Source organism: Providencia stuartii (assembly GCF_029277985.1).
Lineage (GTDB): Bacteria > Pseudomonadota > Gammaproteobacteria > Enterobacterales > Enterobacteriaceae > Providencia > Providencia zhejiangensis.
The window spans coordinates 3,402,617-4,325,362 of record NZ_CP119546.1; the positions used below are offsets into that span (position 1 = coordinate 3,402,617).

At 41.2% G+C, this 922,746-nt stretch carries 850 protein-coding genes, 26 tRNA genes, 10 rRNA genes, 1 other RNA gene, 15 pseudogenes and 3 riboswitches (2 of these 905 only partly in view); of the genes and pseudogenes, 376 read left to right on the forward strand and 526 right to left on the reverse strand.

Annotated elements, in window-relative coordinates; genetic code table 11:
* The 9 genes from nrdE to emrB all read left to right on the forward strand — a co-directional run.
* Positions 1-1,272 carry the 3' portion of a class 1b ribonucleoside-diphosphate reductase subunit alpha gene (gene nrdE / locus P2E05_RS15195; protein WP_272658067.1) on the forward strand. The gene continues 861 nt to the left of window position 1, outside the view, so the window shows 1,272 of its 2,133 coding nt (coding positions 862-2,133); its start codon lies beyond the left edge, outside the window; it ends in the stop codon at positions 1,270-1,272.
* Between the two features lie 13 nt (positions 1,273-1,285).
* Positions 1,286-2,257, forward strand: coding sequence for a class 1b ribonucleoside-diphosphate reductase subunit beta (gene nrdF / locus P2E05_RS15200; RefSeq protein ID WP_154622607.1), 972 nt, complete (start codon positions 1,286-1,288; stop codon positions 2,255-2,257).
* Between the two features lie 721 nt (positions 2,258-2,978).
* The gene (gene proV, locus P2E05_RS15205) at positions 2,979-4,181 is read left to right on the forward strand and encodes a glycine betaine/L-proline ABC transporter ATP-binding protein ProV (RefSeq protein WP_154635681.1); all 1,203 of its coding nucleotides are present in this window, start codon (positions 2,979-2,981) and stop codon (positions 4,179-4,181) included.
* Positions 4,171-5,349 carry a glycine betaine/L-proline ABC transporter permease ProW gene (proW, locus tag P2E05_RS15210; protein ID WP_276122871.1) on the forward strand — a complete coding sequence of 393 codons (1,179 nt, stop codon included), beginning with the start codon at positions 4,171-4,173 and terminating at the stop codon, positions 5,347-5,349. Before proV ends, proW begins: the two co-directional genes overlap by 11 nt.
* An 86-nt stretch (positions 5,350-5,435) precedes the next feature.
* Complete coding sequence (gene proX, locus P2E05_RS15215) at positions 5,436-6,434, forward strand: glycine betaine/L-proline ABC transporter substrate-binding protein ProX (protein ID WP_154624421.1); 999 nt, start codon at positions 5,436-5,438, stop codon at positions 6,432-6,434.
* A gap of 199 nt (positions 6,435-6,633) precedes the next feature.
* Positions 6,634-7,833 (forward strand): MFS transporter, encoded by a 1,200-nt coding sequence (locus P2E05_RS15220; protein ID WP_154624422.1) that lies wholly within the window; start codon positions 6,634-6,636, stop codon positions 7,831-7,833.
* A 657-nt stretch (positions 7,834-8,490) separates the two neighbouring features.
* Positions 8,491-9,018, forward strand: a complete 528-nt coding sequence (gene mprA / locus P2E05_RS15225; RefSeq protein ID WP_154624423.1) for a transcriptional repressor MprA — start codon at positions 8,491-8,493, stop codon at positions 9,016-9,018.
* A 214-nt stretch (positions 9,019-9,232) separates the two neighbouring features.
* Positions 9,233-10,414 carry a multidrug efflux MFS transporter periplasmic adaptor subunit EmrA gene (gene emrA / locus P2E05_RS15230; protein WP_163862820.1) on the forward strand — a complete coding sequence of 394 codons (1,182 nt, stop codon included), beginning with the start codon at positions 9,233-9,235 and terminating at the stop codon, positions 10,412-10,414.
* Positions 10,415-10,467: 53 nt separating this feature from the next.
* Positions 10,468-11,973, forward strand: a complete 1,506-nt coding sequence (gene emrB, locus P2E05_RS15235) for a multidrug efflux MFS transporter permease subunit EmrB (protein WP_154624432.1) — start codon at positions 10,468-10,470, stop codon at positions 11,971-11,973.
* A gap of 504 nt (positions 11,974-12,477) precedes the next feature.
* Here the strand turns inward: emrB and P2E05_RS15240 are convergent.
* Complete coding sequence (locus tag P2E05_RS15240; RefSeq protein ID WP_154624425.1) at positions 12,478-13,515, reverse strand: tRNA/rRNA methyltransferase; 1,038 nt, start codon at positions 13,513-13,515, stop codon at positions 12,478-12,480.
* 171 nt (positions 13,516-13,686) lie between these two features.
* Between P2E05_RS15240 and P2E05_RS15245 the strand changes: the two genes are divergently transcribed.
* The 4 genes from P2E05_RS15245 to P2E05_RS15260 all read left to right on the forward strand — a co-directional run bounded on the left by P2E05_RS15245 (position 13,687) and on the right by P2E05_RS15260 (position 19,178).
* Positions 13,687-14,400 carry a tRNA-uridine aminocarboxypropyltransferase gene (locus P2E05_RS15245; RefSeq protein WP_154624426.1) on the forward strand — a complete coding sequence of 238 codons (714 nt, stop codon included), beginning with the start codon at positions 13,687-13,689 and terminating at the stop codon, positions 14,398-14,400.
* Positions 14,401-14,613: 213 nt separating this feature from the next.
* Positions 14,614-17,250 (forward strand): bifunctional acetate--CoA ligase family protein/GNAT family N-acetyltransferase, encoded by a 2,637-nt coding sequence (locus tag P2E05_RS15250; protein WP_276123106.1) that lies wholly within the window; start codon positions 14,614-14,616, stop codon positions 17,248-17,250.
* 167 nt (positions 17,251-17,417) lie between these two features.
* Positions 17,418-18,773, forward strand: coding sequence for a CDP-diacylglycerol--serine O-phosphatidyltransferase (gene pssA / locus P2E05_RS15255; RefSeq protein ID WP_276123107.1), 1,356 nt, complete (start codon positions 17,418-17,420; stop codon positions 18,771-18,773).
* 42 nt (positions 18,774-18,815) lie between these two features.
* Complete coding sequence (locus tag P2E05_RS15260; RefSeq protein WP_154624429.1) at positions 18,816-19,178, forward strand: YfiM family lipoprotein; 363 nt, start codon at positions 18,816-18,818, stop codon at positions 19,176-19,178.
* 34 nt (positions 19,179-19,212) lie between these two features.
* On the opposite strand, the gene P2E05_RS15265 is transcribed toward P2E05_RS15260, so the two are convergent.
* From P2E05_RS15265 to gmhB, 6 genes are all read right to left on the reverse strand, one after another.
* Positions 19,213-20,349 (reverse strand): immunity 26/phosphotriesterase HocA family protein, encoded by a 1,137-nt coding sequence (locus tag P2E05_RS15265; protein ID WP_276122872.1) that lies wholly within the window; start codon positions 20,347-20,349, stop codon positions 19,213-19,215.
* Between the two features lie 473 nt (positions 20,350-20,822).
* Positions 20,823-20,938: ribosomal RNA gene (gene rrf / locus P2E05_RS15270) — 5S ribosomal RNA — on the reverse strand.
* Positions 20,939-21,057: 119 nt separating this feature from the next.
* A 23S ribosomal RNA gene (locus P2E05_RS15275) occupies positions 21,058-24,143 on the reverse strand.
* Between the two features lie 460 nt (positions 24,144-24,603).
* Positions 24,604-24,679 (reverse strand) — tRNA-Glu (locus P2E05_RS15280).
* Positions 24,680-24,767: 88 nt separating this feature from the next.
* Positions 24,768-26,307, reverse strand: a 16S ribosomal RNA gene (locus tag P2E05_RS15285).
* The 16S, 23S and 5S rRNA genes sit together here with 1 tRNA gene alongside, the layout of an rRNA operon.
* A gap of 549 nt (positions 26,308-26,856) precedes the next feature.
* The gene (gene gmhB, locus P2E05_RS15290; RefSeq protein WP_163862830.1) at positions 26,857-27,423 is read right to left on the reverse strand and encodes a D-glycero-beta-D-manno-heptose 1,7-bisphosphate 7-phosphatase; all 567 of its coding nucleotides are present in this window, start codon (positions 27,421-27,423) and stop codon (positions 26,857-26,859) included.
* A gap of 170 nt (positions 27,424-27,593) precedes the next feature.
* Between gmhB and metN the strand changes: the two genes are divergently transcribed.
* The 6 genes from metN to proS all read left to right on the forward strand — a co-directional run bounded on the left by metN (position 27,594) and on the right by proS (position 33,271).
* Positions 27,594-28,625, forward strand: coding sequence for a methionine ABC transporter ATP-binding protein MetN (gene metN / locus P2E05_RS15295; RefSeq protein WP_154625055.1), 1,032 nt, complete (start codon positions 27,594-27,596; stop codon positions 28,623-28,625).
* Positions 28,618-29,271 (forward strand): methionine ABC transporter permease MetI, encoded by a 654-nt coding sequence (metI, locus tag P2E05_RS15300; protein ID WP_163862832.1) that lies wholly within the window; start codon positions 28,618-28,620, stop codon positions 29,269-29,271. The genes metN and metI overlap by 8 nt, the downstream gene beginning before the upstream one ends.
* A 61-nt stretch (positions 29,272-29,332) precedes the next feature.
* Positions 29,333-30,154, forward strand: a complete 822-nt coding sequence (locus P2E05_RS15305; RefSeq protein WP_154625053.1) for a MetQ/NlpA family lipoprotein — start codon at positions 29,333-29,335, stop codon at positions 30,152-30,154.
* A gap of 133 nt (positions 30,155-30,287) precedes the next feature.
* Positions 30,288-30,692 carry an Rcs stress response system protein RcsF gene (gene rcsF, locus P2E05_RS15310; RefSeq protein ID WP_154625052.1) on the forward strand — a complete coding sequence of 135 codons (405 nt, stop codon included), beginning with the start codon at positions 30,288-30,290 and terminating at the stop codon, positions 30,690-30,692.
* Between the two features lie 7 nt (positions 30,693-30,699).
* A complete protein-coding gene (tsaA, locus tag P2E05_RS15315) occupies positions 30,700-31,422 on the forward strand; it encodes a tRNA (N6-threonylcarbamoyladenosine(37)-N6)-methyltransferase TrmO (RefSeq protein ID WP_154625051.1) in 723 nt (240 codons plus the stop codon).
* A 121-nt stretch (positions 31,423-31,543) separates the two neighbouring features.
* Positions 31,544-33,271, forward strand: coding sequence for a proline--tRNA ligase (proS, locus tag P2E05_RS15320; protein WP_154625050.1), 1,728 nt, complete (start codon positions 31,544-31,546; stop codon positions 33,269-33,271).
* Positions 33,272-33,317: 46 nt separating this feature from the next.
* Here proS and chbG read toward each other — a convergent pair whose 3' ends face one another.
* The 7 genes from chbG to nlpE all read right to left on the reverse strand — a co-directional run bounded on the left by chbG (position 33,318) and on the right by nlpE (position 39,600).
* Positions 33,318-34,079, reverse strand: a complete 762-nt coding sequence (gene chbG / locus P2E05_RS15325; protein ID WP_154625049.1) for a chitin disaccharide deacetylase — start codon at positions 34,077-34,079, stop codon at positions 33,318-33,320.
* A gap of 20 nt (positions 34,080-34,099) precedes the next feature.
* Complete coding sequence (locus P2E05_RS15330) at positions 34,100-35,461, reverse strand: 6-phospho-beta-glucosidase (protein WP_272657355.1); 1,362 nt, start codon at positions 35,459-35,461, stop codon at positions 34,100-34,102.
* Positions 35,462-35,558: 97 nt separating this feature from the next.
* On the reverse strand, positions 35,559-36,365 hold the full coding sequence (gene chbR, locus P2E05_RS15335; RefSeq protein WP_154625057.1) for a transcriptional regulator ChbR: 807 nt from the start codon (positions 36,363-36,365) through the stop codon (positions 35,559-35,561).
* 46 nt (positions 36,366-36,411) lie between these two features.
* Positions 36,412-36,756: a PTS N,N'-diacetylchitobiose transporter subunit IIA gene (gene chbA, locus P2E05_RS15340; protein WP_154625047.1), complete on the reverse strand. Its 345-nt coding sequence runs from the start codon at positions 36,754-36,756 to the stop codon at positions 36,412-36,414.
* Between the two features lie 32 nt (positions 36,757-36,788).
* The gene (gene chbC, locus P2E05_RS15345; RefSeq protein ID WP_272657354.1) at positions 36,789-38,147 is read right to left on the reverse strand and encodes a PTS N,N'-diacetylchitobiose transporter subunit IIC; all 1,359 of its coding nucleotides are present in this window, start codon (positions 38,145-38,147) and stop codon (positions 36,789-36,791) included.
* 101 nt (positions 38,148-38,248) lie between these two features.
* A complete protein-coding gene (locus tag P2E05_RS15350; RefSeq protein ID WP_163862843.1) occupies positions 38,249-38,560 on the reverse strand; it encodes a PTS sugar transporter subunit IIB in 312 nt (103 codons plus the stop codon).
* 383 nt (positions 38,561-38,943) lie between these two features.
* Positions 38,944-39,600, reverse strand: a complete 657-nt coding sequence (nlpE, locus tag P2E05_RS15355; protein WP_154635704.1) for an envelope stress response activation lipoprotein NlpE — start codon at positions 39,598-39,600, stop codon at positions 38,944-38,946.
* A gap of 271 nt (positions 39,601-39,871) precedes the next feature.
* On the opposite strand from nlpE, the gene rof reads away from it, so the two are divergent.
* Positions 39,872-40,135 (forward strand): Rho-binding antiterminator, encoded by a 264-nt coding sequence (gene rof / locus P2E05_RS15360; protein ID WP_154623766.1) that lies wholly within the window; start codon positions 39,872-39,874, stop codon positions 40,133-40,135.
* Positions 40,136-40,207: 72 nt separating this feature from the next.
* On the opposite strand, the gene tilS is transcribed toward rof, so the two are convergent.
* The 19 genes from tilS to rpsB all read right to left on the reverse strand — a co-directional run bounded on the left by tilS (position 40,208) and on the right by rpsB (position 62,296).
* Entirely contained in the window at positions 40,208-41,557 is a 1,350-nt protein-coding gene (gene tilS / locus P2E05_RS15365) for a tRNA lysidine(34) synthetase TilS (RefSeq protein ID WP_272657352.1), read from the reverse strand.
* A 25-nt stretch (positions 41,558-41,582) separates the two neighbouring features.
* Positions 41,583-42,461 (reverse strand): DMT family transporter, encoded by an 879-nt coding sequence (locus P2E05_RS15370; RefSeq protein WP_154623765.1) that lies wholly within the window; start codon positions 42,459-42,461, stop codon positions 41,583-41,585.
* A gap of 104 nt (positions 42,462-42,565) precedes the next feature.
* Positions 42,566-43,525 (reverse strand): acetyl-CoA carboxylase carboxyl transferase subunit alpha, encoded by a 960-nt coding sequence (gene accA, locus P2E05_RS15375; RefSeq protein ID WP_154623764.1) that lies wholly within the window; start codon positions 43,523-43,525, stop codon positions 42,566-42,568.
* 12 nt (positions 43,526-43,537) lie between these two features.
* Entirely contained in the window at positions 43,538-47,020 is a 3,483-nt protein-coding gene (gene dnaE, locus P2E05_RS15380; protein ID WP_272657351.1) for a DNA polymerase III subunit alpha, read from the reverse strand.
* A gap of 11 nt (positions 47,021-47,031) precedes the next feature.
* Entirely contained in the window at positions 47,032-47,625 is a 594-nt protein-coding gene (rnhB, locus tag P2E05_RS15385; protein ID WP_154623762.1) for a ribonuclease HII, read from the reverse strand.
* Entirely contained in the window at positions 47,625-48,779 is a 1,155-nt protein-coding gene (gene lpxB, locus P2E05_RS15390) for a lipid-A-disaccharide synthase (protein ID WP_154623761.1), read from the reverse strand. Before lpxB ends, rnhB begins: the two co-directional genes overlap by 1 nt.
* A 270-nt stretch (positions 48,780-49,049) precedes the next feature.
* Positions 49,050-49,847: an acyl-ACP--UDP-N-acetylglucosamine O-acyltransferase gene (gene lpxA, locus P2E05_RS15395; protein WP_154623760.1), complete on the reverse strand. Its 798-nt coding sequence runs from the start codon at positions 49,845-49,847 to the stop codon at positions 49,050-49,052.
* 1 nt (position 49,848) lies between these two features.
* Positions 49,849-50,301, reverse strand: coding sequence for a 3-hydroxyacyl-ACP dehydratase FabZ (gene fabZ / locus P2E05_RS15400; RefSeq protein ID WP_004916757.1), 453 nt, complete (start codon positions 50,299-50,301; stop codon positions 49,849-49,851).
* Between the two features lie 130 nt (positions 50,302-50,431).
* Positions 50,432-51,469, reverse strand: coding sequence for a UDP-3-O-(3-hydroxymyristoyl)glucosamine N-acyltransferase (gene lpxD / locus P2E05_RS15405; protein ID WP_154623759.1), 1,038 nt, complete (start codon positions 51,467-51,469; stop codon positions 50,432-50,434).
* A 3-nt stretch (positions 51,470-51,472) separates the two neighbouring features.
* Entirely contained in the window at positions 51,473-51,967 is a 495-nt protein-coding gene (gene skp / locus P2E05_RS15410; RefSeq protein WP_163862850.1) for a molecular chaperone Skp, read from the reverse strand.
* Positions 51,968-52,058: 91 nt separating this feature from the next.
* Positions 52,059-54,473: an outer membrane protein assembly factor BamA gene (bamA, locus tag P2E05_RS15415; protein WP_154623758.1), complete on the reverse strand. Its 2,415-nt coding sequence runs from the start codon at positions 54,471-54,473 to the stop codon at positions 52,059-52,061.
* A 40-nt stretch (positions 54,474-54,513) separates the two neighbouring features.
* Complete coding sequence (gene rseP / locus P2E05_RS15420) at positions 54,514-55,866, reverse strand: sigma E protease regulator RseP (protein WP_154623757.1); 1,353 nt, start codon at positions 55,864-55,866, stop codon at positions 54,514-54,516.
* 8 nt (positions 55,867-55,874) lie between these two features.
* Positions 55,875-56,738 carry a phosphatidate cytidylyltransferase gene (gene cdsA, locus P2E05_RS15425; RefSeq protein WP_163862851.1) on the reverse strand — a complete coding sequence of 288 codons (864 nt, stop codon included), beginning with the start codon at positions 56,736-56,738 and terminating at the stop codon, positions 55,875-55,877.
* A gap of 12 nt (positions 56,739-56,750) precedes the next feature.
* On the reverse strand, positions 56,751-57,503 hold the full coding sequence (uppS, locus tag P2E05_RS15430; protein ID WP_154623756.1) for a polyprenyl diphosphate synthase: 753 nt from the start codon (positions 57,501-57,503) through the stop codon (positions 56,751-56,753).
* Positions 57,504-57,683: 180 nt separating this feature from the next.
* Positions 57,684-58,883 carry a 1-deoxy-D-xylulose-5-phosphate reductoisomerase gene (gene ispC / locus P2E05_RS15435; RefSeq protein WP_154623755.1) on the reverse strand — a complete coding sequence of 400 codons (1,200 nt, stop codon included), beginning with the start codon at positions 58,881-58,883 and terminating at the stop codon, positions 57,684-57,686.
* 142 nt (positions 58,884-59,025) lie between these two features.
* The gene (gene frr / locus P2E05_RS15440; protein WP_163862852.1) at positions 59,026-59,583 is read right to left on the reverse strand and encodes a ribosome recycling factor; all 558 of its coding nucleotides are present in this window, start codon (positions 59,581-59,583) and stop codon (positions 59,026-59,028) included.
* A 108-nt stretch (positions 59,584-59,691) separates the two neighbouring features.
* Positions 59,692-60,420, reverse strand: a complete 729-nt coding sequence (gene pyrH, locus P2E05_RS15445) for a UMP kinase (RefSeq protein ID WP_154623754.1) — start codon at positions 60,418-60,420, stop codon at positions 59,692-59,694.
* Positions 60,421-60,573: 153 nt separating this feature from the next.
* Positions 60,574-61,425: a translation elongation factor Ts gene (gene tsf, locus P2E05_RS15450; protein WP_154623753.1), complete on the reverse strand. Its 852-nt coding sequence runs from the start codon at positions 61,423-61,425 to the stop codon at positions 60,574-60,576.
* 145 nt (positions 61,426-61,570) lie between these two features.
* Complete coding sequence (gene rpsB / locus P2E05_RS15455) at positions 61,571-62,296, reverse strand: 30S ribosomal protein S2 (RefSeq protein ID WP_154623752.1); 726 nt, start codon at positions 62,294-62,296, stop codon at positions 61,571-61,573.
* A 594-nt stretch (positions 62,297-62,890) separates the two neighbouring features.
* Between rpsB and map the strand changes: the two genes are divergently transcribed.
* The 4 genes from map (at position 62,891) to P2E05_RS15475 (ending at position 68,103) form a co-directional block, all read left to right on the forward strand.
* The gene (gene map / locus P2E05_RS15460; protein WP_154623751.1) at positions 62,891-63,688 is read left to right on the forward strand and encodes a type I methionyl aminopeptidase; all 798 of its coding nucleotides are present in this window, start codon (positions 62,891-62,893) and stop codon (positions 63,686-63,688) included.
* 183 nt (positions 63,689-63,871) lie between these two features.
* Positions 63,872-66,508, forward strand: coding sequence for a bifunctional uridylyltransferase/uridylyl-removing protein GlnD (gene glnD, locus P2E05_RS15465; RefSeq protein WP_272657347.1), 2,637 nt, complete (start codon positions 63,872-63,874; stop codon positions 66,506-66,508).
* A 52-nt stretch (positions 66,509-66,560) separates the two neighbouring features.
* Positions 66,561-67,385 (forward strand): 2,3,4,5-tetrahydropyridine-2,6-dicarboxylate N-succinyltransferase, encoded by an 825-nt coding sequence (dapD, locus tag P2E05_RS15470; RefSeq protein ID WP_154623749.1) that lies wholly within the window; start codon positions 66,561-66,563, stop codon positions 67,383-67,385.
* A gap of 331 nt (positions 67,386-67,716) precedes the next feature.
* Positions 67,717-68,103, forward strand: coding sequence for a DUF3461 family protein (locus tag P2E05_RS15475; RefSeq protein WP_154623748.1), 387 nt, complete (start codon positions 67,717-67,719; stop codon positions 68,101-68,103).
* A 60-nt stretch (positions 68,104-68,163) separates the two neighbouring features.
* On the opposite strand, the gene P2E05_RS15480 is transcribed toward P2E05_RS15475, so the two are convergent.
* The 3 genes from P2E05_RS15480 to P2E05_RS15490 are packed head-to-tail and all read right to left on the reverse strand — an operon-like array spanning position 68,164 to position 69,742.
* Positions 68,164-68,616, reverse strand: coding sequence for a flavodoxin (locus P2E05_RS15480; RefSeq protein WP_247046706.1), 453 nt, complete (start codon positions 68,614-68,616; stop codon positions 68,164-68,166).
* A 24-nt stretch (positions 68,617-68,640) separates the two neighbouring features.
* Complete coding sequence (gene truC / locus P2E05_RS15485) at positions 68,641-69,399, reverse strand: tRNA pseudouridine(65) synthase TruC (protein ID WP_154623747.1); 759 nt, start codon at positions 69,397-69,399, stop codon at positions 68,641-68,643.
* 7 nt (positions 69,400-69,406) lie between these two features.
* Positions 69,407-69,742 (reverse strand): YqcC family protein, encoded by a 336-nt coding sequence (locus P2E05_RS15490; protein WP_154623746.1) that lies wholly within the window; start codon positions 69,740-69,742, stop codon positions 69,407-69,409.
* Positions 69,743-70,002: 260 nt separating this feature from the next.
* On the opposite strand from P2E05_RS15490, the gene P2E05_RS15495 reads away from it, so the two are divergent.
* The gene (locus P2E05_RS15495) at positions 70,003-70,917 is read left to right on the forward strand and encodes a VirK/YbjX family protein (protein ID WP_196713512.1); all 915 of its coding nucleotides are present in this window, start codon (positions 70,003-70,005) and stop codon (positions 70,915-70,917) included.
* 392 nt (positions 70,918-71,309) lie between these two features.
* Here P2E05_RS15495 and syd read toward each other — a convergent pair whose 3' ends face one another.
* Positions 71,310-71,870 carry a SecY-interacting protein gene (gene syd, locus P2E05_RS15500; protein ID WP_272657345.1) on the reverse strand — a complete coding sequence of 187 codons (561 nt, stop codon included), beginning with the start codon at positions 71,868-71,870 and terminating at the stop codon, positions 71,310-71,312.
* 156 nt (positions 71,871-72,026) lie between these two features.
* Here syd and queF point away from each other — a divergent pair, with 156 nt between their 5' ends.
* Together queF and P2E05_RS15510 are read left to right on the forward strand one after the other, a co-directional pair.
* The gene (gene queF, locus P2E05_RS15505; RefSeq protein ID WP_154623743.1) at positions 72,027-72,872 is read left to right on the forward strand and encodes an NADPH-dependent 7-cyano-7-deazaguanine reductase QueF; all 846 of its coding nucleotides are present in this window, start codon (positions 72,027-72,029) and stop codon (positions 72,870-72,872) included.
* A gap of 352 nt (positions 72,873-73,224) precedes the next feature.
* Positions 73,225-73,485: a hypothetical protein gene (locus P2E05_RS15510; protein ID WP_154623742.1), complete on the forward strand. Its 261-nt coding sequence runs from the start codon at positions 73,225-73,227 to the stop codon at positions 73,483-73,485.
* 77 nt (positions 73,486-73,562) lie between these two features.
* Here P2E05_RS15510 and P2E05_RS15515 read toward each other — a convergent pair whose 3' ends face one another.
* The 6 genes from P2E05_RS15515 to P2E05_RS15540 all read right to left on the reverse strand — a co-directional run bounded on the left by P2E05_RS15515 (position 73,563) and on the right by P2E05_RS15540 (position 81,501).
* Positions 73,563-75,089, reverse strand: a complete 1,527-nt coding sequence (locus P2E05_RS15515; RefSeq protein ID WP_276122873.1) for a hypothetical protein — start codon at positions 75,087-75,089, stop codon at positions 73,563-73,565.
* 66 nt (positions 75,090-75,155) lie between these two features.
* The gene (gene gpJ / locus P2E05_RS15520; protein WP_276122874.1) at positions 75,156-79,244 is read right to left on the reverse strand and encodes a TipJ family phage tail tip protein; all 4,089 of its coding nucleotides are present in this window, start codon (positions 79,242-79,244) and stop codon (positions 75,156-75,158) included.
* A gap of 7 nt (positions 79,245-79,251) precedes the next feature.
* Positions 79,252-79,725 (reverse strand): tail assembly protein, encoded by a 474-nt coding sequence (locus P2E05_RS15525; protein ID WP_081095929.1) that lies wholly within the window; start codon positions 79,723-79,725, stop codon positions 79,252-79,254.
* Entirely contained in the window at positions 79,722-80,447 is a 726-nt protein-coding gene (locus P2E05_RS15530; RefSeq protein WP_272578226.1) for a C40 family peptidase, read from the reverse strand. Before P2E05_RS15530 ends, P2E05_RS15525 begins: the two co-directional genes overlap by 4 nt.
* Positions 80,447-81,151: a phage minor tail protein L gene (locus tag P2E05_RS15535; protein WP_272578227.1), complete on the reverse strand. Its 705-nt coding sequence runs from the start codon at positions 81,149-81,151 to the stop codon at positions 80,447-80,449. The genes P2E05_RS15530 and P2E05_RS15535 overlap by 1 nt, the downstream gene beginning before the upstream one ends.
* On the reverse strand, positions 81,148-81,501 hold the full coding sequence (locus P2E05_RS15540; protein WP_272578228.1) for a phage tail protein: 354 nt from the start codon (positions 81,499-81,501) through the stop codon (positions 81,148-81,150). The genes P2E05_RS15535 and P2E05_RS15540 overlap by 4 nt, the downstream gene beginning before the upstream one ends.
* A 127-nt stretch (positions 81,502-81,628) precedes the next feature.
* On the opposite strand from P2E05_RS15540, the gene P2E05_RS15545 reads away from it, so the two are divergent.
* Positions 81,629-81,856, forward strand: a complete 228-nt coding sequence (locus P2E05_RS15545) for a hypothetical protein (protein WP_272578229.1) — start codon at positions 81,629-81,631, stop codon at positions 81,854-81,856.
* Between the two features lies 1 nt (position 81,857).
* On the opposite strand, the gene P2E05_RS15550 is transcribed toward P2E05_RS15545, so the two are convergent.
* From P2E05_RS15550 to P2E05_RS15575, 6 genes are all read right to left on the reverse strand, one after another.
* The gene (locus P2E05_RS15550; RefSeq protein WP_276122875.1) at positions 81,858-82,064 is read right to left on the reverse strand and encodes a hypothetical protein; all 207 of its coding nucleotides are present in this window, start codon (positions 82,062-82,064) and stop codon (positions 81,858-81,860) included.
* Between the two features lie 15 nt (positions 82,065-82,079).
* Positions 82,080-85,322, reverse strand: a complete 3,243-nt coding sequence (locus P2E05_RS15555; protein ID WP_276122876.1) for a hypothetical protein — start codon at positions 85,320-85,322, stop codon at positions 82,080-82,082.
* Positions 85,323-85,392: 70 nt separating this feature from the next.
* Positions 85,393-85,785 (reverse strand): hypothetical protein, encoded by a 393-nt coding sequence (locus tag P2E05_RS15560; protein ID WP_276122877.1) that lies wholly within the window; start codon positions 85,783-85,785, stop codon positions 85,393-85,395.
* Between the two features lie 70 nt (positions 85,786-85,855).
* A complete protein-coding gene (locus P2E05_RS15565; RefSeq protein ID WP_276122878.1) occupies positions 85,856-86,251 on the reverse strand; it encodes a hypothetical protein in 396 nt (131 codons plus the stop codon).
* Between the two features lie 51 nt (positions 86,252-86,302).
* Positions 86,303-87,760 carry an ATP-binding protein gene (locus P2E05_RS15570; RefSeq protein WP_276122879.1) on the reverse strand — a complete coding sequence of 486 codons (1,458 nt, stop codon included), beginning with the start codon at positions 87,758-87,760 and terminating at the stop codon, positions 86,303-86,305.
* Entirely contained in the window at positions 87,757-88,002 is a 246-nt protein-coding gene (locus tag P2E05_RS15575) for an Arc family DNA-binding protein (RefSeq protein WP_039862517.1), read from the reverse strand. The genes P2E05_RS15570 and P2E05_RS15575 overlap by 4 nt, the downstream gene beginning before the upstream one ends.
* 120 nt (positions 88,003-88,122) lie before the next feature.
* Between P2E05_RS15575 and P2E05_RS21715 the strand changes: the two genes are divergently transcribed.
* Positions 88,123-88,284, forward strand: coding sequence for a hypothetical protein (locus P2E05_RS21715; RefSeq protein WP_006660985.1), 162 nt, complete (start codon positions 88,123-88,125; stop codon positions 88,282-88,284).
* 69 nt (positions 88,285-88,353) lie between these two features.
* Positions 88,354-89,484, forward strand: a complete 1,131-nt coding sequence (locus P2E05_RS15585) for an ORF6N domain-containing protein (RefSeq protein WP_276122880.1) — start codon at positions 88,354-88,356, stop codon at positions 89,482-89,484.
* 87 nt (positions 89,485-89,571) lie between these two features.
* Here the strand turns inward: P2E05_RS15585 and P2E05_RS15590 are convergent, their stop codons facing one another.
* From P2E05_RS15590 to P2E05_RS15605, 4 genes are all read right to left on the reverse strand, one after another.
* Entirely contained in the window at positions 89,572-90,270 is a 699-nt protein-coding gene (locus P2E05_RS15590; protein WP_272657337.1) for a hypothetical protein, read from the reverse strand.
* 129 nt (positions 90,271-90,399) lie between these two features.
* The gene (locus P2E05_RS15595; RefSeq protein WP_276122881.1) at positions 90,400-90,810 is read right to left on the reverse strand and encodes a type II toxin-antitoxin system YafO family toxin; all 411 of its coding nucleotides are present in this window, start codon (positions 90,808-90,810) and stop codon (positions 90,400-90,402) included.
* On the reverse strand, positions 90,801-91,397 hold the full coding sequence (locus tag P2E05_RS15600) for a hypothetical protein (RefSeq protein ID WP_276122882.1): 597 nt from the start codon (positions 91,395-91,397) through the stop codon (positions 90,801-90,803). The genes P2E05_RS15595 and P2E05_RS15600 overlap by 10 nt, the downstream gene beginning before the upstream one ends.
* 326 nt (positions 91,398-91,723) lie before the next feature.
* Positions 91,724-92,617 carry a hypothetical protein gene (locus P2E05_RS15605; protein WP_196715497.1) on the reverse strand — a complete coding sequence of 298 codons (894 nt, stop codon included), beginning with the start codon at positions 92,615-92,617 and terminating at the stop codon, positions 91,724-91,726.
* 253 nt (positions 92,618-92,870) lie between these two features.
* On the opposite strand from P2E05_RS15605, the gene P2E05_RS15610 reads away from it, so the two are divergent.
* Positions 92,871-93,053 carry a hypothetical protein gene (locus P2E05_RS15610; protein WP_004247510.1) on the forward strand — a complete coding sequence of 61 codons (183 nt, stop codon included), beginning with the start codon at positions 92,871-92,873 and terminating at the stop codon, positions 93,051-93,053.
* A 13-nt stretch (positions 93,054-93,066) separates the two neighbouring features.
* Here P2E05_RS15610 and P2E05_RS15615 read toward each other — a convergent pair whose 3' ends face one another.
* From P2E05_RS15615 to P2E05_RS15710, 20 genes are all read right to left on the reverse strand, one after another.
* Positions 93,067-93,438 (reverse strand): hypothetical protein, encoded by a 372-nt coding sequence (locus tag P2E05_RS15615; protein WP_072502332.1) that lies wholly within the window; start codon positions 93,436-93,438, stop codon positions 93,067-93,069.
* A gap of 46 nt (positions 93,439-93,484) precedes the next feature.
* Positions 93,485-94,174 (reverse strand): DUF6246 family protein, encoded by a 690-nt coding sequence (locus tag P2E05_RS15620; protein ID WP_272657331.1) that lies wholly within the window; start codon positions 94,172-94,174, stop codon positions 93,485-93,487.
* 51 nt (positions 94,175-94,225) lie between these two features.
* Positions 94,226-94,978: an Ig-like domain-containing protein gene (locus tag P2E05_RS15625; RefSeq protein ID WP_272578233.1), complete on the reverse strand. Its 753-nt coding sequence runs from the start codon at positions 94,976-94,978 to the stop codon at positions 94,226-94,228.
* A gap of 67 nt (positions 94,979-95,045) precedes the next feature.
* Entirely contained in the window at positions 95,046-95,414 is a 369-nt protein-coding gene (locus P2E05_RS15630) for a phage tail termination protein (RefSeq protein ID WP_131679887.1), read from the reverse strand.
* Positions 95,411-95,779 (reverse strand): HK97 gp10 family phage protein, encoded by a 369-nt coding sequence (locus P2E05_RS15635; protein ID WP_272578234.1) that lies wholly within the window; start codon positions 95,777-95,779, stop codon positions 95,411-95,413. Before P2E05_RS15635 ends, P2E05_RS15630 begins: the two co-directional genes overlap by 4 nt.
* 1 nt (position 95,780) lies before the next feature.
* A complete protein-coding gene (locus P2E05_RS15640) occupies positions 95,781-96,152 on the reverse strand; it encodes a hypothetical protein (RefSeq protein WP_272578235.1) in 372 nt (123 codons plus the stop codon).
* A 1-nt stretch (position 96,153) separates the two neighbouring features.
* On the reverse strand, positions 96,154-96,531 hold the full coding sequence (locus P2E05_RS15645) for a DUF7370 family protein (protein WP_105881123.1): 378 nt from the start codon (positions 96,529-96,531) through the stop codon (positions 96,154-96,156).
* A gap of 62 nt (positions 96,532-96,593) precedes the next feature.
* Positions 96,594-97,607, reverse strand: a complete 1,014-nt coding sequence (locus P2E05_RS15650) for a phage coat protein (protein WP_272578236.1) — start codon at positions 97,605-97,607, stop codon at positions 96,594-96,596.
* 15 nt (positions 97,608-97,622) lie between these two features.
* Positions 97,623-98,327 carry a hypothetical protein gene (locus P2E05_RS15655; RefSeq protein WP_272578237.1) on the reverse strand — a complete coding sequence of 235 codons (705 nt, stop codon included), beginning with the start codon at positions 98,325-98,327 and terminating at the stop codon, positions 97,623-97,625.
* A gap of 86 nt (positions 98,328-98,413) precedes the next feature.
* On the reverse strand, positions 98,414-98,803 hold the full coding sequence (locus tag P2E05_RS15660; RefSeq protein ID WP_272578238.1) for a Gp49 family protein: 390 nt from the start codon (positions 98,801-98,803) through the stop codon (positions 98,414-98,416).
* 44 nt (positions 98,804-98,847) lie between these two features.
* The gene (locus P2E05_RS15665; RefSeq protein ID WP_272578239.1) at positions 98,848-99,912 is read right to left on the reverse strand and encodes a minor capsid protein; all 1,065 of its coding nucleotides are present in this window, start codon (positions 99,910-99,912) and stop codon (positions 98,848-98,850) included.
* 8 nt (positions 99,913-99,920) lie between these two features.
* A complete protein-coding gene (locus P2E05_RS15670; protein ID WP_272578240.1) occupies positions 99,921-101,297 on the reverse strand; it encodes a DUF4055 domain-containing protein in 1,377 nt (458 codons plus the stop codon).
* Position 101,298: 1 nt separating this feature from the next.
* Positions 101,299-102,783: a terminase gene (locus P2E05_RS15675; protein ID WP_272578241.1), complete on the reverse strand. Its 1,485-nt coding sequence runs from the start codon at positions 102,781-102,783 to the stop codon at positions 101,299-101,301.
* Positions 102,784-102,785: 2 nt separating this feature from the next.
* Positions 102,786-103,388 carry a hypothetical protein gene (locus tag P2E05_RS15680; protein ID WP_170833832.1) on the reverse strand — a complete coding sequence of 201 codons (603 nt, stop codon included), beginning with the start codon at positions 103,386-103,388 and terminating at the stop codon, positions 102,786-102,788.
* A gap of 33 nt (positions 103,389-103,421) precedes the next feature.
* Positions 103,422-104,204: a KilA-N domain-containing protein gene (locus P2E05_RS15685; RefSeq protein WP_272578242.1), complete on the reverse strand. Its 783-nt coding sequence runs from the start codon at positions 104,202-104,204 to the stop codon at positions 103,422-103,424.
* 541 nt (positions 104,205-104,745) lie between these two features.
* Positions 104,746-104,901, reverse strand: a complete 156-nt coding sequence (locus P2E05_RS15690) for a hypothetical protein (protein WP_169342200.1) — start codon at positions 104,899-104,901, stop codon at positions 104,746-104,748.
* A complete protein-coding gene (locus P2E05_RS15695; protein WP_272578243.1) occupies positions 104,898-105,347 on the reverse strand; it encodes a lysis protein in 450 nt (149 codons plus the stop codon). The genes P2E05_RS15690 and P2E05_RS15695 overlap by 4 nt, the downstream gene beginning before the upstream one ends.
* Positions 105,344-105,748: a structural protein gene (locus P2E05_RS15700; RefSeq protein ID WP_123822231.1), complete on the reverse strand. Its 405-nt coding sequence runs from the start codon at positions 105,746-105,748 to the stop codon at positions 105,344-105,346. Before P2E05_RS15700 ends, P2E05_RS15695 begins: the two co-directional genes overlap by 4 nt.
* A complete protein-coding gene (locus P2E05_RS15705; protein WP_036970165.1) occupies positions 105,741-106,028 on the reverse strand; it encodes a phage holin family protein in 288 nt (95 codons plus the stop codon). Before P2E05_RS15705 ends, P2E05_RS15700 begins: the two co-directional genes overlap by 8 nt.
* Entirely contained in the window at positions 106,025-106,414 is a 390-nt protein-coding gene (locus tag P2E05_RS15710) for a putative holin (protein ID WP_014656499.1), read from the reverse strand. The genes P2E05_RS15705 and P2E05_RS15710 overlap by 4 nt, the downstream gene beginning before the upstream one ends.
* 149 nt (positions 106,415-106,563) lie before the next feature.
* Between P2E05_RS15710 and P2E05_RS15715 the strand changes: the two genes are divergently transcribed.
* On the forward strand, positions 106,564-106,806 hold the full coding sequence (locus P2E05_RS15715; RefSeq protein WP_014656500.1) for a hypothetical protein: 243 nt from the start codon (positions 106,564-106,566) through the stop codon (positions 106,804-106,806).
* Positions 106,807-106,809: 3 nt separating this feature from the next.
* On the opposite strand, the gene P2E05_RS15720 is transcribed toward P2E05_RS15715, so the two are convergent.
* Together P2E05_RS15720 and P2E05_RS15725 are read right to left on the reverse strand one after the other, a co-directional pair.
* Entirely contained in the window at positions 106,810-107,001 is a 192-nt protein-coding gene (locus P2E05_RS15720; protein ID WP_014656501.1) for a hypothetical protein, read from the reverse strand.
* An 81-nt stretch (positions 107,002-107,082) separates the two neighbouring features.
* Positions 107,083-107,158, reverse strand: a tRNA-Ile gene (locus P2E05_RS15725).
* 304 nt (positions 107,159-107,462) lie between these two features.
* Here P2E05_RS15725 and P2E05_RS15730 point away from each other — a divergent pair.
* A complete protein-coding gene (locus P2E05_RS15730) occupies positions 107,463-107,741 on the forward strand; it encodes a hypothetical protein (RefSeq protein WP_115113587.1) in 279 nt (92 codons plus the stop codon).
* A 438-nt stretch (positions 107,742-108,179) separates the two neighbouring features.
* Here the strand turns inward: P2E05_RS15730 and P2E05_RS15735 are convergent, their stop codons facing one another.
* The 18 genes and pseudogenes from P2E05_RS15735 to P2E05_RS15820 all read right to left on the reverse strand — a co-directional run bounded on the left by P2E05_RS15735 (position 108,180) and on the right by P2E05_RS15820 (position 115,475).
* Positions 108,180-108,683, reverse strand: a complete 504-nt coding sequence (locus tag P2E05_RS15735) for an antiterminator Q family protein (RefSeq protein WP_272578244.1) — start codon at positions 108,681-108,683, stop codon at positions 108,180-108,182.
* The gene (locus P2E05_RS15740; RefSeq protein ID WP_154599042.1) at positions 108,680-108,907 is read right to left on the reverse strand and encodes a protein ninH; all 228 of its coding nucleotides are present in this window, start codon (positions 108,905-108,907) and stop codon (positions 108,680-108,682) included. Before P2E05_RS15740 ends, P2E05_RS15735 begins: the two co-directional genes overlap by 4 nt.
* On the reverse strand, positions 108,897-109,262 hold the full coding sequence (gene rusA / locus P2E05_RS15745) for a crossover junction endodeoxyribonuclease RusA (protein ID WP_276122883.1): 366 nt from the start codon (positions 109,260-109,262) through the stop codon (positions 108,897-108,899). Before rusA ends, P2E05_RS15740 begins: the two co-directional genes overlap by 11 nt.
* Positions 109,259-109,549 carry a DUF1364 domain-containing protein gene (locus P2E05_RS15750; protein WP_276122884.1) on the reverse strand — a complete coding sequence of 97 codons (291 nt, stop codon included), beginning with the start codon at positions 109,547-109,549 and terminating at the stop codon, positions 109,259-109,261. The genes rusA and P2E05_RS15750 overlap by 4 nt, the downstream gene beginning before the upstream one ends.
* A complete protein-coding gene (locus P2E05_RS21720; protein WP_276122885.1) occupies positions 109,542-109,913 on the reverse strand; it encodes a hypothetical protein in 372 nt (123 codons plus the stop codon). The genes P2E05_RS15750 and P2E05_RS21720 overlap by 8 nt, the downstream gene beginning before the upstream one ends.
* A complete protein-coding gene (locus P2E05_RS21725) occupies positions 109,910-110,080 on the reverse strand; it encodes a hypothetical protein (protein WP_276145364.1) in 171 nt (56 codons plus the stop codon). The genes P2E05_RS21720 and P2E05_RS21725 overlap by 4 nt, the downstream gene beginning before the upstream one ends.
* A 15-nt stretch (positions 110,081-110,095) precedes the next feature.
* On the reverse strand, positions 110,096-110,542 hold the full coding sequence (locus P2E05_RS15765; protein WP_276122886.1) for a DUF1367 family protein: 447 nt from the start codon (positions 110,540-110,542) through the stop codon (positions 110,096-110,098).
* Between the two features lie 9 nt (positions 110,543-110,551).
* On the reverse strand, positions 110,552-110,788 hold the full coding sequence (locus P2E05_RS15770; RefSeq protein ID WP_276122887.1) for a hypothetical protein: 237 nt from the start codon (positions 110,786-110,788) through the stop codon (positions 110,552-110,554).
* A 180-nt stretch (positions 110,789-110,968) separates the two neighbouring features.
* A complete protein-coding gene (locus P2E05_RS21730) occupies positions 110,969-111,187 on the reverse strand; it encodes a DUF551 domain-containing protein (protein ID WP_276122888.1) in 219 nt (72 codons plus the stop codon).
* Positions 111,174-111,509 (reverse strand): hypothetical protein, encoded by a 336-nt coding sequence (locus P2E05_RS15780; protein WP_276122889.1) that lies wholly within the window; start codon positions 111,507-111,509, stop codon positions 111,174-111,176. Before P2E05_RS15780 ends, P2E05_RS21730 begins: the two co-directional genes overlap by 14 nt.
* Positions 111,502-111,708: a hypothetical protein gene (locus tag P2E05_RS15785; RefSeq protein ID WP_276122890.1), complete on the reverse strand. Its 207-nt coding sequence runs from the start codon at positions 111,706-111,708 to the stop codon at positions 111,502-111,504. The genes P2E05_RS15780 and P2E05_RS15785 overlap by 8 nt, the downstream gene beginning before the upstream one ends.
* A 15-nt stretch (positions 111,709-111,723) precedes the next feature.
* Positions 111,724-111,897: a hypothetical protein gene (locus P2E05_RS15790; RefSeq protein WP_164717587.1), complete on the reverse strand. Its 174-nt coding sequence runs from the start codon at positions 111,895-111,897 to the stop codon at positions 111,724-111,726.
* Between the two features lie 25 nt (positions 111,898-111,922).
* Positions 111,923-113,290 (reverse strand): replicative DNA helicase, encoded by a 1,368-nt coding sequence (locus P2E05_RS15795; protein WP_272657357.1) that lies wholly within the window; start codon positions 113,288-113,290, stop codon positions 111,923-111,925.
* Positions 113,290-113,580: pseudogene (locus P2E05_RS15800) on the reverse strand (replication protein); the annotation flags it as partial. The pseudogene P2E05_RS15800 and the gene P2E05_RS15795, both read right to left, overlap by 1 nt.
* A gap of 603 nt (positions 113,581-114,183) precedes the next feature.
* Positions 114,184-114,498 (reverse strand): annotated as a pseudogene (locus P2E05_RS21735) (replication protein); the annotation flags it as partial.
* Entirely contained in the window at positions 114,455-114,634 is a 180-nt protein-coding gene (locus P2E05_RS21740) for a hypothetical protein (RefSeq protein WP_276145365.1), read from the reverse strand. The pseudogene P2E05_RS21735 and the gene P2E05_RS21740, both read right to left, overlap by 44 nt.
* A 94-nt stretch (positions 114,635-114,728) precedes the next feature.
* Positions 114,729-115,064 (reverse strand): CII family transcriptional regulator, encoded by a 336-nt coding sequence (locus P2E05_RS15815; RefSeq protein WP_276122891.1) that lies wholly within the window; start codon positions 115,062-115,064, stop codon positions 114,729-114,731.
* A 183-nt stretch (positions 115,065-115,247) separates the two neighbouring features.
* A complete protein-coding gene (locus P2E05_RS15820) occupies positions 115,248-115,475 on the reverse strand; it encodes a transcriptional regulator (protein WP_071548404.1) in 228 nt (75 codons plus the stop codon).
* Between the two features lie 108 nt (positions 115,476-115,583).
* Here P2E05_RS15820 and P2E05_RS15825 point away from each other — a divergent pair, with 108 nt between their 5' ends.
* From P2E05_RS15825 to xni, 26 genes are all read left to right on the forward strand, one after another.
* A complete protein-coding gene (locus P2E05_RS15825) occupies positions 115,584-116,276 on the forward strand; it encodes an XRE family transcriptional regulator (RefSeq protein WP_163860935.1) in 693 nt (230 codons plus the stop codon).
* A 134-nt stretch (positions 116,277-116,410) separates the two neighbouring features.
* Positions 116,411-116,671, forward strand: coding sequence for a hypothetical protein (locus P2E05_RS15830; protein WP_163860934.1), 261 nt, complete (start codon positions 116,411-116,413; stop codon positions 116,669-116,671).
* The gene (locus P2E05_RS15835) at positions 116,668-117,156 is read left to right on the forward strand and encodes a hypothetical protein (protein ID WP_060554528.1); all 489 of its coding nucleotides are present in this window, start codon (positions 116,668-116,670) and stop codon (positions 117,154-117,156) included. The genes P2E05_RS15830 and P2E05_RS15835 overlap by 4 nt, the downstream gene beginning before the upstream one ends.
* A 538-nt stretch (positions 117,157-117,694) precedes the next feature.
* A complete protein-coding gene (locus P2E05_RS15840) occupies positions 117,695-118,006 on the forward strand; it encodes a hypothetical protein (protein ID WP_136134470.1) in 312 nt (103 codons plus the stop codon).
* Positions 118,007-118,134: 128 nt separating this feature from the next.
* A complete protein-coding gene (locus tag P2E05_RS15845; RefSeq protein WP_207392891.1) occupies positions 118,135-118,308 on the forward strand; it encodes a hypothetical protein in 174 nt (57 codons plus the stop codon).
* 22 nt (positions 118,309-118,330) lie between these two features.
* Entirely contained in the window at positions 118,331-118,561 is a 231-nt protein-coding gene (locus P2E05_RS15850) for a hypothetical protein (RefSeq protein WP_272682937.1), read from the forward strand.
* Complete coding sequence (locus P2E05_RS15855; protein ID WP_276122892.1) at positions 118,551-118,787, forward strand: hypothetical protein; 237 nt, start codon at positions 118,551-118,553, stop codon at positions 118,785-118,787. Before P2E05_RS15850 ends, P2E05_RS15855 begins: the two co-directional genes overlap by 11 nt.
* Positions 118,784-118,996: a hypothetical protein gene (locus tag P2E05_RS15860; RefSeq protein ID WP_129467332.1), complete on the forward strand. Its 213-nt coding sequence runs from the start codon at positions 118,784-118,786 to the stop codon at positions 118,994-118,996. Before P2E05_RS15855 ends, P2E05_RS15860 begins: the two co-directional genes overlap by 4 nt.
* A 1-nt stretch (position 118,997) precedes the next feature.
* Positions 118,998-119,285 carry a hypothetical protein gene (locus P2E05_RS15865; RefSeq protein WP_166185608.1) on the forward strand — a complete coding sequence of 96 codons (288 nt, stop codon included), beginning with the start codon at positions 118,998-119,000 and terminating at the stop codon, positions 119,283-119,285.
* Positions 119,286-119,346: 61 nt separating this feature from the next.
* The gene (locus P2E05_RS15870) at positions 119,347-119,784 is read left to right on the forward strand and encodes a hypothetical protein (RefSeq protein ID WP_196713562.1); all 438 of its coding nucleotides are present in this window, start codon (positions 119,347-119,349) and stop codon (positions 119,782-119,784) included.
* A gap of 247 nt (positions 119,785-120,031) precedes the next feature.
* Entirely contained in the window at positions 120,032-120,304 is a 273-nt protein-coding gene (locus tag P2E05_RS15875; protein WP_154611335.1) for a hypothetical protein, read from the forward strand.
* A gap of 141 nt (positions 120,305-120,445) precedes the next feature.
* Positions 120,446-120,754, forward strand: a complete 309-nt coding sequence (locus P2E05_RS15880; RefSeq protein WP_276122894.1) for a hypothetical protein — start codon at positions 120,446-120,448, stop codon at positions 120,752-120,754.
* A gap of 14 nt (positions 120,755-120,768) precedes the next feature.
* Positions 120,769-121,641 carry an ATP-binding protein gene (locus P2E05_RS15885; RefSeq protein ID WP_061064266.1) on the forward strand — a complete coding sequence of 291 codons (873 nt, stop codon included), beginning with the start codon at positions 120,769-120,771 and terminating at the stop codon, positions 121,639-121,641.
* Complete coding sequence (ssb, locus tag P2E05_RS15890; RefSeq protein WP_272692171.1) at positions 121,642-122,190, forward strand: single-stranded DNA-binding protein; 549 nt, start codon at positions 121,642-121,644, stop codon at positions 122,188-122,190. It begins immediately after the preceding gene.
* 15 nt (positions 122,191-122,205) lie between these two features.
* The gene (locus P2E05_RS15895) at positions 122,206-122,544 is read left to right on the forward strand and encodes a hypothetical protein (RefSeq protein ID WP_154623696.1); all 339 of its coding nucleotides are present in this window, start codon (positions 122,206-122,208) and stop codon (positions 122,542-122,544) included.
* Positions 122,545-122,559: 15 nt separating this feature from the next.
* Positions 122,560-123,303, forward strand: coding sequence for a methyltransferase (locus P2E05_RS15900; protein WP_154635705.1), 744 nt, complete (start codon positions 122,560-122,562; stop codon positions 123,301-123,303).
* 42 nt (positions 123,304-123,345) lie between these two features.
* The gene (locus P2E05_RS15905; protein ID WP_154622819.1) at positions 123,346-123,507 is read left to right on the forward strand and encodes a hook protein; all 162 of its coding nucleotides are present in this window, start codon (positions 123,346-123,348) and stop codon (positions 123,505-123,507) included.
* Positions 123,508-123,701: 194 nt separating this feature from the next.
* Positions 123,702-123,875 carry a DUF7279 family protein gene (locus P2E05_RS21970; protein ID WP_419555478.1) on the forward strand — a complete coding sequence of 58 codons (174 nt, stop codon included), beginning with the start codon at positions 123,702-123,704 and terminating at the stop codon, positions 123,873-123,875.
* On the forward strand, positions 123,875-124,141 hold the full coding sequence (locus P2E05_RS15910) for a hypothetical protein (RefSeq protein WP_105874290.1): 267 nt from the start codon (positions 123,875-123,877) through the stop codon (positions 124,139-124,141). Before P2E05_RS21970 ends, P2E05_RS15910 begins: the two co-directional genes overlap by 1 nt.
* 151 nt (positions 124,142-124,292) lie before the next feature.
* Positions 124,293-124,469: a hypothetical protein gene (locus P2E05_RS15915; protein WP_272578257.1), complete on the forward strand. Its 177-nt coding sequence runs from the start codon at positions 124,293-124,295 to the stop codon at positions 124,467-124,469.
* Entirely contained in the window at positions 124,462-124,800 is a 339-nt protein-coding gene (locus P2E05_RS15920; RefSeq protein WP_272578258.1) for a phage protein NinX family protein, read from the forward strand. The genes P2E05_RS15915 and P2E05_RS15920 overlap by 8 nt, the downstream gene beginning before the upstream one ends.
* A 180-nt stretch (positions 124,801-124,980) precedes the next feature.
* Positions 124,981-125,181 carry a hypothetical protein gene (locus tag P2E05_RS15925; protein WP_150376421.1) on the forward strand — a complete coding sequence of 67 codons (201 nt, stop codon included), beginning with the start codon at positions 124,981-124,983 and terminating at the stop codon, positions 125,179-125,181.
* Positions 125,182-125,439: an excisionase gene (locus tag P2E05_RS15930; RefSeq protein WP_071599637.1), complete on the forward strand. Its 258-nt coding sequence runs from the start codon at positions 125,182-125,184 to the stop codon at positions 125,437-125,439.
* On the forward strand, positions 125,396-126,460 hold the full coding sequence (locus P2E05_RS15935; RefSeq protein ID WP_104873267.1) for a site-specific integrase: 1,065 nt from the start codon (positions 125,396-125,398) through the stop codon (positions 126,458-126,460). The genes P2E05_RS15930 and P2E05_RS15935 overlap by 44 nt, the downstream gene beginning before the upstream one ends.
* Before the next feature lie 65 nt (positions 126,461-126,525).
* Positions 126,526-127,893 (forward strand): nucleotide 5'-monophosphate nucleosidase PpnN, encoded by a 1,368-nt coding sequence (ppnN, locus tag P2E05_RS15940; RefSeq protein ID WP_154622487.1) that lies wholly within the window; start codon positions 126,526-126,528, stop codon positions 127,891-127,893.
* A gap of 31 nt (positions 127,894-127,924) precedes the next feature.
* On the forward strand, positions 127,925-128,689 hold the full coding sequence (xni, locus tag P2E05_RS15945) for a flap endonuclease Xni (RefSeq protein WP_247046717.1): 765 nt from the start codon (positions 127,925-127,927) through the stop codon (positions 128,687-128,689).
* A 72-nt stretch (positions 128,690-128,761) separates the two neighbouring features.
* Here the strand turns inward: xni and rlmM are convergent, their stop codons facing one another.
* From rlmM to P2E05_RS15960, 3 genes are all read right to left on the reverse strand, one after another.
* The gene (rlmM, locus tag P2E05_RS15950) at positions 128,762-129,859 is read right to left on the reverse strand and encodes a 23S rRNA (cytidine(2498)-2'-O)-methyltransferase RlmM (protein ID WP_154622488.1); all 1,098 of its coding nucleotides are present in this window, start codon (positions 129,857-129,859) and stop codon (positions 128,762-128,764) included.
* Entirely contained in the window at positions 129,852-130,247 is a 396-nt protein-coding gene (locus P2E05_RS15955) for a DUF423 domain-containing protein (protein WP_163862859.1), read from the reverse strand. Before P2E05_RS15955 ends, rlmM begins: the two co-directional genes overlap by 8 nt.
* A gap of 144 nt (positions 130,248-130,391) precedes the next feature.
* Entirely contained in the window at positions 130,392-131,330 is a 939-nt protein-coding gene (locus tag P2E05_RS15960) for a transcriptional regulator GcvA (RefSeq protein WP_154622489.1), read from the reverse strand.
* Positions 131,331-131,943: 613 nt separating this feature from the next.
* Here P2E05_RS15960 and csdA point away from each other — a divergent pair.
* A complete protein-coding gene (csdA, locus tag P2E05_RS15965; RefSeq protein WP_154622490.1) occupies positions 131,944-133,152 on the forward strand; it encodes a cysteine desulfurase CsdA in 1,209 nt (402 codons plus the stop codon).
* Between the two features lie 9 nt (positions 133,153-133,161).
* Positions 133,162-133,623, forward strand: a complete 462-nt coding sequence (gene csdE, locus P2E05_RS15970) for a cysteine desulfurase sulfur acceptor subunit CsdE (protein ID WP_154622491.1) — start codon at positions 133,162-133,164, stop codon at positions 133,621-133,623.
* Positions 133,624-133,648: 25 nt separating this feature from the next.
* On the opposite strand, the gene tcdA is transcribed toward csdE, so the two are convergent.
* Positions 133,649-134,467 carry a tRNA cyclic N6-threonylcarbamoyladenosine(37) synthase TcdA gene (tcdA, locus tag P2E05_RS15975; RefSeq protein WP_272657308.1) on the reverse strand — a complete coding sequence of 273 codons (819 nt, stop codon included), beginning with the start codon at positions 134,465-134,467 and terminating at the stop codon, positions 133,649-133,651.
* A gap of 21 nt (positions 134,468-134,488) precedes the next feature.
* Positions 134,489-135,580, reverse strand: coding sequence for a murein transglycosylase A (mltA, locus tag P2E05_RS15980; protein ID WP_154622493.1), 1,092 nt, complete (start codon positions 135,578-135,580; stop codon positions 134,489-134,491).
* Between the two features lie 360 nt (positions 135,581-135,940).
* On the opposite strand from mltA, the gene P2E05_RS15985 reads away from it, so the two are divergent.
* The 3 genes from P2E05_RS15985 (at position 135,941) to P2E05_RS15995 (ending at position 136,230) form a co-directional block, all read left to right on the forward strand.
* A tRNA-Met gene (locus P2E05_RS15985) sits at positions 135,941-136,017 on the forward strand.
* A 30-nt stretch (positions 136,018-136,047) separates the two neighbouring features.
* A tRNA-Met gene (locus P2E05_RS15990) sits at positions 136,048-136,124 on the forward strand.
* A 29-nt stretch (positions 136,125-136,153) separates the two neighbouring features.
* Positions 136,154-136,230: transfer RNA gene (locus tag P2E05_RS15995), tRNA-Met, on the forward strand.
* Between the two features lie 104 nt (positions 136,231-136,334).
* Here P2E05_RS15995 and amiC read toward each other — a convergent pair.
* A complete protein-coding gene (gene amiC / locus P2E05_RS16000; protein WP_272657306.1) occupies positions 136,335-137,585 on the reverse strand; it encodes an N-acetylmuramoyl-L-alanine amidase AmiC in 1,251 nt (416 codons plus the stop codon).
* Between the two features lie 246 nt (positions 137,586-137,831).
* Between amiC and argA the strand changes: the two genes are divergently transcribed.
* Positions 137,832-139,175, forward strand: a complete 1,344-nt coding sequence (gene argA, locus P2E05_RS16005; RefSeq protein WP_154622495.1) for an amino-acid N-acetyltransferase — start codon at positions 137,832-137,834, stop codon at positions 139,173-139,175.
* 59 nt (positions 139,176-139,234) lie between these two features.
* On the opposite strand, the gene P2E05_RS16010 is transcribed toward argA, so the two are convergent.
* The 13 genes from P2E05_RS16010 to rppH form a co-directional block, all read right to left on the reverse strand.
* Positions 139,235-139,804: a hypothetical protein gene (locus tag P2E05_RS16010; RefSeq protein WP_154622496.1), complete on the reverse strand. Its 570-nt coding sequence runs from the start codon at positions 139,802-139,804 to the stop codon at positions 139,235-139,237.
* Positions 139,805-139,861: 57 nt separating this feature from the next.
* Complete coding sequence (gene recD / locus P2E05_RS16015; protein WP_276123108.1) at positions 139,862-141,718, reverse strand: exodeoxyribonuclease V subunit alpha; 1,857 nt, start codon at positions 141,716-141,718, stop codon at positions 139,862-139,864.
* Positions 141,718-145,320 carry an exodeoxyribonuclease V subunit beta gene (gene recB, locus P2E05_RS16020; protein WP_276122895.1) on the reverse strand — a complete coding sequence of 1,201 codons (3,603 nt, stop codon included), beginning with the start codon at positions 145,318-145,320 and terminating at the stop codon, positions 141,718-141,720. The genes recD and recB overlap by 1 nt, the downstream gene beginning before the upstream one ends.
* A 5-nt stretch (positions 145,321-145,325) precedes the next feature.
* Complete coding sequence (gene ptrA / locus P2E05_RS16025; RefSeq protein ID WP_276122896.1) at positions 145,326-148,223, reverse strand: pitrilysin; 2,898 nt, start codon at positions 148,221-148,223, stop codon at positions 145,326-145,328.
* 19 nt (positions 148,224-148,242) lie between these two features.
* A complete protein-coding gene (gene recC / locus P2E05_RS16030; protein WP_276122897.1) occupies positions 148,243-151,617 on the reverse strand; it encodes an exodeoxyribonuclease V subunit gamma in 3,375 nt (1,124 codons plus the stop codon).
* Complete coding sequence (locus P2E05_RS16035; RefSeq protein WP_154622501.1) at positions 151,595-151,972, reverse strand: prepilin-type N-terminal cleavage/methylation domain-containing protein; 378 nt, start codon at positions 151,970-151,972, stop codon at positions 151,595-151,597. Before P2E05_RS16035 ends, recC begins: the two co-directional genes overlap by 23 nt.
* Entirely contained in the window at positions 151,972-152,412 is a 441-nt protein-coding gene (locus P2E05_RS16040) for a YgdB family protein (RefSeq protein ID WP_154622521.1), read from the reverse strand. Before P2E05_RS16040 ends, P2E05_RS16035 begins: the two co-directional genes overlap by 1 nt.
* On the reverse strand, positions 152,412-152,996 hold the full coding sequence (locus tag P2E05_RS16045; protein ID WP_154622502.1) for a prepilin peptidase-dependent protein: 585 nt from the start codon (positions 152,994-152,996) through the stop codon (positions 152,412-152,414). Before P2E05_RS16045 ends, P2E05_RS16040 begins: the two co-directional genes overlap by 1 nt.
* 9 nt (positions 152,997-153,005) lie before the next feature.
* Positions 153,006-153,491 carry a prepilin-type N-terminal cleavage/methylation domain-containing protein gene (locus P2E05_RS16050; RefSeq protein WP_276122898.1) on the reverse strand — a complete coding sequence of 162 codons (486 nt, stop codon included), beginning with the start codon at positions 153,489-153,491 and terminating at the stop codon, positions 153,006-153,008.
* A 265-nt stretch (positions 153,492-153,756) separates the two neighbouring features.
* A complete protein-coding gene (locus P2E05_RS16055; RefSeq protein ID WP_276122899.1) occupies positions 153,757-154,608 on the reverse strand; it encodes a thymidylate synthase in 852 nt (283 codons plus the stop codon).
* 187 nt (positions 154,609-154,795) lie between these two features.
* Positions 154,796-155,695: a prolipoprotein diacylglyceryl transferase gene (gene lgt, locus P2E05_RS16060; RefSeq protein WP_154622505.1), complete on the reverse strand. Its 900-nt coding sequence runs from the start codon at positions 155,693-155,695 to the stop codon at positions 154,796-154,798.
* Positions 155,696-155,770: 75 nt separating this feature from the next.
* Positions 155,771-158,017, reverse strand: a complete 2,247-nt coding sequence (ptsP, locus tag P2E05_RS16065; protein WP_276122900.1) for a phosphoenolpyruvate--protein phosphotransferase — start codon at positions 158,015-158,017, stop codon at positions 155,771-155,773.
* A 4-nt stretch (positions 158,018-158,021) separates the two neighbouring features.
* The gene (gene rppH, locus P2E05_RS16070) at positions 158,022-158,555 is read right to left on the reverse strand and encodes an RNA pyrophosphohydrolase (RefSeq protein ID WP_163862869.1); all 534 of its coding nucleotides are present in this window, start codon (positions 158,553-158,555) and stop codon (positions 158,022-158,024) included.
* A 113-nt stretch (positions 158,556-158,668) separates the two neighbouring features.
* Positions 158,669-158,769, forward strand: a riboswitch (TPP riboswitch).
* A 61-nt stretch (positions 158,770-158,830) separates the two neighbouring features.
* Here rppH and thiB point away from each other — a divergent pair.
* From thiB to rluA, 6 genes are all read left to right on the forward strand, one after another.
* The gene (gene thiB, locus P2E05_RS16075; RefSeq protein ID WP_154622508.1) at positions 158,831-159,835 is read left to right on the forward strand and encodes a thiamine ABC transporter substrate binding subunit; all 1,005 of its coding nucleotides are present in this window, start codon (positions 158,831-158,833) and stop codon (positions 159,833-159,835) included.
* Entirely contained in the window at positions 159,811-161,424 is a 1,614-nt protein-coding gene (gene thiP / locus P2E05_RS16080) for a thiamine/thiamine pyrophosphate ABC transporter permease ThiP (RefSeq protein ID WP_196713581.1), read from the forward strand. Before thiB ends, thiP begins: the two co-directional genes overlap by 25 nt.
* Complete coding sequence (thiQ, locus tag P2E05_RS16085; RefSeq protein ID WP_163862871.1) at positions 161,408-162,115, forward strand: thiamine ABC transporter ATP-binding protein ThiQ; 708 nt, start codon at positions 161,408-161,410, stop codon at positions 162,113-162,115. Before thiP ends, thiQ begins: the two co-directional genes overlap by 17 nt.
* A 53-nt stretch (positions 162,116-162,168) precedes the next feature.
* Positions 162,169-164,520, forward strand: coding sequence for a DNA polymerase II (locus tag P2E05_RS16090; protein WP_272657302.1), 2,352 nt, complete (start codon positions 162,169-162,171; stop codon positions 164,518-164,520).
* A 380-nt stretch (positions 164,521-164,900) separates the two neighbouring features.
* Positions 164,901-167,807 carry an RNA polymerase-associated protein RapA gene (rapA, locus tag P2E05_RS16095; protein ID WP_163862875.1) on the forward strand — a complete coding sequence of 969 codons (2,907 nt, stop codon included), beginning with the start codon at positions 164,901-164,903 and terminating at the stop codon, positions 167,805-167,807.
* Between the two features lie 88 nt (positions 167,808-167,895).
* Entirely contained in the window at positions 167,896-168,549 is a 654-nt protein-coding gene (gene rluA, locus P2E05_RS16100) for a bifunctional tRNA pseudouridine(32) synthase/23S rRNA pseudouridine(746) synthase RluA (protein WP_154622512.1), read from the forward strand.
* A gap of 276 nt (positions 168,550-168,825) precedes the next feature.
* On the opposite strand, the gene djlA is transcribed toward rluA, so the two are convergent.
* Positions 168,826-169,638 carry a co-chaperone DjlA gene (djlA, locus tag P2E05_RS16105; protein WP_247046685.1) on the reverse strand — a complete coding sequence of 271 codons (813 nt, stop codon included), beginning with the start codon at positions 169,636-169,638 and terminating at the stop codon, positions 168,826-168,828.
* A 181-nt stretch (positions 169,639-169,819) separates the two neighbouring features.
* Between djlA and lptD the strand changes: the two genes are divergently transcribed.
* The 6 genes from lptD to apaH all read left to right on the forward strand — a co-directional run bounded on the left by lptD (position 169,820) and on the right by apaH (position 176,752).
* Positions 169,820-172,186 (forward strand): LPS assembly protein LptD, encoded by a 2,367-nt coding sequence (gene lptD / locus P2E05_RS16110; protein ID WP_167520935.1) that lies wholly within the window; start codon positions 169,820-169,822, stop codon positions 172,184-172,186.
* 148 nt (positions 172,187-172,334) lie between these two features.
* Entirely contained in the window at positions 172,335-173,654 is a 1,320-nt protein-coding gene (surA, locus tag P2E05_RS16115) for a peptidylprolyl isomerase SurA (RefSeq protein WP_154622515.1), read from the forward strand.
* Complete coding sequence (gene pdxA / locus P2E05_RS16120; RefSeq protein ID WP_196713584.1) at positions 173,635-174,630, forward strand: 4-hydroxythreonine-4-phosphate dehydrogenase PdxA; 996 nt, start codon at positions 173,635-173,637, stop codon at positions 174,628-174,630. The genes surA and pdxA overlap by 20 nt, the downstream gene beginning before the upstream one ends.
* On the forward strand, positions 174,627-175,427 hold the full coding sequence (rsmA, locus tag P2E05_RS16125; protein ID WP_154622517.1) for a 16S rRNA (adenine(1518)-N(6)/adenine(1519)-N(6))-dimethyltransferase RsmA: 801 nt from the start codon (positions 174,627-174,629) through the stop codon (positions 175,425-175,427). The genes pdxA and rsmA overlap by 4 nt, the downstream gene beginning before the upstream one ends.
* A gap of 117 nt (positions 175,428-175,544) precedes the next feature.
* A complete protein-coding gene (gene apaG, locus P2E05_RS16130) occupies positions 175,545-175,922 on the forward strand; it encodes a Co2+/Mg2+ efflux protein ApaG (protein ID WP_154622518.1) in 378 nt (125 codons plus the stop codon).
* Positions 175,923-175,924: 2 nt separating this feature from the next.
* Entirely contained in the window at positions 175,925-176,752 is an 828-nt protein-coding gene (gene apaH, locus P2E05_RS16135; protein WP_154622519.1) for a bis(5'-nucleosyl)-tetraphosphatase (symmetrical) ApaH, read from the forward strand.
* Between the two features lie 174 nt (positions 176,753-176,926).
* On the opposite strand, the gene folA is transcribed toward apaH, so the two are convergent.
* Positions 176,927-177,430, reverse strand: a complete 504-nt coding sequence (gene folA, locus P2E05_RS16140) for a type 3 dihydrofolate reductase (protein ID WP_154623784.1) — start codon at positions 177,428-177,430, stop codon at positions 176,927-176,929.
* Positions 177,431-177,602: 172 nt separating this feature from the next.
* Between folA and P2E05_RS16145 the strand changes: the two genes are divergently transcribed.
* Positions 177,603-178,217, forward strand: a complete 615-nt coding sequence (locus P2E05_RS16145; RefSeq protein ID WP_154623785.1) for a LysE family translocator — start codon at positions 177,603-177,605, stop codon at positions 178,215-178,217.
* Positions 178,218-178,279: 62 nt separating this feature from the next.
* On the opposite strand, the gene ftsP is transcribed toward P2E05_RS16145, so the two are convergent.
* From ftsP to nudF, 7 genes are all read right to left on the reverse strand, one after another.
* Positions 178,280-179,692 (reverse strand): cell division protein FtsP, encoded by a 1,413-nt coding sequence (ftsP, locus tag P2E05_RS16150; protein ID WP_154623786.1) that lies wholly within the window; start codon positions 179,690-179,692, stop codon positions 178,280-178,282.
* Between the two features lie 328 nt (positions 179,693-180,020).
* Positions 180,021-180,755, reverse strand: a complete 735-nt coding sequence (locus P2E05_RS16155; RefSeq protein WP_154623787.1) for a 1-acylglycerol-3-phosphate O-acyltransferase — start codon at positions 180,753-180,755, stop codon at positions 180,021-180,023.
* Between the two features lie 63 nt (positions 180,756-180,818).
* Positions 180,819-183,080, reverse strand: a complete 2,262-nt coding sequence (gene parC, locus P2E05_RS16160) for a DNA topoisomerase IV subunit A (protein ID WP_163862878.1) — start codon at positions 183,078-183,080, stop codon at positions 180,819-180,821.
* A 39-nt stretch (positions 183,081-183,119) separates the two neighbouring features.
* The gene (parE, locus tag P2E05_RS16165; RefSeq protein WP_154623789.1) at positions 183,120-185,015 is read right to left on the reverse strand and encodes a DNA topoisomerase IV subunit B; all 1,896 of its coding nucleotides are present in this window, start codon (positions 185,013-185,015) and stop codon (positions 183,120-183,122) included.
* A gap of 96 nt (positions 185,016-185,111) precedes the next feature.
* Positions 185,112-185,693: an esterase YqiA gene (gene yqiA, locus P2E05_RS16170; RefSeq protein WP_163862880.1), complete on the reverse strand. Its 582-nt coding sequence runs from the start codon at positions 185,691-185,693 to the stop codon at positions 185,112-185,114.
* Positions 185,693-186,532: a 3',5'-cyclic-AMP phosphodiesterase gene (gene cpdA / locus P2E05_RS16175; RefSeq protein WP_154623791.1), complete on the reverse strand. Its 840-nt coding sequence runs from the start codon at positions 186,530-186,532 to the stop codon at positions 185,693-185,695. The genes yqiA and cpdA overlap by 1 nt, the downstream gene beginning before the upstream one ends.
* 108 nt (positions 186,533-186,640) lie before the next feature.
* On the reverse strand, positions 186,641-187,279 hold the full coding sequence (gene nudF, locus P2E05_RS16180; protein ID WP_154623792.1) for an ADP-ribose diphosphatase: 639 nt from the start codon (positions 187,277-187,279) through the stop codon (positions 186,641-186,643).
* Between the two features lie 446 nt (positions 187,280-187,725).
* Here nudF and tolC point away from each other — a divergent pair, with 446 nt between their 5' ends.
* The 4 genes from tolC to P2E05_RS16200 all read left to right on the forward strand — a co-directional run bounded on the left by tolC (position 187,726) and on the right by P2E05_RS16200 (position 191,965).
* On the forward strand, positions 187,726-189,102 hold the full coding sequence (gene tolC / locus P2E05_RS16185; protein WP_154623793.1) for an outer membrane channel protein TolC: 1,377 nt from the start codon (positions 187,726-187,728) through the stop codon (positions 189,100-189,102).
* A gap of 300 nt (positions 189,103-189,402) precedes the next feature.
* Entirely contained in the window at positions 189,403-189,606 is a 204-nt protein-coding gene (locus P2E05_RS16190) for a hypothetical protein (RefSeq protein ID WP_163862882.1), read from the forward strand.
* A gap of 490 nt (positions 189,607-190,096) precedes the next feature.
* Entirely contained in the window at positions 190,097-190,798 is a 702-nt protein-coding gene (locus P2E05_RS16195) for a DUF1190 family protein (RefSeq protein WP_163862884.1), read from the forward strand.
* A gap of 6 nt (positions 190,799-190,804) precedes the next feature.
* Positions 190,805-191,965: a glutathionylspermidine synthase family protein gene (locus P2E05_RS16200; protein ID WP_163862886.1), complete on the forward strand. Its 1,161-nt coding sequence runs from the start codon at positions 190,805-190,807 to the stop codon at positions 191,963-191,965.
* Between the two features lie 103 nt (positions 191,966-192,068).
* Here the strand turns inward: P2E05_RS16200 and ygiD are convergent, their stop codons facing one another.
* A complete protein-coding gene (gene ygiD, locus P2E05_RS16205; protein ID WP_272657299.1) occupies positions 192,069-192,857 on the reverse strand; it encodes a 4,5-DOPA dioxygenase extradiol in 789 nt (262 codons plus the stop codon).
* Positions 192,858-193,027: 170 nt separating this feature from the next.
* Entirely contained in the window at positions 193,028-193,681 is a 654-nt protein-coding gene (ribB, locus tag P2E05_RS16210; RefSeq protein WP_247046676.1) for a 3,4-dihydroxy-2-butanone-4-phosphate synthase, read from the reverse strand.
* A 155-nt stretch (positions 193,682-193,836) separates the two neighbouring features.
* A riboswitch (FMN riboswitch) is annotated at positions 193,837-193,987 on the reverse strand.
* A 308-nt stretch (positions 193,988-194,295) separates the two neighbouring features.
* Here ribB and ubiK point away from each other — a divergent pair.
* A complete protein-coding gene (gene ubiK, locus P2E05_RS16215; protein WP_154624206.1) occupies positions 194,296-194,577 on the forward strand; it encodes a ubiquinone biosynthesis accessory factor UbiK in 282 nt (93 codons plus the stop codon).
* Positions 194,578-194,642: 65 nt separating this feature from the next.
* On the opposite strand, the gene hldE is transcribed toward ubiK, so the two are convergent.
* From hldE to P2E05_RS16230, 3 genes are all read right to left on the reverse strand, one after another.
* A complete protein-coding gene (gene hldE, locus P2E05_RS16220; protein ID WP_154624205.1) occupies positions 194,643-196,070 on the reverse strand; it encodes a bifunctional D-glycero-beta-D-manno-heptose-7-phosphate kinase/D-glycero-beta-D-manno-heptose 1-phosphate adenylyltransferase HldE in 1,428 nt (475 codons plus the stop codon).
* Between the two features lie 71 nt (positions 196,071-196,141).
* Positions 196,142-199,003 carry a bifunctional [glutamate--ammonia ligase]-adenylyl-L-tyrosine phosphorylase/[glutamate--ammonia-ligase] adenylyltransferase gene (gene glnE / locus P2E05_RS16225; RefSeq protein ID WP_249999273.1) on the reverse strand — a complete coding sequence of 954 codons (2,862 nt, stop codon included), beginning with the start codon at positions 199,001-199,003 and terminating at the stop codon, positions 196,142-196,144.
* A 9-nt stretch (positions 199,004-199,012) separates the two neighbouring features.
* Positions 199,013-199,975, reverse strand: coding sequence for an inorganic triphosphatase (locus tag P2E05_RS16230; protein ID WP_154624203.1), 963 nt, complete (start codon positions 199,973-199,975; stop codon positions 199,013-199,015).
* A 345-nt stretch (positions 199,976-200,320) separates the two neighbouring features.
* Here P2E05_RS16230 and P2E05_RS16235 point away from each other — a divergent pair, with 345 nt between their 5' ends.
* Together P2E05_RS16235 and P2E05_RS16240 are read left to right on the forward strand one after the other, a co-directional pair.
* Positions 200,321-200,938 (forward strand): TIGR04211 family SH3 domain-containing protein, encoded by a 618-nt coding sequence (locus P2E05_RS16235; RefSeq protein ID WP_154624202.1) that lies wholly within the window; start codon positions 200,321-200,323, stop codon positions 200,936-200,938.
* Between the two features lie 10 nt (positions 200,939-200,948).
* Entirely contained in the window at positions 200,949-202,193 is a 1,245-nt protein-coding gene (locus tag P2E05_RS16240) for a multifunctional CCA addition/repair protein (RefSeq protein ID WP_196713752.1), read from the forward strand.
* Positions 202,194-202,226: 33 nt separating this feature from the next.
* On the opposite strand, the gene folB is transcribed toward P2E05_RS16240, so the two are convergent.
* Complete coding sequence (gene folB / locus P2E05_RS16245) at positions 202,227-202,586, reverse strand: bifunctional dihydroneopterin aldolase/7,8-dihydroneopterin epimerase (RefSeq protein WP_154624212.1); 360 nt, start codon at positions 202,584-202,586, stop codon at positions 202,227-202,229.
* Positions 202,587-202,825: 239 nt separating this feature from the next.
* On the opposite strand from folB, the gene plsY reads away from it, so the two are divergent.
* Together plsY and P2E05_RS16255 are read left to right on the forward strand one after the other, a co-directional pair.
* Entirely contained in the window at positions 202,826-203,482 is a 657-nt protein-coding gene (plsY, locus tag P2E05_RS16250) for a glycerol-3-phosphate 1-O-acyltransferase PlsY (RefSeq protein WP_154624201.1), read from the forward strand.
* Between the two features lie 188 nt (positions 203,483-203,670).
* On the forward strand, positions 203,671-205,203 hold the full coding sequence (locus P2E05_RS16255) for a methyl-accepting chemotaxis protein (protein WP_272657297.1): 1,533 nt from the start codon (positions 203,671-203,673) through the stop codon (positions 205,201-205,203).
* Between the two features lie 134 nt (positions 205,204-205,337).
* On the opposite strand, the gene tsaD is transcribed toward P2E05_RS16255, so the two are convergent.
* Positions 205,338-206,366 (reverse strand): tRNA (adenosine(37)-N6)-threonylcarbamoyltransferase complex transferase subunit TsaD, encoded by a 1,029-nt coding sequence (gene tsaD, locus P2E05_RS16260; protein WP_154624199.1) that lies wholly within the window; start codon positions 206,364-206,366, stop codon positions 205,338-205,340.
* Between the two features lie 326 nt (positions 206,367-206,692).
* Here tsaD and rpsU point away from each other — a divergent pair, with 326 nt between their 5' ends.
* The 3 genes from rpsU (at position 206,693) to rpoD (ending at position 210,798) form a co-directional block, all read left to right on the forward strand.
* Entirely contained in the window at positions 206,693-206,908 is a 216-nt protein-coding gene (gene rpsU / locus P2E05_RS16265; protein WP_001144069.1) for a 30S ribosomal protein S21, read from the forward strand.
* Positions 206,909-207,025: 117 nt separating this feature from the next.
* Positions 207,026-208,771 carry a DNA primase gene (dnaG, locus tag P2E05_RS16270; RefSeq protein ID WP_276122901.1) on the forward strand — a complete coding sequence of 582 codons (1,746 nt, stop codon included), beginning with the start codon at positions 207,026-207,028 and terminating at the stop codon, positions 208,769-208,771.
* Positions 208,772-208,941: 170 nt separating this feature from the next.
* On the forward strand, positions 208,942-210,798 hold the full coding sequence (rpoD, locus tag P2E05_RS16275) for an RNA polymerase sigma factor RpoD (protein WP_154624197.1): 1,857 nt from the start codon (positions 208,942-208,944) through the stop codon (positions 210,796-210,798).
* 114 nt (positions 210,799-210,912) lie between these two features.
* Here rpoD and P2E05_RS16280 read toward each other — a convergent pair whose 3' ends face one another.
* The 6 genes and pseudogenes from P2E05_RS16280 to P2E05_RS16305 form a co-directional block, all read right to left on the reverse strand.
* Positions 210,913-211,188: a YkgJ family cysteine cluster protein gene (locus tag P2E05_RS16280; protein WP_154624196.1), complete on the reverse strand. Its 276-nt coding sequence runs from the start codon at positions 211,186-211,188 to the stop codon at positions 210,913-210,915.
* A complete protein-coding gene (locus P2E05_RS16285; RefSeq protein ID WP_163862890.1) occupies positions 211,185-212,756 on the reverse strand; it encodes a cobalamin adenosyltransferase in 1,572 nt (523 codons plus the stop codon). Before P2E05_RS16285 ends, P2E05_RS16280 begins: the two co-directional genes overlap by 4 nt.
* A gap of 54 nt (positions 212,757-212,810) precedes the next feature.
* Positions 212,811-213,887, reverse strand: coding sequence for a chemotaxis protein (locus P2E05_RS16290; protein ID WP_154624194.1), 1,077 nt, complete (start codon positions 213,885-213,887; stop codon positions 212,811-212,813).
* A 37-nt stretch (positions 213,888-213,924) separates the two neighbouring features.
* A complete protein-coding gene (locus P2E05_RS16295; protein WP_196713592.1) occupies positions 213,925-214,785 on the reverse strand; it encodes a helix-turn-helix transcriptional regulator in 861 nt (286 codons plus the stop codon).
* Between the two features lie 543 nt (positions 214,786-215,328).
* Positions 215,329-215,715, reverse strand: a complete 387-nt coding sequence (locus P2E05_RS16300) for a hypothetical protein (protein ID WP_247047760.1) — start codon at positions 215,713-215,715, stop codon at positions 215,329-215,331.
* Between the two features lie 3 nt (positions 215,716-215,718).
* A pseudogene (locus P2E05_RS16305) lies at positions 215,719-217,049 on the reverse strand (MFS transporter).
* Between the two features lie 98 nt (positions 217,050-217,147).
* Here P2E05_RS16305 and P2E05_RS16310 point away from each other — a divergent pair.
* Positions 217,148-218,041, forward strand: a complete 894-nt coding sequence (locus tag P2E05_RS16310) for a LysR family transcriptional regulator (RefSeq protein WP_196713594.1) — start codon at positions 217,148-217,150, stop codon at positions 218,039-218,041.
* A gap of 156 nt (positions 218,042-218,197) precedes the next feature.
* Here P2E05_RS16310 and P2E05_RS16315 read toward each other — a convergent pair whose 3' ends face one another.
* From P2E05_RS16315 to P2E05_RS16385, 15 genes are all read right to left on the reverse strand, one after another.
* Positions 218,198-219,298, reverse strand: a complete 1,101-nt coding sequence (locus tag P2E05_RS16315) for an ABC transporter substrate-binding protein (RefSeq protein ID WP_154623510.1) — start codon at positions 219,296-219,298, stop codon at positions 218,198-218,200.
* Positions 219,299-219,360: 62 nt separating this feature from the next.
* Positions 219,361-221,565 carry a TonB-dependent siderophore receptor gene (locus tag P2E05_RS16320; RefSeq protein WP_276122902.1) on the reverse strand — a complete coding sequence of 735 codons (2,205 nt, stop codon included), beginning with the start codon at positions 221,563-221,565 and terminating at the stop codon, positions 219,361-219,363.
* Positions 221,566-222,086: 521 nt separating this feature from the next.
* The gene (locus tag P2E05_RS16325) at positions 222,087-222,386 is read right to left on the reverse strand and encodes an HdeA/HdeB family chaperone (RefSeq protein WP_014657621.1); all 300 of its coding nucleotides are present in this window, start codon (positions 222,384-222,386) and stop codon (positions 222,087-222,089) included.
* Positions 222,387-222,703: 317 nt separating this feature from the next.
* Positions 222,704-222,940, reverse strand: coding sequence for a HEAT repeat domain-containing protein (locus tag P2E05_RS16330; protein ID WP_276122903.1), 237 nt, complete (start codon positions 222,938-222,940; stop codon positions 222,704-222,706).
* A gap of 224 nt (positions 222,941-223,164) precedes the next feature.
* Positions 223,165-223,602: a hypothetical protein gene (locus tag P2E05_RS16335; RefSeq protein WP_276122904.1), complete on the reverse strand. Its 438-nt coding sequence runs from the start codon at positions 223,600-223,602 to the stop codon at positions 223,165-223,167.
* A gap of 1,540 nt (positions 223,603-225,142) precedes the next feature.
* Complete coding sequence (locus P2E05_RS16340; protein WP_276122905.1) at positions 225,143-226,066, reverse strand: reverse transcriptase domain-containing protein; 924 nt, start codon at positions 226,064-226,066, stop codon at positions 225,143-225,145.
* Positions 226,059-226,607, reverse strand: coding sequence for a fimbrial protein (locus P2E05_RS16345; RefSeq protein ID WP_276122906.1), 549 nt, complete (start codon positions 226,605-226,607; stop codon positions 226,059-226,061). Before P2E05_RS16345 ends, P2E05_RS16340 begins: the two co-directional genes overlap by 8 nt.
* 10 nt (positions 226,608-226,617) lie before the next feature.
* The gene (locus tag P2E05_RS16350; RefSeq protein ID WP_276122907.1) at positions 226,618-227,142 is read right to left on the reverse strand and encodes a fimbrial protein; all 525 of its coding nucleotides are present in this window, start codon (positions 227,140-227,142) and stop codon (positions 226,618-226,620) included.
* Positions 227,142-227,699: a fimbrial protein gene (locus P2E05_RS16355; protein ID WP_276122908.1), complete on the reverse strand. Its 558-nt coding sequence runs from the start codon at positions 227,697-227,699 to the stop codon at positions 227,142-227,144. The genes P2E05_RS16350 and P2E05_RS16355 overlap by 1 nt, the downstream gene beginning before the upstream one ends.
* Positions 227,700-227,709: 10 nt before the next feature.
* On the reverse strand, positions 227,710-228,342 hold the full coding sequence (locus P2E05_RS16360) for a fimbrial protein (RefSeq protein WP_272667626.1): 633 nt from the start codon (positions 228,340-228,342) through the stop codon (positions 227,710-227,712).
* Between the two features lie 44 nt (positions 228,343-228,386).
* A complete protein-coding gene (locus P2E05_RS16365; RefSeq protein ID WP_163862914.1) occupies positions 228,387-229,127 on the reverse strand; it encodes a fimbria/pilus periplasmic chaperone in 741 nt (246 codons plus the stop codon).
* Between the two features lie 79 nt (positions 229,128-229,206).
* The gene (locus P2E05_RS16370; RefSeq protein ID WP_276122909.1) at positions 229,207-231,759 is read right to left on the reverse strand and encodes an outer membrane usher protein; all 2,553 of its coding nucleotides are present in this window, start codon (positions 231,757-231,759) and stop codon (positions 229,207-229,209) included.
* Between the two features lie 37 nt (positions 231,760-231,796).
* Entirely contained in the window at positions 231,797-232,342 is a 546-nt protein-coding gene (locus P2E05_RS16375) for a fimbrial protein (protein WP_154622313.1), read from the reverse strand.
* A 61-nt stretch (positions 232,343-232,403) separates the two neighbouring features.
* The gene (locus tag P2E05_RS16380) at positions 232,404-232,928 is read right to left on the reverse strand and encodes a fimbrial protein (RefSeq protein WP_276122910.1); all 525 of its coding nucleotides are present in this window, start codon (positions 232,926-232,928) and stop codon (positions 232,404-232,406) included.
* Positions 232,929-233,135: 207 nt separating this feature from the next.
* The gene (locus tag P2E05_RS16385) at positions 233,136-233,495 is read right to left on the reverse strand and encodes a helix-turn-helix domain-containing protein (protein ID WP_196713600.1); all 360 of its coding nucleotides are present in this window, start codon (positions 233,493-233,495) and stop codon (positions 233,136-233,138) included.
* A gap of 658 nt (positions 233,496-234,153) precedes the next feature.
* On the opposite strand from P2E05_RS16385, the gene P2E05_RS16390 reads away from it, so the two are divergent.
* From P2E05_RS16390 to P2E05_RS16400, 3 genes are all read left to right on the forward strand, one after another.
* Complete coding sequence (locus P2E05_RS16390) at positions 234,154-235,338, forward strand: FKBP-type peptidyl-prolyl cis-trans isomerase N-terminal domain-containing protein (protein WP_276122911.1); 1,185 nt, start codon at positions 234,154-234,156, stop codon at positions 235,336-235,338.
* 14 nt (positions 235,339-235,352) lie between these two features.
* Positions 235,353-236,378: a tetratricopeptide repeat protein gene (locus P2E05_RS16395; protein WP_276122912.1), complete on the forward strand. Its 1,026-nt coding sequence runs from the start codon at positions 235,353-235,355 to the stop codon at positions 236,376-236,378.
* A gap of 218 nt (positions 236,379-236,596) precedes the next feature.
* Positions 236,597-237,784 carry an MFS transporter gene (locus tag P2E05_RS16400; RefSeq protein ID WP_154622581.1) on the forward strand — a complete coding sequence of 396 codons (1,188 nt, stop codon included), beginning with the start codon at positions 236,597-236,599 and terminating at the stop codon, positions 237,782-237,784.
* 1,538 nt (positions 237,785-239,322) lie between these two features.
* On the opposite strand, the gene P2E05_RS16405 is transcribed toward P2E05_RS16400, so the two are convergent.
* The 19 genes from P2E05_RS16405 to P2E05_RS16495 all read right to left on the reverse strand — a co-directional run bounded on the left by P2E05_RS16405 (position 239,323) and on the right by P2E05_RS16495 (position 256,743).
* A complete protein-coding gene (locus P2E05_RS16405) occupies positions 239,323-239,721 on the reverse strand; it encodes a CrcB family protein (RefSeq protein WP_196713603.1) in 399 nt (132 codons plus the stop codon).
* A gap of 11 nt (positions 239,722-239,732) precedes the next feature.
* Entirely contained in the window at positions 239,733-240,113 is a 381-nt protein-coding gene (gene crcB, locus P2E05_RS16410) for a fluoride efflux transporter CrcB (RefSeq protein ID WP_154622752.1), read from the reverse strand.
* Between the two features lie 45 nt (positions 240,114-240,158).
* A complete protein-coding gene (locus P2E05_RS16415) occupies positions 240,159-240,755 on the reverse strand; it encodes an ATP-binding cassette domain-containing protein (RefSeq protein ID WP_163862927.1) in 597 nt (198 codons plus the stop codon).
* Between the two features lie 34 nt (positions 240,756-240,789).
* The gene (locus P2E05_RS16420; RefSeq protein WP_251464659.1) at positions 240,790-242,025 is read right to left on the reverse strand and encodes an SLC13 family permease; all 1,236 of its coding nucleotides are present in this window, start codon (positions 242,023-242,025) and stop codon (positions 240,790-240,792) included.
* Positions 242,026-242,127: 102 nt separating this feature from the next.
* Positions 242,128-243,303: an ion channel gene (locus P2E05_RS16425; RefSeq protein WP_163862931.1), complete on the reverse strand. Its 1,176-nt coding sequence runs from the start codon at positions 243,301-243,303 to the stop codon at positions 242,128-242,130.
* A gap of 28 nt (positions 243,304-243,331) precedes the next feature.
* A complete protein-coding gene (yut, locus tag P2E05_RS16430) occupies positions 243,332-244,327 on the reverse strand; it encodes an urea transporter (protein ID WP_163862933.1) in 996 nt (331 codons plus the stop codon).
* 109 nt (positions 244,328-244,436) lie between these two features.
* A complete protein-coding gene (locus P2E05_RS16435; RefSeq protein ID WP_163862935.1) occupies positions 244,437-245,402 on the reverse strand; it encodes an urease accessory protein UreD in 966 nt (321 codons plus the stop codon).
* Between the two features lie 2 nt (positions 245,403-245,404).
* Positions 245,405-246,037, reverse strand: a complete 633-nt coding sequence (ureG, locus tag P2E05_RS16440; RefSeq protein WP_053110480.1) for an urease accessory protein UreG — start codon at positions 246,035-246,037, stop codon at positions 245,405-245,407.
* 31 nt (positions 246,038-246,068) lie between these two features.
* The gene (locus P2E05_RS16445; RefSeq protein ID WP_196713607.1) at positions 246,069-246,755 is read right to left on the reverse strand and encodes an urease accessory protein UreF; all 687 of its coding nucleotides are present in this window, start codon (positions 246,753-246,755) and stop codon (positions 246,069-246,071) included.
* Positions 246,756-246,781: 26 nt separating this feature from the next.
* Positions 246,782-247,444 (reverse strand): urease accessory protein UreE, encoded by a 663-nt coding sequence (gene ureE / locus P2E05_RS16450; RefSeq protein WP_251464661.1) that lies wholly within the window; start codon positions 247,442-247,444, stop codon positions 246,782-246,784.
* 80 nt (positions 247,445-247,524) lie between these two features.
* On the reverse strand, positions 247,525-249,243 hold the full coding sequence (locus P2E05_RS16455; protein WP_053110486.1) for an urease subunit alpha: 1,719 nt from the start codon (positions 249,241-249,243) through the stop codon (positions 247,525-247,527).
* A 62-nt stretch (positions 249,244-249,305) separates the two neighbouring features.
* The gene (gene ureB, locus P2E05_RS16460; RefSeq protein WP_163862943.1) at positions 249,306-249,731 is read right to left on the reverse strand and encodes an urease subunit beta; all 426 of its coding nucleotides are present in this window, start codon (positions 249,729-249,731) and stop codon (positions 249,306-249,308) included.
* A 20-nt stretch (positions 249,732-249,751) separates the two neighbouring features.
* Positions 249,752-250,054 (reverse strand): urease subunit gamma, encoded by a 303-nt coding sequence (locus tag P2E05_RS16465; protein WP_163862945.1) that lies wholly within the window; start codon positions 250,052-250,054, stop codon positions 249,752-249,754.
* A 390-nt stretch (positions 250,055-250,444) separates the two neighbouring features.
* Positions 250,445-251,224: an ATP-binding cassette domain-containing protein gene (locus P2E05_RS16470; protein WP_163862947.1), complete on the reverse strand. Its 780-nt coding sequence runs from the start codon at positions 251,222-251,224 to the stop codon at positions 250,445-250,447.
* Entirely contained in the window at positions 251,224-252,030 is an 807-nt protein-coding gene (locus P2E05_RS16475) for an ABC transporter permease (protein WP_163862949.1), read from the reverse strand. The genes P2E05_RS16470 and P2E05_RS16475 overlap by 1 nt, the downstream gene beginning before the upstream one ends.
* Entirely contained in the window at positions 252,027-252,995 is a 969-nt protein-coding gene (locus P2E05_RS16480; protein WP_163862951.1) for an ABC transporter permease, read from the reverse strand. The genes P2E05_RS16475 and P2E05_RS16480 overlap by 4 nt, the downstream gene beginning before the upstream one ends.
* Positions 252,995-254,542, reverse strand: a complete 1,548-nt coding sequence (locus tag P2E05_RS16485) for an ABC transporter substrate-binding protein (RefSeq protein WP_231131823.1) — start codon at positions 254,540-254,542, stop codon at positions 252,995-252,997. The genes P2E05_RS16480 and P2E05_RS16485 overlap by 1 nt, the downstream gene beginning before the upstream one ends.
* 138 nt (positions 254,543-254,680) lie before the next feature.
* Entirely contained in the window at positions 254,681-255,925 is a 1,245-nt protein-coding gene (locus P2E05_RS16490; protein WP_163862955.1) for an ammonium transporter, read from the reverse strand.
* A 662-nt stretch (positions 255,926-256,587) separates the two neighbouring features.
* A complete protein-coding gene (locus P2E05_RS16495) occupies positions 256,588-256,743 on the reverse strand; it encodes a hypothetical protein (protein WP_163862957.1) in 156 nt (51 codons plus the stop codon).
* A gap of 5 nt (positions 256,744-256,748) precedes the next feature.
* On the opposite strand from P2E05_RS16495, the gene P2E05_RS21745 reads away from it, so the two are divergent.
* From P2E05_RS21745 to P2E05_RS21760, 24 genes are all read left to right on the forward strand, one after another.
* On the forward strand, positions 256,749-256,988 hold the full coding sequence (locus P2E05_RS21745; RefSeq protein WP_196713609.1) for a hypothetical protein: 240 nt from the start codon (positions 256,749-256,751) through the stop codon (positions 256,986-256,988).
* Between the two features lie 51 nt (positions 256,989-257,039).
* Positions 257,040-257,471 (forward strand): hypothetical protein, encoded by a 432-nt coding sequence (locus P2E05_RS21750; protein ID WP_163862961.1) that lies wholly within the window; start codon positions 257,040-257,042, stop codon positions 257,469-257,471.
* Positions 257,472-258,093: 622 nt separating this feature from the next.
* Positions 258,094-258,246 carry a hypothetical protein gene (locus tag P2E05_RS21755; RefSeq protein WP_196713611.1) on the forward strand — a complete coding sequence of 51 codons (153 nt, stop codon included), beginning with the start codon at positions 258,094-258,096 and terminating at the stop codon, positions 258,244-258,246.
* 582 nt (positions 258,247-258,828) lie between these two features.
* Positions 258,829-259,062, forward strand: coding sequence for a hypothetical protein (locus P2E05_RS16515; protein ID WP_196713612.1), 234 nt, complete (start codon positions 258,829-258,831; stop codon positions 259,060-259,062).
* Positions 259,063-259,394: 332 nt separating this feature from the next.
* The gene (locus P2E05_RS16520; RefSeq protein ID WP_115167876.1) at positions 259,395-260,678 is read left to right on the forward strand and encodes a tyrosine-type recombinase/integrase; all 1,284 of its coding nucleotides are present in this window, start codon (positions 259,395-259,397) and stop codon (positions 260,676-260,678) included.
* A 108-nt stretch (positions 260,679-260,786) separates the two neighbouring features.
* Complete coding sequence (locus P2E05_RS16525; protein WP_115167877.1) at positions 260,787-261,674, forward strand: hypothetical protein; 888 nt, start codon at positions 260,787-260,789, stop codon at positions 261,672-261,674.
* A 999-nt stretch (positions 261,675-262,673) separates the two neighbouring features.
* On the forward strand, positions 262,674-262,904 hold the full coding sequence (locus tag P2E05_RS16530) for a helix-turn-helix transcriptional regulator (protein WP_115167879.1): 231 nt from the start codon (positions 262,674-262,676) through the stop codon (positions 262,902-262,904).
* Positions 262,905-263,096: 192 nt separating this feature from the next.
* Positions 263,097-264,605: a YfjI family protein gene (locus tag P2E05_RS16535; protein WP_276122913.1), complete on the forward strand. Its 1,509-nt coding sequence runs from the start codon at positions 263,097-263,099 to the stop codon at positions 264,603-264,605.
* 374 nt (positions 264,606-264,979) lie between these two features.
* Positions 264,980-265,606, forward strand: a complete 627-nt coding sequence (locus P2E05_RS16540; RefSeq protein ID WP_276122914.1) for an inovirus Gp2 family protein — start codon at positions 264,980-264,982, stop codon at positions 265,604-265,606.
* 25 nt (positions 265,607-265,631) lie between these two features.
* Positions 265,632-265,793, forward strand: a complete 162-nt coding sequence (locus tag P2E05_RS16545; protein WP_240297212.1) for a YagK/YfjJ domain-containing protein — start codon at positions 265,632-265,634, stop codon at positions 265,791-265,793.
* 510 nt (positions 265,794-266,303) lie between these two features.
* Positions 266,304-268,724, forward strand: coding sequence for a type I restriction-modification system subunit M (locus P2E05_RS16550; protein WP_276122915.1), 2,421 nt, complete (start codon positions 266,304-266,306; stop codon positions 268,722-268,724).
* Positions 268,721-270,031 (forward strand): restriction endonuclease subunit S, encoded by a 1,311-nt coding sequence (locus P2E05_RS16555; RefSeq protein ID WP_276122916.1) that lies wholly within the window; start codon positions 268,721-268,723, stop codon positions 270,029-270,031. Before P2E05_RS16550 ends, P2E05_RS16555 begins: the two co-directional genes overlap by 4 nt.
* A complete protein-coding gene (locus P2E05_RS16560; RefSeq protein WP_214038670.1) occupies positions 270,024-271,151 on the forward strand; it encodes a DUF262 domain-containing protein in 1,128 nt (375 codons plus the stop codon). The genes P2E05_RS16555 and P2E05_RS16560 overlap by 8 nt, the downstream gene beginning before the upstream one ends.
* Positions 271,144-272,253: an AAA family ATPase gene (locus tag P2E05_RS16565; protein WP_214038671.1), complete on the forward strand. Its 1,110-nt coding sequence runs from the start codon at positions 271,144-271,146 to the stop codon at positions 272,251-272,253. The genes P2E05_RS16560 and P2E05_RS16565 overlap by 8 nt, the downstream gene beginning before the upstream one ends.
* Positions 272,250-273,227, forward strand: coding sequence for a hypothetical protein (locus P2E05_RS16570; RefSeq protein WP_154611578.1), 978 nt, complete (start codon positions 272,250-272,252; stop codon positions 273,225-273,227). The genes P2E05_RS16565 and P2E05_RS16570 overlap by 4 nt, the downstream gene beginning before the upstream one ends.
* Before the next feature lie 70 nt (positions 273,228-273,297).
* Positions 273,298-274,770, forward strand: coding sequence for an ATP-binding protein (locus P2E05_RS16575; protein ID WP_276122917.1), 1,473 nt, complete (start codon positions 273,298-273,300; stop codon positions 274,768-274,770).
* 137 nt (positions 274,771-274,907) lie between these two features.
* A complete protein-coding gene (locus P2E05_RS16580; RefSeq protein WP_196565451.1) occupies positions 274,908-278,000 on the forward strand; it encodes a type I restriction endonuclease subunit R in 3,093 nt (1,030 codons plus the stop codon).
* On the forward strand, positions 278,000-278,713 hold the full coding sequence (locus tag P2E05_RS16585) for a M48 family metallopeptidase (RefSeq protein WP_154639983.1): 714 nt from the start codon (positions 278,000-278,002) through the stop codon (positions 278,711-278,713). The genes P2E05_RS16580 and P2E05_RS16585 overlap by 1 nt, the downstream gene beginning before the upstream one ends.
* Positions 278,714-278,807: 94 nt before the next feature.
* On the forward strand, positions 278,808-279,680 hold the full coding sequence (locus P2E05_RS16590; RefSeq protein WP_166185660.1) for a GTPase family protein: 873 nt from the start codon (positions 278,808-278,810) through the stop codon (positions 279,678-279,680).
* 91 nt (positions 279,681-279,771) lie between these two features.
* Positions 279,772-280,197, forward strand: a complete 426-nt coding sequence (locus P2E05_RS16595; protein ID WP_276122918.1) for an antirestriction protein — start codon at positions 279,772-279,774, stop codon at positions 280,195-280,197.
* Positions 280,198-280,437: 240 nt separating this feature from the next.
* The gene (locus tag P2E05_RS16600; RefSeq protein WP_164527732.1) at positions 280,438-280,872 is read left to right on the forward strand and encodes an antirestriction protein; all 435 of its coding nucleotides are present in this window, start codon (positions 280,438-280,440) and stop codon (positions 280,870-280,872) included.
* A gap of 96 nt (positions 280,873-280,968) precedes the next feature.
* Positions 280,969-281,805 (forward strand): DUF932 domain-containing protein, encoded by an 837-nt coding sequence (locus tag P2E05_RS16605; protein ID WP_076914184.1) that lies wholly within the window; start codon positions 280,969-280,971, stop codon positions 281,803-281,805.
* 627 nt (positions 281,806-282,432) lie between these two features.
* On the forward strand, positions 282,433-283,167 hold the full coding sequence (locus tag P2E05_RS16610) for an outer membrane protein (RefSeq protein WP_276122919.1): 735 nt from the start codon (positions 282,433-282,435) through the stop codon (positions 283,165-283,167).
* A gap of 142 nt (positions 283,168-283,309) precedes the next feature.
* Complete coding sequence (locus P2E05_RS21760; protein ID WP_255456454.1) at positions 283,310-283,435, forward strand: hypothetical protein; 126 nt, start codon at positions 283,310-283,312, stop codon at positions 283,433-283,435.
* Between the two features lie 239 nt (positions 283,436-283,674).
* On the opposite strand, the gene P2E05_RS16620 is transcribed toward P2E05_RS21760, so the two are convergent.
* Together P2E05_RS16620 and P2E05_RS16625 are read right to left on the reverse strand one after the other, a co-directional pair.
* A tRNA-Ile gene (locus tag P2E05_RS16620) sits at positions 283,675-283,751 on the reverse strand.
* A gap of 244 nt (positions 283,752-283,995) precedes the next feature.
* Complete coding sequence (locus P2E05_RS16625) at positions 283,996-284,592, reverse strand: GNAT family N-acetyltransferase (protein ID WP_154622942.1); 597 nt, start codon at positions 284,590-284,592, stop codon at positions 283,996-283,998.
* Positions 284,593-284,846: 254 nt separating this feature from the next.
* Between P2E05_RS16625 and P2E05_RS16630 the strand changes: the two genes are divergently transcribed.
* The gene (locus P2E05_RS16630; protein WP_272657279.1) at positions 284,847-286,868 is read left to right on the forward strand and encodes an NADPH-dependent 2,4-dienoyl-CoA reductase; all 2,022 of its coding nucleotides are present in this window, start codon (positions 284,847-284,849) and stop codon (positions 286,866-286,868) included.
* A 74-nt stretch (positions 286,869-286,942) separates the two neighbouring features.
* Here P2E05_RS16630 and sstT read toward each other — a convergent pair whose 3' ends face one another.
* Together sstT and P2E05_RS16640 are read right to left on the reverse strand one after the other, a co-directional pair.
* Positions 286,943-288,196 carry a serine/threonine transporter SstT gene (sstT, locus tag P2E05_RS16635; RefSeq protein WP_272657278.1) on the reverse strand — a complete coding sequence of 418 codons (1,254 nt, stop codon included), beginning with the start codon at positions 288,194-288,196 and terminating at the stop codon, positions 286,943-286,945.
* Between the two features lie 273 nt (positions 288,197-288,469).
* Positions 288,470-289,429 (reverse strand): TerC family protein, encoded by a 960-nt coding sequence (locus tag P2E05_RS16640; protein WP_154622016.1) that lies wholly within the window; start codon positions 289,427-289,429, stop codon positions 288,470-288,472.
* 618 nt (positions 289,430-290,047) lie between these two features.
* On the opposite strand from P2E05_RS16640, the gene P2E05_RS16645 reads away from it, so the two are divergent.
* The 5 genes from P2E05_RS16645 (at position 290,048) to P2E05_RS16665 (ending at position 292,598) form a co-directional block, all read left to right on the forward strand.
* Positions 290,048-290,716, forward strand: coding sequence for a DedA family protein (locus P2E05_RS16645; RefSeq protein WP_154622015.1), 669 nt, complete (start codon positions 290,048-290,050; stop codon positions 290,714-290,716).
* Positions 290,717-290,967: 251 nt separating this feature from the next.
* Positions 290,968-291,273: a DUF883 family protein gene (locus P2E05_RS16650; RefSeq protein ID WP_154622014.1), complete on the forward strand. Its 306-nt coding sequence runs from the start codon at positions 290,968-290,970 to the stop codon at positions 291,271-291,273.
* A gap of 5 nt (positions 291,274-291,278) precedes the next feature.
* Positions 291,279-291,683 carry a phage holin family protein gene (locus P2E05_RS16655; RefSeq protein WP_154622013.1) on the forward strand — a complete coding sequence of 135 codons (405 nt, stop codon included), beginning with the start codon at positions 291,279-291,281 and terminating at the stop codon, positions 291,681-291,683.
* Positions 291,670-291,969, forward strand: coding sequence for a YqjK-like family protein (locus P2E05_RS16660; RefSeq protein ID WP_154622012.1), 300 nt, complete (start codon positions 291,670-291,672; stop codon positions 291,967-291,969). Before P2E05_RS16655 ends, P2E05_RS16660 begins: the two co-directional genes overlap by 14 nt.
* 233 nt (positions 291,970-292,202) lie before the next feature.
* Positions 292,203-292,598, forward strand: coding sequence for a DoxX family protein (locus P2E05_RS16665; RefSeq protein ID WP_154622011.1), 396 nt, complete (start codon positions 292,203-292,205; stop codon positions 292,596-292,598).
* Positions 292,599-292,692: 94 nt separating this feature from the next.
* Here the strand turns inward: P2E05_RS16665 and P2E05_RS16670 are convergent, their stop codons facing one another.
* A complete protein-coding gene (locus tag P2E05_RS16670) occupies positions 292,693-293,589 on the reverse strand; it encodes a LysR family transcriptional regulator (protein WP_154622010.1) in 897 nt (298 codons plus the stop codon).
* A gap of 128 nt (positions 293,590-293,717) precedes the next feature.
* Between P2E05_RS16670 and P2E05_RS16675 the strand changes: the two genes are divergently transcribed.
* Positions 293,718-294,419 carry a pirin family protein gene (locus tag P2E05_RS16675; protein WP_154622009.1) on the forward strand — a complete coding sequence of 234 codons (702 nt, stop codon included), beginning with the start codon at positions 293,718-293,720 and terminating at the stop codon, positions 294,417-294,419.
* Between the two features lie 208 nt (positions 294,420-294,627).
* Positions 294,628-296,562 (forward strand): BglG family transcription antiterminator, encoded by a 1,935-nt coding sequence (locus P2E05_RS16680; RefSeq protein WP_282565865.1) that lies wholly within the window; start codon positions 294,628-294,630, stop codon positions 296,560-296,562.
* Positions 296,563-296,974: 412 nt separating this feature from the next.
* Here the strand turns inward: P2E05_RS16680 and P2E05_RS16685 are convergent, their stop codons facing one another.
* The 8 genes from P2E05_RS16685 to P2E05_RS16720 are packed head-to-tail and all read right to left on the reverse strand — an operon-like array spanning position 296,975 to position 305,132.
* Positions 296,975-298,378: a purine-cytosine permease family protein gene (locus P2E05_RS16685; protein WP_272657277.1), complete on the reverse strand. Its 1,404-nt coding sequence runs from the start codon at positions 298,376-298,378 to the stop codon at positions 296,975-296,977.
* A 54-nt stretch (positions 298,379-298,432) separates the two neighbouring features.
* Positions 298,433-298,825, reverse strand: coding sequence for a carboxymuconolactone decarboxylase family protein (locus P2E05_RS16690; RefSeq protein WP_269723640.1), 393 nt, complete (start codon positions 298,823-298,825; stop codon positions 298,433-298,435).
* 2 nt (positions 298,826-298,827) lie between these two features.
* Entirely contained in the window at positions 298,828-300,267 is a 1,440-nt protein-coding gene (locus tag P2E05_RS16695) for an NAD-dependent succinate-semialdehyde dehydrogenase (RefSeq protein ID WP_154623190.1), read from the reverse strand.
* Positions 300,268-300,272: 5 nt separating this feature from the next.
* The gene (locus tag P2E05_RS16700; protein WP_154623192.1) at positions 300,273-301,739 is read right to left on the reverse strand and encodes an aldehyde dehydrogenase; all 1,467 of its coding nucleotides are present in this window, start codon (positions 301,737-301,739) and stop codon (positions 300,273-300,275) included.
* 13 nt (positions 301,740-301,752) lie between these two features.
* The gene (locus P2E05_RS16705) at positions 301,753-302,790 is read right to left on the reverse strand and encodes an LLM class flavin-dependent oxidoreductase (RefSeq protein WP_154623193.1); all 1,038 of its coding nucleotides are present in this window, start codon (positions 302,788-302,790) and stop codon (positions 301,753-301,755) included.
* Positions 302,791-302,811: 21 nt separating this feature from the next.
* On the reverse strand, positions 302,812-303,732 hold the full coding sequence (locus P2E05_RS16710; RefSeq protein WP_269723638.1) for a flavin reductase family protein: 921 nt from the start codon (positions 303,730-303,732) through the stop codon (positions 302,812-302,814).
* Between the two features lie 10 nt (positions 303,733-303,742).
* Positions 303,743-304,558, reverse strand: coding sequence for an alpha/beta fold hydrolase (locus tag P2E05_RS16715; RefSeq protein ID WP_154623195.1), 816 nt, complete (start codon positions 304,556-304,558; stop codon positions 303,743-303,745).
* Complete coding sequence (locus P2E05_RS16720) at positions 304,530-305,132, reverse strand: amino acid synthesis family protein (RefSeq protein ID WP_272657275.1); 603 nt, start codon at positions 305,130-305,132, stop codon at positions 304,530-304,532. Before P2E05_RS16720 ends, P2E05_RS16715 begins: the two co-directional genes overlap by 29 nt.
* A gap of 125 nt (positions 305,133-305,257) precedes the next feature.
* On the opposite strand from P2E05_RS16720, the gene P2E05_RS16725 reads away from it, so the two are divergent.
* The 10 genes from P2E05_RS16725 (at position 305,258) to dagF (ending at position 312,894) form a co-directional block, all read left to right on the forward strand.
* The gene (locus P2E05_RS16725; RefSeq protein WP_230085823.1) at positions 305,258-305,956 is read left to right on the forward strand and encodes a GntR family transcriptional regulator; all 699 of its coding nucleotides are present in this window, start codon (positions 305,258-305,260) and stop codon (positions 305,954-305,956) included.
* A 1-nt stretch (position 305,957) separates the two neighbouring features.
* Positions 305,958-306,248 (forward strand): DUF1330 domain-containing protein, encoded by a 291-nt coding sequence (locus tag P2E05_RS16730; protein ID WP_154623197.1) that lies wholly within the window; start codon positions 305,958-305,960, stop codon positions 306,246-306,248.
* A gap of 1,152 nt (positions 306,249-307,400) precedes the next feature.
* Complete coding sequence (locus P2E05_RS16735; RefSeq protein WP_163862981.1) at positions 307,401-307,739, forward strand: transcriptional antiterminator; 339 nt, start codon at positions 307,401-307,403, stop codon at positions 307,737-307,739.
* Positions 307,740-307,757: 18 nt separating this feature from the next.
* A complete protein-coding gene (locus P2E05_RS16740) occupies positions 307,758-308,123 on the forward strand; it encodes an SFCGS family glycine-rich protein (protein WP_154621967.1) in 366 nt (121 codons plus the stop codon).
* The gene (locus P2E05_RS16745; RefSeq protein WP_154621966.1) at positions 308,123-308,419 is read left to right on the forward strand and encodes a DUF4312 family protein; all 297 of its coding nucleotides are present in this window, start codon (positions 308,123-308,125) and stop codon (positions 308,417-308,419) included. Before P2E05_RS16740 ends, P2E05_RS16745 begins: the two co-directional genes overlap by 1 nt.
* A gap of 27 nt (positions 308,420-308,446) precedes the next feature.
* Entirely contained in the window at positions 308,447-309,238 is a 792-nt protein-coding gene (locus P2E05_RS16750) for a DUF4311 domain-containing protein (RefSeq protein WP_163862983.1), read from the forward strand.
* Positions 309,239-309,240: 2 nt separating this feature from the next.
* Positions 309,241-309,891 carry a DUF4310 family protein gene (locus P2E05_RS16755; RefSeq protein WP_154621964.1) on the forward strand — a complete coding sequence of 217 codons (651 nt, stop codon included), beginning with the start codon at positions 309,241-309,243 and terminating at the stop codon, positions 309,889-309,891.
* 25 nt (positions 309,892-309,916) lie between these two features.
* Positions 309,917-311,056, forward strand: coding sequence for an amidohydrolase/deacetylase family metallohydrolase (locus P2E05_RS16760; protein WP_154621963.1), 1,140 nt, complete (start codon positions 309,917-309,919; stop codon positions 311,054-311,056).
* The gene (locus tag P2E05_RS16765; protein ID WP_154621962.1) at positions 311,040-312,152 is read left to right on the forward strand and encodes a DgaE family pyridoxal phosphate-dependent ammonia lyase; all 1,113 of its coding nucleotides are present in this window, start codon (positions 311,040-311,042) and stop codon (positions 312,150-312,152) included. The genes P2E05_RS16760 and P2E05_RS16765 overlap by 17 nt, the downstream gene beginning before the upstream one ends.
* A gap of 1 nt (position 312,153) precedes the next feature.
* On the forward strand, positions 312,154-312,894 hold the full coding sequence (gene dagF, locus P2E05_RS16770) for a 2-dehydro-3-deoxy-phosphogluconate aldolase (RefSeq protein ID WP_196713619.1): 741 nt from the start codon (positions 312,154-312,156) through the stop codon (positions 312,892-312,894).
* A gap of 221 nt (positions 312,895-313,115) precedes the next feature.
* Here the strand turns inward: dagF and rnpB are convergent.
* Both rnpB and rsmI read right to left on the reverse strand, forming a co-directional pair.
* An RNA gene (rnpB, locus tag P2E05_RS16775) (RNase P RNA component class A) lies at positions 313,116-313,488 on the reverse strand.
* Between the two features lie 52 nt (positions 313,489-313,540).
* Positions 313,541-314,413 (reverse strand): 16S rRNA (cytidine(1402)-2'-O)-methyltransferase, encoded by an 873-nt coding sequence (rsmI, locus tag P2E05_RS16780; protein WP_154621960.1) that lies wholly within the window; start codon positions 314,411-314,413, stop codon positions 313,541-313,543.
* A 60-nt stretch (positions 314,414-314,473) separates the two neighbouring features.
* Here rsmI and P2E05_RS16785 point away from each other — a divergent pair, with 60 nt between their 5' ends.
* The 4 genes from P2E05_RS16785 to dolP are packed head-to-tail and all read left to right on the forward strand — an operon-like array spanning position 314,474 to position 317,850.
* Positions 314,474-316,222 carry a penicillin-binding protein activator gene (locus P2E05_RS16785; RefSeq protein ID WP_276122921.1) on the forward strand — a complete coding sequence of 583 codons (1,749 nt, stop codon included), beginning with the start codon at positions 314,474-314,476 and terminating at the stop codon, positions 316,220-316,222.
* A 48-nt stretch (positions 316,223-316,270) separates the two neighbouring features.
* Positions 316,271-316,654, forward strand: coding sequence for a YraN family protein (locus P2E05_RS16790; protein ID WP_154621958.1), 384 nt, complete (start codon positions 316,271-316,273; stop codon positions 316,652-316,654).
* Positions 316,655-316,674: 20 nt separating this feature from the next.
* Positions 316,675-317,265 carry a DnaA initiator-associating protein DiaA gene (diaA, locus tag P2E05_RS16795; RefSeq protein WP_070928925.1) on the forward strand — a complete coding sequence of 197 codons (591 nt, stop codon included), beginning with the start codon at positions 316,675-316,677 and terminating at the stop codon, positions 317,263-317,265.
* Positions 317,266-317,274: 9 nt separating this feature from the next.
* Positions 317,275-317,850, forward strand: a complete 576-nt coding sequence (gene dolP / locus P2E05_RS16800) for a division/outer membrane stress-associated lipid-binding lipoprotein (protein ID WP_154621957.1) — start codon at positions 317,275-317,277, stop codon at positions 317,848-317,850.
* Between the two features lie 60 nt (positions 317,851-317,910).
* Here the strand turns inward: dolP and mtgA are convergent, their stop codons facing one another.
* The 3 genes from mtgA to arcB all read right to left on the reverse strand — a co-directional run bounded on the left by mtgA (position 317,911) and on the right by arcB (position 321,874).
* A complete protein-coding gene (gene mtgA / locus P2E05_RS16805; protein WP_272657273.1) occupies positions 317,911-318,636 on the reverse strand; it encodes a monofunctional biosynthetic peptidoglycan transglycosylase in 726 nt (241 codons plus the stop codon).
* An 8-nt stretch (positions 318,637-318,644) separates the two neighbouring features.
* Positions 318,645-319,295 (reverse strand): isoprenoid biosynthesis glyoxalase ElbB, encoded by a 651-nt coding sequence (gene elbB / locus P2E05_RS16810; RefSeq protein WP_154621955.1) that lies wholly within the window; start codon positions 319,293-319,295, stop codon positions 318,645-318,647.
* A gap of 233 nt (positions 319,296-319,528) precedes the next feature.
* Positions 319,529-321,874 (reverse strand): aerobic respiration two-component sensor histidine kinase ArcB, encoded by a 2,346-nt coding sequence (arcB, locus tag P2E05_RS16815; protein ID WP_163862993.1) that lies wholly within the window; start codon positions 321,872-321,874, stop codon positions 319,529-319,531.
* 958 nt (positions 321,875-322,832) lie between these two features.
* On the opposite strand from arcB, the gene gltB reads away from it, so the two are divergent.
* Positions 322,833-327,296 carry a glutamate synthase large subunit gene (gene gltB, locus P2E05_RS16820; protein ID WP_269723633.1) on the forward strand — a complete coding sequence of 1,488 codons (4,464 nt, stop codon included), beginning with the start codon at positions 322,833-322,835 and terminating at the stop codon, positions 327,294-327,296.
* Positions 327,297-327,306: 10 nt separating this feature from the next.
* Complete coding sequence (locus P2E05_RS16825; protein ID WP_269723632.1) at positions 327,307-328,722, forward strand: FAD-dependent oxidoreductase; 1,416 nt, start codon at positions 327,307-327,309, stop codon at positions 328,720-328,722.
* Between the two features lie 69 nt (positions 328,723-328,791).
* On the opposite strand, the gene sspB is transcribed toward P2E05_RS16825, so the two are convergent.
* From sspB to zapE, 5 genes are all read right to left on the reverse strand, one after another.
* Positions 328,792-329,283: a ClpXP protease specificity-enhancing factor gene (sspB, locus tag P2E05_RS16830; protein ID WP_251465242.1), complete on the reverse strand. Its 492-nt coding sequence runs from the start codon at positions 329,281-329,283 to the stop codon at positions 328,792-328,794.
* A gap of 8 nt (positions 329,284-329,291) precedes the next feature.
* Complete coding sequence (sspA, locus tag P2E05_RS16835; protein ID WP_154621896.1) at positions 329,292-329,933, reverse strand: stringent starvation protein SspA; 642 nt, start codon at positions 329,931-329,933, stop codon at positions 329,292-329,294.
* Between the two features lie 1,307 nt (positions 329,934-331,240).
* Positions 331,241-331,633 carry a 30S ribosomal protein S9 gene (gene rpsI, locus P2E05_RS16840; RefSeq protein WP_004258235.1) on the reverse strand — a complete coding sequence of 131 codons (393 nt, stop codon included), beginning with the start codon at positions 331,631-331,633 and terminating at the stop codon, positions 331,241-331,243.
* A gap of 15 nt (positions 331,634-331,648) precedes the next feature.
* On the reverse strand, positions 331,649-332,077 hold the full coding sequence (gene rplM, locus P2E05_RS16845) for a 50S ribosomal protein L13 (RefSeq protein ID WP_004925433.1): 429 nt from the start codon (positions 332,075-332,077) through the stop codon (positions 331,649-331,651).
* A 268-nt stretch (positions 332,078-332,345) separates the two neighbouring features.
* Positions 332,346-333,479, reverse strand: coding sequence for a cell division protein ZapE (gene zapE / locus P2E05_RS16850; protein ID WP_163862997.1), 1,134 nt, complete (start codon positions 333,477-333,479; stop codon positions 332,346-332,348).
* Positions 333,480-333,824: 345 nt separating this feature from the next.
* On the opposite strand from zapE, the gene zapG reads away from it, so the two are divergent.
* From zapG to P2E05_RS16870, 4 genes are all read left to right on the forward strand, one after another.
* Positions 333,825-334,229 carry a Z-ring associated protein ZapG gene (zapG, locus tag P2E05_RS16855; RefSeq protein WP_154622910.1) on the forward strand — a complete coding sequence of 135 codons (405 nt, stop codon included), beginning with the start codon at positions 333,825-333,827 and terminating at the stop codon, positions 334,227-334,229.
* A gap of 458 nt (positions 334,230-334,687) precedes the next feature.
* Positions 334,688-336,082, forward strand: a complete 1,395-nt coding sequence (locus P2E05_RS16860) for a Do family serine endopeptidase (RefSeq protein ID WP_167520937.1) — start codon at positions 334,688-334,690, stop codon at positions 336,080-336,082.
* A gap of 121 nt (positions 336,083-336,203) precedes the next feature.
* Entirely contained in the window at positions 336,204-337,268 is a 1,065-nt protein-coding gene (gene degS / locus P2E05_RS16865; RefSeq protein ID WP_154622912.1) for an outer membrane-stress sensor serine endopeptidase DegS, read from the forward strand.
* Positions 337,269-338,112: 844 nt separating this feature from the next.
* Positions 338,113-338,826 (forward strand): hypothetical protein, encoded by a 714-nt coding sequence (locus tag P2E05_RS16870; RefSeq protein ID WP_154624910.1) that lies wholly within the window; start codon positions 338,113-338,115, stop codon positions 338,824-338,826.
* 705 nt (positions 338,827-339,531) lie between these two features.
* Here the strand turns inward: P2E05_RS16870 and murA are convergent.
* From murA to mlaF, 7 genes are all read right to left on the reverse strand, one after another.
* A complete protein-coding gene (gene murA, locus P2E05_RS16875) occupies positions 339,532-340,794 on the reverse strand; it encodes a UDP-N-acetylglucosamine 1-carboxyvinyltransferase (protein WP_154624909.1) in 1,263 nt (420 codons plus the stop codon).
* A gap of 163 nt (positions 340,795-340,957) precedes the next feature.
* The gene (ibaG, locus tag P2E05_RS16880; RefSeq protein ID WP_154624908.1) at positions 340,958-341,212 is read right to left on the reverse strand and encodes a BolA family iron metabolism protein IbaG; all 255 of its coding nucleotides are present in this window, start codon (positions 341,210-341,212) and stop codon (positions 340,958-340,960) included.
* Between the two features lie 138 nt (positions 341,213-341,350).
* The gene (mlaB, locus tag P2E05_RS16885) at positions 341,351-341,641 is read right to left on the reverse strand and encodes a lipid asymmetry maintenance protein MlaB (RefSeq protein ID WP_154624907.1); all 291 of its coding nucleotides are present in this window, start codon (positions 341,639-341,641) and stop codon (positions 341,351-341,353) included.
* A 4-nt stretch (positions 341,642-341,645) separates the two neighbouring features.
* Positions 341,646-342,272, reverse strand: a complete 627-nt coding sequence (gene mlaC / locus P2E05_RS16890) for a phospholipid-binding protein MlaC (RefSeq protein ID WP_163863000.1) — start codon at positions 342,270-342,272, stop codon at positions 341,646-341,648.
* Positions 342,273-342,306: 34 nt separating this feature from the next.
* Positions 342,307-342,804: an outer membrane lipid asymmetry maintenance protein MlaD gene (mlaD, locus tag P2E05_RS16895; protein ID WP_163863002.1), complete on the reverse strand. Its 498-nt coding sequence runs from the start codon at positions 342,802-342,804 to the stop codon at positions 342,307-342,309.
* A 3-nt stretch (positions 342,805-342,807) separates the two neighbouring features.
* The gene (gene mlaE / locus P2E05_RS16900; protein ID WP_154624904.1) at positions 342,808-343,590 is read right to left on the reverse strand and encodes a lipid asymmetry maintenance ABC transporter permease subunit MlaE; all 783 of its coding nucleotides are present in this window, start codon (positions 343,588-343,590) and stop codon (positions 342,808-342,810) included.
* A 6-nt stretch (positions 343,591-343,596) separates the two neighbouring features.
* Positions 343,597-344,400: a phospholipid ABC transporter ATP-binding protein MlaF gene (mlaF, locus tag P2E05_RS16905; protein WP_154624903.1), complete on the reverse strand. Its 804-nt coding sequence runs from the start codon at positions 344,398-344,400 to the stop codon at positions 343,597-343,599.
* A 483-nt stretch (positions 344,401-344,883) separates the two neighbouring features.
* Between mlaF and kdsD the strand changes: the two genes are divergently transcribed.
* The 11 genes from kdsD to rnk all read left to right on the forward strand — a co-directional run bounded on the left by kdsD (position 344,884) and on the right by rnk (position 352,682).
* Positions 344,884-345,852 (forward strand): arabinose-5-phosphate isomerase KdsD, encoded by a 969-nt coding sequence (gene kdsD / locus P2E05_RS16910; protein WP_154624902.1) that lies wholly within the window; start codon positions 344,884-344,886, stop codon positions 345,850-345,852.
* 15 nt (positions 345,853-345,867) lie between these two features.
* Entirely contained in the window at positions 345,868-346,428 is a 561-nt protein-coding gene (gene kdsC, locus P2E05_RS16915) for a 3-deoxy-manno-octulosonate-8-phosphatase KdsC (protein WP_154624901.1), read from the forward strand.
* Between the two features lie 15 nt (positions 346,429-346,443).
* Complete coding sequence (gene lptC, locus P2E05_RS16920; protein ID WP_154624900.1) at positions 346,444-347,037, forward strand: LPS export ABC transporter periplasmic protein LptC; 594 nt, start codon at positions 346,444-346,446, stop codon at positions 347,035-347,037.
* Positions 347,021-347,569 (forward strand): lipopolysaccharide ABC transporter substrate-binding protein LptA, encoded by a 549-nt coding sequence (gene lptA, locus P2E05_RS16925; RefSeq protein ID WP_154624899.1) that lies wholly within the window; start codon positions 347,021-347,023, stop codon positions 347,567-347,569. Before lptC ends, lptA begins: the two co-directional genes overlap by 17 nt.
* Positions 347,570-347,574: 5 nt before the next feature.
* A complete protein-coding gene (gene lptB, locus P2E05_RS16930) occupies positions 347,575-348,300 on the forward strand; it encodes an LPS export ABC transporter ATP-binding protein (RefSeq protein ID WP_154624898.1) in 726 nt (241 codons plus the stop codon).
* A 165-nt stretch (positions 348,301-348,465) separates the two neighbouring features.
* A complete protein-coding gene (gene rpoN, locus P2E05_RS16935; RefSeq protein WP_154624897.1) occupies positions 348,466-349,911 on the forward strand; it encodes an RNA polymerase factor sigma-54 in 1,446 nt (481 codons plus the stop codon).
* Between the two features lie 22 nt (positions 349,912-349,933).
* Positions 349,934-350,221 (forward strand): ribosome hibernation promoting factor, encoded by a 288-nt coding sequence (gene hpf / locus P2E05_RS16940; protein ID WP_154624896.1) that lies wholly within the window; start codon positions 349,934-349,936, stop codon positions 350,219-350,221.
* A gap of 102 nt (positions 350,222-350,323) precedes the next feature.
* Positions 350,324-350,791, forward strand: a complete 468-nt coding sequence (gene ptsN / locus P2E05_RS16945; RefSeq protein WP_154624895.1) for a PTS IIA-like nitrogen regulatory protein PtsN — start codon at positions 350,324-350,326, stop codon at positions 350,789-350,791.
* Positions 350,792-350,959: 168 nt separating this feature from the next.
* On the forward strand, positions 350,960-351,811 hold the full coding sequence (gene rapZ, locus P2E05_RS16950; protein ID WP_276122922.1) for an RNase adapter RapZ: 852 nt from the start codon (positions 350,960-350,962) through the stop codon (positions 351,809-351,811).
* Positions 351,811-352,083 (forward strand): PTS phosphocarrier protein NPr, encoded by a 273-nt coding sequence (npr, locus tag P2E05_RS16955; RefSeq protein WP_154624893.1) that lies wholly within the window; start codon positions 351,811-351,813, stop codon positions 352,081-352,083. The genes rapZ and npr overlap by 1 nt, the downstream gene beginning before the upstream one ends.
* 188 nt (positions 352,084-352,271) lie before the next feature.
* Complete coding sequence (gene rnk, locus P2E05_RS16960) at positions 352,272-352,682, forward strand: nucleoside diphosphate kinase regulator (RefSeq protein WP_154624892.1); 411 nt, start codon at positions 352,272-352,274, stop codon at positions 352,680-352,682.
* A 124-nt stretch (positions 352,683-352,806) separates the two neighbouring features.
* On the opposite strand, the gene P2E05_RS21765 is transcribed toward rnk, so the two are convergent.
* Positions 352,807-353,328 carry a YcxB family protein gene (locus P2E05_RS21765; protein WP_154624891.1) on the reverse strand — a complete coding sequence of 174 codons (522 nt, stop codon included), beginning with the start codon at positions 353,326-353,328 and terminating at the stop codon, positions 352,807-352,809.
* Between the two features lie 85 nt (positions 353,329-353,413).
* Positions 353,414-354,754 (reverse strand): metalloprotease PmbA, encoded by a 1,341-nt coding sequence (pmbA, locus tag P2E05_RS16970; RefSeq protein WP_154624890.1) that lies wholly within the window; start codon positions 354,752-354,754, stop codon positions 353,414-353,416.
* A gap of 174 nt (positions 354,755-354,928) precedes the next feature.
* On the opposite strand from pmbA, the gene yjgA reads away from it, so the two are divergent.
* Positions 354,929-355,474, forward strand: a complete 546-nt coding sequence (gene yjgA / locus P2E05_RS16975; protein ID WP_154624889.1) for a ribosome biogenesis factor YjgA — start codon at positions 354,929-354,931, stop codon at positions 355,472-355,474.
* A 384-nt stretch (positions 355,475-355,858) separates the two neighbouring features.
* Here yjgA and P2E05_RS16980 read toward each other — a convergent pair whose 3' ends face one another.
* The 10 genes from P2E05_RS16980 to P2E05_RS17025 form a co-directional block, all read right to left on the reverse strand.
* A complete protein-coding gene (locus P2E05_RS16980) occupies positions 355,859-356,167 on the reverse strand; it encodes a barstar family protein (RefSeq protein WP_154624888.1) in 309 nt (102 codons plus the stop codon).
* Positions 356,168-356,178: 11 nt separating this feature from the next.
* Positions 356,179-356,661: a ribonuclease domain-containing protein gene (locus P2E05_RS16985; protein ID WP_196713753.1), complete on the reverse strand. Its 483-nt coding sequence runs from the start codon at positions 356,659-356,661 to the stop codon at positions 356,179-356,181.
* Positions 356,662-356,684: 23 nt separating this feature from the next.
* A complete protein-coding gene (gene tldD, locus P2E05_RS16990) occupies positions 356,685-358,130 on the reverse strand; it encodes a metalloprotease TldD (RefSeq protein WP_163863009.1) in 1,446 nt (481 codons plus the stop codon).
* Positions 358,131-358,135: 5 nt separating this feature from the next.
* Positions 358,136-358,990, reverse strand: coding sequence for a deaminated glutathione amidase (gene nit1 / locus P2E05_RS16995; protein ID WP_249999319.1), 855 nt, complete (start codon positions 358,988-358,990; stop codon positions 358,136-358,138).
* On the reverse strand, positions 358,990-362,784 hold the full coding sequence (gene yhdP / locus P2E05_RS17000; protein ID WP_276122923.1) for an AsmA2 domain-containing protein YhdP: 3,795 nt from the start codon (positions 362,782-362,784) through the stop codon (positions 358,990-358,992). The genes nit1 and yhdP overlap by 1 nt, the downstream gene beginning before the upstream one ends.
* A gap of 22 nt (positions 362,785-362,806) precedes the next feature.
* On the reverse strand, positions 362,807-364,276 hold the full coding sequence (gene rng / locus P2E05_RS17005; RefSeq protein WP_154624884.1) for a ribonuclease G: 1,470 nt from the start codon (positions 364,274-364,276) through the stop codon (positions 362,807-362,809).
* A complete protein-coding gene (locus P2E05_RS17010) occupies positions 364,273-364,860 on the reverse strand; it encodes a Maf family protein (protein ID WP_154624883.1) in 588 nt (195 codons plus the stop codon). Before P2E05_RS17010 ends, rng begins: the two co-directional genes overlap by 4 nt.
* A 38-nt stretch (positions 364,861-364,898) precedes the next feature.
* Positions 364,899-365,387: a rod shape-determining protein MreD gene (gene mreD / locus P2E05_RS17015; RefSeq protein ID WP_154624882.1), complete on the reverse strand. Its 489-nt coding sequence runs from the start codon at positions 365,385-365,387 to the stop codon at positions 364,899-364,901.
* A gap of 40 nt (positions 365,388-365,427) precedes the next feature.
* A complete protein-coding gene (gene mreC, locus P2E05_RS17020; protein ID WP_154624881.1) occupies positions 365,428-366,396 on the reverse strand; it encodes a rod shape-determining protein MreC in 969 nt (322 codons plus the stop codon).
* 87 nt (positions 366,397-366,483) lie between these two features.
* Entirely contained in the window at positions 366,484-367,527 is a 1,044-nt protein-coding gene (locus tag P2E05_RS17025; protein WP_154635575.1) for a rod shape-determining protein, read from the reverse strand.
* 639 nt (positions 367,528-368,166) lie between these two features.
* Between P2E05_RS17025 and P2E05_RS17030 the strand changes: the two genes are divergently transcribed.
* From P2E05_RS17030 to P2E05_RS17095, 14 genes are all read left to right on the forward strand, one after another.
* Positions 368,167-369,150: an oxidoreductase gene (locus P2E05_RS17030; RefSeq protein WP_154624879.1), complete on the forward strand. Its 984-nt coding sequence runs from the start codon at positions 368,167-368,169 to the stop codon at positions 369,148-369,150.
* Positions 369,151-369,382: 232 nt separating this feature from the next.
* On the forward strand, positions 369,383-369,835 hold the full coding sequence (gene aroQ, locus P2E05_RS17035; protein WP_163863012.1) for a type II 3-dehydroquinate dehydratase: 453 nt from the start codon (positions 369,383-369,385) through the stop codon (positions 369,833-369,835).
* A gap of 30 nt (positions 369,836-369,865) precedes the next feature.
* Positions 369,866-370,342, forward strand: coding sequence for an acetyl-CoA carboxylase biotin carboxyl carrier protein (accB, locus tag P2E05_RS17040; protein ID WP_154624877.1), 477 nt, complete (start codon positions 369,866-369,868; stop codon positions 370,340-370,342).
* Positions 370,343-370,354: 12 nt separating this feature from the next.
* Positions 370,355-371,701: an acetyl-CoA carboxylase biotin carboxylase subunit gene (gene accC, locus P2E05_RS17045; RefSeq protein WP_154624876.1), complete on the forward strand. Its 1,347-nt coding sequence runs from the start codon at positions 370,355-370,357 to the stop codon at positions 371,699-371,701.
* A gap of 141 nt (positions 371,702-371,842) precedes the next feature.
* Positions 371,843-372,190, forward strand: a complete 348-nt coding sequence (locus P2E05_RS17050; protein ID WP_154624875.1) for a YidH family protein — start codon at positions 371,843-371,845, stop codon at positions 372,188-372,190.
* Between the two features lie 8 nt (positions 372,191-372,198).
* Entirely contained in the window at positions 372,199-372,501 is a 303-nt protein-coding gene (locus tag P2E05_RS17055) for a DUF202 domain-containing protein (RefSeq protein ID WP_154624874.1), read from the forward strand.
* 141 nt (positions 372,502-372,642) lie between these two features.
* Entirely contained in the window at positions 372,643-372,885 is a 243-nt protein-coding gene (locus P2E05_RS17060) for a YhdT family protein (RefSeq protein ID WP_154624873.1), read from the forward strand.
* Complete coding sequence (gene panF, locus P2E05_RS17065) at positions 372,875-374,338, forward strand: sodium/pantothenate symporter (protein ID WP_196713633.1); 1,464 nt, start codon at positions 372,875-372,877, stop codon at positions 374,336-374,338. The genes P2E05_RS17060 and panF overlap by 11 nt, the downstream gene beginning before the upstream one ends.
* Before the next feature lie 17 nt (positions 374,339-374,355).
* On the forward strand, positions 374,356-375,240 hold the full coding sequence (gene prmA / locus P2E05_RS17070; RefSeq protein WP_272657266.1) for a 50S ribosomal protein L11 methyltransferase: 885 nt from the start codon (positions 374,356-374,358) through the stop codon (positions 375,238-375,240).
* Between the two features lie 316 nt (positions 375,241-375,556).
* Positions 375,557-376,522 (forward strand): tRNA dihydrouridine synthase DusB, encoded by a 966-nt coding sequence (gene dusB / locus P2E05_RS17075; protein ID WP_154624870.1) that lies wholly within the window; start codon positions 375,557-375,559, stop codon positions 376,520-376,522.
* A gap of 24 nt (positions 376,523-376,546) precedes the next feature.
* Positions 376,547-376,843 (forward strand): DNA-binding transcriptional regulator Fis, encoded by a 297-nt coding sequence (gene fis, locus P2E05_RS17080; RefSeq protein WP_004258438.1) that lies wholly within the window; start codon positions 376,547-376,549, stop codon positions 376,841-376,843.
* Positions 376,844-377,818: 975 nt separating this feature from the next.
* Positions 377,819-378,853: a threonine aldolase family protein gene (locus tag P2E05_RS17085; RefSeq protein ID WP_269723629.1), complete on the forward strand. Its 1,035-nt coding sequence runs from the start codon at positions 377,819-377,821 to the stop codon at positions 378,851-378,853.
* Positions 378,850-380,016, forward strand: a complete 1,167-nt coding sequence (locus tag P2E05_RS17090) for an MFS transporter (protein ID WP_272657264.1) — start codon at positions 378,850-378,852, stop codon at positions 380,014-380,016. Before P2E05_RS17085 ends, P2E05_RS17090 begins: the two co-directional genes overlap by 4 nt.
* Positions 379,988-381,196 carry an ATP-grasp domain-containing protein gene (locus tag P2E05_RS17095; RefSeq protein WP_272657263.1) on the forward strand — a complete coding sequence of 403 codons (1,209 nt, stop codon included), beginning with the start codon at positions 379,988-379,990 and terminating at the stop codon, positions 381,194-381,196. The genes P2E05_RS17090 and P2E05_RS17095 overlap by 29 nt, the downstream gene beginning before the upstream one ends.
* Positions 381,197-381,269: 73 nt before the next feature.
* Here the strand turns inward: P2E05_RS17095 and P2E05_RS17100 are convergent, their stop codons facing one another.
* The 5 genes from P2E05_RS17100 to P2E05_RS17120 form a co-directional block, all read right to left on the reverse strand.
* On the reverse strand, positions 381,270-382,856 hold the full coding sequence (locus tag P2E05_RS17100) for a methyl-accepting chemotaxis protein (RefSeq protein WP_272657262.1): 1,587 nt from the start codon (positions 382,854-382,856) through the stop codon (positions 381,270-381,272).
* A gap of 242 nt (positions 382,857-383,098) precedes the next feature.
* Positions 383,099-384,346 (reverse strand): aromatic amino acid transporter, encoded by a 1,248-nt coding sequence (locus P2E05_RS17105; RefSeq protein WP_154635644.1) that lies wholly within the window; start codon positions 384,344-384,346, stop codon positions 383,099-383,101.
* Between the two features lie 68 nt (positions 384,347-384,414).
* The gene (locus tag P2E05_RS17110; protein WP_154622102.1) at positions 384,415-385,818 is read right to left on the reverse strand and encodes a tryptophanase; all 1,404 of its coding nucleotides are present in this window, start codon (positions 385,816-385,818) and stop codon (positions 384,415-384,417) included.
* A 921-nt stretch (positions 385,819-386,739) separates the two neighbouring features.
* The gene (locus P2E05_RS17115) at positions 386,740-387,864 is read right to left on the reverse strand and encodes a hypothetical protein (protein WP_154623632.1); all 1,125 of its coding nucleotides are present in this window, start codon (positions 387,862-387,864) and stop codon (positions 386,740-386,742) included.
* A complete protein-coding gene (locus P2E05_RS17120; RefSeq protein ID WP_163863028.1) occupies positions 387,861-389,123 on the reverse strand; it encodes a hypothetical protein in 1,263 nt (420 codons plus the stop codon). Before P2E05_RS17120 ends, P2E05_RS17115 begins: the two co-directional genes overlap by 4 nt.
* A gap of 280 nt (positions 389,124-389,403) precedes the next feature.
* Here P2E05_RS17120 and P2E05_RS17125 point away from each other — a divergent pair, with 280 nt between their 5' ends.
* The gene (locus tag P2E05_RS17125; RefSeq protein WP_154623630.1) at positions 389,404-390,120 is read left to right on the forward strand and encodes a UTRA domain-containing protein; all 717 of its coding nucleotides are present in this window, start codon (positions 389,404-389,406) and stop codon (positions 390,118-390,120) included.
* Between the two features lie 109 nt (positions 390,121-390,229).
* Here the strand turns inward: P2E05_RS17125 and P2E05_RS17130 are convergent, their stop codons facing one another.
* The 7 genes from P2E05_RS17130 to hutU all read right to left on the reverse strand — a co-directional run bounded on the left by P2E05_RS17130 (position 390,230) and on the right by hutU (position 399,526).
* The gene (locus P2E05_RS17130; protein ID WP_272578281.1) at positions 390,230-391,912 is read right to left on the reverse strand and encodes an electron transfer flavoprotein-ubiquinone oxidoreductase; all 1,683 of its coding nucleotides are present in this window, start codon (positions 391,910-391,912) and stop codon (positions 390,230-390,232) included.
* Positions 391,913-391,922: 10 nt separating this feature from the next.
* Positions 391,923-392,873: an electron transfer flavoprotein subunit alpha/FixB family protein gene (locus P2E05_RS17135; RefSeq protein ID WP_154623628.1), complete on the reverse strand. Its 951-nt coding sequence runs from the start codon at positions 392,871-392,873 to the stop codon at positions 391,923-391,925.
* A gap of 14 nt (positions 392,874-392,887) precedes the next feature.
* The gene (locus P2E05_RS17140; protein WP_272578282.1) at positions 392,888-393,643 is read right to left on the reverse strand and encodes an electron transfer flavoprotein subunit beta/FixA family protein; all 756 of its coding nucleotides are present in this window, start codon (positions 393,641-393,643) and stop codon (positions 392,888-392,890) included.
* A 135-nt stretch (positions 393,644-393,778) separates the two neighbouring features.
* Positions 393,779-395,221, reverse strand: coding sequence for a purine-cytosine permease family protein (locus P2E05_RS17145; protein WP_154623626.1), 1,443 nt, complete (start codon positions 395,219-395,221; stop codon positions 393,779-393,781).
* Between the two features lie 265 nt (positions 395,222-395,486).
* Positions 395,487-396,626, reverse strand: coding sequence for an acyl-CoA dehydrogenase family protein (locus P2E05_RS17150; RefSeq protein WP_196713639.1), 1,140 nt, complete (start codon positions 396,624-396,626; stop codon positions 395,487-395,489).
* Complete coding sequence (locus tag P2E05_RS17155; protein WP_272657261.1) at positions 396,623-397,807, reverse strand: CaiB/BaiF CoA transferase family protein; 1,185 nt, start codon at positions 397,805-397,807, stop codon at positions 396,623-396,625. Before P2E05_RS17155 ends, P2E05_RS17150 begins: the two co-directional genes overlap by 4 nt.
* Before the next feature lie 51 nt (positions 397,808-397,858).
* Complete coding sequence (gene hutU, locus P2E05_RS17160; RefSeq protein ID WP_163863035.1) at positions 397,859-399,526, reverse strand: urocanate hydratase; 1,668 nt, start codon at positions 399,524-399,526, stop codon at positions 397,859-397,861.
* A 639-nt stretch (positions 399,527-400,165) separates the two neighbouring features.
* Here hutU and P2E05_RS17165 point away from each other — a divergent pair.
* On the forward strand, positions 400,166-401,164 hold the full coding sequence (locus P2E05_RS17165; protein ID WP_272682889.1) for a hypothetical protein: 999 nt from the start codon (positions 400,166-400,168) through the stop codon (positions 401,162-401,164).
* Positions 401,165-401,258: 94 nt separating this feature from the next.
* Here the strand turns inward: P2E05_RS17165 and livF are convergent, their stop codons facing one another.
* From livF to P2E05_RS17190, 5 genes and pseudogenes are all read right to left on the reverse strand, one after another.
* A complete protein-coding gene (gene livF / locus P2E05_RS17170) occupies positions 401,259-401,960 on the reverse strand; it encodes a high-affinity branched-chain amino acid ABC transporter ATP-binding protein LivF (protein ID WP_154624092.1) in 702 nt (233 codons plus the stop codon).
* Positions 401,960-402,646, reverse strand: a pseudogene (gene livG, locus P2E05_RS17175) (high-affinity branched-chain amino acid ABC transporter ATP-binding protein LivG); the annotation flags it as partial. The pseudogene livG and the gene livF, both read right to left, overlap by 1 nt.
* Positions 402,646-403,833 (reverse strand): annotated as a pseudogene (locus P2E05_RS17180) (high-affinity branched-chain amino acid ABC transporter permease LivM); the annotation flags it as partial. The pseudogenes P2E05_RS17180 and livG, both read right to left, overlap by 1 nt.
* Positions 403,830-404,744: a high-affinity branched-chain amino acid ABC transporter permease LivH gene (gene livH, locus P2E05_RS17185; protein ID WP_276123109.1), complete on the reverse strand. Its 915-nt coding sequence runs from the start codon at positions 404,742-404,744 to the stop codon at positions 403,830-403,832. The pseudogene P2E05_RS17180 and the gene livH, both read right to left, overlap by 4 nt.
* Positions 404,745-404,845: 101 nt before the next feature.
* Positions 404,846-405,955: a branched-chain amino acid ABC transporter substrate-binding protein gene (locus tag P2E05_RS17190; protein ID WP_154624095.1), complete on the reverse strand. Its 1,110-nt coding sequence runs from the start codon at positions 405,953-405,955 to the stop codon at positions 404,846-404,848.
* Between the two features lie 382 nt (positions 405,956-406,337).
* Here P2E05_RS17190 and panM point away from each other — a divergent pair, with 382 nt between their 5' ends.
* Together panM and P2E05_RS17200 are read left to right on the forward strand one after the other, a co-directional pair.
* Complete coding sequence (gene panM, locus P2E05_RS17195) at positions 406,338-406,742, forward strand: aspartate 1-decarboxylase autocleavage activator PanM (RefSeq protein ID WP_272657257.1); 405 nt, start codon at positions 406,338-406,340, stop codon at positions 406,740-406,742.
* Between the two features lie 4 nt (positions 406,743-406,746).
* On the forward strand, positions 406,747-407,133 hold the full coding sequence (locus P2E05_RS17200; protein ID WP_154624097.1) for a VOC family protein: 387 nt from the start codon (positions 406,747-406,749) through the stop codon (positions 407,131-407,133).
* A gap of 77 nt (positions 407,134-407,210) precedes the next feature.
* Here the strand turns inward: P2E05_RS17200 and rpoH are convergent, their stop codons facing one another.
* The 4 genes from rpoH to ftsY form a co-directional block, all read right to left on the reverse strand.
* Complete coding sequence (rpoH, locus tag P2E05_RS17205) at positions 407,211-408,086, reverse strand: RNA polymerase sigma factor RpoH (protein WP_154624098.1); 876 nt, start codon at positions 408,084-408,086, stop codon at positions 407,211-407,213.
* A gap of 213 nt (positions 408,087-408,299) precedes the next feature.
* Positions 408,300-409,277, reverse strand: a complete 978-nt coding sequence (gene ftsX / locus P2E05_RS17210; protein ID WP_154624099.1) for a permease-like cell division protein FtsX — start codon at positions 409,275-409,277, stop codon at positions 408,300-408,302.
* Positions 409,270-409,935: a cell division ATP-binding protein FtsE gene (gene ftsE / locus P2E05_RS17215; protein ID WP_154624100.1), complete on the reverse strand. Its 666-nt coding sequence runs from the start codon at positions 409,933-409,935 to the stop codon at positions 409,270-409,272. The genes ftsX and ftsE overlap by 8 nt, the downstream gene beginning before the upstream one ends.
* 6 nt (positions 409,936-409,941) lie before the next feature.
* Positions 409,942-411,861, reverse strand: a complete 1,920-nt coding sequence (gene ftsY, locus P2E05_RS17220) for a signal recognition particle-docking protein FtsY (RefSeq protein WP_276145366.1) — start codon at positions 411,859-411,861, stop codon at positions 409,942-409,944.
* A 218-nt stretch (positions 411,862-412,079) separates the two neighbouring features.
* Between ftsY and rsmD the strand changes: the two genes are divergently transcribed.
* Positions 412,080-412,682 carry a 16S rRNA (guanine(966)-N(2))-methyltransferase gene (gene rsmD, locus P2E05_RS17225; protein WP_195848179.1) on the forward strand — a complete coding sequence of 201 codons (603 nt, stop codon included), beginning with the start codon at positions 412,080-412,082 and terminating at the stop codon, positions 412,680-412,682.
* Complete coding sequence (locus P2E05_RS17230; protein WP_272657254.1) at positions 412,672-412,959, forward strand: DUF1145 family protein; 288 nt, start codon at positions 412,672-412,674, stop codon at positions 412,957-412,959. The genes rsmD and P2E05_RS17230 overlap by 11 nt, the downstream gene beginning before the upstream one ends.
* Positions 412,960-412,961: 2 nt before the next feature.
* Here the strand turns inward: P2E05_RS17230 and P2E05_RS17235 are convergent, their stop codons facing one another.
* A complete protein-coding gene (locus tag P2E05_RS17235; protein WP_196713644.1) occupies positions 412,962-413,315 on the reverse strand; it encodes a DUF2500 domain-containing protein in 354 nt (117 codons plus the stop codon).
* A gap of 107 nt (positions 413,316-413,422) precedes the next feature.
* Here P2E05_RS17235 and P2E05_RS17240 point away from each other — a divergent pair, with 107 nt between their 5' ends.
* From P2E05_RS17240 to P2E05_RS17250, 3 genes are all read left to right on the forward strand, one after another.
* Complete coding sequence (locus P2E05_RS17240) at positions 413,423-414,052, forward strand: lysoplasmalogenase (protein WP_247046925.1); 630 nt, start codon at positions 413,423-413,425, stop codon at positions 414,050-414,052.
* 144 nt (positions 414,053-414,196) lie between these two features.
* A complete protein-coding gene (locus P2E05_RS17245) occupies positions 414,197-416,629 on the forward strand; it encodes a zinc/cadmium/mercury/lead-transporting ATPase (RefSeq protein WP_272687157.1) in 2,433 nt (810 codons plus the stop codon).
* 271 nt (positions 416,630-416,900) lie between these two features.
* Positions 416,901-417,833: an Rpn family recombination-promoting nuclease/putative transposase gene (locus P2E05_RS17250; RefSeq protein ID WP_272657251.1), complete on the forward strand. Its 933-nt coding sequence runs from the start codon at positions 416,901-416,903 to the stop codon at positions 417,831-417,833.
* Between the two features lie 65 nt (positions 417,834-417,898).
* On the opposite strand, the gene tusA is transcribed toward P2E05_RS17250, so the two are convergent.
* A complete protein-coding gene (gene tusA / locus P2E05_RS17255) occupies positions 417,899-418,153 on the reverse strand; it encodes a sulfurtransferase TusA (RefSeq protein WP_154622529.1) in 255 nt (84 codons plus the stop codon).
* Positions 418,154-418,324: 171 nt separating this feature from the next.
* Here tusA and P2E05_RS17260 point away from each other — a divergent pair, with 171 nt between their 5' ends.
* The 3 genes from P2E05_RS17260 (at position 418,325) to dhaL (ending at position 420,963) form a co-directional block, all read left to right on the forward strand.
* A complete protein-coding gene (locus tag P2E05_RS17260) occupies positions 418,325-418,993 on the forward strand; it encodes a 7-cyano-7-deazaguanine/7-aminomethyl-7-deazaguanine transporter (protein ID WP_154622028.1) in 669 nt (222 codons plus the stop codon).
* 218 nt (positions 418,994-419,211) lie between these two features.
* On the forward strand, positions 419,212-420,282 hold the full coding sequence (gene dhaK / locus P2E05_RS17265; RefSeq protein WP_154622029.1) for a dihydroxyacetone kinase subunit DhaK: 1,071 nt from the start codon (positions 419,212-419,214) through the stop codon (positions 420,280-420,282).
* 60 nt (positions 420,283-420,342) lie between these two features.
* On the forward strand, positions 420,343-420,963 hold the full coding sequence (gene dhaL / locus P2E05_RS17270) for a dihydroxyacetone kinase subunit DhaL (RefSeq protein ID WP_163863055.1): 621 nt from the start codon (positions 420,343-420,345) through the stop codon (positions 420,961-420,963).
* A gap of 43 nt (positions 420,964-421,006) precedes the next feature.
* Here the strand turns inward: dhaL and P2E05_RS17275 are convergent, their stop codons facing one another.
* The 4 genes from P2E05_RS17275 to glpA all read right to left on the reverse strand — a co-directional run bounded on the left by P2E05_RS17275 (position 421,007) and on the right by glpA (position 425,786).
* A complete protein-coding gene (locus P2E05_RS17275) occupies positions 421,007-421,525 on the reverse strand; it encodes a GNAT family N-acetyltransferase (protein ID WP_154622031.1) in 519 nt (172 codons plus the stop codon).
* Positions 421,526-421,655: 130 nt separating this feature from the next.
* Positions 421,656-422,849 carry an anaerobic glycerol-3-phosphate dehydrogenase subunit GlpC gene (gene glpC / locus P2E05_RS17280; protein WP_154622032.1) on the reverse strand — a complete coding sequence of 398 codons (1,194 nt, stop codon included), beginning with the start codon at positions 422,847-422,849 and terminating at the stop codon, positions 421,656-421,658.
* The gene (gene glpB / locus P2E05_RS17285) at positions 422,846-424,141 is read right to left on the reverse strand and encodes a glycerol-3-phosphate dehydrogenase subunit GlpB (protein WP_154622033.1); all 1,296 of its coding nucleotides are present in this window, start codon (positions 424,139-424,141) and stop codon (positions 422,846-422,848) included. Before glpB ends, glpC begins: the two co-directional genes overlap by 4 nt.
* The gene (gene glpA / locus P2E05_RS17290; protein WP_154622034.1) at positions 424,131-425,786 is read right to left on the reverse strand and encodes an anaerobic glycerol-3-phosphate dehydrogenase subunit A; all 1,656 of its coding nucleotides are present in this window, start codon (positions 425,784-425,786) and stop codon (positions 424,131-424,133) included. Before glpA ends, glpB begins: the two co-directional genes overlap by 11 nt.
* 436 nt (positions 425,787-426,222) lie before the next feature.
* Between glpA and glpT the strand changes: the two genes are divergently transcribed.
* Both glpT and glpQ read left to right on the forward strand, forming a co-directional pair.
* Positions 426,223-427,572, forward strand: a complete 1,350-nt coding sequence (glpT, locus tag P2E05_RS17295) for a glycerol-3-phosphate transporter (RefSeq protein ID WP_163863061.1) — start codon at positions 426,223-426,225, stop codon at positions 427,570-427,572.
* Positions 427,573-427,671: 99 nt separating this feature from the next.
* Complete coding sequence (glpQ, locus tag P2E05_RS17300; RefSeq protein ID WP_154622036.1) at positions 427,672-428,748, forward strand: glycerophosphodiester phosphodiesterase; 1,077 nt, start codon at positions 427,672-427,674, stop codon at positions 428,746-428,748.
* A gap of 45 nt (positions 428,749-428,793) precedes the next feature.
* Here glpQ and epmA read toward each other — a convergent pair whose 3' ends face one another.
* Entirely contained in the window at positions 428,794-429,771 is a 978-nt protein-coding gene (epmA, locus tag P2E05_RS17305) for an elongation factor P--(R)-beta-lysine ligase (protein ID WP_163863651.1), read from the reverse strand.
* Between the two features lie 799 nt (positions 429,772-430,570).
* Here epmA and frdA point away from each other — a divergent pair.
* From frdA to frdD, 4 genes are read left to right on the forward strand one after another with little or no spacing between them, the layout of a single operon-like run.
* On the forward strand, positions 430,571-432,367 hold the full coding sequence (gene frdA / locus P2E05_RS17310) for a fumarate reductase (quinol) flavoprotein subunit (protein WP_163863066.1): 1,797 nt from the start codon (positions 430,571-430,573) through the stop codon (positions 432,365-432,367).
* Positions 432,360-433,094, forward strand: coding sequence for a succinate dehydrogenase/fumarate reductase iron-sulfur subunit (locus P2E05_RS17315; protein WP_154624539.1), 735 nt, complete (start codon positions 432,360-432,362; stop codon positions 433,092-433,094). The genes frdA and P2E05_RS17315 overlap by 8 nt, the downstream gene beginning before the upstream one ends.
* A gap of 14 nt (positions 433,095-433,108) precedes the next feature.
* Entirely contained in the window at positions 433,109-433,504 is a 396-nt protein-coding gene (gene frdC / locus P2E05_RS17320; RefSeq protein WP_004925800.1) for a fumarate reductase subunit FrdC, read from the forward strand.
* Positions 433,505-433,519: 15 nt separating this feature from the next.
* Positions 433,520-433,873 (forward strand): fumarate reductase subunit FrdD, encoded by a 354-nt coding sequence (gene frdD, locus P2E05_RS17325; RefSeq protein WP_004925804.1) that lies wholly within the window; start codon positions 433,520-433,522, stop codon positions 433,871-433,873.
* Between the two features lie 579 nt (positions 433,874-434,452).
* Here frdD and P2E05_RS17330 read toward each other — a convergent pair.
* The 3 genes from P2E05_RS17330 to P2E05_RS17340 form a co-directional block, all read right to left on the reverse strand.
* A complete protein-coding gene (locus P2E05_RS17330; protein ID WP_163863068.1) occupies positions 434,453-434,779 on the reverse strand; it encodes a cupin domain-containing protein in 327 nt (108 codons plus the stop codon).
* A gap of 29 nt (positions 434,780-434,808) precedes the next feature.
* Positions 434,809-436,107, reverse strand: a complete 1,299-nt coding sequence (locus P2E05_RS17335) for an MFS transporter (RefSeq protein ID WP_154624541.1) — start codon at positions 436,105-436,107, stop codon at positions 434,809-434,811.
* 70 nt (positions 436,108-436,177) lie between these two features.
* Entirely contained in the window at positions 436,178-437,338 is a 1,161-nt protein-coding gene (locus tag P2E05_RS17340) for a mandelate racemase/muconate lactonizing enzyme family protein (protein WP_004925816.1), read from the reverse strand.
* Between the two features lie 240 nt (positions 437,339-437,578).
* Here P2E05_RS17340 and P2E05_RS17345 point away from each other — a divergent pair, with 240 nt between their 5' ends.
* Positions 437,579-438,310: a GntR family transcriptional regulator gene (locus P2E05_RS17345; RefSeq protein WP_154624542.1), complete on the forward strand. Its 732-nt coding sequence runs from the start codon at positions 437,579-437,581 to the stop codon at positions 438,308-438,310.
* Positions 438,311-438,592: 282 nt separating this feature from the next.
* On the opposite strand, the gene sugE is transcribed toward P2E05_RS17345, so the two are convergent.
* Complete coding sequence (sugE, locus tag P2E05_RS17350) at positions 438,593-438,907, reverse strand: quaternary ammonium compound efflux SMR transporter SugE (protein WP_154624543.1); 315 nt, start codon at positions 438,905-438,907, stop codon at positions 438,593-438,595.
* A gap of 268 nt (positions 438,908-439,175) precedes the next feature.
* Here sugE and P2E05_RS17355 point away from each other — a divergent pair, with 268 nt between their 5' ends.
* From P2E05_RS17355 to P2E05_RS17365, 3 genes are all read left to right on the forward strand, one after another.
* The gene (locus tag P2E05_RS17355; protein WP_154624544.1) at positions 439,176-440,084 is read left to right on the forward strand and encodes an EamA family transporter; all 909 of its coding nucleotides are present in this window, start codon (positions 439,176-439,178) and stop codon (positions 440,082-440,084) included.
* 345 nt (positions 440,085-440,429) lie between these two features.
* On the forward strand, positions 440,430-442,523 hold the full coding sequence (cstA, locus tag P2E05_RS17360) for a pyruvate/proton symporter CstA (protein ID WP_154624545.1): 2,094 nt from the start codon (positions 440,430-440,432) through the stop codon (positions 442,521-442,523).
* 156 nt (positions 442,524-442,679) lie between these two features.
* On the forward strand, positions 442,680-442,877 hold the full coding sequence (locus tag P2E05_RS17365; RefSeq protein ID WP_154624546.1) for a YbdD/YjiX family protein: 198 nt from the start codon (positions 442,680-442,682) through the stop codon (positions 442,875-442,877).
* A gap of 82 nt (positions 442,878-442,959) precedes the next feature.
* Here P2E05_RS17365 and efp read toward each other — a convergent pair whose 3' ends face one another.
* Entirely contained in the window at positions 442,960-443,526 is a 567-nt protein-coding gene (gene efp, locus P2E05_RS17370; RefSeq protein ID WP_154624547.1) for an elongation factor P, read from the reverse strand.
* Between the two features lie 44 nt (positions 443,527-443,570).
* On the opposite strand from efp, the gene epmB reads away from it, so the two are divergent.
* Positions 443,571-444,599: an EF-P beta-lysylation protein EpmB gene (gene epmB, locus P2E05_RS17375; RefSeq protein WP_196713648.1), complete on the forward strand. Its 1,029-nt coding sequence runs from the start codon at positions 443,571-443,573 to the stop codon at positions 444,597-444,599.
* A gap of 48 nt (positions 444,600-444,647) precedes the next feature.
* Here the strand turns inward: epmB and P2E05_RS17380 are convergent, their stop codons facing one another.
* From P2E05_RS17380 to P2E05_RS17405, 6 genes are all read right to left on the reverse strand, one after another.
* Positions 444,648-444,992 (reverse strand): DUF4156 domain-containing protein, encoded by a 345-nt coding sequence (locus P2E05_RS17380; RefSeq protein ID WP_154624549.1) that lies wholly within the window; start codon positions 444,990-444,992, stop codon positions 444,648-444,650.
* Positions 444,993-445,753: 761 nt separating this feature from the next.
* Positions 445,754-446,056, reverse strand: a complete 303-nt coding sequence (locus P2E05_RS21770; protein WP_272657245.1) for a hypothetical protein — start codon at positions 446,054-446,056, stop codon at positions 445,754-445,756.
* Positions 446,057-446,120: 64 nt separating this feature from the next.
* Positions 446,121-447,767 carry a group II intron reverse transcriptase/maturase gene (ltrA, locus tag P2E05_RS17390; RefSeq protein ID WP_272657244.1) on the reverse strand — a complete coding sequence of 549 codons (1,647 nt, stop codon included), beginning with the start codon at positions 447,765-447,767 and terminating at the stop codon, positions 446,121-446,123.
* A 1,112-nt stretch (positions 447,768-448,879) separates the two neighbouring features.
* A complete protein-coding gene (gene groL, locus P2E05_RS17395) occupies positions 448,880-450,523 on the reverse strand; it encodes a chaperonin GroEL (RefSeq protein ID WP_154624550.1) in 1,644 nt (547 codons plus the stop codon).
* A 51-nt stretch (positions 450,524-450,574) separates the two neighbouring features.
* Positions 450,575-450,868, reverse strand: a complete 294-nt coding sequence (locus tag P2E05_RS17400) for a co-chaperone GroES (RefSeq protein ID WP_008914587.1) — start codon at positions 450,866-450,868, stop codon at positions 450,575-450,577.
* A gap of 164 nt (positions 450,869-451,032) precedes the next feature.
* The gene (locus P2E05_RS17405) at positions 451,033-451,545 is read right to left on the reverse strand and encodes an FxsA family protein (RefSeq protein ID WP_163863074.1); all 513 of its coding nucleotides are present in this window, start codon (positions 451,543-451,545) and stop codon (positions 451,033-451,035) included.
* Between the two features lie 531 nt (positions 451,546-452,076).
* Here P2E05_RS17405 and aspA point away from each other — a divergent pair.
* The gene (gene aspA, locus P2E05_RS17410) at positions 452,077-453,501 is read left to right on the forward strand and encodes an aspartate ammonia-lyase (protein WP_154624551.1); all 1,425 of its coding nucleotides are present in this window, start codon (positions 452,077-452,079) and stop codon (positions 453,499-453,501) included.
* 151 nt (positions 453,502-453,652) lie between these two features.
* Positions 453,653-454,975 (forward strand): anaerobic C4-dicarboxylate transporter, encoded by a 1,323-nt coding sequence (locus P2E05_RS17415; RefSeq protein WP_154624552.1) that lies wholly within the window; start codon positions 453,653-453,655, stop codon positions 454,973-454,975.
* Between the two features lie 138 nt (positions 454,976-455,113).
* Here P2E05_RS17415 and P2E05_RS17420 read toward each other — a convergent pair whose 3' ends face one another.
* The gene (locus P2E05_RS17420) at positions 455,114-456,262 is read right to left on the reverse strand and encodes a glycerate kinase (RefSeq protein ID WP_249999365.1); all 1,149 of its coding nucleotides are present in this window, start codon (positions 456,260-456,262) and stop codon (positions 455,114-455,116) included.
* A 202-nt stretch (positions 456,263-456,464) separates the two neighbouring features.
* On the opposite strand from P2E05_RS17420, the gene dicD reads away from it, so the two are divergent.
* From dicD to tnpC, 7 genes are all read left to right on the forward strand, one after another.
* Positions 456,465-457,043: a division control transcriptional repressor DicD gene (dicD, locus tag P2E05_RS17425; RefSeq protein ID WP_154624554.1), complete on the forward strand. Its 579-nt coding sequence runs from the start codon at positions 456,465-456,467 to the stop codon at positions 457,041-457,043.
* 126 nt (positions 457,044-457,169) lie between these two features.
* Positions 457,170-457,245, forward strand: a tRNA-Phe gene (locus P2E05_RS17430).
* Between the two features lie 195 nt (positions 457,246-457,440).
* Positions 457,441-458,706, forward strand: coding sequence for a tyrosine-type recombinase/integrase (locus P2E05_RS17435; RefSeq protein WP_276122924.1), 1,266 nt, complete (start codon positions 457,441-457,443; stop codon positions 458,704-458,706).
* Positions 458,707-459,115: 409 nt separating this feature from the next.
* Entirely contained in the window at positions 459,116-459,337 is a 222-nt protein-coding gene (gene tnpA / locus P2E05_RS17440) for an IS66 family insertion sequence element accessory protein TnpA (protein WP_276122925.1), read from the forward strand.
* A gap of 69 nt (positions 459,338-459,406) precedes the next feature.
* Positions 459,407-459,703, forward strand: a complete 297-nt coding sequence (gene tnpA / locus P2E05_RS21775; protein WP_272672724.1) for an IS66 family insertion sequence element accessory protein TnpA — start codon at positions 459,407-459,409, stop codon at positions 459,701-459,703.
* A 41-nt stretch (positions 459,704-459,744) separates the two neighbouring features.
* Positions 459,745-460,044: an IS66 family insertion sequence element accessory protein TnpB gene (tnpB, locus tag P2E05_RS17450; protein WP_071547801.1), complete on the forward strand. Its 300-nt coding sequence runs from the start codon at positions 459,745-459,747 to the stop codon at positions 460,042-460,044.
* A gap of 84 nt (positions 460,045-460,128) precedes the next feature.
* Positions 460,129-461,652 (forward strand): IS66 family transposase, encoded by a 1,524-nt coding sequence (tnpC, locus tag P2E05_RS17455; protein WP_008914071.1) that lies wholly within the window; start codon positions 460,129-460,131, stop codon positions 461,650-461,652.
* 278 nt (positions 461,653-461,930) lie between these two features.
* Here the strand turns inward: tnpC and P2E05_RS17460 are convergent, their stop codons facing one another.
* The 11 genes and pseudogenes from P2E05_RS17460 to P2E05_RS17510 all read right to left on the reverse strand — a co-directional run bounded on the left by P2E05_RS17460 (position 461,931) and on the right by P2E05_RS17510 (position 472,912).
* Entirely contained in the window at positions 461,931-462,065 is a 135-nt protein-coding gene (locus P2E05_RS17460) for a hypothetical protein (protein WP_269750008.1), read from the reverse strand.
* Positions 462,066-462,449: 384 nt separating this feature from the next.
* A pseudogene (locus P2E05_RS17465) lies at positions 462,450-463,023 on the reverse strand (IS1595 family transposase).
* Positions 463,024-463,092: 69 nt separating this feature from the next.
* Positions 463,093-463,287 (reverse strand): hypothetical protein, encoded by a 195-nt coding sequence (locus tag P2E05_RS17470; protein WP_210838882.1) that lies wholly within the window; start codon positions 463,285-463,287, stop codon positions 463,093-463,095.
* Positions 463,288-463,310: 23 nt separating this feature from the next.
* Entirely contained in the window at positions 463,311-464,333 is a 1,023-nt protein-coding gene (galE, locus tag P2E05_RS17475) for a UDP-glucose 4-epimerase GalE (protein ID WP_249890711.1), read from the reverse strand.
* A gap of 9 nt (positions 464,334-464,342) precedes the next feature.
* Entirely contained in the window at positions 464,343-466,421 is a 2,079-nt protein-coding gene (locus P2E05_RS17480; RefSeq protein ID WP_272685968.1) for a polysaccharide biosynthesis tyrosine autokinase, read from the reverse strand.
* A gap of 34 nt (positions 466,422-466,455) precedes the next feature.
* On the reverse strand, positions 466,456-466,884 hold the full coding sequence (locus tag P2E05_RS17485) for a protein tyrosine phosphatase (protein ID WP_249890709.1): 429 nt from the start codon (positions 466,882-466,884) through the stop codon (positions 466,456-466,458).
* A 5-nt stretch (positions 466,885-466,889) separates the two neighbouring features.
* A complete protein-coding gene (locus P2E05_RS17490; RefSeq protein WP_269616074.1) occupies positions 466,890-468,044 on the reverse strand; it encodes a polysaccharide export protein in 1,155 nt (384 codons plus the stop codon).
* 373 nt (positions 468,045-468,417) lie between these two features.
* A complete protein-coding gene (locus P2E05_RS17495; RefSeq protein ID WP_249890707.1) occupies positions 468,418-469,251 on the reverse strand; it encodes a glycosyltransferase in 834 nt (277 codons plus the stop codon).
* 120 nt (positions 469,252-469,371) lie between these two features.
* Complete coding sequence (locus P2E05_RS17500; protein ID WP_249890706.1) at positions 469,372-470,439, reverse strand: polysaccharide pyruvyl transferase family protein; 1,068 nt, start codon at positions 470,437-470,439, stop codon at positions 469,372-469,374.
* A gap of 182 nt (positions 470,440-470,621) precedes the next feature.
* Positions 470,622-471,632 (reverse strand): glycosyltransferase family 2 protein, encoded by a 1,011-nt coding sequence (locus P2E05_RS17505; protein WP_249890705.1) that lies wholly within the window; start codon positions 471,630-471,632, stop codon positions 470,622-470,624.
* Positions 471,633-471,805: 173 nt separating this feature from the next.
* Positions 471,806-472,912 (reverse strand): glycosyltransferase family 4 protein, encoded by a 1,107-nt coding sequence (locus P2E05_RS17510; protein ID WP_269616072.1) that lies wholly within the window; start codon positions 472,910-472,912, stop codon positions 471,806-471,808.
* Between the two features lie 268 nt (positions 472,913-473,180).
* Here P2E05_RS17510 and P2E05_RS17520 point away from each other — a divergent pair.
* Positions 473,181-473,878, forward strand: a protein-coding gene (locus tag P2E05_RS17520; RefSeq protein ID WP_272672721.1) for an IS1 family transposase whose coding sequence is annotated in 2 segments (ribosomal slippage) — positions 473,181-473,430 and positions 473,430-473,878 — 699 coding nt in all. Because the reading frame shifts where the segments join, the coding sequence is not laid out codon by codon here.
* Between the two features lie 6 nt (positions 473,879-473,884).
* Here the strand turns inward: P2E05_RS17520 and P2E05_RS21975 are convergent.
* The 10 genes and pseudogenes from P2E05_RS21975 to P2E05_RS17570 form a co-directional block, all read right to left on the reverse strand.
* Entirely contained in the window at positions 473,885-474,142 is a 258-nt protein-coding gene (locus P2E05_RS21975; RefSeq protein WP_415624417.1) for a sugar 3,4-ketoisomerase, read from the reverse strand.
* Between the two features lie 13 nt (positions 474,143-474,155).
* Complete coding sequence (locus P2E05_RS17530; RefSeq protein ID WP_269616071.1) at positions 474,156-475,259, reverse strand: hypothetical protein; 1,104 nt, start codon at positions 475,257-475,259, stop codon at positions 474,156-474,158.
* A 132-nt stretch (positions 475,260-475,391) separates the two neighbouring features.
* On the reverse strand, positions 475,392-476,402 hold the full coding sequence (locus P2E05_RS17535) for a glycosyltransferase family 2 protein (RefSeq protein ID WP_276122926.1): 1,011 nt from the start codon (positions 476,400-476,402) through the stop codon (positions 475,392-475,394).
* 55 nt (positions 476,403-476,457) lie between these two features.
* Complete coding sequence (locus P2E05_RS17540) at positions 476,458-478,044, reverse strand: hypothetical protein (protein WP_249890701.1); 1,587 nt, start codon at positions 478,042-478,044, stop codon at positions 476,458-476,460.
* Between the two features lie 77 nt (positions 478,045-478,121).
* Positions 478,122-478,925 (reverse strand): annotated as a pseudogene (locus tag P2E05_RS17545) (IS5 family transposase); the annotation flags it as partial.
* A 69-nt stretch (positions 478,926-478,994) separates the two neighbouring features.
* Positions 478,995-479,180: pseudogene (locus P2E05_RS17550) on the reverse strand (NAD-dependent epimerase/dehydratase family protein); the annotation flags it as partial.
* A 298-nt stretch (positions 479,181-479,478) separates the two neighbouring features.
* Complete coding sequence (locus tag P2E05_RS17555; protein ID WP_269616070.1) at positions 479,479-479,796, reverse strand: transposase; 318 nt, start codon at positions 479,794-479,796, stop codon at positions 479,479-479,481.
* Positions 479,797-480,097: 301 nt separating this feature from the next.
* On the reverse strand, positions 480,098-480,523 hold the full coding sequence (locus P2E05_RS17560) for a putative zinc ribbon protein (RefSeq protein WP_276122927.1): 426 nt from the start codon (positions 480,521-480,523) through the stop codon (positions 480,098-480,100).
* A 251-nt stretch (positions 480,524-480,774) separates the two neighbouring features.
* On the reverse strand, positions 480,775-481,011 hold the full coding sequence (locus P2E05_RS17565) for a helix-turn-helix transcriptional regulator (RefSeq protein WP_071547783.1): 237 nt from the start codon (positions 481,009-481,011) through the stop codon (positions 480,775-480,777).
* Between the two features lie 113 nt (positions 481,012-481,124).
* Complete coding sequence (locus P2E05_RS17570) at positions 481,125-482,165, reverse strand: YagK/YfjJ domain-containing protein (RefSeq protein ID WP_276122928.1); 1,041 nt, start codon at positions 482,163-482,165, stop codon at positions 481,125-481,127.
* A 1,570-nt stretch (positions 482,166-483,735) separates the two neighbouring features.
* On the opposite strand from P2E05_RS17570, the gene P2E05_RS17575 reads away from it, so the two are divergent.
* The 12 genes and pseudogenes from P2E05_RS17575 to P2E05_RS17630 all read left to right on the forward strand — a co-directional run bounded on the left by P2E05_RS17575 (position 483,736) and on the right by P2E05_RS17630 (position 491,573).
* Positions 483,736-484,815, forward strand: a complete 1,080-nt coding sequence (locus tag P2E05_RS17575; protein ID WP_276122930.1) for a hypothetical protein — start codon at positions 483,736-483,738, stop codon at positions 484,813-484,815.
* Positions 484,816-485,043: 228 nt separating this feature from the next.
* On the forward strand, positions 485,044-485,772 hold the full coding sequence (locus tag P2E05_RS17580; protein ID WP_181488648.1) for a DUF3944 domain-containing protein: 729 nt from the start codon (positions 485,044-485,046) through the stop codon (positions 485,770-485,772).
* Positions 485,773-485,828: 56 nt separating this feature from the next.
* Complete coding sequence (locus P2E05_RS17585) at positions 485,829-486,506, forward strand: helix-turn-helix transcriptional regulator (RefSeq protein ID WP_181488650.1); 678 nt, start codon at positions 485,829-485,831, stop codon at positions 486,504-486,506.
* A gap of 9 nt (positions 486,507-486,515) precedes the next feature.
* On the forward strand, positions 486,516-487,565 hold the full coding sequence (locus P2E05_RS17590) for a hypothetical protein (RefSeq protein WP_276122931.1): 1,050 nt from the start codon (positions 486,516-486,518) through the stop codon (positions 487,563-487,565).
* Between the two features lie 57 nt (positions 487,566-487,622).
* Positions 487,623-487,841, forward strand: a complete 219-nt coding sequence (locus P2E05_RS17595) for a hypothetical protein (RefSeq protein ID WP_109912629.1) — start codon at positions 487,623-487,625, stop codon at positions 487,839-487,841.
* Positions 487,842-487,930: 89 nt separating this feature from the next.
* Complete coding sequence (locus P2E05_RS17600; RefSeq protein WP_181488654.1) at positions 487,931-488,347, forward strand: antirestriction protein; 417 nt, start codon at positions 487,931-487,933, stop codon at positions 488,345-488,347.
* A 59-nt stretch (positions 488,348-488,406) separates the two neighbouring features.
* A pseudogene (locus tag P2E05_RS17605) lies at positions 488,407-488,753 on the forward strand (DUF932 domain-containing protein); the annotation flags it as partial.
* Positions 488,754-488,790: 37 nt separating this feature from the next.
* Positions 488,791-489,294, forward strand: a complete 504-nt coding sequence (locus P2E05_RS17610) for a hypothetical protein (RefSeq protein ID WP_232006113.1) — start codon at positions 488,791-488,793, stop codon at positions 489,292-489,294.
* 197 nt (positions 489,295-489,491) lie between these two features.
* Positions 489,492-489,926, forward strand: a complete 435-nt coding sequence (locus P2E05_RS17615; protein WP_276122932.1) for an antirestriction protein — start codon at positions 489,492-489,494, stop codon at positions 489,924-489,926.
* Positions 489,927-490,021: 95 nt separating this feature from the next.
* Positions 490,022-490,843: a DUF932 domain-containing protein gene (locus P2E05_RS17620; protein ID WP_212552146.1), complete on the forward strand. Its 822-nt coding sequence runs from the start codon at positions 490,022-490,024 to the stop codon at positions 490,841-490,843.
* A gap of 17 nt (positions 490,844-490,860) precedes the next feature.
* Positions 490,861-491,343, forward strand: coding sequence for a JAB domain-containing protein (locus P2E05_RS17625; protein ID WP_101495227.1), 483 nt, complete (start codon positions 490,861-490,863; stop codon positions 491,341-491,343).
* Between the two features lie 8 nt (positions 491,344-491,351).
* On the forward strand, positions 491,352-491,573 hold the full coding sequence (locus P2E05_RS17630) for a DUF987 family protein (RefSeq protein WP_004917300.1): 222 nt from the start codon (positions 491,352-491,354) through the stop codon (positions 491,571-491,573).
* A 766-nt stretch (positions 491,574-492,339) separates the two neighbouring features.
* Here P2E05_RS17630 and P2E05_RS17635 read toward each other — a convergent pair.
* From P2E05_RS17635 to P2E05_RS17680, 10 genes are all read right to left on the reverse strand, one after another.
* Positions 492,340-493,806, reverse strand: coding sequence for a glycoside hydrolase family 1 protein (locus P2E05_RS17635; RefSeq protein WP_272657243.1), 1,467 nt, complete (start codon positions 493,804-493,806; stop codon positions 492,340-492,342).
* 197 nt (positions 493,807-494,003) lie between these two features.
* Positions 494,004-495,413, reverse strand: a complete 1,410-nt coding sequence (locus P2E05_RS17640) for a PTS transporter subunit EIIC (protein ID WP_251464714.1) — start codon at positions 495,411-495,413, stop codon at positions 494,004-494,006.
* Positions 495,414-495,972: 559 nt separating this feature from the next.
* Positions 495,973-496,746, reverse strand: a complete 774-nt coding sequence (locus P2E05_RS17645) for a DeoR/GlpR family DNA-binding transcription regulator (protein ID WP_154623524.1) — start codon at positions 496,744-496,746, stop codon at positions 495,973-495,975.
* Positions 496,747-496,765: 19 nt separating this feature from the next.
* On the reverse strand, positions 496,766-497,395 hold the full coding sequence (locus P2E05_RS17650) for an epimerase (protein ID WP_154623525.1): 630 nt from the start codon (positions 497,393-497,395) through the stop codon (positions 496,766-496,768).
* A 21-nt stretch (positions 497,396-497,416) separates the two neighbouring features.
* On the reverse strand, positions 497,417-497,851 hold the full coding sequence (locus P2E05_RS17655; RefSeq protein WP_154623526.1) for a PTS sugar transporter subunit IIA: 435 nt from the start codon (positions 497,849-497,851) through the stop codon (positions 497,417-497,419).
* Positions 497,852-497,973: 122 nt separating this feature from the next.
* Complete coding sequence (locus tag P2E05_RS17660) at positions 497,974-498,780, reverse strand: BtpA/SgcQ family protein (protein WP_196713653.1); 807 nt, start codon at positions 498,778-498,780, stop codon at positions 497,974-497,976.
* An 11-nt stretch (positions 498,781-498,791) separates the two neighbouring features.
* On the reverse strand, positions 498,792-500,105 hold the full coding sequence (sgcC, locus tag P2E05_RS17665; protein ID WP_154623528.1) for a PTS sugar transporter subunit IIC SgcC: 1,314 nt from the start codon (positions 500,103-500,105) through the stop codon (positions 498,792-498,794).
* 17 nt (positions 500,106-500,122) lie between these two features.
* The gene (gene sgcB / locus P2E05_RS17670) at positions 500,123-500,401 is read right to left on the reverse strand and encodes a PTS sugar transporter subunit IIB SgcB (RefSeq protein ID WP_154623529.1); all 279 of its coding nucleotides are present in this window, start codon (positions 500,399-500,401) and stop codon (positions 500,123-500,125) included.
* A gap of 1 nt (position 500,402) precedes the next feature.
* The gene (locus P2E05_RS17675; protein WP_154623530.1) at positions 500,403-501,518 is read right to left on the reverse strand and encodes a M42 family metallopeptidase; all 1,116 of its coding nucleotides are present in this window, start codon (positions 501,516-501,518) and stop codon (positions 500,403-500,405) included.
* 288 nt (positions 501,519-501,806) lie between these two features.
* A complete protein-coding gene (locus P2E05_RS17680) occupies positions 501,807-503,552 on the reverse strand; it encodes an inositol phosphate phosphatase SopB (RefSeq protein WP_272657241.1) in 1,746 nt (581 codons plus the stop codon).
* Positions 503,553-503,764: 212 nt separating this feature from the next.
* Between P2E05_RS17680 and P2E05_RS17685 the strand changes: the two genes are divergently transcribed.
* Both P2E05_RS17685 and P2E05_RS17690 read left to right on the forward strand, forming a co-directional pair.
* A complete protein-coding gene (locus tag P2E05_RS17685; RefSeq protein ID WP_154622525.1) occupies positions 503,765-504,043 on the forward strand; it encodes a GNAT family N-acetyltransferase in 279 nt (92 codons plus the stop codon).
* A gap of 40 nt (positions 504,044-504,083) precedes the next feature.
* Positions 504,084-504,977: a pirin family protein gene (locus tag P2E05_RS17690; RefSeq protein ID WP_272657240.1), complete on the forward strand. Its 894-nt coding sequence runs from the start codon at positions 504,084-504,086 to the stop codon at positions 504,975-504,977.
* 102 nt (positions 504,978-505,079) lie between these two features.
* Here the strand turns inward: P2E05_RS17690 and P2E05_RS17695 are convergent, their stop codons facing one another.
* From P2E05_RS17695 to P2E05_RS17755, 13 genes are all read right to left on the reverse strand, one after another.
* Entirely contained in the window at positions 505,080-506,651 is a 1,572-nt protein-coding gene (locus P2E05_RS17695; RefSeq protein WP_249999378.1) for an AbgT family transporter, read from the reverse strand.
* Between the two features lie 743 nt (positions 506,652-507,394).
* Positions 507,395-508,252, reverse strand: a complete 858-nt coding sequence (locus tag P2E05_RS17700) for a hypothetical protein (protein WP_272657239.1) — start codon at positions 508,250-508,252, stop codon at positions 507,395-507,397.
* A 264-nt stretch (positions 508,253-508,516) separates the two neighbouring features.
* Positions 508,517-509,059: a fimbrial protein gene (locus P2E05_RS17705; protein ID WP_282563759.1), complete on the reverse strand. Its 543-nt coding sequence runs from the start codon at positions 509,057-509,059 to the stop codon at positions 508,517-508,519.
* Between the two features lie 22 nt (positions 509,060-509,081).
* Positions 509,082-509,585, reverse strand: coding sequence for a fimbrial protein (locus P2E05_RS17710; RefSeq protein ID WP_154623600.1), 504 nt, complete (start codon positions 509,583-509,585; stop codon positions 509,082-509,084).
* Positions 509,582-510,070 carry a fimbrial protein gene (locus P2E05_RS17715; RefSeq protein ID WP_272657237.1) on the reverse strand — a complete coding sequence of 163 codons (489 nt, stop codon included), beginning with the start codon at positions 510,068-510,070 and terminating at the stop codon, positions 509,582-509,584. The genes P2E05_RS17710 and P2E05_RS17715 overlap by 4 nt, the downstream gene beginning before the upstream one ends.
* Positions 510,071-510,079: 9 nt before the next feature.
* Complete coding sequence (locus P2E05_RS17720) at positions 510,080-510,478, reverse strand: fimbrial protein (protein ID WP_276122933.1); 399 nt, start codon at positions 510,476-510,478, stop codon at positions 510,080-510,082.
* A gap of 112 nt (positions 510,479-510,590) precedes the next feature.
* Positions 510,591-511,112, reverse strand: coding sequence for a fimbrial protein (locus P2E05_RS17725; protein WP_163863092.1), 522 nt, complete (start codon positions 511,110-511,112; stop codon positions 510,591-510,593).
* Between the two features lie 11 nt (positions 511,113-511,123).
* Entirely contained in the window at positions 511,124-511,732 is a 609-nt protein-coding gene (locus P2E05_RS17730; RefSeq protein ID WP_154623604.1) for a fimbrial protein, read from the reverse strand.
* A gap of 41 nt (positions 511,733-511,773) precedes the next feature.
* The gene (locus P2E05_RS17735; protein ID WP_154623610.1) at positions 511,774-512,502 is read right to left on the reverse strand and encodes a fimbria/pilus periplasmic chaperone; all 729 of its coding nucleotides are present in this window, start codon (positions 512,500-512,502) and stop codon (positions 511,774-511,776) included.
* 139 nt (positions 512,503-512,641) lie between these two features.
* Positions 512,642-515,176: an outer membrane usher protein gene (locus P2E05_RS17740; RefSeq protein WP_272657236.1), complete on the reverse strand. Its 2,535-nt coding sequence runs from the start codon at positions 515,174-515,176 to the stop codon at positions 512,642-512,644.
* A gap of 95 nt (positions 515,177-515,271) precedes the next feature.
* Positions 515,272-515,808, reverse strand: a complete 537-nt coding sequence (locus P2E05_RS17745; protein WP_154623606.1) for a fimbrial protein — start codon at positions 515,806-515,808, stop codon at positions 515,272-515,274.
* A gap of 69 nt (positions 515,809-515,877) precedes the next feature.
* Positions 515,878-516,414, reverse strand: a complete 537-nt coding sequence (locus P2E05_RS17750; RefSeq protein ID WP_154623607.1) for a fimbrial protein — start codon at positions 516,412-516,414, stop codon at positions 515,878-515,880.
* Positions 516,415-516,607: 193 nt separating this feature from the next.
* A complete protein-coding gene (locus tag P2E05_RS17755) occupies positions 516,608-517,012 on the reverse strand; it encodes a helix-turn-helix domain-containing protein (RefSeq protein WP_154635616.1) in 405 nt (134 codons plus the stop codon).
* A gap of 1,007 nt (positions 517,013-518,019) precedes the next feature.
* Here P2E05_RS17755 and P2E05_RS17760 point away from each other — a divergent pair.
* Positions 518,020-518,372, forward strand: a pseudogene (locus tag P2E05_RS17760) (DUF1992 domain-containing protein).
* Positions 518,373-518,377: 5 nt separating this feature from the next.
* Here P2E05_RS17760 and P2E05_RS21780 read toward each other — a convergent pair.
* Both P2E05_RS21780 and P2E05_RS17770 read right to left on the reverse strand, forming a co-directional pair.
* On the reverse strand, positions 518,378-519,067 hold the full coding sequence (locus P2E05_RS21780; RefSeq protein WP_272657234.1) for an AraC family transcriptional regulator: 690 nt from the start codon (positions 519,065-519,067) through the stop codon (positions 518,378-518,380).
* 69 nt (positions 519,068-519,136) lie between these two features.
* Positions 519,137-519,472 carry a tRNA-binding protein gene (locus P2E05_RS17770; protein WP_154622073.1) on the reverse strand — a complete coding sequence of 112 codons (336 nt, stop codon included), beginning with the start codon at positions 519,470-519,472 and terminating at the stop codon, positions 519,137-519,139.
* A gap of 339 nt (positions 519,473-519,811) precedes the next feature.
* Here P2E05_RS17770 and P2E05_RS17775 point away from each other — a divergent pair, with 339 nt between their 5' ends.
* Positions 519,812-520,369: an NADPH-dependent FMN reductase gene (locus P2E05_RS17775; protein WP_154622072.1), complete on the forward strand. Its 558-nt coding sequence runs from the start codon at positions 519,812-519,814 to the stop codon at positions 520,367-520,369.
* Between the two features lie 54 nt (positions 520,370-520,423).
* Here the strand turns inward: P2E05_RS17775 and potD are convergent, their stop codons facing one another.
* The 4 genes from potD to potA form a co-directional block, all read right to left on the reverse strand.
* Positions 520,424-521,473, reverse strand: coding sequence for a spermidine/putrescine ABC transporter substrate-binding protein PotD (gene potD / locus P2E05_RS17780; protein WP_154622071.1), 1,050 nt, complete (start codon positions 521,471-521,473; stop codon positions 520,424-520,426).
* A 209-nt stretch (positions 521,474-521,682) separates the two neighbouring features.
* On the reverse strand, positions 521,683-522,465 hold the full coding sequence (gene potC / locus P2E05_RS17785; RefSeq protein WP_154622070.1) for a spermidine/putrescine ABC transporter permease PotC: 783 nt from the start codon (positions 522,463-522,465) through the stop codon (positions 521,683-521,685).
* Positions 522,462-523,325 carry a spermidine/putrescine ABC transporter permease PotB gene (potB, locus tag P2E05_RS17790; RefSeq protein ID WP_163863096.1) on the reverse strand — a complete coding sequence of 288 codons (864 nt, stop codon included), beginning with the start codon at positions 523,323-523,325 and terminating at the stop codon, positions 522,462-522,464. The genes potC and potB overlap by 4 nt, the downstream gene beginning before the upstream one ends.
* On the reverse strand, positions 523,312-524,421 hold the full coding sequence (gene potA / locus P2E05_RS17795; RefSeq protein WP_154622068.1) for a spermidine/putrescine ABC transporter ATP-binding protein PotA: 1,110 nt from the start codon (positions 524,419-524,421) through the stop codon (positions 523,312-523,314). The genes potB and potA overlap by 14 nt, the downstream gene beginning before the upstream one ends.
* Before the next feature lie 791 nt (positions 524,422-525,212).
* Between potA and P2E05_RS17800 the strand changes: the two genes are divergently transcribed.
* Positions 525,213-526,859 (forward strand): fumarate hydratase, encoded by a 1,647-nt coding sequence (locus tag P2E05_RS17800; RefSeq protein WP_196713660.1) that lies wholly within the window; start codon positions 525,213-525,215, stop codon positions 526,857-526,859.
* 152 nt (positions 526,860-527,011) lie between these two features.
* Here the strand turns inward: P2E05_RS17800 and P2E05_RS17805 are convergent, their stop codons facing one another.
* The 6 genes from P2E05_RS17805 to P2E05_RS17830 form a co-directional block, all read right to left on the reverse strand.
* Complete coding sequence (locus tag P2E05_RS17805; RefSeq protein ID WP_154622066.1) at positions 527,012-527,977, reverse strand: fimbrial protein; 966 nt, start codon at positions 527,975-527,977, stop codon at positions 527,012-527,014.
* A gap of 15 nt (positions 527,978-527,992) precedes the next feature.
* The gene (locus tag P2E05_RS17810; RefSeq protein ID WP_154622065.1) at positions 527,993-528,544 is read right to left on the reverse strand and encodes a fimbrial protein; all 552 of its coding nucleotides are present in this window, start codon (positions 528,542-528,544) and stop codon (positions 527,993-527,995) included.
* A gap of 9 nt (positions 528,545-528,553) precedes the next feature.
* Positions 528,554-529,282, reverse strand: a complete 729-nt coding sequence (locus P2E05_RS17815; RefSeq protein WP_154622064.1) for a fimbrial biogenesis chaperone — start codon at positions 529,280-529,282, stop codon at positions 528,554-528,556.
* A gap of 11 nt (positions 529,283-529,293) precedes the next feature.
* Complete coding sequence (locus P2E05_RS17820; protein ID WP_272578298.1) at positions 529,294-531,789, reverse strand: fimbria/pilus outer membrane usher protein; 2,496 nt, start codon at positions 531,787-531,789, stop codon at positions 529,294-529,296.
* Between the two features lie 204 nt (positions 531,790-531,993).
* On the reverse strand, positions 531,994-532,554 hold the full coding sequence (locus P2E05_RS17825; RefSeq protein WP_154622063.1) for a fimbrial protein: 561 nt from the start codon (positions 532,552-532,554) through the stop codon (positions 531,994-531,996).
* 116 nt (positions 532,555-532,670) lie between these two features.
* Entirely contained in the window at positions 532,671-532,979 is a 309-nt protein-coding gene (locus P2E05_RS17830) for a helix-turn-helix domain-containing protein (RefSeq protein WP_276122934.1), read from the reverse strand.
* A gap of 1,248 nt (positions 532,980-534,227) precedes the next feature.
* Here P2E05_RS17830 and P2E05_RS17835 point away from each other — a divergent pair.
* The 9 genes from P2E05_RS17835 to P2E05_RS17875 all read left to right on the forward strand — a co-directional run bounded on the left by P2E05_RS17835 (position 534,228) and on the right by P2E05_RS17875 (position 543,205).
* Entirely contained in the window at positions 534,228-535,208 is a 981-nt protein-coding gene (locus P2E05_RS17835) for a nitrilase family protein (RefSeq protein WP_154622748.1), read from the forward strand.
* Between the two features lie 97 nt (positions 535,209-535,305).
* Positions 535,306-536,211, forward strand: a complete 906-nt coding sequence (locus P2E05_RS17840) for a LysR family transcriptional regulator (RefSeq protein WP_154622747.1) — start codon at positions 535,306-535,308, stop codon at positions 536,209-536,211.
* 80 nt (positions 536,212-536,291) lie between these two features.
* Positions 536,292-537,290 carry a 3-oxoacyl-[acyl-carrier-protein] synthase III C-terminal domain-containing protein gene (locus tag P2E05_RS17845; RefSeq protein WP_154622746.1) on the forward strand — a complete coding sequence of 333 codons (999 nt, stop codon included), beginning with the start codon at positions 536,292-536,294 and terminating at the stop codon, positions 537,288-537,290.
* The gene (locus P2E05_RS17850) at positions 537,287-538,294 is read left to right on the forward strand and encodes an NAD-dependent epimerase/dehydratase family protein (RefSeq protein WP_272657233.1); all 1,008 of its coding nucleotides are present in this window, start codon (positions 537,287-537,289) and stop codon (positions 538,292-538,294) included. The genes P2E05_RS17845 and P2E05_RS17850 overlap by 4 nt, the downstream gene beginning before the upstream one ends.
* Complete coding sequence (locus P2E05_RS17855) at positions 538,288-539,091, forward strand: MBL fold metallo-hydrolase (protein ID WP_272657232.1); 804 nt, start codon at positions 538,288-538,290, stop codon at positions 539,089-539,091. Before P2E05_RS17850 ends, P2E05_RS17855 begins: the two co-directional genes overlap by 7 nt.
* On the forward strand, positions 539,088-540,365 hold the full coding sequence (locus P2E05_RS17860) for a F390 synthetase-related protein (protein WP_272657231.1): 1,278 nt from the start codon (positions 539,088-539,090) through the stop codon (positions 540,363-540,365). The genes P2E05_RS17855 and P2E05_RS17860 overlap by 4 nt, the downstream gene beginning before the upstream one ends.
* Positions 540,362-540,979, forward strand: coding sequence for a phosphatase PAP2 family protein (locus P2E05_RS21785; protein ID WP_154622742.1), 618 nt, complete (start codon positions 540,362-540,364; stop codon positions 540,977-540,979). Before P2E05_RS17860 ends, P2E05_RS21785 begins: the two co-directional genes overlap by 4 nt.
* Positions 540,976-542,100 (forward strand): sterol desaturase family protein, encoded by a 1,125-nt coding sequence (locus P2E05_RS17870; RefSeq protein WP_272657230.1) that lies wholly within the window; start codon positions 540,976-540,978, stop codon positions 542,098-542,100. The genes P2E05_RS21785 and P2E05_RS17870 overlap by 4 nt, the downstream gene beginning before the upstream one ends.
* Entirely contained in the window at positions 542,090-543,205 is a 1,116-nt protein-coding gene (locus tag P2E05_RS17875; RefSeq protein WP_154622741.1) for a fatty acid desaturase family protein, read from the forward strand. The genes P2E05_RS17870 and P2E05_RS17875 overlap by 11 nt, the downstream gene beginning before the upstream one ends.
* 111 nt (positions 543,206-543,316) lie before the next feature.
* Here the strand turns inward: P2E05_RS17875 and P2E05_RS17880 are convergent, their stop codons facing one another.
* The 5 genes from P2E05_RS17880 to dmsA form a co-directional block, all read right to left on the reverse strand.
* Complete coding sequence (locus P2E05_RS17880) at positions 543,317-544,636, reverse strand: polysaccharide deacetylase family protein (RefSeq protein ID WP_154622740.1); 1,320 nt, start codon at positions 544,634-544,636, stop codon at positions 543,317-543,319.
* Between the two features lie 283 nt (positions 544,637-544,919).
* Positions 544,920-545,534, reverse strand: coding sequence for a Tat proofreading chaperone DmsD (gene dmsD / locus P2E05_RS17885; RefSeq protein WP_163863117.1), 615 nt, complete (start codon positions 545,532-545,534; stop codon positions 544,920-544,922).
* Positions 545,535-545,645: 111 nt separating this feature from the next.
* On the reverse strand, positions 545,646-546,503 hold the full coding sequence (locus tag P2E05_RS17890) for a DmsC/YnfH family molybdoenzyme membrane anchor subunit (protein ID WP_154622738.1): 858 nt from the start codon (positions 546,501-546,503) through the stop codon (positions 545,646-545,648).
* Position 546,504: 1 nt separating this feature from the next.
* The gene (locus P2E05_RS17895; protein WP_154622737.1) at positions 546,505-547,122 is read right to left on the reverse strand and encodes a DMSO/selenate family reductase complex B subunit; all 618 of its coding nucleotides are present in this window, start codon (positions 547,120-547,122) and stop codon (positions 546,505-546,507) included.
* Positions 547,123-547,133: 11 nt separating this feature from the next.
* Positions 547,134-549,578 carry a dimethylsulfoxide reductase subunit A gene (dmsA, locus tag P2E05_RS17900; protein ID WP_276122935.1) on the reverse strand — a complete coding sequence of 815 codons (2,445 nt, stop codon included), beginning with the start codon at positions 549,576-549,578 and terminating at the stop codon, positions 547,134-547,136.
* A gap of 1,033 nt (positions 549,579-550,611) precedes the next feature.
* On the opposite strand from dmsA, the gene P2E05_RS17905 reads away from it, so the two are divergent.
* The 4 genes from P2E05_RS17905 to P2E05_RS17920 all read left to right on the forward strand — a co-directional run bounded on the left by P2E05_RS17905 (position 550,612) and on the right by P2E05_RS17920 (position 556,151).
* Complete coding sequence (locus P2E05_RS17905) at positions 550,612-551,928, forward strand: MFS transporter (RefSeq protein ID WP_154622413.1); 1,317 nt, start codon at positions 550,612-550,614, stop codon at positions 551,926-551,928.
* A 653-nt stretch (positions 551,929-552,581) separates the two neighbouring features.
* Positions 552,582-552,938, forward strand: coding sequence for a helix-turn-helix domain-containing protein (locus P2E05_RS17910; RefSeq protein WP_163863122.1), 357 nt, complete (start codon positions 552,582-552,584; stop codon positions 552,936-552,938).
* A gap of 1,116 nt (positions 552,939-554,054) precedes the next feature.
* Positions 554,055-555,476, forward strand: coding sequence for an NAD(P)/FAD-dependent oxidoreductase (locus P2E05_RS17915; protein WP_154621985.1), 1,422 nt, complete (start codon positions 554,055-554,057; stop codon positions 555,474-555,476).
* A 183-nt stretch (positions 555,477-555,659) separates the two neighbouring features.
* Positions 555,660-556,151, forward strand: a complete 492-nt coding sequence (locus P2E05_RS17920) for a RidA family protein (protein WP_154621986.1) — start codon at positions 555,660-555,662, stop codon at positions 556,149-556,151.
* Between the two features lie 118 nt (positions 556,152-556,269).
* Here P2E05_RS17920 and P2E05_RS17925 read toward each other — a convergent pair whose 3' ends face one another.
* Genes P2E05_RS17925 through P2E05_RS17940 form a run of 4 tightly spaced genes read right to left on the reverse strand, consistent with a single transcriptional unit; the run spans position 556,270 to position 559,931 of the window.
* Positions 556,270-557,025, reverse strand: coding sequence for an ABC transporter ATP-binding protein (locus tag P2E05_RS17925; protein WP_163863124.1), 756 nt, complete (start codon positions 557,023-557,025; stop codon positions 556,270-556,272).
* Between the two features lies 1 nt (position 557,026).
* Positions 557,027-558,010, reverse strand: a complete 984-nt coding sequence (locus tag P2E05_RS17930) for an iron chelate uptake ABC transporter family permease subunit (protein ID WP_154621988.1) — start codon at positions 558,008-558,010, stop codon at positions 557,027-557,029.
* Positions 557,997-558,959, reverse strand: a complete 963-nt coding sequence (locus tag P2E05_RS17935) for an ABC transporter permease (RefSeq protein WP_154621989.1) — start codon at positions 558,957-558,959, stop codon at positions 557,997-557,999. Before P2E05_RS17935 ends, P2E05_RS17930 begins: the two co-directional genes overlap by 14 nt.
* A gap of 3 nt (positions 558,960-558,962) precedes the next feature.
* Positions 558,963-559,931, reverse strand: a complete 969-nt coding sequence (locus P2E05_RS17940) for a siderophore ABC transporter substrate-binding protein (protein WP_154621990.1) — start codon at positions 559,929-559,931, stop codon at positions 558,963-558,965.
* 828 nt (positions 559,932-560,759) lie between these two features.
* Between P2E05_RS17940 and P2E05_RS17945 the strand changes: the two genes are divergently transcribed.
* Complete coding sequence (locus tag P2E05_RS17945; protein WP_196713671.1) at positions 560,760-561,218, forward strand: hypothetical protein; 459 nt, start codon at positions 560,760-560,762, stop codon at positions 561,216-561,218.
* A gap of 24 nt (positions 561,219-561,242) precedes the next feature.
* Positions 561,243-561,587 carry a thioredoxin family protein gene (locus P2E05_RS17950; protein ID WP_247047704.1) on the forward strand — a complete coding sequence of 115 codons (345 nt, stop codon included), beginning with the start codon at positions 561,243-561,245 and terminating at the stop codon, positions 561,585-561,587.
* A gap of 1 nt (position 561,588) precedes the next feature.
* Here P2E05_RS17950 and P2E05_RS17955 read toward each other — a convergent pair whose 3' ends face one another.
* Together P2E05_RS17955 and P2E05_RS17960 are read right to left on the reverse strand one after the other, a co-directional pair.
* Positions 561,589-563,016: an SPOR domain-containing protein gene (locus tag P2E05_RS17955; protein ID WP_276122936.1), complete on the reverse strand. Its 1,428-nt coding sequence runs from the start codon at positions 563,014-563,016 to the stop codon at positions 561,589-561,591.
* A 1,128-nt stretch (positions 563,017-564,144) separates the two neighbouring features.
* Positions 564,145-565,344 carry a nicotinamide mononucleotide deamidase-related protein YfaY gene (locus tag P2E05_RS17960; RefSeq protein WP_276122937.1) on the reverse strand — a complete coding sequence of 400 codons (1,200 nt, stop codon included), beginning with the start codon at positions 565,342-565,344 and terminating at the stop codon, positions 564,145-564,147.
* A gap of 281 nt (positions 565,345-565,625) precedes the next feature.
* On the opposite strand from P2E05_RS17960, the gene P2E05_RS17965 reads away from it, so the two are divergent.
* A complete protein-coding gene (locus P2E05_RS17965) occupies positions 565,626-566,279 on the forward strand; it encodes a CPBP family intramembrane glutamic endopeptidase (RefSeq protein ID WP_272657229.1) in 654 nt (217 codons plus the stop codon).
* A gap of 74 nt (positions 566,280-566,353) precedes the next feature.
* Complete coding sequence (gene yegD, locus P2E05_RS17970; protein ID WP_247047816.1) at positions 566,354-567,706, forward strand: molecular chaperone; 1,353 nt, start codon at positions 566,354-566,356, stop codon at positions 567,704-567,706.
* Positions 567,707-567,952: 246 nt separating this feature from the next.
* Here the strand turns inward: yegD and tnpA (P2E05_RS17975) are convergent.
* The 3 genes and pseudogenes from tnpA (P2E05_RS17975) to P2E05_RS17985 form a co-directional block, all read right to left on the reverse strand.
* A pseudogene (tnpA, locus tag P2E05_RS17975) lies at positions 567,953-568,316 on the reverse strand (IS200/IS605 family transposase).
* A gap of 346 nt (positions 568,317-568,662) precedes the next feature.
* Complete coding sequence (locus P2E05_RS17980) at positions 568,663-570,366, reverse strand: lysophospholipid acyltransferase family protein (protein WP_154622004.1); 1,704 nt, start codon at positions 570,364-570,366, stop codon at positions 568,663-568,665.
* A 414-nt stretch (positions 570,367-570,780) separates the two neighbouring features.
* Positions 570,781-571,371 (reverse strand): HutD/Ves family protein, encoded by a 591-nt coding sequence (locus tag P2E05_RS17985; protein ID WP_272657228.1) that lies wholly within the window; start codon positions 571,369-571,371, stop codon positions 570,781-570,783.
* A gap of 448 nt (positions 571,372-571,819) precedes the next feature.
* On the opposite strand from P2E05_RS17985, the gene P2E05_RS17990 reads away from it, so the two are divergent.
* The 6 genes from P2E05_RS17990 to P2E05_RS18015 all read left to right on the forward strand — a co-directional run bounded on the left by P2E05_RS17990 (position 571,820) and on the right by P2E05_RS18015 (position 579,930).
* Positions 571,820-573,859: an McrB family protein gene (locus tag P2E05_RS17990; RefSeq protein WP_272657227.1), complete on the forward strand. Its 2,040-nt coding sequence runs from the start codon at positions 571,820-571,822 to the stop codon at positions 573,857-573,859.
* Between the two features lie 29 nt (positions 573,860-573,888).
* Complete coding sequence (locus P2E05_RS17995; RefSeq protein ID WP_272657226.1) at positions 573,889-575,181, forward strand: McrC family protein; 1,293 nt, start codon at positions 573,889-573,891, stop codon at positions 575,179-575,181.
* A gap of 358 nt (positions 575,182-575,539) precedes the next feature.
* Positions 575,540-576,079: a dihydrofolate reductase family protein gene (locus P2E05_RS18000; protein ID WP_272692163.1), complete on the forward strand. Its 540-nt coding sequence runs from the start codon at positions 575,540-575,542 to the stop codon at positions 576,077-576,079.
* A gap of 691 nt (positions 576,080-576,770) precedes the next feature.
* Positions 576,771-577,502, forward strand: a complete 732-nt coding sequence (locus tag P2E05_RS18005; protein WP_163863140.1) for a class I SAM-dependent methyltransferase — start codon at positions 576,771-576,773, stop codon at positions 577,500-577,502.
* A 706-nt stretch (positions 577,503-578,208) separates the two neighbouring features.
* Positions 578,209-579,120, forward strand: coding sequence for a PAAR domain-containing protein (locus tag P2E05_RS21790; RefSeq protein ID WP_163863143.1), 912 nt, complete (start codon positions 578,209-578,211; stop codon positions 579,118-579,120).
* Positions 579,121-579,573: 453 nt separating this feature from the next.
* The gene (locus P2E05_RS18015) at positions 579,574-579,930 is read left to right on the forward strand and encodes a cell envelope integrity TolA C-terminal domain-containing protein (RefSeq protein WP_163863145.1); all 357 of its coding nucleotides are present in this window, start codon (positions 579,574-579,576) and stop codon (positions 579,928-579,930) included.
* A 61-nt stretch (positions 579,931-579,991) separates the two neighbouring features.
* On the opposite strand, the gene P2E05_RS18020 is transcribed toward P2E05_RS18015, so the two are convergent.
* On the reverse strand, positions 579,992-580,444 hold the full coding sequence (locus tag P2E05_RS18020; protein WP_163863147.1) for an IrmA family protein: 453 nt from the start codon (positions 580,442-580,444) through the stop codon (positions 579,992-579,994).
* 116 nt (positions 580,445-580,560) lie between these two features.
* Between P2E05_RS18020 and P2E05_RS18025 the strand changes: the two genes are divergently transcribed.
* The 9 genes and pseudogenes from P2E05_RS18025 to P2E05_RS18060 all read left to right on the forward strand — a co-directional run bounded on the left by P2E05_RS18025 (position 580,561) and on the right by P2E05_RS18060 (position 589,687).
* Positions 580,561-581,148, forward strand: coding sequence for an inovirus Gp2 family protein (locus tag P2E05_RS18025; protein WP_272657838.1), 588 nt, complete (start codon positions 580,561-580,563; stop codon positions 581,146-581,148).
* 105 nt (positions 581,149-581,253) lie between these two features.
* Positions 581,254-581,463, forward strand: coding sequence for a helix-turn-helix transcriptional regulator (locus tag P2E05_RS18030; RefSeq protein ID WP_272657839.1), 210 nt, complete (start codon positions 581,254-581,256; stop codon positions 581,461-581,463).
* Between the two features lie 777 nt (positions 581,464-582,240).
* Positions 582,241-582,384: pseudogene (locus P2E05_RS21980) on the forward strand (WYL domain-containing protein); the annotation flags it as partial.
* Between the two features lie 183 nt (positions 582,385-582,567).
* Positions 582,568-582,744 carry a hypothetical protein gene (locus P2E05_RS18035; RefSeq protein WP_230089732.1) on the forward strand — a complete coding sequence of 59 codons (177 nt, stop codon included), beginning with the start codon at positions 582,568-582,570 and terminating at the stop codon, positions 582,742-582,744.
* A gap of 18 nt (positions 582,745-582,762) precedes the next feature.
* On the forward strand, positions 582,763-584,169 hold the full coding sequence (locus tag P2E05_RS18040; protein ID WP_272657840.1) for an SMEK domain-containing protein: 1,407 nt from the start codon (positions 582,763-582,765) through the stop codon (positions 584,167-584,169).
* A complete protein-coding gene (locus P2E05_RS18045) occupies positions 584,159-585,577 on the forward strand; it encodes an argonaute/piwi family protein (RefSeq protein WP_036958753.1) in 1,419 nt (472 codons plus the stop codon). Before P2E05_RS18040 ends, P2E05_RS18045 begins: the two co-directional genes overlap by 11 nt.
* Before the next feature lie 200 nt (positions 585,578-585,777).
* Positions 585,778-586,587: a Hachiman antiphage defense system protein HamA gene (locus P2E05_RS18050; protein ID WP_210833809.1), complete on the forward strand. Its 810-nt coding sequence runs from the start codon at positions 585,778-585,780 to the stop codon at positions 586,585-586,587.
* Complete coding sequence (locus P2E05_RS21795) at positions 586,577-587,266, forward strand: hypothetical protein (RefSeq protein ID WP_276122938.1); 690 nt, start codon at positions 586,577-586,579, stop codon at positions 587,264-587,266. The genes P2E05_RS18050 and P2E05_RS21795 overlap by 11 nt, the downstream gene beginning before the upstream one ends.
* A gap of 150 nt (positions 587,267-587,416) precedes the next feature.
* The gene (locus P2E05_RS18060) at positions 587,417-589,687 is read left to right on the forward strand and encodes a DEAD/DEAH box helicase (RefSeq protein WP_276123110.1); all 2,271 of its coding nucleotides are present in this window, start codon (positions 587,417-587,419) and stop codon (positions 589,685-589,687) included.
* A 549-nt stretch (positions 589,688-590,236) separates the two neighbouring features.
* On the opposite strand, the gene P2E05_RS18065 is transcribed toward P2E05_RS18060, so the two are convergent.
* Positions 590,237-590,321 (reverse strand) — tRNA-Leu (locus tag P2E05_RS18065).
* A 464-nt stretch (positions 590,322-590,785) separates the two neighbouring features.
* Between P2E05_RS18065 and ampH the strand changes: the two genes are divergently transcribed.
* Positions 590,786-592,012 (forward strand): D-alanyl-D-alanine-carboxypeptidase/endopeptidase AmpH, encoded by a 1,227-nt coding sequence (gene ampH, locus P2E05_RS18070; protein ID WP_154624861.1) that lies wholly within the window; start codon positions 590,786-590,788, stop codon positions 592,010-592,012.
* Positions 592,013-593,147: 1,135 nt separating this feature from the next.
* Here the strand turns inward: ampH and lptG are convergent.
* Entirely contained in the window at positions 593,148-594,224 is a 1,077-nt protein-coding gene (lptG, locus tag P2E05_RS18075; RefSeq protein ID WP_154624860.1) for an LPS export ABC transporter permease LptG, read from the reverse strand.
* Positions 594,224-595,321: an LPS export ABC transporter permease LptF gene (lptF, locus tag P2E05_RS18080; RefSeq protein WP_272657842.1), complete on the reverse strand. Its 1,098-nt coding sequence runs from the start codon at positions 595,319-595,321 to the stop codon at positions 594,224-594,226. The genes lptG and lptF overlap by 1 nt, the downstream gene beginning before the upstream one ends.
* Positions 595,322-595,599: 278 nt before the next feature.
* Between lptF and pepA the strand changes: the two genes are divergently transcribed.
* The 4 genes from pepA (at position 595,600) to P2E05_RS18100 (ending at position 601,517) form a co-directional block, all read left to right on the forward strand.
* Positions 595,600-597,111 (forward strand): leucyl aminopeptidase, encoded by a 1,512-nt coding sequence (pepA, locus tag P2E05_RS18085; protein WP_154624859.1) that lies wholly within the window; start codon positions 595,600-595,602, stop codon positions 597,109-597,111.
* 243 nt (positions 597,112-597,354) lie between these two features.
* On the forward strand, positions 597,355-597,804 hold the full coding sequence (locus P2E05_RS18090; protein WP_154624858.1) for a DNA polymerase III subunit chi: 450 nt from the start codon (positions 597,355-597,357) through the stop codon (positions 597,802-597,804).
* Positions 597,805-597,817: 13 nt separating this feature from the next.
* Positions 597,818-600,712 carry a valine--tRNA ligase gene (locus tag P2E05_RS18095; protein ID WP_272657843.1) on the forward strand — a complete coding sequence of 965 codons (2,895 nt, stop codon included), beginning with the start codon at positions 597,818-597,820 and terminating at the stop codon, positions 600,710-600,712.
* Positions 600,713-601,016: 304 nt separating this feature from the next.
* Positions 601,017-601,517, forward strand: a complete 501-nt coding sequence (locus tag P2E05_RS18100; RefSeq protein WP_004915956.1) for a GNAT family N-acetyltransferase — start codon at positions 601,017-601,019, stop codon at positions 601,515-601,517.
* A gap of 52 nt (positions 601,518-601,569) precedes the next feature.
* On the opposite strand, the gene P2E05_RS18105 is transcribed toward P2E05_RS18100, so the two are convergent.
* The 3 genes from P2E05_RS18105 to P2E05_RS18115 all read right to left on the reverse strand — a co-directional run bounded on the left by P2E05_RS18105 (position 601,570) and on the right by P2E05_RS18115 (position 602,861).
* A complete protein-coding gene (locus P2E05_RS18105; RefSeq protein WP_154624856.1) occupies positions 601,570-601,968 on the reverse strand; it encodes a MerR family transcriptional regulator in 399 nt (132 codons plus the stop codon).
* A gap of 210 nt (positions 601,969-602,178) precedes the next feature.
* Positions 602,179-602,538 carry a helix-turn-helix domain-containing protein gene (locus P2E05_RS18110; protein ID WP_154624855.1) on the reverse strand — a complete coding sequence of 120 codons (360 nt, stop codon included), beginning with the start codon at positions 602,536-602,538 and terminating at the stop codon, positions 602,179-602,181.
* Between the two features lie 29 nt (positions 602,539-602,567).
* Entirely contained in the window at positions 602,568-602,861 is a 294-nt protein-coding gene (locus tag P2E05_RS18115; protein WP_163863170.1) for a DUF1471 domain-containing protein, read from the reverse strand.
* Positions 602,862-603,144: 283 nt separating this feature from the next.
* Here P2E05_RS18115 and P2E05_RS18120 point away from each other — a divergent pair, with 283 nt between their 5' ends.
* The 6 genes from P2E05_RS18120 to P2E05_RS18145 all read left to right on the forward strand — a co-directional run bounded on the left by P2E05_RS18120 (position 603,145) and on the right by P2E05_RS18145 (position 611,307).
* Entirely contained in the window at positions 603,145-604,374 is a 1,230-nt protein-coding gene (locus P2E05_RS18120; RefSeq protein ID WP_269723545.1) for an efflux RND transporter periplasmic adaptor subunit, read from the forward strand.
* Positions 604,374-607,514 (forward strand): efflux RND transporter permease subunit, encoded by a 3,141-nt coding sequence (locus P2E05_RS18125; protein ID WP_249999426.1) that lies wholly within the window; start codon positions 604,374-604,376, stop codon positions 607,512-607,514. Before P2E05_RS18120 ends, P2E05_RS18125 begins: the two co-directional genes overlap by 1 nt.
* 201 nt (positions 607,515-607,715) lie before the next feature.
* Entirely contained in the window at positions 607,716-610,214 is a 2,499-nt protein-coding gene (locus tag P2E05_RS18130) for a heavy metal translocating P-type ATPase (protein WP_272657844.1), read from the forward strand.
* 58 nt (positions 610,215-610,272) lie between these two features.
* Complete coding sequence (locus P2E05_RS18135; RefSeq protein ID WP_154624850.1) at positions 610,273-610,542, forward strand: glutaredoxin family protein; 270 nt, start codon at positions 610,273-610,275, stop codon at positions 610,540-610,542.
* Positions 610,543-610,586: 44 nt separating this feature from the next.
* Complete coding sequence (cueR, locus tag P2E05_RS18140; protein WP_196713705.1) at positions 610,587-611,051, forward strand: Cu(I)-responsive transcriptional regulator; 465 nt, start codon at positions 610,587-610,589, stop codon at positions 611,049-611,051.
* Positions 611,052-611,109: 58 nt separating this feature from the next.
* Positions 611,110-611,307 (forward strand): heavy-metal-associated domain-containing protein, encoded by a 198-nt coding sequence (locus tag P2E05_RS18145; protein WP_249999429.1) that lies wholly within the window; start codon positions 611,110-611,112, stop codon positions 611,305-611,307.
* Between the two features lie 192 nt (positions 611,308-611,499).
* Here P2E05_RS18145 and rraB read toward each other — a convergent pair whose 3' ends face one another.
* Complete coding sequence (rraB, locus tag P2E05_RS18150; RefSeq protein ID WP_195848196.1) at positions 611,500-611,910, reverse strand: ribonuclease E inhibitor RraB; 411 nt, start codon at positions 611,908-611,910, stop codon at positions 611,500-611,502.
* A 163-nt stretch (positions 611,911-612,073) separates the two neighbouring features.
* Here rraB and argF point away from each other — a divergent pair, with 163 nt between their 5' ends.
* Positions 612,074-613,099 (forward strand): ornithine carbamoyltransferase, encoded by a 1,026-nt coding sequence (gene argF, locus P2E05_RS18155; RefSeq protein ID WP_276122939.1) that lies wholly within the window; start codon positions 612,074-612,076, stop codon positions 613,097-613,099.
* Between the two features lie 144 nt (positions 613,100-613,243).
* Here the strand turns inward: argF and P2E05_RS18160 are convergent.
* Positions 613,244-613,450 (reverse strand): annotated as a pseudogene (locus tag P2E05_RS18160) (phosphonoacetaldehyde hydrolase); the annotation flags it as partial.
* Positions 613,451-613,488: 38 nt separating this feature from the next.
* Here P2E05_RS18160 and P2E05_RS18165 point away from each other — a divergent pair.
* The 7 genes and pseudogenes from P2E05_RS18165 to nrdG all read left to right on the forward strand — a co-directional run.
* Positions 613,489-613,677 (forward strand): annotated as a pseudogene (locus P2E05_RS18165) (phosphonate ABC transporter permease); the annotation flags it as partial.
* 313 nt (positions 613,678-613,990) lie between these two features.
* Positions 613,991-614,926, forward strand: coding sequence for an aspartate carbamoyltransferase (gene pyrB / locus P2E05_RS18170; protein WP_154624845.1), 936 nt, complete (start codon positions 613,991-613,993; stop codon positions 614,924-614,926).
* Positions 614,927-614,939: 13 nt separating this feature from the next.
* On the forward strand, positions 614,940-615,404 hold the full coding sequence (gene pyrI / locus P2E05_RS18175; RefSeq protein ID WP_154624844.1) for an aspartate carbamoyltransferase regulatory subunit: 465 nt from the start codon (positions 614,940-614,942) through the stop codon (positions 615,402-615,404).
* Between the two features lie 98 nt (positions 615,405-615,502).
* A complete protein-coding gene (gene ridA / locus P2E05_RS18180; protein ID WP_004915899.1) occupies positions 615,503-615,889 on the forward strand; it encodes a 2-iminobutanoate/2-iminopropanoate deaminase in 387 nt (128 codons plus the stop codon).
* A 336-nt stretch (positions 615,890-616,225) separates the two neighbouring features.
* Positions 616,226-616,672, forward strand: a complete 447-nt coding sequence (locus tag P2E05_RS18185) for a GNAT family N-acetyltransferase (protein WP_154624843.1) — start codon at positions 616,226-616,228, stop codon at positions 616,670-616,672.
* Positions 616,673-617,328: 656 nt separating this feature from the next.
* A complete protein-coding gene (gene nrdD, locus P2E05_RS18190) occupies positions 617,329-619,467 on the forward strand; it encodes an anaerobic ribonucleoside-triphosphate reductase (protein ID WP_163863180.1) in 2,139 nt (712 codons plus the stop codon).
* Positions 619,468-619,471: 4 nt separating this feature from the next.
* Positions 619,472-619,936, forward strand: coding sequence for an anaerobic ribonucleoside-triphosphate reductase-activating protein (gene nrdG, locus P2E05_RS18195; protein ID WP_163863182.1), 465 nt, complete (start codon positions 619,472-619,474; stop codon positions 619,934-619,936).
* On the opposite strand, the gene P2E05_RS18200 is transcribed toward nrdG, so the two are convergent.
* On the reverse strand, positions 619,933-620,370 hold the full coding sequence (locus tag P2E05_RS18200) for a YhbP family protein (RefSeq protein WP_196713706.1): 438 nt from the start codon (positions 620,368-620,370) through the stop codon (positions 619,933-619,935). The genes nrdG and P2E05_RS18200 overlap by 4 nt on opposite strands.
* Positions 620,371-620,484: 114 nt before the next feature.
* Complete coding sequence (locus P2E05_RS18205; RefSeq protein WP_154624840.1) at positions 620,485-620,736, reverse strand: DUF1471 domain-containing protein; 252 nt, start codon at positions 620,734-620,736, stop codon at positions 620,485-620,487.
* A gap of 297 nt (positions 620,737-621,033) precedes the next feature.
* On the opposite strand from P2E05_RS18205, the gene P2E05_RS18210 reads away from it, so the two are divergent.
* Entirely contained in the window at positions 621,034-621,336 is a 303-nt protein-coding gene (locus P2E05_RS18210) for a GIY-YIG nuclease family protein (protein ID WP_154622828.1), read from the forward strand.
* Here P2E05_RS18210 and P2E05_RS18215 read toward each other — a convergent pair.
* Together P2E05_RS18215 and ubiT are read right to left on the reverse strand one after the other, a co-directional pair.
* Entirely contained in the window at positions 621,318-621,821 is a 504-nt protein-coding gene (locus tag P2E05_RS18215) for a GNAT family N-acetyltransferase (protein ID WP_154622829.1), read from the reverse strand. The two genes, P2E05_RS18210 and P2E05_RS18215, sit on opposite strands and share 19 nt — an antisense overlap.
* Complete coding sequence (ubiT, locus tag P2E05_RS18220; protein ID WP_163863186.1) at positions 621,815-622,339, reverse strand: ubiquinone anaerobic biosynthesis accessory factor UbiT; 525 nt, start codon at positions 622,337-622,339, stop codon at positions 621,815-621,817. The genes P2E05_RS18215 and ubiT overlap by 7 nt, the downstream gene beginning before the upstream one ends.
* Before the next feature lie 419 nt (positions 622,340-622,758).
* Between ubiT and ubiU the strand changes: the two genes are divergently transcribed.
* Together ubiU and P2E05_RS18230 are read left to right on the forward strand one after the other, a co-directional pair.
* Positions 622,759-623,754, forward strand: a complete 996-nt coding sequence (gene ubiU / locus P2E05_RS18225) for a ubiquinone anaerobic biosynthesis protein UbiU (RefSeq protein ID WP_154622830.1) — start codon at positions 622,759-622,761, stop codon at positions 623,752-623,754.
* A 13-nt stretch (positions 623,755-623,767) separates the two neighbouring features.
* Positions 623,768-624,643: a U32 family peptidase gene (locus P2E05_RS18230; RefSeq protein WP_154622831.1), complete on the forward strand. Its 876-nt coding sequence runs from the start codon at positions 623,768-623,770 to the stop codon at positions 624,641-624,643.
* 582 nt (positions 624,644-625,225) lie between these two features.
* On the opposite strand, the gene P2E05_RS18240 is transcribed toward P2E05_RS18230, so the two are convergent.
* The 6 genes from P2E05_RS18240 to P2E05_RS18265 all read right to left on the reverse strand — a co-directional run bounded on the left by P2E05_RS18240 (position 625,226) and on the right by P2E05_RS18265 (position 631,113).
* Entirely contained in the window at positions 625,226-626,419 is a 1,194-nt protein-coding gene (locus tag P2E05_RS18240) for a glutathionylspermidine synthase family protein (protein ID WP_272657846.1), read from the reverse strand.
* 2 nt (positions 626,420-626,421) lie between these two features.
* Entirely contained in the window at positions 626,422-627,138 is a 717-nt protein-coding gene (locus P2E05_RS18245) for a DUF1190 domain-containing protein (protein ID WP_276122940.1), read from the reverse strand.
* A 16-nt stretch (positions 627,139-627,154) separates the two neighbouring features.
* Positions 627,155-627,562, reverse strand: a complete 408-nt coding sequence (locus P2E05_RS18250) for a DUF350 domain-containing protein (protein WP_196713708.1) — start codon at positions 627,560-627,562, stop codon at positions 627,155-627,157.
* A gap of 262 nt (positions 627,563-627,824) precedes the next feature.
* Positions 627,825-628,985 carry an ABC transporter permease gene (locus P2E05_RS18255; protein ID WP_154622836.1) on the reverse strand — a complete coding sequence of 387 codons (1,161 nt, stop codon included), beginning with the start codon at positions 628,983-628,985 and terminating at the stop codon, positions 627,825-627,827.
* A complete protein-coding gene (locus P2E05_RS18260; protein ID WP_154622837.1) occupies positions 628,985-630,130 on the reverse strand; it encodes an ABC transporter permease in 1,146 nt (381 codons plus the stop codon). The genes P2E05_RS18255 and P2E05_RS18260 overlap by 1 nt, the downstream gene beginning before the upstream one ends.
* Positions 630,131-630,141: 11 nt before the next feature.
* Positions 630,142-631,113 (reverse strand): HlyD family secretion protein, encoded by a 972-nt coding sequence (locus tag P2E05_RS18265; protein WP_272657847.1) that lies wholly within the window; start codon positions 631,111-631,113, stop codon positions 630,142-630,144.
* Positions 631,114-631,353: 240 nt separating this feature from the next.
* On the opposite strand from P2E05_RS18265, the gene P2E05_RS18270 reads away from it, so the two are divergent.
* From P2E05_RS18270 to P2E05_RS18280, 3 genes are all read left to right on the forward strand, one after another.
* On the forward strand, positions 631,354-633,039 hold the full coding sequence (locus P2E05_RS18270) for a sensor histidine kinase (RefSeq protein WP_154622839.1): 1,686 nt from the start codon (positions 631,354-631,356) through the stop codon (positions 633,037-633,039).
* Between the two features lie 15 nt (positions 633,040-633,054).
* Positions 633,055-633,771 carry a two-component system response regulator BtsR gene (gene btsR / locus P2E05_RS18275; protein WP_154622840.1) on the forward strand — a complete coding sequence of 239 codons (717 nt, stop codon included), beginning with the start codon at positions 633,055-633,057 and terminating at the stop codon, positions 633,769-633,771.
* A 102-nt stretch (positions 633,772-633,873) separates the two neighbouring features.
* Complete coding sequence (locus tag P2E05_RS18280; protein ID WP_154622841.1) at positions 633,874-634,248, forward strand: YjaA family stress response protein; 375 nt, start codon at positions 633,874-633,876, stop codon at positions 634,246-634,248.
* Positions 634,249-634,485: 237 nt separating this feature from the next.
* Here P2E05_RS18280 and P2E05_RS18285 read toward each other — a convergent pair whose 3' ends face one another.
* The 16 genes from P2E05_RS18285 to rlmE form a co-directional block, all read right to left on the reverse strand.
* On the reverse strand, positions 634,486-636,417 hold the full coding sequence (locus tag P2E05_RS18285; protein WP_276122941.1) for a DEAD/DEAH family ATP-dependent RNA helicase: 1,932 nt from the start codon (positions 636,415-636,417) through the stop codon (positions 634,486-634,488).
* A 169-nt stretch (positions 636,418-636,586) separates the two neighbouring features.
* Positions 636,587-637,504, reverse strand: a complete 918-nt coding sequence (gene nlpI / locus P2E05_RS18290) for a lipoprotein NlpI (RefSeq protein WP_154622843.1) — start codon at positions 637,502-637,504, stop codon at positions 636,587-636,589.
* Between the two features lie 78 nt (positions 637,505-637,582).
* Positions 637,583-639,706: a polyribonucleotide nucleotidyltransferase gene (gene pnp, locus P2E05_RS18295; RefSeq protein WP_154622844.1), complete on the reverse strand. Its 2,124-nt coding sequence runs from the start codon at positions 639,704-639,706 to the stop codon at positions 637,583-637,585.
* 401 nt (positions 639,707-640,107) lie between these two features.
* Complete coding sequence (gene rpsO, locus P2E05_RS18300) at positions 640,108-640,377, reverse strand: 30S ribosomal protein S15 (RefSeq protein WP_154622845.1); 270 nt, start codon at positions 640,375-640,377, stop codon at positions 640,108-640,110.
* 122 nt (positions 640,378-640,499) lie between these two features.
* Positions 640,500-641,444, reverse strand: a complete 945-nt coding sequence (truB, locus tag P2E05_RS18305) for a tRNA pseudouridine(55) synthase TruB (protein ID WP_154622846.1) — start codon at positions 641,442-641,444, stop codon at positions 640,500-640,502.
* The gene (gene rbfA, locus P2E05_RS18310) at positions 641,444-641,854 is read right to left on the reverse strand and encodes a 30S ribosome-binding factor RbfA (RefSeq protein WP_154622847.1); all 411 of its coding nucleotides are present in this window, start codon (positions 641,852-641,854) and stop codon (positions 641,444-641,446) included. The genes truB and rbfA overlap by 1 nt, the downstream gene beginning before the upstream one ends.
* A gap of 202 nt (positions 641,855-642,056) precedes the next feature.
* Entirely contained in the window at positions 642,057-644,789 is a 2,733-nt protein-coding gene (gene infB, locus P2E05_RS18315; protein ID WP_154622848.1) for a translation initiation factor IF-2, read from the reverse strand.
* A 23-nt stretch (positions 644,790-644,812) separates the two neighbouring features.
* Positions 644,813-646,321 (reverse strand): transcription termination factor NusA, encoded by a 1,509-nt coding sequence (gene nusA / locus P2E05_RS18320; protein ID WP_154622849.1) that lies wholly within the window; start codon positions 646,319-646,321, stop codon positions 644,813-644,815.
* A 23-nt stretch (positions 646,322-646,344) separates the two neighbouring features.
* Positions 646,345-646,797, reverse strand: coding sequence for a ribosome maturation factor RimP (gene rimP / locus P2E05_RS18325; RefSeq protein ID WP_014657325.1), 453 nt, complete (start codon positions 646,795-646,797; stop codon positions 646,345-646,347).
* Positions 646,798-647,004: 207 nt separating this feature from the next.
* Positions 647,005-647,081 (reverse strand) — tRNA-Met (locus P2E05_RS18330).
* A 58-nt stretch (positions 647,082-647,139) separates the two neighbouring features.
* Positions 647,140-647,229 (reverse strand) — tRNA-Leu (locus P2E05_RS18335).
* Positions 647,230-647,322: 93 nt separating this feature from the next.
* Positions 647,323-647,661: a preprotein translocase subunit SecG gene (gene secG, locus P2E05_RS18340; RefSeq protein WP_154622850.1), complete on the reverse strand. Its 339-nt coding sequence runs from the start codon at positions 647,659-647,661 to the stop codon at positions 647,323-647,325.
* 261 nt (positions 647,662-647,922) lie between these two features.
* Entirely contained in the window at positions 647,923-649,260 is a 1,338-nt protein-coding gene (gene glmM / locus P2E05_RS18345; protein ID WP_154622851.1) for a phosphoglucosamine mutase, read from the reverse strand.
* Positions 649,253-650,101 (reverse strand): dihydropteroate synthase, encoded by an 849-nt coding sequence (folP, locus tag P2E05_RS18350; protein ID WP_272657848.1) that lies wholly within the window; start codon positions 650,099-650,101, stop codon positions 649,253-649,255. Before folP ends, glmM begins: the two co-directional genes overlap by 8 nt.
* 68 nt (positions 650,102-650,169) lie before the next feature.
* On the reverse strand, positions 650,170-652,146 hold the full coding sequence (gene ftsH / locus P2E05_RS18355; RefSeq protein ID WP_154622853.1) for an ATP-dependent zinc metalloprotease FtsH: 1,977 nt from the start codon (positions 652,144-652,146) through the stop codon (positions 650,170-650,172).
* Between the two features lie 57 nt (positions 652,147-652,203).
* Positions 652,204-652,833 (reverse strand): 23S rRNA (uridine(2552)-2'-O)-methyltransferase RlmE, encoded by a 630-nt coding sequence (gene rlmE, locus P2E05_RS18360; protein WP_154622854.1) that lies wholly within the window; start codon positions 652,831-652,833, stop codon positions 652,204-652,206.
* Positions 652,834-653,040: 207 nt separating this feature from the next.
* Between rlmE and yhbY the strand changes: the two genes are divergently transcribed.
* Entirely contained in the window at positions 653,041-653,334 is a 294-nt protein-coding gene (gene yhbY, locus P2E05_RS18365) for a ribosome assembly RNA-binding protein YhbY (protein ID WP_154622855.1), read from the forward strand.
* A 118-nt stretch (positions 653,335-653,452) separates the two neighbouring features.
* On the opposite strand, the gene greA is transcribed toward yhbY, so the two are convergent.
* Positions 653,453-653,929 (reverse strand): transcription elongation factor GreA, encoded by a 477-nt coding sequence (greA, locus tag P2E05_RS18370; RefSeq protein WP_154622856.1) that lies wholly within the window; start codon positions 653,927-653,929, stop codon positions 653,453-653,455.
* A gap of 260 nt (positions 653,930-654,189) precedes the next feature.
* On the opposite strand from greA, the gene dacB reads away from it, so the two are divergent.
* On the forward strand, positions 654,190-655,638 hold the full coding sequence (gene dacB / locus P2E05_RS18375) for a serine-type D-Ala-D-Ala carboxypeptidase (protein ID WP_154622857.1): 1,449 nt from the start codon (positions 654,190-654,192) through the stop codon (positions 655,636-655,638).
* 75 nt (positions 655,639-655,713) lie between these two features.
* Here the strand turns inward: dacB and cgtA are convergent, their stop codons facing one another.
* The 3 genes from cgtA to rplU all read right to left on the reverse strand — a co-directional run bounded on the left by cgtA (position 655,714) and on the right by rplU (position 657,602).
* Positions 655,714-656,886 carry an Obg family GTPase CgtA gene (cgtA, locus tag P2E05_RS18380; RefSeq protein WP_154622858.1) on the reverse strand — a complete coding sequence of 391 codons (1,173 nt, stop codon included), beginning with the start codon at positions 656,884-656,886 and terminating at the stop codon, positions 655,714-655,716.
* Between the two features lie 130 nt (positions 656,887-657,016).
* Positions 657,017-657,274, reverse strand: coding sequence for a 50S ribosomal protein L27 (gene rpmA / locus P2E05_RS18385; RefSeq protein WP_004915755.1), 258 nt, complete (start codon positions 657,272-657,274; stop codon positions 657,017-657,019).
* 19 nt (positions 657,275-657,293) lie between these two features.
* Positions 657,294-657,602 carry a 50S ribosomal protein L21 gene (rplU, locus tag P2E05_RS18390; RefSeq protein ID WP_004915752.1) on the reverse strand — a complete coding sequence of 103 codons (309 nt, stop codon included), beginning with the start codon at positions 657,600-657,602 and terminating at the stop codon, positions 657,294-657,296.
* Between the two features lie 335 nt (positions 657,603-657,937).
* On the opposite strand from rplU, the gene ispB reads away from it, so the two are divergent.
* Positions 657,938-658,909 carry an octaprenyl diphosphate synthase gene (gene ispB / locus P2E05_RS18395; protein WP_276122942.1) on the forward strand — a complete coding sequence of 324 codons (972 nt, stop codon included), beginning with the start codon at positions 657,938-657,940 and terminating at the stop codon, positions 658,907-658,909.
* A gap of 25 nt (positions 658,910-658,934) precedes the next feature.
* On the opposite strand, the gene P2E05_RS18400 is transcribed toward ispB, so the two are convergent.
* Both P2E05_RS18400 and P2E05_RS18405 read right to left on the reverse strand, forming a co-directional pair.
* Positions 658,935-659,297: a DNA-binding protein gene (locus P2E05_RS18400; RefSeq protein ID WP_154622860.1), complete on the reverse strand. Its 363-nt coding sequence runs from the start codon at positions 659,295-659,297 to the stop codon at positions 658,935-658,937.
* 146 nt (positions 659,298-659,443) lie between these two features.
* Entirely contained in the window at positions 659,444-659,791 is a 348-nt protein-coding gene (locus P2E05_RS18405; RefSeq protein WP_154622861.1) for a DNA-binding protein, read from the reverse strand.
* A gap of 517 nt (positions 659,792-660,308) precedes the next feature.
* On the opposite strand from P2E05_RS18405, the gene P2E05_RS18410 reads away from it, so the two are divergent.
* A complete protein-coding gene (locus P2E05_RS18410) occupies positions 660,309-660,581 on the forward strand; it encodes a helix-turn-helix domain-containing protein (RefSeq protein WP_154624537.1) in 273 nt (90 codons plus the stop codon).
* Positions 660,582-660,660: 79 nt separating this feature from the next.
* Here P2E05_RS18410 and mdh read toward each other — a convergent pair whose 3' ends face one another.
* A complete protein-coding gene (gene mdh, locus P2E05_RS18415; protein ID WP_154624536.1) occupies positions 660,661-661,599 on the reverse strand; it encodes a malate dehydrogenase in 939 nt (312 codons plus the stop codon).
* 439 nt (positions 661,600-662,038) lie between these two features.
* Here mdh and argR point away from each other — a divergent pair, with 439 nt between their 5' ends.
* Positions 662,039-662,509: a transcriptional regulator ArgR gene (gene argR / locus P2E05_RS18420; protein WP_154624535.1), complete on the forward strand. Its 471-nt coding sequence runs from the start codon at positions 662,039-662,041 to the stop codon at positions 662,507-662,509.
* Positions 662,510-662,693: 184 nt separating this feature from the next.
* Here argR and mpl read toward each other — a convergent pair whose 3' ends face one another.
* Complete coding sequence (gene mpl, locus P2E05_RS18425) at positions 662,694-664,073, reverse strand: UDP-N-acetylmuramate:L-alanyl-gamma-D-glutamyl-meso-diaminopimelate ligase (RefSeq protein WP_154624534.1); 1,380 nt, start codon at positions 664,071-664,073, stop codon at positions 662,694-662,696.
* Between the two features lie 301 nt (positions 664,074-664,374).
* Between mpl and fbp the strand changes: the two genes are divergently transcribed.
* Together fbp and ppa are read left to right on the forward strand one after the other, a co-directional pair.
* Entirely contained in the window at positions 664,375-665,382 is a 1,008-nt protein-coding gene (gene fbp, locus P2E05_RS18430; RefSeq protein ID WP_154624533.1) for a class 1 fructose-bisphosphatase, read from the forward strand.
* Between the two features lie 212 nt (positions 665,383-665,594).
* Positions 665,595-666,125: an inorganic diphosphatase gene (gene ppa / locus P2E05_RS18435; RefSeq protein WP_154624532.1), complete on the forward strand. Its 531-nt coding sequence runs from the start codon at positions 665,595-665,597 to the stop codon at positions 666,123-666,125.
* 106 nt (positions 666,126-666,231) lie between these two features.
* On the opposite strand, the gene P2E05_RS18440 is transcribed toward ppa, so the two are convergent.
* The 3 genes from P2E05_RS18440 to tamA are packed head-to-tail and all read right to left on the reverse strand — an operon-like array spanning position 666,232 to position 672,095.
* On the reverse strand, positions 666,232-666,582 hold the full coding sequence (locus P2E05_RS18440) for a gamma-glutamylcyclotransferase family protein (RefSeq protein ID WP_154624531.1): 351 nt from the start codon (positions 666,580-666,582) through the stop codon (positions 666,232-666,234).
* 3 nt (positions 666,583-666,585) lie between these two features.
* Positions 666,586-670,356: an autotransporter assembly complex protein TamB gene (gene tamB / locus P2E05_RS18445; protein ID WP_272657849.1), complete on the reverse strand. Its 3,771-nt coding sequence runs from the start codon at positions 670,354-670,356 to the stop codon at positions 666,586-666,588.
* A complete protein-coding gene (gene tamA, locus P2E05_RS18450) occupies positions 670,353-672,095 on the reverse strand; it encodes an autotransporter assembly complex protein TamA (RefSeq protein ID WP_163863204.1) in 1,743 nt (580 codons plus the stop codon). Before tamA ends, tamB begins: the two co-directional genes overlap by 4 nt.
* A gap of 133 nt (positions 672,096-672,228) precedes the next feature.
* Here tamA and msrA point away from each other — a divergent pair, with 133 nt between their 5' ends.
* Both msrA and P2E05_RS18460 read left to right on the forward strand, forming a co-directional pair.
* A complete protein-coding gene (gene msrA, locus P2E05_RS18455; RefSeq protein ID WP_269723539.1) occupies positions 672,229-672,870 on the forward strand; it encodes a peptide-methionine (S)-S-oxide reductase MsrA in 642 nt (213 codons plus the stop codon).
* 148 nt (positions 672,871-673,018) lie between these two features.
* Positions 673,019-674,386 (forward strand): hemolysin family protein, encoded by a 1,368-nt coding sequence (locus P2E05_RS18460; protein WP_154624528.1) that lies wholly within the window; start codon positions 673,019-673,021, stop codon positions 674,384-674,386.
* A 91-nt stretch (positions 674,387-674,477) separates the two neighbouring features.
* On the opposite strand, the gene P2E05_RS18465 is transcribed toward P2E05_RS18460, so the two are convergent.
* Positions 674,478-674,684, reverse strand: a complete 207-nt coding sequence (locus P2E05_RS18465; RefSeq protein ID WP_014657315.1) for a DUF1107 domain-containing protein — start codon at positions 674,682-674,684, stop codon at positions 674,478-674,480.
* Positions 674,685-674,987: 303 nt separating this feature from the next.
* On the opposite strand from P2E05_RS18465, the gene P2E05_RS18470 reads away from it, so the two are divergent.
* Positions 674,988-675,548 (forward strand): YtfJ family protein, encoded by a 561-nt coding sequence (locus tag P2E05_RS18470; RefSeq protein ID WP_269723538.1) that lies wholly within the window; start codon positions 674,988-674,990, stop codon positions 675,546-675,548.
* Positions 675,549-675,715: 167 nt separating this feature from the next.
* Here P2E05_RS18470 and qseC read toward each other — a convergent pair whose 3' ends face one another.
* A complete protein-coding gene (gene qseC / locus P2E05_RS18475; protein ID WP_163863211.1) occupies positions 675,716-677,065 on the reverse strand; it encodes a quorum sensing histidine kinase QseC in 1,350 nt (449 codons plus the stop codon).
* Positions 677,062-677,724, reverse strand: coding sequence for a quorum sensing response regulator transcription factor QseB (gene qseB / locus P2E05_RS18480; RefSeq protein ID WP_154624525.1), 663 nt, complete (start codon positions 677,722-677,724; stop codon positions 677,062-677,064). Before qseB ends, qseC begins: the two co-directional genes overlap by 4 nt.
* Before the next feature lie 178 nt (positions 677,725-677,902).
* On the opposite strand from qseB, the gene P2E05_RS18485 reads away from it, so the two are divergent.
* From P2E05_RS18485 to mqo, 4 genes are all read left to right on the forward strand, one after another.
* A complete protein-coding gene (locus tag P2E05_RS18485) occupies positions 677,903-678,307 on the forward strand; it encodes a YgiW/YdeI family stress tolerance OB fold protein (RefSeq protein ID WP_154624524.1) in 405 nt (134 codons plus the stop codon).
* Positions 678,308-678,453: 146 nt separating this feature from the next.
* On the forward strand, positions 678,454-679,044 hold the full coding sequence (locus P2E05_RS18490) for an NUDIX domain-containing protein (RefSeq protein WP_163863213.1): 591 nt from the start codon (positions 678,454-678,456) through the stop codon (positions 679,042-679,044).
* 419 nt (positions 679,045-679,463) lie between these two features.
* Positions 679,464-679,853 carry a hypothetical protein gene (locus tag P2E05_RS18495; RefSeq protein ID WP_154623671.1) on the forward strand — a complete coding sequence of 130 codons (390 nt, stop codon included), beginning with the start codon at positions 679,464-679,466 and terminating at the stop codon, positions 679,851-679,853.
* Between the two features lie 9 nt (positions 679,854-679,862).
* Positions 679,863-681,356 carry a malate dehydrogenase (quinone) gene (mqo, locus tag P2E05_RS18500; protein WP_196713718.1) on the forward strand — a complete coding sequence of 498 codons (1,494 nt, stop codon included), beginning with the start codon at positions 679,863-679,865 and terminating at the stop codon, positions 681,354-681,356.
* Positions 681,357-681,409: 53 nt separating this feature from the next.
* On the opposite strand, the gene cysQ is transcribed toward mqo, so the two are convergent.
* Complete coding sequence (cysQ, locus tag P2E05_RS18505) at positions 681,410-682,150, reverse strand: 3'(2'),5'-bisphosphate nucleotidase CysQ (RefSeq protein ID WP_154623673.1); 741 nt, start codon at positions 682,148-682,150, stop codon at positions 681,410-681,412.
* A 585-nt stretch (positions 682,151-682,735) separates the two neighbouring features.
* Between cysQ and P2E05_RS18510 the strand changes: the two genes are divergently transcribed.
* A complete protein-coding gene (locus P2E05_RS18510) occupies positions 682,736-683,704 on the forward strand; it encodes a hypothetical protein (RefSeq protein WP_154635666.1) in 969 nt (322 codons plus the stop codon).
* A 95-nt stretch (positions 683,705-683,799) separates the two neighbouring features.
* Here the strand turns inward: P2E05_RS18510 and fklB are convergent, their stop codons facing one another.
* Positions 683,800-684,420, reverse strand: a complete 621-nt coding sequence (fklB, locus tag P2E05_RS18515; protein WP_154622444.1) for an FKBP-type peptidyl-prolyl cis-trans isomerase — start codon at positions 684,418-684,420, stop codon at positions 683,800-683,802.
* A gap of 231 nt (positions 684,421-684,651) precedes the next feature.
* On the opposite strand from fklB, the gene P2E05_RS18520 reads away from it, so the two are divergent.
* Positions 684,652-685,266, forward strand: coding sequence for a LysM-like peptidoglycan-binding domain-containing protein (locus tag P2E05_RS18520; protein ID WP_196713720.1), 615 nt, complete (start codon positions 684,652-684,654; stop codon positions 685,264-685,266).
* A gap of 101 nt (positions 685,267-685,367) precedes the next feature.
* On the opposite strand, the gene rplI is transcribed toward P2E05_RS18520, so the two are convergent.
* From rplI to nsrR, 7 genes are all read right to left on the reverse strand, one after another.
* Positions 685,368-685,817, reverse strand: coding sequence for a 50S ribosomal protein L9 (gene rplI / locus P2E05_RS18525; protein WP_154622442.1), 450 nt, complete (start codon positions 685,815-685,817; stop codon positions 685,368-685,370).
* 38 nt (positions 685,818-685,855) lie between these two features.
* On the reverse strand, positions 685,856-686,083 hold the full coding sequence (gene rpsR, locus P2E05_RS18530; protein ID WP_000135199.1) for a 30S ribosomal protein S18: 228 nt from the start codon (positions 686,081-686,083) through the stop codon (positions 685,856-685,858).
* 4 nt (positions 686,084-686,087) lie between these two features.
* Entirely contained in the window at positions 686,088-686,405 is a 318-nt protein-coding gene (gene priB, locus P2E05_RS18535) for a primosomal replication protein N (RefSeq protein WP_163863218.1), read from the reverse strand.
* Positions 686,406-686,413: 8 nt separating this feature from the next.
* Positions 686,414-686,809, reverse strand: coding sequence for a 30S ribosomal protein S6 (gene rpsF / locus P2E05_RS18540; protein ID WP_154622441.1), 396 nt, complete (start codon positions 686,807-686,809; stop codon positions 686,414-686,416).
* A 159-nt stretch (positions 686,810-686,968) separates the two neighbouring features.
* On the reverse strand, positions 686,969-687,715 hold the full coding sequence (gene rlmB / locus P2E05_RS18545; RefSeq protein ID WP_154622440.1) for a 23S rRNA (guanosine(2251)-2'-O)-methyltransferase RlmB: 747 nt from the start codon (positions 687,713-687,715) through the stop codon (positions 686,969-686,971).
* 66 nt (positions 687,716-687,781) lie between these two features.
* Positions 687,782-690,247 (reverse strand): ribonuclease R, encoded by a 2,466-nt coding sequence (gene rnr / locus P2E05_RS18550; protein WP_163863220.1) that lies wholly within the window; start codon positions 690,245-690,247, stop codon positions 687,782-687,784.
* Positions 690,248-690,289: 42 nt separating this feature from the next.
* A complete protein-coding gene (gene nsrR, locus P2E05_RS18555; RefSeq protein ID WP_163863223.1) occupies positions 690,290-690,712 on the reverse strand; it encodes a nitric oxide-sensing transcriptional repressor NsrR in 423 nt (140 codons plus the stop codon).
* Positions 690,713-691,354: 642 nt separating this feature from the next.
* Between nsrR and P2E05_RS18560 the strand changes: the two genes are divergently transcribed.
* Positions 691,355-692,557 carry a mechanosensitive ion channel family protein gene (locus P2E05_RS18560; RefSeq protein WP_154622438.1) on the forward strand — a complete coding sequence of 401 codons (1,203 nt, stop codon included), beginning with the start codon at positions 691,355-691,357 and terminating at the stop codon, positions 692,555-692,557.
* A gap of 118 nt (positions 692,558-692,675) precedes the next feature.
* On the opposite strand, the gene P2E05_RS18565 is transcribed toward P2E05_RS18560, so the two are convergent.
* Positions 692,676-693,974 (reverse strand): adenylosuccinate synthase, encoded by a 1,299-nt coding sequence (locus P2E05_RS18565; protein ID WP_154622437.1) that lies wholly within the window; start codon positions 693,972-693,974, stop codon positions 692,676-692,678.
* A gap of 105 nt (positions 693,975-694,079) precedes the next feature.
* Here P2E05_RS18565 and P2E05_RS18570 point away from each other — a divergent pair, with 105 nt between their 5' ends.
* Positions 694,080-694,217 carry a hypothetical protein gene (locus tag P2E05_RS18570; protein WP_163863225.1) on the forward strand — a complete coding sequence of 46 codons (138 nt, stop codon included), beginning with the start codon at positions 694,080-694,082 and terminating at the stop codon, positions 694,215-694,217.
* Between the two features lie 27 nt (positions 694,218-694,244).
* Here P2E05_RS18570 and hflC read toward each other — a convergent pair whose 3' ends face one another.
* The 8 genes from hflC to tsaE all read right to left on the reverse strand — a co-directional run bounded on the left by hflC (position 694,245) and on the right by tsaE (position 703,010).
* On the reverse strand, positions 694,245-695,249 hold the full coding sequence (hflC, locus tag P2E05_RS18575) for a protease modulator HflC (protein ID WP_154623461.1): 1,005 nt from the start codon (positions 695,247-695,249) through the stop codon (positions 694,245-694,247).
* Between the two features lie 2 nt (positions 695,250-695,251).
* The gene (hflK, locus tag P2E05_RS18580) at positions 695,252-696,457 is read right to left on the reverse strand and encodes an FtsH protease activity modulator HflK (protein WP_154623462.1); all 1,206 of its coding nucleotides are present in this window, start codon (positions 696,455-696,457) and stop codon (positions 695,252-695,254) included.
* 86 nt (positions 696,458-696,543) lie between these two features.
* Complete coding sequence (gene hflX, locus P2E05_RS18585) at positions 696,544-697,824, reverse strand: ribosome rescue GTPase HflX (RefSeq protein ID WP_154623463.1); 1,281 nt, start codon at positions 697,822-697,824, stop codon at positions 696,544-696,546.
* A 101-nt stretch (positions 697,825-697,925) separates the two neighbouring features.
* Positions 697,926-698,222, reverse strand: a complete 297-nt coding sequence (hfq, locus tag P2E05_RS18590) for an RNA chaperone Hfq (protein WP_154623464.1) — start codon at positions 698,220-698,222, stop codon at positions 697,926-697,928.
* Between the two features lie 106 nt (positions 698,223-698,328).
* A complete protein-coding gene (gene miaA, locus P2E05_RS18595; protein WP_196713723.1) occupies positions 698,329-699,270 on the reverse strand; it encodes a tRNA (adenosine(37)-N6)-dimethylallyltransferase MiaA in 942 nt (313 codons plus the stop codon).
* Positions 699,263-701,227, reverse strand: a complete 1,965-nt coding sequence (mutL, locus tag P2E05_RS18600) for a DNA mismatch repair endonuclease MutL (protein WP_154623466.1) — start codon at positions 701,225-701,227, stop codon at positions 699,263-699,265. The genes miaA and mutL overlap by 8 nt, the downstream gene beginning before the upstream one ends.
* Positions 701,228-701,239: 12 nt before the next feature.
* Complete coding sequence (amiB, locus tag P2E05_RS18605) at positions 701,240-702,532, reverse strand: N-acetylmuramoyl-L-alanine amidase AmiB (protein ID WP_272657851.1); 1,293 nt, start codon at positions 702,530-702,532, stop codon at positions 701,240-701,242.
* A gap of 13 nt (positions 702,533-702,545) precedes the next feature.
* Complete coding sequence (tsaE, locus tag P2E05_RS18610) at positions 702,546-703,010, reverse strand: tRNA (adenosine(37)-N6)-threonylcarbamoyltransferase complex ATPase subunit type 1 TsaE (RefSeq protein ID WP_154623468.1); 465 nt, start codon at positions 703,008-703,010, stop codon at positions 702,546-702,548.
* 345 nt (positions 703,011-703,355) lie between these two features.
* On the opposite strand from tsaE, the gene queG reads away from it, so the two are divergent.
* Positions 703,356-704,513, forward strand: a complete 1,158-nt coding sequence (gene queG, locus P2E05_RS18615; RefSeq protein WP_154623469.1) for a tRNA epoxyqueuosine(34) reductase QueG — start codon at positions 703,356-703,358, stop codon at positions 704,511-704,513.
* A 687-nt stretch (positions 704,514-705,200) separates the two neighbouring features.
* Here queG and P2E05_RS18620 read toward each other — a convergent pair.
* The 5 genes from P2E05_RS18620 to orn all read right to left on the reverse strand — a co-directional run bounded on the left by P2E05_RS18620 (position 705,201) and on the right by orn (position 706,913).
* Positions 705,201-705,276 (reverse strand) — tRNA-Gly (locus P2E05_RS18620).
* A gap of 39 nt (positions 705,277-705,315) precedes the next feature.
* A tRNA-Gly gene (locus P2E05_RS18625) sits at positions 705,316-705,391 on the reverse strand.
* Positions 705,392-705,430: 39 nt separating this feature from the next.
* Positions 705,431-705,506 (reverse strand) — tRNA-Gly (locus tag P2E05_RS18630).
* Between the two features lie 370 nt (positions 705,507-705,876).
* The gene (locus P2E05_RS18635) at positions 705,877-706,089 is read right to left on the reverse strand and encodes a DUF1471 domain-containing protein (protein WP_154624508.1); all 213 of its coding nucleotides are present in this window, start codon (positions 706,087-706,089) and stop codon (positions 705,877-705,879) included.
* Positions 706,090-706,370: 281 nt separating this feature from the next.
* On the reverse strand, positions 706,371-706,913 hold the full coding sequence (orn, locus tag P2E05_RS18640) for an oligoribonuclease (protein ID WP_154624509.1): 543 nt from the start codon (positions 706,911-706,913) through the stop codon (positions 706,371-706,373).
* A 117-nt stretch (positions 706,914-707,030) separates the two neighbouring features.
* Here orn and rsgA point away from each other — a divergent pair, with 117 nt between their 5' ends.
* From rsgA to P2E05_RS21800, 4 genes are all read left to right on the forward strand, one after another.
* Positions 707,031-708,083, forward strand: coding sequence for a small ribosomal subunit biogenesis GTPase RsgA (gene rsgA / locus P2E05_RS18645; protein WP_163863233.1), 1,053 nt, complete (start codon positions 707,031-707,033; stop codon positions 708,081-708,083).
* Between the two features lie 157 nt (positions 708,084-708,240).
* On the forward strand, positions 708,241-709,152 hold the full coding sequence (gene asd / locus P2E05_RS18650) for an archaetidylserine decarboxylase (RefSeq protein ID WP_247046951.1): 912 nt from the start codon (positions 708,241-708,243) through the stop codon (positions 709,150-709,152).
* Between the two features lie 33 nt (positions 709,153-709,185).
* Positions 709,186-712,527 (forward strand): miniconductance mechanosensitive channel MscM, encoded by a 3,342-nt coding sequence (mscM, locus tag P2E05_RS18655; protein WP_163863237.1) that lies wholly within the window; start codon positions 709,186-709,188, stop codon positions 712,525-712,527.
* Positions 712,528-712,591: 64 nt separating this feature from the next.
* A complete protein-coding gene (locus P2E05_RS21800) occupies positions 712,592-712,921 on the forward strand; it encodes a hypothetical protein (protein WP_154624512.1) in 330 nt (109 codons plus the stop codon).
* Between the two features lie 12 nt (positions 712,922-712,933).
* Here P2E05_RS21800 and P2E05_RS18665 read toward each other — a convergent pair whose 3' ends face one another.
* The 5 genes from P2E05_RS18665 to pldA form a co-directional block, all read right to left on the reverse strand.
* The gene (locus P2E05_RS18665; protein WP_154624513.1) at positions 712,934-713,725 is read right to left on the reverse strand and encodes a tetratricopeptide repeat protein; all 792 of its coding nucleotides are present in this window, start codon (positions 713,723-713,725) and stop codon (positions 712,934-712,936) included.
* Between the two features lie 655 nt (positions 713,726-714,380).
* Positions 714,381-715,199, reverse strand: coding sequence for a sugar/pyridoxal phosphate phosphatase YigL (gene yigL, locus P2E05_RS18670; protein ID WP_272657853.1), 819 nt, complete (start codon positions 715,197-715,199; stop codon positions 714,381-714,383).
* Positions 715,200-715,212: 13 nt separating this feature from the next.
* Positions 715,213-716,208, reverse strand: coding sequence for a lysophospholipase L2 (gene pldB / locus P2E05_RS18675; RefSeq protein ID WP_154624515.1), 996 nt, complete (start codon positions 716,206-716,208; stop codon positions 715,213-715,215).
* A 16-nt stretch (positions 716,209-716,224) separates the two neighbouring features.
* Positions 716,225-718,051: an ATP-dependent DNA helicase RecQ gene (gene recQ / locus P2E05_RS18680; protein ID WP_163863243.1), complete on the reverse strand. Its 1,827-nt coding sequence runs from the start codon at positions 718,049-718,051 to the stop codon at positions 716,225-716,227.
* Positions 718,052-718,182: 131 nt separating this feature from the next.
* Positions 718,183-719,076, reverse strand: a complete 894-nt coding sequence (gene pldA / locus P2E05_RS18685) for a phospholipase A (protein ID WP_154624517.1) — start codon at positions 719,074-719,076, stop codon at positions 718,183-718,185.
* A gap of 156 nt (positions 719,077-719,232) precedes the next feature.
* On the opposite strand from pldA, the gene P2E05_RS18690 reads away from it, so the two are divergent.
* The 6 genes from P2E05_RS18690 to prfH all read left to right on the forward strand — a co-directional run bounded on the left by P2E05_RS18690 (position 719,233) and on the right by prfH (position 726,910).
* Positions 719,233-719,703 (forward strand): thioesterase family protein, encoded by a 471-nt coding sequence (locus P2E05_RS18690; RefSeq protein ID WP_154624518.1) that lies wholly within the window; start codon positions 719,233-719,235, stop codon positions 719,701-719,703.
* A gap of 159 nt (positions 719,704-719,862) precedes the next feature.
* Complete coding sequence (gene rarD / locus P2E05_RS18695; protein WP_272657854.1) at positions 719,863-720,753, forward strand: EamA family transporter RarD; 891 nt, start codon at positions 719,863-719,865, stop codon at positions 720,751-720,753.
* Between the two features lie 859 nt (positions 720,754-721,612).
* Positions 721,613-722,965, forward strand: coding sequence for an APC family permease (locus P2E05_RS18700; RefSeq protein ID WP_154624359.1), 1,353 nt, complete (start codon positions 721,613-721,615; stop codon positions 722,963-722,965).
* A 191-nt stretch (positions 722,966-723,156) separates the two neighbouring features.
* A complete protein-coding gene (locus tag P2E05_RS18705; protein ID WP_154624358.1) occupies positions 723,157-724,878 on the forward strand; it encodes an amidohydrolase in 1,722 nt (573 codons plus the stop codon).
* A gap of 287 nt (positions 724,879-725,165) precedes the next feature.
* A complete protein-coding gene (locus P2E05_RS18710; RefSeq protein WP_272657855.1) occupies positions 725,166-726,302 on the forward strand; it encodes an RNA ligase RtcB family protein in 1,137 nt (378 codons plus the stop codon).
* Positions 726,302-726,910: a peptide chain release factor H gene (prfH, locus tag P2E05_RS18715; RefSeq protein ID WP_272657856.1), complete on the forward strand. Its 609-nt coding sequence runs from the start codon at positions 726,302-726,304 to the stop codon at positions 726,908-726,910. Before P2E05_RS18710 ends, prfH begins: the two co-directional genes overlap by 1 nt.
* Positions 726,911-726,957: 47 nt before the next feature.
* On the opposite strand, the gene P2E05_RS18720 is transcribed toward prfH, so the two are convergent.
* Both P2E05_RS18720 and P2E05_RS18725 read right to left on the reverse strand, forming a co-directional pair.
* Positions 726,958-727,542, reverse strand: a complete 585-nt coding sequence (locus tag P2E05_RS18720) for a 2OG-Fe(II) oxygenase (protein WP_154624355.1) — start codon at positions 727,540-727,542, stop codon at positions 726,958-726,960.
* Positions 727,543-727,794: 252 nt separating this feature from the next.
* Positions 727,795-728,262 (reverse strand): hypothetical protein, encoded by a 468-nt coding sequence (locus P2E05_RS18725; protein WP_163863248.1) that lies wholly within the window; start codon positions 728,260-728,262, stop codon positions 727,795-727,797.
* Positions 728,263-728,386: 124 nt separating this feature from the next.
* On the opposite strand from P2E05_RS18725, the gene P2E05_RS18730 reads away from it, so the two are divergent.
* The 3 genes from P2E05_RS18730 (at position 728,387) to P2E05_RS18740 (ending at position 732,752) form a co-directional block, all read left to right on the forward strand.
* Complete coding sequence (locus P2E05_RS18730) at positions 728,387-730,123, forward strand: lipase family alpha/beta hydrolase (protein ID WP_249999462.1); 1,737 nt, start codon at positions 728,387-728,389, stop codon at positions 730,121-730,123.
* Positions 730,124-730,229: 106 nt separating this feature from the next.
* A complete protein-coding gene (locus P2E05_RS18735) occupies positions 730,230-731,222 on the forward strand; it encodes a T6SS immunity protein Tli4 family protein (protein ID WP_410241998.1) in 993 nt (330 codons plus the stop codon).
* 183 nt (positions 731,223-731,405) lie between these two features.
* Positions 731,406-732,752 carry an ISNCY family transposase gene (locus P2E05_RS18740; RefSeq protein WP_272657863.1) on the forward strand — a complete coding sequence of 449 codons (1,347 nt, stop codon included), beginning with the start codon at positions 731,406-731,408 and terminating at the stop codon, positions 732,750-732,752.
* A 10-nt stretch (positions 732,753-732,762) separates the two neighbouring features.
* Here P2E05_RS18740 and P2E05_RS18745 read toward each other — a convergent pair whose 3' ends face one another.
* The 10 genes from P2E05_RS18745 to lptM form a co-directional block, all read right to left on the reverse strand.
* On the reverse strand, positions 732,763-733,116 hold the full coding sequence (locus P2E05_RS18745) for an SH3 domain-containing protein (protein WP_249999466.1): 354 nt from the start codon (positions 733,114-733,116) through the stop codon (positions 732,763-732,765).
* A gap of 239 nt (positions 733,117-733,355) precedes the next feature.
* Positions 733,356-733,526 carry a hypothetical protein gene (locus P2E05_RS21805; protein ID WP_272657858.1) on the reverse strand — a complete coding sequence of 57 codons (171 nt, stop codon included), beginning with the start codon at positions 733,524-733,526 and terminating at the stop codon, positions 733,356-733,358.
* Positions 733,527-733,535: 9 nt separating this feature from the next.
* Positions 733,536-733,721 (reverse strand): colicin-like pore-forming protein, encoded by a 186-nt coding sequence (locus P2E05_RS18755; RefSeq protein ID WP_336298282.1) that lies wholly within the window; start codon positions 733,719-733,721, stop codon positions 733,536-733,538.
* A 141-nt stretch (positions 733,722-733,862) separates the two neighbouring features.
* Entirely contained in the window at positions 733,863-734,099 is a 237-nt protein-coding gene (locus P2E05_RS18760; protein WP_272657859.1) for a hypothetical protein, read from the reverse strand.
* 1,096 nt (positions 734,100-735,195) lie between these two features.
* On the reverse strand, positions 735,196-737,370 hold the full coding sequence (gene uvrD, locus P2E05_RS18765; protein ID WP_196713761.1) for a DNA helicase II: 2,175 nt from the start codon (positions 737,368-737,370) through the stop codon (positions 735,196-735,198).
* A gap of 48 nt (positions 737,371-737,418) precedes the next feature.
* Entirely contained in the window at positions 737,419-738,135 is a 717-nt protein-coding gene (yigB, locus tag P2E05_RS18770; protein ID WP_154622898.1) for a 5-amino-6-(5-phospho-D-ribitylamino)uracil phosphatase YigB, read from the reverse strand.
* Entirely contained in the window at positions 738,135-739,064 is a 930-nt protein-coding gene (gene xerC / locus P2E05_RS18775) for a tyrosine recombinase XerC (RefSeq protein ID WP_196713738.1), read from the reverse strand. Before xerC ends, yigB begins: the two co-directional genes overlap by 1 nt.
* Positions 739,046-739,750 (reverse strand): DUF484 domain-containing protein, encoded by a 705-nt coding sequence (locus P2E05_RS18780; protein WP_154622900.1) that lies wholly within the window; start codon positions 739,748-739,750, stop codon positions 739,046-739,048. The genes xerC and P2E05_RS18780 overlap by 19 nt, the downstream gene beginning before the upstream one ends.
* 153 nt (positions 739,751-739,903) lie before the next feature.
* The gene (dapF, locus tag P2E05_RS18785) at positions 739,904-740,728 is read right to left on the reverse strand and encodes a diaminopimelate epimerase (RefSeq protein WP_163863267.1); all 825 of its coding nucleotides are present in this window, start codon (positions 740,726-740,728) and stop codon (positions 739,904-739,906) included.
* A 21-nt stretch (positions 740,729-740,749) separates the two neighbouring features.
* A complete protein-coding gene (gene lptM, locus P2E05_RS18790; RefSeq protein ID WP_154622902.1) occupies positions 740,750-740,938 on the reverse strand; it encodes an LPS translocon maturation chaperone LptM in 189 nt (62 codons plus the stop codon).
* A 273-nt stretch (positions 740,939-741,211) separates the two neighbouring features.
* Between lptM and cyaY the strand changes: the two genes are divergently transcribed.
* Positions 741,212-741,529, forward strand: a complete 318-nt coding sequence (cyaY, locus tag P2E05_RS18795) for an iron donor protein CyaY (protein WP_163863270.1) — start codon at positions 741,212-741,214, stop codon at positions 741,527-741,529.
* A gap of 18 nt (positions 741,530-741,547) precedes the next feature.
* Here cyaY and P2E05_RS18800 read toward each other — a convergent pair whose 3' ends face one another.
* Positions 741,548-744,121 carry a class I adenylate cyclase gene (locus P2E05_RS18800; RefSeq protein WP_163863272.1) on the reverse strand — a complete coding sequence of 858 codons (2,574 nt, stop codon included), beginning with the start codon at positions 744,119-744,121 and terminating at the stop codon, positions 741,548-741,550.
* 722 nt (positions 744,122-744,843) lie between these two features.
* Here P2E05_RS18800 and hemC point away from each other — a divergent pair.
* From hemC to P2E05_RS18825, 5 genes are all read left to right on the forward strand, one after another.
* Positions 744,844-745,788, forward strand: a complete 945-nt coding sequence (gene hemC / locus P2E05_RS18805; RefSeq protein WP_154622904.1) for a hydroxymethylbilane synthase — start codon at positions 744,844-744,846, stop codon at positions 745,786-745,788.
* Positions 745,785-746,540, forward strand: coding sequence for a uroporphyrinogen-III synthase (locus P2E05_RS18810; RefSeq protein WP_154622905.1), 756 nt, complete (start codon positions 745,785-745,787; stop codon positions 746,538-746,540). Before hemC ends, P2E05_RS18810 begins: the two co-directional genes overlap by 4 nt.
* A 3-nt stretch (positions 746,541-746,543) precedes the next feature.
* The gene (gene hemX / locus P2E05_RS18815) at positions 746,544-747,770 is read left to right on the forward strand and encodes a uroporphyrinogen-III C-methyltransferase (protein WP_247047183.1); all 1,227 of its coding nucleotides are present in this window, start codon (positions 746,544-746,546) and stop codon (positions 747,768-747,770) included.
* Between the two features lie 2 nt (positions 747,771-747,772).
* The gene (gene hemY / locus P2E05_RS18820; RefSeq protein WP_163863276.1) at positions 747,773-748,966 is read left to right on the forward strand and encodes a protoheme IX biogenesis protein HemY; all 1,194 of its coding nucleotides are present in this window, start codon (positions 747,773-747,775) and stop codon (positions 748,964-748,966) included.
* Positions 748,967-749,295: 329 nt separating this feature from the next.
* Positions 749,296-749,523, forward strand: a complete 228-nt coding sequence (locus P2E05_RS18825) for a hypothetical protein (protein WP_154622326.1) — start codon at positions 749,296-749,298, stop codon at positions 749,521-749,523.
* Positions 749,524-750,531: 1,008 nt separating this feature from the next.
* On the opposite strand, the gene P2E05_RS18830 is transcribed toward P2E05_RS18825, so the two are convergent.
* The 19 genes from P2E05_RS18830 to trxA all read right to left on the reverse strand — a co-directional run bounded on the left by P2E05_RS18830 (position 750,532) and on the right by trxA (position 768,716).
* Positions 750,532-750,608 (reverse strand) — tRNA-Pro (locus tag P2E05_RS18830).
* Between the two features lie 30 nt (positions 750,609-750,638).
* A tRNA-Leu gene (locus tag P2E05_RS18835) sits at positions 750,639-750,724 on the reverse strand.
* A 15-nt stretch (positions 750,725-750,739) separates the two neighbouring features.
* A tRNA-His gene (locus P2E05_RS18840) sits at positions 750,740-750,815 on the reverse strand.
* An 81-nt stretch (positions 750,816-750,896) separates the two neighbouring features.
* A tRNA-Arg gene (locus P2E05_RS18845) sits at positions 750,897-750,973 on the reverse strand.
* Between the two features lie 169 nt (positions 750,974-751,142).
* Entirely contained in the window at positions 751,143-752,531 is a 1,389-nt protein-coding gene (thrP, locus tag P2E05_RS18850) for a bifunctional threonine/serine APC transporter ThrP (protein WP_154624230.1), read from the reverse strand.
* Between the two features lie 303 nt (positions 752,532-752,834).
* Positions 752,835-753,572, reverse strand: coding sequence for a lipopolysaccharide N-acetylmannosaminouronosyltransferase (wecG, locus tag P2E05_RS18855; RefSeq protein WP_154624229.1), 738 nt, complete (start codon positions 753,570-753,572; stop codon positions 752,835-752,837).
* A gap of 27 nt (positions 753,573-753,599) precedes the next feature.
* Positions 753,600-754,937, reverse strand: coding sequence for an ECA oligosaccharide polymerase (gene wzyE / locus P2E05_RS18860; RefSeq protein ID WP_276122943.1), 1,338 nt, complete (start codon positions 754,935-754,937; stop codon positions 753,600-753,602).
* Positions 754,934-756,016 (reverse strand): TDP-N-acetylfucosamine:lipid II N-acetylfucosaminyltransferase, encoded by a 1,083-nt coding sequence (locus P2E05_RS18865; RefSeq protein WP_276122944.1) that lies wholly within the window; start codon positions 756,014-756,016, stop codon positions 754,934-754,936. The genes wzyE and P2E05_RS18865 overlap by 4 nt, the downstream gene beginning before the upstream one ends.
* Positions 756,013-757,263: a lipid III flippase WzxE gene (gene wzxE / locus P2E05_RS18870; RefSeq protein WP_276122945.1), complete on the reverse strand. Its 1,251-nt coding sequence runs from the start codon at positions 757,261-757,263 to the stop codon at positions 756,013-756,015. Before wzxE ends, P2E05_RS18865 begins: the two co-directional genes overlap by 4 nt.
* Positions 757,263-758,393, reverse strand: coding sequence for a dTDP-4-amino-4,6-dideoxygalactose transaminase (rffA, locus tag P2E05_RS18875; RefSeq protein WP_154624225.1), 1,131 nt, complete (start codon positions 758,391-758,393; stop codon positions 757,263-757,265). Before rffA ends, wzxE begins: the two co-directional genes overlap by 1 nt.
* Positions 758,380-759,120, reverse strand: a complete 741-nt coding sequence (rffC, locus tag P2E05_RS18880; protein WP_272657861.1) for a dTDP-4-amino-4,6-dideoxy-D-galactose acyltransferase — start codon at positions 759,118-759,120, stop codon at positions 758,380-758,382. The genes rffA and rffC overlap by 14 nt, the downstream gene beginning before the upstream one ends.
* Positions 759,098-759,979, reverse strand: coding sequence for a glucose-1-phosphate thymidylyltransferase RfbA (rfbA, locus tag P2E05_RS18885; protein WP_154624224.1), 882 nt, complete (start codon positions 759,977-759,979; stop codon positions 759,098-759,100). Before rfbA ends, rffC begins: the two co-directional genes overlap by 23 nt.
* A 9-nt stretch (positions 759,980-759,988) precedes the next feature.
* Positions 759,989-761,056, reverse strand: coding sequence for a dTDP-glucose 4,6-dehydratase (gene rffG / locus P2E05_RS18890; RefSeq protein WP_154624223.1), 1,068 nt, complete (start codon positions 761,054-761,056; stop codon positions 759,989-759,991).
* Positions 761,053-762,315: a UDP-N-acetyl-D-mannosamine dehydrogenase gene (gene wecC / locus P2E05_RS18895; RefSeq protein ID WP_154624222.1), complete on the reverse strand. Its 1,263-nt coding sequence runs from the start codon at positions 762,313-762,315 to the stop codon at positions 761,053-761,055. Before wecC ends, rffG begins: the two co-directional genes overlap by 4 nt.
* Complete coding sequence (gene wecB, locus P2E05_RS18900) at positions 762,312-763,442, reverse strand: non-hydrolyzing UDP-N-acetylglucosamine 2-epimerase (protein ID WP_163863284.1); 1,131 nt, start codon at positions 763,440-763,442, stop codon at positions 762,312-762,314. The genes wecC and wecB overlap by 4 nt, the downstream gene beginning before the upstream one ends.
* Positions 763,443-763,540: 98 nt before the next feature.
* Entirely contained in the window at positions 763,541-764,599 is a 1,059-nt protein-coding gene (gene wzzE, locus P2E05_RS18905) for an ECA polysaccharide chain length modulation protein (protein ID WP_163863285.1), read from the reverse strand.
* Between the two features lie 31 nt (positions 764,600-764,630).
* A complete protein-coding gene (gene wecA, locus P2E05_RS18910) occupies positions 764,631-765,719 on the reverse strand; it encodes a UDP-N-acetylglucosamine--undecaprenyl-phosphate N-acetylglucosaminephosphotransferase (RefSeq protein WP_163863287.1) in 1,089 nt (362 codons plus the stop codon).
* 730 nt (positions 765,720-766,449) lie between these two features.
* Positions 766,450-767,709, reverse strand: a complete 1,260-nt coding sequence (gene rho / locus P2E05_RS18915; protein WP_004915469.1) for a transcription termination factor Rho — start codon at positions 767,707-767,709, stop codon at positions 766,450-766,452.
* Between the two features lie 680 nt (positions 767,710-768,389).
* On the reverse strand, positions 768,390-768,716 hold the full coding sequence (gene trxA, locus P2E05_RS18920; RefSeq protein ID WP_096617951.1) for a thioredoxin TrxA: 327 nt from the start codon (positions 768,714-768,716) through the stop codon (positions 768,390-768,392).
* A 117-nt stretch (positions 768,717-768,833) separates the two neighbouring features.
* On the opposite strand from trxA, the gene rhlB reads away from it, so the two are divergent.
* Both rhlB and gppA read left to right on the forward strand, forming a co-directional pair.
* Complete coding sequence (gene rhlB / locus P2E05_RS18925) at positions 768,834-770,120, forward strand: ATP-dependent RNA helicase RhlB (RefSeq protein ID WP_096617953.1); 1,287 nt, start codon at positions 768,834-768,836, stop codon at positions 770,118-770,120.
* Between the two features lie 11 nt (positions 770,121-770,131).
* Positions 770,132-771,637, forward strand: a complete 1,506-nt coding sequence (gene gppA, locus P2E05_RS18930) for a guanosine-5'-triphosphate,3'-diphosphate diphosphatase (protein WP_154623515.1) — start codon at positions 770,132-770,134, stop codon at positions 771,635-771,637.
* A gap of 49 nt (positions 771,638-771,686) precedes the next feature.
* On the opposite strand, the gene rep is transcribed toward gppA, so the two are convergent.
* The gene (rep, locus tag P2E05_RS18935; RefSeq protein WP_163863289.1) at positions 771,687-773,711 is read right to left on the reverse strand and encodes a DNA helicase Rep; all 2,025 of its coding nucleotides are present in this window, start codon (positions 773,709-773,711) and stop codon (positions 771,687-771,689) included.
* A 375-nt stretch (positions 773,712-774,086) separates the two neighbouring features.
* On the reverse strand, positions 774,087-775,562 hold the full coding sequence (gene ilvC / locus P2E05_RS18940) for a ketol-acid reductoisomerase (protein ID WP_154623517.1): 1,476 nt from the start codon (positions 775,560-775,562) through the stop codon (positions 774,087-774,089).
* A 177-nt stretch (positions 775,563-775,739) separates the two neighbouring features.
* On the opposite strand from ilvC, the gene ilvY reads away from it, so the two are divergent.
* On the forward strand, positions 775,740-776,636 hold the full coding sequence (gene ilvY, locus P2E05_RS18945) for an HTH-type transcriptional activator IlvY (protein WP_154623518.1): 897 nt from the start codon (positions 775,740-775,742) through the stop codon (positions 776,634-776,636).
* Here the strand turns inward: ilvY and ilvA are convergent.
* The 6 genes from ilvA to ilvL all read right to left on the reverse strand — a co-directional run bounded on the left by ilvA (position 776,628) and on the right by ilvL (position 783,208).
* Positions 776,628-778,202 carry a threonine ammonia-lyase, biosynthetic gene (gene ilvA / locus P2E05_RS18950; protein WP_163863291.1) on the reverse strand — a complete coding sequence of 525 codons (1,575 nt, stop codon included), beginning with the start codon at positions 778,200-778,202 and terminating at the stop codon, positions 776,628-776,630. The genes ilvY and ilvA overlap by 9 nt on opposite strands.
* Before the next feature lie 2 nt (positions 778,203-778,204).
* Positions 778,205-780,055 carry a dihydroxy-acid dehydratase gene (gene ilvD, locus P2E05_RS18955; protein WP_163863294.1) on the reverse strand — a complete coding sequence of 617 codons (1,851 nt, stop codon included), beginning with the start codon at positions 780,053-780,055 and terminating at the stop codon, positions 778,205-778,207.
* A gap of 65 nt (positions 780,056-780,120) precedes the next feature.
* Entirely contained in the window at positions 780,121-781,047 is a 927-nt protein-coding gene (locus P2E05_RS18960) for a branched-chain amino acid transaminase (RefSeq protein ID WP_154623520.1), read from the reverse strand.
* A gap of 12 nt (positions 781,048-781,059) precedes the next feature.
* A complete protein-coding gene (gene ilvM, locus P2E05_RS18965) occupies positions 781,060-781,329 on the reverse strand; it encodes an acetolactate synthase 2 small subunit (RefSeq protein ID WP_154623521.1) in 270 nt (89 codons plus the stop codon).
* On the reverse strand, positions 781,326-782,972 hold the full coding sequence (ilvG, locus tag P2E05_RS18970; RefSeq protein ID WP_272657862.1) for an acetolactate synthase 2 catalytic subunit: 1,647 nt from the start codon (positions 782,970-782,972) through the stop codon (positions 781,326-781,328). The genes ilvM and ilvG overlap by 4 nt, the downstream gene beginning before the upstream one ends.
* A 134-nt stretch (positions 782,973-783,106) precedes the next feature.
* Positions 783,107-783,208: an ilv operon leader peptide gene (ilvL, locus tag P2E05_RS18975; RefSeq protein WP_071599630.1), complete on the reverse strand. Its 102-nt coding sequence runs from the start codon at positions 783,206-783,208 to the stop codon at positions 783,107-783,109.
* Positions 783,209-783,687: 479 nt separating this feature from the next.
* Here ilvL and P2E05_RS18980 point away from each other — a divergent pair, with 479 nt between their 5' ends.
* Positions 783,688-785,214 carry a YifB family Mg chelatase-like AAA ATPase gene (locus P2E05_RS18980; RefSeq protein WP_163863298.1) on the forward strand — a complete coding sequence of 509 codons (1,527 nt, stop codon included), beginning with the start codon at positions 783,688-783,690 and terminating at the stop codon, positions 785,212-785,214.
* 202 nt (positions 785,215-785,416) lie between these two features.
* On the opposite strand, the gene P2E05_RS18985 is transcribed toward P2E05_RS18980, so the two are convergent.
* A complete protein-coding gene (locus P2E05_RS18985; RefSeq protein ID WP_004915426.1) occupies positions 785,417-785,755 on the reverse strand; it encodes a DUF413 domain-containing protein in 339 nt (112 codons plus the stop codon).
* 111 nt (positions 785,756-785,866) lie between these two features.
* Between P2E05_RS18985 and hdfR the strand changes: the two genes are divergently transcribed.
* A complete protein-coding gene (gene hdfR, locus P2E05_RS18990; RefSeq protein ID WP_154624507.1) occupies positions 785,867-786,706 on the forward strand; it encodes an HTH-type transcriptional regulator HdfR in 840 nt (279 codons plus the stop codon).
* Between the two features lie 857 nt (positions 786,707-787,563).
* Here hdfR and P2E05_RS18995 read toward each other — a convergent pair.
* From P2E05_RS18995 to P2E05_RS19020, 6 genes are all read right to left on the reverse strand, one after another.
* A tRNA-Trp gene (locus P2E05_RS18995) sits at positions 787,564-787,639 on the reverse strand.
* A gap of 8 nt (positions 787,640-787,647) precedes the next feature.
* Positions 787,648-787,724, reverse strand: a tRNA-Asp gene (locus P2E05_RS19000).
* Positions 787,725-787,779: 55 nt separating this feature from the next.
* Positions 787,780-787,895: ribosomal RNA gene (gene rrf, locus P2E05_RS19005) — 5S ribosomal RNA — on the reverse strand.
* 119 nt (positions 787,896-788,014) lie between these two features.
* Positions 788,015-790,920 (reverse strand): 23S ribosomal RNA (locus P2E05_RS19010).
* 460 nt (positions 790,921-791,380) lie between these two features.
* Positions 791,381-791,456 (reverse strand) — tRNA-Glu (locus P2E05_RS19015).
* Positions 791,457-791,544: 88 nt separating this feature from the next.
* A 16S ribosomal RNA gene (locus P2E05_RS19020) occupies positions 791,545-793,084 on the reverse strand.
* A 555-nt stretch (positions 793,085-793,639) separates the two neighbouring features.
* Between P2E05_RS19020 and P2E05_RS19025 the strand changes: the two genes are divergently transcribed.
* Positions 793,640-794,185 carry a gamma carbonic anhydrase family protein gene (locus P2E05_RS19025; protein WP_154622872.1) on the forward strand — a complete coding sequence of 182 codons (546 nt, stop codon included), beginning with the start codon at positions 793,640-793,642 and terminating at the stop codon, positions 794,183-794,185.
* On the opposite strand, the gene P2E05_RS19030 is transcribed toward P2E05_RS19025, so the two are convergent.
* From P2E05_RS19030 to dprA, 5 genes are read right to left on the reverse strand one after another with little or no spacing between them, the layout of a single operon-like run.
* Positions 794,161-794,421 (reverse strand): DUF1488 domain-containing protein, encoded by a 261-nt coding sequence (locus P2E05_RS19030; protein WP_272658094.1) that lies wholly within the window; start codon positions 794,419-794,421, stop codon positions 794,161-794,163. The two genes, P2E05_RS19025 and P2E05_RS19030, sit on opposite strands and share 25 nt — an antisense overlap.
* A complete protein-coding gene (aroE, locus tag P2E05_RS19035; protein WP_163863303.1) occupies positions 794,418-795,236 on the reverse strand; it encodes a shikimate dehydrogenase in 819 nt (272 codons plus the stop codon). Before aroE ends, P2E05_RS19030 begins: the two co-directional genes overlap by 4 nt.
* Before the next feature lie 7 nt (positions 795,237-795,243).
* A complete protein-coding gene (gene tsaC, locus P2E05_RS19040) occupies positions 795,244-795,813 on the reverse strand; it encodes an L-threonylcarbamoyladenylate synthase type 1 TsaC (RefSeq protein WP_272658095.1) in 570 nt (189 codons plus the stop codon).
* 12 nt (positions 795,814-795,825) lie between these two features.
* Positions 795,826-796,365, reverse strand: a complete 540-nt coding sequence (locus P2E05_RS19045; RefSeq protein ID WP_163863307.1) for a DNA topoisomerase family protein — start codon at positions 796,363-796,365, stop codon at positions 795,826-795,828.
* Between the two features lie 17 nt (positions 796,366-796,382).
* The gene (gene dprA, locus P2E05_RS19050; RefSeq protein WP_154622877.1) at positions 796,383-797,462 is read right to left on the reverse strand and encodes a DNA-processing protein DprA; all 1,080 of its coding nucleotides are present in this window, start codon (positions 797,460-797,462) and stop codon (positions 796,383-796,385) included.
* 134 nt (positions 797,463-797,596) lie between these two features.
* On the opposite strand from dprA, the gene def reads away from it, so the two are divergent.
* The 5 genes from def to mscL all read left to right on the forward strand — a co-directional run bounded on the left by def (position 797,597) and on the right by mscL (position 802,374).
* Positions 797,597-798,121, forward strand: coding sequence for a peptide deformylase (gene def, locus P2E05_RS19055; RefSeq protein WP_163863309.1), 525 nt, complete (start codon positions 797,597-797,599; stop codon positions 798,119-798,121).
* Positions 798,122-798,146: 25 nt separating this feature from the next.
* Positions 798,147-799,094 (forward strand): methionyl-tRNA formyltransferase, encoded by a 948-nt coding sequence (gene fmt, locus P2E05_RS19060; protein WP_163863310.1) that lies wholly within the window; start codon positions 798,147-798,149, stop codon positions 799,092-799,094.
* Positions 799,095-799,165: 71 nt separating this feature from the next.
* Entirely contained in the window at positions 799,166-800,452 is a 1,287-nt protein-coding gene (gene rsmB, locus P2E05_RS19065) for a 16S rRNA (cytosine(967)-C(5))-methyltransferase RsmB (protein ID WP_247047144.1), read from the forward strand.
* A gap of 33 nt (positions 800,453-800,485) precedes the next feature.
* Entirely contained in the window at positions 800,486-801,862 is a 1,377-nt protein-coding gene (gene trkA / locus P2E05_RS19070) for a Trk system potassium transporter TrkA (protein WP_154622880.1), read from the forward strand.
* A 101-nt stretch (positions 801,863-801,963) separates the two neighbouring features.
* A complete protein-coding gene (mscL, locus tag P2E05_RS19075; RefSeq protein WP_154624951.1) occupies positions 801,964-802,374 on the forward strand; it encodes a large-conductance mechanosensitive channel protein MscL in 411 nt (136 codons plus the stop codon).
* A 3-nt stretch (positions 802,375-802,377) separates the two neighbouring features.
* Here mscL and P2E05_RS19080 read toward each other — a convergent pair whose 3' ends face one another.
* From P2E05_RS19080 to P2E05_RS19265, 38 genes are all read right to left on the reverse strand, one after another.
* Complete coding sequence (locus P2E05_RS19080; protein ID WP_167520927.1) at positions 802,378-802,578, reverse strand: alternative ribosome-rescue factor A; 201 nt, start codon at positions 802,576-802,578, stop codon at positions 802,378-802,380.
* Positions 802,579-802,620: 42 nt separating this feature from the next.
* Positions 802,621-803,037, reverse strand: a complete 417-nt coding sequence (gene zntR / locus P2E05_RS19085) for a Zn(2+)-responsive transcriptional regulator (RefSeq protein ID WP_154624961.1) — start codon at positions 803,035-803,037, stop codon at positions 802,621-802,623.
* Positions 803,038-803,164: 127 nt separating this feature from the next.
* A complete protein-coding gene (gene rplQ / locus P2E05_RS19090) occupies positions 803,165-803,551 on the reverse strand; it encodes a 50S ribosomal protein L17 (RefSeq protein ID WP_154624952.1) in 387 nt (128 codons plus the stop codon).
* Between the two features lie 37 nt (positions 803,552-803,588).
* A complete protein-coding gene (locus P2E05_RS19095) occupies positions 803,589-804,578 on the reverse strand; it encodes a DNA-directed RNA polymerase subunit alpha (RefSeq protein ID WP_004926425.1) in 990 nt (329 codons plus the stop codon).
* 25 nt (positions 804,579-804,603) lie between these two features.
* On the reverse strand, positions 804,604-805,224 hold the full coding sequence (rpsD, locus tag P2E05_RS19100) for a 30S ribosomal protein S4 (RefSeq protein ID WP_004265487.1): 621 nt from the start codon (positions 805,222-805,224) through the stop codon (positions 804,604-804,606).
* Between the two features lie 34 nt (positions 805,225-805,258).
* The gene (rpsK, locus tag P2E05_RS19105; RefSeq protein ID WP_002919257.1) at positions 805,259-805,648 is read right to left on the reverse strand and encodes a 30S ribosomal protein S11; all 390 of its coding nucleotides are present in this window, start codon (positions 805,646-805,648) and stop codon (positions 805,259-805,261) included.
* A gap of 16 nt (positions 805,649-805,664) precedes the next feature.
* Entirely contained in the window at positions 805,665-806,021 is a 357-nt protein-coding gene (rpsM, locus tag P2E05_RS19110) for a 30S ribosomal protein S13 (protein ID WP_004907144.1), read from the reverse strand.
* Positions 806,022-806,166: 145 nt separating this feature from the next.
* The gene (gene rpmJ / locus P2E05_RS19115; RefSeq protein ID WP_071548716.1) at positions 806,167-806,283 is read right to left on the reverse strand and encodes a 50S ribosomal protein L36; all 117 of its coding nucleotides are present in this window, start codon (positions 806,281-806,283) and stop codon (positions 806,167-806,169) included.
* A gap of 47 nt (positions 806,284-806,330) precedes the next feature.
* Positions 806,331-807,656: a preprotein translocase subunit SecY gene (secY, locus tag P2E05_RS19120; protein ID WP_070928787.1), complete on the reverse strand. Its 1,326-nt coding sequence runs from the start codon at positions 807,654-807,656 to the stop codon at positions 806,331-806,333.
* 7 nt (positions 807,657-807,663) lie between these two features.
* Complete coding sequence (gene rplO, locus P2E05_RS19125) at positions 807,664-808,098, reverse strand: 50S ribosomal protein L15 (protein WP_070928788.1); 435 nt, start codon at positions 808,096-808,098, stop codon at positions 807,664-807,666.
* 3 nt (positions 808,099-808,101) lie between these two features.
* Positions 808,102-808,281 (reverse strand): 50S ribosomal protein L30, encoded by a 180-nt coding sequence (rpmD, locus tag P2E05_RS19130; protein ID WP_004265475.1) that lies wholly within the window; start codon positions 808,279-808,281, stop codon positions 808,102-808,104.
* Between the two features lie 6 nt (positions 808,282-808,287).
* Positions 808,288-808,788, reverse strand: coding sequence for a 30S ribosomal protein S5 (gene rpsE, locus P2E05_RS19135; RefSeq protein ID WP_004265471.1), 501 nt, complete (start codon positions 808,786-808,788; stop codon positions 808,288-808,290).
* A 14-nt stretch (positions 808,789-808,802) separates the two neighbouring features.
* Positions 808,803-809,156: a 50S ribosomal protein L18 gene (rplR, locus tag P2E05_RS19140; RefSeq protein WP_070928789.1), complete on the reverse strand. Its 354-nt coding sequence runs from the start codon at positions 809,154-809,156 to the stop codon at positions 808,803-808,805.
* A 9-nt stretch (positions 809,157-809,165) separates the two neighbouring features.
* Positions 809,166-809,699 carry a 50S ribosomal protein L6 gene (rplF, locus tag P2E05_RS19145; protein WP_154624953.1) on the reverse strand — a complete coding sequence of 178 codons (534 nt, stop codon included), beginning with the start codon at positions 809,697-809,699 and terminating at the stop codon, positions 809,166-809,168.
* 14 nt (positions 809,700-809,713) lie between these two features.
* Positions 809,714-810,106, reverse strand: a complete 393-nt coding sequence (gene rpsH / locus P2E05_RS19150; protein WP_004907134.1) for a 30S ribosomal protein S8 — start codon at positions 810,104-810,106, stop codon at positions 809,714-809,716.
* 34 nt (positions 810,107-810,140) lie between these two features.
* Positions 810,141-810,446: a 30S ribosomal protein S14 gene (rpsN, locus tag P2E05_RS19155; protein WP_154624954.1), complete on the reverse strand. Its 306-nt coding sequence runs from the start codon at positions 810,444-810,446 to the stop codon at positions 810,141-810,143.
* Between the two features lie 12 nt (positions 810,447-810,458).
* Positions 810,459-810,998, reverse strand: a complete 540-nt coding sequence (rplE, locus tag P2E05_RS19160; RefSeq protein WP_070928791.1) for a 50S ribosomal protein L5 — start codon at positions 810,996-810,998, stop codon at positions 810,459-810,461.
* A gap of 15 nt (positions 810,999-811,013) precedes the next feature.
* Positions 811,014-811,328 carry a 50S ribosomal protein L24 gene (gene rplX / locus P2E05_RS19165; RefSeq protein WP_154624955.1) on the reverse strand — a complete coding sequence of 105 codons (315 nt, stop codon included), beginning with the start codon at positions 811,326-811,328 and terminating at the stop codon, positions 811,014-811,016.
* An 11-nt stretch (positions 811,329-811,339) separates the two neighbouring features.
* Entirely contained in the window at positions 811,340-811,711 is a 372-nt protein-coding gene (gene rplN, locus P2E05_RS19170; RefSeq protein ID WP_004926446.1) for a 50S ribosomal protein L14, read from the reverse strand.
* Positions 811,712-811,888: 177 nt separating this feature from the next.
* A complete protein-coding gene (rpsQ, locus tag P2E05_RS19175; RefSeq protein ID WP_154624956.1) occupies positions 811,889-812,143 on the reverse strand; it encodes a 30S ribosomal protein S17 in 255 nt (84 codons plus the stop codon).
* Positions 812,143-812,334, reverse strand: coding sequence for a 50S ribosomal protein L29 (rpmC, locus tag P2E05_RS19180; protein ID WP_008913885.1), 192 nt, complete (start codon positions 812,332-812,334; stop codon positions 812,143-812,145). Before rpmC ends, rpsQ begins: the two co-directional genes overlap by 1 nt.
* Positions 812,334-812,744, reverse strand: a complete 411-nt coding sequence (gene rplP / locus P2E05_RS19185; protein WP_004926449.1) for a 50S ribosomal protein L16 — start codon at positions 812,742-812,744, stop codon at positions 812,334-812,336. Before rplP ends, rpmC begins: the two co-directional genes overlap by 1 nt.
* A gap of 12 nt (positions 812,745-812,756) precedes the next feature.
* A complete protein-coding gene (rpsC, locus tag P2E05_RS19190) occupies positions 812,757-813,458 on the reverse strand; it encodes a 30S ribosomal protein S3 (protein WP_004926451.1) in 702 nt (233 codons plus the stop codon).
* Between the two features lie 17 nt (positions 813,459-813,475).
* Complete coding sequence (gene rplV, locus P2E05_RS19195; RefSeq protein WP_004265430.1) at positions 813,476-813,808, reverse strand: 50S ribosomal protein L22; 333 nt, start codon at positions 813,806-813,808, stop codon at positions 813,476-813,478.
* A 15-nt stretch (positions 813,809-813,823) separates the two neighbouring features.
* Positions 813,824-814,102, reverse strand: coding sequence for a 30S ribosomal protein S19 (gene rpsS, locus P2E05_RS19200; RefSeq protein WP_004265426.1), 279 nt, complete (start codon positions 814,100-814,102; stop codon positions 813,824-813,826).
* Between the two features lie 14 nt (positions 814,103-814,116).
* Positions 814,117-814,941, reverse strand: coding sequence for a 50S ribosomal protein L2 (gene rplB / locus P2E05_RS19205; RefSeq protein ID WP_070928794.1), 825 nt, complete (start codon positions 814,939-814,941; stop codon positions 814,117-814,119).
* 19 nt (positions 814,942-814,960) lie between these two features.
* Positions 814,961-815,263, reverse strand: a complete 303-nt coding sequence (gene rplW, locus P2E05_RS19210; protein ID WP_004926456.1) for a 50S ribosomal protein L23 — start codon at positions 815,261-815,263, stop codon at positions 814,961-814,963.
* A complete protein-coding gene (gene rplD, locus P2E05_RS19215; RefSeq protein ID WP_004926458.1) occupies positions 815,260-815,865 on the reverse strand; it encodes a 50S ribosomal protein L4 in 606 nt (201 codons plus the stop codon). Before rplD ends, rplW begins: the two co-directional genes overlap by 4 nt.
* Positions 815,866-815,881: 16 nt before the next feature.
* The gene (gene rplC / locus P2E05_RS19220) at positions 815,882-816,511 is read right to left on the reverse strand and encodes a 50S ribosomal protein L3 (protein ID WP_154624957.1); all 630 of its coding nucleotides are present in this window, start codon (positions 816,509-816,511) and stop codon (positions 815,882-815,884) included.
* A gap of 32 nt (positions 816,512-816,543) precedes the next feature.
* Positions 816,544-816,855 carry a 30S ribosomal protein S10 gene (gene rpsJ, locus P2E05_RS19225; protein WP_001181005.1) on the reverse strand — a complete coding sequence of 104 codons (312 nt, stop codon included), beginning with the start codon at positions 816,853-816,855 and terminating at the stop codon, positions 816,544-816,546.
* Positions 816,856-817,207: 352 nt separating this feature from the next.
* Positions 817,208-817,681, reverse strand: coding sequence for a bacterioferritin (gene bfr, locus P2E05_RS19230; RefSeq protein WP_154624958.1), 474 nt, complete (start codon positions 817,679-817,681; stop codon positions 817,208-817,210).
* A 127-nt stretch (positions 817,682-817,808) separates the two neighbouring features.
* Positions 817,809-818,009: a bacterioferritin-associated ferredoxin gene (gene bfd, locus P2E05_RS19235; protein WP_154624959.1), complete on the reverse strand. Its 201-nt coding sequence runs from the start codon at positions 818,007-818,009 to the stop codon at positions 817,809-817,811.
* Positions 818,010-818,099: 90 nt separating this feature from the next.
* Entirely contained in the window at positions 818,100-818,843 is a 744-nt protein-coding gene (locus P2E05_RS19240) for an SDR family NAD(P)-dependent oxidoreductase (RefSeq protein ID WP_276122946.1), read from the reverse strand.
* A 278-nt stretch (positions 818,844-819,121) separates the two neighbouring features.
* Positions 819,122-820,306 (reverse strand): elongation factor Tu, encoded by a 1,185-nt coding sequence (tuf, locus tag P2E05_RS19245; protein ID WP_154624778.1) that lies wholly within the window; start codon positions 820,304-820,306, stop codon positions 819,122-819,124.
* A gap of 121 nt (positions 820,307-820,427) precedes the next feature.
* A tRNA-Thr gene (locus tag P2E05_RS19250) sits at positions 820,428-820,503 on the reverse strand.
* Positions 820,504-820,509: 6 nt separating this feature from the next.
* Positions 820,510-820,584, reverse strand: a tRNA-Gly gene (locus tag P2E05_RS19255).
* Between the two features lie 74 nt (positions 820,585-820,658).
* Positions 820,659-820,743, reverse strand: a tRNA-Tyr gene (locus P2E05_RS19260).
* A 16-nt stretch (positions 820,744-820,759) separates the two neighbouring features.
* Positions 820,760-820,835 (reverse strand) — tRNA-Thr (locus P2E05_RS19265).
* A 438-nt stretch (positions 820,836-821,273) separates the two neighbouring features.
* Here P2E05_RS19265 and coaA point away from each other — a divergent pair.
* Entirely contained in the window at positions 821,274-822,224 is a 951-nt protein-coding gene (gene coaA / locus P2E05_RS19270; RefSeq protein ID WP_154624779.1) for a type I pantothenate kinase, read from the forward strand.
* Between the two features lie 81 nt (positions 822,225-822,305).
* Here coaA and P2E05_RS19275 read toward each other — a convergent pair whose 3' ends face one another.
* From P2E05_RS19275 to btuB, 11 genes are all read right to left on the reverse strand, one after another.
* Entirely contained in the window at positions 822,306-823,205 is a 900-nt protein-coding gene (locus tag P2E05_RS19275; protein WP_196714230.1) for a hypothetical protein, read from the reverse strand.
* Positions 823,206-823,395: 190 nt separating this feature from the next.
* Complete coding sequence (gene birA / locus P2E05_RS19280; RefSeq protein ID WP_163863319.1) at positions 823,396-824,373, reverse strand: bifunctional biotin--[acetyl-CoA-carboxylase] ligase/biotin operon repressor BirA; 978 nt, start codon at positions 824,371-824,373, stop codon at positions 823,396-823,398.
* The gene (gene murB, locus P2E05_RS19285) at positions 824,370-825,404 is read right to left on the reverse strand and encodes a UDP-N-acetylmuramate dehydrogenase (RefSeq protein ID WP_154624963.1); all 1,035 of its coding nucleotides are present in this window, start codon (positions 825,402-825,404) and stop codon (positions 824,370-824,372) included. Before murB ends, birA begins: the two co-directional genes overlap by 4 nt.
* Positions 825,405-825,612: 208 nt before the next feature.
* Positions 825,613-825,728, reverse strand: a 5S ribosomal RNA gene (gene rrf / locus P2E05_RS19290).
* 28 nt (positions 825,729-825,756) lie between these two features.
* Positions 825,757-825,832: transfer RNA gene (locus tag P2E05_RS19295), tRNA-Thr, on the reverse strand.
* A 45-nt stretch (positions 825,833-825,877) separates the two neighbouring features.
* A 5S ribosomal RNA gene (rrf, locus tag P2E05_RS19300) occupies positions 825,878-825,993 on the reverse strand.
* A gap of 119 nt (positions 825,994-826,112) precedes the next feature.
* Positions 826,113-829,018 (reverse strand): 23S ribosomal RNA (locus P2E05_RS19305).
* Positions 829,019-829,478: 460 nt separating this feature from the next.
* Positions 829,479-829,554 (reverse strand) — tRNA-Glu (locus tag P2E05_RS19310).
* Between the two features lie 88 nt (positions 829,555-829,642).
* Positions 829,643-831,182: ribosomal RNA gene (locus tag P2E05_RS19315) — 16S ribosomal RNA — on the reverse strand.
* A 538-nt stretch (positions 831,183-831,720) separates the two neighbouring features.
* A complete protein-coding gene (murI, locus tag P2E05_RS19320) occupies positions 831,721-832,587 on the reverse strand; it encodes a glutamate racemase (protein ID WP_163863321.1) in 867 nt (288 codons plus the stop codon).
* Positions 832,532-834,418 carry a TonB-dependent vitamin B12 receptor BtuB gene (btuB, locus tag P2E05_RS19325; RefSeq protein ID WP_154624415.1) on the reverse strand — a complete coding sequence of 629 codons (1,887 nt, stop codon included), beginning with the start codon at positions 834,416-834,418 and terminating at the stop codon, positions 832,532-832,534. Before btuB ends, murI begins: the two co-directional genes overlap by 56 nt.
* A 72-nt stretch (positions 834,419-834,490) precedes the next feature.
* Positions 834,491-834,686: riboswitch (cobalamin riboswitch) on the reverse strand.
* A 182-nt stretch (positions 834,687-834,868) separates the two neighbouring features.
* Here btuB and trmA point away from each other — a divergent pair.
* Positions 834,869-835,954 (forward strand): tRNA (uridine(54)-C5)-methyltransferase TrmA, encoded by a 1,086-nt coding sequence (gene trmA, locus P2E05_RS19330; RefSeq protein WP_272658017.1) that lies wholly within the window; start codon positions 834,869-834,871, stop codon positions 835,952-835,954.
* A 90-nt stretch (positions 835,955-836,044) separates the two neighbouring features.
* On the opposite strand, the gene P2E05_RS19335 is transcribed toward trmA, so the two are convergent.
* Together P2E05_RS19335 and fabR are read right to left on the reverse strand one after the other, a co-directional pair.
* The gene (locus P2E05_RS19335; protein ID WP_154624413.1) at positions 836,045-836,434 is read right to left on the reverse strand and encodes a YijD family membrane protein; all 390 of its coding nucleotides are present in this window, start codon (positions 836,432-836,434) and stop codon (positions 836,045-836,047) included.
* A gap of 14 nt (positions 836,435-836,448) precedes the next feature.
* Positions 836,449-837,105: an HTH-type transcriptional repressor FabR gene (fabR, locus tag P2E05_RS19340; protein ID WP_163863326.1), complete on the reverse strand. Its 657-nt coding sequence runs from the start codon at positions 837,103-837,105 to the stop codon at positions 836,449-836,451.
* A gap of 423 nt (positions 837,106-837,528) precedes the next feature.
* On the opposite strand from fabR, the gene sthA reads away from it, so the two are divergent.
* Positions 837,529-838,926, forward strand: coding sequence for a Si-specific NAD(P)(+) transhydrogenase (gene sthA / locus P2E05_RS19345; RefSeq protein WP_154624411.1), 1,398 nt, complete (start codon positions 837,529-837,531; stop codon positions 838,924-838,926).
* Between the two features lie 72 nt (positions 838,927-838,998).
* On the opposite strand, the gene oxyR is transcribed toward sthA, so the two are convergent.
* Positions 838,999-839,907, reverse strand: coding sequence for a DNA-binding transcriptional regulator OxyR (gene oxyR, locus P2E05_RS19350; protein WP_154624410.1), 909 nt, complete (start codon positions 839,905-839,907; stop codon positions 838,999-839,001).
* Between the two features lie 1,508 nt (positions 839,908-841,415).
* Between oxyR and P2E05_RS19355 the strand changes: the two genes are divergently transcribed.
* Both P2E05_RS19355 and P2E05_RS19360 read left to right on the forward strand, forming a co-directional pair.
* Positions 841,416-841,748: a pilus assembly protein gene (locus P2E05_RS19355; RefSeq protein ID WP_154622549.1), complete on the forward strand. Its 333-nt coding sequence runs from the start codon at positions 841,416-841,418 to the stop codon at positions 841,746-841,748.
* A 60-nt stretch (positions 841,749-841,808) separates the two neighbouring features.
* Positions 841,809-842,165: a hypothetical protein gene (locus P2E05_RS19360; RefSeq protein WP_154622550.1), complete on the forward strand. Its 357-nt coding sequence runs from the start codon at positions 841,809-841,811 to the stop codon at positions 842,163-842,165.
* A gap of 74 nt (positions 842,166-842,239) precedes the next feature.
* Here the strand turns inward: P2E05_RS19360 and argH are convergent, their stop codons facing one another.
* The 4 genes from argH to argC all read right to left on the reverse strand — a co-directional run bounded on the left by argH (position 842,240) and on the right by argC (position 846,810).
* A complete protein-coding gene (gene argH / locus P2E05_RS19365) occupies positions 842,240-843,616 on the reverse strand; it encodes an argininosuccinate lyase (RefSeq protein WP_154622551.1) in 1,377 nt (458 codons plus the stop codon).
* Positions 843,617-843,693: 77 nt separating this feature from the next.
* Positions 843,694-844,914, reverse strand: coding sequence for an argininosuccinate synthase (locus P2E05_RS19370; protein ID WP_272658016.1), 1,221 nt, complete (start codon positions 844,912-844,914; stop codon positions 843,694-843,696).
* A gap of 77 nt (positions 844,915-844,991) precedes the next feature.
* On the reverse strand, positions 844,992-845,768 hold the full coding sequence (gene argB / locus P2E05_RS19375; RefSeq protein WP_272658015.1) for an acetylglutamate kinase: 777 nt from the start codon (positions 845,766-845,768) through the stop codon (positions 844,992-844,994).
* A 37-nt stretch (positions 845,769-845,805) separates the two neighbouring features.
* Positions 845,806-846,810 (reverse strand): N-acetyl-gamma-glutamyl-phosphate reductase, encoded by a 1,005-nt coding sequence (argC, locus tag P2E05_RS19380; protein WP_154622554.1) that lies wholly within the window; start codon positions 846,808-846,810, stop codon positions 845,806-845,808.
* Positions 846,811-846,912: 102 nt separating this feature from the next.
* Here argC and argE point away from each other — a divergent pair, with 102 nt between their 5' ends.
* Both argE and metF read left to right on the forward strand, forming a co-directional pair.
* Positions 846,913-848,067: an acetylornithine deacetylase gene (gene argE / locus P2E05_RS19385; protein WP_196714153.1), complete on the forward strand. Its 1,155-nt coding sequence runs from the start codon at positions 846,913-846,915 to the stop codon at positions 848,065-848,067.
* A 228-nt stretch (positions 848,068-848,295) separates the two neighbouring features.
* Positions 848,296-849,180: a methylenetetrahydrofolate reductase gene (metF, locus tag P2E05_RS19390; RefSeq protein ID WP_272658014.1), complete on the forward strand. Its 885-nt coding sequence runs from the start codon at positions 848,296-848,298 to the stop codon at positions 849,178-849,180.
* Between the two features lie 52 nt (positions 849,181-849,232).
* Here metF and P2E05_RS19395 read toward each other — a convergent pair whose 3' ends face one another.
* The 5 genes from P2E05_RS19395 to metB all read right to left on the reverse strand — a co-directional run bounded on the left by P2E05_RS19395 (position 849,233) and on the right by metB (position 857,931).
* Positions 849,233-850,348 carry a TPM domain-containing protein gene (locus tag P2E05_RS19395; RefSeq protein ID WP_272658013.1) on the reverse strand — a complete coding sequence of 372 codons (1,116 nt, stop codon included), beginning with the start codon at positions 850,346-850,348 and terminating at the stop codon, positions 849,233-849,235.
* Complete coding sequence (locus P2E05_RS19400) at positions 850,345-850,938, reverse strand: LemA family protein (RefSeq protein WP_154622558.1); 594 nt, start codon at positions 850,936-850,938, stop codon at positions 850,345-850,347. Before P2E05_RS19400 ends, P2E05_RS19395 begins: the two co-directional genes overlap by 4 nt.
* A 334-nt stretch (positions 850,939-851,272) precedes the next feature.
* Complete coding sequence (ppc, locus tag P2E05_RS19405; protein WP_154622559.1) at positions 851,273-853,912, reverse strand: phosphoenolpyruvate carboxylase; 2,640 nt, start codon at positions 853,910-853,912, stop codon at positions 851,273-851,275.
* Between the two features lie 405 nt (positions 853,913-854,317).
* Positions 854,318-856,759, reverse strand: a complete 2,442-nt coding sequence (locus P2E05_RS19410; protein WP_247047159.1) for a bifunctional aspartate kinase/homoserine dehydrogenase II — start codon at positions 856,757-856,759, stop codon at positions 854,318-854,320.
* Positions 856,760-856,770: 11 nt separating this feature from the next.
* Positions 856,771-857,931: a cystathionine gamma-synthase gene (gene metB / locus P2E05_RS19415; RefSeq protein WP_154622561.1), complete on the reverse strand. Its 1,161-nt coding sequence runs from the start codon at positions 857,929-857,931 to the stop codon at positions 856,771-856,773.
* 310 nt (positions 857,932-858,241) lie between these two features.
* Between metB and metJ the strand changes: the two genes are divergently transcribed.
* The 3 genes from metJ to P2E05_RS19430 all read left to right on the forward strand — a co-directional run bounded on the left by metJ (position 858,242) and on the right by P2E05_RS19430 (position 860,010).
* On the forward strand, positions 858,242-858,559 hold the full coding sequence (gene metJ / locus P2E05_RS19420; protein ID WP_004924597.1) for a met regulon transcriptional regulator MetJ: 318 nt from the start codon (positions 858,242-858,244) through the stop codon (positions 858,557-858,559).
* A gap of 182 nt (positions 858,560-858,741) precedes the next feature.
* Positions 858,742-859,488, forward strand: coding sequence for a hypothetical protein (locus P2E05_RS19425; RefSeq protein WP_269723514.1), 747 nt, complete (start codon positions 858,742-858,744; stop codon positions 859,486-859,488).
* Positions 859,489-859,644: 156 nt separating this feature from the next.
* Positions 859,645-860,010 (forward strand): hypothetical protein, encoded by a 366-nt coding sequence (locus P2E05_RS19430; RefSeq protein ID WP_154622563.1) that lies wholly within the window; start codon positions 859,645-859,647, stop codon positions 860,008-860,010.
* A gap of 131 nt (positions 860,011-860,141) precedes the next feature.
* On the opposite strand, the gene rpmE is transcribed toward P2E05_RS19430, so the two are convergent.
* Positions 860,142-860,357 (reverse strand): 50S ribosomal protein L31, encoded by a 216-nt coding sequence (gene rpmE / locus P2E05_RS19435; protein ID WP_154622565.1) that lies wholly within the window; start codon positions 860,355-860,357, stop codon positions 860,142-860,144.
* 217 nt (positions 860,358-860,574) lie between these two features.
* Between rpmE and priA the strand changes: the two genes are divergently transcribed.
* From priA to rraA, 9 genes are all read left to right on the forward strand, one after another.
* Entirely contained in the window at positions 860,575-862,773 is a 2,199-nt protein-coding gene (gene priA, locus P2E05_RS19440; protein WP_154622564.1) for a primosomal protein N', read from the forward strand.
* A gap of 86 nt (positions 862,774-862,859) precedes the next feature.
* Positions 862,860-863,450 (forward strand): hypothetical protein, encoded by a 591-nt coding sequence (locus P2E05_RS19445; RefSeq protein ID WP_272658012.1) that lies wholly within the window; start codon positions 862,860-862,862, stop codon positions 863,448-863,450.
* 216 nt (positions 863,451-863,666) lie between these two features.
* Positions 863,667-864,329, forward strand: coding sequence for a pentapeptide repeat-containing protein (locus P2E05_RS19450; RefSeq protein ID WP_272658011.1), 663 nt, complete (start codon positions 863,667-863,669; stop codon positions 864,327-864,329).
* A gap of 653 nt (positions 864,330-864,982) precedes the next feature.
* On the forward strand, positions 864,983-865,978 hold the full coding sequence (cytR, locus tag P2E05_RS19455) for a DNA-binding transcriptional regulator CytR (protein WP_154622273.1): 996 nt from the start codon (positions 864,983-864,985) through the stop codon (positions 865,976-865,978).
* 198 nt (positions 865,979-866,176) lie between these two features.
* Positions 866,177-866,995 carry a cell division protein FtsN gene (gene ftsN / locus P2E05_RS19460; RefSeq protein ID WP_272658010.1) on the forward strand — a complete coding sequence of 273 codons (819 nt, stop codon included), beginning with the start codon at positions 866,177-866,179 and terminating at the stop codon, positions 866,993-866,995.
* A 154-nt stretch (positions 866,996-867,149) separates the two neighbouring features.
* Positions 867,150-867,680: an ATP-dependent protease subunit HslV gene (gene hslV / locus P2E05_RS19465; RefSeq protein WP_154622266.1), complete on the forward strand. Its 531-nt coding sequence runs from the start codon at positions 867,150-867,152 to the stop codon at positions 867,678-867,680.
* Between the two features lie 11 nt (positions 867,681-867,691).
* Positions 867,692-869,026 carry an HslU--HslV peptidase ATPase subunit gene (gene hslU, locus P2E05_RS19470; protein ID WP_154622267.1) on the forward strand — a complete coding sequence of 445 codons (1,335 nt, stop codon included), beginning with the start codon at positions 867,692-867,694 and terminating at the stop codon, positions 869,024-869,026.
* A 229-nt stretch (positions 869,027-869,255) separates the two neighbouring features.
* Entirely contained in the window at positions 869,256-870,176 is a 921-nt protein-coding gene (locus P2E05_RS19475; protein WP_154622268.1) for a 1,4-dihydroxy-2-naphthoate polyprenyltransferase, read from the forward strand.
* 110 nt (positions 870,177-870,286) lie between these two features.
* Positions 870,287-870,811, forward strand: a complete 525-nt coding sequence (gene rraA / locus P2E05_RS19480; protein WP_154622269.1) for a ribonuclease E activity regulator RraA — start codon at positions 870,287-870,289, stop codon at positions 870,809-870,811.
* 517 nt (positions 870,812-871,328) lie between these two features.
* Here the strand turns inward: rraA and zapB are convergent.
* Positions 871,329-871,568, reverse strand: a complete 240-nt coding sequence (zapB, locus tag P2E05_RS19485; RefSeq protein ID WP_154622270.1) for a cell division protein ZapB — start codon at positions 871,566-871,568, stop codon at positions 871,329-871,331.
* Between the two features lie 304 nt (positions 871,569-871,872).
* Between zapB and P2E05_RS19490 the strand changes: the two genes are divergently transcribed.
* The 3 genes from P2E05_RS19490 (at position 871,873) to P2E05_RS19500 (ending at position 879,518) form a co-directional block, all read left to right on the forward strand.
* On the forward strand, positions 871,873-872,715 hold the full coding sequence (locus P2E05_RS19490; protein ID WP_154622271.1) for an MIP/aquaporin family protein: 843 nt from the start codon (positions 871,873-871,875) through the stop codon (positions 872,713-872,715).
* Positions 872,716-872,739: 24 nt separating this feature from the next.
* Positions 872,740-874,266: a glycerol kinase GlpK gene (glpK, locus tag P2E05_RS19495; protein ID WP_154622272.1), complete on the forward strand. Its 1,527-nt coding sequence runs from the start codon at positions 872,740-872,742 to the stop codon at positions 874,264-874,266.
* A 200-nt stretch (positions 874,267-874,466) separates the two neighbouring features.
* Complete coding sequence (locus P2E05_RS19500) at positions 874,467-879,518, forward strand: hypothetical protein (RefSeq protein ID WP_276122947.1); 5,052 nt, start codon at positions 874,467-874,469, stop codon at positions 879,516-879,518.
* Between the two features lie 40 nt (positions 879,519-879,558).
* On the opposite strand, the gene emrD is transcribed toward P2E05_RS19500, so the two are convergent.
* Positions 879,559-880,743 carry a multidrug efflux MFS transporter EmrD gene (emrD, locus tag P2E05_RS19505; RefSeq protein WP_163863350.1) on the reverse strand — a complete coding sequence of 395 codons (1,185 nt, stop codon included), beginning with the start codon at positions 880,741-880,743 and terminating at the stop codon, positions 879,559-879,561.
* Between the two features lie 390 nt (positions 880,744-881,133).
* Between emrD and fpr the strand changes: the two genes are divergently transcribed.
* Complete coding sequence (fpr, locus tag P2E05_RS19510; RefSeq protein WP_154623345.1) at positions 881,134-881,880, forward strand: ferredoxin--NADP(+) reductase; 747 nt, start codon at positions 881,134-881,136, stop codon at positions 881,878-881,880.
* Positions 881,881-881,916: 36 nt separating this feature from the next.
* Here fpr and P2E05_RS19515 read toward each other — a convergent pair whose 3' ends face one another.
* Positions 881,917-882,339 carry a DUF805 domain-containing protein gene (locus P2E05_RS19515; RefSeq protein ID WP_154623344.1) on the reverse strand — a complete coding sequence of 141 codons (423 nt, stop codon included), beginning with the start codon at positions 882,337-882,339 and terminating at the stop codon, positions 881,917-881,919.
* Positions 882,340-882,391: 52 nt separating this feature from the next.
* On the opposite strand from P2E05_RS19515, the gene P2E05_RS19520 reads away from it, so the two are divergent.
* From P2E05_RS19520 to P2E05_RS19540, 5 genes are all read left to right on the forward strand, one after another.
* Positions 882,392-883,003 carry a DUF1454 family protein gene (locus tag P2E05_RS19520; RefSeq protein WP_154623343.1) on the forward strand — a complete coding sequence of 204 codons (612 nt, stop codon included), beginning with the start codon at positions 882,392-882,394 and terminating at the stop codon, positions 883,001-883,003.
* A gap of 185 nt (positions 883,004-883,188) precedes the next feature.
* The gene (gene tpiA / locus P2E05_RS19525; RefSeq protein WP_154623342.1) at positions 883,189-883,959 is read left to right on the forward strand and encodes a triose-phosphate isomerase; all 771 of its coding nucleotides are present in this window, start codon (positions 883,189-883,191) and stop codon (positions 883,957-883,959) included.
* A gap of 468 nt (positions 883,960-884,427) precedes the next feature.
* Positions 884,428-885,375, forward strand: a complete 948-nt coding sequence (locus P2E05_RS19530) for an OmpG family monomeric porin (RefSeq protein WP_282560474.1) — start codon at positions 884,428-884,430, stop codon at positions 885,373-885,375.
* Positions 885,376-885,794: 419 nt separating this feature from the next.
* On the forward strand, positions 885,795-887,675 hold the full coding sequence (locus P2E05_RS19535) for a glycoside hydrolase family 3 protein (RefSeq protein ID WP_272578482.1): 1,881 nt from the start codon (positions 885,795-885,797) through the stop codon (positions 887,673-887,675).
* Positions 887,676-887,801: 126 nt separating this feature from the next.
* Positions 887,802-888,758 carry an OmpG family monomeric porin gene (locus P2E05_RS19540; RefSeq protein ID WP_163863352.1) on the forward strand — a complete coding sequence of 319 codons (957 nt, stop codon included), beginning with the start codon at positions 887,802-887,804 and terminating at the stop codon, positions 888,756-888,758.
* Between the two features lie 164 nt (positions 888,759-888,922).
* Here P2E05_RS19540 and P2E05_RS19545 read toward each other — a convergent pair whose 3' ends face one another.
* The 6 genes from P2E05_RS19545 to P2E05_RS19570 all read right to left on the reverse strand — a co-directional run bounded on the left by P2E05_RS19545 (position 888,923) and on the right by P2E05_RS19570 (position 895,239).
* Positions 888,923-889,924, reverse strand: a complete 1,002-nt coding sequence (locus tag P2E05_RS19545) for a sulfate ABC transporter substrate-binding protein (protein ID WP_276122948.1) — start codon at positions 889,922-889,924, stop codon at positions 888,923-888,925.
* Between the two features lie 184 nt (positions 889,925-890,108).
* Complete coding sequence (gene pfkA / locus P2E05_RS19550) at positions 890,109-891,086, reverse strand: 6-phosphofructokinase (RefSeq protein WP_154623650.1); 978 nt, start codon at positions 891,084-891,086, stop codon at positions 890,109-890,111.
* Positions 891,087-891,659: 573 nt separating this feature from the next.
* Positions 891,660-892,604, reverse strand: a complete 945-nt coding sequence (locus P2E05_RS19555) for a phosphatidate cytidylyltransferase (RefSeq protein WP_154623649.1) — start codon at positions 892,602-892,604, stop codon at positions 891,660-891,662.
* Positions 892,601-893,242 (reverse strand): lysophospholipid acyltransferase family protein, encoded by a 642-nt coding sequence (locus tag P2E05_RS19560; protein ID WP_154623648.1) that lies wholly within the window; start codon positions 893,240-893,242, stop codon positions 892,601-892,603. The genes P2E05_RS19555 and P2E05_RS19560 overlap by 4 nt, the downstream gene beginning before the upstream one ends.
* A gap of 279 nt (positions 893,243-893,521) precedes the next feature.
* Positions 893,522-894,271: a M48 family metallopeptidase gene (locus P2E05_RS19565; protein ID WP_154623654.1), complete on the reverse strand. Its 750-nt coding sequence runs from the start codon at positions 894,269-894,271 to the stop codon at positions 893,522-893,524.
* A gap of 428 nt (positions 894,272-894,699) precedes the next feature.
* A complete protein-coding gene (locus P2E05_RS19570; RefSeq protein ID WP_154623647.1) occupies positions 894,700-895,239 on the reverse strand; it encodes a Spy/CpxP family protein refolding chaperone in 540 nt (179 codons plus the stop codon).
* Between the two features lie 153 nt (positions 895,240-895,392).
* Here P2E05_RS19570 and cpxR point away from each other — a divergent pair, with 153 nt between their 5' ends.
* The 18 genes and pseudogenes from cpxR to P2E05_RS19660 all read left to right on the forward strand — a co-directional run bounded on the left by cpxR (position 895,393) and on the right by P2E05_RS19660 (position 914,658).
* Positions 895,393-896,091 carry an envelope stress response regulator transcription factor CpxR gene (gene cpxR / locus P2E05_RS19575; protein WP_004924392.1) on the forward strand — a complete coding sequence of 233 codons (699 nt, stop codon included), beginning with the start codon at positions 895,393-895,395 and terminating at the stop codon, positions 896,089-896,091.
* The gene (gene cpxA, locus P2E05_RS19580) at positions 896,088-897,458 is read left to right on the forward strand and encodes an envelope stress sensor histidine kinase CpxA (RefSeq protein ID WP_154623646.1); all 1,371 of its coding nucleotides are present in this window, start codon (positions 896,088-896,090) and stop codon (positions 897,456-897,458) included. Before cpxR ends, cpxA begins: the two co-directional genes overlap by 4 nt.
* Before the next feature lie 498 nt (positions 897,459-897,956).
* Entirely contained in the window at positions 897,957-899,396 is a 1,440-nt protein-coding gene (locus tag P2E05_RS19585) for a capsule assembly Wzi family protein (RefSeq protein WP_247047397.1), read from the forward strand.
* A gap of 721 nt (positions 899,397-900,117) precedes the next feature.
* Positions 900,118-901,194 carry an NAD/NADP octopine/nopaline dehydrogenase family protein gene (locus P2E05_RS19590; RefSeq protein ID WP_276122949.1) on the forward strand — a complete coding sequence of 359 codons (1,077 nt, stop codon included), beginning with the start codon at positions 900,118-900,120 and terminating at the stop codon, positions 901,192-901,194.
* 18 nt (positions 901,195-901,212) lie between these two features.
* The gene (locus P2E05_RS19595) at positions 901,213-902,103 is read left to right on the forward strand and encodes an ATP-grasp fold amidoligase family protein (RefSeq protein WP_276122950.1); all 891 of its coding nucleotides are present in this window, start codon (positions 901,213-901,215) and stop codon (positions 902,101-902,103) included.
* Positions 902,100-903,416, forward strand: a complete 1,317-nt coding sequence (locus tag P2E05_RS19600) for an oligosaccharide flippase family protein (protein WP_276122951.1) — start codon at positions 902,100-902,102, stop codon at positions 903,414-903,416. The genes P2E05_RS19595 and P2E05_RS19600 overlap by 4 nt, the downstream gene beginning before the upstream one ends.
* A complete protein-coding gene (locus tag P2E05_RS19605) occupies positions 903,400-904,323 on the forward strand; it encodes a glycosyltransferase family 2 protein (RefSeq protein WP_276122952.1) in 924 nt (307 codons plus the stop codon). Before P2E05_RS19600 ends, P2E05_RS19605 begins: the two co-directional genes overlap by 17 nt.
* Positions 904,324-904,697: 374 nt before the next feature.
* Complete coding sequence (locus P2E05_RS19610) at positions 904,698-905,438, forward strand: hypothetical protein (RefSeq protein WP_276122953.1); 741 nt, start codon at positions 904,698-904,700, stop codon at positions 905,436-905,438.
* Entirely contained in the window at positions 905,428-906,486 is a 1,059-nt protein-coding gene (locus P2E05_RS19615; RefSeq protein WP_276122954.1) for a glycosyltransferase, read from the forward strand. The genes P2E05_RS19610 and P2E05_RS19615 overlap by 11 nt, the downstream gene beginning before the upstream one ends.
* A 4-nt stretch (positions 906,487-906,490) precedes the next feature.
* On the forward strand, positions 906,491-907,309 hold the full coding sequence (locus P2E05_RS19620; protein WP_276122955.1) for a glycosyltransferase: 819 nt from the start codon (positions 906,491-906,493) through the stop codon (positions 907,307-907,309).
* Positions 907,310-907,322: 13 nt separating this feature from the next.
* Positions 907,323-908,489, forward strand: a complete 1,167-nt coding sequence (locus P2E05_RS19625) for a nucleotide sugar dehydrogenase (protein ID WP_276122956.1) — start codon at positions 907,323-907,325, stop codon at positions 908,487-908,489.
* Between the two features lie 148 nt (positions 908,490-908,637).
* On the forward strand, positions 908,638-909,792 hold the full coding sequence (locus P2E05_RS19630) for a polysaccharide export protein (protein WP_276122957.1): 1,155 nt from the start codon (positions 908,638-908,640) through the stop codon (positions 909,790-909,792).
* Positions 909,793-909,797: 5 nt separating this feature from the next.
* Positions 909,798-910,226, forward strand: a complete 429-nt coding sequence (locus P2E05_RS19635; protein ID WP_276122958.1) for a protein tyrosine phosphatase — start codon at positions 909,798-909,800, stop codon at positions 910,224-910,226.
* A gap of 33 nt (positions 910,227-910,259) precedes the next feature.
* Positions 910,260-912,338, forward strand: coding sequence for a polysaccharide biosynthesis tyrosine autokinase (locus P2E05_RS19640; protein ID WP_276122959.1), 2,079 nt, complete (start codon positions 910,260-910,262; stop codon positions 912,336-912,338).
* Positions 912,339-912,355: 17 nt separating this feature from the next.
* Positions 912,356-913,381, forward strand: a complete 1,026-nt coding sequence (galE, locus tag P2E05_RS19645; RefSeq protein ID WP_276122960.1) for a UDP-glucose 4-epimerase GalE — start codon at positions 912,356-912,358, stop codon at positions 913,379-913,381.
* A gap of 162 nt (positions 913,382-913,543) precedes the next feature.
* Positions 913,544-914,047, forward strand: coding sequence for a tRNA (uridine(34)/cytosine(34)/5-carboxymethylaminomethyluridine(34)-2'-O)-methyltransferase TrmL (trmL, locus tag P2E05_RS19650; RefSeq protein ID WP_154624169.1), 504 nt, complete (start codon positions 913,544-913,546; stop codon positions 914,045-914,047).
* 78 nt (positions 914,048-914,125) lie between these two features.
* Positions 914,126-914,380: a type II toxin-antitoxin system Phd/YefM family antitoxin gene (locus P2E05_RS19655; protein ID WP_276122961.1), complete on the forward strand. Its 255-nt coding sequence runs from the start codon at positions 914,126-914,128 to the stop codon at positions 914,378-914,380.
* A pseudogene (locus P2E05_RS19660) lies at positions 914,373-914,658 on the forward strand (Txe/YoeB family addiction module toxin). Before P2E05_RS19655 ends, P2E05_RS19660 begins: the two are co-directional and overlap by 8 nt.
* An 81-nt stretch (positions 914,659-914,739) precedes the next feature.
* Here the strand turns inward: P2E05_RS19660 and cysE are convergent.
* The 4 genes from cysE to P2E05_RS19680 all read right to left on the reverse strand — a co-directional run bounded on the left by cysE (position 914,740) and on the right by P2E05_RS19680 (position 917,648).
* On the reverse strand, positions 914,740-915,561 hold the full coding sequence (cysE, locus tag P2E05_RS19665; RefSeq protein WP_154624171.1) for a serine O-acetyltransferase: 822 nt from the start codon (positions 915,559-915,561) through the stop codon (positions 914,740-914,742).
* Positions 915,562-915,586: 25 nt separating this feature from the next.
* Entirely contained in the window at positions 915,587-916,615 is a 1,029-nt protein-coding gene (gpsA, locus tag P2E05_RS19670; RefSeq protein ID WP_154624172.1) for an NAD(P)H-dependent glycerol-3-phosphate dehydrogenase, read from the reverse strand.
* A gap of 8 nt (positions 916,616-916,623) precedes the next feature.
* Positions 916,624-917,091: a protein-export chaperone SecB gene (secB, locus tag P2E05_RS19675; RefSeq protein ID WP_154624173.1), complete on the reverse strand. Its 468-nt coding sequence runs from the start codon at positions 917,089-917,091 to the stop codon at positions 916,624-916,626.
* A gap of 119 nt (positions 917,092-917,210) precedes the next feature.
* A complete protein-coding gene (locus P2E05_RS19680) occupies positions 917,211-917,648 on the reverse strand; it encodes a rhodanese-like domain-containing protein (protein ID WP_154624174.1) in 438 nt (145 codons plus the stop codon).
* A 496-nt stretch (positions 917,649-918,144) separates the two neighbouring features.
* Here P2E05_RS19680 and envC point away from each other — a divergent pair, with 496 nt between their 5' ends.
* Entirely contained in the window at positions 918,145-919,437 is a 1,293-nt protein-coding gene (gene envC / locus P2E05_RS19685) for a murein hydrolase activator EnvC (protein ID WP_163863391.1), read from the forward strand.
* Positions 919,438-919,463: 26 nt separating this feature from the next.
* Positions 919,464-920,459 (forward strand): divergent polysaccharide deacetylase family protein, encoded by a 996-nt coding sequence (locus P2E05_RS19690; protein WP_163863393.1) that lies wholly within the window; start codon positions 919,464-919,466, stop codon positions 920,457-920,459.
* 44 nt (positions 920,460-920,503) lie between these two features.
* Here P2E05_RS19690 and tdh read toward each other — a convergent pair whose 3' ends face one another.
* Entirely contained in the window at positions 920,504-921,532 is a 1,029-nt protein-coding gene (gene tdh, locus P2E05_RS19695; RefSeq protein ID WP_154624177.1) for an L-threonine 3-dehydrogenase, read from the reverse strand.
* Positions 921,533-921,555: 23 nt separating this feature from the next.
* Positions 921,556-922,746: the 3' portion of a glycine C-acetyltransferase gene (locus tag P2E05_RS19700; RefSeq protein ID WP_154624178.1), read on the reverse strand. Its footprint extends 6 nt past the window's final position; 1,191 of the gene's 1,197 nt are visible here — the last part of the coding sequence; its start codon lies off the right edge, out of view; the stop codon is at positions 921,556-921,558.

Genomic DNA, 922,746 nt, shown 5'->3' on the forward strand with positions numbered 1-922,746 from the left:
ATTCCTGACATTACCTTTCAGTTAGCCAAAGAAAACAAAGAGATGTATCTATTCTCGCCTTATGATATTGAGCGAGAGTATGGTGTCCCGATGTCAGAAATCAGTGTGACTGATAAATATCATGAGATGGTGAATAATAAAGCCATCAAAAAATATAAAATTAATGCTCGCGAATTCTTCCAAACGCTCGCTGAGATACAGTTTGAATCTGGCTATCCGTATATTTTATTTGAAGATACCGCCAATCGTGCTAATCCCATCGCTGGCCGTATTAATATGAGCAATCTGTGTTCAGAAATTCTGCAAGTTAATCGCCCTAGCATCTATGAAGACGATTTAAGCTATCGAGAAATTGGAAAAGATATCAGTTGTAACTTAGGCTCCATGAATATTGCTAAAATGATGGACTCCCCTAATTTTGCCCACTCCATAGACATAGCAATTAGAGCATTAACCGCCGTTTCTGATATGAGCTATATCCGTTCAGTGCCTTCAATCGAACAAGGCAATCATCAATCGCATGCAATCGGCCTTGGGCAAATGAACTTACACGGCTATCTCGCAAGAGAGCGAATTCATTATGGCTCAGAAGAAGCGCTCGACTTTACCAATATCTATTTTTATACCATCACCTATCATGCACTAAGAATATCGAACCAATTAGCGATTGAGCGTAAAGAGGCTTTCAAAGGCTTTGAAGATTCAGATTATGCGAATGGTCGCTATTTCGATAAATATATCAACCAAAGTTGGTTAGCAAAAACACAAACCGTTCAGGAATTATTCCGACGTTCGGGTATCGAAATTCCAACTCAAGAGGATTGGCAATCACTTAAGCAATCCGTGATGGAACACGGTATTTATAACCAAAATCTACAAGCCATCCCTCCAACAGGGTCCATCTCTTACATTAATAACTCAACATCGAGCATTCATCCAATTGTTGCTCGAATTGAAATCCGTAAAGAAGGCAAAATTGGACGTGTCTATTATCCTGCGCCTTTTATGAACAATGATAATCTTGAATATTATCAAGATGCTTACCAAATTGGACCTGAAAAAATCATCGATACCTATGCGGTTGCCACTCAGCATGTCGATCAGGGGTTATCTCTCACTTTATTTTTTAAAGATGACGCGACCACGCGAGATATTAATCGAGCGCAAATTTATGCCTGGCGTAAAGGGATAAAAACACTGTACTACATTCGGCTTCGCCAAACGGCCTTAGAAGGCACAGAAATTGATGGTTGTGTTTCATGTACGCTTTAAAAGGAAAATCAGTATGACTACGCAAATTTCATCTGCTACCGTTAAAGCGATTAACTGGAATCGCATAGAAGATGATAAAGACCTTGAAGTTTGGAATCGTTTAACCACCAATTTTTGGTTACCAGAAAAAATTCCTTTATCGAATGATATTCCTTCGTGGAATACGCTAACGGCTGCCGAGCAACAACTCACAATTAGAGTTTTTACTGGGCTTACACTACTTGACACGATTCAAAATACCGTGGGTGCGCCAAGTTTAATGCCCGACGCCCTTACGCCACATGAAGAAGCCGTTCTGTCAAATATCAGTTTTATGGAAGCGGTACATGCTCGCTCCTATAGCTCTATTTTTTCAACGCTGTGTTCTACCACCGATGTGGATGATGCCTATCGCTGGAGTGAAGAAAACTCTGCGTTACAAAATAAAGCCAAGATTATCTTATCTTATTATTGTGATACTCATCCATTAAAGAAAAAAGTGGCCAGTGTATTTTTAGAGTCATTCTTATTCTATTCTGGCTTCTATTTACCCATGTATTGGTCCAGTCGAGGTAAATTAACCAATACTGCCGATCTCATCCGATTGATTATCCGTGATGAGGCAATTCATGGCTATTATATAGGCTATAAATTTCAAAAATCATTATTCAATTATGATGAAAAAACTCAAGCAGAAATTAAAGAGTTTACCTTTTCATTACTTTTTGATTTATATGAAAATGAAGTGAATTATACGCAAGAATTATATGACTCCGTAGGATGGACGGAAGATGTGAAAAAATTCCTCCATTATAATGCCAATAAAGCCTTAATGAATTTAGGTTATGAGGCATTATTTCCCGATATAGTGACTGATGTAAGCCCGGCTATATTGTCGGCACTCTCACCCGATGCTAATGAAAATCACGATTTCTTTTCTGGTTCTGGTTCTTCATATGTGATTGGTAAAGCGGTAAGTACAGAAGATGATGATTGGGACTTCTAATCAATCAATTTAGTTAACCCATCCCTTTATAAACAACAAAAAAACTATCTAGCTGAATAATATGGACTTTATTTTGATAGATAGTTTTTGGTTCAAAAAACACTCAAATCACTTCGAAATTAACATACTTTCCTGTTAAATAATTCATTTTTTATAGCCATATCAAATAACATTTCTTCAATAAAGATAGTTACACGAAAAAATTGATAAGCAACACTAATCATTTGGCATTTATTTTTAAATTATTTCTATTTTTATTTTCAAAAAGACCTAAGCGTTAAAATAAACACTTTTTCTTTTTCATTATTACTTCAAATTCTGTTTTAAAAACAAAATAACTTCAAACACAACATAAAGTTAACATGTATATCTGAATTCAGGGTATTTATATATTGAAACGAATAAAAGTACCACTTTACTCAATTTAATCGATAAATAACTCGCTATTTTTTGATTAATAGTCCTTAACCTAGGGTTGTCAGCACAATTTATTATGCTAGGTTATATTGCTTGTTTATTTTTCTAATAATTTAAAATGGAGTCATTCAAATTAAGCCATAATTATTAAATTCACTTTTAAAATAATAGGAATATCTACCCTTAATATTTTCAACCAATAGTCTAAAGCGTTAATTCGAATTTTGAGTCGCCCTATAAAAATCAGCTTCAATTCGATACCAGCTTTGAGTCATTTATTAATTGAAAAATGGGTAATCACTGTATGCCAATAAAATTAGAAGTTAAAAACTTATATAAAATTTTTGGGGAACATCCGGATCACGCGTTCAAACTTTTAGAATCGGGAATGGACAAAGATGACATCTTTGAAAAAACGGGCCAAACCGTGGGTGTTCAAAATGCCAATTTAGCCATTGAAGAAGGTGAAATCTTTGTTGTTATGGGACTTTCAGGATCAGGAAAGTCAACATTAGTACGTTTACTCAATCGACTGATCGAACCCACCAGCGGGCAAGTACTGATTGATGGGGAAGATATCTCTAATATCTCTGACAAGGCCTTACGTCAGGTCAGAAGAACAAAAATTAGTATGGTTTTCCAATCCTTTGCATTAATGCCCCATATGAATGTCATTGATAATACCGCTTTCGGTATGACGCTTTCTGGTATCCCTAAAGAAGAGCGCCATAAAAAAGCGATGGATGCCCTCCACCAAGTCAACCTTGAAAAATGGGCTTATTCTTATCCCGATGAATTATCCGGTGGGATGAGGCAACGTATCGGTCTAGCTCGAGCGCTAGCAAATGACCCAGATATTTTGTTGATGGATGAAGCTTTTTCAGCGCTTGATCCTTTGATTCGAACTGAAATGCAAGACGAGCTACTCTCTCTTCAGGGCGACAAGCAACGCACTATTGTGTTTATTTCTCACGACCTTGACGAAGCGATGCGTATCGGTGATCGGATCGCCATTATGCAAGGCGGCGTTATCGTTCAAACAGGTACACCAGACGAAATATTAAATAATCCCGCTAATGATTACGTCAAAACCTTCTTCCGTGGTGTCGATATTAGCCAAGTCTTTAGTGCCAAAGATATTGCCCGCAGAAGAGCCGATGCATTACTACACATCGCGCCAGGTTTTGGTCCTCGCTCAGCCCTCAAAGTGCTTAATGACGACGACCGTCAATATGGCTATCTACTTTCACGAGGCCATACCTTTGCAGGGGTCGTTTCTATCGAGTCATTAGAAAAAGCATTACAACAGAAACAAGGTATTGAAGCTGCTGTCATCACCAGTATCGAGCCAATCCAAGGTGATACACCTCTCAACGAGGTGATTTCAACGGTTGCGCAAGCTCCCTGTGCTGTTCCTGTGATCAATGAGAAAAACCGCTATCTTGGTGTGATCTCAAAAGGAATGCTGCTACAGGCACTGGATAAGGAGACATCAAATGAGCAATAACACACAAGAGCATAAAAATGACCATCAAGACCCATGGGCAGATGCGCAGGTCGATGAAACCTCAAAGCAAGAGGGGACAACAGAAACCAATACAGAAAGTGATCCATGGGCAATGAGCTCAGACAATCAGGCCTCAACGGATAGCGATCCTTGGGGAAATGCCACAGATACGTCTACACCGGCTGACACAGGGGGGAGTGATTGGCTTGATGCCGCACCAGCTGACAGTATTGTGCCTGAACATTTCAATATCATGGATCCTTTCCAGCAGACACTGATCCCTCTTGATTCTTGGGTTACTGAAGCAATTGATTGGATCGTATTACATTTTCGCCCTGTTTTTCAGGGTATCCGTATTCCAATTGATTTCATCCTCAGTGGTTTTGAACAATTTTTAACCTCCCTACCTTCGCCCGTAGCGATTATCTTATTTGCATTAATAGCATGGCAACTGTCAGGCCGTATGATGGGTGTTGCAACGCTGATATCGATGATTCTGATCGGTGCTATCGGCGCTTGGTCTGAGGCTATGGTGACGCTTTCTTTAGTACTCACCTCTCTCTTCTTTTGTTTGATCATTGGGCTACCACTCGGGATTTGGTTGGCGCGTAGTGACAAAGCCGCCAGCGTTGTTAGGCCAATACTCGATGCCATGCAAACAACCCCAGCCTTCGTTTACTTAGTACCTATTGTTATGCTTTTTGGTATTGGTAACGTCCCGGGCGTTGTCGTCACAATCATCTTTGCTTTGCCTCCGATTATCCGCCTCACCATCTTAGGCATTAAACAAGTTCCTGCTGACCTAATTGAAGCGGCGGAATCTTTCGGTGCAAGTCCTAGCCAACTGCTGTTTAAAGTCCAACTCCCTTTGGCAATGCCGACCATCATGGCCGGGGTAAACCAAACCTTGATGTTGGCGCTTTCGATGGTTGTTATTGCATCGATGATTGCCGTCGGTGGCTTAGGACAAATGGTACTACGCGGTATTGGTCGTCTTGATATGGGACTGGCTTCTGTCGGCGGTGTCGGCATTGTTGTACTGGCTATCGTCCTTGACCGATTAACGCAATCCCTAGGTCAAAAATCGCGTAACAAACAGTCTACTCGCTGGTACCAACACGGCCCAATAGGCCTAATCACCCGACCATTTAGTAAAAAATCGAATTAATTTTTAATTCCCTATTCACGATAGAGCCGTCAATGCGGCTCGTCGCTTGCAAAGGCAAGCCAAAACGACAAACAGAGGTATCAATAATGAAAAAACCGATGATATTGGCAACAGCCCTGACGACCTTACTTGCCGTTCCACTCGCTAATGCAGAAGATCTGCCTGGTAAAGGAATAAAAGTCACGCCAGTTCAAAGTACGATTAGCGAGGAAACGTTTCAAACATTGCTGGTAGCAAAAGCACTGGAAAAACTAGGTTATGAAGTCGAACCCATCAAAGAGGTTGACTATAACGTCGCCTATGCATCAATTGCGAATGGTGATGCAACCTATTTGGCGGTTAGTTGGGTGCCATTGCATGATGCTCAATATAATGCAGCCGGTGGGGATAAAGCCTTTTATCGCCAAGGTGATTATGTGGTTAATGCCGCTCAAGGCTACCTAATCGATAAAAAAACCGCTGAAAAATATAACATCACCAATATTGAGCAACTAAAAGATCCTAAAATTGCCAAGTTATTCGATACTAACGGCAATAATAAGGCGGATTTAACTGGTTGTAATCCGGGTTGGGGGTGTGAAGCCGCAATCAATAATCATTTAAAAGCGTATGATTTAGAAAAAACCGTTGAACACAATCAAGGCAACTATGCGGCCATGATGGCAGATACCATCACACGCTACAAAGAAGGCAAGCCTATTCTCTATTATACATGGACTCCTTATTGGATCAGTGATGTACTCAAACCCGGTCGTGATGTTGTTTGGCTAGAAGTTCCTTTCTCTTCGATGCCTAATAATGACAAAACAGAGACTAAACTGCCGAATGGTAAAAATTATGGTTTCCCACCAAATACGATGCATATCGCGGCAAATAAAAAATGGGCAGAAGATAACCCAGCAGCCGCTAAGCTATTTGAAATCATGAAACTGCCTATTGCCGATATTAATGCTCAAAATTTAAGAATGCATAACGGAGAAGCTTCACAGTCCGACATCCGCCGTCATACAGATGCGTGGATCAAAGCCCATCAATCCACCTTTGATGGTTGGGTCGAGGAAGCGCGAAAAGCGGCTGAAAAATAGTCTCAATCGCTAATCTGACTTCTAAGCCACCGCATTAGGTGGCTTTTTTTCGTTAATGAATAAATGACACTCGCTAACGCTAATCGACTCGTATTCTCATCACTCACCTGAAACCGGCTCATTAATTGATAAAATGTTCCAATGACATCGCTAAAAATTGTTTATAGTAGTGACCTTATGAATAATGAGTAGATAATGAATGAATAAAGCACCACAAGCAGAACTCACGACAGGTTTAGTTATCTTAATGGCCATTGCGACAGGCCTTGTCGTGGCAAGTAACTACTACGCACAACCCCTTCTGGAAACCATCGCGACACAGTTTAACCTGACAACCAACATGGCAGGCTTTATTGTCACCGCCGCCCAGTTAGGCTATGCCGTTGGCTTACTATTTTTAGTGCCTCTAGGGGATATCTTTGAACGCAAGCGTCTCATTTTAGTAATGACCACCTTGTCTGCCATCGGCCTACTCATTACAGCGCTATCTAATAATGTATGGCAAATACTTTTAGGAACTGCGCTTACAGGGCTATTTTCTGTTGTCGCTCAAGTTTTAATTCCCATGGCCGCAACCCTGGCAAAACCGCATCAAAGAGGAAAATCTGTCGGCATTATCATGAGTGGATTACTCTTAGGAATATTACTGGCCAGAACTATTTCAGGGGCAGTAGCAATGATCGGTGGATGGCGAACCATCTATTGGGTCGCTTTTGGGTTATTAATTATTTTGATTATTGTGCTTTCATTTAAGTTGCCACGTTATCACCAAAAAACAGAACTCAATTATTTTCAGCTATTACTTTCAATTGGTCGCCTATTTTGTGGAACGCCAGTGTTAGCCGTTCGCGCACTATTGGGGGCTTTGTCTTTTGCCAACTTCGCACTACTTTGGACGGCAATGGCTTTCTTGCTTGCAAGCCCCCCATTTCGTTTTTCAGAAGGCACCATAGGACTGTTTGGTTTAGTTGGGGCCGCTGGGGCATTGATGGCTTCACAAGCGGGCCATTTGGTGGATAAAGGTAAAGGCAAGCGAGTCACGACGATTGGACTGATTCTCTTATTTCTGTCGTGGATACCCATTGGATTTGCCAAAGACTCTCTGATTGCTTTTATTATAGGCGTGTTAATTCTGGATCTTGCCATTCAAGCGGTTCATGTCACCAATCAAAGTACTTTGTATCGCATCCTCCCCGAGGCGCGCAATCGTATCACCGCGGGTTATATGACCAGCTATTTTATTGGTGGTGCTCTTGGCTCTTTATTATCTGGCTATGCTTATGAACAAGCCAGCTGGGAAGGGGTTGTGGTATGCGGAGCAGTATTATCTGTCGTTAGTTTGGTGATTTGGGCGATAGGATCGCGCTTCGATCCCGCCATATACCCATCAGATGAATAAAAGGTATTCGTTGAGAGTGACTGCGCTTCAGGAGCTCTCAACGAATTGAAAGCACAAACATCAGTAAATGTAATATATTGAAATACTCCTCTCGTATTTACTCCCCTCATCTTTCTCTATCGCCTCCCCATCACAATCACAAATTTTTACCGATGGTTTTATTTTGTAATAGTTACATAGGCAAAAATCATCAAATAACACAATTAAACAAAAAATGTCGCTCAATATAAAGTTACAATTTAGTTTCTAATTATGACTATTACCCAATGGTATGATGATCAATGAGTTAGTTTCCACTTGATTTTATATAGCTGATAGATGAAAGGTTTACAAATCCTGTTGAATAATGAATGTAACCGTAGTTTAGATCGTAATTACATGATTTTATTTTGTTTTACTCTGTGACTATCAGCCTTAAAAATAAAATAAAATGATTATTTTACTCCTATAAACTAATTTAAAAGGCAGAATGATAGAATTACGCTATACTAAACCGAGTAAATTACATTCATAAAATTTATGAATTATGTATCATTATCAAAATAAATTTGATGATATCAATTAACTACAATTGCTAATTTTAGCTTTTGATATACCATTTAGATGGTTGATGACAGTTGTAATCTTACCAACTGAAACTAATAAGGTATCTAAATAATGGAAAGTTCATTTACTCCGACAGAAGAGCTATTAAATGCTCGTGTCGCACAGCAAAATTCGCATAACAATCCTATTCCCTATCAGGAGATCCTCCTAACGCGTCTTTGTATGCATGTTCATGGTAAACTCCTTGAGTCACGTAACAATATGCTCAAGGCACAAGGGATTAACGAAACACTGTTTATGGCGTTAATGATCCTAGATACAAAAGATTCTCGAAGTATTCAACCTTCTGAGCTAAGTGCAGCTTTAGGTTCTTCACGAACCAATGCAACGCGTATCGCTGATGAGTTAGAAAAAAATGGTTGGATTGAGCGTAAGGAAAGTCACAATGACCGCCGGTGCTTACATCTTCACCTGACTGAAAAAGGCTCTGAGTTTTTAGCTGGGCTACTTCCGCCTCAGCACACTGCCTTAAAAGATATTTGGTCTGTATTAGAGCTAGAAGAGCAACAACAACTCAACAAATTGATGCGTAAGTTACTAATTAAGCTAGATACTGTTAAAGATTATAGCAATTATTAACCACTATAATTTTGTGGGTAATGTATTTGAGGCATTTATAAGCTAAAAGACGAAAAAAGACTTTTCTGTCTGAAAGATTTCGCTATCCTTTCTATCTTGTGCTTAAGATATCCCATCAAGCAAATATATCAGTTGTTGTCTCAGTTTCCAGTGGTTAGCGCTAACTACTGGGAACATTCGTGATCTAAAATGCCGATGAGCGGAGAACACCAGAATGAGTGCCCATGAGGAAATTCAATCAACCCCTAATCAACACCCTAATAAAAAAAGAAAACGCAGAAATGCTTTACTATTTCTCACCTTCCTTTTTATTGTCGTGGGTGTTGGCTGGGCTATCTACTGGTTCTTCGTCTTACGTCATTATGAAACGACTGATAATGCCTACGTAGCAGGTAATCAAGTCCAGATACAGTCACAAATATCGGGGAGTGTTATGACGGTTAACGTCGATAACACAGATTATGTGAAAAGTGGCACAATCTTAGTTGAACTCGATCCTAGAGATGCCCAGCTAGCTTTAGAAAAAGCGAAAACAACGCTCGCAAACAGTGTTCGCCAAACCCATCAACAAATCGTAAATAGCCGTCAATATCAAGCGAACATTGATATGAAACGCTCTGAATTAGTGCGACTGCAAAATGATTTAAAACGTCGTGAAGTTCTTGGCAGCAGTAATCTCATTGGTAAAGAAGAATTGCAACACGCGCGAGAAGCTGTTGTGAGCGCCAAAGCCGCTCTTGAAGTTGCCATTGAACAATTGAATGCAAATAATGCCATCATCCTAGATACCCCATTAGCCAAACAACCTGCCGTCGAAGCTGCCGCCACAGAGGTGAGAAATACATGGTTGGCGTTACAGCGGACAAAAATTGTCAGCCCTGTTGATGGTTATGTTTCACGCCGTAGCGTACAAGTAGGCTCACAAATCACGACCGCAACACCGTTGATGGCTATCGTACCTTCTGAGGGAATGTGGATCGATGCTAATTTTAAAGAAACTCAATTGGCTGATATGCGCATTGGTCAACCTGCCAAAGTCACTACGGACTTCTACGGCAAAAATATCACTTTCAACGGCACTGTTGTTGGATTAGATATGGGAACTGGTAGCGCGTTTTCTTTACTGCCAGCTCAAAATGCGACAGGAAACTGGATTAAAGTCGTTCAACGTTTACCGGTACGCATTGCATTAGACCCAACACAATTGGAACAATATCCATTACGTATTGGTCTATCCACAGAAGTGACCGTTGATACGCTTAATAAAGATGGCAAAGTGCTTTCAAAAGGTCTGCGTGATGCTCCGGCCTACCATACCTCTGCACTGGCGATTGATATGTCTCCTGCGGACAAAATAGTTACTGATATTATTAATAGTAACTCAGGCAACAAATAATCTGAGGTGTAATTGTGACAAATGCGCCTTTAACAGGATCTAAACTTGCATGGATGACGATAGCCCTCTCGCTCGCCACCTTTATGCAAGTTTTGGACTCAACGATTGCGAACGTTGCCATCCCTACAATCGCGGGTAATCTCGGCGCCTCGAACTCTCAGGGGACTTGGGTCATTACCTCATTTGGCGTGGCCAATGCAATCTCAATCCCTATAACGGGATGGCTTGCCCGTAGAATTGGTGAAGTACGATTATTTTTATGGTCTACGGGTCTCTTTGCTCTTACTTCATGGTTATGCGGCATCTCTGGTAGCTTAGAGATGCTTATTTTATTTCGTGTATTACAAGGGCTTGTCGCTGGCCCCCTCATTCCTTTATCACAAAGTTTATTGCTTAATAACTATCCACCAGCAAAACGTAATATGGCGTTAGCATTGTGGTCAATGACCATCGTGATTGCCCCCATTTGTGGGCCAATACTTGGCGGTTATATTAGCGATAATTACCATTGGGGTTGGATATTCTTTATCAACGTCCCCTTTAGTATTGCAATTATTTTTGCCATCATGCAGACACTAAAAGGTCGTGAAACAAAAATTTCTATTCAACCTATTGATACTATTGGCTTAGTGCTATTAGTGGTTGGAATTGGTGCTCTGCAAATTATGTTAGACCAAGGAAAAGAACTGGATTGGTTTAACTCTACTGAAATTATTGTTCTTACTATCGTTGCTGTCGTTGCCATTTCGTTCTTAATTGTTTGGGAGCTGACTGATGACCATCCAGTCATTGACCTTTCACTCTTTAAAGAGCGGAACTTTACGATCGGTTGCTTATCACTCAGTCTCGCTTATATGCTCTATTTCGGCACCATCGTACTACTGCCTCAATTATTGCAGGAAGTCTATGGCTATACCGCAACATGGGCGGGGCTTGCCTCTGCCCCTGTCGGTCTCTTACCTTTACTGATCACGCCAATCATTGGTCGTTTTGGTAATCGGATTGATATGCGCTATATCGTTACGTTCAGCTTTATTATTTATGCTGTTTGTTACTACTGGCGAGCCTATACGTTTGAGCCTGATATGGGATTTGCCGCGGCAGCATGGCCACAATTCGTACAAGGGCTCGCAATCGCGTGTTTCTTCATGCCTTTAACAACCATTACGTTATCAGGGCTACCCCCTGAAAAAATGGCGTCGGCATCGAGTTTATCCAACTTTACACGTACGTTAGCCGGCGCGATAGGCACATCGATCACCACCACGATGTGGACACAACGTGAAGCCATGCACCATGAGAATCTGACAGAATTTATCAACCCCTATAATCCAAATGCTCAGCATATGTATAGTGAATTGGCGCAAATGGGCATGAATGAACAGCAGAGTGCCGCTTATTTAGCGAAAACAATCACAGACCAAGGGCTGATCCTATCGGCAAATGAAATTTTTTGGTTATCAGCAGGGATCTTTATTTTACTCATGGTAATTGTTTGGTTTGCCAAACCGCCATTTGGTGCAGGTTCTAAAGGTGGCGGTGGCGGTGGCGCCCATTAGTGATGAATTAAGATCCTCGTTATTCCTTTGACTTGGATGACAGGATCTTAATGGTTAATGCCTTCATTTAGAGCAAATTGCGTGATTCTTTCTGCGGCGTCTAATACCCGATTCGCTCGGCCAAGAAATATCATCGTGAGCATGCGCTGCTTTATTGGCTAACGACCTACTTTCTATCTCACTTGCTGTATAGTTATTAGTTCTCTTTAGTACAGTATGTTAGCGTTATGCATTCACCTGCTGACGCTAATTTCGAGATTACACTAATAAAGCAACAAGATTGCGTGAATTGGCGTTATCTTTGAAGCCCAACATAACAGGTAGCCGTATATTGGCATTGGCGGCTTGTCTCGTGAAGAATTTAGGTAAACACAAGCATTGGCCTTCTTGACGGGTATGATGTTAAACGCCCTGAGACAGAAAAATCGTTTTGCCATAAAAATACTGCATATAACCAGTCAGTTAAAAACTGTTTATATGCAGCTATATCATAAATGCGCGTGATTATTTGGCTTTATTTTGCTGCCACCATTGCGCCAGCATCACACCTGTCGCAACTGACACATTCAAACTTTCAACTTTACCTGTACCACCAATGTACAGACTCATATCACCTTCGTTCCATACACTGTCACTTAGGCCATCACGTTCTTGCCCTAACACTAAAACCATTTTTTCAGGGAGCTGTGCTTTCGCAATATCTTGACTACCTTTATGGCTGGATGTCGTCACAATGGTATAACCGGCTTGACGGAAATGGTTCAGTGTATTGCTAAGTCCATCAGCATCAATTGCTTTGATATGCTCGGCCCCACCTTCTGCTGTACGGATCGCTGCTCCCGACTCCAGCATGCCAGCATCTTGTAGAATGACACCTTGTACACCAAAATGGGCGCAGCTACGCATAATGCCACCTAAGTTATGTGGGTTACCCACATCTTCAAGCGCGAGCACACAATCTTTCGCTGGTGCTTGTTGCAAATAGGTTTTAGCATCCATACCACCACGTTTTTTAATGATGAAACAGACACCACCATGATGTTCAGTTCCCGATGCTTTGGTTAGCTCTTCATCATCCACCACGTGGTAAGCTTTACGGTTTGCCGCCATCCATTTTAACGCATCACGAAAGCGTGGGGTCACTGACTGCAAGAACCAAGCTCGCACGATGGCATCTGGGCGGTTCTTAAACATAGCCTGACACGCGTTTTCGCCATAAATACGCGTTTCTTCTAAACGTTGCTTGCGCAATTGCTCAGGATCGATTTGGCTTTTGCCAGAAATACCACCATGATCATTCATCAGCTCATCACTGTTTGGCTTCGATACTGTGCGCCAAGCCGAACGTTCACGAGGTGGCTGACCTCTTCTATCATCGGAGCGACCCGTACGTTCATGACGACGCCCGTCTCTTTTATCATGAGATCGCTTATTATCCTGTTGACGCTTACCTTTGCTATTGCCGTCATCTTGGCCTTCGCTACGGACATACATCACTTTTACTTTGCCATTCTTACCATTAAAATCATTCGAGTCGTTCATTGCTATCCCCTACAAAGCTATGGCGCGAAGATTACATGATGTTACCGAGCTACGCCACTGATTCCCACTATTATTGCATCTAAAAGATAGCGAATATACTGCTATCGTCATGCAACAGATTTACGTACAATACGCGCTTTGTTTTATCGATATCGAAAACCAACGCCCAACATGACTAAAAATGCCGTTTATACATTACGCCAAGAACGTTTAGCGACTTCAACAAAACCTTTTAAGGCGCGAGGGTGTCGGGTTAAGCGCTGTCAATACTGCTTGCTACCTATCCCTCAATGTCTGTGTCAAGATATCGCTCCAACTCAAGCCAAAAGTCAATTCTGTTTAGTCATGTATGATGGCGAAGTATTCAAGCCAAGTAATACCGGAAAACTAATTGCAGATATTTTACCCAATACGCTGGCTTTTCAGTGGTCAAGAACGGATCCTGCCCCTCAATTACTCGCTGCCATTCAAGATCCAACACGGCAGCCTTATATTATTTTCCCAGAAAGTTATGCCCAAAATGGCAGAACCGTCGTTAATCAACCGACAATTTCGGATAAACCGGCCTTATTTATTTTATTAGATGGTACATGGCCTGAAGCCCGTAAAATGTTTCGTAAAAGCCCTTATTTCGATAACATTCCCGTGCTGTCGATCAACACTAAAATACGTACTGATTACCTGTTACGCACCCCATCAAAAGAAGACCAACATTGCACCGCAGAAGTTGCAGCTACCCTCTTAGAATTGGCTGGTGACACCCCGGCTTCCGAACAGCTTTTTAAACATTTCAGCTTATTTAGAGATAAATATTTAGAAGGCAAACCTCATCATCCGCTCGCTAAACAGCTACAAGCAGAAAAAAGCTTAACTCATTGTGAGTAGAAAAAACCATTCACACTGTTTTAGGTTCATTAACAAATATGTAATTTGAAGATTGCGGCTGATTTAAAACGTGAACGTCATTAGATTATTCCATTAAATAATCAGGATAAACTGGCACTAATAACCCAATACGGCATAGTATTAGTTGGCATCTCTATATTCGTTGAGGGTGTTTTCGCTCACTAAAGCAAAAGGTTATCAGCCATGGGTTTACTGAGTCAGTTAGAATCGTTATTTAGACCGAAATCAATCGCGGTGATTGGTGCTTCTGAGAATCCGAATCGTGCAGGTTCGGTAATGATGAAAAACTTATTAACTAATGGTTTTAAGGGACCCATTCTCCCTGTCAATCCTAATCGAAGCTCTATACTTGGGGTACTCGCGTATCCCTCGATTGATAAGCTTCCTTTAAAGCCCGACCTTGCCGTTATCTGTACTCATCATTCCAAAAATCCTGATTGCTTAAGGCAACTAGGCGAATATGGCTGTAATGTCGTTATCGTTTTATCATCACCATCGATTCAATTTAATGAACTTAAAAAAATAGCCCAACAATATCAAATGCGCTTACTCGGCCCTAATAGCCTCGGTATTTTAGCGCCATGGCAAGGGCTTAATGCAAGTTTCTCCCCCATCCCCATTCTTAAGGGGAAACTCGCATTTATTTCTCAATCCGCAGCCGTGTCTAACACGGTATTAGACTGGGCTCGCCATCGTGATATTGGCTTCTCTTATTTTATTGCTCTGGGAGATAGCATCGACATTGATATTGACGATCTTCTAGACTATCTGGCTCGTGACAGTAAAACCAGTGCTATCCTGCTTTACCTTGAAAGTATCAGCGATGCTCGTCGTTTTCTGTCTGCGTCACGTAGCGCATCACGGAATAAGCCAATCCTTGTGATTAAAAGCGGCCGAACCCGTAAAGCCCAGCAGCTATTGGGAGAAAAACCGAGCCTTGATGCAGCTTACGATGCTGCTATTCAGCGAGCAGGCTTGCTGAGAGTACAAGATACTCATGAAATGTTTTCTGCTGTAGAAACATTGAGCTATATGACGCCATTACGTGGGGAACGTTTGTCCATTATCAGCAATGGTGCAGCTCCTGCCGCAATGGCGCTAGATGAACTATTACAGCGTAATGGTAAGCTAGCGACATTAAGTCAAGAAACGGAAAATGAACTAAGTTCGCTACTGCCACTTGACCTATCAACCCAAAATCCTATTGATTTAGGTGATGATGCGACCGTTGATCGCTACATCGATGTTTTAAATAAAATGCTCGATAGCCATGATCATGATGCCCTATTGTTGATTTATACCCCTAGCGCGATAACAGACAGCAAAACCATGGCTGAAAAAGTGATAAAAACGATCAAACAGCATCCAAGGGGTAAATGGCTAACTATACTGACAAACTGGTGCGGTGAATATTCTTCACAAACGTCGCGTCGCCTCTTTAGTGAAGCCGGTATCCCAACCTATCGAACACCAGAAGGGGCAATAACGGCCTATATGCACATGGTTGAGTATCGCCGTAACCAAAAACAGTTAAAAGAAACACCGGCACTGCCAATTGGAATCACCGCTGATACCCAACAGGCGCATACCTATATTCAGCAAGCCCTACAAAATCACACACTTCATTTAGATACACATGAAGTTCAGCCCATTTTACGGGCATATGGCCTAAATAGCTTACCCACATGGATAGCTCATTCAAGTGAAGAAGCGATTAAAATAGCTGAAAAAATTGGTTATCCCGTTGCTTTAAAACTCCGCTCACCGGATATCGTACACAAGTCAGAAGTTCAGGGAGTTATGCTTTACTTACGTAATGCCAAAGAAGTCGGAGATGCGGCAAAAGCGATTATGGAACGTGTATCAACCAACTTTCCAAATGCGCGTATTGACGGCTTGCTTGTGCAAAGTATGGCAAACCGTGCTGGAGCGCAAGAATTACGTATTGCCGTTGAACTCGATCCAGTTTTTGGACCTTTAATTATGCTAGGTGAAGGGGGAATTGAGTGGCAACAAGAAAGCCAAGCCGCCGTCGCCCTTCCTCCATTGAATTTGGCACTGGCTCGATATCTGGTCATTCAGGCGATTAAAGGGTATAAAATCAAAGCGCGAAGTGCGCTGGCCCCCTTAAATATTCCAGGTTTAGCAAGCTTACTGGTACGAGTTTCCAACCTAATCATTGATTGCCCAAACATTGCACGCCTTGATATCCATCCTTTGCTCGCTTCTGGTGATGAATTTACTTTGCTTGATGTTTCAATGACTTTAATTCCCGATCACGAAATTCAAAAATCAAGATTAGCGATTCGACCATATCCAAGTGAACTCGAAGAAACGATCGCATTAAAAGATGACCTCAGCTGTTTACTAAGGCCAATACTGCCAGAAGATGAGCCATTACTAAAATCGTTTATAGCGCAGGTTACTAAAGAAGATCTTTATTATCGATACTTTAGTGAAATTAGTGAGTTTACTCATGATGATCTCGCCAATATGACGCAAATAGATTATGACCGCGAAATGGCGTTTGTCGCCATAAGAAATCAAGATTCAAACCCTGAAATTATTGGTGTCACACGTGCGATGGCGGATCCTGATAATCAAGAAGCTGAATTCGCTGTTCTTGTTAGATCGGATATGAAAGGATTAACACTTGGTTACCAACTCATGAGCAAGCTGCTGAGCTATACGCGCTCACATGGAATTAAAAAGCTTACCGCGATCACTATGCCTGAAAATCGCAACATGATCAGTTTAGCTAAAAAGCTAGGGTTTGACGTTGACCTTCAATTTGATGAAGGGGTTGTAAACTTAACATTACATTTATAAGTTATAGTCTTCGCCAATTTGTACAACAATTAAACGGAATTTTAATTTATACTAAATGGTTTGGCTAAATATGCTATCATCCATGGATCATTCGCTAACCTATACCCTAGCGTATATTTGAATAAAGCGATTTGCTATTAGACTAATAAGAGAAAATTTACACTGTGATGTTGTCAAAATTAAAACAAGCAAAACATCAACAATATTTAGGGAGTTTACCTAAACTCTCCCAATCTATTGCTGATGTTAAAACGCTATATAAGACAGAAGATTTTCGTGATGTTTTGCTTGAGCAAATATCAACCGCTCAACATTGCATCTACATCACTGCGTTATATTTAGAGCAAGATGATGCAGGTAAAGATATTCTTCATGCGCTGTATGCAGCAAAACAAGCGAATCCGTCTTTAGAAGTTAAAATACTGGTTGATTGGCATCGCGCGCAACGAGGAAGGATTGGAGCAGCGGCAAATTCAACCAATGCTGATTGGTACTATAGTGTTTCACAACAGTACCCTGACATTGACATTCCAATTTACGGTATTCCTGTGAATACTCGTGAAGCCTTAGGCGTCTTACACCTTAAAGGTTTTATCTTTGATGATACCCTGTTATACAGTGGTGCGAGTATTAATGACGTCTATTTACAACGTCATGAAAAATATCGTTATGACCGATATCAGTTAATCAAAAATAAACAATTAACTTCATCAATGAAAAACTATATTGATGACGCATTGTTAAAATCAGATGCTATCCATCTACTCAATTCAGCCAATAGACCCAAAACGGCTGAATTCAAAAATATTATCAAGCAATTTCGCCTTTCACTCAGAGGGTGTTCATATCGCTTTGGCGGTAATGCTAACAATAATGAACTGGCAGTTACCCCGCTTGTCGGATTAGGTAAGAAAAATGATCTTAACCGGACCATTACCCATTTAATAGGGTCAACACAGAATAAGCTCATTATCTGTACGCCTTATTTTAACCTCCCTGCGGTATTAGTCAGAATTATTAGTCGACTACTACGTGAAGGTAAACAGGTTGAAATAATTATAGGCGATAAAACTGCTAATGATTTTTATATTCCCCCCGAAGAGCCATTTAAAATTATTGGTGCTTTACCTTATTTATATGAAATAAATCTACGTAGATTTGTTAGCCGCTTACAAAAATTTATTGATAGTCAGCAGCTAACTATTCGTTTATGGAAAGATGGCGATAATACCTATCATTTGAAAGGTATGTGGGTTGATTCACAATGGCAGTTGATCACCGGAAATAATTTAAACCCTCGAGCATGGGGATTAGATCTTGAAAATGCCGTATTGATCCACGATCCAAAGCAAGAAATGCAAGAGCAGCGTCAACATGAACTTGAATGCATTCGCACTCATACAAAAATTGTGAATCATTATCGTGAATTAGATAGTATCCAAACCTATCCAATCAAAGTGAAAAAACTCATTCGCCGTTTAAGACGAATTAGAGTAGACCGCTTAATCAGTCGTATCTTGTAATTTATCGTAGCACCACCCTTGTGGTGCTTTTCATATATCATTATGTTGATAAATAAATTGAAACGATTTAAAAAAATACTTCCTTATTTGCTTATTGGCATATTATTCAATACCGCAAGTTGCTCAAGCTTTCGTGTCGCTAATGATAAATGGACAGGAAAGGATAAGGCCCAACATTTTGCTTTTTCAGCCGCAATGGCAATGGCCGGTAATGCATATGCTGATAAACAAAATTGGCAACATCGAGAAGCTGCACAATTTGGAATATTATTTTCTGTTTCACTCGGAGTAGTCAAAGAATTATATGACAGCCGCCCCAGTGGCACTGGATGGAGTTGGCATGATATCGCTTATGATGTCGCGGGCTCTATCGCCGGTTATAGCTTATATCAAAGTTTAAAATAAAAACCAGTAATGATTTAACCAACTTATGTTCCCCCTACTTTTTATTCGCATATAACGCGTATTCTTCACGAGTCATACCACCAAATTGCCGATTAAAATCATCAAATGTTATCTCTTCAGAGATACCAAAATGGGCAAAAGCCTGTTTTTCCAACGGTGTTTTACATCTCTCTACGGTTTTTATTTCTGAAAAACTGACACCAAAATTAACACCATGTCTCAACAACTCCATATCTTGAATACCACTAGGTAGCATTGATTCATGTTCATTTGGATGGCTTTTTATTCCAACTCCCCAACATAATCGAGTAAAAGAGTCATTAGATAATGATCTTCCCGCTTGAATGGGAAACTCAATATCATCGGCAGTTAAACTCTTATTTCCAATAACCTCATATACACCTCTCATAACATGGTCATCCATCATGAAAAATGAATCCGATAAGCTGTGCTGTATAATTTCCTCAATAGGCATATTTTTTTCTTGGCTTTTGAACTGATACGTTCGGACAATTAAGGGCACCGTCATGAGATCATTCCAAATATGCTCTTGCTTCAGTAGGCCTGCTTTTTTTATTTTGTTGACCTGACCTATAATCAGAGCAAATCCATAATATTCCAGATCTATTTCATAACAAAAAATATCGCCATTCTTATATTTCACATTCTTTCGCGGGGCATTTTTCATGCGTTCCACTTTGGAGAAATAACGTTCATCTCTTGAAGACACGAATGTGCCTAACCATTGGCGAAACGCCTCAACAGTGTCAATTTGCTGGGGAAATGGAATCGGTAGACGAAGACTATTTTGGCTATTCGTCACATTTAACGCCGCACCAATTCCTGAAGTGCATAAAGTTAAACTAAAACGACACCCCGTACTTTTCATGCCATTAATCGATGTATAATTTAATTTTTTCTCTTTGCCTTTTGCTGTTCTAGGCAAAACGAATTCTCTATTTCTCGTTTTAATTAAATTATCTTCTTCAATATAGAGGGTATTGATAAAACCATCACCAATATGCTCATAGTTATAGATAATTTTACAGATATCATCACCATCAAAATAAACAGCCATCCCTTTTTTAATTTCAACTCTATCCCATTGAGCGGATATCAACTCCAAGCCAAAAAGCGCTCTTTCATCATTGGTGAGGATGATATTTTCCATGTATTGACTCCCCATAACCTATCCCTCTATAAATCTGAATATTTGAACTATAACAATACCTAAAGTGCTGGTCATCAATATCATCAATTCCCCCTATCAATACCAGAAAGTTTTTTTTATTTTTGCTAGTTATTTACCTATAAGTTGATGAGATGGATATCGAGTACTCAGTATGATAAAGCGATCTAAACCATGATGTTATTTAGATACCGATTGCGATTCATAAAAATAAACACCAGTCATCCTATAAAATGGTTTCAACCATGAAAATAAGTCGAATAGTGAGCCATCCCTTTATCTCTACTTAATGTATTGGCTATCAATATGCGGTTCGCTAGTGCAGGATTGGCAAGGAAGCGCCGTGGATGGGGTTGATGTTTGGTGGTGACAGTAAGGCAGAAGGATGATAAAACGGTATCACATCCCCAAACGCAAAAAAGCCACCCATCGGGTGGCTTTCTCACTAATTTAATGTCTGGCAGTTCCCTACTCTCACATGGGGAGACCCCACACTACCATCGGCGCTACGGCGTTTCACTGCTGAGTTCGGCATGGGGTCAGGTGGGACCACCGCGCTATTACCGCCAGACAAATTCGGTTTTTGTTCCCGTTGGCTTCCACCAACCAGAACAGCAATCTTGAACAAGCTAATTTCTCACACTCTGCGTGCGCTTCACAACGTTCTCTCTAAAACACCTTCGGTGTTGTCAGGTTAAGCCTCACGGTTCATTAGTACTGGTTAGCTCAACGTATCGCTACGCTTACACACCCAGCCTATCAACGTCTTAGTCTTAAACGTTCCTTTAGGACCCTTAAAGAGTCAGGGAAGACTCATCTCAAGGCAAGTTTCCCGCTTAGATGCTTTCAGCGGTTATCTCTTCCGCACTTAGCTACCGGGCAGTGCCATTGGCATGACAACCCGAACACCAGTGGTGCGTCCACTCCGGTCCTCTCGTACTAGGAGCAGCCCCTTTCAATCTTCCAACGCCCACGGCAGATAGGGACCGAACTGTCTCACGACGTTCTAAACCCAGCTCGCGTACCACTTTAAATGGCGAACAGCCATACCCTTGGGACCTACTTCAGCCCCAGGATGTGATGAGCCGACATCGAGGTGCCAAACACCGCCGTCGATATGAACTCTTGGGCGGTATCAGCCTGTTATCCCCGGAGTACCTTTTATCCGTTGAGCGATGGCCCTTCCATTCAGAACCACCGGATCACTAAGACCTACTTTCGTACCTGCTCGAGCCGTCACTCTCGCAGTCAAGCTGGCTTATGCCTTTGCACTAACCGCATGATGTCCGACCATGCTTAGCCAACCTTCGTGCTCCTCCGTTACTCTTTGGGAGGAGACCGCCCCAGTCAAACTACCCACCAGACACTGTCCGCACCCCAGATTATGGGGCCACGTTAGAACATCAAACATTAAAGGGTGGTATTTCAAGGTTGGCTCCATGCAGACTGGCGTCCACACTTCAAAGCCTCCCACCTATCCTACACATCAAGGCTCAATGTTCAGTGTCAAGCTATAGTAAAGGTTCACGGGGTCTTTCCGTCTTGCCGCGGGTACACTGCATCTTCACAGCGAGTTCAATTTCACTGAGTCTCGGGTGGAGACAGCCTGGCCATCATTACGCCATTCGTGCAGGTCGGAACTTACCCGACAAGGAATTTCGCTACCTTAGGACCGTTATAGTTACGGCCGCCGTTTACTGGGGCTTCGATCAAGAGCTTCTCCTTACGGATAACCCCATCAATTAACCTTCCAGCACCGGGCAGGCGTCACACCGTATACGTCCACTTTCGTGTTTGCACAGTGCTGTGTTTTTAATAAACAGTTGCAGCCAGCTGGTATCTGCGACTGGCTTCAGCTCCATCCGCGAGGGACTTCACCTAGCGCCAGCGTGCCTTCTCCCGAAGTTACGGCACCATTTTGCCTAGTTCCTTCACCCGAGTTCTCTCAAGCGCCTGAGTATTCTCTACCTGACCACCTGTGTCGGTTTGGGGTACGATTAATGATAATCTAGAGCTTAGAGGCTTTTCCTGGAAGCGGGGCATGAGCTACTTCGCCACCGTAGTGACTCGTCATCAGACCTCAGCATGTAGTGAACCGGATTTGCCTAATTCACCTGCCTACATCCTTAAACCGGGACAACCGTCGCCCGGCCAGCCTAGCCTTCTCCGTCCCCCCATCGCAATTATCACCAGTACAGGAATATTAACCTGTTTCCCATCGACTACGCATTTCTGCCTCGCCTTAGGGGTCGACTCACCCTGCCCCGATTAACGTTGGACAGGAACCCTTGGTCTTCCGGCGTGCGGGTTTTTCACCCGCATTATCGTTACTTATGTCAGCATTCGCACTTCTGATACCTCCAGCATGCCTCACAGCACACCTTCACAGGCTTACAGAACGCTCCCCTACCCAACAACATTTACATGTCGCTGCCGCAGCTTCGGTGCATGGTTTAGCCCCGTTACATCTTCCGCGCAGGCCGACTCGACCAGTGAGCTATTACGCTTTCTTTAAATGATGGCTGCTTCTAAGCCAACATCCTGGCTGTCTGAGCCTTCCCACTTCGTTTCCCACTTAACCATGACTTTGGGACCTTAGCTGGCGGTCTGGGTTGTTTCCCTCTTCACGACGAACGTTAGCACCCGCCGTGTGTCTCCCGTGATAACATTCTTCGGTATTCGTAGTTTGCATCGGGTTGGTAAGTCGGGATGACCCCCTAGCCGAAACAGTGCTCTACCCCCGAAGATGAGTTCACGAGGCGCTACCTAAATAGCTTTCGGGGAGAACCAGCTATCTCCCGGTTTGATTGGCCTTTCACCCCCAGCCACAAGTCATCCGCTAATTTTTCAACATTAGTCGGTTCGGTCCTCCAGTTAGTGTTACCCAACCTTCAACCTGCCCATGGCTAGATCACCGGGTTTCGGGTCTATACCCTGCAACTTAATCGCCCAGTTAAGACTCGGTTTCCCTACGGCTCCCCTATACGGTTAACCTTGCTACAGAATATAAGTCGCTGACCCATTATACAAAAGGTACGCAGTCACCCCATCCTCAAATGTCCCGCTTGTCTTTGCGGCCAATCTTGCCCGATTTTTTAACTTCCGCTGCTCGTGTACTTCTATGTACACTGCGCTGCGGCTTGAAAAAATCAGCCAATCTTGTTTGCAAATCCTGCGCTGTTCTTGTGGTGGTTGTTTAAACCCTCACTCAATTGCCGAGGCACTTGAGTGATGGGGCTCCCACTGCTTGTACGTACACGGTTTCAGGTTCTATTTCACTCCCCTCGCCGGGGTTCTTTTCGCCTTTCCCTCACGGTACTGGTTCACTATCGGTCAATCAGGAGTATTTAGCCTTGGAGGATGGTCCCCCCATATTCAGACAGGATAACACGTGTCCCGCCCTACTCGTCGAGTTCACAACACCAACACCTTCGGATACGGGGCTATCACCCTTTACTGCCGGACTTTCCAGACCGTTCTCCTGATGCTGATGCTGATTAAGACTCTGGGCTGCTCCCCGTTCGCTCGCCGCTACTAGGGGAATCTCGGTTGATTTCTTTTCCTCGAGGTACTGAGATGTTTCAGTTCCCTCGGTTCGCCTCGTTTGACTATGGATTCATCAAACGATAGTGCAACGAATTGCACTGGGTTTCCCCATTCGGACATCGTCGGCTATAGCGGTTCATATCACCTTACCGACGCTTTTCGCAGATTAGCACGTCCTTCATCGCCTCTGATTGCCTAGGCATCCACCGTGTACGCTTAGTCGCTTAACCTCACAACCCGAAATTGTTTCAACGATCACCTAACTGTCATGGCTGTGCGTGGTGAAATTCTTTGTTGCGCGGTGCTCGTCATGCTCACGTACCGATGTACGCTGCGCTGACTGCGCTCCTACGCCGCGAATTTCACACTGCTCGCTCATGCCACTCGTTTGAATGACCGAAAATTTCAGGTTTGAAATTTTGAGAGACTCTCACATTGTTTAAGCGATAAACAATGTGCGTTGTTTCAATTTTCAGCTTGTTCCAGATTGTTAAAGAGCATAATTGTTAAACTAACTCAGTGAATTAGTTTAATCATTATTTATGGCCAGCACTTTCGAGAAAGTGCGAGCTAAGACATTTCAAGGCGTAGGCGCACAGCGAGCGGAATGTACATTCAGTACATGAGCATCGCGAGCACCGCACAACGCTGAAAGGTCGACGCGCAGCCTTTCGATTGACCCACACTGAATGGCGTCCCCTAGGGGATTCGAACCCCTGTTACCGCCGTGAAAGGGCGGTGTCCTAGGCCTCTAGACGAAGGGGACAACAAGGTCTTCAGTCAATCTTAGATTGGCTTTGCTCTACTTTTCATCAGACAATCTGTGTGAACACTTCACAGGAACACTTCAATGGTAAGGAGGTGATCCAACCGCAGGTTCCCCTACGGTTACCTTGTTACGACTTCACCCCAGTCATGGATCACAAAGTGGTAAGCGCCCTCCCGAAGGTTAAGCTACCTACTTCTTTTGCAACCCACTCCCATGGTGTGACGGGCGGTGTGTACAAGGCCCGGGAACGTATTCACCGTAGCATTCTGATCTACGATTACTAGCGATTCCGACTTCATGGAGTCGAGTTGCAGACTCCAATCCGGACTACGACGTACTTTATGAGTTCCGCTTGCTCTCGCGAGGTCGCTTCTCTTTGTATACGCCATTGTAGCACGTGTGTAGCCCTACTCGTAAGGGCCATGATGACTTGACGTCATCCCCACCTTCCTCCGGTTTATCACCGGCAGTCTCCTTTGAGTTCCCGACCGAATCGCTGGCAACAAAGGATAAGGGTTGCGCTCGTTGCGGGACTTAACCCAACATTTCACAACACGAGCTGACGACAGCCATGCAGCACCTGTCTCAGAGTTCCCGAAGGCACCAAAGCATCTCTGCTAAGTTCTCTGGATGTCAAGAGTAGGTAAGGTTCTTCGCGTTGCATCGAATTAAACCACATGCTCCACCGCTTGTGCGGGCCCCCGTCAATTCATTTGAGTTTTAACCTTGCGGCCGTACTCCCCAGGCGGTCGATTTAACGCGTTAGCTCCGGAAGCCACACCTCAAGGGCACAACCTCCAAATCGACATCGTTTACAGCGTGGACTACCAGGGTATCTAATCCTGTTTGCTCCCCACGCTTTCGCACCTGAGCGTCAGTCTTTGTCCAGGGGGCCGCCTTCGCCACCGGTATTCCTCCACATCTCTACGCATTTCACCGCTACACATGGAATTCTACCCCCCTCTACAAGACTCTAGCTGACCAGTCTTAGATGCCATTCCCAGGTTAAGCCCGGGGATTTCACATCTAACTTAATCAACCGCCTGCGTGCGCTTTACGCCCAGTAATTCCGATTAACGCTTGCACCCTCCGTATTACCGCGGCTGCTGGCACGGAGTTAGCCGGTGCTTCTTCTGTCGGTAACGTCAATCGTTGATGATATTAGCATCAACGCCTTCCTCCCGACTGAAAGTACTTTACAACCCTAGGGCCTTCTTCATACACGCGGCATGGCTGCATCAGGCTTGCGCCCATTGTGCAATATTCCCCACTGCTGCCTCCCGTAGGAGTCTGGGCCGTGTCTCAGTCCCAGTGTGGCTGATCATCCTCTCAGACCAGCTAGGGATCGTCGCCTAGGTGAGCCATTACCCCACCTACTAGCTAATCCCATATGGGTTCATCCGATAGCGCAAGGCCCGAAGGTCCCCTGCTTTGCTCCTTAGAGATTATGCGGTATTAGCCACCGTTTCCAGTAGTTATCCCCCTCTATCGGGCAGATCCCCATACATTACTCACCCGTCCGCCGCTCGTCAGCGGGAAGCAAGCTTCCCCTGTTACCGCTCGACTTGCATGTGTTAGGCCTGCCGCCAGCGTTCAATCTGAGCCATGATCAAACTCTTCAATTAAAAGTAGTCTGATGCTCAAAGAATTAAACTGTTTATCAATTCGCTTCTGCTCGGCTAACATTGTCGGCTTCGCTGCGCTTTCCTCGCCGTACCTCAGTACTGTCTCGGAAATGCTCACTCGCCTTCGCGTTATCCTTCCACAATCGAATTGCACATTGTTAGTTCATATATGAATTAACGTGTTAGTCACTCTTCAAGACTTAAAATCAAATATTTTTTTGATAGTGTCCTGTGAGTGCCCACACAGATTGTCTGATAAATTGTTAAAGAGCGTTGCGACTTTAATCTTTCGATATTAACCGTTTAGGTCGTTGTCGCGAGGTGGCGTATATTACGCTTTCCTCACCGAGAGTCAAGCTTTTTTTTTCGCTTATCTTTTCAGATTCTCTCGTCTGCCGTCGTTAGCCTTTTGGGCTTGCCATCACATTCTGTGTTGGCTCATCGTCGGTCAGTGGAGGCGCATTATAGGGAGTCAGAAAATTCTGGCAACCCCTTTTTTCAATTTTTTTTTCGTTTGCTCAGATTGCCATCAAATTTAACTTAATAAGCCTATTTTTTGATGTTTTTTACTATCTGTGGCAGTTCAGCAATACTATCAATCACCATATCTGCATTGCTTATTGCTTCTTCAGTCACTTCTTCACCACTTCTTACTAAGATCGTCGTACCGACTTTTGCAGCTTTACCTGCTTGCATATCAGCTAACTTATCTCCCACCATAATAGAAGAAGCCATATCTATATTAAGAAAAGATTGCGCATCTAATAGCATTCCAGGTTTTGGCTTACGGCAATCACAATCTTGGCGGTACTCAGCTTCTTTAGCATCAGGATGATGAGGGCAAAAATAAATACCATCAAGATCAACGCCACGGTCTGCTAATGACCAATCCATCCATTCTGTTAACTGCATAAAACTATCTTCAGAATAGATACCTCGTCCAATACCTGATTGGTTGGTGACAACAACAAGCGCGTAGCCCATTTTTTTGAGTTCAGCCATTGCTTCAATCGCACCGTCAATAAAATGAAAGTCATCTATCTTATGTACATAGCCATGGTCGATATTAATTGTGCCGTCTCTGTCTAAAAAGATTGCAGGTATGCCTTTACTCACCGATTTACTCCTCAAACTAAATGAGTTTTAAGTATCTCATGAAAAGAAAATAAATGAGAATAGAATAAATAAAGCAAACTTTATTGACTTAGACGTCTAGACGCCTTAACATCCAACCATGTTAGATTTAACTATCTAAAAATCGAATCCTATATATTTAGAAGAAATAAATGATAAAGCTCTCAAATATTAATAAAGTTTTCCAGCAAGGAAGCCGCAATATTCAGGCATTAACTGATATTAGTCTGCATGTTCCTGCTGGGCAAATCTACGGTGTTATCGGTGCCTCAGGTGCTGGTAAAAGTACTCTAATTCGTTGTGTAAACATGCTCGAGCGCCCGACTTCTGGGCAAGTTATTGTTGACGGCCAAGATTTAACAGCAATGCCTGAAAAATCTTTGACGAGAGCTCGTCGCGGTATTGGGATGATATTCCAACACTTTAACTTATTATCTTCTCGAAATGTATTTGATAACGTTGCGTTACCACTGGAATTAGACAATACGCCTAAAGATAAAATCAAAGCACGTGTCAATGAACTGCTTGATCTTGTTGGGCTGGCTGATAAAAAAGATGCTTATCCCGCTAATCTTTCTGGGGGACAAAAACAACGTGTTGCCATCGCGCGAGCCTTAGCAAATTCACCAAAAGTTTTATTATGCGATGAAGCAACTAGTGCGCTAGATCCTGCCACTACACGTTCGATTCTTGAGTTACTCAAAGATATTAACCGCCGTTTAGGGCTTACTATTTTATTGATCACTCATGAAATGGATGTAGTGAAAAACATTTGTGACCAAGTCGCTGTGATTAGCGGTGGACAATTGATTGAACAAGATAAAGTCAGTGAAGTGTTTTCACACCCTAAAACACCTATTGCCCAAGAGTTTATCAAATCAACATTAGTTATTGATATTCCAGATGACTATAAAGAAAGACTAAAAAGTGAACCCGCAGCAGATTTATCGCCTTTGCTGAAACTGGAATTCACAGGTCAATCCGTTGATGCACCACTTATCTCTATGGTTGTGCGTAAATTTGACATCGATATCAACATATTAAGTTCTCAGATTGATTACGCCGGTGGCGTGAAGTTTGGCGTAATGCTCGCTGAACTCCATGGTATCAATGGCGGTGTTGAAGCAACTATTGAATTTTTGAAAGAGCATCATGTCAAAGTAGAGGTATTGGGTTATGTCTGAGGGAATGATTTCACTACTTATATCGGGAACGATTGATACCATTATTATGACTTTCGTTTCGGCGATCCTCGGTTTTATCATGGGCGTACCCACTGGCGTTCTACTTTACGTGACTCGTCGTGGACAAGTTATGGAAAATACTGTTCTTTATGCTGTAATTTCAGCAATCGTGAACATTTTCCGTTCAATACCATTTATTATTTTATTAGTCTGGATCAGCCCTTTTACCAAGTTTTTAGTCGGCTCGGCAATTGGCATTGAAGGGGCCATTGTTCCCCTAACTGTTGGGGCAATTCCCTTCATCGCCCGTATGGTTGAAAATACCCTATTAGAAGTGCCAAGTGGTTTGATTGAAGCCTCCCGAGCTATGGGCGCGACACCACTACAAATTATTAAAAAGGTTCTATTACCAGAGTCTTTACCTGGGATCATCAACGCGGCAACGATCACCTTAATTATGCTAGTTGGGTATTCAGCAATGGGTGGTGCAGTCGGTTCAGGGGGATTAGGTCAAATAGCAATGCAGTATGGCTACTATACTTATAACCCATTAGTGATGAATACCGTGCTTGTACTGTTAATCATCTTAGTCTTCGTCATTCAATTTACTGGCGAATATTTAATGAAAAAAGTGTCACATAAATAGTCCGTAAAAATAGCAGCGCCGCTTTAAGGTGCTATAAAGAAAGCGTTTAAGGGGTATATCTATGTCTATTAAGTTAAAATCTATTGCCGTTGTTGGCGCGCTATTAGGCTCATTAGTTCTAACGGGTTGTGGCGAAAAAGAGAAAGACCCGAATAGCATCAAAGTCGGTGTTATTATGGGGAAAGAGTTGGAAGTCGCTGAAGTTGCACAAAAAGTCGCAAAAGAAAAATACGGTTTGAATGTGGAACTTGTTGCCTTTAATGATTTCGTTTTACCAAACGAAGCTCTCAGCAAAGGTGATATTGATGCTAACGCATTCCAACACAAACCTTATCTTGACCAACAAATTAAAGATAGAAATTATAAATTGACGCCTGTCGGCAATACCTTTATCTATCCTATCGCGGCATATTCCAAACAAATTAAATCAGTTGATGAACTTGCTGACGGCTCACAAATCGCATTACCTAACGATCCAACGAACTTAGGTCGTTCACTACTTCTCTTACAACAACAAGGTCTCATTAAACTTAAAGATGGAACAGGTTTAATGCCTACCGTTTTGGATGTTACTGAAAATCCTAAAGGATTGAAGTTTGTTGAATTAGAAGCACCACAATTACCACGAGCACTGGATGATCAAAAAATTGCTCTAGCTATCATCAATACCACGTGGGCAAGTAGTGCAACACCTAAATTAACCCCAGCAAAAGATGGTTTATTTGTAGAAGATAAAGAATCTCCATATGTCAATATTATTGTTGCTCGTGATGACAATAAAGATGATGAAAATGTGAAGAAGTTTGTTCAAGCATATCAATCAGATGAAGTTGCTAAGAAAGCAGATGAAGTTTTCGATGGTGGCGCAGTTAAAGGCTGGTAATCTTTTTTATTCGTAAAAAAATGATTAATATACTAGGTGGTGTAATGCCACCTAGTATTTTTTGTATTTTATAAAGATAAAACATAGCAGATGTAATTTTCCCAATACCTATAAGATAAGAAAGGAAAAACTTATGAGATTGTTATTGCTCACCCTAGCAACGTTTATTTTAGCTGGGTGTGGAATGAATCAATACATTCATCAGGGTCCAAATAAAGGCTTCACAAATATGAAGCTATCAAAGCCTGCACCAAAAAAAACGACCAAGCCTGAAACGACTAATGTCAAGCTTATGAATAGCCCTGAAGAATTATTAGGGATGCCGTTTAAAGACTTAGGGATTGTTTCTGGAGAATCATGCCGCGAGAATGTACAAAGCCCGCCAGCCAATCTTAATGTGGCTAAAAAAAGTATGTTATCGAAAGCAGCCTATATCGCAGCCGATGCGGTGTTGTTGCATCAGTGTCAAACCATGACCTCACCGGGATGCTATCAAGCGACAATCTGTGAAGGTAGCGCAATACAAATTGTTGAATAATAATCAAATGCAATCATTCCAATGTAATGTTATTGGACATATCGAATCCCCCTATAAGGAAAAATTTGCTATCCCACGCCAACCTGGGCTTGTACTAGGTGGCTCGGGACGGCTGCATTTACACCCCCCTTATAATGACCCTAACGCTGTCAGAGGATTAGAACAGTTTAGTCACATTTGGGTGCTATTTATTTTCCATCAAACGATGAATGGGGGATGGAAGCCACTCGTACGTCCTCCAAGACTCGGTGGGAATGATAAAATGGGCGTCTTCGCCACCCGCTCGACCTTTAGACCAAACCCTATTGGTATGTCATTAATCGAATTGAAAGGGGTTATCCAAAAACACAATCAAGTGATTTTGGAGTTAGGCAGTTTAGATTTAGTTGATGGTACTCCGGTTATTGATATTAAACCTTATTTACCTTTTGCAGAAGCCATTCCAAATGCACAAGCTGGCTTTGCACAAGATGCACCATCTGTGGATATGCACGTTATTTTTCACCCGCAAGTTCAACAAGATTTAGAGAAATACCAAATACGCTATCCGGGAATTGTACAATTTATTCAACAAGTATTGATGCAAGATCCCCGCCCCGCATATAAAAAACAAGCGATGACAGAGCCCCGTGATTATGCCGTCCATTTACTTGATTTTAATGTGCGCTGGAGGGTGATTAATAATGTAACAGAAGTCTTCGCCATCGAGCCTTATGAAAAAATCATCTAACCCCTTTTGGCAAAGCACGGTCACTGGTAGACTAGCTGTTTATCATGCTGCTTTTGCAGCCTAGATTGATTTGGCAATAAAACCTTTTGCCATCACCCGTTGTTCTAATGGAACCTATACAATGCGTACTAGCAAATATCTGCTCTCAACACTAAAAGAGACTCCTGCAGATGCCGAAGTGATCAGCCATCAGTTGATGCTTCGTGCAGGAATGATCCGTAAACTTGCATCAGGCCTTTATGACTGGTTACCGACTGGTGTCCGCGTTCTACGTAAAGTCGAAAACATTGTCCGTGAAGAAATGGAAAATGCGGGCTCAATCGAGGTATCTTTGCCCGTAGTTCAACCTGCCGATTTGTGGCAAGAGAGTGGTCGCTGGGAGCAGTATGGTCCTGAATTACTGCGTTTTACTGATCGTGGTGAACGCCCATTTGTTTTGGGTCCAACTCATGAAGAAGTGATTACTGATTTAATTCGCAATGAAATTACTTCATACAAACAGCTACCACTGAACTTATTCCAGATTCAAACTAAATTCCGTGATGAAGTGCGCCCACGTTTCGGTATCATGCGTTCACGTGAATTTATCATGAAAGATGCTTACTCCTTCCATACATCACAGGAATCATTACAAGAAACCTATGATGCAATGTATGAAGCTTACAGCAAAATCTTTACTCGTATCGGTTTTGATTTCCGCCCAGTACAAGCAGATACAGGCTCTATCGGTGGAAGCGCATCTCATGAATTCCAAGTTCTCGCGCAAAGCGGTGAAGACGATATTGTTTTCTCTACAGAATCTGATTTTGCAGCCAACATCGAGCTTGCTGAGGCGATTGCGCCATTAACACCACGTGCAGCAGCAACAGAAGAGATGCGTCTCGTTGATACACCAAATGCAAAAACAATCGCCGAGCTGGTTGAACAATTCTCTTTGCCGATTGAAAAAACGGTGAAGACGCTGATTGTCCGTGCAAAACCAAATTCGGGTCATCAATTAGTCGCTTTATTGATCCGTGGTGATCATGAACTGAATGAAGTGAAGGCGGAAAAACACCCTCTCGTTTCAAGCCCATTGGAATTCGCTTCAGAAGAAGAAATCAAAGCGGCAATTAAAGCTGCGCCAGGTTCATTAGGCCCAGTTAATATGCCATTACCAATGATTATTGACCGCAGTGTCGCTGTCATGAGTGATTTTAGCGCTGGTGCTAACATTGATGGTAAACACTATTTCGGTATCAATTGGGAACGCGATGTAGAGCAGCCAGAAACATTCGATCTCCGTAATGTGGTTGAAGGTGATCCAAGCCCAGATGGAAAAGGAACACTGCTTATCAAACGTGGCATTGAAGTGGGTCATATCTTCCAATTAGGCACTAAATATTCAGAAGCGATGAAAGCTTCAGTGCAGAATGAAGAAGGCCACAATCAAATCGTCACTATGGGTTGCTATGGTATTGGTGTTACTCGTATTGTTGCAGCGGCAATTGAGCAAAGCCACGACGAACGCGGCATTATTTGGCCAGATGCGATCGCACCATTCCATGTTGCGATTCTGCCAATGAACATGCACAAATCGTACCGTGTCAAAGAGGTTGCAGAGAAACTCTATGCGGATTTAAAAGCACAAGGCATAGAGGTCATTTTTGATGACCGTAAAGAACGTCCTGGTGTTATGTTTGCTGATATGGAGCTTATCGGTGTGCCATACACGATTGTTATTGGCGATAGAAACTTAGATAACAATCAAGTTGAGTACAAAGCACGTCGCAGTGACGAGAAAGCCCTTGTTGGTCTTGATAACGTAGTGAGTTTCTTAAAAGAAAAACTCGCGAATACCTTACGTTAATGATGCTCTGCCCAACCTGTTTATCCATATAGGTTGGGCATTTTTGTTATAAATCTAAATATGACCCAAGTAAAAAACCCTTCTCAGTAATCGTCTCTTTTAATCTTTTTGAAGTTAAAATTTCTAACTCTTTTAATCTCGGATAAGCGTAACGACTTTTTAATAATTCCTTACCTAGGAACGCTGGATGACACATTATTTCAAGTGAACTATCCCCTCGCTGTTTCGCAGTATCGAGAATATTTAAAAAGAGAGATTCAGATATAGAATGAGGTTCCCCATAAAATTCAGCTGAAAAGTAATCCGTTGTGCGCGCAATATGTGTGGTTTTATCGTCAATATTTCCATCACGAACAACACGCAATGCAACCCCTTTTTTATTGGCAAATTCAACAATGCGAGGAAAGAGAGTCGGTATCATTTGTACATGATGGTGCCCATCAATATGACTTGGCGGATGACCAAAAATTTCACAAAATTGGTCATACTGAAAATGTAATTCCTGCACAATTTCCTCTATCGGTAATTGGCCACGTTTTTCGATTTCCCATAACCATTTCCCAAGTATACCTTGGCGAACTAACGATGGCATTGGCGTAAATGGCATGCCCGCAGTTAATACAAAATGCATACCCACTGTTAATGTTGGTAAGTCCGCGGCAAGTTTGGCGGCATGGTGAACATCCGGCATATTTACCATAGCTGTCGTTGATAACACAATACCGTGATGATGTGCCTCAACAATTCCATAATTAACTGATTTGCATAAGCCAAAGTCATCTGCATTGACGATAAGTAAAGGTGTCATATTCCGCTACCATTTAAAATTTAGCGACGCATTGATTCTTCTTCAAGGCGCTTAATAGCCTCAGCAAAATTAGGCAAATACTCTTTATGCGCTAAAAGTAGGTCTTTAGCCATATTTCGTGCATCATGATCAGAGCTCACTAATGGATTTAGGTTCATCGCTAATAAAATATCATTGAAATTACCACTAATAGCCGCTTCACATGTGGCTATCTCAAATTCTTTTATTGTATAAATGAGTCCCAATACTTTTTCATCGAAATGCGTCATTCTTTTGTGTGGTGTTATGCCATTACGCCCTAATTGACATGTCATCTCTATCACCCAATCCGATGGGATATTATCGATATGTCCACGGTGAGGAATATTGACATAGTGTTCAGTTTGCTTGTCGTTATAAATAGCATTGATGACTTCACAGGCAGCGTCTGAATAATAGGCTCCCCCTCGCTGTTCAAGCTGTTTTGGCTTAACGTTTAATTCAGGGTCCTGATATAAATCAAAAAGTGACTTTTCAAGTTTTTTAACCACCTGTGCCCTAGTGCCCGCTTTGTAGAATTCAGCCATCTCAATAGCTAGCATCTCTTTATATTTAAAGTAATACTGCAAGTATGAGCAAGGTATCAATTTTAGAGCGCTTAAAAAACCACTATCGAATGATAACCCCGTAATGTTTTTAACTGAGTTTGTACTGTATGAATGAGCAATAATACCCTTCAATATTTCATCAAACCGGGAGATTCCATCGACAAAAATATCTTTAATAAAGACCATATGATTTAAACCAAAAAGGTCTATCGATAAGTGATTTTTTTCAGTTAATTTAAGTGCCTCTGTAATAAACATTTTCATACCGATAGGCACATTACAGACCCCAACGAAACGCTGAAAATTCGTGTATCTATGCACAGCCTCTGTGATCATACCGGCAGGGTTAGTAAAATTAATTATCCAAGCTTGAGGACAGAGCTCTTCAACATCTTTAATAATGTCAAAGATCACTGGAATAGTCCGTAATCCTTTAAATAATCCGCCAGCACCGTTAGTCTCTTGCCCTAAATAGCCATAGCGTAAAGGTATGATTTCATCTTTTTCTCGTGCATCTAATAACCCGACCCTTAACTGCGTCGTCACAAAATCAGCATCTTTGAGCGCTTCTCTACGATTTAACGTTTTATATAATTTAAGCGGAATATTGGCATTTTTTATCATCCGTAAGCTTAAATCATAGATAATGTCTAACTTTTCCTTTCCTTCTTCAATATCCACTAGCCATAATTCACTAATAGGTAGTTCAGGATAACGTTTAATAAAACCATCAATTAATTCAGGGGTATAACTGCTTCCACCGCCAATAGTCACAATTTTTAATTTATGTTCCATTTAATCCTCTACCTATTTTATTAATAGCTATGAATGGTAGTGTTCAGTTAACTTATACCGCGTTATGTTTCATCCTATCTTCATCATATTTATTAAGTTACTGTAAGCTTTTTCTATATTCACTTGGTGTTAACGATGTTGCCTCTTTAAATTTCTTAACAAATAAACTCGGGCTACTGTAACCAGATTCAAAAGCAATATCTGTAATAGAGTAATTTGTTATTTCCAGCTGTTTTTTAGCAAAGTTAATCCTAATATCATTAATAAGTTGCATGGGCGTCTTGCCGTAATAACGCTTTGTAGCCCTCGTCAAGTATTCTTGAGACTTCCCTGTAATTGCGACCATATTTTCTAATGCATGCTCATTAAACATTGCAATTTCATGCATTTCTTCAATGGTATTTTTTAACCATTGAGGTGTATCGTCATGTAATTTTCTTTCTCTGTAGTGACGTAATCGATTAACGACATTGAAAGTGACTACTTCAATAAATTCATTAAACTCACTGTCACGAAAATTTAATGATGCGATGACGGATTCAATATAAGCCATAAATTCACTTTTCAGTGAATAGGCTTGTGAAGCAACAAAAAATGAGGGAAGTAAAGGTGAAAAGTAGCTTTCAAAAAATGCCTTTCTTATTCCAACATTGAAAATTCGAGTTGCTCCAAACTCATAAAAACTTTCATGACTAGAGCCAATGGGTAAAAAAACAAAGTCACCTCTTTCAAGTAACACCTTTCTACCATTCACTTGCTGATAATAGCGCCCAGTGAGAACGATAGTGTATTCATAATAATCATGTTGATGCAGCCCTGTAACGCTTTCAGTTTTATTATAAATAACAACATGAAAATCCTTGTCATTAAATATATCGTTCTCACAAACCATTCTAATATCCATATTAGAATTATCGTTTTTTATTAGTGGCTGCATCATTCCTCCTCAGTTATTGGCTTATTTTTTTATGAAGCTCTATTAGCTCTATGACCAACTCACGCGAAAGTATGGTGTTCATTAAATGATCTTGAGCATGAACCAATATTAAGCTAACTTTAATTTTCCCCTCTCCCATATCAGCTTCAATCATTTTTGTTTGAACTTGATGAGCTTCACTCAATGCATGTTTTGATTGCTCCATTAATTCCATGGCCTCAACAAATTGGCCTTCCTTGGCGCAATTTAATGCCTTATAGGCTAAGCTTCTTGCCATCCCAGAATTAATGATAAGCCCCATCACGACCTCTTCGAGGCCATCAAAAGAAAGAACACCATTATTATCTATATCAATCATAATTTTTTTATTCCCTGCTTTATATTTATCAATTAAAACTTCAGTGCATCTTTAATATCTTCTTCACTTTCATCTTTATCTATCATTCCCTGAGCTTTATTAGAAATAATAACAAAGGGTAAATAAACAAGGATGGAAACTCCGAGGTTAAACAAGGCTAATAATAAAGCCGAAATATTCCCATTTGTATTAAAGAATGCCCCCAAGCCAGCAGGCATTGTCCATGGTCCTATATTGGTTATTGGCGGTATTATCCCCATATAATAAGCAATAACGGTAATTGCAGCTAATAGCGGTTGAATGATAATAAATGGAATAAAAAGTATCGGGTTCATGATAACAGGAATACCAAATATAATAGGTTCATTAATTTGAAATATGCCTGCGGGTAAACCTATTTTAGCAACTTGTCGATAATCAGGACGGTGTGATGCAATAAATATTGCAATGATTAATCCAAGGGTCGCACCTGTCCCTCCCAGAAAGACATAAGAATCTAATAAAGGTTTCGCCCATAAATGGAAAGTGTGCCCAGCGGCAATTGCATTATCAATAGAACCGTATTCATTATATAGTGCCACATTTTCCAACGCCCAAGGAGTCATAATTCCTGAATCAAGGGCTGTCAGCGCTAACGCACCATGAATACCAAAAAACCATAATAAGGAGGTAAAAATGGTGTAAGCCCAACCAACAACACCACCTAAAGAAGCTAATGGCGTTGCGATCGTATCCATAATAAATTGGTGAAAATTAGTTGCTTGAGCTGACAAAATCCATGCCATAATTCCGACAACTAAAAGAATAATAAAACCAGGAACTAATGCTGAAAATGAACGGCTGACAGCAGGTGGAACTGTATCCGGTAATGTAATAACCCATTTACGCCGAACAATAAAAGCAAAAGCTTCGGCAATCACTAAACCGATGACAATACCTGAAATGATATTGGCCCCACCTAACCAATTAGCCCCTATCGCATAAGCACCATTAACATCAAATGGCGTTACCGTAATAAATGCAGCGATACCGATAATCCCTGCCGCTATTGAGTCCACTTTACGTTCTTCAGCCAGGGCCATTGCAATAAAAAAAGGGGTCATTAACGACATAATACCTAATGTTCCATTGTAAATATTACCGCCAATTCCTTTGAACTTATTTAAAAATTCTATTGTTTCAGGTGACAAGCGAACACCTAGCGAATAGAAAAATGACCCTTCACCAAAGCTAAGAAAAACGTTATTAATCAAAACAAACATGGCCCCAATTAATACTAAAGGCATCAATTTAATGAAGCCATTTTTAATTGCATTAATATGAGGTTGATTGCCCAATTTTAATGCAATTGGTAGCAATACTTTTTCAAGAGAAGTGAGCATATGATTCATAGAATATCCTTAGATACTTTAATCACATATCTTGTTTGCTAAAACAACCATAACAAATAGATAAAGAATTGAAGTTATTAAAAACTAAAAATTAATTAACATCATTTATTTTTTATTGCTGCCACTGCTGCTTTTAACACGCCCAGACCATCAACTTTTCCATACAATATCGGATCAATAACTTCAACGAGTTTAGTTGGAAGTATTCTCTGGATTTCAGAACTTTTCCATGCAATCTGAGGACCAAGTAAAACAAGATCCGCATCGATACCTTTTTGTGCTACAAGGGTTTCCGAAAACGCTTCAATAACAACTGGAACATCATATTTTTCAGCTTGTTGACGCATTTTTGATACAAGAAGAGAGGTTGACATTCCCGCCGAACAAAACAGATAAATAAGCTTTTTTTCCACAATAAGCTCTCCCAGTCATACTGCCCACTATAAATATCTATTAGCCTCATGAGATATTTTACGTTTTTATTCTCTAAATTCAGCTGGCGTTATCCGCGAGTTGCTTCTAGTTGAATAAAGTATACGTAATCTCCTTTACTGTTGATATTTCGTGGCTATGGAGAATTGTTTCTCATTGACTTATCGTTATGACGCCCCTCACATTTCAAAAAAATATATTTTTATATATAAATTATCAATTAATTATAATTTACTTGATATCAGTAAATATAATCACTTTACCTTATATTGACTTCAATCCTTACCAATATTTTTATGGCTAAAAAAATATCGACTCTTATTGAGTCGATATTTAGGGTATTTAATTATATAAATTAAATCTATTATTTACATGAGCTAGATTTATCAAACATAATATGACCGGTTTGTACTAATGCAGGGTCAAATTGACCATCTTCCATTGAAGGTCTTACGGTATAATAGCCTTCAATTTCAGCATAAACTGGCGTTCCGCCCGTTACACCTGTCGCACTGTATCCTTTTTCCAGATCAAGGCCTGAAGCAGTATAAGTACGCCCAGTTTTACATTCAGTAAATGTTGCAGCATCAGCTAAATAACGGTATTCACCAACTTTTTTACTTGCTGTGACTTGATTTAATGTGTAATTCAATTGTGATTGAATTTTATTTCCTTCCTGATCAAGCAATACCATTGACTTATCATCAGCAGAAGGTAAGAAATATGAACGTTCACCATTGGCATTGGTCATGCGTAATTTATCCCCTTCTTTTGCCCATGACCCTGTTTCATAAAAAGTTTGGTTTCCATCACGCGTGCCTAAATAAACTAATTGCTCAACATAAGTACCATCTTGGTTCACCAGCAAGGTTGCTTCGATACCAGAGCAATCTGCACATGGCAAAGTGCCCGTATATGCTCTATCAATATAAGTCACGCTAGGTTGTTTGTCCGCGCTTTGGCATCCAGCTAATGCCATTATGCCTGTCGCCATTAATGCTAAAAATAGTGTTTTTTTCATTACCTTTGTCTCCTAACTATTTCATTCTTATATTTTTAGTCTGCATTTACATCATAGCATCTTACACTAATAAAAATGTTGTTATTATTATATTTCGGACTTTGCTGATATATAGGGGCTCGAGAAGCATTCACGAACTGTCTATTTAAGTTTTCATCTATCACTGATTATTGTTATTAAAATTACTGTGCTATTATCCTATCAAGCACATGATGCTTGGTGAAAATAGTCAAGGCGGCAATAACCGCCACTAACACAGTGGTGAGGGAATATGTCTACAGATACTGAATATCAACCTATCAATTGTGATGATTACGAATATCTTGAAATCGCATGCCAACGTCAGTTGAAACTTGAAATAAAGCTTCATGGCGGCGAAATCATTGAGGGTAAAGCCAGCGATTTGCTCTTACGGAAGAAAGTTGAGTATTTAATTTTAGAAACTCAAGATGGGACGAAAGAGCTGCGATTGGATTATATCAATACCTTCAGTCATCCTGAGATCGGCACTATCGTTGTCGATAGCTCTCACTAAAACTCATACACCATTGAGTCCTTCTATGCCCCTTATGAAAGATCACAGTCATAAGGGGTTTCTTCTTTTCATTTACTGATTAAACCGATATTCATCGAATTTGACCCAATGAAAAGCAATGCCAAGTTTATCATCATCGGCAAGGCCTTCCGGTGTAATAAAACACCCTATTGCAGTAATTAGCTGCTCATTGTAGTAAATCAGGGGAACTCTTTCTCGCATCCACGGAGGAATTCCCAGTTCTTGCCAAATTTTCTTACTGCTTCTTGAATGCATTCTCCCAACAATTTTAAGTGTTCCTTGCAAACCAAAGCGCACGGTGACTTTTTCTGTTGGTAATGGAGGACGGATTTGCCCTTCATCAGCAATGACCTCAATAATGCCTAAAGCTTCAGGTAAAATAAACGGGTCAGGATAATGCCAAGCATACTGCTGCCCCAATAACTGATTGATACGACGCACAACCCATAAAGCGCCTTGATATCGACGGATATCAATATGGCCTAATTGGCAAATAGGCTCAGCATCCTGACGAGCAAGCGCGACTTCCTGCCAAATACGGTGTAATTGATTAAAAGGCGGCATGGGTAATTGATGTAGGCCAATCCAACGTCGTAGCAATGCGTTACGTTTAGCGCTAGAACAAGGCTGTAATGCATCGATGAATAGACCACCACGATAATCCATCATGTCCTCTAGGGCATCTTGTAATAGCTCATCAAGCAAGTTTTCCTGTTCTGCGCACAAAGCCGCGCTACGTGATACGGCTTTCGCGAAATGAGGCCAGCGCTGTGCCAGAACAGGCATAATATTCAATCGTAGGAAATTACGGTCATAGCGGTCATCTTGATTACTATCATCTTCTACCCACGGAAGCTGTTCTTCATTGGCATATGTCTCTAAATCATCGCGAGATATCGCTAGCAATGGACGAAGCAGGCAAGTTTGCCCGTAGTGGCCATTAAATGTCGATAATTCTGGCATCGATGAAAGCCCTGCTGGCCCGCTACCTCGTTTTAATGCCAACAGAAATGTTTCTGCTTGATCATCCAGATGTTGTGCCGTCACGATAATTTCATCTTCTAACAGCGCATCACGATAAGCTTGATAGCGAGCCTCTCGCGCAGCCGCCTCAATGCCACTATTTGTAGAATCAACCGTGACATGCGTACAAATAAAGGGAATTTCCCATTGTGCACACAAACTCGAACAGTGCGCTTCCCAAGCGTCTGCTTTAGAATTTAGCCCATGATGAATATGAATAGCGCGCACTTCAAGAAACGGTTGTTGATGTTTCTTTATTTGATAAAGAGCATGCAGTAATACCGTTGAATCAACACCACCACTAAATCCAACCAGTATTTTGCTATAGTTACCAATCTTATTGAATACGTGCTCAATGATTGTTTGTGGTAGTTTCACTCTTCGCTGCCCTTCTAAACGATGATTAATGCTTTTTAGCTTGCCCAACACATAAGATACCGGAAATAATCACTAACAACACCCCGATAATATAAGCAATTTCAAATGGGTCGCTTAGAATAACAACTAACCAAAGTACCGATAATACTGGAGATAAAAACACAATAGAGGCAATTTTAGCGGAGTGCCCCGTATTCATCGCCTTAAACCATAAAATATAGGATACGCCATTAATCAGTACCCCATTCACTATCGTTGGCCAAAGCGATGTCTCCGTGGGCAACTGAAATGCGCTGAATGAGAGTAATAATACCAATGATGTTAAGGTCGAAAAAATAAAGAGCCAAACAGTACTAATATAGGGGTCGATAGAATACTGACGAGAGAATACAGACATTAACGCAAAACAAAATGCACCACTAAACACTAATAGTAAAGCTAGAGGATGTTCAACTTGCAGCTGGGTTATATGACCTTTGGTAAAGGTGATAATCACCGCGATAAAGCCGATAATCACACCGGCTATTTGCCGAGTTGCTAGCTTGTCCTTTAATAAAAAAACAGACAATAAGATAATAATTAAAGGCCAACTATACTGAATAACGAGTACGGCAATACCATTTTCAATCGAGTAGCCATAATACAAAAGCAAATAAAACAAGCAATCTAAGACACCTAAAATACACACTTTAATTAGCGTATTAGACGGCAAAATAAATAGCTTAGCAGGTTTATAACCCGCACTCATCGCGACCAATATCACCGCAATTGCTGAAATTAGGTTGGACCAAAATAAAAATTGAAAGCTATCTAAGCCCTCTTGCCCAAAACGAGAAACAATCGGAATAAAGCTCCATATCAGTACACACATTAAGGCATAGATTAAATAGTTATATTGCCTCATCCATCTCCCTTACTTAGGTTTACTTTCAATTGTTCGAGAAATCATAATAAAAAACGGGAGCTGGATAAACCAAACCCCCGTTTTTCGTGACTAGCCAACCTTAATTAGCAATAGCCGTATTCCATTAAACGCTGGTAACGACGATTTTTTAATGCTTCTTCATCAAGCTCAAGCAATTCGTCCAAATCTTCAACAATACGCGCTTTTAAAGAAGCTGAAATTTCATCGTAATTACGATGCGCACCACCTAAAGGCTCTGTCACCACATTATCAATTAATTTGAGTTCTTTAAGGCGAGGTGCGGTGATCCCCATCGCTTCTGCCGCTAATGGGGCTTTATCCGCGCTCTTCCACAGGATAGAGGCACAGCCTTCAGGAGAGATAACCGAATAGGTGCTGTATTGCAGCATATTCACTTTATCACCAACCCCAATAGCCAATGCACCACCAGAGCCGCCTTCGCCAATAACAGTACAAATGACTGGGACAGATAAGCGAGACATTTCACGCAAGTTACGTGCAATTGCTTCGGATTGGCCACGTTCTTCAGCGCCAACACCAGGATAAGCCCCCGGCGTATCGATAAAGGTAATAATAGGTAAATTAAAACGCTCAGCCATTTCCATTAAGCGCAATGCTTTACGGTAACCTTCTGGAGCTGGCATACCAAAATTACGGCGAATTTTTTCTTTCGTTTCACGGCCTTTTTGGTGGCCAATCACCATCACTGGACGACCATCTAAACGCGCGATGCCACCCACGATAGCTTTATCATCGGCATAAGCACGATCACCTGCCAGCTCTTGGAAATCTGTGAATATACGAGCAATATAATCTAATGTATAAGGGCGACGTGGGTGACGAGCAAGCTTAGCAATTTGCCATGCACCCAGATCAGAGAAAATCTTACGCGTCAGCTCAAGACTTTTTTCACGTAAACGAGCAACCTCGTCATCTAGGTTGACTTCTAAATTGTTGTCTTGACGGCTAACTGCAGTCAGCGAATCAATTTTCGCTTCCAATTCAGCAATTGGCTGTTCAAAATCAAGAAAATCCAGACTCATAATATTCCTATTTTAGTCAAATTCTAATTCTACCTGCTCATTACCCAGCAGAGTTCGCAGAGAGTTCAGAAGGTCATCAACGGGTGTCACACGCCAAATAACCCCAAATTTAAGTTTGGCTCTGGCGTCATCCTTCTGATAATACAAATGAACCGGAATCGTTCCTGAACGATAGGGTTCAAGAGTGCTGCGAAGTCGGTTCAGCAACTGATCATTAATTTGTTTATCTGACAGTGAAATAGCAAGTCCTCGCGCATATTTTTCCCTTGCTTCACTAATATCCATTAACTCCCGTACTGTCATTTTATTACCACCGTTAAAATCATCAAAGCTGACCTGACCGGTGGCAATCAGGATAGTGTCTTTTTCCAGCAAGTGCTGGTATTTATCTAGTGCATCTGAAAATAACATAATATCCAGACGACCGGAACGATCATCAAGCGTACAAATTCCGATTCGATTGCCGCGCTTAGTCGTAATAACTTTGGCCGAAAGTACTAAACCTACCACAGTTGTCACTTGACCACGAGGGGTTGGGTTCACATCTTTTAATCTTAAGCCATTAGTATAGCGCTCGATCTCACTTAAGTAGCGCGTTATTGGGTGCCCTGTCAAGTAAAGCCCCAATGTTTCTCGCTCGCCATCAAGTACGACTTGATCAGGCCATTTGGGTACGCTTGCGTATGAACTTTCTACTTGTTCGGGTGCTTCCGCCAGCACACCAAACATATCCGTTTGCCCGATAGCTTCTGCTTTTGCATGCTGATCAGCCGCTTTCAAAGCATCTTCTAATGAAGACATCAAGGCCGCACGATGGGGACCTAAATGATCAAATGCCCCCGCCATGATCAGTTTTTCCATAACACGGCGGTTAATTTTTTTCAGATCAACGCGAGCACAAAGATCAAATATTTCTTTAAATATACCACCTTTCTGGCGAGCTTCGATAATGGCTTCGATCGGCCCTTCACCAACCCCTTTGATGGCACCAATGCCATAAACAATTTCACCTTCATCGTTAACATGAAAATGATAAAGTCCACTATTAATATCAGGTGGTAATACTTTCAATCCCATCCGCCAACATTCGTCGACGAGACCGACAACCTTTTCGGTATTATCCATATCCGCCGTCATTACCGCAGCCATAAATTCAGCTGGATAGTGAGCTTTCAGCCACAATGTTTGATACGAAACCAGAGCATAAGCCGCTGAGTGAGACTTGTTAAATCCATAACCAGCAAACTTTTCTACCAGATCAAAGATTTTCATCGACAGTTCCCCATCGACTCCATTTTTGATCGCGCCCTCTTCAAAAACAGAACGCTGTTTCGCCATCTCTTCGGGTTTCTTTTTCCCCATTGCACGGCGCAACATATCTGCGCCACCTAGCGTATAACCCGCTAATACCTGTGCAATCTGCATAACCTGTTCTTGGTATAAGATAATACCGTAAGTTGGCTCCAAGACAGGTTTTAATGATTCATGTTGCCACTGTACGTCTGGGTATGAGATCTCTTCACGACCATGTTTACGGTCGATAAAGTTATCTACCATCCCTGATTGCAATGGACCAGGACGGAACAAGGCAACCAATGCGATCATATCTTCAAAACAGTCAGGACGTAGCCGCTTGATCAGATCTTTCATGCCTCGGGATTCCAGCTGGAATACCGCGGTCGTTTCTGAACGTTGCAACATATCAAAACTTTTTTGATCATCCAGCGGGATTGCGGCAATGTCGATAGGCTCAAGCCCTTTCTTGGCTCGCCTTGCATTGATCATCTCTAATGCCCAGTTGATGATCGTTAGGGTACGTAACCCCAAAAAGTCGAACTTGACCAACCCCGCATATTCGACATCATTTTTATCGAACTGAGTAACTGGGTTATTACCTTCCGCATCACAATAAAGCGGCGCAAAGTCTGTAATTTTGGTGGGGGCAATAACAACGCCCCCCGCATGTTTTCCTGCGTTACGCGTGACACCTTCAAGTTTACGCGCCATATCAATCAGCGCTTTAACTTCTTCATCTGCCTCGTAAATTTCAGGTAACTGTGGTTCTGCTTCAAATGCCTTATCTAGGGTCATACCCGGATCAGGGGGAACCAATTTCGAAATCCGATCCACGAAGCCATACGGATGCCCCAATACTCGCCCTACGTCGCGGATCACCGCTTTTGCGGCCATAGTACCGAATGTAATAATCTGAGAAACGGCATCTCGCCCATACATTTGAGCAACGTGGTCAATCACCTGATCACGTTTTTCCATACAAAAGTCGACGTCAAAGTCCGGCATGGAAACACGTTCTGGGTTTAAGAATCGTTCAAAAAGAAGGTCGAACTCCAAGGGATCCAAATCGGTAATTTTCAGCGCATATGCAACAAGTGATCCCGCACCGGAACCACGCCCTGGACCGACTGGTACACCATTATCTTTCGACCATTGAATAAACTCCATCACGATCAAAAAGTAACCAGGGAACCCCATTTGGTTAATAACGTTAAGCTCAATGTCTAAACGCTCATCATATTCGGGTCGTCTTTCTGCTCTCACTTTCTCATCAGGGAATAGAAACTCGAGGCGCTCTTCTAATCCTTCTTTTGAGCGCATAACCAAAAAGTCTTCTGTTTTCATGTCCCCAGTAGGGAATTGGGGGAGAAAGTACTCACCGAGACGAATGGTGACATTACAACGCTTAGCAATCTCTACACTATTTTCAAGCGCTTCAGGGATGTCGGCGAATAGCTCGCACATCTCTTCTTCAGTACGTAAGTATTGCTGAGGGCTATATTTTTTAGGCCTTTTAGGGTCAGATAAGGTAAATCCGTCATGGATTGCTACACGTATTTCATGAGCATCAAAATCGCTACTTTCAATAAAGCGTACATCATTCGTTGCAACAACCGGCAAACCACGCTGTGTGGCAAGCTCTACCGCCGCATGCAAATAGCTTTCTTCATCAGGCCTTCCTGTTCTAATTAATTCAAGATAATAACAACCAGGAAAGTGGGTTTCATAAAATGCTAAGCATTCATCAACCAGCGTTTGATTACCACGTAATAAAAACTGCCCGACATCCCCTTGGCGGCCACCAGACAGTAAAATCAGTCCTTCTTTATGTTTTACCAGCCAATCACGGTGAATGGTCGGGCCAATCGCACCGTAACCTTTTTGATACGCTTCTGAGATCAAAAGAGTTAGGTTTTGATACCCTTCATTGTTACGAGCCAACACGGTTAAGTGTGCGATTTCGTCGCCGAGTTGCTCGCTTTCAACAAAAAAGTCAGCCCCAATGATGGGTTTGATACCAGCACCGTGCGCTGCTCCATAGAATTTTACTAAACCGCACAGGTTCGTAAAATCGGTAATAGCAAGTGCTGGCATCCCCATTGCTGCCACTTTTTTGACTAATGGGCCAGTTTTTGCCAGCCCATCAATCATTGAATAATCACTATGAACACGTAAGTGAATAAAACGAGGTTCAGCCATCTAATTTATACTCAATTTTTCGCTTCTAATGCACGACGCACTGGAGCAAAACTCTTACGATGAAATTTTGTTGCACCAAATTGTGCGAGTTTTTCTAAATGATATGCGGTTGGATAGCCTTTATGCTTAGCAAAACCATATTCAGGGTAAGCTATATCCAACTCAACCATCTCACGATCTCTAACCACTTTGGCTAAAATGGAAGCGGCGCTGATTTCCTGAACTAAACTATCACCTTTGACGACGGCTTGTGAAGGCATCGATAATGTAGGGCAACGATTGCCATCCACTAAGACAAAATCCGGTGTCATACTTAAACCAGCAACGGCCCGCTGCATCGCCAACATTGTTGCATGCAGAATATTGAGTTCATCAATTTCTTCTGGTTCTGCTCGGCCAATACACCAACATAAGGCTTTTTCTTGGATTTCAACAAACAGCTTTTCGCGCTTTTTTTCCGTTAATTTTTTCGAATCCGTCAAACCGATGATCGGTTTGGTAGGATCTAATATGACCGCGGCGGTGACAACCGCCCCCACCAACGGACCACGTCCGACTTCATCTACGCCAGCAATTAAGTTGGCTTTAGGGTATATAAAATCCATTAATTTCGAACCAAATCCAATACAGCATCAGCCGCTTGTTTATCTGCATCGCAGCGAATCAATTGGTGAAGCTGTAAAAATGTTGCTTTTAACTGTTCCACCTGCTCCCCCCCTTCCAATAATGGAATTAACTGCTGAGCTAAATTATCAGGTTGGCACTCTTCTTGGAGCAACTCTTTAACTATTTCTTTTTCAGCCAGTAAGTTTGGCAGTGAAACATAAGGTGTTTTCACTAACCGTTTTGCTAACCAAAAAGTGAAAGGCTTCATACGGTAGCCAACCACCATCGGACACTTGGTTAACATGCATTCCAACGCAGCAGTACCCGAGGCAAGTAGGGTCGCATCCGCCGCGATCATGGCATCTCTAGCCTGCCCATCTAACAGATGAATCGTTAACTCAGGGGCGACCTGTTGACGAATCGATTCAAATTGCTCACGACGTTTTTGATTGACGAGAGGTACAACAATATGCAGGTCAATAAAGTGCTGGTGCAAAATTTTAGCGGTTTGTAAAAAATCAGCACTGAGCATTTCGACTTCAGAGTGCCGACTTCCCGGTAATAGCGCTAAACATTTTCCTTCCTCAGGTATACCAAGACGTTGTCTTGCCGCTATTTTATCGACATGAAGAGGAATTGCATCGGCCATGGTATGCCCAATAAAGCGGCACGGAACATTAAAGCGATCATAAAACGCTTTTTCAAAAGGTAAAAAAGCAAGCACTAAGTTTGTCGAGCGCCCAATTTTGAAAACACGCTTTTGTCGCCATGCCCAAACGGATGGACTAACGTAATGAATAGTTTTAATGCCTTTTGATTTTAATTTGCCTTCAAGGGTAATATTAAAATCAGGTGCATCAATACCGACAAAAATATCTGGCTGCAACTGTGTAAAGCGTTTGGTCAGGTCTTTACGAATAGAAAGTAACCGAGGGAGCCGACCTAATACTTCAACGACACCCATCACTGCCAACTCTTCCATTTCATACCAAGCTTCACAACCTTCCGCTTGCATTAAAGGCCCCGCCACGCCAACAAAACGTGCATCAGGAACTTGTTCTTTCAGTGCTCGGATAAGCCCAGCGCCGAGTATATCGCCAGATGTTTCTCCAGCAACAAGGCCGATAGTCAGTGGGCGGTTATGATTCGCCAAAATTCTCTCCTTAGGGGCTGCTTACCTTTGGTGGTCAATTTTTATTCGCATTAAACCGTTTTATCTCGACAAAAATTCTTAACATAAGAAAAACGGTTTTTATCGAACCCGAGGGCTACGCTTTCTAATTTTCGGTTTAAATGAACCTAATTTTATTCAATATCATACTTGAATCATCAGCTTATTAATTCCCTTAAATCAGGGTAATAATAAACAACAAAGGTAAACAACCCCCGGCTAACGGCCTGACTTCACTCGCATAAAGAACAATTAGCGAATAATACCACGGTTAGACTCAGCCGAGTTTTCAAGGAAATCACTGAAAACTTTTACGTGAGGATTTGCTTGAGCAAGCTCGGCAATTTCACTACGTGCTTCTTCAAGTGACTTGCCTGAACGATAAAGGGTTTTATAAGCATTACGGATCGCATGCAAAGACTCTTTATCAAAGCCGCGGCGCTTTAAGCCTTCAATGTTTAGGCCATAAGGCGTTGCATGGTTACCTTGCGCGATAACGTAAGGGGGGACATCTTGTGCCACACCAGAACAACCACCAACCATAACGTGAGCACCAATTTGACAAAACTGGTGAACAGCAGTCATACCGCCAATTATCGCGAAATCACCTAAAATAACATGGCCACCCAATGTACCGTTGTTGGCAATGATACAACGGTTACCAATAATACAGTCGTGAGCGATATGCACGTTGACCATAAATAGGTTGTCATCACCCACTTTGGTCAAGCTACCACCTTGGGTTGTGCCACGATGGATAGTCACACTTTCTCTAATCCGGTTTCTGTCACCGATTTCGACGCGTGTTGGCTCACCTTGATATTTCAGATCTTGGTTAATTTCACCAATCGAAGCAAACTGAAAGATCACATTATCACGACCAATTTTGGTATAGCCATTAATGACAATGTGAGATTTGAGCTCAGTGCCTTCACCTATTTCAACGTTAGCACCAATATAACAAAAAGGGCCAATACGAACATTGGCACCGATAATAGCTCCATCTTCGACAATCGATGAGGGATGAATACAGGCTGTTTTATCAATCATATCAGACCTCACGGCGACGGGCGCACATCATTTCAGCTTCGCAGGCCACTTCTCCATCTACTTTTGCAACACCTTTAAAACGTGCAACGCCACGACGTTCTTTAATGAACTCGACTTCGAGGATCATTTGATCTCCCGGTAATACAGGACGTTTGAAACGCGCATTATCAATCGCTGCAAAATAATACAATTCACCCGGCTCTAGTTTACCGACACTTTTAAATGCCAGAATACCTGTAGCTTGTGCCATGGCTTCTAGAATCAATACGCCTGGGAAAATCGGTTTGCCTGGAAAATGCCCTTGGAAAAATGGCTCATTAAATGAAACATTTTTTACTGCACGCAGAGATTTTCCTTTTTCAAAATCCAGTACGCGATCAACCAAAAGGAACGGATAGCGGTGTGGAAGTAGTTCTAAAATCTCTTCAATATTCAGAGTATGATTATCACTCATCGAAATACTCTTCCTGTCTATAAATACAATTTAATTAACGAATCGGCCTGCTTTAACCATAAACTTAGGTTAACTGGCAGGCCGGAAAAACGTAACTCAGTCACTTATTTTAACCTGAATTACAAAATGATTACTGTTTTTTTTGAGTTTGGCTGTCCAATTCACGTTCAACAGCTTTCAAACGCTTATTCATCTCATTGATATTCAAAACTAACGCTGCTGTTTTACGCCAAACTTTATTAGGCTGTAAAGGAATACCAGAAGAGTATACACCAGGTTCTGTGATTGGTCTCATAACCATTCCCATACCTGTGACGGTCACCTTATCACAAATTTCCATATGACCATTAATGACGCTGGCGCCACCAATCATACAGTAGCGACCTATTTTTAAACTGCCAGCCATGATAACGCCACCGGCGACAGCGGTACCCTCGCCAATATTAACGTTATGCGCTATCTGGCATTGGTTATCAATAATGACATTGCTACCAATAACCGTGTTATCCAATGCGCCACGATCAATCGTTGTGCAGGCACCAATTTCGACGCGATCACCAATAATAACTGTGCCGAGTTGCGGTATTTTAACCCAATTGCCACGGTCATTTGCGTAACCAAAACCATCGGAGCCAATCACTGTACCTGACTGGATCAAACATTGCTCACCGATTTCAACATGATGATAGATACTAACATTCGCCCAGAGACGACTACCGGCACCAATACGGGCATGTTTACCCACAAAACAACCAGCACCAATTACAACGTTATCACCAAGCACAACACCACTTTCAATAACCGCATTTGCACCTATCGCCACGTTGCTACCAACCTGCGCATCTTCAGCGATAACTGCTGAAGGGTGAATGTTTTCTGCTGGACTTGGTGTGGTATCCATGATTTGTGCCATGCGTGCATAAGCAAGGTAAGGATTATCAACCACCAGCGCTGCAACCTTACAAGCACTAAGGTCTTTAGCTGTTAACACAACCGCAGCAGCCTGACACTCTGCAAGTTTATCGCTATAACGGCTATCTGACAGGAATGTGATTTGTTGATTATTTGCTGAATACATCGGAGCAATACCGGTGATGACAATATTGCCATCACCGTGTAACTGTGCATTCAACTGCTGAGCAAGGTCAGCCAATCGAATTGAGGACATCTATTATTTAACCTGCTTTTGAACCTGACTGGTAATGTCTACGCTATCTTTTGCATAAGCAACTGCATTTGCATCGATAACCACATCATAGCCTTCTTTGGCAGCGACAGATTTAATAGAATCCTGAATACGGCTTAGGATTTTGTTACGTTCTTCCATTTGACGACGACGATTGTCTTCTTCAAATTTCTGAGCTTTTTCTGCAAACTGATCACGCTTGGTCATCAGCTCTTTTTCTTGTTTTTCACGTTCGCTTTGCTTCATTGTTGCACCGTCACGACGCAGTTTTTCGACACGTGACTGTAGATCTTTTTCCAAGTTCTGCAACTCTGTCGCACGGCTTTTAAATTCGCTTTCAAGCTGTTTAGCAACGGCTTCGCGTGCTGGCATGTTTTGGAAAATTTCACCAACGTTCACGACAGCAATTTTATCTGCATAAGCACCCGCAGACATAGCCAAAGCCAGACTCACACCCGCCGCACACAACAATTTTTTCACACGAAACTCCTTAACCCATATTTATGGCTGGAAATTTTAGTTACCCTCACATTAATGTGTGAGGGCTTTCCTTAAATAGACACAGTCTAGATTACCATGTTCTACCAATATTAAATTGGAACTGTTCTGATTTATCCCCTTCGTAGTCCTTAATAGGCTGCGCATAGGAGAAGACCAGAGGTCCAAGTGGTGACATCCATTGTAAAGCAACCCCAGCGGAAGCTCGAATATTCGTCGCTTTACCATAATCAGGCATGCCTGCACGCCACTCAGGATTAATACTATTCCAATTGGTATCCCACACGGTTCCTGCATCAACAAATAATGATGTTCTCACCGTATTCGCATATTTCTCATCAATGAATGGTGTTGGTGTAATCAGCTCAAAAGACGCTGCATACATTGCGTTACCACCAACAGCATCACTCGATGGGCTACCTGGTTCTGGGCCGACTTTGCCATTCACATTTTTCAGATAAACCGCTTTTGGCCCGATGTTATTAGAGCGGAAACCACGAATAGTACTTGAACCACCCGCATAGAAGTTTTCGTAGAATGGCATTTGCTTACTGCCGATACCATCACCGAAACCTGCTTGTGCACGACCTAAGATAACCCACGTTTCATCTTCGTTGAGTGGAACGTATTGAGCGGTGTCGAAACGCAGTTTATAGTACTCGTTATCAGAGCCTGGAACAGTAATCTTACCTGAAACACTGGTTTTATTACCCGATGTTGGGAAGAAACCACGGTTCAATGAATTATAAGTCCAACCTACGTTAACAGTGAAGTCATCTGCATTAAACTTCTCTTTATTGCGGCCATCATCATTGATTGGTGGTTTATCTCCCATTGAGTAGAGGTAATCCCACATCGCGGCTTGCGGACGCATATCAGACAATGAGTTATGAACATAACCTGCGCCGAGGCGGAATGAGTTATTTTCATTGAATGGGAAGCTTAAGAAGCTATCTAAACCATAAGTCTTATTCGTATAACCAGACAGGTCTGCATCTTTTGCACGGAAGTCATTATAGAATATACGACCGCCTAAACTCACACCGTTAACGGTAAAGTAAGGATCCGTAAATGACATCTCAACGTTGGTTGAGTAATCATTTTTACTTGCGTTGATGCCAACAGCATTACCTGTTCCTAACCAGTTATCTTGGGTGACACCAACTTGGAAACTCACACCACTCTCAGTACCAAAACCGACACCAAAGTTCATGGAACCTGTATTACGTTCTTTCACTTTGTAAACCACATCGACTTGGTCTGGGCTACCTGGGATCCGTTGAGTTTCAACATCAACTGTTTCAAAGAAACCTGTACGATTGAGACGTTCTTTACCTAATTCAACTAAGTCGTTCCCCAACCAAGCCCCTTCCATCTGACGCATTTCACGACGGAGAACAGAGTCTTTACTCGTATCATTACCTTGGAAACGAATTTGGCGAACATAGAAACGGTTACCTGCATCGATATTAACATGCAGTTTAACTGTTTTATCTTCATCATTGATTTCAGGCTGCGTCATTACACGAGGATAGGCATAACCATAACGACCGAGAAGGTCCTTAATTTTATTTTCCATACTCGTCACTTGGGTGCCGTTATACAATTCACCCGGCGTGATCGTAATGAGTTCTTGAATTTCCGTTAGATGATCTGCGGTATTACCATTAATTTCCACACCAGAGATCTTATATTGATCGCCTTCAGTGACATTAATCGTAATGTAGATATCTTTTTTGTCTGGCGTCAAGCTGACTTGAGTGGAGTCGATGTTGAAACGCGCATAGCCACGATCAAGATAGAAGCTACGCAGAGTTTCTAAGTCACCAGCCAGTTTTTGTTTTTGATATTTTTGGTCTGCCGCTAAGTTCCACCATGGTACATCATCGCGTAATTGGAATTTGTTAACCAATTCTGCCGTCGTGTAATTTTTGTTACCCACAACGTTAATCTGCTGAATTTTTGCAGACACGCCTTCAGAGAACACAAATTTTAAATCAACACGGTTACGCGGCAGTGGCGTAGCAACGGCTTTTACTGTCGCGTTGTATTTACCAACGCTATAGTAGAAGTCTTCTAGACCCTTCTCAATGTTCGCTATCGTCGTACGGTCAAGAGCTTCACCGACACGAATGTTTGATGCTTCCAAGTTTTGTTTGAGCATATCATCTTTAACAGATTTATTGCCTGTAAAAGTGATACTCGCGATGGTTGGTCGCTCTTTAACTTGAACGATCAGCGTGTTTCCATCACGCAGGACCCTAACATCTTCGAAGTTGCCAGTAGAGAATAGAGAACGGATTGAACGGCTAATATCTTCGTTATCAATCGAGTCACCTACCCTAACAGGCATGTTCAATAATGCTGCACCAACGGCGACGCGTTGTAGACCTTCGAAACGAATGTCCTTAACTACGAATCCGTCTGAACCGTATGCAGTGGCGCTGCCAAACAGCAGCGACGCTATGAGCAACTTTTTCATCGCCATCGTTGTTATGCGTATTCCTTACTGGTCCCCAGCTTACTTGTTAGAAGCGAGAGAAATCATTAAAAAGTGCAAGTCCCATTAACAGAATCAATGCCATTGCACCTATCCGATAACTAAAGTCTTGTACTCGCTCAGACACTGGACTCCCTTTAATTTTTTCAATTAACAGGAAGAGCAAGTGCCCCCCATCTAAAACAGGCAATGGAAACAAATTGATAATGCCCAAGTTCACGCTTATCAGCGCAATGAACATCAAATAATATACCAAGCCTGATTCTGCCGATACCCCCGCACCTTTAGCGATCGATATCGGTCCACTCAAGTTGTTAAGTTTGACATCCCCAACAACTAATTTACCCATCATATTGACGGTCAGTTTCATTAACTGCCATGTTTTATCGCTAGCTTGATAGATAGCAGCGAATGGTCCGTATTGCTGTACCATTCTGTATTCATCCGCTAACGGTAACACTGTTAGTTCAACTCCCGCAAATCCAATTTGCTTTCCATTCTTTCCATTTTGGCTGTCTGGCGTCAATACCAGCGCAATGACCTGATTATTTCTTTCAACCTCTAATTTCAATGGCTGATTCGGACTATTACGAATAAATCGAGTCACTGGATTCCACAGATCGACGGCTTCCCCATTTACGCTAACAATTCTATCCCCAGGTTGTAAACCCGCGCGTTCAGCCGCAAGGCCCGGTGACACTTTCGATATCACAGGGTCGATTCGAGCAGAAACAGGCATGAGCCCTATGGAAAGAACAGGGTCTTGTGTTTCAGGATCAAATTGCCATGTGGTTAAATCAACCGTTTTGGTGATAGGTTCATTAAACCCTTGAGGTATCACCTCCATCGTGAGTTCACGATCACCAATTTTTCCCACTAGCGCTAAACGAATTGCATTCCAGTCAGGCGTTTCGATACCATCAATCGATTTTAGTTCCATACCCGGCGAAATATTGGCTGTCGCCGCAATCGATCCGGATTTGACATCTTCAACCACTGGGCGTACTGACGGAATACCAATCATAAACACCACCCAGTAGACAACAATTGCTAGTAAAAAGTTCGCAATTGGTCCTGCGCTAATAATCGCGGCTCTCTGTCCAATGGTTTTATTGTTAAATGCCATATGACGACGTTCAGGTGACACATCACCGACACGCTCATCAAGCATTTTGACGTAGCCACCTAATGGGATCATGGCAATAACAAATTCAGTACCTTGTCGGTCTACCTTACGCCATAACGTTTTCCCAAACCCGATCGAAAAACGTTCGACATAGACGCCACAGCGACGTGCGATCCAAAAGTGCCCAAATTCATGTACGGTAATTAACACGCCAATGGCGATAATAAATGCCGCTAAACTCCAAAAAAAGCCCATGTCTTATCCTAGAGACCAAATCCATTAAAAACTAATAAATTTAAACCCGCAAATACTGGTATCGCTGCTGTTAGACTATCAATTCGGTCAAGAATTCCACCATGCCCCGGAATTAAATGACTACTGTCCTTAATGTCTGATTGGCGCTTAAACATACTTTCAGTCAAATCACCGAATACAGATACTACAACAACAATAATTGATGTAACTAGCAAATAATCCGGCATGACAGGGATTGGCGCGAATAAACTAAATAGCCAAGAGATGATACCTGCCGTGATTAAGCCACCGACTAATCCTTCCCACGTTTTACCGGGGGAGACTCTTGGTGCCATTTTATGGCGTCCCATCGTACGCCCAAATGCGTAGGCGCCAGAATCTGCGCCCCATACCAGCAACATAACATAGAGTAACCACCAAGCACCAAAGAAAGTGTCACTGTGGTAACCAATCGTTCTGAGTACCATCATCCCACAATAGAAAGGAATGATCGTTAACACACCAAATAGTAGGCGTATCACTACTGATTGACCCCATGTTTTTGCCGATGTCGGGAAAGTAACGACAAGCAAAATTGCCACAAGCCACCAAACAAGGCCAGCCCATAAACCATATAATATTAGCGGCTCATTCTCCAAATGTATCATGTCAGCAAAAGAGCATTGCATCGCCAATAACACGACAGCAAAAACAATCGCGAGGCCAATGCGTTTAGGTTGAGTACGCCAACCTGCAAATTGTGCCCATTCCCACGCCCCTAATGCACATACCGCGATCACCACATAACCAAAAGCAGCGGGTGACAGTAAAAAAAGCGCAGCAATGACCAGCGGTATTAACACTATCGCTGTTAGTAAACGATATTTCAGCACAATTGACCCCTTTTATTTAACGAGCTCATCATCTGACTCAGCCCCACCATAACGCCGCTCGCGTTGACTAAAAGCATTAATTGCATCCTGAAACACCATTTCATCAAAATCTGGCCACAGTACATTGGTGAAATAGAATTCCGCATAAGCAACCTGCCATAATAAAAAGTTACTGATACGATGTTCACCACCTGTCCTGATAACTAAATCAACATTATCTTGGTCATGCATGCATACATAACTATTGATTGTTTCTTCATTGATATCATCAATAGACAATTGCCCATTTTGCACGCGCTCAAAAATTTGCTTCATACTATTGGCAATATCCCAACGACCACCATAGTTTGCTGCAATATTTAACCTTAACCCAGTATTATTTGCAGTCAGTTCTTCGGCTTTTTGGATACGTTTTTGAAGGCGTTCACTAAATCGACTTTTATCACCAATAATCAATAATTTTACATTATTCTTATGCAAATTTTTGACTTCATTATCCAATGCAAAAACAAAAAGCTCCATCAGTGAACTGACTTCTTTTTCCGGCCGTCTCCAATTCTCACTACTAAAAGCATACAGTGTGAGTGAATTAATTTTATTTTTTACTGCAAAACGCACCGAATTACGCACAGACTCAACGCCAGCCTTATGCCCAGTTATTCTTAACTTACCTCGCTGTTTTGCCCAGCGCCCATTACCATCCATAATGATAGCAACATGCTTTGGCAACACTGAATTGGAGGAATTTTCACCACTAGAGTTCATTAAATAGTAATCCTTGTGTGCATAGCGTTGAGAATTCAGCATCATCATAACCGCTATTGTTGAATTTGCTGATAAGACACATCCTTAATTCTCCGCTAAATACTGACATTATCTTTCTTTTTTATAAGCGTCACATATTAAAGACTTATTGTGCTTATCAGCAACTAAATAAATCACATACTAGACTGAAAATGTCTGTCTGATTAATTGTTCAGCCTCACGACGCGCCTGATTATCGATGTCTAAGACCTCATCGATTGAAACAGGTTCAGATAAATGCAATTTTTCTAATGTAGCCAAGTTAATTTTTGCAATATCTGTGAAACGGATACGCCCTTCCAAAAAGGCTGCAACCGTTATTTCATTAGCGCCATTTAAAATTGTTGTAGCTGCCTGACCTTGATGGCATGCGTCGATAGCCAGTTTTAAGCAAGGATAACGTTGATAATCAGGCTGAACAAAAGTTAATGAAGATAGTTTAGAAAAATCTAACGGTTCGACCCCTGAAGAGATACGGCTCGGGTAAGCCATACTATAAGATATTGGTGTACACATATCGGGTGTACCTAACTGAGCAATCACACTGCCATCACGGTAACGCACCATAGAGTGAATAACTGACTGAGGATGGATGATCACTTCCATTTGCTGTTGAGATGCATTGAAGAAGTAGCAAGCCTCGATATATTCCAGACCTTTATTCATCATGGTTGCCGAATCAACAGAAATCTTACGCCCCATCGACCAATTAGGATGGTTGCAAGCCTCATCCGGTGTAACATTGTCTAAGTATGACAATGGCGTCTCTCTAAAAGGGCCACCGGAGCCTGTCAGGATAATACTTGATATTCCAGATGCAAAGAGATCAGCAAAGCCTAAGTTCAATTGAATATTTTCAGGCAAACTCTGGAAAATCGCATTATGTTCACTGTCAATTGGAAAGACTGTCGCACCATGTTGACGAATCTCATTAAAGAATAGACGACCGCTGGTAATCAACGATTCCTTATTCGCTAATAAAATTCGTTTACCTTTGCGGATGGCGGCTAGTGTAGGTAAAAGCCCAGCGACTCCCGTAATCGCTGACATAACTTGGTCGGCGTCATCAAGACCGGCTAATTGAATAGCAGCTTCGCTTCCTGAGAGAACCTCTGTTTGGCAATTATTTTCAGACAAAATTGCACGTAGTGATTGTGCGGAGGCTTCATCGGCCATTGAGGCATATTGAGGTTGAAATTCAAGACATTGATGCGCCAGCTCAGTCACATTTCGGCCTGCAACCAACGCGACGATTTGGAATTTATCGCGATTATTTCTAACAACAGAAAGTGTGCTTTTACCAATTGACCCTGTTGATCCTAGAATAGTAAGACGTTTCATTATGCGGATGCTCTGTATTTACTCAATACTGAGATTATATCAGCTTGAAAGGGAAGAAAGGATTTTTATTAGATATTTTGATATGAATGAATAAAGCCATCAAAGATTTTTCTCTTGATGGCTTTATAAGCTACAGGATAGATTAAAATTCCATCAACTCAGCTTCTTTTTGCGCTAACGCCTCATCAACTTTCTTGATGTAGCCATCAGTCAGTTTTTGAATGTCATCTTGTGAGCGACGTTCATCATCTTCGCTGATTTCTTTGTCTTTCAACAATGCTTTAACTTTATCGTTAGCATCACGACGAACGTTACGTACAGCGATACGACCTTGTTCTGCTTCAGCGCGAACAACTTTGATCAGATCTTTACGACGTTCTTCCGTCAGTGGAGGAAGCGGAACACGAATAACGGTTCCAGCTGAAGATGGGTTTAAACCTAAATCCGATGCCATAATTGCTTTTTCGATCGCAGGTGACATTGAGCGATCAAAAACAGAAATAGCTAAAGTACGAGCATCTTCTACGGTGACGTTTGCTAATTGACGCAACGGTGTTGCCGCGCCATAGTAATCGACCATGATACCATCAAGTAAGCTTGGTGATGCGCGACCCGTACGCACTTTGCTGATTTGGTTTTTTAGTGCTTCAACGCTCTTTTCCATGCGGTCTTGAGCATCTTTTTTGATTTCATTAATCACGTTTTCAACCCTTAAGAACTGGTTATTAAAGGCTACTATGCAGCCTCGCTTAAATTTTCTGAATTTACATTAGATAATACAGTTAAACTCAGTTGATGTCTCTGAGTATTAATTGTGAGAAATCAGAGTTCCTTCATTTTCACCCATTACAACGCGGCGTAAAGCACCCGGTTTATTCATATTAAAAACACGGATAGGCAAGTTATGATCACGAGCTAGCGTAAATGCAGCCAAATCCATCACTTTTAATTCGCGCTCCAGCACTTCTTGATAAGTGAGAGTTTCGTACAGTACGGCATCTGGGTTCTTTGCAGGATCTGCTGAATAAACACCATCCACTTTTGTCGCTTTCAATACAACATCAGCTTCGATCTCAATACCACGTAAACAAGCAGCTGAGTCTGTTGTAAAGAATGGGTTTCCTGTTCCAGCAGAAAAAATGACAACACGACCATGACGCAATAAACTAATAGCTTCAGCCCAGCTATAGTTATCACACACGCCGTTTAATGGGATAGCAGACATCAGTCTTGCATTCACATAAGCACGATGTAAAGCATCGCGCATGGCGAGCCCGTTCATCACAGTTGCTAGCATTCCCATATGGTCACCGACCACACGATTCATGCCCGCCTGTGCCAAACCAGCTCCACGAAACAGGTTACCACCGCCAATAACGACACCGACCTGTATACCCAGTTCTATGAGTTCTTTAATTTCCTGAGCCATACGATCTAAAACGCTAGCATCGATTCCAAAACCTTCTGCGCCTTGTAAGGCTTCGCCACTGAGCTTAAGCAGGATACGCTGATAAACGGGTTTTGCACTGGTTGCCATGGTGTTCTGTCCTACACAGATAATTTATTGGGGTAACACACGTAGAATGGTTAAAAACAGCCTCTACGTACCTTAATGATTTAATTCGTTGTCTTACTTATGAGCGATATTAAAACAGAGCCGCCTATTGGCGGCTCCTTTAAAGCTGACGACTTATTTACTCATTGCAGCAACTTCTGCTGCGAAATCAGTTTCAACTTTCTCGATACCTTCACCCACTTCGAAACGGATGAAGTTAGTGACTTTCGCATTTTTCTCTTTCAGTAGGTCACCAACAGATTTGCTTGGGTCCATAACGAAAGGCTGGCCAGTCAGAGAGATTTCGCCAGTGAATTTGTTCATACGGCCAGTAACCATTTTTTCTGCGATTTCGCGTGGTTTACCTGACTGCATAGCGATGTCTAGCTGGATTTGATGCTCGTGAGCAACAACGTCAGCTGGTACATCGTCAGGAGTCACATATTCAGGCTTGCTTGCAGCAATGTGCATCGCGATGTGTTTCAGCAGTTCTTCGTCAGCACCTTCTGCTGCAACGAGAACACCGATACGTGCGCCGTGCAGGTAGCTACCAACTTGAGCACCTTCAAGGATCGCTACGCGGCGAATGTTGATGTTTTCACCGATTTTAGCGACTAAAGCCGTACGAGCATCTTCGAATTTTGCTTTAACAGCTTCAACATCTGTATTTTTGTCAGCGATAACAGAAGCCATCACTTCTTTACCAAATGCCAAGAAGCCAGCATCTTTAGCAACAAAGTCAGTTTCACAGTTCAGTTCGATCAGAGCACCGCTTTTGCCATCAGCAAAAACTTCTGCAAGGATAACACCTTCAGCTGCTACACGGCCTGCTTTCTTAGCCGCTTTAGCCTGACCTGATTTACGCATATTGTCGATTGCTAATTCGATATCACCATTAGCTTCAACCAGCGCTTTTTTACATTCCATCATACCTGCGCCAGTACGTTCGCGCAGTTCTTTTACCAATGCAGCGGTAATTCCAGACATGTGATTTATTCCTCGATATACCTCATAGGAGAATCCCTACAAGGATCATTCTGATTCAGATAGATAAAAAAGGGGCCAGATAGGCCCCCTTCTAACCATATAGCAATACCTGGTTTATAAGGGCTCTTAATTAGAGCAGGCCTTATTATTCAGCTTCTACTAAGCCTTCTTCTGCTTGAACAGCCAGATCCTGAGAACGACCTTCACGAACGGCAGTAGCTACAGCGCTCAGATACAATTTGATTGCGCGGATTGCGTCATCGTTACCAGGGATAACGAAGTCGATACCGTCTGGATCAGAGTTAGTATCAACGATAGCAAATACTGGGATACCCAGGTTGTTTGCTTCTTTGATAGCAATGTGTTCGTGTTCTGCATCGATAACGAACAGAGCGTCAGGTAAACCGCCCATATCTTTGATACCGCCTAAGCTGTTTTCTAACTTACCAAGTTCACGAGAACGCATCAGCGCTTCTTTTTTGGTCAGTTTGTCGAAAGTACCATCTTGAGACTGAACTTCTAAATCTTTCAGGCGTTTGATTGACTGACGAACAGTTTTCCAGTTAGTCAGCATACCGCCTAACCAACGATGGTTAACGAAATACTGATCACAGCTGTTAGCAGCTTCTTGAACGGCTTCGCTTGCTGCACGTTTTGTACCAACAAACAGAATCTTGCCTTTACGAGAAGCAATTTTATTCAATTCAGCCAGAGCTTCGTTGAACATTGGAACAGTTTTTTCCAGGTTGATGATATGTACTTTGTTACGAGCGCCGAAAATGAATGGTTTCATTTTAGGGTTCCAGTAACGAGTCTGGTGACCAAAGTGTACGCCCGCTTGTAGCATATCGCGCATGGAAACAGTTGCCATTTAATACCTCTGTATTTAAGTAATTGGGGTTATGCCTCCACGAATCCCATAACACCGACTCTAAAGCTGCGCCTAAACGCATAAGAGCACCCCGGTGCATGTGTCGACCCGTGTGTGTTATACACAATTGAGTTTAGTTTACGGTATTCCAAAACTCTAATCAGATAAGCTTCTTGGCCTTAGACCGAATAACATTTCGAATAGATAATGGATTTCCGGCGCGCTTTATACCATAAATCGGATTAATAAGCCAACTTTTGTTGTTTTTTTACTGTGCAAAAAAAACTAATTAACGGGCTTGAATGGCTGGGTAGCCTGACCAAAAAGTGTCACTGATTTGATTTTTTATCTTTCCTATTTTTGGCAATTTGTGCTACCCAAAGCTCAAAATGATAAACCGACTAAGCCATCCAGCGTACCCTAAGCCTATACCAAGCAGCTAAGAGACTTTGATGTTTAGTTGGCAGAAAATGCGGTGCCTGATACCATATAATCATCATTGATGTTGAATAAATGGCGCAATTACCCATTTATTGACCTTTTTTTATTTAAACTATGTCACCTACCAATTGCTGACATAAATGGACTGAATTCATGGCTATTATTATCAAAACTGAAGAAGATATTCAGAAAATGCGTGTTGCTGGTCGTCTAGCAGCGGAAGTACTCGAAATTATTGCCCCCCACGTGAAACCGGGCGTCAGTACGGGGGAGCTTGACCGTATCTGCCATCAACATATTGTCGATGTACAACAAGCCATTCCTGCTTGTTTGAACTACCACGGTTTCCCAAAATCAGTCTGTATTTCAGTTAATGATGTGATCTGTCATGGCATTCCTAGTGATGATAAAATCCTCAAAGACGGTGATGTCGTCAATATTGATGTAACTGTTATTAAAGAGGGTTTTCATGGCGATACCTCGAAAATGTTTATTGTTGGCAAGCCAACGATCCAAGGCGAACGTCTTTGCCACATCACTCAAGAAAGCCTCTATTTAGCACTACGCATGGTTAAACCGGGTATTCGCCTACGCACTTTAGGTAAAGCAATCCAAGAGTTTGTCGAGAAAAATGATTTCTCCGTGGTTCGTGAATATTGTGGTCATGGTATCGGTGAAGGCTTCCATGAAGAACCCCAAGTTTTGCACTACGATGCCGATGACAGCGGTGTTGTGCTGCAAAAAGGGATGGCCTTTACCATTGAACCTATGGTCAACGTTGGTGACTATCGCATCCGTACCATGAATGATGGTTGGACGGTAAAAACCAAAGATAGAAGCTGGTCTGCACAATATGAGCACACTCTCGTTGTGACCGACAACGGTTGTGAAATTATGACATTGCGTAAAGAAGAAGAGCCTTTTATCTCAGCGATGTTAGTCAATGCTTAATGAATAATTAAATGAATTGTGGCATGCCATGCATATGGCAACGGCTGATGACCATGACATGTCACCTATTCATTTCCCCTACCAACGACTTCATGTGAAATAATTCAACTTCAGTCTGTTCATCCTCAACGATCCCCAGTAAGCTGTAAATTCCCCTGTTCAGGCTATCGATGCGGAAAGATAATGATGACACCTTCTCCTGTAGCGTTTTTATCACCTTCTTTATTTCAAGCTTCTGACCTTGAGCTACTTCGACTAAAACAACATGTAGAATCGTTCCATAATTACTTAGAAGAAGCCTTCAACCAAGGTGAATCCGCCATTGATTTGGTTCATGCCCGCAGTGATTACTTAGATGCCCTACTAACGCGTTTGTGGAAAGAGTATCAATTTGACCAACAACCAAATATGTCTTTAATTGCGGTTGGCGGATATGGTCGACATGAACTTCACCCGTTATCAGATATTGATATTTTAGTCTTAAGCGCTGCGCCCCTCGCTGACCACATTGCCCTGAAGGTTGGGCAATTTATTACACTTTTATGGGATCTAAAATTTGATATTGGCCATAGTGTGCGTTCGTTACAAGAGTGCATCGATGCTGGTATCGCCGATTTAACCGTCGCGACAAACCTGATTGAATCGCGCCTTATTTGTGGGGATATCGCGCTTTTTTTACGCCTACAAAAAACGATTTTCAGTGACAATTTTTGGCCATCAGCCACCTTTTTTGCCGCTAAGCAAGAAGAACAACAAGAACGTCATCAACGCTACCACAGTACCAGCTACAACCTAGAGCCTGATATTAAAAGTAGCCCCGGCGGCTTAAGGGATATCCATACCCTACTTTGGGTCGGTAGGCGCCATTTTGGCGCTACAACCGTTGATGAGATGGTTGGGTTTGGCTTTCTCACTGAGGAAGAGCGTCAAGAGCTGAAAGAGTGCCTTGCCTTTCTATGGAAAATTCGCTTTGCTTTGCATTTAGTCGTCAAACGTTACGACAACCGTCTTTTATTTGATCGTCAATTCAGTGTGGCGCGCTTGCTTGGATATCAAGGCGAAAAAAACCAACCCGTTGAATTAATGATGAAAGATTTTTATCGTGTTACTCGACGTGTTCGTGAACTCAATCAAATGTTATTGCAGCTGTTTGACGATGCCATTCTTGCACTTAACCCAGATGAAAAACCTCGTCCCCTTGATGAGCAATTTCAATTACGTGGCCCATTAATTGATGTCATTGATGATATGCTGTTTATTAAACAGCCCGCAGCCATATTAAAAATGTTCTATTTGATGGCTCGCTACCCAAATATCACAGGAATTTATTCAACCACTTTACGCCAACTACGCTTTGCGAGACGTAATTTGACCGCCCCTTTATGTGAATTACCGGAAGCAAGACAACTATTCATTAAAATATTGCGCCACCCTAGAGCCATTAAAGGCGCATTTGTTCCAATGCATCTACATAGTGTTTTGAGCGCCTATACTCCGCTTTGGAGCAACATTGTCGGGCAAATGCAATTTGACCTTTTTCATGCTTATACTGTCGATGAGCACACCATCCGTGTATTACAAAAAATCGACAGCTTCACTCATGAAGAAAATCGTCGTAACCACCCTCTCTGCGTTAGCGTTTACCCTAAGCTATTACACCCTGAAACCTTGAGACTCGCGGCGCTATTTCACGATATTGCTAAGGGGCGTTCAGGCGATCATTCCGATTTGGGCGCTGAATTTGTGTATGAGTTTGCTTTACAGCATAACTTTCCACAAAAAGAAGCGGAACTGGCGTGTTGGTTAGTTAAAAAGCATTTATTAATGTCGGTCACCGCACAGCGTAGAGATATCCAAGATCCTGATGTGATTAAACAATTCGCTCTGGAAGTCAAAACGGTTCCACGATTGAATTACTTAATGTGTTTAACCGTTGCAGATATTTGCGCAACGAACAGTACCCTATGGAATAGTTGGAAACAGAGCCTGATCCGTGAGCTGTTTCTTTCAACGGAACATCAACTCAATCAAGGTATGCAAAGCACACCTGATTTACGTGAACGTATTCGTCACCATCGTCATCAAGCATTGGCATTACTGCGCCAATCACCCATTAATGAAGAAAAACTGAACAAATTATGGTCTCGGTGCCATGCCGATTATTTTCTACGGCACACTCCATCACAACTGGCTTGGCACGCTTGTCATTTATTAAAACATGATCTTGAGCAGCCTCTTGTATTGATTAGCACACAACCTAAACATGGTGGAACTGAAATTTTCATTTGGTGCCCAGATAAACCTCACCTATTTGCAGCGGTTGCTGGGGAACTTGATAGGCGCAATCTCAGTATTCATAGCGCGCAAATTTTTACCAATAAAGATAATATGGCAATGGATACCTTTGTCGTATTGGAACCTAATGGTGCGCCATTATCGAAAGATAGGTATGAGCAAATCCGTAAAACGTTACTACACGCGGTTCAACAACCAGCTGTACCATTGCCTCAGACACGCATTCTACCTTCAAAACTACGTCACTTTACGGTTCCCACGAAAGTGAATTTTTTACATTCCACCAATGAACGTCGCAGTTATATGGAGTTATTTGCACTCGATCAACCCGGCCTACTCGCCCGAGTCGGTCATGTGCTGGCGCAGATGGAAATTTCACTGCATGGTGCTCGGATCACAACCATTGGCGAAAAGGTAGAGGATTTTTTCGTGCTGGCTGATAAAAATCACAAAGCTCTCGATAAAAAAATGCAACAAGAGTTATCAGAAAGGTTGACAGAAACCCTTAACTCGAAGGATAAATGATAGGCCATAAAGCAATATTATTACTCGTGTTCTTAAAGGGGAAAAACAATCAATGCAGCATTTACAAGCCATCATTGAACAAGCATTTGAAGACAGGGCTGCCATTACACCGTCTACGGTAACACCCGCTGTCCACCAAGCAGTTACAGAAACTATTGCCCTATTAGATAGTGGCAAACTTCGTGTCGCAGAAAAGATCGCTGGCGTTTGGGTCACCCACCAATGGCTGAAAAAAGCCGTATTACTTTCATTCCGCATTCATGACAATCAAGTGATTGATGGTGCTGAAAGCCGTTATTTTGATAAAGTTCCTATGAAGTTTACCGATTATGACCAAGCTCGTTTTGAGCGTGAAGGTTTCCGAGTCGTTCCGCCGGCAGCGGTTCGTCAAGGCGCTTATATTGCCAAAAATAGCGTATTGATGCCTTCTTATGTCAATATCGGTGCCTATGTTGATGAAGGGACAATGGTTGATACATGGGCTACAGTGGGTTCATGCGCTCAAATTGGTAAAAACGTCCATTTATCTGGAGGAGTGGGTATTGGTGGTGTGCTTGAGCCATTACAGGCAAACCCAACGATTATTGAAGATAACTGCTTTATAGGCGCTCGCTCTGAAGTTGTTGAAGGCGTCATTATCGAAGAAGGTTCTGTCATTTCAATGGGAGTTTATCTCGGTCAAAGCACAAAAATTTATGACCGTGAAACGGGTGAAATTCACTACGGGCGTGTACCTGCTGGCTCAGTTGTTGTATCAGGCAACCTGCCATCTAAAGACGGTAGCTATAGCCTTTATTGCGCTGTTATCGTTAAGAAAGTCGATGAAAAAACCCGCGGTAAAGTCGGTATTAACGAGCTATTAAGAAGCATCGATTAATCCTTCCTCCCTATATGGCTAGAGAGAAAAAGACCTCCTCTACCCAATCTAAAAAATGATAGACCTCTTTTTCTTGTGAAGAGGGGTTTGTCAATTTTCTGATTTCGCGCATAATATTAGCTTAGCCATTGTCAGGCTTTTTAGCATATAAACTGTATGATTTTATTTTTTGCCTAGTAAAAGCGCTTATTACCTGCATATTGAAGTATTGTTGACTTTAATATTGGCGTTTTTAATTTATGCCCGAAATAGAATAATATTGTTCCAGTCGACAAGGCTATCGCTCTCTGTGTCTCTACAAATTTTGGTTTCCTATAATTCGGTGAATAACATGTATGATAATCTGAAAAGTTTAGGTATTAGCAATCCTCAAGACATTGATCGTTACACGCTACGCCAAGAAGCAAATAACGACATTTTGAAAATCTATTTTCGCAAAGATAAAGGGGAGTTTTTTGCGAAAAGCGTGAAATTTAAATATCCACGCCAACGCAAAACAGTCGCGGCAGCTGATGGCAGCAACAATTTCAAAGAAATTAACGAAATTAACTCTAATCTTCGCTATGCGATTGAAGAATTAGACCAAATTTGCAAAAACGACACTAATGATATCGACTTGAAACACAAAATTTTGGATGACTTACGCCATCTGGAACATGTCGTATCCAATAAAATTGCTGAAATTGAAGCTGACCTTGAAAAATTAACTCGCAAATAGTTTTTATACGCAAGTTTCAGATCGTTACTGCACCGAGAAATATTTTCACGGTGCAGACATTTACAACAATTCGCCCCAAGACTGAATCCACGGCTTAGCATATTCTTCTGGCACATCTTCTTCCATTGCGTCGATCAACAGCACATCGCCGATTCGCGTTCCTGATTGCTCAGTTAATAACTCATCAAAGCGTGTTCCCGCACCACAAAAGTTGTCATAACTACTGTCACCAAGCGCAATTACGCCGTAACGCAGTTCGGGTTGATAGCCTACAACATCTTGAATTTCATAAAATAATGGAGCTATCGTATCAGGTAAATCGCCTTGTCCTGTTGACGATGTTATGACTAATGCGATCCCTTCACCTGCATTATATTGTTGCCAATCACTCAATGTTGGCTCATCAAAAATAGTGACTTCGTGACCCTGTTGTTCCAATATTTCTTGAGCCGATTCCGCAACTGCTAAGGAGTTTCCATAAACAGTACCTACAAAAATACCAATTTTTGACACGAACACCTCCTATTAACTCAGTACCTACATGGATGGGTTCATCCCACTCATTCCCAGTTTATTAGCCTCATTTTGCCAGCCAAACTGATTTATCAATGACAACCATAACGCATCCCACTGCGCAACAAGTGATAGGCGTTCTCCGGTAATGGGATGATCTAATACTAACTGGGTGGCATGTAACATGAGCCGTGAAACGGCAAAATTTTCGCTGACACCGCGATTTTGACGCAAATCACCATGTTTACTGTCACCAATAATAGGGTGACGAATATGCGACATATGTCGCCTTAATTGATGTTTACGACCTGTTTCAGGTTTTAGCTCTAACAGGCTAAAGCGAGCTGTCGAATAACGCCCTATCGCAACGGGGCATTCTACTCGTGCAATTGGCAGGCAATGCGTAATACATTCCTGCAATGCAGGCTCTTTGGTTGCATGCTTATCTGCAATTTTATCCAATTGTTCAAGCAAGGGATAATCAATGGTTTGTGCTTCTTCAACATAGCCGCGAACCACGGCATGATAAATTTTTTCAATCTGATGTGACTCAAATTGCGTCGCCAACTGCCTCGCGACCTCACTTGAGAGGGCAAACAGTAACACCCCAGACGTCGGCCTATCAAGACGATGAACTGGATATACAAATTGGCCAATTTGATCACGTAAGGTCTGCATGACAAAAACCGTTTCTTTGCTGTCTAACCAGCTACGATGGACCAACATTCCGGCTGGCTTGTTCACCGCGACTATAAACTCATCTTGATAAATAATTTCTAACATCAATGAGTTACCTACCTGATTGGCTGTTAAAAAAACTATCTAACTCACGAAGATGCATAAGTAATAATTGATATTGTTCTTCTTCATCATGCTTATAAGCCTCTTCAAAATAAGGGGCAATAGCAAATGCGCTTGGTAAAACCGCGCCTTGCTCAATGATGGCATATAAACGCGGGATCAAGACCCATTGCAACCATTCAATCGCTTCCATCGTATCAATTGAAAAAGGCTCAGTGCTTTCAAATGCTTCAGGACTTGGCGGTAATTCCCGCCAAAGTGCTTTTGACTTCATTTCTTCTTCAATATGACAAAGCTTTTCAATGATACGTTGTTCAATATTCATATAAAAACTCACTTAATAAACGTAGTCTGAAATATACGGCATATTGCTCATTAATTCTGTCGTAAATATGGGGTGCAACACAATCCCAAATCATCAATCACTATCAAAAGCACAATCACTGTTAATTAAAAATTTACATTTCAAGCCCTTTTGTCAGTTTATTTAAAGTTTATTTATCTATTGTTGTAGTTAATAAGTATATGATTAACGTTTTTTGATTCTCTGAATAAAAAATAGTCAACGATAAATATGGTTTATATATGGGCTTATTGAAGCAGTGGCGTAAACAAAATAAATTTTGGCAATCTATTAATAATAGTTATGTACAGTTAAAACGACAGGTACGTATTGCCAAACTCCCCTCTAAACCTTATCAGCAATTCCAAATGATGTGTGAAAACTACACTTGTGCTCGCATGTCTAAACAATTCGACAATATCCCTGATTTTGCTGAACGCCCTTTAAATAAGTATTTACATCGCGAGTGGAATGGGAAGCAGAAGTTACTCACCGCTAGCCATACCTTAGAGCAGATAGAAAAAACATTCACACTTGAGGCCATTAAAGAGATGTTCTCAACAGAACGTCAAGGTCTTAAAGTTGCAGATATTGAATTAAAATCAGGTGATTATGCACAGTTAAGACTCGTATATTCTCAATATCCTCGAGAGGGTGACCTGACCTTACACCTGCTTAATGAAATGGGTGACGATATCTATTTAATGAGCTTTTCGTTTGGAACGGAAGGGCAACTTTATATTTGCTCTCTGCAAGGACCTTCAACAGAACAGAGCACCGAGCAAGTTAAATCAATTACTAAGCAAATGCATGGCATGCGTCCTAAAAACCTATTGATGTCATCTATTTATGCTGTTGCCGCTTTTTTCCATTGCACATCAATAATGGGTATTTCAAATAACTGCCACATCAAACGTCAGCATCTCAAGTCAAGCTATGACCACTTTTGGCAAGAGTGTAATGGTGTTATTTCCGCTGACGGTTGGTATCATTTGCCTTTAACTGAACCCGTTCGCGATATTGAATCGGTAAAAAGCCAGCATCGCTCCGCATTTCGTAAGCGCGAGGCATTAAGAGAGGCAATGTACCAAAGTGTTTTAGGCTCATTGGCCGCATACTCAGTTTCCTCAAATCGTAATACGAAAACACTCAATTAAAAAAAAGCCAGCCAACAATTGGGTTGACTGGCTTATCTCATGTTTTAAATGGTATACAGCATCCTGCAAAAAACGACTTCCTGCCGTTCGACATCCTGTCTTCTGTAAACAGTTTAGTGAGTCACCTCACTTAGCCATCCTTGACCGCTGTTCTACTGGTAGAAAACGAAAACCCTGTCTTCACACAGCCAATTAAGAATGTATTAAAAACACTAATGAAACAACCTAGTAAAACAAACTAAATAATCGCTGTAAAACTTGAGTTTCTTTAATTGATAGTAACTACATGAAATTAAATATTAAATAATACCGATTTAGATAAATGAAGAAATTTAAAGCGCATTTCCTAATTAATTTGTAAGTTATTTCCTACAAATTCTATCTATAGCTACTTACGCTAATGGCTCTACCACTGGCGATAACTGCTGAATAAAATGGATAAGATCAGATGCCAATACTTGTTTTTCCTTACTGCCAAACTTTTCTAAAATAATTTCCCCTGTTAAATTACATAAAGAAATCATTTCTAAATCGGACTCTAATGTGGCTATAAACAGTGTGGGGGATAGTTTTAAACGCTTCTGGGTCACTAGGTGCCCAATTAAATTTTCTTGTAACCGTATAAAATCATCCTCATTCCACACTTGCACTAGATTCAGCGTATGACCTTGGAACTGCGCTTTCATATCTCCAGCTAATTGAGTTGTGTAAAAAGGATGGATCATCGGCTGTAATTCAATATCGAGTGCAGTCGCCACTTTATTTAAATTTTTATCTTGTAAAGAAAATGATTGAGGCTCCCAATAAACCCAATTTTCACCTGTACGAACGATACAAGGTGAAGGAACCCCATATAGATCGCTAGAAGCAGGCGGTAAGCCTGTTTGTGCCATCCATTTGCTCACATATTGTTCGGTAAACTGAGTCAGTGCTTCAGAGACTGTTATATTCATAATTATTTCATTGTCTAATGATTGGATTTAATTGAAATAGCGGTAATATCACTAATAAGTGATATTATGACAGAAGTTAACCAATGAATGAATTGCTCTTATTTTTAGCTGCTTATAGTAGGTCGCTATCTCAGTAAATGAAGTTTAAGGATCAACATGTCACAATATCAAAATAACCCAGCGCTGGATAAACTGACTCTCGGAAAAAAAACGGCCTATTATGATCAATATGATCCGAGCCTGCTTCAAGCCGTTCCTCGTAGTCTAAATAGAGATCCATTGAATATTCATGCGGGTAACCTCCCCTTTCATGGTGCTGATATTTGGACCTTATATGAGCTTTCTTGGCTAAATAATAAAGGTGTACCGCAAGTGGCTATTGGCTCAGTGCATGTTGATGCGCGAAGTGAGAACTTGATCGAATCAAAAAGCTTCAAGCTCTACCTGAATAGTTTTAACCAAACTCGCTTTGAAACTTGGGAAAATGTGCGAAGCGTTTTGCAAAACGACCTCTGCAATTGTGCTAATGGGGAAGTTAGCGTTACACTCCATAAACTAAATGAATTTTCACAGTGTGCGATTAGCCCATTCGACGGGATCTGTATCGATGAACTCGATATTGAAATTAATCACTATGAATTTAATCGTGATTACCTAACACATTGCACAGAAAATGAACTTGTGGAAGAAACACTGGTTAGCCACTTATTAAAATCAAATTGTTTGATTACTAACCAGCCCGACTGGGGTTCAGTACAAATTCATTATCGTGGCCCTAAGATTAACCGTGAAGCTCTGCTACGTTATTTAGTCTCTTTCCGCCATCATAATGAGTTTCATGAGCAATGTGTCGAACGTATTTTTAATGATATAACGCAATTGTGTAAACCCGAAAAACTCAGTGTTTACGCGCGCTATACTCGCCGAGGTGGTCTCGATATCAACCCATGGCGTAGCAATACACAATTTACGCCCGACGTAGGACGTTTAGCACGGCAATAAGTACTTTAAGTTCATTGTTATATTTTTATATCAAGATCCCTTTGGGATAAAGGAGAGTTACTTGATTACTCATATCAGTCCATTAGGTTACCAAAGCAACAAAAAGCATTAAATATCAATAGCTTAATTTATTATCAGTTCATTTTTCATACTACAAAACACTACATTTCATTCTAAATGAATCAATAAGTTACCCCTTCATTTCGAACGAAAAAGAGGGGTAATTAACCCCTCACCTCTCATTTTTGCGGCACAGTTCGTCACAGTGATATCTGATAACATTACGACCAATATTGATATCGCGCCATTGTCTGACTGCTTATAATTAACTCCAGACTTTATTGGAGGGTTTATGACCAGTACGCAACTTATCTTACTCGCACTTACTTGCATCAATGAAAATAGAGAGCCGTCTCACACTGAACAATCACGTATCTATGTTTTCTATAAAACAGAGATAGATGACAAGGCTATTTCGATCAATGAGTTTATGCTCTTACTTTCTAATTCATCTTTGTACTGCCAGATAGAGCAACCCAAAAGAGCTCCAGTAATTGAGCTCATAGAAAGTTATCTAAGCAGTTCTGCTGATAAATCACACGCAAGAAAGTAGAATAATCATGCACAATCTCGCAAATCTAACTCAGTGAGTAAGAGATTTCCGCGGGGGTATGAGTACAGCAAAGAAGATTAGATGTCTTCCTCGGCTTCAATTTCGGCGTTCTTAGCCTCCTCCGCTTGCCTCTCCGCCTCCTCTTTCGCCAATCGCTCGGCTTCTGCTTGCTTGAGGTTGTAGATAGAGTTCACTGGCATTTCGACACGCATATCTATCCAGCGCGATTCAGGAACGTCACACGGCTCATAGTTTTCGTAGTAAACAGGGTTGCCGTCTTCATCAAGGTGCTTAATGCGCTTGTTCTGAAAACGCTCCGGTAGGTCAGCGTTCTGTTGATGAAAGACAAAAACTTCAATATCACCATCAGGTCTCACCTCATAATCAATAAGCACCATGTTTTTACCGTTATGGTCTTGAGGAATGACAAAGCCGTTATTGATACCCCATGCACCGTCCGAGTTAAAACCGACAACGCCTTTAATCAGGTAATGACCGACACCAAGGTGCTCCATTTCAACGCCTTCTGACTCTTCGTTAAGCTCAATGTGATCAGCAAATAATTTCACAACAGGGGACGCGGCTTTTAAATTACCGTTAGAGTCTTTAGTAGTGTTTTTGTCAGTGTAGGCTTTCCACGGCGAATAAAATTGACTTTTATTATCCGCGTTTTTATACGCGGTTCTGCCGAATATGCTTACATCCGTTATTAGCAACTGCCCTTGTGCGGAGGCGCCAGTCGGGTCATTCCATCCCCTTACTGTTAGTAGCGTACCTAGGGTATACTCTGACGAGCCAGCACCATAATCTTTGAGTGAACAAATGCCAGCTGAAACACCTATAGGAAAGTCTTCTGCTATGTTGACATTCGCCCCACTTCTATCTGATCTTGCTTCCATCCTGCCGTAGTGAGCAAATCCACCATAGCCTTCAAAACCAGTTGGTTTGTAATAGTCTAGGTCAGTTAAAACAATCCCGTTCTTGCGTTTTAAAACAGCCTGATTTTGGCTTTTCCCATCCTTATCTCTATATATAAAATAAACCATGTCATTACCTCTGCCCGCTTCAATTCTTACTGAATCATTGTCGGGAAGAGTTAATGTCACACCAGGCCATGGAGAATCTTTTATTTCAAGTGATTCTTTTACTGATAATCGACCTGACAGAGCACCACCTGTTTTATCAAACTTCCCATCTAGCTGCTTATCCATTTCTTTCGCCGTTCTCAGCTGCTGTGTTGTGCCGTCTGGCAACGTCACTGTAATCGTACCGCTTTCTGTCGCCCATCGATTTAAGATATCGCTGAACTGCACATTCGAAACGTTCATTGCTACGATTTTATTTGCTGCATCTGAAACGGAATTCACCATCGTTGTCAGTATTTGATACGGCGCATTGCTTACCGATGCAGGCACAGGGAAACTCAGTGTTATCTCTGTGTTGCTCTGAATAGACGCAATGCTGTTGATATAAATCGTTGCGCCATTTTGAATTAAAATAACCTGCTCTGCGGATACTCGCGAGTTGTTATCTTCCCACTTAGTACCTACTCCCACTAACTTTGTGCTGTTTGCTGTCGTTGTGACTGTTCCTGCGTTGTACATAATTTTTCCTCGAATTTTAGATACAAAAAAACCGCAATTAAGCGGCTTTTGTTTTGTGGTGATTTTTTATTTAAAGGACGATGGGGCGCTCTTGCATGCTAAGACAAGCGCCGGATGGATTCTTAATGTGCAGTTTGAGTTGTCGCCGCCATTTCCTCTCCCTGTGAGCCGTATCTTTATCACTGTGTCTTTTTGATATTTCGGTATCTTGATATAACAGGATGCGATTGCAGCCCACGTTGTATCTGGACTATTAACTGTTGTTGTGATGACATTTTGGGAAACTCCATTTGCAAAAACTGAAATTTCAAAGGGTCTATTGATTGCTGGCTCCCTGTGCTCAGATGAAAAATGCATTGTCGGCATAATCAAATCGACATCATACGGCATGTTTCCTACGTAGATTATTGATGTTTCTATAGACATAACAGATTGTTTAATGAAATACTTTGACACCCCTTCGTATAAAACCCCCGTTGCAACATCCCCGATGAATTTTTCAGCGTGGACAGTTCCCCTGAAGTCACCATCAGTTGCATAAATCTTGCCAGTTATTTCTGCATCATTTGCAATCAACTTCCCGTTTTCAAAGTCCAGCATGAGACCTTTTTTAGCTGAAGGATCCCAATTTTTGGATTTGATAGTCGAACCGATTAACAGCTTTTCAATGGTCGCTTGATTAATAAACGCTTCATTAATAAAGACCTGTCCATTTTCAACAAAGAAAACTGGCTCTAACTTGCCGCTTGCGGGATTGAAAATGCCGAACGTGTCAGCACTGAAGCCGATTTGTGTGTCCACCTTGCCGTTTCTTACTTCCGCTCCCATCATGAATTTCGCATCGTAATATTGATTGTTCCAGTTGATGCCGGTTTTGATAGTGTAAATTGCCGAGCCATTGCCGTTGTGGTCAAAAATGGTTTGCCCACGTTGCTCAATCGCTGCTTTATTCTCTCCAATTTCAGACTTGATAAGCTCGTTAATTTCAGCTTGTGACCTCTCATTATCTGATACAGTTTTCTTGAGAGTCGTAATGCTTGAGTTTACATCATTGAATTGCGCTTCAATTTTCTCAAATGACTGTGCGAATGCCTGAAACTTATCGGCTGTTACTGTATCTAAACGAGTAATTGACGCTTTAATTCTCAGTTGCTCAATTGCTTGATTTCCAACCTCCGCTGTCAGCTGCATCCCCATTTCTGCTAGTGAACTTTCAGCATTAGCAAGTGAGCGTGATAACTGATTAATTAACGCTTCATTATCAGTAAATCGAGATTCGGCGGTCTCAATATGTTTCGTTTGAGTTTCATCAACTTTAGCTATCGCCTCTGATTGGTCTGTAATACGAGCATCCATCGGCCCTAACTTGTCATCAACTTGCTTAATCTCAGCTTTGACTTGCGATATGTCTTTTGCCGTTGACTTTTCAAGTGTTGACACTGATTCTTGCACTTTTAGAACAGCCGATGAGGTTTGCTCGTAGTCGGTTTTAACTTGCTGCTGCCAGCGTGCTAGCGCCTCCTGGTCTGAAATTCGCACTTGCTCAAGACGGAATATTTCAGACCTGCGAGTACCTTCCTCTTCTAGTAAGCGAAATGAGACTTGATTCAACATCACAGTGTTGTTAAGTGTCGCTTCTGCCGCTTGCTCAAGTTGCAGCTGAACATTGGATTGATTAAAGTCAATCTGCTCTTGCAGTTTCTGGCCAGCTTCGTTGGTGAGGAAGGTGTCGCCCAGCTCGTCGATCACCTCCGCAATAACATTATCTGGTTTTCCTGTAGCTTCTACAAAATCAGATACACCGAAAGGATTTATAGAACGGATATAAAACCAATAATCTTGACCTTCTTTAAGCCCATCCTTGATCCAAAATGAACCTCTCCCTAATCTCTTGGTTTTAGTCTCAATATCGGCAACATTACTTACTCTTTGCTCGCTTCCCCAAAACTCAAACACTGTATTAATTGAGTTGTCAGTTGAAATATACGGTGTTGCTTTTAGTGCAAAGTGCATTGAGTCGATTTGAATATGAGTAGGTTTTGGTGGTGCGCCTATATTCATTTCAATTTGAGATTCTGCGCCCTTCATCCCATTAATTATTTTAGCTTTAACGCCGACAAAATAATTTCCAGCATTCAATCCGAAGAAATTATAGCTAAATAGGTCTGTTTCATCTTCAAACACAACGTTGCCGTTGTTGCTATACACTCGAACCTCGAATGATAAATCTTTTGTAACTGTTGATGATTCCCATGCAACCGTGGTCTGTACCGTTGGGCTATTGACGCTAATTACACGCAAGCGCTCAATTGATGGTGCACGATAGCCATTAATAGTATTCGTAGGTTGATCAAACACAGCCCCTTCATCAACAATCGCTTGTTTATTCGGGTTATGCTCTGCTGCTGATATTTTATATTTGCCATTACCCTCTTCTTCTTTCACACTCGTGATGCGATAGAGCTTTGTTTTAAGATTTTTGGCCGAAATAACAAAAGGGGAATGTTCTTTGAAATATTCAGGCTCTGACAGTAAGTGAATTTTATTTCCATCAATGTAATCAACATCGAATTTAACAGGTTTACCGTGCGCCCCCATCATAGAGAACGTAATTGATTGTTCGTTAATTTCAATCGGCGCATCAACGGCAATAATGCGTTTATTCCTTGAAATTACGCGCCCACTAACTCGTGTGCCTATGTGCTGATTATCGGCGATTTCGACAATATCACACGGCATAAATGAGATAGCATCACGAGCCATTGAAAACGAGATTCGCCCAGTTTCTCTTAAGGAAGTCTCAAGCAGCCACTTACCGACTCGATAAGCTTGGCCTCGGCTTGTGCATCCGAAAGCTTCTATTGTCGTCTCTTTGTATCCGTCATTCGCAATCGATACATCATCTGCAACATATTCTTTTGATGTCTCCCACCCGTTATTGGGGTCAACCCACGATACAATCACGGCATTGTAGCGCTCGTCACTCGGCGTTGAGTTTCGAGTAAACTTACCATCAATAACATTTGAATTAGTGATAAGTGCTACTGGGTCTGATGGCATATCGATAAGCATTGAAAAATAAGACCCATCCCAGACTGAGGAGCCTCGAAGTGACGAGGCTATTTTATCTAAGATAACCTTGGCTTTTTCTTGGCTTGTTAGATATGCGTTGAGCGTAAACCTTGGTTCTTTTCCACCATGACCATCATTGACAAGCTGATCGCAAAACTGAGAAAGTGCATATAATCGACCATCATCGATATCAACAAAGCCAACTCTTTTTGCAAGCCCATATCGATTATTTTTTATCAGTGCTCGATAAAGCCAAGCAGGGTTGTTAGTCCATGCTTGCTTGAAACCGCCAAGCCAAACTCCGTTATAGGTGCGATTGATTGGGTCATAGTTATCGGGCACATCAACAATCAACCCTCTGTAGTGATAATTGCGCGTGGGAGTATCTTTAAACTGGTCTCTGTCGATAACAACGCCGACAATAGCCGAGAATGGATATGATAGCCGATCATCTGTTATTTCAGTGTAGCTATTCCAAATAGTGCCGTTTTGCAATGAATCTGAGTTACTGTCTTCGGTAATCCTTCGCACTCGCAAATCAAAAGGCTTTTGCTCTGGTGCTTCAATAATGTGAGCTTCTAAATACTCTCCTGATATTTTATTGGGGCCTATCGTGACGATTTTTTGTGTGACATACCCACCGTTACCCGACTTAACTTCAATCGCCATCTGTACGGAACTGTTTTCCTGATTACCGCTTGAGTCTGTTTTAACTAAGCTACTGACACCGATATTTAATCGAACTCTGTCAACTTCTTGATTCGTTATCGTTCTAACTAGTGGTGTCTCTTTTGTTACCGCATTGTTAACCATTACGGTAGATTCTAAGTAATCAAAACCATTTATCGGCTCTTGATACTCGCTTCCGTTTCGCCACGCAGCAGCAACGCCATTGATGCTAATATCGCCATTCTTATTCGTAACGGGCGTCTTATTGAGCATGATTGATGACATATGCTCTGTATCAACTGGCCCATATATTGGCCCTTCTGATATCAAATCAAGCACACGTAAAAATTGCTTTGACTTTAAATTATCATTAAGGAGTATAGGAGTTTTTGCTTTACCGCCGCCTGACGACATAGTGACCTCAACTTATTGAAATATCCCAATCTTGGTTGTTTGATGTATCGATACCCAGCGATATCACGTTACTTCCCACCACCATTTCCCCCAGTAAAATAGGTACTGGCCTACCTTGACCAACAAGGTTTTCAGCGCTGGAAAATGAGTTGTTTGTTATCTTGTCTGACTGTGCGTCAGTAGATGATGGTTTGTTAGGTGTTTTGAATAATGTATAAAGTGACAAAGCAATAGAAGCTGCGACAAGTCCAACAACAACCCACGTTGCGATACCTCCTGCTATAGCCCCTTCCACTACGGGAGTAAACTTAACAATTGTGTTATCGGGTAACGTTCGTTCGAAATGAAAAGATAATTCGTCAGGGTGGACGTTTTGATTGTTAATGCTGATATGCATCTGCGATTGTGTAAACGCTTTTCTAAATTCTATATCTTGACCAAACAATATTCGCAATCCTCGGCTAATACTGTCTGTGCTCATATTGAGGTCGCTAAAATATCTTCGAAGATGCCCTCCGAATTCAAATTTAACCATTTCTCATGTCTCCAAATGGAATGTGTCGTGCGCCAGTGCCCCTGCCGTAGAGCCTCTCTGCGGCTTAAATGCCCCGCGCAATCGTGGTGAATTGCAATGTTGTCACCAAGGTAGACCATGGCGTGGCTTGGATTCGCTCCGTAAAATGGCGAACGAATGATGATATCGAGTGGTTGAATATCCGAGAGTTCGACTTGATAAAAACCATTTTCTGGGAGATTTTTGATATACAAATTTTCATCCCGCAACCACCAGCCGTCAGACCTTTCGAATTCGGGCAAGTCGACGCCACATAAATGATATGCATCTCTAAACAGCGTGTAGCAATCCGTAATTCCATGTTCAAAATGTCTACCAAGGAGATGAGGAACAGGCTCAAATACACGCAATCTATTATCGCTAACAAGCCACCAATCAAGCCCTGTCATGAGTTGCTGTTTTCTGTCTGCGGCAGATAGCCTAAGATTCACTTGAGGGTGGGAATGAAAAACAGCAGTTACCTCTCCTAGCTTTTCAGCCTCCGACCAATCCCCGCCACTAATGCGAAAATGCTTCTCTGGCTCACTGTGCGAGTTTTTACATTTAAACAAATACGAATTATCAATGATCAATCCACACTGCTCTAAATGGCTCTCAGACGCATATTTAATGCACTCATGTTCTAGCATTAACCCACCTTGTTACTATTCGAAAATAGCCCAATCGGTAATACTTCGGGTTTTGGAAAGCGTAGTCGACAACCTGCTTTGGAATGAGAACATCTATCTTTTAGTGGATCTGATGTTGGCTTATCAAACTCATCAGCAACAGGCTTTCCAGTGTAACGACAGCCCTCCCCGCGATAAACCCATGTACAGACATCAGCAAGTATTGTGCGAGCTGGAATAATCGCGATATCACTTTCAGAGGGTGATGCTAAAGCATAAGTAACTTGCTCGGCTGTTTCCTCTGTCATTTCATCAACGATATACCATGACACCGCCTCCAATGTGGGGTTTGCACTTGGGTTGCCATCTTTGAAATTAATTGCATCAAGCGCTGTCGCTGGCACCTGTCGGCGAATTAATTTAGCGCCAACAATGTCGTTAAAGTCACTATTCAAACCTGTCATAAAGCCGAATAGATTACTGACTGTTAACGTTGGTTTTGACGATACCCCTGATATTTTGAACTCAAACCCTTCCGCTTTGATTACATGGGCCTGATATTCTTTCCCCTGCCAAATTAGATTTTCATAATTTTCATTTACGCCACCATAAAAACGAATAATATCCCCACCTAGGTTTTGTAAATTCAACTCAAATAAATCGAGTATCGCTGTAACTCCGGCATCTACAGTGGGAATTATCATTTCTTTCGGGATATTTCTCATCGGGCCACCTCTTCAAACTCTGCCGTTAGTTTGTGAATTATTCCGTTTTTCGAATAGGACCAACTACGGCAAACATAGCGCCCTTGTAGCCCTGTATCGGAAGGTGTCCATAAAAAAGATTCCACCGCCCCTCGCGCCTTCAAAAAAGACCTAACCTCTTTTGCTACATTCGGTTTTCCGCATAGCCCATCGACACCAATAAAAGTTAGTGCGGAATATTTAGAAAGTATGGGATTAATGCCTTTCTGCTGGCGCTGCTCGTAGCCATCACCAAAGGTAACGACGGATACATTGGGGGTTTCTGTGACAGTGAAATCTTTCTGAGGCACCCAATTGAATATTGGGGTCACAACTAGTCTCCTTTAGAACTGATCTAATGTCAGGATTTTCAATAGATAAATTTGGTTTATGGTTAAAGGTCAGCCCTGTGAATTTTACCGAAGGGATGGCTGATTAGCTTCGGTGTGAGGAAATTTAATGACCAAAAAACCAACTGGTATACTTAACAACATTTCAATGGGCACCATCTGTGATACAAAAGAAGATATAGCAGGTGAAGTTACCGCTCTAAAATTAGCCGTTGCTCTTATTTTTAGGCGAATGACAAAGGATGCTCAAGAGGAAATGCTAATTGAAATGCGCCAATTAAAAATGAAAGAATTAAACAAAGTGGCAGATGAATTGGCTCAATTTCAGTTAAAATAGATTATTTGGCTGAGCTATAGATACTAAATTTATGGCAGCTAAAACCAATACTGTTACTAAGTAAAGGTTGATTAACTTCCCGTAATTCACAGCTCATTGCCGCTTGCATGTCAGTGAGCTGTTTTTGTAATTCCTCGATTTGAGCACTTTGCTGCGTTACTCGTGCTGATAACTCACTGATCACTGCTTCTAAATGTTGATTGCTCATAACTACCTCTCTTAATTAACTTAACATTCCACCTACACGTTTTTGGTCTTTTATAACCATCAAGGTTGTGGTTTTCATCATATCTTGCATTCTTTGCATTGTTGCTTCATCTATTCCATTTGTCGTATGAATAGTGAAGTAATTTTCTTGCTGGATTGTTATCCCGCCACCAGAACCGCCGCCGATATCTTTATTCGAAATAACTCGCCCATTGTCACCCGGTATCATGTATTGCTTACCGGAGCTTGTTTTGTAAATCTCTGGCTTGCCATTTTCACCGACTCGGTAATATTTATCCGCTGATACTGGTCCGCCGCTTTCACGCCCTCCACCAAATGCCATGCCCACTGCTTGAGTTCCCATACCAGAAAGCTGACTTCCCATCTGCCCACCGGCCATCGCTGTTTGAAATGCCGTCAATCCAGTTGCCGAGGCCGTACCTAACGTTGCTATAGAGGCCGCAATTGCCGCCGGAGTCCATGCTGCCAATGCTGCCGCGCCTCCTGCTGTTGCTGTTGCGGCTGCTGCCATCGCTGATGCTTTGCCGAGCGTTTGAGATAAAATGAAGTTCTTCACCATCTCAACACCCATCTGAACAAATGAGTTAACCAATGTATTTAATATCGTGCTTCCCATTGAGCGAAGGGCTTCTTCTGCTGACATGCTGCCAGTAATGATCCCTGTAAGAGCATTGGATGCGTTACCGGAAAACGAATCAATAGCGCCTGTGAGCATTTCAAAACCGAGATTTTGCTGTCTCAGTATTTGCCATCCCGCCTCGGTCATCTGCTTGTTGAATTCGTTCTGAGAAGCTGTCCTCAACATTAGATACTGAGCATCTGTCGCCTCTTTTGCAGCAGTAAACTGCTCGTGAGTCATTTGCTGTTTTGCATAAGCCTCTTCAAGTAACGCCTGCTCTTGATTGTGGAAGTTCTCCATCATCACCAGCTTTTTAGCTTGTTCATTTGCTAAAGCTTGGATGGGGTCGAATTTGGCTCGATTTTCTTCGATGTTGTTGACTGTGCTATTGACTTTGATGTCAGTCATTCCCTGCTCAAATGCCTGAGTTGCTTCTCTGCCTAATCGCGTAAACGTTTCTTTATCGATGAATCCCTCATCAAACATACGTCGAATAGTTTTAGCTTCCTCTCCGAATTCACGGGCCAGCTTTAACTCTGGTGTGGCTTCTTGCGCTCTAGTAAAGTCATTAACTTTTTGGGTTAGGTCGTATATTTCAGCTGCTTCCTTTGCCACAGCATCTTTCTGACCTTGAGTCGCTTTTTCACCAAGCTTCTGAATGGCTTCAAATACAGCCATTTCTTTATTTACATCACCAACACCAGAGCTTAGTAACTCAAAGCGTTTTTGTAATGAAGCTAGTTCAGTTTGTTGGCGTTTGATTTCTTCAGAGGCTTTATCTTTCTTACCGCCACTGCTTGTTTTTTTCTTACTGTTCGATATTTGTGTTTGTATCTTATATTGCTCTTTTAATGCCAATATGTATCTGTTAAGAACATCAGGATCATCAATACCAGCTTGAGCTGCTTTAACCGTTGCTAAATACTCAATTGCGGCATCTTTACCTTCTTCCATTTCTATTTTCAAGGCTTGAACATTCTCCTCAACACCTTGAAGCATTAACTCAAACTTATTATTTCTCTCTGCCTCTAACGCATTCCTATAGTTTGAAACTTGAATTTCAGCCTCACTAGCTTGAACGCCCGAATCTATTAGCTTTTTCTCCAAGGCATCTAATGCCATTTCCATTTTTGCTGCTTCTGGTGACCCAAGAGCAATAGTTTTAGCGAGCAACTTATTTGATTCAATTGTATTTTTTGTTGCTTCATTAAAAATATTAATTGCTTCTACGCGCTCAGGCTCAATACCTTTTCTATCCTTAAACACCTGATTAGATTTTCGCTGCTGAGCTTCTTGTTCTCTTATTTTTTTTGTGCCTTCCTCTATTAGCAAATTGACTTTGCCTAATTCATTAGTGGCCCATTCTATTGACTTACTAATGTTAAAGTTTGGCTCTTTTTTACTCATCCTCTCAAGGGAGCTTTCTAAATTTTTAGCTTCTTCTACACTTTTTGCTAATTCCTCTTTCGTTTTGGCGATCCTGATGCCAAGCTCCCTAGAGACAACCTCTGCCTGTTTAGATGTTAATGAGTCTATTTTCTTGATCATCTCATCTATTTTAGCGTTATATTCTTTTAATGCAGTGTCGTCCGTCATGGCTTCATATAAAGCATAAACTCCTGCTGCCGCTAGAAGAAATAATCCTGCTGGCCCACCTAATAATGCCATTACACCACGAAGGCCATTCATTGCCATTGTTTGAGCTTGAGTCGCGAGCGTTGCCTTTGCCGTAGCAGCTGCAACAGCTTCATTCGTAGCAGTTAATGTTGCTTTTGCCTTTTGTTCTAATGCAGTAGCTGCTGCAACTTTTGCGCTTGCAGCCATCTCTGCTTCCTTGGCTTTTTGTAAGGCTAATGAAGCTGCCGCTTGTTCTTTATCGATCTGATTCCCGATGGCTTGCATTTTCTTTTCTGTAGCCATCATTTTATTTCTTGCAGTAACTACCGCTTGATAGTTTTCTGCTTTAGGTGCTATTTGGTATGTTGACTCGGCATCTTTTAATAATTCTCTTTGAATTTTAACTTGTTGCTGTAACTGCCCATATTGTTTTTCCAATGAAACAGTTAAGCTGTCCGCTGCTGCTACTTTTTGTTTAGCCGCTTCAATTGCTGATTGTGCTGCCGCCTTTTCTTCTTTGGCATTTAGTACCATTTGTGCCGCTGATGCCTGATAGGTTTCAGCTTGTTTCTTATTGGCTTCAGCATTTGCTAACTCAGCCTGAGTTGCTTCTATTGCAGCTTTTGTATGGCTGATTAGTGATGCCGTGGCACTACCTACATTACTAACATATCCAGCACCTAATTGACTAGATACAGTGCTCAACACCCCTGTAAATCTATTATGTGATTGCATAGCTTTATCAGTTGCCGCTGAATTAGCCCCTATCTTTCCAGACAATTGAGCCATGTCACGAGATAGCTTATTTATTTCTGGCATCTTCATGGCTGTAGCCACTTGGGATGCGGTTTTATCTAGTCTATTTAAGGAGTCAGTGGCTTTATCTGTGCTTTTCTCTACGCTGTCCATTACTTTGTTAACTTGCTTCTCACCGACAAGCAATTCTTTAATATCCATGCTTACATCGTAGTGGATACCACCTGCTGATTGGCTTTCTGACATAATTATTTTCCTCTAGAAAAAAGAAAGCCCCGTCAATTTGACAGGGCCTATGCATAAAATGGGTTTGTTTTTAGTACTTATAACCTTTCTGTCGGCAAAATTTATTAACCGACTCAACACTTAAGTTATCCGTTGCGTCACTAACTGTTATTGGTGCTACCACAAATACGCGCTCACCTTTATCATTTACTGTGTCAACGATAAATACATTGAATGGTGTAAATCCAGCATATGCACCATATGAATTCTTCGAGTTAACCATCCCGCAATACACTCCAGACTTACCTTCATAAATTAATTTATTGTGTTTGAAGTCTGCCGTGTATGGGTCTTTAAGCTTTTCCTTTACTGTCTTTTCAATCTCTTTTTTCTCGTTATCAGTTAAATCTCGTTCGATTACCTGATTAGAATATGCATTAAAACCTACCACTAAAATAAACAAGCCAATCAATGCTTTTTTCATCCTTAGTACCTTTTTGCTATTTTTGGCAACTATAAACACTAACCAGTGCAAATTGAAGCAATTCTGATGCTTATTGTTTATTACTACCAGAACCCCAACCCTCGGCGCTGATCTTTCTAGTTATCTCATCAAGCCTCTGTTGGTTACCATTTTTCCTCAAAATAACGCACATTTGATTGAATGCATAATGGCTAGGATAGTAAAAATCACTAGCTGGCGATGGCTTTCCAAATATGGTGTGATACTCGTCGCACTCTCTTTCATGCTTGTTTTTCATTGAACGCATAACTAGTCCAGATATTGAAATCGCCATATCGCATAGCTCTATAGCTTTATCAAGGCAATCTTTCTTCTCTCTGTTCTTATATTGTTTCTTTATTTCTTCTTGAAGATCAAAGTGAAGCTTTATTATCTCATCATCGCTAAGATTATGTATTTTATCTACTTTACTCTTGTATTTACTCATGGAGAACTCCTAATAAATTAATGCTTACAGCAATTTATCAAAACCTAACCATCACCAGAATTTATACCAAGGTTTTTTACTTTTTGTCATGCTAATGCCATCAATGTCATTTCTTTGGCTATTTGCCAGTAATAAGCAATAAGCATTGCCTATTTCATTGGTTAACTCGGTTTCAAATTCTCTATTCACATCTGGCAGGCCTGTTTTAGCATGCACTAATTCATGGACAAGAGTTCCACTAAACATAGAAAGTGATTTTAATGTTTTCCGTGACATTACAATGCAATTTGAATTAGGGTCCCAACATCCCAACGTTTCTCTCATTGTCATATCATCGAGTCGCATGGCATCAGAAAGCTTTATATCAACAACGTAGCTAGGTAGACCACCAAATAATCTTACTATTTCATCTTTAAATTGATAAATATCTCGCTCCTCTCCAGAGAGAGCGGACTCATTGATAAATTTAAATATAAAGCTATCGTTATATGCTTGTTTGAAATTATCGATATCGTTAATTGCATTCCCATCTATATCTTGAGAGTCTGCAATTCGCGCTCTTAAATTATGAGGAATAGTTACTATTCGAACACCATTTGTTCTAGCCTCATCAATCAGCGAACCATGCAACATCCCCTCTTCTGATGTAACAAACATCACATTTCCTGATGAGTTCAAAATCGATACGGCATGCTCTTGTACATCAATCCATGATAACTCATCATGCATTGTTCCATACTCATAGCCAGACATATCATCAGCAAGCTTATCGATTACGATTTCGTTTTTAGACGATAACAGAATTCTTTTTACCGTGTCGGTGTAAGCACTACGGCCAACATTAGTTCTTTCCCTGTTAATTGATTTTTTTAGTTGAGCATTTAGGCGTGTGATATTATATGAAAACAAAAAGTTTTCTTCTCTAGCAACTAGCACGCCATTTATATAAATTTTCCCTTCACCATCACTATTTTCAATAACCTGACCATATCCAGTGGTGTCTATAATCTTGGCGCCACTGAAATTAAGGAAAAGCAATTTAGCTTCCTCTACTTCATTGTCATCAATGTTACTTAACTTAACCTCTGTACCAACGAAATCAGCATCTAGAGGTTCCTCAATGATCGCATGCAGTGTGGTTATATCGCCAAATCCTTGCTTGGTCATTTTTGTTGTTTTTATAATGCCATGCTTTGACTTTATTAAACATTCAACACCATGTCTCTCAAACGTTGCCAAAGCATCCTTCAGGCCTATACCGAATCGACCAATAACATTTTGAGCATTAAGTTTCTCTTGATTCTCATTTTGGGTTAAGTGGGTGTAAGTAATGCCTCTACCAAAATCCCTGATAACCCAGCCATTGTCAGATTTCAATATTTGGACTTCTTCAGTTTCAGTTAGTGCTTGCTCATCCAAGGCATTAGCGATAATTTCTCGCACTGCATGCCTAACTTCCCAGTTCTCTAATATCTTTTCTATATTTAAATCAAAAGCTTTTGTAGTCATGATTTACCCTCATACATCTTCTTGACGGTTTCCATGAATAGCTCTTTGAATTTATCTGATTCTAAGTTGGCAAGTTCGTCTATGTTCTTCGGTTTTCTTTCTTCGTCTACTGCCGCCTGTAAAATCATGACCATTTCGGAATTAAGTGACCTGCCGTTTTTCTTGGCTCTTTCTGCCAGCTTTTCTTTTAGGCTATCAGGCATCCGTAGGCTGTATGGGATGATATCTCTTATTCGTGACATTTTACTTTTCTCATAACACCACATTGATATCACAATATATCCAAATAAACTTTGACAATATAGGATTACGTTGATACCTTTGTGACATCACTTTAACTCACAACAAACAAAGGATGTACTATGAACTGTCATAAGAAAACAAGCAAACTTCAGCTTAGACTAACCGAAACGCTAAAAAGTAAGGTAGTAGAGTATTCAGAAAAAGATGGAATCTCACAGAATTCAATACTTAATCAAGCAGTAGCTTGGTATGTGAAAGAAAGAGAGAAAAGTGCTAACTAAAACAGCGAAGCCCCAACTACTTGCGATAGTCAGGGCTTCTATTTTGTCAGAGTCTTAGGAGAAACCGACATGAATAATGTATCAAATATTAATGAGACCAGCAATTCGGTAAAATCTATGCCGTTGATTGCTCACTCAGGCGCTCCCGTGATCACCACTGATATGCTAGCCGATGTATACGGAACAGAGGTGATTAATATTCAAGTTAACCACTCTAGAAATAAAAATAGATTCATTGAAGGAAAACATTTTTATAAGCTAACAGGCTCTATTTTAAAGGAATTCAAGAACTGGCTTACTAAAAGTAAGTTAGTTTACAAAGGCTCAGAAATCATTAGTAAGCACGCGAAAAGCATTATACTTTGGACTGAGCGCGGCGCCGCTCGTCACGCCAAAATGCTAGACACCGATAACGCATGGGATGTTTTCGAAGCGCTAGAAGATTTCTATTTTGCTAAGAAAGAAGATGCTCAACAAAAAATTAACCTCCGCCAATCAACAGCAAAAGAACTCACTCCGCTACGTCAAACAGCCGAGCGTTTAATTGCTACAGGTGTTGGTAATATTTACCCTGATATCTGGAAGCATGTTCACAAAGAGTTCGGCGTTGACCACATCAACGAGCTACTACCTGAGCAGATACCGCAAGCCATTTCATTTCTTGATGCGCTTGAAGGCGAATACATTCCTAAACAACAATTACCACAAGTTGGACTTGAAAGCCTTGCGATGCCAATGTCATTCTTTGATGAATATGATTGGCTGTTTGAAGAAGAAAACATCAGCAAGAAAGAGGCTCTATCTCATGCAGATGCTTACCCTCGCTGCATGCTGAAAACTGCGCCTGAATATCCAAACCCTGTGGGTGTTCTGCTAAATAAATTGCAATCGGCAGGTGTTGATGTATCAGCTGCTCAAATTCAACTAAGAGCATTACGCAATCACCTGAGAGCCACAATCATGCAGCTTGAGATGGCAAATAGATCAGATTTAAAGATGCTGCTAAATAATACTAATGTCGTTTATAAACATCTTAAAGCTATACGTGAAGAGTGGAGAAACACCCTTTCACCTGCAATAGAGAAACTAAACCCAGAGCTTGAGTCTCATATTACTAGTAGATTAGCTGACGCCCAAGGAGCTACCTATAGCAATCTTTGCCATCTACAGAAACATGATAGCACCAAAGCAATCAAATAGATGACAGGGCAAGGAAGCCCTTTCTCATCCTACCCTCACCTCAGTTTTTTATCAGTCTAGTTTCTTAGTGCCGCAATTGGGAGCAAATTAAAATAGTAATTTTGCAATGGTGATTCCTGCACCAAGAACCACAAATATTGTCGCCATGAGCCATTTTGTTTGCGTTGATATTGCCTTCTGGACTTCAGTTTTGATTATTTCAATATCTTGCTTAGTGGCATAATTAGACTTAATGACCTCAATGTCAGATTTTAAGGTTCTTATATCACTTTTGCTAGTTTCCATATCTGATTTAATACTAGCGAGAGTTGATTTCATATGACTTACATTATCCTCTAACTCTATTATTTGTGATTTTTTATTAAAGTCATCGTCACTAAATATTTGCGAATCAGTTTTATTTGGCTCTGTTCCCGCAATGTTATCCCTATTAATTTTCTTAGTTTCACTATCCATTGCATGGTACCAAGATAATAACAAGATAAATATTACGCTTGATATGCAAATATTATAAAAGATATTGTTTTCAATGTACTCTGGTAGTTTAAACATTGTAGACAGACCTATCAGTGTTAACATATCACTGCCGATCACCACAAATAACCATCCGTCGCCTTTCTTTTTGGCCTGTATTATCGAAATTTTTGAGAGAAAATAAAATAAAACAATTACACCAAATAATATAACCTTACCAATGCCGCTCTCAAAAGGTACTAAAACATAATTAGAAATCACGCCAATGATAATAGAGAAAACAAATATTAAAGCTAAAATAAACTTCTTCATCCCATCACCTATTTGTATTATTAATTTCCCTTATGATAGCCTGAGGTTGCCGCAAAACAAAGCAAAAGACCTCAGTTAAGAGGCGTGGTGTGTGATCTGGATTGCAAGCCCAAGGGCGGGCTATTTTGTTTAAAATTGCTCTAATTCAGCTAATTCTTTAAGTGATAAAGAATGAAAATGAGATTCAGCCATATCTGACAATACTGGAAGCAACGCATCCGAACGGGCATGTGCATCAGGAGTTATGATTGCCAGAATTTGGTAATAGTCATCGTACATACAGTGCTTACAAAACACCAAGAAGTTATCGCTCACTCTAACAGCCTGTCGAGTTTCGCCACCCCAAGGTTTTTCATTTGGCGTTCTTATATGAATCTTTTCAATAAATGACTGACGCGCTATGGCACTATTCCTAAAATCAGCAAATTTACCCACATACCCAGAGAGGGATACCCCATTAAGAGCTGCTGATAGCTTAGCCGCATACTTCCGATAAATACCGTTATCTTTATATCTAGGCGTGATTGTCACTATTGGCATTGCAAGTTACCAGCAAGCAGATCTCGATTAAATTCAGCAATTGAGGAATTAAATAAGGCTATATCCTCGTCGCTAAACCCATCCTCCTCTACCATTGCAGGCAACTGGTTAATATGTTGGTTAAATTGTCGATATATTGCTTGCATATGGTTTCTTAATGCAGACATTTTAAGAATAACTTCTTTAAAGTAACCATCAGCTATGCTTTCAAATGGATGAAAAGCCTTGGTAGTTTTAGCAATGCTATACATTGCCTCAATCATCATAACTGCATTATTACCATGCTTAATCACCCGCTCCAACTCATGCATTACATCTTCTGGGTTATTACCTGCATGTTTTTTTATGTCATCTTTTGTTGGGTCATCAAGTAAAGCTATTACTTCATCGATTGAAGCTACAAGGGTTGTTAGCACGGTCTTGCCATCAACAATTAAATCCATAATTTCATCTGGCGATACATCACCCTTTGCCTTTTTATCGACAATAGTAGCTATAGACATAGCCAAATTAGCCAAGCCTGAATCCACATCTTTTTTATCTGTTGGATTTGATAGCATTGCCATCATAATAGCCTCTGAAATCATGGTTTATTGCCTCATAGATACAAATGTGCATACAAATTATACATCATTTCAAACTAAAGCACATACATTCATCACAATCCCAAGGACGTGCTATCAATCCGTCGATTCGCCGGAATTAATTAATATCAATAAGTTACACAAGATAAGTTTTGCAACTTTTTTGTAAAACTCTTTAGGAGTCGCTCAATATTTAAACTACAAAACTTTTGTAGTTACCTACAATTATTTTGTAGGTCGTTCATTCCAATTTAGAACAATCAAACAATATCAATAATTTGAGATATTCAGACAACAAAAAACCCACCGGAGTGGGTTAGTTTGAAGCCTTACTCTATTATTTCTCTTAGCAAAATCTCTGTTGGTTTATATTCATTATTTTTCAACGTGGAAATTACTGTTATATCGCCGCGAAATGAAAGCCTTCCAGATAAAGATTCGGCTGATACATTCGGGTCTAGTACTAATTTAACCCTTCTATCTATGATACCCGGCACAACAGCAGCCCATCCTTTAGAGGGATTATCTAGATCTAGTGCTCTTATTTGAACATCAACGTCAGGGTAATCTCTAACTTGCGTCAACGGGTCAATGGATACTGAAGTTGGAGCTTGTCGGATTGTTTCTGGCGGAATAGATATAGTTTGCTGCCCAGTACCAATAATAAGTGAAGCATTTTCATCTGTTCTGGCTGGTGAAATTACTTTTACAGCACCTTCAGCCAATGATTTCGGATTCTTTACAGAGGTTTCAATAACTGATTTTAATCCTTCTGGTGTCAAATTTGCAGCGCCTGCACCAATATTAATAATCGTATTGTTGTTTGCCTCAAAGTGACTTACCTTGTCTGGACTCATGGCTGCACTAGCAAGATATAATCCATATCCCACCATTCCGGATACAACCGCAAAAACAAGTGTATTTCTCACGGCTCCTTCTCCTATCACGGCGTGACATTTTTCCACAAACTTATCCAGTTTTTCTTGCGACCCAAATAATAACTTAATTACTAGGTCTTCGTATAGACTGCCAGATCGCAATAATTCAACTTCAAGCTCTACTCCGTCAATTTCACAATCAGTCAAATTTGCAAATACTTCGCGCGACTGTTTTGCTATAGCTTCCCAGCCTTGTAAAGATTTGATTATCTCTTTTACACTTACTGGATTTTCAGTTGAATAATAGAATTTCTCCTTAAAACTTAACGACAATACCTCAGCCATGCATTGACATCCTTTGAGTAGAGTATATTAATTTTTTTTACATAATATCAATATTACTTAAGGATGGTTATCTGGTAATTTGATCAGTGATGAGTGTTAAAAGGAAAACTTAGCGCTTTCAGAAAACGAATAAAGGACCAAACGTCATCAGGTTAGTAGCAGCCCCATTTCCTTTGTACGGATATTTGACTTAATTAAATTCACGTCTAATATTTGTTCTGCTCAATAACGAGCATTACAAGGAGTTTTTATTATGGGTAAAAAACCCGGTGAAAACACAGGTAAAGATGGCGGTATCTATCGAGAAGTTGGACCTCGTGGCGGTTTAAAAAACAATTATGCCACAGTGAGAGACAACGAAAAGCTACCACCAACAACGCAATCAGGTAACACATGGGTTCTTGAAAAAAGAACACCAAACAGTAAGCGTCCTTAACCTGTTGTAATAATTAAAGCCGGCCTACGTCGGCTTTTTTGGGTTTAACACAGAAATCCACCATCCTACTAATAAGATGACAAAATGTTTCATTCGCGGCTCCTGTTTCAACGCTCACACCGACGCGGTGACAAATGTCGAACGCTATATGTGCGCATTCGTGAGCTAGAGTAGATAATTTACCGTTAAACACACCAATAATATGGAGTACACACTGAGTGTTAGTAACTGTATGACTTGCACCGTTAACAAAACTATCCCCACCATCAATGCCTAGTTTTTCATGTAGAGAGCGCCAATCATCCCAAGAGCCACAATAGATAATATATCCAGATTCAAATAAAGGTACCTTCATATGTCGATACTGCCTTAGGATTTTATTCATATTCTTACCTTTACTATAAAACATCTCAACCCTAATAATTGGCTACTTACCTCTTCCCACTCACCAACCGACGCTTACCACTGATCAGCTCATCATTGCGCTGGTCATCAGCTTTCATGATCTCGTCGTATTCTTCGCGCGTGAAACCCTTCCCGTCTGGATATTTAGCTTTTAGCATCATGACGAACTCGGTCATTGTTAATTGCTCAGCTTCCTCGCGATTCACACCGAAATGAGCACGAGCAGCGGTAATATATTCGATAGCATTAAAGCTATCAGTAAATTCGTTTTTACCTTCGTTACGCTGAAGCTTTCTAACTTTGGCCTTACCGATAATGCCGTGGGTCATTAACTCACGAGCTAACACGATGATATCTGTAATTGGCACCTTACCCATTTTATAGATGACACCATTTTTACTGGGCTTCCACTCGCCTATAAGCTCATCGCAATCATCATTACAACAAGCTTGCATTATCATCATTGAAGTTGATAAAACACTACGCCCATACGTTGGCTTTTTTAATGCTTTTAACAGCCAATCAGGAACTGTACCATAAGCTTGTATAGCGCGAGCAATTAACACCTGAACTTCTGCGCCACTTAGCAAAGTAAATGCGTTAACAATCTGCTCTGGCGTCCCTATTCTCGTCATTGCGTCAAATGATGGCCTAAACAAATAATCTTTATCAGGCGTTGATATCGTAAATTCGCCGTACTCTTTTCTTGCTGTCATGTGCCCCCCCCTGAATATTATCAAGGGCACTCGAAAGCACCCTTTGTAATATTAAGCGGCGGTGACAGTAACTGCGCACTTAGCTGTTTTTGCACCATCTTCTGATGTGACTGTTACGTTCGCTGTTCCTGCCGCAACACCTGTGACAGTAACTACATTCATTAGCTGACTGGCTGTCGCCGTTGCTGGCTTGTCGCTAGCTGCGGTGTATGCCTTATTCGTTGCATCTACTGGTTGAAAACTAACAGTAAAAGTTTTCTTTTCGCCTTCTTTGACACTCAAAGTTGTCGGAGTAACGGAAACACCTTGCACGACAACTTCTTCGCTCAACCACTCCCAAGTATCAGCCGTACTTACTTTTAGCTCACCTTCATACGTTGCCACTTCTTTTGTTGGAAATGCCATCGACCATGAAGTGAACACCATGTAACACTGAATGATATTTTTGCCATCACCATTCAAATCAAGCTGCACCCAATATGACGGCTGGCGACCAGCAATAATCTCGTCAAAGATTTCTTTAGCTAATGCAAATGCTGATTCAGAACCTGCGCTACCAGTGCTTTTGACTTCACCACTAAAACTAATGGTTGGGTCAGCACCAGTAACAACCGATTCTGTTAAGTTACGGATGTCATCAGCATTAGAAGTGATAGCTTCTAAATTTCCATCAAACCCTTTATCTGTCAGCGCACCAAGACGTAAGTAATCGCTTAAACCTGGTGCTTGGTCATCGCAACCACGAGCGACACGTAAAATAGTTGCACCACCAATTGATAAGCCTTTCTTAGGGCAGTTAGCCATGTTTTACCTCTTTCTATAGAAAATAAAAAAGGCCGCACATTGGCGACCTAGTTTGAGATTTGTTTGTTTATGATAAGCAGCGGAATGAGAGCCTGAATATCGTTCGGTTTTCTGTGGTTACAATTCCTGATGGCAACCCACCCATGTTAAAAACTGAGTTGAGATTACAGTCACTGGGGTTTGCTGCTACATATTTGATAATTTCATCAGCACGAGTTAATGCGGGAATTGGGTTGCTTTGCTCTGATACTAGAATTACATCCACATAGTCATCAGCGCTTAACTCACCAAATCGCCCAGAGCCATCATTAGGTTGAATGACTAAATACTGTTGAGTTTTGGTATTAGCCTTCTCTTCCCACTGCAACCGCTGCACAGTAAAGTCATTTGTTAAGCCACCTCGCTCTAAGTAGTCAAGGAAATCATCAATAATCACAATCTCATTTCCTCCATTATCGCTGCGTCAATCATTTCTCTTGTTTCTTCAAAACCTGAATCAAGGAAAAGCTTTTTAGCTGTTGGGCGCTTAAACTTTTGTACAACCCTAGGGTCATGAACATAAACAGCATAACTAGCACTATAACCAACACGCCCAGTCAATATCGTTCCATTCACTCTAACCGACCGATAGCTTGAGTTGATTAATGTCTTTGTATCGATTGGCGTGTAGATGGCTGCTTGCCTGCCTCCAATATCTAACGCCCTGTGCATAGCCCTTGTCGCTTTATTGGCTGTAATATCACCAACTATCCTAGATAAGGCAGCCCGAGCTTCATTAATACCTCTAACTCTCGTTGCCATATCAAGTCCTTATTTTGTAATCAGGATCTTGCCTAAACATTCGAGCATCAAAGCCATCAACAGCTTTAATTTTTGAGCTATTACCTTCAACTTTCCTTGGGTCTAGAATTGAGCGAGTGTCATTCTGAGCGATGTAATCGCCAACTTCAGGAAGCCTTACAGGCTTACCTTTGTGAAATGATTCGGTGTTGAATACCAAGCGTGAAATAAACTCACCACCGTTAGCATCCATCGCCTTTTCGTTCGTTGCTACCCAGTTGCAATCAATAAGGTATGGAGCGCCGAAAATAATTTCATCACCCCACTTACCTCCCATGCTTACGGGATAAACAGTAGCAACACTCTTGTATGACCAACGTGACATTTTAGCCATATCAACCCCTGAATACGTCGAATTGCACTATTGATAGCGGTTTGCTTATAGGTAGCGCATCAGTGCAACCAGCCGTATCTAAACTTGATAAGAGGTTAGCAAGCTGCTTTCTACCATCATCAAAGTACTGATAGGAGCGAGAAGCGCCTGATGGTGCGTGTTCGGATGTTGTTTTTCTCACATCAGCGGATGACAGCATCAAAACAACAGCATAAAGCTTGATGAGCCTAGCCGTGCTTTCTGGATAGTTTGAAGCGTCAAGACAGTCATCTATTCCATTTGCAATAGTGATAAATGACTCAATAATAAAATCAGGAGCCTCAAAGCCCATTGAATCAAGCAACTCCTGAACCTGTTCGATTGTTATGTCTACAGCCATGAGACCGCCTGAATATTAAAGGGGCAAAAGCCCCCTATTGTTTACCAGTCTTATTTGCCGCCTTAAGCGTCAGTTTTTGCCTTCACTGAACGAGTGCTTGCACCATCTGGCTTGCCGCTTAATACCGCTGCGAATGGCACGTTTTTGCGCTCAAACTTACGGGTCCAGTTAGCTGGCTTGGCAATCTCAATGTTTGTTGGTGTTTTGCTTGGGTCCTCCTCTCCTAACCAACTAAAGCCTGCTGGCTGAAGAATGAAGGTCTTACGCTCCCACAACACCTCAGCACCTCCACCATTACCACCAGATGCTTTACGGTCAAGCTCTACTGGTGTATGTGGCGAGCCGCTGCCATAGCCAAATGCCCCGCTACCAAAGAACACTGTCAGGTAACGCCCATCGTCATTCTTCAAGCTGTCATCCATGAAGATTGGCTTACCGAGGTAAGTTTGCAAAATGATGCGCCCTTCAGAATCCCTGATAGTTTCGATTAGGTTTTGCGTGGCCATTTGTTTCATGATGACGGAATGCACGCCAATGGCACTAAACGTATCAGCAGCATCGCCAGCAGTGAATGCTGCATCAATCAAGTTATTAGCTGAGATAATCTCTCCGCCTTCAATAACCATGTCGCTGTCGTTGTTTGCGATATTACTGCCAATAATCCCGCGAGCTGTGCCAATGAGATAGCGCTGCCATTGACGGGTCCAATAAGTACCAAAACGATTACGAATATGAGACATTGGCTCGCTGTTTGCCAACTCAGCCGCTAAATCTGCGACCCCATAGCCTTTGTTAAGATATAAAACGCGAGCTTTCAGGCTTGATTGACTAGCCTTTCCAACCTGTCCGATTTGGTCTGGATCATCGGAGGTTGCATTTGGCGCTTCATTTGCGTCCAAATCATTCCAGTAGTTAATTGTTGCAGTGCCTTGGCTTCCAGAAGCGATAGCATCAAGCTGTGGTAATCGGGTGATAATCCCAGATTCGAATACTGCTGTTTTTTCAGGACTATTCTGTGGCTCAATTGCTTGATAGTAGTCACCACGGAAAATGTCCGATAAACGTGTTGTTGCCATTATTTACTCTCCTAATTATTGCGTTTTTGCGAGGCGTTTGAATTCCTCTGGGTTTTCTTCAAGCAAACGGATTCGCTCGGCCTCTGTGTAGTCTTTCCACGTTTTGCCAGTGCTTTTCCCTGTTGAGTGGTGATGTGTATCTCCTCCCGTGCCTGTGGCCTTGCTACCAATAATTACTGGTGCAAATAACGGGTTACTACGAAACTCTTTTTCTAGATCATCAATAGTGAATGCAGACGGATGCCCCGCCGAATCAACGACTCGCGTTTTGCCTTCTTCTACTGATAAGCGAGATTTAATGTGTGGCATGATTAACGGAGCAGCATCACCAGCCAATTTGGTGGCCAATGTCTGTGCAACGTTATCAACCAAAAGCGTGTGTAGACTTGTATCTTTTTCCTGCAATTGTGCTAATAGCTCGCTTTCACGTGCTTTTAACTTTTCAGCCCAACTTTTTTCTAATGATTCAATGTCACCATTTTTACGAGCCTGTTCTTCAGCTGCCTTCTTTGCAGCTTCTTCAGCTTGTCGGCGTTTCTCTTGCTCTGATTTTTTCTCAGAAAGCAACTCATCAACCTTTTTCTGAAGCCCTGACACATCTGGAATATCAGGCATACCTTCAATTTGAAGCTGGTAATTACCGCCAGACTCTTTGTAAAAAGCCTTTTGCTCATCGGTTAATGCGTCAAATTCTTCTTTCGATAATAAATATTTAAACATCGTCAAACCTCTGGTTTAGATGGCGCGGCCTCTGACCGCAGATAATAAAAAAGGCCACCGAAGTGACCTTGATGATTCAAATAAAACTATTTTTCTGTATCGTGAATTTTCTGTTTGAGCAGATAACCTTCAAGCGCCCAAATTTTATTAACTGCGTTCTGTCTGGCAATTTTGCGACCAATTTCCGCATCGAAATTTTCAGGGCTTGCACAAGCTGACTCACCAGTAACAGTGAAACCATTTTTCAGAACAAGAACGCAAAACGTTAATACATCCAATTGAGATGGTGGGTTAATAATGCGTTCCACCTCACTTAATTTATTAAATTCATCACTTGCTGATAGAGCACCTGCAAAGCCATCACCAGCAGTAAAGTAATGCTCGCTAGCAATTACACCTTCAATGTGGTCTGACGTGATACGCGCGGCAGTTTTACCTTTAGCTTGAATCTCTTTTTCAATATCTTTATCTGTCATTTACTTACCCTCTAAATAAAAACCCGCTCAGTGGCGGGTCTGTGTTATTTCAATTCAATTCCGGCTCGCTCAAATGCTTCAGGTGCAAGCTTTTGCATATCCTTGAGCGTCATCGGTTTAAAGTTTTTGTGTAGCTGTAATTGTGCAAATCGCTCAGGCGACAGACCACCATCACGAAATAGCTTTCCTCTCGTTGGCCCAAGTATTAAATCTTGGCGCTTTGCAGGCTGGCGAGTTAACCACTCATAATAATTTTCTTCCCCCCATTCAGACCTGCCAACTGGCCTAGTGATTATCAAATCCGCAAAACTATCATTAAGAATTGGTAATCGCTGACTTCGGCAGTTAGGATGCAATGGCGGCATTGGACCAACACCAACCGGATATCTATTACCAGATAAAGCCCTGCACGTAGATGAGGTTTTATTGTCCAATATGGCGCTGAATTCTTCCTCTTTGATTAAATCGTCATTCTCCTTATAAAACTCCTGAGCCGCGCAAGTATGTGCATGCTGAATAGCAGTATTTGCAATTGTTCGGTAGTTATAAGTGATGCGAGATATTGTTGATGTTGTAACCTGCGACCTATCAATTGCAGCCCCGTTAATAGTGGCCTGTAGAGTTTGAATATTACTTTGTGCAGCCATAGCCAAAACGGCCTGATTCTCTACTTGTTGAACTGAACTATTTACCCAAGAGGATATAAACTTCTTGAGGAACAGTGAGCCTCCCCAAGCCGTTAATATCAGTGGTACATTTAAGATAGATTTCTCAACTTTATCAGCACTAGGCTTGCTTACTTCATTTGTCACTATTTGCGATAAGCTATCAACTTCAAGCTGACTTGACTCAACACCGATATCGATAACCGATTGCAGTAAATATTCAGAATAGCTGGTAAGAACTGGTGATAACTCTCGCTTTAACTCAGCAATGATGGCATTTAGTTTTGACCTCGATGTTATCTGGCCTGAGAAATTAGCTAACGCCTTAGCAACCGCCGCCCTTAACTCTCTTTGCATTGCCTCACTATCAACAATGCCAGCTTTGAGGCGTTCTAGGAGAATTTGGATCATCATTGAGTTGTCTAACATCAATTGTGATTGCATACTCACCTCTACATCATTGAGTTAGCTCTAGATAATTCTATCTCTTCGATAACATCCTCAGCTTTCTCATCTTGCGGAATAATATTGATACTTTGCAGGTACTTAACAAAATCAATCATTCGCATAGCACCTGATTGCAGAGCAGCAAGTAAAGCCGTAATTGCTTGAGAATCTAATTGTGCAACATCGTAAACTTTGTTCAATTCGATAGTCGCCTCACCACTTCCCGCAAACTGAATGCAGAATCCAAGCGCTCGGTTAAAAGCCTGCTCCACATTGCCAGCACACAAGGAAAGCACAGAGTTATCTGTTTGCGCCTCATCCTGAGCCTGTGTGGCTGTTCTAGCCGATGTACCGCGCTCAACTAACTTAGCCCCTAGCATTGCCATTTGCTTCTCTCTGCGCTCTGCTAGTGTGATTTGGATATTCCTATCTTCTGGCTGGGCAAACTTCATATCACCGCCGACAGGAAGCAACACACCTTTACGAGAGCCTACATTAAAACCATCTTTGAGATGATCTTGCACCCAAGTATTATCTAGACCAGTTAAAGCAATCATTGGCTGACCAACTGTGTGAGCTGACTCTGCAATATCTGCTTCGGCTTGGTAATGCTTGATATTTAAGTAAGCTATATCAGCAAGCGGTGGGGCGTCAGGGGTATGGTCATTGTTCATAGAACCAATCCATGACCACGGTAATTCACTCAAGGGCTTCCCAGTAGCATCACTCAATACAATCCAGTCTGTTACTTTTATATCGCCATCTTCATACCAACGGCGAGAATGGGCCACATCATCAATAAGCCGTAACTCAATCCAATTCTTCTGCATTTTTAGCTCAAAATCTTCGGTATCAACGGGCTCTTGATATTGAAGAACAACGAGTGATGTTTTCCCGTTAGTCACTCGCCAGTTAATGATTTCTTTTGCTGTAAACAATCGAATATATGGGCGGCCTTTATTTGCTTCAAACTGAACACCTGACCCGCTAAAATCGCTTAATAGGCCCGCACGTCCACGCTGTAAGTTTTGCGATAAAGCATCTCTTATCATTTGCGTTAATGGCTGGCCTTGACCGTCAATATCGGTTTCTAAATATTCAACGCCTCCGCTTACGCTAATCTTTACTGGCTTGCCAAATGCTATACCGAGTAGGCCACTTAACGTTCTACCCGTAGCATTAAGGAATGAAGCTCTCGCCAGATAACTCTTGTAACGTGAGTTATCTTTGTCATCAGCATCCTTTTTATCCGCTGGATGTGGTAAGTATTTTTCTTTTTTACTTTTTACAACTCGTTCGCCATCAACACAATCGCCAATCATGTCCCACTCAGGCAAAAACTCGCTGTACGCTGGATGTTTATAATCAACGTTTGTATTCATATTAGTTCCAGTTGAATTCTAGTTTCTCGGTTAGTCGCTTAACATTTCGTCTACTTACAGCAAAGTAACGGAACCCGTCAGCGTCATGTGATGTGTAGTCATGAAGTGGCTTATCTTTCCAACATCCCTTTTTGTCATCCCACTCTTTGCGATAAGCTTCAAGGTGTGCGATGCCTTCGCCGCATTTATGCTCATCAAATGCACAATGAGGGAGAATTTCACGTACCGCCTCAATACCCCCATCGATAGATACTCTCGGCACGACATTAAATCGAATTGAGTAAACCTGTCCGTCAATTTCATACCCTTCACGCGCTAACTCTCTACGTGATTTCGCATCTGAGCCAAACTCGCGGTTATCGATATCATGAGGTCCATTGTGACTTGCATATGTGTAGCCTTTGTCTTTCAGCACTTTCATGTAGTGTCGTAGACCTTCACCGCTGTTTGAGTAGTGGTCTATGACATGGAACTCTTCGCCCACTTCACGAATAAACCAGATTGACGTTGAGTCACCCACGCCAATATCCCAGTATGTGTGAACGGGTAAGTGTGAATTATTAGGAAGTGTGCCAATGCGTTTATTCTCGTACAAAAAGCGGAATTGTTTAGCGTAATAAGCACCCTCAACCGATTGCTGAAATGCTTCAGACGGTATTGACGGGTATTCTCGCTTCATATCTTCGCCGAGTGTTTTCTCTTTGGCGTAGTACCATGCTTTCTGGCGCTCGTTTAATTGAACACCATGTTTGCTGGCTATCTCATCGAAATAATCAACTAACCGTTGCGGTAATGGCTCAACAGGGTTGATGGCATACTCTGGATTCTTCCACCATGAGAAGAAAAAGAACTTCCAGTCTAGGTTAGAGAGAGTCTTATTCTGAATTTGCGCTTTCTCAGCAGACTGGCAATAATCGAAGAAATAACCTGCTCGACCCTCCGCTGTGCTTTCAATCGTCGTAAAACAATCGCTTGATACCGCCTCAAATGCGCCAGTGACAATCTCACGTGCTTTCTCTGGATACTTAGCACATATCTTACCGAACTCAGAAACGTGCAAATAGCGGAGCGTACCGCCACGAAATGACGTGCTGATATAAAGTGACCCGCCTTTACTAAACACCAACTCACCAGCCGCATCATTACTCGCTGGGTTAGCCGCTTTGATTTCATCGGGTAGCTTGTCATAGGCATACTTTATCTTTTCCCTGAATAGTCGCTTAGCATCGTTAAGTGTGTGGGCTATCAATGCACATTTCGCAGCCTCAAATAACGCTGCGTCTAGCTGGATAATGCAAACCTCAGTAGTGAAGCCAAGCTGACGGGCTTTAAGGATAATGTTTCGCGTGTGCATCCCTTCAAAGTATTCAAGCTGCTCAGGCGTCATTTTAAATCGAACTGGCTTACCTTCTTTGTTTGTGATCCAGTATAGGTGGTTCAATCGCCAGAGCTTATCTCTTAATAATGCAAGATGTTCTGGCTTCATGATTATTCCTTAGATAAGTCATCCATTAGTTCTGATAGCTGACTAGCTGTCTTATTCGGCTGAGCATCATCAAGCCCGTATGCTTGACGCTCAAGCCCAACCAAGTTTTTGAGTGTTTCACTTAATGCTTTGGCTGACTTAACGCGCTCAGGCAGGGAGATGATTGAGTGATAAATTTCATTGAGTTTGTCGCGTCCGTTGTCATCAGGACTAAACATTAACTCGCCAAGTTTTCTTAAAGCTGGCACATCAGCACATTCAGCAGATAGTTCATCAAATAAGTTGTTAGTTAATTCTCTAGCCCTTCGAATATCGCCTCTATGCTCCATGCGGACATTAGCGATAACCTCGGCATTAGCCTCAATAAGTTGCCGTTCTGAAATAGCCTTTTCGGTGGCAACCAGACTGGCAACCTCCCTTTTGGCAACCAAGTTTTCAGCCCTAGCCTTAACCTTTGCCTTTAAATCTCGCTCCCATCCTTCTTTCTTGGCGCGCTTACTTATCGCCTGATGGGTTATCTCGTATTGAGATGCTATTTCCCTTATGGACATCACGCCAGCTCGGTAAGCCGACTCGATGGCCTCCCAATCTGGTCTTTTAGCCATATCCATTCCTTAAATAAAAAAGGCCACTAGGGCCTATTGTAATGTTGCAGTGTGTGATGGTTGATTGCTCGATGGATAAAGCAATTGCATTTGTCCTTTAACATCAAAAGCAGCCATACATCGAGCATCAAAGTCTTTGTAGTCAACAGAACTATTAGCAATATTTGTTACTGCCACCATTTGCTGCTCTACCGCACGCAAGGCATCACCTTTCAGATACTGATGGATTTTTTCTCTGTCGCCTTTATTTTCTTTGACTGATTCATACACATAATCAGGCAATGCAACGCCATAAACCCATTTAGCCGTGATGCCAGCGAACAATAATGGACAACCGCCAACATGACCAAAATAAGGAGTCCCTGACATCTTTGATAGCGCTCTATAATAGGGTTCTTGAAATCTCTTTTCCCACTCAGTAGCTTCTTTGTATGTCAGTAACCCAATAACCTGATCTTCGGTCAATGTCATACTCTGTGACATCAACATGTTTTTAATGTGCCGGTCACAAGCGCGAGCAAATTTTGGTGATAACCATCTAGCAAACTCAATTACTAATTCAGGATGGATCCAAGTACCGCCATGTCGTCCTTTTTCTACTCGAACTAAAAGGGGAGAAATCTCCTCTTTAGAATTATACGCTTCAATATCAAGCTCTTTGCCAACCTCGTAGATATACTCTTTAGTTGATGAGACCCTTAACCAGTCTTTGGTTAGTTTTCCAAAGTGCCTAGCTGCTGCTGTAGCATTAACCCAACAATCGCCATTAAACGGGATCAGAGTTTCGTCATACTTCATAGGTACGATTTTAATCATTGCATATTTCCTATAGAAAGAGAGCCTGTAGCACAGAAAAGCCGCCCCAAGAGAGCTTGCCAGCTATAACGGCAGTTCTCAGGCTCACTTTCTGTAGCCTCTTGGTGTTTTAAATGTGCGTGCTATGCACAGAGCGAAATGCGATTTATGTAGATACGGGATAATCCCGTATGTAGATATAACCTGTTGATTATGCTTAATTCTGTCACAAAACTAGATTACCTGCTCATTGGTCATCGAATCAGTGACCAATGGAAATAGATGGTAATGCATTGTTTTTATTACTAACGGTCAAATTGACCGCCTTTACGTGTCGTTGTGGGCTAAATGGCGATTTCCAGCATGCCTATACTGTCATGGCAGAAAGCCCCTGATTTCTCAGAGGCTCATTATTCGCTTGCATATTTTGAATACGTTAACTACATTTAATGTGATATTCATTTGTTCAACAGATGTGCTTAGCCCAACGCTGTGTGGGCTTTTTTTTATTCAATTACCCGCCGTTGTTGTTCAATTTCCCGTATTGCTTTCTTGTCTGACATTAAAAACTAACGCCTAAATCTCGCAATTGAGATTCCACTTTCATTAAGCGACTAGTAAATGTCATCTTGCCGATAATGTCATTCCACGAAATGCCATCTAGAATACGTTGCACCTCGCTTCTTTCGGCAAGTAAAAAAACGACCTCTAAGCTCACTGTAAACACTCCGTTCTAATGTAGTCTTGCAACCCCTTAATCATCTGCTCTGACTCTGCAATTCTGTTTCTGAGTAACCAATAATTTCTGACAGCGGAGTCAGTAGGTCTGGCGGTTGCTCCATCATCCAAGCCGGAGGTGGAACTGCCTTCGCCTTTCGGACAACTGGCTCTGATGTACACCCGCTCAGGATTACGCTCAGCAGCAATACGCAACTGGTCAATTTCATTCTTTGCACTGACTAACTCCTGAGTGTATTTAATATCGAGTTGATTTAATCGAGTGATACGGGCTTGATAGTCTTTGTTGATGTCGACTTGTTGTGAGAGTTGTTCAGTGAGTGATTGGTTTTCTTTACTCAACTCGCCAACTTTTACAACTAAGTATTGGAGTGAAAAAACACAAATCACAGAGCCAATTAAAAGAACCCATTTACCAATACTCATAACAACAACCAAGCATCTTCAAATACTTTCTGACTGTACGGCTGATAACCAAGCTCAACACCGACAATCGCCGTAGCCAACGCAATGGCAACTGATTTAGATGAAACATTAATAGGTTCATTTACGCTAACACCGATATCTTTAGCCGCTCGATTAATGTAACCAGTAGTATTATTTTCATTTGGTGGCGCATACCGATCGATAATCGACTCGACAGTGTTGAGTTCGTATTTCTTTTGGTATGTTTGCAGTAATTTATAGATTGCCCGAATACCGTATTCAGGTGATACGAATTGGCAGAAGCTCGGATCTGTTTGCTGTGCGGATAGTCCTTGCCATTTTGAGCCGTGTCGAATATTGCCCGGATTGTTATTGCGCTCGCCGCGTGCTGGTCTAGCCATTTTTACTAACCCCTCTAAATATTTGCATCACGTTCCCACGACTAAGAATTATTAGTGCGCATAGCGTGATATTGATTCCGACTTCAAATGGATCTGCATGCGCGTAGTCATTCGTTAATATGCGTAGTGGGATAGAACCAAGCATAACAATGAGAACCCATGCTATAAGTGACGGAAAGAATTTGTATTTAGCGCCATTACGCTCATAGTTAACAAGACGAATAACAGCGAATAAGCATGAGAAAAAATTGACGTAAATCCAAAACATTGAGATGGTCATCTTCCACCTCCTCTGAATTTATCTATCAGGTTGTTAATAACGTTGTTGATACTGTCTGTGAGAGCACCGGGTTTAGATATTGTTACCAATACGCCAACCAAACCAGCCGATGAGAACATAGCACCAACAGAGCGATCAACCTCTCTATCTCCGATAATGCCACTCAGTAGTGACGACATGAAATCAGCGCCTAATATCCCAATCGCAAATGCAACCGTGAAATACGCCCATCGCTTTAACAGCCGGATATCATGAGCAGACAATACAAATATCACCGCCCCTGCGAACGCACCGATTACAACGCCTGCGTCCATACCTGAATAGAGACCTACAATAGAGACACCCGCTAACGAGGCGGTTGCTGTGCCTGTTAACGGCTCTTGCATATATGTAGTCCTGATTAGTTAATAGAAAGCCACCATTAGGTGACCGGATTTGGATTAATGAATTTAATCAGCATTTGAGATAAGTTAAATGTTCAGCCCTATGTAACTTACCGAAGCGATGGCTGATTAACTTCGGTGTGAGGACTTTTATGACGATTACTGAAAAAGATAAAACACTTAGAGAAATACAAGATGAAGTTGCAGCACTTCGAATTGCATTCGGATATCTCGGATGTGTAATTCCACGTGATAATGCAGTTATGCTCGCCGATTTAATTGTGGCAATGGCTGACCATCAAGGGTTTGATGATAGCGTAAAAGAAAAACTAAAATTCCTTGCTGAGCAATTAAAAGGGAATGCTCAAGAACAAGGTAAGTTTGTTCAATTGTAATTACTAAGAACGGAGCTTCATTGGAGGTGCTGTTAATTTATCTACAAAAATAACATCATCTCCACCTTCTGGCGATTTACCCATTCTATCGCTTAAGGTGGAGATAACCTCGCCTTGTTGATGTGATGCAAGCTCTAATGCTGTTACTCGTGCTGATAATTCACTGATCGCTGATTCTAAATGTTGATTGCTCATAACTACCTCTCTTAAATAGAAAGCCGCGCACAGCTCTTTAGTGAGGGTAAAGATTAGCAGCTGATTCTGTGGCGGCATATTTGGTGCACCGAGACGGGATTCGAACCCATAACCAAGCAATTATGAGTTGCCTGCTCTGCCGTTGAGCTACTGGTGCATATACGAAACCATTTCGGTGATATCAACAAAATGGTAGAAACAAAAAACCCCGCCAGAAAGCAGGGTCTTATAGAATTTGATGTAAGTTGATCATTTTTTTGATCTTTTTGTGTTTGAACATATAATGATCGAATATCTGGTGTGTTTATCGAGAACCCTACACTAGATATAGGGAACCCCTAAGTAGTATCGAGCTACAAAGGGGTAAATAAAACTGTCAGGTTTTACATGTGATCACCTTTTCAGTCTATTTCACTTGGTGATCTGTGTAAAGCCCTGTTATTTATACAGGAGTTCTTTATATGGGTAGAAATATCTGTAAAAACCCACATCGTTATGATTCCGCTTTCGATTATCTGTCTGATAACCAAGGTCAAACTGGCAGACATAAATGCGCAGGCTGTGCATTTGAATTAGGCCGCCAACACGCCCTTATCGGAGCACCAAAAGCCAAAAATGATTCTGTTTTGGAGTATATTCCAAACAGTCAAGCTGGCGCAGTTCGACACAAAGATGCATTTGAAGCTTATAACCACGGGTATAATTCAGTGGTTGATATGGCACTAAGCAAAGCTGCATAAGATTGAAAATAATCAATGGCTACTTCGGTAGCCTTTTTTGTGCCTGTAATAAAGGCCGCACTAGGCGACCTCTTGAATGTGAAACTTGCAAGCAATCCTTACAGCTTTAATTGGCGATATCGGAATTCCGATATCGGAATAATATCAACCAGTTATGAATAGACTGTCAGATAAAGCCTGTTTCTTTTTTTAAATTGGTTGGTTAAAATAAAAGACGACCAAGAGTTTTTTTGGTTTAGCTATAAACATGATTTGCAATCTTTTGCCACCATCCTAAAAAGTTGGTGGCTTTTTTATGCTCACTCGAATTCATCAAGCATATAAACCCTTGCAATGCAAAAAGCCCCACCGAAGTGAGGCTCTATTAATCTGGTTAAGCCAACCTAAGAACAATTAAGGCAGCTTACCTGATAAGTATTGTCCATTTGGCCATTTCTGTCAATAGCAAAGTTCAGTTATTTTTCTAACTTTAGCTACACGTTTGCGACCGTTCATTGCATTTCGTAGAGGTTCGTATAATAACCACTGGCAAGCTTTCAGTTTTTCATCAACTTCTCTTCGGCATGTTCGCAATGATGGAATCTTTACTTTTCCTCCTGACCTTGTGTTCATTTTGCGAGGTTTTGCATTGTTATGGTAGTAAGATGCTATCGAAAGCTTTGACGCACCGTACACGTAGTAACTTATCAGTATCTTATAAGCCTGCTTGTCAATGGCGATGACAGAATCTATGACCTGAGAAATCAACATTCCGTCATCGTCATTGCACATCGGTCGTGTTAGATTTTTGCTTGGGTCAACTGATTGCATGAATTTGTATATGATGTTAATTTTCCTCATGTCTACTCGGCCTGAGTGAACCCAAGCGCCCCACAATTCAAGCCATCCGTTAAGCCAGTCGAATTGCTCCTTTGTAAGTTCTTTCTCTCCGATGTAGTTCATCTCACCCCCTGCAATACTTCACTCTTTCCTTTTATCGCTCCGCCGATTCCACCGCGATGTATAACCATAAGCTGCCCATTTACAATGATGTGCTTTTCTGCTCGCGTATCGAATGCGTACTTCTTTACTGTATTTCGCGATGCGCTTATCCAGCCAGCTACCTTGGTTTGATTTCCTCTTGCTTTGATGAGTAATTCTGGAATGGTTGTTATCTCAGCCTGCATCCTCTATCTCCCATATTGTGATATCCAGTAAGCCGCCACTTACCCTTTCACCACGCCTGATCCGCATATCATCAATCTGGTTGTCGTCCTTCCAGAAACCGGCGTGAGTAAGCGAATCGAAAACAGCTTTAGGCAAGTTATCGAGGTCTCTTTTGCGTTTGTCTGGAGGGTTTGCAGTGATGATTATCTTGATGCGAGAGGTGGTTTTGATATCTAGGTTTTTCTGTTCTATGTAATCTATGACTTGCTCTCGGTAGGTTTCACCTTTTTTTGATATATAGTGACGTCCTTTACAGTGTCGCCAATACGTATTAACTGAAGGTGGCCACGGTAATTTAAGGTGATATTCATTCATGCCTTAATCTTCCCCTCGCTCTGCAATATATCCTGAGTTCGCATTACACCCTCCAAGTGACATTGCTTTGCATATTCAGCATCCGTGATTCGCGTCCTGCGGTCGATTTCGTCATGGCAAGCACTACACGCCCAAGCTATAAATAAATCGCTAGGCTTGCATCCTGTGCCGCATAATCCAGCCATTCGATAATGAGCACCCACCACAGTTTCGGTGTTGCCGTTGCAGACTGACGGTATCCTTACTTGGCACTCTCTGCCTTTTGCTTCTTTGCGTAAGTTAGCCATATATCGCCTCCATGAATATCCATGCAGATGCAAATAGACAAGCAAATATGGCAACCATAAATAACTTGGCTCCGAGTGTTACCCTCGATTTCTTTGGCTGAGCCTTCATGATAATTTGACCGTCGTCGCTAATATCGAATTTATCAATATTTTCGCGTAATGCTTTGATTAATCTCTGCTCAGTTGATTGAAGATATACCTCTTCTTCAGGCTTGATAAATGCACCTGCCTTTTGTAGATGACCATCGCATTTCTTACAAACGTTTTGCCATTTCTGTCCAATGAAACTATGGCCACACCATTTGCATTCTGTATGCGTGTATTTCCCATCTGGGTAATCCCTTTCTGTTTGTGCAAAACTCACTTTCTCGCCCTCCGCTTCTTGGCTGCTCTGTTTATCTTTGCGTGACCTGTGATGCGCTTAGTTGATGTGGGGTAGCTGTACCAACTGCGACTATGGTTGATAGCCCATAAGGCGTTCTGTGCTGACAGTGACGCCAGAGCGATTGCCATTTTTGATATGATGTTCATCTCTCTTGCTGCTCCTCAAAAGAATGTCAGTAAACGATTCTCAGTGATTTCATTACATCCTCTGAAAATGTGTTTTATTGCTGCGTTAATCATGGCTTTGTAACAGCGTTCGAATTCGTCTGGTTCCATGTTGGCAAATGACAAGCTCTTAGCCTCTGTGCGCACTTCACCGTTTAGCCTTACCGTTTGCTCATAAAATCCTGCAAGTATCGTTAAATCCTTCCTGAAGCGCTCAAATTGGCTATGCTCATCCATACAGTCGAGTCCTGCTTTATTTGCGCACCAGTGGTCGAAACAGAATTTGAAGAATACGAACATTTTTCGATGGAAAGCGGGGTTTCTTGTGAGCTTGGCGCTGAAGGTGTACATCTCGCCATTTTTGAATTTTGTTAAACGTGGTAGGTCGTGTTCGAATGCCGGTGCAAATATGCCATTGGCGCATTTGACCATTTCTATTTCCAAGTTAGCCTCCTATTTTTTCCTGTCGAACTTTCTCATTTTCAGCAAGATAACCCCAATGGCTTTTAGTCCGTTGTCATAACGATTGAATAAGCCATTAGCAATTTTCTTGTTATATATCAGAATGGTTCTTATAGCTGACAGCACCAAGAGAATTGGAAGTAGAATAAATACAACAGTAGTTGCTATTGGGTTCCCTTTGTAGCTATCGATAATTTCCTGCGCCAGTGTCTTTTTGCTATCACTCACTGTTAGCTCTCCTGTTCCATGCTGCTATGGCTGCTTGACGGCTAGTACAGGTCTCTTCAATTAGCCCTTTAAACTTGCAGTCATGAACAACTGTTACTAAATACGGCTTAGTTTTATCGACCTGAAACCTGATAAACTCTGGTATTTCTCCGCATTCAGGACATTCCTCAAGTTCGCTCATCATTCACCCTCTGGCATTGGTGGGAGTGGCATCCAGTGAGTTGCTATCCATTGAGGGTTTCCACGGTAGAAAGCCTTTGCCATTAACCCCTTTGAGGAATTGAAGGTTTCTAGTTTGTCAGCTGTAAATCTATCTCCAGTGAAAATATTGCAACACAAAACATCAGTCTTGATCGGCGGCTCTTGCTCGCTCACCTTAACCCAATTAGTTCCCTGCATTAGATGCCTCCCGTTGGATTTTTGCTGTGCCTGAATTGCCGAATGTGTGAATAATTTCAGGTAATCCGCTGTTTTTACGATTGTTACGAATCATTGCGCCAAAGGTGTCATAATGATTTAGTAGTCCAGCAATATGGGATGCTCTATTTCTCATGCTACGCCCCATATCCCTGCGATTAACCCTGCGATAATGAGCCATTACGATTTCACGCCAGCGCCCTCTATCTGGATAGCCAGCGGCTGCATGAGTGCGTCTTGTAATTGCCATTTTTTGCTTTTCCCATGCTATGGTTAAATCTTCTAATGTCGTTACTTTAGTCATAAAAATCAGCCTGTTTGCATAAAGTTAATAATCGAATGAATGTCTTACCTCGCGGGATTAGCTTCTTTTTGTTGATTGCTAGCTCACAAAAGAATATGTCGTACCCCTTCCAATTCGCGGCGCTGTATGTTCTCTGGGTTAATGTCATCGCCTGTTGTTCGTATGCATCATTCAGCTCTGTTAACGTTGTTCCTTTCATCACTCAACACCTCGCTTAATTGATGGCGCTATGGTATTCGACGCTTAAGTTATCTACATGAGCGCCACCTAAATTAGCCCAGAAGATCACTGTCGCCTCTGCATCTAATTCACATTCAGCTGCCATTAGCTTTTCAAATGGCTTTCCGTTCCATGTGCCAGTAATTTTGTAAACTGCTCCATCGTCCATCTAGAAGTCCTTATGATTTGGTGTGTTACACGTCCGCGCCTTGGAATCGGCGTTGCTGAGGTTTGCTACTTTGCAAGCAAGCGTTAGCGGCTTCCGCTTGGTCCACATCCATAAAGTGACCATTCTTGAATCGCTGGTATACGGTCCCTGTTTTGCCGAATCGGTTTTTAGTCACGATAATTTCAGCATATGGGGCCGCTGGTGAGTTCTCGTTATAAACCGCATCACGGTAAAGCATAATGATAGAATCCGCATCTTGCTCAATGCTTCCCGAGTCGCGCAAATCACCATTCACGGGGCGTTTGTTTGGTCGCTTCTCAACATCTCGTGAAAGCTGGCTAAGTGAGATAACTGGGGTTAGTAATTCTTTGGCCATTCCCTTGAGATTTGATGAGATATAACCAATTGCAAGGTCGTTACGCTCTGCTTTTGGTTTTTCTATCAGGCCCAAGTAATCGACTAGAATTAATGCCAATGATGGATATTGCTGCTTGTGGCGTTTTGCTATGGCCCTGATTTGGTCCACATCGAGTTTACTTGCATCGACAATCCACACATCCAAATCTTGGACACGACCGATACCATCGGAAACTCTTGCCCATCCTTCATCATCCATTTTTGCAGGGTTTCTCAGTGATGAAACTGATAGGCCCGATGCCCCAGCAATTTGACGCTCCATGATTTGACGTGAACTCATTTCCATTGAGAAAATCAGAACGCCTTTCTTGTGCCCCGTTTTTTTATCGACTTGTGAAGCTACGCCCTCAGTTACTCGCAATGCAAACTCGGTTTTCCCCATTGCTGGACGGGCCGCGACGATAACGAGATCCACTGCGTTGATACCGCCAGTAATTTCATCAAGTTCAGGAATGCCAGTTTTCAGCGTGTCTGACTCATCGCCATTAGTTAGCCGTTGTTCTAACACCTCCGTAAAATCGGCTATCAGGTCCTTGGTGTGAACTGGTTTAATTTCATCGTTAGCGGCCCGTAGTTCGTTGGCCTTTTTGATGAGTTGGTCCATTGCTTCGGCGGCTGCGTCAATCGTTCCTGATTCGATAACGTGGCGGTGTTGGTCCATCAAGCTAATCATTTCACGTCGATTGTGGTTATCAGTCACCATCTTAGCGTAGCCTTTCAAGTTTGCTGCGCTTGGGCAGTTCTTGGCAGCTTCCATGATGTCAGCGAAATGCTTATCACCCATTGCCTCGGCAACCATCATTAAATCAATCATGCCGCGAGTTTTGGCTTGTTTCTGAATAACTTTGTAGGTTTCTCGGTAGAAATGAGATCCGAATGCTTCAGGTTTTAAAGTGGCGAGTACATCTGATGCGTTGAGTGTTAGTCCGTCTTTCAGCAAGCCGCCAATTACGCTTGCTTCGATTTGCTGATTAATCATTGATAAACCCCTGTTAAACTTGGCTTTCCTTCCTTGACTGCTGTCAGTGTTTTTTCTTTCAGCAGGTGATCAATATCGGCTACCCAGCCCGAGTCATTATCACCAAAGTAAAACGGCTTAGCCATTCTCACAAAGGCGCGAACATAGGCTCGCCAGCCGTCAACATTGGGAGTCGCGAGTTTTTCAATTAATTTTTTGAACTTGCGTTTACGCTCCGAATTAACATCTCTTGCGTGTGGCAAGCGGTCGCCCACTTCCTCGTTGTACGCATCAAGGTATTCTTGGTAGTACCCGGCAGGTTTTTTATCAATCTCCCCCTCGTTCGCGTTAACAACCGAAATGCCGCCAACCTCGTAAACCTCGTTGATGGAGGTTTCCCTGAGCATCACAATGCCAGCAGGGAGCTGCTGAAGTTTGAAAATAGATTTTTCTCTAGGGGATTTCTGGTCTAACTCAATCCCACAGATCGCCCCGTTAGCATTCGTAACATACAGATCAATCTTGCCCTTGCGTCCATCGCCGCGATCGGCAACCGTGTATTCCCGCTGGCACAGGTACCCTGATTTTAAAATCTCTGCTTCCACAGCGTTGTGAAGCTCTTTGGCTGTCGAGCAATTGAATTTACCCTGCAGGAGTTTAATGAGCTCATCACGAAAAATTAAATTATCCGCCTCGCCCCACTGAAGGGTATGGGTAGCATTGTCTTTCTTTTCTTTTGTAATAGTTTCTTTTGTGTTTAGCTGACTTGGCTTATGTGAATTAGCCGTTTTAGCTAATGTTTTATTAGCTGACTTAGCTAATGTTTCGCTAACTTGGCTAATATTAAAATTCCACTCAGTAAAATCTTTGTTAATTCCAATTTTATTACCTGATGAAATAACAATATTCATAGCAATCATTTCATTCTTCGCTTTGCAAACATGAGTATGATGAATGCCCGTCATTTCAGCTATTTGAGTATTTGTAATACGGTCTAACTTTTTGCCGAAGCCGTATGTCTTTCTGATGATCGCCATAACGACTTTTAGTTGTCTTGCTGTTAAATCTGCACACATAACAGCTTCAAATAGGTCGTTGGCTATTCTTGTGTAACCATCTTCAAGATTTGCCACTGTTGACCTCTCTTGCCGTCGTTGATTACCAAAATCAGCATATGCAACGTTACTCATGCGGTTCCCCTCCCAATAGTTCTTTCCTGTGAGCATTCCTTATTTTTGCATCTTCAAAAGCTTCTCTAAGTCGCTTTATCCCTAGTGGGGTTACTTTCCTGAGTTCCCTATCTCGCACGATGTTTTTATGCACAGCATGATAATTAAAGTCATGATTTCGTTTATTTTTCATGGTATAATTCTCTTATTCCCAAGCTGTATCAGACAAGAGAAACCTAAATTTCCCTTGTCACCATTACTGGTTATTGATACAGTTATTTTGTTAGTCAAATGTCTAGTTTTATCTGAGCCTCACCTGTTCCCGCAGTTGAGGTTTTTCTTTTTGGATACCTGACATGCTCTAGCATCTGAATTAATGCCCTAGCCTCATCACCCCGAATAATCACTGTGTCATCATGACTGTCATACCCAATAGCAACTAAAAGCCTTGCACATCGCTGTATGAAACTTAAATGTGATTTCGATTGCGGTGATTGCCAGCGTGATATTTGTGACTCGTGAATCCCTGTTCTCTTTGCTACTTCTCTAGCGCCAGTAACAAGAATTCCTTTCATAATTTTTGATTCGATTTCTCGAAATTTGCTTTCGTTTGATATTTCCATTCCGTATATTCCATTAAATAAATACAGTTAGTCCGTTGCTCACGATCCTGTGAGTGTGTTGATAAATATTGTCGAGCTAGTGTCTCTTTCGCTCTCATTCGACTTTTAGCCATCCAATTTGGCAGATCCTCGAGGCCGACAATATACTGTGCCGTTCAGTTGACTCTTTGTTTTTAATCTTTATTACGCTGCCAGTTCAGGCCAGTTCTTTTCCCAGTCATCTGGATATAGGTCTTTTCTGGTTACTTTTGAATTACTGTTAACTTCGATTGCCACACACAAAGCGGCACCTAGTTTTGAGCCCTTTGTTAAAGCTTTTCTGAGGTAACCAATTGAAGTTCCGCATTTTTTAGCGAACTTCTCTTGCTCAGAAACAGAAAGGGAATTTAGGAATATCCGTAATTGTTCCATTTGTTGTCCTTGTTTACCTAAACATGAAATAAATATACCCGTAGGTAAATTAAATATCAATACCTACAGGCAATTTACCAGCAGGTATTTTTGATAGATGATTTACTTATGAACGCAGAAACTGAATTATTTGAAAAAAGACGCCAAAAACTGGCTGAGCTTGTTGCTCGTTATGAGACGCAAGAGGAATTTGCACGCGCCATTGGTAAAGACAAATCCTATGTATCCAGAATGCTCTACCCGCCTAGCAAATCTGGATATAAGCGAATAGGTGACAAGATGGTTTTAGCTATTCAGGATGCTTTAGGGCTGCCTGCTGGGTGGATGGACGGTATTGTTGAATCAGAAATTCCGCAGCCATCCAGATCATATAAGGTTGAAGTTCTTGATGTTGAGGCTAGTGCAGGGGCTGGTGTTGTCGTACTTGATGAGTTTATAGAAACAATAACGGCAATTGAATATTCAGACGAAGAAGCCAAGCGTTTATTTGGTGGTAGACCAGCTCATACAATCAAGATGATCACTGTTCGCGGTGATTCGATGGCAGAGACATTTGAGCCACGGGATCAAATATTTGTTGATATGACCGTGAATCACTTTGATGGTGATGGGATTTATGTATTTATCCTGAATAACCAGCTTTATATAAAACGCCTTCAAATGCAATACAAGCGCCTTGCTGTGATTTCTGATAATCCTAAGTATGAAACTTGGTATCTGGAAGAAAACAATATTGACGGTATGTTTATTCACGCCAAAGTGCTAGTTAGCCAATCAATCAAATACAAATATCACGGTTAGCCAGTGGCCTGACGACACGTTTTAGGGTGTGTAATATTTAAACTTGACTAGATTCTCTTATCAATCTAGTTTAAATTGAATTAGTAGCTTTTTAGTGATAGATTTTTAGCCCCTTTGTTTTATAGGTTCAATATATGGAAGTGCTACCTGAGACTTTAGGGTTACCTTTAGGAGGTCATATGAGAATCAATCAAAAAAGAAAAGATTTTTACAAAAAAGTATTTGAACCAGTTAAAGCTAAAAAGGTATCTCCAACTGAATATCTAGAAATAGTTCAGAATCATACTGATAATATTGAAAGAGTTGAGTATTTAGCGCCGAAGATTGGTGATGACAACTTTGGTTCATTTAAAGTTACTTATAGAATACCAGTACTTTGTGAAGTTAATATATGAGTGCAAATGAATCCCCAAACCTGCCATCAACAGTAGCGGATGAGCCAGATAAAAACCAGCAGCAAACCAAAAAAGATAAGCCAAATCCAATAGCAGCTATCGAGAAGTTTGTTGAGGTTCAATCTAAAGAGATTGAATTAAAATCTAAAGAGATTGATTTTAAAACGCAAGAGCTAGAGATAAGACGACAAGAGATTGAAAGCAATAGAGAGATAGCTCTTAAGTCTATCGATGCTCAAAAGGAAGACAGAGAAACACAAACTCGCTTTTTTAGCGGGCTAGAAACTAAAAAGGTTTACTTTAAATGCTTGGTTGCAGTGTGCGTTGTACTTGTTGTTATAGTTTCAATGTATACTGGTAATGCTCAATATGCGATTGAATTAGCTAAAATAGGTGGTGGGGTGCTAGCTGGATACCTTGCTGGAGTATACAAAGGAAAGTCAGATCAGCTAGAGCGAACCTCAACGCAAAAAAATGAAGATTAACTAATGACATCTTTAGAAGCCCTCCCCCGCGAGGGCTTTTTTGTGCCCGAAATTCCCCGTCAGTGTGATTTTCCTCGCAAGATAAATAATTTTTGAAAATAAATTACCTGAAAAAATCAATTAGGTAAACTTTTCACGTCAAATTGTTTACCTTTGGGTATTTACTTTTAAATTACCTCTAGGTATATTTTAATTATCGAAGGGCAACCAGAGATAAAAGATAGTCGAACGGCGCGACTTTAAACCCTGCGTCGGGCACTCGGCGGGTTCAGGTACGAACGGCAATGAGATGCACTACAGATTACTTATGAAATAACAATATTTGCATAAGTCATTTGATAGGAGCAGCGCATGAAAACGAAAGTTACCTGTCCGTTGTGTCTAAGGACATTTGACCCACGATTGCCAGTTATGCACATAAGCAGGTATCACAAAGATGCCACTGATACGCAGCTAGCAAAGATTAGAAACGTCCGCAGAAATGCGGCACACGCAAGCCGATTATGAGCGGCAGTTCAGTCACAGCAAGGGGATGAACATGAAATACGTGCCAAAAAATGAAGTAGAAATAATAATTAACCTGGTCGACTCAATACTAGCTCACGAAGATTTAGCTATTTGTGTACGTGAAGATGGAGGGGTTGCAGTTAAAACAACCAGAGATAGAAATAAAATATTAGAAAACATTGGTGACACTGATTTCACAATTTTAAAAATCAAAAAACCAATAAAAACCGATGAAGAGAAAGTCAAATATGATTATTTCGGTCAAATAGTTCTAATCCATGGGAACGGGAGCGATGTGATTAGTGACTACAGCGATAATTTAACAGGCATGTTTGGCCTGTGAGTTAACTAATTACAGTCCATTGCGGTGGGCTGTGGTGAGTTGATTAATAGATAGGAGATAGAGATGTCGGACAAAGTAAATGTCAGATAACGTGCAGGCAGTTGGTCATTTATTGCAAGAATGTGGAAATGAGTATTGAAGATTTTAATAAGTATGACCAGTTGATTAATGCTGATATGACAAACAGTGAAATCGACTCTCAACTTGCAGATATAGCCTACAAATACGGTTTTTCATGTAGTGATGATAACTATCTTGATTCTAACGAACCTGAAGAAATTGAGTTTCAAAAGATAGATTAATTTAGTTAATAACGGAGGGAGTATGACAGATAAGTATTTGTGCTTTTCCTGCAACAAAGAATTAGGCGAACAAGATAAAGCATTCATTTTTGATGTTGATTATAGCGAGAACCCATGCGCTGAAAATTCAGGTCATTGTAGTGAAGAATGCTTTTATCACTCAACAGGCAGGATTGATGAGTATCAGGAGTTGCTGGATAGAAGAGAGTTTATTAATAATTCTATTATGACAGAGGTAACGCATGACAGATAAAACAGGTGGAGCGGCTTTTCCAGTTCCAGCAACAGAATTGCATGGCACTGATACTGGCATGAGTTTACGTGATTACCTAGCGGCTAAGGCTATGCAGGGTGATTGGGCAAATCAAAGCTCAGAAGTTGGTTACTTTGCAGATTGCAACGACGAACAGCTATTTAACAATGCGAAGATCTACTACCGCATGGCAGATGCAATGTTAAAGGCTAGGAGTAATAAATGATTTCTATATCTGACTTAATTAATGAAATCGGAAGTGAAAATATATCTTTCCAGCTTTTATCAAAGACTATAACTGCTATAAAAGAAAGCACTGATAACACGACAGTCTCTTTTGTTACTGATGCTGATTTAGATGAAGAAGCTTTGGTTTTGTGGGTAGATAAAGATGTTTTTAATGAAGCATATGCAATATTAAAGGCTAGGGGGTGATATGGAATTTAAAGGAACGCCAGGGCCGTGGGTGATTGATGAATGGAGTATGACCGGCATTAATTCTGAAAGTAAACATGTTGCCTTAGTTAATTATTCCCATCATGGGCTTCCAAATGATGTTTACGAGGATGAACATGAAGCCAACGCAAACCTAATCGCAGCAGCGCCAGAGTTATTAAGTGAGCTCATTCGACTACGAAACATAGTTGCAAGCTACAAACAGGACAGTGGCGACAATTTAGATATCACTGACGCTGTTATCGCAAAAGCCCTCGGTCAGCAGTAACCCACCACAACACATTTCATATCGCTATTAATAGTGAGGAATACGCACATAAGGAATAACCATGAGTCAGTGGATTAAATACTCAGAACAAAAGCCAGAAAAGGAAGGCGTTTATCTCTGGCGAATGGACAGTAAAACCGTTCAAGGTGAAAAGGTAATCGCAAGAAAACGGATGCGAACTAGAGGTGCTGGATATCAATCAGTCCTATCACCAGAATTTGATTATTGGGATGGCTATAGATTACACGTTCCTAGCAGTCTTGAATGGATGGAAGATGATAAAAACAAACCCGATATATACATCACAGGATGTGAAAACATATCTGAATGTCCATTTTGTAATAAAGCACCAGTGTTACAAGGGTATAGCGGTTACTGGTCACCTAAGCCTCAAGATTTAAACCAGTTTAAACTAGCGTGTTGCAGATGGAATGGTTCGCCTACATATAGCGACCCAAGAGAGCTAATCAAACACTGGAATAACGCAGTTTCTAAGTAACCCACCGCACCAACACCAGAACCCAAATAGCTATGTGAGGTCATCACATGGGCGATAACTATTACTACGCAGCATTAATCATTATGACTGCAATTCTATTACCTCTACTGACGAGATAAATCATGCAAATCGATAAACATTTTCTACGTCTGGCTCAGGCACAGGCGCGAATTGCTATAAGCCAACGTTGTGATGATGTTTGGTGGTTAGCAATGGAGTTTCTCAAAGCGAGTTACGGGAGGTCTAAGTGAATAAATGCATACAGCTTTTATTGTCAACTTTTGGATGCGACCACTCCTCATCAGGAACAATTATTACTTGTGTCAACGGAAATGACATCAAGCGCATAGACGGTGATTACGGAATAATCATTAGCAAGCTACAGTTCACGGAAAAAGAACGCTACGAAAACATTAAGGAAAATGGGCAGCTTGCTGGGTTTATTGATGAAGCCATAGCAGCAGGCGACGGGCAATGGATTGTCGATTACATCAGGAGCAAAGGTAAGGTGGCAGCATGAGAATTTCAGAGTATGAACTCAAGCAAAGGCAGGATGCCGAGAAACGACGCAGGGAGCGCGAGGAAGAGGAGCAGTGGTACATCAATGATTCTCTAGGAATTAAACAACAGCCATCACCTACACGCTGGATGAGGGGGGATTATGGGTGAGTATCTAGTTAGGTGCTTCCCATCACATAAAAGCTTTGATGCTGCGCTTCAATTTGCAATAAAAGATATGGGGTTATCTAGGCAAGGAATGCCACAAGGTATTAACAGCTCAGGAGAGCAACGTGAAGCAAAAAAAGTTTGGCTGTCAAATTTAACTATGGCCAAGTACTACCCTCCTCTGCCACCTCACATAGAACAGCAACGGATCATCGAAGAACAACTTCGATATGCGAAATATTTAGCAAAAGGAATTAGCTCAAGTGCATACGGGTATGGTGAGGGTAGAAACATGGGAGATTAATTTCGGAGGTAATTATGAAATTTGCAAAAGCATTGCGGAAAAAAGCAAAGCTACGACTTGCATTAACGGGTCCTAGTGGCTCAGGTAAAACCTATGGAGCACTGGAAATAGCCAAAGGACTTGGCGGAAAAACAGCCGTGATAGACACAGAGAAAGGAAGCGCCTCACTCTACTCTGACCGATTTAATTTCGACGTACTGGAGCTAGACCCACCATTCACACCAGAGCGATTTATTGAAGCCATCGGAGCTGCGCAGGAAGCTGGTTACGACAATTTAATAATCGACAGTATTACTCATGAATGGAGCGGATCAGGTGGGTGTCTTGAATTACTGGACGGTATAGCAAAGGCCAAGTATCGAGGCAATACGTGGTCAGCATGGAGCGATATCACGCCTCGTCACAACGCCTTTCTCGACGCAATTCTACGTTCTGACCTGCACATCATCGCAACAATGAGAAGTAAAACGGAAACCGCTCAAGTTGATAAAGGTAACGGCAAGAAAGGCGTAGACAAGCTAGGCATGAAGCCAGAGCAACGGGACGGAGTTGAGTATGAATTTACTACCGTTCTCGATCTCAATCACGAAACTCACACGGCAATGGCAAGCAAGGATAGAACTGGACTGTTCAGCAACGCAGAAGTCATCCAGCTAAATGAATTAACAGGCAAAAAGCTAATGGATTGGCTTAATGATGGGCGCACGAAAGCTGAAGTGGATTTATCACACTTCACTGATATTGCAATGGAAGCACAAGACATGGATGTACTTAAAAATGCGTTTGGTGAGGCATATAAAGCGCTCAGGGATACACCAGAACAAGCGGAAGCTCAGAAGATATATGAGCTAAGAAAAGAAGAGCTAACTAAACAAGAGGCGGCGTAAATGGCTGAAAGAGGCGTCAATAAATCCATCCTTCTAGGAAGTTTAGGCAATGATCCGATCGTGAGGTATTCACCAAACGGAACCGCATTTGCTAACTTTTCGGTTGCTACAAGCGAAACGTGGAAAGATAAAAACACTGGTGAGAAACGAGAGCGCACTGATTGGCACAACATTGTCATACAAGGAAAGCTGGCAGAGGCGGCAGGCCAATACCTGAAAAAAGGAAGTCAGGTATACATTGAAGGGAAAATGCGCACCCGTAAGTATCAAGGTAATGACGGGCAAGATAAATACATTACGGAAGTTATCGTTGGCATTGATGGGAAAATGCAAATGTTAGGTGGTCGTGGTGGCGAATCATCAGGCCAAAGCCAAGGTGGTCAAAGCGGTTGGGGGCAGCCTCAGCAACCAGCGCGACAGCCTCAGCAGCCACAGCAAGCGCAGCCCGCAGATTGGAGCAAGAAAAATCCAGACGGGGAATGGATTGACGATATCCCCTTTGCCCCTATCGGACTCCCCTACCCACGCCACGCTATTTATATGATTTAACCAAAGGATATAACCATGAAAACTCTACACGGACGCTGCATCCAACAATGGAAGCGGCGATTCAAGCATGTTTGTGATTCGAAGGTTTCACCCTATTTCAGAAAGCGCGACTTAAAGGGATTTTGTCGTGAGTCTGGTGTTATTACCGCCGATGGGATGATTGAAGATATGGCTTTTAATAATGCCAAGTTTGATTTTGATGGAGAATACCACGGATGGTCACCTGAATTTTCAAAGTTCTTTGACGAGAATCGAGAGAAGTACATTAACGAAGCACGTTTATTTCTGAATGAAGAAGCCACTAATGAAGAAATAGACGACTTAATCGAAGAAGAAATTTCAAACTGGAATTAACCAAAGGATATAACCATGAAAATAGAAAGCACTATTCTGAATGTGCTAAGTAACGCACGCGCAGAAGAAAATAAATTATATTTAACTGGAGAGCTTGATAGAAATATATATTTAAAAACAAACAAAGTATTAGAGGCCGCAGGAGCTAAATGGAACAAAAAAATAAAGGCTCATTTGTTTGAAAGTGACGCACAAGAAAGAATAGACCAGATTATATTAACAGGAGAAATAACAATACCTAAAGATGATTTTGAGTTCTTCCCTACACCGCCTGAGTTAGCAAAAAAAGTAATTGACCTAGCAGAAATAAAGTCCGGAATGTCAGTATTAGAGCCTAGTGCAGGAATTGGAGCATTAGCGAAAGAAGCCACTGCTGTAGATGGGGTTAGTCTGAGTATGTATGAATTAAATCCTGAACATAACAGGCACTTAAAATCACTAAATATAGGCTTTGTTCATGAAGCATGTGACTTCTTAAAATCAGTTCCCGTTGAAAGTTTCGATAGAGTTATTATGAACCCACCGTTTGGAAAGCAAGCTGATATAAAGCATGTAACGCACGCGCTCAAATTTCTAAAGCCTAACGGAATTCTTATAGCAATAATGTCTTCATCAATAACATTTAGAACAAATAAATTAACTCTTGAGTTTTTGGAATTACTTAAATCTAGAAATCACGAAATTATTTCTCTTCCTGAAAAGAGTTTTTCCAGCTCAGGAACAAACGTAAATACAGTAATATTAAAAGTAATTAACTAAATAAATACGGACTCAGTGCAAGGATGCAAACAGGAGATAGATATGACTATTGAACAGTTACAAGAAGAAAACACAAAGTTAAAACAAGCCATCACTGATATATACCGCAACTGTGAAGAATGTGAATTTGATGGAAGCGGTACTTATTATGCAATAGAGCAAGACCACGTTAATGATGCGTATGAGCTAGTAAACCCAACGTAATAATTTAACTCGCAGGGATGCAATGAATAAAAAAATGCCGACACAGGGAGGTCGGCGAAAGTTGCACAGCTTGTAACTACTCTTTCGGATTAAGTGTAGAAGGTAAATAGGTATTTGCCATGAAACGTTTTAATCCTAGCGATTAAATAGATGCAATAAGAGGGATGAATATGATTGAGAAGCCGATTTATTATATGTCAGCAGAAAGACCAACTATTAAAGAAAGTCACTTCTCACTTTGCATCGTTAAAGTTTCTTCTGATGGTTGTGAGCTTTTATCTGAAAAGAAGTTTGCAGTAAAGCCCACAAAGCGACAAATACGAAAAGTAACTAAATTTGTAATGAATCACACTAGAAAGGTGGAGTGATGGATAAATCAAGGCAGCAATTTGAAGAGTGGTTTGCACCGCAGAAAGAAGAAATGAAGCGGAATGGGTTAGGTATGATTTCGATAACGAGAATGCACCAGCGCCAATGGATGGCATGGCAAGCATCACGCGAGAGTTTAATTAATAACTTAGAGCCTGTTGGTTATATAACTCCTGTTTCTGGACTTCTTCTTCGTAGAAAACAAAAATCATTTATTTACCCAGAAAAAACAGAAACTAATATCCCACTATATCGATTGGATTAAATAATAATGAAGCTATTTGTACTGTTATTAATTTGGCAGGGATATGTTACGCCTGTAACCGATACATTGTACACACAGCAAGAATGCGAGAGCCGTGCTATGCAAATAATGCAGGTGCGGGATGTTGAGATAGTTTGTGGTGATGTATGGAATGAAAGATAAATATTATGCTGGGATAGAAAACTATAGAGATTCGATTGAAATAGAGCCGACAATAAAAGATTGTTTTGTTTTAAATGTTCCATCTTGGAATATGGACGTTACAAAACAAGACTTAATTGATATTAGAGATACAATTAATGAAATCTTAGAGGCTGACAATGAATAAATATACCGAACTGTCTGACTTGGAAATTAATAAGCGCGTATTTGTTGCTGCAAAAATAGAACATGAAGACACGGACTTGCATAGCAATAAAGTTTTCTATGGCGATGGTGCTAATTGGATTGAATTTAATCCATGCAACAATCCAGCCGATGCAATGCCGATTATTATTGAAAATAAAATAGGGTTATCACCAATGTACCATTCTAATAAATGGACGGCTGACTGTCTTGATTATGATTTTATCTCAGTAAATAAAAACCCACTACGCGCAGCAATGGAATTATTTCTACTAATGAAGGATGCGGAGAATGAGAATAACAACAACGTTTAAAAATAAAGATGATAGTGAATTGATTGATTTCTGCAACACATGCTTAATTAGCTTTATTTCATCGCAAAATATAGATTTTGGGTATACATATAAAGACATGCAGGCTTGGATAGTTAGAAAGAAAAACGGGAATATCTCAGTCAAAGGTTATCGAAAATAATTAAATAGCATAGGTGAATTATGGATATTATCGACTCAGCAAACGAACTAGAACAATTACACATTCAAGCAGCATTATCAAATCGCCAGCCAGTAATTAAGTCAATAAACGGAATGTGCATCTGGTGTGAAGAAATGCCAGCAAAACCAAATAGCGCATATTGCAGTAAAGATTGCGGGGATGATTATGAGAAATATAAAAGGAAGAACGGAGGCGCATAAATGCAAACAGTCAGAGAATTCGCAAAAAAGCACAGAAGAAGTGATGAAACGATAAGGCGGTGGATAAGCGCTGGGAAAATATACCCAGCCCCAACATTTGACGGATATCAATATTTAATACACCCATCCGCACAAAAAATAACAAACTACGAAAATCTTAACCCAAGCATTCTCTTAAATAAAAACTGCAAACTGTTAAAAAGGATTGAGACAGATGGCAAGAAACAGAAGTCCCAAAAACGCTCACCTACCACCTAACCTATATTGTAGAAAAGGATATTACAGCTACCGAAACCCCGAAACCGGCATTGAATACGGTATAGGAAGAAATAAAGCCGAGGCGGTAAATGAAGCCATCTCGGCTAACTTGTTTATTTATGGAAAAAAAGAATCATTAATAAACAGAATGGCAAGTAACGATGCAATAAAATTTCATGATTGGATAGACAGATTTGGTGAGATTATACTCCTCCGTGATTTAAAGAAAAAGACCCTAGATGACTACCAAGGACGGTTAAAAAGGATAAAAAATAGCTTCAATAATGTTCCTTTAAATGAAATAAAAACTAAAGATATTGCTGATTACATAAATAGCATTGTTTCTGATGGGAATATAACTACAGCTAGATTGATGCGGAGTATTCTAAAAGATATGTTTAACGAAGCGATGTCGGATGGGGTGATTGATTTCAACCCCGTGGTCGCAACTAGAGTGCCTAGAAATAAAATAGCCAGAACTAGGATGTCAGAAAGTGATTACATTCAAATATACAACACAGCAGTAGAGCACTGTCAGCCTTGGGTTAGTATGAGCATGGATTTGGCTATATTAACAGGACAGCGTTCTGGTGATATTAGAAAATTAAAATGGAATGACATTTATGATGGTTACTTATGGATAGAGCAAGAGAAAACAGGAACTAAAATAGCAATACCCCTTACCATTTCAAATAATATAGCTAATAAAACTTTGCAATCAGTGCTAGATAGATGCAAGCATGAATTGAACGGAAAGGAATTCGTGCTGGTTTCACAGAAGGGTGATATGCTAGCAGATAAAACCATTGGTAAGGCTTTTTCACTAGCCAGAAGCAAAAGTGGTTTGTCATGGGAGGGTTCTCCGCCGACATTCCACGAAATCCGAAGCCTAGCATCCAGAGTGTATGGGAATGAAAAATCAAATGAGTTCGCTAACCAGCTTTTAGGACACAAATCAATGGATATGACCAGAATGTATCAGGATGATAGAGGTCTTAGTTGGAAAAAAATCGAAATTTGATATTGGATTTATTTCGAATTATTTCGGAGAGCAATCCGTAATAAAATGATTTAAAAGGGAAAAAAATGATTACTCATATCAGTCCATTAGGATCCATGGATCTACTATCTCAACTTGAAGTTGATATGTTAAAGCGCACTGCTAGCAGCCATCTTTATCGGCTATTTCGAAACTGCTCATTAGCGGTTTTGAATTCAGGAAGCTTAACAGATAACAGTAAAGATTTATTGGATAAGCATACTGACTTTGATATCAACGTATTACGCCGTGAACGTGGCGTAAAACTAGAGCTCATCAATCCACCTCAAGATGCTTTTGTCGATGGTAAAATCATCCGCTCTATACAAGCAAACCTGTTTGCTGTCCTACGTGATATCCTCTTCGTTCATGCGCAAATTATCTACGCAGAACAAAAACTGCAATTAGATTTGGAAAATGGCGCGCACCTGACTAACATCATTTTCTCTATACTACGTAACGCTCGCACACTTCATCTTGATGAAGATCCCAGCATGATCGTTTGCTGGGGCGGCCACTCAATCAATGAAACTGAGTACCTTTATGGCCGAAAAGTCGGTAATGAACTTGGTTTAAGAGAGCTGAATATCTGTACGGGGTGTGGGCCAGGCGCTATGGAAGCACCAATGAAAGGTGCGGCGGTTGGTCATGCTCAACAACGTTATAAAAATAGCCGTTTTATTGGCTTAACAGAGCCGTCTATCATTGCCGCTGAGCCACCGAATCCATTGGTGAATGAGTTGGTTATTATGCCTGATATCGAAAAACGTCTTGAAGCGTTTGTACGGCTAGCGCATGGCATTATTATTTTCCCTGGTGGTGTGGGTACCGCAGAAGAACTACTCTATTTATTAGGTATCTTGATGGATCCTGAAAATAGTGCACAGGTTCTCCCTTTGGTGTTAACGGGGCCAAAAGAAAGTGCAGAATACTTCGCTGTACTTGATGACTTTATTCGTCATACCCTTGGTGATGAGGCAAGTAAACACTACCAAATTATCATTGATGATCCCCAAGAGGTGGCTCGTGTTATGAAAAAACACATGCCTCTAGTAAAAGATAATCGCCGTAGTACAGGTGATGCGTATAGCTTTAACTGGTCAATCAAAATCAGCCCAGAGCTACAGCATCCTTTCGAGCCAACCCATGAAAACATGGCATCTTTGAACTTACACCCAGGTCAATCACCAGAGAAACTGGCATCCGACCTGCGTAGAGCGTTCTCTGGTATCGTGGCAGGTAACGTGAAAGAAGTTGGAATGAAAGCTATCGAACAGCATGGACCATTTAAAATTCATGGAGATAAAGAGATCATGCAACGCATGGATACTCTGCTAAGAGGCTTTGTAAGTCAACATCGTATGAAGCTCCCAGGCGGGACTGCCTATGAGCCTTGCTATGAAATTGTGAAATAAATGGATAAAAGCCAAGGATGGCAAAAACATGATGATCCACTTACTTATTATTGATGCACTTAATTTAATTCGTCGCATACATGCAGTACAAGGTAGCCCTTGTGGTGACAGCTGTATATCCGCTGTATTGCAGCTGATTTCGCATACCTCTCCCACCCATATCGTTGCGGTATTTGATGAAGAAGGTAGGCATAATAGCTGGCGGCATGAAAAGTTACCTGACTATAAAGCGGGCCGACAACCCATGCCTGATAATTTACAGGCTGAGCTCCCGACATTAATCAACCAGTTTGAATCCAAAGGTATTCATTGTTGGCAATCACATGGGGATGAGGCCGATGATCTTGCGGCCACCTTAGCAAAAAAAATCGCCGATGCCGGACAAACCGTCACCATAGTGTCGACCGATAAAGGCTATTGCCAATTACTCTCCCCCGCCATTCGCATCCGTGATTATTTTCAAAAACGTTGGCTAGATGTCCCATTTATTGAGAAAGAATTTGGCGTACAGCCACACCAACTACCTGATTACTGGGGATTAGCGGGCATTAGTAGCAGTAAAGTCCCCGGCGTTACAGGGATTGGAGCGAAAAGCGCCACATTACTTTTACAGCAGTATCACTCAATTGAAAATTTATTTGCTAACTTAGAGAATGTTGACGAGAAATGGCGAAAAAAACTCATTGGCCAACTCGATATTGCCACAACTTGCCGTGATATTGCGACATTAAGAACGGATATCGCATTACAAGGCAACCTAAACCAACTACGTTATCAGATTAAATCATCTTCATAAAAAAACTGCACCTTACTTCGCCATTTATCAGCGTTTGGGGTGCAGTGATAAGTGATGGGACCCGTCTAATGTTTAATCACGTATTGGCGCATAAGCCGACCAAATTCGCTGAACATGTACGGTGATCTCCTCACGGTCATGGTAAAGCTGTTTTGCTTGAATACGGACATTAATGCCTTGCTCTTTTAACTGAGTAAACATTTTATCCAGAATATGAGAAACTTCCTCATAACGTTTCTTCATTGGCAATTTTAAATTGAAAATGGTTTCTCGGCACCAACCTTCTAATAACCAATGCGTCATTAACGCAGCAACTTTTGCAGGTTTTTCAACCATATCACAGACTAACCAAGTGATATTTTTGGTATTTGGCTCGAATTTAAACCCATCAACCTGATGATGCCTAACCTGCCCTGTATCCATCAAACTTTGTGCCATCGGGCCGTTATCCACGGCATGTACCATCATACTTCGCTTAACTAATTGATACGTCCAACCACCGGGGCATGCACCAAGGTCAACCGCATTCATACCACTCGCTAAACGCTCTTCCCACTCATCATAGGGAATAAAAACATGGAACGCTTCTTCTAGCTTCAACGTTGAACGGCTAGGCGCATCCGATGGGAATTTAAGACGCGGAATCCCCATATAAAATGGAGAAGTATTCGAACTATATGAATAGCCTGTATAGCAGCAACCAGGCGCAATAAAGAAAACATGAATAATAGGACGTTTAAAGTTTTCTTTAGCCAGCAAAATTTTTTCTTTGCGCAGTGCATTACGCAAAGGCACTGTAAACTTACGGCAAAACTTCAGTAGCTCTTTGCTTTCGTTAGTATCAGCAACTTCAACACGAAGATCACCAGCCCGCTCCACCTGCTGGCTGAGTACACTTACAATCGGTGAAATGCGATCTTCAGGAGGCAAATCTTTCAGCAATTCGCCAACCACAAACATTTGACGTGCAAAAATCAATTCACGAAAAGGCAGCTCACGGGCAAGTTTATCGGCATCTTCAGCCTGATAACACTCAAAAATAACATAGCCGCTATTTTCTTTGACTCGAGCAAAACCAAAAACGTCTTTTTGCCCTGCTTTATCTGTAATTTCTGCCGCACACTCTTTTTCAAATCCAGGACGACAATATAATGCAATTTTATTACTCATGGCGTAACGCCGGTTTCCTTAGACGCATAGCGCCGATAACGACCAACAGCCAGCCAATAAGAAAACAAACTCCCCCTACTGGCGTAAAATAGGAAAAGTATTTTACCTGTAACAAGGCCATACAATAAAGGCTACCACTAAAAAGAAGTATACCTACAGCAAAAAAAACACCACACCAGTAAAACCAAAGGATCACTTTGCGTAATAAAATAGCCCCCAGTACCATTAAGGCGACTGTGTGTAGCATTTGATAACGCAAACCAATTTCAATCCATTCCATCTGATGGGCACTCATAATCGATGACAGTGCGTGAGTACCAATAGCACCAAAGGCCACCGTAAAAAACCCACTAATCCCAGCAAAAATTAACATCAAACGACTATTCACAGTAACACCTTTTATTTACTATAACCGAAATAACCCCAGTCGCCTTAAGATGACCTAATAACATTCCTATACATTCAATCAACTGAGTGCCGTTTTCACTATGCAACTAACTACAATTTGAAGAATAATGGGCATGTATAATTACTAAATAAGTGCAATATCTTGATCACCTGTAATAAAACCCAATTTTTCTTGTTCGCTTGCCGCTTGAGCCAAAATCCATTGACGAAATGCGGCTATTTTACCTAAATCAGCTTGGTTTTCCTGACACACAAGGTAAAACGCATTTTTGCTCACCAAAACTTCGCTAAATGGGCAAACTAAACGACCTGCGTCTATTTCATTTTTAGCCATAACATTATTCGTTAATGCCACACCCTGCCCGTGCACGGCAGCCTGAATGACCATCGCACTGTGACTAAAAATAGGCCCTTGTTGGACATTAATAACATTATGCAATTCTAATTGGCGAACATAAGCTTGCCAATCCCGACGAGAAGAATCATGCAATAAAGTATGATTCACCAAATCTTCGGGTTGCTTTAATGGATATTGTCCGGTCAATAATACCGGAGAACAAACCGGCATTAAATATTCAGCATATAATCTGTCTGTTCTAAGCCCAGACCAATTCCCTCGTCCATAGAAAATAGCGACATCAACATCATCGGCTAATTTATCTTCTTCTCGATCAACTGCTTGAATCCGCACATCGATCCCTGGATATGCTTGGTTAAAACTAGAAAGACGAGGCACAAGCCATTGTATCGCAAAGCTAGGAGATAAACTGACTGTTAGTGCCCCTTTGGCGCTACGTGCCTGTAATTTCCTTGTAGCCTCATTGATAGAGGAGAATATTTCTTTAATATCAAGGTAGTAGCTTTGCCCCTCTTCCGTTAATAGCAAAGAGCGATTACGGCGGCGAAATAATTTCAACCCAAGGAAATCTTCCAAGCTTTTCATTTGGTGGCTAACAGCAGCTTGGGTTACAAACAACTCTTCTGCCGCTTTAGTAAAACTTAAATGACGAGCGGCTGCATCAAATACTCTTAACGCATTAAGTGGCGGTAATCTTTTAGACATAATCACTTCTACTCGACAGGGTTATATGCATTAGTTTTTTTCATCCGAAGCATTATAAATTGTCCATTGAGGATACGCCAGTAAATACCTATAGTATGCGCACTTCCTAAGCCGGAACGAAAAGTTACAGAGTTTGGTTACTTTGAAACTTTTGGCTTTGTGGTTGTGATGTTGTGTTTGCAAGTTGTCTGGGAATGCCAGACTTTGTAGCTTTAGCTACTGTTTTTTTCACTTCCTGTACATTTACCCTGTCTGTCCATAGTGATTTTTGTGATGCACCGCCTAAGTTGCGGTGCTTTTTTTTGCAGACAAGCAAAAGAAAAAATCTAAAAAAGACAACGTGTAAACAAGTTTACAGAAAATCTTCATCGTTAGATATTTAAGATTAATCTTGAAGTTAACGTAATGAGATATCTCGTCACCAATAATGATAAAAGAAAAGTGATTGCAATCTGTCGCAAAAGACATAATCATTCCAAAATACTTTCTAAATTTCTCGCACCATCACGGGTCACCATCAAAAATTAACACAATAAAAAGTGCAGCGCGTAAATTTAAAAAGTATTAACAACGTCGGTTAAAAAAACACATATTCAGACAAAGAACACATACAATGGATCATTTTTCTGCCAAGCAGTTTCGAGAACAATTTCCCGCTATCCAGTCTCATACCGTTCACCTAGATAGTGCCGCGACAGCCTTAAAACCAATCTCCATGTCTCAAGCCTCAAATGACTACTATCTCCACTCTGGTAGTTCAGTTTATCGCGGGCAATCTCCTGAATCATTGAGAATAACTCAAAATTACGAACAAGGCCGAGTACGTGTTGCGAAATTGATTAACGCAGAAGATGAAAACACAATTATTTGGACGCGCGGCACCACAGAATCTATTAATCTTATTGCGCAAAGCTATTTTAGGCATCATTTAAAGCCTAATGATGAAATTATTGTCAGCGAATTAGAACACCATTCAAATTTACTGCCTTGGCTAATCCTCGCTCAGCAAACGGGCGCAAAAATAATCAAATGGCCGATCAATCAAGACCAAACTCTACATATTGAGAAATTGAAGCAATTGCTTACCCCTAATAGCAAAGTGATTGCTATCACTCAAATGTCAAACGTAACAGGCTATCAACCGGATTTAACAGCGATTACTTCACTGGCACATAAGGCAGGTGCTCTCGTTGTCGTTGATGGCGCACAAGGCGTTGTACATAGCCCAATGGATGTTTGTGCCATGGATATCGACTTTTATGCTTTCTCCGCTCACAAACTTTATGGACCGACTGGCCTAGGGGTTTGTTACGGTAAACCTAATTTACTGGCAGCAATGTCTCCTTGGCACGGCGGCGGAAAAATGCTGTCAGAAGTCAGTTTTGACCACTTTACCCCTGCTCCTATTCCCCATTGTTTTGAGGCTGGTACACCGAATATTGCTGGGGTCATCGCTTTTTCAGCGACGCTGGATTGGTTATCTGAAATCGATTTACACCACCGTGAGGCGCATTGCTGCTCATTGATAAATTATGCCCATGAGCAACTGAAATCACTCCCAGGATTTACTTGCTACAGCGAACCCAATACCCCTTTGCTTTCCTTCAATTTTGACGGCATACACCATAGTGATTTGGGCCTATTATTGACTGAACAAAAAATTGCATTACGCTATGGGCAACATTGTGCGCAACCATTAATGGATGCACTCGATATTAGAGGCTGCTTACGTATTTCTGTCATGCCATACAATAATCTGCAAGATATTGATAAATTTATTAATGCGCTAAAGTTTGCACTCTCAATACTGAATGATGAATAAGGAAGCCTAATGACTTCAATAACACCAACATTTGCGCCGCATCCTTTTGGAACAGAACTGAAAATTGAGGCAATAGTAGAGCAATTTTCAACACAAAAGGCGTGGGAAGATAAATATCGTTCACTCATCCAACTTGCTCGCCAATTACCAACGCTGACTGAAGAACAGAAACAACACACTCAGGAAGTGAAAGGATGTGAAAATAGAGTTTGGATTGGCGCGAGATTGAATGACGACAACACCTTCCATTTTTACGGTGATAGTGAAGGACGCGTCGTTAAAGGGTTGTTTGCGATTTTATTAGCGGCGGTAGAACACAAAACCAGTCAAGAAATCCTTGCTATCGATTTTAAAGAGATCCTCAATAGCACTGGGTTGTCTGGTCAGTTAAGCGAATCACGACAAAATGGAATAGCCGCATTAATCACGACTATCCGTAATTTTGCTAGCGAAATGACACCTACCGAATAATGCACTAGAGGCTATTGCTATAGCCTCAGTTGCTTGCTCTATTTTCTCGCTCTAATTTTGCAACCATCTTTTTAAGCGCATGTGAAACAGCAATAAATCCAAAACTTGCCGTGACCATCGTTGCCGCGCCAAAGCCTGAGGCGCAATCCATTCTTTTGGAACCGTCGGCAGTACTCTTAGCAGCACAGACTGAGCCATCACTTTGTGGATAGACTAATTGTTCCGTTGAAAAGACACAATCTATGCCTAATTTACCTTTGCTATTTTTAACCACATTAAAATCAGATTTTAAACGTTCCCGTAATTTAGCCGCGAGCGGGTCTTGAACGGTTTTTGCCAAATCGGTTACTTGAATTTGCGTTGGATCGATCTGTCCGCCTGCGCCTCCCGTCGTGATGACAGGAATTTTATAACGACGGCAATAGGCTAACAACGCCGCTTTAGGCCTGACACTATCAATCGCATCAATCACATAATCAAACCCAGTCGAGAGCAATTCTGCCACATTGTCTACCGTCACAAAATCATCAACAATATTCACTGTACATTCAGGGTTGATTTCGAGCAGCCTAGCTTGCATCACTGAAACTTTTGGCTGACCAATCGTTGATTTTAGGGCATGCAACTGGCGATTAGTGTTAGTGACACAGATATCGTCCATGTCAATCAGCGTAATCGCGCCTATTCCAGTTCGAGCCAAGGCTTCAGCAGCCCAAACCCCGACCCCTCCAACGCCAATAACACAAACATGGGAGCGGGCAAAAAGCGATAATGCATGTTGTCCATAAAGGCGCCCGATCCCAGCAAAGCGCTGCATCCAAGCATCTGAAAGCTTAGTTTGCATAGTCAATAACAACCTTAATAACTACTTGCTACCGAACAGTGGCTGGCTCTTTTTCAAGACCCACACTCTTCCGTAATGATTATAATAACCGGCCATTTTTCCTGCCTCATGGCCTGTTCCATGATAAATATCGAAATGATGACCTTTAATCGCACCACCAACATCTAAGGCAATCATCATACGCATTTCATAGCGTCCCGTAAATTTACCTGTGTTATCAAGTACTGGAATCTCTGCCAACAGCGCTGTGCCTGGGGGGATAAGGGTTTTATCTGAAGCAACTGACGCTTTAGCGATTAACGGAACCGCGCTCGCTCCTCTGACTGGCACAAATGATTGTGGCTTAAAGAAGACAAAAGAAGTATTTTCCTCAAGCAATTGGCGCACTTCTTGTTCGCTATGACTATTGGCCCAATCATGGATGGCTTGCAGTGACATTTTTTCTAGGGGTACTTCACCGCGGTCAACAAGCACTTTACCAATACTCTTATAAGCATGGCCATTTTTACCTGCATAACCAAAGAAATTCAAAGGGCTACCATCGCCAAAGTCAACATAACCGCTACCTTGAACTTCCATCATAAAATTATCGATAGCAGAATTACTGTAAGCTAAAATTAAATTGTCACTTAAAGCGCCATTATAAATCGCGGCTCGACTTGGTAAGCGTTTTTTCCCCTTTGGCGGCATTCCATACAAGGGATGCTGAAAAGCGCCCTGCTTTGTGCGGCGCGCTTCAATAACTGGGGTGTAATACCCTGTAAATTGTACGTTGCCATAATTATCGACACCTTCCATTTGGAATGCCGTTAAATTGAAATTAGTCAGCTTTTTCGGGTCTCCTCCTGCCATTAACCAATTTTCGATAGCATGGTAGGTGTCATTGTTATTTTGAAATAAACGCGGCGATGCATTTTTGATTTCATAAACTTGCTGACTAAAATCGTGTGAATTGATAGGGCGTCCTTGAACATTCAGTTGACTGACTTGCTGAAGGTCTTGATTTAAACGTCCATCTTTATATTGCTGTCCTTTGTCTGTCGGATGAGACTGACAGCCAACAAGCAAAGTAACAAGCGCACTTGCTATACACCACTTTTTCCATAATTTCATATGATATCGCCCACATCAATCCAATATGAAGCGCACAATAGCAAACCCCAATAAATAATGAAACGGCTAATCATATATATACTCATGGTCGCTAGAATGGTTTCAACCTAATTTCCCAAAAATGCTACTGAACACAGGCTCTATCGGCATCGTGAATTCATTTTATTGTCGATAAATTATCCAGTTAAACGTTTTTAAGTAGAACCTTAGACAAAACCCATTACGACTTCAATGATTGCCCCTAACGATTAAAAAAACACCACAACGATGATATTTTGTTCTATCTGTGCTGGATTTTGAAAAAAAAACACAAAAAAACTTGCATCAGATCTCATCCCGAGTATAGTGCCCGCTATCGGACGCGGGGTGGAGCAGCTTGGTAGCTCGTCGGGCTCATAACCCGAAGGTCGTCGGTTCAAATCCGGCCCCCGCAACCAATAAAAAATCAGCATCAAAAATATTTCAGGCGCGGGATGGAGCAGCCTGGTAGCTCGTCGGGCTCATAACCCGAAGGTCGTCGGTTCAAATCCGGCTCCCGCAACCAATATCCCCTGTTATATTGACCTCTTCAGTCGCGGGGTGGAGCAGCTTGGTAGCTCGTCGGGCTCATAACCCGAAGGTCGTCGGTTCAAATCCGGCCCCCGCAACCACTTGTTATACTTCCCTTATCTTCCCAAACCTACCATGAAAGAAAAAAGGTGACTCACTTTTCAGTTCATCACCCTACACTATTTTAAATTTTGCAATACAGAAACTAATTTCTAATCGCTAACTCACCACCATTACGGAAATAAGCTTTAATTCCTTGAAAAATAGACTCTGCCATTTGTTGCTGGAACTTAGCTGTTTTCAGCTTACGCTCTTCTTCCAAATTACTAATGAAAGCCGTTTCCACGAGAATTGATGGGATCTCTGGTGCTTTTAGTACCGCAAAGCCCGCCTGATCGACTTTGTTTTTATGCAGTCGATTGACTTTTCCCATACGTTTTAAAACTTCATCGCCGAACTTCAAGCTATCATTAATTGTTGCAGTTTGAACTAAGTCGAGCATTGTATGATCCAGATACACATCACCACTTTTGCTAACACCACCAATTAAATCGGCCTCATTCTGAGTTTGCGCAAGGTAACGTGCAGTATTACTTGTCGCCCCTTTCGTCGATAGTGCGAATACAGAAGAACCATGAGCAGAGCGATTCGTGAAAGCATCCGCGTGAATAGACACAAACAGGTCTGCTTGCATTTTACGAGCCTTAGCGACCCTAACTTTCAATGGAATAAACACATCTTCATTACGGGTCATATAGGCACGCATTTTAGGATCTTTATCAATCAACGCCTTCAAACGCCGTGCAATTTGTAACACAACATCTTTTTCGCGTGTTTTATATTTGCCCATCGCTCCGGGGTCTTCACCGCCGTGCCCTGGGTCAATCATAATGATAATTGGGCGATCAGTTCCTGCTTTACCGGGCTTTTTGGCCTGAGCAGGCATTTTTTCTTCTAAATCACCTTTATTATAATCCTCTAGCAAAGCCAACAGAGGGTCATCGGATGTTTCCACACCTTGCCCTGGATAAAAATCCATCACTAAACGGTTTTTAAACTCGGCAACAGGCCCCATCGTGAAGATCTGTGGGCTAACCTTATTTTTTACTTCAAAAACGAGACGTACAGTTTTCGGGTCAAACTGCCCCACTCTAACGAGTTTAAGGTAGGGGTCTCGCGATTGAATCTGAGTTCCCATTTGCTTCAGGATGTTATTCAGTTGTACCCCTTCGAGATCAATCACTATGCGCTCAGGGTTATGCAATACCAACTGACGATATTTTAATGGAGCATTAGATTCTAGCGTTACGCGCGTATAACTTGATGCCGGCCATATACGCACCGCAATAACATTTGTATTCGCAGCGAAACCAAATGGGCTGACACTAAGTAACATAACCGCAGCCGCCCCCTGTATAAGGCGACGTTTAGATGGACAGTGATCTTGGTGACTCATCAATAATTCCGAACCTAAAACTGAATATCAGGTGATTTTAGAATAAAAGCCAAATTGAGGCCAGAAACATAAACTCTAGCGAATCATTCGCATGCTGTCATCAAGAATACACATTTAAATATAGAGATATGTAAACTCAAATAATAAAAATGTTACAAGTCTTGTTCTATCTTTTACTTGATATTTATCGCCAAAAAGAATAAAAATACATTAATTGCGAATAAAAATTCAATTATGAGGATGGTTATGAAAGAGCGCAGCACCGAGCTGGTTGATGAGTTTCGCCATTCGGTACCTTATATTAATGCCCACCGCGGCAAAACATTTATTATTATGCTTGGCGGAGAAGCAATTGCGCATGAAAATTTTCCAAGTATTGTCAATGATATAGGTTTATTACATAGCCTTGGCATCCGCATTGTTGTTGTTTACGGCGCTCGCCCTCAGATTGAGAACATCTTGGCTGAACACAATTATGAAGCGGTTTATCATAAACATACTCGGGTGACAGATTCGAATACACTTGAATATGTGAAACAAGCTTCAGGCGCTTTATTACTTGATATCACTGCTCGTTTATCGATGAGTCTTAGCAATACTCCTTTACAAGGCGCTCACATCAACGTTGTCAGTGGAAACTTTGTCATCGCCCAACCGCTTGGTGTCGATGACGGTATTGATTATTGTCATAGCGGTCGTATTCGTCGTATCGATGAAGATGCTATCAATAAGCAACTTGATAATGGTTCTATTGTATTAATTGGGCCAGTTGCAGTTTCTGTAACAGGAGAAAGTTTTAATCTCACCTCAGAAGAAATCGCAACTCAGCTTGCAGTCAAAATGAAAGCAGAAAAATTAATAGGATTTTGCTCTTCGCAAGGGGTTGCCGATAAAGAAGGGAATATTCTATCTGAATTATTTCCCAATGAGGCAGAAAATAGGATCCAAGAGCTGGAAGCTGAAGGCGATTATTATTCAGGAACAGTGCGTTTTTTACGTGGCGCAGCGAAAGCCTGTCGCCGTGGTGTGCGTCGTAGCCATTTGCTCAGCTACCAAGAAAATGGTTCTTTGATTCAAGAGCTGTTTTCACGCGATGGTATCGGTACTCAAATCGTCATGGAAAGTGCAGAGCAAATTCGCCGCGCCAATATTAACGACATTGGTGGTATTCTTGAATTAATCCGCCCACTAGAACAACAAGGTATTTTAGTTAGGCGTTCAAGAGAACAACTCGAAATGGAAATCGATAAATTTACCATCATTGAACGAGATAATTTAGTCATTGCTTGTGCAGCACTCTATCCTTACCCAGAAGAAAAACTGGGTGAAATGGCCTGTGTCGCAGTACATCCTGACTATCGTAGTTCTTCGCGGGGAGAAGAACTGCTACACCGCATAGCGCTACAAGCTAAGCAAATAGGATTAGAAAAATTATTTGTGCTAACGACGCGTAGCATTCATTGGTTTCAAGAAAGAGGCTTTATTCCTGCTGAGATTGAAATGTTGCCATTGAAAAAACAAGCTTTATATAACTACCAACGCCGCTCAAAAATTTTAATGTTAGATTTAAAAGCGCCTACCGACAAATAACGCAAGCCAAGCTAACCTGATCCTTTATTGAGATCAGGTTAGTTATTCAGTAAATCAGCTTAAGCAATTTGGACTACTCGTGATTTCTGGCAGAGTGGCGTACTGTCGATAATGGGCTGTAGCAATGCTGACATTTCGGCAAAGGATGAACCATAGAAGTAGAAAGCGGTTTCAGTCGGCCCTTCCCATACCCCATGGATAGCACCAATATCTTCGACAGCCTCATCCATTTTGTCGAAAATATCATTGATATCACTATTCTCATAAACTTCATCAGGCAATTCAGTGCCATTTAAATAGAGTGCTAAGCCTTCTTCATCACCAAATTCAATTACCGTATCTTCTCCATGCACAATCAATCGAGAACCTTTTGGCGCTAACATAGACGAGAACAATTGAATTATCAGACTGATATTTTCGTCGTTAGCCTCAGCCACAGAAAGCTCGATATCACATTCTTCAATTTCACCGCTGTCTGAAAGTAAAGTACCACCTCCAGTCACCTGAATATCTTTATTCATCCCCTGCATGACTTGTGTAAATGCATCTTCTAAATCAGCACGTCTTTCCGGCTCGATTCTCGCTTTCAGTGTTACCGTTAACGCCGTCATAGTTGGCTGGTTATCCATATTATTACCTTTTGCATTTAAGTCTGATTTACGTAGCCACAGCTACTGCTTGTGACTCTATTTTACATTCATTAATTGTATTGCTAAACCACTACGCCGTTTTGTTGGCGTTTCAATAGCTCGACGTAAAATTTTCATGTTGCAATACAAAGAAAGCGTTTTTTTAGCTCGCGTTATCGCGGTGTACACCAGTTCACGAGTCACTACTGGTGAATATACCTTCGGTAATACTAATGCGGTATGGGCGAATTCTGAACCTTGAGATTTATGCACCGTCATAGCATATGCCGTTTCATGTAGAGGTAATCGATTAGGCTGAATGCCTTTAATCGAACCATCTGGATACTGAAAGTAAGCTCTAAGAGCCCCTTCCTCATCGGGCAATATTATACCTATATCACCATTAAATAACCCTAGCGGGCTATCATTTCGGCTAATCATAATTGGCCGTCCTGCATAGTGTTTATTGGTCTGATTAAATGGTCGATAAATAAGCCCTTGACGATGCAGTAGCTTTTCCAGTTTTTCATTTATTCCGATCACACCATAAGGCCCATCTCTTAAAGCGGTAAGTAAGCGGAATTGATTAAATTTAAACAATATCTCTGCTGGGTCATGAGCGGCTTTCACTGATAAGAGGTAATCTTGATAGAACTTCGCAGCGTCCATTAACATCTGAGCGTAATCGTCTTCACTTTCCTGTCCATAGGTCTGCACATCATTGAAGGAACTATTTAAGACTTTCTCAGCACGCTTCACATCCCCTTCATTAACCGCAAACGCAAGCTGCCCTATGCCAGAAGAGGCAGAAAACCGATAACTTTTACGCAATAAGCACAGACTATTTCTGATAAAAGGTCCGTCCTCAGAGACAAAATGCGCCAGTGAATAGCCCGTCAGATCGCTAAGTTCTTGCGCTCTTTGGGGGCTATAACCACAATCAGCAAACTGACAGATATCACCGAGTACTGCCCCCGCCTCGACTGAAGCTAGCTGGTCTTTATCACCTAAAAAAATTAATTTTGCATGAGAAGGTAAAGCTTCGATGAGTTTTCCCATCATAGGTAAATCTACCATTGAAGCTTCATCCACAATTAAGATATCTAATGATAATAAATTATCGCTATGATAGCGGAATTGCTGGCTTTCCGGCTGAGCCCCTAATAGTCTATGTAACGTCTTAGCTTGATTAGGGAGCATGCCTCGTTCTTCATCACTTAATGATAAACCGTCCAGAGCAGCGCCTAATGACTCAGTCAAACGAGCAGCCGCTTTACCTGTTGGGGCAGCTAATTCAATTTGAACATTGTGTTTATTCTCAACAGCAAGTTTCACTAATGCCGCAAGAATTCGAGCAACCGTTGTTGTTTTGCCCGTACCTGGCCCACCAGATATAACCGACACTTGGCTGGTCACTGCCACCGCAGCTGCAATTTTTTGCCAATCTATCTCACGACTGTGAGGGAAAAGCGCATCTAAAATTGATTTAAGATGCAATGAATCATATTGCGCGAATACAGTCTGTGAAAAGTACCTAGAGACACAACGTTCGTATTGCCATAACCGCTGAAAATAGAGAAATTCGCCTGATAATATTAAAGGTGATGGCTGGTTTTCATCCGCTAAAGTAATAAAAGGTGCGTTCTTAACTGCTTGATAAATTGTTTCTTGATCAGGCTTTCCTATTGCACACCAAAATTCATGAGCTAATTCAGGATGACGTCCAGCAAATATCTTTTCCAAACTGACGTCTGCTAAGGATAAACAAACATGCCCCGTCATCGTTTCTGCACTTAATAATGCAGTAATAAAAAGTAATATTGGGCTGCGTTCTTCTGTGATGTTATAGGCAAATTGAATATCAAGAGGCGTAAACAAACGAGCTTCGGTCGCTTTATTGAACAGCGCTTTCATCATGATGTGCTCCCTTCTTGTACATTGAGAAATAGCTGATCAAATGCATCTATAAATTCAGGCTCAGGTCGATAGTAAAAAATACCGTTATTTGACTCAGCCTTATCAATACCGCGTAAGAAGAGATAATAAACACCGCCAAAATGGATATCGTACTGATAGTTAGGCACCCGTTGTTTTAGATAACGATGTAATGCTAATGAGTACAATTGATATTGGAGATCATAACGATGATCTATCATGGCCTCAACCATCGCCGATTGCGTATAACAACTGGCATCCCCTCCAAGGTAATTTGATTTATAATCAAGTAGGTAAAATTTACCATTCCACAAAAATGTTAAATCAATAAAACCTTTTAAAATGCCCTGTACTTCTTCAAAACTCAGTGGAGGGCAAGCAGCAGATATAGGATCATATTGATGAGTAACGCGGTCAACGGCTTGGGGGTCTAATAACTTATCTATAGGTAAATAAAATTGCATCTCATCGAGCATATCTTGAGGCGCTAAAGCGGATAAACATAGACCATCTTCCGCAAGTGGCGCCTGAACAATCGCCATTAACCACTCCTGTAGCATTTCAGCCCATTGCGTATCAAAGCCCGATATTTGAAGCTTTTCCTGCAACCACTCTAGAGGAACGTCTTTTGAAAACTCAATTTCTTCCATTAATTCATGCAGAAATGTTCCGGGTGCGGTCCCTTTAGGGAATTGGTGTGGTGTTAAAATGTACTCATCCGCTAAGGGTAAAGTGGTATCGATACTGACTTCAATATCCATCTTTGGTGCAAGCGAACTTGCCAACTGCTCTGCACTAATTACTTGCTCACTCTCACCGTAAGACCTGCGATAACTTAACCCCGAATAACTCGTGACTCTCCAGTGATCATCAAAGAAGCGCGTCACATTTCTTGCTGATAGCGCCTCTGAGTCACCTTGATTCAACGCTAGCGAAATTGGCTCTATTTGTTCAATTCGCTCAACATTAATCACTGTATTCGTTAATTCTGCTAGCCCTTTATCGAGCAAAGTAAAATCACCCGCTTCACTTTTTTGAATTAAATAGCCTAAAGCCGATAAATGCAGGTCAGTTTCTCCACTTTTCTTACGGTTGCCTTTGATGATTGGTGCAATACCTACGCTACAATGATAAATCGCTCGAGTTAAGGCGACATAGAGTAATCGTAGATCCTCCGCTAAACGTTCTTCATCTGCCAAAGCAATGTTTTCTTCGTTGTCCGCAAGGTCTAAACGTGTCCGATAATTATCCCTATCATGATAAAGCGCCTTTGATTGAGGTAAAAAATTACTGGCAAAAGGCAACCAAACTATTGGGTATTCAAGCCCTTTCGATTTATGAATAGTACTAATTTGAACAAGGTGCTTATCACTTTCTAAACGCATTTGCTGCGCGTTAGATTGATGGTCAGGATCTGCTATTTGCTGAGTTAGCCAACGAACCAATGTATGCTCCCCTTCGAGTTGAAGAGACATTTCTTGCAGCAACTCACCAATATGCATAAAGTCCATTAGACGTCGTTCACCGTCAACTGAAGAAAGAAAAGTTTCAGCAATATGGCGTTCAGACATTAACACCCTAAGCATCGGTAGAACGCCCTGCTTACGCCAGATAATGGAGTATCGGGTAAATTCATCAACTAAAGCTTCCCACGCTTTTTCATCATAGTTGAGAGTATCAATTTCTTTAGCGTTTAATCCTAATGTGCCTGTCGCTAATGCACTACGTAAAACACGCTCTTTCTCAGGTGACAATACGGCCTGAAGGATCCACAGTAAGTCTCGTGCTTCTTGGGTTGAAAACACACTCTCTCGATTCGATTGAAAAACAGATGGGATACTAAGCTGGTTTAAGGCATCGCGTATTAACATTGCCTCGCGCCGACTTCTTACCAGTACCGTAATATCAGCAGCAGAGACGGGTATTTCTTTCCCATCTTGCTGCTGAAAAACGGCGGTTCCCTTCAAGCCACCTTGTAATAGCTGGCTAATCTGTGCGGCACATTGTGCGGCCATCGTGTGTTCATAATCAGCAATAGAAACGGCTTCAGCATTAATTTGCCAAAAAGTTAGCGCTTTTACTGCCTCACCATTATGACAAAGCATCTTACCAGCGTTTCTTTCTGCAAAATTGACGGGATTAAATGGAATTTGTTCAAAAATAAACGGATTGTCACAATAGCTAAAAACATGATTAACCGCTTCCACCATATGTTGTGATGAACGATGGTTAGTTTCTAATGTGTAATGGGCATTGACCTGTTTTTTCGCTTCAATATAAGTAAAAATATCAGCACCACGAAATGCATATATCGCTTGCTTTGGATCACCGATAAACAGCAATGCGCTATTTTCGACACCACCATAAATTCGTTGAAAAATACGATATTGTTGGGGATCTGTGTCCTGAAATTCATCAATCATTGCCACGGGATAACGTTGGCTAATTGCTTCTGCTAAATATTTTCCACCTTGCTGCTTTAGTGCGCTGTCTAAACGAGTAAGTAAATCATCAAACCCCATCTCCCCACGATGATGTTTTTCCTGAATAATATTTTGTCTCACTTCAGTTATTGCCAGTGGGATGATCAAGTCTTTAATTGTTAATGATTGGGAAAGTAGCTCGTCGATACGCGCAAAAACGGCGTGCTCTGGCCCTGAACCACTTTTTGATTTCTCATGCAAAACTGCTTGAGAAAAACGCACAATTTCTTTTGGTAATTGATAATCCTGAGTTTCCTCTTCCGCCCAACGCAGCATTTTTTCTAACCAGCTAGGTAAAAAACGAGAGCTATAGCTCCGCTTATCAACATCTGAATTAGAGATAAGCCGTTCAAATTCAGAACAATTCGCTAGCCATAACGACTTCACCTGAGTGATCAGCTCAATTAAGCGTTGATGGCGCTCTTCAAACGTTTCCGTACGCTGCTGTTCGTTAACGATATCGGGCATATCACCCTGTAAAAAAGGTTTAATTTCCGCCAGCAGTGCTTCAGGGCTATTCCATTGCGACAAAACAACCTTTGTCATTGAATAATCTAGCGGGTAAAAATGTCGTCGCCAAAAGTCTGCACAAGCTTGCTTTTGAATCGGAAGTTCATCTTGGATCATGGTTTGTTCGAATAAAACCCCTGATTCAAAAGCATTATGCACCAACATTCTTTGGCAAAATCCATGAATGGTATAAATCGCCGCCTCATCCATTTGGCGTTCAGCTGTCAGCAACCAACTAATCGCAAACTCTCGTTGCTCTGGTGTCGTAATTTGTGAAAGCAACTCTAAATATTCAGGTTCTTTTTCAAAACCAACGCCATTACGAATACAAGCAAGACGCATTTTATGGATTCGCTCACGGATACGTCCTCGTAGTTCATTAGTGGCAGCTTCTGTAAAGGTAACAACTAGGATTTCTTCTACAGTAAGGGGCCGAGAGAAGGCATTCTCTCGACCTAACCCTAATAATAAACGCAGATAGAGGATCCCTATCGTATAGGTTTTACCTGTACCCGCCGATGCCTCAATTAACCGCTGCCCTTGTAAGGGTAGGGAAAAAGCATCTAACAGTTGGGAACTTATCTGCATTTTACTCACTGTAAATCATCCTTAATAGGTAAAATCTTTTGAAATTCTGAAGCGTTAGGATAAAACACCCAGCCTTTTAATGGCGCATAGCCCGTTTTCTCATTCACGTCTTGACCAATGACTTGAGAGGCTAATGCCAATCCCTGACGTTTCATAACAGCACGCTGATAATAATCAATAACCTGTTGCTGAGTTGCTTTTTCAAAAAGCGCCAGAACCTTATCGCGAGTATCAAAAGTAAAAATATTACGACTAAAATCAGATGAATAGCGTCCTACTTCCTCATAGAAAGTTTGAGGAGGCTGTTTCATTTGAGTAATAATTGATTGTTTATACTGTTCAAACTCTTGAGCCGGTAATTTTTTCAATTTATCAAACGCTGCATTATAAAACTCTTGATAACGAGTATTGAGATAAGCTGGCGTTTGCGCATTACTTTGTAATAAGAAACCAATACCCCACTGATCGCCGATACCGACTTTGAAAGCAAAAACAGCATAGCCAAGTTGCTCATTCGTTCTGAGCTGGTCATAAAACCATGGCTGAATGATATTGGATAGTAATCCCGAGAGAACAGCGCCCTCGATACGGCTATAGCCTTCAGGAATAAAGATCTCTGCTAATGCGCTATCCGAGCTTTGAGCTTGTCGATGGAAATCAGCCAAATAGGCTTGATCAATGGCAACAATATCACCCCGCCACCAGTTGGTACCTTTACTCTTCAGTAATGCCTGTGCATCTTGAATGACTTTTATGCTTTGCTCTGAAGTCAAATTACCAATTACCATGGCTTGTAGTGCGGCACTGTCCACAACTTTAGTACGATAATCGGTAAGATCTTTTAGCGAAATATCATCCAGTACTGCTAACCGCGCTTCTTGCTCGAAATAAGGTACAGTATCAATTCGACGCAAAGGTTGCATCGCTAACTCATAAGCTTTAGCGTTATTAGAGACTTTAATTTGCTCTTGATACCAAGATTTGGCTTGAGCTAATTCCCTATCAGTGGGTTCAAAGCTAAGATAAAGCTTAGTCATGGATAAAAACAGCTCAGGCAAATGCTGTGTATAACCACTTGCATTAAACTGTAAACCTAACCCTTGTGAGACAGAAACAGACATCCCCGCCACTGAGGCTTGATATTGCAGTTCATCCATTTTTAAAGAGGCAATATATTGCAGTAAGGCGCCTGTGACTTGAGATTTAGCGTCCTGCTCACCAACTTTAGTTTTCAGCAATAAATTAATGGTTGCTTTAGGTTCATCCGCAAAGTACTGACTTGGCATATACAGAACACGGGTATTCTGATCTTGGTACACTAATTCGGGATGTTTATATTCCTTATCCACTTTAATTAAAGACAAATTATCTGGTATATAGGGATTTAACTCCGGTAATCTAAATTTCATTTTAGATTCAAGCTGTTCCCATTTAGCTAACTGTTGAGCTGTAATCTTATCGACTTGATAAGGTGCATCAACAAAATAAGCTTTTTTATTATGGGGCTCTTCTGGGCTAATAAACCAAATTCTAGCATCCTTAGCGGTCAGCTCAGATAAGCGAGCTTTTATAGCCGCAGGATCATATTTATCGGCAATATAATCGGAATCCAGTACGTGGTTCACAGGAACATTGATCATTTGGTCAGATAACCACTCAATGTAGTTCATGTCCCGAACAATAGAACCATAGCGGAACGAAAGATTCAGTACATTCGCTATTTCATCAAAATAATTTTTATTAACACCTTGTTTTTTCAGCAAATCAATATAAGAAAAAACAGCCGCAATAATTTCATCACGCTCAGCCAGACCTTTGTCCGTTAACGTAATATAGATGGAGAAAGAGCCATAATTACGGTCCGCGTTCGGAAGCGATGATGCACTGATCCCTTCCGCAAGCCCTTGCGATATTAACCAATCAGCAAGTGTACCGGGACTACGATTGCCAATTAGATAGCCAATATATTCATCACTTTTGCTCCGGAAATCAGCCATATTATTTTTGATACTAAATTCAAGCTGAATGGCTTTTTGAGGCTGAGCTGGCACATAATGAATAACAATTCCTTTTTCATTATCAGTAACAGCTGGCACCTCTGTTGAAGGAGCCGTCACCTTATGATCAGGAATACGCCCGAAAGTATCTGCGGCTATCTTTGCTAATGATTCAATCGATTGGTCACCATAAAGCACCCCATTCATTAAATTTGCTGAGTAATACTTTTTATAAAAATCGACTAACTCAGTTTGTAATTTGCTGTTCGGCTTATCTTTTAGTGTTTCTAAATTTCCACCAGAAAAACGAGAATTTGGATGTTTAGGATTCAATGTTTCTGAACGAACTTGCCATAAACGCATTCCATCTCGAGAACGCGCCATTGTTAGCTCAGCATTGACCGCATTGCGCTCTCTATCCGCATTTGTGGGATCAAGTAATGGTTCAGCTAATGCATCAGCCAACCTATCAGTTGCCTCTTTGAGTGCACTATTTTCAACTTCTAAATAATACGCGGTGCGATGTGCAGCAGTGCTAGCATTATGGCTACCACCATGTTTTTGTAAAAATTCAGATAAGCTGCTTGGCTCTGGGTATTTTTTAGAACCCATTAATACCATGTGCTCCAAATAATGAGCTAAACCTAGCTGGCTGTCTGGGTTTTCTAAGCTCCCAACAGGAATCGACACCGCGGCTAATGATTTTGTCGCTTTTGGATCTGAAACCAATAAAACGATCATCCCATTATTCAGCTTAATGGCTTGATAAGTTCTTGGATCATTTTCACTCTTATTGATAGTTTCAGGCAAAACTTGCCAAAGGGGCTGAGCGATAACCGTCGCCCCCCAAACCATTAAGGTTAACAATAAGAAAAATTGAGCGATACTTTTGGATAAACGTAGCATCCTTTAATGCTCTCCTTTTTTATTTTAAATGTTCTGCCATTGGCAGAAGGTAACGCTGAGTATTCTCTAACAGCGCCTGAATTAAATGTTGGTCGATATTCCTACAGATACGTAAGACATAGTCATCTTCCATTTCACCTCTTTTCATCGAAGACCCCTGAAGGCTCTGCATTAAAATAGACAATGCTTTTTGTTGGATCTCTTCAGAAGCAAAGTCATACTGCTTTGTCTTTTTATCAAAACAAGCTGACAGCCAGTTCCAACCACTCTGGTTCAGTAATAATAAAGGTGTGTTTAACCCTTTACAGTAGCCAGCGATTAGCTGCTCTAAGTAATTCTTCGCATCACTTTGTTTTACACTAGAAAAATGCCAAATGCTATTCTCTCGACCCAAGGCAACGCTTTCACCGTCATTAATCGCTAAATTAAATAACAGATGTTCTATCCATAACTGAACACCATCGTGTGCTGTTAAATAAGCGGGCCGATATCTGAGTATTCCCTTCTCATGGGCATTTCTTAACACTCCGCTTATTTTGATGCCATTAATTTGAAGATCAATAACATAATCAGTTGGTTGGACATTTTGTTGTTTTATTTTTTCCGCTAAAGGCGCTATATCGTTAATTTGTTGCTCCCAATACAATTGACCAAACTGTTTCGCTGGCAGTTGCCCTGAAGCTTTTAGCGCTTGATATAAAGGCTGCGGATTTTCATCTTTGATTAACAGCGCCAAAATCCGTTCATTCATTTTATAACGCTGCAATTTGTCCAAAAGAAATGGCTCATCTTCTGGTAATTCTGTTTCTTCAATTGTGAAATGAACTTTTAAGCGCTGTTGGAAGAACGCACGAATAGGATGCCGATAAAAACGTAATAACTGTTCAATAGAGATATCTGTCACTCTTTCACGTTCATCTAGCTCATAGATAAATGGCTTGCCCTCTTGCAGCACTGTTTCTGCTGCGGGTAACCACTCACTAGCAAAGCTTTGATATGGCGAATTAGCCATAAAGTTTTCTTTAGCAAACGGAACTCTGTTATGTTGAAATACAAGATGTTTTTTAAGCCTTAACGCACTTTCATCAATATTCAGTTTGTCATCGCCTTGTAGGCAAAAGCTCTGACAAATGTAGTCCAACAATTCAGTCACTAACACCGATGGATTACAAACTTGATTATCCTGTATTGATAAACCGATGTAACTGATATAAAGCTGTTTGGCTGCTGAGTTCAACGCTTCTAGAAATAAATAGCGGTCATCATCTCTACGTTTTCTGTCTCCTCTAGCAGGCTTTTCTGCCATTAAATCAAACCCTAGTGGCGGAATACTTCTTGGATAGATACCATCATTCATCCCTAGCAAACAAACCACTTTGAAAGGTACCGACCGCATTGGCATTAAAGTACAAAAATTAACTGACCCGGCCAGAAAACGCTGACTAATTTTTTCATCATCAAAACACACCGCCAACTCATCTCGAATTAAACGTAAAGATATTTGCTCATCGTAGCCTGAGTTTATGGCATTTTGCAGTATCTTATGCCATTGCTCTGTCACAAGAGTGAGTACTAACTCTGTCTCACTATCTGTTTGAAAAAAACTCTCAATGAGTTGCTGGCAAATATCTTGCCATTCATCAAGTGTTCTTTCCGTTGCTAATAACGTTCGCCACTCTTTTAATGTGCTAACCAGTAAAGCCAGTTTGCCCGCTAACTGTGCAGCTAAACCACTACATTCATCGTAAGGTAGAACACCATTCCAAGGGCCATATCGACTGTCCATCGCATAGCCTAGTAACATTCGACTTAATCCGAACTGCCACGTATTTTGCCCTATAACAGGCAGTGATAATGCACGCACATTATCATCATCTAACCCCCAGCGAATGCCTGATTCATTCACCCAACGGCGTAGTAACCCTAGCTCACTTTCATCTATATCAAAGCGTTCAGCAAAAGCCGAAACTTCCAGTAACGTAAGGACTTGCTCTGTAGAGAAACGGCTTTGTGGCAGGTCTAACAAGAGTATGAATGCCTGCAAAATGGGGTGAGCCTGCAAGGCTTTTCTATCAGATATAGAAAAAGGGATATATCGCTTAGTCGCGGTATTTCCAAAAACCGCTTGTATGAAGGGGGTATAACTATCAATATCTGAAACCATCACAATGACATCTCTCGGCGTTAAAGTGGAATCTTGTTCAAATAACGCCAATAATTTATCTTGCAATACTTCCACTTCCCTTTGTGCGCTATGACAAGAGTGGAAAGTAACAGACTGATCAGAGAGTGCTAAAACTCGCTTACCGATACTAGTACTATAAGCCCTTAAATCTGTTCCAAGCTGAGCGTGGTTTTCGAGGTCTAAAATGTCTTGCTGCAAATTCTCTAGCAGGCTATTGCGGTTCGTATCGACAAATGCTGAAATCTCATTTGCACTATCAATTTGCGAAATAAAGTAGAGGTTATCTCGCCCTAATTTTCCCCATGAGGCAAGTAATGGATTAGCTAATTCTTGCTCCCCCTCGTCATTGAACAGTTCTTGTGCATGCTCCTCTATTTTAAAACGTGATATTTCATTCTTATCAATATAATGACGTAATTTTCTTTTCTGTAGCTTTGCCAAAAAAGAATGGCTGTGAATATCCCCCCAATAATAACGACAGGGATTGGTAAACATGAGGTGAATATCCGTGTGTTCCGCGATGGCACTCAATGCTTGCAGATAAACGGGGGGTAATGAAGATATACCACAAATAAAAATACGTTTTGGCAGCACATTATGTAGATTTTGACTGTTAGATAACTTATCAATAAAACTCTGATACAGGTTAGCTCGATGCCACGGTGATTGACCCAGTGATTGAGTATAATCGACCAACTGCAACCATAATCGTTTTTGCCATAATTGGTTTACCCCTAAACCATCAATAAGCTCATTTTGCTGCCATTTTTCAATCCATTGAGGCCGATAAACTAAATATTGGTCAAATAAGTCTGCTACTCTCCCTGCAAGCTGGTGTAACTTTCTTTTATCTAAGTCATGCTCAAGGTAATGACGTAACGGCTCAAAGTCATCCTCATCAATCACCGTAGGTAAAATTTTCATTAACTTCCATGTCATTGCTTGCTTGGTATAAGCACTTTCTTTCGGAATATCAGGCAATACCCGCCGAAACATATCCCAAATAAAAGTTGCAGGTAAAGGGTAATGAATATTCGCAGCAATACCAAAACGTTTTGCTAATTCTATCTGAAGCCATTGAGACATACCGGGGCTTTGTACCAAGATGATTTCTTGTGCGAACGGATGAGAAAGCGGTTCATTCTCCATTAAATGAGCTATTAACTCCTTTAGTAGCTCTAATTGATTAGAATGATAAACCTGAAACATTGTTATCTCCTGTTCTACAAAACCAGCGGTTTAGAGAAAATGATTGCTTAGCCGTTGATAGCATGATTGTTGTATCACTACAACTCTCAGACACTGAGAGAGTCTGTAAGTTTATCTGCCAATCGGGAGAAATAAACTCTGTATTTTCAAGCTGTGGCTCCATCAGCACCGCTTGACGCTCTAAATTATTTTGCAACACTCGAAATACGAGCGAATGATGATATATCCAATTGAAATTTAAGGCTATGTGTTGATTATAGCTTAATAACGCCATTAACAGGATAGCAAAAACGACCACAGCAACCATTGATTCTATTAATATAAAACCTCGCTGCTTATCATAGAGAGCTTTCATCAACAAAATCCTTTTTGTGTAACAGGGCAATAATCAATCCAACCTTTTATGCGTGGCCGAATTTTTTGCGATTTTGGAATCGCAGCTACCCAGCGATAAACGGTGACATGATATCGTCCTTGATATTCTCCTCGGCCTAATAAAACAAATTGCCCTCCTTTATAATGTTTAATGCAGCTTGTTCCTCCCTGTATTGGCATGGACTGACATTGCCAAGTCGCCCCCCGATAGGTGCTTAAGCGCCAAGATTGTTGCAACCCCCATGCCAGCGCTGATTCCGCCAGATTGAAAGCTTCTATATATTTCTTTTCACGAAAAAACTCATCACGTGCATTTTCTTGATAAATGTGTAATGCCTTTAACAACAACAGCCCCATCGTCATCAATATCATTACCATCACCAAAGCGATACTGCCTGTTTGGTTGCCGCCTAGACGCATCACAGATTTCTCAACAAAACAGCTGTTTTATAGTGAAAACGTTTATTAGGTAAATTGGGGCTTTCAACGCTTAAATACATTTCAAGTATTGACTCCGCTTCATGCCAATTAAATCGCAATGAATTCACGCTAATCCTTAAAGGATCAAACAAGGATTGCCATCGTTTACCGTCACAATCTTCCACATTTCGATTCGACTCCAATTTGTGACCATTTAATCGATAACCAAAAAAATCAGACTCTTTGCTTCTCGCTCTAACAGGCCGCCATGAACCTGATAAGTTTTGGTCGTAAGCAAAAATAATGCATGAATTAGGATGATGACTTAAAAATTTCGCATCAATTTTCATTGCCTCACCTTGGCATGAGGCGCTACTACAGTACCCAATTCGTCTAAAATCCTTTTCCATATTAATAAGCACTTGTCTGATCTCCCTGTCAATCTCGTATTGAATATACGACTGGTGAGTTTGTTTAAATAGACGAGGAAAAACGGCCGTTGCCGCAATACAAACCAAACTGCTGATTGCCATTGCGAGCAATACCTCTATTAATGAAAACCCTTGCTGCTTATTTATATTCATTGAAAAACCCTAGCAACGAGGAATGCCTACGATTTTGTTATTGCTACAATGTCTCAAGCGCCCTAAAGCTGACAGAACAATGGTTATCTGCCCAAAATTATTTTTTAGCTTGAGACTAAAAGCACGACTTGTTCCTTGTTTACCATAGAAATCGACAGATAAACGACTTACGGATTGTATTTCAACACCTGCATACGGAGTCGATGCTAATACCGCTATTTGCCTCTGGTTTGTTGCTTCTTTAAAGGTAAGCTTCCAATCCCCTTGTGTGGTATCAATGAATAAAACACGGTGCTGATTTAAATAAATACCCTCCATGAAATGGCGATAAATAAATACGCTTACTTGCCGAGCGGCATCAACTAACTGTAATTTTTTCTGTTGTTGTTGCCAGCTATATAAAGCGGGTAGCAATGCTACAGAGCAAATGAACATCACCACTAACATCTCAATAAGCGTGAAGCCTTTGTTATGCTTTTCTATTTTAATATCCATATATTGCTGCAATGTCCTTTGCAAAATGAGTGTTTACTATGGATAGCAAGACAGCATAAAAATAGCCCCAAACGTCTAAGTTACGCGATGCTTCGCAATAAAATGTAAAACTGGCAATCATTTTCAGCCATTTTAGGTAGCGCTTCGTAACAAGCAGAACAAGTTAAAGAAAAGAGCATGAAGTGCGTTAGAAATGCGATAAAAAAAGCTAAGGCACGGTTGGAATGACCATCGCCTTAGCTCTCTTAAATCAGTTTAAACTGCGTTATACCGTAAAGGGGTATTTGATAGCTTCGTGACATTGATAGCCTTCAATCGTGAAGTCATCTGTGCTCACCCAAGTTTCAATATCTTCTAATGTTTTAATTTGAGGGTTTATCAGCAATGAAGGCAAAGGGAAAGGCTCACGCTTTAGCTGTACATCACGCATTAGTGGCAATTGGTTTTCATAAATATGTGCATTCACAATTTTATGATAAGCCTTACCCGCTTTATGACCCGTAATTCTCGCCATGAGTGCCAATAGTACAAAACACTGTACTTGGTTAAAGTTCAAACCAAGCGGCACATCACAGCTACGTTGGTAAGAGGTCAAATGGAGAGTATCACCTAATAAAGAAAATGTATGGGTGTGCATGCAAGGACGCAAACACCCCATTTCAAATTCACCAGGATTATAAAAGGTAATAATTTCCGCTCGGTCGTCAAGGCCATTTTTTAGGTTGTTCACCACCTTTTTAAGTTGATCGAGGTGTGTGCCATCAGGACGTTGCCAAGAGCGTCCTTGAACACCGTACACACGGCCCATATCATCCTCCCCTTTACGATGAGGATTACTTAACCAAGCTTGGTTTTCATTGGCATTGGCATTCCATGTATTACAACCAATTTCACGAAATTGTGCTGCGTTATCATAGCCACGTAAATAACCTAATAATTCAGCAATCGCTGCTTTATAAAAGCTTTTACGGGTTGTGATTAATGGAAACAGGTTATTCGCGACATCATATTCTAAGTCGGCATTGATCACGGTTAAACAACGTACTCCCGTACGTTTATTTTCAACCCACTGCCCCTCGTCAATGATACGCTGACATAACTCAAGATACTGCTTCATAGTGACTCTCTTACTCGCGAGATAACAAATGTCATCAACATCCGTTACCTTATTGTATTTATAATGCTTTAACTCATCAGCCCCTAGCTAAATGGCAATGTAAGCCACGCAAAACATACTCAAGAATGGGGTAAACATGCATAAACATTTTCAACCACACGATAACTTGAGTATGGCAAAGCAACCTTTATTTACTGGCTTGCTCTACTTTTTCTGGCTTATGCGCTGGAATATTTTTACCGTATTTGTATGCCCAAATAATCATTAAGATACCAATTATGATCATTGGTATGGATAGAATTTGTCCCATACTAATACCGCCAAATAGACCTAATTGCGCATCTGGCTGCCTAAAGAATTCAACAATAATCCGGAATGCGCCGTAACCAATTAAAAATAAACCTGACACACTCCCCATAGGACGAGGTTTGCGCACAAATAGGTTCAGGATCAGGAACAGAACAATACCTTCTAAAAACATCTCATAAAGTTGGGAAGGATGTCGTGGAAGCACACCATATTGCTCTAAAGTAGGTAGCAATGAAGGGTCTTGTGCCGCAAGCTGAATATCTTCACTGCGCGAATGAGGGAATAAGAAAGCCCACGGTGTATCAAGTGTCACACGTCCCCATAACTCACCATTAATGAAGTTACCGATCCTCCCCATTCCAAGGCCAAAAGGAATTAACGGTGCAACAAAATCAGAAACTTGTAAAAAACGGCGGCGAGTACGGTGTGCAAACCATAACATTGCACAGATCACACCAATCAAACCACCATGGAAGGACATGCCGCCATCCCAAACTTTAAATAAATAAAGTGGGTCATCAAGGAAAACAGGAAGATTATAGAAGAAGACATAACCGAGTCTTCCACCAACAAATACACCTACGAAGCCAACGTAGAGTAAGTTCTCAACTTCATTTTTTGTCCAACCACTGTTAGGTTTATTTGCGCGACGACCTGCCAGCCATAAAGCAAAAACAAACCCTACAAGATACATAAACCCATACCAGTGAAGCGATACTGGCCCAATCGAGAACATTACGGGATCAATTTCCGGAAATGCTAAGTAGCTGTTACTCATCGTTCCCCACTTTATTTGTTAATCTAAAATCATTGCGCATCATAGCACAGCTCATACGCAGGTGAATAAGGCTGATTAGATCCCACCTCGGGCAAAACCACCAAGCCCGTTTTTTTCCATAAATTGGCTAATGATCAACCTGATGTTCTCGCTTGTCTCAGCCTTTAAGATATCAGGAACTAATTTTTCGACCATATCAGACTGTAGCCCACGGATAAGGTACTTAACTCTCGGTACACTTCTTCCACTCATACTTAAAGAACGATACCCCAAAGCAATCAACGCTATCACACCTAAAGGCTGTCCTGCCATTTCACCACACACACTCACCGGCAAATCAAGACGATGACACTCTTCATAAACTTTAGCTAAAAAGCGGAGCATTGCGGGATGAAGGCTGTCGTAGATAGCAGCCACATGCGTGTTATTGCGGTCTACGGCAAGCAAATACTGAGTCAGGTCATTTGTACCAATTGAAATAAAGTCTACCCGTTCTTTTAACTCAGGAAGCAAAAACAGTAAAGAAGGAACTTCAAACATAACGCCAATTTTAGGTGTTTGTACCGTTTGGCCGATCGCTAAGCTGACTTCCTCTTTTGCTCTGTTAATCAATGCAATAGCTTCATCGACTTCATTGATGTTGGTGATCATCGGCAGCAGTATGCGCAAGTTTTTTGTTAACACGTTTGCATGTAGCATCGCTCTTAATTGGATCAAGAAAATTTCGGGTTGATCCAACATAACGCGTATACCACGCCAACCTAAACAGGGGTTTTCTTCACTGATAGGCATATAAGGCAATTGCTTATCTGCACCGATATCCAACGTCCTGAGTACCACCGGTTTATCTGCAAACAAGTGCAAGATTTCTTGATACAACAGTTTCTGCTCATCTTCTGATGGAAAACCATTGTGCAGCATAAAAGGCAATTCCGTCCGATACAGCCCAACACCATCAACTGCCACATTAATTTGTTGCTCATAACGGGGGCTTAATCCTGCATTTAGGTGAATATGAACTGATTCACCGTTTTTCAGCACAGATTCTTGCTCAAGGGCACCTTCCGCTAAACGGCTAAGCACATCCTCTTCTGCAATGATTTGCTTATATTCCTGAGTAATAATATTTTCAGGTTCAATAAAAACTTCCCCTCGATAGCCATCAAGGATCAAAAAGCGGTTATGCAATAGGGATGGATCAATATCTGCTCCCATGATTGCAGGGATCCCCATCGCGCGGATCAAAATAGCGGAGTGAGAATGTGTCGCACCATCACGAACGATCACCCCAGCCAACTGCTCTAAAGGCATTTCTGCCAATAGGCTAGCACTTAGCTCATCGGCCACGAGGATAAAGCGTTCTGGCCATTGATCTATTGAAGATAAACTATCATCTAGATGGAATAATAAGCGTTGGCCTAATGCACGAAGGTCGGCTCCTCTTTCTCGTAGGTAGAGGTCACGTAAACGAGAGAATTGCTCAACATAATCCTCAATAACTGTCTTCACCGCCCACTCAGCGACAAAGCCTTGTTCTATAGCGGAAAACAGCCTATTTTTCAGTTGAGGATCATGCAATAAATGGTTATATAAATCGAAAATTGCCGCACTTTCTTTTTGAGAATGAGCAATAAAGCGTTTACTAATACGTCGACACTCAGATGCTGCATTTTCGATAGCGGTAATGAGACGTTGTTTTTCATCATTTTGGTCTAATGCACTGGCCTCACAAATACTGTCAAATGAAGGCTGTGAACTATCTTGCCAGCCATAAGCCATCACAATCCCTTGAGAAGCAGGAATTGCTTTAATACGGCTCTGCCTGTACTGACCAAACACGCCTTTAGCCTGAGCTTGTGATAAGATAACCGCCAGTTGCATTGACAGTGTCACCATGAATGATTCCTCGGTTTCACTGAAAAAACGCCGCTCGTGCTGCTGAACAACTAAAACACCTAATAGCTGACGACGGTAGACAATAGGCACACCTAAAAAGGCTTTTAGTCGCTCTTCTTTTAATTGGGGAAGGTATTTAAATTCGGGATGTTCGCGGATATCAGCGAGGTTTAGCATTTCAGATTGGCGTCCAACCGCCCCCACTACCCCTTCATCAAATCCAAGGCGAATAGCAACACCGCTAGGTTTTCTCAACCCGCGGGTTGCCATTAAGTAATAGCACTGGCGCGAATGGTCGGCCAAATAAATGGAACAAACATCCGTCTGCATCGCATAACAAGTTTCGTTAACTAAGACTTCTAACGCCTCGGTTAAGCTTGTCGCCATTGCTACTTTTTCAACAATATCACGTAGACGCGTCAACATGATTTTATCTCGCCCCGCGTCTACGGTGAGTAAACGCAGGTCTCTGTGCCGGTTTTTGTTCCTGTAATGACATTACAACGGGTGCAAACTCTTTCATGACGCGGCGATACACTTCCCGTTTAAAAGAGACCACTTGTCTTACAGGGTACCAATAACTGACCCATCGCCAGCCATCAAATTCTGGCGATTTACTGCGCTGAACGTTTATATCTGCTTCATTGCATTGAAGTTGTAGTAAAAACCAACGCTGTTTCTGCCCAATACAAACAGGTTTTGTGTCCCAACGCACCAAACGCTTGGGTAATTTGTAACGCAACCAATTGCGAGTTGAAGCCAATAACCTAACATCTTTTCGTTGTAGGCCAACTTCTTCGTACAGTTCACGGTACATAGCCTGTTCTGGCGATTCCCCTGGGTTTATTCCCCCCTGAGGGAATTGCCATGAATGTTGACCATAACGGCGAGCCCATAAAACTTGCCCTTGCCGATTACAAATTACAATTCCTACATTCGGGCGGTAGCCATCATCATCGATCACCAGACTACCTCAATAACCAAATTTGAAAGATGGCTAATTGTTTCACACATACCCAAACTGGTAAACCTATATCAATAGAGTTTGCAGATATGAGCAAAGACACTACAATAGCCTCTGTCTCAACGGGGTGCCGAAATGGTTATTTAGGCTGAGAATTAACCCGTAGAACCTGATCCGGGCAATGCCGGCGTAGGGATTTGAGCTACCAGCAGCATAATATTGCTAAGGTGCCTTCTCAAATCCTGTGTAGTTTTCTCTCTAACGCAGGAAATAAAATGTTAAAAAATTCACTCTTTCGCTCTTTGTTGGCATTCACAACACTCAGTTTGGCCCATTTTGCATGGGCAGAAAAACCAACATTAACTGTTTATACCTATGATTCTTTTGCTGCCGAGTGGGGGCCTGGGCCACAAATTAAAAAGAATTTTGAAGCACAATGTGGTTGTGAACTCAAACTTGTGTCACTTGGAGATGGTGTAGCCCTCCTCAATCGCTTACGCATGGAAGGGAAAAAAACGAAAGCTGATATTGTATTAGGCCTCGATAATAATCTTATTGTTTCCGCTGAAGAGACGGGTTTATTCGCACCCGCAGATATCAACACCGATACCATGAAATTACCCATAGCGTGGGATAACACCACGTTTATTCCTTATGACTATGGTTATTTTGCTTTTATCTATGACACCAACAAAATCAAAAATCCCCCCAAGAGTATGAGTGAATTATTAGATAGCACACAACCTTGGAAAATTATCTATCAAGATCCACGCACAAGCACACCGGGCCTCGGTTTAATGTTGTGGATTGAAAAACTTTATGGTGATAAGTCAGCAGATGCATGGCAAAAAATGGCTAGCAAAACCCTTACCGTGACAAAAGGTTGGAGCGAATCCTATGGTTTGTTTTTAAAAGGTGAAGGGGATTTTGTCCTTAGCTATACATCATCACCCGGCTATCAGATCCTTAATGATAATAAAGATAACTATGCCGCAGCCCTATTCGATGAAGGGCATTACATGCAAATTGAAGTTGCGGCAAGATTAAAGACGAGTTCTCAACCTGAGTTAGCTAAGCAATTCTTAGCCTTTATGTTAACCCCTGAATTTCAAAATACCTTACCCACCACCAATTGGATGTATCCCGTGATTGATATACCGCTACCTGACGTATACAAGGTTCTTCCTATGCCTAAAAAATCATTACAGTTTAGTGCTCAAGAGGTAGCTAAAGAACGTCAATCATGGATCCGGTTATGGCAATCCGCCGTCAGCCGTTAATTAATTTATCGCTGATTCCGGGGGCGTTAGCCTCCGGTTTATTAGTCACGGTTGCACTATTGGCTTTTGGTGCACTTTGGATTTTTTCGCCCGTCATCTCCGTTAACGACATTTTTAACGACAGCTATTTATGGCATGTCATTGGATTTACTTTTTGGCAAGCTTTTCTCTCTGCCCTATTTTCTGTTCTTCCCGCGATTATACTTGCTAGAGCGCTTTATCGGCGTAGGTTTTTAGGTAGGACTCTGTTATTACGTCTTTGTGCTATGACGCTCGTTTTACCCGTGCTTGTGGCTGTGTTTGGTATTTTATCTATTTACGGAAAAACAGGTTGGCTTGCTCTCGTATTTCAATATGTTGGCCTTGAATATCATTTCACCCCCTATGGCCTTCAAGGCATACTGCTCGCGCATATTTTCTTTAATATGCCACTCGCGACGCGTATGTTGTTGCAATCACTTGAGAGTATATCGATAGAACAACGTCAAATCGCCGCACAACTAGGCCTAAATGAATGGCAACAGTTTCGTCTTTTAGAGTGGCCTTACTTGCGTAGGCAGATGTTGCCTACCGCAGCACTTATTTTTATGCTCTGCTTCGCCAGTTTTGCTACTGTACTGGCTCTTGGCGGAGGGCCAGCAGCAACCACTATCGAGCTTGCGATTTATCAAGCCTTAAACTACGACTTTGACCTTGGACGTGCAGCCATTCTTGCTCTAATCCAGCTTGTCTTTTGTGTCGGTTTAATGTTTCTGAGCCAAAAGATAAACAGCCTATTTTCAATAGGCCATAGTCAGCATGCTCAATGGTATGATCCTTCAGATAATAATTTCCGTCGCATACGTGACGCCATTGTGATTATTGCGGCTATTTTATTTCTTGTGCCACCGCTCTTAGCGATTATCGTTGATGGTTTAAACGGGCGTCTACTTGATGTTCTCAGTCAATCCGCGCTTTGGCAAGCCGCTGCTACATCACTATTTATCGCCTTATGTGCTGGCCTACTGTGTGTTTTACTCACAATGATGCTGCTCTGGAGCAGCCGTGAACTTCGTTTACGCCGTGCAATCAAGCTAGGACAAGCAATGGAGCTTAGTGGATTATTGATTTTAGCGATGCCGGGAATTGTCCTCGCCACCGGTTTTTTTATTCTATTTAATGAAACAATCGGCCTACCTGACTCCCCGTATGCGTTAGTGATAATGACCAATGCGTTACTGGCTATCCCTTATGCACTAAAAGTATTGGAAAATCCTATGCGAGACCTCGCAGAACGTTATAATCCACTTTGCCATTCATTGGGTATTAGCGGTGTTCATCGATTACGTATCATTGAATTGAAAGCCTTAAAAAAACCACTCTCTCAAGCCCTTGCCTTTGCTTGTGTCATTTCTATTGGTGACTTTGGTGTGGTGGCACTATTTGGCAATGAAGATTTTCGCACCCTACCCTATTACCTGTATCAACAAATAGGGGCTTATCGAACAAATGATGGTGCCGTTACCGCTATGTTGCTACTTTTAATCTGTTTTGCTTTGTTTAGCCTACTCGAACGTATATCAGGAAAAGATCATGATAGAGTTAAATAAAATTGATTATCAATATGATAGCCTGAATATGCAGTTTAATTTTTCCATACAAGCAGGCGAGCGAGTTGCCATCATGGGGCCTAGTGGTGCAGGAAAAAGCACATTGTTAAGCCTCATTAGCGGCTTTCAATTAGCAAAAAGTGGCGCCATTTTATTAAATGGAGAGGATCATACCTATACGCCCCCAGCGAAACGCCCTGTATCCATGTTATTTCAGGAAAATAATCTCTTTGCTCATTTGAGTGTTAGGCAAAACATTGGATTAGGGCTACACCCCGGTTTACGGTTAAATCAACAACAGGTACAACAAGTCGAATTGATCGCAGCTCAGGTCAGCCTTGATGAATTTTTAGATAGATTACCGGCTCAGTTATCAGGAGGTCAGCGCCAACGAGCCGCATTAGCACGTTGTTTAATCCGCCAACAGCCTATCTTGTTGCTAGACGAACCATTTTCTGCCCTCGATCCCGCCTTACGTAATGAGATGTTGTTACTACTCGATGAAATTTGCCTATCTAAAGCCATAACACTGGTAATGGTGTCGCATAATATAGAAGATGCCTTACAAATAGCACCTAGAACAATGATCATTCATGATGGCGCTATTGCGTACGATGGTAGCACCAAGACATTATTATCAGGGAGCAATCCAGCGTCAGAATTACTGGGCATTACAAAAAATACTGTATAAAACCCCACCCATATCGTATAGTAGGTTCGTTAATTGTTGACGCGAGCCTCTCTATGCCTCAATTTATGTCTCCTGCTGAAAAAGGCTTTATTCTCAGCCGTCATTGGAAAGATACCCGCCAAGGGGTTGAAGTCAGCTATTGGCTGCTGACTGATCATGGCGCTCGCAAGGTCACTGTACCTATCCAACAAGCCATCGCATTTATTCCTATTTCATCGCTCCCCACAATACAACCTTGGTTAGACAAGCAAGCTAATTTGACATATCGCCCCGTCGAACTGCGCGATTTTCATCGTGAAAAAGTGTGCGCAATCTATTGCCATCAATACCGCCAGTTACAAAATCTCGATAAGCATTGCCAAGAGTTGGGCGTAAAACTGCTAGAAGCGGATATTCGCCCTTGCGAGCGCTATCTCATGGAACGTTTTATCACTGCGCCAGTCTGGTTTTCACAAAATCAATATGGTGAATATCACCTTAAACCTTGTGAAAGTTATCGCCCCTCAATTAAAGCTGTTTCTCTAGATATCGAAACCAGTCAACATGGCGAGCTATACTCCATTGGGCTTTCAGGCTGCGGTGATAATGTCGTGTTTATGCTAGGGCCTGAGCAAGGAGCTGCACTCACTCAAGAGCACCGGCTAGTCTATGTGAATAGTCGCCCTCAATTACTGGAAAAGCTCAATCAATGGCTACAACAGTATGATCCTGACGCCATTATCGGCTGGAATCTCATTCAATTTGATTTAAACATATTACACAAACATGCCGAGCGCTACGGCGTCCCACTGTTGCTTGGCCGCCAAGGAAAAAAGTTAGAATGGCGTGAACATGGCTTTAAACAAGGTGTATTTTTTGCCTCTGCTGAAGGGAGGCTAATTATCGATGGGATTGATGCTCTCAAAGCTGCCACGTGGAATTTCGCTTCATTCAGTTTAGAATTTGTTGCACAAGAATTGCTGGGGGAAGGAAAAGCAATCGATAGTCCTTATGACCGTATGGATGAAATCAATCGGCGGTTTCATCATGATAAACCAGCGCTTGCACACTATAACATTCAAGACTGTATTTTAGTCCATCGCATTTTTGAGAAAACAGATTTAATGGCTTTCTTGCAAGAGCGTTCCACCGTCACAGGACTTGCCGTTGATCGAATGGGTGGCTCTGTCGCTGCATTTTCACATTTATATATCCCGCGCCTGCATCGACTAGGGTTTGTCGCACCAAATCTTACCGAACAAAAATTACAGCATAATCCCGGTGGTTTTGTGATGGATTCACAGCCTGGTTTATATGACTCGGTTTTAGTTCTTGATTATAAAAGCTTGTATCCATCCATTATTCGCACCTTTTTAATCGACCCCGCAGGCATGGTTGAAGGACTTGCCTCCCCGAATCAACACGCGTCTGTCAGCGGTTTTCGTGATGCATGGTTTTCACGTACCGTTCACTGCTTACCTGATATTGTTAGCCATATATGGCAAGGACGAGATAAAGCGAAACAACAAAATAATGCGCCATTATCGCAAGCGTTAAAAATCATTATGAATGCCTTTGCGGGGGTGTTAGGCGCTGAAGGATGTCGCTTTTTTGATCCTCGCCTTACCGCATCCATTACGATGCGTGGCCATGAAATCATGAAAATCACTAAGCAGTTAATTGAGGAAAAAGGCTACCAAGTCATTTATGGCGATACTGACTCAACCTTTGTGTGGCTAAAAAAGTCGCATACACAAGAGCAAGCACAACAAATTGGCTTTGAACTCCGTGATTACGTGAATAATTGGTGGAAGGAACATTTACGTGATGAATGGCAATTGAATGGGGTTCTTGAACTTGAATTCGAAACGCATTATCGACGTTTTTTAATGCCAACTATCCGAGGGTCAGACTCTGGCAGTAAAAAGCGATATGCTGGACTCAGTGGCGATAACATGGTGTTTCGCGGATTAGAGACAATCCGTTCCGATTGGACACCTTTAGCGCAATATTTTCAAAAAGAGCTCTATACACGTATCTTTCATCGTCAGCCCTATCGTGAGTTTATCCGCGAATATGTACAGTCTATTCGTCATGGCGACTATGATAAACGTCTCATTTACCGTAAACGCTTACGCCGCAAACTATCTGACTATCAACGTAATGTACCACCACATGTCAAAGCCGCCCGCAAGGCAGATGAGTATAACTTGGCACAACAGCGTCCCCAACAATATCAAAATGGCGGTTGGATAAGCTATATCATCACGCTTGCAGGTCCTGAACCCCTTGAGATTATTACGGCTAAACCTGACTATGAGCACTATGTTCTGAAACAGATAAAACCTATCGCCGATGCTATTTTGCCTTTTTTACAAGACGATTTTGATACCATTTTGACAGGCCAGATAAATTTACTGTTTTAAAAGGATTAATTTTTGTGCAATTTTTTGCTAAAATAATGGGCTATCCATCCCGTTTTAAAGTGGGAGCCTCTCTTGTAAATGCAAAGAGAAAACACAATATTAAGCAACAATAAAAAAAATAGTATTTTATAATACGTTGTTGTTTTTTTAACAGGTGACGATAAGCCTTGCTTGAATTAATATAACGCCCCTTTGGTATCTCGCACTTCGTTACTACACAAAAATTTGCGAGACAATTAGCAATAATTGTCCTTCGGGCAACGACTACAATTAATATTCATATTGCCCTTGTTTTACCAACACAAAGTGACGGCAAATATATAATTAGCCTGAAAAAATCTAAAAACAAACTATCAAAATTATGGAATTGAGTTAAACCTATGCCATTTACTCTTGGTCAGCGCTGGATCAGCGATACAGAAAGCGAGCTCGGATTAGGCGCCGTTGTGGCTATTGATGCCCGTATGGTGACTTTACTTTTTCCCGCCAGTGGTGAGAATCGTCTCTACTCACGTCATGATGCACCTATTACCCGAGTGATGTTCAATGAAGGTGATACCATTACCAGTCATGAAGGCTGGCAGCTCAAGGTCGAAAGTGTCAAAGAGGATAACGGCCTACTTATTTACAGTGGTACTCGCCTTGATACAGATGAACAAGATGTTACCCTGAGAGAAGTTTTTCTCGACAGTAAATTAACATTTAATAAGCCACAAGACCGTCTATTTGCAGGTCAAATTGACCGCATGGATCGCTTTGCCTTACGTTATCGTGCCCGCAAGTTTCAAAGTGAGCAAGTGAAACACCAAGCAACAGGTCTACGAGGCATTCGTGCCAGTTTAATACCTCACCAATTGCATATTGCCAATGAAGTCGGTAAACGTCACCATCCGCGCGTATTACTTGCAGATGAGGTCGGTTTAGGTAAAACAATTGAAGCCGGTATGATTATCCATCAACAGTTGATGGCAGGCCGAGCAGAACGTGTTCTGATTATTGTACCTGAGAGCTTACAACATCAGTGGCTGGTTGAAATGTTGCGTCGTTTCAACCTACGCTTTTCTCTGTTTGATGATAGTCGTTATAGTGAAGCGCAACATGACAGCGATAATCCATTTGAAACAGAACAACTGGTTCTGTGCTCATTAGACTTTGTTCGTCGTAACAAGCAACGTTTCGACCTACTTGTCGAGGCTGGCTGGGATATGATGATTGTGGATGAAGCTCACCACTTACAGTGGAGTGAGGCTGCACCAAGTCGTGAATATCAGGTCATTGAAAGCTTAGCTGAACATATTCCATCTGTGTTGCTACTGACGGCAACGCCGGAACAATTAGGCCAAGAAAGCCATTTTGCACGCCTTCGTTTGCTTGATCCAAATCGCTTCCATGACTATCAAGAATTTATCGATGAGCAGGCTAACTATCGCCCTGTCGCCGACGCTGTCTCATTATTGTTATCAGGTGAAACGCTCACGCATGATCAACAAAATCTTCTCAATGAGTTAATCAAAGAACAAGATATCGAGCCATTATTGAAAGCAGCGAATATTGACAGTGCAGACGGCACCGCCGCCCGTCAAGAGTTAATCAGCATGCTAATGGATCGACACGGTACCAGCCGCCTATTATTTAGAAATACACGTAATGGCGTTAAAGGCTTCCCACACCGTGAGTTGCACTCATTAAAAATGCCACTGCCTACCCAATACCAAACAGCCATTAAAGTTGCAGGTATTATGGGTACGAAAAAAGATCTCGAAACCCGCGCTAAAGAGATGTTATACCCTGAGCAAATTTACCAAGAATTTGAAGGTGAAAATGCAACGTGGTGGAACTTCGATCCTCGGGTTGAGTGGCTGCTCGGCTACTTAATGGCAAACCGCAATGAAAAAGTGCTGGTTATCTGCGCGAAAGCTGCAACAGCGCTACAATTAGAACAAGTTTTACGTGAACGTGAAGGGATCCGAGCCGCGGTATTCCATGAAGGCTTGTCATTGCTTGAACGTGACCGTGCCGCTGCTTACTTTGCTTCTCAAGAAGATGGCGCACAAGTGCTACTTTGTTCTGAAATTGGTTCTGAAGGCCGTAACTTCCAATTTGCGAACCAATTGGTGATGTTTGACTTACCATTTAACCCTGATCTTTTAGAACAGCGTATTGGTCGATTAGATCGTATTGGTCAAACTCGCGATATTATCTTAAGCGTGCCTTATTTAGAAAACACCGCACAAGCCGTGCTATTACGTTGGTATCATGAGGGCTTAGATGCTTTTGAGCACACTTGTCCTACAGGCCGCACCATCTACGATAAATACTATCAACAACTGTTGCAATACATGGCTGAGCCAACAGTCACAGACGGCTTTGATGAGTTTTTAAAAACCTGCCGTGAAGAGCATGAAGCATTAAAATCACAGCTAGAACAAGGCCGTGACCGTTTGCTCGAAATGCACTCTAATGGGGGGGAATCAGGTATTAAATTAGCTGAAACCATCGGTGCTGAAGACAATGATACTGAATTGGTCAATTTTGCACTCAATCTGTTTGATATTGTAGGTATTAATCAAGAAGACAAGAGTGATAACTTACTGATCTTAACCCCTTCAGATCATATGTTAGTACCGGATTTTCCTGGCTTACCACAAGATGGCTGCACCATCACCTTTGATCGTGAGCAAGCGCTGTCTCGTGAAGACACTCAATTTATTAGCTGGGAACACCCAATTATTCGCAATGGGTTAGATTTAGTTTTATCTGGTGACACGGGTAGCTGTGCCGTTTCTTTATTGAAAAACAAAGCGCTACCTGTCGGTACATTGCTAACGGAATTAATTTATGTTCTCGAAGCGCAAGCACCGAAAAATCTGCAAATTAGCCGTTTCTTACCAGCAACGCCGATTCGTTTATTAATTGATCTCAAAGGGAATAACCTTTCATCACAAGTTGAGTTTGAAAGTTTTAACCGCCAACTCAATGCGATCAATCGCCATATGGCAAGCAAATTGGTTAATGCGGTTCAAAATGAAGTGCATTCGGTACTAAAATTGTCGGAGCCTATGGTAGAAAAAGAAGCTGAAGTGCTGATTGCTAATGCAAAAGAAGCCGCAGATAAGGCTCTATCACTGGAATTGGCACGACTTGAAGCGCTGAAAGCAGTTAACCCGAATATTCGTGATGAAGAGTTGTCTGTCATTGAAGAGGAACGTAAACAATTGATCGATAATATCGGACAAGCGACATGGCGTCTTGATGCGATTCGATTAGTTGTTGTGACTCATCAATAATCACATCCTTTTAATGTTAAATCGTCAATGATTTCTCCCTCAAATGAGGGAGAAATCATTTTTATAAGACTCAGGAGCTTTATTTTTTATGATGGAACCCTACCATCCCCCTATCGAGCCTTGGCTATATGTTCTGTATCAAGATGAACATATCATTGTCGTAAATAAGCCAAGTGGGTTACTGTCTGTTCCCGGTAAAGCCCCTGAACATCATGATAGTATTATGAGTCGTATCCTTCGAGATCACCCGAATGCAGAATCTGTTCATCGTTTAGATATGGCGACCAGTGGTGTCATGGCTGTTGCTCTGAACAAGCCAGCAGAACGGGAACTTAAACGCCAATTTCGCGAACGTGAACCGAAAAAACAGTATATTGCGCGTGTTTGGGGCCATCTGGAGAAGCAAGAAGGATTCATTGATTTGCCTCTAATTTGCGACTGGCCAAATCGCCCAAAACAAAAAGTGTGTTTTGAAACTGGGAAATCGGCACAAACTGAATACCAAGTTTTGGAATATGAAGAGCAGGCAACTCGTGTAAAACTTTCCCCTATCACCGGCCGTTCACATCAATTGCGCGTTCACATGTTAGCGCTAGGCCACCCTATCCTCGGTGATCGGTTCTATGCTCATGAACAAGCACGTGCACTGGCTCCACGTTTACAATTACATGCGCAAGCGCTTTATATTACTCACCCAGCCTACGGCACTCCTATGCATTTTAGCTGCCAACCCGATTTTTAGGTTTATTTAATCATATGAATAAAAAACCATCATACGTAATGCCAATAGCACCACGTTATGATGGTTTAAAAAGTATTGTTCTGTTTTTGATATAACATGTGCCTTTAACGCGATACTTCATAAATACTCAATATCGGATAGGCATTTTCCTCAATAGTTCGTGCTAAAGCTAAGTATCCTGTGATGCGACTCCCTAGCAGCATATATCAGTATGTGACTAAGGACTCGCCAATGAAAATAACAACGCTATAGAACGAAATATGACGGGAAAAGAGATTATTTGAAATTCCGCTCTCTCTTAATCAAATCATAGGCAGCCTGTATTGACTGCGTTTTCTGTTTTGCAATTTCCATCATCTCTGGAGGCAACCCTTTTGCTATCAATTTATCTGGATGGTGCTCACTCATTAATTTACGGTATGCGCGTTTAATGGTTGTGGGGTCATCATTAATGGAGACGCCAAGCACTTTGCATGCATCTTCAATTGTTGGCCCATTAGAAGACTGATAATGACCACCTGATTGATGCGAGTAGCCATGTCCAAATTGCCGACCTCCTTGGATCATGTCTAAGAATTGCTCAAATTGTGTTTTCGAGATCCCCAGTTCTTCAGCGATAATAAACAGGACTTTTCTTTCATTTGGGTGCAGGTTGCCATCGGCAAATGCCGCCTGTAGTTGAATTTCCAGAAACATCTGAATTAAGTCAAAGCGACCATAGCAAGCCATACGTAATTGTTTAAGGACATCACGCAATGGAAAATCAGGTGATTTACCTTCTCTAAATGCTTGTTGAGCCGCCTTGCGTGTTTCGCCATGTATCTGCATTCTGTCCATCAAGTTTGATGCTAATTGAATGTCTGTCTCGGTTACACGGCCTTTTGCTTTTGTTAAATGCCCGAGAATTTGGAAGGTACTGGCGAAGAATATGATCTGGCGATCGCGCTTATTCATCGCACCAGAAAATTTACGTTGCGCTGATGCTTTATCAAAACCATGACCTAAAATTAACCCTACAAGTGCGCCCCAGAAGCCTAAACCCGAGACTATTGCGAGTACAACACCTATAATTTTGCCCCAATAGTGCATATATCCCTCAATTCTTCAATGCTCAGAATGCAATTTTGCATTATCATACTATCCATTCTGCTCGGTGCATAACTACAAGCGCGTAAAGTTTTTTACATTATACTGGCGCAATGTAGTTGGCTAAGTTAGTCTTTGAGCGTTTGCCGGCTATGCCAATTACGACGGAACCGCATATTTAATGATGAAAAAAAGCTATCCAACACTACTTGCCACCATGGTATGGGCGGCAATTTACAGTCAGCAAGCGCATGCTGACCTTGCAGCACAATGTATGCTGGGCGTCCCTGTTTATGACAAACCGCTGGTTAAGGGCGATCCTAAAGATTTACCGATACGTATCACTGCTGAAGACGTTCAGGGTGAATACCCTAACTTTGTCGAATACAAAGGTGATGTTGATATTCAACAGGGTAACCAAACGTTAACCGCTGATACCGTAAGATTGACACAAACAAACCCAGATAGTGCTGATCCGATCCGTGAAGTCACCGCAACAGGTAACGTTCACTATGACGACCCACAGATTATTCTAAAAGGCCCAAGCGCATGGTCTAATTTGAATAATAAGAATACCGATGTCGATGATGGCAACTACATGATGGTTGGCCGCCAAGGACGCGGCGAAGCGAAAAAAATGAAAATGCGTGGTGAAAACCGTTATTCCATCATGGAAAACGGCACATTCACCACCTGCCTACCCGGCAATAATAGCTGGAGTGTCGCTGGCTCAGAAGTCATCATTGACCGTGAAGAAGAAGTCGCTGAAATTTGGCATGCCCGTTTTCGCCTTGGCGATGTGCCGGTATTTTATAGCCCGTACATGCAATTACCGATTGGTAATAAACGTCGTTCAGGCTTCTTAATTCCAACAGGCAGTTACTCCAATAATGATGGTCTGGAATTTTCACTGCCATATTATTGGAATATTGCACCAAACTACGATGCCACGATTACGCCGCAATTTATGACCCATCGAGGTGTAAAATTAAATAATGAATTCCGTTATTTAATTACGCCAGGTACGGGAACAATCGCCTTTGATTTTATTAATCACGACCGTGCTTATATCAAAGACAAAGAGCGTAATAAACGGGATGCACGTGACAGTAATGACCGCTGGTTATTCTATTGGCGCCATTCAGGGACGTATAACCAGCATTGGAACTTCAATGCCGATTATACCAAAGTGAGCGATCGTCAATATTTTACAGACTTTAGTTCTCAGTATGGTAGTACTACTGACGGCTATGCGACCCAAAAATTCAGTACGGGTTATTCCGCTGAAAATTGGAATGCCACTTTAACTCATAAACAGTTCCAAATTTTTGTGGAAGATCCAAATCGACGCGCATACAAAGCCGAGCCTCAACTGGATTTTAACTACTACAAGAATAATTTAGGTGCTTTTGATTTACACACCTATGCGCAAGCCGCGCGTTTCACGAGTGTAGGTAAAAACAACCCAGATGCAACTCGTCTGCATATCGAACCAGAACTCAGCCTACCGCTATCAAACGGTTGGGCAAATATGAATAACAGCTTCAAACTGTTAGCAACACATTATGATCAAGACATCCCTAAATCGAATAAAAATGAGAGTTTAGAAAAAAATGTCACCCGTGTGTTGCCGATGTTTAAAAGCGATGCAAAAGTTGTTTTCGAGCGTAACCTGCTTGAAGGCAGTGATTTTGTCCAAACGTTAGAGCCGCGTGTTCAGTATCTGTATATTCCATATAAAGATCAGGACAATATTAATAACTATGACTCCGCACTGCTTCAATCCGACTATAACGGTTTATTCCGTGACCGTATTTATAGTGGTCTTGACCGCATTGCTTCGGCAAACCAATTTACCACTGGTGTGACGACGCGTATTTATGATGAAACCCTAACAGAGCGTTTTAATTTTTCTGTTGGACAAATTTACTACTTTGAACGTCCTCGCGCAGGTAACTCAAGCCTACAGATCGACGATAAGAGTAATACCGGTTCCTTATTATGGGCGACAGATTCATACTGGCGTATTAATGATAAGTGGGGTGTCCGCGGTGGGCTTCAATATGACCGCCGTTTAGGCAACGTCACGATGGGAAATGCGATTACCGAGTATCGCATTGATGCGGATCGTTTGTTACAGTTAAACTACCGCTTTGTTGACCGTGACTATATTCAAGCAACATTCCGTCGTGATGAATCAGGCGGCTATACTTACACCCTCCCTGAATACCAAAAAGGTATCTCACAGGTTGGTGCCGTATTAAGTTGGCCACTGAGTGAACGTTGGGGCTTTGTTGGCTCTTACTACTATGATACGAAACAACAACAGTCCGCCAGCCAATTGGTTGGTTTACAATACAACACCTGTTGTTGGGCGTTTAACGTAGGCTATGAACGTAAGATTGTTGGTTGGCAAGAAGATAAGTTTAGCAGCGAATATGATAATAAATGGTCATTCAATGTGGAACTTAGAGGCCTAAATAACAATCATAGTTTAGGTAGTCAGGAAATGCTGAATAGAGGTATCATGCCTTATCAGCGTGCATTCTGATAATAATTATATACTTACATGTGCTGCTAACTAACTTCAAATACTTCGAGCTATACCCTTTTCAGCTCGCAAACGAGAACGTAAAAGCAGCACGAATCAAACGATTAACCTGCCTTGGGCGGAACCTAAATCAATGAATAGGACCATTATGAAGAATTGGAAAACGCTTATTCTGGGACTGATGTTTACAAGCTCCACAGTATTGGCTGCACCACAGCAAATGGATAAAGTTGCTGCTGTTGTCAATAACGGGGTTGTACTGGAAAGTGACGTCCAGAACATGTTGAACACCGTAAAATTAAACGCACGCAATGCAGGCCAACAAGTTCCTGATGATCAAACGCTTCGCCATCAAATCCTTGATCGTTTGATTACTGATAACATCATGCTGCAAATGGCCAATCAGATGCAGATTAATATCCCTGAAGATGCCGTGAATGCCACGATTGCGGATATTGCACGTCAAAACGGCTTAACTTTCGAACAAATGCAAGCCCGCCTAAAAGCAGATGGCATCGATATGGCCAAATACCGTAGCGAGATCCGCAAAGAGATGTTGATCGCCGAGGTTCGTAATAATGAAGTTCGTCGCCGTGTGACTATTTTGCCGCAAGAAGTGGATTCGCTGGCTAAGCAGATCAGCAACCAAGCTGACTACGAAGCGAATGTGAATTTAAGTCACATCCTGATCCCTCTCCCTGAAAACCCAACCCAAGAGCAATTACAAAAAGCAGACGCTATTGTAACCAAAATCATGGGGGAACTGAAAAAGGGAACGAATTTCGGTAAATTAGCCATTGCCTACTCTGCGGACCCTCAAGCACTGAAAGGCGGCAATATGGGGTGGTCTCGTCTACAAGAACTGCCGGTTGTCTTTGCAGAACAACTGAAAAGTGCGAAAAAAGGCGATATTGTCGGCCCAATCCGTTCAGGTGTCGGTTACCACATTTTGCAGGTGAACGATATTAATAGCGCGAATAAAACGATTTCCGTTACCGAAGTTAAGGCTCGTCACATCTTGATTAAATCATCGCCAATTATGGATGATAACCAAGCGAGACAAAAGCTAGTTCAGATTTCACAAGATATCCGTAACGGCAAAACAACGTTTGAAGATGCAGCAAAAGAAGTGTCTGAAGATCCAGGTAGCGCCTTAAAAGGGGGTGAATTAGGCTGGAACATGCCTGATGTTTATGACCCTGCTTTTCGTGATGCTCTCATGAAACTGAATAAAGGCGAGATCAGCCAACCTGTTCGTTCAAACTTTGGCTGGCATCTGATTCAGTTAGAAGATACCCGTAATGTTGATAAGACAGATGCGGCACAAAAAGATCAGGCTTATCGTTTGCTGTTTAACCGTAAATTTAACGAAGAAGCGCAAAGTTGGATGCAAGAACAACGTGCAGCGGCATACGTTAATGTCATCGATGGACGTGATAACCAATCTAATGACGAAAAATCTCAATAAACCCATTGTTATAACCCCCGGCGAACCCGCCGGGGTAGGTCCGGACTTACTCATCCAGCTCGCTCAAGAGTTTTGGCCCGTCGAGCTTATTGCCTGTGCGGATCCTGAATTACTTCTCACTCGTGCGAAACAGCTTAACCTCCCACTCACATTAAAAATCTATAACCCACACGATGAACATGACACGCAAGTGCCCGGTAGTTTATCGATTATTCCTGTGCATTTAAAAGCTCCCGCACAAGCCGGTGTTTTGAATGTTGCCAATGGTGAGTATGTCACAGAAACACTCGCAAGAGCGTGTGATGGCTGTTTAAGTGGTGAGTTCTCTGCTATTGTGACCGGGCCTGTACACAAAGGGATCATTAATGATGCAGGTATTGCATTTAGCGGGCACACCGAATTTTTTGCAGACAGAAGTCATTGCCAACGTGTCGTGATGATGTTAGCAACAGAAGAGTTACGAGTCGCTCTTGCGACAACTCATCTGCCCTTGAAAGAGGTTTCCGCTGCCATTAGTCAACAAAGCTTACGTGAAGTGATCACGATTTTAGATCATGATTTACGTACAAAATTTGGTGTAGAAGCACCAAATATCTATGTGTGTGGTCTAAATCCACATGCGGGCGAAAATGGCCATATGGGCATGGAAGAGATCGACACCATTATTCCGGCACTAGAGACACTTCGTGCTGAAGGGATCAATCTGATCGGGCCGCTTCCTGCCGATACTTTATTTCAACCTAAATATTTAGAAGATGCAGATGCTGTACTCGCAATGTATCACGATCAAGGCCTTCCTGTGTTAAAATACCAAGGTTTTGGTAGAGCCGTGAACATTACGCTTGGTCTGCCTTTCATTCGTACCTCCGTTGATCATGGCACAGCGCTAGAGTTAGCAGGTACGGGTCGTGCTGATGCGGGCAGTTTTATCACCGCATTAAAGTTAGCTATCCAAATGACATATAAGAATTCATGAATAATAGAGTCCACCAAGGGCATCTTGCCCGCAAACGTTTCGGGCAGAACTTTTTAACTGACCAATTTATTATCGACAGTATTGTGGATGCAATGCATCCGCAACCGGGACAAGCTATCGTTGAGATTGGCCCAGGTCTTGGTGCGCTTACTGAGCCAGTCGGTAGCCGAATTGATAAAATGACCGTTGTTGAGCTAGACCGCGATCTCGCGGCACGCTTGCAAGTGCACCCACAATTAAAAGATAAGCTGACAATTATCCAGCAAGATGCCATGACGGTGGATTTTGGTGAATTAGCAAAACAAGCTGGGCAGCCTTTACGTGTATTTGGCAACCTACCTTATAATATTTCAACACCGTTAATGTTCCATCTATTCACATTTACTAACTCTATTGCAGATATGAATTTTATGCTGCAAAAAGAAGTGGTTAATCGACTTGTCGCAGGTCCTGGAAGTAAAGCCTATGGTCGTTTGAGTGTGATGGCACAATATTATTGCCAAGTTGTTCCTGTGCTAGAAGTCCCACCAACTGCATTTGCACCACCCCCTAAAGTTGACTCAGCAGTGGTTAGGCTTATCCCTCATCGAGAAAACCCTTATTTACTGAAAGATATCAAAATGCTTAGCCGTATTACTACGCAAGCGTTCAACCAGCGCCGTAAGACCATCCGCAATAGTTTGGGGGACTTACTCAGTGTTGAACAGCTCACTGAACTCGGTATTGATCCTGGTACTCGCGCTGAGAATATTTCCGTTGAGGCTTATTGCAAAATGGCAAACTATCTAGCAAATTAGCCAAATGTACTCTGTATAATTTGAGATAACACTGGCCAACAAAAGTCAGTGAAAGTAGTCAACAACAATACTACTACTTGAAAGATAACGAGTATAAAGGATTGAAAAGGAGGCACTATGCTTAACGAACCGAATGTTAGCATTCAAGTACAGAGTGTCTATATCGTCAGTCAGTCTCAGCCTGAAATGGGGCGATATGTATTCGCTTATACTATATCGATCCGTAACTTAGGCCGAGAGGCTCTACAATTAATGAGCCGTTACTGGCTCATTACTAACAGTGATGGTCATAAAACTGAAGTCCAAGGCGAAGGTGTTGTAGGTGAACAACCTATCATTCAACCGGGTACTGTGTATCGCTATACAAGCGGAGCTATACTGGAAACACCAATGGGAACGATGGAAGGATATTACGTCATGTTAAACCATCGTGGGGAGCATTTTCACGTTGATATCCCTGCATTTCGCCTTGCTCTACCAACTTTGATTAATTAATTATGTCAACATATCTTATTGGTGATGTACACGGCTGTTATCGCGAATTACGTGCATTGCTAGAACAAGTCAATTTTGAGCCACAAAAAGATACGCTGTGGCTTACAGGGGATCTCGTTGCTAGAGGCCCTGAGTCATTGCAAGTCCTTCGCTATGTTAAAAGTCTTGGTTCATCGGTACGCTTAGTACTCGGCAACCATGACCTACATCTTCTTGGTATTTATTGCAAAATAAGCCGTAATAAACCCAAAGATCATCTTGATGAGTTACTCCATGCGCCTGACGCTGACGAGTTAATTAATTGGTTGCGTCGCCAACCCTTATTACAAGTTGATGAAGAGAAAAAAATTATCATGGCCCATGCTGGTATCACACCACAATGGGATCTGCCGACGGCTCGTATGTGCGCGCGAGAAGTCGAGTCCGTTTTATCCAGTGATGCTTACCCACTCTTTATTGACGCTATGTATGGCGATATGCCGAATAATTGGTCTGAAAACTTAATGGGGCTCCCACGCCTACGTTTTAGCACCAACGTATTAACTCGTATGCGCTACTGCTTCCCTCATGGGCAACTCGATATGATTTGTAAGGAAAGCCCAGCTAAAGCCCCGTCACCACTGAAACCTTGGTTTGCCCTACCGAGTAAATTACCTGAAGGCTATTCTGTCTTTTTTGGTCATTGGGCATCCTTGGAAGGTAAACATACCCCTGAAAATATTTATGGTTTAGATACTGGCTGTTGCTGGGGTGGAGAGTTAACGTTGTTCCATTGGGAAACTAAACAATATTACCATCAAAAATCATTGCAAAAGCGCCATAAAGATTAATCGTTTAATTAACTTTATTTCATACTTAAATAAAGTTAATTAAATAACAGTTATTTTACATATCGTAAAATGACGGATAATTTTTTAAATTAAATATATTAATTAAAAAAGACAACATTCATACCGATAATAAAAAACGGAGCAATACGCTCCGTTTTTAAACTGAGAACAACATTAAATTCTTTTGGTTAATATTTCAAAACAATAACCATGGGAGTTATTTTCATCGGCTTCATGATACTCGGTAAAAATAGAATCCCACTCATCTGGTTCATAAATGGGGAAGTGTGTGTCACCAATCACTTCTGCATCGACATGAGTTAAATACAGTTTACTCGCAAGGGGTAAGAACTGCTGGTAGACTTTACCGCCTCCAATGACAATAATTTCATCATCATCTGAACCCGAGCCAGCTTGCTTAGCGGCAGCTAATGCCTCTTCGACAGAAGAAACCCAGATGACACTATCATCAGCGCCTACCTTGCTGCTTAAGACGATATTGACTCGCTGAGGAAGCGGACGGCCAATTGATTCATATGTTACTCTTCCCATTATCACTGGTTTATTTAAAGTATTACGTTTAAACCAAGCAAGGTCGCCAGGTAAATGCCAAGGCATCGTTTTTTCCATACCGATAACTTGGTCAATCGCCATAGCTGCGATTAAACTAATATTCATTTAGTCACCTTAGAGGCTAATATACAATTTTGTGCCCACTATACGTAAACAGAAATGCTTCGTCGACTAAATTTAATCTTCCTTAAAAAGTGGTTATTAATTTATACTCAAATAGTGATCCGACCGACTAAAAATAACATTAAAAAACAAATTTAGCTTATAGAGAAAACGAATGTACGAAACCTCCATATTAATCGCCACCATCGCTACATTAGGTATGCTTTCCCCTGGACCTGACTTCTTCCTTATTCTTAAAAATGCAGCGCGTTATCAACGCTCAGCAGCCTTAATGACCGCAATGGGGGTGATTAGTGCAGTTGCGCTCCATATGACCTATTGTGTCGCTGGACTTGCCGTTTTGATTACGACAACCCCTTGGCTATTTAATGTATTGAAATATGCTGGAGCCGCTTATTTAATTTGGATCGGTATCAAAAGCTTAATGCCAAATTCAGGGCAAAAGATAGATCTCAACAACACGCAACATGAGGTTGTTACCTTCAAGAAAGCCTTTATGCAAGGGTTTCTCTGTAATGTCCTCAATCCAAAGGCAACCCTGTTTTTTCTTGCTGTTTTCACGCAAGTTTTAAGTGTTGACTCCACTTTTGGTGAAAAATTATGGTTCGCCTTTATTATTTGGGGATTGGCTGCAATTTATTGGCCTCTGCTGGTTTGTTTAATTCAAAGCGCACCGGTCAGAAAAGGCCTAGCCAAAGTACAAAAGTATGTTGATAAAGTGCTAGGTGCGGTATTAATTGCTTTTGGAATACGTGTCGCACTGAGCTAATTTTGAGAATAAAAAAAGCAGGCTAATTCATATCGCTAGCCTGCTCGTTCACGCAAGAATGTTTAATTTTCAGGTGCGACAACCAATTGCCCCACTGAGCCTAAATCCGCCTTTTCTAAGTTATTACTGTAGAATAAAAATGGAAAGTGCTCATACGAAGGTTGCATCATCTGGACTAACAACTCGACTTTACCATCAACCCACACCGTATCTTTCCAGCCAAAATCCTCTGGGGGAGTTGGTTTCCCATTATGGTTAATGACTTTAAAGCGTACACCTTCAATATGGAAAGACTGAGGGACATTACTCGTCACCGCCCAACGCTCCCATCCGCCCTGTTGACTGGATAAATCGATACGACGCGTATCTTTTGTCGCATTATTTATTCCATAAGGCTCATTAAGATGGATATCACGATTGCGAATAGATGAGGTAATTTGCGTCTTGTCTTCAACTAATTGAGTAGGCACATCATCGGTCACTAATGACATTAACCCTGTCGCTTTAATAGTTAATACATTCGTAGAGATGAGTGTGGTCGACGGCTCAAATAAGCTTTTCACTCTATCCATAAAAGTCGCTGACTCACCAGCCGTGATCGTCAGCTCTTCTGTTTTGGCCATATCAATTAACACTTCTCGACGCTCACCCGGAGCCAAAGAAAGCTCTGGAATACTAACAGGTGCCGTCAATAATCCTTGGTCAGAGGCAACCATCACGAAAGGGCGCCCATCGCTGATCTTCATAACATAGCGTCTGGAGTTTGAAGCATTCAGTAAGCGCAAACGGATCCAACCACGAGAAACCTCAACATACGGATCTTGAACACCATTGACTAATAATGTATCCCCTAAGAACCCATCTTCATTCGCCTGATACTCTGGAACCCCAAAGTTATCTAATCGTTTGTCTTGAATAATAATCGGAAAATCATCTACACCATAATGTTTTGGTATTCTCAGATTTTTTGTCGCATCATCTTCAATTATCCACATTCCCAGCAGGCCATTATAAATTTGAGGCCCCATTTTGCCTTCAGTGTTGGCATGATACCAAAGTGTGGCTGCTGGCTGCCGAATAGGAATGACAGGAGACCAATCAGCACCTGAAGAAATTAATCTCGCTGCGCCTCCCATTTGCGTGCCGGGCACTTGTAGACCACTGATCGTCATTGAGACAGGATCAGGTAATCGATTACTGTAAATAAGCTTAATATCATCGCCATTTTTAACTTTCACCGTCGGCCCAGGGTAAGTGCCGTTTACCCCCCATACATCGGCCGAATATTTGCCATCAAAAGACCAATGTATCTTTTGTAATGTCAAAAACAGTGGTTGCCCCGATCTAGACTCTAACAATGGAGGAACAGGAAGCGGTGTTTTCCCATTACCGCTTGCAAAAGCACTATTTGGCACATTGACCAAACATAAAACCAACCCAGCCATGAGCAGAAGTTGGCGTCGACTGAATGACATAAATTCTCCACTAAACTAAAAATAGCAGCGCTAATTATTGTTAGAAGTTGGTAATACCCGCTCAATTAAGCATTAATTTTTGGTTCGCGCTAGCATAGCCCACAGTAGGGCTATTACTTTAAACTCGATATAAATAGGTATAATGATATCGCGAAAATAGATGAAACTCTAAAAATATCTATGACGATAAATAAAATTTAATAGTCAAAAATGACAAGAGTAAATACATTTAGGAGAGTAAACAGGATCAAGTAATCACTGGCTAAAGCAGCCCTTTTTTGACGATACTAAAAATACAAAAAAGGGCATGATTAGATATAATGTTTTCTTATTTATTATTCTTCTCTATTTCTTCGACTTCTTTATCAAGCTGTTTGATTTTGGCTTCCATCAAGGTATGACAGTATTCAGCAAGTTCTCTCACTTGATCTCTTGAATAGTTTTTTGTGTCTATTGGCTCTAACATTTCAATAATCACATGACCATTATTCCAACGGTTTAATTTAATCCGTCCTTGGGTGCTAGAAACACATACAGGTACGATAGGAACACCAGCAGCAATCGCGGCATGGAATGCCCCCGTTTTAAAGGGTAATAAACCCCGCCCACGACTACGTGTGCCTTCTGGGAACATCCACACTGAGATTTGATGTTTTTTAATTTGATCCGCTACTTGTGAAATCGTGTTATGCGCTTTCGAACGATTAGCGCGGTCAATCAAAATATTCCCCGTGATCCAATACAGAAAACCAAAGAAAGGAATAAATACTAAGCTTTTTTTGCCTACGGTAACCGTTCTTGGTACCACACCATTTGACATGGTGACCATGTCATAGTTGTTTTGATGGTTACCAATATAAATACTCGGACCATATTTTTTCGCTTTTTCAGGTACACGGTTAATAATTTTAATACCAAAAACGACGGATAATCGCCCAAACATATGACCAAATGTCATCACATGTTTTGGATTTCGAGGGCTAAATAAACAATAAATCCCCCCAAACACACACACCAATATTGTATAGATAATCACAATAATGGTACGAATAAGCGCTAACATAGTGACCTCTGTCCTGTTCAAAAATAAGGCGGTAAAATTCCGCCTTATAATAATATAAAATGATTATTGGTCTGTATTGGCAGACTCAACTTCAATTCGCTCAATATTGTGCAAGCCTCGTGGCAATGATGTTCCTTTGCGTCCACGCTCTGCGCGATATTTTTGTAACTCTTCCGCCTTAAGTCTCAATTTCCGTTTGCCAAAATAAAGCGTAATTGAAGCTTGAGCAGGCAAGATGAGTAGCCAAACAAGCAGATCTTCACCGCTTGCGGCTTGAGCGCCTGTAATGTTAATAATTTTATTCCCTTTCCCTTTTGATAATTGCGGTAAATCAGATACAGGGAACATTAACATGCGGCCAGCCTTAGTAATGGCGAGCAACATATCTTCCTGCTCATTATTCACCTCAATAGGGGAAAGAATTTTAGCATTATCGGGTAAATTGATTAGCGCTTTTCCAGTTTTATTTTTAGTGACCAGATCATTGAATGTGCAAATGAACCCGTAACCCGCATCCGATGCCATCAAGTATTTTTGCTCATCTTGAGCCATCAATACATGCTCAACTGTTGCCCCCGGTGGTAACGTCAAGCGTCCTGTGAGTGGCTCTCCCTGACTACGAGCAGAAGGTAACTCTAATGGATCAACGGAATAACTGCGCCCTGTCGTATCTAGGAAAACAACCGGCTGGTTACTTTTACCTCGTGCTGCACCTTTAAAACTATCACCGGCCTTATAATTGAGATTAGAAGGCTCGATATCATGCCCTTTGGCACTTCGTACCCATCCCATTTCAGATAACACAACGGTAATTGGCTCTGAAGGTAGAATTTCATGTTCACTCAGCGCTTTTGCTTCTTCGCGCTCCTGTAATGGAGAACGACGCTCATCACCATAAGTCTTAGCATCAGCCTGAATTTCTTTTTTAATGACGTTATTCAGTTTACGCTCAGACTCTAAGATCCCTTGTAACTCATCACGTTCTTTCGCTAATTCGTCTTGCTCACCGCGAATTTTCATCTCTTCGAGTTTTGCTAAGTGACGTAATTTTAACTCTAGGATGGCTTCAGCTTGTGTCTCAGTAATATTAAAGCGCGACATCAATACTGCTTTCGGCTCATCTTCGTTACGGATGATCTCAATCACTTCATCAATATTCAGATAAGCGATTAATAAGCCATCTAAAATATGCAATCGTTTCAGAACCTTATCTAAACGATGGTTAAGACGATTTCGTACTGTTTGACGGCGATAAACAATCCACTCATTGAGTATCTCAACGAGACCTTTGACTGCGGGACGATTATCAAGACCAATCATGTTGAGGTTAACGCGATAACTTTTTTCTAGATCTGTCGTCGCGAATAAGTGAGTCATCACTTGCTCAAGGTCAACACGATTACTTCGTGGCACAATAACCAAACGTGTTGGATTTTCGTGATCCGATTCATCACGCAAATCCTCAACCATTGGTAATTTTTTAGCGCGCATTTGGCTCGCTATCTGCTCAAGCACTTTAGCGCCAGAAACCTGATGAGGCAGCGCGGTAATAACAGCATTACCGTCTTCTTTTTCCCACACTGCACGCATACGAACTGAGCCGCGACCATTTTGATAGATCTTACGAATATCATCCTTAGATGAGATAATTTCCGCTTCAGTTGGGAAGTCAGGACCTGGCACATAAGTCATGATGTCATCAAGTGACAACGCGGATTTACTCTCCAGCAATGCCACCAGCGCTTGAGCCACCTCGCGCGCATTGTGAGGAGGGATATCCGTCGCCATCCCGACGGCAATACCCGTTGTACCGTTAAGTAAAATATTCGGTAAACGTGCCGGCAGCATTTTCGGTTCATTTAAGGTGCCATCAAAGTTCGGAACCCAATCCACCGTGCCATGAGCAAGCTCACTGAGTAGCACTTCTGCATATTTTGATAGGCGTGACTCGGTATAACGCATCGCGGCAAAGGATTTAGGATCATCGGGTGCCCCCCAGTTCCCTTGCCCGTCGACCAATGGATAACGATAAGAGAATGGCTGAGCCATTAATACCATCGCTTCATAACAGGCAATATCACCATGAGGGTGATATTTACCTAATACATCACCCACCGTCCTAGCCGACTTCTTATATTTAGCTGTATTGTTTAGCCCTAATTCGGACATGGCATAAACAATACGACGCTGAACAGGCTTTAGCCCATCCCCAATAAACGGTAACGCCCTATCCATGATGACGTACATCGAATAATTCAGATAGGCGTTCTCAGTAAACGCGTGGAGGGGTAAACGCTCTACGCCGTCATGAGTAATTTCACTCATTCGATACTTTCCTTACTCTTTTTGATAGCGTGATGAATGTTAAACTTCAATTTCAGCCATATCGCCTTTTTCTTGTAACCAATTACGGCGATCTTCTGAGCGTTTTTTCGCTAACAGCATATCCATAACGGCCAATGTTTCTTTGTAGTTTTCATCATCTATAGTCAACTGGACAAGACGTCGTGTATTCGGATCTAACGTCGTTTCACGCAATTGAATTGGGTTCATTTCCCCTAATCCTTTAAAGCGTTGGACATTCGGTTTGCCTCTTTTACGGCTAAGCCTATCAAGTACCGCATTTTTTTCGCTTTCATCTAATGCGTAAAAAGTCTCTTTGCCCAAATCGATCCGATACAATGGCGGCATAGCCATGTACACATGACCGGCTTTGACCAATGTCGGGAAATGGCGTACAAACAACGCACATAAAAGTGTCGCAATATGTAACCCATCGGAGTCAGCATCCGCCAAAATACAAATTTTTCCGTAACGCAATTGGCTTAAATCTTCACTATCAGGATCAATACCGATGGCGACAGAAATATCATGGACTTCCTGAGACGCCAGCACTTCGTCAGAGGAGACTTCCCATGTATTCAGGATTTTCCCTCGTAGCGGCATGATGGCTTGGTATTCACGGTCACGAGCTTGTTTTGCAGATCCGCCCGCAGAGTCCCCTTCGACCAAAAACAATTCTGTCATACTTAAATCTTGAGAACTACAATCAGCCAATTTCCCCGGTAGAGCAGGCCCACTGGTTAATTTTTTACGAACCACTTTCTTGGCGGCGCGCATACGGCGCTGAGCACTGGCAATTGCCATTTCCGCTAGCTGTTCCGCTACCTGAACGTTTTGGTTTAGCCACAAGCTAAAGGCATCTTTTACTACGCCTGAAACAAAAGCGGAACATTGGCGAGAAGACAGACGTTCTTTCGTTTGCCCTGCAAATTGTGGGTCTTGCATCTTAACGGAGAGCACATAAGCACAGCGTTCCCAAATATCATCAGCCGAAAGTTTTACACCACGCGGTAAAATATTACGGAATTCACAGAATTCACGCATGGCATCGAGCAAGCCTTGGCGCAAGCCATTGACATGGGTACCGCCCTGCGCAGTAGGTATAAGGTTAACATAGCTCTCGGTGAGTAATTCTCCCCCTTCAGGTAACCAAAGAAGAGCCCACTCAGCGGCCTCAGTTTCCCCAGAAAATTCCCCTGTAAACGGCTGAGGAGGTAACAGTTCTAAGCCGTTTACTGCCTCCATTAAGTAATCCGTTAACCCATCACTGTAGCACCAGCTTTGCTCCGTATTATTAAGCTGATCCTTAAACGTGATCTTCACGCCAGGACATAAAACGGCTTTTGCTTTTAAGTTATGAGCTAACCGAGAAACGGAGAAACGTGGATTATCGAAATAACTTTCATCAGGCCAAAAGTGTACGCTGGTTCCAGTGTTACGTTTGCCACACGTTCCAATGACCTGTAATTCTTCAACCTTTTCACCATTCTCAAAAGCTATTTGATAAATTTGACCATCACGGCGCACTGTCACTTCAATACGTTTAGACAGAGCATTAACAACGGAAATACCTACACCGTGCAAGCCACCTGAGAATTGATAGTTTTTATTGGAAAATTTACCACCAGCATGTAATTGTCCAAGAATAAGCTCAACAGCAGAGACATTCATCTCAGGATGAATATCAACGGGCATTCCTCGCCCATCATCAATCACTTCAAGTGACTGATCAGGATATAGAATAACCTCAATATGTCCTGCATGCCCTGCCAGTGCTTCATCGACACTGTTATCAATTACTTCTTGTGCTAAATGGTTCGGTCGACTGGTGTCTGTATACATCCCAGGGCGACGACGAACAGGTTCCAAACCACTGAGGACTTCAATGGCCTCTGCGTTATAACTAGATTGAGTCATGTTGTCATTCTGCGGTAATAGGTGATTAATTGAACGATTCAAATCGCTCAATCAGTGATTTACTGTTGATAATAACAGTGTACATACGTTTTGGCATTATTTCTCTGCCAATCTCAGAAAACGAATGATCTGAGGAAAGTAAGTATCAAAGCCAACAAATGCATGATTGCCTTGTGGTTCAACAGTTTGTTTGCATTTTTCAAGATAGGAAACCGCTTGACGATAATCAAGCACTTCATCACCCATTTGTTGTAACAACCAAATTAAATCCGGTTTTTCGACCTGAGGCAGATGCAATGCTTTAAGCTCATGCATATGTTTAGGTTCAAGAAAATAACGCTCATGGGTATAAGGATTGATATTTTCACCAAGATAGTCTTGCAGTAAATCAAAAGGACGAACTGCTGGGTTGACCACAACAGCAGGCAAATTAAAACGTTGCGAAAACCAAATAGAAAAGTAGCCGCCCAATGAGGACCCCACTAGCCCCATTGGGTCATCTTTATGCTGTAATACAATCTCTTCTAACATCGACGCCGCTTGCTGCGGATAATTAGGCAACTGCGGCACAATCATCTTAATATGCGGATAGTGCTCATTAACCCACTGTTTTAGACCATTGGCTTTCACTGATTGAGGTGAGCTATTAAACCCGTGGATATAAAGAAGTGTCGACATTAGTAACCGTCCGAATCAAAATCAGGACTAAATTTTTGTGTATTTAGACGATGTACTTGAGTACTAATATGCCTATGACCTTTTTCATCAACCGTTAGTTCAAGATAACGCCATCCCGGAGCGACAGTATCTAAGGCAAAGTTTGTACAATGAGGCTTAAACTGTACGCAAGTTGAAGGGGTAGCAAGTAAACGAATACCATGCCAATTCTCATCCATTTCTTGATGAATATGACCGCAAAGCATCACTTTCACTTGTGGGTATCCTTTTAAATATTCAGCAAGAATATGCGAATTGCGTAGACTGTGTTGGTCCAACCAAGTACAGCCTGAAGGCAATGGATGGTGATGCAGCATGATAAGCGTGGTGCGCTGTGGCTGTTTATCCAAACACGCTTTCATCCAATCAAGTTGCTGTTCAGATAATTCACCGTGCGGGACATCTTGTAACTGGCTATCAAGCATCAAAATTTGCCAGTCATCGCCAATCAATATTTCTTTCGCGCTGGAAATACCGGCGAGCTTTAAAGAACGAACCATAGCCGGCTGATAGTCATGGTTACCTGGTAACCAAACACAAGGGGCGGGTATCAGCTCAATGCCATCTGCAAAGTGCTGATAGGCTTCCGGTGATTGGTCTTGAACCAAATCTCCCGTAGCCACAATCAGGTCGATAGGCTGATTTTGTTCTAAAATAGCATCAAGGACGGCATGATAGCTCTGGTGCGTGTTAATTCCCAATAAGGTATTCGCTGTATCAGCAAAGAGATGCGTATCAGTAACTTGTAAAATCCTGACTACCTTCGAATTACGAGCAGTCACTTCGAGCTGGCTGTCCAAAAGTTTTCCTTGTTCCCATAAAAAATGTCACTGTTGTTTTGCTATTCTAGCGTTAACGTAAGGTTAATATCTGCTAAATAGCACACATTTCATTAGATTAATGGTTATTTAAGACAGTTTCACCCACTTTTGTTGCAATTTTTCATAATTGAGCTGTAACCACTGAATGACAATAACCGTTGCTGCATTATCAATTACACCATCCTCAACCCACTGATAGGCTTGCTCACGGCTCACCACATGAACACGGATATCCTCATTTTCTGACTGTAAGCCATGAATTCCAGAGGCTTGAGAGCTATCAACCTCTCCCACATAAACATACATGCGTTCAGAAGTACCACCTGGGCTAGATAAATAACTTAACGCTTTTTCAGTACGACCGATGGCAAGCCCCGCTTCTTCATCTGCCTCTCTACGGATCACATTTTCAACGGTTTCATTGGGTTCAATCATGCCGGCAACGGCTTCGAGTAGCCAAGGTGTTTCACTGGTTTCAATTGCAGGTAAGCGAATTTGTTCAATGAGTACAACTTTATCTGCCTTTGGATCGTAGGGGAGAATGACGCCAGCATGCCCTCTTTCAAAAACCTCACGGGTAATTTCTGGGCTCCATCCCCCCTCAAATAACCGATGACGAAAACGATATTCGACCATTTGAAAAAAACCATTAAATAATTTACGCTTAGATATAATTTCAACATCATTTTTATTGTATTTAATTGGCTGTTCTACACGATTTGTCATAACAATCTCCTAAGCTGCTCATTTCCATATTAAGGAAAAATGATGGAATAAAATAGTTTTTAGGGCTTTTTCTCCTTATTTGAGTTAATGTTTAAATAAATTGAGACAAAATGGCACAAAACGCTACCGTTAAGACAAGCGATACTCTGCTACAATAAGCACCATTATTTAAATTTATGGGCAACAACAGAGTCTGTTTTAATATTTTGTTTATAGTGCTGATGATTTAGTTTACGGTGATCGCCCTATTTATCCGTCTTAATCTCAGATGGGCTATGCTCTAAATCATTCAAGATGCTGCTAGGCGACAAGTCAGCGAGTCGCTAGAAGCATACTGAGGTATGTGACTCACGCAAGTGAGCGTCGCCAACAACGCGGCAACTTGAAGTATGGTGAGCATATAGGTAACAGACTCCACCTATTTGCTGTTTAATCAAGGAATCCAAATGAAGAAACTGCTTCCCCTTTTTATTGCATTGAGTTTTGTGGGTCTCAGTACGAATAGCTACGCAGAAGATCTACTTCAGGTTTACCAAAAATCGAAAGAAAGCAACCCTGATTTGAGAAAATCATTAGCAGAACGCAACCAAGCTTTCGAAAAAATTAATGAAGCTCGTAGCCCATTGTTACCACAATTAGGCTTAGGTGCTGGTATGACTTATGGAAGTGGTTATCGAGATGCGAGAGACACTGAAAGCAATGGTTTAAATGCCTCTTTAAAACTGACTCAAGTCGTCTTTGATATGTCAAAATGGCGCCAACTCAGTGTGCAAGAAAAAACGGCTGGTATCTCTGATGTGACGTATCAAACCAATCAACAACAGCTGATTTTGGATACTGCGACCGCTTATTTCAACGTATTAAAGGCGATTGATGCCTTATCCTATATTGAAGCAAATAAAGAAGCTGTTTACCGCCAATTAGACCAAACGACTCAACGTTTTAATGTTGGCTTAGTTGCTATTACTGACGTACAAAACGCCCGTGCTAACTATGACAGCGTATTAGCACAAGAAGTTGCTGGTCGTAATGACTTAGAAAATGCGGTTGAAAAACTTCGTCAAGTCAGCGGCGTCTATTATAACCAGCTAGCATCACTGAATATCGACCGCTTCAAAACGGTAAACCCAGATCAAGTTGAAGCGATCCTAAAAGAAGCGGAAGAGCGTAACCTCAGCCTTCTAAGTGCTCGCTTAGCGCAAGACGTTTCGCGTGAGAACATTCGTTTAGCGGAAACTGGCCATATGCCAACCGTTAATCTTGATGCGGCGACCAGTGTGGCAAATACCCATAACCATGGTAGTAATTACACAGGTCTTGACCGTAATAGCTACACAGGACAAAACTCGATCGGCCTGACATTAAGCCTACCATTATATAGTGGGGGGGCGGTAAGTTCACAAGTAGAACAAGCACAATATGGTTTCCAAGGTGCGAGTGAACAGCTTGAAAGTGTGTATCGTAACGTGATTCAGTTAGTCCGTTCTTCTTACAATAACGTGTCATCTTCTATTAGTAGTATCAATGCATATAAACAAGTCGTCGTTTCGGCGCAAAGTTCATTAGATGCGATGGAAGCTGGCTACCAAGTGGGAACTCGTACTATCGTTGACGTGTTAACCGCGACGACAGCCCTTTATCAGGCTAAACAAAACCTGTCTAATGCACGTTATGATTATATGATTAATCAATTAAACATTGAGTTTGCACGTGGCACACTGAATGAAGAAGATATTGCTCGCTTGAATGCAAGCCTAGGAAAAGAGGTTTCAACCTCATCCAGCAGCATCATTCGTAATATCGAAGCACCACAAATTAAGTAATGTGTTGCAAAGGGGGTCAATCAACTGACCCCCTCAGATTTATTATTCCTCGCCTAACTTCCTTTCTCATTTTTACCTCTAACAACGCTATTAATTTATTTTTTATTATTTAATACCTCATAATAATAAGGTTATTCATAAATCTTATGCGAATAGTTTTATAAATAAAATCAATATATTAAACAAGAAATAAGTATAAATTATGGAGTTTATGTCAGTGAGTGCAAAGCCATTTTTATCAAAAATAAGAGAGTGATATAACGCTGGCTTCTGAATAAAGAGATAACAGATGGAAATATTATGAAGAGAGTTATTCTTCTTACTTTATGCACAACACTTATATTACCAACAGTGAATGTACAAGCAGCACCACAGCCTCACCATCCTGAGGTAAAAGCGGCTGCATCACCAATGAAAATACATAAAAACAAAAAACCAATACCGCCACCGAAAAAGAAAAAAGCACCGAAAAAAATTAAAGCGAAAACACCACCAAGACCATAGTCCGTTTTCACATGAATGGGTGCACTTATGTATGTAAGTCACCCATTATGTCGCAAGCTAGCCATCTTTCCCCCATAAAGCCTCTTCGATTTTGTGGTAACAATCACTTAAACCTACACTTTCAAGGCTCAAAAAAACCTACAACAGCATATCGTCACCATAGAAACTAATATAAATATTCTCTTTATCCTATAAATGTATCTAACATCGCCTTATTATACCTTTCTTAGCCAGAAATCATGAATATCGATAATAAATATTAGGTGATACATCAACAAATAAATAAAATACAATTTATTGAAATTCAACAAAAATAACGCTGTTTTTTCAGAAAATTCTCGTGTTACGTATTACTTGTCCCCATGAATTTGCAAAATTTATTATTAAATCTCATTTCATTGGTATTTCTGCTTTAATTTTCAGCGTATTTCCCCTATCCTAGTGTTAACAAAACTCACATCTTACTCACTCTTAATTCAGGGTAATTACCATGACCATGAAGCGTACCAAGAATATCAATCAAGACGCATTTCGTAAGTCTTGGCGTTCATATCGTTTAGCACCTGTTGCTATCGCTGTCAGTGCTGTATTTATGCTTTCTGCTTGTGAAGAAAGTGATGAAACTGTTTCTTTGTATACTAACGCACAAGATTGTAGCCAAGCTAACCCTTCTCAGGCGGAGCAATGCACACTAGCCTATAACAATGCATTACAAGAAGCAGCGAAGACCGCCCCTAAGTATGCGACTCAAGAAGATTGTATTGCTGAATTTGGTGAAGCTATGTGTACCCAAGCACCAGCACAAGCAAGTTTTTCATCCACGAACACAGGGAATGGGGAACAAACCGCTCAAGCACAAAGCAGCTCAGGTAGCATGTGGATGCCTCTTATGATGGGTTATATGATGGGCCGTATGATGGGCGGAGGTGCACCTTCTCAACCATTATTCAGTTCTAAAAACCCAGCTAGCCCAGCAAACGGAAAATTTGTTGACGCGACAGGTAAAAGCTATGGCCCAGCGGTTGCCGGTGGCCGTTCGATCAGCGTACCAAAAACCGCAATGGCACCTAAGCCACCAACCACATCAACTATCACGCGTGGTGGATTTGGCGATACAGTAAATAAACAAGCAATGGCTCAGAAGTCGTCGTCTTCTAAATCTTCTTCATCTTCCCGTTCAATGGGTGGTTGATAAGTAATGAAACGAGTTCCAATTATTGAGCGCCCTGATTGGCGCGAAAAAGCAGCTGAATTTGGTTTTGGTTTTCACACTATGTATGGCGAACCATACTGGTCTGAAGATGCTTATTACCAATTTTCAATGGCGCAGATTGACGAAATTGAAGAAGCGACGGCTGAACTACACCAAATGTGTTTGAAGGTGGTTGAGCGTGTTATTGAAAGCGACGAGTTACTCACCCGTTTTCAAATTCCAAAACATTGCTGGGGCTTCGTACGCCATTCATGGAAAACGAGCCAACCCTCTCTCTATTCGCGTCTTGACCTAGCTTACGATGGTGTTAACCCACCTAAACTGCTGGAAAATAATGCTGATACTCCAACTTCATTATACGAGTCGGCATTTTTCCAATGGATTTGGCTAGAAGATCAATTAGAGGCAGGTAACTTACCTGAAGGTGCTGATCAGTTTAATAGCATTCAAGAACAATTGATCGAACGCTTCACCCAGCTTAAAGATCAACATGGTTTCCGCCTGTTACATATGGCGTGCTGCCGTGATACCGAAGAAGATCGCGGTACCGTGCAGTACCTACAAGACTGTGCTCATGAAGCTGGTGTGGCAACTGAATTTCTCTATATGGATGAAATCGGTTTAGGTGAACGCGGTGAATTTACGGATACACAAGATCAGATCATTAGTAATCTGTTCAAACTGTATCCATGGGAATTTATGCTTAGAGAGATGTTCTCAACCAAATTGGAAGATGCTGGTGTACGTTGGTTAGAACCTGCATGGAAAAGCATTATTTCCAATAAAGCATTATTGCCTATGTTATGGGAGATGTTCCCTGATCATCCTAATTTACTACCTGCCTACTTTGCCGATGGTAATCAGCCAGCATTAGAAAGCTATGTGGTAAAACCATTATTCTCTCGCGAAGGTGCGAATATCCGTGTTATTGAAAACGGTAAAGAAATCGCATCAGCGGATGGCCCCTACGGTGAGGAAGGAATGATCATCCAACAATTCCATCCATTACCACAATTTGAAGGTAACTATACCTTAGTGGGGAGTTGGCTGGTTAATGATCAACCTGCTGGGATTTGTATTCGTGAAGATAAAGAGCTAATCACTCAAGATCTTTCTCGTTTCTATCCTCACGTTATCATTGATTGATTCATCAACGGCATGTGAATGCATGCCGTTGACTTTCATGGCCACGATAAAACACACAATAATTATTTATCTCGCAACCAGAATAAAATAACGATTATCCATTTTATTCGCCTATCTGCACCGATAGCATACTCAATGAACCAGATACAATGCCTTCTGTCGGTGTTGATATCGGTTCTTTACCATCCCAGCAACCAATAACATACAGCAAAGGTAAAAAATGTTCAGGTGATGGATTTGAACGCTGACCATCTTCTCTTTCAAGAGCCTGTGTTAAAGGATGAGGTGACTGCTTGCTTCCTAAGTGCTCAATCACAAATTGTTCAAATGTACGCGCCCAAGGATAAGGCTTAGCCGCTGCATTTTGCCAATCCATTTCACGTAGATTATGTACCACATTTCCGCTGCCCATAATCATCACGCCCTGCTCCCTTAATAAAGCCAATTTACGCCCTATTTCTAAGTGCCAAGCGGCAGGTTTTGTGCCATCTATACTGAGTTGTACAACAGGGATATCTGCCTGAGGATACATACGAACAAGGATCTCCCATGTACCATGGTCTAACCCCCATTCATGGTTATCTAAATAAACGGGTAATGGGGCTAATAAATTTGCAATTTGTTGTGCGAGTTCAGGGGAGCCGGAGGCAGAGTATTGCACTTGGTATAACGCCTCAGGAAAACCGCCAAAATCATGTATTGTTTTTGGTTGAGCCATCGCAGTGACAGCAGTTCCGCGAGTATACCAGTGCGCCGATACCATCAATATCGCTTTAGGTTTAGGTAAAGAGCGACCGAGAGCTTCCCATGCCTGAGTATAAGGATTATCTGACACGGCATTCATTGGGCTGCCATGACCAATGAAAAGAGCTGGCATTCTGTTCGTTGACATGATATTTCATGCTCCATCTTACGAATTCTATTGCCAGAATACTCAGTTTTAGGGTGAATGACAGTAAGGTAGGCTTGACTATCTTCATCAAATAAATTGAAAAAGCCACAAAGGTGTGCAACTTTGTGGCTTTCATCTTATAAGCTAAACGTTTCTGTATGTTATCTGATTTAGCTTGCTTTCTTTTCGACTTGTAAGCGATATGCAACTAAATCTTCAATGGTCAATACCGTCAGGTTGTGCTCTCTTGCGAAAGCGACAACTTCTGGAGCGCGCGCCATCGTGCCATCATCATTCGTCAATTCACACAATACGCCCGCAGGTTTAAAGCCGGCTAATGTTGCAAGGTCGATACTTGCTTCGGTATGACCACGACGTACGAGAACACCGCCATCACGACCACGTAATGGAAATACGTGACCTGGGTGGTGAAGATCCGCAGGCACTGCATTGTCAGCGATAGCGGCACGAATAGTGGTAATACGATCGGCGGCTGAAACCCCTGTCGTGACTCCTTTTGCGGCTTCAATCGTAACCGTAAAAGCGGTGTTATTTTGGCTCGTATTATTTTGAACCATCATTGGTAATTCAAGCTGCTTACGACGTTCTTCAGTAATGCATAGACAAACAATACCGCTGCTATAACGGATTGTCATTGCCATTTGTTCTGGTGTCATCGTCTCAGCAGCAAAAACAAGGTCACCTTCGTTTTCACGATCTTCATCGTCAAGTACGAGTACGCCTTGACCTTGGCGCAATGCTTCAATAGCACGTTCAACACGTTCGATTGGATTACCGAATTCGGAAAGTAGCGTCTGATTCATGGTAAAAACCTCTTAAGTGATAATTTATTAGTTACCAGAATCAGGGCAGTCTTAGGAGTACGAGAACTGAATAAACACAATAGCCGTAAACGTGCTTTCTGCATATTCAGATATGAAAAGCAATACAGTGCCTCACAGCACAATGATGCTAATACCGTTATTCTCTCCCATCCGGACTATAACCGTCGGCTCCAGATTCACACTGGATCTGCTGACCTTTACCCTCATCGATGATAAAGCGCTCGCGGGCTTCATGCATAAGCATGTTACCGCCGGTGGGGACTTCCACCCCGCCCTGAGATAAGCGTCCCCAATATAGCGCCAATAATTATAACGTGCAACGGGCAAGCCTAAATTTGGCATTCAACTCACATTTTAAGTCAAAAAAATCAATAAAAAATAAGGCGCTAACAAGATAGCTCAATGCTTAATAACAAATTGGGCATGAACTTGTTAAAATGAGTGAATACAGAAACGAAAAGGTATCAAGGGTTAGCTTAACTTGCGATATCGTTAGCCTAACTTCATGTTCGGTAGGTATATGGGCTTTATTACAAAGCATTCTAGTATTACACTATCGGCAAATTGATCTTTTAAAACTTAAGGACCCGCGAATGCTCGATCCGAAAAAAATTGAACAAGTAGCCCGTCAAATTCAAGGCGCTTTACCAAAAGGTGTCCGTGATCTGGGTGAAGACTTTGATAAGAAACTACGCTCACTGCTGCAATCACAGCTTGGCAAGCTTGATCTGGTTAGCCGTGAAGAGTTTGATATTCAAACTCAAGTGTTGCTGCGTACTCGCGAAAAATTAGCGCAAATGGAACAGCGTGTAAAAGCGTTAGAAGAACGTTTTAACGATACAAAAGCGCTTGAAGAGAAACCGTCAGAACATTAATCATTTTCTGTAAGACCTGTGAATTTTCCTATCACAGGCCTTATCTCATGGATATTTAAGGTGTCTTAGCTACTTTTCATTATATTTTTAATGATATTAGTGGTCGAAATACCATCTTCAAAATTCAGGACTTTAACTTCACCACCCGCTGCCCAAACTTCTTCACTCCCCGCAATCTCTTCAGGACGATAATCGCCACCTTTAACCAGTACATCAGGAAGAACTTCACTGATTAAGCGTTGTGGTGTGTCCTCTTCAAAAGGAACCACCCAATCAACCGACTCTAGCGCGCCGAGCACGATCATACGCTGTTCCAATGGATTAACCGGACGAGTTTCCCCTTTTAAACGGCGTGTCGATGCATCACTGTTAACGGCCACTATAAGCCTATCGCCAAGCTTACGCGCATTCGCGAGATAAGATACGTGTCCTGCATGCAGAATATCAAAGCAGCCATTGGTCATCACAACACGTTCGCCACGCTGCCTCGCATTTGCTACGGCCTGTTTTAATTGGTTTTCATCCATAACGCCAAAACCATTATCAGCACGCCCGCGGATTGCATTTTCGAGTTCGATTGGCGAGACAGTCGAAGTTCCCAATTTGCCGACCACCACGCCAGCAGCGGCATTCGCTAATGCACAAGCTTCATGTAATGGACGACCTGACGCGATAGATGCGGCTAATACACCAATAACAGTATCCCCAGCTCCTGTCACATCGTAAACTTCTTGCGCCTCAGTCGGTAAATGTAATGGGGGTTCATTACGGCGGATCAGACTCATGCCTTGCTCAGAGCGCGTGATCAATAATGCAGTTAAATCGAGAGATTGCAAAAGATGCATTCCCTTCTCTTCAACATCTTGATTATCACGACAGCGACCGACGATCGCTTCAAATTCAGACATATTTGGTGTCAACAGCGTTGCACCACGATAGCGTTCAAAATCGTTTCCTTTCGGGTCGATCAGCACAGGAACACCCGCATTATTTGCCAACGCGATCATTTTCTGTACTTGAGAGAGCGCTCCTTTCGCATAATCAGAGAGCACTAACGCCCCGATATTAGGTAAGGCTTGCTCAATGCGTTCCAGCATTGGTTGTACATCAACATTTTCAAAGCCTTCCTCAAAATCAAGGCGTAGCAATTGTTGATTACGTGATAAAACGCGTAATTTTGTGATCGTGGGATGTGTTGGGATAGGCACAAAGTCACAACGTACTTTAACGGCATGCAAGCTGTCAGTTAGGGCTTTAGCCGCATCATCGACACCCGTTAAGCCGACAAGATAAGATTGCGCCCCTAATGAAGCAATATTCATTGCAACGTTTGCAGCACCACCAGGACGCTCTTCAACCATGTTGACTTTAACCACCGGAACCGGTGCTTCTGGTGAAATACGACTTGCTGGACCATGCCAATAACGATCTAGCATGACATCACCAACAACAAGTACGCCTGCTTGTTTATAATCAGGGAGTATCACTTTCATCCCAAAACTCCAGTTTTCAAAAGGAAGCTATCATTAATTAATGCGATATTATCACAAAGCAATAGTTCGCGTTAATCACGCTGTTCACCTACCCCCAACCATTTTGCCCAACTTGCTAGCACCTGTTCCCGTTCAGCAACAAACCGGCTGATATCAACACGGCTAGGCAACGACTGTAAAGCAAGATGATGCAGTTCATCACGCATGGTGACATAGGCTTGAGTGAGGGCATTCGCTTCATCCGCGGCCATTAAATGATTTTGTACCATCAACTCAAAAATACGGACATTATCCGACCAACGCGTTAATGTGGGATTCTCAGATGCATAGCGTAAAACGAGATATTGTGCGATAAATTCAATATCGGTAATTCCACCGGGATCGGCTTTTAAATCAAACTGATCCTGTTGATGACTCCCTAAATGCTGATGCATTTTTAGCCGCATATCACGTACTTGTTGACGCAACGTTTCTGCCTCTTGTGGCATACATAAGGTTTCATGACGAATTCGATGAAATTCTTGTTGCAGTTTGGCATCACCAAAAACCATTCGAGCACGAATTAAAGCTTGATGCTCCCATGTCCAAGCTTCATTTTTTTGATAATCATCAAAGGCTTCAATAGTGCTGACTAACATGCCTGACTCACCTGATGGCCTTAAACGTGCATCCACTTCATACAGCACTCCTGAGGCAGTACGAGTGCTAAACAAATGGATAATGCGTTGGGCGACACGCAAATAAAATTGTCTGGCATCGATAGAACGGTCGCCGTTCGTCACAACGCCCATAGGACAATCAAATAAAAACACTAAATCTAAATCAGAACTGTAACCAAGCTCCCATCCCCCCAATTTTCCATAACCTAATACTGCGAAACCATATTGCTTATTTTCTTCTTGGGCTAGGTGCGCAGGCTCGCCATAGCGTTTGACCATTTTTTGCCAAGCTTGGCGGACAACAGCATCAATAATCGCCTCAGCCAAATACGTTAAGTGATCACTCACTTTCATAACAGGCAAAACACCCGTAATGTCTTCCGCTGCGATACGCAATAATTGCGCTTGCTTAAATTGCCTTAAAGCCTCTAGTTGTTGCTCTTCATCATCTTCAGGCACGCGCATTAAATATTGACGCAATTCATCACGATATGAGGTTAAAGGTAATGGTTGGTAAAGGGATTTAGGATCAAGTAATTCATCGAGCAATAAAGGGTGGCGAGCAAGTTGCTCTGCTATCATCGGAGATGCCGCACATAAACGAATAACATGCGTAAGCACTTCATCAAATTCAAGTATCAACTCTAAGTAAGTTGTTCGACTAACAATACTCAATAGCAAGGGTGTTAAGCGCTCAATGACTTGCCCCGCATCTGCCCTTTCCCCAACTTTTGCCAACAATTTTGGCATTAACTCATCAAGGACGTCTCGCCCTCGAGGGCCTATAGTGCGTTTATTGAGATCATGGCGGAACATCAAAATGCCATGGATGATTTTCTGTGCTATCTCTTCATCTTGAGAAGGCAAATAAGGCGCGAGTTCGTCTTTAGACAACTCGCCTTGCCACAGTGTGATATAAATTTCATCGAACGTATCTTGATTATCGTCTTCGTCATCCTGACCAATTTGCTCAGTAAAAACATGATGAACCATCGCCATTCTTTGCATTAGCGCTTGATAGAAATCATTCCAGCACTCAAACCCCATTCCCCACGCCAAACGCGTTTGATTAAGCGCATCATCAGGAAGCGTTTGGGTCTGTTGGTCATCAATACTTTGTAATAAGTTTTCAACGCGTCGCAAAAATAAATAGCTATCCTCTAGTTGCTCTACTTGCTCATCAGGAAGCAACCCAAGCTCACGGATACCTTTCATCGCTAATAATAATGATTGAGACTGCAATGCGGGTTCACGTCCACCACGAATTAATTGGAACACTTGGGTAATAAATTCAATTTCTCGAATACCGCCTGCGCCAAGTTTAATGTTATCAACCAAGCCACGGCGTCTGACTTCTCGCTCAATCATATTTTTCATATTACGTAGCGATTGAATCACACTAAAATCAATATAGCGACGATAAACAAAAGGCCGCAGTAGCCGACGCAAAGTATCTGTATAATGTAGGCTATCTGGCCCCATAATACGGGCTTTGACCATGGCGTAACGTTCCCAATCACGCCCCTGTTCTTGATAGTAATCTTCTAAAGCGGAGAAACTGAAAACCAAAGGCCCACTATCGCCGAATGGACGTAAACGCATATCAACACGATAAACAAAACCATCAACAGTGACTTGGTCGAGTACGCGGATCAATTTTTGTCCTAAACGGGTAAAAAATTGCGCATTATCGAGTTCTTTGCGTCCCCCACGGGTCACGCCATTTTCGGGATAAGCAAAAATCAAATCGATATCAGAAGAAAAATTAAGCTCCCCACCCCCCAGTTTTCCCATGCCTAAAACTAATAATGGCTGTGGATTTCCTTCACTATCGCTAGGCGTGCCCCATGATTGACAATATTGCTGATATAGCCAATCCCTTGCTGCAACGATCAACGTTTCGGCTAGCTGGCTCAATTGTTGTAATGTTTCATTCTCAGTGCTGACATTTAATGTCTGCATCCAAGCAGCCCTGACTAACATTTGATGACGAAATATTCGTAACACCCGCATCAAATGCTCTTCATCGACAACCGATGCAAGATCCTCGGCCAACCACGATGTGTAATGTTGCCATTCATCAGGCTTTGGCTCGGATTGACGGATATTTTGCAAAAAGCGAGAGTGGGATAACACCTGCTTTAACACAAAATCACTGAAGCTTAAGACCGTCATTTCTTCATCGTTCAATGGCAACAATTCACTTTGCTGATCCGCTAAACGTGCGAGAACGTGTTGACGTTGGCGATGTAATAATTCAGGGAAAGGATGCATATCAACACCTTAATGAATATCAGTATACTTCAAAGCAATTAGCCATTGCGTAAAGGCTAGCTTACATTTTAGCCAACGACTGCTGTAGCAAAAGGCTTCCGCACTTAAGCTTTCATCTGCGAGGTCAGCTCTAAGCTGGTCTAATGGGATATCTTGGATAAACTGTGGTGCAGAATTGCGATAGTGGACTAAGAATGCTTGGACAAAACGCAAAAATACATCAAACCCTTCACGAGCTGCGGTTTCATCTGCCAGCCAATAAGCCTCATGCTGTTGGCATAACTGCTGTATATGCAACAACGCTTGCTCTATTGGCAGCTGTTCATAATCGAATATCGTTTCAGGCTGTTGCAGTGGAGCCTCTTCGGTTTGCATCAAAGAGTATCCTCTAGCCGCTTTCGAGGCGGAAGACAGGCGTAGGCCGTCAATATCTGCTAACTTTTTTGCTAAATTCAGTACGTCAGCAACAAAACCTTGTTTGAGTTCCAACTCAAATTCTTGAATAGGCAGTTCACGGGCTCCAGCGGAGATCTCTCCTTGGTCAAAAACAATTTCAATTTCACTGTCTTCAAATGTTACCAACCACTTTTCACGCATAAAATGCGTACTAAACAGAATGTGTAATTGAGATTGTAACTGTTGCGTATCCGTTCCTTCCGGCCAAATTTCGGTAGGAAAAGCAGCTAAATTCAATTCTGGTACATCAATGTCCACATTATATTCAGGACGTTGATGTAATCCGCCGATAACTTGACCCGCGGTTTTTATCGTCATTTCATAATGCCCATCACAACCACGAATACGTAAGCCCATATCCCATTGACGGAGCAAGCGATCTTCGCTATCGAAATAAATGTTAGTCAGTTTCTTAGGCTCAATATGTTGGTGGGCAAGCGTCGATAAAAATTGGCGTACTGGCTCTATTGCGGCAGTTTGAGCAGCCAATTTAAGTTCAACTTCGATGTGGCTCATACATTTCCTTAATTGATAATATCTCTGACATCATATTACCCCAATCAGCGTAGAGTGAGAAAATAAAGCGCACTGAAACCAAAAATTCTATCGTCTCTATTTATTCCAGATATTTGTGTCAAGAAATGCAAGGAATTATACGCTATATAGTGAGTTAGGATAGTTCCCATTCTGGTTTTACATTTGCACACGCAAACTTAACTCTTTAGTATCTATACTCGTCGTACTTCAAGTTGTAGCATGAGTTAAACACTTATCGACACGCTGTATCTCGAATTATGTAAAGTAGATCTACACACATATGCCGCATTCATTCACCATAAAGAATAGAAAGTAAATACGATTATGCGAAAAATACCATTATTACTCCTTTCAATCATGGGGCTAAGCCTATCAGTCAGCACCTTTGCGGCTGAAAAACGCTATATTTCTGACGACTTATCAACTTATGTGCATAGTGGACCAGGAACGAAATACCGCATTGTTGGTACGCTCAATGCGGGTGAAAGTGTTGAATTGATTTCAACGGATGGTAATTTCGCTCAAGTCAAAGACGAACGCGGGCGCACAGTATGGCTGCCAGAAAACCAACTTAGTGACACCCCCAGTATGAAAGTTCGTATTCCTGAATTAGAAGCCGAAAATCAAAAATTACGCCAGCAACTCGAAAACATTGATAGCACTTGGAATACCCGAACCGCTGATATGCAACAACGCGTCGCTGATAACGATAAAATCGTCAATCAGCTGAAAGCAGAAAATGAAAAACTGAAAAACGAATTGATCAAATCAGGTAAGAAATTAGAAATTGCCGAGGTCAATCTGGATGATCGCCGTCGTGAACTTATACTACAATGGTTTATGTATGGTGGTGGTGTTGCTGGTGCTGGGCTTATTTTTGGTCTGATCTTGCCACATATTATTCCACGCCGTAAAAAACGTAATGACCGTTGGATGAGCTAACACGTTAATGATGAAAATATATCTGGTGGGCGGAGCCGTTCGCGATGAATTGCTTGGGCTTCCAGTCTCCGATAGAGACTATGTGGTAGTCGGGTCAACACCCGATGAGATGTTGGCACAAGGTTTTCAACAGGTGGGAAAGGACTTCCCTGTATTTCTGCATCCGAAAACGCATGAAGAGTATGCTTTAGCCAGAACAGAACGTAAAACAGGTTCTGGCTATACTGGATTTAGTTGCTATTCAGCGCCAGATGTCACTATTGAGGATGACCTTTTACGTCGCGACCTCACCATTAATGCCATCGCTAAAGATGACCAAGGCCAACTCACTGACCCCTATCATGGGGTAGATGACCTCAACGCACGTATTCTACGCCACGTTTCCGATGCCTTTGCTGAAGATCCACTACGTATACTGCGTGTTGCACGTTTTGCCGCACGTTTCTCAGCACTGGGGTTTCAGATCGCGCCTGAAACCATGACGTTGATGCAAACCATGACCGCATCCGGTGAGCTAACACATCTCACCGCAGAGCGTGTTTGGGCCGAAACTGAAAAAGCGCTGAGGTCAAACTCGCCACAGGTCTACTTTGAAGTATTGCGTCAATGCGGTGCCCTTGCGGTTCTGTTCCCTGAAATTGATAATCTGTTTGGTATTCCAGCTCCAGCCAAGTGGCACCCTGAAATTGATACGGGTATCCACACTCTCATGGCATTAGGTATGGCAGCAGAACTCAGCTCTGACGTCGACATTCGCTTCTCTGTACTCTGCCATGATGTCGGTAAGGCACTCACACCAAAACATCTTTGGCCTAGCCACCCTAATCATGGTGAAGCAGGTGTCGCGCTGATAGATAATTTATGCGATCGATTGAAAGTTCCCAATAGTGCTAGAGAGCTGGCACGACTCAGTGCCCGTTTTCATGACAAAATCCATGTGATTAATAGGCTAAGCGCGACAGAACTCATTCAATTGTTTGATGGATTGGATAGTTGGCGTAAACCTGAACGAATTATTCAGTTAAGCCTAATCAGTGAGGCTGACGCACGTGGACGAGCTGGCCTTGAACAGCAAGCTTACCCACAAGGAGAATTCCTGCGCCAAGCCTTTGCCACCGCGCAAACAGTCAGTGTTAAACCTATTATCGAGCAAGGCTTTCAAGGGCCACAAATCCGCGAAGAACTCACTCGTCAACGTATTGCACATGTAGAACAGTGGCGACAACAACAAACCACCTTATCACTTCATCCATAATCATTGGCGGTAGTTGACCGCCAATGACAGGAGTTAAGCCCTTTTAGTGCCTCTTTCAATCACTACACCGACACTTTTAGCGCGGGCAACGGCACCGGGTTTAGCGACTTTAATGCGCACCCAAGGACTACAAAAGTCATTTAATAAAAGTTGAGCCACCTCTTCAGCAACTCTCTCTACTAAGCCAAATTTATTTTTGCTAACATGAGTTATGATGGCTTGGCTAATTTGCGCGTAATCGAGACAATCTTTTACTTTATCGCTCCTTGATGCTCGTTTGTTATCCCATCCCATTTCGATATCGAGCACCAGTTTCTGCTCAATTTCTTGTTCCCAGTCATATACACCAATAGTGGTGATGACTGATAATTGTTCAATAAATACGATATCCATCACGTCATTTTCTCGTTTATGTGCTGAATTGATACCACTTCTTGGAAAATGTGCGTATTATCCAAGAAGTGAAATAAATTGTGAATCTACGCTCGTTATACTTCAAGTTGTAGCATTGTTGACTACGCGCATTTTGCACGAGTCACAGACCGATATTGCTCTAAGCGGCTCATTAACTTGCCGCCTAGCTGCAACTCGAATTATTCAGAGTCTTTACACTAACTGTTTTGGAGTTAGCTATGAGTGCAACCGCGCTTGGCATGATAATCTTTGCCTACCTTTGTGGCTCAGTTTCGAGTGCTATACTGATCTGCCGATTGGCAAGATTACCCGATCCTCGTCAACATGGCTCAGGTAACCCCGGAGCAACAAACGTTTTGCGTGTCGGCGGTAAATTAGCTGCTGCTGGTGTCCTCATTTGCGACATCCTCAAAGGGATGATACCCGTTTGGTTGGCTTACTATTTAAAAGTTCCACCATTCTATCTTGGCTTTGTCGCAATTGCAGCTTGCCTTGGGCATATTTATCCCGTTTTCTTCCGTTTTAAAGGAGGAAAAGGTGTCGCGACAGCATTCGGTTCTATTGCGGCTATCGGTTGGGATCTCTCTGGAGTCATCGCTGGTACTTGGCTGCTGACTGTGCTTCTCAGTGGTTATTCATCATTAGGCGCTATTGTTGGTGCCCTACTTGCCCCCTTTTACGTGTGGTGGTTTAAGCCAGAATTCACCTTTCCCGTTGCGATGCTCTCGTGTCTTATCTTGGTACGTCACCATGGTAATATCCAACGACTATGGCGAGGCCAAGAAAGTCGGATTTGGCAAAAACTAAAAAATAAAAAGAAAAAAACGGCGAAAGAGATAGCCCAAGAAGCAAAAGAGCAAGAACAAGAGGATTAATATTAAAAGGCTGTAATAACAGCCTTTTTTTCACATCTCACTGTATTTAACCAAACTCTGTACCAAACTTAAGGCATATTGCAAAAAAAATAAGATAAACTTCAAATAATTCTAAATAATGCCTAATGATAATTTGAAATAAGTCGAAATATACCATTGAGAAACTCAACAATTATAATGGTGTACTTATGACGAGCATTCCTTTTATTACACAAAACGAATATCAACTAGAAGACGATACCACCCTCATGACCACTAGCGACTTAGAGGGAAATATCACACACGCAAACGATGACTTTATAAAAGTTAGTGGTTATTCACTTTCTGAACTCATGCATCAGCCTCACAATATCATCCGCCACCCCGATATGCCTAAAGCGGCATTTGCCGACATGTGGAACACGTTAAAAAATGGCGAACCCTGGACGGGAATAGTGAAAAACCGCCGTAAAAATGGTGACCACTATTGGGTGAGAGCCAATATTTGTCCGATGGTGAGAGAAGGCGTGATGACGGGTTACATGTCAATTCGCACTAAGGCTTCACGCGAGGAAATTGCCGTGGCTGAGCCACTCTATCAATCATTAAATGAAGGTCATCGTCATCGCAAACTTCATAAAGGATTGGTGCTGACGTCGTATTGGTTTAGCCAATACCCCGCCCTGTCAATACGCTGGCGAATTCGCGGACTCATGCTGCTATTATTAACAACGTGGATAAGCTTGGCTGCGTTATCAAGCCTGCAAGACTCTGCTCTTTTTCTCACGACACTGCTCGCTTTAATCATACTGGGCACCGGTAATTTCTTACTTGAACAGATGATTGCCAAACCTATTGAAAATGTAGCCAAACAAGCACTTGATGTTGCTAGAGGTCAGAAACATAGCATCAATCCTCTACATCGTGTTGATGAAATTGGCATGATGTTACGCTCTATTGGCCAGTTAGGATTAGTCTGTCGTTGGCTAACCAATGATGTGTCTTGCCAAATTGGCAATGTACATCAAGAAAGTGAATTATTAGTAAAAGACTGTGATGAGCTTGAGCAACACACGCAAAAAACCGTTGGCTATGTACAACAAACCGTTGCTGCAATGAACCAAATATCCGTTTCAGTACAAATGAATGCTGAAAATACAATTCGAGCAGATAAACTGTCCAGCGAAACCAGTGATACCGCGTTACATGCGGCAGAAGCCATGAAAAACGTGGTACACACCATGGATGAGATCGTTCACAGTACCAGCAAAATCAACGCCATAACCGATGTGATAAAAACCATCGCTTTTCAAACCAATATTTTGGCACTCAATGCCGCGGTTGAAGCGGCCCGAGCCGGAGAGCAAGGAAAAGGCTTTGCCGTTGTCGCCGATGAAGTGCGTAGTCTAGCCAGTCGCAGTGCCAGCGCGGTTAATGATATCCGAGATCTTATTGATGACTGTGAGAATAAAGTGCACTCCGGCAAACTTCATGTTCATACCACCGGAGACACATTACAAGACGTGGTCAATCAAGTGCAAAATGTGACCCAATTAATTAATCACATCAGCCATGCAACCTCTGAACAAGCCGCTGGACTGACAGAAATCACTCAAGCGGTATTTGAACTTGAGTCGATCGCTCAGAAAAATACCATTTTGGTAGAACAAAGTGCCAACGCATCAGAAATCGTCCAAAAACATGCCATACGACTTGATGATGCCATTGTTATTTTACATTAATCATCAATGAATTAGCGTCATAAAAACGCTATTTTTGATTAAAAACAGAAGGGAAATAACACAGTAAAAAATCAACGGTGACTCACCATAATACCTAATGTCGCCGTTGATTTTTCTTAATCAATCCGGATGGCTTATTGATCACTTTCCACTAACGGAGGTAATTCTGCCAACGGCCAACGAGGACGAACTGTGATACCTAATCCCGTTGTTGCGCCACCTTTTAAACGAATTAGCCCAGCTAATGCGATCATGGCACCATTATCGGTACAAAACTCAGGGCGTGCATAAAATGCTTCACCGCCGCGTTGTTTCAACACCTCTTCCATTTTGGCGCGTAATGTGCGATTTGCGCTAACCCCGCCCGCCATCACTAAGCGTTTAAAGCCTGTTTTCTCAAGTGCACGCTTACATTTTATTGCTAACGTATCGACAACCGCATCTTCAAAAGCACGGGCAATATCGGCTCGTGTTTGCTCATCGTCTGCATTTTCTCGAATGGTATTTGCTGCGAATGTTTTTAAGCCTGAAAAACTAAAATCCAGTCCCGGGCGATCGGTCATTGGCCGCGGAAAAACAAAGCGCCCTTGCGTACCTTGCTGCGCCATACGTGATAACGCTGGACCACCCGGATAATCTAACCCTAATAGTTTTGCTGTTTTATCAAACGCTTCGCCCGCTGCGTCATCAATCGACTCACCAAGTAATTCATACTCACCAATACCCGTTACGCTAATTAACTGGGTGTGCCCCCCCGAAACGAGCAAAGCAACGAATGGAAATTCGGGGCTTTTCTCTTCAAGCATAGGAGCGAGTAAATGCCCTTCCATATGATGAACAGCAACTGCTGGTACGCCCCATGCAAACGCGAGCGAGCGTCCCACTGTCGCACCAACCATTAATGCTCCAACAAGCCCTGGGCCTGCTGTATAAGCGACAGCATCGATGTCGGCACTTGTCAGGTTGGCTTGTTTGAGCGCAGCTTGAATCAGTGGAACCGTTTTACGAATGTGATCGCGAGAAGCCAGTTCAGGGACCACCCCACCGTAGTCAGCATGGACTTTTATCTGACTGTATAATTGGTTAGCTAATAGACCGGCCTTATCATCATAGATTGCGATTCCGGTTTCATCGCAGGATGTTTCGATACCTAAAACGCGCATTGCACTACCCTTGTTTATTGCATAAGGCAAAGTCTACCATTAAATTCAATCTATCGTATAATTTATGATGCCAAAAGGCTGACTTTTCCTGTTGTATAGTCTATAATCACTACCCTGTAATAAATTTCGTGTGGCTAATTTCATTATTACCCTACTTCGCTGTTTTTTTCATCAAATAAAACAACGAACTGGTAATCTTGTGTGTTTCAATTTTATACGGCACTTTACAAACCCGTACTCATTGAAGTAAAATTCCGCACCATTTTAAATGACGGCTGGTTGAATAAAGCCAGCAACAACCCGATTTCTATTGAGGTGAGAGGCACATGCCGGTAATTAAAGTACGTGAAAACGAGCCATTCGACGTTGCACTGCGTCGTTTCAAACGTTCCTGCGAAAAAGCAGGAGTCTTAGCTGAAGTACGTCGTCGTGAATTCTATGAAAAACCAACGACTGAGCGTAAACGCGCTAAAGCATCTGCTGTTAAGCGTCACGCTAAGAAACTGGCTCGCGAAAACGCACGCCGTACTCGTCTGTACTAATTTGGGCGCGGTAGCCACCGCAACCATAGCAGGCAGTATTAGTTAGCAGTTAAAGGCCGTGCTTTCCTGAGGGAAGCGCGGCTTATTATCGTTCATCAACAGGCGAAAAAGAGGCTTATGGCTGGACGAATCCCGCGTTCATTTATCAATGATTTGTTAGCGAGAACCGACATCATCGATTTAGTCGATGCAAAAGTCCCGTTAAAAAAACAGGGTAAAAATCATCACGCGTGCTGTCCGTTCCATAACGAAAAAACACCTTCTTTCACCGTAAATAGTGAAAGGCAGTTTTATTACTGTTTTGGCTGTGGTGCACATGGTAATGCGATCGACTTTTTGATGAATTACGACAAGCTCGACTTTGTCGAAGCCATCGAAGAACTTTCTGCTTTACATGGCCTTGATGTTCCTTATGAAACAGGAACAGGCGCAAGCCAAATCGAACTTCATCAACGGCAAAATCTGTACCAATTGATGGAGAAAATAAACCATTTTTACCACGCTGCCTTAAGTCATCCATCGGCAACTAAAGCTAAAGATTATTTAAGCCAACGTGGTTTAACAGCTGACATTATTGAGCATTTTTCGATAGGTTTTGCCCCAGCGGGGTGGGATAATTTGCTCAAAAAATTTGCTGTAAACCCAGAAAGTCGCAAACAGCTTGATGATGCAGGCATGTTAGTGACCAATGATAATGGCCGTACTTATGACCGATTCAGGGAACGAGTCATGTTCCCAATTCGTGATCGTCGTGGTCGTGTTATTGCTTTTGGTGGCCGAGTTTTAGGTGATGCGTTACCTAAATATTTAAACTCGCCCGAAACCGATATCTTTCATAAAGGCCGTCAATTATTTGGTCTCTATGAGGTGACACAACACAGTCATGAACTTAATAAGTTACTGGTTGTTGAAGGCTATATGGATGTCGTGGCGTTAGCCCAATATGGCATCCGTTATGCGGTTGCATCACTCGGTACCTCGACAACGTCTGAGCATATTCAATTGCTCTATCGTTCAACAGATACTGTTATTTGTTGTTATGACGGTGACCGAGCAGGAAGAGAAGCAGCGTGGCGTGCACTTGAAACAGCACTGCCTTATTTGACTGATGGCCGCCAGTTACGATTTATGTTTTTACCTGATGGTGAAGATCCTGACTCTTTAGTCCGCAAAGAAGGTAAAGAGGCATTTGAATTACGAATGAATGACGCGCAAACATTATCGTCATTTCTGTTCGACTCACTCGTACCACAGGTTGATTTAAAGACACAAGAAGGGAGAGCAAAATTTAGTAAACTTGCCATCCCTTTGATAAAACAAATACCTGGTGAAACATTGCGCCTCTATATGGCACAAGAATTGGGAAATTTTATCGGTATACCTGATATTTCTCAGGTTCTTGCTATGATTGATAGAGAGAATGCTGAACCGGTCAGTTACCAAGCACCAAAATTAAAACCAACCACAATGCGAATTTTAATCGCTTTGTTGGTGCAGAATCCGAGTTTTTCGGAATCCGTTCCCTCATTAGAGGGGATCGCCCATATTCAAATGCCGGGGCTTTCTCTATTTCAGGAATTGGTCGATGTTTGCCAATCCAACCCCGGAATGACGACTGGGCAGTTGCTTGAGCTGTATCGTGATAATAAATTTGCGAATCAACTTGAAAAACTGGCAACTTGGAACGATATAGAAATAGAGGAAATAGCGGAAAAGACATTTAAAGATGCTTTAAACCATCTATTTAACAGCGCGCTTGATGAGCGTTTTGACTATTTGATAGCCAAAGAACGAACTGAAGGGCTGACCCCAGAAGAACGCGCCGAAGTCCGCCTTATCACACTGTCACGTGTGAAAATATAATGAATACCAAACGGCTTAAGTGCCGATTTACTAAAGGCAAATGCCTGTAAAATGCTACGAAATTAAAGGGGCGTAGCGTAACAATAAAAATCCCCTTTGAATGTTCTTGTTGGCCGATTGTTTCGCCGACCGACACCAATCTAAATACTCAGAAGTGTGGATACCGTCTTATGGAGCAAAACCCGCAGTCGCAGCTTAAGCTACTCGTAACCAAGGGTAAGGAGCAAGGTTACTTAACCTATGCTGAGGTCAACGACCATCTGCCGGAAGATATCGTCGATTCAGATCAGATTGAAGATATCATCCAGATGATTAATGACATGGGCATCCAGGTCATGGAAGAAGCACCTGACGCCGATGATTTGATACTCGCTGAAACCACTTCCGATACGGATGAAGATGCAGCAGAAGCCGCTGCTCAAGTTCTATCCAGTGTGGAAAGTGAAATTGGTCGTACTACAGACCCTGTGCGCATGTACATGCGTGAAATGGGTACCGTCGAACTCTTAACCCGTGAAGGTGAGATCGACATAGCAAAACGTATCGAAGATGGCATCAACCAAGTTCAGTGCTCTGTTGCAGAGTACCCTGAAGCCATTACTTATCTACTCGAACAGTATGACCTCGTTGAAGCAGGCGAAAGCCGCTTATCCGATTTGATTACTGGTTTCGTCGATCCTAACGCTGAAGAAGATTTAGCACCAACCGCAACACACGTTGGTTCTGAGCTTCCACAAGAAGAGTTGGATAAAGACGATGATGAAGACGATGATGAAGACGAAGACGGCGATGACAGTGATAGCGATGATGATAACAGCATCGATCCTGAACTAGCCCGTGAAAAATTCGGTGAATTGCGTACGCAATACGAAAAAACGCGTCAGCACATTAAGCAGTTTGGTCGTAGCAATGCACAAACAGCACTTGCTATCGAAGAACTTTCTGAAGTCTTCAAGCAATTCCGTTTAGTGCCTAAGCAATTTGACTATCTGGTCAATAACATGCGTGAAATGATGGATCGCGTTCGTTTCCAAGAACGTACTATCATGAAGCTATGTGTTGAACAGTGCAAAATGCCTAAGAAAAACTTCATCACGTTATTCAGTGGCAATGAAACCAGTGAAACTTGGTTAACAGCAGCCAAAGCGATGAACAAGCCTTGGTGTGAAAAGCTGCTAGAAGTTGAAGAAGAAATTTTGCGTTGTCTGCAAAGATTACGTCAAATTGAAGAAGAAACTGGCCTGACAATTGAACAGGTAAAAGATATTAACCGTCGTATGTCTATCGGTGAAGCGAAAGCACGCCGTGCGAAAAAAGAGATGGTTGAAGCAAACTTACGTCTGGTAATTTCTATCGCGAAGAAATATACCAACCGTGGTTTGCAATTCCTTGACCTAATCCAAGAAGGTAATATTGGTCTGATGAAAGCGGTTGATAAATTTGAATATCGCCGTGGTTATAAATTCTCGACCTATGCAACTTGGTGGATCCGTCAGGCAATTACACGTTCTATCGCGGATCAGGCTCGTACCATTCGTATTCCGGTACATATGATTGAAACCATCAACAAACTGAACCGTATCTCTCGTCAGATGCTACAGGAAATGGGCCGTGAACCTTCCCCTGAAGAGTTAGCGGAACGTATGATGATGCCGGAAGACAAGATCCGTAAAGTCCTGAAGATCGCTAAAGAGCCAATCTCAATGGAAACGCCAATCGGTGATGATGAAGATTCACATCTCGGCGACTTTATTGAAGATAACACGTTAGAGCTACCATTAGACTCAGCGACATCAGAAAGTCTGCGTTCAGCAACTCATGAAGTGCTAGCAGGTCTGACGGCTCGTGAAGCAAAAGTTCTACGTATGCGTTTTGGTATCGATATGAACACCGACCATACCTTAGAAGAGGTGGGTAAACAGTTCGACGTTACGCGTGAGCGTATTCGTCAAATCGAGGCTAAAGCTCTACGTAAATTGCGTCATCCAAGCCGCTCTGAAGTTCTACGTAGCTTCCTTGACGAATAATGAACTTTTAATTAGTCATCAAACACCTGCTTCGGCAGGTGTTTTTTTATGTCACTAAACGATAAATGACCATTTTAGTCATGACTTCATTAATCAGCATGTCATACATCAACACTATTCACTGCCCAGTATTATCTCACAAGCAATTCTGTTAATTTCAATGAATTCATGCCATGTATATTGCTTGTGATAATGAAGCGAATACTGTTTATCGACACGGCAGATATCTGGACGCTCATCATAGATAGTACATAACATATTAGTTTCATTATAATTCTTACAAACGCCATCACCTCGATCAAGAAATTGAGTTTCATGCGCACGATCAACATGGCGGCAGCATGCCCCACATTTATCACAAGGAAATAGCGACTCGGTTTCTAAGCTCATAATGAGTCCAGCCACTCGCTGAATGAATCATCACTTTCTGCATCAAAGGGCAATACAATATTATTTCTCTTAATTTCCTGATTGAGAATAATTTTTCGCTCATATTCTGAATTCGTCACTTGTAATGCATTGGTAAATACCTGCATTTCAGTCACATTAAAGTTAAACTCGAGCTGAACAAGTTTGACAAGATATTCATCTAAAGCCGCATTAACTTCTCGGTAGTACTGTAATGTCAGCTCATATTTATTTCGGAATTTATTCAAAAAATTCCAAATTTTTTGCATGAACTCACTATGCTCTAAAAAATAACACATCGCCAATGTCAATAAACCGGAAATCAAAACGCCAATAAATACTGCCACATCATTACCGAAGGGAAATGATAATATTCCATTCAAGTATGTTGTTATCATTGAACCTAAAATAACAGAGATACTGGTCGAAATAATTTTAATGGCTGATTTTAGCAAATCGCCTAATGCTAAATTTTCAGGGTTAAAAAATAGTAGCTTAGCCGCTGAAAATAAACTATTTACTGACTCTCGAATTAATTTTACTATCAGTTTTGTGGATGTCAGGAAGATATTCAGCATCGTAGTTGTTACACTCGCTAATAGCCCACCAAACAGCCCATTATTAAACTCAGTCCAAAAATCTTTAAAACGAACCTTTAATCTTTCCCAAATATTTGTGACAACATCCCTCAAATCTTCAATGAAGATTTTAAGTTTAAAGTTTGTTTTATGCTGTTCAATCAACTTCGGGATAGCGTCTTTTAATTCAAACCAAAGCTCTGCAAATACAATCCCTAGCATTTGCCTTGCTCCCATTCTCAACCCAGTGTTAATGGCCGCTGAGGCCGTATTCACAAAAAACTTACTGCTACTGTAGTACTTACGACTAATTTCAGCGTCATACTGTTTTCTGGCCTTTTTATCGATAGCCTCCATGACATCAAAATTGGCTTTTTGCTTATTCTTAAGTGTCTTGAGTTTTTTTAGCTCAATATCGGTTAGTTGCCCTTTACTTTCTAACACATTAATTTCTGTTTTAATCTGTGTTTGTTGTGATTTTAAATTCACCATAAAGTCTGCCATTTTTTGGGCTTTTTTCGACTTATTTAATGTTTCATTCGTAAAGGTCAAATTTGAGTCACGGTTCGCTAAATCCGCACCATCAATTTCAGCAAGAACACGTGCAGGGTCATTATGAACCTCATAAGCGGCAATAATGTGATCAAGATTAGTCACATCTTGCTGACTAAAAGTTTCGCCAGTGTAAGAATCAATTAATTCACCGGATAATTTTTGTTGCTTACCTCTACGGTTTGTTTCTTTGTAGTTTTCATGACTGTGATATTCATGAGAATCGTATTGCCCACGATTCTCATAACGATCTTTTTCTACTTCTGTCGCCCAAATATCGTTTCTGACATTATGGATGGTATCAACATCGCCCCCTTTTTTATCTTTTAATAATAAAAAATCCAAACCAAAAGAAGTCACTAAACTTTGAACAATTGTATCGTTCACTTCCTTTTGCCAATTATAATTTTTCTGCTGCATATGCTTTACCGATAAGTAGCAGCCGAGCACTGCTACTTATAATTTATGATGTCATTAAGATAGAGTAAAACGTTCAGTTTCATCTAACTGTTTATCTAGGCAATCCTGATTGATAACTTTTAGCCCGTGGCTATCCGTTTCAATTTCGATAACTTCATCAACGATAACAACCTCATTATTTTCATTTAATTTTGGCTTAAATAATGGTGTCGTAATTAGATTGGTCATAATAGCGGCGAGCTTATAGCCATTATTAATGGTCAATTTTAATTCATCCGTAATACCATGGGTATTTGTGTTGCCCAATGCTTTATTACGTTGAATTATCTTGTCTGCCTCTATAAGCGCCAATAAATAGGGTTTAAACACATTGAATTGTGCTTCCAAAACATGATAAATAGCGACAACATACTCTTTAGTTTTCGTTAAATTCTCATGTGCTAAAGTCATTTTTGCAACGGCACCATTAACTTCAGAACGAATTTTTCGAGCATTATCTAACGCTTTTTCGGCATGGGAATTATAAGCCCAACCCGCAATAGCTAAGATAGGAGCAACAACGGCACCGCCTAACACCATTGCGCCACCGGCCATCCCCCATCCCCCGGCGGCCAGTGAACCACCACCGATAGCCGCCATTGTCGCATTATAAGCAGCCGCACCTGAAAGCGCTGCAATTGGTGTTCCCGTCGATGCCGCGGCAAATGCCATCACACCGCCATAAACAGCAAAACCTGCCGCAGCACTTGATGCACCGGCACCGACTAAGGTTCCTAGATACTCTGTTGCTGAAATCGCTAAGTTTTCAATTTTATTAATTTCATGACGAGGAATAGAGATAGAAATATCCTGTCCTGATTCATTTAGCTGTTTTAATATTGATTGTGCGATAGTATTAAACTTACTGAAACTTTCACCAATTTGTAATTCAAGCGTACCTAGCTTCTCTAATTCATTGGTCGTACTGACATTAATAGATTCCAGAACCTCTTTATTTTCATCATAACGGCGTTGAGCTTTCGCTAACATATCATCCGCTTCTGATTTTGTTTGGTAACCGTCATAAGCTTTCTTTCCACCAAACGCGGCGGCAGCAATAGCCGCACCTGCAATAATAAATGGTATTGCCATACAATCCTCTCAATTTTGATAAAATTAAAATAACTCGTTACAAGTGACTAATATAATCTTGTAATTTTTTTTCAAACTTTACCTTTAACCATTCTGGCTCTAATATTTTAATATTTGGGATCCAGTATTGGATTAAAGGTAAAATCTGTTTTTCACTCATTGCAGAACATGAAACTGTTAAATACTCACTATTTTCATCAACAATATACTGATTTGGTAACACATCCCTTCTCTTGAAGTAATCAGATATTGATGATGAAACCTGTACTCGAACATTAAAATTATTATGGCTAGTCCATGGGTCCTTACTTCCCATTAATATATTCAAAATATTATCATCTGGTGAAAATGTTACTTTGCTTACATCTAACCATTCAATTCTATTCAATGAAAATGACTTAAGCTTCCCCTCTTCCATTGCATTCAAGTACCAAATCGTATTGTGACATACCAGTTTATAGGGATGTATTGTCCGATTTTTGTTTTTATAGAGAATATGACATTCTCTTTTATTATCAATTGCATACCTTATTTTTTCATAATGTTTTTTTAAGTAACTCTTAATCTTATGCTCAATACCATTAAATTTAATGAGAACACTTCTATTCTGAATAGTCTCAGGAATACTTTTCAGAAAAGATTGACTAAAATCAGGTAAATACTTATCTATGCCAAAAAAAGAAATCATTTTATAATATTCGACAACTGTCGAAAAACCGTACTTCGAATTCCCTTTATGCTCTAAAATTAAGCTTAATGAATTCAAATCTCGATAAATTGTCCGCTCGCTGACTTTAAAACGAGAAGCTAGCTCACATTTATCGACTTCACCATAAAGATAAGTTTCGAGAATAATTGTCGCTAATCTGACTCCTTGATTTTTTTTATAGTCATCCATTTTATCACCAACTATGATTTAGGTTAAGATTGATTGCACAAAGAATATCAAACTCAGTGACAAATAGCGTCAGTACAAAACTTTTTATCGCATAAGATAATTCTTATTATGCGTTTCTCAATTTTTACTCCCTGTGATTTAAATTGACGATGAGATAAAAACACTTTTACTCAAAAATATTGTCATTTACTGCATGCGCTACAAAAATTAGCGCATTATGTTTTTAAAAAAGACAATCTAAATAAGTCGTTTTTAGTGACACATAACATAACTCATCAAACGAGTCATAATCATCTATTTTGTAATATCTTTATTATTCAAATAAAGAAAATAGGTTAAGTTAACGATAGAAGTGAAATAAGTTCGATTTAAAAAGCAAATTAACGAACGTGTAGTAATGCACTGTAGATAAAATTTGGATGGTATTTATATTGAAATAATGCAAGAAAATAAGCAGAAAAATAGATTAAACAATTAAAAAAAATCATCTAGTTAAGTGTTAGCGTTGACTAAAAGCTAACACTTAAACCTATCAATTAATATTTATTGCTGAGGAGTTTCATGTAAGTATACCCAAAGACAATGCTCTCCATCTACCTTAATACATACTGTGGAAGTTCGTAATAGCCATGAATCCGCTGTTTCATGTCGTTCTTGGTATTGTAGCCAACAATACTCCCCTGTATCTAAAATAGGTTTAATATCAGAAAGCGTGATCTTTAATGAAGGTCTTGTTCCCATATTATGATTAAATAAGGCGTTAATCTGTTCTAAACCGATGCGTTCTCCCTTTATTGTCACCATGGCAAAATTTTTATCAAAGCTAGCTAATAAAGGCCCTAATGCATTCTGATCTTTACCAGTAAATACATTTTCAATCGAAATATGCAGATCTATCACACTCTGCAATGCTTTTTCCATGTTACCCATAGTTTATCTCTCTTTTAATACTGCGACTAATGACAGTAAACCGATAATCGCTGCGGCCATAAAAGTATATTGATAGCGCAATAAGTCATTTTGGACGCTGACGACACTAAAAATAGACACCAACACGACCGTTCCTACACTGAACGCAACTTGGCGATTAATGTTCCATAACACACTACCTTGCAATAAATCCTTCCCTGTAAAATCAATTAATGCACTGATCTGAGCAGTATTAGTACACAGCCCTCCACCTGCTCCCATTAATAAATAAGCAACTATGAGTAAGGCCAAATCTGAGTAACTTGATACCCAAAACAGCAACATAATCCCTAAGCTATGAGTCGTAATTCCTACAAAAAATAGCGTTTTCTTACCAATCTGGTGATAGAGATAACCACCACTTAACATTGATAGCAAAGCCCCGCGGCATATAACAGCATAAACATGCCCGTCTGAGCTGCGCTAAAATGTAAATTATTTTGTAAGTTAAAAATATTGAGTAAATTGACACCGGTAAATACACCAGGTACTGCGTAATAAACAATAAAAGCATTACGCAAATGACTATTTACGAGTAACTGAAAATTCAAAATAGGCGCCGAACATTTTTTGGCGTATTGAAGATATAAAACCAGAATAAAAGCAGAAAATAGAAAACTGCTCAGAGCTAGTACGGTACTGTGATAATCGTTATAAAAGGAAAAAGATAACAACAAGAACAGTAAACTAAAACTCACCATAATCAACCCTAATACATCAGGCTTTTCTCTTTGTTGCCGTCCATCATTTTTCACCCATGACCACGCTAAAATTGCCGCAAATAATGAAAAAGGCAGATTTGCGTAAAATACCCAGCGCCACGAGAATGAATCAATAATCATTCCCCCTACCGCCGGAGAAAATGCAGGTGCAATTAGGGCGACAACCATAATTAAAGTTGAAATACGATGGCGCTCTTTACCTGGAAATAGCTCAAAAACAAGCGCCTGTCCCACAGGGATCAGTAACCCACCAGCAACACCTTGAATAAAACGCCAAATGATCAAGCTATAAATTGAATGGCTCAGTCCACACAATAAAACACTGACTGAGAATAACAGCATAGACAGACTGAGCAGCTTTTGGTTACCTAATTGTCCTGCTAGCCATAAACTCAATGGCATGATCAAGACTAAACCTAAGATATAACTATTAGCGACCCAAGCCACCATTGATTGGCTGGTAGAAAACGCTGAAGCAATATCAGGCAATGCAATCGCTGACATAAAAATATTAATACAGTCGATAAAGAAGCCAATTAAAAAAACAGTTGCGATTTTATATCGATAAGACATACCTACCTCCGGCGCACAAGAGTAGGTATTCCCCCTTTCTTTGTCGATATAAGAGGATTAAACTCATTGTTTAATAATGGCAAACAATCAGACTGATTATGCAAAAAAACCTTAAGCAAATAACCACTTTTCTACAAGTGGTTGATTCGGGATCTTTTACCAAAGCGGCTGATATTTTAGGCATGAGCCGCTCTATGGTCAGTATTGATATTAAACAATTAGAGATACGGTTGAATGTCAGCCTGCTCATACGTAATACACGTAATATTGCCCTCACCGAAGCAGGAAAACATTTTTATGATGACTTTAAACGTATCCAATTAGAGATAGAAGAAGCGTTTGAAAGAAGCCAAAATTTAGCAACCAATGTCACAGGCTTACTGCGTTTTTCATCCACTAATGAATTTGGACAACGTTATATTTTGCCATTACTCCCTGAATTTTGCCGTCTTTATCCTAAATTACGACTGCAATACAGTTTCAATTCTTCATTAGATGATTTAGTCACCGAAAAATTAGATCTTGCAATACGTTTAGGTAATTTAAAAAGCTCATCCCTAAAAATACGTAAAATTGGTGAATACCAAATCTCTATTGTGGCAGCCCCTGAATTATTAAAACACTATCCCGTTAAAGGGATTAACGATTTAGCACAAATTCCTTGGATTACCCATTCATTACTGAATTGGCAAGATACACAATACGTCCTAAAAAATACGCTAGGGGAAAAATACCCTCTTCCCATCATAAAAGGCCAATATGAATCGAATTCGGCAGCGGTGATCCACCAAATGGTACTGGCCTCTCTTGGGGTCGCTATCTGTCCTGATTGGCTCGTCAATGATGATATTCATGCAGGGCGTCTCATTCGTTTACTACCTGAGTTTTATCTACCTTCACAGAATATTCAGCTACTTTATCCCAATAGCACCACTCTACCTGCAAAAACTCGTGTATTTATTGATTACTTAGTTGGAAAATTTAGCCTATAAAAAAGCCGTGTCCTATCGCAACACGGCCTAAAAATAACATTTCTACGGTTAATAACGCTAAAAACGACTCAGCAATTAATAATGAAAGAGCTAGGCCAGACTATGTATGAATGAGCGTCATTAGCAATAGTGAAATATTAAAGTATGACGCATATATTAAAGGGTAATCCAAAACACCCCATTCGCTTTAATAGCCGTAAACTGCTGTAAGAATTCCTGCAAATTTTGTTCAGGCTGTAAAGTTGTAAAAGTTTGCGGATGCATAAACTTAGCCATAGCTTCAATAGCAAAAATATTCATTGGGTTATTATAGAAGTTATGATAAATCGCCATGACATGCTTCTCTTTCACTGCTGTCAGCGATGAAATTCCTTGGCGATCGACAAGCTTAGCCAATTGCTTTTTAGCCACCGTTGCATCTGCATCATAACCCAGTTTAACGGCCGTTGAGCGACGATTAAAATTCTGCCAATCTGCACCGGTTAATACATAAAATTCAGGGTTTAAGGTAATAATATTTTCAATTGAGCTTTCAGCACCTTTAGCCGGAAAACTGTCTTCCACTAAATTGTTACCACCCGCAAGGCTTGCTAAAACCCCAAAACCTGAACGACCATAAAGTTGGCAACAACTATCGGCAAATAAGCCTGCATTAGCCTCAATTAATACCGACGGATACGGTTTTTTTAGCTGCCCTTCAATGGCGGCTAGTTTTTCTTGGTACAGTGTCGCAAAGCGGTTTGCACGTTCCTGAGTTCCTAATAATTCGCCTAATAACACAATACTTTTTGGCGTGTTATTGGCGATATCCATACGGAAGTCAATAAAAATAACCTTGATCCCTGCGGCTTCCAGTTGTGGCATAAATTGGCTATCGCGCATCGCTGCATAATTAGATTTATGCATTAATACCACTTCAGGCGCCAGCTCAAGTAATTTTTCAATTTGAATGCCCGTTTCGCGGGTTTTTCTTAAGGTTGGTATGTTAGCTAATTCAGGAACCGCAGAAAAATAAGCCTGTTTTAAATCAGGCGCATACTGTTCTAACGAATCACTCCAGCCAACAATACGTGAGAAAGCATCTTTTCCCCCCGCAATATCGACCGATAAAATATCTCGCCCATCGATCAAAAATAGTTTGTCGACGGGAAGATCGACACTCACTTTGCGGCCTTGTAAATCAGTCATCACAGTGGGCGTTTTAGCTGATGCAATCACACTGACTAAACATAGTAACCCAGTTAATAGCCATTTCATTCAATAACCTCATTGAGTCATAAAGATGAGCCATCAATAAGATGGCTCACAAGATATTCAACTTAAAACGTCACACTATAATTCAACGCAAAAGTTCTTCCTCTACCTTTATAGGTATACAGATCTGCTGCACCATAATTCGGACTATATAATTTTGGCGCACGTTGCCCCCAAATCGTGGTGTAATCTTCATCCAGTAAATTTTCTACCGCAAAACTGACTTTACCAACTGGCAATAAATAACTGCTTAAGAAATCCACGGTATTATAACCATCAAGCTTGTTACCATCCGCATCGGAAACATTAAAGGTTTGCTGGCTTTGTAAACGTAGAGACCAATCATTTGGCTCCCATCCCACATATGCAGTGACTTTTGATGGGCTAGCAAATTTAACGCTCCATTTCTCCCATTTACCATCCACTTTGGTTTCTGATTTTTGCAGATTAAAGTTACTACCAACACTCCAATCACTATCTTCAAAGAAATAATCAACAGCCCCTTCCACGCCATAAATACGACGTTTATCTGACTTCATATAGATAGTCATATCCGCGTTATTAATGTCATAACTTCTGTCTGACAATGAATAATAAGCGGCAATTTGTGTGCGTAAATTATCTCCAGTATAGCGCCACCCCAGTTCATAGGAGTCAACTTTAATACCTTTCACTTTAGTATCATTAATATTAACGCTATTTTCTAATGCAAGATGCCCATTAGCATCTGGGGTTGCTGCATATTTCCCTGTTCCATAATATTTGGCAATATCGGGAATTTCAAAACCTTGAGAGAAATTAAACCATGTTTGCTGGTTTTCAGTTAAATTTGCCAATAAGCCTGCATTAAATAACAAGTTATTATAATCGGTATTCCCCCCCGGCACTGCATCGGCAGATTTAATTTTACCTTCTGCTATTTGCTGTTGTTGCGCATACCCAACAAAGTCATCCACTTTGTTTTCAGTATATTGATAGCGCACACCGCCGCTTAAAGTGAATATTGGATTAATATCGTAGCTACTTTGCAAGAAAGCGGCCATATTGGTTGTGGTATAACTTGGATAACGCCCAACTTGATAGGCTTTTTTCAAATCCATGCCACCCGATTCTTTCGCTTTATCTAAATTAAAGAACATTTGATTAGCACGAAATTGTTCGTGCTCAGCGTCAGCACCATACGTCAGCGTCAAATGATCAACCGGCTCGCTATTAAACGTCAGCTTAGTGCCATAGAAATTGGTTTTTTGATCAGAGGCGCTAATACTGGTGACATCCTTTGCCTTATTTAGCGTAGGGAATGGATAGAATTTTTGTGACTCATCACGATAATAAACTTGGGCAACAAAATCTTGCCCCCAAAGGTCACCATTCGAATATTGTAAATTCAGCATGTGACGCTCAGTCCCAGGTAAGCGATCTGAATTTAATTTATCACTATTATGAGCCTCGCCTTGGCCTTTCACCGCCGCAAAATCTTTGCCTAAATAAAGCCCATGTTTACCATCGGACTCACTTTTATAATATTGAACCGTGGCTTGTAGCTGCTGATTATCATCAATATTAATAACCCCAGCGCCCATGACATCCAAGCGGTCAGAAAATTGTAGGCCTGTTTGTGTATTATCAATATTAATTGCCTTACCTTTGCCATCATACCAACCACCATAACGTTGATAGGCAACGGATAAACGACCATGGGCGTTTTCATTCCCCCCACTCATGGCCGCGGCAATATTTTCATCATGATCTTTGCCATTACTAAAGCCGGTTTTTCCGCCAATTTGTAAGTCGACTTGTTTTTCTTCTTGGCCTTTTTTGGTGACAATATTAATTAATCCACCACTACTACCGCCACCATATAAAGAAGTGGCGCCAGAAATCACTTCAATATGGTTAATATTAAACGGGTCGATAGAATCTAATTGGCGGCTATCACTACGTGAAGAATTTAAACGGACCCCATCCACCATCACAATCATTGAGCGGCCACGCATATTCATACCGTAATTAGTACGCCCTTGACCGCTAACACTCATGCCGGGGATCAATTGTGACAGAATATCTTTTAACTCTTTACCTCCTTCTGCTTGCTGTTCTATTTCCGCATTATCGATAACCCAAGTAGTTTGAGCCATCTCCGACACACTTCGATAAGAACGCGTTGCCGAGACAGTCATTTCATCTTGTTTGTTTTCTGCTGCGAATGTTGCTGGTGCAATAAAAGAAGCAAAACATGGAGAGAGTATCCAAAGATGCCTAATTTTCATGTGCCTAAGATCCTAATAGGTTGTCGTGTTTTTTTACAGGCCGCTGCCGATAACATTACGGCTTTTTATCCGGCTAAATTAGCGGATAATTTTAACTGATAATAAACATACTATTAAGAACTATTATCATTCTTGCGTCTTTTTTTAGACATCGCCGACGGAAAGAAGAGGGAAAAGCAGAATATTTATAAATCAGAAAAAGAAATGTTGGAGAAGGTCAGACAAAAAGCAGGATTATCGAATCTTGAATTGCCATTAATGGACACTTATAAATAAAGTGGCTAGAAAGCGTTGCTCTAATTAAAACGATATATAAAACAAATAGTAGGGTGTTTGCCTTTAATTAAACTAAAAACAAACACCACATTAACAAGGCTTTGATTTTGTACTACCCATGATATTTCAAGTGACAACGTTGCTGATTAGGTTCGCTCGTACTCGCCACAACATTTATCTGTGCTTAACGACTTGCTCACTTATCACCTAAGTTAAACTCAAATTATTTAGGGTATAAACTTAACTTATTTTTTTGACGCTAAGTAATCTTGTAGTGTGCCTTCAGGATGTTTCTTACAGAACTCAACGATTTGTGGCGCTTCTGCAACACTCTGTTCTGTTAACGCAACATAATCGCCACCTTTAAATTGTGTATCCATATTGGTGATCCACAATGCAACAGGTGCCCAGCTTTGTGGGTTCAGGTTAATATATTCCTGACAAGTCATTTTTTCAGGCGTGACAATATTCGAGTCCGCAGCCATCGCATTAAAAGAGAATGCTGCCATTGCAGCTAAAACGCTAGAGATAACAATCTTTTTCATTATAAACCTCTTATGTGTATAAATAATGCATAACAATGTGGCTGTTTATTTTTATCACAAACTTATTAAAGTTTATATAATCTTATTAGGATAATAAGATTATAATAAAACAAAAGCGACCATCCAATTAAGTCATTTTAATAACAAAAAATAAGTCATTATTAATGACAACTAATTAACAACATAACAAAAAATTTTTTGCTGTTAAAAAGCTGAAATAAAAATACATACTAAAGAGAGTATAAATTATTATTGTTTAATATTTTTAAACTAATTAAAGGTTGGTCAATATCATAAAATTAATTTATAAGAGAGCCTCAGTCATTATATTTAACTAAGCGACTAAAATGCTCAGATAGCTTGCTTAAAGAGCGGATGGAAGATACCGCCACTTCTTTATTTGGATCTTTGCATAGTTCAATTAATCTAATCACTGCATCTTGTTGTTCTATTGTCGCTTTATAATCACCCAATGCGGAGATCGCCGCGATCTTGACATCATCGTTACCACGAAAGGTTAACTCGATGAGTGTCCCTATAATTTGTTTTTCCATGAGTTTGCTCGTTATAACCAATTTGTAAATAAAATTTTATTATCATTTTAAATTAAATCAGCAACAACATTCATCCGTATTAAAAAATATTTAAGATAACTAATTTCTAAATAACACTTATTATGTTTATATTTTGATAGTTTTCAATATAGTTAAAATAAAGAGTCATGTCTTACCTAAAGAAGCTACACTATTATTTTATTAATAAAAGAAGCACATAGTGGCTAATAATAATACAATTCGATGGTTGATGAACCATCCAAATGCTGTGGTGTTGTTAAATCTAAATTCTGTTTATCTGTAATATAAGCTTGTATTATTAATACGCCATCTAATTCAATAAAAGGAGTAGGAACTGCGGCTGCAATATCTATACCATATGAAAAATATGACGCAGTCCCTGTAAATAAACTCCCTCCATTACCTTTAAGCTCAGTTTCTTGATTCCACAGCGTTGATTGTTCTGGCCGCGTTGGAGTCCAATATTTAGCTTTAGCATCCTTTCCATCCAGTCGAATATGGGTAAAAGGTAAATTTAACATATAGCCGCCAATCTTTTTATTTTCATTGCCGCCTAATCCGGCAACAAATGCTTGCGTGACGTTCGGCCAACCTAATGGGAGGTTTTCCCTAATCCTAATGAGAGGAGTTATGAGATCCACAACAGAACGGTACTCACAGGCATACGGGATAAAAAGAATAGTAGTGGGGAATTACCACATGGATTGCAGTTTAACAACGTATGCACAAACTAAACCTTGATACACACGAAACCAACAAAATTAGTGTTCTTTTGGAGATAGGGCGATGGCAGATCCCGGTCACAGGGTTTCGGCCATCTCCCACGTCGAGCTCAATTCCCAAGGTCTGGATAGATTGAGACAATGGTATGGAGCCCAGCAATTTACTTCTTTTCAATATTGCATCAACTAGGGTTGATCACAACGATAATAGAACCTCCATAGTCGCCCGCATCTGGGGTCCCGCTGGTGGTTATTCGTGCGCCCAATGATACAGATCGCACAGCATTTGCTGCCACATCCACAGTCTTCTGTAGAGTAGACACCCCATCAAGCTCTATGTTAAATCGGACCGGCCCATCATCGATCACATTGTGTACTAGTCCAATGCTAACGGCGGTAGCTCGCGAACATCGAATATCGATCATGTCGGTCATACTCAAGCCTACAAGAGACGTCTTACTCTGGGTCCCGAAGTCAATCTGGTTTGGAACGTCATACGTACAGTAAGTCGGTTCTGGAGGAATGGACCCATCTAGGTTGCTATACCCACCGCGAACAACGTACACCGTGCAACCCCTATTGAACGGGCTACTGCTATTCCCTTCACATGCACTCAAATAGCCAAAGGTCTGTATTTCGCCGCCCCCAAAATATGTATACTTAGTAGGTGTATCGTCGGTCTGTCGCCCCACCTTGTGCGCACCTATCCCGCAGCCTGGGAAGCCAGGTCTTCCACATTTAATCTCCGGAAGGTCTACAGGCATATACGCGAGCAGCGCATCCTCACCACCAACATTATAAATTCCGCCATTCACAGAGGACGGAGAAACGCTAGCGCACCCATGGGGCTTTTGAGCCCGTCCACTTTCTATGACCACATTCGTCCCCCCCGTCGTCCCTAGGATTACAGGTGCATAGGCCCATGTCCTAGGAGCCACCCAGACCCCCCAACTGATCGTGCATCCAACCAGTGGCATCGGGACGCCGGGTTTAAACGGAGTATCATCTTGGGCTACCAGAACACCAGCTCCCAAAGACAAAGGAAAGAGGCCAACGGAAAACCACGTGGGGACTGGCGAGAAGTAATTTCTGTAGCTATCGCCATCATCACCGAGGCAGCCGCTCCCGCTCCCACCGCAACGCCACGTGATTGCGTCCGGCGATACTAAAGGAGCGGGCAGGCCCCGACCGTCCATTTTATCAAAGCGAAATTCGGCCCCACCTTCGTCGATTCGATATCCCGTCCTGGTATTGGGCATTTCGAGTTTCCTAGCAAGCCCGTCTGTCGTCACAGACAGCAGTATCAGCGTCAAAAGCACGGAAGTGCGCACAGGTCTTCTCCTTTTCACGGCATGTTATCAAAGATAGCTAAGAGATGGCGTAAGCGACCCGAATCGGTCTTCAGATTACAGCTCATCGCTAATTGCTCATAATCACCTTGTAATTTCAAAAACCTACACTAATCATCCGTTTGCGGGTTACGAATGTCATATGTTCGCTCATAAAGCCGTAGGCGTTTTTCTTTTTCAAGTTGTCGTTCTTTAGCACGCGCTAAAGATCGTGGCGAACGTACCATGTCGGTATCCGTAAACCACATTCCCAACCAATCAAACCCTTTCTCAATGCGACCCATTTGGGTTTTATTAGGATGACAGGTAAAGTTATCTTGTGCTAAAACATTTTGTAATATCGCTATCGCGCGCTTTAAGGGCCAGCGCGTTGGCGATAACAGCAAAAAATCATCCATATAGCGTTCATAGAATATTCCTCGGCATTGGCTAAGTGCCGTATCTAAGGTAAATAAATAGCTCCCCCCAATTAATGGGCTAAGAGCACAACCTCGGCAAATTCCTTTATTAGGTGAGAAAAATTCACCGTGCTGCTCAACGCTATAGTTAATATATTGGTACAACAAATTCAGTAATATTGGCGAATCTGTTTGTTGTTGACACCATTGCCATAATCGTTGTTTAGGAAAATGCTCATAATAACCTTTGATATCAGTACGATACACAAATTGTAATTGTTTGGTTTCAATTGCTTTTTTCGTTGCAATAACGGAAGCTTGGTAACCACCATGTCCTTTCAAATGCCGACATGCCGGATGCTTAGCTAATAATGGCGTTAAGCATAAGGCTGCCCATTTGAAGATTAAGGCATCTTCCGCACACCACTGCACCGTCCGTCGGCCATTCCATGCCGTGATAACCTGCATAGGTTTTAATCGGTATGAGCTATTACAAACCGCTTGCCATAAGCGTTTTCCTATAACACGCCAATGAAAACGCAGGTGCCAAACGTCGGTATTAGCCGGATAATGTTGCCGCCGTTGACAAAGCCAGTGATAGGCTAATATCCAATTGTGACGCCACTTATCATTCATACACTAGGGTATAAGTCAGCGTAGCGCTAAACCAACCAGGCTTAATGGTTTTATTTTTTAATGCATCAGCATCCGCTTTTAAATAAGCACGTATTGGAATAACCATATCACCGTCTTTAATTGGATAAATAGGCTCAACTTTCGCATCATTAATAGGTAATGGCTTACCACTCATGGTTTCTAAACCGATCACTACCCCACTGGCTTCACTTTCAGGATCAAATTTTAATAAGCCATCCGCTGTTGCATTCCCATTAAATTTAGCTGAGATGGTATTACCTAAAGAGGTGTCGCAATCATCAAGATAAAAATCAAACTCTTTATCGCTATATGCGCCACGTTGCCCTGTATATAAGTCTTTCGCATTAACGTTCTCACCAAAATAGACATAACCATTTTCAGAGCCAGGATTAACAGTACAAGGCAAGGCAATCAAACTACCGCTATATTCGATGGTATTACTGCTTTCAGCAAAGCTAGCTGAAGGTAATATCCCCATTAAGGTAAAAAGAAAACCACTAATAAAACTCTGCTTTTTCATCATCAGCTCCTTAGGGATACAACATTTGAACTGTTGCCGATGCAGTAAAATCACCTTCAAATAAAGTTATCTTAGGGTCGCGAACAGGAACGGCATATAAAGGTAATGTTGCGGTTCCATTGCTAGACATCTTTATTGGAGAGCCCGTATTAGGCGCAATGACAACGCCTTCATGATAAAGACGGATACCTAATCCATTGATGCTTGTTCTTAACGCTTTATTATCAAAAGAAGCAATAAAAGGACTCATATATTGCAAATAGAGTGGGACTGAATTACCTAATTCAGGCCCACAACTTAAAGTTAAAGTAAAATCCTGTTGGTAGTTAACACCATCAATTTTAGTAATACCGATTTCACCAAAATCAACCTTAATTGGCTGGTTAGGCCCTTTAGGGCCAGCGACATCACAAGGCGGATTTTCAATTAAATTTCCTGAAAAATTAACTTCAACCGCCTGCGCGGTACTAAATGTCAATAATGCTACACCGCCAAGTAATCCTAATACCCTATTCTTAGAACTCTGAATGAACATTATTGATACTCCACGCTTAGTGTGCCAGTAGCCGTAAATTCACCACCACGAATTCCCCCTGCATCACTAGATACAGGAACCGCCATTAATGTTGGCTTTGTTTTATAATTAAAAGGAAACCAATCCGTTAATTTTAATTGTTGACCATTTGCCGTTATTTTAATCGCTAGGTTATTGTCAGTTGTTTTTAATTTCCCTGCTTCCTTAAAGGTACTATTTGGTACCGACTGAGCATCCGCACCTATAAATTGGATTTTTAACGCAGGGTTATCTGCCGCATCTTCACAATCTAATTGATATTCAATTGGTGTAGCGCCATATGCTATACCATCAATATTCCTAATCACTAAATCAGGGAAAGTCACTGTAATAGGGCCATTCTTTCCCCCATTACCATAAATATCGCAGGTTTTTTCAACAACAGTCACTTTTACTTGAATAGTAAAAACTTCAGCGCTACTTTGCCCACTCACTAGCAATAATCCCCCCGAAATCATTGCTGTAAGTAATGATTTCACTGGCCTGTAGCCTACTATTTTTTTTGTGATAGAATTCATCTTCCGCCCCTTACTCATAAATCATTTCAAAGGCGATCAATGCTGAATACGCACCCGGTTCTAATGGCCCAGTCGTTCTGACCGGGGTCACATAATAGGTCAGTTTATCTTGTCCAGAAGCTAGCAATATAGGGTTACTTTCTTGACCTAATGGCAAGGTTTGACCTTGGCTATCACTAAGCACTAAGCCTATGCCTTGTGCGCCATTCACTCGCGCATAGTTCGGCATAAACGGAACCGTGGGGGCTAAAAAACGCACTTTCACCGCTGGTTGTGTTGAACTCCAAGCCGTTTGCCCTGTTTGGACGTTTTCTAGTGACGTTGGTGTTTCTAAACAATCCAGTAACTCAATTTGAAAGGGGATAGGACGGCCTTGCCCCCCCGTACCTTTAAAATCCGCCGTTTCAGCGTTGCCGAGTAAGACAGATTGATAACTTGAAGTCATTGCTAATCGGCATGGGCTTTCAGTCAATGAACCAGACACATAGAGCACACCATGTTGACCATCGGTATTCCAATTATCGACAGGACGGTACAAAGCACGGTTATTATCATCTGCAAATGCAGATAAGCTACTTGCCCCGGCAAATAAGCAAGCTAAAAGGCTGTTGCGAATATGCTGAGTCAATTTTTGTTGAGTCATGGTTCTCTCCTTTCCATTCATGCCGACAGGCCTGAGATAATCGATTATTTTGTTTCAGTAACAACCTGACAGCTTGATGCCTGACAACGGAAATTCAGCTCTGGACGACCACCGTAATCATTGATATACGTCAGTACCGGTGAGTTACCCAGCTTACTAGCACTTACCCCGAGATTTTCACTCGCAAAAGGCGCAACCATCACTGGCGTAAAATCTTTTGCGTCGGATTTTGCGGTTGCGCCAGCATTAATAATGGTGACGTAGTAAGGCGTTGGGTTCTTCAACATCACCGTTTCACCCTGTTTTTCTAAAGTGAGTTTATCTTGCGCTGGTGCGGCATTTTTCTCAGGAATAATGGCTTTTGGGCGATAAAACAACTTCACTCGAGTTTGTAAAGCAATTTGCAATGTGTTCGGCTTATCGCTTTTGGGTGGAATTTCACGCAAGTTAAAGTAAAACAAACTCTCACGGTCATTAGGCAGCATATTGGCTGCTGGCAATGCTTCAATTTTGACTTGGCTTGATTTACCGGGCTCTAAGCGTTGAACAGGCGGTAATACCACCAGTGGTGAGTTGATTTTTTCGCCTTCTGCGTTTTCCATCCAGCCTTGTGCCAAATAAGGCAGCTGTTTATTGTTATTGGAAATATTTAATGAGATGGATTTTTGACCGCCATCATAAATGACGCGGGTGCGATCCATTGATACCGCTGCATGTGCAACCGAAGAACACAGAACAAGACCCGTTAAACTTGCAACAACACTGAGTTGAGTTATCTTTTTCATGCTGTAGTAACCTATTTTTTGTTGCTCGGTTAATCTTCCGAGCAACCTATTTACATTAAAAACCGATTGTTAATCACACTTAACGTTGCGTAATTTCTTGAGGCTGAGTACTCGCAGCCACAATAGGGACACAAGGTAATAACAGCGCTTGTTCAAGTGAGCCTAACTGTGCAGGGAAAGTCACTTTACAGGCCTTATTTTCGCCCCATGTCACCGTCATCGCATCCCCTGGATTTATACCGCTGATATAAGCACTACCCGCATCCCCGACAATGCCTGTATTTTGGTCTTTGGCATTTTTTACCTGCGCACCAAACGGTGGATGTGAACCATCAGTCAAACTTAGAATCGTCATGGCTTTCTGACCTGATACCACCTCAAAGCGGCGGAAGCCAACCGCTCCTTCGGTCATAGTAGCTTGTACCACGGACTGCTGGGCATCCACGTCATCCGGCAACGCGTTCAAATCAATCTGTGCTTTACTGCGGTAATAGCTGTTCACATCACCGACCACGGCTTTACCAAACATGTTCGAGCTAACGGGTGCACCGAAACCTTTAACGGGAACATCTGCAACACCGTCGGTATCAACGACCATGCGTGTTCCCCCCATGTTGTTCACACGGTGGAACCCGCCCCCTTCAGCTGTCATAGTAAATCCACCTGAAGCGGACAAACCAAATGAGCTATATTGACCATGTTGGTAGCTGGCGTTTGCACTAACACGCGCACTGTCAGCTTGATGATTGACAAACGCACTGGTTGAAGCCCCGTAACGGCTACTCCCCGCACTGACCTGATAAGTAGTACGATCATCGATACGATCATAATAGGTAGCACGGTTAGTGGTATCATTACGGCTGGTATTCAGTGAGTAACCGACGCTCCCACTATTTCCCCAAGGGAATGACAGTGATAAGTAGGCACTGTCGTCATTAACACCGTTATACACACTGCGGTTTGCTGATAAGTTAATGCTGATATTTTTAATCGAGCCGATATCCATATACTTCGAGAGCATCACACTGTAATAATCATTACTTGGACGATCCCAATAGGTTTGGTGGTTATAGTTGGCATACAGAGACACCCCCGCGTCACGGAAGTTTTTGTTAACGGAGATCGTATACAGCTCTTTACTTCCGCCGTAACGTACGCCGGTTTCTTTCGCATTCAAGTAATCTGACATTGACATAAAGTCACGTTCAGAGAAGCGATAGCCCGCAAACTGCACTTGGCTATCGTACTGTTCAAAACGCTTTGAATAGTTAACACGGTATGAACCACCACTAATGGTGCTTTCACCCGGTAAACGTGCAAAAGACTGCGTTACGTCAAAAGAGACGGCACCAAAGGCCAGTAAGTCACGTCCGATACCTGCTGATAAGGCATTATAGTTTTGACTATTTAAGCTCCCACCAAACAGTGACCAACCGTTGTTGACACCCCAAGAGAACTCCCCTGTTAAGAAGCTATTCCCTTGACTATGGCGGTCATAATTAGTTGGCTGCCCCAGCGCTAACTTATACTGAATTTGCCCCGGACGAGTCAGATACGGTAGGTTTGCCGTATCAACTTGAAATTCTTGAACTGAGCCATCTTCTTCTTTAATCGTGACATCAAGTTTACCGTTGATAGCATCACTCAGGTCTTGGATCCTAAATGGCCCAGGCGCAACTTGCGTTTCATACAATACACGACCTTGCTGGCTCACCGTGACGGTTGCGTTAGTCTTAGCAATACCTGTGACTTCAGGTGCATAACCACGTAAACTAGGTGGGATCATATTGTTATCTGAACGTAAGCTAGCCCCCGTAAACCGGAAGCTATCAAACATGTTCGATTCTAAATAATCTTCACCCAGCGTTAATTTAGCTCGTAATGTTGGCACCGCGCGATAAGCGTAGAAACGGTTCCATTGGAAATCTTTATCTGTTCCTGCGTTTTTACCATTTTGATGGCTTAAACGGCCTTGCCAATCTGCACGCAAGCGCCATGCACCTGCGTTAATCCCCACAACGCCATTACCATTCACTTGATAACTGTTGTTACCACCTTTACGGTAAGAGTTATTTGCATTGGCATTGATACTGTAATCAGCCAGAATCGCTGGAATACCATCATCCCAACGCGAGGGAGGATCCCAATTAGGTGCCGTATACTCCATATAGGCTTGTGGAATACTGACATACAGTGATGACGTTGCGAGATCACCGCGGATCTGCATGCCTGGTAGACTTTCAGGGTTTAAACACTGCCCATCATGCCACCACGTTAACTCTTTTAGCGATGAAGAGGTCAAAGCAAGTTGATTAATATATTCAGGCGCTAAACAGGCTACACTGCCTTCCGGATCATTCTCGGGAACATAAAATGGCACACTGATTTCAGGTAATGTTTCATCATTCACTTTCAGTGTTAATGAATAAGTTCCTGGCATAATATGACCAGCGCGCGCAAACTGATTTAAATCAATGTTACTTTTGTCTTCGAGGTCTAATACATCGGTATTAAATTGAATAGCTTCTGCCGCTATAACAGGTAAAGCGACCCCGTGAAGCGCCATCGCAATAATCACGCTCAACAAGCGAGGCTTTGGTAAACAAGCATTGAACAAAGACATAAGTAACATCCCTAAAATTCAGTATCAGGAAGAATCAGCATTTTTATTAGTAGTAGTCGAGCTTAAAACGAATCGCTGTCTGGTATTCTCCTGGACGGAGCGGCGTTTCATCTGATACCAGTCTTAAACCATAATTAAGAATATAATTACCGGGTTTGATATCTTGTTTTGCTGTCGCTAAACCAGGTCTAACTATCTGTCCTGACGCATCTTGCAATGATAGAGCGACACCTTTTGCTGCACCTGAAACGCTGAACCATTCACCATTTGCAGGACCATCAAAAGTGACAGAAAAAGTTTGCCAATTGTCGCCATCTTGGGGAGTTAATTGACAACCAATCAAGGTGATCGAAAAAGGCTGTATAGGTCCATGTCCAACTTGGCGTAACAAACCAATTGGTAAAATACCCATATCAATAGATTGCTCATAAGAGCCTGTATCAATGGCACAAGCGGTATCAACGATGCTACCTTGCATACTCACCTTACCCCAAAGTTCCCCTGGAGCCGCATGTACAGGCATTGCGCCTAATGCACTAACCGACAATAGTGCTGCCTTTAACAGTCCTGTTCGCTTCACGATCACCTCCATTACTGAATAAGTCATGAAGTGCAAAAGCACTTCATGACGTACATACCTTAATTTTTAAAAATTAGTTGTATGCTAAAGTAAAGTTAGTCACCGCAGAGAAGTTACCTGGAACAACTGTTGCACCAGCAAGGCCTTTCAGAGCAGCTTGGAATTTCAGTTCGTTGCTACCTTGAACATAGTTTTGAGTGCTACCAGCGTTAACATTGATTTGTGCGCTAGAAGAGTTCATGATTTTGACAGCTGCACCCGCTGCATCACCAGTGATTTGCAGTAAACCCGTGTTTGCTGCTTCGCCATCAACGGCTTCTGTACCCGCGAAAGTGATAGTTACTTGGTTATTTTTTTCCAAGTTACAACCTTCCAATTTGATAGAGAAAGGTTGCGCTGAAGATTCACCACCCGCAGCCAAAGTGACATTAGAAACTTGGCCCAGTTCAACAGTCTGGTTTTCTTCACCTGGCGCGATTGAGCAAGGTGCTTCGATGATTGAACCGTTAAACGTTACAGTACCTGAGCCTGCATCAACAGCTAAAGCCGATGCACTCATTGCGCCAGAAATCAGGGTTGCTAAAATAATCTTTTTCATATTGGTTACGCCTTTACGATGAACACTAAAAAGAGCAAGCTATTAATAAGCTCACTTGGTTAAATAATTAATGGTATTTATTTTTAATAAATAAAAACAAATAGAATACTTTCTGAGAACAGAAAGTATTTTCTTTATTCTCAGTTAAATTTAAAACTTTAAATAACTCAATATTCTTCAGTGAAATATTAATCGACTACGTTAGCATTAGCCGACTAAATTATTCATCTTTGCTGACAGAGCATTCTCACCTTTATAGTAAGGAGCTGGAGGCAAAAATAAATTAATATAATGAGAACTGACATTCTTTTCCATATCATTAATATTAAGATAAACCGAACTGAAGAAATTACTTAAACTACAATCTAACTCATGTAAAATAACAAAGAGAGTATCAACATTAATATTGCAGACCCCTCTTTCATACCGAGATATTTGCTGCTGAGAGACATTTAATTTTTCAGCTAACTGTTTACCCGTCAACCCTCGCTTCTTCCTTAAGCGAAATATCTCTTTTCCTACCGCAGTCATAAAAATACTTTTTGACACTTCTTGTTCCACTATCATATTAGGCTCCCAATTCCTGATACAACTAACTTCATTTATTAAAGCCCGCTTGTACGAAAATGTTTATTGCCTCGCTTTGTTGCAAATAAATTTACTTTACCTGCCACATAAAATCAAACAAGCCAATATCTATCAAGCAGTTATTGATATAAGCTAAATATCCAAATAACGAGTAATCAGAGCACAAAAAATCACATTCCCCTGATACATTCAACATTCTTATTAAGAAGGTACAAATTAGCCCAGAGCTTTATCTTGAAAAAATCCCAAAAAGATTGTTAAATAGATAAATAATTCTGAAATTTACACTTTTTCAGACGTTAAGTAATAACACCTAGATATGATAATGTGAAAAAATTTTATTTCGATAATTAAAATAAAGCAAATCCATTAAAATCAAATGGTTATATGACAGCCTGCTTTTTATGTTTCCTTCTTTTTTGGATATTATATTTTGTAATATCTGTAATACAATTTTAATAACACTAATTATTCAACATTAAATGAGATAGAAAACTTATTTTTATTGAACATTTATTTTTTTATTTATATTCTGATAGAATCCTTCTTAATTAAGAAAAATTATCATTAATACCTAATCCACTTTGGAAAAGTCATCATTAAGTGAAGGTGGCTTACTTATTTTCGAGATCTTATTATGAATAAAATCATTCACTATATCGCTTATTTGTCGATAACCTCATCAAGTTTTATCTTTTCACATTCTCTATCAGCAAATGAAAATCAACTTCCTGGGTTATTAAAGTTTGCTAATGAGTATGAAGAAAAAAAACGGTTGAACGGTATTAAGGAGAACCAACCTTATGATGATGAAGAAAGTGGAATTCAATTACCTCAACTAAAACTGAAGATACTCAACCAGAAAATTCAGGCATTAAGTATTAATGAGAGACAGTATAAAATACGAATTCAACAACAAGAGAAAGAGCTATTACAAGCTAAGATGAATAAAATTAATGATGACTTATCAATTTTATTGAACAAGCAAAATATGCAACTAAAGTTACAACAACAAGAAAAACTACAGTCTCAAATAGAAGAATCTCTAAATAAATCCAAAAATGACAATCTCAATTTGAGCAACAATATAAAATTATTAAGTCAAAGACTCGAAGAATCAGAAAAAGCACAAAAAATAGCAATCGAACAAGCGCTATCTCTCAAACAACCCATAGCGGTTGAAAAATTAAAAGGCAGTGAAGCTTTAAAACAAGCTTATGCTGCCGGTATTGCTATTGGCCAAGATGCAATGACTATCCATAAAGAGAATCAATCTTTTGGTCAAGATATGGATAAAAAAGCATATTTAGCCGGTATTACCGATGCTATTGAGGGTCGCTCTTTACTTTCACCAACCGAATTACAGACAGCATTAATTGCCTCTAATTCAGCAGTCACAAAAAATCGTGATGCTAAAAAAGAAGAACAAACTAAACTGGCAAAAAACTTTTTATCTAATTGGTCAAAACAAAAAGGCGTTGTTTCTGACCCGCTAGGCTATTCCTATAAAATTAACTATGTAGGGCAAGGTAAAATTCAAGAAAACGATACCGTTAGTATTGTTGTAAAAGAGTCATTATTAGATGGTACCGTGGTAAGTGACATGGATTTACAAGACAAATCACTAACACTTCCTTTAGACAATTATCCTCCTCTCTTCCAATCAGCAATTAAGCATTTACAAAATCATGGGGAAATCACTTTTATTGTCCCACCTGAATTAGCCTATGGTGATGAAGGTTATCCACCGGCAGTACCGCCTGGAGCATCCATTATGTATACCTTACGTATTGCCGATATAAAACCGACAACAGCACGTTAATATCAGAAATGGCTATGAGAATATCAATCTTAATTTTTTCTATAATAGTTTCAGTTTTGGTTGTAGGTTATGGTGATAATACCTCTCCTGAAAGTTCACAATCAGCCGAAACAGCGTCACCTTCTATTGATGCCAAAAACAGCTTTATGGAAGGCCTAGCCTATTATAACGCTGATCCCCCTAATTACTCACAGGCTGCCAAATATTTTAAACAAGCCGCCGAACATGGTAACCAAGACGCCCAACTTTATTTAGCCGCATTATTTGAATCAGGATTAGGTGTAGAACAATCATGGTCAGAAGCAGTCCATTGGTTTAAAGAAGCCGCTATACAAGGTAACTTACCCGCCCAATATCAATTAGGTTTGATTTATGAAAAGGGGGAAGGAGTCGAGAAATCACGTAGCCAAGCATTGTATTGGCTGACTCTTGCTGCTGAGCAAGGGGACCCAGATGCACAGCACCAATTAGGTTGGCTATATATGGAAGAAAATGAAAGCAATCAAACTTCACAACAATCTGCCATGAAATGGTTTAAAGCCGCCGCTGAGCAAGGGCATGCATCCGCACAAAATATGCTAGGCTGGTTATATGAAAATGGTGCAGATGGGCAACCGAATATCAGTGAAGCATTAAAATGGTATCAAGCAGCGGCAAACCAAGATAATCCATATGCATTAAATAACCTAGGGTGGTTTTATTGGGAAGGTAAATCAGGGATCACTGATAAAGAAAAAGCATTGAACTACTTTATTCAGGCCGCAGAGTTAGGTGATAAAGATGCACAATTAAACCTTGGCTTAATTTATTATCAAGGTGATGGGATTCCTGCTTCAATTGAAAAAGCTCAAAAATGGTTTATGCGCTCAGCAGAGCAAGGTAATGTTTATGCACAATATAATTTAGGGTGGTTAATGCAAAAAGGTGAAGTAGAAAATGCTTCACCCTATGCCGCACGCTACTATTTTGAGCTGGCTTGTAAGGGGGGTTTAGAAAAAGCTTGTTTAGAATTGGAAAGGCAAAGCTCTACCCATTTTTAGAATCTATAGCCGTGAGTTTAAATGGGCTCACGGTCTCCCTCTTTCTACATTGATTCCGTTTACTTCTTATACCTACTCCGTATATCACCATAAAATCCTAATATTCGTTCTTTAGAATGATAGTCATTATCCGTAATTTCACACTAAAATCGACCATGATTTAACCTTTATTTAACAAATATCATAAAATAATATTCATTATTGACCGAGGTGCTAATATGAGCGAATCGCTGCACACACAAGATGTCAATGCTCCACCTTCTACCGTTGTTCTAAAATCCTCATTAAGCTTATTGCTTGCGATTATTATTTTTTCCGCTATTGCACCCGGTATTCTAATGACGGCTCCCGCTGTTGCAGCACAACTGGGCTTACAATGGCATTTATCTGCTGACAAAATCGGTTATTTATTTTCAGCAGAGCTAGGTGCAATGAGCTTTGCCACTATTCCCGCATGGTATTGGATCAACCGCATTAGCTGGCAAAAAATAGCGATTATCTCCGCAATCATTTTTATTATTGGTAACTTAATTTCTGCATTCGCAACCACCTACACCGTTTTACTGATTATTCGTTTTATTGCATCATTTGCAGGTGGAACGCTGATGATCTTATGCATATCAAGCGCTGGCAAAACAGAAAACCCAAGCCGAATGTATGCTTTTTGGGTACTTGGACAACTCGCATTAGGGACTATAGGTCTGCTTGTTTTACCACCTTTATTTGAACTATACGGGCTACGTATTGTTTACTTTATACTTGCGGCTTGTATGCTCCTTTCTTTTCCTCTTATTCGTGCATTTCCCAATGTCATAATGAGCGAAGAGCAACATCAATCAACACCCGTCAATTTAAAAAGTACATTCGCGAATAAAGCGATCGCCATTTTAGCCGTATTGATTTTTTATATTTTTTTGAGCCAAGTTTGGACCTTTATAGGCGTGTTTGGTCAGAACAGTGGATTAAATGCTGAAGAAAATGGCCAAGTTTTGGCAATTGCGACGATTTTGGGCATGATTGGAGCAATTATTGCGGCTGTTATTTCTACCCGCTTTAAAACCAGCAAATTAGTTTTGCTAGGGTATGCACTATTAGTGATAAGCGTTCTTCTATTAATTGCCTCACCGACTGTAGTACGATTTGTCATAGCCGCGCTATTATTTAAATTCACGTGGACATTTGTACTCCCATTTATTATGGGGGCGGTATCTCAGCTAGATACCAGCGGTAGGTTAATGAACAACATGAATTTAGTCATTGGTGGAGGGATGGCGATTGGGCCTGCTATTGGTGGATATATAATAGCGAACTCGACAAACATGATGCCATTTATCAGTTTTGCTATCTTATGTATTCTATGTTCATTGGTTTTAGCTGCTTATTTTATGGTGCGTTCAAAGCCATGACATTTAAATAAATGACATAAGGACTTAGGTATTAGCCTCCTAAATATCAAAGTCCTTAATAATAAAGAATAAAATACCAAATTAGATATTCAATAGATCGAGAACACGGCTATTCTCTGATGACTCTATATAATATCAATCTCACAAAACCACGAATGCGGCTAGTCAGGAGATAGACGAATATTCAGTTTTATCAGCCGTATAAAGTACTTTAATAACTTTTTGATAAATCATACTTCAGCTGAGAATATCAGGTTATTTTAATAGGTTATACCTATTAAAATATTTCGTTTACCTAAATGTAACTCAGTATTATATGATGCTAGATACCGTTTACTTAAAGAAAATAAATGACATTATTTCCCTTAAGTCCTCATCAGATTAATGACCGATAGATAGACCATCAAGATAACAGATTTTAATGCACAAAGATTTTCACTAAAAAAAAACCATTTCTACAACACAAATATACAGTAACCAAAAGTTAATAAATAATTGTGATTGTAGAAATAGTAATATAGACAAAAAATTAAACTTAAGAATATAGTATCGCTATTAAAGCTAAACCTGGGAGGAACAAGCTATTTATACAGCGAGTATAATCTAAATTTAACCAACATATTTAAATCGTCGTTACACCTAATTCGTGTTCAATATTATTCTAGCACTTTCAAAATTTCAATACTGAAAAGGTGCCTAATTCAATATATAAATTTAAAAAACACATCAAATAAAAAAATCAAAAACCAATAAAATCAACGCATTAAACAAAATCAAATAATAAAAAAAGCAATAAAAGCAGGCCTTAACGCAAATAAAAAAGTGCCATTTAAGACTAATCCCAACAAAATAGATAAAAAAACAGTAGAAAAACCCAATAAAAACTCAACCAGAAAAATTTACAGCATTAAAATTATAAAAAAACACAATAAAAAATTAAAGAAAGCCAGATAACAATAAAAATACAGATTTAAAACCCAAAACACAATTTTTTTTAGATTACTGGTGAGTTTTTATAGAACCATTTATCAAAAATAAACAGCAAAATTAAATCTAACTTATATTATTTATAAGTTAGATTTGATATTTAAATTAGCTCTAAAGTTAAAAAATTGATTTTTAAGAAAAGGAAATGGATAGCTATAGAAGCTACGAGAATAAAAATGATAATCTCAATATTATTTTTCTATATAACGATAAAATGATTACTCTGGCAAGTACAGTCGCTTAGTCCATATAACAAACCATGCATTTAACTAATATTATCCCTTACTCAAATACCAATAGCTAAAGGTGCCACTAGCAAAACACAATTTAGGAACTGAGAGCCTATTATTTGGCTTTTAGATGATAGTTTAATCAATTTTCTTTTCTCATGGTTAGGCAACAATAAAATAGCCTGAATTTAATGGAGATATAGAGATCCCCATTAATGCACACTATATTGACTGAGATTCCTAACCATTGAGTCAGTCGCTAGGAATACTACACCTTAACAAAATTGCTGAAATTTGAAGTATGACGAGCATATACTAAAATCAAACACTATGATTAGGGCTGTTTCTGTATTGTTTGCTACCTAATATATAACCGAAATAAATAACCATAAATCCAACGACAACACTCAATATTAAATATACGACGCCAGTCCATACATATTGAGGATATTTTATTATCTCTACTGCACCGTACACAAAACTAGAAAATGTAGACAGCCCTCCCATCACGCCTGTGGCAAAAAAAGCATTCATTGATTGGCCAATGCGTTTACTGGTGAGTAGCCCTGCAACAATACCCAATAAAAACGAAGCACTAATATTGGCGATAAAGATATCTAAAGGGAACTGGTCTGCCATTTTCGGTACAGAAATCATTAATAGCTCGCGAAAAATTGCGCCAATAGCACCACCGATAAAAACTAAGATTGCAATATTCATATTCTTATCCTTTAGTTAATCAACCATGCGCCAAAAAACGCAGCAATCAGACCCGCAATAATTGACAGTAATAAATAAAGCAACGCTAACATTTTTTGTTTAGTTTGTGTCAGCTTTAACGCATCAAGCTGCATACTACTAAATGTTGTATAACCGCCTAATAGGCCAGTTAATATGGCTGATTGTAAGAATGAGCCATAACGGTCATCCCAATCTAACAAAAAATAACTGCTTAAAAAACCGATTATAAAAGCACCTGACACATTAATAATGAAGGTCGATAAAGGAAACTTACCGTGGTATTTTTCACCGACTAAACGCCCAATCCACCAGCGTAATAATGAACCGATTCCACCACCAGCACCGACTAACGCTATATCAAAAGCAACCATATTGAGTGCCCCAATTTATTTAATTTAAAATATCATTGTCATACTTCAAGTAGAGGATATTTCCCAAACTGACGTACATACCTTTTCTAATAACATTTTATTATGACTAAAAATAATCATTGCTAATGGCCTTTCTTGTGATAATTCAATCAGAAATTGCCAAATATCTTTTTGCAAATGCGCATCAAGCTGCGCGGTTATTTCATCGGCGATTAATACTTTAGTGCGGGGATCAAGTGCTCTTAATAGCGCAATACGTGCAAGTTCTCCGCCCGAAAGCTCACTCGGGCGTCTTTCTAACCATTCTGCTTTAATTGACAAACGTTCAAGATATTCCGCGACTGGTTCCCATGCATCATTGACACTCGAGCCAACCGTTCGGTATGGATTAAAACTTTTCTCTGGATGTTGAGGTACCAACTGTATTGGACAATAACCTGTTGCCGGTAATGGCTTACCTTCAAATAAAATTGAACCATTAGAGGGCGCTTGCCATTGCGCTAATACTCGACCTAACGTGGTTTTACCAAAACCACTTGGTGCAGAAAATCCTAAGCGCTCATTATTATGTAAGCAAAAAGAAAGGTCGCTCCATAGTGTATTCCCTCCCTGAGTGATACGTATATTTTTTACTTCTAACATCCCCCCTCCTCCTTACACTCAAAAGTAATCATTATTAGCTAAATAAGATCCGACCCGCTGCAATCGACATACAGATTAATGCAATAATACCGCCTGACTTTGTAAACTCTAAAAATGAAATTTTAATACCATGTTGGGCTGATTGATCGACAGCAATAATGCCTGCAAGGCTACCAAAAACAAAAATGTTACTTGAAAAACAGGCTCCAAAAATGAGTGCTGCACCGAGTGGGTCGGCATTACCATCTGGGGAGACGAATTGAATTAACAGCATCACAGTCGGTGTTGTACCAATAAAGATACTCATAATACTTGAGACCAAAAATAGCGTAATAGGGCTACTCAGGTCGATGCCTTTATTTAATAAATAATGCAAAATATCCTGCGGGACGCCGGTCTTAGCAAATGCGGCATTAATAATGAACAGCCCCATTATTAGCAGCAACAAGTCACCATTGACATGTTTTAGCATATCACTAGAGGCGATTTTCCTATTTAATAATAAAAAACAAGCCGCGGAGAGTGCAACTAACTCTCTAGGTAAGTCTGTAAACAAAAACGCAATAATCACAATGGCAATTACAATGGCTGCTTTGCCCGTTTCCCATTGATTAAATGGGATCACCGTATGTGTTTTAGGAGGTAACGCAGCTTTTTGGCTTTCAGGTAAATACCAATTTTTATGATAAAGTAAGCTAATGACACACCAAACGACAGGTAAAGAAAGCAATACAGGAATAGCGGTAATATGTAGCACTCCGATAAATGAAAGGTCTAAGCCTTGGGCGACTATCATATTTTTAGGACTACCAATCAATGAACCTGCCGCCCCATTGTTTGCTGCGAAACAAAAACCCAATAAAAATGGAATTGGGTTCAGTCCTCTTGCTAATGTGATTGAAATTAATAATGGCGTCATTGCCACAACCACCACATCATTAGTCAGTATCGACGCTAGCACAGCACCAACAATAATAAAGACAAGTAACAACTTTGGTGGACTAATTTTGAGGATAGCCATTTCATTCGCGACTTTATGATAAAAGCCAGAAACGGTGAATGAAGCCGATACCACCATCAACCCAAATAGTAATCCAACGGCTTGATAATCAATCGCATCCCAAGAAGCTCGCGGAGTAATAAAACCAAAACCAATCATTGCCAAGGCGCCTGCAACAGCCGCCCCCGTACGGTCAATTTTTATTCCTGGAAACGTGCCAAAGGCCATCGCGATATAAACAAGCACGAAAATAATAATAATTGAATCCATATTTAGCTCACCATTTTTATTCTTGTATTATTTCATTTGAACTAAAATAAAATAATGAGCTGTCGTCACTTCACAGCTCATAGTCATCTCTCTACTCATCTTCTAAGTATCTAGAATATTGTTCGAGAAAATAATACTTTCAATTATTTGGCTATTAATATTCTCACCAAAAATCATTTTAATTAATACTTCACTGCCTAATGACGACAAAGAGATCAACAGATCCGCGTGCAGTAATTTCAGATTTTCGTAGTTATTATCATCATTGACGACCATAACACTTTTAATATTGGCACCAACGATCTCTTTAGCCGCCAGCATGGCAATCGTGTTTTCGGCATCTAAATCTCCAAGTATAAACAATGCCTTAGCATCAGCTAAATTCACTTGGTTTAAACTTTTTTTATTGATTTGTGATGTCGTGATCACTGGAGCATTATCTGGATAATTGTTTTTGTGTTCTTCTTTACACAGCACCATGACATCTAAATCACGCTTTTTTAATCCATGGTAGGTGTTTAACGCTAAAGGGCTAGCACCGATAATGACATAATGATCTTTCATACGGAATAATCTCTTTTTGACAATCTCTTGTGTGCTCTTTGCAAACACGCCTAAAAAATAAACAATAGAAGTGGTAAAAATTGTAATACCTAATATCACAATAGAAATAGTAAATAATCTTGCCTCTACACTAATAGGAACAATATCCCCGAATCCTACCGTTGTCATACAAACCAGTGCAAAATAAAATGCAGAGGAGATATCGGTTATATGAGGTTGGAATTGGTCACCAAGATACAATGACCCAAATACGGAATATCCCAGTAAAGCAATCAAACTGACAAATGCAACAAAGCCAGCACCTGATAAGCTATGACGGTGAAATATTTTCCAATTTGCAATCAATGCAATTAATATCAGCAATGAGAGAGTTCCCGTTAATACATTTTCTCTTGCTAATAGCAAGTTAATGAGAACAAGAACAAACAGCATAAAGCAACTAAATACCCATCCTATTCTGATACCTAAATAAATAGGTAATGCCAAAATAATCAATACAACCCCGATAGCAAACCGAGGGATATCGAGCAGTTTAATAAAACCTAAGGATTGCAACCAATCAACAAAATTATGGTGTTGTGAGGATAAATTAATATTATATGATGATAAAATAGGGAGTATTATCAATAGCCCATCAAGCAAGATCAATAAAGCTAATGTTGTCCTTATTATCGTCATATTTTGAATGTATTTATAAATTGCATTCTTTTTCATATTGATATGACCTAAAATTATATTCTAATTATGACTGCCTATGCTCAGGCATAATATCTTGGTTCGGTACTAAAAATAGCCATGACGCTAATACAAAAGGCATCGTTAATGTCGGTATGCCAAATGGCTCCAAAATAATGTCTAATGCACCTTGAACAAAAACAGTAAAAATAACGCCAACGATGGCATAGGCTAATACTCGATAACTCGGCTTATTAAATGTTGAACCTAAAGCAATTGCCGTTAAAACGGCACTAAATGAATATAATCCAGTATGGATGCTAACAAAATCGCCTTTCAATAATATTGCAACAATAAATGCTAATAACGAACCAACAATGGCAAACACCGCCGCCCATATTGAGCTCACAGCAAGTCCAATAACAAAAATAATACCGACAATCACACTACTCAGTAAAAAGACTTCAGAAACGCCACGGAAAATATCAGCAACAATATCACTATGTGGAATACTACCAATTGGTTCAATAAATTGTTGAGGAAGTGCTGGTGCTGGTAAAGCAACACCTTTTATGCCTAAAAAACTATAACTTGCTAACAAGATAGTCCAAGAAACCAATACAAAAGGCGCAGTTAATGCCGCAACTTTCCAGTTTTTCAAGAAATCCATTAATGATATGGTCGCGATCACCGAAACAATACTACCTAAAACAATCGATAACCAAACAAAGGGGGTATTTTCTAAAAAGGTGGGTAAAGCCACCCCGACTAAACAACCATTATAACCATATAGCCCTGAGCGCAATGAGGCTGTATCCAGCTTGCTAATATAAGCGGTTAGCGTTGATACAACCGTACCAAGTAAACAACCAAAAGCCACTGCGGGCATACTTTCTAAAAATGCCCCGATAAAAATTGCGATAAAAAATAGCAGCCCAGTTAATGGGTTATTTTGAAACATCACTTGAGCACAGCCACGAAGTGTGACATCAATAAACTGTACTGTTATATTTTTATCAGCAAGCTGATTCCAAGCATTCTTATTTATTGTTGAAGTGTTCATCGTAATGTCCCTTCTAGTCCTTGGCATAGGGATAATTAAGATCGTTAATCAACGATCCTAATTATCATTATTTGACGAATTATCTTTGTAACTTAATAAGCTCGTAGGTTTAACGCCATAAAAAAGGCTCTTGTAAAGTTATTCCCAATATTTCTTCACGTGCTATTTGCCAGAAATATCTCACAGCCTCTTTCACTTTTGGACTATCAACACCCAATGCTTTAAAAATTAAACCACAATCATTCGGTAATTGAGTCGCCCCAAATGCAATATTGTTCTCTGTATCATAAATAGCTTCTAGGCGCTCTAAAATACGACTATGGTGAATTTTTGGCGTTAACAAAATAACATTACCGAACGTATCAAACTTATTCATCACCGCAGTAGTCATTAATTGTTCTTTTTTAGGCTCTAAAATATATTTCTCAACAAACAACTCTTTATTTGATGAAGACTCTGCTCTGATATGCGAAGAAAAAATATCAAAACCAAATTGCTCATCTTGGTGATGATATTTACGCCCCGACATCAATATTTCAGAATATATCATTGTCGCACTCGGATGAATATTAATCCGAGTATCAGTAATAAAACGTGAATTACGATGAGGTATAATGGGATCAGGTAAATACTCTAAATAACCATCTTCTTCAACGATAATATTTTGGAATTGTGTTGCATAATTTGCTTCCATCATATGCACTTTCGTTGCAGATTGTGTGGTTACATGAGCACATGCCCCCGTTTCAACAATGATATCTAGCGCTTGGCGGTCACCCTGCAATAGGCACCCTGACGTAGAAATCATGGTGACACAAGGTAACTGTGGCATCATTTCATCCCAATAGAGTGCTTTTTGCACCAAAGATGGAACACGACGTTCCATCTCTACGAGCTCGCTGCGATATTCGCCTTGTGCGAATCTTAGCTTGAGATAACCACTTTTACCCACCGCACCGCTTTGCATTTGTTTAGGCTCATCTTGATAGATGGCAAGTTCAGGTGCATTGTTACCGAGTGTATGTGCTTGAACACGTGATGGTGTATTTGCGATATCTGCCCTGAATTGAGTCATATTTAGCCCCTTGATGATTGATGGGTAAATAAGAATTTATCCATAATCATATCAACCAGTTCAACAACACCTTCTCCAGTTTTACAGTTAGTCATCACATACGGGCGATTACCACGAACCACTTTCGTGTCGTGCTCCATCACTTCAAGGCTCGCGCCAACGTAGGGGGCTAAGTCAATTTTGTTAATCACTAAAATATCAGCCTGTACTAAACCAGGACCATTTTTACGGGGAATTTTTTCGCCTTCAGCCACATCGATAACATAGATATAAAAGTCAGCCAATGCTGGACTAAAGGTCAATGTTAGGTTGTCACCACCACTTTCAATCATGATCACATCGCTATCAGGAAAACGCTCTTCCATATCTTCTACTGCGGCAATGTTCATACTTGGATCTTCACGAACCGCAGTATGTGGACATGCTCCGGTCTCGACACCTAAAATTTTCTCTTCGTCTAAAATTCCTTTTAAAGTACGTTTAACTTGTTTCGCATCTTCAGTGGTCACAATGTCATTAGTGATAATTAACGGTTTAACACCACGCTCAATGAGGATCGGAGTAATTACTTCAATAATTGCTGTTTTTCCTGAACCTACTGGTCCACCGATACCAATCCGAGTCATTTTTTTCATCATTATTCCTCAAAAATTTTTTAGTTAATCATCAGTTCATAAACAAGCGAACAAACGATTTTGTATGTACCGCTGCCAGCACATCAATCACTGGCACATACGAGGCCATTTGTTGAATATCGCCACATGCTGCAATGTCACAAAAAATGTCGATATCTTCATTCAATTCAAACAGAATATGTTGTGTTTCATAATGCGTAATACGCATCAAGCGCATCGCCGCACTCAAAATAGTCATGGCAATACCATATTGATGCATGACCACCACATCTCTTTCTGTTATCCCTTGAACCGCCATTACAATGGCTTGTGTCACTGGCTGAGTTCCTGGCGCTGTGCCGTTTTTTATTTGTTCTAGCCACCAAGCAACCTGCTGGTTTTCAAATATATGTACTGATATCTCAGCGAGTTTCTTTCCCATACGGGTAGTCATTATTCTCGCTTCTTCATTTAATTTACGATTGTGTACAGCCCAATCGATATTAATTAATGCCTCATTATCTTGTGCGATAACAGCTCTATGGGCAGCAACTACCGCAATACCATCAGAGCTTGCCGCGACATTGAGTGATGTACGGACAAATGACTTTAGCGTTTCTTTATCATGCACAACGCCTTTTTGTATTGCCGCCTCTACGCCATTCGAAAAGGTAAATGCACCGATAGGTAGCGCTGAGTCACCAAACTGCATTATCCTAATTAAATCAGATGCCTTCATACCATAATCCTTACCGGCAATGACCATTAATGCTTATGTGTATGGCTATGCCCATGATGGTGATGGTCGTGATCGTGGTCATGATCGTGGTCATGTGAGTGACTATGTGCATGTTCATGGATTTGACCAATTGCAACATGCACATGCGTATCAGTATCTTCTGCGCCACCGAATAATAAACGTGCTTCTGAATGAGTCAGTTTTGGTAAAATAGACTCACCTTTTACAAAGGCAAAGGTATCTGGAGAAAAACCATGGGTACGCATGACCGATTCCATGACTTTTTCACTTACGGTTAATGGCACATAAACTTGATTATCTTTTAAAACTGCTTTCCAGTGCTGGTTTCCTAACGCATGCCCCAGTTCAAAACTGACACGAATTTGCTCTTCAGCGCTGAGCGTTTGCAGACGCTGCAAATTAACCATCATCACGTCACGCAAAGAAATTTGCACAATAACCATCGTATTGGCAGCTTCATCAAATAAAATTACATCGCCATCAGAAAGCAAAACATTACGATCTAATGCTATACCGAGATCTAGGCCTTTTTCTGTATGTTTACGACAACGACTCTTCTGTGCTTCACGTTGGTCAAGTATCAAAACATCTAGCTGCGCTTTTTGACTTTTTTCTTGCCAAACTGGATCCTTTTTTACATTTCCAAGAATTTGTTCAATGATGATCATCGCATTACCTATTACGTTAATTCTGCCTGCTTAAAGCAGGCAGAAAGTAAAACAATCAAATTACGGGACGTGTCGCAGTATTAACCAAAGAAATAACGTTGGTTCATCGCTGCTTCACTAATCGGTTGGCAAGTAGCATGTTCGCCATTTACTTTTACAGCAAAAGTTTCAGGATCAACTTCAATGTTCGGAGTTTCACCATTACGAACTAAATCACGCTTACCAATCGCACGGCAGTTGTTAACCGCAACAACTTGGCGCTCTAAACCTGCTTTTTCTTTAACACCATCATCTAATGCCGCTTGGGAAACAAATGTGACACATGTGTCATTAACTGTTTTACCCATAGCACCGAACATTGGACGATAGAATACTGGCTGTGGTGTCGGCAGTGATGCATTTGGATCCCCCATTGCCGCCCAGTTAATCAGGCCACCTTTAATAACCAGTTTTGGTTTAGCACCAAACATTTTTGGATCCCACAACACCAAGTCAGCCATTTTGCCAACCTCGATTGAACCTAAGATGTGACTCACACCCTGAGCAATCGCTGGGTTAATGGTGATTTTTGCAACGTAACGTAGAACGCGGAAGTTATCATTACCCGGTGCATCTTCAGGCAGTTTGCCACGTGAAGCTTTCATGGCATTAGCAGTTTGAATGATTCTTAACCAGTTCTCACCAACACGCCCCATCGCTTGTGAGTCACTCGAGAACATCGAAATTGCTCCCATATCATGCAATACGTTTTCCGCTGCGATAGTTTCAGGACGAACACGGCTTTCAGCAAAAGAAACGTCTGATGGAATATTGGGGTTTAAGTTGTGGCAAACCATGATCATATCAAACAATTCTGATTGGCTATTAACACCAAAAGGAAGTGTTGGGTTAGTTGAACTTGGCAACACATTGGGCTGGCTAACAACTTTAATAATATCTGGTGCGTGACCGCCACCCGCCCCCTCAGTGTGATAGGTGTGGATAGTACGGCCTTCGAAAGCTTCGATCGTATCTTCTACATAACCACCTTCGTTCAGGCTGTCTGTATGCACAGAAATTTGCACATCAAACTCATCCGCGATACGCAGTGCGTGACGGATTGCGTTACCTGTTGCGCCCCAGTCTTCATGTACTTTTAAACCTGCTGCACCAGCAACCAATTGCTCTATTAATGGTTCGCGCGTATATGAGTTACCTTTACCCAAAATACCGACGTTGATTGGTAAGCCTTCAATGGCACGCAACATCGCACGCATGTTCCATGGACCCGCAGTTACTGTGGTACCGTTAGTGCCATCAGTGGGTCCAATGCCCCCACCAAAGAAAGTCGTCACACCATTTGATAACGCCGCATAAGCCTGCTGAGGTGAAATTAAATGAATATGGGTATCGATACCTGCGGCAGTTAAAATTAAGTGTTCACCTGAGATAGCATCCGTTGCGACACCCACGACCATTCCAGGGGTAATATTGTCTTGAACATTTGGGTTACCACTTTTACCAACCCCAACAATTTTACCGTTTTTAATCCCTACATCAGCTTTGATCACACCTAAACGTGCATCCACAATCGTGACGTTGGTAATAACGAGATCAAGAACGCCGTTATCACTGGTAAAGGTATTATTTGCCCCCATACCATCACGTAAAGATTTACCTCCACCATAGACAGACTCTTCGCCATATCCACGCAAATCTTTCTCGATTTCAATATACAGATCTGTATCACCTAAACGAATTTTATCGCCGACTGTTGGGCCAAATAGGCCGCTATATTCTTGTCTAGAAATTTGTGGCATTTTATTTACCTTTAAAGTTAATAAGGTACATAGTTATTTATCGTTATCGATAAACAACACAATTACTGTTCTTTATGTTTGTAACCGCGAGCGATCGCTTCATTTAATGCAATCGCTTTTGCTGGACGTTCTGTTGTTGCGACGTTATTACCTGCCCAACCATCAACGAGGTTATTAAATCCATAAACAGTTTGTTTTCCACCGAAAGGGATAAGTGATACTTCAATTTCATCGCCTGGCTCAAAACGTATTGCAGTCGTAGAAGCAATATTTAAACGCTTACCATAAGCCGCAGAACGATCAAATTCTAATGCGTGGTTAACTTCAAAAAAATGAAAGTGAGAACCTATTTGTATCGGGCGGTCACCTGTATTTCGCACTTTTATTTTAGTTTCAGGTTTGCCTACATTAAATTCAATTGGGGTATCCGCTAAAATAACCCCACCTAAAGGTGTAGGTGCTTTTGTATCTGTTTTCGCGTTGCTCATATGTTCACCTCGTCATTAGCTTATTTTATCGGATTATGAACAGTCACCAGACGTGTACCATCAGTAAAAATAGCTTCAACCTGTACGTTTGGAATTAAATCCCACACACCATCCATAACATCTTTTTTAGTTAAGACAGATGCGGCTTCTTTCATCACATCTTCAACGGTTTTACCATCGCGTGCACCTTCTAAAGCCGTAACCGTAATAATGGCAACCGCTTCTGGATAATTTAATTTCACACCACGATCACGACGTTTTTGTGCAACGTCTGCGAGTGTATAAACCATCAATTTTTCAATTTCCCTTGGGGTTAATTGCATAACGCCTCCTCGATTGATAAAAGTTTGTATTTATCAATACAGATAAATATTTATTAAACGCGTTAAATAGCCATACTAAAAATAATACGAGATGTAGGTTAGCGACAATCGAAAATAGGCGTGGACATAGATAAACGATATAGTCCGGCTCGCTGAGCGTAGTCACTCCCACTGAAACTTAAAGCATGACAAATATAAACAATCCGTTGCGATATGACTCCTTGTAAAAACAAATAACAAGTTCGCTGTATTTAAAAAACATTCATATTAAAAGCATCTTATTTTATTAAAAAGATAATCATTAAATGATTAGTCAAAATAAGTTTGTTAATATTATTAATGATTTTAGATTAAAAAATTTGGCATCCTATTTAATTAAGCGCAAAATAGTTATTGTTTAAACTTCATAAATTGATGCTCAGGTAAAGAGTTCCATAACGATTGAAGCCATTTACCCCCTCCGCCATTTTGTAATTTTTCACTCGTTAATACTTCTTCCAGTGACCCATTGCGTAAAAGTGCAATACGATCAGCGAAACGAACAGCCATCGCAAGATCGTGCGTTACCCACAAAATACCTTTCCCATCTCTACACAATGACTTGATATGTTCCAATAGTTGGATGGCATGTTCATCATCCAGCCAAGAAGAAATCTCATCGGCTAAGATATATTCAGCACGTGATAATGTAGCACTACAGGCTAGAACACGTTTTGCCATTCCACCTGATAATTGACTTGGATAATTATTCACCACACTTGATTGCAAGTTATATTGCTGCAAATGCTGAGCCACATCATGCATTTTGATATGTTGCCCACTGAGCACGGCAGCCCTTTCTAGTTGAGGGCCGATCCGAATTAAAGGATTTAAAGCACTCACCCCTTGTGGTATATAACATAAAGAGTTACCACGATACTGCTGCTTAGTTTTTTCCGTTAGCTTATTACCATTTAACACGATATTGCCATGACAGCGCATATTGTCAGGTAATAGGCCTAAGCCACTTTGTAATAATAGGCTTTTGCCTTCACCACTGCCGCCCACTAGCGCAACCATCTCTCCAGGGCGGACATCCAATGAGATATCGTTCAACAATGGCTGCCAACGTTTCTTTCCTAGCCAACGAAACTGTGCCACATCTACGGTTAAATGATCAAAACTTAACATCATGCTCCCCTTAACCATAAGTTCTGGACAGATTTAGCAAACTGGTCAAATAACAATACCAATCCTACTAATGCAAGCCCCGGAAACATCGCTAACCACCAAGCACCTGTACTTAAATAACGCAGCGCATCCGATAATAAGATCCCTAACGATGGCTCATGTGGTGACAAGCCAAAACCCAGAAAACTCAATGCAGCGCTGTGTAAAATAGCATGTGGAAACATCAATAATGTTCCAACCATCCACTGCGGTAAAATCATTGGCAGATAATCATATCGGCAACGGTATAGCGCACTGTTACCAATGCGACGCGATAACATGATGTAATCTGCTTGCTGCACTCGCAATAACTCAGAACGTAAGATAAGCGTTAATTTTGGCCAGTGAGTTAATGCAACCGCCCAAATAACGCCCGCCTTCCCTCCCCCGAGGGTAAAGCAGATTAAGATCAGCAAAAGCAAATGAGGCAGTGCTAATAATGAATCGATGATACCACGTACGATGTAATCCATTGTTTTGCTAAATGACGATAAACCCGCCATCACGACTGCGATTAAACCACTCGATATCGCTGCCGTCGTACCAATCTGTAAACTAGTCGCTAAACCTTGAAATACCCTATCCCATAAATCGCGCCCCAAATTATCAGTACCGAATAAATGAACTAATGACGGTGCTTGACGACGATCTAACAGGTTTACTTCGATATCCGTTTGTGAAAGCCATATGGCATAAATCGCTAACACACATAAACAAACTAAAGAAATAACTAACTTCAGTAAAGCTCGGTTTGGGTTATAGGTCATGATCCTCTAATCACTCCCTGATTAATCTTTTTCAATAACAAATCTGAAAGGCTATTGCTGAAAAAGATCACTACTGCACACAGCATAACAATCCCCATCAGCAATGGAATATCTCCCCGTAACCCTGCATCAATAGTCGCTTGCCCTAAACCGGGGTACGCAAATACCTTTTCAGCCAATAATGCACCACTGAGTAATTCCCCCACCGAAGCAAACTGTAAACACATCGCTGGTGTAATCGCATGTTTTAAAACATGAAAACTCACCATTGGCCACCCTTTATCACCCTGCGCTTTCGCATAGTGGATAAACTCACTATTCATCACTTCCGCCACTTTAGAACGAGTGTGTAAGGCGATATTTCCCACTCCCAGCAGCCCTAGAGCAATCACTGGTAGCACCAAATGATGGATTTTTTGTGACCATGTCGCTGTTTGTTCATCTAAGCCGATTGGCCACGCACAACAAATTGGTGCCCAATGCAACGAAACTGCAAATAATGACAGTAATAACAATCCTATCCAAAACACAGGGATAGAAGCTAATAAGTAGGATAATGTTGAAATCACCCTATCTGGCCAACGATTCAGGTAACGCCCCGCCACTAATCCTAAGACAAAACCTATAATCCCAGAAAATAACCACGCTGATATCAATAATGCTAATGAAGGCGCTAATCTATCAGCTATGACTTGTGATACTGGCGTGTTATAGAGCATAGAATAGCCCATATCACCTTGTAATAGCTGCGAAAACCAACGCCAGAACTGCATCCATAATGGCTGGTCAAGTCCCCAACGAGCAGCAATCAGTGGATACTGCTCAGGGGGAACATGCATTAAATCATTACCAATATAAGCTTTTATCGGATCAATAGGTGAATAGCTTAAGAGGATAAAAACCCCTATCGCTGTCACCAATAACAAACAAATAAATCGCAGTAAAAGCCCTACTGTTGTGCGCATTATTTACAGGTCCAAGCCCAATCATCAACGTTATTCAATACAGACCAAGAACCATGAATTTCAGGTGCACCTTTACCTAATTCAACACAGTTATCTAATAAATAGATATGTTGAATATTCATCAACCATGCCCAAGCCGCATCCCCTTGGATACCCGTTCCTGTTTGACCATTCCAGTCCACTTGCTGCCATAATGGAATCGCTGCGGTTTGGTCTGGTTGACGCAATGCCTCTTCAATAACTTCATCGATGGCTGGATTTTTATAATACCCAGGGTTATAGAAGCCAACACCAGCAGCCTTACTGCTATAGTTATGCACAAGTTCCATTGGATCAAGGCTACCCCAACCAAATAATGTTGGGTTGGCATGCATGTAGCGTTCAACGGTTTCCCAACTTCCTGATTTCAGATCCATCTCAATACCGATAGGTTTCAAACTTGCTCTGACCGCTTGAGCTAAATCACGACGAGTCGTATCACCGCTGGCATACCATAGGGTCAGCTTGGCAACTTTACCGTCTTTTTCTCTCAGACCATCTTTATTTAATTTCCAGCCCGCCTCTTCTAAAATAGCTTTCGCTTTTTCTACATCACCATCTTTAAACGATGATTTAGGGTTATTCCAAGGTAGCCCTTCAACCCCTGTATAAGCAGGGATAGCAAATCCTTCGAGTACTGTTTCAGCCAATAATTTACGGTCGATCACATAGTTAATCGCTTTTCGCACTGCTACATCGGAGGTGATATCGTTACCAATTGGATTACCTTGCGCATCTTTTTCACCTGCGGGAGGAATAGGGAAAGAGATCCCTCGATTCTCTACACTATGGCGTTCAACCAATTTCATATCTTTGACATTTTTAGCATTAGCTGCGATAGCAGCAGGAATACGCACGATATCAAGTTGACGACTCTGTGCCGCCGCAAAAGCGGAGTCCTCATCAAGGAATACGAAAACCATCTTATTAAAATCGTTTTTTGGCCCCGCATAGTATGGATTTTGTTCAACAATCAATTGCTGTCCAGGTTGAAACTCCACCAAACGATATGGACCCGCACCAATCGGATTATGTGCATATTTTTTAGCATCGTACTTATCAGCAGAAACAATACCTAATGAACCTAATACGTTAATAAAGGTACTTTGAGGCGATGATAATGTAATCTTAACGGTTAACGGATCAATCGCTTCAGCCTTAGCAAAATTCCCCATATCCACTTTACCGCCACTTGCAGCGGCATTGTTATAAGTGAAAACCACATCTTTTGCCGCTAATGGCGAACCATCAGAAAATTTTAAATCTTTCTTTAATTTTAGCGTCCAAATTTTACCATCATCAGAATGTTCATATTTATCAAGCATATAACTATGCCATGATAAATCTGCATTCTGTTTTAACAGCGGGCTATGAAGAAGCATATAGCTGCCATGGCTCCACCCTAACATAGGGTCAAAACCTTCTGTTGGCTCAGAACCAATCGCCAGACGTAAAGTATGTTGATCTTGTGGGATAGAATCGGCTAAAGCACCCATAGATAGCCCCATTAAGCATGCGGCTTGGATCGCTATTGCTAATTTCTTTTTCATATTATCCTCTTCATATTTTGTTCATTTTTATAATATTGTTTTTTAAAAATAGGTTTAATAGAAACTAAGCCACCTAAGTGGCTTAGTGACTAAACACTAGTTGGATTTTTCTCTATAAGCATCTTCATCAAATTCAGTGATATCTAAATCATCACCTACAGTCTGTTGATTCACTTTGACTGGGGTAAATTTATTGATGACCCATAGAATTAACAATGTAAATACGAACGACCATAAACTCGTAAAGACAACAGCAACAAGTTGCTTAACAATTTGCATGCCATTTCCTTCAAGTAAACCAGCAGGTCCTTTAGGGTTCCAAACGGTTGAAGCAAATACCCCGACCAAAATAGAACCCGTGATCCCACCTACACCATGCACACCAAAAACATCAAGTGCATCGTCTAAATGGCGTCTCACTAAGAAAACAAAGAAATAACAAACAAGGCTAGCAATAATACCAATGATTGCCGCTGAGCTGATTGACACATAACCTGAAGCCGGAGTGATCGTTGCTAAACCGGCCACGGCTCCCGTTAAGAAACCAACTAGTTTTGGCTTACCAGTATGCAGACGCTCGATGATAAACCAAGTGACTGCTGCGAAAGCCGCCGCAATATCAGTAGTTAAAAATGCAGAAACCGTTACTGTATTCACTTGCAGCTCAGAACCAGCGTTAAAGCCATACCAACCGAACCACAGTAAAGCAGCACCTAATGCAATATAAGGAATATTATGTGTTCCGTCTGATGGCACCATTCGTTTGCCAACATACAGCGCTGATGCTATAGCAGCAAAACCTGCTGTTGCATGAACAACAATCCCACCCGCAAAGTCAACAACACCCCACTTAGCAAAAAGCCCCTCTGGGCTCCACACCATGTGAACAAATGGACAGTAAACAAATAACGTCCATAAGGTCAAAAAGATCAGGTAAGCAGGAAAGTTAACCCTATTTGCGAAAGCGCCTGTAATTAATGCAGGTGTAATAATGGCAAACATCATCTGATAGCTGAAATGCACCAGTATGGGTAGCCCGCCATCATTTCCTGTATACATCGTTTGAGGACTAATGTTATTTAAAAACGCATAATAAAACGGATCGCCAATGATGCCATTAATCGATGGGCCAAAAGATAATGAATAACCGACAACAAACCAAATAATAGCCACCCATCCCATAGAGAAGAAACTTTGGGACATTATGGTAATAACACTTTTACGAGAAACTAGGCCACCATAAAAAAAAGCCAGTCCTGGAGTCATTAACATAACTAAACTTGTACATAGCAACATAAAGGCTGTATTTGGAACATCCAAAACCGACAATATATTTTCCATAAACATTATCTCATCTGCTAGTCATATAAACCTATAAACACTTATTCTTATTAATGTTATAAATAAGCCCATTCTTACAATATTAAACTACTTATATAATAGAATAAGCATAACGATTATCAACATTATTATTAATAAAATATAAATTATTAACATATTCAACTTAAGTGATAATCCAAAATCAACAATCACTATAAACCCTAAATTATATATTTTGAATATACCCACATAAGGCTAGATAACAATTACATTAATTAAATTAATGACTCGTATTCACTAGATACAAAAAAGACCAATAAAGAACATCCAATTAAGATAATTAATAAACGAATACATCATAATATTGACATTAACCAAATGAAAAATAATTAAAAACAAAAATAATTAAAACTTACTCAGCTTCATAAATGAATGATAAATTCACCCCTATAGAATTTCTAATTTTAAAATAGAACGATTCATTCATAATCATTGTCATATATAAACCAACAACGACAATTATGTTTATACATTTAACACACCACGTATTTAAGTTTTAATTAAAAAGAAAAATCACACTCTTTTAATATAAATAAAAAGTATAAACTCACTATTTTTTAATCATTATTATCGAACAGTTAAATACATAGAGAATATTGATTAATTATTGTCTGTATTATAATCTACTTTGCTGCGGAAAATAGACAGCCACCTGAACATTCAAAAACGATTTTGTTCCCTTCTAACGTAACAGGAATAACCTTAACTTTCATTACGCTATCACCTTCAATAATTGTCTCTGCTTTTACACGACGGGCAATAAATCGAATCACCGACAAAGGCTATGCTTTGGGTTTGTTTAGTAAGAAAAGAAGGTTTAAAAGATGGTGCTGTTGACGTTTTAGAAGGCATTGTTAACTCAATTCTTTATCCTATTGATACTGTTATAGGTTTATCGACAGCTATTTCGAATTATGATCAGACTATTGATGCAATTAAAGTTTCAGCAATTCAATGGGATGAGCTGTATGAATATGCGTTAGCTAATGATCCTAATTTGGTAGAGCCAATATTAGGTGCATGACAAGGTAAAATTCTTGGAAATGCAGGTAGGAGCGTCGTAGTTTCTGGAGCAATGGCAAAAACACTTCAGAAGGTTGCTCAATCTAAAAATGAGATAGAAAAGCTTCCTCCTACAGCAACATCGCCATCTGGTACAAAACATCCTTTGCTAGATGATGCAATTCCTCGAAATGGTGATAGAGCTATTGTTAACCAAGGAGTGCTACCTACATGTGGGCATAATTCTTATGGAATGGTTTTAGATACAATGGGTAAACCTGTAAATATAGTAGACTTGATCAATAAAACTCCCTCAGCACCGAGGGGAACAACACCTATGCAAGTCGCTGGAATTTTAAAAGCAGAAGATGTTGAAGCAAGTGCATGGGCTGGTCGTAAAGTTAATGACATATCTCGTTATACTTCGAATGGAGCACCTATTATGGTTAGAATTATAGATAAAAATGATGGGAATATTTTCTTCATATTGTTGTTTTGCTGTTGATAGAGTAGCGAGTAGGAATGGCATCCCTGTTGTCGCAATTAGAGAACCATGGGAAAACACTTTACAGGGGAAGTGATTATTCCTAAAGGATGGCAGAAATGATTTTACAAATCGAATTTCCAGATAATTTATTGTTAAGTCAACTAGAACAGCAAAAAAAATACCTTGTCACATACAAGTATCTAATAAGTTTGAAGTCGTTTTTGAAATTGAATCAACAAGAATTATTGGAGAAGTGAGCGAATATAATAGAACATTGTTCGAACAAAGAGTTATAGCCAGAGCTGGTGGCAATTATATCTATAATGAGCCATCTTTAATAACATTAAGTCGCGCTAGTAGAGGGATATATAGAGTCGTTGATCTCTGCGTTTTTTATAGCGATTTTGGATGGTGTTCAGTCATTGAAAACGGCGATTACATGGAACCCCACCCATTTTGGGATCATGATGATGAAGATCCAGACTTTAAACCGAGACTGTAATTTAAAAGGCGCTCGAACTGCTAAGATAAGAGGCGCGACTGATAATGTAACTCGTTATTATAAAAATGGAAAATATCTAGATAAAACAGTCGATGGAAAGATAATATCGTTTGGAAAACAATAAAAGGTGAATACGTTATGTGGCATGATTTACATATTACGAATGTGGGTCGGATAAGAAAAACAGTTGCTGAATTCACGGTTACGATGATCCCTATTTTACCTTATTCAAAAATGAAGGTGAAAATTTATGAAAGCCAATCTGGAAATTTCACTGGAATGACTGATTGAGCAATAAAAAGAAAATTTGATGGTTCTCCCGAATGTGCTATTGGGTATGGAGATACTATTGAGGAGGCGTTAGAAGACACGATCCTTTATTTTAATAAAATGCTGAGTCAAGATGGCTTTACTGAATTAACCGAAGATGATATTAGCTACGCAGAGTGGTCTGATTTTTAAATGTATAAAGATCCCAGTTCAGTGCTGGGATCTTCCTTGAAAATCTTACTCCCCCCACTCAGCCGGATAATCAACTGTCCGGCTTGGCAAGTGAGGGTATAGTAACTGCTTACTTAAAACCCCTACTCATTCAATCACTTACCGCTTAAGGTGAGTTGGGGTTGAGTTTACCTCGGTTAGGGGTGTCAAACCATCTACAACATTTTCACAAAATGAACTTAGTGTTTTACAACAAAAGCTTAATAAAAATATTGAGATTAAAATAAAAAATAATGTTACTGATCATCGGCGTACAGGTGTCTTTTCAAGTCTTCGCGAATACCGTGGTATATTTCGACCCATTAAATATCGACGCATGAGCCGTCCACACTAAACCCGTTCCCCATAACGCACGCGTGATCGATAAACTCAATGATCACACTTGACGATAATGTCCTGACTGACCCGCAGTATGGCGTAGAATTTATCAATGACTATTGGGTCGTCAATACAAAAACGAATAAAAGCCAATACATTTATTTGGATTACAATACTGGCATTGTCAATTTATCCAAACATGATGCAGGTGTACTGGTGATTTCGAGGGAAGACGAAACGGATCGGCTCACCTCTACTGAAGAGGTCAGCATGGGTGTATTGAATTAGATAATTGAGCCATTCTGCCCCAAAACTTTACCTGACCCAAAATCAGGTAAAAACAAAAAGGAGTTAGGTGATTAACACCTAACTCCTTAATAAATTTGGTGGCCCCTACTGGACTTGAACCAGTGACCAATCGATTATGAGTCATGCATAATACTTGTTCTCACATTTCTTAAATTGTTCTCAATCTGTTTTTTTATTATTAAAATTCATAATATTAAAATAAAAAAACGTTCTCATTCGTTTATTTTAATACCTAATTGTTCAAACACTACCTGACCCATTACCTGACCTGATATAATAATCAGGTCTCTCACATTATTGGTGATAATCAAATGAATTTAACCGAAACAGCCATTCGTGCTTTAAAGCCTAAAACCTCAGCCTACTATTCTTGGCACCAAAGTTCACAGAGAGGTACTGGGCGCATTGGTATCAAAGTACAACCCTCTGGGAAAAAAGTATTCTACTTTCGCTATTATGTAAACAAAGGCAAAAAAGAAAAGTTTATCCAAATTGGCCTATGGCCTGAAATGAAGCTAGCGACTGCAAATGAAATTGCTAAAACATATAGTTTATGGCTCAGCGAGGGTAAAGATCCAACCAATGAATTAGATATCCTTAAAAAGGAAGAACAGCAATTAGCCCAATTTAATAATAGCCAAGGTTCTTTTGAGCAATTGATACATGGCTATGTTAATAAAATGAAACAAGATAATAAACGTACATGGCAAGATGTCTTAAAAAGGCTGGAAAAAGAATGCTATGAGCAGATCCCTAGAGGCACAAAGGCAAAGGATGTAACACCAATCCAAATTAAAAACCTGTTAAGTACTATTATCCAACGTGGGGCGGTTGTACATTCAAATCGGATACGTTCATATTTAATGGCTGCTTTTAACTTTGGGATTAAGGCTGATAACGACCCTATGAATGCAAATAATGGTATCACATTTGGATTAGAGTCAAATCCTGTTTCAATGATACCTAAACAATCAGCTGCCGAAAAAGTCGGTAATACATGGTTAAACTGGGAAGAACTATCATTTATCATGAATTCAATAGCTGAAACCTCTGGTGTTGGTATCCTCATGCAACACTTAATTAGGCTATGTATATTTACAGGCGGACAGCGACCTTATGAACTCATTGCAAGTCAGTGGGGTAATATTGACTGGAAAACTAAAACACTACTTATTACATCTGATATTTCCAAAAATAAGCGCGAGCACCTTATTCCTCTCACAGATTCCGCACTATCAGAGCTTGAAGCTATCCAAAAACTCACCTCTCACCTCAATAGTAACTATATTTTTCCGTTATCTAAAGATGGAAAAAGACCAACAAGAACAGATAGCCTAGCACAAGCAATTGGCTACTTTAGGAAATACCATCCAGATTTTAAACACTTCACAGCAAGAGACCTTCGCAGAACCTGTAAGACCTTAATGGGTGAAATTGGAATAAGTAAAGAAATCCGTGATAGAATTCAAAATCATGCTTTGAATGACGTCAGTTCTAAACACTATGATAGATATGATTATCTAAATGAAAAACGCGCAGCTTTATCCCTATGGGAAGAAGAATTAAATCGAGTTTTATCATTACAAATAACTTAAAAACCTCACACAAAGGAGCTTTCACTCAAAAAATTTTTCATAAAAATACGACTATTTTATTTTTCATAGTAATATATAAAAAAACACAATAATATTAATGAGGTTATCATGAAAAGAATAAAATTTCTGAAATTATCGAAAATACTCAATGAGTATAACTTTAACTACAGAGATCTCCTTGCATACTGGTTTACTGATAGAATATATATTTTTTATCACTATGATAATCAAGACTGCTTTTTATATTTAAATTCGAAAGAAAAACTAGAGAAATCACCGACTACCTGTGATATAGAAAAACTAGTATCATGTTATAACTCTAAAAAGAACAAGCTTCAAAGTTTCACGTTTGACAAAAGATACAAATTAGAATTAGTAAGCGAATCACTCAATATGGATTTAAATATAAATTACAGATATAAAATAAAAGGATTAATATCAGGTTATTGGCCATTACAAATAAAAGGTAGTGTTAATTATACAAATGATGTATATCATATAATAGGAGATTCTTTCGATGGCATTAATATATCTATGCACGATGAACAATTCAAAGAATTAATGATTTCTGGAATTCCAGATATAGATAGAATCATTAATGATAATGATAGAGATATATTTAAATATCATAGTTTTGATTTAATCACTTTACCTAAAAAAGAAAAAGTGGCTATAGGCGAATTTTATATTTTAGAGAAAACTTTTTTAACTTTAGCTAAAAAAAACAAATGGAGACCCTATCCCGATATTAATAAAGGGAAAAGTAGAACATCCGCTCAGCAAAGTGAAGCCATTTATATTCTTTACAAAAAGCTATCAGATGATTTTTACGAATTGAAAAGTTCTAAAAATAGAAGTTATAGTTCTACTGAGTTTAATAAAGACTTAAATTTACTTTCAGAAAAAAAAGGAAATAAAATTAAATTTAATGAGGCAACCACTGCAGGATGGGTAAATTCTTATCCAGAAATAAAATTAATAAAAAAAACAAAATAACCGCTTCCCTCCTTTTTATTACAATTTCAGAAAGGAGGGGTTAATTTAAATTTATTCGTAAGAAATGATATTATCAACTATACCCGCGTTCATTGAAGTTGCTTAATTTTATGCAAAATAAGGGGCATGCTGACAATATAAATATTGAACTCAGTTCTGAACAGAAACGTACTCTTGAAGCACAGCATCGCAAATGTCGTGGCCGTACGTAGAATCTAGGACAGGATACGGTTCATACTGCTTTCTGCTGAAGGCTGGTCAAGCGGTATCAGAGGCTCAATCCCAGCGTATTAATGAAACGATAGTCCGTAGCCACCAGTAGGACTGGTTTAATAACGAAAAGCTGAAGCCTAAGAATGGTGGGATGTCCACTACACCGTGCTGGACATGAACAAGTGGCTGCACCGCAACAGTTTCAGTTACCGAAGACCCTAGGGTGTGCCGCATAAGTTCAGCGCAAAAGCTCAGCAGATGTTCGTGAAAACCTACAGCGCCTTGAAACAGCAAGCCGGTGATTAAGCAGCTGAGGCACAACCGCCACTTCCTCTCAGCCAAAAAGAATCCATTGCTTCTTCAGCTATAAATACCGTTCATCACCGAGACGTTGACTGATCGTATTAATGAGAACTTCCAGATGCTGAAAAATGCATCTTCAAGTTAATAGTGTATATACTAACTTATTGTCTTTGATATCACCTCTCATTTACCCATAATTAGATATAATGGTGTCCGATTAAATACTTATCACACACAAATTTCCTCCGTTAAGCTCATAGTATTATTTAGTGGTTTACCATACCTTTTTCTTCAAATGTCCATGGCTACTTTCCCAATATCTCGTCATCCAAATATCCCCAAAAAACCTCAAAGTAAAAAATAAAAACAAATAAAACAATAAGTTGAAAATCCATTCTTTAATAAGGGTTCAATCGATTGCCAAGCTACCGTTATTTATATCACTATATACGTACCCAATAAATTTGCTAAGAAAAGATAACAATGGATACAAATACCCCAAACTCAACGTTACGTATGGAGCTTCTTAAACGTTATGGAGAACCTCGTGATCGCCTAGTTCGTGAAAAAGAGCGAAAAATAATCACATCGATATCCCGCACAACCGCATGGAAACTAGAACGGGAAGGTAAATTCCCTAAACGTAAGCAGCTAGGCCCTAAATCCTGTGCCTGGTTGTTAAGTGATTTACTGATATGGATTAATGAAAAGTAAGGCTCCTATTAGTCATAGCTGTATTAATTAAATAAAGACTAAATTGAATAAATAAATTTATCAAGTATTTTTTGATTAATTATTTATCAGGGTAACTTTATCTTTTTTTTACCATTCTGATTATTGCTATTTCTGCTATTAATAGCAGGAGTAGCAGTTAACTTAATTAGTTTTAAATAGAGAAATTTAAATATGAATAAAAATACATTCCCCATTGATGCTCTACCGAACATTATCAAAGATGCCATTAATGAAGTTCACAAAAATACCCAAGCGCCCATTCCTTTAATTGCTGTATCTGCTTTAGGAGTTATGTCTTTAGCTTGTCAGAACCAAATCAACGTTTTGAGATATAATAATGATAGTATGCCTGTCTCTCTTTTTTTTCTAACTTTAGCTGAATCAGGGGAAAGGAAAAGTACCGTCGATAAACTATTCATGAAACCCATTTATCAAATGGAGGCTGAACTTAATCAAAAATATCAAACTGAAATGAGTGCTTATCGCCATGATAAAAAGTTATTTGACCTCAAGAAAAAGTCATTATCTAAACTCATTACTACCGCATACCAAAAAGGTAATGACCTATCTGATTTTGAGGCACAATTTAAAGTTTTGTCTAATTCTGAGCCCAAAGAGCCCATTCTATATAAATTTTGTTTTAATGATGCGACACCACAAGCAATTAAAGATCACCTCAGCAAAGGCTCTAATTCCATAGGCTTGATGTCAGATGAAGCAGGAGTTGTTTTCGAGGGGAGAGCTCTGAATGAGCTCGGCTTCATTAATAAGATGTGGGATGGGAGCCCATTTTCTGTCTCTCGTAAGAGTGAAGAAGATCAATATATTAAAGATGCAAGAATGACATTATCCTTAATGGTTCAACCTACTATATTCAAAGAATTTATACAAAAAAAGGGAGATAAAGCTAAAGATATTGGCTTTTTTGCCCGATGTTTGATTAGCCAACCAGCATCAACCCAAGGTTATAGAATAATTACAGATACAACATCATACTCTGAATATTTAACTAAATTTCATCATCGCTTAACAGAAATATTATCATTAACAACAATACAAAATCGCAATAGAATTAATATAAGATATAACCTATCCCTTTCTGACGAAGCAAAAGCTCACTGGATTGATACTTATAATGATATAGAGAAAAATTTGATGAAATCAGGCACACTTTATCACCATAAGGAGTTTGGCTCTAAAATGGCTGAGCATTGGCTCCGCTTAGCAGCGATAATACATTATTTTTCATATGATAAAAAATTAATCTCATTAGATAGCTTACAATCTGCGGGAAAACTAGTTCACTGGTTTTATCTTGAACAACTAAAGTTATTTCCAGCTAATGATGAAATCTCCATGGCTAATCGAGATGCCGATACTCTATCTGTATGGCTAAATAATTTTTTTGATAAAAATAATATAAAAGAAATTAATAAGAACTACATTCGACAATATGGCCCTAACAGTTTAAGGGACTCAAAAAGATTGGATAAATCACTTGCTATATTAGCATCTAGACTTGAATTCTTTTCAAAGAAAAAAAATAAAACAACGTATATTTACCGATTTGATTTAAATGATTTATTACAGGTTAAAGATGGACCTTCTGAGTACATTCCCATGATGGAGGCAATAGGCAGTCAAAATTATTTAAACCAAGATTTTACAGTGAAACGTTAGGTATCATTGCATAGAATTACATTTAAATCCTTATTTTTTCTAGTTATACGCATTAACTCCAGAGTGGTTATTTGTTAATCAACTCTGATATAAAGGGGGCTGAGTGATATTATTGATGTTGGATAGGTAATATACTTCTAATCTATTACTGATCTATTTAATCTAATATCCCATATATAGATCTATTAATTAACTGGTATATATCTACTAGCCATATAATCCTATTAGTGAATATAACTATAAATACATATTCATCATTAGGTATGTAATCGAATTAACCATTAACGCAAACTGGGTATAGGTAACCCTCATTACCTATACCCTACCCCTTAAATTAATCACTGAGCCATTACCCATGGCTCTAAGGTATACTTATGTCTAATGATAACGATTCCATGTATAACCCTGATTACATAAGAATCATAGAAAAGACCTTAACCCATTCCTTAACTGACTACACTCGTATTATGGCATTACGCGTAGACTTACGGTTCCCTCTCATAGATAACCATGGGGATATGCCAACCTGCTTTATTAACCTAGATAAAGTGATGTCTCGTTTCATTGATTCATTAAACGCTAAGCTTAAACATTATCAATACAGTAAAAGGCGAAAAGGTCAACGTACTTACCTTAACCGATTGCGTTACGTATGGGTAAAAGAACAATCCAGTTCTGAGCTCCCTCACTACCACTGTGTATTAATCTTCAATAAAGACGCCTACTATCATCTAGGAGACTATAACTTAGATGAACCGAGTCTAAGGACAATGATCACGTCCGCGTGGTACAGTGCGTTACAGCTCCAATTAGACCCTATCTCAGACCCGACTGGCGCATTAGTACACTATCCTAATAACGGTAAGTATTGCTTAAATCAGAATTCCTTAACGTTTGAAGCGGATCGAGCGATGTTGATGAATAGGCTAAGCTACTTAGCGAAAGAGCACTCGAAACATTATAATGCGAATTCACGTAGCATAGGTTATAGCCTTTCATAATTGTAATAAGGATGATGTCAGTACGATAGTTCACTACCCTGAGAACTGTCGGTACTGTTTAAATCGAGAAGCCTTATCCTTTAGCGATGACTATAATACCGTAATAGAACGATTAAATTACCTAGCTAAAGAATATTCTAAACACTACAGTTCGAATTACCGTACGATAGGCTATAGTCAGTATTAATAATACATATGGTGGCCTTAGGGCCACCTATGCAATTAGGTAATATTCACACTGGCAGTACTGCGTAATCTATCGTTATAACAAACTAATATCACACTCAACGAACGTTACTATCCAATACCGAAGAAAACAATTGGACTCACTTCTTTCTAATCGACTTCGATTTGAATATTTTGAGGAAAAATCATTACAATGATAGTATAAGCAACATTGACACATCAAACTAAACAGTAAAAAAACAATGAAAATCAATTCATTAATAATAAAAATCACATGGAAAGAACACTAGCGACTACTAGCTAATCATTGTAGCCCGTTTAATAAGTGAATATTAAATACGTATCAGCGACATAACGTGGAAAATCGGACTAGATTATGTTTTTGTACAAAAACACGCTATGAATACTTTAAAACGCTAGATAAGCTATGTGAATTATTTAGTTACGCGCTGAATCAATCATTATAATGTTATAGGCAACAAATCTATCATCTAAAGGTTAAGGAACCCAAATGGCCATTAAGAAAAACGAACTATACTCCTCACTATGGGCCAGTTGCGACGAATTACGCGGTGGGATGGATGCCAGCCAGTACAAAGACTATGTACTGACCATGCTGTTTATGAAGTATGTATCTGATAAGTATAAAGGCGACCCTTACGGCATGATTGTCGTACCCCAAGGTGCCAGCTTTGATGATATGGTTGCGCTTAAAGGCGATAAAGAAATCGGCGATAAAATAAACAAAATCATCAGTGCGTTAGCCGAAGAAAACGATCTCAAAAGTGTCATCGATGTCGCCGATTTTAACGACGAAGATAAACTAGGAAAAGGCAAAGAGATGATTGACCGCCTTTCCAAGCTGATAGGCATATTTGAAGGGCTAGATCTCTCTTCCAACCGCGCGGATGGTGACGATTTATTGGGTGATGCTTACGAATACCTAATGCGTCACTTTGCGACTGAGTCAGGTAAGTCCAAAGGCCAGTTTTACACCCCATCCGAAGTTTCACGCATTCTTTCGAAAGTGATTGGTATTGATAGTAATACGCCGCAAGACGCTACCGTTTATGATCCAACTTGCGGTTCAGGTTCATTATTATTAAAAGCGAGTGATGAAGCACCGCGTGGCTTGAGTATTTTTGGCCAAGAAATGGACAACGCCACCAGCGCCTTGGCTCGTATGAATATGATCCTACACAACAACGCCACCGCGAAAATCTGGAAAGGCAACACCATTTCAGATCCACAGTGGAAAGAAGCCAACGGGCAACTGAAAACCTTCGATTTTGCTGTCGCTAACCCCCCTTTCTCCAACAAAAACTGGACTAACGGCATTAATCCTAAAGAGGATGAATTTGATCGCTTTAGCTGGGGAATTCCCCCAGAAAAAAATGGTGACTACGCCTTCTTGTTGCATATTATCAAAAGCTTAAAAAGCACGGGTAAAGGCGCCGTCATTCTCCCCCACGGTGTATTGTTCCGGGGCAACGCCGAAGCGCGTATTCGTGAAAATCTGATTAAGCAAGGTTATATCAAAGGAATTATCGGTTTACCTGCCAACCTATTCTACGGTACGGGTATTCCTGCCTGTATTATCGTGATCGACAAAGAACACGCGCAGGCGAGAGAAAGTATTTTTATGGTCGATGCCAGCAAAGGCTTTATCAAAGATGGCAATAAAAACCGCCTGCGTAGTCAGGATATTTATAAAATTGTTGAGGTATTTACCAAGCAATTAGAACAACCTCGCTTTAGCCGAATGGTGCCATTAAGCGAAATAGCAGCTAATGACTACAACCTAAATATACCGCGTTATATTGATTCCAGTGAACCAGAAGACTTACACGACCTCAGTGCCCATCTACAAGGTGGTATTCCCAATCGTGATATCGATGTCTTAGAACGCTACTGGCAAATATTCCCAAGTATTCGCGCGACCCTATTCAAACCAGCACGTGATGGTTATAGCGAAGCTTTAGTTAAAGCCTCTGAAGTGAAGAATACCATTCTAAACCATGATGAATTTAAACAGTTTGCAACGAATAGCTTGCAGAATTATCACGTTTGGGCTCGCGCATCTAATTTAGCTGAGATCCGTGTAGGTGATCAGCCTAAAGCGTTAATTGCTGAAATTGGCGAAAGTTTGTTACAAAGCTATTCACAAACACCGTTGCTGAGCAAATACGATATCTACCAGATCCTGATGGATTACTGGAGTGATACAATGCAAGACGATGTGTACGTACTGGTACAAGATGGTTGGTCTACAGGTAAGGTATTGCGTGAGTTAGAAGTCAAAAAAGGTGAAAAACTGAGAGAAACGCCTGACTTAGTGATTGGTAAAACAAAGTATAAAGCTGAGTTGATCCCCCCTGCACTTATCGTGGCACGCTATTTTGCCGATGAACAAACTAAAATCGATACCTTGCAAAGCAAACTTGATAGTGCCAGTCAAGAGTTAGAGAGCTATCTTGAGGAAAATAGCGGTGACGACGGCCAACTTAATGAAGCATTGAATGATAAAGACAAAGTCACCAAAGCCACAGTCACGGCACGTTTGAAGGTTGCCACTGATCCCGATGAAAAATCGGCATTAAAACAAGCTCAAAAGCTGTTTGATAATGAAGCCAATGCTAAAAAAGCGCTAAAAAAAGCCCAAGATGCCCTCGATTTAGCGGTGTTTAAACAATACCCGAAACTGAGTATCGACGAAATTAAAACCTTGATTGTAAAAGATAAATGGCTGGCGACGTTGCAAAGCAATATTGAGGCAGAAATTGAGCGCGTGACCCAACAATTAGCCAATCGCGTTAAAGAGTTAGAAGAACGTTACAGCGAGCCACTGCCTGCCCTTACCCAATCAGTAGAAAACCTGAGCGATAAAGTGGCAGGCCATTTAAAAGCGATGGGGTTGGAGTGGGAGCTATGAATAACGGGGTAGTTGAAATGGGTTTAAATCTCATTCCGGCTGGTTATAAGCAGACAGAAGTTGGCGTGATTCCAGAAGATTGGGAATTAAAATACCTTGGCGAAATATGTAACTTTGAAAACGGGGATCGAAGTTCAAATTACCCCTCCGCACATGAGTTTTCTAACTCTGGGATACCTTTTATTAACGCAGGTCATGTATCAGAAGGGAAAATTGACCTTGCTGATATGGACTATATACCAACTCATGTTTACGAGAGGCTTGGGGGAGGAAAAGTAAAATCCGGTGACTTGGTTTACTGCTTGCGAGGTTCGCTTGGTAAATTTGGAGTCGTATCTGATGATTTTGGGCTTGGTGCTGTCGCCAGTTCTCTAGTTATAGTCAGGCCAAAGAAATCAACAACAACCAAGTTTGTATCAGCATACTTCAAGTCGAATATTGCTAAAAACATGATCTCACTTTGGGCGGGTGGTGCTGCTCAACCCAACTTGGGAGCAAAAGAGTTAGCTAACTTCTTAGTTCCACTTCCTGACTCGCAAGAACAAACCGCCATAGCCAATGCACTATCCGATGTTGATGCGCTGATTAGCGAATTAGAAAAACTGATCGCAAAAAAACAAGCTATCAAAACTGCCACTATGCAGCAGCTCCTCACCGGCCGCACCCGCCTGCCGCAGTTTGCTTTGCGGGAAGATGGCACGCCAAAAGGTACCAAGCCAAGTGAGTTGGGGGAAATACCGGAGGATTGGAGGGTTGTAATACTTGGTGACATATCAAATCTCAACATGGGACAGTCTCCAAGCTCAGGTAATTATAATGCCAAGGGTATAGGCTTGCCGTTAATTCAAGGTAATGCTGACATATCAAATCGGAAAACAATAATCCGAAACTACACATCACAAATAACTAAGAAAGCCAATAAAGGTGACTTACTCATATCTGTTAGAGCACCAGTTGGCGAAGTTGCAATAGCTGAATTTGATTGTTGTATTGGTCGTGGAGTTTGCGCTATACGATACCCAAATAGCTATTTATATCACTGGCTAATTAATTTCGAGTCTCAATGGGAAAAGTTTTCTAAAGGTTCGACATTTGATTCGATAAACTCAGATGAACTTCGGACTATTCAATTAGTATTACCATCCAATGAAGAACAAACCGCCATCGCCTCCATACTCTCGGATATGGACGCAGAGATTCAGGCACTGGAACAACGCCTTGGCAAAACCCGCCAAATCAAACAAGGCATGATGCAAGAGCTGCTGACGGGTAAAACGCGATTAATAAAAGGGGAAGCACATGGCTGATTATCAAGAAACCGAGCTCGATGCAGAATTGGTTGGGCCTGGTACAGAAGAGGAAGAGCCCGAACTGCTTGATGAGGTGATGCACCCGTTCAACCCGACCGATATTGATATCGTCGTTGAGCCGAAGTCGTTGGATGCCTTGATTAAGCGTATTCACCACAATGAAATCGACATGAATACCGATTTTCAGCGTCATGCGGAGTTATGGGATAACCGCAAGATGAGCCGGTTAATCGAGTCCATTTTGATCCGGTTTCCGTTACCAGCTTTCTACTTTGATGCGTCCGATGAAAATAATTGGCTAATTGTGGATGGTTTACAACGGTTATCCACTATTCGCAAGTTTGTATTAGATAAAAAGCTTCGCCTTAATGGACTCGAATTCTTGACGGAACTTAATGGAAAAACGTTCGATAAGCTACATCGCCAATATCAGCGCCGTATTGAAGAATGTCCAGTCACAGTGTACATGATCAAACCGGGCACACCTGATGATGTTAAGTATTCCGTGTTTCGCCGTATCAATACGGGCGGTTTAACACTCAATAACCAAGAGATCCGTAATGCGCTCGCTAAGCCACGAGACAGAGAATTGCTCGAAGAATTAGCCAATTCAGAATGCTCGAAAGCCATGCTAGGCGACCTTTCCAAACGGATGAAGGATCAGGAGCTGGTATTGCGATTCTGGGCATTTTATCGCTTTGACTATCTTGACCCTAAAAATAAAAAGGAAATTGCCTCGTTTTTAGATAAAGCGATGGAAGACATCAAGAAAGGCGATGATGCCTACCGCTCAGAGTTTAAAACTAGGTACTCAACTGCGATAGAGCGCTGTTACCAGCTGTTGGGAGAAAAGGGGTTTGAAAAAAATCCTACATCAAGAAGACGGTCAAAAAATGCAACGCTGTTTGAAGTCTGGATGGTTATGTTGGTGAAATTAACTGAAAACGAGTTTAGCCGCTTAGTTAATAAGCAAGCCGAGTTTCAAGGAAAAGTACAAGCGTTATTGGAAAATACTGAGTTTATTAATGCTATTAGCTATTCCACTCAACGCAAAGAGCATGTGGAAATTCGCTACGAAAAAGTCAATGCGTTGATTAACGAGGTGCTGAATGATTGAATTTATTAATATCCAGAACTTTAAAACCTTGTTGAATGCTAGCTTTCCACTGGGCAATCTGAATTTATTTTCAGGCCTTAATGGCATGGGAAAATCGACGCTTGTGCAGAGCTTGTTGCTTTTAAGGCAGTCTTACGAACGCAATACCCTCAAAACCAAGGGGCTGCTGTTAAATGGAGATTACGTCAATATCGGTACGGGTAAAGACGCTCTTTCCAGTTTTAGTGAACAAGAAGAGATTATTTTCACCGTTAAGTGGCGCGAGAAAGATCAGCCAGCACGGTTTGAGTTTGATTATCAGCATGACTCGGATCTTTTACCACTTCGCAAGTCGGGTATTGACGGTGATTCTGAATCTTTGAGTTTATTCAACTCTAATTTTCAGTACCTCTGTGCGGATAGATTAGGGCCGCAAAGTCACCACCAATTGTCTGAGTTTCATATTCGTGATTTAAAATCGCTTGGTCATCATGGTGAGTTTGCGGTTCACTTTATCGCAGTAAATAGGGCAAAAGACTTGGAAATAGAAGCGTTGCGTCATCCAAAGGCAGTTTCAGGGACACTTCTTGCCAACATTGAAGCTTGGATGTCGGATATTACACCCGGGCTAAAAATTAATGCAGTGGCGCAACCTCAATTTAATTCGGCGAGCCTGAGTTACTCTTTTAACCAAGGGAAAGACACGACCGAAGAGTTTAAGCCGCAGAATGTGGGTTTTGGATTGAGTTATGTGTTGCCTGTCGTGACCAGTATATTAAGTGCGTCAAAAGGTGATTTGCTGATTATTGAAAACCCAGAATCACACTTACACCCGGCTGGGCAATCATTAATGGGTAAGCTATGTGCCATTGCTGCCAATAATTGTGTGCAATTAATCGTTGAATCTCATTCTGACCATTTTCTCAACGGTATTCGGGTTGCGGTGAAACAGAAAGTAGTAGCGGCTGACGATGTGAAAGTCTTTTTCTTGCAGCGAGATGTTCATAACTCTATTCATGCCTCAGAAGTTATGTACCCAAATATTGATGATGAAGGCCGCATAGACTGCTGGCCGGAAGGCTTCTTTGACCAATGGGATAAGGAGCTGGATAGGCTGCTATGAGCAATGGAATTGTGTTGAACCATCACTCTTTGCCGTTTGCCAGCAAAGAGGATGCAGATAATGGATTATTGGCTTTCTTTAACGTGCTTAAAGTTTGTCGAACTGCGGGTCTAAAAATCTTGTTGGTTGATGAAGATCAAGATAAGTCACTGATGGGGCTGGAACTGGCTAACGGCTACTATGTGCGCAATTGGTTTGCCTCGGCAAGCAAGGTAGCGGAGCTAACGGATTGGTGCCGGTTTCTTAAATCCCTTGAAACGAAACAGCCTCTCTTTGAAACCGTGGATATTGAAAGTGTTGGTGATACGGTAGAAGTTGGTTTGCCGGAAGAGGGTTCAGGTAAGCAAGTGCTATTGGCCGCGTTTTATTTTGAGACTTTTCTTGCCAGTTTCACTGCTCTAGCTGCCTGGGCAAATAGCCATATTAAAGTATGGGTTATCGAGCTTGATGCAGCACCAGAACAAAGGGATGAAGCGCTTTTAAATCTGAGTGATTCTGCAAGCTTGGAAATACATGGTGATGAGCTCAAACAACGCCGTAATGCGTTGTTAAGTTCAGCTAAGGATATTTGGTTGCAACGAGCGGATTTGTTTCCTCATCTCACTTTGTTACCAAATCAAATTGGTACAAGTCTGCAAGGTTGGTCTGCTAGGCAAGATGTCTTGCTCAAGGCGCGTGATGCACTAAATGTGCTGGAGTCGTTTAGTGATAAATGGCTTGCAGGTGAGTATGTTGAATATCGCCATGAGTATTTAAGAGACTTGGGCCTGGCGGCTGAAGTTAGCGGTGAATCAGACAGCGTAGCTAATGATCCCAAAAAGAAGAAAGAGCGCTTGTTTTGGTTAGATGATGGGCGACAGGTCTATTGCGAGAATCATATAAAACTACCTGACGGCTACCGCCTGCATTTTTATGCTGATGCAGCAAATAAGCGGGTATATGTGGCGTATTTAGGGCCGCATTTAACTTTATGAATTTAAGGAAACTTAATGAGTAACTTAGCTCCATTCTGTATGGCACAGCTTAGCGCACTTGGAGATTGCCATGCCCGTTGATATGACATCGCAACAGTTGCAGGGGTTATTAAAAGAGCTCTGTTCATTGCCCACCGAGACAGAATGGGTTGAGTTTAAACGCAATGCCGATGTTGAAAAAATCGGTGAATATATATCGGCGCTGTCCAATTCGGCTGCATTGATTGGCAAACAAAGTGCTTACATGGTGTTTGGTGTCGATGATGATTCCCATCAAGTAGTTGGCACAACGTTTAAGCCATCGCAGCAAAAACATAAACAACAAGAAATTGAAAACTGGTTATTGCAAAAGTTGCAGCCAAAAATCCACTTTCGCTTTTATGAGTTTCTGGTGGGTGAACTCGAAGAATTGGCCGTGGTGATTTTAGAAATACAACCAGCCACGCACAATCCTGTTCAATTTGACGGTATTGAGTTTATTCGTAGTGGTTCTTATAAGAAAAAACTCAAAGAGTTTCCGGAAAAAGAGCGAGCCTTATGGCGAGCGTTTGATAAAACGCCTTTTGAGCAACAATTAGCTGCAAGCAATATCTCATCCGAAGAAGTGTTGAAGCTGCTTGAGTACCCAGCCTATTTTGATTTAACCGAGTTACCCTTGCCTGACAACCGCAGTGGGATTTTGGAAGCGTTAAAAGCCGATAAGTTGATTCAGCCTGCCGTAGGCGGGCAATGGAATATTACAAATCTTGGTGCGGTCTTATTCGCAAAGAAGCTGCAAAACTTTGCTCATCTAAGCCGCAAGGCTGTCCGTTTAATTCAGTATAAAGGCAATAGCCGAATTGAAACTGTTCGGGAAATTGAAGGCAATAAAGGGTATGCGGTTGGCTTTGAGGGGCTGATTGATTACTTAAAAACGTTATTGCCATCAAATGAGGAAATAGGAAAAGCGTTTCGCAAAGAAGTGCCAATGTACCCTGAATTAGCGATTCGTGAGCTAGTGGCTAACGCCATTATCCATCAGGATTTTTCTTTAACCGGTACTGGCCCCTTGATTGAAATCTTTGAGGCTCGAATGGAAATCGTTAACCCGGGGACTCCTTTGGTTGCGACGGAGCGATTTTTAGACTCACCGCCACAAAGTCGTAACGAGGCGCTGGCTTCTTTTATGCGGCGAGTAAACATTTGCGAAGAGCGCGGCTCGGGTATTGATAAGGTCGTTTCGCAAACGGAGTTCTATCAACTGCCTGCGCCGATATTTGAGATGACTCAAAACCATACACGCTCAGTGCTCTTTGGCCATAAAGAGTTTGCTGAAATGGACAAAGAGGATCGCATTCGTGCGTGCTATCTGCATTGCTGTTTAAGACATGTGAACCGTGAGCATATGAACAATGCTTCTCTACGTGAACGCTTTGGTATCGAACAAAAGAATCAAGCTCAGGTAAGTCGAGTGATAAAAGACACCGTGAACGCAGGGTTGATCAGAGCCTATGACCCAGACGCTGGAACGAAAGCTATGCGTTATGTGCCTTGTTGGGCGTAATTTGCTTGATCGTTGCTTGACTGGGTGGTGCTGAATCTAACTGGCTTGATAGTAATTCGTTGATTTAAATGGATAAAATTTGCTTGATCGTTGCTTGATTGGCAAGGGGAACAAGCTTCAATTGATTAGAGGTTAGGATGAGTAACGTAGGTCAGCGTGAGCGCGCTACCCAAAATCGTATCGTTCAGTTTTTTCAAACTGACTTAGGCTATCGCTATTTAGGCGATTGGCAGGATCGCGCTAATAATAAAAATATTGAAGTGGATATCCTCGTTAATTGGCTAAAAAAACGCGGTGTCAGCGAGGCGTTGATCAATCGTGCTATTCGCCAATTGGATACGGCAGCGGCACTGGGCGAAGGCAAAAAGCTCTATTACGCCAACAAAGAGGTTTATCGCCTGCTGCGTTACGGCGTGAAAGAAAAAGAAGGTGCTGGCCATCTTAATGAAACCGTGTGGCTGATTGACTGGAAAAACCCAGAAGCAAACGATTTTGCCATTGCCGAAGAAGTGTCCATTAAGGGCGAGAACAAAAAACGCCCAGACATAGTGCTGTATGTTAACGGTATTGCTCTGGGCGTGATTGAGCTGAAACGCTCTTCGGTGTCTGTCTCTGAAGGGATTCGCCAGAACCTCGATAATCAGAAGAAAGATTTTATCCGTAACTTCTTTACCACCATGCAACTGGTGATGGCGGGTAACGATACGCAAGGCTTGCGTTACGGCACGATTGAGACACCAGAAAAGCACTACCTTGAGTGGAAGGAAGATTGCACCAACCCATACGAACATAAACTCGATTTTCACCTGAGTCGCGTGTGTAACAAAGCGCGCTTGCTGCAAATTATCCATGATTTTATTGTTTTCGATGCTGGTATAAAAAAGACCTGTCGCCACAATCAATTCTTTGGTATTGAAGCGGCAAAACGCCATATCGCAAGGCGGGAAGGCGGCATTATTTGGCATACGCAAGGTTCTGGCAAAAGCCTCACTATGGTGTGGCTGGCCAAATGGATACGTGAGAATGTCAAAGACGCTCGTGTGCTGATCGTGACTGACCGTACTGAGCTGGACGAACAGATTGAAAAAGTGTTCACCGGTGTCGAGGAGGATATTTATCGCACCAAAAGCGGTGCTGATTTGGTGGCGACGCTCAATCAGCCCAACCCTTGGCTGGTATGCTCTTTAGTCCATAAATTTGGTCGGCAGTCTGATTCGGAAAACGATACCGCGACGGATGAGTTTATTGCAGAGTTAAAGAAATCCCTACCATCGGACTTTAAAGCCAAAGGCGACCTATTCGTATTTGTTGATGAATGCCACCGTACTCAATCGGGCAAGTTGCACGAAGCGATGAAGTCCATTCTGCCAGAAGCCATGTTTGTTGGCTTCACCGGCACCCCCTTGATGAAGAAAGACAAGAAAAAATCGGTTGAGGTATTTGGCCCTTACATTCACACCTATAAGTTTGATGAAGCTGTGGCCGATGGCGTTGTGCTCGATTTACGCTACGAAGCACGAGACATCGACCAAAATGTCACGTCGCAGAAAAAGATCGATGAATGGTTTGAAGCCAAAACTCGCGGCTTATCTCGATTAGCGAAAACCCAGTTGAAACAGAAATGGGGCACCATGCAAAAGGTGCTGTCCAGTAAATCGCGTTTGCAGCAAATTGTGAACGATATCTTGCTGGATATGGACACTAAGCCACGCCTGATGGATGGCTACGGCAATGCCATGTTGGTCTGCTCTAGTGTCTATCAAGCTTGTAAAGCTTATGAAATGTTCAGCCAAACAGATTTAGCCGGTAAGGTGGCTATTGTCACCAGTTTTCAGCCGACTGCTGCGAGCATTAAAGGGGAAGAAACCGGTGAAGGCTTAACGGAAAAGCTCTTTAAGTACGATATTTACCGCAAGATGCTTGCGGATTACTTCGAGCAACCGGAAGATAAGGCCGCAAACCGTGTTGAAGAGTTTGAAAAAGAAGTTAAAAAACAATTTATTGATGAGCCAGGGCAAATGCGCTTATTGATCGTGGTCGATAAGTTGCTGACTGGCTTCGACGCCCCTTCGGCTACCTATTTGTATATCGACAAGCAGATGGCTGATCACAACCTGTTTCAGGCCATTTGCCGCGTGAACCGCTTGGATGGCGATGATAAAGAATACGGTTACATCATTGATTACAAAGATCTGTTCCGCTCGTTGGATAAAGCGATTTCTGATTATACTCAAGGCGCATTTGATGGTTATGACAAGGAAGACGTTGCAGGGCTGCTGAAAGATCGTTTAGAGCAAGCTAAGCTCGATTTGGATAATGCGCTGGAAATGGTGCGCGCCTTGTGTGAGCCGGTAAAAGCGCCACGCAATACGGAAGACTACATTTATTATTTTTGTGGTAAGTCAGGTCTGAACCAAGACGAGCTCACCGAGAAAGAAGCACTGCGTTTAACGCTTTATCAGAACGTTGCCAAACTGCTGCGTGCGTTCGCCAATATCGCCAATGAAATGCCTGATGCAGGCTATTCTGCGCAAGATGTAGACTTGATAAGAGCAGAAGTTGCTCATTTTGAAAAAGTCCGTGACGAAGTAAAACTGGCCAGTGGCGATTTGGTAGAAATGAAACGCTTTGAGCCTGCCATGCGCCATTTGTTAGATATGTATATTCGTGCGGATGACAGCGAAGTACTGATGGATTTTGAAGAGCTAGGGCTAATTGAGCTCATTGTCGAAAAAGGTGCTGATGCCGTAGAGGCTTTGCCTGAAAGTATTCGTAAGAATCAGGAAGCCATGGCCGAAACCATCGAAAATAACGTTCGAAAAATTATTGTCGATGAAAATCCGGTTAACCCTAAATACTATGAACAGATGTCAGTATTACTGAATGAACTGATCGAACTTCGTCGACAAAAAGCCATTGAATATCAAGATTACCTCGAAAAAATTCGCGAACTCGCTGCTAAAGTGGTACGTCCTGAACAAATAGCATCTAATTACCCTGCATCAATGGATACTAATCCCAAACGTGCTTTTTATGATAACTTTGGCAAAGATGAATGGCTTGCCACCAAAATTGATAGTGCAATTCGTTATACGAAGAAGGCCGACTGGGTTGGAGATCGTTTTAAAGAACGGGAAATTGCCAATGCCATTCGAGAGGAAACAGCTGATTATGAATTGGATATTCAGGCTGTAATGGAACTCGCTAAAGCTCAAAAAGAGTATCAATGATGACGATGATTGAAATTGGTTCAATCGCAATACAGTTGAATCGTAAAGCAATCAAAAATTTACATATCAGCGTGTTACCACCAGATGGTCGTGTACGTGTATCTGCACCTGTATCTATGACAGAAACAGCTATTCGTATGGCGGTGATCCGTCGTATCCCTTGGATTAAACAGCAGCAGAATAATTTTATAAAACAACCCCGCCAATCAGAACGCGAAATGGTCAGTGGAGAATGCCATTACTTGTGGGGTCGGCGCTATCGCCTCAATGTTGTAACACATGTAGGAAAGCATGAAGCCAAATTAGGCCGTGGGCGATTACATTTGTATGTAAGCCATACTGCAACTGCTGAGCAAAAGGCTTTAGTTCTCACTGAATACTACCGTGATGCACTTAAAAAGCGAATAGCTGACTTGTTACCTATTTGGGAAAGCAAAATAGGTGTCACTGTCGACGCTTGGGGCGTGAGAAAAATGAAAACCAAATGGGGCAGTTGCAATACGCAAGCAAAACGTATTTGGTTAAACTTAGAACTCGCCAAAAAACCACCAGAATGTTTAGAATACATCCTAGTTCATGAGTTAGTTCACCTACTTGAACGTAAACATAATGAACGATTTAAAGCCTATATGGATAAGCTACTTCCTGATTGGCAAGAACGCAAAGACTTGCTGAATAAAGCACCGTTGGCTTACAGCCATTGGTTGTACTAACTTTAATTCGAAACTCTACTCAGTATTATAAAAAATCTCAGATATATATTATCTCCTTGAATAACTATCATTTTCTTTTATTTCAAGGAGTAATATGCATCACAACGCTCACTTTAAAACCCTCCTATCGACTCTACCGACTTCATTCCAAACCTCTTTTTTCAACCAACTCAATCACCTAATCAACTATTCTCCCACCATTGGTCTAATGGGTAAAACAGGGGCTGGAAAATCCAGTCTGCTAAATGCGCTGTTCCAATCCCAACTATCGCCTGTGAGTGATGTCTCCGGCTGCACACGCCAAGCCCAACGCTTCAGCATGACGATGAACAACCATACTCTCACTTTTGTAGATTTACCCGGTGTGGGGGAAAACCTTGAGCGGGATAAAGAGTACCACCAGCTCTATCGCAACTTATTACCAGAACTGGATTTAATCATTTGGGTACTCAAGGCCGATGACCGAGCATGGTCTTCTGATGAACAGTGCTATCGCTTTCTCACGAAGAAATGCGGTTACCAACCTAGTCAATTTCTATTTGTCTTGAACCAAGCCGATAAAATAGAGCCTTGTCGCCAGTGGGATGAATACAAGCATCAACCATCCTCAGAGCAGGCCTATAACTTAAAATTAAAGCAACAAGCCGTCATAACCGCCTTTAAGCCGCATCATCCTGTGATAACAGTTTCTGCGGTCGAAAACTATCAACTCACTGAATTAGCAGAGCAACTCATACAGGCGTTACCGGCGCAAGCCAGTAGCGGAGTAGCTAGGCAACTGAACACCTCTTACCGGACGCAATCGGTGGAGAACACCGCACGTAACGATTTTGGGCAATGTGTCAGTGATATTGTGGATACCTTAATCAATATCATTCCCTTGCCGCCATTGATAAGAAGTACGGTTAGCACCGTTAAAAACAGTATCGTCTCCGTCGCTAAATCCCTGTGGAGAATGTTCTTTTAACCTCTTACATTACCCCATTAATTATCACTCTCAGCGTCAGTCCTTAACAGGATTGGCATTTTTTTATTTCTTTTTCTTGGAGTATCAACTGATGAATAATTCAACTGAATGTGCAATTACAATGACACTCGTTCCCGATGAGCAACGCCTGGATTTTTGGATCAACCACTTCGGAAGCGTGAAAGGCTGGAGCACCTTTGAAGTGGTCATCTTTACCACTATGGGGCAGTTTTGTGATAACTATCAGGGTGGATATTGGGAATATTGCACCTTATCCAATGGTGGCGCTTTTATTTATCCCGATTTACCTCAAGAGACACTGACGCTGTTCAACCCACATAACGGTAACGAAGCCAACGTCAGTTGTGAAGCCGCAGGCATTGCCGTGTGTTTGATGATGTACAGTTTATGGTCATTTCAAACGGAAAGTGACATCCTCGTCGATCGCTTTTATCAATTGCGTGATTATGCGGCACAACACCCAGAACGTTCCGCCATTTTCCATCTAATCGATTAACCACGTCCTTATTTACGCCTTCGTATTATCTGATTCATTATAAAAGCATCATCAGACTAACCCATTAATTAACTTACATTTATTTTTATATCTATATTATTTTAGTGAATCAATCATCAGAATGAGTCACTAAAAATGATACTCAATATACCTATCATTTCGAGAAAGCTCTGCACCGCAAGGTGTAGGGCTTTTTTGCTTATTACTGTCTATCAATATCGACTGAATTGGAGTTCTATTATGTTTACTTTACAAGAGCAAGAATCAACGGTTATCAAAACCAACCTCGTCAATTCCCGTGGTCGTAGTACCTTCTGGCGTTTTTACTTTAGTACTGTGCCAGACTGGCAACGTATTGAAGGCGATATCTTTAATCTGATGGATAAGATGTGTGAGGTCTATCAAGGTGCTTTCTGGGAGTTCAGTATGCTGTCTAATGGCGGCGCATTTATCTGGCCTGATATGCTCGAAACCTCCCTGCAAATGTTTAACCCGCATAACGGAAATGAAGCTGAGTTAAGCCCTGAAGCAGCCGGTATTGCTGTCTGTTTACTGGTGTATAGCATCTGGTCATTTAAAACCGAAAGCCCTGTGCTGGTGGAATATTTTTATCTGTTGCGTGATTACGCTATACAGCATCCGGAGCAAGCTCAAATCTTTCGCCTTATAGACTGATTTATCAGTCACGGTTTTATCTTTCCCCCACCAGCAATCTTTAATTTAATCCATTTATCGAATGATTTATCAGTTTAATTATTGAGGAGAACCCATATGTCTCGTTTAGCTTCCCGTTTTGGCAATGCTTGCTCTATTCGTCGTGACCGCCCGCTAACCATTGAAGAATTATTCCGCACAGTACCTAGCGTATTTTCAGAAGAAAAACACGAATCCAGAAGTGAACGATATACCTATATCCCAACTATTACCTTATTGGATAGTCTTCAAAAAGAAGGCTTCTATCCGTTCTTTGCTTGCCAGACTCGTGTACGTGATGCTAGTCGCCGAGAGCACACCAAGCATATGTTAAGACTTCGACGCCATGATCAAATTACAGGAAATCAAGTGCCTGAAATCATCTTACTCAATAGCCATGATGGCTCAAGTAGCTATCAAATGTTACCCGGCTTCTTTAGAGCCATTTGCTGTAATGGCCTCGTTTGCGGTGACACGTTTGGTGAAGTGAGAGTACCGCACAAGGGCGATGTGGTGAATAAAGTCATTGAAGGGGCTTATGAAGTGTTAGATACGTTTGATGCTATCGCTGAAAAACGTGAGCAAATGCAGTCCTTACTATTACCGCCACCAGCACAACAGATCTTCGCCCAAGCCGCTCTCATGTATCGTTATGGCGAAGAACATCAACCGATCACTGAAGCCCAAGTGTTACAACCTCGCCGCTTTGAAGATAAAAAAGACGATCTTTGGACAGTGTACCAACGTTTGCAGGAAAATTTAATCAAGGGAGGATTATCAGGCAGGAATGCCAAAGGTAAACGCGCTCGCACGCGTTCAGTGAATGGAATTGATGGGGATATTAAGCTCAATAAAGCGTTGTGGGTACTGACAGAACAAATGCATGCTCATTTTGCTGGACGCGAACAATTATAGCCACAGTATACGTTAAATAATTGGATCTTACGGTGAACGCGATGAAATTATCAGAACGGCAACTAAAAACCTTGAGTAATGTGAAACTCAATTATGGCTCACTCAGCAACAAAAGGACGCTCAACTCGCTGGAGAAAAAAGGCTTAATCCACTGGCATACATTAAACCATTGGCTCTTAACGGAGTTCGGTTTTCATATCTATAACATGAGTAAACGGCGTTGCTTATAAAGCGTTAGCGCTAACATAAAGACTTATCCCGTATTTTGGTACTTGATAATATCGAGCATACCAACCTATTCAAGAAAGGAGAGCATTCTTTAAACATCATTTTATTCCCTTCTATTTTGACTCACTCTCTCATCAACTCTTTTTCTTATTTAAGCACCGAAACAACAGTTGATCGATTACGCCGATCGATAACCGTTTATTGATAGTTATGATCGACATTACCGATCGTATTTTAATTATTGATAGGTAAAACAGATCGATTAAGTTAAACTGTCTCACGCTAAATTATCTTTATGTCAGTGATATTAAGGTGATTGAGTCAAATCTTTCATGCCTTCCACTGACATAACGCGATTCAACCATACTTAATGTGATATTGATTAAAAGGAAATCAATCATGAAAAAAGCGTTTATTGTTCCCGCCCTAATGGGGTGCATTTCATTACCAGCATTCGCTAACACGGATGACAGTAAAACGGGGCTTTATGTCACAGGTAAAATGGGCGCATCCATTGTGCAAATGTCTGGCCAGCAGTTTGTCTACAGCGGCTATGCTGATGCCGGTGATAATGGTACAAAAAATGGAGATAGCCATCGTACTGGCATATTTGGCGGTGGACTTGCGTTAGGTTATGACTTTTCCAATCAGTTTGATATCCCTGTTCGCGCTGAATTGGAATTTATGGCGCGTGATAAAGCGAATTCAACCTACAACATCCGCGACCGTGTGCGTAATGGCGTACATCAAACTCGTGATATTAAAAACCAAATCAAACTCAATACGTTAATGGTCAATGGGTACTACGACATTAAAAATAGCTCAAATTTCACGCCGTATATCTCTGTCGGGCTAGGCTATGCGGCCGTGGATTTTAAAACCACCCGTGCTGATGCTTATACCCCAGGACTCTCTCTGCATGATACTCACACGCATACCGCCAATAACTTTGCCTGGAGTGTCGGTGCGGGGGTGAACTATGCCATCAATGACGATTGGGATATGGGGCTGAGTTATCGCTATTTAGATGCCGGAAAAGCCGACATCACGACAGCGGTAGGTGATGGGGAAAATACGTCAAAAATCAAAGTGAAGGCCAACGATATCATGCTTGGTTTGACTTACCGTTTTTAATCTCTGTCATTCAGCCTTAAAGATTACCCTCAACTTACCTAGCCAACATGCCTTTTTGATGTTGGCTATTTTATTGATTAAACAAAAAAACAACCGCGGTTAAATTTTAACCACAAAAAAATTGTAATAAAAAGAGGTAAAAATGAATTCAATTAATCATATTCGTTTAGGTGTTGAACGAATTTTTTTCATCATTAGCTTAGTGCTAGTATTCGGTTTTACAGTCATCATCGCCAATCACTATAAGGTCCACATTGGGGATATTTGAATGTGTGAAGTATTGATGTAACTATTGTAATAGGTGAGTATTATTTTATTCACCTCTCCTTTAATCACTACATTTAGCTCAATCATTAAATCGAAAATTTACTTATTTGAATAAGATTAAGCTAGAAGTCTAAATCTGTAGTTATCTGACCCAAAACCTTACCTGACCCATTACCTGACCCAAAATCAGCTAAAAACAAAAAGGAGTTAGATGATTAACATCTAACTCCTTGATAAATTTGGTGGCCCCTGCTGGACTTGAACCAGCGACCAATCGATTATGAGTCGACTGCTCTAACCAACTGAGCTAAGGGGCCGAAGTGGGAGCGATTATACGTGCTGTTTTCTCTCAGGTCTAGTCTTTAAAAACTGTATGGTGATTTTCTGTCCATCTCCATTAACCGCCTTATTGTTCAGCAACATATCATTATCAAAAACTATCATTCTCAATTAAATCATAGCATTTAGAGGCTGCTCCCAATTCTTTGAAATTGACCATATGAACATATAGATAAGGATCAAAACGACTATCTAATAGCTAGCCAAACACCAAAGTTAATACTAACGCGGTCTCTCCATCTGCCACTGCAAATGTCGTTTGATTGATGGCCATTCAGACATAATAATACTGTAAACGCAGGTATCACGTAGCTCCCCTGTTCGGGTATAAACATGGCTTCTTAAAATCCCATCCAGTTTTGCGCCAAGCCTTTCAATTGCTCTTCGGCTTTGTTGATTCAAAAAATGCGTTCTGAATTCAACAGCGACACAAGATAAGCTATCAAACGCATGTTGCAGCAATAAAAACTTCGCTTCTGTATTAATAGCCGTTCGTTGCACTTCTTTGCTATACCATGTCGCTCCAATTTCCACACGACGAGTCTCTTGATCAATTTTATTGTAAGAAGTCATCCCAACTGGCTGATTAGAACTTTTATCGATGACGGTAAAAGGCAGCATCTCTTTTTGCTGATAGAGCTTTAAACGACGATCCACATCTTTAGTGACATTTTCTGGTTCGGGTACTGAGGTATACCACAGCTTATGCAGATTATCCCGCTGGATAATTTCCCTAAACTGCTGGTCATATTGATGGGTTAGCAACTCAAGTCTCACGTACTTGCCTTCAAGTTCAATAGCTTGGTGAAGTTCTTTCATAATTAATCCTCTTTATCAGTACGTGGCGGAAAAACTAACGACTTATTGGCTAACGACCTTGATAACAAAATTGTTTTACACCTTAAGTATGACAAAAAAATAAAATAACCGTTGCTCAGTCAACTTGTCAGCAATTTACTCATAAATCATATGATAAATATCACATTTTTTTAACATATTTTTCTATTGATAGCCCCATTGAGCTAGAGTTAACTCATCTGACCTGTTACCAAATCCCGCTGGGGAGTATAAATATGAGCAATTTTCCACATCTTTTCACCCCTCTTGATTTGGGGCACACCGTATTAAAAAATCGTATTTTAATGGGATCCATGCATACGGGTCTTGAAGAACATCCTGAAGGAAGCCGCCGTTTAGCTCATTTTTATCGGCTACGGGCAGAAAATGGCGTAAGTCTGATTATTACTGGTGGGATTGCACCGAATCAAGAAGGGGCATTGACTAAACATGGCGCAGTACTCGATAAAACTGAACAGCTCCCTTTCCACCAAGAAATAACCTCAGCGGTACATCGTGCTGACGGTAAAATCGCTCTACAGATCTTACATGCGGGCCGCTATGGCCTACACCCTGATATCGTGGCACCAAGCGCCATTCAAGCAGAAATCATTCCTTTTGCACCGAAAGAACTAACGCCCGAGCAAATCCAGAAAACAATAAGTGATTTTGTCACCACCGCTAAGCTGGCGCAACAAGCTGGTTATGATGGCGTTGAAATTATGGGTTCTGAGGGCTATCTAATTAATCAATTTATTGCAAAACGTACCAATCAGAGGACCGATGAATGGGGTGGTAGCTACGATAATCGGATCCGCTTTCCGCTTGAGATTGTGCGCCAAACTCGCCAAGCGGTAGGAAGCGACTTCATTATTATTTACCGTCTTTCTATGTTAGACCTTGTTGAGAATGGCTCCAATTGGGAAGAAATCGAGCATCTCGCAAAAGCCATTGAGCAGGCCGGTGCAACAATGATTAATACTGGTATCGGCTGGCATGAAGCAAGGGTTCCAACGATTGCCACACAAGTTCCACGGCATGCTTTTAGCTGGGTAACTGAAAAACTAATGGGCAAAGTCGCTATTCCACTGATTACAACCAATAGAATAAATGATCCATTTGTAGCTGAACGGATCCTCGAATCAGGCCAAGCTGACATGGTTTCAATGGCTCGACCATTTCTTGCCGATGAAGCGTTTGTTCGTAAAGCCCAAGAGAATCGAGCCGATGAAATCAACACGTGTATTGGTTGCAATCAAGCTTGCCTTGATCAAATTTTTATTGGCAAACTTGCGACTTGCCTCGTTAATCCACAAGCGGTTAGAGAGCTAGATTTTCCAAATGAAAAAGCAACGCAGATAAAATCGGTTGCCGTTGTCGGTGCAGGTCCCGCGGGGCTTTCATGTGCGATTTATACAGCCAAACGCGGCCATACAGTCACACTATTTGAAAAAGCTGATCAAATCGGTGGCCAATTTAACATGGCAAAGCAGATCCCAGGTAAAGAAGAATTTCATGAAACGATCCGTTATTTTTGTCGTCAATTAGAAATATTGAATATTGATGTCAAACTTGAACATCAAGCAAAAGCCAGTGATCTCGTTGGATTTGATAACGTGGTTATCGCGACAGGTGTGGTCCCTCGAACCATTAGTCTAGAAGGAAGAGAGCATCAAAAAGTATTATCTTATATTGATGTTTTAACTGGTAAGCGTTCTGTTGGCCAGTCGGCGGCCATTATTGGAGCCGGAGGTATTGGTTTTGATATTGCCGAATTTTTAAGTCAAAAAGGTGAAAGCAGTAGCTTAAATAGCTCACTATTCAACCAAGAATGGAATATTGACACCCGTATTCATTCTGCGGGAGGGATTTTTAATAGCCGGCCGACCCCAGTACAATCATCTCGCCAACTTTATTTACTGCAACGAAAAAATAGTAAAGTCGGTGCTGGTCTTGGAAAAACAACTGGTTGGGTGCACCGTTTATCATTAATGAAACGCGGGGTGCAGATGTTTAACGGTGTTGAATATATGCGAGTTGATGATGAAGGGCTACATATTCGCTACCAAGACAAATTACATTGCCTTCCCGTTGATAACGTGATTCTTTGTGCTGGCCAAGAACCCTATCATCCGTTGAAAGAGTCGCTTGCAGAGCAAGGTATTCAGGCTTATGTCATTGGTGGTGCCGATGTTGCAGCAGAACTTGATGCAAGAAGAGCGATAGAGCAAGGAATGAAGGTCGCCTACCAGATATAACAAGCGTTATTTGTCATCATGAATAGACAATAAAAACCCGCTATTAAAGCGGGTTTTTATGATTAAATAATGTATTAGTCTTCTTGTGATAATTGCGCTATTGGATCAGCCAGCCTTTCATCTTCAGCTAGGCAAACCGCAGCGGTAAACAAGACATCCGTTGAAGAGTTCAGCGCTGTTTCAGCCGAGTCTTGCAGCACACCAATCATGACACCAACCGCAACCACTTGCATCGCAATTTCGTTTGAAATGCCAAACATGTTACAAGCCAATGGAATAAGTAATAAAGAACCGCCAGCCACACCTGAAGCGCCACACGCACAGACTGCCGCTACTACGCTCAACAACAGAGCCGTTGGAATATCAACAGGGATGCCTAAGGTATGCACAGCAGCGAGTGTCAGTACAGTGATTGTCACTGCTGCACCGCCCATGTTAATCGTCGCTCCTAGCGGAATAGAAACTGAATAAGTGTCTTCATGTAAATTCATACGACGACACATCCCCATATTCACAGGAATATTCGCCGCTGAACTGCGGGTAAAGAAGGCGGTAACACCGCTTTCACGTAGGCATGCAAACACTAATGGATATGGATTGCGTTTAATTTTCCAATAAACTATTAATGGGTTAACAATTAATGCAACGATTAACATACAGCCAATCAATACCGCGAGGACATGGAAGTAACCTTTTAACGTTGCAAACCCAGTGGTTGCAATCGTTGAAGATACTAAGCCAAAAATCCCCAATGGCGCTAAGCGAATGACCACTCTCACTAACTGAGTCACGCTTTCTGAGAAATCTTGGATCATACTTTTCGTCGTGTCATTTGCATGACGTAAAGCAATACCAAGACCAATTGCCCAAGCAAGAATGCCGATATAATTACCTTTAATCAGTGCATCAACGGGGTTGGCAAATATATTGATTAATAACCCTTTAAGTACTTCCCCTATATTCCCCGGTGGCGTCAGTTGTGTATCACCTATCACCAATACCAACTTCGATGGGAACATAAATGAGCCAACCACTGCCACTAATGCCGCAAAGAAGGTACCTAGAATATACAATACTAAAATGGGTCGAATATTAGTTTTTTGCCCCTTACGGTGGTTAGCGATCGATGCCATGACCAATACCCAAACCAATATCGGTGCAACTGCTTTTAACGCACTAACGAATAAATCACCTAATAACCCAACATTTTTAGCGGCTGAAGGCCATAACCACGCCAATAAAATACCCGCAATCAAACCAACGAGTATTTGCTTAACTAAGCTGCCCTTAGTGATAACTTGCCATAACCCTGTTTTGTTCGTTTCCATAGAAGACCTATATTTTATTAATCATTATTAGGAATAAAATGTGTTTGCCTTGCCAGTATAAGGAATAAATACCTTATTAAAAGGCGATTATTTTAAATATAGACAATAATTTATTTTATTTAACAATATATTTACATATCTGTGATCCTAATTGTATTTTGTTTCTTATAGTAGGATCTCAACATTGAAAATGTATGATATTTTTCAGTCTCTTAAATAAAAAAGCACTCGATTTTTTAAGTCGAGTGCTTGAATCTAACTAGGAGTGAAATGTTAGTTTTTCGCTTCGTTTCTCTTATTTACGATCGCATTAATCACTAGTGTGATAATTAAAATAGCCGCGACTGTACCTAACGAAATTGCTGTTGGAATGTGATAAATATCCATTAGCAACATTTTTATGCCGATAAAGGTTAAAATGACAGCTAAGCCATACTTCAACATACTGAATTTCTCAGCTACCCCTGCCAATAAAAAGTACATCGCACGTAAGCCTAAAATCGCAAATAGGTTAGAGGTCAATACAATAAATGGGTCTGTTGTCACCGCAAAAATTGCAGGAATGCTATCAACAGCAAAGATGACGTCACTGATTTCCACGAGGATCAGCACTAAAATCAGTGGGGTCGCAAAAAGTAAGCCATTGCGTTTAATGAAAAATTTCTCGCCGTGCAATTCATCCGTCATACGTAAATGAGAGCGCACCCATTTCACTAATGGCTTATCCGTAATCGGAGAATCATCCTCTTTAGCGAAAGCCATTTTAATCCCTGTAAACAACAAAAACAGGCCAAAAATATATAGAATCCAGCTAAATTGAGAAACTAACCAACTCCCTGCGAAAATCATTATGGTACGTAAAACAATCGCACCCAGTACGCCGTAGACCAACACTCTTCGTTGCAAATTAGCAGGGATCGCAAAATAGCTAAATAACATCAGCCATACAAAAACATTATCAACGGCCAACGCTTTTTCTAACAGATACCCCGTTAAGAAAGCCATGGTCTGGCTATTGGCGAATTCAGGGCTAACCGTATCATTTAAATACCACCAAAAGCCGCCAGCAAAAATTAACGATAGAGTGACCCAAACCGTACTCCAAGCAGCGGCTTGTTTCATCGACATCGCTTGGCCTTTATGTTTACCCTGCCAAAACAGGTCAACAAGTAACATAATGAGTATGATAACGGCGAAACTACCCCATAAAACAGGGTTACCAACAGAGTGCATATTATTTCCTTAATAACAAAAAACGGCTGACATCTTCAGAAGACATCAGCCGCTTAAATGCTTTAACCTAGAGTTATTATCTTTTGGTTGTCAACAATGAGCATACCTCGCCTTCTGGCAAGGTCTCACTTACAACACAATAACCCAAGATTGGAAATCGTGGTGCTCGGTTACCGGGTGCTTTTTATGCACCGTAATGACGATAAACCGACAAGAAGAAGTTACTCCCCTTTGCAATGATGCATAAGATAGGGTAATTAGTCCTAAAAAGCAATAATTAGCAAAGCCTATTTAACGAATAATTTTTCAAATTCCCTTGCACTAGCAAAGCGCTTTTTTTACCATTTTCATCAAAAAATACACTAATAGACGCTATTTTTACGTTATCTATCCCTTATAGTGATAGTCACCAAGAAGGGCCACTAACTCAAAAACTTAAATGAATTCTAAAAATAGAACGAGAATTTGCTGTTTAGTTATTTTTTGTTTTGTTAAAGTGGGCATGCTTTAAACTAACAGCCTGAGGAAATATGACTTTTCTTTTAGGTATTCGCATAATCCATGTCTTCCCTACCCAACAATAAGATTGTTGCTGTTATTGCCGTTTAGGAAACATTAATGGAATTAGTTAAAGAACTATTTTTTGCCCTTTGGCATCAAGACTACGTAACCCTATCCAACCCAGCGTTGGTCTGGGCTATTTATTTTATGTTATTCGCGATTCTTTTTCTTGAGAATGGGGTGCTTCCTGCCGCATTCCTACCAGGTGACAGTTTATTGATCCTCGTTGGTGTTCTCATAGCAAAAGGAACACTAAGCTACCCGTTAACGATTGTCATTTTGACAGCAGGAGCTAGCCTTGGCTGTTGGGTTGGTTATATTCAAGGTCGATGGCTTGGCAACACCAAACTCGTTAAGGGTTGGCTAGCACATCTCCCTGAGCATTATCACCAACGTGCATATGGTTTATTCCATCGTCACGGTCTGGCTGCATTATTAATTGGCCGCTTTCTTGCTTTTGTTAGAACACTGCTACCAACAATTGCTGGGCTCGCGGGACTGCAAAATGGTCGCTTTCAAGTCTTTAACTGGTTAAGTGGCCTACTTTGGGTATTAATCCTGACAGCCATCGGTTTTGGTTTCGGGAAGAGCCCAATATTTCTTCAGTATGAACATCATATTATGAACGTGTTGATGCTAATCCCTGTAGGCCTCCTTATCATTGGCCTGATTGGCAGCATTGCAGTGGTGATTAAGAAAAAGCTTTCCACAAAAAAAGCGAACTAACCGATGAGAGGCTCTATAAGCCTCTCATGTTTCTCTTACCTTCCCGATAACTCACTATTGAATAATCTATTTTTGATGAATTCTGCTTTTTATTTTACATAACTTTTACATTATTTTTTCTTATTTAAAATCGCACACTCTTTTACATTAATTTAATCAATAATTAGCCTATTAGTCATTGCACTTACTGTAAAAATAGCTATTGTTAATAACTACAATTTATATTTTTTCTATTGATAGGAGGTTCCATTATGTCATCGAACAATTCATCAGAAGATCTACGCGCAGAACTAAAATCACTGGCTGACTCTCTCGAAGCGATGCTTAACGATACTGGAAACAAATCGAAAGAAGAAATAGACAGCCTAAAACAAAAAGCTCAGGACGCTCTATATACTTCACGCGCTAAACTAAACCAAGCAAGTGAAAAAATTACAGAGCAGACCAAAGAAATTGCAGGCCGAGCAGATAACTATGTCCGTGAAAATCCATGGACGGGTATTGGCATTGGTGCTGCCGTTGGTGTCGTTCTAGGCGTACTGCTCGCTAAGCGTTAATTTGTATGGAACAACAAGAGCGTCAGGGCCCCGGTAAAGGGGTCCTTAACACACTACAACGTATCGCAGGCATTGCGGTACAAATGGTTGAGACTCGCATCCAGTTAATTGCCGTTGAATTAGAGGAAGAAAAAGCCACACTGATTCAACTTATTTTAATGGCGGGTATCACCCTACTCTTCACTGCATTCGGTTTAATGTGCCTTATCGGCTTAATTTTTTGGTCGGTTGATCCGATTTATCGCTATCAAGCTCTTGCTATTACGACCGGAGTTCTCATATTGCTCGCCATCACTGGCGCCATTTGGACGCTAAAAAAAGCAAGGCAATCGACTTTATTAGGCGCAACCCGAGAACAGTTGAAGGAAGATTCGAAGGCACTAACGAGCGCAGAAGATGAACAAAAATAAGCGACTATCAGTGGCTGAAAAAAAACAACGCTTGATCAAGCAAATTGAACAGCAGCGTCATCAGCTATCTATGGCGTCAAAGGAATGGCTGGAAGTCACTGAACCTTACGATCGGTCGTGGCAAATTTTTGTCTCTTTTCGCCCTATTTTCATTGCTGCCGCTGGTTTGATATCTATTTATACCCTAAAGCAACCTAAGCGGATCTTCTCTCTAGGAAAAAAAGCACTAACAACATGGGGATTAGTGCGCTCTATCCAGAATGCGGTAAATATAAGTAAAAAATAATCTTTTTCCTCTCTAAACCTGAAGTAACCTCTTTCAGGTTTTTCTTCACTCGTCTCTTATTCAAATTTTTTGCCCATCTTTGTTAATAACCTTTGCTTTTTATTGAATCTACAAATAACTAATATAGCCACATCAAATGATTTCTAATCATTTAGTGCTAAAAAAAACAATATATCGCGATAAAAGTCGCATTTTATTGATATTTGCTGACCCTCGTTAGCTGGAGAATCTTAATGAAAAATTTAGAAAGTAGCGTGTTATTACTCGCTCGAATTATGATGCCAATTCTGTTTATCGTCGCTGGGTATGGCAAATTAGGTGATGCTTACGCAGGTACTCAACAATATATGCAAGCGATGGGCGTTCCAGGATTTTTACTGCCTCTAACGATTTTATTAGAGCTTGGGGGTGGACTCGCTGTTCTGTTTGGTTTTCTGACAAGAACAGTGGCTATTTTTACTGCGATTTTTTGTGTATTAACATCGCTGCTTTTCCATATTGATTTCAGTGTAGCGCCTAATAGCTTGATGTTTATGAAAAATATGACCATCGCTGGCGGCTATTTATTACTAGCAGTCACAGGCCCTGGTAAATTGAGCATCGACCACTTACTCAATAAAAAGTGGTAATAAACGTCTTTTTCATCATTAGCCTTATCTTAACTTGATAACCGACTTTGGTTTGCACCTCTATATATCTTGTATAGAGGTGCTTTTTTATTCGTTATTTATTAACAAATAATTTAGGTATTTCTCGTAAGCACCAAGATTTTGCTTCTCCCATGCTATCTCGACGCCATGCCATAATAATATTCGTTTGATGGCTATATTCCGCACTAACAACGCGTAAACGTCCTTCACGTATATCCTGTTCAACCATAGGATATGGCATCGTTGCCACGCCTAATCCAGCCAATAAAGCATTACGCTTATCTTCGATCGTTGATACCGTTAATCTTTGCTGTTTATCTAATAGTTGCACAGTGATAACAGGACGCTCCCGTGCTGTATCAGCAACAGCAATCCCCCTATATTTAATGCGAGTTGTATCCGAAAGCGGTTCTGGTTCTTGATGAATCGGGTGCTCTGGACTAGCCACATATACATGGTTAATGCTGTATAAGGATTTAGAGTTAATTTCAGACGATGAGCGAAAATGCATATCTGGAGCGATGACAATATCAGCTTTACCACTCTCAAGCCGCTCCCACGCTCCCGCGAGTACTTCCGTTAAAATAGAAAGTTGCGTGTCTGATTTTTCTGCTAACTTATCAACCAAGGGGAATAAGTAGTATGCAGGTATTAATGCTTCACATACAATTGTCAGGTGAGTTTCCCAGCCTTTAGCCAGCGCTTCAGCATCGGAGGTTAGCTTTTCCGCGGCTTCAAGTAATACTCTGCCTCGCTCTAACAGCATTCTGCCAACGTTAGTGAATTTCGTTCTATGCCCTGAACGATCAAATAGAATAACATCTAATTCTTCTTCTAATTTTTGCATCGTATAGCTGAGCGCCGAGGGCACTCGACCCAATTCGTCAGCAGCAGCAGCGAAACTACCACGCCGGTCGATTGCATCCATCACCCTTAATGATTCAAGTGTTAATGCTCTCTCTTTACTCATGGAATATCTCTTTCAGTAAATTTGAATGAAGTAAACAGATTAACTGGCTAACAATTCAACGTCCAGCTATTTATTATAACAATATAAATTTTTGTATATTTTTGTCGATTGAAGGAGGGTTAGCCACCATGATGACATTAAGACAAGTAAAACACTGTGGTAAGGCTGACTATGGTTGGTTACAAGCGCGTTACGCGTTTTCCTTCGGCCATTACTTTGATCCTGATTTTATGGGATTTAAGACATTAAGAGTACTTAATCAGGAAGTTATCGCACCTGAGAGTGCTTTTCAGCCTAAAACCTACCCACATGTGGATATTCTTAATTTTGTATTACAAGGCAGTGCAGAGTATCGCGATAGTTTAGGAAATAAAATTGAAGTCAGTGAAGGTGAATGTATCCGCTTCTCACCACGCCCTGATTTAAGTTATAGCGAACACAATATGTGTTCACATAAACCCTTAACACGCCTACAGTTGTGGTTAAATGCTTGCCCGCAACAAGAGTATTATCCGACTCAAAAGATCAGTTTACCAACAGAAAGTAACATGTTAGTCGCCTCACCCGATGGGGTAAATGGCAGTATTCAATTACGTCAACAAATTTGGGTTACACAGCTTAATGTCACGTCAGATAATCCACAACACATTCAGTTGAGGGGAAAAAATGCTTATCTCCAATCTATTCACGGTGGAGCTCGCCTACAAGGTAGTAGTGGTAACACAATAGAAATGAGTTGCAATGATGGCGTTTTCATTCAGGACGAAAATACGTTAACACTCTCATCAGCAAAATCAATGCGCGCTTTACTTATTGATATTGGTGAATAACCTTTGAAGGGCCAACTTTCTTTTTTGGCCCCTCAAAAAATGCCTTCCTCCTAAAAATCCTCTTTTTTTGCGAAGATATTCTCAAATTTATGATCTTCCATACTCCGCATGTTGATAGCCTTATGATAGAGTCCAAGCAATAGTCAGCCAAAATAGAGTGGGTATTTTGGTTATTAAGCTTATTATTTTAGGTCTAGAAGGTATTTTTGTGGCTTTATTCACTCAACAGCGACTTAATCAAATTTTTGCAAGTATACTCGAAGAGGTTGTCCCTCAAGATGAGCTCGCAAAGCGTTTTTCTGTTTCAACACGGACGATACGCTCTGATATCAATGAAATAAATGAGCTAATACAAAACTACAGTGCCCATATTCTCTATGAGCGAGGCCGTGGCTATCGCTTAAAAATCGATGATGAAGGGCTTTTTGCTAAATTGACCCAACAAACTCAAGTCGAAAATAGTATCCCTCGGACAAGTAAAGAGCGTGTCGATGCCTTACTGCTAAAACTATTAATGCTATCTTTGCCAGTAAAATTGGATGATATTGCCGAAGAGTGGTTTATTAGCCGTGGAACCCTGCAACAAGACATGAGCATTGTCAGAGAACATTTGCAGAAATATCAGATCTTATTAGAAAGCATTCCCCATCAAGGAATCCGTTTAAACGGAAGCGAATGGGCTATTCGGGCCTGTATGACAGAAACCCTTTGGCGACGTTTTTCATTGCAAATCAATCAGGACTTATCCATTTTTCAGCCTGAGTGTTTAGATAACCTCGATTTAACCTATATCGATAAGGTTCTTCATAACAGCATGAACCGTTTCGATGTTCGCTTAAGTAATGAGGGGCACTTATATTTGGTTTTCAACTGTGCTGTGACGATCTTACGTATTACTCGTGGTCATGAATTAACATCTACGGTGAAAAACCATGATAGTGAAGAGACGCTACGTAAAGCCTGTGAAGAAGTCTCTAAAGGATTGATCTATTTTCTTGGAAACGACTTATCCAGTGCAGAGCTGAGTTACCTACATGATCAAATCATCGCCCAGCGGATCAGTCATCAAGATGCCGCTCAGCAAAAAAGTGCTAATCACAATGAATTGGTTGAATATATTCTTAATTATATTAACGAATTGTATAACTATGACCTACGCAGTGATGAAAAGCTGAAAAAGGATCTCAATACTCACATCGCTGCATTAATGACACGGCTTCAATATCACATTATTACCCCTAATCCATTATTAAGTGATATAAAACAATATTATCCCTTTGCATATGATGTCACTCTCAGCGCACTCACCAGTGCCAGTAAGCAATTACTACCTTACCCCATCAATGAAGATGAACTTGGCTACCTTGCGGTGCATATCGGCGTCAGTCTAGAAAGGAATTATGGTGCAGGGTCAATTCGTCAAACAGAAGTGCTTGTCGTCACCGATGCTGGAAATTCAACATTTCGAGTTGTTGAATCAAAGATCATGCGTGAATTTCCACAACTCAAATTTAGCCGAGGACTAACACTGCAAGAATATGAGTCGTTAGATGAGGTCGAGGAAGACTTTGTGATCACCACAGTGCGTATTTCGGAAAAGAATAAGCCTGTCATAAAAATAGCCCCTTTCCCGACGCCTTATCAATTAGAACAAGTCGGTAAATTGGCAATGATGGATCAAACTCGTCCTTATATTATTGAACGCTTCTTTGATGAACGTTACTTTATGGTGATTAATGACAAGATCAGCCAAGAAACTTTATTCCAAACCGTTTGCCATAAATTACAACAAGATGGCTATGTCACTGCTGATTTCTATCCCTCATTACAAGAACGTGAATCGATTGTTTCTACTTTGCTTGGTGAAGGAATTGCATTACCCCACTCTTTAGGTTTACTGGCAAATAAAACGGTGGTTGTCACCATTGTCGCCCCCAAAGGTATTGAATGGAATAGAGAGACGAAAGAAAACGCGTATGTGATTTTCCTGCTGGCAATCAGTAAAGCTGACTATGGAGAAGCCATGGCGATCTACGACCTGTTTGTCACGTTTGTGAAAGAAAAAACCACCCGTAGACTTATCACTGTTAAGAATTTCAATGAGTTCCAAGTCATTGCTAAGGACAGCCTAGCGCGAATATAGGGGTTATATCAATTTAGAATGAAAGCACTGCCTATTTCTTTGGATATCCAGAGATAGGCAATGGTGCATTATAGCTAAATAAATTAATCAACAACACAACATTTAAAAACACGACACTCTTCATTAAATAAATATATTTTTATTTTTCATTGAAACTAAAGTTTTCAATAAAAATTTATTAATTAATTTTTATTTATACAAAAGATTTCATATCTTTTTTCCTTATTATTGATTTAAAACAAACTCACTCAATAGAGTGAGTATGATAATCATTTTTTACAATGAAACATCTCACTCATGAGAAACAAACTGATTATAAAAACAACAATCAAATAAATAATGTGAAAAATAAGGTTACTATAAGTATAATTCATTAATAGTCTCTAAAATAATTTTATACATTAGATACAAGTTAATACTTTTGATTATAAACCTCTAACTGACTCATTGTATGTTTCTTATTATGAAAAAGTGAATAAAGTAGTGAAGTACAAATAAGACTAATTAACCATGAAAGATCAACACCTGGAATCAATTCTGCATACGGACCTATGAAAAAAGTATTTTTAATAAATGGTATCTGAACTAGTATTCCAATAAAATATACTGATAGGGAATTTACATTAAATAAACCATACACACCGCCTTTCTCATCAAAAATAGCATTAATATTATAAATTTTCTTTTTAATTAAATAAAAATCTAAAAGATTAATAATTGCCCAAGGAATTAACACAGAACTAAGTGCAAATATCATATTTAAGAAGAACGAAACAAAACTTGCAGATGAAGCCAATGCGATAAGCGTTGCCCCCAACAAAACAATAGTAGAATAAATAACCCTTACACTTGTTGATGTTTTCCAATGAGGTATAAACGTTTGAATCGCAGTAATAATAGAAAGAACTGCACCATATAAATTCATAGCGTTATGGCAGATAATATTAATTAAAAAAAGTATCATTAATATTGGACCTAAAAAGCCAGTAACTAATTTTACCGCTTCCATAGATTCTTGAACATGCGGTGCACTATTTACAGCAAAAACGCCAAACAAAAATGCTAAAATAGTTCCCCCACATGCCCCAAAATAGGTATACCAAAAAGGTTTAGCTATCCCAACATCTTTCGGTAAGTATCTTGAGTAATCAGAAGTATACGGAGAAAAACTTATTTGCCAGACGGCACTAATACTAAAAACAGCAAACCATCCTACAAGACTAAATGAACCTTTATACCAAAAGTCACTAGGCAAAGGTTGAGAAAGCATATAAATAAAGCCTGATAATAGTGCTCCCCCCATCACCCACGAACCAATTTTATTGATTTTATGGATAAAATTATAACCTACAACACCAATAAATGTTGCACTGATTGCACCGATAATAGTTGCAAAATGGATTTCTATTTTGGGTGCTACAATATGCAATGCCTTTCCAGATAAAATAATATTTGAAATAAAAAAACCTAAGTAAATGACCGCGGTAAATATAATAACTAATAGTGAACCATATCGGCCAAATTGAGCTCGACTTTGAACCATTTGGGGAATACCAACCTGTGGCCCTTGTGCAGAGGTTAGCGCAAGAAATAAGCCACCAAATAAATGTCCACATATAATCGCTATAATTGCACTAATAATATTGAGATTGTAGACTTGTGTTGACGTTGCCCCTACAAATATTGCCAACGGTGCAATGTTTGTACAAAACCAAAGGGTAAATAAATCTCTAGGCTTACCGTGTCTTTCATTTTCTGGAACATAATCGATAGATTTACTTTCAATTAATTCTGTTTTGTTTGCAGAAGAAGTCATAATATCCTCCGATATTATTATTTTTTATTATATTTTGTAGAGTAAATTTCTTATTTAACTTTCAGAATAATATTCATCTATAGCCTGTGTCGCAATTCTAAAACTATCAACTGCTGTTGGCACCCCACAATAAATAGCAACCTGCAACAATACTTCACTAATTTGCTCTGGCGTTAAACCATTTCGTAGAGCGCCTTTTACATGTAACTTAAGTTCATGTGGACGATTTAAGGCCGATATCATGGCAAGATTAATCATACTTCGCTCTTTTTTTTCTAAACCATTACGCCCCCATACTGCCCCCCAACAATATTCAGTCACTAACTCTTGAAGAGGTTTATTAAACTCGGTAGCATTATTAATTGATTGTAAAACATATTCACTACCTAAAACATCTTTCCTTATTTTTAAACCTTTTTCATATAACGATTGATGACTATTTTTCACAATTAATCTCCAAAAAGCGTATATTTAATTTCTAAATATTCATTAATTCCATGATGAGAGCCTTCCCGTCCAAAACCAGATTGTTTAATTCCACCAAAAGGTACTATTTCATTAGAAATATGTGTTGAATTAATACCAACCATACCGTATTCAAGTTCCTCTTGCATTTTCCATGCAGTAGCTAAACTCTGAGTAAAACAGTATGCAGCAAGGCCATACTCTGTTTTATTTGCTAAATTAATTGCTTCTTCTTCGGTGCTAAAAGGATAAATAACAGCTAATGGACCAAACGTTTCCTCACTAAATGCCAACATATCTGAGTGACCATTAGTTATTAACGTTGGTTGGAAAAACAATGTTTCTTGTTGGAAATAATCTCCACCACATAATAATTCTCCCCCTTTTTCTATTGCATCTAAAATATGCTCCTTTATCTTTTCAACTGCCTGTTGATTAATAAGTGGTCCCATATCAGAACTTGTTATTATTCCATTACCAACCTTTAATGCTTGCATTTTATTTTTTAATAAATTAGTAAATTTATCATGTACAGATTCATGCACTAAAAATCTATTAATACAAACACATGTTTGGCCTGAGTTTCTAAACTTTCCATACATTGCAGCATCAACAGCTTTTGTAATATCAGCATCAGAAAAAACAATAAAAGGTGCATTTCCACCAAGCTCAAGGGAAAGTCGCTTTACATTTTGTGCAGCCTGAGCCATCAATAATTTCCCAACAGGAGTTGAACCAGTGAAACTGAGTTTTCTGACAACTTCGCTTTGCATCAATGTACTGCCAATATCAATTGCATCACCAGGAACAATATTTAAGCATCCTGCTGGTAACCCTGCCTGTGCAGCTAATTCTGCTAAAGCCAACGCAGTAAAAGGTGTTTCAGGTGACGGTTTAACAATACAAGTACAACCCGCCGCTAAAGCTGGCGCAACTTTACGCGTGATCATTGCCGCCGGAAAATTCCATGGTGTAATCGCAGCAACAACCCCTATAGGGTGTTTAGAAACAATAACTTTTTGACTCGTTGATTCACCTGGGAGTACTTCCCCATTAATACGCAATACCTCTTCAGCAAACCAACGTACATAATTTGCTGCATAAATAATTTCACCACGCGCCTCTGATAAAACTTTTCCTTGTTCTTGAGTTAAGATATCAGCTAATTCATTTTGATATTTGATAATTAACTGATACCAAAGGTGTAATATATTTGCACGCCGACGGGCTGGCACTTTTTTCCAGTCAACTAATGCCAGCTGTGCCCCATCTATAGCTATTTGAGTTTCCTGAGCGCCTAAGCTAGCAACTTCCCCAAGCAACATTTTTGTTGCAGGGTTATAAATAGGGGTGGTAGCTCCATTAATGGAATCGATCCATTCTCCATTGACCCATCCCTTCTCGCGTAAAAGTACGTTTTTCATAACTATTATCTCATTATAAATGGGTCATCAATTGCTTCATCACTCGTCCGTAACCAGACCGTTTTTGTAGTGGTATATTGCATTGCAGCATCCAAACCTCCTTCTCTACCATGGCCAGATAGCTTATAACCACCAAAAGGCGCCAAAGGAGAGACTGCTCGATAGGTATTCAGCCATACAATCCCTGTACGTAATTGCTTTGTCAGGCGGTGTGCACGAGTAAGATTTTTAGTAAAAATGCCGGCAGCAAGACCATAGTCAGAATCATTCGCCAATGCGAGTGCTTCGGCTTCACTATCAAAGCTTTGAACAGAAAGTACGGGGCCAAATAATTCAAGTTTTACACAATCTGCTTTTGGTACTTTTGTGCAATCAAGAATTGTGGGGGGATAGTAATAACCCTTTTCTGTTACATCATAATGTCCCGTAATTAATGCAGCGCCTTGTTTTATAGAGTTATCAACAACTTGTTTTATTTTTTCTATCTGCTTTAAAGTACAGAGTGGCCCAAACTGGGTACTATGTTGTTTAGGATCACCAATAACGATAGCTTGAGCTTTCTCTTTTAGTTTATTTAAAAATTCATCTTTAATAGATTGAGAAACTAATAGGCGTGAACCAGCAACACAACTTTGACCAGATGCTGCAAATATTGCAGCAACTTGCGCATTTGCTGCACTCTCTAGGTCTGCATCATCAAAAACAATAAAAGGGGATTTACCACCTAATTCAAGAGATTGGCTTGCAAGGTTTTCAGCGCTATTACGAACAATATACTTTGCCGTCTCAACACCACCTGTGAATGCAATATGATTCACTTTCGGGTGTTGAGTCAGTATCTCCCCACATTCCGATGAAAAACCTGTAATAATATTACAAACCCCAGCTGGAAATCCTGCTTGATGGATCAAGCTTGCTAATGCAAGTAACGGTGTAGGGGCGTATTCAGAAGCTTTAATTACCAAGGTACAGCCAGCCGCTATTGCTGGGCCAATTTTGACTGCTGATAAAAATAATTGGCTATTCCATGGAATAATAGCCGCGACAACACCGATTGGCTCACGTCGGATCCACGTTTCCATATCAGGCTTATCAATAGACAAATAAGCACCTTCCATCTTATCTGCCAAACCAGCATAATAACGATAATATTCAGCCACATAAGAAATTTGAGCTTGTGTTTCCCGAATAATTTTTCCGGTATCTTGTGTTTCTAATCTTGCAAGTTCAGCTGCATGTTGTTCGATCAAATCGGCTAAACGTAAGAGTAATTTTCCTCTTTGGCTCGCTGTGTAAGCTTTCCAAATTGGGGAATGAAAGGCCTCATAAGCTGACTCGACGGCACGTTCTGTTTCATCACGTCCTGCCTCTGCAACTTGTGCCCACGGTTTTTCATTTGCAGGGTTGATACTTTCGAACTGTCTCACCCCTGGTTCAAATTGCCCATTAATATATAATTGAAACTTTTCCATTTTCCCCTCACTATTATGCAAATGCAGGCATGACTTGAGTAATAAAACGCTCTAATGACGCTTTTTTGCGTTCAAATGGCATACCACTGTCGATCCAAAGGGAAAACTCGTCATATCCCATTCGTTCATATTTTTTTAATTTCTCAATGACTTCATTCGCTGGGCCTATAGCAAGGTTTTTTCTCATGATTTCAGGTGTATAGTATGAATTCCGCTCAATTTCCTCTTCAGTTAATGGTTCAATTAAACCTTGTTTTATTGGCCTTTCATTTTTAAACCAAGCTCCGAAATACTGATAAAAACGATTTAGTTCAATGGCTGCTAATTGAGCATCCTCTTCATTATCAGCAACATAACCATGTTGTAACATCATGATCTTTAATGGTACTTTAGGTGGAAATTTTTCCTTCGCTTCTTTAAAGCATGTCACTAATCGTGCGATTTCCTCTTCACCTTGATGCAATGGTGTAACCTGCACATTACATTCATTTTTCACTGCAAATTCATGGCTGTTAGGATCACGTGCTGCTACCCAAATCGGGGGATGAGGTCTTTGCTTTGGCAAGGGAGCGGATGTTGTTGAAGGAAAAGACCAAAACTCACCTTTATGTTCATAGTCTCCTTCCCATAGCGCTTTTACGGCTGGAATTAATTCACGCATGCGTTGCCCTGCTTCCCAAGGCGTTAAGCCTGGTGATAATCTTTCATATTCAAATGAATATGCTCCTCTAGCAATTCCCAGATCAAGACGACCATCCGTAATTAAGTCCGTCATAGCAGCTTCACCAGCTAAGCGGATGGGGTGGTTAAAAGGCGCTACAATAGTTCCCGTTCCTAATCGAACATTTTTAGTTTGTCTTGCGATATCAACAAGATTAATAAATGGATTAGGAGCAATAGTAAAATTCATACCATGATGCTCTCCTGTCCAAATAGCGTGCATCCCTCCTTGATCTGCTATCTTGCACAGTTCAATCATTTCTTGATACAGTTTCTCTTGTGATTCCTCAGGTGAAATTCTTTCCATATGGATAAAAAGTGAAAATTGCATACTATGATCCTTTATTTAAATTTAAGCTATTAACTGTTTTACTTGTCCATTATTCTCATCACCGTAATACACACTATAATTTCCGGCTGTGGCTTCCTGAGTAAAACGTTTAATCAGCGAATTTACGGCATAATCATCAAGTTTAATTTTTGATAGTTCATCGATATTAATAAATTGACCATTTTTCAGTATTGAAGATGTATCAGTCGCAACTGCACATAAAAAAACAATATGTTGTTTTTTATTTTTTCTATCTTCGTAAACGGAATAAATAAACCCTGGGCTGGCTTGAATACCTATTTTATTAAACAAATATTCTAATGTTTCATGAACTCCTTTTTCACTAATAACGCTAGAAGGTAGACAATAATTATTCAAACTGTCTCTAAACATAATGACTTTATTTTCAGATTCTATAAGTGCACTAATGATTAATTCTGGATTTTGAATAACTGATTGCGCACTCTCATAAGGAGTAAAATAAGCACCTCGGTAAAAACCAAGCCCTGCTGTACCTTCCGAATGAAAATCGACTACTTTTCCAATAAGAATGGCGTGATCTCCAGCATCAATGACTTGATATAGGCTGCAATCGAACCAAGCGGAACTTTCACTGATAATTGGACTATCTGATGTCGCAGTAAACCAATTGACATGTGAAAAACGATCTTCAATTTTCTGTGCAAAAATATTGGATATGTCTTTTTGTTTCTCAGAAAGTATATTTACAGCAAAATGCTCACAACGTGTAAAATTATCAAAATTTGCAGAACGTTTATCGATACTAATAAGTAACAAAGCAGGATCTAATGACACTGATGAGAATGAATTCGCAGTAAATCCTATAGGTTCATTATTTGAGTCTCTGCTAGTTACTACTGTTACTCCCGTTAAAAAAGAGCCAAATGCATCTCTCAATTGTCGGCGATCTTGTATTTCCATACAATTACCCTCACATCATGTAGTTTTCTGAATTACATATATTTTCAACAAATTCTTTTATTTCATAAGAAACTAGCCGAGATGCAGTGAGTGTTAGCATATGCCTTTCACCTGGAATAATAATTGCCCTTCCTTTTTGGCTATTCTCTGCCATTTTTATTGCCATACTTGGGCTAGAATTATTGTCATTTTCCCCTGTAATAACTAAAAGGGGGCAACTTATCTCATGCCAGTTTTTTGCGTAAATATCATCACCATTAGCAAAGGCATAATAAGCTTTAGCATAACCATCAAGATTAACCTGATTCAGCCAATTCATAACTTTTCGCCTAATTTGTTGCTGTTCTTTTGAGCCATCAAACCAACGCTGCAATGGCGCATCTATCTGAGCTTGGCCAGAGGCAAGTTCTATTGCTCTTTGTCTAACTGCAATTTTTGCCTGTTCATCACGGCGATATACACTACTGATAATGACGGCACCTTTGATTAATTGCGGATATTCAATACACACTCCCCCAGTAATTAAGCCTCCCATAGAGTGGCCAACTAATATGACATCTGCTAAACCAAGAGATTGTAAGAATGCCCCCATCCAAGAAACATAATTTTGTAGTTCTGGCCGATATACAAAACCCGAACTATAACCATGACCCGGCATATCCACCGCAATCACTTGATAAAAAGCTGACAAAGACTCAATTTGTTCTTCCCATGTTTCAGCACACATACCGACACCATGGATTAAAACAAGAGGCCTACCTTGGCCTTCTTCTAAGTAGCTAACTTCCATATTTAAATTAGATAGCTGCTGGGTTCTTCTGATCATGACCTAACTCTTTTAAATCTTGATAACGATCGCCAATCCTGTGGTGAGGGCGACCACCTAATGCAGCACCTAACGCAATGACAATTTCATCTTCAAACGGAGCATCAGAAATATTGAATTGGAAAGTTAAATAATGAGCTCGGCTCCCTTCATCGTTTTTACCCATCATAGGAATTAAAATCGGTGAATTAGCAGGTCCTCGAGTGTTATTGAATGCTAAATAAGATTTTCCACCTACTGCATTACGATAATGGTTACCAAAATGTAACGTATGAATCAAAGCCGATGCATGCTCAAGCTCACCTTTTAATCCAACAACTGCACATTTACCAAAAGCTTCAATACACTCACCACCACCAGCTTCTTCAATAATCATGTTCGTTAGCACTTTTCCTAATACAGGTGCTATCTCTCTAATTTTTAAGGATAAATCATCAACATATCCTTCCCCTACCCATGGATTTTTTATTACTGCTGCCGCAGCAATCATGATAAGCGGCTTATCTGCTTCTTTATGACCATCAATATAAATCGTTTCGGTGCTCAAAATTGTCTTACGGATTATTGGATGCATAACGACCTCTTGTTAATTAATTGTCAAGCCTATATTGTATTATTGTAAGTTGGCATACCAACATACAAGATGTCAAACTTTTACTATTAAAACTTTTTTGTTGTATAGTAGAGATCAAATATTTGATGATTAAATGGGTAAAAATGGACAGTTCACATTCATTAAAAATTAATAATGTTCCGTTAACACTGCGGGAGATCGCTCTTGAAAAAATTCGTCAAGCTATTATTTCTGGCTACTTTAAAGCTGGTGATAGGCTAGTAGAACGAAGTTTATGTGAAGAGCTTGGAGTTAGTCGTAGTATTGTCAGAGAAGTTTTAAGGTATCTTGAATCTGAAGGATTAATTGAGATATTAGCCAAAAAAGGGCCTATTGTTGCCATGTTAAATTGGCAGCAAGCTGAACAAATATATAATATCCGTATCTTACTAGAGCAAGAAGCGGCTAAAGCCTGTGCCGAAAAAGCGACCGCTCAGGATAAAAAAATACTTTTAGATAAACTGCAAAAAATTGATGATGCTTCATTAAGTCAGGATGATTTTAAATCAATCACTGCCTCAACTGAATTCTATGAAACGTTATTTTCTATCGCTACACACTCTATTGCTTGGGAAATTGTTCAGCGCCTAAATAGCAGAATTAGCCGACTAAGAGCTATGACATTAAAAACAAAAGATCGAAAAATAACAGGATTCGAAAGAATGAAACGAATCTACTCTGCCATTGAGAAAAATGATGGTGAAGCCGCTAAAACTGCGGTGGTTGAACACTTAACTGAAGCATCGATTATTGCTAAATCTATATTAGAAAAACAGGAAAAATAATATGCCCGCATACTGGATTGCACATGTTACCGTTTTTGATACTCAAAAATATCCTCAATATATGCAGCTTGCTGCGACAGCCTTACAGAAATATCAAGGCAAATTTCTTGCAAGAGGAGAAAATGCCATAACATTAGAGGGAAAAACTTATGAGAAACATGTTGTTATAGAATTTAAAGACTATGAAACCGCACTCTCATGTTACCATTCTATTGAGTACCAGAATGCATATAAGCAGCGCAAAGATATCGCCGATGTAATGGTTATTATCGTTAACAGCCTAACAAGCTAATACCTTTTCTTTAAAATTATTAGGACCTTAAAGAAAAATCAGTAAAATTAATAAATTAACTAATAAACAATGATATTTATTGATGTCTTGACCGCTATTATGTCAGCTCTATCAGCTCGCCCGTTCTGATATATTCAAAGAATATGGCAAATCATCAATAAAAAATCACTCTTAGAATAATTTATTATTTTAAGATAAGCTGCTAAGCGCAATATCATCGTAACTATGCTGAGATGATATTGCAGATAAAAATCATTATTGGATTTAACTGTTATTTATTCTAAATTTGAAACAAAATCATACGACATTTTTATGTGAGGAATTAATACTATCGCTATAGATTGTACCCCTCTTTATAGTTGTACAGGACTCAATAAAAGATGATAATCCAATCACCCATGTTTTTCTTATCAAACTTATTTAGACAAATACTAGGAAAAGTTACAGGTAGTCATCTAATGGTTTGATGCACTAGATCATTCCCTTTACCAAAAGGTGTACTTTTTATCTTCTATATCCTAACTGTTATATTTTTTTGTATCACCATATTCAGTAACTAGACCAAGAATTTTGACTTGAGACGCTAGTATATTGCGGTTTACTTTGTCATTTAACACCTTAACAATCAGGTTATATTTCATCATTAAGATGCACTTCTCAATGAAAGCGACGTATAGTTTGCTTCCACTTATTATTGGAAAAATCGCTATTCCGGCATTTTGCGTGATCATGACCGCAAATCCATCATTTTATTTATCACCAAAATCGCCTTTTTGTTGTGCCATATTCGTAAGTGGAAATGCAAAATGACCTTTAGCGCCTATTTCCACTTTTTCATTTCCACTTCTTTTTTAATCACAATGCCTGTTTTCCATCACTAGCAGAAAATCATTAATAGGTTGAATTTTAATACATTAATGTAGCTCCCTACTTAAGACTACTTATTTTCAATAATCGAAAAAAGTCTAAATTTCCATTTAATTTCCGATTAGCTCGGATTTCATACACAAAAGCACGTTATATCCTTCCAATTAATTTCCACTTACAAGTGGAAATTCAATGTCTGCACAAGTTCTCTTGAAGCGACTAAGGTATTTATCATAAAGGAACAAAGCAGTTTAATTGCATTATTACCTTGGATTTTAAACAGTTATGAGTGAATCAGTTGTCGTTTTTAAGATGTCGGAAAATAACCTCGATATCGATGAGGTAACACAAGAACTGCTGGCCGTCATTAGTGGCTGGCTTAAACAGGAAAATTGCTACACCACGGATGTACAACAACAGATGTTGGAGTCTCATCTTAGAGCCATGGTGGTTAGAGCTAAAACGGGTGAAGCCTTACCTGAAGTCGATATCAGCCTATTTGATGAGATTTCAGAACACTCGATTGCTTTATCGCAACGTGTTGTCGATACCCTACCAGGGCTCGCGCCAGAAGAGACATTTTTACTCTCTGTTCACTTTGAAGTTATCCGTTCGAATGATTAATTTTTGAGGAATATCACTATGAAACAAGTTGTTGTTGCTATCGGAGACCGTTTAGGAAAAGGCCAAAAAGTGGCAGTAGGAGTTGAAAGTGCAGGCGGTAAAGCCATTGTTGTCCCGGGTGTAGCGGCAGATATGAAGCTCGGTGATGTTATGAATGCTGAACACGCTGATTTAGGTATCTCCTTTTGTGGAAGTGGTGGTGCAGGTGCTATCACAGCACAAACTAAATACGGCTATAAGGCGCGTTATGGCATGCGCTCGATTGAGGAAGGTGAAACCGCGATTGCTGAGGGTTGCACTGTTTTAGGCTTTGGCTTTATGGATAAAGAAGAATTAGGCGAGCGCTTAGTTAAAGCTTACCTCAAAAAATACGGCGACGCGTAATGAAGAAATCTATCGAAACGGTTGTGCGAGTCTCTGGGCAAGGTGACAGCAAACAAAAAGCCATTGCTGATGCACTGAACTCGATTCAACGCACGGTACTAAAAGAGAGCAATGACATTATCCTGCGAATCGAACCTAAGGATGTTGCCGTTGTGAGTGCATATTCGCACTCGCGGACAGAAAAGTTTCTTTTCGTTTTTCTGCCGCGCAAACGTGAACATTTCCGTGTGGTGCTCGACGTTTCGCTAGATGTCACCCTACTTTCTGTCAACGAAATACCATTTACAGAACAATAAAAACAATTCAGGTCTGGAGGCATTTCCATGAGTGAAACTGCATCTTTCTTAGAAATACTGGGTATGTCCCTCATTATAGGCGGCCTATGTGGCTTTGGCCTTGGTGCAGGTGCTGCCCGCATGTTCCACGCTCCTACAGTCCAAGGGATGGGGGCATTCCGTACACTCGGCGAACTGAATGCATGTGAAGGCGATCCTGCTTCTCACTTCTCGTTCGGTTTAGGCTTCTTCTTTAACGCATGGGCATCCTCGGTTGCCGCCGGTGCATTCACACAAGACGTTGACCACCGCATCATTCCTAACTGGGGTGCGGCTGCATTGCTCTCTAAAAACCGTAATGTCGCTGAAACACTGCATAACCCGAAAAAAATGGCTCTAGCTTGTACCATTATCGGTGCATTGGTTGTTGCCTTCTTAAATACAACAGCGTCCGCTGTTCCTGCTGCGTTACAAACGACAGCAATCAACGTATTAGTGCCTGCTGCAAACCTACTGGTAAATACCGTAATGCCAGTTATTTTCTGGTTAGCCGCGATGGATGCAGGTCGACGCTCAGGTTTTTGGGCTACCCTTTTCGGTGGCTGTGCACAACTCATTATGGGAAATGCTATCCCTGGCTTGGTTCTGGGTATCCTGATCGGTAAAGGTGTTGATGATAACGGCTGGAACCGTGTCACACGTACGATGATGATCACCGTTGTCTTACTGTTTGTTTTAAGTGGCTTCTTCCGTGAGTTTGACCTGAAGATGATCACCTCTTTCAACTTAGATAAACCTCTGTGGCTTGAATACATCCATGGATTACTGAGCGGGAAATAATTATGACAACTGAAATTAACAAACAAGATTTTTGGTACGCTGAGTGGTCGTTCCCTATTTTTGTCGGGCTATTATCAGCAGGCATTTTTGCAGGGACTCACATGTATGTTGTTTACGGATTCGGCGCATTTAACGAAGTTGCTTTCGTCGCAATGTTAAAAGCAGGCTTAGATACAGGCGTTTATGGCGCTGTTGCGGCATTTGGTGCGAGCTTCCTGTTCGCACGGATCATCGAAGGCTCCCTAGTCGGTATTTTGGATATCGGTGGTGCATTACAAACAGGTATTGGCCTTGGCGTCCCAGCGCTATTTCTTGCGGCGGGTTGGGATATTTTGGTTACCAATTTCTGGATCTCCCTGATTACTGGTTTGTTACTCGGCGTGTTAATTGGCTTGATCATTGTATTTGCGCGTAAATTTACCATCGCACAAGCCAACTCGACATTCGGTGCTGACATAATGATGGGAGCAGGTAATACGTCCGGTCGTTTCTTAGGTCCTTTAATTATTTTGGCTGCGATGGCTGCCTCCATTCCGATTGGTATTGGTTCGCTGATTGGTTCACTCATCTTCTATGTATGGCAGAAACCTGTCGCAGGTGGTGCAATTTTAGGCGCGATGTTATTTGGTTATTTCTTCCCTCTCGCCGCCTAATGACTAAATAGCAAAGAAGGTAATTATGTATTCTTTAATCATCAAACAGGGTAAACATATCGATGGAACATTAATCGATATTCTGATTAAAAATGGAAAGATCGAAGCTGCGGGCCCGGCGTTGGCCTGCAACCAACAAGCTGAAAAATGGATTGATCTAAAAGGAAAAACCTATGTCAGCGCAGGGTGGATTGATTCGCACGCTCACTGTTTTGTGGAGTCACCTATTTACTTCGATGACCCCGATTTAGCAGGTGCTGCTGGTGGGGTTACCTCACTGGTTGATGCAGGCAGTGTCGGTGCTGATGATATTGATAAATTTTATCAGCTAACACAAAAAGCCCAGACTAACGTATTTTCCTTATTAAACATTTCACGTATCGGTATTATCGCGCAAAATGAATTATCTGATATGAATAATATCGACGAAACCTGTTTCCAAGAGGCGATAGAACGCCACGAAGGTTTTGTTGTTGGAATGAAAGCACGCATGAGTAAAAGTGTCGTTGGTGACAACGGTATTGCTCCCCTCCTCAAAGCCAAACAGATGCAGAAAAAGCATCGACTGCCATTAATGGTACACATTGGTAATAACCCACCTAATATTGATGAGATTGCAGATTTATTGACGCGTGGGGATATTATTACTCACTGCTTTAATGGTAAGCCGAATCGCATTCTTGATAATGATGGAAATTTAAAACCGTCGATTGCACGTGCACTTGCGCGCGGTGTGATCTTAGATGTCGGTCATGGCGGTGAAAGCTTTAGCTTTAAAGTCGCAGAACAAGCGATGCGTATTGGTACCTATCCAGACATTATTAGCTCTGATATCTATCATCGAAATCGGGTTAATGGTCCAGTTTATAGCCTTGCTTTTGTGATGACCAAATTCCTGTGTATGGGCTTTAGCGCAGAAAAAATATTGCGCTGTGTGACAGAAAAAGCCGCCGATTTATTAGCTCTACCTGCAAAAGGTTATTTAAAGCCTGGCTTTGATGCCGACATCACACTGTTTGATTTAAAAGAAGAAGCCACTGAACTCACGGATGCTGAAGGCGAACGCCGCATCGGTACTCATCGCTTTGTGCCCATTGCCGCGATTATTGGTGGAAAACATATTATTCATGCAGAAGGCGAATCTGAACATGCAATCGATTTATGAGAAGTATCAACTAAAACACGTGATTAACGCCTCTGGCCGCATGACCATTCTTGGCGTTTCAACCCCAACACCAGAGGTGGTTGAACGTGTCGCTTATGGCCTTAATCACTATTTTGAAATTAAAGATTTAGTGAATAAAACTGGCGATTACATTGCGAAATTACTTGATGTTGAAAGTGCCGTTGTGGTTTCTTGTGCTTCCGCGGGGATCGCACAAGCCGTTGCTGCTGTGATTGTACGTGATGACGATGACTTGCTGCTAAATTTACACTCATCCTCTAAGGCTGTTCCACGTGAAATCGTCTTACCCAAAGGTCATAACGTTAATTTTGGTGCCCCCGTCGATACGATGATCACACTCGGTGGCGGCAAAGTGATTGAAGCGGGTTTTGCTAATGAATGTTCGGCAGCTCAACTTTCCGCGAAGATCACGCCACAAACAGCAGCTATTCTGTACATCAAATCCCACCACACAGTGCAAAAAAGTATGCTTAGCGTGAGCGAAGCCGCGGCTGTTGCTCGTCAACATCATGTGCCACTGATCGTTGACGCCGCGGCAGAGGAAGATCTGACCAGCTACTATCAATCAGGCGCTGATTTAGTGATTTACAGTGGCGCTAAAGCGATCGAAGGACCAACCAGCGGCCTCGTTGTGGGTAAAAAAACCTATATCGAATGGGTAAAACGCCAAAGCCAAGGTATTGGCCGCGCAATGAAAGTCGGCAAGGAAGGCATTTTAGGATTAACACTGGCGATAGAACAATACTTAACCGCCACAAAAGAAACTGGCGCTGAAATGGTGAATCGCATGAATGGCTTTATTGAAGAGCTCAATGGGATCCCTGCGATTTCGGCTCGCATCGTATGGGATGCTGCCGGACGTGATATCGCCCGCGCTGAAATTAGCTTTGATGAAAAAATGATGGGTAAAACGACCTATCAAATCATGAGCGAATTAAAACAAGGGGATACTGCAATCTACTTTCGCGAATATAAAGCCAATGAAGGTAAGGTAGAAGCGGATATTCGCAGTGTCAGCAATGATCAACTGAATATCATTGCAGAGCGTATCCGTTTGTTAGTTAAAGGAATTTAACATGAAATTATCACCAAATTTTTACCAAAACCGTGTTTGCCTGAATGTCCTCGCTGGCAGCCATCAAAATGCCAAAGATATCTATCAAGCAGCTGAAACCTTTGTCGTTGTTGGTGTACTATCGAAAAATTACCCTGATTTAGATAGCGCGATTGCGGATATGCGTGTTTACGCAAAAGAGACCGATAATGCGCTATCTGTAGGACTTGGGGCAGGTGACCCTAATCAATCCACCATGGTTTCATTAATTTCTCAGGAAATCCAACCACAGCACGTCAACCAAGTGTTCACAGGTGCACCGATTAGCCGTGCACTGCTTGGACAAAATGAAACGTTTGTCAACGCGTTAGTCTCACCGAGTGGTACTGTTGGTATGGTAAAAATCTCTACTGGCCCACTCAGCTCTCAGGCGCCAGAAGGAATCGTTCCTGTTGAAACCGCCATTATGATGCTGAAAGATATGGGGGCAAGCTCTATCAAGTTCTTTAATATGAAAGGATTAACTTATATTGAAGAATATAAAGCGGTTGCTAAAGCCTGTGCTAAGTTTGATTTTTCACTAGAACCAACAGGTGGCATTGATTTGGAGAATTTTCCACAAATCCTGCAAATCGCCCTCGATGCTGGTGTGAAGAAAATTATTCCGCACATTTACAGTTCAATCATTGATAAAGAAAGCGGCGACACCCGTCCAGACGATGTGCGTAAGTTGCTAGAAATGGTTAAACAAGCCGTTAAGTAACCATTTAAAAAACCGTCAGCAGTGATTCTTTTTTAATAAGTTTGAATAGCACTGACGTTTTTTCTCAGTAACTCACGTTATGGTAAGGCAGCAACTGGATCACTGGAATTTTTGCTCAGTCATTCCAGTTGTGGCAAGGCGGCAAAACGAAGATATCCCTAGGTGCATACAAAGGTATGTCACTAGGGCCAACGCAGCCACGGTTTGAAGTATGATGAAAAAATTGGAGTTGGCCGATAAGCCGGGTTCTGTCTTGGACAACCATTCATCTAGGCCAGCACTTGCGCACTGGCTCCAGCAACCTACCCGAGTTCAATGCGGGCCGCACCATATGAACCCCTATTTGGTCTTGCTCCGGGTGGAGTTTACCGTGCCACGAACTGTTGCCAGTCGCGCGGTGCGCTCTTACCGCACCCTTTCACCCTTACCTGTGCCTGTAAACAGGCCATCGGCGGTTTGCTCTCTGTTGCACTAGTCGTAGGCTTGCGCCTCCCAGACGTTATCTGGCACCCTGCCCTATGGAGCCCGGACTTTCCTCCCCTCTACCCGTCTCCCGAAGGACAACGATAGAGCAGCGGTTGTCTGGCCAACTCCGCTGCGGATTATAGGCACTTTGCCTAGCCTTGTATAGGGGTTTATGCAGTTATCAATCGTTATTAGGTTGTTCAAGCATCAATTTATAAAGGCGATTTTTCTTTAAGCCATAAATTTCAGCAGTAATCGCTGCCGCTTTTTTAGGGGGGAGCTCCTGCTGTAGCAGATTCAACGTACGGATAACATCAGGTGAAATGTCATCGTCATCCGGATTTGCTTTATAGCCTTCGACTATCAGCACCATCTCACCACGATGACGATTTTCATCCTCTTTTACCCAAGCGAATAGCTCCCCGACAGGCCGTCCTTCAATTGACTCCCAAGTCTTTGTGATTTCACGAGCAAGCACCACATGACGCTCGGGTCCCCAAACTTCAATCATGTCTGCTAAACTATCGAGTAAGCGATGTGTTGACTCATAAAAAATTAATGTACGCGTTTCTCGTTCAAGTGCTTTAAGGACATCTTTTCTGCCTTTACTTTTGGCGGGTAGAAATCCCTCATAGCAAAAACGGTCAGAAGGCAAACCCGCGGCACTAAGCGCCGTGATTGCAGCGCATGCACCGGGTAATGGCACAACACGGATCCCCGCTTCACGGCAACGAGTGACTAAATGATAGCCAGGATCGTTAATTAAAGGTGTACCTGCATCGGAAACTAATGCGATACTATCGCCCTGTTGAAGTCTGCTAATTAATTGATCTGCCTTCTGCTGTTCATTATGATCATGCAAGGCGAACATGCGTGCATTAATGGCAAAATTCTGTAACAGTATTCCTGAATGCCGTGTGTCTTCTGCAGCGACAAGGTCAACATGTTTAAGAACATCCAACGCACGTTGCGTGATATCGCCCATATTACCGATAGGGGTGGGCACGATATACAGCGTGGATGCCATAACCACTGCTTGATTAGGTTGATTCATTGTTTCATCCGAATAGCCGGTTTAAAATTAAGCAACTGAAAATACACCACTGGATACAGTATGCGTCCTTCAATTTTTTTGCATGTAAAAAAAGGGTTAATCTGCACAGCAATGCTATCAGCTTTAATGCTGTCAGGCTGTCAGCTTACAGGGGATAACAAAGCACCTATTACCCCAACGACACCGGAACAAATCAGTTCCGAAATAAATCGGTATCAGTCTATCATTGATTCCGCGCAAGGTAAGCCTTCTAGCGATGTTCTGCGTGCTTATATTGGTCAAGAAGCCTTATTGACCGAACAAACAGCCCGCCAAGCCAATATCGATAGCACATGGCAAATGTTAACACAAATGACGCCTGAGCAAATTCAAGGCATTGGCGCTGACGAAATCACCTTAGCAGGCTGGGTCGATTTACTCGATATTTATCTCAATAATCGCGATGATGTTGCAACGCTAAAAGCAGGTGTTGATGATTGGAAAATTCGCTATCCAAATCACCCAGCAGCACAAACACCGCCTAGCCAACTGCTACAATCCATGCAGCCACCTGTCGGTAAAAACCCTAAAATAGCCCTTTTTCTGCCAGTGAGTGGTCAAGGAAAAGTTTTCGGTGAAGCTATCATGAAAGGCTTCATGGATGCACAAAAAGGTTTACCACAAGCGCCGGCTGCAACGTCAAATACAGCACCAACGCCTGAGCAAAGTAGTCATAATGATGTATTAGAGCAAATTTACGCTGAGGTGGCCGCGGCAACAGGTAATGATAATGCAACCAATGATGCTGATATCGTTAACCCGTCTTTGAGTATTGCAGCTACACCAACCAATTCCCAAAGTATCAAAGTATTTGATACCAATGGAAAGCAAATCTCTCAGTTGTTGCAACAAGCCCAAAGTGAAGGCTTTACTTTAGTGGTAGGCCCGTTATTGAAACCTGAAGTACAGGCGATTGCACAAGCAGGTTCGCCGTTAAGTGTCCTAACACTGAATGAGTTAGATGCCGATAAATTGCAGCCCCGCCCCAACCTTTGCTATTTTTCACTGTCTCCTGAAGATGAAGCTAAGAATGCCGCGGCACATATCATGGCGGAGGGTAAACGAGCGCCATTAATTTTAGTGCCGAACAATGCCTTCGGTGAACGTATTGCCAAAGCATTTGCTGAAGAGTGGCAATCAAAAGGGGGGTCTACCGTCCTTAAACAATCTTTTGGTTCTGTGGCCTCGCTGAAAGAGTCGATTAACCGAGGCGCGGGGATTCGTATGACCGGTACACCTGTCGTCGTCAATCCCCCAGTTGCAGCAAAATCGATTGATGGGCAAAACTATCCTGAGCTTTCACAACCAGAGCCTCAAATGAGTTCCTCTAATTCTATCGATGCGGTCTATATTGTTGCTACTCGTGATGAGCTAACCTTGATCAAGCCGATGATTGAAATGGCGATTAGTAGCCGTCAACGCCCAGCCCTATATGCAAGTTCACGCAGTAACCAAGCCGGCAATGGCGCTGATTTTCGTTTCGAAATGGAAGGCTTAAAATTCAGTGATATTCCATTATTAGCTGGTGCAAATAACAATTTACGCAAACAGGCCCAACAAAAGATAAATAATGATTATTCGTTGTTGCGCCTCTATGCGTTAGGTATCGATGCTTGGTCGCTAGCGAATAACTACGATCAACTACAACAAAATGCCCAATTCCGTCTACAAGGTGCATCAGGTACTTTGAGTGTGGGAGAAAACTGTGTTGTTTACCGCGACCTTCCTTGGCTACAGTTCAACCAAGGACAAATCAAATTAGCAAGATAATCTTGCCGTGCAATTAGGATGATTGCCCAACTTTAAGACAAGGACGTCATGCAACCTCTCAAAAAAACATTAAAATGGTTAGCTGGTCGGTACTATGAAAGTCAAGTACAGGCCTTCCTGCAACAACAGGGGTTAACATTTGTTGAGCGAAATGCCAGAAATCGCCATGGTGAAATCGACCTAATTATGCGCGATGATACTGGTTGGGTATTTGTTGAAGTACGTTTTCGTCAAGACAAACGATATGGTGGCGCACTCTTATCAATCGATAGATGCAAACGCAGGAAACTGATTGCTGCTGCTAAATATTGGCTTGCCGAAAAACAAGAAAGCTTCGAAACTACTGCATGTCGTTTTGATATCTGTGCGATTACTGATCGTCAGTTTGAATGGATACAGAATGCCTTTAACGATAGTGAACATGTTGGTTAATTTCACAGGAAAATAAGCAAGTGCTGGATAGAATTAAAGTCTGTTTTACAGAAAGTATTCAAACTCAGATAGCAGCAGCAGAAGCGCTGCCCGATGCTATATCACGCGCAGCAATGATGATGGTTCAATCACTGCTAAACGGTAACAAAATTTTATGTTGTGGAAATGGGGCTTCTGCCGCAACAGCGCAACGCTTTGCGACTAGCATGATCCACCGATTTGAAACTGAGCGTCCAAGCCTACCCGCACTCGCTCTCAATACAGATAATGCAGTGTTAACGGCCATTTCCGGTAGCAAACAACCCACTGAAATCTATGCTAAACAGGTGAGAGCACTCGGTCAGCATGGTGATGTTTTAATGGCTATCTCAACACATGGTAATAGCAGTGATATTATCAAAGCCGTTGAAGCTGCTGTCACTCGTGATATGACAATTGTTGCTCTGACAGGTTATGATGGCGGCGAACTTGCGGGTCTCTTGGGACCACAAGATGTTGAAATACGTATACCATCACAACGTAGTGTCAGAATCCAAGAGGTTCATCTTCTTACGGTGAATTGTCTTTGTGATCTCATCGATAATACACTTTTCCCTCATCAGGATGATTAAGGAGCAAAAATGCGATTACTCCCAATAGTAGCCATTATTCTTAGTATGACAATGCTACAAGGCTGTATCGGCGCTGCCGTTGTCGGTTCTGCTGCAGTTGCGACAAAAAGCGCAACTGACCCACGTTCTGTCGGCCAACAAGTTGATGATGGTACGTTAGAAGCGCGCGTCAGCGGCCAATTGAATAAAGATAAAGACATAACAGGCAAAGCTCGCATTATTGCGACCGCTTATAAAGGAAATGTTTTGCTGACAGGTCAAAGCCCTGATTTATCTTGGGCTGAGCGAGCAAAACAAATAGCAGCAAATGTTGAAGGAACTAACGCTGTCTATAATGAAGTTCGTCAAGGTGAACCTGTTGATTTAGGCACCGCGTCAAAAGATACTTGGCTGACAACGAAAGTGAAATCAAAGATCCTCACCAGTGATGCTGTGAAGTCATCCAGCGTGAAAGTGATTACTGAAAATGGTGAAGTCTTCTTATTGGGTATTTTAACCAAACAAGAAGGGGATGCTGCGGCAAAAATCGCCAGTGAAACAGAAGGTGTTCGTCGTGTCACGACCGCTTTCACCTATCTCAATTAATCATAAACAATAATATATTGTTATAAAAAGAAAAGTCATGAATGAAAATTCATGACTTTTTTATTCGTCAGGACCGATGGTATTATTTTTCAGATAATTCCTACCCCCAAGAAGGTACATCTGATTCAAGATCCAAGCCTGTCTCTTTAACACATATGAAGAGGGTGATTTTACCTTAAACCTGTGAGGATTCGGCAAAACAGCCACTAATAGTGCAGCTTCTTCCATAGTTAGTTGATTTGCTGACTTTTTAAAGAATTTTTTTGATGCCTCTTCAACCCCAAAAACCCCCTCATCAAACTCAACTATGTTTAAATAAACAGTCAATATTCTTGTTTTTGACCACATAAGCTCCATAATAGGAGTCATCAATGTTTCAAGGCCTTTTCTTATCCAGCTTCTTCCATCCCATAACCACAAGTTTTTTACTGTCTGTTGAGAGATAGTTGAAGCCCCTCGAATTGTGTTTTTTTTACTCATATTATGCTTATAAGCCTTCTCTATAGCTTCAAGATCAAAACCCCAGTGATGAGGAAAATTTTGATCTTCTGCTGCTATAACAGCCAAATATAAGTAAGGAGAAATGTGATTTTCATCAACCCATTCCGAACGAGAAACATAAGAAAAATTTAAGTTTATCCATGCGGATAATTGCCTTTCTACCATGACAGCAGAAAATGGCACTGGCACGAATTTAAACGCAATCACAGTCAAAAACCAAACCGCGACTAGCGAAAGCAAAACTTTCCGTAACCAGCGCCATAATCGAGAAATTATCATGCTCATCGAGTCAATTATGCCATTTCTAATACTTTCTCAACGAGCTTATTAATACCGACTTCAGCCTCGGAGATTGATTGAGCCAGCATATAAGCGGGAGTCGTAACAACTTTATTAGCATGATCGACTACAATATTATCCACTGTGCAGGTAATGTGTTTACCCCCCATCTTTTCGATCTGAGCAATCGTTTCCTTATCATTACCAATTGTTAATTCAACTGAAGTATTGAGGAGCTTAGGAAGCATGACCGGTGCTATGCACATCAGACCTAGAGGCTTTTTCTGCTGGTACATTTGTTGGACTAAACTTAATAGTTCTTTATTAATTTCACAGTCACTTCCTTTAACCGCAAAATCACATAAATTCTTTGCCGCACCAAAACCACCAGGAATTATGAGGGCATCCAGCTTATTTGCGTCAGCAGAGGATAAAGGCGCTATTTTCCCACGAGAAATACGTGCAGCTTCCTCCATTTGATTACGATTATCCTTTTTCAATTCACCAGTAATGTGATTTATTACAGTAGGTTGAGATTCATTTGGTGCAAAAAAATGAACTTCAGCATTTTTTTTACTCAAAGCAAGCATAGTTAACACTGACTCATGAATCTCGCTTCCATCAAAAACACCGCATCCACTTAAAATAACCGCAATTGATTTCATATCTTGCTCCATTTGTAGTAAATTATCACTGAACCGCGAAAAGGGAATAAACATCAATCTTCATCACAGATTTTAATGAATCTTGTAACAAAATCGCTAATATTTGGTATCTTGGTATTATTCCCTTGAGCAGTAATCAAATTTTAAAGGTCTGCCCAAAAAGAAAACCATAGGTAGATCAACGATTTCCCTGGTGTTGGCGCAGTATTCGCGCACCCCAACTTCGGTTGGGGTTATTTTTTTGTACGTCTATCAACGTAGTTTCTTAAAGTTTCTATATCCGACTTCCAATCTTGCTTTAATTCATCAACCCACTCTTGTACATTATCCCACCAAGCAGGAAGTTCAGGTGATTGGATCTGCTGGGCGATGTTTTGTAGGTTCTTCAATCCGACAGAACCGGCTGCCCCTTTAATTTTATGCGCCTCTTCAACGATACCTTTCTGATCTTTAGCCACCATATTGGAATCTAAAATAGCCAAATATCCCGGTATCATTTTTTCAAAGACTTCAAGGCCATCGTAAATGACCTTCGGACCGATCAACGACAAGTATTGTTCTAGCATTTCGCAATCGAGTACTGACTCATCGGTATCGCTAGAAACGCTTTGTACGCCATCCTGAGGCGTTTCGTTGGTATTCTCACCCCAGTATTGCTCTATGACCTGTTTAAGGGCGGATACCGCTAGTGGTTTACTTAAAACGCCATCCATTCCTGCGTCGAAATACTCTTTCTTATCTTTTAGAACATTTGCAGTCAGTGCAATGAGCGGAGGAAGTTCGTCTTTGCGATAACGCTGGTTTAATTGTTGTGCGATATCAATTCCAGTCATATCAGGGAGCTGAATATCCAGCAACACTAAATCGTATTCACCAGGGGTGAACATCGCTAACGCCTCTTTGCCATTCATTGCGACATCAACGGTGTTACCCAATTTTTCTAGCACAGAGCACGCCACAACCACATTGAGTTCAATATCTTCCACCAGCAAAATATGCAAGGCTGGTAATGGATAGTCATCATCACTTTCTTGAGAATCGATAACTTCTTCTTCAACAACAGGGGCAACGATCGAAAGCGTAAAGGTTGAACCTTTGCCTATTTCACTTTCAACCTGAATATCTCCCCCCATGTTTTGGGCTAAACGACGCGATACCGATAAACCGATGCCAGTTCCTGTTGCAGGTTTACCACCAGCGCTATCGGTCACTTGATAATACATCGCAAAAATTTTATCGAGTTCGTCTTTCGGAATACCAATACCACTGTCTTGCACACTGAAAAACAGTTTGTCTTCTCCTTCTCGCCAGATGCTTAATTTAACCTCACCTTGCTGCGTGAATTTGACGGCGTTGCCAATTAAATTCCATAGAATTTGACGAAGTCGTGTGCCATCTGTCAGCACTGTCTCTGGTAGGCCTGTCGCAACATCCATCACAAATCTCAAGCCTTTCGGTTGCACTAACAAGCCACTAAGGTTTTCTAAATCATTAACAAATTGCGGTAATACGACAGGCTGGTTATCCAGTTGTACCTTACGACGCTCAATTTTATCCATTTCAATCACATCATTGAAAATATTCCCCAATGTGACTGCACTGACATGAATCGTTTTTAGGTAATTCATTTGTTCGGCTGTTAGGTCGGTATCTAATAGAATACGACTCAGCCCAACAATACCATTAAGTGGTGTACGTAATTCATGGCTGATTGTAGAAATAAACGTTGTTTTATCCCTACTTGCGTTCTCTAAAGCCTCTTGATAACGCTTACGTTCCGTAATATCTCGACCAAAGCCCATCAAACCGTGTCGTTTACCCACTCTGTCATAGAAAGGAACTTTACGTAGCTCGAAACACGCTTTTCTACCATCAGGATAAACAAGCCATTGTTCATAGGTAAGCGAGACATTGTGACGGAAAACCTTTTCATCGGTTTCCATAACTTTTGAGGCGATTTCAATATCATAGATATCCATCGGCGTTAAACCAACGAGGTGTTTTTCACTCTTACCTGTGAGTAACTCCATGGCTCGGTTACACCCTGAAAACTCGTTATTCTCATTGCGGTAATAAACCAAGTCAGGTGAGGCATCAAGGAATGAGCGTAACAGCACAGATTGCTGTTCAAGCTCAATTTGAGTTTGCTCGCGATGCTTCATTTCTTGTTTTAATTGCTCAAGCAACTCAAGGTGGGCTCTTTCTGCCCTTTCACGCTCAATAATTTCCTGATTTAGCTGCTCAATATTGCCTTGTAATTGACTATTTAGTTCTGCATCACGCTTACGCATCACCTCCAACTTATCAACCATGCGAGAGAGGCGTTGTCGTGACTCTTCCAGCTGTTCAACAACAACAGATAAAAAATAAACAGCCAGAGGCGTAATAATTAAGCCAAAGAAAATAGAACCGACGAGATCGAGACTATCGACCTGCCCACGTAACACAATAGTTACTGCCATTTGCATTATCATCGCCAGAACGACTAACGCAGATGCAAGCAGGAGAGAAAACCTAACTAGCCCTAGCTTCATCATGAGATCGACATAATATTGCGCAAGACCGCGAAGTACTTTCATAACCACCCCTTAATATGATACTCACTGAATCATATATCAAATGAGGCACATTCGATTCATTGTTGGTAAAAAATGTCGATCCGGCTCATTAATCTTAAGTGTTTTTATCGACACGATATTTCACCGTACTCGGTGAAATCTTTATGGTCATCGCTTTATTATTACCAAATAAAATAATGTAATATTTAATATAATCAAGCCAAAATAGCACTAAAAATGAAAAATAAACTTTATTTTTCAAAACCATAAGTATTTATGATGATTTCCCGTTATCTTATTAATTTTATAAAACGACAAAAAACAGAGCAAAAAACCAGATAAATTTAAAAATTAAAAACATATCATTACCTAATAAGTAAAACCCGATAGAGTTGCGACCAAAAAGCGCACTTATTAGTGATGTATATCACAGCATTTACAAAAACAAGACCTGCGTCACAAAAGCATTTTTGGTAACTTTTTTCTTCTTAATCAATTAAATAACATTATTTTATATCGCAAATAATGTTATTTACGCGCTATTTGACCTAGAAAAAGAATCTCGCTAATTTAAAACCTTACCGTGTCCGCCCTCTCATCTGATGACGTATACATAACGATTACCCTCATACACTGTTTATTTTTATTAATAATGAAAACAGCGAATTACTGACGCTGTCATTTGGTGTGCGCAGAAGATTAGCCACTAAAAATAATGAATAAATAATAAATGAGTAAATTAAAAACAATGAGTTCGTTCTACTTATAGAAACTAACCATTTGAATTTATTAGATTTGTAATGATTGAGCAAAGAAGTACGCTAAAACAGTTGTAGTTATGGTCGTTACAGGACTCTTCTTCCCTGTATTTCACACTACAACTCGGCGATAGGAGAATGAATCCTTAGACACAGTTCAAGCTGACTAGGGAGCAAAACGCAGGTAACAACGTTGTAGTACGAAAGACGACGGAGAATCTATGCTGTACGATAAAAGATTAGAAAAAGACAATTGTGGCTTCGGCCTTATCGCTCATATTGAAGGTGAGCCTAGCCATAAAATCGTCAGAACAGCAATCCACGCACTTGCAAGAATGCAGCATCGTGGAGCGATCCTTGCCGACGGTAAAACGGGCGATGGATGTGGATTGCTATTGCAAAAACCCGACCGTTTTTTTCATTTAGTTGCACAGGATCAGGGTTGGCGCTTAGCACGCAATTATGCTGTTGGTATGATCTTTTTAAGTCAAGATGACGCGATTGCCGCTGACTGCCGGCGTATTGTTGAAGAAGAGATCTTAGATGAAACTCTAGCGATTGTTGGCTGGCGTGAAGTACCTATTAACCGTGAAATTCTCGGTAGTATTGCCCTCGCAAGTCTCCCTAAGATTGAACAACTCTTTATCAATGCGCCCGCAGGCTGGCGCCCTCGAGATCTCGAAAGACGTTTATTCATCGCCCGTCGTCGTATCGAAAAACGTATTACCGATAGTGATTTTTACATCTGTAGCCTCTCTAACCTTGTGACGGTTTATAAAGGGCTATGTATGGCCACCGATTTACCACGCTTTTTCCCTGATCTTGCTGATTTACGCATGGAATCCGCTATTTGCCTGTTCCATCAGCGTTTTTCAACCAATACGATACCACGCTGGCCATTAGCGCAACCATTCCGCTTTTTAGCTCATAATGGTGAAATAAATACGATCACGGGTAACCGCCAGTGGGCTAGAGCACGTTCATATAAATTTCGAACTCCCCTTATCCCTGATTTGCAGTCAGCGGCACCTTTTGTTAATGAAACAGGATCCGATTCTAGCTCCCTAGATAATATGCTGGAGTTGTTACTCAATGGTGGGATGGATTTGATTCGGGCGATTCGTTTACTAGTACCTCCGGCTTGGCAAAATAATCCTGATATGGATGAAGACCTCAAAGCCTTCTTTGATTTTAACTCCATGCATATGGAACCTTGGGATGGCCCAGCAGGACTCGTCATGTCCGATGGGCGCTACGCTGCCTGTAATCTTGATAGAAATGGCTTACGTCCAGCACGCTACGTTATTACTAAAGATAAATTGATCACCTGTGCATCGGAAGTCGGTATTTGGGATTACCAACCCGATGAAGTCGTTGAAAAAGGGCGTGTTGGCCCCGGTGAATTAATGCTTATCGATACTCAAGAAGGCCGCATCTTACAGAGTGCAGAGACCGATAACGACTTAAAAAGCCGCCACCCCTATAAGCAATGGCTTGAAAAAAATGTGATTCGCTTAATTCCTTTTGAAGCGATGGAGCAACAACAAGATACCGTTGGTCAGCGCTCAATGGATAATCAAACGCTGGCAACCTATCAAAAGCAATTTGCCTATACGAGCGAAGAATTAGAACAAGTTATTCGTGTGCTTGGTGAAAATGGTCAAGAAGCGACGGGTTCAATGGGGGATGATACTCCATTTGCGGTATTGTCACAGCGACCACGTATTCTCTATGACTATTTCCGTCAAATGTTTGCACAGGTCACAAACCCACCGATTGATCCGCTGAGGGAAGCTCACGTCATGTCACTCGCCACCTGTATTGGGCGAGAAATGAATGTATTTTGCGAAGCTGAAGGGCAGGCTCATCGATTGAGTTTCAAGTCACCTATTTTGCTCTACTCTGATTTCCAACAGTTATGTCAACAAGATAGCCGCTATTATCAAACACAGACTATCGACATGACTTACGCATCGTCAACCCACTCATTAAAACAAGCTATTGAAAATCTTTGCCAAGAAGCCCAACAAAAAATTCTCGACGGTGCTGTTTTACTCGTACTTTCTGATCGAAATATTTCTCCGGAGCGCCTCCCTATTCCTGCCGCGATGGCAGTCGGTGCGGTCCAACGCTGCTTAGTCGAAAATAATTTACGATGTGATGCTAACTTAATCATTGAAACAGCAAGTGCCAGAGATCCACATCACTTTGCCGTTTTGTTAGGTTTTGGCGCGACAGCGATTTATCCTTATTTAGCCTACGAGTCGCTGGCTGCTATGTCTGAAAGCCAACTTTTTGATAAACCACTTGGCAAAGTGTTATTGAATTATCGTAACGGCATCAATAAAGGGTTATATAAAATTATGTCGAAAATGGGTATTTCGACAATCGCCTCATACCGTTGCGCGAAATTATTTGAAGCTGTGGGCTTACATGAAGAAGTGACTCAACTGTGTTTCGAGGGTGTCGTTAGCCGCGTCAGCGGGGCTAATTTTAGTGACTTTGAGTTAGATCTATTTAATTTATCTCGTAAAGCATGGTTACCCCGTCTACCGATAGAACAAGGTGGCTTGCTCAAATATATGCATAATGGGGAATATCATGCCTACAACCCAGATGTTGTCAAAACCCTGCAAAATGCAGTGCACAGCGGCAATTATGATGATTACCAAAAATATGCTCAGCTCGTGAACAATCGCCCTACGGCGACGTTTCGTGATTTGTTAGCATTAAAATTGACAAATAAAGCCATTTCCTTAGCCGATGTTGAACCTGAAGAAGCACTATTTTCTCGCTTTGATACTGCCGCCATGTCGATCGGTGCATTGAGCCCAGAAGCCCATGAAGCCCTCGCGATTGCGATGAATACATTGGGCGGTTTTTCAAACTCTGGCGAAGGAGGTGAAGATCCTGCGCGTTATGGCACACAAAAACGTTCTCGAATAAAACAAGTTGCCTCAGGACGTTTCGGTGTAACGCCTGCGTATTTGGTCAATGCTGATGTTATCCAGATCAAGGTCGCTCAAGGGGCTAAGCCGGGTGAAGGCGGCCAGCTCCCCGGAGATAAAGTCACGCCATATATCGCACGTTTACGCTATTCCGTGCCGGGCGTTACACTGATCTCCCCACCACCACATCACGATATTTATTCGATTGAAGATTTGGCACAACTGATTTTTGACCTTAAACAAGTTAACCCACATGCTTTGATTTCCGTTAAATTGGTTTCAGAACCCGGTGTTGGTACTATCGCAACCGGTGTTGCAAAAGCCTATGCCGATTTAATTACCATTGCGGGATATGATGGAGGCACAGGTGCTAGCCCTATTAGCTCAGTGAAGTACGCGGGATGCCCATGGGAATTAGGCCTTGTTGAAACTCAACAAGCACTTGTCGCCAATGGTTTGCGCCATAAAATTCGTTTACAAACGGACGGCGGTCTCAAAACAGGCCTAGACATCATCAAAGCGGCAATACTAGGTGCTGAAAGCTTTGGCTTTGGTACCGGCCCAATGGTTGCCCTTGGGTGCAAATATCTACGCATATGCCATCTCAATAACTGTGCAACGGGTGTTGCAACACAAGATGAAACATTAAGACAACATCATTACCATGGTTTACCAGAACGTGTTATCAATTACTTTCGATTTATTGCCAGAGAAACGCGTGAACTGATGGCGGCATTAGGCGTCACTAAACTCACCGATCTCATTGGTCGTACCGATTTACTCGAGATTATTGAAGGAACGACCGCTAAACAAAACCGAGTTAATCTGCAAAGTTTGTTAGAAACGAGCGAACCGCAGCCAGAGAAAGCCGTTTTTTGTACAGAAACTAATCCTCCATTTGATGAAGGCTTACTGAATCAACGCATTTTACAAGATGCAGAACCTTATTTGGCTCAGAAGCAATCGAAAACCTTTTTCTATGACATCATGAATACCGACCGTTCAATTGGTGCCGCCTTGTCTGGTGAAATTGCTCGTCGCTTCGGTGATCAAGGCTTCGCAGCCACACCATTACAGCTCTATTTTACAGGAACGGCTGGGCAAAGCTTTGGTGTCTGGAATGCAGGTGGAGTGGAATTAATTTTAACGGGTGATGCCAATGACTATGTTGGTAAAGGGATGACAGGAGGCGTTATCGCTATCCGTCCACCAGTGGGCTCTTCATTTGCGACCCATAAAACCACTATTGCTGGTAACACCTGTTTATATGGTGCAACAGGCGGTAAACTCTATGCAGCAGGCCTTGCGGGTGAGCGTTTCGCGGTCCGTAACTCAGGCGCAACGGCGATTATTGAGGGAATTGGTGATAATGGCTGCGAATATATGACAGGTGGGATAGTGTGTGTCCTTGGCAGTACGGGGATCAACTTTGGTGCAGGTATGACGGGGGGCTTTGCTTATGTGCTTGATGAAGAATCTCACTTCTCACGCCGGGTCAACAATGAGATGGTGGAACTACTGTCAGTCAATGATTACCCAATTCACGCTGAACATCTGCGTGGATTAATTACTGAACATGTCCGTTTGACGCAATCAGCGCGCGGTGAAGCCATTCTCGCGGATTGGGAAAATTGGGTTTGCCACTTTACTTTGGTCAAACCCAAATCAAGCGATATCAATGCACTCTTAGGCCACCGTAGCCGTTCTGCGGCTGAATTACGCGTCCAAGCACAGTAAGGAGAGAAAAATGAGCCAGAATGTTTATCAATTTATCGACTTACAACGTGTTGATCCGCCTAAAAAAACGTTAAATGTACGTAAAATTGAATTTGTAGAAATCTACGAGCCTTTTAGCGCGATCCAAGCTCAGACACAGGCAGATCGATGCCTTTCATGCGGTAATCCTTACTGTGAATGGAAATGTCCGGTGCATAACTATATCCCCAATTGGCTCAAGCTTGCCAATGAAGGACGTATTATCGAGGCCGCAGAGCTATCTCATCAAACCAATAGTTTGCCTGAGGTTTGTGGTAGAGTGTGCCCTCAAGATCGTTTATGTGAAGGTGCCTGTACCTTAAATGATGACTTTGGCGCTGTCACTATCGGTAATATTGAGCGTTATATTAACGATACCGCCTTTGCAATGGGCTGGCGTCCTGACCTTTCTCATGTTGTCCCTGTGAATAAACGCGTTGCTATTATTGGAGCTGGACCTGCTGGTCTAGCCTGTGCCGATGTGTTAGCTCGCAATGGCGTACAAGCGACCGTGTACGATCGCCATCCTGAAATTGGTGGGTTACTGACCTTCGGTATTCCGGCTTTCAAACTCGAAAAAGAAATTATGACCCGCCGTCGAGAGATCTTTACCTCAATGGGGATTGAATTCAAACTCAATACCGAGATTGGTAAAGACCTGCCATTAAATCATTTACTTGCTGAATATGACGCCGTATTCATTGGTACAGGAACTTATCAGTCCACCAAAGGACAACTCGCCAATGAGAATGCAAAGGGAGTGTATGATGCTTTACCTTACCTTATTGCCAACACTCGCCAATTAATGGGCTTTGAAAACCCAGCCGATGCACCTTATGTCAACCTTAAAAACAAACAGGTTGTCGTCCTCGGTGGCGGTGATACCGCAATGGATTGTGTGCGTACCGCTATTCGACAAGGCGCGAAAAAGGTGATTTGTACTTATCGTCGCGATGAAGCAAGTATGCCTGGTTCACCACGAGAAGTGAAAAATGCTCGAGAAGAAGGGGCTGAATTTTTATTCAATTTACAACCGGTGAGTATTGAAGTCGATCAGAAAGGCAATGTGTGTGGAGTCAAAGTAGTCAGAACACAGATGAGTGAGGCTAGAAATGGACGCGCTCAAGCAGAGGTTATAGAGGGTTCTGAACACTTATTACAAGCGGATGCGGTGATCACGGCATTCGGCTTCCGCCCACATGCCATGCCTTGGCTAGCAGAGCATAATGTGCAGCTAGACGCTCAGGGGCGGATCATTGCAAGCAGTGATGAGCTGTTAGCTTACCAAACATCAAACCCCAAAATTTTTGCTGGGGGAGATATTGTTCGCGGTTCTGATTTAGTGGTGACGGCAATTGCTGAAGGGCGCAAAGCGGCAGATGGTATCTTATGCTTTATGGGCGTTTAATCAGCGAACAGATCGCAAAATAAAAACAGAGGGGAAACCCTCTGTTTTTTGATCGATATACTTTACGAATTACTTAATGACTCTGAGTGATGGCCTACCTTTAGGGGGTGGCGTAGGCTCATCATCTGAAGATGACGAGTGCTCACTTGTTGGGTCTGATTCATGGACCAACGTGATGTTATCCGCAGGGTTTTCTTCAATCCCTTCAAGATCAGCTGATAACTGTTCTTCATAGGCGGCTTCCGGTTCAAACATCATCCCAGCGCCATTTTCACGGGAGTAGATTGCGATAATCGCGGCCATTGGCACATATACTTGACGAGGTACACCACCAAAGCGCGCACTGAAGCGTACTTCATCATTCGTAATCTCAAAGTTACCTACTGCGCGCGGTGCTATATTCAATACAATTTGCCCATCGCGAGCAAATTCCATTGGCACATTGATATTTGGCACAGTGACATCCACAACCAAATGGGGCGTCATATCATTATCAAGCAGCCACTCGTAATGCGCACGTAATAGATAAGGGCGTCTCGGTGTCATTGGCGCCATTTCCATCATGCCACTTAGCCTCGTGCCGAAAGACGCATTTCGCGTTCTAACTCAGTCAGTGAAGCTAAGAATGCATCACGTTCAAAAACACGTTGCATGTACATTTGCAGATGTTTGCTGCTTGATGGTTTGAGTTCGATACCTAGTACAGGTAAACGCCACAACAGCGGGGCTAAGTAGCAATCAACCAAGCTGAATTCTTCACTCATAAAGAAAGGCATTTCAGCAAAAACAGGTGATACCGCAATCAGCTCTTCTGCTAACTGACGACGTGCGTTATCCGCTTCCTGTGCCGTTCCCTTTTCAATTTTGTACATCAGAGAATACCAGTCTTTTTCAATGCGGTGCATCAGTTGGCGACTTGTACCACGAGCAACTGGATAAACAGGCATGAGAGGAGGATGAGGAAAACGCTCATCTAAGTATTCCATGATAATATGTGGGTCATATAGGGTCAGATCACGGTCAACAAGAGTAGGTACACTCTGATATGGGTTTAGATCGATCAGATCTTGAGGCAGATGACCAGGTTCGACATGCTCAATCTCAACGCTAACCCCTTTTTCAGCCAAAACGATACGAACTTGATGACTAAAAATGTCGGTTGGGCCTGAAAATAATGTCATTACCGAACGTTTGTTAGGAGCGACAGCCATTAAAACCTCCAAGTTGAATAAAAATGAACTAAACTGTAATAAGTTTTTGAATAATTACGAGCCCGCCCATTTTACAATCCCCTGTGCCAAAGCTCTCATTTATCCATATAGAAAGTCAGCACAACCCTCTCGCTGTAGTGCAGCGAGAAATAAGAAAATAAAAAGCAGTCGCATATTCTAGCAGATTTTGTACAACTTAGGGGGACGTAGATGAGAAAATCATAACTAAATGTAGTTTAAAGTAGATAAAAGACAAAAAATTAGAATATCAATTCAATAATACATGTAAAACTAGTTAAAAAACCTTAGAGCTAACTCTAAAAAATGTTTTTTTAAATAAAAAATGTCAGCCTAAAAATCCTCAACTAACGCCTACTCATAAAGAAAAATGCTGGTAAGGTAAGTTATATCTATTTTGTATAGTCGAACATGAAATAAGTAAGATGGCAAATAAAACGACCAACTTAGTGATTCAATATACAAACGTTTCTAAAAGCTTAATTTAGGGAAGCTTGGAAGGCGAACACTATTCCACTTTAAAATGGCGTTTAAACTGTCAGTTTCGATTGTTTTTCCCTCAATAGACGAATGATTTGTGGTGCGATTCTGAATTCTCAAGTAATAACCCTATGATGCAACCCGTTCGCATACCCACAAAAATTTTTATCCCCGCTGACGGCTCTGTATTGCGCACTTTCGCTGCATAAACATTAATGAAGATTGAACTGCTTGATTCACTCGAATAATAGAAATCTCGTCTGGCACGAGTTACTTAAACCGGCAGGTAAATCAATGACAAAACCTCTTACACTAGCGCAATCAACTTAATACTATCTCAGCATCAAAAATCCGTTATTAAATGAATCAGTTTTATTTTGATCATTTTTATTGGCCCACCTTACAATACGAAAGCCAACATGAACAATAATATGTCTTAAAAAAGAACGCTTTTACCCATTCGATTTGTCTTGCCACCTAGATACTATTAATTTGCATATCAAAGAAGTTCAGCCTAGGTTATTTCCTGTTTTCGAACACAACTCATTGAGTACTTGGGTATATTATTCAAATAATAATACACAAATATTATGTGCATTGATTTTCCAATAAAAATTCAATTTGAAGTCTATCACTAATATATTAAATTCAATGATATTTATCTTTTCCAGCACGCGCCATAGGGCGAATTCAGATAAAAGAAACCGCTCGCATCTCATCAATAAACATCAAACAATATATTGCGCCCAATAAAAAACCCGCCATAAAGACGGGTTTTTTCATCAATTTTATGCCCAAAGGGCAATAAATTAACGTTTGGAGAACTGTGGACGACGACGTGCTTTACGTAGACCAACTTTCTTACGTTCAACAGAACGCGCATCACGGGTAACGAAACCAGCTTTACGCAGATCAGAACGAAGAGTCTCATCATAAGCCATCAGTGCACGGGTGATACCGTGACGGATTGCGCCTGCCTGACCTGAAATACCGCCACCTTTTACAGTGATGTACAGATCCAGTTTTTCCAACATTTCAACCAACTCTAGCGGCTGACGAACGACCATGCGCGCAGTTTCGCGACCAAAGTACTGTTCCAGTGTACGCTGATTGATTGTGATGTTACCGCTACCTGGCTTAATGAAGACACGAGCGGAAGAGCTTTTGCGGCGACCAGTGCCGTAGTATTGATTTTCAGCCATTGCCTATAATCCCGATTAAATGTCAAGAACTTGCGGTTGTTGTGCCGCGTGGTTGTGCTCGTTACCTGCGTAAACTTTCAGTTTACGGTACATTGCACGACCCAGAGGCCCTTTTGGCAACATGCCTTTAACCGCGATTTCAATCACACGCTCAGGACTGCGAGCAATCATTTCTTCGAAAGTCGCTTGCTTAATTCCACCTACATGACCAGTGTGGCGATAGTAGATTTTGTCTTCGCGTTTATTGCCGGTAACAGCAATTTTTTCTGCATTCAGAACGATGATGTAATCACCAGTATCCACGTGCGGAGTATATTCCGCTTTATGCTTACCGCGCAGACGGCGAGCCAATTCAGTTGCAAGACGACCTAAAGTTTTGCCATCTGCATCAACAACGTACCAGTCGCGTTTTACGGTCTCTGGTTTAGCTGTAAAAGTTTTCATTAAAACTTACCCAATATTGAAGTTACACGTTGGTGAACACTCATGTTCATAAGCTTTGTGAGGTTCACACGACTCTTGTCCAGCAAACCCACCCCTTCGAGCAGCCTAGCCGGCATTAATGCGATATTTCTTGGGAAATAAAAAACATCGCTGTAACGTGGGGTCGCAAGATTATAGAGAAGTCAGCAATAAAAATCGACCCCAAAAACACTTTTTTTTCTTCTTGTCTATATTAGATGTTTTTTTGTACAAAAACTACCAATGAGACTTAAGCCAAATGTGGCATCTTCAAATACTCTTCACTTTGCATTTCTTGTAAACGAGATAAGCAACGCTGATATTCAAATGTGAGCAAAGTACCTTGATAGAGCGATGCCATAGGCACTTGCGCATTAATGATTAACTTCACTTTTCGTTCATAAAACTCATCCACTAACGCTAAAAAACGCCGCGCCGCACTCTCTTGTTTACCGTCCAAAGCAGGCACATCATACAAAAGTACGGTGTGATAACAATTGGCGAGATAAATATAATCATTTTGACTACGAGGCTCCTCGCACAACGCTTTAAAGCTAATTGCCAGCACCCCTTCTGCGGCGTTTATCGCTTGCATTTTACGATGATTAACTTCCAAGATCGGTTGCTGTTCGCCTTTTTTCCCAGCCAGTTTGTTAAAAACCTCATTGAGATGTTGACGACTTTCATCATTAATCGGCGATAAGAAAAGATGGGCTTGAGTTAATGTTCTTAGTCGATAATCAACCCCAGCATCCACGTTCATAATTTCACAATACTTTTTAATCTGCTCTATCGCGGGTAAAAACCTCGCACGTTGTAAACCGTTGCGATATAGGTCATCTGGGATAATATTGGATGTTGCAATTAGGGTGATGCCTCGAGCAAATAAGCCTTCCAGTAAAGTGCCTAAAATCATTGCATCAGTAATATCAGACACAAAGAACTCATCAAAACACAGGACATCTGTCTGCTTTTTAAATTCATCAGCAATAATATCCAATGGGTTTTCTTGACCTTGTAAAGCCATCAGGTCGTCTTGGACCTTTTTCATAAAGCGATGAAAGTGCAAACGGAGTTTTCTATTTCCTGGCAAGCTTTCATAGAACATATCCATCAGCCAGGTTTTTCCTCGCCCCACGCCACCCCACATGTATAGTCCTTTTACAGGCTCGATCGTTGAGGTGTGTTTTTTGCCCAATAAGCGCCCTAAACGCATTTTTAGGCCTGAAGGCTTCTCATTGTGTTCATTTAAAGAGGATGTCGAGATCAACTGCTGATAAATTTCATTTAGACGCTCTACTGCACGTCTTTGTACGTCATCAGGCTGATAGTTACCTTCAGCAAGAGCCTGTTGATAACGCATAATCGGGGTTATCGGTGACATTAACTGAATAATCCTTGAAAAATTTTCGGTTTTTTTACCGTTATATGGTATACACTGCCCTTATTATAACCAGATTCATTTATTATTTAACGTCTAGTTAACGAATGTTAGAGGAGTAAGGAATTTCGTCTTAGTATTCCACTCTTTAGTGATTAACCGGAATTTACTCGTTATACTTCAAGTTGCAGCGTTATTGACGACATTTATTCAGACTCGTCATAGCATTATCTATACTCTTAGCGACTTATTCACTTGTCGCCTCGCTGCACCTCGAATGATTTAGAGTATAGTAATAGATGGATAAGCTTAATTTCTGCGAACAGTGAAGTAAACGAAGGAGTCAGCATGACCTGGGAGTATGCACTAATTGGACTAGTTATCGGTTTCATTATCGGCGCCTTAGTCGTCCGTTATGGTAACCCAAAACTTCGCCAACAAAAGACAGCACAAGCTGAATTAGACAAGAAAAACACTGAGCTAGAAGAGTACCGTAAGGAGCTCGTCAGCCATTTTGCTCGCAGTGCAGAGTTACTTGATAAAATGGCTCGTGATTATCGTCAGCTATATCAACATATGGCACAAAGCTCCTCAGAGTTAATGCCAGATATGCCCGCTCAAGATAATCCGTTCAATTATCGCTTAACGGAATCAGAAGCTGATAATGATCAGGCGCCAGTAAAAATGCCACCGAGAGATTATTCAGATGGTGCTTCTGGCCTGTTCCGCCCTTTAGATGAAAAAGAAAAGTAATTATTCATATATCATCTAAATGGTTCGTGAATCAGAATGAAGAAAAATAATGAGTCTTGAAGGTGGTTCGACACCTTCAATTGCTCTATCACACGAAATATAGCTAACTTATTCACCAGTAAAATCATTTACTGGTGAATACCACATATCCTTTTTTGTTTGGTTAGCACTGGCGAGTTTACTGCTGCTAACTAGTCAGTTAAATACAACACGACAAAAGATCGTCTTATTTAAAGTATTTCTTTTTATTTCAAAACTGTATAGAAGTTCTATTTCATCTACAATCCATGTAAATAGATGTAAAAGAGTGGATATTTGCTACCTGTTGTATGAACTTTTGCGCATAATCCATAGTCATAGCTATCAGTAAAATCAAATCTGATATGAGAAAAATATCGTGATGAGTGCAGCATTGCTGCTACCTGATAAATTTTATTCTTGAGAGAATCTACGGAATGATGAAAAGAAAAAATTTCTTTCTCACTGCGGTCGCAATGAGCCTAGGGTTATCCCTGTCAATTTTACCTTCGATTAGCAGTGCGGCTTTACCTGCAACATTACCAGCCACGGCACAGAGCCAAAATATGCCAAGCTTAGCACCAATGCTTGAAAAAGTGCTCCCTGCTGTCGTCAACATTCATGTTTCTGGTACACGTGTTCAAAACCAACAAATCCCAGAAGAATTAAAATTCTTCTTTGGCCCGAACATCCCTTCACAACAGCAAAGTGTTAGACCATTTGAAGGGTTAGGTTCTGGTGTAATCATTGATGCTGCGCAGGGTTATATTTTAACCAATAATCACGTGATTGATGGTGCAGATAAAATTCAAATCCAACTTAATGATGGTCGTGAGCTCGATGTTAAGCTGATCGGTAAAGATGCACAGACAGATATCGCATTATTAAAAATCACCAATGCAAAAGACATTAAAAATCTCACTGCCGTTAGCATGGCCGATTCCGATAAATTACGCGTCGGTGACTTTGCCGTTGCCGTAGGTAACCCATTTGGTCTAGGACAGACTGCAACTTCAGGGATCATTTCAGCACTTGGACGTAGCGGCTTAAATCTTGAAGGTCTAGAAAACTTTATCCAAACAGATGCCTCTATCAACCGTGGTAACTCCGGTGGTGCCTTAGTGAACCTAAATGGTGAACTGATCGGTATTAATACCGCAATTTTAGCACCGGGTGGCGGTAACATTGGTATTGGTTTCGCAATCCCAAGTAATATGGCTAAAAACCTCAGTGAACAACTCATTAAGCACGGCGAGGTGAAACGTGGGATTTTAGGTATTAAAGGTACCGAAATGAATTCGGATATTGCAAAAGCCTTTAATATTGATGCTCAACGTGGTGCATTCGTGAGCGAAGTTCTGCCTAAGTCTTCCGCGGCTAAAGCTGGCATTAAATCAGGTGACGTCTTAGTCTCTGTCGATGGTAAGCGTATTAACAGCTTTGCTGAGCTGAGAGCTAAAATTGGTACCAGCCAGATCGGTAAAGAAATCACGATTGGTCTGATCCGTTCAGGCAAGCCAATGGATGTTAAAGTTGTTTTAGAAAACAATGAAGGCGAAGCGACTAAAGCGGAAAAACTGAGCGAATCATTACTTGGCGCCACACTATCTAACGCAACCGTTAGCAACACTAAAGGTGTACAAGTTGATAATGTCGCACCAAAATCACCTGCTGCCGCGGTTGGCTTAGTTAAAGGTGACTTAATTTTTGGCGTGAACGACGTTCGTGTTGAAAGTATTGAACAGTTCCGTAAAGTGATTGATGCAAAACCGCCAGTACTGGCAATGAAAGTCTTACGTGGTGGTGAGACACTCTATCTGCTCATGAAAAATTAATCACAACACAAAATTGTTGTAAAAGATCAAAACAGGTACAGTACAAACTGCTGTGCCTGTTTTTTTATGTTATGCTCAATCTCCCTGTACTAACATCAACAAGTTGAATACTCGATATCTTATGGTGAAAAAGCTTCTCTGGGCAGCAATGCTAGGTCTAATAACCGCGATGATCCTTATTGTTGCGGTGCCTTCCCTACGCCCTCAAGGGTTAGCTGATTTGCTTTATGGTAAAATAGATAACGAACCTATCAGTTATAATAAAGCCGTCCGGAAAGCCGCACCGGCTGTCGTTTATGTGTATAGCAGCTCTAAAGGGAGTTTTTCTCAATCAGGCCGTGAATTAAAATCACTGGGTTCAGGCGTGATTATGAGCGCCAACGGTTATATCATTACCAATAAACATGTTGTTGATAATCCAGATCAAATTCTAGTTGCCTTACAGGATGGTTCAATCTTTGATGCTCTATTAGTCGGCTCCGATACATTAACGGATTTAGCGGTACTCAAAATAGATGCCGAAAACCTTCCTGTCATTCCTATTAATAAATTGCGTGTCACCCATGTTGGAGATGTCGTCCTTGCCATTGGTAACCCATACAACATAGGGCAAACAGTGACTCAGGGAATTATCAGTGCAACGGGCCGAGTTGGCTTAAGCTCCACCCGACGTCAAAACTTTCTACAAACGGATGCTTCTATTAATTCAGGTAACTCAGGGGGAGCCTTAATTAATACAGAAGGGGAATTAGTCGGTATTAATACCCTCTCCTTCAGTGCGGGCCAAGGGATCAGTTCAGAAGGTTTAAGTTTTGCTATTCCTACCGCCCTAGCGACAAAAATAATGGAAAAATTAATCCGTGATGGCCGTGTGATCCGTGGTTATATTGGGATCACGGCACGTGAACTACCACAGATTAGAACTAACAATAACAATATTGACCAAATCAAAGGGCTACGTGTATTCCAAGTTGCAGCTAACGGCCCTGCGGCGAAATCGGGGATTCTTCAAGGCGACATTATTTTATCGGTAGATAATAAACCCGCCGTTTCCGCCGCAGAAACAATGGATTTAGTCGCAGAAATTCGCCCTGGCAGTAAAGTACCCGTAAAAATTTTACGTGATGGTGAAGTAAAGGATGTGGATGTTATTATTGAAGAAATTCCTGAAGGTCAAGCTGGCTAGCAAAGGGGTCCTTTACGCTAATTCACGCCATAAAACTAGGTTTCAGCCCCGTATAAAATAGGCCGTTACCATTTACGGTTATTTTAACGTTAGTGTGATTACTGGGTGATATATATTTATTGCCTTATTTTTAATTTATCGGTAGATGTCAATTTTCATTATCTCATTACCTATTTTCTCCCTTCAGAAAATGCGTAGTCACTTTTATCTTTAAATAGCCTTTTTCAGTTCAACACACTTTAGCCAATTGACGTATTACGCTTTTCTGCTCGGATAGCCGATCATTAGCCTTATCGCTGAGCCAAAAATGATATCCGATGTGACTCATACAGAGTATTGCCAATATTTCTTTTCCTTTTAAACGCTACGAGTATTAGCGCATGACTAACGTTCTTATATCAGTTTAATAAGACACATTGCTACATGTCTGATTTCACTATTAATCAATGAACTCTAAAATTCGATATTTAATAAACTCTCGTCTAAAAATAAAATAATGCGATTTAAAATAGAAGACTTAAATAGACTAAATAAAAAAACATTTCCATTTCAAAAAATGAAATAGATAAAAAGCCATGAATAAATTGATTATCAGTTTATAGAGCAAGTTTTATATTCTATTCATGCCAGCAAATAAGGAATATCAACCAAAAATGGTTAATTAATTTATACCCAACCTCTATTTTAGAAAAAAAGAGCATTTAAAAAACCAACCATAAAAAATAATGGTGATTTAATTTTAATTTAATCACTTTCTTGTGCAAGATATTTCTGTCATCTATCTTTAAATTGAAATTTACAGATGCCATGTAAATAAAAAACAAATCTCATTTAAGGAATAATTATGATTAAGAAAATCTCAGCAACCATTATGCTATCATTGCTATTTGCTTCTGGTGCACAAGCGGCTTGTAAAATTGTGAACTCCGGATTGCAAAATAAAACAATATACGCTGGTGAAAAAAATCCCATGATTGTTAGCAATATCCAACAAGCTGGAAAAGTTTTAGCTGACACGCTTGTTACACCACAAGAAATATCTCTGCAAACCCATATTGATTTAGAAAAAGTATTATTTGTTTGTGATGAATCAGATAAAGATAAACTCTATGAGTTAGCCTATAGACCTTATGGTTGGGCTGATAATGCAACACCGGCATACAGTGAAAATAAGATTCAATTTTTTAAAACAAGTGCTGTGGGAGTTTACTTCCAGTTTTTCTTGGGTGAAGGTTCTGAATATGAATTCCTTCCATATAAAACAATGAAAAAAATATCATCTAGCCCATCTGTAACACAACCGAATAAAATCGAAGTAAAATTAAAAGATTTTTCAGGTGTTAGAAACTTACAAATTCGCTCAGATAATATGAATGTCCCTAATGGTGAACAAACAATTGCGGGTGTTTCCCGTGGAATTGTCGCATTTATTGGCCCTGGTATTAATGATAATTTAAATAATTCTAGCGGAGTTATTACTGCATCTCCGGTTGGAGAAAGTTATTTAAATGTCGCTCAATATCCGGCCAAAGTAAAATTAGACCAATGCGCGCAATAAAATAAATGTTCTCCACGAAACGTTAGTGACAATATTCACTAACGTTTTTCATTTTTAATGAAAACATGTTTATATTGATATTAAAACTATTTAATTAAGCGGTTAAAAACAATGAGAGCACTGTTAATATTATCGATACAGTAGCAAATAGCGTGAACTTAACGAATGATTTACTAAGAAGATATAAAGATTGAATTCCTCTTTCCCATAGGACCCAATGATTCCCCCTAAAAATAGCCAAACAACTGCGATGTTGTTGGCCTCCTTCAATCAAATCATGAAACTTATAGTCAAATGAGAACTCAGCAAAAAATTAATCAAATCTCACGTTATCTATATTAACGCTGTTAATAGCAAAAATAATCGTCTTGGCCTTAGCTTTTATTTTGCAGGACCAAGCTCTCTTTTCTCTTTGTTAATTAACGTCTTCAATTAAAGGTAAAAGGAGGCATATCAAAAGTGATAAATACAGGTTCATTTGAGGGGGAGAAGATGCTCACGGTAAGTGGCGAGCATCAACAAATTAAATATCACAATAATGTGATTAGGAGTCATTACTGGGCATTGAAACGTATGTTCAGCCTCATACTCGGCCTTAAGCGACCAGAATCACCTTTTAAACGAATAGAGGGATTGAAAGTGAAGCAAGCCCTTCGTAAAGGGCAAGCAAAATGTAGACTTTCTTCTGTATTGGCAACAGCACCCTTAATCTTCAGAGTGGATACGCTCAATATTCGCACCTAAGCCACGTAGCTTATCTTCAATGTGCTCATAACCACGGTCAATGTGATAAATACGATCAACTGTCGTCGTGCCTTCTGCGATACAACCCGCAATCACCAAACTTGCAGATGCACGTAAATCCGTTGCCATAACTTGCGCGCTCGTCAGTTTCTCAACACCATGACATAGCACTGTGTTGCTTTCGATTTCAGCATGAGCGCCCATACGGATAAGTTCAGGGATATGCATAAAGCGATTTTCAAAAATGGTTTCAGTGATCATACCAGCCCCTTCAGCCACTAGGTTTAAAAGGCTAAATTGAGCTTGCATATCTGTCGGAAAACCTGGGTGTGGTGCGGTACGTAACGTCACTGCTTTGGGACGTTTACCTTCCATATCAAGGCTGATCCAATCGTCACCGATTTCAATTTTAGCACCTGCTTCACGCAGTTTTGCCAAAACAGCATCCAGTGTATCTGGACAGGCATTGCGGCAAATCACTTTTCCTCTTGAAACGGCTGCTGCAATAAGGAAAGTGCCGGTTTCGATACGGTCGGGTAACACACGGTAAGTTCCCCCACCTAACCGTTCAACCCCTTCAATAACAATACGGTCAGTACCCGCACCAGTAATTTTGGCACCTAACGTATTCAAGAAGTTAGCTGTATCCTCAATTTCTGGCTCACGGGCAGCATTTTCGATCGTCGTTGTCCCTTCTGCCAATGTGGCTGCCGTCATAATGGTGACAGTCGCGCCCACACTGACTTTATCCATAACGATGCAAGCGCCTTTTAAACGGCCATCAACGGTCGCTTTTACATAGCCATCTTCTAATACAATGTGTGCGCCAAGTTGCTCTAACCCAGAAATATGTAGGTCAACAGGACGTGCCCCGATAGCACAACCACCTGGCAATGAAACTTCCCCATGACCAAAACGTGCAACCAACGGCGCAAGAGCCCAAATTGATGCGCGCATGGTTTTAACTAGATCATAGGGAGCACAATATTCTGTAACATGTCTTGCATCAACATAAATGGAACCATTGCGCTCAACTTTGGTTCCTAATTGATTGAGAAGTTTGATAGTCGTATCAATATCTCTAAGTTTAGGGACATTTTGTATTTCTACTGGCTCTTCGGCTAGTAGCGCAGCGAACAGAATTGGTAGTGCAGCATTTTTGGCACCGGAGATTGTCACCTCACCCTCTAAACGAGTGGGCCCTTTAACTAAAAATTTATCCATTCGGTTACTCTCGTATTCATATTCATCCTATTTCGGATTGCAAATGTCTTCAGAAAAGTAGGACTATCGCGTTCCTTACGCCTAGTGCTATCTTTATTGACTCACTGCATGCAACCCGAGATAGTTTTGAGTATAGATTTTAAATACTGTTCGCAGTTTTTTATCAAAAACCGTTTAGCTTGCGGTCACGTGCCCAATCAGCTGGGGTATATGCCTTAATTGAAAGCGCATGAATACGGTTGTCCGCGATATACTCCATCAACGGAGCATAAACAGCTTGCTGCTGCTTGACTCTGCTCATATTTTCAAACATGGCACCGACGGCAATAACCTGAAAGTGGCTGCCATCACCATTAACAATCACCTCATCCAGAGATAGCTTGTCCATCAATACTTGTTTTATTTCGTTGGTTTCCATATATGACTCAATTTTATCATCATCGATTTTGGTATAAATAGACGTCTATCCTAAAGGATCCGAAACAAATCTTAAACCAAAGAAAACGCCCCCGATGCATAAAAACACGCAGAGGCGCTTTTTTTACACAAACTGACCTTAACTTAGCAATAATGACTTAACGCCATACAGTTCCATCAAGGTTGTTAAATTATCGCTCATTCCTACTATTTGTAGTGAGCGTTTTTGCTGCTCAAACTCACCTTTTAAACGGACCAACATAGCGAGTCCAGTTGAGTCAACGTGATCCAAGCCTGACACATCGATTTGCTCAACTTGGGATAACAAAGTCTCACGCTGCTCCCAAAATACGAGCAAAGACTCTCGGCCTAATGTGCCAGATAGTTTAACTGTTGACGATGCGGTGTCCCACGTAAGCGCATGACTCATGTGATTATTTCTCATCCAGAGTAATAGGTGCTTTCGCACTGATTTCTAACTGTTTTGTTAGACCATCAATACCTTGTTTACGTAAAATATCGCCCCATTCATTTTGCTTAGTGGTGATCATACTGACACCCTCTGCAATCATATCATAAGCTTGCCAGTGGCCTGTTTTGCTATTTTTACGCCATTGGAAGTCTAGGCGCACAGGCGGGCGACCATTAGGATCGATAATGGTGACTCGGATCGCGACGATATTTTTATCGCCAAGAGGCTGCTCTGGCGCTATTTGATACGTTTGACCATGGTACATCGCCAATGCTTGGCCATAGACTTGTTCAAGGTAAGCTTCAAAAGCGGCAAAATATGCTTCACGCTGTGCAGGCGTTGCATTTTTGTAGTAAGTTCCTAGTACGAGTGCTCCCGCATATTTAATTTGTACATAAGGCAGCAGCTCTTCACGAACAATAGTTCGTAAGTAGTTAGGATCTTTACGGATTTTAGGCTGTTCTTCCTTCAATCGTGTAAACGTTTTTTCAGCCGCTTCATCCATGAGTTTATAGGGGTTGGTTTGGTCAATCGCCATTGCAAATGGTGCAATCGCCAGCATGGCTATCATCATTAAGCGCTTAAACATAAATTATTCCTTCTAAATCCGTATTAATGTCGAATCAATTTGCTGTAGGATCAGCACCTTGACTATCTCCACTCTTATATAGGAACTGCCCTATCAGATCTTCTAATACCATCGCAGGTTTAGTATCTTCTAAGCGCCCCCCATCTTTAAGGGTTTCAATTCCTAATTCTTCACCAGAAGGGCCAATATTCATTGCAATATATTGTTCTCCTAGCAAACCAGAAGTACGAATAGATAACGAACTTGAATCTGGAATGTTGTCATACTCACTCAACAAATCAATTTTCACATCAGGCACATAGTTATCTTTATTCAGCGTAATGCTTGCAACTCGACCAATCACAACACCGCCCACTTTCACTGGGGAACCTTCTTTTAAGCCACCAATGTTTTCAAAAGAGGCAGAAACCTGATAGGTGGATTGACTACCAATTGACTTTAAATCAGCCACTTTTAAACATAGAAAAACAATTGCTGCAATTGCCAGCAGCATAAAACAACCTACCCATATTTCACTTTTTTTACTTTGCATGACTTAGTTCCCAAACATCAGTGCTGTAAGTACAAAATCTAGACCAAGAACCGCGAGTGATGCATGAACAACGGTTCGTGTTGTCGCTCGGCTTATCCCTTCCGATGTTGGGATAGCGTCATAGCCATTAAACAATGCAATCCAAGTGACTGTGATGGCAAAGACAAGACTCTTGATAAAGCAATTCACAATATCCATGCGCCAATCAACAGAAGATTGCATTGAAGCCCAAAAAAAGCCTTCATCAATCCCTTTCCAATCAACGCCAACCAATGCACCACCGAGGATCCCTACGGCAACAAAGATAAGTGATAGCAATGGCATACTAATAAAGCCAGCCCAAAAACGCGGGGCAATCACTCGACGTAAGGGGTCGACAGCCATCATTTCAAGGCTTGATATTTGCTCAGTCGCTTTCATCAGGCCGATTTCAGCGGTTAATGCAGAGCCAGCACGCCCTGCAAACAGCAGTGCTGTCACGACAGGCCCTAATTCACGCAATAACGATAATGCCACCATCATTCCGAGACTGGCTTCAGCACTAAAGGTTGTTAGAACAAGATAGCCTTGTAACCCAAGCACCATACCAATAAATAGCCCTGAAACAGCAACTATTAACAATGATTGCACACCAACAGCGTACAATTGCCTAATTAACAGTGGCCATTGTTTGGAAAATTCGGGTTTTCCAAACAATGAACGAAACAGCATATAGCCGGCTCGCCCAAAAGCCGAAAAAATTTCAATCCACCGACGTCCGAAGGCAGCGATTGCCTCTACTATCATCTTATTTTACCCTAATAAATCAGCCAGATAATCATTGGCGGGGAAACGGAATGGTACAGGCCCGTCAGCAATACCATCTAAAAACTGCCTAACGCGTGGTTCTTGGTTATCTCTTAACTCATCACCAGTCCCTTGTGCAATCACATGCTGCTGAGCAACGATATAGGCATTGTCAGCAATACTAAGCACTTCTGGCACATCATGAGAAACCACCACGCAGGTCACGCCTAATGCTTGATTCAGCTCATCAATCAATTTGACTAGCACGCCCATCGTAATGGGGTCTTGTCCAACAAAAGGCTCATCAAACATAATTAGCTCAGGGTCAAGTGCGATAGCTCGAGCCAAAGCTGCTCGTCTTGCCATCCCCCCCGATAACTCTGAAGGCATCAATTTTGCAGCCCCTCGTAAACCTACCGCTTCTAGCTTCATCATGACCGTAGTATGGATCAATGATTCCGGTAAGCGAGTATGTTCACGTAAAGGAAATGCTACGTTGTTAAAAACATCCATATCAGTAAATAGCGCCCCAGACTGGAACAACATGCTCATTTTTTTACGAGCCTGATACAGTTTTGAGCGTGATAATTCCGGAATATTATCACCATCGAACCAAATTTCACCTTGATTTGGGCGTAACTGGCCGCCAATAAGGCGTAATAGCGTGGTTTTCCCTATTCCCGATGGCCCCATAATTGCCGTTATCTTACCCCGTGGTACTGTTAGGTTAATATTTTCAAATATTTTCCTATTGCCACGAGTAAAAGACATGTCACGCACTTCGATTAAGTTGTCTGTCTTTGTTTGCATTTGTTTGATAGCCCGTCACATCATCAATTTTTATTTTCTCAAAGCGCTAGGCTCGCGATTTTACAGAAAAATAGACCAAAAATCGTCTAATATCACATCTGATTTTATTTATAGTATTATAACGTTCTAAATAGCGTTATTGGTGTGAAAAATGTGTTTTTTTATATCTAAAAGATACATACAACAACAGAATTATTAATAGTTAAACATTATTTTTGCGCAATTGAAGCAGATAGCTCTTAGACTTTAAAAATTTGTTATTCGTTGAGAATACTAAAGTTCATCATTCTTTATTTGGTTTATGATGCTAATGAATACCGAGAGCCACTGACTTAAGCTTTTGTTAATCTCCGCCAGTCATCATTGATTAAAATATAATTAATATTCGACTGATTTGACAAAGCACTTACTGATAGTAAGTATTCGTTATACAATTCGCGCTCGCTAATCCGATTAACTGAAAAGCTACGCATGGAACAGAAAATGTCAAACATCGATTTTCAGCAAGTAGGCAAAGAAGTTCTCCATATCGAAAGTGAAGGCCTAAAAAATTTAGAACAATATATCAACGATGATTTTACCCACGCTTGTCAGCGCATTTTTGCTTGCCAAGGAAAGGTCGTTGTGATGGGTATGGGAAAATCGGGTCATATTGGACGAAAAATTGCAGCAACCTTGGCCAGTACAGGTACACCTTCTTTCTTTGTGCATCCTGGCGAAGCTAGCCATGGCGATCTGGGAATGATTACCCATAAAGACATTGTATTGGCAATTTCTAACTCTGGTGAATCGAGTGAAATCCTAGCGCTATTGCCTGTTTTAAAACGAATTAAAGTTCCATTGATCTGCATGACCAATAACCCTAATAGTAATATGGGTAAATATGCCGATGTTCACCTCTGCATAAAAGTGCCAAAAGAAGCGTGCCCATTAGGCTTGGCCCCTACCACAAGTACCACCGCAACGCTGGTGATGGGGGATGCATTAGCGATTGCCTTACTCACCGCGAGAGGCTTTACGCCGGAAGATTTCGCACTTTCTCACCCTGGTGGCGCACTTGGGCGCAAACTTTTATTATTAGTTCGTGATTTAATGAATGTCGGTGATGATATTCCTCATATTCCACAAACAGCGACGTTACGTGAAGCATTAATTGAGATTACTCGCAAAAAATTAGGCATGACTGTGATTTGTGATGACGAGATGAATATTGCTGGTATTTTTACAGATGGTGATTTGCGTCGCATCTTCGATATGGGTATTGATCTTAACAACGCAAAAATAGCCGATGTGATGACGCCAGGTGGCATCAAAATAACCCCGAATATGTTAGCGGTAGAAGCACTTAACCTTATGCAGTCTAAACATATTACTTCATTGATGGTCGCAGAAGGTAATAAGCTAGTCGGTGTTTTACATATGCATGACCTTTTACAAGCTGGTGTTGTATAAAGAAAAGGAATGATTATGGATCCGCACTTTCAGGACACGTGTTACGGTCCTGTAACCCAAAATGTTTTAAAAAAAGCCGCTAAGATTAAATTGTTAATCTGTGATGTCGACGGTGTCATGTCTGACGGCCAAATTTACATGGGAAATAACGGCGAAGAGCTGAAAGCATTTAACGTGCGTGATGGTTACGGTATTCGCTGTTTGTTGACCTCGGGTATCGACGTGGCCATTATCACTGGCCGAAAGGCAAAATTGCTTGAAGATCGCGCAAAGACACTCGGTATTACATATCTTTACCAAGGACAGAGCGATAAGCTTTTGGCGTATCATGAACTGTTAGATACACTAAAAGTAAGCGCGGAAGAGACAGCCTATATCGGAGATGATCTCATTGATTGGCCTGTCATGGCAAAAGTTGGGCTATCTGTAGCGGTTGCTGATGCACACCCATTGCTACTACCAAAAGCCGATTACGTTACACGCATTGGTGGTGGTAAAGGAGCAGTTCGTGAACTTTGCGATTTGATCCTGATTGCTCAAAATAAACTGGAAGAAGCTAAAGGCTTATCGATTTAAAGAATAAAGACACCCATGAGTAACGCTAAAAAGTGGTTAATTATCCTGTTATCCTTGATAGCACTTGGCCTGATCGGTTGGAACCTCGCTGGTTATGATACCAGCACCCCAACAGCAGGCGTTATAGATAACAGTCAACCTAATTATCAAACTGATGATTCAGTGACATTCGTCTATAATCCAGCAGGTGATTTGGCCTATAAACTTGTATCAGATAAAATTGATAATTATACGGCAGACAAACTCACTTGGTTTACTAACCCTGTTTTGACAACTTATAACGAAGCAGGCGTACCGACATGGACTGTGCGGTCACTCAAGGCCAAACTGACGAATGATAGAGTGCTCTATTTATATGACGATGTCCAAGTCGATAGTTTAAGCCCTGATTCACAAATTCAGCGAATTTCAACCCAAAGTGCTGTCGTTAATCTGATAACACAAGATGTTTCATCGGATGATAAAGTTACCATCATCGGGCAAGGCCTTAATTCTACTGGTTTAAAAATGCGCGGTAACCTGCGTTCAAGAACCGCAGAGTTAATTGAAGATGTAAAAACTCATTACGTGCTACAAAAAGAAGAGCAAAAAAATGAATCAAGTAAATAAAAAGCGTTTTATTCAAGGAGCCGTTGCCAGCGCAATTTTTGCTCTTAGCGTACCAGCTTCCGCATTAAAATCTGATACACAACAACCGATGACAATTAACTCAGTCAAGCAGTCCCTTGATTTAGAGAAAAATGTCACCACATTTACAGATGATGTTGTGATTAAACAAGGTTCTATTGATATCAGAGCCAATAAAGTCGTGGTTACGCGTCCTAGCAGTAACTCTGACAAAATTACGATAGAAGCATTTGGTAATCCAGTGACGTTCTATCAACTACAAGATGATGGTAAGCCAATTAAAGGCCGAGCAGCGAAAGCACGCTACGAAGTGGATAAAGAACTGCTGACATTAACAGGTAATGCCTATCTTGAGCAGTTAGATAGCAATATTAAGGGTGATAAAATTACCTATATCGTGCCGACACAACAGATGGAAGCATTTAGCGATAAAGGCAAACGCGTCACCACAGTATTATTGCCATCACAGTTACAAGAGAAAGGCCCCGCGGCAAACAACGGAAAGAGTAAATAATCGTTATGGCGACATTAACCGCTGAGAATCTGGCAAAAGCCTATAAAAAACGCAAGGTCGTTGAAGATGTCAGCCTTGAGGTGAAGTCTGGTGAAATTGTTGGTTTACTTGGCCCTAATGGTGCGGGTAAGACGACCACCTTTTATATGGTGGTCGGAATCGTCCAGCGAGATGCAGGTAAGATTACCATTGATGGCGAAGATATTAGCCTGTTGCCTCTTCATGAACGCGCACGCCGTGGTATTGGCTATCTGCCTCAAGAAGCCTCAATTTTTCGCCGCTTGAGCGTTTATGATAACCTGATGGCAGTGCTAGAAATACGTCATGACTTAAATTCAGACCAACGTAAAACACGTGCTGAAGAGCTAATGGAAGAGTTTAGTATCACCCATTTGCGCGATAGTATTGGTCAATCGTTGTCAGGTGGGGAACGTCGCCGTGTTGAAATTGCTCGCGCATTAGCCGCGAATCCGAAATTTATCTTGTTAGATGAGCCGTTTGCTGGTGTTGACCCAATTTCAGTATTAGATATCAAAAAAATCATCCAACATTTACGTGACTATGGTCTGGGCGTGTTGATCACCGACCATAACGTGCGAGAAACACTCGATGTCTGTGAAAGAGCTTATATTGTGAGCCAAGGGCACCTGATAGCACACGGAACACCTGAGATGATCCTCGAAAATGAACAAGTCAAACGCGTTTATTTAGGGGAAGGCTTCCGTCTATAAGTTATTAGTCATAGACTCTAAAATAAGTCGAGCATCGCTAGGTGACAGAGACACGATTTGTTGAATGTCTTAATAAATCAGAAAGCAGGTCAACAACATTCGCTAGCGATACCGTCACTGGTTGTATGACAAATATATTTTTGAGATGGAGATAAAAGACCATTCATGAAGCAAAGTTTGCAGCTCAGAATCAGTCAGCAACTTGCAATGACACCCCAACTGCAACAGGCTATCCGCCTGTTGCAGCTCTCTACACTTGAGCTACAACAAGAAATCCAACTCGCTCTAGAAACCAACCCCCTTCTAGAACAAGAAGAAAATGCCAATGAATTAGATTCGCTGGATGACATCGATATCGACACTGATAGTAGCGAAATCGATACCAAAGATGCTCTCGAAAAGGGTGATATGCCTGATGAGCTCCCACTGGATGCCAATTGGGATGAGATTTACACCGCTGGCACACCTTCAGGCACCAGCAACGACTACAGTTTCGATGAATTACCGGTCTACCAAGGGGAAACGACACAAACCCTACAGGACTATTTGCAGTGGCAATCCGAGTTAACTCCTTTTACCGATACGGATCGTGCTATTGCGACAGCAATTATTGATTCTATTGATGATTCAGGCTATCTCACCACATCAATTACCGATATCCATGAAGGTATTGATAACCCTGATATCACTTTGGAAGAAGTGAGCGCGGTTTTAAAACGAATCCAACATTTTGATCCCCTTGGAGTGGCGGCACAAGACCTTAAAGAATGTTTACTCATTCAGCTATCTCTCTATCCGAAAAATACCCCTGGATTAGAGGAAGCTCGTACGATTATTCGCCAACACATCGATTTACTGGCAAATCGCGATTTTCGCCAGCTCACTAAGCTGACTCGATTAAAAGAAGATGCACTAAAAACCGCTATTGATCTGATATTGACGTTGAATCCCAAACCCGGCCAATCCATCAATACCGGAGAGTCTGAATATGTCATTCCTGATGTTTTAGTGAAAAAAATCAATGGACACTGGCAAGTTGAATTAAATACAGATAGCATCCCTAAACTAAGTATTAACAATCACTATGCTTCACTGATAAAAGATTCAGTAAGCGAAAGTGATTCACAGTATATTCGTAGCAATTTGCAGGATGCTAAATGGCTGATTAAGAGTTTGGAAAGTCGCAATGAGACCTTGTTAAAAGTCGCAACTTGCATTGTTGAACAGCAACAAGAATTTTTCGAACTCGGCGATGAATATATGAAACCCATGATATTGGCTGATATTGCTTATCAGGTCGATATGCATGAATCGACAATATCGAGAGTCACAACGCAAAAATATCTCCATAGCCCTAGGGGAATTTTTGAATTGAAGTATTTTTTCTCTAGCCATGTGAGTACCGATACTGGAGGAGAAGCTTCCTCAACGGCAATACGTGCGTTAGTGAAAAAACTGGTTGCTGCTGAAAATCCAGCAAAACCATTGAGTGACAGTAAATTGACCAGCATGCTGGCCGAACAGGGCATTCAGGTTGCTCGTCGAACTGTCGCTAAGTACCGTGAATCGTTATCTATTCCGCCCTCAAATCAACGTAAAAAGTTGGTTTAATTGACAAAGTAAGGAAGATTGTATGGAATTTCAGATTACTGGACACAATATCGAAGTCACCCCTGCATTGCGTGAAACTGTTGAGAAAAAAATCAAAAAATTGGAGCAATTATTTGATCGTATCAATGGTATTCAAGTCGTTTTAAAAGTTGAAAAAGTTCAGCAGATTGCTGAAGCAACTGTGCAGGTGAATGGTGCAGAACTCCATGCGTCAGCTGAAGAAAACGACATGTACGCAGCAATCGACCTACTGGTAGACAAATTGTCACGCCAGTTAACCAAACATAAAGAAAAACTGAGACAACACTAGTCTATTTATGGTGAAATCACTCAGTGATTTATGACCAATAAATAATTAAAACCAGATAGCGTACCCCGCTATCTGGTTTTGTAGTCCTAAGCGAACAATAAAATGAACAGTGATATAGAAATCCAATTAAGCGCCGTATTATCACCAGCCTGTACACGTAATAACCTTGTCTGTACTAGCAAGAAAAGGGCTCTCGAGATTATTAGTGAACTCGCTGCCGCAGAGTTGGGATTACCGGAAAATACGGTATTTGAAGCATTACTCACCAGAGAAAAAGTCGGAACAACAGGTATTGGTAGTGGGATCGCCATTCCTCACGGTAAGTTAGCAGAAGGTGAACATACGCAAGCTGTTGGCGTTTTTTTGCATCTTGAAGAGCCTATTGCCTTTGATGCCATCGACAATCAACCTGTCGATCTGCTTTTTGCATTACTTGTGCCTGCCGATCAGTGCAAAACACACCTGCACACGTTATCGTTAATCGCCAAAAAATTAGCAGACAAATCTTTTTGTAAGCGTCTAAGATCGGCACAAAGCGACGCTGAGCTATATAGTATTATTACTGAGTAATCTATAATTGAATGACTTTGTCATCACAGGGTTACATGTATATAAAATTTTGATATTTTCTATATAGCTGTACTGACATAAACTGTGATGTTTTAATAAGTAAGCAAAAGTTCGATTCAACTATCGAGATCATATGATCATCGAAAAGAAACAAAAGGGAGTTAGCTCATGGTGCTGATGATTGTCAGCGGCCGTTCCGGTTCGGGAAAATCCGTTGCCTTACGTGCGCTGGAAGATATGGGTTTCTATTGTGTGGATAACCTGCCGGTTGTGCTGCTTCCAGAACTGGCCAATTCACTCGCAGATCGTAATATTTCAGCCGCTGTGAGCATTGATGTGCGTAATATGCCCGATAACCCAGAGATCTTTGAAGAGGCATTAGATAGATTACCTGCTAGTTTTTCGCCTCAACTCTTGTTTCTGGATGCTGATCGCAACACATTAATTCGCCGCTATAGCGATACGCGTAGGTTACATCCTCTTTCCAGTAAAAATTTATCGCTAGAGAGTGCGATAGATGAAGAAAACGAGCTGTTAGAACCACTACGCTCTCGTGCTGATTTAGTGATAGACACCTCTGAAATGTCAGTGCATGAATTAGCAGAGATGTTGAGAACACGTTTAATGGGCAAACGTGAACGTGAGCTCACCATGGTGTTTGAATCTTTTGGTTTCAAACACGGTATCCCTATCGATGCGGATTATGTTTTTGATGTCCGCTTTTTACCCAATCCGCACTGGGATCCTAAATTACGCCCAATGACAGGGTTAGATCGCCCCGTTGCTGCATTCTTAGATAGGCATACTGAGGTCCATAACTTTATTTATCAAACACGCAGCTACCTAGAATTGTGGCTGCCAATGCTTGAAACAAATAATCGTAGTTATCTGACTGTCGCTATAGGCTGTACTGGCGGTAAACACCGTTCTGTTTATATTGCTGAACAGCTAGCTGATTATTTTCGTTCCCGCGGCAAAAACGTACAGTCCCGCCACCGAACGTTAGAAAAACGGAAATAATGACACTAAAAGCGACCATCACCTTAAAAAACCGGCTTGGCATGCATGCTAGGCCGGCAATGTTACTTTATGAATTAGTTCAAAAATTTAACTCTAGAGTTATTTTACGCAATAATAATCATATCGAGGCTGAGGCGGATAGCGTTATTGCGATGTTGATGTTAGACTCAGAGCAAGGAAGTACCATTGATATTGAGGTTAGCGGCCCTGATGAAGATCAGGCTTTATCCGCGATAATTAACCTGTTCGAAAGTGGATTTGATGAAAGTTAGTATAATCAACCAATTATTTACGAACTAAATATCAGTTGTTTTACAACTATTGGCTCAGAGATCGTGATCATGATCTCTTCCTTTTGGAGCTTGAAGAGCCTAATATTTTATACAATTTTATCACAGCGACACCCCCTACCTTATTGGGTGGGGGGTGTTTGCTTTGTACGTCTCTATTGGAGTGTGGTATGACAAAGCCAACAATTATTATCAATGATTTAGATGCAGAGCGCCTAGACGCACTATTGGAACAAGCTGCTTATGCAGGTACCCCAGTTGCTGACGCATTGAATGATGAACTTGATCGTGCAGATATCCTGTCACCACAGGAAATTCCTGCTGACGTCGTCACAATGAACAGTACTGTGCGTTTTCTTGATTTAATCAGCAATGAAGAACGCACGCGTACGTTGGTTTATCCAGCATCATTAAAAGATAGTGCGGAACAACTCTCTGTAATGGCACCCATTGGCGCTGCTTTACTTGGTTTACGTGTCAATGATGAGATCAGTTGGGCATTACCTAATGGTGTTGAAACTCGCGTTAGAGTACTTGAAATTATTTATCAGCCAGAAGCGGCTGGTGAGTTTCACCGTTAATGCCCCAATAACGCGCTAGTACTGTGTTAGGGCCCATAAGGGCGCCTAACACATTTTGCCTTACCGTATCACCTTAACTCTCTTCAATCCCCATTTCATCACTTCTAAAGATGAGTGACTCAACTCATTCCATCAACAAATTCGTGGCATGTTTTTTTACCATATGCACGAACTGTTGACTTTCCTCTGTCGATACAAAACAACGAGCAGGAATAATAATGGTACTGACACGGTCAAAAAACAGGTATAACAAATCGCCATCTGTTCGGATAAACGTAAATTTTTCCCACTTGATAAATGAAGAGCCATATTCGCTGGTTTCATGAATGCCTTGTTCATCAAAATAATACTGCTTTTCAGAAAAAAGTAAGCTATCGGGATCAGGTATTGCACACCGGAAGGTCTGTAATATTCGAGCCGCTATAAATAAAAATAAGCACAGTGAAATAAGCAATGCCATCGAAATTTGGGCCAATGTGATGTTAAGCAGTTGCAACGCCACCACAAATACAACAATAAAAATGATAAACATCACCAAAGGAATGGACGAACTTTTCCCCTTATAAAAATAATTATTTTTATAGCAGTAGTTATTGAACCGTATATATTCATTACGATTTAATGTTACTCGAATGGGGTCTACCATATAAACATATCCTATTGTGAGCAAAAAACTGAGGAGCAATCGCTCCTCAGACTCCTTTATACAACAAATGCTCGCTATAATGCCATTATTGGCCTGCAATGCTCATTTCAGGCAGTAGTACTGAACCACACTGAATATTGCTTCGCGTTTCAATATCATCTGCGATAGTAACCATATTCGCCCACATCTCTTTAAGGTTACCCGCAATAGTAATTTCGCTCACTGGGTATTGGATCTCACCATTTTCGACCCAAAAACCGGAGGCACCACGCGAATAATCCCCCGTGATCCCACTGACTCCCTGCCCCATCAATTCAGTGACAATTAGGCCTGTGCCCATTTGTTTTAACAGCGCTTCAAATGATAAACCTTGCCCTGCAATGCGCCAGTTATGGATGCCCCCTGCATGTCCTGTACTTTGTAGCCCCAACTTTCTAGCTGAATAGGAAGTCATCAACCAAGTTTGCAGCACACCCTTTTCAATAATATTGCGCTCAGTAGTACGCACACCTTCACTATCAAATGGTGATGAGGCGAGTCCACCGATTAAATGAGGCTGTTCATTGATGGTTAGCCATTCAGGCAAAATTTGCTTGCCAAGGCTATCCAATAAGAAAGAGGATTTACGATAAATACTGCTACCGCTGATTGCCCCAACAAGATGACCAAACAGCCCTGTCGCCACTTCAGCAGCAAAAATAACGGGAGCCTTCATTGTTGGCAGCTTTCTTGGTGATAAGCGTGCCAATGTACGACGAGCGCACTCTTGCCCCACCCATTCTGGTGATTTCAAAGCACTCAAGCTGCGTCCAATGGTATAAGCATAATCGCGTTCCATATCACCATTTTGTTCCGCAATCACACAGCTCGACATAGAATAACGACTTGAACAATAGCTTTGTAGCATACCGTGTGAGTTACCAAACACGCGAACACCATAATGACCATTAAAGCTGCCACCTTCCGTATTCACAATACGTGAATCGACCTGAAGCGCTGCCATCTCGGCTTGTGATGCTAACTTTATCGCTTCCTCTGGTGTAATGTCGCTAGCCTGAAATAATTGTAGGTCAGGCGCTTCAAAAGCGAGTAGTGATTTTTCAGCAGGGCCAGCACAAGGGTCTTCCGACGTATAACGAGCAATATCGACAGCGGCTTGTACTGTGCGTTCAATGGCTGCTGGGCTTAAATCGGTAGAAGACGCACTACCTTTACGTTGATTGTGATAAACCGTGATCCCCAGCGCCCCATCACTATTGAATTCAACATTCTCTACTTCACCTTGGCGGGTACTGACACTAATTCCAGTGCTTTTATTCACCGCGACTTCAGCCGCATCACAACGGCTTTTTGCAAAAGAGAGCGCTTGTGCGACCGCATCTTCCAGTTTTTTACGTTGTTCACTGACTTGTTCAGTTAAATTCATCGACTCAATCCACATAAAATGGGGTAAACCTGGCTTTTTTACACCAACTCACAAATGTCGGGTAGTCATCAGGGCTTTTTCCCAGTTACAATACATAATATATGAATGTTAACATCCACAACGCGGCAGGTCATGTAATTACATCGCTGCGTTCTGTAAAAAGGAAATTGAGATATGGCCAAACAGCCTGAAGACTGGCTGGATGATGTACCAGCGCCACAAGATGAAGACGATGATGAGATCATTTGGGTCAGTAAAAGTGAAATTAAGCGCGATGCTGAAATTCTAAAAAAACTGGGCGCGGAGCTCGTTGAATTAAGCAAAAGTGAACTTGAGCGCATTCCACTCGATGCTCAGTTACTTGAATCCATTGAACTGGCACAAAAAATTAAGCGTGAAGGTCGCCGTCGTCAACTGCAATATATTGGCAAGTTGCTACGTTCTCGTGATGTTGATCCTATTACTGAAGCATTAGATAAACTAAAAAATCGTCATAACCAGCAGGTTGTCATTCTACATAAGCTTGAGGACCTACGTATTCGCCTTGTTGAAGATGGCGACAGTGTGATTGAAGAAGTGGTTGCTCTATTCCCTCATGCAGATAGACAACAGCTCAGAGCGCTCGTGCGCAACGCCAAGAAAGAACGTGAAAGTAACAAACCGCCGAAAGCTTTCCGTCAAATCTTCCAATACCTAAAAGAGCTATCTGAAAGCGCGTAAATTATCCTCCCCTATACCGAGTGAGATATAGGGGAAGATGTCAAAAATAGTGTCCCTCTAAGCACTACTTCGCTTCTTTTATATCAACGTCATATGCACCCATAATACCTTTTTAAGGTTCTCTATGGGGATGGCTGCCTCAATAATCGTTGACTCCTCAAAGAGCCCGTCAATTACCAATATATCCCAATTTTTGATCTCTCATCGTGCTTGAGCCACCCACTTATCGCCGGGAGGAGGGTCGGAGGTTCATGATTTAAAAAATTAGCGATATCTTATCGTTTGGGGAAATTTTTGTGGGATCTTAGTATGGCTTTCTTCCATACATCGCCTTGAAAAGAGCGTTTTTAGCTGAGAAAAATGGGAAGCAGATTTTCTCAATAGTTAGATCTGTTTTTCACAGCCTGATTGTTCATCATCATTTTCACACACAAATATTAGGTCATCCCCCCATAAATCATGCGCATCGTGCATCATCGCGATGATATCGTCAAACGTCGATTTTTGCTCATCGCTAAGATGAGTAAAGACGATAGTAACAGGCAATTCGATACCTGCTGACACACTATCCCACAACGCATCAAGGTTTTTACCAAACCAATCTGGCAATGAAAATTGCAGCTCAAATTGGCGATAAAAATCCTCAATGCTACTAATTTGTTGAAAATTAAAGATAACAACAGGACGGCTCATATCAATACTCTTTAATTAATTTCTTGAAAGCTTTTGTAGTGATCTCGCGTGACATAAATCATGCCATCTGAAGAGTATAGCAAACGGTCGGCACCGCGATGCCCACAGTTATAATTCAGATCAGCTTCATACCATTGGCGATTTGGTGCAATAGGTAAACGCTGTTCACGATTTGAAAAACGGTCACCACCGATAGCTTTACCTGGGAGCACATCACACAAGTTGCCTTGCTTAGGGTTCCATCCTGCCCGACGAGCTTCCTTTTTAGTGACATAAAAACGGGGCAATTGATGGTGTTTTTGCATATACCCCACCACATTGGCTTGTTTTGTTAGCTCATCTATTTGTTGAACATGTTGATTCTGTATTGCTTGCTCTGATGTTGAAGCAGGCTTTTCAGCCTGCTTTTTCTCTTGTTGCTCGCCCGCATTAAAATATAAGCTAAGTGCGATCAACACAGCCATCAACAGCATAGAAATAATACGTTTATTCATCATTACCCTCCTTGGCTTCTCGTTTAAGCTGTACCACCAACGGTCATTTTATCCAGTTTCAGTGTCGGCTGCCCAACCCCAACAGGAACACTTTGCCCTTCTTTACCACACACGCCAACCCCTTTATCAAGCGCAAGGTCGTTGCCTACCATGGAAATTTGCTGCATGGCTTCAACGCCAGAGCCAATCAAAGTTGCACCTTTAACAGGCGAGGTAATTTTACCCTTTTCAATGAGATAGGCTTCAGATGTGGAGAAAACAAACTTACCCGAAGTGATATCGACTTGGCCACCACCAAAATTAGGTGCATAAATGCCTTTATCCACACTAGCAATAATATCCTCAGGTGTTGAAGAGCCTGCTAGCATATAGGTATTCGTCATACGCGGCATCGGTAAATGCGCATACGATTCACGCCGTGCATTCCCTGTTGGCGCAACCCCCATCAAACGTGCATTCAACTTATCTTGAATATAATTTTTCAAGACTCCGTTTTCAATCAACACATTATATTGACCAGGAACACCTTCATCATCAATAGCTAAGGACCCTCGGCGACCTGCGATGGTTCCATCATCGACAACAGTGCAAAGCGGAGAGGCGACCAATTCACCAATTTGCCCAGAGAACACAGAAGTGCCACGGCGGTTAAAGTCACCTTCTAAACCATGCCCAACCGCTTCGTGAAGGAGGACTCCCGGCCAGCCCGCGCCCAATACAACAGGCATCATACCCGCAGGCGCAGCTATTGCAGATAAATTAACCAGCGCCATACGCACCGCTTCTTTAGCATACTGCTCTGCTAGCACCTGACCTTGATGAATTCCAAGGAAATACTCATAGCCGTAGCGACCACCACCGCCACTGCCGCCACGCTCGCGCTTACCTTCATGTTCCACTAGCACACTGACTGATAAACGAACCAATGGGCGAATATCAGCCGCTAATGTTCCATCAGTCGCAGCAACGAGTACCTGCTCATAAACCCCCGTAAGGCTTGCATTAACTTCGATCACGCGAGGATCTTCGGCTCGGGCTACCTGATCGACGCGATGCAATAAGGCAATTTTTTCTTCGCGAGATAAGCTTTGTAGTGGGTCCGTTGCCGAGTATAGCTTCTTGTAATCTACCTCGGTTAAAATCTGTGATTTGCCATGACCTTGTTCGTTAACAATGCTACGTGCAGCTGTCGCACTTTGTTGTAATGCCATCAACGAAATCTGATCTGCATAGGCAAATCCTGTTTTTTCACCATTTACAGCTCGAACACCAACACCTTGGTCAATATTATAAGAGCCATCTTTGATAATACGATCTTCTAACACCCATGCTTCGTGATAGCTCGATTGAAAATAAAGATCGGCATAATCGAGCTTACGCTCAGATAATAAACCTAATGTGTCATACAGTTTTTGGTGGTCAAGACCATTGGCAGCCAGCAAATGTTCGCTGACAGAAGCTAAACTCATATTGTTTACTCTTTTTCTGTTTCTTTTTTAATCAATGACGTCAGTTGCGGTCTAAAGCGGTTATGTTTTACCACTCGAATTTGTTCCCGCATCCCATGTAAACTCTCTGTTTGAATATTTAAAACTGTTGAAGCGACAGCATCAACATTCTTTTTCATTACTTTGCCCCAGCCATCAACGGCTAAGGTATGTCCCCATGTTCTACGGGTTCCATGCACACCAACCTGAGCAGGTGCGAGTATAAAGCATTGGTTCTCAATCGCTCTTGCTCTTAACAATGGCTCCCAATGTGCTTTGCCGGTATAACGTGTGAAAGCGGCAGGGACAGAAATAATTTCAGCACCTTGCTCACGCAAAGCCTGAAATAAGCCAGGGAAACGAAGATCATAACAAATCGTCATCCCTAAGCGACCGACGGGTGTATCCACCACTGTAATGTGTTCGCCGCGCTGATAAATCACAGACTCATTATAAGTCCCCTGTTCATCTTCAATATTCACGTCAAACATATGAATTTTGTCATAACGCGCCTGAATTTTTCCTTGGGAGTCGATTAAAATACTGCTGCTCGTAATCCGCTCAGGATCTTCACGGCTAATCAATGGCATTGAACCAATGAGGATCCATACCTTATAGCGTTTTGCCATCATCGCGATAGCTTCTTGCAGAGGACCTTGTCCTTCTATTTCAGCTTGCTTACGGTAAGTCGCCGCATCCGCAAACAACAATGCATTTTCAGGTGTCAATACTAGCTCAACAGTCTCTGGCAACTGCTTAATTTGCTGCTCAATCTGTGCCAAATTATGTTTAGTATTTTTACCGCTGCATAACTGCAAAAGTGCAACATTGCCATTTTTCATTACTCTTGAGTCTCCTTTAGCTGACGCAATACTTCATCAATTTTTGGTTCATCCAAGCTTCCTGTTACACGATAACGTATTACAGAAATTTTGCTCCATAACGGACCAAGGACTTTTGATGCAGCAAATACTGCTGCTCCTGCAAATGGGTTAACTGCAAATGCTGTTGCTACTCCTACTGTAGCAGATATTTCGGGAGTCACTACTGCTTCACCATTAATTTGGCGTTTCACCAAATCAATTTCCCCACTTAACGCAATATCTGCCACTAACCCATCAATGTATACATCTTTTGTTGATAGGATACCATTATGGATCTTGGCGCTGCCTTTAATTGAATCAAAGTCGAAGTCATTACTGAAGGTATCGCGAAAATCAAATTGAAGCTTGCGCAATAGTGCATCAAAGCTCACAAGGCGTAACAACTGTCCAGCTCTTCCCCCGCCCATTTTAGCAATCGCACCTTTACCTAGCTTGGTCGACAATTTGCCATCAAGGGTGGCAATATCTGGAGACCATGGAACATCTTGCCAGTTTAATTGAAAGTCAATGGTATAAGGTGCATCAATAATTGGCACTAAAACACCATAGTAGGCTGCCGTATTATCAAATTGCTCGCCGCTTAGTGAGCCTGCAATCTGTGTCCGATTTTGTTGGCCACTTTGCCAAACTGCATCTAATTTTAATTGATTGACGCTATTGGTTAATGTTCCACCACTCAGTTGCAAGGTATTACCTTGAGGCAGCAAGTGAGCGTTGATCTTGCCTAACTTTTGTCCACCTGCCCAACAATCTTGGCAATGAATCGTCATTTCAGGCCAATAGCTAAAATCAAATGAAGCGCTATCATTATTGCTCGTGGTTTGTTGTCCCGGAAATGCGGTTGGATTGTAATACAGATAATCGATATTTAGTGCCCATGGTTGATTAGCAAAGATCTGGAGTTCACCTTTCAGGTTTTCGCTTGAAACCTTTATCAGTTGCTCTTCAGCTAACAAGCTGAATGAAAGATCTATGTTTTTCCATGCCTGACCACCTAAAGACAGGGAAGGTGTTTTCACCCTCACCGTCTCAGGTAAGCGAATATCGAATGGCTGACTCTTTTGTTTTGGTGAAAATAGGGTATCAAGGGTTTTAAACCAATTTGGGTTAGTGATAGGCGGTAAATCTGCCAATAACGTCGATGACTTAGGTAATTCGGGGGCTTTTCCCTGCCATTGAGCGACTGTCGCTTTATCTAACCCTAATTTCGTTCCACTCAAATCCCATTGGCTATTAAAACCAACACGTTGACCAATATCACCGCCAATCACAAGGTGGTCCGTTGAGCCTTGAGCCGTCGCATTCATTGAACCTAACTCTTTTAATAAATGGTCATCCAAAGCAGGTAAACGACTTTTTAATTTATCTAGCCCTGCCTTGAAAGCGACTTTCAGTGCCATTTTTTCGCTTGCCGCATTCGGTAATAATATTTCAATTTGGCTGCTCCAATCACTGCTGCCAGCAAGCTTTTGTTTTATGGAGTCAGGTAATTGCGCAATCTTTGCGAGATCCCAATTTCCTTTCAAATCCACATTTACTTGATAATTTTTGGGGTTATCCTGAGTGGAAAAGTCTATTGCTACCGGCTGACCAAACCAATGCCCTGCTAACCTGTTGCCAACTAAGTTGCCATTATTGAATTGGAAACTTCCACTTAGCGCCGTCAGTTTGCTCGCAATTGGCTTAATAAATAGGTCGTTTTTATCTAAATAAACCTGCCCTTTGGCAACCACCTCTTTACCTGCCGATAGTGGAATGGATAATCCAAGCTCCCCTTTCACACTACCGCCAATTTGTAATTCGTCTAGTGTGTCACCAATCGAGTGTTTCATTGGTGTTGTGGTGAAATATTGTTGAATTTGAGAACCTGTCCCCGCGAGATCCGCATTAATAAACAGCATCTCATCTTGATATTCAGGAATGTCTGCCGTTAAATTTGTCGCAATCGCATCGCCCAATTTAACTTTTTCGGCACGCATCGCCAAACTGGAACGTTGGAAATCAAGATTAATATCAAGGTCAAATAGCGCAGGCCAGCCTTCATCATATTCAAACGTGGCATTATGTAATGGTACGAATACCTGAAACTGTCCATCGTTACCATAAAATGGAAAATGTGCAGGGTCCCCTTTAAACACCAGAGTAGCTTCATCGACTTTCCCTGCAATAATGGCTTTGGATAAGTAATCCGCTAGCTCTTGCCCCATCAGTTTTTGAGGGAAATAGCGCCATGCATCACCAGCATCAGTCACACTAATGCCAGCTAATATGCTCAGGTCACTCTCATCACGCTTTTTCGAGGTTAAAAAGTTAAATTGGCCGTTAGCCCAGACTGAGATAGCTTGGACATCAATGCTATCGCTCCATAGTCTGAACTGGCTGTCATCATTTTGCCAATAAAAACGCCCAACCGCCTTGCTCACTTTAAACGGCGCTTTAAATTCTGGCTCATAGTCAACTTCACTATTTTCTAGTGAGGCATCCAAAACACCTCGTTGCATATTGCCCACTAAAACCCCGGTAAAGTGGTCAACTGAAGGCAATTGCTTCCATTTTTTCCAGCTAACATTCTGCCAGTCCATATCGATTTGCGTATGGTCGAGTTGTTCTGGCGTGATATCCAAAGAAAAAGCAGATAACACCCCTTTAGGTTGGCGGTGCTGCCAATCTTGTACCGTTTCAGGAGTTACAAATGAGAACGTGGGTAATACTTCACTTAAGCGTTCTAGCTCAATATTTTTAGCTCGGATACGCCAATGGTCTTGTTGGTTATATTTCATCGATGAGGGAAGATACAGCACCGAAACACTGCCATTTGGCCAAATATATTCGTTTGTTTTTAATGTATTTAGCTCAGGAATGTTAAATAACCATCCTTCACCCTGTCTTCTCATTCGAATCAATAAATCATTAACTTGTAGGTTCTGGGCTAAAGGCGCCTCTCCCCAGTTGGCTTCACCTTGGCGTAACTGTAGTAACCCGCTATCAATACGATTATTTTTAATACTCACCCAAGAAGATAAGCTGAAATTAGCGTCGCGTAATCCTGTATTTTCGCGTAACCACCGGCTAAGCCATGGTTGCATATCAATGTTATCGGCTTGCAGATAGACAGTGCCGTCACTCAAGATGCCATTTTTATCTTTCACATCCAGTTTGACCTGCAAAAAACCATGCTGCTTATTAATCGTCTCTAGGCTAACAAAGCCTTGAGCACGATGACGCTCTTGTTCATTAAGCCATGTTAACTCAGGTAAAATAAGCGTCGTTTTTTGTTCTGAAGGAGTGAGAAATGTGAGTTGGCTATTTTTCAGCGTAAAATGATTAAACTGTTTTAAAAATAGCCCTTCAATGCCGTCGCTATCGATCGGTTCAGCGCTGCCTTCGAAACTAAAAGGCACCTTATAATCCACATCAAGTTGATAAAAGGTAATATCTCGAAAACGCCATGTTAAAGAAAGAATAGAACGCCAAATATCCAGTTCAATCGCAATTTTGCTGGCTGTTGCATCAACCTCAGGGTTATGAACAACCACATCCCTCAAGGTAAAAACAGGTCCAAAAGATTGCCAAGCACCTTCTATCTCACCAATTTGTAGTGAGATATCAGTATTTTTTTCAATATAAGCAATAATGCCTTGCTGATAATGATTAACATTCGGTAAGAAGAAACGTAGCCCTGTTAACAGCAATGCACAAAGCAGCAGCACGATAGCCGTGGTCATCCATACTACTCTTGGCAGTCGTTTCACCCGTTTCTCCTTCAAGTAAACACTACATCATGATGACGTCAAATTGTTCCTGACTGTATAAAGACTCAGTCTGAACTTTAACCTGCTTACCAACAAAGATTTCAACTTCGGCTAAAGCATGAGATTCATCACCCATCAGTGCATCAACCACCGCTTGAGAAGCATAAACTAAGAACCTATCGGCATCGATAGTACGATGAACACGCACAATTTCTCGCAGAATCTCATAACACACGGTCTCAACAGATTTAACCGTTCCTCTACCTTGACAGGTCGGACACACATCACATAACACATGCTCAAGGCTCTCGCGTGTACGCTTGCGTGTCATTTCAACAAGCCCCAATTGAGAAAAACCATTAATCGTGGTTTTCACCTTATCTTTACTCAATGCTTGTTCCAAAGAGGCCAGAACGCGGCGGCGATGTTCCAAATCACCCATATCGATGAAATCAATGATAATGATCCCACCCAAATTTCTGAGTCGTAACTGACGAGCGATAGCTTGAGTGGCTTCTATATTGGTATTAAATATAGTCTCTTCGAGATTACGATGACCAACAAATGCCCCGGTATTAATATCGATAGTGGTCATCGCTTCTGTTTGATCGATAATCAGATACCCACCCGATTTCAGCTCAACTTTACGATCCATTGCGCGCTGAATTTCATTCTCAACATCGAACAAATCAAAGATAGGCTGATTGCCTTGATACAATTCAAGCTTAGCCGTCATTTCAGGAACATATTCATCAATAAATTCTTGTAACTGCTTATAGGTTAGACGAGAATCTACGCGAATTCTATCCAATGAAGCGCCAGCGAAATCACGAATTATCCGGTAAGCGAGTGACAATTCACCATAAATTTTAGTGCGAGTGATATTACGTTTCTTACGTTCAATCACTTTTGCCCATAAACGTTTGAGGAAAGCGGCATCTTGCTTCACTTCATCTTCGCCCACCCCTTCCGCGGCGGTACGTATAATAAAGCCACCGTTTTCATCACAATATTGAGACACACACTCTTTTAAACGTTCGCGTTCACTTTCACTCTCGATACGCTGTGATACCCCGACATGGGATGCGCCGGGCATGAAGACCAAGTAACGCGACGGTAAGGTAATATCCGTGGTGAGTCTTGCACCTTTGGTTCCTAGCGGATCTTTCACCACTTGGACAATGAGGTCTTGTCCTTGCTTAACCAGTTCCGCAATATCTCTAACATGAAAGTTTTTCTGCTCTTCACCCGCAATACATTCAGTGTGTGGCATGATATCAGACGCATGCAAAAAAGCGGCTTTATCGAGACCAATATCAACAAAGGCCGCCTGCATACCGGGCAACACACGGCTCACACGACCTTTGTAAATATTCCCTACAATTCCTCTTTTTGCTTCTCGCTCTACATGTATTTCTTGCAAAACACCGCCATCTATATAAGCTACGCGCGTTTCAGATGGTGTAACATTTACTAATAACTCAGCAGTCATGACATCCCCTTACCATCACTTAGCGCTAAAAATCGTTGTATTAATTCATCTGTTTCTACTAAAGGTAAACCGACAACCGCATGGTAACTGCCATTAATTCGCCTAACATAGCATCCCCCCTTTCCTTGTATTCCATATGCACCGGCTTTATCCATTGGCTCCCCTGATTTGATATAATCCTTTATTTCCGCTACAGATAATTCGCGGAACGTCACATCTGTCACAACGAGATGCGTCAATGTGTGATCCTTGTTTGAGATTGCGACAGCGGTCATCACTTGGTGCGTATTGCCAGAAAGGGATAACAACATTTCTTGCGCATGTTGCTCGTTACGGGGCTTCTCTAAAATTTGATTATTAAGAACAACAATTGTATCAGCGCCAATGACAGGATAATCGTTGGCGGCTATTTTGACGCCAGCCTGTGATTTTTCTCGAGCCAAACGTTGCACATAAGCTTCTGGGGTTTCACCCTCTTGCCATTGTTCCTCAACGACAGGGCTCAATATATCAAAGTGATAACCCAGTAATTGCACTAATTCTCTTCTTCGTGGTGAACCAGAAGCTAAATAGATATAACTCATAAACGATATCCTAGAGATAATTGCCCGCCGCTAAAATCTTAACACACTGAAAACTGACGGCGAATTTTCCGTAATAGCAAAAACAACCATGGCCACAGGATACCATTCACAAGACTATTCCAGAATACTTGTGGGTGGAATAATACTTGTGAAGAAACAAATTCTGCCCAAAATACCGTCATATCCAATATCACGGTCAGTAAGACAATCATTAAGGCTTGCTGCCACAGCGCCATATTTCTCAGTAACTGGTATTTGTAAGAGACAAGATAGCAGATAATACTGTAAGAAAGGGCATGAACCCCTAGCGCTGAACCTTGAATAGAATCAACGATGATACCAAGAATAAAGCTTGTGCCAACACTGACACGATGTGGCAACGCCATCACCCAATAAATCAAGATCAACAATAGCCACGATGGCCTGTAAAACGTAAATTGTTCAGGCCATGGTATCACTTGTAAAATCAATGCGATGAAAAAAGAGATCCAGATAATACTGCGACCATTACCACGATATTCATCCATTTAGCTTACCCTCTTTTACCCATAGCCATTGCACCTTCCTTTATGGTTGGGCTTCCTGAGACAGTGATGGAGGTAATGGTGGTCCCTGAATTTCACTAGGATTTGGTAATACCTGTGGGAGCACCTTCATCAGACGCTCATTCGCAGCACGATATACCTCAGAAGGCTGTAATGGTGTAACGGTATCATTGTCATTACCCCATAATAGCAACAAATAACGTAAGCGTTGTAACTCAGCACTCGGGCGCGCACTAATGATCGTATAAGCTCGCTGAGTATCATGCTTCACGTTTGAGACAACAGCGACTGGGTATCCTTCAGGGAAACGCCCACCAAGCCCTGACGTCACCAGTACATCACCAACACGAATATCGGTATTTTCAGGTAGTGGCTCTAACTGTAAATCATCTGCACAGCCAGAACCGGCGGCTATCACACGAATATCATTACGTAACACTTGAACCGGCAGGGCATGCGTAGTATCGCAAATCAATAAAACACGGCTACTAAACTGGCTGACGCCAACAACTTGCCCCACAACACCTTTATCACTGATAACGGGCTGACCTTCATAGACGTTATCATTCTCACCTTTGTCGATAACGACTTGATCACGATAAGGGGTATTGGCACCAGAAATGACCTGAGTCACCATCATATGTTCGTCTTGGCGCAGGGGCGACCCGAGAAGCTCTCGAAGACGTGAGTTTTCTTGCTTGAGTTGCTCTAACAAAAGACTATCGGCTTTTTTTAATAGCAACTCTTGACGTAATGCCTTGTTTTCAAATTGAAGTTGCTCTCGTAAGGCGAAATTTTCCGACACATTATCAAGAAACTGACGCGGGCCATTCGCCAAAAAGTAAAATGGGCTGACCGCCGTGTCTAAATAGTTACGGATTTTATTGAAAGGCTCAAAACGATGGTCAATCACTACCAGTGCTATTGCGGCAATGACAGCAATAAAAATACGCAACTGGAGCGATGGCCCTCGCCTAAAAATCGGCTTCATGTATGGCTGAGTTTCACTAAATTCAGAGGAACAAAAATAGGCAAAGCAGCAGCTGGGGTAACAACCCCAGCTTGCCTATGGCGTTATTTAGTCTTCGCTAAACAGATCACCGCCGTGCATATCGATCATCTCTAATGCCTTGCCACCACCTCGAGCAACGCAAGTTAAAGGATCTTCTGCAACAATAACAGGGATACCTGTCTCTTCCATGAGTAAGCGATCAAGGTTGCGAAGCAGTGCTCCCCCCCCCGTCAATACCATACCACGCTCTGAAATATCAGAAGCTAATTCAGGAGGACATTGCTCTAATGCTAACATCACAGCGCTAACAATCCCCGTTAGTGGCTCTTGTAATGCCTCTAAAATCTCATTTGAGTTCATTTTGAAGCCGCGAGGAACACCTTCAGCAAGGTTACGTCCACGCACTTCAATTTCATAGACTTCATCAGTTGGATAAGCTGAACCAATGCCGTGTTTAATACGCTCAGCCGTTGCTTCACCGATTAAAGAACCATAATTGCGACGCACATAGTTAATGATTGCTTCATCAAAGCGGTCACCACCAATGCGAACAGAAGAAGAATACACAACACCGTTCAATGAGATAACAGCAACTTCAGTCGTGCCACCACCAATATCAACCACCATTGAACCCGTTGCTTCAGAAACTGGTAAGCCAGCACCAATTGCGGCTGCCATCGGCTCTTCAATCAAAAAGACTTCACGTGCGCCTGCGCTCAACGCGGATTCACGAATCGCTTTACGCTCAACTTGCGTTGCACCAACAGGTACGCAAACCAACACTCGTGGGCTTGGACGAAGAAAACTATTGCTATGCACCTGTTTGATAAAATGCTGCAACATTTTTTCAGTTAAGAAAAAGTCAGCAATAACACCATCTTTCATCGGTCTTATTGCGGAAATATTGCCTGGTGTACGCCCCAGCATTTGCTTAGCTTCACCACCTACGGCTGCGACGCTCTTTGGCGTGCCAGAACGATCTTGGCGAATAGCGACAACAGAAGGTTCATTTAATTTTACGCCTTGTCCTTTGACATAAATGAGGGTATTGGCCGTACCCAAGTCAATTGACAGGTCATTAGAAAACATGCCACGAAATTTTTTAAACATAACGAAAGGGTTATCCTGCAAGCTGGGGACGAATAAAAACCCGTCTACTCTACCAACCACTTGAAGCTGTCTCAAGGCGTTAATGAGCCGCTTCAAAAAATATGGTTAATCCATCTGTTGTTACAGTATAAATTACTGTACATGCCTCTTTTGAAAACGAAGCAGATAACAACCTTTAAAAATAGCCATTAATTGGTGAGTAAATTTAACTTATTTATGAATGAATAAATCTATCAACAGCTAATCGCTCTTTGGTTGTTATATACGCCGTCTTCTGTTCCACCCTGTGTTGACAAGTTTTTATAGCTACAAGTTCAAATAAATTTCTTGTTATTTTTTTATTGTTGCACATCGACCAACTTCACAGCTAAATATGTGCATTTTCTGTATGTTAGTTACATAAACCACCAAATGACCTATGTAATATTACCTATACACAAACAGAAACCTTCTTAACGTGATATTCTGCACGATAAAACAGTATTTATGCCAGAAAAAATTACATTTTTACAAATTAATTACAATAACAACAATACTACCATCACAACTTAATTAACATCGATGAAAGTACTAAAGTTGATATCATCAATTATACTCAATTTTACTCGGAAAATTCCCATATAAAATTAGGAGCGAAGTATGAAAGCCCTCGTCCTACAGAAAGAAAATGACCAGCTAACAACCGAAATACAGACCATTCCTACCGAGCAACTCCCCGCAGGTGATGTTATCGTTGATATTCATTGGTCTACATTAAATTATAAAGATGCCTTAGCCATCAATGGCAAAGCCGGTATTGTCCGCCAATATCCCATGGTGCCTGGTATTGATTTTTCGGGTGTGGTACATCATAGCGAGGATCCTCGTTTTAGCGTTGGGCAACATGTTTTACTCACCGGTTGGGGCGTAGGCGAAACACATTGGGGTGGACTCGCAACTCGGGCTCGAGTGCCTGCTAATTTCCTCACCCCGCTTCCTGAACATCTGTCATTACGCCAAGCCATGATCATTGGCACTGCCGGTTTTACAGCCATGCTGTGCGTTAACGCATTAGAGGATGCGGGGATAACGCCAGATAAAGGGGAAGTGATCGTCAGTGGAGCCAGTGGAGGAGTTGGTTCCACCGCAATCCAACTATTATCATCCCTTGGCTACGATGTGGTCGCGATTTCTGGTCGCCAAGAAAATAGTGATTACTTGCAGCAAATCGGTGCCAAAAGCGTGTTACCTCGCAGTGAATTTACGTCGCCCGCGAAACCCTTAGACAAACAACATTGGGCGGGGGCTATCGATACCGTTGGCGGAGATGTACTGGCAAATATACTGGCACAAACGCACTACAACGGTGCCGTTGCTGCTTGTGGCCTGGCGGGCGGTTTTTCACTTCCTACCACCGTCATGCCATTTATATTGCGTAATATTCGTCTACAAGGTATCGATTCTGTTTATTACCCTGCCGCAAAACGCCCAGCAGTGTGGCAGCGCCTTTCTCAATTACTTCCTGAGTCATTTTATACGCATATCACATGCGAAATCACTTTGGAACAATCCATCGAGTATGCACAAAAGTTCTTAAAAAATCAGATTACAGGGCGTACACTTGTTAATGTTTTAAGTGCATAAAATACAACGTGTGCGGATAAATTCAAAAATTTGGATTGCCGCACAATTCAAAAAATAAGTTCGGGTAATTTCTCTGATAAGACCAGTATTTTGCTGTCATATGCCACGAAATAATTATAATAGTGTTTTTTATCCGTAAAGATTTCATTTATTTTTATGATAAAAGATGACAAACCATCAACATCAGGTTATGTTGTCAGGTTATTGACATATCGTCGGAGTTAGCAACACAATGACAGAAGATACTCACATTTTACTCCTCAATGGACCGAATCTAAATCTACTTGGTACTAGAGAGCCTGACAAATACGGCAATCTCACGCTAGTAGACATAGTTTCCAAACTAACGGCGGAAGCGGAACATCTAGGCGTAAAATTGAGTCATTTTCAGTCGAATGCAGAGCACGAATTGATAGATAAAATTCATGCAGCAAAGGATAACGTCGATTTTATCCTGATTAATCCAGCTGCATTCACGCATACAAGTGTTGCCCTGCGTGATGCATTGTTAGCAGTTGCACTCCCGTTTATCGAGATTCACCTGTCTAATGTGCACGCCAGAGAACCATTTCGCCATCACTCCTATCTCTCCGATAAAGCTGTCGGCGTAATTTGTGGTCTTGGCGCTGATGGTTACAGTTTCGCGTTACAGGCAGCGGTTAACCGTCTGTCATCAATTAATTAAATCCAAATATAAGAGTACGGAATCATATCCATGGATATTCGTAAAATTAAAAAGCTGATCGAGCTGGTTGAAGAGTCTGGCATTTCTGAACTGGAGATTTCTGAAGGTGAAGAATCAGTACGTATCAGCCGTGTTTCAGCGACTTCTCAGGTTATGTCGGCACCTCAACAATTTTATTCAGCTCCAGCTGCACAACCTGCATTAGCAGCGGCTGTTGCACCGGCTCAAGAAGCACCTGCTGCAACGCCATCCACCGCACCTGCGGCTGTATCGGGTCATCAAGTACGCTCTCCAATGGTTGGTACTTTCTACCGCTCACCAAGTCCAGAAGCAAAACCATTTATTGAAGTTGGACAAACTGTCAATGTTGGCGATCCACTTTTCATCATTGAAGCGATGAAAATGATGAACCAAATTGAAGCAGAAAAAGCAGGTGTTGTGAAAGCAATCCTGGCACAGAACGGTGAGCCAATTGAATATGACCAGCCGTTGGTTGTTATCGAATAACGAGGCGTTTCCATGCTGGAAAAAATTGTCATTGCTAACCGTGGCGAAATCGCACTACGTATTCTTCGAGCCTGTAAAGAATTAGGTATCAAGACCGTAGCCGTTCACTCCGCGGCAGATAGTGATCTAAAACATGTGTTGTTGGCTGACGAAACTATTTGTATCGGTCCAGCCGCATCCACAAAAAGCTACCTGAACATTCCCGCTATCATTTCAGCGGCAGAAATTTCAGGTGCTCAAGCTATTCACCCAGGATATGGTTTCCTGTCTGAGAATGCTGATTTTGCAGAACAAGTTGAGCGTTCAGGGTTTATTTTTATCGGACCTAAAGCTGAAACCATCCGCCTAATGGGCGACAAAGTTTCCGCTATCGAGGCGATGAAACTTGCAGGTGTACCTTGCGTCCCCGGTTCCGATGGCCCTCTTGGCAGCGATACAGACAAAAACCGAGCTATCGCACAGCGTATCGGTTACCCAGTGATCATTAAAGCATCGGGTGGCGGTGGTGGTCGTGGTATGCGTGTCGTACGCCATGAAAAAGACTTAGATTCATCAATCAGCCTAACCCGTGCCGAAGCTAAAGCGGCTTTCAACAACGATATGGTTTATATGGAAAAATTCCTTGAAAACCCTCGTCACGTTGAAATCCAAGTTATGGCTGATGGCCAAGGTAATGCTATCTATTTAGCAGAACGCGATTGTTCAATGCAACGTCGCCACCAGAAAGTCGTTGAAGAGGCACCTGCGCCGGGTATCACGCCTGAAGTTCGCCGTAGTATCGGTGAGCGTTGTGCAAATGCCTGTATCGAAATCGGCTACCGCGGTGCGGGAACATTCGAATTCCTGTATGAAAACGGTGAGTTCTACTTTATTGAGATGAACACCCGTATTCAAGTTGAGCATCCTGTAACAGAAATGATTACGGGTGTTGACTTAATTAAAGAACAGCTACGTGTTGCTTCAGGCTTACCGTTGTCTGTCAAACAGGAAGATATCGTTGTTCACGGTCATGCGATTGAATGCCGTATCAACGCAGAAGATCCAAACACCTTTATGCCTAGCCCAGGTAAGATCACTCGTTTCCATTCTCCGGGTGGCTTTGGTGTGCGTTGGGAGTCCCATATTTATGCAGGCTATACCGTGCCTCCATATTATGACTCAATGATTGGTAAGCTGATCACCTATGGTGAAACTCGTGAAATTGCGATTGTGCGTATGAAAAACGCACTGAATGAGCTTATCATCGATGGTATCAAAACCAACATTGAACTACACCAAATGATCATGAATGATGAAAACTTCCAAAAAGGTGGTACTAACATCCACTATTTGGAGAAAAAATTAGGTATTCAAGAATAATATTCTGAATCACTAAAATAATTCTTTCATTCATCAAATACCGGAAAACACCCTTTCCGGTATTTTTTTGCATCATGAGCAAGAGCTATTTAATATAGTCATTCATTACAATCAATCCAACCAACACAGTGAATAATCGCCATGGCCTTCAAACATCATGATTGGAAAAATATTGGCAAAACACCGGACTACCGCTTTTCCCTAGCAAATGAAAGAACCTTCCTTGCGTGGATAAGAACCGCATTGGCCTTGTTAGCAGGGGCAATCGCTATCGAACAGCTACTGCAAGACTCTTGGTTAAAAACCTTATTAGCGCTTTTTCTGTCATCGGCTGGCGGCATTACCGCAATCATGGCACTGTATCGTTGGCGACAAAACGAGATTGCAATGCGTAAAGAGGAACCTTTGAAATATACCTCTTTTCTCACCATGATGAGCCTGTTTATTGTCTCTATTGCCTTAATTTCCTTACTTTACATCTTACTATAGGTATAGTGATGCGTGACCCTGGCTTACAACCAGAAAGAACACAACAAGCTTGGAGCCGAACTTTACTGCTATTGGCGATCAATGGATTGCTTTTTTTTCGCTTGGGATTATTAGCGTCGTCATGGCTTATGTTTTCTGCTGCACTGATTGCTATCACGCTACTGGGTATCATTAGCTGCAAAAGACATATTTCACGCTCTTATCAAAACAATGGACTAAAAATTGATAGTGCACTTTTTCTCTACATCACTGCGTTCGCTATCTTCGCGATGTCAATTCTATTTATCCTCTCTCTATTCGTAGACAAATAATCCCTATTACCCTACATACACGCCATATTATTCGATGACAAATCGAACATATTCAATAGCCTTTATCGGTTTTTTTACACACATCCCTAGGTTTGTCGTACAATCGCTGATTATTTTTATTTCTATGAGGGGGAAATACGTATGGATAAACGTTTTCTTCAATCAAATAAGGAAGCCCGCTGGTCATTCTATCTGACCATCGCCTATTTAATTGGGTGGGTGATTTGTGCCTATCTTCCAAGCAATACCATTGGAATTACAGGCTTACCTGTATGGTTTGAATGGTCCTGTCTCATTCTACCCATCATTTTCATTTTACTGTGTATTATGATGGTCAACATTATTTTTAAAGATATTCCATTGGAGGACAAGGATGCAGACTGAAGTCCTACTCCCTCTAATAGGCTATCTCGCTTTGGTATTTCTGCTATCTGTGTACGCTTATCGCAAACGCACACAGGGAGCTTTCCTCAATGAGTACTTCCTCGGTAATCGTTCGATGGGTGGCTTTGTACTTGCAATGACCATCACCGCGACCTATGTGAGCGCCAGTTCCTTTATTGGTGGACCAGGAGCTGCCTATAAATACGGTTTAGGCTGGGTGCTACTGGCGATGATCCAATTACCCGCGATCTGGTTATCGTTAGGCGTACTTGGTAAAAAATTTGCTATTTTAGCTCGCCGATATAATGCCGTAACATTGAATGATATGTTGTATGCACGTTATCAAAGCCGCTTTTTAGTCTGGTTTGCAAGCCTCAGCCTGCTGGTGGCTTTTTTCGGTGCGATGACCGTGCAATTTATTGGGGGAGCCAGATTGCTCGAAACCGCAGCCGGTATCCCTTATACCTATGGCTTAATCATTTTTGGTGTCTCAATCGCGCTCTATACCGCGATTGGTGGTTTCCGTGCTAGTGTGCTCAATGATGCCTTACAAGGCCTTGTTATGCTGCTAGGAACAGTGATTTTACTCGTCGCCATTATCTACCATGCCGGTGGACTCAGTGCAGCAGTCGGAAAAATACAGACCATTGACCCTAAATTGGTATCAGTAGAAGGCGCCGATGATATTTTGAGCGCACCTTTCCTTGCGTCTTTCTGGATTTTAGTTTGCTTTGGCGTTATCGGGCTACCACACACCGCAGTGCGCTGTATCTCCTATAAAGACAGTAAAGCTGTTCATCGTGGTATTATTTTAGGCACGATAGTCATGGCAATGTTGATGTTTGGTATGCACTTTGCCGGAGCATTAGGCCGTGCAATTCTGCCAGACCTCACTATCCCTGATCAGGTTATCCCGACATTGATGGTACAAGTATTGCCCCCATTTGCGGCCGGTATTTTTTTAGCGGCGCCAATGGCAGCGATCATGTCCACCATCAACGCACAACTACTGCAATCATCAGCAACCATAGTTAAAGATATCTATTTAAGTGCGGCGCCAGCACAAATTCGAAATGAGAAAAAACTGGCTCGTATTTCCAGTTTTTCAACCTTGATACTGGGTGCTTTGCTGCTCTTTGCCGCATGGGATCCGCCAAAAATGATTATTTGGCTTAACTTATTGGCGTTTGGTGGACTGGAAGCCGTCTTTTTATGGCCACTTGTGCTAGGCCTCTATTGGGAAAAAGCCAATAGTAAAGGTGCTATCAGCGGTATGGTCGTTGGCGGTGTCTCTTATGCACTACTGGCATCATTTAAAATCGAGCTGTTAGGCTTTCATGCCATTGTACCTTCATTGGTATTTAGCCTTATTGCTTTTATTATTGGTAATCTTTTCGGTAAAAATCCAGTACAATCGGCAGCCAATCAATTGGCTACGCCCGCAAAAAATTAAGTAAAAAGAGAATCACTATGCCTTGGATACAACTAAGACTTAACTCAACTGGACAACACGCCGAAGCACTTGGCGATGAACTCATTGAGAGCGGTGCCGTTTCGGTTACCTTTCAAGATAGCCATGACACCCCAGTATTCGAACCGCTCCCTGGAGAAACGCGTTTATGGGGGGATACTGATGTTATTGGCCTCTATGATGCAGAAACGGATATGAAAAGGGTTGTTGCACAATTAGAGAACAGCCCTCTTCTCGAAAAAGGCTTCATTCATAAAATCGAACAACTTGAAGATAAAGATTGGGAAAGAGAATGGATGGACAATTTTCATCCAATGCGCTTTGGGCAACGTCTTTGGATCTGTCCAAGCTGGCGAGATGTTCCTGATCCCAACGCCGTCAATGTGATGTTAGATCCCGGCCTTGCTTTTGGCACGGGAACTCACCCAACCACTTCATTATGCTTAGAGTGGCTAGACGGACTCGATCTTGAAGGTAAAACCGTTATCGACTTTGGTTGTGGATCCGGCATTCTTGGCATCGCAGCCTTGAAACTCGGTGCAGCGCAAGCCATTGGGATCGATATCGATCCTCAAGCCATAATCGCCAGTCGTGATAATGCTGAACGCAATGGTGTTTCAGAACGCTTATCACTCTACTTACCTAAGGATCAACCAAAAGAGCTACAAGCTGACGTGGTCGTCGCGAATATTTTAGCCGGCCCATTACGTGAGTTAGCACCTATGATCAGCGTACTGCCACGTTCAGGCGGTTTATTAGGGCTTTCAGGTGTTCTGGCTACACAAGCAGAAGGCGTTGCCGACGCATATCGTGAGCTATTTGCAATAGACCCTATCGCAGAAAAAGAGGAGTGGTGTCGTATCACTGGTGTCAAGCGTTTTTGATAAATTTATAATAAAAATCAGTGAATAATTTCTTTGAAATTGAAGCGGGAATAGATTATCTTATAGCTCAAATATTGTTCAACTGCTGGTGATTTTCTATCCTGCTTGAGATTTGAACAGGTCAACAATGATTTTTGTGGATTTGCTATAAATTCACTTAACCAGTTGTTATATAAGACTAATAATTGTTTCTTGAAAAAATCAAGATAAAAAAATTAGTAATAAATAACGGTTTGCTCAAAGTTTGTCCTTTCATATCTCGAAAAAAATGCGTAATATACGCGCCCTTGCAGTCACAGTATGGCCCCCTTTAGTTATGCGAATCGGACAATATCAGTTGCGAAACTGTCTTATTGCTGCCCCCATGGCAGGCATAACAGATAGACCATTCCGGTCCCTCTGTTATGACATGGGTGCGGGTATGACAGTCTCAGAAATGCTTTCTTCTAATCCACAGGTTTGGAAGACAGACAAATCGAGACTTAGAATGGTTCATCGCGATGAACCGGGGGTGCGTTCCGTTCAAATAGCTGGCAATGATCCCGATGAAATGGCCGCAGCAGCTCAGATTAATGTTGAGAGTGGTGCCCAAATCATCGATATCAATATGGGCTGTCCAGCTAAAAAAGTGAATCGTAAGCTTGCGGGTTCAGCACTCTTACGTTATCCCGACTTGGTAGAGTCTATCCTGTCGGCGGTAGTGAAAGCAGTTGATGTTCCTGTCACACTGAAGATCCGCACAGGTTGGTCACCTGAAGAACGAAACTGCATAGAAATTGCCAAATTGGCCGAAGATTGTGGTATTCAAGCATTAACTATTCACGGCAGGACGCGTGCCTGTTTGTTCAATGGTGAAGCGGAGTACGACAATATACGGGCAGTTAAGCAGACTGTTGCCATTCCGGTTATTGCCAATGGCGACATTACTGACCCGCTTAAAGCCAGAGCTGTCTTGGATTACACAGGGGCGGATGCCCTGATGGTAGGACGAGCGGCTCAGGGAAGACCCTGGATCTTTCGGGAAATCCAGCATTATCTGGACACAGGTGAAATGTTGCCCCCCATGCCAATGGCAGAGGTGAAGCGCATTATGATAGCGCATGTACAGGAGTTGCACGACTTTTATGGTCAAGGCAAAGGAGCCCGTATAGCGCGCAAACATGTCTCTTGGTATTTGCAGGAGCATGCACCTGATGACCAGTTCCGGCGCTCATTCAACGCCATTGAGGACGCCAGCGAACAGCTGGAGGTGTTGGAAGCATTTTTTGAATACTTTGCGTAAATAAAGATAAGAGCTGACAGAACTATGTTCGAACAACGCGTAAATTCTGACGTACTAACCGTTGCTACTGTAAATTCACAAGATCAAGTAACTCAAAAACCATTGCGTGATTCAGTTAAGCAAGCACTGAAGAACTATTTTGCTCAATTAAACAATCAAGATGTTAACGATTTATATGAGCTGGTATTGGCTGAGGTAGAGCAGCCTTTGTTGGACATGGTTATGCAATATACCCGTGGAAACCAGACCCGTGCAGCCCTGATGATGGGTATCAACCGCGGTACGCTGCGTAAGAAACTGAAAAAATACGGCATGAACTAATCCTAGTCGGTTAATGCCGTGTTTTTAGAAGCACTTCTTGTTTTCAGGAAGTGCTTTTTTATGACCTAAATAAGTCATCTCACTATTGATAACCTCTCCCCACCTGAATATCGATTGATGCTATTTATTGTGCTCACGTTGCGGCCTTCAGCAATTTGAAAATACCTCGCATGTTCCGCTGCATACTAGAGACTATTTTGTAAAACCGCGCGATATCTACCATGATAGGAAAAATGAAGCCACACATGACTCTATCAAGGTAAAAGGGCTGTCGTTAAACCTTTCGGCATCAACTACCTTCAAAAGGGGTTAAGCCATCTATGCTTATCCGCAAATCGTTTTCTATTGGTATGCGATAGCTTGATCCTGCTGACAATAAGCCCTCTCAAGAAGCCACTTGAAGATCATCACGATCATATCATATCGTTTCCCATCACACTCTCATCGTTCGCTCACTGACTTATCACATTTCGATCTCGCTTTGAGCATATCGCATATAGATTGCAGCGAAAAATCAAATCAACCACAGCACAGATAGTAGATAAATCAGCGTATATTGTTAGCGTTAGCCGATAAATTCTTTTATCCCCCGCATAATCGACAGACCTCAACCCCTGGTGCTATACATTTAGATGTCATAAAAACTGCCACTCATATGCTCAGGTGATGATTTAATGATGCTTCGAATTAATTAATCGCCCCTAAAAAGATCACCTTATTCACTTTGAATAATGGTGAGATTAAAAATATATATGACATCTATTAATTTGGATATTAACTTATTAAAATAATTTAAATTACAACTAATTATAAATCATAAAGCATGATACCGCTCACAATTACCTTGTTATAAAAAATAAAAACTTGTTTTGTAAAAATATTATTTATAGATTCATAAAAATAATTTATTCCTATTATGACCGAGAAATACCCCCATAATGATTCAACTTAAAATAATTAGGAATAAAACTATATATGGAACTCATTGACCTTCGAAGTGATACATTGACAAAATTAAAGCCTGAAGATTTACTGGATATAAATTATGATTACATCGGTGATGATTGTTATAATGAAGACCGTTATGTCAAAATGCTGGAATTTAAAATTGCCGACCTTTTTGGTAAAGAAAGCGCGCTATTTATGCCTTCCGGAACCATGAGTAATCAAGTTGCTTTGCGAGTACTATCAAAACCAGGGGAAGAGCTGATAACTGAAGTAGGTTATCATGTTTGTTTTTTTGAGTCCTCACAAACTGCGGCATTAAATGGCCTAGTGATTAATAATGTGCACACTAAAAGTGGCATATTAACAACGTCTGACGTATTAAATGCGTTCAATAATAAAGCTCGTTGGTCAAATTTATACGCTACACCTAAAATTATATCAATAGAAAGTAGTATTAGCACTTATGGAGGAATGATTTTTCCGCTTGATGAAATATCCCAATTAAGAATGTTATGTGATGAAAGAAAAATGTCTCTTTTTTTAGATGGTGCGCGCGTATTAAATGCATGTGTATCGCTCGGTATTTCACCTAAAAAATATACTGAACACATTGATATGCTAAATCTTTGCCTATCTAAAGGCGTTGGTTCGCCGTTTGGTTCTATGCTTATTGGAAGACAAGATGAGATTGATAAAGCCAAAAAAATAAGAAAATGGTATGGTGGAGCACTACACCAATCAGGGCTGATGGCTGCCATCGCATTAAACAAATTAAAAAATTACTCTTCCCGTCTAGAACGTGATCATATAAATGCTAAAAGTCTAGAATTAATATGCACTAAATATTTTCAACTCGCTTATCCCGTTGAAACAAATATTGTCATGATAAAAAGTCATAATGCGGATGCTCTAGTCAACAAATTGAAAGAATACGGTGTATTAGCGACGGCATGGACTGCAAATACTGTTCGTTTTGTCACTAGCTCTAATATTAATCATGAAATGATTAATCAAATAAAATCCATCTTTGAAACGATAGATAAGCATAAAGGTTTTCTATGATAAATAAAATAATTACGTCGCGTTTTCTTTCTGGCCTATCTTTTTATAGTTTTTTACCTTTCTATTCAATTTACCTTATAAATTATAAAGGTATTAGTGAAGAAAACGTGGCTGTTATTTTATTTATATTTCTATTTATTAGTCGAGCATGTTCATTATTCACGCACTATATTATTGATGCTATCGGTTATAAACTGACATTAATATTTAGTTATCTTGTTGCGGCTATATCCCTTCTATCTATCTATGCGATGACTGACGTCATAGCCATTATGTTTATTTCCGCCATCATTGGCGCCGGTTTTTCTATTGCGAATGTTTGCACGAGTCTTTTTATTGCTGAAAATAATAATCACGCCGAACGTGTTAAAAATTTTTCGATTCTAAATGTTGCCGTCAATATTTCATCTGCAATTGGCGGAGTGATAGGTGAATGGTTTTATCATGGCTTTTATTCGGGAATTATTATCCTGCCAGCTGTCGTCATGCTGTCATCATCGCTCTATTCTTGCACATTAAACAATGTGAAACACAGTCATAGTAATCAGCAAAATAACGATAAAGTGGTGGCAACCTTTTCTGAGTGGGTGCTATTTGTTTGCTATAGCTCAATCTCTTTTTTTATGATTGGTTTAATACTCAGGAATCTCGCCTTTCACTTTGAAGCGAATCATAACGAGACTATTCGCTATGTCTCCGTTTCTTCACTATTTGCATTAAACGCGATACTCATCATATTGTTACAAGTGAAATCAACCTCTTTACTGTCAAAGCAAAGTACTAAAAGACAGATTATTACTTATAAGTTAAGCCTAGTATTCGTGTCTATCTTGCTATTGCTATTTGATTTCCAGTCAGCTTTAAGCCTGTATTTATTAATCATACTATTTACGCTAAGTGAGTTAATTTGGAGCCCCTACAACAACAGCCTATCTATAGAAAAATGCCCTTTTAAAAATAAAAAATTATCACTCTCTCTATGCATCTTTTTCTGGGGATTAGCCGAGTCTGGTGGTGCCTATATGGGAATTATGGCAGATCGCTATCAGTTGCACGTCCTTATTCCATTTAGCTCATGCCTAATGCTGATTTCTTTATTCTCTATCGAAGGTTTACTCACTAAAAGGAAAAGTCATGAAAGCGATTATATTTCTAGAGTGTAATCTCTCAGGAACTGGCGTAAGGGCGATTCAGATAGCAAAAAATGCAGGTTACCAGACAATATTATTGACCAAACAGCGCTCGTTCTATGAGCATATTGCAGACAATCCATTAAACGTTGTCGATCATGTCGCTGAGGTAAATACAGATAGCCTTACAGCGGTCATTAATCATGCCATGAATTATCCAACTTATGGTATTGTCGCGTTCGATGACTATCGATTAATTACTGCCGCAGCGGCTTCCCATGCATTAGGTTTACCTTCACCGCCAATTAAACCTTTAGTGTTATGCCGATATAAGCAAAAGACTCGTGAACGATTGAGCCAATACCATCAAGGTTTTCAATATCATGTTATCAATATTAAGGACACTATCGATACCTCAAATCTATCATTTCCATTGGTCGTAAAACCTTGCGACGATAGTGGTAGCAGTAAAGTCACGATTTGTCATACGCCTATAGAACTGACCAACGCAATCCAAGAGATCTGTCACTTTAGGGTTAATCAACGTGGCTACGAATTATCTTCAGATTATCTTATTGAAGAATTTATTCATGGTGATGAATATAGTGCCGAGGCCTACTGGGATACCTCCTCAAATCAATGGGAAATACTGGGAATAACCAAAAAATATACAACGACAGGGCAATATTCCGTCGAGGTAGGTCATGACTTCCCTTGTGAATTACCCTCCTACCCTGAGATTAAAACCACCTTAATTAATTGGCTTAAACACATTGGGTTATCTCATACCGTCGTACACGTCGAGTTTAAATTACAGAATGATTCCATCACACTGATTGAAATCAATCCACGGGTTGCAGGAGGAATGATCGATAAACTGTGTCAAATCGCGACAGGGTTCGACCTTGTACATTGCTATTTATCCCAGTTCGTAAAAGATATGGAATATACCCCTCAGTTAACGCCAGAAAAATGTTATGCTTCGATTCGATTTTTAACAGCGGATAAAGCCGGAATAATTAACCGTATTAAACCCACATTTCTATCATCCCAGCCATTATTATCTAATTTTGTTCCTACGCCTTTAAAAGTTGGTTCGCTGAAAGATAGTTATAGTCGTTTAGGTTACGTTATTACACATGCAACAACCCAAGAAAAAGCCATTGCCGATGCCGAAACTTATATAAAACAGATCAAAATAACTTACGCATAACCTGGTGACTTTGTTCCAAGAAAGCTAAGTCATGGTCATAATACGCAGCCTTCTTGGAATAAAAGAATGATGACTATAGGGGTATCGAGAGATTCGCCGCTGACTGTATAGTCTCTTTTGTTAAGTGAAATTTTTTCACCGATTGCTGTAGGTCTTCTGTCTGTTGTTCCAGTAAACTTGCAGCCGTTGCGACTTGCTCAACTAAAGCTGAATTCTGTTGGGTTACACCATCCATTTGATGGATCGCCACACTCACCTGAGAGATACCTTTACTTTGTTCATCAGAAGCGTCAGCTATTTGCTTCATCAGGGTTGTGACTTGATTAATACTTTCCAGAACATTTTCCATTGTTCTTCCCATTTCATTCACTAGCTGTGTGCCTTTTACAACACAAGAAGTTGAGTTATCAATCAAACGTTCAATTTCTTTAGCGGCATCGGCACTGTCGCTCGCTAATTTACGAACTTCATCGGCAACCACCATAAAGCCCCGTCCGTGCACTCCCGCACGAGCTGCTTCGATGGACGCATTGAGTGCCAGTATATTAGTTTGAAAGCTTATGTTATTAATAATACTAATAATATCAGCAATTCTTTTTGAGCTATCATCAATTTCATCCATCGTGGAAACAACCGATTTGATCATGGAATCGCCTTGATTTGCCATTGTTGATGCAACATCTGCTAATTCACTCGCTTGATGGGCATTTTCCATATTAAGTTTTACCGCAGCGGTTATTTGTTCCATGCTCGCTGCCGTTTCTTCCAATGCTGCGGCCTGCTCTTCAGTGCGTGATGAAAGGTCATGATTTTCTTTAGAGATATCAGCAGCACTACGATAAATATTATCACTCCCCGCACGGATTGTTGTTACCGCCTCACGTAAGCTATTTTGCATCTCATCAAGTAAAGGAAACAGTTTACCAACACAATTTCGCCCAAATGGCTTAATAGGCTCACTTAAATTACCCTTTGCTATTTGTGCAAAATATTGGCGAAGTAAATCGAGTGGTTTTTGGAGCATGTTGACAAGATAGCGATCGGTAAAAATAACAATCAATATTCCCAATAATGCCGCTGTAATAATGACGATTAACGTGGTTTGCATTAATTCATCCACCACATCACGCGTATGCTCAATCATTTGTTCTGCCGTTTGATTAAACAGAGTAATCGCTTCACCAAATGAACGACTCAAAGCAGGAGTGATATCATGGGAATGTTGAGTATATGCAGCCATATCATTTGAGATTGCTAGCGCTAATTGTGGCGTCACCCCCTCATTTAATAACGCTTGCCATGTTTTAATCACTTGATCAGAAATTTGCTTATCCATTGGGCCTGGCGAAATGGATTTCATTTCATTCAGATAGTGTTCCATATTGTCCATCGCTTCTTTCACCGATGAATAATCAGACTTCTCTCCTGATTTTTTGGTTTCCATAACTCGACTCAGCCGAGTGACAACGCGAAAATATTGGTCGTTCCCCTGACTCAACACCGTCATTTGTTTAACTAATTGTCTATCAAGTGTATTTCCATCTGACATTCGAGATAATGACCATACACTATATAAGCTTACACTGACTAATATCATGCCTAGAATACCTAACAATATTAGCATCACAGCACGAATAGAATAATTTCGAAGTTTCTGCATATTATTTCTCTTTTGGTAAGATAAAATGACAATATTTCACTTTATCGGCACCATCAGAGAAAATTTTAGTTCTTTACAAAAATACCCACATTATATTTAAGCCTTTCCACATTCCTGTATTTATTTATTAATCAAACGTTTTACATCGATATGTTATTTTTAATTTATCGCCTCCATCCCATAAAAAAGGCACAGAAAAACTTGCCGTGCCTTTGACAGTGAGTGAAAAGTATAATTAAAAATTAGCGGTATATTGGTAATAAATTAAATTGTGCGAGTAATTGACAAATAATGCCCACAATTCCAAAAGTAATCACTGCATATATTAATCCTTTACCTCCCCATACTTTAAATCTTGAATTCGGGAAACGTTCTCGCGCTTTCAAAGCCATTACCGCAGGACAAATAATGGCCCAAATACAGGCTGCCATTCCGGCATAAGCAATAGCAATTAAGAACCCATTAGGGAATAACATGCAGAGTATCAATGGGGGTAAAAAGCATAATAATGCCGATTTCATACGCCCTGAACTATTATCTTGGAAATTTAAAGAGGCCAATATATAGTCAAATAAACCTATCGCAACACCTAAGAATGAACAGAATACAGCACTAATCGAAAACCATAATAAGAAAGTGGCAATATGTTGGCTGTTAAGTACGGAGTACAGCGATTCAATAAAGGCATCAAGATTACCGCCTTTATTGATAATGGTTAAAAACTCCGGTCTTGGCAGATTCCCCATCGTACCCAATACCCATAAAAAATACAGGACCAATGCCAGCAAACACCCAATAATACAGCTCTTGACCACCTTACGTTCATTTTCATGATACAGCTTATATAGGCTACATACATTACCATGATAACCAAATGAAGTGATTGCATAGGGAATAATGATAAAAATAAAGGGAAGTAATGTTAACTGACTTTCTTTAGAGGGAATGGTTAATAATAAATCAGTTTTAACAATTAAAAAGAGCCCTGAGAATGCTAATATAAATAATATGATTTTAATTAATAAAAATATTGATGTTAAACGGCTAGCACCAATACCACTCCACCAAATACTTGCACCTAATATAAAAGTAAAGATAACAAATATTAGCCTTAAATTAACATCAAATCCATATATCGATGCAGCCTCTTTAATGACTGATCCCGCGGCAGAGATATAAGCATAAATTAAAATATATAATACAAATATTAAGGCTGCATTGGCAATATAACAAGCCCATTTAGGTAACAGCTCTTTGGAGATATAAAAATAATTAGTCCCTGAACCATATTTTGATATACATTCAAGAATATAGATTCCCGAATGAAACATAAAAAAACAAACAACTAATAGAATAACAACTGAATTAATAAACCATGCTCCTGCCATAATCGTGGGCAAACTAAACATACCTGCCCCTATCATAGCGCCACCGAGCACAAAGCCCCCTACCAATATGGAGGGTTCTTTCTTCGCTGTAGAATTATTCATGGTATTTACCTTAGAGAAATAAGGGGGGAGACTCCCGCGTTGCACGGGAATCTCCAAATTATTACCTATTATTTGATTGGTTTTAATCTCGCTGTAAAATGCCTTAATACTGGAGGTTCATATTCAAAATCCAGTCCTTTTAATGTTGGAAACTTATCTTTAAGACCAATTAATGCATCCGCAATATAATCCATATGATCATTGGTATAGACGCGCCTTGCTATTGTTAAACGCATAAACTCCATATCCGCATGTTTTTGTTTACCTGTTTCAGGATCTCGACCTAATAAAAATGAGCCAATTTCAACGGCACGAACCCCCGATTCAAGATACAGTGCATTGATAACTGCTTGTGCAGGGAATTGATCCCCTGGGATTTGCGGAACCAATTTTTTACAGTCAACAAATACTGCATGTCCACCTGTAGGATATTGAATCGGGATCCCTCCTTCACGCAGCCGATCCCCTAGGTATTTGACTTGACCGATACGATAATGAAGATATTCTTCGTTAGCACCTTCTTCAAGCCCTTGTACCATGGCAGCCATATCACGGCCCGCTAAGCCACCATAAGTGACAAACCCTTCCATTGGTACGCAACGTTGCCTTGCTAAAGTAAATATATTTTCATCATTCTTAATCGCCACTAAACCACCGATATTTAATAGCGGGTCTTTCTTCGCTGACATTGTTAACGCATCAGCGTATTTGTACATATCAAATATAATTTCTTTTATCGTTGCATTTTTATATTTTGGGTCACGCTCTTTAATAAAATAGGCATTTTCACAGAAACGTGCCGAATCCATCACGACAAAAATATTGTGTTGTTTTGCAATCTCATACACTTCTTTAAGATTTGACATTGCAACCGGTTGACCACCCGCACTATTACAGGTTACGGTTGAAACAATAGCAACTACGTTTTCAGCCCCATACTGAGCTATATTATCTTTCAACTTCTGAATATCAAAATTGCCTTTCCAGTCATCATAGGTTTCAGAGTCATAGGCTTTTTCCGTAACAATATTAATCGCTTTACAACCGTTTAACTCCACATGCGCTGCGGTTGTATCAAAATGGAAGTTCGAAATAAATACAGGCTTTTTGGCTCCTCCTTGTTGCCTTTTAACATTCAACAATACAGGAAATAACATATTTTCAGCGCCACGTCCTTGGTGTGCAGGAATGGCATAATCATAGCCAAACATCTCTTTAACTTTATTTTTTAAATCGTAATAGTTACGCGATCCTGCATATGCTTCATCACCCGTGATCATTGCTGCCCACTGGTGGTCACTCATTGCGTTAGTGCCTGAGTCAGTTAATAAATCGATATAAACAGCGCTACTGGGTAATAAGAACGGGTTGTAACCTGCCTCTTTTAATGCAGCTTCCCGCTCTTCTCGAGATGGAATACGAATATTTTCAACCATTTTAATACGGAACGGTTCTACGATTCTTTTAGCCATGATAATACCTTTAATTTTTCATTAAATAACAAAATAGCGGTTCGTGCCTATTATGAATAAGCTAACGATAATTGAGAGAAAAGAAGAAAGGACTATTTATGAGGAAAAAAGAAAGCTAAAGAAACATCCATATTGAACCATTTCTTCATATAGAAGAAACACCTTGATATTAGCAGTTCATTTAACAAAGACATACTATTCTCCTTTAATTAAGGATTAGTACAACATTTGACATTATATATATAACAACCGAGCTGATATTTTAATCACAAGTGTCATGATATTGTACATACATCACACTCTTTTTCATTTACCCAACAACATTATGAACTATATCACAATCCTATTGAGATTATTGAAACTTACTCAATAAAAATAAAAAAATATTTAACCGATTGTTTTATAATGAAAATAAAATAAAAACCACAGATTAATAACAGCTTTTTAAATATAAAAATTTAGATGAAAGACTATTTCATATAAAAAATACAACTTAAGTTAAATAAAAATAGCCATTATACTAAGTGAGATTTTTAACTATATTCATTAACTCAAAAACCCTGCTAGATTTTTATTAGTGGCTTAATTTACGGGTAAATTATATTTAAACAAAACATCTACATTAATAACTTATTCGTTACGTTTGCTGGAATGAGTCGTATTAACGCAACATAAATACTGATAAGAAATAACGAAACAATCGCTTTACATCCCTAAACACTTCGGTCACCAGTAGAGAATTTTGTTGCTCATAGCTTACAATTCATTAGAAGCCATATTTGAGGGATCCCATGAGCCACTTCGTATACGATAGCATGCTGTGGCTTATTCCGTCTTAAAAAGACAATCAGTTTATTGGTGGTTTTATTTTCTACATTCATTTGATAAGTCAAAACGGGCTAGATTGCCCGTTTTTATTGGCTATCTGGCCACACTGTATTTCACTAATCCGCCATTGTTTATTTCAATATCATTAGAATAACTATTCGCTAATTTAATAAAAGTATTATCGACATTATTGAAGAGTCTATTGAAATCACTAAGCTCAGCTCGATGAGTTATATTACCGTCTGTTACGTTCATCAGTAAATATCCCCATTGACCTCGCCAATCTTCATTTAACAACACCGTTTGATTACTCACATGTAAACTATGCAAATGGTTGTATCCATTTTCAGTGATCACGGAAAATTCACCATTATCATTAAATTGTAACAATGAAAATAGCTTACGTGATGGCTCTTGTGCAATCGCATAAATATTGCCATTTGGTGATTGTTCAACTTCATTGATCCGTAACGGCAACCATTTATGTCCAACGACCTTTCCTTTATCAGTATCAAGGGTAATCTCAAGTGACCCCATGTCGTTACCATAGCTATACCAGATAATAAGTTCATTGTTTTGGGTTGCAAATGAGAAGTTAGAATTATCCGCAATTTCTTCTGGATAATAAGACTTAACTAAGTCACGTACATTAGCCAAATATTGCCATGTGCTACCTTTATCAAGCGTTTTAAAAATAGCTTCATTACTCACGGATAAATAGGTTTGATCATTTTGTGTATGCAGTATTTTCCCCATAATTAACGTAGAAAATTGTTCTCCATATTTATCCTGCCAAGGCTGCATCTTCGTGATGGAATAATCAGATAAATTTAAAACTCGACGACCATCGTCAAAAAACAGTACACATTCCGTTTTATCACAGGCCGCATTATAAAAACTGTTATCCCCTTTATCTATATAATGTATTCCTGTCTCATCAGCAAAAAGCACCTGATAATTATAGTCATGGTAAGGTAGATTATAGGAAGAGTAATAGGCTGTATTGCGGCTACTTTGCGCAATAATCAACATTCCTGTTTCTGTAGGGTACGATTTTAACCAATCAAAGTCTGCAATTTCCATCGCATTCGCTTGGGGGTTATCCTGCCATGTCCACCCTTGTGCATTACCTCGGAAATGAAAAGCGATGGTTAAAATTACACAGATAATGAATGCTAACGTAATAATAATAAAATTCTTACTGAGAAATGGGTTCATACACGTACCTCAGTAACATAACCTGACTTTCCACGTTTTAAGCGTAAATAACGTAAATAGTATTGAGTTTGAAAATGTATTCGGCCACGTTGCGACACCGAAAAATAAATTGTTATGCATAAAGCGCTCAAAAAGCCAATGCCTAATGAGATAGAGGATGCCATGCCAATAAACTCAATGCCATTATCCATCATATATTGCCAATCCCAACGATCCCAGTATCCCCCTCTTTCCAAGATATCAGCGATATTCATCGACAAAACCATAAGGGTAAAAAATGCGATCATTCCCACCATGAATATCCACAATAAATAATAAAAACTACGTTCTGGTGGCCAGCCCCCTCTACTTATTGAGTAAGCAAGCTGATCTTGCCGATTAAAAATACCAAAAACGATTTCTTCATTCTCAGCCTGACGTAATTTTTTATGGTAGACTTCAATGTCATCGCCTTGAGCCATAAATAAGCTATGGTTATTAAATACAGGTTCATTTACTGGTGTTATTACCGTAAATTGTTTTCTATCAATCTGTATTATTGTTATATTGCAAATTTCCTGAGGGCCTCGATATCTCATAATCGCACTCTGAAATGATTCCACTAAATTAACTTTGCCGCGAGTCAAATTAAGCTCATCCTCCTGTGACATTTTAGGTTCACGGACAGCCTTAACTTTCATTGGTTTTATCTTAGGATTACGTGTACCTAATATATTAATTTGTGGTGTGTTTTCAGGTGTAATTTGATATTGCCCAGCAATAACCTTATCTAACGCTTTTAATATCCATTTTCTACGTGGGCTAATAATATAGCAGATCTCTTTTATAACCAGAGCCACCATAACCACACCGCTAAATACGGCAAGACATGCCAATGACCCCAACAGAATGAGCCAAAAACTCTCTTCACCATAAGCAAAGCAAAAATAAGCTAATATTGAGAATGAGGATAATCCAAGCGCCCATAAAAGTGATTTTAACATTCCTCGATGAAAGCCAACCTCTCTATCAGGCTCCAACCGCCCCTTTGTTTGATGAAACACCCAATTAATCCAATAACTCCCATCATTTAATCTTTCAGCACAGATCACCAGTTCATCACCTTGTTCGAGTTTTTTTAAAAAAACCTCACCGTGTTTAAAATCTGCAAGATTAAAAAAGAAGACGAGGTCAGACGCTATCAATCGAACCATTCCTGTCGGAATAACTTTTTGATAATCACACTGAGATAAAGTGACATTAAAATATTGAACACCCATTTGCTGTGCCTATCTTGTTTATTAGAATTTAACTATCTTAGTCAAAAAAGATTATGCTCCCAATAAGAATTAGGCTTTAATATTAGAATTCAGATAATTACAGGCTAACATCCGTAACACGCCAAAAAATCACAATCAATGATATTTTTCGACATAACCGGCAAGGGTGGCTAGCAAAGAAAGTTTTTACTGTTAAACTTGAACAAACCGTCGATTTGGTGCGGTAAAACGGAAAATGAGCGGACTCTCCCAAAACTCTATGATCGATTAAATAATCACGATGACTTCACAACCAGCATACAAGCAAATTCAATCTTATATTCTGCGTAGTATTGATTTAGGTATTTTTAAGCCTGAAACACAGATACCCACAGAACTAGAACTGTGCGCACAATTTAATGTGAGCCGCATGACAGTGAATAAGGCCATTTCGGAACTGAGCCAAAAAGGCATACTGAATCGCATTGCTGGTAAGGGAACCTTTGTCGCCTCGCAGAAACACGAGCTGCCTGTCACAAAAGCATTTGATATTTTCGATGAAATTTCATTAAGCGGTAATAAATATAGTGGTCATCAATTGCAACTCAAAGTCATTGCCGCTTCGGCTGAAATTGCTTTACAGCTCGGCGTGATGGAAGGCAGTGATATAAGCTATTGTAAGGTATTACATTTTGAAAATGATATTCCACTGATGCTTGAAGAACGCTATGTAAATCATGCCCTCGCACCTGATTTTGTGAAACAACACTTTGGTGATACTGAAACGCCGAGCGGCTACTTACAACGAAATTTTCCTGTCAGTGAGATGGAACATACCATTGAGGCCGCATTAGCGACTAAAGCGATTGCACAATCTTTATCAATTAAAGAAGGCTCACCGTGCTTACAGCTTAGCCGCCGTACGTGGACGGGTTCCACATTAATCAGCTATGTCCATATGATAACTGCCGGCTCGCGTTATAAATTAAAGCTGCATTCACGTATTGATACACCTTAATTTGATCAAAAAAAATGGGGCAAATCTATATGCCCCAAAGCGACTGATAAAACAAGCACAACTAACACCTGTTACTTATTGAACAGGAATACATCACAACAAATTTAAATTACATACCTTGGTAAATTGGCCCTTCTCCCCCTTGTGGAGCTGTCCAACAAATATTTTGTGTTGGGTCTTTAATGTCGCAAGCCTTACAATGTAGGCAGTTCTGCGCATTAATCTGCAACTTAGGCTGGTCTTCAATACTCACAATTTCATACACTCCAGCGGGACAATAACGCGTCTCAGGAGCTGCATATTTAGGTAAATTCATCTTTGTCGGTACATGATTATCTTTTAATTTCAGATGACAAGGCTGGTCTTCCTCATGATTTGTATTCGACAAAAAGACCGACGATGGCTTATCAAAGGTCAGCACACCATCCGGCTTTGGATAATCTATTGGCTGAAAATTATGAGCTTCCTGTAAACATTCATGGTCGGCCTGTTTTAATTTAAGAGTCCAAGGGGTTCGCCCCTTTAGTAAAAGCTGTTCAGCACCAAATAATAAGGAGCCTAAATACAAGCCTTTTTTCATATAAGGTTTGAAATTACGTGTTTGATGTAATTCTCGATACAGCCAGCTACGCTCGAATTTTTGACGATACTCTGTTTTAAACCTTGCATAATCAATCACATCATCATTCATTGATTCAAACAATGCTTCCGCAGCAAGCGCACCGCTTTTCACTGCACAATGGCTTCCCTTGATCCGTGCTGCATTTAAAAAACCGGCATCATCCCCTATTAATGCTCCACCTGGAAAACTCAATTCTGGTAATGCTGCCAATCCTCCAGCCACTAACGTGCGCGCACCGTAGCTAATGCGTTTACCACCTTTTAAAAAAGCACTGAGTGATGGATGCGTTTTGAGTCGTTGAAATTCATCAAAAGGTGATAAATAAGGATTTTCATAATTAAGGCCTACAACTAAGCCAATAGCAACGAGGTTTTCACCATAATGGTAAGCAAAGCCACCACCGTACGTACTGTTATCTAAAGGCCAACCAATTGAGTGAACAACCAAGCCTGCTTGATGTTGTGGTTTAGGAATTTGCCAAATTTCTTTTAATCCTAACCCATAAGTTTGCTTTCCACGTCCACTGTCTAAATCAAAACGTTCTATAAGTTGCTTACCTAATTGGCCTCGACAACCTTCGGCAAAAAAGGTCATTTTAGCCAATAAGTTCATACCGGGCTGATACAGTGAAGTGGGGTTGCCTGATTTATCAAGCCCCATATCCCCGGTTGTTATACCAATAACGGTGCCTTCATCATCGTAGAGTATTTCCGTTGCCGCAAAGCCTGCAAATACGTCGACGCCAAGCTGCTCTGCTTGTGAGGCTAATGCCGCACACACTTGCCCAAGGCTACCAATTAAATTCCCACTATTTTTTAAGCTAGCGGGCAATAAAGCCAGTGGTAACCGGCTCGCTTTCTGTTCTTTTAATAACAAAAAGCGGTCTTCTGTTACGGTTGTCAGCTCACTTGGCAGCATCTGCTGCCAATTCGGTAATAATTCATTCAAAGCTCGTGGATCAATAACCGCACCTGATAAGATATGAGCCCCTATTTCAGCACCTTTATCAATTAAACAAACAGATAACTCTTTGTTTTTCTCTGCCGCAAGTTGCTTTAGACGAATTGCAGCGGATAATCCTGCTGGCCCACCACCGACAATCAGGACATCAAACTCCATCGATTCCCGCTCGGGAGCCTCACTTACATTGACACTATTGTCGATAGCCATGATCCCCCCTTTAAGCCAACGCTTTATCAAATTCAGGTAAGATCTCGAATAGATCACCCACAATGCCATAATCAGCAACTTGGAAAATCGGTGCTTCTGGATCGCGATTTATCGCCACGATCACTTTGCTCTCTTTCATACCTGCTATGTGCTGGATCGCACCTGATATTCCTACCGCAATATAGAGATCGGGCGCAACGATCTTACCTGTTTGCCCAACTTGATAATCATTCGGTACATAACCTGCATCAACGGCAGCTCTCGATGCACCAACCGCGGCCCCAAGCTTATCAGCGATAGTTTCAAGCAGCGCAAAGTTTTCACTCGAATTTAAGCCTCTACCGCCTGATATCACGACCTTAGCTGAGCTCAATTCAGCGCGGCTCATTTGCGTTAATGATTGGCTTTTTAATTGAGATAACGGACTAAAATGATTAACAGTGCATTCTTCAATGGCAGCTGGACTTTGCGTTTCAGTCGTACCAGAAAAAGCGGAACTACGGATTGTTAATACAACTTGCTGACCATTATTTTGTACCGTTGCTAATGCGTTACCTGCATAAATAGGACGCACAAAAGTCTGTGCATTAATCACTTCAGTAATGTCAGAGATTTGTGCAACGCCTAACGTTGCTGCAACACGTGGAGCGATATTTTTACCGTAGGTTGTGGCAGGAAATACTAAATGGCTATAATTTTCAGCAACCGCAATCACGGCATCAGTCACAGTTTCAGCAAGCGGGTGAGCGAGCTCACTGTTATCTATGAGGATCACGTTTTCAACACCCGCGATCGTTGCCGCTTGCTCTGCCACCTGCTTACATTGATGTCCTGCAACAAGCAGATGCAGCTGTCCTTGCCCTGATAACATCTGTTTTGCGGCAGTCACACTATGGTACGTTGAAGATTTAATTGTTTGGTTATCGTGTTCAACCATAACTAATATGGATAATTGGCTCATGATGATTCCCCCGATTAAATGACTTCTTTTGCTTGTAATTCACTGACTAATGCATTGACATCATTAAACAATGTGCACTGGCCTGATCGCTTTTTCGGTTCAGTCACGGTCAATATTTTTACCTGCCCTAATGGGGTAAAATTCATTTCAGAGATGTCTTGTATTTCAAGCGGCTTTTTCTTCGCTTTCATAATATTAGGCAGTGTTGCATAGCGAGGTTCATTCAAACGTAAATCGGTTGTTACGACCGCAGGTAGCGGTAAAGACAGCGTCTCTAAACCACCATCAATTTCACGTGTGACCTGTAATGATGAGCCTTCAACTTCAATGGAAGACGCAAAGGTTGCTTGCGCGCATTTAAGTAATGCCGCTAGCATTTGCCCTGTTTGATTACAATCATTATCAATCGCCTGTTTACCGAGCAGAATTAAATCAGGCTGTTCAGCGATGACCACTTGCTGCAATAAACGAGCAATATCGAGAGGTTCTAGCACTAAATCATGAGGTCTTTGCATTAAAATTGCGCGATCAGCTCCGATTGCCATCGCACTACGCAACGTTTCTTGGGCGCTGTTATCCCCTATTGATACCACAACAATTTCATTCACTTTACCAGCTTCTTTCAGGCGGACAGCTTCTTCAACTGCAATTTCATCGAAAGGATTAATCGCCATTTTGACATTCGCTAATTCCACACCGGAGCCATCCGCTTTCACACGAACTTTAACGTTGTGATCAATAACTCTTTTAACAGCCACTACAATTTTCATAAAGACTCCTAATTACTCTCTGCCAGAAGATGTTTTTCAGGCTGAGCGGATCCTTAGCAGTGATTATTTCACTGCTAATATTCCCGCTTATTTTTGTTTTAACGTTATTTGTTACTTATATTTATTTGCTATGGGTTATGCATTTGATGATGGCAGTATCAATCTGTCCGCTACTGACATTGGCCATATTTTAATTGCTGCATAGTAAATAATACTGGTAGCCACTAAGCCAACAATCCATGAGATATCAACGCCCCCCAGTTGCTCAACCAAAGGCCCTGTATAGAAACCGGTTGCAATAAAAGGCAGTTGAATGAGGACGCCAATCACATAGGTAATAATGCCCACTTTATTCCAACGCCCATAACGACCATTAGGATTTGATAATTCAGGGACGTCATAACGTCCTTTCGTTACCCAGTAGTAATCCACAAGATTGATTGCACTCCATGGTGTAAAGAATGCGAGTAAAAACAGTAAGAAGGCTGAAAATAGTTTTAAGAACGAGTGTTGTCCAGCAAGACCGAGAACCGTCGAAAAACTCACCATCAAGATGATGAAAAACAACCTTTGACCACGAGAAATTTGCTGCTTACCACGGAAGCCACAGAAAATAGCCGCCATTGACATAAAACTGCCATATGCATTAAGTGCAGTGATCGTCACCTTACCAAAGAAAATACTGATATAGAGTAATGCTGCGATCAGTCCAGTACTACCAAGACCAACAATATAGGCAACTTCATGACCCGCAAATGCATTACCTGCTAGGGCCGCCGCAAAGACCCCTAAGATCATTGATGCTTGAGTTCCAATAACCGTTCCCGAACCTACCGCTAAAAATGCTTTAATGGTTGGTGTTTTTGTCGGTAGATAACGTGAGTAGTCCGCAACATAAGGACCAAATGCAATTTGCCATGATGCCGACAAAGACATCGCGAGTAAGAAGTTAGTCCAACTGAAATGGCGATTTTCCAATAAAACCGACACATCATTCATATAGAATAAGCGGAAGAATAGGTAGAAGAAGGCGATCACACCAATCACACTCGCCGCTTTACCTAACATGTGAATGATTCGATAACCACAGATCGTGATTGCGATGATCACGGCACCAAAGATCAAAATTCCTACCCAATCACTGACATTCAGTAATTGCCCAACAGCTTGCCCTGCCAATACGGTACCACTAGCAGAGAAACCGACGTACATCATGCACACTAACAGTATTGGGATCACCGCACCATATACACCAAACTGAACACGACTTGAGATCATTTGTGGCAGTCCGAGTTTTGGCCCTTGCACGGCATGCAATGCCATAACAGCTCCCCCCAACAATTGGCCAATAAATAAACCAATTAATGACCAAAATACATCACCTCCTAACACGACAGCCAATGCCCCTGTCACGATAGCCGTAATTTGTAAGTTGGCACCGAACCAAAGGGTAAATTGGCTCGATAATGTCCCGTGGCGTTCCGACTCAGGAATATAGTCTATTGATCGTGCTTCGATTAAAGGAACATTATCCTGCCGATGTTTTTTGTCTGCGGTTATGTCGTTTGAAACTGTCATGGTAACTCCTCTTTAAGCAAGGCTGGCTTAAAGAATGAACCAATTTGTCATAATGGTTGTTGTAGGGTACAGCCATTAGACTCTAAGTCGGACGTTATTATGTTTTTATAAACAGCCCGCCATTAAAAATTGAAATACATTCTTAAACCTGGTTGTTGTTGTGTTTTTAATTCCATGATCCTGTTATCAGGTCGTTCATCCTATTGCAGTTTTTACTCATTACTGGTGGATCCTGTCCATCCACCAGCGTATTCATCTTTCACGATTAAACCGAATCTAAAACCGCTCGCGAAATAATGATCTTTTGAATTTCTGAAGTGCCTTCAAAAATTCGTAAAATGCGTGCATCACGTACATAACGTTCTAAAGGTAAATCACGAATATAACCGTAGCCACCATGCAGCTGTAATGCCGCATCGGTCACAAAGCCAGCGCACTCCGCGGCAAATAATTTTGCTGTTGCGGATTGCAAACTAAAACGCTCTCCTGAGTCACGGCACTCTGCCGCATGCCAAGTCAGCATACGCGCTGCTTCTAACTGTGTGTGCATATCTGCAAGACGCCACTGGGTGCCTTGATAAGCCGCTAATGGCTTTTTACCGATTTGACGTTCTTTAACCCAATTTAAAGCACATTCCATCGCTGCACGAGCGATCCCTAATGACGTGGCTGCCACTTCAACACGCCCTTTATCTAAGACTTCCATGGCAGTATGGAAGCCTTTATTTTCTTCGCCTAATAGGGCCGACTCAGGCAACCAGCAGTTCAATGCAAGCTCATAGATTGTACTTCCACGTAGCCCCATGGTTTTTTCTGGGGAAGAAAACTCAACACCCTCAGTACCTTTAGGGATCATAAATGCACTGATACCACGGGCACCGGCTTCTGGGTTTGTTTTGGCATATAAGACAATAAAATCAGCTTCTTTAGCATTGGTAATATAATGTTTATTTCCGCGAATTCGCCAGCCTCCATTTTCTCGGGTAGCGACAGTGCGCATATCTGCTGGATTTGATCCTGCTGCGGGTTCTGTCAGACCAAAAGCGCCTAACATCTCACCACTTGCCGCTTTAGGTAACCAATACTGCTTTTGCTCCTCGGTACCCCCTATTAGGATCGAATCTGTTGCAAGGAAATGAGCCGTTAACGCGGATGAAGTTGATGCGCAAGCGGCCGCTACGGCTTCGACGATCATACTCATCGCAATACTACCAATGCCGAACCCGCCATATTGCTCAGGTAAATTGATCCCCCAACATCCCATCTCCCCTAGAGCAGCCAAACTTTCCGCACAAAAAGTTTCTGTCTCATCATAACGTTGTGCATTCACTTGCAGAATGTCACGACAAACCTTTTCAACAGCATCGACAATTGCTTGTTCTGTCTCATCTATTTGAAAGCTCATTGTATTGCCTCCGCATTTTTAATTGTTATATTGGCTGATTTATAAGCATGATTGGCTTCGCCCAAGCGAGGTGCTCTTTGCATGGCTCGCGGTTTGCTACCATTAAAGAAAACAGGTTGAGATACTAACGGGGTTCCACCATCATCAAGGTAAGTGAGAACTTGACGAGCCTTTGCATGTTCGCTTTGTGTCGCTTGCTGCAAATTTTGGATCGGTGAAGCAGGCACCCCTGCGTTTAGCAGTTGCTCACACACTTCTTCAACCGTTTTTTGTGATGTCCAATGTTCGATTTCTTTTCTAAGATCCGCGTGGTAAAGGGTTCGCGTTGGATCATCTTTATAGCGAAGATCATTGCGTAGTTCAGGCCGCCCCATACACTCACAGAAACGTTGGAAAAGCTTTTCACTGGCAATAGCAATAACAACTTGCCCATCTCGTGCTTGATAGGTATCAAAAGGTGTTGAAACAGGATGACGATTTCCCACTAAGCCCGGCGCTTGACCGTGTGCAAATAGATTTGATAGTCCTGTCAGCTGCATACTCAACAGCACATCGACCATCGCAACATCAATATATTGAGCATGTTCTTGGTGAGCTTCTCGCGCAAACAAGGCGCTGCTGATCGCCCAAGCAGCAAAAATGCCAGCACAGACATCCCCTATCGACTCCCCACTACGTGTTGGGCCTGTTTCAGGAAACCCCGTTACACTCATTAATCCTGACATTGCTTGTGCAACAATGTCATAAGCAGGATAGTTGGCAAGTGGACTATCTTGCCCAAAGCCAGATATGCTAGCATAGATAAGTCTAGGGTTATGCTGTTTCAAACTGTCAAAATCAATTCCCAATCTTGCCGTAACACCCGGTCGAAAATTTTCGACGACCACATCACTCTCTTTCACGAGTTGATATAAGATCTCTAGGTCGTTTTCGGATTTAAGATCAAGCTCAATACTGCGCTTTCCTCGATTGATCAGCCCGTAATAAACACTTTCACCCTCAATAAAGGGACCTAAATGACGACTGTCATCACCATGGTCAGGCACTTCTATTTTGATCACTTCAGCACCTAGGTCAGCCATCATGCCTGTACAATAAGGCCCTGCAAGCACACGACTGAGATCGATCACTTTGATCCCTGATAATGGCCCTGCTCTTTTTTGTGTTGACACCATTTTCATACTGATATCCTTATAAAACGAGCCAGCCTCAAATAAGGCTGGCCAAAAGCGCTACTTGACCATCGGTAAGTTCAGCCCTTGCTGTTTTGCGCAGTTAATGGCAATGTCATAACCCGCATCAGCATGACGCATCACCCCAGTCGCAGGGTCGTTATGTAAAACACGAGCCAGACGTTTGTCTGCGGCATCTGTCCCATCACAAACAATGACCACACCAGCATGTTGGGAAAAGCCCATTCCTACACCACCACCATGATGCAGGCTGACCCATGTTGCGCCTCCCGCGGTATTCAATAACGCATTTAATAGAGGCCAATCAGAGACCGCATCCGAGCCATCTTTCATTGATTCTGTTTCGCGGTGTGGACTTGCCACAGAGCCTGAATCCAAGTGATCACGGCCAATGACAATAGGCCCTTTCAACTCACCATTTTTTACCATTTCATTAAACGCACGACCGAGTCTTTCACGATCTTTTAAACCAACCCAACAAATACGTGCTGGCAAACCTTGAAATGCAATGCGTTCACGAGCCATATCCAGCCAATTATGCAGATGCTTATCGTCAGGAATTAACTCTTTTACTTTTTGATCTGTTTTATAGATATCTTCAGGATCGCCAGATAAAGCAACCCAGCGGAATGGCCCGATGCCTTCACAGAATAGAGGGCGAATATAAGCCGGAACAAAGCCCGGAAAATCAAAGGCATTACTGATACCTTCATCTTTAGCCATTTGACGAATGTTATTCCCATAGTCAAATGCCGCTGAGCCGCGTTTTTGCATGGTTAACATCGCATCAACCTGTACCGCCATACTTTTCTTAGCCGCTTTCGTGACTTCAGCCGGTGCTGTTTTTTGCTTCTCACGCCACTGTGTTAATGTCCAGCCTTGAGGTAAATAACCATGAACAGGGTCATGTGCACTCGTTTGGTCGGTAACAGAGTCAGGAATAATGTTACGTTTAACTAATTCGCTATAGACATCGGCTGCATTTCCTAATAAACCGACAGAAACAGGCTTGCCGTCATTTTTGGCTTGTTCAATATATTGCAATGCCTCATCCAGGGATGTGGCTTTTTTATCGACATATCGAGTTCTTAGGCGAAAATCGATACGACTTTCATCACATTCAACGGCAATCATGCTAAAACCTGCCATTGTCGCTGCTAAAGGTTGAGCGCCCCCCATTCCCCCGAGACCACCGGTCAGGATCCAACGACCCGCAGGGTTACCCTTAAAATGCTGTTTAGCTAAAGAAACAAAGGTTTCATAGGTACCTTGAACAATGCCTTGTGAACCTATATAGATCCAAGAACCCGCGGTCATTTGACCGTACATCATCAAACCTTTTTTATCTAGCTCATTGAAATATTCCCAATTTGCCCAATGAGGGACAATATTTGAGTTAGCAATTAATACACGAGGTGCATCCGGATGAGTTGGAAAAACACCAACAGGTTTGCCGGATTGCACAAGTAAAGTTTGATCATCTTCGAGTGTTTTTAATACCTCTAAAATTTTGTCATAACATTCCCAATCACGAGCTGCGCGACCAATTCCACCGTACACGACTAAGCTTTGTGGATGTTCAGCCACATCAGGATCTAAGTTGTTTTGGATCATGCGGTACACGGCTTCAGTGAGCCAGCTTTTACAAGTTTTCTCGCTGCCACGTGGAGCGCGGATAACACGTGTAGAGTCAGTACGGTTTAGCATTGCTGTATCCTCTATTTCTTTATTTTACTTAACATTTTTACAACAATAAATGATATTTATAATGAGTCATTACTTATCACGTAAAAATCCCTTTTGGATAAAAAACGCATACAATCAAATTGTTAGTGGTATTTTCAGTGCTGGTTTTTATCCACTCCGGAGGATTCGTCTTCGACTTGCCTTTAAATATATATACATTTAATTCACAAAGTATATACATTTAAATTTGAATTTTTGTATAAAGATTAGATAGAAAGAGGATGAACAACTATACAACAAAGGTTAACTCGCTATTTATTCACAACAAAATGTATAGACAATTGAACACTTCTCTAGACATAAACAAATAGCTGAAATGCGAAGTGCTTCACATTACTGGCTCACAACAAGCTGTCACTAGCATGGCAACTCTATTTCTAAACACGACCATTCTCTCAATCAATGGAAAATTGATTGAGTTTCATTATTTTTTGCAATATCAGTTTATTCAAAAAGATTACAATTATTTCTAATTTAATAAATAGTAAATAATATAAAACCTAAACTCTGAAAAATAAATTAAGGCCATTAATCATTCAATAAAAAGTCATCAATAACACCTTTTAATAAAATAGCATTAATCATAAAGGAATAGCCTCAGTGAGAGTTTCAAATAAAGCAGTCATGGATATTACAACGTTAAACAATAGAGCTGTTGAGCCTAGAAAAATATCTAAGATCACTGCACAAAATTTATTTAGCTTCCCTTTTTTTAAAAAGAAGCCACAACAACATATCCCCCATCTCAATGAAATATTTTATCCACCAGCAAGCTATTTTAGCCATATCACTCAGGCGGTAGAAACACAACAACACCGAACCCTCTCTAGCCAATCTATTTCTGCATTGTGTCGGTCTGAAAACTATCGATACACCATAAAACCAGAAAACTACTCATTTAAAATAATATCTTTTAAAATCAATGAAAAACCACCCATTTCATTCGTAAGCGATATTCAGCGATTTCGCTTAAATTATATTACTGATAAAAATCAAACAATTAGACTCACAACATCACAAGATGTTGCCAATCGTTTTTCCAGCAACACATTACCTATTATGAAATTTATTGAGCAAACTTATCAAGACGATCTGCGAAAGACACTGGATAAACTCATTATTGATAAATCTCAATATAAACTACTCTGCCTAGATGGAGTGAATAATCATGAGATAAACATAGGGAAAGTCGCCTCATCTAACGCTATCGATAGTGAGTTTGGTTTTCAAGGATTAAGAAATCTCTCTTCAATATTAGACATGGATGTAGAGAATATTATCCAAACATACCGAGTGCTTGAAGACCAAAATAAATTACAAGAAATGCCCGTTAAGGTGCTAGTCGATCATCTCTTATTAAGGGATCTTAATAATGGTTCTGTTTTATTACTCAAACAAAAGTTAGCGGATATTTATGAAACGACCTATCAAGTGACCAGTAATAAATGCTTTGAACTCATCAATATTAAAAATAAGCAATCGTATTCAAATATCAAAATAAAAACGTCAACAGCGAGTGTTATTACTCTGTATAAAAAGAAAAATCAATTTATCATGAAGTATGTTAATGCCCCATTAACGGTCAACATTAAACGTTAATTAAAAATAAGACTCATCAACCGTATCTTATCAATTATTGTGCCTCGCTGGGGAAGACGTCGGTTATCTCAATCACACCGACGTCTCATTGTCGTTATCCGCCTAAATAGGCATTACGTACGGCTTCATTAGCAAGTAAAGCTTTGCCGCTATCTTCCAGCACAATACGTCCATTCTCAAGCACATACCCGCGATCTGCTAGCTTTAGTGCCTGATTTGCATTTTGCTCGACAAGAAAGATAGTCATGCCCTCTTCACGTAACTGCAAAATAGTATCAAAAATTTGCATAATAATAATTGGGGCTAAGCCAAGGGAAGGCTCATCAAGAAGCAATAATTCCGGTTGGCTCATCAAAGCACGACCGATGGCTAACATTTGCTGTTCACCACCAGACATTGTGCCAGAACGTTGACTACGCCGCTCATGCAAGCGAGGAAACAACGTATAAACACGTTCAATACGCTCTTGGTATTGCTGCCTATTCGCAAAAAAGCCGCCCATAGCCAAATTTTCTTCGACAGTCATTCGTGAAAATACACGACGCCCTTCAGGCACTAATGCGATATCCTCGCGCATAATTTTAGCGGTTGGTAGTTGAGTAATATCCACGTCTCGGTAAAGAATTTTCCCTTCAGAAGCCCGCGGATCACCACATAACGTACTTAACAATGTGGTTTTACCAGCCCCATTTGCTCCAATGAGTGTGACAATTTCCCCTTTTTGAATATTCAAGCTGACTTGATGTAATGCTTGTATTTTTCCATAGTGGGCAGAAACTTGTTTAAATTCTAACATTAGTAAGCCTCCCCCAGATAAGCTTTAATCACATCAGGGTGCTGACGAATTTGATCAGGCGTGCCGTCGGCCAAAGGTGTACCTTGATTGACAACATAAATGCGATCTGAAATCCCCATCACTAACTTCATATCATGTTCAATCAACAAAATAGACACTTGATAATGAGAACGTAATTCAGCGATCAGCTCATCAAGATCATTCGTTTCTTTTGGGTTTAAGCCCGCGGCAGGCTCATCCAACATTAAAATTTCAGGTCGCGTCACCATACAACGTGCTATTTCTAACCGGCGTTGCTGCCCATAAGCTAAGTTCCCCGCTTGACGATTTGCAAATGGCAATAGGTCGACTCGTTCCAACCATTTGACTGCATTATCAATCGCTTCTGATTCAGCTCGGCGAAATGCAGGGGTTTTCAGCAAGCCAGAAAAAATACCGCTTTTTAAATGTTGATGTTGAGCCACCAAAAGGTTCTCAATCACCGTCATCTCTTTAAATAAACGCACATGTTGGAACGTTCGAATGACGCCTAGACGCGCAATAGCCTGACCCGATAAGCCTTCTAAATGCTTTTCACGATATAAAATTGCCCCACTGGTCGGTTTATAAAAACCCGTTAAACAATTAAAAATCGTTGTTTTACCCGCCCCATTAGGACCAATTAAAGAGACTATTTCGCCTTGGTTATTAGCACCATTAATGCCCCCAACAGCAGCATGCTGTAAGCATTCAAATCTCGCATCATCTCACGAGAAACAACCAGTATAATTGCTGCTAATATCACCGATGTTTGCGATCCCATGCCACCAAGTACGACAATCGCTAATACGAAGGCTGACTCCACAAAGGTAAAGGACTCCGGACTAATAAAGCCTTGTCGTGCAGCAAATAATGTTCCCGCAAATCCCGCAAAAGCCGCACTAATTGTAAATGCAGTTAACTTAATTTTCGTTGGTGATAAACCGAGAGAACGACAAGCAATTTCATCTTCTCTTAAAGCTTCCCAAGCGCGTCCTAATGGCATACGTAATAATCGATTAATGACAAATAACGTCAATACCACTAAAAGTAACGCAACAAAATAGAGGAAAATAATCCTATCGCCGGCGCTATAGTCAATACCAAAGAAGTTATGGAAGGTATCCCAACCTTCTTTTGCTGAACGGCTAAACTCTAGACCAAAAAAGGTGGGTTTCGGTAGCTGGCTAATACCATTTGGCCCCCCTGTAATTTCCGTGTTATTGAGCAATAAAATACGCACAATTTCACCAAACCCTAAGGTCACAATCGCTAAATAGTCTCCTCGTAACCTTAATACAGGAAAACCCAATAAAAAACCGGCTAAAGCCGCCGTAAGACCAGCAATTGGCAAACTTTCCCAAAAACCAAAACCATAGTAATGATTAAGCAATGCAAAAGTATAAGCTCCAATAGCATAGAAGCCTGCATAGCCTAAAACCAATAGCCCAGATAGCCCTACAACGACGTTCAAACCCAGCCCTAACATCACATAAATTAATGTCAGTGTGGCGATGTCCACGCTCCCCCGAGACACAATAAAAGGCCAAATAATTGCGGCAATAATAATCACCACCGCAAGGATTTTTTGCCTCGTTGTTGAACCATCAAAGTCAGGAATTGACCACGATTTTTTAGGAACGCCCTGCCACACTCTCGTTAATGATGGGCGTATTAGTTGAAAAACAAAGATCACCGCTATTCCCGCAAAGATCCAATTCCAACGAACAGAATCCCCACTGGATACGACTAATTTTGTACCATCAAGGGTTAATTGTAGCCCCATCATAAAGACGGCCAGAATAAAGAACATCACCGAAGCAACAATGGCGTTAATCCAATTTTCTTTTCTCATACTTTTTCGACCTCCGGGCGTCCCAGAATGCCGGTTGGCATGATCAACAACACACCAATCAATAAACCAAATGACACAACATCTTTATATTCGGTGCTTAAATAAGCCGAGGTCATTGCTTCAGCAACACCTAAAATTAACCCACCAAGCATAGCGCCAGGAATACTACCAATCCCACCTAATACTGCGGCAGTAAAGGCTTTCATTCCCGCCATAAAACCAATATAAGGATTAATAACCCCATAAAATTGACCGAGTAATACGCCTGCCACCGCGGCCATCGTGGCACCAATGACAAAGGTTAATGAGATAACACGATCTGTGTTAATACCTAACAAACTGGCCATTTTTAAATCTTCAGCGCAAGCACGACAAGCTCTTCCCATACGTGAATAGCGAATAAATAAAGTCAGTGCCAACATCGCTAATAGCGTCACCACCCAAATGGTCAGTTGCATTTTTGTAATGGTGGCTTCAAAGCCATCACTTTCACCTAAAACCCACTGTCCCGTAATCAGACTCGGTAGTGCCAGATCACGTGAGCCTTGTGATAGGCTGACATAGTTTTGGAGAAAAATTGACATACCGATCGCAGAGATCAGTGCAATCAATCGTTTAGAATGGCGAACAGGTCGGTATGCAACGCGCTCAATACTCCAACCATAGGAACTTGACACCACAATGGCGGCGACAAAAGCAGCGGCAATCAGGATCCAACCGACATCAATACCTAACATCATCAAGCCCGCGATCACAATGAAAGACACGTAGCTGCCAATCATATAGACTTCACCATGTGCAAAGTTGATCATACCGATGATGCCATACACCATCGTGTAGCCAATCGCGATCAAGGCATAAGTGCTGCCTAACGTTAAGCCATTCAGGAACTGTTGGATAAAATAAAGAATTTGATCTTACATAGGACTATCCTTTCATACTACCTTCCCTAAACAGAATAGAATCCGGAAGTGAGTAAACTAACCTCCGGTTCATAGTCTGAATAGTGGAACTACTTCACTGCAGTGGATGTACCATCCGCATGCCACTCAAATACACCGAATTCAAAGCCTTTCAGGTCCCCATTTGGCTGCCAAGTTAATGACCCCATAACAGTATCGACTGGATTGGCTTTTAGATCTTTCACGAGATCTTCGGGTTCACGGCTTCCCGTACGTTCCATTGCTGTGGTTAGGCCTTGAATGGCGGCATAAGTTGTCCAAACAAAGGGACCGGTAGGATCTTCTTTTTTCGCTTTAATAGCATCAACAATAGGCTGGTTAGTCGGCACTTGGTCATAACGTTTAGGCAGTGTAACTAACATGCCTTCGGAAGCCTCTCCTGCAATGTTTGACAGTGATGAGTTACCGACGCCTTCTGGCCCCATAAAGCGGATATTTAAACCTGACTGTTTCGCTTGACGCAAAATTTGTCCCATTTCAGGGTAATAGCCACCAAAGTAGACAAAATCGACATTCTCTTTTTTCAGTTTTGCCACAAGTGCGGAGAAATCTTTATCACCTGCGGTGATACCTTCAAACATAACCTCTTTAACACCGGCTTTGTTCAGGTTTTCACGCACAGAACGTGCTAAACCTTCCCCGTACTGCTGCTTATCATGAACAACCGCAATACGTTTTGGTTTGATATCATCGATAATATATTTTGCAGCTGTTGGTCCTTGGTCTGAATCAAGGCCAGTGGTACGCATAATCATTTGATAACCGCGTGTGGTTAAATCCGCATTGGTTGCTGCTGGGGTGATCATGATAACGCCTTCATCTTCATAAATATCAGAAGCAGGCTGTGTTGAAGAAGAGCAAAGGTGACCAATCACATAACGGATACCGTCATTAATCACTTTGTTCGCAACCGCAACAGCTTGTTTTGGGTCACATGCATCATCATATTCAACGGCAACTAAGGTGTCGCCATTGATGCCGCCTTTTGCATTAATATCTGCAACAGCTTGACGTGCGCCCGTAAATTCCATATCGCCATATTGAGCAACAGGACCAGACATAGCACCAACGACGGCAATTTTCACTTCTTTAGCCCATACTGATTGGCTAAATGCCATCGCAATAGATCCTGCCAGTAATACTTTATTAATATTTTTCATTCTGTCGTCCCCATCTCTATGGTTCTGAGTGTTTGTGTTTGATTTATAGTAGATTATTATAGTCAGCACCATCGAGTGCTATGAATTTTAATAACATAGCCAATAAGGCTATATATTTCATGATATTAAACAAGATAAATATGCTAAATAGCAAATGGATATGGTAGGTAATTACGTTATAAGCAGAATAAAAATCTATCGTTAATGAGTGGGTTTTAGATAAATGCCAGTGTTATATTCTAGTTAAATTTAAATTAATCCGAGCTAAACTCGGAAGATCTACAAAGACGAAATCTTTATCCCTAAAATCAAAAAATCGGCTACAGATCACTCTGTCTGTAGGAGTGACTGAAAAATAAGCAAGGAAATAGATAGAAGTATTATGAAACTAACAATTATTCCCGTGGTTGATCCTACTGACCAACAATATCTTGACCTGTACAAAATCTGGCCAGACCAGAATCAACATCAGATCCAGACTTTACTTCAATCTGGCGAAAAAATTTATGCCGCGCGTTTTAATGAGCGCTTATTAGCCGCCGCAAAAATGAAAGTCGATCATCAACAAGGCACCATTTATCATTTCCTCGTGCGTGAGGTGACTCGCCGACGTGGCGTTGGGCTTTATTTACTTAATGAAATTTGTCGTCAAGAGGCTCAGGTGACGCATTGGGGATTTAGTTTAAAAGAGATAGATGAAGAACAGAAAGCAGTCATGGCGTCCTTTTTATTCGCCTGTGGTTTTACACCGACACCAGAAAATGACCTATGGGAAAAACGGATGTAATACAATGAAATTAAAACGGCTCCACCACGTTGCGATCATCGCTTCTAATTACTCTGTCAGTAAGCATTTTTACTGCCAAATTCTTGGCTTAACCTTATTAGAAGAACATTATCGGTCAGACTCGAATTCATGGAAGGCCGATTTAGCGTTAAATGATCAATACCAAATTGAGTTATTTAGCTTTCCTAACCCACCAGCCAGACTGAGCTATCCTGAGGCGTGTGGTTTAAGGCATTTAGCTTTTAGCGTAGACGATCTTGATAAATGGATAGACTATTTGAAACAACATGATGTGATTTGTGAAGCGCCAAGACGAGATCCTTACACACAAAAAAGATTCACTTTTTTTGCTGATCCTGATGGGCTTCCTCTTGAATTGTATAGCGAATGATATTGTATTTTCTGCATTTATTGCGTCATCATCATGACGGCAATAAATGCAGTAACAAGAAAAAAGGAAGGTAAAATCTAATCGCTTTCTTCGTCGTCTTCCATTGCAGCGCGCAACTTTTTCATTGCATTTTTTTCAAGCTGACGTACTCGTTCGGCAGAAACACCATACTTATCAGCCAACTCTTGCAATGTGGTTTTATTGTCGTCATCAAGCCAACGCGCACGAATAATATCTTGGCTACGTTCATCTAACGATTCTAATGCTTCCGTTAAACGATCGGTTGCATGACTTTCCCAGTTATCTTCTTCGATAGAACCAGCAAAATCCGATGATTTATCTTGTAAGAATAAGACAGGTGCAACCGGTTGACCTAAGTCACCACTGTCATCGTCGTCAGACATATCAAAAGCCATATCCTGTGCAGCCATACGTGATTCCATTTCACGTACATCTTTGGTGCTAACCCCTAACTCTTTAGCAACCATATCAACTTCATCTTGGTTAAACCAACCAAGGCGTTTTTTATTTTTTCTCAAATTAAAAAATAACTTACGCTGAGATTTAGTTGTGGCAATCTTAACAATACGCCAATTGCGCAACACATATTCATGAATTTCAGCTTTGATCCAATGGACTGCAAAGGAGACTAGGCGAACACCGATTTCAGGGTTAAAACGACGAACGGCTTTCATTAAGCCGATATTCCCTTCCTGAATTAAATCTGCTTGCGGTAGGCCATAACCTGCGTAGCTACGAGCAACATGGATCACAAAACGTAAGTGCGATAAGATCAGCTGCTTTGCCGCATCCAGATCACCATGGTAATGCAGCCGTTCAGCAAGTTCCTTTTCTTCCTCAGCGGTTAGCATAGGATAAGCATTGGCAGCCCGCATATAAGCTTCAATACTCCCTTGCGGAACAAGTGCTAATGATTGCATGTCTTTGGTCATTCAGATCCTCTTTGAAAAATAATAAAAAAAGGGATTACTTCGATGCGAAATACAAGATTAAGTAAACCGTAGTCTACCAGTTTTATTGAGTTAAATAAATTACACTTACGTGATTACTACAGTCTATGTCAGACACGTTAGGAAGAGAAAAGTTCCCTGCAATATTGGTTTTTTATCGGCACAGTGGGAAACCATGCCGATAGGATAGACAGATTATTCAGGTGTGAAATGGCGCAAATGCTGTACCGTTGCTAACCACGCTGCGACCCACCCAATCATGGCTGACATCAATATCACCAGCAATGATTCTTCCCATAGCAATCCTTCGATATGAAATTGCGTACCAAAAACACTGGCTACTTGAGTGACGACGGCCGACAATTTCCAAACGAGCAGTGCTGACATAATCAATGAGATTACCGCGCCTAATGCCCCCATCAATAGACCGCCATGTAAAAACGGTCGCATGATAAAGCCATCAGTTGCACCAATAAGTTTCATCACATTGATAGTATCTCGACGGGCAAAAATATTGAGTCGAACGCTATTACCAATGACTAGGAATAGTGAAACAATCATTAAAATACCAATGACTGAAGCAACTTGCCCTACCAGCTGAGTCAAGGCTGCAAGGCGAGAAAACCAACTATCGTCCATGCGAACTTCTTCAATACCATGGACTTGGCTGACGCGGTCACGCAATGTGGTCAACACATCCGACCCCTGAAAATCAATTTTTGGGGTAATGATCGCAACAGCTGGTAATGGATTTTCCTCAAGCATATCAAGCGCAGTACTAAATCCAGACCAGCTACGGAATTCACTCATTGCTTGGTCACGTGATAAATAGTTTACATGGTCTACACCATCAAGCGCTTGTAATTGTGTTACCACGTTTTGACCGCCTTGTTCATCTAATGACTTATCTAGATAAACCGTCAACTGAGGCGTTGGATACCATTGTTCAGCGGCTTGAGACACATTCTTCCAGACGATGTAACACAGGCTTGGCAAAGTGAGCGAAATTGCAATAACCATCACGGTGAGAAACGTTGCCAAAGGTTGCCTTAACATGTCTGCCAAGGTATTCAACCAAGCGTAACGCCACTGCTCTCGCCATCCCCCTTTTAGTGCTTTACTCTTTGACTGCATAGGACGTTCAGACTTAGCTTTACGAACGTTTTTAGCCATGTTGACCTCCTATCATTCTTCCTTCACTTAGGGTAAGCACACGGTAGTTACGACGCTCAATCAAAGCAATATCATGAGTGGCCATTAACACCGTTACGCCAACTCGGTTAAACTCTTCGAATAAGCGCATAATGCCTTCAGATAGTTCACCGTCGAGATTTCCCGTCGGCTCATCCGCAAGTAACATCGTCGGTTTATTCACAACCGCTCGCGCGATACCTACACGTTGTTGTTCACCGCCTGATAGCTGAATAGGAAAATTTTTCGCTTTATCGAGTAGACCCACTTTGTCCAATGCAGCTGATACTCGTCTACGAATATCTTCTGAGCTCGCACCTGAAATAATCAGTGGCATCGCAACATTGTCATAAACGGTTCTATCAAATAGCAGGTGATGATCTTGAAAAATCATTCCAATTTGCCTACGCAAAAATGGGATCTCCCGATTTTTTAGACGGCTGATATCGTGACCATTAAACAATATATGCCCTGCACTTGGGCGCTCAATACCACAAATGAGTTTCAGTAAGGTACTTTTACCTGCACCTGAGTGACCAGTTAAAAACGCCATTTCCCCAGGTTGTAAATGAAAATCTACCCCTTGGAGAGCCTGTCGGCCACCGCGATAAGCTTTACTGACATGTTCAAAGCGAATCATCGAAAATTATTCCTCTCGGGCAAATAGAGCCTCGATAAAGTCATCGGCTTTAAATGGACGTAAGTCCTCAATACCCTCACCAATACCGATATAACGAATAGGAATACCGAATTGATCAGCAATAGAGAAGATCACCCCACCTTTTGCTGTGCCATCGAGCTTAGTCAATGTGATACCTGTCAGACCTACAGCATCATTAAAAAGTTTTGTCTGACTGACAGCATTTTGTCCAGTACTGGCATCCAGTGTTAACATAATTTCATGTGGCGCTTCCTCATCCAATTTTTTCATCACTCGGACGATTTTTTTCAGCTCTTCCATTAGATGCGCTTTATTTTGTAAGCGACCAGCGGTATCGGCGATGAGAACATCAACACCTTTCGCTTTAGCGGATTGAATCGCATCGAAAATAACCGATGCAGGATCCGCTCCGGTATGTTGTGCAACCACAGAGATATGGTTTCTTTCTCCCCAAACTTGTAATTGCTCAACCGCAGCAGCACGGAAAGTGTCTCCAGCCGCTAACATGACTGTTTTACCTTCAGATTGATACTGGCGGGCCAATTTACCAATCGTCGTTGTTTTACCAACACCATTGACCCCAACCATAAGAATAACATAGGGTTTCTTGTCTTCAATGACTAGCGGTTTATCTACACCAACTAAAATATCAGACATTTCTTCACGTAATCTACTGTATAACGCATCAGCGTCTTTTAGTTCTTTACGGCTAGCATGTGTCGTTAAGTTATCAATGATTTTGCGTGTTGTTTCAACCCCAACATCAGCGATCAGTAACTGTTCTTCTAACTCATCAAAAAGATCATCATCAATTTTCTTACCTGTAAACAGTCCAAGAAAACCAGAACCTAAATTTTGACGGGTTTTTAATAAGCCTTTCTTTAAACGGCTAAAGAAACCTTCTTTCTTCGGTTTTTCTTGTTCCGTTGGCTCAGGCTCACTCTCTTGCGAATTAAGCACTTCATCACGTAACGCAACAATATCTTGAGCCTCTAGATTCGCCTGTTCTTCCCTTTGGCGTTGTTGCTCCGCTTCTTCCTCTGCTAGGCGCGCTGCCTCTTGGCGCTGACGCTCTGCTTCCTCTTCCGCTGCTTTAATCGCCGCCAGCTCAGCTTGACGTTGGCGTTCCGCCTCTTCCTCCGCTAAGCGCACAGCCTCTTGGCGCTGACGCTCTGCTTCCTCTTCCGCTGCTTTGATCGCCGCTAGCTCAGCTTGACGTTGGCGCTCCGCTTCTTCCTCTGCTAGGCGCGCTGCCTCTTGGCGCTGACGCTCTGCTTCCTCTTCCGCTGCTTTAATCGCCGCCAGCTCAGTTTGACGTTGGCGCTCCGCTTCTTCCTCTGCTAAGCGCGCTGCCTCTTGGCGCTGACGCTCCGCTTCCTCTTCCGCTGCTTTAATCGCCGCCAGCTCAGCTTGACGTTGGCGCTCCGCCTCTTCCTCCGCTAAGCGCGCTGCCTCTTGGCGCTGACGCTCTGCTTCCTCTTCCGCTGCTTTAATCGCCGCCAGCTCAGCTTGACGTTGGCGTTCCGCCTCTTCCTCCGCTAAGCGCACAGCCTCTTGGCGCTGACGCTCCGCTTCCTCTTCCGCTGCTTTAATTGCCGCTAGCTCAGCTTGACGTTGGCGTTCCGCCTCTTCCTCCGCTAAGTGCACAGCCTCTTGGCGCTGACGCTCTGCTTCCTCTTCCGCTGCTTTAATTGCCGCTAGCTCTTCTGCTTTCTTAGCCTGATACTGACGTTCAGCCTCTTTTTCTGCTGCTTGAACAGCAGCATCATCTGCATGTTTTGGTTGCTCACTCTCTTTCGCAGCATCTACTTTTTGTTGTTCTGCTTCTTGTTGTTGAGTTTCTTTTTCATCTTTACGACCAAAACCCAACCATGAGAAAAAGCCTTTTTTCTTGTCTTTAGCCATCAGCCACTACACTCCTCGCGGTAAAAACATGGCGCTTAATAATTAAATCGCAATAAAATTACATGCAGTCTATCATTTCATCACGCCACAACACATATCTGAAAGAAAAATCATGACAATTTAATCTGATTTTTTAAGTTAAAACTGTGAAAATGGCGCGCTACAATAGAGACAACTCGTTTTTCAAAGCTCAACCAAACTGAGCAGCAATGGATATTATGGCAAAAAAACCACAAAGCGCCTCTTTAGGTCAGATACGCATCATTGGTGGCAAATGGCGAGGGAGAAAGCTCCCCGTTCGTGATAGTGAAGGCTTACGTCCTACAACAGATCGTATTAAAGAAACTTTATTTAACTGGCTAATGCCTATCGTACGCGAAGCCCGCTGTCTTGATTGTTTTGCTGGCAGTGGTGCATTAGGATTCGAAGCATTATCGCGGTTCGCCGATAGCGTTACATTTATCGAACTAGATAAAAAAAACGTACAATTACTGTCTGAAAATAAAGTTCGTTTACAAGCCAATAACGCAAACATTATCAATGGTAATAGCCTTGAAGTACTCAATAAACTAGGCACTCCCTTTGATGTTGTGTTTATTGACCCGCCTTTTCGTAAAGGCCTACTAAACGAAACGATTCGATTATTAGAAAAAAACCAATGGCTAGCAAATGAAAGCTGGATATATGTTGAATCAGAAGCGGAGTCACCACTCACTGACATTCCTGCTAACTGGCAACTTCATCGAGAAAAAATTGCGGGTCAAGTGGCATACCGTTTATTTATTCGTCATTCAATTGAGGAAACAAGCCATGCTAATTAATGCAGGCCGAGTGCTAATGATTTGTGTTTGGGGTTTTATGGTATTTAATTTAATTCATCCATTTCCCAAACCTTTGAAATATTTTATGGATATCGCCATGGTGTTTATGATTTTTATGCATGCACTGCAAACGATCTTCTTAAAAGCAACCATCGCCAAAGGCGAAAAACTCTCAGGATGGCTGCAAACACGCATTTTTTTCTTTGGTGTCTTTGAGATGCTGGCAATGCAGAAAAAACAAAAACATGCCTTAGAAAAAGCAAAGAAAAAACAGTAATCCTATTCGTCGGGGTCAAAACTGAGAAAGCGAGTTCCTTTCAAGCGCAAAGTGCCCCGACGACCTTTCTCAATGCTTTGATACTGGGCCTCATTCACAATAACTTTAATTACTTCTGTATTATTTAGTGGCTTAAAATACACTTCATAGCGAAACGTTTCTGGTGATACCACATCCCTTTCTCGAGAACGCATATTTGGGTAAGGGTAATCTTTTTTGCTATCAACAATGACCAAATAACTGACAGGCAAGGCGTTATCATTGATCTCATTTTGCTTTCGTTGGTCGAAAAAACGCTTTGTTGCTAAGACAGCAATAATTGCTAATACAATAAATAACAGAATAGGTTTATTCATAAATTTAACATTGTGCTTAAAGTGTTCGTCAGTATAGTTTATCTTAATCACACAGAAGGAACACCACCATAGTTACTTCACTAATTTGAATTTATAAGGATGTGTTTATGATTAGTTGGCCATTCCTTGCCGTACTTTTTTCTGGTTGGCTGTACGTGGATGCAGCATATCGAGGCCCTGAGTGGCAACGTTGGTTATTTCGCCCTATCACCCTGATATTATTGTTACTTTGGGGTTGGAATGCTGATTTTCTTACGACTCAAGGGTACTTAATCCTCGCTGCACTCGCTGTCTCATTACTTGCGGATATCATGCGAATGGTATCAAGTGAGCGCTTACTAATTTCAGTAGCACTACTGTTTATTAGCTATCTTCTTTACACGGTAAGCTTTGGTATGCAGCTAGATTTTAGCCTTTATCTTCCTTGGCTACCCGTACCGCTTATCATTGCTGCTATTACGCTAATATTGATTTGGTCAAAATTAGCAGAATTACAAGCGCTGGTCTTTGCATTATTAATCATGAGTATGATTATGGCTTGGGTTGCTGGTGACCAATTCTTTGGGCTTGGCCGCGACTATAATTTCTCGATTATGGTTGGTGCGTTTTTACTGTTTATTTCTAACTGTATCTGGCTCATTGCACGTTTCCGTTTCCCGTTTAAAGCCTCCAAAGCCATTGTTGCAGCGCTTTATTTCCTTGGCCAATTCTTCATTATCCGTGCAATTTATCTATAGCCCGTCACGTTTGCCAATTGATAAAATTCTCAAATAGCACTTTTTATCAATTGGCCCCCTCTTATTTGTTTGACTCTGGAGTAGACTCCAAAGTATAGACTTATCAATATTGATTAAGTGTCATTATTTGATAAGGGGGCGTATATGCACTCACATAACCATAAAGAAACACATCAACACACGAGTTCTTGCTGTTCAAGCAGCAGTACTTGCACTTCAACCGCAGTACAGAACAGCCAAGATGTAAGTAAAGACTCACATACACATGAACAGAGCCGTGTAGAGAAACACCCTGACGACGACGAAGAGGATCACCAGCACCAACATTGTAGCTCGTCCTCTCATCAGACACATGACCACAAAAAACATGATCACCTGCATACCGACCATGATCATAAAGAACATGATCACTCGCACGCTTCATGTTGTCATTCTTCTGCTGAATCGCAGAATGATGTCGCCCCCGCACAAGCCGCTGGACAACGTTTTAACTGGATAATCCGTGGAATGGACTGCCCAAGCTGTGCGCAAAAAATTGAAAATGCCGTAAAGCAAATCACTGAAGTTAAGCAAGCTAAAGTGCTGTTTGCCACCGAAAAGCTCGTCGTTGATGCGGATAAAGATATCAGTGCCTCTGTTCGTTCCACAGTAGAGGCCGCTGGCTATGAATTGCTGGAAGTGGGTAACAACAATGCGGCCACTATTACGCCACCACCCAGCTTACTGAGCGAATCCAAGCCTGTCATTATATTGGCGATTTTGATGGCTATCAGTTGGGGAATAGAACGGTTTAACCCTCAAATCGGTATCATTGCTTTTACCTTAACTACGCTATTTGGGCTCTATCCTATCGCACGTAAGTCATTACGTTTGATCCGCACAGGCACCCCTTTTGCCATTGAAACACTCATGACAGTTGCAGCTATCGGTGCCATCTTTATTCAAGCAACAGAAGAAGCAGCAATGGTTATCTTGTTGTTTATGTTGGGTGAAATGTTGGAATCATATTCCGCGGGTCGAGCACGACGCGGAGTGAGTGCCCTCATGGCGCTTGTTCCAGAAGAAGCGATACTCGTTAAAGATGGCAAAAAAACCACCGTTCCTGTCTCTCAATTGCGTCCTGGCGATATTATTGAGATTGCACCTGGTGGTCGGTTACCAACCGACGCTGAACTGGTCTCTGGTTTTGCTAGTTTCGATGAAAGTTCATTAACCGGAGAATCAGTTCCTGTCGAACGCAATGTGGGCGAAAAAGTTGCGGCAGGCTGCCTATCCGTCGACCGTACAGTGCAAATGAAAGTCGTTTCAGAACAGGGGCAAAATGCTATCGACCGCATTTTACAACTTATTGAAGAAGCTGAAGAGCGTCGAGCTCCCATTGAACGTTTTATTGACCGCTTCAGCCGTATTTATACACCGTTGATCATGCTGTTCTCTGCATTAGTGGTTGTTATTCCCCCGATGTTCTTTGGTGCACCTTGGGAAACTTGGATCTACCGTGGCTTAACCCTACTGCTTATTGGTTGTCCATGTGCCTTGGTTATCTCTACACCCGCAGCAATTACTTCCGCCTTAGCCACCGCAACTCGTCGTGGAGCGCTAATTAAAGGAGGAGCTGCTCTTGAACAGCTAGGTTCAGTAACCACTATCGCGCTGGATAAAACGGGCACTTTAACTGAAGGTAAACCTCATGTTACTGATTTAGTGCCTGTTGATGGCGTGTCTGAAAATGATTTGATACAAATGACTGCTGCTGTAGAAGCGGGTTCACACCATCCTCTTGCAAAAGCCGTACTCAATAAAGCTGAAGCTCTGTCCCTCACAATCGTTGAAGCCGATAATCGTAAAGCTTTAGCAGGAAAAGGAGTTGAAGGTTATCTGAATGGTAGACATATTTTAGTTAGTGCACCGAGTCGATTAGATACTCCGCTTGAGCCTTTTTGGCAAAACAAGGTGGAGTCACTGGAAGCCCAAGGTAAAACCGTTGTCGTTACAGTAGAAGATAATCGAGTCATTGGCTTAACCGCCTTACAAGATACACTGCGTCGTGATGCAATTGATGCGATGAGTATGTTGAAAACCTTGAACGTCAATGCAGTAATGTTGACCGGTGATAACCCTCGAGCCGCTGCGGCTATCGCTGGGCAACTCGGTATGGAATATCGTGCTGGCTTGCTTCCAGAAGATAAAGTAACTGCGGTTATGGCGCTAAATCGTAACCATAGCACCATGATGGTCGGTGATGGGATCAATGATGCCCCAGCCATGAAAGCGTCTAGTATTGGTGTTGCCATGGGAAGTGGAACCGATGTGGCTCTGGAAACCGCTGATGCGGCACTCACCCACAACCGTTTAACGGGTTTACCTGAAATCATTGCGTTATCACAGGCCACCCGTAAGATTATTCGCGAAAATATCACCATTGCTTTAGGGTTAAAGGCCGTATTCTTAGTCACAAGTTTACTCGGTATCACCGGATTATGGGTTGCAGTTCTTGCCGATTCAGGAGCAACAGCCTTAGTCACAGCTAATGCGGTGCGCTTACTGAAAGTAAAACTACCACAACTTAAAAAATAATATTGACTAAATCGCTCAAGAAGCGCCGTCATGGCGCTTCTTTGCTATAAAGAGAGACCTCATTCATTAAACATTAATTAGCCATCATTTTTTTCATTTTAATTTTTATTAGATAGATAAAAATAATTTTAAATATAACAGGTAATGATATGTAACTTATAAAAAAACAAATTATTTTTTCACACTAAATTAGGAGTAACTTTTTTCTATTTTGTCTCTATATTCGCTACTATCTTCATCACAATAAGGACATGGATGGGAGGTCGCGAGTATGATTCAAAAAAATCCTACAACGCCACATGATGCCGCCTTTAAAGGTTTTTTAACCCAAATAGATAATGCCCGCGATTTTTTCGATATTCATTTGCCTAAACATATTCGCTCGTTATGTGACTTTAATACGTTAGCACTAACTAACTCCTCTTTTATCGATAAAAAACTACGCTCTCGCTTATCTGATGTCCTTTATACCGTACAAACAGAACTGGGTGATGGTTATCTTTATCTCCTCATAGAGCATCAATCAACGCCTGATAAATTAATGAGTTGGCGGTTAATGCATTATGCATTTTTGGCAATGAATCAACACCTTCAGCAAGGTCATAAAAGTTTACCGCTCGTCGTACCCATTTTATTTTATCATGGGAATAACTCCCCCTATCCTTATTTGAAAACATGGACTCACTGTTTTTCTTGGCCCGAACTCGCTGATGAGCTGTACTTTAATCCATTTCCATTGGTGGATATCACTGTTATTGATGATAATGAATTAGTTAATCATCGAAAAATTGCCGTAATGGAACTCGCACTGAAGCATAAAAATCTACGTGACGAATATCAGCAAGTGACGAGCCTACTCGCTCAAGCACTAAATAAGCACTATAATAGTGAGCAAGATATCAGCATCATTATTAACTATCTGTTCACTACGTTAGATTCATCTCAGTATTTTGAACAAATAATTCAACAGCTAATTGAACAAATTGAAAATCATCAAGGTGTTACTATGAATATCGCTCAACGTTTAAAAGATAAAGCCAAGCTAGAAGGTGAGATTGCAGGTATGCAAAAAGCGAGACACGAAAATGCGCTTTCATTACTAAAAAATGGTGCCAGCTTCGAACTCGTCATGAAGAGCTTAAATTTTAGCCATGAAGAATTACAGCTTATAATTCAAGAGAATAAGGATACTCGCCAGTCATAATATCCAGTTCGTGCGATAGCCTTTAAGCTCACCGCACGCAAGTATCCTATATCACGCAAAAGGTCTCACAGACCTTCCGGCTTTTTACGTAATAAATAGCGGTATGGCGTTTGTTCAGTTTCAACAGCCAATAATTCATGCTCCATAAAACGGCAGAAACCCGGGATATCACGTGTAGTTGCAGGATCATCTGCAATGATGAGTAAAGTATCACCGGCATTCATACCACGAACCGTTTTACGAACTAACATCACTGGCTCAGGACAACGCAAACCTAGTGTATCAAGAGTTTTAGTCGCATTTAAAAATAAATCAGGCATAACAAGGCTTCTATAAATAATAAAAGATTCTTTGATTATATAATAAAAAATAGCGCGGCGGGCCTAACAGTTTTGCTTTTGTTGCGCAACAAGCGTATTATGCGCACTTCCCAATGTCGGGAGAATTTTTTATGGGTTCCCTCACCCCATTGCTACTTAAAAAGGTACAATATGTTTTCATTCACAGCACAGCAAAAAGCCAGTGCATTAATTTGGCTATCTTTGTTTCATATCTTAATTATTACTTCAAGTAATTACCTTGTGCAGTTACCGATTAATATATTCGGTTTTCATACCACATGGGGAGCTTTTACCTTTCCATTTATTTTTTTAGCAACCGACCTCACCGTGCGAATTTATGGTGCTCCCTTAGCTCGTCGGATCATTACTGCCGTAATGTTGCCTGCACTGCTCATTTCCTATGTCATTTCTGCGCTGTTTTTCCAAGGCGAATGGCAAGGGTTTACGACATTAACAACATTTAATTTATTTGTCGCCCGCATTGCCGCAGCGAGCTTTATGGCTTATGTTCTAGGCCAGATAATGGATGTCAGCGTATTCAATAAATTACGTCAAAATAAACGTTGGTACGTTGCACCAGCATGTGCGATGTTTTTTGGCAACTTAATCGATACTATTGCCTTCTTCTTTATTGCATTCTATCGCAGTAGCGACCCTTTTATGGCGGCGAATTGGGTAGAAATCGCTTTAGTAGATTATGCCTTTAAGCTTTTCATTTGCATGCTATTTTTCCTTCCCGCTTATGGCGTGTTACTTAACTTTATTTTGAAAACCTTTTTTGCTCAAACAGCCGAGCAAAAACTTGCGAATCAGCATTAGAGTGAGAGAGAAGGGGAATGTCCTCCCCCCTTCTCTCCCCCCGAAAAATTACTGATCCAACTCTCATTTTATTGGTTTGATTCATCAATAATTTCACAGCCATGATAATCTGACGACATAATCGAAACGATTCGCGCCATTTCCATTTCGATTCCCACAAAAAAAGAACACAAACGAACAGAAATAACCATCGACCTCTATCTTTTGGAGTCTGTAAGATGAAAAAACTGATTAACCGTGTTGAAGATATTATCAGTGAAGTCAATCAAGGATTGACCTCAGCCCATCCTGAATTAATTCTGAATGTTGACCCAACTTATCTTGTCCATAAAAATGCCCCGATTAAAGGTAAAGTGGGACTCCTGTCCGGTGGCGGCAGCGGTCATGAGCCCATGCATAGCGGCTATATCGGTTTAGGTATGCTAGATGGCGCATGTCCTGGAGAAATGTTTACCTCGCCAACACCCGACCAGATGATGGAATGCGCAATGGCTATTGATAGCGGGGAAGGCGTATTGATGATCATTAAAAACTATACTGGAGATGTGCTGAACTTTGAAACCGCTGCCGAGCTATTACACGATGCAGGAACGAAAATTGCCACAGTACTAGTCGATGATGATGTCGCTGTAAAAGATAGTTTATATACGGCAGGACGTAGAGGAGTGGCAAATACCGTTTTAATGGAAAAAATACTTGGTGCCGCGGCAAGCAAAGGCTATACACTCGATCAATTGGTAGAGTTGGGTCATAGAATCAATAATAACGGCTATAGTTTAGGTGTTGCCTTACAGGCATGTACAGTTCCTGCTGCCGGCAAACCTTCTTTTGCACTCCCTGATAATGAAATGGAATTTGGTGTTGGTATCCATGGAGAGCCAGGGATTGAGAGAAGAAGCTTTACGAATTTGAATGAGACTATCGATCAAATGTTTGAAACCCTGATCGAAAATGGTCACTATGAACGCATCATTCGTCAGTGGGATCGTGAAAACGGCAGCTGGCAAGAACACAAACACATCAAACAGCCTTTGCAAAAAGGTGATCGAGTCATTGCTCTCGTCAATAACCTTGGAGCAACACCATTATCAGAACTTTATGCCGCCTATCACCGTTTACAGACCTGCTGTGACAGCTTTGGTTTAACCATCGAACGCAGCCTTGTAGGCGCCTATTGTACCGCACTTGATATGCAAGGGATCTCAATCACACTACTCAAAGTAGACGACGAAGCTTTAATGTTATGGGATGAACCTGTCAATACCCCAGCTTTACGTTGGAAATGCTGATAACCCGATAACCTTTACGCTGAAGACAGTATAAATAGCGGTAAAATGGAGCAAAACACGATGAGTTTAACACAACAGCAGATCTATCATTGGTTAATTCAGTGCTCACAGACCTTTGCCCATGAGCAAAATAATCTTACTGAGCTTGATACCGCGATTGGTGATGGCGACCATGGCCTCAATATGAATCGAGGCTTTCAAAAAGTGGCAGAGAAGCTTCCCTCGGTTCAAGACAAGGATATCGCAACACTCCTCAAAACAACGGGAATGACACTATTATCCAGCGTTGGGGGAGCTAGCGGTCCACTATTCGGCACATTTTTTATTAAAGCATCACAAAGTGTAGTAGGTAAAGAAAGCTTAAATGTGGCGGATTTATCTGAACTCATCAAAGCAGGAACCGCAGGCATTGTTTCTCGTGGTAAAGCTGAGCCTAATGACAAAACGATGTGTGACGTTTGGTGGCCAGTTTGTGAATCGCTAGAAAAATCAGTATCACTCCCCTTAAACACAGCCATAGATGCCGCTGTCGAGGCTGCAAAACAAGGAGTTGCATCGACAATACCAATGCAGGCACGTAAAGGGCGAGCGAGCTATTTAGGCGAGCGAAGCATAGGGCATGCTGATCCGGGTGGTATGTCAGTATTACTCATGTTAGACACTCTCAAAAAATCAATTTGATGATATCTCACGTTGGTGAAGCTCCCATCACCAACGTGTCATTTTATCGATTTAATGCATAACAGATATCATCATAAATAACTCCATTAATTTCATAATTTTCTGTAATGACTTTCTGTTTGAAAAAACCATTCTTCAGCAACACTTTTTCTGAAGCCACGTTTCCTTCAGTCACTATCGCTATAAATGAACGGATCTGTGCATATTCTGGTGATGCCAACAGCATTTTCAGTGCTTGTGTAGCGATTCCTTTCCCCGCAAAAGTAGGATCAATCAAATAGCCAATTTCACCAACATATTGCTGCTGTTCTAATGACAAGCAAATACCGATCAACCCCATTGCTTGATAGGTCTGAGTATCTTCAATAACCAAGCATAACCAATGCTCTGAAGATAAGTTCCATTCAGGTAAACGGCTTTCAAAAGCGGCCAGAATGTCTTTTTCGGTTTTTGGATTAGAAACAAAACGTAGAACATCAAGGTTAGTATAGAGTTGGAAAAAGAACTCTTTATCTTCTAGGGTCAGTTTTCTAAGTTTGAAAGTAATACTCGTATCGAACATGTAATATCCATCGTCATCAAGCCACAGCGTAACTATAAACGACCATTGGCAGAGAACAAAAGACATAAAAAAGGGAGACAGACGGTCATCTCTCTCCCAAACGGGTTAACTAAGTCATTTATAATATTGGCTATAATGCTTTGGCTAATAAACTAATCGGGTGCTCACATTTTTTACTGGTTGACATCTCTATCTGCCACTTACAGGTTTCACAATCCGTGATCACCATATCCGCCCCACTTTCTTCAATTTGACGGAATAGTCCCGCACCAATCCCTTGAGAAACCTCATAATTTTCTTTTTTAAAGCCATATGTGCCTGCGATACCACAGCATTGTGAATCAAGCACAATTAATTCAACACCGGGGACACGTTTAATCAATTCCAATGTATAAGATGTCCACCCCATTTTTTCCATGTGACAAGGTGTGTGATACGCCACTTTTAATGGTGTCTGTTTAAGCTTCAATTCACGTCCTTGCTCCAATAAGCGATAAATATAACGAGTAGCTAGCTCAATGTTATCGCGCATTTGAGAGGTATCGACATCTAAAACATGTGTATATTCATCACGAAGTGTGAAAGTGCAAGTCGATGACGTTGCAACAACAGGGATATGATTCTCAAGGATCGTTTCTTGTAATGACTCTAAGTTAACGTTCGCTTGACGCTTAGCTTGTTTCATAAACCCATTGGCAATTAACGCCACACCACAGCATTTTTCACGTTTGAGTAATTGAACCCCAATTCCCATGGCATTAAACACGTTGATTAAATCTTTACCTAACTGTGGATGGTTATAGTTGACATAACAACCATGAAAAAAGGCGACCTGCTCTGGGAATTTCTGTTGTTCAGCCGCTTGTTTTGCATACCAACGACGGAATGTACCGAACGAATATTTTGGTAATTCACGGCGATGATCGATTTTTAACGCTTTATCTAGAATTTGGCGAACAGGCTTCAAACCTGTAATGGTATTGACTACCGGTGCAAAAGGTGTCGATAAAGAGCCCATTAAATCGGTATGGCTGAGAATAGCATCACGCAATTTTGGTTTTTGCTGGCTGTAAGTGTTACGCGCACGCGCAATAATATCACCGATTTTAACATCGGATGGGCATGCAACTTCACAACGCTTACAGTTCGTGCAGTATTTTAATGCCTCATCATACAGCATGGGGTCTTTTAAGCGTAAACGCTCTCCATCTGGACCTGCCTGTTTTGGACCGGGATACAGAGGATTAACCTTAGCAACAGGACAATAGGTTGTGCAAACAGTACATTTAATACAACTTTCAAAACTCGCATCCTGAATACTCATTGCGCCACCTCCGCCTGCATGGCTCTTTGTCTTTCAAAATAACGCATAATTTCACCCGCAGCATGTAACCCACTAATGAGTGAAACCCCTGCTCCACAACCTTCTGTTAATGGGTCAAAACCACCTAAGACTGCACCAGCGACATACAAGTTTTCGATCGTTTGGCCATCTTTTTTCGCTCGTAATTGTTCATCTGTCTGAACACCAAATGTCATATAAGGCTGCGAAGCAAAAAACGCTTTATTGGTCCATTGAGCACGTTCAGGTATATGACACAAATCAAGATGCATTAATGGCTCATAGACGCGATCAAACTCAGCAACAAGCCCGTTATTAAAAAAGCTCCCTGTCGCTAACACAAATTGTGAGGCTTTCAGTGAAATATCGCCATGATTACGTGTCGTTACTGATTCAATTCGTGATCCAATACAATTCACTGACGTCACTTTATCTCCAGGCATCACGATCCCACCTTGGCGGCGAAACTGACGTAATAGCGTTTCATGTAATCGAATACCAAGTAATGACGGAGGTAATGTAGGTAATAAATAGATCGGCTTGCCTAGCTGTTTTTGTAGCTCCAATAAGGGCTGCTCGGTGTCTAACCCTATACAAGCAGGCATAAAAATAGTCTCTGCATCGGTAATTAATGGCTTAATTTCGGCTACTATCTCTGCCATATTTTCAGGCCTATCTAACCAACGCGCCACGTTGATCGCCCTAAATTCGCTGGGGTTTTCTCTGAGCCTATCAAGCAATGGCAAATGCACATAGTAAGGGCTCGCATTGAAACCTTCCCGTTGTAATTCATCCGAGACCATCTGAGGTTGAAAATCTAAAAAACCCTCTATACCGACCACTGCGATGTTACCCATATTCATTTTGCTATGCAGCGCCGCTGTCGGAACAGATTCAGGGCTTAACCAAGTGAGGCGCTTATGCCCTAATGGTGTTATACGATAATGATTTTCATCACTGGATCCTCGTAGCTTCATGCCACTTTGCTGCAATAATGCTTCAGCAAGATGCGTTAGCTTAATCACAGACAATTTACCAAGGCGGCTATATGGGTGCTCTGGTGACTGTTCACTGAGTTTATCTAGCGCATCCAACGGCTTTTCGACAACTTGTCCATCTGGAAGGTGGGTTAATAAATCCAAAGAGCCTGAAGAAAAATGTAATGCATTTTGTCCTGCACTGACGATGGCGCAAGATAAACCCGATTGTGTTAAACGGATACCACACATCAAGCCAGCAAGGCCTCCGCCCATTACGACTGCATCATATTTCATTATCAGCCTCCTTCTCAGGTGTGTTACCCAAGGTTTTTTCATTCATGCCACAGAGTCCATGGTAAACCCAGCTCGTAAATTCGCTCTCTCGCAGAGCATCGCCCCAAGCAATAGGCCTCACCCCTTTCCAACGTTCATTCAGGAAGTGTCCTAATTGCTGCTCGGTTTCATGCGGAGTCGTCACATTAAAACGATTTAAAAGACCCGCGGCTCGGCAAGCACATAGCTCACCTTGACAAGTTCCCATCCCAACACGAGTACGCCGTCTTAAATCAAGTAGGTTATTGACTGTTAATGAGTTTACGGCGTAACGAACCTCTCCAGCAGTGACGGCTTCACATTCGCACACGAGGCTTTTATCCAACCGATTGGTGCTCAGTATCGCAGATGCGCGATCCCCATGGCGGTATACTGCCGAGCCGCGAATCGGCGCTGGAATGGAAACAACATTACGCAACGCTTCTTCTGCACTATGCTGTGACCCTGGTAAAGGGGCATCCGCGGTTGTACATTTCGCCGTATGACCTAATTTCTCACAAACTTTATCTGTCGCCCACTCAGCCATTAACCGGTAAGTCATTAATTTACCACCAGTAATTGTGATAAAGTTTTCAAGGCCATCACGTTTCGCATGGTCCAACAACACAATACCGCGACTCACATTACGACCAGAAGGATCATCATCGCTGGCAACTAATGGCCTAACCCCCGCATAAGCGCGCAATATGCGTGTTTTCGCTAATGCCGGTGAGAGCATTGAACCTTCGCGGATCAAAATATCGACCTCTTCCGGTGTCACATACATATTATCAATTTGATCATATTCAATATGCGTTGAGGTAGTACCAATCAATGAAATGGTGTCACCCGGTACCAAAATATCCGCATCCGCAGGCTTACGACAGCGATTAATAACCATGTTATTTAATCGATGGCCAAGAATGAGCAAAGCCCCTTTTGCAGGGAACATTTTAACTCTCAAATCTGCATATTCAGCGATTCTTTGTCCCCAGATCCCCCCTGCATTGACGACTATTTCGGCATAAATATCATATTGTTGTTTAGCTTGGTGATCATAAACTGTCACACCGCGTACTTTATCGCCATCACGAATCAAACCAATAACTTCATGATAGGTAAGCACTTTAGCACCATGTTCCCGTGCGTCTAACATATTTGCAGCCGTTAACCGAAAAGGGTCTACAGTGCCATCGGGTACACGTACCGCACCTATTAATTGTGGGTTCACTGAAGGCTCTAGACGAATTGCTTCTGCGGGATCAATCGCATTAGCATCAATGCCCGCCGCTTGGCAGGCTTGAATAAATTGTTGTTGATATTCAAGTGAATCTTCAGGCAAGGTAATGAATAAACCATCGGTTTTTTCAATACAATGATGAGCAATACGTTTTAGTATCTTATTTTCTTCAATACACTCTCGTGCCGATTCTCCGTCCGTGACGGCATAGCGAGCACCGCTATGTAACAAACCGTGGTTGCGTCCTGTTGCGCCTGTTGCAATATCATGCCTTTCGAGTAAAACCGCTTTTAAGCCTCGGCGGGCGCAGTCACGAGCAACACCTGCACCTGTTGCGCCACCACCAATAATGATGACATCCGTTTCAGTCACAGATGAGCCATTCATGTCGTATTCCTCACATTAATCAACATTACTTTTAGTATGGTCTATTTTTATAATCTATAACTAAATATAGACAAGAAACGTGCTCGATGTTTGATAAGGAACAAAAACGAAAACAATTAAGTCAAAATAGGTAATAAAAAGCCAAAATTCGTGACGCAAATCACAATAAATCATCTAAAGATGGTTTCTTTTCGTTCGTAAATAACATTAACTATGCCACCCATAAATAAAACAAATATTTGTGCAGTAGATTACAGATAAAATGTTTTTTTATGACTATCATAAGAGCACTTATGAAAGAAATTGCTCGATATGAAACTCGAATACTTTCGTTTTTGTCATTCTATCCATAAAAAATACTCAATACCCTTTATCTCGCTCGCATGAGATATAGAAGGTGAGAGGTAATAACTATTAGCATGCCATCGGAGGCTATATGTTAAGCATTTTTAAACCAGCACCTCATGCCCCGAGGTTGCCAGCAGAGAAGGTAGATCCAGTCTATCGTCGACTGCGCTGGCAAATCTTCATGGGAATTTTCTTTGGTTATGCAGCGTATTACTTGGTAAGAAAAAACTTCGCATTAGCGATGCCTTACCTTGTTGAGCAAGGCTTTTCCAAAGGGGATCTGGGTTTTGCATTGTCAGGGATCTCTATCGCGTACGGTTTCTCTAAATTTATTATGGGGTCAGTATCAGACCGCTCTAACCCGCGAGTATTCTTACCCGCCGGTCTGATCCTTGCCGCAGCCGTAATGCTTATCATGGGCTTTGTGCCATGGGCAACGTCTAGCATCATGATTATGTTCGTGTTGCTATTCTTATGTGGTTGGTTCCAAGGGATGGGTTGGCCTCCTTGTGGTCGGACTATGGTGCACTGGTGGTCACAAAAAGAACGTGGTGGGATCGTTTCGGTTTGGAACTGTGCTCATAACGTAGGTGGCGGTATCCCTCCTCTCCTATTCATGCTCGGTATGGCATGGTTTAACGATTGGAAAGCGGCGCTGTATATGCCTGCATTCGCGGCGATTCTGGTTGCGATTATTGCTTTCGCTTTAATGCGTGATACACCACAATCATGTGGTTTACCACCAATCGAGGAATACAAAAACGACTACCCACCTGACTACAAAGAGTCAGATGAGCAAGAGTTAACAGCAAAAGAAATCTTCATGAAGTATGTGTTCCCGAACAAACTTTTATGGATGATCGCGATTGCTAACGTCTTCGTTTACTTACTACGTTACGGTGTACTTGATTGGTCACCTACCTATCTACGTGAAGTAAAACACTTCGCTATGGATAAATCCTCTTGGGCTTATTTCCTATACGAATATGCAGGTATTCCAGGTACATTGCTCTGTGGTTGGATGTCGGACAAAGTGTTCCGCGGTAATCGTGGGGCAACGGGTGTGTTCTTCATGATTCTCGTGACGATTGCCACCATTGTCTTCTGGATGAACCCTGCTGGTAACCCAAATGTTGATATGGCTTGTATGCTCATCATCGGCTTCTTAATTTACGGTCCTGTAATGTTGATTGGTCTACATGCTCTTGAGCTTGCACCGAAAAAAGCGGCAGGTACTGCGGCTGGCTTTACTGGGCTATTTGGTTACCTTGGTGGTTCTGTTGCCGCGAGTGCTATCGTTGGTTATACCGTCGACTACTTCGGTTGGGATGGTGGCTTTGCTGTCATGATTGGTGGTTCTGCACTTGCTGTCGTACTACTGTTTATTGTGATGGTTAGCGAATCTAAACACAAACGTGAATTAGCGAAAATGAACTAACACTTCATTAAAGATTCACGTTAGTGCACTAAGCTCTGGGCTATATCAAAAAACGATATAGCCCTTTTTTTACCAAAAAAGTGACAAGGAGATACAATCATGCACTTCCCATTAAAAACGTTGGTGGCAAGTATGGTTTTAGTGATGTCAGTTTCAGCAGTGGCACAAGCAACTGAAAAGGTCGTTATCGCGCACCGTGGCGCAAGTGGCTACTTACCCGAACACACGTTACCAGCAAAAGCGATGGCTTATGCACAGGGTGCTGACTTTCTTGAGCAAGATTTGGTGATGACCAAAGACAATGAGTTAGTGGTACTTCATGACCATTACCTTGACCGCGTCACGGACGTCGCTGAGCGTTTTCCCAACCGCGCTCGCAAAGATGGCCGCTATTACGCCATTGACTTTACGCTCGATGAAATCAAATCATTAAAATTCACTGAAGGTTTTGATATTGTTGATGGTAAACAGGTTCAGAGCTACCCAAACCGCTTCCCTATGGGAAAATCAGATTTTCGAGTTCATACTTTCCAAGAAGAAATTGAATTTATTCAGGGATTGAATAAATCAACAGGAAAAAACATTGGTATCTATCCTGAAATCAAAGCCCCTTGGTTCCACCAACAAGAGGGCAAAGATATTACGAAAAAAACACTCGAAGTCTTGAAACAGTATGGCTATACCGATAAAAACTCAAATGTTTACCTTCAGTGCTTTGATGCTAACGAACTAAAACGCATCAAAAATACCTTAATGCCAGAAATGGGTATGGATTTAAAGCTTGTCCAGTTAATTGCCTATACGGATTGGAACGAAACGCAAGAACAAAAACCAGATGGTACTTGGGTTAATTATAGCTACGATTGGATGTTTAAACCCGGCTCAATGAAAGAAGTCGCTCAATATGCCGATGGGATTGGCCCTGACTACCATATGTTAGTCAGTGAAGATTCAACCCCTGACAATATTAAGCTAACGGGTATGGTAAAAGATGCCCATGCCAACAATATGGCGGTACACCCTTACACTATTCGAGTCGATAAGCTTCCGAAATACGCTAAAGATGGTCAACAACTCTTTGATATTATCTACAATCAAGCTGATGTAGATGGTGTATTTACCGATTTCCCTGACCTAGGTGTGCAGTTTCTCCAAAAACAGAAACAGCATCCATAATCCCTAGAAAGCCGATTGCAGCCAAACGGCTGCAATCTATCATCATTAAGCGATAGTCACAGGAAAAGCAATCACATCACTGATTCTTTCTGCATCTAATGCAATCATAATTAGGCGATCAACCCCTAATGCCACCCCCGAACATTCCGGTAATCCATGAGTTAACGCCGCTAATAAACGTTCATCAATAGGATGCACGGGTAGCCCCATAGCAGCACGCCGACGATTATCTTGTTCAAAACGCTGGCGTTGCTCATTCGCATCCGTTAATTCACGAAAGCCGTTTGCTAACTCCATCCCTTTAAAGTAAACCTCAAAGCGTTCTGCAACACGATGATCTTCAGTGCTGATTTCAGCTAAAGAAGCCTGAGTAGCTGGGAAGTGATAAACCACAACGGGTTTTTCTTTACCAATATGAGGTTCAACCCCCATCGTAAACAGTAATTGCAATAGGGTATCTTTATCTTCTTCTTGTTCGGCGACATTGCTCAGATCCAAACGAGCAGCAACTTCCCTCAATTCACTTTTTTCTGCTGAAAGGGGATCAATGTCGAGATGACGCAAAAATGCTTGCTGATAAGACAATAATTCCGCACTGTCACAATCCAGTATTTGCTGTAGCAGATCATCAACTTCATTGATAAGGCGATACATATCATAATGTGGACGATACCATTCAAGCATCGTGAATTCAGGATTATGATGCCTGCCAGCTTCTTCATTACGGAAACTACGGCAGAGCTGATAGATAGGTCCACTCCCCGCAGCCAATAAGCGCTTCATATGGTATTCAGGGCTGGTCATCAAATAGAGATCTAACCCTTGTGCAGCACCGGGTCCCACAAAACGGGTATTAAAAGGGACAAGGTGAATATCCGTGATGGTCGCCTGACTCATCGCCGGAGTTTCAACCTCAAGTACACAGCGCTCCGTAAAAAAACGTCTAATCTCAGAGACGATTTTTGCTCGCTTTAACAGATTCGCGACAGGTGCACTTGGCTGCCAGTCCACTACTTCACTCATTAACATCACTCCAAAATAAACATAGTCGTGCAGTTTACTCACCTCTTGCGCGACAAACAATGCATTAACACGAATCAAATGCAATTGAGGTATCCGCTGCTATCATAATCATCCACGAACAGACTGAAATGTAACAAAGTGAGCAAAATAGCGTCGCTTATTCTTCAGCCAACACGATTGAGTAACGATCGTTTTATACCGCATCTAACCAGCTGCACAAAAAAGAAAAATCATGATTATTTCTAATGTAATGTTAAGGCCATGTTATCAATACTCTTCGTTAAACTTAATCAAATAAATGAGTATTTCAGACAATAAAAATGCGCAAATAGCACTTCAGATATTACCGATTTTATTTGCTATCGAATATTCGGGATGAATAAGTTGATTCAATAAAAATTTTGTTATTATTCGCTTTACGACAGGAAATACGCGATCTTTAAAGTAGATTTAAATCCTGAAACTGACGTTAAAAATAATGGTAATCATTTGAATTGTCGTTTTTTTAGGACTCATCAAACTTAAAATGCCGCTCATGAAAAAACAATTAATAAAAACTTGGCACAGATCACATTTTATAGTGGAAATCGCCTAAAACCCCCCTCTATATCAAATTTATCCTGAGGACTATTCGCTATAATTCACAGCATGATAAGTCATTATTAGCTATTATATTATTTACTATTAAAAAAGAGAGTTTGTGCGGTATCACTCAACGTGATGCAAACAAGCAGATAGCTAAGCATCAAAAGTATTTAAAAGAATTTATTAATTTACACTTGAACAATGGAGAAGCGCAGTGCAAACCTTCAATGCCGATCTAGCGATTATCGGGGCCGGGGGCGCAGGCTTACGTGCAGCGATAGCTGCCGCAGAAGCAAATCCCAATATCAAGATTGCTCTGATCTCAAAAGTTTACCCAATGCGTAGTCACACTGTGGCCGCAGAGGGGGGATCAGCCGCAGTGACTCAGGCCCATGACTCCTATGACTATCATTTTAATGATACGGTTGCCGGCGGTGACTGGCTGTGTGAGCAGGATGTCGTCGAATACTTTGTCGAACACTGTCCGACAGAAATGACTCAGTTGGAACTATGGGGATGCCCATGGAGCCGTAAACCAGATGGTTCAGTTAACGTTCGTCGTTTTGGCGGTATGAAAATTGAGCGCACTTGGTTCGCTGCCGATAAAACTGGCTTCCATATGCTTCATACCCTGTTCCAGACATCGCTTAAATACCCTCAAATCCAACGCTTTGATGAACATTTTGTTCTCGACATCATTGTTGACGAAGGCCAAGTCCGTGGTCTTGTTGCCCTCAATATGATGGAAGGTACAAAAGTTCAAATCCGAGCTAACTCTATCATCATGGCTACAGGCGGTGCTGGGCGAGTTTATCGCTACAACACTAACGGTGGTATCGTAACGGGTGATGGTATGGGTATGGCATTCCGCCATGGCGTCCCTCTACGGGATATGGAGTTTGTTCAATATCACCCAACGGGTCTTCCTGGATCGGGTATCCTAATGACTGAAGGCTGCCGTGGTGAAGGTGGTATCCTTGTTAATAAAGATGGCTACCGTTATCTACAAGATTACGGCATGGGACCAGAAACACCACTCGGTAAACCTGAAAACAAATATATGGAACTCGGTCCTCGTGACAAAGTTTCGCAAGCTTTCTGGCACGAATGGCGTGCAGGACGCACCATTAGCACCCATCGTGGTGACGTTGTGTATCTAGACTTACGTCACCTTGGCGCTGAAAAGCTGCATGAGCGTCTACCGTTTATTTGTGAGCTAGCAAAAGCGTATGTGGGTGTGGACCCCGTTACTGACCCCATTCCTGTTCGCCCTACTGCTCACTACACAATGGGGGGTATCGAAACAGATCAAAACTGTGAAACACGCATCAAAGGCTTGTTCGCTGTTGGTGAGTGTTCATCTGTAGGTCTGCACGGAGCCAACCGTTTAGGTTCTAACTCATTAGCTGAGCTTGTTGTCTTCGGCCGCCTAGCGGGTGAACAAGCGGCTAAACATGCAGCAGAAGCCACGCCTGCTAACGCAAATGCGATTGAAGCACGCACTCGCGATATCGAAGATAATCTGAACAAGCTTCTCAACCAAAAAGGTAAAGAAAGCTGGTCGAAAATCCGCGATGAGATGGGAATCTCAATGGAAGAAGGTTGTGGTATTTACCGTACACCTGAACTCATGCAGAAAACCGTTGATAAAATTGCGGAATTGAAAGAACGCTTTAAACATGTCGAAATTACCGACCATAGCAGCGTGTTCAACACCGATCTACTTTACACTATTGAACTTGGGTTTGGTTTAGATGTTGCCGAATGTATGGCACACTCCGCCTTTAATCGTAAAGAATCGCGTGGTGCACACCAACGTCTTGATGAAGGCTGTACAGAGCGTGATGATGTGAATTTCCTAAAACACACATTGGCATTCTATAACCCAGAAGGCGCACCTCGCCTCGAATACAGTGATGTGAAGATTACTAAATCTCAGCCAGCAAAACGTGTTTATGGTGCAGAAGCTGAAGCTCAAGATAAGGCAAAGAAGGAGCAAGCTAATGGATGATATGAAACACTTAAAAATGGAGATCATGCGCTACAATCCTGAAACGGATAATGAGCCCCATTTAGTGGCATATGATGTCCCTTATGATGAGCAAACCTCATTGCTGGACGCTTTAGGTTATATCAAAGATAACCTTGCACCTGACCTCTCTTATCGTTGGTCTTGCCGTATGGCAATTTGTGGTTCTTGCGGGATGATGGTTGATAAAGTGCCAAAACTGGCCTGTAAAACCTTCCTACGTGACTACCCCAATGGTCTAAAAGTTGAGCCATTAGGCAACTTCCCGATCGAACGTGATTTGGTGGTTGATATGACTCACTTTATTGAGCGCTTAGAAGCGATCAAACCTTATATTATTGGGAATGATCGCAAACCTTCTGAAGGGCCAAATAAGCAAACTCCAGCTCAAATGGCGAAATATCATCAATTTTCAGGCTGTATCAACTGTGGTCTCTGCTATGCCGCATGCCCACAGTTTGGTTTGAATCCTGAGTTTGTTGGTCCTGCTGCAATTACCTTGGCTGAGCGCTACAACTTAGATAACCGTGACCACGGAGCAAAAGAACGCATGCCATTATTGAATGGTGATGATGGTGTCTGGAGCTGTACATTTGTAGGCTACTGCTCTGAAGTCTGTCCTAAGCATGTTGACCCAGCAGCTGCAATCCAGCAAGCGAAAGCAGCCAGCGCGCAAGACTTTATTATCGCCATGCTGAAGCCACGATAAGGAGAATTGAAGTCATGACTACAAAACGTAAACCCTATGTAAGGGAAATGAAGGGCGACTGGTGGCAAAAGTTAGGTTTCTACCGCTTTTACATCGTACGTGAAAGTACCTCCGTTCTTCAGCTATGGTTTAGCCTTTTAGTGTTATTCGGCGTATTCGCCTTAAAAGGTGGTCCAGAATCTTGGGCAAGCTTTGTTGGATTTTTAAGTAATCCAATCGTCATTATTATCAACATTATTACACTGGCTGCGACACTACTTCATACCACAACATGGTTTAATCTAGCGCCAAAAGCCGTCAGTATTATCGTTGGTGATAAGAAAATGTCACAAGAACCGATTGTTAAAGGTTTTTGGGCATTAACGATCTTAGTGACGGCAGCGATTTTAGCAATCGCACTGCTATTTTAATCAACGGAGGATCTGATGAATCTAACGCCTAAACGTTCCGATGAACCAGTTTTCTGGGGATTATTTGGTGCCGGTGGTATGTGGAGTGCCATTGTTGGACCTGCTATCATCATTCTCTTGGGAATATTAATCCCATTAGGTGTTGCACCTGAAATGCTAAGCTATGAGCGTATTGTCGCATTCTGCCAAAGTTTTATCGGGCGTATTTTCTTACTGCTCATGATAATTCTACCAGTATGGTGTGCTATGCACCGTATTCACCACACACTGCACGACTTTAAAGTGCATGTCCCAGCATCAAAATGGGTATTTTATGGTGGTGCGGCGATTATTAGCGTGATCGCTATTATTGGTGTCATTGCTCTGTAACCGCGTTACTGATCCCTCATATGCCTCACCGCTATGAGGGATTTTTCATGATATTGCCTCTCATCTCCCTTACTATTTCCACGTTATTAAACAGCTCTAAGACGACTGTCATGGCAGCCTCTTGATCAAGGCTACGATTTCATTTCCTATCAATCCATCTGCGGTTATGACATGGCGATGACGCTAATGACGTCATCCGGGCTAGATTTGGTAGTGCCTATATTACACATTAATCAATTAGATAGCGCATTTCCCTTGCGTTAATGGCAGCTTCTATGACTGAGGAGATGACTAAACTCTATTCGCTTTTTAGCGTTTATGCTTACCGTTTTATATTTGGTTTATTGTCTTTAATCCGTAACAATCAATACCGAAGAAAAATAAGGATGCGGTATCTGGGATATCACGCAAGTGTCTTTTCCTTAATGATAAAATAGCTTTGATTATGACGGATTGCCTTGTTTATTATGCCATTCATTGCTCAGTTTTATTTATTGAAAAATAAAAGGGGATCTCAATTTTAGACATCGAGATCCCCTCTATTTTATCAATAGATTTTTAATCATTTAGCAAAATGATTTAATTATCTAAAAAGTCTTTTCTCATTGGCACGAATATATCTAAAATTTCGCCATGAGATAAACATTCACAGCGATGTTTCTCATTGGAAGGAATATAGACAACATCACCTTCTCCAACTTCTTTAGAAACATCCCCGACTTGATATCTAAATTTACCTTTGAGTATATAACTCATTTGTTCATGTGGATGAGAGTGTAAGTCACCTAATGTACCCGCGGTGAAAGATAATCTTGCTATCATCATATTTTCACTACCGGGAAATAACTTACGTCGCGTACCTAGGGCAATATTTTTTGCCTCTGTTTCCTTATCGAAAATAAACATTACGACCTTAGTGTTAATATTATGGCTATTTAATTTGATTTTACTAATGGTTCATCATCCGGTGTAATTGGCTTAATATTTCTTAACATTACTAAATAAACCAATGCCCCAATTGCACAAGCAATACCAGATACAATTAATGCCCAAATAAATGAACCCGTTGCCGCAATAATATAGCCAGTTACAATAGGACCTAAAATACCGCCACAGTTAGAAACTGCACTTTGCATTCCACCTAAGACTGACGTCATATTACGTGGCGCAACATCCCCAGGTAATGACCATATTGCTGAGGCTGCAAAGGCAAGTGCTGCATAAGATAAACACAGTAAAAACATCATTAAGGTCACAGATTCAACTAACCCCGAAAATGCGATACTGGTTGCAATCAGCATACCGCCCACAATCGGTAATTTACGAGCAAGGTTGATATTATTATATTTAATATACAAATAATCCGTCGTCCAACCGCCAAGCCATTGACCTGCGATCCCACATAGTGGTGGCAACATGGCAGCAAATCCCATTTCTTCCAAACTCATACCTCGTTCCATCATTAAATAAGCAGGGAACCAAGTAATAAAGAAATAAATGGCGTAGTCCAACATAAAGAAACCGATACACATAGCTTGTACATTGCGGTAACGGATCAACTGATACCACTTCATCGGCTGAATATTATCAATACCATCTTTTTTAATTTGCCCATCACGAATATAAGCAAGCTCTTCAGCACTGATTTTTGGGTGTTGTTCAGGATCGTGATATACCTTTAACCATGCAAAAACCCAGAGAACCCCTAATGCACCGCAAATAATAAATGCCGATTCCCAGCCCCATTTCGCAATGATCCACACCACTAATGGCATGGCGAACGCGGTTCCAAATTTAGAGCCACTATCAAATAATGCCGTTATTCTGCCTCGTTCACGGTCTGGAAACCATTTTGCAGCGATACCACTATTACATGGATATGCCCCAGCTTCCCCCATGCCCATTAGAATTCGAGTGGAAATAAAACTCAGTGGCGTTTTGGCTAATGCGGTGGCAGCTGTTGCTAATGACCACCACAATACCGATCCTGCCAACGTTTTTCTTTGCCCATATTTATCTGCAATAAAACCCGCGGGTATTTGGCATAATGCATAGCTTAAGAAAAACGCTGACATTATCCATCCCATCATCTCTGGTGAAATTTGCAGTTCCTCTGAGATAGTCGGTGCCGCCGCAGACATAACAGTTCTATCTAAGTAATTAATAACAATCGCAAGCGTCATTAATATCGCTATCGAGAACCTTATTTTTGTACCTTTGTTCTTATTTTTCATCGTAACCATACCTTTTAATAAGGAGAGGAAACCAGATAGTGTGATCACTATCTGGCTTATGTAAATGAAGTTACTTAAACAAACGCTCTGGATTTACTGTGAATTTTGCTAACTTATCGATATCTAGTTCGATACCAAGTCCCGGTAATTTTGGAATCGTTAAATAACCCTGCTCATCCACTTTGAATGGTGTTTTAACAATGCCATCGATATATTGGCTACCACCAATAAACTCGACAAAGTCCACTTGTGGGAAAGCGGCCGCCATTTGTAAGTCAGCCGCCAGCCCCATTGCGGTATTCCAACCGTGTCCAACATACTTAACCCCAAACTCATCAGCGAGCCATGCGATTCGACGTTGCTCTGAGATGCCTCCCACTTTCGTCACATCAGGCTGAACGATATCGAATGCCCCTTGTGAGAGCCATGGTAAGAAAGATTGACGACGGGTTAATACTTCACCACCGGCAATAGGTACTGGGCTTTCTTTACGCAGCACTTTAAAGTCTTCAAGGTCATCAGGACGTAACGCTTCTTCAAACCAACCAACTTGATATTCCGCTAACATATGCGATGTTTGGATTGCCCATTTCAAACCGTTTGGCCAATATGCATCACTTGCTCCCGCATCAACTAACAAGTGTGATTCGTACCCTGCCGCATCTCTTGCCGCTTCCACAATTGCTCTATCTAATTTGGCATCGTTGTTACGTCCAAATGGTCCCCAACCAATTTTAAATGCTTTAAAACCAAGCTTTTTATAATCAGAGATCACGTTGAACATTGTCTCTGGTTCTTCCATAAGTAAAGAGCAATACGGCTGTACCTTGGAACGATAATTACCGCCAAGTAACGTACTGACAGGTAGCCCTGTTGCTTTACCTAAAATATCCCACAAAGCAATATCAATACCGCTAATCGTATGTGTTAACGTTCCCCCACGCCCCATCCAGAATGTATTTTGTCTAAGTTTTTCAGACACTCTTTCTGGCTGCAATGCACTTTCACCAATACATAAAGATGCCAGTACAGGAATAGCGGCTTCAACTAAGCGACCATCGGTAAAGACGCTGCCGTACCCCGTGATGCCAGCATCGGTATGCACCGCAATAATGGCGTGGATCGAATCTTCTGGCTTGATTTCATTAGACCATCCCCCTTTTGGGCTCTCCCCAAATAAAGGCACGGCAACAATTTCAGTAATTTTTATGTCTTCAAGCATGTTGTTCATGTTTTTTCCTTCTCTTACTTAACTGTATTTGAGGCATTTAACAACATTGTAAGATTGTATACAATATTCAATTGTTGAATATGTGATCCATTCTGGGTTTATCCCCTCTCGAAAAAATATCGCGATAGTGGGTTTTTTATTGGTTTATTGCTAGCCAATGTGATAATTTTGATGCATTAAAGGCGCAATCAACTACCAATTAATTCTTTGATTAGTAACAAATTTAATAGGCTAAACATCATGACCGTTGGAAAAGGGAAACAATCGCAGAAAATCACCTCGCAAGAAGACTATTGGAAGCCAATCAAAGCAAGGACACTCACTGATGATGTGGTAGATAAAATTGTCGAGGCAGCAACGCGTGGATTTATCCTGCCTGGGGATCGTATTGTTGAAAAAGAAATTGCGGAAAAAATGAATGTCAGCCGTGTTCCTGTTAGAGAAGCCTTAAGAGTATTAGAAAGCCAAGGGATCGTGATTAATGAGCCATTTAAAGGCATACGAATGGCCCCCGTTTCAGAAGAGAGGCTGGATGAACTGATCGAAGTCAGAATTCTATTAGAACGACAAGCGATTAAAACCTTTATCGCTAAACATAAGCATTTAGACCCACAATCTATCGAACAGCTAAACCAGTGTATTGTGCAAATGGCGCGAGCAGCAAAATTAGCGGATAGCTATGAGTTCTCGCTTTGTGACGTGAATTTCCATCGGACATTATGCCAATTAAGCGGGAACAATACCCTAACCGCATTATGGGAAAACGTCTCTAAACAGTTGACAATTATTATTGGGATATCCACCTTTACCAAGCCTATGGAAGAAATTATTGATGAGCACAAAGTGCTATTAGATAAAATACGCTCAGGGGATCTCAATATGCTAGAAACAGAAATCAAAGAGCATATTCGCAATCAAAATAAAGAAATAAACTTTAATCAAGCTATTGATAAAAAAAGAGAGCCCAAATAAATAAACCTAACGTAGCCCTCGATAAAAAGGCCGTGTTAATGAACACGCAAGCGAAAACACTTAGCGCCTAACCTGCAAAGGAGCATTTTGGCTAATCATTACCTATCTCAGGGAAGTTTTTTCGATAGGATTTGCATATATCACGACGAATTTGAGCTTTCCAGCGTACTAAAGAACCCAAATATCGAGTCTCTATTTTCGGCGCATTTGCGTGGATTGAAACTTTATCATTATCCATCAATACGGGCGCCTATTGCGCCCGTATTAACGAGTATATTTATGTTAGCTTGAAACTTTTAGACCGATTAAACCGGTAATAATTAATGCCAAACTTAATAAACGAAATATATTGGCAGACTCACCAAGAAATATAATCCCAACTATCGCGGTTCCCACAGCGCCTATTCCAGTCCAAATCGCATAGGCTGTCCCTGCGGGCAGATCACGCATTGCATAGGCAAGCAGCCCCATACTGGCAATAATCGCGACAATTGTAACAATACTGGGGGTAAGACGAGTGAAACCATGGGTGTATTTTAAACCAACCGCCCAAACAATTTCTAAAAGGCCTGCAAACAATAGGATTACCCAAGCCATTGCTGTAACTCCATAAACAATGCGGGGTCGTCCCCAAATTTTATGACGATCACTTAGGTCGTCCTAAGCGCGTATGATATGAGAGGGTATTATAAACATTCAATTTAAAGGTCTCAAGTAAGAAAATATAACAATTAAATCCAAATAAGTGATTTAAATTAACTTAATTGTACTGTAATGGCTTACAAGAGCATCTTTATTATCGCATATGAATATGTTCAAGAGTAAAGTGTTTTACTCTAAATAAAAAATCAACTGAGAAAATAACATGAAGTTCAAAGATGTATTGCTCGCTCTTTGTGTCGTCATCATTTGGGGTGTTAATTTTGTCATTATCAAATTAGGCGTTACCGCTCTACCGCCTTTGCTCTTAGGGGCTTTACGCTTTGTTTTTGTTGCGTTTCCAGCTATTTTCTTTTTCAGGCGTCCCCGTATCCCATTTAGACTACTTCTACTTTATGGATTAACCATCAGCTTTGGGCAATTTGCATTTCTATTTTGTGCAATTCGAGTGGGTATGCCAGCGGGGATCACTTCGGTTATTTTGCAATCACAAGCTTTTTTCACCTTGCTACTCGGCGCTGTCATTTTAAAAGAAAAATTACAATTAACTCATTATATCGGTATGTTTATTGCCGTGATTGGTTTAACCATATTAGCGAATGGCGGAACCAACAGTGGCCTTGATGATATTCCGTTACTTGGTTTAACTTTTACTTTGATCGCAGGACTTTCATGGGCTTGTGGCAATATTACGAACCGAATCATTATGCAGCATGAAGGCGAAGAAAAATGCAGCGCTCTCTCCTTAGTCAGTTGGAGTGCCCTTATCCCAATCATACCTTTCTTTGTCAGCTCATGGATTTTTGAAGGTGAAGAAGCGATTTTACACGGGTTAGCTGGCTTTGATTGGTCAGTATTCGGTACGATTATTTACCTTGCATATTTATCAACTTTTGTCGGTTATGGATTATGGGGTGTTTTACTCGGGCGTTATGAAGCGTGGCGTGTTGCACCATTTTCGCTGTTAGTTCCCTTGTTCGGGTTAAGTAGTAGTGCCGTATTCCTTGGTGAACAAATTAATAGGGTACAAATTGCTGGCCTGACTTTTATTATGTTTGGCTTAATTATCACCTTATTTGGTCGGAAACTCATTCAACGCGTTAGACAGATTTAATCACCATCATAAGTTACGCTGGAGAGGCTCTCTCTCCAGTTGCCTCCCCTTAATAAGTGAGTCACCTCCCCCCTAGATAAATAACCATATGGAATATAATCCCAAAAGCCTACAATTTAATAGCATTAACACATCATCCTGATAATGTCCTTTAGCTTAAATCAAAATAAAATCCAGCCAGTCATCACAATTTAGTGATGTAAATTGCAGTTATGAAATTTATTTTCACCTCAGCATTGGTTTCACGTTTTAGCTATTTTGTCTTTTCGTCAACAGCGGCTATATGTGTCAGTAATCTACAAAGATAATTAATAACAGTTTGATAATAAGACGGATGGAAAGGCTATGGGTAAACAATTAATTTGGATTGTACTAGCAATACTCGGTGCTTTTGCTCTTGGTTATGTTGCATTAAACCGCGGAGAGCAGATCAATGCGCTATGGATCGTCATTGCCGCTGTTTGTATCTATTTAGTCGCCTATCGTTACTATGGGCTATTTATCGCCAAAAAAGTACTGCAAGTTGATGAAACACGCATGACACCATCAATTCGCCATAATGATGGTTTAGACTATGTTCCAACAGATAAAAAAATTCTATTCGGTCACCATTTTGCCGCTATTGCTGGTGCCGGCCCACTAGTTGGTCCTGTTCTTGCTGCACAAATGGGCTACTTACCCGGTATGTTATGGATCCTGGCGGGGGTTGTTCTAGCCGGCGCGGTTCAAGACTTTATGGTGCTATTTGTTTCAACTCGCCGAGATGGTCGTTCATTAGGAGAGCTCGTCAAAGAAGAGATGGGGAATACGGCGGGTATTATTGCTCTGATAGCCTGTTTTATGATTATGGTGATTATTCTTGCCGTACTCGCGATGATTGTCGTCAAAGCACTGACTCACAGCCCCTGGGGAACCTATACTGTTGCCTTCACTATCCCCCTCGCTATCTTTATGGGGATATATACTCGTTATATCCGTCCGGGGCGTATCGGAGAAGTTTCAATTATTGGTTTAGTATTCCTTATATTCGCTATTATTTCAGGGGGTTGGGTTGCTGAAAGTGAAACATGGGCACCTTACTTTGATTATACTGGAGTACAATTGACTTGGATGCTAGTCGGCTATGGCTTCGTCGCGGCAGTACTACCCGTTTGGTTATTACTCGCTCCTCGTGACTATCTTTCTACCTTCTTAAAAATTGGAACCATTATCGGTTTAGCCATTGGGATTTTAATTTTAAATCCTAACTTGCAAATGCCATCATTGACAAAGTTTGTTGATGGTACAGGCCCTGTGTGGGCAGGTGATCTGTTTCCATTCCTGTTTATTACCATTGCGTGTGGAGCCGTTTCAGGTTTCCATGCATTGATCTCTTCAGGCACCACACCCAAAATGCTGGCGAATGAAAACCAAGCCTGTTTTATTGGTTATGGCGGCATGCTGATGGAATCTTTCGTTGCTATCATGGCGCTGGTTGCAGCTTGTGTCATTGACCCTGGTGTCTATTTTGCAATGAACAGCCCTATCGCCATGCTGGCTCCAGCTGGTACAGAAGATGTTGTCGCGTCAGCTGCACAAGTGGTGAGCAGCTGGGGTTTCCAAATCACGCCTGATCAGTTAACAAATATCGCAAATGAAGTTGGTGAAAACAGTATTATTTCCCGTGCGGGGGGAGCTCCGACACTCGCCGTTGGTATGGCTTATATTCTGCATGGTGCTCTCGGCGGCTTAATGAATGTCTCCTTCTGGTATCATTTCGCCATCCTGTTTGAAGCCTTGTTTATTTTAACCGCTGTCGATGCAGGAACCCGTGCTGCGCGCTTTATGCTACAAGATTTGCTAGGTGTTATTTCACCGTCATTAAAACGGACCGATTCGCTACCTGCAAACTTAGTGGCAACTGCATTATGTGTGCTTGCTTGGGGGTATTTCCTTCATCAAGGCGTTGTTGATCCTCTTGGTGGTATCAACACCTTATGGCCACTATTTGGTATTGCGAACCAAATGCTAGCCGGTATGGCATTGATGCTATGTGCCGTTGTCTTGTTCAAAATGAAGCGCCAAAAATACGCATGGGTGGCTTTAGTACCGACAGCATGGCTGTTAGTCTGTACTATGGTGGCTGGATGGGAAAAAACCTTCAGTGAGGATGCTCGTGTAGGCTTCTTAGCGGTTGCGAATAAATTCCAAGCAATGATTGATAGCGGAAACATTCCATCGCAATACACTGAATCTCAGTTGGTCCAATTGATTTTTAATAACCGCTTAGATGCGGGACTGACCATTTTCTTTATGATTGTCGTCGTCGTATTGGCCCTATTCTCAATTCGTACCGCAATGAAAGCGTTGAAATCTTCTGAACCAACGGCAAACGAAGTGCCATACCAACCGATGCCAGCTAACTATCAGGAGATCGTCGCCAATACCCGTCATCATTAACCAGATAAAGGTGACACGATGACGGCAAGTATGCCGCAGCTCTAACGCTAAGCCCCTTGTATAAGGGGCTAACCCTCTAAAGGTCGCTCGTTAAAATGGTAAGCAACACGCATAAAACGGTTAAACGATAATATAACGTTAAGTGAGGGAATAACCATGTTTGGTTCACTAGGTAATGCCGCAAAATATCTCGGGCAAGCAGCAAAAATGATGATTGGTGTGCCTGACTATGATAATTACGTTGCACATATGCAGCTGAATCATCCAGATCAAACACCCATGACGTATGAAGAGTTCTTTAAAGAACGTCAAGATGCTCGCTATGGTGGGAAAGGCGGCTTTAAGTGCTGCTAAGCTGCACTCTCAATTTTAAAAGATAAAAAAAACCGTAATGCCATACAAACATTACGGTTTTTTAGTTTCATCCAAACAGGTATTATTTTACGCGTGAAACGTATTCGCCTGAACGAGTATCCACTTTGATCACTTCACCAATCTGAACGAATAGAGGTACTTTAACTACTGCACCTGTGCTCAGCGTAGCTGGCTTACCACCAGTACCCGCTGTGTCACCTTTCAGACCTGGGTCAGTATCGGTAATTTCTAACTCGACAAAGTTTGGCGGAGTCACTGCGATTGGGCGACCATTCCACAGAGTCAGAATACAATCGGCTTGGTCGATCAGCCACTTAGCGTTATCACCAACCGCTTTTTCGTCAGCTGCAAGCTGTTCGAAAGTTTCGTTGTTCATGAAATGCCAGAACTCACCATCGTTATAAAGGTAAGTTAAGTTCATATCCATGACATCTGCACCTTCGACAGAATCAGTAGACTTAAATGTTTTTTCCAACAGTTTGTTAGAAATCAGTTTACGAATACGAACACGTGCAAACGCTTGACCTTTACCCGGTTTAACGAATTCACTATCAAGAATTGCACAAGGTTCGCCATCTAACATGATTTTAAGACCTGAGCGGAATTCATTGGTACTATAAGTAGCCATGGAGATCCTCTAAATTTATACACTAAAAATGGCATAGCCAAAAAATGGTCGATATTGTAACTCAAAATACCTCATCCAGAGAAGTCTGGATACAACAACTTGCTGAAGCAATCACTAATCCTGATGAATTGCTACAAATACTGGGGCTAGAAAACCATCAAGCATCGAAAGATGGCAACGACGCACGTAAATTATTTCCATTGCGTGTGCCGAAGCCCTTTATTTCGCGCATGAAAAAAGGCGATCCTCAAGACCCTCTGCTATTGCAAGTATTAACCGCAAAAGCAGAATTTGATATCTATCCGGATTTTTCCACTGATCCATTAGCAGAACAAAATAATGAGATCCCCAGTTTACTACATAAATATCACAACCGAGCATTGATGTTGGTGAAAGGAGGCTGTGCGGTAAACTGTCGTTACTGCTTTCGCCGACATTTTCCTTATGAAGATAACAAAGGAAACAAAAATAATTGGTTGATAGCTGTGGATTATATAAAAAACCACACTGAACTCAATGAAATCATCTTCTCGGGTGGGGATCCCTTAATGGCTAAGGATAGTGAACTCGATTGGTTAATCAGCCAACTGGAAGCGATCCCACATATTAAGCGACTCCGGATCCACTCTCGTCTCCCTGTCGTGATTCCTGAACGCATTACCGATAATTTATGTAACAGGCTTGCTAGCTCGCGCTTTCAAGTCATCATGGTGACACACCTGAACCATGCAAATGAAATCGATGATAGTTTTAGAAATGCCATGCAGAAACTCAAAAACTCAGGTGTGACATTACTCAACCAAAGCGTGCTATTACGCGGAGTTAATGATAATTCAGATACATTGGCTGATTTAAGTAACGCATTATTTGATGCAGGCATTCTCCCCTATTACCTACATGTTTTAGATAAAGTACAAGGTGCCGCACATTTCTTAGTGAGTGATCAAGAGGCTAGATTACTCATACAACAGCTACTTGGAAAAGTTTCTGGCTACTTAGTACCTAAATTGGCACGGGAGATTGGCGGAGAGCCGAGTAAAACGTTACTCGACCTAAATCTGAAGCAGTGCTGAAATGAAAACGCCCGATAAGTCATCGCTATCGGGCGTTACATGTTCATTTTAGGGACACTTATAAACTTGCCCGATCATCTTGCTATCAACTGGAATGAAGCTTGAAAGAATAGTTTCACTTGGGCTAGTCGCACCAAAAATGACGTTTCCGCCCATAGCGCCAGCTTTGTTGCGTAGATCATTAGCTGCACCACGCATAGAACTTGAATCACTATTGACACCGCTCAACCAGTTGCTTTGAGTTCCTGTTACTTGACCAAGGAGCTGGCAATCACTTCCAGGTTGGTTTTCAACAAAACGAACTTGTGAGCCTGCGGCAGTTAAATTAGTTGTTGTCGAACAGCCTGCTAAAAGTAGTAATGCAGCAGCACCAAGCAATACTTTAATTCGCATGTTTTCCCTCATTTATCATCATGTTTTTGCAGCTGGTTTGAGAACCCTCATTCCCTTCTTTATTCAACTGACTGTCACCATCAACAGTACCATTGAACTGATCTTCACGAGTGCCACCAAATTATAACCACTCAGGCACCTGTTTACAGCCAAAATTCGCCAGATCTATATTGAGAGATATGGATTACGGTTCAAAGTATCAGCAAAGGCAGAATCCTAAAAAATTAGGCCATCCCTATCAGCCAACGCAGCTTACCATAAAACGCGTATACTCTAAATAATTCGCAGCACGTTTCAACTATACCGAGTATTTAACACGTTGGGTTTTCTGTTACTGACCAAACCAATTTGCCTTACTCCAAATATAACCTGTTGCATGTCCTTTTCGCAAAAATAAATATGTAATATCTCATTTGAGAGCCTAGCGGCTAACACACTTAATCAGACTGACGGCCCCTTTATCAATGTCTTTAGAGACTCTCTACATGTTCATTTAGCGACCAAACTCATCACTCCTTGAAGCACAGTCATAGACGAATGATATAAAAAAACCGGTACTGCCAGCCAATACTCGCAATACCGGTTTAAAAGGCTTAACAGTGATTATTCACTGTTTGAGCGTGATGTCGCCAAATGGCTGTCGGGTAGCAGCAGCGCATTACTGCACCGCCGCCCCCTAAGAACCGTACATGCAAGTTTCCCCGCATACGGCTCAAGCCTTTATAAGCCCGCACTATTGTTTGGGCCGACAACGTTAATGCTCAATCGTTACCATACATTTTGTCATGACAATGGAAGCAGCACTCCGCAGCATGATCACCTGATTCCACTGCGCCTTTGATAGCATCTGTCATCTCTCTCCGAGACTCGAAGAAACCTTCAAATTCGCCTTTACTAAATTGAGTGTTACCAAGTTTATATGCTTCTTCAATGTCCTCATCGCCTTGAAATACCGTAATCTCACAATACTCACATTGTGCTAACACTCCGGCTTGAATAGCGATATTAGTAGCAACATTGAACTTGTCCTGCTGCTCTTCCATATGACGTTTAGCAATGCCCATAGTCCGCTCCTATGAAATATAAAACTCTAGGTTAACTATGAACTTGATGACTGTCGAGCATATTTTAACTATGCACCAACCGATGACAGTTAGGATGCAACATCATTAAATTATCGCTTTCATCACCCCCTCCATCTACCCGTCTGATGATGTGATGGATATCCCAATCATCATTATCTCTGAATAGCTGGTGACAGATCGGACAGCGATAGCCTTGCCGTTCCCAAATTAATCTCAGTTTTCCTCGCTGCATTTTCCCTTCTTTCCAGCGCTTAATTTGCCGCTGTTCAAAGTACAGTTCGTCAACCGGATCATATGGGTTCGCCTCAGCCCTGATTTTAATATGCCTTTTAATCGGGATATCTTTGCAGGACACTAGCCTTCTCAGGCCATTATCCGCATCAATACTCTGGAATACCCAGTTCTCGCTCCCGACCGAATGAAAATATTTCTTTTTCACCCAATACTTGTTGCGATTCCCGTGCCGACGGCATGACCAGCGCCAGAGCAATTTCCAGACACGATAGTCGATATAGCTGAACGTTTCCTTGGCAACAATATGACGATGATAATTTGCCCAACCCCGTAATACCGGATTAAGTTGCCTTATCAAATCACCCTGTTTTGATGCCGCATTACGCTTCACTATTTGCCGTATTTTCTGAAGATGATTACGCAATCCCTTAGCAGCCGGCTTTATCAGCATTTTGCCACGATACTTGCGTACATTCTGTCCCAGAAAATCAAACCCTTCCGAAATATGCGTTATCACCGTTTTTTCTGGTGATAATTGCAGCCCTCGTTCCGCCATAAATGCTTCAACAAGGGGTTTGATTTTATTCTCAAGTAACTCTTTCGAGATGCAAGTAATGATAAAATCGTCTGCATAACGCACATAATTGACCTTGGTTTTATAACTGGCTTTGGTGTTTTTCTTCCCGAAATGGGTTTCAAGCACCTCTTCCAATCCATCCAGAGCCATATTTGCCAGTACAGGGGAAATAATGCCTCCCTGTGGTGTACCAGCTTCTGTCGGGTGTAAACGGCCGGATTCCATAAATCCCGCTTTAAGCCATTTCCTGAGTACCTGTCTATCCAACGGAATGTTGGCAAGTAACCAGTCATGACTGATGTTATCAAAACATCCTTTTATATCGCCTTCCAGTACCCATTCAGCAGAGCTTTTACGACTGAGATTAACAAAACATTGCTCAATCGCATCCGCCGCTGAACGAGCCGGACGAAAGCCATAACTGTTGCGATCTGCCTTTGTCTCCGAGACGGGATCAAGTGCCAGCAGGTATAGTGCCTGCATCGCCCTGTCCTTCATCGTCGGTATCCCCAAAGGACGGCATTTGCCGTTACTTTTAGGAATGTAAACCCGCCTTAACGGAGACGGCTTATAGCCTGTCCGTTTAAGCTGACTGATCGCATACCATTTACTTTCGGGAGTGTTCCACAACTGGCGATCCACTCCGGCTGTCTTTTTGCCTCGATTTTCAGTAACCCGCCTGACAGCCAGAGCTTTGGCTGCAAACGAGCGCGTCAGCATTCTTTGCAGGGCTTTCACCCTGCGCCAATGCTTCTGCTTTGTTGCCTTTGCGATTCGTACCTGTAGCCCTCTGACCTGACGGTGTATCTGACACCAGTTAATCTGATGCCAGTTTTCCGCCCTGCCGGAAAGCGCAGGTACTTCTATTAGCGTACTCAACTTGCTACTCTCCTTAGTTCTTTGGATTAGAAAACCCCAAGCGAGAGCTGACAGATAGCCCCCTTGCAGGAGTTATCTTATGCTCCCGCAAGGGTTAGGTCAGAACAGAGAACTGCCCTAACCAACTTTCTGTCACGTTAGATTTGCTTTACAATACTGCACACAATTAAAGACCAGTCGGAAGTCTGCCCCGTTTCCGGTAGAGGAACATTTAACCTCTTATCCATTCCATTACAGAATGGCATTCGCTTTCTCCAACCTCCTTTACCCGCACTCTCAACAGCTAGTCTTGCGACTCACCTGCCACATTGTGGCGAAAATACGGGCTTACCGAGTTCCGTACTCATGACACGGATCACTTAGGTTCTGCCTATACACCGAAGGTCTGTTGGTAACGTATTCCCAGATGTAATAGGAATAACCGACCTTGTACCTTTTGGTCACAGCATATCAGTAGCTTTTGCTGCTTGCGGCTGACGGTGCTTACGGACAGTTCACTTAACGTTAACCCTATGATCCAGCCTAGCCTCTCATTCACCTGCTACTGGTAAAATCCACTGTTTATCTCACGATAAATCAGCACCCAAACATCGGGGAGTACATTGTCAGAGCGCTCTCACACCTCACCATTACTGGTGACGCGCTGCTCCTAGGCTACTGTTAGTTACACAACAGGTCTGGCTCTGTATCAGATGCAATACAGTCAGACAATCATCAGCACAGCTTCACACCGGTAGGTGCTGGCGTACATAAATTTGATAGAGACGATGTTAACCCCGTTACATCACAAGCTAGAAAAATCTGCCTTGTTTCAACGTGTATCTTTTGACGTTATAACAGTGATTAAGTGATAACAATATTGATAGTTCAAATGGTTATCGCATTAAAACGCTGTTACACATTATTTAGAGAGGAATACTGACTTTAAAGTCCGCAACCAGAAATTAGTTCTTCACCAAGTGAAGAGCCGATGTCCGGGAGAATTTAAAGCCCGGAACATCGGACATATCATTATTATGCTATTTCGGCGGGGAATAGTGAGTACAACTATCAGTTAGTACTCACTATGGACGTAGCCCGCTCGGCTAGCTACCTACGCGACTCTCGTCGCACTACATCATACCGCCCATTCCACCCATTCCGCCCATTCCAGCAGCACCTAAATCAGGGCCGTCTTCTTTAGGCATTTCAGTGATCATTGCTTCAGTCGTAATCATCAGACCCGCAATTGATGCAGCAAATTGCAGTGCAGAACGAGTAACTTTAGTTGGGTCCAAAATACCCATCTCAATCATGTCACCGTAAGTATCTGTTGCTGCGTTGTAACCTTCGTTACCTGTCGCTGCTTTAACCGTATTAACAACAACAGACGCTTCTTCACCTGCGTTAGTGACGATTTGACGCATTGGTGCTTCCATCGCGCGTAGTGCAACACGAATACCTACGTTTTGCTCTTCGTTATCACCTTTCAGTGAAGCCAATTTCGCAGCAACACGTACTAGTGCGGTACCACCACCAGCAACAACACCTTCTTCAACAGCAGCGCGAGTTGCATGCAGAGCATCGTCAACACGAGCACGTTTTTCTTTCATTTCAACTTCAGTTGCAGCACCGACTTTAATCACCGCAACACCGCCAGCTAATTTAGCGACACGCTCTTGCAGTTTTTCACGGTCATAATCAGAAGTTGATTCTTCGATTTGTTGGCGAATTTGAGCCACACGACCTGAAATAGCAGACTCATCACCGACACCATCAATAATAGTGGTAGTGTCTTTGTTGATAACGATACGTTTTGCTTGACCCAGATCTTCTAATGTTGCTTTCTCAAGCTCCATACCGATCTCTTCAGAGATAACAGTACCATTAGTTAGAATCGCGATATCTTGTAACATCGCTTTACGGCGATCACCAAAACCAGGTGCTTTAACCGCAGCAACTTTAACGATACCACGCATAGTGTTAACAACCAGAGTTGCCAGCGCTTCACCTTCAACATCTTCAGCGATGATCAGTAGCGGCTTGCTCGCTTTCGCAACACCTTCTAATACAGGTAGCAATTCACGGATGTTAGACACTTTTTTGTCAACTAACAGGATGAATGGGTTTTCCAGTTCAACAACACCGGTTTCTGGCTTATTGATGAAATAAGGAGACAGGTAACCACGGTCGAACTGCATACCTTCAACAACATCCAGCTCATCTTCCAGACCAGTACCTTCTTCAACCGTGATAACGCCTTCTTTACCGACTTTATCCATGGCTTCTGCAATCAGCTTACCAACAGTTTCATCTGAGTTTGCAGAGATAGTACCAACCTGCGCAATTGCTTTAGAGTCTGAACATGGAACAGACAGTGCTTTTAGCTCTTCAACCGCGGCAACAACTGCTTTATCGATACCACGTTTCAGATCCATTGGGTTCATACCCGCAGCAACGGCTTTTAGACCTTCAGTAACAATAGCTTGTGCCAGTACAGTCGCAGTAGTCGTACCGTCACCTGCTGCATCGTTAGCTTTAGATGCAACTTCTTTAACCATTTGTGCACCCATGTTTTCGAATTTATCTTCTAATTCGATTTCACGAGCAACTGAAACACCGTCTTTAGTGATAACCGGTGAACCAAATGATTTATCCAGAACCACGTTACGACCTTTTGGTCCTAAAGTGACTTTCACTGCATCTGCTAGAATATTCACACCACGAAGCATTTTTACGCGTGCGTCATTACCAAATTTAACGTCTTTAGCTGCCATTATTTCTTTCCTTTAAATTCTTTTCGTTAGTTGAGAAGATCTAAGTGAAAATTACGCTTCAACAATTGCGAGAATGTCACTCTCTGACATGATCAGCACTTCTTCGTTGTCGATTTTTTCAGCTTTCACGCCATAACCGTCGTTAAAAATAACGATGTCGCCGACTTTCACATCCAAAGCTTTAATTTCACCATTTTCAAGGATGCGACCGTTACCAACGGCGAGAACTTCACCACGCGTAGATTTACCTGCTGCTGTGCCAGTCAGAACGATGCCGCCAGCAGATTTAGATTCAACTTCTTTACGCTTGACGATAACACGGTCATGCAATGGACGAATTTTCATTAATAGTTCTCCTATAAATAAAGTCCACACTAGGTAAAAGGACGATACCAGTATGTCTAAATAAACCAGTACCATGTTTTTCCAGATTGGGGCGAGTTGGAGTGACTTCAAGGGGGGGAAGATAAAATTTTTTTGTTTTTACCTTCCCCGTATTAGAGGGATAACTACTTAGGACGGTTATCTTTTTCAGATTCGCTAGATTCTTCAGATTTATCGATCGTATAGGATGGATCATCCTGTTTACGTTGAAATTCTCCCTCAAATGTATCGCCTTGTTGGAATGGGTTATGACGCCCTGCACTAAAGCCATTTCCCGTCTGAGAAAAACGAATATGGGGGATCAAACGCATCACAAATAATTTTTGAACTGGTGGCAACAATAAAAGTAAGCCAATAAAATCAGTAAAGAAGCCTGGTACGATTAATAAAAAGCCAGCAAGTACCAGAGCAACACTTTTAATCATTTCTGCGGCAGGGCTTTCACCAGCTGCTATTTTTTGTTGAATTTGCATGACATTTTTCATTCCCTGATTTTTGACCAGCGAAATCCCTAAACAGGATGTCAATACAACCAAAATAAGTGTCGCCAACACACCAATCTCTGAGGCAACACGGACGAATATGACAGACTCAATATAAATGAGAAGGCATATAAATATGAGTGGTAACCAGCGCACAAGTTCTCCTTTGTTTCAATTCGCTTTATTCCCGCCATTCTTTAAATTGCATAGGAATTCACCTCGTTAGCATCTTGAGACATATCATTGACCTAGCTGTCTTCAAGGGGATTACAGGCTATCTACCTACAACTTAGAGTCTGTCAGGTATAAATGAGTTCTCGCCTCTTGGAAAACCTTTGTGAACTGTATCTAAGAGACAAACAACAACATTCGCTTTTTTACATAGTATAGACATAATGATGGAGGTCACTATAACGCTTTTCAACTCATGGAGATTTCTCATTTTTTTATTTTCATCTGTGAGCACTCTCACATATTTTGAAAACAGTTTCATAAATCAAACTATATAGTGATCTAGGTTCAAGGCAATGATTTAAGAACAGCATATCATCTACCTATAAATCAGTAGATCATCATGCTGATAACGGAGTAACAAGGGTTTAACACCTATAATATTTTGTTTCACGGTATATATATTTTTAAAAGCGCATAATAGACAGTAACTGTAATCTAATTAAGAAGGTTCTCATGTCAAACAATACTCGTATCGAAGAAGACCTGTTAGGTCAGAAAGAAGTCCCATCTGATGCCTATTACGGTGTTCATACTCTGCGTGCGATTGAAAACTTTTATATCAGCGACCGCACCATTAACGATGTGCCAGAATTTATTCGCGGCATGGTAATGGTTAAAAAAGCGGCAGCAATGGCGAACAAAGAACTTCATACTATCCCACGTAACATCGCTGATACCATCATCAAAGCTTGCGATGTTGTTCTGGATACTGGCAAATGCATGGATCAGTTCCCTGTTGATGTATTCCAAGGTGGTGCAGGTACATCACTGAACATGAATACTAACGAAGTCCTTGCCAACATCGGTCTTGAACTGATGGGTCATCAGAAAGGTGAATATGAATACCTAAATCCGAATGACCATTTAAATAAGAGCCAATCAACCAATGATGCATACCCAACAGGTTTCCGCATCGCGGTCTATAATTCAGTTATCAAATTGATTGACTCCGTTGAATACCTGAAAAAAGGCTTTGAGAAAAAAGCGGAAGAATTTAAAGACATTCTGAAAATGGGTCGTACCCAATTACAGGATGCTGTGCCAATGACCGTAGGACAAGAGTTCCACGCATTTGCAACTCTTTTAAAAGAAGAAGAGAAAAACCTGAAACGTAGCATTGAGTTACTGCTAGAAGTTAACTTAGGTGCTACTGCCATCGGTACAGGTTTAAATACCGCGCCAGGTTACCAAAAACTGGCTGTTGAAAAATTAGCTGAAGTGACTGGCTTACCATGTGTACCAGCAGAAGACCTGATTGAAGCGACTTCTGACTGTGGTGCATACATCACCGTTCACGCTGGCCTAAAACGCCTTGCGGTTAAGCTATCCAAAATCTGTAATGACTTACGTTTACTCTCTTCAGGTCCTCGCGCTGGTCTTAAAGAAATCAATCTGCCTGAACTGCAAGCAGGTTCTTCAATTATGCCAGCAAAAGTTAACCCAGTTATTCCTGAAGTTGTTAACCAAGCTTGCTTCAAAGTTATCGGTAACGATATCTGTGTTACAATGGCAGCTGAAGCGGGTCAGCTACAGTTAAACGTCATGGAACCAGCTATCGGTCAAGCAATGTTTGAATCCATTTCATTGATGAGCAATGCTTGCCGTAACTTAGTTGAAAAATGCGTCAACGGTATCACAGTCAACAAAGAAATCTGTGAAGCGTTCGTCTTTAATTCTATCGGTATCGTCACTTATCTGAACCCATTCATTGGCCACCATAATGGTGACATCGTAGGTAAGATCTGTGCAGAAACAGGTAAGAGTGTCCGCGAGGTCGTTCTGGAGCGTGGCTTACTGACCGAAGAGCAGTTGGATGATATCTTCTCTGTTGAGAACCTAAAACATCCAGCTTATAAAGCGAAAAGATTTGATGACTAATCATTTATGTTAACCATAAATAATACTTAAAAATCAAGGCACGCCTCTCCTTCGGAAAGCGTGCCTTTTTAGTTTTATGCACACACAAAAAATTAACACTACAGTTTCATATTTTTAATTTTAATTTTAATTTTGTCGAGGAGTAAACACTATGCTAGCCGTAGAATTTATTATTGTTCTGCTGGCCATATTTCTGGGGGCCCGTCTTGGTGGGATAGGTATCGGTTTTGCCGGTGGCCTAGGTGTCTTGGTACTCGCTGCAATTGGCGTGAAACCAGGCACCATTCCATTTGACGTTATCTCCATTATCATGGCCGTAATCGCAGCTATTTCAGCAATGCAAATTGCTGGTGGCCTTGATTACTTAGTTGCTCAAACAGAAAAACTACTGCGCCGTAATCCTAAATACATCACCATCCTTGCGCCAATCGTGACCTATTTCCTAACCCTATTTGCGGGGACAGGTAATATCTCTTTAGCAACTTTGCCCGTTATTGCTGAAGTCGCAAAAGAGCAAGGCGTAAAACCTTGTCGTCCACTTTCAACTGCCGTTGTGGCTGCTCAAATCGGTATTACCGCTTCACCTATTTCTGCGGCTGTTGTGTATATGGCTTCCGTTATGGAAAACCCAGCGATGGTTGGTGCTGGTAACACCGTTAGCTATATCACACTATTAGGTATCCTGTTACCATCGACTTTCCTTGCTATCATCCTAATGTCTTTCATTATCTCTTGGACATTCAACTCTAAACTATCGGATGACCCTATTTACCAGAAACGTTTGGCTGAAGGCCTCGTTGAGCTGCGTGGTAGCCAAGTTAAAGATATCAAAGCAGGTGCAAAATCATCGGTTCTGTTGTTCTTACTGGGCGTTGTGGGTGTGGTCATTTATGCCATCATCAACAGCCCAAGCTTAGGTATCGTCAAGACACCATTGATGAACACCACCAATGCTATTCTGATCATTATGCTGAGTGTGGCAACCCTAATCACTATTCTCTGCCGTGTGAGTACTGACTCTATCCTTAACTCAAGCACCTTTAAAGCAGGTATGAGTGCCTGTATCTGTATTCTGGGTGTTGCTTGGTTAGGTGATACTTTCGTACAACATAATATTGATTGGATTAAAGCAACTGCTGGCGACTTAATTCATGAGCATTCTTGGATGCTAGCTGTGATCTTCTTCTTCTGTTCAGCACTGCTGTATTCACAAGCTGCGACAGCAAAAGCGTTAATGCCAATGGCGTTAGCATTACATGTTAGCCCATTGACGGCTATCGCATCATTCTCTGCGGTATCTGGCTTATTCATTCTGCCAACTTACCCAACGCTCGTTGCTGCGGTACAAATGGATGATACAGGGACAACACGCATCGGTCGTTTTGTCTTTAACCACCCATTCTTCATTCCAGGCACGATTGCCGTCATCTTAGCCGTCACCTTCGGTTTCCTATTTGGCGGTATGATGTTGTAGTCATTTAATCTTTAAAATAAAACCCCCAAACGTTGTTATCCAACGCTTGGGGGTTATTTATTTTCGCTTATCAAAATCAATCACTATAGCGAAACACATCGAACACCCATTAAAATGCCTCAAGCAAGGTCAGTCATATTATCTATTCTTTAACTGTTGCCCTAACTGTAAGACTTTCGCGACGTTATAGGCAGCTTGTTGCAAGTTAGCCGCCCCTTCAGATAAGGCCTCTTCGAGTGAACATAAGCGGGGGACAATACTAAAAAAGGCATCAATACCTTCTTGATGTAATGCTTCAACACCTTTCCCTAAAACACCACTCAACGCAATCACCGGAACCTGGTGTTTAGCCGCTACTTTAGCAATACCAATTGGTGCTTTGCCGCCAGCCGTTTGTCCATCCATACTCCCTTCACCAACGATCACTAGGTCGGTATCAATCATTTCTTTTTCTAAATTGACCGCTTGAACGACAATCTCTATCCCAGGTTTTAAATTAGCCTTCATAAACGCGGCAGCAGCAACAGATATTCCGCCCGCCGCACCGCCTCCCGCCAAATGACGATAATCGATGCCTACCGTGCTCTCTATCACATCCGCCAGTTGATTAAGACCTTGTTCAAGCGTCACTACCATCTCTGCGGTAGCACCTTTCTGAGGGCCAAATATTGCTGCTGCACCGCGCACACCAACTAACGGGTTATCCACATCACATGCCACTTCGATATCACAGTCTTTTAATCGCGGGTCTAGGCCTGATACATCGATGTAAGCGATCTTATTTAATATTTCACCACCCAGTCCAAGCTGTTGGTTTTGTGCATCATAAAAGAGAGCGCCTAACGCTTGCAGCATACCGACGCCGCCATCGACAGTCGCACTCCCCCCAATCCCCAAAATAATCTGTGTTACGCCTTTATCTAAAGCATCTTTAATCAACTGGCCAGTACCAAAACTACTTGCCAGCATCGGGTTACGTTGTTTAGGAGCAACTAGCATTAATCCACTTGCAGCAGCCATTTCAATAACGGCGGTTTTTCCTTGATGAAGTAAGCCATAAGTCGCCATCACGGGTTTATTCAATGGCCCTGAGACTTCAAGCGTCACATGCTCTCCTCCGATTGCGGCGATCAACGCATCAACAGTACCTTCCCCCCCATCGGCAATCGGTAAACAGAGATAAGTCGCATCCGGAAAGATAGCGTGAAATCCTTGCTTCACGGCATGAGCAGCAACTTCTGCACTGATACTTTCCTTAAATGAATCAGGTGCGATGATAATTTTCATAATAGAGAACCCTGTGAAAAACTGAGCCGATTTTCTAATTATATCATGTTGATATCTACCCTACTGCAAATTGCTATCGCCACTTGAATAGTGTGGGTTCACAGAATAGAGTCACTGTTGTGCATAAAGCAAACTGCTATAAATACATAATGAACATTGCTATGATGCTAGGTAGTAGAACAATATTGTGACGGAGCTAACAATGTCAGTACAGCGCGAAGAAATTTTGAGTCATGCTCTTAACCAGTTAGAAAAAAAAGGTCTATCCGCATCCACCGAGCATCTCCTCCATGAGATTGCGCCTGATTTTAGCGTGATCCGCCAATTTTGGCCTGACGATGAAGCTTTGGTGTACGATTGCTTACGCTACCATGGACAACAAATTGAAATTTGGCAGCGTCAAACACGATTAGATGACTCTCTCAATCCTCAGCAGAAATTATCTGCTCGTTATCAACAACTCTATCAGCGCGTCAGTGAAGGACGCTTTCCGGGTTGTCTATTTGTTTCGGCTTGCAACCACTACCCCGATCCACAACATCCTATTCACCAATTAAGTCGTATACAAAAAGATAACTCTTTCCTGTATACCAAAGAGTTGTTGGATGAGCTAGACATCGAAGATTCCGAACTGGTCGCTAATCAAATGGAGTTAGTTTTAGAAGGTTGCCTAAATCGCCTATTGATTCAACGAGACATTAAGGATGTTGAAATCGCTCAACACCTGTCAGAAGATATTTTAGCGATTGCGTTATGCCGAAAAAAAGGCGCTCTAAGCTAAAAAAAGTACGATCGCGCGTTAAACCGTCACTTTTTGCTGAAAAAGAAAACACTCAGTTAAAAATTACGTTTTTTTAGAAAAAACTCGTTGACGCAAACCGCCTAATACGGTTTAATGCGCCCCGTTGCCCGGATAGCTCAGTCGGTAGAGCAGGGGATTGAAAATCCCCGTGTCCTTGGTTCGATTCCGAGTCCGGGCACCACCTTATTATCAACAGACGTCAACCGACGTCTGTTTTTGTTTGTAAAGCCCGCTAAAATCAACACTCTCCCAAAGTTTCAACTCCACTGAATTCTACTCGATTCTACCCACATCAACCCCATTGCGTGGGTACAATTGCGGGTATACACTAGTTCGATAGAATTTTGTACCCACTTTATCTCTCAGGAAGCTCACTATGGCACTGACTGACGCTAAAATTCGGGCGGCGAAACCCGATGTGAAATCCTATAAATTAACCGATGGTGCAGGTCTACACTTATTGGTTCACACTAATGGTTCTAAGTACTGGCGATTACGCTACCGCCACTTAGGTAAAGAGAAAACCTTAGCATTGGGTTTATACCCTGATGTCTCTTTATCAGAGGCGCGTTTAAAACGTGATGAAGCAAGAAAATTGATTGCTGACGGTATTGACCCGTGCGAACAAAAACGTGTGGCTAAAGCAGCTTCTGATGCTAACCTCTCTTTTGAAACCATCGCAAGACAATGGCATGCCAGCAATAAAAAATGGTCTGAATCACACAGTGAAAAGGTTTTAAAGAGTTTGGAGTCGCATGTCTTTCCTTATATTGGATTACGCGATATCACTACCCTCAAAACCCCTGACCTGCTTATTCCTATCCGTGCAGCAGAAAGTAAAGAGATTTATGAGATCGCTGCGCGTTTACAGCAACGTATCGCTGCTGTTATGCGTTATGCGGTGCAATCCGGTATTATTGGTTATAACCCTGCTATTGATACCGCAGGGGCTGTAACGACGGTACAACGCCAACATCGTCCAGCTCTTAACCTTGACCGCCTACCTGAACTCATTGCCCGTATCGATGCTTATAAAGGGCAGCCCGTCACTCGCCTAGCTGTGATGTTAAATTTATTAGTGTTTATTAGGTCAAGCGAACTTCGCTATGCGCGTTGGTCTGAAATTGACTTCGATAAAGCCTTATGGACTATTCCTGCTCAGCGAAAGCCTATACCCGGCGTTAAATTCTCACACAGAGGCGCTAAAATGCGCACTCCGCATTTAGTTCCCCTTAGCCACCAAGCCATCACTATACTGAAAGAAATTTGGGCATGGACGGGTGAACATGAATTGATCCTAACGGGCGCTCATAATCCCTTTAAACCCATGAGTGAAAATACAGTCAATAAAGCCTTACGCGTCATGGGCTATGATACGAAGACTGAAATTTGTGGACACGGTTTTAGAACGATGGCGTGCAGTTCATTAGTTGAATCAGGTTTATGGTCTAAGGACGCCGTAGAACGTCAGATGAGCCACCAAGAACGTAACTCAGTGAGGGCTGCTTATATTCATAAGGCAGAACATATTGATGAACGTCGATTAATGGTGCAATGGTGGGCTGATTATTTGGATGCTAATCGGGAACAAACTATTTCGCCATTCGACTTTGCAAAGTTGAATAATCCAATGAGTCACTAAAACTTTAGCCATGTCATATAGGAGATCCATTTTCAATACGAGGAGTTCGAATACTACGGTAGTATGCCGACTATATCGATTCATTGAGAAATGGTGGCAATATTGTTCATGGGAATTTTCATCGTCAAAACGCATGATAACTAACCACGATTTATCGTAATACATCTCATTCAATAAAAAAACTTTATCACTGAAAGCCTCTGTCCTCACGGACAGGGGCTTTTTTGCTTTTAAATCAACCTAAAAGGAAATTATCATGGAAAATTACATTCGTTGCCCGGCCTGCGATTCAACTCGCATTCGTGAACGTCATATCGGGAAAAAGACCGGAGCTGTGTAAGCGGTTAATGAACCACACATACTAAACAAACTCGTCATTTGCCATAGTAGCTTTTTCATTGGAGGGACTATGGGACAACAAAGTAAACGAGAATACTGGGCTGCAATTCTAGAGCAGCAACGACAAAGTAATTTAGGCATTAAGCAGTTTTGCTCGGAGCAAAACATAAGCTATCAGACTTTTCACTATTGGTCGAAAAAGCTCACGCAATCCGAGCCTGAAACCAGGGTTCAACCTATCGTGGTGACAGAGCCTACCGTGAGCACAAGTTGTGTTGTGTTAATTCTGTAAGCGGTTAATGAACCACACATACTAAACAAACTCGTCATTTGCCATAGTAGCTTTTTCATTGGAGGGACTATGGGACAACAAAGTAAACGAGAATACTGGGCTGCAATTCTAGAGCAGCAACGACAAAGTAATTTAGGCATTAAGCAGTTTTGCTCGGAGCAAAACATAAGCTATCAGACTTTTCACTATTGGTCGAAAAAGCTCACGCAATCCGAGCCTGAAACCAGGGTTCAACCTATCGTGGTGACAGAGCCTACCGTGAGCACAAGTTGTGTTGTGTTAATTCTCAATAATGGCATTCGAGCAGAACTGCCGGCAACGCTTAGCTCGCAACAAATTAAGACTTGGTTTGAAGCGCTACAATGATACCAACAGGTAAGGTTTTCCTCATCTCTGGAGTCACGGACATGCGTAAGTCCATTGATGGACTATCGTTGATTGTCGCGGAGACTCTTGAGATGGATCCGTTTAGTGAGTCTTGGTTCATTTTCTGCAATCGTACCCGAGATAAATTGAAAATCTTGTTTTGGGATACTAATGGCTTCTGGCTGTACTATCGTCGCTTAGAAAAAGGGACCTTCAAGTGGCCAAGACCCAGTGAGGACGGAGCCATTCATATTACTAAGCAACAACTGGGTTGGCTTCTTTCGGGGTTAACGCTCGAACATGCCAAAGCTCATCGTCCACTTCATAATCTAGAAGTGTGACCGCTGATACTGATCGTCACGTTGGGCTTGAACGATCCTTTTTTGCTGTCATACTTAAGTCATTGAGATGACCAGAGCCCAGACATGACCGACCTCCCTGATGATATCGACCAGCTAAAAGCTATGCTGCTTGAGCTTCACCAACAGAACGAAGCAAAAGATAAACTCCTTGCGGCAAAGCAAGAGGAGGTTGCCGAGCTCAAAACCAAAATTGAGTTGTTGATTGAACAGCTCAATTTAAGTAAGTCAAAGCGCTTCTCATCACAAAGTGAAAAAATACCCAAAGGTACCTTTAACGAAGCGGAGCAACAAAAGAGTACGGCTAAATCCGACGACGACAAGAAAAAAACAGGCCGTAAGCCTTTTCCAAAAGAGCTCGAGCGTGAAGTTCATAAACATGAACTCAATGCCCCTTATTGCGACTGCTGCGACGAGCCTTTACATCAATGTGGTGTTGAAACTTCTGAAGAGCTGAAAATCATCCCACAGAAGGTTAGTGTTATACGTCACGAGCGAACCAAGTACGCTTGCCGGCAGTGTGAAAAAACACAGACTGAAACAAAGATTATCACAGCCCCAAAACCCGCAAGTATGATCCCTAAAAGCCTAGGGAGTGCAGATGCATTCGCCGCTGTAGTCACAGCAAAATACGTTGATGCTCTGCCACTCTATCGCCAAGTGGATATTCTCAATCGCTCTGGTATAGATATTAGCCGCGCTACACTGGCCAACTGGTGCGTTCAGTTAGGAAGCAAAGTGCAAGTCATTATTGATGCAATGAAAAGTGAGTTATTGAAAGAAAAGCTCATCTGCGCGGACGAAACCACTGTTCAAGTATTACGTGAAGAAGATAAGAAAGCACAATCTAAGTCATATATGTGGGTCTATCGTAGCGGTGAGTTCGTCAATAACCCAGTGGTTATCTACGACTATCAAGCCAGCCGCAGAGCAGAGTGCGTACAAGACTTTTTAGGTGGTTACTCTGGTTACTTGCTATCGGATGGCTACAGTGCATACGACAAACTTGAGGACGTGACTCAAGCTGCTTGCATGGCGCATGTACGCAGAAAGTTCACTGATGCTCAAAAAGCTTCACCATCAAAAAAAGCGGGCAAGCCAGAAAAAGCACTGAACTTTATTAGCAAACTATACGGTCTTGAAAAGAAAGCCAAAGGGCTTGACGCAAAATCTCGACACCAACTACGACAAGAAGAAGCCAAACCTATTTTAGATGAGTTCAAGCAATGGCTTGACAGTCAAAACGTTCTCCCTAAAGGATTACTTGGCAAAGCCATCACTTATACGCAAAACCAGTGGCCTAAGCTGCTTACCTACCTTGAAGACGGCGATATAAGTATCGACAACAATGTGACCGAACGAGATATAAGGCCGTTCACGACAGGTCGCAAAAATTGGATGTTCTCAACTTCGGTAGGCGGAGCAAAGGCGAGTGCAAACTTGTATAGCCTCGTGATGACTTGCCGCGCTAATGACATGAACCCTTATTATTACTTCCAACACCTGTTTACCGAGTTACCAAAACGAAGTCCGAAAGATGATGTGTCGGATCTCATGCCATGGAACGTAGAAATCAGTGAGGTTGAGTAAAGCTTTACTGGTTCATTAAGCGCTTACGATTTTTCACAGTGGAGGATATGTTTATCATACGAGTGGGTAGATAGGACAACAACATGAGAGTCAAACCGCTTTCATCCCTTAAGGCGGGAAATAAAGAATGTCGTGGTACCCCAATGATATCCATAAGCTAGAGTACCAATCAAACTAAACTCTATTTTAAGCCATCTTCACGGATATCCGTAAAGATGGCTATTATGGTATTCTTTTTTTATTTAATTCAAACCATTAAATGGATATTTATCTTACTGTTATGACAAATGCACTAGTAGAAGCAAGATAGCCACATATTGGCTTTCAACATAACACCCTTCAAGTATGCCACCATCCGTTGATGTTGCATCACCTTTCTGGATCACTTTATGATTAACGATTGTGCAACACATAATATTTTCTTACGATTAATCATCTAGTTTGCCTTCCACGTACTAGATGCCAAAGCGTGGTGCATTCTGGGTTATTGTTCACATCAGAAGCAATAGTCCTCGTTGAAAATACGCCTCTTTTAAGCGCTCTTTTTCAATGTTGTAATAACCTGCCACCAAAGCTGGCTCATCTGCAACTATTGGCGTGATTTTTAAAAGGGCGCTATCTAAACGAAAGTACCAAGCTTTGGTCGCGAGAATATCGAAATGACCGTAGCCTCGGCTATGTAAACTGTCAATTGGTGACTATTCATTATAGTGTGGATTTAAGTGCCGAATTTCAGTAAAGCTTCGTTAAGATTTGGGACTGTCCTAGATAAGGTTTAAATTTTATTTTTAATTATTTTAGCATGGTCCATTGGTGTTTGTGTTAAAACGGCACTCGCATTCCTTCTGACACAGCTCAAAATGTGCCTTCGGGATGCCGTTAAATTTATGCATATAGAACTTCGCTTCGTTCCAAAAATTTTCGATACCATTTATCTGATTTTTGTGGTCTTTTTTATCTACAAACTGGGTACTGTGATTAATCCTGTAATACTTCAAATCACTCACATCCAGTACTTTATAACTGGCAAAATTGTCTTTGTAGACGATGCTGTCAGGGTAAATTATTGACTCAATTATCGGTAGCAATGTGTGAGATTTGGCATCTGGTATAATCTTAGTATAAACCTTGTCACTACACTTCAATAGCTGGAATACAGTCACTTTACCGACTGTGCCTCTACCTAAAGAACCTTTACGGCTTCCACCAAAATAACTTTCGTCGATTTATATCTCTCCATCAAACCAAGAATGCTTATCAACGTGCTCAGCGATTAGCACTCTGAGGCGATGGGAACAATAAGTCGCGGTGTTGGACACCAACTAATTCGGCAGCAATACTAGCTGTAGAGCCTGTAACGAACAGCTCAATTAACCATTCCTATTTGTACTGACTGAGTCTGCTTTTTCTCGTAGAACTATCCTAGATGATCTTAATTATCTAGGACTGTCCCCCTTTATTTTTATCTTCAAAGTGTTGTTTAAAAACCAAAACCTCACTCATTTTTACCTTACCATGCCTATTTCTTTTCGGTAACGGTAATCCTTCTAATTCGCATGTGGTTCTATATAACATAGCTAAATACTCTGCCTTAACGCCAATATATAAAGCAAAAGAATCTATATCAATATTCATATCTTAACCTAAATCAAATAAATCTATTTATAGCCATTAGGATTCTGCGATTGCCAGCGCCAGCTATCATTAACCATATCTTGTACTGAATATTGAGCTTTCCATCCCAAATCGTTAAATGCTTTTTTAGGGCTAGACCAACATTCAGCGATATCACCAGGGCGGCGCTCAACAATTTTATACGGGATAGATTTACCTGATGCTTTTTCAAAAGCAGCAATCATCTCTAATACACTCGTTCCTTTACCCGTACCTAGATTATAGATATGTAGGCCTGCTTGATGGCTGACATGGTTTAATGCTGCAATATGACCGCTAGCTAAATCCATAACATGGATATAATCACGTACGCCAGTACCATCTGGAGTTGGGTAATCAGAGCCAAATACCATCACTTCTTTATGACGACCAACAGCAACTTGAGCAATATAAGGGGTCAAATTATTTGGAATACCTTGAGGGTCTTCCCCCATTAAACCTGAAGTATGAGCTCCGACAGGGTTAAAATAACGTAATAAAGTCAGTGACCATTCATCATGCGCAATATGTAAATCGGTAAGAATGCGTTCAACCATATATTTGCTAGTACCATATGGGTTGGTTGTACCACCTACTTTCGATTCTTCAGTTAACGGTACTTCTTCAGGATCACCATACACCGTCGCGGAAGAACTAAAAATGAGGCTTTTTACACCCGATTTTTGCATTGATGTGATTAAAACCAAAGTACCATTAACATTATTGTCATAGTACTCAATCGGTTTTTGAACTGACTCACCCACTGCTTTTAGCCCTGCAAAGTGAATCACCGATGCAATTTTATGTTCAGCAAAAATGGTATCTAAAATTTTGCTATCACGTACATCACCGACGTAGAAAATAGGTTTAGTGCCAGTAATGGTTTCAATGCGATTTAGTACTTCAAGATTAGCATTGCAGAGATTATCTAAAATAATTGGCTGCATGCCTTGTTCGATCATCTGTACACAGGTATGGCTACCAATGTAGCCAAGACCACCAGTGACTAATACTTTTGCGTTTTTCATTGTACTTTCCTAGTACTCATAAACATAATTATAATCGTCTGACTTGGCATCGATACCATTTAAGATCACACCCGTAATTTCGATATCGTTTTGCTTAAAGCGTTTGAGCGATAGCTCAATATCTTTCACCGTGTTCACACCATAATAGGCGATAAGCAATGAGGTCCCAACGTACTTACCAATAATAGCTGAGTCAGTGATTGCCAGTATTGGCGCAGTATCAATCACGACGATATCGTATTGACCTTTCACCGTATCAAGTAAACGTTTAAAGCGCTCGCTCATCAGCAATTCAGAAGAGTGAGTGACATTCTTACCCCGACAAATCACGTCGAGGTTTTCAATCACACTGTTATGAATATTTGGCTGGCTAGTATCTGATTGTGAGAGATAATCGGATAGACCTAATTTATTGCTTAATCCAAAGGCTTTATGGATACGGCCTTTACGTAAGTCAGTATCGATTAACAATACTTTTTTGCCTGCATTTGCTAATACCACCGCCATATTGGAGGTAACAAAGCTCTTACCTACACCCGGTGAAGCACTGGTGACCATAACCAGATTATTACCTTGGTTCATTACCGAGAAGTAAACACTAGTACGCAAAGAACGAATGGCTTCAACCGCCGTATCGGCAGGGTTTTCTAGTGCGAGTGGATGTTTATTACCTTCTGCAATCAATTTCTTCTCATGGGTAGAGAAAGGAATAGTGGCATAGACGTTGATGCCCAGTGCATCAATATCCTCAGTGCCTTTAATTTTATTATTAAAGAACTCACGAGCAATCACATATGCACAACCCACAATAAAGCCCAGTATTGCAGCTAATACTAAGATTAATGCTTTCTTAGGTGCTACGGCATTCGGTTGAGACTCAGCAGAGTCAATAATACGCACATCAGCGGTGATCCCTGAGTTTAATACACTCAGTTCCTGCTGTTTTGCCACTAATTGATTGTAAATAGCTTGCTCAGACTCTACATCACGGGTTAAACGAACAATTTGTTGTTGAGTATTCGGCAGTTTTTGAATCGCTTTACTGATTTTCTCTTTCTCACGTAACAGCTGCTGGCGCTTATCAAGCAGTGATTGGTAAGCTGGGTGGTTACGTGTATATAATTGCTGAATTTCAACTTCTTTAAAAGTGAGTTCATTTAACTTTTCTTCGACTTGCAAAGCACTATCAAGGGCAGATTTGGCTTCTAATGATAAGTCGATAGATTCATTCTTTTTACGGAAAGTGTTTAACTGATTTTCATAGTTATCCAGCTTGGTTTTAATCTTAGGCAGATACTCATCTAAGAATAACAACGTATTATTAGTGACTTCTTTTTTACGCTCGATATTTTGGTCGACGTAATTTTGAATAATGCTGTTTAAGATTTGCACGTTTTCGGTTTTATCGGCACCTTTAATGGCCATATTGATAATACCGGTTCCTTTACCCACTTCTGCAATAGTTAAAGTGTTACGTAGGTTTTCAATGGTTGAATAACGCGCATTTTTGACTAAGGTAAATTCTTGGCCAACCTCTGCAACTAAGGATGAAATCAATAAACTAATATCGTCTTGTTTTAAGAGAATACCAACGGTGCCTTCAAGAACTTGACCTTCAATATTGAGAGAATATTTGTTATCACCCAAATAGGTCAAAGTCGCAGGCTTTCCAATAAAGTCTTCAGGAACTAAATAGAGAGCCACGACAGCATCAGTTTTATCACCCCACAGCTTATCAAAAAAGCCTGCCGGTGCGATTTGAGTATCTAAATTCAGGTTAGTCACGGTTTTGCCCAGCACCATTCGTGACTTAATGACTTCAATTTCGGAATCGACTTGGCCATTGCTATTAGACAAAGGCATCATTTCACTCATTTGGTCAACAAGAGAAACTTGGCTGGCTTTGTCATATTGCAGTGTCGCATTAGCTTGATAGATAGGGGTAGCTAAAAAACTGTAAGCTGCTGCAAGCAAAATAAAAAACAGAGTAAAAAAGCCGATTTTAAGATAACTGGACTTTAATACTTTAAAAAGCGCCAGCAGATCGATCTCGTCCGAGGCAGGGGAGCTATTTTTTGTCGTGTTCATAATCAGTTAAATGCTAAGCCTTCCAAAATTAAAATTAAATTTTCCCTTGCCACTGTATAACAGCTTTTTCCATCAGTTGATAAACATGTTCAAACATTTCATCACTGCGTTTATGCGGATCTGGGATCTCGGTTTTATTAAGCCACTGGCCGAATAACATGACTTTGCCACGAGTTTCGGGAAACTGTTGATGGATCCTATCAATATGATCGTTTTCCATCACTAGGATTAAGTCTGCTTCTTTACATAATTCACTGGTTAAACGCCGTGATTGATGATTGTTTAAACAGAGATTGTGCTGCTGGGCGATACGAATAGCGCTCTCATAGGCGGGGCGATCGTCTTTGGCAATAATGCCAGCAGAGTGTATTTTTTTATTGGGGAAATGGGCTTGTAATAGGCGCTCCCCCGTGGGGGAGCGGCATATATTCCCCATACAAACAACGAGAATATTATTAAACATATGGATTACCAGTCATGAATACGTTTAGTACCTTCGGTTAACTGATTATAAGTTGCGATGGTTGGTAGCAATTGGGTGATTAGGCGGTTCCAACGCACAACAGGAGCGGCTGTGACATAAACTAAGTCATAAGGTTGCAGTTTAAATTCCGTTCCCATCACCATGGCAGTGGCATCGGATAAATCTAACTGATAAACCGCCGCCATTTTTTTCGGCAGTAGGGCATCCAGCTCTTTATCGCCCGAGGTTTGGTTTTTAATTGGACGGATGACAAATACGCCGGTTGCATTAGCGGTATTTTGATCTGTACCGCCTGCTTTACTCAGTGCCTCAGTAATACTCATGCCAGCACGGTCAATGATTAGGGTGTTTGGCTGACCTACTTCGCCCATCACAAACACTTTTTGCCCGTCATTACGTGGTACATATAGTACATCACCCGGTAGCATCAGATGGTTTTGGGTTAGGTCGCCATACTGAACTAATGCTTGCAGTGAGATTTTTATCTCTTTGCCATTTCGGGTGAGTACGACATTGTCCCAATCGGCTTTTTCAGTCAGGCCGCCTGCATTATTAAAGGCCTCTAAAACCGTTAACGGTACGTTAGTAATCGGTAATGTACCGGGTTTAGCCACTTCACCTGACACATACATTTTCTGTGAGCGGAAGGCAGCAATGCTGACATCCACTTGTGGTGATTCGATATAAGTCGATAGACGGTTACTCACTAGATTACGGATTTCAGTGACCGTTTTACCAATGACTTTCACTTTACCGATATACGGATAGTAGATAGTACCATCGGAATGCACCCAGTTACCGGAGTCCGCGGCACTACGGTAAGAGCCGGCAGGAATAGTTAACTCAGGGTGATCCCATACCGTAATGGTTAATACATCACCCACACCCACACGGTACTCATAGGTTGCCAGTTGCTTTTCGAGGGTTGGGTTGGGTTTTGCGATAACCTGTGGGGTATACATCTCATCTAATAGTTTTGGCGAGATCGGGTAGATATCGACAAATTTAGAAATATCACGATCGCCAGTGTCGACGACATTTTTCCCCGAGGTAGACATATAGACACCAGGGGTAACAGTACAGCCTGTCAGGAGAATACTAACAGCGACTAAGGTAAGTGGGAGACGCTTACTAAGCACAAGACCATCCTATAATATAAATATTAAGTATTAGGTAGTGTATAAGATATCGAACTTTTCAACAATTATTCCTACTTAGACTGGGATTAATATAGTTTTGAGCAGGTTATGATGAAGAATATTTCTGGGAAAGTTATTACTTAATTTTCAAATAGCTACTATCATATCAACTATATTATATACATTGATATTCCATTAAAAATGTAATAAATGATATATAAGAGCCTATCTCAATAGGGATTAATTACCGCATAAAAAATATATTATCACTGTAACCAAAACCTTATACAGCCTGACTTTTAAACATCGATATGGCTGGGTAAGGTGATGAATTTACCTCCTATTGAGATAGACTCTAAGACTATATTGATATTTAACGTATAAATTTATAAGCCAATTTAATTACTGGTGAGGGTAAAATATGGAAAAACAAACGGCTAGAGACTAAGAGGAAATTAGATATAGATACTTGTCTTAGAATAAACATATGTTTTAGCCTAATTGAAAATTCACTCCAAGCTTTATTCATTCCTTGTCTACGAGTGACGGTATCTTCAGTAACCCGATAATCTATTAATACCTCATTAATATTACCAAATTTAAATTGGTATTTTAGTAATTCAAACCAAAAGGCCATATCTTCGGTTAGCTGTGTATTTGTTGGATACCTATGTCCTAAATCAAATATTTTAGCACGAAACATTACTGAAGGATGAATAAATGGACAGCGTGCAATGCTAAATTTAATCAGTTTTTCATGAGACGTTGGCAAGATTTTTTGCTGAAGAGCATATGATGCACCGAACTCACGACAAAAAGTACCACAAATATCAATATGTTTGTGAGAATTAAAATATTCTAATTGTCTTTCTAGGCGATTCGGATGGGATATGTCATCACTATCCATTCGGGCTATATAATCATAATTTTTATTAACGACAATATCTATAAGATAATTAAGTGAAGATGCTAAACCTTCATTTTTATCTCGTGAATAATACTTTATTTTTCCTGAAGTAGCATATTCATCAAGTATTTTTTGTAATGAAGCCGTTACTATACCATCGCGATATAAATAAAGGTCATTAGCTATACTTTGATTTAAAATACTTTCAATAGCTTCCCGTAAGTAGTCTGGCTTATCAGACTTATAAACGCTCATAATTACAGCAACATTTTTGTGAGATATGCAATCTTTACTGCTCACTCAAAATTACCTCATCATATTTTTAAATATACTTGACTTCGATAATAAACATAACATTCTACTTTAGCGAATAAGAGGTTCAAAAAATGAAATTTATTCTATAGTTCCTATAAATTATCATTATAAGTTATTTCTCAAATACTCGAATGAACGCTCTCTCTCTTGTAAAATTATTTTGTTCGTATCATCATAGGTAATATCTTTAGTAAGTGTTATATCTAGTGATTCTATGCTATGAATAATACGTTCACTTTTTTTCATTGTTTTGAGTAAAGAAGATAATTTTTGACTATTAGTATTTCTGATCATTGTGCCAAATTTTTTATTGTTAATAAGAGAAAAGATTGTTCCATGAAAGGTATCTGTTATTATGTAATCTGCATTTTTTATATATGACAAAACCTCAAATGGATGAGGTGTTATGACTTCATCACACCAAGGAAAAAAAAAGCCAACAGAAATTAATTTTTTATTATGTTTTTTTGCAAATTTAACTATTCTATTTATTTCATCTTTATTAGAAATTCGAGAAGGATAGGTATAAATAATGATATAATCCTTCATTGGAACCTCACACATATGTTGATTAAAGTCATAGAGGAATACTGGATCTACATGCATTTGGGGTTTTATCCCTAATAATGAATCTACAATATTAACTGAGTTTATATCACGAACTGATATAGCTTTCATGTTTCGCATTGCGCTAGTTATATTAGATTTAACACCATATTTTTCAATTTCTGTCATTGTAGTATGACCAAAGGAACCAGCATATGATATAACATTTTTAGCTTCTTTGACATTACCATAAAGCTGTTCAGTAAAGCCCCATGGGGTGGGTTGCGCAAAATTAAAAACTTCATCACTACCAATCACTACGGTATCGTAGCTAGAGTATTTCCTGTTTAAAATACCTAACTCTGAAAAAAATTCTTCATTAAAGCGTTTGTTTAATAAACGATGCTGTTTGAAATTTTTAATCAAGTGAATATTTAGAAAACGTTCTTTGAATTTGTTTAAGTAAAGAATTTTATCCCGCTTAAGCCCATCTTTTTGTACACCAAATTCAATATCTATATATTCACATTCATGACCTAAATTTTCGATTGTTTTTCTTAAAGCAAATGATTGCATAAAAGAACCGTAGTTTACAACTTTCTGCATGGATAAAATTGCTATTTTCATTATAACTCTAGCTACCTTTTCTAATTCAATATTAATATATTGTTTGAATGTAAATATGAAATAATTATTATGACTTTAGATGTATAAGTTGTTTTATAATTCTTATACTCTAAAAAATAATTTTTTTTAATTAAGGGGTAACGTTATATATTTCATGATTTTCTAAAGAAGGATATATGAAATCACCCATCAACACTATTGTTAATTATATTCTTTCGTCTGATTTTATCTAATTTAGATACAAGAAATGGGCTAAAGGCTCCGGCTATGATTAATAGCTTTCTATACAAAGATAATTTATTAAAAAATAGAAACTTAAATGAATTATATCTGATATACTTTAGCCATCTGTTATAATCAGTTAAGTAATTTTTTTCTAACTTATTAGACTTTAACTTTACTAGTGCTCCTAACCGATACAGACATAAATGATAATTAAACATAGTGTTTATCATTTTTGACTTTTTAGGTAAATGTTCTCTTATATTAATTAAAGCTTTTTCTCCATTATATACTTTCTCAATTTCAAACTTTGTAGTTGCTGATGTTTCATTATTTTTTCTATAGTAATAGACTTTTTTATTTCCTACGCAAATTCTTTGACAGGATTGAGCTATATTAATTATAAAAGTAAGTCCTTCGCCATAAAATAAATCTTCTGAAAAAAATATCTTTTTAGATTCAATTAAGGAACGTTTGTATATCTTATTCCAACAACCTACGACAACATTTGGAGATAGTAAAAGAGAAATGGCTTCTTCAGTATTTAATATTTCAATTTTTTCTTTCTTTACTTGCTGTTCAATTTTTCTTGTATAGCAATTTTTAGAGAAACAGAAGTCCGCATCTGAATTTGTAATAAGCTCTAACATGTAGCTTACAAAATCATTTGCTAAATAGTCATCACCATCAACAAAAACTATATATTCACCTATAGATTCTTTAATCCCTCTATTTCGAGCAGAGCTTACTCCAGAGTTAGGTGTATTTAAAACACGAGCTCTTTTTTCATTTTTTATGCAGGAATTAACTATTTTATAGGTGTTATCAGTCGAACCATCATTAATAATGATGACTTCAATATTTTTATATGTTTGTTCAAAAATAGATGCAAGGCACTTTGTAATATATTTTTCAACATTATATGCAGGAACAATTATTGAAACTAAGATATCTAAACTTTTATACTCCATACACATTTCTCTCCATTACTGTGCCTTATTCATTTCATAATAATTTAGTTAATTAAAATTAGAGCCCAATCTAACTCTTGTCCTGATTCTAGTTGATTAAACATTAATTTCAAATCTAGTTATGCCTATATAAAGATACTTTTTAATTACTATTAATAGTATGCTTAAAAACACTAATTATGTAAGCGCTCTATTATGCGTTTACAGATAGCATTCCAAGAATACTCATATTTGACTAGATATGAACACTTTTCCTGAAAGCTAGGACATGATTTTCTATTCATGATTTTTTTTAATGATATTAGTGAGCGGTCAAAGTCATTAACGAAAAATTCCTCTGCAACTCCTGAATCTTTCAAAGTTGAAAGCATGTTTGTTTCTTTAGTTAATAAGCATGGTAGGTGATTGCGTAGAGCTTCGAGAATTGCAATTGGCATACCTTCGTAGCGAGATGTTAAAACGAAAATATCAGCATTAGAGAGTACTTTATCTTTTTCATCTCCGAATACGGCATCGTTAACTTTTATGTTATCAGTCAGACCATTCTTTTCAATATAGTCATGAATAAAAGATAAACCTGATTTTGAGTCTGTTCCATACATATTTAACTCCCAATGGAAATTAGGATAATAGTCTATTAAGTATTTTGTAAACTCTAGTAAATAGTCTAATCCTTTATGTTTTATATCATATCTGCCTAAATATATCATTTTTACTGTTTTATTTTTTTCCTTTATGAAAGTGATGTAAGTATTTTCCTTAGTTGTAATACCGTTGGGAAAAATTTCAGTATTTTTATTTATGTAGACTCCGTTCTTTTTTTCATCATCATTAAGGTACATAACGAATTTGGATTTTTTTAATAATTTGCATAATAAAAAACGATATAAAATTCGCTTAGTAGCAGAACCTTTTTCAAAAGCATGTATAGATAACGACGAATGGGGTATTATCACATAGCGTTGTTTTGTTAGAAAAAGAAAAATAATAACTAATAGAACTCTTAATTGAAATAATCCATGAATCATGAAAGTAGCACCTTTTTCTTGGTGCAATAATTTAAATAGGTCTAATAGTCGTTTGGGTTTTTCTGCTTGTTTTTCTGCAATATTAAATAATGATATATTATTTATTGGAAGGGTAGTAGTTTGATAATAGTTAGTTTGAATTAACTTTGAATCTATACCTAAATTAGAAAATGATAAATGATGGTTTATTATAACCTCGGAGATACCTTCACCTTTATGAAACCAAATTGGACCGATGTTAATAATTTTCATGAAAGCTCACATATTATAAATAAAGTATATTGTTTTTAAATTGAATAGTTATTGCTACCTATTTGTGCACCAGTTAGGATCACACTGAATTGCCAAATACGAGTATCATCACCAATATTTTGGCTTTGGACGTCACTTAATGGATGAATAAACATTTTTGCATTCTTCTAAAAAATCATTATAGTCACGAATATAATCACTTTCATCAGGTCGTGTATTCAATCCGGTGATTAACCTGTAATATAGGGTAATTTACCGGAGAATATTCATGGCTAAAGTTGATGTAAGGTGCCCATTTTGTCAACAAACGCCCCCAGTAAAAAAACATGGCTTAGGGAGCGCTGGTCATCAACATTATCGCTGCCAAGACTGCCGCCGAAGCTTCCAACTCGACTATGAGTATCGAGCCTGCCAGCCCGGTACCAAAGATAAAATTATCGACCTCACGATGAATAATGCCGGTATTCGTGATACCGCTAGAGTTCTTCATATCAGCATTAATGCGGTTGTTCGCACTTTAAAAAACTCTCGCCGAGGCAGGTAACCTCTTTACCTCTTGATAATCTGCACATTGAACTTCTTTGCGAAGTCGATGAACAGTGGTCTTTTGTAGCTAATAAGAAGCAACAACGCTGGCTTTGGTATGCGTGGGAGCCCCGCCTAAAACGTATTATTGCTCATACGTTTGGTCGTCGAAACAAGAGAACCCTTCGCCAGTTACTGGCTTTACTGTCTCGGTTTAATGTGGCTTTTTGGTGCACGGATAAGTTCAGTACTTATGAGATATTACCTAAACAAAAACACGTAGCAAGTAAGTTTTATACCCAACGAATAGAAAGAGAGAATTTGAACTTAAGAAATCGCTTAAAGCGTCTTAACCGTAAGACGTTAGGTTACTCTAAGTCGCCTGAAATGCATGACAAAATCATCGGCACATTCATCGAGCTGGAGCATTACCTATTGTGATGATCTCTATATTGAATACACGACCCTTTCATCATATAGTTCGCTTGCTAAAACCATTAGAACGCAATCTTCCGAAAAATCATGCATTTCTCGCCAGATAAAACTATTAATATGTAAACCAGTATCTGGTTTGTCTAAAATAATTTCTTCTTTAGTTTTTCCATCATCTAGCATTTTTTGTAAGAAAGCTGCTGATGTTGGTTCTGCAAAATATTCGTTATTATAGTGAAAATACTTCTCACCTAAAAAAGCAATTATCTTCATAAAATATAAGCCATTAATTATTAATTAGTTCTCTATAAGGAACATGGAATTTAGAGTCATCGTTCTGAATATAAAAAGATTGATAGTATAACAAAATAATAATAGTAGTGAATATAGGACTAGAAATTGAGGCAACAGAAAGGCCAATAAGAAAAAAAGGAAGTACCACATATATAAGAATACGTTTGTAATTAATTATGAGAATGATCTGAATCAGATAATATAATATAAACCCAATTAATCCTAACTGCAATAGCAATTGCAATATAACAATATGCGGGTCAAATCCATTTAACTTAACACTAAAAAGGCCTGTTCCAAATAATATTGTAAAAATATCACGAGATATCAACATTTCAAATCCACTTTTAATAAAATTGATTTTAGTAGAACCACTAGTATCCATTTCTATCATGTGAATAATGAATGATGATGATAATATCATGCAAAATATTCCGATAGGTAATAAATATATTTTAATCTTTTTAGATAAACGGAAATAGATAAATAAGATAGTTGTAATAGATATAGCTGCTAATGATAAAGAAGATAATACGAGCATATACAGTACTATCATATAAATTAGAGTATATTTATAGCAAACTTTACGCAAAAATAAGCAATAAAAAAAAATCAAGGATGCATAAATACCAGAAAAGTTTGAGTCCATATCAATTAATCCGAATTTATAAGCATATCTTGCTATATCCTTTTTTTCTAATGCATTAATAAAGAAACGATAATAACAATCCAAAAGCAAAATAAAAATACTAGTAATAATCGTACAGTGTGATAATTTTTCTAGTAGCCTTTTTGGTGGAGGAGAGAATATCAATATTGATATAAAAAGATAAATCCACCAGTAAGTGCCAGAAAATGCATTTAATTGAGGGTTAAGTAATATATTGTTAGAAAATAAATAAAATATAAAAATAAAAATAAAAAATAATAATGTTATTTTTTTTGGATTAAGGTTTAAATTAAAAGGAAAATAAAAAATAATTGCTATGATCAAACCAACCAATGATAATATAGAGCCAATGTTATCATATCCAAAAATATTTAAATAGAACAATGGAGGTATGCATAAAAAATAATAACTTAAATTCTTTGACATATTATATCTTTATTTATTAAGAGCCTATCTCAATAGGGATTAATTACTTCATGGAAAATATATTATCGATATAACCAAAACCTTATACAGCCTGACTTTTAAGCATTGATATAGCTGGGTAAGTTCATGAATTTACCTCTTATTGAGATAGGCTCTAATATGATGTTTTATTGAAATGAAAAAGCAATTTATATCTCTAATAAACTTAACCGTATTTTTTGTACCTCTAATATTCAATAGGATCTTAATTAGAATGAATTTTACACTATGTAAGTTAAGTTGATATGGTATTTTACTTTTCTTCATAAAACATATATACTCGCTTATGGCTTCATTATAAAACACATCATTAACATCATATTTTCTAGATATTAACGTAGAATAATAATAAGCTTTAAGATAGCTAGTGTTCATATTTATTTTTTTTTGTTCGAAAAAATCATCTAATATAGAAAATACATTTATCATATCATATATCTTGCGTATTGTTCCTGAATTCATTATGCTTTCGGGGTTTTGAATGTAATTATAATATGCCTTATCGATAATTCCAATTTTCTTAGAATAAAAAGATAACCTTGGTGTAGTTACTAAATCTTCTCCTAAAGATATATTTTCTGGGTGTAATATATCATTATCTTTATATAAAGATGTTCGTATTAGCCTATTAACACAGCTAGAGATAACTTTGTTCTTACTCCAAAAATCCAAGTATTCTAAGTTTGTTATTGTTTCTTTTGTCGGTAAATTTTCAATAGATTTTATTTCTTTTTCAATACCATTCCATAACATATTTAAATTAGTAATAACCATATCAATGTCATTTTTTTTTGCGTAACAATAAGTGTCTAGGCAATAATCAGCATCAATCCAATCATCGCTGTCAACATGAAGAATATAATCTCCCTTAGCTTCTTCTATCCCACTATTTCTAGCGGATGATAATCCACCATTCTCTTTATTTATTATAACTATTCTATCATCAGAGTATTGGTTAATGATAGATAAGCTATCATCGGTAGAACCATCGTTTACAATAATTACTTCAATATCTTTTAGTGTTTGAGCAAGGATACTATCAATACACTTTTTTAAGTATTTACTAGTGTTATATACTGGGACAATGACGCTTACTAATGGCATATTTATTCCTGATAAATAAGTTATTATTGAAAATATTGAATAAATGAAAAACCCATTACATTTTTAATAAGTTTTTTATTTTTTTTGTTAGAGCTATAAATGCTAAATTCCTGACATTTAAAATAATAAAAGATAAACTGTAGATTATCGAAACTATAATTATCTTTGTAATTAATGTTGTTAGGGTTGTGGATATCATATATATATCAATGTAATATAAAACGAATATAGATAATAATAATGAGATTATAAATAAACTTAGGATTTTACATATGTTTATTATGTAGTTAAAAATATTACTTGAAAATATATATTTATATGTAATATATGGTTGTATCCAAAGAGGAACTAGAACCACAGCAATTAATTTTCCGATCAAAACACCTGCTATCCCATATCTATGAACTAACAATAATGCTATAATTAGACTTATTATACCTTCACACAAAGGCGCATACTTATCTTTTTCGAAAACGCCACCTGCTGACTTAGCAATAAGAATTGGCATTCTTATTCCCACTATAAAGAAATTTATTGTCAATAATAAAACTATATTATTCGATAAAATATAGTTTTCACCAATCCAAATATATATAATACTATTTATTTGTGTATAAATGTTGAGGGCTATAAGTCCAAATATATAAATAGATATTAATTGTATAATATAAAAATTTTCTTCACTTTTTTCTTTTTTTTCTATAATTAAATTTCCAAAACTTGAAATTATACTATTAAAACCAACAGATACAAATGATGCTAAGAGAGCTATTAGCATGGTATAATTTGAATAAACACCTAAAATAGCAACACCAACAAAGGCTGAAATAACTATATTTTCAGTGTTATTAACAAATACATCACCAATTTTATGATAAAAAGTTGCAATAGTTTTCTCTTTTATTATTTTTATTTCTTTTTTAGTCAAGATATTTTCATTTTCGGAAAATATAATTTTATATATTTCATTTATCTTTTTATTAACGAAATAGTTTTCCATTAGTTTAATTATTAATTGTAATAATAAGATAAAAATAAAGTCTTTTGTTAAAAATAGAACAATAGATTTAACTACTAAATCTATTGCTTGATAAAGCGTAATAGTTGGTATAATCTTATAGTTTTTTTGATCCGCAATAATTAATGTTCTTTTGTAACTCCAAAAATAACTAATACTACTATTTGCGATAAACAATATAAAGATAATATTTAACTCGGTGCTGTTTATATTTGCTGGTATGATTTTATTCAAAAACGGTAATAGAATTATGCCCGTAAAAATAACAAACAAGCCAATATATAAATATATTTTCTTAAAATAATTTATATAAGCGAGTGTTTTTCCGTTATTTTTGCTTGATAGAGGACTGTATAATAAATAAGCTATCGCTTGTGAAAAACCTAATTCAGCAAGGGATAGCACTGCTATTATATTTGTCATGGCAGCATTAATACCTAAGTATTCTTCCCCAAGCGTTTTTATAAAAACGGTTCTATATACTATTTTGAATATTGTTAATAATAATAAATTAACGACAGAATATGCACTATTAGCTAAAGAGTTTTTTATTCTCATTTGATTATAATATGGTTGATTTTTACTAGGGATATATGCTTTTTCTCTTATGAGATAAGGTTTCAAGATATGTACTTATATAGAACTGAATAAAAGTTAGAATTATTATTTTTAATAGAGGAAATAACTAACTTAAGAACCCATCCCAATAGGGTTTTATTCCAGACAATCGATACCACAGGCAAAATGCAGCATCGCCTCATAATTCTCGACCTTCTTCTCCCAACGAGTCAGAACACGACGGTAGCGATTCATCCAACTGTGTGTTCTCTCAACAACCCAGCGGTGGGCCTTAAAATCCGTGTTTTTGATGGCTTCTGATTCATCCTTCCGTGACTGGATATGAGGTTCATAGCGACGACTTTTCAGATACGATCCCAATCATTCCGCTTCATAGCCTTTATCCATACACAGGCGTAGATTTTTGCCCGTCTTTCCTGTCTGGAGGTCATCGAGTGTATCTGCAACCAGTTTTATGCCGTGCGTATTCGCTCCCGCTACCACCACAGAGAGGGGCAATCCGTTCGCATCGGTCATCAGGCTGCGTTTTACGCCTTGTTTTCCCCGGTCTGTTGGATTACGGCCTGTTTTTTTGTACCAGCCAGCGGTGATTTGGTCATGCAACCGTCCATTGACAACCATGACCAGTCAATCCCATTCAGCTTTTCACTGGCCAGTAATCCGTTTTGCCAGAACCGCTCAAAAACGCCGGCATCACGCCACTCCTGAAAGCGGCGATGGGCTGAACTTGATGAACAGATACCCATCCCATTCAACGCATTCCACTAGCAACCTGTTCTAAGTACAAGGAAAATGGCGTTCATTGCACCTCGATTATCGACGCGTCTGCGATGTGTCCCCAGCGGATGGTGAGTTTTATGTTCTGGAATAAGTGGAGCCATTTTATCCCAGAGTTCATCGCTAATTTGCCACTTGCTGCCTGCCATACGTTGCCCTCAGGAATTATCGTATTCATTATATTATACGGTAATTCCTTTTGGGATAGGCTCTAATTTTGCATCACAAATATCTGCTTGAATAAATGTATAGCGATTATTTTCACAAACAGAGTTAAGCGACTCTAAATTTCCTGCATAAGTTAGTTTGTCGACATTAATAATAGCGTCATTGGTATTATTAATAATATGACGAACAACCGCAGAACCAATAAAGCCTGCACCACCAGTAACTAATATTTTCATCTTGGAGTAACAGATCGTATTTTGATTGTTAAAATGAGAACTCTAAAAGTGGTTATCTCATGATTTTGGCACGCTACCGCCCCGGGCTTACAGCTACCTGTTCACTGATAATTTTTAATTTACTCAACTAATTTTGGCTATTATACCTAAATAAGCTCGAGTAAGATAGTTGTTAACTAAGAGCCTATCTCAATAGGGATTAATACCGCATAGAAAATATATTATCGATATAACCAAAACCTTATACAGCCTGACTTTTAAGCATTGATATAGCTGGGTAAGTTCATGAATTTAGCTCCTATTGAGATAGGCTCTTAATCGTTTTAAACGCTACTTGGTTTCCTTTAGCTAGAGGGCCAGGCTTTTTTAAGATCTCTTTCTCCATCCTAAGTTCTTTATTTTCCTTTCGAAGTCTTAATAGCTCAGCTCTCTCATCGGAATTCAAGCTGCTACCAGATTGCTCAGCGTCGAATTTTGCTTTCCAGTTATAAAGTAATTTATCGGTGATCCCTAATGAAGCTGCCACTTTTGGGACGCTATAACCTTGTTCGGTGACTAATGCGACCGCTTCTTGCTTAAACTCAGTAGTATAAAACCTGTTTGTTCGTTTTTTCATTTAACACCTCAATAATTGGATTATATTCCATTATTAAAGTGTCCTGTTTGATTTAAGCAGATCAGTCTGTTCTGCGCAACTAAATCAGGACACTTTTCTTAAGGAATTTTCATACATCATTGGCGATAAATAATTATTGGCCGTGTGTGGTAGCGTAACAGCCGTTCCTCGATATGAAAATTCAGCCTTAACTCCTCTTCTTCGGTGAGCTTATCAGGGTAGGCTTAATTTTGGTGGCAGTACCGTGGTCACATTTAGCGAAAGCGTGATTGATTAACCTAACACCATGAGCATTAAAAGGTCATAATGGAAACGATTTTTCTGTTTTAGGCTGATGTTCCTCTGTTACATTCTGGGCAGGAATACACCAAATCCCCTCATGGCACTTCGGGCAACATTTTTGATTGTTTGTAAAATACTCACGACACTGCACACAAAACCAATTCGTGACCTTTAATATTGGTGAAACTGATCGAACCTGTGTGCTCAGTCGTGCCTTGTCTTCTAAGCTCTTGATCTTACTGATAACCCGCGGACAGTGCTCTGCGCTCTGAGGATCAGAATGGGTAAACCATGACTCCGTTGGCGTCTTGTGCAGTGTGACGGGCTCACCGCAGTGAGCACAGTAATAGTTTTCTCGTGAATAACTCAGTTCTTGGGTGGCTCCCGCGAAACGATTGTTCTGCGTTAAGGCTAGCGACATTTTGACTTCATGTAATTTAAGCATGGGTGTGCTCCTTCTGTAAAATTTAAACTAAACGTTCTGAGTACCCAACATTCAGGATCCACACTCGGCAACCCACCTTGAAACTTAGAAGACCACTGAGCTGTGCCTGCATGCGTATCGAGTCAGGTTCGTATGTTTAGGGCGTAGCTTTGCCTAGAGCGCATTCAATCGCACCAGGTGTGGTTGAAATTGAGTTAGTAAGTTATGGGCGGTATGGCTATGGAAAATACACGGCGACTAGCTCTAGCGCCTTAGGATTCAAGAGTTGTGTTGGCTCCTCTCGATTCATCAATGCGTGCTTGTAACCACTGTACGACTTCACTTTTTAACCAGCGCGACATGCGACCAAACTTGATGGGTTTGGGGAACTCACCCTCTTGGATTAATTTGTAGAACCACTTATCCGTTAACCCCGTTAGTGCGGTGATAAATTTCATGTCAATGAATTGGTCATCAAGTAATGCAATATTTTCAGTTTGCGTGCTCATGGTAAAACTCCTGTTTTTAATGTGGATAAAAAGCAGGAGCGATATCGAAAAATGGGATGTGGATATCACTCCACATCATTAACCGGATGTGTAAAAAATAATTTGGTTGCTAACTACTGGCGTTTTCTCGGTTTGATTTCGCCTCGCCAAAAGGTGCGTTTAAGTTCAGGCACAGCCAGACGGACCCATGCATCGGCTTTACATAAATACCTTACCGCATTGAGTAACCCTTTCTTACTCTCCGCATCAGTACGTTTTAGTAAACCAATCCCCAGTTCACGATACTTTTCTTTTTGGTAATTGCAGTTAAAGTACAAACCCGCCCACTCTGTAATACGTTCTTGCCAGAGTTCACCAATGAGTTTACCCAGCGTGATGTCCTGCCTCACTTTTTGACCGTTAAAGAAAAACAAAGCGTGGTAGTGGAAGCCTTTTTCCATGCCGAATTCCAATTTCAAGATATACCCGACACAGTGTGAAAAGAGTGGGTTGCTATTAATGGCTTTGTACAGGGCTTGGCGATGCTGGCGCAGGTGGTGAGCTCTGACTCTGTGGCAAATACCACTTTTGTAAGACAGATCTACTCGTACAACTAACAGTTTGGAGTAACGTTGATACAACGAGTCAATGTATTGCTGAGCTCGTCTGTAATTCTTCTGAGCGCCTTGCTCGAAGATTCGGACTTGCTTTTTGTAGTCAGGGCTCTTTAACGTGCTTTGGAACTCATGGAAGGCCTCGTTAAGCCACTGAACGTGTTCAGGGGTATCAGCCAGCCAGTATTTATCTTTGTCTATCAGTATCTCACTCAGACGGTATTTGTTAACAAGAGAGACCAAGAGCACAAGAGTGGGATGCAAGCACTGTATTTGCGATATTTTCATTGATTGAATGTAACGGGTGAACTTGAGCGTTTCTAAAAAGAGCTCACCTTTGGGGGATGCCGAGGTGAGTTTTAAGCGTGGGTTATTAGGCGACAAAGGAATGCCTTTATATAAATCTAATTTATGAGTTAGATGTTTTGAAAGGTGTTTAATATTACCCATGAGTAGAGACACCAGCTCACGCAGTGAGTGGTCTCGAGTGAGCGTTAAACAGTCATGTTCAAACGTAGTTGAGAGAACAACTTGATTTAAGTGAAGTGCACGATTTGTCATTTTAGTTACCTGCGATCAAATAAAGGTTCGTATCATCAGGCAGGGGAGTTATTTTTAATTTTTGATTACAAATGGTTGGGAAGCGATCATCAGCAAAGGGACTTTGCTTTGGAGCGATTACATTGACTTTGGTAGTCAATGGGGACTGATAGCATAACCCAATATGTTTATAAACAATAAAACACAGCGTACTAAGATAGCATGGCGTTCTGTAAGCTGAGTAAGGTTAGAGCCTGTAGGTAATTTTGGTCTTAAGGAGCAATAGTAGCAAGGTGACATTATATCTTCGACTCGGGTTATGTCAGCCACGCGATGATATTGCGTCATTAGGTGACGAACCTAATTACCTTGTAATCGAACAAGAGAGTCAGAGATTAACTGGATAGGAGATTATTACCCTTTCGTTTCATATTGCAATTAAGCATTATAATACAGCGTCTCAATACCGGAGTTGTTGTGTATTTAATCACTCTCGTTGTCATGTGGCTTATTTATAAATGGAATGATTAGTTATATTTAATCGCAATAGTTAATTATTATTGTAATGACTCTGCAATTGTAATGTTGTTATAATATAATAATATAATAATATAATAATCCTAGATTAATCCCCATTATTTTAAGACCAGTTAAACACGAAAGTGCACCCTACACACAAAATAATGGCTTAATCACTTAGTTATCAGAGGTGAAAGTTAGTCTTTTTTTAATAAGAAATTCACGTTATTTTTGTGATAACAATACAATCTTTAACTCAATGAATAAATTAAGTTAGGTATTGTTAACTTTAACATCTAGACAATCATTTCTATTCACCAATATAGACGTAAGACACGCACTAATTTTTATATGCCAGTTTTGGTTGTTTTGGGTATGCTGCTTTGATATTAAACTCGGTGCTCAGTCTGTTTTTTTATCTACTATCACCTATAGTGGGAATTCATGGCTATAATGAACTAAATTAAAAAGCTATGCAATCCGAATGTTTGTTCATATTTCGATGTAAAATAAAAAAGAATGGTACTACTCGTCTCCACGAAATAAAAATGAGGTAGATGGGATAATTTAACTTAGGCCATATTATTTAGATATAAACATGAAACTTAGGAGCCTATTCGAATAAATAATGCAAATGGTGTTTAAACTTGGCGAAACATTCACAGTGAAGCAGTTTTTATGTACCACATGTAATTATTAATAATGCTAATGAACGATCTTTTTTATCATTAAACGAGCTTCTATTGCCTCCTATTGATGACTTTTTAGTCAAAGTGTATGATGATTGCTGAGGGGGCGATAAGTATTAGATTTAGTCTAGAGCTATAATCGCTACTGCTTTACTAACATATCTCACATCTAATAATATAAAAACGACACTACTTGCATGCGAAACGCCTAGTTTATTGATTCAAACCATCCTGGCTTTAATGATACAAACTTATCCGCTGAAAACCATGCGGCAGTAGAGGTAAATTAACTTGTATCTATATGTAATACTAACTTGTATTATAATAGCAGACTAACTTGTATGATGAGGCAGTATGTAATTGAGCAGACTAGGGAGATAAGAATGTCACTCAAATCGATGTATAACGACTTTGATTTTTTACTGTTAGACAAAAAAGATGATGGAATTAATATTGAAAGGACTAAGAAAATCAACGAACAAATCGTTGCGTTGGCGGATGAATATGTCCTCTATGGTGGATTTCCCACCGGCTCAAATACATCAATAAATCTAATTGATTTTATTGATGCAAACTACGAAGGTGTCATCGATGGTGAGATTAAAATCCTAGGTGGCGCTAAATTTATAACCTTACTGAAAAGGTCTTTGAATCAAAAAAACAATATCTTTAATAGGCTTTATGAATACCATCAAACGATGATAAAAAGGAATAAAAATGCGGGGCATCTTATTTTTTCAATTAAAGTGGATAATAAGGATAATAAGGATAATAAGGATAATAAGGATAATAAGGATAATAAGGATAATAAGGATAATAAGGATAATAAGGATAATAAGGATAATAAGGATAAGCAAGATAACGCTTTAATGCAATGTGTGACGGATTTTTTTAACCATATTCGTTCGCGAGTTATGCTAAATGAACATATATTAGGTTACTTTTGGACTTCACTAAAAGTGAGCGCCTCTGATGAAAAATACATTCGTATTCACTTATATATTTCAAATGGAAAGTTCAATAATAGAATGACTGATGAGATAAAATCGGTTTGGAATTCTATTCTATTTAAAAACCAATTAGAAGGGAAAATCCTTTTTTTAACACAAACAAAAGATTCGTATAAAGGTGGGTATGAAAGCTTGCTCTTTTGGACTAAAGATGCCAATAAACGGAGAAGTAGAAATAATCTAACACCTATTAATAATGAGCCTTCTGATGAACAAAAAACGGAAAAATATGTCAGAAGTGTGCAGCGAGATAAAACTTCAATGTTGCATATATTATATCCTGACTGGAATGACGACACGATATTCCATCATTTTACAAATGAAATGAACGCCATCCAATTTAAAGGGTATTTGTTTAGATTAGCGAAACAAACATATCAGCAGCCTAAAGCTCGCAGTATCGGGGTTGCCTGTATAAATTCAATGAAAGCAAAACGCCATAAGAAAAAATAAAGTTACGTACTCTTTCTTTTGTATCGTTCACAATCAAAAAATAATCAGATATACAGTATTATTGTGATATTGAAATAATTTAAATATCAATCACTTAATGTTTTTCAAGGACATATCCTGTCATTTCCCCTCCATTTTCCCCCGAAAAAAAGTCAAATAGCCGGACATAACCTGTCCGGTGAGGTTGTTATCGTAGTGTTCTCTTTTTCAAACTGAGGAATAACACCGATGGCAACTTACCGATTAGATACCGATTTAGCGTTTTTACGTGAATGCAGCAATGAAGAACTGGGCTTGCTTGTGTCTGTACTGACTCACGACAGCAAAGACGGACAAAAGCGTTGGACTGAAACCTTAACCAGCTCGCCTGAATATCAACTCTACCATCCGGAGCACCAGCAATATTGGATGTCGATTGCGGCAGAGTTGCAAGCCTTTGGAGCTAACAGTTTGATGAGTCTCGTTCGAGGCAATAAGGGCGTGTTGTACCGTGAAATCTTACAGGATGTCTGTGACCACCTTGATGTCAATTATCCAAAGGAGGGTAATACCGAAACCTTGGAATTAAATTTGTTATTGAAAGTATTAGAAAAAAGCTTAAATGAGCTGACCACAGAAGAGCTACAAGCCTTCTCTCGTGATATGCAACTTAACCTCACCAACCCCACACCTCAACTGATTTTGATTGCGGTTCAAGCGGCTATCCGTACCTCTGGCATTGCCGCGCTGGAAGTGGCCACACTCTCAGCCATTGGCGTGATTAATGCACTCGGCGGGATTGCCACCATTGGCACACTCTTTGCCGCACACCGAGCACTTTCCTTGATTGCGGGTCCGATTGGTCTTGCTGTGAGCTCTGCATGGCTTGTCGCTGACTTAGCGGGACCCGCTTATCGGGTCACCGTCCCCGCCTGCATCATTGTGGCGTACTTACGACAAAAAGCCTTATCGCAATAAGGTTTATCAATCCCATTCTATCCGCTTGCCGGAGCTATTTTAATAAGGACAACATCATGTCGACTTCTGTGTCTCGCCATGACCGGCTTGCGTCTCGGTTGGCGTTTATTATTAGTCAATTATTTCGCGGGGAAACCGTTTATTTATCCGAGCTGTCAGAAGAGCTCAATGTCTCGACTCGTACCCTACGGCGTGACTTTAATGAGCGCCTTCAATATCTGGACTTGGAATATCACCAAGGTGGCTATCGATTGGCAGCATCACAGCGTCCCTTTCGTACCGATAAGGACATATTGCGCTTTGCGGCTATTACGCATATTACCTCACTGTTTCCGGCTTTAGACAGGAAGCTGCTGACGGTTCTGCTCGACCCAACAATTGATTCACCGTTTATTGTCTACCACACGCCACCTAAGCAGCGTCCCTCGCTGTTCGGGGGCTTTTATATTCTAACACAAGCCATTGTAAAACGGCGTTTACTGCAATTTACCCACCAAGGAAAAAACATCACGAACGTTGCCCCGTATAAGTTGATTTATTACCAAGGTCATTGGTATCTCGCCGCTGATATCGCGGAGCACATTCATGTCTTTGATGTGATGGCCTTGCAAGACGTGGTCATGACGGCGCGGGGCTTTCGTTATCGTGAAGACCTCAACCAACGGTTATGTGAAGAGGCGTTTATTCAAGCCTTGCCCCATTACCAATATATTCAATCACTCGTTAAATTATAAGGTATTAAGATGAAAACTATTTTTTATACCGTCTGCATCAGCAGCGCACTCTTGCTGGGATGTGATGATGCAACCTCAACGACTGCTAAGACTGTTTCCCAAGACATTTTGCGTGTTCAAGGATTGATTTATGATTACGACCGCAGTGTCACACTCGGTGGGGTACTCAACCATCGTAAAGATTGTGTTTCGCCAACATGGGAAACCTTAACGGATGAACAAGAAAGGCCCTTGGTGGTCTATAAGTGTCAGTTAGCTAAAGGGGCATTACAAAACGCCATTAACCACGATTTAAATAACTGGTATCAAACGGCAATAGACGGTATGACTAAATTCATACCGCGCTTTGCCAATGCGGAAACACCGAAAACAGATTCAACCCTTGAGGAGCAGAGACTTACACAGGTTTTACAGCTCATCACAACACTGTCCCAACATGACTGGTCATTGCTCAAAGGCAATGTTGACCAGCCCTATGCAATGACGACACCAATTGCATTTAATGCCGGTTATACTCCGTCAGAGGAAGCCGAGCGCCAGCTTAAAGCGTGGAATACGTTAACGGAGACATTGAATGACCACGCCCCTGATGTTAGCCTGTATTTATTACCGTGGTTAAACCAAACAGAAAATGTCGAGGCAATGCTCCGGAAAAAGGTCTCTGAGCTTCAGCAACACAATGCCAATGCGTTAACACAATTTAGACACCAGCAAAATGAAGCCATTCAAATCACGGAGCAATACATCACAGACCTAAAACGTGCACAACAAAATGCACACGACTGGTCAATCACCCAAGTTTTTATTTGGAGCCTCGTTAACCCTGAAAAGCCTGTTCTAACGCATGTTCTGTATAACCTAGAGGATAAACAAGGGCAGGAGGATTTTACCCCTATGATGGAAAAAACATTGAGCCGTTTAGCAAGAACAGATGCCGTCGCATGGGCGTATCAAGGTAAACTTGAAACCCCTCAAATTATTAACGGAATAGCAAAAGCGTTATTTTACTACCAAACACAATCCTTTCAAAAACCGGATATCGCCCGATATCAATACTGAGTTTTCACACACTATTCGGCGTTCATATTCAATGAACGCCTGACTAAAGGGTAATCTATGTCCATTTTTAAACTTATCGCTACCTCTGTGAGTGTTGTGACACTGGTGTCTATCACCTACTACGCCCAGAAGACGGTCAATGAACAACTTGCGCTTGAAGGCAAGTATTCCGACACGGAAATTCAAGCGGCTCGACTTGGGGCGACGCTTGCTTGCACAACCTTATTGGGGGGAGCCATTGAACGACTACTCAACGGGCTATTTAGTGACCACTAAAACTCAACTATTTCAATGTAGATTCAACATAACGGCAGACCAATCGGTCTGCCTTTTTTATTTCGTAACATCCACAAAAGGGCTTTTTTATGACACTTGAACCCATCATCTCAACACCCGCTTCCAACCGCCAGCGCACGCATTTTTGGCAAACTCATTTTGGCACCGTTAAAGGCTTTTCAACCTTTGAAGTGGTGATTTTTACTACCATGGGCCAGTTTTGTGAGGACTACCACGGCGGGTATTGGGAATATTGCACTTTATCTAATGGCGGCGCTTTTATTTATCCCGATTTGAATCAAGAGGAGCTTACGCTATTCAATCCGCATAATGGTAACGAAGCGGAACTCAGTCCTGAAGCTGCGGGCATAGCTGTGTGTTTGATGATGTACAGTTTATGGTCCTTTCAAACGGAAAGTGACACCCTCGTCGATCGCTTTTATCAATTGCGTGATTATGCGGCGCAACATCCTGAACGTTCCGCTATTTTCCATTTAATCGATTAACCTCGCCCTTATTTACGCCGACTTCTTATCTATCTACTTTATTTTAAAGGAAATTCATTATGACTCGCTTAGCATCCCGCTTTGGTGCGGCAAATAGTATCCGTCGCGACCGCCCATTAACGATTGAAGAATTGTTTCGCACAGTACCCAGTGTGTTTTCAGAAGAAAAATATGAATCTCGTAGCGAAAAGTGCACTTATATTCCTACATACCTTACTCGATAGTTTACAGAAAGAAGGTTTTTATCTGTTCTTTTGCATGCCAAACTCGTGTGCGAGATGAAAGCCGTCGCGATCATACTAAGCATATGTTGCGCCTGAGACGCCACGATCAAATTACAGGTAGCCAAGTGCCGGAAATTATATTGCTTAATAGTCATGATGGTAGAATTATTTATGATCCACTATGTTATTCTGACAGGGTATCTACGAAAAGGAAAATGTATGAAACGATCAATCCAACTACCGTTAATTGTTCTTACTTCTTTATTAGTTATTCCATTGAGCTATGCAACTCCACATAAGGATTTACGCCAAGCTCATCTATCTCGTTGTGCTAAACCTGTGTTTTATGCTCAAACAGCGAACCATAAGAAGGAAGTTGAAATCTGCATTGTTTCACCTTCTGTATCTTATTCTTTTGGTAAGGTGGGGGTAGAAAAAAAAGAGATGGATATCTTTGTACCTGCAAACAGAACTTCATTTGCTAGTCAAAGTAATCGGTTTTATAGCATCAGTGAGTTTACTATCCGTAATGGTGATACTACCTATCTTGTCAGTGACGGCCATAATGAAGAAGGTCAGCCTTTTAGCACACTCAATGTCTATAAAGGATCCGTAGAGACAGGAAAGCACCTTGTTGAGATTAAACTAGATCCCAAAACCGTCGTGAATAACATCGGTTATCAATTAGCAGATGAAGGGATCCCCGAATCTGATTCATTATAAAAGCATCATCAGACTAACCCATTAATTAACTTACATTTATTTTTATATCTATATTATTTTAGTGAATCAATCATCAGAATGAGCCACTAAAAATGATACTCAATATACCTATCATTTCGAGAAAGCTCTGCACCGCAAGGTGTAGGGCTTTTTTGTTTATTACTGTCTATCAATATCGACTGAATTGGAGTTCTATTATGTTTACCTTACAAGAGCAAGAATCAACGGTTATCAAAACCAACCTCGTCAATTCCCGTGGTCGTAGTACCTTCTGGCGTTTTTACTTTGGTACTGTGCCAGACTGGCAACGTATTGAAGGCGATATCTTTAATCTGATGGATAAGATGTGTGAGGTCTATCAAGGTGCTTTCTGGGAGTTCAGTATGCTGTCTAATGGCGGCGCATTTATCTGGCCTGATATGCTCGAAACCTCCCTGCATATGTTTAACCCGCATAACGGAAATGAAGCTGAGTTAAGCCCTGAAGCAGCCGGTATCGCAGTCTGTCTAATGGTGTATAGCATCTGGTCATTTAAAACCGAAAGCCCTGTGCTGGTGGAATATTTTTACCTGTTGCGTGATTACGCTATACAGCATCCGGAGCAAGCACAAATCTTTCGCCTTATAGACTGATTTATCAGTCACGGTTTTATCTTTCCCCCACCAGCAATCTTCATTTAATCCATTTATCGAATGATTTATCAGTTTAATTATTGAGGAGAACCCCTATGTCTCGTTTAGCTTCCCGTTTTGGCAATGCTTGCTCTATTCGTCGTGACCGCCCGCTAACTACCGAAGAGCTGTATCGTACTGTACCCAGTGTTTTTGGTGAAAACAAACACGAATCCCGCAGTGAACGATATACTTACATCCCTACGATTACCTTATTGGATAGTCTTCAAAAAGAAGGCTTCTATCCGTTCTTTGCTTGCCAGACTCGTGTGCGAGATGACAGCCGTCGTGATCATACTAAGCATCTGTTACGGCTGAGACGCCATGACCAAATTACGGGCAGCCTAGTGCCTGAAATCATCTTACTCAATAGTCATGATGGCTCATCGAGTTATCAGATGTTACCGGGGATGTTCCGATTCGTTTGTCAGAATGGCTTAATTTGCGGACAAACCTTTGGTGAGGTGCGTGTACCGCACAAGGGCGATGTGGTGGAAAAAGTGATTGAAGGGGCTTATGAAGTGTTAGGGCTATTTGAACGCATGGATGAGCAACGTGATGCCATGCAGTCCCTATTATTACCGCCACCAGCCCAACACATCTTTGCTCAATCTGCTCTCACATATCGTTATGGTGAAGCGCATCAACCTGTGACCGAAGCGCAAGTATTACAGCCACGCCGTGTAGAAGATAAGAAGGACGATCTTTGGACGGTGTACCAACGTTTGCAAGAAAATTTAATTAAAGGGGGATTATCAGGCAGAAATGCGAAAGGTAAACGCGCTCGCACGCGTTCAGTGAATGGGATTGATGGTGATGTGAAGCTTAACCGAGCCTTGTGGGTGATGGCTGAAAATATGCTTCAACTAGCCTCGTAATGATGGAGATATTAACAATGGAGAGTATCAATACTTATACGAATACCTTAACACTGCTTCCTAATGAACAACGTACTATCAAACGTGCGTTGAGCATACTGGATAAGTATCTGCGTGAACCGGGTATTGCTTTTACATCAACGCAAAATGTGAGGGATTGGTTACGGCTAAAAATGTCAGCATTAGAGCGTGAAGCGTTTATTGTGCTCTACTTGAATCAACAAAATCAGTTGATAAGCAGTGAAACCCTGTTTGCTGGCTCGATTAGCAGCACACAGGTTTATCCTCGTGAAGTCGTCAAACGAGCACTTCATTTTAATGCTGCTGCCGTTATCTTTGCACACAACCATCCGTCAGGCGATATCACGCCAAGCCAAGCGGATAAATCTATCACGCAACAATTAATAAAAGCATTGCAGCTAATTGAAGTACGAGTACTTGACCATCTGATCATCGGTGGTCAGCAAATCTTCTCTTTCGCTGAGCATGGCTTAGTATGAGGTGAACCATGAATATTATCCGTAAATCCGCAGCAATGAAGATCCATCAGCAACATTTAGGCTCTCGCCTTGCTCGTTATTGTAGGGGAAAGTATAAATGGGTTGGTAATAGCGAGCATTATATTGGTAAGGAGGTGCCAGATTGTCGTGGCGTGTTAGCTGTTTATGTTGAACGTCGCCAAGACAGAGATGGCCCTTATGCGTGTGTCATGTGTGTGACATTGAATTGAATAAGTACTGATCACTTTGAGTTTATCCTATATTGGATGGATAAATTAAGCCTACTTCCACTTTGATTAGTATTCAATGGCACATATCAAACCGTTGGATCTTAACTGAATTAGACATTGAGGAATTAAACAAAAATGACACAATAAGACATCATTAAACATGTCAAATTGGCAATACCATGATTCATACTAGAAACAATTAACATGAACATGATCCCCATTAAATGTATACTTAAAAAGGATTCGAATACGTTATAATTACACCTGTCATCTGTGCAAAAAACAATCTATTTGCTGCGCTCTATCGCCCCAACCGTGCTCAACAAAACCCACCAAACGGACCGAGGGTACAAAAGAGGGTATAAATAAAATCAAATTCAATTAATGGATTTAAATACAACCAGTTATAATGAAAAATCGATTCCGAGTCCGGCACCACTTTCTCTTCTACAGTGGTTCCTTCAAGTTACGATATCCTCTTGTATAATTAGCTAGTCTAAGATTAAATCACCTAACAATGAATATCAGCTTCTCGTTATTAATTCAATTTTATTATAATGTTAGTATCTTCTAACAACCCTTTCTTATTGAACCTAACCAATAAACATTATTCTATCTAATGCATAATAGTCATCTCTATATTTGCATACCAAGATGACTATCATGCTTGTTTATTTTATTAGATTAATTCTTATTCACTAAAATGTTTTATTGTTATTATCTTAATAAACAACACACTGCCATGTAGTCGCTACTTTTTTGCAATCTAACGAATGTCTTCTCCATTTGTTTCACACACTTTTTGATACCAATAAAAAGAGTCTTTGCGCAACCGATTCAAGGTACCATTTCCTTCATCGTCTTGGTCAACATAAATAAACCCATAACGTTTTGTCATTTGTGAGGTGCCCGCGCTGATAATATCGATAGTTCCCCAACTTGTGTATCCCATTAAATCAACACCTTCATTCACCGCTTCTTTCATCTGCTCAAAATGCGCCCTGAAATAATCAATTCGGTAGCTATCATGTATTTTGCCATCCTCTACAATATCTTTTGCTCCAATCCCATTTTCTACAATAAATAATGGCTTTTGGTAGCGATCATAAAGCTCAATTAATGAAATCTTCAGGCCGATAGGGTCGATTTGCCATCCCCATTCAGATGTCGATAAATAGGGGTTTTTTACACCAAACACCGTATTTCCTGGTGTCCTCTCTGCATTATCTTGAACAGACTCAGTTACTGACATGTAATAACTGAAGGAGACAAAATCAACAGTATGTTGACGGATAATTTCTAAGTCATCAGGTTCCATTTGAATGGTAATGCCTCGTAGTTCAAAACTACGCAATATAAGTGGTGGATAATATCCACGAACCTGAACATCTGAATAAAAATAATTTTCCAGATTTTTTCTTAATGTAATTTCAACATCGCTTGGATGACAAGTTCTTGGATATGTCGTCACCTTCGTTAACATACAACCGACTTGGCTTTGTGGAATAATTTGATGGCAATCGCGAGTTACAATCGCTGAAGCCACAAATTGGTGGTGTAGTGCCTGATAAATATCCTGTTCATAACGCTCTGGTGTCGATTTTTGTTCACGAAACCCTAAAGTCGTAAAGGGATGACGCATGACACTGTCTATTTCATTAAATGTCAGCCAATACTTAACTAATGTCTTATAACGCTGGAAACAAACATTACAATATTTCACAAATGCATCAATCACATTTCTATGAGTCCAACCATTATATTTTTCACTCAATATTAATGGCATTTCATAGTGAGATAATGTCACTAAAGGTTCAATATTATATTTATGCATTTCCATGAATAGATCTTCATAATACTTCAAACCTATTTCATTAGGCTCACTATCTTCTCCGGTAGGAAATATACGAGTCCATGCAATGGAAACCCGCATCACTTTAATTCCCATTTCACCAAATAAGGCCATATCATCTTTATAACGGTGATAGAAATCAATTCCTCTACGTTTAGGATATGCAATATTATTAACCCCATTAAGAGCTGACTGAATATCTTCGTCTGATACTGCGTTGTGCCCATTATAGTCAGTCACTCTAAGATTTGATTTTATTGGTATCGCATCGGCAACAGAAGGCCCCTTTCCATCTAAATTCCAAGCACCTTCTGCTTGATTTGCTGCAATTGCAGCTCCCCATAAAAAACCATGCTTAAATGTTCTTTTTTCTATTCCCATACGATTCCCTTTATTATCCTAATATTTAAATTATTATTCACTAAAAACAAAAAATCACATATAAACGTTCTGTTCTTATAAACTAACAATAATTAAAGCCAAAAATATTTTATTTTAAATATCAAAAACAATGTGTAACCTTATAAAGTCAGCATTAAATATATGATCAATACTTACAAACTATTATTTTGATATATTTATTTATTTGATAAAAATGGTGTAGAGGTCAACTTTTCGTTTTCTATTTTTTTATTTTGCTTCTCATTATTTTTTTCATGCCAGAATATAAATGTGATTAGGAAGGTGATACTAAACGAAATACTGGCTCCAATCAGAGCATAAATAATATTTTTAGGAAAGTCGCTAGAAGCAAAAATAGAGATACTGACTAAACTTGGACTAGCTGAAGCAAAAGATGAGACAGACATATACCCTAAGAAGCTACCACCAATTGCGGAGCCAGCAATCACAGCGTAGAGTACTACTTTATTAACAAAGGTAACGCCATAAAGTGCGGGTTCTGTAATACCGCATAATGCAGATATGCCCGCAGAAAATACAATTGGCTTGGTTGATTTATTCTTACTTTTGACTAGAACAGCAAAACAAGCCCCCGCTTCTGCGATGTTATGAGCTAATGACGCTGGCATATAAAGTGTCTCTTTACCATGTTGTGCTAAAGTTGAAATCGCATAAGGTAGCAGAGGTTTATGCATTCCTGTAGCAACAAGGAAAGGTAAAGTGCAAGCTACCATACTCGTAGCAATGAACCCTAAATGACTATGTAACCAAATCATTGCTGTTGTTATTGCAACTCCTAGCTGATACCCCATTGGACCTAAAATAAGTAGCGTAATAGGCACTGTCACTATAAATGACAACATAGGTGTTAGAAAACTTTGTAAGAGAGTGGGTACATAACGCGTAAATAACTTTTCTGTTTGGGAATAGAAAAGAACACACAGTATTGCAGGAAATACTTGGGTCGCATATTGAATATTTTCAAGTTTAAAATCTAAAAATGAAGTTCCTTCTGTCATTATTCTTATCATTTCAGGTAATATAAGAACAGAGACACAAGAAACAGCTATCACTACATTGACTTTAAGCCTAACCGCTGTCGTAATTGCAACTAATATTGGTAGAAAATAAATAGGGCTACTGCCAATACAGTCTAAAACTTGATAAGTAGGGGTACCCTTTTTTAACCAACCTAACATATCCAATATGATTAAGATTGATTTCAGAATTCCTCCTCCAGCGATAGCCGGTAAGATGGGTTGAAACACACTAATAATAAAACCAATAAGTAAAGGGCCTAATCGTTTTTTTGTCTTTATTGTATTATTTACAGGACCTTTTTGAGCGATTAATAAATTATTAATCACATTGTAGACATTAACTATCTCTTTACCAATCACAATTTGGCACTGGATATTAATAATAACAGCAATAACGCCAGGAATTTTTTCCAATTCTTCTCGGTCAATATTATTATTATCATAAAGATTTATTCTAAGTCGAGTAGAGCAATGAGTTAGATACTCAATGTTACTTACTCCACCAATAAACCTTAAAATGTCCAATCCTGTTTTTTCATAATCCATCTGTTTTCTCCGATGTGGAAAATGCCTGATATATTATTTATATCAGACACCTATTGCCAAACAGCAATACTTAAGTGGCATTACGTAAGGACATTATTCAGGCTCATTACATAAAAAATCAATCTTCCAAATTCCTTTTTTTTATTTTATGTGATCCATGATTTGTATTTCACTAAGTTTTAATTGATTTTATTTTATAATTACCTTGTATGATTTAATTTATCAATAGAATTTAAATGCAGCACTCATTTTATAGTGTAAAACTATCAATAAAATCAAACTACGAGTGCATTGAGTCGATAACTAAGGAAGAGGAGAAAAATAAAAAACCAAAAACATTTACTGATAAATATATTCTATCGTAATGATAATTGACAGAATAAATACCAAGTATTGATTTAGTGAGCTGGCTCGCTATTTTCAATCTTATATAGAAATATTTCCTCTTTGAGGAATTGGTTTAAACATTAACACTCCATTTTATTAATAAATCCCATCATAATTTTATTTTAGAACTTAATATACATATTAATGAAATACCATTTTCCACATACCATCGCTAATAGCTGCATTTTAATTCACATCCCGCTTGACGATACCGTTGCTGAATTTCATTGGTAAGCCCACTATCGCTAATAATAGTTTTAATACATGATAACGTTGCTACTGCATGGGGTTCAAACATATCAAACTTGCTATGGTCAGCTAACAAAATAACCTCAGGCGAGCGAGCGATAAGTTTACGCTTAACGCCTACTTCAAACATGGTGGCATTCGTTATTCCCATTTCAATCGATAATGCATCGCATGACATAAAGACACGATCAACGGCAAACGCATTTAGCATCTCTAAGGCTAAACTCTCTCCCACCGTAAAATACCCTGGTCTAATTAATCCACCAATAATATAACTTTCTACATTTGGAAATGCCCCAAGCTGATTCGCAATTTTGATGTCATTACAAATCACTTTCACTCGAATATCCCCCAAACATTTTGCTAACTCTAAACAAGTAGAACCGGAATCAAGAAAGAAACAATCACCTTCATGAATAAATTTACGGGCTATCAGTGCAATTTCACGTTTAGAGGCACAATTTAAAGAACGCCTAACATCGAACTGAGATTCTTTATCTGTCGTACTATCATCGAAATTTAAGCGACCATGCGTTCTGGTCATCCCTGGATAGTGTTCAGCGATATACTGAAAGTCACGACGAATTGTCGCTTCAGCACAACCGAATAACTCAACGGCTTGTTGTGTAGACAATTCTCGGCATTTCCAAAGATAGTGCAACATCTGTTGGATCCGATCAGATTTATACAGACTCATAAGCGACCTCTCTCCGAATTTAATCACTGAATTGTTTTATCGTTTTTTCGTAATCATCAGTTGTAAAAAGAGCTCTTCCTAAGACAATATTATTAATTCCCATTTTTTTTAATAAAGGCATTTTATCTGCACTTATTCCACCATCAACCCAGCATTCCAGTGGGTGAAATAAAGACGACACTTGCTGAATCTTCTCTACCATCAATGGAATAAATTGTTGATCTTCACCATCAGGCTCGCTAGTCATCACCATCACAGCATCTAATTTATCAGTAAGATATTGATAAGGAGCCACTGCGGTGCTCGGATTTAATGCTATCCCTGCTTTTGCCCCTATTTTTTTAATTTCAGCAATAATTTCTGAAGGATTATTCACCGCTTCTGGATGAAAAAAGATCCATTTAGGCGCAAAAGGTGCAAGTTCCCTGACCCAAAATAATGGTTGAGATACCATTAAATGAATAGATATGGCCTGTTTTGTGGCTTGTACGACCGCTTTAACCAACTTGCTACCGAAAGTAATATTATGGATGAAATTACCGTCTTCAATATCCAGATGTAATGACCCAATATTCTGATTAGCGAGTTTATCAATCACAGAGCCAAGGCAAAGTGGATCAGCAGAAGCCAAAGATGGATGTAATATCATCACTACTCCTCCATAAAGAGATTAATATGGATTTAGTACTTTCAAAATATCGCTATTGGTTTTAGCAAAACGAATCTCATCAAGTAATAAGGGGTTATCTACAATTTCAGCGATATGCTGTATTAATCGAATATGGTCATTGCTTTGAATCGCACACACCGTCATCAGTAACCATACGGGATCACAATCTTCATGCCCAAAGACAACCGGTTGTTTTAGGGTAGTTAGCGTCATCTGATTATAAATAGCCCCTTGTTCAGGGCGTGCATGCGGCATTGCAATACCCGGCGCAATCAAATAATAAGGCCCCCAACTTTGGGTATTTTTAATGATGCCTTGTAAATAATTAGGCTCAGCCGCGCCATACCTAATTAAAGGTCTACAAGCTATGCTAAGCGCCTCTTTCCAATCCGTCGCAACCTGATTTATTTGGATCCATTTAGCATCATCAATCATTGTATATTGACTCCTTTAAGGTTCGGTATATGCTTGATTATTGAGCCCTCGCCTAACTTTTGGCGAAGCTTGCGAGGACTCTAAGTATCACGAGGAGATAGGTATTTTGCTTATCTCCTTTCTTATTGCCTTATGCTATGCACTTTCTCCATAAATCTTTCCACACGGGTTTGATCAACAAAGTTGGCAAAAATACCGTCTTTTTTAAATGTGGTCGCAGTGACGCATCCATCAGCAATACTCAATTGCTCTTCCACGTTTTCGAGGCACACCCCTGTATTGGCAAAGACCACCGTATTCGGCACCGTATCTTTGACTTGTTTCAAAATCGCACTGTCTGTTTTTGCACCAGCAGTTAATCCCGAAACACATAATGCATCTGGTTTATTATTAAAAACGGTAGACTTTGCTATTGAGCAGATATCACGTCCACCTAGGTATACCGCAGCTTCAGGTACAATATTAAACAGTGTTTTTACCTCGCTTGCCCCAATACGATGTTGATGGCGAATCGTTTCCCCCACATTGGTATTCCATACGCCAAAATCACTTGCATAAGCACCGGTAAATATTTCTCGGATAAATTTCGCACCTGTCGCCATCGCTAAATCGAATGAAGCGATCGGATCCCAAAGGACATTTACACCAAAAGGTATCCGGATCTCACTCATCAATTGACCAATGATCCGTGCCATTGCTGCGGTTGTTTCTGGCTTGACTTTAGTGAGATAAGGCAGGCTAAATTCATTTGAAAACATCACAGCATCAACACCGCCATTTTGTAGAGCCATCAGATCCTCATAAGCTCTATCAATGACCCATTGCATACTGTGCTGAGTATTAAAGTCAGGATCCCCAGGTAACGCACGTAAGTGACACATAGCAATTACCGCCTTTTCCGTACCAATAACATCCTTTAACCAACTCATTTCCATACTCCTTATTCAGGTAATTCACGATTACGTAAGAAAATAACGACGCAGGCAACAATACCGACAGTTAGCACAACGCCAATAAGACCAAATGACATCAATTCGTAAATAGACCAGCCGAACATATTGCCTACAGACAAGGCACTAATCTGTGAACCATTTTCAGCAAAATTAAAGCCCCCATTACGCGCCATTTCAGTAAAGAAAGGGGCAAATTGTGTTGCAATCAATAAAACGGTGCTCATCACAATCACACCACTCAGTAATGTGCGTAATAAGTCACCACGATGGATTACCGTGGCCATACAGATGAAGAAAGGAGCTACAGGCAAGTCAGCCAGTGGTAACACATTGTTCAATGGCAGAATACTTGCCAAGACCAGCATGATAGGAATCAGTAGTAAGCCCACTGCAATCGTCGTTGGATGGCCAAGCGTTACCGCGGTGTCCAAACCAATAAACACTTCTCGATCATTAAAATGCTTCTGAAAAAATTTACGGGCACCTTCAGAGATCGGCAGTAAACCTTCGACAATCAAGCGGATCATTCGTGGAAATAACACCATGATCGCGGCAACCGTGATCATTAACGTCGCACAACCTTTAAAATCTTCTCCTGCCGCAAGCCCAAATAATAAACCTAAGACAACCCCGATAATAACGGGATCTCCCACCATACCGTAGCGTTTCTGGATTGCTTGAGCATCGATATTTTTTCCTTTTAAGAAAGGGATCCTTTCATAGATCGAATCAAGAAATACGAATAGAGGGACTGAACTAGAGCCATACCCTTGAGGAATTGAAATGCCTTCTAATCCAACGATTGTTTGTACTCGTTTTGCTGTCCAATCCGCCATTTTTAGCGATAAGATGGCATGACACATCGCCCCTGCGATACCATAAATTAAGCTGCCTGTTGCTATTTGAACAACGGTACCAGTAATCGCATAGTGCCAATAATTATAAATATCAACGTTCATGGTTTTCGTTAGGCGAGTAAACAATAACGTGATGTTAAGTAAGAAAATAACGGGGATAATCATGGCACCAATAGCTGTTGCATAACCAACACCGGATGCAGGTCCCGCACCAACATCAAGCACATGCAGAGATAAGCCAAAACGTTCAATCATAATTTTGATTGGAGGGCTTAGGCTATCAATAGCCATGACGATCACCAGCCCCATTCCGACAAATCCAATACCGACAGTCACCCCTGCTTTAATGGCTTGTAGCCACGGTATGCGAAAGATTAAGCCAATAATTATCATGACGATTGGGACAAATACTGTACCGCCTAAAGAAAGTATATAGTCAAACATAACGTCACCTATGAGGTTTATTGTGATAACAACGTTTTAATTTTTTGTTTTAGTGCATCGTCATTAACGCCTGTGAGTAAGGCCGCGCCATTCAATGTTGGTACGCCATAATCTGTATCCGTTTTCATTGCAGTGATAATCAGATCAACACCATGGCTATTGAGTGGAATTTCATTTAAACAGCATTGTGAAGTGACGATTGGGATCCCTTCACTTGCCAAGTAATCTTGCAGTTTTTGAGCAATCATTGTGGACGTAGACATACCCGTTCCACATGCAACGAGGACTTTTTTCATTTTAATTAACCTCTTGGTTATAGTCTGAGTCAGACTCGATAGGAAACTGATTAGCTGGAAGTGTGGCTAAAGCAGTTAATAACCGAATGCAGTCACTGAGATCACGTAAACTCGCAACTTCAGCCGGTGAATGTGTGTAGCGGCATGGAATAGAGAGGCTTGCACAAGGAATGCCATCTTGCTCAACTTGAATATAGCCAGTTTCAGTGATGACACCTGGAGCAACTTCTCTTTGCACTGGAATATGGTTTTTAGACGCCGTTTTTTCTAACATATTGATCAAACGAACAGGTGTGACTAGCCCTGCAAGGGTGCCTCTACCGTGATAATTTAAGCAAGTAATGCCGACCCCCTTATTGATGACTAAATCCGAATAGTCTTGTAAGTCGGGGGTATCGCAAGAAGGGGTAATATCGATTCCAATAGCGAGGTCAGGTTTTACACGGCGTAGTACAGGCAAGATGCCACGAATATTGAATTCCTCCTGTACTGAGGCAACAATAAATACGGCTATATCTAGTTTTTTATCTTTGATTGCATCAGCCAAACCCAGCAACGCTGTACAGCCAAGTCGATCATCTAATGCTTTACTGCAAACCATGTCATTACCCAGTTCTTGGGGTGGGTTATACAACGTAATTGGTGTACCGACTTTGACTCCCATCCTTTCAGCATCTGCTTTATCTTTCGCTCCTATATCAATCCATAGCTGATCAATAGAGGGAGATTGTGTACGTTCATCTCCTTTCGCGAAGTGATAAGATTTAATACCAATACATCCAGGTATTGAGCCAGATTCACCGGCAAGGCGAACCACTGAACCTGACATTGTCACCTGTGCAGGCCCGCCGACTCGTTCGAAACGAATAAACCCTGACGATTCAATTTTTCGTACCATGAATCCCACTTCATCCATATGCGCAAAAACCATTAAACGCAGTGCTTTTGGATCTTCACTTCCGTAACGAGCAACGACATTACCGAGGCGATCCTGCCAAAGGTCTTTAGCACTGGTTTTGAGATGTTTTTTCATCACATTTGCGATAGGGGCTTCATGACCTGAAATACCGTCTAAGGTCAGTAGGGAAAAGAGTGTGTCTCGAGTAGAAAATACCATAATCATGATCTCATATTGACTAAAGCGACATAAACATGAGCGATTTATATGCAAAAAAAGGCGGGGTTATTGTGATGATAATCACATCAAGTCATTAAAAATAACATTATGAAACAATTTTGTGACAAAAACGAAACAATTTCACTCACTGTGATTGCGCTAAATTTTTTAGCCTATTACTGATATCCGTATTAATCTCTACCTTGACGGTCAATAAATATAAAAAATATCACTTTGTCATTATTGAATAGGGCACTGGCGTACCCTTTAGATCAATAGAAAATGCGCTTAAGATAAAGATGAAAAGCCTTTAACTTGTTGTCGGATAAATCGATCACCTATACGCGCATCATAAGATAGGGCCATTGGTTTCAAATAGAGAGGGAGATCTTTAACAACCTTGTTGCCAACAAGACCTGTGTTATATTCCTGTATTTGTAAATTGCCGCTCTGTAACAACACATCTTGGAAAAGCTGGCTTTCTTCACTGATTAATTTACTGCTAGGTTTACCTAAATGCTTATTTTGATGATAACTCAGGGTCTCACGTTTTATTTCAGCATCGAGCATTCCCGTTCGGTCTTTACCGCTTTTACAGTTCCAACAAGGCACCGCATCAATTTCATAAGTTAACATAACAATACGTTGGGCCATTTTATAGGGTTCATTCGCATCCTTGTTATATGAGCTATTTTTCCAGATATCTCTTATCTGTTGACATAATATTTCTATTTTTTGGCGATTATCAGCGTGTGGATTTTCAGATAAATAGTTGCCAACCCATCCACCTAGATGATTATTCTCTAAATAATCATCGCCCATTATTTTTTCCAACGCAGATTTGTTTAATTGATGAAGATTATTTTTCTTATACGTTATACAACTAGATAATCTATCAGATATACCATCCGAGACCCTATTTATCATCGATAATGATAATTCGTTTACGCCAAAATTTAAAATTGCAATATCAAGCTTAATTTTAACTTGTTTTAAGTCTCCTTTCTCATCTCGAATGTTTAAATGCACAAACGGGTCATTATTCAAAGAGTCCCAAGCAAAAATTTGGTCATCTAACATGCTTGTTTCACCAAACATATATGTGAGTAAAGAAGTCGAAGAGATCCTTAATGTCACCACCTCATTATTTAATGCTTTCTTATAAAGTTCAGGTTTAGAATAAAGGGCGGCGATAACGACTTCTTTCGCTCTATTTTTAGCACCTTCCTTACGTAAAAAACTCCCTTCTGGGAGGGAGAAAGGGGATAATACACCATGACGAATGCCGGTAAACAATGAGTTTTGTTGATCATCTTTAACGTCAGAAACCCATAAATTTACGGCATGAACGGTTTCATCACTCGACTTAGAGCAAATACCTTTATTCTGATAACTGCAATCATAAAATATATCATTATCAGCGTTATTATATTTCATTTTTGATGCCGGTATTAATACAAAAGAGTATTTTTTATTCCCGTATACTAACTCCGTTTCAACAATCTTCCATTCTTTACTATTGAGAATATCTTTGAATTCGTTATTAAATAATACTTTTACTTCCTCTAAAGAGATTTTATGATTATGACCTTGCATTTCATTATGAATGAATCGAATTAAATATTTTTTGAAATCTTTAGCCTTATTTATTTCTTTTGGATTAAGTAATCTGTTCTCGCCATGAGATAACTCATTTAACTCTTCAGAGATACTTTTTAAACCATCAGCAGACACATTAAACTTTCTCAATATATTTTCTGCCACATTGACAAGACTGTTTTGAAATTGAATAAGTGCGTGTTGACTTTGTGTTACTCTGTCTAGAGTATGTTTATCACTACCGCTAGCGACAGGATAAGGAATGGCGCCATTAATTTTATTTTTTAAGTTATGGTTTTTAAATAAGTTATTAACTGAAGTTATACCAAGAGAAAAATCTTTTCCGGTACTGGTTTCCGCTTTTGCTTTTTCACTTGAAAGCAAATGATAACGACAATCCAAGTATGGAATGTGATTGATAAATTTTAAATACATAGAGTTTCTCCGTTGAAAAAATAATATTCAACATAAAACTATTTTATAAATATATAAAAAATCGATTTTCTCTTTTTTTATATCATTTTTAATAACGACCATTCAAAATATTTGAATAGTTTGAGCAAAAGAACCTCATTGTATTTATACTTAATCTTATCTAAGCTAAATTCCATAGGTTTTTTATTCTTAACGGTATGAGCAGGTATAATATGAACAACATCCAATCTGACCATCACAGCTTTTTTATCTTATCGGATGATAAAAAAAATCGTCTTGCTGAGATTACCTTTGTCTATACCGGAGACGAACTCGCGATTATTGACCATACCGTCGTTGATGAACGTTTAAAAGGACAAGGAATAGCTAAACAGTTAGTCGCAAAAGTGGTTGAAAGAATGCGTTCTGAAAAGCGTAAAATTATTCCATTATGCCCATTCGCCAAAGCGATATTTGATAAAACGCCTGAGTATCAAGATATCCGTCACTAAATCTTATCTATTTGCCAATATTCCTAAAGAAGAGGTGCAAATGAGTATCACAAATGAATATAACCCACAACCGTTCCTACATATTCATGCACGCATTAAAGATGTTGGCGGGATCCCTGTCGCGAGAGTTTTACCGACCAAACAGCGGCGTTTAATTGGTGCTTGGTGCTTTCTCGATCATGCGGGTCCGACGGTATTTAAAGGTGATGCAGATGGTATGCGCGTCGCCCCTCACCCACATACCGCACTGCAAACCTTTACTTGGATGCTTGAAGGCGAAATTCTACATCGAGACAGTTTAGGCTACGAACAAGTGATCCGCCCAGGCCAAGTTAATTTGATGACCGCCGGTAAAGGCATTAGCCATTCTGAAGATACCTATGGCGACAACCGCCATTTACATGCGGTGCAGCTATGGATAGCACTGCCAGCAGCAATGAAAGATATGCCACCTCGCTTTGACCACTACCCTACTTTGCCTAAATGGTCAGTTGGAGATATTACATATCAATTACTCGTTGGGGAGTACGATACTTATAAAGCACCGACATTATCGTTTTCTTCTTTAGTAGGCTTAGATATCACAACCCACAGTAACCACGCATTGTCATTAACACTACGCCCTGATTTTGAATACGGTATTTTCATTATTGAAGGTGATGCCATTATTGGTTCCCAGCATAGCCATCGCAATGAATTAATTTATTTAGGTAAAGGCCTGACTCAAGTCTCACTACAACTTTCAGCAAATAGTCATATTCTGTTATTAGGTGGAGAGCCACTTAATGAGTCTATTTTAATGTGGTGGAATTTTATTGGACGGACCAAAGAAGAAATTACGTCTGCTATTACAGAATGGAATCTAGGCGATTCTCGATTTGGTAAGGTCATTAACGACGATCGAGAACCCACTCTTTCTCCGCTAATGCCATGAGTAAATCATCATTTCCTGTAATATGAGTGGCTGTTCAGCTATTTTTATTGGCTAGATAAAAAAGGTAGCCATAAACTCTGGCTACCTTTGCGTTAATCACTATTAGCTACCAGGTGTAAAATAAATCGGGGAGCCTGGCCCTACAGGTAATCCAAGTACAAATACCCAGATAACAAAGAATAATGACCAGCCAATAAAGAAGATGATTGAGTAAGGCAGCATCATTGAAACGAGTGTACCGATACCTGCATCTTTCTTATATTTGACCACGATAGCCATAATCAAGCCGAAATAACTCATCATTGGTGTGATAATATTTGTGACTGAATCACCAATACGATATGCCGCTTGGATGGTTTCTGGTGCATAGCCTGCTAGCATTAGCATTGGGACGAAAATCGGTGCAGTGACAGCCCATTGCGCTGAAGCAGAACCAATCATTAAGTTAATAAAGGCACAGATAATAATAAAACCAATAAACAGAACTCCACCATGTAAATCGATGCTGTTTAAGAAGTTAGCGCCTTTTACCGCGACAACTTGCCCAATATTGGTCCAACCAAAAAATGCCACAAACTGTGCCGCAAAGAAAATAATCACCAAATACAACCCGAGCGTACTCATTGCATTTGCCATTGCATCGACGACATCTTTATCAGAGCGCATCGTTTTTGCAACATAACCATAAACAATGCCCGGCACCGCAAAGAAGATAAAAATAAAGACCACGATAGATTTTAAAAAGGGCGAATTACTGACTAAGCCTGTTTCTTGGTTACGCAAAATACCATTTTCAGGCACGACCATGAGTGCTAATAGCGCCGCTAATCCCCAAAATGTCACGGATGCCCAAAATAGTGCTTTTTTCTCAAGAGGTGTGACTTCAGCATCGGCACGTAATTTATCTTCATCTTCGTCGACCCCGCCGCCTTGGTATGGCCCTAATTGTGGCTCAACAATTTTCTCTGTAATGAAGTAACCCAAAATAGTGATCAAGAATGTACTGGCAAACATAAAATACCAGTTAGCTTCAGCCCCTACGGTATATGTAGGATCAATAATTTGTGCTGCTTGTTGTGTAATACCTGATAATAATGGGTCAACTGTGCCTAATAGCAAGTTTGCAGAGTATCCGCCAGAAACCCCAGCAAAGGCTGCTGCAAGTCCTGCAAGAGGATGACGGCCTAATGAGTGGAAAATAATGGCCGCAAGAGGTATTAACACGACATAGCCTAACTCAGCTGCGGTGTTTGACATAATACCAGCAAAAACAATCGCCATTGTTGTTAGTTTACGTGGTGCTTTGATGACCACTAAACGCATAGCTGCCGATAAAAGCCCTGCTCGTTCCGCGATACCAACCCCTAATAAAGCAACAAGAACAGTACCTAACGGCGCAAAACCAGTAAAGTTGCTAACAACATTTGAAAGAATTTTACGAATACCTTCGGCATCTAATAGGCTGACAACATGAATAATGCCATCTGCGGCACGGCCTTTTGCCCCTTCAGGACGGGGATCAGCCACACTAATACCAAAATATTGTCCGACTGCTGATGAGACCAATAAAATTGCAGTTAAAATAATGAATAAAATGACTGGGTGAGGCAATGCATTACCTAGCCATTCTACTGTGCGTAGAAAGCGGCTCCCATCTTGTTTTTTTTGTTCCATATTTTCTCCTTATAAACAAGAGAAATGGACATTACACAATGTTTTGTGCTTTAGCTATTTTCAAAAATATAACGCTAACCTAACAAAACATTTATTTTTAGTTTTTAACGTTAATTAAACACAAATAAAATCACAAAACACAGTATAAAAATACAAGATTACTTAAATATTTAAATAAATAACGCATTAAGTTAAAAATAACGATAATTAGTGAAAATGTGGTTCAGATAACAGTTTTAAGCGGTTTTCTCGGTGACTGAAAGCATTTTTCAGTTAAAAATAGAATAGTTTTCAGTATTTTCACTACAAACTAGATACGAAATATCCGTATCTACAACAAGATTTTCCCTACTAATTACAAAAAGAATAATAAACTAAGTTATCTTTTTTATGCCCGATTTTTGCTATCATGCCATCACTTTCAGATACTCTCTCATTTTTGAAATCTCGAATAATCTTCTATTGCTGCAAGTTTTCATTTCAATGCCGTTATCTATTTAAATATTAATTTAAGTTGAATCTATTTTAGCATGATTAAAACCATCAATATTTCATCTTCATCCTGAATATGATTGCTCAATGAGAAAAAGTGCAATTATCACACATATTTATTAACATATTTATTATATTATCCGTTATCTACTTTTAATCTCACGCAATTAATTATGACATCGAATCATTAATTTAGACGATGAAATTAATAAATATTAGCGCTAATATTAATAAAAACCAGCCACAACAGCTTATAATGCATCTAATACTAAAATACCATTTGCCTTTGATACCCCAGATTTTGTTGCGCTACCTTTTAGTTTAGCGTTAACGGCTATTGTACTATTGACTAAGTTATTAAGTGAAATTCCAGCACCATTCGCGTTCACTTGAATACCATTTAATGATACTTGTGCAGAAACACCGTTTCCGAAATTCAACAGCCCATTTGTAGCATTACTCGCCGTCAACCTTAATTGATAGTTTCGAGCAGTGCCAGAAGTACAGGAAATATTCAGACGAGTACTTTTTTCAAGCCCTTCAGCTTTTAAACTCGATGAGGAATAATTAAGATTTAAGTTCTGGCTATTTAAACTACATGAACTTAACCTATTTGGTCCCCCTTTAGACTGACCACCACTATTCGAAAAATAGATTAAGTATGTTTTATTCACCTTGTCAAAACAATTAATCCCAACCGACACATTATTCTCATCCCAAGGTAACCATTTTGAAGGTATTCTATTGTCTGTTAATTGTAGTCTCATACCGCCATTAAACACTTTACTGGCCCAGTTTAAACCAGCCATATGACTCAGCGCCTGACCATCACAATTAATATTATAACTTTCATAACTAACCCGATTACCTAAGGGATCAAAACCTTGATCATCAAGAAGCGTTGGTTCTACGCTCACTCTAGCACGATCGTTATGTATTTCTTGCGAGCACTCAGCTGTTTTACAGTCAGTAAATCTAACAATATGATAGGTGACTAATCCTTCCGCCCAGACCGTCATGAATGGTGCGGTTTTTTGTTCGGCCGTAACCGTGAAGTCAGCAAATGAACTCAAAGGCACACACGCTAATAGTAAGGGAAAAATTCTCATATATATCCTATTAAAAACATTATACTTTTTATAAACTATAACTCATTTTTCATGTGGAAATTAAAACTAAAACTTATTATGATTTTTATCATTCATTAAAAAGCAAAACCAAATTATCTGCTTTAGAATTTGATACATTAGCTTTAGCAATAAATATAACTGTCTTCATAATTGATTGAGACATTCAATTCTTTAAGTTAGCTCATAAATTTTGTTTTATTAAACAAACCCTATTCGCGCTTAATTCACTAAATGAGCCAATTTTCATTCATACTCTAAAACAAATTTTGTTGTTACATAGAATTCACCTCTACCTATTTTTTTTGTTAATAGTGCATTGGGTTCACCTTGTATATACGCTTTTAAATTTAAATCATTGCCATTTCCAGTGTGAAGGTTCTGTATATAGCTATGTACCTTATTTAAGATAATAGGCGTTCCATTTTCAGTTTCTAATCCAATAGCTATCCCACTAGCTTGACTACCGCGATCTAATGCTAATAAACCTGGAAGCGCTAAATTTTCATTTCCGGTAAACGTTACTCTCACTTCTTTTCCCAATACTAAATCACAATTAATTAAACGGATCGTAAAAGGCTGACTATGTGTTCGTGTATTAAGATATAAATATTTATCAACAACAGTGCCAAAATCTAACTCAATATTTTCATCTCCAGGATAAACTTCACAAGCATCTTCAACCAAAACGCCATCAAATTGTACCGTTTCCGCTTGTGATACCCCTGAAAAGTTCAACAAATAACCAACGAAAATAAAAGAGCATAATCGGCATAGCCTATAGCTCATATTCTTTGTTTTAAAAATTAATTTATTGAAAATCAATGGTCAATGCTCCTGTTGCCGTAAAATCATCCCCTATAAGCTCTGTGCCCGCGAGTTTAATAGGCACCGCAGATAATTTTGGGGGGGCCGCTGGGTTAATCGAAAATGCTTTATTCAACTCTAATGCCTGACCATCCTTTTGAATTTGCAAACCGAATTTACCATTATTTAAAGCGCTGACCGTTCGCAATGTCGCCTTATCAAACCCATTTCCAGCTTGAGTACCACTAAATGTTAGTGTGACATCCCAAGGTTGATTTAAATCACCTAGACAGTCCAATTGGTAAGGAATCTCTTGTTTAAACCTATCACCGTCAACTTTACGTACTCCCACCTTACCAAATGACACCTGTATTGGTTTATTTTGGTTAAGCTGACACACAGGAGGAATAATTAAAGTGCCGTCAAATACCCAATTTGCCTGAGCGGATTGTCCGGCTAACATCAACATGTCAAACACAATAAAACAGATGACTGCGAATCGTTTCATTGATAATCCACCTTCAAGGTTGCAAGTGCCGTAAAATGACCACCGTCTGTGTTGCTGTAATTAGCAGTGCTATTCTTTATTGGCGCGACTTTTAAAGAAGGTAGTGCACTGTACGTAAATTTAACGGGTTGATTTATCGCTTGCCGAGAACCATTAATATAAAACACTATGCCTAATTTACTATTTGATGTTTTCAATGCCCCATTACTATTAAAAGTTGTTTGCTCACCTTTCAACGTTAATGTCAGATTGTTTTTAGCTAATTCTGAACAGGTCAGGCTTAACGGCAAATCCTGTAAATAATGCGTTCCATCTATCCGAGTTAATAAAATATCGCCAAAATGAATTGATTCTTGGTTATTATTATTCAAGATGCATTCTGGGGGAGTGACGATAAGATTTCCACGTAGGTTGACATTTACCCCTAAAACCGGAGCAGTACCGACAAAATATAATATTGCCAACCACCAACCTGGGTATTTCATATTTTCTCCTTAACGATAATCGACCAACATGGTTAATATGCCACTAAAATTACCGCCATCGGTTAACACACTACCAATTGGTTTCACTGGGATCGCATATAAAGAGGGCATTGTTCCTTTATAAGTAAAATTCAATACGGCTCCGTTATTCAAACGGGTATTATCCTGATATATCGCAATTCCCAAATTTGTTAGGTTGGTCTTTATGACATTCTGCCCATTAATCGTGGTTGCATTCCATCCCAACGTCATTTTCACCGCATTGCTATAAATGTTGATACAATTTAATTCATATTCAATCTTTGTACGTTTATAGCTGCTATTATCAATCAAGGTTTCGTGTATATTGCCAAAATCCACATCCGTTGTGCTTCCTCCATTAATCGTGCATTCTGGCGGTGTGACCACTAATGTGCCATCAAAATTAACGGTCAAAGCATGAGATAATACAGGGTGGAGACCTACAAATAAGCCTATCCCAAGCCAATAGATTATATGTTTTTCATACTCATTCCTTAACCTATTGGTAATTTAAGGTCATTGTCATCACACCGGTAAACCTACCCGCATCCGTAAGCATTTTTCCTGTTGGTTTTGTAGGTACTGCATATAATTGTGGCGATGAACCGTAGGTAAAATTAATGGCTGAATTATTTCTCACTCGAGTGCTATCACGATAAATGGCTATCCCTAAATCCGTTCGATTGGTTTTTATTGTTGATTCACCATTTAGAGTTAATTCATTCCAAGACAGCGTCATAGTTAAATTGTTTTTTTCAAGCCCCGTACAAACAAGACCATAATTAATTGGCATCCGCTTATAGCTCGTTCCATCGATAAGCCCTTGCTGTACTTCACCGAAACTAACCGACGTGGCCTGATTACCATTAAAAGTGCACTGAGGTGGCATCGTAATTGTTAATGTCAAATTGAGATTAGCTGTATCCGCTTTAGCAAATATCATCACACTACTTAATAACAAAATAGTGACGAATAACCGCCGTTTTTTTAATGTATAGAGCCTAACATCTATTAATTGCATCAGAATGTCCTCTATTCATAGCTCACTTGAAAACGGATCAATGCACGATAAGCACCAGACCTTAACTCTGCGGTTGTTCGTACTGGGGTTATATAGTAGGTCAATTGATTATGCCCTGAAGAAATCAACTGAGGGCGGCTGTATTGCCCCAATGTTATTGGGTTACGTTCAGCATCACTCAATCGCAATCCCATTCCTTTTGCGCCTAACACAGACACTAACTGCTCATCTTGGGCGTCCGTCGGTGCTAAAAAACGAATTTTCATCGCTGGCATATCTGGGCTCCATAAAACATTGCCCGCTTTATTGCGACTTCGGCTTTCCCCTCTTAAGCAATCTTCTAGCCGTAACTGTATGGCTATAGGAGTCCCCATTTGACCCACTTTCTCTACTTGCCCCGTTCCTATCGTTCCTAAATCTACGGTTTGGTAAGTAGAAGGCATCGCCAGTCGGCAAGCACTTTCGGTTAACGCTCCCTGCACATATAACGCGCCATGAGCCCCATCCACATCCCAGTTATCCACCTTATCTAAGGTGCTCCCCAGAGCAGAACTCGTAAGTAAAATCCATCCTAAACAACTCAACGGCATACCCTGGAGAGTTCTATGAGCTACTGTCATGACGTTCCTCTGTTATCTAATCCGTTCTTAATCCGTCTGTCCTAGTTTTTCTCAGGAACTACATGGCAATTAGGACCTTGGCATGTAAAGGTCAATGTTGGCCGACCACCATAATCATTGATATACGTCAGCACAGGACTCGTTCCCAATGCATTCGCACTTCCTGCTAATGGTTGGCGACTTTTTGGTGCAACCATCACTGGCTCAAATCCAGAGACTGTTGCTCCTTCTTTACGTGGCGTAGCATCTACAATTGTGACGTAATAAGGTGTTGGATTAACCAGTGTATATTGGTCACCTTGCCGAGTTAGCGTCACTTTTTCTTGCCATGGATTATCCCTTTGTTCGCGAGTTGGAATGATCGCTTTTGGGCGATAAAACAACTTAATGCGCGTTTGTAATGCGAGTTGCAATGTGTTCGGTTTATCACTTTTTGGCGGAATTTCGCGCAAGTTAAAGTAATACACTGATTCTCTATCTTGAGGGAGTTTAGCAACACTGGGTAATGCTTGAATTTTGACTTGGCTTTTTGCCCCAGGCTCAATCCGCTGCACGGGAGGAAGCACGGTAAATGGGTCGCTAACTTTTTCACCCTGCCCATTTTCAATCCAACCTTGAGCTAAATATGGCAGCTGTTTGTTTTCATTACTGACATTCAGGCTTATTGACTTATCTTCACCGGTGATAATCGCTCTTGTTCTATCCAGTGCAATGGCAGCATGCGCGTTGGGTAACATTATCGATGAAAAGACGCCCCCTAAAAATAACATTGAGGCACGATAACCTATTATTTTACTTATCATATAACTATCTTCCTATTCTTATCACTTTAAAGGTAAGTTGTTTCACTATCTGGCCAGCAGATGCACTCTGTTTCCGTCTATCCACACAATCACTCTTGCTTGTGCCTCACTGATTACTGGAAAGGTGGCATGGCAATAACCAACGAGATAACAGCATCTCTCCTTCAGGTAGCTGATCGGGTAAGGTGATCTCACACTGTACCTGCTCATCCCAACGTACTTTTAATACATCTTTAGGATTCAAACCGGTTAAATAAGTCACGCCATCATCACCAACCATGCCGACATTCTGTCCACGTTTATTCAGTACTGTCGCCCCAAACGGCGGCGTATCGTCGTTCGATAAACGCAATACGGCCATTCCACTATGCCCAGCCACGACCTCAAATTGACGATAACCAATCGCCCCTTCGGTTAAAGTGCCTTGTTTTATCGACTGAGACACCTGTGCGTTTTCAGGTAACGAGTTCAAGTCCACGCTAATTTGGTTGCGGTAATAGCTATTCACATCAGTGATGACAGCCTGCCCAAAACGGTTGCTTCGTATCACTGAGCCATAACCACGTAATGGAATATCTGCAACACCATCCGTATCAACAAATATCCGCGTTCCACCTAATTGGTTATTTCTATGCATCACAGCGCCATTTTCTGTGGCAGTAAATCCGCCTTGAAATGACAAGCCAGCGGAGCGATAGCGATCTTGTTGATACGTTGCATTCGCATTAACTTGAGCTAAATCACCTTGATAAGTGTAATAACCACTCATCAGCGCACCTGATTGCGCCCACCCCGTACTTAACTGGTAATTGCTACGTTCATCGAACCGGTTGTAGTAGCTAATACGCTGAGTGCTGTCACTTTGATCCCAACTACTATTCAGGCTAACAGACCCCCTATCTCCCCATGGTATGGAGAGTGAAGCGTACATACCATCATCATTTATTCCGCGATAGCGGTTGCGATAGCCCGTTACATTGACACTTAAATTTTTCCACTTATCGACATCAAAATAGCGCGCTAACGAGAGGCTATAACGATCGTTATCCGGCTGATCCCAATATGTTTGATGATAATAATTAACGTATGCACTCAACCCAGTTTCAGGAAATTGCTGGTTATACGAGAGGGTATACATCTCTTTACTGTTGTATTGACGCACTTCAGTAGCCTGTGCCTCTAAATACTCAGACATACTCATAAAACCTTGTTCGGAAAAACGGTACCCAGCAAAAGTCACTTGGCTGTTATAAGCATCAAAGTGTTTTGAATAGCTCAAGCGATACGAACTTCCCCGATAAGTTTTATCACCGATATCCTTTAAGTCTTTCAAATGAGCACGCGCATGCGTTACATCAAATGAAAGAGCCCCGAGCACCTTTAAATCTCGCCCAATACCAAAAGCAGCAGAGTTATAATTCTCTGAGGTCATTCCGCCACCAAACAGAGACCAACCATTATTCACTCCCCATGAAAACTCACCGCTAGCAAAGTTTTCTCCTCTCACTTGGTGGCGCCAATCAGTGGGGCGACCTGCTGCAAGCTTATAGCGTAGGAGTCCAGGTCGAGTCAGATAAGGTACGCTCGCAGTATTTACAGTGAATGTTTGTGTTGAACCGTCTTGTTCTTTCACTTCGACATTGAGCTCACCCGTCAGTGCGTCATTCAGGTCTTGAATACGAAAAGGACCTGCTGCAACTTGAGTCTGATAGATAATTCGCCCTTGTTGGCTCACAATCACGGTTGCGTTACTTTTGGCGACGCCTGTCACTTCAGGTGCATAGCCTCGTAAATTTGGCGGCAACATATTGCTATCAGTCAGTAAACTCAGTCCCGTAAAGCGAAAATTGTCGAAGATGTCAGAACTCAGGTAGTCCTCTCCGAGTGTCAATTTAGCGCCTAACGGTTTAACCGAGCGGTACATGTAGTAACGGTTCCAATCTAACGATGACGTTGAATCTTGACCTTGTTGCTTATCAAAGCGCAGCTGCCAGTCAGCTCGTACTCGCCAAACATCTAAGTTAATCCCCATCACCCCATTACCACTGGCGTTGTAGCTGGTTTGCAGTCCACTTCTTGTCTGTTGGCCAATTTGCATATTCAAGTTATAGTCAAGTAACGCTCCTGGTATCCCCTCTTCCCAACGAGCTGGAGGATCCCAGTTCTCCGCCGTATACTCTAAATAAGCTTGCGGTAAACTAATGTACAAAGCCGAGGAGGCTAAATCAGCTTTGACTTCCATCCCTGGGAGACTCTCTAATGACAAACACTGATCTTGATGCCACCACTGTAATGTCGGCAATAAATTAGGCTTAAGACCGAGTTGTTGCACTAATGTAGGGCTTAAACATGCTTCACTTTCATTCCTCTGGTGTTCTGGCGCATAATAAAAAACAGTTTGTTCAGGAATACTTTGTTTATTTAGAAAAATAGTAAAACTGTATTCTCCGGGCATTAAATAACCGGGACGAGAGAACTGGCTTAAATCAATATTCGCCTGATCATTGACGTCCAAAATATCGGTATTAAACTCTATTTCAGTCGCATTTGTTGTTAAGCTGATGACCAAGGTTGCAAGTAACCCTGCTCTGTATGGCTGAACAAATCGTAATAACGGCGAATAAATACAATTTAGGGTCATGGTATCGACCTTCTTATATATTCTTTTTTCGTGATGTCATTGCATGATTGAATTGAGTCATCTTCCCTGAAAGCCCAGATGACATTACGTCTTCGTTATTCATAATCCAATTTAAAGCGCAACTGACTGTAATATTGTCCTGAACTCAGCGGACGATGATTAGCGACTAACCGCAATTGATAGATTAATTCTCGGTTCCCCTCAACGAGTTGATTAGAAGACATACCTTGACCTGGAATTACGATTTCACCATCGTTATCACGCTGAATTAGCAAACCGACACCTTTGGCTTGCCCGCTCACACCAAATAACCCTTTTTCATGAGGGCCATCAAAGGTAATACGAAAATATTGCCAATTCGGTTTATTCGGATCTTGTTGTTCAAGAACACAATTCATTAATCGAATCACAAAGGGGCGTGTTGGTCCTTGCCCATCACGACGAATTTGTGTCAGCGCTAAGCTTCCCATATCAACAGTTTGGTCACGACTTCCCACATCAATAGCACAAGCTGTTTCAATTATGCTTCCATTCATCTTGACTGAGCCTGATGCGCTTATTGAAGGAGCAAAAATCAAAGCACATATTCCTAGACCGATTGAAAAAACACCGCTGCCTATTGGATTATTCATTCTTATTTCTCACTCAAAATTCAGTTAGGGATGAGCCAAAAACATCCTTGTTTACTGGCTCAATATGAATTATTCGTAAGACATCGTGAAATCTGCAACAGAGCTGAAATCACCAGCAGTAATGGTAGAGATATCGCCACCATTACCCATTAGGTATGCAGAGAAACGTAAGGTATTATTACCTTCTTGAATATTTTGGAAGGGTGTTGCGGTACCCAGTGTGATGACATTCCCGTTACCCGTCGTAATTTGAACGCCCGCACCTGAACCAGTACCAACAATACCGAGCGTTTTATTGGTATTATCGAAGGCTGCGGATGCGCCAGTAAATACCAATTGCACCCCCTTAGTGAGGTTCGTGATATCACAGTTTTCCAGTGCAATGTCAAATACGCGTGGTGAAGATTTACCACCATCAACTAATGCCATATTAGAAATGAGGCCCAGATCAACAGTTTGATCGATAGAGTCTGGAGAGATAGAGCATGGCGCATCAATAATAGCCCCTTTAAATGTGACTTTTCCATGTCCTTGGTCTGCTGCATTTGCGGCAGATGCTAGACCTAGCATCATAAAAGTTGCTATTGCAATTGATTTATTTTTCATGAATAAAACCTATAACCTATTAATTGTAAAACATACGGATGATTAACAAGGAAATAAAATTTCCCACTACAGATTTAAATGCCAATCATTTATTTAATTAAAAAATCAAATAAACAAAATGAACAACTAAATAAAAATAGTTTGATTAAAAATAAAAAAGGAACCCAAAAAGAATAAAAACCACAATTAAAAATTAATAGTATTTAACTGATGAATCACTAATTACATCAAAAAAAGCATCTTTATGTAATAAATTAGAGCTTATATAATTATTCGTTAATACTTTCTCATAAATCAAAAATAGCTCATAATTACTATTTTTAATTTCTTTCGTCACAATATTAAAGAATTCGAAAATAGGCACTTCCAAGAAATATAATATACCTAAAATCATATCCACAGTGATATAGTTAATGCCATTTTCGTATCGTGAAATTTGTTGTTGTGACATACCGACTTCTTTCGCTAATTTCTTTCCTGATATGCCATAGGACTTTCTAAGTTTAAACAATACACGACCAATAATGACAGCCATTTCTTTTTTTATTGCCACTTTGTCACTTTCACTTAAAGGTCGTGAATTTATTTTTAAAAGCATGCCGTTACTCCACTAAAAATCAAAACATAATATTAATTCACTCTTCTATTTCCAATTCATAACCATTGTTACGCTGTAAAAGTGTATTAATTATCATGGAGTAGCATCATAAATGCAACGCAGCCTATTATTAGCAATAAAAAAAACACCATTTATGCGTAAGTGAAAATATATAAAGCCAATAATAAAACAACGACTTAAAAAATATTGTTAAGTTATTCATGTCAATGAGGCAGCATTTTATAACAAACAAATCAAAAAAAGACTAAAAATATGATTTTTAATCCCTAAAGTAATAAATTTTAACAGCTTGAAAAAATATCAAATAATTAATAACAAAATGGATAACTAAAACCCACAATTAGGTGATACTGACTAGCACGCTAAGTTTCATATTCTTTTTTACAATAACCTCATTAATTAACTTAAAAATCATAATATTAATAATATCGTTTCTTATCTATTCGCCACTCATACTGAAAACAGTCTATGAACACACTTAAATTTCACAAAATACCCCCAATACACACAATAGAGGTTATTTTTAATAAAGTTAGCCTTCAGGGAACGATATTTTTTTCATAAAAGGAGTAAAGCGATATGATATTTTTTCTCCCTCTTCTTCTTTTCCCCTTTAAAATATGAGTAAAAAATAATAAATCAGCGAGCTTTAGTTCAAAACATGGCGCTACTTGCGATAAATAACCAATAACCTCTTTTTTTAGGCCTCAAATCAATCAAAACACGCCATATGTCACCTTATATTTTTCCTAATTTCCGACTATTTATTGATTCAAAATGAGGGGAGCCAGACATAATCAAGTCACAATGAAGATAGCAATGATATCGTTGTTACGATTATAATACTGATGACGTATTTGCCGGTTCTTGCTAAGATTCATGCTGAAAGCATACCGATTTTCAGTGAATTAACCGCTAAGCGTTTATCGATTTTATCGGTCTAATACCCTAGTCACTTTTTATTATATAAAACCTAATGAGTCATTATGTCTGTTATTGATGATTGGGCTGAGCGCCACATTCAAGAAGCCCTAAGCAAAGGTGAACTAAACAATCTACAAGGGGAAGGTAAACCGCTATTACTGGATGATGATAGCCAAGTCCCACCTGAATTACGGGCGAGTTATCGCATACTAAAAAATGCAGGTTATCTACCTCCCGAATTGCGCTAACCTTGGTCGATATGTTGAAAGGTTTAGAACCTGATAATCCCAGCTATCTCCCTTTAAGCAAACAACTGTCTTTGTTAGAACTGAAACTTAAACAAGCCAATGTGAATACTGACTTTTTACATGGTGAATATGAAATGCCTATTCGCCAACACTTTAAGCCTAAGTAACCCACTCATCTCCCCAAGCGATATTCCATTGGTGTTTTACCATAGAATTGGCGAAATGCTTGGCTAAAAGCCGAATGAGAGTCATAGCCGATCGCTAATGCAACCTGCTCAATTGAAAGAGTTCCCATCAATAAACGGCATGCGGCTTCCATTCGCTGTTGTAATACAAATTGCATCACGGTTAGCTGAGTCTCTACTTTAATTTTGCGCTGTAATGTACTGACGGACATACAGAATGCATTAGCCATATCTTGGCAACTAATTGGCCGATGTAAGCGCGCATCAACCCATTGCGTAATGCTATCAATCCACTGAGATTGTGGTTTCAATTGTGCGAGTAGTAATTTTGCGATAACCGTATTCTGCTCAGGTGGCTGGGGGAAATTTTGTAACCAATTTAATAATCCCATTGCCGCCGGAGTTAACGAAAAGTAGGGCGTTTTTTCATCAACACGCCATTGTGAAGCGATTGGCATTTCCAAAACATAGTTTTGGTTACCTGTTTGTCCGCTAAAGGCATGGCTCACACCCGGAGCGATTATCACCCCGTTGCCTGCCCCCAACAAAAAATGTTGTCGATGCATATTAATTTCCATTCCACCAGCTAATGCAAAGACAATTTGCCATTGCCCATCATGCTGATGAGAAACAACATCTTCGGAATATTGGCGGTAATGTAATTCAGGCAATAACAAAGGCGAACTCCTACTTGCTGGGCATAGTAGCAGTATAGCCTTTTTATTATTTAAATTGCAGCTAGCCTGTCAGGCAAGTCTCGCACCATTAGGCAGAGGTAAATTGAACTCAGCCAGAACGATAGCGCCTGTCTCGTCAGGAGCACCTGTAATAAGAACCTCAGATTTAATACCTGCGATGCGCTTGACCTCAAAGTTACATACGCACAATACACGCTTACCAACCAATTCTTCTGGTGTGTAATTGACAGTAATTTGTGCGCTCGAACGCTTAATACCTAATTCACCTAAATCCACGTCCATAACATAAGCAGGTTTTTTGGCTTTGCTATTCACTTCCGCTTTAATTATCGTACCAGCCCGCATTTCAACACGAGTAAAATCGTCCCATTCAATATGTTGCATATTTTTTCCCTGAGTTAAGTCATACATAAGTTTTAGGCTATCACAAACCTTGTGTAGAACTTTATCGCCAAACAGGCATTCTTTGTCGCGCAACCGTCATCGCAAAACGTTCCTCTCTAAGCATAACGAATACCGAAAATCGACATTTATCGCCGCTATATCCTTACCGTAATCTTATTTATATTCGTTATTCAATTCGTTACAAATACGGCTAGCTAATCTTAAAAGCTCAGTTTTTATGACTCTCTAGTGTTTATATGTCTTAAATTGGATTTATATGCCGATAAAGCGCTAGAATATATAAGAAGAACATCTAATCACAAAAGAAAAGGATGTATTATGTCGAATCAATATCAAATTGGTGTTGTTGTAGGAAGTTTACGTACAGACTCATACAATAAATTGGTCGCCAATGCACTCATCAAGCTATTCCCAGCGCATTTCTCATTTCAATTTATTGATATCAGTCAACTGCCTTTATATAACCAAGATGCTGATCAACATGTTCCCGCCATTGTCACGGGTTTCAAATCACAAATTACTCAATGTGATGGCATTATTTTTGTTACCCCTGAATATAACCGTTCAATCCCCGGTGTTTTAAAAAATGCCATTGACCAAGGCTCACGCCCATGGGGTGATAATTCATGGAATGGGAAACCAGCGGGTATTTTAGGGGTATCGATTGGAAATATCAGTACTGCTATTGCTCAACAGCACTTGCGTAATAGCCTTGCGTTTTTGAATATGCCAACGCTCAACCAACCTGAGTGCTATTTGAAATGGTTTGATGGTATGGTCGATGAACAAGGAAATTTTGCCCCTAAGAGTAAAGAGTTTATTCAAGCGTGGGCTGATGCTTATGCGCAATTTGTCATTAAGAATAGCAGCAAATAATAAAACGAAAAGGGCATCGCCGTTGCGATGCCCTGATTAAAAATCGCTAATATATTAGCGACCTGCTTTTAGTTTCTGAAAATACTCTTCATACACAATATTTGCATTACCGACATCACTTTGCCATTCACCTTTTTTCAACACCTCTTCACTTGGATACAGGGATGGATCATTAGCGATTTCTGGCGGTAGCATCTTCTTGGCTTCTAGGTTGGGTGTTGGATAACCGATCGTTTCCGCAACCTGTGCGGCAATTTCAGGGCGCAAGAGGAAGTTGATCAACTTATGTGCCCCTTCTGGATTTTTCGCATTTGCAGGGATAGCTAAGCTGTCCATCCAGAAAATTCCCCCCTCTTTTGGCCAAACAACGTCTATTGGTAAGCCGGCTTGACGCGCCACAAAGGCGGAACCATTCCACAGCATCCCAACATCAACTTCACCTTCAATAAATGGTGTTGCAGGGTTATCGGAGTTGAAAGCTAAAATATTTGGACGTAATTTTTGCAGCTCTTTATAAGCTTCTTCAATTTGTTTAGGGTCTGTGGTGTTACCTGAATACCCCAATTTCGTCAATGCGACTTGGAATACCTCACGCGCATCGTCCATCATTAATAGGCTATTTTTATATTCGGGTTTCCAAAAATCAGCCCAAGAAGTCACCGAGCTAGGGTCAACCGCATCGCCGTTAATACCAATACCCGTTGCCCCCCAAATATAAGGGATCGAGTAATCATTTTGTGGGTCGAATTCTTTATGCAGTAGATTCGGGTCAAGATTATTAAAATTACTGAGTTTGTTTTTATCAATTTTTTGTAACATGCCTTCTTTACTCATTTTAGAAATAAAGTAAGTTGAAGGAACGACCAAATCATAAGCACCTTCTTTATAGGTCTTGAGTTTGGTGTACATGCTTTCATTTGATTCGTAGGTGGAATAAATCACCTTGATCCCAGTTTCTTTAGTAAATTGCTCTAATAAACCAGGGGGAACATATTCTGTCCAGTTATAGAAATACAGTACGTCTTTATTTTCGTCAGCAGCTGTAGCTGCGCCAATACTTGCAGCAACTAAGCCAGCCGCCAGCAGATAGGACCATTTTTTCATTACTGAGCATCCCTCAACAAAGTGTTTTTTTATACTCGCCATATTTCAAGTCACCCTTTATCACCGGATTACACCAATCGAAACTTGAATTATCTTGTGTATATATATCTTATAGGCTCATAGAGAGCCCACCCTCATCGCCAAATGGCATCGAAATATGCGAGCTACTGACCCCAGTAGCAGCGCTGCGTATACAACATAAATAATGATTATGGCTGTTTTGCGAGTTTATCCCGCATCACCCATTGGCTCAAACAAACTAAAATTAGCGACATTAACAACAATACCGTCGCCAAGGCATTAACCTCAGGAGAAACACCGACTTTCACCATCGAGTAAATCTTTAACGGTAAAATTTCATAGCTTGGCCCCGTCACAAATGATGAAACGACCACATCATCCATAGATAAGGTAAAGCTCAATAGCCACCCAGCAACAACAGCGGGTAATGCTAACGGGAGGATAATCTTGCGTAAAATTGTAAACTCCCCAGCCCCAAGGTCCCTAGCTGCCTCCAACATTTTCACATCAAAGTCCTTCAATCTGGCATAGACGGTCACCACAACGAAAGGTAGGCAGAATGTAATATGTGAAAATAGCAACGACCAAAAACCGAGAGAAACCCCTAAGAGCATAAATAATACCAGCAGAGAAATTGCCATCACGATATCAGGAGACATCATGACGACAAACAGCATGCCACCGACAAACGGTTTTCCTCTAAAACGGTAACGAAACAGTGCAACGGCTGTTAATGTGCCAATTATCGTAGCAAATGTCGCCGAAATAACAGCCATCGTCAACGAATGCCCTGCCGCCTGTAATAAGCTATCGTTATTTATTAATAGTTCATACCATTTGGTTGAAAAGCCCTGCCAATTAATTCCAAAACGGGATTCATTGAAGGAATTAACAATCAAAATGATAATTGGAATATAAAGATAAGCGTAGACGATGGCCATAAAGCCACCTCGTAACGTGCGACCGATCATTCTTCATACGCCTTTTTATTCAAAAGCTTAGCAGCTCGGTAATACACATACAGCAACAGTCCCATCATCACAGTCAAGAAGATGCTGGTTGCCGCACCAAACGGCCAATCACGGATATTCAGGAATTGACTCTTAATAACGTTCCCTATTAAGAGATTTTTTGCTCCTCCCATTAAATCCGCAACATAAAACAGCCCCATCGCCGGTAATAACACCAGTAAACAACCCGCGATAATACCGGGCATAGTGAGCGGAATAATGATCTTTATGAAGGTCTGAAATTTATTCGCACCAAGGTCTCTCGCCGCTTCTAAATAAGATTTGTCGAGTTTTTCAATACTGGAATAAAGCGGCATTACCATGAAGGGCAATAGAATATAGATAAGGCCTAATACAACCGCTTCAGGTGTATACATCAAGCGTATCGGTTTATCGATAATGCCTATCCACAACAAAAAATCATTTAAATACCCTTTGGTACTCAAAAAAACTTTTAATCCATAAATACGGATTAGAGAATTAGTCCAAAAAGGTACGATCAGCAGAAAAAGCATTAAAGGTTGCAGACGTTTTGGTAACTTTGCCAGAATAAAAGCGAATGGATAGCCAATAATTAAACAAAAAAACGTGGCGACCAATGCCATATTCAGTGAATGAAGCATCACTTCCGCATACATGGGATCCGATAAACGGAGATAGTTATCCCATGTAAAGATCAGATCGACAAGGTTAGTATCACTGCGCGTCAAAAAGCTAGTACCAATGATCATGATGTTTGGTAAAAAGACAAATAGCAGTAACCAAGCTACCACGCCTGTAATGATAACGTTTTGTAAGATCTTATGTTTACGCCGGATCATCCAGTACCACCTCCCAGCTTTCAACCCAAGTTACAGCAACTTTTTGGTTTAAGGAGTGGTCTACGTCTGGATCATCCTCATTAAAGAATTCGCTGACCATGATAATTTTGCCATCTTCCATCTCTACCACAGAATCTAGCGTCATCCCTTTATAATTGCGCTCACGAACATAGCCAATTAAACCAGGATGATTTTCTGCATCATTCACCTCTTCTACGCGCAAATCTTCTGGGCGTAATAAGACATGAACAGATTGCCCTTCTTTAACAGGAAGAGCGGTAAAGATATCACATTCATGGCCCTCAACATTGGCGCGAATACGTTGTTCATCAATGCGATATAGCACTTTCGCATCAAAAATGTTGATTTCACCAATAAATTGAGCAACAAAGAGATTTTTAGGCTCTTCATATATTTCTCGTGGTGAGCCATCCTGCTCTATTTTGCCTTCACGCATCACGATAATACGGTCAGACATCGCAAGTGCTTCTTCTTGATCATGCGTGACGAAAATAAACGTTATCCCCAGCTTACGTTGCAATGCTTTTAACTCATTTTGCATTTGCTTACGCAATTTATAATCTAGGGCAGATAAAGATTCATCCAGCAGGAGGACTTTTGGGCGATTAACGACAGCCCGAGCAATAGCAACTCGTTGTTGTTGTCCGCCAGACAGCTGGTTTGGACGACGTTGCGCGAAATCCTCTAATTGCACCATACGCAATGCTTGATCAACACGTTTCTGGATCTCATCTGCGGGTGTTTTTTGCATGCGTAGACCAAAAGCGACGTTATCAAAAACAGTCATATGTGGGAACAAAGCATAGCTCTGAAATACCGTATTCACAAAACGCTGTTCTGCTGGAATATCAGTAATATCCTGGCCGTCAAGGATGATTTTGCCTTCATCAACATCTTCTAAGCCGGCAATTAAACGTAAAACGGTTGTTTTGCCACAGCCAGAAGGCCCTAAAATGGTTAAAAACTCACCATTTTGGATGGTTAAGTCAAGCTCGGAAATAATTTGTTTGCCATCAAAAGCTTTATTTAATGCTTTTAATTCGACGAGTGGTGTCAGAGAGGTTGTCTCAGTCATTTATGCTACACTCTATCCCTATGAATAATGCAGATAGAACCGCTACCGTTAAAGACTGTGTAAGCTTATCGGAGATTGACTCTTCTTATCTTCCCCAGCAAAGCCCAAAACCAGTAGCGCCATTTAAATTTCATTAAGTGGTGCATGATAAACACTGTTTGCTCAAATTGAAAGCCATTTTCAGCATTTTGTTTGCCTTTCGTTATGAAAACTCAATGAAATTATTGTCTTTACGAAAAAAATAAGCCACTTAACCATAGCAACATGAATCGGCAACCCTTTGTAAGATAATCATAAAGGCAACTTAAGTTAGATTTTCATTATTCATAACATAAACAGCATGAATACTGATTAAAGTTTGATACAACTCTATGAAAAAAATAGACAATAGGGATACATAAAAGTTAAAAATCGCTCTGCTCGACCATATTATCAATACATTTTTTGCAATTGAATTTCAAAAATAGATAGTCAGTAACACTAATAACATAGGCTCAAAATAAATCCTGCTTTATTTATTCTGTGACCTCTCGCAAACTTTTCACTTAAATGAAATGTAATATCGATAATATTAATCAATGTCATGTTATTGACCACATCTAACTGAATACAATCATCTTATTAAAAATAAATAGATAGGCATCCGCTATTCATAATCGCATCTCTTTTAGCCGCAGCACATTCCTCTTACATTTTTAGGCTAGCAGAAACAGCATTCAATTATGAATAAACAGAAGCTCCTTATTGGGGCTATTACACGATTCCATTGGATAAATATGTGAGTAAATAACATGTCTAATAATGAATTTTTTTATCAACCGCCTTATCCTTTATCTGTAGACAATACTGAATATTATCAGTTAAGTGACAAATACGTTTCTGTAGAGACATTCGCAGGTAAAGAGATCTTAAAAATTGAACCGGAAGCGCTAACCATTTTGGCTCAACACGCCGTCTATGATTCTCAATTTTTCTTAAGAGCAGCGCACCAAAGGCAAGTAGCGGCGATATTATCTGATCCAGAGTCAAGTGAAAATGATAGGTATGTCGCGTTACAACTTTTACGTAATGCCGAAATCTCCGCTAAAGGAATTTTACCGAACTGCCAAGATACCGGTACCACAACCATTGTTGCTAAAAAAGGCCAACAAGTTTGGACTGATTGTAATGATGCAGAAGCTTTATCTCGTGGTGTTTATAATGTCTTCAAACAAGAGAACCTTCGCTTTTCTCAAAATGCCGCGCTAGATATGTATACTGAGGTCAATACCGGCACTAATTTGCCTGCTCAAATTGATATTTTTGCCACTGAAGGAGAGGAATATCACTTCTTGTTTGTGAATAAAGGCGCCGGTTCTGCCAATAAATCGGCTCTATTCCAAGAAACCAAGACTATTTTAGAACCGAATAAACTAAAAGCTTTCCTGATCGAAAAAATGAAAGCATTAGGAACCACCGCATGCCCTCCATACCATATCGCTTTTGTGATTGGAGGAACCTCTGCTGAAGCGACATTAAAAGCCGCAAAACTGGCTTCAACAAAATATTATGACAATTTACCCACCTCGGGTAATCAATATGGTCAAGCATTTAGAGATATCGAACTCGAAAATACCTTACTTGAAGCAACTCGCCATTTTGGTTTTGGTGCTCAATTTGGTGGTAAATATTTTGCGCATGATGTCAGAGTGGTGCGTTTACCTCGTCATGGAGGATCTTGCCCAATTGGTTTAGCCATTTCCTGTTCCTCTGACCGTAATATTAAAGCAAAAATCAACAAACAAGGCTTATGGATTGAAAAAATGGAACACAATCCTGCGCAATATATCCCCGAATCTTTACGCCAACATCATGAAGCTAAAGTCGTTCATATAGACCTGAACCAACCAATGCAAGCGATATTGACAGAATTAAGCAAACATCCTGTATCCACTCGCGTTTCCCTTAGCGGTCCATTGATTATTGCGCGCGATATCGCACATATGAAGCTTAAAGAACGCCTAGATAATGGAGAAGAGCTACCACAATATTTTAAAGATCATATGGTTTATTACGCAGGTCCAGCCAAAAAGCCCGAAGATAAAGTTTCTGGCTCATTAGGCCCAACGACAGGTAACCGTATGGATCCGTATGTTGATCTATTCCAATCTCATGGCGGCAGCATGCTCATGCTGGCAAAAGGTAATCGAACCCAAGCGGTCACTGACGCATGTAAAAAACACGGTGGCTTTTATTTAGGCAGTATTGGTGGCTCAGCAGCCATCTTAGCGCAAGAATACGTCAAAAGTTTAAGTTGCCTTGAATATCCAGAGCTTGGTATGGAGGCAGTTTGGAAAATGGAGGTTGAAGGACTTCCTGCCTTTATTTTAGTTGACGATAAAGGCAATAATTTTTTCGAACAAGTACAAAATCAAACTTGCCAACGTTGTGTTAAATAAATAAAAAATAACGGCGACTAAATTCAATCGTCGCCGTTTTTTATTTAAGGCCATATCATTAACAACAATAGCCGATTTACTGTCACCGTCAGCATATTGAGCGGTTTAAAAAAATGTCATTCCCTGACAAATACTCTCCTTAAAAATCATGATTAGTAATAGTTTATCCTAACGATCGTTGAAGCATTAAATGGTCCGGTTTTCACCGCACTTACTTTCTTGACCGATGCGTTATAAGTACGAGTGATTGAGGTGCTCCCTGTAGGTAGAGAACCGAAAAACTGGAAATAGTTAAATTTTACGCGACCACCTTGATCGTCAAATATGGTGAGGTTAGTACCATTTTTTAAATCAATCGCATAATCACCATTGAGATTATCCGTTGTTTCAAAGCTCACATTCATTGAGAAATTATCTAAACACCCTCGTTTTGCCGCTTGTAGTTGAAATTCCTTTTTAAACTCTTTTCCTTGGTTAAGGTCGGTTATCATCAATTGGCCAAAATCAATTTGTTGAGATTCTGGATAAACTTTAATCTCCGCCCCGCATTTCAAAAAACGGATACCTTTTAATCCTGAAATCGCATACCTTAAGTTTTTCGCTCCTGGTGTAAAGTTAATGCCTCCACTTCCATCAAATTGGAAAACCGTAAATTGGTTATCGCCCGTATAATTACCTGAAGGGGGAACCACACCAGTTACCTTAATATACAGAGAAAATGTCACAGTGACAGTGACACTCTGCCCTTTACGGATAGGTTTAGTACCTAAGCTTACGCTCTGTTGATTTCTTTCGAGCTGAATACCTTTATAATTCGCGCCCAATAACAACCCTGTTCCCAATTTTTGAGAAGTTGGGTTGAAATACATATGAACAACGTCAACGGCATCGCCTATAACATTGTCACAATAAACGGTAACCGTCATCGGGTTTGATTGCCAGATCACGGTATTTGCTGGTGTATCCGAGGGGATCGCTAATTGACCGACAGGTACTGCCGGTTTAATCACTTCTCCGGTTCCGTATTCCACACAATCTAAAGCGAATACTCTCGTACTAAAAAATGCCAATAGCAGAAAAACAGGGAGTCTGCTGTATTTAATCAATCTGTGTATCATGAGTTATACACCTTATTAGAGATAGGCAATGCTCAATGTAATTTGTGTTTTGATATTACCTACAGTTAAGTCTTTTCGAGGAAGATAGCTTTCTAACATTGAATAAAGAGTAATTTGCTGGTTATCATCAAAGTAAACCGAGTAATTACGATATTCTCCGTTTGGCACTGTATTGCCATTTTTATCAATTAATCTAATCCCATAACCTTTCAATATCGTTTTACCGCCAAATAAATTACGATCCGTACTTTCTGTGGGTTCGGAAATAAACATAATCCGAACAACGGGTTCTCTATCATCGCGATTAAACGAAGGGAAAATGCAATCATCAAATTTTAATTTAATTTCTTGCTGAGGACTCCTATCCCCTATTTCATGAAAGAAATTAAGAGAAATTGGTCCCAAATCAATATTTTGATCTAACGATGAAAAGCTGATCTTGCAAGGCAATGAAACAACACGCCCAGTAAAATTCAGGTCGCCTTTCATCATGCTGCTATCTGCATAAACATTCCCTGTTAGCAGCAAAGAAATAAAAAAACATATTGATACGTAGCAATTTCTCATGGCCGGATCCTATTTACTTTCTTTAGATAATTGACAAATAGATGCAGCACATTGGTAAGTCAGCATTTTCATACCACCGTAATCATCCATATACCCTGTATACAGTTGACTAAATGGCGTCGCTGGTACGGTTACCGTTTCCTTTGACATCGGGGCTATCATGACACTTTCAAAACCAGGAAAATTACTCGTGGAATGGCTACTTAAATAACCTAGAGTCACATAGTATTTTGTCGGATTTTCTATCAGCAATTGATTACCTGTATGGGTATACTTCAACTCTTTCGCCCACACTTTATCGCTATTGTTTTCAATCTGTGATGGCCGATAAAACATTTTCAAACGGCTCTGAATTGCAATTTGCACCACGTTTTCTTTATCCGCAACCGGTGGAATTTCACGGACATTCAAATAAAATAATGATTCTCTATCTTGGGGTAATTTATCCAATCCCTCAGTTTTAATGACTTTTATCTGATTTTTAGCGTTCGGTTCAACGCGCTGCATAGGCGGAAGCACAGTAAAAGGTGCTGAGACTTTATTCCCCTTATCATCTTCTATCCATGACTGTGCAAGATAAGGCATCGTTTTGCTTTGGTTATTAATAACTAAGCTGACAGATTTGTCCTGACCGGGGAAAATGATCCTTGTACGGTCGATATTGATTGCCGCAGACGCTGTTTGTAATCCTATAAATATGAGCGAAAAGCAAACAGAGGCTTTATACAATTTATTCATAACACTTTCCTTTAAAGGCAGGGAATCAAAACTTTACTTTGTTCTTTTTCAGAGAAACTCGTGAAATTCAATTGGCACTGCGCATTTCCGCCTGACCATTTGACGCTATATTGCTCTTCTGGATTAATACCCGTTAAATATACGATGCCGTTATCTCCGATAATGCCAACTTCTCTACCTGTGTTTATTTCAATCACGCTGGTTCCTAATGGCGGGAATTTCCCATTTTCTAAACGAACAACCGCCAAAATACGTTTACCTTGATTAGCGCTAATAGCTTGATAACCAATTGCACCTTCAGTTAAGGTTTTACCAATAATGTTGTCATTCACATCAACATCATCAGGTAACGTGTTCATATCGATATACACATCAGAGTTAGAGAAACTATTTAAATTTGTGGCAACACCGATACCAAATCGGTTGGTAACTGATTGACCGTTATCGATAGAAATACCCGCAACATTACCGCTATCAATCATGACTCGTGGTTCATTATTTGTGCCATTACGGTGCAATGCAGCGCCATATTTAGTCGCTGTCATCGAACCATACCAGCTTCCACCCAATGCACGGTATGAATTGACATTATCTGTACCATTCATATTCAGCACACCATAAGGTGAAGAATATTGATAAGTACCACTAATACTCGGCTCCATGCGACCAAGTTCACGCTTATCACCGCCAGCACGTAAGCTCCAGTAATTGTTATTTATATTCTCACTGTAATACGCGACTGATTGATTTAAGCTTTTGCCTCCATTCGCATATTGCATGTCATAGCTAACAGAAGCACCACTTTCTAATGGAATTGAAAACGATAAATAAGCTTGGTTATCATCTGTTTCCTGATATTTGATTTTATTCAGTGAGAATGTGGCAGAAATATTTCTTATATCACCAATATTAAATAATTTGCTCACACTCATCCCAAAGGATGTGGTCGATTCGCTATTCCAAAATTGATGGTGAGACGCATTAAAATATAGCGTGACATCCAACGGACTAATGTATTGGTTAAACGATGCGGTATATACGTTTTTATCCCGCCTAAAATCAAGTATGCCGTTCGCTGCATCAATATATTGCGGCATGGTCAAAAATTCTTTTTCCGAGAATTTATAACCCGCAAAGGTGACTTGCGAATTCGTTGATTCAAAACGTTTCGAGTAATTTAAGCGATAACTGTTTCCTGAATAGGTGCCAAAATGATCTAATCTTGCGTATGTGCGAGTGATATCAAAAGAAATCGCACCAAATTGATTCATATTTTGACCAATACCTAAGTTAAACGCTTGGTAATCGTTATTGCTGATTGTTGCGATCAAACCACCAAATAATGAAGTATTACTTAAAACGCCGTAAGACATTTCTCCAGAGATAAATCGAGGCTCAACACGCTGTGAATGTCCAAATGGGCTCGACTCCCCAGCAGAGAATTTATATAAAAACTGACCTTGTCGCGTCAAAAATGGTAATGATGCGGCTGTTACTTGGTATTGGGTTTTAGTTCCATTTTCCTCTTCCACCGTAACATCTAAGGTACCTTGCACCGCCTCAGTGATATCCTGAATATTAAAAGGTCCTGGTGCAACCCGGGTTTGCTTAATCACCCGCCCATTTTGAGAAATAATGACGGTCGCGTTCGTTTGAGCGATCCCTGTAATTTGTGGAGCATAACCACGCATCGAAGGCGGTAGCATACGAGTATCACTAAAGAGTGATACACCAATAAAACGGAAACTATCGAATATATCCGTTTTTAGGTATGACTCACCCAATAAAATTTTAGCGCCTAATTCGGGGAAAGCTCTAAATGCATAAATCTGTGTCCAATCGAACCGTTCATTGGTTTTACCTTGTGAACGGTTATATTGGTATTGATAATCTGCACGAAAACGCCATGCCCCCAAATTCACCCCCGCGGTTCCGTTACTGCTAGCGCTAAAGGTTTCACTATTATTTTTAGGTGCTGAATAATTGGCAAAAAGATTGTAATCAATAAATGCACCAGTAATTCCATTTTCCCATTGTGATGGTGGAACCCAATAAGGGTCATCATATTCCAGCCATGCTTGTGGTATTGAAAATAAAATATTTTGGTTAGCTTTATCAAAATGATAATTAATATCCATTGATTTAGGTAATTCAACACACTGATTATTTTCATGCTGTAAAATTTCATCGCTGACTTTCTTTTTCAATGAAAAAAGCTGAATCATTTTAGGCGTAATACAGAGTGCTGAAGTATCTTTATCAACTTCAGTGAATTTAATTAAATATTGTCCAGAGAGTTTACGACCATTAAGGGTAATATCTGTTAAATATTCTCCCGCAGGTATAAAGTCTGGATTTGAGAATTGAGTGAGATCGATATTATCTCTGTCTTTTGCATCAATAATATTCATATTAAACTCGACTGCTTTAGCTACGCTTGAGACGGAAAGTGCTAAAACAATGGAGAATAATAATTTATTTACTTTGAATTGAGGCAATAAAGACATGATAATCCCTGTCATATAGGTAAACAAATCAAACCAAGAAAGGTAAGTAACAGGCAAAAAAAGACCTGTTACTTACATATACTCAAATAGTTCTAGTTTCATTTAGATGGTAATGAAAACTACCTGTAGAAATATAAATAACGATATACTCAAGTAGCGATATACACATCAATAATGAGATAACTTGAAATATAGCGAGTTAAATTATAGGTAGTTTAAAGCGTAAGTTGCTTGAGAAATGATACTACCTGTTTCTACTTTACTACCGTTCGCTTCAACACGTGCGCTGAAAGTCAGTTTGTTTGGACCTTCAACCAGTGGAATTTCAATACTAGTATCACCTAGTTTCATCACTGCACCATCAGCGTTCAACAGACGAACACCAACACCTTTAGAAGTACCCGTGTTTGCTAACAGTTCAGTTTTCGTTGAGTCAGGCGTACCTGAGAAAGTCACTTTAACTTTGCTTACCGCTGGGAATGAAGCTTCTCCATTTTCGCCTTTAACTTCACCCAAATCACAGTTTTCTAATGCAATAGTATATTGAACATTTTGGCTGTATTTGTTACCTGTTTCTAAAACTTTATTTGCAACTTGACCTAAGTCGACGTTAACAGTACCGTCACCAGGCAGAGTACATGGAGCATTAATAACTTTACCTTTAAAGTTAATAACACCACTACCTTGGTCAACAGCTGCATTTGCAATACCTGTAGTGAATGATGCCGCAATAATGGTAGCTAAAGCAATTTTAGATAATTTCATATTATTTTCCTATTTAAGAAAGACGACTGACGTACAAACTCCCTAACGATATTGATCATTAGGTAGAGATTAATTCTGTTATAGTTTAGAGAGACAACTGAATAATAATGTAAAGGCTATAAGTAATGATTAGCCATTCTATGTTTTATAATTCTGTTTTTTTGTTCTTTTTTTAGTTCTTTTTTTAGCTCCACACAACTTTCTATCGAAAAAATATCATCATGTAAAAAGCATATTAAATCTGTTTCAAGCGCTTTTGCTAAATTAAGTAGATTATCCAATGTAATATTGCATTCACCTCTTTCATAACGTGAAATTTGTTGCTGACTCACGCCAACAAGATCCGCAAATTCAATGCCAGAAAGGCCTAAACTCTTTCTTCTTTTGCGGATTTCTTTACCAACGATCTGGTTTACATTTTTCATTTATTAAGACCCGATCTCATTTAAAATTATCGTAGTGAAAAAGATAACGTCATAAACAATATTTTTTAATTATTATTATTTAAGTAATTCACATTAAGAAAAAGTAGTTAAATATGCAATATATGAATTTGACTTAATTATAGATTTGACACTTTGAAAGTAAAACTGTTTATAACGATCGATACGATTAATAAAATTAGACGAAACCTATCAAGAATATCTATTAAAAAATACAGGCCACTTAAAGTAAATATTCTTATAACATTTTGGTCGACCTTTTTTTAAAAAAAATAAAGAAACAACCTTAACGTTTTGATATTTATCATTAATTCATTTTACTACTGTTGGTTGTATAACTATATAAATAGAAGCTAGGATCATTATAAATAAAAAATAACACCAACTATATTTAATATGGTATTTCATCGTTGATATATAAGAGGAAATATAAAATATAGCCAAATAAATTCATTTAAGTCTCATTTTTTTATATTCTAACTATTTTACCACTGACAGTGGTTTATTTATTTTATCTGCTTTTATCAAGCATGAATTTAGCACCAAAGTCATACTCGGTTAAAGAGTACAGAATATGATAAATCACGCTAATCTTAATTTTTCCTTAGTTTTACGCAGTTAAATAGGGTCTAACTAGTTTTAAAGATGGAAATTTATCATAAATTAGATTAATCAATGGCTAGCACTCATAATCAGTCTTTTTATGAATAGAAATAACTCTTTACATTCAATGAATTACATTCTTTACAAAATGTAACCAAATGATAGTAAATATTTCAAATGAGAGTGGCGAATAGGCTAAAAACAGAGGAATCACTTTGAAACAATCAAAAATAGACCTATAAAAATCAAAAACTAGGACAAATCTCATAAGAGAGTATGCCCCAAAACTCAAAATTTAATCGGGAGAATATGCATAGATTTAATAAGCTTATTTAATGTTTATATGAAGGGTAACATGTTATTAACATAAACAGCATTTTTGAATGATTGATCAAAGATTAATTTGGGTTATCAATAACGCTTTTTTGTTTTTTAGCGTGATCTGTTCATTTCAGTCTAATATTGGAGAAGCATAATATTATGCCTTTATTGGCTAGCCCTCAGCAGAAGCAAAGTGATTATCTGATTTAGATCGATAACGATTGGTTATCAAAAAGGATAATATCTCATTATATCTCTGTGCAATTATGTGGTGTTATCTCTTTACCGTAAGAGAGGAGATACACTATGTCGACACCCATTCGAGTAGCCACTGTACAATTTCAACATAAAGCTTCTGACAAAAACGATAATCTAAAGCAGATCCATGCCTTTATCGATCAAGCCGCATCACAGAACGTACAAATACTCGTGTTACCTGAAATGTGCATTACCGGTTATTGGCACGTACCTAAATTGCCTAGTGAAGAGGTTTATCAACTCAGTGAAACGCTACATGATAGCCCTTCATTAACCCCAATCCGCCAAAGAGCGAAAGAGCTCAATATGATTATTGGCGTAGGGCTGATTGAAAAAGGGTTAGATGATAAGTGTTATAATACTTGGGTCGCTTGTATGCCCGATGGCACATATCATGCTCATCGCAAACTCCATGCTTTTGAGCACCCTAGCATCCACTCGGGTGATAGCTATACCGTGTTTGATACGCCATGGGGGGTAAAAGCAGGTATCCTCATTTGTTGGGATAATAATTTAGTCGAAAACCCGCGTGCGACTGCATTATTGGGCGCAGATATTATTTTAGCGCCTCATCAAACGGGAGGTACCAATTCCCGCAGTCCATATAGCATGAAACCAATCCCACTGTCTTTATGGGAAAATAGAGAGATAGCCCCAGAAGCCTTACGAGATGCTTTCCAAGGTGAACATGGACGCGGCTGGTTAATGCGTTGGCTACCAGCTCGTGCGCATGATAATGGTGTCTTTTATGTTTTCAGTAACGGTGTTGGGCTAGATGATGATGAGATACGCACTGGTAATGCCATGATCATAGACCCTTATGGACGTATTATTAAAGAAAGTGATGCAATTGAAAATGATATGGTTATCGCCGAACTGGATTTAAGTTTACTTCCTATGTCGACAGGCCGCCGCTGGATGTCAGGTCGACGCCCTGAACTGTATGGCATTCTTACTAAAACCATGGGTTATGAACGAGATGCACGCAGCGTAAGATTTGCTGATAAGCCAGTCGCAATTTCAAAATAACAGTGGCGCATCTTTTTTAATGAATAATATACTTGTAGAGACATAATATATTGTCTCTACAAGCCAACATAACTGATAAATTTACCGATGAGGCGTAATGGATACTCGATTATTACGTGCTTTTGTTGTTTTAGCCGAAACAGCGAACTACCATACGGCAGCATCACAACTGTATGTCACTCAGCCAGCATTGACCAAACAGATTAAACAATTAGAACGGCAACTTGCTATAACATTATTCGAACGTGGTCGTCACGGTGCACAATTAACGGAAAATGGTCACAAACTGCTTCCTTTCGCTCAGCAAGTGCTGTCTCAAACGAATCAACTTTTAAATCGAGCTTCTGAATTAAGTTCTCAATTTCCTAAATCTATCTATGTTGGGTTTGGTATTTCCGTCTTCCAAGAGGCTTCATTTTTCGTGGCTCGCTTACGGGAACATTTACCAAAAACCACCATTTACTTTGATGATATGCCGTCAAATATTATGTCGCAAAAATTAGCCAACCATCAATTACAAGTTGCTTTTTTGCGTCGTCCTGAAACCCCATTCTCTACACATTTTGCGGTTTATCCGTTAAAAAAAGAAACACTGTCACTGGCCATTTCCACATCCCAATTAACTCATCAATCGATTAAACAACTCTTAATGACCCATCCTTATTTATCACTTAGGAAGGAACGAGGCAGCGGGCTCTCTCAGCAAATTGAACAGTTTTTAGAACAACAAAAAATATCATTGATTCCAGCCCAAGAAGCGAGTGATATTCAAACAATCATTGCTCTCGTTGGCGCGGGTGCTGGCGTCAGCTTAGTTCCCTATAGTGCTAGACATATTAGTCGTCACGATGTGACTTTCATCCCCATTGAAAACATTGCGTCAGCCACTTGGGATATCGATGTCGTCTGGTCATCATCCTTACCTGCCTCTTGGCAAGATATAATCAGGGCATTGCTAAAAGAAACACTGCATCATTTTAATCGCCATGCCAATCCCAAATAACGCTCTTTAATCCTATATATAATGAGTAGAAATTCTGATATCTATAATCCTAATAATTTATTTATATGGATAAGCTTCACATGCTTACTAACCCTCTCGTGACCCCGATAAAAATTATCGCATCGGGCATTGCACTTCCTAAAAATAAAATAGACTCACAAGAGTTAGATGTGAGACTCAATAAGCCGAGCGGCTATGTGAAAAAATACTCGGGTATTGATTATCGCTTTCATGCAAATAATGAAGATTCTCAAGCACAATTAGCTGCCGATTCGCTCCACCATGCCCTTGAAGCCAAACAAATTCCAGCGCAAAGCATTGACATGCTGATTTCTGCCTCAGCTATTTCCGTTCAAGCTCTTCCTTGTACGGCCGCACACATTCTTGCGCAATCACGACTGAAGCAAGGTATCGCCTGTTTTGATATTAATGCCAGTTGTGTCAGCTTTATCACCGCGCTGCAAGTAGCCGCGGGTTTCCTTTCTACCAGTCAATATCAACGCATTGCCATCGTTTCCGCGGATCTGGCTTCTCGTGGGATCGATTGGCACGATAATGAATCCGCATTAATTTTTGGTGATGGCGCTGCCTGCGTCATTGTTGAAAAAGGCGATGGAACAAGTGGCATCATCACTTATCATCATGAAACACACACTGAAGGTATCGAGCTGTGTGAAATACGCGCTGGAGGCACACGTCGAAATCCACGTGCAGGCATGACCGATACGGATTTTTTATTTCATATGCAAGGTAAAAAACTGTTTCGAATGGCCTCATCCTTGGTCGAACGTTTTATGCAACGCGTTTTAACAGATGCGCATTTGCCGATTAATCACATTGGCACCGTCATCCCTCATCAAGCAAGCCATCTGTCTTTAGAGCATATGCGGCAACGCTTAGGTGTCAAACCGGAACAGTTAATTGATATTTACCGTTTTCGTGGCAACCAAGTCGCTGCCTCAATTCCTTCCGCATTACATGAAGCAATTGAAAGTGGCCGATTTTATGAGCAAAAAAATGTCATGTTAATAGGGACTGCTGCGGGGCTCGCTTTTTGTGCCATGGTGCTGATCCCATGAAAATATTAGTGACAGGAGCAACGAGTGGACTGGGTAGAAATGCGGTCGATAGCTTACTGCAACAGGGTCATCAAGTGGTTGCTTGTGGTCGAAATAAAGAAATTGGCCAACAGCTTAGCCAGCAAGGTGTCCAGTTTTTGCCAATCGACCTTGCCCATCTTTCCATTGAAAACGCCAAAAGGTTGATGGATGGCTGCGACGCTATTTGGCATTGTGCTGCACTCTCATCCCCTTGGGGGAAATACCATGAGTTTGTCGAGATCAATTATCGAGCAACCCAAATGCTTGCAGATACCGCGGGTGAGCTACACATTCCGCGCTTTATTCATATCTCCACCCCCGCGATTTACTTCAATTTCAGCCACCAGCGTGATATTGCGGAGACACAGACTAATATACGTTTTGCCAACCACTATGCGCGAACCAAATATTTAGCCGAAACCGCGATTGCACGAAGCGTTGCATATTACCCCCTCACACGCTACACCATATTGCGCCCTCGCGGTTTGTTTGGCCCCTATGATCGTGTGTTATTGCCTCGTTTATTCGCTCAAATTAAAGCGAGAAAAGGCAAATTAGTGCTGCCAGAGGGTGGTAAACATGCATTCGATCTGACTTATGTTGGTAACGTTGTTCACAGTATGATGCTAGCCACTACCAGAGATAACCTTATCAGTGGGGCAACATATAATATTACTAACCAACAACCTCAGCCACTGAGGCAAACGTTAGAACAACTCTTTGATGAGTTAACATTAGACTGCCAAATATGCTCAGCCCCTTATCCGGTGTTATTGACACTGGCAACAGTACTTGAAGGTATCGCGCACCTTACCGGCAAAGAGCCGCTATTAACCCGCTACAGTCTGGGAGCTGCTTATTTCACCATGACGTTAGATAATCAAAAAGCCCAGCAAGAACTCGGCTATTATCCGCCTATTAATATGACGGAAGGTATTCACCTAACAGCCCAATGGCTACGGCAGCAGGATAAATTATGTTAACTATCAATCAGTTTGAGGTAGGATATTGTACTCACCCTGGCTGTGTGGCATTAAAAGGGGCAAGTGTTAAAGCATGTAAATTTCCTGCCAGAGCGTGGTTAATTGAGGGTAATGATCAGCGATGGCTGTTTGATACGGGCTATGCGAATCACTTTTATGACCATACTCGTACAGGGATCATGCGGTTTTACCGCACCGTCACACCAGTCTATTTTGAGAGTAAAGATGCCCTCATTAACCAACTTGCAGATGCAGGGATCACACCAAATGATGTGAATGGCCTTATCTTGTCGCATTTTCATGGTGACCATATTGCTGGGCTACGTGACTTCCCTGGAATTCCAATTATTTGTTCCGGTGAAGGGTGGCAAAAAACACGACACCTCACTGGTTTTGCAGCATTAAAAGGCGCTTTTGTTCGTGGGCTGATCCCAGAAGATTTCGAGCAAAGAGCACGTTTTTATGAAGGGCTGGAGGCTGTCGAACTTCCACCTGAATTGCAGATCCTTGGGAAAGGTTTTGCGGTCAATGACCAAAAAACATTATTCATTGTTCCGTTACCGGGGCATGCCCCTGGGCATATTGGGCTATGTGTACTCACTGAACAAGGCTGGATTTTATTAGCGGGTGATGCCGCTTGGTCACCCACGAATTATCGCGAACGACGTGGACCTATGGCGATTGCTCATATCATTATGGATGATAAGCACGCCTATTATCAGACACTTAATAAACTGCATCAACTCGACAAACAAAATATTCCCATTCAATTATGCCATGAAGGGGACCTTATTTGATTTTATCCGTGTTATGGCATTACTGGCGAGCCAAACGTCTGCACTTTACAGACCGAGTGGCACTTGAGGACTATCAACAGCGACGTTTAAACGCGTTTAAACGCAAGACGTTGGTAAAAAGCCCTTATTTTAGTCAGTTTGTACACCTGCCGCTTGAACAATTTCCTATCATGAATAAACAAATCATGATGGATAACTTTGACAGTATGAATACCGCTAAGCTCTCCAGTGAGAGGCTGCTTCATTGCGCTCAACAGAGCGAAAAATCACGTGATTTCTCGCCCAAAATGGGTAAATACAGTGTTGGCCTCTCATCGGGTACCTCCGGCCGTCGTGGCTTATTCGTCGTGAGTCCACAAGAACAAAATATTTGGTCTGGTAGTATGTTAGCCAAAATGCTACCTCTCGGTTTATTCAACGGTGAACGCATTGCCTTATTTTTACGGGCAAATAATAACCTCTATGAAAGTGTTAATAACCGTTGGATCTCGTTGCGCTTTTATGACCTCTATGCCAATTTCCGCCAACAGCTACAAACATTAGAAAGCGATCAACCGACTATTATTGTCGCCCCTGCTCAGGTGCTATGCGCAATTGCAGAAGCCATTAACAACCGAGAGATTAAGCTCAATGTACGAAACGTTATTTCCGTTGCCGAGGTTCTACAACCTCATGATAAGCAGCTTCTACAGCAATGTTTTTCTCATGTCGGCGAAATTTACCAAGCAACTGAGGGGTTTTTAGGTTGTACCTGTGCACAGGGAACCCTGCATCTGAATGAAGCTTTTTTACATATTGAGCCACATTGGCTAGATGAACAGCGATTCTCACCAATAATCACCGATTTTACGCGAAAAACACAACCTATCGTTCGCTATCAACTGGATGATATTTTAGTCATACGTAACACTCCTTGCCCTTGTGGTGATCCTCAACTTGCCATTGAACGAATCGAAGGTCGTTGTGATGACCAATTATTGCTACCTGACCATCACGGCAATGTCGTGACATTATTTGCTGATCCCGTGTCTCGCATTATCGTTAATCATCTCCCTGTCACTGCTGATTTTCGCTTAACTCAACAAGGCTGCCATCTCGATTTACAGGGAGAGTGTCAGGCATTTGAACTCAAACAATGTCAGCGCTCGCTAGAAGACTACTTTATTAGGCAAAATGTGGCGATTGATCAGCTGACTTGGACGCTACGCGTCGACCCTATTTCACAACCTTTTGCCATAAAACGAAGACGGATCAGGCGCAAGGAGGTTGAATGAATTTCAAACACATTCTATTACGATTGCTTTATTGCCTCCTTGGCTGGGGAACCGTCGGTATTATTTATCAATTCACAGGTGAAATTGATGAAAATGCCACGTTATTAGCACCAAGTTGGGTCGATAATGCTATTCCTTACAACGTGGAAGCAATATGGCTATACCTCTCTTTTTTTGTATTTATTCCATTAGGTTATCTATGTAGTTCCCTTAGCCAAGCACGTCGCTTAATGTTTGCGATGCAATTATGTGCCCTTATTTCAGGCGTTATCTATCTATTTTTTCCAACGACGATGAGTTATCCACCGATTGAATGCCTTTCATTAGCAGGTCATGCGCTTTGTCATCTCATGAGTATCGATAGCCCGCAAAATTTATTACCTTCTCTACATGTCTCATTGACTCTTGTTGTTCTCAATGCATTATGGTCATCACAGCAAATCATTCGTACCACAATATATTTATTATGGGCCATCGCTATCTGTGCCTCTGTTTTAATACTAAAACGACATTTATTTATTGATGTTGTGACCGGAGCTTTAACGGCGATCAGTGTGCTGTATATTGTTCGTTTTGCACAACCAGCCGTATGTTTATGGAGAAAAGCTAAGTGAATGAATTAACTTTTCCGATTATTTTTATGTTATTGGTTGTGACACTTGAAGGAATCATCATCACAAAAACAGAAAAAGGAACAATTAATTGGCAAGAGTGGGTATTTAACCTGAACTCAGGCCATATTATGTTGTGGTTATTTCGTGGATTAGAGCTGTTTTGTTACGGATTCGTTGTCAGTCACTTTTCATTAGGTGTTGTTGAACACTGGCCTATAGCGTTAGTTTGGATTTTTACGCTATTTGCGTGGGATTTTGGTTTTTACTGGTTACATCGCTTACACCATAAATATCGTCTGTTATGGGCTGTGCATGTCGTTCACCATCAAGGTGAACATTTCAATCTCTCTCTGGGAGTCCGTAATTCGTGGTACTCATCATTGACATCTATCCCATTCTTCATGGTGTTAGCTTTGTTGGGTATTCCACTCGAAATCTTTATTACCATTTCTATTCTGCACTATAGTATTCAATTTTTTAATCACAGTGCATTAATACCTCACCTTGGTTGGTGGGAGAAAGTCATGGTTACGCCACACCATCATCGAGTTCACCACATCAAAGAGGGTCACTACTCAAACCGTAACTTTGGTGGTAGCTTTATCTTTTGGGATAAGTGGTTTGGGACATTTTCAGCATTACCTGACAGCGAGTACCACTATGGTATCAAAGGCGAGCCAGCAACAGAGAACCCATTCATTGATAATAACCGTCCATTTTGGCGGATCTTAAAGCGAAAACCCCAAACAGTTTCATTAAAAGTGCCATTATATCGCGTTAATCAGTGGTTCCTTGTCATAGGAACGTTGTTACTTTTTACTCTCGTTATTGGTTATGTTTATTTATATGGTTATGGTTATCAAGGTACGACTGGCCAACAAATGCTATTGTTTACTCTGCTTGCCGCGGGGACCATTGCCTTATCAGGAATATCCGATGGCCGCCTAGTAGGTCTGTGGGGTTGGTTTACTATCGCGACCGTCTTATTGTTTTGCGTATTATTTATTTGGCAGTGGCAAACCCTGTTTTGGCTAACATTGACTGGGGCACTATGGCTACATAGCCTCTCTTTGCTACTGGGTATTGGCCGTCAGCCAGTGCAGGTCAACCATGCATCCTGAACCCCTAAGACCACTCGGCTACCAGCATCGTCAAGACCAAGCATTCCGCCAAGCACTCATGCAGGCCGCTAATCGATATCTACAGCAGCATAATGACCATCGCTTTGCCGATTGGCGGTTTTATCTAAAAAGCCTAGTATTAGTGGGTTGCTGCCTAGGTAGCTATCTCACTGCCCTGTGGAGTGATGCGGCATGGCTCTTTTTTATTTTTTATCCCCTATTTATCTGCTTTGCGCTGCTCTTAGCGATCAATTTAGTCCATGATGCCTCGCACAATGCAATCTTCAAGCAAGCGAAAGCCAACCGTTGGCTAAATTTTTGGATCACGATACCTTTAGGCTTGGATCCCGAATGTTGGCGAGTACGCCATATTATTTTTCATCATGCGCATACCAACATTCGTCATTATGATTTAGATATCGAAGAAAATTTTGTATTGCGACAAACCCCCTATCAACGCTGGTATCCTTTTATGAAGGCGCAGCACCTCTATTGGCCATTGGTTGCGGCGCTCACCTTTCCAGCATTAATTTGGGTATTTGATTGGTTAGATCGCTTCCACTTCACGCGTGTTGCTCCACATATGCGCCATCAAGGGCAAAGCGGCATTGTGACATTTCTATGCGCCAAAATACTGCATATCTCTCTCGTGATTATCATTCCTTTTTATCTCCTGACAGATAAACAGATTGGATTAGGCTTACTACTATTCACTTATTTCTTGAGCCAAATGTTAGCATCGCTGATTTTCGTGGTATTAATTTTAGGTACTCACTGGGCCAAAGCGACTTTCTATACCCCACCAGAACAAGGAAATATGCCGCATGGATTTTACACCCATACTTTTTCAACGACCTATGACTGGCATACTACCCCTCGTTGGTTAACTTACTGGCTCGGTGGGCTTAATTTACATTTAACCCATCACTTGTTTCCTAATTGGAATCACCGCCACTATCCTGCTTTAGCGGATATTATTCAGTGTACCGCTGAACAGTTCTCTATCAATTATCACTGTATTTCAGCTAAAGAGCTGTTTATTTATCAGCAGCGCTTTTTAAAAGAAATGGGGCGAGGAAAGCGGGCGGATGACCCACACTCTTAACCGACTATTGCGATATAAAAAGATAAACAATGGAAATATGCTTCCCATTGTTTATCAATAATAAAACGATGACATGAAGGCCGATAAGATATTCTTGCTTAAATAACGATTCTACCTATCAACAACAATATTTTCGTTAACCACCGACTCTCCACTATTCCCCACCATACGTGCAAATTTTTCGATTGGGTCTGTTTTCAGTGCATATAACCTTTTAAGGGCAAATGGATTATCGCCAAGGCGCACCTTACCTTGAATCGTGGTTAAGGCAAGATGTATGCCCGATAACTTAGCGGCATCCATCGCGATTGGGTTAAATCCACCGAAGGGGTATGCTAAATAGCGTTGTTCAGGCTCAAATTGCTGTAAAATTCGCATAGAGCGCTGAAAGTCTAAGAAAATAGTGTGCTCTTGACGACTAAAAATAATGGGACTTTTGTGCTTATCGAGCTTATGTAAAAAATGAGTATGCGACTGAATATTAAACACATCTTGGCAATTTTTTATTTCTTGCTTACTCATAAATTGCAGCCCGTCCGCAGACCATTTTTGAGGGGTCATTTTAATACGCGAAGAGATCACAAATAAGGTCGCTTGCTGCTGATTGTGTTTTAAAATGGGATAAGCATAGCGATATACCGATTTCAAACCGTCATCGAAGGTTAAAACCACTGATTTAGCGGGTAAATTCACTGATTTATCTAAATATCCTTCAAGATCGGCTAAAGAAAGCGTTTGATAACCCGCTTGCTGCAAATAATTCATTTGTTCTTGAAATGCTTCAACCGAAGTCGTCGTTGAAGTCTGTTGGAATTTTTTGTTTTCACTTTCTTTCAGTAAATGATGATAGGTCAAGATAGGAATACCTTTATCTATCTCCACATCATCTAACTTGATATACCCCAAGCGATCACCTAAACGAATCGTTAACCATGCCACTTTTTCCCCTTGCTTATCTGTTTTAATCATACGAACTAATACTGGATAGCGGAGATTGCTAAATAGCGTTGCGATTGGCTGGCTATGTGGTTTTGCCGAACGGTATACGGGCGTATTTTTTGTGGTAATTAAATAATCATAAATCGGGTTACTTAACTCATTTAGCCTATCATCTTCAGGGGTTAAGCGAGGTTTTAATGGGGATACCGCCTCAGTATTAACATAGGCATAATCATTCCCAAATTGTATAGGTTGGTAATCCCCCATTGCTTTATACAGATAAAAACCATGCTCAGGATAAAGTTCAGCAACGGCTTTCATGTTGCCTGCAATTGGGGCGAAAATCGTCTCACTTTGTTTAAGTTGCATCAGTGCTGGCGGCGTATCCACCAGTTGCCAATTCTCTGTACTTTGTGTTGGTACTTGTGCAAACGACTTTGTGACCGATAAAAAAAGAAAAATAAAAAAAAGCATTAATGACTGATTACGCATACTCAACCCATCATAACGACCAGAGAAAAAACGACTTATTTTAAACCGACTTAATCGCTATCCCTATACTCTAGAAAAAATAATTTATCTAAATAGGATAACTCGCAAGCAATAGAAAATAAGTGTATTCCCCTATACCTCTCAATGGATACAACAGACTATGGCCTTTTACCTGAAAGACATGATGGGGATGCGATTGGGAGAGAACACAAAATACAAGTGGTTGTTTTATATTTATATAGCCCTTTCAGTTAAGGGCTATACGTGTTATGCCATTTTAATATTAGCGATAAAAAATCATTTTCTTCTCTACGTCAACATGAAGCGATTGCTGCCAACTCGCTAATGTTAAATGCGCTAATTCAGCAAGGCCTGTATAGAAAGGAAAGTTAGCCTCTTGCTCCATTTTATTAAGATAATGGAATCCCCAAGGTAATATATGCTGAGCCAATAACTCGTTTAATTGAGATGGATTGTTTTCAGCGACCCATGCCACCATCATAAGCAATAAGCCAAAATGATCTTCAGGTTCATTCTGTGATAAATGAATATCGATACTATGGGCATGCATCCACTCACGCAATTGTAAAGTCGAGTCCCCAAAAATCACATTTTCCCTATCGAGCCATACCGATCCCCAAGGCGGTGCAGGCAGCGCATAAGGCCCAATAAATAACCGCTGATAGGCCTCATCCAAGGATTCATTATCCGTCGCGATTATGGCCAATTTATCGGCAATAGCCTGTTTTTGCTCATGAGAACCGTACGGCCACTCCTCTGTCCATTGAAGCGTTGACAGCAATGAAATGATTTCCTGTATATCACCTGGCGCATAATAGAAAGCAGCACCAAGCACTCGTGCCGTCAAAGAAATATGATTTAAAGATTGTTCACTCATGGTGTGTTTTATTCACTTATCGTTAGATATTTAATAATTTGTCTATCTTGATTTAACCATAAATCGCATTAAAAGGCTTAGCAGTAAATTACTAAGCCTCTTTTTCATTAACTAGTTAACTGCCATACCCACTGTCATATGTAAGCCGTAGAAAACGCCGCGTCCGACAATTTCACCGGCCATCACGAATAAAAATCCTATCAACATATTCAGCACAGAAGGGTTACGTTTCGCGATTAATGGCATGATCCAGCAGCCTAATCCCATCGCAATAGCCACCACTTTTATATCCATCAATATTCCATAATCAGGTACTAAGTCGGTGGCTTTTTGCACAGATGTTTCAATACTCGCTAAATCAAAACCTTGAGAAATAGCGATGCATATACTCACCAATAATGCCAACACACTTAGCGCAGGAATACGACGAATACATTGCAAATCAAAGCCTGCAATACGCAACAATAATGCGGCAAGTATAGGTCCTCCAAGGAATGCGGTGAGGATAAAATTCATTGTCGTATAGATAGTATTCCATGTTGGCACGGTATCAATCAGATACACACGAGAGGTCGCAACAACAAAGACAACCGCCATCACCATCACGATGAACAACCATACTTTACCAAGCGCAGCAGGCATCTTATTGAAGACCGCTAGCAACCAATAAAAACCGCCTAACGCAAAGAAAATGGCGCCGCTGGCAACTTCATTACTGAGGGAAGATGCTCCCAAGCGATTAAATGAGTTAAAAGCACGTAATGGTGTTCCCATATGCATTGTTGATAATAAAAAACCTATTCCCATCAACAGCCACAAGCCAAACATGCTGTAATGAACCTTGCGATCCAACTCAGTTGAAAGTTTACCGCTCAGTAATACCGCAGCCATCATCATAAAAGCACCCGCGACACTTTGACCAATCACCGTAAAAAACATCAATGGCCATTCATGAATTCCCGATCCCATATTATACCTCCTCCGGGTTAGCCAGATGCCCTGAAGTGTCACCAACTGGACGGCTATTGGCATTCAGTTTTAACACAATATTTGGATGTGTATATTTTGCAGCTGGTAATGGCGCGATTTCCGCTAAGGTGCCATATTTTTGACGTAACTCGTCGATAGGTGCCATATCCAATGCACGTAACGGGCAAGACTCAACACAGATCGGCTTTTTACCTTCGGCAACTCGCTCATAACAACCATCGCATTTGGTCATATGTCCTTTGACCTCATCAAATTGCGGAGCGCCGTAAGGACAAGCCATACTACAGTAACGACAGCCTATGCAAACCTCTTCATCAACAACGACAAAACCGTCTTCCCGCTTATGCATTGCCCCACTTGGACATACTTTTGTACATGCAGGATCATCACAATGGTTACAGGAAATTGACAGGTAATAAGCAAAAACGTTTTGCCCAAATACACCATCTTGCTCAGTCCAATCGCCACCAGCATATTCATAGATACGACGAAAATTGACGTCTGGAGATAAATTTTTAAAGTCTTTACACGCTAGCTCACAGGTTTTGCAGCCAGTGCAACGACTTGAATCGATATAAAAACCATATTGCGTTGACATAACTCGCACCCCTAAGCTTTCACAACTTCAACAAGATTAGAATGTGATGGATTACCTTTGGCTAATGGCGACGGCCGTTGGGTAGTTAGCACATTAATACTTCCGGCATGATCCACTCGGTTACCATCTGGGTCATACCAAGCGCCTTCACCGAGACCCACAACGCCCGGCACGATACGAGGTGTCACTTTCACCTTCACGCGCACTTCGCCGCGATCATTAAATACTCTCACTAAATCGCCATGTTTTAGGTTTCGTTTCACTGCATCTTGTGGATTAATCCATAGCTCTTGTGGGCATGCGGCTTTCAGTACATCAACGTTGCCATATGTCGAGTGAGTACGTGATTTATAATGGAAGCCAGTCAACTGTAGTGGGTATTTTTCCATTAATGGATCCCCATACTGTTCAAAACCCGCGGAATAGATTGGCAATGGATGAATCACATCCCCCTCCTCGAGCTCCCAAAGATTTTGCAGCTCAGCTAATTGAGAAGAATAAATCTCAATTTTTCCCGATGGTGTCGTGAGTGGATTAGCGATCGGATCTTCGCGGAAATGACGATAAGCAACATGATGGCCCTTAGGATCGCGTTTTTTGAAAATGCCTTGTGCACGGAACGCTTCAAAAGTTGGTAATTCAGGTAATGCCTCGCGAGATTGCTCATAGAGATGACGTAGCCACTCTTCTTGAGTCCGGTTTTCAGTAAATTGCGCTTCAACGCCCATACGCTTAGCAATTTCACTCGTCATCTCATAAATATTGCGGCTTTCAAAACGCGGTTTAATTGCCTGATCGGCAAAAATGACATATGACATATTGCCCGCTGAAGCATCCATACAAAAATCCATCTGTTCAGAAGCGGTGCAATCCGGTAACAAAATATCGGCATATTTCGCTGATGCTGTCATGTGGTTATCAATCACCACGATCATTTCACATTTCGAATCATCTTGCAGAATGTCATGGGTACGGTTAATTTCTGAATGCTGATTCACTAAACAGTTTCCTGCATAGCTCCAAACCATTTTAATCGGCACATCAAGTTTATCTTTACCGCGAACACCATCACGTGTTGCCGTCATTTCAGGCCCACGTAAAATGGCATCTGTCCACATAAACATCGAAATACTGGTTTTTACTGGGTTGGTTAAAGTTGGCATCCGCACGAATGGAATACTGTACGATCCTTCTCGCGCTCCAGTATTGCCACCATGAATACCGATATTCCCTGTAAGAATCGCTAACATTGCGATAGCACGGGAGGCAAGCTCACCATTAGAGCGTCGTTGTGGTCCCCACCCCTGAACAATATAAGCAGGTTTCGCCATACCAATTTCACGTGCAAGTTTTACGATTCGTGCAGCAGGAATACCTGTAATAGGTGCGGCCCATTCAGGTGTTTTCGCTTGGCCATCTGGTCCTTCCCCTAAAATATAGGCTTTGTAGTGCGCATTTTTGGGGGCTCCCGCTGGTAAAGTCGACTCATCATAACCAACACAATATTTATCAAGAAATGGCTGATCGACTAAATCTTCTTTGATCATCACATAAGCGATCGCACTGACTAACGCAGCATCGGTTCCTGGGCGAATAGGGATCCATTCATCTTCACGTCCTGCACCTGTATCGGTATAACGAGGATCAATGATAATCATTTTGGCGTTCGATTTTTCACGAGCCTGTTCAACATAGTACGTGACCCCGCCGCCACTCATACGTGTTTCACCTGGGTTATTACCGAACATGACGACAAGTTTTGAATTTTCGATATCAGAAGGGCTATTACCGTCAGCCCAACCGCCGTAAGTGTAATTTAAACCGGCAGCAATTTGTGCGGTACTATAGTCGCCATAATGATTTAGATATCCCCCGCAGCAATTCATCAAACGTGCAATCAATGTAGCCCCTGGTGGCCATGATTTTGTCATGGTACCGCCTAAAGTCCCAGTGCCATAATTGAGGTAGATAGACTCATTACCATAGTCTTTAATTAAGCGCTTCATATTGTCAGCAATGACATCAAAAGCTTCATCCCAACTAATGCGTTTGAATTTGCCTTCACCACGTTTACCGACCCGCATCATTGGGTAACGTAAACGGTCTGGGTTATAGACTCGACGGCGCATAGAACGGCCACGTAAACAGGCACGCACTTGATGCAATTCTTCATAGACATCATTGCCGGTATTGTCAGTCTCAACGTATTTTATTTCACCATCAACGACATGCATACGTAATGGGCAACGACTCCCACAGTTGACTGTACATGCACTCCAAACCACTTTTTCTTCACCAGTGGGGGTAACTGTTTTTTGCTCTGCAACAGCAGCAGAACTGAAAGGAAGAGAAAATCCTCCAGCCGCTGTCGCTAACCCAGTGATTGTTCCGGCTTTAATAAATCCACGACGGGTAAGAGGAGCAAAAACAGATGCTTTCTCTTTTATATTTGCCATACATAACTCGCTCAATTAGTTTGCTTAAAGTGTTAGAAATCAAACTTCCATCGACACTGAATAAAATTTATTTAAGATGAGTACGATTAGTCATAAATGTGACTAGTCATATAAAGTCGAAATAATAAGATTTTTAGTCGAGGTCATAATATCAACACACAAAACTAAGAGATTGTTTCACATCAATAAAAGAGTAATAACCTACGTTACTAATAACACCAACCCTTTGATAAAAACTATAAATCACAGCGCTTCCGTTATATCAAAACATATATATCGACGAATTATTTTAGCCTATTTCCCTCTATTAACGGTATTAAATGTTAGTTAATAACTTTATAAAATACATTTCCAGTCGGTTATATCTAAAATATAATGATTGCATTCAGTTAATATTTAGCTAACAAAATTATCAGAAAAATAATAAAACATTTTTATTATTCTTTATAAGAATTAATTAACATAAATTTATCAACATTAATAAATATAAAATGATAATCATTTTTATTACGTTAATTTAGATAGAGGATTTTATTAACGTTCAATTTAAACTAACCGACAAACACCACTTTTTAAAAATCATTTATTTTCAAATAGTTAAGCATGAATCGCATCATATTAATCGATAGTATTCTTTACTGAATCAACCAATATTCAAAGGCATGTTCATCGTTATTTTCGTGATCACTATCAATAACCTATTATTTTTTTATTTCTCAAGCTCGCTGCATTCATGCAATGAAATGCAAAGGAAAGGTATTTTACTCACGATATTAGTCTGTCAGCGCTTTTATTTGCGAAAATTCTTAATTAACAGGAAAGTTCACCTCAATAGCTAAGTTAAACTAATTAAAAAACATCTATAAAACACTCAGTTACTTGTAAAATTTAGTCTTGTTAGTTATCTAAAAAAGAAACGAAAAACAGGATATTGATCTCAGTATTTAACTTACCATATATTCAAATATTGACTCACTAAGTAAATATCGCTATTAGTTAAAATATTGTTAACCAATGTTACGATGGTGATAAATTGGAAATATCTCAAGTTAATCTCAAAAAAACGGATATCACGCAAGATAACCGAGCCAAGTGTATTCGCGGTATTGTGGGTGCGGCTTCGGGTAATTTAGTGGAATGGTTTGATTTTTATATTTATGCTGTTTTTGCTGCCTATTTCACTAAAGCTCTTACCCCTCAAAATATGGATCCCCTGACACAATCTATCTATGTATGGGGTGTCTTTGCAGCCAGTTTTTTTATGCGTCCCATCGGTAGTTGGCTATTTGGTCGCATCGCGGATCGTCATGGTCGCAAACGTTCTATGGTTGCCTCAATTTACTTGATGGGCTTCAGCTCTTTCTTATTTGCGGCTCTCCCCACTTATGCACAAGTAGGAATGTTTGCGCCATTACTCTTACTGCTAGTTCGCTTGTTACAAGGATTATCTGTTGGTGGTGAATATGGTGCGGTTGCAACTTATATGAGTGAGCTTGGCCTCAAAGGACAACGGGGGTTCTTTGCATCGTTTCAATATGTCACACTCTCTGGGGGTCAGTTATTAGCGAGTTTACTCAGTGTCATTCTGTTAGCGTTCCTCAGTGAACAGCAGTTATCGGATGGGGGTTGGCGTATTCCTTTTGTCATCGGTGGCTTTGCCGCTATTGTTTCGCTGATCGCCCGAAAACGCCTTGATGAAACGCTCAGTAATGAAGCTTCTGAAGCCGAGGAGTCTGGTTCTTTAATCGCACTACTCAAGCAACATTGGAAATCCTTTGTATTAGTCATTGGCTATACCGCAGCAGGATCTCTGTGTTTCTATATTATTACGGTTTATTCAAAAACCTATTTAACCAATATCGGTATTGATAGCAAAATTGTCGGCTATATCATGACCATCTCATTATTTGTGTTTATGTTGTCTCAACCGCTATTTGGCATTATCTCAGATAAAATTGGTCGTAGAGCCGCCATGATTACATTTACGCTATCTATGATTATATTTATCTATCCCGTAATGGTGATAGGCATGCGTTATTTTGCTTACTCTCCTGTCATTATCACTTTATTACTTATCTTCTTAATGATGCTATTAAGCTTCTATACATCGATCAGTGGTTTGGTTAAAGCTGAAATGTTCCCACCACACCTACGAGCATTAGGTGTCGGTGTATCCTATGCGATAGGAAATGCAATTTTTGGCGGCTCAGCTCCCTCAGTCGCATTACAATTTAAAGCCAATGGCGCAGAAAACTCATTCTTTATTTATGTCATGGTTATATTATGTATCTGCTTGTTCTGCTGCTTTAAGCTTCCTAAGGAGCCTGAATATTTGAATGACCGTCATTAATGCTCTCTATTGAACCACTATTTTTAAATAGTAATTGATCATACAAAGCGGCGCAAAATATCGAGTTGCGCCGCTTTCAATCAATATGGCAGGTTATTTGTCTACAGAGAGAAATTCTCTCGCTTGCAATAGCGGACTGGCTCAATGCGCTCATCGTCCTCTAATTCCTGCTCATCGCATCAACTTTATCTTACTGTTACACAACTTAGACAAAAATGAATCAATCATGGCCTTTGCAGCTCACGTTTAGCCCCAAAATACTCATTATATGAAACTACGGCGTACAGAGTATTTTCTGCTTATGAGAATTTGTAACAAATAGAAACAAAATACTATCAAATAAATAATTCCAAATATGGCGTATTAATAACCACATTCACTATTTTTTATATGATATGAAAAATATAATCAAAATAATAATCATAAAATGACTTACCCATCATAGCTTTAAACTTTCAATTAGCTAAAAAAACAGCTATCAAACAAAACAAATGATCGAAATATTCGATCGAAATAAATCATTATGATAGTCAAAAACTATCAATTATCCTTATCTATTCGGTACAAACATTTTTACACCAACTATGGACTCGTTATAGTAGCGACCTAGTGATAACCACCATCTAATCTAACATTGGGTAGAAAATAGGATAATGGAAGAGCATAAACTCACCACATTAGCAGGTAGCTTGTTGCGCCAAGCAAGAAAAGAGAAAAAAATAACAGGCAAGGAACTTGCTAAGTTAATGGGAATTAGCCAACAGCAAATTTCACGCTACGAAAATGGCATCACCCCACTCACTCTTGATTTGCTCTATCGATTTTTATCGGTTTTAGATCAAGACTGCCTAATTTTCATGCAAAAAATCTTCAATGAATATCATAAGAATTCTAGGGTGAAAGGTCATGCCTTACTAGCACCACCTTCATTGAGCCAATACCTAAAGCACTTTATTAAAGATAAAAACAGCACTTCGTTCAAGGTTTATACTCACAGTAAGGATAACTAAGAAAATCAAAAGAATTATGCTATTGAACAACGGACGGCAAACATAATTCAAGGTTTCACCCCATATTACACAAAGGAATAATCACTAAACTTATAACAAATCCGCCCTTAATTGTAAGGGTTTTTATCTAAGTAATTTAGTCTAAGTAAAATATTTAATTAATAAACATCAAATAACCCATGTTTTTTTGATACACGCTTTTTATATCTACTAGACTAATAAGCACAATAAATATACGGATAGCGTTTAAGCTAAATAACTTACAGATAGATTTAACGTCATAACACAATTATTGAATCACCCAAAAAATAACCCTATTTACAATGCTCGTATATTTTGTTTCTATCAATATGAGCGAACAACAGAGTGTAGGCGTTAAGATTATTTTTAACACCACAGTGGCGAAAAGGTTGAAACCAAATTTAAAAATCAACCTGCATGACTCACCCAAAGCAGAAAAATATAACTATATGTTTTATTGAGCAAAAAATATCTCCATCCACAGTGGCAACCGATAAAAATTGAACAAATATATTTTTTGCGTTTATTTTTAAATAGTGTAAACCTAATGAGACGCTATTATTTCACCAACTTTCTACCAAACAAAAATATAAAGTTTAAAAATTCAGCAATAATCTTCAAAATATATTTAGACATTTAATAAATATTTAATCATTACTGTCTCGTCTTTGTCACTGGCTTTCCTCCACCATCAAGATGGCACCTCACAAATGCAATAATAATGGGGCACCTTTTTTTTCTTGCTATTAACCACACGAAATATAGTTGATTATTATTTAACATGTTTGAGTATTTTTATTTATTACTCACCTCGTGAAACAAATTGACATTTTTCCCGAGCAAATAAAAAAACAACTGTACATTTTAGCTGACATTTCACTTTATTTTTTTGCCGCCTAAAAGGATTGATTTTTATTAAAACAACGCGCAAACCCTTTACAGGCTTGACTATCACAATCAAGATTATTCACATTCCACTTAGTTTTATTAACAAATATACCCCATGGTTAACAATTACTTGAATTATGATAATATGATTATCTTAAATTGTAATAATTTACTATATAAAAACTAAGGTTATTATTGAGGTTACAGATGAAAATCTCGAGAAGAAAACTACTTTTAGGGGTCGGTGCTGCGGGTGTTCTCGCAGGGGGTGCTACGGTTGTTCCAATGATCCGTAGAGAAGGTCGATTTGAGTCGACTAAATCTCGTGTACCTGCTGTTGCGGGCACCGAGGGGGCATTACCGAAATCAGCAGATGCTGTCATTATCGGTGCTGGCCTTCAAGGAATAATGACTGCCATTAATCTTACTGAAAGAGGAATGAACGTCGTTATTTGTGAAAAAGGTGTTGTCGGCGGTGAACAGTCTGGTCGTGCCTACAGTCAAATCATTAGTTACAAAACCTCTCCAGAAATTTTTCCATTACACCATTATGGAAAGATTTTATGGACCGGTATGAATGAAAAAATCGGTGCAGATACGAGTTACCGAATTCAAGGCCGTGTTGAAGTTCCTTCAAGCGAAAAAGATCTTGAACTGACCAGAGAATGGATTAAAAAGAATTCAGAGAACCCAGGTTTTGATACCCCATTGAGAACTCGCATGATCGAGGGTGAAGAACTGGCAAAACGTCTTCCTAATGCTCAGACACCATGGAAAATTGGTGGATTTGAAGAAGATGCTGGTAGTCTCGATCCTGAAGTTGTGACGCCAACGATGGCGAACTACGCAAAATCACTCGGGATTCGTATCTATACCAATTGTGCCGTAAGAGGCTTGGAAACCGCAGGCGGTAAAATTTCAGATGTGGTGACTGAGAAAGGCTCCATCAAAACCTCTAACGTGGTTCTAACGGGCGGTATTTGGTCTCGTCTGTTTATGGGTAACCTTGGCGTTGACGTTCCTACACTCAATGTTTATCTCTCACAACAACGTATCACGGGTGTACCGGGCGCACCAAAAGGTAACGTACACTTACCAAATGGTATCCACTTCCGTGAGCAAGCAGATGGAACTTATGCGGTTGCTCCACGTATCTTTACGAGCTCTATCGTGAAAGACAGCTTCCTGTTAGGTCCACGCTTTATGCACTTACTGGGCGGCGGAGAACTACCATTAGAATTCTCTATCGGTAAAGATTTGTTTAACTCTTTCACAATGGCAACGTCATGGCGTTTAGATGAAAAAACACCATTTGAAGAGTTCCGTACAGCTACTAACACACCAAACACAGACCACCTGGATGGCGTACTCGAAAGACTGCGTAATGAATTCCCTGTGTTTAAAGAGTCGAAAGTGGTTGAACGTTGGGGCGGCACAGTTAGCCCAACCGATGATGAAATTCCAATTATTTCTAAAATTGAACAATACCCAGGCCTTGTTATCAACACAGCAACAGGTTGGGGTATGACAGAAAGTCCAGCATCAGGTCAACTGACTGCGGATCTATTGATGGATACTAAACCAGTCATCGATCCACACCCGTACAGACTTTCTCGTTTTACTGAATAAGAGCGATAATTTCTACTGACGTTAATTGTTCTTTAAAATTTATTGTTCAAGCTGTGCATTGCATCAATGAATGTATGGCTTGTCTATATAAGTTGATACTCTAAATAACTCAGTCCGTCGCCAACAACGCGACGGCTTGAAGTATGAGGAGAACTATTACTGTGATAATGTTAAGGAGCTTACATGCGCTATAAAACTTTACTTCTTTCTCTCCCATTGGTTCTGGGTGTAGCGAGTGCAAATGCTGAAGGTGTAAAAACCAATAAGCTGCAAGGAATGCCTATCGCTGAGTCGGTAGAAATCAGTGCAACTAATGACATCATTTTCCTAAGCGGAAAGGTGCCAACTAAAATCTCTAAAGACGCTCCTGAAGGTGTCCTTGAGTCATACGGTAATACTGAAACTCAAACTATCAACGTCATGAAGCAGATCGAAGCTCACCTTGCTGATCTTGGCCTGACTCTGAACGATGTTGTGAAAATGCAAGTTTTCCTTGTTGGTGGTGATGAAACTAAAGGCACTATGGATTTTGCTGGCTTTATGGCTGGATACTCAAAATTCTATAATGACAAATCAGAAAACCTGCCCGCTCGTTCAACTTTCCAAGTCGCTAAACTAGCTAACCCAGCTTGGCGTGTTGAAATCGAAGTGACCGCGGTACGTCCTAAGAAATAAGTGATTTAATGCAGCGGGCGATGGTGATTTATTATCATTCGCTGCATCAATAAAATAACCTCTATACCGAACCGGTGATAGAGGTTATTTTTTATACGATAGAAACTAAGGAATTAAGCTAGTAATACATCGCAATGAGTTTGTCATCCACCGATTTTATTTCTATTGGTGTATCAAAGATATCCTCAATAATGTCCACCTTCATAATATCCTTGGGCGCGCCATGATAAACTAACTCCCCAGACCGCATGGCCAAAATATGATCTGAATAAACCGACGCAAAGTTAATATCATGGATAACTAAAATAATTGTTTTACCTAGTTCATCCGCTGCGCGACGTAATAACTTCATCATGATCACAGAGTGCTTCATATCCAAGTTATTTAATGGCTCATCCAATAACACATATTCTGTGTCTTGACACAAGACCATTGCAACATAAGCGCGTTGTCGCTGACCGCCCGATAACTCATCTAAATAGCGATGACGTAAATTAGAGAGATTTAAGAATGCGAGCGACTCGTCGATTTTCTTTTTATCCTCGACGGTCAAGCGCCCTTTGGTATAAGGATAACGGCCAAAACCAACTAACTCTTCAACCGTAAGGCGACTAGCAAACTGGTTTTCTTGACGTAATACAGATAAGTAAGTTGCTAATTTATCGCTTGGCGTTTTCACAACATCTAATTCATTCACTTTGACATGACCGGAGTCAGCCATTAATAAGCGACCAATAATAGACAACAGTGTCGACTTACCGGCCCCATTCGGCCCAATAATCGACGTAATACCACTATTTTTAATGGTTGTTGTGATGTTATCTAAGACCTTAGTATCCTGATAACTTTTCGATATCTGATTAATTTCAATCATACTAAAACCTTCTTAACACCATATAAATAAAGAATATGCCGCCGATAAATTCGATCACAACAGATAGCGTACCCGCCATATTCAAACCATAATCTAGGATCAATTGCCCACCAATTAACGCAATTACCCCCAACAAGAAAGAGACAGGCAATAGATAACGGTGTTGGCTACTACCACTAATAAAATAAGCTAAGTTCGCCACCATTAATCCTAAAAATGTTAATGGCCCGACCAAGGCGGTCGAAATAGCGACGAGTATGGAGATAAGCAGCAAGATTACCGTCACTTTATGACGATAATTAATACCTAAATTGATGGCATTCGCTTGACCAAGCGCCAAAACATCAAAGCAATAACGCATGCGCCATAATAGAATGCCGACAACAAGCGTAATGATGAGAGTAAAGAGAATTAGCTCAGGTGTCGCACGTGTAAAGGTCGCAAACATACGACTTTGTAGAATAGAAAATTCGTTAGGATCCATCAGTCTCTGCAATAGCGTAGCAGTACTGCGAAATAAGGTCCCAAGAATAATACCTACCATCAAAACAAGGTTGATATTGAGTTTAGCTGACACAAATAACCAGCGATAAAGCAATACCGAAAAGAGAACCAATAACGAAGATTCTAATAAGAACTTACCAATATTTAATAGCCATGATGCAGGAAAAATATCGGTATAAAAGACAAAGATGGATTGTAATAAAATAAATAACGCCTCTAGCCCCATAATGGAAGGCGTTAAAATTTTATTATTAGCAATCGTTTGGAAAAGTACCGTCGATACACCGGAAGCAAATGCAACCAGAATCATTGTCAGTACCATATAACCCCGATGCGGCAGTATATAAGCGAGGTTATTGCCTAGGTTAATCGTCATAAATAGCACAATCGCTAAAACCGATAGCCCCAGTAAAATCCATATCCTTTGTCGTGGTGTCATACCCTTTTTGGGCAATGCAATTGATGCATTAACTTTTTGCATAACGTTGCTGCTTCAATAATAAGAAAAGGAAAATCACGGCGCCGATAACACCTAAAATAACACTTGCGGGTATTTCAAATGGATAGCGAATTGATCGACCGATAATGTCGCAAAGCAACACTAAGCCTCCACCGGCAAGGCAGATCCACGGCAGTGTTTTACGAATGTTATCGCCCATAATTAAGCTAACAAGATTAGGAATAATCAGTCCTAAGAAAGGCAACGCGCCCACGACAACGACGACGACCCCACTAATCAACGCGATAATAGAGAGCCCAATCGTCATCACTTTGCGGTAGTTTAAACCAACATTGATAGCAAATTCACGCCCCATTCCAGCCACTGTAAAGCTATCCGCAATCCAACACGCAAGCAATGTGAGCAACCCGACTAGCCATAAAAGCTCATAGCGACCTTGAATAATGCTAGAAAAATCTCCACTCATCCAAGCACTTAATGCCTGCAATAAATCAAAGGTATAAGCTGTAAAAATGGTGAGAGCACTAATCACCGCACCTAACATGATACCGACAAGCGGTACAATCAGAGCAGATTTTAAAATCACTCGGCGCAACAGGATCATAAATAGCATAGTGCCTAACAAAGCAAACCCACTCGCAACCACCATTTTTGTCATGATATCCGCAGTTGGGAACAACACCATGACAAACAGTAAGCCTAAACTCGCTGATTGAGTGGTTCCAGCCAATGAAGGCTCAACAAAACGGTTTTGCGTGAGAAGTTGCATGATAAGCCCAGCAACACTCATTGCGCTGCCTGCTAAGATTAAAGAAACGGTTCGAGGAATTCGACTGATAAAAAAGATGTCTTGCATCTCGGGGTCAGTGAAAAGTGAAACGGGTGACACGTCACCCGCTCCAATAAACAAACTGATCACCGCTAATACCAATAAGGCGATAATTCCAAAAAATAGATAAAGCGTTTTCATTGATTAGTTTGTTTGGCTTTTTTCCAGTGCGTTATTAACATCATCCATTAACTGAGAATAAGTTTGAATACCACCAGCGATATAGACCGCAGTTGGATCAAGATAGGTCACTTGCTGCTTATCCCATGCAGATGTTTTTCTTACTAATGCATTATCTAATACTTGTGCAGCAGGCTGCGCATCAGTACGACCGATTGCACTATCACGATCAATCACAAACAACCAATCTGGGTTCAGTTTGACCAGCAATTCTGCGTTAACAATATTACCGTGTCTGCCTGTGTCTTCACCGAACACATAAGCAGGTTCAAAACCTAACTCATCAAAAATAAAGCCAAAACGTGAACCAGGACCATAAGCAGAAATTTTACCGCCACTCACTAGAATCACCATAGCTTTACCTGCATTTGGTGTTTTCGTTTTGATATCCGCAATTTTTGCTTTGAAATCACCAACTAACTGCTCAGCTTCTTTTTCTTTGCCAAACAGCATACCCAATTCAGTCGTGCGTTCTGTTAAGCTATCGATAAAACGTTTGTTATCAATATCCATTGAGATGGTGGGAGCAACCGCACTCAGTTTATCGTATGCATCACGAGCACGACTACCACCTAGAATGAGGTCTGGTTGAGCGTTACTAATGGTTTCATAAGCAGGTTCGAACAATGTCCCTGCATTGGTATATTCTTGGCCGCTATATTTAGATAAGAATTTGGGTAAATGGACGTTAGTTTGTGGAAGACCCGCGACTGGAGCACCCAGTGCATCCATAATATCTAGGGTTTCCATATTCATCACGAAGACTTTTTCAGGATGGCGGGGAACGTCTGTTTTACCTTGAGCATGCTCAATCGTGATCGTTTGTTTCTCAGCCGCCGCAGAGGTTTCTTTGTTTTCTTTAGATTGATCACAACCCGCCAACACTAAGGCCGACAATAAAACTAGCCCCGAAGTTAATGATTTTACAAACATCCAATTTCCTCCATCTATACTCTAAATAATGAGAGTTATCGCTTTAGGTGTGATGAGCCGACCTGATTTATTAAACACATCGCATGCTCAACACGGTTAGTAACATCACAAAAACAAGCTTTGAACTTATGATGTAACCCGCCGATTTCACCCATATCACAAATAATGGTGCTATCTTACCTTGTACTTAGTACAAATGATATTAGTTTACATTTGCATTCAAAAGAAATGGTAGCGAACGCACAAATTCCTAAAATAGATCTTATTCGCAACATATAAGTACTTTGAGGCTATCCGCAGCGGATCAATCGTCATCGAATACAAAAAGGAGGGATATAAACTAATAAAAATCGAAACAACACACTGGGCCATATTGCCTATAGCACAACCGTTTCTACGATAGCGATGCTCACGTCAGGGCTATTGGAGGACAATGCAATCTTGCTACTCACACACTTGAAACTCGCATCCATTCTCTAATAAAAAATCATGCATAGTGATAATTAAAATATAACACTCAAACAATATTACGATGTAATGATATCAATCATAGCTCCCTCTAAATAATACACTCGAGATTGAGAATAAACCCTGTTAAAAGTCAAAAAGCGTTTTATCAATAAACGGTATTTCCCTCTAATAGCGGTATATATTCCGACTCAAAATAGTATTGAAAGGTCGCTAATCAACTTATCTGAAAACGGCGTCAGCATAAATTAGCTGTAGCAAAATAAACTCATCAGTTATATAACAAGTTAATCAAACCGTCTGATAATGTTTATAGTCGTTAAATGCCCCCCTTACACAATAAGAATATTAGGATTCATTATGCTAACTTACCGTAATATAGTGTGTTTTACCCTCTCTTTAGGATTACTTTCTCCCATTGCTCTTGCGAATTCCCATACTGTTACTGTCTTCCAGTGTGTCAATAAAAATCAAAAAAAGGTCAATGTCAGTTTAGTGAATGGGCAGTATATTTATCAGTTTGGTAAACTGAACCAAACACCGGATATCACTATGGAGAGAAAGCCAGAACAATTAGTGGCGCGCTATTTCAATCCAAAAGGTGCTGATACCGATACGGGTACTGCGCAAATCTATGAGATGGATTTTCGTAACGGTCACTACACCTATACCATATCCTCTGCATATTTAGGCACAAAGCATGAAGCAGAAGTCAATGTGTATCAAAAAGATAAATTTCTCACTAGCATTTCTTGCTTACCTAACACTATTGTCGATAATCTTAGCGAACATATTTTCGATTTACCGAGTGATCATTAAATTTTAGGTAAAATAGACCTCATTATGGCGATCATCAAACACCTCGATCAATGCAGTTTTAATCGTGCTCTCTTAAATCCAGAACAGCCTGGGCAGATCGCCGTTGTGTATTTTTCCGCCTCTTGGTGCCAGCCTTGTAAAAATATGCGGCCTATCTTTGAGCAATTACCGACACAACTAAATAGCACTGCTATTCATTTTGGCATCGTTGACATTGCTCAGTCTCCTACATTGGCACCTATCTACGGTATTCGATCGGTGCCCTCAATTGCCTTATTTAAAGATTCACGCTTACTGACGGTGGTGGCAGGCGAAGTCTCACTACAGCATGCCACAACAAAAATACAATCCGCACTCACGACGGAATAAATTAATGCAACTCCGATTGGACATGTCGCAAACTACGCACCCATGGCTTATCACGTTGAATGGCTGCGGGTAAAGTCTTCAACGCTCGTTTTGCTGACGATAAATTAGCAAATTCGCCATAAACCAAAACATACCATTGACGCCCATTGCGCACAGTTTCATACACTAAATAATTCGATAATTTATGGCGACGGGCTTGGTCATATAGACCGGAGGGTGAACTCGCACTGCCAAGCTGCAACGTATAATGTAAAGCGCTAGCTGTCCGCAGCTCACCTCCTAAGTTATACACTGGGCTTATCGTTGATGATGGCTTATTCTCGACTTTCGCGGTTTTTACCATAGCAGAAGAGTTATCCTGTTTGGCCGTTTCTTCCTCTGGCTTCATTGTGACATGTAATATCTTATTTTCAGGTAACTTACGAAGTGTCGCAGCCAAATCAATGAGTTTTGTCTCTGGTGTTTGTTCATCATCATAACGTAAGGGTTCCACTATTGGGTCAGACACCACACCCTCCCCTTCAATCACTCCCTGTGCTAATCGTTTGCTTTGCCGCGTCGCATTATTCGCTGGCTCTCCTTGCTGCTCAGACAATGAGGGCTCTAGGGTTGTGGTTTGCGCTGATTTTTTTGGGAGATTGCGTGCAACCTCAACAGGCTGAAGCGGCTCTACAGGTAAATGGTTAGCTATTTGGGTCTCTTCTTTTTGTTGATGACTAAAAATATGATGTGCAAGTAACTTCCCGTGTTCTGATAACTGATTCAATGCATCATGATATAGGTATCCACTCGCACGAATCACCTCAATGAAACTAGGCAGGGTAGAAAATTTTTGCTGAAATTGCTCATACCTTAGTGGTGCTAAAGTGGGATTAAATTTCGGTACTGAGATGATGGCATTTTGCACTAACGCAAGATCAATTTTTGGCTGACGAATTGGCTCTATTTTAAAAGGGTTGCTCCCAATACCTTTATTTGTCATTTCCGGTAATTGTTGGCAAAGCTTCAGATCAGGCTCTGCAATGAGCGCGCGAGATGCGGGTGATAACATTGCGGTTTCTGCTCGAATTTCAGCAAGAAAATTTTTGGCAAGGTCATGCACTTCTCCTTTCGCGTGTGACGCTTTTTCTAACCACCATTGGGCGCAGGCCGTATTTTGTATTCCACCATCGCCAAAATAAAATAAAATGCCTAAATGGAGTTGCCCTAGCGGGTATCCCTGTACCGCCGATTGATGAATATAATAACGACCTTTAACGAGATCAACAGGAACGCCATCCCCATTAATTAATTGCACACCTTTATCATGAGTCATTTCGACCGATGAACTCTGTGTCTGTGCAATGGAGTTACTCAGAAAACTACTGCCTAAAACGATAGATAAAATAGCAAATTTAACGATACTGCGATGATGCTGTGAAATAAACATGAAATAATTCCAAATAAGTAATGTAGAAATAAACGACATGCACATCGGTAATCAATTTAAACGTTATTTGTAAGGTCAGTTGTCACATTCAACGATGCATTATTCTCATACTTGTCTTATAAATAAGAAAAAGTGAAGACCAAACAACGATAATTTTTACCTAGCCCATAGCTACGTCATTCACTGGTTTCATTGTTAACACACCAAAATACAATTGCTAAACCATAGCAGTGAACGGATTCGTTCAATCTGTTTCTATTAATTTATATTTATAGCTCTGCCATAAGTTTGATAACATTTTGCGGACAACTGTATATTTACACAATGTCATATTAGAGGTTATCGTTCCTTCTATCTTCTCACGATGAGAGTCTGTTAAATACATTCTGAATCGCTCTCCATTTGATGGCTCCCTGTGATATGACATAATAGACACCCGTTGCCCTATTATATCGATAGAATCTCTACATCCGTATTTGTGCGTTCACCTAAATAGCCACATCATCTGATTACAGAGATGTTTTTTTGTTTATAATCGCGATTAGCTTGCAGTAAACCATACTGCATTGCCTAATGATAATACAATGAATTATTATAAAATCATCTATTTTTAATAAGATATTCTTCGTTTAGCCTTCTGTCTTTTCTAATATTCGTTCAATATTTTCATATCATGCTTAACTCGCCAAATAAGCACAATAAAAAAATAAAATAATTATCTTAATTAACAGTCAGTTGCTTTAAAAAATCACAATTGATATCTTTTGAAATAATAAATGTGATTTATTAAAACAATATAAATATATTTTACTTATATTGGCCATCATTTAAAAAACAATTCACGCCCATTAAAGTCATTACGCTGATAAAGTGGCTAACATTTTATGTTGCATAATCGATTCTCCTCCTTCATTGAGAATAAAAAAATAAAATCTCATCACCTCATTTACGTCATTAAATAAGTTAAAATTAAAACCCACCATTAAGTAAAACTACCAACGGCAATGATGTTATATAATATAAAAATTTAAAAATTCAATAATAGATAGATATTATTCGTTTGATATTATGAAGGGGCGTTTTATAAACGCTGTGTTGTTTCATACCAAACACAGCGCATAGCCTAGATTACTTTATTAATGTTTCTGATTGTTCTAGCCACTCATATTGACCAAAAACTTCACGTTCATTGAGCCAACGATGCAACATATCTAACACTAACATGACGCTAACTTCCTGCTTTACCTTAGTACTATGATTGCTTGGCATATAACGCACACGCTGGGCATAGCTTTTTTCAGGTGTGTATAATGCTAATGATAAACATCCATCATGGAATCCACCCACCGCTAAACCGATATGCGTATTTTCTTGTTTAGCCATTTCACGAGCATGACTTATCAGCGTTAATAAGGATTGATCTTCTTGTTGACCAATCACTTTCCCGCCATTGAGTGGCACCGATGCAGTATTTAACGTCCATGTCAGCAACCCAGCGCTAAACTCTTCACATATAGCAACGCTAACTCGTTTCGCATTTAGCTCTCGACAGATCACACTTGGTAAACCTTCGGTGCCCTCAAAAACCAAATTTTCGCCAACACCATCTTTAATCACTTGCCACTGAGTTAACATCTGCTCTTTTAATGTTGCAGGACCCGTCAGCTTCAATTCAATAATCGGCATAGACGAGCGATAACCAAGCACACACCCGTCAGGTAAAGGTAGCTGATCAAACTGTTTTGCTAAACTACTTTCACTACGGCCAAAACTGGTTAATCGCAAACAGAGCGGCGCTTCATGAAATGGATATCGCTGACGTAGCCGTGGCAAAATTTGCTCATTCACCATCACTTTAAATTCAGAAGGCACCCCCGGCGTAAAAAACAACCAGCATCCATTAAGTTCCATCGCGAAACCACATGCTGTACCAACAGGGTTATCCACGAGTTCCGCCCCTTCTGGTAATAGCGCTTGTTTACGATTTGTTTTTGGCATCACTCGCTCTCGGGATGCAAAATAGCGCTCCATCACGGCAATCCATTCCGCATGTTCAACTAAAGGCACTTCTGCCGCCATTGCGGCCGCCAGAGAACTTAAATCATCTTTGGTCGGTCCTAATCCACCATTAACAATCAAAATATTTGCATATTCACTTCGTTCGCGTAAAGTTCGTACTAAATCATTTAGATCATCACCGACCGTTGCTCGCCCATTCAATGGGAAGCCTGCTTGGAACAAACAATCTGCTAGCCAAGCCGCATTAGTATCCACAATTTGGCCATGTAATACCTCATCCCCAGTACTTAACATCTCAACAATTAGCATCCATGAACCCCTGTTTGTGAATGTATAACAATTTTTACTAAGCTACCCCATAATTGCGCTCACTCAAATAAGTATTTAATGCATATCCCTTTGATTTATTTTGTCAGTCGTTTTCTTTTGACAGAATGGTGGAAAGGCGTATTTTCGATGATTTAAGCAACCTATATCGCAAAATATTTCATAAATTTTTATTTATAACGTGAATTTATCTTAAATTTACGTATATTACCAAACCGAAATCCAACGGAATAATCACGTTATACGAAAAAGGATATTTATCTATGAATCCGCCAAAGAGTCGCATCGCTCATTCACTCATTTGTCTCAGCGCATTTGTTGCTTGGTATTTATCACCCTTTTTCGTTCTATTGATGCCAGATGCGAATAACTTGTTAACTTCCGCATATGCATTTCCATTTATTTCAATACTGTTGATGTTGCCTTGCGCTTTAATTTGTTGGTCTTATTACCAAAAGAGATTCAACCTTATGCCTATTGGTAAAATTGACTGGCAAGCACTCATACTCCCCATCTTTGCGTTAATCGGACTGATGTTTCTGAATGCACTATTCGGTGTTGAAGAGGAGTGGGTAAAAAGCGTCAGCCATATTAGTGGGTTGGTGTTTTTCCTTTATGTAATCGCCTTAATTATTGCGGCACCTATTGGTGAAGAAATTATATTTAGGGGCTTTTTACTCAATGCTGGCATGTGGTATGGCGCGAGAGGAAAATGGCTCGCTATCTTCGCTTCCTCATTTTTATTTTCCTCTGTGCACTCGCAATATACCTCGTTCAGTACCTTTATTATTCTCATGATAATGGGGGCTATTTTTTGTCACGTTAGAATTCACACTCGCACACTCATTGCACCAATATTACTCCATGCGTTAAATAACACAGCGGCGGTATTATTCATGTCAACCATGTCATTTTAATAGTGGTAATTATGCACTGCTTCCGGTAAAGTTTGCCGCCTTTTCAATATGCAACGAAGGTCATTGGAGGCAACATGTTTATTGGCTTTGACTATGGAACATCAAACTGCGCTGTCGCAATCATGGATAAAGGAACCCCCACTCTTTTACCTTTAGAAGGCGATAACGCTTATATTCCTTCAACCCTTTGTGCACCTACTCGAGAATCTGTTTCTGAACATCTATTTCGCCATCTAAATATCACGCCATCGGATGCAATAGGTGAGCAAATTCTCAGACGTTCATTAGCTTATAACCGTGAAGAAGGTATTGAATTAGCGCCTGAAGATATTGTATTTGGTCAAGCAGCATTGGATTTATACCTTAAAGATCCTCGCGATGTTTATTATGTCAAATCCCCCAAATCCTTTCTCGGTGCCTCCGGCCTACACGAAGTTCAGATCAGTTTCTTTGAAGACTTAGTGTGTGCGATGATGGCCAATATTAAATATAAAGCGGAACAACACCTTCAGCAGAGGATCTCTGATACTGTTATTGGCCGCCCCATCAACTTTCATGGCCGAGGTGGTGAACTAGCCAACCAACAAGCAGAAGCTATTTTGGTAAAAGCGGCAAAACGAGCAGGCTTTAAAAATATCGCCTTCCAATTTGAGCCTGTTGCCGCAGGTCTAGAATATGAATCGACTTTACACCAAGATCAGACCGTATTAGTTGTCGATATTGGCGGTGGTACCACAGATTGCTCACTGATCAGAATGGGGCCAACTTATCGTCATAAAACAGATCGTACCGAGAGTTTATTAGCGCACAGCGGCCAGCGGATTGGCGGTAATGACCTTGATATCTATTTGGCGTTAAAGCAATTAATGGATCAGTTTGGTATGAGCAGCCAAACAGTGTCAGGGATTAAAATGCCAATTTCTCAATTTTGGAACCCTATCGCGATCAATAACGTAGAAGCTCAAAAAGATTTTTATGCGAAACAAAATTTCGCCGCTCTCAATCGTTTAAGACAAGATGCACAAGAACCAGAAAAGTTAATTCGCCTCATCGAAGTTTATCATGACACTTTAGGCTATAGCCTCGTTCGCCGCGCTGAAGAAGCTAAAATAGCCTTATCTAACGATGAAAATTATTTGGCTCGCATTCCATTAACCAATGAAACGCTAGAAATTAATATTCATCGTGACCAAATGGTCGAATCTATCGAATCACCAAAAAGTAAAATGATTGAATTGGTTAAAGAGGCGGTCAACCAAGGTGGAGTTCAGCCTGATGTTATCTTTATGACTGGAGGTTCAGCACAATCACCAGTTTTAAGCCAAGCTATCCAGCAACAGCTCCCCAATATTCCGATTGTTCGCGGGAATGATTTTGGTTCCGTTACCGCAGGTCTTACTCGCTGGGCTGAAATCTGTTTTAAATAAACAGGTGACAATAGCATTTAGCCTGCTATCGACAGAATAATCCAGTTTGGTTACAGGGGATCATGATTAAATGAATCCCTTGGTTTTCTGATCAAAAAGTAGAAAAAAACCGATTCCAGAGGTTACCAATAGTAAAATGCCACCTCTAAAAAGGTGGCGTTACATTGATTCCCGATAAGGTAGCTGTATTCCTGATTAATCCTCTAGTAATGCCATTTGTTGCTCAAGTTATTGAGCAACTTTATCCTAATACCTTACATAACGCCTGATAATAACGCCATCACCCTCCAGCGTATCAACAAAATATCCACTAGCCCAAAATGGTGACTTCAGCGTTTTTTACGTATAGGGAGCAATCGATTATCACGTCTTATTGCACTACATCCTTTCAGGACTCCCATTTGGGTTGAAATTAATAACTGAAGAGGGATCATGGCAACAAAATGGACATGCTCTGGCTGAACATTTAGCTCTAGCACTTCACTGCCCTTCATATTGCAGAGAATATAAATTGTTCTATCAGGCTCTTTCCCGACGTTACTTTCAATATCTTATAACGATATTTAGGCGTTCGAACTCGATGATATGTGCAACGCCAATACCATATGATGACCGCGGTATAAACCCCTGTGATTTCCTCTTTACTTGTGGTGAATAAGAGGATGTTTTTAGCATGGATTACCTTTCGGCTATCGTCTCACAAATTCAACCCTCCTAAAAAGGGGGCTTAAGACTGACCATTAAAATGCGTGTGCTAACACGGTATTCAGACTGCTGCCAAACCTATTATGTTTGGCTGCAAGTCGAATAGGTTTTGAAAATAAACGAAGAAAATCAATTTATAGATTTTCAGCTGATAACACACAGTGGGAAAACCACGCTTTTATCCCGCGTTGTCAACAACCTCAATGCCGTGTGCTAGCACGGCATTGTTTCTCAAAGCACGATTTCATTTGCTATACCTGATGTACTGCGACATAGCGTTGGTAGCGCGTAGGTTTGAGTTTCGTCAAATCCACTAACACCAACCCATCAATACAATTGTTAAAGGCGGGGTCAGTGCCAAAATCAATAAACTGTACCCCACCTGGCTCACAGAGTTCAGTGTATTGCTTGTATAAAGTCGGTATAGAACAACCAATATTATTCAAAAGGCTCTTCAGTTTAATTAAATCTTCTTGATAATTATCCCCTGAAAATTGCGCTAATACCTGTGGCAGTGATGCAGGGTATGGTCGACGAGACTGTGCTATTACATGTTCGGGCGAAAAATAAAGCCGATAAAAAGCAATTAATAAGTCTCTCGCCGCAATAGGCATCGCACCAGATATTGATACGGGACCAAATAAATAACGATATTGAGGATATTTAGCAAGATAAGCCCCGATTCCCAACCAAAGGTAATCAAGTCCCCGCTTTCCCCAATATGCCGGTTGAATAAAGCTACGGCCTAATTCTATGCCTTGCGCAAGGATGGGAAGCATTTCTTTATCATAATGAAATAACGTATGGCTATAGATGCTTTCAATTCCTTTTTTTGCCAATTGTTCAGCAGTAGGAATAAAACGATAAGCGCCAACAATTTCTAATTCATTTTCATCCCATAACACCAAATGATAATAATCATCGTCATAAGTATCTAAGTCTCGCCGCCTTCCCGAACCTTCACCGACTGCCCGAAAAGCAATTTCTCGTAATCGACCCAGTTCACGTAAAATTGGGGTTCTCTCTTCATCTTTTCGACGATAAAGAAAAATAGCCTTGCCGTCTGGAGCTGTACCTAATCGTTCGCATGCGCTTAATGCCTTTTTTAATTCAAGGCGATCTTCAGGTAAAGCAATCGCGGACTCACTAATAAATAACCCTTCTTTTCCTTGCCCTAGAAGATAAGTATGGCGACGAAAACGCTCAGCAAGATCATGCGCTCGCGTATGCCCATCATGCCAATGAGTAAAGGGAATACGACCACCAATGCGAATTTTTATTCGTCCGCCCCGTTGCTTAAACATTTCACGCACTAATAATAGGGTAGATAAAGGACGATAAATAAATGAGGTCAAATAAAATAGATGGCTATTTCGCCCACTAACATGAATAGGCACGATTGGGGCTCGCGCTTTAGCAGCTAAGCGCAAAAAGCCAGTATGCCAATGACCATCACGAATACCTTTAGCGCTCAATCGAGAAACTTCACCCGCAGGAAATAAGATCAAAGCCCCCTGTTTATCTAGATGCTGCTGCATCGCTTCAATTTGTTTTCTGCTCGTACGGTTCCCCATATTATCGACAGGAACAAATAAACTACTTAGTGGCTCAATATAATTTAAAAGTTGGTTTGCAACGATTTTAACATCTGGTCGAATGGTTGCTACGGTTCGCAAGATGGCTAAACCATCTAACGAACCTATCGGATGATTTGCCACTAACACAACAGGGCCTTGAGAAGGGATATTTTCTAGGTCGCCATCAACTAATTCACAACTAATATTAAAATGCTCAACTATTTGCTCAACGAGATCTATTCCTTTTAAATGCGGGTAGTCTTCTGCAAACTGTTTAAATTCTTTTTCCAGTAAAAGTATTTTCAGTAAATTACGTTGCCAAGCGGGAGGGGATCGCTCAGGAAATATATCTTGCAACAAAGCATCCAAACTAAACATAATATTGTCTCCTAGTTTAGTTATTGCAAATCTAAGCTAGAATAATGACAGTCACGTGTCAAACTCATGACAGAAAAATTAATTAATCACTATTTGATTAATTAGCTATATTCTTTATTAATATAGCATAAAAACCCAATATCATCAGTGTGACACCGCGAATAATGTTATTCTCTCCAATCGCTCCAAATATGAACATCACAACACACTTTAATAATAAAGAATATAAAAGCACGGAGATTTATTATAGATAGCGATAATCAGATTAAGGGTATGTGAGACTTTACCTCTTTCATTTCCGTTGTTTTTTAGTAAAAAACTTTATTATTTAGAATTAATAAAGATAAAAAAACAATCTTCATTCACGCTGTTCATTTTATAAAAAAGAACAGCGTTACCAACTAAGATAAAAGATTATGACTTAGAGAATAACTCAATAAGACAAAAGTCATATTCTGATAGAGATGCTGCAATATACGCTAATGAATTCCCTTCATTTTCCACCAACAATGTTTCAAATGCATTCAAAGCATAAGACTTGCCATCGACAGTGACATTAAGTTGGTCTGCGATATTAAATATCAATACTCGCTCGGCATCACTAATCCATGGAACAGGACTTTGCTGTGTATGGAACCAATGAAGGCGAGCCGCATATTTTTCTGGATTATAGATAAGGTTAAAATCACGAATGGCCTCATCTAACAATTCAGCATAAACATCACTTTCTCCATGAAATGCAAAAAATTGTTTTTGCCGCAATGTTACCGCTGCTTTTTGGTCAATATGTAGAGCCAGCCCCGAACCACCATCAAGTACACCAATGATCCGTTTTCTATTTGGAAAATGGGAGAAAGCGCCTGCTGTTTTAACATCTGCAATAGAAACGCGCCAATCAAAATCAGTCAACCCAACACCGTGACTACGCGCAATTTCTAAAGTAAAACCCTGCCCATTTTTCCACGGCATCTTTTGATAGTTTTCAGCTGATAATACTCGGGTCATGGATCCATTAGCCTTTAAGTTAGTGGTTTTGTTGTAAGGATTTAAACATATACTAAAAAATAGCTAAATTATACTGAACTCGTTTTAGTCGTTCATTACACGATGAATGCTTAAGTGAGCAAACCGATAATTTTTTACTTAAATTAGATAGATGGCATAGTGATAACTATAAAATCATCCACCACTCAAGCGTTAAACCACCCCGTTTTCTAAGATATTCTGCAAAAAATTAAGGGGGCACTATGTGAATCTATTTTAATGATTAAAAACCAAGCAGCAATACGCGTTGAATTAATTTATCTAAAAACTTTTCTTGGATACTTAAAAAAATAATACAATCAGTTAATTTTACTAGTAAGATTAACTGATTGTATTAGAATCAAATAACTAAAAATAAAAGTAAAAATTTAAATAATCAGTCGTATCACATAGTAAAGGAAACATCACAATGGCTCTTGTGGATAATGTTGAGGCGGGTAAGCTGACTCTAAGTGAATTGATTAACACTTTGGCAAAAGATAAAAACTATTCTCTGTCAAAGTGGAATAAACGATACCGAGAATTAACAGCACAGCTACAGAAAACGTCAACATTCTTGATGCCTGAAACCGATGATTTGCTAAAACGACTATGGTATGAACGTAGTAATGGTATTGCGAGTATTAAACAAGGTGTTCCATCTTTAGTTGAATACGAACAGAATCTCCCACTACTTAGAGAGCTCACTGAGCGCATTCGTCAGCAGCCAGATGAAGCAACCTACCAATACGTCAACGATGCTCTGCAAGAGGCCAAAAAAAATGGGCAATTTAAGCGTATGTACTGGAGCTTAAAAAATCGTGTATTTGCCGCCTTTTCACCCGAAATCTGCACCAGCACAGTGGACGAAAATGCGTTTTCTAAAACAGCAGATTTCCTTAATAAGCAATTTCACCTCGGTTTGGTACTGAAGGGAAATTGGTTACAAAAAAACCACGAGTTGAAGCAAGCTATCCACGCACAATCTCCCAATATAGATCCTTATTACGTGAATATGGCTACTTGGCATCTCTATGAGTTGCTCCGTGAACGTGATAATCAACAAAAAAAGAAAACGGTACCTACCCCCCGATTAACCGCCAGTCATGAACCCAACACCACTAAAACCCTTTCACATCAACCAACTAACGTGATCTACTTTGGCCCACCAGGCACAGGTAAGACTTACACATTGCAGCAAAAAATGAAAGAGTACACCTCTCATGCTATACCAGCCGACCGCGATGCTTGGCTGGATTCTCGCCTTGAGCCATTAAACTGGATGCAGGTAATAACGTTAGTGTTGCTTGATCTTAATAAACGCGCAAAAGTGCGCCAACTTATTGAACATACATGGTTTCAGCGTAAAGCATTATTAAATGACCGTAATAGCAATTTATCAAATACAGCTTGGGCTACTTTGCAAGCCTATACCGTTCCCGAATCATTAACCGTTGATTATAAGAATCGGCGTGAACCTGCGATATTTAATAAAACAGATAATAGCGAGTGGCTGCTAATTGATGCACAGCTCGAACAAGTAGAGGATTTGCTCTCACTTTACACCGAGCTTAAACATGGCCCTAAACCTGAGGAAGCCATCCAACGTTTTGCTGTGGTTACTTTTCATCAATCTTACGGCTACGAAGAGTTTATTGAGGGTATCCGCCCTCGCTCTGACGAAAATGGCAATATCTCTTACCCTATTGAGCCGGGTATCTTTATGCGCCTATGTCAACGCGCCAATGCCGACCCAGCGCATCGCTATGCTATTTTCATTGATGAAATCAATCGCGGCAATATTTCCAAAATTTTTGGTGAACTGATCTCACTCATTGAAGTGGACAAACGGGCTGGCATGCCCAATGCCATGAGCCTGCAACTGTCTTATAGCCGTGCTCATTTCAGTGTTCCCGCCAATGTTGATATTATTGGAGCCATGAATACCGCAGATCGTTCTTTAGCTATGATGGACACGGCTTTACGCCGCCGCTTTGACTTTATTGAAATGATGCCTGATCTATCTTTATTAAGTGATATAAAAGTTAAAGGTATTGAACTTGAGCCTTTGCTAGAAAGACTTAACAGCCGTATCGAAGCACTTTATGATAGAGAACACACATTAGGACATGCATTCTTTATACCCGTAAAAAAAGCACTCGATACTCACGATGAAGATTCCGCATTTGAACAATTAAAGTGGGTATTTCAGAATAAAATTATCCCTCTCTTGCAGGAATATTTCTTCGATGACTGGAGCAAGATTAGATTAGTACTTGCTGATAATCAAAAATCTGAGGAGCATTTACAATTCGTCATTGAAAAAAATAACGATTTAGATACGCTTTTTGGTAGCGATCATCCATTAGGAAGCCATATTCAGCAATTAACAACATATGAATTAGAGGCATTTGATCAGGAAATTTGGGATACCCCACAAGCCTATAAAGCAATTTATCAACCACAATAATCCCCTTTTTATAAGTAGGCTAGAAATATATGGATGAAGTCATTTCTATTTTCGAGTATGACCTTTTAGGAAGAGAAAAATCATCGCCTACTGGCGTGAGAATACTTCATCCAGAACTCTTTGATTATTTAGAGCAACTGAGTTTAGCAACTCCTCAAGGAAGCAAATTATTCAAATTGACTTCACGCTCAGGTTTTAAATTACTTCAGGTACAAAACTACGCTGGAGTCTTATATACACCTCATGGCACACAGCTTGAGATATTACCTAAAATTGGTAAAAACCTCACGAGTAAGAGTGCACGAGAAGTCTTTCTTACAATGTTAAGCCATCTTCCTAACTTTCGACATCTTCGAACACAACAGACAACGCTACAAACTCAACATACACCGCTGCTTGAAATTTTTATCCACCAATTTTTGTATAGCGTTAGCCTATTAATTAAACAAGGTTTACGTTCAAATTATGTAAGTGAGCAAAATAACTCGTCATATATAAAAGGAAAGTTAATTCTTTCAGAACAATTACGACATAACATAGTGAATCGTCATAGATTTTGTATTGAGTATGATGAATACATGCCTGATTGTGCAGCCAATCGGCTTTTACACTCCGCACTAAATGCGTTGGTTAGTTTAAAATTATCATCAGAGAATCAACGCTGGCTTTACGAATTACGCTTTGCTTTTGACGGTATTCCACTGAGTCGTGATATTGAAAGCGATATAAATAGCCTACGCTTGGAACGCGGCATGGCTCATTATCATGAACCACTCATTTGGGCACAATTAATTCTCAGGGGAATGAGCCCAACCTCTTTACAAGGAAATGTTAAAGCAATATCACTTTTATTTCCTATGGAAGCAATATTCGAGGCTTTTGTTGCACAAACCATCCACAATGAATTGCCTCCGGAATTTAAAATTGCAGCACAAGTAAGCAGTTATTCCTTAGTAACACATGGCAATAATAACTGTTTTAAACTTCGCCCAGACCTGCTAATTCAATCACGCCAGCCTGTTAAAGCTAAAATAGTGATGGACACTAAATGGAAGTTAATAAATTGCAAACAAAGAAAAAAATCACTATATGGGCTATCACAATCGGACTTCTACCAAATGTTTGCCTATGGACAGAAATATCTTAATGGAGAAGGTGAGATGTATTTAATCTATCCAGCACATGATGATTTTAGTCAACCAATACAACAACATTTTGCTTTTTCAGATACCTTGAGATTATGGGTTGTACCATATCAGATTACAGAAAAAGCAGGCCAAAGAATGATGTGGCCAGATAAGAGCTGTAATCTGATTAAATAAACTTAATCTATTTCAATATAGATAGATTATTATTTTTTCTCTGATTACGAAAACTCATCTACCATCCCTTGAATTCATTTATCTTTAATAAAATTATTTAAACTCCGTAGCTAAAAAATGAAAATATCAAAGTGATTTTCATTTTACCCAACAAAATCTTCTACAGAGTTATATTTTATGACAACACTTTATAATTATTGGTTATAAATCAATCAATATGTGAACCCTTGGTTTCTTAAGTGCTCTATTGGGACATCAGCAACTAATTTATATTGATCCCTAAGTAAACGTTAAGGTACTAATAGTAGAGAATAACGCCAACTATTTTGAACTGATTATTATTTTAAAGGAAAGTACTATGCGTAATATTATCTATATAGCAACCAGCCTAGACGGCTATATTGCTGATGCAAATAATCTGTTAAATTGGCTATTTTCCGTTCCTAATCCTGAACAAGATGATATGGGCTTTTCAGCGTTTATGCAAAGAATTGATGCTGTTGTCATGGGACGAAATACATTTGAAACTGTATGTAATTTTGATGGTGAATGGCCATACAATAAACCCGTATTTGTCTTGTCAAACTCAATGAAAGCAATACCAGAAAAACTCATAGGAAAAGCGATACATCTTGTACGGGGTGATATAACGGGCGTAATAGACTCAATACATCGTGCAGGCTTTCACACCCTTTATATCGATGGAGGCTCCGCAGCAAAACAATGTCTTGTAGAAGATTTAATCGATGAAATGATAATTACAACTGTACCGATACTATTAGGTGGCGGCACGCCATTATTTGGGCATGTAAAAGAACCATTGCAGTTTATTCATATTAAATCAGAACGTTATTTTGACTACATGGTTAAAAATACATGGTATCGCCAGCGGAAATAATGATGTAGTGAACATATATTTTTCTAAATAGGGTATAGTTTTTCATACCTCACGCGCTTCTATCGCTTATAGTCTATTGGATTAATTATAGTCAGTTATGGAGTATGAAAAACACCAAGCCTTGTCTTTTAATTAAAACATTAAATTTTCCATACTGGTAATTTTTCTAATATGCTTATTATAATTTCTGGTGATTGATCTTATCTATATATTGTTTCATCATAGAATATGACTCTTTGCATTCTTTTTAATCCGAAAGCCAATCAAATATATTAACAATATGAAACTATACTTCAACGATAACTTTAACGACACGTTTATTATCTTAAAAATAGTTAACGAATCATAGGAGTATTTGCTTATTTTTCATTATAAAATACACTATCACACATTATAACTGACTAATATCAGATATAAGTTTAATTTGACGAGTGCAGTCTAGGCATTTTTAACTTTTATAACCTATTGCTATTCATACAAGAAACACAACATAAAATAACTCAAGTATTGCTCTCTGAGCATTTTTCTCTACCTAGAGTTCTAAAATATTGTTAAGCCATACCTATATAACACAAAAAGTGCGAACAAAAGTGCCACCTCATTATATTATTGAAATGACCTAAATATAGCTTATCGCAATCGATTGAACGTTATGATTTCAAATTGAGGATCACTTAGGAATTATATGACTATGTCTGAACAGAATATCTATGATAATCCAATTTTCTTTGAGAAGTACAAAAGCTTAAGAATGAATGACACGGGTCTGAATGGAATAATGGAAGAACCCGCGCTAAGGGTGTTACTACCGGATTTAACGGATAAAATTGTTCTTGATTTAGGGAGTGGATTCGGTGATTTTGCTCGCTATGCCCATAGCATGGGAGCCAAAAAAGTTTATGGCGTTGAATTATCTGCAAACATGATTGAGCAAGCAAAGCTCATCACACACACTGACGATATTGAATATATTCATGCCTCAATGACTGATCTTCCTAAGTTTCAAGAAAGTTTTGATTTAGTGATTTCCTCTCTCGCGATTCATTACGTTGCTAATTTTAATCAACTTGCCAAAGAGGTATATTCACACCTCAAACCAGGTGGGAAATTTATCTTTTCGGTCGAACACCCAATGTGTACTGCGAAATCATCATCATTTATGAAAAATATAAATGGTGAATTTGTCTGTATGCCCGTTGATAACTACCAAAATGAATCAATACGCCACACTACATGGTTTGTTGAGGATGTTATTAAATATCATAGAACATTAGAAAGTTATATCACTGGGCTGCTTGGTGCAGGGTTTACCCTCGATGCTTTAAAAGAGCCTAAAGTCATAGACTCAGCGCTTATAGATAGGCCAGAAACAGCCATCTTTAATCGTTATGCACCTTTTTTAATATTAAGCGCATATCGCTAATTGTAAGCAGTGCACATTGGTTACGATTATTTAATCAGTATGGTGCTTTGTTCAATGCCAACATATTGGTTGCGATTGACTACAGGGTGTCGATATGAAGTAAAAATTCAAAACGGCACTTTGGGAACTTACCGAGAGAAGCGGTTAATACCATTTTTGAAAAGAATATATTGTCTTCCAAGCGCCAAAACCAAGGAGATGCTGGAGGCATGGAAATAAACTCTTTTTTGGTAACTAAAAGCATAATTGTTATTAAAAGATATATTCAACTCGAGAGAAGATGTATTGAATAAATTACGTTATGACAAGTTAACGTAATTACATACTACGAAAAGAGAATTTGAGACATAAAAAAAGACGCCTTTTAACGTCTTATTTTCACTTAAGTGGTGCGAAGGCCGGACTCGCCTTTAATAGTCAATGCATTGTTTTTGTTTGATATAAATTTATGGATAAATTTTTGTATACTTAAATGTATACTCGGTGGTTTGAGGTTTGAGAACTAAATTAATTAGCACCACTCCCTCTCTTACATAAGCTTCTGACATAATACCATTTTTATCCTTCCTGTTGGACATTATTAAAATACTAACACCCTACTCTTATTAATTGTAATCCTTAGTAATTGTTAAAAATAACTTGTCAATGCCTTAACACTGGTCAACAATAACATTTAACTTAAGTTCAGTTACGTTTAGGGACAGGCATGCCGATAGGATATTTTTTACGAGTTGGCGATAAAACAACATGTGGCGGTCAGATTTTAACCGGTGATAATACCTTTATATTTCATGGAAGATCTGCTGCACGTCAGGGCGATCTAGTTACCTGTGGAAAGCATTCTGGGACATACAACATACTTGGTGGCGTTAGCAATGTATGGGGTAATGGTAGAATGATGGCTGGGACACTGGATAGCTTTAGCTCCTGCCCATGCAAAGCAAGACTGATAAACTCCATCACTGATTGCTACAGTAAAGAAGATGAGCCAGCCAAAGCAAGATCTTTCGTTGAAACTGAACAAAAGCAGCTAATAACAACACCTAAGCCGCCATCAACTGTTAATAATGTTTTTAGTAATAATTTAAATATTCCCGTTATCACCAATCCAAACCCAATCAATGATTCACTCATTGAAAATCCTGTCAAAATATATGTAATGATAAACAACGAATGGATAGGCCATGTTGGGTTGGTTATTGGTGAAGGCGAAGGTTCTTTGTTATATGACCCTGCAGGCTCATATACTGGATGTTACAAAAGACAATGTGAAGATGGGGTAACTATACACCGGGGTTCAGGAGAATTTTTTGAATACCCAAATTATGATTGGGATGATTATTTAGCTTACCAGAGAGACGATGGTGAAGATATTGCTATAATTGAATTTGTTATACCTGAACAACAAGCAGAACTCCTACGTAATTTAGTCTTTGAATATGGTGGTGCTGGGATCATGGAATGTGCCAAACGTATTTATACGGTGTTACATGAAAGTGGCGGAATTTTTAGTAAGTTGGAAGAGCCTTTTTGGCTACGTTCGCCTTGGGAACTAAAAAAACAACTATTGGATATTTACTACCCTAGCCGTGGTGGGGTGATATCAGGTGCCTACTAAAATATCCTATATCTCATTATCTTTAGGTATTTTATTTTATTACCTTGAAATGGTTCATGAGTTTTTTTTCAGGCTGTATCCGAAGGCAATGAATACAGTGCCTATATTTCAACATCAAACCTTATTGAGTATCATTTTTGCTATTTACCTTTTATCTATAGCCCCCTTATTCTTTTTATGCATCAAAAGTAAGATAAATAATGGCTATCGTTTTTTATTTTACATAGCTCTACCGTACATATTTTCTGTAATTACTTGGTACTTTAATATTTATATTGCCAATCCAAATCAGTACTCCAGTAGTGGTTCAATCACTGGAGTACTTGGCCACATGTTCATGACATCTTATATAATACATGGTGTATTTTTAATTCCTATAGTTGCATATGCAGCTGATTTTTTACTTCGTAAAATGTTGAAGTAAACTGTTTTTATTAAATATAGAGCGATTAAATGATCATTAATTTAAAAAATTACATTCTTTTTTTTGTCATTCTTTTTCCTGCTTATTTAAACGCAGCCGCAGCTAATAAGCATCCAATGGATATTTATGCTTCAAATTTAAAAAAATCCATTCAAAGTCGGTTTTATGATGTAGACCTTTATAAGGGAAAAGAGTGCGAAATTAAAATTACTCTCAATGACGATGGAAAATTAATTTCAGCTATCCCTAATGAGAAAAATAGTAACAATGATCAAAATCTATGCATTAGAGGTATGGAACTAATTGAAAAAACACAATTTTCACCCACTCCAGAAGACGACTTAACATCGGATAAAAATGTGTTTAGTATTATCCTTCGTCCATAATAATCATAATGTTAATGCGATGCTAACTTAGCAGTTAACATCGGGTCATATAAACCAATTATTACTTACTTTTCGCCACCGAAACCTTAGCCAACCTTGGATTATTGGCCTGAAAGATCGATATCAGTGACTCAACTTTACGCCCGTTCTGATCTTTCACCACTCTAACGACTTCAAATTCAGCAACATCTTCACAAGGAATTTCCAATCTTGCAAACGTAGCACGAGGGGCGCTAGAATCGCCAAAAGGCTCCACTTCCAGTACCGTATCCCCTAATACTTTTTCTTGTCCATCTTTCATTCGCAGCGTTGGTTCAAAAGCACCAAACTCTGCGTGGTCGAGAACCATATGGTTACCGCCATTATCGAGGGTAAATGAATAACCACAGCAGCCTTGGTTAATAAAATTTGAGCTCGTATGTGTGGTGTTCGCATAACGCTGTTGTTCTTCAGCCAAACTAAATGCACTAACTGCCAATAGTCCTATCGCATATACACTTTTTATCTTATTCATTACCCTGTCACTGACTCACATAATTCATATGTTCATCATTTTTATAAAGTGATGAATTCTTATTTTTAACAGCATCCATTCTAGATATTAAATAAAACCAACCAAAGGTATCAATCATGTCTAGAAACACCCACAACGAGCATTACATTCAGAAGATAAACCACACTATTCGTAAATCACTCTTAACATGTAATCGTATTACAGCTATCCGCGTTGACTTGCGATTCCCATCAGAAGATATATTTTATTTTAGCGACTCCAGAGTTATCACACGATTCTTCGAATCCTTAAAAGCAAAAATAGATGCTGACCTAAAACGTAAAAATAAAGCATGGAAACGTAACCATTCATGCCCCTTGTTTTATGTATGGGTCAGAGAGTTTGGTGAGATAAACAACAAAAAACATTACCATGTAATTTTGCTATTAAATAAAGATGTCTATTGGGGTCTTGGCGACTTTATTAAAACCGAAGGGACGCTCTATGTATTCATACAACAAGCATGGTGTAGTGCAATTGGTGTTAACTACCCTGCCGAGCGTTATTTAGTTCATATCCCAAACAATGCAATTACTTGGCTAGATAACAATAATGCCAACAATGAAAGTACGATATTCGAATTAAACCAGCGCTGTAGTTACTTAGCCAAAGAACATACAAAATATTATGGTGATGGCGAGCGTTCTTTTGGATGCAGCCGTTAATCTACCAATAAAAAACATGAGAGGGATATCTTTTGGAAGAGAGATATCCCTAAACATTTATCGATATCCCTTCTGCCTTTTAACTTTAAAGACAGGAGTTCAATAATGAGCACTCAAGCGATTCCCTTATTAGATGACCAATGCGTTGATATGAAATTTATAACCCGTTTAACCAGACTAACAGATAAGTGGTTTTATAAGTTGATCCAAGATGGCGAGTTTCCCAAACCTATCAAGCTGGGACGTAGCTCTCGCTGGTTAAAGAGCGAGGTTGAGAATTGGCTACAGGCACGTATTGCCGAATCCAGAGCTTAACCCATTCCCCATCCTTCCGTATCAATAGCATCAGCTTTTAAATCACTCCTGAAATTTAACAATGAAAAAGCATCATGCCCGCCATGAGGCATAGCTATGCCACTACCAACACTAGCTAGAAAAATTCACCAAATCGCAGTTTACTAAGAAATTAATCATTGATTAAAAATAGCTACTATACTAGTTGAAGATCAAGAATATACATGTTCGTGACATCAATATCATACTCATTGTTATTCCTACGTATCTGTACTGCTTAATACATGATAAGACATCTCTTGCCATTTTTGTTTTTTTGCATTCCTTTTTGAAGTTCCATTAATACCAACTACAAAAAAGATACTATTGTTTTGATAGTATCTTTTTTATTCTTCTGTTAGTGTATAAAAAAACAGTGAGAGAAGTACTAATTGTGATTGAAGGACTAAATTATGCTCAACGAGAACGTCTAACATATATTGATTTTTGTTTGGAATATTTTGGGCAAATTTCTCGAACGGAATTAACTGAAAAATTTCAAACTGGGCTAGCATCTTGTTCTCGTGACCTAGCTATGTACCGTGAGCTCGCACCTGGAAATGCAGTTTTAACCCATGAGAAAAAAAATATATACGCAGTAATCAGTTTAAACCAATTTTTGTACATGACTCAGAAGCAATACTAACGACATTGGCAAAAGCATCTGATGATGGAATTTTATCTAGAAAACAATCACCCTTAGTGTGCTTTGACACAATAAAACTTACCCACCTTAAACCCTCTATAATTTCAGCCATCATGAGAGTAATTCATTCCCGAAAACCAATAAAATGTCAATATGAATCCATTAGATCAGGTTCAAGTACACGCACTCTATTACCTCATACGATCGTGAATAATGGCCATCGTTGGCACGTAAGAGCTTTTGACCGAAAAACAAAGTGCTTTAGAGATTTTATTTGCTCAAGATTTACATCTATAAAACAGCTAGACTCCAGTATATTAGAACATGAGACTCATTCTAAATATCATGAATGGAACAATATTATTGAACTTCATATTATCCCTAATCCATCTATCAAACACTCAAAAGCTATTGAACTTGATTACAACATGGATAAAGGTATGCTAACTCTGGAAGTCCGCTCTGCTATTGCTGGTTACCTGCTTCGTCAATGGAATGTAGATTGTAGCACTAATGTGGAACTAAATGGGGCTGAGTATCAACTCAGGTTAGAAAATACGAATATTCTGCAAGGGTGTTCGAGCGCTTCTGTTGCACCAGGCTTTAAAGACACGTAGTAAAGGAGATCTGTAACCTTGGAAACAATCACAGTCGAAAATGAGCTAAGAGATGTAATTAGTAGGATCATTTGCCAAGTTAATCTTGCTACTAAGCAAGGTAGGCTAGATGTAAATCTTTCTCTTGAAGATGCATTAATACCTGTATTAAAAGAAGTATTTAATCTCCCTAGATTAGTTAACCTTAATTCAAAACAAAAAAATTTCCCAGGAATAGACTTAGGTGATGAATATGACCGTATAGCTTTTCAAGTTACTTCAACATCTGGAATAGATAAAGTTAAGAAAACCTTAAGTGTATTTCTTGAACATGGATTTGAAAATAATTTCGATGAACTATTTATTCTTATCCTCAGTGAAAAACAAAATTCCTATTCTCAAGAAGCAATCGATAAAATAGTTCAAGGTAGATTCGAATTTAGCACAAAAAACCAAATTATAGACCTATCAGATGTTTTATCTAAAACAACCTCTTTGCGCCTTCCAGCCCAAAAAAGGGTTTTACATGAGTTAAAGTTAATACTTGGTGATATAGATGGCTACCTTCAATACACCGACGTTAAAGCTCCTGAGCAAAAAATAATTACTACAAACCTTGCAAAAATAACATTTCCTGATGAGGTATTTATTTCTGAAGTCAACATTAACTTCGAAGAAGTCCTAGAACGAGCTAGACAGGAGCTAAATTTCAACAAGAGGCGTTATAATAAAAAAACATTGATTAAGTTAGCTATGGTTTTAAATGGTTCCTTATCAAATCGATGGGTTTTTCATGAAGGAAAATTATTTTCATTTGTAAATCCCGAGTTTAACCCCTCATTAAAACAGCTAATTGATGTTAATAACATTGAACCGTTGCAAACAAAAGAACTATTGGAATCCGAATTTGAGGAATATAGAAGTATAGTCAAAGAATTACTAAAAAACACTTTTAGAGATGAGCTTGCTGACTTGAATATAAATTTTAATTCATCAGAAAACTGTTTTTACTTTTTACCTGAACATGAAGAAGACGAATTTAGAAAAATCGAATGGATTGGTAAGAAAAAAGCAACAAGAACAGTGTTTGAAAAAAAGATGAACTCGAAAAATCCAGAAAAAATTCTTTATTTTAAACACATCAGCTTCAGTTTATCATTCATCGATATTGGTTATGATTGGTATTGCTTAATAATTCCTAGCTGGCTATATACCTATAATCGTTATAAAAAATCGTTAGGACATGACAAATTTTTGTCCAAACAAAAACAACTAGAGACATCAGGAACAGTAAGAAACATTACACGATTTATAGCTTTTTTTCTAAGTTCAGAACTTAATAAAAAGAGTTCTTCTTTAGCAATATCACAACTAGAAATACTCGAATGTGAATATCCAGATTTTGAAACAGATGAAGAAATGGAGGATAGTTCTGATGAAAGTTAAGGTACTAGCTGAACCAACTCTTGAATTTGGTAAAGGGACTCATATATGTCCAAGATCTGGAATTGAAAGGCTTGGAGTATATGATAAAAAAGATGAGTTTAGGAAATCAGAGCTACGATTGGGTATTGTTGGGCGAGGTGAAGGTGTAGACAAATTAGATATTTGGTTAGAAAAATGTAGAGCAGGAATACTCCCAAAAGAATCTAATCTTGCAAACTTATTTAAAGGCTTTGGTGGCTTCGCAGACTCTCATGGCTTTCATTCAAAGTTACTTTCTTCACCTGCCTATACAAGATCCATACAAAAATCCAGTTTGAATAAAATTGCATCAATTATAAAAAGAGAGGATAGAGTTAATGCTGCTGTTGAACTGTTTTATGATCAGATTAGGTTTTTAACTGAAAATCGAGCTGTCGATGTAATAGTTTGTGTTATTCCTGATGATTTGTTTGAATCAGTAACAAAAAATACAGGAAAAAGTACTGATGATAACGCTCAACTAGAAGTTTATATGGAACATAATTTTAGAAGGATGATAAAAGCAAAAACAATGCATTTAGGTGTACCTTTACAGCTTGTTATTGAAAATACAATTGACGATTCCAAGGCATCTCGAGGTCAGCAGGATGATGCAACTAAAGCTTGGAACTTCAGCACTGCTTTGTATTATAAAGGAAACCGTACTGTTCCTTGGAGACTAGTTGAGAATACTTATAAACCTAGGTCATGCTATGTAGGTATTGGCTTTTATAAAAGTAGGGATGGTGAAACTATTTCAACAAGTTTGGCACAAGTATTTGATGAATTTGGCCATGGCGTAATTTTACGAGGTAGTCCAGTTGCATTAGATAAAACAGATCGGCGTCCTTATATGTCAAAAGAGCAAGCTTTCGAGTTGTTAAGTAGTGCTTTATCAGAATATGACAAAGCATTAATGCAAATGCCTGCAAGAGTTGTAATTCATAAATCAAGTCAATTTAGAGTTTGTGAAATTGAAGGTTTTAATGAAGCTCTCGATGCAAAATTAATTCGCTCTCGAGATTATGTATCGATTACCGAATCAGATATAAGACTATTTAGTGAAACTAATTACCCACCAAAACGAGGAACTTTGCTATCTATCTCAGAGTCCGAAGGTTTGCTTTACACTAGAGGATTTGTTGATTTCTACAAAACTTACCCCGGTATGTATATTCCTAGTCCACTAAGAGTTATTGCTCATGAAAATGATTCATCGTTAGAAGAACTATGTGAAGAAATACTTGGTTTGACAAAAATGAATTGGAATAACACTCAACTTGATGGCCGACTACCAATTACAATCGAATGTGCAAAGAAAGTTGGTGAAATTATGAAATATGTAGATAAAAATGAGAAACCACAAGTAAGTTATAGCTTTTACATGTAACCTAATTTTGCGATGCTGTTTTTTTTAAATACTTTCATTATCTAAATTACTATCGTAAGAGATAGTGAATTAATTTTAATTACTCATATTGCATATTGCTCTTACTTTACTCAATGTTAAAAGACGTATTATTAGTATACTAGCGACTTAGCTAGAGTGTTTGTTTATATTCTAGAAATACTATCGATTAGGAAATAAAAATGCCGTGGACTAATGAGCATATACAATGGCTCCATGATACTGGAGGTGTGCTGACTTTAGAATGTGGTCGGGAAGCAAAGGTTTTTCGCTTTAATCATGATGTTAATGACCAACGAAAAATGACAGCATGGGCCAAGCATTTTAGAAATCACTATTGTAATGATGCTCAAATCGATCTGCTCAAGGCTCCAGGGCAGACCCGCGCAGATTATCTACTCTCTATGAAATTTCCGAGTGCTACTATTGCACCTGGGCCCAGTATTCGAGCTGGAGATTTCGCAGAAATTCTAGTCGCTGATTACTTAACTTACCTACATAACTACTTCGTTCCTAGAACACGTTATGATCGAAAAGGTGTACCTAACGAATCCACAAAAGGATCTGATGTGCTAGCTTTTAAGCAAGTAGAAAGAGATCCAAATAATGATGAGTTATTAGTGTATGAAGTGAAGGCTAAACTGAGTGCTGGTCCGAAATCAATGCTTCAAGAAGCTATAGATCATTCAGCGAAAGATCACCTGCGCTTAGCTGAGTCACTTCATGGAATAAAGCAACGAATGATCGACCGAAACGATTTAACTGGCATAGGTACAATAAATAGGTTTCAAGATTCAGTTAATCGTCCTTATAAGTTGAAATTCGGAGCAGCAGCCATTTGCTCTGATAGTGCATATGATGCCGCAGTACTTTCTGGTGCTAGCACAACAAACCATCCTTATGCACAAGATCTAGAACTTCTGGCAATTCAAGGAAATGAGCTAATGACTCTTGCTCATACGCTGTTCGAGAGGGCCGCTAATGAGGTTTGAGAATCAATCATCGAAACTACTCTCAATCACTAAAGCAAAAGCTAAAATGTACGAATTTAGCTTAGATGAAGAGCATCATATACACTTGACTGAGTCTCCTAGTAAGTTGTTATTAATGACAATAGGCATATTAGGTGATTTATGTCGTGAAGAACTCTCCTCAGAAAGAAATGTTACTCTTTATGAACAAAGAAGAGGTGAAATTCGAAATGTTGCTAAGTATTTCGATGCTCTTATTGGTTCAAAATTACAAACAGAGTATGACTATTACCTTTGCTTGTTGGGAGCTGCATCATATTACCTTGCAGATATGCTGGGGAGTTCTGCCGTCTTGTCCAACAAACTAGATGAATTGAAAGTTGATTTGACGGAGTCGGGGATAGAAGTGTTATTAGAGTGGTTACTGAAAGACAGATTTCATGAGCCTTTAACACTTGTCAAAGAGACGCCTTTGACTCAGTTAATGTTAGAATTGTCAATATCTATTAAGGCTTACTTTGATATCAATCTGGATACCTCAATTAGCGTGCTAGAGGCTTCGAGAAATATTCGGAAATACTGTCACGCTATAGGGTCTGATAGAGAGCTTTTGTTAGCAGATATCCTTACTTCAGTAATCGCCCGTAAGATAAAAAACTCATCATTGAATCTACTTCCTATCTATACAGGCTTACCTTGAGAGAGATGGCTTCCTATTTTAGCTAAAGCAACCTTTATCAGAGAGTTTTGGCCGGCACAGAGACTACTTGGAGATGCAGACGTTTTTATCGGTAGATCTGCCGTTGTTCAGCTCCCTACTAGTGCAGGCAAAACTAAATCAGCAGAATTAATTATCCGTTCGTCTTTCTTATCAGGAAGGGCTTCTGTTGCGGTAATTATTGCGCCTTTTCGTTCTCTATGTAGAGAAATTAGCTCATCTTTATCAGCTGCGTTTACTGATGAAGATGTTCTGGTTAATCAGCTCAATGATATTCCGCAACTAGATGATTTTGAAAATGAATTATTATCACACTTATTTGAACAAAAGGTGGAGAGTAGTACTACCCCAACCATTATTGTTGCTACACCTGAAAAGCTTGTCTACCTATTACGACATAAACCTGAGTTAGCAGAAGTAATATCTTTGGTCATTTATGACGAAGGACATCAGTTCGATACAGGAAGTAGAGGTGTTACCTATGAGTTACTTCTAACAAGTTTGAAACGAGAGTTGCGTAAAGATACACAGCATGTTTTGATTTCTGCTGTTTTACCAAACGCTCAAACTATAGGCGACTGGTTGTACGCAGGAAATGGAACGGTAGTTAACGGATCTGAATATTTATCTACTGAACGAAGTATTGCATTTGCTAGTTGGAGAATGGGACGTGGTCAGTTCCACTACGTAGACCCCTTTAACATTAATGTCGAAGAATTCTTTGTACCGCGAGTTATGGAATCACTCAAAATCCCCAAGAAGAAAAGCGAAAAAGTACAAAAATTATTTCCGCCAAAGGATGACAAATCACTAGTCGCTGCATACTTAGGACTTAAACTTTCAGAAAATGGGCCAGTTGCAGTTTTCTGTGGGCAAAAAAACTCCGTTATAAAAATTTGTAGAGAAATTATTAAACCATTAGATCGTATCGATCAACTTGAAGCGCCAATAGTGTATAGCGATCAAACTGAAATCAAGAAAATTGCTAGATTGTCTGAGTTACACTTGGGAATCGATGCAGTTGTCACAAAAGCGATAGAGCGTGGAGTTCTTCCTCACAGTGCAAGTATACCTAATGGGCTTAGAATATCAGTTGAACATGCAATGGAGAATGGTCTGGGGCGTTGCGTGATATGCACATCAACCTTAGCACAAGGTGTTAACCTACCGATCAAATATCTTGTTGTATCTGGCGTTTTTCAAGGAGAAAAACTAATATCCACCCGAGACTTTCACAATCTATTAGGGCGAGCAGGTAGGGCAGGAAAACATACAGAAGGAAGTATCATATTTTCTGATACAGAATTATTTGATCTACGCCGCTCAGCTAAACGGTGGCAATGGTCTCAAATGAATAATTTGTTAGACCCATCAAACACTGAAAGTTGTTTAAGTAGTCTTCTGAGTATTATACAGCCGCTATTTGATGAGAATTACTCCATTGATCCTATAGAGTTTCTTAAGTCACCTTATAATTATGAAGAAAGATGTGTTGAATTAGCTAGAAGGGGAGAAAATGTTACAGAGTTACTTAAACAGATGCAACAAAGGATTAAATATTTAGAAAGCCTTGAAAGCTTCTTACTTGCTAATTTAAGTAGTGATGAAATGCTTGATGGCGAAGCTTTAACTGAACTTTATAATGGTACTCTTGCTTTCTGCCTCGCTAATGATGCGGAAAAAGAAAAGCTAGCCCAAGCGTTCAGAGTAGTTGCAGAGAAAGTTAAACAGGTTGAACCAGAAAAACGTACTTATTATGGAAAGGCACTACTAGGTATCCAAAAATTAGACTATCTAGAGCAATGGCTTAGAGAAAATATTATAACTTTAGATGAAGAATCTGATGTATTAGGTGTACTAGAATTTCTGTGGCCTGTTATAGAACATATTGGTATGGATAATAGTTTAGGTAAGTTGATAGGTGAAAATGCAGGACTATCTATTGCCAAACAATGGTGCTCTGGTGTTCCTTATAATGAAATATTATTACAAGCAAATAAAAATGGTTTCAAATATAGAGCTGGTAGTCAGCATCGCAACTTAAAAATCGAAAATATCATTAATATTTGTGACAATAGTCTTGGCTACGAGGCCATGCTTATAGTTGGTGCATGTGCTGATTTATTTGAAAATTTCCTTGAAAATACAGCTATTGCCGAATCTATTAGGAAATTACAGATGTTTTTACGTATAGGGTTAAATGATAGTCTTGCTACAGAGCTATATACGCTCGGACTTGCTGACAGAGTGGTTGCATCAGGCATCTCAGCTAGCCTTACTAGCTCCGGAGCTGAGTTAACAGAATATGGCAAGAAAATGGTACTAACTCATCGCCACATTATCGAGTCAGAATTACGTAAATATCCATCAGTGTTCTTTGATTCACTATATGGTAGAGATTAATATCATGAGTACTGTTGCAAAGTATCTAGTATACGGCAATAAATTGAACTCGAAAGCAAGTAGTTAATACAGTATGCTTTGTCGTCATTTCGCTGTGAGTGCAATTAATGAGGAGTTGACACTGTCAGTAAAAACAATCAGGTTACGTTTGACTTAATACAAGTAATTAGTTATGCCAGCCTATCTATCGGTTAATGCCAAATTTTTTATCCTCTTCTCCCCAAAGCAAGCATAAACACTCAATAATTTAGAACACACTTAAGCAGCAGGCAAAGGTGACTGATAAGCTTAGATAACGAATATGATATGAATAGCTCCCATCAAACTAAAATCATAGATTCTAACGAGAAAATCACAATATTATCATAAGGATAATGACACATTAATCGCCACTCTAAGGGGGATACGACAGCCATGAATTAGAATAGGAATAGGAATAGGAATAGGAATAGGAATAGGAATAGGAATAGGAATAGGAATAGGAACGCTGTGAAAAGAGAATTTGAGACATAAAAAAAGACGCCTTTTAGCGTCTTATTTTCACTTAAGTGGTGCCGAAGGCCGGACTCGAACCGGCACACCCGAAGGCGGTTGATTTTGAATCAACTGCGTCTACCAATTCCGCCACTCCGGCACGAAGTGATGTGTTTCTTGGAAAACGTGGCTATTATACTTGCCTTGTCTCGACTAGCAACATTTATCTTGATTATTCAGTTTGTTCGCTTAAAAAAAAAGCATCTTCAGGGCTACCTTTGCAGATCTGATTAGATTGCATTCTTTCAAACGGAATCTCTATATCCTTTATTGGCTATTTAATGCTTTTTGTTTATTTATCAGCCTATACATATGTTACTTTAGTCAAATATTTGATTTAATTAGTAGCATCCTCAAGCCTGCTGGCGACTTTATATAAATTTTGTTAGCGTATGCACATTATTGAATTATTAAAGGTATTTACACATGGGTTTTCTAGGTTGGATAGCGACGGGGCTCGTCATTGGCATCTTGATCGGTGCTTTGATTAAGGTCTTCTCAAAGAAAAAATAACCTTGGTCTGTTCGACCATTTGCAAAATTACATATCGACTGGCTCCTAAACATGAAGAAATCATTTCTAAAAATTCTGTCAGTGTCCGCATTGTCGCTCGTTTTAGCAGCATGTTCTAGCACGACAGAAAAGCAACCAAAGTTTTTACAGGGCAATAATGATGCCGAGTCTAGCGACTGGAAAGTATTTGAAGGTGATAGAAGAACCTATGAACGTGTCGCTAAAATTGTCGATCTGTATGCGAATCGTATTTTTAACGAAAGTGATGCCCGCGGGATGGCTATCATTGTCATTGATAATAACCAAACATTATCACGCTATTATGGTGAGACCGCTCCAGGTAATGGCAAAAAGCCAGGACCTCACTCGCTCGTTCGTATTGCATCGATTACAAAACTCATGACCAGTGAAATTTTGATTAAGCTTGAGCAAGACAAAAAGTTACTCATCACTGATCCGCTCCAGCAATATAGCTATCACGGGGTTTCTGTTCCTGATAACAATAGTGGGCAACCTATCCGTCTGTATCATCTTGCGAGCCACACCAGTGGGTTACCGAGAGAGCAACCGGGTGGTAAATGGGGAAGGCCTGTCTTTATTTGGCCAACCCAAGACAATCGTTGGACTTGGCTAAAAAATGGTAAGCTTGATGCGACACCAGGCACTGAAGCCTCTTATTCAAACCTTGCCTATGACCTTCTTGCTGATGCAATGGTTAAAGCATCTGGCCAATCCTACCCTAACCTATTTAGCCGTTATGTGACGTCTCCTGCCAAAATGACGGAAACCACCTATACCCCCAATGCCTCGCAGTGTGCAAGGTTGATGGAGGGAACAAAACCCAGCCCATGCCACAATACCTTAGCCGCAGCAGGGAGTGGCGGAGTCTATTCAACGCCCGCCGATATGCAAAAATGGATGCAGCAATTTTTATCGACGGATAAAAACCTAAGAAAAGCCACAGCAGCACGCGAGCAAGGTATTTATTTTCCAAGAGGTAAGCTGCTTGATGTTAAAGGCATGGATGTTGCGGGCCATGCAGATGGACTCGGACTGGGGTGGGTATATATGAAACCACAAAATGGTAGACCCGGTATTTACCAGAAAACAGGCGGTGGCGGTGGTTTTAATAGCTATATGGCGATGATCCCACAACAAAACATCGGTGTTTTTGTGGTGATGACGCGTAAAGATAGCAGTAAATTTAGCAAATTAACGATCGGTGTGAATGAGATGGTCGCTGCATTATCAGCTAACCATGCTTATGGGAGACATTGAAAGCGTACCGCCGACGCAATGAATGCACTGGCGAGTTACACCCCAACCCTAAAACACTATTTTGTTCAGCTTGTGGCTCTTAAATTAGCAATAGGTTGATAAATAAAACTTTGTTCACTGTTACCGAACAGTTTTGCTCGGTAACAGTATTTGAAATACCACAAAAATAGACAAACAAAGTCTCGCTTTTATTCCCTTTTCACGTTGACGATGACAACCGATAAAAGGCTATTACACCAAGTGGTCACCTCCACCACAGTACGAACCTTTTTTGCATCATATTAATAGCTTATTAATGCTCTTCTTAGCGTATAACAACCCATCATTGCTTTTTGCAAGTCTCCCCCACTCCCACAATGCTAATGGCATAAATCATTCAAGAGGGGAATCCTATGCCATCAATTATCATTAAAACACATGATTAAACAGGGTTACTGCAAATACGAGTGAGCACTTTGCCAAAATGACGAATACCAATTGCCATAGCACCGAAGAACGGATGACTCTCCAACGTGCAAGTAATGGCAAATCACTTAACACTTTCTAGAATGGGTCTTTATGACGTGATTCTCGAGAAGCTTATGGAATCCGCTATTGGCAATCCCGCTATTTTCTCTCCCCCAAGAAAATAAAGTACATGCCAAAATAAGTGAGCTAAGTAACGGGTTTATCGCTAACTTAATAAAATACCACCTCTAAAAAATGGCTTTAAATTGCGACCCCGATCAAGAGCTATATACTTTATTCACCCTCTAGCAATTCCATTTGTTAGTCGAGCTCTGGGGCAACGGTATTTTGAGGCCTTACATAACGCCTGATGAGGGTTTCATCACACCCTCCGAGTCACACTAGATGATATTTGTAACGCCGCTAGACATGTCATGAACCTGTATATCCTCTTTATGTGTGGTGAGTAAGAGAATGTTTTTTAACATAAACGGCTTTCCGGCTACAATTTCACACGCTCCGTTACCACCTTCAGGTGTTTTAAGGCTGACAATAAAAATGAGAATTTTTATGGCTCATCTCACTATCCCTGACGTTTTCAAACACTGAGCCGTTTAATACCCATAAATAAGCCACCGTATAACGCTATACGATGGCTTATTAACGTTTTATCGATTTTGAAATGGAGCTACTTACGTTTCACCAGCAGGACAATACTGATCCCGAGGAATAGGACGCTAGGTAGTAGCGCTGCAATGATCGGTGGCACGGAATAAACCAAACTCCAGTTCCCAAATCCTTGGTTAAGGATATAGAACAAGAAACCGCCGACAATCCCAGAAACAACCCGAACGCCCATTGGTACAGTCCGTAATGGACCAAAAATAAATGAAACTGCCATTAACATCATCACAGCGGCAGATAACGGCGCCAATATTTTCTTCCACATACTTAATTCATAGACTGCCGCGACTTGCCCACTTTCTTTTAAGTAGGCGATATATTGATAAAGCCCTCGAATAGAAAGTGAATCCGCGCTAAGTGACACTATACCGAGTTTTTCAGGCGTAAGATTCGTTTTCCAATCGTATGTTAAACGCTGAGAACCTGTGATTTTTTTCTCATTATTTAAAATAGATTCATCGACCTGAGACAGTGACCACTGTTGGTTATCCTTGTCATACGTTCCGCTTGAAGCAAACATCACTGAGGTCAGCTTATGTTGTTCATCAAAGCGATAAATGGAGACTTCTTGAATCGATGTCGTATCAGTGACCCGCTGGATATGAATAAAATCACGCCCATCTTTTGCCCACATACCTTCATCGGTAACCACTAATGAGTTACCCACAATCTTTTCGGCACGATAGTTTCGCGCCCATTGGTCGCCCGCTGGAGCAATCCACTCACCAATTAACATTGCCACAATAACCAGTGGAATCGCGGTTTTCATCACTGAGAGCGCGATTTGCAAACGTGTAAAACCCGACGCCTGCATGACGACTAATTCACTGCGTGAAGCTAATGCACCTAATCCTAATAGTGCACCGAGCAATGCCGCCATCGGGAAAAAAATATCAATATCTTTTGGGATGGTCAGTAACGTGAATACCCCCGCACCTAACGTGGTATATTCACCATCCCCGACTTTACGCAACTGCTCAACGAACTTGATAATCCCAGAAAGGGAAACCAGCATGAACAAGGTCATTAAAATAGAGTTCAGGATGGTTCGACCTATATACCTGTCTAAAACACCAAACATCAAGCAACCCCTCTATTAAATTTGACCCACAAGCGGCGCATTGGCACGGTATTCCAAATATTTAAGATAATTGCTAAGGCCAGATAACCTAAGTTAACAGCCCACATGGCATATTTCGGGTCAACATCGCCTTTTTCTGCACTATTACGTAATGTACTTTGTAATAGGAAGAAAATCAGATAGAGCAACATGGCAGGTAGCATGCTTAATACTCGACCTTGACGAGGGTTAACTTCACTCAATGGCACAACCATTAATGCCATCACGACGACAGAGAAAACGATCGTCAAACGCCAATGGAATTCGGCATTAGAATCGGGATCGTTCGCCTTCCAGAGTTCAAGCATATTTTTTTGCTCAACTCTATCATTACGGGTATCGCTCGTTTTATGGTCGATAACCGCCTGATAATTTTTAAAATCCGTAATACGGAAGTCACGTAACAATGCGGTTCCTTCATAACGAGTACCTTCGTCAAGCACTACGGTTTGACGCCCGTCCGCATCTTCTTTCATATGACCACTATCCGCCACGACCACCGATGGACGTTGTTCATTAGTTGCGCGCAATTGCGCTAAGAAGACGTTTTTAAAATCGTTACCTTTGACTTCGCCGATATAAAGTACGATGTTACGGTCTTTGGTGGTTTTAAATTGCCCTTCAACCATCGCAGCCAATCCTGGGTTCGCCTTCGCGTCGGCGAGCACCCGTTCTTGATATTGCGAGGACCAAGGCAGCATCCACGTAATATTGCCTATCGCGATCAATGCGGTAAGTGTTGCCAGCACCAGAGCGGCTTTGACCAGAACACTTTTCCCTAATCCGCAAGCATGCATCACCGTGATCTCACTTTCGGTATACAATTTGCTATACGTCATCAATAGCCCAAGAAATAGGCTCAAAGGGAGGATCAATTGTGCCATTTCAGGCACCCCTAATCCCAGTAACGGTAACACTAAGTCTGAAGGAATATTTCCCTGAACAGCAGCCCCGAGTATATCGATGGACTTCTGACTAAAAAAAATCAACATTAGCACAAAAAGGATAGCTAACTGACTTTTCAGGGTCTCCCGTACCAAATATCTAATAATGATCACGCTTATACGCCTGTGAAAACTTGTCTTTTGGGTGGAAAATGGCTAAGTTCGTTCAATATCTACCATTTGTTAACATATACTCTGGCTCATTGTATGGCTAGAATGATATAAAAGCATTCTCTATACTGATTACCCAATCAGAACATGCTTAATATTATTGAAAAACCAGATATCTGCTCAGTTTAACATAAAGAGTTCATTCTCTATGAGGTAGATTATGCGGTAACGCTAATTTTAGCGGGAGCATGGGCCTTTGTCTTTAAGATTCAGGAGAACGCATGGAGTTTAGTGTAAAAAGTGGCAGCCCGGAAAAACAACGTAGCGCATGTATCGTTGTCGGAGTCTTCGAACCACGCCGTCTGTCCCCTATAGCTGAACAGCTGGACAAAATAAGCGACGGATATATCAGCGCCCTGCTGCGCCGCGGGGAACTTGAAGGTAAAGTAGGGCAATCCCTACTACTCCATCATGTGCCAAATATCCTGTCTGAACGTATTCTACTCATTGGCTGCGGTAAAGAGCGTGAGCTAGATGAACGTCAATTCAAACAAATCATTCAGAAAACAATCAGCACCCTGAATGAAACAGGCTCAATGGAAGCGGTTTGTTTCTTAACTGAATTACATGTTAAAGGCCGTAATAATTACTGGAAAGTACGTCAAGCCGTTGAAACGGCTAAAGAATCTCTTTACGTCTTTGATCAGTTAAAGAGTAATAAAACTGAGCATCGCCGTCCACTGCGTAAATTGGTTTTCAATGTACCAACACGTCGTGAATTAACCAGTGGTGAACGTGCTATCTCTCATGGGCTAGCAATTGCATCAGGCGTTAAGGCAGCAAAAGACCTCAGCAATATGCCACCCAATATCTGTAATGCAGCTTATTTAGCCTCCCAAGCTCGTCAGCTGGCAGACATTTCTGAAAATAGGCTCACCACGCGTGTCATCGGTGAAGAGCAAATGAAAGAGTTAGGCATGAATGCCTATCTGGCTGTTGGTCAAGGCTCACAAAATGAGTCACTCATGTCTATCATGGAGTACAAAGGGAATCCGGATCCTGAAGCGAGACCTATTGTCCTCGTCGGTAAGGGTCTCACATTTGACTCTGGCGGTATTTCTATCAAACCTGCCGATAGTATGGATGAGATGAAATATGACATGTGCGGTGCTGCAACTGTTTATGGTGTAATGCGTTTTATCACTGAATTACAGTTACCAATCAATGTCATTGGGGTACTTGCTGGCTGTGAAAACATGCCGGGTGGCCGAGCTTATCGCCCTGGCGATATTCTTACCACGATGTCAGGGCAAACAGTGGAAGTACTGAATACCGATGCTGAAGGGCGTTTAGTACTGTGTGATACGCTGACTTATGTCGAGCGTTTCGAGCCTGATTTGGTTATCGACGTCGCAACACTGACCGGTGCTTGTGTCATCGCATTAGGTAGCCACTATACCGGTTTGATGTCTAACCATAACCCTCTGGCTCACGAGTTGCTCAATGCTTCTGAACAAGCAGGTGACCGTGCATGGCGTTTACCATTAGCCGATGATTATTATGAGCAAATCAGCTCCAATTTTGCTGATTTAGCGAATACTGGTGGTCGACCAGCGGGTGCGATTACCGCAGGTTGCTTCTTGGCTCGCTTTGCCACTAAATATAATTGGGCGCATTTAGACATCGCAGGTACCGCATGGCGTTCAGGTAAAGCGAAAGGGGCAACCGGTCGCCCTGTATCAATGCTGTCACAGTTTTTACTGAACCGCGCTGGCCTAAATGGTGACGAGTAATACTCTATAATGCGTCAAGTGACAGCCAACCATGCTGTCACTTGACGTTTAGGGTCTATACGCTAAATATTTCAAGGGGAACGGGTTGCTAATCAATGCCACCCATAACGTTGCCACTGGAAGTATGATGAGTATATAGCACTATGGTGTGCTATACGTTAAAATAGCACCCAACTTCATTTCAGGGTATTGCCTGTCGCAATACCCTTTTTGCATAAATATTTCTATTCCATAAAGAAAGAGATGAAAAACGCCACCTTTTATTTGCTTGAAAAACCATCACCACAAGTTGAGCTTGAGGCCCATGAATGGCTTGCTTGCGAGCTTGCGGCGCAAATGTGGCGTAATAGCAAACGAGTTTTAATCGCGTGTGAAAGTGCCGAACAAGCCGAAAAATTGGATGAAGCTCTGTGGCAAAGGGATCCTCATCAGTTTGTTCCTCATAATCTTGCAGGTGAAGGCCCCCGTTATGGCGCGCCCATTGAAATTTGCTGGCCAGGAAAACGAGGTAATGCTCAACGCGATGTACTGATCAATCTTCAAACTCAGTTTGCAGACTTTGCCACCGCATTCCATGAAGTGATAGACTTTGTGCCTATTGATGAAACTTTAAAACAGTTGGCGCGTGAACGGTATAAGGTTTACCGTAGCGTCGGCTTCAATTTGACTATGGCGACGCCGCCAACTAACTGAATACGATATAAAAATGGATAAAAAACCAGATAATGCGATTGCTGAGCCTTCGCTAGATAAAACTTATAATCCTGCTGAAATTGAGCAATCACGTTATGCTCATTGGGAAAAAAGCGGCTATTTCAAACCAAATGGTGATACCAGTAAAGACAGTTTCTGTGTCGTTATCCCGCCACCAAACGTGACGGGTAGCCTACATATGGGGCATGCTTTCCAGCAAACTATCATGGATACCATGATCCGTTACCAGCGTATGCAAGGTAAAAATACGCTATGGCAAACGGGCACTGACCATGCTGGTATCGCGACTCAGATGGTTGTTGAGCGTAAAATCGCGGCTGAAGAGAATAAAACTCGTCATGATTATGGCCGTGATGCATTTATCGACAAAATTTGGCAGTGGAAAGCAGAGTCTGGCGGCACAATTTCACAACAGATGCGTCGTTTAGGTGACTCTGTTGATTGGGAACGTGAACGTTTTACTATGGATGAAGGCTTATCGAAAGCTGTTAAAGAAGCGTTCGTTCGTCTCTATAAAGATAACTTGATCTATCGTGGTAAACGCCTAGTTAACTGGGATCCAAAACTGCATACCGCTATTTCTGATCTCGAAGTGGAAAACCGTGAAATAAAAGGTTCCATGTGGCATCTGCGCTATCCACTCGCTGACGGCGTAAAAACAGTTGAAGGGAAAGATTACCTCGTTGTTGCTACAACACGTCCGGAAACGATGCTTGGGGATACAGGGGTTGCTGTTAACCCAGAAGATCCACGTTATAAGGATTTAATCGGTAAAGAAATTATTCTTCCGATAGTTAACCGCCGTATTCCAATCGTTGGTGATGAACATGCCGATATGGAAAAAGGCACGGGGTGCGTAAAAATCACACCAGCTCATGATTTCAATGACTATGAAGTGGGCAAACGTCATCAATTGATCATGATTAACATGATGGATTTAGATGGTAACGTGCGCCACGAAGCTGAAGTTTTCGATACTCATGGCAATCCTTCCACTGCGTATAGTAGCGAACTTCCTGAAGCATACCGTGGCATGGAACGTTTTGCGGCCCGTAAAGCCCTTGTCGCGGAATTTGAACAGCTCGGTTTACTGGTTGAAGTTAAGCCTCACGACTTGACGGTACCTTATGGTGACCGTGGTGGTGTCGTTATCGAACCCATGCTAACTGACCAATGGTATGTTCGCACTAAACCTCTCGCTGAAAATGCGATCAAAGCCGTTGAAGATGGTCGCATTCAATTCGTACCACGCCAATATGAAAACATGTACTACTCTTGGATGCGTGATATCCAAGACTGGTGTATTTCTCGCCAACTCTGGTGGGGACATCGTATTCCTGCATGGTATGACGATAAAGGCAATGTTTACGTTGGTCGTGATGAAGATGAAGTTCGTCGTGAAAACAACCTTGGTGCAGACGTTGCCTTACGTCAAGACGACGACGTTCTCGATACTTGGTTCTCTTCTGGTCTGTGGACTTTCTCAACATTAGGCTGGCCTGAAAATACTGAAGCTTTAAAAACGTTCCACCCAACAGATGTGTTGGTAAGTGGTTTCGATATTATCTTCTTCTGGATTGCCCGCATGATCATGTTGACCATGCATTTCATCAAAGACGAAAACGGCGTCCCTCAAGTACCGTTCAAAACGGTTTATATGACAGGCCTCATCCGCGATGAAGAAGGACAAAAAATGTCTAAATCCAAAGGGAACGTTATCGACCCATTGGATATGATCGACGGTATTTCGCTCGAAGACCTATTGGAAAAACGTACTGGCAACATGATGCAGCCACAGCTGGCTGAAAAAATTGCTAAGCGTACGCGTAAAGAGTATCCAAACGGTATCGAGGCACATGGTACAGATGCATTACGTTTCACCTTAGCGGCTCTTGCTTCTACGGGACGCGATATCAACTGGGATATGAAACGTCTGTCTGGCTATCGTAACTTCTGTAATAAATTGTGGAATGCGAGCCGTTTCGTACTCATGAACACAGAAAACCAAGACTGTGGTCAGAATGGCGGTGAAATGAGCTTCTCTCTGGCAGATCGCTGGATCATGGCTCAATTCAACCAAACAATTAAAGCATATCGTGAAGCGCTAGATACGCATCGTTATGATATCGCGGCAGGTATTCTGTACGACTTCACTTGGAACGAATTCTGTGACTGGTATTTAGAGCTTTCTAAACCAGCGGTTCATAAAGGCAACGAAGCACAGGCCCGTGCAGCACGCTTCACATTAATTGAAGTACTGGAAGCATTACTGCGTCTAGCTCATCCAATTATTCCATTTATCACAGAAACCATCTGGCAACGTGTAAAAGTGGTAAAAGGCATTGATGCTGATACCATCATGCTACAACCCTTCCCAGAATTTAATGCCGAGAAGGTCGATGAGCTGGCATTAAGTGACTTGGAGTGGATCAAAGAAGCTATCATTGCGGTACGTAATATTCGTGCAGAAATGAATATCTCGCCGGGTAAACCTCTGGATGTCTTATTGCGTAGTGCATCGCAGGATGCCAAACGTCGCGTTGCTGAAAATGAAAACTTTATTAAGTCCATGGCTCGCCTCGCCAGTATCACCGTCTTGGCTGATAGTGAAGAAGCCCCCGTTTCTGTAACTAAGCTAGTGAGTGGTACCGAACTGTTGATCCCTATGGCTGGCTTAATCGACAAAGATGCTGAGCTAGCCCGTTTGGACAAAGAGCTAGAGAAAGTCATCAAAGAAATTGACTCAATTGAAAGCAAACTGGCAAATGAAGGTTTTGTTAGCCGTGCGCCAGCAGCTGTCGTTGAAAAAGAACGTGAGCGTTTAGCCGCGAATATTGAAGCGAAAGGTAAGTTAGAAGCACAGAAAGTGACTATCGCATCACTGTAATTTTGCCTTGTGCAACCTAGCCTAAGCCCTTATTGGTTAGCCAATAAGGGCTTTTCTTTTTTTACAGCTCGGCATAATTAGAGGCAGGCCACCAGCGATAGCGGAGTCAACCTTCCGTAAACAGATCATGCGAATAACTACGTATAAGCATAAATTAATACACCATAGGAATGTATTACAGATCTATACCCATCGTAATTAATCGATTATCATTAGCTGGCTGCGTTCGCAGATCTCAGATTGAAGTTCCCTTCTGGTTCTCTCTCACTGAGTAGTACAAAACAATAAATAAAGAGAGTCTCTCATGACAACAAATACAACAACCCACACGATCCGTTTAATTGAACAAAAAGATAATGCAGGTATTGCTGCCGTTATTCGTGAAGTTTCAGCAGAGCATGGTTTAACCGCCGATAAAGGCTTTGCAGTTGCGGATCCTATTTTAGATACACTGTATGAAGTTTATAGCAAACCCCGCAGTGCATACTGGGTGGTTGAGATGGACGGTAAAATTGTCGGTGGTGGTGGTATATCACAACTGGCCGGTGGTGATAATGAAACTGCCGAACTACAAAAAATGTACCTATCCTCTGTACTAAGAGGCAAGGGAGTGGCAAAGCAGATTGTATTAATGTCATTAGAGTTTGCTAAAGCACAAGGCTATACACGCTGTTATCTTGAAACAACAGCAGACTTACAAGCCGCTATTAAACTGTATGAGAAATTAGGCTTTGAGTTTATTGATGAGCCACTTGGAAATACAGGCCACAGCGATTGTGAAATTCGGATGTTAAAAGCGTTGTAATCGCCGTCTCTATAAGGATAGCCAAATACGCTATCCTTATTTGTCTTATCGCTTAACGCTTTTTCGATAATAAGTTTTTTATTATTCCACATTTATGCCGAGAATCTATTTCATCACTGTGATCTTGTAAAATAACCAGCTCTCGCTCTAAATGAGTGAGTTTCTCAATATTCTTTCGAACATTCAGTAAATGAGTATTGATCACGGCTTCAACTAATTGGCAATCATCACTATTATTATCAACCAAATCTAATAATGTTTTTATTTCACGATGAGACATATTAAGACTACGGCAATTCTTTATAAACCTGAGTCGTTGAATATGCTTTTCACTATAGCTTCGATAGTTATTGTCATTTCTATTAGGAGGAATAATCAATCCCTCTTTTTCATAGAAACGAATCGTCTCTCTTGGAATATTAAATAGTTTTGATACTTCACCTATTTTCATTATTTACCACCTAAAAACAGATACAGATCATTTTAAGTTTTTTTCATGTTAATCCTTACCACCATTGCAAGGTCAAGAAAAAAACAATTTTATTTATTTTGTTTATTCAATACCTTATTAGATGTGAGTTTTCATTTTCTGTTGCGACTGTTTTAGGTATAGAATTTGCCCATAAGCGTATTCTATACCTACGTTTATAAAAGATATTGATTAATAAGATGTATGATATCTTAGCATCGTTTCTTTCCTATATTTGCCAGGCGTCACTTTTAGCTTTCGTTTAAAGGCTCTTGTTAGCCCTTGTTGACCATCAAAGCCATACCTGAAAGCGATATCAATAATCTTATCGTTGGTTTCTTTCAAATCCGTGGAGACTCTTAGTAACCTCCTGATTAACAGATACTGTCCTAAACTTACACCAACCGTATTTTTAAAAACACGTTGAAAATACCACTTTGAATAGCCTGCACGGTTAGAGATTTCTTCTATTTGTAATGGCTTATCCACATTCATATCGATCCACAAAAGAATATCTTGTATTACATTTTCTCTAATGGTGTGATGGCTCATTACTCACCTCCTGACTAAAACAAATAGCGTTATTGATAAAATGTCACATGACCTCTAAGTTGATTTTCGCCACTTGCTCCAATAATTTTATAGTGACTTGCTCCTCGTTTTTTAGCCATCTCCTGTGCCTGTTTTTCGATTGATGACAAACTCGCATCACCAATAAAAGTCATTGAAAACAAAATTTTTTTATCAGGTTCTTCTGAAGCGTTGGTTTCCGTGATGTGAGGTAATACAGGTTGAGTATTCGACGTATCACTTGATGCTAAGCTTTGATAACTTAATAAACTTAAAGCCAATAAAAATGTTATTTTCTTCATCATTAATCCTTATTTCTCTATGTATTTAAATTAATGACAATCATTAAAAACCTTAAAGTAGATACAAGGTCAATAGTTTATTTTAACTTTACATAGCAGACTTTTCTTTAATCATTAAAACCCAATATCAGCATTGATTTAATTAACAATAAATTCATCTTTATCACTAAATCAACCTTTATCGTATTTAAAAGTTGACCTTACAACTACTGTAACCTTTACCCTGCCAAAACATTTTTTATTTAACGTTAAAGCTAACAACGAGATCAATAATTAGGTAAGGTTTATGATAAAAATGAAAATCGGAATATATGCTGCATTTATTGTAGCGATGAGTATAAGCGACCTAGCTATCGCACAAGAGACAAATAATGATAATAAATCAGCAGCCGCGAATTCTGCTATGCTGCCTAAAGTTCCTGTCGCGGAAGTTATTCAACGACACATTATCCCTTCTGCTGAATTTACTGGTTATCTCGCCTCCCCAAAAACCGTTGATGTTCGCCCCCGCGTTGGCGGACGTATTAATTCAGTCGACATACCTGAAGGGCAACGGGTTAAAAAAGGAGATTTACTCTTTCAAATCGACCCCCAACCTTTTCAAATAGCGCTACTTGAAGCGGAGGGGAAATTAAGCCAAGCAGAGGCTTTAGCCGCGCAAGCCAATCGAAATTACCAACGCCTTAAAGGGTTGATTAATAAAGGCGCGGTTTCCCGTAAAGATTATGACGACGCACTTGCTATACTCACCGCAAATAACGCACAAGTGAAATCAGCCAAAGCCGCTGTAGCATCCGCTAAATTAAATTTATCCTATACCAAAATTCACTCGCCCATTGCAGGTCGAGTTGATAGAGCGTTAATAACGGAAGGCAATTTAGTGACTGGTGGCGAAACAAATGAAGCCACGCGCTTAACGACGGTTGTGTCTATTGATCCAATATATGCTTATTTTGATATTGATGAAGCTACCTTCCATAAATTAACAGATTTATATTCATCGTCGATAAAAAATACCGACGTATCCTTGCCTCCCGTGACCATAACATTACCAAATAACAAGAGTACACCCTATATTGGCAATCTTAATTTTATTGGCAACCAAATCGAACGAACGACCGGCACGGTGAAAGTTAGAGCAGTTATCGATAATAAAGATGGCAAGCTGATCCCCGGTGCATTTATTCGTGCACAACTGCCTATTGGAGAAAAAAGTCCTTCTATTTTAATTGATGACCAAGCCATAGGTTCTAATCAAGGCCAAAACTATGTCTTAGTTCTCGATAAAAATAATAAAGCAGAATACCGCCCTGTCGAATTAGGTGCCATGGTTGATGGTCTCAGAGTCATTAATCACGGTTTAGTTGCGGGTGAGAAAATTATTATTAAAGGTTTGGTCAGACCGGGGATGGAAGTCGCACCTGTACCTATGCAATCCACACCAGCAGCAGAAACAACACCATCAACGACAAATAACAAACAGACCACAGCCAATAAAGTTGAGGAGAAACAATAATGAAGTTTCCCCATTTCTTTATACAGCGCCCTATTTTCGCTATGGTGCTATCAATATTTATATTAATAGCGGGGATATTAAGTTTTTATAAACTGCCGCTTAGCGAATATCCGTCGGTAACGCCACCGACAGTTCAAGTTATTGCGAGTTATCCCGGGGCAACACCCAAAGTGATTGCGGATACGGTGGCTTCTCCCATCGAGCAAGCGGTCAATGGCGTCGAAGGCATGCTCTATATGAGTTCGCAGATGTCAACTGATGGAAAAATGGTCCTCACCATCTCTTTTAGGCAAGATGTGGATCCTGATATCGCCCAGATCCAAGTGCAAAACTTAGTATCACGGGTTATCCCTCGCTTACCTCAAGAAGTACAGCAAATTGGTGTCACCACAGAAAAAACGTCTCCTGATGTGTTAATGGTTGTTCATATGTATTCGCCGAATAATGTTTACGACCCTCTGTTTGTGTCTAACTATGCGTTACTGAATGTACGTGATGAAATCGCAAGGTTACCCGGTGTTTCCAGTGCGTTAGTGTGGGGAGAAGGTGAATATGCGATGCGAGCATGGATTGATCCAACCAAAATAGCCGCCTTAGGATTAACTGCAAATGATATTGTTGCGGCTATCCAAGAACAAAATGTCCAAGTCGCCACAGGTTCTATTGGACAACAACCCAATTCAACATCATCGTTTCAAATCAGTATAAATGCACTTGGTCGACTCACAACTGAGGAGCAATTCGGTAATATTATTATTCATTCCGGAAAAGATGGGCAGGCAACTTATTTAAGAGATGTCGCTAGATTGGAGCTAGGCGCTGATAATTATTCACTTCGTAGCTTACTAAATGGGCAAAATGCCGTCGGACTACAAATTGTCATGAGTCCGGGCGCGAATGCATTAGAAGTCGCCGAATCCGTCAGAGAAACCATGGCCCGTTTGCAAACTAACTTTATCGACGGAATCGATTACAAAATTGCCTATGATCCCACCATATTTGTGAGCGCATCTTTAAAGTCTGTTGCCATCACGCTGCTTGAAGCAACCGTATTAGTGGTACTGGTTGTGGTTTTATTTTTACAAAGCTGGCGTGCCTCTATTATTCCATTGGTAGCAGTACCAGTATCTTTAATTGGCACATTTGCCTTTATGTATCTCTTTGGTTTTTCACTCAATACGTTATCGTTATTTGGTTTAGTTATTTCCATAGGAATCGTTGTCGATGACGCAATTGTCGTGGTTGAAAACGTTGAAAGGCACATCTCGGATGGCTTAACCCCAAAAGAAGCTGCATTTAAGGCAATGGATGAAGTTACGGGGCCGATACTGGCTATTACCTCAGTTCTCGCCGCTGTTTTTATCCCCACCGCATTTTTATCTGGTTTACAAGGGGAGTTTTATCGTCAATTCTCACTCACCATCGTCATTTCAACCATTATTTCAGCGATTAACTCACTGACGTTATCTCCCGCCCTTAGTGCAATTTTACTCAAACCACAGGGTAAAAACGTAAAAGCAGACTGGCTGACTCGCGTTATCAACGTAATATTTAGCCGCCTTTTTGCAAAATTTAATGTCTTCTTTAATACCTTGTCTAACAAATACGTTCAGATAGTCCGACGTTGTATCCGAGGAAGTCTGATTATTTTTGTATTGTATCTGGGGTTTGTTGGACTAACCGCATTAGGTTTTAAAGTGGTTCCTAATGGTTTTGTTCCCGCACAAGATAAATACTATTTAATCGGGGTTGCTCAATTACCTCCGGGTTCCTCTCTTGATCGTACCGAAGAGGTCGTCAAAGAGATGTCACGTCTTGCTCTCATGGAGCCTGGCGTTGAAAACGTAGTCGCATTCCCAGGACTCTCTGTGAATGGGCCTGTTAATTTACCTAACTCGGCCCTCATGTTTGCTATGCTCAAACCTTTTGATGAACGCACGGATCCCTCCCTCTCTGCGAACGCCATTGCAGATCGTTTGATGAAAAAATTCAGCCAAATACCCGATGGATTTGTAGGCATATTTCCGCCTCCCCCTGTTCCAGGATTAGGTTCAATGGGCGGCTTTAAGGTGCAAATTGAAGATAGGGCGGATCTAGGTTTTGAGGCTTTAGCACAAGTGCAAGAGCAAGTTCTCATGAAAGCGATGCAAGCACCTGAATTAACAGGGATGATGGCAAGTTTTCAAACTAATTCTCCACAAATCGATGTGGATATTGATCGGGAAAAAGCGAAATCTCAAGGCGTAACACTTACCGATATCTTTGATGCCTTACAAATCAATTTAGGTTCTCTCTACGTCAATGATTTCAATCGTTTTGGCCGCACTTATCGGGTTATTGTTCAAGCGGATACACCATTTAGAATGGATCCAAAGGATATTGAACTGATCAACGTTCGCAACCAACATGGAGAGATGATCCCACTCAGTGCATTAGTCACTATTACGCGTACCAATGGTCCAGATCGCGTGATCCACTATAATGGCTATCCTTCAGTTGATATCACTGGCAATGCAGCCCCAGGTTATACCTCTGGCCAAGCAACTGACGCAATGGAAAAAATCTTACGTGAAACATTACCAGAAGGAATGGATTTTGAATGGACGGATTTAACCTACCAAGAACAATTAGCGGGTAACTCTGCACTCTATATTTTCCCATTAGCGGTGCTATTTGCATTCTTAATACTCGCTGCTCAATACAACAGCTGGTCGTTACCGTTCTCTGTATTATTAATCGCCCCAATGGCACTGCTTTCAGCTATGACGGGAGTCTGGTTACTGGGTGGTGATAATAATATTTTCACGCAAATTGCCTTTATTGTGCTGGTAGGCCTTGCGGCGAAAAATGCTATTTTGATTGTTGAGTTCGCAATAGCCCAAGAGAAACAAGAAAAAGATCCGCTAACGGCCGTCTTGGAAGCGTCACACCTTCGATTACGCCCTATTTTAATGACATCCTTTGCCTTTATTGCAGGAGTTATTCCACTGGTCTTAGCGACTGGAGCAGGTTCTGAAATGCGGCAAGCAGTGGGGATCGCCGTCTTCTTTGGCATGTTAGGCGTCACTTTCTTCGGTTTACTATTAACGCCTGTATTTTATATGGCGATACGAAAACTAACGTCTAAAAAATCAGCCTAACAAACTCTTTATCGCTAATAAATGGTTCACTAAACAGGGATAGTTTAGTGAACCACTTTTTCAATACAAAAAAACATCTATAAAACAATAGAGTACAAATAATCATTATCAATCTATACAATAATTCAAAATAATGCTTGACCTTCCCCTTAAGGTAAACGTTAGTCTTTACGTAATGAAGAAATCCAAGAGGGTAAGTCCATGACAACGAATATATCTCACTCTTCCGTTAATAGGCTGAGTTTACCAGTAGAAGGCATGACCTGTGCATCCTGTGTTGGTCGTGTTGAAAAAGCATTAAACGCTGTCACGAATATTGAAACGGCAACCGTGAATTTAGCGACTGAGCGTGCAGACATCACGTTCAAAGGCCAAGCTGATCCGGCTGCGGCTGTTCGTGCAATAGAGAGTTCAGGTTATAAAGTCCGTGAAGAGACAACTGAATTAGCGATTGAAGAGATGACCTGTGCATCTTGTGTTGGTCGCGTTGAAAAAGCATTATCACAAATCTCCGGCGTTATTGAAGCGACTGTTAACTTGGCAACAGAACGCGCCCGCATTCGCCATTTCTCCGGCGCTGTCACTATCGATGATCTCGAAGCCGCGATAGTGCAAGCTGGTTATAAACCTCGTCGTCTGTCAGAAACAACGACTAATGCGAATGATCAAGCCAATGAACGTCGTGAGAATGAAGAGCGCTCGCTACGGCGTGCATTATTTACTGCTGCAATATTCACATTGCCAGTATTTATTATTGAAATGGGTTCACACTTTATTCCAGGTATTCATCATTGGGTATCGGAGAACCTTGGACAACAACTCAATTGGTATATCCAATTTGTCTTCGCGACCATTGTACTATTCGGCCCTGGTTTACGGTTTTTCCAAAAAGGGATTCCGGCACTATTACGTGCAGCGCCTGATATGAACTCACTTGTCGCTGTCGGTACAGCCGCTGCCTATGGCTATTCTGTGGTGGCCACCTTTATACCACAGGTGCTGCCTGTCGGGACGGCGAATGTATACTTTGAAGCGGCCGTCGTTATTGTGACCTTAATTCTGCTCGGTCGTACATTAGAAGCCCGCGCAAAAGGCAAAACCTCCCAAGCCATCAAACGTCTTGTTGGGCTACAAGCTAAAACGGCCCGTGTAGAACGTGATGGGAAAATGATTGAGATCCCGCTGGATCAGGTCATGACAAATGATATCGTTTTTGTGCGCCCAGGCGAGAAAATCCCTGTTGATGGTGAAGTCATTGAAGGGGCTTCTTATGTTGATGAAAGCATGATCACCGGTGAACCTGTACCTGTATCCAAAGAAATAGGCTCTGAGGTTGTTGGGGGCACCATCAATAAAACAGGCGCCTTTAGTTTCCGAGTGACTAAAATTGGTTCGAACACCGTATTAGCTCAGATCATTCGTTTAGTAGAAGAAGCGCAAGGCTCAAAACTACCTATTCAAGCATTAGTTGATAAGGTGACGATGTGGTTTGTTCCTGCGGTGATGACAGGCGCGGTGATCACCTTCTTCATTTGGCTTATTTTTGGTCCAGATCCAGCACTAACCTTTGCACTGATTAATGCTGTTGCTGTTTTAATTATCGCATGTCCATGTGCGATGGGGCTGGCAACACCAACCTCAATTATGGTCGGTACTGGACGAGCTGCTGAATTAGGTGTTCTATTTCGCAAAGGTGAAGCCTTACAAGCGCTGCGTGATGTAACAGTCGTCGCTCTTGATAAAACCGGAACATTAACGAAAGGTCGTCCAGAACTCACTGACCTGATCCCAGCTGACGGCTTTGAATATGATGAGGTTTTGTCCTTAGTTGCTGCCATCGAAACGCGCTCTGAACATCCGATAGCTGAAGCGATTGTGACTGCTGCAAACGACAAAGGTCTTGCACTGGCGGCTATAGAAGAGTTTGAAGCCGTTCCAGGATTTGGTATCTCGGCAAAAGTCAGTGGTCGTGCCATCTCTGTTGGTGCCGATCGCTTTATGAAACAGCTTGGATTGGATGTGAGTCACTTCCAGCAATCTGCGCAACGCCTAGGTGAACAAGGAAAAAGTCCACTCTACGCGGCTATTGATGGACGGTTAGCAGCAATTATCGCCGTTGCTGACCCAATTAAAGAAACAACGCCAGAAGCTATCAATGCATTACACGCTTTAGGGTTAAGAGTAGCAATGATCACCGGTGATAATGCTGCGACAGCCGCTGCTATCGCTAAACAGCTTGGCATTGATGAAGTGGCAGCGGAAGTCTTGCCAGATGGTAAGGTTGCAGCTTTAAAACAGTTTCGTCGTAATCACAATAAAGTCGCGTTTGTTGGCGATGGAATTAACGATGCACCTGCACTTGCCGAAGCCGATGTTGGATTAGCAATCGGTACAGGAACAGATGTCGCTATTGAAGCTGCGGATGTTGTATTGATGTCTGGGGATCTACGTGGTGTTGTCGATGCAATTGCATTAAGCCAAGCAACTATCCGCAACATCAAACAGAACCTGTTTTGGGCCTTTGCTTACAATGCGCTATTGATCCCTGTGGCGGCAGGCTTGCTCTATCCAATTAACGGTACCCTGCTTTCACCTATTCTGGCTGCGGCAGCAATGGCACTTTCCAGTGTCTTCGTATTGGGTAATGCCTTACGCCTAAAACGCTTTCAAGCACCAATGAAAGATAGCGCCACTCAATAAATCATTTTAATAGCCAGACTGTATTAAGTCTGGCTATATCCGTAAAAAGGAGATCACGATGACGCTCACATCACAACCGCCAATTCTGATTTATACCACACCAACGTGCCCTGACTGCAAATTGCTCAAAGAGTGGTTGGTGAAAGAACAACTCTCATTTGAAGAGCGCGACCTGACAGACCCGCAAATAATGGCAGAAGCCAAAGCTCGAACGGGTGTACGCGTCGCACCGATTACCCTCATTGGTGAGCATATCTTTTATGGCACTTTTTCATCGCAAAAACCGAGCATTATGGCGATTCTTAAACAAGCGACAACAAAGAACTAGCTATTTTATTTCTTAAAGTATCCGATTGTTGAGGAGATAAAATAATGAATATTGGTCAAGCAGCCAAACTTTCTGGTATCTCAGCAAAAATGATCCGTTATTACGAACAGACGGGCTTGCTCCCCAAAGCAAAGCGCACAACCGCAGGGTATCGCTATTACAACCAATCGGACGTTAATAGCCTGAATCTTATTCGCCGTGCGCGTTCGCTAGGTTTCTCAACCGAGCAGATTTCAGTTTTATTGTGCCTATGGCGCAATAGAGAGCGTGCTAGCGCCGATGTTAAAAATATGGCACTAACACACCTTTCTGAATTAAAAAGAAAGATTCATGAGCTGCAAGGTATCGCAAATACGCTTGAAGCTCTCACTCGACACTGCCATGGTAATGATGATCCTGATTGCCCGATTATTGAAAATTTAGTTAATTCACATGAATACCTTGAAACCCAAGAGGTCAAAAAGGGGCTGTTTGGCAATTTTCCCGCGCATTCAGTAAAAACTGATTGACCTTCCAATAGGGTAAAGCTTTATATTTATCATAATGTTAATCATAGGAGTTAGAAAAATGATAAGTCTTACAATACCGAAAATGGCATGTGGCGGCTGCGCTAAATCAATCACAAAAATCATTTTGGATATTGATGGCAATGCGCAAGTGAACGCCGATCCCTCAACAAAAAAAGTGCAGATCACCAGCAATATGGAAGAAAGTATTTTCCGTACAGCCCTCAGTACGGCGGGATATCCAGCAGATCCAGAATAATCAGTGATAAGAACAGATATCAGGCGAATAAATGTGTAGTCGACGTTCTAAGACATTTATCGACGATACCTTCTTTAATGGCCTTTCACGCGTACTACGTTAACGATTTTAGTGACTGTCGATAGCAAAATGCCTGCTTTTGTTGATTTTACAAGAGCAGGCACATAGGGAGTTGAATCTTAGCTTATTGAATTAGTGGATTCGATCACCTTCGTCGTCATCACCTTCTTCATCATCATATTCAGCATCAGGATCTTCGAAATAAGTTCCCCAGCCGTCATAGTTGATTCCGAGTTTTTCAGCCAATTTCATCAGTTGTTCAACTTGAGCATCTATCAGCTCTGCGTTTAATGCACTCTCACTAATCACATCACAGCACATCAGCGTCACACCGTTTTCAACTTCCAACTCTTCCGCATCAGTGACTTCATAACCTAATTTAAAAGCTTCTACGGCTGCTTTTTCTAATAATTCAAAATTATCAGCAGAGAAATGGTGTTCAATTGCATACAATGCATCAGGATCACTGCCATCTTCCAGTAATTCTTCTATAATTAGACGAGTTTCTTCGTATTGAGCCTCTAATTCAGCTTTATCCACCATATCCACACCTCTTTTTTCATTATCGCTAGTCTCTGGGCCATTCTCCCATAGGGCCGCCAGTGACACCATACCTGAATGAATAATTTCTTTTCTTACAGGGGTTGATTTTGAATTTTTATGAATATAAATTGAATATTAATTCAATCACAAAAGGCTGCATTTTATGAACCCCTTCTATAAAAAGCATTTTCTTAGGTTACTTGATTTTACACCCAACGAAATTCATTCATTATTAAAACTATCAGCTTGGTTAAAAGCACAAAAGAAAGCCGAACTCGAAACCCCACTGCTCACAGGCAAAAACATCGCCCTTATTTTTGAAAAAGATTCTACTCGTACACGCTGCGCCTTTGAAGTCGGTGCTTTTGACCAAGGTGCAAGAGTCACTTACTTAGGCCCTTCAGGTAGTCAAATTGGTCACAAAGAAACCATGAAAGATACCGCAAGGGTTTTAGGACGGATGTATGATGGGATCCAATATCGGGGTTTTAGTCAATCAACGGTTGAAACTTTAGCTGCGCATTCGGGAGTGCCTGTATGGAATGGATTAACAAATGAATTCCATCCCACACAGTTATTGGCCGACCTACTGACCATCCAAGAACATCAACCAAACAAACCTCTTTCGGAGATCAAATTTGCTTATTTAGGCGATGCTCGTAACAACATGGGAAATTCCATGTTAGAGGCTGCGGCGCTCACAGGCATGGATGTTCGTTTAGTCGCACCAAAAAGTTGTTGGCCAGAAGCAGAACTCGTTGAAATTTGTCAAAAAGCAGCGTTGAAAACAGGAGGGAAAATCACGCTCACTGAAAATGTTGCAGAAGGTGTTAAAGATGCTGATTTCCTGTATACCGATGTTTGGGTGTCAATGGGGGAAGCAAAAGCGGTTTGGGCCGAACGGATTCATTTGCTTAAACCGTATCAAGTGAATATGAATACGATTCAGTTAACCGGTAACCCTGATGTTAAATTCCTACATTGTTTACCCGCATTTCATAACGAAGACACAACGCTCGGCGCTCAACTTGCCCAAGAGTTTAATCTGTGGGGTGGACTGGAAGTCACTGAAGAGGTTTTTGAATCTCCATACAGTAATGTTTTCGATGAAGCGGAAAACCGCTTGCATACAATAAAAGCGGTAATGGTTGCAACATTAGCACCTGAATTACCGAGTGGTATCATTTAATTGTATAGATTAGGTCGGCACTTATTTGAAGCTGTATTCGAATCTGTATTTGAAGCTGTGGTGCCTACTAACTAATAGACATCGAGATAATAGGCGCCACAATATTGTACAGATTCGAACTCAACCTATAAGCGATACGGCCACTTAGGGTCTTTCGCCATTAGCCAGTCGCACATTTATCTTCTCTATGAAGTCAGGTAGATCAGCTAATGTATCAATAACATAGTGCGCACCTGCGGCAAATAACTTATTGGCGGCTTGCTGACGCAAATGCGCAACGTCATCGGCTGACATGCGTTGATATTCATCCCATGTTTTACCAAACTCATTCCCTGATAAAGCGAGGCCAACAAGCCCGTATTTCACCTGATATTGAAAATGTAGCATTCAGCTTAGGGGAGCGAGGTGCAACCATGATGCTGTATCCCCCTGGTTGGGCAACACTGCCTGTGTCAATTTTCAGTTTAACGGATAGAGGAAATATTGCCGATGGTGCCGCACTCACCATTGTGTTAGTCAGCGTGACGCTTTTGTTAATGGTCAAATTAGAGAGGATCGCTAAGCGACTTAGCCAATAATGAATAGCTCTCTGATTTTATTATTTTTATACAAAATAACAAAAAAGGAATATCAGCATACCAGTAAAAAAATTTATTTTTCTGTATGCAAACGCTTGCGTCGAGAGGAGACACGCGTATAATGCGCCACAATTTGCCGGGAGAAACCATGAACGCTGTTGCTCTATTTGTTTCAAAGAACACCTCCATTGCACTGCCTTCTGGCGGTCTGGACAGCCTGTTTTTCCCCTCCGTATTTCAAGAAAAGCCCCTCATTGAGGGGCTTTTTTTTGGCCTATCACCTAACACGTCTTGCTGACACAGGAGAACAACGATGCCGAACCCTTTATACCATCGCGATATAATTTCAATTAATGATTTAGATCGCGCCGATCTTGAGCTCGTGCTCAAGGTTGCCGCTTCTTTAAAACAACAACCACAACCTGAATTTCTAAAACATAAAGTTATCGCCAGTTGTTTCTTCGAGGCATCGACCCGTACGCGTTTATCCTTTGAAACAGCCATTCATCGCTTAGGGGCATCTGTTGTCGGATTTTCTGACAGTTCGAACACTTCGTTAGGTAAAAAAGGTGAAACGCTCGCCGATACTATTTCGGTCATTAGCCAATATGTGGATGCCATTGTGATGCGTCATCCACAAGAAGGTGCCGCACGTTTAGCTAGCCAATTTTCAGGCAATATTCCCGTTATCAATGCGGGTGATGGTTCAAATCAGCATCCAACACAAACGCTATTGGATTTATTTACTATTCAAGAAACACAAGGCCGCCTTGAAAACTTGCAAGTGGCCATGGTCGGTGACTTAAAATATGGCAGAACCGTGCATTCTCTCACGCAAGCGCTGTCTAAGTTCGAGGGCAATCATTTTTACTTCATCGCTCCGGAAGCCCTATCGATGCCTGTGCATATTCTTCACCTACTTGAAGAAAAAGGTTCTACATACAGCCTGCATAACAATATTGATGAAGTCTTGCCTGAACTCGATATTCTCTACATGACTCGAGTACAAAAAGAGCGTTTAGACCCTTCAGAATATGCCAATGTCAAAGCACAATTTGTACTGCGAGCAGCAGATCTGCATGTTGCAAAACCTAACTTGAAAGTATTACATCCATTACCGCGCATTGATGAAATCAGTGTCGATGTTGATAAAACACCTTATGCTTACTACTTCCAACAAGCAGGCAATGGCATATATGCAAGACAAGCCTTACTGTCACTGGTTTTAAATAAAGAATTGGCCATCTGAGGAGAAACCCATCATGACACACGACCATAAATTACAAGTTGAAGCGATAAGCTGCGGCACTGTCATCGACCACATTCCTGCTCAAATTGGTTTCAAATTGCTGAGCCTGTTTAAACTGACATTAACTGATGAACGAATTACTATCGGTTTAAATTTGCCTTCGAATAATTTAGGTAAAAAAGATTTAATCAAAATTGAAAATACTTTTTTAACGCCAGAACAAGCCAACCAATTAGCGATGTATGCGCCAGAAGCAACCGTCAATCGTATTGAGGACTACCAAGTCGTAGAAAAGCTGGAGCTAAGATTACCGGAACATATCGACAATGTGCTGATTTGTCCAAACAGTAACTGCATTAGCCATAATGAGCCAGTCTCCAGCAGCTTTAGAGTGAAAAAAGTCGGCAAAGAAGTTGCATTAACCTGTAAATTCTGTGAAAAAGAGTTCGATAGAGACGCCGTGATCAATAATCAGTAAACAAGATAAACGTAGACTGCGACTTTGTATGTGAATAGCAAAGCTTTATACTATGTTTCATCTATCACGCTAATTTTATCTGCTTAAATGGAGTCATTATGTCATACGAAATCAGTACAGAAAATGCACCAGCAGCAATCGGCCCTTATGTACAAGGTGTTGACCTAGGCAGTATGGTTATCACTTCAGGTCAGATCCCTGTTGATCCAAAAACGGGGGAAGTTCCTGAAGATATCGCTGCACAAACTCGCCAATCACTGGCGAATGTTGCTGCTATCTTAGAAAAAGCGGGTCTTAGCGCTGCTAATATTGTGAAAACCACGGTCTTTGTGAAAGATTTAAACGATTTCGCAACCGTGAATGCAACTTACGAAGAGTTCTTCAAACAACATAATGCCCCTTTCCCTGCGCGCTCTTGTGTTGAAGTTGCCCGTTTACCGAAAGATGTAAAAATCGAGATCGAAGCGATCGCTGTGCGTAAGTAATTAATAACAGATAACACAAAGCGGGAAAAATGGCGTTTTTTCTGCTTTGTGTTATCACCTTTCACTTTCCCGAGCTTATCCAAATAATCATGCGCTAACTCGCTATACGGACTATTTTTTTATTCACTTTCCTGCCAACAATATATTTTTCAAAACATCTTGTTATTTTATTGCCATTCCGGCATATTTGAGCCGCATTTTTAGTCGCCAATTAGGCCCTATCACTCATCCGAACTAAGGGGGTTACCATGCGTAAAAATAATCTAAATACATTCAAAACATATTCTATTCATTCATAATTTAGAGAAGGTTTGCTTCTCTAAACAGGAGAAGTTAATGGTAACACTCGTTGGGTTGAATCAAGATAACTGGGAAGATTGTGCTGATTTACAAGTTTCAGAAGAACAAGCACAATTTATTGCTTCCAACTTATATTCAATTGCGGAAGTTCAATTTTTACCTCGGTTTATCGTTAAAGGTATTCAGCATCAAGATACATTAGTGGGGTTAGTCATGTATGGTATTGACCCCGATGATGGCAATTATTGGATTTATCGCTTTATGATAGACGAGAAGCACCAACGTCTCGGCTATGGTCGGCAAGCGATGCAGGTATTGATTGATGAAATAAAGTCATCAAATCAAGAGAAAATTCCAGCCATTATGATTGGCTATCATATTGATAACCTTGGTGCGCATCATTTTTACCAAAGTGTCGGCTTTGAATTTCAAGGTGTTGCAGACTGGGGTGAATACTTAGCAAAATTTGATTTGCTTAACTAATTCGCTATAACTCAATATAAAGGCCACATAAGTGGCCTTTTTTTGTTAGATAAATCCACCATGATCAACTTTTTCTCTACTCTTAATATCCTTTCTTTGGCCGTATTTGGTGCTATTACGACTGAAGTGGCCGTGTTCGGTTTATTACCTCAATTAATCCACTCAACGTCATATAACTGCCCCGCAAGTTGGTTTTTTTGTCAGTATTTATGTCGTGGTTATCGCGATTTCCGGCCCTTTCATTACCTTATTACTAGGCGGTTTTAATCGGAAAACCATTTTATTAGCAATCAAGTTGCTATTTTGGATTTCTCATATGATTTATGCACTGACAGATCGCTATGATGTGATTTGACTGTTTCGTATTTTACCGGCGCTCACACAGGCCATCGTTTGCTGCCACGATCAATTTCATAATAGGTTTTTATTTTTGTTATCTCGGCTTTTGATATTCATACAATTTATTTTTTTCCTTGTTGTGGATCAAGTTTAGTGTAGCTAAAAAAGAGCAATAACCTATATATTGTGCTTTAATTGCATCAACACATACTACATATAGTATTTATTCACAGTTTTATCCACAAGACAGCCACTCCTGCTACTGCGGCATTATCTGACGGTTTGATATTGTGGATAACTCAATAAGGAGCATTTCAGTGAAAACGGTTGTGATTAAACGAGACGGTTGCCAAGTCAATTTTGACGCCCAAAGAATTCAAGAGGCCATAAAGCGTGCATCTACGGCTGTGAATATTCAAGATAATGACTACTGTCTTCACGTTGCAACTGCTGTCACAGAGCAACTCGGCCATCGTGAAAAAGTAGACATTCGCGAGATCCAAGATGCCGTAGAGAATCAGCTCATGTCCGGCCCTTATAAAAACCTAGCGCGCGCTTACATTGAATATCGTCATGATAGAGATAGTGCACGTGAAAAACGTAGCCAGCTCACCCATGATATCCGAGGCCTTATTGAGCAAAGCAATGTTTCACTGCTAAACGAAAATGCCAACAAAGACAGTAAAGTGATCCCTACTCAACGTGATTTACTCGCTGGTATTGTGGCAAAACACTATGCTAAACAGTATATTTTGCCTCGAGATGTTGTCATTGCTCATGAACGAGGCGAAATCCACTATCATGATCTGGATTACGCGCCCTTTTTCCCTATGTTTAACTGTATGCTTATCGACCTTGAAGGCATGCTAACCAATGGGTTTAAAATGGGCAATGCAGAAATTGAGCCACCAAAGTCTATTTCAACAGCAACTGCCGTGACTGCACAAATTATTGCTCAAGTAGCTAGCCACATTTATGGCGGTACGACTATCAATCGTATTGACGAAATACTGGCACCCTATGTACATATCAGCTATGAAAAACACCTTAAAACAGCGGAAGCTTGGGGGATCAGTGATGCTCAGCGCTATGCTGAATGCCAAACAGAAAAAGAATGCTATGACGCATTCCAATCCCTTGAATATGAGGTTAATACATTACATACCGCAAATGGACAAACGCCTTTCGTCACCTTTGGCTTTGGCCTTGGCACCTCAACAGAAGCACGTTTGATCCAGCAATCTATTTTAAAAAACCGTATTGCTGGCTTAGGTAAAAACCGTAAAACCGCGGTGTTCCCTAAACTGGTGTTTGCGATTAAAAAAGGATTGAACCACCAATTTGGGGATCCTAACTATGATATCAAACAGTTAGCTTTGGAATGCGCCAGTAAACGTATGTATCCAGACATTCTGAACTATGACCAAGTCGTTAATGTCACTGGTTCCTTTAAAACCCCAATGGGCTGCCGTAGCTTCTTAGGCGTTTATGAAGAAAATGGGCAACAAATTCATGATGGTCGCAATAATTTAGGTGTGATCAGCCTTAACTTACCGCGCATTGCGATTGAAGCTCAAGGTAATGAAGATGCCTTCTGGCAATTACTAGAAGAGCGTTTGTTCATCGCCAAAAAAGCACTCATGACACGTATTGCGCGCCTAGAAAATGTGAAAGCACGTGTTGCACCGATCCTGTATATGGAAGGCGCGTGTGGTGTGAGACTCAAAGCCGATGATAGTGTTGCCGAGATATTTAAAAATGGCCGTGCCTCCATTTCATTAGGTTATATTGGACTGCATGAAACCATCAATGCGCTCTTCGGCGCTCAAGAACATGTTTATGACAATGCCCAATTAAGAGAAAAGGCAATCGCTATTGTTAGTCGATTACGCCAAGCAACAGACGAATGGAAGACGGAGACTGGTTATGGCTTTAGCTTGTATAGCACACCAAGTGAAAACCTGTGTGACCGTTTTTGCCGCCTTGATACCGCTGAATTTGGTGTGATTCCCCATGTGACAGACAAAGGTTACTACACTAATAGTTTTCATCTTGATGTTGAAAAACGTGTTAACCCTTACGACAAAATCGACTTTGAACAACCTTACCCTTCACTCGCCAATGGTGGTTTCATCTGTTATGGAGAATATCCTAACTTACAACACAACCTGAAAGCCCTTGAAGACGTTTGGGATTATAGCTATGAACATGTTCCTTATTATGGAACAAACACACCAATTGATGAATGTTATGAGTGTGGCTTTACGGGGGAATTTAGCTGCACTAGCAAGGGTTTTGTTTGCCCACGTTGTGGTAATCACGACACCAACCGCGTTTCAGTCATCCGCCGTGTCTGTGGTTACCTAGGAAGCCCTGATGCTCGCCCATTTAACGCGGGTAAACAAGAAGAAGTCAAACGACGCATCAAACATTTAGGCAATGGGCAGCTAGGTTAAGACTATGCATTATCATCAATATTACCCTGTTGATGTCGTCAATGGCCCTGGAACCCGATGTACACTGTTTGTCTCAGGCTGTGTGCATCAATGTCGTGGATGCTACAACCAAAGTACATGGCGTCTCGACTCTGGCATCCCGTTTACCCAAGCAATGGAAGATCGGATCATACAGGATTTACAGGATACACGAATCCGTCGGCAGGGATTGTCTCTCTCCGGCGGAGATCCCTTGCACCCTGCTAACCTCGCGGCTATTTTTCAATTAGTTCATCGTGTCAAAACAGTTTGCCCTGATAAAGATATTTGGCTATGGACAGGTTATCAGCTTGCAGAATTGACACCAGAGCAACAGAAAGTGGTTAGTCTGATTAACGTACTGGTCGATGGGAAATTTGTTCAAGAGTTGTATGATCCCGCTCTACTTTGGCGAGGAAGCAGTAATCAAGTTATTCACACTTTACGTTAACGCTCTCGTGACCAATGCAGTTTGCGACCAAAACCTAATTTATTATTGACCATTTTGACTTCCTGTAAATCTAAGCGCCATACAGGGAGTTTTGCGGTCAACGCCACAGGGAAGCGGCGACAGTAAAATTGGCGAGCTTGCGGTAATAACGTTTCATCCAAGGCTATCACATCGCCAATAAATTGGATCCCTTGGATTTGGCTGACAACTTTTGTTTGTGCGGAAACTGTGCCTGCAATGCGAGGATTGGCTCGCATAAGTTGACCATGACGCGAATCGGGATCGGTCATAAAAAATAAACTCATTTGGTTAGCATCAAATGCATAGTAACAAGTGGCTGGCCAGATATCATGCTCGTGATACGTAAAGAGAGAAAAAACGTGCTGGCGGGAAAGATAACGTTGGATATGTTGTAATGCCTGTTGGTCATTCATCGCAAAAACTCACATTGTCCGTTCAGAACACGCTCTTTGAATATCGTTTGTCTATCGCTGAGCGTGCTTAAGCTGTTCTGAACGTTTGGTATTGTATTTGCTAGGTACTATAAATTATTTATAGATTGCAGCAACACCATTCATTGAGTTTTCACCGCCTGCGGAAATAACACGGAATGAACTTGCACCAGCTTCTTCAGCTTTTTTGGCTAACTTTTCAGTTAGGTCATTAACGCTAACAGCACCTGTTACAGAAACATAACCAGCAGCGGGTTGACTAGAGTGTTGAACTTCTTCAGCAGCCATTGAGCCAAATGAAATAGCACTTAAAGCCAAAGTTGCAGCGACTAGTGTTGATTTTTTCATAATGTGTTCCTCATTGTATATTCAATTATTATCAGGGAGTTTTATCGTCCCCCTGTGATATGGATCATATTATGCACTTTAAATCGTAATGAAAATTAGCTAATTTTGCTGTTATCATTCAAAAAATTTGAATCAAAACCAATCTTTAGGTTACAAATTTATGACTTTAATGTGTCATTTTTTATATATAATTTAATAAGTTATATTTCCACTGATCAGCGAGATTTTTAGTTTATACCCAAATTATTTCCCCTTAAATTTCAGCACAGAAAGGCAAAAATAAGGCGCTAGGATCTAATGACCACACAGAAAAATTGGTATATTTACCTAATAAGAGAGAAAAATAACAGATTGTATTGTGGGATTACAACAGACATTCAACGCCGTTTTACTCAGCATCAAGAAGGAAAAGGTGCAAAAGCATTGAAAGGAAAAATGCCACTGACTCTTGTTTTTCATTGTTTAGTGGGGGATCGCTCAGCAGCATCAAAATTGGAATTTCAGGTCAAAAAACTCAGTAAAAAGGCAAAAGAAAGGCTGATCCTTGATCAGCCAGACAATATTATAAATTACTTAGTGAATCACAGTGCATCAAAATGAGCAGAATAAGTCACGCGCCCTGTATGATCACTTAAGGTGCCATTTTCTAATCCACAGATCATAAAATGGTCTTGTAACTCAGGCCATTGGCTTACAATATTGTGCTGTGATGCGGGTTCAAAACCAAAACGACGATAATAGTTGCTATCCCCTACCACCACCACAGCACCGTAACCAAACTCATTTAAGCTATCGAGACCTTCGTAAATCAATTGGCTACCAATACCTTGGTTTTGATATTGTTGACTGACAGCAATAGGCGCAAGGCCAACCCATTGCACATCTTCATTATTGACATCTACAGGCGTAAAACCTACATAACCAATCACTTCGCCGTCATCATTGGTTGCAACAACACCTAATGTTAATAAACCGTCTTCACGTAGTTTATGCACTAATTCTGCTTCAGCTTGCGTGGGGAATGTCTCACGCAATAATTTATCGATGCCTATTGCATCAACCGGTATTTCAACTCGAATTAACATGGGGATGCCACCGAGTTTTTATGCTCAGTGTCCTCGTCTTGTTGAGCGGTTTTGATAAAATCCGCCAGCTGTAACAATGTAAAACGCAATGGTGTTGGCATATTCTCTAATTCAAAAGCATCCATCAGGTTTTTCACGTACAAGCCTAATTCTGTATCGCCTTCAATCACTAAGCGGCGTTGGAAAAACAACGTATCGGGATCCTCTTTACGAGCCGCGATAAGGATCAGGTCATTCGCTTTACCGCTTACGCTAACATCGGCTTGTTCCTGAGCACTCGCGACTAACACACCATTTTGTAAGCTAATAAACCAGACTAAGTTAAGGTCACTGACTTCAACTCTTAGCCATTTACCCTCAAGGAAATCCAGCTCACCTTCTTTGACCGATTCACGGAATTGCCAGCTAAGTAGCTGCTCAAGCACCTGACGCTGCACAGCAAATGGGGTCACTTTTAAAGGAAACTTCAGTAGTGAAGGCCCTTTTAAGATAAGTTGAGAACGAATTTTTCCTAACACAGCTCTGACTCCCTATATCAATTGACTGCCTATTAAATACAACACAGCACCCGCTATGGCTTATGGCTAGCAAATCAGTGTGATAACAGACATATATATCGACATACTCAATAATAGAATATTCATATAATGCCAAAGAAAATAAGCACTCATTTGATCCTATATCAAGGTTTGCTCTTCTCGCCAGTATTTATTTTTTATTCTGCCAGAAATATCATGAATACTCTGTCTACTCGCCTATTTGCCAGTAAATCCACCTAACTAAAACGCATCAGTTTTTTGATATTGGAGTGTTAACATCAAAATAACGATGCAAATTCAACAGGTAAACAACCAATTCACTGCCTTAAATCAAAATCTGTCTCTACCGAGTTGACTAGAATGCTAAGTTGTCGAAATTTTACACTGGAATAGACACCATGGAATTACTCTGCCCTGCGGGCAACCTACCAGCTCTCAAAGCGGCTGTCGATAATGGTGCCGATGCGGTTTATATCGGCTTGAAAAATGATACCAACGCACGCCATTTTGCAGGCCTGAATTTTACTGAAAAAAAATTACGTGAAGCAGAACGCTATATACATAATCACAAGCGCAAACTGCATATTGCAATTAATACCTTTGCTCATCCCGATGGTTTTCAACGCTGGAGAGACTCTGTCGACCTTGCAGCATCTTTGGGCGCAGATGCATTAATTCTTGCTGATTTAGCCATGCTTGAATATGCCGCGAATAAGTATCCACATATTGAGCGACATGTGTCTGTGCAAGCTTCAGCGACAAATACCGAAGCGATTCGCTTTTATGCACGTAATTTTGATGTTCATCGTATCGTATTGCCGCGCGTACTCTCTATCCATCAAGTCAAGCAACTCGCCAAAACTAGCCCTGTTCCCTTAGAAGTCTTTGCTTTTGGTAGCCTATGCATCATGGCAGAAGGACGCTGTTATCTGTCATCTTATCTCACCGGCGAATCCCCCAATACGGTTGGTGCTTGCTCGCCTGCACGATTTGTTCGTTGGCAGCAAACGCCACAAGGCATGGAATCACGTTTAAATGAAGTCCTGATCGACCGCTATCAAGGCAATGAAAATGCTGGTTATCCGACACTATGCAAAGGACGCTATTTGGTTGATGACCATCAATACCATGTACTGGAGGAGCCTACCAGCCTTAACACCATAGAACTACTGCCAGATTTGATGGCCGCAAATATTGCATCGGTCAAAATTGAAGGTCGCCAACGCAGCCCAGCCTATGTGACCGACGTCACTCGTATCTGGCGCAAAGCCATCGACAAATACAATGCAAATCCGAAACAATTTATTGCGGACCCACAATGGTTGAAAGTTTTGGGAGAACTGTCTGAAGGTAGCCAAACAACCCTTGGCGCTTACCATCGTAAATGGCAATAATAAGGAATACGTCATGAAATATGCATTAGGATCAGTTCTTTATTACTGGCCAAAACAGCAACTTGAAGCGTTTTATCAGCAGGCTATGCAAAGTGAAGCTGATATTATTTATCTCGGTGAGACCGTCTGTAGTAAGCGCCGTGAAATGAAACCAGCTGACTGGATTGATTTGGCTAAGGCACTGTCTGCTAGCGGAAAACAGATTATTTTAAGTACCCTCGCACTATTACAAGCCCCTTCTGAACTTAAAGAGATCAGTAAATTAGTCGATAATGGCGAATTCCTCGTGGAAGCACACGACTTTGGGGTGATTAATATGTTAATTGAGCGCAACCTGCCTTTTGTCGCCGGTCATGGTTTGAATTGTTATAACGCTCAAACGCTTAATATCCTACTCCGACAAGGTATGCAACGCTGGTGTATGCCTGTCGAATTGTCTCGTGATTGGCTAGTCAATTTACTCAATCAATGTGACGAGCTAGGAATACGTGACAAATTCGAAGTTGAAGTGATGAGTTATGGACACCTACCTCTCGCCTATTCGGCCCGCTGCTTTACCGCGCGCTCAGAAAATCGTGCAAAAGATGAGTGTGAAACTTGCTGTATCAACTATCCACAAGGCCGAAAAGTTTTTTCTCAAGAACAGCAACAGGTTTTCACGCTCAATGGATTGCAGACACAAAGTGGCTATTGCTACAACTTAGGCAATGAACAGCTATCTATGATGGATTTAGTGGATATTGTACGTATTTCTCCTGAAAGTCATGATTCTCTAAAAATACTGTCACAATTTAAAGCCAACCAAACAGGCCTAGCACCACTAACGATTACAGACAGGAGTTGTAATGGCTATTGGCGACAAGTTGCAGGTTTAGAGATGGTTGATTAGAGGTTAGCCATACATCCATGAGCGAAACACTCTGATTGCTTTTTTATGTCGATGGGATATCGGCTGCCTTTATTCGTACTCGTACAGATAGTCTCCCAAATAATTCGCAGCGTATCTCGGCGGCAAGTCAACGAATCACTTGGAGTGATAGAAAACGATATGGCTAACGCAAATGTGCATCGCCAATACTGCTGCGATTTGCAGTATGACGGGGTAGTAGTTTCAGTGATATGCGGTGATATCAGCAAGTCATCACTTATCCCAACGTGACATGTACACGACCATTGAAGCCACCACAAGCCACTTTGTGGCCTTCCAGTGTTACGGCGATCCCGTTGATTTTTATTAAACTGTCGCCCTCGGCAATAGTGCCTATTTTTTACCCGATGAGCCATCAACCAAGTCGCCTGTATGGGCGACTCCTTAAGTTTGAATTGATGTATTTTATAGAAATTCATGAACGATGAAATGATTGAGTATGACTCTTTTATGCGGAGATAGAGTTCGCGCTTGATCACTATCACCATGCGAGAAATGAGATCAATTCGCGGTGCATAGGTCGCCTTTCACAAATAAGCTGCATTAATTCATAATATAATGAGGAATAAATCGAGATGTATCTTTGGTTATTAACGAACCATCTTCTCGGATAGCAATGCCAGCAGGTTCATCACCAATCACCCAGCTTCCTATTAAGGTATAATCGGAACCAAATTTAGGCAGTAATGCACTGGCCTGATAAATACGGGGTTCATGAGCATATTCACCAAATTCTTCTGTAATAATCTCTTGTTCGCTGTTCATGAATAATGAAACGTTCGCACCTTCGCGTGAGAATAACGGTTTGGTTGTAAAACCTTGCCAATGACTCCCCATATCCTGTTTAAGTTTTCCAACAATATTAATTTGCTCATCGGCAAAATAAGCAGGTAACAAATTAGGATGGTTAGGGAAATAACGCCATAACAAAGGTAATAGCCCTTTATTACTTAAAATTGATTTCCATAACGGTTCCAACCATTCGGTCCGTTGGCTACGCAATATCGGGCCATAATCATCTTGGAACATCCACTCATAGGGGTATAATTTAAAACCTTGATGAATAATCTGATCTCGTAAATCCGTAAAAACCCCACCGAGGCCTAACCCGATATCTTCCATGTAAATAAATTGCGTTTGTAATCCCGCTTGGCGAGCACAGTCTTCCAAATATAAAACAGTTCCGCGATCTTCTATCGAGTCTTCGCAACAGCAAAAATAAAAAGGGTGCTCGTTACGCCATAATAAAAAACGCTGAATCAGTTTTTCCTGAATCGAATTAAACTGGTCGGCATTAGCTGGAATTAAACCTCTTGCTGTCATATCAGACAGCCACTGCCATTGAAAGAATGCGGATTCGTAGAGTGATGTCGGAGTATCTGCATTATATTCAAGTAATTTTGCTGGCTGATATCCATTCCATGAGAAATCCATTCTTCCATATAATGACGCTTTATTCTTTCGCCAACTATTTGCAATCGCATCCCAATATAATTCAGGGATTGCAAGTTCTTCTAAGATAGCCTCATCGTTAATAGCAAGATCAACAACCTCTAAACACATCTGATGTAATTCTTCGGTGGGATCTTCAATACCATTTTCAATTTGCTCTAAGGTAAAACAATAGGCGTGTGATTCATCCCAATAAATTTCATCATCAATAATATGAAAATCAAAACCATAATCTTGAGCTATTTTATCTAAATTCTCACGCGGCTTTAATGGTATTCGCAACATACTCAGCCACCTTTACGACTGGATTTATGTCCGAAGCCGCCTCGTGAAGTCGTTTTAGTCGAGTTATTACTGTATTTAGCGGGTTTCAACTTATTTGAACTATCGGAAACCCATTTATCCGATGAACCAGGCTCATAATAAACATCCGGTTCACTTTTAGAACGATAAAATGGTCTAGCCCTTGAGTAATAATGCAATCCTGAATGCGCAGACGTTGAAGAACGACTCACTTCACTGGGATAATTATCAACCGAAAAGCCTGCTAGTGTAGGCGCATAAGCCTCGCGCTCTTGGGCATCACAATACTCATTGTCATGGTTTTGGGATAAGCACTCCAAATTTTCATACGGAGTCAATTTGCGATTTATTAATGAGCAATTACCTTGCCCATAAATAGATTCACAGCTATTTAGTTGATTATAGTAAGCCATGTGCTGAATTAATTGTTGCTGAGCTTCTTCTTGTTTTTGCGTACAAAAAGATCGGCTATACCCCGCTAATACACAATCATCGCTATTTTTAAAGATCGTCACCGTAGAGGTTGGAGATTCTTTGCTACAACTACGTATACCAAAAATAACAGCCCCTCCCATAATGGCTAGCGTCAGTATGCTAGGGCCTTTACGTACTTCTTTTTTTACGGTACCAATTCGTTTTAATTGAGCGTTAGCATGGGGCTGATGACTTTTATGTTTCTTTATTTTATTTTTCTTACTCATAGAACATCTTTATTTGTTAATAACTCATACTAACGGCATTCAAAATACCAAACCCAAGTGATGTACCTCCTAAAAATAGCCCAGCAGAAATATTATTCTGTTCTATTTTCTCGCTGATCTTTGGCATATATATTTTGGTTGCGCCGAGAACAAGTAATTGGACAAATAATGCAATAACGCCCCAAATAATACAGTCGAGAAGACTAATAGAGTGAGAAATAGCACTCGATAGTGGAGTGATATAACCTAGCATAGCACCAATAAATGCAAGCCCAGCAGCGGTATTATTCTGTTTGATTAATACCCACTCATTATGACGCGATATCCGTGTATAAATAAAAAGAAACACAAGCACCATGACAGTACCTATCGCAAAATAACTCATAAACGAAAGTAACGCAGAAAGGATAGTCGAAAAGTCCATAGAGATTTATTCCTTTAAAAAAGGAATAAATGTAACTTAAGCTTTTTTTAAAATAAAGCATTTATAAAGAATTAAATTAATTTTAAAGTTCAGGCTATTAATATCTTATAATGCGTAAAACTATTTATTCATAATTGGGATTATCTAATAATGACTTAAAAACTCACCGTCATATTAGAATGAAGGCCGGTTATTTATCTCAACATCGCAATGACTTTCAATCTTTATCAGGCCTTCTATTCATGAGACATCTTAAACAACATTATGAATCATGACGCTGCTTCCGCCAACGATGCATAATATGGGAAATATGACGTAATTCACCGTCACGTAGCATACCAATAAACACACCAATCACAGTATAAATGACCCCAAGAACCAGCATCATCACAATATCCATCAATACGCCACTAAACGGTAGACCCATTTGGTTGATCCCCGCCATGGCACTGGTTGCCCATGTTGATGGTAATGCTGACGCGATCATGCGTACCCACTCAGGCATTGCTTGCAATGGCCATATCGTTCCTGACATATAGAAAACCGGTGTGGTAATAAACGCTAAGGTTAAATAAATCATCTCAACACTACGTAAACATTCAGTCACTAACTTACCTAACCCAATTACTGCCAATAAGAAAGGAAAAGTCAGCATCCATAATTGATACAGTGGTGCTTCTTGGCGATAACCTAGGATCCATGGCCACAAAGCAAAAAAGACGGTGGATAAAAATAACCAAATTGGGATCAATGCAGATAATGCCCCTAAATATACTGCTAATGGCGGTTTACCTTTTGGCGTGCCACGAATAGCAATACTCACGCGAACACAGGCAATAAGCAGTGAATGCTGTAACAACATGACGAGCAAACCGGGAAACACAATGGCGGCAAAGCTGACACCTGGATTATACAAAGGCTCCGTTAAGCTACGGATTGGAGTAATAATGACTTTAGCTTGCTCTTTGCTATAACCAGAATTAATTAATAATTGTGTGTTATAGCTATTTAATAATGTTTGATAAGCACTGACTAATTCTTGTTGGATCTGGCCGCTCGCCAAACGGTTGGTCGCGTCACCATAAACAGGGATCGTAATAGTTTTACCATTCAATAAAAACTTTTCAAAATCGGTTGGAATGATAATGATAGCGAACAATTGCCGACCGATCATATCCTTGCGAGCTTGATCTAAACTATCATAACTGTGCAGTTTCACTTTCGGAGCAGCATCTAAGTCACGGATAAGTGCTCGACTTGCCACACTATGATCTTGGTCGATCACTGCAACAGGTAAATCCCATAACACCGGCTTCGCATAAACTAAACTCATCACACACAACGAGACGATCAATAATAACCACATTGGCTTATCTAACATGCCAATCAGTACTTTACGGAAGGTTGCAAAATACATCTGCATTAAAGCTCCCCTCCTTGTGCCGCAATTCTTTTCGGCAAGCGTTTACGGATCAAAAATGCCGTTACGATGGGATAAATCAGTAAGAACAAACAGACTTCGACAATACGTTTAAATGAAATTTCACGTAAGAAAATATCAAACATCGCGTTGAGTGTGTGGGTTAATGGCTCAATATTCGAAATAATTTGTGCGGGCAAAATCATGGATAATTCAGGTACTGCCATTCCCGAGAAGGCTAATGCAATACTCACTAGCATCCCAATAAGGCTATAAGCCATAATTGCACTAGACGTGAAACTAAATAGCAATAGCCCAATACTTTGTGCCGCTATCACATAGAAGAAGCCAACCATTATCATATAGAGGGGATTTCCCACCACCTTAGCGTCAAAGATACTCACCAATGCCGCAAGTTCAACCACTAATAATGTGGTAAAAAATAATGTATAAGGGGCCATTTTTCCGAGCACGGCCATACCAAATGGCTTCACACTCTGTAATATTGAGCTACGCGATAAAGTATAAATCGTACACGTCACCACGAACAATTGCAGCATATGAATAGTTGCTGCGAATTGCTGGTAATAGATATAGCTGCCGCTGGGGTTAAATAAACTGTCGTAAGAAAGAGTCACTTGTGCTAATGGGGGTAAGGCTTTTCCCATTGAACTCGCCAGTTGAGTACGGTACTTGGCATTCAGCTCAGCCACCAGACCACTGAAATCTTGGATCGCATAACTTCCCGACGCATAAAACAACGCATTGTAGTACATGCGTATTTCAGGTTGGCGCCCCCGTAATACATCCGCTTCAAAATTGGTAGGAATATATAAAAGCGCATAATCTTGCGCACTAGCTAAGCGTTTTATTGAGCTGTTAAGGTTGTTATCAATCGCTTTTACATCTGCATGGGGGCCTGCATTCAGATCCCGAATAATCTGCCTAGACGCTGGGCTTCGGTCATTATCAACGACGGATACCGGCAGATCCATCAGTGTTCCTTCTGAGAAGTTAGCGCTTATTAACGTAAATAACATTAACGGAAACAGCCAACTTAACCAGTGAAAAACAGGGCTGCGGATAGCGGCTTGTGTTTCTCGACTGAATGCATGTTCAAAACCATGCCAAGCGAATTTTAATCTCATCACAGCGCCTTTTATTTATCCCAGCGCCATAACACGCTCATACCCGGTCTTAAGCCATCAACCGGTTCTAATGGATACAAACGAACTTCAAAGGTTTTCAAATCGAAATCCCCTGTCGCACGTGTTGCCCTTTTTGTTGCGTAATCCCCTTTTGGTGCGATATAACGAACCACTGCTTCAATTTTTTTATCGCCTAAAGCGGGAACATCAAGTTGAATCTTGTCACCTTTTTTAATATCAACAAGGATATCTTCACGCAGGTTATAAATGAAATAAGCCTGTGGGATGCGGACCATGGTCATTAATGGGCTACCTGCATTGAAAATTTCACCAATTTCCGCGGGTATAGGCCCTATTTCGCCATCAACGGGAGCTTTCACTTGTAAGTCATCTAACTGCACTTGCAGCTCAGCCAGTTTCTGTTCAGCTTCACTCAGTTGTGCCGCATATTTTTGACGTAATTCAATACGGTCACCATTTTTGGCTTCTTCAAGCTGCGCCTTTGCGCCTTGTACTTGCTGGAAAGCCACCTCTTTTGCTTTACGTGCATTATCTAACTCATTAGCAGAAACGTAGCCTTTAGCAGACAAGTTATTTAAGCGAGTATATTCACGTGTCGCATTTTGATACTGCGAGTTAGCTTGTGCTAATGACGCTTGTAAATTACGAATTGTTTCTTCACGTGTTCCATTAATTGATTGAGCTAATTGCGCTTTCGCTTGGTCTCTCGCGGCTTTTAAAGCTGCGTATTGTGCCGTTAGTTCAGGGCTCTCTAATGTTAATAACAATTGCCCTTTTTGAACGTCATCCCCGCGTTCCACATGGCGTTCAATAACACGACCTTTCGCCTTAGAGGTCACCATAACCTCAGGCGCATCGACTTCACCTTGCAATAATAAGAATTGATTGTGGGAATGGAAAAGTGCCGCCGCCGCTATCAAAATCAGCATCAACAAAATCAGTGCTATTGTTCTTTTTTTCATTATTAGTAAAACCCTAAATAATCACGGAGGAAACTATAATCATCAAATTATCGCAATAATTGCCGATACAGCGTTAATAAATTTGTGCGCAAGGTCACAAACAAGAGGGGGGAGATATAATATTGAAGCGACTTTCCCCTTATGTCAAATAAAGATAGCTAACTTTGACTAAATCGCTATTATTAAATCAGCAGCTTACGCTAAAATTGCGCGGCTAAAATGCCAAAATTGGAACCCTTTATGTACGAATTTGATCTCATTTTGCTGCTATTACAACAGATGTGCGTTTATTTAGTCATTGCATGGGCATTGAGTAAAACGCCTCTTGTTATCCCTCTATTAAAAGTCACTATCCGCCTGCCGCATAAGGTCATGTGCTACCTTATTTTCTCTGTTTTTTGTGTGATGGGAACTTATTTTGGCTTACATATCAATGACTCTATCGCCAATACACGTGCGATTGGTTCCGTGCTTGGAGGGCTACTGGGTGGGCCAGCGGTTGGCTTTGCAGTGGGATTCACTGGAGGATTACACCGTTATTCACTCGGCGGTATGACCGCATTTAGTTGTATGGTTTCTACTATCGCCGAAGGATTGATTGGCGGTTTAGTGCATCGTTATTACATGAAACGAGGCCAAATCGATAAAATTTTTAACCCAATTACCGCCAGTTGTGTCACCTTTGTCGCTGAAATTATCCAAATGCTCATTATTCTATTACTGGCACGTCCTTTCGATGAAGCATTAGAACTGGTGAAAAATATTGCAGCGCCCATGGTGATTGCCAACACGATTGGTGCCGCTATGTTTATTCGTATTTTGCTCGATCGCCGAGCGATTGTTGAAAAATACACGACGGCCTTTTCGGCTCAAGCCTTGAAAATCGCATTATGTACAGATGGTATTTTACGCAAAGGGTTCAATACTGATAACAGTATGAAAGTAGCCAAGATCATCTATCAAGAATTAGAGATTGGTGCCGTCGCCATCACGGATAGAGAAAAGATTTTAGCCTTTATTGGTATCGGAGCCGATCACCACTGCCCAGGCACACCGATAGCTTCCGAGCAATCGCGGCGAGCGATCGATAATAATGAAGTCGTCTATGCTGATGGTAATGAAACCCCATATAAATGCTCTTTAAGCCCAACTTGTAAACTCGGCTCCGCGTTGGTTATCCCCCTTCGTGGGGAAAATGAGCGAGTTATCGGCACGATTAAACTCTATGAAGCTAAAAATCGTTTATTCAGCTCAATTAACCGCACTCTCGGTGAAGGCATCGCGAGCTTATTTTCAGCACAGATTCTCGCTGGACAATATGAGCGTAATAAACAATCACTGCTACAGTCGGAAGTAAAGCTACTTCACGCGCAAGTGAATCCTCACTTTTTATTTAACGTACTTAATACACTACAAGCTGTTATACGCCGAGACAGTCGGCAAGCTGGACAATTAGTCCAATACCTCTCAACGTTCTTTCGCAATAACCTCAAACGCCCTGAACAAAATGCGACACTCGGTGAAGAATTAGAGCATGTGAATGCTTACTTACAAATAGAAAAAGCCCGCTTCTGTGAAAACTTACAAATAGCGCTCGATATTCCAGACACATTAAAACAGGTGCAATTACCGGCATTCTCGCTGCAACCTATCGTTGAAAATGCAATTAAACATGGCACCTCACAGTTATTAGATACTGGATATATTACAATAAGAAGCTATATACGCTGTGAACAGGTTTATATTGAAATAGAAGATAATGCAGGCCTCTATCAGCCCACAGCACAAAACGATGGCCTAGGAATGAGTTTAGTTGATAAACGCCTACGTCTAAAATATGGCGAGCAATATGGCGTTAGCGTGGAGTATGAACCAGAACAATTTACGCGAGTGCAATTACGGCTTCCCTACATGTTAAAGCAATAAAATGATTAAATTTATATGAATGTATTGATTGTTGATGATGAACCACTTGCACGGGAAAACTTACGTTGTTTATTAGAAGAGCATGATGATATTGAGATCATGGATGAGTGTGCTAACGCTATTGAAGCGATAAGTGTTATTCATAAAAAGAAGCCCGATGTCGTCTTTCTTGATATCCAAATGCCTCGTATCACAGGCCTTGAGATGGTTCGCATGCTTGACCCTGAGGATAGGCCGTATATCGTCTTTTTAACGGCCTTTAATCAGTTTGCTATACAAGCTTTTGAAGAACATGCCTTTGATTATTTATTAAAGCCATTAGAAAGCGAAAGGCTGAATAAAACACTGAATCGACTACGTCAAGGTAAGCAAAAGCAAGACCTTGACGTTCTTAGCGATCATGAACCTCTAAAGTTCATTCCATGTACAGGACATAGCCGTATTTGGCTGATGAAATTAGATGAAGTTCAATATGTCACTTCACGCATGAGTGGCGTTTATGTGATGAGCACCCAAGGACAAGAAGGCTTTACTGAACTCACCTTAAGAACCTTAGAATTACGCACACCATTAGTTCGTTGTCATCGTCAATATTTAGTCAACATGACGCAGTTAAGTGAAATTTTGTTTGGTGATAATGGTCAAGCAGAGCTAGTCTTAAGCTCAGGGGAGCACATTCCTGTAAGCCGCCGCTATTTAAAGCCGTTAAAAGAAGCACTTGGATTAATTTAATGACTTTAAATGATACCAATTGCAGCTAGGCTGATTAATGTGAGTAAGCCTAGCCATTAACGCTGTAACCTGAAATATGACGAATATATAGGGAGATCACACATGGCTGACTTCTACTTACAGCTTCGAACCAACTCAATGACCTTAAAAAACTTAGAGACTCATGAGGAATACACCGCTGAAGGGGAATTCTCATCGTCTCGGTTAATTATTGGGGATTTCTACGTCGCGCAAAGCCTTCTAGTACAACTTATTGATGCCATGAAACTCAATGTTCGGCTTCCTTTAACGACTCATCACCGTATTGTGATACAGGCCTTAGAAAAAAATGAAGGTGGACTCAGTCCCGTTGAAGTCAGGCTATTAGAAGAAATTACGGTTGCAGCGTTTAATCATAAACTCAAAAAAGTGATTGTCAGCCATGACGAGTTACCCATGCCACAAAGGCAAGCGGAAGAGTTATTAGAAAACAACTAGTAGTAAAACCTATTGTTATCCACTTACTGCGTATACCCATTCACGCATAAGCACCAAAGTAGCCATCCACAAGGAAGAGTGACCGCTTGGCTGTGTCTTAATCCGCAACACAATATAGAAAGCGATTGTTGCGACGATAGATTGAAATAATAAAAAAACCCGCAATCCAATGGAAAGCGGGTTTTTAGATCTTACCGATAACGTTTTACACTAAGAACTCGGTAAATGCGTGACTAATTACGCATTATGGCTAGCGCTACGACGACGTGGTGCGGCGGTATTGTGGTCTTCATTGCGACCACGTGGACCGTTGCTATTACCGCGATCACGGTTACCACCACGGCGGTTACCCCCCGCATTATCACGATCACCACCACGGCGGTTTCCACCATCACGATCGTGACGACGACCCGCACCGAAACCACCTTCATTGCCAACATCACGACGTGGACCACCACGACGCTCACGGCGCTCAAATGGTTGTGCATCACCAATCAATTGCATTTGTGTTGGTTTGTTCAGAATGCGCGCACGGCTTAAATGCGTTAATACGTCAGTCGGCATGCCTTTTGGTAATTCAATCGTCGAGTGAGTCCCGTACAACTTGATATTACCGATATAACGGCTGCTGATATCGGCTTCGTTAGCAATCGCACCAACGATGTGACGAACTTCCACACCATCATCGCGACCCACTTCGATACGATACATTTCCATATCACCAACATCACGGCGTTCACGACGACCGCCGCGATCACCACGTTCTGCACGCTCGAAACCATTACCATTACGGTCACGACGACGGTCATCACGGTCATTGAATTCACGACGTGGACGACGTGGTGCATCAGGTGGCAGGATCAGCGCACGCTCACCTTGTGCCATTTTCAGTAGTGCTGCTGCTAATGTTTCCATATCAACATCTTCTGACGGTGACAGTTTTTTCAGCAGTGCACGGTATTGATCTAAGTCGCTGCTTTCAAATTGCTGTTGAATTTTCTCAGCAAATTTCGCCTGACGACGTTCACTCAGCAATTGAGAATCTGGCAGCTCAACTTCTGGGATCGTCAGTTTCATCGTACGTTCAACGTTACGCAGCAAGCGGCGTTCACGGTTCTCAACGAACAGTAATGCGCGACCAGCACGGCCTGCACGACCTGTACGACCGATACGGTGAACATAAGATTCTGCATCCATAGGGATGTCGTAGTTAACAACTAAACTAATACGATCAACGTCAAGGCCACGCGCCGCAACATCTGTTGCGATCAGAATATCTAAACGGCCGTCTTTTAAACGTTCCAGAGTCTGCTCACGCAGTGCTTGGTTCATATCACCATTCAGTGCCGCACTGTTATAGCCATTACGCTCAAGGGCTTCAGCCACTTCTAGCGTTGCGTTCTTAGTACGAACAAAGATGATTGCCGCATCAAAGTCTTCTGCTTCCAAGAAACGAACCAACGCTTCATTTTTACGCATACCGTAAACAGTCCAATAACTTTGAGCAATATCTGGACGTGTTGTAATACTAGCCTGAATGCGAATTTCTTTAGGCTCTTTCATGAAACGACGTGTAATACGACGAATCGGTTCTGGCATCGTTGCAGAGAACAGTGCTGTTTGATGTTCTGCTGGGATTTGGCTCATGATGTTTTCTACATCTTCAATAAAGCCCATACGCAGCATTTCATCAGCTTCATCCAATACTAAACCTTTCAGTTTAGACAGGTCTAACGTACCACGCTTCAGGTGGTCAAGTAGACGACCTGGTGTACCAACAACCACTTGTGGTCCTTGGCGTAGAGCACGCAACTGAACGTCATAACGTTGACCGCCATACAGGGCAACAACGTTAACGCGGCTCATGTGTTTAGAAAAATCGCTCATCGCTTCAGCAACCTGCACCGCCAACTCACGCGTTGGTGCTAGGACTAAAATTTGCGGAGCTTTTAAATCAGGGTCAATGTTATGGAGCAGTGGCAGACTGAATGCAGCGGTTTTACCACTACCCGTCTGAGCCATACCCAGCACATCATTACCATCCATCAACAATGGGATACATTGTTTTTGGATTGGCGAAGGTTTTTCATATCCCAGGTCGTTTAGTGCAGTCAAAATAGACGCTGATAAACCTAAATCAGCGAAAGAGATATCAGTCTCGGTGGTCATGTAAAGGTGCCTCATACTTAATGGCGGCCAGTTTACATAACCGTGCGAAATTCATTTCGGTCATTTTCATTTAAAATGTGAACTGGCTCAAATTGTGTTATTAAACGAACAAATAGGCCGTCACCCCGAAGGATGATGACTCAAAAAATAATCATGAAATGTTCGTCAGCTATTGCTGGCCCGATTCTAAAAGGTCGTCTTGTTCTTGGCCTAACAGCGCCAATTCCAACAATGCATAGCGGTGTTCAACAAAGCTGTGGGCGTTGTTAGCCACCGTCAGTTTGAATAACGCAGTTGCGCTATCCTTATCCCCCAGACTTAGGTAATGCTTACCTAAATAGAAGTTAGTTTCACTGAGATGCTCAGCGAGCGAAGTGTTATCCGCAGAAGTTTCTTTCAAACGCGCCATCAATGTGTTCTCACTGATATTGCCTAGATAAAACTCTACGATATTCCAGCCCCATAGCCCTTTCTCCGCGCTGTTATAACGAGCAGCCAGGTTATCCTGTGCTACACGCGGGTCTATGTCTTTCTCTACTAGATAAAGCCATAGTGTACGAAAAGGATCATTTGGATCTATCTGATAATACGCCAGCAGATCATCCTGCGCTAATTTGTATCGGCCACCGTAATATAATGCGATGCCACGATTCATACGCGCGAAATTGTAAGTTGGATCAAGCTCTAATACAGAATCAAACGCTTCATAGGCGGCATCATAGTTGCCAGCCTGCGTAAAATATATTCCTAAAAAGTTAAAGATTTCAGGAATATCGGGACGAATAGCTAACGCTGTTGAAAAATCATTGCGCGCTAACGCCCTCAAACCGAGACTATCATACAACACTCCGCGCTCATATAAAAGCTGGGCGTATTCATCATCGGTCAAAGATCGGCTCGCAAGGATTTGTTCCATACGAGCCAATATTACTTCTTGTTGTAGTGAAGGTTGCAGAGGAACAGCAAATACCTCGTTTTTACGCCAATCTTTGTTACTGCATCCAAGGAGCACAAAAAAGATAAGCGCAGAGACCCCGCGAGTTAACGCGTTTAAGCCCCTAAACCGAAGACAGATACTGTTCAGCATACTCCGTCCTTACATTACCACTGTGTCAGCAAATTATGGCTATGCGCCCTAAAACATAGGGCGCTGTTCAGATTCAGCCTATTCTGCTGAGTCCTGCTGCTGTGCTGGAGTTTCTTCAGTCGCGACAGCTTCTTTCATGCTCAGGCGGATACGGCCTTGACGGTCGATTTCCAATACCTTAACAGGAACTTCTTGACCCATTTGCAGATAGTCAGTCACTTTCTCAACACGCTTGTCCGCGATTTGAGAAATGTGAACCAAACCTTCTTTACCGCCACCGATAGCAACAAATGCTCCGAAATCAACAATACGAGTCACTTTACCTTGGTAAATACGACCCACTTCAACTTCAGCGGTAATTTCTTCAATACGACGAATAGCTTCTTTCGCTTTTAGACCGTCGGTCGCGGCGATCTTCACTGTACCGTCATCTTCGATTTCGATGGTTGTCCCCGTTTCTTCTGTCAGTGCACGGATCACAGAACCACCTTTACCGATAACATCTTTAATCTTGTCCGGATTAATACGAATAGTATAAATACGCGGAGCAAATTCAGAGATCTCTTCGCGAGGACTGTTAATCGCTTGTTCCATTGTCCCTAAAATATGCAGACGAGCACCTTTTGCTTGGTTCAATGCCACTTGCATGATTTCGCGAGTGATACCTTCAATTTTGATGTCCATTTGCAGTGCGCTGATACCATCACGGCTACCCGCCACTTTAAAGTCCATATCACCCAAGTGGTCTTCATCACCTAGGATATCGGACAGAACAACAAAATCATCACCTTCTTTCACGAGACCCATTGCAATACCAGCAACAGCCGCTTTAATTGGTACACCAGCATCCATCAGAGCCAACGAAGCACCACAAACTGACGCCATTGATGATGAACCATTTGATTCAGTGATTTCTGATACCACACGAACAGTATATGGGAAGTCAGCATGGTCAGGCATAACAGCCAATACACCACGTTTTGCTAAACGACCATGACCAATTTCACGGCGCTTAGGTGAACCTACCATGCCCGTTTCACCGACAGAATATGGAGGGAAATTATAATGGAACAAGAAACGATCAGTATATTCGCCCATTAACTGGTCAATAACCTGTGCATCACGCTCAGTACCCAATGTTGCGGTAACCAGAGCCTGAGTTTCACCACGTGTAAACAGGGCGGAACCATGGGTACGAGGTAGAACACCCGTACGCACGTCGAGAGCACGCACCATGTCTTTCTCACGACCATCGATACGTGGCTCACCACGAATAACACGGCTACGAACAACTTGTTTTTCTAAGTTAGCCAAAATTTCAGCAACTTCAGCGACATCAACGTTTTCGTCTTCAGCAACGATGGCAGCGGTCACTTCTTCTTTAATCAAGTCAACTTGCGCATAACGCTCTTGTTTTTCAGTAATGCGGTATGCGTCGCCCATACGGCTTTCAGCCAGTGCAGCCACTTTATCACGCAGAGCTTGGTTAACTGGCTCTGGTTGCCAATCCCATTTTTCTTTGCCTGCTTCTTTAACTAATTCGTTAATCTCTTTAATGACAACTTGTTGTTGGTCATGACCAAAAACAACAGCACCTAGCATTTGCTCTTCGCTTAACAGCTCTGCTTCTGATTCAACCATCAGAACAGCACCTTCAGTGCCCGCAACAACTAAGTCGAGACGGCTTGATTTCAGCTCATCTGCTGTTGGGTTCAGAACATATTGATCATTAATGAAACCAACACGTGCCGCACCAATTGGACCATTGAAAGGAACGCCGGACAAGGCCAGTGCAGCTGAAGCACCAATCATAGCGACGATATCAGGGTTAACTTGAGGGTTAACTGAAACAACCGTTGCAATGATTTGGATTTCGTTGAGGAAACCTTCTGGGAACAGAGGACGTAGAGGACGGTCAATCAAACGAGCGATCAGTGTTTCGCCTTCGCCTGGGCGACCTTCACGACGGAAAAAGCTACCCGGGATACGACCTGCCGCATAAGAGCGCTCTTGATAGTTAACCGTCAGAGGGAAGAAATCCTGACCTTCTTTAACTTTTTTCTGAGCAACCGCAGTAACAAATACTGCTGTATCATCCATATTTACCATCACAGCCGCCGTCGCTTGACGCGCGATCATGCCAGTTTCGATGGATACAGTATGCTGACCGTATTGAAATTTACGAACAATAGGATTTAACAAAATATCACCCTTTATTTTAGGCCACCTGAGCTTCTCTAGTGGCATTGGCTTTCTCTTCCTACTACAGCCTCGCGACTAATGAGAACACTGATGTTCATATAATCAATGTTCTCATTAGCCGCGCGAATCGGTGTAGCTGAAGAGGCGTTAATAAAACAATTAATTAGGAACTATAGCTTAGCATTTAAGTTAAGTATAATTCGAGTACTACTTCAACTTTATGTATAACTTTTAGAAGAAAAGGGGCCATTTGGCCCCTTTCCACTGAAACTGACTATAGTCGTCATATTTCGAGTTGCAGCGATGTTAACTAGGCTAATTTAAGCTAGCCACATAACTCTGCGCCTAGCCTTTCAATTCACTTATTGACTAGCTGCACCTAGAATTATTTAGAGTATAGATTAGCGACGCAGACCCAGACGCTCGATCAGAGCTGTGTAACGTGCGATATCTTTACCTTTCAGGTAAGCTTGCAATCTACGACGCTGAGCAACCATACGCAGCAGACCACGACGGCTGTGGTGATCTTTTTTGTGCTCTGAAAAGTGGCTTTGCAGGTGGTTGATTTGCGCAGTTAACAGTGCGATTTGCACTTCACTTGAACCAGTGTCGTTAGCATCGCGGCCGAATTCAGCAACGATTTTTGCTTTCGCTTCAGTACTTAGAGACATAATAAACTCCAAATGTATAAATGTATGTAATGAGACCCAATCTCTAATTTAGTATCTCACAGATTAAGCGCCGCTATTCTACGCTGCTTGTAGCAGCAAAGCAATAAGCGCCGCTATGCAGATTATTCATTTTCGACAACTAAACGCCGTGGGGCAATTCGTAGGTCTTCACTGATTAATGCGATACCAATAAAACGCTGCGCTGCACCACAAGTAATACGTACCATTGTACCTTCGGCAAGTTGACCGATATCCGCCCTGACCGGCTGGCCTTGCTTGAAATAAGCGGCCGTTTCGTCGGTCAAATTAATGACTGGAAAATGAATAACCGCGGTATCCATTGGTAGCAATAAAGGATCAAGTAACGACTCGAAAGTGCCTTCACCCTCATCAACCTTCGCTCTTAGTTCGGCGAGTTGCTCCAATGTAACCATACGTTCGTATGGATAATTGGCGACTTGAACTCGACGCAAATAAATCACATGAGCACCACAGCCTAACATTTCACCTAAATCATCTATAATTGTCCGAATATAGGTGCCTTTAGAGCAGTGAATTTCCAGCTCAAGTTCATTATTCTCTAAACGAAGAAATTGCAACTCATAAACCGTTATCGGACGGGCTTCTCGTTCAACAGTGATCCCTTTTCGTGCATATTCATACAATGGACGCCCCTGATGTTTCAATGCCGAGTACATAGAGGGCACTTGTAAGGTATCACCACGAAAATGCGCTAATGCAGCGTCCAGCTGAGCCTGTGTAAACTCAACATCGCGCTCACTAATAATTTCACCATGAGAATCAGACGTATCCGTACGTTGACCCAACCGTGCAATCACACGATAGCGCTTATCTGAATCGAGTAAGAATTGAGAAAATTTGGTTGCTTCACCGAGACAAACAGGGAGCATCCCTGTTGCAAGTGGATCTAACGCACCCGTGTGACCCGCTTTATTTGCATTGAAGAAGCGCCGCACTTTTTGCAGCGCATCATTTGAAGAAATATCCGTGGGTTTATCCAGCAGCAAAACGCCATGTATATCACGGCCGCTACGACGACGCCCCATTATTTTTCCTCTTTACTATCCGCATCCGCACGACGCATTTCATCATTGCGAATCACATTCGAAACTAAGTTAGACATACGCATACCATCAACCAGTGAGCTATCGTAAGAAAACGTTAACTCAGGAATAACACGTAAGCGCATCGCTTTACCTAGCAAAGAACGAATAAAACCTGAGGCTTCATTCAGAGCTTTAATGCCATCTTGCACCATTTGAGATTCATGCTCTTCATGAGAGATATTAAGGAAGGTAACAAACACCTTGCCATACGCTAAATCTCTTGAAAGCTCAACACCTGAAACCGTTGCCATTCCAATGCGGGGATCTTTAACTTCACGCTGCAAGATAATCGCAATTTCTTTTTGCATTTCTTGTGCTACGCGCTGAGAACGACTAAATTCTCTTGCCATCGTTATATCTCCTGACATTAAGGGGGGCATAAGCCCCCCAAATATACTCATCCTACTTTTAAGATGCCGTGTTGTTGACTACGCTGATTCGTCCTAATCACATACCGATGTATCTTCTTAAGCACTCATTCACTTGTCGCCTAACGGCATCCTAAATGATTTAGAATAAATATTAATCTGTAATTACAGTATATCAAAGAAATTAACCGTCAATAGAACGCTTAACTTCAATCACTTCAAAGACTTCAATCATATCGCCAACACGGACGTCATTGTAGTTCTTAACACCGATACCACATTCCATACCGTTACGTACTTCGTTGACGTCATCTTTAAAGCGACGTAATGATTCCAGCTCACCTTCGTAAATAACAACGTTATCACGTAGGACGCGGATTGGGTTATTACGCTTGATAGTACCTTCTGTCACCATACAACCTGCGATTGCACCAAATTTTGGTGACTTAAATACATCACGGACTTCGGCAAGCCCCATGATTTGCTGTTTGTATTCAGGCGCCAGCATACCGCTCATCGCTTGTTTGATCTCATCAATCAAGCTATAGATGACGGAATAGTAACGTAAGTCAACGCTTTCACTCTCGATAACACGACGAGCAGATGCATCCGCACGAACGTTAAAGCCAAGAATAATCGCATTTGACGCAGCTGCCAATGTCGCGTCAGTTTCCGTGATACCACCCACGCCAGAACCGATGATTTTAATTTTCACTTCATCAGTAGACAGTTTCATCAGTGAGTCAGTAATGGCTTCACAAGTACCTTGAACATCGGTTTTCAGAACAATGTTCAATTCAGACACTTTACCGTCTTCCATGTTAGCAAACATGTTTTCCAGTTTAGATTTCTGCTGGCGAGCCAGTTTCACATCACGGAATTTACCTTGGCGATACAATGCAACTTCACGTGCTTTTTTCTCGTCACGAACAACCGTTGCTTCATCACCGGCTGACGGTACATTTGATAGGCCGAGGATTTCAACAGGCATGGATGGACCCGCAGATTGTACCTCTTTACCTAATTCGTTACGCATTGCACGAATACGGCCGTATTCAAAGCCACACAGAACGATATCGCCTTTGTTAAGCGTCCCTTCTTGAACAAGGATAGTCGCAACTGGACCACGTCCTTTATCAAGATAAGACTCAACAACCACACCGCTTGCCATACCCGCATAAACCGCTTTCAGTTCTAATACTTCAGCTTGCAGTAAGATAGCGTCGAGCAGGTCATCAATACCCGTTCCTTTTTTCGCTGATACACTGATAAATTGTGTATCACCACCCCAATCTTCAGAAATAACGCCGTATTGTGACAGCTCATTTCTAACGCGATCTGGGTCAGCTTCTGGTTTATCAATTTTGTTCACAGCAACAACAATTGGCACACCCGCCGCTTTCGCGTGTTGGATGGCTTCAATCGTTTGTGGCATCACGCCATCATCTGCTGCAACAACCAGAACAACGATATCCGTTGCCTGTGCACCACGAGCACGCATTGACGTAAACGCGGCGTGACCTGGGGTGTCTAAGAAGGTAATCATACCTTTGTCTGTCTGCACATGGTAAGCACCAATGTGCTGGGTGATACCACCCGCTTCACCAGAAGCAACTTTGGTCGAACGAATATAGTCAAGTAGCGACGTTTTACCATGGTCAACGTGACCCATGATAGTGACGACAGGTGCACGAGGTTCTTCACCCGCTGAACCTGTATCACGATCGTTCATTACCGCTTCTTCTAGCTCGTTTTCACGACGAAGGATAACTTTGTGTCCCATTTCTTCTGCAACCAGTTGTGCAGTTTCTTGGTCAATGACTTGGTTGATAGTCGCCATCGCGCCCATCTTCATCATTGTTTTAATCACTTGTGAGCCTTTAACGGCCATTTTATTCGCCAGTTCACCGACAGTGATCGTTTCGCCGATAACAACATCACGGTTAACTGCTGCGGCTGGCTTATTAAAGCTTTGTTGCAGTGAGCTACCTTTACGTTGTTTACCTTTGACACGATTAGAGCGACCCACAGCGCGTTCTTCTTCGCGATCAGCCTTCTCCGAAAGTTTATTCCCTTTCTTCTGGCGAGGCGCTTTAGCGCTACGGTTACGAGAACGACGGCCTTCTTCTTTCTCGTCGTTTTCATCTTCCGCGGCACGAGCATGACGAGAAGTTGTCGTGTGATAATCACTATCATCGTCGACTTTGGAATCATTATTCCACTTATCGTTATTTTCTTCTGCCATTTTGCGGGCTTCTTCAGCTACACGTCTCGCTTCAGCTTCAACTTTACGCTGGGTTTCTTCTTCAACTTTACGTTTCAGAGCCGCAGCTTCAGCTTCACGGCGCTGTTTTTCAGAGTTGTTTTCACCGGCTTTGCCAGCTTTTTGATGATTTTCGCTTGGTTTCACTTTTTCTCTTTCCGCTACTTCGCGCGTAGCTTTTTCAGCTGCTTCACGTTTTGCTTTCTCTTCGGCCTCGCGCTTTGCTTCTGCTTCACGTTTCGCATTTTCTTCTGCAATACGTTTTGCTTCTGCTTCGCGTTTGGCCAGTTCTTCAGCTTCGCGCCGTGCTTGCTCTTCCGCTTCACGCTTCGCCTGCTCTTCCGCTTGCGCTTGCTCAGCGTCGCGGTTCACATAAGTGCGTTTTTTGCGGACTTCTACATTTACCGATTTGCTCTTACCACCGGTGACTGGAACACTCAACGTACTACGCGTTTTACGTTGTAGTGTTAACTTACTTGGCTGACCCGCAGAACCGCCTTGTTCACGATTCAAATGGCCCAGCAATGTCTCTTTTTCTGACTGACTAACAGAGTCATTCTCACCTTTTTTGATCCCTGCTTCAGCAAATTGCTGTATCAGGCGTTCAACTGTGGTTTGAATTTCTGCTGCCAATGATTTTACAGTTTCTGTCATGCCGTTCCTTCCTGCTACAGTGTTTACGCATCGTTACCGAACCAGCAAATATTACGTGCGGCCATGATGAGTGCACCTGCTTTCTCACCATCCAGACCTTCAATATCAATAAGGTCGTCGATGCCCTGCTCAGCAAGATCTTCCAGTGTACAGATACCGCGAGTAGCCAAATTATAGGCCAAAGTATTATCCATACCTTCCAGATTTAATAAATCTTCTGCTGGCTGATTATCACCTAGGCTCTCTTTTTGAGCCAATTCAATTGTGGTAAGGGCCGCTTTCGCTCTTTCACGTAGAACTTCAACAGTTTCTTCATCTAAACCGTCAATTTCCAGAAGCTCTTTGATAGGCACGTAGGCCAGTTCTTCTAACGTCGAGAAGCCTTCTTCAACAAGTGCAGTGGCGAACTCTTCATCAATATCAAGATGCTTGGTGAATGTGTCAATAGAAGCATGTGCTTCTGCCTGATGTTTTGCATTCAGCTCTTCTGCGGTCATGACATTCAGTTCCCATTTGTCATCACCACGGTGTTTTTTCAGTAATTGTGCCGCCAAACGAACGTTTTGACCATTACGGCCGATCGCTTGAGCCAAATTACTGCTTTCTACGGCAACATCCATTGTACATTTGTCTTCATCGACCACAATAGATGCCACATCAGCCGGAGCCATTGCATTAATCACGAATTGAGCTGGGTTATCATCCCATAACACAATATCAATTCGCTCGCCGCCTAACTCACTAGAAACCGCTTGAACTCGCGCACCACGCATACCAACACAAGCACCGACTGGATCAATACGCTTATCGTTAGTTTTTACTGCAATCTTGGCACGAGAACCGGGATCACGAGCAGCAGCTTTGATTTCAATAATTTCTTCACCGATTTCTGGCACTTCAATGCGGAATAGTTCAATCAGCATTTCAGGGCGAGAACGGGTCACAAAAAGTTGCGCACCGCGTGCTTCAGGACGGACATCATACAGCACACCACGAATTCGGTCACCTGGACGGAAATTTTCACGCGGTAACATATCTTCACGTAAGATAACGGCTTCAGCATTATTGCCAAGATCTAACGTAATATTTTCACGATTAACTTTTTTAACTTGAGCAGTGATGATTTCGCCTTGCTGCTCACGGAACTGGTCAACGACCATTGCACGTTCAGCTTCACGAACTTTCTGAACGATAACTTGTTTTGCTGTTTGTGTTGTAATACGGTCAAACGCAACAGATTCAATCTGATCTTCAACGTATTCGCCCAGTTGAAATTCTGGGTTTTCAAATTGTGCAGCTTCCAGCGTAATTTCACGCGTTGGCATAGTAACATCTTCAACAATTAACCAACGACGAAAAGTGTCAAAATCACCCGATTTACGATCAATCGCTACACGAACGTCGATTTCTTGTTCATATTTCTTTTTGGTTGCTGTCGCTAGTGCTGTTTCCAGAGCCTCGAATATTTTTTCACGAGGGAGGGATTTTTCGTTAGAAACCGCTTCTACAACAGCCAGAATTTCTTTGTTCATCCTAGTTGCCTCATTGAACTTAATTAAAAGTGGGGTACCAAGTTAGCTTTCTGGATGTTGCCAAGGGCGAACACTTCATCCTTACCATCCACAGTAACCGTTATCATTTCACCTTCGACGGCTTTAATAATGCCTTGCCATCTACGGCGGTTCTGCATCGCTATGCGTAAAGTCAGTGCCACCTCTTCACCGACAAAACGCTCATAATGGGCGACAGTGAATAGCGGGCGCTCTAGCCCTGGTGACGATATTTCTAGGTTATAGACCACAGAGATTGGATCTTCGACATCCAACACTGCACTCACCTGATGGCTGACATCAGCACAATCATCAACAGTGATGCCTTCTTCACTATCGATGAAAACACGCAATGTCGATGTACGCGCACGGACAAACTCTAAGCCTACAAATTCAAAGCCAAGTGCTTCCACCGGTGCTGAAATCATCTCTGTCAATTTTTGTTCTAATGTGGACAAGCCCACCCCCAGACATAAAAAAAGGGCTATAAAAGCCCAGTTAATTCGATTGTCAAATAACAAAAAACCCCGAAATTTCGGGGCTTTATGAAACTGGACCCTGTAGTGCCAACGGGTTCTACCATGTTCTTAGTATATCTTTAAAATCTAGATAAATCGATGAGAAATTCCGATAAATACATCTGACAAGATATGCTGACTAAGAATTGGTTGCGGGAGCCGGATTTGAACCGACGACCTTCGGGTTATGAGCCCGACGAGCTACCAAGCTGCTCCATCCCGCGTTCGAAAACGTGACATATTCTACACAAATAACTCGTATAGCACAAGTTATCTAAATAATGGTGCCGAGGACGGGACTTGAACCCGTACGCCCGTTTTGTAGGCACTACCACCTCAAGGTAGCGTGTATACCAATTTCACCACCTCGGCACTGAGGCGAGGTTATTCATTTATTAATAAACAATAACCTCAAATTCTTTATTTTGATGATGGCTAAAGGCCTTCATCCGGAATCTTTAACACTTAACGAGGAATATCACTCGTTGGTGTAGCTGGTGCTGCCGGAACGTCTGTTGGTTGCTCGACTTTTGCCGGTTCACTGATGTTTTCCCACTTACTACCAGTTCCATATTTGTTGGCAGTCATGTTGCCAAGAATCAAACTGATAATGAAAAACGCAGCAGCCAAGATTCCAGTCATACGAGTCATGAAGTTACCAGAACCCGATGAACCAAACAGTGTTGCAGATGCACCCGCACCGAATGACGCACCCATGTCAGCACCTTTACCTTGTTGCAACATGATCAGACCAATAAGGCCGATAGCTACCAACAAGAAAACAATTAAAAGAGCTATGTACATTCGAGTTACCTATTCAGTTGCGGCACATAGTGTTACCACTATGACCTAAAGTACTGCACACCTACTCATTTTACCTTTCAGGAAGACCTTTACAGGATTGAGCAGGTGCGAATACTAACCAAAGCTGAGCAGACAAGCAAGCCAAATTTTATTTCCGCGGTTTATTTGCGGAAAAAAACAGCAAATAAGTCAAACGGCTTGCCACTTTGTCATGCTTTCAGCGAGTCCCTTATTTTTAAACAGCATATATGCTGAATGTGATTAACCTTCAGCTTTGACAGCGTCAGCAATACGATTTGCCATGGCTAAAACTTCAGCTTCATTTTCGCCTTCCACCATAACACGAATCAGTGGTTCAGTTCCTGATTTTCTCAGTAACACACGGCCTTTACCTGCCAATTCCTTCTCCACTTGCTCATTTGCCGCCAATACCGCTTCACTTTGCAGTGGATCATGGGAACCAGAAAAACGCACGTTGACCAAGACTTGAGGAAGTAATTTCATTCCACTACAGAGATCATGCAGGCTCATTTGGTTACGTACCATCGCACTCAATACTTGCAAACCAGCAACAATGCCATCTCCTGTTGTCGTCTTATCTAATAAGATAATATGACCTGAGTTTTCAGCTCCCATACGCCAGCCTTTTTCTTGAAGCTTCTCAAGGACATAACGGTCGCCTACTTTTGCACGTTCAAACGGAATACCGAGCTGTTTCAGCGCAATCTCTAGCCCCATATTACTCATTAGTGTGCCAACAACGCCACCTTTTAGCTGACCTTGACGTAAGGCTTCACGTGCGATGATATACAGGATTTGGTCACCATCGACTTTGTTACCTTCATGGTCAACCATAATTAAACGGTCACCATCACCATCAAACGCCAAGCCAACATCCGCTTTTTCTGCTAAAACACGCTCTTGCAGCATGCGTACGTCGGTAGCACCGCATTTTTCATTAATGTTAATGCCATTAGGCTCGCAGCCAATTGCGATCACTTCCGCGCCTAATTCACGAAAAACATTCGGTGCAATGTGATAAGTGGCACCATTCGCGCAATCAATAACCACTTTTAAGCTAGATAGACTTTGCTCACTTGGGAAGGTGCCCTTACAAAATTCAATGTAACGCCCTGCCGCATCAACGATACGATTTGCACGACCTAATTCAGCTGACTCGACACAAGTGATCGGCTTTTCCATTTCTGCTTCTATCGCTTCTTCGACTTCATCAGGTAATTTTGTACCATCAATAGAGAAGAATTTAATGCCATTGTCATCATATGGGTTATGAGAAGCGGAGATAACGATACCTGCTTCAGCACGGAAAGTTCGAGTAAGGTAAGCAACCGCAGGGGTTGGCATTGGACCTGTGAATGAAGCAGATAATCCTGCCGCCGCCAAGCCAGCCTCTAAAGATGACTCCAACATATAACCAGAGATACGCGTATCTTTACCAATAATAATTTTCCGTGAACCATGGCGCGCAAGGACTTTTCCTGCTGCCCAACCTAATTTTAAGACAAAATCAGGCGTGATTGGGCTATCACCCACTTTGCCACGAATACCATCGGTACCAAAAAATTTACGGTTACTCATACGCTAACTTTTCCTTTTCTGACAGAGTCATCTGAACGATCTGCATTGCTTGAACGGTTTCTTTGACATCATGCACACGAATAATTTGTGCACCTTTCATTGCGGCAATTGTCGCGCAAGCAACACTTCCCACAAGCCGTTCTTGTGGTGGAACACTCAATAAGTTTCCAATCATAGATTTACGAGACATGCCTGCCAATAGCGGTAGTCCGAAATCATGAAACTGATCCAAATTTGCCAATAGCTGGTAATTATGCTGCAAATTTTTGCCAAAACCAAAACCTGGATCGAGTATTATCTGTTGCCTATCAATTCCTGCCGCGACACAGCGCTCAATTTCAGTATTAAAATATTCTTTAACTTCTCTTACCACATTTTCATAATTAGGCGCGTCCTGCATGGTTCGTGGTTGACCTTGCATATGCATAATACACACAGGTAAACCACTTTGAGCCGCAACTTCGAGGCTACCCTCTTCATGTAATGAGCGGATATCATTGATTAAGTGCATGCCTGCTTTTGCCGCCTCTGACATGACTTCTGCTTTTGAGGTATCAACAGAAATCCAGACATCAAATCGTTTTGCGATTGCTTCAACAATAGGAATGACTCTATCGAGTTCTTCGTTAATCGAAACATCGGCAGCACCGGGACGGGTCGATTCACCGCCGATATCGATAATCGATGCCCCTTCATTAACCATTTTAGCGGCATGCTCGAGTGCATCATGATAACGATTATGAGTGCCACCGTCTGAAAATGAGTCAGGAGTAACATTCAAAATCCCCATCACCTTGGGAGCCGACAAATCAAGTTCACAACCTTTCGCTCTGATTTTCATTCGTTATCTCACCTTAACGTAAAAAACCCCAGAGACCTGGGGTTTTTCTATATAGACTTCACGATAGCTTACTGAGGTTTGTTATCGTTTGTATTATCTGGTGAATGCGATCCACCTTCACTGTCTTTTGGTTCTTCAGATTGTTGAGGTTTTTCCGTATTGATTTCAGGCTTTGATGCGCTTGCACCAGTACCAAAGGAACCCGTTACGTTACTTACCTTTTTATCTTCATCCCAACCTGCTGGCTCACGCACTGGACGTCGATTCATCAGATCATCAATCTGAGGCATATCGATAGTTTCATATTTCAACAATGCATCTTTAGTTGCATGCAAAATATCAATATTGTCTGTTAACGTTTTATAAGCCAACTGATAACAGTGGTCTAAGATAATTTTAATTTCTTCATCGACAATGCGAGCGGTTTCATCAGAAATGCCAGAACCATTACCAGAAGAACGACCTAAGAACGCTGGACCTTCCTCTTTAGAATACTGCATTGGACCTAAACGATCTGAGAAGCCCCATTGTGTGACCATGTTACGTGCTAAGTTTGTCGCAAACTGAATATCAGATGACGCACCGGTTGTGACTTTTTCACGACCATAAATCAACTCTTCTGCGATACGACCCGCATATGCCGTTGCAATCATCCCTTCCAGTTTTAGGCGGCTACGGCTGACTTCATCCCCTTCAGGTAAGAAGAAGGCCACACCGAGCGCTTGTCCACGAGGAACAATAGTCACCTTATGAACAGGGTCATGTTCAGGCATTAAGTGACCAACAATCATATGCCCACCTTCATGATAGGCGGTTGATTCTTTTTGTTCTTCCGTCATCATCAGAGAACGACGCTCAGCACCCATCCAAATTTTGTCACGCGCTTTTTCAAACTCAACCATCGAAACAACACGTTTATTTGCACGAGCGGCGAATAAAGCGGCTTCGTTAACTAAGTTTGCTAACTCAGCACCCGAGAAACCCGGTGTCGCACGAGCTAAGATAAAGGTATCAACACTTGGGTCGATAGGAACACGACGAATATGAACTTTTAAAATTTGTTCACGACCACGAACATCCGGTAGTCCAACAACAACCTGACGGTCGAAACGGCCTGGACGCAATAATGCAGGGTCAAGAACATCAGCACGGTTGGTCGCAGCAATAACGATAATCCCTTCATTGCCTTCGAAACCATCCATTTCAACCAACATTTGGTTCAATGTCTGTTCACGCTCATCGTGACCACCACCTAAACCGGCACCACGTTGACGACCTACAGCATCGATTTCATCGATGAAAATAATACAAGGCGCGGCTTTTTTCGCTTGTTCAAACATATCACGAACACGAGATGCACCAACACCCACAAACATTTCAACGAAATCAGAGCCTGAGATGGTAAAGAAGGGGACTTTTGCTTCACCAGCAATGGCTTTAGCAAGCAACGTCTTACCCGTACCTGGAGGGCCTACCATCAAAACGCCTTTAGGAATTTTACCACCCAGCTTTTGGAAACGAGCAGGTTCACGGAGGAAATCAACGATTTCACCGACTTCTTCTTTTGCTTCATCACAACCTGCAACATCCGCAAAAGTTGTTTTGATTTGATCTTCCGTCAGCATTCTAGCTTTGCTTTTACCGAATGACATCGCTCCCTTACCGCCACCACCTTGCATTTGGCGCATAAAGAAGATCCAGACACCGATTAGCAGAAGCATTGGGAACCAGGAAATAAAGATAGTTTGCAGAAAGCTAGGTTCTTCTGGTGGCTCACCAACGACAGTTACGTGCTTATTTAGTAGCGTGTCTAACAGCTTCTCGTCCTGCATAGGAAGATAAGTTGTATAGCGGCTATTATCAGCTTTTCTGACGTTTAATTCACGACCTGTGATACGAACTTCACGTACCTGATCCTGGGCTAACTCATTGATAAACGTAGAATAATCAACTCTGCGATTATTCGAATCGCTTGGGCCAAAACTCTGGAACAAGGACATCAGAACAACTGCGATGACTAACCAGAGAATCAGGTTTTTCGCCATGTCACTCAAGGGATTAACCTCATATTACAACTGTGTTAACAAATAACGTTCAGGGTACTACAGTTTTAGCCCTGTCGCTACAATGTATACTTCACGCGATCGTGCCCGCGAAGATTCGGGTTTACGAACTTTTACCTTCGTAAATAGGGAGCGGATATCCCTGAGGTACTCGTCAAAGCCTTCTCCCTGAAACACTTTAACAATAAAACTTCCCCCAGGTGCCAGCACAGCACGGCACATATCCAATGCTAACTCAACCAGATACATCGATCGAGGTATATCGACCGCGGGAGTCCCACTCATATTGGGAGCCATGTCAGACATGACTACCTGGACTTTTTTATCACCAACCCGCTCTAACAATGCTGCCAACACTGCTTCTTCACGAAAATCCCCTTGAAGGAAATCAACGCCGACAATCGGGTCCATAGGTAAAATATCACAAGCAATCACCCGGCCATTATTGCCTATTTGGCTGACAACATACTGTGACCAACCTCCGGGTGCTGCCCCCAAATCAACAACGGTCATGCCTGGTTTAAAAATTTTATCACCTTGCTGGATTTCATCCAGTTTAAACCATGCACGTGAGCGAAGCCCTTTCTTTTGTGCTTGCTGAACATATTTATCACTAAAATGTTCTTGCAACCAGCGACTTGAGCTTGCCGAACGTTTTTTATTGGCCATTGCATTTTCCAACTATACTAATAGAACACATCTATCCCCACTATTTTTCAAACTACATGACTATTCATCACTTCACAGACATGTAACACGAATTATTTTGGGTATTCATTGTTACTTCTTTACCATCCGACAGAGATTAATTGATGGTGATAGATATCAGATGGCGGTAGAATAAGCCATTTTCAATACTAACGAAGTAAAAAATCGATGAATCTTAACAAAAAACAAATCCAGCACCTGAAAAGCCTTGCTCATCACTTAAACCCAGTTGTTATGATTGGCAACAATGGATTAACTGAAGGCGTATTAGCAGAGATTGAACTTTCATTAGCTCATCATGAGCTTATCAAAGTCAAAATCGCAGGCGAAGATCGCGAAACTAAAAATTTGATCGCGGCGGCAATCGTTCGCGAAACGGGTGCTGCTAATGTACAAATTATAGGCAAGATACTTGTTCTCTACCGTCCATCGGCTGAGCGCAAAATTATTTTACCTAAATAATCACCCTTAATTTATATAAAAATGCCATTGAAGGCAGCTTTTATATGAAGAAAAAGGCCGCTAGCGGCCTTTTTCGCTAATACAGTAAAATAATATAACCAATTCAGTGAAATAGGAATCAGATATACTCAACTTTAAGAATTTCGAACTCAACATCACCGCCTGGGGTTTTAATCACAACCACATCATCGAGTTCTTTACCTATCAACCCGCGTGCAATCGGTGAATTGACAGAGATTAGATTAATTTTAATATCTGCTTCATCATCACCCACAATACGGTAAGTCAGTTCTTCATCTGTATCAACATTCAGAACAGTTACTGTTGCACCAAAGATCACACGACCATTATTTGCCATTTTAGTGACATCAATCACCTGAGCATGGGAAAGCTTTGATTCGATTTCTTGAATTCGACCTTCACAGAAACCCTGTTGTTCGCGCGCAGCATGATATTCTGCGTTTTCTTTCAAGTCACCGTGTTCACGAGCTTCGGCAATTGCTGCAATAATTTCCGGGCGGCGGACAGATTTAAGATGATCGAGCTCTTCTCGTAATTTATCTGCACCCAATACCGTCATTGGAATCTGTTTCATTGATAAATACCTCTGTTTCAATCCTATCTAAAAATAAGTATCTTCCTGATTTTTGTAACAACAGCACACTACCCCCCGTAAGAAAAAAGGGGGCGTTCGAACAATACACAGGCCGTGAATGACTCTTTAGTAACCATTCACACACTTATCTTATCACAATGCTTGCCATTCTAACGTAGAGTTAATAGCGGGTCATCGTTTACTTTTTCAGGCATTACACTTTAGTATGTACAGTATGTCTACCCTAATGCGTGAAATTTATGCCGTTATTAACACTCACCAGAAAATGGATCATCACTTTAGGACTTGTTTTGGCGACAGGACAAGCAGTTGCTATTCCGATTGATGATTATAAACAATATTTACCCGATGGTACTAACCTCGCTCTGGTTGCGCAAAAAGTCGGTAGCGATACGCCTATTATTGATTACAACGCACAGCAAATGGCACTGCCTGCTAGTACTCAAAAAGTCGTTACTGCACTCGCTGCACTTTTACAGCTTGGCCCTGATTACCGTTTTGTGACCAACTTTGAAACGGACGCCAAATTAAGTGGTAATACATTAACGGGCGATCTTGTTATCCGCTTTAGTGGCGATCCAACGCTCACTCGCCAGCAGATTCGCAATATGGTGAATGCATTAAGGCAGTTGGGGATCCACAAAATAGAGGGGGATCTCATTGTCGATATTTCGGCATTTACCAGCCATGATAAAGCGCCAGGCTGGGTGTGGAACGATATGACACAATGCTTCAGTGCGCCCCCTGCTGCGGCTATTATCGATAGAAACTGTTTTTCGGTCTCACTTTACCCCGCCCAGAAAGCGGGTGACATGGCCTATATCAAGGCTGCGAGTTTCTACCCCGTTAATATGTTTAGTGAAGTCAAAACATTAGCCCCAGGCGCTCCTGAAGGTCGCTATTGTGAACTTGACGTCGTGCCGGGCGAGTTAAATCGTTATACCTTAACAGGGTGCCTAGCTCAACGCAGTGAACCTCTACCACTCGCGTTTGCTGTACAAAATGGGGCTAGCTATTCTGGCGCTATTGTTAAAAATGAACTACAAAATGCAGACATTGAATTAACCGGTCATGTGAAAAAACGTACGCTACCAACGGCGCCATCACAGGTTTTAGTCAAAACGGAATCACAGCCACTGCATGATCTGCTCAAAGTCATGCTGAAAAAATCTGACAACATGATTGCTGATACCGTATTTCGTACTATCGGGCGTGACTATTATGGTGTCCCCGGAACATGGCGTTCCGGCTCCGATGCGGTTAGACAGATTTTAAAGCAGAAGGCAGGCATTGATTTAGGAAACACCGTAATGGTCGATGGCTCAGGCTTATCACGCCATAACCTAATTACGCCTGCAACTATGATGGAAATTTTACAGTTTATTGCCAAAAATGATCAGCAACTTGATTTTATTTCGATGCTGCCTCTTGCAGGACACGATGGCACGTTACGCTATCGTGGTGGGTTAGATGAAGCGGGCGTCAATGGCAAAGTTTCAGCAAAAACAGGTGCGTTACAAGGAGTCTATAACCTTGCTGGCTTTATAACTACTGCCAGTGGTCAACGAGTCGCCTTTGTACAATTTATTTCTGCCTATGCAGTACCACAGAATCAACAACGTAGTCGACGTGTTCCTTTGGTGCGTTTTGAAAGCAGACTCTATAAAGATCTTTTCCAAAAAAATTGATCACCTAACATGATCAAGACAAATAAAAAGGCGCGGTAATAAGCATCCGCGCCTTTTTCATATCAGTCGATTGACTTATTTTTGATAGATGATTTCGACACCTTCGTCATCATCTTCATCCCAATCGTCATCCCAATCATCCAGATCTTCGGCACCCTCTAGTTGCTCTTTGTGGTAGTCATCCCACATAAATTCAACTTTTTCAGGTTGTTTTTCATCTTCAGTGACGGCCATATCACGTGGTTGAGTTTCCATAAACTCCATGATATCCCAGCACAGGGCTTTTACGCCTTCATGATTCACCGCAGAGATCATGTAGTATTTGTCTTCCCAGCCCATGGCTTTGGCAATTTCAGCCGCACGCTTAGCAGACTCTTCAGGGCCAAGAATGTCGACTTTGTTAAAGACCAACCAGCGTGGTTTTTCAGCGAGTTTTTCACTGTATTTTTCGAGTTCGCTAATAATGATCTTCGCATTTTCTACTGGATCAGATTCATCAATTGGGCAAATGTCGATTAAATGCAATAAAACGCGACAACGCTCTAGGTGCTTAAGGAAACGGATCCCTAGACCTGCGCCTTCAGCTGCCCCCTCGATCAATCCAGGAATATCTGCAACCACAAAGCTTTTTTCGTTATCCATCCGTACGACACCGAGACTTGGCACTAAGGTGGTGAATGGATAATCTGCAACTTTTGGCTTTGCAGCTGATACAGAGCGAATAAAGGTAGACTTACCTGCATTCGGCATCCCTAACATACCGACATCTGCCAAGAGCATTAATTCTAACATCAGTTCACGCGTTTCACCTGGAGTACCCATCGTGCGTTGACGTGGTGCACGGTTAACTGAAGATTTAAAACGGGTGTTACCTAGGCCATGAAAACCGCCCTTAGCAACCATTTGACGCTGTTCATGGCGCGTCATATCACCCAGTACCTCACCGGTACCAAGATCGCGTATACGCGTTCCTACAGGGACTTTAATCGTGATATCTTGACCACGCTTACCGGTACAGTCACGGCTTTGTCCATTTTGCCCACGCTCAGCGCGGAAAGATTTTTCAAAGCGATAATCGATGAGTGTATTGAGGTTCTCATCTGCTTGCAGGTAAACGTCACCGCCGTCACCGCCGTCACCGCCGTCAGGTCCACCTTTTGGAATATATTTTTCACGACGGAAGCTGACACAACCATTGCCGCCATCTCCCGCCACAACCAAAATCTTGGCTTCATCTACAAATTTCATAATTCTTTCTCCGTATGATAGCCATTATAGTGCTGGATGGCCGCGTTACCCAGAGATGGCGTATTTTGAATATAAAAAGCCCCGCAAAAAGTTTTTGCAGGGCTTTAATTCGAATTAAAAGTCAGAAAACTTATTCAGCTTCGATGCTGATAAATTTACGATTTTGAGGACCTTTAACTTCAAATTTAACTTTTCCGTCCGCTAAAGCGTACAGAGTGTGGTCACGGCCACAACCTACGTTGTTACCTGCGTGGAACTTAGTACCACGTTGACGAACGATGATGCTACCTGCTAATACAGCTTCGCCACCGAAACGTTTTACACCCAGACGTTTTGCTTCTGAATCGCGACCGTTACGAGTCGAGCCGCCAGCCTTTTTGTGTGCCATTAATCTGCTCTCCTAAATCTTAAGCGATGCCAGTGATCTTAACATCAGTGAACCACTGACGGTGACCCTGTTGTTTACGGCTGTGTTTACGACGACGGAATTTGACGATCTTAACTTTATCGCCACGACCGTGTGCAACCACTTCCGCTTTCACTTTTACGCCTTCAACGACAGGAGCGCCAATTTTGATATCGTCGCCATTAGCAACCATCAGAACGTGATCAAATTCAACAGTTTCACCTGTTGCGATGTCCAGCTTTTCTAGGCGGACAGTTTGACCTTCGCTAACTCGGTGTTGTTTACCACCACTTTGGAAAACCGCGTACATATTAACTCCGCTTTCCGCGTACTCGCTAAATAATTTAATTCCAGAGTACGCTATAAAATATTCACAATAGGGCGCGAATTCTACGCAAAAAAGCGTCAGAACACAAGCCAATAATGCAGTTAGATCACAAAAAAACCGACTTTTTTATTCCATGCACAGGTTAGCCGCTAAATTATGATGAATAACTCGAATTGTTACTTATTTAAACATTTTTTGCATTACAACTAATTATCTTAGAAATATTAATGTTATGCTTACAGGATAACTGTTTTATTGGCGGCACCTTTTTTTAGCAACAGGTGACGGCTAAAATCTTATAATATGAATAAATTACGATGAATTTAGAATCTATTGTTGAACTAACTACAGAGGATATGTCAGCGGTTAACGAGGCAATCCTCAGTCAATTGAATTCAGACGTTGCGCTCATTAACCAGCTTGGTTATTACATTGTTAGCGGTGGTGGGAAAAGGATCCGTCCAATGATCGCAGTGCTGGCAGGACGATCTCTTGGCTATTCAGGGCATAAACATATTCAAGTTGCTGCCCTGATCGAGTTTATCCATACAGCCACTTTATTACATGATGATGTGGTCGACGAATCGGATATGCGCCGTGGCAAACAAACTGCCAATGCTGTTTTCGGCAATGCGGCAAGCGTACTGGTAGGAGACTTTATTTATACTCGATCCTTCCAGATGATGACGGATCTTGACTCTATGCGCGTATTGAAGTTGATGTCAGAAGCCACAAACGTCATCGCAGAAGGTGAAGTTTTACAGCTAATGAACTGTAACGATCCGAACATTACTGAAGAAAACTATATGCAAGTGATCTACAGTAAAACAGCCCGCTTATTTGAAGCTGCTGCACATGCTTCGGCGATTTTAGCCTCTGCAACTCCCGAGCAAGAGAAAGCCTTACAGGACTATGGCCGTTATTTAGGTACAGCCTTTCAATTGATTGATGATCTGTTAGATTATGATGCCGATAATACGCAACTCGGTAAAAATACGGGTGATGATCTTGATGAAGGGAAACCAACGCTTCCTCTTCTGCATGCAATGAATCATGGCACTGGAGAAGAAGCTAAATTGATCCGCCAAGCGATCGAGCAAGGTAATGGTCGTCATCTGCTAGAGACAGTACTCGCTACCATGAAACGTTGTGGCTCGCTCGAGTATACTTATACCCGCGCACAGGAAGAGTCGCAAAAAGCCATTGATGCCTTAAGTGTTCTCGATGATTCAATATACAAAGAAGCGCTTATCGGTCTTGCTAACGTCGCGATTTCACGTCATTCATAGTTCTCTATGCCATTAGGGGATGAAATTATTCTTCCCCTTTTTCTTCTTGTTCTATTCGAGCGAGCAATGATGATAAACCATAGCGCAAAATATATTTAACGATTTTATTGCGCTCAGCCTCTGTCAGTTGGTAATACGCGCCCGTCCATATTTGTAAAGCATCCATCCTTTGGCTTTGATACCCCACAGAGGGTTCCGCAAGACTCAGTTGACCCTGTATTTCTCCAGGCAAGCTATCTAAATGATATTCTACAGCTTTACCTTGAACACCACGCTTACGACGATTTTTCCATCCTTCCCTTCTCGCCATTAAATTAACGCCTTGGGGGGAAGTTGGTAAGCCTTCTAAACCTGCTAATTCTTTCGCAGTGAACCACATTTTTTTCATATTATCTCTTTCGAATTTATATGATGAAATCTGCCGTTGAGGCTATATCTAGGACTATATCTCTACCTTGTTAACAAAGAATTAATTGAGCTTAAATATAAGTATTCTTCATTAATTAATTACATCAGACCTCTTTTTAAGGTAGGTCATTTTTTATTTATTAAATCCACTAATGCTATTACCCCTTCGCGCATAATAAATGCCAAAATGGCGCTGCGCTCTTCCGGTGAAAGTTGGTAATATATTTCCTGCCAAATAAATGCATTATCATTATGTTTTACTTGATATAATGCAGGCGTCTCATAAACAGAAAAGGAATCAAATAAACCTTCAGGTAAACTATGAATATGATATTCCAACGCCTTTCCTTGAATACCTCGCCGTTTGCGGCATAGCCAGTTTTCCCGACGAGCCATCGCATTTATCCCCTGAGTTGTCATTGGCAGTCCCTTTAAACCAACTAACTCTTTCGCTGTTAACCACTCTTTTTGCATACTTGACCCTCCTGGTCATTATTTACAATTCAATAATAATTGCTGAAAAATGTGCTTATTTTCTCAATAACCTTATTCTCATTTGTTTTTATTAAAACTTATTATTAATTAATATATGAGTTATACATGTAAAGTGTATTTTAATTTCTTTTAATAACAACAAATTGAGTTGAAATCAGCATACAATTCTCTTTTTTTGCTGAATAATATTTATATATTATTAGTAGTTATAACTATAATCATTAATATGCCATTTCCCTCAGATAACTATAAGTAGTTAGTTTTTATTTTCAATATGTTAGATGTACCCACAAATATATTTGCTAACGCTTTCTAATATTTCACAAAAATAGAATCCCTTTCATAAAACTGAATTTTTAGAAAAAATTAGAAATATTTTTGGGAAATTTCTGTTATTTTATTTCCAATAACAGGACGATTGCAGTGAATGTATCACAAAGTCCTGTTAGATGTACTACTAACTCTACATGATTCTGAGTAAAAAAAGGACTAAAAAATGATCTTACGGAAATCGGATTGGCATCCAGCAGATATAATTGCCGCATTACGTAAACGCGGAACAACTCTAGCAGCAATATCTCGACATGCGGGTTTAAGCTCTTCCACACTGGCGAACGCTTTATCTCGCCCTTGGCCAAAAGGAGAATGGATTATTGCAAATTTTCTTGAAATCCACCCATCAGAAATATGGCCAAGCCGCTATTTTAATCCCATTACAGGTGAATTATTAGAAAGAAAGATAAGAGAAAAAGTATCAACATCACGCTAAAAACCAATAAAAAAAACCGCTGACCCAATTCGTTAGGAGCAGCGGTTTTCTTAAAATTCAGTAAAAAACTGAGCGACAATTAGCCGTTAATGAATTTTTCGCCTAGTTCGATATCTTTTTTCAGTACATCTAGCATATCTTTCAGTGCTTTTTGTTCAAAATCACTTAATTTACCGTAAGAGATGTGCTCTTCAATCCCGTTTTTGCCTAAACGAACGGGTTGAGCAAAGAAACGGGCATGTTCACCTTCGCCTTCAGTATAAACACACTCGATCACGTTAGGTTCACCTTGCAGACCGCGGATCAGAGAGAGGCCGAGACGTGCAGCTGCTTGACCCATAGACAGGGTTGCAGATCCACCACCTGCTTTTGCTTCAACAACTTCAGTACCTGCGTTTTGAATACGCTTAGTCAGTGCAGCAATTTCCTCTTCGGTGAACTCAACACCTGGAACTTGAGATAATAAAGGTAGGATCGTGACGCCTGAGTGACCACCAATGACAGGCACTTCGATTTCATGAGGTTTCTTACCTTTCAGTTCTGCAACGAAAGTATTCGAACGGATAATATCCAGCGTTGTCACACCAAACAGACGGTTTTTATCATACACACCTGCTTTTTTCAGTACTTCAGCAGCAATAGCCACTGTCGTGTTAACAGGGTTAGTAATGATACCGATCAAGGCTTTTGGACAGGTTGTCGCAATTTGTTGAGTCAAATTACGAATAATACCAGCGTTAACATTAAACAGGTCTGAACGATCCATACCTGGTTTACGAGCAACACCAGCTGAGATCAGTACAACATCGGCACCTTTCAGTGCAGGGGTCGCATCTTCACCTGAAAAACCAACCACTTTCACATCAGTTGGGATATGGCTAAGGTCTGCAGCAACACCCGGAGTTACTGGTGCGATATCGTATAGAGAGAGTTCTGAACCTGCTGGAAGCTGGTTTTTAAGAAGAAGGGCCAGAGCTTGACCAATACCACCTGCTGCGCCTAGAACTGCAACTTTCATTCTGAAACTCCTTTATTTGTACTTTAAAAAGTATATGGATTCATCTTGTTATGCATTAAACACATTACTGATAAAAAACAATTCATTAACAGATGTTGAAGCATATTAAAGTTAATACGCTTACGTACTCATTTTATCTATTCTAAACAAAATCCTTATCTGTTAATGAGATAAGGGGCACTTTTTTAACAAATAGTTTTTATCACTATTGACCTTTACATAATAAATAGTTTTTACGGATTTGTTACAAATAATACATTAGCGCATTTTTTTCTGTGCGAATTGAGTGTTTCACGCTAAAACCATCTCCGCGTTGAGTGCTCGATTCATAAAGGCAGATCGTTCCTGTATACGAAACCATCATAACGCAATTTTGTTGCATAAAAATTCACATTTACGGATAATACAACTTAATTTATTGTCATAGGATGGGTTAATTATGCGTACACCGTCTAAACAAGAAGACTTGGTTAAAGCTTTTAAAGCTCTACTTAAAGAAGAAAAATTTAGCTCTCAGGCTGAAATTGTGATCGCACTGCAAGAGCAAGGCTTTGAAAATATCAACCAATCAAAAATTTCCAGAATGTTAACTAAGTTCGGTGCCGTTCGTACTCGTAACGCTAAAATGGAAATGGTTTACTGTTTACCTACTGAACCCGGTGTTCCTACTGCCACCAGCCCACTAAAAAACCTTGTACTTGATATTGATTACAATCACTCTGTTGTTGTGATTAGAACCAGCCCAGGTGCAGCGCAGCTGATCGCACGTTTACTGGATTCTTTGGGGAAAGCGGAGGGTATTTTAGGTAGCATTGCGGGTGACGATACTATTTTTTCTACGCCAGCGAATAATTTCACCACTAAAGAGCTTTATGAAGCGATCCTTGCGCTTTTTGATCAAGAACTCTAAGACTGTTGTCACTCAGGCGGGAAGCCTCTCGCCCCTTCTTTCACATCGATGCGGTCACTGTAGTCGTCAATTCTGACCTTATCTCATGACCGCCCGATGATCATCTGCAATAAAAAAGCAGCTTCAGAAGTGACTCAACCAATGAAACACTTTCGTTAAGCTGCCTTTTTTATTAAGGCTTATTTTAATTTTCGCCTTCGGCTTCGGATTTCTTTTTAAGTCCCGCAAGCAATTTACCGTGGATATCACCAAAACCACCATTACTCATGACCAAAATATGATCACCTGGCTGTGCGGTCTCAATCACCATGTTCGCTAACGCTTCAATATCAGAACTCCAACGTGCGGGTTGCACACAATTTTCAGCGATTTCTGTCACCATCCAAGGAATATTCGCAGGTTGGAAGAGAAACACTTCATCAGCACGGCCTAATGATGGTGCAATATCATTTTTACTGATCCCCATCTTCATGGTATTTGAGCGAGGCTCAAGTACCGCAATAATCCGTGAAGTACCGCCAACTTTACTGCGTAACGCTTCTAAGGTCGCTAAGATTGCCGTTGGGTGATGAGCAAAATCATCGTAAACACTCACGCCATATTCAACACCCCGTAACTCTAAACGACGACGTGCGTTGATAAACTTATGTAATGCTCGACACGCTTCTGCTGCGGGAACACCAACATGATGTGCGGCTGCAATCGCCATTAACGCATTATGGATGTTATGGTTGCCGACTTGTGACCAAATAACGTCGCCCACTTTTTCTTGTTGGTAGAAAACTTCAAAATGGCTTCCATCATGGTTTAATTTATTAGCTTGCCACTCTCCATGTTCACCAATAAATTCTTGTTCACTCCAGCACCCCATTCCAATAACCTGTTTCAGATTTGAGTCATTATCGGGCATAAAAATTTTGCCGTTACTCGGCACAATGCGGACGAGATGGTGGAATTGCTTTTGGATAGCTTCAAGGTTGTCGAAAATATCAGCGTGATCAAATTCGAGATTATTCAACACTAAGGTTCTTGGGCTGTAATGAACGAATTTCGAGCGTTTATCAAAAAATGCACAATCGTATTCATCCGCTTCAATCACAAAGAAAGGACTTTCTCCAATTTGAGCAGAGGCCTCAAAGTTTCCGGGTACACCGCCGATCAGAAAGCCGGGCTTATAACCACAATCTTCTAATATCCATGTTAACATGCCCGCGGTGGTTGTTTTACCGTGTGTTCCTGCTACGGCAAGCACCCAGCGCTCGGGTAAAACATGGTCATGTAACCACTGAGGGCCCGATGTGTAAGTTAGGCCTTTTTCTAATACCGCTTCTACACAAGGGTTACCGCGTGTCATCGCATTACCGATAACAACCATATCCGGTGCAGGTTCAAGCTGGCTAGGGTCATAGCCCTGAATGAGTTCAATGCCTTGTTTTTCTAGCAATGTACTCATCGGAGGGTACACGTTTGCATCGGAGCCTGTCACTTTATGCCCGAGCGAACGAGCCAGTATTGCCAAACTACCCATAAACGTACCGCAGATACCCAGAATATGTATGTGCATTATTTTCCATCCAATAGCATGAGGTTTATCATTATTCTACCCATCAATGTTAGGTTTATATAGACCAAAAATTCGAATTCTTACCACAACAAAAAATGCAGAGTATTCCCAAAATCATTCAAGCGACAACACGCGGCAAGCAACAACAATTTTAAGGGGGCATACGCAAGTATGTGACTCAGGTAACAAAACTCAGCCCATAACGCTGCGATAGCAAGTATGAAGGGTATAGATAAACTCACCGCGCAAGGGTACAATTCCCCCCTGCAAACCTCTGTCAATTATATTCAGGACCTTCGTCATGAAAACATTAGGCGAATTCATCGTCGATAAGCAACAAGATTTTCCTCATGCAACAGGAGAGCTGACCGCACTACTGTCAGCAATTAAACTGGGCGCTAAAATTATCCATCGTGATATTAACAAAGCTGGACTGGTCGACATTCTAGGCACAAGTGGTGTTTCGAATGTACAAGGTGAAGTCCAGATGAAGCTTGACCTGTATGCAAATGAAAAATTAAAAGCAGCTTTGAAAGCTCGCGGGGAAGTTGCCGGTATTGCCTCTGAAGAAGAAGATGAAATCGTCATTTTCGAAGGTGATCGTGCAGAAAACGCGAAATATGTCGTATTAATGGATCCATTAGATGGTTCTTCTAATATCGATGTAAACGTTTCCGTCGGAACAATCTTCTCTATTTACCATCGTATTACCCCAATTGGTCAGCCTGTGACTGAAGCCGACTTCTTGCAACCAGGCCATCGCCAAGTGGCTGCTGGCTACGTCGTTTATGGCTCATCCACTATGTTGGTTTATACGACTGGTTGTGGTGTTCATGCCTTTACTTATGATCCATCACTTGGCGTATTCTGCCTGTCTCACGAAAAAGTGATGTATCCAGCGGAAGGCAAAATGTATTCAATCAACGAGGGTAACTACATTAAGTTCCCTATGGGGGTTAAGAAATACATTAAGTACTGCCAAGAACAAGACGAAGCAACAGGTCGTCCATACACGACGCGCTATATTGGTTCACTCGTTGCGGACTTCCACCGTAACTTGCTCAAGGGAGGTATTTATATCTACCCAAGCACAGCGAGCCACCCAAATGGTAAATTGCGTTTACTATACGAATGCAACCCAATTGCCTTCCTTGCTGAACAAGCAGGTGGTAAGGCTAGCAATGGTCGTGACCGTATTTTAGATATCGAACCAAGTGAGCTTCACCAACGCGTACCCTTTTTTGTCGGTACCGCATCGATGGTGGAAAAAGCAGAATCATTCATGCGTGAGTTCCCTGACGCTGAATAACTTGATTTCTTACGCTAAGGCGGGGGTTATCCCGCCTTTTTTGTTCTCTTTATTCAGCTTTTTTTTTATGAATAGCTTACCAACTAGTGAGTTTTGTCCCTCTTTACGGCTATAATACCCCCCACGCTATGGACCAAAATAGGTTAGATTGTTTGGATATGATCTAATATATTGATGGACATATTAGTTTTTAACATAAAGGATACTTTTTCATGGGCCTGAACAATGTACCGGCAGGTAAAGATCTGCCAGAAGATATCTACGTTATCATCGAAATCCCTGCTAATGCAGATCCTATCAAATATGAAGTTGATAAAGACTCTGGCGCTCTGTTTGTAGATCGTTTTATGTCTACAGCGATGTTCTATCCATGTAACTATGGTTACATCAATCACACGCTGTCTTTAGATGGTGATCCTGTTGATGTGTTGGTACCAACACCTTATCCATTACAACCAGGTTCCGTTATTCGCTGCCGTCCAGTTGGTGTGCTGAAAATGACAGATGAGTCTGGTGAAGATGCTAAATTAGTGGCAGTACCGCACACTAAACTAAGCAAAGAATACGATCACATTAAAGACGTAAACGATCTGCCTGAATTGCTACGTGCACAGATCACCCATTTCTTTGAACACTACAAAGATCTCGAAAAAGGCAAATGGGTTAAAGTTGATGGTTGGGATAATGCTGAAGCGGCTAAAGCTGAAATTATCTCTTCTTTCGAACGCGCAGCTAAAAAATAATTCCCTTTTCTGGGGAAATGAAAGGTGCTAACGGTAACGTGAGCACCTTTTTTGTGGATATGAACAAACAAAAATGCCGGCAACGATGACGTATACCGGCATTTAACTACTCTTCTTCTTCGTGGCGCTTGAGCCAATCACCAGACTTAATTTTGCGTAAGCCTTCAACAGAATGCCGATACAGGTAAATCCAAGCATTACCATATGGCGTAGGGATTAACTCACGGACATAGTCTTGCGAATTTTTCTTTAATTCGTCTAATTCAGTCAGAATAGACGGATTGATGCGATAAACTTCGCATTCAATCACACCTTCACCTTTAATAACCGCTGGATAATAGCCAAGGTCATAAAGCTCATAGCCTTCTAAGCTATGCTCTCCTAGCAACTGAGCATAAGTCATCCAGTGATGATTCCCTTGCTTGCGCCTTAAACTGCCATAAACAATTACACGCATATTTTAAAACTCAAATTGATAAAGAAGATCCAAGGCCTGATTGACACCAGACACTGCTTCCAAATATAACTTCGGCATTAATCGATAACGTAACGTTAACGTTGCCAATGAATCAAATATACCAACACCATACTTAATTTGTAGGTCGTTAGTAATTTTTCCACTCACCACGACTTGAGATTTATCACCAACCCCTTGCGTATCGAGTGCCAAATCAGAGACTCCAAATGTTTCGCCAATTTTACCGACAAGTTGGCCACTTTGCGCAACGCCGAGTCCAATTAGCATCGATGTCATTTGTGAACCATTAGCATCTCCGCTTTCTAATCCTTCCCCGCGTAGCAGATAGGATAAAGCTTCTTGCTGTGTTTTGGCTGGCTCAGAGAATATCTCGACTTTTGGCTTGTCTGCAAGTCCTGTGACCTTAACACCTGCAATAACATTATCGGCAGTGTTATCTGGATTACGAATTGCTTCTAAGTTCAAGAATGGTTGATCCGCAGGTCCCGAGAACTGTATCTGACCTTTACGTACGATCAGATCCTGCCCATAAGCGCGGAAACGCCCCGATGGAATATCGATCTGTCCATTAAGGCTCAGACCTTGTTTGTTTTGTAATACCTTTAACATCCCCGTCAAACGGGCTTTCAGACCAAAAGCATCCAACTGAACATCATTACCAATCTTAATATCCAAGTTAGTTTGAATTGGAATTGGCGTGCTGGTTTTATCGATAGGTTTCAAGTCGCTATCTAACATGACCACATCTGAAGATGCACCAACGGCAGATTCTGGTAGCTCTTGTACCGTAATCCTCGCCCATGGAATTGTCACGCTACCATTTAATGTCAGTAACGTCGGTGACGCTTCAAACACAATATCAGGCTGTACATCAACTTTAACCATTGGAGGCATGGAAACACGTAAGTTATTACCGACTGCCATCACTTTCGCTCGCCATGCATCAACTTTACGCCAATCTGCATCACCGCTGATATTGAGATAACCTTCTGGCGTATTGATTTGCCCTGTCATTACGGAACTCGTGCCATTAAAGGCAATTCCTAGGTTACCGCTTTTAATATCAAACGGAATCAATGATGATTTGATTTCCAAACCGGAAAGCGCCAAGTTACCGTTGAGCAATGGATTATTTGCCGTTCCCCCAAGGCGTAAGTTGGCATTTAAATCCCCATTTGCGACTTCTTTTTCACCTAATAATGGCTTAATCAGCGCTAATGTAATGCGATTGATCTCAACATTACCTGAAAGCTGACGTCTCTTTTCTAGATCCGCAATTTGTACACTGCCTTTCAATTGACCATTATTGGCGATTTTGAATAACCAATCCAAATTGGCTTTACCATTTTTCAACGCCGCACTTAACGTCAAGGTATCAAACTCTAGCGGTATCCAAGTACCATCAACTAACTGAACGGCTTTAACACCATCGCCTTTGAGATCCACTTTCGCTTGTGGCAAGCTACCATCATCTTTCCAAATAACATTTGCCTTACCACTAAACACACCGCGAACACGTGTTTCATCCGTGAGGAAGGGTTTCAACATTGCAAGATCAAAGCGTTCTAGCACAATATCCGCGCTACCGTTTTTACCTGCTTTAATTGGTTTTGGCACACAAAGGCGCGCATTGATATTCACCCAGCAATGGGTACCAATCGTCACTTCTTGAGTTTGATTTGCATAATCAAGAGCCATGGCCTTGCTGAGTTTCCATTCACCAACGGGGGTTTCAAACAAGGTATTACTCAGGTTGCCTTTCCAAACCTCAGTTTGGCGATCAAACCCACCTGCTAATGTTAGATGGCCAGAGACGGGTTCCCCACTCACATCCAGCTTTAAGGTATGTTGCTTTTCGCTACCTTTCGCATCCAAAGTTAAGCGACTGATGACGAGGTCAGCTTGTTTTAACTGGCGAACAACGACGGATAAGTCACCTTTGATCTGTTCACCTGAAGCCACTTTACCTTTGATAACAACATTATCGACAGACAGCTCTTTTTGCCATCTTACGCCACGAGCTGTTAAATCCGCCAATATTTCAGGCGCTTGCAGGTCACCTCGTAATTTAACATCACCGATAATCACCCCACCAAGGCCCGGCAATATGCCATCCAATCCCGGCGCATTGATTTTCGTGTCTAAATTCCATTTATCTGATAGGTTTCCTTTAACATCAAGGTGGTTTTTTCCGAGTGAAAGTTTCAGCGCTGGAATATTCCACTGTCCAGCAGCATTACCAGTCGCCTCACCTCGCGCTTTGAGTAAGTTATTCTTAACATTACCATCTAACGTAATTTCAGGTATTTGTAACTGCCAGCTGCCACCATAAAGGCTACCCCGGGTCGCAATCTTACCATCGACTTTTGCAGGCCATTCCGGCCATTGCTTAGCCGTATTGATACCTGATAAGGTCAATACGGCATTCCAACTGATTGCTTTGCTCCAATCAGCGACACCCGTAATATCAGCATTACCCTGTAAAGCCGCTAATCGCAGACGAGTAATATTGACTTGCTCTTCATTCCCTTTCGCATCCAACATCAATGTGGATGGTGGAATTTCCTGCCCAGTTATCGCTGAGCGAAGAGATAAATCATAAGCAGAAGGTCGGCCATTCAAACGTAAACGTGTACCATCAAGTTGATATTGAGCATCACCCACTAATGGCCAACTCAGTTTCTGGCTTTCTAACGTTAACTGAATAGGTAAGTCAGCTTGGGCAAGGTCGGCTTGAGCCGCTAAGGTTGCGTTCACCGGTCCACTTAAGTTCAGTGCGAGTTTTAGCTCCTCAAGTAACCCACCTTTGAGTGATAAATCGACTTTTTGACCATCAAAGTCTTCTAGACGGCTTTCCCCAGTAATCGACAGAGAAACAGGCCATTTATCGGCTAATGTTGCTGTTCCCGATAAGGCAAGGTGACCTTGGGGCGAATCAACCGTAAATTTCTTCAGTAGGACATTTTGCCCATCATTTGAAAGCGTTAAATTCAAGCTATTGATCACAACGTCCGTCGCGCCTGTTAGCTGTAAATTCGAACCGTTGATCCCTTCAACATTTAAATCGACAGGAAGGATCACTTCCGGTAATTCCGCCAGTAATGGTTTAGCGAACAGTTCCTTCAGCGTTTCGCCAATCGATTTTTCTTCACCAACAGGAACTTCTGTCACGGGTTCATCTGGCTGCGGTTCTTCGCTTACTGGCAGATTAATCGCTAAATTAATCACATCCGTGGGTGCTAATGTCAGTGCTTTTTGCTGCCAGTGAATACCTGTCTTAAACTTTTCGAGGTCAATCGCCATCCCATCAACATTAACTTTGGTTGATGTTAATTGTAATTGATTGAGATTAATCGTGAGTGGTGCATTCAATTCGGTTAATGGCTCAGAAGGCGGCGTTTCTTCTGAAGGAGGCATTTTTGAGGTATCAACATTGACGATAACATTTTCAGTCGAAAGATCATCAATGCAAAGCTCGCGACTAGTCAAACAGCCTAAACGTAATGCAAGATGCAGTTTTTCTGCATCAACATCGACGCCCGGCATTTGGTATTTTACCCCAGCCAAGGTCAGATTATTGATATCCCCATCAATAGAGCGGATCTCTAGCCCAGGTACAAAACGTGTCGCACTATTAAGTGCAAAATGGAGGCCTGATTGCGTACCCAATACCCAACTTAGTGCGGCAACAATCAAGATCAATACAAGTAAAACGGCAAGAGCTGTCCATTTTAACCACTTCATCCATTTCATAGTTCAGTCCCCAAGCCGATATAAAATTGTATTTTATTATTATCAGGATCCCCGATCGGAGTCGCTAGGTCGAATTTTATTGGTCCTACCGGAGAAACCCAGCGGACACCAACACCAGCCCCCGTTTTAAAATCACTTTTCTTAATATCGTTAACGGCTTCACCACTATCAATAAACACAGCACCCCACCAGTTACCCGTGAAGTTATAATCGTATTCAATGGAACCCACGACCAGTTTAGATGCCCCTGTTAGTTTACCTTTGCTATCCTCTGGTGAGATTTTTTGGTAACCATAACCACGTACACTGCCATCACCACCGGCAAAGAAACGTAAGTCTGGTGGCACCTTGTCAAAATTATTCGTTTCAATCCACCCTAAATTTCCTCTGAATACAAAACGATGGCCTTCCCATGGGGAGCGGATCCACACTTGCTTAGTTTGCAATACAAGAAAATCGATATCGGAGCCCCAAATTTCATTCGAATAATCAATAGAGTAACGCTGACTGTCCCCCCAACTTGGCATCACACCACCACGTTGGCGAATTCGGCTAACATTAGCCCCAGGATAAAGCAACATCGTGGTATTCGTGACATCCGCTTGGGTAAAGTGGCTCAACATCCAACGCATGTTCACGCCATATTGCCAGCCGCTGGAATAATCCCAATTACGTGACACGTTTAGGGTCGTCGTATCGGACTCTGTGTCGTTTAAGTCAGTACGTTTATACCCCCCTTGAACCGCATAATATTGTTCTAAAGGATTGGCTTTAAGGGGGATCTTATAGCTAGCATCAATAATCTGTTCAGGCTGCGATAAACTGATATTTGAGGTAATACTTTGCCCTCGCGAGTTTACCCAAGGCCTATTCCATGTTGCTTTAACACGAGGACCAACGTCAGTGGCATAACCACCACCTAATTCAACGAAGTTTTTTGCACGAGGAACCATCACCCCTTCCATTGGCAACAGGTCAGTGTGCTCTTCCCGAGCTTTAGCGATATTGGGAGTCACAATGGCGGAAGTAAACCAACCCGTTTCCACTAATCGGCGGTTAAATTCGGCCAGTTGTTCTGAAGTGTAATATTCACCTTCTTTAAAAGGCGCGAGGTTGTTCAGATAATCAGTGCGGATTTGAGAACCTTCATAGGAAATGTCACCAAATCGGTAACGCTCACCACTATTAAAGTCAAAGTCCCAATAAGAGGCATGGTGATCAAGTGATATGCCTAGTTGGCTTTTCTCCATGATCGCATCAAAATAACCTTTACGGATCGCAAGCCCACTAAATTTACCTTTAAAGCTTTCATATTCGCCATCATTCTGGATCGTACCGATCTTAGGTGTGTTATTTTTTATCATTTTTGCATAGTCAGGGTCGTTTTTCGCTCCCCCTTCTAATGTAATATTAACACCTTGTACTCGAACAGGTTCGCCCAGTGTGACTTTCGCCGTTAATACGGAACGTGCTGGTGGCTTATTTTCTTGATAAGTGAACTCAATTTTAGGCTGATAGTATCCAAGTGGTTTCAGACCTTCCTCGATTGCTTTTGTGACACGAGCACGAAAGCGACCATTAGGCACCACTTCATCCTGAGAAATATTAGAAAGCTGAACACGGACGTTCTGATTAGGTTGCCCTTCAAGTCCTTCAATATTAAGGCGTAGATTTGCGCTATACGCAGCAGGAACTGTCGCCATTAAGGTTAGAAAACAGATGATAGGGTATTTTGACACGCCCGCTCCTAAGATCATTGATAATTTGACTAAACACTTCATATCAATTTATTTTGAGTAAAATAAACTCTAGATACAAGTTTTTATCCTAATTTTTACCGAAAATGCACATTACCACACATAGGAATCTGTTATGTCTTCTAATAAATTACAACCCGTGAGTATTTCGCAAGCGCTACCCGGTAGAGAAACCGCCATTCCCCATTCACCATACCATGCGGTGAACCAGTATTCGATTGATAATATTCCGAAGAATGCTGAAGTTGCCTATTTTGCGATGGGTTGTTTTTGGGGCGCTGAGCGCTTGTTTTGGCAGCAGTCCGGCGTTTATTCCACCTCTGTTGGCTATAGTGGAGGGATTACCCCAAACCCAACCTATGAAGAAGTTTGCACAGGACTGACAGGCCATACCGAGATTGTTAGAGTGGTCTTTGATCCACAGACTATCCGCTATACTGATCTATTAACTCTGTTTTGGGAAAACCATGATCCAGCCCAAGGCATGCGTCAAGGCGGTGATATTGGCACACAATATCGTTCAGCCCTCTATACCGTTTCTGATTCACAATTACAGCAAGCACGAGAGACACGAGCGGCTTATCAACAAGCGATGGTTGCTCAAAATGATACTCGCCAAATCACCACAGAAATCGCACCATTAGAAACCTTTTATTTTGCGGAAGATTACCACCAACAATACCTCCATAAAAATCCAGCAGGCTATTGTGGATTAGGAGGAACTGGAATTTGTTTACCGCCACAGAACATAAACTAGGCAGAAAATTTAACCTAATGCTATAATAACGTCACTAACCCAATTTTGCGCACCTCCGCGCTATTTTATCTCTGTAGTAGAAAGAGTTGCCTTCAGGGGATCCTCCATAAAGGGTCAGATGTTCCTGAAGGTAATATTTGGATAATTTATGCTTAATAGTTTACTGATCGTTCTTTTATTATGTGCAATTAGCGCATTTTTTTCGTTGTCAGAAATTTCACTGGCAGCTTCTCGTCGTATCAAACTCAAGTTAATGGCCGATGAGGGCAACATTAATGCGGCACGAGTCCTGAAATTACAGGAAATGCCCGGTATGTTTTTTACTGTGGTTCAAATCGGCCTAAATGCGGTCGCCATCTTGGCAGGGATTGTCGGTGAATCTGCCTTTTCACCTGCATTACAAGACATTTTTATTAATTTCCTTTCTCCCGAGTGGGCACAACAAACTGCATCTATTCTGTCATTTACCATTGTCACCAGCCTATTTATTTTAGTGGCAGACTTAACCCCTAAACGTATTGGAATGGTAAAACCCGAAGCTATCGCTGTACGGATTGTTAACCCAATGCGTTTGTGTTTAACCCTACTCAGCCCACTAGTTTGGTTCTTCAATGGCCTTGCTAACTTGATTTTCAAAATTTTCAAGTTACCCACTGCGCGTAATGAAGATATCACTTCAGATGATATTTTTGCTGTTGTTGAAGCAGGCGCTGTTGCTGGCGTATTGCGTAAACAAGAGCATGAGTTGATTGAAAATGTCTTTGAACTGGAATCTCGCACGGTTCCATCGGCAATGACCCCGCGTGAAAGTATTATTTACTTTGATAAAGATGAATCCGAAGAGAGCATCAAACACAAAATTTCAACCGAGCCACACTCCAAATTTTTAGTGTGTAGCGGTGATATTGATCATGTCATTGGTTATGTTGACTCGAAGGTCCTATTAAACCGTGTATTGAATGGCCAAAGTCTTAATTTACAAGATGGTGTTCATATTCAAAATGCCTTAATGATCCCTGATACGCTCTCTTTGTCTGACACTCTTGAGGCCTTTAAAGCTAATGGCGTTGACTTTGCGGTGATCCTCAATGAATACGCTCTCGTTATGGGGCTGATCACAATTAATGATGTGATGATCACGTTAATGGGGGATCTTATCGGGCCAGGCCAAGAAGAGCAGATCATCTCACGAGATGAAAACTCATGGTTAGTTGAAGGCGGAACCCCTATTGAAGATGTGCAACGTATTTTGGATATTGATGAATTTCCTGACGTTAGCAACTATGAGACCATTGCTGGTTTTATGATGTATCGCTTAAGAAAAATGCCAAAGCGTACTGATTATGTCAAATATGCGGGGTATAAATTTGAAGTGGTTGATATTGATAACTACAAGATCGATCAATTACTTGTTACCCGAGTCACAACACCGCCAGCAGCCGTCGTGGTTCAAGCAGGAAAAAGTAACGTGGAAACGGCTAACGCAGAACAACCAACACAACAAACTAAGCATTAATGCTTTACAGCGAAGCCGTTTCGCTTAACGCGCCACTCTATGTGGCGCTGTTTTTAGCTCAATAGCAATTTGCTATTTAGGCTAACAGCAACTACCCCAACTCAGACTGTAGTACCAATACTTGTTTGTTCACCTCACTCATCACATTGTAGTGGCGCTTGTCGCCCACCTTTGGTGGTAAGATTTTGCCATAATTAAACTCAAAAGCCCCAAAGCCTTTGATGTAGATACGACCACGGAATAGCGTTTTAACGTAGAGTGCAATTTTGGATGGGTTATAACGGTTAAATATTTTCATTAGAACTTTTCCTTTCCTTTTGTCTTACGATACTCTTCACTCATACCGCTCGTTAATAATAGACCAGGAATATTTACTTTGGTTCGATTATTGCAGTTTTATTCAATTCATTTACAGAAAATGACACTACAAACATTCTGTCAATAACCTCAAAAACTTTGTAGTTATGCTAAATTTTGCAAAAATGTTAATTTTGGTTTCACAACTCATCGGATGAGCTATGCTATAACTGTAAGCACAACACATTTTTGTGATGGTTCATTTCTCGTTGATGCATCAAAATATAACAAAAGAGGTAATATAATGATTAAGAAGAGTTTTTTATTTGCTTGCCTACTAACCCTCTCCTCTACCGCCTTGGCAAGCCCAATCCAACTTAACCAATCCGTTCCCCCTGTTTCAGTGACTGATAAAGGTGAAATGCAATTAAGTCCTGATGGAAAATTTTCTTATCAAGAATGGAAAAGCCAACAGCTACCTGGAAAAGTTCGGACAATTCAACATATTGCGGGGCGCTCTTCAGCTAAAGAACTCAATGCACCACTGATTGAAGCGATCAAAAAAGCCCGCTTTCCTCATGATACCTATCAAACAACCTCAATTATTAATGCCGATGATGCCATTTTCGGCACCGGTGTTTTTGTGAGTAATAGCGTTGAGGATAGCAAGAAAGAGTTTCCTTACTCACAATTTATTGTTGATAGTGATGGTGTCGTTAAAAAAGCATGGAGCCTCACCCCTGAAAGCTCAGCGATTATCCTATTGAATAAAGAAGGAAAAGTACTGTATTTCAAAGATGGGGCACTGACTGAACCTGAAATTAATAAAGTGATAACCCTGATAAAAGCAGAACTAGGACAATAAATTTCACCCTCTCTAGTGCACGGAAATATTGCTGTCGTGCACATAGAGAATGGCATCGTATCGAGAGGCACAGATTTCCATACCAAGAGAGCGTTATTCTAAAGAAAGCGTATTACCTTTAAATTTACACGGTGAATAATTATTTGAAATATATTAATAACCAATCATTATGACCAATGTATTTTCACACAAAAACCGCCATTTTCACCATTCGTAAACGCTAATTTAAAATGATGTAATTCAGCGATACGTTTAACAATCGATAATCCTAATCCACTGCCCGTTTTTTCTTGCCCTGCTGGACGATAAAAACGTTCACCTAATCGCTTCAGCACCTCTAGCGGAACTCCCGCCCCATCATCCTTAATCGTTAGGTCATTATTATTTAATTCTATTTCAACTTTCCCACCCGTCTTCCCATAACGGATCGCATTATGCAGTATATTTCTCAGTAAGATAGCTAATAACAAACGTTGTCCTGTAAATGATGATGGTTCACTGAGCACACTGACATCAATGGTAACTTGTGCCGCCTTAGCCTCTAACTCAATATCTTTAATTGATGACTGAATTAATGCAAGCCATGATAGCTGCTCAATATCGTCCAGTTGTGACAGTGATTCTAAGCGCGAAAGTGTCAGGAGTTGGTCAACAAGGCGTGTTGCTCTATCGATACCTTCGGATAAATTGGCCACCGCATGTTCGCGGATTGCTGAGTCTTGCCCTGCTATTTGCACGACTTCAGCCTGAACTTTAAGGGCGGCTAATGGGCTACGTAACTCATGTGCCGCATCGGAGGTAAATTGCCGTTCGCGGGCAAACATCGTCTGGATCCGTTCAAATAAGTGGTTAAGCGCATCTAACATAGGCTTAACTTCTGACGGCAAGCGTTCGACCTGAACCGACGTTAATTCATCTGGCCGCCGTTGATAGAGCTGAGTAGCCACTTGATGTAAGGGGCGCAATGCTCGGGTTAATAACCATAAAAATACAATCAACAGCGTCGGTAAAGCGATTAACCAAGGCAAAAACTGAGCAACCATAATGTCCATTGCCAGGTCTTGCCGATATTCCCACTCTTGCCCTACTGCAATAATATATTGCCCTTCCGAGGACTTTAACCAGACAAAACGCCATTCGTCATCACTCCCTTTAATTTTGCCTTCAGTAAAACCTTCCCGAGAAAAACTGAAGGGAATTTTACGCCCATTATCACCATCGTTGAGGACCATTTCGCCTTGAGGTGTAAAAATAGCGAATGCCAGTGCATCATCATCTTGATGGCCCCGATTTTTACGTAAGATTTTTTTCGTTTTTGCTAATGACGTATTATTAAAGTCAAGGTCAGAAGGTAATACGGATAAGCGTTTGGCGAAAACCATTTGCTGGGTATCAAATAATTCATTAATGGTTTTATAGGTTTGATGCCATGCGAGTAAACTCGCGATACCCCATGTCATTAAGGCAAGTAACAGCAGTATCAGCGTTAGCTTTAAACGTAAACTAAAGGTTTTCATACCGCTTCACCTAAACGGTAACCAACACCATGAACCGTCCGGATAAAACCCGATCCTAATTTGCGGCGTAAATGATGAATATGCACCTCAACAGCATTGCTCGATACTTCTTCATCCCAGTTATATAATTTTTCCTCTATCATCGTTCGGGACAACACCTTATTTGGATTATGTAGAAATAGCGATAACAAGGATAACTCTTTGCTTTTTAATTCGATAAATTTACCATGACAAGTTACCGTCATCGCCACAGGATCCATTTCTACATCACCATGTTTGAGTATGGGTGATAACTGCCCGCTTCGCCGACGAATTAAAGCCTGTAACCGCGCGGCAACCTCAGCGAGGGCAAAAGGTTTACAGAGATAATCATCGGCACCTTGCTGTAACCCCTGAACACGCTGATCCAATGCATCTCTGGCAGTCAGTATGAGAACAGGCTCATCGCGCCCTTCTTGACGCCAATATTTCAAAATATCCATGCCGTCTAAACTCGGTAGAGAAAGATCGAGGATCACGGCATCGTATGGTGCATCAAGTAGCGCAACTTGCCCCTGTTTTCCATCAGTAAACCAATCAATGGTAAAGCCTAACTGGCTTAAGCCCACTTTTAAACCATCACCAATTAATCGGTCATCTTCTATCAGCAAAATACGCATGCTTCTCTCCTGTGTTAGCATATTATTATATTTATCCGATTCGTTTAGCGATGACCAGCTGTTATGGCCTAAATTTAAAATATATTTTTTTATGGGATTCCCTTAAGATCCTGTTAAGAATTTTTTGTTTTAATAGCTCCCGTAAACAAATTTTGGTAACCAAATGGAGAGGACCACTATGAAAACATTACCTTTAATTACCTTGATTGCGGCATTAGCTTCTGCACCAGTACTGGCTGTAAATGGTGGCTTTGATGGACCAGGTGCAACCCAAAATACCACCGCTCAAACTTCCCAATCAGGTGGTTTCACGGGACCAAGTAGTGGCGAAACCACTGTCGCTAAAGCATTAGATCTCTCTGATGATAGCTGGGTAATTCTGCGTGGTAATATCGTTAAACAGTTGGATCAGAAACATTATGAATTTACCGATGGTACAGGCACCATCAATCTTGAAATTAGTCCAAAAAGATGGAATGGCCTTAACGTAACGCCAAAAGATAAAGTGGAGATCCGCGGTAAAATTGACAAAGATTGGAACTCACGAGAAGTGGAAGTGAAACAGATCCAACTGATTAAATAACGTTGATTTGATAAGGTGGCTTGGCATCCAAGCTGCCTTATCTATCCTTTATTCCCTTCAATAGGGTGCAACTAGCATGATTTCCTATTTCGAGATATTGATGACAATGCTAGATTAACAGCTATCATCATTACGAAGGTCATATCATGTCGACTAAAATCCCTCAAGTTCGTAATATTCAAGAAACTTTGCTCTCTGATAATTGGTATACACTGAAGAAATACACTTATGAACTTCAGCGCCGTGATGGCAGTTGGCAACAACAAACCCGCGAATCCTATGATAGAGGAAATGGTGCGGTGATTTTGCTATACAATCGAGTGAAAAATACGATTGTACTGATCCGCCAGTTTCGTTTTCCTTTATATATTAATGGATACCAGCATTTACTCATCGAAGCCGCCGCTGGATTACTGGATAACGCCTCACCAGAACAACGTATACGTGCTGAAGCGGAAGAAGAAACCGGATTTCGTATTGAAAAAATTGAAAAAATTTTTGAAGCTTATATGAGCCCAGGCTCTGTAACTGAAAAACTGTATTTTTATATCGCAGAATATCATGACCAAGATCGAATTAGCTCAGGTGGTGGCCTTGCTGAAGAAGGTGAAGATATTGAGGTATTAGAGTGGCCATTTCCTAAAGCATTGGCCGCCATAAAAACGGGCGAAATTGTCGATGGTAAAACCATCATGCTTATTCAGCATCTTGCCTTAAATAATATTTTAACTCATTAAAAATAATGCTATTTATATTATTCTATTTTCCTTCTTGATTAGAATTAGGAAGGAAAATTAAATCGTGTTTATTTCTATTTATATTTTTTTATTTATTACGTTAATTTTCTATTTATTGATGTGTGGTTTGACCCATAATAAAAAAAATAAATAGTTTATTTATTATCAATAAGTTACGTCGCCATTTGTTTTATTTTTTGTCATTCAAATAAATATCATCGGAAAACATCCTACCAATTCCTACAGTATTTATTTTAAATAGAATAGGATACAATAGTTGAATAGAATATTTATTCTAAAAGTACACTTATTTAGAGTTATCTTAATATGACTATTTGACAATATCTTTTGTTAAAAGTGCTTCATGTTTACCTATTAGCTTGTTTGTTCATCCATACAAAACTTAAGAGGTTAATAATATGATACGTTGTGTTCGTATGTGGACCGGTGAAGATGGTAATTCTCTGTTTGAAGAAGGCACGATTGAATTAAGTGGAGAAGCGAGAGGAGATAGCGAAACTCCTGCTATTGCCGTTAGTGAATTATCCTTCCGCGAAACCTCTTCAGGCGGGTCATGGGATTGGCACAAAGATCCTGTTCCACGCTATGTCATCACACTTACTGGTACTTTAGAGTTTGAAACCAAAGATGGTTCAACGTTTATTATTAAACCGGGTGATATTTTACTCGCCCAAGATAACACGGGAACCGGCCATAAATGGCGTTTAATCGGCGATGAACCATGGCGTCGCGCGTATGTTGTCTATCAAGAAGGCACTGAGCTGTGTTTTAAACCCTCTAAGTCTTAGGAGTTTTTAATGAGTAAGCCTATTTCAGAACAAGTAGATATCGCGCTCATCGGTGCCGGTATCATGAGTACTACCCTCGGCACTTTTTTAAAAGAACTTGAACCATCACTGAATATTGCGGTTTTTGAAAGACTGAATGACTGTGCGCAAGAAAGTTCTCATCCTTGGAACAACGCCGGTACAGGTCATGCTGCAAACTGTGAAATGAACTATACGCCACCGAATCCAGATGGCACGGTTGATATCAGTAAAGCCCTTGAAGTGAATACCGAGTTTGATCTGTCTCGCCAACTCTGGTCTTACTTAGTCACGAAAGGCAAAATCAAAGATCCCCGTGATTTCATCCATCCTTGCCCACATATGAGCTTTGTTTGGGGTGAAGATAACGTCAAGTTTTTGAAACAGCGCTATACCCAGATGTCAGCTCACCACTGTTATCAGAACATGGAATACACTGAGGATCCGCAACAGATCAATGAGTGGGCACCACTGATCATGGAAGGCCGTGATCCAAAAGAAACCATCGCGATGACACGGGTTGCAACCGGTGCCGATGTGGATTACGGCGCGCTGACGCATCTATTAATGGAACAATTGAGCCAGCAGTCAGGTTTTGCTGTTCACTACAAACATGAAGTTATCGATATTAAAAGAGCCGCTGACGGCAGATGGAATATCGAAGTCAAAAACCTACTCACTCATGAAAAAACCATTACGACCGCTAAATTTGTCTTTATCGGTGCAGGCGGACGAGCTATCGAATTACTCCAAAAATCAGGTATTCCTGAAGGTAAAGGCTATGGTGGCTTCCCTGTTAGCGGTATCTGGCTACGTTGTGATAATGAAGAAATTGCAGCTCGCCATCATGCAAAAGTGTATGGCAAAGCAGACAAAGGCTCCCCACCTATGTCCGTTCCACACTTAGATACACGTATCATTGATGGTAAACGCTCATTATTGTTTGGTCCTTATGCTGGATTTTCTAGCAAATTCCTCAAACACGGCTCTTATTTAGATTTATTTGAATCGGTTAAATTAAATAACATAGAGCCAATGCTTGCCGTTGCTAAAGATAACTGGGCGCTAGCTGAGTACTTAGTTGGGCAAGTGCTCCAAACTTCAGCCCACCAATTTGCTATGCTGCAACAATTCTACCCAGAAGCACAGCGTGAAGACTGGAAAGAAGTGGTTGCGGGACAACGTGTTCAGATCATAAAACCAGATCACGATAAAAAAGGTATCCTAGAATTTGGTACTGAATTGATTACCAGCGCAGATAAGTCACTGACTGTCTTGATGGGCGCATCACCGGGTGCTTCTACCGCTGCGTTTATTGCATTGAATGTCTTGAAGACTTGCTTTGCGGATCAGCTTAATTCAGATGGCTGGGAAGCGCGTTTAAAAGAGATCATTCCAACTTATGGAATTGATTTAAAAGTCGACGCAAAAGCTTGCTTAGATATTCGCGCGGCAACGGCAAAAGTACTCAAGCTCGATAACTAATCGCGTTTTGTCGGGTAAATATACCAATTTACCCGACATGTTCTCATTTCCAGTCAGAACAAAGTTACACGGAAACCAGGGTTTAAAAAAGACTCTCGTGGGGTGTAATCTAGCGTTTTACCGTTCCAATCTAAAACCTTAGCACCGGATGCGATTGCCACAGCATGCCCTGCTGCCGTATCCCAAATATTGGTTGGCCCGAAACGCGGGTACAGTTGCGCTTTGCCTTCTGCCACTAAACAAAACTTTAATGAAGAACCAATTTCAACCGTTTCATGGCTTCCCATTTGAGCAAGATAATCGCGCAATTCACCATCTTGATGAGAGCGGCTGATCACTATGATAGGTGGCATTGAATCTTTAACATGAATCGGTTGCTTGTGCCCACCTTCTTCTTTCCACGCTTGATTACCTTCAGCGTAATAGAGTAACCCTTTGGCGGGCGCATAAACAACGCCCATAATCGGTATACCCTTTTCAATCAACGCAATATTGACTGTAAAATCACCATTGCGATGAATAAATTCTTTTGTTCCATCCAGAGGGTCAATCAACCAATAACGCTGCCAATTTTTACGTTCATCCCATGACGGTGGCGCTTCTTCAGATAATTGAGGAATATCGGGTGCAATACGTGTTAAACCGGCAGTAATAATGTTATGAGCAGCAATATCAGCCTCTGTCACAGGAGATTGATCGCTTTTATGATCAATATGTAACGGCTCTTGGCTGGTATAAATAGCCATAATGGCGGAGCCTGCATCGATAGCCAATTCGCAAATTTGTTTTAGCATGATTCACCTCTTTTCCATCACTCTGTACCTTTAGCTTAACAGCCATAGATCATTGGAACCACAGAAACCGTTCACACTTACCTTATCAATTTACATTATTTTCTTTCCAAGTAGTTTCAATTAATGAAAAGAATAGTGTTCTTGGGGAAATATTGCGTTATATCAGAAACAGCGCTTTATATTATGCTTTAGGTTTGATTTATCACTCGACATTTGCAATAGTAATATTGTTTAATCCATTGTTTTGTATCCATAAGAAACAAATAAGAGAGAGCGGTGAGCTTCTTTTAAAGAAAGGCAATTATAGATTGTGAATATATAAGAAGTGACTTTAGGTTTTTAGCGCTAATGCCGCTAAGAAAAATGCCTATATTTAGGCTCGATGACAACATTAAGGTAGCAAACTTTATACCCCATTCTCGAGTTGCAACAACGCATTATGATTTAATGCTATACAGAACAATAAGTAAAAATGACAATAAGCTTAATCGCATTTTTGAATAGGAATCTAACCTGCTATTTATATATCACCACTTATATATCACCACTATCAATGATGTGATTCTCTAAAATTTAGGAATAAAAATGAGTCAATCAAATACAGCCAAGCTCTCTTTTTTTAGATTACCCGCCATATTTGTGAGTGTTTGGATCCTCACGGAGTACTTTTGGTTTTATAGCGTGACAATTCAACCATTATTATACGTACCGCCTCATTATTTAAATGCGATTATATATAGCCTAAGGGTAGAGTGGTTCATTAAGATTTTTATCTTCCTATTTTCCACTTGCCTTATCTTTTACTACACCAAATTGAACCAAGCTAACCTTAAAAATATCCTTATTGTTGCGGGTATTGCCATCGTCTACTTTTTTATTCTCAAATTTACGCAATACGTAAATGAGATAGCCATGCATAAGATGTTTGGAGAGGTACAGTTATATCATCGCCCTAGCTTAATATATACCTATAGCTTTTCCATTATATTTAACATTATCAACGTCTTGATACTTATTTTACTATTTATACCAAGAATATTTTTTTGTAAAAAAGCCCGTCATGATTTCGTATTAACAGAAAAAAATCATGGGTTAATTTACAATGCACTCTATACCATAACCATGCTATGTTTTACGCTTGTTATCGCCTCTCTCACGATATATTGCATTGCGTTACTCAAGGAAAATCAACTGATATTAAAAATTTTTTTGCTTCTGAGTTACCAAGCATCTGACATGTTATTTCCTGCAACAGCCGCTGCTATCGTTATATTGCTTTTAAGTATATATAGGTCAATTCCTTTCCAAGGAAATCAACTCAAGATAAAACGTTTAATGCTTCTTTCGTTCATTAATACCATCATACTACTGGCAATAATGAGCCTATTAGCTTTCTTACTGTATTTATCAATAGAGGTCTCTCAACAAATCACCACTTTAGATGAGTTATTTGTCATCGTTGGTTTTGTAATTTTTATTATCATTGCACGTCTTGTAAATAAACGGGTGTTTAGAACTAAAAAAGATTCCCCCTCAATAACACCTACAGCTTAAAACATAAAAAGGGCTTTGCGACCTTGCCTTCATCATAAAAAGGCAGGCCTGCAAAGCCCTGATATTGGCTTAGTCAGTTATACTGACCGCCAAGATTACAGAATTTCGAGTAATTCGACTTCAAAGACTAGCGTACTGAATGGCGGGATAGATGCGCCTGCACCACGCTCACCATAAGCCAGCTCAGAAGGGATGTACAGTTCCCACTTAGAACCGACAGGCATCAGAGTCAGAGCCTCTATCCAACCTTGGATAACGCCACTCACAGGGAATTCTGCGGGTTGGCCACGTTGAACTGAGCTATCAAAAACAGTACCGTCAATGAGACGACCTGTATAATGGACGCGAACACGGTCAGTACGTGCAGGGATCGCACCTTCACCTTGGTTAATCACAGAGAATTGCAAACCAGAATCAGTGGTTGATACACCTTCACGCTTTTGGTTTTCTTCAAGGAATGCACGACCTTCAGCCGCCATGGCTTCTTGGCGAGAAGCACGGACTGCATCTGCACGCTCATGAATTTCACGTAGCGCTTTATGAAGTGCTTCAACAGGAACTGAAGGCATATTACCTTCTAACGCATCAGTGAGGCCTGCTAAAATAGCAGCAGGTTCTAGGCCTTCTAAACCAGACTCTAATAATTGCTGACCGATTTGTAAGCCAATACCATAGCTTGCTTGAGCTTCTACTGAATCAAAATTTGGGTTTGCCATGAAAATACCTGTATGGTTTTTGATAAAAAAGCAAGAATAACAGCCCCTACCTTATGGGTAAACCTAAACCATACCTCTGTGCGTTAAAAGTAAGCTATTTTGTATGATTCAGCTCAGTGTTCTCTGAAAAATAACCTAGGGTAATCAAATTACTAAAAATCAGTGCTACTATTCCTATCATCACAAATGAATTTAGTTCGTCACCGTTCGTTCCTCAATCAAGGAGGAGTCATGCTTAAATTTTCAAGATTTCATCGCATTGGTATCACTATCTTAGCGATTATCGTTATTGCAGCCCTTTTCTGGCCTACTGGTGATGAAAACCAAGGTAATAAAACACCTCAAAGTCAGCCACAGCCTATTGTTGTACCGCCACCAACGACTCCCGAGATAGTGACTCCCACACCATCAGAAGAACCAATAGATAACGGTCAAACGGAAGGTGCCCCCGCAGGCGTGCCTGCTGAACCAGAGATCATCCAAGAACCGCCAGTGGAGCAGACTCCACCTGAGGTTACATCACCACCAACGACCACCACACCACCAAAGCAGACACAACAGCCTGCAACTCGCCCTACAACCAATGAATGGCAAAATTATCAGATACAAAAGGGCAAAACATTGGCACAACTGTTTCGTGATAACCACCTGCAAGCCAATGATGCATTTGTTATGGCCCGTGTTGAGGGAGCGGAAAAACCTCTCAGTAGTTTACGGCAGGGTCAGAAAATACGTTTGAAGGCAAATGCAAAAGGGGAAGTACAGCTATTGGAGATTACGACCGCTGAAGGTAAAACATTTAGCTTTGCGCGTCTAAGTGATGGTAGTTACTACCGAACACCGTAGTTTGACTTGAACAAGCGCGATTACAGGCAATAAAAAACACCGGACTAGCCGGTGTTTTTTTTGTGCTATCGGAAAACCGATGGCACTACCATCATTTTTGATTACTCAGCAACGATGATAACGTTCAGCTCAGCAAAAACATCGCTGTGTAACTGGAAGTGAACTTCGTGGTCACCAGTAGTACGCAGAACGCCATTTGGTAGGCGAACTTCGCTTTTCGCGATTGCAACGCCAGCAGCAGTTACTGCATCAGCGATGTCACGAGTACCGATAGAACCAAACAGTTTACCTTCGTCACCCGCTTTAGAAGCTAGAGTAACAGAACCCAGCGCAGTAACAGCTGCTGCACGAGCCTGAGCTGCTGCCAGAACGTCAGCTAATTTAGCTTCCAGTTCAGCGCGGCGAGCTTCGAAGAATTCGATGTTTTTCTTAGTTGCAGGAACAGCTTTGCCCTGTGGAACTAAGTAGTTACGAGCATAGCCCGATTTAACGTTAACCTGATCACCCAGGCTACCTAGGTTAGCTACTTTATCAAGCAGAATAACTTGCATTACCTTATCCTCTTAAAGTCGTTAATGGACTGTACCAATTACTGATGACGATCAGTATATGGCAACAGAGACAGGTAGCGAGCGCGCTTGATAGCACGAGCGAGCTGACGCTGATATTTTGCACGAGTACCGGTGATACGGCTTGGTACAATTTTACCACTTTCAGTGATGTAGTTTTTCAGCGTTGCGATATCTTTATAGTCGATCTCTTGAACGCCTTCCGCTGTGAAACGGCAGAACTTGCGACGACGGAAATAACGTGCCATATGGCTAGTCTCCAGAATCTATCAAATCAATCTGCTCGGCATGAAGAACCAGTTTACTTAATCCATTGCGCCCTTGATGGGTACTAATAAAACCAGTGACTGTAATTCGACTGCCGACCGTTATACTGTGAGTATGGGCTTGTAAGGTTTGTCCGCTAACAATTATGGGCATTCTGCACCATGCTTGTCGGGTTAATCCTGCTTCCTGTTGTTGTGAACGATGTTCTAAAACAAACTGGCAGTGAGGGATACCCGACGGACTCACTTTTCGAATCAATGCTTTACAGACTGTGCCTGTGAGCACCAAACGATTAGTGAACACCTGCGCAATTACTCTTCAGAATCCCCAGCTTCTTCAGCTTCTTCATCCTGATATTCATCAGCCAGGTCACGGCTACGACGTTCGTCTTTAGCTTTAACCATTGGAGAAGCTTCTGTTACTGCGTGTTTTAAGCGCATAACCATGCTGCGGATAACGGCATCGTTGAAGCGGAAGTTAGTTTCCAGCTCATCAATCGCTTCCTGTGGAGCTTCTACGTTCAACAGAACATAGTGAGCTTTGTGCAGTTTATTGATTGGGTAAGCCAGTTGACGACGGCCCCAGTCTTCCAGACGGTGGATCTGACCTTGTGCGTTAGTGATTACAGCACTGTAACGCTCGATCATGCCCGGAACCTGTTCGCTTTGGTCAGGATGGACCATAAAAACGATTTCGTAATGACGCATTAGTAGTTGCTCCTTACGGATTATTCAGCCTCCTGTCAGGGTTAACCGCGGCCCGCGGAGGCAAGGAACTTGTTGAGTGCGGCTAAAAAATTGACGCGTCACTATACCCATCCCCGAGAGAAAACTCAAGAGATGGCGACAAATATCACTGAATATTTATTATTCGGGTGACTTATCAGTACGTTGACGTACAGCTTCAAACAGGCAAATACCTGTTGCAACAGAAACATTTAATGAAGAAACCGTTCCCGCCATTGGGATGCTGATCAACTCATCACAGTGCTCACGGGTTAAACGGCGCATGCCTTCCCCTTCAGCTCCCATCACGAGTGCCATTGCCCCAGTTAATTTACTTTGATACAAGGTGTGGTCGGCTTCACCCGCGGTACCCACAATCCAGACATTGTACTCTTTCAATAAACGCAACGTTCTCGCTAAATTAGTCACGCGAATCAAAGGAACGCTTTCCGCTGCGCCACAAGCAACTTTTTTCGCGGTTGCATTAAGTTGTGCTGATTTATCTTTCGGCACAATCACTGCATGAACGCCCGCTGCATCTGCGCTACGCAAACATGCCCCTAAGTTATGAGGGTCTGTAACGCCATCTAACACCAATAGGAAAGGGGTTTCTGTATTTTCAAGAAAATCAGGCAAATCCCCTTCTTGATACTGCTTACCCGGCAATACTTTTGCAATGATGCCTTGGTGTACCGCACCTTCTGTTTGTGCATCCATCCATTGACGATTCGCGACTTGCACCACAATGCCAAGCGCTTCGATTTCATGAATAATCGGCATCAGACGGCGATCTTCGCGCCCTTTTAAAATATAAACTTCTTTGAGTCGTGATGCATCACGATCAAGTAGGGCTTTCACCGCATGAATGCCGTAAATAATTTCGCTCATAAATCTCTTTTTTGTTGATGGAATTCAAGGTGGCATGACGCCACCTTAGTTAACTCAGCGGATCCATTACCCTTCTTGTTTTTGGGCTTTTTTCGCTGCGCGTTTAGCTTTTAATTTTGCACTAATTTTCTTGGTTTTATCAGAGGCTTTTTTCCCTTTAGCCTTATTATCTGATTTTTTATCTGTTTTCTTGCCTTTCTTCTCTGAACGACGAAAAGCTGAATCAGGCTCGAAGTTTTTATCTTTGCTCACATCACCACGTTTACTGCGTGCTGATTTAGTTGCATTTTTAACTTCTTTTTTCATTCTATCACGTGCTGTTTTACCGGGATTCTTGGCTTTACGCGTAGTTGAAATCAATGCGAAATCAATGGTACGTTCATCCATATGCACCGCTTCAACGCGAATCTCCACTTCATCGCCAAGTCGATAAGTGGTTCCGGAAGACTCACCAATCAAGCGTTGTCCCACCGCATCATAACGGTAGTAATCATTATCTAGCGTCGATACATGCACTAAGCCATCAATAAACAGGTCATTTAAGCGAACAAAGAAACCAAAACCTGTCACGCTGGTAATTAGCCCTGTAAAGACTTGACCGACTTGGTCTTGCATAAAGTCACATTTTAACCAATCGGCGACATCGCGTGTCGCTTCATCGGCACGGCGTTCCGTCATGGAACAATGCTCTCCGAGCTGTAACATGCTATCCATATCAGAATGCCAGCCACCTGTCGGCGTCCAACGATGATCGGAGTGCCCACGCTCTTTCGCAAGTAGGTATTTAATCCCTCTATGCAACGTTAGATCAGGGTAACGGCGGATAGGTGACGTAAAATGCGCGTAGGATTTTAAAGCCAGCCCAAAGTGACCGCGATTTTCAGGATCATAAATCGCCTGCTTCATTGAACGCAAGATCATCGTTTGCAGTAATTCATGGTCAGGACGGTCAGCAACTTCATTCATGACTTGAGCATAATCTTTCGGCTCAGGCTTCATGCCACCTGGTAGCGTTAAGCCCAATTCACTAAAGACGGAACGTAAGTTCATCACGCTCTCTTCTTTTGGACGATCATGCACACGATACAGTGCAGGCTCTTCATTTTTCTCAACATAGCGAGCCGCTGCGATGTTGGCTAGAATCATACACTCTTCAATCAGTTTATGAGCGTCATTACGTTCTACAGGCTCGATGCGTTCTATACGGCGTTCAGCGTTAAAGATGAATTTTGCTTCTTCTGATTCAAACGAAATTGCACCACGTTCAATACGTGCATCATCCAGAGCTTTATAAAGCGCATGTAATTGCTCAATATGCGGAACCAATGCCTTATAGTGTTCACGCAACTCCTCATCACCTTGTAAAATCTTCCATACTTTGGTGTACGTCAGCCTTGCGTGTGAATTCATCACGGCTTCATAGAATTTGTAGGAAGATAGGCGACCTGACGCAGATACCGTCATTTCACACACCATACAAAGGCGATCAACACCTGGGTTCAGTGAACAGAGGCCATTTGAGAGCACTTCTGGCAGCATAGGTACCACTTGCGATGGAAAATAGACGGAGTTACCCCGACTACGTGCTTCATCATCAAGTGCAGTTTGTGGACGAACATAATAACTTACATCAGCAATCGCCACCCATAAACGCCAACCCCCTCCTTTTTTCGGAGCACAATGTACGGCGTCATCAAAGTCACGAGCATCTTCACCATCAATCGTCACAAGGGGTAAATCACGTAAGTCGACACGCCCTTTTTTTGCTGATTCAGGAACCTGCTCACTTAAATCCGCCACCTGTTTTTCGACTTGAGGTGGCCATGAATGTGGGATTTCATGAGTACGCAAGGCAATCTCAACTGCCATACCTGTACCCATACTTTCGCCTAATACTTCAATAATATGTCCAACCGCTTGAGAACGGCGCTGTGGTCTTGTGACCAATTCAACCACCACCACGTTACCCATACGAGCACCGTTGATTTGGTCTTTAGGAATTAAAATATCAAAACTTAAACGGCTATCATCAGGAACCACAAACCCCATCCCTGATTCAATAAAATAGCGCCCAACAATTTGATTGTTACGAGGTTCAAGTACACGAACAACACGCACTTCAGTGCGCCCTTTACGGTCTTGACCATAAGGCTGTGCTAAAATGACATCGCCATGTAATGCACGTTTCATCTCATCTTGTGATAGGTAGTAGTCTTCTTTTTTACCTTCAACGCGCAAGAAACCATAGCCATCACGGTGGCCTATCACTTTGCCTTTAAGTAAATCTAAACGCTCTGGTAGCGCATAGCATTGACGGCGAGTAAACACTAATTGCCCATCACGCTCCATCGCTCGTAAACGGCGGCGTAAGGCTTCTAACTCTTCTTCTGAAGAGAGATTCAATAATTGTGCTATTTCTTCGCGCTTTGCAGGGGCCGAGCGTTTAGTGAGGAGTTCGAGTATGAATTCTCTGCTAGGAATTGGGGATTCGTATTTTTCTGCTTCTCTTTCCTGAAAAGGATCTTGTGACATCGTTACCTCCGTTGTCATCAGAATTTGCTATTACTGCGTTGTCTAATCGAGCAGTAATTGATAAAGCGGACTGTTATCTTTAACCATGTCAGCTAGCGTATGTTTATCGAGTTCCTTTAAAAACTGTTGTATCGCCTGATGAAGTACACCCTTCAAACGGCAGGCGGGTGTTATATGGCAAAACTCACCACTGCAATTCACTAACGTGAGGGGCTCTAGTGCTCTGACAACGTCCCCGATCCGGATGGTTTCTGCGGGTTGTCCAAGCGTTATCCCACCATTTTTACCACGAGTCGCTTTAACATAGCCAAGATGGCTGAGTTGATTGATAATCTTAACCATATGATTGCGGGAGACACCATAGACGTCAGTGACTTCTGTGATACTGGTCATTTTCCCTTCAGGGAGTGATGCCAAATAAATCAGAGCACGTAACCCATAATCTGTAAAACTCGTTAGCTGCACAATCACCTCAAAATTTTTGGCTTAGCCAATGGTTATCTCACCACTTATCTCTTATTAAACTCAAATTATCACGAAATGGTATCCATATTGTTTGCGCTAGGCCAAAATAACCTAAGGATATCTTTCCAATAATTCAAGTTATACTCGGCACGGTACATGTTCCGTACCTCATGTTGGCCTTGCTTCAAAAGGCAAACAAATTAATGCCAATAGGCTTCATCAAATCAAGCCGCTCTTCAACGCTCAACAAAGACATTCACGTTAACAACAATAACCTAGACGATAACGAATGCCATTACGTCTGCATTTGACATCATCAAATACCGTTTATTCTAGTTTAGCTTACTATGCAGGAAACATGTCGGTTTTCAGAGCGAGATAAACACTCCTACCATCTCCTGTTTTTGCCTATCGATGCAAGCCAGATACTGACAAACAAATAATATCAAAGAATAATCGAACACATAATAGCACAGATTCCTTAAGCCACTCGAGATTCCTGACTCACTCCCTATTGTCTATACTGTTTGAACAAGAGTGAGTTGAATCGATAGGCTGCTTATCACTTTTAACATCAAATCTTTTTATTTTTTCCGTTTTACAATGAACAGTCGGCACGCTAAGTAGGTGATATAGGACGTTATGGAACAAATTATCGAAATTTATGATTTTATATCAGGGAACACCTTATTAATGACTGCGATCTTAGTCGTCGTTTTACTGCTGACATGGATCGTTGGCAAAGTCATTTTCTTACGATTTGCCAGAAGGTTATTACCATTATTAACCAATTTAACTGACGATGACTTAATTGATGGCGTTGCACGAAAAATTGCATCCATTGTTGCCGTCACTTTTGTGCTTTATCTCAATCAGATGCTGCCTTCATTTTCTGATGAAGTGAATATCACCTTTAAAACCATCTGTTGGGCGTTGATTATTATTAATGTTGCCGCTCTGATAAACGATGGCTTAGATGTTTTTATTCTGCGCCAAGCCAAAAAGACCCTGCATCGCAATAACTCAATAAAAGGGTATATCGAGATCGCAAAAATTATTGTATGGATAATTTCATTTATCTTGATCATCGCCCTAATGACCGACCAATCACCGATCATTATTATTTCGAGTTTTGGTGCTATTGCCGCAGTATTAATGTTTGTCTTCCAGCACACATTGCTATCATTTGTTGCCAACATACTTGTATCAAATGGTAAGGTACTGAAACTTTACGATTGGATTGAATTACCAAGCAGTAATATTAGTGGCGAAGTAATTGATATCGCCTTGCATACGATCACCGTTCGAAATTGGGATAATACGATTTCACGTATCCCGACCAAGGATTTTTTGACTGAAAAATACACTAACTGGCAACCCATGTTTTCATCGGGAGGTCGTCGCATCAAACGCAGTTTTTACATTGATCAATCTTCAATTTCATTTGCCACCGAAGCTTTATTTAATGAGCTAAAAAATACAGCGCCCTTACGCCAAAGTATAGAAAATATGCTAGAAGCACGAAGTGACATCACTAATATCAATGAATGGATGATTAATAATGGTGTAACGAACCTACAACTATTCAGAAAATATATTTTGAATTGGATAAAAATGCGTGGCGATGTTAGGACTGATATGTACTTAGTCATAAGAACGATGCCACCAACCCCCAACGGGTTACCCGTCGAAATTTATTGTTTCACTCGCTCAACGACTTGGGTTGAGTATGAGGAAGTACAATCTGAAATTTTTGAATATGTTAATGCTTCAGCAAAATACTTTAAGCTAAGAATTTACCAACACCCATCCGGCAGTGATCTGGCGAATTTAAAACGTGAATAACCAATAACAAAAAACACCGAATAAATCGGTGTTTTTAATCTGCCTAGACGCCTGTTCAATATACAGGCTCTCAGCGGATAATGAGCAGCTTCTTATCTAAGAAACTGCTATGGCTGAACTATGCATCAAATGGATCGCGCAGGATCATCGTTTCAGAACGATCAGGTCCTGTTGAAATAATATCAACTGGAATACCCGTCAGCTCTTCAATACGCTTGATGTAATCTAAAGCGGCTTGTGGTAACAGCGCTCTGTCTTTAACACCAAAAGTTGTTTCGCTCCAACCCGGCATAGTTTCGTAGACAGGCTCTAAACCTTCCCACTCATCTGCTGCCAGTGGTGTCGTTTCTAGCACTTGACCATCTGGGCGGCGGTAGCCTACACAGATTTTCACTTCTTTCAGACCATCTAACACATCAAGTTTAGTCAAGCAGAAACCAGACAGGGAGTTGATCTGAACAGCGCGATTAATCGCAACAATGTCTAACCAACCTGTACGACGTTTACGACCTGTAGTCGCACCAAACTCTTGGCCTTTTTCACGCAGGAATTCACCCGTCTCGTCAAAAAGCTCCGTAGGGAATGGGCCTGCACCAACACGCGTAGAGTATGCTTTAATAATACCTAACACGTAGCTGACGTAGCGAGGACCTAAACCAGAACCTGTTGCAACTCCACCAGCAGTGGTATTAGAAGAGGTGACATACGGATAAGTACCGTGGTCAATATCCAATAAAGTGCCTTGTGCACCTTCGAACATCACTAATTCATTCTTCTGATGTGCTTTATAGAGCAGATCAGAAACATCAACTACCATGCTAGTCAGAATATCCGCGACTGCCATGATGTCATCGAGGGTTTTCTGATAATCAACCGCAGGCTCTTTGTAGTAGTTCACCAGTTGGAAATTGTGATACTCAATGATTTCTTTTAGTTTTTCAGCAAAACTTGCTTTATCAAACAGGTCGCCAACTCGCAAACCACGACGAGCAACTTTGTCTTCATAAGCAGGACCAATTCCACGACCCGTTGTACCAATCGCTTTCGCACCACGCGCTTTTTCGCGCGCATTATCTAATGCGATATGATAAGGCAGGATCAGTGGGCATGCTTCAGAAATATGTAAGCGTTCGCGAACAGGAACACCGCGATCTTCTAATTGCTTCATCTCTTTCATTAAAGCGTCAGGTGCAAGTACTACACCATTACCAATAATGCTGATGACATTTTCACGAAGAATACCGGATGGAATTAAGTGGAGAACGGTTTTTTCACCGTTTACAACAAGAGTATGGCCAGCATTATGGCCGCCCTGATAGCGAACTACATATTTAGCACGCTCTGTCAGCAAGTCGACGATCTTGCCCTTTCCTTCGTCACCCCATTGGGTGCCCAGTACGACAACGTTCTTACCCATTTCAAAATACACTCGGTTGCTTAAAAATGAATTCTACCATCTAAAATATTCTGTTCCAGTAATTTTTGGCACAGCAAAAATTATTTTTCTGGAAAGCAAGCAAAAATGGCATTTTTTATTTCTACCATAACTCCAACTGATAATAGCCAGCTCGACCAGATTGAATTTTCCCTGAAAAATCCAACACTTAAAATGGTAGGCGAAAAAAAAGCCCGCGAAGCGGGCTTTTCTTTACTAGCTTAACAGTTATTTTAATCTGTTGCACGTAACTTAATCATCAGTAGAACGCAACTTAGTTGGCGCTTTCATAAAGCGGAAGAAATCTGTGTCAGGGCTAAGCACCATCACATCATCGCCACCTTTAAAGCTCTGCTCATAGGCACGTAAACTACGGATAAAGGCATAGAACTCAGGATCTTGGTTGAAAGCGTCAGCAAACAGTTTTGTTGCCATCGCATCCCCTTCACCGCGTAGTGTCAATGCTGTACGTTCAGCTTCTGCCAACGTTTCTGTTACCGTTTTATCAGCAACCGCACGGATCTTAGTGGCTTCTTCCTGACCTTGTGAACGATGTTGACGGGCAACCGCTTCACGTTCAGCACGCATACGCGCATAGATAGCCTCAGAAACTTCGTTCGGTAACTCAATACGTTTGATACGAACGTCAACCACTTCAATCCCTAATGCAGCCATACTGTTTGCATTCACAACCAATGGCGCTAGGTTAGTTTCTTGCTCAACGCGTGCAGCCGCAGATGCGATAGCAGCATCGGCATCTTTCGTAGCATCATCCGTTGCCGTACCTTTGTTCAATGCATCACGCACATCAATGGTTAAACGACCACGAGAGTCCGTAATGATATCTTTAACGCTTAAACGACCAAACTCAGAACGTAAACGGTCACTGAACTTACGTTTTAACAGTGTTTCGGCTTGATAAGGGTTACCACCTCCCGTCGCTACATAGTAACGGCTAAAGTCTGTAACACGCCATTTCAGGTAAGAGTCTACCATCAAGTCTTTGTTTTCACTTGTTAAGTAACGGTCAGCTTGAATTTCCAAAGTCTGGATACGCGCATCAAGCATTTTCACCGTTTCAATAAACGGCACTTTAAAGTGTAAGCCTGGCTCATAAATAATGGGTTTATTTTCTGAGTCACGCAATACCTTACCAAAACGTAACACAATGCCACGATCGGTTTGAGGAACAATAAAGATGGATGCGTAAGCAACTGCCAAGATGGCAATAACGATAACAATTAGCGATTTACGCATGATTATTGTCTCCCTACTCTAACGGCATCACCACGAACACCACTGTTTTGTTGCGCGGGTGCCGAACCATAAGATGATGAATTATTGGTATTAGGATTCATCACTTTAGGCGCTAAGCTCGTTTTTGGTGCTGGCGCACTGCTGTTGCCACCACGCATCAATTGCTCTAATGGCAGAACTAACATGCTGTTGCTCTTATCATTGGCGATAACTTTACGTGTATTGCTTAAAACACGTTCCATCGTATCAATGTAGAGACGCTCACGCGTAATTTCAGGTGCTGCACGATACTCAGGCAACATCTTCGCAAAGCTTGCAACCTCACCCTCTGCTTTAAAGACAACACTTGCCTTATAAGCTTCAGCTTCTTCGATTAGCTTTTGTGCGTTACCTTTTGCCATTGGCAGAACTTCGTTACGGTAAGCATGAGCTTCACGAATGGTTTTTTGTTCTTCTTCCCTTGCAGCGATTACGTCATCGAATGCGGCTTTAACATCTTCAGGCGGACGAGCAGCTTGGAAGTTGACATCGAGCAGTGTGATACCCATTTTGTATGGCGCAATTGTTGCTTCTAGCTCTTTTTGCGTAACATCACGGATAAATGCACGGTTTGTTGTCAACACTTGTTCCATTGCTGACTGACCGATAACGCCACGCACAGCACTATCAAGAGCCTGACGTAAGCTGTTATCTGGGTTGGTCACACTGAACAGGTATTCAGCAGGATCAGTGACACGATACTGAACGTTCATTTCAACGCGGATCACGTTTTCATCTGACGTTAGCATCATACCGTTAGTCGCTTGTTCACGAACGGTTTCAACGTTAACAGGGATAACCTTGTCAATAAATGTTGGCTTCCAGTTCAGACCAGGTCCGACAACACCGCTATACTCGCCAAAGCGTAATATAACACCTCGGTCACTTTCCTTAATGGTATAGAAACCTGATCCAGCCCATACAACTACGATGGCAGCAAGAGCCAATACACCAAGACGACCGCTGATTTGAGAGGGTTGTTTATTATCACCATCACCACCGCCGCCTTTTTTACCACCAAGCTTACTGCTCAGTTTACGAAAAAGATCGTCGAGATCAGAAGCCCCACGTTTTCGACCACCTTTGTTCCCGCCAGAGTTGCCGCCTTTATTGCCGCTTCCCCACGGATCGCGGTCTTGTCCGTCATTACCGGGCTGATTCCACGCCATGTTTTAGCTCCATATCTTTATGATTGATTTTTCGGGTTAAGAGCAACAAATAACTCTTAATATCAATTCCATTTCCTAGCGACATGTTAGATAACATAACTAGGTAATTGTTGTTCCTGTTTGCACAAACGCTGCCAATCAACCATTGGCATACGCACCTCAAGGCCAATTGAGCCGTCCTCTTCAAGCCATTCACGTTCAATCGCATGAAGTTGATAAAAACGGCTACGTAAGCGGCCTTCACTAGGTGGTAAACGCATTTCAACATGTGCGATTTCACCTGAAAGGCGTTCCGTCAATGCTTGTAGCAACAAGGGGATACCTTCACCCGTTTGCGCTGATACCCAGACACGAACCGGTTTGTTATCCTCATTTCTGTCGATACGCGGGATAAATTCTTCCAGCATATCCACTTTATTCATAACTAAAAGTGTCGGAATTTCATCAGCTTCAATTTCTTCCAATACACTTTCGACCGCATGAATATTTTCATCCAAACGGCTATCTGCTGCATCAATCACATGAAGCAATAATGTTGCTTCGCGAGTTTCCTGCAGTGTTGCTTTAAAGGCAGCAACTAAATCATGAGGCAGATGGCGAATGAAACCAACAGTATCTGCAAGCACAACAGTTCCTACATCATCGACATCAATACGTCTTAATGTGGGATCCAGTGTCGCAAACAGTTGATCCGCAGCGTAAACGTCAGAAGCCGTCATCCGGTTAAATAAACTCGATTTACCGGCGTTGGTATAACCAACAAGCGAAATCGTTGGAATATCCGCTTTATTTCGCGCCTGACGCCCTTGTTCACGTTGTCTTTCTACTCGGCCGAGACGGGATAAAATCTGACTGATTTTTCCCCTTAATAACCGACGGTCAGTCTCTAACTGAGTTTCACCAGGGCCACGTAAGCCAATTCCGCCTTTTTGTCGCTCAAGGTGCGTCCATCCCCTCACTAAGCGAGTTGATAGATGGCGTAATTGAGCAAGCTCAACTTGAAGCTTCCCTTCATGCGTGCGCGCCCTTTGAGCAAAGATATCTAAAATGACCCCTGTGCGGTCGACGACCCGACATTGGCATAGCCTTTCGAGATTACGTTCTTGCGCTGGACTCAGAGTATGGTTGAATAACACCACATCCGCGCCACTTTCCTTCACCGCCTCCGCGATTTCTTCCGCTTTCCCTTCTCCGACATAATACTTAGGATGAGGAGACTTACGACTGCCTGTGACTATCTGTACAGGTTTAACGCCTGCCGATGTCACGAGTGACTCAAATTCGGTTAGATTTTCCGTGTCCTTTTCTTGTGAGAAAAAAACATGCACTAATACAGCCAGCTCACCGCCTTCATACCTATCAAACAAGGGCTATAACCTCTTAGGCTTAATCACTATCAATACAAAGGAAAAACACAGGTAAAGTCTCCCTACCTATGTTTTCCTTGAATTTTAACGCACAACTGGCCTTACTCAGCGGCTTCGCCATCCTGTTGAGTAGGAGCACCAGTGTTATAATTGCCATTACCTGCCCCACCAGCAGCACTACCGCTATGATGAGAAACAGGACGAGCAGGGACAACGGTAGAGATAGCATGCTTATAAACCATCTGGCTAACCGTGTTTTTTAGTAAAATGACAAACTGGTCAAAAGATTCAATCTGACCCTGCAATTTGATGCCGTTAACCAAATAAATTGAGACCGGAACCCTTTCACGACGTAATGCGTTCAGGAACGGATCTTGCAAAGATTGCCCCTTAGCCATTCTATGTTTTCCTTATTTTGTTGTTTTTAAATGAGAATCTTTCGATTCCAAAAAGTAACTACTCAAAAATTGCGCTTAACATTCTAATTGTACACAAACCTTGGCTCTATGCACATATAACCTGCATAACAGACTTAAGCGCTAGCTGTGGTTGTTCACTATCTAGCCAGTGAACATTTTCCCAGCTTCTCAACCAGGTAATTTGACGTTTTGCCAATTGGCGTGTTGCACAAATTCCCCGATAAACCATTTCATCATAATCTGTTTCGCCTTCCAGATAAGACCACATTTGTCGATATCCCACACAACGGATAGAGGGCAAGTCAACATGGAGGTCACCTCTGTTATAAAGCGCTCTAACTTCCTCTTCAAATCCAGCATCTAACATCTGATGAAAGCGTTGTTCAATGCGCTGATGTAAAATTTTACGATCTTGAGGCGCAATAGCAAACTGAAACACATTATAAGGTAATTCTTCACCCGCTGTTTGAGTCATTTCAGTCAAAGTTTTCCCTGAAATGAGATATACCTCTAAAGCTCGAGATAATCTTTGCGGATCATTAGGATGAATCCTAGCCGCCGCAACCGGATCAACCTCAGCTAAACGACGGTGAATGTCAGCCCATCCGTGTTGCTGTGCAATATCTTCAATCTCAGCACGGATAGCAGGATCCGCTGAAGGCAATGGTGAAAGCCCTTCTAACAACGCCTTAAAATAAAGCATTGTGCCACCCACCAGTAATGGAATTTTACCTTGAGAAGTAATCTCCTCCATTACATTTAATGCGTCTCGCCGGAAATCGGCGGCGGAATACGGCAAAGAAGGATCGAGAATATCGATCAGATGGTGAGGGGCTTGACTAAGTTCCTCTGCATTTGGCTTCGCTGTACCGATATCCATACCACGGTAGATCAACGCCGAATCGACACTGATTATCTCCACAGGCAAGTGTTGACGCAAAGCAATTGCCAACGCGGTCTTACCGGAGGCTGTCGGCCCCATCAGGAATATAGCATTCGGTTTTTTCTGAGTTAACAGTTCACTCATTTGTTAGTGTAGCTACCACGGGTTGTAAATTAATTAATTGTAATAATGTTGGTGACGGCTTTTTGACATACTGTGGACAAAGCCGCTCAACATCAGCGAGTAACTGAACTGCTTGTGCTAAGCTCCAGCTTTCTTGCATTTTTTCTCGAGAAACTGTTTTTGCAAGCCATTGAGCAATATCTTGATGAGAGACATGCTCTTTTGTCGACAAAAAATTCAGCAAACCTGAAAAAAGCTGAGATAAATTTTGTGTTCTTAGCGGTAACGATACCGCATGAATAGTTACTTTTCCATGAGATATCGTGGCTTCAACACCAAATAATGTCAATTGTTCCTTGTTACGTTGAAAAACCGCAATTTCATCAGCACTCAATGATAATTTTAACGGGATCAATAATGGCTGAGGTTTCAACGCTTCACCCTTTGGTGATAATTGAGCCAACTTCAGCAAATAATTTGCTTCTGTTAAGGATAACAGGATTAGCCCTAATGAAGACTCAATTAATGCAAAGTTTTTTGCGTAAATTGTCAATACTTTGCCAAATGTGAAGTTGTTGGCATTTTCTGCGACTGATTGGGAAGAAATTGTTGAAACATCTAGTGGTTGTCGAGCCGGAAATAATGGTTTTTTATCCTCTTCAGCCACAGGAACCGACATTAACGCCTGATATAACTGCCCTGCTTTTCGGTCATAATTTGAGGAAGAAGGGGAATAAGCGCTTTTTCCTTGAATATCACGATTGACTGATACCGCTGGCTGGGCCGATAGTGATGGCGTAAAACGCGCTTTTTTTGATTGCTCATCATGCTCTTGTTCGCGTTCTTCTTGAGTATAGGCCGCTTGTTTATTTTCCTGCGCACTAAAACCTGTTGGTGATGAAAAATAATTATCACCTGCGGAAGTCCGATTGGCTAATTCATGCGTAACAGGCTCAATGCCAGGCAATTCATCGGCGCCATGAGCATTCAACAATGCTGTCCGAACCCCTTGATAAATAAAATCATGGACTAAGCGAGCTTGATGAAAACGCACCTCATGCTTAGCAGGATGCACATTCACATCAACTTGTTGAGGATCTATGGTCAAGTAAAGGACATAAGCAGGCTGTTGATTATCATCAAGGTGTCCTTCATAAGCTTGACGAATAGCATGATTGATTAACCTATCTCGCATCATGCGGCCATTCACATAACAGTACTGAATATCACTGACAGAAAGCGTATTGTCAGGGGAGACTACCCAGCCTTTTATACCGAGATCGCCGTGCTCCCACGCGATTGCCAATGCGCCTTGCATAAACCCTGTTCCACAAACCGTTGCTAATCGACGTTCTTGTTGCACTTCATCATGAGCCGCTCGGTATTGCTTAACAAGTTTACCGTTATGATTCAAATTAATCGCTACGTCAGGCCGAGAAAGTGCAATACGTCGCACAATTTCGTCGATATGACCAAATTCCGTTTTCTCAGTACGCATAAATTTGCGGCGAGCGGGGGTGTTATAAAACAGATCAAGCACTTCTACCGTAGTGCCGTTTGGGTGAGCAGCAGGCTTTACCGTCACCGTCATATCCCGCCCTTCCGCATACGCTTGCCATGCTTCGGATTGTTCCGCGGGCTTTGACGTTAACGTTAAGCGTGAAACTGAACTAATACTGGCCAGCGCTTCCCCTCGAAAGCCCATACTCATAATGGCTTCAAGATCATCTAATGTCGCTATCTTACTGGTTGCATGACGTGCTAAAGCCAAAACTAATTCATCTTTACTGATGCCATTACCATTATCGCGAATACGAATTAATTTCTCCCCACCACGCTCAATATCAATATCAATGCGTGTTGCACCAGCATCTAAGCTATTTTCAACTAACTCTTTAACAACCGAGGCAGGACGCTCCACTACCTCTCCAGCAGCAATCTGGTTAGCAAGTTGAGGGGAAAGAATCTGGATCGCCATCGCTATCACCTCTTAATTAGGTGCGGCTTGCAGAGGGTTTGCTAGGAAATATTGGCGCAAACCTTGATGAATTGCTTCAGCAACTTGCTCTTGATAAGCGTCTGATTTTAGCAATTGTTCTTCCGCACTATTACTAATGAACCCTGTTTCAACCAAAATTGAAGGAATATCCGGCGAACGCAGTACGCCTAAACTGGCATGCTCAGGGCTACGTTTATGAATATTGCCAACTTTTCTGAGTTGTTTAATCACTTGGACGGCAACGTCATACCCCACTCGCTGTGAATGACCAAATTGCAAATCAAGGACCGCTTGGCTCAAATAAGGATCCGCACCACTTAAGGCATCACCAGCTCCACCTAATAATTCAGATTGTTTTTCGCGCTGCTCAAGCCAGTTACCTAATTCACTGTTAGCACGACGATTAGAAAGAACCCATACCGATGCCCCTCTCGCACTGCTGTTTGGCGCGGAGTCAGCATGAATAGACACTAACATATTGGCGCCTTTCTTACGTGCAACATCAGAACGGCCACTCACTGAAATAAAATAATCACCGTCACGGGTCATTGCCGGCTTAAACATGGGGTCTGCCGCCAATTTGGCATACAGTTTGCGCGCCACACTCAAGGTAACATCTTTTTCACGATAACCATTTTTACCTATCGCACCGGGGTCTTTACCACCATGGCCCGCATCAATTGCAATCACCACCTGTTTAGCACCTTTTGGCATCGTTTTATTGGCTTGCACTGGTACAGGCGTTTTTTGTTGTCCCGCCGCGTTCATTTTTAACGGCTTATCCTGTGCACTATTATTGCCAACGGCCTGTACTGGTTGAGTTATGTTATTCGACGGTGCAGATGTCCCACCTTTCCCTGTCGAAAGGCTAAACACCACTTGATATTGACCAGAAACTTGTTTCAGCGACGTTTGTACCTTGGCTGCTTTTGTCAGCTCCAAAACAATACGTTTATGCCGACTATCCGGTGGCTGACTCGTGCGAACAACTTTCACTAAATCACCCGCAGGGAGTTTCATCGGTAAACCCATAATTTCGCCATTTTGTTTAATATCAATGACGAGACGCTCTGGCGAATGCAGGGGAAAATATTTGTAGTCAGGGTTACCTCCAGCAAAGGAGAGTGTGACCTGTGCACTTGATGGGCTGTTATCTACTTGAATGTTCGCTAACGTTGCTGCCTGAACAGGCCGTGCAACGAGACAGAGCGCAAAAATCATCAATAGTAATAAGTAGGAAGCAATGCGCCTATCGGTTATTTTTCTTGGTAATGCATTCGTCATGAGCAATATATCCTTAAAGAGCGGGTAGTTCTTCTAACAACGACTCCCCATTTGCAGAAAAAGCAATCAAGTGAGCCTGACGTCCTTTATCCTGATAGGTCAAATGAAGTTCCAAGTCCGCCTCAGGTAGAAAACCTTTACCTTGTTGAGGCCATTCAACTAGGCAGATCGACTCAGGGGAAAAATAGTCACGGATCCCCATAAATTCCAATTCTTCTGGGTCGGCTAAACGATAAAGATCAAAATGAAAAACTTGTCGCTCAGGGAGATCATAAGGCTCAACCAGTGTGTAAGTCGGGCTTTTCACATGACCTTGATGCCCTAATGCCTGCAAAAAACCTCGACTAAACGTTGTTTTACCTGCCCCAAGATCGCCATACAAGTTAATCACTGCACCTTGTTTGCAGGCCTGTGCAACTGCACGCCCTAGTGCCACGGTTTGCTCTTCGTTGGCAAGTTGTAATATGCGTTCTTTCATGAATTATTCAATCAGCTATAGTAAGGAAAAAACAGATCAATGTTGATATTAACGACTATATTAACTCAAGCCGATCCATTTTTCTTAAATAACATTACAGAAATATTGGCATCATGGATATTAAATTAGTCATCGAACTTAATCACACAACGAGATTAACAAGTCGATATTTTGTGAATTCACCTAGCCATGATAAAGTTCTCAAGAAATGGAGGGCGTCCAGCTTAGATGACTGAACACGGTATTTGGGGTCTCACTCAAATAAGATGCATTCACAGACAAACAGACCACCAAACGTCAATAACGCTTAGCAAGGTATATAGCCTAGTATCACGATAAAATCTCATGGCAACACTTCTTGATCTCAACCTTCTCGCTCAAAATATCAAGCAATGGGGAGTAGAAATTGGCTTCCAGCAAGTCGGTATTTGTGACACTGACCTTTCGTTAGAAGAACCAAAATTGCAGGCATGGCTGGATAAACAGTATCATGGCGATATGGCGTGGATGGAACGCCATGGAATGATGCGAGCAAGGCCACATGAGTTACACCCTGGCACATTGCGCGTCATTAGTGTACGTATGAATTACCTTCCTGCAAAAGCCGCTTTTGCGAGCACTCTCAATGACCCTAAACTGGGGTACATTAGCCGTTATGCCTTAGGTAGAGATTATCACAAGCTACTTAAAAAACGCTTAAAAATGCTGAGTGACCGTATTTTAGCCTATTGTCGAGAACACACCTGTTCAGAAGAACTCAATTTTCGCCCTTTTGTTGATTCTGCTCCCATCTTAGAACGTCCACTCGCCGTCAAAGCCGGTTTGGGCTGGACGGGTAAACATTCGTTGATCCTCAATCGTGAAGCTGGATCCTGGTTTTTTCTCGGTGAATTGCTGGTCAACTTACCCCTTCCTGTCGATCAGCCCGTTGAGGAGCAATGTGGCCGTTGTGTTGCCTGTATGACAACTTGTCCGACGGGGGCAATTGTTGAACCATACGTTGTGGATGCTCGCCGCTGTATTTCTTACCTCACAATTGAACTGGACGGCCCAATCCCAGAAGCGTTTCGCCCCCTAATGGGAAACCGTATCTACGGTTGTGATGATTGCCAATTAATTTGTCCTTGGAATCGTTTTTCTCAATTAACTGACGAAGAGGATTTCAGCCCAAGACGGGTGCTACACACACCGGAGCTTCTCGATCTCTTTAGTTGGGATGAAGCCACTTTTTTAAAAGTCACTGAAGGCTCTGCAATTCGCCGAATTGGTTACCTGAAATGGCTAAGAAACATCAGTGTGGCATTGGGAAATGCGCCTTATCAAGACAATATCGTCATCGCTTTACGTTCCCGCTTAGGCATGGGGGAAATGCTAGATGAACATGTCCAATGGGCGATACAACAACAATTGAATCGTAGAGAAGAAAACCAAGTGACTATTCAAACTTCACAACAGAAACGCCTTGTACGTGCCATATCTAAAGGTTTGCCTAGAGACGCTTAAAAATAATACGTCATTATATCCTAAATAGACAAAAGTCAACCTCGTGTGAATAAAATAAAAAATTGCTTAACTGACAATGGTTAAAGGATTTGCAAGTTATGACACCCACATTTTCAGCAAATTTTTTTATACTTTAAATTCAATAAGATAATTAATAACTCTTGGAAATTATTTTTTCAATTATGTAAAAATACTCACAGACACATCCTGTGGATAACTCTGTGTAATAAAGTATTACAGAGACTTATAAGCGACTTTGTTTCGATAATAGATTGTGGATAACTTATTCACGGCAGGAAACTAAAATAAAGCGACTTTTTGCTACTCACAACAGAAGTAAAGTTATAAAAATGTAAGATTGGAACAATAAAATTAACTAAAACGGCAAAAAATAGATCTTTTGTATACTACGCAACCAAAACTATAACATTTGAAATAATAATTTATTTCCCCAATCAGTAAGGGGTGGCTATTCTATGGCGGCAACCTAATGAATGCAAGCAGAAAAATCCCCAAGATCCTAAAAAGATCCCGAACCGTATCAAGGCAGCGCCTTTCGCTTAGGCTTAAAAGAATAATCGCCATATCGTTAACGATATTCAATATCGATAAATAACGGTTTTTGCTTAGGTAAACGATCTGTGGCTTTAAAATGAGTGTGGATGGCGTCGAAAATACAGTGAATTTTGGAGCGGGAAACGAGACTCGAACTCGCGACCCCGACCTTGGCAAGGTCGTGCTCTACCAACTGAGCTATTCCCGCATTTGGTGTGAGTACTGCAACTAAAACACTAAGAGAGATTGGAGCGGGAAACGAGACTCGAACTCGCGACCCCGACCTTGGCAAGGTCGTGCTCTACCAACTGAGCTATTCCCGCAGACCGAAAATAGTGTTTTAGCAAAACATTAAGAGAGTTTGGAGCGGGAAACGAGACTCGAACTCGCGACCCCGACCTTGGCAAGGTCGTGCTCTACCAACTGAGCTATTCCCGCAAAACTGCATCTTTTTGCTTTACCGTACAGATAAAAATCTTCATCGGTACGGGGAGCGCATTATACGAGAAATTGCACGGCAGGCAAGTCCCTTGTCGCAAATTTTTCATTTTTTTGTTCGTTTGCTGATAAATTGGGCATTATGATGATTTTATCAACGATGAAAGTAACCTTCTGATTTCAATCGGTTAACACTTTTTTACTTTTGTGTTATTCCGCATAACGCACTCAACAATAAAGCACGCTAACAGACATGTTGACAGCCATTTGATGATAAAGAGAGATGAGATAAATAGCGGTAAGCAGTTAATATCGCAAGCAACGGAGTGCCTTCAATAGGCATTCCGTTAACTCGACTTAGCAACAGAGCTTATTTATTGAGATCTGCACTCATTGTCACGAAATTACCAACACGCGCACTGGTAATTTTGTAGCTGTCCGCACCCGCCTCTTTTGCTTTCTGAGCAATCATAGCTTCGGTAGAAGCTAGCGTGTCACCCGTTGCTGTAACCGTTTGAGCTGAAGCGCCGAAAGCCACTAAAGATAACAATGAAGCTGTTGTTAATGTTTTAATCATGTTCATAATTTTTATCCTTTAATTTTATCGTTAAAATTGACTTGATAACCCTTGTTATCTGCTATGCCATTAATTTAACCTCAAGTTACCGCAAATAAAAGCAACTAAATTTGGCTTTGTTTATCAATTTTTTTGAATAAAAATAGCGAGATCAGCACTTCATCCTATTAGGAAAATAAGTCATGAATACGTCAACAATAACGAGGAGTTAAAGAAGGTCAGCTACTAACATAAATAGGCCACTTATCGGTGGCCCATCTATTTTTAATCGCCTGGTCTAATCGGCTTTATTTAATAAAAGTTTCGCGGTAATAGGCTAATTCAGCAATGGATTCACGAATATCATCTAATGCTTGATGGGTACCTTTTTTCGTAAATCCCCCCAGTATTTCCGGTTTCCAACGACGAGCTAGCTCTTTTAATGTGCTGACATCAAGGTAGCGATAATGGAAATAACTTTCTAATTCAGGCATATAGCGAAATAAAAAACGACGATCTTGACCAACACTATTACCACAAATTGGTGAAGCGCCTTTTGGCACCCACTGCTCTAAGAAAGCAATCGTCGCTAATTCAGCGTCATGTTCACTGAACGTACTGCTTTTAACACGTTCAACTAATCCACTTCCTGTATGCGTATTGACATTCCATTCGTCCATCAAATCCAATTGCGCTTGTGTTTGATGAATCGCAATGACAGGACCTTGTGCTAAAATATTAAGTTGACTGTCCGTAACAATAGTCGCGATTTCGATAATACGGTCACGCTCAGGATCGAGACCGGTCATTTCTAAATCGATCCAGATTAAATTATTCTCATTCTTTTGCATCATATACCCTAACTTGATCCGGTGGAATTCGTGTATGATAGCGCGTTTGAGGTATCGACGCGATCCACTCAATGAAGCAAACAAAAAAACTCAGCCAACAATATCAAGAGAGGTCAGGTGGCTAAGCAGAAATTGTCAAAAGGCCAGCAGCGCCGCGTGCAGGCAAATCATCAAAAAAGACTGAAAAAACAAAATGTCACTGAAATTGATGATAGTCAACTAGGAGAGGCACAAGAAGGGCTAGTTATCAGCCGGTTTGGACAACATGCTGATATTGAAGCCAATGACGGTACATTGCAGCGTTGTAACTTGCGCCGCACTATCTCGTCTCTTGTGACTGGCGACCGTGTTGTTTGGCGCCCGGCACTGAATACGCAAACAGATAACAAGGTGAACGGCATTGTCGAAGCGGTTCATGAGCGCCGCTCAGTCTTAACACGACCTGACTATTATGACGGGCTGAAACCCATTGCTGCGAATATTGACCAAATCGTGGTGGTTTCGGCAATCCTACCGGAACTTTCTCTCAATATTATTGACCGCTATTTAGTGGCTTGTGAAACCGTTGGTATTCAACCAATTATTGTTCTGAATAAAATTGACCTGTTAGACCAAGAGAACCGCGAATGGGTCAGTGAGCTGATGACGATTTATCGCGATATTGGCTACCAAGTCCTCGAGGTATCCAGTCATACCAACGAAGGAATGGAAGCGCTCACTAACTTATTAGAAGGCAAAATATCGGTCTTTGTGGGGCAGTCCGGCGTGGGTAAATCCAGTTTACTGAATGCATTATTACCACATAATGAGGAAGCTATTTTAGTAAATGAAGTGTCTGACACCTCGGGGTTGGGCCAACACACGACAACAACGGCGCGCTTGTATCACTTCCCTCATGGAGGTGACGTTATCGACTCTCCGGGCGTACGTGAATTTGGCTTATGGCACCTTTCAACGGAACAAGTCACCAAAGGATTTGTCGAATTTAAAGATTATTTAGGTGGCTGTAAGTTCCGAGATTGTAAACATTTGGATGATCCCGGCTGCCTACTGCGTGAAGCAACAGAAGATGGGAAAATCGCGGAATCACGCTTTGAAAATTACCACCGTATTTTAGAAAGCATGGAGCAAGTGAAACCGCGTGGTAATTTCACGGGGAAAGAGAAATAAACCGGCTTAAAACGTAAGTGTGTGCTTACATTTTTTTATGGACGCACAGGCTAAAGGTAAAGATTTTTAAGCCCATCGAAACAAAATAGCCTATTTAAAAAAGCAAAGGTACAATAACGCCTTTTTGCTAACTGGCCTTTTCGAATTTGAGGTTAACGTGCTAGATAAGATTAAAATACGTTTACAATATTTATTACCAAAACAAGGTCTTACACAACTTGCGGGCTGGTTTGCCAACAAGCAAGCTGGCTTCATCACTCAGTGGGCCATAAAACTATTTGCTAAAGCCTATAAAGTGGATATGAGTGAAGCACAAAAAAGCGAATTCACCGCTTATGCCACGTTTAATGATTTTTTTGTACGGCCATTGAAAGACGAAGTTCGTCCATTGGTTGAAGGTCAACATCAATTAGCCCAACCTGCTGATGGCGCTGTCAGCCAATTAGGCCCAATTCAAGACGGTCACATTTTCCAAGCCAAAGGTCACAATTATACGGTGGAAGCTTTACTGGCGGGTAACTATCAGTTGGCAGAAAAATTTCGTCACGGCGACTTTATTACCACTTACTTATCTCCAAGTGATTATCACCGTGTTCATATGCCTTGTGATGGCTTATTAACCGAAATGATTTATGTTCCTGGGGATCTTTTCTCTGTGAACCCACTCACTGCCGCCAATGTACCGAATTTATTTGCACGTAATGAGCGCCTGATTTGTGTGTTTAAAACCGAGATAGGTCTGATGGTACAAATTTTAGTTGGTGCAACAATTGTCGGTAGTATTGAAACCGTCTGGAGTGGCTGCGTTAATGATCAACGCCAAGGTATTATTCAGCGTTGGACTTATCCAGACCAATTAACTGAAAATGCGGTATTCCTGAAAAAAGGCGAGGAAATGGGTCGTTTCAAACTTGGCTCAACCGTTATCAACCTGTTCGAAGCTAATACAATCCGTTTCAATTCTTCACTGATCCCAGGTTATGCTACCCGTATGGGTGAGCTATTGGCTGAAACGGTCTCAAATGACACTTTAGCGGCGGCTACCGCTGAACAAACAGAAACTCAGTAATACTCAATTAATGATTTGAAGGAGCTCCCGACTGTGCGCTTGATTATCAGTTTTTTTTTCAGCCTGCTAATCGCCTTTTCTGCGGCTGGGGCTCCTAATACCACGCTAAATGAAGCACAGATTAAGCAGGAGCTGTCTCAACTAGATCCGAGCAAAAATCCCAAAGATGCGGAGATAGCGCAAGCTTTACAAGGCGCTCTCAACTGGATCAGTGAAGCCAATGAAGCGGATGCTAGAGCCAAGTCTTACCAAGACGCCATTGATAATTTCCCTAAAATTATTAAAGGGTTAAGGCAAGAATTACTCAATGAAAGTGATGAGCCACCGGCTATCCCTGCCAATATCAGTTTGTCTGAGCTTGAACAACAAATTATTCAAGTCAGTAGCCAACTACTTGAACAAGGAAGAAAAACTCAGCAAGAACAAGATAAAGGACGTGAGATTAGTGAGTCACTCAGTGCGCTTCCCAAGCAGTTGTCAGAGTCACGACGCTTGCTTTCTGAAGCGGCTTTTCGTTTACAATCGCTAAGTACGCCCTCGACACCATTAGCGGAAGCGCAGTCAATCCTTGCTCAAGCAGAAGTAAGTGCTCGCAAATCCGAAGTTAATGAATTGGAAATGGCACAGTTATCAGCCAATAACCGCCAAGAGATTTCCCGTGTCACATTAGAGATCAATAAAAAACGCTACAACCGGCTAGAACTTGAACTGCAAAAATTGCGTGAAGTGCAAAACACGTTACGTCAGCAAAAAGCCGTATTAGCCCTTGAGCATACTGAAATGCTGGCTGAGCAAGGCGAGCTGACCCCTTTTCTAAAAGAACAAATTGATATTAACCGCAAATTGTCACAAGAGCTAACTGACCAAGCGGTTCGCATGAACAATATCAGTACTAGCCAAGCAGAAATTTCCTCGGGTATCCAAGATGCACGCCAAGCACTCACCACTATTCGTGAACAAGCACAATGGCTTGATGGTTCAAGTACGTTAGGAGAAGCCTTACGCACTCAGCTATCACGCCTACCTGAGATCCCTAAAAGCCAACAGCTTAACCGTGATATGGCTGACTTACGTGTGCAAAGGCTAAACTATGAAGACATGCTTGATCGGCTATCCAAGCTGGATACTGCCACACAAGAAACTGAAAATAATTTAAGCCCAGCACAAGCACAAGTTTATTCATCGCTGATCAAAACGCGTAAAGAGCTGCTCACGGCACTGATTTCAGGCTTTGATACTGAAATGCTTGAGCTAACGAAATTAAACGTAGCCACTAGCCAGCTCACCGATGCATTGAAAGATGTAAAAGATGCCTCACACCGTTATCTGTTTTGGGTCGCTGACGCACCGCCAGTAACGCTTCACTATCCTGTCTTATTGATCACTGATATTACCCAGTTGCTCTCTTTAGACACCTTATCGCAACTGACCGGTGCCTTAAAGGTGATGCTGACGACCCAAGATACTTTTTTGTATCTGCTCGGCTCAATCATTTTAGTTATCTTCAGTATCAGCACTCGTAAGCATTATCAGGATTTTCTTGATCGCGCTAGCTTACGTATTGGTAAAGTCACCCAAGACCATTTTTACCTCACTGTACGAACCATTTTTTGGTCTATCATTGTGGCGCTACCACTCCCGATGATGTGGTCCGCCATTGGCTACGGGTTACAAAGTGCATGGCAATACCCGATGGCGGCGGCGATAGGTTATGGCGTCAGCGCGACGACACCGGTGCTATGGCTGTTTATGATCAGTGAAACCTTCTCTCGCCCCACAGGGTTATTTATTGCACACTTCGGCTGGGATAAAGATGCCGTAAAACGTGCGATGCGTTACTATCGCCTCGCTATTTTCGTTATTGTCCCCTTGATGATGGCGCTGATTACTTTTGAGTATTACAGTGACAGAGAATTCGCCTCAACCATTGGTCGCTTCTGTTTCTTGTTACTATGCTTTGCATTGAGTTTAATGACCAATAACTTGCGTCGCACACACGTTCCACTCTACCTTGATAGACATGGCTCAGGCGATAATCTCATCAACAAGGCATTATGGTGGATGCTACTCGGTGCACCAGTCGTCGCTGCTTTTTTCTCTCTGTTAGGGTATTTTTCAACCTCTCAAGCCCTGCTCGGTCGTTTAGAAACCTCGGTTGCCATCTGGTTTGTGTTATTAATTATCTATCATACTATCCGCCGTTGGATGTCAATTCAGCGTCGTAAACTCGCCTTTGAACGCGCCAAACAGCGTCGTGCAGACATCTTAGCCCAGCGGGCAAAAGGAGAGGATGACTCACAACAGCCAAACGCCAGTGGAGAAGGTAGTATTGATATTGATGAGCAAGTGATTGACCTTGATGCGATCAGCGCACAATCCGTCGGCTTAGTACGTTCGATACTTACGATGATTGCCTTAGTCTCTCTGATTTGGCTGTGGTCTGAGCTGCACACTGCATTTTCGTTCCTTGAAAATATTCGCTTGTGGGATGTCACCTCTACCATTAATGGTGTTGATACTGTGCAACCAATCACGATGGGATCGATTTTTATCGCCATCTTGATCATCATTGTCACCACGCAATTAGTCAGAAATTTACCTGCATTGCTTGAGTTAGCGGTGTTACAGCATTTAGATTTAACCCCTGGCACGGGTTATGCCATAACCACACTGACGAAGTACTCACTCACTATCATAGGCACCATTGTTGGTTTCTCTATGTTGGGGATCGATTGGTCGAAATTACAGTGGTTAGTCGCCGCCATGGGGGTTGGGTTAGGCTTTGGTTTACAAGAGATCTTTGCCAATATCATTTCCGGTCTAATGATCTTGTTTGAAAAACCTATCCGAATTGGTGATACCGTCACCATACGCAATTTAACGGGTAGTATTACTAAGATTAACACCCGTGCGACCACCCTGACTGATTGGGATAGAAAAGAAATTATTGTGCCCAATAAGGCCTTTATTACAGAACAGTTTATCAACTGGTCTCTCTCTGACACCATCACACGTATTGTTATGACTATCCCTGCTCCTGCGGATGCAGACAGCCAGCAAGTCACCTCCATCATTCTCAGCGCGGCTGAACGTTCGAGCATGATATTGGATAACCCGAATCCTGAAGTTTATTTGGTCGATTTACAACAGGGTATTCAGATTTTCGAATTACGCGTCTATGCTGGCGAAATGGGGCACCGCTTACCAGCACGGCACGAAATCCATCAAAATATATTGGCGGCATTTGCAGAACAAGGGATTACCTTGCCATTCCCTCCATTCCAAGCACGCGTGGATATACGTGATAATGCATTACAAAGTGCAACGAATAATCTTGCAGGTCGCAATCCTCCACGTAAATCAGGAGAGCTATAACCGCAGAACTTAATGGTCAATAACTTAGGTTATTGACCATGATACTAATTTTTAAGGTAGTGAAATGAAAGCACCTATTGATCCACAAGATGAGCAGGTTTTATTACGAGTCACTCAATTTGATAAAGTTGGCTCGATCCTCTTTTTCCTGATCCCATTGATTATCTTGTTAGTCGTCGGAAAATCATTTGCCGTCTATATACTCTATTTATGGCAAGCGCTTTCCCTACTCTATATTGTGGCTTATCGCATGTTGGTGAGTAAATTATCAACCAAAGCGTTACAGTTAAATGTACGTAGAGGCTGGGGATACAATCGGTTTTATCGTATGAGTTGGGCCTATCTCGTGCTATCGATCATTATCATGGTGGGATATCGGATCATATCCCACTGAGTTTACTGTTCGTCAGCTCGCCTTAGATCCATAGGATTGAATATAATTCTCAGCGAGTTGCTGTGCTTGTTTTAAGTCATTTTCATTTAATTGCTCGGCAATTTTATTTTGCAATTTCTGGCTCTCTTTATTACCACTATAAACTGCGGTTGCCAGCCAAGCATAAGCCTGTTGCAGGTTTTTCTTGACGCCTTTCCCTTCTGAATACATGACACCTAAACGATCTTGCGCTTTTGCATCACGCTGTTTAGCTGCTTTACGGAACCAAAACACGGCTTTTTCATTATCCTGATCAACACCGCTACCAATTGAATACATTTGGCCGATGTGGAATTGCGCAATGACATTGCCACCTTGCGCTGCTTTCCTAAACCAATAAGCTGCTTTTTCGAGATCTTGTGCGACACCAAGCCCTTGTGCATACATCATCGCCATGTTGGTTTCTGCACGGGTGTCATTTTGTTTAGCGGCTTGTTGATACCAAAGCATCGCCTTATCGTAGTCTCGACGCACACCGAAACCATTCACATACATCGTACCTAATTGGAATTGTGCATCAGAATTACCTCGGTCACCTGCTTTAATAAACCATTCCGCTGCAATTTTTGAGTCCTGAGAAACGCCATTGCCTTTAAAATAGCGCTGACCTAGAAGGTATTGCGCTGTTGGATCACCTTTTTGTGCTAACTGCGTAATTTGCTCTATGGTCTGTTGAGGAGGTGCCGATTTTGTCGACGGCGTGGCAAGTAACAGTGAACTATAGCAAACAGAACCTAATAAGAGCGCTAACGCAATTTTTTTCATCCTAAACAACCCTCAACAGTGCAAAATACCGACTGAGAAAACAGTGTGATCCATTATTATCGGCAGGCTGCGGTTTGACTATAGCCTAAACTCACAGCCGACTCGTCATAGTTTAATGCGACTTTCATACAGAAAGAATAGGAAAATTGAGTTTATTACTGATTTAGCACATTTTTTACTTTTATTATAGAAACTGAGGTATTTCCTGACCAAGTCAAATAAAAACAGACTGTTCTCTAAAAAATAAGACAGAATTATTTATAGTGCGCATCAATGAGTATGGTTTAACCTCACCCATTCAGTAAGACAGTATTAAGCGATGTATCTCTACCTGTCCCCTTATTTTATGCAACCGCTATTGCAATAACGCATTTATTTTCTGCGTGATTATTCCATGAATCGTATTGAATGACTGACTATGGCCACGGGCTGTTGCAATAGCGTGACCCAGCTTTCCGTACTCACAACACTTCCTTCTTTTATTTTTCTCAAATAAAAATAAAATCTATTTTTATGTTTTTATATAAATCCGATTTAATAAAGGAATATTTATCCGTGATGCTATTGACTATGTTAACGCCAATATCGAGTATAAATAATTAGAGGCAGTATAATTTGCCTCTAATTTGGAATAATCTCTTTTTCGTGTTGTCAGTTAACTAACAGGATGAGTGAGATACAGTTTTCTCAGGTAGTTTGCTACCGCATCATCTGCATTAGAGCCAATAATTTCAAGTTGTGGTAATTCATCTTTGAGCATTTGATGAGCATTTTCCATAATGCAGCCTTTACCTGATAAGGTCAGCATTTCTTTATCGTTCATCCCATCACCAAAGGCGATACAATCATGAACTTGATAGCCCTGCAACGCCGCAACTTGTTGCAACGCTTCACCTTTAGAGACCACTCCAGCCATCACTTCAAGGCAACTACGTAATGAAAATGTCACATTGACGCGGTCTTGCCAACGCTCACGGATCCGATTTTGTAAATCGACTAACAAGTCGTGATCTTCACTCGTGTAATAGACTTTACACACGTCAGAAGTATCAAAGTTATCGCGCTCAAATAAGGTATATTGAAACACGGATTCTTTGAAAAACTCTTTTTGTTCAGGGCTTTCGCGGTTAATAAACCAGTCATCACCACTGTAATAGTTAGTCACAAGATCAGGATTATCGAAGTCCATCAAGCACAATTCATGTGCAATGTCAGGATCAACATTATGTTTAAAAATCAGTTCGCCCTTTGTATTGTGAACTCGAGCACCATTGGAGGTGATCATATAAGCATCAATACCTAAACCATCTCTAATTTGTGCAACATCCACATGATGGCGGCCCGTTGCAAACACAAAATGGATATCTTGTGTTTCGACTAACTGTTTCAACGTTTCCTTGGTAAAAGAGGTCAAATCATGATTGGGAGATAAAAGCGTACCATCCAAATCAGAAGCAACAACAGGATATTTCATAAATCATTCCTAACTAATACTGCTCAAAAAAATCACAGATTGCATTAAGTGCCATCGCTCTTAGTGCATCCACTTCAAACAGGATTTCATGGTGTGCCCCTTCTATCACGAGAGGTAATTTTTCTTCTCTTCCTGTTTGTGCTTTTTGCCGACTTTGACAAAAAGCCTGTAGCTCTCGATTGCTGACCACTTTATCTTCACTTGCTTCTAGTAGCATCAGTGGTACATCAATTTCTCCCGCTCTTGCAATCAGCTCATCACCAATTGCAAAACTTTCTTTTAGCCAATGATAAGTTGGCCCTCCAAGACGCAAGTCAGGATAGTCGGCATAATAACGCAAATAACGCCGATAGCGCTCTTGACTGTGTGTCAGGACGTTAATCATATAAGGTAATGGCTGCCATTTACCCGTCGATACCGCATACTCATTACGCACACTTTGGTGTAATTCTGCCCTATCAACAATAAAGCTGGCTAGCCAATGTGGTATAGGTAAATTAATCCCAATCATAGGCGCACAAAGCGCAGCCGCATCAAAAGTCACCTTATCTCGCAATAAGTAGCCTCCTAGGATCGCTCCTCCCATCGAGTGGGCTAAGGCATAACATTTGAGATAATGCCGACATTGCACTTCAAGTTCAATAAACTTTGCAAAATCATCGATATAATCAGTGAACTTTTCAACGTGCCCTTTTTGTGGATCGGCAAGCATACGTCCTGATCGTCCCTGACCTCGATGATCCACAATAAAGACATCAAAGCCAAGATGATAAAAGTCATAAGCAACTTCAGGATATTTCACATAGCTTTCACTACGCCCTGGAGAGATCACAATGGCTTTACTGTGCTGAGAATTGATAAAACGAACGTAACGGATAGGCACATCATCTACCCCCAAAAATTCAGCTTCCTCTCGCTGTATCCAGAAATCCAAAAGAGGCCCGTTGGTAAACGCAGCAAATTGAGCTTCTCGATTTAACCAGCTCTCTTTTAGCTTCTCAGGGGTCATTATATTTATCCTTTCGTCATTCGTAACCTTCAAGATGATCCCGAATCAATGTCATAAAGGCATCACCAAAGCGTTCTAGCTTCCGTTCTCCCACGCCGTTGATCAACAACAATTCTGAGGAAGACGTAGGGCAGTGCTCTGCCATTTCAATCAGTGTTGCATCATTAAAAACCACAAATGGGGGGATGTTTTCTTCATCGGCTATAGATTTACGTAATTTGCGTAGCTTAGCAAACAACTTCTTATCATAGTTACCCCGATAAACTTTGTTTTGCTGATTACGGCTTTTTGTTACTAAAACGCGAGGAACGGCTAATTGCAGTGATGATTCACCGCGTAAAATCGGCCTAGCTGCTTCAGTAAGTTGTAATGCGGAGAAATGAGTAATATTTTGTGTGATCATGCCAAGGTGAATTAATTGACGGATCACACTCACCCAATGCTCATGGCTTTGCTCTTTTCCGATACCGTAAACAGGTAATTGGTCATGGCCTAATTCCCGAATACGCTGATTATTCGCCCCACGTAATACTTCGACAATATAGCCGATACCAAAACGTTGACCAACACGATAAATGCACGAGAGCGCTTTTTGTGCATCGACTAAACCATCATACTGTTTTGGAGGGTCTAAACAGATATCACAGTTCCCACACGGTGACTGCCTATTTTCGCCAAAATAATTGAGTAGTACCAATCGACGACAAGTTTGTGCTTCAGCAAATGCGGCTATCGCATTTAGTTTATGCCGTTCAATATCTTGTTGCAGACCCGCGGGTTTTTCTTCGAGACAGCGGCGTAGCCATGCCATATCAGCGGGATCATAAAAAAGGATTGCTTCCGCCTCAACCCCATCACGTCCGGCACGTCCAGTCTCTTGGTAATAGGCTTCAATATTGCGAGGAATATCAAAATGTGCAACAAAACGCACATTCGACTTGTTGATCCCCATACCAAATGCCACTGTTGCCACAACAATTTGCAAGTTGTCTTTTAAAAAAGCATCCTGAACCCACTCACGTTGCTGGCTATCTAATCCCGCGTGATACGCTGCAACACTTAGCCCCCGTTTTTGTAAGCGTTCGGCGGTTTCTTCCACTTTACTACGGCTATTACAATAAACGATACCAGCCTTGCCTTTCTGGGCTTTAATAAAAAACCAAAGTTGTTCCAGTGGCTTATACTTTTCTACTAAGGTATAGCGAATATTCGGTCTATCAAAGCTACTGATTTGTATCAACGGGTCATGTAAATCGAGCAAGCGAACAATATCTGCTCGTGTTGTTTCATCTGCCGTTGCTGTTAATGCCATCACTGGCACATCAGGAAAATGTTGTCTCAATTGCCCAAGGGCACGATATTCAGGACGGAAATCATGGCCCCATTGTGAAATACAATGAGCCTCATCGACGGCCAATAGACTTATATTCCAATTAGCCAGTTGGTTTAGAAAGTAGTCAGTCAGTAATCTTTCAGGGGCGATATACAGTAATTTCAAAACACCTTGCGCGCACAGATCCATGACCTCACGCTGTTCTTGGGCGGTCTGAGAAGAATTTAAACAAGCCGCACTAATGCCATGAAGTCGTAATTGATCGACCTGATCTTTCATTAATGAAATTAAGGGGGAAACCACCAGCGTCACCCCCTCCTTGACTAGAGCAGGCACTTGATAGCACAGAGACTTACCGCCCCCTGTTGGCATGAGTACTAAGCAGTCACGATGGTCAAAAATTGCTCGAATAACGGCTTCCTGCCCAGGGCGGAAAGACTGATAACCGAAAGTACTGTTGAGTATACTTTCAGCAAGTGAAAACTGGGAGATCACTTCTGCAGTAGACACGCGGATCCTCAAATTACAAACTGATAGCTGCCCGTCAGAGAGCAGCGTCTAAATAGTGGGTTAGTGCCCGAAGCCTTTCAAGGTATCGCTTGAATTAAGGTTGTCGTATGCTAACAAATAAGTGCTAACGACTAAAGCATATCATTTAGCATCACACCGATACCAAAGCGAGTTTGCCGATAATCATAATCGATCATGGATTCGCCGTAACCGCTAAATAATTGGGTATAGAACCTCACATGCTTGGTGATTGGATAGCTCCAACCTAGCTCAGCCGCACCATAGCCACTATTCCAGTTATAACGCCCCGTTGCCGTAAATACACTATCACCTAAGGCATAACCTACTTTTAACCGGTAATAGCCCATATATTTGGTGATATCTTTATTATCATCACTTCCTTCACTTTCGTGAATGCGATACCAAGGTTTTAAATCGACTTGCCAGTTACCATTTTGGGCCATAGCACGTGCATAAATACGATTCCAACTGCGTGACGTCGGCTCAGAACGGCCATTCGACTCATGGTTGAAACCCGTTTCTAATTCACGTAACGTCCAACCCCCCCACTGGTAGTCAGTCGCCCAACCAATAAAAATTTGCGGTTCATAGTTAGTATCACGAAAGGGTGAAGATTCTTTTTTATTACTTAATTGCCACCAAGAACGTTGCGTATAAGATGCGGCTAAGACGGAATTATCCCCCGCAATCCCTCTCCATAAAGGAAAAGCTAAACTCAGTTGAAATTTTACTTCGTCATGTAAAGCATCATCACCCCAATTATAGGTTTGTATCGCTTCCTTATTTATTGATGAAGTATAAGTATAAATAATGTAGTTAGACTCATATGGATAAAGTACAAAAGGATTATCGTAATTTTGTAATAAACCCGAAATAATACTCCCTCTTATTGGCTTGTTATCTGTAACTTCTTGCGAATTTGGCGTATCCGATTTTTCTGCCGCAAATAATGATACGGACCAAAAACAGAGCACTACACTAAGTAATTTGTGAAAAATGCGCATTCTGTTATTCCTATTTTGTACATTCCCAAAAAAAGTTTTTCTCATTTTACACATAAAATCTGATAACTGCTGAAAGATTATTCGTTCATTTGCTAGAGACATATTTTATACATAGTGGTAACTTATTGTTCACATATTTTTAAAGGAATAAAGCAGATGAATGACCATACTTACACATTAGAAGAAGCCAGTAAGCTCATGAGTGATGCATTTATCTATAAAATGCCTTTTAATCACCTTTTAGGCATCGAATTAGCACATATGAGCGATGATTTTGTCCAACTGACCATTAATAATCGTCCAGAATTGATAGGCAATTTCACACAAAATATCCTGCATGGTGGCGTGATCGCATCCCTATTAGATGTTGCCGGCGGCATGGTATGTATTAACCGCATTCTTCAACGTATCACCCCATTAATCCATCAAGATATCGTTGAGAAAATGTCAAAAATGGGCACCATCGATCTACGAGTTGATTATTTACGTCCTGGTCGCGGTGAAGTTTTTACGGCTAGTGCAAGTTTACTGCGCGACGGTAATAAAATTGCCGTGACTCGTTGTGAATTACATAATGAACGTAACCAGCATATTGCTACAGCCACTGCGACTTATCTAATTGGATGAAAATAAAAAGTAAAAATTTAGTTACTTACTCAACTAATGACTTGTAAAAAAACTCGAGCAATGTCACATTAATAAGGTCATAAATCGAGCCAATATTTTCTTTGGCTCGATATCTCAATCGACTTACTTTTAGCCGTTTATTCGAATTCAGAGTCAATAATGAACCAACAAAACACCATTAAGGGTGTCTTATGCGCCTTGGGCGCCTATTTAATTTGGGGCGTCGCACCTATTTATTTTAAAACCATCCAAGAGGTGCCAGCAGAAGAAATACTGACTCACCGTATTATTTGGTCATTTTTCTTTATGTTGGTCTTATTAACGGCCACTAGGCATTGGAGCTATATGCGCCAAGTGTTAAAACACCCTAAAAAAATTCTGATTTTGGGTGTCACTGCGGTAACCATTGCTTCCAACTGGCTAATTTATATTTGGGCTGTCAATAATGGTCATATGTTACAAGCTAGCCTAGGCTATTTTATAAACCCTTTAGTCAACGTCTTGTTTGGCATGCTATTTCTACAAGAACGTTTTCGCCGCATGCAGTGGATTGCCGTCTGTTTAGCGCTCATGGGAGTGCTGATCCAACTATGGCAATTTGGTTCAGTGCCGATCATTGGGTTAAGCCTTGCGGTCACTTTTGCAACTTACGGTTTATTGCGTAAAAAACTGGGGGTTGATGCTCAAATTGGCATGACATTCGAGACACTCTGGTTATTACCTGTCGGCATCATCTTCTTACTATTCTTTGCGGATAGTCCGACTAGCAATATGACAATGAATGATTGGCATTTAAATGTGTTATTAATCCTCGCTGGTGTGATTACAACGGTGCCTTTGTTACTGTTTACTGAAGCAGCAAACCACTTACGTTTATCAACACTTGGATTTTTCCAATATTTGGGACCAACAATTATGTTCTTACTCGCTGTATTTATCTATGGTGAACAAATGACATCAGAATTGTTAGTCACTTTTGGTTTTATTTGGGTTGCATTAATTTTATTTACCTTGGATGCACTTTACACACAACGTAGGTTACGAAGATAAATTCAGTAAATTGCCTATTTAAAGGCAATTATCGAAACCCTGGCCTTTTATTATTTATTAATTAGAAGGTCAGGGTTTCATTTTATGGAACTTCATTTGTTAATTTACTTTATGCATATAGACAATCGACAAAGTTATATCATTTAGATAAATGATTTCCCCAACCTAAATAAATTACAAATAACCTATTTACGATTAATAGTACCTATTATTCACATCAATAGAGAAATGATCATCTGTCATTGGCAATGGCTCTAATACTTTCATTCAAACAAACAATAAATCCAATAAAAATCAACATTTTAGAAAAGCATGTAACACATTGATTTAATTCTCAAACAAGCTATTATTATATTTATCCAAAATGAGCTTTTATTTACCCACATTAAAATCAAACCAACTTATTGAATTAAAAAAATATTTATTTTTTTAATAATTAATCATTGCGTTAAAGGAACATCGAATCTATATTGTACGCCGCTTGTATTCACCCCAGCGGATGGTGATGGTCCGATTCATCACTGACGTTTCATTAAAGTGCGCACGATGACAGATGATTTATCAAATGTCCTGGTGCGAGGTTTTCTGAAATTGAATATGAGTTCGCTCTAAAATTTATTTTAATACAATAATGTAGCGTTATAACTCAGGTTATATACTCACATAATTCTAGATGCAGTTAAACATCAATGAATGCACCGCTAATAGCATAGAAAGTGATGCTGCTTGTTCAAATGAACATAGCTACCATTTATTAACATAACGCTGCAACTGAAGTATTAACGAGTATAGCTGCATTTTAGGTTCACTCCGCCTATGGAGTTGATAGTTGTTAAGGGCTTTTGGGAAGGGCTTAAAAATGCAACAGAATACCGTTCAAATGAAACGTGTACTGACCACACCTGCGTTAGTTTTTTTCGGGCTGGCTTATATGGTGCCACTCGGAATTTTCACCACCTATGGCCAAGTGACTGTATTAAGTGAAGGCCATTTGCCTATCGCTTATCTTGTGACATTGGCTGCTGTTCTATTTACTGCGATGAGTTATTGCCGAATGACAAGTGCACTGCCGCTAGCAGGCTCTGCCTATTCATATGTGCAAAGGACGTTTGGCGGTACACTGGGCTTCCTCGTCGGTTGGGCACAATTGCTCGATTATCTATTTCTGCCAATTATTAACTATATTGCTATTGGGATCTTCGTTCATGAAGCATTCCCGAGCATTCCAATGCCAGTGATTATCTGCACGACAATTGCCGTTGTCAGCTTGATGAATATTTTGGGGATAAAATTAGTTTCCTCCATGAATATGCTGATCATCGCCATGCAAATTGTCTTTATTGCGGTCTTCTTATATCTGAGTTTCAAAACAAACTTTGTGCTAGATACTGAAGCACTACTCGCGCCGATTACGCTGGCAGCAGATCAGGTTCCTGGTTTATTTGCAGGAGCAGCGGTTCTCTGCTTAGCCTTCTTAGGTTTCGATGCCATTTCAACAATGGCGGAAGAAACAAAGGATGCTCGCAGCGCCCTACCTAAAGCGATTATCTATACCGTCTTTATTGCTGGCACCTTATTTGTGGTTATCTCGTATAGCGCACACTTAAGCTACCCTATGTGGCAAGAGTTTATTCCGAATACCGATGTTGCTAGCCTTGCAGTCATGAAACAAGTTGGTGGAGCCATGATGGCATCCAGCTTTATCACCGCTTATGTGATCGGTGTGTTTGCCTCTGCAATGACGTCACAAGCCAGTATTGTGCGTATTTTCTATGCTATGGGTCGTGATGGTGTATTGCCACGCTCTATATTTGCTTATCTGCACCCAAGGCTGAATACGCCGGTGTATTCAATTATCTTTGTTGCTATCGCGTCACTGCTCTCACTGGTACTGTCGTTAAGCATGGTAGCGTCAATGATCAGCTTTGGTGCATTGATTGCGTTTACCTTTGTTAACTTGTCGGTTATCAAACACTTTTATATCGACCGTAAAGAGGCTTTAAACGGTAAAAAACTGATCACTTGCCTGATTATGCCGTCGATTGGTGTCATACTGACCTTATGGTTATGGACAAGTTTAGATAAAGAAGCCTTTACGGTTGGCCTATGCTGGCTTGCGGCAGGCGCGTTTTATCTGACATTGCTGACACAGGGTTTCAGACGTAGTCCACCAGCAATCTCTGACGATGAGACGAATATGATTATCAATTAACTCTCGCTATTTCGAGCTAACGTATGTATTGACTAGAATCACGTATAAATGTCGCATACTGTTGCTACCCAGCTGTGCCTCGAAGTAGTTAGAGTGACATTCATATAATTGTAGACTTGGGGGAGCGATGCCTTCCCCTTTGTTATTCTGGCTCTACCTATACCGAGCCCCTGATAAAGACTGTGATAGAAATGAATAATAAAGTTGCTGATGTCATTTATTTCAACGGTTATATCTACACTGCTGATAAACAAGATAGTGTTGTAGATGCCATTGCCGTACAAGATGGTTATATTATCGCGAGCGGTACTTCTGATGAATTACATCAATATGTTGGGCCGAAAACTGAAAGTATCGATTTAGAAGGTAAGATGATGATGCCAGGCATCATCGATGGTCATATGCACCCATTTTGGGGCGGTATTCAATTATTTGGGTGTCACCTCAACTATGAATCGCTGACTATTGAACAAATTCTTCAGCGCGTCCAAGAACACTTGGATAAAGATCCTCGTACAGGTGAAAATGATTGGCTAAAAGTCACTGCATGGCTACGTCAAGGCATGTTACCCGCAGGCATCGATATGTATCGCGAAGACATGGATAAACTGAAGACAAAGCGTCCGGTCGTCCTATTTTCCAATGACTGCCACACCTTATTAGCCAATAGCCGTGCATTAGAACTCTTTGGTATCACCAAAGATACCCCTGAGCCACCTGATGGCAAAATCGGTAAATATGCTAATGGCGAGCTAAATGGCATTTTAGAAGATGCTCCGGCGATGCGTGCCGCGGATAGTATTCCATCAATTCGTGATGACCAAGCGGTTGAAGTCGCTGAATTAGTGCAAAAAGTACTCAACCAGCAAGGCGTGACCACCGTTATGGATGCGCGTGTTTCCGAACAGCAGTTAGAAGCGTTCGCGGAACTCCAACGCCGCGGTGAACTAACGGTGCGTTTTCAAGCGGCTCGAGAAATTACACCAGATGATACGCCTAATGTCGCAGCCGTTGCGGCCGCGGTGGATAAAGCCGTTGCTTTTGCCAAAAAATGGCACCAAGCTGATTGGACGCCAGCACCGGGGATTGGTCTACGTAATATCAAAATGTTTGTCGATGGCGTATTGCAATACCCAACCATGACGGCTTCATTGCTCCAACCTTATCGTATCAATAAAGGCACTGACGAAGCACCGAACTGGGTTGAAACCGATAACTACGGTGATTTGTATTTTACTGCTGAAATTCTGGATGAATTAATGGAAAAAATTGCAGCAGCAGGTTACGACCCCCATTTACATACCGTTGGTGAGGGAGCCGTTTCTATCGTGCTGGATGCGATTGAAAAGATGCGCGCGGCGCATCCAGAAAAAGATATTCGCCCAGGTCTTGCTCATAATGAATTGGTACATCCAAAAGATTATGAACGTTTTGCACGCCTCAACACTATTGCTTGCCTTTCCTTTCAATGGGCAGCCCCCACACCTGAACTGGCCGCCTTTGAACGCAAGATGTTAGGCGAAGAGCGTTTCGAACAATTGGAACCGATTGCGAAGTTTATCGATGCGGGCGCGGTAGTTGCTTTCGGTAGTGACTGGCCAATTGATGACTTTGATGAGTGGTATGATTTAAAAGTCGCAGCCACTCGTCGCGGGCGTCACATTGACGGTAACCCAGCACCCCGTCTGGATAATGACCGTGATATGACCGTGACTGAAGTTCTACGTTCAGCAACCATTGATTCTGCCTATGCTCAACACAGAGAAGATGTGATTGGTTCATTAGAAGTCGGGAAATTTGCAGACATGATCGTCCTTGATCGCAATGTATTTAAAATCCCAGCAGATGATATCGAAAATGTAAAAGTATTGCGTACGATTATTGGCGGAAAGACCGTCCATGTCGCACAATAGCTTAATATTTAATTAATATTTAGACGGCTTACTGCCTTTCAGTAAGCCGTTCTACACAGAGTAAAGCATTCTTAATCAGCAACACCATTGTGAAAACTGCTTGCAATCCCCTATCCCCCTCGTTATTATCCGCTCGTTTTTTTACTCACCCACACACTGTAAGGAGGAACATTATGACAACAATTCATCACACTCTTTGCGGGCGTACTCAGAAATAGTCTCTCTATCTCTCCAGTTCTTGCCTGCTAAATCACCTTATTTTTTCCTTAAAAATGAGTTAATGACTTATGGGCAATATCATTCATTCTGTCAGCGAACACGTCAGTTATATCGCGACAGAAAACACGTGGATTGAAAGCAAAGCGATCCAACAATTACAAACAACCGCGGCACTCCCTAACATGGTTTCTGTGGTCGGTATGCCAGATCTACATCCGGGTCGTGGTTACCCAATTGGTGCTGCATTTTTCTCAGCACAGCGCTTCTATCCCGCATTGGTCGGTAATGATATTGGTTGTGGAATGCGTTTATTTCAAACCGATATCAAGAGCACTAAGTTAAACTTGGATAAGTTTGAAAAACAGCTATCCACAATGCCGGATAGCGCTCCCTTAGAATGGCTTAATGAGCATGTTCCACATGAGATGAAATCCCATCATTTTATGTCCTCACTCGGCTCCATTGGCGGCGGTAATCACTTTGCTGAATTTCAAATCATCGACAAAATCTTTAGCGACGAGTCGATTACCCAAAGCGGTTTAAATAAAAAATGTGCATTACTGCTTGTGCACAGTGGCTCTCGTGGATTAGGCCAATCCATATTACGTCAGCATGTTGAAAACTATGGACACAATGGCCTTGAAGAGTCTTCAAATGAAGCGAAAGCCTATTTAGAGGCACACCAAAATGCATTATCTTTTGCCGAATTAAACCGCCAATTAATTGGTTTACGTATGTTGCAGCAGGTCAAGGCTAAGGGGGAAATGGTCCTTGATGTTAATCATAATTTGGTTGAGCCGTGCACTCTTAGCGGTATAGAAGGTTGGCTACATCGCAAGGGTGCCACCCCTTCTGACCAAGGCATGGTCATTATTCCGGGATCACGCGGCGATTTCAGTTATTTAGTTCTGCCTCATCCCCGTGAGGTTAGCTTAAATTCACTGGCTCACGGTGCGGGTCGCAAATGGATGCGTACGGAGTGTAAGGGGCGACTGTCTCATCGCTATACCCCATTACAGCTAGCGCGAACTGCATTAGGTAGCCGAGTCATCTGTGCTAATAAACAATTGATTTATGAGGAAGCGCCACAATCCTATAAGTCGATTGAAACCGTGATTGAAAGCATGGTGGGAGCAGGGTTAATTGAGGTTATCGCACGTTTACGCCCCTTACTGACCTACAAAACCAGTGGGGAGTGTGCGTAATGTTATTACAATTTTCGTCTGTACAAGGCCCCGAGGAGTGCTGTATTGTCGTTGAAAAAGCGTTAGCTTGCTTTTTCGTTGAAGCTAAAAAACATCAAGTGACGGTTGATCTACTCGACACTGTCGCATCAAAACACGGTTTAAAATCTGCGTTGGTCTCTTTAGAAGGGCATGACGCTGAAAAGCTAGCTCAGTTATGGTCTGGTACACTACAGTGGCAATGTCCAAGCCCCTTAAGGCCCAACCATAAACGGAAAAATTGGTTTATTAATGTGATCCGCTTTTCACCTATTCAAGCTATTGAAGAGAGTGATATTGAATTCGAATTTATAAAAGCTCAAGGTCCTGGTGGGCAGCATGTTAATAAAACTTGCTCAGCGGTAAGAGCAAAACATCTTGCAACTGGGATCAGTGTCAAAGTGCAATCTGAGCGTAGTCAGCATGCGAATAAGAAATTAGCTAAGCAACTTATTTATTGGCGTTTAAATGAATACCAAGATCAGCAAGCATCGGAATTGAATAAGCAACGGCATAATGCGCATTATCAAATAGAAAGAGGAAATGCGAATATTACCTTTTCTGGACAAGCATTTAAACGAATTAATTAATCCATTTACAGCCCACCTCCGCGAGGAGGTGGCATTCGTCAGTAAGGTTAAAGTATTTTTTCGGTTAAAAACCAACCGGCTATACTTTCACGCTTTTGTTGGGTAGGGAGAACTTCATGAGGAAACTCTTCAGACATAAACACAATCATCCGCCCCGCTAAAGGGTCAAGTTGAAACAGTTTATTATCTTGATGATCATACACAACCAATTCCCCACCATCACCTCGCTGCCACGCCTCATTCATATAAAGCACCGTCGTCACTTTGCGTCGGCCTTGGCCTTGAAAATTATCGACATGCTTTTTATAAAACGCGCCATTTGGGTAACGGCAAAAATGCGTCTCAAAGTCACGTAACCCCATGTAGCATTGTTGGTTTAATGCTTGGCGGATAACGTCCATTTTCGCCATATACTCTGCAATAGGTGCCCCCATTTCAGACTCTAGCCAAATAGTTTGGTCACCACGAATCGTTTTATTGTCTTGTAACGATTCACCGTTACCAATACGAGCGTCGTGTAGTTTTTCAGGAATGCAGCTTTTAATTGCCTGTATTTCTGACAGGTTCAAAAAGTCATCCCACACATACCAACCTTGTGTAGAAAGAGAATCAATTAACTTATTCAATGACATGATAAATATTAGAATGGTTACTCGGTATGATTTTATACTTCACTGAATGGAAAATTTAAAATTAAAAACTTAAATCTTAATGATTAGACTCTTAAATCAATGTGACTAACCATAAAGCCGAGTTTTAATATGACAAAACTATTGGTAGATGAGTGAGTGATATTCATCATGTTATCGCGTTCATCACGGCCATGATGAACGCTTTCTATGCTTAAAAGATCGCTACTCACTGAGTATTAATCGCTTAAAAAATTAGCCAGAAACCGTTGTGCAAGTTACTGTTTTACCCAAGCAAAACGTCAATGATGATCCAATTCGGTCATGCATCTCAGTCATACCTGTCAATAAGCTTACCGCGTCCTCTCCCTTATGGAATAGCGATATCTGTTCACTCAATAAGGACGAATTTAAACCTTTATATTTTGCCGTAACAAATTTGAGGTCCTGCTGATAAGCAGTCAACATATCAATACGAGAAGATAAGTATTGCTCACTGATCTCAGCCAAACGATGCTGACTATCTTTCAGTGAATGGTAGCCTGCACCTACTTCACGATTAAATCGTTTAATCAATGCTCGCGTTGCGCTATCCATAAAATCATGCGCAGCCAACTGCGAGTGTTGTAGCGTTGCCCATTGGATGGTTTGATAGAGTTTTCGTGTCTTAAAATTGATTTTAGGGGCTTTAATGGATATAAGAAGGCGGTTTTGAGTAGCCAACTCGTCCGTTTAACATAAATAATAAGTCTTATGGGAATCTAATAAATCAGACATATCAAGCGGAAACTTAAGCAAAATTACGCTATCTTATTTACCTTAAGGAAAACTCGAAAGGAACTGCGTTATGTCAGAGAAAGCCCCCCCTGAAGCCGGAGAATGTCTACACGTTTCGTATCATATTCCTAAATGGACGGAGAATGGAAAAGTTCATTGGGATGATGTCACGACTCAACATAAATCACTGAATGCTGAAGCAAAATGCATTGTACCGCCAACGAAAGTTATTCCGGTCATTTTTATTCCTGGAATTATGGGAACCAATCTTAAAAATACAAAAAACGGAGAACCCGTTTGGCGAGCGGATAAGTTTATGGGGATGGATACACTCTACCTGACCAATTTAAATGGGAAAAAAAGGCGGGAGATATTAAACGTTGAATCTACACTGATTGATGATAGCGGTAAGTATATTAAGAGCGAGAATACCCCCTTTAGTGATGACGGTAACATTCTACCCAAAAGGAGCGAACGCGGGTGGGGAAAAGCCCTTTTTTTAAGTTATGGGACGTTTCTTGATGTGCTCCAAACCGCATTACTCGATGATTGGCAACACGATATCTTGAATATAGTGAGGAGAGATAAAAGCAAATCTTTTCAGAGCAAAGGTCCATCAAAAGGCATATTACGACATCTTGTGAATAAACCCATAGGGGGAACGGGTGAAGCCTTATTGTCTGACGAAGAGTTAGCTCATTTTGAACATTTCTTATTTTCAGTACATGTCTTCGGGTATAACTGGCTTGAAGATAACGCCATTTCTGCTGAAAATCTGGCGACCTATATCGATGAGGTTCTAGATACTTATAAATATAAACATGGATATGGTTTAGCCATTGAAAAAGTCATTATTTTAACCCATTCAATGGGCGGGTTGATTGCGCGTTATGCCATGAACCCACCAGAAGGGGCATTTCAAGGGTGCAAAGATAAAGTCTTAGGCGTTGTGCATGGTGTTATTCCGGATTTAGGCTCTCCTGCTGCGTATCGGCGAATGAAGGTGGGCGCGGCACAAGAAGGTATTGCAGGGGCTGTCTTAGGCTCTACCGCAAAGGAACTCATGTCTGTCCTTGCGTTTGCCCCTGCACCTCTACAGCTTCTTCCTTACCCGAAATATCAACCCTCATGGCTCACCGTCGAAGGTAGTGGCCGTTATCCTTCTATCGTGGATACTTCCACGGGAAAATTCGATCCGTTTGATGAAATTTATTTACGCGAAGATGTGTGGTGGCGATTATACGAGCCAGATATTCTAGATAAAAAACAGACAGATATTAATAGTAATTGGCTTGCTTATAATGATCTTATGGATGATAAAGTTCGCAAGTTTATGGAGCATCAAGAAAAAGGCCTATACCATCCGAATACCTATGTTTTTTATGGCACAGAAATAAGCTCGGATAACACACTAGCGTGGTCGGTTGAAAAGGAAGTCCCCTTGAAGCCAAGTCCTAAGCATCCTTTAATTTTTAATCCTGAAAATAACCAACGCATTGTATTTTCTGGAGCGAATGAATTGAACAATGCATTTGGTCTATGGGATAGCAGCGCATACAAATACACGCAATTTCGATTGGTTTCTTCTCAAGGTGCTGGCGATGGTACAGTTCCAGTCGAATCACTGGTTGATATTATCAAGAGTCCATCAACACAAAGTAGTTTGGCGACCAATGTAGACCATCAAAATGCTTACGCAGTAGACAGCCTTGGCGATATTAAAAGCGAGCAGCGAAAAGCAATTCAATTTACGCTAAGAGCTATCGTGAAGATGGTGCAAGAGGTGGATATTCGTGCAGCAGATTAATCATCGTCAGCGAAGCATCATCGCGTTTATTGGGATAGTGATGTGTATCGGAGGGAGTTTCACAAAAACGCTCGCGCAAACTGAATTGACCGACAAGGAAAATACCGTGATTGAGACCTTATTTGAAAAAACAAAACCACAATGCATTGGGCGCTATGTAATCAATGTCCCTGAGTCTTTTAATAATCAACTTCGTAATAGTATCTTTATTGGTGACTTTAAAATTGAAAGTCAGTTTATCTACCCACCATCATTTAAACAACGCATTGAATTACGTGAAGCAGAATTGCGGGAATGGAAAACCAGTGCAGAAAATGCACCGATGCTGAAAGCGATTATTCAATTACCCGATGGTAAAGGGGTTGTTTTTGATAGAAATAAACCAACATCCGACGATTCGTATCGAATGTTAGAAGCTCATGTGTATGTGAATCATATAGCTTTTATTATTACTACAAATATCAGAGATTTTTCTGACCAAAAGTATGAAAAGAAAAAATTGGCATTTTTAGCCAGAGGGTTTACAGAGGTTCAGGCAAATGATAAACCCACTAAATTAGCGGCTATGCAGTCGTTAATTACTCGATTACAAGGGCGATTAGATCATGAAATCCCGATGGAAAAAGGTGTTTGCATCCCAAATGGTTTTATTTTAGACGATAACGCAATCCCGAAACAGGACGTTTCTTTTGTTTACGACTCGAACGAGTTTATTTTTTCGGTTGAGTCGGATAATCGCTTTGCAGGCTCCAATGACACTCTATTAAGCCGCAGCGCAGAGATAAACGAAGCGATACGTCGACATAACCGAAAAACCATCCGAAATGGAAATGCATCACCCAATAATATTCCTTCACAGGAATGGCTCGTGAAAGGTGAACAAGAAGTGTATTCAAAAACAGAAAATAAACAGATCCCCGATTTACCGTATTATTTCTTTACGTTTAACGGCAATGAAGCAACGGGCTCTTTAATTCTCCCTAAATTATATATCGTTATGAATAATAGAAATAAATTTACCACCTATAGTGAATCAGAGATGATCGAAATATGGGACAGAATTGTCGGTTCGCTACGTTACAAACCGAATGCGTTTTAATTCACACGCTAGAGCGATAATTCTGTTTTTATCGCTCTGATTTAACATAATGGGCCTTATGGGAACCTAATATGTAGCTCCAATTTAGTAATGTCACTTTTTAGCCATTTAGAAATGTCACTTTTTGCGGCATAAAGGGGTCAACCTTTTGCCGCGATAAGGACATTCAAAATGTTGGTGACTATGTCGGATAAAGAATTAAATCGGATTAATGTTATTCAAGCTGTTTGTGAAAAACGATTACGGCGGTGTGACGCTGCATCTCAACTCAATTTAACCGAACGACAGGTGCAGCGGCTCGTTAACCGGTATCGTGAATTAGGTATAGCTGGTCTGGCTCATGCACAACGAGGAAAACAAAGTAACAACTGTTTTCCTGACGCTTTTAAACTTCGCGTGATGGCGCTACTACACCAAAATTACAGTGATTTTGGCCCAACCCTAGCAGCCGAAAAATTGCATGAAAAACACAAGATTATTGTTTCTGTCGAAACTATCAGAAAATGGATGATTGCTGATGGTCTTTGGGTTCCTTATGTTCGACGAAAACCTCGTATTTACCAGCCTCGTAGTCGTCGTGATTGCCTTGGTGAGCTGATCCAGCTAGATGGTTCTCATCATGATTGGTTTGAAGGTCGAGCCCCAAAATGTTGCTTACTAGTGTTTGTTGATGATGCCACTGGACGCTTAATGCACCTGCGTTTTGGCGAAACTGAATCTGCCTTTGATTATATGCTAGCAACACGAGAGTACATTGAAAAACATGGTAAACCTCTTGCATTCTACAGCGATAAACACGGTGTTTTCCGGGTAAATCATCCAAACGGCGCCACGACCGGTACAACTCAATTTGGTCGAGTTCTTCATGATATTGGCGTAGAACTGATTTGTGCGAACAGTCCCCAGGCAAAAGGTCGTGTAGAACGTGCGAATAAAACACTCCAAGACCGCCTAATCAAAGAGATGCGACTAGAAGGCATCAGCAACATTGAAGAAGCTAATGTATGGCTGGAAGGCTTTGTGGGGGATTTTAACCAGCGTTTTGCTCAAGCTCCTAGATACCCTAAAAATCTACACCGTCCAGTGACTGAATATCGAGAAGAAATTGATGATATCTTCTCGTGGCAAGAAACACGTAAGCTCACAAAAGCGCTGACATTCCGCTACGACAAGATGATATATCTTGTTGAGCCAACAGAAGAAAACTCTCGGCTCGCAGGTGAAAACATCCAAGTCTATGACTATCCTGATGGGACACTGGCTTTCAAATATGGTCACCGTTCACTACGTTATCAGGTGTTTGATAAGCTGGAGTGCATTGACCAAGGACAAATCGTTGATAATAAAAGGCTTGGAACAGTTCTCAAACTGGATCAGGACAAGATGGATGACTTGGAACGTCAAGGCAAACGAGACAGGAGTCAAAGAATGCTAAAAAGACGAGCTCAAGCAAGGATTCAGGAGCAACTCAGAGCTATCAACCCAGTATTAGTTAATCCAGAAGAATTTAGAGCCAGTTTGTTAAAGTAGAGCTAATTCACTAAATTTCTTTTAGATTTGATACAGGGATCCAGCCTTGCTCTCCTGTATCTAATTTTTTGCACCAAACCCAACCATTGGTTTCTTTGTATCCAATGACATGTTCCTGTGTCTCCACATTCAGTTCCAATGCACTATAGTTTTCTTTGGCAATTCCTGTAGTTTCGCTAATTAATTCAATTATCTGCTTAGGAACCCAACCACTTAAACCATTAAACGAGCAAAGATACCAATTATGCCAGCCCTCATCTCCTACGTATTTTTCGCCAACAGTCAGCAGGTCACCAGCAGAGAAATGAATGGGATTAGGGTATTCAGAAATATGTCTCTTAATCACAATTAACTGTTTTTTCATTACGTTACCAATAATAGTTTTTAACTTTGACTATCATACTGGAAAATTACAGAAAATTCCGTTAAAGAATAAAAGTGACATTTCTATTTTGGAGAATTAGGTGACATTTTAAAATTGGAGTGACAGCCACTTAGGCACTCATTCAAAAATCTACTCAATTGGCTAAAACCACTTCTTTTCACCCGTAAAAACACCATTTTTGATATTGCTCGTTTGTTATTAAAATGGCGGTTTGGGTTTCAGCATGGAAATGATACCAAACGGCTATTTTTCCAGAATTGCCAAGATTTTTTGGCTGGCACTGATGCAACTGGTTCAGATGTTGTTGGTAGCTTGGATTCGATTAATAGCATGGCATTTTTTAAGCTATCAATATGAGCATCTTTGTCTTCCAATCGTTGCTTTAACAAAAAAGATCGCTAATTATCACTTCTTATTGCATTAGGTAACTCAACAAAGAAAAGCTCATAACCATCAATTGCTGGTCCAACATACCCCATGCCTTTACTCAACCGTTTAAAGTTCTTGGCGGCATCGGCAATTTTAACTGATTCTAACGCTATGACTATTGCTTGGCGATCTTTGGCATTAATTTTTTTATTAATATTAGCTTAAGAGATTTGTTCGTTGTTTTTTATTGTATTTCAAATAGAAGTTAGATCCCGGGGTTTGGGAAGCAATGGAACAGTAAACGTCGTTAAGCGATCATTTTAACCACTAGCAGCCCGTTCCAAACATTAGTCAGTTTAACAAATCTTAGCCATTCTATTTAACCCATTAACCATTGTTATCGTTTCGTTGCTTCCCAATATTCCCTTTTCATTAACGCTATCATTCAATTCAGGACAAAGTAGTAAAGATGCCTTACCTAAAATAGTCGTAATTACTGCTTGCCAAACCAACTTAAAGCAAATTATTTCACCAACAAAAAATAAATAATAGAAAAACAATCTACCAATTAGCCAAACAGCTATATTTTGCATTGAATTAACCTTCAAAGGTAATCAAATCCAGTTTTTATATCCTTTCTTGATGATTTCTCTTGCCATTAGGTTAATGACTCTTTACCTTAAGCGAAATTTAACTTTTTGTGTGATTAATCGTATTCACTTATTATGATAAAACTGATCCCTGCTGTCTTGTTCTTACCTTTAATCGTCTTTACGGAACTCAGTTATTCTGAGCCCTTATGATTTCCAGCCAATAGAGACAGTATGCAGTTTAAACAAAAAAGCGCTTAGAATCGGAAAAACAGCAACGAGAGGTCCTTGAAAATCAAAATACTGTTACGGTAGACCCGACACAGAAAAGCACTAGTGATAATGCCTTGTGTTTTAACGCGAACCAAATTGAATTAGTGGGGATTTCCGTTTCTGCCTTTAAAGATAATGTATTATCACCCCTCGGTGATTAACGCCACAAATTCGTTACATATCCAAGCAGGGAAAAGCATCAATTTTGATAATACCCAGTTAGCCAAAACGAATAAACTCACCCTCAGTGCTAATGCACAATATTGTGATTCATCGCGATGAATCCAATTTAATGAAACCCGCAGCTTCAGAGCTTGCCGCAAATATTAATACCCATCGTTCTGCACACTTCCTCCACCCGGGTGCTGGTTTCAGCCTATTTCAGGGCAAACGCTATCTGTTCTTCGGTATAACGTGTCTTTTTCATGTCGGATGACCTCTTTTTCAGGAGAAAAAAGGCAGGAAACTCTACTTTATACCTGTACTGAAGAAAAGGAAGCGATCAGCTTAATGTTGTATTGCGACGAAAATCCCCAATGAGATCATCGTTTATTGTTTCAATTGCCCAATTCACACCCATCGTCCTTGAATTAATGATTATTAAAATGCAAATCATGCTATAAGCAAAAATCGAAAAACAAATTTATAATTTATATAAAAAAGCAATAAAATAATTACAGTGAAAATGAGTTTAAATATATTATTAATTGATAATTACAATCTATTTTATTTTTATATGTTTTAATATGCCTCGTGAAATTAAAACACACCGTATATTAGGTAGAATGCCATATTTTGTTTATGACACTCTACGGGGAAAAATAACTTATGATACATTTTCTAGCCGAGCATAGGATGCCACGAGCCATTTAATGCCTTGACCTTGGAAAGCAATTTGCAAACGACAATGTTCTCCACTTCCTTCCAAATTAATAATAGTACCTTCACCAAATTTAGGGTGCCGTACACGTTGGCCTAACGCATAACCTGAATCATTTTGGGTTACTGGTGTGCCAAGGCGCTGATGATTAACAGGACGAGAAACCGTTGCACGTAAACGAACTTCTTCCACACATTCTGTCGGCAACTCCGCAATAAAACGTGATGGGCGGTGATAAACTTCTTTACCATATAAACGACGACTTTCCGCATACGTGATCGTCAGCTTTTGCATCGCTCGCGTGATCCCAACATAAGCTAAGCGACGCTCTTCTTCTAAGCGACCGCTTTCATCCATTGACATTTGGCTAGGGAACATCCCTTCTTCCATACCAACGATAAAGACGATTGGGAATTCGAGTCCTTTTGCTGAGTGTAGTGTCATTAACTGCACCGCATCTTGATTCACATCGGCTTGGCCATCACCCGATTCTAATGCGGCATGTGATAAAAAGGCTTGTAGCGGCATCAAATCCTGATCTTCATCTTGATAACTAAAATCGCGGGTTGCGTTCACCAACTCTTCCAAGTTTTCGATGCGAGCCTGTGCTTTTTCACCTTTCTCTTGCTCATACATCGCACGTAGACCAGAGTCATTAATCACTCTATCCGTTTGTACATGTAAGGGCATATCTTGCGTTTCTTTCGCCAGCGCATCGACCAATTCGAGAAAACGTTCAATAGCCGCCGCGGCACGGCCCCCAAGAACTTGCTCACGAAGTAAATATTCACAACTTTCCCATAAGGTTAATTGTTGGTCTCGTGCGGTTTGGCGTACGGTATCCAGAGTACGATCGCCAATACCTCGCGTTGGCGTATTTACCACACGTTCAAAGGAGGCATCGTCATTACGATTAGCAATCAGCCTTAAATAAGACAGTGCATCTTTAATTTCTTGACGTTCAAAGAAGCGTTGTCCACCATAAATGCGATATGGCATAGCACTTTGAATTAATGCCTCTTCCAACACACGAGATTGCGCGTTGCTACGATATAGCATCGCACAATCCTGCAAAGCACCACCATTTTCTTGCCACTGTTTTATACGGCTGACAATATAGCGCGCTTCATCTAATTCATTAAAAGCACAGTAGAGGGAAATCGGCTCACCATCGCCATCTTCCGTCCATAAATTTTTCCCTAATCGATCGCTATTATGCGCAATTAAGGCATTCGCAGCTTTCAGAATATTGTTAGTGGAACGGTAATTTTGTTCAAGACGGATTGTTTCAGCCCCAGGGAAGTCATTCAAAAAACGCTGAATATTTTCCACTTGTGCCCCACGCCAGCCGTAAATTGATTGATCATCATCGCCAACAATCATCACCTTACCCGTTTCGCCAGCTAACACGCGGATCCAAGCGTATTGAATGCTGTTCGTATCTTGGAATTCGTCGACGAGAATATTCGTGAAGCGTTCACGATAGTGTTGCAATACATGGGGCTTATTGAGCCATAATTCATGGGCTCGTAATAACAACTCAGCAAAATCGACTAACCCAGCACGATCACAAGCCTCTTGATAAGCTTGATACACTTTTAACCATGTACTTTCTATCGGGTTACCATAACATTCGATATGTTGAGGACGTAATCCCTCATCTTTTTTACCGTTGATGTACCACATTCCTTGGCGGGGGGGCCATTGTTTTTCATCAAGATTCATCGCTTTTAACAACCGACGAATTAATCGATATTGGTCATCGCTATCGAGAATTTGGAAATCTTGTGGTAAGCCAGCATCCAAATAGTGTTGACGTAGTAAGCGATGGGCTAAACCGTGGAAAGTACCAATCCACATGCCACCTTCACTTGAGCCAATCAACTGATTGATACGATGGCGCATTTCTGCTGCTGCTTTGTTGGTAAAGGTCACTGCCATGATCGAGAATGGTGATGCATGCTCAACCGCCATTAACCAAGCGATTCTGTGTACCAATACGCGCGTTTTACCACTACCTGCTCCTGCAAGTACTAATAAGTTAGTGCGTGGTGCAGCAACTGCCTCACGCTGTTTATCATTAAGGCCTTCGAGCAGATAAGAAACGTCCATAATTACCATCAAAGCAGAACAGTGGCCACGACCACTGTGTTTTTATACAGAAAATGATTATACCAGCGACAATAGAGAAGCCAACTGCGAAATTTCAACATGCGGCAATAAGCGTACATCTTTCTCTTCCATGAGTGTTTTATTGTCGACGTTAATCCAACAGGCTTGCATACCACTACGAATAGCACCCTCTACATCCGTCAATAGATTATCGCCCACATGTAAAATAGCATGAGGCTGTAAATCGAGTTTTTGCGCGGCTAGCCGATACATATCACAATAAGGTTTTGAGCGCCCATCCGGCCCTGCTTTCAACACAAACTGAAAATATTGCCCCAAGCCACAAGCATCTGGCTCTGCATTACCGTTGGTAATCGCCACTAGGGGTAATTTTTCTGCAAGCTGAGCTAATATCTGGTGGGTTGATTCAGGAATATCTATTTGATTTCGCCAATAAGTAAAATGAGCCATTAGTTCATCCGCCCCTTTTAGAGCGTCTTCTCGGCTATATCCATAATGGCAAAACATCATTTTCGATGATAACCAGCGCCAGCGGGTGATATCGTGGCAAATATCCGGTTCTTGTTCAGCCACAATGCGACGAAAAGTATACAAATCATGATGAGTAAAATGACTGAATTGTGGATCATATTCACGGACAAAACGTAATACCTCTTCTTCCGTTTTATCAATGACCGGATGGTTATCATATAAAGTATCATCCAAATCAAACGTTATCGCTTGAATCGGTGACAGCGGACGGTAAAAATGCATTAAGGTTTCTCCCTTTTTGCTCTGGGATGAGCCACATCATAAACATTAGCCAAATGCTGAAAATCTAAGTGTGTATAGATTTGCGTTGTTGATAAGTTGGCATGGCCGAGCAATTCTTGCACACCGCGTAAATTACCACTTGATTCAAGAATATGTGTTGCAAATGAATGGCGCAACTTATGTGGGTTAATATGGCTATTTACCCCTTGTTTAATGCCCCATTGCTCAAAACGTTTTTGCACATTACGGTTTGATATTCGTTTGCCACTCTGTGTCGAAATAAAAACGGCATTATCTTCCGGTGCATATAACTCACGCATTTCTAGCCAACGTGTTAACCAACTCACCGCGGTTTTACCTAATGGGATTTTACGTTCTTTACTGCCTTTTCCCATCACTTTGACTTCACCCGAGGCGAGATCTAAATGACGAATATCTAATCCAACTAATTCAGATAAACGCAGCCCCGCGCCATACATCACTTCTAACATGGTTCTGTCTCGCACCACCAGTGGGTCACCGCTATCCATATTCAGTAATTGTGAGACTTCATCAACATCCATATTCTTTGGCAGTCGCTTTTTCGCTTTTGGCGCCTGTACTGCTTTGACTGGATTAGCCGGTAATTCACCTTGTTGTACCATCCAATCACAAAAACTCCGTAATGCAGACAATCGCAGCGCCATACTGGCTGCTTGCAAGCCTGCTCGACGGCTTTTAGCCGCGATATTACGGGCTTTAACGACATCAAGCTGTTGCCACTCACTCACCTTCATTTCATTGAGCATTTCTGTCACTGTCGTGAGCTGGCGGCGATAATTAGTGATCGTGACAGGGCTTAATCTACGCTCAACATGTAAATAACGTAAAAATGCTTCGACTTGGGTCATCAGCCCTTCCGGCTGAGTCGTTATAAGCGTTCTATCCATCGGCATAATAACCTCGGTAGAATTTGAGCCACTTTTTCTAACATCACTGTTCCCATACCAGATTGATAATGGTCTCGATTTCGGCTAGTAAAAATGACCATTCCTGATTCCCCATGATGACCAAAGAGAGAAATCGCTACCGAGCCTACATTCATAGCTTCCGGCAACAGCAGTTGTATTTCAGGGCCATTCAGCGTACCTAAATAATGCGTTTTCTCTCCAAAACGCTGAAGGCGAATAGATTCGAACGCACTACGGGAAACCACAAGTGCTTGCGCATCAAGAGGAGCAGACAACCGCCAACAATCACTAAATAAACGAACAGATGCCCCTGATAGGCCGAGTTTTTTTGCCCAGCGATTTAAACTGCTAAGCATCTCATTCAGGCTTTGCGCCATTGACATATCGATGACAAGATACAGTAACTCATCAAATAACAAACCATTTTCATGCGCTTGTTCAACCATGAAACAGATATCTTGTTCGAGCTGTTTGATTTTTAGTCGCTGTCGATTCATCACCGCTTCAGGTAACGAAATTGTCCCCTGTATTGCATGCGGTATTGAAAGTTGCTCAACAAGCGAAGCATTGCGGATAAAGAAGTCGGGCTGTTCCTGTAAGTAACGCGCCACTTGGCGATCATCAATTTGATAAGGGCTATCTGGCTCTATTTTCAGTTTATCCATTATAACCTCTTGATGATTAAGTCTACTCTAAATAAATCCCAGTATAGTTAGATGGCAAATAAGGCGCTAGTCAGTCACAAAACAGGTCGCTAACGCCAACGCGTACAGCCAATAACGCTGTCACTTGCAATTTCTTGAGTCGCGAAATAAAGCTTAAAGTTGTAGTACCCCATCATAAACATGACTCGCAGGCCCTGTCATATATAATGGATGGCCAGGCCCTTCCCAACTAATATCAAGGGATCCTCCTGGCAAGTCAACTTTCACTCGATTTGATAATAACCCTTGCTGGATACCGATTGCCACCGCGGCACAAGCACCACTACCGCATGCCTGCGTTTCTCCCGCTCCACGTTCAAACACACGTAAGCTGATATGGTTCGCATTGATTATTTCCATGAAACCGACATTAACGCGTTCTGGAAACCGTTCATGACTCTCAAGAACAGGGCCTAAGATTTCCACTTCAGCTGTTTTTACACTTTCAACCTGAATAACACAGTGAGGATTTCCCATCGAAACCACACCACATAATACTGTACGTTCTAACGCTCTAATAATATAGGTTTTTTCTGCTTTGATAGCGCGAAAAGGTATTTTCTGAGGTTCAAATTCAGGTTCCCCCATATTCACGCAAACATCGTCATTTTCATTGATCGTCAATGTCATGCGACCTGCTTGAGTACTGACTTTAATTTTTTGTTTATTTGTCAGCCCTTTTAAACGTACGAAACGTGCAAAACAGCGAGCACCATTGCCACATTGTGCAACTTCACTTCCATCTGCATTGAAGATACGATAATGAAAATCTAAATCAGGATCATAAGGTGCCTCAACTAACAACAGTTGGTCAAAGCCAACCCCTGTATGCCTATCCGCAAGGCGGCTAATCAGCTCAGGAGAAAAATAAACATTCTGAGTGACGCCGTCGACGACCATGAAATCATTACCTAAGCCATGCATTTTAGAAAATTGCATAATCCGCTCCATCGCAGCAGCTTATTGTTGATTTGAAGACGGCGCTCGTGAATCTGCCGCGGTACTATTTTGAGCCTTAGGTTCAACATCTTCAGTTTGTGATGCTGAAGCCTGTTCTTCTGGTGGAAAATAGAGAGGGCCTTTTAAGCCACAACCAGAAAGAGTCAACAACATAATAAACGCAGAGAGTCCAACTAAACTTTTTTTCATTATATTTCGCCTGTAAAACTAACTTTTGACGTCTGAATAGGGTTAACAGATTAACAGGGCAGCCTAAGCAAATCACTATTGTTCATCAATTGTATCGTGATTTTATTCCCTACCCACAATAGCATAATGCTTAAAAGAACAGTCACCAACAAATGTTTTAGTATTCTCAAAAGAAAGTTACCCTGCGTCCTCCCTTTTCGTCGATTGACCCTCACTGATATTCACACCTATAATTTCTATTAGTAAATTATTTAAGCTGATAGGAAATTAACCGTGAATGACAGTGAATTTCACCAACTTGCCGATCAAATGATGGCTTCTATTGAACAACATTTGGACAATTATGACGGTGATGCGGATATTGATTGTGAAACGAATGGTGGTGTCATGACGCTCAGTTTTGAAGATGGCAGCAAAATCATTATCAATCGACAAGAGCCTTTCCACCAAATTTGGCTCGCCACGAAACACGGCGGCTATCACTACGACTATAAAGATAATGAGTGGGTATGCGATCGTTCAGGGCAACGATTCACGGAGATGCTCGCACAAGCTATTAGCGCGCAAAGCGGTGAGCCTTTTACGTTTTAGTATTAACGATTCGTCCGCTCAATAATGATGGGCTTGATGATGCGGTGAAGTATCAAAATGCCCAGCATTCATTAATTCATCCTGCTCTTCAATATCGAAAGGCCAAGTTCCGCCTGAAAAGGGTATCACTTGGCTTTTGCCTTTATGAGTCACAATTTGATAGAACTGCGGCAAATTAAAATTAATAAAATTAGCACCGTACGTAAAACGGTCATGAGACGATGAATAGAAACGGCTAACGTCTCGTACTAAGTCTTCTTTGGAGCCCTCACAGTGAGAATAAATTTCCACTCGGTTGGCTTCATCTAAAACATAAATGTTAAAGCCTGTGTTATCTGCGGTATTTTCAAAGAAAAACTGTACGATACCTTCACTTGCATAACCGTCAACAACGGCGGGTAAATGGTTATTTTCTTTGGCGTTTAATTTGACAGGCCAACCATGTAATTTATTGTGAGAAATGGCCCCATAGAACTCAACCGCATTTTCCAGTTTCTGAACTGAAACATTTAACCGTTCAAAGAATAAGCCCCATGTTTGCCCAGCAATCCGTAACGCTTTGAAACGACCGGGGTCATTGCGATTACTTGATAAACGCAAGTCAATACACTCTGAAACCAACTGTTGTACACGTGTTCTCACTAGGCCACGTAAATGCTCACAATAGCAGAAGACTTCCACCGCATCTGGCGGCGCAGCATCTTGATGCATTTTACCTAAAATGGTTTTGAGTGCCTCTAACATGCATTGCTCGCCGCTAAAGTGAAGTGTTCTCACTTCATTCCAAGAGTTGCGATACAGCAGATCAATACTACCAATTAGGCAACGTTGTTCTTCACCAAAACTAAACACGTCTAGCTTTCTGAAATCAAAATGTACCACTTGGTCTGAATAAACTTGTGTCGGATCTTTTTCTAAATTGACGATAATGGCTAAGTGGCGGATTTCACAAGGACTATACAAGGCTTTTGGCGTTGGGGCCGGTAAGCGAATCGGAAAATGCCCCGAAACGTCATGCATCAATTCAAGTAACTTCTTCTCATCACATTGAGACTGACCATGATGCATATACACCTGAGTATTTTCAGTCAGTAATCCGTTAAAGTAAGCCCAAGCGACCAGTTTGTTCAAATAACGGTTATATTCGAGCGGTTGATGACCAATAATGGTGTCAATATGTGGTGCTTGGTTATACAAATACCAACCGCTACGATTCGCGCGGCCAGAAGGAACATAAATAAACGTAAGATGTGGCTCACTGAGGTCTGGAGAGATTTGCGGGTTAACAAGTGTCACTTTACCCGGTAGCGCTTCAAAAGCAGCATATAACTTACGGGTTAATACGCCAATATCTTGTGGGCTGGCACTAACACTTAAATTATTACGACGAGCAAAGCGGATCAGGTTACGGTAACTTTGCATCATCGTGTCGAGTAACTCATTATGGGCTTCACGAACACGCTCAATTTTCCATTGATTGCGCAAATCTAACATCTCTAAACGTTCAGCACCCCACCCCCACGATTCAACTAACTGTGAAAGTACATCACGGCGCCAGCCAGAACATTCATCTTCAGTATCTTTGGAGAGTTTTTCACAGACTTTGAGGTAGAAACAACGACGAATTAAATCAAGGCGAGTAGTATCATTAATTTCGATTAAATAGCGGGTAACACGTTCTAACATTAAACAATAAGAATCTAAACCGTAACAAACTATCTCGCCAGCGTGGAGATGGCGTTTAAATTCTAATGCGAGTAATTTGCCTTTTGGATAATCCCACGAATAAGATTCTAATAGTAAGCTTTTTAAAACCGCTTTATAAGGTGAGTCGACACTTTTATATAATTGCCACAAACTTGCACCAAAGTATTCAGCAGCAGACAGTTCGCCCAATCCACCGAGGTCTAGCCATTCATTTGGCGTTAATACCCCCTGAGCATAAAGCGACATCACATATTCATCATAATGATGTTCTTCTTCGACGGGTACCATGGTCCATAACAGCCTTTTACCCGCCATACGTACCGCGGTACGGTAGAATTCATCAAGCAATAAAATATGTTGTGTTGAACCGCAATCTTCTCCGCCAATATGGCCACTCGCATGGTGTCTAAAACGATTTTCATCGATCAAAAAAACCGTCACATCAATGCCAAGAGAAGCCGCCCACTGTTCGATTAATGTGCATTTTTTCTGTAATAGGCGCTTTTCTTCACTATCCAACCAAGAGGGATGACAAACCCAAATATCAATATCTGAACATTGGCTTTGACCTATCGATGATGTACTCCCCATGGAATAAATGCCTGTGATAGGAAGTTCACCATTCGCTTTATCTGCTGAGGGAAGATATTTTTCAAATTGCGACAACCATGTTTGTTGGTCATCATCAGGCGTGAAGAAACACACACCATGAGGGACGTTTCCTTCAATATAGCCAGGCATCATTGGGTGATGATAATGAAATAAGACAGGCAGCAGACTGTAAACCTTACAGAAGGTTTCATCCATTGACGCTGTCGCACGATCTAACCGAAGTTGGTTTATCGCATCAAGTCTCTGTTTTAGAGTTTCAATATAGAGATACAAGGGATACGCCTGGCTGAATGAACTTAACGACAAATCTGGGAATACCCAGCACCCAATAAAGAGAAATATCTACTCGTCATACTTCAAGTTGCAGCGCTACTAACGATGCTTACTTGCGCTAGTTACCTAGTTTTTACAACGCCTAGCGACTTATCGACCTGCCGCCTAGCGACATCTCGCGTTAATTAAAAGTAAGTTTAAATTTATTTTCAAATGAATTGTCGGAAACGTGATCAATTTAACACCTTGCGGCAAAAGGGTAAAGTAGATCACATAATTTTATCTGTGTATTTTTGATACAAATTAATTTTCAACATATTGTATAAAAAGGCTTTTTATTTTTTATAGCGACTGAATATCCCTTGTTTATCAATGGAATAATAACAAATCATCTGATTGCTCAAAAAAAACACACCAAGCATCCATCACAAACGTATTTCGCATTAGGCCTGTGCTTGAACGCTTCACCACTAAATTGACTTAAATTGAAATTTGTTTACGACTTTAACCGCACAAATAGCTAAACAATCCTTTGCATTACTTTCTTTTTTTGATGATTTATGTCGCAGCAACCTTATCAAAAAGAGACGCTTTCTATTAATAAGGCAATTAATGAATCGTTAGCTTTAGCGTCGTTAACTGGAAAATCCATCGCTAAAATGTTAAAACTAGGGATAATTGTATGGTTAATCTATGGCCTTTATGCCTGAGAAAGCAACGAAATGACTTCAATAAATATCGTCCGTATTGCAACACGTAAAAGCCCTTTAGCTATGTGGCAAGCACACTTTGTTAAAGAGAAGCTCGAACAACTACACCCCGGTTTGCAGGTTGAACTGGTACCGATGGTGACTAAAGGCGATATTATTTTAGATACTCCCTTAGCTAAAGTAGGTGGAAAAGGTCTATTTGTTAAAGAATTAGAGTTAGCTTTACTGGAAAAACGCGCAGACATCGCAGTGCATTCAATGAAGGATGTTCCCGTTGAATTTCCAGAAGGGCTCGGTTTAGTCACGATCTGTGAGCGTGAAGACCCACGTGACGCTTTTGTGTCTAATCACTTTGACAGCCTTGAGGCTCTACCTAGCGGTAGCATAGTGGGAACGTCCAGTTTGCGCCGCCAATGCCAAATACGAGAACTACGCCCAGACCTCATTATCCGCGATCTACGCGGAAACGTGGGGACTCGGCTCTCGAAACTGGATAATGGTGAATACGATGCCATAATTTTGGCCGTCGCGGGGCTGAAACGGTTAGGTTTAGAAGCGCGAATTCGTACTGCATTAGCGCCTGAACAATCCTTACCAGCCGTGGGACAAGGTGCGGTGGGTATTGAGTGCCGCTTAGAGGATGAGCGTACTCGTCAACTACTCGAAAAACTTAACCACGATGAAACAGCCATCTGTGTTCTCGCGGAACGTGCTATGAATATGCGCCTTGAAGGCGGTTGCCAAGTACCTATTGGGAGCTATGCGATTTGGCAAAATAACCAAATTTGGCTACGTGCTTTAGTGGGGGCGCCAGATGGTAGCCAAGTCATTCGTGGCGAGCGTTTAATCGCCCCAGAACAAGCAAAACAAGCAGGGATCTCTCTTGCTGAGGAATTACTCGATAAAGGCGCCCGCGAAATTCTCTCTGTGGTTTACCAAGGGAATCCACCGGCATGAAAGTACTAGTCACGCGGCCTGAGCCAGCTGGTTGCGAACTCATCGCAGCAATCAAAGCAAAGGGAGGCGATGCTTTCGCTTCCCCGCTCATTAGTATTGCGCCGGGTGCTGAATTAAATTTACTGGGATCACGCCTTCAGCAGCTTGATCAACACGATTTAGTCTTTCTTTTATCTAAAAATGCGGTCTGGTATGCACATTTAACCCTTAAACAAGCAGGACGCAACTGGTCAGATAAGTTATCCTACTATGGGATAGGTCGTTCAACCGGCCAGTATTTTGAGGCGTTAACAGGTCGCACTATCCGTTGGCCAGAGCACGGAGAGACCAGTGAAGCATTACTTAGCCTTCCTGAATTGCAATTTCTTGAAGGTAAACGTGCACTTCTATTACGCGGAAACGGAGGAAGGGAGCTCCTAGCCTCAACATTACGTTCCAGAGGTGCAGAGGTTGAGTATTGTGAATGTTATGCGAGACACCCTGTTTTATACGATAAAACAGAGTTTAATCAACAATGGGTTAATGCAAATATTACTGATATTGTGATCAGTAGTGGTCAAATGTTAGCCTTACTCAATCAATTAATCGCTGAAAATACCAAAGCATGGTGGTTCAATCGCCGCTTATTAGTTGTCAGCGAACGGATTGCAGACCAAGCCCGCCAAAATGGTTGGAAAAAGGTCTGTGTGGCAAATAGCGCAGAAAATAATGCTTTATTGGACGCCTTATTTTCAACCGACATGGGATGCTAATTTATGACGGAACAAAATAATTCTACCGAAACGGTTAATAATGAAACTGTCGCGGAAACCCCAAAAAACCGCCAACCTAAGCCGTCTTCGGAGCAAAAACGTTCTGGTCTCATCGGTAGTGCCATCGCTATCGCAATTATCATCGCCATTGGTGGTGGTATTTATTATTTTACTCAACAAAGTAATGCGCAACTCGTGAATGAAAATAACGAATTGAAGCAACAGTTGAATGATTTAGCCGAACAGCAAAAAGTTGACCGCCAGCGCTTGGATGCGCTGTTCGCCTCACAGTCAGAAATCAAAACACAGACTCGTGAATATGAAGAGCAGCTCAACCGTCATATGCAAGAGCTACAAGCACATGTTAATACGCTCTCAAGCTCAGATGTTAAAAGTTGGTTGCTGGCACAGGCTGATTTTATGGTCAAAATGGCAGGAAGAAAATTATGGAATGATCACGACCCAGTCACGGCCGCGGTACTCTTAAAAAGTGCGGATTCTAGTCTTGCTGAAATGAATGACCCTAGCCTGCTTGATATCCGTAAAGCCATTAAAAATGATATTGCTAGCTTAGCGGCGATCAATCAAGTCGATTATGACGGTATTATTCTTCGTTTGAATCAATTGAGTAATGAAGTCGATAACTTGCGCCTCAATGAGATTAACAGCGGTGATGTGAAAGCTGAAGATGAAGGAGAAGTCTCCAGCGATATCGCGGATTGGAAGCAAAATCTATCACGGAGTTGGAAAAACTTTACTAATGATTTTATCACCGTACGTGCTCGTGACGGTTCAGAAGCCCCATTATTGGCACCAAATCAAGATATCTATCTACGTGAAAACATTCGTTCTCAATTGTTGATCGCTGCACAAGCGGTGCCTCGATATCAAGAAGAAACCTATAAACAGTCACTCGAACAAGTTTCTACTTGGGTTCGTGCTTATTTTGATGTTAACGCTCCGGCAACAAAAGCCTTCTTAGCTGAAGTTGATGATTTAATAAATCAACCGATCGCGACTGAGATGCCTGATGCTTTAGAAAGCCAACCTAAACTTGAAAAAGTAATGCAAACACGCGTTCGTAATCTGTTGGCACAGTCAGAAGAAGTGGCTAATACGCCTGCTGAAGCTGCACCGACAGAAGAAAAACAGCCTGAAAAAGCAGTCGCAAAACCTGAAGATTCAGAGGCAGCACCTCTTGATGCACCAGCCAATGAGCAGAAGGGGTAATTATGATTAAAGTACTGATCCTTTTTATTGTGCTTATCGCTGGTATTATCTTAGGCCCTCTCTTAGCGGGCCACCAAGGTTATGTTTTCATCCGTACAGATGATTATGATATCACCACCAGTGTCACTAACTTAGTGCTGTGCTTTGTGTTGCTCCAGTTTGTCCTGCTGTTCCTTGGCTGGTGTTACCGTCGTTTTATTAGCACCACTTCACGAACTAAAGGCTGGGTCAGTGGGCGTAAATACCATAAAGCGCACTCACAAACACAAAAAGCCTTACTCAAACTTGCCGAAGGCGATTTCGACCAAGTTGAAAAACTGATGAGTAAACACGCGGATTTTTCTCAGCAGCCAGTGATTAACTATTTACTTGCCGCTGAAGCGGCACAACAGCGTGGAGATGAGCATCGAACTCATCAATACCTCAATAGAGCCGCCGAAGTTGCTGGCAACGACCAACTTCCCGTCGATATCAGCCGTGTTCGTATTCAATTGGCTGAAGGCGAAGTGTATGCGGCTCGAACGGGGGTCGATAAACTTCTCGATCAAGCACCCCGCCACCCTGAAGTACTACGTCTTGCTGAACAAGCCTACTTACGTTCAGGGGCTTATCAGGCACTGATTGAACTGCTACCGATTATGGCGAAAACACAACTTCATAACGAAGATGAGTTAGAGGCATTAAAACTGAAAGCTTATAAGGGCTTGATGAATCAATGTATGGCTGAAAATGGTAGTGAAGGCTTGAAACAGTGGTGGAAAGCTCAGCCACGAAAAATCCGTCATGAAACGGCTTTACAGTCCTTCTTAGCTGAACATTTGATTGAATGTGATGATATCGAAAGTGCTGAAAAAATTGTGATTGATGGTTTGAAACAGCAATATGATGAGCGCTTATTACTCCTCGCACCAAGACTCCGTAGCGATAAACCAGAACAGCTTGAGAAAGTATTAAAGCAACTGGTTAAGCAGTCAGGAGCAACACCATTACTCAATAGTACAATGGGGCAAATCGCATTACAGCATGCGCAATGGGAACACGCAGAGACTTATTTCAAAGCCGCATTAGCGCAACGTTTTGATGCTCATGATGCCGCTTGGTTAGCCGATGCCCTCGATAAACTGCACAAAGCAGAGGAAGCCGCTAAAATACGTCAAGAAGCCTTACTGCATTCACTCAAAAAAGAACGTTCTTAAAAACTATTTTGAAATATATAAACGAAAAACTCCACTTTATAAGTGGAGTTTTTTTATCCGCTATTTTTATTCTAAATACCATCATATTTAATCAAACATTTTTATCACTCATAATATGATTAACAGTATTAGCCTAATTAAACTTATTTAAATACATTATATTGACGGCTGTTATCAGTCGCCATGATATTTAAAAAGCACAAATTAGACTGAAAAACGCCTAATTGTTGTATAACATCAAACAAAATAACGGTTGTTCTGTAATATACCATTTACATAGTGTATAAATAATACATTGTTTTTGATTTAATCGAACTCAGGACATCTACATGAATGTAATTAAAACTATTTGGCGCTGGATCATTTCAACCCCGAATCGACTACAAGTATTTTTCGACCTGCTACTTTTAATTCTGTCACCTTTTGTTTTTATCTCTATCATTGGTTTCGATACTGTTGATCTAAATAAAGACGTTTTCATCATTACATTTATTATTTTGTGTTATACCTACCTCACTCGCTGGTTCAGCAAGTGGTTTTGTAATCGCAAAAATTAATGTCATACAAATGAATTTCTGATTTCCTTCCGTAACAGCATCATGCTGTACAGAGGGAAATCGCTCTAGTCGATGAGTTCATATAAAAAAAACACCTGCCAGCAAGGCAGGTGTAAATATACAATCAGGTCTACAGACGGATGGTGCCTCACTCAACGTTTCGTCCACGGGTTGATGAGAAGAGGATTAGCTCTTGTTCATCTATATTGGACAATAGGCACCGATAATCGGCTTTGCATCATTCCTGGGTTTATGAAGCATTGCTGTCATAATAAGTGGAATGAGCATCTACACAATAGATAATGCAGAATGCGTGCCAACTTTTTTTGAATGGCCTTTTTTCTTTCTATTATCCCATTTCATCGGAAAAAACACGCCTAACGCAATCCTAGCCGTTTTTTATATAGTGCCATTTTCCCCCTGCCTTACATGAGGCTGTGTGAGCATCCTTTTTTAACAACAAAGCTGTCTCAATTCAGAGACATCAAAATCACCTTGATAATTTACTATTAAAAATCAATGTATTATATGTCTCTATTTGGCGACACCGAGATACTGGTTTGTATCTATTTTGCGACACAGACGGATAGATAGAAAAAATAACAAATATAAACAGTCTATTAGCTATGATTTTCTTCATAAAGCCCTCAGTCGCATTTGTTCTAACAGATAACCAGTCAATGAGTATATCGGGAACCATAAACGGTCATTCTTAACGCACAGACATTTAAATACGTTCAGTCATGCTTACCGTTTATTTGGCACTTGAAGTTGACGTTGGAGTTAATGTCGAAGGTGTGGGTTTTGGGTTTTGGGTTTTGGGTTTTGGGTTTTGGGTTTTGGGTTTTGGGTTTTGGGTTTTGGGTTTTGGGTTTTGGGGTTTGAATAATGATTGATAATTGATGATTGGTACACCCGTGCCAAAGGTAGCTCGTACCAATGAATAAGCTGATTTTGCGCGCTTCTAAATGCAAAAACCCCGCTGATTAAAGCGGGGTTCTTTAAATTTGGTCGGCGAGAGAGGATTCGAACCTCCGACCCACTGGTCCCAAACCAGTTGCGCTACCAAGCTGCGCTACTCGCCGATAGGGTATATCTACTTTACATTCTTTTCGTGGTGCGAAAGGGGGGACTTGAACCCCCACGTCCTGAGGACACTAACACCTGAAGCTAGCGCGTCTACCAATTCCGCCACCCTCGCAATGTCACAAAAGAATGGGGTGGCTAATGGGACTCGAACCCACGACAACTGGAATCACAATCCAGGGCTCTACCAACTGAGCTATAGCCACCATAACTTCACTTTATTCAAAGCGTTGCTATTATACTACATACAACTTTGTTTTGCCAACCGTAGCAGCACGCTAATTTAATGGCGCGCCCGACAGGATTCGAACCTGAGACCTCTGCCTCCGGAGGGCAGCGCTCTATCCAGCTGAGCTACGGGCGCTTAACGCCGTTGCGGGTGTGGATAGTACGGATTTAATGAGGTTCTGTCTAGTCCTTTTTTCAATAAAATTTTCGATTGCTTGCCTTTTGCGCATTTCGTCGATAAAGAGAGCATTTTTTCTCTCTTTATCGCGATATTGGTCAATCAACAGCGTGATGATGATAGCGAATTAGCACTGACTCTTCGCGCGGTTACGTGTGCGCAGTAAGAAATAAAGCGCAGAAACCGTCAATAAAAAGATCGCACCAACAATTAACGACAAGCGGGTATCAGGGTTAATCGCCATGCCGACTATCACACAAGCTAAAAACAGTAACGTTGCGTAGTTCACCCATGGAAACAGAATCGATTTAAACGGATGTCCAACAATCTTGTCTTGGTTCTGCTGCCGAAAACGCAGTTGACTGGTCAATATCACTAACCAAGGCACCATGCCAGGTAAAACACTCGCGCTGTACACATAAACAAAAACTTGTTCAGGGTTAGGAATGATATAGTTTAGGCTCGAACCTACCAATAAGCATAAGATAGTCAAGCCAACACAGCGCGCTGGTACGCCATTACGTGTCAGTTTTAATAGTGAGGCGGGGAGTTGTCTATTTTGGGCTAACGCATATAACATACGGCCACCACTGTACATACCGCTATTACAGCCTGATAGCGCCGCAGTCAGCACCACAAAATTTATCACCGCCGCCGCTGACGCGATACCTACCTTAGCAAAGGTCAATACAAACGGGCTACCTTGTTGCCCAACGTCCGTCCATGGAAACAGCGTAACAACAATGAAAATAGCGCCAACATAAAAAATTAAAATACGCCATAAGATATTATTGATCGCTTTTTTCAATGTCACCTGTGGATTTTTCGCTTCACCCGCGGTGATCCCGACTAATTCGACGCCCTGATAAGAAGCAACTACGATACACAAAGCAAATAAAAAACCTTTCCAGCCACCCGCAAAGAACCCGCCATGATCCGTCAAATTCGCAAGGCCAATCGGTTCAAAATTATTGCCAATGCCTAAAAAAATGAGACTCAACCCAATCAGTATCATAACCACAATCGTGGTGACTTTTATCATAGCAAACCAAAACTCTAGCTCTCCATAGAGCCTAACTGCCGCAAGGTTTGCAAGTGCAACGGAAACCACCGCGATCAACGCAAATATCCATTGAGGGACGTCTGGGAACCAATACTCAGCATAGACACCTATTGCCGTAATTTCAGAGATACCGACAGCAACCCACATAAACCAATAGCCCCATGCCGTTAAGCAGCCCCAAAATGGGCTTAAGTACTTATAGCCGAAGGAGGCAAAAGAACCTGTTACTGGCTCAACAAATAACATTTCGCCCATTGAGCGCATGATAAAAAACACAAAAATACCGGCAATAATGTAAGCGAGCAAAACCGATGGCCCTGCCCATTTTAATGTGCTGGCTGAACCCATAAATAGGCCAACACCAATTGTTCCACCTAGCGCAATGAGCTCGATATGCCGCGCTTCTAAGCCTCGTTGCAATCCTTGAGGTCGTTCTTGTTGTGAGCTTTCCATTCATTCCCCCTGTCGTTACCCAAAAAACAAATCACGACTTATGAGTATTTATAGTAATAAGTATGATTTTATCTTCATAAAACGACTATTTTAATAGCCGAAAAACATGATATAAGCATTAAACTAAGCTAAAAGCCCATGCATTGCATATATTTTTGATGGATTATAAAAATAATTGAGAGAAGAGGCCAGAAGTAACGTTTTTGTTATTACAAAGATAAAATAGCAGTTAGTCTGATATTTTTGATAAGAACGATGAGAAAACGCGCCACGGCATCTTATACCATGGCGCGTGAAGGCTCTTTAAAGCTTACCACCATAGTAATAAGCTAAAAATTTTAATAATTTAAATTGTCGTTTAATACGTGTGGGTTGTGCTAGCAGGCGATACAGCCACTCTAACCCAAGGTTTTGCCATATTTTGGGCGCCCGCTTCACATGACCGGTGAAAACATCATAAGTACCACCGACACCCATATACAATGCCTCAGGGTAAACTTTACGGCAATCGCGCATGAAAATTTCTTGTTTTGGCGACCCCATCGCAACTGTCACAATCTTCGCGCCGCTGGCTCGGATACGCTCAAACAGAGCATCTCGGTCTTCTGCTGTAAAATAACCATTTTGTGAACCAACAATATTCACATTCCATTGAGAACGTAATTTTTCTTCTGTTTGTTCAAGAATTTCAGGTTTGCCTCCGACTAAGAAAACCGGCGTTCCTTCCCTCCCTGCTCGCTCCATTAACGCCTCCCAAAGGTCAGCGCCTGCAACACGAGAAACTTGAGCCTGTGGATATTTACGGCGAATAGCGCGCACAATACTAATACCATCCGCATATAGGTATTCGGCTTGGCCAAGCAAGGTGTTTAATGCCGCATCTTTTTCCGCCGTCATGACTTTTTCAGCGTTGATTGCAACCAGAGTCCCTGACTGAGTCTCGCCATCAGCAAACAGATGATCCAGAAAATGTGCCATATCTTTAAACCCCCAAATTTGGTGGCCTCTGATACTATATTGCGGAATAGATTGCTGTTCCATAATGCTCCTTTAGCGGTCTTCGCGACGTTAGCTTCTTAGATAAGAAGATGCTTTTGCCCGAATAAGCCCCGCACTTTCAAATAACCAGTACAGTAATTTCGCCAAAATCAAACAAAGTCCGAAAATCAGGCAGAAAAAGACCACTCGTGACACAAAAGAATCGACGCCTTCACGTGCCAAAACAATCATGTTAAAAATGGCACCAAAACAAAACGCTTGCATAATTGCAGCTTTATAGCGGTTTGACTCTTTCAGACTCATACCATAAATCCAGTCAAACCATTTGATAATTAACCCAACGACAATTGCCCCTAAAGGGATAAATAGCACACCGCCCATCACGACTAATGAGCCGATGAGAGTCGGAGAAATGGCTAATCCAGAATGGTTATTAAGGACTTCCCAAGTAAAGTAATTAGCTGAGTTCAGTACGGTATCAGGCCTATCTGGCCATACCCACGATGGGATAAACACATAAAAATCACGTGCAATCGGTGCCAGCCCTTGAAACTCAATCTTGTCGTAGTAACTCAATAACAAGGCAAGGTTTTCCCAAGGCGAAAATGTGTCTCGGGTTAAATACAAGAAGGTGTAGAAAGCTTCGGCACCACTCACGTCCAAACCATAGCGTTTTAGCGCTAACCAGAACATGCCGACAATACTTGCAACCCCTGCCGCAACTAGCATCCATAGCGTGATCCACCCTCTTACGATACCAATAAATAAGAATAGTGCGAACGCGATGATGATATTTGCACGAGTTCCGCCCACGATGACATAGGTTAAAAAACCAAATGCCACAGTACTGACAAGAAAGAAGACCCAACGTTTCTGGGATGGGCGTAGGAAGTAAACAATCAGCATTGCAGGAATAAAGAAGTAGAAAAAACGCTTTAATGCAACGCCTGAAACCTGACTGGAGAATATCTGACTATATGATTGAAGCTTAAATAATAAAAAGCCATTCTGTAAGAAGAAAATACCCACTGTCACGACGGCAACAGCTATCAGCAATAAACAGGTTAAGTGAGTCTCAACTTTATTCATCGTGAACAGTGGCCGCTTAGCGACAGTGGCGCTTTTTGTTAGGCGTGTTTTATAGGCTACATAATAGATGGCATAAAAACTTGTCGCTGCAAGCTGCGCATACAATAAGTACTCCGCAGGCACGACTGCCACATCAAACTGAAACACCAATGCACACGTCAATGGAAAACCAAAATAAAACGTCAGTAAATACAGTAATGAAAAGAAAATATTAAAATTGAAGCGCACACGTCTGAACTCTTTATAGAGTAACGTGCCCATAAAAATGATGGAAATCAGGTAGACAAGCGATAAGCCGCCTAACTCGGCTAAGGTCATGCTTTCTCCTCCGCAATACCTAAGATTTTTTTCCAACCATCGGTAAAGTTAGGCGCGAAAAAGTCAATATGTTGCTTATCCAGCAACGCCATCTGGCGCTGTGCTTCATCAACTAATTCCAACGATAGTTCATCCCCATAGAAGAATACTGGGACATTCTGTGCCGTCAAATCTTGCCAAAATGTATTTTGTCGACTGATGACAAATGGGACCCCAAATTGAATCAGCAGACACACCGTTCCCACACCTTGTTGGCGATTAAAAATAAAATAGCCTAAGTCACAGGTTTTCAATAAATTCAGGTAATCCGTAAATTCCATACGTTCTTTTAAAATATTCACCTGACCCGCCGCAAACAGTGTTTGTGCGGTTTCTTCGACCTGTTGGATATAAGCTTGGTTATTTGCAGGGTAACCCATAGGCACGATAATGCTGACCTGCTCACCAAATTGCTGTTTAATCGCTCTCAGCGCCTCTGTGTGACTATTTGATCGATCACCTGAGTTACCTAATAGTATTGTCAATGTATCGCCCTGACGTGCTGGACGTTCACTTAGCGTGAGTGCAGGGTCCATGCGTGTTGGGAAATACAATACCGATGCAGGGACTTTAGGGTTAAATTGCTGAAAGTAACACAAGTCACCTCGGGTCGCGCAAACATGCCCTACCTTCTTTTGTGCTAAACGACGTAATACATAAAACAATTTGAATTTTATCGAATTAGACTCTTCGTAGAGATCTGCACCCCAAATATGCCACCAAAATTGGTGTGATTTAATTTTGCCAAACAGCAAAGCGAGCCAAATAGGTGCATTAAATTGGCCATGGAAGAAAAAACGTTCTCTTCGGTTGGATGTTGCCCGACGAATCACCGCATCTGCGATCGCCTTTTTGCTGTCAAAGACTTCGATATCCAACTCGGGATAAGCATTGGCCATCTGATCATCGAGGCTCACCACCATAAAATGGGGTTTCTGTGACACTGCTTTTTCTTTACAGATCACATTATTAAAAAACGTCAGCACCGTTTGATTATGGTGAGGGAGATCAGATCCCAGTACATGTATTAAGGTTGTCATACTCGCCTACGGTAAATCAAAAATACACAACAACAGAGGAGAAAATACACGATATATGTTGCCATATAGGCTTGTGTTGCCCCTATCGCACCATGCATAGGTATCAACCAATGGGAAAAGCCCATTAAGAGGATAAACTGGCTCACCTCAGTTAAAATATAAAAACGTAATGCCGCCTTCGCAATCACCAGATAGCCAAAGACATAAGCGCCAACTTTCAGTACATCCCCTACCAATTGCCATGCAAATAAATCGCGCATGCCATTAAATTTTTCGGAGAACAGTAGCCAAATTGCGAAATCGCGTAATAGCCACACCATAAAGCTTGCAACGGCAACAGCAGGTAATACAAATTTTAGCGTCTTAATGATCTCCGCAGAGATGTCATTCTTGTGTTGTAATCGAGAAAGTGTAGGCAGCAAATACACGGAAAATGTTGCAGTGATAAACTGCAAATAAGCATCCGAAATAGTGCTAACTCCCGTCCATAGACCTACGTCATCCCAGCTATATTTTGCAGCCAACAAGTTTCGCATCATGACATAGGCGACAGGTAAAGTGACCGACGTAATTAACGCCATAATGGTAAATTTACCTAAGTTGGTGGCAATCGCCTTATTCCAAGCCGGTTTCAACATCGATAATGCAAACCGCTTACGGCGAACAATCATCCCGATAGCAGGTAAAACCACTAACGCCGGAACCAAAGCTAATCCGACTAATGCCCCTTCATAACCAGCGAACGTATAGCATAAATAATAGGCAACAACACCAATTATGCTACCAAAAATAATGGATTGTGCATTACCCGACGCATCCCGATATCCCTTGAGGATCGCCAAAAAATAGTTAGCGTAGGCAATGCCCATCTGAATCAAGGCAACAGCTTGAATGACCGATTGATACTCCCGACTATCAAAGAGCGCTTCACTGATCGGGGCACTAAAAAATAGAAATACCAGCGCCAATAACGTCGAAAAACCAAGAATAAGTGTTGAAGAGGTCCCTAATACCGCGCGCAATTTTTCAGGGTCTTCATGGTGTTCCGCAATATATTTGGTCACCCCATTAAAAATACCCGCACCCGATAATACCCCTAACACAGTGATTAACTGGCGGAAATTTCCCGCCAGTCCTACCCCACTGGGGCCAAATGTGACTGCTAATAACTTAACAATAAGCAGGCCTGCCCCGATTTTTATCAAGGTAGACCCCGCAGTCCAAACCGATGCTCTAGCTAACGACATTAGGCAAAAAACGCCTTAATTTTTGTGATAACCGTTTGCTGTTCCTCATCTGTCATGTTGTAGAACATTGGCAGACGTACTAAACGGTCACTCTCACTTGTTGTATAACGGTCTTCGCCATCGAAACGCCCAAATTTCTCCCCAGCAGGGCTGGTATGTAACGCAACATAGTGGAATACCGTTAAAATGTCATTTGACTTCATATAGTCATTGAAAGCAGTACGCTCTTCGACATCCTTCAACTTGATATAAAACATATGTGCATTATGTTTTAATCCTTCCGGTACGATAGGTAATGCTAACTGGCCTGCCTGTGCTAAAGGTGCTAGAGCATCATAATAACGCTGCCATAACAACAGACGACGGTCATTAATCTTGTCTGCTTCCTCAAGCTGAGCCCATAAATAAGCCGCCTGTAAATCAGACAACAAATAGCTGGAGCCGATATCGCGCCACGTATATTTATCAACTTGCCCACGGAAAAATTGGCTACGGTTAGTCCCTTTTTCACGAATAATTTCAGCACGGTTAATCAGAGACTTATCATTCACTAACGTGGCGCCACCTTCACCACCAGAAGAGTAGTTTTTCGTTTCGTGAAAACTGTAAGCGCCAATATGGCCAATCGTTCCGAGTGCACGACCTTTATAAGTCGACATCACCCCTTGAGCCGCATCTTCAATCACAAATAAGTTATGTTTTTGGGCTATTGCCATGATGGTGTCCATTTCACAGGCTACGCCCGCATAATGCACAGGAACAATTGCACGAGTACGTTCAGTAATGGCAGCTTCGATTTTGGTTTCATCAATATTCATTGTATCTGGACGAATATCGACAAAAACAATGGTTGCCCCTCTCAGTACAAACGCATTAGAAGTAGACACAAAGGTAAAGCTTGGCATGATCACTTCATCACCAGGCTGAATATTAATCAGGATTGCCGCCATTTCTAATGACGCTGTGCAAGAAGGTGTTAGCTGGACTTTAGGGCAATTAAAACGCTTTTCCATCCACTCTTCACAACGTTTTGTAAAACCACCGTCACCACACAGCTTGCCGCTTTCCATGGCTTGCTTCATATATGCTAATTCTGTTCCTACAACGGGTGGCTTATTAAATGGAATCATGTTGTCCCCTATATAACCAATATGCAGTGCTAGCAACTGCCGCACCACTACGTGAATAAAGATTCAATGCCGCAATATTGCTTATTTGAGTGGCCACATTTAACTGTCTTTTTTTGTGCTGCTCACACCAAACAACAGCTGCTGACATCAATTTACGACCAACTCCCTGCCCATGAGCATTCGGCATAACAGCGAGTAGGCCTATACGTGCTGTGTCATCATCAAGGTGCCTTAAACTAACGAAACCTAAAATATCTCCTGCCACATTTTTGACTAATAAACAGGTATGATCGAAAGTGCCTAAGACTGCTTTTTCTATCCACAATGCATAAAAGCGTCCACTATCACCTTCACGATACCAAGGCGTTCGAAAGCGGCTTTGGCTAAAAACCTGCTCCGCTACCTGACGCAATACAGGTATATCTTCAGTAACCGCGGGTTCAATGCGCACTTTTTTCCGTAAATCACTATTCAAGTAAGCATTTTCTATGCCAACAGTCAGCGCAAAATCGACTTCCCCTTCAACCAAAGAGAAACCAAGCCGCCTTAATTCATCTAAGCGCTCTGTTTCATTAGCCCGTATTTTGGCTTGAGTTATCGCATAGCCATCTAATTGGCTTGCAAGGATCATCTCTGCCTGAGGAGCAGTGAAGTCTAGCTTTGCTGTTGAGAGTCCGAAAAACTCAGACTCCCATGATAAATAATCAATATTGGCGCGGACGGACACGGAGTAGATCCTCTAAATACTGACCATACCCTGTCTTACTGAGTTGTTTAGCTGACATTTTGACTTGCTCGTCAGTTAACCAACCATTACGCCATGCGATTTCTTCTAGACAGGCAACCTTAAAACCTTGACGTTTTTCAACAGTTTGAACAAAAGTACCCGCTTCTATCAGGCTATCGTGAGTACCTGTATCTAACCAAGCGAAACCTCGGCCTAATAACTCTACGTTCAACTCACCTTTATCGAGATACATCTGGTTGATTGAGGTAATTTCCAACTCACCGCGTTCAGATGGTTTCACCTGCTTTGCAAAATCAACCACTTGGTGATCATAAAAATAAAGCCCAGTGACTGCCCAGTTAGACAGTGGTTTTTTCGGTTTCTCTTCAATCGATAGCACTTTGAAATCGTCATCAAATTCTACGACACCAAAACGCTCAGGATCCATGACCTGATAACCGAATACCGTGGCACCTTGGGTTCTCGCCGCAACGGATTTCAGTTTTGGGCTAAACGAGTGCCCAAAGAAAATGTTATCGCCTAACACTAAACAGCATGCATCACCATTTATAAACTCTTCACCGATGATAAAGGCTTGAGCCAAGCCATCAGGAGAGGGTTGTTCAGCATAGCTCAGCTCGATACCAAATTCATGACCATCACCCAGCAAGCGTTTAAACATCGGCAAATCTTCAGGCGTAGAAATGATCAATATTTCACGGATCCCTGCCAGCATTAGCACTGACAATGGATAATAAATCATTGGCTTATCATAGATGGGTAACAACTGCTTCGAGATGCCTCGCGTAATAGGATGTAAACGAGTTCCCGAACCACCAGCAAGTATAATACCTTTCATGATCCCCCCTTAAGCGCCTAAACCAAGGCGTTCACCGGCATAAGAGCCATCTTGCACACGACGCCACCAAGTCTCATTATTGAGGTACCACAACACCGTTTTGCGGATCCCCGACTCAAAGGTTTCTTGTGGTGTCCACCCTAACTCACGCGCTATTTTGTCAGCATCAATGGCATAACGCATATCATGCCCAGGCCTATCCGTCACATAGGTAATTAAATCGCGATAATGTGCAACACCCTGCGGTTTTTGAGGATGAAGTTCTTCAAGCAATTCACAAATGGTGTTAACAACATCAATATTACGGCGCTCATTGTGCCCACCAATGTTATAAGTTGTCCCCGGCTGAGCCGTGGTTGCCACCAAATGTAATGCCCGCGCATGGTCTTCAACGAATAACCAATCACGGATCTGCTCGCCTTTGCCATAAACAGGTAATGGCTTGCCGGCTAATGCATTGAGAATAATTAATGGAATCAATTTTTCTGGAAAATGATATGGCCCATAATTATTTGAACAATTCGTGATCATGGTCGGCAACCCATAAGTACGATGCCACGCGCGTACTAAGTGGTCGCTCGATGCTTTAGATGCTGAATAAGGACTACTTGGTGCATAAGGTGTTGTTTCAGTGAAGAAACCATCAGGACCTTCTAAATCACCATAGACTTCATCAGTAGAGATATGATGGAAGCGGAATTGCGCTTTCTTATTGCCATCCAGCCCCATCCAATAGTGGCGTGCGGCCTCAAGTAAGGTATAAGTGCCAACAATATTGGTCTCAATAAACGCCGCAGGGCCATCAATAGAACGGTCTACATGGCTTTCAGCAGCCAAATGCATCACCGCATCAGGTTGATATTCAGCAAACACGCGGTCTAGCGCTATGCGATCACAGATATTCACTTGTTCAAACGCATAGCGATCACTGTTAGAGACTTCACTGAGTGACTCTAAATTACCGGCATAGGTCAAACAATCGACAACAATTGCGCTATCGCGAGTGTTCTCAATAATATGTCGCACAACAGCAGAACCGATAAATCCCGCTCCACCCGTAATTAGAATACGTTTCAACGCCAAACTCCTTTTGTATCCACAACCCATTTCTGTGGAATAGCAGAACCTTGGATTCCTTTAAAGACCGTATGATCAACCAACATCAAAATGATATCGGCTTCATTCACCGCGGTCTCAATCGAAACTAATTCCGCAATCCCTTTAAGAGACGTTGGTAGCGCTTCAATATGCGGTTCAACCGCATAGGTTTTACCTGTATTCCAATTCGCGATCATTTTAGTGATATGCATGGCTGGGCTTTCACGTAAATCATCAATATTGGGTTTAAATGACAGACCAAAACAAGCAATAGTCACTTCACTGGCTTTTTTACCTGTCTCAGATAAGCAATCCGCTACAGCAGCTTTGACTTGGTCGACAACCCAGATAGGCTTGCCATCGTTCACTAAACGAGCCGTATGAATTAAGCGAGATTGTTTGGGGTTTTGCGCCACAATAAACCATGGATCGACAGCGATACAGTGCCCGCCGACACCAGGACCTGGTTGTAGAATGTTGACGCGTGGATGGCGATTAGCCAAGCTAATCAATTCCCACACGTTAATATCTTGCTCGGCACAAATCAGTGATAATTCATTAGCAAATGCGATATTCACATCACGGAAACTGTTTTCAGTTAATTTGCACATTTCCGCTGTTCTGGCATTAGTAATAACACATTCACCTTCAAGGAAAATATTGTACAGCTCACTAGCACGCAAGGATGACTTAGGTGTCATACCACCGACAACACGGTCATTTTTAATCAACTCAACCATCACCTGCCCAGGTAGAACACGTTCCGGACAATAAGCCATATCAATATCAGCGTCTTCACCCGCTTGGTGAGGGAACGTCAAATCTGGACGGACTTGAGCCATCCACTCCGCCATCTGTTCGGTTGTGCCAACAGGAGACGTTGACTCTAAAATAACCAAATCCCCTTTTTTCAACACAGGTGCGATCGACTCTGCGGCTGCTCTGACATAAGTCAGGTCAGGTTCATGCTCACCTTTAAACGGAGTTGGTACTGCGATCAAATAAGCATCGGCAGGTTGTGGCTTAGTAAATGCTTTCAAGTGACCTGCTTCAACCGCTGTTTTTACAACAAGGTCCAGTTCAGGTTCGACAATATGGATTTTACCGCGATTAATGGTATCAACCGCATGCTGGTTGACATCAACACCAATCACTTGCTTTTTACGTGATGCAAAAGCTGCCGCTGTTGGTAAACCAATATACCCAAGGCCAATAACAGAAATAGTTTCAAAACTCATAATTTCACCTGATTGCTTTTTAGTGCTTCAAGAATTCGCTGACAAGCATGACCATCACCATAAGGGTTATGAGCGCGGCTCATTGCATGATATTCCGCTTCATCTGTCAGTAACCTATTAACTTCTGCAACAATTTTTTGTGTGTCTGTTCCCACAAGACGTACTGTTCCCGCATCAACCGCTTCAGGACGTTCGGTCGTATCCCGCATCACTAAAACGGGCTTACCTAGCGATGGCGCTTCTTCTTGAATGCCACCAGAGTCTGTTAAGATTAGATAAGCATGATTCATTAAATAAACAAAGGGCAAATACTCTTGTGGAGTAATCAGAATAATATTATCAATGCCATGCAAAATACGTTTGACAGGCTCGCTAACATTTGGATTTAAATGCACAGGGTAAACCACCTGAACGTCCGGATGACTTTGAGCTATTTCAGCTAATGCATGACAAATACGCTCGAAGCCTCCACCAAAGCTTTCGCGGCGGTGCCCCGTCACTAAAATCATTTTTTTATTTGGATCAATAAAGGGATAATTTGCCGCCAATTTTTCGGCCATGTGCTGGTCGCTCATCACTTTATCGCGTACCCACAATAAAGCATCGATCACGCTATTCCCTGTCACAAAAATATGCTTATCTGGGATAGACTCTTTCAATAGATTTTGACGCGAGTTTTCTGTGGGAGCGAAATGATACATGGCGAGATGACCCGCAATTTTTCGATTGGCTTCTTCCGGCCATGGCGAATATAGGTTCCCCGTACGTAATCCTGCTTCCACATGCCCAACAGGAATACGATGGTAGAAGGCAGCGAGGCTGGTTGCCATCGTCGTTGCAGTATCACCATGGACTAAAACAACATCCGGTTGGAAATCGGCAAATACCGTTTTCAATCCTTCCAAAATACGACACGTAATATCTGTTAAATCTTGCCCTGGCTTCATAATATTGAGATCATAATCAGGCGTGATCTCAAATAGCTTCAGTACCTGATCGAGCATTTCTCGGTGCTGGGCCGTCACACAGACTTTGGCTTCAAAAGCCGCATCATTAGCAAGTGCATGAACCAACGGAGCCATTTTGATGGCTTCAGGTCGAGTGCCGAATACAGTCAATACTTTCACAGTGACTCTCTTATTTTTATCTAATGCAGTTAGCTGCTTGATCTCATTATTGATAACTTTATATAGTGGCAGACATTAAGCCTGCCACTTATGTAAAATTAGGACGGGCGACGGCGTGCAAGTACCACACCAGCACCAACCAACGCACCTATAGCGCCCCAGAGAACCATCATAAAGGCTCTACGTGGGCTATCGCGTTTGACGGGATCTTCAGGTGTCCTTAAATAACGGTAAGCCTGAAAACGGTCTTGAAGGGTCGGTCCAACACTCAATGTTGATAGCATTGCCATGTTTTGATCGTAATCTGTGTCATGATCTGGCCCCGTAGCTTTTAGCGTCTCAATTTGAGCTTCCAGCAATGGCACCCCTAACATGAACATTTTAGAATCAGGGATTTCATCAACAGGCGTTGTACTTTGATTACGTGAAATGCCTTGTTTTTGAGCGACTTTCAATGCCTGTTCAAGTACATTTAAGCGTCTTTCATAAGCAGATTGAGCCACCATATCCTCACGTTTTACCAACGCTTTCATGGATTGCATTTTGGTTGCCCAAGTTCCTTTGATTTCATCATTCAGGTTAGCCGTTGCTCGCTGGTTGGCAAACTGAATGTACTGACGTAATAGCTGATTCGCATCGGTAGAGGTTTCAGCAATCAATTTAATATTGTCAGTGAGATTTTTCAGATTATCTGCTGGCGTAAATTCAATATTGTTAATCAGCTCATCTAATAATGCCGCATCTGCTTTCGGGTCATTTTCTAACCGCTGCTTGTAATAATCAGTGGTTAACCAAAATTGACGACGAGTATCATAAGAGCCCACCTGTTTGATGAACTCTTGATAAGCCTCATTCGCTATCGTTGGCAATTGCCCTTCTTGCCCCGTCGTATTAATACGAGAATCAAGATTACGCAAAAATTGTTGCTGCGAATAATAGCTGCCTAAATTATTAACAGTTGGCAGGTCGGTGATCGCGGTTGCACTCCATTTTTGCTGCATAAAATAAGATGCGCCTAATGCAACAGCGGCAAAAATTACCGCAAATGCCACGATCAAAATTTTACCTTGCCACAAAGAGCGACATAAACCACGGATATCCAATTCCGGTTCTATCGGCGGCTGATACTGATTAGGTTGTGTTTCTGAGTTTTTCACTGCACAGAACCTCTATTATTTCCGTTTGTCGTTACCGTACTGCACCACCTCTTCGCATACGACGTCTGATGCGCTTAATAAAACGAGCCACTTTCCATGCTCGTTTGATGCAGTAACCATACATAAAGAATACAAGCAAAAACAATGCCAACATGACCCATTCTGGGATAAATGTTAAGCGTTCACCAATAATTCCTATGCATGCTAAAAATGCAGCCGCTAGGGTAATTAGTACAAAAGCACCTTTAGGCGTAAAACCTGAACGCATGATTAAATGGTGAATATGTTGACGGTCCGGTGAAAATGGACTCATTCCCTTACGAATACGTCGATACATTATTGCAACCATGTCCATCAACGGGATTGCAATGATCCAAAGCGCTGTAACAGGATTCAGTGGATGTACTGTTTCCTGAGTTGATTCAACTAGGATCCAAATAATCGTAAAGCCAATAAGTGTACTTCCAGCATCCCCCATAAAGACCTTAAAGCGTCGGCCTAACAAACCTAAATTTAAAAAGATATAAGGAAGGATAGCGGCAATGAAGGCAAAACACCAAAATGCTAACGCATAGTTACCACTTTGATAAAGTAAAAAGCCTAATGCGCCAAAAGAAACGCACGATAACCCACCTAACAGGCCATCAATACCATCAACCATGTTAAACGCATTAATAGCTGCCCAAACAGCAAATAGCGTCACGATATAACCAAACGGCCCGAGCACTAGCTCCCATGGACCAAAAGCATAACCTAATGATTCTAATTTTAGGTCGGCAACCGTCATCATCACGACAGCAACAATTGCCTGTACACCTGCTCTTAACTTCACACTGATATCAAACCGGTCATCCAAAGCGCCAATTAAAACAAGTAGGCCTGCACATATTAGGTATAACCATTTGTGAGGAATGTATTCCTCCGTTATCACAAATGCGAAGCAGATGCCAAAAAATACCGTAATCCCTCCCACTAAAGGAACTAATCCTACATGTTTTTTTCGGAAGTTAGGTTTATCTACCAGCCCGATTTTCGTTGCAACAACTCGAGCGATAAAAATAAATACTAACGTGAACAAAAAAACATAAAAAAGACTGGCAATAAATTGTGCGGTGTCCACGAGTCAACTCTCTTATTCTTTATCTAATCAACCTAAAACTAAAACGTTTAAGCCCATGCAGATCCTATGACCGACAGCTAATGCATTATTCTCTCAAAAGAAATAACTGCTATAAGACGAGTCTTTAATCACGACTATTATAACTATATAAAAATTTACCCAGCTCAGTTATCAGTGTAGTTTTTTATACAGCTATGCCTTATCTGCCGATTTTATACTTAATAAAAGCAAGATGCATGCCATAACGAACTGTTATTTTCTATGATGCTAATTTTAAGTTGCTTTTTTGTTTAATAAATGAACCTTTTCTGACAAGTCAAAAAACGCCATTACCAAAATGACATAATCTTTAAATAAATGAAGACATTGAATGCATGTATTACTTCAAACCAATCAATCTTGGAATAAAACAATAATCAATTCTATGCAACGAATTGATTTTCCATTTTGTTACACCAAAAATCCAATATAAAAAATATTATTTTTTTAATAACCCTATTTTAATCATCATAAATGATATTTAATTATTATAAATTAGAATCATTCAATGATGATTTCGTTACTATAAATATAAACTTAACTTATATTTTTTATGAGTTACAAACGGATACGGATATTATGCAGGGCAAAATAAATGCAATATCCATTTGAAAATCAAAAAAAATAGCCATAAAAAAAGCGCTGTCATCGACAGCGCTTAATCCATTCAACCATGTTGAAAATTTAGCGATTATGCTCTTTTCATAAAGTCGAAAAATTCTTCGTTAGTTTTCGTCATCGCTAACTTACTGATGAGGAATTCCATCGCATCGATTTCGCCCATAGGGTGAATGATCTTACGGAGGATCCACATTTTTTGTAATTCATCTTGTGAAGTCAGTAACTCTTCTTTACGTGTACCTGAGCGATTATAATCAATCGCAGGGAAAACACGTTTTTCAGCAATTTTACGAGACAGGTGTAATTCCATGTTACCTGTACCTTTAAACTCTTCGTAAATGACTTCATCCATTTTCGAGCCTGTGTCGACCAGTGCTGTAGCAATAATCGTTAAGCTACCACCTTCTTCCACATTACGAGCTGCACCGAAGAAACGCTTAGGACGATGTAATGCGTTTGCATCGACACCACCTGTTAATACCTTACCCGATGAAGGAACAACGGTATTATAAGCGCGAGCCAAACGAGTAATGGAGTCGAGAAGAATAATCACATCTTTCTTATGCTCAACTAAACGTTTTGCTTTCTCGATAACCATTTCAGCAACTTGCACGTGACGTGCTGCTGGCTCATCAAACGTAGACGCAATCACTTCACCTTTCACTAAGCGCTGCATCTCGGTCACTTCTTCTGGACGCTCATCAATCAGCAGAACCATCAATACGCAATCTGGGTAATTATGTGCAATGTTAGCGGCAATATTTTGCAGTAACATTGTCTTACCTGCTTTTGGTGGAGCAACAATCAAACCACGCTGACCACGACCAATCGGAGCCGCTAAATCCAGAACACGTGCCGTTAAATCTTCTGTTGAACCGTTACCACGTTCCATACGAAGACGATTATTAGCATGTAATGGGGTTAAGTTTTCAAAAAGAATTTTGCTGCGGGCGTTTTCAGGTTTATCAAAGTTAACTTCATTAACTTTTAACAGGGCAAAATAACGTTCACCTTCTTTAGGAGGACGGATTTTTCCTGAAATTGTATCACCTGTACGAAGGTTAAAGCGGCGAATTTGGCTGGGGGAAACATAGATATCATCGGGACCTGCGAGGTAAGAGCTGTCTGCTGAACGGAGGAAACCAAATCCATCCTGCAATATCTCCAACACGCCATCGCCAAAGATATCTTCCCCGCTTTTAGCATGCTGCTTTAAAATCGAGAAGATAATATCTTGCTTTCTCATACGGGCTAAGTTTTCTAGCCCCATGTTTTCGCCTAACGTAATCAATTCTGATACTGGCGTATTTTTTAATTCGGTAAGATTCATAATGGTGGGTTCTTTAACTCGGGGTAATTCTCGAACTATGAACGTAAATTGAAGACAACTATATATAAGATATATAACTGCCAGCTTAACTTTATAACGCCCTGTTGATAGTTACAAACAGAAACCATTAACAATGCGTAAAAATTCTTGCGCTTATTCTTGCTAAGACTGCACTAACATATCGCGGCGATTCATCTGAATGATGTGCGGCTTATTATTAGAAACACAGACAATATTAGCAATAGTTTTTTGTACATTTAAGACAACATATATCTCAATATGGCAAATTGTCAGCTTTCAACGCACGAAAAAACAAAAGCGCCACTTTGCAATCTCCACTAACCTAAATAACCCTTAACAGTTGCTGTTTATCACTATCATAAATTGATATTGTAAATGTACCACGAAAGAAATAATTGAACGTTGTAAGCGCAACAACTCAATTTTCAATTGATAATTTCAGAAATCAACACATTATCAGCCCTAGATCACATGATATGAACCACAACTGAACTGACAAACCAGATATTTTTGATAAGAGCAACGGATTACAAGGTAATTCATTCGGGTGCGATATGGAGATTGAGGATAACTTACCATGCTTCAATCAGGACGTCTAGCGGTCCCCTCTATAAAATAGATGTACCGCTAAACGTTTTATCTAAACTAACAACGATAACTTACAGATTTTCGTCTAAAAATTCTTTCAACTGAGCTTTAGATAATGCACCCACTTTTGTTGCCGCTACACTACCATTTTTAAATAGTAAAAGTGTTGGGATACCACGAATACCATATTTTGGTGCTGTAGCAGGGTTATCATCAATATTCAGTTTTGCGATAGTCAGTTTGCCTGTATATTCTTCAGCAACTTCATCAAGAATTGGCGCGATCATTTTACAAGGACCACACCATGCTGCCCAAAAATCGACAAGAACAGGTGAACCAGCTTTCAGTACTGCGGTCTCAAAACTTGCATCAGTGATATGAATAATTTTGTTGCTCATGTTGTACTCCAATGGATCATTTTTGCAGTCTTAGTGTAACATTAATTGGCAGCAGTATGCTTTATTTCAAAAGATACACTTTCGTAAACCAACCGTTAACTGATATTCTACCACACTATGAGTAAAGCACACTTGACAGAAAAGAAGTTTTCCGACTTCGCCTTGCACCCAAAAGTCATTGAAGCCCTGAATAAAAAAGGCTTCAATTTTTGCACGCCTATACAGGCTTCTACCTTGCCTTTCACTGTCGAAGGCAAAGATGTTGCGGGGCAAGCGCAAACTGGAACCGGAAAAACGTTAGCATTTTTAACGTCTACATTTCATTATTTACTAACTCACCCTGCCATTGAGGGGAAACAAGCCAATCAGCCTCGCGCTCTTATCATGGCACCAACGCGTGAATTGGCGGTACAAATCTACTCGGATGCCAAAGAACTTGCCGAGTATACTGGCTTAAAAATGGGACTTGCTTATGGTGGCGATGGTTATGATGAGCAATTAAAAGTGCTACAACGTGGTGTTGATATCCTAATCGGCACGACTGGGCGTTTAATTGACTACGCTAAACAAGGGCATGTTGACTTAGGTGCAGTACAAGTTGTTGTCCTTGATGAAGCGGATCGCATGTATGACCTTGGCTTTATTAAAGATATTCGCTGGCTATTTCGCCGTATGCCATCCGTCGCTGAAAGATTGAATCTCCTCTTTTCAGCAACGCTTTCTTATCGCGTAAGAGAACTGGCATTTGAACAAATGAGTAACCCTGAATATATTGAAGTCGAGCCATTACAAAAAACAGGTCACCGTATTAAAGAAGAACTGTTTTATCCTTCAAATGAAGAAAAAATGCGCTTATTACAGACGCTACTAGAGGAAGAGTGGCCAGAGCGTTGTATCATTTTTGCTAACACCAAACATCGTTGTGATGAAATTTGGGCGCACCTTGCTGCTGACGGACATCGCGTTGGTCTCTTAACAGGGGATGTCGCTCAAAAGAAACGTCTGCGCATTTTAGAAGAGTTTACACAAGGCAACCTTGATATTTTAGTGGCGACCGATGTTGCAGCCCGTGGCTTACACATTCCTTCAGTGACCCATGTTTTTAACTATGATTTACCTGACGATTGTGAAGACTATGTACACCGTATTGGTCGTACCGGCCGAGCCGGTGAAAGTGGTCATTCAATCAGTCTCGCTTGTGAAGAATATGCGTTGAATCTACCGGCTATTGAAGACTATATTCAACATTCGATTCCAGTGAGCAAATATAACAGCGAAGCGTTATTAACCGACCTTCCGACTCCGAAACGTCGCCATCGTCCGCGTCCAGGAGGGCCTCGTCGCAATTCAAATTCGCCACGTCGCCATAATGGCCCACGTAATAACCATAAACGTTCAGGCTGAGTGATAACGATATGCTGAAATCCTCTTCTCTCTATGCAGCGATTGATTTAGGTTCGAACAGTTTTCATATGCTGGTCGTTCGTGAAGTTGCGGGTAGTATTCAGATTATTTCAAGAGTAAAACGCAAAGTGCGTCTCGCAGCGGGTTTAGACAGTCAAAATAGGCTGTCAGAGCAAGCTATGGAGCGCGGTTGGCAATGTTTGCGACTTTTTTCTGAGCATTTACAGGATATTCCTAGCTCTCAAATACGTGTCGTCGCAACTGCAACATTGCGGTTGGCAAAAAATGCCGATATTTTTGTGCAAAAAGCCAGTGAAATTCTAGGTAATACCGTTAAGGTCATTCAGGGAGAAGAAGAAGCACGTTTGATTTACCAAGGTGTTGCCCATACAACCGGCGGCCCTGATCAACGGTTAGTGGTGGATATCGGTGGTGGTAGTACAGAGCTTGTGGCGGGAACAGGAGCCAAAGCCGAGCAATTATTCAGTCTTGAAATGGGCTGTGTCACTTGGCTTGAAAAATATTTTAGTGACCGCGCGCTGACGGAAGAAAATTTTGCGCAAGCAGAACGTGCCGCGCGCGCAGTTATTGCACCTGTTGCCGAGACGTTAACACGTCATGGTTGGAAAATTTGTGTTGGCGCATCGGGTACCGTTCAGGCCATCCAAGAAATCATGATTTCGCAAGGGATGGATGAGCTGATCACTCTCGATAAACTACAGCAGCTCAAATATAAAGCGATTCAATGCCATAAGCTTGAAGAGCTAGAAATTGAAGGTTTAACGTTTGAGCGAGCACTCGTATTCCCAAGCGGCCTATCAATCCTCATCGCTATTTTCGAAACCCTGTCGATTGATAATATGACCCTCGCCGGTGGTGCATTACGTGAAGGTCTGGTCTACGGCATGCTTGAATTACCGATAGAACAAGATGTTCGTGCGCGAACATTGCGGAATATTCAACGCCGTTTCCAAGTGGATATTGAGCAAGCCGCCCGTGTGAGTCAATTAGCTGAACATTTCTTTTTGCAAGTCGCCAAACACTGGGAGCTCGACCTACGCTGTCGTGAGTTATTATCCAGTGCGTGTGCCTTACATGAAATAGGCCTTAGTGTGGACTTTCGCAAAGGCCCTGAACATGCCAGCTACCTGATCACCAACCTAGATTTACCCGGTTTTACTCCGGCACAAAAACGCTTATTAGCAGCACTGTTACGTAATCAGCAAGGCCCTGTTGATCTTGCCACACTGAGTCAACAAAATGCGCTCCCCATGCAACAAGCCTACTATTTATGCCGCTTGCTGCGTTTGGCGATCATTTTTGCTAGCCGTCGACGTGATGACACATTGCCGGCATTGAGGCTTCAGGCTGAATCGGATACCCTCACGATTGTATTACCATATCGTTGGTTAGCGGAGCATCCATTACGATCAGAAAACTTGCAACAAGAAGTTCAATGGCAAGGTTATGTTAACTGGCCTTTGAAACTTGAAGAACGCAATAGTTCCAATAGTTAGTTTTTCCCCCTCACACTCGATAAGCACAAGCAGTGTGAGGGGCAATCTCCTACTTATCTTTTTTATTCAGTCCTAGACGGGCCTTAATATCGGCAAGTGCTGATTGCCCTTTTTGCATTCGCTCCTCCGCCGTAACGACTTTCCGCTGTTGCTCCCACTCTAAATCATCTTGTGGTAATTCTAATAAAAAGCGGCTTAACTCAGGTCGGATTAGCTCCCCATATTGGCGACGTTCACGACAATGACTAAAAAAGAGCTCTTTTTGTGCCCGAGTAATTCCAACATAAGCTAGACGGCGTTCCTCATCGATATTGTCTTCATCAATACTGCTTTGATGTGGTAACAGCCCTTCTTCCATACCGACTAGGAAAACATAAGGAAACTCAAGCCCTTTTGATGCATGTAAGGTCATTAACTGAACTTGGTCTGACTCTTCATCATCTTCACCTCGTTCCATCATGTCACGTAACGTGAAACGCGTTACAACCTGATCTAACGACATTGGGTCATTCAAGTCGTCGCCTTCTACCATTTCACTCATCCACGTAAACAATTGATTCACGTTTTTCATCCGCATTTCGGCAGCTTTAGTACTGGCGGAAGTTTCATACAACCAGCTTTCATAATCCATTTCACGCAGCAAATCACGTACCGCTATCAATGGCTCACGTTCAGCCAATTTCACAATCTTGTCCATCCAATGAGCGAATTGCTGAAGCGCGTTTAATCCTTTGCCTGTTAACGTTTGCTCTAAGCCCAAATCAAAACTGGCTTGATAGAGGCTCTTGCCCCGCTGATTAGCCCATTCACCAAGCTTTTGGATTGTTTTCGGACCAATTTCACGACGTGGCGTATTCACGATACGCAAGAAAGCACTATCATCTTCAGGATTAGTCAGTACCCGCAAATACGCTAATAAATCTTTTATTTCAGGACGAGAAAAAAAGGAGGTTCCCCCTGAAATGCGATATGGGATGCGATTTTGCATCAACATTTTTTCAAAAATACGAGATTGGTGGTTACCACGATATAAAATCGCATAATCTTTATATTGTGTTTTATTGATGAAGTGATGAGCAATCAATTCACCAATCACCCTTTCTGCCTCATGATCTTCATTGTTGGCGGTAATCACTTTGAGTGGCGCACCGTAGCCCAGTGTCGAGAACAATTGTTTTTCAAATACATGAGGGTTATTGGCAATCAAAATATTTGCCGCTTTGAGTATTCGCTCAGATGAACGATAGTTTTGCTCCAACTTAATCACATTCAGTTTTGGAAAGTCTTGACTTAACAGCACCAAGTTTTGTGGTCTAGCACCACGCCAAGAGTAGATAGATTGATCATCATCCCCTACCACCGTAAAGCGCGCGCGCTGACCAACCAACAACTTAACCAATTGATATTGGCTAGTATTGGTATCTTGATATTCATCCACCAGCAAATAACGAATTTTTTGTTGCCAACGTTCGCGAACCTCTTCGTTATGCGACAAAAGTAACGTTGGCTTACTGATAAGGTCATCAAAATCCAATACGTTACAGCTTCTTAAATGTAATTCGTAGCGGCGATAGCATTCAGCGAAATGGTGCTCTTTTTCACTTCTGGCACGCGCCAATGCTTGATCAGGTGATAATAGATCATTTTTCCAATTTGAGATCGATGAGATCAATTGCTGTAAAAGATCTTTATCCTCTTCTAATAAATCAAAGGTTAGCTCTTTTAGTAATGCCATTTGGTCCTGATCATCAAACAGAGAAAAGTTCGCTTTAATACCTAATGCTTTATATTCTCGCTTGATGATCTCCAAGCCAAGAGTATGGAATGTCGAGATAATCAACCCACGCGCTTCTTTTTTACCCAAGGTTTGGGCGACACGCTCTTTCATCTCACGCGCCGCTTTATTGGTAAACGTTACCGCAGCGATTTGACGAGGCTGATAGCCACAATGGCGGATCAGATGCGCTATTTTATTGGTAATAACTCGGGTTTTTCCCGAACCGGCACCCGCCAGCACAAGGCATGGGCCATCCACAAATTCAACAGCCTGCTGTTGGCTTGGATTTAATCGCATGGTTTCTCTACATCACTTAGTTATTCAAAATGGAACTCTCTACGGATTGTAGCAGAAACCTAGCCAACTCTTGAGTAACGATCCTTTATAAAAGCAAAAAACCACATCATTCATTAGACCGATGTGGTTCTGTTCTTTTTCTTTTATAACATCAATACATTTTTCTAAACTATTCGCGTTAGAGGAAGGCGGCAAAGGAGGTTATCCCAAGGAGCATACATTAAGTATGTGACTTGGGTAACCGAGTGAAGCCAACGCACCTATCACGCGAAGAGTGACGAAAAAGGAGGTTATCCCAAGGGGCATACATTAAATATGTGACTTGGGTAACCTCCGTTCAGCCAACGCATCTATTGATGCGGAGAATGGTAAGGATTATTGCGCGCTAGAGATTTTCTTCATATCCGTCATATAGCCACGTAATGTCTTACCGATTTTCTCGATAGGATGGTTACGAATCGCTTCATTCACATCACGTAGTTGCGCGTTATCAGTGCCATTATCAGCAACAGGTTTAGCTAAATCACCGGCTTGCAGTTTACTCATAAAGTCTTTCAGCATTGGAACGGCTGCAAATGAGAACAGGTAGTTACCATATTCTGCGGTATCTGAAATAACCACGTTCATTTCATACAAACGCTTACGAGCAATCGTATTGGCAATCAGCGGCAATTCATGCAGTGATTCGTAATAAGCAGACTCTTCAAGAATACCCGCTTCTAACATCGTATCGAATGCTAACTCAACCCCTGCTTTAACCATTGCAACTAACAGAACGCCATGGTCGAAATACTCTTGCTCCGAAATCTTACCAGTATATTCTGGGTAATTTTCAAACGCTGTTTTACCTGTTTCTTCACGCCAAGCCAGTAGGTTTTTATCATCATTAGCCCAGTCAGCCATCATAGTTGCTGAGAATTCGCCTGAGATAATGTCATCCATATGTTTTTGGAATAAAGGCGCCATGATGGTTTTCAATTGTTCTGACAGAGCAAATGCACGCAGTTTAGCTGGGTTAGACAGGCGATCCATCATCAGCGTGATACCACCTTGTTTCAAGGCTTCGGTAATGGTTTCCCAACCAAACTGAATCAATTTGCCTGCATAGCCTGGCTCAACACCATCAGCAACCATTTTGTCGTAAGACAGCAAAGCACCAGCTTGCAACATACCGCACAGGATAGTTTGCTCGCCCATCAGGTCAGACTTAACTTCAGCAACAAATGAAGATTCTAATACCCCAGCGCGATGACCTCCCGTTGCAGCAGCCCAAGCTTTAGCAATTGCCATTCCTTCACCTTTCGGATCATTTTCAGGATGAACCGCAATCAGCGTTGGAACACCAAAGCCACGTTTGTATTCTTCACGTACTTCAGTACCAGGGCACTTCGGTGCTACCATCACAACAGTAATATCTTTACGAATTTCTTCGCCAACTTCGACAATGTTAAAACCGTGCGAATAACCTAAAGCCGCGCCTTGTTTCATCATTGGTTGAACAGCACGAACAACGGTTGAGTGCTGTTTGTCTGGCGTTAAGTTAATCACTAAGTCAGCTTCTGGGATCAACTCTTCATAAGTGCCCACTTTGAAACCATTTTCTGTCGCTTTGCGCCATGATGCACGCTTCTCAGCGATAGCTTCAGCGCGCAGTGCGTAAGCAATATCTAAGCCCGAGTCACGCATATTCAAGCCTTGGTTTAGGCCTTGAGCACCACAACCGACGATGACGATTTTTTTACCTTTTAAGTATCCTGCTTCATCAGCAAACTCTTCGCGCTTCATGAAACGACACTTGCCTAATTGTTCCAACTGCTGACGCAGATTCAAAGTATTAAAATAATTCGCCATTGTCTTACTCCATTGTTCTGTTGTGTTCGTTATGTCAGGCCCTTGGCCCGTCGCTTTTATTAAGCGGTTATGGTTTTACTATATGCGATGATTTGCATTGCTTAAATTGATATATTAACAATACAATGTTGCATATTTTGCAACGTCATATTTATTGAATCTGAGGCTAATACAAAAATGGATATTCGTGATTTAAAGCTATTTCTTCATTTAGCAGAAAGCTGCCATTTCGGTCGAACCTCTAAAGCAATGTATGTCAGCCCCTCAACCTTATCGAGACAAATTCAACGCTTAGAAGAACAGCTAGGGCATCCGCTATTTATTCGTGATAATCGTTCGGTAAAACTGACGCAAGCTGGAGAGCATTTAAAACAATTTGCTCAACAAACCTTATTGCAATATCAACAACTGCAACATGTTCTCAATCAACAAAGCCCCTCTCTCACGGGTGAGCTACGCCTTTTTTGTTCAGTAACAGCCGCCTACAGCCATTTACCACAGGTTTTAGATAAATTCCGAGCCCTTCACCCACTCGTTGAAATAAAACTCACCACAGGGGATGCTGCCGATGCCGTCGATAAAGTCGAAACCAAAGAAGCGGACTTAGGGATTGCCGGCAAACCGGAACGCCTTCCTGATAATGTAAAATTTACTAAAATTGGTGAAATTCCATTGGTTCTGATTGCTCCGGCATTGCCTTGTGCGGTACGCACCATGGCGACAGAACCACAACCTGATTGGTCTGCCATTCCTTTTATCCTGCCTGAACACGGCCCCTCAAGAAAACGTATCGAACTATGGTTCCGTCGCCACCACATCAATAACCCCGTGATCTATGCAACCGTCTCTGGGCATGAAGCAATCGTCTCAATGGTCGCGCTTGGTTGTGGTATCGCTTTGATTCCGAGCGTCGTGGTTGATAACAGCCCAGAACCGGTACGTAGTCGTATATTACAATTAGATAATATTTCGCTAGTGGAGCCTTTTGAACTAGGCGTTTGCTCACTTAGCAAACGCCTTAGCGAACCCTTAATCAAATCATTCTGGCAATTACTCCCAGAAAGCTTAATCTAATGTTTGAGGAAGACGTTGGGGCGCTAAAAAGAAACGGAAAGAGGGATTCCCCGTTTCATCATGATATTCATAGCCTAATGCATCAAGGTGCCTATCAAAGCGAACTTCTGGTCCAGATAACTCAAACGCGGCTAACACACGCCCGTAGTCAGTGCCATGACTCCGATAATGGAACAGTGTAATATTCCAATAGGTACCTAACGTCTCTAAGAATTTCAACAGTGCCCCGGGTGACTCAGGAAACTCGAAACTATAGAGGCGCTCTTCCAATGGTTTCGATGGGCGACCACCAATCATATAGCGGACATGTAATTTTGCCATTTCATCATCGGAAAGGTCAGCCACTTCATAGCCGTTCTGTTGTAGCTCCTGAATTATTTCAATTCGCTCACTTTCCCCGCCATTAAGTCTTACCCCGACAAAAATACACGCGCGGTCAGGATCTGCATCGGTATAACGATAGTTGAACTCCGTGATAGACCGATGACCTAGCAACTGACAAAAGCGTAAAAAGCTGCCTTTTTGTTCAGGGATCGTAACGGCAAGTAGTGCTTCCCGCTGTTCACCAATTTCACAGCGCTCAGACACATAACGTAGCCCATGAAAGTTCATATTGGCGCCAGACAAAATATGCGCTAAACGTTCGCCTTTAATATTATGCTGTTGCACATATTTTTTCAGGCCCGCCAGCGCCAATGCACCTGATGGTTCGGCAATAGCACGTACGTCTTCAAAAATATCTTTCAAGGCTGCACAGATCGCATCGCTATCTACCGTGATCACATCATCGACATACTGTTGGCAGAGACGAAATGTTTCATCCCCAATACGTTTTACTGCCACACCTTCTGCAAATAAACCAACTCGAGGTAAGTCAACCGGATGGCCAGCCTCTAGCGCTGCTTTTAAACAGGCGGCATCTTCTGCTTCAACGCCGATGATTTTAATTTCTGGCATTAATTGTTTGATTAAAACCGCCACACCCGCGATTAGGCCACCACCACCAACAGGTATAAAAATTCGGTCAAGATGCACATCTTGTTGCAGTAGCTCTAATGCAATCGTTGCTTGACCTGCAATGACCGCGGGATGATCGAAAGGAGGAACAAAGGTATAGCCCTCTTGAGTTGCCATCTCAATGGCTTTTGCTTTCGCCTCATCAAAATTAGCGCCATGCAAAATGGCCTCGCCCCCAAAGTTACGTACTGCATCAACTTTGATATCCGCTGTCGCAACAGGCATCACAATTTTTGCTTTCACACCAACACGGCTCGCCGATAAGGCCACCCCTTGAGCATGGTTTCCCGCAGAAGCGGTCACGACACCTTTCGCTTTTTGCTCGTCGGTCAACCCTGCAATCATGGCGTAAGCACCGCGCAACTTAAAACTATGCACAGGCTGCCTATCTTCACGTTTAACGAGGATCGTATTTCCCATACGAGCCGAGACTTTGCTCATTTCTTGCAATGGCGTAACTTGAGCGACTTCATAAACCGGCGCACTCAGCGCCGCTTTTAGATAATCAGCACTCGTTGGGGCTGATGGTAATGGTTTTGCAGCTGCCACCGTTAGCCTCCCAACTTAGACTTATCGCGTACAGCGCCCTTATCTGCACTGGTTGCAAGAGATGCATAGGCACGTAAAGCAAAAGAGACTTCACGCTGACGATCACGTGGTGTATAAGCTTTATCACCTCGCGCTAATTCCGCATCACGGCGTTTATTTAGCTCATCTTCACTCACATCCAAAGCAATGGTTCTCTTTGGAATATCAATATCAATGATGTCACCATCCTGTACTAAGGCTAACAAACCACCACTTGCTGCTTCCGGTGAAATATGACCGATCGATAACCCAGAACTTCCCCCAGAGAAACGACCGTCTGTAATCAGTGCACAGGCCTTACCTAATCCCATCGATTTAAGGTATGACGTCGGATAGAGCATCTCTTGCATGCCTGGACCGCCTTTCGGGCCTTCGTAACGAATAACGACCACATCACCTTCAACAACCTTGCCACCAAGTATCGCTTCAACAGCATCATCTTGGCTCTCATACACTTTAGCGGGGCCTCGGAACGTTAAACTTCCTTCATCAACACCCGCAGTTTTTACAATGCAACCATCTTCGGCGATATTACCGGCTAATACCGCTAATCCGCCATCTAAGCTATAAGCATGTTCAATATTACGAATACACCCATTTTCACGGTCAGTATCCAAGGAAGGCCAACGGCAACTTTGCGAGAATGCTTGTGTTGTGCGAATACCCGCAGGCCCCGCTAAAAACATCGATTTAACTGACTCATCTTTCGTCAACATGACGTCGTATTGCTCAAGCGTCTGTTTAAAAGTCAGCCCCAGAATATTTTTCACATTTTCTTGTAATAAACCTGCTCGGCTCAACTCACCTAAAATACCAATCACACCACCAGCACGGTGAACGTCTTCCATATGGTATTTCTGGGTGCTCGGCGCGACTTTACATAAGTGCGGAACTTGGCGTGACAAACGATCAATATCCGCCATGGTAAAATCAACCTCTGCTTCTTGCGCGGCAGCAAGCAAGTGCAATACGGTATTTGTCGATCCTCCCATCGCAATATCCAGTGTCATCGCATTTTCAAACGCGGCTTTGTTGGCGATATTACGTGGTAATGCACTTTCATCATTCTGCTCATAATAGCGTTTTGTCAGTTCGACAATGCGTTTACCCGCATTAATGAAAAGGGTTTTACGGTCAGCATGAGTGGCTAATAAGGATCCATTTCCGGGTTGTGATAAGCCAAGCGCTTCTGTTAAACAGTTCATCGAGTTAGCGGTGAACATTCCCGAGCAAGATCCACACGTTGGGCAAGCCGAACGTTCAATTTGTTCACTATCCGCATCACTGACATTAGGGTTAGCACCTTGGATCATCGCATCGACCAAGTCCAACTTAATGATTTGATCTGAAAGCTTCGTTTTACCCGCTTCCATTGGGCCACCTGAAACAAATATCACCGGAATATTCAAACGTAATGACGCCATTAACATGCCCGGTGTGATTTTGTCACAGTTGGAGATACAAACCATGGCATCTGCACAGTGCGCATTCACCATATATTCAACAGAATCTGCAATTAACTCACGGGAAGGTAAGGAATAAAGCATCCCGCCATGCCCCATAGCGATACCATCATCAACGGCAATCGTATTAAACTCTTTCGCAACACCACCCGCAGCTTCAATTTGCTCAGCAACCAGCTTCCCTAGGTCGCGCAAATGAACGTGCCCTGGAACAAATTGAGTAAATGAGTTAACCACTGCAATAATTGGTTTTCCAAAATCAGCATCCGTCATACCGGTGGCACGCCATAATGCACGAGCGCCTGCCATATTACGGCCATGAGTGGTTGTTGCTGAACGGTACTTAGGCATATCTTTACTCCCGTGTTTTAAAACAGGCGGGGAACGACCGCCTGTAAGTCTGTTTATATTTGTTATTAAGGGTTTACTGGATCTAACCAACCCCATTTATCTTCCGTCGACCCATCAAACAAGCCAAAGAATGCTTGCTGGATCTTTTTCGTCACAGGGCCACAACGACCAATGCCGACTTGGATACCGTCAACGCTACGTACTGGGGTAATTTCCGCCGCGGTTCCTGTCATAAAGACTTCATCAGCAAGATAAAGTGACTCACGTGATAATGTTTGCTCACGCACCTCAATCCCCATGTCTTTTGCTAGGGTTAAAATAGCGTCACGAGTGATCCCCGGTAGAGCAGAAGAAGTAAATGGAGGAGTAAATAAAATACCATCTTTCACTTCAAAGATGTTTTCGCCCGCACCTTCAGATAGATAACCATGAACGTCTAACGCGATACCTTCTTGGTAGCCATGACGGCGAGCCTCACTCCCTACTAACAGCGATGACAGATAGTTACCGCCAGCTTTTGCACCTGTTGGGATAGTATTTGGTGCCACACGATTCCAAGAAGAGACCATTGCATCAATACCTTGGTCTAATGCTTCTTCCCCTAAATACGCTCCCCATGGGAAAGCAGCCATGATGACATCTGTTTTATAACCGTCCGGTGGGTTCACTCCCATGCCAACATCACCGATAAAAACGAGTGGACGAATATATGCACTGACTAAGTTGTTTTTACGCAGAGTGGCACGGCAAGCTTCCATTAACTCATCTACGCTATAGCTGACAGGCATACGATAGATTTTTGCGGAATCACGCAAACGTTGCATGTGTTCTCTATGGCGGAATACAACTGGCCCTTTGTGAGAGTCATAGCAACGGACGCCTTCAAATACCGATGTTCCATAATGCAGAGCATGAGACATAACGTGTACCTTAGCATCAGCCCATGGCGTCATTTCACCGTTAAACCAAATATAGTCAGCTTTCTTAGTCATTGTATTTATTCCTTACATTGCACTCTGAGTGCGTAATAGTCGTGATTCTTGTTCTCTTATTTCAACTTCTGAAACATCAGACAACTTAGTTAACTGTGCATATAGCTGGGTGAGTGGCCTCTGGCTATTCACAGTCATTTCAATGTTTACATTATCACCATCTGGCATGTGATCCATAGTCATTGAACTGATTTGGAATCCACGATGGCGAGTCACCCGTAATATACGCTCTAAAACCTCAGGACGGAAACGGGCTTGTATTGCGAGTTGATGTTGCATCATAACGGTTTCTCCATCATTTTTTCATTACTCGCCCCTGGTGGAACCAGCGGCCAGACGTTTTCTAATTCATTTATTGAAACCTGCAAGATGTAAGCGCCTTCACTATTAAGTAATTCATCTAGCGCAGCATCGACTTCCGATTTTGCAGTGATACGGCGTCCAGGAATATCAAAAGCCTGCGCCAAAGCGACAAAATCAGGGTTATCCGTTAAAATAGTTTCACTATAACGTTGCTCAAAAAACAGCTCTTGCCACTGACGAACCATGCCTAAACGTTGGTTATCTAACAATAAAATTTTAACCGGTAACTGTTTACGCTTAATGGTTCCCAACTCTTGAACGTTCATCATGAACGAGCCATCTCCAGAAACACAGATCACGGTATCTTCAGGACGAGCAACCTGAGCACCGACCGCCGCAGGAATACCAAAGCCCATGGTTCCCAGACCACTTGAAGTTATAAAGTTTTCAGGGGCATCAAACTCTAAATGCTGAGCTGACCACATTTGGTGCTGCCCAACATCCGTTGTGACAACCGTATTAGGCCCCATACGATCGGAAAGTTGCTTTAACAGCAAAGGGGCATAAATAGCTTCGCCAGGATGGTCATAGCGCCAACTGAATTCGTGTTTTAACTGCTGCACCTCTTCCTGCCATGACGAAATATTTTTTTCCATCGTCAATTCAGGTAATAGCTGTTTGGCATCACCTAACAAAGCCACATGCGTTTGACGCAATTTATCAAGCTCAACATGGTCAATATCGATATGTATGACTTTGGCATCCGGAGCGAATGTATTTAATTTGCCCGTCACGCGATCATCAAAACGCGCACCAACCGCAATCAATAAATCGCAACGTTGTACCGCTAGGTTAGCGGCTTTCGTTCCATGCATACCTAACATGCCAAGATAATAAGGCTCCGTCGCCGCTACAGCCCCCAACCCTTTTAACGTCGCCACAGAAGGGATGCCTGTGCACGCAATAAATTGTCTTAACTCGGCAACCGCTCCCGACATACCAACACCGCCACCAATGTATAACATCGGCTTTTGCGACTGTTGGAGTAACGCTCTTGCTTGCTGTACTTCATCAGTTTGGATAGGCAAATCCTGTTCAACAGGCATTAAAAATGGTGCTAGGTCGGCCTGCTGTAGTTGAATATCTTTCGGAATATCAATCAGTACAGGTCCTGGACGACCACTATTTGCGATTGCGAAAGCTTCAGCAACAATACGAGGCAGGTCTTCAAGAGATTCCACTAAAAAACTGTGCTTAGTACAGGCAAGCGATAACCCTAAAACATCAATTTCCTGAAAAGCATCCGTACCAATAAATTCAGAGCTCACCTGCCCTGTAATGGCAACAACAGGAACTGAATCTAACAACGCATCGGCTAATCCTGTAATTAAGTTTGTGGCACCCGGCCCAGATGTCGCAATACATACCCCCGTTTTCGAGGTTGATCGCGCATAACCAATCGCCGCAATCACAGCGCCTTGCTCATGGCGGCATAACAGATGCTCAACGCCGCCATCATACAATGCATCATACACTGGCATAATCGCACCACCAGGGTAACCAAACACGGTTTCAACCCCTTGAGTTCTTAATGCTTGAACTAACCATTGTGCCCCATTCATGCTTCTCTCCTGTCTTCCATTTGCTTTATCTATTTGTATTTATTTTGTTTTTTTAGGTTGAATGATGTTGGTAAACTTTTATGTCAAAAAAAACCCCGCGCCTTTCGGTGCGGGGTTCTCGTGAGATCTGGCTACTAATTTAGCCTTCGTCGTCCAAGTGCAGCCCCGCACGGTGGGATAATAATCACCACCACGCTGATAATAATTAGGCTAATCACTCGGAAAAATGCGTTCATCTGTTTTTTTCTTTCACTGTTATTCGTTATCTATATTAAAGAGTTATCATGTTAAAATTACTTTGACAACTTTTATTTTCTTTTTTTCCTATTAAAAAATAAATTTACTTTAAAAACATAGCACTACACAATATTCAGCATGATTATCTAGTATTTCGCTACATATATAGCAAATACATATTGTTCTGGTTGAATAATTAGTCTGATATTCCATTATCTAAACCTAACATTGAAGATATTAAATTTATTTCATATATCACTTTTCAATAACAATTATCTAAAGTAATACTTAATGATTATTTATAAATAAAACCCAATACCATGATAAATAATAATTTTGTGAACATCTTCGCAAGAAAATGATGATTGCTAAATATTTTCTAATCTGCTTTCCAAACGGCTTCTCAACATTAAAACATGCGATTGCACCGCCTTTTTGTTAAACAGAATATTACTCTGTTTACTAAAAGGGAGAAAATATGGCACTAGCGATTGTCTACACCAGAGCCTCGATAGGAATGGATGCCCCACTTGTGACTGTTGAAGCCCATATTAGTAATGGACTTCCAGGCTTAACGCTTGTCGGTCTGCCAGAAACCGCTGTTAAAGAATCTAGAGATAGGGTACGAAGCGCTCTAATAAACAGCGGCTTTGAATATCCAACCAAAAAAATGACAATTAACTTGGCCCCTGCCGATCTCCCTAAAGAAGGGGGGCGTTATGATCTAGCGATAGCCATTGCTATCTTAGTTTCTTCAGGCCAAGTCCCCGCTAAGATACTTCATCAATATGAATTTCTCGGCGAACTTGCTTTATCTGGCCAAATTCGTCATGTTAATGGCGCTATTCCTGCCGCTTTGGCTGCATTAACAAAAAAAAGACAGCTCATTCTTGCAGCGGAAAATCCACAACAGCTGAACTTACTCCCTGATAACAGCGTTATGTTTGCAGGAACACTATTAGAACTTTGCCATTTTTTATATGAAAAGACCGCCTTACCACGTAATTTCCATCCAACTAACATCCCTGCATCACTCAATTGTAATGACAACATCAGCGATATCATTGGGCAAGAACAAGGAAAAAGAGCATTAGAAATCTGTGCCAGTGGTGGACATAATTTACTCTTATTAGGCCCTCCTGGTACTGGAAAAACAATGTTAGCAAGCAGACTCAAGACGCTTTTACCCACTCTAACGCCACAGGAAGCGTTAGAAGTCGCTTCAATACATAGTCTATGTCAATCCACTCACTTAAGTTATGATTGGCCTCCTCGGCCATTTAGAGCGCCTCATCATAGCGCCTCAATGGCAGCACTTATTGGCGGAGGAAGTTTACCGAAGCCGGGGGAGATATCCCTAGCGCATAATGGGATTTTGTTTCTAGATGAATTACCGGAATTTAGCCGCACTGTACTTGATGCATTACGTGAGCCGCTAGAATCAAGGCAAATCATTATTTCTCGTGCTAAAGCAAAAGTCTCTTTCCCTGCTAACTTTCAACTCATTGCTGCCTTAAATCCAAGCCCTACAGGTCAATATCAAGGAAACTTTTGCCGCAGCTCTCCAACTAAAATTTTACGCTATCTCTCACGTATTTCAGGCCCTTTTCTTGATCGATTTGATCTTTCAATAGAGATTCCATTACTACCTCTAGGCACGCTAAGCCACCCATCCTCTCACAGTGAAAATAGCGAACAAATACGCTCTAGGGTCCTACTTGCAAGAAACATTCAAATGAAAAGAATAGGGAAATTAAACAGCCAGTTAACCGAGAAAGAAACCACTGCACTCTGTCAGCTCAATACCAAGGATGCCTTTTTTTTAGAGCAGGCTTTAAATAAGCTCGGATTATCTATCAGGGCTTGGCATAAGATCTTAAGGGTTGCTCGTACCATTGCTGATTTACAAAATACAGACAATATTGAAAAACCGCATCTTCTCGAAGCATTAGGTTACCGAGCGATGGATAAGTTATTGCTTCATTTGCAAAAACAAGTAAGCTGACTGGCTGGGAGAGAGTTAAAGACAGAAAAATAAAACAGAGAACCTAACAATTTTCAGTGGATAGGTACAGAATGCATGAAATGATGACGATATGCGATTAGATAAGCACACATTTGCAAGAATAGCATGGTCGATAAGTCATACTAATATCCGATAAATAAACTAAGGGGCCTAAAGCCCCTCTGTAAATATATTGATGATATTAATCATCTGTATCTGTATAGTCATCTGAAGGGTCTATCTGAGGTTTACCGCCAGAGAGAGTATGAAAGCGTTTTGGACGATTTATACGGCTAGAATATTTCGCCCACACCTTTTCTTCAGGAGTTACTGGTTCCCTTTCGCCACGGCAAACTGCAACGAACAGTTTTTCTTCATCAGTCTGTGCAGCGCGTTTGCCAGAATCAAGCTCAGAAAAAGCTTGACCGTGACGTTCGAGTAACTGAGCTTCCTTGATGGTGAAATCACCATGACGAGAAAAGCCACGTGGGTAATGTTTATTATCAAAAAAACGATTAGTCGTGATGAAGCTTTCTGCCATCTGACACACTCCTAACTTATTACTGTCAACTCTTTATGGCGCGGAGTATTAGACAGCATTGACAATCTGTAAAACAAAACATTTAAATCATCACGACAAAAATTATTGGAGATGTATGTGGATACTGAGTTATTAAAAACTTTTTTGGAAGTCAGTAGAACCAGACACTTCGGCCGAGCCGCAGAATCACTATATTTAACACAATCTGCTGTTAGCTTTCGTATCAGACAACTTGAAACACAACTAGGCACAAACCTATTTACTCGGCATCGTAATAACATTCGATTAACGGCCGCGGGGGAGCGCTTAGTCCCCTATGCAGAATCGTTGATGAATACATGGTTACAGGCTAAAAAAGAGATCTCACATGCATCACAGCATACTGAACTATCAATTGGAGCGACCGCATCACTGTGGGAAGGCTATCTGACGGACTGGGTACAAGCATTATATGAACAGCATGATGAGCTACGATTAGAAGCGCGAGTATCAACGCGTCAATCACTCGTCAAGCAACTACACTCCAGAGAACTCGATTTGCTGATAGCAACGGAGCCACCGAAAATGGATGAGTTTGAAAGCACCATTATTGGTACGATTGAACTTCAGCTAATGGCTTCACAAAAAAATATTGCGCTAACAAATTATAATTATATCAAATTAGAGTGGGGAGCCGATTTCCATCCTCAAAATGATTCAGCTTTAACGCCTGATGACTCACCTGTCATGATAACGACATCAGCGCATATAGCCCGTCAATTACTCTCTGTATCACTTTCTGCTGCGTTTTTACCTTCTCACTGGAGTATCCAGTACCCTGGGCTAAAAACACTCTCAGAAAGTCCAATGACAAAACCACTCTACGCTGTTTGGCTACAGAAGAACGATCAACAAGCATTGATTAATCAACTAATAAAAACCCCTATTAAGAATGCTCAATTAATCCCATAAAATAAGCTCATCACGCCATGACGCTCGATTGTTTTATCGAGCGTCTAGTTTTTCAATAATGTTAATTTGCTCGAAAGTCACAGGCACATCAAAGAGCTATCCCATTTTATTGATATCTAAATAAGTTATCATTCCCTGCCAATAAAAAATGGTGATATTTGATAATACCCCTATCGCCCAAAATTAATGCTATTAAATTTTATGGGGTATTTACCGGCTTGGGTGAGCGACGGCAATGTCCTAAACATGCAATATATAAACATCATCACATCACTTGGCACGCTTCTTTAAAGTCATGGCATTAGTCATATTGGCTTAAACGAAGTCACAATCGAAAGGTATATAGGTAGGCAAACAAAAACCAAGTCTTCATGCCAGATAGATTAAAACAATCAAACCTTCTTAGCATGTAAGCAGAAAGAGAAAAATCGATAGAAAGCCGTTCCCATTAAAACCTAACAACACTGATAGGTCTAAATTGAGCTATCAATGACAGTAATAACTGCGCCGTTTAACGTCACAATGATATTCCGTTAATAAGCTACATTTAATCTTTAAGTTCATTCAGCGTGTTAGGGGATATTAATACAACCCAAAAGTCACTTTTAGGCATTTTAGCATTGAGGTAGGGTGTAACTGCTTATATACGCACTCTATTACTCAATTTGATCAAAGAGTGATAGTGTTCTCTTTAATCCCAAAATTGAGTCATTGACTGCATTATCAAAGGGTAATACAAGTGGGATGTCTATTCGGTGGGAAATGGTGATGTGTCTGTAGGTTAGATAAAGAAAAACCCGATTAAAATAATCGGGTTATCAATAAGATACTTCTTTTATTTTTACTTAATTGGTAACTGGCAGGGGCGGAGAGGCTCGAACTCCCAACACCCGGTTTTGGAGACCGGTGCTCTACCAATTGAACTACGCCCCTAAATTAAGTGGCGGAACGGACGGGACTCGAACCCGCGACCCCCTGCGTGACAGGCAGGTATTCTAACCAACTGAACTACCGCTCCACTATTCTTTCGCCTAACGGCTGCTTATCGCTTCGCAATAAGTCTTTAATTTAATGTCTGGCAGTTCCCTACTCTCACATGGGGAGACCCCACACTACCATCGGCGCTACGGCGTTTCACTGCTGAGTTCGGCATGGGGTCAGGTGGGACCACCGCGCTATTGCCGCCAGACAAATTCGGTTTTCGTTCCCGTCGGCTTGCACCAACCAGAACAGCAATCTTGAACAAGCTAATTTCTCGCACTCTGCGTGCGCTTCACAACGTTCTCTCTAAAACACCTTCGGTGTTGTCAGGTTAAGCCTCACGGTTCATTAGTACTGGTTAGCTCAACGTATCGCTACGCTTACACACCCAGCCTATCAACGTCTTAGTCTTAAACGTTCCTTTAGGACCCTTAAAGAGTCAGGGAAGACTCATCTCAAGGCAAGTTTCCCGCTTAGATGCTTTCAGCGGTTATCTCTTCCGCACTTAGCTACCGGGCAGTGCCATTGGCATGACAACCCGAACACCAGTGGTGCGTCCACTCCGGTCCTCTCGTACTAGGAGCAGCCCCTTTCAATCTTCCAACGCCCACGGCAGATAGGGACCGAACTGTCTCACGACGTTCTAAACCCAGCTCGCGTACCACTTTAAATGGCGAACAGCCATACCCTTGGGACCTACTTCAGCCCCAGGATGTGATGAGCCGACATCGAGGTGCCAAACACCGCCGTCGATATGAACTCTTGGGCGGTATCAGCCTGTTATCCCCGGAGTACCTTTTATCCGTTGAGCGATGGCCCTTCCATTCAGAACCACCGGATCACTAAGACCTACTTTCGTACCTGCTCGAGCCGTCACTCTCGCAGTCAAGCTGGCTTATGCCTTTGCACTAACCGCATGATGTCCGACCATGCTTAGCCAACCTTCGTGCTCCTCCGTTACTCTTTGGGAGGAGACCGCCCCAGTCAAACTACCCACCAGACACTGTCCGCACCCCAGATTATGGGGCCACGTTAGAACATCAAACATTAAAGGGTGGTATTTCAAGGTTGGCTCCATGCAGACTGGCGTCCACACTTCAAAGCCTCCCACCTATCCTACACATCAAGGCTCAATGTTCAGTGTCAAGCTATAGTAAAGGTTCACGGGGTCTTTCCGTCTTGCCGCGGGTACACTGCATCTTCACAGCGAGTTCAATTTCACTGAGTCTCGGGTGGAGACAGCCTGGCCATCATTACGCCATTCGTGCAGGTCGGAACTTACCCGACAAGGAATTTCGCTACCTTAGGACCGTTATAGTTACGGCCGCCGTTTACTGGGGCTTCGATCAAGAGCTTCTCCTTACGGATAACCCCATCAATTAACCTTCCAGCACCGGGCAGGCGTCACACCGTATACGTCCACTTTCGTGTTTGCACAGTGCTGTGTTTTTAATAAACAGTTGCAGCCAGCTGGTATCTGCGACTGGCTTCAGCTCCATCCGCGAGGGACTTCACCTAGCGCCAGCGTGCCTTCTCCCGAAGTTACGGCACCATTTTGCCTAGTTCCTTCACCCGAGTTCTCTCAAGCGCCTGAGTATTCTCTACCTGACCACCTGTGTCGGTTTGGGGTACGATTAATGATAATCTAGAGCTTAGAGGCTTTTCCTGGAAGCGGGGCATGAGCTACTTCGCCACCGTAGTGACTCGTCATCAGACCTCAGCATGTAGTGAACCGGATTTGCCTAATTCACCTGCCTACATCCTTAAACCGGGACAACCGTCGCCCGGCCAGCCTAGCCTTCTCCGTCCCCCCATCGCAATTATCACCAGTACAGGAATATTAACCTGTTTCCCATCGACTACGCATTTCTGCCTCGCCTTAGGGGTCGACTCACCCTGCCCCGATTAACGTTGGACAGGAACCCTTGGTCTTCCGGCGTGCGGGTTTTTCACCCGCATTATCGTTACTTATGTCAGCATTCGCACTTCTGATACCTCCAGCATGCCTCACAGCACACCTTCACAGGCTTACAGAACGCTCCCCTACCCAACAACATTTACATGTCGCTGCCGCAGCTTCGGTGCATGGTTTAGCCCCGTTACATCTTCCGCGCAGGCCGACTCGACCAGTGAGCTATTACGCTTTCTTTAAATGATGGCTGCTTCTAAGCCAACATCCTGGCTGTCTGAGCCTTCCCACTTCGTTTCCCACTTAACCATGACTTTGGGACCTTAGCTGGCGGTCTGGGTTGTTTCCCTCTTCACGACGAACGTTAGCACCCGCCGTGTGTCTCCCGTGATAACATTCTTCGGTATTCGTAGTTTGCATCGGGTTGGTAAGTCGGGATGACCCCCTAGCCGAAACAGTGCTCTACCCCCGAAGATGAGTTCACGAGGCGCTACCTAAATAGCTTTCGGGGAGAACCAGCTATCTCCCGGTTTGATTGGCCTTTCACCCCCAGCCACAAGTCATCCGCTAATTTTTCAACATTAGTCGGTTCGGTCCTCCAGTTAGTGTTACCCAACCTTCAACCTGCCCATGGCTAGATCACCGGGTTTCGGGTCTATACCCTGCAACTTAATCGCCCAGTTAAGACTCGGTTTCCCTACGGCTCCCCTATACGGTTAACCTTGCTACAGAATATAAGTCGCTGACCCATTATACAAAAGGTACGCAGTCACACCTAAAAGGTGCTCCCACTGCTTGTACGTACACGGTTTCAGGTTCTATTTCACTCCCCTCGCCGGGGTTCTTTTCGCCTTTCCCTCACGGTACTGGTTCACTATCGGTCAATCAGGAGTATTTAGCCTTGGAGGATGGTCCCCCCATATTCAGACAGGATAACACGTGTCCCGCCCTACTCGTCGAGTTCACAACACCAACACCTTCGGATACGGGGCTATCACCCTTTACTGCCGGACTTTCCAGACCGTTCTCCTGATGCTGATGCTGATTAAGACTCTGGGCTGCTCCCCGTTCGCTCGCCGCTACTAGGGGAATCTCGGTTGATTTCTTTTCCTCGAGGTACTGAGATGTTTCAGTTCCCTCGGTTCGCCTCGTTTGACTATGGATTCATCAAACGATAGTGCAACGAATTGCACTGGGTTTCCCCATTCGGACATCGTCGGCTATAGCGGTTCATATCACCTTACCGACGCTTTTCGCAGATTAGCACGTCCTTCATCGCCTCTGATTGCCTAGGCATCCACCGTGTACGCTTAGTCGCTTAACCTCACAACCCGAAATTGTTTCAACGATCACCTAACTGTCATGGCTGTGCGTGGTGAAATTCTTTGTTGCGCGGTGCTCGTCATGCTCACGTACCGATGTACGCTGCGCTGACTGCGCTCCTACGCCGCGAATTTCACACTGCTCGCTCATGCCACTCGTTTGAATGACCGAAAATTTCAGGTTTGAAATTTTGAGAGACTCTCACATTGTTTAAGCGATAAACAATGTGCGTTGTTTCAATTTTCAGCTTGTTCCAGATTGTTAAAGAGCATAATTGTTAAACTAACTCAGTGAATTAGTTTAATCATTATTTATGGCCAGCACTTTCGAGAAAGTGCGAGCTAAGACATTTCAAGGCGTAGGCGCACAGCGAGCGGAATGTACATTCAGTACATGAGCATCGCGAGCACCGCACAACGCTGAAAGGTCGACGCGCAGCCTTTCGATTGACCCACACTGAATGGCGTCCCCTAGGGGATTCGAACCCCTGTTACCGCCGTGAAAGGGCGGTGTCCTAGGCCTCTAGACGAAGGGGACAACAAGGTCTTCAGTCAATCTTAGATTGGCTTTGCTCTACTTTTCATCAGACAATCTGTGTGAACACTTCACAGAAACACTTCAATGGTAAGGAGGTGATCCAACCGCAGGTTCCCCTACGGTTACCTTGTTACGACTTCACCCCAGTCATGGATCACAAAGTGGTAAGCGCCCTCCCGAAGGTTAAGCTACCTACTTCTTTTGCAACCCACTCCCATGGTGTGACGGGCGGTGTGTACAAGGCCCGGGAACGTATTCACCGTAGCATTCTGATCTACGATTACTAGCGATTCCGACTTCATGGAGTCGAGTTGCAGACTCCAATCCGGACTACGACGTACTTTATGAGTTCCGCTTGCTCTCGCGAGGTCGCTTCTCTTTGTATACGCCATTGTAGCACGTGTGTAGCCCTACTCGTAAGGGCCATGATGACTTGACGTCATCCCCACCTTCCTCCGGTTTATCACCGGCAGTCTCCTTTGAGTTCCCGACCGAATCGCTGGCAACAAAGGATAAGGGTTGCGCTCGTTGCGGGACTTAACCCAACATTTCACAACACGAGCTGACGACAGCCATGCAGCACCTGTCTCAGAGTTCCCGAAGGCACCAAAGCATCTCTGCTAAGTTCTCTGGATGTCAAGAGTAGGTAAGGTTCTTCGCGTTGCATCGAATTAAACCACATGCTCCACCGCTTGTGCGGGCCCCCGTCAATTCATTTGAGTTTTAACCTTGCGGCCGTACTCCCCAGGCGGTCGATTTAACGCGTTAGCTCCGGAAGCCACACCTCAAGGGCACAACCTCCAAATCGACATCGTTTACAGCGTGGACTACCAGGGTATCTAATCCTGTTTGCTCCCCACGCTTTCGCACCTGAGCGTCAGTCTTTGTCCAGGGGGCCGCCTTCGCCACCGGTATTCCTCCACATCTCTACGCATTTCACCGCTACACATGGAATTCTACCCCCCTCTACAAGACTCTAGCTGACCAGTCTTAGATGCCATTCCCAGGTTAAGCCCGGGGATTTCACATCTAACTTAATCAACCGCCTGCGTGCGCTTTACGCCCAGTAATTCCGATTAACGCTTGCACCCTCCGTATTACCGCGGCTGCTGGCACGGAGTTAGCCGGTGCTTCTTCTGTCGGTAACGTCAATCGTTGATGATATTAGCATCAACGCCTTCCTCCCGACTGAAAGTACTTTACAACCCTAGGGCCTTCTTCATACACGCGGCATGGCTGCATCAGGCTTGCGCCCATTGTGCAATATTCCCCACTGCTGCCTCCCGTAGGAGTCTGGGCCGTGTCTCAGTCCCAGTGTGGCTGATCATCCTCTCAGACCAGCTAGGGATCGTCGCCTAGGTGAGCCATTACCCCACCTACTAGCTAATCCCATATGGGTTCATCCGATAGCGCAAGGCCCGAAGGTCCCCTGCTTTGCTCCTTAGAGATTATGCGGTATTAGCCACCGTTTCCAGTAGTTATCCCCCTCTATCGGGCAGATCCCCATACATTACTCACCCGTCCGCCGCTCGTCAGCGGGAAGCAAGCTTCCCCTGTTACCGCTCGACTTGCATGTGTTAGGCCTGCCGCCAGCGTTCAATCTGAGCCATGATCAAACTCTTCAATTAAAAGTGTTTGATGCTCAAAGAATTAAACTGACTACATTCTTTCATATATGAATTAACGTGTTAGTCACTCTTCAAGACTTAAAATCAAATATTTTTTTGATAGTGTCCTGTGAGTGCCCACACAGATTGTCTGATAAATTGTTAAAGAGCGTTGCGACTTTATCTTTCGATATTAACCGTTTAGGTTGTTGCCGCGAGGTGTCGTATACTACGTTTTTCTGTCAGAAAGTCAAGTGATTATTTTCAACTTTTTCTCTCTTTTTCACCTCAGTCATCACGAGGGTTTCTTTTTCAACCTGACCACCGAAGCGGTTTGTCGTGACAACGGATGCGCATTATAGGGAGTCAGAAAATTCTGGCAACCCTTTTTTTGAAAAAAAATACCGTTTGAAGATAAAATCATCATTATGTTTTTTTTTCTAGCAATATGATGCTGAAATAGACAACGAAAAGATACTTTGAATACTTTACCTTTTGCAGATTAAACATCTTCATTGTATGTATACATATTAACTATGCTTTTAACACTACCATTTATTGACTATGGCGACTGCTATGAATAAACATTTAAGACCTTATTTAGGTATTTACCCAACTACTGGCACTGATGTATTTATCGATCCTTCCGCTGTTGTTATCGGAGATGTCCGCTTAGCCGATGATGTAAGTATTTGGCCTCTGTCTGTATTACGTGGTGATGTGAATTATATTGAAATTGGATCTCGCACGAATATACAAGATGGTTCAGTCTTACATGTTACCCATAAGTCAAAACACAACCCTGACGGTAACCCGTTAATTATCGGTGAAGATGTCACTGTCGGCCATAAAGTGATGCTGCATGGCTGTACCATTGGGGATCGCGTTTTAGTTGGAATGGGGTCGATTGTATTAGATGGTGCAATTATTGCGGATGACGTTGTTATAGGTGCTAATAGTTTAGTTACCCAAGGTAAAAAACTCGAAAGTGGCTACCTATATGTCGGTAGCCCAGCAAAAGCGGCCCGCAAACTGACTGAAGGGGAGTTGGAGCATTTGCGCTATTCCGCTAATAACTATGTTCAATGGAAAAATGACTACTTATCATCAGGCAAAGAGTAATCATTACCATTGTCTAAAAGGTCTTGAGCGATCAAGACCTCAAACTCTTCTTCTATATCCCAACGGTGAGTTTGAAATAATGCTAATGATTCGGCTCCCATCCCATATCTTTTATATAGTAACCTGTCCGATATGACGCAATGCGCTAACATTCCATTAATTAATACTGGAAATCGTACCTTTCCAGTCATTACATCCCATTCTTCTCTATCTGGGAATTGAATTGCTTGATTCATTTTTTCAATTCCTTCTGTAACGCATACAAGACTGGTTCCATATCTGGCAGTACACCATGCCATAACTTAAAGGCAAAAGCGGCTTGCCCAACGAGCATTCCCAAGCCGTCAGCAAGCTGTTCAACATTATAAGCTTTCGCAAAAGATAAAAATGGCGTTAATGATTGTTGATAGAACATGTCATAACAAGCGACTTGCTTAGAAAATACCGCAGGATCAAGTTCAGGAATTTCCCCACTAACGCCAGAAGATGTTGCGTTGATGATAAGATCAAAAGTCGCAGTTTTGATCTCATCGATCGGCTGTGCGGTAATTGTTCCAAAACTTGCAAATTGGTTTACTAATGTTTTCGCTTTAGAGAAAGTTCTATTTGTTAGCGTTATTTCACACCCAAATTCCAAAAGTGGTAACAGCGCTCCGCGAGTTGCGCCACCAGCACCAATCATTAATATTTTACTATCCGTACGAATAAACTTCAGCCGTTGCAGGTCTAATAATAGACCTACACCATCCGTGTTATCACCTAAGAACCGATGGTCATCAAGTTTCATGACCGTATTGACAGCACCACATGATTGAGCCCGTTCTGTTAGTTCTGACATCATGTGATGTGCTCTTTCTTTAAAAGGAAGAGTGATATTCGCTCCTTTTCCTCCTTGAGCAAAAAACTCAGAGAGTTGTTGCTCAAATTCATCTATCGGAGCCAGAATACGTTCATACTCCAACGAGATCCCTGTTTGTTGAGCAAACATCTGATGAATGATAGGAGATTTACTATGTGCAATCGGATGGCCAAAGACGGCATACTTATCCATAAAATAGTTATCCTTTTCGGTATAATTGCCCAGTTTTAGCATCACGAATTTCTGATGGGTTTTGACGTCCACCTACAGCCCCATCCAGTACAGGGATACTTCCCGCAAACTGCTCTATAACTTCATGGGTCGTTCTACAAGGCTCCTTTCCACTCAAATTTGCGCTCGTTGATACCAATGGTTTTCCATATTCTCGGCAAAGTGCTTTTACTAACTTATGGTCAGTCACCCTTACCGCCAAAGTATCAAAGCGACCCGTTAACCATTTAGGTGTAGATGGCTTCGCTGGGATAACCCACGTAACGGGGCCAGGCCAGCTTTCAAACATGACTTGTTTTTGTTCATCTGTTAGCTGATTATCATCAACGTAACTTTTCAATTGCTCATAATTATCAGCAATGAGAATCAACCCTTTTTCCCAAGGACGTTGTTTCAATTCAAGTAATTTATTGACCGCTTGTTCACTATCGGGGTCACAGCCAAGTCCAAAAACAGCCTCTGTGGGATAAGCGATAACATCCCCTTTATTAAGGGCTGTGATAATATTTTCAATTGCAGGTGTAGATTTATTTTGCATCTTTTTAACTCATTATTCTTTCTGTGGTTTACCACATCGTTTACTGGCACAAAATAATCTTACTCCTTGAGCACCCCTTTTTTCCATAAGTAATGGATAATGACAATGCTCACACTCGCCAGATACGGGCTTGTTATTAAGAATAAATTGGCAGGATGGATAGCTATCGCAAGCATAAAATGTCTTACCAAACCTAGATTTACGTTGCAACAGATGCCCTGTTTGACACTGAGGGCAAGAAACTTTCGTTTCATCTGGCTTATCAATTAATTCTATATGCTCACATTCAGGGTAGTGACTACACCCAATAAACATACCAAATCGCCCTTGTTTCAAAACGAGATCATAACCACATTGAGGGCATGCCTGTCCTTCTAATACCTTTATTACATGGCTTTCTGCTGAAGGGCGCATAGGTTTGACATAATGACACTGCGGATATGAAGAACACGCAAAAAAAGGTCCATGTGCACCATTACGAATAACCAATACCGCACCGCATTCAGGGCAATGTTCATTTTTTTCTGTTTCAAAAGGCAATTGCTTTGACATGATTTTCTCTTAGCCAACTAACTTAATTTTATATATCCACCAGCAACTGAAGCGATCACACCATCTATTTCTAATTCAGTCAAAATAGAAGTCACTTCTGTTATGGGCTGTTGTGCGCGCTCAGCAATAACATCTGCGGGTAAAGGATGATACTCAACCATACTCAATATTTTGTTTTCTGTCAGATTAAATTCAGAATTAATTTCTTCTTTAATTAACGATTCGACAGGCAACCAATTCAGTCCGGCCTCTAGATGAGGTTTAATATCTTCGGGATCAACTAATAAATACGCGCCTTGCTGCAATAACCAATGATTGCCACTGAAAGCGGGATCTCCTAACGGTGCGGGTATCGTAAAAAGATCTCTATTTTGTTCAATAGCATAGCGTGCTGTTATCAATGAACCACTTTTCATACCTGCCTCAATAACAACGGTGGCTTTACTTAAACCACTAATGATTCGATTTCGCCGAGGAAATTGCTTAGGGAGTGGCGGTGTATGAGGTAAATATTCAGAAATTAATGCGCCTTCTTCTTTTATTTTTTCCGCCAAAAAAATATGTTGCTTGGGGTAGATATTTGCGAGTCCACTACCTAAAACAGCGATTGTTTTCCCTTTTTCATTTAATGCCGCCCGATGACTAACAACATCGATTCCAAAGGCTAGCCCACTCGTAATCGTTAAACCATAACGTGTAAATTCTTTGGCAAACAGCTCGGCCCATTTACGGCCGTAAGCACTCGTTTGGCGGCTACCAACGATTGCAATCTGTGCAGTTGCAATTAATTCCCTTTGCCCGATGACAAACAACACCAGCGGAAAATTCGAGATTTGTTTTAACAAAAGGGGATAGTGTGAATCATAAAAGGTGATCAGCTGGTGCTCTTCTTTTTCCAACCATTTAATCGTTTGAGTTAACTTGGTCGAAGAAAAATGTTGAAACTGTAAGCATTGCAACTCATTCAGCCCACATTCTCGTAAGATAGGCAGACTAACTTTCTCTAATAAGAGTAGCTTGTTAATTATTCTTAATGCCTTATGCGGTGATAACCGGCTGACTTGAGACATTCTTAACCATATTTCTTGAGAATCCATCGCATCTTCCTGACGTTATAATAAATGAGTTCATCAATGAACAAATCATCACCAATACTGTCAATATGACCAATAAATGTCTAGAATAGGCATTAATTCTTATTCACTTTTTTGGACGCTGCTCGAAAAAATTTATGTCAGTATTAAACGTATTACATTACCCAGACGAACGCTTACGCACTATTGCTAAGCCAGTAGAAAAAGTAGATGCCGAAATTCAACGTATTATCGATGATATGTTCGAAACGATGTATGAAGAAGAAGGTATCGGTCTTGCTGCGACCCAAGTTGATATTCATCAGCGGATCATCGTTATTGATGTTTCCGAAACGCGTGATGAACGACTGGTATTGATCAATCCTGAATTACTCGACAAATCAGGTGAAACAGGTATAGAGGAAGGCTGTCTCTCCATTCCTGAACAGCATGGATTTGTCCCAAGAGCCGAAAACGTTAAAATTCGAGCTCTCGACTATAATGGCGAAACGTTTGAACTTGAGGCCGATGGCTTACTCGCTATTTGTATTCAACATGAGATGGATCACCTTGTTGGGAAACTATTTGTCGATTATCTCTCTCCATTAAAACGCCAACGTATCCGCCAAAAAGTTGAAAAGTTGGATAGAATGAGAGCTAAAGAAGCCAAAATAGCTAAATAGATAGATTTATACAGGGAACATAAACGTGTCAGAATCATTAAAAATTATCTTTGCAGGTACACCTGATTTTGCTGCTGGTCATTTAGCTGCTTTGCTTAACACTAAACATCAGGTTGTAGGTGTCCTCACTCCACCAGATAAGCCCGCGGGAAGAGGAAAGAAGCTGACACCTAGCCCTGTAAAAGTATTAGCGCAAGAAAATAATATTCCCGTTTTTCAGCCTACTACACTGAAAAAGGAAGAAAACCATCAATGGATCAAAGAGCAAAATGCTGATTTGATGATTGTTGTTGCTTATGGCTTTATTTTGCCAAAAGCCGTTTTAGATATCCCCCGTTTAGGTTGCCTAAATGTCCACGGCTCACTACTACCTCGCTGGCGTGGGGCTGCTCCTATTCAACGTTCTATTTGGGCGGGTGATGCTGAAACGGGCGTCACGATTATGCAAATGGATGAAGGCTTAGATACCGGTGATATGCTCTATAAAGCGAAATGCCCTATCCTGCCAGAAGATACTAGCGCAACACTCTATCAAAAATTGGCTGTTATTGGTCCAGAAGCCCTAATACACACCTTAGACCTGATATCTAGCCAACAATGCCTTCCTGAAAAACAGGACGATTCCTTAGCAAATTATGCAGAGAAATTATCTAAAGAAGAAGCGCGTATTGATTGGCAATTATCAGCAGAGCAGATAGAACGTTGTGTTAGAGCGTTTAATCCTTGGCCTATGAGCTATTTTATGGTTCAAGATCAACTGATAAAAGTTTGGCAGGCTGAAGTGATTTCAGAAAATCACAGTGAAAAACCAGGTACGATTATTAGCGCCGATAAAAATGGTATATGTGTCGCCACTGCTAGCGGAAAATTGAATATCGTTCAATTACAGCCTCCAGGTAAAAAAGCCATGGCAGCACAAGATCTATTAAACTCTCGCCGTGAATGGTTCGCTCCTGGAACACTACTTAATTAAAACACCAATAAATTTGCCTGATAATATATTCAGGCAAATTTATTTCGTGACGAATAGACTCACCCTCATTTATGAAGAATACATATAACTTGCGTAGCATCGCAGCAATAGCCATTGGTCAAGTCATTGACAAAGGCCAATCCCTAAGTACGGTACTACCTGAATTACAAAAAAATATTAGCGATAAAGATAAGTCTCTATTACAAGAGATCTGTTTTGGTGTTCTCCGCTATTTGCCTAAACTTGAATGGTTTGTTAGCCAACTAATGGAAAAACCACTGACAGGTAAGCAACGAACATTACACTACCTCATTATGGTTGGTATTTATCAGCTACTCTATACACGTATTCCAGCTCATGCAGCCCTGGCTGAAACAGTCAATGGAGCCGTTGCATTAAAACGTCCTCAACTAAAAGGGCTTATCAATGGTGTATTGCGTTCATTCCAAAGACAACAAGCTCAGTTAGAAGAACGTAGCGCAAATCATAATAGTCAATATTTACATCCTAGTTGGTTACTAAAAAGACTGCAAAACGCATACCCTAACGAATGGCAATCCATTGTTGAAGCGAACAACCAACGTCCACCTATGTGGTTGAGGGTTAACGCTCAACATCATAGTGCTGAACAATACCAAAAGCTGTTGGAAGAAATAGGAATTACATCTGAGCGACATCTTAAACACCCTTCCGCATTAAGGCTATCTGAACCAACTTCAGTAGCAAAACTACCCGGCTTTGATGATGGCTGGTCTACAGTACAAGATGTCTCCGCCCAAGGTTGTGCCGAAATACTTGCACCTCAAAATAATGAACATATTCTCGACCTATGTGCAGCACCTGGCGGTAAGACAACTCATATCTTAGAAATAGCACCAAAAGCGCATGTTGTGGCTGTCGATATTGATGAATCTCGCCTAAAACGCGTAAACGAAAATTTGTCGCGACTCAAGCAGCATGCTGTTGTTATTCAAGGTGATGGAACTACTCCTGAGCAATGGGCTGAGGGTAAAGTGTTTGATCGCATATTGCTTGATGCACCATGTTCAGCAACCGGTGTTATTCGACGTCACCCAGATATAAAATGGTTAAGACGGGATTCTGATATTAATGAGCTCACCGTTCTTCAAGCCAAAATACTCGAGTCTATTTGGCCATATTTAAAAGTAGGCGGTACTCTTGTCTATGCAACTTGCTCTGTTATGCCCGAAGAGAATAGCCTGCAAATAAAAAACTTTTTAGCTAAACACCCGGAAGCTAAACTGAATGATGGCACAAGTGCAGGATTACAAATACTCCCCAGTGAAACAGGGGGTGATGGTTTCTTCTACGCACGCCTAGTAAAGCAAATAAATTAACTGGATAAGGCTTGTCTGAGATAGGAATATTCAATGAAAATCATTATTTTAGGTGCAGGACAAGTTGGTGGAACTCTCGCTGAAAATCTAGTAGACGAAAACAATGATATTACTGTCGTTGACACGAATGCTGATCGCTTGCGTCAATTACAAGATCAGTTTGATCTTAGAGTCGTCAATGGTCACGGCTCCCACCCACGAGTTCTCCGTGATGCGGGAGCTGAAGATGCAGATATGTTAGTCGCAGTTACTAATTCAGATGAGACTAACATGATCGCATGTCAAATTGCCTATAGTCTTTTTAATACCCCGAATAAAATCGCGCGTATTAGAGCAACTGAATATATCCGTGAAGCAGACAAGCTATTTTTACCTGAACAAATTCCTATTGATTATTTAATCTCTCCGGAACAATTAGTCATAGACTATATTTACAAACTAATCCAATACCCTGGCGCACTCCAAGTAGTTAATTTTGCCGAAGGTAAAGTCAGTATTGTTGCGGTTAAAGCCTATTATGGCGGTTCACTCGTGGGTAATGCTCTATCAAGCTTACGTGAACACATGCCACATATTGATACCAGAGTCGTAGCAATATTCCGTCAAGATCGTCCTATAAGACCTCAAGGCTCGACCATCATTGAAGCTGGAGATGAAGTATTTTTTGTCGCTTCAACACAACATATTCGCGCTGTCATGAGTGAATTACAACGTCTAGAAAAACCTTATAAACGTTTAATGATAGTAGGTGGCGGTAATGTTGGTGCAGGCTTAGCAAAACGGCTAGAAAAAGATTATAGCGTCAAGCTAATAGAGCGTAATCAACAACGCGCAACAGAACTGGCTGAACTACTTCATGATACGATCGTGTTTTATGGTGATGCTTCTGATCAGGAGTTATTAACCGAAGAGCATATTGAGCAAATGGATGTATTCATAGCCCTAACTAACGACGACGAAGCAAATATCATGTCGGCTATGTTAGCTAAAAAAATGGGGGCTAAAAAAGCCATGGTCTTAATTCAACGCACCGCTTATGTTGAATTAGTTCAAGGAGGGGTGATTGATATTGCTGTATCACCACAGCAAGCAACAATCTCGGCATTACTTGGTCATGTCCGAAAAGCCGATATTGTCAGCGTTTCCTCATTAAGAAGGGGGGTTGCTGAAGCCATTGAGGCAATTGCACACGGAGATGAAAATACATCTAAAGTTGTAGGAAAGAAAATTTCAGATATTAAGCTTCCACCGGGAACAATTATTGGTGCTTTAGTTAGAGAAGATGAAGTTATTATTGCCAGTGATTATCATATTATTGAACAAGGTGATCATGTCATCATGTTTATTACAGATAAAAAATATGTACCTGACGTTGAAAAACTATTTCAGCCTAGCCCTTTCTTTTTATAAAAATAAAATGACGATTCATTTGCAGCTTAATTGATCTAGGTACTATAATTTGTTAACTAAATATTTATTTTATGAAACAGAGTTTTTAATTAGGGGGTCAAATGAGTTTTTTAAAAGAGTTTCGTGAATTTGCAATGAAGGGCAATGTTGTCGACATGGCTGTCGGTATCATTATTGGTGCAGCATTCGGTAAGATTGTTTCTTCATTAGTAGCTGATGTCATTATGCCCCCTCTCGGCTTATTAATTGGCGGGGTCGACTTTAAACAATTCAGTGTTATTTTAAGGGCGGCTGAAGGAGATATGCCTGCTGTTGTTCTTAATTATGGTATGTTTATTCAAACGGTATTTGATTTTGTTATTGTCGCATTTGCTATTTTCATGGCAATTAAAGTGATGAATAAAGTACGTCGCGAAAAAGAAGCAGAACCTGAAGCGCCACCGGCACCGAGTAAAGAAGAAGTTTTATTATCAGAAATTCGTGATTTATTAAAAGAACAAAATAAAAAGTAATAACTAAAAAGCCAGTGGTAATACGTAGAATAACTTATTACCACTGGCCTCCCAGTTACCATTTCTTTGATGTTTTCCTTTCCGAGTATAGCTTCCTTTTCCTTTCTTATTTTTTTCAACACGTTGCCTAAATAATGGGTCGTGTAACAATGCTTCAATTGCATTATCTTTTATCTGACCACGTTTATGTTGATATTGGCTCATGGTATATACCTTCCTATAACAATAAAACTAAATGGTAATCAACTAATAGACTTTGGATGCACCCTTTTCAAGAATCTCCATTATCGAACAATATGTTGTTGCGTGTTCCTCGCCACAGCAAGCGGAGCTAAGCATCTTCAAAGAATCACGCATAATAATAAGTTCTTGGATCTTTTTTTCAACTTCAAACAGACGCAAATCAACAATTTTTTTTGACTCTTGGCATGTATGATGTTCAGGATCGACTCTTATCGATAAAAGCTCAGTAATCGCTTCCAAAGTAAAACCTAATTGCTTTGCATAACGGATGAAACGCAGCCGTTGCAGATCTTGATCCGTATACAAGCGATAACCGCCTTCAGTCCTAAGCTTATGCCCCATCAGACCTTGCTTTTCATAAAAGCGGATCGTATCAGGGGTAACATCAGCAAGACGAGCAATTTGCCCTATTTTATACATACTCATGGGTACTCCACTTTAAATAAGGTCTAAATGGAATAAATCAAGGATGATGTTCAGTGGAAGATAGAATAGCAGGTACAAAAAAACCGGGCAAATATACCCGGTTTTTTTGATAGCAAACAGATTACTCTGCAGCTACTTCTTGAGACTCAACAGCACGGTCAACAAGCTCGATGTAAGCCATCGGAGCATTGTCACCAGTACGGAAGCCACACTTAAGAATACGAGTGTAACCGCCCGCACGCGCTGCAAAGCGAGGTCCCAATTCATTAAACAATTTTGCCACGATCTCGTTATCACGAGTACGGGCGAATGCCAGACGACGATTAGCTACGCTGTCGGTCTTGGCAAGAGTAATCAGCGGCTCAACGACGCGACGCAGTTCTTTCGCTTTAGGCAGAGTCGTCTTGATGATTTCATGACGAACTAAAGAACCTGCCATGTTACGGAACATAGCTTGGCGGTGGCTGCTGTTGCGGTTCAATTGACGACCACTCTTACGATGGCGCATGACCTTATCCTTCTCAGTAAAACCTTAACCTGTGATCCTAATCATCAGCAATACTTGCTGGTGGCCAATTTTCTAAGCGCATGCCCAGAGAAAGACCACGAGATGCCAAGACGTCCTTAATTTCAGTAAGAGATTTCTTACCAAGGTTAGGCGTTTTAAGCAACTCAACTTCAGTACGCTGTACCAGATCACCGATGTAGTGGATAGCTTCTGCTTTAAGGCAGTTAGCAGAGCGGACAGTCAATTCCAGATCGTCAACTGGGCGCAATAAGATAGGATCGAACTCTGGTTTCTCTTCTTTAACTTCAGGCTGACGAACATCACGTAAGTCAACAAAAGCTTCAAGTTGTTCAGCCAGGATAGTCGCTGCACGGCGAATCGCCTCTTCAGGATCGATTGTACCGTTAGTTTCCATTTCGATAACTAACTTATCCAAGTCAGTACGTTGCTCAACACGAGCTGCTTCAACATTGTAGGCAATACGCTCTACAGGGCTATAGCAAGCATCGACTAACAAACGACCAATTGGGCGCTCATCTTCTTCCGAATGTACTCGGGCAGAAGCCGGCACATAACCACGACCACGCTGAACTTTGATACGCATATTGATTGATGCGCTTTCGTCTGTCAGGTGGCAGATAACGTGCTGTGGCTTGACGATTTCGACATCGCCATCATGGACGATGTCGGCTGCAGTCACAGGGCCAATGCCAGATTTATTCAAGGTTAAAATAACTTCATCTTTCCCCTGAACTTTTACCGCCAGCCCTTTCAGGTTGAGGAGAATCTCCAGGATATCTTCCTGTACACCTTCTTTGGTGCTGTACTCATGCAGTACACCATCAATCTCAACCTCTGTCACCGCACAACCCGGCATAGACGAAAGCAGAATACGGCGCAGTGCGTTACCAAGAGTATGACCGAAGCCACGCTCTAAAGGCTCAAGGGTCACCTTGGCGTGCGTCGAACTCACTTGCTCGATATCTACCAGGCGCGGTTTTAGAAACTCTGTCACAGAACCCTGCATTGTGTCCTCTCTTTGGTGCTAAGCTTTACTTAGAGTAAAGCTCGACGATCAGGTGTTCGTTAATGTCCGCAGACAGGTCAGTACGTTCAGGAATACGTTTGAACACACCTTCCATTTTAGCAGCATCAACTTCCAGCCAAGTTGGCTTCTCACGCTGTTCAGCCAGCTCTAAAGCAGCCTTAATACGAGACTGTTTTTTCGCTTTCTCACGAACGCTGATAACGTCATTCGGGGAAACCTGATAAGAAGCGATATTAACTACTCGACCATTTACCATGATAGCCTTGTGGCTAACCATTTGACGTGCTTCTGCGCGAGTTGCGCCAAAGCCCATACGGTAAACGACGTTATCAAGACGGCCTTCCAGCAGAGTCAGCAGGTTTTCACCTGTGTTGCCTTTCAGACGTGTTGCTTCTTTGTAATAGTTACGGAATTGACGTTCTAGAACACCGTAAATACGACGAACTTTTTGTTTTTCACGTAACTGAACACCGTAGTCAGACAGACGCGGTTTACGCGCGCCGTGCTGGCCAGGTGCTTGTTCTAATTTACACTTGGTGTCAATCGCGCGAACACCAGACTTCAGGAAGAGGTCTGTTCCTTCGCGACGGCTCAGCTTGAGCTTAGGACCCAAATATCTAGCCATTTTCTTTCTCCAACAGTCCTAAAAACGAAACGTATTAAACGCGACGTTTTTTCGGTGGGCGACAACCGTTATGAGGGATAGGAGTCACATCAGTAATATTTGTGATGCGGAAACCTGCGGCGTTCAGAGCACGAATTGTTGATTCGCGACCCGGACCCGGTCCCTTAACCATAACTTCCAGGTTCTTGATACCGTATTCTTTCACGGCTTCTGCGCAACGCTCTGCTGCAACCTGAGCTGCAAACGGAGTGGATTTGCGAGAACCACGGAAACCGGAACCACCGGCAGTTGCCCAACCTAATGCGTTACCCTGACGATCAGTAATAGTAACGATTGTGTTGTTGAAAGAAGCATGGATATGAGCCACACCGTCTGAGACTTGTTTTCTTACACGTTTACGTGCACGAATTGGTGCCTTTGCCATTATTCAGTACCCCGACTTATTTCTTGATCGGCTTACGCGGACCCTTACGGGTACGAGCGTTAGTCTTAGTACGCTGTCCGCGCACAGGAAGACCACGACGATGACGTAAACCACGGTAACATCCAAGGTCCATCAGACGCTTGATGCTCAGGGTAATTTCACGACGTAGGTCACCTTCTACCACATACTTGGCAACTTCGTCACGCAGCTTGTCGATTTGTTCTTCAGACAGCTCACTGATCTTAACATTTTCAGCAATACCAGTTGCTTCACAGATAGCCTGTGAACGAGTTTTGCCGATTCCGAAAATCGATGTTAAAGCGATTACGGTATGTTTATGATCAGGAATGTTAATGCCTGCTATACGGGCCACTATGCACTCCTAAGTTAAAATATACATTACTGTGCTGAAAAGCCCGTTTTCAGGATACTCAAACAATAATGTATCTTCGATAAAAAAGATTGGCTGGCTAATTTAGCCAGCTCAACCCAACTTTGCAAGAAAAAAATGCTTTTTCTTAACCTTGACGTTGTTTATGTCTTGGTTCAACACTGCAAATTACACGAACGCTACCATTGCGACGGATAACTTTACAGTTACGGCATAATTTCTTGACGGAAGCACGAACTTTCATTTTTACTCTCCGTAACTTCTAAAGCAAACCATAATCACACTAAGTGATTACTTACCTTTAAGATTTGCTTTCTTCAATGCAGACTCATATTGACTTGACATCATGAGAGTTTGCACTTGAGCCATAAAGTCCATGATAACGACGACTACGATTAATAGGGAAGTACCACCAAAGTAAAAAGGTACTTTCATTGCGTCACGCATGAACTCCGGGATTAGGCAGATAAAGGTAATATAGAGCGCGCCAACTAAAGTTAGACGTGTCATTACCTTATCAATGTACTTGGCCGTTTGCTCTCCCGGACGAATTCCTGGTACAAATGCACCGGACTTCTTCAGGTTATCTGCCGTTTCTCTTGGGTTGAAAACCAACGCCGTATAGAAGAAACAGAAGAAGATGATCGCAGAAGCATAAAGCAACACATACAACGGTTGGCCTGGTTGTAAATACATCGAAATAGTCGTTAACCAGTCCCAACCAGTCCCATCACCGAACCAGGATGCTATTGTACCCGGGAACAGTATGATACTGGAAGCAAAAATTGCAGGAATTACACCCGCCATATTCACTTTTAGTGGTAAATGTGTGCTTTGTGCAGCATAAACACGGCGTCCTTGTTGGCGTTTCGCGTAGTTAACAACGATACGACGTTGACCACGCTCCATGAATACAACAAAGAAAGTTACCGCGAATACGAGCACTGCAACCAACAGCAACAGGAGGAAGTGCAGATCGCCTTGCCGAGCTTGCTCGATAGTATGGCCAATGGCCGGCGGTAGACCCGCAACGATACCAGCGAAGATAATGATTGAGATACCGTTACCAATACCTCTTTCAGTTATCTGCTCACCTAGCCACATCAAGAACATGGTTCCAGTAACTAAGCTAACAACAGCCGTGAAGTAGAACGGGAGACCCGGATCAATAACTAGCCCTTGCATCCCTGGCATATTCGGAAGACCCATCGCAATACCAACAGATTGGAATATTGCTAAAACCAAAGTACCCCAACGGGTATATTGGCTTATCTTCCGACGACCTGCTTCACCTTCTTTCTTAATCTCTGCTAATCGTGGGTTAACCACAGATAATAATTGGATAATAATTGACGCAGAAATATACGGCATAATACCCAAAGCAAAGATAGAAGCTCGGCTAAGAGCACCACCAGAGAACATGTTAAACATATCAATGATGGTGCCTTGTTGCTGTTCGAGCAATTTGGCAAGCACAGTGGCATCAATACCAGGGATTGGAATAAAAGAACCAATTCGGAAAACGATTAGTGCACCAATAACAAACAAAAGTCTGCGCTTCAGTTCACCAACTCCACCCTTGGCACTTTGAAAATCTAATCCTGGTTGTTTAGCCATCTGTCACTTATTCCTCAATTTTACCGCCGGCAGCTTCAATCGCAGCGCGAGCACCTTTAGTAACACGAAGGCCACGTACAGTAACTGCACGATTCACTTCGCCAGACAGAATAACTTTCGCATATTCAATCTGGATGCCAACAACATTCGCGGCTTTTAGTGCGTTCAGATCAATTACATCGCCTTCAACAGCAGCAAAATCAGACAGACGAATCTCTGCGGTGATCATTGCTTTACGTGAAGTAAAACCAAATTTTGGTAGACGACGGTATAAAGGCATCTGGCCACCTTCAAAACCACGACGTACGCCACCGCCAGAACGAGATTTCTGACCTTTGTGACCACGTCCGCCGGTTTTACCCAGACCAGAACCGATACCACGACCTAAGCGCTTAGGCGCGTGCTTGGCACCTTCAGCCGGAGACAGAGTATTTAAACGCATCTCTTACTCCTCAACTTTAACCATGTAGGAAACCAAGTTGACCATACCGCGAACAGCAGGAGTATCCTCACGTTCTACTGTATGACCAATGCGACGCAGACCTAAACCGACCAAAGTTGCCTTATGCTTAGGCAGACGACCGATTGAACTGCGAACTTGTGTAATTTTAATAGTCTTAGCCATGGCTGATTACCCCAGAATTTCTTCGACGGATTTTCCACGCTTAGCTGCGACCATTTCTGGAGACTTCATGCTGTCTAAAGCATCCAGTGTTGCACGAACCACGTTGATTGGGTTTGTGGAACCATAGGTTTTAGCCAGTACGTTGCGAACTCCAGCTACTTCTAAAACAGCACGCATTGCACCACCGGCAATGATACCGGTACCTTCGTGAGCAGGTTGCATAAACACGCGAGAACCGGTGTGTGTACCTTTCACAGGGTGGAACAGTGTGCCGTTGTTTAGAGCAACGGTTTTCATACTGCGACGGGCTTTTTCCATCGCTTTCTGGATTGCTGCCGGAACTTCGCGCGCTTTGCCGTAGCCAAAACCAACGCGACCGTTACCATCACCAACTACTGTTAGTGCTGTAAAGCTGAAAATACGGCCACCTTTAACGGTTTTTGCTACGCGGTTTACCGCTATCAGCTTTTCCTGCAGTTCACCAGCTTGTTTCTCGATGTGAGCCATCTTACACCTCTACCTTAGAACTGAAGGCCAGCTTCACGGGCAGCATCTGCCAGTGCCTGGACTCTACCATGATATTGGAAACCAGAACGGTCAAAAGCAACAACAGTGATGCCTTTTTCCAGTGCGCGCTCAGCAATAATTTTACCAACAACTGCTGCTGCGTCTTTGTTTCCAGTGAATTTCACTTGCTCATTGATAGCTTTTTCTGTAGTAGAAGCGGCCACCAAAGTTTCAGAACCGTTTGGAGCGATAACCTGCGCATAAATATGGCGTGGAGTACGGTGTACCACCAGGCGTGTCGCACCCAACTCTTGGATCTTGCGGCGTGCGCGGGTCGCACGACGGATACGAGCTGCTTTCTTATCCATAGTGTTACCTTACTTCTTCTTAGCCTCTTTAGTACGCACGATTTCATCGGCGTAACGAACACCCTTGCCTTTGTAAGGCTCAGGACGACGGTAAGCACGCAGTTCTGCCGCGACTTGACCAATCACTTGCTTATCAGCACCTTTCAGTACGATTTCAGTTTGTGTTGGACATTCTGCAGTAATGCCTGCTGGCAGTGCGTGTTCAACCGGATGCGAGAAACCTAAAGACAAGCTAACTGCATTGCCTTTGATTGCTGCACGGTAACCAACACCGACTAGTTGAAGTTTTTTAGTGAAGCCTTCAGTAACACCAACAACCATTGAGTTAAGCAAAGAACGAGAAGTACCCGCCTGTGCCCAAGCATCAGCAAAACCTTCGCGTGGTGCGAAAGTTAAGCGGCCATCTTCATGTTTAACTTCAACCGCATTATGGATAGTACGAGTAAGCTCGCCGTTTTTACCCTTAATCGAAATAACCTGACCGTTGAGTTTTACCTCTACGCCGGCAGGAATGACGACGGGTGCTTTTGCCACACGAGACATTCTTTCCTCCCGAATTAAGCTACGTAGCAGAGAATCTCGCCACCAAGACCAGCTTGGCGAGCTGCACGATCAGTCATGACACCTTTAGAGGTAGAAACAACAGCGATGCCTAGGCCAGCCATAACTTGTGGCAGCTCATCTTTTTTCTTATAGATGCGCAGACTTGGGCGGCTTACACGCTGAATGCTTTCTACAACAGCCTTACCTTGGAAATAACGCAGAGTCAGTTCCAATTCTGGCTTGATGTCGCCTTCAATTTTAAAATCTTCAATATAACCTTCTTCCTTCAGCACTTTGGCAATTGCCACTTTCAGCTTGGAGGAAGGCATGGTGACCGCAACTTTGTTCGCGGCCTGACCGTTACGGATACGGGTCAGCATATCCGCGATGGGATCTTGCATGCTCATCTGTCTTTACTCCCGTGATTCAATATGGTGACAATTACCAACTAGCCTTTTTAAGGCCCGGGATTTCACCGCGCATAGCGGCTTCACGGACTTTAATACGGCTCAGACCAAATTTCCGCAGGAAACCGTGCGGACGCCCAGTTTGACGGCAGCGGTTACGCTGACGAGAAGGACTTGAATCACGTGGCAGTGTTTGCAGCTTGAGAACAGCGTCCCAGCGATCTTCATCAGATGCTTTTACATCAGAGATGATAGCTTTCAGCTCAACGCGCTTTGCGAAGAACTTATCAGCTAATTTAGCACGCTTAACATCACGCGCTTTCATAGATTTCTTAGCCATGAGTACCCTGCCTTACTTGCGGAACGGGAAGTTGAACGCTGCTAACAGTGCGCGACCTTCATCATCTGATTTCGCAGTCGTGGTGATAGTAATATCTAAACCACGTACACGATCCACTTTATCGTAATCGATTTCAGGGAAGATGATTTGTTCACGTACACCCATGCTGTAGTTACCGCGACCATCAAATGACTTAGCGGACAAGCCACGGAAGTCACGAATACGTGGTACAGCAATAGAAATCAGTCGCTCAAGGAACTCCCACATGCGTTCGCCACGCAGAGTTACTTTACAGCCGATTGGATAGCCCTGACGGATTTTGAAGCCTGCAACAGATTTGCGTGCTTTGGTGATCAGTGGTTTTTGACCAGAGATTGCTGCTAAGTCAGCTGCTGCATTATCCAGCAGTTTCTTATCAGCGATCGCTTCACCAACACCCATGTTCAGGGTGATCTTCTCGACCCGAGGGACTTGCATGACAGAATTGTAACCAAACTGAGTCATCAGTTGTTTAGTTACTTCGTCTTTATAGTAATCATGCAGTTTCGCCATCGTATACTCCAAAAATTACTTGATAGTTTCACTGTTAGACTTGAAGAAACGGACTTTTTTACCGTCTTCAAATCTAAAGCCTACACGGTCAGCCTTACCGGTTGCCTTGTTAAAGATTGCAACGTTAGAAACTTGAATAGCCGCTTCTTTTTCAACGATGCCACCTGGTTGGTTCAGAGCCGGGACAGGCTTCTGATGTTTCTTAACCAGATTGATACCTTCAACGATAACTTTACCAGAAGAAATAACCTGTTTTACTTTACCGCGCTTACCTTTATCTTTACCAGTCAGCACGATAACTTCGTCATCACGACGGATTTTCGCTGCCATAGTTCCGCTCCTTAGAGTACTTCAGGTGCCAGTGAAATAATTTTCATAAACTTCTCTGTACGAAGTTCACGAGTTACCGGCCCAAAAATACGCGTACCGACTACCTGCTCGCTGTTATTGTTTAAAATAACGCATGCATTACTATCGAAGCGAATGACAGAACCGTCCGGGCGACGTACACCCTTCTTGGTGCGCACCACTACCGCCTTCAGGACATCACCTTTTTTCACTTTACCGCGTGGAATTGCTTCTTTAACAGTAATTTTAATGATGTCGCCGACGCCTGCGTAGCGACGGTGCGAGCCACCTAGAACCTTGATACACATTACGCGACGTGCACCGGAGTTGTCGGCCACGTTCAGCATAGTCTGTTCTTGGATCATTTTAGTGCTCCGCTAAATGTCAACTACTACTGAGCCACTTCATTATTGAAGAGACCGTTCAATATACCCCATAATACGAGGGCGCGGCATTATAACACCACATCTTCGTTATGGACAGAAAAAAATAAACGGCCCAGTAAAAAAAGAGCCGTTTATTTATCAGAAGAAGCTATTCTATTACAGAATTGCTTTTTCAACAACGCGAACTAAGGCCCAAGACTTAGTCTTAGACAGTGGACGAGTTTGGCGGATTTCTACCACGTCACCGATACCACATTCATTGTTCTCGTCATGTACGTGCAATTTAGTCGTACGACGGATGAATTTACCATACAGAGGGTGCTTCACCATACGCTCGATAGCAACAACGATGGATTTCTCCATTTTATCGCTAACTACACGACCTTGCAGAGTACGGATTTTATCGCTCATTACGCACCTGCCTTCTCAGTCAGTAAAGTCTTCACACGTGCGATATCGCGACGCACTTGTTTCAACAGATGAGACTGTTGTAGCTGACCGCTTGCAGCCTGCATACGTAAATTGAATTGTTCACGCAGCAGATTCAGCAGTTCAGAATTCAGCTCTTCAACGCTTTTTTCGCGCAGCTCTTGTGCTTTCATTACATCACCGTCTTAGTTACAAAGGTGGTTTTGATAGGCAGTTTCGCTGCTGCCAGAGAGAATGCTTCACGAGCCAGCTCTTCAGGCACACCGTCCATTTCATACAGGACTTTACCAGGCTGGATCAAAGCAACCCAATATTCTACGTTACCTTTACCTTTACCCATACGAACTTCGAGTGGCTTTTCAGTAATTGGCTTATCTGGGAACACACGGATCCAGATTTTACCTTGACGCTTAACTGCACGGGTCATAGCACGACGTGCCGCTTCGATCTGACGAGCAGTCAGACGACCACGGCCCACAGCTTTAAGACCGAAAGTGCCGAAGCTAACATCCGTACCTTGTGCCAGACCACGGTTGCGGCCTTTATGCACTTTACGGAATTTTGTACGCTTTGGTTGTAACATCAGCGACTCTCCTTACTTGCGGCCTTTACGCTGCTGCTTTTTAGGTTGAGCAGCTGGTTTCTCAGCTTGTTCAACAGCAGCCATACCACCCAGAATCTCACCTTTGAAGATCCATACCTTAACGCCGAGAACACCATAAGTAGTGTGCGCTTCTGAAGTGTTGTAATCGATATCAGCACGTAGAGTGTGCAGTGGCACACGGCCTTCACGATACCACTCGGTACGAGCGATTTCAGCACCGCCTAAACGGCCACTGACTTCAACTTTGATACCTTTAGCGCCCAGACGCATTGCGTTCTGTACAGCACGTTTCATAGCACGACGGAACATAACACGACGTTCCAGCTGTGAAGCGATGCTATCAGCAACCAATTTAGCGTCTAGTTCTGGTTTACGAACTTCGGCGATATTGATTTGCGCAGGAACACCAGCGATATCCGCTACTGTTTTACGCAGTTTTTCTACGTCTTCACCTTTCTTACCGATAACGATACCTGGGCGAGCAGTGTGAATAGTCACACGGATGCTTTTTGCAGGACGCTCGATAACGATGCGTGAAATTGACGCTTTTGCCAATTCTTTGTTCAAGTACTGGCGTACTTTATAATCGCTGTCTAGGTTGTCAGCGAATTCATTAGTATTCGCGTACCAAGTAGAGTTCCAAGGTTTGACAATACCCAGGCGAATACCATTAGGATGTACTTTCTGACCCATTGCTAGTCTCCAGAGTCTCAGCGATCGGACACAACCACAGTAATGTGGCTGGTGCGCTTAAGAATACGATCTGCACGGCCTTTCGCACGCGGCATGATGCGTTTCATGGTTGGACCTTCGTCTACGAAAATTTTCGCAACTTTCAGGTCATCAATGTCAGCGCCATCGTTTTGCTCTGCGTTAGCAATTGCAGATTCAAGTACTTTCTTCACTAAACCAGCAGCTTTCTTGTTGGTATAGGTCAGAATTTCCAGAGCTTGCGACACTTTCTTACCGCGAATAAGGTCTGCAACTAAGCGAACCTTCTGGGCAGAAGAACGAGCGTGGCGATGCATAGCTAAAGTTTCCATCTCTTCCTCCTATCCTTAACGTTTCTTAGCTTTCTTATCAGCCGCGTGGCCGCGATAAGTGCGAGTCGGTGCGAATTCACCCAGTTTGTGACCAACCATTTCGTCGGTTACGAAAACTGGAACATGCTGACGACCATTATGGACAGCGATGGTCAATCCGATCATATTAGGAAAGATCGTTGAACGACGGGACCAAGTCTTGAGAGGCTTCTTGTCTCCGCTTTCCACCGCTTTCTCTACCTTCTTCAGCAAGTGCAGGTCAATAAAAGGACCTTTCTTGAGAGAACGTGGCATGGCTTATCCTCTAATTATTTTTTAGAACGATGACGTACGATGAATTGATCAGTACGCTTGTTGCTACGAGTTTTCTTACCTTTGGTCTGAACGCCCCATGGTGTTACAGGGTGTTTACCAAAGTTACGACCTTCACCACCACCATGTGGGTGATCAACTGGGTTCATCGCCGTACCACGAACAGTAGGACGAATACCACGCCAGCGGCTAGCACCAGCTTTACCCAGAACACGTAACATATGTTCAGCGTTACCAACTTCACCTAAAGTTGCACGGCAATCAGCCAGAACTTTACGCATTTCACCAGAACGCAGACGTAGGGTGACATAAGCACCGTCACGAGCAACGATCTGAGCGTAAGTACCTGCTGAACGCGCTAACTGACCACCTTTACCTGGTTTCAGTTCGATGTTGTGAACTGTAGAACCAACAGGGATGTTGCGCATAGGCAGTGCGTTACCAGCTTTGATTGCTGAATCAACACCAGATTGAATCTGGTCACCAGCTTTCAGGCCTTTAGGTGCAAGAATATAACGACGTTCACCGTCTTTATATAGAACCAGTGCAATGTTCGCAGAACGGTTTGGATCATATTCCAAACGCTCAACAACAGCAGGGATACCATCTTTGTTGCGTTTAAAGTCAACCAGACGATAATGTTGCTTATGGCCACCACCAATGTGACGAGTGGTGATACGGCCATTGTTGTTGCGACCACCGGATTTGCTGTTTTTCTCTAACAGCGGAGCATAAGGTTTACCCTTATGCAGCTCAGGGTTAACCACTTTAACTACGTGGCGACGGCCCGGAGACGTAGGTTTACATTTAACAATTGCCATTGTTCTTTACTCCTCCGACTTACTCTGCGCCGCCAATGAAGTCCAGATTCTGGCCTTCTTTCAGCGTAACGTAAGCTTTTTTCCAGTCGCTACGACGACCGAAACGCTGACCGTGGCGTTTAGTTTTGCCTTTAACCAGCAAAGTGTTAACACCTTCAACTTCGACTTCAAACAGTTTCTGCACAGCAGCTTTGATTTCTGCTTTAGTCGCGTCTTTCGCAACTTTGAGAACGATGGTATTGCTTTTTTCCATCGCTGTAGAAGCTTTTTCAGATACGTGCGGCGCGCGCAGTACTTTTAGCAGACGTTCTTCACGGATCATGCCAGCATCTCCTCAACTTGCTTCACAGCATCAGCAGTCATAACCACTTTGTCGAAGGCGATTAAGCTAACTGGGTCGATACCCGCTGCATCACGAACGTCAACCTTGTACAGGTTACGTGCTGCTAAGAACAGATTCTCATCTAATTCAGCAGTGATGATCAGCACATCTTCCAGAGCCATATCTTTCAGTTTTTGTGCTAGCAACTTAGTTTTAGGTGCTTCAACAGAAAACTTCTCGACAACGATCAGACGATCTTGACGTACCAGTTCAGACAGGATGCTTTTCAGAGCACCACGGTACATCTTCTTATTAACTTTTTGACTGTGGTCCTGTGGTTTAGCAGCAAAGCTAACACCACCAGAGCGCCAAATTGGGCTCTTGATAGAACCAGAACGTGCGCGGCCTGTGCCTTTTTGACGCCATGGTTTTTTACCTGAACCAGAAACTTCAGCACGAGTTTTCTGAGCACGAGTACCTTGACGAGCACCAGCTGCATACGCAACAACTACTTGGTGAACAAGCGCTTCATTGAAATCACGCCCGAAGGTAGTTTCGGAAACAGTCAGCGCGCTTTGCGCGTCTTTCATTACCAATTCCATTCCTATCTCCTCGACGTTAAGCCTTGACAGCCGGTTTTACGATCAGGTTGCTACCAGTTGCTCCTGGAACAGCACCTTTGACCAGCAGCAGGTTGCGCTCAGCGTCAACACGTACTACATCTAAGCTCTGAACGGTTACACGCTCATTACCCAGTTGGCCTGCCATTTTCTTGCCTTTAAACACTTTGCCCGGAGTCTGGTTCTGACCGATAGAACCCGGAACACGGTGTGACAAGGAGTTACCGTGAGTCGCATCTTGAGTACGGAAATTCCAGCGCTTAACTGTGCCGGCAAAACCTTTACCTTTAGATGTACCAGTAACGTCGACTTTTTTAACGTCAGCGAAAATTTCAACGCTAATGCTTTGACCTACGTTAAACTCTGCACCTTCTTCAGTACGGAATTCACGTAGAATACGGCCAGCTTCAACGCCAGCTTTAGCGAAATGACCTGCTTCAGGCTTAGATACACGGTTCGCTTTTTTGCTACCAGTAGTCACCTGAATTGCATTGTAACCGTCAGTTTCTGCAGTTTTAACCTGAGTAACACGGTTATTTTCGATTTCGATAACAGTTACAGGGATAGAAACGCCATCTTCAGTGAAGATACGAGTCATACCCACTTTCTTACCGACTAAACCAATCATTGTTTCAACCTCTCAATCGTTCGACGACCTGATTAACCCAGGCTGATCTGCACGTCTACGCCGGCAGCCAGGTCCAGACGCATCAGAGCATCAACGGTCTTCTCGGTTGGCTCAACGATGTCAACCAGACGTTTGTGAGTGCGAATTTCGTACTGATCACGCGCATCTTTGTTAACGTGCGGAGAAATCAGAACGGTAAAACGCTCTTTACGTGTCGGCAGCGGGATAGGACCACGAACTTGCGCACCAGTGCGCTTAGCAGTCTCTACGATTTCCGCAGTTGATTGATCAATTAAACGATGATCAAAGGCTTTCAGGCGGATACGGATTCTTTGGTTCTGCATGAGACCAGAGCTCCAACTATTTTATAAACGTAAATAATTACTCCTCGCACCCATTTCGATTGATGGGGGAGTGTAATCGTTCTTTGATGTAACCCCCAAATCGGGAGTATTGTCTAAATGAGCAACAAATCGTTGACTCAATACTGACCTTTAAAACCTAAAAAATTAGAGATTACTAATCAGTAAGCCCGCGCATTATACGCAACTGAATCTTAAACGCAAGTAATCGTGGAAAATATGTGCGAATTTTTCTGATTTTTATCCCCCTTCCCTCTTTGCCGATAATAAAAAATGCCCCATCGCACAGTAAGCAAATGAGGCATTTTTGGAAAATGCATAATGTGAAGTTTGATTACTCTTCGATGATTTGAGCTTGCGTATAGTTTTGAATCCCCATACGTTTAATTAAATCGAGCTGAGTCTCAATCCAATCAATATGGTTCTCTTCATCTGCTAAGATTTCAATCATTAAGTCACGACTAACATAGTCATGGATGGAATCAGCATAACTGATCGCTTCTTTCAGATTTTTAGCACCATCTAATTCGAGTTTGAGATCTGAGGCCAACATTTCTTCAACATCTTCACCAATGTTCAATTTACCCAGATCTTGTAGGTTAGGTATTCCTTCAAGAAATAATATACGCTCAATATATTTATCTGCATGCTTCATTTCATCAATTGATTCATGGTATTCCACTTCGTTGAGGCGGGTTAATCCCCAATTTTTGAACATACGGGCATGAAGAAAATATTGATTAATTGCTACTAATTCATTGCCCAACAGTTTGTTTAAATGGGCTATCATTTTTTTATCGCCTTTCATTTTTAATCCTCCATCGCTTCCAGTCTTTAAAGTGTAGTACTGAAATTCGATGAATGAGTAATTTTATCTGCAAGATTTAAAATGAAAGTTACTTATTAATGAATGAGTTAAATGATTCTTATTTCGATTAAGCGACTTCAGCAATGTGTAGCTGGCCGATATGTATTAGCTCTTCATTCATAATTTCACGTGTTTGCCTAATACATTTGCCACACTCACGACCAATGGGAAGAATTTGGCGCAAACCTTTTAAGGATGCCACATGATGCTGACGTACGGCATTCCTAATTTGTTTGTCGGTAATAGCTTCACAAAGACATACGTACATAACAACTACCTGTATAAATCACATACAGGTAGTTTAAATAATAATGATTACCATTTCAATTATCATTATTGTTAATTTACATTTCCCTCGCTAAGCGGTGAAGCCTCCATCAACCAGATATGAAGCACCTGTGACAAAAGAGGCTGCATCACTCGCTAAAAATGCAACAACATTAGCGACTTCTTCTGGCGTACCTATTCTTTTCATCGGATGAAGCTCTGCTAATTTTTGCTTATCTAAATGACGTCCATCTAACAAAGGAGTATCAATATAACCAGGACAAACGGCATTCACACGAATATTGTGGATCGCATAATCTATGGCTAATGTTTGCGTTAACAACTTTACTCCCCCTTTTGAGGCACAATATCCAGAAAATTCATGCTGACCAACAAAAGAGCAAATCGAACTACAGTTAACAATGGCTCCTTTTTGCCGATTTTTTAACCAATATTGAATCACTGCCTGATTGATCAAAAAAACACCATTCAAATTAACATCAATGAGACGCTTCCATTGCTCATACGCTAATTTATCCGCAGCACTATCAGTCAGAACCCCTGCATTTGCGAATAAAAAATCAATCGTGCCATATTCTTTCGCTACAAACTGTACCAATTGTTGGTTATCTTTTTCGCTAGCAGCATTCATTTGTATAAACTTTATCGGGTACCCTTTTTCCTGTAATTTCTTTTCAGCATTCTGACCACGAACTACGTTAGTCCCCGTTATCACAACTGATGCCCCTAGCGCTAAAAACTTTTTTGCCGCCGCTAAACCAATTCCACTATTACCGCCAGTAATGATACCGACCTTATTTTCAAACGAAATCATAGTTAGCTTCCTTATTTTGACATCAACTATTAAATAATAGGTGCTGTGTCTTATCTTTTTAGAAAGCACTCAGATTAATGTTTGTTCTGTGATCGATTTAACGCGTTGATATGTAATGAATAAATTAAAATATCACTCATTATTATAATATCTAGAGGAACAGTTTTATTTGTAATTGTTCGAAGTGAAATGAAAGTGAGAGAGTTAAAATAGGGAATAGAGCGCTGAAATGCAAAAGGGCATCTTAATGATGCCCTTTTTACTAAAGTGGGTTGTTATTATGCAATGATTTTTGCAACAACACCCGCACCTACAGTACGGCCACCTTCACGGATTGCGAAACGCAAACCGTCATCCATCGCGATTGGGTGGATCAGGGTAACTTTCATGTTGATGTTGTCACCTGGCATTACCATCTCTACGCCTTCTGGCAGTTCGATAGTACCGGTTACGTCAGTTGTACGGAAGTAGAACTGTGGACGGTAACCTTTGAAGAATGGAGTGTGACGACCACCTTCATCTTTGCTCAGGATATAAACTTCTGATTCGAAAGTAGTGTGTGGCTTGATTGAACCTGGTTTCGCCAGAACTTGACCACGTTCGATTTCTTCACGCTTAGTACCACGCAGAAGAACACCAACGTTCTCACCTGCACGACCTTCGTCTAGAAGCTTACGGAACATTTCAACACCAGTACAAGTGGTTTTCGCGGTCTCTTTGATACCAACGATTTCAACTTCTTCACCCACTTTGATGATACCACGCTCAACACGGCCTGTTACTACAGTACCACGACCAGAGATTGAGAATACGTCTTCGATTGGCAGCAGGAATGGCTTGTCAATTGCACGCTCTGGCTCTGGAATGTAGCTGTCCAGTGCTTCTGCTAATTCAACAATTTTCGCTTCCCACTCTGGGTTGCCTTCCAGCGCTTTCAGAGCTGAACCACGGATAACTGGTGTGTCATCGCCTGGGAAATCGTACTGAGACAGAAGCTCACGAACTTCCATTTCAACCAGCTCTAACAGCTCTTCGTCGTCTACCATGTCACATTTGTTCAGGAAAACGATGATGTAAGGAACACCAACCTGACGACCTAACAGGATGTGCTCACGAGTTTGTGGCATTGGGCCATCAGTTGCAGCAACAACCAGGATTGCACCATCCATCTGCGCAGCACCGGTGATCATGTTTTTAACATAGTCGGCGTGTCCTGGGCAGTCTACGTGTGCGTAGTGGCGAGTTGGTGTATCGTACTCTACGTGAGAAGTAGAGATGGTGATACCACGCGCTTTTTCTTCTGGTGCGTTATCGATTTGATCGAATGCACGAGCGCTACCGCCGTAAGTTTTTGCCAGAACAGTAGTGATTGCTGCTGTCAGGGTAGTTTTACCGTGGTCAACGTGGCCGATTGTACCAACGTTAACGTGCGGTTTTGAACGTTCAAATTTTTCTTTAGACATTAGATTGTCCCTCTAAGACACGGAATCGGTGGCTACACCACATCAACCAAGCAGTTAAGATTCTATTTGCTTGCTTTTTACAGGAGACAAATCAGGGAGATATTTGAGAACATAAGGGAAGTGGTGCTGATAGGCAGATTCGAACTGCCGACCTCACCCTTACCAAGGGTGTGCTCTACCAACTGAGCCATATCAGCACATCTTGGAGCGGGCAGCGGGAATCGAACCCGCATCATCAGCTTGGAAGGCTGAGGTAATAGCCATTATACGATGCCCGCAATGAACTCGGCTACCTGAGTTATCAGCTGCTAAACTGTTCCTTAAAGTTTCCTCTTGGGAAGCTTCTTGGAGATGGTGGTGGGAGAAGGATTCGAACCTTCGAAGTCGATGACGGCAGATTTACAGTCTGCTCCCTTTGGCCGCTTGGGTATCCCACCTATCCAAATTGTTAATTGGTGCCGGCACCAAGAGTCGAACTCGGGACCTACTGATTACAAGTCAGTTGCTCTACCAACTGAGCTATGCCGGCATCAAGTGCTGCGCATTCTAGGAAGAGTGAGCGCGACTTGCAACAAAAAAATTTAATTTTTTGTTCGCTTGCTCACATTTTATTCGTTTTTTGTGATTTTGATGCTTTTTTCGCTACATTCAGCTTAAAACATCTACAGCGAATTGCTACTATAATCTAGGATTATTTAATCAGTAAAGTGTCTTGGCACCATAAAAAAATGGTGAACTCATTTTTTAAAATTAAAAATGACGTTTTTTGTCTGTTTAGAGACCATGTCTATCGCTGTTTTTTTCAGCAGTTAATGATATTTTTACAGCCTCCGTCAAAAAAAATTCACATAAAACATAAAAAGTTCTACGCCTACTATCTTTCACTCGCTATGATGCAACTTAATTTTACGGATACGGGTGTTTAGGCAACCTGTCCAACCTGCATAGAATAGGCAGATGTTGGTTTATGAAACAGACAGAGAATTTAATTACTACACCATACTTAGAGTTTGATCGAGAACATTGGGCTACATTACGTGATTCAGTGCCATTAACATTAACACCAAGTGAGCTTTCTGAGCTGAAAGGCATTAATGAAGAACTCTCCATGGAAGATGTTATTGAGATCTATCTACCATTGTCTCGTTTACTCAATTTCTATATTAGCTCTAATTTACGTCGCCAAGCTGTGTTAGAACAATTTCTTGGTACCAATGGCGCTAAGGTTCCATACATTATAGGGATTGCTGGAAGTGTTGCTGTCGGTAAAAGCACGACGGCTCGCTTATTACAGGCGCTGTTGACTCGCTGGCCTGAGCATCGAAAAGTTGATTTAATCACAACGGATGGTTTTTTATATCCTAACCAAGTTTTAAAAGATCGTAATATCATGAAGAAAAAAGGTTTCCCTCAATCTTATGATATGCGTAGGTTGGTTAACTTTGTCTCACAAATAAAGTCAGGCGCCCGCAATGTTGTTGCACCAGTATACTCGCACCTCACTTATGACATCGTTCCCGACCAACAACAAGTCATTGATCAACCTGATATATTGATTTTAGAAGGCTTGAACGTGTTACAAAGCGATATGGACTACCCACATGACCCTCACCATGTGTTTGTATCCGATTTTGTTGACTTCTCTATCTATGTCGATGCGAACCCTGAACTATTAAAACAGTGGTATGTGGGGAGATTCTTAAAATTTCGCCAAGGCGCATTCTCAGATCCTGATTCTTATTTTCACAATTACTCTAAATTGAGTGAAGAAGAAGCCGTTAATATCGCTGGCGCTATTTGGGATGAAATTAATGGACTCAATCTCAAAGAAAATATTTTGCCGACAAAAGAACGTGCTAGCCTCATCATGACTAAGGGTGAAAACCATTCCATTCAGAGTGTTCGGTTAAGAAAATAATAACAGCAAGCCGGCTAAAAACCGGCTGTTATTTATTCACTGATAATTTCCAACGGCATTTAAAATACGCTGTTCGTATCATTACTGGAGGCCAAATACCAATGTAGTACCGTGGGCGTTATCGCTCGACAGATAGCCTACACCGATTTTCATTTTCATATCATAACCATAAATTTTCAGCGGTGTTTCAACTGCAACTTCAGTACTGTTAATAAATCCAAAAGATAAGTCACGATAACCTTTACCATAAAAACCGCCAATTCGATTGGACAGCAATAGGTCAAAATCCTTTTCCATAATATTCAAGGCATCCGAAACTAAATAACTTGCTCCGGTTGACCATGTTCCTGCATTATCATCAACTTTAACGCCGCTTTTATTATTATCAATACCGGTTAACACCATATATGAAATGCGACTATGGAATGTGAGCTCATCATTATTATCAAAGGCTTTTTTAAATTTCGCACCGATTTCAGGCGCAAAATGTAAGGTATTAACATCCCAATCAAGTAGCCCATTATCGGTGAGGCCCTCTTTTACTTCTTGACTTCCTCGAACCTTAGAATTATTCACCATTTTTGAATAACCTAAATCAACCGCCCCTTCTAGGGTTACATATTGATTTAATTTGTAATCCACTTTTGGGGTAACCATTACATTGAATATATCCCAGCGCCCATAATAAATATCGTTATCGTCATTGATACTAATCGGGTCTAAGCGAACTTTAAGATAACTTCCTTTTAGTCCGAGAGAGAATGCATAATCTTCATACTGATACAAATTTTCAAATACATATGGCAAAATATATTTGTTGTAATCAACCCCTTCAGAATGCAGCGTAGATGCGCTGATATCATTGCTTGATGATAAGGTTAAAAGTTTAGAGTATCCGGAAGTTAAGTCATCAGCATAAGTTAAATTTGCATTATGTACTAACACTAAAAATAAAGCTGTTTGTTGTATTCTTCTCATCATGTTCGCATTAACTGTATGATTTAAATAATTTATAATAAGTGTAGATTATTAATTATTTATTTCTAACAATAAAATATTGTCGCCTTTAATAATAATTTTTCTGTTTCACTCGATATCAACTGATTTAAATACCTTTATTGCACTACCAAAAAATACACCTAAAATCAGTCGATATATATTAAACACTTCGTTATATTTCATTCGCTCTTAATGAAATTTCACCGCCAATATATGGAATAATATCACCATTATCATGTTGCAATAAAAGAGCACCTTGCTGATCAATTCCCTTTTCAATCCCAGTGATAATTTTATCTCCAATCAATAACTTAACCTTTCTTCCTAAGAAATTATCAAGCTCAAACCAGCTCTCTAAAAATGGGGCTAAACCTTCTTTTTCAAATAAGATTAATGCTTCTTTTAATGCATTAATAATACTTGCTGATAATTCGTTTCTTTCAATATTTTCAACTTCGTCTACCAATGATGCCCATTCTTGGTTGATGGATTTTTCTTTATCAATATTTTTTTTCTCCATACCAATATTAATGCCAATACCAATAATAATATGTGCTGCATCACCTGTTTTACCTGTTAATTCAACAAGTATTCCTGCTAATTTTTTATCATTAAGGTAAAGGTCATTAGGCCATTTAACCTTAACTTTGCCTTTGCTAATTTTGTTTAACGTTTTCGCAATGACGATACCCACAACTAAACTAAGACCTACCGCCGCCGCCGGCCCTTGGTCAAGTTTCCAATACATGGATAAATATAGATTACAGCCAAATGGAGAAACCCACTGTCGCCCTCTACGGCCTCTTCCAGCACTTTGATATTCCGCTAGACATGTATCACCAGACTGTAAGCTAGGAATTCTATCCAGCATATACTGATTTGTTGAATCAATGACAGGTTCGACGATCACATGACTCCCCTGAACCTGCTTTCTAATTACTTCACCATTCAACAAATTAACTGAATAAGGTAATTTATAGCCTTTTCCGGTAATTGTTTGTACCTGAATACCCCATGAACGTAGCGTTTTAATGTGCTTATTGATACCCGCTCTTGTCATACCAATTTTATCACCCAGTTGTTGTCCAGAGTGAATTTGGGCATCCGATAAAAGCTCAATCAATTGTAATGGTATGCTAGTTTCTTTCATAAAATACAATCCATTGGGTTAATTTCACCATTTTTGCCAATAAATCTCACTTCAGGCTCAAGCATAATACCAAAATGTGAATGTACCGTTTGGCTAATATGTCTAGCGAGATTAACAACATCATTCCCTGTCGCTTGATTTTTATTAATTATCACTAAAGCTTGCCGTGTATGAACTGCCGCTCCGCCCAATTCATAACCTTTCAGACCACACTGATCTATCAGCCATCCTGCGGCAACTTTGACTGAACCATCTTCCTGAAGATATTGTGGACATGTGGGGTAAAGCTGCTTTATTTGCTGTGCTTTATCTGCCGAGATAATTGGGTTTTTAAAAAAGCTACCCGCATTTCCTGTAATAGCAGGGTCGGGTAATTTCATTTTTCGTGTATTACATACAGAGTCAAAAACTTGCTGTGGTGTGACTGTTTCAGGATCTAACAGCGCCAAATCGCCATAAGTGAGTTTTGGAGTCCATTGCTTAGAAAGTTTAAACCCAACACCAATAATAATGTAATCATCCTGATATTCATGCTTAAAGATACTATCACGATAACCAAAACGACATTCTTCAGCTTGGATCCTCACCGTTTCACCTGTTATCAGATGCAACATATCCACATACTCACATATATCTTTTAGCTCAACGCCATAAGCGCCTATATTTTGTATTGGCGCAGATCCTACACAGCCAGGTATTAATGCTAAGTTTTCAGCTCCATTAATACCGTTATTCATTAAATATTCAATAAATTGATGCCAGTTTTCACCTGCTGCTGAATATACCTGCCAATCATCAGCTGTTTCAGTTACATTGATCCCTTTAATGCGATTTAAAATAACTACGCCATCAAAATTATCGATAAATAAAACATTACTACCGCCACCAAGAATCAAAACAGGTAACTGCTGTTTTTTTGCTTCAAGCCATTGCTGATAAATAGCTTCCGCTGATTCAGCAATACAAATGGACTTTGCTGTTGCATCAATACCAAAACTATTAAATGGTTTTAATTCAAGGGATGGGTTCATTGCAGCCTTCGATAAACAATAAATAAAGATAAGACAAGTCTATCAGGCCGACCAACGAGAATCATTAAATAATGAAGCGACATTGATGATATTAAGAGTATTACTTTAAAACAGTAAAAATCGAAACAATATATCAAAGGCTGTGGGAGCTTTTGCAAACGCTAAATAGCAAAAAGCCACCGATTAAGGTGGCTTTTTTATGTTTAAAACCTAGCAGTTCCCTACTCTCACATGGGGAGACCCCACACTACCATCGGCGCTACGGCGTTTCACTACTGAGTTCGGCATGGGGTCAGGTGGGACCACCGCGCTATTGCCGCTAGGTAAATTCTTTTTAAATGCCGATAATTCATGGTGCTGATACCCAGATTCGAACTGGGGACCTCACCCTTACCAAGGGTGTGCTCTACCAACTGAGCCATATCAGCAATATGGTGCGGTCAGTCAGTACTGACACAACCTTTAAAATTGATGTCTGGCAGTTCCCTACTCTCACATGGGGAGACCCCACACTACCATCGGCGCTACGGCGTTTCACTGCTGAGTTCGGCATGGGGTCAGGTGGGACCACCGCGCTATTGCCGCCAGACAAATTCGGTTTTTGTTCCCGTTGGCTTCCACCAACCAGAACAGCAATCTTGAACAAGCTAATTTCTCACACTCTGCGTGCGCTTCACAACGTTCTCTCTAAAACACCTTCGGTGTTGTCAGGTTAAGCCTCACGGTTCATTAGTACTGGTTAGCTCAACGTATCGCTACGCTTACACACCCAGCCTATCAACGTCTTAGTCTTAAACGTTCCTTTAGGACCCTTAAAGAGTCAGGGAAGACTCATCTCAAGGCAAGTTTCCCGCTTAGATGCTTTCAGCGGTTATCTCTTCCGCACTTAGCTACCGGGCAGTGCCATTGGCATGACAACCCGAACACCAGTGGTGCGTCCACTCCGGTCCTCTCGTACTAGGAGCAGCCCCTTTCAATCTTCCAACGCCCACGGCAGATAGGGACCGAACTGTCTCACGACGTTCTAAACCCAGCTCGCGTACCACTTTAAATGGCGAACAGCCATACCCTTGGGACCTACTTCAGCCCCAGGATGTGATGAGCCGACATCGAGGTGCCAAACACCGCCGTCGATATGAACTCTTGGGCGGTATCAGCCTGTTATCCCCGGAGTACCTTTTATCCGTTGAGCGATGGCCCTTCCATTCAGAACCACCGGATCACTAAGACCTACTTTCGTACCTGCTCGAGCCGTCACTCTCGCAGTCAAGCTGGCTTATGCCTTTGCACTAACCGCATGATGTCCGACCATGCTTAGCCAACCTTCGTGCTCCTCCGTTACTCTTTGGGAGGAGACCGCCCCAGTCAAACTACCCACCAGACACTGTCCGCACCCCAGATTATGGGGCCACGTTAGAACATCAAACATTAAAGGGTGGTATTTCAAGGTTGGCTCCATGCAGACTGGCGTCCACACTTCAAAGCCTCCCACCTATCCTACACATCAAGGCTCAATGTTCAGTGTCAAGCTATAGTAAAGGTTCACGGGGTCTTTCCGTCTTGCCGCGGGTACACTGCATCTTCACAGCGAGTTCAATTTCACTGAGTCTCGGGTGGAGACAGCCTGGCCATCATTACGCCATTCGTGCAGGTCGGAACTTACCCGACAAGGAATTTCGCTACCTTAGGACCGTTATAGTTACGGCCGCCGTTTACTGGGGCTTCGATCAAGAGCTTCTCCTTACGGATAACCCCATCAATTAACCTTCCAGCACCGGGCAGGCGTCACACCGTATACGTCCACTTTCGTGTTTGCACAGTGCTGTGTTTTTAATAAACAGTTGCAGCCAGCTGGTATCTGCGACTGGCTTCAGCTCCATCCGCGAGGGACTTCACCTAGCGCCAGCGTGCCTTCTCCCGAAGTTACGGCACCATTTTGCCTAGTTCCTTCACCCGAGTTCTCTCAAGCGCCTGAGTATTCTCTACCTGACCACCTGTGTCGGTTTGGGGTACGATTAATGATAATCTAGAGCTTAGAGGCTTTTCCTGGAAGCGGGGCATGAGCTACTTCGCCACCGTAGTGACTCGTCATCAGACCTCAGCATGTAGTGAACCGGATTTGCCTAATTCACCTGCCTACATCCTTAAACCGGGACAACCGTCGCCCGGCCAGCCTAGCCTTCTCCGTCCCCCCATCGCAATTATCACCAGTACAGGAATATTAACCTGTTTCCCATCGACTACGCATTTCTGCCTCGCCTTAGGGGTCGACTCACCCTGCCCCGATTAACGTTGGACAGGAACCCTTGGTCTTCCGGCGTGCGGGTTTTTCACCCGCATTATCGTTACTTATGTCAGCATTCGCACTTCTGATACCTCCAGCATGCCTCACAGCACACCTTCACAGGCTTACAGAACGCTCCCCTACCCAACAACATTTACATGTCGCTGCCGCAGCTTCGGTGCATGGTTTAGCCCCGTTACATCTTCCGCGCAGGCCGACTCGACCAGTGAGCTATTACGCTTTCTTTAAATGATGGCTGCTTCTAAGCCAACATCCTGGCTGTCTGAGCCTTCCCACTTCGTTTCCCACTTAACCATGACTTTGGGACCTTAGCTGGCGGTCTGGGTTGTTTCCCTCTTCACGACGAACGTTAGCACCCGCCGTGTGTCTCCCGTGATAACATTCTTCGGTATTCGTAGTTTGCATCGGGTTGGTAAGTCGGGATGACCCCCTAGCCGAAACAGTGCTCTACCCCCGAAGATGAGTTCACGAGGCGCTACCTAAATAGCTTTCGGGGAGAACCAGCTATCTCCCGGTTTGATTGGCCTTTCACCCCCAGCCACAAGTCATCCGCTAATTTTTCAACATTAGTCGGTTCGGTCCTCCAGTTAGTGTTACCCAACCTTCAACCTGCCCATGGCTAGATCACCGGGTTTCGGGTCTATACCCTGCAACTTAATCGCCCAGTTAAGACTCGGTTTCCCTACGGCTCCCCTATACGGTTAACCTTGCTACAGAATATAAGTCGCTGACCCATTATACAAAAGGTACGCAGTCACACCTAAAAGGTGCTCCCACTGCTTGTACGTACACGGTTTCAGGTTCTATTTCACTCCCCTCGCCGGGGTTCTTTTCGCCTTTCCCTCACGGTACTGGTTCACTATCGGTCAATCAGGAGTATTTAGCCTTGGAGGATGGTCCCCCCATATTCAGACAGGATAACACGTGTCCCGCCCTACTCGTCGAGTTCACAACACCAACACCTTCGGATACGGGGCTATCACCCTTTACTGCCGGACTTTCCAGACCGTTCTCCTGATGCTGATGCTGATTAAGACTCTGGGCTGCTCCCCGTTCGCTCGCCGCTACTAGGGGAATCTCGGTTGATTTCTTTTCCTCGAGGTACTGAGATGTTTCAGTTCCCTCGGTTCGCCTCGTTTGACTATGGATTCATCAAACGATAGTGCAACGAATTGCACTGGGTTTCCCCATTCGGACATCGTCGGCTATAGCGGTTCATATCACCTTACCGACGCTTTTCGCAGATTAGCACGTCCTTCATCGCCTCTGATTGCCTAGGCATCCACCGTGTACGCTTAGTCGCTTAACCTCACAACCCGAAATTGTTTCAACGATCACCTAACTGTCATGGCTGTGCGTGGTGAAATTCTTTGTTGCGCGGTGCTCGTCATGCTCACGTACCGATGTACGCTGCGCTGACTGCGCTCCTACGCCGCGAATTTCACACTGCTCGCTCATGCCACTCGTTTGAATGACCGAAAATTTCAGGTTTGAAATTTTGAGAGACTCTCACATTGTTTAAGCGATAAACAATGTGCGTTGTTTCAATTTTCAGCTTGTTCCAGATTGTTAAAGAGCATAATTGTTAAACTAACTCAGTGAATTAGTTTAATCATTATTTATGGCCAGCACTTTCGAGAAAGTGCGAGCTAAGACATTTCAAGGCGTAGGCGCACAGCGAGCGGAATGTACATTCAGTACATGAGCATCGCGAGCACCGCACAACGCTGAAAGGTCGACGCGCAGCCTTTCGATTGACCCACACTGAATGGCGTCCCCTAGGGGATTCGAACCCCTGTTACCGCCGTGAAAGGGCGGTGTCCTAGGCCTCTAGACGAAGGGGACAACAAGGTCTTCAGTCAATCTTAGATTGGCTTTGCTCTACTTTTCATCAGACAATCTGTGTGAACACTTCACAGAAACACTTCAATGGTAAGGAGGTGATCCAACCGCAGGTTCCCCTACGGTTACCTTGTTACGACTTCACCCCAGTCATGGATCACAAAGTGGTAAGCGCCCTCCCGAAGGTTAAGCTACCTACTTCTTTTGCAACCCACTCCCATGGTGTGACGGGCGGTGTGTACAAGGCCCGGGAACGTATTCACCGTAGCATTCTGATCTACGATTACTAGCGATTCCGACTTCATGGAGTCGAGTTGCAGACTCCAATCCGGACTACGACGTACTTTATGAGTTCCGCTTGCTCTCGCGAGGTCGCTTCTCTTTGTATACGCCATTGTAGCACGTGTGTAGCCCTACTCGTAAGGGCCATGATGACTTGACGTCATCCCCACCTTCCTCCGGTTTATCACCGGCAGTCTCCTTTGAGTTCCCGACCGAATCGCTGGCAACAAAGGATAAGGGTTGCGCTCGTTGCGGGACTTAACCCAACATTTCACAACACGAGCTGACGACAGCCATGCAGCACCTGTCTCAGAGTTCCCGAAGGCACCAAAGCATCTCTGCTAAGTTCTCTGGATGTCAAGAGTAGGTAAGGTTCTTCGCGTTGCATCGAATTAAACCACATGCTCCACCGCTTGTGCGGGCCCCCGTCAATTCATTTGAGTTTTAACCTTGCGGCCGTACTCCCCAGGCGGTCGATTTAACGCGTTAGCTCCGGAAGCCACACCTCAAGGGCACAACCTCCAAATCGACATCGTTTACAGCGTGGACTACCAGGGTATCTAATCCTGTTTGCTCCCCACGCTTTCGCACCTGAGCGTCAGTCTTTGTCCAGGGGGCCGCCTTCGCCACCGGTATTCCTCCACATCTCTACGCATTTCACCGCTACACATGGAATTCTACCCCCCTCTACAAGACTCTAGCTGACCAGTCTTAGATGCCATTCCCAGGTTAAGCCCGGGGATTTCACATCTAACTTAATCAACCGCCTGCGTGCGCTTTACGCCCAGTAATTCCGATTAACGCTTGCACCCTCCGTATTACCGCGGCTGCTGGCACGGAGTTAGCCGGTGCTTCTTCTGTCGGTAACGTCAATCGTTGATGATATTAGCATCAACGCCTTCCTCCCGACTGAAAGTACTTTACAACCCTAGGGCCTTCTTCATACACGCGGCATGGCTGCATCAGGCTTGCGCCCATTGTGCAATATTCCCCACTGCTGCCTCCCGTAGGAGTCTGGGCCGTGTCTCAGTCCCAGTGTGGCTGATCATCCTCTCAGACCAGCTAGGGATCGTCGCCTAGGTGAGCCATTACCCCACCTACTAGCTAATCCCATATGGGTTCATCCGATAGCGCAAGGCCCGAAGGTCCCCTGCTTTGCTCCTTAGAGATTATGCGGTATTAGCCACCGTTTCCAGTAGTTATCCCCCTCTATCGGGAAGATCCCCATACATTACTCACCCGTCCGCCGCTCGTCAGCGAGAAGCAAGCTTCCCCTGTTACCGCTCGACTTGCATGTGTTAGGCCTGCCGCCAGCGTTCAATCTGAGCCATGATCAAACTCTTCAATTAAAAGTAGTCTGATGCTCAAAGAATTAAACTATTTATCAATTCGCTTCTGTTCGGCTAACATTGTCGGCTTCGCTGCGCTTTCCTCGCCGTACCTCAGTACTGTCTCGGAAATGCTCACTCGCCTTCGCGTTATCCTTCCACAATCGAATTGCACATTGTTAGTTCATATATGAATTAACGTGTTAGTCACTCTTCAAGACTTAAAATCAAATATTTTTTTGATAGTGTCCTGTGAGTGCCCACACAGATTGTCTGATAAATTGTTAAAGAGCGTTGCGACTTTATCTTTCGATATTAACCGTTTAGGTCTTTGTCGCGAGGTGGCGTATATTACGCTTTCCTCATCGAGAGTCAAGCTTTTTTTTCGCTTATCTTTTCAGATTCTCTCGTCTGCCGTCGTTAGCCTTTTGGGCTTGCCATCACATTCTGTGTTGGCTCATCGTCGGTCAGTGGAGGCGCATTATAGGGAGTCAGAAAATTCTGGCAACCCCTTTTTTCAATTTTTTTTTCGTTTGCTCAGATTGCCATCAAATTTAACTTAGATAGCCAGTTTTTCCAACGAATTAAACCCTTCAGTGGCCAACACTGATTGCAATTCTATCGCGCTATGATTCATTAATAGACAATACGCAAAATCTGCATCATGACTCGCAATGATATCTTCTGCTTGATTGTTAATCAGCCATACCGTACGCCTAGCAATTGCAGCGCCTGAATCAATGAATCGGGTTCCATTTGGAAGCACTTGCTCAAGTTCTTCTATTAATAGAGGGAAATGAGTGCAGCCTAGAACAACGGTATCTGGCGCTTCTGGCATTCTTAACCATGGTTTCACCGCATTGGCGACTTCTGTTAAAGGTATCTGTTCTCCATGTAGCTTTCTTTCTGCCAATTGCACAAGGTCTGCTGAACCAAGTGAAATGACTCTACAGTCTGTCGCAAATCGCGCAATCAACTCTTTCGTATACTCGCGATTGACGGTGCCCTTCGTCGCTAACAACCCAACTATGCCATTTCGGGTTAATTTAGTGGCGGGTTTAATCGCGGGTACGACACCAACCACAGGAAAATTAAAATGCGCTCTAAGATTAGGCAAACTAATCGTACTTGCGGTGTTACATGCGATGATAGTAATAGTCAAAGGATGCTTTTTGGCAATTGCATTCACGATTTGATAAACCCTATCGACAATAAACTCTTCGCTCTTTTCGCCATAAGGAAAAGCTTCATTATCGAATGCATATATATAATGTGCGTTAGGCAGTAATTTTTTGACTTCACGATAAACAGATAACCCGCCCACCCCTGAATCAAACACAAGGATGGTCGGGCGAATAGATAGGTTGTGATTAGAAGTTGTAGCTTCCTGTAAGGAAATATTCTCTTCCAGCGGTGCGATAACCATACGCGGTCTCATAGTCTTTATCGAACATATTAGCTATTTTACCACGAATTGTGAGCTGTGAAGTGATTGGATATGCCGCTGTGAGATCCCAAAGGCTAACCCCCCCTTGTTTTAGACGTTTTGATGGTGATTGGGAAAAGTCATTATCATAACGCGAACCTATATAGTGATAAGTTAGCCCCATATCTACCTCAGCAATATTCCAATCTAATTGGTATTTCACTTGTTGCTTAGCTCGGCGCTCCAATACTTTGTTCGTTTTTTTATTTCTGGGATCGACATATTGGTATGTTAATTGATGATGTAAAAAGCCAGTGCTAAATTCACCAACCCACTCGATACCTTTAATTTCTGCTTTTCCAATATTTTCATATGTATTGATAAAATTGCCATATTTATATTCAATCAGGTTATCAATATCATTATGATAAGCATTAATTTGCCAGAATAGCGGTCCCGTTGTTCCTTCAACACCAATTTCCCACTGCTTACTTTCTTCTGGTTTTAAGTTCGGATTACCTTTTGTTGTTCCCCAACTTGATGAAGAATATGCGTACAGTTGACTTAGATTAGGTGCTTTATATGCTGTTGCGTATGATCCAACCAGTTTATACCCATCATAAAATTCCCAGCTCAGCCCTGATTGCCATGATGTATGCCAATTAAATTCTGAATGATGATCCGTGCGAACGGCGGCTTCAGCTATAACAGAATCAACAAACGAGTATTGCCCCGTCAAATAGAGCCCCGTGTTATTCATGGTTTCTTTTTTAGTTATTAAAGCATAGCCATTAGGTTCTATGCTTTGACGCTGATAATCTATACCCGCACTAATATTACCTTTATCTAAACGATAATTGTTACCCCACTGAATATTATACTGCTTTGATTCATCTAGATTAGAAGAGCTAGCATACTGCCCTTGCCTTGGATCAAAATTGTAATCTTTAACGTAACTATAGCTTCCGGATAGTGAGGTTGAGTATTGGTTTTGATGATATTTAACGCCAGTTTCATATGTACGGCTATAAAGTTTACGGGTATCTACCCGCACACCTGAGTATTCAGAGGCATCATAACGAGTTCTATTATCATATCCATATGCTCTCGCATAAGCTGATATTTCAGATGATAACTGGTGCTCCACACCTAGCCATAGTGATTTATTAAGAAAACCATCTTTATCGTAGTCACGTGGACTAACGTCCTTAGGTGCTAGATCAAATCCTTTTGTATAGGTATAAGCTGCGGCAGCGGTTACTGTTGTTTTTTCACCGATTTTCTGTTGAGTTGAGCCGTTATAATTCTGATAACCATAAGAACCAATACCCGCATTTAATGTGGTTCCTACATTATCTCGGCGAGTAATAATATTAACAACACCACCAATTGCATCCGAGCCATAAACAGCCGATCTTGCTCCACGAATATATTCGATTCGCTGAACTAAAGAGATAGGAATTTGGCTCATATCTGATGAGCCAGAAATACCCGCTTGGTTTAAACGAACACCATCAACTAATACCAATACATGGCGAGACTCTGAACCTCTAATAAAGAGGGAGCTCTGCTGTCCTATACCACCATACTGGGCAATATCCACACCCGGTAGCCGCCTTAATACATCAATCACAGTATTCGACTGCCAATGATCAATATCTTCACGCGTGACAACGGTTACTGGCGCTAATATCGATGAGATAGGCTGTTCAAAGCGGTTCGCTGATACCACCATTTCATCTGATTGATTATTTGCATTTGCCAAAGAAGAAATACCACACAACACTGCCATAGCAGCAGCCGATAACGGCAACAACTTATTCTTATTCATTTTGATAAACTCGGAATATCAATAAAATTAAAATTCCGCGAGGTTGAATATCAGATCCGCGCTAATAATCAACAAAGCGATAAAGCTATGGCAGGTCTTCGGACTTAGAAGTGATACCCATTAAGGGTACGATAATTATGGAGGCAACTTCCCATCAATTTAAAACAGTGTTGTATCTCCTCTTATACTTCATTACCGCTGCGCGTCAGTCTCGGAATCACACCGAGTTCCCTCTTCATTCATTGAGACCATAGCCGTATTATCCTAAAGGGAACGAGTATAGGTGTCTATGGATCTATTTTCATGATCCCTCATATGACACTCACGATTGGCATCTTATTCAGCCCAGAGACTTTATAAATAGAATCAAAACTGGACATCTGCACGACTTGCCCTACAATTTCGTCCCTGATGTAATTTTTACTGTTTTCTATGAATGGGGCCATATTAATGAACACCGAGCACTATGCATTGCAACTTGCAGAAAAAGTAGAACGACTAAAAATGATGATGGCCCCTTATACGACAACTGAGCCTGAAGTATTTGCGTCACCAGAATCCCATTATCGGATGCGTGCAGAATTTAGAGTGTGGCACGACGGTGATGATTTATTTCATATCATGTTTGATAAAGAAACCAAAGAACGTATTCGGGTTGAGCAATTCCCCGTTGCAAGTGAGCTAATTAACCAGGCAATGCAAGCACTTTTGCCTTTAATAAAAGAAAGTACGCTTCTGCGTCATAAATTATTTCAAATCGACTATCTTTCAACGCTGAGTAATAAGTTAATTATCTCTTTGCTCTATCATAAAAAACTGAATGACGAGTGGACCGAAGAAGCTAAACAATTAAAAGCAAAATTAGTGAGTAAAGGTTTTGACCTTCAACTCATCGGTCGTGCATCAAAAACTAAAATCATGCTCGATAATGATTATGTTGATGAAGTGCTACCCGTTAATGGTCGGAATATGATTTATCGGCAAGTTGAAAATAGCTTTACCCAGCCTAATGCTCACGTGAATATTAATATGTTGGAGTGGGCAATCGCTGCAACTAAAGGGGCTACAGGCGACCTACTTGAACTGTATTGTGGAAATGGCAATTTTTCATTGGCATTAGCACAAAACTTTGAGCGCGTCTTAGCAACTGAAATTGCTAAACCGTCGGTATCTGCTGCACAATATAATATCGCTGCAAACAACATCAATAATGTGCAGATTATCCGTATGTCAGCAGAAGACTTTACACAGGCTATGCGTGGCATACGTGAGTTTAAACGCCTTGAAGGTATTAATTTACGTGATTACCAATGTAATACTATTTTCGTTGACCCTCCACGCAGTGGCCTAGATGATAAAACCGTTCAATTAGTGCAAGAGTATGACCATATCCTCTATATTTCTTGCAACCCAGAAACCTTGTGTGACAATTTAGCGGTTTTAAATGAAACTCATGAAGTGAAAAAACTCGCGCTGTTTGATCAGTTTCCTTACACCCATCATATGGAAAGTGGTGTTTTGCTGACTCGCCGTTAGTTTTTTTGATTGTGAAACACAAACGCCGCAATGCTTAACATTACGGCGTTTTCTATCAAGCTCATTTTTACAAGCTAATTTTAATTGAAATTAAATTTCAGCTTCATTTTCGGCTGTCAATTCTTGCTGCTCTCTTTTACGTGCTTTCCAGCTTGTATACAACCACAATGCTAAAGCAACAATGATCGTTGCAGGAATAAAGTTAGAGCCAACTTCTGGGTGTTGTACGCGTAAAATTGCCGCATAAGCAAACAAACCTAAAAAGAAGTTACCCACGACAAATTTAGGCAATCCTATAGGCATCGCATGATGTAAATAACGCTGATGTAAGCAATAAACTGCTAATACTAAAGTAATAATTGGGAAAATGGAAAACTCTACTAAGGAGTTAAACAGAGCAGAGAAAGTTCCGTGAGTCGATAAGCCAATGACTAAGGCGAGTAGTAATGTGCTTTTCTCATAGCGATTGTGTTCCGTCATTGATTCTCCTTATGTTATTTAGTGAGATCGGGGTCAGTTTGATTCTGTTTTTCTTGTTCGCGTCGGTACCAGTAATATGCGCCTTTAGCAATCATTCGTAGTTGAAGTACAAGCCGTTCTTCCAGATGTTGCCTTTTCTCTTCATCAATATCGAGCGCCTCAGCACCCGCACTAAAAACGATGGTAACCATGGATTCTGCTTGTAGTTCAGTGAAATGGCGCGGCATATGGCTTTCTTGTTCTAGGTAATCCGCCAATTCAGCAATAAAATGTTGGATTTCCCGTGCCACCGCAGCGCGGAATTCAGCTGAAGTACCGGAGCGTTCACGCAATAATAACCTAAAGGCATTAGGGTTATTACCAATAAACTCCATAAAAGTTGAGATTGACGTCCGGATCACACTACCGCCTTTTGCGATACGCTGCCGAGCTTGCCGCATCAGTTGACGCAACATCAAACCACTTTCGTCAACCATGGTCAGACCCAGTTCGTCAACATCTTTGAAATGGCGATAAAATGAAGTGGGTGCAATGCCTGCCTCACGTGCGACTTCACGTAAGCTGAGACTGGTAAAACTACGTTCTGCACTTAATTGGCTAAATGCGGCTTCAATGAGCGAACGACGAGTTTTTTCTTTCTGTTTTGCTCTAACGCCAATATTATTGCTCACGGTGATCCTGATTTCTATGTCATTAAACAGCCATTAACTTTCAATATACCAAAATATTAAAATGACAGCGCGGCTATCGTTCTAGCATACCCTAAAATTATTAGACTGTTTGAGGGAAAAAGCGATTAAGTATACAGATTACTGCTTTTCAGAATTTGACCAAATCATTTTTCAATAACTTTTGGCTTTTCATGGCTTAATTGCTCAAAATTCATTACCCCATTTAAATAAGGCATAAAGAAATATTTTTCTGAATCAAAGCCAGCCACGCCTGTTAATTTAAGCTGTCGATTCCCCGTCAGCCAATAAAATAAGCGGTATAAATTAAGTTATAGATTGAAAGGTCATGACTAAAACGGGTAAATAATCAGCGGATATGCTAACATCATGTTGTCATTTTGTTTTTATAGCAGGTCTTACCTCATGCAACACATTCATTTTGATGCAATCGTCATTGGTTCCGGGCCAGGTGGAGAAGGCGCCGCCATGGGACTGGTGAAGCAAGGAAAAAACGTCGCCGTTATAGAACGTTATAATAGTGTCGGCGGTGGCTGTACCCACTGGGGAACCATTCCCTCCAAAGCACTCCGTCATGCCGTTAGTCGAATTATCGAATTCAACCAAAATCCTCTCTACAGTGATAATTCTCGCTCTTTACGCTCCTCTTTCTCTGAAATCCTTAAGCATGCTGAAAGTGTCATTAGCCAACAAACACGTATGCGCCAAGGTTTTTATGAGCGTAATGGCTGCACAATGTTTTCTGGCGAAGCAACCTTTATTGATGAGCGCCATGTTAGTGTGCGCTATGCGGATGGAAGCTGCGATGTTCTCAGCGCAGATAATATTGTGATAGCGACAGGCTCTCGCCCTTATTGTCCATCCGATGTTGATTTTAATCACTCCCGTATTTACAACAGTGATACCATCCTAAATCTCACCCATGAACCGCGTCATGTGATTATTTATGGTGCTGGCGTGATTGGTTGTGAATATGCATCTATCTTCCGCGGATTAGGTGTTAAAGTTGATTTAATTAATACTCGCGATCATTTACTGGCATTCTTAGACCAAGAAATGTCAGATGCCCTTTCTTATCACTTCTGGAATAGCGGTATCGTTATTCGTCATAACGAAGAATATGAAAAAATTGAAGGCGTCGATGATGGGGTTATTGTTCATCTTAAGTCAGGCAAAAAAGTCAAAGCTGACTGTTTACTTTACGCTAACGGGCGGACAGGTAATACAGACAAGCTTGGCTTAGCTAATGTTGGTATTGAAGCTGATGGCCGAGGACTCGTTAAAGTCGATAGCGCATATCGTACATCTAATGAACGTATTTATGCTGTTGGCGATGTTATTGGTTACCCAAGCTTGGCATCCGCTGCTTATGACCAAGGTCGTATTGCCGCTCGAGCTATTGCCGAAGATCTAGGAAATGCCCATCTAGTTGAAGATATTCCTACTGGTATTTATACCATCCCTGAAATTAGTTCTGTTGGTAAAACAGAACAGCAATTAACAGCGATGAAAATTCCATACGAAGTCGGACGCGCTCAATTTAAGCATTTGGCTCGCGCGCAAATTGCGGGTATGAATGTTGGCAGCTTGAAAATTCTATTTCATCGTGAAACATTGCAGATCTTGGGTATCCACTGTTTCGGTGAAAGAGCCGCTGAAATTATTCATATCGGTCAAGCTATCATGGAGCAAAAAGGGGAAGGAAATACGATCGAGTATTTTGTGAATACTACATTCAACTACCCTACGATGGCAGAAGCATTTCGTGTCGCAGCATTAAATGGGTTAAACCGTTTATTTTAAGCAGTGACGTTAGTGATTGCCGAAAATCACACGGCAATCACTACTCGCAAGTAAAATAGATTCTATGTCACTTTAACGCGCCTTTTGGCTGTAATAACTACTCATTAAATTATAAATAGCTTCAGCAAGTTGCTCATAGCGTCCACGTAATGGTGATCCTGGACGATAAACTAATACCACAGTACGTTTCGGTTCTGGATGAATACAATTTAAGTAGCACACCCCATCACGACATGTTTCACTCGGTACCGCCAAATCAGGTAATAATGTAATTCCACTTCCCGCCGCGACCATATTCCGCAAAGTTTCTAAACTGGTAGCACGAAAATGTGTATCTTCTTTTGCGCCAGCTTGGAAACAAAAGCCCATGGCTTGATCACGTAAGCAATGGCCGTCTTCAAGCATCAATAGCTTTTCACCTGCTAATTCACTCATATCAATAGTGTCGCGATCACGCCATGAATGACCTTCATAAATAGCTAACTTCATCGGTTCTTCAAATAAAGGAACCACAATAAACGGATCTGTTTCTTTTACTTGAGCCAAAATTGCACAATCTAATTTCCCACTATCGAGCTGCGCGAGTAATTGTTGCGTTTGCGCTTCGTGTAAATAGATCTCAAGTTTAGGAAACAGTTTATGCAATTCGGGAATAATCAGAGGTAGAAGATAAGGAGCAATTGTCGGAATTAACCCTATATGTAAAGGTCCCGACATACTTTCACCTTGTAGAGCCGCCATTTCTTGTAATACTTTAATTTCGCGTAAAATCGTTCTCGCTTGTTCAACAAGCAGCAACCCCTGTTGAGTAAATAACACTTTACGACTGGTTCGTTCCAGTAACATAACACCGAGTTCTTCTTCTAACTTACGTATTTGGCCACTCAGTGTTGGTTGACTCACGTGACAAGAGTCCGCGGCTCGACGAAAGTGTTTGTGTTCAGCTAATGCTACTAGATATTCCAGATCGCGAATGTTCATTTTGCAGCCCTTCTTAATATAGATTGCCAATCAGTATAGCAGAAATCTAATGCTTTTAACTATCAATTACCATTGAGATGCTCAGTATTTCTTCATCTTTACTGCTTTAGGTATCCTGTGTACTCAGCATAAACATGTCTAAATGAAACCAAATATAACTAAATATTACATTGAATCTCTCATAAAATAACCCAATAGAACATTTCAAATATCATTAATTTTCATCGTTTTGATGAAATTAAATACCATTATTAATGAAATAAATAGTAATATTAGTTCACGTTTATTAACATATTATTTATAAATATATTTTTTAGCTCTGTGCCCCCCTGCTAAAGAAAACTCAAAACCCACCATAAAAAATTAATCACTTAACTAAGAAATATAAATAATATTTATACCCAAAAAATTATCGATGCCGTGATTAACTTTGAAGTTTTTCACTAATAATTAGCAACATATTATTAGTGAAAAAATAAATTGCATTCCAAAATGGAGGCTATATTTAGGTAAACAAGAAGGAACAACAAAAAGGAAATAGACGTTAATGGAATAGCGATTTTCTGGAATGCTTAAAACCTATTACAGGTACAGCCAAAGGAGAAACGCTATGAAAAGCTTAAATCCTATCGTAAACCGTATTAATCCATTCACATTCTTGTACTCGATTAGCAAAACGCTTAGCGACTTGTTAAACACTGTACTTATCGTTGGAACCATCGCGTTTCATTGGTGGCAAGTCCTGTCAGCATTCATAACAACGATCTTGATAACCAAAAAGAATCACTCATATAGATATGAAGAGAATTATGGCTTTCACGATGAGAAGCACAATAGCCACCAAAAAATTAAGAATGGCATTACCTAACTATCATTAGAGAGTTAATAAGCAAAGCACACCGATAGGTATAAACAACTAATGTACTCTTATTGGCCCTGTAATACCCGATTGAGTGTTAAAGATATAAATTTATTATTACATAAAATCAGCCATCAATATTAACAACAGATAATTAAGTAAAATAAAAACATTTTAAAGACTTACAAATATATTAAGGTAAAACACAATAAGGATTAAAAAAGATAATTAATAATTCACTTACCCAGTGAAACATTTAGATACATTATGTCGATTTTGTTTATTGATTTATTAATTTTAATTAAAAAATCAATAAAAATTCCCATGATTTACTTTATATTTTACATCAAATTAGATAATGACTTTTTTCACACTGCGAAAGATAAAACCAACAAAATAAAGACATACAGTGGCATATAACACCAAATACCAACAATTGATGATATTTTACAGAGTTTAATTCTGACACATTATACATAAGGCAATGCTGTGCATAAATAAAGCCAACTCATTTTAAATATATTTACTCACATTTGCTTTTTAAAATTAACACCTAAATCGAGTTGATATCTATATAATTCGCTCATCAAAAATTGGTGGTAATTAATATACGCAAACCACACTTAAATATATCTAGAGGATGAAAGCCATGATGAAAAAAGTCGTCATATCATCAATGTCACTTGTATTACTCGCTACAGTACTATTAACAGAGAATGCACAAGCAAAGACAAACAATACCACCATTACATTTAAAGCAGCTATTGTACAACCGCCTTGCAGCTATGATTTTAATAACAACAACGTTCAATTGAATTGTTTTAATAGCAAAGAAAATAAAACTAAAAAATCAAATATTCATTACTCACGACAAAGCAAAACATCTGAATGGAAGCAAACAACTGATAATCGCGGCATATATCAATTCAAATGGACGAATAAAGAAAGAAATCTTGCCATGATTTCAGTGCAGTACCTTTAACAAAAAATAAATAAAAACAAATAGTTAATTATAAACTACAGATCAGCAAGGAAAAAAATCATGAAAACATTATCTTCAACTTTAAACAAAAATCTTTTCGCTCTATTAACAGTACTCTTAATGACTCCTGTATTTAGCGTTGCAGATACGGAAGTAAAACAAAGAACGCACAGTGGGGTTATTCATTTTACTGGCTCTATTGTCCATCCACCTTGTATGAACAGTGTAAGCAACCAACAACAATTAATATTTAATTGCTTAAATGACAAGGCGGATATGGTAGAAGAAAAATTGGATATCAAAAAAATAGCGCAGTCTAAAGACTGGGGAACCATGAATAATGGTAGAGGCGTTTATACCTATCATTGGGTTGATAAGCAAAGTCAATTAGGCCTTTTAACAATTAAGTATATTTAAGTAGCAACGACTGACCTCGGGGTAGAATAACTACCCCGCTTTTTTTATGTTTCTACTCAACACCCAACCATCTCTTACAGCCCTAAACGTAATTTAGCTTCGATGATTGCCTGACTCACTTGGCTCTTTGCAACCCCACCTTTGGCTAAACGCTTATCTAAGCATGATTGTAACGATAAGATTTGATATACATCGAGTTGGATAGTATCACTGAATTTTTGTAAATCACTTAATGTCATTTCTTCCAACGCTTTTCCTTGGCTAATTGCCGCCACAACGGCTTCGCCCACAATATGATGTGCTTCACGGAATGGAACGCCTTTAGCAACAAGGTAGTCTGCGAGTTCTGTCGCATTGGCATAGCCTTGTTTTGCTGCGTCTTCACAACGATGACGACGGATTTGAATACCATCTAACACCAATGCAGCCATATGCATACAGTCTAGCCACGTATCAAGAGCATCAAACAGGCCCTCTTTATCTTCTTGCATATCTTTATTATAAGCTAATGGCAATCCTTTAAGCGTCATCATCATCCCAGTTAATGCCCCTTGCACACGACCACACTTACCACGAATTAACTCAAGTGCGTCTGGGTTTTTCTTTTGAGGCATTAATGATGAACCGGAGGTGACTTTGTCAGAAAGTTCAACAAAACCAGCTTCACCGCTATTGAAGAAAATTAAATCTTCCGCAAAACGGGATAAGTGAACCATACCAATGCTTGCATCAGATAACAGTTCTAAAACATGATCCCTATCTGACACCGTATCAAGACTATTACGTGTTGCAGATGCAAACCCCAGCCAAGAAGCCAGTTGTTCACGGTCAATATCGTAAGCCGTACCTGCCAATGCACCACAGCCTAACGGGCTAACATCTAAACGTTTTAATGTATCTTTGAGGCGGCTTTCATCCCGAGCCAGCATTTCACTGTATGCTAAACACCAGTGTGCGAAAGTAACGGGCTGAGCACGTTGTAAGTGGGTGTAACCAGGCATCACTGCATTTTGATTATTTTCAGCAGTGATAACTAAGGCTTTTTGTAGCTCAATCACCGCTTCTAATAGTTGTGCTATTTGGTCTTTACACCATAATTTCAAATCCGTCGCGACTTGGTCGTTACGGCTACGACCCGTATGCAGTTTTTTACCTAAATCACCTACTTTATCAATCAGTTTTCCTTCAACCCAGCTATGAATATCTTCTGCATCACTTTGCAGAATGCTTTCGGGGTTATCTTGTACTTCTTTCAATAGCGCCTTCAATGCCTGTTCAAGGGATTGTTGTTCTGCTTCTGATAACACCCCGACTGTGACTAACGCTTTTGACCAGGCAACCGAACCAATAATGTCTTGTTGCGCCAAGCGGTAATCAAAACGCAATGAATCATTAAATTGTTTAAACCGTTGATCGGCTTCTTGACTAAAACGTCCACCCCAAAGTGCCATAACTGTTCCCTATCTGATTGATAAAATAAATGTTATCCCCGACAGCCAATGGCTGTCGGCGGAGTATTTCAATAAAACTATTTCGCTTTGTTCTGCTCTTTGAGTGCACGAATACGTGAAGAAAGAGAATATAAACGGATAAAGCCACCAGCATGGCTGTGATCATAGACTTCATCTTCACCAAAAGTTGCAAACTCTTCTGAATACAGGCTGTTATCAGCTTTTTTCTGAATAGCTGTCACTTGCCCTTTATACAGTTTCAAAACAACTTCACCGGTGACATCCTGCGCTAAAGATTCTGCTGCCGCTTGCAGTGATTGACGTAAAGGAGCGAACCAACGCCCATCATAGACCACATAAGACATTTCTAGGCCTAGCTGCTCACGCCATTTGAAGCTATCGCGATCCAAAACAAGTTGCTCAATACCACGTAGAGCTGCCATCATAATGGTGCCTCCGGGTGTTTCATAACAACCACGAGACTTCATGCCTACTAAACGGTTTTCAACGATATCAATACGACCCACACCGTGTTTCGCACCTAAGACGTTTAATGCTTCAAGGCAACCGAGTGGAGATAAAGTTTGACCATTAACAGAAACCACTTCCCCTTGTTTAACGCCAACAGTGACGAGTTCCGCTTCATCTGGGGCATCTTTTGGATCCACAGTCCACACCCAGCAGTCTTGGTTGGCTGCATTCCAAGTACTTTCTAATACGCCACCCTCAGTCGAAATATGCCATGCGTTTTCATCGCGGCTATAAATTTTCTCTAAACTTGCCGTTGTTGGAATATTACGTTCTTTCAGGTAGTCCAGTAGCGCTTCACGGGAACGTAAATTCCACTCACGCCACGGCGCAACAACTTTTAACTGAGGTGCCAGCGCGGTGTATGTGCTTTCAAAACGCACTTGGTCATTTCCTTTACCGGTTGCGCCATGCGCAACGGCATCGGCCCCAACTTTTAATGCGATTTCAACTTGTGCTTTAGCAATAATAGGACGTGCCATCGACGTGCCTAATAGGTAGCTCCCTTCATATAACGCACCCGTTTTTAATACTGGGTAGATATATTCTTTGATAAATTCTTCGCGCAGATCCACCACATAACATTCAGATGCACCTGATTGCAGTGCTTTTTGCTCCACACCCACCAGATCTTCTCTGTCTTGACCTACATCTGCCACAAAGGCAACCACTTCGCAGTCATCATAGTTTTCTTTCAACCATGGAATAATGGCTGATGTATCTAAACCGCCTGAATATGCCAATACGATTTTTTTGATGCCCTTTTTCATAACTTACCTATCCCGATTTCGCTTAATTAAAGAGTTCATGTGTTATTGGTTGGCAAAGCCCCCCGAACGCACCCATTTTATGATGCTAAAATCCGCGTACCGATGGCTGTGCCATTAAATAGTGCGGGGAGTTGCTCTGCATGACGCCAACTTGCAATGTCTACTGGGCGTTGCAACGTTTTTGCTGCGTCTAATGCCGCGTTCACTTTGACGATCATGCCATCTGTGATAATGCCTTGTTCAATGAGCTTCTGCGCTTTTGCTGTGGTCATTTCATCAATTTTTTGCCCTTTCCCATCGAGGATGCCGCTAACATCTGATAATAGGACTAAGTCGGCATTCAAAGCTTGTGCGATAGCCGTTGCTGCTTGGTCAGCATTCACATTCATCAATAAACCCTGTTCAGTCACACCGATCGAGCTTATGATAGGTAAATAACCTGCCCCCAATAGTAACTGTAACAATTTAGGATTACCGGGTTTCGCATCCCCAACATGACCAAGCTCATCATTTAACTGGCTGACTGTTGCACTTTGTCCATCACCTAATGATAGTCCAACCGCTTGTAACTGGTATTTAGTCGCCCACGCCAATAGTGTTTTGTTGGCAGTGCCTGCTAATGCACCAGTGATAATATCAATCTGATCAGTAGGTGTGACACGGAGTCCTTGTTTCTTCACCACCGGTAATTGGAGCTTTTGCATAAGTTCATCAACCAGACAACCACCACCATGTACAATCACTAAAGGTCGTTGATGAGACTGACGATAGGTTTGTAATGCAGTAAATAATCTTTCAAGCGCTTCTTCGCTATCCAGTAATACACCACCCAATTTGATCACTAATGGTTGCATGGGTTAATCCTTAATAAGTTCGTTGACCGTGATATCACTAAAGTAATGATTGCGTTTCATTAAAACCGAAACGAATATTCATGCACTGTACCGCTTGTGCTGCTGCACCTTTTAATAAGTTGTCTTCCGTTCCGACTAAGATTAGGTGCTCGCCTTTTAATACAAAGCCAATATCGCAAAATGGTGTGCCAACGACAGCTTTCAGTGCTGGAACACCTTTTTCATACAAACGCACTAGCGGTTTGTTGTGATAGGCATCTTTGAAGACTTGTTGAATCTGTTCGGTCGTCACACCAGCGTTTACCTTACAAGTAATCGTAGCCAAAATACCGCGAGAAAAATTCCCCAAGTGCGGTGTAAAAATGACGTCACGTCCCAAATGCGTTGCGATTTCAGGTTGATGACGATGCGTGAAAATACCGTATGGCTGTAAACTCACTTCACAAAAACTATTTGTCATAGAAGCTTTACGACCCGCGCCCGAGACCCCACTCGTCGCGTTAATCACTGGCCACATTTGGTCATCAAGTAGTTTCGCTTCAATCAACGGTTTCAACGCTAATTGAGAAACCGTTGGATAGCATCCCGGCACAGCGATGAGTTGTGCTTGACGAATTTTGTCGGCTTGCCACTCAGCAAGGCCGTAAACCGCTTGATTTAACCATTGACTGTTTGTATGTTCGAATCCGTAATATTTTGGGTAGAAAGCGGCATCTTGAACACGATAAGCACCCGATAAATCAAAGACGACACAGCCTGCCTCTAAAAACTGAGGGGCGATGTCATGGCTAACTTCATGAGCAGTGGCAAGAAAAACGACATCAATACCTTGTGCCGCAGCCGCAACATCCGTTAATGGTAAGACAGGAATATCGATAATACCCTTATACTGGGGATGTAGATCAGAAAAGCATTTACCTGCATCAGCACTTTGAGCTGACACCATCAATCCCTGAAGATTTATTTCAGGATGACGTTGCAGATAAGCCGCTAATTCTGCTCCAGTATAACCACTGGCTCCGATAATGAGTGTGTTCAACATATGCTTTCTACCTTGTGCTCGTGACCCAAACAGTTTAATGTGTATTTTTATTCAAATAAAGTGCATGAATATTGATACTATTATGGATAAAGGCTGTCAACAGTGAATATTAAATTACCTGCATTTATTGAGATTTATCGTCAATTAATTGCCACTCCCTCTATCAGTGCCACTGATTCGCAACTCGATCAGAGTAATAAGGCTCTGGTCGAACTGCTTGGTGGGTGGCTAGAAACACTCGGGTTTACGGTGAATATACAACCAGTGCCAGATACCCGCGACAAATACAACCTACTCGCAACGATTGGTGAAGGAAGTGGTGGCTTGATGCTATGTGGCCACACGGATACCGTGCCGTTTGATGAAGGTCGATGGAGCAAAGATCCATTTACCCTGACAGAACAAGACGGCAAGTTATATGGCCTCGGCACTGCGGATATGAAAGGCTTTTTTGCTTTTATCGTTGATGCGTTGCGTGATATTGATATCAATAAACTGACTCGCCCACTGCATATCCTTGCAACGGCAGATGAAGAAACATCAATGGCTGGGGCGCGTTATTTTGCGGCCAGTACACAGCTACGTCCTGATTTTGCGATTATTGGTGAGCCAACCTCACTACAACCGATACGAGCACATAAAGGCCATCTTTCCAATGCGATCCGTATTACTGGCCAATCAGGCCATTCGAGTGACCCTGCCCGAGGCGTTAACGCAATTGAATTGATGCATGAATCTATTTCACATCTCATGACACTGCGTAATACGCTGAAAGAGCGCTATCACAATCCGGCTTTTGTCATCCCTTATCCAACCATGAATTTTGGTCATATTCATGGTGGAGATGCAGCTAACCGAATTTGTGGTTGCTGTGAATTGCACATGGATATTCGCCCATTACCTGGGCTGACTTTGCAAGATCTCGATGAATTATTAAATGAATCCTTAGAGCCGGTGAAAAAACAATGGCCGGGACGGCTAGCCATTGAATCTCTCCACCCACCGATCCCCGGTTATGAGTGCCCAACCGATCATAAAATGGTTGCAGTGATTGAACAGCTCCTTGGTCAAAAAGCGGATACCGTAAATTACTGTACTGAAGCGCCATTTATTCAAGAATTGTGTCCAACGTTGGTACTGGGCCCCGGCTCTATTGAACAAGCGCATCAACCCGATGAGTTTATTGATATGAAATTCATCGAACCCACTCGACAACTCATTAGCCAGTTAATTGAGCACTTCTGTTTAACTGAATAAAAATGCGTTCTGCGCAATAATCTTTGGTTATTGCGCATTTTCTTACATGAATTTTTTTCCTATTCCCCCTGAAAAACCCTCACACCTCTATTTCATTTAAGTGTTGACTCAGTATCAGCATATCCGGTAATCTCTATTTAGACGTCTAAACGTATAGACGCACAAATGGATATAATCAATTATCGATACAATTTTCGTTTCGTCATTACAAAGTCATGAGGACAGGGTATGAGTTTCTTTCACGCAAATCAGCGCGAAGCGCTAAATCAAAGTCTCGCTGAGCTAGATGGGCAAATTAATGTCTCCTTTGAGTTTTTTCCGCCACGCACTGAAGAGATGGAACAAACCCTGTGGAAATCCATTGATAGACTGAAAAACCTTAAACCCAAATTTGTCTCTGTAACTTATGGTGCAAATTCAGGTGAGCGTGATAGAACCCATAGCATTATTAAAGATATTAAAGACAAAACCGGCTTAATTGCAGCGCCTCATTTGACTTGTATTGATGCATCCCGTGAGGAACTCAAAGAAATCGCGCGTGATTACTGGAATAACGGTATTCGCCAAATCGTGGCATTACGTGGTGACTTGCCGGATAATAGCCGTAAACCAGATATGTATGCGGCTGATTTAGTTGAGCTTCTTAAAAAAGAAGCAGATTTTGATATTTCAGTCGCCGCTTACCCAGAAGTGCACCCTGAAGCTAAAAGCGCCCAAGCTGATTTGATTAGCTTAAAAAAGAAAATTGATGCGGGAGCGAATCGGGCTATTACGCAATTTTTCTTTGATGTAGAGAGCTATTTACGTTTTCGTGACCGCTGCGTCGCAACGGGGATTGATGTTGAAATTGTACCGGGAATTCTCCCTGTCTCAAACTTCCGTCAATTGGAACGTTTTGCCAAGCTGACCAATGTGCGTATCCCATCATGGATGAATAAAATGTTTGAAGGGTTAGATAACGATCCTGAAAGCCGTAATTTAGTTGGCGCCTCAATTGCCATGGATATGGTGAAGATTTTAAGCCGTGAAGGCGTGAAAGATTTCCATTTTTACACCTTAAACCGCTCTGAACTGACGTATGCGATTTGCCACACGCTTGGAGTAAGACCATAGCCGCTATAGAGTATGAAGGCCGCACTTTGCGACCTTCATCTCTCTTATGCTATTACCAATGCCCTGAGGCACCACCGCCGCCACTCGACCCACCACCGCCTCCGCCACTGTCATGATCACTCGATGAACTCGAGGAGCTTGACGAGCTCGATGAACTCGAAAAATCCGATGAGCTAAAAGAAGAGGAATAATAAGGTCGGCAAATATCATTCCATTCCTGTTGTTGCTGTCGGTAAGCAGGCAAAATGGTATGTATCACGACCAAAAGTATTGGTGTCGCAAACATGCTCCCTACAACACAAAATAGGGCCATCAAGAGAAGTAAAATTAGGTCAAATCTTCCTTCTAACAAGGTCGTTAATAACATGAGTGCTAAGTAATAGAGAGTCGTTATCAACAACGTACTAAATAGTGAAGGAAAGTAGTATTTATATTGATGATACTTTTTTAGCTTAGCTAACTGTAGCTGTTGATTTGCTCGTGCCCGTTTGGATTTATCCGCATACGCGATACGATAGATTTTCTTTTCAATATATAGTCGACGTTGTTTAGTACCATAGAAGAGCGCCGTAAAATAAGCGGTAATAAATGATATGAAATAGAAGAGCTTATAGTTCTCGATACTCTTTGGTAGCACAAATCCACCATAAGAGCCGCCCATTTGATAGCCTACGGCTTCATTGATCACATTTATCACACGAGATACGCTATTTTGGATCCCTGTGTAATAATGTTCATGTTTAAAATTAGGAATAATACTTTGGCGAATGATACGCCCAGAGAGGGCATCGGTCATCACGCCTTCATAACCATACCCAACTTCAAAACGGACATTGCGGTCGTCTAGCGATACAACAAGCAATATACCATTATTTTTGCCTTTTTTTCCGAGTCCCCAACGATTAAACGCACGTAATGAAAATTGCTCTATTGTTTCAGGTGCTGTCGTTGGAACAATATAAACAACAAATTGCGTTCCATCACCACGCTGCTTTTCAAAGTTTAATAGCTGGTTATTTAACGTTTGATACTGTGACTCACTTAATAGACCTGCATGGTCGAGTACCCTATCACTTCCCAATGCAGGAAGTGGAATGCGTTGTGTCGCCCAAGTTCCGCTGCTCAATACACAGAATAATAATAGCCAGATGACATGCCGATATTTCAATTAAAATCCACCGTCGGTACTGTTTTTATCGCCTGTTCGTTTTCTACGTTAAAATTTGCTTTTGCAGAGTCACCAAAATAACTTGCAATCAAGTTATTAGGGAACTTGCGAATTTGTGTATTGTATTGGCGGACTGCTTCAATATAACGACCTCTTGCAACTGCAATACGATTTTCAGCACCTTCCAGTTGTGTCATTAAGTCTTGATATAATGGGCTTGCTTTAAGGTCTGGATAACTTTCCGATATGGCTAATAAACGGGATAATGATTGCCCTAATTGTGCTTGTGCTTTTTGATACTCCGCTAAAATAGCAGGGTCTGATAATGCACTGGCATCAATGTTAATTGCCCCAACTTTCGCCCTTAATTGCACAACGTCTATCAGTATTTTTTCTTCATAACCAGAATAACCTTTTACCACATTAATTAAATTCGGAATAAGGTCAGCACGGCGTTGATATTGGTTAATAACTTCGGATGCGGCAGCATCAACAGCTTCATCATTTTGTTGAATACTGTTGTAGTTGGTAATGACAATGACCGAAATAATAATAATAAGCGCTAAAATAGAAATAATCAGTTTACGCATTGTTATGACACTCTATCCTTCGGATATCCGTTGTTGAATACAACAGGAATAAATTAAATCTGACCGACATCCATCATTCCATTAGTCGTTTGATACATGAATGAAGTCATGCAATTCAGTCCATAACTCATGTCTATTTTAGCAACTTAACATAAATATCAATAAAGTTCTTGTGGTTATTCTCAATAAGATAAGTGATACCACTGCGTCAAAGGCAATACAGAAAAAATCAATAAAAAAAGAAGGCGCCATTTCAATTTGGCAACCTTCTTACTGTTTTAATAAAGGATGTGATATCGGCCAAATCAGCGAACTGATCTGACCGGTATATTACCTAGCCAGTATTGCGCATTCCCGCAGCGACACCCGCAATCGTCACCATCAGCGCTTGTTCAACACGTGGATCGGGTTGTTCTTGTTGGCGAGAACGGTGTAATAGCTCCGCCTGTAATACGTTGAGTGGATCTGTATACACATTACGTAATGCGATCGACTCAGCAATCCAAGGTAAGTCCGCCATTAAAGCTTCATCCTTCGATACCGCGAGCACACTCTTAATATCTTCAGAAAGCTGCTCACGTAATTTTAGCCCCAGCGGCCATAAACGTTCTTCGACCAAGCGATGGTCGTAATATTCCGCCAGCCACAAGTCAGCCTTGGCGTAAACCATCTCCAACATGGCGATGCGGGTGTTAAAGAATGGCCATTGTTGCCACATCTCATCTAATATGGCTTGTTTACCGTCTTCCTCAATCACGTATTTCAAGGCAGCACCAGCACCTAGCCATGCAGGCAACATAAGGCGGTTTTGGGTCCATGCAAAAATCCATGGAATGGCACGTAATGTTTCGACACCCCCAGTTGGACGGCGTTTTGCTGGACGTGAGCCCAATGGCAATTTGCCTAATTCGAGTTCAGGCGTTGCAGCACGGAAATATGGCACAAAGTCAGGTTGTTCACGTACATAATCACGATACATGGCGCACGAAACATCAGAGAGCGTATCCATCACGGATTTCCACTCTTGTTTCGGCTCAGGGGGTGGCAACAAGTTGGCTTCTAAAATGGCACTCGCATACAGAGCAAGACTACTGATCGCCACTTGCGGTAAACCAAATTTAAAGCGGATCATTTCACCTTGTTCGGTAACACGTAAGCCGCCTTTCAAACTACCCGGTGGTTGAGATAAGAGAGCTGAGTGTGCAGGTGCACCGCCACGACCGATAGTACCACCTCGGCCGTGAAATAGCGTCAAGGTTACCCCTTCTTTATCACATAGCTTAATTAATGCATCTTGTGCTCGATATTGCGCCCATGAAGCAGCCATGACTCCCGCATCTTTTGCCGAATCTGAATAACCAATCATGACCATTTGACGATCATCAATCAGCTCACGGTACCACTCGATACTCAATAATTTTTTCATCACACTTTCAGCATTATTTAAGTCTTCAAGTGTTTCAAAAAGTGGTGCGACAGGCAGGCGAATAGATGCGCCAGCTTCTTTTAGCAGTAATTTAACGGCTAAAACGTCAGAAGGTACTTTCGCCATAGAAATAACATAGGCGGCAATAGAATCATTTTTCGATTCGGCAATAACGCGGCACGTTTCGAAGACTTCTTCTGTTTCTGGGCTAGGTTGCCAGTTACGTGGGATCAGTGGGCGACGTGATTGTAGTTCAGACAAAAGAAACGCTTGTTTTTCGTCTTCAGACCACGCGGCATAATCACCTAAACCAAGGTATTGAGTCAGTTCAGAAAGTGCTTCTGTATGACGCGTACTTTCTTGGCGAACATCAATACGCACCAGTTGCAGGCCGAAACTACGGATACGGCGTAAGGTATCCAGTAATTGTCCATTAGCAATAATGCTCATCCCACACGCCATCAGTGACTGATAACAAGCGTATAAAGGCTCCCACAATTGCGCATTATCCGTCAGTAAATCAGCAGGAGGTAATACCTGCTCGCCTTTTACGCGGCGCTCTAAATATTCTAATGTGGAGAAAAGCTGACCTCGTAAATTTTTTGCAATTTGACGGTATGGCTCATCAATATCATCTCCCCCCGCTAACGCCCGTAGCTCTGGCGTCGCTTCTGTCATGGACAATTCAGAAACGAGCACTTGAATATCTTTCAAAAATAAATCGGCAGCTTTCCAGCGACTAAGCAATAAGACATGACGAGTCACTTCAGCGGTGACATTCGGGTTACCGTCGCGATCTCCCCCCATCCAAGAAGTAAAACGAATTGGGTTTGCTTCGACAGGAAGTTCAGCACCAATTGAATCTTCAAGTTGTTCGTTAAATTCACGTAAGAAAGCCGGAACTGCTTCCCACAATGAATTTTCAACTACGGCAAATCCCCATTTTGCTTCATCAATCGGCGTTGGGCGTATTTTACGGATTTCATCTGTATGCCATGATTGAGCGACCAACTGGCGTAAACGACGCATAATATTATTGCGTTCATAATCAGCCAGATCATCATGATCGAGTTGCGATAAACAGTTATTAACCTCAACCAATTTATGGATCAAGGTACGGCGTGCGATCTCAGTCGGATGTGCCGTTAATACCAGTTCGATCGACAGCTGATTGACTGCCTGACAGAGATCAGCATCGGTAAAATGTTTCTCTTTTAAGCGACTAAAGAGTTTTTTAAGTGCAACAGGATTACTCGCTGCTTCACCATGCGGAGAGATGCTGTGATACTGTTCAGCAACATTCGTCAGATTCAGAAATTGGTTAAACGCCCTTGCAACTGGCAATAGCTCGTCATTAGAGAGGTTTTGTAGCGTCATCAATAGTTTTTGGCGTTGTACTTCATTACCCGCGCGTGATGACTTTGATAACTTACGGATAGATTCAACTTTATCGAGGATATCCTCACCTAACGCTTCTTTGATTGTGTCGCCAAGTAGTTTACCCAGCATACTGACATTACTGCGCATTGCGGAATATTGCTGATTCATGAGACTCCTGACCTTGTGCTTCTGGCAGAATGCAACACCGCCTCAGGTTGGTTGACGGTTAACAGACTGCGACCTAATTTCCTGTAACTAAATTTCAATCGGCTGCGATAGAGTTGTTGTTTTGTGATACAGCCGCCAAATTTTACCCTTGTCTCTATATAGATATCAGAAAAAAAGCACTTTGGGGGATTTTTCTGAAATTTAATTACAGCCTTATTCTTATTAGTTTTTCTTATTTAAGTATTGTTTCAGCGCAATATATCGTCGATTCAGCACTTTCAAGACATGAATATTGCTTAAGAATTAAATCATCAGAACAAAAAGGTGAAAAATAGGAGAAGAAAAATAAGGGAAATCACGGATAGTGATAGTAGGCACCATCGCGATGCCTAACTATCAAACTGATTAAAGCAATTGTGAAAGCCGATTAAGGTCTGATTGAATAGCTCCAGCAGTCACATCACGGCCGGCACCAGGGCCACGTATAACTAATGGATTATCACGATACCAGCGACTTTCTATCGCGAACACATTATCCCCTGGTAGCAGAGAAGAGAGTGGATGTTCAGGTTTAACGGCTTCAACACCAACACGAGCGCGACCTTTCACCGCATCAAATCGTGCAACATAGCGCAATACCATTCCCATTTCTTTAGCGGCTTCTAAACGCTGCTGCATTTGTTCATTAATGACCGCACTATTTTCAAAGAACTCGTCTAAAGACCCCTCTTCTGCCTGCGCTGGCACCAAGGATTCAACACGCACATCACTCGGTTCAATTTCATAGCCCGCCTCGCGTGCTAAAATAATCAATTTACGCATAACATCCTCACCTGAAAGGTCAATGCGAGGATCAGGTTCCGTCAGCCCTTGCTGCCATGCTTGTTCGACTAGCTCGCTAAAAGGCACTGAACCATCAAACTGTAAAAACAGCCATGACAGCGTACCTGAAAAAATACCACTAATCGCTAAAATTGCATCGCCGCTCTCTTTAAGATCGCGTACGGTATGGTTGATTGGTAGACCGGCTCCCACCGTCGCATTGTATAACCAATGACGGCCAGTCTTACTGAATGCATCACGGATCTGACGATACTGTTGTGTTGGTGCAGCGCCGGCAATTTTATTTGCGCTGATCACATGGAAGCCATAGCTAGCGAAATCCACATAACTCTCTGCTAGCGCTTGGCTGGCGGTCACATCAAGCACCACTAAATCATCGTATGGATGTGCGCGCATCCATAAAAAGAGATTATCATCTTCATGCTCAATCGCTTCATCGTCGAAAAACGCTAACGCACGGCTAGGATCAATTCCTTGATAATTCAGTAAGCTACGGCGACTATCGACAACGCCGGCCAACACAAAATCAAAATCACTGCGTGCTGAAATATTGGGTTGTTCTGTGGCAAACAGCTCCAACCAACGCGCACCAATATTACCTTTACCAAACAATACCAACCCAATACGTTTTTCAGCACGAAAGAGGCTTTGATGCATGCCTTGAATAACATGGTCAGTCTGATTTGAACGCAAGACCGCGACTAAACTGATACCTTCTTCTGAATGCCAAACAAATTCAACTGGTTGTTCTTTTAACTCTTCATAGAAACGATGACTATGCAGTGGGTTCTTACAGACACCAGCACCAACCAGTGCCACCAGCGAAAAGCCTTCCCGAAGAGATAATGTGCCCGGCAATGCCGCTTCTTCTAACACATCCAACGCACTTTCAACAATTTCAGCGGTATAGCAAAATTGTAATAGGTTTCTATCGGGGTGAATGCCATGCGCCAACGGGCGTAATTGAGTTCGCTTTAATAATAGATCAATATCTTTATATATCTGATTAAAATCACGCCCTTGTGCAATTCGCAATTCAATCAAACAGACGTCATCATGACTGGTTACAATCTTAGCGCCTGTGCCAGAGGCCAAAACACGTTCAATTTTTGTTGACCCTTGCTCTGGCTGGTAGCTACACCTCAACTGCAAATCAATATTACTGACAGAAACGGGCTGTAGTGTCCGTGTGTGTAAGACTGGGGCGGCAAGACGAGCTAATTCACTGGCTTCATCAAGCCGTAATAATGGTAATAAACAAGCATCTTTAATTTTGCGTGGATCCGCACTATAAACCCCCGCAACATCACTCCAAATTGTCACTTTTTCGGTGTTAGCTAATGCACCGACTTGCGTGGCGGAGTAATCGCTACCATTACGGCCTAATAGCACGGTTTCTCCCGCTTGGTTACGCGAAATAAAACCGGTTACAACGAGACGATGCTTAGGATACTGCACTAAAATTTGTTGCAATAATTGGCGTGATTGCGACTCTTCAACCTGAGGTTGAGCGGCTCTTTCTGCCCGTAAAAAAGCACGAGCATCCAGCCATTCGCTTTGCATGCCAGCTTCCTGTAATACGGCTGACATGAGCCGCGCTGACCAAATTTCACCATGCCCGACAACCTCAGCATAAGAGGCATCATTAATAGGTTTATCTAATAACGTACTTAAACGCTCTAGGTCTTCAACAAATTGATGATTTAGTTGAGCCGCTTTTTCTTCAGACAATAACCCATTGATCAACTCTTGCTGATAACGACGCAAGTATTGCTGAACTTGATGAGCAGAAATACGATCACTTTGACTCAGTTTCAACCAGCTAATTAACTGGTTAGTTGTACTGCCAGCGGCGGAAACGACCATTAAGTCACCAGGCTGACTATAATTCGCCATAATGTTAGCAACTCGCTGGTAACATTTTACATCGGCTAAACTACTCCCCCCAAATTTATGTAACTGGCGGTGATATGGACCCGCCTCAACTGCTGTCAGTACGCTCATCAAATACTCCACTAACGTTGCGCTGCAACTCTAAATGCATTCTCTAAGTCTGCGATCAAATCTTCACTATCTTCGATCCCAACAGAAATTCTGAGTAGACTATCGGTAATACCGGCGGCGGCACGTGCTTCTGCCGACATCCCTGCATGGGTCATCGTTGCGGTATGCGAGATCAATGTTTCAACACCGCCTAATGACTCCGCCAATGTAAACAATGTTAATGCACTCAAAAAACGGCACAACTGTTGTTCATCGCCATTAAACTCGAAGCTCAGCATCGCACCAAAGCCTTTTTGCTGTTTCACCGCGATTTCATGACCAGCATGGTCTTGTAACGCTGGGTAGTATAACTTTTTCACCCATGGTTGAGCTGTAAGATAATTGACGATTTCCAGCGCATTACTTTGTTGCTGCTTAATGCGTGGAGACAACGTTCGTATCCCTCTTAACAACAGATAACTATCAAATGCGCCACCCGTGACACCAATATTATTCGCCCACCACGCTAATTCTAAAGCCCATTTTTCCTCTTTGGCAATCACTGCACCCGCAATAATATCTGAATGCCCATTAAGATATTTTGTACAGGAATGCACCACAAAATCTGCCCCTAACGCGATAGGTTGTTGTAAAACAGGGCTTAAAAACGTGTTATCGACAACAACGAAAGCCCCCACTTCATGCGCTAAACGCGCAATATGCTCAATATCATAAATAGTCAGTAGCGGGTTACTTGGTGTTTCGATCAGGACCAATTTAGGTTTTTTCTTCAGTGCAGCAAGTAGCTCATCTTGATTGTTTTGATTAACAAACTGTACTTGATAAGCGCCTCGTTGATGCTGGCTATTGAAGAGACGATAACTTCCACCATAACAATCATGAGGGGCGACCAGTAAGTCACCAGGCTGTAAAAACACCGTACATAAAAGATGTAATGCGGACATTCCACTGTTAGTCATTACCGCACCACTACCGCCTTCAAGCTGTGCGATGGTTCTTTGCACAATATCACGTCCTGGATTTCCTCGACGTGAATAATCATGAACTCTCGGCTCATTGAATCCTGTGAAGTTATAAGTGCTCGACAGGTAAATAGGGGGAACAACGCAACCAAACTGCGTATCTTCATTTAATCCATTATGAATGGCGATAGTCGACGGTTTAAGGGACATAAACGCTTCTCCTGATTGACGGTAAGTCAAATAATACTCATTAGATGTATGGACGTCAATATATCTAGACGTCCAAACTTCTTTACGTTTATACTAACTAATGAAATAATCATCCCTAAAGATTATGCGTAAATTGTTTGTAATTTGTACAAAATGAATTAACATAATAATTTTCAAAAGAAATTATTATATTTTATGCAGATTCTAACTGACTATGCTGGTTTTACATTCAAGAACACAAATATCTTGTTCTTGGAAAGATTACGGGCATATTATTTTTTATTATCAATGAAACTAACCAAGGTAACTCATGGCTGAATGGAACGGTGAATATATCAGTCCGTATGCTGAACATGGCAAAAAAAGTGAGCAAGTAAAAAAAATCACAGTATCGATCCCATTAAAGGTACTGAAAATTTTAACTGATGAGCGTACTCGCAGACAGATCAATAACTTGCGTCATGCAACCAACAGTGAGTTGCTGTGTGAAGCTTTCTTACACGCCTTCACGGGACAGCCTCTGCCAAATGATGAAGATTTGCGTAAAGAGCGTAGTGATGAAATCCCTGAAGCAGCAAAAGAGATCATGCGCGAACTTGGTATTGACCCAGAAACTTGGGAATATTAATTCTCTTTCCCCTTATCCTACTTACCTTGATTGCAGATTAAGGTTTTTAATCGGTAGGATAAGGGGCGATTATTCCTATTTATTTATATTTCAGACTCCCCCCAGTCCCTCTTTTTTGTGTTTATTTATACTTGTAGTGAGTTTTTCCTCTATCAACTATAAAGGCACAAAGGTTAATCTCCATGGGTTTATACGCTCAGGCTTCAATTGTTCTACTCAGTAGTGTTTTGCTGTTCACAGCGGGATGCTCTTCTTACCCACGCCAAGCAATCAATTCTACGGCAACACAGGAACCCCAACCAACGTCAACCGCAAAAACGTTAGGCACACAGTGGGGGGAAGATATTCACTCTGCCGTACAGGGTGTGACAGCCAGCCGCCTCACAGAGGCACCTTATGATGCCGCCACTATTTATTATCAAGGTGAAGCGGTACCAAAGCATATTGCAACACAAACTTATATCGCCGCATCTCCTCTCGAGATCCAAATACTCGATGAAAATAAACGCGCCATGCCAATGTACCGTCATTCCCAAAAGGGATATAAACTGCCAGCAACAGAGGGGATGCGTTATACGCTACAAATCACTAACAATGATAAAAATAGAACCTATGAGGTGGTCACTACTGTTGATGGCCTTGATGTCCTCAATGGACAAGCAGGCGCTTACCGAAATAGAGGCTATTTAATTCGACCAGGAAAGAAACTGACAATCGAAGGCTTTCGCAAGAATAGTCAGCACGTTGCCGCATTTCGTTTTGCAGCGCCTGAATCATCCTACGTGAATCAAAACGTACAAGGTGATGCTCGAAATATTGGCGTGATTGGCCTCGCTTTTTTTGAAGTACAGGAAACCTTACCTGCATGTGAAGCTAATCCGTTCCCAGCTAATACACAATACGCACCGGCTCCCTGCCGTAAGTATTAATCGCGACATCACGCAATTAGCGTATCACCCCATACGCTAATTTTGCGTACCATCAACCGATTAATAATCCCCATATTGACATTAACGACCCGTTCTTAAACGCAGAAAAAACTCAGTATTGGTTATGGTATTCCCGTAACGCCTCAAACTCAGCGAATGCCTGAAGTCACTTTATCCTATAAAAATAGCTGCCATAACCGCTATATCAAAACCAAACATGCTGAATTTACAGCAGAATATGGCCGTATCGGTAACAAACTCACCGATCTGCAATTAGGAATGGATATCAAACATGATATTCATGAGATGTTCTCAGTGGATGGAGAAGTGGCTACAGAAATTAAACTCAACAGTGACCGTGATGCGTTTACGGGTTACATCCCTTATATTGATGCGTATGCCTATGATAAAGGTGATGAGCGTACTGTTAACCCTTACACAGTTGCTGGACTCAATATTAACGTCACTCAGAACTCAACAATATGCCCCGTGTCGGTTGGCAACAAACGGACGACAATATGACAGTGTCAATGTCGATCTCCTATCACAAGTAAGAACCCAATGACTGGAAGGCGTTAAATGATTTTCAGCCATATTACGCGCATAAAAAAAGGGAAACTAAGTTTCCCTTTCTTCGCATTTCACAGGTTTGATTACTTCTTAGAACCTGGGATGCTGAAACGTTGGTTAAAGCGATCAACACGACCACCAGTAGCAACGTCACGCTGTTTACCAGTGTAGAATGGGTGGCAGCTACCACAAACGTCCAGGTTCAGCGAGTGACCTGCTGTTGAATTAATTTTCATAACATTACCGCAAGAGCAGGTTGCAGTAACTTCTTCGTATTTAGGGTGAATACCTTTTTTCATGGGAAAACCTCTATTAAGGCCGTGTCGCCATTCCAGCCCTAACGCCGGACACCACACGTCGTGTTGATTAAAATGATTTATTGGCAAAATTAGATACCAAAGGCGGCGGATCATACAGAAAATCTGTTTATCGCGCAATGAAAACCACGTAGTTTTTATGGTACTCTAACAAAATAATTAAACTATTATTGCATAAAAACTAGACGGAACTCCAGTTATGATCGTCGTTCAGGTGGCTTTACCTGTTCCTTTAAATCGTGCATTTGACTATCGCTTAGCCGACAACATGCCCATTCCCCCCATAGGTGGCCGTGTCATGGTGCCTTTTGGAAAGCGCCAAGCGCTCGGCGTGGTGGTCAATCACAGCCATACAAGTGAACTATCTGAAGATCAGTTAAAAACCATTGAGCTTGTTCTCGATAAAGAAACGCTATTCCCTGATGACTTATGGCAGCTATTACTATGGTCTGCACAATATTATCACTACCCCATTGGCGAAGTGTTGTTTCATGCACTGCCCATTCTATTACGACAGGGTAAGGCAGCGGAGTTTTCACCTATTTGGCAATGGCAGATAACACCACAAGGCAGCGCACTTGACCTTAATGAATTAAAACGTTCACCAAAACAGCAACAAGCGTTAGCATTGTTACGCCGCCGCTCCGTATATCGTCACCAAGTCGCTGAATTAGAATTAAGTGAAAGCGCATTACAATCACTGAAAAAGAAAGAATATATTGAGCTATATCCAGTTCAACCTATCACTGAAAAATGGCAATCACAATTTGCTGTCAGTGGTGAACGCCTACGCTTAAACAGTGAACAGGCTACCGCTGTTGGGGCTATTCGTGCCGAAGATGACCATTTTTCACCTTGGCTTCTTGCCGGCATTACTGGTTCAGGTAAAACGGAGGTTTATCTCAGCGTACTCGAAAACATTCTCGCTCAAGGTAAGCAAGCACTGGTTTTAGTTCCTGAAATTGGCTTAACCCCACAAACAATTAGCCGTTTTCGAGAGCGATTTAATGCTCCCGTAGACGTACTCCATTCAGGATTAAATGATAGTGAGCGCCTTGCCGTGTGGCTACGTGCGAAGCAAGGCAGTAACGCTATTGTGATAGGGACTCGTTCCGCTCTGTTTACCCCTTTCGCTCGTTTAGGCATCATTATTATTGATGAAGAGCACGACAACTCTTACAAACAACAGGATGGCTGGCGTTACCATGCGCGCGATCTCGCCGTCTTCCGCGCTAAAAAAGAAAATATCCCGATTATCATGGGAACAGCAACGCCTTCTTTAGAAACGTTATCCAATGTTCAGCAAAAAAAGTATCGCCAACTCAATTTAACATTACGAGCAGGCAATGCGCGTCCAGCGACACAACATCTGATTGATTTAAAAGGTCAACCGCTTAAATTTGGTTTATCCCATTTATTGATTAAGCATATTCAGCAGCATTTAGCGCAAAATAATCAGGTTATTTTGTTTTTAAATCGCCGAGGCTACTCACCCGCATTGCTCTGCCATGAATGTGGCTGGATAGCGGAATGCCAACGCTGCGATCACTATTACACCTTACACCAAAATTTCCGTCAGCTACGCTGCCATCATTGTGATAGCCAACGTCCCGTGCCTCGCCAATGCCCACACTGCGGCTCAACGCACCTTGTGCCTGTTGGTATGGGAACAGAGCAATTGGAAGAAGGCATCAATGAATTATTCCCTGACATACCTGTCACGCGTATTGACCGTGATACCACCAGCCGTAAAGGGGAACTTGAACAGCATTTAAATGAAGTACATGCTGGTGGAGCACGAATTTTGATTGGCACACAAATGTTGGCAAAAGGCCATCATTTTCCCGATGTCACGCTGGTCGCTTTATTGGATGTGGATGGCGCCCTGTTTTCAAGTGACTTTAGAGCCGCCGAGCGATTTGCTCAACTCTATGTTCAAGTTTCTGGACGAGCAGGCCGCGCGGGTAAACAAGGTGAAGTATTTTTGCAAACACATCACCCCGAGCACCCACTATTACTGACGCTATTAGAAAATGGCTATGAGGCATTTACTCAAGAAGCGATGGAAGAGCGGCGCATCGCTATGCTACCACCGTTTTCTAGCCATATTTTATTGCGTTCAGAAGATCACAATAATCAGGATGCTCGGCAATTTTTACAAAACGTTCGCCAATATATTACTGAACACCCGCAAAGTGATCCCCGTTTATGGATTTTAGGCCCTACCCCATCGATCCAAGCTAAGCGAGGTGGTCGCTTTCGCTGGCAATTATTATTACAACACCCATCACGAGGTTATTTGCAGCAATTTGTCGCACAAATTTTGCCTGAATTGCAGAGCCAACCAGAAAGCCGCAAAGTGAAATGGAATATTGACGTGGATCCCACTGACTGTTAGGTGATAGTAAATATAGAAAAACTGAGAGTTGACGCTATCACTCCAGGCTCTTGGCTTAATGATATATTGACGAAGGTTAATAAATAATGAATTATTATAAGTTGGGTATAAATCCTGCAAGTAAAAAGTGGAAAGGTTATATGAACCCAAGCCCATTTTTTTTAGATGATAAAGGAAATAAATTAAATGATGTAAAACTATCAGCTATCCAAGGGAGATTTAATGGTGTTTTATATTTCGATATATTAAGTCAGGGTAAGATTCCCCCAGTTACCTCAACAGGCTCTAGATTCTTAGCATTTAATGACAGTATTTTTTGTACAGATGATTTTGACGTTAACGGCGTCCAGCCAATACCAATTATTAATAGAGATAGTCATTTAAAATATATATTGATGCATGTATTTAATTACATTGATTGTGTTGATTGGGAACATTCTAAAGTTGATCACTGGCCTGTGGGATATATTCCAGAAACATGGGAGTCAAAGCGTGGGCGTTTTTTTATTGAACCTGTTATTTATAAAAGTAAGATACCTAAAAACTTAGATGCCTTTCGTTTGTATGAATGGAATAGTGCGTTTAATATCGTGATATCTGAAAGTTTTAAAGAAAAATTATTATCGGTAAAATTTGATCATACTTTTCTTGATTTTGAACTATTATCTCTTAAATAAGAAACTGCCGAGGTATTAGACCCTGTAAATAATTCTGTGTATTTGCCTTTCATTAAAGGTAACCGTCTAGGCGGTCACCAAACGTAATAATAAAACGGAAAAGTAGCTGTATTTGATATAACTACTTCGGGGCAAGCATCTAAAATGAGTAAATATAATATTGACGATGTTACGGATTGGTTGATTAATATTCTTTATCAATAGAGGTTATTTTATATGAATAATAAATTAAAAAAAGAAATGGTAGAGAGATGGACTGATGAGCTGAACTTTAAGATAAACGCTATGTTTAAAAAGGAAGATTGGAGAGACAAAAATATTATTAATGCTCGTTGGAATATGGCTCCTTTTGGGTCCACCGATAATAATAAACTAGATTTTAGAGGATTTGTTTTTAGAGAGCCTATTCATTACCACTATATCTCAAATATTGATTTTTCTTATTCACGGGTAATAAGTGGTAATAAAGATAATTACGGACCATCAAGAGGAGTAACTGGATTTATTAGTTCAATACTTGAAGATTGCAACTTTATTGGTTCACAGATGCCTGCTAACTTGGCTGAAAAATTTACAAAATGTAATTTCAGTGGAGCAAAATTTAAGTCATCAAAATTAAATGCTGATTTTTTTTCCTGTCAGTTTATTAACTCCGACATGAAAGATGTTTTAGCCAATGGTAAAAAATTTATCAAATGTGATTTCACTAATGCTAGTTTAAAAAAATGTAATTTTTACAACTGCTATTTTGAAGACTGTATATTTGATAATGCAATTATGTCTTCCTCAAATATCTCAGGTAGTACATTTGTTAAGACTAAACCTTCTGAGCTTCAGATCATGAGCTGCTCTGTGTCTGATAATTTAAAATTTTTATAAAATATTCTAAACATCATAGATAAATTCTGATTATGTATTCGACATGTAGATTATTGTGTTTACTTGCGTAAAAACACTTATTTCCAGTAAGTAAAATTCATTGATTTTATAGATTTTCTAAAATACTCACGATGGGTTGAATGGCGTGTCAGAGGTTCTTACCAAGAATAAAGGTAATATCGTTTAGCAAGGCCAATAGGGTGTTTGGGGGAATTTACAGCGTCAGGCCCGCCCTACCGGTGAGTTTAACAGTAAGCAAAGCCTACCCGTTTGAAGTGCTGCTTATGTTATTGCAATGACCGTTGAATCACACTCGACATGGCTCGACCGTTCCCAGCCTCTTTTGATATGCAAATAGCCGCACTTTTTTCCTGCGATCACCTGCAATCATACAAACTGACTCACCAGATATTATCCCTACTTTTTATTCAGAAACTTTATGCTAACTATTTTCAATATTTGCGAACCAGCTCTAAAAAATGACGTGAGTCACAGTTTTTATGTAAACTAGGTAACAGATATTATTGTTAAACCAATTAGAATAACTCGTTACTTGAAGCGATGACGTCTTTGCGCCATTCAAAAAAAGCAATCGATTAACTAAACGTAAGGAAGGCGTTGTGGAACAAAAACAACAAAATGCTACTGCAACCATGAAAGATGTTGCTAAAGCAGCGGGCGTATCAACGGCGACTGTCTCTAGAACATTAATGACGCCTGAAAAGGTCTCATTACAAACTCGTCAAAAAGTCGAGCAAGCAGTGATGGACGTGGGCTATTATCCACACAGCCTAGCGAGAAGCTACAAACGTAACGAATCGAAAACGATCTTGGCGATAGTGCCTGATATTAGCGACCCTTTTTTTAGTGATGTTATTTGTGGACTTGAAAAAGTTGCCGCACAAGAAGGCTATTTTGTACTGATTGGTGACTGCAAACATCAGCAAAAGCAAGAAAACGCTTTTATTAATCTAATCATCACAAAGCAAATCGATGGGATGGTACTGTTAGGGTCGAACTTACCGTTTGATGTATCCGCAGAAGAACAAAAAAATTTACCGCCAATCGTTATGGCTAACGAATTCTCGCCTGAATTAAAATTACCGACTGTTCATATCGATAACCTAACATCAGCCTTTAATGCCACCCATTATTTACAAAAATTAGGTCATAAGCGCATTGCATGTATTGCAGGGCCTGAGCATATGCCTCACAGCCAATATCGTTTAGAAGGTTATAAAAAAGCGATGCTACGTACTGGCGAAAAATTGCGGGAATATTATATTGTTCGAGGCGATTTTACCCATGAAAGTGGCGCTGAAGCAGTCAAAACTCTGCTATCGCTACCGGAACCTCCTACCGCTATTTTTTGTCATAGCGATATTATGGCAATCGGCGCCATGTGGCAGGCTAAAAAATTAGGTTTAACGCTACCTGACGATTTATCTATCGTCGGGTTTGATAATTTAGAACAAGCCAAGTATACACTGCCGGCATTAACAACCATTAACCATCCCCGAGATGAAATTGGTCGACATGCTATGTTATTGCTGCTTGAACAACTACAGGGTAATAGTGTCACTCCGGGTTCTCGCCTCCTAGATTCTGATTTAATCATCAGAGAGAGTGCAAAAGCGCCTAAAAGCTAGGCAAAGTCGTTCAGGTTAAGTAACATGTATGTCCTAACTTATTCAAGGTGCAGCTTAAGTGGTGATCCGAACAATAGTGAAATGCCTGCAACAATAGGCCATTATTGTCAATCAGCCTAACGAATCAACTACAGCTTGAGATATGCAAGTATAAAACTGAATAATCACAGACACTCAATAAACTAGTGAATTAACAGCGTGGCACAAAAAGATTATGTAGCTCGTGGGCGGTCACCAGCCCGCCGAAAAACCAGTAAAGGTAAATCAAAGAAAGCACAAGGACTGCCGATAACGACATTGGTCGTTGCCGTCGGCATTGTGGTTTTATTTGTTGGTGGCCTTTTCTATATCACTCAAAATAAAAAAGAATCGCCGCAGAATGTGGGGGCTAATCCACCGTCAGCGCCGACCAATACTCTGCCGCCAAAACCCGAGGAGCGCTGGCGCTATATTAAAGAGCTGGAACGACGTGGTGTTGATACGCCAAATATTCAGCAACCAAACAGCCAGAATGGCAATATTATGCGTCCATCCGATCTGACACCTGAACAGCGTCAGCTCTTGGAGCAAATTGATTCAGATAGACGTGGTCCTGTAACCAATTTACAGGAGGTTCCTTATAACGGGCAGCCTGTACCGCGCTCACAAGTGATCATCAATGAGCCAACTCAGCCGGTGAGTCCACCCGTGCGGCACAAGCCTACAACGCCGCCTGAGACAAAAACAGAGACACGTTCTACACAACCAGCGCAGTCGTCACCTGCACAATCTGAAAGTAAGCCAGCCAATAATTTACAAAATATGCTCGTACAATGTGGCTCTTTCCGTACTGCCGAGCAGGCTGAATCTGTCCGAGCCACTCTCGCATTCTCAGGAATCGAAAGCAGAATCACTGTTGGTGGTGGTTGGCATCGTATTATGCTTGGCCCTTATTCTAAGGCAACAGCAGAAAAAATGCGCGATCGAGCAAGTAGCGTCGGTGTTTCTGGTTGTATTCTTCGTGCCTCTGGGGGTTGAAAAATATAATCCCCTCCCCCATGTACTGTTGTAACGTACTATCAAGAGCGGCTATTACAGCATTTTGTTTATTTCCAGTTACCGATTTAAGAAGGTCGGTAATTGGGAAAATTAATACGCCGCATTTTTTCGTCATAAAACCAGAGGCTAACTCATGACAACAATCGTAAGTGTTCGCCGTAATGGCCAGGTCGTAATTGGTGGAGATGGGCAGGCGACGATGGGTAATACCGTCATGAAAGGCAATGTCCGCAAAGTTCGTCGCTTATATAACGACAAAGTTATTGCCGGATTTGCCGGTGGCACTGCTGACGCATTCACTCTTTTTGAGTTGTTTGAGCGCAAGCTTGAGCTACATCAAGGCCATTTAACTAAAGCTGCTGTTGAGCTAGCAAAAGATTGGCGTACTGACCGCATGCTACGCAAACTCGAAGCGCTACTTGCTGTTGCTGATGAACATACCTCCCTCATTATTACAGGGAATGGTGATGTCGTTCAGCCAGAGAATGATTTAATTGCTATAGGTTCAGGTGGCTCATATGCACAAGCCGCTGCACGCGCATTACTTGAAAATACCGACTTAAGTGCTCGTGAAATTGCTGAAAAAGCACTGTCTATCGCCGGTGATATCTGTATCTATACCAACCACAATGTCAACTTTGAAGAAATTTCTTCAAAATCATAAGGATTGCCTGTATGTCCGAAATGACTCCACGCGAAATAGTTAGCGAACTTGATAACCATATTATTGGTCAAAATAAGGCAAAACGTTCTGTCGCAATCGCCCTGCGTAACCGTTGGCGTCGTATGCAACTGAATGAAACGTTGCGCCATGAAGTCACGCCAAAAAATATTTTAATGATTGGACCAACTGGTGTTGGTAAAACGGAAATTGCACGCCGTCTGGCAAAGCTTGCTAATGCCCCCTTCATCAAAGTTGAAGCAACAAAATTCACTGAAGTTGGCTATGTTGGTAAAGAAGTAGACTCTATCATCCGTGACCTCGCAGACTCTGCTGTCAAAATGGTACGTCAGCAATCTATCGAAAAAAATCGGTATCGTGCAGAAGAATTAGCCGAAGAGCGTATTCTCGATGTCTTGATTCCACCAGCAAAAAATAACTGGGGCCAATCAGAGCCTGTTGATGGGCACTCACCAGCGCGTCAATCTTTCCGTAAAAAACTACGTGAAGGCCAGTTAGACGATAAAGAAATTGAAATTGAAGTTGCTGCCGCGCCAATGGGCGTTGAAATCATGGCTCCTCCAGGTATGGAAGAGATGACTAATCAGCTGCAATCTATGTTTCAAAACCTTGCGGGCCAAAAACAAAAAGCACGTAAGATGACGATAAAAGAAGCTTTTAAACTTTTGGTTGAAGAAGAAGCAGCCAAGTTAGTCAACCCTGAAGAGTTGAAAGAGCAGGCTATCGAAGCGGTTGAGCAACACGGCATCGTATTTATCGATGAGTTCGATAAAATCTGTAAACGAGGTGGACAAAGCTCCGGCCCTGATGTTTCCCGTGAAGGTGTCCAGCGTGACTTACTGCCATTGATCGAAGGGTGTACTGTTTCAACTAAGCATGGCATGGTCAAAACAGATCATATTCTGTTTATCGCTTCTGGGGCATTCCAAGTCTCTAGCCCTTCTGACCTGATCCCTGAATTACAGGGTCGTTTGCCAATTCGAGTTGAACTACAAGCACTGACGACAGAAGACTTTGTACGTATTCTGACGGAGCCAAATGCCTCGCTGACTGAACAATACAAAGCCTTAATGGCAACAGAAGGTGTCACAATTGAGTTCACAGAAGATGGTATTCGCCGCATTGCAGAAGCCGCATGGCAAGTGAATGAGTCGACTGAAAATATTGGTGCTCGTCGCTTACATACTGTTTTAGAGCGTCTAATGGAGGATATCTCCTATGATGCGAGTGAACGTAACGGTCAAACCATTCACATTGACGCGGCATACGTCAGACAACACCTAGATGAATTAGTGGCTGATGAAGATCTGAGTAGATTTATTTTATAAGCTTATTAATTATCAGGTTTTCATGTATCCTTAATATGCATCTAATAAAGTACAACGGTGATTCATCGTTGTACTTTATAATATGAGATTAAGCAGCAAATATTCAGCTTCTCACAAAACCATGACCTATGCTGTCCATGAGGACGCTCTCATGAAACGAGAGTCATAAGGTATGTCATGTGAGGGCTTATTAATGATATTGAACATAACAAACCTGTGAAATTATTGAATGAGCTCATCTACTTCTATTAGCCGTAAGCAGGCCTGGCTAGAAAGTTTACGCCCTAAAACCCTGCCTCTAGGGGTGATTGCGATTATCACTGGCTCTGCGTTAACCTATTTAATGGGCACGTTTAAGTGGCCAGTTGCCCTTTTAGCACTAATTACAGCAGGTTTACTGCAAATATTGTCTAACCTTGCTAATGATTACGGCGATGCCGTGAAAGGCTCTGACACTGCCGAACGTATAGGCCCTTTGCGTGGCATGCAAAAAGGGGTCATCACCCAAGCAGATATGAAAAAAGCGCTCAAAATTAATATTATCGCTGCCTGTATTTCAGGGCTGCTGTTAATTATAGTCGCTTGTGAAAAACCAGAAGACGCTATCGGCTTCTTAGTGTTAGGGTTAGTTGCAATTGTTGCGGCAATCACCTATACCGTTGGTAAAAAACCTTATGGTTACCTAGGCTTAGGGGATATTTCTGTTCTTATTTTCTTCGGCTGGCTCAGTGTTATTGGCACATATTATTTGCAATCCAACAGCTTTAATATGATCACGTTCTTACCTGCAACGGCATGTGGATTACTTTCAGTTGCAGTGCTCAATATTAACAATATGCGCGATATCGAAAATGATATTAAAGCGGGCAAAAATACCCTCGCGGTACGTTTAGGCCCTCAAGGTGCGAGGATCTATCACGCAGCTATCATTATTATCGCGATTTTATGCCTAGCTTTCTTTAATTTACTGTATCTGCACGGTTGGGCCGGCTGGTTATTTTTACTGGCGGTGCCTATGTTGATGAATCATATTCGCCGTGTACTCAGTGATCCGACACCCGAAGGCATGCGTCCGATGCTAGAAAACATGGTGAAAGCAGCACTATTCACTAACGTTCTCTTTTCTATCGGTGTAGTATTGAGTAAATAATTGCTTATTTTTTGACTCGACTCCCCTATTTTTAAGAGGTGAATTTTGCCAATCACCTCTTAAAAGGGATATACTTTATCTCTCTTGCAGCAAAAAAAGACCTATACACTATGAAATATGATACTTCCGAACTCTGTGATATCTACCAAGAAAGCGTCAATGTGGTAGAGCCTCTATTTTCCAATTTTGGTGGGCGTACTTCATTTGGCGGTCAAATCATTACGGTTAAGTGCTTTGAAGACAATGGCCTACTGTATGATTTGCTGGAAGAAGATGGCCATGGCCGTATTCTCCTCGTCGATGGGGGCGGTTCTGTGCGTAAAGCACTCATTGATGCAGAGCTCGCTAGATTAGCGGTCGATAACCACTGGGAAGGCATTGTGATATACGGTGCTGTACGCCAAGTGGATGCATTGATGGAGCTCGATCTGGGTATTCAAGCCATTGCTGCAATACCGAGCGGTTGCCCAGATGAAGGGATTGGGGAAAGTGATATCCGCGTTAATTTTGGCGGCGTTACCTTCTTCTCTGGTGACTACCTTTATGCCGATAATACAGGCATTATTCTGTCAGAAGAGCCTCTTGCAACGCAGGATAGTGCAGGTTTTGAAGTCATTGACGATGAAGACCTCTAGGCCTTAAATAAACACATTCCATTAAAAAAGAAGGGCCGATGATGATATCGGCCCTTCTTTTCGGTAGAACACGTTTTGCTGTATCTATATCACAAAGGGTAGCGGTGTTAATCTCACTCCCCCATCAAGCATGTCTGCTTTTAATACCAATATGTCACCTACAAGTATCAGTAACAGCTATAAATGATTAAAGCTATTACTCTCCCAAATACTCTACACCGTTCGTATTGTAACTGGGTCGCCATCACAAGCTATAACGGCAAACATACACGGCGTCATAACGTCTTGAATGTATAACGCTCTAACTAGCCTGTGTTGCCGTTAAACACCAAATTACTGTTATCTTGATGAATAAACATACCGCTCTAACGAATTGAAACTCGTTAACTGAATACCCTAAATTATTCGAGTTGCAGCTAGGCAGCGATTCGCAAGTGACCCCGATGAACATACACTAGATATGCATCAGGCAACCGAGAGATGCCAGCACTGCTGCGGCGCGAAACATAACGGGTATTTAAACTTCTTCCATTTTGCCGAGCAACCCACGCAACTTTTCTTGCCAAGTCTGCTGCTCTTGTTTCAGTTGTTCATTTTCACGTACGAGTGACTCAGTACCTGATTTCGCGTTATCGAGTTCTTGAACGAGTGCACTATTTTTATCTTTCAGTTCATCGATTTCCATTTGCAACAATGTGATTGTATCAATCGCTTGTTGGACTTTTGCTTCTAATTTCTCAAATACTTCAAATGACATTCTTCTAACCTCCCATGTAAGCTTTATTATCGATTGTAAGTAGCATGATCCCCTGTGTCTAGTAGCTTGACTCTGATTCCCTTAATCACTTATTTTAAAACACTGGTCGGATCACATTGTAAAGGTCGATTACGTCACTATTTTTGGTCGTTCTTTTTCGTTTTGGTGATGTAACACACATATTTCAATTTCGATATTTCTCGTTTGCGCTCATTAACGATAAATTTACACTATAGGTTTTCACTTTGAAGATCTTAATCTGAAAAACATTACAATAATTTTAATTTTCGTAGGATAGAAAGATATGAGCCAAACGACCACAACTACACTTACAGGTCAGTGCATATCAGAATTTTTAGGTACTGCACTCATCGTATTCTTCGGATTAGGCTGCGTTGCTGCCGTCCGTATCGCGGGAGCACAACTCGGTCTCTGGGAAATCAGTATTATTTGGGGCTTTGGTGTTGCTCTCGCTGTATATCTAACAGCCGGTATTTCCGGAGCTCACCTTAACCCAGCTGTAACCATCGCATTATGGTTATTCGCGAGTTTCGAAAGACATAAAGTTGCCCCTTATATTGTTGCGCAAATGTTAGGCGGCTTTTTTGCTGCTGCCTTAGTTTACGCCATGTACTCCCCTGTATTCATTGACTACGACCAAGTTCATCACATTGTTCGCGGCACACAAGAAAGTCTCTTTACTGCGGGTGTTTTCTCCACTTACCCAGCACCACAGCTAAGCGAAATGCATGCCTTCTTTATTGAAGTCGTTATCGCCGCGATTCTACTTTGCCTAATCTTGGCACTCACTGACGATGGTAATGGTATTCCACGCGGTCCTTTAGCACCTCTTCTAATTGGTATATTAATCGCTGTTATTGGTGGCTCTTTCGGACCACTGACAGGATTTGCCTTAAACCCAGCTCGTGATTTTGGTCCTAAAGTCGTCGCCTATTTTGCTGGTTGGGGAGACATTGCGCTCACGGGTGGCCGTGAAATTCCTTATTTTCTTGTCCCATTAATTGCTCCTATTGTAGGTGCGTTAATTGGTGCATTTGGTTATCGCATGCTGATTACTCGTCATTTACCCGGTTTCATTCATACGAAAAAAGACGAGCAATCAAAAACAGCGAGTAAAAACGTTTAATCATCACCGGAACAGGTTTAAATTATGACAACAGAAACAAATATCGAGAAAAAATATATTGTCGCTCTTGATCAGGGAACAACCAGTTCGCGGGCCGTTGTACTCGATCACGACGCCAACATTATCAGTATTTCTCAACGTGAATTCACCCAAATCTACCCTAAGCCAGGCTGGGTAGAACATGACCCGATGGAAATCTGGGCATCACAAAGCTCAACACTGATTGAAGTCTTGGCGAAAGCAGATATTCGTACCGACGAAGTTGCGGGTATCGGGATCACCAACCAACGTGAAACAACCATTGTTTGGGAAAAAGCGACAGGTAAGCCAATTTATAATGCCATTGTTTGGCAGTGCCGCCGTACCGCTGATTTTTGTACGCATCTCAAACAAAATGATCGGGAACTAGAAGAGTATATTCGTCAAAACACTGGGCTGGTTGTTGACCCATACTTCTCCGGCACCAAGGTCAAATGGATTTTGGACCATGTGGAAGGGGCACGTGAACGTGCTGAAAAAGGAGAACTGCTATTTGGTACAGTCGATACTTGGCTTGTCTGGAAAATGACGCAAGGGCGTGTTCACGTAACAGATTATACCAATGCTTCCCGTACCATGATGTTCAATATCCGCAATCTGGAATGGGATGATAAGATTTTAAAAGCCTTAAATATTCCACGAGCAATGCTACCCGAGGTTCGTCCATCATCTGAGGTTTATGGGCAAACTAACATCGGTGGTAAAGGTGGAACACGTATTCCTATTTCAGGTATGGCTGGTGACCAACAAGCAGCACTCTATGGCCAATTATGCGTGAAACAGGGTATGGCAAAAAATACCTATGGCACCGGTTGTTTCTTATTGATGAATACGGGTGAAACTGCGGTTCGTTCAAATCATGGCCTACTTACCACAATCGCTTGTGGTCCAAGAGGTGAAGTCAATTATGCACTGGAAGGGGCTGTTTTCGTCGGTGGCGCATCCATTCAATGGCTACGAGATGAGTTGAAGCTGATCGATGAATCGACTGACTCCGAGTATTTCGCCACCAAAGTCAAAGACAGTAACGGTGTCTACGTTGTACCTGCTTTTACTGGCTTAGGGGCACCATACTGGGATCCGTATGCACGTGGGGCTATTTTTGGCTTAACACGTGGTGCAAACCGTAATCATATTATTCGTGCCACACTGGAGTCCATCGCTTACCAAACTCGTGATGTGTTGGATGCAATGCAAGCGGATGCTGAAACACGCCTTGCAGCGCTACGTGTTGATGGCGGTGCGGTCGCAAACAACTTCTTAATGCAATTCCAAGCGGATATTTTAGGGACTTCTGTTGAGCGTCCTCAAGTGCGTGAGAGCACCGCTTTAGGTGCCGCGTACCTAGCCGGCTTAGCCGTTGGTTTTTGGAATAGCCTTGATGAACTGCAATCAAAAGCAAGCATCGAACGCGTCTTCAAACCGGGGATTGAAACAACAGAACGTAATTATAAATATGAAGGATGGAAGAAAGCGGTTGCAAGAGCGCAAGAGTGGGAAGATCGCGCCTAGTTTTCACGCCACGTTTCACTAACCCATACAAAAAGGCAACACTTCGGTGTTGCCTTTTTTATATGACCGCGCCATCGATTAATTAAATAATTAGCTTATTAGTATATTAATAATAAATTAGACGCCACATTTTAATAACTTAAAATATCCAATTGATTTTATAGGGAATAAAAGCCACTGTTCAACAACGGAGATAGGTTATGGATAACCAAAAAGAGGCCGTATCTTTACCACAAGAAGAAAAAAATGAATCTGGTTTGTTAGCGTTTGTTTATGATATGGCAGATCCAAATCTCCCTGTTATGACACAATCTGTTGCCATTTCGGATTTAAGAAATAACACGACGCCTTTAACGGCAAGGCCCTCTCAAAGCCAGTGGGTTTATGAGGGAGTACTCAATGTGCCACGGGATGGAAAATATCTCTTCATGGTTGATCAGCATAACACACCGTTATCGCTTGAAATCAATCAGCAAAAAATCGACTTAAGCCAACAACAAATCGCTGATGGTATCACCGTCGACCATCTCAAATCAGGGGAACAATACCCCATCCGATTTACCGCCATTACAGATGGCTTAGTGCCACAATTTCGCTTTTATTGGGATGCTGGGAATGGGTTTGAAGTGGTGCCCGACCATGTACTTCACCACCCTCAGCATAGAGAAGCCTCTAATATAAACACAACACCTCTCGATCATCCGCAAAATGAAGCCATCAATACCATTATTGTGCATGAAGTTGAGCAAAAAAAACTACAGCTAGGCTATTACAAGAATCGTGGTCGTGTTGCGGTAATACGCGATGATTCGGCACTACTCGCTGCATTATCTCACCAAGGTCCAACCGATTCCAAGATGGGCAATACGGCCTTTCAATTGATCAGTTGGTTAGCAGGAAAACCACGAATTGCTCATGAAAGCCGCAAAACTTACCTATTAAGTGCGGTCGATACCGAACAATTTTCTGGGTTTGATTTTCACACCAAACACAATCTATTTGTTGATAGCTTTAACTCGCCACACCATTGGCAAGATAACGACCATCGAGCCGCAGAGCAACTTGCAGATGCCCTACTCCCCAGTGGTGAATGGCATCGCCATTATGACATCGTCGTATTACCAGCAAATGCGAATCAACAACAAGTGGCGTTAATTCGCCATTGGATGGAGCTGACTGGCGGCAGTGTTTTTATTTTACACAGCCCAACTCATCATGTTCCCAGCCTAGCCATTCAACAATTAATCAGTGACATTCATCCTCAACAAAACCATGAAGAACATATCACCATTCCGGCGGTCACCCTTAAGAGAAAGGGATTACAAGTGACCGTAAGTGACTGGGATCCGCTGACTAACGAAACAACGCGAGTTGCAGAATATATGCTCTCTGCAAACTCAAATGATCCCCTACCTGCTCGTAGCCGACCAACTCAATGGCTATTTAGTGGTGTAGTCACGGCACCTGAAGATGGTGACTTATGGTTAACCAGCAGAGGTTCAGAGCCCTTCTCTTATCAAATAAACTCAGTCAGCCACATTCAGGACCCTGAAAGCAATCAAGTTCATAATATAAAATCAGGTGAAAGCTACCCTATTCAAGCCACAATAATGACACAGGGGGAAGTGCCTCACTTCGCACTTTATTGGCAATTAGCTTGTCATGGTGAAGACTATAAACCGGTTCCTGATGACGCCTTAGAGTATGACACCACTGACGTTCAAGTGAGTTCAGACCCTATTCCGACAATAACCGAACCTTCATTAAGGCAATCTCATTATCAGCAAACCATTCAGTTGCCTTCAACATCAATAAATACGCTGAATTTAACGGAAGAAATGCTTGCTCAAACTGAGTACTTTTCACTCACGCTACACACGCCTGAAGCCACGACGCCCTTTATCTTAGAAGATATCCCTCTGTCATCTCACCCTTCATGGCAATCATTAGTACAAGAAATAGAACAACACATTAATCAGCGGATCACCGATCACGTGGACACAAGGGTATCCGTCAGATATCAAAATAATCATATTATTATTCAAGGTGATGATGTTTATTTTACTCAGTTTCAACTGAAACAAAATCGACCAACCGCCCATATATCCATCAATCCCACACACATAGCATCGACAGAGGATGAAAATGGCACGACACACACCTTCAAACTGTATGCGAATAGCCTGAAAGAATTAACACATCTTTCTTTATCACTGGCAGGCGAAACGGACAAGCGTGTACATTTGCTAAAGAGTGAATTTAAATCGCCTGACTTACCGATCACATCATCCGAGCAATTTGTTGCACAATTACAGCATTATCTACGGTCCCAAGCGCAGACCCAATCGCTGCATGTAAGCTATGATGAAAATCAGCAGGTGCTATCTCTCTTCGACCCATTAAAGCGTTCCCTTGAAAACTTCAATTTGGGTTTGCAACATCAGACATTGCCCTTGGTTATCGTTGAAAATCATAGAGAAGAAGCCGCCTCTTTGATCATCGGAGCAATAACGGGAAAATTGCCTACTCACCCAGATGTTATTGAATACCGTTTACTTGAGAAGCCAACATTTGGCAAGGTCAGACTCAACCATCAAACAGGTGAATGGCTCTATCAGGCAAATGGCGATAGTCCTTTTTCAGGGAGCGATCAATTTGACTTTATGGCCATTTTGAAAAATGGCCAATATTCCGCCCCCATGTCGATTCAACTACAATCAGACGATGCCCCTGTGACAAACTACCCGGGGAAAAGAGTCTTTACACTACCTGATCCGATCTACCATGAGCCTGCTGTACGTGGCAATCACGTACCGGTAGATATGCAAGTTCACACCATCCAGCTCGCACAGACCCATTTACAAAGCCCCGATACCCCCTATTTCGTACTCACGGCCAATCGTTGGGCATTATTAAAAGTTGATATCACAAGCCCATCCTCCGCGAATGCGCCAGACATTACCGCAGTCGTGATGGATAAAGATGACCAAGAAATTGGGCGAATTCGTTTAACTGGACCAGAAAATTTACCTCAGCAATTACCTGTTATTCCAAATACGCCAACCATAAAAAGCCATGAGCTGCATCAGCAGAGTTATACGGCTCCGCTTCAAGGTCAATGGATACAACCGGGTATCAAATTGCAATTATTGGTAGGCGATACCCCGGTGGTGATGCCGTACACCGATCACCACGGTATCTTTACTCCCCAAATTAGCACAAGCAATGACATGGTTTCGCGTGTCACGAACCATAGCCTTTATCGTCACGGACAAGGTGTTTATGCCTATTCCCCCCTGAGCTGGGGGATGGAAGCCGCAGCCAAGCTGCCCACTAACGCATTTACCTTATATAGTTACCCAGCTTTGTCGCAGTTTTTACCTCTCGAGCCACAAATCACACATCGCGCAGCACTTTTTATGCCGACCTATGATAGGTTAAGCGGCCTTTATCCTCATCACAGCGAACAAATTTCTTGGGGTTCCCATCGCAGCATCGAAACCAGTAGAACAAATGGACTTGATAGTGACTTTAATTACTATTCACTGACCCCGACAGGCGTGAGTAGCCTACTTGGCTTAGCATGGAAAAACCAAGGTAGTGGTGTCGCTTATGCCAATGTCATGTGGCACGAAGTGTACGGACATGGATTTGGTCTGCACCATACTACGGAGCCTAGCACGGCTTACCCATTTGATAAGAAACACAACGGCTTCAACATCGCATTTGACCAACAGGCACAGTCATATATGACTTACAAGTACATCAATGCGTATACAGGCCAAGTGGCTGAAGTGCTGCCTATGTTATATCCTTACCTAAGTGATGCAGGCCATGATATTTTTAATGCATTCACTTCCCACTCCGATTATTTTACTCAGCGTATACAACAATTTCTGAGACAAAAATTACGCTGGCAGCCAAACGCTCTAGAAGGTGAAGATATTGAAGATCATGGTTTCGCTGGTGACGGTTATTATCAGCGTTGGTCAGATAATAGTCATCAATGGGAAACACTCACGGAAGATAATTTCGCGCAGTTTTACCCAACGAGTTCTCCCTATGAATTAGCCCATCAACGAGATGTCCCTGTTTATTGGATCAATGCTTCAATCTTAACCATGCCAAATGGTCAGCTTCACCCCTATAGCACGCTCAAGCCAATACGAACACGTGGTCACCTACCAGCGCCATACCATAATTTAATCACAGCAACAGGTCGGCCTTACAATGACGACATGCACTATGCACTTAAAGTGACCTACGCGACTCAATATGGTCTATTGACCGAACATCTACAAGCGGTCACGGACTTAACAACAATCAACCTCAATCTTCCTGACAAAGGGGAACTCGTCAAACTTGAATTAGCCAAAATCAATACCGATAAACAACTCGATAAGCCCATTTATACCTACAACAACCCCAATGCTTTGGCAAACCGCCTATTTAGCCAGTGGGATAGCAAATCCCCGACTCCTCAACTGACGCTCGATGACTATTGGCAAGGCAGTAAACTATTTTGGTCAGCAACAGACACAGCGTTGATTGATATGTCCACTGGAAAAATCGACAAACAGAAAATAACTCAAGACAGTGTGTTATGTGCTATTTGGGTGAAAGATGGGCAGCGGCAAAAACAATATTTTTCATTACGTGATCCGTGGGGAGAACATGCCTTACCTTACGGTGTGCACACATTTTCACCCATCAATCACTTAGAGCAGGTTATCGATAAATATGTAACGCCAATCGCTTATGATGTTGAATCAGAGAGTTTACTGCTGTCTGATGCCTATATTAATCAAACCGTGGATATCTCAGCGATGCAACTGCCAGAAGGACAATACACTTATTGGCTAACCTTACTGCTGGATGATGGCTCAGGGCAAATTCAAGAGCAAGTTCCCCAAGAGCAATGGATGATATCACGACAGGGAGAGCAATTATCGATTATCGGCAATATCGACAGTACACCCAAATTAACTATCACAGGGCTTAAGGTTTATATCGATAGGCACTTACAAGACGATATTCATCCTAATACATTAATATTAAACCAAAATACATCCATACCGCTCAGTGAGAATACTCAGTGGCTAGATTACAATCGGCCCGTTGTTTTTAATCAGCGAGATCAACACATTGATTTGATTGCTGCGATGGATAACACACCGCTGCATATGCGTGTAGAAAACGACACACTGTGGTCAGCTAGCACCAAGAATTTTTCTGCGCCTTTAACTCTCTAAGCTAGAGCAGGCGGTATTGCGTACCGCCTGCAACTGAGGATTATACTGTATGTTCAGTCCTATCCATGCGATGTGCTAATGGCAGCCAACACAATAAAACAAGTACTGACATCAAGAACATTAATAACCCTAAACTAAACTGCCCATTTTGGGGTAATAACGCGGACACCCAAGTTGCTATGCCGGATCCCACATTTTGCATACCGCCGACTAAGGCGCCCGCCGCCCCCGCTAAATAGGGAAAAGGTTCCATGGCCCCCGTTGTAGCAAGCGGGAATAACATACCCGCACCAAAGAAAAAGACAGAAGCCGGTACCAGTAAAGTCCAGATATTCATTGTGCCAAACCAACCAGGGATCCACATCATTAAGCCAGCTATCAGACAGCAAATGACCGATTGCCACATTAACTGATAAAAACTTTTACCATCACGCCCTGCATACCAAGCCCCAAAGAACGCCGCTGGAATAGGAATAATGAATAAAATACTGACAGTAATACTGTTAAGACCCAGTACGCCGCCCATCAACACTCCGCTACTCGCCTCGAAAACAGCAATACCCGCTAATGCGCCAATCAACATGATTAAATAAGACACAAAAGAACCTGTTGATAATAATTGACGGTATGAAGTGAGCATTTTGTGTTTTTCTGGTGAAACAGGTCTTGTTTCAGGCAACCAGCGATACATGCTTAACAGTACAGTGGCGCCTAATACAAACAAGAAAATATAACACGCATGCCAGCCCCAGAAGTGGGCTAATAAGCCCCCAAACATCGGTGCCACTAAAGGACTCACTAATACACCCATATTTAATAAGCTATTCGCATAGCGTAATGAAGTGCCTTTATAAAGATCGCGTGGCATGGTACGAACCATAACACCGGCGACGCCAGTTCCCAGACCTTGCAAACCACTCGCGAGCACTAAAATATCCAGTGTAGGCGCAAAAATAGCCAGTAACGTTGAGAGTAAAAAGATCACCATTCCCACTAAAATCACGGGACGGCGACCAATTCGGTCTGACAACGGCCCATAGATCAGCTGAGAAAAGCCATAAGTAAAGAGATAGGCCGCCATGACACGTTGCACAGAGCCGGACGGTTGTCCAAAATACACGGCAATATCCGCAATGACAGGTACATAAACCGTCTGCGTCATCTGCCCCACTGCCGCTAAAGCAATCAGCAAGATCAGTAAATTAAAATTTTCCAGTTTTCTCATTTTCTTCTCAAACTAATTTTATCATCCTGAGCGCACAGCCTAGCTGTGTCATTAGACACAAATAACATGAAAGCTTTATTTCAGGGGAACACCCCAGAGTGTTATCGATTGTTTTATTTGATAAAGCAGCCGTTATCCCATCGTTAGCTGCTGCGCGACTAAGATAACAAATTGAATTTTTTTTTCGAGATAGGATAGCATTTTAATTAGCATGCCAACGTCAGCAAAATTCGCCACATATGGCAATAAAACTGTACATTAAATTTAGCAGTGCACCATTTAAAAGAATAATTCACTGGAACACTTTATCGATAAGCGCAAATAGTAAACTGATTTAGTATGAAACTCTGATAAGTCGCAAAGCTGAAAAAAATTCAGAGGTGAAAATTTATGGCCAATTGGGTTAACGGAACTGTTATTGAAGCAAAATTTTGGACCGAGTCACTCTTTAGCTTAGTCATCAATGCCCCCATTAAACCTTTTATCGCTGGTCAATTTGCAAAACTTGCCTTGGAAATCGAGGGAGAACGTGTACAACGCGCCTACTCTTACGTCAATGCTCCCAGCGATGATCGACTTGAATTCTACTTTGTCGTCGTCCCTAACGGGAAATTAAGCCCTAAACTTGCCCAATTGCGTGTAGGAGATACACTGCAAGTCACTGATGAGGCGTCTGGTTTCTTTATTTTGGATGAGATCCCTGACTGCCAGCATCTTTGGATGCTCTCAACGGGCACGGCAATAGGCCCTTTTCTCTCTATCTTACAAGAAGGTAAGGATCTTGAGCGTTTTGAAAAAATTATCCTTTTACATGCCGTCCGCTATCAAAAAGACCTAAGTTATCTTCCTTTAATGAAACAGCTAGCCGAGCGCTACCCAGAAAAGCTCCATTTGGTGACCGTTGTCAGCCGCGAGCAGTGTGAAGGCGCTTTATATGGGCGAGTGCCTGCATTAATTGAAAACCAGATGCTCGAAAACGTTACAGGAGTTTCCCTTGATGCTGCTAGCAGCCACGTAATGCTATGTGGTAACCCTGAAATGGTTAAAGACACACGAGAGGTACTGATAAAAACCCGTGATATGCGCAAACATTTACGCCGTAAACCGGGTCATATCAGCAGTGAGCAATATTGGTAGTCATCCTAAGATCCCCTTAATGCGTGATATAGGGGATCAAGAAAGATAATCAACAGGTTGTGTTTTTTTGCCGTATTGATTTTCAGAATCCATCCCGACAAAAACACCACAGTCTAACAACATAATCATGGCGATTAAAAGAGGTAAAAAACGCCCAATTCCCCATTGCCAAACAGGTGCTAATTGGCTGACGTCCATGGAAAACAAGGCAAATGCAAGAATAATTAATGCAAACCAGCCGCCGGGTTTTCCTCTATCATGTAGACGTTTGGTAAAAATTGCCGCTAACGGGTATAGCAACAATACAAACAACACGATCACTACGATTTCAGGTAAGCGCAATGCATTTTGCAAAAGCACAATAACCGTCATTAAAATAAAGCATAAGGCGATACCCGCCCAAAAAGGTCGACGACCTATTCGCCCTTTGAAGGAGAAGGCCCATTGTTGTAATGTCATTACACCAGATCCTGATACACTATTAAAAACCCTAAAATGAGTGGCAAAACAAATGAAACAACCCGCACTCCGTTCAATCCCTATCATCATAACCGTTTTTCTACTTGGTTTGCCACAACTGACATTTGCACAAAAAGTACCGACACTGCCTAACACGGACTTTGAAGTGGCTTACTTAGCCCCTGATGCGCCCTCATTCGACCTCACTATCCCTCAGTTACGTAACCAGTTTAATCAAACCAATCCGACGTTACCGCTACATGAATACAAGGTGATAGCGAGCCAAGATATTTCGGCTCCCTATATTCGTGCCGCTTCTCGAATTAATGCTCACCTATATTCATCCGCTGTTCTTGAGCGTGGAAGCGAAAAGATTAAAAGTTTACAAGTCACTTTACTGCCAGAAGAGCGTCAAGATACTCAAGCGAATAGGCAATTAGCAGAACGCTATATTATGGCGATTATCCATCAATTTGACCCAAACATTTCTGTCGATAAAGCGCCTGAATTAACCCTCGCATTAAATAAATTTATGGCGAATAAAGATGCTGTCCATGCCGAAGAGGTTCGTTTAGGCGGTCTACGCTACATTTTAGTAAAAAGTGAAAATAATGTGCTTACTTTTGCTGTTGAACCGATTAAGCTAGAAACAGAAGCGCCTTAAATAGATAAGGATCACAGCAATCGTCAGCAGCGTGATAAAAAGCAAAGCTATTGTTATGTATTCTCTTTATACTTAACACCTCAATTTTAGGCACAGTGACAGAAACATTTTTCTCGTTGCACAAAATGTAACAGCGCGGCGAGTCACTTATTGATAAATCAAACTCTCTGGTTGGAGGAAACAACATGCGACATCCATTGGTAATGGGTAACTGGAAACTGAACGGCAGCACCCATATGGTTAATGACCTGATCGCGGGTTTACGCAATGAACTGAGCAGTGTTGATGGCTGCGATGTAGCGATTGCCCCACCGGCTATCTACCTAGGTCAAGCAAAACATGCGCTTGCAGGTAGCCGTATCGCATTAGGTGCACAAAACGTTGACGTAAACCTTTCCGGCGCATTCACTGGTGAAACATCTGCGGAAATGCTCAAAGATATCGGTGCAAAATACATTATCATCGGTCACTCTGAGCGCCGTACATACCATAAAGAAAGCGATGAGTTTATTGCTAAAAAATTTGCGGTATTGAAAGAACAAGGTTTGATCCCTGTGCTGTGCATTGGTGAAACAGAAGCGGAAAACGAAGCGGGTAAAACAGAAGAAGTGTGTGCTCGCCAAATCGATGCGGTGCTCAATACACTGGGCGCGCAGGCATTCCAAGGAGCAGTGATTGCTTATGAGCCTATTTGGGCTATCGGTACAGGCAAATCAGCGACCCCAGCGCAAGCACAAGCTGTTCATAAATTCATTCGTGACCACATTGCGAAAAAAGATGCTGCCATCGCAGCACAAGTGATCATCCAATATGGTGGTTCTGTTAATGCAAGTAATGCGGCAGAGCTTTTCACTCAACCAGATATTGATGGTGCACTCGTCGGTGGCGCGTCATTAAAAGCTGACGCATTTGCTGTGATTGTTAAAGCGGCTGCTGAAGCGAAAAACGCGAAATAATTTATTTTTATTGAGAATAAACCGTCAATGTTTATTGGCGGTTTTTTTATTTGCTGCCATAATAAAAGAATAATAACACTAATAAAAAACAATATATTTCCACAATAAAGAAAATTCATTTTATTTATTTGAGTCACAAAAACAAAAACTCCCTAAAATAAATTATTCCTTTTCGCATTTTATCATCCCTAGAAAAATAAACTATAAATCATCAATATGATTTATTACTTATCCCACTAATAATCTTAAATATTCCTTTCATACCTCTTATCAAGAATACTCGACAAGGCGACTTTTTTTACATTAAATTCACATTGGCTTCGACCTTAAATTATTTACACGTTTTAAAAAAATGAATGTTAACGATAAATAACACCTTACTGTTAAATAAAAAATGATAACGGCTATTCATCATCAACATTGCATTATTAATTTTCATCAAATAAAGCATTCACGATAAGGATGATTATGGAATATTTTAAAGGTTTAATTCTAAGCACAGTCATAATATTACCAACAACCGCTTTTTCCCAAGCCAGTAATGATTATTGGCATGTAGACACAGATGTTTATGTCGAAGTTGAAGAGTACCAAGGTCAACGAGACAGCTTTAATAACAAAGTATTCGACAAAGTCAGCATGGTAGGTAAGCTTGCACTGACTAACCCACAATCATTATGGGGCTTTTATTTCGAACATCGTGAGTCATTAAAAAATTATGGGCATGACTTTTCGAGTTCCCGTGACTCCTCTATCCGTAATCGAACTCAAATTGGCGCGACCCGCCAGCTCTACCGAAGTGCGGTTGCAGCATTCAGTCTAAATGGAAGTTACCGAAAAGAATCCAATGATTCCGCACCAAATACCACCGCGCTTTCATCCAATAGCTTATATTGGTTAATGCCAGCAGGTAGCATTCAAATTAATAAAAAATGGTCTTTTGATTTTTGGGATGCGCTCTATTACTACAGTAACTTTTTAGCATCAAACTACTATGAGTGGGAAGCTGAACACGGCGTCACTTACAAACACTCGAATGCCGTTACAGCAAAATTCACTTTATATAACGATAGAGTGTGGGATAAAGATTTCAATCAAGTTTTTGCACGGGATCAAATAAGAGGCTACTTCCCTATTAAGATCAGTGAAAAATGGGCGATTACGCCTTATTTTCGCTATTTTTTGAATGACAGCAGTTATGATGGCCAGAAAAATTTAACTCAACGGATCAAAAACGGCTATCGTATTGGAACACAAATCGCTTATAACGTGACCCCCAAATTAACACTCTGGGGTGGCGCAGCGATTGAAGCGACACAGTGGAAATACCCCATAAACAATCATATGACATCAGGAAGGAGTCATAGTCAAACCTACTACTTGGGGCAAATTGGTATCAAATACTCTTGGCAATGATAAGCGGAACACAACACTTTATTTTAAAAGATAAAAAAGTCGTAATAGCAGTAATACGGCTTTTTTATTAAACGCTATATTTTATATTAAAATTAATAATTAAAACATTTTTTACACATTAATCAGAATAAAAATTCAGTTTCAATTAATAGTTTAGATAATTAAATCTTTTCACGCAATTCACAGCCTAGATCACATAAGGGAATAATTCCAAAGTGGAATTATTCTATAGAAATATTAAGTATTCCACAAAATTAATCAAACAAAATCAATGCACTACTTAATATAGCACAATTTGTTAAATCGATAACTATTCTTATTTCATAACAAATAAGAATAATCTTATCTGTGATTTATCTCACTTTATAATTAATTAACCCTACTTATTATTCATCGAAAAATAACTTAGGAATAACTCGATGAAAAATCTGACTCTACTTTCCCTCTGTTTATTGAGCGCCGTGTCGTTGGCTGAACCTATTTCACAAGCACAGCTTGATACTTTGTGGAAAAACAAACAAAAATCTGCTGAAGAAATTGTCAATAATATGTCTGAAGCCGAAAAAATTGGCCAACTATTTATGTTGGACTTCAGATATTGGAATCAGGATAGCAAAGGCGAGCCAGCTCCATTTCTGGTCATGAACGAGGAAGTTTCTAAAGTGATTAATCAATACCACTTAGGTTCTGTCATCTTGTTCCGTGAAAATTTAATTGATACCCCCCAAACGGTGGAATTAATTAACCAGCTACAAGCTTCCCGTAGTAATTTGCCACTCTTTATTGGTACTGACCAAGAAGGCGGCTATGTCACTCGCCTTCGTGTCGGAACCGAAATGCCCGGTAATATGGCCTTAGGCGCGACCCGTAATCCTGCTCTCGCAGAGCTAACCGGCATGATCCATGGCTATGAATTATCCAGCCTCGGCTTTAATATCAACTTTGGCCCTGTTGTCGATGTGAATAACAATCAAAATAACCCTGTCATTGGTGTGCGCTCCTATTCGGATAATAAAGAGCTGGTCGAACAGCTTTCGACCAATTACATCAAAGGCATCCACAAATACAATTTATTGACCTCACTAAAACACTTCCCTGGGCATGGTAATGTTTCCTCTGACTCTCACGTAGACTTACCTGTCGTGAATTCAAATGAACAAGAGTGGCGCTCTACAGAGTTACCGCCCTTCCAGTATGCGCTCAACCATGGCGCAGACGCAGTAATGACGGCGCACATCATTGTGCCTGCCCTCGATAACAGCAAGATCAAAACGCTAACAGGGAAAGAGGTGGGAACACCCGCTACGCTGTCAAAACCTATCCTACACGGCATTTTACGTGATGAGCTAAATTATGATGGCCTCATCATCACTGACGCCATGGATATGGGAGCGATTGCGGATAATTTTGATATGAATTGGGCTGTAGAAACCTCTTTATTAGCAGGCTCGGATATCATCCTTATGCCAATCAAAATGTGGGACAGCGAATCAATTACTCGTCTAGACAATATGTATCGCTATCTTGAAAGTGAGGCTAAGAAAAACCCTGAATTACAAAAACGTATTGATGAGTCGGCTAAACGCGTCATACTGAAAAAATTACAGCAAGAGATCACCGCTCAACCGGTTGATTTAAAAAATGCTCAACAGATTGTTGCCTCTAAAGGCCATAAAGATCTGGAGAATATGGTTTCAGAGCAAGCGATTACGGTGATCAAAAATGATCATGTGCTGCCTTATATCTTGAAACCACAAAATAGAATACTCGTCATTTCCGATGAAAAACCACGTAATGAATTAATTCAAAAACACTTAAATGCTATTGCTAATGAAACGGGTGTCACTATTGATAGCCAAGAAATCGTGATCAAATTAGCGGAAAACACCCTCACTGAAAAAGATATTAAACCTCGATTAAAAAACCAAGATCTGATCTTATTGACCACCTATAACTTAAAAGATAATCCAACTAACGCTCAGATAATCATTGATGAAGCGAATAAAGCAAATATTCCGCTCGTCGTTATTTCCTCTCGTAACCCTTACGATATCGCCTATTTGAAAGACGTTAAAGCTAACATCGCTATCTACGGCATTACTGGATTTGATATTACGAATAATAACCGTAATTCACTGGAAACGAATATTCGTAGTGGATTACGCACATTATTTGCAGACCAACAGAAACAACCTTTGAATATGCCTAAGGGGCAACTGCCGGTCAATATCAAGAACCCTCAAGGGGATAAAATCCTGTTTCCTTATGGTTACGGTGAAACCTACAACACAACACATTAACGCCTATTTTCACTCTGTACTTTCCAGCCTCTATATCTCCATCGGAAATATAAGGCTGGTTATTACACCTCAACAAAAACAAACACTGCTACCTCATAAACAATAATTAAAAATTAAAGGATCATCATGAAAATATCATTGAATGGTTTACTCTTTCTCTCTGTTACTAGCCTTGCTACCCCAGTATTAGCGGCTGAGCCTATAAATAATGACTACTGGCGAATTACGTCTAACGTTTATATGGAATTAGAAAAATTTGAAGGTCACCATAATACCAGTGGCGGCAAGGTATATGACAAAACAACGATGATAGGCCAGCTCTTCTTATCAAACCCTGAATCTAAATGGAGCTTCTTTCTTGAACACAAAGAGTCTTTAAGAAGCTATAACCATAATTTCTCTACATCAAAAGACTCTTTTATTCGTAACCGTACCCAAATTGGGGCAACACGTAAAATGTATTCGAGCGATGTAGGGCAATTCAACCTAAACGTGACCTACCGAAAAGAATCAAATGACTCGGCTCCCGGAACGATGGCGCGTCCATCGAACACACTATTTTGGTTGATGCCTAGCGGGACTTATAATTTCAACGATAAGTGGGCATTTAATTTCTGGGATGCGTTTTACCACTACGATAATTTCCACGCCCCCAATAGTTATGAGTGGGAATCCGAGCACGGTATCGTCTACAAGGTGAATGATTCGGCAACCGCTAAACTCTATATGTACACCGACTGGACATGGGATAAAGACTTCAATAAAACATGGGAACAAAACCAAATCCGTGGCTACTTCCCAGTTACCCTAAACCAAGAATGGAGTATTATGCCGTACTTCCGCTATTACCTAAATGAGCACAATTACGACAGCAACCAACGTACGACCCAGAAAGTGAAAGAGGGTTACCGAGTTGGCACACAAGTTTTCTATAATTTAACCCCCAAAATCACATTATGGGGTGGATTCGCTGTTGAGCCGAGTACTTGGGAAAATCCGAAAGGTGCCGGCATTACCTCTGGTAGTCATAACCGCCAAACATTCTACTTAGGCCAATTAGGCGTGAAATACGTCTGGCAATAACAGAAAAAATATTGCTACCGCTCATCCCCTCATTGAGCGGTAGCAATCCACAAGCATCATAAAGCAACCCCTGTTTCTCCTATGTAACATGTCGTTCGGTAGCTAAAGAACCGGCCGTTAGGTGCAAAAAAATGGTGTCGGCGACTCAAAATATGCCGTGAGTGTTAGGGGCGGCGACTAATCTCATCAAAAATGCCCCCATTGGCAAAATGTGTAGATTGCGCTTGAGTCCAACCGCCAAACACATCATCTACCGTCAATAGTTTCAGTTTAGGAAAGCGTTGCTGATATTTTTTAGCGACATCCGCATCACGGGGTCGATAATAATTTTTAGCGGCTATTTCTTGCCCTTCAGGGGAGTATAAATACTCCAAATAGGCTTGTGCGACTTCTCGGCGGTCACGTTTATCGACGGTTTTATCAACCACAGCCACAGTAGGCTCAGCTAAAATAGAGATGCTAGGCGTCACAATTTCAAATTCACCATTTTCACCAAGCTCATTAATCGCTAATAACGCCTCGTTTTCCCACGCAATTAATACATCTCCAATTCCACGTTCCACAAAGCTATTTGTTGCGCCGCGAGCACCAGAATCTAACACCTCAACATTTTGATAGAGTTGTTTAACAAATTGTTTGGCTTTCTCTGGGTCATGATGATTTTTTTCCAAAGCATATCCCCAAGCCCCAAGATAATTCCAACGCGCTCCGCCTGAGGTTTTGGGATTCGGTGTCACAATCGCAACATCTTGACGGATCAAATCATCCCAATCTTGGATATTTTTAGGATTACCTTTACGGACAAGAAAGACAATTGTTGAAGTGTAAGGTGCGGAATTATCGGGGAGCCGTTTTATCCAATTTTTATCAATGCGCCCGCTGTCCGCTATGGCATCAACATCATAAGCTAACGCTAGCGTGACGACATCGGCTTCCAAGCCATTAATGACAGATGTTGCTTGTTTACCTGAACCACCATGAGACTGACGAATGGTTACCGTATCCCCAGTTTTTCCTTGCCAATACTGGCTAAAAGCTTGGTTATATTGCTGGTAAAATTCCCGAGTCGGATCATAAGAAACATTTAATAATTGAATGTTTTTCGCCCATGCTCCCGTCGTCAGTATTAATAACAATGCCGTTGCTGACTGCCATTTTAGTGCCATTCTTCCATACCTCATTCATTTAAATGTTAAGGCAGGCTGACAGATTTCATAGATAACATGAAATAATTAAAAATGACAATTTATGCAACAAAAGAATATACCGTGAATTCGATGAGAGAGAACAAACCTGTATCGTGCCGTTAATGCACGATACAGGAGAGATTTGCAATTGTAGAGGTAAAAATCAGTACAGTTTTTTCGCTGTATCGTACCAATCTTTCTTAAAGACGCGCTTCATGTTCATTACCGCATCAATAATGTCATGGTGAACCAATTTTTCGTTTTGGATCCCGACACAACGACCGCCATAGCCCTCTAAAAGGAGCTGAATAGAGTATGCCCCCATACGCGAGGCCAAAATGCGGTCATAGGCAACAGGCGATCCACCACGTTGAATATGCCCCAGTACCGTTGCACGCGTTTCATGATGGGTTTCTGCTTCAATGTATTTAGCTAATTCATCAACATCGCAAACATGTTCTGTAATCGCAACGATAGCATGTCGCTTGCCTTTCTCAATACCTTGTTTGATTTCAGACAACAGCTCTTCACGATCATAAGCCATTTCATTTTCAGGCAAGACTAAGAACTCACACCCTCCCGCAATCGCCGCGGATAGCGTTAAATCACCACAGTAGCGTCCCATCACTTCAACAATAGAAATACGTTTGTGAGAAGTTGAGGTATCACGCAGACGGTCAATCGCTTCAACAACGGTTTCAAGGGCAGTGAAGTAACCAATGGTATAGTCTGTTCCTGCAACGTCATTATCGATAGTGCCGGGTAGACCAATACATGGGAAACCAGCTTCTGTTAATGCTTTAGCACCGAGATAAGAACCATCACCACCAATCACGACGAGAGCATCAATATGATTTTTTTTCAGATTCTCAATGGCAACAGCACGAACTTTTTCATCGCGGAATTGAGGAAAACGCGCAGATCCGAGGAAGGTACCACCGCGGTTAATCATGTCAGAAACACTATAACGGTCTAGCTGTTTCATGCGATTTTCATATAAACCTAGATATCCATCATAGATACCCATGACTTCTAACCCTTCGCTCAATGCAGCACGTACCACGCCGCGGATTGCAGCATTCATACCTGGTGCATCACCACCGCTTGTTAATACCCCAATTCTTTTAATCTGCTTGACCATGATGACCTCTGATTAATGAATATAAATTGCAAATCGATAAAAGACACAACACCTGCGCTTTTCTACATCAAATTCGATTATAAACCATCGTGCTGAATTGATTCACCTACCACTATAATACGGTAAAGGTACTGATATACCTGTTTTCCATCAAGTTTTGATACTTTATTGTGATCCAGTCTACACAATTTTAGTTCATAAAATGGATTACCGTAAAAACACAGGCTCACTATAGCGGTTGTTGCCTTACTTCGAAACAAAAATTAAGTCTCCATCATAGCATTGATATGAAATAGAAAGTTAACCTTGCGAGTTAAACATCAGCGGCAGTCACTCGCACGGTTATCTATATTCACATGATAAAGCGCCATTTTTCACGGGTGTTAAGGAAGCCAAGGTGAACCTCCTTGCATCATTCCCCAGTAGCGTGAGGACGACAACATGCCATCGTTGGGTTGCTAAACACGCCAACTGTCGCGAGGTATAAAATTTGATAGGCTTTAGCTAAGTGCCTGACCCGCGCGGGTTCAAGCACTTTTTTCATTTTGGAGTTAATCGAACACAGAAGCCAAATTACGTATAAAAATAACGTGTTAAGTGAAAGAATATTGGCGCTGCGAAACATAACGAGTCGATACGGTCTAACATGCCACCATGCCCTTCAATAATTGCGCCGAAATCTTTAATACCACTATCACGTTTGATCGCCGACATACATAACCCCCCGACGAATCCCATTAAAGTGATCGCAAGAGACATCAATCCTGCAACCCACCAACTGAAAGGCGTTACCCAATATAAACAGATCCCGATAAGCACCGAAGAGAGTATGCCGCCGATAAAGCCTTCAATTGTTTTATTAGGACTTAATTTTGGCACTATCGGATGTTTGCCAAACAATTTCCCAAACACATACTGCAACACATCAGAAAGTTGGGTCACAACAATTAAAAACAGGAGTAATTTTACATTCTCGCCTTCATAACCTTGAATATCTAACATCAATAAAGCAGGAACATGACTTAAACAAAACACCGCAACTAACATGCCCCACTGAATTTTGGCTGTGCGTTCAAGAAAATGATAAGTATCCCCCGCTAAAGCGATACGTGTCGGTAGGAAAAGAAATACGAATACCGGTACAAAAATAGAAAACATGCCATACCACTGAATACCAACCAAAACATATTGCAACGGCAGGAATATAAAAAAGCACCAAAATAACGCTTCATGATCACTACGTCGAGTTGGCGTTAAAGTAATAAACTCTCTCAATGCGAAAAATGAAATTAGCGCAAATAAAATCACAACACCGATATTGCCTATCACAACGGCCAATACACACACGATACACATCAACCACCATGCACGTATTCTGGCATTTAAATTGTCGATTGTAGGATTGCTCTTTTCTCCTGAATACCGATAAGCAAGGATCCCACCAATGATACTGGCTACCACGAGTATACTGAATACACCCGATAGCAATAACACGATCTCGCTATCCCAAAGGCTCATGGCATCAACTCCTCTAATGCAGATTTAGCGCGTTGTAAAAATTCAGCTTTAGATTCATCCTCGCCTAATGGCGAGAGAGGCGCTCCCACTACTGCGGAACAAATAACGGGAACCACGAGCTTGGAGCCTTTTGGCAACACACGGTTTAAATTTTCAAGATAAACAGGAACCACTTCGACATGAGGAAATTTTTTAGCTAGGTGGTAAATACCACTTTTGAAATGACTTAATTCTTCGCCATCGCCGCGAGTGCCTTCCGGAAAGAGGATCAATGATTGTTGCTGTACTAACACCGCTTCTAGCGGCGCTAATATATTGTCTTTGGCGGCCCCCTCCCCTTTTCGATCAACCAATACGGCTCGGAATACTTTATTAACCAAATAACGTCTAAACGGTGTTTTATCCCAATAATCTTTTGCTGCCACAGGATGGACGGTATGGCGCATTAAAGGAGGTAAGCCAGACCAAATAACAAGACCATCAAGGTGACTAGAGTGATTCGCATAATATATACGAGACGTCATCGTTGGTTGACAACCGACCCAACGCGTACGTACACCGGTTAATAAGCGGCAAGTAAATGATAATAACATCCCCATTCCTTTTGCCATCAAAGAAACTCTTTGAGCTTTTTCCATCTTTATTCCTTGCAAAGCGTTTTTCTATTTTTCTACCCAGTTCTTAGTCAGAAGGGATAAATATTTTTTAATTAACACATCAGAAATGAAAATTAAGACTTAAGCTAAACGGGTTTATTTATTAGCACAACAGGGAAGCTCTGAATTCCTCTTATTTGAGATTACACTCGCAGACACGCTGCAAATTCTCTGAAAAAACTCACAAAAAATGCAAAAAAAAGTGCAGCGATGGATTCACCATAGCTGCACTTCAATATGATTGTTGACTAACAAAAAGGCTTATTTATCAGCCGCAATACGGTCACGGATATGTTGAGCACGTTCAGCTGACGGTGGATGCGAGTCAAACATGCTGCTTTCGCTACCTCCCAGTTTTGCTAATTTTTCAAAACTGGTTGCCAGACCTTCGGTTTTAATTCCACGCTTTTTCAGCAGGTCATAAGAGAAATCATCCGCCTGACTTTCTTGGTGTTGAGAGAACTGAGAGTTAACCAGTTTTTCACCCAATGCAGCAACCTGAGACGCGCTCAATTGCTCAACCACGCCACCTGCTGAAGCCGCTGCGGTGCGGGCAGCAACAGCGGCATAAGCAACTTGCATAGCTTTACGTGAGTGACCCAGTGCAACGTGGCCCATTTCGTGGCCTAATACACCTTCAACTTCATTATCATTCATCATATCCATCAAACCGCTATAAACACGCACACAGCCATTCGCCATTGCCCACGCATTTACTTCATCGGTCAGATAAACTTTATAGTTAACAGGAGTGCCATCGATTTCATTGCCTAATGCTTTAGCAATTTTATCTAAGCGCTTCGAGTATTTGCTAGAAGCAGGTGCAATTTTATTTTGTGCATCCATCTCTTTACATGACTGGTCACTTAATTGCTTCACGTCACCGTCAGTTAAAGTAGCAGCTTGCAGTAATTGCATACCCGAGTTTGTTAGCATGCCCTGATCTAAGTTTTTACATCCCGTCAAAATCACGGCTGAAACAGCGACTGCAACAAGCGCCTTCATCTTCATCATATTTTTTCCTTTGCAATACACATAACCATTCTTTTTAAGGTTTTAAAGACTATAAAGTCTGCAAAAAATAACAATAGGAATATAGTAAGAATCGACTTATAAAGTGAAGTTCATCTGTTTTTTATCTCAATAGTAGAATTTGCAGCAGAATAAATCACGATAGACTAAATAATATGATTAAAATTAAATAACAGGAAAACTCTATCCCGATATTAACCTGTGCGCAATTCAACTGTTCATATTCATTAAATCAGTCTTTTTTGGATTTATAAGGCCTATGATACATAGTAATAGGCAAAAAAATAGCCCCAAGAAGGGGCTGTAAAAGACAGGGATGGTGTCTATGGCAAGGAAAAACTTCACTTATTGCTACTTCACTACTACGATCAAGAGAATTTCGAATTAAACAACTTCAACAAAACTATTTACTGTAAAGCCTGAAATTGAGACATCTTCTGTTGATGGATCTGCTCAAGTTGGGCTTTCTGCTCAGGTGTTAATAGCTGGTACAACTCATGGTGAATACGCGCCATTTCAACACGCTGGGCCAATTCTTTTTGCATATGTTTTTCTAACTGGTCACGAACCGCTTTTTCATCAAAATCATCGGCGATGATTAAATTGTGCAGTGCTTCACGCTCTTGCATGGAAACTGGGTTATCAAATTGATAACGACGCTGTGTTGCCATTAAATCTCGCAATTGCTGACGCTGTTTTTCATTTAACGTGATACCATTAAACATAAATGTACTTGTGCGTTCTGCATTACCAAACAGCTCATGGTGCTGAAGCTGAGCAACTACTGATGGAGACTCCGGCTCATTTTGCATTTGTAACATTAGGGGAGTCGATGAATCACCAGTTTGAATAATATTTTCTGGTGTATCCCCAAAAGCCGTCACTGATCCGATAATAAATGCAGAGGTTAACGTCAACATAACTGTTGTTTGTGCTGTTCTTTGCATTCCCAACTCCTTGTTCTCGGACAGTGCTCGTGATTCAATGTAGACAACTATACGCTGGTGGCTGCAAACTAGCGTCAGAGCATGTAAAAGAACGTAAAGTCATGGAATCGTGAAGATTGTTATCGTATTTTGGCAGCTGGAGGACTTAAACACATGCATAAAATCCTATTAGTTGATGACGACCGTGAACTCACGTCGCTCTTAAAAGAACTGCTCGAAATGGAAGGTTTCAACGTTGTCATCGCCTATGATGGTGAACAGGCTTTGCAACAACTTGATTCGTCCATTGACCTGTTATTACTCGATGTCATGATGCCAAAGAAAAATGGTATTGAGACATTAAAAGAGCTACGTCAAATCCACCAAACCCCCGTTATTATGTTGACTGCCCGCGGAAGCGAACTCGACAAAGTATTAGGGTTAGAATTAGGTGCTGACGACTATTTGCCTAAGCCTTTTAATGACCGTGAATTAGTCGCGCGTATCCGTGCATTATTGCGCCGCTCTAATTGGAGTGAACAAAACCAAGGAGATAACAGCAATACACCAGTATTACAGGTGGATAAACTACAATTGAATCCAGGCCGCCAAGAAGCTAGCTTTGACAATGAAATTCTTGACCTAACAGGTACCGAATTCACGTTACTGTATTTATTAGCACAGCACCTTGGTCAAGTTGTTTCAAGAGAACATTTAAGTCAAGAAGTGCTCGGTAAGCGGTTAACACCGTTTGACCGTGCAATTGATATGCACATATCTAACTTACGCCGTAAACTCCCAGAACGTACAGATGGTCAACCTTGGTTTAAAACCTTGCGTGGCCGTGGATACTTGATGGTTTCAGCAACATGATAAATAGCTTAACCGCGAGAATATTTGCGATTTTCTGGTTTACCCTCGCACTAGTTTTAATGCTAGTGCTGATGGTACCCAAGCTAGACTCTAGGCAGCTCACTTCCCTACTGGAAAGTGAGCAACGCCAAGGGGAGATGCTTGAGCAACACATCGAAGCCGAACTTGCACAGGCACCGATGAACGACCTACTTTGGTGGCGACGTATTTCTAACTCCATCAAAAAATGGGCCCCCCCGGGGCAACGTCTCATCATTGTGACCAGTGAAGGACGTGTTATCGGTGCGATGCCCAGTGAAATGCAAGTGATCCGTAACTTTATCGGGCAATCCGACAACGCCGATCACCCGAAAAAGAAAAAATACGGACGAGCCGAAATTCTTGGACCGTTTTCCATTCGCGACGGTGAAGATCACTATCAACTCTATTTAGTACGACCGGCAAATAGCCCGCAATCAGACTTTATTAACTTATTGTTTGATAGACCATTCCTGCTGTTAATTGCCACCATGTTAATCAGTGCTCCGTTACTACTTTGGCTATCATGGAGTCTGGCTCGCCCTGCTCGTAAATTAAAAATGGCAGCTGACGATGTCGCAAAAGGCAATTTACGTCCACACCCTGAACTTGAATCTGGACCTCAAGAATTTCTTTCTACAGGTAATAGTTTTAACCAGATGATCAGTGCGCTTGATGGCATGGTCACCGCCCAACAACGTTTAATTTCTGATATCTCACACGAATTACGAACGCCATTAACTCGATTGCAGTTGGCAACGGCACTATTACGTCGTCGCCACGGTGAAAGTAAAGAGTTAGAACGCATCGAAACCGAAACCCATCGCTTAGATAGCATGATCAACGACTTATTGGTGTTATCACGTAGCCAACACAAAAATGAAATCCTCAGGGAGAACATTAAAGCCGATGATTTATGGGGAGATATTTTAGAGGATGCTCGCTTTGAAGCAGAGCAAATGAATAAAACGTTGGATGTAACCGCACCGCCCGGCCCATGGCCTATCTACTGCAACCCATCGGCAATTGGCAGTGCATTTGAAAACATTGTTCGTAATGCCCTTCGTTACTCTAATACACACATTGCGGTGAATTTTAAAGAGGAAAACAACGGCATATTAATCACTGTTGATGATGATGGCCCTGGGGTTAGCCCAGCAGACCGTGAAAATATTTTCCGCCCGTTCTATCGCACTGATGAAGCTCGTGATAGAGAGACCGGAGGCACGGGGTTAGGTTTGGCGATTGTTGAAACAGCGATATCACAACATAAAGGTTGGGTAAAAGCTGACGATAGCCCACTTGGTGGTTTACGTTTACAGATTTGGTTACCCGAACATGGTCGATAATCTTATCCAGCCATAAGCTTTATTTTAAGCCCTTTAAATAAGATTATTTAAAGGGCTTACTTTTTATTTCGCAATATTGATATCTCACTCACGCCCACCTATTTACTTAAGCATTCTTGCTTATTTCAATATCAACACGTTTTATCATCATTTTTTGATAGGAATTAAAAGCCATTTAAAAACAATAAATAGGAAGTTCTCATATTAATAAAAATGAATACTCGATATTAATCCCTCAATTTCTATTTATTTCGTGATCTATAATCATAAACAGACAAAATACCGGATATATTGATAATCTGCTTTTTATTTACTCAAAGATTACCTATTATATTGATATAGAACGCAGCACGCATGTCTAATCAATACGACAAATATCCCTGTAATCTCAGCGTGGCAATTATCACTCTTAATTTGCGTTCAATTTGAATTATTTTATAGGCAATTGTTTGCATCAAGACACAAAAAATTAGACGACTCAACTCAACGGATTCATCAATGAAAAAAATTAAGCTTACCAAGTTGGCCATCCTAACGTTATTGAGTGCAATGAGTGGTAACGCTCTTGCTGGAGGACTCGTATTACCCGATAACAATCTACGTAACGACCTCGCCTGGTTATCAGAGCGTAATGTTATCCAAATTAGTCTTTCAACATGGCCTTTATCGGCAGAAGAAATAACCCGCTCACTAAATAATGCCAATATCACCAATAGTGAACAAGAAGCGATAGTACAACGTATTAAGCAGCAACTAAACCGCACGAAAAATAGTGTTCAATTACAAACCTATTTATCCACTGGTAAGCCTTCCATGCCACAAGGATTCGCCCAAAGCGAATACAGTGATTTCCGTTACACCGTTGAAGGCAACTATAGTACCGACGATGTTGACTTAAATCTAAAAGCCAACGCTGAACGAGCGCTACGTGTTGAAAATGGCTCTGATTACAACCTTAATGGTTCTTATGGTGGCGTAAAAATTTGGAACCAATGGGTAAGTTTCGGTGAAATCCCTCAATGGTGGGGACCTGGTCATGATGGTAGTTTGATTCGTACTGATGCAGCACGTCCAGTTACTGGTTTCCTTATGCAGCGTGCAGACCAAAGTCCATTTGAGACCCCTTGGCTGTCATGGATTGGTTCATGGCAATATCAGCTGACTGCTGGGCAAATTAAGCAATACTCGTCACAGCCACACACAAAATTAATTGGTTTACGTATGACCATGAACCCAACTGATTTCTTTGAATTAGGTGGTTCGCGCGTAGTGATGTGGGGTGGTGAAGGGCGTCCAAACAACTGGAATTCTTTCTGGAATGCGATGGCAGGTAAAGATAACACCGGTGATCAAAATGATGATCCAGGTAACCAACTCGCAGGACTTGATGCCAAAATTAAACTTTATCCGCTAATTGGCCTACCTGTCAGTGTTTATGGGCAGATGATCGGTGAAGATGAAGCGGGTATGTTTCCATCGAAAAATGCCTTTATGGGGGGCATAGAAGGCTACCACACTGCTTGGGGCCAGCCTTTAAGTTGGTATATTGAAGGTGCCAATACCCACACCGAGTGGAATAAAAACGGGGTGATGTATCGTCACTTTATCTATAAAGACGGCTATTACCAACAAGGTGCTCCATTAGGCCATGCCATGGGCGGTGATGGGCGTATGCTATCAGCCAAAGTGGAATACACCCTTGACGATGATAACCGTGTTAGTACACGTTTAGTCTATGCCAAGGTCAATAAAGAAAGTTATCCACAAAACAAAATCTACCCTAAATCAGAAACAATTAAAGGTCTTGATTTAGGCTGGTGGCATAATTTTGACGACCGAGTTAGTACAGACGCTAAAGTCTGGGTTTCGAAAACCGATTACGATACCCGTGATGATATCGGTGCTTCCGTGATGGTGACACTGCCATTCAAGTGGTAATACTCCCCCTGATCTAAAAGACATACCCTAGCAGCCTTTCCATGCAGCTAGGGTATTATTCATTTTTTGACACCTTCTCATTCGCAATTAGTTAAGGCCACACTATAATTAACACGAGAAATCGCTTATTGAGTGTTCTTGAGTTATTACATCAAAAATTAATTATCTTAATTTATCAATTAAACGCCTTTTACGAATATTCATTGGCAACCAAAAAATAAAAATGATGTATATCTCAATTATTCAAGTTATCTTAACGCGATACTCTTGTAACGAGAGAGTTATTAGTTTAATTAAGATAATACCTCGGCAAAAAATAGGGTTATTTTATCTCTCTTAAAATAAAATGTTGCCAATTATCAAACGTTATTTAGGAAAAATATAACCTTATAATTTAAAAGAATTTATATGATTTACAAAACCAATAAGACTATTCTTTAAGACTATCACATTAATAGTCATAACCTATATTTAGTGTTATTATTAGTGGCTTTCGCTTGACCGAGTCAGCGTAGAGGCATACCCTCTCGGGGGTAAAAACGATAAGAAATGCTTATCAATTGAGCAATTACATAAAAATGTAATGTTATCAATTAATAAGCATAGATATAGAATTCGATGGTGCTCTGGGACCCGACAACCCAGTGCGGTAGCTATGTCAAAGACTTTTCAATCGAACTAAATTCACACTAATTAAAATACAGGTTATATAGGGTAATAGATGAATATTAGCATTCTCGGAGCTGGAAATGCAGGTTGCGCACACGCTGCAATGTTTACCTTGCGTGGTCACGATGTAACACTAATAAAAACCTCAAACTCTTTACATGATGAAAATTATAATATAATAAAAGAAAATAATGGGATTTTTCTTTCCCATAAAAACATAACTAATCAGTTTGTTCCATTGAAAAGTATTACTAGAAATATAAAAAATGGTATACAAGACGCAGACCTAATAATAATTATGACCCAAACATTATATCACCATGACGTATCTGAAAAAATAAAAGAACATATTACAGATAGGACAAAATATATAATGTCTATTCCTGGGTATTTAGGTAGCTTACATTACATAAATCTAGATAATGTAATATTAATAGAAGGTGAATCAACCCCGTATGACGCAAGAATAACCTCTCCTGGCCATATTCAAATATTATTTGAAAATATAAGAAATGCTATTGGTGTATATCCAGGAAGATATAAAGAAGATGCTTTGAAACTATGTCAAGAGTTAACACCTGCATATCATAAAACAAGAAGTAATATTATTGAATCTGCTCTTCATAATCCCAACCTTGTTGTACATACAATAGGAGCTATTATGTCTGCTTCTAGAATTGAATACAGCAAAGGAGAGTTTTGGATGTATAAGGAAGCTTTTACTCCAGCGATTTGGAATTTAATTGAGGAATTAGATAACGAGAAAAATAAAGTCATTTCTCATTATCACGGTATACCATCACCATATGTAGAAGAGTGTAAATATAGAAATGAAATTGATTTAAGTCAAGATGCTAAACAAGTTTTTGAAATGTATGCAGCTACTGGAGGCCCTAAAGGCCCCGAAGATATAAATTCAAGATACATTTATGAAGATGTTCCAAAAGGTTTGGTTTTGTTAGAAACCTTAGCTAGAATTGCTAATATCCCTACTCCTCTAGCAACATCATTAATAGAAATAGCATCATCACTATTATTAATCAATTTCAGAAAAAATAGTGAAATTGAAATAAAAAAAACAATAAAGACAATTTCAGATAAGGCAGTTTTTAATAAAATTATCCAATAACTTCATGTAGAAAATAAAATGAAAGATATAGTAATTAAAATCAAAAAAACATTATCCAGAATATCACCATTATTAACAACACACATATTATATTTGATTAGGTTTAAAAAAATATTAAATTTAGTTAACCCAAAAACATTCAATGAAAAGATTTTATATCTTAAATTCAATGATTACAAAAACAACACTCTAGTATCTAAATGTGCAGACAAATATAGAGTTAGAGAATATATAACAGAGAAAGGATGTTCAAACATACTAAATGAGTTAATATTCGCTTGCAATACACCTGAGGAAATACCAATTGAAAAACTCCCCCAGAATGGTTTTGTAATAAAATGTAACCATGGTGCAGGATATAACCTTATTGTATTAAATAAAAGTGGTTTTAATATCAGTCAATCTTTGAGAACTATTCAAAATTGGCTCGATGATGAATATTGGCAGTCAATGGCAGAAATTCATTATAGAGGAATAGAAAAGAAAATTATTGGTGAAAAGCTTTTAATAAATAAAGATAGAGAGTTGCCTGAAGATTACAAAGTATACTGCTTTAATGGGGAGCCAAAATTTGTAATGATCTGCTCAGAAAGAGACACAGGTAAACCAAAATATTATTTTGTTGATAAAGAATTTAACATTCTACCTTTTGGATATGCTTACCAATTCAATCCCGAACCTAATATAAATAAACCAGATGGATTTGATGACCTATTTTACTACTCTAAAAAATTATGCGGTAGCTTTCCTTTTGTTAGAGTTGATTTTTATCTTGTTGATGGAAAAGTATACTTTGGTGAACTCACATTTACTCCTGCTGCCGGTTTGGATACTAGAATAAGCAATAAATTAAATCCTAATGGAGATTTAATAATGGGAGCATATCTAAAAATCAAAGATAAAAAATGAACATGCTCATTAGTGAAATAAAAAAAAACTTATCTATAATAAAAAACTCATTTTGGCTCATATCTGAAAAAATAATATCTATTTTTGGCCTAATATTTATAACCTCATATGTTGCTGTATATATCGGGCCAGATAACTTTGGGAAACTTTCATTTGCGATATCCATATTTGTTATAATACAAACATTATCTATGCTGGGAACAGATACAGTTCTATTTAAACGTATAAGTAAGAATAGAGTATCTGGAATTAAACTTATGCTATCTACTACTACTATTAGATGGCTTATATATATAATAATCTCTATTATGTATATAATATATTGCATTGCAAACTCAGATGACAAAGTCACTATTATTTTTACAATATCTGTAGCATTATCTTACCTATTTTTGACAGTGGACCATTATGCTATATATTTTAATGCAATACTAAAATCAAAAATAAACGTTATTTTTAATACTATTGGACTGTCATTTTCTTTAGGGTTAAGGTATATAATTGTAATTTTTGAATTGGATATATCTTATCTAGCTATACCTATAATTACTACTACATTTCTCCCATATTTTTTCCGGTTTATATATTTTCATATAAAGAAAGATGTTTTAGTCATAAAAACAAATAAAAAAAATTATGTTTCATATCTTGTGAAATCAGGAAGTCCTATAGCCATATCTAATGTTTCTATTTCTATTTATTCTAAAATTTCTCAGTTATGCCTTGCTATATTAGTATCTAATTATGCATTAGGTATTTTTACAGTAGCATTTACCTTAGCTTATGCATGGCTCTTCATCCCACAATCAATTATAACATCTTTTTTCTCAAGGATATATAAACTAAAAAACAAGCAAGACATCATAAAAGAAACAGCTATATTAAGCACACTAATATTAGTCATATCATTTATTTATTTGTTATTTATATATTTTTTAGGTGACAAATTACTTTTTTATTTATATGGGGCTGAGTATACCGACTCACTCCCTTTGTTATTTTATCTTTCTATATCATCGGTGCTATCATCATTTGGAACTATTGCGTATAGATATATTGTTGCATTCTCTGGATATTCTTTTTTATCTAAGAAGATGTTATTCACATCAATTACGGGCGTTATATTAACATATTATCTTATTAGTAACTATAAAATATCAGGAGCTGTTGCTTCAATTTTAACAATAGAAATACTTTCTCTTACTTTATTAAACTATTTCTTTAACAAAGGTATTGTTTTCAAAATGCATATAGAAACGATAACAAATATATTAAAATTTTACTCATGGTCAAAATATGCAAGAAAAAACTAACAACCACAAGGTCTCTGTGATAATACCAACATATGGTAGACCAGATTTTTTATATGATGCTGTTAAAAGTGTAATAGAGCAAACATATAAAAATATAGAAATTATTATCATTGATGATAATAATGACTCTACTTATCATAACCTGACTTTTAATGTAGTTAAAAAGTTAGAAACTCTATCACCCCTTACCTGTATTAAATATTTTTTTGATGGAATAAATCGCGGCGGCTCATTAGCAAGAAATAAAGGAATTGAAATTTCAACTGGAGAATTCATAACATTTCTAGATGATGATGATATTTACCTTCCTGATAAAATTAAAAATCAAGTTTCCCACATAATTAAAAACAAGTTAGATGTGAGTGTTTGTGATATGCAATTTAAAAGAAAAAATAAATTTTTAAATATTAGTAATTGCTACGCTCGCGTTGATAGCTTTAATACTTTTATTATATCAGGAAATGCCTATACACCTATGATTATGTGCTCAAGACAGGCAATCATGGATATTGAAGGATTTACTGATACTCCTCGATATCAAGACCACATATTGATGTTAAAATTTTTCGAACAGAGAAAGAAAATAGGTCATTTGAAAGAAAAGTTATTTATTCATAATGACCATAATTTGGCAAGAATTACTTTTTCTAAAAAATCAGAATTAGCACATGACATAAGAGTATCATATGAGAAAAGAAACCTATTTAGGTTAAATGAAAAAGATAATAAAAAATATTCATTTTATAATTACTTAATTGAGGCAAAACTATCGAGAGCAAAAGGTAACTACATAAAATCCATAAAATTAATCTTTAATTCCTTTTATAAAATAACCACACCTAAAGATATTTATAATATTTTAAAAGTAATTATAAGGATTCATTTATATCCTAAAAAAGGGATATGATTATGATTAAAGAAAAAAACAATCGGTTTAATTACATTTTTTTCCTTATTTTTTATACGTTGTACTGTGTTAAAAGTGGCTGGTTTTCACTAGCAATAAGTGAATCCTTTTTTATATCTTTAAAGGACATACTAAATATAGTTTTACTTTTCTTATTACTATTGTCCATATTATTATTAAATTGCCGTAAAAAACAAATTTTTTTAATTTTATTCATGGTATTTTCTTTTGTTAATATATTTATATTTAACAACAAATCTTATTTCGGGTATCTATTTATAGTGTCATTGATGATATATGCATCTACAATAAACTGGAACATCCTAATAAAAATAATTATACTAGCTAATATTTTAACAATCTTGTCCACAACCATGATGACTCCATTTAGCGATTATTATTTTTTATTCGATGACCGTTTTGGTGAGCGTTTCACTGGGGGGTTAGATAATCCAAATACCCTAGGACAATATTCACTGATGTTTTTTAACTCCATCGCCCTATACCTAGAGTCGAAGAATATAAATACTCGCTCAAAATTACCTATAGTAACAATAGTTTTTTCATTCACCTTAGCTGTATTATATTTAACTTATTCAAGAACGAGTTTGTATTTATGTATATCTCTTTATATTCTATTTTTATTTTCATTATTGAAAAAACAAAATTCCACTCTACAAAACAGACTTCTTATTAAGAAAGTTTTAGTTTTAACATCTATTTTTTTTATAGCATTACAATTCTTTTTCATTTCATTTTTTAAAGACATATCAGTACTTTTTATCGTCAATGAATTACTAACAAGTCGCCTATGGTTTGGTAATATATTATATAATGACTTAGGTATTCCTCCATTACTACATGGTGTAAATATTGAACAATATCTCCCTATCGACTTTTATTTTATTCAGACAATATACAGTTTAGGTATAATTCCATTTACAGTTTTATTTTATATAACATTAAAGAAATTAATAACAACCCCATTAACTCTATTTATGGCTTTTTCCATACTAATAATGCTTCTGGAAACAATGACAGAAACATATTTTTCTGTGCCCTTTTACTCAATTTCATTATTTATAATATTTAGTAAGAAACAAAATGAAAAATAAATTATTTTTTTTTATCACTGATATTACAACGACTGGTGGGACTGAACGAGCATTAATAACATTAGCCAACCAATTAGCAAAATTAAACTATGAAATAACCATATATTCTCTCTATAAAAAAAACACAGACTTATACTTTGAATTAGATAAAAGTATAAATGTATCTTACATACGTGCTAAAAATAAATTATTAAAGCTATTGGAAATCAAGAAGATATCTAAAGCTCACCCAGATACGATTAAGATTGTTATATCTATGGGCAGGCTATCTGTAGAAATTTCGATTATATTCAAAATATTCAACCTAAAAAAACTATATCTATCTGAACATACGTCTTTTAGTTCTTACAGTCCTATAGTTAAAAAACTTAAAATATTTAGTTATAAAACCGCAGAAAGAGTCATCGTATTAACACATTATGATAAAAATATTTTAGAAAATAATTTTAATTTAACCAATATTAGTCATATAGAAAATATAAACTCATACGAGAATTATGATTATGAGCCGAATTACAATTCTAGAGACAAGATTGTTATTGCAGTCGGGCGGTTTTGCTATGCAAAAAATTTCCAGCGGCTTTTAAATATATGGCATAGAGCAGAAACTAATGGTTGGTCTTTACTTATAATAGGGGATGGCCCTGAAAAAAACGAATTAAGATCTATGATTGAAAGTTTGAATTTGGAAAATGTAAATTTAATACCATTTACTAAAGAAATACAAAATTATTATATGAAAGCTCGATTATACGTAATGACATCAAGATATGAAGGATTACCAATGGTTCTGATCGAATCACAATATTTTTCAATCCCATCCATATCATTTGATTGTAAAACAGGGCCATCCGAAATTATAGATAATGAGAAAAATGGCTATTTGATAGATTACAATAATGACTCTGAGTTCATTGATAAATTAAATTACTTTTTAAATAATGAAAAAATACAAAATACATTTTCTTTAAATGCTTTTAATAATTCTAAAAAATACTCAAGTATAATTATCCTAAAAAAATGGCATTCACTTTTAAGAAAAAGATAATCTTATGAAGAAAAATACTATTTGCGTCGTCATTCCTGTTTATATAGGAACTAAGGTGGACTCTTTTTTATCTGCATTTTACTCAATTATACACCAAACTTATTCTGCGGATGAAATAATCATAGTTTGTGATGGCAGCATATCTCCTATACTTGAAAAAACAATCAAAGAATTAGCTAACATATATTCCAATATTATTATTATTAGTTATGATGTAAATAGAGGACCTGGTTATGCAAGAGACATTGCAATAAAAAAAACAAATTGCCATTATATAGCTATAATGGATTCCGACGATGAATCAACACTAGATAGATTATATGAGCAATTTGAATTTATGGAAAAAAATAAAAACATTGCGCTTTGCGGTGGTCTAATTAAAGAATATAATTCAACTAATACCTCGTCAATTAGAAAAGTTCCTTTATCTAATTATGACATAAAAAAAAATATCACGTTAAAATCACCAATTAATAATGTAACCGCTTTTTTTAGAAAAGTTGACTATATAGAAACAGGTGGTTATCCCCATATTCGAAGCTCAGAAGACTATGCTTTATGGTGCAGATTTGTAGCTCATAACAAAGAAATGGTAAATTTAAATAGTGTGTTAGTTAATGTATCCTTTGACACTGATACTTTATCTAGACGAAAAGGGATTCAACATTTTAAAAATGACTTATTTACACAGAATGAAATGTTAGCTTCAAACTTAATAACAAAAAAACGCTATTTTATTAATATATTTAAATATTTCATTTTCAGGTGTATTTTAAATGATAGTATGAAGAAAATAGCTTATAAATTCTTTTTACGAAATTAATGGTAATATAATAATGAAAATAGCAATTGCGGGAACAGGCTATGTGGGTCTGTCTAATGCCATGTTACTGTCACAACACCATGAAGTGGTGGCTGTCGATATCATTGCCGAAAAAGTGGCGATGCTGAATAACAAACAGTCACCAATTATTGATGCTGAAATCGAGCAGTTTCTACGGGAAAAAACACTCAATTTCCGTGCCACGCAAGATATCGTTGAAGCCTATACTGGCGCCCAGTACGTGATTGTGGCAACACCGACAGATTATGACCCAAAAACCAACTACTTTAATACTAAATCGGTTGAGTCGGTCATTCATGATGTGCAGAACATTAACCCCGATGCCACGATTATCGTCAAATCCACTATTCCTGTCGGCTTCACCGAGCGTTTACGTGAAGAGTTCGGCTACACCAATGTCATTTTCTCACCTGAGTTTTTACGCGAAGGTCGTGCACTTTGGGATAACCTGCACCCTTCTCGTATTGTGGTGGGCGAGCGCTCTGAGCGTGCGGAAACTTTTGCGAACTTACTGCTCGAAGGTGCCATCAAAAAAGACGTTCCTGTGCTGTTTACCGATGGCACGGAAGCCGAAGCGATTAAACTGTTTGCAAACACCTATTTGGCGATGCGCGTCGCTTATTTCAATGAATTAGATACCTATGCAGAAAGCCGTGGTTTGAACGCACGACAAATCATTGAAGGGGTATCATTAGACCCGCGTATCGGCAGCCATTATAACAACCCGTCTTTCGGTTACGGCGGTTATTGCTTGCCAAAAGATACCAAACAGCTATTAGCCAACTATGATGATGTACCGAATAACTTAATTAACGCCATTGTGGAATCAAACCGTACTCGCAAAGATTTTATTTCCGATGCAATTATTGCTAAAGCACCACGTAAAGTTGGTGTCTATCGTTTGGTGATGAAAGCGGGGTCAGATAACTTCCGTGCGTCTGCGGTACAAGGCGTCATGAAGCGTATCAAAGCTAAAGGTATCGAAGTGATTGTGTATGAACCGGTGCTGAAAGAAGATGAATTCTTTCGTTCAAAAGTCTACCGTGACCTTGAGGCCTTTAAAGCGGACAGCGACATCATTTTGGCTAACCGGATGGTGCCTGAAATCGAAGATGTGGCGGATAAAGTGTATACCCGTGATCTTTTTGGTAACGATTAATAAATAGATAAAATTTATTCACGTACTTTTGCCAAAAAATGCTAGCCGCTATAAACTAATTTAAAACTTACATAAAACACGTATAAGTGGGAATGATGCTTCCTCATCACTTATACCTTATCTAAACATTTTTACATAGGATGGTCTTGTGCTTAGTAAGCGTCTCCCACTTACCTTAGTCGCAGTTAGTATTCTCCTAACTGGCTGTACTGTTACCCCTGGTGTTTATATGTCTACCTCGGGCAAAAATGTCGTCGACACTGGCGATCGTGATATTTCTAAATTTGTCGATATCTACCCGATCTCGCCAAAACTACTAGATGAGATGTATACCCCACAGGTTATTGCAAAACCCAACCCAACCTTAGAGAAGCAGCTTGCCACCTATGAATACCGTGTTGGTGTAGGTGATGTATTAACCATTACTGTTTGGGATCACCCTGAGCTCACCATCCCCGCCGGTTCTTACCGTAGCGCTGCGGACTCCGGTAACTGGGTACATTCAGACGGCACTATCTACTACCCTTATATTGGTAAAGTGAAAGTCATTGGTAAAACTGTCACTGAAATCCGTAATCTAGTGAGCAACCGTCTTTCTACCTATATTGAATCTCCTCAGGTAGATGTCAGTATTGCTGCTTTCCGCTCGCAGAAAATGTATGTATCTGGCGAAGTTTCTAAACCAGGCACATTACCGATTACCAACGTACCATTAACGGTTTTAGAAGCCTTTAATAATGCCGGTGGTCTAACTGAAAAGGCCGATTGGGACAATGTCGTACTAACTCGTAATGGCAAAGAAATTAAAATCTCACTGCAAGCATTAGTTCAGTATGGCGACCTAACCCAGAACCATCTGATGCTACCAGGTGATGTACTATACGTACCACGTAATGATGGGCAAAAAGTGTTTGTGATGGGGGAAGTCGGTCAGCCAAATACCCTAACCATTGACCGTGCCGGTATGAGTATTACTGAAGCTCTCAGTAAAGCAGGCGGTACAGATCAAACTACCGCTAATGCAACGGGTGTATTTGTCATTCGTCCAATTAAAAACCAAACTTCCGGTGATAAAGAGCTGGATGCCCTACTGCCGAAGAAAATGGCGGCGGTTTATCAGTTAGATCTCTCTGATGCCACCTCCATGGTGATGGGAACGGAATTTAAGTTACAACCTTATGATCTGGTTTATGTCACTGCTGCCCCAGTGGTACGTTGGAACCGTCTCATCACTCAATTGTTACCAACCATCGCATCATATAATCAGTTAACCGAAGGGACTAAACGTATTCACGACTGGTAATCCGTATGTTTAACAATATTCTTGTTGTTTGTATGGGAAATATATGCCGCTCCCCCACAGGGGAGCGTTTATTACAAGTTCATTTTCCCAATAAAAAGATCCATTCCGCAGGCATTATCGCCAAAGAGGATCGCCCCGCGTATGATAGCGCCATCCGTATCGCACAGAACCACAATCTCTCTTTAGATAATCACCAATCACGTCGTTTAACCAGTGAGTTATGTAAAGAAGCAGACTTAATCCTAGTGATGGAAAACGATCATATTGATAGAATCCATCAACAATTCCCCGAAACACGTGGCAAAGTCATGTTGTTCGGCCAATGGCTAAATAAAACCGAGATCCCAGATCCGCATAAACGCAGTGATGAAATGTTTGAGCATGTTTATCAACTGATGGAAAAAGCCGTTATACAGTGGCAAGGGAAAATTTAATTTTACTATTTGAAGGCTTAACGTTAATTGATTATGAACACGACAAAAACCAGTTCCGCTGCCTCGGACGAAATCGATCTGCTGGCGCTGTTTAAGGTACTCAAATCCAGTTATCTTAAAATCGGCTTTTTTACCCTCTTTTTTATTGTCATTGGCGCCGCTTATAGCTTTTTAGCCACGCCTATTTATCAAGCCAATGCGACACTGCAATACGATAAAATGAGCCAAGTTTCATTGTTAGATCAAATGAGCGATGTGATGCCATTTGCTAACAATAATAGCCAAGTGGACTCCGAGATCGAAGTAATTAAGTCTCGAATGGTGCTCGGTAAAACGGTTACTGACCTTAATTTAGATACCCAAATTGCACCGGCTGGTTTTTTTGATAAGCTCTGGGGAAATAAGTCTTCTGTTACTATTTCCCTCTATTTTGTACCAGAATCTCTTATTGGTGAACCCGCTACGCTCACATATTTAGGCGAAAACCGTTATGCCCTTCATATTGATAACCAAACCGTTGAAGGTAAAGTGGGCGAGCTACTTAAGCAAGATGACATTAGCCTATTAATCTCTTCAATCAACGCCGAAACCGGACAAGAGTTTACGCTGGTTAAAAATGCACGCTATTCTACCATTGAAAACCTACGTAATACCTTAACGATTGCAGAAGTTGGTAAAGGCACAGGTATTATTAATCTCGCTATTAAAGGTGCCGATAAAGCGGAAAATGTGCAGATTTTAAATAGCATTATCCAAAACTATGTAGACCAAAATACCGAGCGTAAAAAAGAGGTCACCAATAATACCTTATTATTCTTAGATGAATACTTACCGAAAGTAAAAACTAAATTGGACAACTATGAAAACCAATTAAATGCTTTCCGTAAAAAGAATGAATCTATCGACTTATCATTAGAAGCAAAATCGGCTCTTGACAGCGCCTTGCAAGTCGAAGAGAAACTCAATGAGTTAACCTTTAAAGAGGTTGAAATTCAGCAGCTCTATACCCGTAACCACCCCGCATACCAATCATTGCTTGATAAGCGTCAGCAACTGTTACGTGAAAAAGAGAAAATCAGCAAAAATATTCAAAAACTCCCTAACACCCAACAGCAGATTGTACGTTTAACCCGTGATGTCGAGTCCGAACAAGCTATCTACAATCAATTGGTGGCCAAACAACAAGAACTCAGTGTACTCAACTCAGGTATTACAGCTGATGTGCGTATTATTGACTCCGCGGAATCCCAACCTAATGCCGTTGCACCACAAAAAGCACTTATAATGGTTCTGGCGACTATTCTTGGATTTATTGTGGGCTGTACTTATGTGATTGCCCGTGAGTTCTTTAATAATAAAATTAAAGGTACTGAGGATATCGATGCGCTAGGCGTTAATGTCTATGCCACCATCCCATTCTCTACCCATGAGAAAAAACTGATTGCCGAGGGCAATAAACATCCTTTGGCGTTAGAAAACCCTGCCGATACGGCTGTAGAAGCCATTCGTTCTTTACGAACTAGCGTTTACTTCTCGGTGATGAACCAAGGAAATAACCTTGTGATGATTACCAGTGCTTCACCAGGTGTCGGTAAGAGCTTTGTCACCTCCAATATGGCGGTTGTATTGGCTAATGCCGGCAAAAAAGTCCTGTTAATTGATACCGACTTACGTAAAGGCCGTATCCATAAAGCATTTGGCTTAAGTAATAAAATGGGCTTATCTGATTACTTAGCTCAGCAAGATGCCAACCAGCCAAATATTCATCGTCATGTCATTGAAAACTTGGATGTGATTTGCCGTGGTAAAAATGTCACGCACTCCTCTGAGCTTTTAATGGGGGAACGCTTTAAGCATTTACTCGACACGATGAAAGGCCAATACGATATTGTGGTTATCGATACTGCCCCAATCTTAGCGATCACTGACGCTGCAATTATCGGTAAATATGTCGGCACCTCACTGCTTATTGCCTACTATGGTGTCAATACCGTAAAAGATGTTGAGCTATCGCTAAAACGCTTTAAACAAAACGATATCGAAATTACTGGCGTGATCCTCAATGGTATCGATGCGAAATCAGACGACTATAACTATGTTTATGAGTATTAGTCGTACAGGAATGTAAAATGAATCAAATAAAAGTGTTAGTCACAGGCGGCCTTGGCTACATTGGTAGCCATACCTGTGTACAGATGATTGAACAAGGCATGCAACCCGTTATTTTGGATAATCTCTGCAATGCTAACCCTGAGGTTTTAAAGCGTATTGAAACTATCACAGGTATAAAACCCGTGTTTTATGTCGGTGATGTTCGTGATGCCGCGATTCTGGATACGATTTTTGCTGAGCACCAGATCGCATCGGTGATCCACTTTGCTGGGCTAAAAGCCGTTGGTGAGTCAGTTCAAAAGCCGATTGAGTATTATGATAACAACGTCAATGGCACCTTAGTGTTAGTCTCTTGTATGCAAAAAGTCGGTGTGAAGAGTCTTATTTTTAGCTCATCAGCCACTGTGTATGGTGATCCAGAAGAAGTTCCATTAACCGAAGAATCTAAAGTCGGGGGGACCACCAACCCATATGGTACAAGTAAATATATGGTTGAGCGTATTCTGACTGATTTACATGTTGCTCATAACGAATGGTCACTCACTTTATTACGTTATTTCAACCCTGTTGGAGCACACCAATCTGGTTTAATTGGTGAAGATCCCCAAGGTATTCCAAATAACCTAACACCTTATATTGCTCAAGTTGCAGTTGGTCGCCATAAAGAAGTCATGGTTTTTGGCGCAGATTACCCGACTCCAGATGGTACCGGAGTACGTGATTATATCCATGTTATGGATTTAGCTAGCGGTCATATTGCAGCATTAAACAATGTCAGCCATCAAGCAGGTCTACATACCTATAACCTAGGTACGGGTAAAGGAACTAGTGTATTAGAGATGATTTCTGCCTTTGAAAAAGCATCGGGTCAACCCATTCCGTATAAAATTGTTGAGCGCCGCCCTGGCGATATCGCTGAATGTTGGTCTAGCCCTAAAAAAGCATTTAACGATTTGGGATGGAAAGCACAATATTCCTTACAAGATATGGTTAATGATAGCTGGCGTTGGCAATCTCAAAACCCTAATGGCTATAAGCAATAGTCGTTAGCTAGCGTCGATTCACATAAAGCGGGTTCCATATCGAACCCGCTTTTTTATTGCGCTCATTTTAGTATTCACAATGACATGCAACTTGCATCATTTGCGCGTAGAATCCTTTACCACTGTTTCATTTAAATTTACTGTTTAACACAGTCATTCGTTATGCCACATATTGTTTTATTCGAACCTGAAATTCCGCCAAATACGGGCAATATCATTCGCCTTTGTGCTAACACAGGCTTTAGCTTACACCTGATCCATCCGTTAGGTTTTACTTGGGATGACAAGCGGCTACGCCGTGCGGGTTTAGACTATAGTGAATTTGCTGACATCAAACACCATCATGATTATTTTGCTTTCTTAGCAAGCGAAGGATTAAATCCAGATAATAATCAATCTGCTCGTGGTGCCCGTGTCTTTGCGTTAACCACTAAAGGTAAACCAAGCCACAGTAATGTGAGTTATCAACAAGATGATTATTTAATGTTTGGTCCTGAGACGCGGGGACTACCGCCTTACGTCCTCGATAATATGCCAATGGAACAAAAAATTCGTATCCCGATGTTGGCAGATAGCCGTAGTATGAATCTATCAAACTCAGTCGCCGTGGTAGTGTTCGAGGCATGGCGACAATTGGGTTACGCAGGAGCATTATTACGCGACTAATTTAGCAGCATGCATACTGATCTTTCCTTATAACGCCATTATACTTGTACAGAATAAAGTACAAGTATAGCGGGGTAAATGAAAACTGTTTCATTTAGTGAGGCTAGAAATAATCTAAAATCGGTATTAGATAAAGTTCTTGATGATGCAGATACAACTATCATCACTCCTCGTGACTCAGAGGATGCTGGAGTTATGTCTTTAGAGTATTACAATAGCCTAATGGAAACGATTTATTTATTACGCTCACCAGCAAATGCCGAACATTTAAATAAATCAATTGCTCAATTTAAAGCCGGAAAAGTAAAGAAAAGAGAGCTTATAAATGAGTAGATTTTTAATATGGACTGACCAAGGATGGGAAGACTATCTATACCGGCAAACCCAAGACAAAAAAATGCTCAAACGCATTAATAATGCTCATTGACGAGACTAAAAGAACACCTTTTTATGGGATAGGAAAACCAGAACCACTAAAAGAAAACTTAGCTGGCTTCTGGTCTAGACGAATAGATGAAACAAATAGGCTCATTTATTCAATAGACGATGAGGGTTTAACTATTATTGCTTGTCGTTATTATGAAAAGGTTCAACAAATTGTGATACAGTAACATGAAATAACTCATCTGTATGGCTAGTGTATTCATCCATATCTTTTAGCCGTTTCAGCTCAGATACAATAATGACTCTTCTCAAATCCCATCACCGTCTTCAAAACCATAAATCGAGCCATTAAAGTTTTGGTCCATCTCTAACGATGGCTTATCACTATTTGGTTTACCGACGACACGAGCAGGTACACCCGCTACCGTAGTATGAGGAGGAACGGGGTGAAGGACAACTGAACCCGCGCCTATTTTTGCACCACGCCCAATCTCAATATTACCAAGGATCTTCGCACCCGCACCGATCATCACGCCTTCACGAACTTTAGGGTGACGGTCACCGCAAGTCTTACCCGTACCGCCTAAAGTCACGGATTGCAGAATAGAAACATCGTTCTCAACAACCGCCGTTTCACCAATCACAATTCCTGTTGCATGGTCTAACATGATGCCACAACCAATGCGAGCGGCTGGGTGAATATCAACAGCAAAGGTGACTGAAATCTGATTTTGCAAATAAATGGCAAGTGCTTGACGACCTTCTTTCCATAGCCAATGCCCGATACGATAGGCTTGTAACGCATGGAAACCTTTCAGGTATAACAAGGGGGTAGAATATTTATCAACCGCCGGGTCACGCAGACGCACGGCGGATAAATCCATCGCAGCAGAAAAAATCATTTGTTCGTCATTACGATAGGCTTGTTCAACAATTTCTCTCACTTCCATGGCTGGCATGATAGGTGAACTGAGTTTGTTGGCTAGCATATAACTGAGTGCACTACCTAAGTTATCGTGCTTAAGCAAGGTTGCATTAAAGAAACTGGCTAACAGAGGCTCACAATCGGCAAGTGACTTTGCTTCATCTTTAATGAATCCCCAGATTCTATCCAATTCTTCTCGCGACATAATGACTCACTTAAAATTTGATTTTTTAGTCCTTCGATGTTGGCATGTCAGCAATTTCATCTTTAGTCGCTCGCCCTAATAGCGCTTGTGCTGCTTCTAGGACATTTTTTTGGCGATAAAGGATTTGATAAATTTGCTCCGTGATTGGCATCTCAACCCCTGCACGCTCAGCAAGTGCCTTTACTTCTTTGGTATTGCGATAACCTTCCACCACTTGGCCAATTTCTTTTTCAGCTTCACTCACACTAATACCATCGCCAAGCATCATGCCAAAGCGACGGTTACGTGATTGATTATCGGTACAGGTTAACACTAAATCACCCAGTCCCGCCATGCCCATAAAGGTGGAGGGGTCAGCACCTAATGCAGCACCTAATCGACTCATTTCCGCTAGACCACGCGTGATCAAGGCTGTCCGTGCGTTAGCGCCAAAGCCCATACCATCCGAGATGCCCGCACCAATTGCAATCACATTTTTTACTGCCCCACCCAGCTGTACACCAACCATATCAGGGTTTTTGTACACACGGAAACTTTTGCCACAATGGAAAAGCTGTTGCAGTTCATCACCAAATTGGCTGTCAGTTGCGGCAACTGAAATTGCCGTTGGCATACCCGCAGCTAATTCTTTGGCAAACGTGGGGCCTGATAACACAGCAAGTGGAATTTCATTGCCTAATACTTCACGCGCCACATCTTGTAATAAACGCCCTGTATCTCTTTCTAAGCCTTTCGTTGCCCAGATAATACGTGAGTCAGCTCGGAGATAAGGTTGAATTTGTTTGAGCACATCACCAAAAACATGGCTTGGTACTACAATCAAGATATTTGGACTCGCTTCCACGGCACGTTTAAGGTCCGTTTCGAGAGATAAACTATCAGGGAAAGAAACGCCAGGCAAAAATGCCTGATTACTACGTTCTTGTTGTAATTTACGCACATGCTGAGGGTCATGTCCCCACAGCATAACCTGATGGCCATTACGTGCTAACGTAATCGCTAAAGCGGTGCCGTAAGAACCGGCACCGATGACTGTCATTGAAGCAGTTTTCATTAAGCGTCCTATTGAACTTCGCTATTCTGCGCTGGCTCGCCTTGCTGCTGTTGCAAATAATTCATGAACAGAGCATCAAAGTTAACTGGCGCTAGGTTCAGTTGAGGGAATGTACCGCGGCTCACCATGCTAGTGATTGCTTCACGTGCATATGGGAACAGAATATTTGGGCAGTATGCACCTAAACAATGTGCCATTTGAGTCCCATCAATACCTTCGATAGAGAATACGCCAGCTTGTTGAACTTCACACAGGAATGCGGTTTCTTCGCCCAGTTTTGCTGTTGTGGTAACACGCAAAACAACTTCATAAACACCTTCAGTCAATTGGGTAGATGAAGTATCCAAATCCAATTTAATTTCTGGCTGCCACTCGTGTTGGAAAATATGTGGTGCATTAGGTGCTTCGAATGAAACATCCTTTGTATAGATACGTTGGATCTGGAATACCATTTCAGAGTTGTTTTGTTCTGACATAATTTTAATACCTTTTAACTTCCATATGAATTTGACTGTATAGACCGGCAGACGTTCAAATAATGTGTTACCACACAAATGTTATCGTTAGGTTTATTACAATTTACATGTCGGATAAATTACTTCTTACCACGAGCTAACGGCAGATTCTCACCTGACCAGCCAGCAATCCCTTCTTTCAGGACAAAGACTTTTTCAAAACCGTGTTGCACTAAATGCTCAGCCGGTTTACCCGATTCCATGCCACTCGCCGAAACCACAATTATTGGTTTTTGCTTGTGTTTTTCTAGCTCACCTAAATTATTCTCTTTAATTTCAGATGGCGTTAAATTGATAGAATCAATAATATGCCCTTTGCGGAAGTCGTCACGTGTACGCAAATCCACAATGACGGCTTCTTCTTTATTAATCAGAGCAATCGCCTGTGCGCGCGTGATCACTTTTGATTTAGAGAACAGACCTTTAAAGGTCATTACGACCACCGCGACAAATAGCGCGATCCAAACCAGACTCAACAACATGTTCCGGCTGACGAATTGCATGATTTCTTGCATCATGGGGGGCAATCACTCCCGTTAGTTAAAAACGAATATCAAAGGGTTCAGAGTATACCTTTGTGTTGAGCTAATTACAGCCAGTTAGCGCAAACTAGATGGATTTTTTTGCGAAACAGTACGCAGAAATAATCTCTTTTCCCAACAAAATATCATTTGTCTATCAAGATAGACACTTTTGCTATTTTACCATAAGCCCTAGTCGTCACCAAAAATAGCCTATGTACAATCCGTATTCGCAAGATTAAAAAGCACCCTAAGCACTAACAGATCCTGATAATATTTGATTTAATGCTACAAAATGATGTAAGACACGATACAATCAATGGAATGACAAATGATTATGATTGTATCACTACCAAATCGTTTATCTTTCATAAGATAATTGAAACCGCTTGGTTGAATGTTATTTGTTACGATATTCAGAATAGGGTGCTGGTAACTATCGCTATCAGATGAAATAATCAGCTATCGCATTTATTCGAGGTTTTCTATCAGAATGGCCAATAAACATAACTGGATGAAAATAGCCGTTATTCGTCAAGCTATTACCTCAACGCTGTTCGCTTGTGGTTTCATCGCACTCTTGCCGATGCAAGCAATAGCGGCCAATCAGATCACAGAAAACAAAGATCAACTGCAAAATTTGCTGCAAAATATCGCTGAAAAAGAAAAAAGCGTAAAAGACCAGCAGGCCAAGCGATCCGCACTACTCAATCAGCTCCAACAACAAGAAAAAAGTATTTCAGCAGCAGGACGCGAACTGCATAACACACAAGCTCAGCTTAAACAATTAGACAAAGACATTGCTGAGTTAAATAGCAACATTAATCGATTACAAAAACAAAAAAGTGAGCATGAAAAATTACTGGCGGAACAACTCGATGCCGCATTTCGATTAGGTAAACACCAAGGTTTATCATTATTTTTAAAGGGTGAAGAAGGCCAGCGTGAAGAGCGCATTTTGGCTTACTACAGCTATCTCAACCAAGCACGCGAAAAAAATATTAAACAGCTTGAAGCCACGACTCTGGAACTTAATCAGCAAAAGCAACTTGAACAGAAAAAACAAGCTGAACAAAAAACAGCCTTAGCACGTCAGCAACAAGAAAAACGTAAATTAGATAATGCGCAAGCTGCACGTAAGCAAACACTCTCAGCGCTTGAAAGTACGTTGAAAGAAGATCAAAAAAATCTGGCTGTGATGAAACAAAACGAGTCAAGGCTAAGAGATAAGATAGCGCGTGCAGAACGTGAAGCCAAAGCGAGAGCAGAACGAGAAGCGCGTGAGGCGGCTCGTATCCGTGCGGAGGTTGCCGAAAAAGAACGTAAAGCGAAACAAACAGGTTCAACTTATAAACCATCAGAGAGTGAGCGTTCACTAATGTCTCGAACCGGTGGCTTAGGTCGTCCTGCGGGGCAAGCTTTATGGCCAGTACGTGGACAGACGCTACATAATTATGGCGATGCCATTTCAGGTGAGCTGCGCTGGAAAGGTATGGTGATCGGAGCCAATGAAGGGACTCAAGTCAAAGCCATTGCAGATGGCCGCGTACTACTTGCTGACTGGTTACAAGGCTACGGCCTTGTTGTTGTCGTGGAGCATGGTAAAGGCGACATGAGTTTATATGGCTATAACCAAAGCGCACTCGTGAATGTTGGACAAGAAGTTCGGGCTGGGCAACCTATCGCACTTGTGGGAAGTAGTGGCGGGCAGGAACGCCCCGCGCTGTACTTCGAAATTCGCCGGCAGGGTAAAACTGTTAACCCTCGCCCTTGGTTAGGTAAATAACCAAGCAAACAGTTAGGAAGATAATTATGTTAAAACACCGGCCTTTTAAGCGACTCATTGGGTTATCTCTATTGATAATGAGTCTTCAGGCTAGTGCAGCACAATTGGCGATAGTCATTGATGATTTTGGCTATCGCACCAAAGAAGATAACCAAATATTGGCACTGCCAACGCCAATCACCATTGCCATCCTACCTGATTCACCTCATGGGCAGCTCGTTGCGAACAAAGCGCATCAACAAGGGCGAGAAATTTTGATCCACATGCCGATGAAGCCACTTAGTCAGCAACCTTTAGAAAAAAATACGCTTGCCCCCTCAATGAGCGCAGAAGAGGTTGACCGTATTATTCAACGGGCGATAAGTAAAGTTCCTCATGCCACAGGCATGAATAATCATATGGGCAGTGAGATGACTTCCAGCCTGCCAGGTATGCGTAATGTCATGCGTTCACTTTCCCGCTCAAATTTTTTCTTTTTAGACAGCGTGACGATTGGCAATACCCAAGTTGCGAAAGCCGCTAAAGAATTTGGCGTTCCCACCGTCCGACGTCATCTCTTTCTTGATAACCATCAATCTGAAGAAGAGACACGGACGCAGCTGAATAAAGCGGTTGCCTACGCGCGTAAACACGGTAATGCCATTGCAATTGGCCATCCACACCCATCCACCGTACGGGCATTGCAGAAATTTTTACCCCAACTACCCAGCGATATTGAGTTAGTTAACGTCAGCACCCTATTAAATCGTGCTCAGCAGCCTCAAGAGCAACAACCACTTAAAATGCAACCTGAAGAGCCTAAGCAGTTGTCAAAAGACTCACCTAACGGTACGCAAACCACGCCAACAACCCCTGTTGAAATTGGCATTTGTGAATTTGAGCTACCGAACAACACCTCAGCAACTCAACTTGAAGGCATCCATTTTTTGATGTTTGTTGTTGAATCCATTTATCAAGATAAAACGTTACGGCCTCTATTATCAAATAAAAAGCCGTCACTGTTTACCCAACAAAAACCTTAATCATCCTGCCAGTTGCTTACACACGCTAGCCACTGGCATTTTTATCATTTATCCCAATTCAATATCACTTTACCTGATTGCCCCGAACGCATGATATCAAAGCCTTGCTGGAAATCATCGATAGCAAATTGATGAGTAATCATTGGGGTGAGATCTAGGCCAGACTGTACTAACGTTGCCATCTTATACCAAGTTTCAAACATCTCTCGACCGTAGATGCCTTTGATAAAGAGTCCCTTAAAGATCACTTTTCCCCAGTCAATGGCCATTTCAGAAGAGGGAATACCTAATAATGCAATACGACCACCATGATTCATCGTATCTAACATCGTATGAAATGCCGCGGGAGAACCAGAAACCTCTAAAGCAACATCAAAGCCTTCTTGCATACCCAACTCTTTCATCACATCTTGTAGATTTTCTCGCCCGACATTCACGGCTCGAGTAACGCCCATTTTTTTCGCTAAATCCAGTCGATAGTCATTGATGTCAGTGATCACGACATGTCGAGCTCCAACATGTCGGCAGACGGCTGCGGCCATAATACCTATTGGCCCCGCCCCCGAAACCAGCACATCTTCCCCGACTAAATCAAACGATAATGCTGTATGCACTGCGTTGCCAAAAGGATCAAATATCGCGGCAATTTCATCCGGAATATTATCGGGGATTTTAAAGGCATTGAATGCCGGCAGTACAAGGTATTCAGCAAAACAGCCAGGGCGATTCACGCCGACACCTATCGTGTTACGGCATAAATGGGTACGCCCTCCCCGACAATTACGACAATGTCCACAAGTGATATGCCCTTCACCTGAAACGCGGTCACCAATTTTAAAGCCCTTAACCTCCTGTCCTATTTCAACAATTTCCCCAACATATTCATGACCGACGACCATAGGTACAGGAATGGTCTTTTGTGACCACTCATCCCAATTATAGATATGCACATCCGTACCACAGATTGCAGTTTTACGGATTTTAATCATCACATCATTGTGCCCGAGTTCCGGTTTTGGAACATCTGTCATCCATATACCTGGTTCTGCTTTTAATTTGGACAGTGCTTTCATAGAACGGCCTTATTTAGTTACCATTAAGAAATGACATTCAGTTTTTTACCAATACGTGTAAATGCATCAACAACTCGTAAAATATCGTCCTCTGTATGCGCCGCAGACATTTGTGTACGGATACGTGCTTGCCCTTGAGGAACAACAGGATAGAAGAATCCCGTAACATAAATCCCTTCTTCCAGTAGCTCATTCGCAAAAACTTGCGCCAGCGCCGCATCCCCTAACATCACAGGGATAATGGCATGATCCGCGCCAGCAAGGGTGAAACCCGCTTCAGTCATTTTTTCACGAAATAGTGTCGCGTTGTGCCATAACCGCTCACGTAGCTCATCACCCTCACTCATCATATCGATGACTTTAATCGAGGCTGCAACGATGGCGGGTGCTAATGAGTTGGAAAATAAGTAGGGACGAGAGCGTTGGCGTAACCACTCAACGACTTCTTTTTTTGCCGCGGTATAGCCGCCAGAAGCCCCGCCAAGTGCTTTCCCCAGCGTCCCTGTAATAATGTCTACTCGCCCCATCACATCACAATATTCATGGGTGCCTCGACCATTTTTACCAACAAAACCAACAGCATGGGAGTCATCTACCATGACAAGTGCTTGGAATTCATCAGCGAGGTCACAGATAGCTTTCAGATCAGCAATCACGCCATCCATTGAGAACACACCATCTGTCGCAATCAAGATATGGCGTGCCCCCGATGCTTTAGCTTCCTCTAGACAACGTCGTAGTTCCGCCATGTTATTATTAGAATAACGATAGCGTTTTGCCTTACACAGGCGTATTCCATCGATGATGGATGCGTGGTTTAACGCATCGGAAATGACAGCGTCTTCAGGGCCTAATAAGGTTTCAAACAATCCCCCATTCGCATCGAAACAAGAGGAATAGAGAATGGCATCCTCCATACCTAAGAAATCGGCTAATTTTTTCTCAAGTTGTTTATGACTATCTTGTGTTCCACAAATAAAGCGGACGGATGCCATACCGAAACCGTGGCTATCCATCCCCTGCTTTGCCGCTTCGATAAGTTCAGGATGATTAGCTAAGCCAAGGTAATTATTCGCACAAAAATTGATAACGTGTTGACCACCAACGATTTCAATGTCAGAACCTTGTGATGACGTTATTATCCGTTCATGCTTGAATAAACCTTCGGATTCCGTTTGCACTAATTGTTCTTTAATCTGCTGATAAAATAACTC

What these genes read in the sequence shown, in the direction of transcription:
- nrdF (WP_154622607.1), top strand. Translation starts at nt 1,286, where the DNA reads ATGACTACGCAAATTTCATCTGCTACCGTTAAAGCGATTAACTGGAAT.
- proV (WP_154635681.1), top strand. Translation starts at nt 2,979, where the DNA reads ATGCCAATAAAATTAGAAGTTAAAAACTTATATAAAATTTTTGGGGAA.
- proW (WP_276122871.1), top strand. Translation starts at nt 4,171, where the DNA reads ATGAGCAATAACACACAAGAGCATAAAAATGACCATCAAGACCCATGG.
- proX (WP_154624421.1), top strand. Translation starts at nt 5,436, where the DNA reads ATGAAAAAACCGATGATATTGGCAACAGCCCTGACGACCTTACTTGCC.
- P2E05_RS15220 (WP_154624422.1), top strand. Translation starts at nt 6,634, where the DNA reads ATGAATAAAGCACCACAAGCAGAACTCACGACAGGTTTAGTTATCTTA.
- mprA (WP_154624423.1), top strand. Translation starts at nt 8,491, where the DNA reads ATGGAAAGTTCATTTACTCCGACAGAAGAGCTATTAAATGCTCGTGTC.
- emrA (WP_163862820.1), top strand. Translation starts at nt 9,233, where the DNA reads ATGAGTGCCCATGAGGAAATTCAATCAACCCCTAATCAACACCCTAAT.
- emrB (WP_154624432.1), top strand. Translation starts at nt 10,468, where the DNA reads ATGACGATAGCCCTCTCGCTCGCCACCTTTATGCAAGTTTTGGACTCA.
- P2E05_RS15240 (WP_154624425.1), bottom strand. Translation starts at nt 13,515, where the DNA reads ATGAACGACTCGAATGATTTTAATGGTAAGAATGGCAAAGTAAAAGTG.
- P2E05_RS15245 (WP_154624426.1), top strand. Translation starts at nt 13,687, where the DNA reads ATGACTAAAAATGCCGTTTATACATTACGCCAAGAACGTTTAGCGACT.
- pssA (WP_276123107.1), top strand. Translation starts at nt 17,418, where the DNA reads ATGTTGTCAAAATTAAAACAAGCAAAACATCAACAATATTTAGGGAGT.
- P2E05_RS15260 (WP_154624429.1), top strand. Translation starts at nt 18,816, where the DNA reads ATGTTGATAAATAAATTGAAACGATTTAAAAAAATACTTCCTTATTTG.
- P2E05_RS15265 (WP_276122872.1), bottom strand. Translation starts at nt 20,349, where the DNA reads ATGGAAAATATCATCCTCACCAATGATGAAAGAGCGCTTTTTGGCTTG.
- metN (WP_154625055.1), top strand. Translation starts at nt 27,594, where the DNA reads ATGATAAAGCTCTCAAATATTAATAAAGTTTTCCAGCAAGGAAGCCGC.
- metI (WP_163862832.1), top strand. Translation starts at nt 28,618, where the DNA reads ATGTCTGAGGGAATGATTTCACTACTTATATCGGGAACGATTGATACC.
- P2E05_RS15305 (WP_154625053.1), top strand. Translation starts at nt 29,333, where the DNA reads ATGTCTATTAAGTTAAAATCTATTGCCGTTGTTGGCGCGCTATTAGGC.
- rcsF (WP_154625052.1), top strand. Translation starts at nt 30,288, where the DNA reads ATGAGATTGTTATTGCTCACCCTAGCAACGTTTATTTTAGCTGGGTGT.
- tsaA (WP_154625051.1), top strand. Translation starts at nt 30,700, where the DNA reads ATGCAATCATTCCAATGTAATGTTATTGGACATATCGAATCCCCCTAT.
- proS (WP_154625050.1), top strand. Translation starts at nt 31,544, where the DNA reads ATGCGTACTAGCAAATATCTGCTCTCAACACTAAAAGAGACTCCTGCA.
- chbG (WP_154625049.1), bottom strand. Translation starts at nt 34,079, where the DNA reads ATGACACCTTTACTTATCGTCAATGCAGATGACTTTGGCTTATGCAAA.
- P2E05_RS15330 (WP_272657355.1), bottom strand. Translation starts at nt 35,461, where the DNA reads ATGGAACATAAATTAAAAATTGTGACTATTGGCGGTGGAAGCAGTTAT.
- chbR (WP_154625057.1), bottom strand. Translation starts at nt 36,365, where the DNA reads ATGGATATTAGAATGGTTTGTGAGAACGATATATTTAATGACAAGGAT.
- chbA (WP_154625047.1), bottom strand. Translation starts at nt 36,756, where the DNA reads ATGATTGATATAGATAATAATGGTGTTCTTTCTTTTGATGGCCTCGAA.
- chbC (WP_272657354.1), bottom strand. Translation starts at nt 38,147, where the DNA reads ATGAATCATATGCTCACTTCTCTTGAAAAAGTATTGCTACCAATTGCA.
- nlpE (WP_154635704.1), bottom strand. Translation starts at nt 39,600, where the DNA reads ATGAAAAAAACACTATTTTTAGCATTAATGGCGACAGGCATAATGGCA.
- rof (WP_154623766.1), top strand. Translation starts at nt 39,872, where the DNA reads ATGTCTACAGATACTGAATATCAACCTATCAATTGTGATGATTACGAA.
- P2E05_RS15370 (WP_154623765.1), bottom strand. Translation starts at nt 42,461, where the DNA reads ATGAGGCAATATAACTATTTAATCTATGCCTTAATGTGTGTACTGATA.
- accA (WP_154623764.1), bottom strand. Translation starts at nt 43,525, where the DNA reads ATGAGTCTGGATTTTCTTGATTTTGAACAGCCAATTGCTGAATTGGAA.
- dnaE (WP_272657351.1), bottom strand. Translation starts at nt 47,020, where the DNA reads ATGGCTGAACCTCGTTTTATTCACTTACGTGTTCATAGTGATTATTCA.
- rnhB (WP_154623762.1), bottom strand. Translation starts at nt 47,625, where the DNA reads ATGGATTTTATATACCCTAAAGCCAACTTAATTGCTGGCGTAGATGAA.
- lpxA (WP_154623760.1), bottom strand. Translation starts at nt 49,847, where the DNA reads ATGATTGATAAAACAGCCTGTATTCATCCCTCATCGATTGTCGAAGAT.
- fabZ (WP_004916757.1), bottom strand. Translation starts at nt 50,301, where the DNA reads ATGAGTGATAATCATACTCTGAATATTGAAGAGATTTTAGAACTACTT.
- lpxD (WP_154623759.1), bottom strand. Translation starts at nt 51,469, where the DNA reads ATGTCCTCAATTCGATTGGCTGACCTTGCTCAGCAGTTGAATGCACAG.
- bamA (WP_154623758.1), bottom strand. Translation starts at nt 54,473, where the DNA reads ATGGCGATGAAAAAGTTGCTCATAGCGTCGCTGCTGTTTGGCAGCGCC.
- rseP (WP_154623757.1), bottom strand. Translation starts at nt 55,866, where the DNA reads ATGGGCTTTTTTTGGAGTTTAGCGGCATTTATTATCGCCATTGGCGTG.
- uppS (WP_154623756.1), bottom strand. Translation starts at nt 57,503, where the DNA reads ATGAACTCTAGTGGTGAAAATTCCTCCAATTCAGTGTTGCCAAAGCAT.
- ispC (WP_154623755.1), bottom strand. Translation starts at nt 58,883, where the DNA reads ATGAAACGTCTTACTATTCTAGGATCAACAGGGTCAATTGGTAAAAGC.
- pyrH (WP_154623754.1), bottom strand. Translation starts at nt 60,420, where the DNA reads ATGGCAACCAGTGCAAAACCCGTTTATCAGCGTATCCTGCTTAAGCTC.
- tsf (WP_154623753.1), bottom strand. Translation starts at nt 61,425, where the DNA reads ATGTCTGGAATTACCGCTGCATTGGTAAAAGAACTGCGCGAACGTACT.
- rpsB (WP_154623752.1), bottom strand. Translation starts at nt 62,296, where the DNA reads ATGGCAACTGTTTCCATGCGCGATATGCTACAAGCGGGCGTACACTTT.
- map (WP_154623751.1), top strand. Translation starts at nt 62,891, where the DNA reads ATGGCTATTATTATCAAAACTGAAGAAGATATTCAGAAAATGCGTGTT.
- glnD (WP_272657347.1), top strand. Translation starts at nt 63,872, where the DNA reads ATGATGACACCTTCTCCTGTAGCGTTTTTATCACCTTCTTTATTTCAA.
- dapD (WP_154623749.1), top strand. Translation starts at nt 66,561, where the DNA reads ATGCAGCATTTACAAGCCATCATTGAACAAGCATTTGAAGACAGGGCT.
- P2E05_RS15475 (WP_154623748.1), top strand. Translation starts at nt 67,717, where the DNA reads ATGTATGATAATCTGAAAAGTTTAGGTATTAGCAATCCTCAAGACATT.
- truC (WP_154623747.1), bottom strand. Translation starts at nt 69,399, where the DNA reads ATGTTAGAAATTATTTATCAAGATGAGTTTATAGTCGCGGTGAACAAG.
- P2E05_RS15490 (WP_154623746.1), bottom strand. Translation starts at nt 69,742, where the DNA reads ATGAATATTGAACAACGTATCATTGAAAAGCTTTGTCATATTGAAGAA.
- P2E05_RS15495 (WP_196713512.1), top strand. Translation starts at nt 70,003, where the DNA reads ATGGGCTTATTGAAGCAGTGGCGTAAACAAAATAAATTTTGGCAATCT.
- syd (WP_272657345.1), bottom strand. Translation starts at nt 71,870, where the DNA reads ATGAATATAACAGTCTCTGAAGCACTGACTCAGTTTACCGAACAATAT.
- queF (WP_154623743.1), top strand. Translation starts at nt 72,027, where the DNA reads ATGTCACAATATCAAAATAACCCAGCGCTGGATAAACTGACTCTCGGA.
- P2E05_RS15510 (WP_154623742.1), top strand. Translation starts at nt 73,225, where the DNA reads ATGACCAGTACGCAACTTATCTTACTCGCACTTACTTGCATCAATGAA.
- P2E05_RS15515 (WP_276122873.1), bottom strand. Translation starts at nt 75,089, where the DNA reads ATGTACAACGCAGGAACAGTCACAACGACAGCAAACAGCACAAAGTTA.
- gpJ (WP_276122874.1), bottom strand. Translation starts at nt 79,244, where the DNA reads ATGTCGTCAGGCGGCGGTAAAGCAAAAACTCCTATACTCCTTAATGAT.
- P2E05_RS15525 (WP_081095929.1), bottom strand. Translation starts at nt 79,725, where the DNA reads ATGAGCACAGACAGTATTAGCCGAGGATTGCGAATATTGTTTGGTCAA.
- P2E05_RS15530 (WP_272578226.1), bottom strand. Translation starts at nt 80,447, where the DNA reads ATGCTAGAACATGAGTGCATTAAATATGCGTCTGAGAGCCATTTAGAG.
- P2E05_RS15535 (WP_272578227.1), bottom strand. Translation starts at nt 81,151, where the DNA reads ATGAGAAATATCCCGAAAGAAATGATAATTCCCACTGTAGATGCCGGA.
- P2E05_RS15545 (WP_272578229.1), top strand. Translation starts at nt 81,629, where the DNA reads ATGACCAAAAAACCAACTGGTATACTTAACAACATTTCAATGGGCACC.
- P2E05_RS15550 (WP_276122875.1), bottom strand. Translation starts at nt 82,064, where the DNA reads ATGAGCAATCAACATTTAGAAGCAGTGATCAGTGAGTTATCAGCACGA.
- P2E05_RS15555 (WP_276122876.1), bottom strand. Translation starts at nt 85,322, where the DNA reads ATGTCAGAAAGCCAATCAGCAGGTGGTATCCACTACGATGTAAGCATG.
- P2E05_RS15560 (WP_276122877.1), bottom strand. Translation starts at nt 85,785, where the DNA reads ATGAAAAAAGCATTGATTGGCTTGTTTATTTTAGTGGTAGGTTTTAAT.
- P2E05_RS15565 (WP_276122878.1), bottom strand. Translation starts at nt 86,251, where the DNA reads ATGAGTAAATACAAGAGTAAAGTAGATAAAATACATAATCTTAGCGAT.
- P2E05_RS15570 (WP_276122879.1), bottom strand. Translation starts at nt 87,760, where the DNA reads ATGACTACAAAAGCTTTTGATTTAAATATAGAAAAGATATTAGAGAAC.
- P2E05_RS15575 (WP_039862517.1), bottom strand. Translation starts at nt 88,002, where the DNA reads ATGTCACGAATAAGAGATATCATCCCATACAGCCTACGGATGCCTGAT.
- P2E05_RS21715 (WP_006660985.1), top strand. Translation starts at nt 88,123, where the DNA reads ATGAACTGTCATAAGAAAACAAGCAAACTTCAGCTTAGACTAACCGAA.
- P2E05_RS15585 (WP_276122880.1), top strand. Translation starts at nt 88,354, where the DNA reads ATGAATAATGTATCAAATATTAATGAGACCAGCAATTCGGTAAAATCT.
- P2E05_RS15590 (WP_272657337.1), bottom strand. Translation starts at nt 90,270, where the DNA reads ATGAAGAAGTTTATTTTAGCTTTAATATTTGTTTTCTCTATTATCATT.
- P2E05_RS15595 (WP_276122881.1), bottom strand. Translation starts at nt 90,810, where the DNA reads ATGCCAATAGTGACAATCACGCCTAGATATAAAGATAACGGTATTTAT.
- P2E05_RS15600 (WP_276122882.1), bottom strand. Translation starts at nt 91,397, where the DNA reads ATGATTTCAGAGGCTATTATGATGGCAATGCTATCAAATCCAACAGAT.
- P2E05_RS15605 (WP_196715497.1), bottom strand. Translation starts at nt 92,617, where the DNA reads ATGGCTGAGGTATTGTCGTTAAGTTTTAAGGAGAAATTCTATTATTCA.
- P2E05_RS15610 (WP_004247510.1), top strand. Translation starts at nt 92,871, where the DNA reads ATGGGTAAAAAACCCGGTGAAAACACAGGTAAAGATGGCGGTATCTAT.
- P2E05_RS15615 (WP_072502332.1), bottom strand. Translation starts at nt 93,438, where the DNA reads ATGAATAAAATCCTAAGGCAGTATCGACATATGAAGGTACCTTTATTT.
- P2E05_RS15620 (WP_272657331.1), bottom strand. Translation starts at nt 94,174, where the DNA reads ATGACAGCAAGAAAAGAGTACGGCGAATTTACGATATCAACGCCTGAT.
- P2E05_RS15625 (WP_272578233.1), bottom strand. Translation starts at nt 94,978, where the DNA reads ATGGCTAACTGCCCTAAGAAAGGCTTATCAATTGGTGGTGCAACTATT.
- P2E05_RS15635 (WP_272578234.1), bottom strand. Translation starts at nt 95,779, where the DNA reads ATGGCAACGAGAGTTAGAGGTATTAATGAAGCTCGGGCTGCCTTATCT.
- P2E05_RS15640 (WP_272578235.1), bottom strand. Translation starts at nt 96,152, where the DNA reads ATGGCTAAAATGTCACGTTGGTCATACAAGAGTGTTGCTACTGTTTAT.
- P2E05_RS15645 (WP_105881123.1), bottom strand. Translation starts at nt 96,531, where the DNA reads ATGGCTGTAGACATAACAATCGAACAGGTTCAGGAGTTGCTTGATTCA.
- P2E05_RS15650 (WP_272578236.1), bottom strand. Translation starts at nt 97,607, where the DNA reads ATGGCAACAACACGTTTATCGGACATTTTCCGTGGTGACTACTATCAA.
- P2E05_RS15655 (WP_272578237.1), bottom strand. Translation starts at nt 98,327, where the DNA reads ATGTTTAAATATTTATTATCGAAAGAAGAATTTGACGCATTAACCGAT.
- P2E05_RS15660 (WP_272578238.1), bottom strand. Translation starts at nt 98,803, where the DNA reads ATGACAGATAAAGATATTGAAAAAGAGATTCAAGCTAAAGGTAAAACT.
- P2E05_RS15665 (WP_272578239.1), bottom strand. Translation starts at nt 99,912, where the DNA reads ATGCAATCACAATTGATGTTAGACAACTCAATGATGATCCAAATTCTC.
- P2E05_RS15670 (WP_272578240.1), bottom strand. Translation starts at nt 101,297, where the DNA reads ATGAATACAAACGTTGATTATAAACATCCAGCGTACAGCGAGTTTTTG.
- P2E05_RS15675 (WP_272578241.1), bottom strand. Translation starts at nt 102,783, where the DNA reads ATGAAGCCAGAACATCTTGCATTATTAAGAGATAAGCTCTGGCGATTG.
- P2E05_RS15680 (WP_170833832.1), bottom strand. Translation starts at nt 103,388, where the DNA reads ATGGCTAAAAGACCAGATTGGGAGGCCATCGAGTCGGCTTACCGAGCT.
- P2E05_RS15685 (WP_272578242.1), bottom strand. Translation starts at nt 104,204, where the DNA reads ATGATTAAAATCGTACCTATGAAGTATGACGAAACTCTGATCCCGTTT.
- P2E05_RS15695 (WP_272578243.1), bottom strand. Translation starts at nt 105,347, where the DNA reads ATGAGTATTGGTAAATGGGTTCTTTTAATTGGCTCTGTGATTTGTGTT.
- P2E05_RS15700 (WP_123822231.1), bottom strand. Translation starts at nt 105,748, where the DNA reads ATGGCTAGACCAGCACGCGGCGAGCGCAATAACAATCCGGGCAATATT.
- P2E05_RS15705 (WP_036970165.1), bottom strand. Translation starts at nt 106,028, where the DNA reads ATGACCATCTCAATGTTTTGGATTTACGTCAATTTTTTCTCATGCTTA.
- P2E05_RS15710 (WP_014656499.1), bottom strand. Translation starts at nt 106,414, where the DNA reads ATGCAAGAGCCGTTAACAGGCACAGCAACCGCCTCGTTAGCGGGTGTC.
- P2E05_RS15715 (WP_014656500.1), top strand. Translation starts at nt 106,564, where the DNA reads ATGACGATTACTGAAAAAGATAAAACACTTAGAGAAATACAAGATGAA.
- P2E05_RS15720 (WP_014656501.1), bottom strand. Translation starts at nt 107,001, where the DNA reads ATGAGCAATCAACATTTAGAATCAGCGATCAGTGAATTATCAGCACGA.
- P2E05_RS15730 (WP_115113587.1), top strand. Translation starts at nt 107,463, where the DNA reads ATGGGTAGAAATATCTGTAAAAACCCACATCGTTATGATTCCGCTTTC.
- P2E05_RS15735 (WP_272578244.1), bottom strand. Translation starts at nt 108,683, where the DNA reads ATGAACTACATCGGAGAGAAAGAACTTACAAAGGAGCAATTCGACTGG.
- P2E05_RS15740 (WP_154599042.1), bottom strand. Translation starts at nt 108,907, where the DNA reads ATGCAGGCTGAGATAACAACCATTCCAGAATTACTCATCAAAGCAAGA.
- rusA (WP_276122883.1), bottom strand. Translation starts at nt 109,262, where the DNA reads ATGAATGAATATCACCTTAAATTACCGTGGCCACCTTCAGTTAATACG.
- P2E05_RS15750 (WP_276122884.1), bottom strand. Translation starts at nt 109,549, where the DNA reads ATGGCTAACTTACGCAAAGAAGCAAAAGGCAGAGAGTGCCAAGTAAGG.
- P2E05_RS21725 (WP_276145364.1), bottom strand. Translation starts at nt 110,080, where the DNA reads ATGAACATCATATCAAAAATGGCAATCGCTCTGGCGTCACTGTCAGCA.
- P2E05_RS21730 (WP_276122888.1), bottom strand. Translation starts at nt 111,187, where the DNA reads ATGCAGGGAACTAATTGGGTTAAGGTGAGCGAGCAAGAGCCGCCGATC.
- P2E05_RS15780 (WP_276122889.1), bottom strand. Translation starts at nt 111,509, where the DNA reads ATGACTAAAGTAACGACATTAGAAGATTTAACCATAGCATGGGAAAAG.
- P2E05_RS15785 (WP_276122890.1), bottom strand. Translation starts at nt 111,708, where the DNA reads ATGAAAGGAACAACGTTAACAGAGCTGAATGATGCATACGAACAACAG.
- P2E05_RS15790 (WP_164717587.1), bottom strand. Translation starts at nt 111,897, where the DNA reads ATGGACGATGGAGCAGTTTACAAAATTACTGGCACATGGAACGGAAAG.
- P2E05_RS21740 (WP_276145365.1), bottom strand. Translation starts at nt 114,634, where the DNA reads ATGAAAAATAAACGAAATCATGACTTTAATTATCATGCTGTGCATAAA.
- P2E05_RS15815 (WP_276122891.1), bottom strand. Translation starts at nt 115,064, where the DNA reads ATGGAAATATCAAACGAAAGCAAATTTCGAGAAATCGAATCAAAAATT.
- P2E05_RS15820 (WP_071548404.1), bottom strand. Translation starts at nt 115,475, where the DNA reads ATGGAACAATTACGGATATTCCTAAATTCCCTTTCTGTTTCTGAGCAA.
- P2E05_RS15825 (WP_163860935.1), top strand. Translation starts at nt 115,584, where the DNA reads ATGAACGCAGAAACTGAATTATTTGAAAAAAGACGCCAAAAACTGGCT.
- P2E05_RS15830 (WP_163860934.1), top strand. Translation starts at nt 116,411, where the DNA reads ATGGAAGTGCTACCTGAGACTTTAGGGTTACCTTTAGGAGGTCATATG.
- P2E05_RS15835 (WP_060554528.1), top strand. Translation starts at nt 116,668, where the DNA reads ATGAGTGCAAATGAATCCCCAAACCTGCCATCAACAGTAGCGGATGAG.
- P2E05_RS15840 (WP_136134470.1), top strand. Translation starts at nt 117,695, where the DNA reads ATGAAATACGTGCCAAAAAATGAAGTAGAAATAATAATTAACCTGGTC.
- P2E05_RS15845 (WP_207392891.1), top strand. Translation starts at nt 118,135, where the DNA reads ATGAGTATTGAAGATTTTAATAAGTATGACCAGTTGATTAATGCTGAT.
- P2E05_RS15850 (WP_272682937.1), top strand. Translation starts at nt 118,331, where the DNA reads ATGACAGATAAGTATTTGTGCTTTTCCTGCAACAAAGAATTAGGCGAA.
- P2E05_RS15855 (WP_276122892.1), top strand. Translation starts at nt 118,551, where the DNA reads ATGACAGATAAAACAGGTGGAGCGGCTTTTCCAGTTCCAGCAACAGAA.
- P2E05_RS15860 (WP_129467332.1), top strand. Translation starts at nt 118,784, where the DNA reads ATGATTTCTATATCTGACTTAATTAATGAAATCGGAAGTGAAAATATA.
- P2E05_RS15865 (WP_166185608.1), top strand. Translation starts at nt 118,998, where the DNA reads ATGGAATTTAAAGGAACGCCAGGGCCGTGGGTGATTGATGAATGGAGT.
- P2E05_RS15870 (WP_196713562.1), top strand. Translation starts at nt 119,347, where the DNA reads ATGAGTCAGTGGATTAAATACTCAGAACAAAAGCCAGAAAAGGAAGGC.
- P2E05_RS15880 (WP_276122894.1), top strand. Translation starts at nt 120,446, where the DNA reads ATGGGTGAGTATCTAGTTAGGTGCTTCCCATCACATAAAAGCTTTGAT.
- P2E05_RS15885 (WP_061064266.1), top strand. Translation starts at nt 120,769, where the DNA reads ATGAAATTTGCAAAAGCATTGCGGAAAAAAGCAAAGCTACGACTTGCA.
- ssb (WP_272692171.1), top strand. Translation starts at nt 121,642, where the DNA reads ATGGCTGAAAGAGGCGTCAATAAATCCATCCTTCTAGGAAGTTTAGGC.
- P2E05_RS15895 (WP_154623696.1), top strand. Translation starts at nt 122,206, where the DNA reads ATGAAAACTCTACACGGACGCTGCATCCAACAATGGAAGCGGCGATTC.
- P2E05_RS15900 (WP_154635705.1), top strand. Translation starts at nt 122,560, where the DNA reads ATGAAAATAGAAAGCACTATTCTGAATGTGCTAAGTAACGCACGCGCA.
- P2E05_RS15905 (WP_154622819.1), top strand. Translation starts at nt 123,346, where the DNA reads ATGACTATTGAACAGTTACAAGAAGAAAACACAAAGTTAAAACAAGCC.
- P2E05_RS21970 (WP_419555478.1), top strand. Translation starts at nt 123,702, where the DNA reads ATGTCAGCAGAAAGACCAACTATTAAAGAAAGTCACTTCTCACTTTGC.
- P2E05_RS15910 (WP_105874290.1), top strand. Translation starts at nt 123,875, where the DNA reads ATGGATAAATCAAGGCAGCAATTTGAAGAGTGGTTTGCACCGCAGAAA.
- P2E05_RS15915 (WP_272578257.1), top strand. Translation starts at nt 124,293, where the DNA reads ATGAAAGATAAATATTATGCTGGGATAGAAAACTATAGAGATTCGATT.
- P2E05_RS15920 (WP_272578258.1), top strand. Translation starts at nt 124,462, where the DNA reads ATGAATAAATATACCGAACTGTCTGACTTGGAAATTAATAAGCGCGTA.
- P2E05_RS15925 (WP_150376421.1), top strand. Translation starts at nt 124,981, where the DNA reads ATGGATATTATCGACTCAGCAAACGAACTAGAACAATTACACATTCAA.
- P2E05_RS15930 (WP_071599637.1), top strand. Translation starts at nt 125,182, where the DNA reads ATGCAAACAGTCAGAGAATTCGCAAAAAAGCACAGAAGAAGTGATGAA.
- P2E05_RS15935 (WP_104873267.1), top strand. Translation starts at nt 125,396, where the DNA reads ATGGCAAGAAACAGAAGTCCCAAAAACGCTCACCTACCACCTAACCTA.
- ppnN (WP_154622487.1), top strand. Translation starts at nt 126,526, where the DNA reads ATGATTACTCATATCAGTCCATTAGGATCCATGGATCTACTATCTCAA.
- xni (WP_247046717.1), top strand. Translation starts at nt 127,925, where the DNA reads ATGATCCACTTACTTATTATTGATGCACTTAATTTAATTCGTCGCATA.
- rlmM (WP_154622488.1), bottom strand. Translation starts at nt 129,859, where the DNA reads ATGAGTAATAAAATTGCATTATATTGTCGTCCTGGATTTGAAAAAGAG.
- P2E05_RS15960 (WP_154622489.1), bottom strand. Translation starts at nt 131,330, where the DNA reads ATGTCTAAAAGATTACCGCCACTTAATGCGTTAAGAGTATTTGATGCA.
- csdA (WP_154622490.1), top strand. Translation starts at nt 131,944, where the DNA reads ATGGATCATTTTTCTGCCAAGCAGTTTCGAGAACAATTTCCCGCTATC.
- csdE (WP_154622491.1), top strand. Translation starts at nt 133,162, where the DNA reads ATGACTTCAATAACACCAACATTTGCGCCGCATCCTTTTGGAACAGAA.
- tcdA (WP_272657308.1), bottom strand. Translation starts at nt 134,467, where the DNA reads ATGCAAACTAAGCTTTCAGATGCTTGGATGCAGCGCTTTGCTGGGATC.
- mltA (WP_154622493.1), bottom strand. Translation starts at nt 135,580, where the DNA reads ATGAAATTATGGAAAAAGTGGTGTATAGCAAGTGCGCTTGTTACTTTG.
- amiC (WP_272657306.1), bottom strand. Translation starts at nt 137,585, where the DNA reads ATGAGTCACCAAGATCACTGTCCATCTAAACGTCGCCTTATACAGGGG.
- argA (WP_154622495.1), top strand. Translation starts at nt 137,832, where the DNA reads ATGAAAGAGCGCAGCACCGAGCTGGTTGATGAGTTTCGCCATTCGGTA.
- P2E05_RS16010 (WP_154622496.1), bottom strand. Translation starts at nt 139,804, where the DNA reads ATGGATAACCAGCCAACTATGACGGCGTTAACGGTAACACTGAAAGCG.
- recD (WP_276123108.1), bottom strand. Translation starts at nt 141,718, where the DNA reads ATGAAAGCGCTGTTCAATAAAGCGACCGAAGCTCGTTTGTTTACGCCT.
- recB (WP_276122895.1), bottom strand. Translation starts at nt 145,320, where the DNA reads ATGCAGATAAGTTCCCAACTGTTAGATGCTTTTTCCCTACCCTTACAA.
- ptrA (WP_276122896.1), bottom strand. Translation starts at nt 148,223, where the DNA reads ATGCTACGTTTATCCAAAAGTATCGCTCAATTTTTCTTATTGTTAACC.
- recC (WP_276122897.1), bottom strand. Translation starts at nt 151,617, where the DNA reads ATGTTTCAGGTTTATCATTCTAATCAATTAGAGCTACTAAAGGAGTTA.
- P2E05_RS16035 (WP_154622501.1), bottom strand. Translation starts at nt 151,972, where the DNA reads ATGAAAGCTCTCTATGATAAGCAGCGAGGTTTTATATTAATAGAATCA.
- P2E05_RS16040 (WP_154622521.1), bottom strand. Translation starts at nt 152,412, where the DNA reads ATGCGTCTAGGCGGCAACCAAACAGGCAGTATCGCTTTGGTGATGGTA.
- P2E05_RS16045 (WP_154622502.1), bottom strand. Translation starts at nt 152,996, where the DNA reads ATGAATATAAATAAGCAGCAAGGGTTTTCATTAATAGAGGTATTGCTC.
- P2E05_RS16050 (WP_276122898.1), bottom strand. Translation starts at nt 153,491, where the DNA reads ATGGATATTAAAATAGAAAAGCATAACAAAGGCTTCACGCTTATTGAG.
- P2E05_RS16055 (WP_276122899.1), bottom strand. Translation starts at nt 154,608, where the DNA reads ATGAAGCAGTATCTTGAGTTATGTCAGCGTATCATTGACGAGGGGCAG.
- lgt (WP_154622505.1), bottom strand. Translation starts at nt 155,695, where the DNA reads ATGAGTAACAGCTACTTAGCATTTCCGGAAATTGATCCCGTAATGTTC.
- ptsP (WP_276122900.1), bottom strand. Translation starts at nt 158,017, where the DNA reads ATGTTGACGCGTCTACGTGATATTGTTGAAAAAGTAGCAATGGCGACA.
- thiB (WP_154622508.1), top strand. Translation starts at nt 158,831, where the DNA reads ATGTTAAAAAATTCACTCTTTCGCTCTTTGTTGGCATTCACAACACTC.
- thiP (WP_196713581.1), top strand. Translation starts at nt 159,811, where the DNA reads ATGGCAATCCGCCGTCAGCCGTTAATTAATTTATCGCTGATTCCGGGG.
- thiQ (WP_163862871.1), top strand. Translation starts at nt 161,408, where the DNA reads ATGATAGAGTTAAATAAAATTGATTATCAATATGATAGCCTGAATATG.
- P2E05_RS16090 (WP_272657302.1), top strand. Translation starts at nt 162,169, where the DNA reads ATGCCTCAATTTATGTCTCCTGCTGAAAAAGGCTTTATTCTCAGCCGT.
- rapA (WP_163862875.1), top strand. Translation starts at nt 164,901, where the DNA reads ATGCCATTTACTCTTGGTCAGCGCTGGATCAGCGATACAGAAAGCGAG.
- rluA (WP_154622512.1), top strand. Translation starts at nt 167,896, where the DNA reads ATGATGGAACCCTACCATCCCCCTATCGAGCCTTGGCTATATGTTCTG.
- djlA (WP_247046685.1), bottom strand. Translation starts at nt 169,638, where the DNA reads ATGCACTATTGGGGCAAAATTATAGGTGTTGTACTCGCAATAGTCTCG.
- lptD (WP_167520935.1), top strand. Translation starts at nt 169,820, where the DNA reads ATGAAAAAAAGCTATCCAACACTACTTGCCACCATGGTATGGGCGGCA.
- surA (WP_154622515.1), top strand. Translation starts at nt 172,335, where the DNA reads ATGAAGAATTGGAAAACGCTTATTCTGGGACTGATGTTTACAAGCTCC.
- pdxA (WP_196713584.1), top strand. Translation starts at nt 173,635, where the DNA reads ATGACGAAAAATCTCAATAAACCCATTGTTATAACCCCCGGCGAACCC.
- rsmA (WP_154622517.1), top strand. Translation starts at nt 174,627, where the DNA reads ATGAATAATAGAGTCCACCAAGGGCATCTTGCCCGCAAACGTTTCGGG.
- apaG (WP_154622518.1), top strand. Translation starts at nt 175,545, where the DNA reads ATGCTTAACGAACCGAATGTTAGCATTCAAGTACAGAGTGTCTATATC.
- apaH (WP_154622519.1), top strand. Translation starts at nt 175,925, where the DNA reads ATGTCAACATATCTTATTGGTGATGTACACGGCTGTTATCGCGAATTA.
- folA (WP_154623784.1), bottom strand. Translation starts at nt 177,430, where the DNA reads ATGAATATTAGTTTAATCGCAGCTATGGCGATTGACCAAGTTATCGGT.
- P2E05_RS16145 (WP_154623785.1), top strand. Translation starts at nt 177,603, where the DNA reads ATGTACGAAACCTCCATATTAATCGCCACCATCGCTACATTAGGTATG.
- ftsP (WP_154623786.1), bottom strand. Translation starts at nt 179,692, where the DNA reads ATGTCATTCAGTCGACGCCAACTTCTGCTCATGGCTGGGTTGGTTTTA.
- P2E05_RS16155 (WP_154623787.1), bottom strand. Translation starts at nt 180,755, where the DNA reads ATGTTAGCGCTTATTCGTACCATTATTGTGATTATCTATACAATATTG.
- parC (WP_163862878.1), bottom strand. Translation starts at nt 183,080, where the DNA reads ATGAGTGAAATTACTCATGACGGCGTAGAGCGTTTACCCCTCCACGCG.
- parE (WP_154623789.1), bottom strand. Translation starts at nt 185,015, where the DNA reads ATGACTCAATCTAGTTATAACGCAGAGGCCATTGAAGTCCTCAGTGGT.
- yqiA (WP_163862880.1), bottom strand. Translation starts at nt 185,693, where the DNA reads ATGTCGACACTTCTTTATATCCACGGGTTTAATAGCTCACCTCAATCA.
- nudF (WP_154623792.1), bottom strand. Translation starts at nt 187,279, where the DNA reads ATGACAAATCGTGTAGAACAGCCAATTAAATACAATAAAAATGATGTT.
- tolC (WP_154623793.1), top strand. Translation starts at nt 187,726, where the DNA reads ATGAAGAAACTGCTTCCCCTTTTTATTGCATTGAGTTTTGTGGGTCTC.
- P2E05_RS16190 (WP_163862882.1), top strand. Translation starts at nt 189,403, where the DNA reads ATGAAGAGAGTTATTCTTCTTACTTTATGCACAACACTTATATTACCA.
- P2E05_RS16195 (WP_163862884.1), top strand. Translation starts at nt 190,097, where the DNA reads ATGACCATGAAGCGTACCAAGAATATCAATCAAGACGCATTTCGTAAG.
- P2E05_RS16200 (WP_163862886.1), top strand. Translation starts at nt 190,805, where the DNA reads ATGAAACGAGTTCCAATTATTGAGCGCCCTGATTGGCGCGAAAAAGCA.
- ygiD (WP_272657299.1), bottom strand. Translation starts at nt 192,857, where the DNA reads ATGTCAACGAACAGAATGCCAGCTCTTTTCATTGGTCATGGCAGCCCA.
- ribB (WP_247046676.1), bottom strand. Translation starts at nt 193,681, where the DNA reads ATGAATCAGACGCTACTTTCCGAATTCGGTAATCCAATCGAACGTGTT.
- ubiK (WP_154624206.1), top strand. Translation starts at nt 194,296, where the DNA reads ATGCTCGATCCGAAAAAAATTGAACAAGTAGCCCGTCAAATTCAAGGC.
- hldE (WP_154624205.1), bottom strand. Translation starts at nt 196,070, where the DNA reads ATGAAAGTGATACTCCCTGATTATAAACAAGCAGGCGTACTTGTTGTT.
- glnE (WP_249999273.1), bottom strand. Translation starts at nt 199,003, where the DNA reads ATGCATCCTTTCCCTGAATTATTACATCGCCAACGTCAACACGTTCTC.
- P2E05_RS16230 (WP_154624203.1), bottom strand. Translation starts at nt 199,975, where the DNA reads ATGAGCCACATCGAAGTTGAACTTAAATTGGCTGCTCAAACTGCCGCA.
- P2E05_RS16235 (WP_154624202.1), top strand. Translation starts at nt 200,321, where the DNA reads ATGCGAAAAATACCATTATTACTCCTTTCAATCATGGGGCTAAGCCTA.
- P2E05_RS16240 (WP_196713752.1), top strand. Translation starts at nt 200,949, where the DNA reads ATGAAAATATATCTGGTGGGCGGAGCCGTTCGCGATGAATTGCTTGGG.
- folB (WP_154624212.1), bottom strand. Translation starts at nt 202,586, where the DNA reads ATGGATATCGTATTTATTGAACAATTATCAGTCATCACCACTATTGGT.
- plsY (WP_154624201.1), top strand. Translation starts at nt 202,826, where the DNA reads ATGAGTGCAACCGCGCTTGGCATGATAATCTTTGCCTACCTTTGTGGC.
- P2E05_RS16255 (WP_272657297.1), top strand. Translation starts at nt 203,671, where the DNA reads ATGACGAGCATTCCTTTTATTACACAAAACGAATATCAACTAGAAGAC.
- tsaD (WP_154624199.1), bottom strand. Translation starts at nt 206,366, where the DNA reads ATGCGCGTTTTAGGTATCGAAACATCCTGCGATGAAACCGGAATCGCA.
- rpsU (WP_001144069.1), top strand. Translation starts at nt 206,693, where the DNA reads ATGCCGGTAATTAAAGTACGTGAAAACGAGCCATTCGACGTTGCACTG.
- dnaG (WP_276122901.1), top strand. Translation starts at nt 207,026, where the DNA reads ATGGCTGGACGAATCCCGCGTTCATTTATCAATGATTTGTTAGCGAGA.
- rpoD (WP_154624197.1), top strand. Translation starts at nt 208,942, where the DNA reads ATGGAGCAAAACCCGCAGTCGCAGCTTAAGCTACTCGTAACCAAGGGT.
- P2E05_RS16280 (WP_154624196.1), bottom strand. Translation starts at nt 211,188, where the DNA reads ATGAGCTTAGAAACCGAGTCGCTATTTCCTTGTGATAAATGTGGGGCA.
- P2E05_RS16285 (WP_163862890.1), bottom strand. Translation starts at nt 212,756, where the DNA reads ATGCAGCAGAAAAATTATAATTGGCAAAAGGAAGTGAACGATACAATT.
- P2E05_RS16290 (WP_154624194.1), bottom strand. Translation starts at nt 213,887, where the DNA reads ATGGCAATACCATTTATTATTGCAGGTGCGGCTATTGCTGCCGCCGCG.
- P2E05_RS16295 (WP_196713592.1), bottom strand. Translation starts at nt 214,785, where the DNA reads ATGGATGACTATAAAAAAAATCAAGGAGTCAGATTAGCGACAATTATT.
- P2E05_RS16300 (WP_247047760.1), bottom strand. Translation starts at nt 215,715, where the DNA reads ATGGGTAACATGGAAAAAGCATTGCAGAGTGTGATAGATCTGCATATT.
- P2E05_RS16310 (WP_196713594.1), top strand. Translation starts at nt 217,148, where the DNA reads ATGCAAAAAAACCTTAAGCAAATAACCACTTTTCTACAAGTGGTTGAT.
- P2E05_RS16315 (WP_154623510.1), bottom strand. Translation starts at nt 219,298, where the DNA reads ATGAAATGGCTATTAACTGGGTTACTATGTTTAGTCAGTGTGATTGCA.
- P2E05_RS16320 (WP_276122902.1), bottom strand. Translation starts at nt 221,565, where the DNA reads ATGAAAATTAGGCATCTTTGGATACTCTCTCCATGTTTTGCTTCTTTT.
- P2E05_RS16325 (WP_014657621.1), bottom strand. Translation starts at nt 222,386, where the DNA reads ATGAAAAAGATTGTTATCTCTAGCGTTTTAGCTGCAATGGCAGCATTC.
- P2E05_RS16330 (WP_276122903.1), bottom strand. Translation starts at nt 222,940, where the DNA reads ATGGAAAAACAAATTATAGGGACACTCATCGAGTTAACCTTTCGTGGT.
- P2E05_RS16340 (WP_276122905.1), bottom strand. Translation starts at nt 226,066, where the DNA reads ATGAATGATAAGTGGCGTCACAATTGGATATTAGCCTATCACTGGCTT.
- P2E05_RS16345 (WP_276122906.1), bottom strand. Translation starts at nt 226,607, where the DNA reads ATGAAAAAGCAGAGTTTTATTAGTGGTTTTCTTTTTACCTTAATGGGG.
- P2E05_RS16350 (WP_276122907.1), bottom strand. Translation starts at nt 227,142, where the DNA reads ATGTTCATTCAGAGTTCTAAGAATAGGGTATTAGGATTACTTGGCGGT.
- P2E05_RS16355 (WP_276122908.1), bottom strand. Translation starts at nt 227,699, where the DNA reads ATGAATTCTATCACAAAAAAAATAGTAGGCTACAGGCCAGTGAAATCA.
- P2E05_RS16360 (WP_272667626.1), bottom strand. Translation starts at nt 228,342, where the DNA reads ATGACTCAACAAAAATTGACTCAGCATATTCGCAACAGCCTTTTAGCT.
- P2E05_RS16365 (WP_163862914.1), bottom strand. Translation starts at nt 229,127, where the DNA reads ATGAAAAAGATAACTCAACTCAGTGTTGTTGCAAGTTTAACGGGTCTT.
- P2E05_RS16370 (WP_276122909.1), bottom strand. Translation starts at nt 231,759, where the DNA reads ATGTTACTTATGTCTTTGTTCAATGCTTGTTTACCAAAGCCTCGCTTG.
- P2E05_RS16375 (WP_154622313.1), bottom strand. Translation starts at nt 232,342, where the DNA reads ATGGAGGTGATCGTGAAGCGAACAGGACTGTTAAAGGCAGCACTATTG.
- P2E05_RS16380 (WP_276122910.1), bottom strand. Translation starts at nt 232,928, where the DNA reads ATGAAAAAGATTATTTTAGCAACCCTGATTTCTGGCGCAATGAGTGCA.
- P2E05_RS16385 (WP_196713600.1), bottom strand. Translation starts at nt 233,495, where the DNA reads ATGATAGTGGAACAAGAAGTGTCAAAAAGTATTTTTATGACTGCGGTA.
- P2E05_RS16390 (WP_276122911.1), top strand. Translation starts at nt 234,154, where the DNA reads ATGAATAAAATCATTCACTATATCGCTTATTTGTCGATAACCTCATCA.
- P2E05_RS16395 (WP_276122912.1), top strand. Translation starts at nt 235,353, where the DNA reads ATGAGAATATCAATCTTAATTTTTTCTATAATAGTTTCAGTTTTGGTT.
- P2E05_RS16400 (WP_154622581.1), top strand. Translation starts at nt 236,597, where the DNA reads ATGAGCGAATCGCTGCACACACAAGATGTCAATGCTCCACCTTCTACC.
- P2E05_RS16405 (WP_196713603.1), bottom strand. Translation starts at nt 239,721, where the DNA reads ATGAATATTGCAATCTTAGTTTTTATCGGTGGTGCTATTGGCGCAATT.
- crcB (WP_154622752.1), bottom strand. Translation starts at nt 240,113, where the DNA reads ATGGTTGCTTTTGATATAGCGTTAGTCGGTGCTGGTGGTGGAATCGGT.
- P2E05_RS16415 (WP_163862927.1), bottom strand. Translation starts at nt 240,755, where the DNA reads ATGTTAGAAGTAAAAAATATACGTATCACTCAGGGAGGGAATACACTA.
- P2E05_RS16420 (WP_251464659.1), bottom strand. Translation starts at nt 242,025, where the DNA reads ATGGATTCAATTATTATTATTTTCGTGCTTGTTTATATCGCGATGGCC.
- P2E05_RS16425 (WP_163862931.1), bottom strand. Translation starts at nt 243,303, where the DNA reads ATGAAAAAGAATGCAATTTATAAATACATTCAAAATATGACGATAATA.
- yut (WP_163862933.1), bottom strand. Translation starts at nt 244,327, where the DNA reads ATGAACACTTCAACAATAAATAAGAATGCTTGGAATCAGCTTGCTGAT.
- P2E05_RS16435 (WP_163862935.1), bottom strand. Translation starts at nt 245,402, where the DNA reads ATGACTCAATTCAGGGCAGATATCGCAAATACACCATCACGTGTTCAA.
- ureG (WP_053110480.1), bottom strand. Translation starts at nt 246,037, where the DNA reads ATGAAAAAAATGACTCGGATTGGTATCGGTGGACCAGTAGGTTCAGGA.
- P2E05_RS16445 (WP_196713607.1), bottom strand. Translation starts at nt 246,755, where the DNA reads ATGAAGGCATCTGATTTAATTAGGATAATGCAGTTTGGTGACTCAGCG.
- ureE (WP_251464661.1), bottom strand. Translation starts at nt 247,444, where the DNA reads ATGATCATCATTGAACAAATTCTTGGAAATGTAAAAAAGGATCCAGTT.
- P2E05_RS16455 (WP_053110486.1), bottom strand. Translation starts at nt 249,243, where the DNA reads ATGCCACAAATTTCTAGACAAGAATATAGCGGCCTATTTGGCCCAACA.
- ureB (WP_163862943.1), bottom strand. Translation starts at nt 249,731, where the DNA reads ATGAGCAACGCGAAAACAGATACAAAAGCACCTACACCTTTAGGTGGG.
- P2E05_RS16465 (WP_163862945.1), bottom strand. Translation starts at nt 250,054, where the DNA reads ATGCAATTAACCCCAAGGGAAATTGAAAAATTGATGGTTTATACACTC.
- P2E05_RS16470 (WP_163862947.1), bottom strand. Translation starts at nt 251,224, where the DNA reads ATGTTAAGTTTTGATCATTTAACCGTAGATGTGGCACAGTTTCGTTGG.
- P2E05_RS16475 (WP_163862949.1), bottom strand. Translation starts at nt 252,030, where the DNA reads ATGACCTATAACCCAAACCGAGCTTTACTGAAGTTAGTTATTTCTTTA.
- P2E05_RS16480 (WP_163862951.1), bottom strand. Translation starts at nt 252,995, where the DNA reads ATGCGCACAACAGTAGGGCTTTTACTGCGATTTATTTGTTTGTTATTG.
- P2E05_RS16485 (WP_231131823.1), bottom strand. Translation starts at nt 254,542, where the DNA reads ATGGGGCTATCTATGGGTGCTTTAGCCGATTCTATCCCACAAGATCAA.
- P2E05_RS16490 (WP_163862955.1), bottom strand. Translation starts at nt 255,925, where the DNA reads ATGGAAAATATATTGTCGGTTTTGGATGTTCCAAATACAGCCTTTATG.
- P2E05_RS21745 (WP_196713609.1), top strand. Translation starts at nt 256,749, where the DNA reads ATGCTTTGGGTTTGTTTAGTAAGAAAAGAAGGTTTAAAAGATGGTGCT.
- P2E05_RS21750 (WP_163862961.1), top strand. Translation starts at nt 257,040, where the DNA reads ATGGCAAAAACACTTCAGAAGGTTGCTCAATCTAAAAATGAGATAGAA.
- P2E05_RS21755 (WP_196713611.1), top strand. Translation starts at nt 258,094, where the DNA reads ATGTGGCATGATTTACATATTACGAATGTGGGTCGGATAAGAAAAACA.
- P2E05_RS16515 (WP_196713612.1), top strand. Translation starts at nt 258,829, where the DNA reads ATGATCACACTTGACGATAATGTCCTGACTGACCCGCAGTATGGCGTA.
- P2E05_RS16520 (WP_115167876.1), top strand. Translation starts at nt 259,395, where the DNA reads ATGAATTTAACCGAAACAGCCATTCGTGCTTTAAAGCCTAAAACCTCA.
- P2E05_RS16525 (WP_115167877.1), top strand. Translation starts at nt 260,787, where the DNA reads ATGAAAAGAATAAAATTTCTGAAATTATCGAAAATACTCAATGAGTAT.
- P2E05_RS16530 (WP_115167879.1), top strand. Translation starts at nt 262,674, where the DNA reads ATGGATACAAATACCCCAAACTCAACGTTACGTATGGAGCTTCTTAAA.
- P2E05_RS16535 (WP_276122913.1), top strand. Translation starts at nt 263,097, where the DNA reads ATGAATAAAAATACATTCCCCATTGATGCTCTACCGAACATTATCAAA.
- P2E05_RS16540 (WP_276122914.1), top strand. Translation starts at nt 264,980, where the DNA reads ATGTCTAATGATAACGATTCCATGTATAACCCTGATTACATAAGAATC.
- P2E05_RS16550 (WP_276122915.1), top strand. Translation starts at nt 266,304, where the DNA reads ATGGCCATTAAGAAAAACGAACTATACTCCTCACTATGGGCCAGTTGC.
- P2E05_RS16555 (WP_276122916.1), top strand. Translation starts at nt 268,721, where the DNA reads ATGAATAACGGGGTAGTTGAAATGGGTTTAAATCTCATTCCGGCTGGT.
- P2E05_RS16560 (WP_214038670.1), top strand. Translation starts at nt 270,024, where the DNA reads ATGGCTGATTATCAAGAAACCGAGCTCGATGCAGAATTGGTTGGGCCT.
- P2E05_RS16565 (WP_214038671.1), top strand. Translation starts at nt 271,144, where the DNA reads ATGATTGAATTTATTAATATCCAGAACTTTAAAACCTTGTTGAATGCT.
- P2E05_RS16570 (WP_154611578.1), top strand. Translation starts at nt 272,250, where the DNA reads ATGAGCAATGGAATTGTGTTGAACCATCACTCTTTGCCGTTTGCCAGC.
- P2E05_RS16575 (WP_276122917.1), top strand. Translation starts at nt 273,298, where the DNA reads ATGCCCGTTGATATGACATCGCAACAGTTGCAGGGGTTATTAAAAGAG.
- P2E05_RS16580 (WP_196565451.1), top strand. Translation starts at nt 274,908, where the DNA reads ATGAGTAACGTAGGTCAGCGTGAGCGCGCTACCCAAAATCGTATCGTT.
- P2E05_RS16585 (WP_154639983.1), top strand. Translation starts at nt 278,000, where the DNA reads ATGACGATGATTGAAATTGGTTCAATCGCAATACAGTTGAATCGTAAA.
- P2E05_RS16590 (WP_166185660.1), top strand. Translation starts at nt 278,808, where the DNA reads ATGCATCACAACGCTCACTTTAAAACCCTCCTATCGACTCTACCGACT.
- P2E05_RS16595 (WP_276122918.1), top strand. Translation starts at nt 279,772, where the DNA reads ATGAATAATTCAACTGAATGTGCAATTACAATGACACTCGTTCCCGAT.
- P2E05_RS16600 (WP_164527732.1), top strand. Translation starts at nt 280,438, where the DNA reads ATGTTTACTTTACAAGAGCAAGAATCAACGGTTATCAAAACCAACCTC.
- P2E05_RS16605 (WP_076914184.1), top strand. Translation starts at nt 280,969, where the DNA reads ATGTCTCGTTTAGCTTCCCGTTTTGGCAATGCTTGCTCTATTCGTCGT.
- P2E05_RS16610 (WP_276122919.1), top strand. Translation starts at nt 282,433, where the DNA reads ATGAAAAAAGCGTTTATTGTTCCCGCCCTAATGGGGTGCATTTCATTA.
- P2E05_RS21760 (WP_255456454.1), top strand. Translation starts at nt 283,310, where the DNA reads ATGAATTCAATTAATCATATTCGTTTAGGTGTTGAACGAATTTTTTTC.
- P2E05_RS16625 (WP_154622942.1), bottom strand. Translation starts at nt 284,592, where the DNA reads ATGAAAGAACTTCACCAAGCTATTGAACTTGAAGGCAAGTACGTGAGA.
- P2E05_RS16630 (WP_272657279.1), top strand. Translation starts at nt 284,847, where the DNA reads ATGAGCAATTTTCCACATCTTTTCACCCCTCTTGATTTGGGGCACACC.
- sstT (WP_272657278.1), bottom strand. Translation starts at nt 288,196, where the DNA reads ATGGAAACGAACAAAACAGGGTTATGGCAAGTTATCACTAAGGGCAGC.
- P2E05_RS16640 (WP_154622016.1), bottom strand. Translation starts at nt 289,429, where the DNA reads ATGCACTCTGTTGGTAACCCTGTTTTATGGGGTAGTTTCGCCGTTATC.
- P2E05_RS16645 (WP_154622015.1), top strand. Translation starts at nt 290,048, where the DNA reads ATGGAATTAGTTAAAGAACTATTTTTTGCCCTTTGGCATCAAGACTAC.
- P2E05_RS16650 (WP_154622014.1), top strand. Translation starts at nt 290,968, where the DNA reads ATGTCATCGAACAATTCATCAGAAGATCTACGCGCAGAACTAAAATCA.
- P2E05_RS16655 (WP_154622013.1), top strand. Translation starts at nt 291,279, where the DNA reads ATGGAACAACAAGAGCGTCAGGGCCCCGGTAAAGGGGTCCTTAACACA.
- P2E05_RS16660 (WP_154622012.1), top strand. Translation starts at nt 291,670, where the DNA reads ATGAACAAAAATAAGCGACTATCAGTGGCTGAAAAAAAACAACGCTTG.
- P2E05_RS16665 (WP_154622011.1), top strand. Translation starts at nt 292,203, where the DNA reads ATGAAAAATTTAGAAAGTAGCGTGTTATTACTCGCTCGAATTATGATG.
- P2E05_RS16670 (WP_154622010.1), bottom strand. Translation starts at nt 293,589, where the DNA reads ATGAGTAAAGAGAGAGCATTAACACTTGAATCATTAAGGGTGATGGAT.
- P2E05_RS16675 (WP_154622009.1), top strand. Translation starts at nt 293,718, where the DNA reads ATGATGACATTAAGACAAGTAAAACACTGTGGTAAGGCTGACTATGGT.
- P2E05_RS16685 (WP_272657277.1), bottom strand. Translation starts at nt 298,378, where the DNA reads ATGACTTCTTCTGCAAACAAAACAGAATTAATTGAAAGTAAATCTATC.
- P2E05_RS16695 (WP_154623190.1), bottom strand. Translation starts at nt 300,267, where the DNA reads ATGAAAAACGTACTTTTACGCGAGAAGGGATGGGTCAATGGAGAATGG.
- P2E05_RS16700 (WP_154623192.1), bottom strand. Translation starts at nt 301,739, where the DNA reads ATGGAAAAGTTTCAATTATATATTAATGGGCAATTTGAACCAGGGGTG.
- P2E05_RS16705 (WP_154623193.1), bottom strand. Translation starts at nt 302,790, where the DNA reads ATGCAATTTTCACTTTTTATCCATATGGAAAGAATTTCACCTGAGGAA.
- P2E05_RS16710 (WP_269723638.1), bottom strand. Translation starts at nt 303,732, where the DNA reads ATGGAAATACAAGATCGCCGACAATTGAGAGATGCATTTGGCTCTTTT.
- P2E05_RS16715 (WP_154623195.1), bottom strand. Translation starts at nt 304,558, where the DNA reads ATGATCAGAAGAACCCAGCAGCTATCTAATTTAAATATGGAAGTTAGC.
- P2E05_RS16720 (WP_272657275.1), bottom strand. Translation starts at nt 305,132, where the DNA reads ATGCATCCAATAATCCGTAAGACAATTTTGAGCACCGAAACGATTTAT.
- P2E05_RS16725 (WP_230085823.1), top strand. Translation starts at nt 305,258, where the DNA reads ATGATTAAATGGGTAAAAATGGACAGTTCACATTCATTAAAAATTAAT.
- P2E05_RS16730 (WP_154623197.1), top strand. Translation starts at nt 305,958, where the DNA reads ATGCCCGCATACTGGATTGCACATGTTACCGTTTTTGATACTCAAAAA.
- P2E05_RS16735 (WP_163862981.1), top strand. Translation starts at nt 307,401, where the DNA reads ATGAGTGAATCAGTTGTCGTTTTTAAGATGTCGGAAAATAACCTCGAT.
- P2E05_RS16740 (WP_154621967.1), top strand. Translation starts at nt 307,758, where the DNA reads ATGAAACAAGTTGTTGTTGCTATCGGAGACCGTTTAGGAAAAGGCCAA.
- P2E05_RS16745 (WP_154621966.1), top strand. Translation starts at nt 308,123, where the DNA reads ATGAAGAAATCTATCGAAACGGTTGTGCGAGTCTCTGGGCAAGGTGAC.
- P2E05_RS16750 (WP_163862983.1), top strand. Translation starts at nt 308,447, where the DNA reads ATGAGTGAAACTGCATCTTTCTTAGAAATACTGGGTATGTCCCTCATT.
- P2E05_RS16755 (WP_154621964.1), top strand. Translation starts at nt 309,241, where the DNA reads ATGACAACTGAAATTAACAAACAAGATTTTTGGTACGCTGAGTGGTCG.
- P2E05_RS16760 (WP_154621963.1), top strand. Translation starts at nt 309,917, where the DNA reads ATGTATTCTTTAATCATCAAACAGGGTAAACATATCGATGGAACATTA.
- P2E05_RS16765 (WP_154621962.1), top strand. Translation starts at nt 311,040, where the DNA reads ATGCAATCGATTTATGAGAAGTATCAACTAAAACACGTGATTAACGCC.
- dagF (WP_196713619.1), top strand. Translation starts at nt 312,154, where the DNA reads ATGAAATTATCACCAAATTTTTACCAAAACCGTGTTTGCCTGAATGTC.
- rsmI (WP_154621960.1), bottom strand. Translation starts at nt 314,413, where the DNA reads ATGAATCAACCTAATCAAGCAGTGGTTATGGCATCCACGCTGTATATC.
- P2E05_RS16785 (WP_276122921.1), top strand. Translation starts at nt 314,474, where the DNA reads ATGCGTCCTTCAATTTTTTTGCATGTAAAAAAAGGGTTAATCTGCACA.
- P2E05_RS16790 (WP_154621958.1), top strand. Translation starts at nt 316,271, where the DNA reads ATGCAACCTCTCAAAAAAACATTAAAATGGTTAGCTGGTCGGTACTAT.
- dolP (WP_154621957.1), top strand. Translation starts at nt 317,275, where the DNA reads ATGCGATTACTCCCAATAGTAGCCATTATTCTTAGTATGACAATGCTA.
- mtgA (WP_272657273.1), bottom strand. Translation starts at nt 318,636, where the DNA reads ATGAGCATGATAATTTCTCGATTATGGCGCTGGTTACGGAAAGTTTTG.
- elbB (WP_154621955.1), bottom strand. Translation starts at nt 319,295, where the DNA reads ATGAAATCAATTGCGGTTATTTTAAGTGGATGCGGTGTTTTTGATGGA.
- arcB (WP_163862993.1), bottom strand. Translation starts at nt 321,874, where the DNA reads ATGAAAGTACTTCGCGGTCTTGCGCAATATTATGTCGATCTCATGATG.
- gltB (WP_269723633.1), top strand. Translation starts at nt 322,833, where the DNA reads ATGCTGTACGATAAAAGATTAGAAAAAGACAATTGTGGCTTCGGCCTT.
- P2E05_RS16825 (WP_269723632.1), top strand. Translation starts at nt 327,307, where the DNA reads ATGAGCCAGAATGTTTATCAATTTATCGACTTACAACGTGTTGATCCG.
- sspB (WP_251465242.1), bottom strand. Translation starts at nt 329,283, where the DNA reads ATGGAAATGGCGCCAATGACACCGAGACGCCCTTATCTATTACGTGCG.
- sspA (WP_154621896.1), bottom strand. Translation starts at nt 329,933, where the DNA reads ATGGCTGTCGCTCCTAACAAACGTTCGGTAATGACATTATTTTCAGGC.
- rpsI (WP_004258235.1), bottom strand. Translation starts at nt 331,633, where the DNA reads ATGGCTGAAAATCAATACTACGGCACTGGTCGCCGCAAAAGCTCTTCC.
- rplM (WP_004925433.1), bottom strand. Translation starts at nt 332,077, where the DNA reads ATGAAAACTTTTACAGCTAAACCAGAGACCGTAAAACGCGACTGGTAC.
- zapE (WP_163862997.1), bottom strand. Translation starts at nt 333,479, where the DNA reads ATGTCACCGATAACCCCGATTATGCGTTATCAACAGGCTCTTGCTGAA.
- zapG (WP_154622910.1), top strand. Translation starts at nt 333,825, where the DNA reads ATGACCTGGGAGTATGCACTAATTGGACTAGTTATCGGTTTCATTATC.
- P2E05_RS16860 (WP_167520937.1), top strand. Translation starts at nt 334,688, where the DNA reads ATGAAAAGAAAAAATTTCTTTCTCACTGCGGTCGCAATGAGCCTAGGG.
- degS (WP_154622912.1), top strand. Translation starts at nt 336,204, where the DNA reads ATGGTGAAAAAGCTTCTCTGGGCAGCAATGCTAGGTCTAATAACCGCG.
- P2E05_RS16870 (WP_154624910.1), top strand. Translation starts at nt 338,113, where the DNA reads ATGATTAAGAAAATCTCAGCAACCATTATGCTATCATTGCTATTTGCT.
- murA (WP_154624909.1), bottom strand. Translation starts at nt 340,794, where the DNA reads ATGGATAAATTTTTAGTTAAAGGGCCCACTCGTTTAGAGGGTGAGGTG.
- ibaG (WP_154624908.1), bottom strand. Translation starts at nt 341,212, where the DNA reads ATGGAAACCAACGAAATAAAACAAGTATTGATGGACAAGCTATCTCTG.
- mlaB (WP_154624907.1), bottom strand. Translation starts at nt 341,641, where the DNA reads ATGAGTCATGCGCTTACGTGGGACACCGCATCGTCAACAGTTAAACTA.
- mlaC (WP_163863000.1), bottom strand. Translation starts at nt 342,272, where the DNA reads ATGTTTAAGCGCTTAATGATGATAGCCATGCTGGCGATTGCACCATTT.
- mlaD (WP_163863002.1), bottom strand. Translation starts at nt 342,804, where the DNA reads ATGCAAAGTAAAAAAAGTGAAATATGGGTAGGTTGTTTTATGCTGCTG.
- mlaE (WP_154624904.1), bottom strand. Translation starts at nt 343,590, where the DNA reads ATGATAGTAGAGGCAATCGCTGCCTTCGGACGTCGGTGGATTGAAATT.
- mlaF (WP_154624903.1), bottom strand. Translation starts at nt 344,400, where the DNA reads ATGCAAACAAAGACAGACAACTTAATCGAAGTGCGTGACATGTCTTTT.
- kdsD (WP_154624902.1), top strand. Translation starts at nt 344,884, where the DNA reads ATGTCAAACATCGATTTTCAGCAAGTAGGCAAAGAAGTTCTCCATATC.
- kdsC (WP_154624901.1), top strand. Translation starts at nt 345,868, where the DNA reads ATGGATCCGCACTTTCAGGACACGTGTTACGGTCCTGTAACCCAAAAT.
- lptC (WP_154624900.1), top strand. Translation starts at nt 346,444, where the DNA reads ATGAGTAACGCTAAAAAGTGGTTAATTATCCTGTTATCCTTGATAGCA.
- lptA (WP_154624899.1), top strand. Translation starts at nt 347,021, where the DNA reads ATGAATCAAGTAAATAAAAAGCGTTTTATTCAAGGAGCCGTTGCCAGC.
- lptB (WP_154624898.1), top strand. Translation starts at nt 347,575, where the DNA reads ATGGCGACATTAACCGCTGAGAATCTGGCAAAAGCCTATAAAAAACGC.
- rpoN (WP_154624897.1), top strand. Translation starts at nt 348,466, where the DNA reads ATGAAGCAAAGTTTGCAGCTCAGAATCAGTCAGCAACTTGCAATGACA.
- hpf (WP_154624896.1), top strand. Translation starts at nt 349,934, where the DNA reads ATGGAATTTCAGATTACTGGACACAATATCGAAGTCACCCCTGCATTG.
- ptsN (WP_154624895.1), top strand. Translation starts at nt 350,324, where the DNA reads ATGAACAGTGATATAGAAATCCAATTAAGCGCCGTATTATCACCAGCC.
- rapZ (WP_276122922.1), top strand. Translation starts at nt 350,960, where the DNA reads ATGGTGCTGATGATTGTCAGCGGCCGTTCCGGTTCGGGAAAATCCGTT.
- npr (WP_154624893.1), top strand. Translation starts at nt 351,811, where the DNA reads ATGACACTAAAAGCGACCATCACCTTAAAAAACCGGCTTGGCATGCAT.
- rnk (WP_154624892.1), top strand. Translation starts at nt 352,272, where the DNA reads ATGACAAAGCCAACAATTATTATCAATGATTTAGATGCAGAGCGCCTA.
- P2E05_RS21765 (WP_154624891.1), bottom strand. Translation starts at nt 353,328, where the DNA reads ATGGTAGACCCCATTCGAGTAACATTAAATCGTAATGAATATATACGG.
- pmbA (WP_154624890.1), bottom strand. Translation starts at nt 354,754, where the DNA reads ATGAATTTAACTGAACAAGTCAGTGAACAACGTAAAAAACTGGAAGAT.
- yjgA (WP_154624889.1), top strand. Translation starts at nt 354,929, where the DNA reads ATGGCCAAACAGCCTGAAGACTGGCTGGATGATGTACCAGCGCCACAA.
- P2E05_RS16980 (WP_154624888.1), bottom strand. Translation starts at nt 356,167, where the DNA reads ATGAGCCGTCCTGTTGTTATCTTTAATTTTCAACAAATTAGTAGCATT.
- P2E05_RS16985 (WP_196713753.1), bottom strand. Translation starts at nt 356,661, where the DNA reads ATGAATAAACGTATTATTTCTATGCTGTTGATGGCTGTGTTGATCGCA.
- tldD (WP_163863009.1), bottom strand. Translation starts at nt 358,130, where the DNA reads ATGAGTTTAGCTTCTGTCAGCGAACATTTGCTGGCTGCCAATGGTCTT.
- nit1 (WP_249999319.1), bottom strand. Translation starts at nt 358,990, where the DNA reads ATGAAAAATGGCAATGTTGCACTTTTGCAGTTATGCAGCGGTAAAAAT.
- rng (WP_154624884.1), bottom strand. Translation starts at nt 364,276, where the DNA reads ATGACTGCTGAGTTATTAGTAAATGTTACACCATCTGAAACGCGCGTA.
- P2E05_RS17010 (WP_154624883.1), bottom strand. Translation starts at nt 364,860, where the DNA reads ATGAGTTATATCTATTTAGCTTCTGGTTCACCACGAAGAAGAGAATTA.
- mreD (WP_154624882.1), bottom strand. Translation starts at nt 365,387, where the DNA reads ATGGATGAATATCGTGGTAATGGTCGCAGTATTATCTGGATCTCTTTT.
- mreC (WP_154624881.1), bottom strand. Translation starts at nt 366,396, where the DNA reads ATGAAGCCGATTTTTAGGCGAGGGCCATCGCTCCAGTTGCGTATTTTT.
- P2E05_RS17025 (WP_154635575.1), bottom strand. Translation starts at nt 367,527, where the DNA reads ATGTTTAAAAAATTTCGTGGCATGTTTTCTAATGACCTGTCAATTGAC.
- P2E05_RS17030 (WP_154624879.1), top strand. Translation starts at nt 368,167, where the DNA reads ATGAAAGCCCTCGTCCTACAGAAAGAAAATGACCAGCTAACAACCGAA.
- aroQ (WP_163863012.1), top strand. Translation starts at nt 369,383, where the DNA reads ATGACAGAAGATACTCACATTTTACTCCTCAATGGACCGAATCTAAAT.
- accB (WP_154624877.1), top strand. Translation starts at nt 369,866, where the DNA reads ATGGATATTCGTAAAATTAAAAAGCTGATCGAGCTGGTTGAAGAGTCT.
- accC (WP_154624876.1), top strand. Translation starts at nt 370,355, where the DNA reads ATGCTGGAAAAAATTGTCATTGCTAACCGTGGCGAAATCGCACTACGT.
- P2E05_RS17050 (WP_154624875.1), top strand. Translation starts at nt 371,843, where the DNA reads ATGGCCTTCAAACATCATGATTGGAAAAATATTGGCAAAACACCGGAC.
- P2E05_RS17055 (WP_154624874.1), top strand. Translation starts at nt 372,199, where the DNA reads ATGCGTGACCCTGGCTTACAACCAGAAAGAACACAACAAGCTTGGAGC.
- P2E05_RS17060 (WP_154624873.1), top strand. Translation starts at nt 372,643, where the DNA reads ATGGATAAACGTTTTCTTCAATCAAATAAGGAAGCCCGCTGGTCATTC.
- panF (WP_196713633.1), top strand. Translation starts at nt 372,875, where the DNA reads ATGCAGACTGAAGTCCTACTCCCTCTAATAGGCTATCTCGCTTTGGTA.
- prmA (WP_272657266.1), top strand. Translation starts at nt 374,356, where the DNA reads ATGCCTTGGATACAACTAAGACTTAACTCAACTGGACAACACGCCGAA.
- dusB (WP_154624870.1), top strand. Translation starts at nt 375,557, where the DNA reads ATGCGAATCGGACAATATCAGTTGCGAAACTGTCTTATTGCTGCCCCC.
- fis (WP_004258438.1), top strand. Translation starts at nt 376,547, where the DNA reads ATGTTCGAACAACGCGTAAATTCTGACGTACTAACCGTTGCTACTGTA.
- P2E05_RS17085 (WP_269723629.1), top strand. Translation starts at nt 377,819, where the DNA reads ATGGAACTCATTGACCTTCGAAGTGATACATTGACAAAATTAAAGCCT.
- P2E05_RS17090 (WP_272657264.1), top strand. Translation starts at nt 378,850, where the DNA reads ATGATAAATAAAATAATTACGTCGCGTTTTCTTTCTGGCCTATCTTTT.
- P2E05_RS17095 (WP_272657263.1), top strand. Translation starts at nt 379,988, where the DNA reads ATGAAAGCGATTATATTTCTAGAGTGTAATCTCTCAGGAACTGGCGTA.
- P2E05_RS17100 (WP_272657262.1), bottom strand. Translation starts at nt 382,856, where the DNA reads ATGCAGAAACTTCGAAATTATTCTATTCGTGCTGTGATGCTAATATTG.
- P2E05_RS17105 (WP_154635644.1), bottom strand. Translation starts at nt 384,346, where the DNA reads ATGAATAATTCTACAGCGAAGAAAGAACCCTCCATATTGGTAGGGGGC.
- P2E05_RS17110 (WP_154622102.1), bottom strand. Translation starts at nt 385,818, where the DNA reads ATGGCTAAAAGAATCGTAGAACCGTTCCGTATTAAAATGGTTGAAAAT.
- P2E05_RS17115 (WP_154623632.1), bottom strand. Translation starts at nt 387,864, where the DNA reads ATGAACCCATTTCTCAGTAAGAATTTTATTATTATTACGTTAGCATTC.
- P2E05_RS17120 (WP_163863028.1), bottom strand. Translation starts at nt 389,123, where the DNA reads ATGGGTGTTCAATATTTTAATGTCACTTTATCTCAGTGTGATTATCAA.
- P2E05_RS17125 (WP_154623630.1), top strand. Translation starts at nt 389,404, where the DNA reads ATGACTTCACAACCAGCATACAAGCAAATTCAATCTTATATTCTGCGT.
- P2E05_RS17130 (WP_272578281.1), bottom strand. Translation starts at nt 391,912, where the DNA reads ATGGCTATCGACAATAGTGTCAATGTAAGTGAGGCTCCCGAGCGGGAA.
- P2E05_RS17135 (WP_154623628.1), bottom strand. Translation starts at nt 392,873, where the DNA reads ATGAGCCAATTATCCATATTAGTTATGGTTGAACACGATAACCAAACA.
- P2E05_RS17140 (WP_272578282.1), bottom strand. Translation starts at nt 393,643, where the DNA reads ATGAAAATTGTAGTGGCTGTTAAAAGAGTTATTGATCACAACGTTAAA.
- P2E05_RS17145 (WP_154623626.1), bottom strand. Translation starts at nt 395,221, where the DNA reads ATGACAGTTTCAAACGACATAACCGCAGACAAAAAACATCGGCAGGAT.
- P2E05_RS17150 (WP_196713639.1), bottom strand. Translation starts at nt 396,626, where the DNA reads ATGAGCTTTCAAATAGATGAGACAGAACAAGCAATTGTCGATGCTGTT.
- P2E05_RS17155 (WP_272657261.1), bottom strand. Translation starts at nt 397,807, where the DNA reads ATGAAAATGGTGTCAACACAAAAAAGAGCAGGGCCATTATCAGGGATC.
- hutU (WP_163863035.1), bottom strand. Translation starts at nt 399,526, where the DNA reads ATGCTAAACCGTACTGACTCTACACGTGTTATCCGCGCTCCACGTGGC.
- livF (WP_154624092.1), bottom strand. Translation starts at nt 401,960, where the DNA reads ATGTTAGAATTTAAACAAGTTTCTGCCCACTATGGAAAAATACAAGCA.
- P2E05_RS17190 (WP_154624095.1), bottom strand. Translation starts at nt 405,955, where the DNA reads ATGAAAAATATTAATAAAGTATTACTGGCAGGATCTATTGCGATGGCA.
- panM (WP_272657257.1), top strand. Translation starts at nt 406,338, where the DNA reads ATGAAACTAACAATTATTCCCGTGGTTGATCCTACTGACCAACAATAT.
- P2E05_RS17200 (WP_154624097.1), top strand. Translation starts at nt 406,747, where the DNA reads ATGAAATTAAAACGGCTCCACCACGTTGCGATCATCGCTTCTAATTAC.
- rpoH (WP_154624098.1), bottom strand. Translation starts at nt 408,086, where the DNA reads ATGACCAAAGACATGCAATCATTAGCACTTGTTCCGCAAGGGAGTATT.
- ftsX (WP_154624099.1), bottom strand. Translation starts at nt 409,277, where the DNA reads ATGGCTAAAAACGTTCGTAAAGCTAAGTCTGAACGTCCTATGCAGTCA.
- ftsE (WP_154624100.1), bottom strand. Translation starts at nt 409,935, where the DNA reads ATGATTCGCTTTGAACATGTCAGTAAAGCTTATCGCGGTGGCCGACAG.
- ftsY (WP_276145366.1), bottom strand. Translation starts at nt 411,861, where the DNA reads ATGGCTAAAGACAAGAAAAAAGGCTTTTTCTCATGGTTGGGTTTTGGT.
- rsmD (WP_195848179.1), top strand. Translation starts at nt 412,080, where the DNA reads ATGGCAAAAAAACCACAAAGCGCCTCTTTAGGTCAGATACGCATCATT.
- P2E05_RS17230 (WP_272657254.1), top strand. Translation starts at nt 412,672, where the DNA reads ATGCTAATTAATGCAGGCCGAGTGCTAATGATTTGTGTTTGGGGTTTT.
- P2E05_RS17235 (WP_196713644.1), bottom strand. Translation starts at nt 413,315, where the DNA reads ATGAATAAACCTATTCTGTTATTTATTGTATTAGCAATTATTGCTGTC.
- P2E05_RS17240 (WP_247046925.1), top strand. Translation starts at nt 413,423, where the DNA reads ATGATTAGTTGGCCATTCCTTGCCGTACTTTTTTCTGGTTGGCTGTAC.
- P2E05_RS17245 (WP_272687157.1), top strand. Translation starts at nt 414,197, where the DNA reads ATGCACTCACATAACCATAAAGAAACACATCAACACACGAGTTCTTGC.
- P2E05_RS17250 (WP_272657251.1), top strand. Translation starts at nt 416,901, where the DNA reads ATGATTCAAAAAAATCCTACAACGCCACATGATGCCGCCTTTAAAGGT.
- tusA (WP_154622529.1), bottom strand. Translation starts at nt 418,153, where the DNA reads ATGCCTGATTTATTTTTAAATGCGACTAAAACTCTTGATACACTAGGT.
- P2E05_RS17260 (WP_154622028.1), top strand. Translation starts at nt 418,325, where the DNA reads ATGTTTTCATTCACAGCACAGCAAAAAGCCAGTGCATTAATTTGGCTA.
- dhaK (WP_154622029.1), top strand. Translation starts at nt 419,212, where the DNA reads ATGAAAAAACTGATTAACCGTGTTGAAGATATTATCAGTGAAGTCAAT.
- dhaL (WP_163863055.1), top strand. Translation starts at nt 420,343, where the DNA reads ATGAGTTTAACACAACAGCAGATCTATCATTGGTTAATTCAGTGCTCA.
- P2E05_RS17275 (WP_154622031.1), bottom strand. Translation starts at nt 421,525, where the DNA reads ATGTTCGATACGAGTATTACTTTCAAACTTAGAAAACTGACCCTAGAA.
- glpC (WP_154622032.1), bottom strand. Translation starts at nt 422,849, where the DNA reads ATGAGTATTCAGGATGCGAGTTTTGAAAGTTGTATTAAATGTACTGTT.
- glpB (WP_154622033.1), bottom strand. Translation starts at nt 424,141, where the DNA reads ATGAAATATGATGCAGTCGTAATGGGCGGAGGCCTTGCTGGCTTGATG.
- glpA (WP_154622034.1), bottom strand. Translation starts at nt 425,786, where the DNA reads ATGAATGGCTCATCTGTGACTGAAACGGATGTCATCATTATTGGTGGT.
- glpT (WP_163863061.1), top strand. Translation starts at nt 426,223, where the DNA reads ATGTTAAGCATTTTTAAACCAGCACCTCATGCCCCGAGGTTGCCAGCA.
- glpQ (WP_154622036.1), top strand. Translation starts at nt 427,672, where the DNA reads ATGCACTTCCCATTAAAAACGTTGGTGGCAAGTATGGTTTTAGTGATG.
- epmA (WP_163863651.1), bottom strand. Translation starts at nt 429,771, where the DNA reads ATGAGTGAAGTAGTGGACTGGCAGCCAAGTGCACCTGTCGCGAATCTG.
- P2E05_RS17315 (WP_154624539.1), top strand. Translation starts at nt 432,360, where the DNA reads ATGGATGATATGAAACACTTAAAAATGGAGATCATGCGCTACAATCCT.
- frdC (WP_004925800.1), top strand. Translation starts at nt 433,109, where the DNA reads ATGACTACAAAACGTAAACCCTATGTAAGGGAAATGAAGGGCGACTGG.
- frdD (WP_004925804.1), top strand. Translation starts at nt 433,520, where the DNA reads ATGAATCTAACGCCTAAACGTTCCGATGAACCAGTTTTCTGGGGATTA.
- P2E05_RS17330 (WP_163863068.1), bottom strand. Translation starts at nt 434,779, where the DNA reads ATGTTTATTTTCGATAAGGAAACAGAGGCAAAAAATATTGCCCTAGGT.
- P2E05_RS17335 (WP_154624541.1), bottom strand. Translation starts at nt 436,107, where the DNA reads ATGAAAAATAAGAACAAAGGTACAAAAATAAGGTTCTCGATAGCGATA.
- P2E05_RS17340 (WP_004925816.1), bottom strand. Translation starts at nt 437,338, where the DNA reads ATGAACAACATGCTTGAAGACATAAAAATTACTGAAATTGTTGCCGTG.
- P2E05_RS17345 (WP_154624542.1), top strand. Translation starts at nt 437,579, where the DNA reads ATGACCGTTGGAAAAGGGAAACAATCGCAGAAAATCACCTCGCAAGAA.
- sugE (WP_154624543.1), bottom strand. Translation starts at nt 438,907, where the DNA reads ATGGCTTGGGTAATCCTATTGTTTGCAGGCCTTTTAGAAATTGTTTGG.
- P2E05_RS17355 (WP_154624544.1), top strand. Translation starts at nt 439,176, where the DNA reads ATGAAGTTCAAAGATGTATTGCTCGCTCTTTGTGTCGTCATCATTTGG.
- cstA (WP_154624545.1), top strand. Translation starts at nt 440,430, where the DNA reads ATGGGTAAACAATTAATTTGGATTGTACTAGCAATACTCGGTGCTTTT.
- P2E05_RS17365 (WP_154624546.1), top strand. Translation starts at nt 442,680, where the DNA reads ATGTTTGGTTCACTAGGTAATGCCGCAAAATATCTCGGGCAAGCAGCA.
- efp (WP_154624547.1), bottom strand. Translation starts at nt 443,526, where the DNA reads ATGGCTACTTATAGTACCAATGAATTCCGCTCAGGTCTTAAAATCATG.
- epmB (WP_196713648.1), top strand. Translation starts at nt 443,571, where the DNA reads ATGGTCGATATTGTAACTCAAAATACCTCATCCAGAGAAGTCTGGATA.
- P2E05_RS17380 (WP_154624549.1), bottom strand. Translation starts at nt 444,992, where the DNA reads ATGCGAATTAAAGTATTGCTTGGTGCTGCTGCATTACTACTTTTAGCA.
- P2E05_RS21770 (WP_272657245.1), bottom strand. Translation starts at nt 446,056, where the DNA reads ATGGGCATTGCTAAACGTCATATGGAAGAGCAGCAGGACAAGTTCAAT.
- groL (WP_154624550.1), bottom strand. Translation starts at nt 450,523, where the DNA reads ATGGCAGCTAAAGACGTTAAATTTGGTAATGACGCACGCGTAAAAATG.
- P2E05_RS17400 (WP_008914587.1), bottom strand. Translation starts at nt 450,868, where the DNA reads ATGAAAATTCGTCCATTGCATGACCGTGTTATCGTCAAGCGTAAAGAA.
- aspA (WP_154624551.1), top strand. Translation starts at nt 452,077, where the DNA reads ATGTCAAACAATACTCGTATCGAAGAAGACCTGTTAGGTCAGAAAGAA.
- P2E05_RS17415 (WP_154624552.1), top strand. Translation starts at nt 453,653, where the DNA reads ATGCTAGCCGTAGAATTTATTATTGTTCTGCTGGCCATATTTCTGGGG.
- P2E05_RS17420 (WP_249999365.1), bottom strand. Translation starts at nt 456,262, where the DNA reads ATGAAAATTATCATCGCACCTGATTCATTTAAGGAAAGTATCAGTGCA.
- dicD (WP_154624554.1), top strand. Translation starts at nt 456,465, where the DNA reads ATGTCAGTACAGCGCGAAGAAATTTTGAGTCATGCTCTTAACCAGTTA.
- P2E05_RS17435 (WP_276122924.1), top strand. Translation starts at nt 457,441, where the DNA reads ATGGCACTGACTGACGCTAAAATTCGGGCGGCGAAACCCGATGTGAAA.
- tnpA (WP_276122925.1), top strand. Translation starts at nt 459,116, where the DNA reads ATGGGACAACAAAGTAAACGAGAATACTGGGCTGCAATTCTAGAGCAG.
- tnpA (WP_272672724.1), top strand. Translation starts at nt 459,407, where the DNA reads ATGGGACAACAAAGTAAACGAGAATACTGGGCTGCAATTCTAGAGCAG.
- tnpB (WP_071547801.1), top strand. Translation starts at nt 459,745, where the DNA reads ATGCGTAAGTCCATTGATGGACTATCGTTGATTGTCGCGGAGACTCTT.
- tnpC (WP_008914071.1), top strand. Translation starts at nt 460,129, where the DNA reads ATGACCGACCTCCCTGATGATATCGACCAGCTAAAAGCTATGCTGCTT.
- P2E05_RS17460 (WP_269750008.1), bottom strand. Translation starts at nt 462,065, where the DNA reads ATGTGTTGCACAATCGTTAATCATAAAGTGATCCAGAAAGGTGATGCA.
- P2E05_RS17470 (WP_210838882.1), bottom strand. Translation starts at nt 463,287, where the DNA reads ATGAATATTGATATAGATTCTTTTGCTTTATATATTGGCGTTAAGGCA.
- galE (WP_249890711.1), bottom strand. Translation starts at nt 464,333, where the DNA reads ATGAAAAACGCAAAAGTATTAGTCACTGGTGGTCTTGGCTACATTGGT.
- P2E05_RS17480 (WP_272685968.1), bottom strand. Translation starts at nt 466,421, where the DNA reads ATGAACACGACAAAAAATAGCTCCCCTGCCTCGGACGAGATCGATCTG.
- P2E05_RS17485 (WP_249890709.1), bottom strand. Translation starts at nt 466,884, where the DNA reads ATGTTTAATAATATTCTCGTTGTTTGTATGGGGAATATATGCCGCTCC.
- P2E05_RS17500 (WP_249890706.1), bottom strand. Translation starts at nt 470,439, where the DNA reads ATGAAAATAGCAATTTTATCCATGCAGAAAGTTGTAAACTACGGTTCT.
- P2E05_RS17505 (WP_249890705.1), bottom strand. Translation starts at nt 471,632, where the DNA reads ATGGAGTATAAAAGTTTAGATATCTTAGTTTCAATAATTGTTCCTGCA.
- P2E05_RS17510 (WP_269616072.1), bottom strand. Translation starts at nt 472,912, where the DNA reads ATGAAAATTATTAACATCGGTCCAATTTGGTTTCATAAAGGTGAAGGT.
- P2E05_RS21975 (WP_415624417.1), bottom strand. Translation starts at nt 474,142, where the DNA reads ATGAAGATAATTGCTTTTTTAGGTGAGAAGTATTTTCACTATAATAAC.
- P2E05_RS17530 (WP_269616071.1), bottom strand. Translation starts at nt 475,259, where the DNA reads ATGTCAAAGAATTTAAGTTATTATTTTTTATGCATACCTCCATTGTTC.
- P2E05_RS17535 (WP_276122926.1), bottom strand. Translation starts at nt 476,402, where the DNA reads ATGCCATTAGTAAGCGTCATTGTCCCAGTATATAACACTAGTAAATAC.
- P2E05_RS17555 (WP_269616070.1), bottom strand. Translation starts at nt 479,796, where the DNA reads ATGAAAAAACGAACAAACAGGTTTTATACTACTGAGTTTAAGCAAGAA.
- P2E05_RS17560 (WP_276122927.1), bottom strand. Translation starts at nt 480,523, where the DNA reads ATGCTTAAATTACATGAAGTCAAAATGTCGCTAGCCTTAACGCAGAAC.
- P2E05_RS17565 (WP_071547783.1), bottom strand. Translation starts at nt 481,011, where the DNA reads ATGAGCACGCAAACTGAAAATATTGCATTACTTGATGACCAATTCATT.
- P2E05_RS17570 (WP_276122928.1), bottom strand. Translation starts at nt 482,165, where the DNA reads ATGACAAATCGTGCACTTCACTTAAATCAAGTTGTTCTCTCAACTACG.
- P2E05_RS17575 (WP_276122930.1), top strand. Translation starts at nt 483,736, where the DNA reads ATGTCACTCAAATCGATGTATAACGACTTTGATTTTTTACTGTTAGAC.
- P2E05_RS17580 (WP_181488648.1), top strand. Translation starts at nt 485,044, where the DNA reads ATGGCAACTTACCGATTAGATACCGATTTAGCGTTTTTACGTGAATGC.
- P2E05_RS17585 (WP_181488650.1), top strand. Translation starts at nt 485,829, where the DNA reads ATGTCGACTTCTGTGTCTCGCCATGACCGGCTTGCGTCTCGGTTGGCG.
- P2E05_RS17590 (WP_276122931.1), top strand. Translation starts at nt 486,516, where the DNA reads ATGAAAACTATTTTTTATACCGTCTGCATCAGCAGCGCACTCTTGCTG.
- P2E05_RS17595 (WP_109912629.1), top strand. Translation starts at nt 487,623, where the DNA reads ATGTCCATTTTTAAACTTATCGCTACCTCTGTGAGTGTTGTGACACTG.
- P2E05_RS17600 (WP_181488654.1), top strand. Translation starts at nt 487,931, where the DNA reads ATGACACTTGAACCCATCATCTCAACACCCGCTTCCAACCGCCAGCGC.
- P2E05_RS17610 (WP_232006113.1), top strand. Translation starts at nt 488,791, where the DNA reads ATGAAACGATCAATCCAACTACCGTTAATTGTTCTTACTTCTTTATTA.
- P2E05_RS17615 (WP_276122932.1), top strand. Translation starts at nt 489,492, where the DNA reads ATGTTTACCTTACAAGAGCAAGAATCAACGGTTATCAAAACCAACCTC.
- P2E05_RS17620 (WP_212552146.1), top strand. Translation starts at nt 490,022, where the DNA reads ATGTCTCGTTTAGCTTCCCGTTTTGGCAATGCTTGCTCTATTCGTCGT.
- P2E05_RS17625 (WP_101495227.1), top strand. Translation starts at nt 490,861, where the DNA reads ATGGAGAGTATCAATACTTATACGAATACCTTAACACTGCTTCCTAAT.
- P2E05_RS17630 (WP_004917300.1), top strand. Translation starts at nt 491,352, where the DNA reads ATGAATATTATCCGTAAATCCGCAGCAATGAAGATCCATCAGCAACAT.
- P2E05_RS17635 (WP_272657243.1), bottom strand. Translation starts at nt 493,806, where the DNA reads ATGGGAATAGAAAAAAGAACATTTAAGCATGGTTTTTTATGGGGAGCT.
- P2E05_RS17640 (WP_251464714.1), bottom strand. Translation starts at nt 495,413, where the DNA reads ATGGATTATGAAAAAACAGGATTGGACATTTTAAGGTTTATTGGTGGA.
- P2E05_RS17645 (WP_154623524.1), bottom strand. Translation starts at nt 496,746, where the DNA reads ATGAGTCTGTATAAATCTGATCGGATCCAACAGATGTTGCACTATCTT.
- P2E05_RS17650 (WP_154623525.1), bottom strand. Translation starts at nt 497,395, where the DNA reads ATGATATTACATCCATCTTTGGCTTCTGCTGATCCACTTTGCCTTGGC.
- P2E05_RS17655 (WP_154623526.1), bottom strand. Translation starts at nt 497,851, where the DNA reads ATGATTGATGATGCTAAATGGATCCAAATAAATCAGGTTGCGACGGAT.
- P2E05_RS17660 (WP_196713653.1), bottom strand. Translation starts at nt 498,780, where the DNA reads ATGAGTTGGTTAAAGGATGTTATTGGTACGGAAAAGGCGGTAATTGCT.
- sgcC (WP_154623528.1), bottom strand. Translation starts at nt 500,105, where the DNA reads ATGTTTGACTATATACTTTCTTTAGGCGGTACAGTATTTGTCCCAATC.
- sgcB (WP_154623529.1), bottom strand. Translation starts at nt 500,401, where the DNA reads ATGAAAAAAGTCCTCGTTGCATGTGGAACGGGTATGTCTACGTCCACA.
- P2E05_RS17675 (WP_154623530.1), bottom strand. Translation starts at nt 501,518, where the DNA reads ATGGTATTTTCTACTCGAGACACACTCTTTTCCCTACTGACCTTAGAC.
- P2E05_RS17680 (WP_272657241.1), bottom strand. Translation starts at nt 503,552, where the DNA reads ATGTATTTAAAATTTATCAATCACATTCCATACTTGGATTGTCGTTAT.
- P2E05_RS17685 (WP_154622525.1), top strand. Translation starts at nt 503,765, where the DNA reads ATGAACAACATCCAATCTGACCATCACAGCTTTTTTATCTTATCGGAT.
- P2E05_RS17690 (WP_272657240.1), top strand. Translation starts at nt 504,084, where the DNA reads ATGAGTATCACAAATGAATATAACCCACAACCGTTCCTACATATTCAT.
- P2E05_RS17695 (WP_249999378.1), bottom strand. Translation starts at nt 506,651, where the DNA reads ATGGAACAAAAAAAACAAGATGGGAGCCGCTTTCTACGCACAGTAGAA.
- P2E05_RS17700 (WP_272657239.1), bottom strand. Translation starts at nt 508,252, where the DNA reads ATGAGAATTTTTCCCTTACTATTAGCGTGTGTGCCTTTGAGTTCATTT.
- P2E05_RS17705 (WP_282563759.1), bottom strand. Translation starts at nt 509,059, where the DNA reads ATGAGCTATAGGCTATGCCGATTATGCTCTTTTATTTTCGTTGGTTAT.
- P2E05_RS17710 (WP_154623600.1), bottom strand. Translation starts at nt 509,585, where the DNA reads ATGAAACGATTCGCAGTCATCTGTTTTATTGTGTTTGACATGTTGATG.
- P2E05_RS17715 (WP_272657237.1), bottom strand. Translation starts at nt 510,070, where the DNA reads ATGAAATACCCAGGTTGGTGGTTGGCAATATTATATTTTGTCGGTACT.
- P2E05_RS17725 (WP_163863092.1), bottom strand. Translation starts at nt 511,112, where the DNA reads ATGCAATTAATAGATGTTAGGCTCTATACATTAAAAAAACGGCGGTTA.
- P2E05_RS17730 (WP_154623604.1), bottom strand. Translation starts at nt 511,732, where the DNA reads ATGACAGTAGCTCATAGAACTCTCCAGGGTATGCCGTTGAGTTGTTTA.
- P2E05_RS17735 (WP_154623610.1), bottom strand. Translation starts at nt 512,502, where the DNA reads ATGTTATTTTTAGGGGGCGTCTTTTCATCGATAATGTTACCCAACGCG.
- P2E05_RS17740 (WP_272657236.1), bottom strand. Translation starts at nt 515,176, where the DNA reads ATGACCCTAAATTGTATTTATTCGCCGTTATTACGATTTGTTCAGCCA.
- P2E05_RS17745 (WP_154623606.1), bottom strand. Translation starts at nt 515,808, where the DNA reads ATGAATAATCCAATAGGCAGCGGTGTTTTTTCAATCGGTCTAGGAATA.
- P2E05_RS17750 (WP_154623607.1), bottom strand. Translation starts at nt 516,414, where the DNA reads ATGAAAAATAAATCAATTGCAATAGCAACTTTTATGATGCTAGGTCTA.
- P2E05_RS17755 (WP_154635616.1), bottom strand. Translation starts at nt 517,012, where the DNA reads ATGCTTTTAAAAATAAATTCACGACCTTTAAGTGAAAGTGACAAAGTG.
- P2E05_RS17770 (WP_154622073.1), bottom strand. Translation starts at nt 519,472, where the DNA reads ATGCAACATATTGAATGGGACGATTTTACTCGTGTTGAAATGCGGGCT.
- P2E05_RS17775 (WP_154622072.1), top strand. Translation starts at nt 519,812, where the DNA reads ATGTCGAATCAATATCAAATTGGTGTTGTTGTAGGAAGTTTACGTACA.
- potD (WP_154622071.1), bottom strand. Translation starts at nt 521,473, where the DNA reads ATGAAAAAATGGTCCTATCTGCTGGCGGCTGGCTTAGTTGCTGCAAGT.
- potC (WP_154622070.1), bottom strand. Translation starts at nt 522,465, where the DNA reads ATGATCGGTCGCACGTTACGAGGTGGCTTTATGGCCATCGTCTACGCT.
- potB (WP_163863096.1), bottom strand. Translation starts at nt 523,325, where the DNA reads ATGATCCGGCGTAAACATAAGATCTTACAAAACGTTATCATTACAGGC.
- potA (WP_154622068.1), bottom strand. Translation starts at nt 524,421, where the DNA reads ATGACTGAGACAACCTCTCTGACACCACTCGTCGAATTAAAAGCATTA.
- P2E05_RS17800 (WP_196713660.1), top strand. Translation starts at nt 525,213, where the DNA reads ATGTCTAATAATGAATTTTTTTATCAACCGCCTTATCCTTTATCTGTA.
- P2E05_RS17805 (WP_154622066.1), bottom strand. Translation starts at nt 527,977, where the DNA reads ATGATACACAGATTGATTAAATACAGCAGACTCCCTGTTTTTCTGCTA.
- P2E05_RS17810 (WP_154622065.1), bottom strand. Translation starts at nt 528,544, where the DNA reads ATGAGAAATTGCTACGTATCAATATGTTTTTTTATTTCTTTGCTGCTA.
- P2E05_RS17815 (WP_154622064.1), bottom strand. Translation starts at nt 529,282, where the DNA reads ATGAATAAATTGTATAAAGCCTCTGTTTGCTTTTCGCTCATATTTATA.
- P2E05_RS17820 (WP_272578298.1), bottom strand. Translation starts at nt 531,789, where the DNA reads ATGTCTTTATTGCCTCAATTCAAAGTAAATAAATTATTATTCTCCATT.
- P2E05_RS17825 (WP_154622063.1), bottom strand. Translation starts at nt 532,554, where the DNA reads ATGAAATTATCTAAAATTGCTTTAGCTACCATTATTGCGGCATCATTC.
- P2E05_RS17830 (WP_276122934.1), bottom strand. Translation starts at nt 532,979, where the DNA reads ATGAAAAATGTAAACCAGATCGTTGGTAAAGAAATCCGCAAAAGAAGA.
- P2E05_RS17835 (WP_154622748.1), top strand. Translation starts at nt 534,228, where the DNA reads ATGTCGACACCCATTCGAGTAGCCACTGTACAATTTCAACATAAAGCT.
- P2E05_RS17840 (WP_154622747.1), top strand. Translation starts at nt 535,306, where the DNA reads ATGGATACTCGATTATTACGTGCTTTTGTTGTTTTAGCCGAAACAGCG.
- P2E05_RS17845 (WP_154622746.1), top strand. Translation starts at nt 536,292, where the DNA reads ATGCTTACTAACCCTCTCGTGACCCCGATAAAAATTATCGCATCGGGC.
- P2E05_RS17850 (WP_272657233.1), top strand. Translation starts at nt 537,287, where the DNA reads ATGAAAATATTAGTGACAGGAGCAACGAGTGGACTGGGTAGAAATGCG.
- P2E05_RS17855 (WP_272657232.1), top strand. Translation starts at nt 538,288, where the DNA reads ATGTTAACTATCAATCAGTTTGAGGTAGGATATTGTACTCACCCTGGC.
- P2E05_RS21785 (WP_154622742.1), top strand. Translation starts at nt 540,362, where the DNA reads ATGAATTTCAAACACATTCTATTACGATTGCTTTATTGCCTCCTTGGC.
- P2E05_RS17875 (WP_154622741.1), top strand. Translation starts at nt 542,090, where the DNA reads ATGCATCCTGAACCCCTAAGACCACTCGGCTACCAGCATCGTCAAGAC.
- P2E05_RS17880 (WP_154622740.1), bottom strand. Translation starts at nt 544,636, where the DNA reads ATGCGTAATCAGTCATTAATGCTTTTTTTTATTTTTCTTTTTTTATCG.
- dmsD (WP_163863117.1), bottom strand. Translation starts at nt 545,534, where the DNA reads ATGAGTGAACAATCTTTAAATCATATTTCTTTGACGGCACGAGTGCTT.
- P2E05_RS17890 (WP_154622738.1), bottom strand. Translation starts at nt 546,503, where the DNA reads ATGGGATCGGGAATTCATGAATGGCCATTGATGTTTTTTACGGTGATT.
- P2E05_RS17895 (WP_154622737.1), bottom strand. Translation starts at nt 547,122, where the DNA reads ATGTCAACGCAATATGGTTTTTATATCGATTCAAGTCGTTGCACTGGC.
- dmsA (WP_276122935.1), bottom strand. Translation starts at nt 549,578, where the DNA reads ATGGCAAATATAAAAGAGAAAGCATCTGTTTTTGCTCCTCTTACCCGT.
- P2E05_RS17910 (WP_163863122.1), top strand. Translation starts at nt 552,582, where the DNA reads ATGGAAGAGCATAAACTCACCACATTAGCAGGTAGCTTGTTGCGCCAA.
- P2E05_RS17915 (WP_154621985.1), top strand. Translation starts at nt 554,055, where the DNA reads ATGAAAATCTCGAGAAGAAAACTACTTTTAGGGGTCGGTGCTGCGGGT.
- P2E05_RS17920 (WP_154621986.1), top strand. Translation starts at nt 555,660, where the DNA reads ATGCGCTATAAAACTTTACTTCTTTCTCTCCCATTGGTTCTGGGTGTA.
- P2E05_RS17925 (WP_163863124.1), bottom strand. Translation starts at nt 557,025, where the DNA reads ATGATTGAAATTAATCAGATATCGAAAAGTTATCAGGATACTAAGGTC.
- P2E05_RS17930 (WP_154621988.1), bottom strand. Translation starts at nt 558,010, where the DNA reads ATGCAAAAAGTTAATGCATCAATTGCATTGCCCAAAAAGGGTATGACA.
- P2E05_RS17935 (WP_154621989.1), bottom strand. Translation starts at nt 558,959, where the DNA reads ATGAAAACGCTTTATCTATTTTTTGGAATTATCGCCTTATTGGTATTA.
- P2E05_RS17940 (WP_154621990.1), bottom strand. Translation starts at nt 559,931, where the DNA reads ATGTTTGTAAAATCATTAACTTCGGGGCTAGTTTTATTGTCGGCCTTA.
- P2E05_RS17945 (WP_196713671.1), top strand. Translation starts at nt 560,760, where the DNA reads ATGCTAACTTACCGTAATATAGTGTGTTTTACCCTCTCTTTAGGATTA.
- P2E05_RS17950 (WP_247047704.1), top strand. Translation starts at nt 561,243, where the DNA reads ATGGCGATCATCAAACACCTCGATCAATGCAGTTTTAATCGTGCTCTC.
- P2E05_RS17955 (WP_276122936.1), bottom strand. Translation starts at nt 563,016, where the DNA reads ATGTTTATTTCACAGCATCATCGCAGTATCGTTAAATTTGCTATTTTA.
- P2E05_RS17960 (WP_276122937.1), bottom strand. Translation starts at nt 565,344, where the DNA reads ATGCTAATTGTTGAGATGTTAAGTACTGGGGATGAGGTATTACATGGC.
- P2E05_RS17965 (WP_272657229.1), top strand. Translation starts at nt 565,626, where the DNA reads ATGAATCCGCCAAAGAGTCGCATCGCTCATTCACTCATTTGTCTCAGC.
- yegD (WP_247047816.1), top strand. Translation starts at nt 566,354, where the DNA reads ATGTTTATTGGCTTTGACTATGGAACATCAAACTGCGCTGTCGCAATC.
- P2E05_RS17980 (WP_154622004.1), bottom strand. Translation starts at nt 570,366, where the DNA reads ATGTTTAGTTTGGATGCTTTGTTGCAAGATATATTTCCTGAGCGATCC.
- P2E05_RS17985 (WP_272657228.1), bottom strand. Translation starts at nt 571,371, where the DNA reads ATGACCCGAGTATTATCAGCTGAAAACTATCAAAAGATGCCGTGGAAA.
- P2E05_RS17990 (WP_272657227.1), top strand. Translation starts at nt 571,820, where the DNA reads ATGGCTCTTGTGGATAATGTTGAGGCGGGTAAGCTGACTCTAAGTGAA.
- P2E05_RS17995 (WP_272657226.1), top strand. Translation starts at nt 573,889, where the DNA reads ATGGATGAAGTCATTTCTATTTTCGAGTATGACCTTTTAGGAAGAGAA.
- P2E05_RS18000 (WP_272692163.1), top strand. Translation starts at nt 575,540, where the DNA reads ATGCGTAATATTATCTATATAGCAACCAGCCTAGACGGCTATATTGCT.
- P2E05_RS18005 (WP_163863140.1), top strand. Translation starts at nt 576,771, where the DNA reads ATGTCTGAACAGAATATCTATGATAATCCAATTTTCTTTGAGAAGTAC.
- P2E05_RS21790 (WP_163863143.1), top strand. Translation starts at nt 578,209, where the DNA reads ATGCCGATAGGATATTTTTTACGAGTTGGCGATAAAACAACATGTGGC.
- P2E05_RS18015 (WP_163863145.1), top strand. Translation starts at nt 579,574, where the DNA reads ATGATCATTAATTTAAAAAATTACATTCTTTTTTTTGTCATTCTTTTT.
- P2E05_RS18020 (WP_163863147.1), bottom strand. Translation starts at nt 580,444, where the DNA reads ATGAATAAGATAAAAAGTGTATATGCGATAGGACTATTGGCAGTTAGT.
- P2E05_RS18025 (WP_272657838.1), top strand. Translation starts at nt 580,561, where the DNA reads ATGTCTAGAAACACCCACAACGAGCATTACATTCAGAAGATAAACCAC.
- P2E05_RS18030 (WP_272657839.1), top strand. Translation starts at nt 581,254, where the DNA reads ATGAGCACTCAAGCGATTCCCTTATTAGATGACCAATGCGTTGATATG.
- P2E05_RS18035 (WP_230089732.1), top strand. Translation starts at nt 582,568, where the DNA reads ATGCTAACTCTGGAAGTCCGCTCTGCTATTGCTGGTTACCTGCTTCGT.
- P2E05_RS18045 (WP_036958753.1), top strand. Translation starts at nt 584,159, where the DNA reads ATGAAAGTTAAGGTACTAGCTGAACCAACTCTTGAATTTGGTAAAGGG.
- P2E05_RS18050 (WP_210833809.1), top strand. Translation starts at nt 585,778, where the DNA reads ATGCCGTGGACTAATGAGCATATACAATGGCTCCATGATACTGGAGGT.
- P2E05_RS21795 (WP_276122938.1), top strand. Translation starts at nt 586,577, where the DNA reads ATGAGGTTTGAGAATCAATCATCGAAACTACTCTCAATCACTAAAGCA.
- ampH (WP_154624861.1), top strand. Translation starts at nt 590,786, where the DNA reads ATGAAGAAATCATTTCTAAAAATTCTGTCAGTGTCCGCATTGTCGCTC.
- lptG (WP_154624860.1), bottom strand. Translation starts at nt 594,224, where the DNA reads ATGTTTGGTGTTTTAGACAGGTATATAGGTCGAACCATCCTGAACTCT.
- pepA (WP_154624859.1), top strand. Translation starts at nt 595,600, where the DNA reads ATGGAGTTTAGTGTAAAAAGTGGCAGCCCGGAAAAACAACGTAGCGCA.
- P2E05_RS18090 (WP_154624858.1), top strand. Translation starts at nt 597,355, where the DNA reads ATGAAAAACGCCACCTTTTATTTGCTTGAAAAACCATCACCACAAGTT.
- P2E05_RS18095 (WP_272657843.1), top strand. Translation starts at nt 597,818, where the DNA reads ATGGATAAAAAACCAGATAATGCGATTGCTGAGCCTTCGCTAGATAAA.
- P2E05_RS18100 (WP_004915956.1), top strand. Translation starts at nt 601,017, where the DNA reads ATGACAACAAATACAACAACCCACACGATCCGTTTAATTGAACAAAAA.
- P2E05_RS18105 (WP_154624856.1), bottom strand. Translation starts at nt 601,968, where the DNA reads ATGAAAATAGGTGAAGTATCAAAACTATTTAATATTCCAAGAGAGACG.
- P2E05_RS18110 (WP_154624855.1), bottom strand. Translation starts at nt 602,538, where the DNA reads ATGAGCCATCACACCATTAGAGAAAATGTAATACAAGATATTCTTTTG.
- P2E05_RS18115 (WP_163863170.1), bottom strand. Translation starts at nt 602,861, where the DNA reads ATGATGAAGAAAATAACATTTTTATTGGCTTTAAGTTTATTAAGTTAT.
- P2E05_RS18120 (WP_269723545.1), top strand. Translation starts at nt 603,145, where the DNA reads ATGATAAAAATGAAAATCGGAATATATGCTGCATTTATTGTAGCGATG.
- P2E05_RS18125 (WP_249999426.1), top strand. Translation starts at nt 604,374, where the DNA reads ATGAAGTTTCCCCATTTCTTTATACAGCGCCCTATTTTCGCTATGGTG.
- P2E05_RS18130 (WP_272657844.1), top strand. Translation starts at nt 607,716, where the DNA reads ATGACAACGAATATATCTCACTCTTCCGTTAATAGGCTGAGTTTACCA.
- P2E05_RS18135 (WP_154624850.1), top strand. Translation starts at nt 610,273, where the DNA reads ATGACGCTCACATCACAACCGCCAATTCTGATTTATACCACACCAACG.
- cueR (WP_196713705.1), top strand. Translation starts at nt 610,587, where the DNA reads ATGAATATTGGTCAAGCAGCCAAACTTTCTGGTATCTCAGCAAAAATG.
- P2E05_RS18145 (WP_249999429.1), top strand. Translation starts at nt 611,110, where the DNA reads ATGATAAGTCTTACAATACCGAAAATGGCATGTGGCGGCTGCGCTAAA.
- rraB (WP_195848196.1), bottom strand. Translation starts at nt 611,910, where the DNA reads ATGGTGGATAAAGCTGAATTAGAGGCTCAATACGAAGAAACTCGTCTA.
- argF (WP_276122939.1), top strand. Translation starts at nt 612,074, where the DNA reads ATGAACCCCTTCTATAAAAAGCATTTTCTTAGGTTACTTGATTTTACA.
- pyrB (WP_154624845.1), top strand. Translation starts at nt 613,991, where the DNA reads ATGCCGAACCCTTTATACCATCGCGATATAATTTCAATTAATGATTTA.
- pyrI (WP_154624844.1), top strand. Translation starts at nt 614,940, where the DNA reads ATGACACACGACCATAAATTACAAGTTGAAGCGATAAGCTGCGGCACT.
- ridA (WP_004915899.1), top strand. Translation starts at nt 615,503, where the DNA reads ATGTCATACGAAATCAGTACAGAAAATGCACCAGCAGCAATCGGCCCT.
- P2E05_RS18185 (WP_154624843.1), top strand. Translation starts at nt 616,226, where the DNA reads ATGGTAACACTCGTTGGGTTGAATCAAGATAACTGGGAAGATTGTGCT.
- nrdG (WP_163863182.1), top strand. Translation starts at nt 619,472, where the DNA reads ATGCATTATCATCAATATTACCCTGTTGATGTCGTCAATGGCCCTGGA.
- P2E05_RS18200 (WP_196713706.1), bottom strand. Translation starts at nt 620,370, where the DNA reads ATGAATGACCAACAGGCATTACAACATATCCAACGTTATCTTTCCCGC.
- P2E05_RS18205 (WP_154624840.1), bottom strand. Translation starts at nt 620,736, where the DNA reads ATGAAAAAATCAACACTAGTCGCTGCAACTTTGGCTTTAAGTGCTATT.
- P2E05_RS18210 (WP_154622828.1), top strand. Translation starts at nt 621,034, where the DNA reads ATGACCACACAGAAAAATTGGTATATTTACCTAATAAGAGAGAAAAAT.
- P2E05_RS18215 (WP_154622829.1), bottom strand. Translation starts at nt 621,821, where the DNA reads ATGTTAATTCGAGTTGAAATACCGGTTGATGCAATAGGCATCGATAAA.
- ubiU (WP_154622830.1), top strand. Translation starts at nt 622,759, where the DNA reads ATGGAATTACTCTGCCCTGCGGGCAACCTACCAGCTCTCAAAGCGGCT.
- P2E05_RS18230 (WP_154622831.1), top strand. Translation starts at nt 623,768, where the DNA reads ATGAAATATGCATTAGGATCAGTTCTTTATTACTGGCCAAAACAGCAA.
- P2E05_RS18240 (WP_272657846.1), bottom strand. Translation starts at nt 626,419, where the DNA reads ATGTTGCGAATACCATTAAAGCCGCGTGAGAATTTAGATAAAATAGCT.
- P2E05_RS18245 (WP_276122940.1), bottom strand. Translation starts at nt 627,138, where the DNA reads ATGAGTAAGAAAAATAAAATAAAGAAACATAAAAGTCATCAGCCCCAT.
- P2E05_RS18250 (WP_196713708.1), bottom strand. Translation starts at nt 627,562, where the DNA reads ATGGACTTTTCGACTATCCTTTCTGCGTTACTTTCGTTTATGAGTTAT.
- P2E05_RS18255 (WP_154622836.1), bottom strand. Translation starts at nt 628,985, where the DNA reads ATGCAGATGTATTTTGCAACCTTCCGTAAAGTACTGATTGGCATGTTA.
- P2E05_RS18260 (WP_154622837.1), bottom strand. Translation starts at nt 630,130, where the DNA reads ATGAGATTAAAATTCGCTTGGCATGGTTTTGAACATGCATTCAGTCGA.
- P2E05_RS18265 (WP_272657847.1), bottom strand. Translation starts at nt 631,113, where the DNA reads ATGAAAAAAAGAACAATAGCACTGATTTTGTTGATGCTGATTTTGATA.
- P2E05_RS18270 (WP_154622839.1), top strand. Translation starts at nt 631,354, where the DNA reads ATGTACGAATTTGATCTCATTTTGCTGCTATTACAACAGATGTGCGTT.
- btsR (WP_154622840.1), top strand. Translation starts at nt 633,055, where the DNA reads ATGAATGTATTGATTGTTGATGATGAACCACTTGCACGGGAAAACTTA.
- P2E05_RS18280 (WP_154622841.1), top strand. Translation starts at nt 633,874, where the DNA reads ATGGCTGACTTCTACTTACAGCTTCGAACCAACTCAATGACCTTAAAA.
- P2E05_RS18285 (WP_276122941.1), bottom strand. Translation starts at nt 636,417, where the DNA reads ATGACCACCGAGACTGATATCTCTTTCGCTGATTTAGGTTTATCAGCG.
- nlpI (WP_154622843.1), bottom strand. Translation starts at nt 637,504, where the DNA reads ATGCTGAACAGTATCTGTCTTCGGTTTAGGGGCTTAAACGCGTTAACT.
- rpsO (WP_154622845.1), bottom strand. Translation starts at nt 640,377, where the DNA reads ATGTCTCTAAGTACTGAAGCGAAAGCAAAAATCGTTGCTGAATTCGGC.
- truB (WP_154622846.1), bottom strand. Translation starts at nt 641,444, where the DNA reads ATGGGGCGTCGTCGTAGCGGCCGTGATATACATGGCGTTTTGCTGCTG.
- rbfA (WP_154622847.1), bottom strand. Translation starts at nt 641,854, where the DNA reads ATGGCAAGAGAATTTAGTCGTTCTCAGCGCGTAGCACAAGAAATGCAA.
- infB (WP_154622848.1), bottom strand. Translation starts at nt 644,789, where the DNA reads ATGACAGAAACTGTAAAATCATTGGCAGCAGAAATTCAAACCACAGTT.
- nusA (WP_154622849.1), bottom strand. Translation starts at nt 646,321, where the DNA reads ATGAACAAAGAAATTCTGGCTGTTGTAGAAGCGGTTTCTAACGAAAAA.
- secG (WP_154622850.1), bottom strand. Translation starts at nt 647,661, where the DNA reads ATGTACATAGCTCTTTTAATTGTTTTCTTGTTGGTAGCTATCGGCCTT.
- glmM (WP_154622851.1), bottom strand. Translation starts at nt 649,260, where the DNA reads ATGAGTAACCGTAAATTTTTTGGTACCGATGGTATTCGTGGCAAAGTG.
- folP (WP_272657848.1), bottom strand. Translation starts at nt 650,101, where the DNA reads ATGAAAATCAGAGCGAAAGGTTGTGAACTTGATTTGTCGGCTCCCAAG.
- ftsH (WP_154622853.1), bottom strand. Translation starts at nt 652,146, where the DNA reads ATGGCGAAAAACCTGATTCTCTGGTTAGTCATCGCAGTTGTTCTGATG.
- rlmE (WP_154622854.1), bottom strand. Translation starts at nt 652,833, where the DNA reads ATGGCCAATAAAAAACGTTCGGCAAGCTCAAGTCGCTGGTTGCAAGAA.
- yhbY (WP_154622855.1), top strand. Translation starts at nt 653,041, where the DNA reads ATGAATCTTAACAAAAAACAAATCCAGCACCTGAAAAGCCTTGCTCAT.
- greA (WP_154622856.1), bottom strand. Translation starts at nt 653,929, where the DNA reads ATGAAACAGATTCCAATGACGGTATTGGGTGCAGATAAATTACGAGAA.
- dacB (WP_154622857.1), top strand. Translation starts at nt 654,190, where the DNA reads ATGCCGTTATTAACACTCACCAGAAAATGGATCATCACTTTAGGACTT.
- cgtA (WP_154622858.1), bottom strand. Translation starts at nt 656,886, where the DNA reads ATGAAATTTGTAGATGAAGCCAAGATTTTGGTTGTGGCGGGAGATGGC.
- rpmA (WP_004915755.1), bottom strand. Translation starts at nt 657,274, where the DNA reads ATGGCACACAAAAAGGCTGGCGGCTCGACTCGTAACGGTCGCGATTCA.
- rplU (WP_004915752.1), bottom strand. Translation starts at nt 657,602, where the DNA reads ATGTACGCGGTTTTCCAAAGTGGTGGTAAACAACACCGAGTTAGCGAA.
- ispB (WP_276122942.1), top strand. Translation starts at nt 657,938, where the DNA reads ATGAATTTAGAATCTATTGTTGAACTAACTACAGAGGATATGTCAGCG.
- P2E05_RS18400 (WP_154622860.1), bottom strand. Translation starts at nt 659,297, where the DNA reads ATGAAAAAAATGTGGTTCACTGCGAAAGAATTAGCAGGTTTAGAAGGC.
- P2E05_RS18405 (WP_154622861.1), bottom strand. Translation starts at nt 659,791, where the DNA reads ATGCAAAAAGAGTGGTTAACAGCGAAAGAGTTAGTTGGTTTAAAGGGA.
- P2E05_RS18410 (WP_154624537.1), top strand. Translation starts at nt 660,309, where the DNA reads ATGATCTTACGGAAATCGGATTGGCATCCAGCAGATATAATTGCCGCA.
- mdh (WP_154624536.1), bottom strand. Translation starts at nt 661,599, where the DNA reads ATGAAAGTTGCAGTTCTAGGCGCAGCAGGTGGTATTGGTCAAGCTCTG.
- argR (WP_154624535.1), top strand. Translation starts at nt 662,039, where the DNA reads ATGCGTACACCGTCTAAACAAGAAGACTTGGTTAAAGCTTTTAAAGCT.
- mpl (WP_154624534.1), bottom strand. Translation starts at nt 664,073, where the DNA reads ATGCACATACATATTCTGGGTATCTGCGGTACGTTTATGGGTAGTTTG.
- fbp (WP_154624533.1), top strand. Translation starts at nt 664,375, where the DNA reads ATGAAAACATTAGGCGAATTCATCGTCGATAAGCAACAAGATTTTCCT.
- ppa (WP_154624532.1), top strand. Translation starts at nt 665,595, where the DNA reads ATGGGCCTGAACAATGTACCGGCAGGTAAAGATCTGCCAGAAGATATC.
- P2E05_RS18440 (WP_154624531.1), bottom strand. Translation starts at nt 666,582, where the DNA reads ATGCGTGTAATTGTTTATGGCAGTTTAAGGCGCAAGCAAGGGAATCAT.
- tamB (WP_272657849.1), bottom strand. Translation starts at nt 670,356, where the DNA reads ATGAAATGGATGAAGTGGTTAAAATGGACAGCTCTTGCCGTTTTACTT.
- msrA (WP_269723539.1), top strand. Translation starts at nt 672,229, where the DNA reads ATGTCTTCTAATAAATTACAACCCGTGAGTATTTCGCAAGCGCTACCC.
- P2E05_RS18460 (WP_154624528.1), top strand. Translation starts at nt 673,019, where the DNA reads ATGCTTAATAGTTTACTGATCGTTCTTTTATTATGTGCAATTAGCGCA.
- P2E05_RS18465 (WP_014657315.1), bottom strand. Translation starts at nt 674,684, where the DNA reads ATGAAAATATTTAACCGTTATAACCCATCCAAAATTGCACTCTACGTT.
- P2E05_RS18470 (WP_269723538.1), top strand. Translation starts at nt 674,988, where the DNA reads ATGATTAAGAAGAGTTTTTTATTTGCTTGCCTACTAACCCTCTCCTCT.
- qseC (WP_163863211.1), bottom strand. Translation starts at nt 677,065, where the DNA reads ATGAAAACCTTTAGTTTACGTTTAAAGCTAACGCTGATACTGCTGTTA.
- qseB (WP_154624525.1), bottom strand. Translation starts at nt 677,724, where the DNA reads ATGCGTATTTTGCTGATAGAAGATGACCGATTAATTGGTGATGGTTTA.
- P2E05_RS18485 (WP_154624524.1), top strand. Translation starts at nt 677,903, where the DNA reads ATGAAAACATTACCTTTAATTACCTTGATTGCGGCATTAGCTTCTGCA.
- P2E05_RS18490 (WP_163863213.1), top strand. Translation starts at nt 678,454, where the DNA reads ATGTCGACTAAAATCCCTCAAGTTCGTAATATTCAAGAAACTTTGCTC.
- P2E05_RS18495 (WP_154623671.1), top strand. Translation starts at nt 679,464, where the DNA reads ATGATACGTTGTGTTCGTATGTGGACCGGTGAAGATGGTAATTCTCTG.
- mqo (WP_196713718.1), top strand. Translation starts at nt 679,863, where the DNA reads ATGAGTAAGCCTATTTCAGAACAAGTAGATATCGCGCTCATCGGTGCC.
- cysQ (WP_154623673.1), bottom strand. Translation starts at nt 682,150, where the DNA reads ATGCTAAAACAAATTTGCGAATTGGCTATCGATGCAGGCTCCGCCATT.
- P2E05_RS18510 (WP_154635666.1), top strand. Translation starts at nt 682,736, where the DNA reads ATGAGTCAATCAAATACAGCCAAGCTCTCTTTTTTTAGATTACCCGCC.
- fklB (WP_154622444.1), bottom strand. Translation starts at nt 684,420, where the DNA reads ATGGCAAACCCAAATTTTGATTCAGTAGAAGCTCAAGCAAGCTATGGT.
- P2E05_RS18520 (WP_196713720.1), top strand. Translation starts at nt 684,652, where the DNA reads ATGCTTAAATTTTCAAGATTTCATCGCATTGGTATCACTATCTTAGCG.
- rplI (WP_154622442.1), bottom strand. Translation starts at nt 685,817, where the DNA reads ATGCAAGTTATTCTGCTTGATAAAGTAGCTAACCTAGGTAGCCTGGGT.
- rpsR (WP_000135199.1), bottom strand. Translation starts at nt 686,083, where the DNA reads ATGGCACGTTATTTCCGTCGTCGCAAGTTCTGCCGTTTCACAGCGGAA.
- rpsF (WP_154622441.1), bottom strand. Translation starts at nt 686,809, where the DNA reads ATGCGTCATTACGAAATCGTTTTTATGGTCCATCCTGACCAAAGCGAA.
- rlmB (WP_154622440.1), bottom strand. Translation starts at nt 687,715, where the DNA reads ATGAGCGAAATTATTTACGGCATTCATGCGGTGAAAGCCCTACTTGAT.
- rnr (WP_163863220.1), bottom strand. Translation starts at nt 690,247, where the DNA reads ATGTCACAAGATCCTTTTCAGGAAAGAGAAGCAGAAAAATACGAATCC.
- P2E05_RS18560 (WP_154622438.1), top strand. Translation starts at nt 691,355, where the DNA reads ATGGAACAAATTATCGAAATTTATGATTTTATATCAGGGAACACCTTA.
- P2E05_RS18565 (WP_154622437.1), bottom strand. Translation starts at nt 693,974, where the DNA reads ATGGGTAAGAACGTTGTCGTACTGGGCACCCAATGGGGTGACGAAGGA.
- P2E05_RS18570 (WP_163863225.1), top strand. Translation starts at nt 694,080, where the DNA reads ATGGCATTTTTTATTTCTACCATAACTCCAACTGATAATAGCCAGCTC.
- hflC (WP_154623461.1), bottom strand. Translation starts at nt 695,249, where the DNA reads ATGCGTAAATCGCTAATTGTTATCGTTATTGCCATCTTGGCAGTTGCT.
- hflK (WP_154623462.1), bottom strand. Translation starts at nt 696,457, where the DNA reads ATGGCGTGGAATCAGCCCGGTAATGACGGACAAGACCGCGATCCGTGG.
- hfq (WP_154623464.1), bottom strand. Translation starts at nt 698,222, where the DNA reads ATGGCTAAGGGGCAATCTTTGCAAGATCCGTTCCTGAACGCATTACGT.
- miaA (WP_196713723.1), bottom strand. Translation starts at nt 699,270, where the DNA reads ATGAGTGAACTGTTAACTCAGAAAAAACCGAATGCTATATTCCTGATG.
- mutL (WP_154623466.1), bottom strand. Translation starts at nt 701,227, where the DNA reads ATGGCGATCCAGATTCTTTCCCCTCAACTTGCTAACCAGATTGCTGCT.
- amiB (WP_272657851.1), bottom strand. Translation starts at nt 702,532, where the DNA reads ATGACGAATGCATTACCAAGAAAAATAACCGATAGGCGCATTGCTTCC.
- tsaE (WP_154623468.1), bottom strand. Translation starts at nt 703,010, where the DNA reads ATGAAAGAACGCATATTACAACTTGCCAACGAAGAGCAAACCGTGGCA.
- queG (WP_154623469.1), top strand. Translation starts at nt 703,356, where the DNA reads ATGGCAACACTTCTTGATCTCAACCTTCTCGCTCAAAATATCAAGCAA.
- P2E05_RS18635 (WP_154624508.1), bottom strand. Translation starts at nt 706,089, where the DNA reads ATGAACATGATTAAAACATTAACAACAGCTTCATTGTTATCTTTAGTG.
- orn (WP_154624509.1), bottom strand. Translation starts at nt 706,913, where the DNA reads ATGCAAAAGAATGAGAATAATTTAATCTGGATCGATTTAGAAATGACC.
- P2E05_RS21800 (WP_154624512.1), top strand. Translation starts at nt 712,592, where the DNA reads ATGAAAGCACCTATTGATCCACAAGATGAGCAGGTTTTATTACGAGTC.
- P2E05_RS18665 (WP_154624513.1), bottom strand. Translation starts at nt 713,725, where the DNA reads ATGAAAAAAATTGCGTTAGCGCTCTTATTAGGTTCTGTTTGCTATAGT.
- yigL (WP_272657853.1), bottom strand. Translation starts at nt 715,199, where the DNA reads ATGAAATATCCTGTTGTTGCTTCTGATTTGGATGGTACGCTTTTATCT.
- pldB (WP_154624515.1), bottom strand. Translation starts at nt 716,208, where the DNA reads ATGACCCCTGAGAAGCTAAAAGAGAGCTGGTTAAATCGAGAAGCTCAA.
- pldA (WP_154624517.1), bottom strand. Translation starts at nt 719,076, where the DNA reads ATGCGCATTTTTCACAAATTACTTAGTGTAGTGCTCTGTTTTTGGTCC.
- P2E05_RS18690 (WP_154624518.1), top strand. Translation starts at nt 719,233, where the DNA reads ATGAATGACCATACTTACACATTAGAAGAAGCCAGTAAGCTCATGAGT.
- rarD (WP_272657854.1), top strand. Translation starts at nt 719,863, where the DNA reads ATGAACCAACAAAACACCATTAAGGGTGTCTTATGCGCCTTGGGCGCC.
- P2E05_RS18700 (WP_154624359.1), top strand. Translation starts at nt 721,613, where the DNA reads ATGCAACAGAATACCGTTCAAATGAAACGTGTACTGACCACACCTGCG.
- P2E05_RS18705 (WP_154624358.1), top strand. Translation starts at nt 723,157, where the DNA reads ATGAATAATAAAGTTGCTGATGTCATTTATTTCAACGGTTATATCTAC.
- P2E05_RS18710 (WP_272657855.1), top strand. Translation starts at nt 725,166, where the DNA reads ATGGGCAATATCATTCATTCTGTCAGCGAACACGTCAGTTATATCGCG.
- prfH (WP_272657856.1), top strand. Translation starts at nt 726,302, where the DNA reads ATGTTATTACAATTTTCGTCTGTACAAGGCCCCGAGGAGTGCTGTATT.
- P2E05_RS18720 (WP_154624355.1), bottom strand. Translation starts at nt 727,542, where the DNA reads ATGTCATTGAATAAGTTAATTGATTCTCTTTCTACACAAGGTTGGTAT.
- P2E05_RS18730 (WP_249999462.1), top strand. Translation starts at nt 728,387, where the DNA reads ATGTCAGAGAAAGCCCCCCCTGAAGCCGGAGAATGTCTACACGTTTCG.
- P2E05_RS18740 (WP_272657863.1), top strand. Translation starts at nt 731,406, where the DNA reads ATGTCGGATAAAGAATTAAATCGGATTAATGTTATTCAAGCTGTTTGT.
- P2E05_RS18745 (WP_249999466.1), bottom strand. Translation starts at nt 733,116, where the DNA reads ATGAAAAAACAGTTAATTGTGATTAAGAGACATATTTCTGAATACCCT.
- P2E05_RS18760 (WP_272657859.1), bottom strand. Translation starts at nt 734,099, where the DNA reads ATGCAAAATATAGCTGTTTGGCTAATTGGTAGATTGTTTTTCTATTAT.
- uvrD (WP_196713761.1), bottom strand. Translation starts at nt 737,370, where the DNA reads ATGGTAATTATGGACGTTTCTTATCTGCTCGAAGGCCTTAATGATAAA.
- yigB (WP_154622898.1), bottom strand. Translation starts at nt 738,135, where the DNA reads ATGCATTTTTACCGTCCGCTGTCACCGATTCAAGCGATAACGTTTGAT.
- xerC (WP_196713738.1), bottom strand. Translation starts at nt 739,064, where the DNA reads ATGGATAGAACGCTTATAACGACTCAGCCGGAAGGGCTGATGACCCAA.
- P2E05_RS18780 (WP_154622900.1), bottom strand. Translation starts at nt 739,750, where the DNA reads ATGGATAAACTGAAAATAGAGCCAGATAGCCCTTATCAAATTGATGAT.
- dapF (WP_163863267.1), bottom strand. Translation starts at nt 740,728, where the DNA reads ATGCAATTTTCTAAAATGCATGGCTTAGGTAATGATTTCATGGTCGTC.
- lptM (WP_154622902.1), bottom strand. Translation starts at nt 740,938, where the DNA reads ATGAAAAAAAGTTTAGTTGGACTCTCTGCGTTTATTATGTTGTTGACT.
- hemC (WP_154622904.1), top strand. Translation starts at nt 744,844, where the DNA reads ATGACTTCAATAAATATCGTCCGTATTGCAACACGTAAAAGCCCTTTA.
- P2E05_RS18810 (WP_154622905.1), top strand. Translation starts at nt 745,785, where the DNA reads ATGAAAGTACTAGTCACGCGGCCTGAGCCAGCTGGTTGCGAACTCATC.
- hemX (WP_247047183.1), top strand. Translation starts at nt 746,544, where the DNA reads ATGACGGAACAAAATAATTCTACCGAAACGGTTAATAATGAAACTGTC.
- hemY (WP_163863276.1), top strand. Translation starts at nt 747,773, where the DNA reads ATGATTAAAGTACTGATCCTTTTTATTGTGCTTATCGCTGGTATTATC.
- P2E05_RS18825 (WP_154622326.1), top strand. Translation starts at nt 749,296, where the DNA reads ATGAATGTAATTAAAACTATTTGGCGCTGGATCATTTCAACCCCGAAT.
- thrP (WP_154624230.1), bottom strand. Translation starts at nt 752,531, where the DNA reads ATGGAAAGCTCACAACAAGAACGACCTCAAGGATTGCAACGAGGCTTA.
- wecG (WP_154624229.1), bottom strand. Translation starts at nt 753,572, where the DNA reads ATGGAACAGCAATCTATTCCGCAATATAGTATCAGAGGCCACCAAATT.
- wzyE (WP_276122943.1), bottom strand. Translation starts at nt 754,937, where the DNA reads ATGACCTTAGCCGAGTTAGGCGGCTTATCGCTTGTCTACCTGATTTCC.
- P2E05_RS18865 (WP_276122944.1), bottom strand. Translation starts at nt 756,016, where the DNA reads ATGACAACCTTAATACATGTACTGGGATCTGATCTCCCTCACCATAAT.
- wzxE (WP_276122945.1), bottom strand. Translation starts at nt 757,263, where the DNA reads ATGTCGTTAGCTAGAGCATCGGTTTGGACTGCGGGGTCTACCTTGATA.
- rffA (WP_154624225.1), bottom strand. Translation starts at nt 758,393, where the DNA reads ATGATTCCATTTAATAAGCCACCCGTTGTAGGAACAGAATTAGCATAT.
- rfbA (WP_154624224.1), bottom strand. Translation starts at nt 759,979, where the DNA reads ATGAAAGGTATTATACTTGCTGGTGGTTCGGGAACTCGTTTACATCCT.
- wecC (WP_154624222.1), bottom strand. Translation starts at nt 762,315, where the DNA reads ATGAGTTTTGAAACTATTTCTGTTATTGGCCTTGGGTATATTGGTTTA.
- rho (WP_004915469.1), bottom strand. Translation starts at nt 767,709, where the DNA reads ATGAATCTTACCGAATTAAAAAATACGCCAGTATCAGAATTGATTACG.
- trxA (WP_096617951.1), bottom strand. Translation starts at nt 768,716, where the DNA reads ATGAGCAACAAAATTATTCATATCACTGATGCAAGTTTTGAGACCGCA.
- rhlB (WP_096617953.1), top strand. Translation starts at nt 768,834, where the DNA reads ATGAGTAAAGCACACTTGACAGAAAAGAAGTTTTCCGACTTCGCCTTG.
- gppA (WP_154623515.1), top strand. Translation starts at nt 770,132, where the DNA reads ATGCTGAAATCCTCTTCTCTCTATGCAGCGATTGATTTAGGTTCGAAC.
- rep (WP_163863289.1), bottom strand. Translation starts at nt 773,711, where the DNA reads ATGCGATTAAATCCAAGCCAACAGCAGGCTGTTGAATTTGTGGATGGC.
- ilvC (WP_154623517.1), bottom strand. Translation starts at nt 775,562, where the DNA reads ATGGCGAATTATTTTAATACTTTGAATCTGCGTCAGCAGTTGGAACAA.
- ilvY (WP_154623518.1), top strand. Translation starts at nt 775,740, where the DNA reads ATGGATATTCGTGATTTAAAGCTATTTCTTCATTTAGCAGAAAGCTGC.
- ilvD (WP_163863294.1), bottom strand. Translation starts at nt 780,055, where the DNA reads ATGCCTAAGTACCGTTCAGCAACAACCACTCATGGCCGTAATATGGCA.
- P2E05_RS18960 (WP_154623520.1), bottom strand. Translation starts at nt 781,047, where the DNA reads ATGACTAAGAAAGCTGACTATATTTGGTTTAACGGTGAAATGACGCCA.
- ilvM (WP_154623521.1), bottom strand. Translation starts at nt 781,329, where the DNA reads ATGATGCAACATCAACTCGCAATACAAGCCCGTTTCCGTCCTGAGGTT.
- ilvG (WP_272657862.1), bottom strand. Translation starts at nt 782,972, where the DNA reads ATGAATGGGGCACAATGGTTAGTTCAAGCATTAAGAACTCAAGGGGTT.
- ilvL (WP_071599630.1), bottom strand. Translation starts at nt 783,208, where the DNA reads ATGAACGCATTTTTCCGAGTGATTAGCCTAATTATTATCAGCGTGGTG.
- P2E05_RS18980 (WP_163863298.1), top strand. Translation starts at nt 783,688, where the DNA reads ATGGCACTAGCGATTGTCTACACCAGAGCCTCGATAGGAATGGATGCC.
- P2E05_RS18985 (WP_004915426.1), bottom strand. Translation starts at nt 785,755, where the DNA reads ATGGCAGAAAGCTTCATCACGACTAATCGTTTTTTTGATAATAAACAT.
- hdfR (WP_154624507.1), top strand. Translation starts at nt 785,867, where the DNA reads ATGTATGTGGATACTGAGTTATTAAAAACTTTTTTGGAAGTCAGTAGA.
- P2E05_RS19025 (WP_154622872.1), top strand. Translation starts at nt 793,640, where the DNA reads ATGAATAAACATTTAAGACCTTATTTAGGTATTTACCCAACTACTGGC.
- P2E05_RS19030 (WP_272658094.1), bottom strand. Translation starts at nt 794,421, where the DNA reads ATGAATCAAGCAATTCAATTCCCAGATAGAGAAGAATGGGATGTAATG.
- aroE (WP_163863303.1), bottom strand. Translation starts at nt 795,236, where the DNA reads ATGGATAAGTATGCCGTCTTTGGCCATCCGATTGCACATAGTAAATCT.
- tsaC (WP_272658095.1), bottom strand. Translation starts at nt 795,813, where the DNA reads ATGCAAAATAAATCTACACCTGCAATTGAAAATATTATCACAGCCCTT.
- P2E05_RS19045 (WP_163863307.1), bottom strand. Translation starts at nt 796,365, where the DNA reads ATGTCAAAGCAATTGCCTTTTGAAACAGAAAAAAATGAACATTGCCCT.
- dprA (WP_154622877.1), bottom strand. Translation starts at nt 797,462, where the DNA reads ATGGATTCTCAAGAAATATGGTTAAGAATGTCTCAAGTCAGCCGGTTA.
- def (WP_163863309.1), top strand. Translation starts at nt 797,597, where the DNA reads ATGTCAGTATTAAACGTATTACATTACCCAGACGAACGCTTACGCACT.
- rsmB (WP_247047144.1), top strand. Translation starts at nt 799,166, where the DNA reads ATGAAGAATACATATAACTTGCGTAGCATCGCAGCAATAGCCATTGGT.
- trkA (WP_154622880.1), top strand. Translation starts at nt 800,486, where the DNA reads ATGAAAATCATTATTTTAGGTGCAGGACAAGTTGGTGGAACTCTCGCT.
- mscL (WP_154624951.1), top strand. Translation starts at nt 801,964, where the DNA reads ATGAGTTTTTTAAAAGAGTTTCGTGAATTTGCAATGAAGGGCAATGTT.
- P2E05_RS19080 (WP_167520927.1), bottom strand. Translation starts at nt 802,578, where the DNA reads ATGAGCCAATATCAACATAAACGTGGTCAGATAAAAGATAATGCAATT.
- zntR (WP_154624961.1), bottom strand. Translation starts at nt 803,037, where the DNA reads ATGTATAAAATAGGGCAAATTGCTCGTCTTGCTGATGTTACCCCTGAT.
- rplQ (WP_154624952.1), bottom strand. Translation starts at nt 803,551, where the DNA reads ATGCGCCATCGTAAGAGTGGTCGTCAATTGAACCGCAACAGCAGCCAC.
- P2E05_RS19095 (WP_004926425.1), bottom strand. Translation starts at nt 804,578, where the DNA reads ATGCAGGGTTCTGTGACAGAGTTTCTAAAACCGCGCCTGGTAGATATC.
- rpsD (WP_004265487.1), bottom strand. Translation starts at nt 805,224, where the DNA reads ATGGCTAGATATTTGGGTCCTAAGCTCAAGCTGAGCCGTCGCGAAGGA.
- rpsK (WP_002919257.1), bottom strand. Translation starts at nt 805,648, where the DNA reads ATGGCAAAGGCACCAATTCGTGCACGTAAACGTGTAAGAAAACAAGTC.
- rpmJ (WP_071548716.1), bottom strand. Translation starts at nt 806,283, where the DNA reads ATGAAAGTTCGTGCTTCCGTCAAGAAATTATGCCGTAACTGTAAAGTT.
- secY (WP_070928787.1), bottom strand. Translation starts at nt 807,656, where the DNA reads ATGGCTAAACAACCAGGATTAGATTTTCAAAGTGCCAAGGGTGGAGTT.
- rplO (WP_070928788.1), bottom strand. Translation starts at nt 808,098, where the DNA reads ATGCGTTTAAATACTCTGTCTCCGGCTGAAGGTGCCAAGCACGCGCCT.
- rpmD (WP_004265475.1), bottom strand. Translation starts at nt 808,281, where the DNA reads ATGGCTAAGACTATTAAAATTACACAAGTTCGCAGTTCAATCGGTCGT.
- rpsE (WP_004265471.1), bottom strand. Translation starts at nt 808,788, where the DNA reads ATGGCTCACATCGAGAAACAAGCTGGTGAACTGCAGGAAAAGCTGATA.
- rplR (WP_070928789.1), bottom strand. Translation starts at nt 809,156, where the DNA reads ATGGATAAGAAAGCAGCTCGTATCCGTCGTGCGACCCGCGCACGCCGC.
- rplF (WP_154624953.1), bottom strand. Translation starts at nt 809,699, where the DNA reads ATGTCTCGTGTGGCAAAAGCACCCGTCGTCATTCCTGCCGGCGTAGAG.
- rpsH (WP_004907134.1), bottom strand. Translation starts at nt 810,106, where the DNA reads ATGAGCATGCAAGATCCCATCGCGGATATGCTGACCCGTATCCGTAAC.
- rpsN (WP_154624954.1), bottom strand. Translation starts at nt 810,446, where the DNA reads ATGGCTAAGAAATCTATGAAAGCGCGTGATGTTAAGCGTGCTAAATTA.
- rplE (WP_070928791.1), bottom strand. Translation starts at nt 810,998, where the DNA reads ATGGCGAAACTGCATGATTACTATAAAGACGAAGTAACTAAACAACTG.
- rplX (WP_154624955.1), bottom strand. Translation starts at nt 811,328, where the DNA reads ATGGCAGCGAAAATCCGTCGTGATGACGAAGTTATCGTGCTGACTGGT.
- rplN (WP_004926446.1), bottom strand. Translation starts at nt 811,711, where the DNA reads ATGATCCAAGAACAGACTATGCTGAACGTGGCCGACAACTCCGGTGCA.
- rpsQ (WP_154624956.1), bottom strand. Translation starts at nt 812,143, where the DNA reads ATGAGCGATAAAATCCGTACTCTGCAAGGTCGTGTAGTTAGCGATAAA.
- rpmC (WP_008913885.1), bottom strand. Translation starts at nt 812,334, where the DNA reads ATGAAAGCACAAGAGCTGCGCGAAAAAAGCGTTGAAGAGCTGAATTCT.
- rplP (WP_004926449.1), bottom strand. Translation starts at nt 812,744, where the DNA reads ATGTTACAACCAAAGCGTACAAAATTCCGTAAAGTGCATAAAGGCCGC.
- rpsC (WP_004926451.1), bottom strand. Translation starts at nt 813,458, where the DNA reads ATGGGTCAGAAAGTACATCCTAATGGTATTCGCCTGGGTATTGTCAAA.
- rplV (WP_004265430.1), bottom strand. Translation starts at nt 813,808, where the DNA reads ATGGAAACTTTAGCTATGCATCGCCACGCTCGTTCTTCTGCCCAGAAG.
- rpsS (WP_004265426.1), bottom strand. Translation starts at nt 814,102, where the DNA reads ATGCCACGTTCTCTCAAGAAAGGTCCTTTTATTGACCTGCACTTGCTG.
- rplB (WP_070928794.1), bottom strand. Translation starts at nt 814,941, where the DNA reads ATGGCAATTGTTAAATGTAAACCTACGTCTCCGGGCCGTCGCCACGTA.
- rplW (WP_004926456.1), bottom strand. Translation starts at nt 815,263, where the DNA reads ATGATCCGTGAAGAACGTCTGCTAAAAGTACTGCGCGCGCCGCACGTA.
- rplD (WP_004926458.1), bottom strand. Translation starts at nt 815,865, where the DNA reads ATGGAATTGGTAATGAAAGACGCGCAAAGCGCGCTGACTGTTTCCGAA.
- rplC (WP_154624957.1), bottom strand. Translation starts at nt 816,511, where the DNA reads ATGATTGGTTTAGTCGGTAAGAAAGTGGGTATGACTCGTATCTTCACT.
- rpsJ (WP_001181005.1), bottom strand. Translation starts at nt 816,855, where the DNA reads ATGCAGAACCAAAGAATCCGTATCCGCCTGAAAGCCTTTGATCATCGT.
- bfr (WP_154624958.1), bottom strand. Translation starts at nt 817,681, where the DNA reads ATGAAAGGCGATAAAAAAATGATAGCCCATTTAAACAAACTGTTGGGC.
- bfd (WP_154624959.1), bottom strand. Translation starts at nt 818,009, where the DNA reads ATGTACGTATGTCTTTGTGAAGCTATTACCGACAAACAAATTAGGAAT.
- P2E05_RS19240 (WP_276122946.1), bottom strand. Translation starts at nt 818,843, where the DNA reads ATGATTTCGTTTGAAAATAAGGTCGGTATCATTACTGGCGGTAATAGT.
- tuf (WP_154624778.1), bottom strand. Translation starts at nt 820,306, where the DNA reads ATGTCTAAAGAAAAATTTGAACGTTCAAAACCGCACGTTAACGTTGGT.
- coaA (WP_154624779.1), top strand. Translation starts at nt 821,274, where the DNA reads ATGAAACAGACAGAGAATTTAATTACTACACCATACTTAGAGTTTGAT.
- P2E05_RS19275 (WP_196714230.1), bottom strand. Translation starts at nt 823,205, where the DNA reads ATGATGAGAAGAATACAACAAACAGCTTTATTTTTAGTGTTAGTACAT.
- birA (WP_163863319.1), bottom strand. Translation starts at nt 824,373, where the DNA reads ATGAAAGAAACTAGCATACCATTACAATTGATTGAGCTTTTATCGGAT.
- murB (WP_154624963.1), bottom strand. Translation starts at nt 825,404, where the DNA reads ATGAACCCATCCCTTGAATTAAAACCATTTAATAGTTTTGGTATTGAT.
- murI (WP_163863321.1), bottom strand. Translation starts at nt 832,587, where the DNA reads ATGGTTATCGCACCGCTGGAAGAGAATATTTCCTTACAGGAAGCTACA.
- btuB (WP_154624415.1), bottom strand. Translation starts at nt 834,418, where the DNA reads ATGAATAAGAATAAGTTGTTGCCGTTATCGGCTGCTGCTATGGCAGTG.
- trmA (WP_272658017.1), top strand. Translation starts at nt 834,869, where the DNA reads ATGAACACCGAGCACTATGCATTGCAACTTGCAGAAAAAGTAGAACGA.
- P2E05_RS19335 (WP_154624413.1), bottom strand. Translation starts at nt 836,434, where the DNA reads ATGACGGAACACAATCGCTATGAGAAAAGCACATTACTACTCGCCTTA.
- sthA (WP_154624411.1), top strand. Translation starts at nt 837,529, where the DNA reads ATGCAACACATTCATTTTGATGCAATCGTCATTGGTTCCGGGCCAGGT.
- oxyR (WP_154624410.1), bottom strand. Translation starts at nt 839,907, where the DNA reads ATGAACATTCGCGATCTGGAATATCTAGTAGCATTAGCTGAACACAAA.
- P2E05_RS19355 (WP_154622549.1), top strand. Translation starts at nt 841,416, where the DNA reads ATGATGAAAAAAGTCGTCATATCATCAATGTCACTTGTATTACTCGCT.
- P2E05_RS19360 (WP_154622550.1), top strand. Translation starts at nt 841,809, where the DNA reads ATGAAAACATTATCTTCAACTTTAAACAAAAATCTTTTCGCTCTATTA.
- argH (WP_154622551.1), bottom strand. Translation starts at nt 843,616, where the DNA reads ATGGCACTTTGGGGTGGACGTTTTAGTCAAGAAGCCGATCAACGGTTT.
- P2E05_RS19370 (WP_272658016.1), bottom strand. Translation starts at nt 844,914, where the DNA reads ATGAAAAAGGGCATCAAAAAAATCGTATTGGCATATTCAGGCGGTTTA.
- argB (WP_272658015.1), bottom strand. Translation starts at nt 845,768, where the DNA reads ATGCAACCATTAGTGATCAAATTGGGTGGTGTATTACTGGATAGCGAA.
- argC (WP_154622554.1), bottom strand. Translation starts at nt 846,810, where the DNA reads ATGTTGAACACACTCATTATCGGAGCCAGTGGTTATACTGGAGCAGAA.
- metF (WP_272658014.1), top strand. Translation starts at nt 848,296, where the DNA reads ATGAGTTTCTTTCACGCAAATCAGCGCGAAGCGCTAAATCAAAGTCTC.
- P2E05_RS19400 (WP_154622558.1), bottom strand. Translation starts at nt 850,938, where the DNA reads ATGCGTAAACTGATTATTTCTATTTTAGCGCTTATTATTATTATTTCG.
- ppc (WP_154622559.1), bottom strand. Translation starts at nt 853,912, where the DNA reads ATGAATCAGCAATATTCCGCAATGCGCAGTAATGTCAGTATGCTGGGT.
- P2E05_RS19410 (WP_247047159.1), bottom strand. Translation starts at nt 856,759, where the DNA reads ATGAGCGTACTGACAGCAGTTGAGGCGGGTCCATATCACCGCCAGTTA.
- metB (WP_154622561.1), bottom strand. Translation starts at nt 857,931, where the DNA reads ATGTCCCTTAAACCGTCGACTATCGCCATTCATAATGGATTAAATGAA.
- metJ (WP_004924597.1), top strand. Translation starts at nt 858,242, where the DNA reads ATGGCTGAATGGAACGGTGAATATATCAGTCCGTATGCTGAACATGGC.
- P2E05_RS19425 (WP_269723514.1), top strand. Translation starts at nt 858,742, where the DNA reads ATGGGTTTATACGCTCAGGCTTCAATTGTTCTACTCAGTAGTGTTTTG.
- P2E05_RS19430 (WP_154622563.1), top strand. Translation starts at nt 859,645, where the DNA reads ATGCCTGAAGTCACTTTATCCTATAAAAATAGCTGCCATAACCGCTAT.
- rpmE (WP_154622565.1), bottom strand. Translation starts at nt 860,357, where the DNA reads ATGAAAAAAGGTATTCACCCTAAATACGAAGAAGTTACTGCAACCTGC.
- priA (WP_154622564.1), top strand. Translation starts at nt 860,575, where the DNA reads ATGATCGTCGTTCAGGTGGCTTTACCTGTTCCTTTAAATCGTGCATTT.
- P2E05_RS19445 (WP_272658012.1), top strand. Translation starts at nt 862,860, where the DNA reads ATGAATTATTATAAGTTGGGTATAAATCCTGCAAGTAAAAAGTGGAAA.
- P2E05_RS19450 (WP_272658011.1), top strand. Translation starts at nt 863,667, where the DNA reads ATGAATAATAAATTAAAAAAAGAAATGGTAGAGAGATGGACTGATGAG.
- cytR (WP_154622273.1), top strand. Translation starts at nt 864,983, where the DNA reads ATGAAAGATGTTGCTAAAGCAGCGGGCGTATCAACGGCGACTGTCTCT.
- hslV (WP_154622266.1), top strand. Translation starts at nt 867,150, where the DNA reads ATGACAACAATCGTAAGTGTTCGCCGTAATGGCCAGGTCGTAATTGGT.
- hslU (WP_154622267.1), top strand. Translation starts at nt 867,692, where the DNA reads ATGTCCGAAATGACTCCACGCGAAATAGTTAGCGAACTTGATAACCAT.
- P2E05_RS19475 (WP_154622268.1), top strand. Translation starts at nt 869,256, where the DNA reads ATGAGCTCATCTACTTCTATTAGCCGTAAGCAGGCCTGGCTAGAAAGT.
- rraA (WP_154622269.1), top strand. Translation starts at nt 870,287, where the DNA reads ATGAAATATGATACTTCCGAACTCTGTGATATCTACCAAGAAAGCGTC.
- zapB (WP_154622270.1), bottom strand. Translation starts at nt 871,568, where the DNA reads ATGTCATTTGAAGTATTTGAGAAATTAGAAGCAAAAGTCCAACAAGCG.
- P2E05_RS19490 (WP_154622271.1), top strand. Translation starts at nt 871,873, where the DNA reads ATGAGCCAAACGACCACAACTACACTTACAGGTCAGTGCATATCAGAA.
- glpK (WP_154622272.1), top strand. Translation starts at nt 872,740, where the DNA reads ATGACAACAGAAACAAATATCGAGAAAAAATATATTGTCGCTCTTGAT.
- P2E05_RS19500 (WP_276122947.1), top strand. Translation starts at nt 874,467, where the DNA reads ATGGATAACCAAAAAGAGGCCGTATCTTTACCACAAGAAGAAAAAAAT.
- emrD (WP_163863350.1), bottom strand. Translation starts at nt 880,743, where the DNA reads ATGAGAAAACTGGAAAATTTTAATTTACTGATCTTGCTGATTGCTTTA.
- fpr (WP_154623345.1), top strand. Translation starts at nt 881,134, where the DNA reads ATGGCCAATTGGGTTAACGGAACTGTTATTGAAGCAAAATTTTGGACC.
- P2E05_RS19515 (WP_154623344.1), bottom strand. Translation starts at nt 882,339, where the DNA reads ATGACATTACAACAATGGGCCTTCTCCTTCAAAGGGCGAATAGGTCGT.
- P2E05_RS19520 (WP_154623343.1), top strand. Translation starts at nt 882,392, where the DNA reads ATGAAACAACCCGCACTCCGTTCAATCCCTATCATCATAACCGTTTTT.
- tpiA (WP_154623342.1), top strand. Translation starts at nt 883,189, where the DNA reads ATGCGACATCCATTGGTAATGGGTAACTGGAAACTGAACGGCAGCACC.
- P2E05_RS19530 (WP_282560474.1), top strand. Translation starts at nt 884,428, where the DNA reads ATGGAATATTTTAAAGGTTTAATTCTAAGCACAGTCATAATATTACCA.
- P2E05_RS19535 (WP_272578482.1), top strand. Translation starts at nt 885,795, where the DNA reads ATGAAAAATCTGACTCTACTTTCCCTCTGTTTATTGAGCGCCGTGTCG.
- P2E05_RS19540 (WP_163863352.1), top strand. Translation starts at nt 887,802, where the DNA reads ATGAAAATATCATTGAATGGTTTACTCTTTCTCTCTGTTACTAGCCTT.
- P2E05_RS19545 (WP_276122948.1), bottom strand. Translation starts at nt 889,924, where the DNA reads ATGGCACTAAAATGGCAGTCAGCAACGGCATTGTTATTAATACTGACG.
- pfkA (WP_154623650.1), bottom strand. Translation starts at nt 891,086, where the DNA reads ATGGTCAAGCAGATTAAAAGAATTGGGGTATTAACAAGCGGTGGTGAT.
- P2E05_RS19555 (WP_154623649.1), bottom strand. Translation starts at nt 892,604, where the DNA reads ATGAGCCTTTGGGATAGCGAGATCGTGTTATTGCTATCGGGTGTATTC.
- P2E05_RS19560 (WP_154623648.1), bottom strand. Translation starts at nt 893,242, where the DNA reads ATGGAAAAAGCTCAAAGAGTTTCTTTGATGGCAAAAGGAATGGGGATG.
- P2E05_RS19565 (WP_154623654.1), bottom strand. Translation starts at nt 894,271, where the DNA reads ATGAAGATGAAGGCGCTTGTTGCAGTCGCTGTTTCAGCCGTGATTTTG.
- P2E05_RS19570 (WP_154623647.1), bottom strand. Translation starts at nt 895,239, where the DNA reads ATGCAAAGAACAGCACAAACAACAGTTATGTTGACGTTAACCTCTGCA.
- cpxR (WP_004924392.1), top strand. Translation starts at nt 895,393, where the DNA reads ATGCATAAAATCCTATTAGTTGATGACGACCGTGAACTCACGTCGCTC.
- cpxA (WP_154623646.1), top strand. Translation starts at nt 896,088, where the DNA reads ATGATAAATAGCTTAACCGCGAGAATATTTGCGATTTTCTGGTTTACC.
- P2E05_RS19585 (WP_247047397.1), top strand. Translation starts at nt 897,957, where the DNA reads ATGAAAAAAATTAAGCTTACCAAGTTGGCCATCCTAACGTTATTGAGT.
- P2E05_RS19590 (WP_276122949.1), top strand. Translation starts at nt 900,118, where the DNA reads ATGAATATTAGCATTCTCGGAGCTGGAAATGCAGGTTGCGCACACGCT.
- P2E05_RS19595 (WP_276122950.1), top strand. Translation starts at nt 901,213, where the DNA reads ATGAAAGATATAGTAATTAAAATCAAAAAAACATTATCCAGAATATCA.
- P2E05_RS19600 (WP_276122951.1), top strand. Translation starts at nt 902,100, where the DNA reads ATGAACATGCTCATTAGTGAAATAAAAAAAAACTTATCTATAATAAAA.
- P2E05_RS19605 (WP_276122952.1), top strand. Translation starts at nt 903,400, where the DNA reads ATGCAAGAAAAAACTAACAACCACAAGGTCTCTGTGATAATACCAACA.
- P2E05_RS19610 (WP_276122953.1), top strand. Translation starts at nt 904,698, where the DNA reads ATGATGACTCCATTTAGCGATTATTATTTTTTATTCGATGACCGTTTT.
- P2E05_RS19615 (WP_276122954.1), top strand. Translation starts at nt 905,428, where the DNA reads ATGAAAAATAAATTATTTTTTTTTATCACTGATATTACAACGACTGGT.
- P2E05_RS19620 (WP_276122955.1), top strand. Translation starts at nt 906,491, where the DNA reads ATGAAGAAAAATACTATTTGCGTCGTCATTCCTGTTTATATAGGAACT.
- P2E05_RS19625 (WP_276122956.1), top strand. Translation starts at nt 907,323, where the DNA reads ATGAAAATAGCAATTGCGGGAACAGGCTATGTGGGTCTGTCTAATGCC.
- P2E05_RS19635 (WP_276122958.1), top strand. Translation starts at nt 909,798, where the DNA reads ATGTTTAACAATATTCTTGTTGTTTGTATGGGAAATATATGCCGCTCC.
- P2E05_RS19640 (WP_276122959.1), top strand. Translation starts at nt 910,260, where the DNA reads ATGAACACGACAAAAACCAGTTCCGCTGCCTCGGACGAAATCGATCTG.
- galE (WP_276122960.1), top strand. Translation starts at nt 912,356, where the DNA reads ATGAATCAAATAAAAGTGTTAGTCACAGGCGGCCTTGGCTACATTGGT.
- trmL (WP_154624169.1), top strand. Translation starts at nt 913,544, where the DNA reads ATGCCACATATTGTTTTATTCGAACCTGAAATTCCGCCAAATACGGGC.
- P2E05_RS19655 (WP_276122961.1), top strand. Translation starts at nt 914,126, where the DNA reads ATGAAAACTGTTTCATTTAGTGAGGCTAGAAATAATCTAAAATCGGTA.
- cysE (WP_154624171.1), bottom strand. Translation starts at nt 915,561, where the DNA reads ATGTCGCGAGAAGAATTGGATAGAATCTGGGGATTCATTAAAGATGAA.
- gpsA (WP_154624172.1), bottom strand. Translation starts at nt 916,615, where the DNA reads ATGAAAACTGCTTCAATGACAGTCATCGGTGCCGGTTCTTACGGCACC.
- secB (WP_154624173.1), bottom strand. Translation starts at nt 917,091, where the DNA reads ATGTCAGAACAAAACAACTCTGAAATGGTATTCCAGATCCAACGTATC.
- P2E05_RS19680 (WP_154624174.1), bottom strand. Translation starts at nt 917,648, where the DNA reads ATGATGCAAGAAATCATGCAATTCGTCAGCCGGAACATGTTGTTGAGT.
- envC (WP_163863391.1), top strand. Translation starts at nt 918,145, where the DNA reads ATGGCCAATAAACATAACTGGATGAAAATAGCCGTTATTCGTCAAGCT.
- P2E05_RS19690 (WP_163863393.1), top strand. Translation starts at nt 919,464, where the DNA reads ATGTTAAAACACCGGCCTTTTAAGCGACTCATTGGGTTATCTCTATTG.
- tdh (WP_154624177.1), bottom strand. Translation starts at nt 921,532, where the DNA reads ATGAAAGCACTGTCCAAATTAAAAGCAGAACCAGGTATATGGATGACA.